Here is a 922,746-nt window from a genome sequence, read left to right on the forward strand (position 1 = left end):
ATCGCGTCCGAGAAACAGGATGGACGAAAAGAAGCTGGACATCTGCCGGCTGTAAGGCCGGCGGGAGTTTTTTTATTTAATACGAATCAGACGGGATCCTTACTATGTCGGTTACAAGAAAAGATGTCGATTACATCGCCGAACTTGCACGCCTCAGCTTCACTGATGAAGAGGCTTCCAGAATGACGGACGAGCTCAACAGCATCCTTCACTATGTCGAGAAGCTCGGCGAACTCGACACCGAAGGAGTGCTGCCGCTCAGCAACATCCATGACCAGAAGAATGTGCTCCGCGACGATGTGGAGCGCCCCTCCATTTCGAACGCCGAAGCCCTGCAGAACGCGCCCGACCGTCAGGACCGGTTCTTCAAGGTCCCGAAGGTGATCGGATAGGATTGCTGTGGTCGAGTTCCATGAAAAGAGGGGTAATGCGGTGTTCGGTGTGCGGGTGCAGCCCCGTTCCTCGAAGAGTGCTGTTTCGGGTCCATACGGCAACGCCCTGAAAGTTACCCTGAAAGCGGCCCCTGTCGATGACGCTGCCAACCGCGAGTGCTGCCGCCTGTTCTCGAAACTCTTCTCCATACCCGACAGCCGGGTATCGATCGTGTCAGGCGCTGCGTCCAGAACCAAAAGCGTCATGCTTGAAGGGCTCTCGGCAGAAGAGGCCCGAAGCATCCTTCGAAACTCCTCCATCCCCGGACTATGAACGCCGTCATCCTCATTCCCGCCCGCCTCGATTCCAGCCGCCTTCCCCGCAAAATGCTTGCCGACCTTGAGGGTGAACCGCTCATCGTGCGTACCTGGCGTCAGGCGCTCCGCTCAAACCTCGCCTCGCGCGTTGTCGTGGCTGCCGACAGCCCTGAAATCGCCGCCGTGCTCGAACCCCTCGGAGCTGAAGTGGTGCTGACCTCGCCAACGGCCTCCTGCGGCACCGAGCGCATCGCCGAGGCGGCCCGCAGCATTGAAGCCGATGTCTTCCTGAACCTCCAGGGTGATGAGCCGCTTATCAGTCCCGAGAACATCGATCTCGCCCTCCAGCCGTTTTTCGATGCTCCCGCCGGTTCGGCCCTCCCTGACTGCACGACGCTGGTCTTCCCGCTCGGTCCCGATGACCGGACCCAGATCGATGATCCTCATGTGGTGAAGGTGGTGATGGATGGCGAAGGAAATGCGCTGTACTTCTCCCGGAGCCCTATCCCTTATGTGCGCAACAGCTCCCCTTCCTTGAGGTTATACCGCCATGTGGGGCTGTATGCCTTCACGGCCGAAGTGCTTCAGCGCTTTGCCGCGATGCCGGTGTCGATGCTCGAGGAGGCCGAGTCGCTCGAGCAGCTGCGGCTGCTTGAAAGCGGGTTCCGCATCCGCTGCGTGAATACAGCCGTCGACAATCCCGGAGTGAATACCCCTGAAGACCTGGAGCTGGTGAGGAGCCTCCTTCGTCGCGCCTCAAGGGCGTGAGCGCAGCTTCCCGGTGAGGGAAGCCGGAATCGTGCCGTCGTGGAACCAGAGCTCCACGGCCTCGCTCTCCTTGAGCGAACGTCCGTCGGTCACCACGTTTCCCTCTTTCTGTACAAGGACATACCCGCGCTCGAGCGTTTTGCGGTAATCGAGCAGGTTGAGGTGAGAGAGGGCAGCCTGGTAACGCTGCAGGGTGTTGCGGTAGGTGCCCTGGAGGCTCCTTGCCATCCTGTCACGCATACCCTCCACCCGTTCTTCGAACTGCTGCAGCATGCTCAGCGGGCGGTTGAACGCGTAGCTGCCGCGGATGGAGTCGACCTCCCGTTCCGCTCCCTGAACCTTTCCCATGACAAGGCCTGACTGGGTGGCGGCATGCGCCGCGATGTGGCGAAGCAGTTCAAGGCTGTCGGGGACGGCAAGTTCGGCAGCAATCGAGGGAGTGCCGGCGCGCAGGTCGGCCACCATGTCGGCGATGGTGATGTCTGTCTCATGGCCGATGGCACTGATGATGGGTATGGCTGAGCGGTGGATCGCTTCAGCCACACTTTCCTCGTTGAATGCCTGCATGTCCTCCATGGATCCTCCGCCCCGGGCGATGATGATGACATCGGGCCGGTTCCGGCTCTCTCTGTTGAACCAGCTGATGGCTTCCCGGACCGATAGGGCGGCGTCGCGTCCCTGTACCTTCACCGGGTAGAGCCGGAGAGCTGCTGAAGGGAACCGTCGGGACAGCACGTTCTGCATGTCTTCGATGACGGCGCCGGTCGGCGAGGTGATGAGGCCGATGGTCTCCGGGAAACGGGGGGGCATCTTCTTGCTCTCTTCGCTGAACCACCCGAGTCCGGCGAGCTTCCTGAGGAGTGCAGCAAACGCCAGCTGCAGTGCGCCCTCTCCCTCCTCGGTGAGGGCTGAGCAGATGAGCTGGTAGCGGCCTGAGGGCGGGTACACCTCGAGCCTTCCTTCGGCAATGACGCAGATGCCGTCCTCTACCGTGGTCTTTATGCGGGCTGCGGTGTGTTTCCAGATGACGGCGGGAATCTGGGCCCCTTCGTCCTTGAGGGTGAGGTAGATGTGCCCCGAACTGTGCTTTTTGCAGTTGGAGACCTCCCCCTTGACGCTCACGGCGGGGAATATGGATTCAAGTTCGCCTTTGATCCGTTTTGTCAGTTCGCTGACTGAAAGTGTCTTCTCCGCCATTGCTTCCCCGGGGTGGATGGGTTCAGAATATCGCTGTACAGGATAAGTAAGGAAAAAAATCCTCATCGGGCGCGGTCTTTTCCTGCCAGCCCTGCCGCCCGGGGAATTTTTTTACGGGTATGTGTTATATTGGTTTCATTTACGGTAATCTCCCCATTTTTCTATGGCTGCAAGTGACTGCATAGAGCGCCTCTCCGGCCTTCTCGCGCTTGACGAGGGCGCAGCCGGAAGCCTCCTGGCCCGTTTTTCCCGGGCGATGTCGGCCGAGCTTCTGGAGCGTGGCTCGGTAGCCGTCAGGGGACTCGGCTCCTTCAGGATCAGCTACTCACCTCCGCTGAGAGAGTCAGCTGAGAGCGGATGGGTCTACACCGCACCGTCGAACGCCGTCGTCCATGGCCGTCGGACCGGCCGCGACCAGACCCGGTACCTGCTACGGACCCGTCTGCAGATGGACGAGGGTGACTTGAAGCGGACGTCGAGAGCGCTCTATAAGGCTTTCTCGGGGGCGCTTGGACGCAACGGCGCACTGATCCTTCCGGGGTTCGGCCGCTTTAGGGAAGATGCCTCCGGGCACAGTGTATTCCGTCTTGAGCCCGGCCTTCATGAACTCATCAACAGCGACTATCAGGATCTGGCGTCCATCGGGATGGACGCTCCCTTGCGCCGGAGACGTTTTGCTTCCGTTGCCGGTGCCGCCGCTCTCGCCCTGGTATGTTTTGCGGCGGGGTTCCTCACTGTCCGCTCCGGCGTGGTGACGGACCTGGCTCATCTGCTGACGGGCGTGTTCCGGTCGGAGGAGCTGCCGCAGCCGATACCCCTGCCGCCGCCTCCGGCTCCGGCTCTTTCTTCTGGCAGCGTTGCGGAGAATGTGCTGCTTGAGGAGGGGGAGTTCACCATTGTGCTGGCAACCTTCACGCGTCGCCCGACCGCCATACGGGAGCAGGCCCGGTTTGATTCGGCGGGCATCACGGCGGTTGTGTGGCCGGCACGCCAGGATGGCCGTGATTACTGGCGTCTCCGGACCGGCCGCTACCGGTTAAGGAGTGAAGCGCTCGAAGCCATGCACGGCATGCCGCAGCGGATTGCCGGGGGAGCATATATACAAAAGGTCATTAAACGGGTTGTCTCCAATGGAGAAAAAGAACTGTAAGGCACTGCATCCGCAGTCGATGTGCCCCGCGTTCGGCGGGCTCAGGGTCCTGACGAGGATCGATGGTTCCCAGGTCTGCCTTGCTGCTGACCAGGGGTGTTTGTACGGACTGACCTTCGTGTCGCAGTTTTATGCGGCCCGCAAGTCCATTATTTCCCCCGGGCTGATGAATGCAGAGATTTCCGGCGGTACGATGATCGACGACCTGCGCCGTACGGTCGAAGAGATCGCTCTGGATCCATCGGTCCGGCTGATCCCTGTGGTCAGTACCTGCGTTGCCGAAACGGCCGGCATCGCCGAGGAACTGCTTCCGCGCCGGGCGGGCAACGCAGAGGTGGTGCTCGTGCGCCTGCCGGCGTTCCAGATCCGTACCCATCCGGAGGCGAAGGATGTGGCGGTTGCAACCCTGCTTGAGCGGTTCGGTGATTTCACGGCTCCGAAGAAACAGCGTTCCGTCGCTCTCATCGGTGAGATTTTTCCGCTTGACGCCATGACGGTCGGCAGCATACTTCAGAAAATCGGTGTCAGTTCCGTCGTTACCCTTCCGGGCACGGCGCTCGAGGATTACCGGGAGGCTGGACGGGCAGAGGTTGTGGCCGTGCTCCATCCGTTTTATGAAAAAACGGCGGACCTCATCCGTTCGAATGGCGGAAAGATCGTCGAGGGCAACCCGATCGGAGCCAATGCTACGGCGGGTTGGATCACCCGCATCGGTCGTGCCCTTGGTCTCGAGTCCGAAGCCGTGGCTGCCGTTGCACAGGAGGAGGCTGCGAAGGTACGCGACGTGATGGGCCGCTTCAACACGCTTGATGGACGGGTCATCGTTGCCGGATACGAAGGAAACGAGCTTCCGGTCGTGCGTCTGCTGCTTGAGGCAGGGCTCGAAGTGCCCTACGCATCGACATCAATCGCCAAAACCCCGCTCTGTATGGAGGACGACCGGGTGATCTCGATGCTCGGAACCGAAATCAGGTACCGGAAGTTTCTTGAGGACGACATGCAGGCGGTGGAGGAATACGCTCCCGATCTCGTCATCGGCACCACCTCGCTCGACAGCTTTGCCAAGGAGCGGGGAATCCCGGCCATCTATTATACCAACAATATATCCGCACGCCCGCTCTTTTTCGCGGCCGGGGCCGCAACGGTGCTCGGCATGGTGGCCGGCCTGCTCCAGCGCAAAGACGCCTGGCAGACCATGCGGGAATACTTCGAGGGGACCCGTCAGGGGCTTTTATGAGCCGGATTAAGCAGTTCCGGCAACGACTGTTCCTCCTCCATCCGGCATCCCTCGGGGGTATTTTTTTTCTTCTCTTCATCGTCTTTCTCACCTCTACCCTGTTCGAATACCGATACCGCCGGCTTGAGATCGAGCACATGATGGAAGAGGAGGCCTCGCTTCTTATCCATGCACTGACGGTCGGCGCCGAAAACGCCGTTGAGGGCTACAACGGGAACCGTACGATTTTGACCGGAAGCCTCCTTGGACGGCTCCGGCTGCTCGACCGGCTCGACCGCCAGAAACCGCTGACCTCCCGTGCCCTTAAGGATATTGCCGGAAGGGGCGGTATGTACCGGATCAACGTGTTCGACCGCACTGGCCGGCGCATTGCCTGGAATGTTCCGCCAGACCATGCACCCTCGCTTCACCACCGGGATCCGAAGCGGGAGCTGGAGCCGATTCTGTCCGGCAGGGTTGACTCTCTCGTGCTTGGCATCAGGCAGAGTGTCTCGGACCGGGGCCCCCGGCTCATCGCTGCAGTCGCCAGAAGCCGGGGTGGTGCCATTGTCGGCAATGTCGATGCTTCAGAGCTGCTTGAGCTCCGCCGAAGTATCGGCGCGGGGAGCCTGATACGGAAAATAGGCGCCGGCGAGGCGGGCATCGACTACATCATCTGGCAGGATACCACGGCAATCCTTGCGGCGACCCCGAACGTATCGGGCGCTGACCCGCTGCTTGCCGATCCGGTGCTTGCGGCTGCCTTGAGGGCGAGGAAGCCGACGACGCGCATGACCGAATTCGACGGCAGGCCTGTGTTTGAGGTCGTCAACCCGTTCTATTACCGCGGAGCCAATGTGGGCCTGCTTCGCGTCGGCCTCAGAACCGACCATTTCAACGCGGCCTTCGCCAAGCTCCGCAACCGGTTTTTCATGATGCTCGGCCTTCTCTTTTTCGGGGGACTCGCCCTGTTCAATCTGGTGATTACCAGGCGCGACAGGGCCCTTGCCGCCGGGGCCTATCAGAGGGTAAGCACTTTTTCCTCATCGATGCTTACAAGCATGGCCGATGCGGTGCTGTCGGTCAACGGCGCCGGCGCCCTCACCCTCTTGAATGCCGCAGGTGAACGACTGTTCGGGGTTCGGGCGGATGATGTTCTTGGCAGGTCTGCCGCATCGCTCTCGTTGGAGCTTGCGTCGCTTTTTGCTGAGGCGGCTTCGGGTGAGTTCTCTGTGATGAAGCGGGAGTTCCGCTGCCGGGCCGGAGGGCGGGAGCATGTGCTCGAGGGAAGCTTCAGCAGGATCTCGGAGGGCCAGGGGGGTGCTGAGGACTGGCAGGGGACCGTTGTCGTGCTACGTGACCTCACGGAACACCATGCCATGCAGGAACGACTTGAGCGGCAGGGGAAGCTTACGGCGATGGGTGAACTGGCTTCAGGGGTTGCCCATGAGATCCGCAACCCGCTGAACGCGATCGGTCTCATCGCCCAGCGGCTTGACATCGAGTTTACCCCGAAGGAAGACGAAGCAGAGTTCCGGCACCTTCTCCGGACGGTTGTCTCCGAGGTGCACCGCCTCAACGCCATCATCCAGCGATTCCTTCGCTTCGCACGACCGCCGGCGCTCGAGGTGGTTCCGACAGATCTGGCTGCATTCGCCGCAGATTACCGTGCAGTGCTTGAGGGTGAGGCCTCGGACAAGGGGGTTGCCTTCAGCCTCTCCGGCGCGCCGGGAACGGTTGCCCTGATCGATAGGGACCAGATGCAGCAGGTACTGCTCAACATCGTCCGCAACGCCGTGGAAGCTACATCCCGGGGAGGTGCTGTGTCGGTTTCGGTGTCGGCCGATGCAGGATCGGCTGTCATCGAGGTGGCCGATACCGGAAAAGGAACAACGCCGGATGAGCGTCATCGGATGTTCAACCTCTACTTTACAACGAAGGATGACGGAACCGGCATGGGGCTGAGCATCGCAAGCCAGATCGTGCAGTCCCACGGAGGGACGATCGAGGTGAATGACCGCCCGGGGGGCGGAACCGTATTCAGGATCCTCGTTCCGCAGGCCCCGCCCTCGGGCGGGGATTCCTGAATAAGCTACCCTTAACGCATAGAGAGAACAGCATGGGACATACGATTCTTGTCGTTGAAGACGAAAGGGTGCAGCTTGAAAGCATTGCAGGGTTTCTTCTCAAGCAGGGCTACCGGGTCATGACTGCCGACCGACCGGCAGGGGCGCTTGTCATTGCAGGTGAAGAGGCGGTGGACTTGGTGCTGAGTGATTTCAGAATGCCGGGGATGAGCGGCGTGGAGCTGCTCGCCGGGCTGAAGCAGCTCAATCCCGACATCGACGTCATCATCATGACTGCATTCGGCAGCGTCGAATCAGCAACAGAGGCGATGAAACTCGGCGCAATCGACTACATCACCAAGCCTGTCGACCTGCATCGCCTGATTGTCATGATCCGCAACACGCTCGAGCGGCGGCAGCTTGCCAGTGAGAACCGCCAGCTCCGTCGTGAACTGGCCGGCCGGACGGGGATGGCGGGCGTTGTCTCGCAGTCGGCTGCAATGAACAGGGTGATGAGCATTGCCTCGAGGGCAGCATCAAGCAGCGCTGCTGTCCTCATAACCGGCGAGACGGGAACCGGCAAGGAGCTGGTCGCCCGGGCTCTCCACTACGGCGGAGACCGGAGGGAGGGGCCGTTCATTGCCGTCAACTGCGCCGCACTGCCTGAATCACTTCTTGAAAGCGAGCTGTTCGGTCATGAAAAGGGCGCCTTCAGCGGCGCTGACCGTCAGCGGAAAGGCAGGTTCGAGGCTGCTGCGGGCGGGACTCTTTTCATCGATGAGGTCGGCGATATCCCCCAGTCGCTGCAGGTGAAGCTTCTGCGTGTGCTGCAGGAGAAGACCTACGAACGGGTCGGCAGCTCACAGTCACTCAAGGCGGATGTGCGCATCGTGGCTGCCACCAACCGGGACCTCGAGGCGATGGTTGCCGATGGAGGATTCCGCAGCGACCTGTTCTACCGCCTGAATGTGGTCCCTATCCGGATTCCGCCGCTCAGGGAACGGCGTGAAGACATCGGTCCGCTCGTAGACGCCTTTCTTTCGCGCTTTTCGACCGAAAACGGCAAGCCATTATGCGGGTTGTCCCGCGAGGCGCTGGACCTGCTTATGAAATACCCGTGGCCCGGCAACGTCCGTGAACTTGAAAATGTCATCCAGCAGGCGGTCGTGCTCTCCCGCGGCGACACCATATACATGGAAGAGTTGCCGCTGCGGGTTCATGAACCGAAAGCTGATATCGCCTCTGCTGCCGACGGCGGCTTTACCCGGCGGGTCGAGGCGTTCGAACGTGCGCTCATCCGTGAGGCCCTGAGGGATGCCGGCGAAGTGCAGACCCGGGCAGCCGAACTGCTCGGCATCAGCGAGCGGCACCTGCGCTACAAACTGAAGAAGTACGGCATGAAGCCCGGCTGACTCAGTTTCTGTTTCGACCATGTGGTCGAACGGGCGACGGCATGGTCGCTGAGGGCGGGGGTGCAGGGCAGGCACGGTTGGCTGGGTCACCTTATACTGCGGGCCTTTGCTGGCGTTTGGCAGTGTTGGCACGGATATTGACTGATGATGGGTGCAGAGGGAGGATTCCTTCTCCCTGCACGTCAATCATAAAACATATGCTCCCATGAAAAAAATCATCCGTTTCGCGCTCGCCGCCCTTGCTCTTGCGGCATTTCTTCCCTCAGGCAGCCTGCAGGCAAAGCAGTGGTTCGGAGAGAATCCCCTGAAGCAGGTGCTTGGAATCGGTTTCACCGATGCCGACCTTGACGGCTATAACGACAACGCTCCCGATGCCGACGGCGACGGCATCCCGAACGGGCAGGATCCGGATTATGTTGCTGTTCCCGCCGGAACCCCGACGGCAGACTGTGACGGTACCGGCAGGCTTCGCTGAACCATCCATCCGTAGCGGCAGAGAGGCAAGCCCTGCCGCTACGGTTTTTATTCCACTGCAGATGACTCTGCCGCCATGAACGCACCGATAAAACACCTTCTGATCTTTTTCCCGGTTCTCTGCCTGCTGCTTCTGGTTCCGGGTGACTCACCCTCCGGTTCCGCGGTGGCTGGACCTCCATTGTTTCGAGAAAGCGGCGGGGGCCGTGTTCCCCCTGAGGAGCGCCTGCGCTTCCGTGATGAGGACGGCGACGGAATCAACGACCTCATCAGGGACAGCGACGGTGATGGCATTCCTGATGGTCGTGACGGGGACGGCAGCGGACCCGGCGACCGGCGGTTCAGGGACGGGAGCATGCAGGGCGGCGGCCGCAGCATTGAACGCCAGGGCGGCTCCTTGAGGGCGCCTTCTTCGTCCGGCCGACCGGCTGGAAGCGGCAGCGGCAGAAAATGAGGCCGTGATGCCCCGCTCCCCCCTTTACGCCGCAGTAACCCTGCTTTTGCTGGCGCTTTGTCCTTCCGGCGTTTTCGCCATCGACGGGTTCGATGTTTCCGCATCCGTATCGAGCAGCGTTGAAGACAACGTGTTCCGAACTGCCGGAGGTGAAGATGATGTCATCCGGGCGTTCTCGGCCGGCATCGCTCCGCACTGGAAGTGGACTGGTTGCGAGAGTGCGGTTTTCTACGACGGCACCATTGTAGACTTTTCCCGTTACAGCGAAAGTTCCTACGCTGTGCATAATGCCGGCGCGACTCTAGACTACTTCCCGAAGTCCTCCATCCGGGTGCGGGGCGGTATTGATCTTGTCATTCGCGAGGGAAGTGGTTCGACGGACCTGTATGATTATTCCGGAAACGGCGTCTTTTGTGAACTGCAGCTGCCGCTCTCTCTTGACTGGACGGCCAGGGGTGGTCTGAGTCGCCGCACGAAGGAGTACCGCGTCCTGCATGATTTCGACAACAAGGAGTCAGTAGCGTCTTTTCATATAGAGCACCGATTTCCGGACGGAGCCTCGTTCGCATTGAGGGCAGAGGCGGGTGCGAAGGACTATCTGGGCGGACCGGGATCCGAAGCCCGGCAGTTGCTGACCTCCTTGCGGGTTTCCTTGCCGATGGGTGAGCGGACCGGCCTTCGGCTGAGGGTCTCCGACAGGCTCAGTTTCGGCGGCGAGGCCCTTGTCGCTTCCGGAGTTGCAGCGGATGGTTACTGGTTGGAAGATCTTTATGACGATCCCTACGGTTATGAAGGCATGGAAGGGGACGCCATGGTTTCGCACCTGTTTCAGGGCGGGGTGATGCTGCGTATCGGTTGCGGCGCTAAATTGAAATCCTATGACCGGGCCGTCCTGGATGGTGATGGTGTGTGGCTTGCCGATGGGCCCCGGCGAGAGGATGTATGCTTGGAGGCCTCTGCGGGTGCTGAAAAAACCTTGCGTCTTAACCGGCAGGGTGCGCTTTTGAAGCTTTCGGCGGGATGGTATGTGAGCTGGAGCGAGTCCAACGACGCACTCTACCGGTACCGGGCTTCATCGGCCGGGCTCGGGGCGGAAGTGCTGTTCTGACAGGGACGGGGGGGGAGAACGGAGGTCTTCAGACCTCCATGATCTCTTTTTCTTTCTGTGCGATGAGTTCGTTGACCTGTTTCTCGAAGCGGTGAAGGAGGTCATCGGCGTCTTTTTTTCCGCGGTTGCGGTCATCTTCGCTGATGGCTTTCTCCTTTTCGAGCTTTTCAATCTCCTGGATCATGTCGCGGCGGTGGTTGCGCAGGGAGACTTTCGAATCTTCCCCGAACTTCCTGGTGAGTTTGACGAACTCTTTGCGGCGCTCTTCGGTGAGCGGGGGAATGGATACCCTGATGCTCTGTCCTTCGGCGGCGGGGTTCAGTCCGAGGTTGGCGTCGCGAATCGCTTTTTCTGTGGCGGCGACCATCGATTTGTCCCACACCTGCACGAGGAGGGTGTGGATATCCGATACGCCGACGTTGCCGACCTGACGGAGCGGCATTGTCTGGCCGTAGGCCTCCACCTTCACCCTGTCAAGCAGTGCGGTTGTGGCCTTTCCGGTCCGGATCGAAGCGATTTCATGCTGAAACGCCTCGATGGCCTTTTTCATTTTCTGCTCGCTCTTCTGGCTTACATCTTTGACGTTCATGGCTGCTGGTATGAATTGGTGCTGGTTTGCTCAATAGCGCCTGCCCGATTATTTTGCCTGTGCCTGGGATGCTGTTGATTTGGCGAAGCGCTTGTTGAAACGGTCGACGCGTCCGGCAGTGTCGACGAGGGTCTGTTTGCCGGTATAGAACGGGTGGCAGTTGCTGCAGACATCGACTTTGATGGACGGACGGGTAGAGCGGGTCTCGAACGAGTTGCCGCAGTTGGCGCACACAACGGTGACTTCGGTGTACTTCGGATGGATATCAGATTTCATGTCGGTCGTTGACTTTGTTTGTACTGTACAATAAGGGTGCTAATATACAAGAATTCCATTCCAGTTCCAACCAATTTGCCATGGCGGAAAGTTCTCCCCTCTCTTCACTGAAAGGGATGGGCCCTAAAAAGGTCGCCATCCTCCATGACGCGGGCCTCGTCTCGTTCGAGGACCTGTTCGAGCTGTTCCCGCGCCGATACCTCGACCGACGGGTGATGAAGCCTGTCAGGGATCTCAGGGCAGGGGAGACCGCTACGGTGGTCGGAACCATTACGGCTGCATCGGTTGATGCCGGACAGCGGGGGCGCTCACGGTTCCGTGCGACTCTCTCCGACGGCTCTGGGACGCTGGAATTGACCTGGTTCAGGGGCGTACGCTATTTTGCCCGCGCCGTCGTTCCCGGCGAGACGCTCGCCGTGCACGGCAAGGTGGGCTATTTCGGGGCGAGGGCGCAGATGCAGCATCCCGACTTCGACAGGCTCGGCAGCGACCGCCATGAGGACGGTGGGAGCGACTTATCCCTCTACAATACCGGCCGCATCATTCCGCTCTACCCGACCACCGAAGCCATGAAGCTTTCCGGGCTGGGGTCCCGCCAGCTTCGCTCCCTCATGGCGCAGGCATTCGAGCTCCAGCCACCGGGCGCCAGGGAGAACCTCAGCCGCTCGATACTTGATTCAAACAGTCTCATGCCGCTCGCCGAAGCATACCGGGAGATCCATTTCCCGTCTTCACCCGAGCGGCTTGGTATTGCGGAGCGCCGGATGAAGTGGACCGAACTATTCTACGCACAGCTGCTCTTCGCGCTCCGCCGCCACACGGCCCGCCATCTCCGTCAGGCAGCCGTCTTCACCCATTCGGGGGAGTACACTTCGCGGCTGTATGCATCTCTTCCCTACGAACTGACCGCTGCACAGAAAGATGCCATCCGGGAGATCTACCGGGACCTGCGCAGCGGAAGCCCCATGCAGCGTCTCCTGCAGGGTGATGTGGGCTCCGGCAAGACCGCCGTAGCAATGTTCTCCATGGCGCTCGCCGCCGACAACAAACTTCAGTCGGTCTTCATGGCACCGACCGAGATCCTTGCGGTGCAGCACTGGCTCAGCATGCGGCGGTTTTTTGAGCCGCTCGGCCTTGAGGTTGCGCTTTTCAGCGGCCGTCAGCCGAAGCGGCTCCGTGAGGAGCTGCTCTTGAGGCTTCGCGAAGGGGATGTGCATGTAGCCGTCGGGACCCATGCGCTGATCGAGGACGCTGTCCGCTACCGCGAGCTCGGACTTGTCATCATCGATGAACAGCACCGGTTCGGGGTCCTCCAGCGCAAAGCCCTGCAGGAGAAAGCCAGCAATCCCCATGTCCTGTTGATGACAGCCACACCCATCCCGAGAACCCTTACCATGGGCGTTTTCGGCGATCTCGACGTGTCTGTGATCCGCCAGATGCCGGCCGGCCGGCGGCCCGTGAAGACCATCGTCCGCCCCGAGTCCGAACAGGCGAAGGTCCACCAGTTCCTCCGCCGTGAAATCGCGGACGGCCACCAGGGCTACATCGTCTACCCGCTTGTGGAGGCGTCGGAGAAAACCGACCTTCAGGCCGCCGTGGAGAGTTTCGGGGAGCTTTCGGGCGCAGTATTTCCTGACCTCCGGCTTGGCCTCATCCACGGCCAGATGAGTCCAGAGGAGAAAGACGGCGTCATGCAGCGCTTCCGCACCGGTGAGCTCCACATCCTTGTCGGCACAACGGTCATCGAAGTCGGCGTTGACGTGCCGAATGCCACCGTCATCATCGTCGAGCATGCCGAGCGCTTCGGGCTTGCCCAGCTCCACCAGCTCCGTGGAAGGGTCGGTCGCGGCCAACACCCCTCGCACTGCTTCCTGCTTTACGGCAAGCTCACCGGGGACGGCCGCGAACGTCTGCAGGCCATGGAGTCTACCAGCGACGGGTTTGTCATTTCCGAAATGGACGCCCGCATCCGCGGTGCCGGCAACGTGCTCGGCAAAGAGCAGTCGGGGAGTCTCAGCGGATTAAAGATTGCGGACCTCAGTCTTGATTTTGATATCATGCAGTCTGCACGAAGTGCGGCTTTCGCTCTTGTCGAAGCGGACAGCCGGCTGGCTCTTCCGGAAAACGAACCGGTGCGCCGGTGGTATATGGACCGCTATCTCGGCCGCCAGACCCTTGCCGACATCGGGTAGAATGACAGGGTGTGATGCACTTTGGTAATTTACAATGCAACAAGCAAGATGAACCCTGACGAGACTGCCGGTACCCGTTCCTGCGCACTTCCGGCCTGCATGGTCGTTGAGGCGGCCGGCGCCTTCTATATGGCCGAATCGCCGGACGGGACCATCTACCGTTGCCGCACCATTCCCTTGACGAAAACCGAAAACGAAGGCACATCACTCGTCGCCGTCGGCGACATGGTGCTGCTCCGGCTCTCTCCGGGAGAGGGGGCTGTGCCTGAGGCCGTCATCGTTACGGTTCTCCGCCGCCACAGCGCCCTCTGCAGGAAGCGGGATATACGGAGGAACCGGAGCAAGGAAAAGGTGCAGGTCATTGCAGCCAACATCGACCAGCTCGTGGTTGTGTCCTCCGCCTTCGATCCTCCGCCGAACCTCCGGCTTATCGACCGATACCTTGCCTTTGCAGAGTCCGAACAGCTCGAGCCGCTGCTTGTCGTCAACAAGGCCGACCTCGATCCGATGGGTGATGCTGTGCGCAGCATGGAGCTTTACCGGGATCTCGGGTTCCGGGTGCTGCACCTGAGCGCGAAGAAGGGTGCCGGCATGGACCGGTTCCTCGCCGCCCTCGATGGCCGGGTTTCGGCGTTCAGCGGACATTCCGGGGTGGGGAAATCGAGCCTCATCAACCGCATCCTCGGCCAGCAGCTCCTCACCACCTCCCGCACCAGCATAAGGACCGGCAAGGGGGTGCACACCACCAGCCGCTCTGTCATGCTCCGCCTCCCCGGAGGAGGCCATGTCATCGATACGCCGGGCATCAGGGAGTTCAGCCTGTCAGGCATCAGCCGCGAAAACCTCCGATTCTTTTTCCGGGAGTTCCTCCCGCTCATGCCCTCCTGCTCCTTCTCGTCCTGCTCCCATACCGTCGAGCCGGGATGCGCTGTTCGCAGCGCCGTTTCGACGGGACTCCTGCACCCGTCCCGCTATGAAAGCTACCTCGCACTCTATGAAGGCCTCGAAGACGGGGATTGAAGCATGGGGGTATGCAGGGTTTTCCAGATACCGCTGAAATCCGTACCTTTACAGTTCAGTCATTTTTCTTGAGCCCTTGAACCGCCAGTTACCCATGATCACCACAATCAACCCCGCTACGGAAGAACAGCTTGCATCCTATCCCGCGATGGATGCCCTTGAACTCACGGAGGTCATCTCTCTTGCAGACCGGGACTATCGCCGGTGGCGGACGGTGGCGCCTCTGGAACGCAGGGCCGCCATGCACCGCCTTGCCGCATTGCTCGAAGCCGAAAAGCAGCAGCATGCGGAGATGATCAGCCGCGAGATGGGCAAGCCGCTGTCCCAGGCTGTCGCCGAAGTGAAGAAATCGGCGCTGGTCTGCAGTTACTATGCTGAGCATGCAGACAGGTTCCTGCAGTCTGAAGAGAGCGATCTTGACGGCATGCAGGGCGTCGTGCGCTTCGATCCCATCGGGCTGGTGCTCGGTGTCATGCCCTGGAACTTTCCCTTCTGGCAGGTGTTCCGGTTTGCTGTTCCTGCCATCATGGCGGGCAACGGCATTCTTGTCAAGCATGCCCCCAACGTGACCGGCTCATCGGTCGCCATGGAGTCCCTGTTCCGGAGGGCCGGCTTTCCGGAGCATCTGTACCGCGCTGTGCATATCGACCTTGAGGATGTAGATCGACTGACCGGCTTCATCATCGATCACCCGGCAGTGAGCGCTGTTTCGGTGACCGGCAGCACAGGTGCGGGCCGCGCCGTTGCCACGAAAGCAGGGCATGCACTGAAGCGAAGCGTGCTTGAGCTCGGCGGAAGCGATCCCTACATCGTGCTCGATGATGCCGACGTCAGTGCGGCCGTCAACCACTGCGCAGCTGCCCGGCTGCTCAACAGCGGCCAGAGCTGCATTGCCGCAAAGCGGTTCATCGTGCATGCTTCGGTAATGGAGGTGTTTGAGGAGCAGCTCCTGGTGAGGATGCGTTCGGCGGTGATGGGTGATCCCTTCCATCCGGATGTCGAAGTGGGTCCTATTGCCCGACTGGATCTGCGAGACCAGCTGCATGACCAGGTGAGGAGGAGTGTGGAGGGCGGGGCGAAACTGCTTTGTGGCGGCAGCATTCCCGAGCGGAAAGGCTACTATTATCCACCGACGGTACTTTCAGGCGTAAGGGCTGGAATGGCATGCTACAGCGAGGAGCTGTTCGGGCCGGTTGCGACCCTCATCGAGGCGAAGGATGACGACGAGGCGGTGCATATTGCCAACGATACCCCGTTCGGTCTCGGCTCTGCGGTTTTCTCCGCCAACATTGAGCGTGCCATGCTGATAGCTGCCCGTCTGGATACGGGAAACTGTTTCATCAACACTATGGTCAAGTCAGACCCTCGCCTTCCTTTCGGCGGGGTGAAGCAGTCGGGGTACGGGCGCGAACTTGCCCGTTACGGGATCAGGGAGTTTGTCAACATCAAAAGCCTCTGCATCGCCTGAGCGGGACCGATGCGGTGCGGGCCTTCTTTCCGGCGCAGGAGTGCCGTCTTCCCTGAAGGAAGGTCCGCTATGATCATCTGATCCTCTCCCGGTATTCCTACATGGTGATGGAGAGGTCTGACAGGTAGGTCTTGATCGACTGATGTTTGCCGAGGCCGAGTTTCTTGTGCATCCGGTAGCGGATGCTCTCCATCCCTCTGGTCGAGATGCCGACTGAACGGGCGATTTCGCGCGTATCGTAGTTCAGCTTCACGAGCAGGCTGATGCGCAGCTCGCGCTGGTTCAGGTTTGCGTGCTTTTTCTGCAGCTTCGAGAGGAACACGGAGTCTGCTTCGGTGAGCTCGATGTTCAGGCGCTTCTCGATGGTCTCGGTTTCGATCAGGCTCAGGCATGAGTCGGTCATCTGCCGTTTCTGCGTCGGGTCGATGTCCAGCGCGTAGATCTGGTCGAGAAGGTTGCGCAGCGAGGAGGTCTTTTCGGCTATTGCCGTCGACACCCTCGTCAGTTCCATGTCCTGCGTCGCAATCCTCGATTTCAGCTCTGAGATCTCTTTCTCGAAATCCCGGCCGGACTTCCTGTTCAGCTCCGTCTGTGCGTTCATTTTGATAACCATGTGTGTGAGTCGTTGTTCCAGGTCTTGTTTGAGTTGATTCAGTTCCATCTCCTTTTCATCTTCCTTGGCCCGAAGGTCAGACTGCATTGCCTCCACCGCCTTGAAAAATGAATGGAACCGGTTGTCAGGTTGAGGGATGGGGATATGCTGTTCCAGCATATTCATCCATGATATTCTTGCAATCGCTGCAAGAAATTCGTTTTTGGCGCGGGTGTGGCTTTCAGTCGGTTCGGTCTCGTTCTTTTCGTGTTCCTCCGCAGCAGCTTTTCTTTCGGCCTCCTCATAGCTTCCGGCCGTCATGACGGAGATTCCTTCGGGCGCAACGGCGGCAAACGACTCCACGATGATTCGTATTGCTTCAGGGATGTTGAAGAACACGATGCGGCTGAAGCCCGGCGCCCAGTTGAAAATGATGTCGGCTATCGACTGCTTGTAGTGGAGGGTGATAGTACCGACATGGCTGAGATCCCAGATCAGGCAGACAGGAAGATCCTTAAGGCGGCAGTCCTGGACAACTTCGTCAAGCATCCGGTTGTCCATGGTGTTGAGCGCGATATCTCTCTCTGCTTCGACCCAGGTATGCAGGATGCGGCCCTTTACCTGTCGGATTTTCTTGACGTACCCTTCCTGTTCGTGGCGACTTTCCCAGTGCGTTTGTCGTGTCGCTTTTTCGTCGCCTTCTGTCATGGTGTTGCGTTGTAGGGTAAAATACATCCCCTGTTACTGCGGGCTGCTTGGTGTAATATTGGTCTTTTTTGAGCAGATATACAACTTTTTTTGACGTTTTCTGATAATAATACTGTTATTTGATGCTCAATACGGCGTTGGAGTAAGTATTTCTGCGTAATCGTTATGTGCGCTGGAATACGGCGCATCTTTCTTCATGCAACCCCTTTCCCCATGTCCCTCGAGACGGGTTACACCTTTATTGTAAATCCCCATGCCGACAAGGGGCGGGCTGCAGGCCGGGTATCGGCCCTCCGCCGGGCCGTTCAGGGGCGGGCCGATGCGGAAGTGTTGTCGACTGTCCGTGCGGGTCATGCCGGAGAGCTTGCCGCCGAAGCTGCCAGAGGAGGGCGTGCGGTCATTGCCTGCGGCGGTGACGGAACGCTCCATGAGGTGCTGAACGCCGTGATGGGCGCCGGCTCTGCGGTTGGAGTGCTTCCCTTCGGATCGGCGAACGATTTCCTCAAGACGTTCGTCCCCGCAATGTCCGGGGGCCGGAGTCCCGAGTCGCAGTTCTCTGGCGGGCGAATTCGGGTGGATGTAGGCCGGGTGGAGTTCAGCGGGGGAGAGCAGCGTCATTTTCTCAACTCCCTCGGCATCGGCTTTACAGGCCGGATTGCCAGAGCCGTCAGGAGGGCCCCGTGGCTGAGGGGCGAGCTGGCTTATGCCTATGCGCTTTTTCGGGTGCTTATAGGTTATGCGCCGGTAAAAATGCATATTCAAATTACACTTCCGGACCGTCTGGTGGTGCTTGACGAGCGGGTGTTCGCCTTCTCTGTCGGCAACGGGAAAGTAGAGGGGGGGAAGTTCCAGATCGCACCCGAAGCGGATCTTCGGGACGGTCTTCTCGACGTATGCATTCTCCGGGATGTCCCGAAACGGGAAATTCCCGGCCTCGTCCTGCAGTATCTCCGCGGGGTCCAGTCCCGGGACCGCCGTGTCTACAGTTACCGGGCAGAGCGTATTGATGTGTCTCTCGACAGCCCTGAAGTGATGCATCTGGACGGTGAGGTTTACGAAGGCGTCGGCGGAAAGATTACGGTTGCAGTGCTTCCTGAAGGCCTGGAGATGATTGCTCCCCGCGGTATGGGGGAGCGATGAAGAGAGTCCGCTGAATCCAATGGTATCGATCGAGCTATCATGCAGATCCTTGTATTTGAAGATGCACTGGCCGAACGGCTTATGCCCCTTGCGGGGCTCAAGCCTGTCTACGGTCTTGCGACCGGCTTTCGTACCCTTCGGGAAAAATTCGAACACTACGCTCCCGGGGTCTCTTTCACCTTCCATATGCGCCGTCGTCTGGCCCGGTGGTACGCCATGGCGTATCCAGCAGCTCCTGTGAACATCCTCATGGAGGATGATATCCTTCTTGTGAACGGCAGGCTCGTCTGTGACGCTGTGACCGGGGCGCTCATTGAAGCAGGTGCATTCACCCCCGGAACTGCCTCGATGCAGGACGGTGAAGTGCTCTTTGCCCGCATAAAACCGAGCCTCATTGCCGAAACGGATGGATCCCTGCCGGACCTTATCGACAGCCGCCGGCTTGCTGAGGGTCTGAGCATTGAGCGGGTCGAGGGGTTCAGGCTCCTCTCGAACCTCTGGGATCCGGTCGCAATGCACCCGGGAGAACTGCTCCGTGATGCGGAGTCTCTGCCGCTAGGCCGCATTGACGGCGATGTGCACCCTTCAGCAGTCATAACGGATCCTTCTGCAACCTGGGTCGCCCCCGGGGCGGTCGTCAGAGCTGGCGCGGTGCTTGATGCCGATGGAGGATTCGTCGCCGTCGGGCCGGGTGCCGTTGTGGAACCGCTGGCACTCGTTACAGAAAACGTGTATGCCGGCGCCGGATGCCGGGTGAAGGCAGCGGCGAGGGTGTACAGCAACGTCTCCATCGGCACCGGCTCGAAAGTCGGCGGCGAGGTTGAGGACTCCCTCATCGAGCCGTTCGCAAACAAGCAGCATGACGGGTTCCTCGGCCACTCCTACATCTCTTCCTGGTGCAACCTTGGAGCCGGCACCACCACCTCGGACCTGAAAAACAACTATGGCCCTGTCCGGATCCTCTGCGGCGGACGGGAAGAAGAGACCGGACTCAGGTTCCTCGGTCTCATGATGGCGGAGCACTGCCGCTCGTCGATCGGCACCCTCTTCAACACGGGGACCGTTGCGGGCTATGGCTGCAACATCTTCGGTGCCGGATTTCCCCCGAAGGAGATCCCTTCCTTCGCATGGGGCGGCAGCGGCGGATTCATTCCCCATGAGGTCGACCGGGCCTTCCAGACAGCCCGGACGGCCATGGCGCGCCGGAATGTTGCGGCAGGCCCCGAGTACGAGGCCATGTTCCGTTCCGCCGCCTCTGCGACGGGTCTCCATTCAGTATCCGTTTAACATTCATAAGCATCGTTCTGCATGATCCTTGTCATCGACAACTACGATTCGTTCACCTACAACCTTGTCCAGTACATCGGTGAAGCCGGTGCAGAGGTCTCTGTCTTCCGCAATGACGAGATTTCGGTGGAGGATGTCCTCTCCATGGCTCCCCGGGGAATTGTCATCTCTCCCGGCCCCGGTACGCCGGATGACGCCGGCATATCGGTTCCTCTCATCCACGCCCTTAAGGGCCGGATTCCGCTTTTCGGCGTCTGCCTCGGCCACCAGTCGATCGGTGCAGCCCTCGGCGGCAGGGTGGTCAGGGCCCGCGAGATCATGCACGGCAAGACCTCCGAGGTTTATCACGACGGCGAAGGGGTGTTCCGCAATCTCCTGAACCCCTTTCCGGCCACCCGCTACCACTCGCTGATCGTTGAAAAGGAGAGCCTCCCGAAGGAGCTGACCGTCCGGGCATGGACTGAGGACGGCGTCATCATGGGGATGGACAGCACAGCGCTTCGTCTCTACGGCGTCCAGTTCCACCCCGAGTCGATCATGACCGGCGAGGGCATGAAGATCATCAGGAATTTCCTTGAACTCTCACGCTGAGGCCATGGACCCGAAACCAGAACCTCCGCCGCCCGGCGGCAGGACACCGTCCCCACTGCCTCCGCCGCTGCCCGCCAATGGCCACGAGGGCGACTTCATGGTTGACGGCTGGCGGGTCTTCAAGATCATGGCGGAGTTTGTCAGCGGTTTCGAGATAATGTCGGACGCCGGGCCGGCCGTCAGCGTGTTCGGCTCTACCCGTGTTGCTGAGGGGAGTGAGGAGTACCGGCAGGCACGCCGGATGGGCAGTCTGCTTGCTGAAGAGGGTCTGGCGGTGGTGACCGGCGGAGGGCCGGGAGTGATGGAGGCGGCCAACCGCGGGGCGCAGGAGGCGGGCGGCAGTTCCATCGGCTTCAACATCAAGCTGCCGAACCAGCAGACCCCCAATTCCTACATCGATCCCGGCCGCCTCGTCGGGTTCCAGTATTTTTTTGTGCGTAAAGTCATGTTCCTCAAATACTCACAGGCATTCGTCGCTCTTCCGGGCGGGTTCGGGACACTTGATGAGGTTTCCGAGGCCATCACCCTGATCCAGACGGGGAAAAGTGCGAGATTTCCTGTTATATTGGTAGGGAAATCATACTGGGATGGGCTCTACCGATGGATATGCGATACGATGCTCCGTGATCACGGCTTCATTTCTCCGCCGGACCTCGGTTTCATCTACCTCGTCGATACCCCGGAAGAGGTACTCCCCATCATCAGGACCTTCTACCCGGAAGGCTATTCGCTGAATTTTTAGAGAGCTGCCGGCGTTCGTTCAGTGTTGAATGGCCGTGGCTTTCAGCCATGTGACGAGGGCACCTTCTTCGCGGGCGGTAAGCCTTGACTCGGGGTTCAGTATGTAGTACATTGGCTGGTGTCTGCTACCTTTCATAACCACTTTCATCATGGTGTTCCGTAGCGAATCACTCTGCTGCATCAGGGATCTGTTCCAGTCGGAAAAGTTCAGTGCTTCACGGCCGCTTCGGACGCTGTGCACGATGAGCCATGAGGCCGGTGCAACATACGCTGCCCTCGGCCAGCGGGTCCGGTATGAGTGGCAGTCATAACAGGCTTTGCCGAGGGCCTGAAGGATCGGGGCAGGGGCCTTGATCGAGAGATGCGGCTCGGGGTTCAGGCGGCCGAGCGGAATGAACTGCATCAGCATGAGGGCGAGCACAGCCCAGCCTGCGGCGGAACGGAGTGTTGGTCTCATGAGGGTGCGTTTTGGTATGTGTTTTCGAATTCAACTATTAGATACTCGTCATCGTGATATTTCCCTGTGAAAAAGCGGTCTGGTACAACCTGCCGCAGATCCGGGCCGATCTTGCAATAGAACTGGTTAAAACCGGCATGACCCAGTCGCAGGCCGCCAAGCTCCTTGGCGTGACTCCCGCGGCGGTGTCGCAGTACATCCACCGCAAGCGCGGCCTGCAGGTATCGAAAACCAAGGTCTACCGCCAGGAGATCAAGGTTGCGGCCAAAAAGCTTCAGGACGGGGTTGTGCCTGAAGAGCTCCGGTTCATGGTCTGCAAGTGCTGCCAGATCCTGAGCAGGGAGTCGGGCGACGGCCAGGCGGTCTGCGGCACCGAGTAGGGGACTGCACCTACAGTTCCAGGATGATGTGCGATTCGCTCGAGTGCCCCTGCAGTTGCTCTTTGAGGGTGCCGATGAGGCCTGTTCCGTACTTGTTCAGGAAGTAGCATATGTTCAGGAGCCGCTCCTGCGGCCCGCCTTCCGGAAAGAGCGCCGTTTCCGCCTTCAGGATCTGCTCAAGCAGCTCCTCGTGCTTCCTCCGCCCCGCCTTCCATGTTTTCTGTTCGATGTTTTCCACAATCTTTTCCGCCTGCGCCTTTGAGGCTCCGAGCATCGGCTCGAGGGTCGGATCGATTTTTGAAAGTGTCGGCAGGAGCCTGTCGAGTGCGCGCTGGATCTCCTCTCTTGCCTCCTGGAACAGGGGTTCCAGCGAGCGGTTCTCGGCGGTTTCAACCGCCTTCTTCTTCATCCCTTCAAGGTCGCTGAACACTGCCGCATAAATCTGCTTGCGTGAAAACCCCGGCCTGCCCGTCACCTGCAGCATGCGGTCCATGATGCGGCTGATCTTGGGCTCGACGAGCGTAAAGCTCCCCCGCGGGACGATGAACGGCATGGTGATGCCAAAGTGCTCGTAGTTCCTGCGGTACTGTGCCAGGTAGCTGATCTCGCCTGGGCCCGCCACGTATGCGAAGGTCGGAAGCACCGTGTCCTGCACGATGGGGCGGAGCACCACGTTGGGGCTGAAGCGTTCGGGGTGGTCGCTGACAAGCTCGAGCATCTGGTGCCGGGAGTACTGCCGGCTCTCTCCGGCGAGGGTGAAGAGGTCGGGAGAGGGGTGCTCGATTTTCTGACGCTGGCCGTGCTGGTTCAGGTGAAAGAGGTTGACCGCCCGAGGTTTGGTCTGGGCCCCGTATCCTAGCTCTTCGAGAGTCGAACTCTGGGCTACAACATTGTATGAACTGGCTGGTGCTGTTTCTATCTCTCTGGTGAACACCCCTGCAGCCATACGCTTGAAGGCGGGGTCAAAGCTGGAGAGCAGTATGAGGGGCTCTTTGGGCATGAGGCGCAACAGCATCGAGGCAAAGGCCCCTTCGAAGGTGTTGCCGGGGAAGTAGCACTCCCTGAGGATCGTGGCCACCTCCTCACGGTAGTCGGAGGGCGGGAGCATGTCGAGGAACGCTTCGAGGGTGTTCTGGATCGAAGCGTCGAAACAGGTGCTGCCGACCATCTGGTCCGGAAGACGGCGGTTGGTTTCCGGCCGGAAATGGGTGAGTCCGCTGCCTGAAAAGATCGCCGTGTGTGCCGGCTCGTCATAGTCGTGGTCTTCACCCTCAAGCCAGAATACCGGCACGAAGTCATACTCGGGAAAGAGGGCTTTCTGGCGCTCAGCGAATACCACGGCGCTGAGGGCCTTGTAGATGGTGTAGAGCGGCCCCGTGAAGAGGCCGAGCTGCTGGCCGGTCACCACCGCCATGCAGCGCGGGGACCGCAGTTTTTCAATCTCCCGCTCCCGCACTTCGCCGCCCCCGAACCGGCGGTTCTGTGTCTGCAGCATATCGACAAGACTGTCGCGCTGGAAGCGGCGTGATGCGAGCAGTCCGAGCTGGCGGTAGTAGTCCGCCTCTTTGCGGTCATCGAGGTGGAAGCATCGCCCGAGCAGGCTGTCGCGCTGTGAGCCTTCAGAGGTGTAGTCCCTGAAAAGCTTCGGGAACCCTTTTTTCGGGGTCAGTATGGTGTTGTAATCGAGAAGAAAGGTATTCACCGGCCTATTTTTTCAGTTTCCATTGTTCAAGGGTGCTTCTGAACCCGTGCCGGGTCAAATCGCACGAGAGAGGGGTGAGGGTGACGAAGTTCCTGCGTACGGCGAACTCATCGCTTTCCATCCCTTCGTCGAGCAGCATGAGGGTGCCGTTGAGCCAGTAGTAGGGGTTGCCGTACATGTCGTTTCGCTCTATTGCGTCTTCCGACCAGCGCGACCGGCCCTGGCCGGTGATACGGACTCCCTGGATGTCCGCTTCGGGGACATTGGGGATGTTGACCGAAAGGATGGTGTCTTCCGGCAGACCCTCCTGCAGCACTTTACGTGCAAGTTTCCTGGCGAACTTTCCTGCGTAGGTGAAATCGGCGTGTTCGTAGGTCGTCAGCGAGAATGCCAGCGAGGTGACGCCCTGTATCGCCCCTTCAAGCGCTGCTGCGACAGTGCCGGAGTAGAGGGTACTCATGGCGGTGTTGCTGCCGTAGTTGATGCCCGATACGATAAGATCGGGCTTCACTTTCATGATGTGGCTCAAGGCCACCTTGATGCAGTCGACCGGCGTTCCGGATACGGTGTGGCCGAAAAACCGGTTGTTGCGCCGGAATTCCCGGATGCGGAGCGGCACGCCGAGGGTCATGGCGTGGCTCATGCCGCTGTGCGGTTCGGCCGGTGCCACCACCGTCACATTGCCGAGCTTCTTCATAGAAGCGGCAAGCACGTGGATGCCTTCGCCCTCGATGCCGTCATCGTTGCATACCAGTATTTCTGGTCGCCTGTCCTGTTTTTTCATGGTGTCCACCGGTTCAGAAGTCATGGCCGAGACTGAAGTAATAGACCGTATCGGCAAAGCGCAGGTTGGAAGATTCCTTGTCTTCGGCATTTCTCATGAACGAGAATGCCTTGGAGATGGTGAAACGGGCAGGCCCGATGGGTGTCGCCCAGACGAGGCTCGTTCCGATGCCGTGTATGAGCTGTGCCAGAGCGATGTCCTCCCGGCGGTCCCAAACATTGCCTGCGTTGTAAATCAGCCGGAGGGAGGTTGGAAAGATGATATCACCGGGAGGGCTGTACTGCAGCTGTACGCCGGCAGCCGCCATGTTGTTGCCCGGCAGCGCGCTCTCCTTCAGGCCGATGAACCGCCGGCTGTAGGCCGTCCCGGGACCGCCGAGAAAAAACTGTTCCGAGAGCGGCACATGGCCGCTGCTCACCCCGAACATCCCCGAAAGCTGCAGGGTGGTACGCGGCGCTACCGGGATGTTCTCTTCATGGTTGCCGGAGAGCTGCCAGAACAGCTCCTCGTTGTCGAGGGTCACGGGGGTGGCTGAATAGCGCAGGTTGCTGAGGCTTCCTGTCGTCGGGATGAGCGGGCTGTCTCGGGAGTCGATGCTCAGCTGGGTTCCGAGGGTGACGAGCTCTGCTTTTCCGGTTTGTAGCGGCACGCCGTTTTCTGTCTCGTTTTCCGAACGGACGCTCTGCAAGGTCGCATCGACTATCAGCTTTCCGTTTTTCTTCAGGCGGGTGCCGAATGCCGTCGAGATGCCGTAGCGTTCGATGTTGTAGGTGCCGGTCCGCTCCGACAGGTCGGCGAGGAACTCCTTGTCGAAGGTAATGCTGGAGTGGTCGAATCCGTGCTGGTCATAGAACGCGCGGGACGACATGGTCAGGTTCGTGGCGGCAATGCGCGGCATGTTGAACTCGAGGTTCACCACGTTGTTCTTTGTTCCTGTCTTGAGCCAGCCGCCGAGCGAGCTGGTTGAGCCCCAGAGGTTTTCGTTGCGGTAATCGAGCAGGAACTGCGCGTTGCTGGTTTCATCGTAACGCAGGCCTATGCGGAGAACCGTTGCAGGCTTTTCGTCGAGCGTGAACTTGAGGAGCGCGCTCTGCAGGTGTTCATCGTCCGGGTCGGGCTGCTCGGCCGCAAGCGACACCCGGCTGAACACTCCTGTCTCATAGAGGTTCTCGACCGATTCCTTCGCTTTGCCATAGATTACGGCCCTTGAAGTGTCAATCTTGATCTCGCGCTGTACCGGGGTCGGACCCGTGATGTTGCGGTCCTGCGAGATGACGATGGAGCCGGCTTTGCCGGAGGTGAGGGCGACAGAGATGGTACCTCCGGAAAGTGAAGGAGATTTCAGGTTCACGAAGACGTAACCCTTCTGCCGATAAGCCCGCACCAGATTCTCAAGCGCCAGGGTGCCCGCCCGGTTGGTGTATACCCTCTCCATTACCGGCGCGAAGCATGCGGCCTGTTCATCGAATGAGAGCACGCCCGTCGGCCCTCCGCTGATGCGCACCTGACGTATGGCGGGCAGCGGTACAAGATGGAACACCACCCGCTTCCTCCGGCTGTCGAGTTCCGCCCACACCCTTGTGAAGAGGTCAGTTTCGAGCAGTTCGCGGAGTGCCATCCTGGTATCGGTGGCATTTCGCACGATTCCCGATACTATGCGGTAGTGTTCGATGTACTCCGCGCTTTCTTCCGGGAACTGCACTTCTTTGCGCCATCCTTTGATGGGAGACGGGGCACTTCTCCCCTCGCCCTCGGCGATGCTTCGCTTGATGGTGCCGGCCAGTACCTTTCCCTTCTGGTAGCCAACCTTGACGAGCCCGTCTATGTCCGAAAAGTCTGTGGCCATCCGGCCTTCAAGGTCGGGCGCAATGACGATGTCGGCCCGTTCGAGCTGTGCGGGGTACTGCAGCTTGGTGAGGATGGTCATCGCCTGATCGGCGGCTTTCCATGGCAGGTCGAGCTCGCGGCCTGTGGCGTACATGCTGCCGTGGGTGTCGACGGCGATCCTGTAGCCTGCATCGAATGCGTCGAGCTCGTCGACCGGCAGGTTGGCCACAAGTCCGCCGTCCACCAGTTCCTCTGAACCGCGGCGGATGGGGGAGAAGAGCACCGGTATGGTGCTGCTTGCCCGCATGGCTTCGGAGAGCGAGCCGGAGGAAAGGGTGACGCGGCGGCCCGTGACGAGGTCGGTCGTTACCGCCCTGAACTGGACGGGCAGCTCATTGAAGTCGCCTGAGGCCGGGTAGAGGGCGTTGATTACGAGGAGGTCGAGTGTTTCTGTCAATGCCTGCGCTGAATTGAGCGAGCGCGGAATGACAAGTTTCAGTTTGTCGAAGCGGATGGCGACGGTGGAGCGGTCGCGGACCCGCTGCTGCTCGAGAAATACGTTCGAGCGGGAGTAGTCGTCGTTGCCGATGGTGACGATAGACTGCCAGGGCAGGCTGTGGGCGATGGCCTGAAGTTCCGAAGGGGTGTAGCCGCAGCTGTAAAGGCCGCCGATGACGGCGCCCATGCTGGTGCCTGCGATATGGTCGATGGGTACCTGTTCCTCTTCGAGTGCCTTCAGGACGCCGATCTGCGATATGCCGTTGGCCCCGCCGCCCGACAGCGCAAGGCCGACAGTTTTCCTGAAGGGGCGCATGGCGGGGGTGAGCAGATAGCGCCGGGAGGGAACGCTGAGGGTGTCGGGCCAGACGGTAAGGGTCCTTCCTTCGGCACAGGATGGCCCCGGAGGGCCGGACGCACAGAGAACAGCCGCCAGAGCGAGGGAAAGGAGGAGGGGTCTCAGGTTCAGCAAGTGGTGCGCTCCGTGTTCATCGGCTTCAGACCGGGGGATCGTGAAGGACGCGTTTGAGTTTGTCGTGCCGACAGTATATCTTGTATCCTAATGTATAACCTTTAGCCCTAATTGTAAAGATGGTCTGGTTCAAACGGGTAAAACCCTTTATACGCACTACCGACAGGCGCGATGTTCCCGAAGGGCTCTGGTCGAAATGCGAAGACTGCGGCGCCATGCTCCACCGCCGCCAGCTTGAGGAGAACCTCAACACCTGCAACGAGTGCGGCCATCATTTCCGCATCTCCCCCTACCGCTACTTCTCCATCCTGTTCGACAACGAAGAGTTCACCGAGTTCGACGACTGCCTGCGCGCAGCCGACCCCCTCACCTTCGTTGATACCAAGAAGTATCCCGACCGGGTGCACGACACCATAGAGAAGAGCGGCAAGACGGAAGCCTGCCGCAACGCCTTCGGCAAAAGTGCCGGCGCCGACCTCGTCATATCGGCCATGGACTTCGGGTTCATCGGCGGCTCGATGGGTTCGGTTGTCGGCGAGAAGATTTCGCGCGCAGCCGACAAGGCGATCGAGCTCAACGCTCCGCTTATCGTCATCTCTCAGTCGGGAGGTGCGCGCATGATGGAGGGCGCTTTCAGCCTCATGCAGATGGCAAAGACCGCCGCACGCCTCACCCGCCTCGGCGAGAACAGGCTCCCATTCATATCCCTCATGACCGACCCCACCATGGGCGGCATAAGCGCATCCTTCGCCATGCTCGGTGACCTCAACATCAGCGAGCCCAAGGCCCTTATCGGGTTTGCCGGCCCGCGTGTCATCCGCGACACCATCAAACGCGACCTTCCTGAAGGGTTCCAGCGCGCCGAGTTCCTGCAGGAACACGGGTTCGTGGATATGATCGTCCACCGTAAGGAGCTCAAGCAGCGCCTCGCAAAGACGCTTGCGATGATGCGCGTGGAGGGCTGAACAGGAGCTCCCCTGGAATGGCCATAAACCAGTTAGCCCCGTTCGGAGCATGTGTGCCGAACGGGGCTTTTCCGTTTTGGAGCGGATGATGGATGATGGACGACTGGTCTTACGGATTGGGGGCGTGCTGGGCGGTATGGAACACCGCAAGAACCAGTACCCTGTCAGCATCTGCCATGTAGACTATAAGGTAGGGCAGGTCTGAAAAATCGAGCTCTCGTGTTCCGTAAGGGCGACCGGGTTTTCCTCTGCCGGGGTAGTGTGCCAGCTGCTCCTTGACCTTCGTTACCAGCTTCAGTACTGTTTGTAGTGCGGCGCGTTCGCTGTCCTGTTTGAACTGTAGGCCTCTATTTCAGCAAGGCGCAGCAGCGCCCTTTCAGTCCACACTATCTGCAATGCGCCGCTCCAGTTTCTTGATAAGAGTGTCGTTGTCGATGTACCTGCCGGCTCTCTGTCCTCAAGTCCCTCCTCGATGCATTTGAGCTGCCATTCATTCATATCCAGGTACTGATGCTCGAGCTCGACCGTCTTTTCGTCATCTGTCATGCGGAAGGCGAATCGTGGCCGATGGCCGAGGGGATAGAGGCAGTACCGGCAGCGATGCGTGCTTCTGCCGACTGGCAGCCGCTGAAGGTCTGATGTTTTTTTGCGACAACATCGCGCACTATCGTTATCTTCAAGGAAAGGAAGCCGATACGTGATGCTTCCGATAACCCAAGCAGTACGGTTATGAAAAAGAGTACCCCCGCCAGTATCCTCCAGCAGCACAGAGAACAGCATTTTCCCGGACAGCAGTCCCCCTTGTCCCTGGGGAACGATGCTGAACTGCTTTCGCGGTTCGGAAGCCATGCCTATGACAGCCTGTATGATGTGCTTGAACCCCTCTCCAGAATCAGTGATGACGACCGGCACGGGCCCGGGTCGATCGATACGGATTTCACTCCAGGTGGCGCAGGCCGCAGGGTCGACAGGGTCGCTCCCGAGGTATTGGCGTTCAGCCCGTCGGACGGCAGCCTGAATGTAGCCCTCGATGCGGATGTCGTCGTGACCTTCAGCGAGTCGGTTGCGGCCGGCAGTGGCCTGATAGAACTTCACGCCGGCTCGGCCACAGGGGAACTGCTCTATACTTTTGACGTATCCGATACCAGCCAGGTGTCGTTCGCAGGAAATGTCCTGACGATCGACCCGTCGTTCGATCTCGATGCCGATATCCACTATTATCTCACCATCGGGTTCGGCGCAGTCACCGATTTGGCGGGCAACGCCTATGTCGGCACCTCATCATACGACTTCACCACGATCTCCCTGGCGGATGCCACCGCCCCGACGGTTACGGCGTTCAGTCCCGCCGACGGGAGCCTCGATGTGGATACGGACGCAAACATCACCATCACCTTCAGCGAGGCGGTAAGCGCCGGCAGCGGGCTGATCGAGCTGCATGCAGATTCGCCGGCCGGTGAGCTGATATACGGATTCGACGTCACCGACGGCAGCCAGGTGTCGTTTGATGGGAATGTCCTGACGATCGATCCGTCGTTCGATCTCGATGCCGCCACCCATTATTATCTCGCGATCGGGGATGGTGCGGTAACCGATCTTGCCGGGAACAGCTACGTGGGGACCGATGCCTATGACTTCACGACGGGTTTCGATGCCCCGTCGTGGGATCCGGTATCCGGATACGGTATGGTCGACGCTGCAGCCGCCATCGAGCTTGCCACCGGAACGGCTCTCGCCGATGCGGACCTTTTCGGCGACGGCTATGGCGTATGGGACTGGGGGCTGAACCTGATCGATGCACCCGATGCGTGGCAGGCCGGCTATACCGGAGAAGGTATCGTCGTCGCTGTCATCGATACCGGCGTCAACTACTTCCACAGCGACCTGTACGACAACATCTGGATCAATACGCTTGAGATCGAGGGAAACGGGATCGATGACGACGGCAACGGGTATGTCGATGACATTTTCGGTTACGACTTCGTCAACGACGACGGATACGCCTTCGATGACAATGGCCACGGGACCCATGTCTCGGGGATCATCGCCGGCCTCTATGACGACATCGGTGTGACGGGGGTGGCCTACGATGCGTCCATAATGGCGGTGAAGGTGCTCGATGCGGAAGGAACCGGAACCTTCCTTGACGTCTCCTCAGGCATATACTATGCTGTGGACAACGGCGCAGATGTCATCAATCTTTCCCTTGGGGCGTATGACGCCGTCTCGCTCGATCTGGTGCTTGCGCTCGAGTACGCCTTCGACAGCGGCGTCATCGTCAGCATGGCCGCAGGAAACGATGGCCTTTCGAGCCCGACCTACCCGGCGGTTCTTGCGGAAACGGAGGGCGGAATAGCCGTGGGCGCGATCGACAGCGACGGATCGGTTGCGTACTTCAGCAACGATGCGGGAAGCGTCGATCCGTACGATTATGTCGTGGCGCCGGGCGTGAGCGTCTACAGTACCTACCTGGACGACTCCTACGCCATAATGAGCGGCACGTCGATGGCGACGCCGTACGTTTCCGGTGTCGCGGCACTGCTGCTTGATGCACAGGCCGACTTCGCTTCCGACTGGACTCTCGACCAGCTTGAGGAGATCATCTCCACCTCCGCCCAGTCCCTTGACTCGCTCATTGCGGCCGCGACCGGAGACCCGTCTTCCGAGTCGGACGATGCCCTCGCTTCCGCTCTCCCGGCAGACACCGCTCCCGAGGGGGTATTCACGACGGATGTGGTGCTCGAAGAGGTCTCGATGATGGGCATATCCTCATTCCTTGACGACCTGCCCGAGGTATACATGGCCTGAGGCTTGGCGCCATAGGCCTCGAGTTCTCCGCAAAGTCAACGGTGCGCCGGATTGCCCGCCAGTCAGGCGCATGGACTCCGTTGCACTCGATGCCATGGGCGGGCAGGGCGTGACGGCCGGTATGTGATGTGTTATATTGCTTTCCCGTCCGGCGCGGCCACGCGGTGACGGCGCTGACCATGAGGAAAATGGACGCCGCCGAATGGCAGGGGGTGAGGGTGGTGAACTACGCCATAACGAGGGGGATGGCCGAGAACGCGCATCCCTGGGTGAAGGATTTCGAGGTGAAGGCGATCCGGGGAGAGGCCTGCTTCCGCAGAGCCATGAAACTCAAAGCGGCTGGCTACACTCCTGACGTCATCGTCGCCCACCATGGCTGGGGCGAGAGCCTCTTCCTCAAGGAGGTGTGGCCGGAGGCGAAGCTCGGCATCTACTGCGAGTTCTACTACCGGGCGCACGGCGCCGACGTCGGTTTCGATCCCGAGTTCCCCCAGGCGGATCCCGAGGGTGCCGCCTGCCGGCTCAGGCTGAGGAATCTCAACAACATGCTGCACTTCGAAACGGCTGACGGGGCCATCAGTCCGACAGAGTGGCAGGCCGCCACCTTCCCGGAGCCGTTCCGCGAAAAGATCACCGTCGCCCATGACGGCATCGACACCGCCCGGCTTGCGCCGGATCCCGGAGTCAAGCTCCGTCTCGGGAGCGGGCTTATGCTGACAAAGAAGGACGAGGTCGTAACCTTCGTCAACCGCAACTTCGAGCCTTACCGGGGCTACCACACCTTCATGCGTGTCCTGCCGGAGATCCTCAGGCGCCGGAGAGGCGCCCGGGTGCTCATCGTCGGCGGCGACGGGGTCAGCTACGGGGCGAAGGCGCCCGACGGGAAAAGCTGGAAGCGGATCTTTATCGATGAGGTTCGCCCGAAGATCGGCGATGCGGACTGGCAGCGGGTCCATTTTCTCGGCAGGGTGCCCTATGCGGACTTCGTCAGGCTCCTGCTCGAGGCGATGAGCTGCGGCTGCGCCATCCTCGGCAGCGACACGGGGCCGCTCATCGAGGCGATCCACCATGACGAGACGGGTCGGCTCGTGAACTTTTTCGACCAGGGCCGGCTTGCCGAAGAGGCCTGCGCCCTTCTCGACGATCCGGACGCCCGCCGGCGCCTCGGTGAAAACGCCCGGCGCTTCGCCCGCGAGACCTACGATCTCAATCGCGTCTGCCTGCCGAAGCAGCTGGCGTGGGTCGAGGGGCTGGTGCCCCTCAGCTCCAGCCGAGCGCCGAGGCCGTGACGGGGAAGCGCTCGACGAAGATCTTCCTGATTTCGAGGGCGATGTCGCGGTGCTCCTTCTGGGTCGCCGGATCGGTGCGCACTTCAAGGTAGTGGATCCAGCTGCGGATCGAGCCTTTCATGTAGAGTTTCGTCTGGGTTGCGAGCGGCAGCATCGCACGGGCGCACTCCTTGGCTATTCCCTTCTCCAGCGCCGCCTCGTAGAGCGCCATGCTCTCCGTGGCCACCCTTTCCTGAGCCTCGTCGAACCATGCCACGGTCTCCGGCGGCAGGTCGTCGAGCGAGTTCTGGCGGTTCTTGCTGTCCTGCCGGCGCGGCGTGTAGCGCTCGATCGCCTGGGCCTTCGAATACCTCATGGAAAATTCCTGAAACGTGAAGCTCCTGTGTCTGAGGATTTGAGGGGAGATCGCCCGCGAGGTCACGATCTCGACCGTCATGTCCGCCATCTCGAAGATGCTCCAGTGCTTGTGTGCGATGCAGTAGGCAAGGAGCTTCTCATAGTCGGCGCTCTCCTGGTGCGGGCTCGATACCCTCGCACAGTAAGCCATGAGGCCTTCGGCGGTAAGGCTTTGGCCCTCTATGTTGATTTGCGGTGCAGTGAGGGCAATGAGGCGTACCTGCATGGGAGGTCGGGATGAATGGTTCAAAAACCTAAATATACACCGACAGCCTGTTCCCTCCAATTCAGGCATAGGGTGGCTTTTACCGAGTCCTGTTGATGCAAGCTATCGCCGCGGGTTTGGTTTCATGGAGTTCGCGGGCACGCTGTCATTGAGGCTTCATTGTCAGAAATGTGAGGAAATGTGAGGATTGAGGGCTACGGCCTTTGCATATGTTTTGTGATATTAATATTAACTTTACAGTAGTCTGAATTTTCCCGTTTCCCCCTTTGTTCATGAGCGGTCCGCTTGACAACAAAAGGCGCGGTAAAGGGATGTTTCTTGCCCTTGAACCTCGCATACTCCTTGATGCTGCCGCTGCAGTGCTTGCCGGCGACCTCATTCAGGAAGCCCTTACTGCCGACAGCGATGCGGGTACTGTTGAATGCGCGCAGGTGGAGCCGACGGCCGATGCCGAGGATGCGGCCACGGACAGCCCTGAAACTCAAGCTGATGCTTACGATACGGCTGACAGCGCTGATGCAGCTGCCTCCCCGTTAGATGCTGCAGCCGAAGTTCATCCTGTTGACATTGTTCCCGCTGCAGACGGCAGCGCTGATGCCCGCCATGAAATAGCGTTCGTCGACGCCTCGGTTCCTGAGGCCGACAGCCTCGCCTCCGGCCTGCCTGACAGGGTTGAGGTGTACCGGATTGACGCCGGCAGTTCCGGTATCGCCCAGATCACCGAAATCCTCAATACCCGGACGGATATCGATGCCGTGCATATCCTCAGCCATGGTACTTCGGGTTCCCTCAGGATCGGCAGCGACACACTCAGCACCGATACCATAGACTTCTACGCTTCGCAGCTTACCGCCATCGGGCGTTCACTCTCGGCCGACGGAGACATACTGCTCTATGGCTGCGACATCGGTCAGGACAGTGATTTCGTTCTGCGCTTCAGCCAAATCACCGGAGCGGATGTTGCCGCATCAACTGATGATACCGGCTCGGCAGCACTCGGCGGTGACTGGGAACTCGAACATGAGGTGGGTACGATTGATGCAGATGCGATTGTGTCGGACGACTATAGCGGGATCCTTGGCGACTATGCGCTCAGCTTCGATGGGGGAAACGACTATGCCCGGAGTGCGTCGGCCGTCAATCTCGGCAATACCTTCACCATTTCGTTCTGGATGAATGCCGAGTCCCTTAAGAATTACGGCGACCCCCTCTCTGCTGGAACTGCGGATTACCATCTGAGTTTCTTGACCTATCAGGATGGGAAGATGCTTTTTATTGCAGGTGATGGAAGCAGCTGGGGAAACGGGGTCACTACAACTTCGGGCACATTTTCGGCTGGAACCTGGTACCATATCGTTGGTGTCGCTACCGGCAGCAATCTCCAGCTCTACGTCAATGGCTCGTTGTATGGCACCAGCGAATCAAACAGCTCGCCGGTCAACGATGTAATCAATATAGGTGCCAGACCAGCCACCGGCTATTATTTCGACGGACGCGTTGACGAGGTCGGCATCTGGAACGAGGCTTTCAATGCGGCGACGATATCGGCGCTGTACAATGGCGGTTCCCCGATTTCCCTGACTGCCGATGCCACCAATTATACCGGCCATACCGATAACCTCCTCGCTTACTGGAAATTCAATGAAGGCTCCGGTACGACGGTGGCCGACAGCAGTTCGCATGCCAACGCCCTGACTGTTTATGATGGGTCCAGCGTTGCCGCCTCATGGGCCGTCGGCGCAATGAATGCGCCCGCTGTAGGGTCCGGTCAGGCTCTTGATTTTGACGGAGTGGATGATAAGGTTGTCGTAGCTGATTCCGGCGCCCTGGATCTTTCCGGTTCATTCACCATCGAGGCCTGGATTATGCCGCAGGGGAGCGGTTCCAGCAGTACAGATGGGGGGATGATTCTTAATAAGGAAAACAGTTATGAAATAGCGTGGCATGGAGATGGAAGCATTTACTATGCGCTTAATGACGACGACACCTCACTTGATTGGGCATGGGTCGATACCGGCCTTGATGCACCTGTGGACCAGTGGAGCCATCTGGCGTTCATCAAGAGCAGTACTTCGCTCAAGGTAATCCTTACCAGCGAGGCGGGTGAGAGTTTGACCTATGCTGCCAGCACTTTTGCCGGTCAGCCTGAGCCAACGACTGAACCGCTTACCATAGGGGGCCGTCCCGCCGGCACCTATTTCAATGGACTTATCGATGAAGTCCGTATCTGGAGCGATGCCCGTACCGATACCGAAATCACCACCAGCCTCTATACCCGCCTTTCCGGCACCGAACAGGGGCTTGTGGGGTCCTGGGACTTTGAAGAGCCCTCAGGAACAACGGCGTATGACCGGAGTCCTTCAGCCAACAACGGAACCTTGACCAACTTTGTTTCTACCGACAGGACCTCTGAAAGTGCTCCCGTGTCGGAGCGTGCCGGTGCGCTGGTGCTTGACGGGACGGATGATTATCTGCGTGTGGAGAATCATTCAGAACTTGAGATTACCGGCGATGTTACGGTGGCGGTATGGGCCAAGTTCGATGTCTTGGACGGCTGGGATATCATGGCGATTCAAGGCAATGGCGAGGGTGATGATAATACCCTTTATATGTTTGGTGTGTCTACTTCTGGTGGCAGCAGTAAGTTGGTGGCGTATTGGGAGTATGACAGTGGAGGATCGGACTACTATGCGTATTCAACTGTATCTGTCACAGTAAATACATCGGACTGGCATCATTATGCGATGGTCAGGGATTCGGTGGCCAGGACGGTTTCTTTTTACATTGATGGGGATAAATTTGGGGATGCTGTTTCGTATACAAATAACGCCTATAAATCCTTGACAGGCCCTTTGACGATTGGGGCCTCTACCACCAGTACTGGGGCGCATAATTTTATCGACGGTAAAATCGACGACCTGCGCATCTATTCCCGTGCCCTATCCGGAGCAGAAATCGCCGCTTCGAAGGATACTGAGCTGAATGGTTCGGAATCGGGTCTTGTCGCTTATTACTCTTTCAACGACGCCGGCGGCAGTGTGGCGGTCGATTCCAGTCCGAATCGTCTCGACGGCACGCTTTACGGTGGAGTATCCTTAACGACCGCGGCTTCTCCCGTGCAGCGAGCCACCGGCATGGGGCTGGTGTTCGACGGGACAGATGACTATGTGAACGCCGGCGCTAATGCCGCCCTGCAGATAACCGGAGACCTGACGGTAGAAACCTGGGCAAACTTCGAGTCTCTGGACCATAATTCCGCACCAAGTACTCTGGTTCTGCAGGGGTTAGGCAATATTGACAACAGCCAGAGTTCGAACAATATCCTATACCTGTTCAGGATCAACACCGACAAGACCCTGAATGTTTTCTGGGAGTATGCTACAGGCACGAATGTTACGCTGACCTCAACCATTGCGGCGTCTGTCAATGCCGGAGAGTGGCATCATTATTCCTTCGTAAGGGATGCTGCGAACAAGACGCTTACTTTTCTGGTTGATGGTGTCAAGTTGGGGGAGGCAATTTCCTATAGCTCAAATCCAGTAGGAGGAGACAGTACCCCTCTCATAATAGGTGCGGAATACCAAAATGACGGTGCCGTTGTCAGTGAATTCAAGGGGATGATTGATGATGTGCGCATATGGAATGTCGCCCGTTCGGCAGCGGAAATAGCAGCTGCAATGTCCTCACGCCTGGCCAGCACTACCGCAAACCTCGTTGCCAACTTCCGCCTCGATGAACAGGGGTCATCGACCATAAAGAGCTCCAACGGGACCTATACCGGCACTCTTTCCGGCAACCCGCAGTTCGTCACAAACTACTACATCGATACCCTGGTGACCGATCAGGGGACAGGGATCCTTCCTGCCTATGATGTTGATACTTCCGGTACCCTTACCTTCAGCACGACCCGTGCTCCATTGAAAGGTACGCTGACATGGACTGATGCTGCTGCGGGCGCGTTCACCTATACGCCGAATGCTGCTGCTACCGGCATCGACACCTTTTTCTATGAGGTTAGCGACGGTTCGCTGACCTCAGCCCCGAGAGAAGTCCTCGTGAGCATACTGGATGGCAATCAGGCGCTGGATTTTGACGGAGTGGATGACTATGTCGATCTGGGAATTAATCAAACGACGCTCGGCAACACGTTCACAATCTCTGCCTGGGTCAACCCGGATGGCGTATGGACAAACTACAGAGGGATTGCCGGGGATCATTATGACTCTTTGGAAAGCGGCGGCACGGCCGGCATTAATTTTGGGCAATATAATAGTGCTGAACCAGAAGGTGCCGGAATAGTGTTCACCATTGGCACGGGAGTTGAACAGGTTTGGTCTTCGGTCAGGATAGACACTTCCCTGATCCCTGCGAATGATTGGTCGCATGTATCAATGGTTGTCAGTGCCGACGCTACGACTGCAGACAACTATATCAAAGTCTATGTCAATGGCCTACTGGTAGGGGAAAAGACAGGCGTTGCTGCATTTACGCCAAAAGATGGCTTCACCATCGGTCGCGCTTTTAACGGCAATGATCGATACTTTGATGGTCAGATCGATGAGTTTCAAATCTGGGACACCGCCCGCAGCGAAGCCGAAATCCGCGAGTACATGTACCGGGAACTGCCGGATATGGTTGTCAGTGGCGGCGACCTTGTAGCGTACTACCGCTTCAATGAGAGCTCCGGAACATTGTTATATGATGCCAGAGGGGGCGCCGACGGCACATTGCTCCATATGGATGATGCCGACCGGGTAACCTCCGCCGCCCAGTTCGGGCCGAAAAACGCGCTGGATTTCGACGGGACGAATGACTATGTCAATCTCGGTTCCTTCACCGATTTCTACGGCAGCAATTATGATTCCGACTACACGATCAGCGCCTGGGTGAAGCCTGCCGATACGGCCTCGAACCAGAGCATCTTCTATGCCCGCGAGAACACCGCCGACGAAAAATACCTCGACCTGCGCGTCAACAGCGACGGGACCCTCACCTTCATCGTCAGAACGATATATCCCGATACTCAAGGGTTGGTGACCTCTACGGTAAGGGTGGACGACGGGCGGTGGCACAATGTCACGGCGGTGAAGTCCGGCTCCGTCCACACGCTCTATATTGACGGGGTATCCGCCGGTATGTTCACGCTCGGCGAGAACCCGATGCAGCTCGACTATTTCTACATAGGCGCCTCGAGGACGGACAATAACAACATCGCTCAGTTTTTCAATGGTCGGATCGACGAGTTCCGCCTATGGGACAAGGCTCTCAGCGCCTCCGAGCTGCGCGATACAATGATGCGCAGCCTCACCGGCAACGAAAGCGGGCTGGCAGCCTATTACAACTTCGACAACACCTCCGGCACCACCCTGCAGGACTTCTCGGGCGGCCGGCACGACGGCACCCTGACCAATATGGATGCGGCGACCGACTGGGTGGCTTCCGTGGCATTCAACACCTGGCTGAACACCTCTTCGACCGCCTGGGCGATGGCAACGAACTGGAGTCTCGGCAGCGTTCCCGTTTCCACGGACAATGTCGGTATCTATTCCTATGCAGGCAGCTCAAGCCCGACGCTGAGTTCCGCTGCAACCGTCAACAATTTCCTGCTCGGAACCGGGGCCACATTCACCCTCTCGGCAAACCTTACGGTCAACGGTTCCCTGATCCTGGAGAACGACCTCGATCTCAACGGGCAGGTCATCACCCTCGGCGGCAGCGCCATGCTGGTCGAAGACGGCGGAAGAGCTTACGGTACTTCCGGAAGCATCACCACAACCCGCACCCTCAGCAACATCAGCGGAGTGGATGTTGCCGGTCTTGGGGCCGAGATCACTACCGTAGCCGATATGGGGAGCACCATCATCACCCGCACCCATGTTGCAGATACCGAACCAGTCACCCTCAAACGCTCCTATACCCTTACCCCGATCACCAATACAGGCCTGAACGCCACTCTCGTATTCCACTACGACGATCAGGAACTGAACGGCCTGAACGAAAGTGACCTCAAGCTGTACACCTCAACAGACAGCGGTTCGACCTGGACGTTCATTGGCGGTACGGTGGACGCGACAGCCAATACCGTGACGCTGGCAGGTCTCGGAAGTTTAAGTCTCGTTACCCTCGGTGTCAACGCCCCTGCGGTAACGGCAAGCGCCGGGACGACGGCCTTTACGGAGTCAGCTTCGGCTTCGGCTTCAGGGGATGCGAAAAAGATCGATGAAAGTATTACGGTCTCCGCCCGCTCGGGCGAAATACTGACCGGTGCTACGGTGTCGATCACGGGTAATTTCAAGAGTGGTGAAGATATATTGGCATTCGCGAACGACAGTTCGACGATGGGAGACCTGACGGGCAGTTACGACTCGGCCACGGGCGTACTGACCTTGAGTTCCTCAGGAGGGGTTACTGCTGCGCAGATGCAGGCGGCCCTGCGTGCGGTGACCTACCGCAACACGAGTGAGACGCCGACCGAAAGCACCAGGACGGTTTCGTTCGTGGTGAATGACGGATCGGTCGGTTCGGTGGTCGTAACCAAGTTGGTGAGCGTCGCCGCCACCAACGACGCGCCGGTCGCGGGTGCTGATTCGGCAGCCGTCAGTGAGGACGCAACGGGTACCGGCAATGTTTTCCTGAACGATACGGACCGGGATTTCCAGACCACGGGGATAACGGTCAACAACGGCTCTACCACCAATCAGGGGCTGGTTTTTGACGAAAGACCTGCGGGGACGACGCTGCTCGGCGGAGCAACATCACTTGATATATCGATAATATTCTCCAGCACCGACAGTAGCGGCGACGCGCCCATATTCTCTTATGCTGCGGGCAGCAGTTATAATGAACTGCTCTTCGACGCGAATTACTCGAATTCCGGGAAGCTGGACTGGTGGTTCGGTAATACCGCTTTAAACGATTCCGGCATAACCAGCGCGGAACTTCTGGACGGCAATGTCCATACTCTGCGTTTTACCTGGATAAGCGCCACCGGGGCAACCGCTTTTTACCTGGACGGCGTCCAGAAATGCTTGACGACCCATTTTACCAACTCTTCGCTTGGTTCTGACGGCGTGCTGGTTCTGGGTCAGGAGCAGGACAGCGTCGGCGGCGGCTGGAGCACCTCCCAGGTGTTCAGCGGCACCTATTATGGCGTGAGTATCACTGCCGGTGACGGCACAACCACCCGGACGGCTCACTGGGACATGTCAGGGGCCCAGGACGGAACCGTGACGTCGGAGAGCGGCGGCTATGATCTGACACTGGCCGGTTCCCCCACGCTCGTGAACCAGCTCTCGGTGAGTGCCATCAGGACCGGGACGGAGGCCGGTTCCGGTACATCGGGTACAGTGGGCCAATCGCTTGCCGGTACCTACGGGACCTTGACCATCAACGCGGACGGTTCGTATTCATACAGCGCCGACCAGAACGCAGCAGATGCTCTTGCCGCCGGATCTTCAGCAACGGATACTTTTACCTATTCGGTTTCTGACGGGGGCCTGACCGATACGGCAGAACTGGTGTTTACCGTGAATGGAATGAACGATGTTCCGCTCATCTCTTCCGATTCCGATCTTATCCAGCAGGCAAGCTCGACAGGCATCGCCCTGAAAAATGCAGCCGGGACTGCCGTATCAGATCTCGCCATTCGTGGTATTGCCACCGATGGCACCTATATGTACATCGCTGACGATAACGGCGTGTCTTCTTTAACTATCGTCCGCTTCACCATGGAGGGGACAATGGTTGATACCCGCGTAGTTGCGGAGCTTCCTGTGGGCTGGAACCAGATGGTCTACCTTGACGGGGCCATATACTTCAGGAGTTATAATGTTAATTCTGCTTCTAACAATGCCCTTTATCGCATTGCCACTTCCAACTGGCCAACGGCAGCAGTTTCCAGCGTAACCGTTCCCGGGGACCATCCCCTGTTGATTGGTGATGGGTGGATGAATGGTAACCTCTTCACCACCCCCGATGGCCGGATCGGGGTGCTGGGTCAGCAGGACGAAAACTATGATACCCTTGTCCGTTTGTACTCAGTGTCTGCCGATGGACTGACTCTTACGCATGTTCAGGATATTACGATCCTTGATGCTGTTGAGTTTCCGATTGACAGCCATGGTGCGGCTTCTGACGGCCAGTATCTGTATGTGATGAGCATTAATGCCGGCTATAGGGTCTACAGCCTCATCGACGGCAGTTTCGTCTACGACAACAGTTCCGTCGAAGGGGGCGGTAGCTGGACCATGCAGACGCCCGCTCAGGGCGATACTGCTGAAATCGGCAATGCGACCTATTTGACGAGGAACCCGCTTACGGGGGCATTCATCTGGGCGGATTACAACAATGCGCGCGTGGTTTCGAGCGCCGGCGTCGTGCCCTCATTCACCGTGACCGAAGATGTTGCCGGCAATCTCACCTTTACCGGCACACCATTCGCTGATATCGATGGGGACACGCTGACCGTTACGCTTAGTGTCGCCGATGGGACGATTGCAGGTTCCGCCGGAACCGGCATCACCATCGGGGGCAGCGGAACCGCGAGGACATTCGCCGGCAGTGCTGCAGACTTGAATACCTATTTCGGATCGGCTGGCAAGATTACCTACACTGCCGCTCAGGACAGCACGGCATCTCGTGCGTTGGGGGTCAGCGTGACCGACGGGACGCTGAGCTCGAGCCTGCAGGCGGTAATTGCCGTGACGCCGGTGAACGACGCTCCGGGCATTACGGCCGGCGGCACAACGGCGTTCACCGAGCAGACGCCCATAGCGGTCGCTTCCGCCATTACCCTCAGCGATGCAGAAGGTGACGGGGAGTGGACTGAAGGCACCCTGAAGGTACAGGTGACTTCGAACAGCGAGGCTGCGGACAGCCTGGTGCTGCCGAACAATGCCCCGGAAGGTTACGGAATATGGCTGGATGTGGTCAATAATAAGACCCTCAAGTACGGTAGTACGGCAATCGGTACGGCATCCTCCTTTTTAGCTAGCGGTGATACGGCCTGGACCTTCACATTCAATGCCACCGCCACGAACGCCCTGGTGCAGGCTACCGCTCGTGCAATACAGTTCAACAATTCCAGCGACACGCCCGGAACCGCGAGTCGCACGGTGACCTTCACTGCGACCGACATGCACAGTGCGGCGACGAGCGCCACTCAGGCGGTGACGGTGGCCGCCCTGAACGATGCGCCGAAGGTTACCAACGAGGCTGATCCGGCGCTGGTATTTGACGGGACAGATGACTATGCACTGTTTCCCGACATCGATGCCAACATCTCCACTGCCTTCACCCTCGAGACCTGGGTGAAGTTCGATGATCTGGACGGGGTGCAGTTCATCAGCGGCAAGGGGACTGAGCAGATGGAACTGCATACGAGCGGCAGCGCCCTGCGTTTCATCCCGACCAACGGCGCTTATATCGATACGGGCAGTGTTCTGGTGGTTGATACATGGACGCATATCGCCGCCACTTATGACGCTGGTGCCGATACGGCGCACATCTACATCAATGGAGTGGAAGTTTCGGCTGTTGACAATAACGCGGCTGCCGATTCCGCCCTGCTGGCCACAGAAACAGGATATTACCTTGGAAGAAGGGCGGATAACACCTATTACCTGAACGGATCCATCGCTGATTTCAGGATCTGGAACGACGTGCGCACCGCCGATGAAATCCGCAACAACATGAATGCGGAGCTTCAGGGCAGCGAGGCAGGTCTCGTTGCCTTGTGGAACCTTGATGAAGGCAGCGGGACGACTCTTGCCGATGCAACCTCAAGCAGGTTCAACGGTACGGCATACAATACGACCACCTGGACAACGCGTCCGGTAACGGCGGGTCTCTCGGTGAACTACACCGAAGACGCTTCGCCGGTTTCCCTGTTCAGCGGGGTGAATGTAAGCACGGTCGAGACGGGTGAAACCATTACGGCCATGACGCTGACCGTCAGCAATGTGTCGGACGCAACCGAAAGCCTCGGGATAGACAGCTCCGCCGTAGCGCTCACCAATGGCGCGAGCGGAACCACGGCAACGAACGGATTGGGGTATTCCGTCAGCGTGAGCAGCGGCACGGCCACCGTGACCCTGAGCAAGGCCGAAGGAATCAGTGCCTCCGCCACCGAGACACTAATCAACGGCATCACCTACAGCAACAGCAGTCAGGCGCCCTCAACAGGCGCGACCCGAACCGTTACGATCACTTCGCTGAAAGACAGCGGTGGTTCGGCCGGCGGCGGTAGTGATACGGCAAGCCTGAATGTTGCGGCCACTGTGACGGTGCATGCGGTCAACGATGCCCCGGTACTGGCGGCTCAGACTTTAAGTATAACGGAAACAGCGTCTTACGATACCTTTTCTATTGAAAAAGGCCGTTTCGGTGCCACCGATGCCGAGGGAGACTCTATTGTATTTTCGTTAGTTGACTCTACAACCGTTCCCAGTGGGGCCGTGGACAGTGAAGGATATAACTTCGTACAGAATGGGGCGTACGGTGACCTGTATATCCAGACAGACGGGGACTATGCTTTTGTCCCTGATAACGGTGCCATCAATGCATTGACGAACAATGTTTCCGAATCGTTCAAGATCCGCGCGACGGCCGACGGGCAGACTGCAGAGAGTACTTTTACGGTCAGCATCACAGCTGTCAATGATACGCCAACAATAACCACATATGTATCAACAGCGGATATAACCACAGGATTGCCTGATACCGCATATAGTGTTGTAGGTTCATCGCCTGAGACAGAAGTTGTGAAATATGCGTTCGATGACAATGTCAATACAAAATATCTCAACTTCAGCGGTGTCGGCAGCAGCGTGACCGTTGATGCTGGCGCAAACTATGTGGTCACTTCGCTCGGACTGACCACGGCAAATGATGCGACCAACAGAGACCCTGCGCACTTTATCCTCTATGGGTCGACTGATAACGCAAGTTTCACTCAAATAGCAGCAGCTGCTCTTACGCCTCCTGCAGAGAGATATACCGATTACCCGACGGTTTCATTTTCTAACAGTACAAGCTACCGTTACTACAGGTTGGCATTTGATCAAAGTGCTGGTGGTGGTGGTGACAGTTATATTCAGGTTGCTGAAATACGCCTCGGGGGAGAGACCTCCAATGTCATTCTCTATACTGAAAATGCACAAGTCAACGCACTGGAAAATGTCATTCTTCGAGATAATGAACATGGTAGTCTGGCTTCAGCGACAGTCACCATTTCAGGGAATTACGAAAACGCCTCTGACTCTCTTTCCTTTACCAATAACAATACTGGGTTATACGGGAGCATAACGGCCTCATTTGTGAGCTCAACGGGGGTGTTGTCCTTAAGCGGAAGTGCTACCGTCGAGCAGTATCAAAATGCATTGCGTGCGGTTACCTATGCCTCTTCAAGCGATAACCCGACGCTGAACAGCCCGACAAGAACCTTGAGCTGGCAGGTCAATGACGGCGCGGCTGACAGCAGCGTCGCCACCAGTACCATTACCATTACTCCCGTCAATGATGCGCCTGCTCTTGCTGGCGCAGGCAATACTCTGGCGTTTACTGAAGGGAGTTCACCTGCCGTTATTGACGCATCTCTGGCGCTCTCCGACGCGGACGACACCACTATTGCATCTGCAACAGTCACCATCTCCGGAGGGTATGTCAGCACTGAGGATGTTCTGGCATGTACCAGTCAGAACGGCATCACCGGCAGCTGGAATGGCAGCACCGGAGTCTTGACTCTGACCGGCAGCGCCACAATAGCGCAGTACAAAGCAGCGCTGGAGTCCATCACCTATCAGAATACCAATACCAACAATCCGAATATCGGAAATCGAACCATCAGCTGGGTGGTGAACGACGCTGCTCTTGGTTCTTCGCCCGTTACATCAACTATTACGGTTGCAGGTGTCAACGATGCTCCGACGGTCAGCAGTTCAATCACCCGCAGTGCGAGCGAGGGCGCGTCATCCATTACTTTCAACCTGCTTGCTAACGCCAGTGATGTTGACGATTCCACTTTGAGCATTACGGACGTGACCTATGCGGTCGGAGGTGTCTCGACGGGCAACAGTGGTAGCGATGTCCCAGCCGGTTTCAGCCTCAGCGGCGTCACCCTGACGGTCGATCCAGCGGCCGCTGCTTTTGATGATCTTGCCGCCGGTGTGGGTCGCACTATTGTTGCCAGTTATACCATTGCCGACGGATCGGGCGGTGCAGTTACGCAGACGGCCACGGTAACCATCACCGGCACGAACGACGTACCGACGGTAACGAACGCTGATACAGCCAAAGCCGGCGCCGTCACCGAATCCGGCAATGCCGACGATGGCACCGCAGAGGCCGGCACGGCCACCGCTTCCGGTACGCTGAGCTCGAGTGATGTTGATGCCAGTGCCACCGCCACCTGGAGCCTGCAGGGCACCCCGAGTACCACATACGGCACGATGGTGCTTGATGCTACAAGTGGAGTATGGACCTACACGCTGGACAATACCCTCACGGCAACACAGGCCCTGAAAGAAGGTGAGAGTGCAACCCAAACCTACACGGCCCGGGTGACGGACGACAAGGGAGCCTATGTCGATCAGACCCTCACGGTAACCATCACCGGCACGAACGACGTACCGACGGTGACGAACGCTGATACAGCCAAAGCCGGCGCCGTCACCGAATCCGGCAATGCCGACGATGGCACCGCAGAGGCCGGCACGGCCACCGCTTCCGGTACGCTGAGCTCGAGTGATGTTGATGCCAGTGCCACCGCCACCTGGAGCCTGCAGGGCACCCCGAGTACCACATACGGCACGATGGTGCTTGATGCTACAAGTGGAGTATGGACCTACACGCTGGACAATACCCTCACGGCAACACAGGCCCTGAAAGAAGGTGAGAGTGCAACCCAAACCTACACGGCCCGGGTGACGGACGACAAGGGAGCCTATGTCGACCAGACCGTCACGATAACCATCACCGGCACGAACGACGCGCCGACATTGACGGGTCTTGAAGGTAAGACTGTTCTGGAAAATGCCTCTGCTGCATTTATAGACAGTTCTGTGGTTTTTGGTGATGTGGATTCCGTGAATCTGGATGGCGGCACGCTGATGGTGAGCGGGCTGGACAGCGAGGATGTGGTGTCGATCGCCACCGGAGTGGCCCATAGCAACGGTGCCATACAGCGCGACGGCAACAATGTTCAGGTCTCGGATGGATCTGGCTGGACGACAATCGGAACGATCGGGACGGTGGCGGGAGCGACCGGTTCGGGCGAGAACCTTGTCATCACCTTCAACAGCAGCGCCATGCCGACGAATGTTGACGCTCTTCTGCAGTCGCTGACATTCTACAACAACGACGATACCCCGACAGCGATCCGGACGCTGAGCATTACGGTAACGGATGGCGATGGCGGCACGACAGGAGCACAGTCAGCTGTTGTGAATGTGACGGCAGTAGATGACTCTTCCGTGCTGGCCTTCTCACACAGTCCCTCCACCTATACGGAAAACGCGACGGGTTTCCATATCGATAGCGGGTTGACAATCACTGATGTGGATTCAACGACACTGGATGGCGCGAAAGTATTCATCTCCAGTAATTTCTTCGGAACAGAGGATACGCTTTCGGCATCGGGAACGAATGTGAGTTGGTCGGGCAGTGGCGGAAGTTATGCAGGTACCAATGGCACGATAACGATGGCATATGATGCTGCCAAAGGGATCCTGACGCTCTCGGGATCAGCTGGTGTTGCCGACTATCAGGCCGCATTGCGGAGCATACAGTACTCTAACAGCAGCGATAATCCCTCAACGGCATCGAGGGGAATTGACATCACACTGGGAAGTGCTGTAGGTACGGTCATTGACGATACGCTGCATTTCTACGAGTATGTTGCAATCCCCGGGATTAGCTGGACTGCATCCCGGGATGCTGCGGCTTTGAAGACCCTTAACGGCCTGACAGGTTATCTGGCGACGATCACCAGCGAAGCAGAAAGCACTTTTGTTCTCAGTAAGGTTTCAGGTACGACCTGGATCGGCGCATCAGATAAAGATTCGGAGGGGATATGGAAATGGATGACCGGCCCCGAAACCGGTGAAACCCTTTCCTGGACAAACTGGAGCAGTGGAGAACCGAACAATTCGGGTGGAAATGAAGACTATGCCCACATTATGGACTGGACTTCTCCTGCGGGGAAATGGAACGATCTGCCGGATGGTGGTGGTGGTGGGGATTATGCTTCAAAGGGCTATCTGGTTGAGTACAGTGCACCAGCCCTGTCCGTATCGTTCAGTAAAAGCCTGAGCCTCGGCATCACGGCGGTCAATGATGTTCCGGTCTCATCGGGTGGCATCACGAACACTGGCGGGATTGAGGCAGGTGTTGACAGCAGCGGGAATGCTGTGGCCGGAAGCAATGCGACGGCCGCTGCAAATGCTCTCTTTGCAGGCGTCAGCGATCTGGATAACAGCATCTTCACGGTCACGCAGGCGAAGGCCTCAGCGGGTTCTTTTGCAGGCGTGACGGCCAGCACGACATCATCAAACGGCCTTGCGGTGACCGGTCTGTACGGAACGATGACGGTGGGGGCGGATGGATCGTACAGCTATGTGATAGACAATACGAACGCCACAGTCCAGGCGCTGGATGAATCGGAGAGCGTGGATGATCTCTTTGTTGTGAGGGTTTCGGATGGGTCGGGCGGTACGGTTGATCAGGCTCTGACGATCAGAGTTGATGGTACGAATGACAGGCCGACGGTCAGCAGTTCAATCACCGGCAGTGCGAGCGAGGGCGCGTCATCCATTACTTTCAACCTGCTTGCTAACGCCAGTGATGTTGACGATTCCACTTTGAGCATTACGGACGTGACCTATGCGGTCGGAGGTGTCTCGACGGGCAACAGTGGTAGCGATGTCCCGGCTGGTTTCAGCCTCAGCGGCGTCACCCTGAGGGTCGATCAAGCGGCCGCTGCCTTTGATGATCTTGCCGCCGGTGTGGGTCGCACTATTGTTGCCAGTTATACCATTGCCGACGGATCGGGCGGTTCGGTTGCGCAGACGGCAACGGTAACCATCACCGGCACGAACGACGTACCGACGGTAACGAATGCTGATACAGCAAAAGCCGGCGCCGTCACCGAATCCGGCCACGCCGACGATGGCGCCGCAGTGGCCGGCACGGCTACCGCTACCGGCACCCTGACATCGAGTGACGTTGATGCTGGTGCAACAAAGGCATGGAGCCTGCAGGGTACTTCGAGTACGACGTACGGCACGATGGCCATCAACGCATCAACGGGAGTATGGTCATACACGCTCAATAACGAGCTCACAGCCACACAAGCCCTGAAAGAAGGCGATACGGTGACCGAGGCCTACACCGCCCGGGTCACGGACGACCAGGGAGCCTATGTCGACCAGACCGTCACGATCACCATAACAGGCACGAACGACGTGCCGACGGTAACGAGCTTAGCAGCAGCGCATGCAGGAGCAGTCGTTGAAGCCGGTCATCAGGACAACGGCACTGTCGTTGCGGGCACCGCTACAGCCACTGGAACGCTGGCGGCAAGTGATGTGGACACCGGCGCAACCAAAATCTGGAGCCTGCAGGGTACCCCGAGCGAGACCTACGGCACGATGGCGATCAACAGTTCGACAGGCGTCTGGACCTACACGCTGGACAACACCCTCATGGCAACACAGGCCCTGAAAGAAGGCGAGAGTGCAACCCAAACCTACACGGCCCGGGTCACGGACGACCAGGGAGCCTATGTCGACCAGGCCGTCACGATCACCATCACCGGCACGAACGACGCGCCGGTTCTCCAGGCCGTAACGGCGGGAAGCATTACCGAAACAGTTCAGTCCTCCGCCACGGCAGATCAGAATCTCAGTGGTACTCTGACTGCTGCTGATGTTGATGGTGGTGATTCGAAGACCTACGGGATCAACGACGGCAGTGGCAATGCGATAGCTGCATCGGACGGAGTCGTCTCGAAGGCCGGCACCTACGGAACCCTGACCCTCGATACCTCTACCGGCGTGTATGCATACGCGAAGAATGCTTCCGCTATTGAAGCGCTCGACGACGGTGAAAGTGGAAGCGACAGCTTCACCGTCGTCGTGACCGACAGCGCCGGGGCAGTATCATCGAAGACCTACACGGTTTCGGTAACTGGTCACGACGACGCTCCGACGCTTTCGGCGGCGACATCGGGGAGCATAACGGAAACAGGCCTCGCCACAGCCGTTACTGAAACCGGTCTGACGGGAACGCTCAGCGGTTCTGATGTTGATACTGAGATACTGACCTACGGTATTGACGGTGGTATTGAGCTGACAGGGACTTATGCAGGAATCGTCACGAAAACGGGAACCTATGGCACCTTAAGCCTCAACCGATCCAGCGGAGCTTATCAATACGATAGGAATGCCGCAAGTGTAGAAGCCCTTGCCGCATCAGAATCTGTCAGCGATGTGTTCACACTGACAGTTACGGATGGCGACGGCGTCCTTGTGAGGCAGACTTATACGGTAAACCTTACTGGTGCTGACGATGTCCCGTTGATAACGGTTGTTGATGTCGACGCCAGCATCACCGAGGCCTCCACGCTTTTGGATTCGGGGTCGGTGACCTTCACGGATGTTGACTTGAGTGATCGACCGGTGGCGACGGGGGCAAAGAGTTCCATTAGTGCAGTGAAGTCCGGCGGCACGACTGCGCTGGTGTTGAGTGCTGCGCAGGAGTCCGCGCTTGCCGCAGGGTTCAGTGTGACGAACGCCGACGGCAACACCAATAACGGCACGGTGAACTGGGGGTATGTGATTGCCGAGAGCACACTTGACTTCCTCGGGGCCGGTGAGAAGGTGACGGCGGTCTTCACCATTACGGTGAACGACCAGCACGGAGGGACGGCAACGCAGGATGTGATGGTGCGCATCACGGGGGCGAACGATTCGCCGTCGATCAGTCTTGGTGGCAGTGACAGTGCTTCAGAAGGCCTGAGTGAGTCCAATGCCGGTCTTTCGAAAAGCGGAACCCTGACGCTGTCGGACAAGGATGCGACCGATACGGTGACGCCGAGTGTCTATGCCGTATCGACGGAGGGCATTACGAACGGCATTTCAAATACTGCGTTCAAGGCGATGCTCTCGGTCGATGACGGGGCAGTCATAGCCAGCGGGGCGACAGGCGGTACGATTCACTGGGTATTCAACAGCGGATCAGAAGCGTTCAATTACCTCGCCGAGGGAGAAACGCTGAAGCTGACCTATACTCTGCGCGCTACCGACAGTCAGTCCTCTGTCGTTGACCAGGCGGTCGTCATCACCATAACCGGAACCAACGATACTCCGGTGGTCGATGCCACTGATGTGAGCGGCGGCGTGACTGAGCTGGTTACAGCAGATGGCAACCTGACGGACTCCGGCACGATAGGCTTTACGGACACCGATCTCTCCGACACTCACAGCCTCGGCGCAGTGACGGCTTCAGGCGGTGCGATTGGTGCGCTTACGGTGACGAAGACGGTCGATACGACGGGCATCGGTACCGGTGGCAGTATGACCTGGAACTACAGCGTTGCAGCCTCTGCGGTAGAGTACCTTGCTGCAGGAGAGACAAAAGTTGAATCGTTCACCTTTGCCGTGCAGGATGCTCATGGCGGGAGCGTGACGCGGACGGTGGAGGTGACCCTCACCGGAACGAACGACGCTCCGGTGATAACGGCAGGGCCTGACACGGCATCGCTTTCTGAAATAGACGCCGGGCTGTCGACGAGCGGTTCGCTCACGGTATCGGATGTCGACGTGACGGACGTGGTAACGGCCACGCGGACGCTCTCGGTCGGGGGCACTTCGAACCGCTCCGATAGCGCTGCCCCGGGCGACGCCGCGCTGCTCGGGATGTTCACGGTGACGCCCGGCACCATTATCGACGGATTGCACACAAGCAGCACGCTCGGCTGGTCTTTCGACTCGGGCACCGGGACGTTCGACTACCTTCAGAACGGTGAGACGCTGGTGCTGACCTACACGGTAAGCGCGACGGACGACAACGGTACGGCGCTCTCCGACAGCGAAACGGTGACCATCACCATTACCGGTACGAATGACACCCCGGTGATTACGAACGGCAATGATACGTCTGCACTTACCGAAACCGATGCCGCCTTGACAGCATCGGGGACGATGGCGGTGATGGACCTTGATACCGCTGACACGGTGGATATAGCGGTTGAGTCGGTATCAAGAGGCGGAACATTCGAGGGTACGGTGCCCCTCACCAATGACGAGCTGAAGGCGATGCTCGGGGTATCGGTCCAGTCGGGAAGCATCAGCGCACTCGGAGCTGACGCATCGGCAGGAACGGAGTTCGGCTGGACATTCACCTCTGGCAGTTCCGGCAGCGCGGCGTTCGACTTTCTCCGTGATGGCGAGACGCTGGTGCTGACCTATACCCTCAAGGCGACGGACAACAGCGGTGCGGGATCGCTGGAGGCATCGCCTTCGGCGACATCAATCGTCGTTGTTACGGTGACCGGCACGAACGACGCACCAGAGATCACAGCAGCAACCGTAACCGGCGCCATTACCGAGGGCTCGGGTGACTTGACAGAGACGGGTTCGATTGCTTTTTCCGATGTGGACCTCTCGGACCGTCCATCGGTGAGCAAAGCGCTGAAGTCGCTCAAGTGGGAGAGCGCTGCGGGAGAGGATGTGACCGATGCGATGAGCGTCGGCCGCTATAATGAGCTTACGGCATTCGCCAGTGGGGAGTCGGTGTATGGCTTTGCGATGACGCCATCGTCAGCCAACGCGAACGGCGGCTCGGTTGGATGGGAGTACAGTATGCAGGAATCCACTCTTGATTTCCTCGCTGCCGGCGAAACGGTGACGGTTGTATACACGGTGCGTGTTGCCGACGATAAGGGCGGTTCAGCTTCACAGGATGTGACGATAACTATCAACGGCACGAACGACCTGCCGGAGCTTGCATCAGTGACGTATGGCAGCATCGTTGAGAATCCTTCCGATACGACGGTTCTCGAATCCGGACTTTTCGGTACTCTCAAGGGGACCGATCGTGACAGCGTTTCGATGCTTACTTACGGAATTTCGGGATCTTTACCAAGCGGGGGGATGGTGGCTCAGTCCGGAAGATACGGTACGCTTCAGGTAGCGACCGCGAGTGGAGCTTTTCTCTATAAGCGCGACGCACTGGCGGTCGAGGCTCTCGACGATGGGCAGATGGCGGCCGATCGATTTATCTTTACGGTTACTGATGGCCTGTCCGCTCCGAGTAAGAGGGAGTATGTGGTCAACCTCACGGGGGCTGCGGAATTCGTGCCGCTTGCCGATGCAGCAAAAGCAAAAACAAGTTCAGACAACCTTGCTCCGGATCTGGTGCCAAGCGTTCTTAATTCATTGGTGCTGGTGCAGCCTGATTCGGGAACTGATGCCTCGCCGGCATCGTCGATGCTTTCCACGGTGGTGCAGGGTATTGTCGTTCAGGGGGTGGATGTTTCTACAGATCCATTTGTGGTGCCCTCAGCAACCGGCAGCTCCGTTCCTCCTGCGACTGTTCCGGAGCCTTTGCTGTCCGCGGCTTCGTCAACAGTTGCCCCCTCTGAAACGGTTTCCCTGCCAGTTAAAAATTCGGTTGCCGGGATTGATGACGGGCAGAACGTTAAGGGCGCTTCGCTCACCAAAGCTACCGGTGCTGCAGAGGGTGCTGCATCCGTGGGCAGAGCTGTCGGTGAGGTTTTGTTTGTCGATAAGGGAATCGGCAACATCTCTGTTGATCCGGTGATGGGTCTGATATTCCGGGTTCCCGAGAATGCTTTCGGCAAGGCGGATGCTTCGGCGAAGGTCACCTATCGGGCCATGCAGGCTGGTGGTCTGCCCCTGCCGAAGTGGGTTACGTTCGATTCTGAAAGCGCAACGTTCAGGGTGAAGCCTGGTGCCGAAGGCTCCTTGCGGGTTGTTGTCAAGATTCTTGATGAGGCCGGAAACGAGGCCGAGGCATCGTTCGAGCTTAACGCCAGAGATGGATTGACGCCAAAAGACGACGCAAAGGATGGCTCGAAAGATGGCGAGGGCCGCCCTCAGGGCGCCGCGGGGCACCGGTCTCTTCACCCGTTCTCCCGGGAGGGTGCTCTGGACGGCGGACGCGAAGTGCTTCCGTCGGCCGGGCGCCGTGCGCTCAGCGAGCAGCTGGCCGAGGCGGGACGCTGGGGTATGTTCCGCAAGCACCATCAGCTGCTGGCACAGCTTGGTGAAGTTGTCGCTGAAGATGCGTGATTTAGGGTTAAATGCCGTAACTTCCGAAACTGTTAATTGCAAAAGCCATATGGCGTAGCGTTTTTTTATGATGGTTAACCCCCTGCGGCATGCCCCGATGGCCTTTCTGGCCGCCGTGCTGCTTTTGCTGTCCTCATGCGCGGTCGTGCCGAAGCCCCTGGACTCCGAGTCCAACAGGGCGCGCCTTTCAGCAGGGCTTGCGGAAACATATGCCCGACAGGAGCAGCTGCAGCGTTCTGTGACGCTCGAGGAGGCGATGGCCCGCGCCATCAGCTACAACCTTGACAGCCGGGTGAGGCTGATGCAGGAGGCGCTTGCGCATGGTGAGCTCGCTCGTGCCCGCTGGGACATGCTGCCGAAACTGGCTGCAAGTGCGGGGTATTCGCACCGCTCGGACTATCCTGCGTCAAGCAGCGCAAGTTACAGTGATGGTGAGGTCGGTGCAGTGACGCTCTCGATGTCGACCTCGCAGGACCGGGATCTACGGACGGCGGATCTCAGCGTCGCATGGAACGTGCTGGATTTCGGTGTCAGCTACTTTCAGGCAAAACAGCAGGCCGACCGGCAGCTGATATGGCGGGAGCGTCGCCGCAAGTCGGTCCACAACCTGATGCAGGAGGTGCGGCTGGCGTATTGGCAGGCGGCGGGTGCCGCCCGGCTCCGCTCTCGTGCCATGCGTGTTCTTGATGCATCGGAGCGTGAGCTCGGGCGCATCCGCCGGCAGCGGGAGCTGCGTTTGACCTCAGGTCTTGAGAGCCTGCGGCAGGAAAAAGCGCTGCTTGAGGTCATGCGCCAGATGCAGGCGATTCTCGATGAGTTCGCTGTTGCAAAGCCGAGGCTTGCCTCATTGATGGGGCTTCCTCCGGGATCTGCCTTTGAGCTTGCCCTCGTGGATCTACCCGACGACGGGCTGCCGGGCATGGATGTGCCGGTGGAGGAGATGGAGCGCGTTGCGCTCAAGTACCGTCCGGAGCTGCGCGAGGCGGCTTATGAGGAGCGCATATCGGCGCTCGAGGCCCGCAAGGCTATCGCCCGGCTGCTTCCGGGCATTGAACTGAGTGGATCAAAGGAATACAACAGTAACAGTTTTGCGGCCTATCCCAACTGGTGGGGGGGTGGCATGACGGTGAGCTGGAACCTGATGAACATCCCTTCGGCACCGCAGCGCATCAAGACGGCCAAGGCCGCAAAAACGGTTGCGGAGGCCAACAGCCTCGCGCTTGCGATGGCCGTGCTCTCGCAGGTATACGTGAGCCGCCAGCAGCAGATCGCCGCCATCAGGCAGTATTCACTGGCACGGCAGCAGTGGGACGTCGACGAGCAGATGCTCTGGTATGTCGAGGCCGGCCATTCGCTCAATGCTCTCAGTGACCGGGAGCTGATACAGACCGAGGCCAATGCGGTGAAGGCCCAGCTTGGCCTCTATGTGGCCTATGCATCAATGGAGCGGGCACAGGGGAACGTCTATGCTTCGCTCGGGCTCGATCCGTTCGTCGACATCGACGCCCGTATGCCGGTCGACAAGCTTGCCGACACCATAAAAAGGGCCTCTGACGCATGGCAGGCGGGTAAGTTCAGCTGGATCAACGAGGAGATGGGCCGAATCGAGCAGTCGAGGGCGCTCTATCATGAAGGCATGGAACTGTTCCGGCGTGAAGAGTACGCAAGGGCCGATTCCACCTTCAGTGCACTGAGGGCGCTTGACCCGTTCAACGAGTCTGCACGGCAGTACGCCGAGGTACTCATTCCTGCCCGGGTAAAGCGGATAGACAAGGCGCAGTCGCTGCGACATAAAGCAATGGAGGCGCAAAAACTGCAGCAGGAAGGCAAAGTCGAAGAGGCCAAGGCGCTCTGGACAGAAATCATCACGGAATCAAAAGAGGAGTTGAGTAAATGAAATCCATCGTTGCCAGAGCAGCCCTCGGCGCCTGTATCCTTGCCCTGCCGGCAGGACTTGATGCGGGTACTGATGCACCGCTGAAGACCGTCGGCGATGCCGAACTGACGCTTCGCGAACTGATCGAGCAGGCCGAAGAGAACATCAGCGAAGCCGATCTGCTTATAGAGGCCCGCAAACAGGCCGAACGTAACGCAGAGAGTGCCGCCAAGGTCCGCGAGGCATATGAGAGGGGCAGCCGCCTTGCCGAGTCGGGCGATCTGGCCGGAGCAAGGGCTGAATGGAGGCGGGCTCTGGAAATCGCCCGAAACCCTGAAATGAAGAGCTACATCGTCGAGCAGACGCGGAAGGCAGAGCAGAGGGCTGAGGCGCAGCGGGCCGAACGGGAGCAGCGTGTCGCGGCCCTTAACGGGGAGGCGACGGCACTCTTCGGACGCGGTCTGCTTGATGAATCGCAGGCCAGGTTCCAGGAATCGCTCGCCCTTGAGGCATCGAACCCTGAAGCGAAACGATACATCGATACCCTCATTCCTGCACGCCGAAACGAACTTCGCCAGCAGGCAGCCCGTGAGGAGCAGGCGAGGGTTGCTCTGGAAAAAGGCCGGGCCCTTTCGTCTGGCGGTGATTTCAACGCTGCCCTCACCAGGTGGAGGGAAGCATTGGCGCTTACATCTGACGTGGAGCTTGCCGCAACCATAAACAACGAAATACAGCTTGCCGAAGGCAAGGTTTCCAAGGCTGCGGGGCTTTTGTCGGAAGGAGCGGTGCAGTTTGATGCAGGCAGTCTCCAGGCTGCCGAAGAGAAGTTCCGGGCGGCGCTTGCAGTTGATCCGATGCAGGTGGCCGCCACGGACTACCTGGAAGTGAAGATTCCTGCAAGGAAGGTGGAGCTGCAGCGTATTGCCGAAGCTGAAGCCGGGGCCAGAGTGATCTTTGAAAAGGGCAACAAGCTGTTTGCCGCCGGTGACACCGATGGTGCCAAGGCGGCGTGGCGGGAAGCGGAAGCTGCAACCCGTGATCCCGAACTGAAGGCTGCCGTGGTGGCCCAGTTCCGTAAGGCAGAGGCGCAGGAAGCTGCTGAGCGCGCCGCTGCCGAGGCCCGTGTAGCTGCCCTCGTCCGTGAGGGCGAGAGTCTTTTCCAGAGCGGCCGTCTTGAGGAGGCAGAGGCGAAGTTCCGCGAGGTGATTGCCCTTGATCGGTCGGACCGGGTTGCAACCCAATACCTTTCCTCAAGCATTCCTGACCGGAAAGCGCAGCTTGAAAAGCAGAGAGAGGAGGAGGCAGAGGCCAGAGCGGCTATTGAGAGGGGCAACAAACTCTATGCCGGCGGCAACCTCGACGGTGCACAGGCGGTATGGCGCGAGGCTCTTTCCCTGACCCGGAACCCCGAACTGAAGTCGGCCATCGCCCTGCAGTCGCGCAGGGCGGAAGAGCAGGCCGCCAGAGACCGTGCTGCACTGAAGGCACGCATCGACAGCCTCAGTGCTGAAGGCGTAGCTCTTTTCAATGCGGACCGTCTCGACGAGGCGGCATTGAAGTTCCGCGGCGTGCTTGCGCTCGACCCGTCCCACTGGTCCTCCCTGCAGTCCATTGATTCCGGCATCCCAAAGCGTAGAAAAGAGCTGGAGCGGATCGCAGTCGTCGAAGAACAGGCCGCCGGAGTAGCGCTGCGCGGAGACGCTCTCCTGAAGGCTGGAGACCTGGAAGGGGCGAAGTCCGCTTACCTTGAAGCCGCCGGCATCGCCGAAAAGGCGGAGAGCAAGGCCTCGATGACCCTGAAAGCCGACCAGATCACCCTCCGTCAGGAGCGCGAAGCTGAAGAGCTGAGGGCCCGCATTGCCGCAATGGCAACGGAAGGCGAATCGCTCTTCAATGCAGACCGCCTCGACGAATCTACAGCGAAGTTCAGGGAACTGCTTACCCTCGACGCCACGAACCGCACTGCAACCACTTACATCAACGACACCATTCCTGCCCGCAAAGCAGAACTCGAGCGCCGGGCGGCTGTTGCAAAACAGGCCCGGGCCTCCTATGAGCGTGGTACATCTCTTGCTGCCGCAGGTGACCTCAGGGGAGCTGTCGGGGCATGGAACGAAGCACTCGCAGCAGCTGAAGACCCTGATCTCACTGCAGCAATCAATACCGGTCTTGCCGGTGCGAAGGAAAAGCTCGCCAGGGCAGAGGAACTCACCCTGGAGGGTACGGCTTTGTTCCAGTCGGGCAATGTTGACGGTTCAGAAGCGACGTTCCGCCAGGCGCTCGCACTTGATCCCATGAACCGCGGCGCCATGGACTATCTGGAGGTGCGGCTTCCCGTGCGCAGGGCGGAACTCCAGCGGCAGCGGGAGGCCGAAGAGCTGAGGGGCCGGATTGCCGCAACGCTGGCAGAAGGCGAATCGCTTTTCAATACCGACCGCCTCGACGAATCTACAGCGAAGTTCAAGGAGTTGCTTGCCCTCGACGCCACGAACCGCACGGCGACCGGCTATATCAACGATACCATTCCCGCCAGAAAAAAAGAACTGCAGCGCATCGCCGCCGTTGAGCAGCGGGTGAAAGAGACCGGCGTTCGCGGAGACGGCCTCCTGAAGGCTGGAGACCTGGAAGGGGCGAAGGCCGCTTACCTTGAAGCCGCCGGCATCGCCGAAAAGGCGGAGAGCAAGGCCTCGATGACTCAGAAAGCAAGTCAGATCACCCTCCGTCAGGAGCGCGAAGCTGAAGAGCTGAGGGCCCGCATTGCCGCAATGGCAACGGAAGGCGAATCGCTCTTCAATGCCGACCGCCTCGACGAATCAGCGGCGAAGTTCAGTGAACTGCTCGCCCTCGACGCCACGAACCGCACGGCGACCGGCTATATCAATGATACCATTCCCGCCCGCAAAGCAGAACTCGAGCACCGGGCAGCTGTTGCAGAACAGGCCCGTGCCTCCTATGAGCGGGGTAGTGCGCTTGCCGCAGCAGGTGACCTCAGGGGAGCTGTCGGGGCATGGAACGAAGCACTCGCCGCAGCTGAAGACCCTAAACTCACGGCAGCAATCAAGACCGGTCTTGCCGGTGCGAAGGAAAAGCTCGCCAGGGCAGAGGCGCTCAGCCAAGAGGGTACGGCCTTGTTCCAGTCGGGCAATGTCGACGGTTCAGAAGCGAAGTTCCGCTCAGCTCTTATCATTGATCCCATGAACCGCGGCGCCATGGACTATCTGGAGGTACGGCTTCCCGCGCGCAGGGCGGAACTCCAGCGGCAGCGGGAGGCCGAAGAGCTGAGGGTCCGGATTGCCGCAACGCTGGCGGAAGGCGAATCGCTCTTCAATGCCGACCGCCTCGACGAATCTACAGCGAAGTTCAGGGAACTGCTTGCCCTCGACGCCACGAACCGCACGGCGACCGGCTATATCAACGATACCATTCCCGCCCGCAAAGCGGAACTAGAGCGCCGGGCAGCTGTTGCAAAACAGGCCCGGGCCTCCTATGAGCGGGGTACATCTCTTGCTGCCGCAGGGGACCTCAGGGGAGCTGTCGGGGCATGGAACGAAGCACTCGCCGCAGCTGAAGACCCTGAACTCACTGCAGCAATCAATACCGGTCTTGCCGGTGCGAAGGAAAAGCTCGCCAAGGCAGAGGAGCTCACCCTGGAGGGTACGGCCTTGTTCCAGTCGGGCAATGTCGACGGTTCAGAAGCGAAGTTCCGCTCGGCTCTTATCCTTGATCCCATGAACCCTGTTGCCATGGATTACAGGGATGCGCAGATTCCTCTGCGCAGGGAGGAACTGCGTCGCCAGATCGAAGCCGAGGCGCAGGCTGCAGCAGCTTTCAAGAGCGGCAACACCATGTTCGCTGCAGGCGACCTCAACGGTGCGGAAGTGGCATGGCGCAAGGCTCTTTCGTTGACCCGCAACCCTGAGCTGCAGGCGGCCATTGCCCTGCAGTCCCGCAAGGCCGAGGAACAGGCCGCTGCCGAGCGCGCAGCTCTTGCTGCCCGCATTGAAGCCCTCGGCCGTGAGGCCCGTCTGCTGCTCGCTGCCGACCAGCTAGATGAAGCCGATGCCAGGTATCGTGAACTGCTTGCTCTGGACCCCGCACGTCCGGATGCGCTTCTGGCCCTAGAAACAGGAATTCCTCAGCGCAGGGCGGAACTCAAGCGGCAGCGTGAAGCTGAAGAACTGAGGGCCCGCATCGCCGCAATATCGGCGGAAGGCGAATCGCTCTTCAACGCCGACCGCCTCGACGAATCTACAGCGAAGTTCAGTGAACTGCTCGCCCTCGACGCCACGAACCGCACGGCGACCGGCTATATCAATGATACCATTCCCGCCCGCAAAGCAGAACTCGAGCGTCGGGCAGCTGTTGCAGAACAGGCCCGTGCCTCCTATGAGCGGGGTAGTGCGCTTGCCGCAGCAGGTGACCTCAGGGGAGCTGTCGGGGCATGGAACGAAGCACTCGCCGCAGCTGAAGACCCTGAACTCACTGCAGCAATCAATACCGGTCTTGCCGGTGCGAAGGAAAAGCTCGCTAGGGCAGAGGAGCTCACTCTGGAGGGTACGGCCTTGTTCCAGTCTGGAAACGTCGACGGTTCAGAAACGACGTTCCGCCAGGTGCTTGCACTTGACCCCATGAACCGGGGCGCCATGGACTATCTGGAGGTACAGCTTCCCGCGCGCAGGGCAGAGCTGCTGCGCCAGCAGCGTGAAGCTGAACATCAGGCCCGGATCGCCGCAATATCGGCGGAAGGCGAATCGCTCTTCAATGCCGACCGCCTCGGTGAATCTGCAGCGAAGTTCCGGGAACTGCTTGCCCTCGACGCCACGAACCGCACGGCGACCGGCTATATCAATGATGCCATTCCTGCCCGGAGGGTTGAGCTGCAGCGTCGTGCTGCAGTGGCACGCCAGGCGCAGGCCGGCTATGAAAACGGACGTGCCCGGTATGCGGCCGGTGATCTTGCCGGTGCAATCGGGGCATGGGAAGGGGCTCTCCGTATTGCCGAGGATGCCAAGCTCACCGCCACCATCAACGCCGACCTCCAGAAGGCGAGGGAAAAAAGCTCACGGATCAGGGCGCTGCATGACGAGTCCCTTTCCCTGTTCGCCAGCGACAGTCTTGACGGCTCCGAAGCGAAGTTCAGGGAACTGCTTGCCATTGATGCTTCGAATGCCGTGGCCAAAGATCATCTTTCCTCAAGAATTCCCGCCCGCAGAGCTGAGCTTCTTCGCCAGCGCGGTGTAGCTTCCAGTGTGGAAGCGGCTCTTGGGGAAGGCAACCGACTCTACGCTTCAGGCAATGTTCAGGGTGCGATAGCACGCTGGACAGAGGGGCTCGGGGTTGCTGAAACTCCAGGCCAGAAAGCTTCACTTGCCGGTCAGGTCCGTATGGCAGATGAGCGCCTTCGTCAGGAAGCGGCAGCCCGCCAGATCCGGGTGTCGGAGCTCTATGCGGAAGGTGCGACCCTGTTCGGCAGCGACAGGCTCGACGAGGCTGCGGCGAAGTTCCAGGAGCTCCTGCAGCTTGATGGATCGCATCCTGAAGCCCGCTCGTACGCCGGCGTGAAAATCCCCGCCCGCAAAGCCGAACTGCAGCGGCTGGCTGAACTCGAGCAGAGGGCGAAGGATGCTTATGAGCGGGGCAACAGGCTCTACGCTGCCGGCGATTACGATGCAGCGAAAGCTGCATGGCAGGAGGCGCTCAACATTACCGCTACACAGCGCTGAGGAGGCGGTATAACATGAACCACAATATGTCCTGCACAGTGTCCATACAGAGAGGTTTAGGGGGGGCTTTCGCACGCATGTTCGCTTTTCTCTGTATGCTTGCCGTTGCGGCACCACATACCGCTTTTGGCGAAAAGCCGGTTCCGGCGGCCTTGAAGGCGCCGGCACGCGTTCCAGCCGGAGATGTTCTGATCCAGGTGGTCGCGCGTGAGCACGTGACGATTGCTGCCGGCATGGACGGACGCATCGAGCGCCTGATGGTTCGCGAGGGGGACCGGTTCACGAAAGGCATGCTGCTGCTTGCTTTTGACTGCTCGAGCGAGCAGGGGATGCTTGAGCGTTCGAAAGCTTCCCGGGAGCTCGCCGTGAAAAACGCTGAAATCCAGGAAAAGCTCTTTGCCATGGGCGCTTCGAGCGATCTGGAGCTCTCAACGGCCCGGGCAGAGCGTGGAAAGATGGCGGCTGAGCAGAAGATAGCCGCTGCCGCGGTGCGTAAGTGCACCGTCCTGGCACCGTTTTCCGGCGGGGTGTCGGAACTGAAGGTGCAGCGATTCCAGACTGTGAAGAAGGGCGATCCTCTCATGCGGCTCGTCAATACCGGCGACCTTGAGATCCAGATGTTCGTTCCCTCGAAATGGCTGGTCTGGCTAAAGCCCGGCAGGCGCTTCACAGTGCATGTCGACGAACTCGACCGTGATTATCAGGCCGAAGTCCGTGCCACCGGCACCTGGATCGACGCTGTAAGCCAGTCGGTTGCCGTGTTTTCCCGCTTCAGCCGGCAGGCTCCCGAGCTGCTGCCGGGCATGAGCGGCCACGCCATCCTCGCCTCTCCCAAGTAGCAGACAAGCCATGGCAGATCCCAGACTCAGCGCATTCAGCTCCATCCTTGAGCTTGAGCGCATGGCCCGAAAGGCCGAAGACGCCGCTGCGCTGCGATACGTGCTGGTCAACGAGACCATGACCCTTGTTCCGTATCGACAGGCAGCGTTCTGGGAACTGGGTTCCGGTCGCCTGAGGGCGCTCTCCGGCATGAGTCAGCCGGACCGCAATGCCCCTTTCGTCGCATGGCTTGAACGATTGATGGCCGAGCTGCACCGGATGGCGGTCGAACGCCGCTCCGGTGAGGAGTATCCTCCGCAGACGCTGACGATGGCCGATGTGTCAGAAGAGATTGCTTTGGACTGGGGCGAATGGCTTCCGGCCCATGCTATCTCGGTTCCGATCGGTTCGGCAAACGGCGTGCTTCAGGGTATCCTGCTGCTTGCCCGTGCCACGCCCTTTGCCGGGCATGAACCGGCGCTCCTTGCCGTGCTCGCAGAGGCTTACGGTCACGCGCTGCAGGCTCTGGAGCCGAGGAACCGCCCCGAGCTTTCCTGGGCGTTCCTCAAGAGGAAGGCTGAATCCATCCTCAAGGACAACAAACAGGTGCGCTGGATTGCCGGAGGGGTGCTGCTGCTGCTCGTCTTCCCGGTCAGGATCTCTTCGCTTGCCCCTGCCGAAGTGGAGTCGCGCGACCCATGGGTGGTGCGCTCTCCGCTGGACGGCGTGGTGCGCAGCATCGACGTGCCTCCCAACAGCACGGTGGAACGGGGCCGGCAGCTGGTCACGATGGAGCGTACGGTGCTGGAGAACGCGCTTGCCGTTACCCGCCAGGAACGCATGGTCTCGGAAGCCGAGTACCGAAGGGCGGCCCAGGAGGCTGTGTACGACCGCGCCAACATGTCTGAAATGTCGGTTCTCAGTGCCAAGGTAGGTCGGCTTCGGGCGGAGGAGGCCTACGCTTCCCAGCAGCTCCAGCGTACCCTCATCACGGCCGAGCATTCCGGAGTTGCTGTTTACGGGGATCCCGACGACTGGAACGGCCGGCCGGTCCGTACCGGTGAACGGATCATGACCATCATGGATCCAGAGAAGGCCAAGCTTGCCATCTGGCTCGGCGTCGACGACGCCATCTCGCTCGAGCCGGGTGCCGAGGTGGTTTTCTTCCTCTCCTCGAACCCGCTCTGGCCCGTTCGCGCAACCCTTCAGTACGCATCCTACTCCCCCGAGATCCGAGCTGACGGCACCCTGGCTTACGGCCTTGAAGCGAAGTTCAACGACAAAACCGACCTGCCGAGGGTCGGGCTGAAAGGCACTGCGAAGATCTACGGTCGCCGGGTGGCCCTTTCCTACTACCTCTTACGGCGGCCGATTGCCGCAATGCGAAGGTGGCTGGGGATATGAGCGCTGCCACCGGGCAGAAGCCGCCGCTTCCGCCGCTGCGCGAAGACCTGTCGCTGCATCCCGGCCCTTCGGCCCGTGACGGCTCGCCTGCTTGGGTGCTGCACGATCCCGGTCGCAACCGCTTTTTCCAGATTGACGCTCTCGGCTTCGAAATCCTCTCGCGATGGCAGATGGGAGATGCCGATGCCATTGCGGGCTCGATTTCCGATGAGACGACCATAGCGGCCGATGCGTCAGATGTTCTTGAAATGGCACGGTTCCTTGTCGTTCACGAACTGGTGCGGGTCATGGGTGAGGCGGGCCGCGAGAGGCTGAAGGCTGCGACTTCGAAGGGACGCTGGCCGAAACTGAAGTGGCTGCTCCACAACTACCTCTACTTTCGCTTTCATCTCTTCAACCCCGAGCGATTCCTTTCGAAGACCTATCCCTACATCCGCTGGATCTATACGCCCATAGCGGCGAAGGTCATGCTGTTCATCGCCCTGGTTGCCCTGTATATGGCCGGCAGGCAGTGGGACGCCTTCACCCACAGCCTGAGCTATTTCTTCTCATTCCAGGGTGTCGTCCTTTTCGGGCTTGCCATGTTTTTCGCCAAGGTGGTCCATGAGCTTGGTCACGGTTATACCGCTTACCGGTACGGCTGCAGGGTGTCGAGCATGGGGGTGGTTTTCATAGTCCTGACGCCGGTCTTTTATACCGATGCGAGTGAAGCCTGGCTGCTCACATCCCGCCGGAAGCGCATTGCCATCGGTGCTGCGGGCATCGTGGCCGAGCTCGGCCTTGCCGTGCTTGCCACCTTCCTCTGGAGCTTCCTGCCTGAGGGTGCAATGCGCAGCGCAGCGCTGCTCCTTGCCACCACATCCTGGGTCCATACCCTGCTGGTGAACATGATGCCATATATGCGCTTTGACGGCTACTACCTGTTCTCGGACCTGCTCGGCATCCCGAACCTCTTCGAGCGCAGCTTCGCGATGGGGCGGTGGTGGGTGCGCGAGCGTTTGTTCGGACTTGGCGATCCGCCTCCGGAGGAGTGGGACCGGCGGACCGAAAAGCTGCTCGTCGCCTTCGCCCTCGGCGTCTGGGTCTACCGGTTCTTCCTCTTCATCGGCATCGCGTTCCTCGTCTACCACTTCACCTTCAAGCTGCTCGGCATCGTGCTGCTCACCGTCGAGCTCGGCTGGTTCGTCTTCCTGCCCATATTCGGCGAGCTCAAAAGTTGGTACGCCATGCGCGATCGGTTCATCTGGAACCGTAACAGCCGCATCTCCGCCGCACTGGCCGGCCTGTTCCTGATCGGTTTCGTGCTCCCGCTCAGCTTCTCTGTCGACGCTCCTGCACTCCTCCTTCCCCGTGAGCATGCGGTGTTCTATGCCCCCGAGGATGCACGGGTCCATACGCTCCGGGTCCGTGAGGGTGAGTAGGTAGAGAAGGGCGAGCAGCTCTTCATCCTTGATTCCCCGCAGCTGGATTTCAGGCTGGGGCAGGCCGAGCGGCAGGTTGACGTGATGCGATGGGCGCTCATGGCTTCGGCGGCAGATGAGCGCCAGTACTCCCGGCGGCTCGTCACCCTGCGTGAACTCGAGGCTGCGGCGAAGGAACTTGAGGGTTACCGCCGGCAGGCGCTTCGGCTGAGGGCGATTGCACCATTTTCAGGGCGGATAGACCGGGTGATGAAAGAGCTGCGTCCCGGCCAGTGGGTCGGTGGCGGCAGCCCGCTCGTAAGCGTTGTCGGCACGGCAGGCTCATCCGGCGAAGGATACGTCTTCGAATCCGATGTCGAGCGGGTTAGGCCCGGTGCACGCTGCACCTTTTATCCCGACAACTGCGAAATGCCGGTGGTGCGTGGCAGGGTCAGGCAGGTCGAGCGCGCCGGTTCCCCGGTACTGCAGCATCCCGAACTCGCTTCCATTTACCGGGGGAGCATTCCCTCAAGAATCTCGCGCAGCGGGGAGGTTATTCCTGAAAAGGCAGTGTACCGGTTCTTCTGGACGCCCGACATGAAGGGCGGGGAAGAGCCTCGCCATATCCGCGGCACGCTCGTCATCCGGAGCAGTCCCGAAAGCATGTTCTGGCGGCTCTGGCGGACGGTGGCTGGGGTCCTCATCCGCGAGACGGGGTTCTAAATCCCTGACATGGGCGCCGCATCGCGTTACGGTTCTATGAAATCGGGGCAGGAATTCACAATTGGAAATGAAATAGCGTATATTATTAAACTATAAGTATGTCATGGCGTAGCTTGTGTGTTGCAGTGCAATGCCATATTTTCTTTTTTTATGCGGTGTCCCCGTGTCCCCTAGCACCCCCGCATTCAATTTCTTCCGGTGCTTTGATGCAGTTGCCCCTTTCGGGCAACATTGAATGGGATCCGAAGGATTGCCATAATGAACGGATGTCGAACGCATGTATCATGGAACCAAAGCTGGAGCTGCAGAAATGAAATCGATCATCGCCAGGGCCTTCTTGGGCGCCTGCATCCTTACCCTTCCTGCATCCCTGCAAGCCCGGGCTGAAGAGTCCGTCAATACCGGAGGGGCGCCTGCCGTGTCACTGACTGATCTCGGCAGGATGGCCGAGGAGAACATCAGGAAGGTCGAGTCGCTTATTGAGGAGCGCAGGAAGGCCGAGCGCAAGGCTGCCCTTGACGCCGAGGCCCGCAGGGCGTTCGGCCGCGGTGTCCGGCTTGCCGAGTCCGGAGACCTGGATGGGTCGAAAAAAGCACTGAAAGAGGCGCTGGAAATAACCCAGAGCCCCGAGATGCGCTCATACCTCGAAGAGCAGAGCCGGCGCAGGCAGGAGTATAGCACCGCAGAGGGTGAGGCGCTCGACAAAGAGCGGAGGGAACTGGCCGCACTGCAGAAAGAGCGCGCTGCGGTGGTGCCGGCAGAGGGAGCTAAAGCCGAGTGGCTCACAGACCTGTCGCTCTCGGCGGCAACGGAGCTGAAGGCGGCCGTCCAGTCGCGCATCAACCTGCTTAACGGCGAGGGTGAGACGCTTTTCAAGGCCGACCGGCTCGACGAGTCGGAAGCGAGGTTCCGCGAGGTGCTCAAGCTTGACCCCTCGAACCTCAAGGCAAGAGAGTATCTGGGATCCCTCGTTCCCGTTCGCAGGGCGGGGCTGCAGCGCATAGCCCTGGCTGAAGAGAAGGCCGGTGAGGCGTTCGAGCGTGGCAATAAACTCTACCGCTCCGGCGACCTGCTTGGCACGAGGGCTGCCTGGGTGGAGGCGATCAACACCACCGAGATCCCTGCGACCAAAATGGGCATGGCTGCCCGCATCAGCAGGCTCGATACTGAAATCGCCGTGCTGTACTCGAAAGTGGACGGGCTCAACAGTGAGGGTTCTGCCCTGTTTGATGACAACCGGCTCGAGGATGCCGAGGCCAAGTTCCGCGAAGTGCTCACCCTCGACCCTACGAACGCCAAGGCTATGGAGTACATGGATGTCATGATTCCCCGCCGCAGGGATCTGGTCGCAGCCCGGGACGCCGTGGAAAAGAAAGCCGAGGCCGTGTATCTGGAGGCCAACAGGCTCTATGCCGCCGGTGACGCGGCAGGTGCCGGAGCGGCATGGCAGAATGCGATGGCGCTCACCCAGGATGTCGCCCTGAAGGCGAAGATCACCGCCAAGGTCCGCATTGCCGAAGAGCGCAAACGCCAGGATGCCGAGGCCTTCCAGGCAAGGATTGCCGGGCTGTATGCTGACGGTGTCGCCCTCTACGACGTCGGTCGTCTGGAGGATGCCGGCGGCAAGTTCAGGGAGGTCATCGCGCTTGACGCGACTCACTGGGGTGCCCGCCAGTACCTTGATCACAAGATCCCCGGCCGGAAGGTTGAAGAAGTCCGTAAGTCACAGGTCGAGCAGGCTGCAAAAGCGGCGATGGAGCAGGGCAACAAACTCTACGCCGCCGGCGACTTCGAGGGCGCCCAGGCAGCCTGGAACAAGGCGCTGGAAATCACCCGGCAGCAGCGTTGAACAGGTGAACCCGACATCAGGGCTGCAGCTGCGGCCCTGCCGCATCATATCGACACGACTGAACGCTGCAAGACACCGATCTCCCCCTAGTGAAGAGAGTCCTCAGAAAATCCGGCACAAGCCTCCTTCTCTTTTTCGCCATCTTCAAGGGCGTTCCGGGTACCGTGTCCGCGGAAGAGCCCTTGCGGCCATCTCCTTTTCCTCACTCTTCGTCCCTGTTCTTAGCCCCTTCATTCCTGACGAAGCTCGGTGGACCTGAAAAGCCCTCCCGAGAACCTTTGCAGCCACAGCCCTTACCTTCAGCATCGAATCCTGATGGCCGGGGATCGGGGTTTCTCAATGCTTCCGTACAGTCCGGCCCGCCGCCCGGCTCAAGTTCCGCCATGAGTGAACCCCACCGGGGGAGTTTCCTGCTCGGCTCCGGTCCGGCTGCACCCTCTCCGGTGCCTGCCGGCTTGAGGGTAAAATCGAGGCCGATACCGGGACCGACACAGAGCCCGTCACTGCAGCCGGTTGCCATCAGGCCGGTCACGGCCACAACCCTTTTTCCCGCTCCTCCCCGGAAGCCTGTTGAAGAGGCTGTACCGGTACTGCAACCCGGCACTCGTACTGAGAAGGGCAGCGGAAGTTTTCTTCTTGGGTCTCCTTCTCCATCGCAAGCGGCGGAGGCCCCACGCCTTGACCCCCGATTTGAGTCGGCACCCGTCACCGCTCCCCCGAAGCTGGCGGACATCGCAGCATCGCCCGTATCGGGCACCACCGCTGCTGCCGTCTCCACGCCTTCAGAACAGCCCATCGTGAGCTCTGGAAGAACCGCGCGGGGGAGTTTCCTTATTGAGCCCGTGCCCCGGGACCCCGTCCCTGCTTTCCCGCCTGCCATGATCCCTTCCGCTGCGCCCCCTGTTCCTGCTCCCGCAGAGAGTGTCGTCGAGGTGCCCGGCAGTGTACTTCCTGACGCTAAGCCCTTGAAGCCGGTTGTCGTGAATCAGCCGACGAAAGAACCTGTCGTACAGGCACTTCCCAAGTCCGATGTGGCAGTCAGGAAAGAGTCTCTGCACAGGAGCTTCCTGCTCGATTCGCCTCCTTCGACACCTGCAGTCGTTGAGGCTGAGCCGTTGCCCCCTGTTGCGAAGAGGGTTGCTGCAATGCAGCCTTCTCTGCCGGCTCCGCCCCCGATCGTGCCCGCTCCCGCGGCTCCTGCAGCGCTGGAACCAGCTGTGGTTGAGTCTCTGCCTGCCGCCGTTCTGGCGGTCCCGTTGCCTTCGGCTGATGCGCCCTCCGTGGACGGAGGCGCAAAGAAAACTGTTCCTGCTGCTGTCGCCACAGCGACAGCGCCCGCTCTGGCAGCGGCTCCTCTGCCGGATGAGCCGGTCCCGGCAGACCCTGGACCCTCAGCTGCTTCTGCTGCTTCCCCAGAGCGTGCCCCGGCGGCTGCTTCTCTCCCTGCCCCTCTTCTTCCGGAGCCTGTCGCAGCTGAACCGGAGGCTGTCGTTCTGGAAGAGGGCGAGCCACTCCCTGAAGCGATGCCCGGGCCTGTTGGCGCGCCTCTCCCCGAACCGGTCGCCGGGGTTGCGATTCCTGATGCCGAAAGTGAAACGAGGGTGGACGGTGAACCCCCGAAACCCCAGCCGTCGGTAGAATCGGTGGCGCTGCCGGAGGAACTCCGGATCGGCGTGGTGCAGGAGCCTCCGTCTGCATTGCAGGAAGCGCCTTCCCGGGAGATCCTCGTCAAGGACGAATCACTTGCGGAGGAGCCCGGCCCCGAAGCTCCGTCTCCCGAGCCGGCTCCCGCGAGGCCCGGGATGCCCCCGCCGCATGACCTTGCCCCCTGGGCCCTTGTCGAGTCAGAGGACGGCGACCTTCCGGTGTTCGATTCAAGCATGCCCGTCATCCGCAACGAGGTGGCGCGCCTGCAGCTTGAAGAGTGGTCCCGGCATGTGGGTGAGGCTGTCGCCAGGCACCCTTCGGTGCGTGCTGCGGAGTATGCCGAGCAGGAGAGCATCTCTTCAATCGGGGAAGCAAAGGCTCAGCTCTATCCCCAGGTGTCGCTCGGTCTGAACACCGACCTGCGCCGATCGATCCGTGACGGCAAACCCTATGCGACGGTCTCAGATCTTCCGATTGACGACGAGGTGCGCCTGAACCCGAACCTGACAGTGCGTCAGCTGGTTTTCGACGGGGGTGCGACCTCGTCGCGGGGAAAAGCCGCTATGGCCCGCTCTCTGGCGGCACGTGAGCGGCGGGTGTCGACCGAGGAGGGGGTTGCGCTGCGCGCGGTGGCTACGATGATCGAGCTTGCAAAGCTCCAGGAACAGCTTGAGTTCGCCAGAGAGAACCTGTCCGAGGTGCGCCGGCTGCGCGACATGATCCGCGCGAGAGTTGATGCAGGGCGGGACGCGCCGAGCGAAATGCTTCAGATGAACAGCCGGGTCTTCGAGGCTCGCAACGAGGTGGTCCTGCTTGAAGGACGGCGGGCAGATGCTGGTGCCCGCTATGAGGAGGTGTTCGGTGGCACGCCGGTCGTCCTCGCGTTTCCTGACGTCTTCGCTCCCATCCCGATGAGCATGTCGGGCGGGATGGATGCGGCCCTGCGAAAGAACCCCGACCTTTTGAGCTCGAAGGCTCTGGTCGATGCGGCTGCCGCGGACTACAAGGCGGCCTGGGGCGCGCTCTACCCCCGCCTTGAGGTGGAGGCCAACCTCACAGTCTACGACGTCACGCGCAATGAGAGTGATTATTACGATTCGTTCGTGGGGCTGAAGCTGAGCCACAATATTCTCGACGGCGGTCTGAAAAGCTCAACCAAGGCCCGCACCCGCAGCCAGATGGAGCGGGCCCGTTCCGAGTACGACAACACCCAGCGTGCAGTCGAACTTGCCCTGAGGCGTGCGTATGCCAACCGTGAGGCGCTGATCCCGCAGTACAAGGCGCTGCAGGCGCAGCTTGACCACAAGCGGGAAACACAACGTGCCTATGAGGAGCAGTTCCTCGCAGGCCGCAGGCCCCTCAATGACCTGGTTGCGGCCCAGCAGCAGGTGATCGATACCGCCATCAGGACCCTCGACTACAAGGCGGAGCTCCACCGCCAGCATTTCGTGATTCTTTCCCTTATCGGTGAATTGGCGAAGGGAGAGGGGAAGAAGATGTGAGGCTTGCCGGTCCCCTCCATTGCCGATTGCTCAAATAACCACCAGCGGTGCCATGAACCCGTACCCGTTGCCGTGAAAGGTTTTGACCGGGTTGGCGCCCATATCCGAGGTTTTTTTGCGCAGGCGGTACAGTATGGACTCCAGCGAACGGTGACCGTATTCGTTGTTCGTGTAGCCCAGCGTTTTCAGGATGCTTTCCCTTGATACCATTTTGTTGCAGCGCGCTGAGAGCGCAACAAGCAGGTCCCACTCTTTTGCAGTGAGCCGGGCATGAGCCCCTGAGGGTGAGACCAGATCCCAGTCACTGCGAAGCATCAGCCACCGCTCTTCCTGAGGCTTCGTGTCTGCGGTCTGTTGCGTCTGGCTGTCTTTGCCCATGGAATCAAGAAGAGCGGCTATCGACCCGGAGAGCTCCCCGAAATCAACCGGTTTGGCAATGAATACATGGGCTCCTGCATCGTAGCCCATACGCCGGTCTTCAATGGTGGAACGGGCTGAGAGCACCATGATGGCAGTCTGGGTGTTGTTGCGGAGGTAGCGGGCGAGTATGAGCCCGTCCTGATCAGGAAGGGAAAGATCAAGCAGCGCAAGATCAAATGTGGAATTGTAAAGCTCCACATAGCAGCTGATTGCGTTGGTGGCGGTGGTGACCTGGTATCCCTCAAGTTCCAGGTACATGCCTATGCTTTCTGCCAGATCCCTGTCATCCTCCACAATGAGGATGCTTTTCCCGTTTTTTTCAGTCTGTGTCATCCTTATGCCGCATGATTGTTAAGGTCTGTATGCTGTGTCTTGATTGTTTTCCCTTGACTTATTCGGAGCTGGTCAGGGTATGCCTGGTGACAGGGGCGGTGATTGTAACCGTGATGGAGTTTTTCCCGGTCTTCTGTATGGTGACTTCTCCGCCGAACTGCTCAATGATGCTTCGGGCTGCAGGCAGCCCTACCCCTGCACCGGCAGTCCCTGCCGCATTGGTTCCCCTGTAATACTTTTTGAACAACTCCTCCATATCAGTTCCGGGCAGGAGTTCGACAGCATTGCTAACGTTTATCTCTACGAGTCCGTTCGAAACCGTGCTGGTGATGGTGACAGGGCTTCCCGGAGGGGAGTAGCTGTGTGCATTGTCGAATATGCTGAAGATGGCGGCATCAAAGTGCGAGGGTTCTCCGAAGAGAAATGCATCGTCTGAGGATGCACTAAGGAAGAACCCTCTCTCGGGCCAGCGGGATTGTGCCACGGAGATTGCCCTCTTGAGGGCTTCATGAACGCATATATACTCTTCTCTGCCGGGCTCTGAGGGCTGCTGAAGCCGTTCATGAACCAGTGATATCTCCATCAGTTTCTCCAGTCGTTTGGCGGCGTGCCTTATTTTGCCGATTTCAGTGCCAGCTTCACTGTTTCCTTCAGGCGCCAATCTGTTGAGAATATCAAGATTTCCGGAGATCACGGAAAGCGGCGAGCGGTAATCATGTGCCAGCATTGTCAGGAAGGTCTCCATGCGCTCTGATGCTGACTGTTCCGCCTGAATCGATACCTCCAGGCGTTCGGTGTGTTCACGAAGTTCCCTGCTGATTCGTTCCGAGAGCGCCTCGGCAGTTCTGGTGACCAGTATGGACTGCTCGATAGCCTGCTGGCGGGAACTCTGGACCCGGATGGCAAACACCGGCAGGAGCAGCAGTGCATAGATGAGAGACGAGGCCTGCAGGGCATTGAAGGCGAACACGCTATCAGGGAAGAATCCCATAAGATGCAGGAAATATACGGTAAAGCCCGAAAATATGGTGACGGTTGCAGAGACAAACAACACCCGGGAAGATCTTGTAGGGAGGACAATTCTTGAACTGAACCATACGACGAGAGGCACTATTGAAAAATAACAGGTCATCACAATGCTTGCCACAACCCCGAATGCCGGCGTCGGGCTGCTGAAGAGCAAAAGAACCGCGAGCACTATCAATACGGTAAAGTAGGTGCGGAATCTCCCGGGATAGTCGTCGTTCATGAGTTCAATGACAAAGAGCATGAAGATGAGCATTGACGAGCCCAACTGGGCTTTCAACAGCACTGCGGTGAACGTCCGCAGCCAGTCGGGCAGCAGATAGAAGTGCATCCCTCTTGAGAGATACAATGACAGGAACAGAATGAAAATGTATATGCTGAAATACAGCATATGCCGCCAGCCCGTATTGCGGTAGACAACGAGCGCTATGAGGATGATCATCAGCGATATCGCCCCGAAAGCCGACTCCTGGGCGATGGTACGGTCGGTGCATGAGAGCAGGTGTGCTTCTGTGCAGATTCCACCATGCAGGGTGATCGTGTTCTGGCTCCATATCCGCAGATAGACGACGACCGGACCGTCCCCGGACAGGTCCACCGGGGTGAGGAAATCAGCGTTGCGTAAGATGCCGCCGGGGTGGAGCTCGGTGCTGCCCATCCGAATCGGCCTGCCGTGGTTTTCTGGAAGGTAGATCTCCATATGTTCGAGTACCGCTGGTGCCAGGCGCAGCCAGCCCTCTGCAGGAAACCCCCCGCTCGGGAGGATCTCAAGCCGGACCCAGTACGCGGAATGTGAATACCCCGCGGCAAACTTGCCCTCAATCTCCTGAAACTTTCCCTGGCGGTATGCGCTTTTCGCCTCTGCAAGCCCGACTGTTCCCGCCGGGTCTTCAAGAACCGCAAGATGGCCTTCCAGGGAGTAGTGCTCTTTTTTGCCGAGCTCCAGAGGGGAGGCCCATGCATGTGCTCCGCATCCGGCAGCCAGGCAGAGCACCGCGAGCATGAGCAACGCCCGATGGCGCATTCCTTTCCTTTTCAGTGGATTCAGGCTCATGGGTTCTCCTTTTGGGCAAGCGGTATCCGGATGGTTGCCGTAACGCCGCCCTCTTTGCCACTCTTCAGGGTGGCGCTTCCATCGTGCTGCCGCATCACTTCGCGCACCAGCCAGAGCCCGATGCCTTTGCCCGGCTCGGCTGCACTGTTGTTGCCCCGGTGAAACTTCATGAACAACTCACCCTCATCTTCATCCATCGGCAGAGCCGTGTTGTTGTGGAGTTCTATAATGCCGAACCCTTCTTCGGCACGGCACCGCACATGAACCGGGCTGCCTTCGGGTGAGTATTTCCGTGCATTGTCAAGCAGGTTGAAGAGCGCCATCTGCAGGAGCAGCAGGTCTCCCTCGATTTCCTCATTTCCGGCAAGGCATTCTTGTATGATGTGAAGCTTCGGCCAGAGTGCCCTTGCGGACTCTACCTGCTGAAACATGTACGCACTCACCCTGATGCGCCCGATAACCTGGACATCATCGGTTTCAAGCAGCCGGCTTCGTTCCACAGCCTGTTCCATGACCTCAAGCAGCCGCCCGGCAGCGCGGTGCATGGCATGGAGTATGGCTGGTTTTTTTGTGTCTCCGGGGCGGCTCCTCCTGCTGAGGATGTTGATGTTGCCCTGGATGATGGCCAGAGGGGTGCGGTACTCGTGCGACACCATCTGAAAGAACCGGCGGACCCGCTCTGCCGACTGATGCCGGCTCTGCAGCGACTGTTCGAGGCGGTCTCTGTATATGCGCAGTTCTTCGGTCTTTTTCTCTGCGATTGCCGTCGCACGCATTTCACTTTCATGCGTACTCTCCTTCAGCTCCTGTTCTGCATGCAGAAAGCGTTCAACGAGCAGACCGAAAATCACCAGGATATGCATGAATGAACCTGCCTGTACAAGATCCTGTATTGCCGTATTGAGCGGCAGCAGGCCGAGGCGCTGCAGGAATAACTCCCCATAAAGCAGGATGTTCAGCCCGAACAGCCCCAAGAGTACTTGTTTTCTGAAAGGGTGCAACGGCAGCTGGCGAACCGTTATCCAGCACAGCACCCCGAGGAGTGCGATTGCGCTGTATGCCCCGAAGGGTTTCAGTATGGTGGTGTTGAAGAGAAGCGATGCCGTCGGGTCAAGCAGCCCGGCAAGGGCGGTCACTTGAAGGGCCCGCAGTGTCGTCGGTTTGCATTTATCTTTAAGCACTTCATAGGCAAACAGCGCGAAAAACACCACACCCAGACCGCCGGTTGTTTCCATCAGTTCCGGAGCTGCGCTATCGCCAAGCCAGGGCATCAGGAATACATACATGCCCCGTGCTATCAGATAGGACAGGAACAGGTCTGCTGCGTAGAGGGAAAAGAAGAGGAACCTCCATTCCCGAACAGCAAAGAAAATCAGGAGACTCATCAGCACAATCACGGCAGTAACCCCCAGGTAGAAAGCCTGCAGGAACATATGGCTGCGCGACTGCTTCATCAGCTCTTCTCTGTTGAGCACCGTTCCCCGGAGCTGAACAGGGGAGCGGGAGGCAATGCGCATATAGGCCAGCAGTTCGCTCCCTTCAGGGCCCAACTCCAGCGGCACCAGGAGCTGAGGGTCCGGAACCGCCCGCTTGCCGGGTGGCATGGTGAGCCCCAGCGGGAATGCTTTGTATGAAGATGCAGAGAGGGGGCTCGTTCCCTGCTGCTGCACATAGGCTTCGAGCGTATCAGGGGTGCGGGGGCCAAGGCGCAGCCATGCCGATGCGGGGAACCCCTCTCCTCTTACCACCCTGAACCGTACCCAGAATGCCGAGCCGGAAAACCCTTCGTTTACGCTGCCCTGTATCTCCCTGAATGCTGTCGAGCCGATTACTTCATGCAGCTTCAGCGTTCCGGACGCATCTTCAAGCAGTTCCAGATGTCCGTCAAGTGAAAATGAGCCTTTTCCTCCATCGCTTTTCAGCAGGAGGGGAGAGGCCGCAGCTGTCTGCGAGAGCAACAGGATGCCTGAGCAGCAGAGTGCCGCCAAGAGGACTGTGATCCATCCTGCATGCCGTAATGCGCGCAGTGAGGGCTGTGAGGGCTGCGGTGGGGGCAAGAGAACTATTGAGGGTTAAATGGTTGTAGAAGAACACCTTCATCCTCTGGCGAAGGCGTCATGATGCAGTAGCACCAGAGGAATATAACGCGCCTTGTGTGAATTGCGAGAATATGTGGGTATTTGAGTGTTGTCCTGGTTGCTGCATAATGCTGAAATTGGTATAGAGTTGAAAAACCCTTTTTGCGTGGAGTTAACCCCCTGAACTTACCGAAAATGAGTGTTGCCGAACCGCACGCGGTCTGTCTCGAACAGGCGTGTGAAAGAGCGTATAGTGATGTAAATAAGCGCCTTACCCTCAAGTCCCCTGAAGTACTCCTGTATGATCCCGGCGTTGCCGAGGTTGAAGTGCTGCTTGCAGGGCTCGACCCGGCAGTACAGCCTCTGGCGGTTCAGCCGTCGGACTCTCCGCAGGAAATTCTCGCATTTCTGATATCCCATCCACAGCTGACTGCGCTCCATATCCTCGGGCATGGGGGCCCGGGTGCCGTCCGTTTCGGCGGAGTGCAGCTCAACGCTGAAGATTTTCATGTTCCAGTCGACGCGCTCATCCAGCGCGCTCGTCTCATAGACATCTATTTCTGGTCCTGCCGTACCGCACAGGGTACTGAGGGCACAACCTATCTGCAAGCAATCTCGGAGAACTCCATGGCAAATGTACACGCATCCACAGGCCTCATCGGTGAAACCGCAAAAGGCGGAAGCTGGGAACTCGATGTGACGGTCAGTCCAACAGTCCGCATGCCGTTCAGCAGCGCGGCGCGGGAAGCGTTTGAGGGGGTGCTGGCGGTTACTGCCCTGGATAATGCCCTCTCAGTAACTGAGCAGGCGACTCCAACGCTGATTGATAATAACGTAGAAATAAGCGGGATAGCTGATAGTTATTACCTGCTTGTTTCGTTGGCCGGCATCGTTTCTTCGGACCAATTCAGTTTCGCTACAACTGTACCAGCCTCACCGACTGCAGGTGCTGTTTATAGCGATTCAGGGACAATCAAGTATTATGATGGGTCCGCTTGGTCGGCAGTCGCTACGGTTGATTCGTCGCTTGATGGTGCCGGGGGTGCTTTAAAGATTGTGTTCAACTCCTCAGCTAGTGATGCTATAGCCACTGCGGTTGCTCAATCTATTTTGTATCAGTATTCCGGCGATGATCCGAATGTGGCTGCTAGGGAGGTTACCTATGCTGTTTATAGCGGCAGTAATGCATTGGTGGGTAGCAGTGATTCAACTATGATCACAGTGACGGCGGTGAATGATGCACCGGTGAACACGGTGTCAAGCGCGGTGACGGTTGCTGAAGACACGGCCATCGCGATCACGGGCCTGAGTGTTGCAGACGCTGACGATACGAGCGACATAACTGTTACGCTAAGCGTAACGAACGGGACGATTACGGTAGCCGAGAGTGTGACAAGCGGTCTGGTTACGACCGATATCGGCGGCAACGGGACGGGCACGGTTACCCTGACGGGTACGGTAGCCGAGATCAACGCGACGCTGGCCGATACGGGAGCAGTGTCGTATCAGGGTGCTTTGAACTACAACGGTAGCGACACGCTGACGATGCTGACGACCGACGGCAGTTTGTTGACTGACAGTGACACGGTCTCGATCACAGTGGCGGCGGTGAACGATGCCGCGACCTTCTCGGGCGACAAGACGGGCAGCGGAAACGAGGATGGGACGATAACCGGTACGCTCGCCGTCGCCGATGCGGCTGATGGTCTCGCAAGTCCGCTTGATTTCAGTGTCAGCACGGCGGCCTCGAACGGCACGGCTACCATCGATGCGACAACCGGAGCATGGAGTTATGCTCCGACAGCCGATTACAACGGCTCCGACAGCTTCACGGTAAGCGTTACGGACGGTGACGGAAACGTTGAGACACAGGTTATCAGCGTCACGGTGGCGGCGGTGAACGATGCCGCGACCTTCTCGGGCGACAAGACGGGCAGCGGAAACGAGGATGGGACGATAACCGGTACGCTCGCCGTCGCCGATGCGGCTGATGGTCTCGCAAGTCCGCTTGATTTCAGTGTCAGCACGGCGGCCTCGAACGGCACGGCTACCATCGATGCGACAACCGGAGCATGGAGTTATGCTCCGACAGCCGATTACAACGGCTCCGACAGCTTCACGGTAAGCGTTACGGACGGTGACGGAAACGTTGAGACACAGGTTATCAGCGTCACGGTGGCGGCGGTGAACGATGCCGCGACCTTCTCGGGCGACAAGACGGGCAGCGGAAACGAGGATGGGACGATAACCGGTACGCTCGCCGTCGCCGATGCGGCTGATGGTCTCGCAAGTCCGCTTGATTTCAGTGTCAGCACGGCGGCCTCGAACGGCACGGCTACCATCGATGCGACAACCGGAGCATGGAGTTATGCTCCGACAGCCGATTACAACGGCTCCGACAGCTTCACGGTAAGCGTTACGGACGGTGACGGAAACGTTGAGACACAGGTTATCAGCGTCACGGTGGCGGCGGTGAACGATGCCGCGACCTTCTCGGGCGACAAGACGGGCAGCGGAAACGAGGATGGGACGATAACCGGTACGCTCGCCGTCGCCGATGCGGCTGATGGTCTCGCAAGTCCGCTTGATTTCAGTGTCAGCACGGCGGCCTCGAACGGCACGGCTACCATCGATGCGACAACCGGAGCATGGAGTTATGCTCCGACAGCCGATTACAACGGCTCCGACAGCTTCACGGTAAGCGTTACGGACGGTGACGGAAACGTTGAGACACAGGTTATCAGTATTACGGTGGCGGCGGTCAACGATGCCCCAGTCGCTGTGAATGACACCGGTTCTGTTGCTGAAGATGCAACTTTGACCGTGGATGCAACATTGGGTGTGTTGGCTGATGATACTGATGTGGATACTGATGCCACTAGTACTGTCACCGCAATCCGCACTGGCGCAGAGTCAGCCGAGACCAGCACAAGTGGTACTGTCGGGACTGGGCTTGTCGGAACATACGGTACGCTCACCATCGCTGCTAACGGCAGTTATACCTATGTAGCAGATCAGGCCGCAGCGGATGATTTGGATGCTGGCGATACGGTTACTGATACCTTCACATATACCGTCTCCGATGGGAGCCTCACCGACACTGCAGAACTGGTTATCACCGTAACCGGCACCAACGACGCACCGACGGTCAGTTCTGCCATCACCAGCGCTCAGAATGAAGGCGCTGCATCCTATCAAATCGATCTGCTGACGAACGCCAGTGATGTTGATGACAGTGCTTCTCTCAGTGTTACGGGCATCACTTATAAAATTGGCACTGGCGATGCAAGTGAAAATATCCCGACCGGCCTGAGCCTGAGCGGCTCATCCCTGACAGTCAACCCGAACAGTACGGCGTTCAATGACCTTGGGGCAGGACAGCCGCGTGTTATTCTTGTCAGCTATAATGTTTCGGACGGTACGGCTACCGTTGCCCAGACGGCTACCATAACCATTACCGGGACCAATGATACTCCCTCGGTTACCCTTGGTACGGTGAGCAGTGGGTTTACCGAGATTGATGGTGTCGATACTGCGACAAATGCTGTTGCATTCGGAACTACCGGCACAGCGGAAATCGCCGATCTCGACCTTGCGAGTGACGGCATTGCCAACCTGACCATAACATTCGCCAACAGCACGATCAGGGATGGTGCTGCTGAACAGCTGCTCGTTGGGGGCTCGACAATAACGCTGAATACTACAGCTTCTGCGTCAAACCTGACGGTAGACAGTTCCGGGATTACCTGGTCGGTGGCCGTAACGAGGACGGGCGACGCGTCTACAGGGACTACGAGCGTTGTCTTCACGAATTCGGCTTCCGGCGGTGAGGCGACCACGGCCCAGGCCGAGGCGCTGCTGGATGCGATCAAATACAACAACACCTCCGACACGCCGACTGCTGGAGCCCGTACATTCCAGGTGACGGTTTCAGATGGTACGGCCACCTCGAGCGTTGCGACCAAGTCCATAACGGTCGTTCCCGAGAACGATACGCCGGTCATCGACCTGAACGGCACTTCGACCGGTGTCAATGATTCGGTGGGTTACACGGAGATCAATGGCGCCGATACGACGGCCAACGACGTCAAGCTCGGTGTTTCGGGTACGGCCGTCGTGACCGACCTAGACGGTGACTCGCTGGCCAACCTGACGGTGAGCTTCCTGAACAGCGACATCAAGGACGGCTCAAGCGAGGAGTTCGTGCTGGGTGGCCTGCATATAGGCCTCGTCAGCAACTATACGACCAACTACTTGCTTGGTGGGGTCTCCAAGTACACCATCACAACTACTGTCGGGGCCACGGAAACGACCGTGGTTTTCACCGATGCAGAGAGTGCTACACTGACGAAAGCGGATGTTGCGTATCTGCTTGACCTTGTCCAGTACAACAACACGTCGGACGCTCCGACAGATGGTGGCCGCAATTTCAACATAACGGTCTCCGACGGCACCGACGTCTCCAGCGTTGCTACGAAGACCATCACGGTGGTTCACGAAAACGACACTCCGGTGGTAAGCCTCAGTGCTGCCACTGCGACCTATACCGAGATCAATGGCGCCGATACGACTTCGAATGATGTTTCGCTCGGAACAGCCGGCCAGACCGAAATCAGCGATCTGGACAGCGCGAACCTGAGCAGTTTGACGGTATCGTTTGCCAACAGCACGATCCAGAACGGCGCTGCCGAGCAGTTCCTGGTTGGTGGTTCGACGATTGCACTTAATGCTTCTACTGGCACCACCACATTGGTCTCCACGGTTGGCGGGGTGTCCTATGCCGTCTCGATTACAAACAATAGCACGAATACATCATTTGTCTTTACCAAAGTCGGCACCAACACGGTGGTGACGAAGGCAGAGGCAGAGGCACTGCTGGACGCCATCAAGTACAACAACACGCTGGACAGCCCGACTGCAGGTGCGCGTGTCTTCAATGTGACGGTCTCTGACGGCACCGAGTCATCCACCGCCGTGACGAAAACGATCACGGTTGTTCCGACAAACGACACGCCGTCGGTAAGCCTGTATACTGCATCGGGGATATTTACCGAAACTGATGGAGAAGATGTTGCCGGCAATGATGTCGCCTTTGGTACCACCGACCAAACCGAAATCAGCGATCTGGATCTGACCAGCGATGGTATTGCCAACCTTACGGTAACATTCGCCAATACCACAATCAAGGATGGCGCAAGCGAGCAGTTTACGGTTGGCGGTTCGGAGATTGCGCTCAATGCGTCAGGGACAACCAGTTTGTCAAACACGATTGATGGCATTAACTATACCGCAACGGTAACGACGGGAACGACGAATACGACGGTCGTCTTCACCAAGGAGGGCGGCGGCGAGGTGACGACAGCCAATGCAGAGGCGCTGCTGGATGCGCTGAAGTACAATAATGCCTCTGACAGCCCGACGGAGGGCGACCGTCTGTTCAATGTGACGGTTTCAGACGGTTCGGCCGTCTCAGCCGTTTCAACCCAGACGGTCAGCGTCTCGGCGGTGAACGATACGCCTACCATTACCGTCAACACAAGCGCCACCCCGGCATTTACTGAGGTGCAGGGTGCTGATACTGCAGCCAATAAGGTCACGATCAGCCCTAATGTGACGATTGCCGATCTTGATGATGCCATCATTTCTGCGTCAGTCAGGATCACCAATCCGTTCGACGGAGACATCCTCGGCTTTACCAGTACGAGCTCAGGGAAGATAACCGGGACTTACAACAGCACCACGGGGACTCTTTCGCTTGTTGCGGCGGCAGGCCAGACTCCCTCGACGGCTGATTTCCAGGCGGCTTTGCAGTCGGTTTATTTCAACAACTCATCCGATACCCCGAATACGACGACGAGGACGGTCGAGTGTACCATTACGGACGGTGACGCCTTCTCCCTGGTAGCAACTGAGACGGTGACGGTTACATCTACTAACGACACCCCTGTCGTTACTACTTCGGCCATCAATATCTGGTCAGGTACCACTACCCAGACCTCCACGCTTTCCTATTCCGATCTCGATCCGAGTGCTTCACAGACCTGGACGGTTGTCAGCGGGACCGGTGCGGCGTTTGCAACTGCGACTGATGCGACGAACGGCAAGATCACCTTCACGGTGGCCAATGTGGTTGATGGTGGGAATATTACGGTCAAGGTGACCGACACTGGTTCGGAAGGTGCTGCAACCAGTGTCAACAAGCTGGTAGCGGTCAATGTTTACGATTATGCGCTGTTCGATACCGACGGCACAACCCAGCTTGCGGCCTATGCAACGTTTGCTGATGCTACTGCTGCAGGTACGGCAGGACAGGTCGTTAAAATAGCTACCGACAACACGGTTTCCACCTTCGTGCTTCCGGACAGTTCGGTTAGCCTGGATGTCGACGCTTCACTCGAGACTGCTGCAGTCAGCATTACCGGCAATGATGGCGATAATACCCTCACCGGCACTTCTCTGAACGATACACTGTCGGGCGGTGATGGTGACGACAGCCTGGTTGCCGGCAGTGGCAACGACACCCTGAGCGGTGGTGCCGGTGCCGATACGCTTGATGCCGGCCTCGGCAATGATGTGCTTGCCGGTGGGACTGGTGCGGACAGCCTGCTTGGTGGCGATGGAGATGATGTGTTCGCATACAGCGCATTCTCGGATGCAACTTCCAGCGCAATTGATGAGGTGACGGGTGACTCCATCAGCGGCGGGGCCGGTACCGATACGATCCTCATTTCGACGCAGGGGGCTTACGACTTCAGGACGATCTCGTCGGCCATGGGTATCGAGAAACTCGTTATTGATGCGGGAACTGCCACGCCGACAGTCATCATCGACAACAAGCTTGTCGGTGCCGGTGAGGTGCTCAATGTCTCTTCTGCCAGCGCCGACGGTACGGTAAACGTCATTCTCCACGCCACGAGCCTTACACAGGGGACAATCAACATCACGGGTTACGAGTTCGGGGACAATTCCGAGTTCAATGGCGGTACGGGCATTGATACAATCACATACTACGGCTCCGTTTCTGATTACTCGTTCTCTGGATCTCCGGACACCTATGTTAAAATCGTTTCCGACACCTATGGAGTAGATCATACGCTTCGTGGCATCGAAGTCATCAATTTTGTCACCGAGGCCGCTCCCACGACGGTTACCATGTCGGCTCGTCTTATCGGTGCAGGCGGATACGCAGCGCTTAGTGATGCCATTGCGGTTGCTTCGACGGGTGATCTCATCATGATGGCTGCTCCCGTTGCGGTCAACTACGCTGAATCGAAGGTCATTGCCGACAAGGACCTCTGGCTGAATGTGCCGATCACGACCCTTAAGGATACCGGGACAAACCTCAGCAGCGTTTCCACCATCAACGCCATAGGTACCTCGAATACCGCGGTGCTGGACATGACGGCATCCGGTTATACGGGTGACCAGTACGGCTACCCCAACTACACCACCATCGAAGTATCCGATGGCGGTACTGCTTACATGGACGCTTCGGTATTGGGCGGCCGGGCCTTTACGCTGACGGGCGATTTCCGGGTTACGGGCACCTACCTTGAAGTTCTCAATCTTGATCCGGCGACGGCCAGAAGCATTGATGTTCTCACCATTCAGGACAGTTCGGCTAATCTGGCCGCGCTCACGCCCACACAGATTGCCACACTGAAGAGTACCTATGGGGTTGACGCGTTTGTCGGTAATGGTGATATCTCACTGACCGCTGATCAGATTGCGGCATTCTCGACCAGTTCCAGCGTGACCCTGCTCAATCCAAACGGCGACGTCACCCAGATCGGGTCGAATTCGACTGCGTATGGTTATGGTGATACTCTGGACGCGTTCAGTTCAACCGAGACGGGCTATGCGCTTGCAACGAATGTGGCGAAGAGCGTTACTCTCGCTGATGTCAATACTTCCAATACGACTACCTACACCATCAGTGGCCAGATTATTGACGGCCTTGCAGGAAATGACAGGATTTCAGGTACCTCGGTTGCGACTTCGTCCGATGCCCTCGTTACCGATTATCTGATAGGCGGAGAGGGTCATGACTACCTGATCGGTGGCGGTACCGATCTCTTGCAGGGTGATGCGGGCGATGATATCTACATCGTTACCGGGGCAAACGATTTCGTCCTTGAGGATCAGGGCGAAGGCATTGACGAAGTTCGTACTTCACTCGGTACCTACACGCTTACCGATGATGTCGACATACTTCGCTATACCGGAACGACGGTGAACGCCGGCTTTACGGGAACCGGCAACGAGCTCGCAAACCGCATTTATGGCGGGGCATATAACGATACCCTGACCGGTGGCGCAGGCGACGATGTGCTCTGGGGTGGAGCAGGAGCCGATACCCTCAGTGGTGGCATCGGCAACGATACAATCATCATCGGCACTGACAGGATAGCTGTTGCTTACTATAACGGTGCATATACGACAACCGCTTCGGCGAATACTGATCCGGTCGATGATTACGCCGGCGACAGTGTCGACGGTGGCGCAGGTATCGATACCCTGCAGTTCCAGGGGACGGCAAATAACCAGAACCTGATCATCAGCAGCACGACCACTGGTATCGAAGTCTTCAAGGTCGTCAATATTCCGGGATACACTTCCTATGCGCTTGATCTTGATGCGAGCGCACTGAGCGACGACAGTGATAATTTCGCCGTCACATTTAACACCCCGGGTAGCGTGGTTTCCGGTGTTGCCTCCCTTGCCGATGACATCTCTGCTAAAGCCGGCACGGATCTTGTTTTCAACGGCGCTGAAATGGTCGGCAACGCTGCGGCCAATACCCTGAAAGGTTCCGCATACTCGGATGTCATTCTTGGCGGCGAGGGTGCCGACGGACTGTATGGACAGGGCGGCAACGACTACATCTTCGGTGAGGGCGGCAACGACCAGATCTTCGGCGGAGCTGGAGATGATGTGATCGTCGGTGGCACCGGAGACGACCGTGCGTTCGGCGACCTCGGCAGCGACATCTTCATCGGCGGGGCCGGGAATGATTATTTCTCGGGAAGCAAGGCGTCCGAGTATGTCGATAGTTCTCCTGTTGATACCGGCGTCGACAAGGCGGTGGTTGCGGCTGATGCCAAAATCTACCTCTCGGGTGACGCGCGTTTCGAGGCCACGGCATCTGTCACGGTAACCAGTAACGCAGACGGGACCGATACCTATGAAGGGGTCGAGGTTGTCAGCAAAGGCGGTGCCGTTACTGTCAGTTCCGGTGCGGTCACGGTTTCAGGTGGCACTGCTGTCGATTTGGCAATGGATTTCCGACTGATTGCCAGCACGGGAGAGCTGCTCAGCACATACAGCTCGTTCGATGCTGCTCTTGCTGCGGCCCGCTCGGCTGCAGCTACTAACACCGGCCTGACCATTGCTGTTGCAGACGGCGCTGCTGTGGTGCTTGACGGCTCGGGCGAAGGTCTCGTCAGCGGCCTCACCATCATCGGCTCCGGAACGGACGATGCGGCGACCTTCACCGGTGCACTCACCATCGACCAGTCCAACGTCACGCTCCAGGGCGTGCGGTTCGAGACGGTCGGCGACGTGGCTGCGGTGACGGTCAGCGCATCCGGCGCAACAATCGCGGATGTGAGTTTCACCGGTACTAATGTGGCCACCAGCTCGGTTGGTGTGGCTGTCGGTGCCGCAATTGGCGTCTCAATCACGGGCAGTGATTTCACCAACCTTGACACTGCCATTGCGCTTGCAGACACCTATGGAGCGGCGGCGGTGATTACCGGCAATACCATTGCATCGTCTACGGTTGGCATCGATATCAATGGTCTCGCTGCCGCGGCAGATGTCACGGTCACGAATAACAGTTTCGACAGCAACGATACCGCCCTCCTTCTCGATAAGGCGAGCACCGATTACAATGCCGCTGCGTCACTGGCGGTAGAGTACAACCGTTTCGATGTTCCTGTCGATCATGTTGGTGTTGACGCCGACGGGGTGTCCTTCAGCGGTGCTCTCCAGACAGAACTTCTGGCCACCCTCCCCTTGAATACCTATGTTCTGGCTCAAACGGATACTGCTGGTCATACTGACGGCGAAGCCATCACCAATGACGGCAACACTGCCATGGAGAGTGCCAGCAACTATGTTGTGGATGGCACTACAGCCACTGGTGATACGGTTGTGTTCCAGCAGGACGATTACGGCCTGACTCTGGACATGACCAGCGGGTCCACCCTTGCCCTTGACCTTGACAGTGACAGCACCTATACCACCTATGTTGTCGGAGAACTTGGTGAGGGGACCGTATACATTTCAACGGCAATCGAGAACATCACCGGTACAGCACAGGGGGACTCCATTACTGGAAGCGCAGATGCGAATGTACTCTCCGGCCTTGAAGGGATGGATGTCCTGAGCGGCGGAGCGGGCAACGATACCATCTACGGTGGCGCCGATGACGATCTCATCTATGGCGGTGACGGAAACGACATTCTCTATTCCGGTTCCGCCACCCTTACGGACAGCGTACAGGGTGTTGGAGACGATGTTCTCTATGGCGGTGCAGGTGACGATACCTACAAGGTCGGCGAGGTCGCCGACCAGAACTATTTTGTAGGCGGTGATGGGGAGGATACTGCGGTCTTCAGCAGGACCATCGGCTCCTACTACATCAACCGCGCAGACCTGCGCTTCCTGACGGATGTCAACCTGACTTCGGGGACGGAAGATGCCATCTGGGGGGTACTCAACAACGACGAGAGTTCTCTTAGTGCTACTGGCAGTGAAACGGCGGTTGATGTCGATTTCGCTTCCGACCAGCCGATCTTCCAGGTTGAATATGTCGTCAACGGGGTGACGATCCAGACGGATTATGTGCAGGCCGAAAACCTTGAATTTACTGATGTTACCCTGATATGGGGGACGCTGGCGGAGCTTGAATCCGATCTGGCGATCTCCGGCCTTGCCGATGCGGTCGATCCGGATGCGGACTTCCGTACCGAACTCTTCGTTACCTCCAGCGATCCTGAAGTCGCATTCGTCTATAACGGCGGTGGTTCGCCCGATGAACTGAACACGCCGAACTATGTGCTTGGCAGCCTGAAAGCCGATACGATCATCGGTGGTGATGGTGCCGATGTCGTCTTCGGTCTTGCGGGCGACGATAAGATCACCGGCGGTCTGGGTGTCGATACGCTTGATGGCGGCATCGGTGAGGACAACTACTACATCACACCGCAAATCTACAATGCGGAAACAGGGTATTGGATTGGTGACGAGTTCCAGGCTGGCGACATCATCGCCGATACGGGTGACGGTGATGCCGGCATAGACCAGCTCGACGAAGTCCATATCATCGATGGAGGTTATGTCCACTTCGACTATGGAACCCTCACAGGAGTCGACGAGGTCCTTTACGACAGCTACATGGCTGAAGATAACGGAGTCACCTCTTCGGACAGCAACCAGGTGTATGTCACAAGCGAGCAGTTCGACGGTGTCGACTACTTCCGCTCGGGCTCGGCTGCGTACGATTACCTGGAGATCGAGTTCTTTGAAAACGACACCACCCTTACGGCTACGAATGTCGTCGGTGTTGAAGCGGTGGTTCTCGATACCTGGACCGACGGTTCAGAAGAAAACAGGATTGATGCGGCTGGCATCACCACTGATGCCATTGTCTATGTCCGCGGCGGCCAGTCCGATACCGATTCGGACTCCATCAGGGTCGACAATCTGGTTGCCGATATCCGTGCCGACGGTTACACTACCGTTACGGGACACTCTACAACCGGCATCTATTATGGTGACCTTGACATCAACCTGCGCTCCGGTGCTGGAGAGGTCAGGATCTGGACGGGTGCGGATGACACCACCGTCACAACCCGTACCGGCAGTTTAGCCTATGTCGATGCTGACAAGCTTACCCTTGGCGACCTCTATCTGGACGGCGTCGGCAATGTGACGGTCGTCAATGCCGGAAGCATAACGGTTGACGCTTCGAAGGATCTGGCGTTTGACGACCTTGACACCCTCAACCCGCTTACCGGTACGTTGAGTGTAACGACCAAAAATTACGCGGATATTGATATCCTGACCGGTACGAACACCACGACCGTAACCAGTTATTATGGCCATGTCGATGTCGATGCTACCGAGCTTCTCGATGACAAGGTTGCCGGCCAGTACAACCTTATCCTGAAGGGTTCGTCTTCGGTCACCGTGACCGAACTGCAGGGCGATGTGAATGCCTCGCTGAGTTCCGGGGCGATGGACATCACCACGGCAACCACCCTTGAGGCTGGCCATGACGGCAATGTCGATATCATCACGGGTACCCATGATACCAAAATCACGGGAACGACCGACGGCCTTTCGGTCACGGTCAATGCCGACCTGCTCTCGAGTGATGCAGTGCACTCCGATGTCCTGACCCTCGACGGGCAGGCCGACTTCGATGTCGATCATATCGCTTCGGGAGTTACCGTCGATGCTGACGGTGATGGATCGGGCGCAGCCCTGCAGGGCACGCTCGTCATCGACACCGATGCCGCTGCCAAGGATGTCCTGGTTCTTACCGGTGTGGCGGCTACGACGATCAACACGCAGTCGTCTCTCGGCGGGACTGTTACTGTCGAAGCCGACAAGCTGGCTGACGACATCACGCTTGCGCTCAACGGAGCTGCGGCAATTACGGTGAACGATCTGGTCGGTGATATCGATGCCGACGGCAACGGTACCACCACAGGCATGACCGCCGGTGACCTGATCGTCAAGACCGCCGACAACGGCGGCGGCTCGCTTGCCATTCATACCGGCGACACCTCGCTGTACCTCAATACGGCTGCCGACACGGATACAAAGGATGCGGTCACGGTCGACGCAGACATGATGGCCCGCGACACCGACATGTACATCGGCGGTGCTTCGAATGTCACCATTACAGGCCTTATTACCGATCTCTACGCCTCGAGCGCCGCGACGGACTATGCGACCCTGAGCGGGTCCCTCACCGTGACGACCGGTGCGTTGACCAATGGCGGCGGAACCGGCGGGGCAGTCCAGTTCGTGCTCGGTTCGGGTGTAACGACCGTCGTTGCCAATGAGTCCGGAACCGATGCTACGACGACGGACCTCGTTATCGATGCTACGGCGCTCACCGCCAACACTCTGACGCTGCGGGGTACCGCCGAGATTGAAGTCGATCATGTGAGCACCAATGTCGATGCAGGCGGCGATGCCGAGAGCTCACTGTCGCCGTTGAGCGGAATGCTGGATATCGATGCGGAGGCAGGATCGCATACATTCACGGTTACGACCGGTACCGGGCGTACCGCAGTCACGGCGGCAACCGGCAACACAATCACCATCGCTGCGGCGCTGCTTGATGATATCAATGCAGTGGTGTCCGGCGCAAAGGCCGATGCGGAGCTGGTCCTCGACGGTACCGGTACGGTGAGGGTCAACGATCTCAACGGTGACCTGAATGCCGAAGATTTCAGCGGGGCTACGGGCACTTCCCTGACGGTCAATGTCTCCGACCTGTCTGGAACCGGAGACGGTGCGGACAGCCTTGCCGCCCTTGAAATCGTGACAGGCTCAACCGATACCAACATTACCGGTAACGACCTTTACGACGATGTCGATACGCTTGATATCCGGGTTGATGGTTCCGCTCTGGCCGGTCAAGCCGGTGAACGCCTGAAACTCAGCGGTACGGCCGAGTATGTTGTTGAGAACAATACGGACAATCAGAAGCTGACCCTCGATGTATACGATCTTCTCGACAACAATGAAGTGACCCTCCAGGGTGTCGGTGACTTCGAACTCACAGGCACCAGCGCCGATGTGGATGCCAGCGATCTTACTGGCGACATTACCGTCCGGACGAAAAACACTGATCCTGATGCTGCCGACGACATCATTGTCACCTCCGGATCGGGCATCACGACCGTGGACGCTGTGGAATCTGTCGACAAGATCACCCTGAACGCGGCACTGATTCATGACGACCATCTGGATGCGGAACGCACCATAGAGACGGAAAAAACCGAAGTCAATGTTCTTGGCGCAGGTACCGTCGTTGTCACTAACCTCAAGGCTGACCTTGATGCTTCAAGCTTTACGGGTACTCTGGATGTGACCCGTACTGCTGTCGGTGTTGATGCGTCGGAAAACCCCTACATCGATGATGTCGACATCACGGTCGGCGTCAAGGGCGCTTCAATTGACGCGGGTGAAATCCGCAACAATACGACCTATGTCGATGCGCACCTGATGGATGCGGACGGCCTGCTTACGCTGGAAGGTGCAGACGCCACCTCGTTCCTTGTTGACCTTGTCAATGAAGGCGCAAAAATCGATGCCAGGGGCCTCGACGGTGCGCTTGATGTCTACACCATCGACGGTGTTGGCAAGACTTCGGTTGTCGAGGTCCTGACCGGTACGGCTGAGACTACGATTACTTCGAATGCCGGCGCGGTCGATGTCGATGCGACTGCACTGGACGATGAGACCCTCTATCTCATCGGCAGTTCGGAATACGAGGTCACACATCTGGGGTACAATCTCTTTGCAGAGAACTCCACGGGCGCCATTGCTGTGACGACGGATGCCATCAGCGGGTATTCTTCCACTTCACCCTTCCTGACGATCACGACCGGCACGGGCAACATGACGGTCAACGGCGATGACAGCAATGACAGCGATACTGGTATTCTGGACATCACCGTCAAAGCCGACAAGATTGCCGACGCGAGCACGACTGAAGTCGATCTCTATCTGACGGGAGATGCCGAATACCTCATCACCAGCAATACCACAACGGTTGGCGGTTCATACAGCGAGGTCACCATCGATGCGAGTGATCTCGGCGATACCGGCGGCCTTACGCTTTCGGGTGAGGGCAACTTCCGTCTGGTCAATACGACCCAGGATGTGCTTGCGCCGACCCTCGAGGGCAAGCTGACGGTCGAGACTGAAGGCCCGGTTGGTGGCACGGCAGTCGCCAATATCATCACCGTAACGGCAGGATCGGGTCAGCTTGGTGTCAAGGCCACTGATTCGATTGACAAGATCACGGTCGAGGCGGCGAACCTGGTTGATGATACGAACACATATTCTCCCGCTACCTACAATCCCGGGACATGGGAGCTGACGGCTGAGGGGGCCGGTACGGTTGTTGTCAATGGCCTGGCTGCCGACCTTGATGCTCACACTCTGGGCGGTGAGCTGACCGTCAGTCTGGGCGATGTGACCCCGGCAGATGTTGATATCTGGCTGAATGATGGCGACTCAACCATCAATACCGACAGCTCGGGCGTCACCCTCAATGCCTCCCAGCTTGGTACGGACGATGTCGTTACCCTTACCGAGGCTGGTGCAGTCTACCTGTTCAATGCCGATGCTGGCATGAAGGTCGATGCCAAAACGGTTGTTTCCGGTCAGGAAACAAGCTACAGCGGCCTCCTGACCGTTGCTACGGCGGCACTCTCTACCGGGGAGAAGGTCTTTGTCGATACCGGTTCCAATGATACCAAGATCATCGGCAGCGGAGGTGGGGTCGATGTGGATGCAACGGTTCTGGCCGATAACAACGATCTCATCATCCAGGGTTCGTCCGTGGTGACGGTGACCGGTCTGCAGGCCGATGTCAAGGCCGGCGCCACCAGTGGCACCATCAGCACCGGAGCTATCGATATCACGACCGTTTCAAACGCCAATCTCAGCGTGGAGACCGGTACGGGAGATATCGCAATCACGAGCGCAAGCGGCGTGGTGACTGTTGATGCAGCCTCCATGAGCCGCAGTGTGAAAGACGCAGATGCGGACATCACCGTGGACGGAAGTGCCAAATTCACCCTCAGCAGCGTCGGGACGAATGTGCTTGTCGATGCTGCGCAGCTCAGCACCGCAAATCATAGCACCGACGACGGCAAACTGACTGTCACTACCAAAGACGGGGCGACCGGAGTTGTCATCACCACCGGCAATGCCCAGACGACGGTCAATACCGGAAGCTCTACTGCCGGCAGGGTTGAGGTTCAGGCGGACACAATGGATAACGATATTGTTCTTGACCTGAACGGTTCGTCGCAGGTGAATGTGTTCGATGTCATCGGAGACATTGACGCTTCCGGTCTGAGCAATACGCTCTATGTCAAGACAGCTGACAACGAGGACGCTGTCGGAAGCAGCAGCCTTGAGGATGTGAAAGTAACCCTCGGCAACGCGAGCGCGGGCATCGTTGGCGTTGGCAGTGACGACCGCATCGATGTTGTTGCAAATGCCATGACTACCAACGGCAGGGTATTGAGCCTGGCTGGTGCTTCGGATGTCTATGTGACAGGCCTGTTCGAGAATCTGGATGCCAACGGAAGCAGCGTCAACGGCTACAGCATGGCAGCCCTGACGGGAGATCTGTTCGTCACGACCGGAGAATTGACGAGCGACAGTCAGTTGACGATGTACACTGGTACCGGCAACACCTTCATCAATGCCGACAAGGTCGATACCGACACCAATGACCTGGAGGACCTGACTGTAGATGCCGGCGCCATGAGTTCTGGTGTCGCTGAAGCGACGCTGACCCTGACCGGCGATGCCGATATCTATGTCTACGGCGCAAGCCGCGATATCCTGGCCACGACATACAGCGGAGACTCTTCGGTCGATACCCAGCTGACGGGTTCCCTGTGGGTACGTGCGAATAGTTCGAGCAACTTCGATATCGTGACGGGTACGCACAAAACGACCGTCACCATGGACTCCGCTTCCTCGACGGTGCATGTCGATGCCATGGCACTTGTCGAGGACGCTACACTGTCAAGTTCCTATGAGGAACTGAACATCACGGGTTCGGCCACGAGCTCAACGGCCTATGTGACCAACCTCGTTGCCGATGTCAAGGCTGACCTGTTCTACGGCACGCTTGATGTGATTACAGCGGAAAATGCTTCGATTGCAGTGATTGCCGGTAACCGTAACAACTTTATCAGCGCCAACGGAGCTGATGCAGCCGTGATGGTCAATGCCGGGGCCATTGATGCCAACTACAACCTCTATGCCCGCGGGGTGGGAGACTTCTCTGTTACGAGTGTCGGAAACAGCGTCGTCATCGATGCCGACGGCTCAAGTACCTATACCGATAAGCTGACCGGATCCCTGGATGTGACCACTGCCAGTGGTGCGACCAATGTTGCAGTATACACGGGTACTTATACGACAACGGTCGAGGGTAACCTGGGCAGCATTGCGGTCAATGCAAAGGAACTGCTTGATCGGGAAAGCACCTATGAGATGTTACTCGAGGGCAGTTCCGCCATGACGGTTACCAACCTGATTGCTGATGTGAACGCCACTGCATCGTCAGGAACGGTGAGTATTACAACCGGTGACGCCGTTGACAACGGCATCAGCATCCTGACCGGTTCCGGGGCGATGAGCGTTACCGACAGTGCCGCCAGTGATACGGTGAGCATTGATGCAACAAAGCTGAATGATAATACCCTGCTTACCTTGTCCGGTGATGCCAAGTTTACGGTGTCTTCCCTCAAGGGCGATGCGGTGGTCAATAGCGGTACCGGCCTCTTTACGGCAACGCTGGCTGACGCCCCGGATGTCACCATCGATACTGACCGTACCACGACAGTGAATGCGGCAGCTCTTGCTGCCGGTCATACGCTGGAGCTGACCGGTTCGGGCAATGTGACCCTCAGCGGCCTGATTGCGAACCTTGATGCCAATGGCGTCAGCGACTGGAACAGCGGATCGGAGCTGACCGGCACCCTGAACATTACCACCTCGGTAAGGCAGACCGACGGAGAGGTGACCAGCGGCGGCGTGACCGGCGACGGTACGGATCCGGCACTGACCATCTGGACCGGCAGCAACTCGACGACGGTAACGGGCTATGATGCTACCGCCAACGAGTCCTCCATTCTTGACATTGTCGTTGATGCGACAAAACTTGCCGATACAAACACCAGCACGGTTCTTTATCTCGGCGGTGATGCGGAGTACAAACTGGTCAACTCTGATACGACCTACTCGACGAGCCATAAGGAAGTGCAGGTCAACCTCGCCAATGCTGCTGGTTCCGGCAAGGTCATCCTTACCGGCACCGGTGCCTACAACCTGATTGAGACCTCGACCGATATTGATGCGGGTATTGCCGAGGGACCGCTGACAGTCACCACCAGAGTTGCGAGCGTTGACGACATCATCGTCACGGCCGGCACCAACATCCTCACCGTTGATGCGGTGAACGCCGGCGATACGGTGGCAATCGTGGCTGCGAACCTCACCGACGACATGGATGACAATGATCGCACTGGAACGGTTAGCAAGGATCCGGATAGTGACGGCGTTGATACATTCGAGCTGACCACAAAGGGTGCGGGTGATATTACCGTCAGCGACCTGTCTGCCGATCTTGATGCGTCGCTTCTTTCCGGTGACCTCTATGTTTCGCTGAAGACGTTCTCGAGCTTTGATACTGTTGACGATGTCGACATCAAGCTCAACTCCGGTGATGCAACCATCAACACCCGAAGGCTCCAGTCGCGTGATGTTACCCTTGATGCGGATGCTATGGCTGAGGGTGATACCATCACCCTTGCAGGTGGCGGCAATATTGTTGCATACAAAGTTGATGCAGGCGTCACGGTCGATGCGAAAACCGGCGTCGTGGTCGGTGTGACGCAGGTTAACTCTACGGGTATCCTTGAAATCTATACCGATGTTCTGTCAACCGGTGAACAGGTCCAGGTGCTGACGGGTGAAGGTCCCACGACCATCGTGAGCACAGGTTCTGCGGCAGATTCGAAGATCACCGTCGATGCTGATTTCCTCAAGCAGGCAACGACTGGCGATTACCTGAAAAAAGACCTTATCCTGAACGGTTCGACTGCATTCTGGGTGACGGCCCTCGGCGCCAGTGTGTACGCGACTGCAGCTTCGGCTTTGGTCAACATTACGATGGAGGAGACCGATTCGGTTGCCGATACCCTCTGGGTGACGACCGGTACGGCCAACACCGTCATTACGGGCCTCGATGCCCTCGACACCATCCAGGTCGATGCCGCGGCGTCGGGTTCGGGCGACATCATCACCGTCGACGGATCCTCGGATGTCATCATATCCAATGTTTCTTCTTCAATGGATATCGATGCCAACGGCGATGCAAGCGATACCGGCAGCACCGCGCTCACCGGTGAGTTGACTGTGTCGCTTACCTCAACCGCTGATTCCGTCGATATCTGGACCGGCACGAAGAACACCACCGTCCATACCAACATTTCGAATGCGGGCCATGGTGTATCTATTGTCGCTGCCGCTCTCGAAGACAACCAGCAGTTGACTCTGGACGGTGCCGCCAATGTGGTGGTGACGGGCCTGGACGGCAACATCACAGCAACCAGCCTGACCGGCAGCCTGACGGTGACGACAGCCGGTGCGGCAGATGGCCAGATCTCTATCGCTTTGGGTTCCGGGACGACCACGGTGACTGCCGATGCCCTCGATACGGTGACGATCGATGCGACCCAGCAGGACGGCAATGCAGCCAGCACCGACGGAGCAGACATTATTACACTCAACGGCAACGGGGCCTTTGTGGTCAACAACCTGAAAGCCGACATCGATGCTGCGGCTGACGGGGATGCAACTGCGGGAGAAGTGTCGTTGACGGTCGATCTCCTCACTCCGGAGGACAACGCCATCACAATCGATACCGACAGGACAACGCTCGTCAAGGCCGGGGAGCTGGATGGAACCGATGATGTCCTGACCCTGAAGGGTGATGGCGACATCACTGTGGGTATCTACGACGAGTCGACCGGCGCTACGACTGAAGGACTTGGAGTGATTACACTCAATGCTGCGGAGACCACTGGATCCATCGAAGTCTACACTTCAGCGATTGCCGGTGCAACTTCGGGGACTACTCAGCACCTGACGGCAACAACCGGTTCAGGTGACTTCCTCATCTACGGTGATGACAGTACGAATGCAACATATGTGAGTGGTACAGTTGAGAGTGGCAGCGTCTACTCTGAGACCCGTGACATTCAGATTGATTCGTCTCTGATGACATCGGAAGACCGTCTGACTCTCGGCGGAGATGCCGAGTTCTACCTGACGGGTGTCGCCGCAATCGTCCAGGCATCTGAGGACGGCATCTGGACAGGGCACACCGACGACGGGTCTGTTGATGTGGCCAACATGCCGCTTGATTCGGCATCTATTTCTCCCGATACAGCTGAGGGACTTGGGCTGAATGGTATCGATGCCAACCTCACATCACTTGCAACAGGCGACATCTACATCACAGGTACCGATGCCGCCAATACATTCCTGCTCGGTGGTGGCGATGACACCATCTATGGCTACGGTGGAGATGACTACCTCCGCGGTGGCGATGGTGATGATATCATTTACGCCGGTATGGGTGACGACACCATCTATGGCGGTGACGGCGATGACTTCCTCGTCGGCGGTTCCGGAAGGGACGGCAGCGACTTCATCAGCGGTGGCGACGGTGTCGATACGGCCTGCTTCTATTATTCAACCTATGACACAGCCGCAGCTCGCTATGTTCTCTATCTGGATAGTGACGGCAACATGCTGTCGAGCAATCTGGATATCATCGGTCAGGACGGGTTGGATACCGGTAATAATGCATCAGAAATAGCAGAGACATTCTACTACTCGTTCGACCGTACGACCAGCGGCACCTTGAATCAGGTTGAGGTCATCGTCAACCTCGAGTCTGCGACCGAGACCATCACCGACAGGGTCCTGAGTGATGTTGAAAACCTGCAGTTCTGCAATATTTCCACTGGTGGTAGTGAGGTCCTGAACCCGGACGACTTTGTAGGTAAGGTCATCAATGTCAACACCGGTGAGAAGTTCTCTACCATTCAGGCAGCAATCGATGATTCCGACACCCGAGATGATGATGTGATCCTCGCCAAGAGCGCTGTTTACAACGAGGAGGCATTCGTCAGCAAGAACCTGACATTCTTCCTGCAGGATGGTGCCAGCGGTGTGACATTGACCCTTGCCAACGATTATCTCGATCATACCGAGTATGAACTGGCCATAAAGGTCATGAGTGAAGAGGATATCACAATCAACGGCAACGGTGGCGACAACACAATCACCATTCTTGATTACAGTGATCTGGCCAGCTGGACGCAATCAAATGAAGGTACCAACAGCGGCCTGCATGAGATCGACACCAATGAGGATGGATCCGCTGATACCGAGGCCTTCGAGCTGATTGGCGGGTGGTCAACCGCCGTCCCCTCGGTTCGTGGCGATGGGGAGGAGATCTTCGGTTACCTTAGCGAATTCGATAACGCCAGCTATACCATCAACGGTCTTGACGGCGATGATGTCATCCGCATCAGTGAAACCTCCACCAAGATTCACTATCTCTACGGCGGATCGGGAGACGACTTCCTCTCTGCCGGCCAGGGTACCGAGTGGCTTGACGGTGGATCGGGCAATGATATCCTTGTTTCGCTCGGCGGTGATGACCGCATGCTCGGAGGCAGCGGTGATGACCTGATTGTGCTGGCGACCTACAACGATGGTGATGCAGGCAGCGTACTTGATCCAAGTGGCGATGGCCGAACCCTTATCCTCCTTGGTGGCGGCGATGACCAGATTGTTGCGGCCGTTCTGGACCCCGATTACGGTATCGACATCGATGCATGGGTTCTTGACTTTGCCCGTGGCGATGATCGGATCAACCTTGAGAACCTGGTCGACAGCAAGGGTGGAACAGTCGATCTCTATGACATCATCAAAGATATCTCTGGATCTGAAATCGGCCTTGATAACTATACGGCCACATACGACGACGGGGATGCAGCTCATACCGATGATGTGAATGTCAATGTGGAGGGTTCCATCTATCTGCTCGGCATCAATACTGCGCGCCTTACTTCTACAGATTTCGTCTACGATAGTGACGCTGCGTGGCTTGATCAGTTCCATGACCTCATCGGTCTGCAGGATGTTTTGCAGGCAGTATAGTCTTCCAATGCCGTGAGGCAGGCGAGTCGGTCGCCTGCCCTCTTTTTTGTCCGGGGTGCGTTTTCTCCGGGCCTCTCTTGATAATCGGCACTGCCTGGTTGTTTCTGGCTGTGCCCTAAAATCCATAAGCCTGCACGATCCTCAGGATCCGGTACGGCAGTATGGTACTCGGGATATCTCTGGATGCGTATTGATAAGCTTGTGGATACATGCGGCTGAAGCAGTGGGCCCGCCGGGCAGGCAAGCGCATAGCCCGGACCGTGAGTTCATGGCCATCCAATCTCGGCGTCGGCATCGGCCTCTATGTTTCCCATCTCTTTTATGAAAAGTGGGCGGCCTCGCACCTGGAGCTGCCGCAGGCGGAAGAGCCGGACGACGGGCTTACGCTGGATGTGAACGCCGCCCTTGGCGCCGCCATCCCCGATCCTCTTGACGAAACCTCCTCCGAACAGGAGGTGTTCACTGTCGCCGACCCGCTTCCTGAAAAACCCCCTGCCGATCCAGAAGAAGTTGTCGCACCTCCCGATTCCGAAGGCAGCTCCGTGATTATGGAGTTTGACGGCGGTGAGGACATCCTCAGCTATCTGGTTCCTTCTTCCGATACCGGCTATGCGCTCGTCGCCGACTACCAGGTCTACACCCTAGAGTATGTTGAGCCGCAGGAGCCGATGTACTCTGTTCAGGAAGAGGATGACGACGACGACCGTGGGCTCTTCTGGCTGGATCCGGCAGCGGTGCTTGCCGTTGGCCTGGGTTTCTTTGCCGGGACGCAGTCCTTGTATGATTTCGATGAACTCCTTGTTGCTGACAACACGGCGCCTGTTGCCGCCGATGATGACGATGCTGTCGATGAGGGGGATACGCTGACAGTAGGCGCTTCGGCTGGCGTGCTCTCCAACGACACCGACGGTGATGGCGATGTCCTGAGCGTGACGGCGCTGCGGACGGGTACGGAGTCGGGGTACGGCTCCATCGGCACGGTAGGGGAGGCGCTTACGGGCACCTACGGCACGCTGACGCTCGAGAGCGACGGCAGCTACACCTACTTGGCCGACCAGGCGGCGGCCGACGCACTGGGAGAGGGCGAGACGGCAACGGACAGCTTCACCTACCTGATCTCCGATGGCCATGGCGGCACGGATATCGCTGAGCTGGACATCGTCGTCTCGGGCGTCAACGACGCCCCAACCTCTACCGACGACCTGGTGGCGTCGGACGATGGGGCAACGGTGGTGCTTGCGCTTGACGATTTCGGCACCTTCAACGATGTCGACGGCGACTCGTTTGCCGGTGTTCGGATCACGGCGCTCGAGAGCGCCGGCGACCTCGAGTACTACGACGGTTCCCAGTGGGTCGATGTTGTTGCTGGCCAGCTTATCAGCGCCTCGGACATCGATGCCTGGAATCTCCGCTACACGCCTGCCGACGATGCATTCGGGACCCCCTACGCAACGATTGGTTTCGATGTGTACGACGGCACCGACTACAGTGCCTCAGAGTACACGCTGAGCGTGAACGTTTCGGCGGTGAACGACATGCCGGCGGTTGATCTCAAGCCCTCAGACGCTACGGGCATTGACAACAGCGCTACTTTCGTCGAGGTCGCCGGAACGGATGATGGTTCGGCGGTTGTCGCATTTGCTGCTGAGGGGCTCAATCTTTCGGATATTGACAGTACGGATCTCGCCACCCTTAAGGTCTCGATTGACCCCTCGACGGTGGAGTCCGGAGACCGGCTGGTGCTCGGAAGCACAGTGATTGATCTGTCGGATACCTCGGACAATGTCGGTGAGGTGGTTTATGGCGGCACAGCTTTCAGTTACAGCGTGACCGATGCGGGTGAAGATCGGACGGTCGTCTTCACGAGCCTCGTAGAGTCTGGAGGAGAAGGAGCCCCTGCGGTGATCTCCAGCTATGAGTCACTGCTCGATGCGCTTAAATTCAACAATACCGCCGACGATGTCACCAGCGGTGAGACGCGCACCTTCAGCGTCGTGGCTTCCGACGGGACGGATTCGAGCGCTGCGGCAGTGTTTACGGTCACGCTGCAGGGGACCGACGATCCTTCCGACCTCATTTTCGATATGTCGGCCGGGCCTTTTATCGACGACGGAGAGGTGGTCGTCAATGCGTATACCAGCGCGGGAGAGCTGCTCTTTTCGATTGAGAAGATCGATGGGGCGTACGAGATCGTCGGTGCAGATGCCGAGGATGTGCAGTTCATCGGGGAGGGGGCCATCATCGACACGAAGATCATTTCCGGTACGGAGGTGGTGGTGGTCGAGGAGTTCCAGGTGAGGCTGTTCCATTACTTCGGCGATGTGTTCCTCAGCCTCGAAAGCGGCAGCTATGTCGACGAAGCGACCGGAGCTACCACGGCGCTCGATGTTGCGCTGCGCGCAGTGGTCGACGTGCCAGAAAACAGCGTCAGCGAGGTCAGCGTCACCCCCTACACCGAGAGCGCCGTCCGGCTGATTGAACTGGCCGCAGGTGTCGAAGAGCTCTCGTTTGACGTGGCAGCGGATGCCGAACTGATTTCGACCTACTACGCCGCGGCCGCATCGGGAATCTCGGAGCTGGTCGGTATCGACATTGTCAGCACCAGGGCAACTCCTGTCAACGATACGGAAGATTTTCTTGCCGCTCTGGGGGCGGATGCCACTGTTGAGGATATCGAGAGCAACCAGTACGGCCTCAAGCTGGCAGCACTTTCCGAGCTGGTCTTCTCTGACGACCAGCTCGCCTCCAAGGTCGATTACGGGGTGTCGAGCATCGTTGGCGATCTTGAGGTGACTTTCAATGACGACGGCGGGCTGGACTTTGACCTGATTTCCTTCACCACGACGCAGGTCGAGCTTACCGACTCGTTTACCGACTACAATTCAACATTCACCTATACTACGACTGATAACGAGGGCAATACAGTGACCAATCCGCTGGTCCCCCTCGATGACAACGGCAATCCCGTTGCCGGCAGTACCCTGGTGCGTGACGCGGTGGCTCCCGAGACGGCCTCCATCCGCCTCATCAATCCCGAGTCGGGTGCGTTCTTCATGCGCGGATACGTCGACCTTGTCGACAGCCTGAATGCCGCTGAGGAGTCTGAGTATCTGGAGTTCAAGCTGATCTTCGACAGTGTCCAGTATACGGCGACCTACAACGAAGAGCTCGGCCTGTGGCAGAGTTCTTCGTATGATGCGGATACCCGCCTGACGAATTCCTCTGATTCGACCTTCACCATCACCTCCTTCGATGCCTCGACCGGCGAGGCTTCCTGGCAGTTCCTGCTCCCGGAGGTCGTCACCACCGGTACCTACGAGACGATTCTTGTCCTGACTGACCGAGCCGAGAACGCGAGCCTCGTCGTCAAGTCGTTCACGATAACCGACGGCCCGCCCGAACTCTTTATCACCATTGCCGATCCGGTGCTGTACGAGGGCGGGACGACTACGGTCACCTTCGACTTCAGCGAGGAGGTGACGGGATTCGACCTGACGGATGTGTTCTGTTTCGACACCGTTTCAGGTCTTCAGCAGGATGCCCTCGATCCCACGCTGTGGACGGCCACGCTGGAGGTGAGCAGCTCGCAGGGCCTGGCGATGCCGATGGTGGTGAGCGTCGGTGACGGCGCCGTCCTTGACCGGACCGGCAACGAAAACACGACGGGGGCGTCAGCCGTCTACACCGTCATGCCGTCGTCCCCGATTGTCGGCGACATCACCATGATTGACGATACGCTGTGGGGCACGGCATCGGCGGATGTGATTGACGGCCTGACGGGTGACGACATCCTCTACGGAGAGGGCGGTGACGACCTGCTGCTGGGTCATGAGCAGGACGATGTGCTCATGGGCGGAGAGGGCGACGATACTTTCCTTGCAGGAGACGGCGACGACATCGTGAGTGGCGGATATGGCGACGACATCTACTACGCCGACGCGTTCGGCGATTTCACCTACACGCAGAACTATGTGGTCGGCGGTGAGGGTGAGGATACAGTCTATTTCCACTACGGTATGTCGGAGTACAAGATTGCGTTCGTCTCCGCTTCCCAGTTCGACTTCCTCAACACGCTGCTCGGCGACGAGGCGGGCTTCCGCGGCATCACCGAGTATGATCTCTCGTTCGAAGAGGATCTTCCTGTGCTCAGGATCGAGCGTGTCGACAATTTCTGGGAAGACCTGTCGGGACAGGTTGACTACGTGCAGGTTGAAGAATATGTTTTTGCGGATGCAATACTGCAGTTCACGGCAGTCACCGGCGATCTGGTTTTCGGCACCGGCTGGGTGCTGAATGTCGCTTCCGCCGACGGGGCGCTCCTCATGGACGGCGCTTACGATCCGCTGCAGACTACCATCGGCATCAAGGTCGAGGGGAGTCTGTACGGTGACCGGCTGATCGGCGGGCTCGGCGACGATGTGCTTGCCGGAGGCGGGGGTGACGATGTGATCGTCTCGCTCGGCGGCGACGATCATCTGTATGGCGGTACGGGAGACGATGTGCTTATCGCCACCACGGCATGGACCGGTGCGGATCCCGGCGAGGTCGTCCTGAACGGCGGCGAGGGGGCCGATACCTTCGTGTTCCTTCCGCAGGATCCGGAGCAGGGCGCGTCGCTCGTCATCGAGGACTTTTCAATCGATGAGAGGGATCTCATCGACATCACGGGATTCTATCATGAATCGACGGGCGGGCTCCAGGCGCTTACTGCCGCCGATCTTGTCAATACTGATTTCATGGACGATTATTCCTCCTACCTGAACCTTGACGACGGTGCGGGTTATGCATCGCTGCACCTCGAAGGGTTCGTCGACGCCGGGGGCAACGCACTCGAGGACGTGGACGTCCGCATCGATTTCGATTCTGCGAATGTGCCCGACACCGTCTCTTCGGACTGGTTTGCTCCGGTCGACAGCGGGGTCCTCAGCGAGCACTGGTGGGATCAGCTCTATTCATCGCTCGCCAATTGAACATTTACGGAGTGATTCCATTATATTTTTGCCATGACCCCCTATACTGACGAAGCTGACGTAGAGATCCTTGAGCCGAAACCGGTCAAGCTGGCCTCGAATTTCGAGAAGATCATTCTCGACTTCGCCCGCCAGTCCGGCAAGTCGCTGAGCCTGGATCTCATCCGCAGCGCCCTTCCCCAGGGTAAGGCGCAGGCGGAGATCGAGGACATCCAGGACGTAGCCCGTGTCTGCGGTCTGCGGATATATGAGCTGCCGAAGGATGTGACGCGCCTTGAGGATGAGGATGTTCCGGCGCTCGTGCAGCATAACGTCGACAAGTTCGTCGTCATCACCCGGCTTGCCGAGGGGGGACAGGCCGATGTGCTCGAGCCGGAGGGTTCGAAGGAGGGACTGAAACTCCAGGAACAGGCTTACTCCCGTAACATTGAGCGCGTCTACCGGATCGGCTTTGATTCGGCGAGCCTCTTCAGCCGCTGGAGCTGGCTGCTCCGTCCTCTTGAGGAGAGCAAGTGGGCTTACGGGCAGGTCTTCATTGCCGCCGTCATGACGAACCTGCTTGCCATGACCACATCGATCTTCTCCATGGTGGTCTATAACCGTGTTCTGCCAAACAACGCGACCGAGTCGCTCGTCGCCCTCACCATCGGCGTGTTCATCGCCCTTGTTTTCGATTCACTCATCAAGATGCTCCGCTCCTGGTTCCTCGACGGGGCGGGTTCCCGGGCTGACGTGCGCATCGGCGAGAAGCTGTTCGAGCAGCTGGTGTCGATAGATCTTTCGGCCAAACGCGATTCGGTCGGAGGACTCAGCAGCGTCATGCGCGAGTTTGAAACCCTGCGCGACTTCCTCACCTCCGCCACCCTTGTCGCACTCATCGATCTTCCCTTCGTCATCGTCTTCCTCATTGCGATCTTTGTCATCGGCGGCCCGGTGGTTCTTGTTCCGGCGGTGCTGGTTATTGTGGTTGTCGCTTCCGGCCTCATCGCCCAGCCGTTCCTCAGCAAGCTGGCCCAGGAGTCGCTTGAAGAGGGAAAGTCGAAGCAGTCGATCCTTGTCGAGACCATCAGCGGGCTCGAGGTGATGAAGACCTCCATGGCGACGCGCGAAATGCGCAAGCGCTGGCGCGAGAGCCTGCTCGCCCAGTCGGGTTCAGCGGTCAAGTCCCGCCTCGTCTCCCAGATAGTCGTCAATTTCAGTGCGTTCGCCCAGCAGATCGCCCAGGTCATGATCATTGTGGTCGGAGCCTACGAGGCGGCGGTGGGCAACATGACGATGGGTGCCCTCATCGCAGCAGTCATCCTTGCCGGTCGCGGCATGGCACCGCTCGGCCAGATTGCCGGCCTGCTCACGAGGCTCGTGCATGCGAAGGCTTCATTCCTTGCTCTCGACCGCTTCATGGCGCTGCCGCTCGACCGGCCGCCATCGACCCGATTCCTGAACAAGGAGAAAATGCTCGGCAAGCTGGAGTTCCGTCAGGTCAATTTCGCATACCCCGACCAGCAGCAGAACGCCCTGCAGGACGTGTCGTTCACGATCCAGCCGGGTGAGCGGGTCGCTCTTCTCGGCAAGATCGGTTCCGGCAAGAGCACGGCCGCACGGCTCATGCTCGGACTCTATGGGCCCTCTTCCGGTTCGGTGCTGATCGATGATACCGATGTCCGCCAGATCGACCCTTTCGACATCCGCCGGCACGTTTCCTTCATTATGCAGGACAGCTGGCTCTTTTCGGGTTCGGTGCGCGACAACATCGCTTCGGGTGCCCTCGCCGTTTCCGACGAGGAGCTTCTTCGGGCGGCCGAGATTGCCGGTGTCCACGATTTTCTCGGCGACCACCCGAACGGCTACGACCTCATGCTCCGAGAGCGGGGTGAGGGGCTCTCAGGTGGCCAGAAACAGGCGATTTCGCTTGCCAGGGGCCTGGTCGGGAACCGCTCCGTTTTCATCATGGACGAGCCGACGAGCATGATGGATATGGGCTCGGAAACGAAGTTCGTCGAGCGGCTCTCACAGGTGATCATCGGCAAGACGCTTGTCGTCATCACCCACCGCAGCGCCATGCTGAAGCTTGTCGACAGGGTGATCATCTTCGACAAGGGGCGCATTATCGCCGACGGCCCGAAATCGATCCTCGACCGGAAAAACCCGGCTCCGGGAGCTCCCCCCACTGCCATGGCGGTGAAAGGATGAGCCGGCGGCGGTGCCGACAATGCACTTGTCGCTATGCAATGGAAAACCTATTTTAATTGACGTTATTTACTGCAGTACCAATCCCCAGAAACCCTCAACAGGAGAACACTTATGGACCAGTTCATTGACGATATCGGCCTCATCCGCATCGGCGGCGGCCTTGTGCGCATTCAGACCCTCCGCAGGATGCAGGACGAAAAAGGCGAGCAGCGTGCACAGGAGAGAGGCGACCTCGTGCTGCCTATCGCTTCATTTCTCCGGATGCATACAGGCATCAATCGCGCCATCGAGGAGATGCTCGAGAAAGGTATACTGAAACGCCGTGAGGACGAGAAGATCGAAGGCGAAGGTGATGCTTCCGATGTCATCGACACACAGGTCAAGGAGTAAGCTCCCCGTCTGTTGTCTCTGTGGTTTACAGTCAGGAACGAAGGCCCCCTCTGGGGGGCCATTCCTGCTTTTGAGTCTTTCATTTTCACTAATCAGGAGGGATCGGCTTCTTGAAGTTTCCGTTTCTAAAGGGCAGGTCTGCCGAAGAGATCCTTGCAGGGTTCCTCTCGCCGCACTCTGAGGGTGAGGAGGCGTCGCGTTTTGCCCGGTTCGTCTCTTCCAGCCTCGAGCGCATCGACCGCTTGAACCGTCTCTGGGGCGGGAAGCAGTCGACGCCGACTTTCCTTCTGCTCTCGATCACGGTGTTTCTGGCGGTCATGCTCATATGGGCGTCGTTTGCAGAGCTGGACCATGTCGTTACCGGGCAGGGCAAGGTGGTTACACCGAAACAGACCCAGCTCATCCAGAGCCTCGAGGGGGGCATCATCGAGCACATCTATGCGCGTGAGGGTGATGTTGCAGAGGAGGGGAGTGTGCTGGTGAGTCTCGATCCCACCCAGGCAAAGAGTCTTTACGGCCAGGCGCAGAAAGAGGAGCGGGCGATTGCGGTGCGCGTCGAGCGCCTTCTTGCTGAAAAAGAGGAGCGGGATCCGGTTTTTCCTTTTGAGTTGATGCAGGAGGAGCCTGAGCTCATAGCCGCCGAACAGGCTCAGTACCGGGAACGGAAGGCCGTGCTCGACACGGAGTTCCAGCTGCTTGACGCGCAGGTAAGCCAGCGCAGGGAAGAGCGGATGCAGGCTGAAGCCGAGCTGCACCGGGCCACAAGGGAGCTTGAGCTCGCCAGGGCTGAATACGGGCTTATCAAGGATCTTGTGGACCGCAGGCTCGAGGCGCGTCTTTCGCTGATCAATGTAGACCGGGAACGCAATGAGGCCCTGTCGCAGCTCAATAAGGCGAAAGTATCCCTCAAACGGGCCGATGCGGCTCTTGCCGAAGGGCGTTTCCGTCTGGCCCAGTCGCGTATGAATTTCATGAGTCAGGTCGGAAACGAGTATGCAGAGGGTGTGGGGCGACTTGCCGAGGTTCGACAGAAACTGCAGGGTCTGAGTGATCGCCTGAACCGTACCCAGCTCGTTGCTCCGGTGAACGCAATCGTCAACAAGATCCACGTCCGCACCGAAGGCGGGGTGGTCCAGCCGGGTCAGCCGATTCTTGAGCTGACGCCGATCGACGGTAAAATCGAAATTGAAGCCGCCATCCAGCAGAAGGATATCGCTTTCGTCCATATCGGACAGACCGTCTCCGTCAAGCTTACGGCCTATGACTTCTCACGCTTCGGCGACATCAAGGGCAAAGTTACCGTCATCAGCCCTGATGCGCAGCAGCTCGAGGACGGCCGGGAGTTCTTCCAGGTCCGCGTTGAGCTCGATCAGTCCTATCTCGAGAACAAGGGCAGGCACTACCCCGTCACTCCCGGTATGGCGGCCAATGTCGATATGGTGATTGCCAAGAGGACTGTGATGGAGTATCTGATGGAGCCTGTATTCAAACTCCAGGACCGGGCCTTCAGGGAGTGATGCCGCATGCTGAAACGACTGATTCTTCTCATAACCCTTTCGGTATCTGTTCTCTCGCCATTTGCTGATGCGGCGCCGCCTGCGCCGCAATCCGTAAAGCGCGCCCTTACCCTCACCCCTGAAACCTCCGTTGCAACCGCGTTTCTTATCGCTCCAGGCTACCTCCTCACCGCCAACCACGCAGTCAGGGGTAAGCAGCGGCTCTACGTCGCCAAGGAGCGCGATCGGGTCTTCACGGCGGCAAAGGTCGTCGGATACAGCGACGAGCTCGACATCGCCATCATTGCTGCCTCCGTTCAGGGCCGACCGCTCGAGTTCGGTCAGTGGCAGACTTTTCCGAGGGGAGCGGAGACCTTCGTGCTCGGTTTTCCCAAAATCGGCAATTACGTTTCCGAAAAGCGCATCACTGCAGGCATCTTCAACGGCGACCAGAAATTCCGGGGCCGTGAGGACTGGTTCCAGCTGAGCGCTGAAATCCAGCGCGGCAATTCAGGCAGCCCGGTGATCGGTCCGGACGGCAGGGTATACGGCCTCATCAGTCACAAGCTGGACGCGCAGAAGGCGCTGCAGAAATACGGGGACTTCCCGCAGAATGTCAATTTCGCCCTGAAAAGCTCCCTCATCCTGAATTTCCTGGAGGGGTACCACATCAAGGTGCGCAGCGCCGTTTTCGATCCCGTCAAGGAGCTTCGCCCGTATCAGGTCTTTGCCGGCAATCAGGACAGCATCTTCCTGCTTCTGGGGACCAGCAAGGCTGATTGAGCCGGATGTGGTTGAAATCAGCTATAGCGGTCCGTGGCATTTCTTATCGCAGGAGCTCCTTCTGCACGGTATTTTTCCTCATGATGCTGAACATGTGCAACCCTTTTTCTGAATATTCTATATTGGTAGCAAAGAGAGCTCTCATGAAGGAGGCGATAGACCTATGGCACAGGTACGAGTACGCAGCGGTTACCAGATAACCATTCCAGGGCGCATTGCCCTCTCCTGCATCGATTGACACTTTTAGTGCGGCATTGCGGTTTCCGTTTCTACAGGATACTCAGTATCTTCCCTGACATGTGCTCCGGATGCTGGGGCCTTCTCGTTTTCATCGACCACTTACAGACCATACACAAATGGCAAACATCAATTTCGGTTTCGAGCACCACGCCTCAAAGCTCTACTCGGGTGCGATAGAACAGGGTATCCAGAACTCGCTGGTGCCGATGGTCATCGAGACCTCAGGCCGCGGTGAGCGGGCCTTTGACATCTTTTCCCGTCTGCTCCGCGAGCGCATCATCTTCCTCGGCAGCGGCATCGACGAGCATGTCGCCGGACTCATCATGGCGCAGCTGATTTTCCTTGAGTCTGAAGATCCTGAGCGCGATATCTACATTTATGTAAACTCCCCCGGCGGCAGCGTATCGGCCGGCCTCGGCATCTACGATACCATGCAGTACATCCGCCCCGATGTGTCGACGGTATGCGTCGGCATGGCGGCAAGCATGGGCGCGTTCCTGCTTGCCAGCGGCGCAAAGGGCAAGCGGGCCTCGCTTCCCCATTCGCGCATCATGATCCACCAGCCCTCCGGCGGCGCACAGGGCCAGGAGAGCGACATCATCATCCAGGCGCGAGAGATCGAGAAGATCCGCCGCCTGCTTGAAGAGATCCTCGCCAGCCATACCGGCAAGGATGTACAGCAGGTGCGTGAGGACTCCGAGCGCGACCGCTGGATGAACGCAGAGGAAGCCCTCGACTACGGCATCATCGACCAGGTGTTCGCAAAACGCCCCGCCCCGGAAAAGAAAGACTGACAACGGCCCTTTTCGGCCGCAACCGATTTACCTCCCTGCAATGAGCGACCAGCAAGTCCCCTTCAACCTTGAGAAGACCTATAACCACAGTGAAGTAGAGGACCGGTGGCGGAGCGCCCACTGGGAGGCGCTCGGCACCTTCCATGCCGAGCACTCCCGGGTCCATGGCGAGGGCCGCAAGCCTTACAGCGTACTCATGCCGCCGCCGAACGTGACCGGCAGCCTGACGCTCGGCCATGTGCTGAACCATACCCTCCAGGACATCTTCATCCGCTACAGCCGCATGACGGGAAAGGAGGCGCTCTGGCTTCCGGGCACCGACCACGCCGGCATCGCCACCCAGACCGTGGTGGAGCGGAAGCTGCGCAAGGACGGCATCAGCCGCCACGACCTCGGCCGCAAGGATTTCCTCACGCATGTCTGGCAGTGGAGGGAGGAATACGGTGGACTGATCCTCAAGCAGCTGCGGCGGCTCGGCATCTCCTGCGACTGGCGCCGGAACCTGTTCACCATGGACGAGCGGGCTTCCGAAGCGGTCATCAATGCCTTCATCGCCCTCTACCGCGACGGACTCATCTACCGCGGCAAACGCATCATCAACTGGTGTCCGGTGTCGCAGACTGCTCTCTCCGATGAAGAGGTGATCATGAAGCCGCGCCGTGACCAGCTGGTCTATGTGCGCTACGCGCTTGCCAAAGACCCTGCCCGTTTCATCACCATCGCCACCGTGCGGCCCGAGACCATCCTTGCCGACGTGGCCATTGCCGTGAACCCTCAGGACGAACGCTTCCGTGACCTTGTGGGCGAAATGGTGGTGGTGCCGATTGCAGGCCGCCACATCCCTGTCATCGCCGACGACTATGTCGATATCGAGTTCGGTACGGGCGCGCTGAAAATCACCCCTGCCCACGACCCCAACGACTATGCGGTTGCAGGCCGCCACAACCTGCCGGTGATCTCTGTCGTCGGCAAGGACGGCAGGATGACCGACGAATACGGCTACATGGGCATGGACCGGTTCGATGCCCGCAAAAAGATCATTGCGGACCTTGATGAGCTCGGAAATCTGGACCGTGTAGAGGACTACGAACACAACGTGGGATACTCTGAGCGCGCTGACGTGGTCGTCGAACCCTACCTTTCCGAGCAGTGGTTTGTGAAGATGCAGCCCCTTGCAGAAAAAGCGCTGCAGGTTGTCAACGATGGAGAAATCCGGTTCCACCCCCCGCACTGGATCAACACCTACCGCCACTGGATGGAGAACATCCAGGACTGGTGCATATCCCGCCAGCTCTGGTGGGGGCACCGCATCCCCGCATGGTACGGACCCGACGGTCAGGTATGGGTGGCGGATTCCTACGACGAGGCATGCCGCCTTGCCGGCACCGACAAACTGGTGCAGGATGAGGACGTGCTTGATACCTGGTTCTCATCCTGGCTCTGGCCCCTGACCACGCTCGGCTGGACCGGCCCGAAAAGCGACAACGAAGATCTCAGGGCGTTTTATCCAACCGACACGCTCGTTACGGGTCCCGACATCATCTTTTTCTGGGTTGCCCGCATGATCATGGCCGGCATGTACTTCAAGGGCGACGTGCCGTTCCGGGACGTCTACTTCACAAGCATCATCCGTGACATGAAGGGCCGCAAGCTCTCCAAATCGCTCGGAAACTCCCCGGATCCCCTGAAGGTGATTGACACATACGGGACCGATGCCCTGCGCTTCACCATCATCTACATCGCCCCGCTTGGTCAGGACGTGTTGTTTGGTGAGGAGAAGTGCGAGCTCGGAAGGAACTTCGCCACAAAGATATGGAACGCGTCGCGCCTGGTATTCATGCAGCGCGAAAAGCATTTCGAGGGACCGGAGGACTTTGCCCGATACTATGAAGGGTTCGATCCCTCCTTGGAATCATTCGATATGGCGGGCCGCTGGATCCTCTCCTCCTACAACGCCATGCTGGAGCGTTACCATGCGGCGTTCGCACAGTTCCGGATGAACGACATCGTCAAAACGGTCTATGAGTTTTTCTGGGGCGACTACTGCGACTGGTACCTCGAAGCACTGAAGGTGACGCTTGCTGAGGGGTGTTCGCCCGTGGATGCACGAAAGGCGGTTGCGCTTGCCGTGCACGTGCTCGAAGGGAGCCTGAAGGCGCTGCATCCCGTGATGCCTTTCATCACCGATGAAATCTGGCATTCAGTTCTGCCGCGCCCCGCAACCCAAAGCATCGCATCGTCGGAGATGCCCGTGCCGGCAGCCGCTCCGGTTGCTGAGGAAGGCTTCGGGCTGGTGCAGAAGGTGGTGACGGAGATCCGGAGCCTTAAGGCGCTGTTCGGCGTGCCTCCGGGACTGCGCGCAGAGGTGCGCCTGAAGGGCGCCCGGAGCGCCGCCGGGGCATCGCTCGAAGGCGGCCTCTCCTTCATTGCCGCGCTTGGCCAATGCACCCCTTCGCTCCTAGAGGACGGCACCCGGCCGCCGCATGCTGCCGCTTCGGTGGTCGATGGGCATGAACTATTTGTGCTTCTGGAGGGTTTAATATCATTCGAGAAGGAACGCTCCCGCCTGCAAAAAGAGATACAGAACGTATCCAACTATGTCGCCCAGCTTCAGAAAAAACTATCCAATTCAGGATTTGCTGACCACGCACCTGAAGATGTGGTAATGAAGGAACGCGAAAAACTTGCTGACGCCGAAGCCAACCTCCTGAAACTGGAGGATAATCTGGCGGTGCTCAGCGACTGATGTACTTCCTCGGAGGCAGACGGGTAGCCGAAAAATCGGCTTTTTGGATTACGTAAAGAGCGTTTATATTGTAACTTTGCCGGCTTCGAAAGGATGCCGGCCGCGCCGGTTCAACACACGTGAATATTTGAGGGGAATGGCACATATGAGGCAGCTTAAAATAAGCAAGCAGATCACCAACCGCGAGAGCCTGTCGCTTGACAGGTACCTGCAGGAAATCGGCAAGTACGATCTTCTGACGGCTGATGACGAGGTGAGGCTGACGAAGGCCATCAAGGAAGGCTTCGACATGCCGGTGGATACGACCGAGTACAAGCGGGCTAAACGGGCGCTGGACAAACTGATCAAGGGCAACCTCCGCTTTGTGGTGTCCGTTGCAAAGCAGTACCAGAACCAGGGGCTTACGCTCGGTGACCTCATCAACGAAGGCAACCTCGGCCTCATCAAGGCGGCTAAGCGCTTTGATGAAACGAGAGGGTTCAAGTTCATCTCCTATGCCGTGTGGTGGATCCGCCAGTCTATCCTCCAGGCGCTTGCAGAGCAGTCGAGGATCGTTCGCCTGCCGCTTAACCGCGTCGGCACCCTGAACAAGATCAGTAAGGCATACAGCCAGCTTGAGCAGGAGTTCGAGCGTGACCCGAACACCAAGGAGCTGGCCAACCTGCTTGACATGGACTCGCAGGATGTAGCAGATACATTGAAGATCGCCGGACGTCATGTCTCGGTTGATGCGCCGTTCGCCCAGGGCGACGACAACCGCCTGCTCGATGTGCTCCAGAACGACGGTCACCTGCCGGACCATGGCCTGAACCGTGATTCCCTCACCCTTGAAGTCGAGCGTTCGCTTTCTGTGCTTGCCCCGCGCGAGGCCGACGTGATCAAGTCATACTTTGGAATCGGCATGGACAACCCGCTCACCCTCGAGGAGATCGGTGAGAAGTTCAAGCTCACGCGCGAGCGCGTGCGCCAGATCAAAGAGAAAGCCATCCGCCGTCTCCGTACGTCGGCCTACTGTAAGGTGCTGAAGGAGTATATCGGCAGCTGAGCCGTATCAGCGGACACTTTTTACATGGTTATGCAGAAGCCGCCCTTCCAGGGCGGCTTTTTTTTCGATCTGCGATCGGCAGTTTGGTGCAGGGCGTTGCCGGCAATCCCCTTTAGGTACGACGTTTCCTTCTGTTCCCGGAGCAGCTGTATCCCGTATAGGGGTATTGCTGAACTATCCACCCCAAGAGATGGCATGCACTCAGAGGCGTTCAAGCCTGACCTTCTCACCCCGGTTAAGGCCGAAGCGCTCGAGGGCACTGGCATCGCGGACACCGACTTCCAGGGTGCCGAAGCTGCCCCGGTAGGCGAGTGGTTCGCCTTCCGGGACGTTGCCGTAGGTTTCCCGGACCGGGAGCGCAGTGCCGTCAGGCAGGACGAGACGCCATTGGTCTTTTTCGGCAGCGAGGCTGCTGTCGATGGATGTGACGAGGTTGCCGAACCGGTCGGAAAAGATGACGCCCCCTTCCCATACCCCTATGCCGAGTGCCGTGCAGCCCGGCATAGGGAGCTTCATGCAGTCGGCCGGCTCAATTGCCGCACCAAGCGTGTTGAGCGCTATGCCGGTGGCAAGATGGGCCGCAGCCGGTGAAAAGATGTCCCTGCCATGGAATGTTCTGCTCCTCTCGGGGGCTATGTATCGCCGGTTTGTGACCTCGACGCATTGGACAGGGCCGTTTTTCAGGAGGATGGGGGTGAGCAGGCCGTTGTCCGGCGCGAGGAATCTCCGTCCTCCGGCTTCCACGGCGATGGCCCTTCGCCTGGTGCCGACTCCCGGGTCGATGACGGCTATGACGATCGATTCCGGAGGGAGATAGGGGAGCGCACGCTCGAGCAGGAATGCGCCTTCAGTGACGTCCTGGGGTGTTACGGCGTGCGTGAGGTCTATGATGCGGGTTTCGGGTGCGATGGTGAGGATGACCCCCTTCATCTGCCCGACATAGGTGTCGTCGGTGCCGAAGTCGGTCAGGAGTACGACGGCCGGTGGGTGGTTTACGGCAGCCATCGGCTCAGTCGGGGGAGTAGCGGTAGATGACGTAGCCGACGCCGAGGAACAGCAGATTCGGAAGCCAGGCCGCCAGCATCGGCGGCATTACACCGTTGTAGCCGAAGGTGGCGATGGTTTTCTGGAGGCCGAGGAAGAGGAATCCGGCAAACAGGCTGATGCCGATTTCAGCAGCCAGCCCGCCGCGCTTTTTCTTTGCCGAGAGAGGAACGCCGATGATGATGATGATGAGCGAGGCGAAGGGCAGCGAGAGCTTGGTGTGCAGCTTGACCGAGCTCCGCTCAAGGCCTGCGAACCCGGCGTGCTTCTTTTCCGACAGGTACTGCCAGTGGCGAGCGATGTTCATTTCATCAGGACGGAGGTTGAGCTCGGCCAGTGACTGGAGCGAGAGATGGAGTTGCACTGGCAGCATGGGTTCGGTCCAGAACCGCTCGCTGCCGTCTTCAAACATTCGCTCCGCAGCGTTCTCAAGTACCCACGCCTTTTTTTCGGGGTTGTAGCGCATGCCGTCCGCATCGGAGCGGGAGACGATGCCCTTTTGGCTGAACTGCTCGATAGAGACCTCCCGGGCGCTCGACATGTCCGGGTTGAGGGAGCCGAGGGTGATGATGCGGTTTCCGGGTTCAAGGATATGGAGGTTGCTGTTGCCGCCTTCCTCATCTCTTCGCTGGTGGCCAAGTTCGGTGAGCTCGAAGTTGTTGTTGCGCAGGGTGGCGGCCGGGGCGATCCAGAACGAGTTGGTAAGGTTGATGGTGCTGATGATCATGCCCCCGAGCAGGAACGGGTAGAGAAGCTGGCCCATGCTGACGCCTGCCGACCGGATGGCGGGCAGTTCGCTTGAAACGGCCAGCTTGCCGGCCACAAGGATGGCGGCAAGGAGTGAACTGACCGGGGAGGTGATGAGGATGGTCTGTGGTATGGCGAACAGGTAGTACTGTGCGATTGCCTCGAATCCCTGGTTCTTGTCCATGAAATCGTCGAGGTTCTCGACCATGTGGATGAGCATGAAGAGTGCCACGAAGGCGAGGCTCGTGAAGATGAATGTCTTCACGAACTGCCTGAATATGTAGCGGTCAAGGATTTTCATTCGCTCTGGGTCAGTACCCGAATATGTTTTCAAGCGTGAGCTCACGGACAGCTCCGTATTTCCGGAGGGTATCCATGTCAAGCTCCTCCTTTTTGCCGAGCACCAGCATGACATGCTTCCGGTTCCTGAAATGGCTTTCGTGGAAACGCTGTACATCCTCCAGACCCATCTTCCGGGCCCCTTCGAAGATTTGACGGCGAATGTCGCCTTCATGGCCTAAGCGTACGGCGTCTTCATAATTGAAGAGCACCTCGGTGCGTGTCAGCCGCTCACTGGAGATCTTCTGCAGGATTCCGTTCCGGGCAGAGGCGAAGAGTTCCGGCGACATCGGCAGTTCCTGCATCAGTTCGCTGATGCCTCCGAGCGCTTCGGGCAGCTTGTCCGACTGGGTCCCGATATAGCTGAAAATATAGTTATGTTTTTCTTTCTGTTTAGGGCTCCGGTACACGGAAAATACGGAATAGGCCAGAGCCTTGGCTTCACGGAGTTCCTGGAAGACCACGGATGACATCCCTCCTCCGTAATATTCGTTGAAGAGCGAAATGAGGGGCACTTCCGACGGGTTGTAGATGGCGTCACGCGTCAGCATGATCACCTCCGCCTGTGTCATGTCGTAATCAACCACGAAGATGGTGTTCTCCGTCTGCTCCAGCTCCGGGAAAGGATCGGCTGCCGGCGGGGCTTCGGGCGCTGCCGGGTAGCGGCGTACCGTCTGGAGTTCCTGGATGATGGCATCGGCCGCATCGGGTCCGTAGTAAAGCACCCGGTGAGTGTAATGCATGATGTTCTGCACCTCCCCGAGGAGCTCTTCGGGTGTGAGGGCTTCGAGTTCATGGTCGGGGAGCACGTTGGTGAATGGCGACTTCGGGCCATACTTGCCGTAGCTCGACATGGCTTCGAAGAGGATTTTCCGCTTCGAAAGCTTGTCATCCGCCCGCTCTTTCCGGATGCCGGCCTTCAGTTTTTCAAGAGCATCCCGGTCGGGACGGGCATCCTGAAGGAGCGTTTCAAGCAGCCGGAGCGCACGGGGGAAGTTCTCCCTGAGTCCCGAGAGCTTCAGGTAGACGAAGTTCTCCGAGGTGAAGGCCGAGAAGCTGGTTCCGAGCCTGTAGAGCTCGCGGCTGAACTCCTCCGGAGGGAGTTCCTTTGTGCCGAGGTAGGAGAGGTAGTCGAGCGCCAGCTCGATTTTGCGGCTGTGGTTTTTTCCGGTGTCGAACACGTAGTAGAGCGAGTAAAGGTCGTTCTCCCGGTTCTTTACGTAGTGGAGCTTCACGCCGCTCTGGACCTCACGGAACCCGATGTCCTTCCGGTAGTCGAGATAGACCGGCTCAGTGCCTTTCGAAGGCATGGCGAGCAGTTCGCCGGCAAACGATGAGAGGGTGTCGCGGTTGACCTTGAGCGGGGTGATCGGAGGTTTCTGTATTTTGGTCTCGCTTTCCGGCGTGCCGTGCTCTTTCTGGACTTCGACGTAGTTCGCTTTGTAGTGCTTCCGGGCGAATGCGGTGAGCTCCTCTTTCGAAATCGTGCGGAGGCGGTCAATCTGGGTGCTGTACTGCTGCCAGTCCATGCCCCAGATGAAGGAGTCTACATAGGCTTCGACTCTGCCGCGGTTGCTTTCGTAAAGCTTCAGCTGTTCGATTTTAAGATCGTTGACGGCAGCCTCGAGGAGCCAGTCGGGGTATTCCCCGTTTTTCATGAGTTCGACCTGCTCCAGCAGGAGGCGGGAGACCTCCTCGAGGCTCTGGCCTTCGCGCGGCTTGGCGCTGAGGATATGTGCTGAGTAGTCTTTCATGAGCACCAGCATGGAGCCGGCGTCGAGCACCTTCTGCTTCTGGTTCAGGTTCAAATCGATAAGACCTGCCGTCTGGTTGTAGAGCACCTTGTCGAGCAGGGTAAGAAGGTCGGCATCCCGGGTGTTGACGCCCTGGAACCGGAACCCGATAACAACCTCTTCGGCTTCAGGGCCTTTCACCCGGATCACTTCTGGTTTGGTTATGGGCTCTTCCAACGGTGGCACGAAGGCCGGCAGCGCCTTGGGTTCAAGAACCGAGAACTTCCTTTCAATCAGCCTGATGGTTTCGTCGGGGTCGAAATCGCCTGCGATGCAGAGCGCCATGTTGTTCGGCACGTACCATGTGCGGTAGTAGTTCATGACGTTCCGTATGGACGGGTTCTTCAGATGCTCCGCTTTTCCAATGGTCGTCTGGGTGCCGTATGTGTGCTTTTTGAAGAGCCCGGCAAAGAGGTTTTCCCAGATTTTGCGGCTGTCACTGTCCATGGTCATGTTCTTCTCTTCATACACTGTTTCCAGTTCGGTATGGAAGAGGCGCATGACGGGGTTGCGGAACCGTTCGGCTTCAATGGTGAGCCACTGCTCCAGCTTGTCGGCAGGGATGTCGTTGAGGTAGACGGTCTGCTCCACCCAGGTGTAGGCGTTGGTGCCCTGTGCACCGATGGAGTTCAGGAGCTTGTCGTACTCGTTGGGTACTGCGAAGCTTGCCGCGACGTTGGAGATGCTGTCGATGTCGCGGTATATGGCGGCACGTTTTTCAGGGTCCTCGGCCGCACGGTACTCTTCATACAGTTCGGAAATCTTCTCGAGTTCCAGATGCTCTTTTTCATAGTCGAGTGAGCCGATGGAATCGGTGCCCTTGAAGAGCATGTGCTCGAGGTAGTGAGCCAGACCGGTGGTTTCAGCCGGGTCGTTTTTGCTGCCGGCACGCACCGCGATGGATGTATAGATCCTCGGTTCGTCGCGGTAGGGGCTCATGTAGACGGTCAGGCCGTTTTTGAGGGTATATATCCTTGTGTGGAGGGAGTCTCCGGGGATGGTCCGGTACGGGTAGCTGCCGGCTTCGGCGGATGCATTCATCATGGGCTTGCAGGAGGTTACGGAGAGCAATAAGGTCCCGGCGGCAAGCATCGGGACGAAGATGTTCATGAAAGCCCGGAACGCCGCTTTTCCGGGTAAAAAATTAAAATGGGATTTAAGGGACATACTTGCAACTGGGAGCGTCATGCTTTTCCCCTGTGAGCTGAGGCTTCCGGCCTGCAGCCGTCAGGGGCTGAATCATTATGATATCGCATATTACGATGAAGAACTAACAATTGAAGGGAATAGTTCTTTAATTAAGGTATAAACAGCCGGGAGTCCCTTCAGCTATCAACATCCGGGGTCCTCTTCAGGTATAAACAGCCAGGGTATCTCCAGGTATTAACAGCCCTGGTCCCGTTAGGTTGATACAGCCCGGGTCAGGGCATGATTGGACGGTATTCAAAATAAGTATGTAGCAGGGAGTGTGTGTGCAGAGAGACCGCAAGGGGAAGGGGACGGAGACAGGAATATACCGGCTGGTGAGCCCGTACGAACCTGCAGGCGACCAGCCGAAGGCCATTAAGGAACTCACTGAGGGGCTGAAGGCCGGCAGCCCGTTTCAGACGCTGCTCGGTGTGACCGGCTCGGGCAAGACTTTCACGATTTCCAATGTGATCGCACAGGCCGGGCGGCCGGTGCTCGTGATGAGCCACAACAAGACGCTTGCCGCGCAGTTGTATGGAGAGCTCCGGCAGTTCTTTCCCGACAACGCGGTCGAGTATTTCATAAGCTACTACGATTTTTATCAGCCGGAGGCATACCTTCCCTCAATCGACAAGTACATCGCAAAGGACCTGCGAATCAACGACGAAATCGAACGCCTCCGGCTGAAGGCCACGAGCGCACTGCTCAGCGGCCGGCGCGACGTGATTGTGGTCAGTTCTGTCAGCTGCATCTACGGCCTCGGCTCGCCGGAGGAGTGGAAGAGCCAGATCATTGAACTGCGCACCGGCATGCTCAAGGAGCGCAACAGTTTCCTGCAGGAACTCATCGCCCTCCACTACGTTCGCGACGACGTGGATCCCGGCTCCGGCAAGTTCCGGGTGCGAGGTGACATCATCGACCTCATCCCGGCTTACGACCAGCTGGCACTCCGTGTGGAGTTCTTCGGCGACGAGATCGAAAGCCTGCAGACCTTCGACATGTCGAGCGGCGAAGTGCTCGGCAGCGATCCCTATGCGTTCATCTATCCCGCCCGCCAGTTTGTTGCCGGCGAAGAGCAGCTGCGGCAGGCCATGCTGCGGATTGAAAACGAGCTGGCCGGCCGGCTCAACGAGCTCCGCTCGGCCGAGCGGTTTGTGGAGGCGGGGCGGCTTGAGGAGCGGACCCGCTACGACCTTGAAATGATGAAGGAGCTCGGCTACTGCTCCGGTATCGAGAACTACTCGCGCCACATCTCAGGACGCAACCCCGGCGAGCGGCCGCACTGTCTGCTCGACTATTTCCCCGAGGACTATCTGGTGGTAGTCGACGAGTCGCATGTGACCCTGCCGCAGATCCGCGGCATGTACGGCGGCGACCGTTCACGAAAGTCCATTCTCGTCGAGCACGGTTTCCGCCTGCCCTCTGCCCTCGACAACCGGCCGCTCCGATTCGATGAGTTCATGGATATGGTGCCCGAAGTCATCTGCATCAGCGCCACTCCTGGAGATCTCGAGCTTGAGCGCTCGGGCGGGGTGGTCGTCGAACAGGTGGTGCGTCCGACCGGCCTGCTCGATCCCCCGGTTGAGGTCCGGCCCGTGAAGGGGCAGATCGACAACCTTCTCATGGAAATCCGCCGCCATACCGCCGGCGGCCACAAGGTGCTGGTGATGACCCTGACGAAGCGGATGAGCGAAGACCTGCACGACTTTCTCCGCAAGGCAGGGGTCCGATCCCGCTACCTCCATTCCGAGATCAAGAGCCTCGAGCGGATGCAGATCCTGCGCGAGCTCCGGACGGGGGAGATCGATGTCCTTGTCGGCGTCAACCTCCTGCGCGAAGGGCTCGATCTGCCGGAGGTGTCGCTGGTGGCGATCCTTGATGCCGACAAGGAGGGGTTTCTGCGCAACACCCGCTCGCTCATGCAGATCGCCGGCCGGGCAGCGAGGAATGTTGAGGGGTTCGTGGTGCTCTATGCCGATACCATCACGCGCTCGATCAGGGAGGTGCTCGACGAGACGGCCCGCCGGCGCGAGATCCAGCACCGGTACAACGAGGAGCACGGCATCACGCCCCGCTCCATTACGAAGTCGGTCGAGGAAATCCTCGATACCACGAGCGTCGCCGATGCCGAGGAGCGCTACCGACGCAGGCGGTTCGGCCTGGAACCGCGTCCCGAACGCCTGCTTTCAGGCGTGCTCGAGTCCATGACCCCCGAAGAGGGCTTTGCGATGGCGGCTGAACTGCGCGCCGAGATGCAGCAGGCTGCGCTTGCCATGGAATATGAGAAAGCCGCATACCTGCGCGACGAGATCGCACGCCTCGAAGATCGACTTGGCGGAGCAGCGCGGGTGGACAAGGAGGATCAGGCATGAGGGGGGAGCTGTTTTTCTTTGTGCATTGTTTTGTTATGGTGAAATAAAGTTTTATAGAGAATAGACGGGAGTCCCCGAAGCGGTGCCCCCGTACTAACCTCTACCACGTATTTTCAAGGGGAGCAGAATCGGCTATGTTGGCCCAGATAGAAAAGGAGCACTACCAGAAACTCCATGAGATCCTGCGTCTTGCACGCCAGAACCTCAAACAGGTCGATGAATCTCTTATCCAGCGCGCATTCTTCATGTGCTACCGGGCGCATGAGGGTGAAAAACGTGCATCGGGGGAGCCCTATTTCTACCATCCGGTGGAAGTTGCCACCATTCTGCTCAACGAGCTGCCGCTCGATGGCGTGTCGGTCGCTGCCGCGCTTCTGCACGATGTGATCGAGGATAGTGGCTATACCTATGAGGATATCTCCGCCGAACTCGGCCCGGAGGTCGCCGACATTGTCGAGGGCCTGACGAAGATATCGGGGATAATGATCAACCGCGAGACCACGCAGGCTGAAGGATTCCGGAAGATGCTGCTCTCGATGGTGAAGGACATTCGGGTGATTCTCATCAAGTTCTGCGACCGGTTGCACAACATGCGTACCCTTGAGTCGCTCCCGGAGCATCGCCGTCTGAAGATTGCCCTTGAGACCCGCGACATTTACGCCCCGCTCGCACACCGGTTCGGTCTCGGAAAGATGAAGGTGGAGTTCGAGAATCTCGCACTGAAGTACATCGACCCCGAGATGTTCGATTTCCTGCAGCAGAAAGTCCGCCTGACGAGGGGAGAGCGGGTCGCGTACCTCAACAAGATGATCGACCCCATCAAGGATGACCTTGAAAAGCAGGGGTTCGCGGTCGAGGTGCAGGGACGGGCGAAGCACCTGTTTTCGATCTACAACAAGATGCGCAACAAGAACAAGAACTACGAGGACATCCATGACCTTTACGGCATCCGGGTGATCATCGACACGGAGCGCATTGCCGACTGTTTTGCCGTCTACGGCTTCATCACCCAGAAGTACCCGCCCGTCCCGCAGCATTTCAAGGACTATATATCCATCCCGAAGCACAACGGATACCAGTCGCTCCATTCAGCCATCATTGGCCCGAAGGGCAACATGGTGGAGTTGCAGATCCGTACCCGGCGCATGCATGAGTTCGCCGAGCTCGGCGTTGCGGCCCACTGGCGCTACAAGGAGAAGATCAGCAAGGACGATGCCAGCATCGACTCATTCCTTCGCTGGGCACGGGAACTCATCAAGGACGCCGATTCGGCAGCCGCCTTCATGGAGGGGTTCAAGCTCAATCTCTACCATGAGGAGATCTATGTCTTCACGCCGAAGGGCGATATGAAGACCATGCCGGCAGGGGCTACCCCGATTGACTTCGCATACTCCATCCATACCGAAATCGGTAACAGCTGCATCGGCGCAAAGGTCAACGGCCGCATCGTCAGGCTGAACGCCGAACTCAAGTCGGGCGACCGTGTCGAAATCATCACATCAAAGAACCAGCAGCCCAGAGCAGACTGGCTGAAGCTGGTGGTGACCCACCGGGCGAAACTGAAGATCCGTTCCGCCATCAACGAGGAGCGCCGTCTGCAGATCGAAAAGGGTCGCGGCATGTGGGAGAAAATGCTTTCCGGAACGAAGAAGCTCCTTTCGGACAATGATATCGTCCGCTACGCCCGACGCTACGGGGTGAAGACCCCTGCGGACTTCTTCAGCGCCCTGGCCAGCCAGCAGATCAATGGCGAGGAGGTCATCAAGCGCGTCAACAGCGAACAGCGGGAGCCGGAAGCACTGGAGATCAGGGAGGATCCGAATCAGTTTGCAGAGTACCTCCGCACGGCCCGCCAGGGCGAGGATGACCGGAAGGAACACTCGAAAAAGAAGGATGATGTAACAATCGCCGGGATGAATAACATTGCCTACGCTTACGCGAAATGCTGCCAGCCTGTGCCGGGCGACGATGTCATCGGGTTCGTGACGGCTGAAGGCGTGGTGAAGATCCACCGGAAGAACTGCGTCAACGTGAGCAACGAGAACCTGCAGAAAAGCGAGCGTGTGGTATCGGTGTCGTGGAACCGGAAGGTCGAGACCGACTTCCTCGCCGGCATCCGCATCGTCGGCGAAGACCGCATCGGCATCACCAACCAGCTCACCCTCGTCATGTCGAAGTTCGATACCAACATCCGCAGCATTTCGCTCCATGCCCGCGACGGGATGTTCGTCGGCACCGTCATGGTCTACGTTCGCAACACCGAAAAGCTGAGCGCTCTTATGGACAAGCTGAAAAAGGTTGCCGGCGTGTTCACCGTGGAGCGGCTCATCAGTTGATCGGAACACTTTTTCTGAATTGTTTGTATGTTTACCATTGAACCCCTTGAACAACCAACACCATACCCCATGAGCACTACCGCCAGCAAACCGATTACCATCCGTGTCCTGAAGATATTTACGCTCCTTTTGTTTTTCAGCTCCCTTTCGGGATGCGGCTACAACAGCATCCAGCAGAACGACGAAGCCGTGAACCGCGCCTGGGGTGATCTCGAGTCGCAGCTGCAGCGTCGCGGCGACCTCGTGCCGAACCTTGTCGCTACGGTGAAGGGTGCGGCGGATTTCGAAAAGGAGACCCTGACGGCAGTTGTCGAGGCCCGCGCAAAAGCATCGTCGGTGACGATGACGCCCGGGATGCTCAGCGACCCTCAGGCCATGCAGCGTTTCCAGAGTGCACAGGGAGCACTTTCCTCGAGCCTCTCCCGTCTCCTCGTGACGGTTGAGCGATACCCCGAAATCAAGGCCAACCAGAACTTCCGCGACCTGCAGAACCAGCTCGAAGGCACGGAGAACCGCATTGCCGTCGCCCGCCAGCGTTACAACGGCGCGGTCGAAACCCTCAATTTCTCGATCCGCCAGTTCCCGAACTCCATGACCAACTCGCTGCTTCTGAAACTCAAGCCGAGAGAGTATTTCAAGGCCGATGAAACTTCGAAGGCCCTGCCGGAGGTGAAATTCTGAGGATGGTTTGCACCTTCTTCAGAGAGAGAGTGCACGACGCCGGGGCCCTGCCTGTAAGGGCCCTCGGCGTGTTTGTGCTGCTGGCTGCGCTCCTTGCGGCCCAGCCCTCGGCCCTCTTCGCCCTCGATGTGCCCGCGCTTTCCGGCAGGGTGAACGACTACGGAGGCATGATCTCTCCTGCTGCCCGGGCCTCAATAGATCGCGCCCTTTCGAACCTTGAAAGGGAGGAGTCGACGCAGGTTGTTGTGCTGACGGTTCCATCGCTCGAGGGCGACGCAATCGAGGATTTCTCCATGCGTGTAGCCGAGGCCTGGAAAATAGGCCGGAAAGGCAAGGACAACGGAGCGCTGCTCATCGCTTCGCGCGATGACCGGAAGCTCCGCATCGAGGTCGGCTACGGCCTTGAAGGGAGTTTGACCGACCTTACGGCCGGGCGCATCGTCCAGAATGAAATGGTGCCGCTGTTCCGTGCAGGCAGGGTCGATGAAGGGTTCCAGCAGGGAGTCATATCCATCATCGCAGCCGTACACGGGGAGTACCGGGCCGAGCCCGGGGAAAAGAAGAAAGGCGGCAGGGTGTCGCTGCCGATGCTTATGCTGCTGCTCTTTTTCATTTACTTCAGCGGGTTTTTCAACCGTCGTAGCGGTACTGGAGGAGGTCCCTTCATCTCCGGTGGCCACGGAGGAGGCTTTTATGGCGGAGGCGGAGGCTTTGGTGGCGGAGGCGGCTTTGGGGGAGGCGGCGGCGGATTCGGGGGCGGTGGCGCTTCGGGGAACTGGTGAGGGCGAACGGTCCTACAACAATGCAGGAGGAGAAAATGGAACATAGTCCGGTTCGCAAGCTGCTTACTGAAGCCGGGCAGCGTCAGGTAGAGGCGCGGATAAAGGCGGCCGAGGCCGGCACTTCAGGGGAGATCGTCGTGATGGTGGTCGAGGAGAGTTCCCGCTATCGCCACGCTTCGGTGGTCGGGGCCTTGTTTTCTTCAATGATCGTCGCTGTGGCGGTGGGGCATTTTCAGGGCGGAGACGGCATGTGGCATTTTCTCGGTGTCTTCGTTCCGCTTTTCATCGTTTTCCATGAACTGCTGGTGCGTTTTGCGCCCCTGCGCCGGTTGTTTGCCCGCAAAGGGGATATGGCGGATGCCGTCGGGAAAGCCTCCCTTGCCGCGTTTTATGCGAAGGGGATCAACGGCACCGAGGCGGCGACGGGCGTACTCATCTATATCTCGCTTTTCGAGCATATGGTCAGGGTTGTGGCCGACAAAGGCATCAACGAGAAAGTGGACCCTGATGCATGGCCGGAGCTTGTCGGCGGCATCGTCCAGGGCATCCGTAGCGGAGAGGCTGCTGCTGCCCTTTCCGAGGCCATCGACCGTTGCGGCGAGCTTCTTTCCCGGCATTTTCCGATCCGGGAGGGCGACAGGAATGAGCTCAGTAACCAAATCCGTTACTGAGGCCTGTTTGATGAAAAAGATCTGCCGGCTCGAGGAAAAGGATGCGCTGCGCCATGCCGGGCGCGTGGCCGAGGAGGGCGGGGCGCGCCATATATGCCGCAGGTGTGCCCGTGTAGCCAGAAAGAAAGATGCGCTCTGCAAGCCGCAGAAGATCAAGCGCGACAAGCAGAAAGGCCGCCACTGAAAAGTGCGCCGACCTCTTCAGCAAGCGTCGTGGATTCGTATATTGAAGAACAGGAGACCTGCGGAAGGGCCACCTTCGCCCGCCCGCAGCCTGAAGAGTCCAGTTCCGTAAGGCCAACACCAGAAGAGTGAGTACATGAAAAAAACAGCATTGTATCCCTGGCACGAGAAGGCCGGGGCGAGGATCATCGATTTCGGCGGCTGGCTCATGCCGGTTCAGTATTCAGGCATCATTGCCGAACATCGGGCTGTCCGCAGTGCAGCGGGCCTTTTCGATGTCTCGCACATGGGGAATTTCTATGTGAAGGGGCCCCGTGCGGAGGAGTTCCTCCAGCATATGACCACCAATGATCTCAGCCGCGCTAAAAACGGTCAGGCGCAGTACAACGTGATGCTCTACCCCAATGGCGGTATCGTTGACGATCTCATCATCTACCGCATCGACGCCCAAACCTTTTTCATCATCGTCAACGCAGGCAACTGCGAAAAAGATTACCAGTGGCTCCAGGAGCATGCGGCAGAATATGATGGTGTCGTGCTTGAAGACCATTCCTCCGCGATGTCGCTGATCGCCCTCCAGGGTCCGAAGGCCTTCGATATCCTGAAAAAGGTGCTGCCTTCCCTCGATGCCCCGTCACTCGGCTCGTTCCACTTCTGCACGCTGGAGTACAGCGGTGCGGAACTGATGGTGGCAAGAACCGGGTACACAGGCGAGATCGGTGTGGAGATCTGCATGCCGAATGAGATGGCGCTCCCGCTCTGGGAGGACCTGCTCGAGGCCGGCCGGCCCGAGGGGATCCTGCCGATCGGTCTCGGCGCCCGCGACACCCTCCGCCTTGAAATGGGATACTCGCTCTACGGTCACGAAATCGACCAGGATACCAATCCGCTTGAAGCCCGCCTGAAATGGGTGGTGAAATTGGACAAAGGGCACTTTATCGGCCGGGAGGCCTGTCTTCAGGTGGAACTGAATCCGAAACGTTCGGTTGCAGGATTTGTGCTTGAGGGGCGCGCACTTCCGCGCCAGGGCTGCAAGCTCTTCAACAGCGATCATCAGGAGATCGGACGGGTGTGCAGCGGCACCCTCTCGCCGACCCTTCAGGAGCCGGTGGGCACCTGCAGCCTCCTTCGCGAGTACCAGAAGCCGGGCACGAGGGTTTTCGTCGAGATCCGCGGTACCATGCAGCCGGGTACTATACGGCCCCTGCCGTTCGTGAAAACCTCCCTCTCCTAAGGGGGAGGGTTAAACCAGTCAACCACAGAAACTCAAGGGTGAAGAGGAAAAAGGACAACAGCGCGGATACCGGGAAAACCTCGGGGCACGGGGCTCTTAAACGGGAGATCGGAGGGATTGTCCTGATGCTTTCCGCCCTTTTCCTTGCCGGTTCGACCATCACCTTCCATCCCGGTGACCAGGCGGTCTATATCCAGTTGCCTTGGTATGACATTTTGGGCCCTGCAGCACGTGATGCTGTAGCCCACATCCAGACCCCCTTCGGGTTGCTTGGCGCAAGGGTGGGCTCCTTTTTCGTCCGCTCTTTCCTTGGCTTCCCCTCGCTGCTGCTCTTTTCAGCAGTTTTCTACTGGGGCCTGTCGCTGTTCCGTTCAAAAAGCCTGAAGTCGGCCCTGATCTTTTTCCTGTACAGCGTGCTGATGTCGCTGGATCTGGCGGCAATGGGAGGGCTGACACCGTTCGCATTCAGCGACCTTCTGGCAGGATATGTCGGCAGGATGCTTGCCGAGATGTTCTCTACATTGCTTGGCGCAACGGGAGCGTGGGCGCTTTTGCTGGCTATTGCTGCTGTCCCGTCGTTCTATCTCGGCCGCACCATGTTCTCGCGTGTCTCGGCTGGTGTCGCTCCGGCCGCGGCTTTGCCCTCCCGTCTGTTTTCACGGATCGGGAACGTGTTCCGGGCTCTCGGTAAAAAAAAAAATGAACCCGCTGCCGTACCGGCGGCCATAGCAAGGCCCGCTGAGGCTTCCGTAGTTCCTCCCCCCGCACCAGAACGCCTCGAGGGCAACGCCCATTTACCCTATAGTACGCCTGCTCTCTTCTCTTCTCCCTCCGGCGTAAGTCGGGATGACGGTGTGGAGCTTGTCGTTCAGCAGGCCACCCATGAAACGGAGGCCGATCTTGATGATCGAAAGCTTAAGGTAAAGACGAAAGATCGCGACACTTACCGCATACCCTCCATCGACCTGCTTGAAAAGGGGCCGGAGGGCGATGGAGTGATTGATGAGGTGCATCTGGCCGAAAGCAAGCGCCGCCTGCTTGAAAAACTTTCCATCTACAAGATCGAGGTAAAGAGGATACAGGCGACGGTGGGGCCGAGGGTAACGCTGTTTGAGATGGAACTTGCTCCCGATGTGAAGGTCAGCCGGGTGACGGCGCTGGAAAACGATCTTGCCATGGCCCTGGCCGCCAGAGGCATCCGCATCATCGCGCCGATTCCCGGCAAGAACGCCGTCGGCGTCGAAATCCCCAACAGCCGCCCAGAGACCGTCATGCTCCGCAGCGTGCTGCAGGTCGAGAAGTTCAAGAACAGCCCCTACACTCTGCCGATCGTGCTTGGCAAGACCATCTCCAACGAGGTCTATATCGATGACTTGACTGCCATGCCGCACCTGCTTATCGCCGGTTCAACCGGTTCGGGCAAGTCGGTCGGCATCAACGTCATCCTCTCAAGCCTCCTCTACTCCTGTACCCCCGACAAGGTAAAGTTCGTCTTGATTGATCCGAAGCGGGTCGAGCTGTTTCACTACCAGCATTTAAAAAACCACTTCCTCCTTCGCTTCCCCGGCTTCGACGAACAGATCGTCACGGAGCCGCAGAAAGCGGTCTACGCCCTGAAGTGCGTTGAGAAGGAGATGGAGCTCCGCTACATACGCCTCGAGCAGGCCGGAGTGCGCAACATCGGGGACTTTAACCGCTCAAACCCCATTGATGCGATGTACTACATCGTCGTGGTCATCGACGAGCTCGCCGATCTCATGATCACCGCGGGCCGTGATGTCGAGGAGCCTATCACGCGCCTTGCCCAGCTGGCCCGCGCGGTGGGCATCCACCTGATCGTCGCGACCCAGCGTCCTTCGGTCGACATCATCACCGGCATCATCAAGGCGAACTTCCCCTCCCGCATCGCCTTCCAGGTGGCAAGCAAGGTGGACTCGAGAACCATCCTTGACGGGTCCGGTGCCGAACAGCTTCTGGGCGACGGCGACATGCTCTACCAGCCGTCTTCACTCCCGAAGGCCATCCGCCTCCAGGGGCCATATGTCTCGGCCAAAGAGGTCGAGGCAGTGACGCGCTATATCGGAAGCCAGCATGCCCTGACGGACGTCCATGACGTTCTTCTGCCGAAGGGTGAGATGCGGAAACGGGGAAGCTCTGAGAATGGTGCCCCACAGTCTTTTGGTGCAGAAGATGAGGAGCGGGACCCGGCGTTCGACGAGGCAGCAAGGCTTGTCGTGATGAGCCAGCAGGGCAGCACTTCACTGCTCCAGCGGCGGCTCCGGCTCGGCTTCAGCCGTGCGGGAAGGGTTATGGACCAGCTGGAGAAAGAGGGGATCGTCGGGCCGCAGGATGGAAGCCGTGCACGCGATGTGCTCATTGCCGACCTGAGTGAACTTGAAGTGAGGCTGAATGCGCCTCCAGAAGAGGACTATTAGGAGAGGGGAGCAGAGGCTTTTCCTGTCAAACCGGCTCCCGGACCTCAGCGGGCCCGGGTCGATTTCTCTCCTTGCGGTCAGCCGCTTAGACTGATTCCACGCGGACGATTTCCGGAATGGCTTTCTTGATGGCCTGCTCGACGCCCGCCCGAAGGGTCAGGGTGCTCATGGGGCAGCTGCCGCATGCTCCAAGCAGTTTCACATCCACAACCATATCCTTGGTGATGCCGACAAGCTGGCAGTCCCCGCCGTCAACCTGGAGGTAGGGGCGTACGGTTTCAAGTGCGGCGATCACACGGTCGTAGAGTGCATCGCTGTTAGGCAGGTAGTCTTTGCTTGTGCTCATGGCATACATCTTTTAGTAATTGGAAATACAGGTGAACCTCCTCGGAGGAACAGGGTAATATCTACCCCGGTTCTCAAAAAAACAACTCTAAACCGTTTCATCGTTCCCGCATCCGCATCCGCTGCCGCAACCGGTGTTCTCGTCCCTCGATGAGGCGTTGGTGATGGATATCCTGCGGGCGGTTTCCATGGCGGTTGCCTTCAGAGCTTTGGCTGATGTGGAGTTGGGTTTACCTATGACATAGGGCACGCCGCTGTCGCTTCCTTCTCCCACGCCGCGTTCAATCGGAATGGCACCGAGGAATGAGAGTCCCTGGGCTTTGGCGAAGCGCTCACCGCCTTTCTGGCCGAAGATGTAGTCTCTTGAACCGTCCGGCAGCTCGTACCAGCTCATGTTCTCCACAAGGCCGAGGATGGGGACATTGACCTTGTGGAACATGCTGACTGCTTTGGATACATCGGCAAGTGCTACATCCTGCGGGGTGGTGACGATGAGGGCGCCGGTGACGGGGACGGTCTGCACGAGTGTCAGCTGAATATCTCCGGTTCCGGGAGGAAGGTCGAAGACCAGATAGTCGAGCTCGCCCCAGTCGACGTCGGTGATGAACTGTTTGATGGCGCTGGAAGCCATGGGCCCGCGCCAGATGACGGCGGTGTCGGTTTCGATGAGGAAGCCGATCGACATCAGCTTTACTCCGTATTTTTCAAGCGGCTGTATTTTTTTGCCGGACATTTCAGGCTTCTCCGAGTGGAGCCCGAACATGGTGGGAATGCTTGGTCCATAGAGGTCGGCATCGATGAGTCCGACCTTCGCACCGCTTTCTGCAAGGCTGACGGCAAGGTTGACGGCGATGGTCGATTTGCCAACGCCGCCCTTTCCAGATGCGACGGCGATGATGTTCTTCACGCCCTGGAGCGGCTGGTCATGCCCGCCGCACTGCCCGCTTGAGCACTGGTGACCGTTTTCATGGCTGTGCCCGTCTCCGGGCTGGTGGCCGTGGCTGCAGCTGGAAGCGGAGGTCACCGTTGCCTCCATGCTTACCTTAACCGTTCCGACTCCGGGTACAGCGGCCTTTACCGCTTTGACGCAGGCCGTTTTTATCTCTTCTTTCAGGGGGCATGCCGGTGTGGTGAGCACCACGCTGAACGACACATCGCCGGCATCGCTGACGGCTACGTCGCGGATCATGCCGAGTGTTACAAGGTCTTTTTTGAGGTCGGGTTCCTGCACGGTTGAGAGTGCATGGAGAATCTGCTGCTGGTCTATTGCGGGCATGGCTATTTCCGGTGGGTTAAATGATTGCGGCGTTCACTTCTGCATGAAGCGAAGTGAGATTGTGACGCCCTCTAAACTGAACTTCTCTCGCAGCTTGTTTTCAAGGAATTTCCTGAAATTGGTCTGGACAAGCTCCGGATTATTGCAGAAAAATGCAAATACCGGCCACGGCGCCTCGATCTGGGTCATGTACTTGATCTTCAGCTCCTTGCCTGTCCGGGTGGAGGGGTGGTTTGCGGCAAGCGCCTCTTCGAGGAAACGGTTGAGGGCACTTGTGCTGATTTTCCTCGAGCGGTTCTGGCTGATCTCTTTTGCGGTGTCGATGGCGCGGTAGAGGTTCTTTTTCGTGAGGGCCGAGGTGAAGATGACGGGAATGTATGAGAGGTTCCCCATGTGCGAGCGGAGGCTCTCTTCGTACTGTTTGCTCGTCTTTGAGTCCTTTTCGACGAGATCCCACTTGTTGACGAGGAGGAGGACGCCGCGTTTGCGCTCGGCGGCGATGTTGATGATCTTCAGGTCCTGCTTCTCGATGCCCGGCGTGGCGTCGAGCATGACGATGGCCACTTCACAGCGCTCGATGGCACGTTCGCTGCGCAGCGAGCTGTAATATTCAATGCCGGCGCTGATCTTGGTCCGCTTGCGCAGGCCTGCCGTATCGATCAGCATGAACTCCTGCTGTTTGCGGGTGAAACGGGTGTCGATGGCGTCGCGCGTGGTGCCGGGAATGCTGGATACGATCTGGCGGTTGCTGCCGAGGAGGGCATTGACGAAGCTGGATTTGCCGACATTCGGGCGGCCGATGACGGCAAGCCTTATCGCACCGTCCTCTTCCGGGGGGCCATCGGACTCGGGGAAGGTGAGGAGGATCTCGTCGAGCAGGTCGGCTACGCCGCTGCCGTCACGTGCCGATATAGCCCAGGGCTCGGTAAACCCTGTGCTGACGAATGAAGCCGCCTCGATGGCGAGCTGCGGCGACTCCGCCTTGTTGACTGCAAGGAAGATCGGCTTATCGGAAAAGTCCCTTTTAAGGATCTTCGCGAGTTCAAGGTCGTCGTAGGAGACGCCAGAGCGCACATCGGCGAGAAAAATGATGATGTCGGCGTCCTGGATGGCCATCATGGTCTGTTCGAGCATGGCCGTGCTGATGACGCCGTCCTCAGGAGCGTACCCGCCGGTATCCATCAGGCGGAACTCGCGGCCCTGCCAGTGCCCTTCTGCGATGTGGCGGTCGCGGGTGACTCCGGGCGTGGGGTCGACGATTGCGGCCTTCTCTCGGAGGATTCGGTTGAAGAGGGTTGATTTGCCGACATTGGGTCGGCCGACCAGAGCGATTAAAGGCTTCATCTAGGGCGTGCTGCTAAGGGTTCGTCCCCCCCGGAGTTCCTGTGAAAAGGAGAACGGTATAATTTGTAGAATTAAGTGAAATAATTTACATTGATAAACTTTATTTTTCGGAAAAGTCCTGTTAAAACCATTGTACACACAGCATGAGCAAGACGCTAAGTTTTAAAACATATTCGGCGAAGCCTGCCGATGTCGAACGGAAGTGGTATGTCATAGATGCCGAAGGCCAGGTTCTGGGCAGGATGGCGGCTGAAATCGCCAGAGTTCTCAGGGGCAAACACAAACCCCAGTTCACGCCGCACGTCGATACCGGTGACTTCATCGTGGTCACCAATGCAGAGAAAGTCGCTCTCAGCGGAAACAAAGAGAATCTGAAGACCTACTTCTCTCACTCGCACTACCCGGGTGGCGTCAGGGTCGACTCCGTGAAAGACCTGCTCCGCAAGAAGCCGGAAAAGATCATCGAGCACGCCGTATGGGGCATGCTTCCGCACAACAATCTCGGCCGCCAGCTCTTCAGGAAACTGAAGGTCTACGCAGGCACTCAGCATCCGCATGAGGCCCAGGCTCCGACTGAAATGAAAATACACTAAACAATAAAGCGAGAGGGAATGAAAGAGGTTATCGATACCGTTGGACGCCGCAAAACCTCCGTTGCACGGGTTTTCATGACTCCGGGCAAGGGCAGGGTCATCATCAACAAGCTGCCGGTCGAAGAATATTTCAGGGACGAGGTCAAGCGTCTGCATGCACTCCGTCCGCTGGTGCTTACCGAGAAGACTGAAGACTTCGATATCAAGGTCAACGTGAAAGGCGGCGGACTCAGCGGCCAGTCGGGAGCTGTCAGCCTCGGCATTGCCCGTGCCCTCACCGAGTTCGACGAAGCTGCCCGTGCTGTCCTGAAGCAGGAACGCCTCCTCACCAGGGATCCCCGCATGGTGGAGCGCAAGAAGTTCGGCCGCAAAAAAGCGCGCAAGAGCTTCCAGTTCTCCAAACGTTGATATTTCCAGATCACTTTTTTCCGTACAACATCCCACATACCGCGCCGTTCCGGGGGCCTTCCCCGGATGGAGCATTCCGGCAGTGTCCGGCGCTGTTGCGCCGGGTTCCGGCATACGGGCAGCGGTAGAGGCAACAACTAAACACAAGGACACGACACAATGTCACACTTTCAGCTTGAAGAGATGCTCCGCGCAGGAGTCCACTTCGGTCACCTCGCCCGCCGCTGGTGCCCGAAAATGAAGCCGTATATCTTCATGGAGAAGAACGGCGTCCACATCATCGACCTTCAGAAGACCCTCGTTCTCGCCGATGACGCCCTCAACGCCCTCGACGCCATTGCCCAGACCGGCAGGGAGATCATGTTCGTCGGCACCAAGAAGCAGGCCAAGCAGATCATCGCAGCCGAGGCCACGCGCGCCGGCATGCCTTTCGTCTGTGAGCGCTGGCTCGGCGGCATGCTCACCAACTTCTCCACCATCCGCCAGAGCATCAGGCGCATGAACTCCATCGAGCGGATGGAGACGGACGGTACCTTCGATATGATCACCAAGAAAGAGCGTCTCATGCTTGCCCGCGAGCGTGAGAAACTCATGCGGATCCTCGGCGGTATCGCCACGATGACCCGTCTGCCTGCAGCGCTCTTCATCGTCGATATTAAAAAAGAGCACATTGCCATCAAGGAGGCCCGTTCGCTCGGCATCCCGATTTTCGCTATGGTCGACACCAACTGTGACCCCGAGCAGGTTGACTACGTCATCCCTGCCAACGACGATGCAATCCGTTCCATCCAGCTTATGGTGAAAGCCGTAGCTGACACCGTTGTCAACGCCCGTGCCATGAAAGTCGAGCAGGAAGTGCTTGCTGAAATGGATGCACCGGAAGTGGACGCGGCCGAGGACGCAGCGCAGAGCGCAGAGTAATAAGCACAACAAGAATTACAAGACAACAGCCTAGAGACATGAGCCAGATTTCAGCAAAAGATGTAAAGGACCTCCGCGATACGACAGGTATCGGCATGATGGACTGCAAAAAGGCCCTTGAAGAGACCGGCGGCGACATGGAGAAGGCCATCGAATACCTTCGCAAGAAAGGAGCCGCTCTTGCCGCCAAGCGTGCAGAGAAGGATGCCAGCGAAGGCATGATCTGCATCAGGGTGTCGGCTGACCGCAAGTCGGGCGTGATCCTCGAGCTCAACTGCGAGACCGATTTCGTAGCCCGCGGAGAGGTGTTCACCGGCTTTGCCGGAGCGCTCGGCGACCTTGCCCTTGAGAACCGCACTGTTTCAACCGATGCACTCCTGAAGCTCCGGATGGCGGATGCGATGGGCGGCGAACTCGTCGACGATGCCATCAAGACCATGACAGGAAAGCTTGGAGAGAAGATCGACCTCAAGCGTCTCTTTTTCTTTGACGCTGCTGACGGTCTCGTCGAGTCCTATGTTCACCCCGGAGCCCAGCTCGGAGCCATCATTCATTTGGCGACCGACAAGCCCGAAGCAGTTGCGCCCCTTGCCAAGGACCTCGCCATGCAGGTTGCAGCGGCAGCACCGATTGAAGTTGATCGTTCCGCCGTGCCGCAGGAGCTGATTGCCAAGGAATCCGAGATCTATCGCCAGCAGGCGCTCGGTCAGGGCAAGAAAGAGGAGTTCGTTGACAAGATCGTTCTCGGCCGTCTCGACAAGTACTACCAGGAGGTGGTGCTCCTTGAACAGTCTTTCATCAAGTCGAATAACATGAAAGTGTCTGCCGTGCTTGATGAGTTCCGCAAGCTGCTGCAGGCCGCAGTGGATGTAAAGGAATTTGTCCGCTATCAGCTCGGCGAATGAATCAGGAAAAAGCCTCGGTATCGGGGCTTTTTTTTTGAGCGTTTTTTTTGTGCAGATTTAAAGGTGTCGGCTTTCTTCAGGGTACCCCTCTTAACTACTTTCCCGGAGGATAATGACTATGCAATACAGGCGCATCCTGTTGAAACTGAGCGGCGAGGCTCTTGCGGGCAAAGACGGATACGGCATCAATGCCGAAATGCTTGAGCGTTTCGCCGAAGAGGTGAAAGAAGCCCGAGACATGGGGGCCGAGATTGCTCTGGTCATCGGCGGCGGCAACATCTTCCGCGGTGTGTCCGATGCCGCAAAAAACATGGACAGGGTGCAGGCCGACTACATGGGTATGCTTGCCACAGTAATCAACTCTATTGCTTTCCAGGACGCACTTGAACGACTCGGGGTTTATACCCGGCTGCAGACTGCAATCAAGATGGAACAGATGGCTGAGCCGTTCATCCGCCGCCGTGCAATCCGACACCTTGAAAAGGGGAGGGTCGTGATTTTCGGTGCCGGAACCGGCAACCCCTACTTCACCACCGATACGGCTGCCTCGCTTCGGGCCATTGAGATCGAAGCCGATGTCATCGTCAAGGGCACCCGCGTTGACGGAGTCTACGATTCCGATCCGGAAACCAACCCCTCTGCGGAATTCTTTCCGAAAATCTCCTATCTCGACGTCATCCGCAAGAACCTCCGGGTGATGGATATGACGGCCATTACGCTCTGCAGGGAGAATACGCTGCCGATCGTGGTGATGAACATGAACGAGAAAGGGAATCTCTCAAGGCTGATCCGCGGCGAGCATGTCGGCTCGCTCGTTCACGCCTAGACTTCTTCTTCATTGTCCGGAAGGGGGCTTCGGCCCCCGCTACCGGGCATGAGTACCTGCAGTGTCTCCCGGATCTCCTCCCACATGAACCCCCTTCCCTGCAGGAACCGCACCAGTTTCTCCTTCTCCCTCACCCCCGGTGAGCTCCCAAGTGCTCGCATCTTTTTTTTTGCTGCTTCCAGACACGGCGCGGAAGTGTCGTGACTCTTGAGCAGCACGTCGATGATGGCGTCACTGATGCCTCGTTTGCGGAGTTCCATCCTGAGCTTCATCCGCCCGGCCTGTTTCATGCGGCTGCGACTTCTGAGGAACTCTTCGGCAAACGCACGGTCGTCAATGAGCTTCAGCTCCTTGAGCCGCTCAATCGCACCTGCGATGTGCGCGCCCTCAAATCCTTTTTTCTTGAGTTTCGTCTCAAGTTCCATCTGGCTGTGACTGCGGAGCCCGAGGAGTTTGAATGCGTGGGCCGAGGCGAGGCTCTGGGAACTTTCCAGTGCGGCCTGTCCCCGTGGAGCATTCCTCCTACTGTACATTCTGGAGACTTTCGGGGGTAACGTTGTGTGTTGCCTCGAAGGCATTGAGCTCCGAGTTGAGGTGGTGGCGGAAGGCGAGGTTTGTGATGAGGTTGATCACTTTTTTCGGGTTGTGCCAGATCCTGCCGATGATATGGCGCCATGAGTAGATGGCGGCGTAGCTGGAGAGCACCTTGTACTGGAACAGCACGGGGTCGTAGCGCTCGGACTTGATGACGAGGTGCAGGGCGTTGTATTTCTCCCAGTCCTCGATGGTGATGAGTCCGTCGCGCTTGTAGTCCAGATACATCTGCGTTCCCGGGTAGGGGGTGATGATCTGGAAGATGGGCATGAAGATGTGGTTTTTCTCGACAAACCGGACCAGTTCGTCGATATCCTCGAAAGTGTCGATAGCGGGGTTGAAGAGAAAGTTGCCCTGGATGTTCAGTCCCGCTCTGCGGCAGTCCTCAATGATTTTAGAATACTTCTCGGCTGAGTTGACGTGCCCTTTGTTGTATGCCTCCAGAGTGCTCTGCTTGATGGACTCAAGCCCGGCAAGCACGAAGTTGCAGCCTGCATCGACCAGCTTTTTGACGGTCTGCGGGTCTTCGAGAAAGTTGATGGAGAGAAAGACGCTGAATGTGATGTCGCACTCTTTGAGAAGGTCGAGGGCTTCCCAGAGCTTTTTCTGGTTGATGCCGAGGTTTTCATCGGTGAGCATGAACCAGGGCTTTTTGGAACTGCTGCTGGCTTTGAAAAAGTATTTCTTCGCCTCCTCGACCTGCGATTTCAGCGACTCGGCTTTCTGGGCGCGGTACTGTTTGCCGGTGAAATTGGGGGTTACGCAGAATGAGCAGTTGAACGGGCAGCCCCGGGTGACGTAGATCGGGATCGACTTGGTGCCGTCGACTTTCCCCCGCTTCGAGGAACGCGAGATGCGGGCGTAGTCTATCGGCACGATCTCCTTCACGGGAGGATATTGCTTGGAGTCATAGAGCGGTTTGAGTGCTCCGTTTCCGACATCGTCAATGAGCGATGCCCAGAGGTTGTCAGCCTCCCCGACGACGATGCTGTCAGCGTGGATTGCGGCTTCTTCGGGGTTGAACGAGATGTGCAGTCCACCGAGCACGACCTTCTTTCCATGGGCACGGAAGGTATCGGCTATCTCATAGGCACGGGTTGCCTCAAGGGTGCGCGAGGTGATGCCGACGAGGTCGTAGTCTCCGTCGTAGTCGATGGAGTCGTGGAAGTGCTCATCGACCATTTCGATGTCGTGCTGCGGGGGCGTGAGGCTCACGAGCACGGCAAGCGCCATGTGGAAGAGCGGTTTCTGGTTGCTGTCGTCGTCCATTTTCCCCTGGGGCGAGACCAGAAGGATCTTCAGGGGGCGGGTTGTGATTGTTGCTGGCATCTGGTCCTGTTGGGAATCTCAGCGTTGAAGAAACTGTGCGATATCCGGGGAAGCCGGTGCCGGATCTCCCCTCAGGATGCACCCTGACAGAGGATGGCTTGAACATTTAATTTAGGTGAATTTTCTAAAAAAAAAAGTGGGAGGGGGCTCTTGGAGCCGTAATTTATTTCCCCCTCTGGGAGGTATCGCCATTCTTTTTCCCTAGGGGGGATTTTGCTATATTCCTTGCTTTGAGTTTTGCCGCCACCAGTCACCACTCTATTATTTTATGCCTCGTTACACTCCGGAGCAGCTGGCCAAGAGGAACGCCTCGATATGGACCGACATACAGATCATTCTTGCGCCCATCCAGTTCATCATTTTCCTTACCGGCGTCTCGGTGACGGCGCTTTACCTCAACGGGATCATCACCTCTTTCTACTGGGTGAGCCTTGCAATCCTCTTCAAGACCCTCTTTTTTGCCCTGCTCTTCGTGACGGGGATGTTCTTCGAGAAAGAGATTTTCGACAAGTGGGTCTACTCGAAAGAGTTTCTCTGGGAGGACGTCGGCAGCACCATCGCTGCGGCATTCCATCTGCTCTACTTTGTCATGGCGTGGATGGGTTACCCCGAGGAAGTGCTGGTGTGGGAGGCGTTTCTGGCCTACTTCACCTACGTCATCAACGCCCTGCAGTATCTGGTGCGCATCATCCTTGAGAAGCACAACGAACGCAAACTCCGCATGGGCGGCCATATCTGATTATCATGATGCAATACAGTTTCACGAAGCTCTGGAACCTTACGTTTCTTTTTGTCGCGCCCTTCTGGTTCACCCTGGTCTGGATGATCTGGTCCTCGGGCCAGCTCGCAACGGACGCTGATCGGGCGGTCTTCGCCCTGTTCGTGGTGCCGGGGTTCCTCGTCATCTACCTTTCAGGTTTTCTCATTGAGGGCTGGCACAAAAAGAAAAAATCGCAGTCTGCCCGGTGAGGGGGCGCTGCCATCCACTTAAATTAAGCGGGAGTCTCCATGCAGAACCTCTGGAATGACAGCGATGTATTGAACCCGGCAGTCGGGCAGGAGATGCCCCGGGAGCTTTCGGAACTGGTTTACGCTTCCCGACTGCTCGGCCGTGAGAGCTCTCTGGTGATGCACGGCGGCGGGAATACCTCGGTCAAATCCCAGCTGCACGACTTCATCGGCAATGGGGTCAATGTGATTTTTATCAAGGGAAGCGGAGTCGATTTGGCCGACGTCCAGGCGCACGACTTCACCCCGGTACGCATCGACCCTCTCCAGAAACTCCAGCATCTCTACGCCACCGGTGAACGGAAGAGCGATGAGGATATCCAGAGGTTTTCAACCAGGGAGTTCAAGCATTTTCTCTATCTGAACCTGTTTCACCTGACCGACCACATGGTGAGCAACGCCCTCACTCCCTCGATCGAGACGCTGCTCCACGCGTTCCTTCCGCATCGCTTCATTTTTCATACCCACTCGCTCGCCTTTCTGACACTCTCGAACCAGCCGGAGGGAGAGAAGCTCTGCGGGGAGGTGCTCGGCGACGGGTTCGGTTCCGTGCCATATATCAAGCCCGGCCTTGGCCTGGCCCGCCATGCAGCAAAGGCTTTCGCGGCTGATCCGGCCATCCGGGGCCTGGCGTTGCACAAGCACGGCCTTGTCACCTTCGGCGACACCGCCCGCGAGGCCTATGACCGCATGATAGAGGCTGTCAGCGTCCTTGAATCAAGAATCGCCGCGAAGCCGCGGGGCGTGTTTCCAGCGGCGCCGCTTCCAGCATCCCTTCCTCCGGTTGAGGATGTCGCGCCAATCATCCGCGGTGCCTGCGTCGAGGAGAAAGAGCCGGGCACGAAGGACTATGACCAGTTCATTCTGGACTTCAGGAGCTCCGGCCGGGTCCTTGAATATGTCAACAGCAGGAATCTTTCGGAAATGAGCCGCAAGGGTGCGATGACCCCCGACTTCATCGTCCGGACAAAGAACCGTCCGCTTGTCCTTCCGGCTCCCGATGCCGTTGACATGGATGGATTCAAAACGGCGGTCCACGAGGCCGTCCGGCAGTACCGTGCGGACTACGAAGCATACTTTACGGAGCAGAAGGCCGCTTCCGGCAGCGAAGCCGGGATGCTCGACTCACTTCCTCGCGTCGCCCTCGTGCCGGGCATCGGCCTCTTCGGCCTCGGCCGGACGGCGAAGGCGGCCCGCGTCAACGCAGACATCGCCGCCGGCAGCGCCGCTGCCATCCTTGATGCCGAGTCGATTGGCACGTTCCGCTCGATTACCGACCGGGAGGCATTCGACATCGAGTACTGGGAAATGGAGCAGGCCAAGATGCAGAAAGTCCGCCATCTTGCGTTTGCCGGCAAGGTCGCCATGGTCACCGGCGGAGCCGGCGGCATAGGGCTTGCCACCGCGAAGGCGTTCAAACAGAAGGGCGCGGAAATCGTGCTGCTCGACCTCCATATGGATGCGCTCGAACGGGCGGCCGAAGAGCTCGGAGGAGACGTGCTCGCAATGGCGTGCGACGTCACCGACCGCAATGCGGTGCGTGCGGCTTTTCATGCGGCATGCCGCCGGTTCGGCGGTGTGGACATCATCGTCTCCAATGTGGGTGCCGCACTGCAGGGCCGCATCGGCGAGGTTCCCGACGAGGTGCTCCGCAAGAGTTTCGAGTTGAATTTCTTCTCCCATCAGTCGATCGCCCAGGAGGCGGTAAGGGTGATGAAGCTCCAGGGAACCGGCGGAGTCCTGCTCTTCAATGTCTCGAAGCAGGCGGTCAACCCGGGCCCCGATTTCGGCCCGTACGGCCTGCCGAAAGCTGCAACCATGTTTCTGGTCCGCCAATATGCGCTTGACCACGGCCGCGACGGCATCCGGGCCAACGGCATCAACGCCGACCGCATCCGCAGCGGCCTTCTCACGCCCGAGATGATCAAGGCTCGCTCGGCGGCCCGCGGGCTCAGTGAGCGGGAATACATGGCCGGCAACCTCCTCCAGCTGGAGGTAACGGCCGAGGATGTCGCCGAAGCGTTCGTCCATCTTGCGCTTGAAAAGCGCACCACCGGTTCGATTACGACGGTCGACGGAGGCAATATCGCAGCGGCGCTCCGCTGAACCCAGTTCCAGCACCACCATACCAACTGCAAACAGGAGACCACCATCATGGCTGAATACGATAAGGACAAGCAGGCCAAAGAGTATTACACCGACATTCCGGTGAACAACTACGGCTTTTTCCTCAAGGGTGCGCACTCGCTCGACTGGGGCATGAAAAACCGCCTGTCGCGCATTTTCCGTCCCGATACCGGCAAGACCGTGATGTTCGCCATCGACCACGGCTACTTCCAGGGCCCGACCACCGGCCTTGAGCGTCCTGACGTCAACATCGTTCCCCTGATGCCGCATGCCGATGCCATCATGCTTACCCGCGGGATTCTGCGCACAACCGTGCCCCCGTCCCTTACGAAGGCAGTCGTCATGCGCTGCAGCGGCGGACCGAGCATCCTGAAGGAGCTTTCCGACGAGGAGCTGGCTGTAGACATTGAGGACGCCATCCGCATGAACGTTGCCTGCATCACCCTGCAGGTCTTCATCGGCGGCGAGTACGAGACCCGCTCCATCAAGAACATGACCCGGCTCGTCGACATGGGCCTGCGCTACGGCATCCCCACGATGGCGGTCACCGCCGTCGGCAAGGACATGGTCCGCGACGCCAAGTACTTCCGGCTCGCCACCCGCATTTGCGCCGAACTCGGCGCTCAGGTTGTCAAGACCTACTATGTCGAGGAGGACTTTGATACCATTGTCGCCTCCTGCCCGGTGCCTATCGTCATGGCCGGCGGCAAGAAGCTGCCCGAAAAGGATGCCCTCGCCATGTCGTACCGTGCCATTCAGGAAGGCGCTTCCGGCGTGGACATGGGTCGCAACATCTTCCAGAGCGACTATCCGCTTGCTATGATGAAGTCGGTCAACCGGGTTGTGCATGAGGGGCTCACTCCCGACGAGGCATTCGAATACTTCAACTCGATCAAAGGCGAGGGCTGAGCCTTTTTGCCTCTTGGCTGCGCGGGGCTGATGCCCCGGCATTTTTTTAACGGGAACCCCCGGGGATGCGAGAGGGGGATGAAGCTTTGCTAATGAATACTGATGACATCAGGGGCTTTTTCGCCTCCAGAGAGCAGCTCGACATGGCTGATTACCTGACGCTCGAGTACTATGTCGAGTGTGTGGGGGACATCGAAACGGCGCTCGCTCATTTCTGCAGCGAGCAGTCGACTGCTCAGTGGCGCAGGGTGGGCCATGACGAGGATTTCCGGCCGAGGTTCGGGGCCAAGGTCATCGGACTCCAAATCGAAGGTGAGCTCGAGCAGCTGAGCTATCCCGTCCAGCATTCAGAAACGGGGCCCATCCATGCATGCCGGGTCACCATTGCCCATCCCCACCGCAATTTCGGCCCGAAACTGCCTAACCTGCTTACCGCGGTCTGCGGGGAAGGGGTGTTCTTCACTCCCGGTATCCCGGTGGTGAAACTGCTTGACATCACGTTTCCCGAACCCTATCTCAACGCGTTTGATGGACCGAAGTTCGGCATTGAGGGGATCCGCGACCTTCTGAAGGCTTATGACCGACCGATCTTTTTCGGCGTCGTCAAGCCGAACATCGGGCTCAGCCCGGCACATTTCGCCGAGATTGCCATGGAGAGCTGGCTCGGGGGGCTTGACATCGCCAAGGACGACGAGATGCTTGCCGATGTCGAATGGTCGACCCTTGCCGAGCGTTCACGTGAGCTCGGACTTGCCCGCATAAGGGCCGAGAAGGAGACTGGCGAGCCGAAAGTCTATCTGGCCAACATAACTGACGAGGTCGGTTCCCTGAAGGAGCAGCACGATGTGGCGGTCCGTAACGGCGCCAATGCGCTGCTCATCAACGCCCTTCCCGTGGGACTCAGCGCCGTGCGCATGCTGGCCGCCTACACCAAGGTTCCGCTGATCGGTCATTTTCCCTTCATCGCGGCCTTCAGCAGGATGGAGAAGTACGGCATCCACTCGCGGGTGATGACCAAGCTGCAGCGGCTTGCGGGTCTTGATTCCATCATCATGCCCGGCTTCGGCAGCCGGATGATGACGCCCGAAGAGGAGGTGAAGGAGAACATCGCCGAGTGCCTTCAGGACTTCGGACACATCCGTCGCTCCCTGCCGGTTCCCGGTGGCAGCGATTCCGCCCTTACGCTTGAAACCGTTTACCGGAAGGTCGGCAGCGTTGACTTCGGCTTTGTTCCCGGCCGCGGCATCTTCGGCCATCCCATGGGCCCGAAAGCCGGGGCGGCCAGCATCCGACAGGCCTGGGATGCCATTGAAAAGGGGGTGTCGCTTGAACGTTACGCTGAAGGCCATCCGGAACTTGGTGCCATGGTTGCCGGTGCCCGCCGGAGTCATTGATTTTTTAGGGGGGGCTGATGCAGAAGCTTGATGGCAGGGTCACGGTCATCACCGGATCGACAAAAGGAATCGGCAATGCCATTGCGCATGCGTTCGTCCGTGAGGGGGCTAAGGTTGTCATCACCTCTTCATCCGAGCCGAATGTCCGCCATGCTCTTGATGCTTTTCCTGAGGGTACGGCATTGGGTTTCCGCTGCGACGTCACCTCACCGGCGGAGGTGGAGCGCCTCCTGGAGGCTGCTGTAGAGCGTTTCGGCCGCATCGACTGCTTCATCAACAATGCGGGGATTTCCGATCCATTCCAGAGCCTTGCCGAAAGCGACCCCGATCTCTGGGGCCGCGTGATCGACACCAACATCAAGGGGACATACTACGCAAGCCGTGCCGCCATCCGCTATTTTCTCCAATTCAACCCGAACGGCAAGCTCATCAACATGGCAGGTTCGGGGACCGATCCTCAGTCGAACACCCCGTGGATAAGTGCCTATGGCTCCACCAAAGCCGCCATAGCCCGCTTCACCCGTTCGGTAGCCGCCGAATACAGGCACACCGGCATGTCAATCATGCTGCTCCATCCGGGCCTCGTGCGCACAGCGATGGTGAGTCCTTCTGAGCCTACTGCCGAACTGCTGAAACAGCTCCATACCTTCAATACGGTGCTTGATATCTTCGCCCAGCCACCCTCTGTTGCCGCCCGACTGGCCGTGAAGATGGCTTCGGAGTGGAGTGACGGCCGGACCGGGATATACCTTTCAGCCCTTGGCAACTGGAGAAAAAAAAGGTTGCTCCTGAGCTTTCCCTTCCGTAAAATGTTCAACAGGATTGATCGAAGAACTTATTAACCCGAAGGGACTGTGCCATGCTGAAGATCGCTGTCGCGAGGGTGCTTTTCCTCCCGCTTCTCTTCCTGCTCCTCTTCATCGGGGGGTGCTACAGCCTGACAGGCGGTTCCATACCGCCGCATCTCAAAACGGTTGCCGTTCCCGTATTTGCCGGCGGCAGCGAGTACAGGGCCGACCTTACCCGGGCGTTGAGCGGGAAGATCGAATCTGAAAGCAGTCTCCAGGTCGTCAATTCCATCGCCCGCGCCGACGCGCTCATCGAGGGAAGCATCACATCCTGGTCCGATACCGCCAACCAGCTCTCAGCCACTACCGAGCGCGCCGCCACCAACCGGATCACCATCGTCGTCCAGGTGAATATGGACGACAGGGTGGAGAAGCGGTCGGTGTTTGCAGAGCAGTTTGTCGGTTTTGCCGATTACACCACCGGTGATTACCTCGGCCAGCAGCGGGCTCTTCGTTCCTGCATGCAGCAGATCGTCGATGAGGCTTTTGACCGGATTGTATCCGGCTGGTAAAGGGGATTTTTTCAATTTCAATCAACGGGCCGGAGAGAGGGTGCATCATCACTCCTGCGGCCGGGGAGGATAGAATGGGTTTGCATGAAGATGTAGGTTACCGTCTCAATCTTGCCGGAGGGTTCCTGAAAGAGGCGGAACAGGATTTCGGGCTCAGCCGCTGGCGCTCATGCACCGCCGGCTCGGTGCTGGTCGTTGAAAACGCCGGCATTGCGGTGCTTATGCTCTTCGGCGTGTCACCTTCGACCCACAAGCCGGGCATGCACCTCTCGCAGCTGCTCTCGGAAGGAACCCTAGAGCGCAAGGCCGCCGAGCTGATCGAAGAGCTGCTTCCGATGTTCGAGCAGCATGACTCGCATGAAAAGATGCTGGCCAAGTACGGCGATGAGGCCGGATGCCGCCTTCCCTGGGAGATTTTCGGTGAGCCGGAGGCATCGGCTGCACTCGATGCCGCCCGGAAAGCCGTTCGGATCGCGAGTGACCTTGCAGCCATCGTGCTGCCAAAAGACATGAAGAAGTGATTTGATGAAAGGAATCATACTTGCCGGAGGATCCGGCACCCGGCTCTATCCTGTGACGAGGGGGACCAGCAAACAGCTCCTTCCCGTCTACGACAAGCCGATGATCTACTACCCCCTCACGACCCTCATGCTTGCTGGCATCAGGGAGATCCTCATCATCACAACTCCTGAAGACCAACCGTCGTTCATGAAGCTTCTCGGAGACGGGAGCGACTGGGGGATCAGGCTGACCTATGCGGTGCAGCCATCTCCCGATGGTCTTGCCCAGGCGTTCATCATCGGAGAAGAGTTCATCGGCGGGGATGATGTCGCGCTGGTGCTTGGCGACAATATTTTTTTCGGGTACGGGTTCAGCCAGATGCTGCATTCCGCGGTCAAAACAGTCACGGAGGATCGGAAGTCCTGCGTGTTCGGCTATGCGGTCAGCGATCCCGAGCGCTACGGAGTGGCGGAAATCGACGCAGAGGGTAATGTGCTCTCCATTGTGGAAAAACCCGAGCATCCCAAGTCGGACTATGCCGTCGTGGGGCTTTACTTCTATACCGGTGACGTGGTCGAGGTCGCTCACGGCGTGCGTCCCTCCGAGCGCGGCGAACTTGAAATCACCGCAGTCAACGAAGAGTACCTCCGCCGCGGCAAGCTCAAATGCTCCATGCTTGGCAGGGGGTTCGCATGGCTTGACACCGGAACGCACGAGTCGTTCCAGGAGGCAGGCAATTTCATTCAGACGGTTGAGAAGCGGCAGGGTCTGAAAGTGGCCTGCCCCGAGGAGATTGCCTGGCGGAACGGCTGGATCTCCACAGATGCCTTGAAGGAACTCGCACTTCCGCTCATGAAAAACCAGTACGGACAGTACCTTCTTCGGCTGCTTTCGCGTCCTTAGGTGCTCCGTCCGGGCGGTGCTGCTCCGGCCGCCTTCCTGATAACCAATTGCTGCTCTAAGCTGAACCCATGCGTGTAACCGCAACCATCATCCCCGATGTTCTCGAGCTCGAACCCGAAGTGCTGGGCGATCAGCGGGGCTATTTTCTTGAATCCTTCCGTCAGGACGTCATCGAAGAGTCTGTAGGCAGGGTCAGTTTTGTGCAGGACAATGAGTCGAAGTCCCGCCGGGGGGTGCTGCGCGGGCTGCATTTCCAGAAACCGCCCTATACACAGTCGAAGCTGGTGCGCGTGGTGTCGGGCAGGGTGCTCGATGTCGCCCTCGATATCCGTATAGGGTCTCCGTGGTACGGTCGGCACGTGGCCTGCGAGCTTGACGGGGAGCGGAAGAACATGCTCTGGGTGCCGAAAGGGTTTGCTCACGGGTTCGTGGTTCTCTCGGATGAGGCAGTGTTCGCCTACAAGTGCGACAACTACTACATGCCGTCGCACGAAGGCGGCATTCACTGGAACGATCCCGCGCTCGGCATCGACTGGAAGCTCGATCCATCACTCATCCTTGTTTCTGCAAGGGATTCCTCCCTTCCCGGGCTTTCTTCCGCCGACTCGTTCCGCTATGAGGAGTTTTCAGCCGACAGGATCTACCGCCGATGAACATACTCGTTGCAGGCGGCAGGGGGCAGCTCGGTTCTGAGCTGCAGGCGCTCAGAAAGGGAGCGGGTGCACACCGATTTCTCTTTCTTGACCGGCCCGATCTTGATATCACCGACTCCGGAAGCGTCCGAGGGGCGTTTGACCGGTTTCAGCCGGACGTTGTCGTGAATGCTGCGGCCTATACCGCGGTTGATCGTGCAGAAGAGGACCGTGAGGCGGCATTCCTGGTCAATCGGGACGGGGCAGGGGTGCTCGCCGGGTGCTCCCGGGACGCCGGAGCCTTTTTCATCCACGTCTCCACCGACTACGTCTTTGACGGCACAGCCTCGAGGCCATACAGGGAAGAGGATATGCCTTGTCCAGAGGGTGTGTACGGACGCTCGAAGTTCGAGGGGGAACGACTCGTTGCATCTGTCGATCCTTCGCATGCCATCATCAGGACCTCATGGCTCTATTCGGCCTACGGGCAGAACTTCGTCAAGACCATGCTCCGGCTCGGCCGGGAGCGGGAGTCGCTCGGCGTGGTGTTCGACCAGACGGGTACGCCGACCCATGCAGCAGACCTTGCTTCAGCGGTCCTGCACATCGCCCTCCGCCACGATCCGGCATTCCATTACCGTGGCGTCTGGCATTACAGCAATGAAGGAGTCGCCTCCTGGTACGATTTTGCCCATGCCGTGATGGAGTTCGCGGGACTTCCTTGCCGGGTGGAGCCGATCACCAGCAGAGAGTTTCCACAGGTCGCTGTGCGTCCCGCTTACAGCGTGCTCGACAAGAGCGCAGTCAAAAGAGACTGGGACCTCCGGATTCCTTACTGGCAGGACTCCCTCAAGACACTCCTTACTACCATCAACCCCCGCTAAAGGAACATCGGTCATGCATCTGCTCATCACCGGCGGCGCCGGCTTCATCGGCTCACATGTGGTGCGCCACTTTCTTTCGGCCCATCCCGACTGCCGCATCACGAACCTCGACAGTCTAACCTATGCGGGCAACCTCGCCAACCTCCGTGATGTCGAGGATAATCCCCGCTACACTTTCCTGAAGGGAGATATCACCGACAGAGGCTTCATCGACCGGCTGTTCGGCCAGACGGATATCGAGGGCGTGATCCATCTTGCAGCCGAGTCGCATGTCGACCGCTCCATCGCCGACCCTACGGCCTTCGTCATGACGAATGTCATCGGCACGGTGAACCTGCTCGACGCCGCACGCCGGCACTGGAACGGGAGGTACGAAGGCCGGAGGTTCTACCACATATCCACCGATGAGGTCTACGGTTCACTGGAGAAAGGGACCGGGATGTTTACCGAAACCACCCCCTACGACCCGCACAGCCCCTATTCGGCCTCAAAGGCCTCCTCCGACCATTTCGTCAGGGCTTATCACGATACCTACGGCCTGCCGGTGGTCATCAGCAACTGCTCGAACAACTACGGGCCGTTCCAGTTTCCCGAAAAGCTCATTCCGCTCTTCATCAACAACATCCGGAACTCAAAGCCTCTGCCGCTGTACGGAAAAGGGGAGAACGTGCGCGACTGGCTCTGGGTCGAGGACCATGCCCGGGCCATTGATGTTATCTACCACCGGGGGCGTGACGGGGCGACCTACAATATCGGCGGGCACAATGAGTGGAGCAACATCGACCTGGTCCGGCAGCTGTGCCACATCATGGACGAAAAACTCGGACGCAGGGCGGGGGAGTCGGAAAAGCTCCTCACGTTCGTGACCGACCGGGCCGGCCATGACCTCCGCTACGCCATCGACTCCTCTCTTCTGCAGCGTGAACTCGGCTGGGTTCCCTCCCTCTCATTCGAAGAGGGCCTTCAAAAAACGGTGGAGTGGTATCTTGCAAACGAAGAGTGGCTCGGCGGCGTGACCTCAGGAGCCTATCAGCACTATTACGAAGCCCACTACGGCGGGCGTTAACCCTATTACCGGCCATCCATCATGCAGATTCTCGTAATCGGCGGAGCAGGCTACATCGGCAGCCACGTGGTTCGCGCTTTTCTTGACAACGGCCACGAGGTCACGGTGTTCGACAATCTCCAAACCGGCCTCAGGGAGAACCTTTTCAGGGATGCATCATTCATCCACGGCGACATCATGAACCCGCTCCAGCTCCGGGCCGCCATGGCTTCGGGTTTTGACGGGTGCGTGCACCTTGCAGCCCTGAAGGCGGCCGGCCAGTCGATGCTCGAGCCCGAGGCATACGCAGAGTCAAACCTCACCGGAACCATCAACATCCTTGCCGAGGCTTCACGGGCCGGTATCGGCCGCATCATCTTCTCTTCCTCGGCGGCAGTCTACGGCAGCCCCGCATACCTGCCCATCGATGAGGAACATCCGAAAAATCCCGAGAACTTCTACGGGTTCACGAAGCTCGAAATCGAGCGGCTCCTCGAGTGGTTCGACCGCTTGAAAGGCATGCGCTATGCAGCCATCCGGTATTTCAATGCTGCGGGCTACGATACAGATGGGCGTATCGGGGGGCTGGAACTGCAGCCCGAAAACCTGCTGCCCATTGTGATGGAGGTGGCTGCCGGCATGCGCCCCGAGCTTTCCATCTACGGCAACGACTATCCGACGAGAGACGGCAGCTGCATCCGGGACTATGTGCATGTCTCGGACCTTGCCGACGCCCACGTCAGTGCATTCGACTATATCGGGCGCCATGAGCGGAGCCTCTCGGTGAACCTCGGGAGCGAGCGCGGGGTCACGGTGCAGGAAATGATCGAGCGCGCCCGCGCCATAACCGGCAGGCCTATTCCGGCAGTCATTGCAGGCCGGAGGGCGGGTGATCCCGCCGAACTTGTCGCATCCTCCGTAAAAGCCCGCGAACTGCTTGGCTGGGTGCCGCGCTTCAGCGACGTCGACACCCTCATATCCTCCACATGGAAAATGTACGAGCGAACCCTTGCAGCAAAAACCCTATGAGCGCACCGATGATCGTACCAGTCATCCTTTCCGGGGGAGCCGGGTCGCGGCTCTGGCCGCTGTCGCGCGCCCTCTATCCGAAGCAGCTCCTGCCGCTCTGCTCGGAAAATACCATGCTCCAGGATACGGTCGGCCGGCTTCGCGACCTGCCGGGCCACGGCCCCGTCTATTGTGTCTGCAATGAAAGCCACCGGTTCCTTGTTGCCGAGCAGCTGCGGGCAACCGGCGTTCCTGTGGGCGGCATCATCCTTGAGCCCGTAGGCCGCAATACCGCTCCTGCGGCTGCGGTGGCCGCCATGCTTCTTGAGCGGAAGCATCCGGGTGCCCTCATGCTGCTGCTGCCGGCCGATCACGTCATCGCCGACGGGGGGGCGTTCGGCGCCGCCATCGAAGCCGGTGCTGAAGCTGCCCGGGAGGGAGGACTCGTGACTTTCGGCGTCGTTCCAACCGCTCCCGAGACCGGGTACGGCTATCTGAAGGCTCCCGCTGAAGGCGGAGAGGGCCTTCGGCCCCGCAAAGTTGAGCAGTTTGTGGAAAAACCCGACAGAAAGACGGCCGAGCGGTATCTCGAAAGCGGGGGGTACTATTGGAACAGCGGCATTTTCCTTTTCAGCGCGAAAGCCTTTCAGGGCGAACTCCAGCTGCATGCACCCGAGATGCTTGCGGCATGCAAAAGAGCCCTTGACGGGGCTTCGGAAGACCTTGATTTTCTCCGCCTCGACCGGGATGCATTTATCTCCTCTCCGTCTGATTCCATCGATTATGCCGTCATGGAGAAAACAGAGCACGCTTTCCTTGTCCCGCTCGATGCGGGCTGGAACGATGTCGGTGCATGGTCGGCGCTCTGGAGCGTGCATGAGCGAGATGGCTCGGGGAACGTGACGAAGGGTGACGTCCTCTTGCAGGACGTCAGCGACAGCTACATCCATGCTTCGAGCCGACTCGTTGCCGCCGTTGGCCTTGAGCACCACATTATCGTCGAAACGTGCGATGCCGTTCTTGTCGCCTCGAAGGACCGGGTACAGGACGTGAAGCTGCTCGTCGATGAGCTTAAAAAGCAGAACCGCGAGGAGGCCGACATCCATCGCAGGGTGTTCCGTCCCTGGGGCTCATACGAAACCGTCGACCAGGCCGAGCGCTTCAAGGTCAAGCGCATCACGGTGAACCCCGGTGCGGCGCTCTCTCTCCAGAAACATCTGCACCGCGCTGAACACTGGATCGTGGTCCGCGGCACTGCCAGGATTACCGTCGAGGACCGGGAGGTGACGCTCCATGAGGATCAGTCGACCTACATCCCTGTCGGCTCCTTCCACCGGCTCGAAAACCCTGCTGAAGTTCCTCTCGAGCTCATCGAGGTCCAGACCGGCGGTTATCTCGGCGAAGACGACATCATCCGGGTGGATGACCGCTACGGAAGGAGCTGAGGGTTCCAGGGCGCGGGCTTTGACGGAAAAATATAAAATCGTAACTTCCCCTAATTGAATCAGAGCGCGATAAGCATAAACCATAAATACCTGCAGATTATGGCTGAAGAAATGAAAACTCCCGCCCCGGCACCACAGCAGAAAGGCGGAGATGTCGTGAAAGGTGATTTCGCCACCATTCTTGTCGGTGTCGGCACCCTCCTCGACAATACCCTCACCCCGCTCGGTAAAATGGTTGCCGACGCTCTCGACTCCCTTACGGTGGTCGCAAAGCAGATACTTGACGGCGTCAACACTTCGCTCGGCGACAGGAAGTAATACGGGCCATTTTCGATTCCGGCCGGCGCCGGAAGAAATCGGAATGCAGGTTTCCAGGCAAGCTTTTCACAACGGGGAAGGCTTGCCTGTACTGTTTTAATGGCTGATTCTTGTATATTGATTTTTTTTGAATGATCTCACGCAACACCATGTCCGATAAATTTGCCGAGTATCCCTCCAGCATGCCTTACAGCGAGATGGAGGCTGCGGTGCTCACCTACTGGAACGAACACGACATATTCCATAAAAGCCTGGAGGAACGGCCTTCCGACCGGGTTTTTTCGTTTTATGAAGGCCCCCCGACTGTCAACGGAAAGCCCGGCGTGCACCACGTGTTCAGCCGCACCATCAAGGACGCCGTCTGCCGCTACCGGACGATGCAGGGATACCGGGTTCCGCGCAAGGCGGGATGGGATACCCACGGCCTTCCGGTCGAGATTTCCGTAGAAAAGAAACTCGGACTGAAGAACAAGGCGCAGGTCGAGGAGTACGGCGAAGGGGAGTTCAACGCGGAGGCGCGTGCACTCGTCTACCATCATATCGACGACAACCGGGAAGGCTGGGGTAAACTCACCGAGCGGATGGGTTACTGGGTCGACATGGACCATCCCTACATCACCTGTGAAAACAACTACATCGAGTCGGTCTGGTGGGCACTGAAGACCATTTTCGACAAAGGACTGATCTATAAAGACTACAAGATCGTTCCCCAGGACCCCAAGTCCGAGACGGTGCTCAGTTCGCATGAACTTGCACTCGGCTATAAGGAGGTCAAGGACCCGAGCGTCTACGTGAAGTTCCCTCTGAAGGGAGACGGTGCGTCGTTCCTTGTATGGACCACCACGCCCTGGACACTCATTTCCAATGTGGCGCTGTCGGTCGGAGCTGATATCGGGTACGTGAAGGTGAAGCATGCCGAAAGCGGCGAAGTGCTGATCCTTGCCGAATCCCGCCTGCAGGTACTACTTGAGAAGAATGAAGAGGGCCAGAGCCTCTGGAATGTGGTTGAGCGGATCGAGGGCCGTGCGCTCGAAGGCCTGGAATACGAGCCGCTGTTCGACCATTTTTCACCTTCCCGCAAGAGCTGGTACGTTACCCTCGGTTCGTTCGTCTCGACGGGGGACGGTACCGGCATCGTGCACATCGCGCCCGCATTCGGCGCCGACGACTATGAGGTGTCGAAACAGTACGACCTGCCGATGCTGCAGCCGGTCGGTCGCAACGGCTGCTTCACCGCCGAGGTCCCCGAGTATGAGGGGATGTTCTTCAAGGATACCGATCCGCTCATCATCACGCGGCTGAAAGAGGAGGGGAAGCTCTACAGGAAAGAGACCATCACCCATACGTATCCGTTCTCATGGCGCTACGACGTGCCGGTCATCTACTATGCGCGTGAGTCCTGGTACATCCGCACGACCAGCATCGCGGACCGGATGGTGGAACTCAACAAAACCATCAACTGGTGCCCGCCCGAAATCGGGTCGGGCCGGTTTGGCAACTGGCTCGAGGAGAACAAGGACTGGGCGCTCTCACGAGAGCGGTTCTGGGGTTCGCCGCTGCCGGTATGGGTGGCGGAGGATTTCTCGATCGGCGACGATGCCGCTTCCGGCAAAATGTTCGCAGTCGGTTCCATTGCCGAACTCCGTGAAGGGTTCATCGATATCGACGGCAGCCGTATGGTGCTTGGCGAGGCCTTGGATCAGGGGCTCGCGGAGCTTGACCTCCACAAGCCGTTCGTTGACAGGATCTATTTCATCCGCGACGGGGTCCGTTTCACCCGTACTCCTGAACTGATCGACGTCTGGTTCGACAGCGGGTCCATGCCGTTTGCCCAGCTGCACTATCCGTTCGAGAACAGGGAGCTTTTTGAGCAGACCTTCCCGGCGGACTTCATCGCTGAAGGGGTCGACCAGACAAGGGGGTGGTTCTACACCCTGCATGCCGTTTCGACCCTTCTCTTCGACCGCCCGGCCTACCGGAACCTCATCGTCAACGGCCATATCCTTGACAAGAACGGGCAGAAAATGTCGAAGTCGAAGGGCAACGTGGTCGATCCGTTCGAGACCATGCAGAAATACGGTGCCGATGCAATCCGCTGGTACCTCCTCGTGGCAAGCCCTCCCTGGCGGCCGAAGTCGTTCAACACCGAAGAGATCGAAGAGGAGCAGAGGAAGTTTTTCCGTGCCTACATCAACAGCTACAACTTCTTCGTGCTCTACGCCAACGTCGACGGCTTCACGGGCAGCGAGCCTGCAGTGCCGCTTCTTCAGCGCTCCGAGCTAGACCGCTGGGTGCTCTCAAGCCTCTCGAGTCTCGTCGGCGGGGTGCACAGCCGCATGGAGCAGTACGATCTGACCGGTGCGGCGCGTCTCGTCGACGATTTCATTGTCGATGACCTTTCGAACTGGTACATCCGCCGTTCACGCAAGCGGTTCTGGAAAAGCGACATGGGCCCCGACAAGCTGGCCGCATACCAGTCGCTCCACCAGTGCCTTGAAACCCTGGCGAGGCTGCTCGCTCCGTTCACCCCGTTCCTTGCAGAACGGATCTACCTGAACCTGCATGCCCTCAAGGGGACCACCGGACGGGAATCGGTCCATCTTGCTGAGTTCCCGACCATCGATAACGCTGCCGTTGACCTGCCGCTTGAGCGCCGGATGAAGAAAGCGCAGATCATCACCTCGCTGGTCCGGACCATGCGTGAACGCGCCTCAATCAAAGTTCGCCAGCCGCTATCACGGATCCTCCTTGCCGTTGCCGACAGCACGGAGCGCGAAGAGTACCGCCTTGTGGCCGACATCATCACCGAAGAGGTCAACGTGCTCAATATCGAGTATGTCGACGAGGACGGCTCCGTCATCAGCAAGAAGGTGAAGCCGAACTTCAAGACACTCGGACCGAAGTTCGGAAAGGATATGAAGCAGCTTGCCGAAGCGGTCCGCTCGATGAGCCATAAACAGATTGCCCACCTCGAAAAAGAGGGGAGCCTTACCCTCGAGTGGGCTGAAAGGTCGTTCGACATCCTCCGCGGGGATGTGGAGATCATGCATGAGGACATCGAAGGGTGGCTTGTCGCCTCGGATGAGGCGCATGGCATCATGGTCGCACTCGACACGGAGATGAGTGAAACGCTCGAAATGATGGGCCTCTCGCGGGAACTGGTCAGCAGGATCCAGTCCATGCGGCGTGAAAGCGGACTGGACATCACCGACCGGATCCGCCTGCGGGTCGAGGGCTCGGAAAAACTTCTCGAGGCGGTGCAACGAAATGATGCGTATATTAAGGACGAAACACTCGCTACGGCTCTTGAGCTCGCTCCGCTCGATCCCGAAGCCCATCGGCCGACCGTTGCCGAAACGGTGAACGGCGAATTATGCCGTATCGCGCTTGATAAATCCTGAGTGGAATGGTATTTTAACTCTCCTTTTTTACGGTATACCGTTAGAATCAGAAAATCTGAAGTGTTATGACCAAGAAAAGCAGCAGTGCATCAAAAAAGGACCAGGAGATCATTGAGGAACCGGTGCTCAACAAGACCTATCTGACGGACGAGGAGCTTGAACATTTCCGCCAGCTTCTCCTGAAGCGTCGTGAGGAGGTCCTGCGCGACCTCGACATCCTCCGCTCATCACTTTCGGACGAGAACGTGGAGGATTCGATCAACTCGAACTACTCCATGCACATGGCCGACCACGGCACTGAAACCATGGATCGTGAGCAGCGCTTCATGTTCATCGCCCGTGACGAGAAATACATCGGCTACATTGACCAGGCGCTCGACAGGATCCGCAACCGCACCTACGGTATCTGCATCAAGTCCGGCAAGCCCATCCCGAAGAAACGACTCGAAGCCGTTCCGCATACCGCAGTCCGCATCGAGTTCAAGCAGGGGAAAAAGTAGGCGGACCCTTCCGTCCTTCAGAAAACCGGGTACGCGCCGAACACAAGAGAGCCCGTCCAGCATGCCAGCATGCGGGACGGGCTTTCTGCGTCGAAGGAGTGAGGAGCGGGGCGGGGGGGGCTGCCGTGTCTCTAGTCGTTTTCCTCCTTGTCGGTGGTCGCTTCGTTGACCTGGATGGGATAGTCTCCGCTGAAGCATGCGGTGCAATAGCTGCAGCTTTCGCCCTCAAAAGAGGGGACGCTGTTTATAAGCCCCGGCATCGAGAGATAGGTGAGGGTGTCGACACCGATGTACTCCCTGATCTTTTCGATCTCGTCAACCTCATTTTCAATCGAGTCGAACATGTGGGTGAGCAGCTGGCGCTTGGTGGGGAAGTCCATGCCATAGAAGCAGGGATTGGTGATCGGCGGCGAGCTGATGTGGAGGTGAATGGCCTTCGGGTCGGCTTCGCGGATCAGCTTGATCAGCATCCTTGCAGTCGTTCCCCGTACGATTGAGTCGTCGATGAGGATGATCGGCCGGTCCTGAAGGACGCCCCGGACGATGTTGTATTTGGAGCGGACCTTGATGTCCCGGCTCTGTATGCCGGGCTGGATGAACGTTCTTCCAACATAGTGGTTGCGGATCAGCCCGTGCTCGAAGCGGGCTGGGCGGCCCGCCCGGTTGCTTTCGCGCACGAAGCCAAGTGCGGCGGTGTTTGACGAGTCGGGGACGCTGACGACGGTCAGTTCCTTCTCTCCTGGAGTCTGTTCGATCGATGACTCCCGGGCAAGGTTCTTTCCGAGATTGCGGCGGACCTTGTCGACCGAGTTGCCGAATATGAAGCTGTCGGGGCGTGCGAAGTAGACGTATTCGAATATGCAGCGCGCCTTGCGTTCAGAGGGGGGGAGAAAGAGTGATGTCGGTTTTTCGTTGGCCACCGCAAGGTGGTCGATGAGAAGGATTTCTCCGGGTTCGATGTCGCGGATGTATTCAGCCTGGATGATGTCGAACGCGCAAGTTTCACTTGCAATGACGTAGGCGAGTTCACCTGTGAGCGGGTCGGTTTTCTTGCCGAGCGCCAGCGGCCGGAACCCGTAAGGGTCGCGGGCTGCGATCATCTGGTTGTTGGCGAGCAGCACCATCGAGTAGGCTCCCTGAACCTGCTGGAGCGCTTCGTAGATCTGCTGCACGGGTTCCTTTTCACGACTGCGTGCGGCAAGATGCGGGATGATTTCGGTATCGGACGAGGCCTGGAAGATGACTCCGAGTTCCGTCAGTTCGTTGCGGAGTTTCCTGGCGTTGGTCAGGTTGCCGTTGTGGGCTATGGCCAGACTTCCGGAGCGGTATATGAGGGAGAACGGCTGAATGTTGTTCGTCGACTTGGCCGAGCCGGTCGTCGAGTAACGGTTGTGGCCGATTGCCGCATAGCCACTGAGGGTGTCGAAGACTGTTTCGTCGCGGAAGACTTCCGAGACGAGGCCCATGCCCTTGTGCTGCTTGAAGATTGTCTTTTTCCGGGCCTTGCTGTAGTCAGCAACCACAATCCCCGCTGCTTCCTGTCCCCGGTGCTGAAGGGAATACAGACCATAGAAGGTGTCTTCCGCAGGAGTTTTTGAATTGAAGATGCCGAAAACTCCACACATAGGCCTTGGGGGTGTTAAATTTGTGTAAACTTCCGAGCACCATAAAATGGCGATTGCCAAGTGAAACTTCAAACCCAAAATTGAAAATAATCACTTCTGTGGCATTGCGTCCTGAAGGGGGTTTTTCTCACCTATGGGAATTACCTGCAGCTATCGGCTGTTATAGTGCCATATTGCACGAAAACCCGCAACCCTTATACCCGTTGACATCATGAAAAACACTTCCGCAGCTCCGACCGTTCCCAGCCCCGCCCTATGGCTTGCCATCACGCTGCTCTGGGGTACCGTTTTCTATGCTACCTCGGTCTACATGCTGCGGCTGGCTTCGCAGCAGCTCGCTGGCGGCCTGTTCGATCCTTCGGGGGAGGCAGTCCTCAATGTCTATGGCATGCATGCGGTGCTTCTGGTCTCATTCGCCCTTATTGCAATGACTGCCAGAATGGCGTTGGACCCCGGTGCAAACAGCCAGATCCGGAGGTGGGAGGCGGTAAAGGGCGGTTACGGCGAAAAGGTGTTCATTTCGCTTTCCGGAAGCATCGCCACGGGATTTTTCTTCACCATCCTGACTGCCCTTACCTGGACTGCATCCTCGGAACTGTTCCCGGCAGGTTCGGCCCTGAGTCTTTCCGTGGTTTTTCTGGCATCGTTCTACAATATCGGTGCGGGGCTTTCGGCTTCGCTGCTTGTGGGCCTGGTGTTCTTTCTTTCGGGCATTGGAAAGAAGGCCTGAGGGGCGGTGGAGACAAAAAAAAAGCGCGGGCGGGTGCGCCTGCGCTTTTTTTTCGGGGTGGAGCTAAGGAGACTCGAACTCCTGACCCTTTGCATGCCATGCAAATGCTCTACCAACTGAGCTATAGCCCCGATTGGAAGCTTTAATTAAAAGAAAAAAAACTTGTTTTTGCAACTAGTTTTGCTGATTCTTTTACTGTAACCCCAGATAGGGGGTTCTGAAACCTGCAGAATATTGCAGAAAGTCGCTTTCAACCCCAAGCATTCCATTTCTTTCATCCATGTCACTCCGCTTCATTGTCAGGGAAGGGTTTTCAGGCATCTCGAGAGCCCGTGTGCCCGCTGCCCTCACCGTCACGATCAGCTTTTTCGCCCTTGTTCTCCTGGGGCTTTTCGGTACCGTCTCCCTCGGGTTTTATGACATCATCCAGGAGCTTCGCGGCCGGGTGGAACTGGAAGTGTTTTTCAGCGATGCCATGCCCGCCGCGGAAGCCCGCGCCGCATCCATGAAGATGCAGGATCTCGCGGGTGTCAAAGAGAGCCGGTTCATCGACAAGGATGAGGCCCGGAAGATCTTTACCGGGGATTTCGGAGAGGACGTCGTCACCATACTCGGTTCGAACCCCCTGCCCCGTTCAATCCGGCTCCGCTTTCATCCGGCGTATGCTACTCCCGACAGTCTTCAGCCCATCATGGCTGCCGTGCGAAGCATTGCCCCCGGATCCGATATCCGGTACAACAAGGCATTTCTTCTTGAGATTGAGAAGAACGCCCGCCTCTTCACCATCATCACCGGTTCCATCGGCCTCTTGATTTCCATGGCGACCGTGGTGATGGTCGGCTACACCATCCGTCTGGCCATGTACTCAAGGAAAGAAAAAATACGGACCATGCGCCTTGTCGGTGCTTCCGCCTCGTTCATTGCTTCCCCATACCTCCTGGAAGGTGCCCTCGAGGGCCTTCTGGCCGGACTGCTGGCCTCGGGCGCGCTCGCCCTTATTTTCGAGCAGGTGCTCCAGCGTTATGAGCCCGGCCTCTATCTCGTGCTGCAGAGTTCCGCCCTTCTGGCGTACCCTTCAGTTGCCCTGCTCGGTATCATACTCGGCCTCTTCGGCAGTGCACTCTCGGTCTCGAAGTACCTGCACTCCGCATCCCGCGTGCTCCGGTAACGTTCCGGCTCTCTACTGCAGGCCGTAGAGCATTCTGATCTCCTCCGCCCATCCGTCCGAGTCGGGGGTTTCAAGAATGAGGGGGATCTCTTCGAATGCAGGGCTCTGCATGACGAGGCGGAATGCGTCCAGCCCTATTTTTCCCTTTCCCACACATGCGTGCCGGTCGAGCCGGCTGCCGACCGGGTGCAGTGCGTCATTGAGGTGCATGCCCCTCAGGTACCGCATCCCTACGACCCTGTCGAACTCCCTGAAGGTCTCTCCTGCCGCATCCGCTGTTGCGAGGTCGTAGCCGGCGGCAAAGAGGTGGCAGGTGTCAAGGCAGACCCCTACACGTGACTTGTCGTCGGTCATTTCAATCAGCGCTGCGAGCTGCTCGAAACGGTTCCCAAGGTTCGTTCCCTGTCCAGCGGTGTTTTCGATGACGGCGGTCACGCAACTCGAGTGTTCAAGAGCCATGTTGATCGAATCTGCGATGCGGCGGAGGCACTCGTCCGGAGTGGAGAGGTTGAGATGGCTCCCGGGGTGGAAGTTCAATAGCTCAAGCCCCAGAGATTCTGCCCGCTGCATTTCGTCGATGAACGCAGCACGTGAGCGTTCCAGTTTCAGGGGGTCGGGATTGCCGAGGTTGATGAGGTAGCTGTCGTGGGGGAGGATGTGGCGCATCTCGAACCCCCCGTCGGCACAGTTTTGCCTGAAGGCCTCGATTGAAGCGGGAAGGAGCGGCGGAGATTTCCACTGCCGCTGGTTTTTCGTGAAGAGAGCGAACGCCGTGGCACCGATTGCCCGTGCGTTCAAGGGGGCGTTTTCAATGCCGCCAGCAATGCTGACATGAGCTCCTAACCGTTTCATTCTGAAATCTTTTGTTGCTGTTCCGGAGTGAGGTTCAGGGTATCACGGATCAGAAAACTTTCCCTCGCGCCGGAGGTTGTCGAGAGCATCTCTCCAAGAAGGCCTGTTGAGAAAAGCTGGACGCCGAGGATCAGGAGGAGGATGCCGAGAAAAAGGATCGGCCGGTTGCTGATGTAGCGGTTGTTGAGGACTTTGTCGAGGGTGACGTAAGCGCTGACGCTGAATCCGAGCAGAAAGCTGACTAGGCCCGCCATACCGAAGAAATGCATGGGTCGGCGGAAGTAGCGGGTGATGAAGAGGACTGCGAAGAAGTCGAACAGCCCTTTGAGGAAGCGTGCCGATCCGTATTTGGTGCGGCCGTATCGGCGCCTGCGGTGCAGGACGGGCAGTTCAGCAATCCGGTACCCTTTCCATGCAGCAAGCACCGGGATGTAGCGGTGCATGTCACCGTGCAGCTCGATGCTTTCGGGCACTTCGCGGCGGTAGAGTTTCAGGCCGCAGTTGATATCGTGCAGCCGGACGCCGGTGAAGAGGCGTGTGGCGGCGTTGAAGATGCGGGAGGGGACCGTTTTGGTGACGGGGTCGTTCCGGTGAAGTTTCCAGCCGCTGACCAGGTCGTAGCCCTCAAGAAGCTTTTCGAGCAGGGGGCGTATGGAGCGGGGGTCGTCCTGAAGATCGGCGTCGAGGGTGCATATGAACAGTCCCTCCGCTGCCCTGAATCCGGCTGAAAGGGCCGCTGTTTTCCCGGAGTTTTTCCTGAATGAGATGAGTTTTACTTCCGGCACCGTTTCTGCAATCGCTTTTGCCGCCTCGCCTGAGCCGTCGGTCGAACCATCGTCCACCAGAATGATTTCATGGCTGAATGGTTCAGGCAAAAGGCCGTGAAGCAGGGGGTCGGACAGGGCGCCGGAAAGTTCTCCGACGAGTTCCGGGATTGATTCCCGTTCATTGTAGAATGGTACGACGACGGAGAGTGTGATCACGGGGACGACTATATGTTGAGTAAGCGATTGACAGAAAGGTACAAACTCCTCCCGATGGAGCCAAACGTCCCCGGGCTGGATCGCTGCGGCTATACCCCGCGGTCCATGCCGGGCCATATGTACCGGTGGAGCTGCAGCTGCATGCGGACATGCAGCCGGTCTTCGAGGATCCAGCCGGCCAGCTCGGATGGGTGGATTGTTCCGGCTATCGGCCCCATCATGACGGTGCAGGCTTCGGCAAGCCTGGTGTCCTTTAGGATACCGCGGGCCCAGAGGTAGTCCTCCCGGTCGGCGGCAACGATCTTGAACTCATAGCGTTTTCTCTCACCCTCTCCCGCATTGAGGGCAATGTCGATGTTTTCCATGCAATTCTCTTTATCCCTGCCCGAAGAGGGTGGCTTCAGGTCAATGACCTTATGTACCCTCGGGTCGACATCCCGGACGGAAAGGAACCCGCCGGTTTCCAGCATGACGCCTCCTCCTCCGTCACAGAGAGCGTGCAGCAGTTTGTGGACTGCAGGCTGCTCGAGCGGTTCTCCGCCGGTCACTTCGATGAGGTGCGCATGGTAGCGGCGGGCTTCATCGATGGTGTCGCCTATCGAGAGCCGGCGTTCTGCCGTTTTGGCATAGGTTGTGTCGCAGTAACGGCAGCCGTGGCTGCAGCCGGCGAGCCGGATGAAGGTGCATGGCCAGCCGGCAAAGGATGACTCTCCCTGAATGGAGTGGAAGATTTCGCTGATCTGGAGGATGGTGCCCGTCATTGCCTGAAGCGCAGAAGGAGTTTTTCGAGGGCTTCGGGGTAGATGCGGTGCTCGCACTCAAGGACTCGTGCCGCAAGGGTTTCTGGCGTGTCTCCCTCCATCACGGGCACCGTTCCCTGCAGGAGGATTTCGCCCCGGTCGTACTCTTCGTCGACGAAGTGCACACTCGCCCCGCTCTGTTGTTCCCCGGCGGCAAGGACCGCCGTATGGACATGGATGCCGTACATGCCCTCCCCGCCGAATTTCGGCAGGAGTGCGGGATGGATGTTGAGGATGTTGCCCCGGTATGCCACGGTGACTTCTGCCGGGATCTTGCGCATGTAGCCGGCAAGCAGAATGGTCTCTATGCCGTACGCTTCCAGCGCCTGGATCATTGCCCGGGCGAACTCTTCCTGCCCGTTGAACTGTTTCTCCGAAATATGGAGAGTGTCGATTCCCTTCCGGCGGGCGAACTCCATGGCTCCGCACTGTGAGCGGTTGGAGATGCAGAGGACTATCTCGGCCTGGAGCCTGCGCTCCGCAATGGCCTTGTGGACCGCCATGAAATTGCTTCCCGTTCCGGAGCAGAACACCGCAAGCCGTCTTTTCGGGTTACTCATTTCCTGAATATTTTCTTACATTTCCGCTTCATAAAGCTGTTCCTCACTGCAAGTATACCATAAGATAACCATTCCTCAAATGTCTGATCCGCTTATCAAAAGGGCGCTGGTGTCGGTTTCCGACAAAACCGGCATCGTCGACTTCTGCCGCGAGCTTTCCTCCCTCGGCGTTGAGATTTTTTCAACCGGGGGTACCCTCAAAGCCCTGCAGGATTCCGGAGTCAAAGCGGCCTCGATCTCCCTCATCACAGGGTTCCCCGAAATCATGGACGGACGGGTCAAGACCCTCCATCCGAAAATCCACGGCGGCCTGCTTGCAGTCAGGGACAATGCGGATCATGTGGCACAGGCAGTCGAGAACGGCATCGGCTTCATCGACATGGTTGTCGTCAACCTCTATCCTTTTGAAGCGACGGTCGCCAGGCCCGGCGTTTCCTTCGAAGATGCCATCGAGAATATCGACATCGGAGGGCCCTCGATGCTGCGCAGCGCAGCCAAGAACAACGAGTCGGTCACGGTTCTTACCGACAGTGCCGATTACCCCTGCGTCCTTGCAGAGATGCGTTCCTCCGGCGGCAGGACCACTCGTGCCACCAGGCTTCGCCTGGCCCGCCAGGTGTTCCAGCTGACCTCCCGCTACGATGGTGCAATCGCCCGGTACCTCACCGGGGCTGAAGGTGCCGCTCCCGCTGCAGCCGAGACCATGACGGTGAAGCTTGAGCGCGAACTCGACATGCGCTACGGCGAGAACCCCCACCAGAGCGCGGGATTCTACACCCTCACCGACGGCGAGGGAACCCGCTCGTTCGGAGACTATTTCGAGAAGCTCCACGGCAAGGAGCTCTCCTACAACAACATGCTCGACATTGCTGCGGCATCGGGACTCGTTGAGGAGTTCCGGGGAGAGGAGCCGTCGGTTGTCATCATCAAACACACCAACCCGTGCGGTGTCGCACAGGCCCCGACGCTCGTCGAAGCATGGCACAATGCGTTTGCAACCGACACCCAGGCACCCTTCGGCGGCATCATCGCCTTCAACCGCCCGCTCGACATGGTGACGGCAGAGGCGGTCAACGGCATCTTCACCGAGATCCTCATCGCTCCTTCCTATGAAGAGGGCGTGCTCGATCTGCTCATGAAGAAAAAGGATCGCCGGCTTCTCGTGCAGAAGCAGGCACTTCCGAAAGGCGGATGGGAGTTCAAGTCCACTCCGTTCGGCATGCTCGTGCAGGAGCGCGACAGCAAGATCGTTGCCAGGGAGGACCTCAACGTGGTGACGAAGCGCCAGCCGACCGAGGAGGAACTCGGTGACCTCATGTTCGCATGGAAAATCTGCAAGCACATCAAGAGCAACACCATCCTCTACGTTAAGAACCGTCGCACGTTCGGCGTGGGAGCCGGTCAGATGTCGCGAGTTGACTCCTCGAAGATCGCACGATGGAAGGCTTCGGAGGTCAATTTAGACCTCCATGGATCGGTTGTGGCTTCCGATGCCTTCTTCCCGTTCGCCGACGGCCTGCTTGCCGCAGCCGAAGCCGGTGTCACTGCGGTAATCCAGCCGGGTGGCTCCATCCGTGACAACGAGGTGATCGAGGCGGCTGATGCCAACAACCTCGCCATGGTCTTCACCGGCATGCGCCACTTCAAGCACTGAGCAAACGATAAAGTTCATCGATCAATCTAAAGCCCGCATCGTCGGGCTTTAGTGGTTCTATGCCATTTCAGTCCAGATTATGATATGCCTCCGGACGGCCGCAATCGATCCTGTTCTCCCGGGAGGTTATGCGATGGGGTCCGGTTATTATGCTTTCCAGTTCAGCTATTAACCGGTAATACTCATTACTGGATGAGGGGGCTAAGCTTGAGATGCAAAAAAATCTGCCCGTCACTCCAGGCCAGGCGGGAGTTCAGTTCACATGAAGCGGGCCAGAAGATAGATTCCGACCATCATGAAGGCTGTGGCTATCCGGATGGCAGTGCCGAGCGCAATGCCGATCCAGACCCCCAGGCCCGACATGCCAGCTTCACGGAGGCCATTCTCTGCATAGAGTTCTCCTATCACCGCACCGATGAAGGGGCCGAGCACAATGCCCGGCAAGCCGAACCCAACACCGGCAACTGTTCCTGCTGCTGCGCCGATAAGGCCTGCTTTGCCTGCGCCGAACCGTTTGGCGCCGAGCAGGCCGGCAAGCATATCGAAGAGGTATGCGGCCAGGGTGAGGGCCGCAAGGATGGAAAGGGTCCCCCATCCTACAACAGCGAACCCTTCAGCCCAGGCCGCCAGCACCAGCCCCGCAAACACCAGCAGCACTCCAGGCAGTGCGGGCACGAGGAGTCCGGCAAAACCGGATATGAGAAGGAGGGCAGAGATTATCCAGAGTATGTCAGTCGTTTCCATGCTGTTTTCGTCAGGAACTGCGTTGTTCATTGGCAAGTACGGCCCGGGCGTTGCGTTTCAGCCGTTTGAGCCCTATCCGCCATATCGGCGTGCCGGCGAAGAGTGCATTGAATCCTGACCGGGTCAGCTGGAGGATCCTTTCGGGTTCGAGTCCGATGAGTTCCTTTCTGGGGGAGAAGGCAGGGTCTGGATTGATGGCCGGTCGCTGGTTATGGGGGCAGTGCTCCTGGCAGGTGTCGCAGCCGAAGAGGTTCCGGCCGATCATTGCTGATTCTTCAGCAGTGAACTCCCGTTTCAGCTCAATTGTCAGGTAGGATATGCAGCGGCGTGCGTCGATTTTTCCCGGTCCAAGGAGCGCTCCGCTCGGGCAGGCGTCAATGCATTTCGTGCAGCTGCCGCAGAGGTTCGGCAGCAGGGGGCGCTCCTCCCTGATTTCAATGTCGAGCAGGAGTTCGCCGAGGAAGACGAAGGTGCCGGCCGAGGGGACTATTGCGAGTGTGTTTTTTCCGGTTCTTGCCATGCCGGAGCGTTCGGCCCACTCCTTTTCGAGAACCGGGGCTCCGTCCACGGCGATGTATGCGTTCGGTTTTGAGTCACTCAGCCGTTCAATGCAGTCCAGGAGGGCTTCGGCCTTTTTCCGCACCACCGTGTGGTAGTCTGCGATCATGGCGTAGCGCGACAGTTTCGCCCTGCCGCCGGGGGGATTGTGGCGGTAGCTGACGGCCAGTGATATGACGGTTTTAAGGCCCGGGAGCAGGCTTTCGGGATGCCGGCGTGCCGGAGCGCCTGTTTCCAGATAGGTCATCTCACCGTGACGGCCATCCCTCAGCATCTCGTCATAGCGTTCAACAGCCAGGAATCCTGGAGGAGGAGCGGCAAAGCCTATGGAAGAGAACCCCAGCCGGAGAGCTTCCTGTCTGATCTTTCGGGCCAGTGTCGTGGGAGCTTCATGCATAATGAAATATAGGCGAATGCGTCGATTCTTCTTAAGTTACAGGATATAGCCCTCTGCGGCCGCAGGATATTTTCAGGACATTACCCATTTTTGTATGGACCGACGGGATTTTATCAGGAAGATTTTTTCACGCACGGGCATTGGTCTTGGTGTTGCAAGCGCAGCATCCGCAGGCCTCGTGGGCTCGTTCCAACCCCGGAAAGAGCTGTATGAAGACGGGCGGGGTTCTGCTGGAGGGGCTGAGGGGCCGGCAGTTCCGAGGAACTGTGTGGTGATCGGCGGGGGTCTTGCAGGCATCTCGGCCGCCATGGAGCTTGCCTCAAAAGGGATGCAGGTGACACTCGTCGAGTCCTCCACCTCACTCGGCGGCAAGCTCACCGGATGGGAGATTGATGCGCTCGGGAGCCGATTTCCTGTCGAGCATGGATTTCATGGTTTTTTTGACCAGTACTACAACCTCAATGCGATGTTCGAGCAGGCGGGCATCTCCAAAGAGGTATTCGACGCTTCTCCCGGCTACCCGGTGATGTTCAAAGAAAGGCCGCGCGAAATATACGGACAGACTCCGAAAGTGTTCCCTTTCAACATTCTTTCGGTCGTCAGCCAGTCCCGCTCGCTTGATATTGCATCATTCCTGCGCCAGTACCGCGGACTTCCTCCGGTGGTTGACATGTTCCGCTACGACTACAGCCGAACATTCGCCGAACTGGACGGCATTGATTTCATGGAGTACTGCCGCCGTGGGGAGATATTGCCGTCGTTCATCGACACGGTGCTGCATCCGTTCGCTGATGCCACGATGAACAGGATGGAGGTGCTTTCGGCTGCCGAAGCGATCCGCTATTTTCATTTTTATTTCATGGGCAGTCCCGAAGGGCTTGCATTCCGGATCACCAACCGCGACTGCATGACGGCCATCATCAACCCGCTCGAGTCCAAACTCAGGGAACTCGGGGTAAGGGTGCTGGCCGGGCACCGGGTGCTTCGGCTCGAGCATGACGGCGCCCGCATTTCAGGAGTCCGTATCGGTGGCCCGGCAAGCGGCGGGCTGGTTCTTCACGTCGACGGGGCTTCGATTCCCGATGAGGGGTGGGTGTCGATGCTCAGCCGTGAAGGCGTGCCCGTTCTGGTCGCCAGGGAAGGGTCGGGGTACCGCGCTCTTGATGGCCGCTGCACCCATATGGGTTGCCCGGTATCACCCGATCCTTCGGGAGATGGATTCTACTGCCCCTGCCACGCAGGCCGTTTCAACGCTTCGGGTGAGCCCATCGGCGGCCCACCGCCAACACCGCTTCCTCCGCTTTCGGTGACCTTGGAGGGCGGGACCCTGGTGCTCCGTTCAGGCGAAACGGGCGGTGACGAAGTGCTGCAATGCGAGTATTGCGTTCTTGCCGCAGATGTTCGTGGAACGAAGGATATCGTCAAGCGCTCCGGGCTGTCAAGCCCGGCATTCGAAAAGTCCGTTGCTTCACTGGGCGAGGCTGATCCTTATGCAGTCTACCGGCTTTGGCTCGATCGGCCGCTGGAAGGCGAGGGGTACCCGTTCTATACGGTCTCAGGGTACACCTACACCGATTCAGTGTCGATCTATTCGGCGTTTCAGGAGCCATTCATCAGCTGGGCAGGAGAGCGGGGGGGAAGTGTCGTTGAACTGCATGCCTATGCCATTGCGCCTGAAGACATGCGCTCTGATGATGAAATCCGCCAGGCCATGCTCAGGGAACTCCACAGCCTTTTCCCGGAAACCCTCAAGGCCTCGGTACTGCATGAAGTGTTCATGGTGCAGTCCAATTTCACACGCTGGGCGCCGGGTGAACACGCCGGACGCCCGGGACCGGAAACCCCGTTCCCGAACCTCTTCCTTGCCGGAGACTGGGTACGGGTCGATGCACCGGTCTTTCTCATGGAGGCGGCAGCGTTTACCGGCCGTATGGCTGCAAACGCTGTGTTCAGAAACGAAGGGGTCCGTTCTGTTCCGCTGCCAATCGTACCGATGGGCGGGATCTTTTCCTGACGGAGAGATCCAGGGCTGCGCTTCTGTTGTTGCTGATGGAATCGTCAGCCTTCCTGGCATTCTTCAGCTGTTCATCATACCTGTCGACATCCCGTTCAAGTTCCGCACATGCCTTGGTGGCGCGCATGCGGGTAAGGCTGTACTCACGGCTCTTGATGCTTTCCTGACTTCGCCAAATCAGTGCGGAAACTCTGGATCCAATAGTTTGATGAGTTCGCTGTTCGCCAGTTCGTTTGGATCCATTCGAAGGACATACACCTCCCCGGTTAGCTCATCACGGATATTGGCCTCCTGAACCCGCCACAGTTCGTCCCGGATCTGTCGTAACGAACGCCCTGTTTTGATCTCCAGGTATTTGCCCATCATCATGGCCATGAAGCAGACGAGTATATGCGATCGGATGGCCTCCTTCGTGTGATGGAAGATAGGTCTGGCTTTCAGCTCCAGGTTGTTCATCCGAAACGCCTGTTCGACATGCCAGAGATCCCGGTAGTTCGCAACGACTTCAGCGTCAGGCATCTCCTGCTCCGGGATGTTGGTGACATAGCCTTTTATGCCCAGCAGCTTCTCTGCTTTTGCCTGCAGGGCCGTATCGAATACGAATGGCTTGCCCTTCTCTTTGGACTTCTTCAAGAACTTGGCCCGCCGACCGGTTTCGTTCCGCTCAAGCAGCTTGAGTGCCCGCTCCACCTGCTTGTCAAACTCGCGTTTGTCTTTTTTGTAGCGTGCTTCAGAGAACTCGCAGATGACGGAGACTTTCTGCTCGGCATATGCATAGCTGAAGCGCCTTGATGCGGTGTCCATGCGGGGCAGTTCGTTGTGGATCTGTTCAATGAATCCAATCGAGGTATCTGCCAGCCGTGCACCTGCGATGTAGCGATACTCTTTGTTCTCAAGTTGCTGCATACGGGCTGTCGAGAGCATGGATGCATCGGCTACAATGAGCGGCCTGGTTTCTCCGACCCGCTCCTGGAAGCGGTGGACGGCATCCAGCATCGTATTGCCTTCGAAGGTATTGCCTTCAAATACCTCGTGCATCACCGGAAAACCCGAACGGGTGGTGATGAGCCCAATGACGATGTGCGGTTGCCGGGGTTTGTTGTCCTTGGAGAAGCCCGGTTTTTGAAAGTCGTGCTCCTTGAAGGATTCGAAGTACAGCGTGGTGACATCGTACAGCACCAGGCAGAAGTTCTCCTTCAGATCATTACAGGCGGTCTGGATGGCAGCGGTTTCGATTTCTTCCTGATGCTCAAGGATCTTCGACAGCGTGCGGTAGGCTGTCCGTTTGAGGTAGGACACGTTGAAGTACCGTTGCAGGAGCTCCAGGGTGCGGAGCTTTGAGGTCGGCTCAATGATGCGCATGAGTGCCAGATCAAGATACAGCTCCGGCAATCGGCCAAGGCCGCATTTGCGGGCGCAGGCAAAGAGGGTGTTGCGGGAAAACTGACGGGTGAGGCTGATGAGGGTGGTGTGGGCAAGGGCGTTCTGGAAGAGTGATGATGAAGGTGGCGCCGGTGTCCCGGCGAACATGCCGGGCTGCCTCTGATGCGCTTCGCCATAGGATTCCGCCCTTGCAGGCAGGACCTCGCATTCACGCTCATTATGAGCGCTGCCGACATGCTTGATGATGACACGCTTCCTCCCTTCATTGCGCACCACCTGAACGGCGGTTGCACCGGAGGCGGTTTTAACCTTTCGGACTGTCAAGTTCCCACGCATGGAGAAAAGAGAGCATTCGTGCGGATACTGGCGAATCAGAAAACACTAACCCACTTAAAAATAATGACTTGTTTTTAAGTGGGTTCCATTCCGGCCGACAGTGGTGAAGTCAGGAGGGCTGCGCTTCTTTTGTTGTTCAGCCTTCTTTCACTCCGTTTTTTTCTATAGCGGTGCTTTCATCGCTCGTCTCCGGATTGCTGCGGCTGAGGGCATCGTCCTCCTTTTGTGCTTTCTTCAGCTGTTCATACCTTTCGACATCCCGTTCAAGTTCCGCAAACGCCTTGGTGGCGCGCATGCGGGTAAGGCTGTACTCACGGCTCTTGATGCTTTCAAGGAATTCCGCATTGGCTTTGCCGACAGGGTAGCTAACAAGGACGTAAGCCCTGAAGAACTCACCTTCCTTGACGATATTCTGTTTGGTTACAACACTTCCTGCAAGGCATTCAGACGCAATGTTTTTCTCGACCTGAGAGAAGAGATCACCGGTTTTCGAGTCCATGCCGTTTCCCACTTCATCAATAAATCGCTTCTGGATTGATTTGACCTGTACGGCAACCTTTCTTGCGATTTCGGCCCTGCCGGCAGCAGTTGCCTTGTCAAGGGCCAGCTGCAGGTCCCTTGAACGCTGGGTGTTGGCGGCGAAGATATAGTCGTTGTCCTTGTGGATGTCGTCATACCATCCAGGTGCCTTCCCGAGTTTTGTCTCCTGGATTTTAGTGCTGCCGCAACCGGCGGTAAAGAGGATCATGCTCAGCGCGAGTATGGTCAGAACGGTATTTTTCATTGGTTTTCTTCTATTGGGGTTATTGAGAATTTCAGTGATGTCGTGGTGTTTCGGTCTTTTGATTTTACCGTAACAATTGTTAATATATGGCCGGTGCAATCAAAATCCAATAACAGCAGCCTTGCAGCTATGCATTTGCGCCATATTTATCCAATAACTCAAGACCTCCCCTGTCCCCATGCGCTACATTTTTTCAGAGCACTTGCATAAAACAGCAAAGACAGCAAAGATAGCAAAGACTTCAATGGTTATGGTCCTTGTGACCTCGTTGATGATGGCGACTGTGGCCGATGCCGCCGAGAAAACCTTTATACGCGAGTACCGGTATCGCGCCAGCGACAAGGACAGCAAGGTGAGCAGCCGGAATGCGGCTCTCGAGCAGGTTAACGCACTGCTTCTGAAGGAGACCGGCGCCTATGTCCAAAGTACCCTGAATACTGAAAAGAAGGAGACGGATCAGGGGGTTGACAGCCTCACAACGGAGGATATCACTGCCATATCGGCAGGTGTGACAAAAACGCAGATTCTCGAAGAGAGCTGGGACGGAACGGAGTATTACGTGAAAGCCGAAATTCAGCTGGATCCTGATGATATTCAGTTAAAGCTCGATCAGGCGCGGGTAAGCCGGGAAATGCTGCAGTTGAGCAAAGAGTCTATGGCGCAGAAGGGTGCTGCTGAAGTGAAGAGCGGAATTTTCGAAGATGAGATGTCCGTTGATGCCAGACATTCGGAGATGCAGCAGAATATGGATGCCGCTCTAGCGAAAAAGGATGAGGATCGGAAGCAGGGGCCCAATCTCTTTCTGATCATCGGGGGGCTTGCCCTGATTGGCGGCATTGTTGCGCTGGCGGCAGGTGGGGGTGGTTCTGACGGAGGTGATTCGGGTGGAGCCGATTCGGACAATGATTAAATCATGGTGCCGATATACTCGGTGCAGTTATGGGTTGGCTGGTGGTCCGATGGGCTTTTCCTCCCTGCAGCTGTATCCGAGGCATTCGGCAACCGTGGTGTGCAGCCTCGGGCGGAACTTCCTGATTTTTCTGTTTTCGGAACTGGGGCATACCCTGTTGCTGAGCATGATGACCGCCAGATCTTTCCGGGGGTCAATCCAGAGGCTGGTGCCTGTGAAGCCGAGATGGCCCCATGAGTCCTTCGAGAAGCAGCTTCCGGTGGATGCATAGCCTTCCAGTGAACGGAGGTCCCAGCCGAGTGCTCTTTCATCGTTGCCATTTCGCCTGGTGAACTGGCGGATTGTGGATTGCCGGAAATACCTTACACCGTCCTGCCTGCCGTCGTTCATGAGCATCAGGGTGAAACGGATGAGGTCGCCGGTGCTGGAGAAGAGTCCGGCATGGCCTGCCGCACCTCCGAGGATTGCTGCGTTCTGGTCATTGACGAGTGGACGGGGCCCGATCTTTGTGTTCCATGTGCTGTCGCGTCCGGTCGGCGCTACCCTGCGCAGCATCTCCCCGGATGGGTTGAAGGATGTCGACTGCATACCGAGCGGCGTACTGAAACGGGCGCGGAAATTCTCTTCGAGGCTTCTTCCCGTAATCTGCTCCACAATCGTGCCGAGGATGATGAACCCGTTATCACTGTAGGCGGTGGCGGTTCCGGGTTTGGTCAGGAGCGTGTCGTTGCAGATTGCTGCAATCAGTTCCTGCGGGGTGGAGCAGGTTTTGATATACCATGCATGCGGCCGCAGTCCGGAGGTGTGGTTGAGGAGCTGGCGGATGGTGATGTCGTTCTTGCCGTTCCGGCCGAATGGCGGGAAGTATCCGGCTGCAGATTGGTCGAGCTTGAGCGAGTCGCGCTCAACGAGCTGCATGATGGCGGCAGTCGTGGCGACAGCTTTTGTCAGGGATGCAATGTCGTAGACGGTGGAAGAATAGGCTGGCTTGGGGCTGAGTCCGCATCCGATGGTTCCGAAGGCTTCATGGAAGATTGTGTTGCCTCGGTAGATGACGGCGATGGAGGCTCCTGGAAAGACGTTTTCATCGACCCCCTCCTGCATAAGTCGCCGTACAGGAGTGAAATCAAACTCTTCGGCCCGGAGCGGAAACGCTGCAGGGCCGAATGTCATGAAAAGAAGAAAGGCGAGTGTTACTGGCCTAAAAAAGCGTGAAGCGGACATACCGTTCGGGCCGTTTTTTGAGGTCCACCATGAGGGTATCGAGCGATGAGAGTGCCTTGGTCAGGTTGTCGTAGAGTTCCGGGTTCCGGCGCAGCTGGCCGAGGGTGCCTTCGCCGCTGTTGATGGCAGTCATCAGGGAGTCGGTGGTGGCGGCCGCGTGCTGGATCTTTGCGATTGCATCGGTGGTGTTGTCTGCCAGCTTCGGGTCGTTGATGAGTTTCGGCAGCAGGCCGTTGCCGCTCGAGGCTTTGCGTGAGACGGTTGCAAGCTCGTCGGCTGTACTGCGGAGGCTGCTGATGGTAGCGACAAGTTCACTGCCCATTTTCTCATCGGAAATCAATCTGCCGGCAACGCCCTTTCCGCTCTGGAGCTGTTCGAGAAGGGTGTTGATGTTCTCCAGTGCCTTTGATGCTCCTGTGGTCAGCCCCGCCATGCCGTCGTTGGCGTCAAGTGCGATGAAGTCGCCGTCCTGGACCGGTTCGCCTTTTCCGGTCATGATGTCCACGTACTTGTCGCCAAGCACGCCGAGCGAGCGTATGGTCGCCTTGGAGTCCTTGGTGACGAGGTTTGCGTATTCGTTTCGGATCCTGAGATCGGCTACCACGAGAAGCGAGTCATTCTGGCTGGTGAACTCCATCTTCGAGACGGTTCCGACTTTCTTGCCCGATACCGACACGAAATTGTTTTCAGTCAGACCCTGCATGTTTCCAGCCAGCACCTTTACGGTGGTCACTCCGGTGAACAGGCTGCTGTTTTTTCCGATGACCAGCCCGAGATAGGCGGCAAAGCCTATGCCGAAGATGAAAAAAATGCCGGTCTTCAGGTCGCTCCATTTCAGTGCGTTGGGATTTCTCATGCCCGCTTGTTCGTTTGGTGTTACAGTTCAAGAATTTTGTCGGAGAGGATGGATCGGATGAATGGATGGTCCGATCCGTGCAGTTTGCTGGTGGCATCGTCAAAAATAATGCCGCCCTGATAGAGTACCGCCACGCAGTCGGCGACATTGAAAACGTCATCGATGATGTGGGTGACGATCACCGCCCCGAGGTTGTTGTGGTGTCGAAGGGAGCTGATAAGCGTCAGGATCTTTTTCGAGCTGACGGGATCAAGCCCCGCTGTCGGCTCGTCGAAGAGGATCATGTGAGGTCTGAATATCAGCGCCCGGCCGATGGCAACCCGCTTGCGCATGCCGCCGCTTAGGCTTTCGGGAAGCTGTTCTTCGTAGCCCTCAAGCCCTGCGAACTGGATCTGTTCGGTTACCCTTTCCTGAACCTCCTTTTCTGGGAGGTTGAGGTTTTCACGGAGGAAGAATCCGAGGTTCTGGCTGATGCTCATCGAGTCGAAGAGGGCGTTGCCCTGGAACACCATGCCCATTTTCCTCCGGATCGGATAGAGTTCCGACTCCTTCATTGCGGAAATATCCGTGCCGTCGACAAACACCTGGCCGGAGGTTGGCTTTATCAGTCCGAGCATCAGTTTCAGAATGGTGCTCTTGCCGACGCCGCTCGGTCCGAGGATCGCCTTGATGGTGTTGTCTTCAATGGTGAGGGAGACGTTTTTCAGGATCTCCTTTTCACCGTATTTCAAGCTGATATTGCGTAGTTCAATCATGCCGTTACATGTTTTCCAGGACGATCTTTGAAACATAGAAATTGGCGATCAGTACCAGTCCCGATGAAACAACGATTCCCTTGATGGTGGAACGGCCGACGCCGGAGGTTCCTCCGCTGGCTGAAAACCCGTTGAAGCTGCTGACGAGGGTGATGATGACGGCGAACACCGGAGCTTTTGCGAAGCCGACGACGAAATCCTTCAAGGCGAGCCGCGGGTATACCGAGTTCCAGAAAATGCCGGGGTCAAGGTGATGGTAGTGTTCGGCCATATAGGCCGCGCTGTACAGGCCGGCAAAGTCTGAGAGGGCCGTCAGCGGGAGGAACATGATGAGTGCGGCCAGAAGGCGCGGCATGACGAGCTTGGCTACGGGGTCAGTGCCGAAAGCCCTGAGTGCATCGATCTGCTCTGAGATCTGCATTGCTCCGAGCTCTGCTCCATTACGCGAACCGAACCGGGCGGAGAGCATGAGGCCCATAAGCAGGGGACCGAGCTCGCGGATGACGGAAATGGATGTGGAGCGGCCGAGCATGGTCTTGGCCCCGAAGTCCTCGAGGAGGTTGCCGACTTCGATTGCAAGCAGAGAGCCGATGGAGATGGCGCTGACGAGCACGATGGGGATGGAGTCTGCTCCGCAGATGGCCGCCTGGTCGAGGAAGTCCCGCCAGTAGCGCCGGATTTTCGGCATGGTGGCAAACGCCCGCACGGAAAAAAAGAAAAAGTCCTGCATGGTGAGGAAGAACCCTTTGATCCGCAGGGTCAGGTGGTGCCCCATGTTCCGTATGTGGGTTGCTGGCATGGCTAAAGGTACAATGCGGCAGGCACCGCCGGAGCGGTGAGGCCAGTAAAATGAGTCCGGATTATAGCAAAAATCGGGCAATTCACCAATCAGGGGTCCCTCAGGCCTTGACCAGCCTGCTTTTCATTTTCTCCACCCAGTCACCCGGAATCGTCACCCTGCCGAACGTGTCATCATCCCGATCCTTGAGGCCGTGGTAGTCCGATCCTCCCGAAAAGAGCATGAAGTACTCGTTGGCGATTTCCCGGTAATAGTTCTGCTTGTAGCTGTCGTGCGAGGGGTGTACGATTTCAATGCCGTCGAGCCCCACGGTAATCAGCTGTTTGAGGATTTCGTCGGGAGCGCTCTGTGCCGGATGCGCAAGGAAAGAGAGTCCCCCGGCTTCATTGATGAGCCGTATGACCTCCGCCGGATGCGTTTCGATGCTTTTGACGTAGGCTGGGCTGTGGGCTCCGAGGTACTTGCTGAACGCTTCGCTGAAGCTTTTCACATATCCTCCGTCCTGCAGCACCGCCGCGATATGCGGCCTGCCGACGCTGCCGTTCTGGGCCTTGAGAATAATCTGGTCAAGACCAATCTTTACGCCCATTTTGGCAAGTTTGCCCACCATGCGCTCCGCCCGTTCGGTGCGCAGGTGCCGGCAGTGATCCAGGTATCCCGTGAGGGCCGGGTGCCGGTGGTCGAAAAAATATCCAAGGACATGAATGTCGTAGCCCTTGTATGTCGAGCTCATCTCCACACCGGGAATGAGCTCTATGCCTTTGGCTGAGGCTGATGGCTTTGCTTTGTCAATACCTGCTACGGAATCATGGTCTGTGATGCTGATTGCTGACAGCCCGGCTGAGGCTGCCTTATCAACGATCTCCTCTGGTGTATGGATTCCGTCCGAACATTTGGTGTGTATGTGTAAGTCTGCTTTTTCAAAGCCATTATGCCCTGCGCCGGATGAGCTCGGAGGCATGGCTGTATGGTATTAAAGGGTTAAGGCCTATATCTCTATATATAAGAAAAATTCACCACTGTCTGGTAGAAAACAGAATTATTCTGCAGCCTAAAAAGTTGCATCAGGGGGCCCGGCATGCCGCTCAATGGGCTCTTTGTGCCCGGGCTGTTTCAGGGCAGGATGGTGCCGCCGCCAAGCAGCAGGAGGAGTCCCGCTCCTGCTGCAAGCCGGTAGGCGATGAAGATGCTTGTGGTGTGGCTTTTGAGGTAGTTCAATAGAAACGCGATCGACAGGTACCCGACAATGCCGGAGGTTATGGTCGCGACGGCGAGGTTCATGATGTTGCCCGGATCGGCAGTGATGAGATCCCAGGTCTTGTAGAGTTCGAAGGCGCCTGCGGCAAAGACGGCCGGAAGGGAGAGCAGGAAGGAGAACCTTGCTGCGGTTTCTCGTGAGAGATTCAGCAGGAGGCCGCCGGTGATGGTGGTGCCGGAGCGCGATGAACCCGGGATAAGGGCGATGGCCTGCGCAAGCCCGATGAGGAGCGCCTCTTTCCAGCCGATGTCTTCCATCGATTTGAGGGGATGTCCCTCTTCCAGCCGCTTTTTTATCTTCCATTCCGCCAGGGAGAGCACGAGCGCAAGGATGATGAGGGCTCCGCTGATCCAGTAGAGCGAGCGGAGGGTTGTTTCGATTTCATGCTTGAAAAGCAGTCCGAATGCAACGATCGGCAGGGTGCCGGCGGCGATCATCCAGCCCATTTTTGCCTCTCCGTCATGGAGCGGGTTTCCTTTCCAGAGCCCGGTTGCGACGGATTTTACGATAGAGAGAATGTCGCGCCGGAAATAGAGCATGACGGCACCGAGCGTCCCGATCTGGATGATGGCCGTGAATGCGGCACCGGGGTCTTCCCATCCCGCAAGGGCGGGGATGATGCGGAGGTGGGCCGTGCTGCTGATGGGAAGGAACTCCGTCAGTCCCTGGATGATGCCGAGCAGGATTGCCTGGATGAGGGTCATGGTTGTGTATTGGTGATGGTATGGAGCCAGGAGATGGTCCGCTTGACGGCCAGAGCGCGGTGGCTGATCGTGTTTTTTTCTTCGGGAGTCATCCGGGCAAAGGTTTTTTTTGTGGCTTCCGACCTGAATACCGGGTCGTAGCCGAATCCGCCTTTGCCTTCGGGTGCCGTGGTGATGCTTCCCTCTGCCACACCCTCCTCGATATGTTCGAACACCCGGCCGTCATCGTGGCCGGGGATGGTTCCCTTGAGGGCGATCACCGTCCGGAACCGGGCACTGCGTTCCACTTTCCCCTCCATCTCCTGGAGGAGGTGACGGACATTGTCACTGTAGGAGGGTTTTTCTCCCTCCGGCCTCGGGGCGAACCGTGCAGAATAGACTCCAGGGCGTCCGCCGAGCTGGTCTACCTCAAGGCCTGTATCGTCGGCAAAGGCGATCATGGAGGGGAACTTCGCCGAAAGCATCTCGAAGATGGCTCGGGCTTTCAGGATGGCGTTGCCCTCCAGAGTCTGTTCCGTTTCTTCGATATCGACCTCGATGCCTTCATCCATGAGGGTCGTTACCCTGAACCGGGCTGAAATGCTTTCCAGAAGCGGGCGCAGCTCCCGTACCTTGTCCCTGTTGCCGGTGGCGAGGACGATAGTCGTGATATCCGGAGGTGTCTGCATCTCAGCCGATGAGGTCGAGCATTTCCCGGACGGCCTCGGGGATGCCGACGAAGGCTGCCCGTGCAATGAGTGCGTGGCCGATGCTGACTTCCTCTATCTCGGGGATCTGGCGGAACGGCTGTATGTTGCGGTAGTTGAGTCCGTGGCCTGCGACTACCTTGAGACCACGGTCTACGGCATATTTTGCCGCATGCCGGATCCGTTCGAATTCCGCAGTCTGCTCCTCTCCGCTTTTCAGGGCGTATGAGCCGGTATGGAGCTCGACGAGGTCCGATCCGGCTTCGGCTGCCAGATCGATGGAACGGCTGTCGGGTTCGATGAAAAGGCTGACTTCGATGCCAGCAGCCCGTATTGGTTCGATGAAAAGGGCGAGCCGCTTGAAGTGCCGTTCGATATCGAACCCGCCCTCGGTTGTCAGCTCCTCTCGTTTTTCAGGCACGAGGGTGATGAGTTCCGGTACTGTTTCGATGGCGATCCGCTGCATTTCTTCCGTCATGGCCATCTCCAGATCGAGCTTGGTCTTCACCGAGCGGCGGAGCCCTTTGAGATCGTTGTCGCGTATGTGGCGACGGTCTTCACGCAGATGGCAGACAATACCCGCTGCGCCGCTTTCCTCGGCAAGCAGGGCGGCTGCGACGGGGTCGGGCTCGCCTTCATTGCGTGCATTGCGGAGGGTTGCGATATGGTCGATGTTGACGGCGAGGCGCATGGTGCATTCAGTATGATGATTCCGGAGGAAACGACGCTTTTTTCTGCATTGCGAAAGTAATGAAAAAATGCGCAAAGCGGCAAAACTCTCCGGCCCATCGCGTATCTTGCCATCCAACCGCAAACCATACGGGAAACGAGACGAGATGGCAGAGGGTACCTCCAGAAAACTTGAATTCGACAGGGTCGTCGCCCATACGGCGGGCTACGCCCTCTCAGTCTACGGACGCGACACCCTGTCTTCCTCTCTGCCGTTTTCCGGGCACCGGGAACTGCAGGAGGAGCTCGAGCGGGTACTTGAGCTGAAAGGTTTTCTCGAAGAGGGTTCCACGCTCCCTTTCGATACCCTTGCGGACATGCGCCCCCTGCTTGCCACGCTCGAGATGCATGGGGGTGTGCTTGAGCCCGGCGAGCTTCAGGATCTTCACCTCTTTCTTGATGCAGCAGCAGGGCTCCGGCGCCGAATGGTCCGGGAGGCCGAGCTCCGGCCCCGCCTTGCCGTGTTCGGGGCCGGGATTCCGGAGGATGCTTTTGTACGGCCGGTCATCAGGGAGGTCATCGACGAACAGGGGGTGGTGAAGAGTTCGGCCAGCGGAGAACTTGCCCGGATCCGCCGTGCCCTTGTCGACAGGCGACGGGCGCTCGGGCGCACGCTGGAGCGGATCCTTGGCGGATGCCGCTCGAGCGGCTGGCTGATGGAGGATACCCTTACCATCCGCAATGGCCGCCAATGCCTCGCGATGCGCCTCGAGTACCGCCACCGTGTGCCGGGCTTTGTGCAGGATTACTCTGGCAGCGGCCAGACCGTTTTTCTTGAGCCTGCCGAGTGCATGGAGATCACCAATGCCATTCTCGAGGGAGAGATCGAGGAGCGGCGGGAGATCGAGCGGATACTCAGGGAAACGACGGCCAGGATCCGCCCTGAACTTCCCGATCTTCTTTCGGGCGCATCCCTCATGGCGGCCTTCGATTCACTCTATGCCCGTGCCCGTTTCGCACTCGAAACCCGTTCCGTGCTGCCAGCTCTTTCAGAGGGAACGGAGTTCCGCATCAAGCGGGGTTACCATCCCTGGCTGCTTATTTCCCACCGCGACCGCGAAGTGCTGCCTCTTGATCTGGAGCTCGGTTTAAATGAACAGGTGCTCATCATTTCGGGCCCGAACGCCGGAGGAAAGTCCGTTGCCATGAAGACAGCCGGCCTGCTCTCCTTCATGCTCCTGCACGGTTATCTTCTGCCCTGCAGCGAAAGCTCCGTTTTCCCGCTTTTCACAAGCATCGGCATCGAAATCGGCGACGAGCAGTCCATCGAGAACGATCTGTCGACGTTCAGTTCGCACCTCCGCGAGGTCCGCCGCATCCTCGATGCGGCAGGGCGTGGATCGCTGGTGCTGATCGACGAACTGTGTTCGGGGACCGATGTCGAAGAGGGGAGCGCCATTGCCCGCACCATCATTGAAGAGCTCCTCCGGCGCGGTACGAAGGCTATCGTCACCACCCACCTTGGAGACCTCAAAGCATACGCCCACAGCCGCGAAGGCGTGGTGAACGGCGCCATGGAGTTCGATCGCCGGGCTCTCCAGCCGACCTTCCGCTTCATCAAGGGCGTACCGGGCAGCAGTTTCGCTTTTGCCATGATGCAGCGGATGGGATTTCCTCCCGCCATGGTCCGGGAAGCCGAATCCGCCATCGGCGAAGGCCACCGGGGCCTGGAGGAACTGCTCGAGGACCTGCAGGAGCTCCTGGCCTCCAACCGGTTGCTCCATCTGGAGCTTGAAGCGCAGTCAGCCAGTATTCTATTGAGGGAACAGGCCGTCACGGAGGCCGAAAGCATGCTCCGGCGACGGGATCGGGAGCAGAGACAGAAGGCCTCGAAGGAACTGCAGCGGGAGCTGCATCGGGCGCGTCTCGAGATCCGCGACATTCTTGCCGAAGCCAATGCGGCGGCCGGAGACCCGCGTGCCGTTCAGGAGGCCCGTCGGAAGCTGGCATCAAGAGCCGGTGATGCTGAAAAAAAAGAGGCTCTGCTCCTGGATGCCCCGGCCCCGACCCTCGATCGGAGCATCCGTCCCGGGGATCTTGTCCAGCTCCTCGATACCTCGGCATCCGGAGAGATCGAAAGCCTCAGGGGGGACATGGCCGTCGTACTCTGCGGTACCTTCCGTCTTACCACATCGCTTTCGAACCTCGAGAAGACCTCGAAACGCCAGGTCCGCAAGGCGGCCGGCGCCCCGGCACCCCGTTTTGTGGGATGGAACGCAACTACATCCCCTGTAGAATCAACAACGCTTGACCTGCGCGGCCTGACCGGCGACGAAGCTGCCGTGAAAATCGAGCGCTTCCTCGACGCTCTCCGGCTCAACCGCATCGAGCGTGCCACCATCATCCACGGCATGGGCACCGGTGCCCTCCGCCGACGCACTGAAGAGGTGCTTCGAAACCACCCCCATGTCCACTCCTGGCGATTGGGAGGGCAGGGCGAAGGGAGCTCGGGAGTGACTATCGTCACGCTCGCCTGAAAAGAGAAAAACCCGCCGGAAGCCCGGCTTCCGAAAAGAATTTAATTTTGGTATCTTTGTTGCAATTATTGTCATTGCCACCGGGCCTTCCGGTGGTATCCACTGATTCAACCGATTTCATCCCTTGAAAGCACAGCAGGAGAGCTTCCTCACCATACCGAACCAGCTGACGGTTCTCCGGATACTGCTTGTCCCGGTGTTTGTCATGCTTCTGTTGCAGGATGATGCATTCCTCAAGCTTCTTGGCGTGATTGCATTTACGGTGGCCAGCCTGACCGATCTCTACGACGGCTGGCATGCCCGCCGGTTCAACGTAGTGACCCGGATCGGCGCGTTTCTCGATCCGCTTGCCGACAAACTGCTCATCACTGCAGCTTTTCTCGTCTATGTGTGGATGGGCTACATCTCCCTCTGGATGGTGATGCTGGTCGTCCTGCGCGATGTTGTGGTGACGGCGCTGAGGAGCTGGGCGGAGTTCCGGGACCATCCGGTGGTGACTTCCCGGCAGGCCAAGTACAAGACCCTTTTCCAGAACGTGTTCGCCTACCTCGTGATGGTACTGATTTTCCTGAAAGAGGCTGCGCTCTTCGGCAGAGGGTCGTCAGATGCGATCCTCCGCTTTCTCAACTCCAGCGTCCTCGACTGGATCATGCTTGCCGTGACGGTGGTGACGGTGGCAACAGGCGTTTCATACCTTATTGACAACTGGCAGGTCATTACCGGAAAGCATGAAGAGCGCAGCTGAGGGGGCAGGGTTCCACTTCGCCCGGGCGCTTTCGACCTGTTTTTTTGTAGGGTATTTCCCTCTTGCTCCCGGGACGATCGTCAGTGCTCTTGCTGTTCTGCTCTATCTCCTGGTTCCCGTTCTGCAGGATCCGGTTGTTCTGGCAGGGGGAGTGCTCCTCTCAGCGGTGTTCGGCGTGTGGTCCGGCGGAGTCATGGAGGAGTCCGCAGGCCTGGATCCTTCCGAGGTGACGATCGACGAGCTGTCCGGCCAGTGGCTTGCGCTTCTTTTTCTGCCGGCAGGGCCGGTCCCCGCCCTGCTCGCGTTTCTTTTTTTCCGTATCTACGATATCCTCAAGCCCGGTCCAGTCGATATGGCCCAACGTCTTCGGGGCGGATGGGGCATCATGGCCGATGATCTTCTGGCCGGCCTCCTTGCCAATGTCTCTGTCCGGCTGGTACTCCTTATTGTGCCGGCTCAGTGGACGGGCGTCCTGTAGAACTCCTTCACATGTTCAGCTATCCCTGCCGCATCTAGGCCGGTTTCCCGGTAGAGGTCCTGCATGCTGCCGTGGGTGATGAACCGGTCGGGCAGACCTATTTTCAGGAGTGGTGTCTTTTTCGGCGATGATGCAAGATGATCGCTGACTGCACTGCCGAGTCCGCCGAGGATGCTGTTTTCCTCAATCGTGACAATGTGGGTTGCCGATGCGGCGAGCCGGTCGATGAGGGCGGTGTCGAGCGGCTTGAGAAAGCGCATGTCGACGATGTCGGGTTTGATGCCCTCCGCTTCAAGCAGTGCCGCGGCCTCGACTGCCGCCTGCACCATGGAACCGATCGCAAACAGAACCGGTCCGGTCCCTTCCCGGATGATCCGGCCCCTGCCGGGCTCGAGCCTGGTAAAGTCTTTCCGGAGCGGGCCGCCGCCGCTGCTGCCTCTCGGGTAGCGGATGGCCACAGGCCCTTCGATGTGGTAAAGGGCGGTATGGAGCATGTCGCGCAGTTCCTGGGCGTCAGAGGGTGCCATGATGGTGAGACCCGGGACGGCGTGGAGGAAGGAGAGGTCGAAGGCGCCGTGATGGGTTGGTCCGTCTTCGCCGACGAGTCCTGCCCGGTCGATGGCAAACACCACATGGAGGTTCTGCAGGGCAACGTCGTGGATGAGCTGGTCGAGGGCCCGCTGCAGGAAGGTCGAGTAGATGGCACAGACCGGTTTCAGTCCTTCCAGGGCAAGGCCTGCGGCGAAGGTCACGGCGTGGCCTTCGGCGATGCCGACATCATAAAACCGGTCCGGGGCCGCTTTCTCGAACAGGTCGAGCGAGGTGCCGCTCGGCATGGCGGCCGTGATGGCGGTGATGGCCGGGTCTTTCAGGGCCATTTCCACCAGTGCCTCTCCGAAGATCTCCTGATATTTCGGCGGATCGGGCGCGCCCGTTTTCTTTGCCGTCATGCCGGTTGTCGTATCAAATCCTCCGCTGTGCGCATGCCACCCGCTCTGGTTTTCTTCTGCCGGAAGGAACCCCTTGCCCTTGGTGGTGACGACATGGAGCAGTTTGGGGTTGGGAAGTTCGTGCATCTCTTTGAGGGCGCGCACAAGGCGCCCCATGTCGTGGCCGTCGATCGGCCCGAAGTAGCGGAGGCCGAGGGCCTCGAAGAAGGCTCCCGGGGTGAGGGCCGCTTTCATGCCGTCCTCAAGCCGGCGGAGGGCGTTCTTCGCGCCCTCGTGGTTGAGCAGCGACATGGAGTTCCACAGGAGCCGCCGTGCCTTGTTGTATGTCTTGTTGAGGGTGATGTCGACAAGGTGGTTCTTGAGTCCGCCGGTGCTCGGAGAAATGGCCATCTGGTTGTCGTTCAGGATGACGAGCACGTCGCTTTTCAGGTCTCCGAGGTGGTTCATGGCTTCGAATGCCATGCCGCCTGTCATGCTTCCGTCACCGATGACGGCCACCATTTTTTCCCGACCCCCTTTGAGGTCCCTGCCCGCCGCCATGCCGGCCGCTGCTGAGATGGAGGTTGAGGCGTGTCCGGTGCCGAACGCATCGTGCGGGCTTTCATGGATTTTAGGGAAGCCGGCGATGCCGCCGTATTTCCGGTTGGTCTGCATCCGGCTGCGCCGGCCGGTCAGCATTTTATGGATGTAGGCCTGATGCCCCACGTCCCAGACGATCCGGTCCTCTTCGGTGTTGTATACATGGTGCAGCGCAACGGTCAGTTCGGTGACGCCGAGGCTGGATGCGAAATGCCCGCCGTTCATGGCGATGAGCTCGATCAGTTCCTTGCGGCACTCGTCGGCCAGCTGCTGCAGCTGCTTCGTCGAGAGTTTTTTCAGGTCGCGCGGGGAGAGGATCCGGTCAAGGAGAGGGCGTGTGTCGTTCATGGCGCTGGGGGTTTCAGATGCCGGTTGCCTGCATGAGGACGCTGCGTTCGGGTCGTGGTCCGTCAAGTTCGATGAAGAAGATCGACTGCCACCGGCCGAGCATGAGTCTGCCTTCCGAGAATGGGATGGTTTCAGTGGTGTTCATGAAGAGCCCGAGCAGGTGGGAGTGGGCGTTGTCCCGTCCGTCGATGGGCTGGAGGTTGTGGAGGTAGTTCCCGTCTTTCGGGGCGAGGCGCTTGAGGAACGTTTCGATGTCCTCCATCAGCCGTTCTTCCTGTTCATTGATGTTGAGACACGCGGTGGTGTGGCGGCTGACGAGGGTGAGGAGGCCGTCCTTGAGGCCCGAACCGGCCACGGCGTCCTCTGCCGCCCGGGTTATGTCAATGATCTCGATAGGCTTCCTGGTGCAGAGTTCCAGAGTCGTTCTATGGATGCGCATCATAGGGTGGGTTGCTGGCATTGTTTGGCGTTGTCTTGCGCCTTAGAATGTTATCGCTACGGCTTCATGTGGAGCAAGCCGTACCTGTATGACCTGTCCGGACAGGTGCGGCGCCGCGGTCCGGTTGCCGTGTGCGGTGCTGAGGACGCCGATCTGGCTCCGCTCCACCTGTTCGAGCACTGGGTGCGTGACGTCGAAGGCGATGCCCGTGGAGCCGAAGTTGGCAAGGACGAAGGCGTGGCGCTCCGGGGTGAAACGGTGGAAGCCGATGCAGTGGGTGTGGTTCGATCCCTGAAGGTCGAGCCATTCGATCTGTCCTTCCTGAAAGGCCGGATCACGCTGCAGGATGAAGAGTTTCCGGTAGAGGTCGCCGAGGTCGCGGTCCGCGTGTTCAGGCGCCTGGTGGATGAGCTGCACAGGGATTTTGTGGCGGTACCCGTCCATCTGGTCCTGGTGCACGAGGTGCATGCCGGGCGCCATGAGACAGCAGAGCGCTGCGGCGCGGTTGTTCAGCCCCATCTTGTCTGCGGCTCTTGGTTCGTCATGGTTCTCGATGAAACGGCAGAGATGCTGCTGGTAGCTCCACTGGGCCTGCATGTGGCCTTTCAGCTTTTCGACATTGACCGGCGCACTGGCTAGGTAGTCGTAGAAGGGCTTGTCGTAGGTGAAGTCGAAGCCCTGCTGCTGCAGTTCCCACTCCTTGTTCCAGTATGATTCGGCAAGGAACGTGAATTTCGGATGGCGTGCCTTTACGGCGGCGATTGCCGGACCCCAGAACTCGTCCTTCATATGCCCGCTGAGGTTCTTCCATGTGGTGTTGAACACGCTCTTGAGCACCAGCATGGCAACATCGCAACGGACGGCGTCGCAGAGTTCGCTGATTTTCAGGAGGTTCCCTGTCATCATCGCATGCGTCGCGGGATTGGCATAGTTGATCTGCAGGGTGTCGGTCCAGGACGGGAAATAAGGATCGCGGCTGTAGGCGAGATATTTTCCCTGTGCGTATTCGAAGCTTGAACCGGGGTCATGGCTGCGTTCGGCCTGCGAGACGGAGATGAAGAATTCAGGGTGGGCCGGCAGCCACTGGTTGTCGAGAGCCAGATGGTTCGGCACGAAGTCAAGCATGAGCCGGATGCCGTAATGGGCAAGCTTCTCGCGGAACAGGAGCAGTTCATCGTGCCCTCCGAGCGCCTCGTTGACGGTGTAGGAGGGGATGGAATAGGGAGAAGAGGCTATGTCGGCCGGCTGGAGTGATGGAAGATGCTCGAGCAGCGAGGCCCTGAGGTCGGGGTGCGAGGTGGCTATGGCCCGGCTGTACTCGCTGGGTTTCCATACTCCCATGAGCCACACCATGTCGAATCCCGATTCGGAAAAGAACCGGAACTCCGAGTCCGGAACGTTGCCGAGCGTGACCGGCCGGTTGTTGAGCCGGCCGAGCTTCTGCAGCCAGATCCGGGTGTTGATTTCGTAGACGAGTGGAAACATCGGTTTATTGCAGTGTTAAGTGAGCATGGCTCTGTACTTCAATATAGCAACTCCCCCTGAAACTCCCGTAGAGAATTGCCTCTTTCGGGTTCCTTGTGGAGTGAAAAACATCCTTATGGCGGGATGCCCTAAAAAGTTGTAAAATGGCTATACTTATACGAACTTCAACGGGCGGCGGCACCTTCAGGCATGTCCGTCACGAACAACAATCAACAGGGCTCCTACTGTTTTGACCGATTTTTTACGCGACCTCAGCCCGGTGCAGCAAAGCGCCGTCAGCACAACGGAAGGGCCCGTCATGGTGCTTGCCGGAGCCGGCTCCGGCAAGACCCGGGTGATTACCTACCGCATCGCTCACCTGATAGGGACGAAGGGAGTCCCTTCAAAGAACATCCTCGCCCTTACCTTCACCAACAAGGCCGCTGGAGAAATGCGCCACCGGGTGGACACGCTCCTCGGCCCGGGCGCCTCCTCAGGGCTCTGGATCGGCACGTTCCATTCGGTGTTCGCCCGCCTGCTGCGCGACTATATCGAGCGTCTTGGCTACAGCAGGAGCTTTTCCATTTTCGATTCCGACGACAGCAAGAGCCTGATCCGCCAGTCCATGACTGAGCTCGGCATCCAGCAGGACGCCGTGCCGGTCAACACGGTGCAGGGTCTCATCAGCAAGGCCAAGAACAGTTTCATCCTCCCCTCCGAGTTCCACCGGAACGCTTCTGACTACAACCAGCAGAAGGCGGCCCTGGTCTATGAACTTTATACCAGGAAGCTGAGGGAGAACAACGCACTTGACTTCGACGACCTGCTCATAAAGCCGCTTGAGCTGTTCCGGGAACATCCCGACGTACTTCATGAGCTGCAGGAACTGTTCCGCTACATTCTTATCGATGAGTACCAGGACACCAACCGTGCGCAGTATCTGGTGACCAAGCAGCTTGCCGAGCGCTATCGCAATATTTTCGTTGTCGGCGACGATGCACAGTCCATCTACTCCTGGCGCGGAGCGGACATTTCCAATATCCTGAACTTCCAGGACGATTACCGTGAGTCGGAGACCTTCAAGCTGGTCGACAACTACCGAAGCACCGCCACCATCCTCACGGCGGCCAACAGCGTCATCAGCCGCAACAGCCGCCAGATCAAAAAAGAGCTGGTGCCGCAGGGCGCCAAAGGCGATCCCCTGACGCTGATTGAAGCATACAATGAACGCAATGAGGCTGAAAAGGTCGGGGAGCGCATCCTTTCGATGCACCGTGAAAAGGGGCTGGAGTTCCGCAGTTTCGCGGTCTTCTACCGGACCAACGCCCAGTCCCGCGTGCTGGAAGACGCCATGCGCCAGAGCCGGATTCCCTATAAGATCTTCGGCAGCGTCTCCTTCTATAAGCGGCGCGAAATCAAGGATGCCGTCGCATACCTTCGCTTCATCCAGAACGACCGCGACTCTGAATCGCTCCTGCGCATCATCAACTTTCCGCCCCGCAAGATCGGGGATGTCAGCATTACGAAGCTGCGCCAGTTTGCCGAAGAGCGTGGATTGACGCTCTATGAGGCAATACGCTCTGCGGGTGAGGGCGGGTTCCCGCAGCGCCTGCTCACGGCCCTCGGCTCGTTCTCCGCGGTGATCGAGAAACTGAGGGAAACGGCTGTGGACGGCACTGTCTACGACGTGCTTCACGAACTCTTCGAGCTTACCGCCATTCCCTCGCTGCTCCAGGCTGAGAACACGCCGGAATCGCTGGCCCGCCATGAGAACCTGCAGGAACTGCTCTCTATGGCCCGCGACTTTTCGGACCACAACCCCGATCGGGGTTCTCTCGGAGACTTCCTTGAGAATATCGCGCTGGCTTCCGACTACGACGAGACCCAGGAGTCCGACAACTTCGTCTCGCTCATGACGGTGCACGCTTCAAAAGGCCTTGAGTTCCCCGTGGTGTTCATCACCGGCCTTGAGGAGCGGCTGTTCCCGCTCAACTGTTTCGAGCCCGAACAGCTCGAAGAGGAGCGCCGGCTGTTCTACGTGGCGGTGACGAGGGCGCGTGAAAAGATTTTTCTCTCCTGGGCCCAGAGCCGCTATCTGTACGGTCAGCCGCAGCACTGCCTTCGCTCGAAGTTCATCGGCGAGATCGACCAGTCGGTTCTTCTGGGTGAAGGTGGACGGGCCGTATCGCGAGGTGGCGCACCTGCAGCAGTGGCTGCGCCAGCTTCAGCTTCTTTCCGGCGTCCCGCTGCGTCCGGCAGCCCTGCACCCGAGACTGCTGCGCGCCCCGCAACCGGGGGGATGAAGAAGGGTGCGAAGGTCCACCATGCGGTGTTCGGTCCCGGCATCGTCGTGGAGCTGCAGGGGAAGGGCTCACAGCAGAAGGCGAGGATCTCTTTCAGGAGCGCCGGCGAAAAGACCCTGATGGTCCAGTATGCGAACCTGAAAATCGTTCCGTAAGGGATGGATATGAAGCGATCTTTGCCGTTATTGACCGTAGTGACCCATACTCGCGTTGTCCGAGTATTCCGGCCGGGGAACCCCCTCTGCCCCCAATCATAAACGCAGGAGAACCATGAGGATCCTTTTCGGTGTCCAGGGAACCGGAAACGGCCATATCAGCCGGAGCAGGGAACTTGTCAGGAAGCTGAAAGAAGACGGGCATGAAGTCGAAGTCATCGTCAGCGGCCGCAAAGAGGATGAGCTGCGCGAAATCGAGGTGTTCGAGCCCTACCGGGTGATGAAGGGAATGACCCTCATCACCTACCGCGGAAAGCTGAACTATATGGAGACGATGTTCCAGCTTGATTTCAGCCGCCTGATGGCCGATGTCCTCACCCTCGACACCGCGGGCCTCGACCTTATCATCACCGACTTCGAGCCGATCACCTCCATGGCGGCGCGCATCCGCAATGTCCCCTCTCTCGGATTCGGCCACCAGTACGCATTCCGGTACGCCATTCCTGAGACCAGAGGGAACATTTTCGAGAAGTATACCCTCCTGAATTTCGCCCCGGCCCGTTACAATGCCGGCCTGCACTGGCATCATTTCAACCAGCCGATCTTTCCTCCGGTCATTCCTGCAGCCCTATACGGCAACGCTGCCCCGGAGCCCGTGAAGGGCAAGATCCTCGTCTACCTGCCGTTCGAGGAGATCGATGACGTCACGGCGTTCGTCTCCGGGTTCGAGGATTATGAATTCCATATCTATGGCAAGGTGTCGGAAGACAGCGATCGGGGCCATCTGCATTTCAGGGCCTATTCGCGAGAGGGGTTCCTCCGCGATCTTACGGAGTGTTCCGGCGTGGTCTGCAACGCAGGCTTCGAACTGCCGGGAGAGGCTCTGCATCTTGGCCGCAAGCTGCTGCTCCGGCCCCTTGACGGGCAGATCGAGCAGGGATCGAACGCCATGGCCATGGAACAGCTTGGCTACGGCATGGCCATGCACGCGCTTGACCGGAAGATACTGGGTGAGTGGCTTGAAAACCCGGGACGCAAACCTCTCCGCTACGCCCGCACGGTTGATTATATCTCCGAGTGGATATCAAGCGGCCGGTGGGACGATCTTTCGCATTTTGCCGGCGCCGCATGGCGCGACAGGGGGTGAAGATGGTGAGTATGATGCAGTTCAGGGACCTCGTTGTCCGCAGCCGGAGCATCCGGCGGTTCGACGAGAGCGTTGCAGTCCAGGACGGGGTGCTCCGGGATCTGGTGGAGCTTGCCTGCTATGTGCCCTCGCCAAAGAACCTCCAGCCGCTGAAGTTCATTGCCCGGAGCGGCCCCGACTGCTCGAGGGCCCTGTTTCCTCTCCTGTCATGGGCGGGCTACCTGGCCGACTGGCCGGGTCCCGAAGCGGGGGAGCGCCCTACAGCCTATATCGTCATGCTCGGCGACACCTCGATCACCAGTGACTTTTCCATCGACAGCGGCATCGCCGCCGAGGTCATCATGCTCGGTGCGGCCTCGATAGGCCTCGGTGGCTGCATCATCGCTTCCATTGACCGGCCCGCCCTCCAAAGCCTCCTCCATATTCCCGACCGCTACCAGATACTCCAGGTTCTCGCGCTCGGAAAGCCGGTCGAAACGGTGGTGATCGACCAGATCGGAGATGGCGATCCGGTGCGCTACTACCGGGACCCGAACGGGATCCACCACGTGCCGAAGCGGACGCCTGGAGACATTCTGCTCGATTTCAGCGATGATCCCGGTTGACGCCCTCCTGAAAGCCTACCGTGAAGGGTTCTTCCCGATGGCCGATGCTTCCGACGGCCAGCTCTACTGGTGCCGTCCCGAGATGCGGGCACTTTTTCCACTTGAGAGCTACCGCCCTTCGCGTGATGTTCTGCGCCTCCAGCGGCGGGGTGAGTACTCGGTCTTTTTCGACAGTGATTTCGAGGCCGTGATCAGGGCCTGTGCAGCCCCGCGCAAAGACGATCCGGAAACCTGGATATCCGGGGAGATTGTCGAAACATACATACGTATCCATGAGCTCGGGCTTGCCCACAGCGTCGAGTGCCGCTACCGGGGGGAGCTGGCCGGCGGGCTTTACGGCATCGCCATCGGTGGCGCTTTCTTCGGGGAATCGATGTTCTACCGCCGCTCCTACGCCTCCCAGGTAGCGCTCTGGCACCTCGTCTGCCATCTCCGGCTGAAGGGTTATCTCATGCTCGATGCCCAGATCATGAACCCCCATCTCCGTCGACTCGGGGCTGTAGAAGTGCCGCACGACGAATACATGCGGCTTCTTGAGGCCGCACTCCGTAAAAAGACCGCTTTTCTCTGATACGGGAAAATGGTACCTTGAATGACAATAATTTTTGCGCCATCAAACCGTGGAGCGGCCTATGCTGTCAAGGGATTTAACAGAAAACCAGCCCAAAACCCGGGTCATCATTTACTCCGGCAAGGGCGGAACGGGCAAGACCACCATATCATCCTGCACAGCAGTGGCTCTTGCCCGGTCGGGAAAGCGGGTCCTCATCATGTCGTCCGATCCCGCGCACTCGCTCTCCGACGTCTTCAACCTCCGCATCAGCCGCAACGATCCGCAGAAAATAGAAGAGAACCTTTACGGCCTCGAGGTCGATACGGTCTATGAGCTGAAGAAGAATATGTCGGGATTCCAGAAATTCGTCTCCACCTCCTACCAGAACAAGGGGATCGACAGCGGGATGGCCTCGGAGCTGACTACCCAGCCCGGTCTTGACGAAATCTTCGCCCTCAGCCGCCTGCTTGACGAGGCGCACTCCGGCAGGTGGGATGCCGTCGTGCTCGATACCTCCCCGACCGGCAACACCCTCCGCCTGCTCGCCTATCCCGAAATCATCATCGGCGGCAACATGGGCAAGCAGTTCTTCAAGCTCTACAAGAGCATGTCCTCCCTCGCCCGTCCGCTTTCGGGCGCATCCATCCCTGACGACGACTTCTTCAACGAGGTCAATGTGCTGCTCAAACAGATGGAGGACATCAACCAGTTCATTCTGAGTCCCGAAGTCACCTTCCGGCTTGTTCTCAACCCGGAAAAGCTCTCAATCCTGGAGACGAAAAGGGCGTACACTTTCGTGCACCTTTACGGCATCAACATCGACGGCATCGTCATCAACAAGATCCTTCCGACATCGCGGACCGTCGGCGAGTATTTCGAATTCTGGGCAGACCTGCACAGCAAGTACCTGATGGAGATCGACAACTCCTTCTACCCCACGCCGGTCTTCCGCTGCCACCTGCAGCGCACCGAGCCCATCGGACCCGATGCCCTGTACGGCATCAGCGAGATGGTGTTCGGAGAGCAGGCGCCTGACAAGATCTTCTACTCGGGAAAGAATTTCTGGATCGAGACGAAGCGCAGCGAGCTCACCGAGGACCACCGTGAAATTCTCTGCATCAAGATCCCCTTCCTGAAGGACGCCGAAGAGGTGACGGTGGAGCGGATGGGCACCGACATCGTCGTCGCCGTCGACCGCGCCCAGCGCATCATAACCCTGCCGAGGGCGCTCTACAGTCTTGAGATGGAGAAGTTTGTCCGCGAAGACAGTCTGCTCCGTGTCATTTTCCGGGAAATACCCGTGAACAAGGAAGATGCAGAGCTGAATGTCAACCGCAACGTGCTTGACAAGCTGCGCTCGCTACGCCGGATGAAGATCTGACGGGCGTTTCCGGGGCATCGCGATAAAATTTGAAGCGAAACGTTTAAGTTTTACACGGAAACTTGTATCTTCATTGTTTGAAATATTGAAATAAGGGGCTCTCCCCCCATTTTTTGTTAAAGAACCAGCTTATATCATGTCCGAGAACGCGCACTATGGTCTGTTGAAAGGGAAGAAAGGAATTGTTTTCGGCCCACTTGATGAAAGCAGCATCGGGTGGCAGATTGCAGTCCACGCCCACAGGGAAGGTGCCAGCATTGCCATCTCGAACGTTGCCGCAGCGATGCGGTTCGGCAACACCGATGAGCTTTCGGCTCTCTGCGGTAACGCTCCTGTCATTGTCTGCGACGCTTCCAAGAACGAAGATGTCGACAGCTGCTTTGGTGAGCTGAAAGAGAAGCTCGGCAAGATTGATTTCATCGTGCACTCCATCGGCATGTCGCAGAATATCCGCAAGCAGCTTCCTTACGAGGAGCTGAACTACGAGTGGTTCATGCGCACCCTGGACGTGTCCGGCCTTTCGCTCCACAGGCTTGTCTCCTACGCCCTGAAGAACGACGTGCTCAACGATGGTGCCAGCGTCCTGGCCCTCTCCTATATCGCTTCGCAGCGCAACTACTGGACATACTCCGACATGGGCGACGCAAAGTCGCTTCTTGAGTCTATCGTCCGCAGCTACGGCCCCCGGCTTGCCCGCCGCGGAATCCGCATCAACACGATTTCCCAGAGCCCGACCTACACAAAGGCCGGCAGCGGCATCCCCGGATTCGAAAAAATGTTCGAGTACAGCGACCTCATGTCGCCGCTCGGCAACGCATCCGCCGTGGAGTGTGCCGAATATGCCATGACCATTCTCAGCGACCTTTCCCGCAAGGTCACCATGCAGAACCTGTTCCATGACGGCGGTTACAGCTCCATGGGTGCAACCATTCCCATGATCAAGCTTGCCCACGAAGTGCTCAACGACAAGGAACTCGCCGAACGGGTCGGTCTTGAGGATTTCAAGCCAGCCAAGTGATTTTCCGGGGGGCCCCGCCGGCTTTCGGCAGCCCCCCCCTTGTTCCAGTTATTCCAGTGTTTTTCAGCTGATCATGCTTCACGGAAGGGCCCCTTCCGTGTTGGTCTTTTATTCCGTTTTCGATGGCTTTCCACCACTGCTGCTTTCACCGTTCCAAACTGTGAGTTCAGCCTTGGCGGAGCGTGTTTTTTTTCTGCAGTTCCCGTAACCAACCATTCAATAAAACGACAATAGAGATGGCAAAAACCGCTACAATCATTTATACCAAGATCGACGAGGCCCCGGCGCTTGCAACCTACTCCCTTCTGCCAGTGATCCAGGCCTTTGCCAAGGGTACCGGCGTCGAGGTGGAAACCAGGGACATCTCCCTTGCCGGCCGAATAATCGCCAATTTCCCGGACAGCCTGACCGAAGGCCAGCGCATCCCGGACTATCTTGCCGAACTCGGCGAGCTCGCCATGAAGCCCGAGGCCAACATCATCAAGCTGCCGAACATCAGCGCCTCCATTCCGCAGCTGAAGGCTGCCATCAAGGAACTGCAGTCCCAGGGCTACAGCTTACCCGAATACCCCGAAGCTCCTTCGACCGATGCTGAAAAAACAATCCAGCAGCGCTATGCCAAGGTCCTTGGCAGCGCCGTTAACCCGGTGCTCCGTGAGGGCAACTCCGATAGGCGCGCCCCGCTCTCCGTCAAGGAGTATGCCAAGAAAAACCCCCACAAGATGAGCGCGTGGTCGGCAGACTCCAAAGCCAGTATCGCCTACATGTCGTCGGGTGACTTCTACGGCAGCGAGAAATCGGTCACCATGCCATCCGCAGACAACGTCCGCATCGAGTTTTTTGGTGCCGACGGCTCCACCTCTGTCCTGAAAGAGAGCACCCCGGTTCTGGCCGGTGAGGTCATCGACTCTGCCGTCATGAACGTCAACGCGCTGCGCAGCTTCTATGCCAGGGAGATCGATGAGTCCAAAAAGAACGGCTCGCTGCTTTCGCTGCACCTGAAGGCCACCATGATGAAGATCTCCGATCCCGTCATGTTCGGCCACGCCGTCACCGTTTTTTACAAGGACGTGTTTGAAAAACATGCCGACGTCATCAGGGAACTCGGCGTCAACGTCAATAACGGCCTCGGTGACCTGTACCTGAAGATCCAGTCCCTTCCCGAAGCCAAAAAGGCAGAAATCGAAGCCGACATCCAGGCAGTCTATGCCACCCGTCCGGCTCTGGCCATGGTCGACAGTGACAAGGGCATTACCAATCTCCATGTTCCCAACGACATCATCGTCGACGCTTCCATGCCGGTCGTCATCCGCGATGGCGGCAAAATGTGGGGACCCGACGGCCAGCTCCATGACACCACGGCCATGATTCCCGACCGCTGCTACGCTACCATGTATCAGGCCATGATCGAGGACTGCAAGAAAAACGGCGCATTCAACCCCTCCACCATCGGCAGCGTGCCGAACGTCGGCCTTATGGCTCAGCAGGCCGAGGAGTATGGTTCACACAATAAAACGTTCTTCGCACCTGCAGACGGTACCGTCCGCGTTCTGGATGCTGCGGGCAACGTCGTGATGGAGCAGCCGGTGGAAACCGGCGACATCTTCCGCATGTGCCAGGCCAAGGACGCTCCGATCCGCGACTGGGTGAAACTTGCTGTTTCAAGAGCCCGCGCAACCGGTGCACCGGCCATCTTCTGGCTCGACAGCAACCGTGCCCACGATGCGCAGCTCATCGAAAAGGTTACCCGCTACCTGAAGGAGCATGATACCGCAGGGCTCGATATCCGCATCATGAACCCTGTTGAGGCCATGCGCTTCTCGCTCGAGCGCTTCAGGGCAGGCCAGGACACCATTTCGGTGACCGGCAACGTACTTCGCGACTACCTTACCGATCTTTTCCCGATCATCGAGCTCGGCACCAGCGCCAAGATGCTCTCCGTCGTTCCGCTCATGCAGGGCGGCGGTCTCTTCGAAACCGGTGCAGGCGGGTCCGCTCCGAAGCACGTGCAGCAGTTCCAGAAAGAGGGCTACCTCCGCTGGGATTCGCTCGGCGAATTCTCCGCGCTTGCCGCTTCCCTGGAGCACCTTGCCGGGGCTTTCAATAACCAGAAAGCCCAGGTTCTTGCCGACACCCTTGATGCCGCAATCGGAAAGTTCCTCGACAACAGGAAGTCTCCCGCACGCAAGGTCGGCCAGATCGACAACCGCGGCAGCCACTTCTACCTCGCCCTCTACTGGGCCGAGGCGCTTGTCGCACAGTCGGCCGATGCTGACATGCAGGCCCGCTTCAAGCAGGTTGCAGCAGACCTCGCCTTCAACGAGGCGAAGATCAATGAAGAGCTGATTGCAGCACAGGGCAGCCCCGTCGACATGGGTGGATACTATCATCCCGATGAAGAGGCAACCACGAAGGCGATGCGTCCGAGCGCAACCCTCAACGCCATCATCGACGCGATGTAATCATCCCCGTTGATAGAGAGCAGTGCTCCTATGGAGCAGAAAAACCCGGATTCCAGCCGGGTTTTTCTGTTTTCAGGAAGATGGCGTTCTTCAGATTCCGCTGTTCCCTTCGTACCTTGTAGATCTAAGCATCAAACCCCCAACGGAAAACAAAAGGACGGCACAGCATGGCAGCAAAAAACCTCAAGGTTATGTTCATCGGCGACGTAATCGGTACGCCGGGCCTGAAAATGGTCGGCTTGATGCTGAAGGGCTTCATTAAGACACACCAGATCGATTTCGTCATCTGCAACGGTGAGAATGCCCACAACGGCAAAGGGCTCAGTCTTGATGCCCTGAACCAGCTGCTTGAGGCCGGTGTCGACGTGGTGACCGGAGGCAACCACACCTGGAGCAATTTCAACTTTTTCGATACCCTCAAAACCCATCCCAAGGTACTCCGGCCCCTCAACTATCCGAAAGGCACCTATGGCAGGGGATTCGGCATCTACCCGCTTCCCGGGGGGCTCGGCAATATCGCCGTGGTGAACCTGCAGGGGCGCACCTTCATGTACCCCATCGACTGCCCGTTCCGGACCGCCGACTGGGTTCTGAAGCAGGTCAAGGACCAGGCACGCTTCGTCTTTGTCGACTTCCACGCCGAGGCAACGGCTGAAAAGATCGCTCTCGGCTGGTACCTTGACGGCCGGGTATCGGCCCTCATCGGTACCCATACCCATGTGCAGACCGCCGATGAGCGGATCCTCCCGAAAGGCACCGGTTACTGCTCCGACGCCGGCATGACCGGCCCGTTCCAGTCGGTCATCGGCATGCAGACGAAGTCGGCCACAGACCGCATGCTGTATCAGACCCCCCATAAATACGAGTGCGCAGAAGACGACGTGCATTTCTCGGCAGTCATCGTGGCGCTTGACGCCCAAACGGGAATGACGGTGGGCATCCAGCGCTTCTTTTACCCGGAGTTCGAAAAGGGGAGTCTCTGAGGGTGAGTGCCTGAAACAGTGGAATGAAAAAAGCCGCCCTTATGCAAGGCGGCTTTTTTAGTGGTCGATACGCTGGAAGAGAGCGTGATGCTCAGCGGATACCCTGTTCGAACTCCTCTGCAACCTTTACGTCCGCCATGCTGCCGATATAGAGCGGCGTACGCTGGTGGAGTTCAGAGGGGTCGATGTCAAGGATGCGACGGTGCCCGTCGGTTGCGCGTCCTCCTGCCTGTTCGCAGATGAATGCAAGTGGATTGGCTTCATACATGAGGCGCAGTTTGCCGCTGGGGTGCTTCGTGGTGGGTGGATAGACGAAGACGCCTCCGGTGAGGAGGTTGCGGTGGAAATCGGCGACGAGGGAGCCGATGTAGCGCGTGCTGTAGGGACGGCCGGTTGCCGGATCCTCTTCCTTGATATAGTCGAGATAGCGCTTGGTTCCGTCGTTGAACTGTGCGTAGGAACCCTCGTTGATGGAATAGTACTTGCCGCTTCCGGGCGTGGTGATGTTTTCATGCGAGAGCAGGAACTCGCCGATGGTCGGGTCGTAGGTGAAGCCGTGGACGCCGTGGCCGGTGGTATAGACCATGACGACAGAGGAACCGTAGATGACATAGCCGGCCGCGACCTGCTCGGAGCCTTTCTGCAGGCAGTCGCTGATGCTGGCGTTGCCGGGGTCGCTGCTCTTGATGCGGTAAATCGAGAAGATGGTGCCGACGCTGACGTTGACATCGATGTTCGACGAGCCGTCAAGCGGGTCGAAGAGCAGGGCGTAACTGCCGGTCTCGTTTTTCGGTGGGATGATGATGCCTTCGTTTTCTTCCGAGCCCATGATGGCGAACCGGCCGTGCTGGCCGATGGCGTTGATGATCTTGTCGTTGGCGAACAGATCCAGCTTCTTCACCTCTTCACCCTGCACGTTCGTGCTGCCTGCAAAACCGAGGATGTCCACCAGCCCTGCCCGCACCACTTCGCGGCGCACCAGTTTGGCGGCGAACGCGACGTCGCTCAACAGGTCGGTGAGTTCTCCGGTCGCTTCCGGGAAGTTTTTCTGCTGCTCGAGGATGTGGCGTTCGATGGTGATGAGCTGGCTCATGGAGTTGTGGGTCCTGATGGTTGATGGGACGGCGACCGGGAGAATCCCGGCCGTTAACAGGTAATTTAGAAATATCCTTGCCCAAATTCAAGGAGGGAGCCCCTTCCCCTTTTGCGGGGAGTTCGGGAAGCATTACATTCAGTTTTTATGCTTCAGGCAACCTTCCCCAGAGACCCTCAATGAAACGATTCCGCTGGACCATTCTTTCCGCAGATGATGCCGCGGTTGCCGCCATGATGGAATCCATAAATGTCTCAGCGCCCCTGGCCCGGGCGCTTCTCAACCGGGGCATCGACACCTTCGATGCCGCCAGAAACTTTTTCAGGGCCTCTTTCGAAAGCCTGCATTCCCCGCTGCTTCTCGGTGACATGGAAATTGCCGTCAAGCGGGTGCTGAAAGCCGTCCGGGAAGGGGAGAAGATCATGCTCTACGGCGACTACGATGTCGACGGTACGACCGGGACGGCAATGCTCCACCGGTTTCTCGGGGGACTCGGTGCCGAAGTGTCATGGTACATCAATGACCGGTTCCAGGAGGGCTACGGCATCTCTCCGGAAGGCATCGACGCCGCGGCCTCAAGGGGCGTGGGGCTTGTCATCACCGTCGACTGCGGCATCCGCGCAAATGAGGCCGTGAGCCGTGCCCGGGGGCTCGGTATGGATGTGATCGTCTGCGACCACCATGAACCCGACATCCTTCCGGAGGCAGTGGCAATCCTCAACCCCAAGGTTCCCGGCTGCCGCTATCCCTTCCGTGAACTCTGCGGCTGCGGGGTGGCATTCAAGTTCATTCAGGCCATTGCCGATGAGACGGGAGATGGTGAAAAAGCCTGGCGGGAGTATCTGGACTATGTGGCCATCGCTACGGCTGCCGATATGGTGGAGCTTACTGACGAGAACCGGGTGCTGGTCCGCGAGGGTCTCGTCCGGATACAGTCGGCTCCAGCAATGAGTCTCCAGGAAATGTTCCGTGTGATGAAGGTTGCCCCCAAAGAGGTCGGCATGTTCAACATCGCCTTCGGCATCGCGCCTCGCATCAATGCCGCGGGGCGCATGGGTTCTGCGCAGAGAGCCATGGAATGGCTGCTTTCGGAGTCCGCTGCCGATGCCAGACTCCACGCTGATGGTCTCGAGGAGCTCAACACCCTGCGGCGTCAAACCGATGCCGATATCATGGAGAAGGCCGAAAAGATGCTCGACGGGCATTTCGCATCCTACTGCTCCTCCATTGTCCTGTATGACGAGTCCTGGCACATCGGAGTGCTCGGTATCGTGGCCTCGAAGATGCTTGAGCGCCATTACCTCCCGACGGTCATCATGGGCGGAATGAACGGCCTGGTGAAAGGATCGGTCAGGAGTGTGGAAGGCCTGGACGTTTACGGGGTGCTGGAGGAATGCGGAGACCTTCTCCTGCAGTTCGGGGGGCACCGGCAGGCGGCCGGCGTCACATTGCTTCCCGAGAACCTTTCTGCATTCAGGAAGCGTTTCGATGCGGCCTCGGCCTCACGTCTCGGTATCCGTGAGCGCCAGAAAGAGCTCGTGATAGACTCCGAACTCCGGCTTGAAGATGCCGGAGAGAAGTTCATCAGGGTGCTTGAGCAGTTCTCCCCCCACGGGTTCGGCAACCGCGAGCCGGTGTTCATGACAAAGGGCCTCCGGGTTCACGGAAGGCCGCGGCTCCTGAAGGAGCGGCATGTGAAGTTCAGTGTCCGCGACGGCAGCGGGCGGTTCTTCGACGTCATCGGCTTCGACCGCCGCGACGTATACGATGCTCTGCAGGGCGATTCCGGTGCGGTGTTTTCAATGGCCTATTCGCTTGAAAACAGGGTGTGGAACGGTCGTGCCCAGCTGCAGTGCCGCCTGTACGACCTTGATGTCTCGACTTCCATCGCCTGATCGGGGATGGTTCAGGCCGCTTCCGTTGCTTCGGGTATGCTGGCTTCGTGCCGTATCCTGAGGAGTATCCCCGGCAGGGATGATATGGCCGATATCCCGAAGAAGACCAGTGAGAGGGCGATGCCGAGGCTGGCGTCGAGGTTGATGTGGCTCAGCATGTAATAGAAGGTAACCTCTCTGGCGCCCGCACCGCCGACCGTGATCGGCAGGATGGTCGCCACCGTCGAGATCATGAAGATGGCCAGATAGTCGATGCTGTGGGTGCCGGGTGCCAGGGCCTGCAGGATGAAGAACGCCGTGGCGGCCTGGGCGGCCTGCACCATGACGGATTCAAGTGCCGTAATGGCAAACAGGTCAAGGAACTGGCGGTAGACGAAACGGTTCAGGACGTAGGCGAGGGGATAGACTGCCAGAAGCCCAGCCCATGCATAGGGTACAGCTTCGGGCATCGTGCTGGCGAACGAGCTTGGCAGCAGGAGAATGAGGCCGAGAAAAATGAGTGCGATGATGCCGGTAAGCCGGTCCCAGAATACGGCGTGAAAGACGTTGATGGTCTTGACCCGGTGGTTTTTCTGCAGGACGAAGATCTTGTATCCGTCCCCGCCGACCCCACCCGGCAGGAAGAGGTTGTAGAACATCCCCAGGTAATAGAGCTTCAGGTTGTAGGCCCAGGAGAGGTTGAGTCCGACGGCTTTGAAGAACCGGTTCAGCCTGACGGCGTTGAAGAGCTTCGAAAGGTTGAAAAACAGGATTGCACAGAGGATGTACCAGAGGTTGGAGCTGCCTATGACCGTACCGATCTGGCGGACATCGGTTTTCTGCAGGACCAGGTAGAGGGCGGCGAGGGTAACGAGTACCTGGACCGCCGCCTTGAGCATCTTTTTGATGCCGGAACTAGTGTTTGCCAACGATTTTCCGGATGATGTAGGGTTTCTTGTTCTGCGACTCATAGTAGGTCCGCATGATGAACTCGGCAATGAAGCCCGTGGTGATGAGCTGGATGCCGATGAATGTCAGGATGATGCCGAGCGAGAGCAGCGGACGGCTGCCGATGTCCTCTCCGAGAATCTTTACCGTGAGCAGATAGAGGTTCATCGCCAGACCGATGAAGAGCGAGAGGAACCCGAGGGTCCCGAACAGGTGCATCGGGCGCTGGCTGTATTTCTGGAAGAAGACCATGAAAAGCAGGTCGCTGAGTACCTTGAAGGTTCTTCCGATCCCGTATTTCGATGTGCCGAACTTCCTTGCGTGGTGGCGAACGTCGACCTCTTCCATTTTCGCCCCGTATAGCTGGACGAGCACCGGAATGAACCGGTGGAGCTCGCCGTACAGCCCGAGGTTCTTTGCAACATCCTGTTTGAACACTTTCAGGGTGCAGCCGTAGTCGCGGATGTGGACGTCCGTCATGTTGCGGATGATGGCGTTGGCAATTGCGCTCGGGATCTTTCGCAGCATCATGCCGTCCTTGCGGCCGGCCCGCCTTCCTGCAACGACGTCGAGGTCGTGGTCATGAAGGTACTGCATCATCATCGGGATGTCGCCGGGGTCGTTCTGCAGATCGCCATCCATGGTGGCGATGAGCTCCCCTTCGGCTTCTGCGATGCCTGCAGCCATTGCCGTGGTCTGTCCGTAGTTCTTGTTCAGTACCACGAGCTTCACGTTCGGTGTCCTGAGGGCTTCGATCGTGGCGACCGTGCCGTCCGAGGATCCGTCGTCGACCAGAACGATTTCATGCTCTACCCTCGAAAGTGCCGAGTGGAGGGCATCGAAGAGTGGCTTGATGCTCTCCTCTTCGTTCATGACCGGTATGACGACTGAGAGTTTCATGACAGGGGTTTCATTCATTGGGTGGTTCTCAGAAGGACGATGCCGTTTTTCCTGAAGAGCACGACCGGGTTCTTCAGCCGCTCAAGCTGCTTCGACGTGGTCAGTACCACTTCGCCCCTAACGGGGGCTCGTTTCTGGGCAAATGACTCCGAATATACTAAAAAAGAGGGGTAATCGACCTCCCACATCACGATTTCCCAGCCCTTCTGTTTTGCCAGCAGTGCCGCCTCTTTTACCGGTTCCTGCATGAGCCGGCCCGCCGTCGGCATGACATGCATGTTGATGTAGAGGGCGAACACAACACCCGAAGCGATGAGCCGGAACTCTACAGGGACTGGCCGGATGAGTGCCAGCGCCGACATCGTAGCTGCAGCAAGCAGGGTGAGCTGGATATGGCGCTGGCCGAGGAGTTCCCGGGCTGCATGGAGCACGTCGCGGACATAGGCGTCGCCGGCCAGCTCCTCAGCGGCAGGAAGTGCCTGCGGGAGGACGGCGAGGGCGCCGAGCAGGAGGAGCGGCCAGAGCAGGGTAAGGGCCGGGCGCTTCGCCATATGGAGGGCCCGGGCCATGAGGAGGAAGAGGGGCGTGTAGCCGTAGATCATGTAGTGCGGCAGTTTCGTGCCGGAGAGCGAAAAGAAGACGAACACGAACAGTGTCCAGATTCCGAGCAGTCGGTTTTCAGGGTCCCCGGCAAGCGTCCTGAAGTTGCGTACAACGGTGTAGAGCAGCCCCGTGAAAGGCATGAGGCCGATAAGGACGACCGGCACATAGTAAAAGAGTGAGCCGGAGTGGCCTTCCAGCGAGGTGCTGAACCGGTCGACGTTGTGCTTGAAGAAAAAGCCCTCTATGAAGGCCATCCCTTCGGCCCGGTACTCCATGACATACCAGGGTAGGGTGATTGCGAGGAACAGCAGGATGCCTGCCGGGTTCAGCACCATCCGGAACCAGGCGCCGAGGCTTCGTTGGCTGAGCTGGAAGAAGAACGTCGCGGCAAGGGGGATGAGGACCGCCACAGGGCCCTTGGTCAGCATGCCGAATCCCATGGCGGCATAGGCCAGGAGGAGAGATGCCTTCGACTGCGTCCTGTAGTGGCTTAGGATTGCCAGCATGGTGCCTGCAAGGCAGAGATTGAGCAGGGCATCGGCAATGGCAGCCTTCGCGATGATGGTCACCTGCAGGGAGAGGACCAGCATGGCTGCAGCCAGAAACGCACGGCGCGCTCCGTTGCGGCGTGCTTCATGCAGGAACAGGGCGAAAGCCCATCCGGCTGCCGCAAGGGCTGAGGGAAGGCGGAAGGCGAACTCGGTGATCCCGAACGTCCGGATGGAGAGCAGCTGCAGCCAGTAGATCAGGACCGGTTTGTCGAAGCGGGGGACTCCGTTCAGATAGGTGGTTACGTAGTTGCCGCTTTGGAGCATCTCCCGGGTGGCTTCGCTGAACGCGCCTTCGTCCACATCGAAAAGCGGTGCCTGACCGAGCACCGCAAAGCAGGTGAGGGCAAGGATGAACGCCAGAAGCCCGGCGAAGATTGCCGATTCACGGCTTGAGCTCTTGGGGAGCATGGATGCGCTGTTTGAAGTACCGGTTGTAGAGAATGAGGCTTGTGGCGATGCCGAGGAACGAGCCTGCAATGACGTCCGAGAGGTAGTGCTGCCCGAGGAAGATGCGGCTGAAGGCGATGATGGCTGCTGCGCCATAGAACAGAGGCGCTGCGCCGGGATAGATCAGGACAAGAGCGGCGGCGACGCTAAAGGCCGTTGCCGAATGGCCGGAGGGGAACGAGGTCCAGGCGTGCGCGGCGTTGAACCAGTCGAGCCCGTAAACGCCTTCCTGGAAGAATAGTCCGGGCCGTGCCCTGCCGAGGATGAACTTCACAATGTTGGCTGCGATGCCCGACACGGCCGTCACGGCGAAAACGAAAAGGGCTGTCCAGGAGAGGGTCGGTCGTGATTTACGGAAGAGTACATAGAGGATCAGGCCGGGGACGAGGTACCACTCCGATTGGCCGAACCGGGTGATGGTATCGAAAACCTCATGCCACGGCGGGGTGTCGAGGGCACGGTAGAACAGTGCTGTCTGGCGGTCCAGAAAGGTAAATGAGAGGGCGCTTGCAATAAGGACGATGGCGGTGGATATCGCGTATCGGGATTGTGTGCTCATGGGCCGAAGGACTGCGGATGGGACCGCATGCCGGAAAAACCCCGCGGGGCAGGATTTATTTATGGTGGAACTCGCGTTGAAAAAACATAAATATACAAGAAATGGAGCTCTTTTGCACTCCTCCTCATTCATGCTCTCCATACCCATGCATCAAGAACCAAACCCCACGGCCATCCTGTTGCTTTCCTGCCGCGACCGGCGCGGCCTCGTCTCTCGCATTTCTCATTTCATCTATGAACGGGGCGGCAACATCATCGACCTCGACGAGCATGTCGATGCCGGGGAGGGAATGTTCTTCATCCGGGTTTCATGGAGCACCGACCGGCTCACCATTCCTGTTTCAGCGCTAGAGGATGCTTTCCGCCCTCTCGGCACCGAATTCGAGGCATCATGGAACATCCGCTTCACAGGCCGCCCCACCCGCTTCGCCATTTTCGTCTCCCGTTACGATCACTGCCTGCAGGAACTTCTCTGGCGTTACAGCATGGGTGAGTTTTCCGCCGAGATCCCTCTCGTGATTTCCAACCATCCCGACCTTGAGCCCCTTGCCGCCCACTACGGCATTCCTTTTCACCAGTTTCGGGTGACGGCCGATACCCGGGCCGATGTGGAGGCAGAACAGCAGGCTCTTCTGGATGCCAACGATATCGACGCCATCGTGCTCGCCCGTTACATGCAGGTGCTTTCCCCCTCGTTCGCCCGCCGCTGGCACGGACGGGCCATCAACATCCACCACTCCTTCCTTCCGGCGTTTGTCGGCGGTAATCCCTACAGGCAGGCGTATGAGCGAGGAGTGAAAATCATCGGCGCCACCTGCCACTATGTCACCGAGGAACTCGACCAGGGGCCCATCATCGAGCAGGACATCATGCGGGTGACCCACCGCGACACCCTTCAGGGACTCATCCGCCGCGGGCGTGACCTGGAACGGATGGTGCTGGCCCGGGCAGTGCGCCTGCATGCTGAACACCGCATCCTCCTCAACGGTCGCAAGACCATTGTGTTTGACTGAACGGAGATCCTCATGAGTGCAGGACACAGCCACCCTCACCATCATCATCAAGCCGCGGGTGATATAGGGACCGCTTTTTTCCTCAACCTCGCCTTTACGCTGGTGGAGTTCGTCGGCGGCTGGCTGACGGGGAGTACGGCAATTCTGGCCGATGCGGTCCATGACCTTGGCGACTCATTCGCTTTCGGTCAGGCATGGTATTTCGAAAAGCTTTCCCTGTCGGGGAGCAGCGAACGTTACTCATACGGCTATCGGCGCTTCTCGCTCGTCGGTGCGCTCATCAGTGCCCTGATCCTTTTCGGGGGTTCCATATTCGTTCTCCTTCAGGCGATTCCGAAGATCTTCGCTCCCGGCACCCCGGACGCGGGCGGCATGGCGCTGCTTGCCGTGGCCGGCGTCAGTGTCAACTTTCTGGCCATGCTCCGACTCCGGAAAACAGGCGGCATGAACGCCCGGGTCGTTACCCTCCACCTGCTTGAGGACGTGCTCGGCTGGGTGGCGGTGCTGGTTGTGGCAGTTGTGCTCCTGTTCTGGGACATTCCCGTGCTCGACCCCATCCTTGCCATCGCCATAACCCTCTTCATCCTGTACGGCGCCCTGAAGAACCTTCGTTCGATGGTGCCGGTTTTCCTTCAGGCCGTGCCGGATGGCATCAGCCTGCAGGCAGTGGTAAGGGAGGCTGAAGCGCTGGACGGTGTAAGGGGAGTCCACAATGCCCATATCTGGTCGCTTGACGGCACGCACCGTGTGTTTACCGCACACCTGCAGGTGGACCCGGAACTTGATGCCTGCGCATACATCGAGCTCAAAAAGCGGATAGCCGGCCTGGTCCAAAGCCACGGCATCGAGCATTCGACTGTGGAGATTGAATACCCCGGCGAAGTCTGCCGGATAACCGATAACGAGGAGGAAACGCCATGAAGATCACCGCCATTCTGAAACGGGCGCTCTGTTTGCTTCTGTTCCTGCCGGCAGGATGCACGGGCGTGCCTGACGGGCTGCAGGTCGTTGAGGACTTTTCGCTCGAGAGCTATCTCGGCACCTGGTACGAGATCGCCCGTATCGACAACTCGTTCGAAAAAAACTTCGAAGAGGTATCGGCCACCTACCGTCTTGACGACGATGGATCGGTCAGGGTGGAGAACCGGGGGTTCGATACCGAGAGGCAGCAGTGGAAAAGCGTCAACGGGAGGGCGAAGTTCGCCGGGCCGGTCGAACGCGGTGCACTGAAGGTATCGTTTTTCGGCCCCTTCTACGCGAGCTACAACGTGCTTGCCCTCGATCACGAAGGCTACCGGTGGGCGCTTGTCTCCGGCCATGACCGCGACCTCCTGTGGATCCTTGCACGCCATCCCGTGATGGAGCCCGAGCTGCTCGAAGAGCTCAAAGCGAAAGCGGCCGCGATGGGGTTCGATGCGTCCCGGATCCGCAAGGTCAGCCAGACCGGCGTGCCGGCTGGCACCAAGTGAATGCAGGATATCAGGGCAGGCAGGGGATACCAACACTAACGGAGGCAGAAGATGCAAGAGCATGATGAGCGGGAGGCCAGGTACCGGGCAATGGTGGATGGCATCGTCGGGGAGTGGGCGGTTGGAAAACCGCCGAACCCCCGGGCCGGCTCGCCGACGGCAAAACCATCGGGGTTCTACCGGTTGACGGGATGGCTCCTTGAGTACCTGCTGCGCCACGATGCGTTTCCGGTCGGGGTGCACCCGATGCCCGAGGGCATGGATAGCCAGGGGCGGATTGAACCGTCGTTTCCGGTGGATTTCGATCAACTTCTTGGCAACCGACCCTTTCCCCTGTAGACTAGAACATGCTGTGGGCTCCAAGTTCCTGGCCCTTGAGTCCCTCTTTCAGCACGCGGGCATAGAAGTCGCGGAGAGTATCGGTGCCGTATGAGGGCGTTGCCTCTTCGTCGTACCTTCCGGTCTCGTGGTTGAAGAGGAGCATGGATTCTGAGCAGTAGTACTTGCCGATACGGGCGAACTCGGCCTTGTCGCGAAGCTTCGGGATGAACTTCGAGAGCATGGTGAGGACGGGTATGATGACGTCGAAGATCTGTATCGGAACCTTCTTGAACTTCGGCTCCTTCCCCAGAAGCTCAAAGAGCATTGCACCCTGTTCTCTGGCCGAAATGGCTTTCCCCGGTCCCCCGATCGGGAGGATGCGGTTCTGCAGCGATGGGTTCTCGATGCAGTCGGCCATGAAGCGGGCAAGATCGGCTTCACTGATGGGTTTGCAGCGTGTGAGCTCTCCATCGGCAAACATTACATAGGGTTTGCCATTCTTCACCGACTCCACCTGTCCGGCAATCGACTTGAAGAAGGCCGTCGGGCGAACGATCGAGTATGACACCCCGGACGCCATCAACTCAGCCTCGAATTTCAGCTTTGCGTGCTGGAACTCCAGCATGGGTTTCTGTACACAGATGGCCGAGAGCAGGACGAAGTGTGTGATTCCAGCCTTAATGCCGGCCTCAAGTGCGTTTTTCGTTGCCCGGTAGTCAATGTTCCATGCATCCTCGATACCGCCGGTGCGCGAGGTAAGGCATGAATAGACAGCGTCGAAATGCTCCCCCCTGATTCCTTCCCTGAGGATCGACTGCAGATCACCGACGTCGCCAAAGCGGACCTCCGAGCCCGCCAGCTGCCGCCGTGTCTCTTCTGCCGTCGTGGCCGCATCCACCCCCGAGCGTGGTCGTGCAAAACTCACCACCTCGTGGCCCCGCGCCACCAGCTCCCTGGTGACGAATTTCCCGATGTATCCGGTTGCTCCGACGACGAATATGCGTTTTTTTGCGCCTGTGTCGCTTTGTTGCTGTCTGTCGTTCATGGCTGTTAGTCGATTACGGCTGTTAATCCGCTAAATGCTGTCAGTCGATTACGGCTGTTAATCCGTTAAATGCTGTCAGTCGATTACGGCTGTTAATCCGATAAATGCTGTCAGTCGATTACGGCTGTTAATCCGATAAATGCTGTCAGTCGATTACGGCTGTTAATCCGTTAAATGCTGTCAGTCCGTTCCTGGCTGTACGAAGATCGATTGATGCTGGATGTTCCACATTGTATGATAGACGCTCTGCTTCTCAAGGAGTTCTGTATGCGTGCCCGTTTCGGCGAGCCGCCCGTCCTTTAATACAAGGATGTTCCCGAACCGTTCCATCTGCTGCAGGCGGTGGGTGATGGTGATGATGGTTTTCCCTTCTGAGGCTTCCTCGATACGCCGGAGCACCTCCTGTTCAGTGGGGGCGTCGAGGCTGGCGGTTGCTTCGTCGAGGATGACGACAGGGGCGTCCTGCAGGATGGCGCGGGCGATGGCAAGCCGCTGTCGTTCACCGCCGCTGAGCTGCATGCCGTGCTGCCCTGCGAACTCGTCGAGGCGTGTCCTGAAGTGGTCGAGTCCGGCAGCCCGGAGCGCTTCCCGGAGCTCATGGTCCGTGGCTCCGGGTCTTGCCAGAAGGAGGTTTTCCCGGATGGTTTCAGCGAACACGTAGGTCCGCTGGGAGACGAGTGCGATACGACGTCGAAGCGCTTCGGGGCTGTAAGCTGCTATGGGGTGACGGCCAACCGTGAGGATGCCGCTGCCGGGGTTCCAGAATCGCACCAGTAGAGCGGTGAGGGTCGATTTGCCCGATCCGCTGGGCCCGACGATGGCGACCCTTGCCCCCTGCGGGATCATGAACGATACCCTGTCCAGAGCCGGGCGAAGGTTTCCCGGATAGGTGAACGAGAGCTCTCTGGCTTCAATCGGAAGCTCTCCCTCTAAGGGCAGGGGGGCGGATGGTTCCGTCACTTCGGGTGTGGCGTCGAGTATCTCGAAGATCCTCCTGCCGGCATGGATGTCGGCTTCAAGGTGGCGGAGGGAGCCGGGGAGCGGGAGGAACGGTTCGAACGAGGCCATGACGGCGAGTGTGGCGATGGAGAGCGCGATGCCGCTGAGGGTGCCGCCGGATACCAGCGGCAGGACGGCAGAGAGAACGCCGAGGACCGCGGCATTCATGAGGATCCCGATGAGGGTTTCCTGCATGCCGTCGATGAGGGAGCTCTTGCGTTCGAGTGCGAGTTTCCCGGACTCGGCAAGTTCCAGACGATTCCGGTGCCGCTCCACGCCGCCGTACATCTGCAGTTCCGCAAGGCCCTGTGCGAAGTCGACGGCCAGCATCTGTTCCTCAGCCTTCCGGCACAGGATTCCGCTTGCCGTTCCGCGGCTGAGTCGGGCAGTGAGAAGCGGAACGCCTATTCCGGCGATCAGATGGAAAAACAGCAGGATCAATGCGGCAAGCGGTGACCAGAACCCGAGCAGGAACCAGAGGAGGAGGGCTGTCAGCAACGCGGTCACAGGAGGTGCGAGCACCCTTGTGTAAAGGTTCTCGAGGCTCTGGATGTCATCGACGATCCTCTGCAGGAGGTCGGCGCTCCTGAACTGCATGAGTCGTGCCGGTGCAAGCGGTTCTAGTGCGTCATAGAACCACAGGCGGAGGCTGGTGAGTATCCGGAACGTGGTGTCGTGGGATGCCAGCCGTTCAAGATAGCGCAGCACGCCGCGTGCGAGGCCGAAGAACCTAACGCCGACGATGCCGATCTGCAGGGCGGCCAGCGGTGGCTGCAGCGCCGCCTTGGCGATAAGGTATGCGGCGGTCATGAGCAGTCCTATGCCGCTGCCTGTTGCCGCAAACGAGAGAAGGGCTGCAAGGAGCATCCAGCCGGCCCAGGGGCGGACGATGCGGGTGAGGCGGAGGAGCTCGTTCATGTTCCGGCCTCCTCAGGGTTCTGGAAGGCGCTCCGGTAGAAGGCGCTGCCCTCCATGAGCTCCCGGTGGGTGCCGGTTGCTGACCCTCTGCCGCCTTCGAGCACCAGAATGGCGTCCGCGGAGCGGATGGTCTCAAGTCGGTGGGCGATGATAAGGGTGGTGCGGCCTTGCATGAGGGTACGAATGGCCCTCTGGAGGACGGCCTCGAGTTCCGGATCGGTGTGCGACGTCGGCTCGTCGAGCACGAGGATCGGGGCATCCTTCATGAAGGCCCGGGCAAGGGCAATGCGCTGGGCCTCTCCTCCGCTGAACCGTACACCCTGTTCGCCGACCGGGGTATCAAGCCCTGCCGGCAACCGATTGACGAGTTCCTCGAGCCCTGCCAGGCGGACGGCATACCGGAGCGTTTCCTCAGTCGCGCCGCGGTTGGCCATCATGATGTTTTCCCTAAGGGTGTCGTTGAAGAGAAACGGGTGCTGGGGGACCCATGCGATGAGCTCGCGCCACGCTTCCACCCGGTACTCACCGATCGGGCGTCCGCCGGCAGTGATGGTGCCGGAGCATGGATCCTGGAACCGGAGAAGCAGGTTCATGAGGGTGCTTTTTCCCGCTCCGCTCGGGCCGGTTACGGCCGTAGTTTTTCCTGCGGGGATGGTGCAGGTGAGCGAACTGAGGGCCGGTTCCCTGCTGTCGGGGTAGCTGTAGGTGACCCCTTCGAACCGGATATCCCAGCGGCTGATGCCAGCCACGTCAGGCTTGATGGTGTGCGCCAAAGGCATTTTCGGGTGCCCTGCCGGCTCCGGGTCATCAACCGGGCCATCAAGGACTGCGAAGATGTCCTTCGAAGCACTTGCACCCTCCATGCCGGCATGGAACTTGAGGCCGAGCTGGCGGAGGGGAAGGTAGAAGTCCGGGGTGAGGAGAAGGACGAAGAGCGCGGTCTGGAACGCGAGGCCTGCCGTCAGGAGACGCAGGCCGATGGCGACGGCTATCATGGCCGTACCGATGGTTCCGACCAGTTCCAGGGTGAGCGAGGAGAGAAATGCGACCCGGAGCACCTTCATCGTGGCCGTCCTGAACCGTTCGCCGGCATCTGCTATGGCGTCATGCTGGCTGCGGCTTCTTGCGAAGAGCTTCAGGGTCGGCAGGCCCTGCAGCATATCGAGAAAGTATCCGCTCATCCGGCTGAGAGTCTCCCATTGCCGGTCCGTCATCGCTCCTGCCCGCTTTCCTATGAGCGCCATGAAGAGCGGGATGAGGGGAGCGGTGCCGAGCAGGATGAATCCCGATACGGGATCCACGGGGAAGACGGCAATGAGGATGATGAGCGGCGCCAGAAGCGCGAGGAACAGCTGCGGGAGGAACTGGCTGAAATAGGCATCGAGAGCTTCCACTCCCTTGATGAGGGTGGTGCTGAGCCGGCCGCTCGGAAGTGAACGGGCGTAGATGGGACCGCGGAGCGCGATGGCCTCGGTGAGGTGAGCGAACAGGTCTCTGCGGACGGCAATCGTTCCCCGGTTCGCCTCGTTGTGCCCCAGCCAGCCGAGAAGCATGCGCAGAATGCTGAAGAGCGCAAAAAAACCGATTGAGGGGACGAGTTCCGCCGGAGCAGCTTTTTCAATGAATGCGTCATTGACAAGACGGCTGAGGGCTGCCGCCTGACCGATCACCATGACGGCCGCTGCGCCGGATGCTGCGATCGAAAGGATGAAGGGCGCCCTGTGTCCGCCGATGAGGCTGAACATGCGCCGGTCAATATTCATGCCGGGGGGTAAATTGTTCGTTCATCCATTCCCCATATCAGTATTCATGGTGGCTGTCGGTCGTTACCCGCTGACGGAAGACCCAGTAGCTCCACCCCTGATAGAGGAGCACTAGAGGGACGAATATCAGTGCCACCATCGACATGATGCCGAGCGTGTAGGGCGAAGATGATGCGTTCTGTATGGTCAGGCTCCAGTCGGGATTGAGGCTCGAAACGAGCACCCTCGGATAAAGGCCCATGAAAATGGTGGCGCTTGAGAAGGCGATTGCGATGCCGGTCATGGCGAAGGCCCAGCCGGATGCGTTTTTATCGAGCAGCACCTTCACTGAGAGCAGTGCCAGAACGCTGAATACCGGAATGATGCCGGGGTTGATGCCGAGGTGCAGATAGAGGTCGGTTTCCACATAGGTGTAAAACATGAACACGAAGGAGAGCGCGACGGCGGGAAGCCAGACTGATTTTGCAGCCCTCATCGACCGCTCCCGGATCTCACCGTTGGTTTTCAGGGTGAGGAACACCGCGCCGTGCAGGGTGAAGATCAGGAGGGATGCGATGCCGCAGGCCAGTGCGTAGGGATTGAGCAGGTTCAGGAACCCGCCGGCATAGTTCATCGAAGCGTCGATGGGCACGCCGCGGATGATGTTGGCCAAAGCCACGCCCCAGAGCAGTGCGGGAACGGCGCTGCCGACGAAGATGCTCCAGTCCCAGAAGTTCCGCCATGCCGGATGCTTATGCTTGCTGCGGAACTCGAAGGCTACGCCCCTGAATATGATGGCGGCGAGCATGAGGAGAAGAGCAGGGTAGAACCCGCTGAAGAGGGTTGCGTACCAGTGCGGGAAGGCGGCGAACATGGCTCCGCCGGCGGTGACGAGCCATACCTCGTTGCCGTCCCAGAATGGGCCGATCGTATTGATGAGGGCGCGGCGCTCCTGGTCCTCTCTGCCGATGAACGGGAGCAGGATGCCGACCCCGAAGTCAAAGCCTTCGAGGAAGAAGAAACCGGTGAAGAGGACGGCCACGAGTATAAACCAGAGTGTCTGCAGTTCCATTGTCGGTTCTTTTTTACGGGTTATTCGGCAGCCTCAAGTCCAAGTGCGGCATATTTCCTTATGAGGAACAGGTCGGCCGCAGCGAGCATGAGGTAGAGCAGGGTGAAGAGGGTGATGGAGAGGATGAGCTCCCCGGAGCTGACCACCGAAGCCGGCGTGACCGCCTGTTCGGTTTTCAGGAGGCCGAAAACAATCCATGGCTGCCGACCCATTTCCGCCAGGATCCATCCCGTTGAATTGGCGATCCAGGGCAGGAGCATCGACCAGAAGAAGAGTGCGCCGATGAAGGGCGAAAACCGGTAATCATCCCTCGAGACCTTCCAGAGGCCGAGGAGGGAGACGAAGAGCATGAGGGTTCCGGCGCCGACCATCAACCGGAAGCTCCAGTATGCCGTGATGATGGATGGGATGTAGTTGCCGGTGCCGTACTTCGTCTCATATTCGGCCTGCAGGTCGCGGATTCCCTTTACTTCGCCCTCGAACGAGTTGTAGGCGAGGAAGGAGAGGAGTCGGGGAATGCGGATGGAGAAGACGTCCTCAAGTTTCTCTTCGTTGCCGATGGTGAAGAGGGAGAAACTGGCGGGGTTTTCCGTTTCCCAGAGCGCCTCGGCCGCAGCCACCTTCATCGGCTGCGTTTTCATGATGTGCTGCATCTGGGTGTGGCCGGCCATGGTGACGAAAATGGTGCCGATGAAGGCGTAGATGGTGCCGAACTTCATGGAGGTAATGAAGGCCTCGCGGTCTTTGGTGCCTTTCATGAGGTGCCAGACGCTGATGGCGATCACCAGAAATCCCCCGGTGACGATACCTCCGGCAAGCACATGCGGAAACTGTTTCCAGACGTTCGGGTTGAAGAGGAGTGCCGCGAAGTCGGTCATTTCAGCCCGCGAGCCGTCGGCTGCCATCCTGAACCCGACCGGAGCCTGCATGAAGGAGTTGGCCACAAGAATCCAGAGTGCCGAAAGGTTCGAGCCGAGGGCCACGAGCCATATTGATGCAGCGTGCACGGCTTTCGGAAGGCGGTCCCGGCCGAAGATCCAGATGCCGAGGAATGTCGACTCCATGAAAAAGGCGAGCAGCGCCTCGATGGCCAGCGGCACACCGAAAATGTCGCCGACGAAACGGGAGTACTCCGACCAGTTCATCCCGAACTGGAACTCCATGACAATGCCGGTCACCACACCGACGGCGAAGTTGATGAGAAAAAGCCGTCCCCAGAACTGTACGAGCTTCAGGTACTTCTCGTTTCCGGTGCGTACCCATGCGGTTTCAAGGATCGCGGTGAAGATCGAGAGGCCAAGGGTGAGGGGAACGAAGAAGAAATGGAATACCGAGGTGAGGGCGAACTGGAGCCTGGCGAGGAAAAGAATGTCCATGGTGCGCTGCGGTTGCTGCTGTTATTGATGGGGGGGCTGCGGGATGACGCCCTCATGGACAGGATTTCAGTCTGTCACTTTGGAAAGTAAGACAATAAGGGGATAACTGGAAAAACAAGATTGGAAATATCCAACTTTGAGGAAAAAAGAAACCGGGCGCCATTGGCCCGGCTTCTTATTGATATGCGTGGGGATGCTGTTCCTTTCAGCTGCAGATCTCCCTGAGTCCGGTTTCGTAGTTGCCCACAACAGCTTTCTTCTCGGTGATGATGCCGCGAAGCAGCGTGCCGGGTGTGACATCGAAAGCGTAGTTCAGCACCGGGGTAGTCGGGGTGGCTACCTGGGTGCCGAAGATGGTGCGCAGTTCATCGGCGTTGCGTTCTTCGATCGGAATCTGTGCCCCCTCTTTGAGGGTGATGTCGATGGTCGACACCGGGGCGGCGATGTAGAAGGGAATGCCGTGGTGGTTTGCACTGACGGCATGGGCGTAAGTGCCGATCTTGTTGGCTGTGTCTCCGTTGGCTGTGATGCGGTCTGCGCCGACAACGCCGAAATCGATCATGCCGCGCTGCATGAGGAATGCCGATGAGGAGTCCGAAATCGAGATGAATGGGATGCCGTCATGCTCGAGCTCCCAGGCCGTCAGGCGCAGTCCCTGAAGGAGCGGGCGGCTTTCTGCGGTGATGACGCGCTCAATCAGCCCCTCCTGCCACGCCAGGCGGATGACGCCGAGTGCGGTGCCGATGCCGCAGCAGGCCAGCGTACCAGTGTTGCAGTGGGTCAGGACATTGAGCTTGCGGGTCTTGAGGATGTCGGCGCAGTCACGCTTGATCTGCTCGACACCGTGGCGCGCGATGCGGTCGCAGTTGTCGACCTCGTCATTGTAGATCTTGTGCGCCTCATCAGTCATTTTCGTCTTCAGCGTCTCAAGGGAGTCCCCTTCGAAGTTGGCATCGTAGACCGCTTTCATCTTCTTCGTGGCGAAGAAGAGGTTGACGGCCGTCGGGCGGGAAGCTTCAACGTCCTTGATGAGCTGCCCGAAATAGGCCGGGAACTCTTCCTTCGATCCCTTGAAGCTGTTGACTCCGAGCACGACCGTATAGCCTGCCGAAGCGCCGATCAGCGGGGCGCCCCTGACGGCGAGGGTCTTGATGGCCTCTATGGCTTCCCGGTGGTCCCTTGTCTCGACATGCAGCTCCTGCAGCGGCAGGTATCGCTGGTCAAGGTATCGGAAGGTCCCGTTTTTGAATGATATTGCGTCGATCATGGTCTTTGTGGCAGATTAAAGTTTTGCTACGACATTCTTGAAGATGGTGGTCATTTTCGGCTCCGCATGGTTGGATACCTCAATGATCTCTTCAATGCTGACCGGATGCAGGTTGTCGGGGAAGCACTCGTCGGTGATGATTGACATGCCGAAGACCTCTGTGCCCTGGTGCACAGCGGCGATCACTTCCGGAACGGTCGACATGCCGACGACATCGGCGCCGAGGGTGCGCAGCATACGGTACTCGGCACGGGTTTCGAGGCAGGGGCCGGAGAGCGCGATGTAGACGCCACGCTGTACCTTGATTTTATGCTCAAGAGCCACTTCTTCGGCGATCTTGAGGAGTCGCTTCGAGTATGGTTCACACATGTCGGGGAACCGTGATCCTGTTTCGGGGTCGTTGTGCCCGATGAGCGGGTTGCCCGGCAGCATGTTGATGTGGTCGTCGATGAGCATGATGTCGCCTTTCTGGAAGCCGGGGTTCAGGCCGCCGCATGCGTTGGTGATGCCGAGGGTTTTTACACCGAGGTGCTTCATGACGCGGATCGGGAAAACGATCTGCTGCATGGAGTAGCCTTCATAGAAATGGAATCGGCCCTGCATGGCGACGACTTTCCTGCCTGCAAGGGTACCGAAGATCAGTTTGCCGTGATGGGTTTCCACCGTCGAGATTGGGAAGTTCGGGATATCGGCATAATCCAGCGCAAATTCGACATCAATCTCTTTTGCAAGGGCTCCGAGTCCGGTTCCCAGCACAATGCCTACCGGGTATTCGTCCTGTGTCTTTTTCCTGATGAACGAAACGGCTTCCTCGATTTTTGCCTTCTGTGCAATCATGGTCGGTGTGTTTTTTGTTTGACGGTGGAGTTCGCGATGCAAACCTTCAATATAACCGCTTCCGCCATCAGAAAAAAATCCCCCCATAGAGATGTGGGGGCTGTGTCATGTCTTCCTTCGGGGTGTTCAGCGCCAGCCGAAGATGGCTGTTCCCACCCTTACCAGCGTCGCCCCCTGGCGGATGGCGGCTTCGAAGTCTCCGCTCATGCCCATGGAGAGCTCCGTGAGCTCTTCGGGGTGCGGAGCCTGGGTTTTGATGGCATCCAGCAACAGCCGGAGATCCCTAAACTCCGTTTCGGCCTGTGAAGGGTCGGGGGAGGCAATGGTCATGAGGCCCCGGAGGGTGATACCGGGCAGGCCGAAGAGTGTCTCTGCCGCCGCCTTCGCCTCCAGAGGCTGCATGCCGTATTTTGTAGCCTCTCCCGAAGTGTTGATTTCAAGCAGGTAGTCTGCATTGATGCCGCGCTTCACGGCCTGCTTTGAGAGCTCTTCGGCTGTCGATACCTTGTCGATGCCATGGATGAGCGAGACCCTGCCGATGACGGATCGGACTTTGTTGGACTGCAGGTGTCCGATGAAGTGCCACTCAAGAGGGCAGCCTTCAAGTTCTGCATCATCGCATTTCTCCAGGAACTCCTGGAGATAGCTTTCGCCGAAGAGTGTCTGGCCAGCGTCGAACGCCTCGCGGATCATCCCGGCCGGCTTGGTTTTTGATACGGCAATGAGGCGGACCGCCGATGGGTCCCTTCCCGCCGCCCGGGCGGCATCATGGACCCGTCGGCGGATCTCCAGGAGATTGGACGCAATGCCTTCCATGGTGTGCCTTCAGGCTTTCGGGGCCTCGACGATTGTTTCGATGGTGACCGGCTTCAGCGGGTTGTCGTTGGGGTCGGTATTGACGGCGGCGATGCTGTCAACAACCTCAATGCCTGATTCCACCACTCCGAACACGGTGTACTGTCCGTCAAGGAAGTCGTTGTCAGCCTGGTTGATGTAGAACTGGCTGCCTGAAGACGCCTTCTGGGGGTTGTTGTCCCGGGCGGCGGCAAGGGTTCCTTTTTTATTGGGGTGGCTGATTTCGGCCGGGACTTTGTAGGATGGTCCGCCGGTGCCGTGCAGCATACGCTTGTCGTCATGGCGGGAGAGGGGGTCGCCGGTCTGTATCATGAACCCTTCAATGACGCGGTGGAATCGGATGCCGTCGTAGTATTGTTCACCAACGAGTTTCATGAAGTTGTCTCGGTGCTGCGGGGTATCGTCATACAGGCTGATCTGAATGTCCCCGAGGCTGGTCTTGATGATGTAGGATGCTGCCATGGTGTGTCCTGTTTACTGAGTGTTGTTCGTGAATTACTTGTTGGAGACCTCTTGCATTCCTGAAATCTTCCAGAGAGCCTGCTGCGCTGCTCTGGCTCCCGACGAACCGGGGTAACGGTCGACGACCTGCCCGAAGAGTTCGCCGGCTTTTTCAGTATCCCCGGCGCCAAGACGGCAGTCTGCGGCAGCCATAAGGTACTGGGCTTTGAGTGCATTGTTTTCTGCTTTTTCCGATGCGGAGAGAAAGCTTTTTGCTGCGGCGTCATACTGCTGCAGGTCGCTCTGGCAGGATGCTTTGCCGGCAATAGCTGCTGCCGCGAGGTCTGGGCTCACTGGTGATGCGGCATCGAAAGCTTTCAGTGCATCCTTGGGCTTTCCAATTGCGTAGTATGCGTTGGCGAGCAGCAGCTCTGCCATTTCACCGCTGGGAGTGCCGTTGTACTGTTCCGCGATGGTTTTCAGTCCGGGTTCTTTCTCTGTGCCATCGATGGCTCTCTGGAAATCGCCCCGATCGAAGGCCATGGCAGCAGCAGCCATCATCGGCGCAGCCTCGTTTTCCCTCGAGGCCTGCCGCTCTGTCCAGAAGAAGATGGCGGCGCCTCCGATGAGGATCAGGATAAGAGCTCCAGCAATGAGGTTCTTGTAGCGGATGGCGAAGTAGAGGAGGTTGTCGACCGCGGTCTTTTTTTCTTCGGTGCGGATTGGCTGTATGTCGTTATCGTTCATGGCTGTGGTTTCGTGTTGGCGGCCGTCGGCCGTATTTCGATTCAGAACCTAAACAAGTTTGACGGAAATTGCAAAGGAGTGGGCTGTTTCAGGCGCTGATTCCGAATGCGTCGAGGGTGTTTTGATAGATCGCTTCAGCTGCGGCAGCAGGAGAGATTTCTCTGGCATCGGCAATGGCCTCGGCAACGAGACGGACATGGGCCGGTTCGTTCCGCTTTCCCCTGAATGGCACGGGGGCGAGGTAGGGTGCATCGGTTTCGGCCAGCAGGCTTGCAAGCGGGACACTGCGTACCACCTCGGGCAGTATTGAGCGCTTGAAGGTAATGGTTCCTGGGATGGAGATGAACAGTCCCCTTCGGATGCACTCCCGTGCCACCGCAGTATCGCCTGAAAAGCAGTGCATAACCCCCCGGAGGCCTGAATGCCGCTCTTCGTCCAGGATGCGGAGTGTGTCAGGCCAGGCGTCGCGCGAATGGATGACGACCGGCAGATCAAGCCCCGCTGCCATCCGGAGCATGGTGCGGAACGCGTCCTCCTGATGACGGGGGCTGTGGCCGGGGTAGTGGTAGTCAAGTCCGATCTCGCCGATGGCAACCACTTCAGGGCAACGGGCAAGTTCCTCAAGTGCTTCGTAGACCGCATCCGCCACAGCTCCCTCAGCCTCATGCGGGTGGAGGCCCACGTTGGCCCTGATGAAGCCGAACTGCTTGGCGAGTTCGACGGACCTGCGGCTGGTTGCAAGGTCGGTTCCCGGATCAATGAGGAGCGTGACCCCCGCCGCCTGCATCCGCTGGATGACTTCTTGCCGGTCGGGGTCGAACTCGGGGAACGACAGATGGCAGTGCGCGTCAGCCAGCATGACGGGTCTCCTCAGTGTCGGGGAAGATCCGGTTGTAGAACAGGACCAGCATGCATGCACCGATGGTGATGGCCGAATCGGCTACGTTGAAGATCGGCCAGAGCGAGACCCAGTGGCCGAACAGTTCTCCCTTGTAAAGATCGAAATAGATGAAGTCCGTGACCCGGCCGCTTGCGATCCGGTCGATCATGTTGCCTATGCCGCCGCCGGCGATGAGGCCGAAGGCCGAAAGAAAGATCGGTGTGCGGTTCCTGCTTCGGGCCACGAATACAAGCACCCCGAGGACGATGGCGCCGGTAAGCATGAGCAGGACGAATGGCGGTGCGAACTCCATGCCGAATGCCACCCCGCGGTTCTCTGCATAGGTGAAAGAGAAGAAGTCTGGAATGATGGTGATGCTTTGCTGCATGTCGCGGAGGAAAAAGACTGCAAGCTTTTTGGTGAACTGGTCGGCTGCGATGACAAAAAGCGCAAGCATGGAAAACATTTTCATGTGGCCGGAACGGGGAGTATGGTTGAGGTTATCTGCTGCGCTGCAGCTGCAGTTCGTGAAGGACTATGGGTTCGATATCCCGGGCGGGCATTTCGTGGCCGGTCCAGAGCTGGAAAGAGCGGGCGGCCTGGGCCAGAAGCATGGCGATGCCCGGTACCGTGTTGGCGCCTGCCGCTTTTGCTGCGGCCAGAAGCGGCGTGTGTTCGGGGTTGTATACCATATCGTAGACGGTCTGGCCGCTGTGGAGCAGTCCGGCTCCGGTGGGGATGATGCTTTCCATTGCGTCGGGACGCCCGTAGGTGCCTTTCGGGGTAGCGTTGATGATGAGGGCCGCTTCACGGCATATGTTCATGGCGCTCTCATCGCCGCCAAACAGGTCATCCTGGCGGGCAAGTTCCACAAATCCCTTCTGTATATAGGGCAGAAGGCGATCTCTTGCAGTTGCAGGGTCGCGGACGAATACGGTGAGGGACGATGGGCTGAAATGGCGCATGAGGGCCTCTATCGCTGCCAGCGCAGCGCCGCCGTTGCCGAACATGACTGCCGGCCGGCCGAAAAGGGCGGCTTTCTGCGGCAGGAGCGGTGCGGCAAATCCGGCGATGTCGGTGTTGTGGCCCGTGAGCCGGCCGTTTTCGTTGACGATGGTGTTGACCGCACCAATGGAGCGTGCGTCGTCGGAGAGAGCGTCAAGGGAGGGTACAACGGCTGCCTTGTAGGGAATCGTGACGTTGCAGCCCGCAATGCCGAGCGCGCGCATTCCCTTGAGGGCCACCGGGACTTCCTCGGGGGAGGCGATGTTGAAGATGGTGTAGCAGGCCTCAATCCCGAGGAGTGAAAATGCCGTGTTGTGGATAAGGGGGGAGAGTGAATAATCGACGGCGCGGCCGATGAGGCCGTAAATCAGTTTGGCATGACTCATGAAATCCCCAGCATCCTCCTCACCGAATCCTGCTGGTAGAGTTCAGGAAATGCGCTCTGGAAGAGCTGCTTTTTGTCGGGATCGATCTTGAATGCCTTGCTGAGTGCTTTCAGGGTGCTGAGTTTGTCGCCCATCGCAAAATAGGCGGCGGCAATCTCAAAGTGTGCATCGGCTGAGAGCGGCTGGAGTTTCAGGGACTGCTCCAACGCTTCGATCGAGGTGTTCATATGGCCGGCCTCCTTCAGCACCATGGCGAAGTCTACCCATATCTGCGGGCTTTCCGGATCAAGATCGATCACCCGGCGGTAAGTCTCGATGGAGTCATCCAGATCGTTCATGTTGTACTCGATCTCCGCTTTCAGCAGGAGGTACTCGATGCTGTCGGGTATGTGCTTCAGGGACTCCATGACGGCATGGAATGCATCAGGGTACTTTTCCATCGCATCATAGCAGCAGGCAAGTGCGAACCATGCATCGGCAAAATCAGCACTCTGGGCAATGCATTTCTGGTAGCACTCGACGGCTTCCGTGTACAGTTCAAGTTCTTCGCATGCAATGCCGAGGTTATAGAGCGCATTGATGTCGTCAGGCTCGTAAATGAGGGTCTGGCGGTAGCTTTCGGCAGCGTCCTCTATCCGTCCGTTGATAGCCAGGACATTGGCCCGGTTGTACCAGGCGGAACTGAAATCCTCGGAAATCGCCAGAGCCATGTCGTAGCACTCGAGCGCTTCGTCGTAGCGCTTCATCTTGCTCAACACCAGACCGTTGTTGTACCAGGCGTTGATGTTGTAGGGGTCCAGGTCAAGGTTCTTTTTGTAGCAGGCGTTGCTTTCCTCAAACTTTCCCAAAAGATCTCTGCTGTATGCAAGCTCATACCAGGCTTCGGAGAAGTCGGGGTCTAGTTCCAGAGTCCGCAGGAAATCGGCCTCGGCTTCCTCAAAACGGTCAAGTCGCTGCAGGATGTTTCCGCGGTAGTAATGGTAATCTTTTTCCATCGAGCTGTCGCCGATGACCCCCTCGATCACTTCGAGTGCCATATCGAGGTTCCCGGTATTGAACCAGGCCAGCGAAAGATTGAGTATCATCTCGCTGTCTGCCGGGCTGAGGATCGAAGCCTGACGGAACGCATCAAGTGCCTCCTCGCACATGCCGTTGAGGGTCAGGCAGTTGCCGAGGTGGAACCAGGTTTCCGTATTGTACGGGGCGATCTCCTCCAGGCGCCGGGCCCCAAGAAGGGCTTCAGCAGTGAAGCCGTCTTCATTGAGCTGCACTATCCTGTCGATCAGCTCTTCTGCATCAAACATTGAGCCGAGACCCTCAAGATCCGGTTCTTCCTTTCCTGACGGCCCTTTCCTGGGGGTGTGGTCATCGTCGAAGAAATCAGACAGATTCATTGGCAGGCGTATAGTGTTTCAAATCCATCAAGATCATAGCATGCATAGATAAATATAAGAGAAATTTCGGAACTACCGCAGGTTGGCTTTTCAGCCGGATCCGGAAGAGGGTATCATGGGTGGTAATGCCGGAAAATTGACATTCCCTTGACCTTTCCGGCGAATTGGGAGAGCTCCTCCGCGCTTGCCGCTGCGACACCATCCACCGATCCGAAGCGCTCGAGAAGGGCGAATGCGATTTTTTCCCCGACGCCAGGGATTGTGGTCAGTCCGGTCTCGAGTGTCCGTTTTGAGCGGATATTGCGATGGTAGGTTATGGCGAACCGGTGTGCCTCGTCTCGCAATTGCTGCAGGAGCTTGAGGGCAGGGGATGTTTTCGGCAGGTTGAAGGGCCCGTCCGCATCCGGCGTAAAGACCTCTTCAAGCCTTTTGGCGAGCCCGATGACGGGAACCGTGATGCCCAGACGGTCAAGCACCTTTTTAGCACTGTTGGCCTGTCCTTTTCCCCCGTCAACCACGATGAGGTCCGGCAGGGGGAGTTCGTCCTGAAGCGAGCCTCCGTAGCGGCGTCCGAGTACCTGCTCCATGGCGGCATAGTCATCGGAACTGCCAGTGCCGCAGGCCTCCTCAAGCGACTGGAGCCTGAACTTCCGGTAGGCGGATTTCAGGGGCTTTCCGTTGACGAAGCATACCATCGAACTGACATAGTCGGTTCCCTGGAGATGCGAGTTGTCGAAGCACTCTATCCGTTTCGGGGGGGTCTCAAGATGCAGCGATTCTCCGAGCGCCTTGACCCCGTAATGCTCGCGGGCAGCTTCGCCGCGTTTCTGCTTCTGCACCAGGTACTCGGCGAGATGGTGTCGGGCGTTCTGGCGGCACATCTCCACCAGATGGGCTTTTTCCCCTATCTGCGGTACCGTGAACTTCACTGCCTTTCTCCGGGTCGGGCACTCTTCCTCCCTTTCTCTGGAGAGGGCCTGGAGGCTTTCCGTATCCTCCAGATCAAGCTGCGCCGAGAGCAGTACTTCTTCCGGCATGGCTTCAGGTGATTTCAGGTAGTACCCCTCGAGTACTTTCCCGAGCAGCTTTTTCTCGGGTTCACCGGCGGTGTTGGTGAGGATGAAGTGCCGGGCGCCGAGCATCTTGCCTTCACGGATGCGGAACACCACACCACAGGCTTCGTCGTCCCCGGAAGCGATGGCCGAAACGTCCCGGTCCATGCCGTCGGCGGCAACCATTTTCTGCCTGTCAGCGTATCTGCGGAGGCTTTGCAGCTGCATCTTCAGCTCAGCGGCTTCTTCAAAGCGCAACTCTGCGGCAGCCGTGAGCATTTTTTCATGCAGTTCCTTCAGGAGTCCCGCGGTGCGCCCTTTCAGCAGGCGCACGATCTCGCCGATCATCTCCAGATACTCGGCCTCATTCTGCAGCCCTTCGCAGGGCCCCTTGCATTTGCCGATGTGGTAGTCGAGGCAGAGCTTATGCTTTTTTGCGGCGATGTTTTCAGGCGTGAGGCTGTACCGGCAGCTTCGCACCGGGAAGATGGAGCCGATGAGCTCGAGGATCGAACGCAGCTGCCCGGCTTCGGTGTAGGGGCCGAACCAGGTCGACTTGTCGCGGGTACGGTTTCGAGAGATGAATACCCGCGGAAAGGGTTCACCGGTGATGACGAGCCAGGGGTAGGTCTTGTCGTCTTTCAGGTTGACGTTATAGCGGGGCTTCAGCTCCTTGATCAGGTTGTTTTCAAGGATCAGCGCCTCGACCTCAGACGAGGTGATGATGATCTCCAGATCGGTGATATGGCCGACCAGCACCTGCGTTTTGCCCGTCAGCTGGCGGGGATCGCGAAAGTAGGAACGTACTCTTGAGCGGATGTTCTTGGCTTTTCCGACGTATATAACCTTCCCTGCACTGTTTTTGAACTGGTAGATGCCGGGGCCTGTAGGCAGTGATGCGACTGTTTCGCGGAGCTCGGGGAGCGTTGTGTCAGTTTCGGCAGCCATGCAGGGCGTTCAAGGTGAAGTTGGGGTGTGAAGCGGTACCCATGAAAGTAAACAAAAAAAGGCGCGGTTGGTTCCGCGCCTTTTTTTAGTGAATGGTTACCGTTCAGGAACCTCAGTGTTCCACGGCCTCTCCTGCGCCTTTCGGGTAGCGGAGGCTGTCGACCAGATCCTGGATCTCCTGCGGAGGAGCAGGGGTGAATCTGGAGACCACGTAGCTGACGGCAAAGTTGATGAGCATGCCGACGGTTCCGATGCCTTCGGGTGAAACGCCCATGAACCAGAACTCAGGCTTGTTCATGCCGGGGTTCAGGAACTTGAAGTTGACGATGTAGGCCGCCGTGAAGATGAGGCCTACGAGCATGCCTGCAATGGCGCCCTCCTTGTTCATCCTCTTCGAGAAAATACCGAGGATGATGACCGGGAAGAACGATGCAGCGGCAAGGCCGAAGGCGAACGCAACCACTTCGGCGACGAAGCCCGGAGGGTTGATGCCGAAGTAGCCTGCAATCACGATTGCGACGGCAACGGCAACGCGGGCGAACAGCAGTTCGGATTTCTCGCTGATGCCGGGGTTCAGCTGTTTTTTGACAAGGTCATGCGCGATAGAGGTCGAAATGACCAGAAGCAGGCCTGCTGCAGTCGAAAGCGCTGCAGCAAGGCCGCCGGCCGCCACAAGGGCGATCACCCAGTCCGGCAGTCCGCCGATTTCCGGGTTGGCCAGCACCATGATGTCCTTGTCGATGTACAGCTCGTTGCTGTTGTCGTTGGGTTTGTTGCTGAGCAGCGGTTCTCCGTGTGCGCCGGTTTCTTTGGTGAATGCGGGCTTCGAGCCTTCGAACGCATCACCGCCGCCGATGTTCTTGCCGGTGTACTGGATTATGCCGTCGCCGTTCTTGTCCATCCATGCGAGCAGGCCGGTGTTCTCCCATTTCTTGAACCAGTTGGGAAGTCCCTCGTAGCTCTTGTTGCTGACGGTATCAATGAGGTTCAAACGGGCGAAGGTCGCAATCGCCGGAGCCGTGGTGTAGAGCAGCGCGATGAAGATAAGCGCCCAGCCTGCCGAGATGCGTGCATCGCGGACTTTCGGTACGGTGAAGAAGCGGACGATCACATGCGGCAGGCCGGCAGTACCGACCATAAGCGCAAAGGTGATGGCGAAGACGTCGATCATCGGCTTCGAGCCGCTGGTGTAGGCTGCGAACCCGAGATCCTTGTGCAGCATGTCGAGCTTCTCAAGAAGGGGAATGCCGTCAGCGCCTGCGCCGCCGAATCCGATCTGCGGGATCGGGTTGTTGGCTATCTGGATGGAAAGGAATATTGCGGGCACGAGGTACGCGAAGATCAGCACGCAGAACTGGGCCACCTGGGTGTAGGTGATGCCCTTCATGCCGCCGAGAACGGCGTAGAAGAACACGATGCACATGCCGATGATGATGCCGGTGGTGATGTCGACTTCAAGGAACCGCGAGAACACCACGCCGACGCCGCGCATCTGGCCTGCCACATAGGTGAAGGAGACGAAGATGGCGCAGATGATGGCCACGGTGCGTGCTGCATTCGAGTAGTAACGGTCTCCGACGAAATCGGGAACCGTGAACTTGCCGAACTTGCGGAGGTACGGGGCAAGCAGCAGTGCAAGGAGCACGTAGCCGCCGGTCCAGCCCATCAGGTAGACGGAGCCGTCATATCCCATGAATGAGATAAGACCGGCCATTGAGATGAACGAAGCCGCCGACATCCAGTCGGCCGCTGTCGCCATGCCGTTGAGGACCGGCGGAACGCCGCCTCCGGCAACATAGAATTCTTTCGTGGAACCGGCCTTTGCCCACACCGCGATTGCGATGTAGATCAGGAAGGTGATTCCCACGATGGTGTATGTCCACATTTGTACATCCATAGCGGTAAACAGTTAAGGTTTTGTTGTGTGTGCTGGTTTTTTTAGGTAAGCCCTCAGTCCTCGCGGACGTCGAATTTCTTGTCGAGCTTGTTCATCAGTGCGACATAGACGAAGATCAGGATGACGAAGACATAGATCGAGCCCTGCTGCGCAAACCAGAATCCGAGCTTGAAGCCGCCGATCTGGATGGCGTTGAGCTGGTTTACAAAGAGAATCCCGAACCCGTATGAGACGACAAACCATACCACCAGCAACCCGATGAGGTAGCCGAGGTTGATTTTCCAGTACTCCTGGAGTTTGCCTTTTTCCATGGATGTTGTGAGTTAATGGTTGTGATGATGCGTGCTATACTACATACATACCCGTAAGGTACGGAAAAAGATTATTAGGACAGAAGCCTTTAAACGATTGTTGATACGGCTGAAAACAGTGCTCCCGAAAGTGCCGCGTATTTCCAGGCTCTTTCGGGAGTATGGTACTTCAGTGCTGCAGTAAGGGATTACTCGGCAATGACCGGGGCAAGCATTTTTGCTTCGTCATCGGCAACGCTGCCACCCATGACCTTGGCGATATTGCCTCCGAAGATCTTGGCCATGAGGCCCATGTTCATGCCGGTAACATAGATCTTGCCGCCCTCTCCTTCATAAACACCCCAGGCGCAGGGCATGAGGGTGGAGACTTCAGGGTTGGTGGCGAGGACTTCCTGGGCATACTTCGCATTGCAGAGCTCGACAATGCTGACCTGCTTGTCTAGCGTGATGCCCTGCTTTGCGATGGAGGCTGTCATGTCGCGTGTTGCGGGCGACTGCCAGTTGTTGGCTTCGATTGAGGATGTCAGCGCAGCGCAGGTTTCTTCCACGGTCGCGTAGCGGCTCTCATGGGTGGTGAGCATCAAGCCCGGCATCATGCGCATGGCAAGAAGCCCGGTGAGGATGATGCCTGCGATGAGTCCCGCAAAGAAGGTGACGGCTTTGTTCATGTTTTTTTCGTTTTTGATTGTTCGAAGAGGATGCCGGCCGAAGTGCCGTGTTGCACAGTACATACATTTCAATGTACGGTGAAATCGCTTTTCAGGCAAATGCCCATAACCGGGCAGTAAATAGAAAGGGCCGCCCAAGGAGGCGGCCCTTTCCAGCTTCTGGCGTAGCGAGTACGCTTAGAAGGTTACTGTTGCCCACAGCTCGGCACGGAGGGTGCTGTTGTCGGTATTGCTCGTGGCTGTTTCGTCGGAGGTTGTCAGCCAGCGGACGGTCGGCTGGAGGCTGAATGTCCCAGCTGCTGACTCGTAGACGCTGTACTTGTACTGTGCCCACACGAAGGTGTTCGAATAGTCATGGCCCAGTGCATTGTCTCTGGCGGCATTGTAATCAACCCATGCCATGACCGGTCCGTACTCGCCCTTCACGCGGACGAGGGTGCTGTGGTAGTCCACGGCGCCGTCATTGGCGAAGTTGTAGAATGCTGCACCGGAGAGTTTTGCTTCACCGGCAGGAACCGATGCCGTTGCACCGAAGGTCCAGGGAGTTACCCTCTTGGCAAAGGTGAGATCTGCTGTTGGGTCTGCATATCCTGTGGCCGCCGCTGTCGCGGCAGCGGTGTATACCTTTGTCTGGCTCCATATGTCGGTGCTGCCCAGCACGGTCAGGAACTGAGGCTCAAGGGTGACATCACCTACGGTTGTCTTGTAGGAGAGGTGGACGCCGTAGCCGTCATTCAAAAGACCTTCTCTTGATGTGGGGGCAATATTGTCGAGCACAAGGATGGTGGCGGAGAGGTCCCCGTTGCCGAGCTTGGTGCCGTAGTTGAAGCCGTAAGCACGGTCGTAGTTGATGTTGAAGACCGGGGTGTCGAGAGCCTGCATCGGGTAGAGCGAGAGGTCGAGCACCGGGTTGTTGAAGCTGTTGAGCGGAATACGGCCCATCATGTAGTGGCTGTCTGCCATCATGCGGCCGAAGTAGAAGTTGGACACGTCGACGGTGATTTTTTCACTGTTACCATATCCAACGGTCTGCCAGCCGCCGGCAAGGTTTTCCTCGTTCATGAGCATGGTCTTGAAGAAGTACCCGCTACCGAGATCGGCAGCTGCCTTCAGGCGGATCCTGTACTGCGACTTGACGTCATCGTTCTGGAATGACTTGAATTCAGCGCGTTCCCTGACGCTGGCGTCTCCACCGAATTTCAGCTCAGCTGAAGCAGGTGATGCGTATGACAGTACTGCAAGCATTGCAGCAAGCGATAGCATTTTTTTCATGTGTTGTTCTCCGTTAGGTTGTGTGTGTGCGTTGCAGAGAAAAATGGTCCCGTTACCCTGAAAGTCGGCGGAACCGGATACAGAAAAGAACGTGTGTGCTTGTACTTAACCCTAAATGTAAGTATTTCAACAGGAAAGGAGCAAATTTATTTTTTGTCTTCTTTTTCCACTGTATTGCATTTAGAGTATATGACTATTATATAAAGGTTTGCGCCGCGTCGGCTGCACCAACTATTGACGGGGATATGAATATGGGAGATGTGACATTGCGCGTCAGCGCCCTCTGCATCAGGGACGGGCATGTCCTGCTTGTGGAGCATAAGAGTTTTGCCAGCGGGGACTCTCTTCTGCCGGAGAGTTACTGGATTCTGCCAGGCGGTGGGGTTGAGCGCGGCGAGACGCTGGAAGATGCGGTACGGCGTGAGATGATGGAGGAGACCGGGCTCAGCTGCAATGTTGGCGGGCTGATTTTCGTGAAGGAGCTGCTCTATCCCTACCCCGGTGTTGCGGGCCAGGGGGAGCGCCATCACTCGGTCTCTCTCGGCTTCCACTGTGAGGTGACAGGGGGTGAAACCATTACCGGCCGGGACCCCGAATACCCCGATGACCAGCAGATGATCATGCGGGTCGACTGGCTGGCGGTTGCGGACCTTCATCGCTACGACCTCTATCCGCCGTTCCTTCCTGACTATTTACGCAAAGGTGCTCAGGAAGGGTTTTCTGGTGCCGTGCCCGAGTTTTTCGATTCACTGCTCTGAGTCTTCCACCTTGTCCGCATTTACAATACAAAAGCCCCTGCAGTTCAGGGGCTTTTGCGTTATCGGGTATGTTGGTCCGTGTTTCCGGTTCAGAACAGATGGCCGAAGCGGATGCCGATGTTGTCGATGCCCGGATTGGGATCGGCAGTGTTGGCGTTGGAAATATGGTCCATCATGAGCGACATCCTGTTGCACTCGCTGAGGTTGTATCCTACCTCGAGTGCGAGCCGGAGGAGAACGGCGCTTCCGAGATCCTTGCCGGATTCGTTGTTTGCCGAGAGTCCGACTCCCGCATCAAAAAAGACGCCGTTCTTCCACTGGTACTCCCAGAGGCCGCCGCCGTAGATGTGGCTGGTGTCACCGGAGCTGTTCAGGGAAAGTCCTACGTTCGGGCGTGCCGAACCGCCCCAGAACTCCCACTCGGGTGTGAAAATGAGCTCTGCGTTGAAATCCACGCCCTGTTCGGAGGGAACAGCGCCCCAGAGGTTGATGTCGGTGTCGTGGGCGAGGATGCCCACCCGTGCTTCATGCAGCCAGTCGCTGGTTGCTGCCTCTGCCTGCAGGGGGAGCATGCATAGTGCTGTGATGAGTGCGAGGATTCCGGCCTTGAAGGGTGTGTGTGTCGTTTTCATGGCGTTGAGGGTTGAATGTTAGTGTGTGTGTGGGTACTGCTAAGGTGTATCGGCAAGCAGGGTCTGGAGCACCGCCATACGGACGGCAACGCCGTTGGTGACCTGTTCGAGCAACATGCTTTTCGAGTATCCGGGTGGCTGGATGCGGTCTGCCACGCGGTTAGAGATTTCGATTTCACGGTTTATCGGTCCTGGATGCAGCACCAGCAGGTGCCGGGCAGTCCGCTCAAGCCGTTCATCGGTAAGCCCGTAATGGACGGAGTACTCCTGCAGAGAGGGGAGGTAGCCGCCGGTCGCGCGTTCAAGCTGCAGCCGGAGCACCAGGGCGGCATCGGCCCAGCCAAGGGCCTGGTCAAGGTCGGTGAAAAGGCTGACGCCGAGTTTTTCCGAGTCTGGCGGAAGAAGGGTCACCGGGCTGCAGAGGCCGACTTCGGCACCCATCGTGAGCAGTCCGTGAATGTTTGAACGGGCCACCCGGCTGTGGAGCACGTCGCCGATGATGGCCACCTTTATGGCCTTGAGCGTTCCGAAGTGTTCACGCAGGGTGAACATGTCGAGCAGGGCCTGGGTCGGGTGTTCGTTTGCGCCGTCACCGGCGTTTACGACAGGTTTTTTTGTGATGCCGCTGATGAACTCCGCACTCCCTGAGGATGGGTGGCGCAGGACGAAGGCATCGACCTGCATGGCTTCCAGGTTCTTGATGGTATCGCTGAGTGTCTCACCCTTGGTGACGCTGCTCGTTGAGGCGCTGAAGCCGAGCGTGGAGGCTCCGAGGTTCCTTGCCGCAAGTTCGAACGAGAAGCGGGTTCTGGTGGAGTTTTCAAAAAACACCAGCGCGATCCGTCTGCCCTGAAGAGAGGGGCTGAAAGACGGGGCGGGTGCGGTGAGCTCTTTCTTGAAGCCTTCAGTTTTGTCGAGCAGTCCGCTGAGGGTGCCGGCGGACATGCCGCATAGTCCCGTAAGGTGCTGCAGTGCTGCCATGGGAGAGTTCTTGTTGTAAATGCGAAAGTTCTGTTAAATGTATGAAATTTTTGTTGTTCCGAAACTACTGCAGCAAGTGTAATACTGTGGGCGTTTCGCCTGCGTCGACGCCAGTGTCGGAAGCTCTTATCCGCCGGCTTTCTCCCAGTCGGAGAACATCTGCTCGAGCTCGGCCGAAAGTGCGTGGTAGCCTTCAAGGGTCGCTGCGGTTTCAGCCTGGCTTTTCATGTAGAAATCCTCGTTTGCCATGAGGGTCTCCATCCGCTCCTTTTCCTGCTCAAGGCGGTTGATCTCCTTTTCGATGGCTTCGATCTTTTTCCTGTCTTTTTTTGCCGCGGGTTTTGCTGCAGGGGCTTGGGTTCCGGTTTTCGCAGGTTTTTCAGCCGCTGCTTTTGCCTTCATTGCCGCAGCCTCCCGGGCCTTTTCCTCTTCCAGGTTCTTTTCAGCCTTTTCAAGGTACTCCGCATAGGTGCCGAGGTAGAGCTGGATGGAGCCGTTCTTGAGCTCTACGACCTTGTTGACGAGGCTGTCGAGGAAGTAGCGGTCGTGGCTGACGAGGAGAAGGGTCCCGTCATAGTTTTCCAGCGAGTCGATCAGCATCTCTTTTGAACGCATGTCGAGGTGGTTGGTCGGTTCATCCATCACGAGGAGGTTTGAGGCCTGCAGAAGGATCCTTGCAAGTGCCACCCTGGACTTTTCACCACCGGAGAGCACCTTGATCTTTTTTTCGATCGCATCACCGCTGAAAAGAAAGCAGCCGAGGATGTCGCGCACCTTTTTCTGCGCTTCGGCTGTCGGCGCGGCATCAAGCATCTCGGTATAGATGCTTTTTTCCGGGGCGAGGGTTTCGGTCTGGTGCTGGGCGAAATAGTTCATCGACACGTTATGGCCGACCGAGAGTTTGCCTTCGAAATCAATCTCCTGGGCCAGGATCCGGCAGAAGGTCGTTTTTCCTGCGCCATTCGAGCCGACGATGGCGATGCGGTCTCCTCGCATGATCTCCAAATCGATTCCCCGCAGCACCTCCTTTGTTGTGCCGTCCGGCAGGGGGTAGCTTTTTCCGACCCCGTCAAGGCGCATCACCTTGCGACCTGATGGCTGTGCCTTGGGGAAGCGGAACGAGATCCGCGACAGGTCTTCTTCCGGGCACTCGATCTCTTTTTCGAGCTTTTCCATCTGGCGCAGCCGGCTCTGTGCCTGCCGTGCCTTGGTCGCCTTGGCGCGGAACCGGTTTACGAACGACTGCAGTTCGGCAATCTTTTTCTTGTCGTTTTCGTACTTGCCCATGAGGAGCTCAAAGCGCTCCGCTTTTTCGATTTCGTAGCGCGAGTAGTTGCCCTTGTATTCGTCGATGCGCTGAAAGGCTATTTCCAGCGTCTTGGTGGTCAGCTTGTCGAGGAAAAAGCGATCGTGCGAGACGATCATGTAGCTGTGCTCGTAGTTCAGAAGGTAGTTCTCCAGCCAGCGGAGCGAATCGATGTCGAGGTGGTTGGTCGGCTCGTCGAGCAGGAGCAGGGTGGGGTTCTGCAGGAGCAGCTTGGCGATGTGCAGGCGCATCTGCCATCCGCCTGAGAACGACTTCACCTTCTTGTGGAAGTCGATTTCACTGAATCCGAGACCCGCCAGCACCTTTTCGGCATCCGACTGCATCGTATAGCCTCCGAGGTGCTCGAACTCATGCGTGGCGTCGGAGTAGCGCTCGATCAGGTCGTGGTAGCCGGCACTTTCATAGTCCTGTTCCGGCAGTGCGAGCTCATGCTCCATAGTGGTGATCTTCCCGGAGAGTTCGTAGAGGCGGGCGTTTGCCTGCAGCGCATACTGCAGGGCCGTTTTCTCCAGGTCGTCGGCAAACGAGATCTCCTGCGGCAGGTAGCCGATGGTTGTTTCGGCAGACTTGATGAACTGCCCGTTGCTGATGAGCCCGGAGTCCGCGGCGGTGGTGCCGCTGATGAGCTTCAGCAGGGTGGACTTGCCGGTCCCGTTCAGCCCGACGAGGCCCACGCGGTCTTTGTCGCCGACCCGGAACGATGTGTCGGAAAGAAGCTCCTTGGTGCCGACGCTGAGGGAGAGGTTGCGCGCTTCAAACATGGTCGATGTGCCCTTTGGTCATAGTCAATGGTTGTGTCTTGGCACTGAAGGTACTGATTTTTTCAATGAAACCCCCCGTCCCCCCCGCCTGAAAACTCAATTCTCCCCCTGCTGCCCGAGGGATACCGGCGCGCTGCCTTCAGCGGCTTTGGATGTAATGATTTAACGCAATTATTGCAATGGAGGACGAGGGATTGTTGTTTATTTGAATCGTTCCGGCTATTGTGGAACGTGCAAGGTTTTTTGCGTATCTCTCGTCCAACCATCATGTACCTGTATTTCAACGCTCTGTTCTCCCTGCCATGAAGCGCTCCATCGTTTTTCCCGTTCTGCTCTTTCTCGGCCTTGCTCCCGCTGTGCTCCATGCCGAAGAGGCGGTGAGCTGGCGAGGGTGTGTGATGGAGGCGCGGGCCCGCCATCCTGATCTCGCCTCTTCGAGGGCCCTTCTCCGGCAGGCCGAGGCGGAACGCTTGCTTGCCGGCTCGACACTCCTTCCCAGCCTTGGCGTGACAGGCTCCGTCACCACAGGCGGCACGGTCGGCAGCGGGGCCTCAGGGGCATCATCCCTCTTTTCCTATTCCGTGACCGCCCGCCAGCTGCTTTATGATGGCCGGAAGAATTCCAAACTCCGTGACGCTTCGGCCGAGTCGGTGAAAGCACGCGAGAGCTCCATGGCTGGCGTTTCTGCAGACGTCCGCTTTGTGCTCCGCAGTGCTTTCACCGAGCTGTTGAAGGCGCAGGAAATGGTGGAACTGTCATCCGACATCGCTCTTCGCCGCAAAAACAACGCCCGTCTCATCGCGCTTCGCTACCGTGCGGGCCGCGAGCATATCGGTTCGCTCCGGCGGGCTGAGGCAGATCTTGCCGCAGCTGAGTTCGAGGTCGCGCAGGCCTCACGCGGACTTGTCCTTGCCCGCTGCGTGCTTTCCTCCGCGCTCGGACGCCGGGAGCGCAGCCCCCTCAGGGTTGCGGGGTCGTTCACTGCCCCTGTGCCGGAAACTAGGCTGGCACCCGATTTTCAGGCGATTGCCCGGAGGAACCCCCTTGTCGTTGAGCTTGAGGCAGTCCGGAATGCTGCAGGTTACAGCCTTGCCGCTGCCGAAAGCGCTTTTGCGCCCGAGCTGTACCTGCGTTCATCGGCCGGCAGGAGCGAGACCAGTGACTGGCCTCCGGAAAACGTTTCATTGCATGCGGGCGTGGAGCTCGTTGTGCCGATCTACGAGGGCGGAGCCGGACGGGCGAGGGTTGCCGGGGCCCGGGCCGCACTCAGCGGCAAGGATGCCGCCGTGGAGAGCGGCATGCTTCAGGTTCTGGACCTGCTTGAGGCCAGCTGGAAGCAGTTCGTCGATGCCCGGGAGCGCCTCACGGTGCAGAAAAAATATCTCGATGCGGCCGTCGAGCGCTCCTCGATTGCTGATGCACAGTATTCGAACGGGCTCATCTCGTTTGATGACTGGGTGATCATCGAAGACAATCTTGTCAGTGCGAAAAAGGAATTTCTCAATGCCGGCGGCAATCTCTGGATTGCAGAGGCTCAATGGATACAGGCTAAAGGAGGAGGACTTGATGAAGTTGTGGATTAAGGTACTCTCGGCTGTCGCCCTGCTCGGGCTGGTCTCGGGGTCGGTGTTGTTCTTCACCGCAGGTGGCCGAAAGGAGAGCGCTACAAGGTATTCGGTGGTGATGCCGGAGCGGGGGCGGATCGTTTTGAAGGTGTCGACCACCGGAGAGGTCGAGCCCCGCAACCGGCTGAAGATCCTTCCTTCCGTTGCGGGACGGGTGGAGGAGGTCCGTGCGGAGGAAGGGGCGATGGTGCGTAAGGGACAGGTGCTCGCGCTGCTCAGTTCCAGCGAGCGGGCAGCCCTGCTCGATGCCGCGCGTCTTCAGGGCAGCAGCGAGCAGTCCTACTGGCAGTCGGTCTACCGTCCGACAGCCGTGCTCGCACCGATCGACGGGCAGGTCATCGTGCGCAGCATCGAGCCCGGCCAGACCGTGACGTCCTCCGATTCGCTGTTCGTGCTTTCCGACCGGCTGATCGTGAAGGCTTACGTCGATGAAACTGACATCGGACGGGTTAAGGTGGGCCAGAAAGCGCTCATCGGGCTTGATGCCTACCCCGAAATCCGTCTCAATGGGAGGGTCAGCCACATCTATTACGAGTCGCATCTGCAGAACAACGTCAACATCTATTATGTGGACGTGATCCCCGAAACCGTTCCCGATGTCTTCCGTTCCGGCATGAGCGCCAACATCGACATCATCGTCCGTGAAAAGACGGACGCCCTTCTGGTTCCTGTAGCAACGTTCTCAACCCGTAATGGCAGAACAACGGTGCTGCTTGAGGGAGAACGAGGAGGGGAGGGGCGGCCGCAGGAGGTGAGGGTCGGCCTCACGGACGATGGGCGGGCTGAGATCCTCGAAGGGCTCACCGACAGTTCACGGGTCCTGCTTCCCGATACCACCTTCGTCCTTCCGGAAAACAACGGCGGTTCCAATCCGTTCATGCCGAAGCGGAAGAAAAAAGATAAAAAGCCATGACCTCCATGCTCCCCATGGCTCCCACGACCCCGCTTCTGGAACTGGTCGATGTACACCGTACCTATCCGGTAGGGGAGAGCACGGTCAATGCCCTGCGGGGGGTTTCCCTTGAGATCCGGGAGGGAGAGTTCGTGGCTATCATGGGCTCATCGGGGTCCGGTAAGTCCTCGCTGCTCCATATCCTCGGCCTGCTCGACAATCCAGACCGGGGAGAGTACCGCATCCTAGGCCGGAATGTCAACGCGCTTCCCGAAGACGGGCAGGCCGGGCTCCGCAACCATGTTGCAGGGTTCGTGTTCCAGCAGTTTCATCTCCTCAAGCGCATGTCGATCGTCGACAATGTGCGACTTCCCCATATCTACAGCGGCCTGAAGGGCGATTTCCGCCATGAGGCGCTCGAAAGCCTTAAAAAGGTTGGTCTCATGCACCGGCTCGACCATACCCCCGGCCAGCTTTCCGGCGGCGAGCAGCAGCGGGTGGCCATTGCCAGGGCTCTCATCGGCAACCCCATGATCCTCTTTGCCGACGAACCGACCGGCAACCTTGATTCCAGGAACTCCCTGGAGATCATGAAGATCCTCGAGGAACTTCACCGTGAGGGCCGCACCATCGTGATGGTGACCCATGAGGACGAGATAGCAGCCTATGCCGACCGGGTGATCACCATGCGCGATGGTCTGGTGGTCAGCGACCAGCGTCGCGACAGGGTATGCCTGCCGGCAGGACCGTCCGTTCCGCTTACTCTGGACCCGCACGCCATGATGGATGCATCGCGCAATCTGTCCGTATGGCAGGACGGCCGATTCATCGGCTTTGTCCAGCAGGCGTTCCAGTCCATATTCGCCAACAAGGTGCGCTCCCTTCTTTCCGTGCTCGGCATCCTTGTCGGCGTGGCTTCCGTCATCGCCATGATGGCGCTCGGAGAAGGCGCTAAGGTATCCATAGAGGAGGAGCTGAAATCCATGGGCTCCAACCTCATCTCGGTCCGGGGCGGCTCGGCCAGGGTGCGCGGGGCTGCACAAGGAGACGGGGCGGTCGCCCGCTTCACCTTCAAGGATGTGAAGGATATCTCGAGGATGCACTCTCTTGTGAAAGGTGCGGCCGGAACCGTCAACGGCTCAGGACAGATTGTCTTCGGTAACCGCAATTGGAGCACCACCCTCGACGGAGTCGGCTACGAGTATGGATCCATGCGCGCCTTCGTCCCCTCCATCGGGCGATGGTTCACCCGGGATGAGATCCGGAAACGCGAAAAAGTCGCTGTCATCGGCGTAACCGTTGCACGGGAGCTGTTCGGCAATAACAACCCCATCGGCCATACCGTAAAAATCAACCGTATCAACTTCAAGGTCATCGGTATTGCGCCGGCGAAGGGTTTTTCCACACACCGTGACCAGGACGATGTGGTCCTTGTTCCGGTGACTACAGCCATGTACCGTGTTCTTGGCCGGGACTATCTCAACAGTATCTACGTCGAGGTCCGGAGCGCTGAGGGAATCGATGGTGCCAAGGAGGCTGTCTCCGACCTTATCGTGAAGAATCACCGCCTCAGGGAAGGTGACGACTCGTTCAACATCCGCGACATGACCGAGATCCAGGAGATGCTTTCAAGTACCACACGGACCATGAGCATGCTGCTCGGTGCCATTGCGGCCATTTCGCTCCTTGTCGGCGGCATCGGCATCATGAACATCATGCTGGTGTCGGTGACTGAGCGCACCCGTGAAATCGGGCTCCGCAAGGCCATCGGTGCGCGCCGGGAGGACATCATGCTGCAGTTTCTGGTGGAGTCGGTGGGCCTGACCCTCAGCGGCGGCATCATCGGCATCATTGCCGGCATCGGGATTTCAGCGCTGCTGGCCGTTTTTGCCGGCTGGGCCGTCAAAACCTCCATCGTTTCCATCGTGCTCGCCACGTTCTTTTCGGCGATCACCGGCATATTCTTCGGTCTATGGCCTGCACGGAAAGCAGCCGAACTCAGACCGGTGGAGGCGCTGCGCTACGAGTGAGGAAAAAAAGTTTTTTTTTGTGCAAGGTTTCCTGGTGGAGCTCGTCATACTCTATGAAAGCCGGTGAAATGGTTGCACCGTGCTCTCTACAGAGTAGTGAATGTGTGTTTGCGTTATGTGTGTTGTGTGATGTGTGTGGTTGGATTTTCAACAGCAGTTCTTTCCAGATGAACCGTATGCCGTTGTGATGTGAATGACTTGTGAATGGATGGTTGATTGATGCAGAGGCTGGGATGGGTTGTTGTTGAAGTAGACAGGGAAGGGGGGTTGTGCTCCTTCCCTGTCTTTTTTTATGCCCGAGCGCAATGCCCCTAAACGCAGAAACCCCGACCTGGGCCGGGGTTTCTGCTGTATTTGTCTGCTGACGGGTCCTGTTCAGGAACCGCCATACTACGCTGCTCAGGCCGAGAGCGCCTGGTTCACTTTCTGGGCGGCGTCCTTCAGGCCGTCGGCTGCGATGAGGTTCAGGCCTGATTCATCGAGCATCTTCTGCGCAATGTCGGCGTTCGTACCCTCAAGGCGCACGATGACCGGCAGATTCAGTCCGATTTTCCTGGCAGCCTCGATGATGCCGCCGGCAACACGGTCGCAGCGGACAATGCCGCCAAAGATGTTGACGAGGATCGCCTTGACGTTCTTGTCGCTGAGGATGATCTTGAAGCCTTCCTCGACCGTCTGGGGGCTCGCTCCACCGCCGACGTCCAGAAAGTTGGCGGGGCGTCCACCGGCAAGCTGGATCATGTCCATTGTCGCCATGGCAAGGCCTGCGCCGTTGACCATGCAGCCGACGTTGCCGTCGAGGCGGACATAGTTGAGGTTCGATTTCGAGGCCTCGACTTCGAAGGGGTCCTCTTCGGAGATGTCGCGGAGCTCGATGAAGTCCTTGTGGCGGTACAGGGCGTTTGAGTCGAAGTTGATCTTGGCGTCGAGGGCGAGCACGCGTCCCTCTTTGGTGACGACAAGCGGGTTGATTTCGGCTAGCGCCGCATCAATCGAAGTGTATGCGTTGTAGAGCGCGGTGATGAAGCTGACTGCGTTGCGGAACTGTTCGCCCTCGAGGCCGAGGAAGAATGCCGCCTCGCGGGCCTGGAAGCCCTGGAGGCCGAAACGTGCGTCAACCTGGATCTTCAGAAGCAGCTCCGGGGTCTCTTCGGCAACCTTCTCGATTTCCATTCCGCCCTCAGTGGAGATCATGAGGACGTTGTTCGAAGTTGCGCGGTCGAGGGTGATGCCGACGTAGAACTCGCGGTCGATGTTCATGCCCTCTTCGACAAGAAGCCTGCGTACCTCTTTGCCCTCGGGGCCGGTCTGGTGCGTGACGAGGGTGGTGCCGAGCATCTGCGATGCGATCTCATGCGCCTCTTCGGGAGACTTGGCGAGCTTCACCCCGCCGGCCTTGCCGCGGCCGCCCGCATGGATCTGGGCCTTGATGACCACCACAGGGCTGTCCTGCTCGGCGAACAGCTGCTCAGCTGCCTGCTTGGCCTCCTCAGCCGAATAGGCGACGATTCCTTTCGGCACGGCCACCCCGAATTTCCTCAGGATATCCTTGCCCTGATATTCATGAATGTTCATATTGCTTGAGGTCTTTTGTTACTGACGGTTTTTCGTACGCATCCCTGACGGGATAAGGCGAGAATTGCGCATAAACTTTATTATAGTAAAATTTACGCGGACGGGAAAACTAATACCGCACATTAATACCGGGCATCAATACCGGACATTGACACGCAAAGGGATCAATATGGATTTCACCTATTTCATGGAGCTGGCCTTTCGTGAGGCCCGGAAAGCATTTGAAGCCGGGGAGGTGCCGGTCGGTGCGGTGGTGCTCGACGCATCGAGCCACGTCGTCGGGCGGGGCTATAATCAGGTCGAAACCCTTTCAGACGCCACGGCCCATGCCGAGATCATCGCCCTCACTGCCGCCATGGCGACTCTCGGCAACAAATACCTCAACGACTGTACGCTTGTCGTGACACTGGAGCCCTGTCCGATGTGCGCCGGGGCAATCGTCAATGCGAAAGTCGGCCGGGTGGTGTTTGGTGCCTACGACCCGAAGATGGGGGCTGCCGGATCGGTCCTGAATGTCACCGGATGCCGCGCCCTCAACCACCAGCCGGAGGTGTTCGGCGGTATCATGGAGGCCCGCGCTCAAGGTCTCCTGCAGGACTTTTTCGCGGAGCTTCGAAGAAAGGTGCGGTAACTGGCGGCGTGAGGGCTACTCTCCGCCTTTTTCGACGGAGATGTTCTCGCGGATGATGTGCTTCACCGAGTTGGCCAGATGGGAGAAAAGGTCCTGGGCGATGCCGCTGCCCGCCGTTGGCGGAGTGACGGTATCGAGGCTTTCGATGCCCGCCTTTTTCACCGCGGTGCTGATCGTCACCGACAGCACCGGGTTGCACTCCCTGACGATCTCCTTCAGCATGAAGGCGGCTTCGAACATGCTCTGCTGAACGATTTCCCGCCGGTCCTCCTCCGTCGTCATCTGGCATCGCCGTGTCGTGATCATGCCGGCAAGGCATGTCAGGTATGCGTTCGTTGATCCTGCAAGAAACAGGTTCAGGAAGAAGGGTGTCAGGAGGTTGCCTGCCGGCAGGAGCGAAGAGAGCGTATTGCTGAATGACGACTGGATGATCGGCTTGATGTGAGCTGGAATCTCCTCTTTCTGGAAGTCGGAAAGAGGCAGGAGTTCGTATACCCCTCTTGTGAGGGCAATGAACTCCCTGAAATTCTGCCGGCGGTGGTGCATGCAGTAGATGCGCCATACCAGACGGATCATGTTGAAAAATGAGGTCGATGTGCCGTAGGCGGTACCCTGGGCGAAGGCGCCGACGAAGAAGTTTTTTGTGGCAACTTCCTTCGTGGCGGTGAGGGCTTCGGCTTCAAGCAGCTTCAGGTTGGCCCGTACCCAGCGCAGGTCGCTTTGCTTTCCATTCCGGTCCGGATGCATGGGGTGAACCGGCATGCGCGATCCCATCCATGCGGCGTAGGATGCCAGATCTTTTGCACCGGCATCACCGGGCAGTGCAGGGTGCCGTGGTGTCGAGAGAAAGCGGACAGCAGTCCATGCCAGCCAGACGATGACCGTGGTCGATAGGGCGATGAAGGCAAGGCCTCCATAAGGGATGATGGTGTCGAAAAGCCCTGCGGCTGCTGTGATCTGGTTCAGGGTGAAGACCCCGACAAGCAGGATGGCTGCTGCCGTGAAGGCGTAGAGGAGTGCCGTTGCTTTTCTTTTCATGCCTGCGTCCCCTTGGTTAGCGGGATAGAGTCTGTCGTATCATTCTCACTAATGTACGACTTCGTACGACTTCTTTTATGAAAAGAGCGCTCAGCGTCCCTCGGGATGCTTGGGGAGGCGGATCGAGTGATCCTGGCTGTGCTGGTAGTCGAGGAATATGTCTTCGGCCGGGGGGAGCTGCCAGGTGCCGTCCGCCATGCGGTTGGTCGTCTCTTTCAGGCGGTAGGTGGTGTGGCCGCAGGTCCAGCAGTCGTATTTGGCCATGCCGGTGCAGAGGCAGGTTTTTTCTTCGACCTCGAGCGGTTCGCCCGGTCTGCGCTCTTCTAGAGCTTTATGGTATGCATCGATGTAGGTGCACTTGCCGCCGTTTTCGAGCAGGTATCCGAGGCCCTCGCAGTTCGGCTTGATGGCGTAGCGGAGGGTTGGCGACTGGCGGAGCATCCGCATCGGGTAGCCGGTGGTGGATGCCATGTTGACGACGATGTCCTCTTCCCGTGCGTTGAGGTACTCCTGCTTGACGTTGGCGGGAAGACCGGCCTCCGCCGTGATGGTGAAGCGGGTTGCTACCTGGACGGCGCCAGCCCCTTCGGCCATGTACTGGGCTGCATCGGTACCGGTGAATATGCCTCCGGCAGGGATGACCGGGATCTGGAGTCCCTCTTCTTTGATGAATGCGAGGACTTCCGTGAAGATGGTATGCAGGTCGAACTTCTTCCAGTCGTCGGGGCCGAAGCCGAGGTGGCCGCCGGCAAGCGGGCCTTCAACGACAATATAGTCCGGCAGGCGCTCGAGGCGCACGGCCCGTTTCATGAAGATGGAGAGAGCCCTTACCGAGGAGATGACGATGCCGATCTTGACGTCGCGGAACCGGGGGTGGTCCTGGATGAGGTCGAGGGTGCGGAGGTTGAGGCCTGCGGCGAGGGTGATGCCGTCGATTCCGGCATCCATGGCCGAGCGGAGCCTGACCTTCAGCGTTTCGTTGGCGCCGTTCATGGTCAGCTTTTCCATGCAGTTCAGGAAAATCAGGCCGTTGCCCGTTTTCTGCGAAACGGTATGCTCGATATATCTTTTCTGCGCCTCTGCCACTTCACCGAGGTCGAACTTGACTTCGGACTTGTCACGGCTGTCGGTGAATGCCGCATATCTCTTTCTTTTTGTGCTGACAAAGGAGGTATTGAAGATCCTGTCGCAGACGTACCCGGTCTCTGCGTCTGAGATATGGCCGATACCGCCGAGTTTTTCAGCCGCCAGAGCAAGTTCGGTTGTCGAGATGTTTACTCCCATGCCGCCGATGATGATCGGGACATACTCTCGCGCGCCCAGTTTCAGCCTGAAATTATCTACCTTCATTGTCCTGTGTTAAATCGAGATATACGTGCATTTACAGATCCTCATCTCCCCTGAGGCCGGGGGTGGCATGCAGTGGTGATAACGTGCCGGCCGCCAAAAATTATTTAAGATATCACATTTTGCACTATAAATCTACAGCCAATTCGGAGAAAAACCGTCCCCTCAATCATTTGGACATTTCCGATGGAGTTCAGTGGCCCGATAATTAATCCCCTTTGAGAAAAGGTGGGGAGATTGTTAAATTGGAGACCAATCTGAAAAAGGGCCATCGGGGCACAAGAGATAGTACGCTGAATCCGAATTAACATCCTGAAGGGGGCATTATGATCAAACTGGTTTTGTTGCGGCATGGAGAGAGTCAGTGGAACCTTGAAAACAGATTCACCGGCTGGCACGACATCGACCTGACGGAACGCGGACGCAAAGAGGCGGCAAACGCCGGAAAACTCATCCGCGCAGAAGGTATCGTGTTCGACGTGGCCTACACCTCCGTGCTCAAGCGTGCCATCCGCACCCTCTGGAGCGTGCTCGACGAAATGGACCAGATGTGGCTGCCGGTCCACAAGAGCTGGCGGCTCAACGAACGCCACTACGGCGCCCTGCAGGGACTCAACAAAACCGAGACTTCGCAGAAGTACGGCGAAGAGCAGGTGCTCGTGTGGAGGCGCAGCTACGATACGCCGCCTCCCGCTCTGGGCCGCGATGATGAACGCTGGCCGGGTGCAGACCCCCGTTACCGCGGCATGGCCGAAGGGGAGATCCCCCTCAGCGAGTGCCTGAAGGATACGGTCGCCCGTTTCCTCCCTCTCTGGCACGAGACCATCGCTCCCCAGATCCGGAGCGGGAAGAGTGTAGCCATCGTGGCACACGGCAACTCGCTGCGCGCTCTCGTCAAGTATCTTGACAACATCTCAGAAGACGATATCGTCGGACTGAACATTCCCACCGGCATCCCGCTTGTCTATGAGCTGGACGATGACCTGAAACCGCTGAAGAGTTACTACCTCGGGGACCAGGATGCCGTGAAGCAGGCGGTGGCCGCCGTGGCCGGTCAGGCGAAAGCCTGAGCGGGAGAACGGTGGGTATGTGAGAATTTTTTGCTGAAAAGCCTTATATTCTGCACCTTGGTTGCGCTGTCGCCTTTATTTCGAAATTACCAGAAAAGTTGTGCCTAATAATATGAAAGTTACTTCCAACGCGGGACTGTACGATCCACAGTTTGAACATGACGCCTGCGGGGTCGGCTTTGTCGCCCATATCAAGGGGGTCCGCTCCCACGATATCGTCGAGCAGGGACTGCAGATCAACGAGAACCTCAAGCACCGCGGTGCCTGCGGGTGCGAGAAGAATACAGGCGACGGCGCCGGCATCCTGCTCCAGGTTCCAGACCTGTTTCTGCGCAGGGTATGCGGCGAACGTAACATAGAACTTCCCCCTGAAGGCCGTTACGGCGTCGGCATGCTGTTCCTCCCTCCGGACATATCACAGCGCCGGGCCATCGAGGATATCTGCCGGCTGATGATCCAGGCTGAAGGCCAGAAGTGCCTCGGGCTCCGCAAGGTCCCCACCGACAACTCCACCATCGGCGACACCGCCCGTTCGGAGGAACCGGTCGTCAAGCAGCTGTTCATCGGCTGGGGCGAGGACGTCACCTCCGAACTCGAGTTCGAACGGAAGCTCTATATCATAAGGCGCCGCATCACCAAGCGGGTCAAGTACACCGCGGGGCTGCTCGGCAGCAACTATTTCTACATCAGCAGCATGTCGGCGCGCACCATCGTATACAAGGGCATGCTCCTTCCCGAACAGGTCGGCGAGTTCTATCCCGAACTGCACGACCCCGACATGGAGAGTGCCATCGCAATGGTGCACTCCCGTTTCAGCACCAACACCTTCCCGAGCTGGGACAGGGCGCACCCCTACCGGTTCCTCAGCCACAACGGCGAAATCAACACGCTGCGCGGCAACGTCAACTGGATGAAAGCCAGGGAGAAGAACGTCCGCTCCAAAGTGTTCGGTGACGCAATAGAAGACATCAAGCCGGTCATCATGGAGGATGGCAGCGATTCGGCCATCCTCGACAACACGTTCGAGTTCCTGGTCCTCTCAGGCCGTTCGCTCGCCCATGCTGCGATGATGATCATTCCCGAACCTTGGTCCGGGAACAAGTCGATGTCTGATGGGAAGCGAGCATTCTACGAGTACCACAGCTGCCTCATGGAGCCCTGGGACGGGCCTGCTTCGGTCGTTTTCACCGACGGCCGCCAGATCGGCGCCGTGCTCGACCGCAACGGCCTGCGCCCCTCCCGCTACTACATCACGAAGGACGATCTTGTCATCATGGCTTCCGAGGTCGGTGTGCTTGATATCGCACCCGAGCGTATCCTGAAGAAGGATCGTCTCCAGCCGGGCCGCATGTTCCTTGTCGATACCGTTGAGGGCCGCATCATTGCCGATGAAGAGATCAAGGCATCCATTGCTTCCGAGAAGCCTTACGGGGAATGGATCAGCCGCAACGTCATCGATATCAGCGCCCTGCCGGACCATCCGCAGATGAGGAACCCCGATGAGGACAAGTACAGCCTCACCGCCCGCCAGAAGGTGTTCGGATACACGCGGGAGGACATCACCATGCAGATTATCCCGATGAGCGAGAAGGGGGTCGAAATGGTCGGCTCGATGGGCAACGACACGCCGCTTGCCGCACTGTCGAACAAACCGAAGCTGCTCTATGATTATTTCAAGCAGCTCTTTGCCCAGGTCACCAACCCTCCCATCGATTCGCTCCGCGAAGAGATCATCACCTCGACATCGGTCATGCTCGGCACCGAAGGCAACCTGCTCGAAGCCGAGGAGGTCAACTGCCGCAGGGTCAAGCTGCCGCATCCTATCCTGACCAATCAGGATCTGGAAAAGATCCGCGGCATCGACAAACCAGGTTTCCGGGCTGTCACCATCCCGATCTTTTATGACGTCGCAAAGGGCGGCAAGGGGATCGAGGCGGCTATGCAGGATATCTACCGCCAGGCCGAACAGGCTGCACAGGTCGGAGTGAACATCGTGATCCTTTCCGACAAGGGAGAAATCGAGCGCGACCGCGCGCCGATTCCTGCACTGCTTGCCGTATCGGGTCTGCACAACTTCCTCATCAACGCGGGCATCCGTACCGAAATCGGCCTTGTGCTGGAATCTGCCGAACCGAGGGCCGTGCACCACTTCGCCATGCTCATCGGCTATGGAGCCGGGGCTGTGAACCCTTACATGGCGTTCGAAACCATCCGTTCGCTCGTTGCCGAGGGCCAGATCCGCTTTGATGAAAAGACCGCAATCTATAACTACGTAAAAGCAGCCGTCAAGGGCGTGGTGAAGACCATGGCCAAGATGGGCATCTCCACCATCCAGAGTTACCGCGGCGCACAGATTTTCGAGGCAGTCGGACTGAACTCAAAGCTGGTCGACGCCTACTTCACCCGCACCCCGACCAGGATCGAGGGCATCGGGCTCAGCACGGTTGCCGAAGAGGTGCACAGGCGCCATGCATCCGTTTTTCCGCCTTCGGGCAACAAGGTCAACCGCGGCCTTGAGGCCGGTGGTGAGCGCAAATGGCGACATGACGGTGAATACCACCTGTTCAGCCCCGAGGCACTGCACTTCCTGCAGCACTCCTGCCGGACTGGCGACTATGATCTGTTCCAGAAGTATGAAGGGCTCATCGACGACCAGAGCCGCAACCTCTGCACGATCAGGGGTCTTCTCGACATCCGCTTCCCTGCCGAAGGCATTGCGATAGAAGAGGTTGAACCGGTTGAGGCCATCCTGAAGCGGTTCAAGACGGGAGCAATGTCATACGGCTCCATCAGCCAGGAAGCCCATGAAACCCTCGCCATCGCCATGAACCGCCTCGGCGGCAAAAGCAACACCGGTGAAGGCGGTGAGGACCCGTCACGCTTCGTGAAAGATGCCAACGGCGACTCCAGGATGTCGGCCATCAAGCAGGTCGCTTCCGGCCGCTTCGGTGTCACCAGCGAGTATCTCGCGAGCGCAGATGAGATCCAGATCAAGATGGCGCAGGGTGCCAAGCCAGGTGAAGGCGGCCAGCTTCCCGGCACCAAGGTCTATCCGTGGGTTGCCAGGGTTCGCCACTCGACTCCCGGCGTGGGGCTGATTTCGCCGCCTCCGCACCATGATATCTACTCCATCGAGGATCTTGCGCAGCTGATCCACGATCTCAAGAACGCCAACCCTGTTGCGCGCATCAACGTGAAGCTGGTCTCGACGGTCGGCGTCGGAACCATTGCGGCCGGTGTGGCCAAGGCCCATGCCGACGTTGTGCTCATCAGCGGTCATGACGGCGGAACGGGCGCATCCCCGATATCGAGCATCATGCATGCCGGCATGCCCTGGGAGCTCGGCCTTGCCGAAGCGCACCAGACCCTCATGCTGAACAATCTCCGCAGCCGCATCGTCGTGGAAGCGGACGGGCAGCTAAAGACCGCACGCGACATCCTCATCGCAGCCCTGCTCGGTGCCGAGGAGTTCGGATTTGCAACCACAACCCTCGTTGTGATGGGCTGCATCATGATGCGGGCCTGTCAGGACGACTCCTGCCCGGTCGGCATCGCCACCCAGAACCCGAAACTGAGGAAAAACTTCAAAGGCAAGCCCGAGCACGTGGAGAACTTCATGCGCTTCCTTGCCGAAGGCGTCCGCCAGTACATGGCTCGTCTCGGCGTAAGGAGCCTGAATGAGCTTGTCGGCCGCACGGAGCTGCTCGGTATGAAGAAGACGGTTGAGCACTGGAAGGCCAAGGGCATTGACCTGTCAAAGATCCTCTACCAGATGGATCTCCCAGAAGAGGGAACCCGGTACTGCAGCATGGCGCAGGAACATGCGCTCGAGGAGAGCCTCGACTGCACTGCGCTGCTGGAGATATGCGAGCCGGCCATCAAACGCCGGGAGAAGGTTACCAGCACGCTCCCCATCCGCAATACGAACCGTGTCGTCGGAACCATTGTCGGTTACGAGGTCACCAAAGCCTACGGGGCCGCCGGCCTGCCGGACGGCACCATCAAGCTTAAGTTCACCGGTTCTGCCGGCCAGAGCTTCGGCGCTTTCATTCCAAAGGGCATGACGCTCGAACTGGAGGGCGATGCCAACGACTACGTCGGCAAGGGTCTGTCGGGCGGGCGTATCGCCGTTTATCCATCGAAAGGTTCTTCGTTCCTGCCGGAGGAGAACATCATCATCGGCAACGTCGGCTTCTACGGGGCAACCTCCGGGGAGGCATTCATAAGGGGCATGGCAGGAGAGCGATTCTGCGTGCGCAACAGCGGTCTGCATGCAGTCGTCGAGGCCATCGGCGACCATGGCTGCGAGTACATGACCGGCGGCACCGTCGTCATCCTCGGCAGGACCGGCCGGAACTTCGCCGCCGGCATGTCGGGCGGCGTGGCCTACGTCTATGACCGGGACGGCTCCTTCCGCGACAACTGCAACCCCGAAATGGTGTCCGTCACCCCGGTCGATGACCCGATGGAATGCGCCGCCCTGCAGTCGATGATCGAAAAACATGTCGAGTACACCCGGAGTGACCTCGGCCAGTCGATCCTCGACGCATTCCCGACGCTGATCGGTAAGTTCGTGAAGGTCATGCCGAACGACTACCGTCGTGCGCTCGAGGCCATGAAAGAGGTCGAGGCGGCAGGCATCACCGGTGAGGCGGCCGTGATGGCCGCATTCGAGAAAAACGTGCACGATCCCTCAAGGGTATCGGGGAATTAAGAACGAGTTAATTATCGAGTAAACTATCGCTATGGGCAAAGTTAAGGGTTTCATGGAGTTCCAGAGGGCAGTGCCTCGGGACAGGGCGCCGCTGGAGAGGATCAAGGACTGGAACGAGTTCCATCTGGAGATGGAGGACGCGGGGCTCCGCGATCAGGGCGCGCGCTGCATGGACTGCGGCACCCCGTTCTGCCATACCGGCATTATGCTTGCCGGAATGACGACCGGATGTCCGATCCACAACCTCATTCCCGAATGGAACGACCTTGTGTACAACGGCTACTGGGCGGATGCCTACGACCGGTTGATGAAAACCAACAATTTCCCCGAGTTCACCGGACGGGTATGTCCCGCACCCTGCGAAGGGTCCTGCGTGCTCGGCATCATCGAGCCGCCGGTCACCATCAAGAACATCGAGTGCGCAATCATCGAACGGGCGTTTGCCGAGGGTCAGGTCGAACCCAAATCAATCGCCTTCCGCACCGGCAAAAGCGTTGCCGTCGTCGGGTCGGGTCCCTCGGGACTTGCGGCCGCCGACCAGCTCAACAAAGCCGGTCACACGGTCACGGTGTTCGAGCGTGATGACCGTTGCGGCGGACTGTTGATGTACGGCATCCCGAACATGAAGCTGGACAAGGAGCAGGTGGTGCAGCGCCGTATCGGACTCATGCAGCAGGAAGGGGTCGACTTCAGGGTGAGGACGGAGGTCGGTGTCGACTTTCCGGCTGAGCAGCTGCTCTCGGACTTCGACGCCGTAGTGCTCTGCACCGGTTCGACGAAGCCCCGCGACCTCGATGCAGAGGGACGCAGGGAGGCTTCAGGCATCCATTTTGCAATGGACTTCCTCCGTTCTTCAACGAAATCCCTGCTTGATAGTACGGCCCCCGCCCTCTCCGCCGAAGGCAGGCATGTCGTCGTCATCGGCGGCGGTGACACCGGCACGGACTGCGTGGCAACCTCGATCCGTCAGGGATGCATGAGCGTCGTCCAGCTGGAGATTATGCCGAAACCCGCGCTCGAACGGCCCGATGACAACCCATGGCCCCAGTGGCCGAAGACCTTCAAGGTCGACTACGGACAGGAAGAGGCCGCTGCCCTGCAGGGCGACGACCCGAGGAAATACTCCATGATGACGAAGAAGTTCATCACGGACGGCAGCGGCAACCTGAAGGGTGTAGAGGCTTCGGAAGTGGAGTGGGTCAAAAAGGACGGCCGTTTCATCCCGCAGCCGGTCTCGGGTACCGAACAGATTTTCCCTGCCGAGCTCGTGCTGCTAGCAATGGGTTTTCTCGGTCCCGAAGAGGCTCTGCTCGACCAGCTCCATGTTGAGCGCGACCTGCGCATGAATATCAAGGCCCCCGAAACCACCTACCGGGCAGGTGAGGGAAAGATATTTGCCGCAGGCGACGCCCGCCGCGGCCAGAGCCTCGTTGTCTGGGCCATTCAGGAGGGCCGTGCGGCAGCGCGCGAATGCGACCGTTTTCTCATGGGAGAAACGTTCCTTCCGTAAACGAACAGGAGTGTTAGGCGGTTATACAGGTATCCATTTTCAATCAGGACGCATCCATCGGGGATGCACTTATAAAAGGCTGGTGGTGTTATGGAACAGCAGAAACTCAGGGAGCTCCTCGAATCGCTCCACCATGAGCTTGAACAGGTTGATTCGCTCGACGAGTCAACCAGTCGGGTGCTCTGTGACCTGAAAGAGGATCTCGGACGGCTTGCCGGGCAACAGGGCGCAGCGGATATATGCCGGGACGAGCCTTTCATGGAACGGATGAATGATGCCGTAGACCACTTCGAGACAGACCACCCGAAACTGAGCATGGCTCTCCAGCATGTCCTTGACAGCCTCGCAAAAATGGGCCTCTGATGGCCCCTTGTGCCCTAATTGACAACATAACGACAGAACGCAGAAGCAGCAGATGACCAGAGAACGAGAGACGGCAAAAGGAAAAACACGGAACATTAACCGGGGCGGTGATGGAGGAGAGCAGGTATACTGCTCATTCTGCGGACGGAGCGCACAGGAGGTCTCGAGCATGGTCGCCGGGCCCATGGCCTTCATCTGCGACCGCTGCATCAAGACATCCTACGATATTCTGCGCAAGGAGCTGAGCGCCATACAGCATCCCGAAGTGATTGCCGAGCAGCCGTTTCTCCCGCGCCTTGTCAGCCCGAAGGCCATCCTCGAGTCGCTCAATCAGTACGTCGTCGGCCAGGAAAGGGCGAAACGCTCGCTTGCCGTCGCCGTCTACAATCACTACAAGCGCATCGACTCGCAGGAGTGGCGGCACGATGATGACGAAATCGTCATCGAGAAGAGCAACATCATGCTCATCGGCCCCACCGGCACAGGAAAGACGCTGCTTGCCCAGACGCTCGCCAACCTGCTCGAGGTTCCGTTCTCAATCGTCGATGCCACATCCCTTACTGAAGCGGGCTATGTCGGAGACGATGTCGAAACCATCCTGGCACGTCTGCTCCATGCCTCCGACTTCAATCTCGAACGGGCGGAGCGCGGCATCATCTACGTCGACGAAATCGACAAGATCGCCCGCAAGTCGGCCAATGTCTCCATCACCCGCGACGTCTCGGGCGAAGGGGTGCAGCAGGCGCTCTTGAAGATCCTGGAGGGCGCAGTGGTCGGTGTTCCCCCGAAGGGCGGACGCAAGCATCCCGAGCAGCAGCTCATCAACATCAACACGAAGAACATCCTCTTCATCTGCGGCGGCGCATTCGAGGGGCTCGACCGGCTCATCGCCCGCAGGATCTCCAAGTCATCAATGGGGTTCGGCTCAAGCGTCACGGACAAGCAGAGCGGTTACGACCCCGAAATCCTCAAGCACGTCACCCAGGACGATCTGCACGAGTATGGACTGATTCCGGAGTTCATCGGTCGGCTTCCGGTGCTCAGCACTCTCGACCCGCTAGATGCCGACGCCCTGCGCAGCATCCTCGTCGAGCCGAAGAATGCACTTGTCAAGCAGTACGGCAAACTCTTTGAAATGGACGGGGTTGAACTTGAGTTCACGCCCGAAGCTCTGGAAAGGGTTGTCGCCATTGCAATCGAGCGGGGGACCGGTGCGCGTGCGCTCCGCTCCGTGCTCGAGAACGTGATGATTGATATCATGTTCGAGCTCCCGACCATGAAAGGGGTGGGCAAATGCATCATCACTGAAGAGGTCATCGACCGCAAAGGCGAGCCCATCTACCTTGACGGGGCAGGCAGAAAGAAAAAAAGAGCATAAAATGATGACGCGGCCCGTAATCCGCTTTGTATTTTATGAATCTTGTCCTATATTAACAGCCTTTCAGAAGGGCGATTAGCTCAGTTGGTTAGAGCGCTACATTGACACTGTAGAGGTCAGAAGTTCGAATCTTCTATCGCCCACATCCCACATAAAAGCCTGCAAGTAAACAACTTGCAGGCTTTTTCTTTCCTCCCTTGTACCGCCAAAATACTTCCACTTTATCCTAGTTAACTCCGTTTTCCCATGGTTTTGTTACGCCATTGTTATACGAGTTTTTTACTTCTCCTGAAAAAACCAGATAACTCATTGCATAATTGAATATTGCGCTTGTATGCGTAATGCCTGCGCTACCTCTACAATCTTTTTGTTCAGGTTTCTGGCATTTATCGGTGCCAAATGGCCAGAACGTTTTTGGCTTCTTTAGCCCGAGGGTGGCTCATCTTATAAAAGGGGGCGATAGCTGCTACAATCTCCGCATGCTAAATCACTGAACGTTCAGCGTTTTGAGCGGATCGAAACCGTTGCCGTATTCGTGAGGATATCCTTTGGGGTTGCAGATCACTCTGGTCTCGCCGATTGAATACTCCATGGCGGTATGGCAGTGACCACAGATCCAGTAGGCTATTTTATGGGAGAGCACCTCTTTTTCAAGGTCTGACACATATGCCGCGTTCAGGAGGTCGTTTCGGTAACCAGGGGCGATTCCTTGTAGTGAGGGGTGATGATGGGTGACCACAATCACGGTGTATCCGAGTCCCGTATAGTGATCGACATCTTCAAAAAGCCTTTTTTTCTGCTTGTGATGAAGAGCGAGAAGGTACTCCGGCCGTAACCGGTGATAATCGGCTCCGACTTTAATCAGCCGATAGTCATTGAGGCCCTGACTGACATCAAACATGGCGATTGGATTGCCGCCAAAAAAGTCTGTCCAGAGAGTGGTACCGATGATGGCGATTTTCTCCTTTTCCAGGATAAGCTGACCGGTATCTACGTTGTGAAATCGATGCTCGGCGATGGCGTTCTGCCAGGAGTGCTTCTCGATGTTGCCGTGATACCATTCATGATTGCCCTCAATGACGAAAACGTCTCTGAACTGCTTTGAGCACTGCGAAAGAAAACCGAACCATGTCTGTTTTCTGCTCAGCAGCCCGATATCTCCAGCAAGGATGAGCACGGATTCATTGTCTTCGGCAAGTTCCGGAACCTGCCAGTTCTCGCTGCTCTCTTCCCGACAGAACTCGTTATGGATGTCGGACATGACTCTGAAAAGCATCAGTGCTTACAGTTGAGGTTCATGATACTGTGACGGGAGACCTTGGCTCCACTTGTAACGATACGGTTTCGCAATAACAATACAATGTTGTTCAGCCAGTTCAGGCAATTTGCAGTGAACAGCTTAAAAGTCGCTGAAAGCTCGAGGAACGAGTGGTAAAAATTTTCCTCAGCCTTTTTCGATGCTTCTCTGGTCTATTGTTGATTAGGATAAATATACCTATACTTATACATAATGTATGGTATTTCTATCCGTATGAAAAATGTCACAACAAAGTACAGTTGCAGATAAGGCCAAAGCTCTTATTCTTGCCCAGGGAGGCCTCATCCGTACCCGGGAAGCGATCAGTCTTGGTATTCATCCCCGGACGCTTTACAGTCTTCGTGACAGTGGTGAGCTTGAAGAGCTTTCTCGAGGGATTTACCAACTCAAAGGGTGGAAGCAGCTCGAATATCCTGATCTTGTCACCGTTGCACTGAGGGTTCCGAATGGTGTACTTTGCCTGGTTTCGGCACTCTCCTTTCACGAGATGACTACCCAGGTTCCACACAGTGTATCTCTTGCGCTTGAAAAAGGTGCCGAACAACCAAGAATCGAGTATCCTCCGGTTACGGTTTTCCGGTTTTCACCCTCTTGTTTCAAGATCGGAATTGAAACGCATCAGCTCGATGGTGTTTCGGTGAAGATTTACAGTCCGGAAAAGACGCTTGTAGACTGCTTCAAATTCAGAAACAGGATCGGAATGGATATCGTGCTCGAAGCGCTCAAACTGTATCGGCAGAGAGTGCAAAAGAATCTGCATGCACTCATGCAGTATGCAGAGGTGTGCCGTGTTGCCTCGATCATGAAACCATATCTGGAGGCAACGCTGTGAGCGCAAATGCTATCAAAAATATCGGAGCCTCGGTCAGGCAAAGACTGTTGAACAAGGCGCGGCAGGAAAACAGGCCTTTTCAGGAGCTGTTGCAATACTATGCCATTGAGCGCTTTCTCTACCGTCTGTCGGTTTCCTCATTCGCAGATCGTTTCATTCTCAAGGGGGCATTGTTGCTCAGGGTCTGGCAAGCTCCCCTGGCAAGACCGACAATGGATATTGATATGCTCGGCAAAACAGGAAACGCCCCGGAGAGTATCATGACCATTATCCATCAGGTTTTAGCCGTTGAAAAACAAGGAGACGGGATCGTTTTCGATCCGGAATCAATCACCGTTGAGCCGATAACGGAAGATGCGGACTATGAAGGATTGCGCATACGATTTCGCGGTGATCTCGATGCCGCCCGACTGACTATCCAGCTTGATATTGGATTTGGAGACAAGGTCTACCCTGATCCAGTACAGGAATCGTTACCATCATTGCTGAATTTCCCTCAGGCTGAGATGTACTGTTACAGCAGGGAAAGCATGATTGCCGAAAAGTTTGAGGTGATGGCCAAGCTTGGCATCCTCAACAGCAGGATGAAAGACTTCTATGATATCTGGATGCTCTCACGCCAGTATGATTTCGAAGGTGCCAGTCTCGCAGAAGCCATCAGGCAGACGTTTGCGCAACGGGGAACAACGCTCGTCCAGATGAAAGAAATCTTTTCCGGAGAGTTCATTGAGGAGAAGCAGGTGCAATGGAATGCCTTCAGAAAACGTATTGGTCTTGAATACCTGCCGGCCTCGTTTGCTGATGTAGTGCAGCAGGTGCAGGTATTTCTATCTCCAGCTGTGGAAGCACTCAGGGCAAAGCGATTTTTTCAGGACAATTGGATTGCTCCGGATTCATGGCGGAGTAATCATGAAAAACCAGAGGTGAGAGCATAATCGTTGCTTTTATTTATTGATCGATAGTGATAAAATTTTGTTACGCGTATGTTACGCGAAAATTTTTATAGGCCAGTAACTCCTTTTATATCAATGGCATATAGCCTTGGTATGATATTTACACTGTAGAGGTCAGAAGTTCGAATCTTCTATCGCCCACATCCCACATAAAAGCCTGCAAGTAAACAACTTGCAGGCTTTTTCTTTCCTCCCTTGTACCGCCAAAATACTTCCACTTTATCCTAGTTAACTCCGTTTTCCCATGGTTTTGTTACGCCATTGTTATACGAGTTTTTTACTTCTCCTGAAAAAACCAGATAACTCATTGCATAATTGAATATTGCGCTTGTATGCGTAATGCCTGCGCTACCTCTACAATCTTTTTGTTCAGGTTTCTGGCATTTATCGGTGCCAAATGGCCAGAACGTTTTTGGCTTCTTTAGCCCGAGGGTGGCTCATCTTATAAAAGGGGGCGATAGCTGCTACAATCTCCGCATGCTAAATCACTGAACGTTCAGCGTTTTGAGCGGATCGAAACCGTTGCCGTATTCGTGAGGATATCCTTTGGGGTTGCAGATCACTCTGGTCTCGCCGATTGAATACTCCATGGCGGTATGGCAGTGACCACAGATCCAGTAGGCTATTTTATGGGAGAGCACCTCTTTTTCAAGGTCTGACACATATGCCGCGTTCAGGAGGTCGTTTCGGTAACCAGGGGCGATTCCTTGTAGTGAGGGGTGATGATGGGTGACCACAATCACGGTGTATCCGAGTCCCGTATAGTGATCGACATCTTCAAAAAGCCTTTTTTTCTGCTTGTGATGAAGAGCGAGAAGGTACTCCGGCCGTAACCGGTGATAATCGGCTCCGACTTTAATCAGCCGATAGTCATTGAGGCCCTGACTGACATCAAACATGGCGATTGGATTGCCGCCAAAAAAGTCTGTCCAGAGAGTGGTACCGATGATGGCTGAGTGTCCCGGTGAAGATCTACAGTCCGGAAAAGACGCTTGTAGACTGCTTCAAATTCCGAAACAGGATCGGAATGGATATCGTGCTCGAAGCGCTCAAACTGTATCGGCAGAGAATGCATAAGAATCTGCATGCGCTCATGCAGTATGCAGAGGTGTGCCGTGTTGCCTCGGTCATGAAACCATATCTGGAGGCAACGCTGTGAGCGCAAAAGCGATCAAAAATATCGGAGCCTCGGTCAGGCAAAGGCTGTTGAACAAGGCGCGACAGGAAAACAGGCCTTTTCAGGAGCTGTTGCAATACTATGCCATGGAGCGCTTTCTCTACCGTCTGTCGCTTTCCTCATTCGCAAATTGTTTCGTTCTCAAGGGGGCATTGTTGCTCAGGGTCTGGCATGCTCCCCTGGCAAGACCGACAATGGATATCGATATGCTCGGCAGAACAGGAAACGCCCCGGAGTGACTGACTGAGTTTGTCAGGAAGGGCTTTCTCTTGGACGATGAACGCCTGAAAAACCCGGATCAACCCTTTGACTACTTCGAGGAGCTTGAGTGGCGCATTCAGGACATCAGGACTTCAGAGCGTCGATTCTATCAGAAGATTACGGACATATACGCTACCAGCATTGATTATGATCCGACTTTGGATGTTGAACGGGGTTAACTGTTTGTGCGAGATTTCCATCGTCGCATCCGGAAGTACTTGTTGCAGTGCTTCTTCATCGGTCTCTTGGGGGCTGCGATGGTTATAGGTAAGACTGCGCTGGAAGGGATGGGCAGCAAGATGAGTCCTGGCATCTATACCGTAACTGCGCAGGAATTGCTCATCGAGTGTGAGAGGGACTTTCAGGTTTACGGCCCTGCCTCTATGAACCGTTCATGAAAAACATCATTTTGTGTTGTTTTTCTCGAACGATTCATGTACCTAAGAATATGAATCTATCCCGATACATAGACGGATTACAGGCAAAAGGCTCTTTCTGTTTCAGCGGCGCAGAAGCTTCTTCAGCTCTTTGTTCGAGTGCGATTGCTACCCGTGACGCATTGCGTCGTTTGCGGTACAAGCGTGTCGTTGCTATGCCATATCGTGGATTTTATGTGGTCGTTCCGCCGGAATACCGCCAGATAGGATGTCTGCCGGCAAACCAGTTTATTCCGTCATTGATGGAGTATCTGAAAGAGCCCTACTATGCCGGGCTGCTCTCTGCCGGTGAGTATTATGGTGCTGCCCATCAACGCCCTCAGTCTTTTCAGGTCATTCTGGAGCATATACGCCCGGCAATCATCTGTGGCTCGGTCAAGGTCGATTTCATACAGCGGAACAATGCTGCTCTCATGCCGACCCGAAACTTCAAAACCCCGCGGGGGTATCTGAAGGTATCTTCTCCCGAGGTGACGGCTTTTGATGTAACCGGATATCCCCATCATGCAGGAGGGCTTGATAATGCGGCAACCGTGCTGGCTGAATTGGCTGAAGGCATGGATGCCGGGAAATTGCTTGATATCGCCGGGTTGTCGCCCGTTACCTGGTCTCAGCGTTTAGGTTACTTGCTGGAGTTGATCGGCGAGGATGGACTTGCTGAGGGGTTAGCCGCATATGTTGCGGAGCGAAAGCCGGTTCCGGCTCTTCTTTCCCCGTCACAGCCGCATCATGGTGTCCATCAGGTGCCCCGCTGGCGGCTGCTCCCAAATGAAACGGTTTCCCCTGATCTATGATCCCTCTTGATTATATCACAGAATGGCGGTCTCATGCTCCTTGGCAGCAGATATCCCAGGTGGAGCAGGATATGATCATATGTCGTTCGCTGGTTGAACTTTACAGTCATCCTGTTGCAGCTGCCAATCTGGTGTTTCGTGGTGGTACGGCCCTCTTCAAGCTTCATCTTTCACCGGCGAGATATTCGGAAGATATCGATCTGGTTCAAAAGGAGCCGGGGCCGATCGGCCCGGTCATGGATGCGATCAAGGAAAAGCTGAATCCCTGGCTTGGAGAACCTAGGCGGAAGCAGTCGGAAGGCCGTGTGACGCTGATATGGCGAGTTGACTCAGAGGAGGGGATGCCTTTGCGATTGAAAGTGGAAATCAATTCCAGGGAGCGCTTTAGCGTACTTGGATATCAGCAGCTGCCATTTGAAATGACATCTCGATGGTATTCAGGCAGCGCTGCCATTACCAGTTACGGCCGGGACGAACTGCTTGGCACGAAGCTGCGGGCACTGTATCAGCGTAAAAAAGGCAGAGATTTGTACGATCTGTGGTATGCAGCGAAGACGATGCCCCTCAACCCGGAGGCCATGGTGTCATGTTTTTTGCGCTACATGGAGCATGAACAGCATACGGTTACCCGTGCAGAATTCGAGATGAACCTATTGGAAAAGCTGGATGATCCGCGTTTTCTCGGGGATATAGGACCGTTATTGGCCCCGTTATTAACCAGTAAGACAGAGTGGGACGCGAAGTCTGCCGGAATCTATGTGCTTGAGGCGCTGACTCCGCTGATGCCCGGTGATGCATGGCAAAAGACGCAGGAGAAGTTGGCAGCCTTTAAGGCGAACTGACGGGGTCGCATACGTACGCATTGTTAATGCGTTTAGACCCTACCGAAAGCCGCCCTCAGCTCCTGATGCCCTCAATGCATTGCAGGGATTGCTGATTACCTGGAGCTGGGAAAGTCGGACTGGCCATCATTCGGTTCTGTCGATGAACGGCCTGATTGGACTATGCACCCCGAAATCCAGGGTGGAGAGTTCCTGGTATATGTCTGACAAGGATCGCCTCGATCTGATGTTAAGCTCTTGGTTGATGGTCTTTGGTGAGAACCGAGCGGCGTGCGTTAAAGGATTCGTGCCTGCCGGTTTTTTTCGGAGAGTGCTTTTCCGAGGTTATGATGATGCAGATAAGGCCGGGTTCTTTCTCAGCGCATCAAGGAGCATGGAATATCCGATCTTTTCCTGTTCGAGCCGTATGTGCTCACCCAGATTATTCTGCCGCAGATCGTTGAAAAGGGATTGCTCCGGGTCGGTAAGCCGTTGGAGGGCGGTGGTTTCCGGGCAGGGTTCTCTCTGCCAGTATTGGCGATGGGCGAGGAGGGTTTCCCTGTCCATGAGGAATGATGTGGCGGTGGGGAAGTATTGGCGGAACTGGTTTAGAATGGCGAAACCATGGGTGTCGATGTCACCCCAGTAGTAAAGCTTTTTATCCTGCAGCCAGCTGACGACGGCGAGGTTGCTGAAGCCGTAGCCTGCTCCGAAGATGACCATTGCCCGCGGGATGGGCGGAAGGACGAGGAAGTTGATTTCGTTTTCGGTGACGAAGACGGTTTCAACCGGGAGGTGGAGCCGGGCGAAGTCGGTATGGGTAAGGGTGATTTCCTGATCGGTGCAGTATGGCAGAATGGAGTAAGCGGAATCAAGGATTCGGAACCGCACCCGGAGCGCTTTGTCCCGGAACCCGTAGCGCCGGCAGAAGTTTGTGGTGCCGGTGGCATGTTCGTCGATTGAACTCTTCGGCAGGGCGAGGTCGAAGAGTTCCGAGAGCACGCCGCGGTGGCGTTCGATGAATTTGGTGTGCACGCCGGCAATATCGATTTGCCTGAGGTAGACGGCGGGCCGGGGATGCTGGCGCAGCCATTCGACGATGTTGAGCATGAGGGGCCAGACCGTGGCAAGTTCCAGAGCGCGAAGGGGTCGTTTCGAGATCCAGGGGAGCAGAGCGGGCTCATATCGCCGGGTCAACTCGATCATATCGACAAATGCGGCAGCGGCGCGACGTTTGCCGATGAGGCCGAGGGCGTCGTCCGCCGAATCGATCCATATCTCGTATGGAATGCTGTCGCTGCCGTGCACCCGGTGGTTGAGGGTGCGCGAGACGATGCGGTAGGGCCCTTCAGCTGCTTTGAGCCGGGCGATCCAGTCGCGTACCTCGATAAACCGGTCGCTGATCTCTCGTGAGTCCGGCCTGCTGTGGCCGAGTCGCAGGGGGAAGAGGTCCCGGTCATCCACCAGGGCGTTGAGCAGTGTCCCCCTGTCCCAGAGCCTCTGCACCTGTTCCCGGATGTCGGCAGGGGTGGTCCAGTCCTTTTTTGTTCCGCTCATTGGGCCATCTTCTGCTTTTCTGTACGATACTCTTCGATGCTGAGGTTTCGCAGCTCGGAGTTCCGGCCATCCTTGTTCTGCACAAACCCGACGCTGGAGACGAAGGGTTCAATGATGTGGATTTTCTGCAGCGGGGTGACGATGAGCAACTGCAGGTTGAGCTGGGCGAAGAGTTTCAGCCCGTAATGGGCAGATTCGTCAGACCCGCGTCCGAAGGCTTCGTCGATGACCACGAAGCGGAAGGAACGGGATCGCACCTCTCCCCATTCGAGACCGAACTGATAGGCGAGGCTGGCTGCAAGCACCGTATAGGCAAGTTTCTCCTTCTGTCCGCCCGATTTACCGCCCGAGTCGGCATAGTGCTCATGTTCGCTATCATCCTCCCTCCATCGTTCGCTTGCTGCAAACACAAACCAGTTACGGACGTCGGTCACTTTTTCCCTCCAGCGGCGGTCAAGTTCGCTGTACTCATCGCGTCCACGGAAACGGTCGATGATCCGGCGAACCTGGAGAAACTTGGCTTCGGAGTATTCGCTGTCCGAGCCGGTGAGAGCTCCTTCGGTGCAGCTCCGCAGCTCTGTCTGGAACTCGCGGATGTCGGCATCCAGGTTCATCTCCGCTTCGAGGAGGATGTAGCGGCCGGGATTGTAGTCGATTTTTGTGAGCGATTCATTGATGCGTCCGATGCGTTCCTTGATGGTTTCTCGTTCACGTGCAAGCTGGGACTGGAAGTTGGCCACTTCGCGGATGGTGTTCTCGTTGAGCAGATCCTTGAAGCGCACTTCAAAGCGCGGCAAATCGTCAGCACGGAGATTGCCGAGCATTGAGCGGTACTCATCGGCCGAGGCTATGTTGACATCGACCTCACGGGTCTCAAGTTTCCATTTCTCGTTATACTCGGTCATCAGGCGGATTATCTTGTCGTTCAGGCGCCTGATTTTGTTGTCTTCAGCATCGATTTTCGACTGCAGCCAGTCGCGCATGTCGCGTTCGCAGTTATCGCACGATTCGATGGTGATGGCACGGTTTTCCGTCATCTCCAGCCGCAGCGATTCAAGGCGGGGGAAGCGTTCCGCAGATTCCGGAACAGCTTCGTTCAGGCATTGCCCGGCCTGTTCTGCGAGTTCCTTCGCATCGCTGATTTTCTGCTCGGTTTTTGCGTGCCTGCTTTTGCGCTCGTTGAGTTGGCGCTCGGTCTCACGGAGTTCCTGCTCAACCTCCTGGAGCTGCAGGGTGAGGGTTCGGAGGATGTCGGACGTGCTCTCCAGTTCCCGCTTTTCGGCTTCGAGCCGGGCGATGGCGACCGCCACCGGCTGCCAGTCGAGTTCATGAAAGTCGGAATACTCGTCGAGGCGCGAGAGGATGGCCAGGCGTTCCTTCAGGGCGGTCTGCTCCTGCCGGAGTGCTTTCATCCGGCTGTTCAGCTCGCCAAGGCAGTCGTTTTTTTGACGGGCATTCTCTTCGAGCACGGTGATCTTGGCGGCGTTGCTCCAGCCGAGTACAAATCGGCTGCGGTCGTCGAGGCGGTGGCGGTCATCTTTTTCGTGGCGTTCACCCGCCATCTTGACCTGTCCGGCCATCGTAATCGCCTTTTTCTCACGTCGGAACATCTCTTGACTGTCGCAGCAGACCACGTCGAAACGGCGGTTTATCTCCCCTTCGAGCCATTCAAAGTGGGGGGAGTCTGCCTTAATCATGAGTTTATGCGGCAGGGTGGCGGGGCCGGGGGGCATTGTTTCGCTGCGGGACGGTGTGCGCACCCGGAAGTAGACGAGACGACCCTTGAGGTGGGTGCAATCAACCCATTCGGCGACGGATGCGTAGTAGCGGTCGGGAACGAGCAGCGAGAGTGCGAAGTTGCGCAGCAGGCGTTCGATGGCCCCTTCCCATCCGTTCTCCTCCTGGCGCACCTGAAGAAGTTCTCCCGCAAATGGCATCTCATTTTCGTCGATGCCCAGCGCCCGGCAGAGGTCGCGTCGCATTGCAATCTGCCTGTCGTCGATATTGTTTGTGCGAGCCTTCAGGCTCTCGATTTCAGCCATCAGCTCCCGGTATTCCTGTTCTTCGCGGGTGAGGGTGACTCCCAGCTCGTTCAGCTCGTTCTGTATCCTTGCTTCCTGTCCGGCTGCGTTTTCGCGCATGGTTACCTGCAGGGTGCGCTTATGGAGGAACTCCTCGAGGCTGCTGGCGGGTGTTTCGCCGAGCGGCTTGAGCAGCTCAGCATAGCGGGTGGCTTTGAGCTTTTTATGTTCGAGTTCGCCCTGCTTCATGCGGATGTCGGAGGCGATGCTCTCGATTCGGTCGCCCCCGCTCTCTCTGATGGTGAGCCGGAGACTGCGATCCCGCTCCTGTTGTTCGAGTCGCTCTGCTTCGAGGCGCCTGAGGGAGCTCTCATGGCGAACGAGTTCTTCTTCGAGCGAGGTGAGGCGGTGGTGGAGCAGGTCGAGCTTGAGGGTCGCGAACCAGGGGCGCAGGGTTTCACGGCAGCCGCGCAACTCTTCGTTGGAGGCGGAGAGCTCCCTGTGCCGGTTGCAGTCCTCAACGAGCGGATCGAGCATCGAGATCTGCTGTTTAGCCTTGAGCACGGCTTCGTGTGCGCGCTTGAGGTCTTCGAAGTGGTTGATGAGGGCTGCGATGCGGGGCTCGACGTCGAAGGGTTCGAGCATGTGGGTGCGCACGAAGTCGGTTAGGTTTCCAACCGATTTGAGCGAGACGGTCTGATGGAACAGCTCCAGCGCCTGGTCGTTGTCGATGCCGAAACGGCGGCGGAACCAGGATCCGTATTTCGGGAAGCTGTCGAACAGCTCGACGCCTCCCGCTTTCAGTCTCTTGCGCAGGGCGGTGATCTCCGGGCCGAAGCCGGAAAAGTCGATTGCGATGGAGAGGTCGCGTTCGGCTGCCGCATAGATGCGCGCGGGCGGGCCGGAGGGATCCTTCATCCAGAATACCTGGGCAAGGGTCACGGTCTTGTCATAGCCTTCGTTCCGGAAGACGCCGAGCACCACCGAGTAGGCGCTGCTGTCGCGAAGGGCGACTGGTTTGGCGCCACCGCCAAGTGACTCCTGTCGCTCCGATTTGTAGAAGCCGAGCACATACGACCGGAGTGAGCGCTCCCGGATATCGGCACCGGCAGCTTTGTTGTAGATAATGCGCTGGCTCGGGACGAGCAGCGTGGTGAGGGCGTCGACCAGGGTCGATTTGCCTGAGCCGATGTCTCCGGTGAGGAGCCCGTTCAGTCCATCGAGCCGGAGCGTCCAGACGCGGCTGTCGAAGGTACCCCAGTTGAACACCTCGATCCGCTGGAGGCGGAAACCTGCGAGTCGGTCGTCTGAGATGAATCCCAGTTCAAGTGCTTCAGCCATCCGTTTCCTCCGTAGATTTTCCGCTGAGTTGGCGGTACTCGTCGAGTCGGCGGTCGAAATCGGCCAGCCACTGTGCATCGACAAAGGCTTTGATGATGCGCCGTACCTCAATCGTCTGTTTGTCGTTTCGCAGGCGCCGGATGAACCCAAGCTCGGCGATCTTGTTCAGGGATGCATCAACCTGGTCGATAAGCTTCACCTCATTGCTCCCTGCCGGGAGGAAGATACGGATCAGCTCGACCACCTCCTCGCGTGAGAGGATCAGGCGGGTGTCCCCACCGCCAGCATCGGATTCGGCGAGTTTCTTGCGCAGGAGCGCGAGCAGGAGGCTGACCGGGTAGGAGAGCTGTCGCCGGGCCACCAGGCGCGGCATGGAGTCCTGACTCTCCTCTTCACCCGCCGCGCGGGACCTCAGGAAGGCATAGCCCTCTGCTTCGTCGAGTATCAGTTCGAGGCCGAGCACCGAAATGTAATCGCGTACGCCTGCCTGCATGTTCAGCAGCGCGTTCCAGAGTGCAGTGTTCTCCTCCTCGTAGAGGACTCCTTTGAGCAGGGTGACCACCAGGGGCGAAAGCTCCTCGGGCGCTGTTGCCGGCCGCGGGGTTTGGGCGTCTATGGGAGTTGTCATTAGTCGTTGCGTACAAAGATGATTCTTGGTAGTGTTGCCCGTCGCATAAAACCGTTTTCACCTTCCCATTCAATCCGCTCTTCAACCTCATCGTCTACTGCCGTACGGGGCCACTCTCCGGCGATCTGGAGGTAGGTGACCAGCTCGGCCAGCCCGTGTTGAAGGGGATGGAGGGCGATCAGCTCGCCGAGGCCGATCTGCTTTTGTTCCTGAAGCGCCTTGCGGATGTTGCCCGTCAGTTCTGCGCGGTCGATGATTACCTGTGCGTAGAGGGCGGCAGTGTCGATTTCAGCATCTCCCGCCTCAAGCGCAATGCCTTCGATTACCGGTTTGAAGGGCGGGCGGTACAGCGGTCGTTCAAACGGCAGTTCGATCGAGGCTGAGGCATCGGCAATGGGCATGAAGCTTCCTTCGGGCATCTGTCCATTGAGGCCGAGAGCACTGCTTTCGATGTCGTGCAGGATATCCATTATACGGCGGTTTTCGAGCCAAGCCTTGTCATCGAGGAACTTGCGCAACTGTCCGGAGAGGCGGGCTACAGTGCGCTGGGTGTGCTCGCCCGCTTCGAGCCAGTCGTAGTGCACCCGCTTCAGGCGGGGTTCGGGATGCATCTCCACTACTGGCGGAAGGTTCAGCACCTCGTCAAGCAGGACGCTCAGTTCTTCCTGACGTGACTGCGACATCAGGAACCCCCAGAAGGCCCGGAAGCTTTTGCCCTGGTCAGAGTCGGCAATGGCATCGCGCTGTCCCATGATCTCTTCAAGCAGAGCTCCCTTGCTTCCTTCCCAGAGAGCGATGCGCTCCCGCACACGCCGGTCGAGCGTACGGAAATTCTGCTCCACCTCGCGGAAGTCGGTCAGCAGCTCGCGTGCCAGCTGCAGGAACTGCTGGAAGCGATCCTTGAGCGCCGTGTCATCAAGCAGGGAGATGTCTCCGGCATGGATGCGGGCAATCTCCCCATCGATCTCTTCGCGGCGCCGGTTCAGCTCGGCGATTCGCAGCTCCGGATCGGCCTGGCTGCCGGTGCTCATCTGACGCAACAGCTCGAAGAGGGTCAGGAGGCGGGATTCGGTGCCGACGAAGGCGCGTTCGGAAAGGCTTTCCAGCCAGGCCAGAGCCTTTTCGGTGGCAGGGGTCACATCGTAATGAGGTTCGTCCTCTCCGACTGGATAGAACTTTCTCAACCACCCCTTGTCATTCTCCGCCCAATCGTTCAGATAGCTCTGTGCAGAGCCGGGATACGCTGTGTCTCCAAGCTGACGGCGAAGCGCGAAGAGTTCGTCCTCAAGCTGTTCGACAAGGTCGGCCTCTGAGAGGGTGCGCACATTGGGCGCAATGAATGCCCGGTGCAGGAACGATGATACCAAAGGCGCATGCTGCGCCCGCAACAGGCGCCAGGCCGGATGGTTCTGGCGGAGCAGATCGAGGGTGGTATAGTCGAGAGCCATCAGCGCATCTCAAAGCTTTCCGTCAACAAAAAGCGTGAGTGTCGCCCGCCTTTTCCGGTGATACTATGGATGACGTATGGTGACGAATACATGAGGAAAAAGGGGAATTGGTTGCATATGCCGCAGCCGCAGGCGTTCATTCAGGATCAACCTGACATAAGCAGCGTACACTGTATTATATAACACTATTTTCCGGTTTGATTCTGAACTTAAAAAGCATGGCTTCAACAGCTTGAAACGTTTGCCGATAGAGCCGGCCGGGATGGACAGGTCTGCCGCCGGGAGGATCCGGGGGATATCTGGGGGAACTTGTATCCACTGGTCCGGGAGCTGCCGCCCGGTCATTGCGTGATCATTCCGGACATGGGCGGCACCCTGACTTGCCGTCCATCGGGTGATGGTGATCCACTCTGCCATCAGATAAGTCCGGAAAAGCAACGAAGCGTGTCCCTGTGCGTGTTTCTGTCCCGAACTAGCTCCCCTGACGGCCCCTTGTTCGTCCTGCTTCGTCCTTACTCGATATATTCTCCCCGACGGGCCATGGCGTTGCTGCGGGAGCGGTGCAGGAGGGTTGTCTGTGCGGCCTCCCTCTGGGCGTCCTCCCCGTTCCACTGTGCCATGGCTGTCTGCTGGATGGCGCGGGCGAAGGAGAAGGAGAGCGCCCAGGGCGCGGTCTGGCGATAGCGTTCGTTGATTGCGCTGAGGCGGGCTGAGGCCAGCTGGCCAGGCTGGCCTCCGGAGAGGAAGGCGATGACGGGAACGGCTGCGGGTACGGTGCGCAGCATGCAGCGCAGGGTGGCGTCAGCCTCCTCCATGATGGTATTCTGTATGGGGCAGCCGAGGGCGGGAAGCACCATGCTGGTTTTCAGTACCGTTCCCTCAAGCAGCACCCTCTGGTGGACAAGACTGCTGAATACCTCCCGGAGCACCACTTCAGTCACCTCTTCGCATTGATCCATCGTATGCGTCCCCTCCATCAGGACTTCCGGCTCTACTACGGGGACCAGCCCCGCCTCCTGCGCCAGCGCGGCATATCGTGCCAGAGCGTGCGCGTTGGCTTCGATGCACCCACGGGTGGGGATGCCCTCTGCGATGGTGATGACCGCACGCCATTTGGCGAACCGTGCGCCCGCTTCGCGGTACTTTTCAAGCCGTTCGCGCAGTCCGTCAAGGCCTTCGGTGATTTTTTCTCCCGGATGCAGCGCCATGGCTTTTGCTCTTTCGTCCACCTTGATGCCGGGGATAATGCCTGCCTCCCGGAGCACTTCGACGATAGGCTGTCCTGCTGCAGTCTTTTGCCGGATGGTTTCCTCAAAAAGGATTGCGCCCGAAATGAAGTCGCCTATGCCGGGGCTCGTGGCGATCAGTTCCCGCCACTGCCGCCGTTTTTCCTCAGTCTCCTCAATGCCCAGTATGGCGAAACGCCGGTTGCAGGTCGGCACGCTTTCATCCATCGCCAGAATGCCTTTGTCGCCGGCGGCAAGTGCCCGGGCGGTTTCCTTGAGTGTTTCGCTGTCCATGTTCGTTCTCCGTTGAAGGATTTCGGTCGCCTCTGGAGGGGATGGGTCGAGTACAAACGCAATCGGCAGGACCTCCAAAAAGTTGCAGGCCTCCCGAGAGGAGCGCTTGCAGGAGAGGGGACGGTGCGCTATACTCACTTAAACACCCTGCAGCAGACTCATTCTGCCTGCACGGGGGATTTCCAGAAAAGCAATGGTTGTGAGGGGTGATGAAGAAAGGACGAGAACGCAGCGGAATGTTCCGGGCATGGTCATTGGTTCTGCTGCTTGCATTGAGCGGTATCGTACCGGCGGCCTGGAGCGCACTCCATGCAGCGGGTCCCGCCGATCCCTCAAGCGCGTTCCGGCTTCGGGGGGAACTGCTTCGAAATGGCTCAGTCAGTCTCCGGTGGGAGATTGCTGAAGGCTACAAGCTATACGGTGACCAGGTGCGTCTGGAGGTTGACAGCGGATCAGTCTCAATGACCCCTCCGGTACTGCCTGAGGGAGAGCAGGCTCTGGATCCCCTTACCGGTGAGGCCGCAGCCGTGTATCACGACTCCCTCCGACTCACGGTGCCCTTTACCGCTACGGGAAGCCCGTTCGTTCTCAGGGTATGGCATCAGGGCTGCGCCGATGAGGGGATCTGTTACCCTCCGGCTGCGACCCTGTTCCGCATTGATCCCGAAAAGCCGGGTCCACTTCGCGCAGAGGCCGGCAGTGCGGGGTTCGGGGTACTTCCCGCGTCCCCGTCCGCATCTTTCGAGCCGCCTTCCGACACTGCGCCCTCACCCGTCATGGCAACCCTCATGGAAGGGTCGCTGTGGAAGATCGGCGCGGTGTTTTTCGTCTTCGGCCTCCTGCTCTCCTTAACGCCCTGCATCCTGCCGATGCTGCCGATCCTCTCCTCCATCATCGCCGGTGAGGCGTCTCCTTCGCGCTCGCGGGGTCTTCTGCTCGCTCTCGTCTACAGTGCCGGTATGGCTGTGGTCTATACGGGTATGGGCGTCGCTGCCGGTCTTGCCGGCGAAGGGCTTGCCGGGTTCCTGCAGCAGCCGCCGGTGCTGCTGGGTTTTGCGTTCCTGCTCATCCTGCTTTCGCTTTCCATGTTCGACCTCTACCAGCTCCAGATACCGGCTTCCCTCCAGAAACGGCTTAACAGTGCGTCGGTTACATTGAAAGGGGGGCGGTTTCCGGGAGTGTTCCTGATGGGTGCGATCTCGGCGCTCGTGATCGGTCCATGCGTCGCCGCACCGCTTGCCGGGACTCTGATCTTCATCAGCCAGACGGGAGACCTGCTCCTCGGCGGCATGGCGCTTTTTTCGATGGCAGCGGGCATGAGTGTCCCTCTCCTCCTGCTCGGTCTTTCGGCAGGGTTCCTTCTTCCGCGGGCCGGCGGGTGGATGGTCGCCGTCAAATACCTGTTCGGCATCCTTCTCATCGCCGTAGCCATCAACATGGCCTCTCCCGTTCTTCCTCCGCCGGCAGTCATGACAGCCTGGGCCATGCTTCTGGTACTTGCAGCCTATTTCCTTGGCGTTTTCCAGCGCTCCGGGGGAAATGCTTCTTCACTGAACCTTGCTGGAAGGGCAACCGGGTTCTTATGCCTGCTTCTTGCCGCAGTCATGGTGTTCGGGGCCGCGACAGGCGCAAGGAGCCCGGGCGATCTCTTGAGGGTGCTTGGCGGTACTGCTGTTGATGGCCGCCAGCCGGCGCTGCAGTTCCTGATGATCAGCTCCGATGCTGAACTCGATCGTGAACTCCGTGATGCCGACCGTCCCGTGATGCTTGACTTCTCGGCTGACTGGTGCGTCTCATGCAGGGAGCTTGAGCATATCACCTTCCGCGATCCGGAGGTGGCAGCTGCACTCGGCCGGATGAGGCTTCTCAGGGTCGACGTGACCAGGCACACGCCTGAAGACCGTCGGCTCATGAAGCGGTTCGGGGTGTTCGGGCCGCCGGCACTGGTGTTTTTCGATTCGAAGGGCAGGGAGCTGTCGGGCCTGCGGGTGGATGGGTTCATCGCTCCGAAGGACCTCCTGGAGCTGATCCGGAGGCCCTGAAAAGCAAAAAAGCCCAGGAGATGGTCCATGGGCCCTTCTGCCGGCCGGGAAGAGCCCAGCCTATAGGTAAAATGTTACGGGAAATTTCCCGATTACGCAAATCCATTATTCATAATTGTTAACTTTTTTTGCTCCGCTGTCCATCGGCGTGGCGGGTCTTCATGGGCGGAGGCCCCTGAGCATTCATTTGCTTATTTTTGCTGAAGTCTGGTGTAATCTTATTAACTTCAACAACATTGAAAAACATATAACGATTTACGAAGTGGCAAGACAGCGCAACAGCAGGAACAGGAAAGCTAAGCCCTCAGCACCGTCCTCAGCACAGCCCGCAGCAGAGAACAGGAAAAGAAGCAGACCGTCTTCACGACAGAGCGGGGAACGGGTGAAGCCAAACGACCATATTCTCATCAACGAGTTTCTTTTCATGCGCGGCGAGAGTTCGCTTGGCGCTGAAATAGTCAACTTTCTTTCAGAGCACGAAGGGCAGCGTTACCGCTCGGTGGAGCTGGCCAAGGCCATGGGCTACGGCGAGTCCCGCCAGCTTCCCGGATTCTGGTACGTGCTGCACAAGATGCAGGATGAGGGGACGCTCGACAAGGATTCCAACCGCTGCTACGGCATGCCGGGCCCCGACGCTTCCTACGAAGACCATCTACAGCACCAGAAACCCTTCCCAATACCCGACAAGGACCAGTACAAGGTCGACAGCACCTATACGGGTTTCATCACCACCCATCCCAACGGGTATGGATTCGTGAAGGTCGAGGGATTCGATGACGATGTCTTCATCAAGGCCGATGTCATGAACTCCGCAATCCACGGTGACGAGGTCGAGCTTACGGTCACCAAGGTCCCCAAGACATACAGTTCCCGTTCGACGCCTCATCAGCGCTGCGAGGGCATGGTCACGAAAATCATCCAGCGCAAGGTCTCGACCATCGTCGGCACGCTTGTGCGCGGCAACCGCCGCTTCACCCTGAAGGCGGATGAACGGAAGATCCTGCCTGAAATCATCATTTCGATCAAAAACGCAGCCAAGGCCAAGGACGGCCAGAAGGTCATGGTCGGCGAGCTCGATTTCAGCAAGGAGGGAGCAATACAGGGCAAAGTGCTGGAGATCCTCGGTACAGCCGGTGACTCCGCAGTTGAAGTGAGCGCCATCGCCCGGAGCAAGGGCATTGACGAAACCTTCGACAAGGAGATCGTAAAGGCCGCCTCAGCGATGAAAATGGGCGTGACAGACAAAGACCTGCAGGAACGCCTCGACGTCCGCGACAAGGTGCTCTTTACCATCGATCCCGTCGACGCAAAGGACTTCGACGACGCCCTTTCGGTCGAACCTCTCGAAAACGGGCTCTGGAAGATCGGTGTACACATTGCCGACGTATCGCACTATGTGACCGAGGACTCTCCGCTCGATAAAGAAGCCCTGAAACGCGCCACTTCCGTCTATCTCGTCGACCGCGTCATTCCGATGCTGCCTTCCCGTCTTTCCGAAGACATCTGCAGCCTCAACCCCGGCGTCGATCGCATGGCATTCTCCGTTTTCTTCACCATGACGGAGGATGGCAAGGTCCAGAAGCATGAGTTCCACAAGACCGTCATTCACAGCAAGCGGCGTTTCACCTACGAAGACGTCCAGGAGATTCTCAACAACAAGAAGGGTGACTACCTGATGGAGCTGCAGCTGCTTGAGAAGATCAGCGTGCTGCTTCGTGAAGAGCGTTTCCGCCACGGCGGCCTTGATTTCGAAACCGAAGAGGTCCGCTTCAAGCTTGGCAAGAAGGGCGAGCCGCTCGAAGTCATGAAAAAGGAGCGCCTCGGCAGCCATCGCCTGATTGAAGAGTTCATGCTGCTGGCCAACCGCAAGGTGGCAGAGTTTCTGACCAAGACCTTCAAGGAAGGCAAGAAGGTGCCTCAGCCGGTGATCTACCGCGTGCACGATTCGCCCCAGCAGGAGCGGGTCATCATTCTTGCCAATTTCGTCAAGAAGATCGGCTACGACCTCAAGATCAACAAGGGCAAGGACGGCCCGATCGTCTCTGCCAAGTCGCTGCGTGAGCTCCTGCAGAAGGTCCACGGCACCAACGTCGAGTTCCTCGTCAACGAGCTCGTCCTTCGCTGCATGTCGAAAGCCGTCTATACCGGGGAGAACGATGGCCACTACGGCCTCGGTTTCGAGCACTATACCCACTTCACTTCGCCGATCAGGCGCTATCCCGACCTCATCGTGCATCGACTGCTCTTCGAGTATGAGGCGTTCCGTAAAAAGCGCCGCAAGATGCCCGAGGCGCGCATTGCCGAGCTGAAGCAGAAAATCGATACGGTATGCCGCATCTCAAACGAGCGCGAAAAGGTTGCCGTCGAGGCTGAGCGGGAATCCATCAAGCTCAAGCAGGTCGAGTACATGCAGAGCCACACCGGAAAGGTCTATCCTGGCGTCATTTCAGGAGCCACCGAGTACGGCATCTATGTCCGCATGGTCGATTTCGCCATCGAGGGTCTGGTGCACATGCGCAACCTCACCGACGACTACTACGAGTTTGACGAGAAGTCATACTCGCTGGTTGGCAAGCGCCGCAAAAAGCGCCTCCAGATAGGCCAGAAGGTAATGGTGAAGGTGCACGAGGTCGACATGCAGCGCCGCACCATCGACCTGACGCTCGGCTAGGGTTCCTTCTGTTCGCGTATGTAGCGCTCCACATCGAACTTCCGCCGGCACCCGGCGGCGTTCATGTACCTGATCTTCCCGTAGACCGGCCGCTCAAACCAGGGCCGGTCATGCAGGCCCCCGATCGACCACGCCACCCCCGCATACCCGTTCGGATCCCTTCCGTCAAGCGCGTACCGATCGTTCAGCCACACCGCCGTTTCGAATGCTTCTCTCGGCGAGGGGCTCCACTCCAGAATCTTCTTTGCCCAGTACATCCGCATGTAGCCGTGGATCGATCCCGTACGAAGCAGTTCCTGCTGTGCCGCGTTCCACAGCGGGTCGTGCGTAACAGCTTTCTCGAACTCTTCGGGTGTATAGATAGCCTCCCTCAGGTCCGCGGCATGGCGGGCGAGACTGTCCTGTGCCCATATGGGCAGGCCATCGAACGAGTCGTAGCGGCTGTTGTATGCGCAGTAGTTGTCTGACAACTCACGGCGTACGATCAGCTCTTCGAGGAACGCCGCTTTTGACTCCTCCGGACTTGGGCTGTTCACTACGCCGGTTGCCTCCCATCCCTCCGGACTTGTGCTGTTCACTACGCCGGATGCCTCCCTTCCCTCCGGACTTGTGCTGTTCACTACGCCGATTGCCTCCCATCCCTCCGGACTTGGGCTGTTCACTACATTCATAACGCCCCTTACCGCAATGGCAACCGTACCGGCCCAGATATGACCGAAATGCAGGTAGGGTGACAGGCCTGAGGTCGCATCGGCGTTCGGGTCATTGCGCCGCTCTCCATACCAGGCGAGCCGTTCCCGGATGAAGGTTTCGAGATGGCGGATGGCTGCTGCTTCGCCGGGCTGCGGATGGCGGACTGTTCCGGCAGGGCGTTCGACCGGGAGCCGCGCCCTCACCCTCTCCCAGTCGGTCGGAGCCCACGGCTCGGATGCTGGCACCCGCTCAACAGGCGGTAGCGCGATGAGAAACTCTCCGAGCAGGCGGTTGACTTTCGGACGGAAGGTGCGGGCCGAATATTCCTGTTTCGGGGAGGCCATAAGGCAGGGAACGATGTTGTGTGCATCGACCTCGATGAAGAGTACCGGGAGTGCCGCCGCCGCAGTCGCTTTCCACCTGCGGCTGATTCTGAGCGGGGAGTAGTCGGTGACGACGCACCCGGAGCCTATGGACTCCCTGAAACGTACGATTGCCTCTGCCGGGTCGCCCTCAAGCAGCACGAAGCCGATCTCCAGTTCCCGCAGCCGACGCTCCACCTCCATGAGTCCCCGCAGCATGAAGTCGTACTGGCGAAAGGTGGCGCCGATGAATGAAGGCGAGAGGGTGAAGGCGACGATGAGGGGTGCCCCGTCTGCCACGGCCCGGAACCGTGCGTAGTGCAGTGCTCGGTTCTGCTCCACCCGCTGGTCGCGTGACATCCAGTAGATGACGGGCCCCGATATTCCGGGTGCCGAGTTCAGCACCGAGATGCATCGTGGATCGATCATGCCGTTCCCTCTGCTTTGAATCCGGCTATGTCGAGGAAGTTGCCAAGGAGGCGGAGTCCTGTAGTGCGATACTCTTCCTGCAGTTCGTCAAACTCCCCGAGCAGACGTTCACGGCCCATTGCTTTCAAGTCGGGGTCGATCTCTGTCCATCTGTCGAGCGTGTCGCGCGTCATTTCGAAATGGCATTGCAGCCCGTAGGCGTGCTTTCCCGCCTTTACCGCCTGGTGGTGGCATCGGTGGCCGGTTCCGAGCAGGACGGTACCAGTTGCCGGCACAACCGTTTCGCCGTGGAGCTGGAAGACCCGGAACCGATCCCCGAGCCCCTTGAACAGTGGGTCGCTCTGTCCCTCTTCGCTCAGCTCCATCCGGTAGGGGTCACCGGTGGGATCGAAAAAACCGGTCTCTTTTTCAGGGCAAGGAACCACTCTGCCGCCTGCAGCATGCACCAGCGCCTGCATGCCGAGGCAGATGCCGAGGTAAGGTATCTCTTTTTTTAGAGCCTTCTCGATCTGCTTGAGTTCACCCTGCATTTCGGGCGTTGGGTCATTGACGCTCTGCGGTCCTCCGAGCACTACGAGGGCCCGGTAGCTGTCCGGGTCGGGGAACGGGTCGCCCCGGGAGAGGTCTGCAATATCGGCATCGATCCGGCGGTCAAGGAGCAGGCCTTCAAGCAGGCCGGGACCTTCGTGCGTGATGTTCTTTACGATGAGGAGTCGCTCTTGCATGCTGGATGGTTTTTCGGTTCGGTCGCAGGGAAGCCCCGTTTCTGCGGGGCTTCTCAGTTGTTTGGTATGCTCTACGTGCCCCCGAGGGCGGCCGGGTTTAGGCCGGTTCCACCCTTGGATGCGCTACGGGCAAACTCTTAGGGCTTCGCGGGATTGAAGGGGTTGGAACCCGGAGCGCTCTTTGGGGCAGCGGCAGGAGCTGCAGGTTTGGCCGCAGCAGGTTTGCCGAATGAACCGACGGAGTCCGCTACGCTCTTGAAGACATCCATGCCGGTATTGATTGTTGCGGTCAGTGCCGTTGCGCAGAGGTTGACGCCTGATTCAGCGACTGAAAGAACCGATGCGGCACCGTTGGCGACGCCGTCGGCAACATTCTGGATTGGTGCGCCTACTGCATTGAAGAGATCCGAGAAAACACCGTTGCTGTTAGCCATGTCTGTATGGGTTTGTTGGATTGATGAAAGCCGTTGCGTAACATCACTGCAAGCGCCCCCTTTCAGGAGCACGGTTGTCTGTTTCGCCGGTATAAGAGAGAATATAACACTAAAAACCCCCGAACGCCATGCATGATGAACTCCTGCAGCTCGAACCCCGGCCGCTCTGGCGCCATTTTCATCTGCTCTGCCAAACGCCGCGGCCGTCCGGGCATGAAACGGCTGTGCGCCGACTTGTGGTCGGGTTCGGGCGTACGCTTGGCCTTGAGACCCTGAAAGACGAAGCCGGCAATGTCATCATCCGCAAGCCCGCCACCCCCGGTATGGAGGAGCGCCCGGGGGTCGTGCTTCAGGCCCATCTCGACATGGTGCCCCAGAAGGACGCCGGTTGCAGCCACGACTTTGCAAACGATCCGATTGAGGCCTATGTCGATGGAGACCGGGTGCGTGCACGCGGCACCACCCTCGGGGCCGATAATGGCATCGGTGCGGGAGCGGCGATGGCCGTACTTGAATCCTCCACGATTGTGCACGGGCCCCTTGAAGCGCTTTTCACCGCAAACGAGGAGGCCGGCATGACGGGCGCCCTCGGCCTGAAGCCGGGAGTGCTGAAGGGCAGCATTCTTCTCAACCTCGACTCCGAAGACGAGGGAGAGCTTTTCATCGGCTGTGCCGGCGGGCTCGATGCCACCATTGCGTTCGACTGCCCTCAGGAACATCTTCCTCCCGGCAACCGTGCATTTGAGGTGAGGGTCAAGGGACTCAGCGGGGGGCACAGCGGGATGGACATCAACCTCGGTCGTGCCAATGCCAACCGGGTTCTCGCAGCACTTCTCCTTAGGGGGGCGGAGACGCACGGCATGCGGCTCGCTTCATTCGAAGGCGGCAGTCTCCGCAACGCCATACCGAGAGAAGCTTCTGCTGTCGTGACGGTTCCGGACGAAGATGCCGGGAGGTTTCATGGTATGTTTCCGGATCTTGCCGCGGCCATAGGTGAACAGCTCGCCGCGGCAGATCCCGGGTGTAGCATTGACATCATTCCAGGTGACGAGCCCTCATCAGTGATACAGAGGGATGCTGCCGGGCGCTTCCTCAGGGGGCTCTCTAACTGCCCGAACGGGGTCATCCGGATGAGTGCCGATATCGATGGACTTGTTGAAAGCTCCAGCAACCTTGCCATTGTCCGCACCAGCCCCGGCCGTGCCATTGCAGAGTGCCTGCTGCGCAGTTCCACGGACGGCGGCATGGAGGAGCTCAAGGATGCATTTACCGGCGTATTTCCTCCGCTCGGAGCAACGGCGCTGTTCAGCGGCGGTTACCCCGGGTGGAGGCCTGATCCAGCATCCCCGGTCCTCAGGCTCATGCAGGAAGCATACCGGAGCCTGTACGGCAGAGCGCCCGGGGTGAGTGCCGTACACGCCGGACTTGAATGCGGCATCATCGGCGACCTCTGCCCCGGACTTGATATGGTCTCTTTCGGTCCGACCATTCGCCACCCCCACTCTCCGGGCGAGTATGTCGTCATCTCTTCAGTCGGAAGATTCTGGGATTTCCTCGTCCGGGTGCTCGCCGAAATCTGAAGGCTTAAACTCAGACCTGCCGCTTCGGGACAAGGGCGGTGGTGATGCCGTCCATAACCCTGCTGAATGTCTTCAGCATGCCGAGTGATAATTCAACGGACGCCCTGCTGAGCGGCACGAGCAGGGCCATAACCGCCCTGAGTCCACCAGCCATCATTTCAACCTGCAACTGGCCGAGGCGGGCCGTTGCATCTACGAGGCCGCTGGTTGCGCCCCGTCCCTGTACTGTCGTTTCTTCTGCCATTTTCATCATCGTTTTATCGTTGTTGTAGTCATGCACACTACCCCTCCATCATTATGACGGGGAGAAGTAAACTGTAATGCGTTTACTTACGAATTAGTTTTCAGTTCAGCCGTCATTGGCGAACTCATCCATTTCGCCAGCCCTGATAGTTCCAACTTGATGAGCGTTACGGACTATCTGGCAATGCCATCTGAACATATCCGTGAACATCTTCCTCATGTGTGCATTGTCACCCGAAACCCGTACTTTATCCCTTGCAGTGCCAGATGCCCCCGAAATATTCAACAGATGAACAATGAGTGAACAACTGACCTTCAGAGAAGCAATGGGCCCTATAAGCGGGGACGGCAACATAGATTGTTCCGGGAGAGGGTTGACCTCGCTTGAAGGTGCTCCGCAGGAGGTCCGCTGGGACTTCAACTGTTCCGGAAACAGGCTTGAATCGCTTGAAGGCGGCCCCGTTGGCGCCTACATCAACATCGACTGTTCCGGGAACATGCTCAGCAACCTTATCGGCGCTCCGCCGATTGTCGGCTCGTTCAACTGTTCAGGTAACCAGCTCACCACCCTGCAGGGCGGACCCATGGAAGTAGCTGCAGATTTCGATTGTTCGGACAATATGCTCGACTCTCTTGACGGTGGGCCGGCGTTTGTCAGCGGGAAATACTCCTGTGCCGACAACCAGCTGACCTCCCTGATCGGTGCCCCTGCCGAGGTCGGCGACTTCGACTGTTCCGGCAACCGCCTCATGTCTCTGGCGGGATGTCCCGATGTGGTCAACGGTGATTTCATCTGCGGCGACAACGATGAACTCTTTACTGAAGAAGAGGTCCGAGAGGCCTGCGAAGTGAGGGGAAATGTTATAAACGGGATATAGGGGAAGGAGCGAGCCGTCGCCGCCGTTCCTTCCCGGGCGGGTCCTCCGCAGGCTTATCCTGCCATCAGGTCCGCAGTCCTGTGAACGGCGCTATCGAAACATGCTCCATCAGCAGCTCCATGAGTTCACGGGTGGCTTTTATGTCTGAAAGCGCATCATGTGCGTTTTCAAGCCGGACTCCGAGATGTTCGCAGACCGTCTGCAGCTTGTGGTTTGGGAGCGACAGCCGGCCCATGTACTCCATGATGTTCAGTATGGGCTGGGGATCAAGGGATCTCCAGTTGATGAAGGAGCCGAGGCCGTACTGGTCGTAGCGGCGGAACATCCGGCTCAGAAAATCAAGGTCGAAACGGACATTGTAGCCGGCCGGGTAGAACTTGTCATTTCTCTCGAAACGGGAGACATGGCGTGCAAGAAAACCGTCGATTGCCTTATAGGCTTCGGCGTGCGGGGTGAAGGATGCGATCTGCTCGCGGCTGAAACCGCTGACCGCCAGCGCTTCATCCTCAATCATCGCCCCTTCGTGCGGCTGCATCTTGATTTCGAAGGACTCCGCCACCACACCCTCAATCTCCGCCAGACCGGCAAACTGGATGATGCCGTGGCGGTCCGGATCTATTCCTGTTGTTTCAAGGTCGAACCATAACACCTTTTTCATGAATCGGCTCCGTTTGCGTGGCTGGAAGTGTTTAGGGGGGAAACTACACTCTTTATTCATTGATGCGCTGTGGCATATCGGGCATTGCACTGCATTCTCGGCTTGTCTTTCCTCTCAGCCCGTCATGGCGACCGCTTTTTCAATCAGCACATATGCGGCTGCCGAGAGTTCCTGAAGGTCCGGCTTCATGAGCGGGAGGTATCTTCTGGCGCCTGACTCCCTGTCTACGACCATGTGCAGCACATGTTCCTTCACCATGTTTGCGAGTGTGGTGCTTATTGCATGTTCCATTTCCGAGCTGCTGCCCTTCGGCATGCCGGAGATCGATTTTCCGTAGGCTGCGAGGTGCATACGGTCGGCCTCCAGAACGGTTTCCGTGATGCGCCGGCCGTCCAGAAGGGGGTCGCCGGCAGCAGAGAGGAGGATGACATGCAGCATCGTTTCAAGCTCTGGACGTATATGGCCGTATCCTTGTGCGCTGTCTGATACCCTTAAAAATGCATCCTCGACACTCTCCCTTACCGGGCGGCGCTCTTCGAGCAGTGTTCCGAGGGAGATGCCGAGCGCTTCGGCAAATTTCGCCAGTTCCCTGAAACGTACCTCCTGACTGCCCGATTCAATTTTGGTGACGGCGGTCCTCGGCATAGCTATCCGTCTGGCGAGTTCCTCCTGAGAAAGCCCCTTTTGGCCGCGGAGTTCTTTGATCCTCTGTCCGATGTTTTCCTCTGTCATTTGCAATAGTATACAAATAGTTCTACTATAGAACAAGGCGGGTTCTCCATAAGAACCGCAATCATCTGCTTGCGGGTGCTGCTTGATACCGCAGGGGACCGCTTGTACGGGCAATATAAAACAAACCGGGCGGAGGATACTCATGGTTGCGTTGCTTGCAGGCAGAGAGAGATCAACTTCAACACAGGAGAACATCATATGAAAAAGGGCTATACGCATATCACGGTCATTCTTGACCGCTCGGGATCTATGGGAATCATCCGTGATGACACCATCGGCGGACTGAACGCGTTTGTCGATCGCCAGGCGGCGGAGCCGGGGGATGCGACCCTTACGCTTGTGCAGTTCGATTCGGGGGATCCCTACGAGGTGCGCCTGCACTTCATGCCGATCGGCGAGGTTCGGGCGCTGAACCCTGAAACCTATGTTCCGAGGGGTATGACGCCGCTGCTCGATGCACTCGGCCGAGCAATCAACGACATAGAGTGCGGCATCGCAAAGCTTGAGGAAGGCCGGCGGCCCGAAACGGTTGTCGTTGCAGTCATTACCGACGGCCAGGAAAACTCGAGCACGGAGTTCACGAAGCCGCAGGTGGAGAAAATGGTCGGCCGGAAGTCGGCCGAAGGGTGGGAGTTCATTTTTCTCAGCGCAGATCTGTCGGCCATCGAGGACGCTCAGCAGCTGGGGTTTCGTCAGGATGCCACCGCATTATTCGACAAAAGCCCGGAAGGGGTGGCCTGCTGCATGGAGATGCTGTCGAGCAGGGTGAGCGAGAAGCGCATTGCTCCAGATGATGCGTGATCATGTCATTCTGACTGTGCCCGGGACTCAAATGATTTCAGGACGGTCTGAGTATCCTCGGAAGTGCTATATTTGCTCTGATGTGCAGCTGTAGTCGGCGGTGCATGCATTTTTATGCAATACAGACAGGAGTGAGAGACTTATGGAGTTGACAGGTAAACTGGTTTCGGTGCTGCCGGAACAGACCGGGAACGGAAAAAACGGGGTGTGGCGGAAACAGGATGTAGTGATTGAGACTGAGGGCAAGTTCCCGAAAAAGATATGCGTCTCCATATGGGGAGACAAGGCTGACCGCTCTATTCTGCAGCCGGGAGCGCAGCTAAAGGTTTCTTTCGACCTTGAGAGCCGGGAGTTCAATGGTCGGTGGTATACGGATGTGAAGGCCTGGAAAGTGGAGACTGCCGGTGGCGGCAAGGCTGGGGGTGAGCGCTTTGCTCCCGCAGAGGGCGTGTATGATTCGGGACCTACGTCTTACGATGACGGCGATATGCCCTTCTGAGCAACCCTTAAACAAAGGACGTGGTCATGGCCATGCATGTGGAAATCAGGGATGGGAAACTCTGTATCGAGATCGATCTTGAGAAACCCACGCCGTCTTCTTCCGGCAAGACACTCGTGGTGGCCAGCACCAGGGGAAATGCGGTGACGGAGGTGAAGGTGGACGGAAAGCCGTTGACCATCGGTCTGAATGCCTACATTCCTCGTAAGGGATAAGGCGGCGCCCCCCTTAACGCGCACGACGGGGTCGCTTATCCTTCCTTGCCGAACAGCTTTTTCAGCCAGACGAACGGGGGCTTTTTCGGCGCTTTTTTTACCGGAAGCCCGGCGCGTTCCCAGTATGCGATGCCGTACTGCATGTTGGTCACTCTTTTATGGCCGTGCTCTGCCAGCATTCTGGCGGCAATGATGCTGCGGCTGCCGCTATGGCAGGCCATGATGACGTTCCTGTTTGCGGGTATTTCCGCCATGGAGCCTGAAAAACGGCTCATGGGGGCCAGCATCACATCCGCCACATCAAAAGCTTTTCTCGAAACTTCATGCGGCTCACGGACATCGACGATGAGCGCGCCTTTTTTCGTCATGTCGAATGCGGTGGTGGGGTTTACTTCTTTAACCTTGGCCATATATGCCCATATGCTTGTTTAATGATCAATGCGGGGGATAATACGAAAATCGGAGGAAGTAGCACAGAGGGAAAGTGCGGGGTCGAGGTCTTATAGGGTGGAAAGAACAGAAAAAGCCCCATAACGGGGGCTTTTCTGTCTGCGGAGAGGGAGGGATTCGAACCCTCGGTACACTTGCGCGCACAACGGTTTTCGAGACCGCCACATTCAACCACTCTGCCACCTCTCCAGGCGTTCCGGCTTGCAGGCCGAGGGTTCTGAATTTAACAAATGGACAGATATTCCCAAATTTCCAGTCTTGAGTAATGCCTCAGGTAAGGGCGCCTGCCTGTTACTCCTCCCGGAGGTATTTGTATTTGATCTCTTTCCATGCCAGGGAGTTGATGATACCGAGCAGGTTCCTGTTCAGGGTTTCTGTTTCGGGACTTCCAGGGGGCAGGGCGAAGGCATAGTATTCAGGCTTGAAGGAACGTTCAACTACCCTGACTCCGTGTATCTCCCCAGATGTTATCATGTAGCGGAGTATCGGTTCATCGTAAACAACGGCATCGATCTGACCTTTTTCAAGTGCCTGCATCGCCTCTTTTACCGTCGGAAAGTATTGGCCCTTGATTGCCAGTTCCTCAAGGAAGCTACTGCTGGTCGATGCTTCGAGGGTACCGACTTTCTTCCCATACAAGTCGTCCATCTCCTGAATGCCGCTGCCGAGAGACCCGACGGTCAGGGATGTCGTTATGGCGGCGGTGAAGCCGGAGATGACGATCAGGCTCGTGAACATCCAGACAAGGGCGACCATTCTTCCCGGACGGGTTTTCGGTGCCTTGTCGCCGTACCCGACGGTGGTCATGGTGACGGCCGCCCACCAGAATCCCGACCATATGCCCTCAGCCGGTCCCCCTCCGAAGTCTCCGGGGTTCTGGCGGCGCTCGAACAGCCAGACAAGGAAACCTGAGAGCAGCAGCAACAGCGAGAGCCCGCCGAGTATCCGGAGAAATGCGGGAGAAAAGAGGCGGCCGAGGGCGTATTTCCATCCGTCTTCCTTTTCCCTGACAGCGATGGCAAGCCCCGATTGAAAGTAGGGGTGGGAAAAATCAAGCTGTTTCTCTCGTTCCACCGTCATGGTGAGGGCTGCGGCGGCAAGATCGACCTCCCCCCGGTTGACAGCTTCAAGCATGTCCAGGAGGCTCATCGGTACGAAGGTGGCTCGGAACCCCTGTTTTTCGGCAATGGCAGTGATCAGGTCAATGGAAAGCCCGTTCCACTTGCCGTGTTCATCCTGCATTGCGAAAGGGGGAGCGTGCTTGGTCGCAATTTTGAGTTCCCGTTCCGTCCCATCTGCAGTGCGGAGGCATGCGGACGACAGCATGATCATGAACAGAAGTGAGACGAGGGCAAGCCTATGGGGTATCATGGCGCTCAGCCGGTGTCGATGGGGTGTCTGCATGCTCGAGATTGGGTTTAAGCTCATGCGGGCCTGATGGCGTTGCCGCCTCAATATGAGCAGAGGGTGGTCCTGAAAGCAGAAAAGCCTCTGAATTGTATCAGAGGCTTTTCGTCTTCCGGAGCGGGAAACGAGACTCGAACTCGCGACCCCAACCTTGGCAAGGTTGTGCTCTACCAACTGAGCTATTCCCGCGTTAATGAGCCATAAATATAAGGATATTTTCTTTTTGTGCAACTGGCAGGTGATTTTTCCTCAGAATCTTTTTCTGTGCCCCGAGATGCCCGTCTTCAGGGGCTTTTCAGAGATTCAGTTCCTCCATGATGGTCCCCATATCCTTGTCGCCGCGTCCGGAGAGGTTGACGATGATGATCTTGTCCTTAGCCATTTCAGGGGCCCGGGTGATGGCGTAGCGGACGGCATGGGCCGATTCGAGGGCGCAGATGATGCCTTCGGTTTCGGCCAGCGTACGCAGCGCCGAAAGGGCATCGGCATCGGTGACGGAGGTGTACTTGACGAGGCCGAGTTCCTGCAGGTGGCAGTGCTCGGGGCCGACACCGGGGTAGTCAAGTCCTGCTGATATTGAGTGCGCTTCCTGTATCTGGCCGTCCTCGTTCTGGAGAAGCATGGTCATGGCGCCGTGAAGCACGCCGGGGCTGCCCATGGTGAGGGAGGCGGCGTGGCGCCGGTCAAGACCTTCGCCGGCGGCTTCGACGCCGATGAGTTCGATGCTGCCGGCGTCCGGCAGGAAGTCGTAGAACATACCGACGGCGTTGCTGCCACCTCCGATACAGGCGGTGATGACGTCCGGCAGGCGGCCTGCCTTATCCAGTATCTGGCGGCGGGTTTCACGGCCGATGACAGCCTGGAAGTCGCGCACGATCATGGGGTAGGGGTGCATGCCGACGACGGAACCGATGATGTAGAACGTTTCTTCCGGATTGTTCATCCAGTCCCGGATGGCTTCGCTCGTAGCATCCTTTAGGGTTCGTGATCCGCTTGAGACAGGGCGGACCTCGGCGCCGAGCAGCTTCATGCGGGCGACGTTGGGTGCCTGGCGGCGGATGTCTTCCTCACCCATGTAGACCACGCACTGGAGGTTGAACAGGGCGCAGACGGTGGCTGTGGCCACCCCGTGCTGGCCGGCGCCGGTTTCGGCGATGACGCGCCGCTTTCCCATCCTCCGGGCAAGCAGCACCTGACCGAGGGCATTGTTGATTTTATGTGCTCCGGTATGGCAGAGGTCTTCGCGTTTCAGCCAGACTTCTGCACCGCCGAGCATGCCGCTGAGCCCTTCGGCATGGTAGAGCGGGGTCGGACGTCCCACATAGTCGCCGAGCAGTCCCTCGAGTGTGCGCTGGAATTCAGGATCCGATTTTGCCTTCAGGTATTCGGCCTCCAGACCGGCCGCGTTCTGCATGAGGGTTTCGGGGGTGAACCGGCCGCCGAATGCACCGAATTTGCCTGCGGAGTCAGGGGCTGAGTATGCTGTTGTCGACATGGACTTGATCACTGGTTCTGTGGCGTGGGATTGACTAAATAATATCTATATTTAATAATTTACCGGCCAATATCACAACCCGAGAGACGCCTGAACTGCGTGAAGCTTTTTGACCGACAGATTACGGGACCGCTGAGACGCTTGCTGCTGCTGGTCTGCCTTTCCATCCTACCTGCCGCCGTGCATGCCGCGGAAAGCGCCGGACAGGATTCTTCCTCCTCCCGTTACAACTTCGCTTTCCCTGAGGAGAAGACGGATTCCCTTGCTTCAGGCCACGATTCCCAGGGAACGCCATCACGTCCGGTGAGCTATGCCGCGCGCGATTCGATGGTCTATCATCTTGACACCAAGATTGTCGAACTCTGGGGAAAAGGCTCGGTCGCTGATGGAGGAACGAACATCAGGGGCTCGAAGATCCTTATCAACAGGAACTCTTCCACTCTGACCGCATTCGGAAAGTTCGACAGCGAACATGTGCTTGATGAGCCGGCGACATTTTCTGATGCCGGCGGGAGTTTCGAGGGCGAAGCGATAACCTACAACTTCGATACCCAGAAAGGCAAGACTTTCAAAGCCTCATCCGTTGCCCAGAATATCATTTTCAGCGGTAATGACGTCACGCGCCTTCCCGATGGTGACCTGAGCATCAAGGGGGGCTCCTTCACCACCTGCGACGACGAGGAGCCGCACTACTGGTTCTCGGCATCGCATATGCACGTCGTCCCCGACAGCAGGCTGCATGCATGGCCGCTGGTGATGTACGTGCGTCCGGAGATATTTTCCTACCGGCTTCCCGCCCTTCCGATTCTTCCGCTTCCCTATATGGTGTTTCCCATCAGCTCGGGGCGGAAGTCCGGCCTGCTGATCCCCCGTCCGGGAGAGGACGGGGGCGGGTTCATGCTCTCTGGTGTGGGTTACTACTGGGCAATGAACGACTATATGGATCTGCGGCTCGAGGGCGACCTGCACGCCAACAGCGACAGCCGCACGGCGGAGCGGTTCCGTTACGTCAAGTACGGGGACTATTCGGGTTCCATCACGGGCGAGCAGAAGACTGAGGGGCTTTCCAAGAGCTGGTATTACAACATGGCGCACACTCAGATGGTCGATCCGACGACAAGCCTCGGCCTCAACTTCCAGTTCTACGGCGGTGAGCGGGAGACAGACCTGAACTCCATCGATTCCCAGTCCATCGTCTCGGAGCAGTCTAACGCCTCGGCATACATCGCAAAGACTTTCGACGACAACAACAGCATAGCCTCCCTCGGCTACAGCCGCTCGGAGGATCTGCGCAACAGCAACTCCTCGCAGCGCATCAGCGCCCTGTTTTTCCAGAACAGGCTCTACCCGTACCTCGATGCCGGGCCAGACGACTGGCATCGCGACCTGTCGCTCAGTTCGGGGGTATCCTACATCGGTGACTTCATCGCGAGCGGCACCGGCACATCGACCGACGGCCACATCCTGAACGCCAACACCGAAGCCGGGTATTTCCACCGCTATTCCGACAACTTCAGTGCCCTGTATACCCTGGGACTCAGCGCGCAGTCGGTTGTGCCGGATACGACGCTCTCTGCCCACGCCTTCAGCGGTTCACGGCTGGTCATGCCGCTGCGCATGCAGTCGAGCATCAACAAGCACTTCCACCTGAATCCTGCGCTGACCCTCAACCATTACGAACCCGATGCGGGTAACGGCGATCCGTTTTCCAGCATGGTCTTCACCCTTGACGGCACTACCCGTCTCTACGGGCGTCCTATCGGTACCGGCTTTCTTGAGAACCTGACCGGGATGAAAGCGCTCCGCCATGTATTCATCCCAACCCTCACCTACGCCTGGAACCCGGAGTATCCCGGGACGGACTTTTATGACTCCTCCTACCAATGGGCCGACCCGCTGCGGTATGGCAGGTTCGAGAGTCCGATGTACACGGGTGTGGCTGCCGGACAGAGCACCATCGGCATCAGTCTCCGCAACCTCATTCAGGGGAGGTTCCGCGGCGGGGAGTACCCTTCACCGGGTGCGGAGGACGGCGGTGACTACTCACGCCAGCTTCTGTCACTGACGGCAGCGACGTCCTACAACTTTGCGGCCGAGTCCATGCCTCTTGCGCCCATCACTGTTCTGGCGACAAGCAATGCCATTTCCGATCACCTGCTGCTGAGCACCGGTGGCATGTACGATTACTACAGCTTCAACCCCGCAACCGGAGAGCGTATAGACCGCTCCAGCAGTGATGACGGTCACGGGCTGCTGCGCTTTGTGAAGGGGTTTGTGAACATGAGTGTGAGTTTCGAGGGTGAACGGAAGGGCTCCGCCCCCAGGCCTTCGGTGCGCGACAGCGGAGTGCCGTTTGTCATGAATTCCAATCAGGCACTCTTTCTCGAACGTTTCAATATGGGCGATTTCAGCGATATCGATTATGGTATTCCCTGGCAGCTGCGCATGTCGATGTTCCTTTACACCGACCATGACCCCAATAGGAGTTATGCAGCATCGTCCCCTTCTTCCATGTCGCTCCTGAATGCCATGCTGAGGATCGGCCTCACCCGGAACTGGCAGGTGGCTGTCAACAGCGGCTATGATTTCCTCAATAACAACGTGGTGTTTCCGATGGTGCAGGTCAACCGCGACCTGCACTGCTGGCAGCTCAGTTTCCAGTGGGTGCCTTCCGGCGTGTTCAAGAGCTATTCCATCCAGATCGGTCTTAAGGCGCCGCAGCTGCGCGACATCAAGTTCAGCAAGAAAGGCACCTCCCTCAGCGAACTCAAAGAAGGGATCTGACCTTTTTGCCGGGCTATCGCCCGTTCATCCCCCGCTCATCGTGCATCAGGCTGATTCAATCGAATCAAGAATTGCCTGAAGCCTCTCGTTGAAGGCTTCATCGGCATCGTGGTGAATGCAGTGCGCTGCCTTCGGGATAATCCATGCTCCGGCCTGCGGCAGGAGCTGCTGGAATTCCGGTATGATTTTGTGCGGCGGCAGCGCCGTGTCTTCGGCTCCCCATATCAGAAATGCTTTTCCCTTGTAGTGCGAGGGCTTTTCAAGGTCGTCCAGCCGGAAGTCGCCGGGCCTGCGCGATGGTGACAGATAGGACCATGCTGCGCCCCGGTCCTGGAGCGGCCTGGTGAACTGCGTGATGAGCTTGAGGTTGACCTTCGCCTGGTTGTAGTAGGTCGGGGCCAGACTCTGGCTGACGCCGACGGGGTTTGCGAATGCAGTGAAGAGTACCTCGCCGATGAGGGGCGAGCCGACGAGCCCGAAAAAGACGCTGTTCATCCCGTCCATGGTGTCGCCGAAGAGCCCCGAGGGGTTGGCAAGAATCAGCGCCTCGACTTTTTCCGGACGGTGGTCTGCGTACCAGATGGCGCTGGCCGCTCCCATGGAGTGACCTACGATGACGATACGCTGGAGCTTTTTCAGCTGCAGGAACGCCTCGATCTGGGCGGCGAACAGCTCGAGACTGTAGCGCACATTGGGCTTTTCAGACCGGCCGAACCCGATGAGGTCCATCGCGTAGATCCTCCGGTGCCCGGAAAACTCCGGGATGTTCAGGTTCCAGTGTTCAAGCATGGCCCCGTACCCGTGGAGAAAGAGAATCGGTGTGCCGGCGGCATCACTTGGCCCGTACTCCCTGTAGCGGATTTTTGCTCCGGTTTCTTCGCTGAGCTGCCAGAGGAAGTGGCGGTCTTTTTCTGTTTCCTTCATGGTATCGGCTGTTTAGGATCGGTGATGCTTAAACTTTCTGTACAATATACCGGTTGAGTCCCATTAATGAAGCGTATATTGTCGAAGAGAATAGAACGGCCCAGTGCAACAGGGGAGATTTGAACACGTATGCTGCAGGTATCCAGAAAATTTGAATATGGACTTCACGCGGTGGCTTATCTGGCCTCCCGGGGAGTCGACCGAGTCGTGACCGTGAAGGAGATGGCCGAGGAGATAGGTTTTTCTCCGGAGTTCCTCGCCAAGGCCATGCAGAGCCTCACGCGGGCTGGTATAGCCAGTTCCGTACAGGGCGTGAAGGGTGGCTATCAGCTTGCCCGCAAGGCCGAGAGCATCACGGTCGCCGATATCGGCACGGCCATAGAGGGTGCCCCGCATCTGGTCCGTTGCGTCGTGAAGGCCGACAACTGCGAGATATACTCATCCTGTCCCCACCGCGGATACATGACGAGCCTTCAGAACCGGATCCAGGGCCTCCTTGCATCCACGACCGTTCAGGCCCTCCTCGATACGGAGACGTAAACAACGAAACAAGAAGCACCGCTCATGACCAATCATAGGCTCAAGGGTTCGGCGCCGGCTGAACCGAGTCTGCCGGATATAGTCCTCAAAGGCATCACCACCCACAACCTCCAGAACATCTCCGTCCGTATTCCTCGAAACCGGTTCGTGGTGCTCACCGGCGTCAGCGGCTCGGGCAAATCGAGCCTTGCTTTCGATACCCTTTATGCCGAGGGGCATCGTCGCTATGTCGAGTCGCTCTCGGCCTATGTGCGCCAGTTTCTCGAGCGCATGCCGCGCCCCGAAATCGAGGTGGTTGAGGGGATCGCTCCGGCCATTGCCATAGAACAGCGCTCCATACCGCGCAACCCCCGCTCGACGGTCGGTACCGTTTCGGAGATATACGACTACCTTCGCCTGCTTTATGCCCGCATCGGCAAGATCTATTCCCGCGACACCAATGAACTGGTGCTGAAGCATACCCCGGACGATGTGGTCATGCAGGCCGGCTTTTTTCTGGAAGGAACGAAGTTCTATGCGGGATTCCTTTTTCCTTCCCATGAGGACGGCAGTCATCATCTCTGCACAGTCGATGAGGAAATTTCAAACCTGCTGAAGAAGGGATTTTTCCGGGTGGTGTCCGGCGACACCGTACTCGACCTTAACAGCCCGGACGACTGCAGGAAGGTCGCCATGATGAGCGAAGCCGCCCGCAGAGCACTGCTTGTGCTTGTCGACCGGTTTGTGACCCGTCATGACAAGAAGTTCCAGAGCCGCGTTGCCGAGGCGGCTGAGTCCTGCTTCAGCGAGTCGGGCGGCCATGCGGTGCTGCAGGTGGTCGGAGGGAAGACCTACCGGTTCAGCGACCGGCTGGAGCTCAATGGCATTGAGTACCAGGAGCCCTCCCCGCAGCTGTTCGCCTTCAACTCCCCGATCGGTGCCTGCACCACCTGCCAGGGATTCGGGCGCATCGCCGGCATTGATGAACATGCCGTCGTTCCCGACCGTTCGCTGACGCTTGCAGAAGGTGCAATCGTCTGCTGGAACTCGGAAAAGTACCGATGGAACCTCGAGGAACTGCTTCTTGCGGCTCCGAAAGCCGGCATCCCGGTCGATGTTCCCTATGAAAAGCTGTCGCATGCAGAAAAGGAGCGGATCTGGAAGGGTGTGCCGGGCACCGGGTACCGCGGCATATGGCCGTTTTTTGCTGAAATCGAGAAAGATGCCGGCTATAAGATGCATTTCAGGGTGTTCCTCAGCCGTTACCGCGGCTATGCGATCTGCCCCGACTGCGAAGGCTCCCGTCTCAACCCCGATGCCCGCCTTGTCCGTGTATCCGGCCGGAATATCACTGATGTGGCCCGTATGAACATCGCCGATGCCCATGCGTTCTTTAAAAACCTTGAGATCTCTCCGTTCGACCGCAAGGTGGCAGAATCGGTGATCGAGGAGATCGAGAAGCGGCTCGGCTACCTGCTTGACGTGGGCCTCGACTACCTGACGCTCGACCGCCTTACCCACACCCTCAGCGGCGGCGAATTCCAGCGCATCAACCTTTCAACTTCGCTCGGTTCTCCTCTGGTCGGCGCCATCTACATTCTCGACGAGCCGAGCATCGGTCTGCACCAGAGCGATTCGGCCCGCCTCATCACACTGCTCCAGAAACTTCGCGATCTCGGCAACACGGTCGTCGTTGTCGAGCACGATCGCGAAATCATCGAGGCGGCCGACGAGGTGATCGATCTCGGTCCCCAGGCCGGCAGGCTCGGCGGAGAGGTGGTGTTCCACGGTTCAGTCGAGGAGATGAAGCGTTCCGGCACTTCAATGACGGCCGAGTACCTGCAGGACCGCCGTTCCATTCCGTTGCCGGAAGTGCGCAGGACTCCGGACTTTACGGCCTGCATCGAAATCAACGGGGCCATGCAGAACAACCTTAAGAACATCGACGTGCGTTTCCCGCTTGGTGTCATGACCTGCGTCACCGGCGTGAGCGGTTCTGGCAAGTCGACGCTCGTCAACGACATCCTCAACCGGGGCCTCATGCGCGAGAAGGAGGGTGTGAAGGACGAGGTGGGCACCCACCGCGCGATTACCGGCGGGTGGCAGATAGACCGTGTCGAGCATGTGGACCAGTCGCCCATCGGCAAGTCAAGCAGGAGTAACCCGGTGACCTATCTGAAGATCTTCGACGATATCCGCTCCGTATTCGCCCAGACTCCCGACGCGAGAGCACGGGGGTGGAAGGCGGGGTATTTTTCGTTCAATATTCCCGGCGGCCGCTGCGAGGCCTGTTCGGGAGAGGGGAGCGTGAAGATCGAAATGCAGTTTCTCGCCGACATCGAAGCGGTCTGCGAGGAGTGCGGCGGACTGCGCTACAAGGCCGATACGCTGGAGGTGAAGTACCGCGGCCGTTCGATTGCAGAGGTGCTCGATATGACCGTGGAAGAGGCGCTCGTGTTTTTCGCCCGGGAAAAAAGCATATCCCGGAAGCTCGGTGTGCTTGACGAGGTCGGACTCGGCTATATCCGCCTCGGCCAGTCCTCAAGCACCCTTTCCGGCGGCGAAGCCCAGCGCCTGAAGCTCGCGAGCTTCATTGCGCGGGCCGATGTCGAGCACACCCTCTTCCTTTTCGACGAGCCGACAACAGGCCTGCATTTTGAGGATATCCGCAAACTTCTGGGGTGTTTTTCGAAGCTGCTTGAGCAACACAACACCCTCATCGTCATCGAACACAACCCCGACATCATTTCCCAGGCGGACTGGGTGATCGACCTCGGTCCGGGTGCGGGAGACCGGGGGGGCCAGGTGATCGGCGAAGGTACGCCGGAAGATCTTGCCGGGATGGAGCAGTCGCTCACCGGCCGTCACCTGCAGCCGCTCTTCAGGAGGCTCGGAAAGACGAAGAAGGTGACCTAGACAGGCTCAGTCGAGGATCGGATCGTCTTCAAGCGCACCCCCGTGCAGTCTGATGTGCGGGAAGTGCGATTCCGAAGTGCGTTCCACCCACACCTCGTCACCCCGCCTGAATCCGCTCTCATTCACTTCAACCGACAGGCGGTTTTTTGCCAAAGCCTGTATCTCACGGAGTATGGCGGCATGCTCCCGGTCAATCGAGGTCGCTGTATCGTCTTTTATCTTCGAGAGGATGCTGTCCAGCTTTTCCATGGCGACCTTGCCGACGAGGCTTTGCAGCCGGCTCTCAATTTCTTCCTGCATATTCATGTCGATCTTTGTTGAAAACAGTTTGTATGGAGCGTGAATTTTTTTATACTGCAGTGTTCTGTTAGCACTCGGCGTTGTTGAGTGCTAACGCTGAACACAATAATTGCCTTACAATAGTATCGCACTATTAATCCAAAACCCAAACAAGAGAAGACAATGAACTTGAAACCGTTAGCTGATCGAGTTATTGTTAAGCCCGCACCCGCAGAAGAGAAGACCAAGGGCGGCCTGTACATTCCCGACACCGGGAAAGAAAAACCGATGTACGGCGAAGTCGTCGCCGTCGGAGCCGGCAAGATGTCCGACAGCGGACAGCTGCTCGCCATGCCGGTCAAAGCCGGCGACAAGGTGCTCTATGGCAAATATTCCGGCACCGAGGTCTCGGTCGAAGGTGAGGACTACCTGATCATGCGCGAGTCCGACATTTTCGCCATTCTCGCCTGAGAGCCATAAATAATTCTTACTAACCCTTACAGGAGGAACGCTTTACAATGACTGCTAAAGATATTCTCTTTGATGCCGACGCACGTGCCAAACTGAAAGTGGGCGTCGACAAGCTGGCCAACACCGTGAAAGTCACGCTCGGACCTGCCGGCCGCAATGTTCTTATCGACAAAAAATTCGGTGCACCGACCTCCACCAAGGACGGCGTTACCGTTGCCAAGGAAATTGAACTCGATGATGCCATCGAGAACATGGGTGCTCAGATGGTTCGCGAAGTGGCTTCCAAGACCAGCGATGTTGCCGGTGACGGTACCACCACCGCAACTGTCCTTGCACAGGCCATCTACCGTGAAGGCCTGAAGAACGTCGCCGCAGGCGCACGTCCGATCGACCTCAAGAGAGGCATCGACCGCGCTGTGAAAGAGGTTGTCGCCGAGCTCCGCAACATCAGCCGCAGCATCTCCGGTAAGAAAGAGATCGCACAGGTCGGCACCATTTCGGCCAACAACGATCCTGAAATCGGCGAGCTGATTGCAGAAGCCATGGACAAGGTCGGAAAAGACGGCGTCATCACCGTTGAAGAAGCAAAGGGCATGGAGACAGAGCTGAAGGTTGTCGAGGGCATGCAGTTCGACCGCGGCTACCTCTCTCCCTATTTCGTGACCAATTCCGAGACCATGGAGGCTGAGCTCGAAGACGCGCTGATCCTGATCCATGACAAGAAGATCGGCAACATGAAAGAGCTGCTTCCGATCCTCGAGAAGTCCGCTCAGTCCGGCAGGCCGCTGCTCATCATTGCTGAGGACATCGAAGGCGAAGCACTCGCGACACTCGTCGTCAACCGCCTCCGCGGCACCCTGAAAGTCTGCGCCGTGAAGGCTCCGGGCTTCGGCGACCGCCGCAAGGCAATGCTTGAGGACATCGCCATCCTCACCGGCGGTACCGTCATCTCCGAAGAGAAGGGCTACAAGCTCGAGAACGCCACCGTCAACTATCTCGGCCAGGCTGCCCGCATTACCGTCGACAAGGACAATACCACCATTGTCGAAGGCAAAGGCACTCAGGACGAGATCAAGGCACGCATCAACGAGATCAAGGGCCAGATCGACAAGTCGACTTCCGACTACGACACCGAGAAGCTGCAGGAGCGCCTTGCAAAACTCTCCGGCGGCGTTGCCGTCCTCAACATCGGTGCTTCCACCGAGGTCGAGATGAAGGAGAAGAAGGCCCGTGTTGAAGATGCGCTGCACGCAACCCGTGCCGCAGTGCAGGAAGGTATTGTCGTCGGCGGCGGTGTGGCTCTGATCCGTGCGATCAAGGGCCTTTCCAACGCAATCGCAGACAACGAGGACCAGAAGACCGGTATCGATATCATCCGCCGCGCACTTGAAGAACCCCTCCGCCAGATTGTTGCCAACACCGGCACCACCGATGGCGCGGTTGTCCTTGAGCGTGTGAAGCAGGGTGAAGGCGATTTCGGCTTCAACGCCCGCACTGAGCAGTACGAGGATCTTGTGGCGGCCGGCGTGGTCGATCCGACCAAGGTTACCCGCAGCGCGCTCGAGAATGCGGCATCTGTTGCCAGCATCCTTCTGACCACCGAAGCCTGCATCACCGACATCAAGGAAGACAAGTCCGACATGCCTGCAATGCCTCCGGGCGGCATGGGTGGAATGGGTGGCATGTACTGATCCCGTTTCTCTCATTCTCTCTTACAGAGGCCGTCTCAGCTGCAACGCTGAGACGGCCTCTTTTTTTTTGTACCTTCAAAGACAGGTTTCTTTCAACACCATAAGCATCACCATTACGATGAAAGCCGTTCTCCTTCTCAGCGGCGGGATGGACAGTCTCGTCACCACGGCAATTGCGCACCGCGAGGGGTACGAACTTGCCGCCATGCATGTCAACTACGGCCAGCGTACCTGGCAGAAGGAGCTGCAGTCGTTCCGCAGCATCGCAGATCATTATTCCATTACGGAGCGTCTGGAAGTCAATGCAGATTTCCTCGGCCGTATCGGTGGCTCTTCGCTGACCGATCACTCCATGCCGGTTGCCGGCGCCGATCTCCGGGGGTCGGGCATTCCTACCAGCTACGTTCCGTTCCGCAATGCCTGTTTCCTCTCCATGGCCGTCAGCTGGTCGGAGGTGATAGGGGCGGAGCGGCTCTTTATCGGGGCGGTGGAGGAGGACTCGTCGGGATACCCCGACTGCCGCCGTGTTTTCTACGATGCCTTCAACCGGGTGATCGAGCTCGGCACCAGGCCCGAAACCGGCATCACCATCCTTACCCCGCTCATCGCCATGCAGAAGGCGCAGATCGTCCGGAACGGCATGGAGCTCGGTGCGCCTTTCGAGCACAGCTGGTCATGCTACAGGAGTGAAGGCAGGGCATGCGGGGTCTGCGACAGCTGCGCCCGCAGGCTCAGGGCGTTCGAGCTTCAGGGGATCCGCGACCCGATTGATTATGAGGTCCGACCGCAGTATATTGACTGACCCTTACAGTAAAACATTTTCTGAAAATGACCCGATCCACATCCCCCAGAGGCATGTCCAGCTTACCCCTGGCGCTCGGCCTTGTCGTTTTGATCTGGCTGTCCGGCCTTGCCGGGCACTTCACACCGCTCCAGGAGTGGCCGGCGCTGGCACTGTATGTCATCGGCTCGATCGGCCTTGCCATTTTCCTCGGGCGGAATGGTGGCTGGGAGTCGATCTGGCTTTCAGGCGGCCAGCTCCGCCGTTCGCTTTTCTGGGGAGGGCTTGCCGGACTTGTCCTTTTCGTGATGGACATCACCAACACCGTTCTCTACTACAAAAACGGCGGAGCTCCGATGGTGGAGATGCAGGTGCTGCTCGTGCACCGCTCACTGCTGTATCTGTTTCCGGTACTGATCCTCGCCGAGGAGTTCCTCTGGCGCGGCGTGCTCTTTTCCGCCATGATCGGCCGGGGGATGAACCCCCATCTCACCGTTGCCCTCACCACCCTCCTTTACGCCCTGAACCATTTCGCGGTGGCCCCTGTCGGGATGCTTGAACGTGCCATGATGGCCATGATGGCATTTCCTATCGGCATTCTTGGAGGATACCTGGTGCTGAAGACCCGGAACGTATGGGGGAGCGTGCTTGTACACATGATCACCATGATTTCGATGGTGCTCGACATCTTCGTGATACCGCAAATGCTATTCTGAGGGAGACCCGATTGACACAGAAGAAAGAGAACAGGATAACGGCACGGCTCCGTGAGGACCGCAAGCTCCTGCTTGCCTACTACATGCCCGAGTTTCCCGTAGCGGGCTCCACGCTGCCGGTGCTTGAGGCACTCCAGGATGGTGGCGCCGACATCATCGAGCTCGGCATACCCTTTTCCGATCCGGTCGGCGATGGTCCGGTGATCCAGAATGCGGCGCACATCGCAATCCGGAACGGCGTGAGTGTCCGCAGCCTGCTTGAGCTGGTCCGCAAAGCCAGGGCGGGGGAAGGATGCAGGAAAATCACAGTTCCGATTCTCCTCATGGGCTACAGCAATCCGCTTATCGCATACGGAGGAGACTGTTTCCTCCACGATGCTGTCAAAGCAGGGGTGGACGGGCTGCTCATTCCGGACCTTCCTCCCGAGGAGTCGGCTGACTTCCTTCAGAGGGCCAAATCTCTCGGCCTTACGGTGGTTTACCTGATCTCCCCTGTGACTCCTCCGGAACGGATCGAATGGATCGACAGCCTCTCGACAGACTTTTCCTACTGCCTGGCCGTCAACGCCACGACCGGGACCGCAAAGCTTGCCGACGCATCAACCGAAGCTTCGGTTGACCGGTACCTTGAGCGGGTCCGCCTGCATGCCCGGAAGAAGTTCGTGGTCGGGTTCGGCATCAGGGACCGGGCGAGGGTTGAGCATATGTGGCGCCTGGCCGACGGGGCGGTGGTCGGCACCGCCCTCCTCGAGCATATCGCCGGAGCCCCGAACCCCGGGGAGGCGGCCCGTAGGGCTGGAGAATTCTGGCGGGGGCTGCGGTGACTGGTCCTGAAGAGAGACCTCCGGTCATTGCCGGCCGGCCATCGGTCGACATCATCATCCCCCATTACCTCCAGCGCGACATGCTGGAGCGATGCCTCGGCTCGCTTGCCCTTACCGACTATCCGGGGATGGGCATCATCGTCATTGACAACGGCGGTTTTCTGGCAGGCCTTGACGCTCTCGTTGCTGCCTATCCTGCAGCCCGCCTTTACCGTCTGGGGGAGAACAGAGGGTATGCGGGCGGATGCAATGAAGGTCTGAAGCACTCCAGGGCAGAGTTCGTGGTGTTCATGAATGACGACACCGTCGTCAGGGATCCGCTCTGGCTGAACCATCTGGTAGACGAGGCGCTCTGCCACCCCGGGGCAGCGGCTTTCCAGCCGAAACTGCTTTCCATGAAACGCGTTGTCGGACCCCGGCGCATGTTCGACTACGCCGGTGCGGCCGGCGGCATGATCGACCGGCTCGGATATCCTTACTGCCTCGGCCGGACCATCACCGGTTCCGAGACCGACCGGGGGCAGTATGACGCACCCCGCTCCATTTTCTGGGCATCCGGCGCGGCGATGTTCGCCCGTCGGGAGGCAATAGAGGGTGTTGGCGGCTTCGACGAAGATTTTTTCATGCACATGGAAGAGATCGATCTGGCCTGGCGTCTTCTGCTTGCCGGCTGGTCGGTCCGCTCCGCTCCCGCAGCAGAGGTTTTTCATGAAGGGGGCGCTTCACTGGGGGAGGGATCACCGGAAAAAATCTATTTCAACCATCGCAACAACATGCTGATGCTCCTGAAGAACCGGAGTACGGGGGGGCTGTTCAGGATCCTTCCTCTCCGTTATCTCCTTGAGTTCGCTGCTGTCCTCTACTACCTCCCTCATGCTCCCGAAGGCCGTCGCAAGGCCGCTGCGGTTTTCCGTGCGATGCGGGATGCTTTCCTCCAGCTTCCCCTCACCCTCCGGAAGCGTCGTCATGTGCAGTCTTCGAGGAAAGTCGGTGAGCGGGTGGTGTTCAGCGGGATGCCCTTTTTCCAGCTGCTGAGACGATAGGCGGCCTCTGCTCTTCAGCTTTTTTTGTCCGCCAGGTGCCCCTGGCTTATCATGTCCCCGACTGCATCGAGAATGCTTTTCTCGGGAGGCATGAAGGTCATCTTCAGATCCCGTCTGATTTTTTCATTGCTGATATGTATCGCCCTTCCGATGTGGGTGCGGATGAAGGTGCCGGTATCTTTCGGCTGGGTATAGGAAAGCATCTTCATGAGGGCGGTGCCGGCTTTCGAAGATAGATCGATCTTCGGCAGGCGGTAGCCGCTGTATCCGTTCTGGCGGAGGAGATCCACCACTTCGTGCATCGTCAGCTCTCCGGACGAACAGAGGTAACGGCCCCGGGCCTCCGGGGTGTTCATTGCCAGGATGTGGGCCGCTGCCGTATCTCGCACGTCGACGAACCCCCAGTTCATGTCCATGATTCCGGGATAAACGCCCGTGAGGATGTCGCGGAGAATGCCGTTCGTCGTGTTGACGCCGGGACCCAGCGATGGACCGGTGACGAGCGTCGGGTTCAAAACGACGAGGCTGAACCCGGGCTTTTCACGCTCCATGAACTCCCAGGCGGCCCGTTCGGCCATCGTTTTGGCATAGTGGTATGGGTTGCGCCCGAGTGAGGAACGACTGTTCCAGTCCGCTTCGGTGAAGGTGTGCCTGCTGTCGGGCTCATCGGTCACGGCGGCGATTGAAGAGGTGAGCACCACCCGCCGAATGGTTCCTGCCCGCTGGCAGGCTGAGAGCACATTGCGGGTGCCCTCGAGTGCTGGTGCCAGAAGGTCGTGCTCCGGGTCGTTGACATTGATGACGTAGGGACTTGCCGTATGAAGAAGTGTATCGCAGCCGCTGAGGGCCCGTTCGAACGAGCCTGCTTCCAGAAGATCGGCGCTGAAGAGTTCCAGGCGCTCCGCTGCTCCCTTGAGTGCCGTGAGCCAGGGGTATGCTGAAGCAGTGCGGCGCACGGTCCCCCGTACCCCGTACCCCTCTTTGAGGAGCTGCTCGATGATGTGGGATGCGATATAGCCGGAGGCTCCGGTAACAGAGATGGTGCGGGGCGTAGTCATGGAAGCAGGTTCTATTGTTGTTCTTTCCAGAGGGATTCCGCTCTTTTTTTATGTGCCTTGAGTATCTCTGGCAGGTCTTGACGCTGGACGAATCCCACAAGGAAAGAGGGTGCGAAAAAGTCCGGGCGGATTTCAGCGCTGTAGGATAGGAGGGTGCGGATGCCATCCTCCACCGGCTCCAGCTTCCAGCTTCCCCTGTATATGCTGAAATCCCCGTCGACCTGCTCAAAGGCTATGGCATTGAAGGGATCCTCCCTCACCTTGAGCCGGAAGCGGACGGTGATTTCAAAAAAGAATATACCGGTTTTCCCTGTCTGCTCAAGGACCACTGATCCTTGTTGCCTTGATACCAGTCTGCTTTGGACAACTTTCGGCAGGGTATTATGGAGGTTGTCGTATTCCGTCAAAGCATGCCAGAGCAAAGCGGGCGGAGCGTTGACGAGGATGGCTCCGCTGACGCCCAGAATGTCGTTCTCAAGGAACCTGAGTTGCACGGTGGCCTCGCCTGCGCGAAGTATACCCGGGAGAGGGTGTGTCGGTACGAAGGAGTCAATCGACTGTGGCTTATTCTGCATGGCATCGGTGTCAAACTTGTAAAACAATCTTTGTTAACTCTAAGCTTTGACGGAAGTTATTTGTTCCCTCTTCAACCTCGTGAGTGTGGTGGATTGTTTTTTTGCCGATTAGCTGATAACTTCAGCTCACAATCCATTCTTCAGCCGAGACCAACGATCCCGACAACAATTCACCTATGCTGCTTTTCCTTTTTGCAGTCGTCCTTGGTCTTGCCATTCTGGTATGGAGCGCCGAGCGTTTTGTCGAAGGCTCCGCAGCCCTTGCCGACCATTTCGGGCTGCCGCCGCTGCTCATCGGCATGGTCGTCGTCGGGTTCGGGACCTCTGCACCTGAAATGGCCGTGTCGGCTCTGGCCTCCATCGAGGGCAACCCGGACCTGGCCATCGGCAACGCATACGGATCGAATATCACCAATATCGCGCTCATCCTCGGTCTTACGGCCCTCATCAGCCCGATCAATGTGGAATCGAAGATTCTTCGGAAGGAACTCCCCGTCCTCGGAGCCATTACCGCACTTGCGGCATTCCAGCTTCGTGACGGGTATCTCTCCGGGGTGGATGCGCTGGTGCTGCTCGGCGTGTTTGCCCTCATGCTGACCTTTACGGTGGTTGCAGGGCTCTATAAAAAAAGCGATGCTCTTGCCGACGAGATTGATCTTGAGCTGGATATCCATGCCATGCCGCTTTCCCGGTCGCTGTTTTTTCTCGGCATCGGTCTGGTGCTGCTGGTGCTCAGTTCCCGGATGCTGGTGTGGGGAGCTGTCGGGATTGCCGCCGAGCTTGGTGTGAGCAATCTCATCATCGGTCTCACGGTCGTTGCCGTCGGCACATCCCTGCCTGAACTGGCAACCTCGGTTGTTGCAACCCGGAAAGGGGCGCACGACATTGCTCTCGGCAATGTGCTCGGCTCCAACATCTTCAACACCCTCATGGTCGTCGGCCTGGCCGGAGTCATCCATCCCTTTGCCATTCAGCCGGAGGTCTTCCTGCGTGACATCCCCGTCATGGCCATCCTCACGGTTTCACTGTTCATTTTCGGGTTCGGCTTCAGCCGGCAGGGCCGTATCAACAGGGTTGAGGGTGCGGTTCTTCTGGGATGCTACATCGCCTATACGGTCTATCTCGTCGTGAGCTCCTTCCAGCACGGTTGAAGATCTGCCCGCACCCTCATCCGGCAAGCGGTTCGGCGTGTATCACCACCTTTCCCGCCTCCGGGATTGCATGGTAGATGGCTCCTTCAAGGCGGCTCGTGGCAGTGTGGACTGCTTCAAGCGGTTTGTCACCCGGGAATGAGCAGTGCAGGGTGATGAAGAGCTTGCCTGCCTCCGTTTTCAGAAGCGTGATGTCGTGCACGTCCTCGATGGCCTCGATGTGGTCCGCGGCTGCACTGATGAGGGTACGGAGCGAGGCGGCCTCTGTTTCGGGAACCGGAGCTGTGGGCCGTTCTGTGCTCCGGAGCGGATCGATGTGGATGCAGATCTCAAGGTTCCCGTCAAGTTCCCGGTGCAGGTCATGCTCAAGTGCGCTGACGGCATCATGCGCTTCGCGGATGGTGAGCGTCTGCTCGATTTCCACATCGAAGGTCACATGACTCACCCCGTCGTTGAATCCTGTGGCGATGTTATGGGCGTGGAGTCCGTGGTTCAGGCCGGTCACGTGTACCCGTTCGGCAATCGATTCTCCGGTCAGGGCAACCGGCCGGGTATTGATGGTCATGTCGGCAACCGGGAACTCCCGGTGAATCCGCTCCTCTATGTCCGTGCAGATCCTTCGTGCATTTTCAGCCGAAAGAGTCCGGCTGAGGGTGACGGACATTTCGATGAAGACCTGAGGTCCGGTGGGCTTTACCCTGATTTTGTCGATATCGATGACTCCCTCGATTTTCCGGGTGATTTCCTCCACCCTGTCGGCAATCCCTTCGGGGGCGGCATCAGTGAGTACGTCGATGGTTTTTTTGCCGAGCGTGAATGCCGCCTTTGCGACAAGCAGCGCTACGGCAATGCCGGCCGCAGCGTCAGCCCACCCGATGCCGAGCCGGACAAAGCCCAGGCCGGCCAGCACCACGGCGGAGCTGAGGATGTCGGAGGTGAAGTGGAGGGCATCGGCTTCGAGCGCCTGGCTACCCGTCTCTTTGGCAACCTTGTTCAGGGCCCCTGCCCGTGAGATGTCGACCACAATGGAGAGGACGATGACGGCGATGGCGTACCATGTGACATCGATCTCCGTTGTTCCTGAAATCAACCGTTCCGTTGCCGCATAGATGATCCAGAGGGAGGTGACGAAGAGGAGGCCGGCTTCGATGAGTGCGGTGACGCTTTCAACCTTTGCGTGGCCGTAATGGTGTTTTCTGTCTGCCGGTTTGCCGCTCATCCTGACTGCATACCAGGTGAGGGCCGCTGCGCCGAAGTCGAGCATCGAGTGTGCCGCTTCGGAGATGATGCCGATGCTGCCGGTCATGATGCCGACCACAGCCTTCATGAGGGTGAGGAGGGCGCTGGCCGCAACGGAGGAGAGTGCGACCCGCTGTTTTTTTCCGGTGGTGTCCATAAGGAGCAAAATAGCACCATTTTGCTCATATTCAGCAGACCGGGAATGCTCCTTCGGCGATTTTGCGGGTAAAATCCTCGACCCGTGCCAGTTCGTCCTCCATGATGCCGGTGATGGCGCCCCTGACCTCTTCAATGCTGGTTTTCCCCTGGAGAACCACCCGTGCCGATGCCGCAAGGGGAGAGGAGAGCGGCCTGCCGATCTGGCTGCAGAGGAACACCGAGACCTCCAGAACGGCTTCTGTCTCGCGGTGGATGCGCCGGGCGATTTCAAAGGCAAGGATGTTGTAGATCTTCCCGGTATGGTTCACCGGGTTCTTGCCCGCTGCAGCTTCGAGGCTCAGAGGCCGGCCGAAGGCTATAAGGCCGTTGACCCGGTTGCCCCGCCCGACCTCTCCTCCGTCAGCTCCCTCGGCGGAGGTGCCGAGTACCGTCAGGTACATGCCGCCGGTCCCGCGCGAGGGGTCGTCGAGCGTATTGAAATCCACCTGTATCCCCTCGAACGGATGGTCCTGCTCTATGGCGAACTGCCTGAGTACCTCCAGTATGGCCGATTTCCTCATGAAATAGTCTTCGACGCCGGATATATGCCGGTCGACGAACGCCATCGCCACCGTCAGGGTGAGCTGCCCTGCGTTCCGGAACCCCATCACTTTCACATCCTCACCCGATTCCGGGAAGCGCTTCTTGAAACCGGAGGAGTTGATGAAGCGCTCCATCTGGAGGACCATCAGTTCGGTGGCGCTGAGCGGGGCATACCCTGCACCTGCAGAGGTGTCGTTCGCTCCACGGAGCTGCCGTGAGAAAAGGTCGGTGAGCTCATCCGAGCCGGGCTTGATTTCGTTCTGGAAGGTAATGTGGCGAAGCGGATCGACGAAACGGAGGTTGTGCTGCAGCCAGCTTTGCGCTGCGGCTTCAACAATCTCCCCGACGGGAATCTTGACCCCCCGGTGGAGGGACGTGGCCCTGTCCCCGAATATCATCTTCATCGGCTCAAGCACCCGGCCGCCCCCCGGTTTCACCGCTGTGCGCCCCGCGATGAGCAGCCCCTTGTCAAGGTTGTGGTGGAGGATCCTTCCGAACTGTTCGCGGTATGCTTTCGACAGAGCCAGCGATGCCGCTTCCATCACCGAGTCGCAGATGGTGTCGGGGTGTCCAATGCCTTTTCGTTCAACCAGCTCGACCATACGTCCTTCCGCCGTGGTGCTGCGGTCCTGTTCGACAATGATCCCCGCTCCCTTTTCCATCGTGCGCGCTCCTCGGGTGGATAGTTGACAAAGGGGGATATTGAAAGGTATGAAACCCCTTGAGCCCTCTGCAAGGATGGGGTGTCGATTTTCGCTCCGAATGCTGGTTGCTGGGCGTCTTTTTATATTTTGGGATAGTGTCGGTCCTGAATCCACAAGACAAATCAGTACGGATGAAAATCGGAATATCATGCCACCATACCTACGGGGGCAGCGGGGCGGTTGCTACGGAGCTTGGCAAGGCACTTGCCTCCAAAGGCCACACGGTGCACTTTTTCAGTCAGGGCGCTCCGTTCAGAATGGGCTCCTTTTCACCCAACATCTTCTACCACGAGGTGGAGGCCATGCACTATCCGCTGTTTGACTGCCCGTTCCACTCGCTGGCGCTGGCTTCGAAGATCGCGGAAGTTGCCTGGTATGAGGAACTCGACGTGGTGCACGCCCACTATGCCATTCCCCATGCCATGAGCGCCATGCTTGCTCGCCAGATGCTTGAGGACCGATGCCCGGACGCGTCCTGTTTCCGGCTCGCCACCACGCTTCACGGGACCGACATCACGGTTGTCGGTGCCGACAGCAGCATGCAGGCCGCCGTCCGGCTCGTGATCAACAAGTCCGACGGGGTGACGGCGGTTTCGGAGTACCTGAAAGATGAAACGGTGAGGATGTTCCTCCCCAAGAAGGATATCGCAGTAATCCCGAATTTCGTCGACACGTCTCTTTTCACCCGGAGCGTGAATCCGGATCTCCGTAAGGAGCTCGGGCTGGGCTCCGGCAAGACCGTGATCCATATTTCCAATTTCAGGCCGGTGAAGTGCATCGGGGACATCGTCAAGGTCTTTCACGGCCTCGTCGACAGTATTGATGCGACGCTGCTGCTTGTCGGCGACGGGCCGGAGAGGAGCGAGGCGGAAACGCAGGTGCGGAGGCTCGGCATCACTTCAAGGGTGCGTTTCCTCGGCAAGATCAATGAGATCGTGCCGCTTCTTTCGGTTTCCGACCTCATGCTGATGCCGAGCAATGCGGAATCGTTCGGCCTTGCCGCCCTTGAGGCCATGGCCTGCGGGGTGCCGGTCATCGGTACCGATGTCGGCGGGTTCCCGGAGTTCATCGAAGACGGTCGCCACGGGTTCCTCTGCAGGCCGGGCGACGTGGCATCAATGACCGGGCGCGCCAGGCAGCTCCTTTCGGACGGCGGCATGTGGCATGCGTTTTCGGATGCATGCGTCCTTCAGGCCAGGCGTTACGAGACGGCGCTTCTGGTGGACCGGTACGAGGCGTTTTACAGGGAGCTCATGCAGGAGGGGAAAAGAAAAAGCCCCTGAGGAGCAGGGGCTTTTAGAGTAGTAGGTTCCGGGCTCAATAGCGCTTGGTCGAAATGAGGACGCTGCGGTACTTGTCGAGGTTTTCGAGGACCTCGCCGGTGCCTCTGGCAACAGCGGTCAGCGGGTCTTCGCTGATGTGGACCGCGAGCTTGGTCTCCTCATTGATCTTCTTGTCGAGACCCTTGATGAGTGCTCCGCCTCCGGCAAGGAACAGGCCGCGGTCAAGGATGTCGGCTGACAGCTCCGGTTTGGTGACTTCAAGGCTCTTTTTGATAGATGTGATGATCTGGCTGATCGGGGTGGCAATGGCCTCCCTGATGGTGGGAGAGTTGACCTCGCGCTCTTCGGGAAGTGCCGTGACGAGGTTGCGGCCTCTGACGGTCATGGTCATTTCCTTGTCGAGTTTGTAGGCGGAGGCGATCTTGATTTTCACATCCTCAGCCGTACGCTCGCCGATGGCGAGGTTGTAAGCCTTGCGGAAGTGGCGGATGATGGTGCTGGTGATGTCGGTGCCGGCAACGCGCAGCGATTCACCCGAGGCGATGCCTCCGAGCGAAATGACCGCGATTTCCGTGGTGCCGCCCCCGATGTCGACGATCATGTTGCCCATCGGCTCCTTCACGTCAAGTCCGATGCCGATGGCAGCCGCCATCGGTTCAGCGATGAGGTAGACCTCTTTTGCACCCACATGTTCTGCCGAGTCACGCACGGCGCGTTTTTCCACCTCAGTGATGCCTGAGGGGATGCCGATCACCATGCGGCGGATACCGAAGGAAAACTTGCTCTTGGTTTTGTTGATCAGTCCCTTGATGAGTTCTTCTGTGGCCTCGTAGTCTGCGATGACGCCGCTTGCGAGCGGACGGATGGTGACGATGCCCGGATGGGTCTTTTCGTGCATGAGAAGGGCGTCGTGGCCGATGGCTACGACTTTGCCGGTATTGCGGTCACGGGCAACGATGGAGGGCTCATTGAGGACGACACCCTGATCGCGGATGAAAATAAGGGTGTTGGCTGTTCCGAGGTCGATGGCAATGTCGCGGAACAGACTGTTGAATAAGCTCATGGCGGGCATGGATCTGGATGTTGTGCATGGGTGTCTTGGAAAAGAGCTCGTTTCCGCTGTGTTCCAAGGTGTTTGACCTCTAAAGTACTTAATAGAAATTTTTTTTCAAATGAATTCAGCGGTGCCGTCCTTACTATTTTATTTATGCTCCATCGGCTTTCCGCCTGCACTGAAAACCGCCATAGGCGCGTGGAACTGATTTTCAAGGGTGGCCGCTATTATGTACATTGTCACCAGTGCATTACAGGACTTCAACCTCAACGATTGTGGCAGTGCTCAAGCTTTACCGATTTCTCGATGACCGCGATGCCCTCTTCCGCCAGATAGGGCGCAGTGTTGACTTCGATCCCGAGGTCCAGCGGGCCGTTACCGACATACTCGAGGCCGTCCGCCTCCGCGGCGACATGGCCGTGCTGGAATACACCGAGCGCTTCCAGGGCGCAGTCCTCACCTCCATGCAGGTGCCGGAAGAGGATATCCTTCGCGCAAGAGAGGAGGCCGATCCCGCATTCATCAGGGTGCTTGAGGAGGCATGGGAGAATATCCTCCGTTTCCACCGCCATGAGGTGGAAAACAGCTTTTTCTATGAGGGTGAAGGCGGTGTCGTGCTCGGCCAGCGTGTTACCCCCATGGACAGGGCTATGCTTTACGTGCCCGGCGGCAAGGCATCCTATCCCTCTTCCGTCCTGATGAATGCGGCCCCCGCGCGCGTCGCCGGAGTTGGCGAGATCTTCATGACCACGCCCTGCGATGCTTCGGGGGCGGTCAGTCCGCACATTCTCGCCGCGGCTTCTGTCGCCGGCGTGACCTCCGTATACCGTCTTGGCGGCGCACAGGCCGTTGCCGCCTTCGCTTATGGCACCCAGACCATCCCCAAAGTCGACATCATCACCGGTCCCGGCAACAAGTATGTGGCCCTTGCCAAGAAGCAGGTATTCGGTCATGTCGCCATCGACAGCATTGCAGGCCCCTCGGAAGTGGTTGTCGTGGCGGACGATGATGCCGATGCGGAGTTCATCACGATGGACCTCTTCGCCCAGGCCGAGCACGATCCCGATGCATCGTCCGTCCTCATCACCCCTTCCATGCGGCTTGCCGAGGAGGTCCGTGACCTTGCGGCCGCCCGTGTCGGCTCCATGCTCCGCGGGGAGGTGATCGCAGAGGCGCTCAGCAACAACGGCGCCATCGTCGTGGTGGCGGACATTGAGGAGGCCTGCCGGGTCTCCGACATGATCGCTCCCGAGCATCTGGAGCTGCACGTGCTGCACCCGTGGGAGCTTTTAGCCTCGATCCGCCACGCCGGTGCCGTCTTCATGGGCGGGTACTCCTGCGAGACGGTCGGTGACTATTACGCCGGCCCGAACCATACCCTGCCGACCAACGGCACGGCGCGCTTCTTCTCGCCGCTTTCCGTGCGCGATTTCGTGAAGCACACCTCCATCATCTCCTACACCCGCAGGCAGATCATGGCGTGCGGGGAGAGGATCGCCTCCTTTGCCGACCATGAGGGGCTAGAGGCCCATGCTGAAGCCGTCCGGGCAAGGTTGAAGAAAGGATGAGGGTCGCGGATTTCGATTACCCGCTTCCGGAGGAGCGGATCGCGAAATACCCTCCCCTGCAGCGGGGTTCCACGCGACTCCTCGTCATCTGCCGCGAAGGCGGTACGGTAAGCCACGCCCGTTACCGGGAACTTGACACGTTTCTGCGGAAGGGAGACCTTCTGGTGCTCAACAACACCCGGGTGGTGAAGGCTCGCCTCATGGCTGAAAAGAGTACCGGAGCGGCGATTGAGCTGATGCTGCTCGAAAAGCACGGTCAGGAGCAGAGCCTCGTGCTCTTCCGCGGCCGGGTGAAACAGGGTGACCGGCTGCGTTCCCACGGCCATGAGTTCCTGGTTGAGGAGATCGTCGACCATGGGGTGGCGCGCCTCTCCCTCCCGGAAGGAAGAAGTATCCAGCCGGTGTTCGAGGCACATGCCGAAGTGCCGATTCCGCCCTACCTCCGCCGTCCTGCAGAGCCGGTTGACCGTGAGCGGTACCAGACAGTGTTTGCCGAGCATGCGGGATCGGTCGCCGCACCCACCGCATCGCTCAACATGACGCCCGAACTGCTGCTGCGCCTTCGTGATGGCGGCGTGGAGACCTCCTCCATCACGCTGCATGTCGGCCTCGGTACGTTTCTGCCCATCCGGGTGGACTCGATGGAGGAGCATGTGATGCACCGGGAGTTCTACTCCATCCCTGCTGCCACCATCGAAAAGATCCGTGCGACCAAGGCATCGGGCGGGCGCATCATCGCTCTCGGCACCACCGTCACCCGCGCCCTCGAGCATGCCGCTTTGTCACTATCGGGCCATTCCGGCCCCGGGCCTCTTGAGGGCGAGGCCGACATCTTCATCTACCCCGGATGCTCTTTCCGGCTCATCGATGCCCTCCTCACCAACTTCCACGCGCCCCGCTCGACCGTCCTCATGCTCACCGCCGCCTTCGCCGGTCCAGACCTTCTGCGCCGAGCCTACCGGGAAGCTCTCGACAAAGAGTACCGGTTCCTGAGCTACGGCGACAGCACCCTCATTCTCTGACACCCTCAAGGTGTACGGCTGCAGGCCTTGTGTTTTCTGCCGTGCGGCACCATCCCGCGGGGCGGCATGACCGGCTTAATTATTAATGGCGGCAGCCGTGGCGAAGCTTAGTAAGTTCGGTATCGGCGGCGTATGGATTGCGTGTCGGAGTTGGTTTTCTCTTGGGGGGATGGTATTTTTATCTTTTTGGCTTTTTGCGTGCCCCTGGAGGGTGCTTCCCTTTTTATCCATACACCAGCAATCTGTTTTCAACCCTAACACCCGGAGATAGACCGTATGAGCCTTGTAAATAAGTATCGTGCACATACCCAGGAGCGCGCACAGCTCGGAATCCCCCCGCTCCCGCTCTCTGCAGCGGAGACACGTGAACTGGTCGAACTCCTGAAGGCCTCCGCACCGCAGGAGAAAGAGTACCTTCTCGAGCTGTTCACCGAACATGTCAGCCCAGGTGTCGATGATGCCGCCCTTGAGAAAGCCGCATTCCTTGATGCCATCGTCAAAGGCGAGGTATCATGCAGCGTCATCTCTGCATTGGCAGCTGTCGGCATCCTCGGCACGATGCTCGGCGGATACAATGTCAAGCCGATGATCGACGCTCTTTCCAGCAGTGACTCCGCAGTGGCTGCCGAGGCTGCGGCGATGCTGAAGAAAACGCTCCTTGTCTATGATTCATTCGACGTGGTCGTCGGGCTTGCAAAGACCAACCGGTATGCGGCCGAGGTTCTCGAGTCATGGGCTAACGGCGAGTGGTTCACCTCACGGCCCGAGCTTCCTGAAAAAGTGACCCTGACGGTTTTCAAAGTGCCCGGCGAGACCAATACGGACGATCTCTCTCCGGCCAGCGAAGCCTTTACCCGCAGCGACATTCCGCTGCACGCCTTGAGCATGCTTGGAAGCAAGATGGATGATCCCATCGGCACCATCGCAAAGCTGAAAGAAAAAGGCCATCCGCTCGCCTATGTCGGTGACGTGGTCGGTACCGGTTCAAGCCGCAAGTCCGGCATCAACTCCGTGCAGTGGCACCTTGGCCAGGACATCCCTGCCGTTCCGAACAAGCGGACGGGCGGTGTTGTTATCGGCAGCATCATCGCTCCCATTTTCTTCAATACCGCAGAGGACTCCGGCGCACTGCCGATCCAGGCCGACGTCACCTCGATGGAGACCGGTGAAGTGATCGTCGTTTACCCTGCAAAAGGAATCATCGAGAAGAGCGGTCTGGAGATCGCCCGTTTCAGCCTCTCTCCAAACACCATCGCCGACGAAGTCCGTGCCGGCGGCCGTATTGCGCTCATCATCGGCCGTACCCTCACCGCCAAGGCACGAAAGGCCCTCGGACTGGGTGAAATCGACATCTTCAGTACCCCCGAGCAGCCTGCCGACAGCGGCAAGGGCTACACGCTCGCCCAGAAAATGATCGGAAAGGCCTGTGGCCTTCCCGGCGTAAGGCCAGGCATGTACGTGGAACCGGAGACCCTTACCGTCGGATCACAGGACACCACCGGAGCCATGACCCGGGACGAAGTCAAGGAGCTTGCCGCCCTCAGCTTCAGCGCAGATCTCTTCATGCAGAGCTTCTGCCACACTGCCGCCTACCCGAAACCTTCCGACGTGAAGCTGCACCGCAGCCTGCCATATTTCGTCATGAGCCGCGGCGGCGTTGCGCTGCGTCCCGGTGACGGCGTCATCCACACCTGGCTCAACCGCATGGTGCTCCCCGATACGCTGGGTACCGGCGGCGACTCTCACACCCGTTTCCCGATCGGCGTTTCCTTCCCTGCCGGATCCGGCCTCGTTGCCTTTGCCGGTGTGACAGGCACCATGCCGCTTAACGTCCCTGAATCCGTCCTCGTCCGCTTTACCGGAGAGCTGCAGGATGGCATTACCCTGCGTGACCTGGTCAACGCCATTCCCTATGTCGCCATCAAGAAGGGGCTGTTGACTGTGGAGAAGAAGGGCAAGAAGAACGTGTTCGCCGGCCGCGTGCTGGAGATCGAGGGTCTTCCGAAGCTGAAGGTCGAGCAGGCCTTCGAGCTGTCCGACGCATCCGCCGAACGCAGTGCGGCCGCCTGCACGGTCCGCCTCGACAAGGAGCCGGTGATCGAGTACCTGAGCTCGAACGTCAAGCTGCTTGAGCAGATGATCGAGAATGGTTACGGAGACCCTGACACCCTTCGCCGCCGTATCGGCAAGATGCAGGAGTGGCTGAAAAACCCGACCCTTCTCGAGCCGGACGCCGATGCTGAATACGCTGAAGTGATCGAGGTCAACATGAGCGAGATCACCGAGCCGATCCTGGCCTGCCCGAACGATCCTGATGATGTTGCGACGCTGAGCGAAGTGCTGCTCGACGAGAGCCGCCCGAAGCAGATCAACGAAGTGTTCGTTGGGAGCTGCATGACCAACATCGGTCACTTCCGTGCGCTTGGCGAAGTGCTGAGAGGCCGTGGCCCGGCATCGGCCAGGCTGTGGGTTGTGCCTCCGACCAAAATGGACATGAACCAGCTCATCGCCGAGGGGTACTACTCCGTATTCGGCGCAGCAGGCGCCCGCACCGAAATCCCGGGATGCTCGCTCTGCATGGGCAACCAGGCACGTGTTGCCGACAACGCCGTGGTGTTCTCCACAAGCACCCGTAACTTCGACAACCGTATGGGCGCAGGTGCGCAGGTCTACCTCGGTTCGGCCGAGCTGGCTGCCGTTGCAGCTCTTCTCGGCCATCTTCCCGACAAGGACGAATACCTTGAAGTCGTCGGCCGGAACCTCAGCGGAGAGAAGCGGAACGACATCTATCGCTACCTGAATTTCCATACGGTAAAGGCAGAAGAAATGTCGATGCTTATGGATTAAAAAAAAGTAAAAAAAAGTTGTGGCGGGATATGGAATATTTTGCATATTCCGCCATACAGTGGGTTTCAAATCTCGCTGTTTTTTTTTAATATGCTGAAGCTGAAGAAGCTGTCATTCTCTAAAACAACACAAACAACAATCGAACAATGAAAAAGCTTTTCATTTTCCTGTTCCTCCTGAGCTCAGTCTCTTTCGTCGGCTGCGCTAAGACCGAAGCACCTGCACCTGAAGCACCTGCAACCGAAGAAGCAGCTCCTGCCGTTGAGGAAGCAGCTCCTGCCGTTGAGGAAGCAGCTCCTGCAGCTGAAGAAGCAGCTCCTGCAGCCGAAGAGGCAAAGTAAGCTTCCGTTCAACGGATCCTTATTATTGAAAGAGACGGGCCAAAAGCCCGTCTCTTTTTTTTATGTATATGGCTACAGAAAAAAACCGCCCACGCTATCCTTGCCGGGAGCGTTTTTTTTGTTCCCCCTGATGTTGCTCTGCAATCCTTTTCATTCATTTCTGGTGGTTGCAGTGGTTTCTTTTTCCTGGAACCACGATGCACCGGCACAACGTACTGAATGTTCAGGCCCCGCGGGCCATCTGCCCTCCATTCCTGCCCCCTTGGCGTCCATCTCCCCCTGATTTCCACATGATCCGCAGACGGCAGTTTCTCCCGATTGCAGGACATTGGCCAAATACACCTCTGCCGATCCGATGCCGATCGCACCGCCAGACCTGCTTGACGAAATGCCCGTCCCTTACCAAGCAGTTCCCTTGGCCGAGATTTCGAGGGCCACTGCGGGTATACTGTTTCTGCTCCGCACTCTCTTCCGATGGCTCTGATTCCGTCATTGAGGAAAATACCATCATCGCCGCCGCATTCCATGCGACCTCGGCATCTGGACGGACAGTATCGTCGACGATCGCTTTCACTCTATCCGGTTGGCCCGGATCTACCTCGAATCACCAGAGAGGGAGAGAACTGGATCAAAGCAGTCGAAGCGATGACTTGGCGGCACCACAGGCTCACGCCGTATCATGCAGCACAAGGCCCGCTTGTCGAACCGTTCCGACGGGCAGAGCGCGTGGAGCTCTCCCTCGGCACGATCAGGTTCGCCCTCGACTGGAATCTGGTCCGGGATATCCGGCGCCGCTATCCCAATGCCCGGGTTCCACCGATGCCTCCTCCGACGCATCGTGACGCATCCGCGTGAGATCCGTTGCCGATGATGAAATGGTAGGGGAGAAGGGTTTCCGGTGGCGTCGTGATTGCGCTTACTGCATTCGAGTTCCCTTATGGCGATAGACTGCTGATCAAAGAGTGGTTCCCGGTTCGGGAAATCGTTCCGTACAGGCTCATGCGAAGGTCTCGGATGACTGAGCGGCCTGCAGTGCAGTTCCGCTCGGATTTCATCGGGACGTTCGTCTGACTATGAAAAAGGAGAAGGCGGGAGCCCGGTCATGATGGTGCCCCGACCGCTGCGCGGTGGGGGCAGATGTTCAGCGGGTCTGAAGAAAAGGGTCCGCTTCACTGTCTTGGAAAAATCGACACTGGATTTTGTGGATGGCCACCGAGGGCGATGGTGGCTGTCATCTGCCGGGGTAACGCAGAGAAGCCCCGCCATGTACCTCAATGCAGAGGAATGACGGGGCCCCTTGGTGTGTTAAGGACCCTCAGCAATCAGCGGTTGGGCTGTTAGGCCGGAGGCTGCTCGTTGTTGTGTGCAGAGATGACCTTCTGCTCGAATCGGATCTTCTCAAAGCGGCGATCATCCATACGTTCAAATTCGTATGGGGTATTGCTGAATCTCGGTTTGGTCGCCTTGTTGACGTGTGTGCCGAAGATGTCGAAGTTGTAGCTGACCTTCAGGAAACGCTCTCCACCAGCTTTGCTGTAATCAGCGTTGCCGCTCGTGTAGTCAATGTAGCCGACCTCCACCGAGAGACCATCGTAGACCGAGCCAGACACGCTGAAGGTGTTGCCCTTGAGGTCGTCAATAGGATTATTGGAGTCATTCGAAGCAATCCCGTTCCAGCAGAAATGCTTTACGCGGAAATGTGCACTCGGCACATAAGGAACGGCTAGAGCCAGTTCAACGTCGTACCCGCCGCGGGCTTTTTCCTCATTATTGTCCACTCCCGTCAGTTTCCAGTCGGTCAGCCGATGGTAGTAGTTGGAGTTGATTTCGAAAACCGATGTCCGGATTTCCGCACCGTAGCTGATCCGCTGGTGATTGCGCGGAAACTCATGGCTGTAGAGGACGTTGGCTCCGAGCATGACCTTGTTGTCAGACATCAGGTGCCGATAGCCAAGAGCGCCGTCGACCGTCTTGCGGGCATCCTGGTAGTCGAAGCCGCCTTCGAAGAAGATGTTGTCTGCCTGATTCTCACTCACATACACCGGGCAGGGTACCGTTACATCCCATGAAGTGACCCATGAAGGAGCGTTGGTAGTTGCTTGTGGGGGGGTATCCTGACCATCAGCCTGAGCATTGGTTGCGCCCAGCGTGGCCAGAAGAATACTGAGCGGAATGAATTTTTTCATGAGGGTGGGGTTAAGAGTGTTGCGGGAAATACTGACTTGAAATATAAACCTGGAGCCCATGATCTGCAATTATAGTTGATCATGCAGGACGAAGTTCACCCTTTCAGCTCACTATCCAAGAAAATGGGGTGATTGGGTACGAACGGAAAAAGCCCCGTGACATATTCTGCAGCGGGGCTTTTCAGTGCTGAGGAGCCAGGACTCGAACCTGGAATTGCCTGATCCAGAATCAGGTGCCTTACCAATTTGGCCACTCCTCAATCAGTTTATGAGTTGTGAATATAGGAAAAATTTCCAATTCAAAACAATTTTTTGAGCAACAGGGTTACCGGGCCTCGGTCTCAGAGGATTGTGAGCAGAATGGGGATGAGGAGAAGCGAGAGCAGCATGGACGTGGTGACCAGTGATGCGGCGTAGTCGCGGTCGAGGTTTTCGATGGCGGCAAAGGTGAGTGTATTGAAGCCTGCGGGTGCCGAGGCTGCGATGATGAGGATGGCTCTGTCAAGTCCCCTGAGGTTGAAAAGGTCGGCAAGCAGGAACCCTGCAGCCAGTCCAAGCACCATCCGGACGCCGATGCCGGCGATGATGTCCTTCATCCGGACTTTTGCGAAGCGGGCCGATGCTCCGAGTGCCAGGAGCAGAAGGGGGACGGCCAGTGCCGAAAGCGAGTTGATGATACCTGCTTCAATCGGCCCGGGTCTATGTGAGGCAAGGTTGAGGAAGAGTCCCGCCATGAGGGCCCAGACAGGAGGGGAGAGCGCGATTTTCCGTGCAATGGCCAAGCTTCCCGCTCCGTTGCCGCGGCAGGCGAATCCGTAGGCGATGGTGTAGGCTGAAAGACTGTTGGGGAGGTCAAAGACAAAGAGGCGGGCCAGTCCTTCATCACCGTAAAATGATTTTACGAAGGGAACGACGAAGCCGAGGTTCATGATGATCGAGCCGGCAAAAAGTACTCCCTCGGTCTTGTTCTCAAGATGAAGCAGGCGTCCCGAGACAGCAGCGCCGCCAGCCGAAAGCATTATGATGATGATTGCCGAAAGCGGCAGGAAGAGCATTCCGGGTTCAAGGGATACAAAAGGCAGGACGGAGAGGAGCAGTGCCGGCAGTGCGAGGTTGTAGATGATCTTGAAAAGGGAGTCGATGGCCACTGTGTCAAGAACGCCAAGCTTGCGGAGCAGAATCCCGATGGCGAACGTCGCAAATGTAGGGGCTAGAAGAAAGGCGAGATCGAACATAGCAGTTATGAACGATACGGTTTGGAGAGAAGTCCTGTGTTGTATGCCTTTCTCGTGCACCCGAGAGGATTCGAACCTCTAACCGTCTGATTCGTAGTCAGATACTCTATCCAGTTGAGCTACGGGTGCATATAGATGAACCTCTGCCTGCCTTTGCCAGCAGAGGTTCATGTGATATGTAGCGTGTACGGGATTCGAACCCGTGATCTTCGCCTTGAGAGGGCGATGTCCTGGGCCACTAGACGAACACGCCAGGTATTTCTCTATTGCCGTCATAACCAGTGGGCCCTGTAGGACTTGAACCTACGACCCAGCGATTATGAGTCGCTTGCTCTGACCAACTGAGCTAAGGGCCCTCAGCGCTTGGCTTTAGAGGCTGTTAATATAACGCACGGATGATAAAATGCAAAGCAAAAATCTCTTTTTTTGCCGATTTGTTCCGCTTCAGCCGAATTCACTGTACTTTTCGCGCTTGATCTCGGCACCAAGGTTCTGGAGCCTGGTTTCAATTCGTTCATAGCCGCGGTCAAGGTGGTAGACCCGGAGCACTTCAGTCGTTCCTTCTGCCACCAGTCCCGCAAGCACCAGGCTTGCCGATGCCCGGAGGTCTGTCGACATGACTTTTGTTCCCGAGAGTGCCTGAGGTCCGTGTACGACGGCCCGGTTGCCTTCTATGTCGATATGTGCCCCGAGCCGGTTGAGTTCCGGGATGTGGTTGAAGCGTTCATGGTATACATGGTCGGTGATCTCACTGGTGCCTTCAGCCTGGGTCATGAGCGCCATCCACTGGGCCTGCATGTCGGTGGGGAAGGCGGGAAAGGGTTCGGCGGTTATGTCCGTAGCCTTGAGCCGGCCGGTGCTTTTGAGGATCACGGTGTCGTCGGTGGTCTCGATCCGGCAGCCGGCATCACTGAATTTCTGGAGCACGGATTCCATATGGGATGGGATGACGCCCCGGATGGTGACGGATCCGCCGGTGATGGCGGCCGCTGCCAGGATTGTCCCGGCCTCGATTCGGTCGAAGATGTTGCTGAATTCCACATGCCGGAGGGAGTCGCAGCCGTGTATGATGAGCTCGGTGGTGCCGGTGCCCCGGATATCGGCGCCCATGGCCTGAAGGAAATGGCAGAGGGCCTCGATTTCGGGTTCAGCCGCAGCGTTCCTGATAATGGTGGTGCCTTCGGCAAGGACAGCCGCCATGAGGGCGTTGCCGGTTGCGCCGACTGACGAGACCGGAAAATCTATGGTTGCACCCTTGAGCCTGCCGCCTTCGGCAACGGCATCGATGAAGCCGGTCTCAATGGTGATACGGGCTCCTAGCTTTTCCATAGCCATCAGGTGCAGGTCTATCGGGCGCGGTCCGAACGCGCAGCCGCCCGGCAGTGATACTCTGGCGTGCCCGAACCGGGCAAGCAGGGGGCCGAGCACGTAGATCGAGGCCCGCATTTTTTTGACGAGTTCATAGGGGGCAAGGACGCTCTGGACATTGGCTGTCGTAATCGTGAGGGTATTGTGGGAAAAAGCGGTCTCTGCCCCGAGGTGGTCGAACAGCTGTCGGAAGGTGGTGATGTCCTGCAGATCGGGGATCCGGTGCAGGGTGAAGGTGCCGCTGCCGGAAAGCAGTGTGGCGGCGATGATCGGCAGCGAAGAGTTTTTCGAGCCGGAGGCTGTTATTTCGCCCTCGATTCTCTTTCCTCCCGTGATGACAAGCTTGTCCATTGGGTGTGTGGTGTGTGTGCGGCGGCGCCTTGAAAAACGGATAGTTAATGCTTTCGTCGCCAGAAAAACAAATTAAATTTTCCCCGGCGGTTTGCGAAGAAAAGATTTAATGCTGTACCTTGAAACATTCCCTTGCGCCCGGGTCCGCCGACCTCCCGAAGGAGCCGCCGGAGAGGGGTGCCTGAACACCGGGCCTCCGGCACCGAATGCACCAGTGATGAGTATAGAGAGACGCCAACCCATTCCCCTAAACGTGACTGAATCTTCCATCCCGGGCCGCTTTCGCCCGTTTTCGTTTTCTCATTCCGCAGCCCGCCTGTTTGTGCTGTCCGTCATATTTTTCCTGTTTCATCTCGCTGCTTTCCCTCCCGCGGCATATGGCGCCACGGCCGGGGAACTCTCAAAGATCAAACGGGAGCGTCAGGATGTAGAGCGGACGCTCATCAACCTGAAAAAAGAGCTTGATGTCTATCAGAAGAAGCTGAATGCCACCAAACGGCAGGAAACGACCTCACTGAGGCGCCTGAAGACCCTTCAGAACAAGATTACGGCACTTGGTGAACTCATCAGGGAGAATCAGCGCTATCTTGCGGTGCTTGACCGGGACATCGACCGTCTTGAGGGACAGTTCAAGGAGAACCGGCAGGTATATGGACGGGTCTCGTCCGCTTTTGGCCGAACAGCGGTTGCCGTGTATAAATACGGCGTCGACAGGGAGATGGAGAATGTGTTTGCCGCACGTTCTGTCAACGATGCCATCGTGAAGGCTCAATACATAGGCTTTTTCGCTCAAGCGGTACATGGCCATGTCGACACACTCCAGCAGGTCGCCCGGGAACTGGAGCACAACCGGGCCGAGCTGGAAAAAAGTTACAGGGCGAAAGCCGAGGCCGTGAAGGATCAGGAGCGGCAGCTGAAAAACTATGCCGCCAGCAAATCGGAGAAAGAGACGGCACTTGTGAAGCTGAAAGAGGAAAAGGCCGCCTATACCGAAAAGGTGCTTGCCGCCAGACGCAAACGGCGGCAGCTGCAGGGCCGGATCGAAGCCCTCATCAGGGCGGAGCAGCGTGCCATCGAGGCTGAACAGGCTCGTCGTCTGGCCGCACAGCCTGCTCCGCAAAAGGCCCCTGCTCCAGGAAAAGCGCCTGCTCCGGCAGCGGGGCGCAGGGTGCCGCCTCCTCCGGATTCACCAGAACTGCGTAAGGTTTCAGCGGATTTCGACAGGGCGTTCGGCCAGTTGCCCTGGCCGGTCGCAAACGGCAGGGTATCGCAGCGTTTCGGATCGGTGACTGATGCTGAGCTGAAAATCGTTACAACGAACAACGGCATCGACATCGCCGTACCTGCCGGCACCCCGGTGAAGGCGGTGTCCGGCGGCAAGGTTGCCCAGATCGCCTTCATGCCGACATTCGGCAACATCGTCATCATCCGCCATCCCAATTCGTACCTCACGGTGTACGCCAACCTTGGAGACCTTCGGGTTACCAAGAACGACCTCATTGCTTCCCAGCAGCTGATCGGACTTTCCGGCAGGAACCCCGATGGCGGTTCCGTCGTGCATTTAGAGATCTGGAAGGCCGGCGTGAAGCAGAACCCTGAAAAATGGCTCAGATAGGCAGATGCAGGGAGGATTGAAGCAACTGTTCGGCGCAATGGTCGCCGTCCTGTTCCGGTACAGGAGGTTCTGGCTGGAGCTGAAGGCAGGCGCCTGGCCTGAAGGACTTGACGTGCAGCGGGCTTACGCCGTACCGGTCATCGCCATGGTGCAGCTCCTGAAGTTTCCACTCATCGGCGTTCCGCGTCCCGCGATGTTTTTCGCCATTGCCTCATTCATCATTGACATGGCGGCGTTCTACGTTCTTTCCGGCGCCACCTCCCGTATACTTTTTCAGGAGAAGGCCGGGGAGATGGAGGGCGGCGTGGTGACGGTGCTGTCCTATGCCATGACTCCGGTCTGGCTGTTTGAACTTTTCTATTTCACAGGCAGCTGGAGCTGGATTTTCGCCCTTCTGGCGCTCGGCCACATGCTGCTCATCTCGAGTTCCGGATTTTCCTCGCTGTTCAGCCTTTCCGGCCGGTCAATGAAAACCGCCGCACTTTTTGCCGGCGTCCTTCAGGCGTCGGTGTTCGTGCTCTATATGTCGCTTGTGCGGCTGTTCAATTTTTAATTGTTCCTTTTTCATGCAGCCTCAGGACCTCGATCTCAACTACGGCCTTCTCGAAGATATTCTCAAGGCCTTCCTCCAGAACGAAATCCGGAAGTTCGGATTTTCCTCCGTTGTGCTCGGCCTGTCGGGCGGCATTGATTCTGCCGTCGTCGCCGAGCTTGCCGTCCGTGCACTCGGCCCTGAGCATGTTCTCGCCCTTAAAATGCCCTACAAAGAGAGCAGCCGCGAGAGTCTCGAGCATGCCGACCTCATGATCCGGCGCCTGAATATCAAGGCCGAGGAACGCCCCGTGACGCCGATGGCCGATGACTTTTTCCGTGATGTGCCGGAAGGGGAGCGGTTGCGGCGGGGCAACATCATGGCCAGAACCCGTATGGTGCTGCTCTATGACGTGTCCGCCCGGGACGGCAGCCTGGTGGCCGGAACGAGCAACAAGACAGAACTCCTGCTCGGCTACGGCACCATGTTCGGTGACATGGCCTCGGCCGTCAACCCGCTCGGAGACCTCTACAAGACCCAGGTCCGCGGGCTGGCCCGCCATCTCGGCATTCCCTCCATCCTTATCGATAAAGCGCCCTCAGCCGATCTCTGGGAAGGGCAGAGCGACGAGAGCGATCTGGGCTTCTCCTACGGGGAGGTCGATCTCCTGCTGTACATGATGCTTGAACTGCGCATGGAGCGCGAAGCCATACTTGGCGAAGGGGTGTCAGCATCCTTCTATGACCGGGTTCGTAAGATGGTGGTGCGCAATCAGTACAAACGGCTGATGCCGGTGATCGCGAAGATTTCAGGGCGCACGCCCGGAATCGATTTCCGGTATGCCAGAGACTGGCAGGAAGTCCGTTAGCCGAAGCGGGGGACGAATGGCCCTCCCCCGAACTCATTCCTGTTCAGAACGAGCGAAGCACCGTGTCCAGATGGAAGTGCCGGTCATCGGTTTCTGGATAGTCTGTCGTATAGTGCAGTCCCCGTGATTCCCTCCGCTTTATGGCCCCTTCGATGATGAGGCTCGCTACCTTGATGATGTTGCGCAATTCGAGCGTCTGGGTGGTGATCTTGGTCTTCTTGTAGTAAGACTCGGTCTCCTCCTTCAGAAAGTCGATGCGGCGCTGTGCCCGCTGCAGGCGCAGGTCGCTGCGCACGATGCCTACATAGTCGTTCATCACCTGCTGCGCCTCCCGCTTGTTGTGCGAGACAAGGATCCACTCTTCGGGGTTGACGGTGCCGCTGTCGTCCCAGTCGGGAAAGCTGACGGAGTTCTGGATGCTGTGCAGCTCCGTTTGGATCTGTTCGTACGATCGCCATGCAAAGACAAGCGCCTCGAGCAGCGAGTTGCTGGCAAGGCGGTTGGCGCCGTGCACGCCGGTGCAGCTGGTCTCGCCGCAGGCATAGAGTCTGTTCAGGGTCGTTCTTCCACGGTCATCGGTCCGAATTCCGCCGCAGGAGTAATGTGCGGCGGGAACAACAGGGATCATCTCCTTCGTCATGTCGATGCCGAACTCGAGGCAGGTTTCGTAGATGTTCGGGAAATGCTCGATGGTTTTTTCCGCCTCGATGTGGGTGACGTCGAGGAATACGCACTCTTCGCCGCTCTTCTTGATTTCCGAGTCGATAGCACGCGCTACGATGTCGCGCGGGGCAAGGTTCTCCCGCTTGTCGTACTTGTGCATGAACGCCTCTTTGTTTTTCAGCCGGAGAATGCCGCCGAACCCCCGGACCGCTTCGGAGATGAGAAAGGACTTGGCTTTCGGGTGGTAGAGCGAGGTGGGGTGGAACTGGATGAACTCCATGTTGGCTATTTCCGCCCCTGCCCGGTAGGCCATGGCAACGCCGTCACCGGTGGCGATGTCGGGGTTGGTGGTGTGCGGATAGACATGGCCGAGCCCGCCTGAAGCTACCATGGTGATCTTCGCGAGGATCTTTTTTGGTTTGCGCTGCAGGGAGTCGAGCACATAGGCGCCGTAGCAGGTGATGTCGTTGGTCTTGATGCCTCGGTGGTGCTCGGTGATCAGTTCGATGGCGAAATGGTGCTCGAGCAGCGTGATGTTCGGGTGGCTGTTGACGCGGTTCAGCAGTGCCGTTTCGACTTCGCGGCCCGTGAGGTCCTGGGCATGTACGATGCGGCTTCGCGAATGACCGCCCTCTTTGCCGAGGTGAAGGTGATCATGGTCGGAGGTGGTGAACTGCACACCGAGGCTGATGAGCCGCTGGATGTGGCGCGGCCCTTCCCGGACCATGGTTTCCACCATTCCTTGGTTGCAGAGACCCGCTCCGGCATCAAGGGTGTCGGCGACGTGGTACTCAGTGCTGTCGTTCTGGTCTATGGTTGCCGCTATTCCGCCCTGAGCCCAGTTGGTGTTGGATGTTGAGCTCTCTTTTTTCGTGATGATGGTGACCTTGGCGTGGTCGGCCATATGGATGGCGAAATAAAGGCCGCCAATGCCGCTGCCTATCACGAGGACGTCCGTTTTGATCTCTTCGGTCATGGGTGTGAGGTGTCGCATTGCTGTTCGGGTGCGGTTATGTCTCGGGGAAAATACCACGCCGCAGGCATATTTCCCTGCGGCTTTTTCCGGCCTTGCCTTTTAACGGCTTTCGAATTGTTTTTTCAGGCTTTTCGGGGCGGTGCGAGCTGCTTGATGGCGCTTGCCAGAATGACGAGGATGCCTACGACAATGATGGCGTGGACCCAGGTGACGAGTTCCGGGAAAAGGCTCGCGACAAAGTATCCGATGAGGGTGAAGATGGACACCCAGACCGTGCTTCCGGCGATGCTGAAGAAGAGGAGGGAAGCAAGCGGCATGCCGGTGACCCCGGCGAGCGTGGCGGCAAAGCTGCGGACTACCGGAATGAAGCGGGCGAGGAACACGGCTTTCGGCCCGTGTTTCTGGTAGAAGGCCTCAGTTTTTTCAAGGTGTTCGCGGTGAAAGAACCGGGAGTCGCTTTTCATGAAAAGACGCCTGCCGAGGTGTTTGCCGATGAGCCAGCCGGTAAGGTCGCCGAGGACGGCCCCGGAGGCGAGCGTGATCATGACGAGTGAGAGTTCGAGCTGGCCGGAGGCGGCAATGAGCCCTGCGGTGATGAGCAGCGAGTCGCCCGGGAGAAAGAAGCCCGCAAAAAGCCCGGTCTCTGCAAAAACGAGCAGGAAGAGCAGCAGGTACCCGCCCTGGAGGATCAGCTCATCGAGGGACCCGATATGGAGAAGGGCTTCGGACAGGGGCATTGGCATGGGTTGAAAGCATACGGCACCCTCCCCGGCCGGCTGGCGCGGTGAAGGTGCCGTTTCCTGTTGCTGTTGCTGCGGGCTGCTTGCTCTCTTTTGGGAGCTTAGGGGAGCAGGACTGCGCAGGAGATCACGGTCGTCCACATGCCGTTTTCGCCTTCAGCCGACTGCGTGATGTTGTAAGAGTTGATGATTTTGCCGCTCATCTTGTAGATTCCCTCGCGCTCGTCCCAGTCCTTATTGGGGTCGAACTCGATGCCGAGCGTGGTGGCAAGCATCGTTGCGGCCAAGTCCTCGGCGTATTCGCCGGACTGCTCTGCGTCTTCGCCGAACGGGTGGTGCTCGGACAGGTAGCCGTACTGGGTGTCATCGGCCGGGATGGCCACACCGATCGAGGCGGCGATGAGCCGGTTGTACTCGTTGGTGGAGTTGCGGGCCATTACCGCGAAGGTAATCTGGCCCGGGGTGAGCATTTTCACTCCCTCTTCAACGCTGACACGTTCGCATTTGGGAGGAAAGATGCTGGAGACGGTAACCAGATTGCATTTTTCGATTTTGGCATCTCTCAGCGCCAGCTCGAACGAGGAGAGATATTCCTTGTGCCTTCCCACACCTTTGGTGAAGAAGACTTTTGAAGGGACGAATGACAATGCAGTTCCTCCGGATAAATTGTTGCTGAAATTGTGACGCTACCGAATTTGAGCAAGTATAGGAAAAAGGGATGGCATTCAAAATGTTTTTTTAAGAGGGGAGCCGCAATTCAGCTGTTTCCGGCTGTTGCGATCCTGAAAAACTTCCGTTTGCCGGCTTTCAGGGTTTTCGGTTCATCTGAAAGCGTGATGATTGTCTTGACATCCGTAATCTTTTCTTCGTCGATGGATACCGCGTTCTGCTGGATCATTCGTCGTGCATCGGTTTTCGAAGCGGCCGCTCCAAGCGTTGTGAGGAGGTCGACGAGCGGAAGCTCGGGTTCGCTGAACCTGGTCAGTTCGATCTCTGTCGGTGCTTGCTTGTGGACGAAGAGCCGGTCGAAGTGCTCTTCGGCAGCTCCGGCCTCACCCGCCGAGTAGTACTGCATTACGATTTCGCGGGCGAGCCTCCGTTTGGCGGTGCGGGGGTCTTCTTCCCACCCTTCGAGGATTGCCCGGCGGCCTTCTCCGGTGAGCGGAAGCAGCAGGCGGCACCAGTTTTCGATGAGGGTGTCGGGGATGGAGAGCACGCGGCCGTACATGTCGGAAGGCAGGTCGTTGAAACAGACTGCATTGCCGAGCGATTTCGACATCTTATCCTCGCCACCGGTGCCGACGAGCAGCGGCATGGTGATGCAGACCTGAGGCAGAATGCCGTATTCGCGCTGCAGGTCCCGGCCGACGAGGAGGTTGAACTTCTGGTCGGTGCCGCCGAGCTCCACATCGTTTCGGAGATGGACGGAGTCCATGGCCTGGGCGAGCGGGTAGAGGAACTCATGGATGGATATGGGTTCACTTGAGCGGTAGCGGCGTTCGAAATCGTCGCGCTCAAGCATCCGGGCTACGGTGTAGTGGCTGGAGAGGCGGATGACGTCGGCAAACGTCATGTTGCCGAGCCAGTCGGCATTGTAGCAGATGGTCGTTTTATGGGGGTCGAGGATCTTCGAGGCCTGCTCGAAGTAGCTTGCCCCGTTTTCGCGGGCCTCTTCGGCAGAGAGCTGCGGTCGGGTCTTGCTTTTGCCGGAGGGATCGCCGATCATGGCTGTGAAGTCGCCGATGATGAGGATGGCCTCGTGGCCGAGGTCCTGGAACTCGCGGAGCTTGCGGAGCACGACGGAGTGGCCGAGATGGAGATCGGGGCGCGAGGGGTCGGCACCAAGTTTTACCTTGAGGGGCGCTCCGGTCTTGATGCTGTGCTGGATCTTCTGTTCTAGCTCGGCGCTGCTGATGATTTCAACCGTGTTTGCGGTGATGATGTCAAGCTGTTCCTGCAGTGAGGGAAAGGACATGGTGCGGTGTGTATCTAAAGGGTGGTCAGTACTGTTTCCTGAGCTGCTGCAGATGACGCTCGTTCTCCCTGCCCTTGATGGTTTCGCGCTTGTCATAAAGCTTTTTTCCTTTGGCGAGCGCAAGTTCCACCTTAAGCCGGCCATTCTTGTCAAAGAAAGCTTTCAGGGGGATGAGGGTCAGACCTTTTTCATTGATTTTCGACTGGAGGCGCCGGATCTCCTCTTTGTGGAGCAGCAGCTTCCGGCTCCGCTTGGGTTCAAGTGCATCGAGGTGGTTGAACTCGTAAGGGGTGATTTGCATGTTCTCGAGCCATACCTCGTCGTGGTGGATGGTCGCGAAGCTTTCATTGAGGCTTGCTTTGCCGAGGCGCACCGATTTCACTTCGCTGCCGAGCAGCTCTATGCCGGCGACGATGGTTTCGAGAATCTGGTACTCGTAGCGGGCTTTCCGGTTCTGGATGGCCTCCGTGTATGAACGTGTCTGCTGCTTTTTGGCCACCGGGGCGGTTACTTGTTGCGGTTTTCGAGATATTCGACAGGAATGATATTGCCGATGTTGAGCACCTGGAACGGGTCGAATGTGCGCTTCAGTGCGGCCATTTCCCTGAGCCCTTCCTCTCCGTACATAGCGGCAAGATATCCGCTCTTGAGCTTTCCGATGCCGTGTTCGGCCGACAGCGTGCCTCCGAGTTCCAGCACCTTCGCTATGAACTCCAGATAGAGCGCCTTGGCCTCGATGAACTCCAGATGGCTCCGGGGCAGGATGTTCAGGTGCACATGGCCATCGCCGATATGGCCGAAAATAATATAGACAAAGCCGTGCTGTTCGCAAGCAGTGCGGTAAAAATCGAACAGTTCCCTGAATCGGGGAAAGGGTACGGCCATGTCGGTGCTGACTTTACTCTCCGCCTGGCGGCTGAGCCATTCGTTGACCAGCAGCGGCAGGCTGTGGCGGAACTCCCGCATCCGGTCCTGTTCCTCGCGGTCGAGGGCGATCCATGACTCTTCAGCCATGCCGCCGTGCTCTTCGACGATGCTGAACAGGGCTTCCAGATCCTCATCTTCAGCCCCGGTGGTTGTTTCCTGTTCGAGGAAGACAGCCCCCGCCGTGTCCCCGGGGGTATCGGGGTACTTTTGGCGGAGAAAGCCGAGGGCGTTCTTTTCGAAGAGTTCGAGGGCACGGGGGCGCCGCGGGCCTTCAATCGCGCGCAGGGCCCCGGTGAAGCCCATCAGCCCGTCCAGCTCCTGGAAATAGATTATTGCTGAGATGAGCCTTTCCGGCAGGGGAATGAGCATGAGGTCCGCTTCGAGGATGAGGGCGAGGGTGCCTTCGGAGCCGATGAAGAGATCGATGAGGTCCATCCTCTCAGCGGTATAGTATCCTGCATTGTGTTTCGTCGTTCCGGGCATGCGGTACCGTGGGCGGTGGAACTCCCGGTGTTCTCCGGAGGGGAGCTCAAGGCGGAAGATGCCTTGGGCATCGGCACGATGCTCTCCCCTTTGGAGGCTGAGCATGTCGCCTTCAGGCAGGAGAATGGTGATGCGCTCTATGTGGCGGCGCGTGGCTCCGTATTTGAAACTTCTTGCCCCGGAGGAGTTGTTGGCGATGGTGCTGCCGATGAAGCAGAGCTTTTCAGTGGGGTCCGGCGGATAGAACCATCCTGCGGCTTCGGCTTTTTTCTGCACATCGGCGAGCATGGCACCAGCCTGAACCCTCATGATCGCTTTGCCGGGCTCTGTCTGCCGCGGCTCGCCGATGGCGTTGAGCTTTTCCATGGATATGACGTGTCCGCCGAGCGGAATCCTGCCTCCTGTCGTGCCGGTTCCGTTGCCCGATATGGTATAGCGCCGGCCGAGAGCGGCGGCCTCACGCAGCAGCGCTGAAATCTCCTCCGGGGTTTCCGGTATGTAGACCCCTTCGGTATGGCCTGTTTTCAGGTTGCTGGTGTCTTCCAGATAGCTCTGTATGGATGCAGGGTCCTGTTTATGGATCATGGGGTGCAGGTTCAGCCGTTGCCGCTTCCGGAGGGGGCGGTGCGGTTTCAATGACAGGAAGGGACTCCCCGAGCGAGTCGGGGGATGTTTCCGGCGTAGGGCCGGATACTGTGAGGGAGTCGGCTGCGGGGGGGCTGGGCAGCACGGGATGCAGGTAGTGCTGGATGAGCTTTCCTGCGATCGGCGCCGAGATGGTGCCTCCGAATCCTGCGTTCTCCGCCAGGACGGCGATGGCGATTTTGGGGTTGTCGACCGGGGCGAAGGCAATGAACCAGGCGTGGTCCTTTCCTCCCGGGTTCTGTGCCGTGCCGGTCTTTCCCGCAACCCTCACTCCGGGCACTGCGGCGAGCTGGCCGGTACCTTCCCTGACGACCTCCTCCATGCTTTCACGGATGAGCCTGAAGCTCGCCTCCGATACCGGGACAGGTCGGCTTAGGCTCGGCAAGGGGACGAACCTGCCGGTTTCGGTATCGCGGTAGCCGCTTGCGATATGGGGCTGGTGGAGGGTGCCGCCGTTGGCGATGGCTGCAGCGTAGGCCGCCAGCTGGACGGGTGTGGCGCCGAGCTCTCCCTGCCCGATGGCGAGGCTGACCAGGTACCCCTTGGTCCAGCGCCCTTTTCCGTAGCGGCGGTCATAGTATGCAGTCGATGGCAACAGCCCGCTGCGCTCGCCGGGCAGGTCGATGCCGGTCTCAGTCCCGAACCCGAACATGGCCCCGTACCGGGTCCATTCGGCAAATCCGACATCGAAGATGAGTCTGTAGAAATAGAGGTTCGAGGATACGGTGATTGCGCGCCGCATGTTTACCCAGCCGTGCCCCCTGCCGCCATGGCTGAGGAACCGCCGCCGGCCGTAGGTGAAGACGCCGTTGTCGAGTACTTTTTGCTCGGGATCGATCCTGTTTCCCTCGAGGGCGGCCATTGCGAGCACCATCTTGTAGATCGAGCCGGGGGGGTAGACGGCCTGCACGGTCCTGTTGAAGAGCGGTTTGCGGGGGTCACTGATGATTGCGCGCCAGCCGTCGGGATCGGTTGCGCCGTTAAAGGTTTCCAGGTCGTACCCGGGGGCGCTCTCAAGCGCCAGGATCCCTCCGGTGGACGGATCGATGGCGATGATTGCCCCTGATTTGCCGGTGGCTTCAAGGAGCTCCCCTGCGAGCTGCTGGAGCCCTGAGTCGATGGTGAGGTAGAGGTCGTCTCCTCTGACGGCGGGAATGTCGCTCCGGCCGTCGTCGTACTTGCCGGCGTAGCGCCCGAGCGGGGTGACCATTTCAAAACGGGCGCCTTTCGTACCTTTCAGTCGGTCTTCGTACTGCTTTTCAAGCCCGCTGAAGCCGATTTTGTCATCCTGGGCATATCCTTGCAGCACCAGCTCGGCGACATCCTTGCGCGCGATCTGGCGGAGGTAGCCGAAGAGGTGCGCTCCGTAACGGGAGTCGGCGTATTTGCGTTTGTTCTCCGCTTCGATGAGGACTCCGGGCAGTTCCCAGAGGTTTTCGCCGAGCCGTTCAACGTCCTGGCTCTCAAGGTCGCGACGGAGTGTGACGGCCGAGAACCGGTTGAAGTTCCGCCCCCTCTCGATTTTCTCCGCGACTTCCTCCATAGGCCTTCGGATCAGCCATGCAAGGGCCTCCGTTCCGGAATCGTTGAACTCTGCCGGGATGACTTTAACGGAGTAAAGCGGTCTGTTGTCGACCATGATGATGTCGTTGCGGTCGATGATGCGGCCCCGGGGGGGCTGGATCCAGACCCTGCGGATGCTGTTCGACGAGGATATCGAACCGAGTTTCTGGAAGTCGAGCACCTGGATCCAGAAAAGCCGGCCGAGAAGGACGGCGAAGATGGTCACAATGAGGATCGAGACGATCCTGGTGCTGTGCTGCAGTCTGTCCATCGATCAGTCTGAAATTGTATTTTTCAGGATGAGCAGGTTTGCCGCAAATGCAAGCACGAGGGTGAAGAGTGTTGCCAGAAACCCGAGCACGACGATGCGGTACAGGGGAGAGAGTCCGAGCGGGTTGAGGCCGATGGCCAGGACGGTATGCGAAACGAATGCAGCAGCGGCCGTTGCCCCGTATATGCGCCGCATTTTCTGGCTGGGGGTGGCATGGCTGTCGCGTGGGATGTGGAATGAGCCGGCCATAAAGCCGCCCGTGGTTCCCGCCAGCATATGGAGCCCCATGTCTCCCGTCATGAGGCCGCAGAGCATGCCGCCGAGAAAACCGAATCCGGTGCCGGCGTTTCGGCCGAGGGTGACGGCACTGAACCCGAGAAAGAGGGCGATGGCATCCGGGGCGGTATGCAGCAGGGTCAGGCGTGAAAACCCGAGTACCTGCAGGATGCAGACGATCAGGAGTACGAAAAGGAGTACGAAGATATTTCTGGCCACGGTTGTACTTGGTGCGTTATTGATTCGCGGTATTGTTTCGTTACTGTTTCGTCAGTGGGTCTCTTTTTCCGGGACCCGGGGTGCCGAGCATCCTAAGCTTTTCCGGCTCGTTGTTGAGCGGCGCCAGAAGGACGTAGTCCAGTCTGGAGAAATCGACGGCGGGTTTCATCGTGACCATGCTGAACAGCCGGCCGGGCATTACCGACGTCACCCGGCCGACAGGGAGGCCTGCAATTGCAAAGGTGCTGAAGTCGGTGGTGAGAAGCTCTTCTCCCTTGGCAAGGCTGCTGCTGATGGGAATGTGTTCGACATTGGCCATGTCTGCCCGTCCCCCGTCCCAGGAAACGAGGCCCGTGGTCCGGGTTTCCGCCGAGACCACGCTTACCTTGAAGTCGGAGTGGATGAGCGGCATGATGGATGCGTAGTGTGCCGATACCGATACCACCCGTCCGACAAGCCCGTCGGGGGTCAGTACCGTCATGTCTTTTCTGATGCCGTCGTTGCGCCCTTTGTCGACGAGGAGCATGTTTTCTCGTTCGCTGAATGTCCGGTCGATGACGCGGGCGGTTTTGAACCCCTGCATGGCCGGAGGCGTGGCGGCATGGATGTGCTCAAGTGCGCTCTGGCGCTGCAGTGCGGTTTCAGCGACGAGGAGTCTGGCAAGAAGCCGGCTGTTCTGGGCCAGCAGCCGGTTATTCTCCTCCTTCATGTGCAGGAGGTGGCCGAGGCTCTGGATTCTCTCTGCAACGTAGCCCCGAAGGTTGTAGCCGGCAACGGCGACTTTTGAGGGGACATCGTTTTGTTCAATCGCGGTGATGATGAGGGATATCCCCGACAGCATGACTGCGAGGATCCACGAATTGTATCTGAGAAATACCTTGAAAGAATTGTTCACGGTTCGGGATGGTTATGCAGCGTCTCCGGGGGCACTCCCGCCGGATCCGCTTCAGGCCGGTGGTCCGCCGGATTTGCCGGACACGGAATTTTTTTACATTTTCACTCTTCTTCAGGCGGCGGGCTCACTGGCCCGCAGCAGCTCAGGGGTAACCAGCTTGACCGGTTCGGGAACATGAATATAAGTAAATTTGTCGTTGTCGGAGACAGGGTCCTCGTCAAACCTAAATCCCTTGAGGAACAGACGAAATCGGGCATCTACCTTCCGCCCGGCGTCCAGGAGAAAGAGAAGATCCAGAGCGGCTACATCCTCAAGGCGGGACCGGGATATCCCGTAGCCCCTCCTTCAGCCGAGGAACCCTGGAAAGAGAGCGTGTCCTCGACGCAGTACATCCCTCTACAGGCCCGTGTCGGGGATCTTGCCATTTTCCTGCAGGCCAGCTCCCATGAGATCGATTACGATGGTGAGCGCTTTCTTATCGTTCCCAATGCAGCCATCCTGCTCCTTGTCCGGGAGGATGACGATCTTGAATACTATCTGAAGTGACATGAATACATCACATGCAGGCAGCGAACCTGAAGCATTTTCCACAACCGGGCTGCAGGAGCGCGTCAGGGCGCTGAAAAAAGAGATGCACGCCGTCATTCTGGCCCATTACTACACCCTTCCCGAAATACAGGAGGTCGCCGATATCGTGGGTGACAGCCTCGCACTTGCCCGTGCCGCCGAAACGGTCGACGCTGAGGTGATCGTCTTTGCCGGCGTCTATTTCATGGGCGAGACAGCAAAGATACTCAACCCGTCGAGGACGGTGCTGATGCCGGACCGCAATGCGGGATGCCCGCTTGCCGACAGCTGTCCGGAGGAGGAGTTTGCGGAGTTCCGCCGCCGCCACCCCGGGGCCGTCGCCATCACCTACATCAATTCCACCGCTGCCACGAAGGCTCAGTCCGACATCACCTGCACATCCTCGAACGCCCTCTCCATCGTTCGCCAGATACCCCCGGACCAGCCGATCATTTTCGGGCCCGACAGGAATCTCGGCGACTATATCGCCCGCCAGCTCGGTCGCGACATCATCCTCTGGCAGGGGTTCTGCTATGTCCATGAAGCCTACAGGGCTGATATGATGAAGACGGCGCAGAGGGAGCATCCCGGAGCTGAGCTCATTGCGCATCCTGAGTGCCGTCGTGAGGTGCTCGAACTTGCTTCGTTCGTCGGCTCGACCCAGGCGCTGCTCGACTATACCCAAAAGAGCCCTTCCGAAGCATTCATCGTGGCTACCGAGCCCGGCATCCTCTACGAAATGCAGCGCCGCTCGCCCGGTAAGACCTTCATTCCCGCTCCCCGCGACATGACAAACCCGAGGAGCGTCTGTACCCAGATGAAGCAGAATACCCTCGAGAAGCTATACCGGTGCATGCTTGAGCGTTCACCCGAAATCACCGTCCCGGAGCCCCTCTTGAGCGCAGCCCTGAAGCCGATCCGCAGGATGCTCGACATGTCCGCCTGAAGATGGGCGCGGAAAGGGCGCCAACCCCCGGAAGCCGCAGGCAGAAATTCCTTTCGGCCGTTCCGGCCGCCATCCTCATTCTTCCCGTACTCCTCTCTTTGCGGGGAGACGCCCTCGGCTGGCACGACCGTACCCATGTGGCCATTGCCCGGGCGGCAGGGTTCGAACGCTGGTACAGTGCTGCGGCTCCCGACGTTGCAAAGTCGAAGTACCCGTGCGGCGCCTATGAAGGGAAGAACCATTACTTCCACAATCCCGAAAACAGGCAGGTCACCGGCGGGATGGTGCAGAGGCAGATCAGCCTCCATGATCGTGCCGATGACCAGGAGGGGCACCTCTACGGCGCCATCGTGGCCTCGGTCCGGGAGTACCGGGCGCTTCGGGCCAGGGGGAAGTTCGCAGACTACCCGATGGTTTACTGTCCCCACTATGCCGGAGACCTTTCGATGCCGCTGCACAACGTGGCCTATGACGCCTTCAACCGCGCACGCCATCATGCCAATGACGGTGTCATCGAAGAGAGCGCGTTCCGGGATGCCGCCCTTCTCCGGAGCCGCATCTACCCCATACGCATCGGGAACGAGGATGAGCTTTGCCTTGAAATCGCCCGCATCGCCGAACTCTCCCGCCAGCTCGCCCTCCGGATGCAGCGCGAGGGCCGCGACATGACCCGGACGGAGGCCCTCGGCCAGGCGGTGCACTCCGCCTCGCTCCTTCAGGCCATCCTCATCTATGCCGGATGCCCCGTTCTCGATCTTCCTGAAAGCGCCTTGGAGCTTCCGTGAGACGGGTTGCGAATGATGTAAAAAATACTTAAACTTGACCCTGTTCTTTTTTCTTTCCGGTGCCGGACGCCCCCGTGGTCCGGATAATAGGGAAGTACGCGAAAACCGTACACTGTGCCCGCAACTGTATGATGGTTCGCCGTCAGCGAACAAGGCAGCTCTGCCGAAGTTTCCTGACGGTATGCTTCAATCCACTTCGCCGACCGCAATACTTCCGCAGGAAGGGCGTGGGAAGGATTGAGTGCCCGGATTGCCCGCCCCCGTGGCAGGCTGAAAATGCCGTCGAAAGTCAGGAAACCTGCCGGATAAACGCTGTCGAGATGGCTTCGGGATGAAGGCCGGACAGCTGCCTCTTGCCCCCTCATCGGGGTCCGTGTCAACATTTATGATTTATGTTATATTCTTTATTTCCGGTATGAAAAATGCTTCGGCTCACACTTACCGATATGGCTCGACGGCACGTATAAGTTGTTTTAAAAGAATATTTTAAGTTTCCCTCCAACTCTGATCCCGGAGCGCTTCCATGAAAATCTCCCGTCTCTTTACATCTCCCGGTGAAAACGTCTATGACCGGTTCGAATATACCCAGAAGTCTTCGGTCCTCAGGAACACTGACGGCTCCAAAGTGTTTGAGATGAATGAACTCGAGGTGCCGAAGCACTGGTCGCAGATGGCGGCTGACATCCTTGCCCAGAAATATTTCCGCAAGACGGGTGTTCCGCAGGTTGACGGAGATGGAAACCCCTTGCTTGACGAGGAAGGCCGTCCGGTCACCGGCAGCGAACACTCTATCCGCCAGGTCGTGCACCGTCTGGCCGGATGCTGGCGCCAGTGGGGTGAAAAACACGGATATTTCGACTCCCCGGAGGACGCAGAGGCGTTTTACGATGAGGTCGCCTACATGCTCATTGCGCAGCAGGGCGCCCCGAACTCCCCCCAGTGGTTCAATACCGGACTGAATTTCGCCTACGGCATCACCGGTCCTGCCCAGGGACACTACCATGTCGATCCTGCCACGAAGAAGGTGGTCGAGTCCGAAGATGCATACACCCGTCCGCAGGCGCATGCCTGTTTCATCCAGTCCGTCAATGACGATCTGGTCAATGAAGGCGGCATCTTCGACCTTGCGGTCCGCGAAGCCCGGGTGTTCAAGTTCGGCAGCGGCTCGGGCACCAACTATTCCAATCTCCGCTCCTCGGGCGAAAAGCTCAGCGGAGGCGGCAGCTCGTCGGGCCTCATGAGCTTCCTGAAGATCTTCGATTCCGCGGCCGGCGCCATCAAGTCGGGCGGAACCACTCGCCGTGCGGCCAAGATGGTCATTATCGACATCGATCATCCGGATGTCGAGAAATTCATTGAGTGGAAGGCCCGTGAAGAGGACAAGGTCGCCTCGCTCGTTGCCGGCTCGAGGATCTGCTCGCGCTTCCTGCAGGCCATTGTCGAAGAGGCCATCCTGAACGGCGCCGACAGACTCGAGAACCCGAAACTCCAGCGCCTGATCGAGAACGCCCTGCACCGTGCCGTGCCGATGAGCTACATCATCCGGGTGCTCGCCCTTGTCGAGCAGGGCTATACCACGCTTGATTTCGAAGAGTACGATACCCATTACGAATCGGAAGCCTACCAGACCGTCGGCGGACAGAATTCGAACAACACCGTGAGGGTGACGAACGCCTTCATGAAGGCGGTCGAGAACAACGAACTCTGGATGCTTAAGGAACGCACAACCGGCAAGACCGCCCGTGCGGTCAACGCCCGTGAACTCTGGGAAAAGATTCTCCTGAGCGCATGGAAGTGCGCCGATCCGGGCCTCCAGTTCGACACCACCATCAACGAATGGCACACCTGCCCGGCAGCCGGCAGGATCAATGCGAGTAACCCCTGTGTGACTGCAGAGACACTGGTCGCCACAGACCGGGGACTTGAGCGTATCGGGGAACTTGTCGGACAGTCGAGAGGTATCAGGGGTATTGAGGGCAAGCTGCACTGGGTCGAAAAGATTTTCCCGACCGGCACGAAAGAAGTATACGAGCTCCGGACGAAAGCCGGATATCGCCTGAAACTCACCGGAGATCATCCCGTTTATACTGAAAATCGCGGTGATGTCAAGGCCTGTGAACTCTCCAAGGACGATGTGGTCAGACTTGTCGGGGCAGAGTTTGGTAAAGAATCGACAGGCTCTGTCGATGTTGCCCAGCTGATCGGTCTGCTTGTCGGGGATGGCTGTATTACCCGGAATGCTGAACTCACGGCTTCCGGAGAGCAGCGCCGTGTTGCCTTTCTTGCCATGGACAAGGCTGAAGCGGAGATTACCGGATGGGCAAATACGCTCATTAACGATCTGCGTCCTGAGCTTGGCGAGCACAATAAGCAGGGTTCCCTCACCCAGACCCTCACCTCGTCCCGCGTCGCTGTCGGCAGCCCCAGAATTCTCAATCTGCTTGAGAACTATGCGGTTCTCGATGGTGGAAGCGAAAAGAAAATGTTTTCCGATGCGGTGTTCCGTCTTCAGCAGGCTGAACAGGCGGCTTTGCTCCGTGGACTTTTCACTGCCGACGGCACGGTTGCCAACTACGGTGTCAAATCCCGGTATGTCGCGCTCGATTCCACCTCGCTCGACCTGCTTCTGCAGGTACAGCTGCTGCTCTTGAATTTCGGCATCAAGGCCAAAATCTACGAGAATCGCCGGGCCGGAGACCTTGTCTCTATGCTTCCGGACGGCAAGGGCGGCATGAGGGAATATCCGGTGCAGGAGATGCACAGCCTGCGCATCAGCCGAAGCTCCAGGGTTCTTTTTCAGGAGTCCATCGGATTCATGGAGGAGAGCCGGAAGGCTGAAGCGCTCGCACGTCTGAACATGACGGTCGACACCTATCGTGACCCGCTGGTCGACAGGGTGGCATCACTGAGGAGTATCGGCCGGCAGCCGGTTTTCGATCTTACCGAGCCTGAGAACCATCACTTTATTGCCAACGGCATCGGTGTTCATAATTGCAGCGAGTACATGTTCCTCGACAATACGGCCTGCAATCTCGCCAGCCTTAACCTGATCCACTTCGTCGACGAAGAGTCCGGGCATGTCAAAATCAACGAGCTCCGCCACGCCGCGGCGCTCTGGACCGTCGTGCTCGAGATCTCGGTTCTCATGGCCCACTTCCCCTCTCCCGATATCGCGCGTCTCAGCTACGAGTATCGCACCCTCGGTCTCGGGTTCGCCAATCTCGGCACCGTCCTGATGGTGCTCGGCATCCCCTACGACTCCCCGAAAGCGCTTGCGCTTGCCGGTGCCATTTCGGCCATCATCACCGGCCAGGCCTATGTCACCTCAGCAGAGATCTCCCGCGACCTCGGTCCATTCGACGGTTACCAGGCGAACTCGAAGGAGATGCTCCGCGTCATCCGCAACCACCGCCGTGCAGCCCGCAACGAGTCGGAGGAGGAGTATGAGGAGCTGTCGGTCAAGCCGCGCGGCATCGATTCCGAGTACTGCCCGAAAGAGCTCTTCGAGGCAGCCGGCAGTGTTTGGGACGAAGCGCTGCAGAAGGGAAAGAAGTACGGGTTCCGCAACGCCCAGGTCAGCGTCATCGCTCCGACCGGCACGATCGGCCTCGTCATGGACTGTGACACTACCGGCATCGAGCCTGAATTCGCCATCGTCAAGTTCAAGAAACTCGCCGGCGGTGGTTATTTCAAGATCGTCAACCAGTCGGTGCACAAGGCCCTCAAGCGCCTTGGTTACGCTGCGCAGGAGATTGAAGAGATCGAAAAGTACTGCAAGGGAAGCGGTTCGCTTGAGGGGTGTCCGTCGATCAACAGCCAGTGGCTCATGAATCGGGGCTTCACTGAAGAGAAGATCGCCCTGCTCGAGTCGAACCTCGCAGCGGTCTTCGACATCCGGTTCGCGTTCAACAAGTGGATTCTCGGAGAGGAATTCTGTCAGTCGCTCGGCTTCACGGAAGCCCAGCTGAACGATCCCGGCTTTGACATGCTCCAGGCTCTTGGCGCCAGCGCCGAAGACGCTGAAGCGGCCAATGACTTCATCTGCGGCACCATGACCATCGAGGGTGCGCCGCACCTCAAGCTGGAGCACCTTCCGGTGTTCGACTGCGCGAGCCGCTGCGGGCAGAAGGGGCTGCGCTTCATCAACCACATGGCCCATGTGCGGATGATGTCGTCGGTCCAGCCGTTCATTTCCGGCGCCATCTCCAAGACGGTCAATATGCCGGCCACCGCCACCACCGCTGAAATCGGCGAGGTATACCTCTCCGGCTGGCAGCATATGGTGAAGGCCATCACCGTATATCGTGACGGGTCTAAGCTCTCCCAGCCGCTCAACATTTCAAGTTACCAGGATCTCGACGAAGTGATCATGCTCGGCAACGAAGAGGATCTTGACGAGACAAAGGGCCCACGCGAAGTCCAGGAGCGGATTATCGAGCGGGTCTACCACCGCAGCGAGCGCCGGCTCCTGCCGAAGCGCAGGAAAGGATTCATCCGCGAAGCATACGTAGGCGGCCACAAGGTGTTCCTCCGTACCGGCGAATACGAGGACGGCTCGCTCGGCGAGGTGTTCATCGACATGTACAAGGAGGGGGCATCCTTCAAAGGTCTGCTCAACTGTTTCGCCGTGCTGGCCTCGAAGGCCCTGCAGTACGGCATGCCGCTCGAGGAGCTGGTCGACAGCTTCACCTTCACCCGGTTCGAACCGGCGGGTGCCGTCCAGGGGCACAACGCCATCAAGAACTCGACCTCGATTCTCGACTACGTGTTCCGCTCCATAGGCTACGACTACCTCGGCCGCAAGGACTTCGTGCATGTCAAGGCAGTCGATGAGGTGCCCGAGCACGGTGCGGATGCAAAGAATAGCAACGGGCAGACCTCGCCGGTGGCGGCACTGGAAGCCGAGGCGGTTCCTGCCGCCCATCATGCCGGATCCGAGTACACCAATACGCTGAAGAGCCAGGTCATGCAGGCAAAGGTGCAGGGCTATACGGGCGAGCAGTGCGAGAACTGCGGTTCGATGAGGGTCAAGCAGAACGGAACCTGCAAAGTCTGTGAAGACTGCGGAATGACGACCGGCTGCTCATAGGCGGCATCGGCTTTCCCTGCGACATACCTTGAAGCCCCCATGTTCAGTCTGAGCATGGGGGCTTTTTGCTGGTGCCGGACTTTCGCCGCAGGGCGGCTGCTGAAAGTCCCGGCTGCTGAAAGTTCTCTATGCAGGGACGGGCCGGAAGCCGGTGGCACCCTCCCGGATGGAGGCTTCAACGAGGCTCCGGTCCTGTATCAGGAGGGTTCTGGAGGGGGAGTGGCGGATGAGTTCATAGTCGTGGGTGCCGATGACGACGATGATGCCTTTCTGGTTGATCTTTTTCAGGTACTCGAGGATTTCAATCGAGGTGTCGGGGTCGAGATTTCCTGTCGGTTCGTCGGCAAGGATAACCAGCGGTTCGCGGACCAGTGCGCGGGCGATCGATACCCGCTGCTGCTCACCGCCCGAGAGGCGGATCGGCAGCTCCCCGGCGACATCCGAGAGTCCGACGCTTTCGAGCGCGTGCATCACCTTTTCACGGATCAGTTTCTCCTTCGTGCCCGTTACCTTCAAAACGAACGCGAGGTTGTCGTAAACGCTGCGGTCTTCAAGCAGCCTGAAGTCCTGAAAGACGATGCCGAGTTTGCGCCGCAGGAGCGGGATCTCCCTTTTTTTGATGGTACGGGAGTTGTATCCGGCTATGATGAGCTCCCCTTTTTTCGGCTTGATCTCCATATACATCGTTTTCAGGAGGGTCGATTTCCCGCTCCCGCTTTTTCCTGCAATAAAGACCAGTTCACCCGGCTGGATGGTCAGGTTGAGATTGGAGAACACCGGCTTTCTGTTGAGCTCGATATCAAGATTGACGAATGAAATCATAGGGGCGGTCCTGTTTTCTTTTTCCTGTTTTCAGCAATGGTTGCGGCAAGGAGCGTGGCTTCGTGCAGGCTTTCGGCCGAAGCCGTGCCTTTTCCCGCTCGGTCAAATCCCGTGCCGTGGTCGGGAGAGGTGCGCACGATCGGCAGGCCGAGGGTTACGTTGACTCCGCTGTGGAAAGCGAGCACCTTGAAGGGGAGCAGCCCCTGGTCGTGGTACATGGCCAGAACGACGTCAAAGCGGCTCTGCATCCGGGCCCCGAAAAATCCATCGGCCGGAAAAGGCCCTTCGATATGCATCCTCTGCTGCAGGCGCTGGATTGCGGGGCGGATCAGCTCCTCCTCTTCACGGCCCATGATCCCTCCGTCGGATGCGTGGGGGTTGAGGCCGAGGACGGCGACGGCAGGGTGTTCGAGCCCGAAATCGGTTTCAAGGCAGCGCGCGAGGCGGAGGAGAAAGCGGTCGATATCCGTTTTCCTGACGAGCAACGGAACCCGTTCAAGGGGTTCGTGGATGGTCAGCAGCGCCACCTTCAGGCCCGATACCCTGTCGGCGAACAGCATGATGGGGGAGGGGACACTGAACATCCTTCCGAGCATGCCGGTGTGTCCCGAGTCTGGGCAGCCGGCAAGGGCGAGCGACTCCTTGTGGAGGGGGGCTGTGACAAGCGCGTCAAACTGCCCGTTCCGGCAGAGTTCCGCCGCGGCCTTGACGGACTGCATTGCGATGCTTCCTGCTTCAGCCGTCACCGTCCCGGGCTCTATCGAGAGGGGTTCGGCAACGCTCAGCACCGGGAGGACCCCGCAGCTGCAGGAGGGCAGGTGCTCAAGCGCCCGGGCGTCTTCAACCCGCTCCAGCTCTATGGGGAGGCCGAGTGCCTGGCGGTAGTGTTCAAGGACACGGTATGAGCCTGCAACGGCGAACCGGTGGCCGCTCTTCTGGAGCTCGAGGAACCCCTTCAGTATGATTTCCGGGCCGATGCCGTGGGGATCGCCGAGCGAGAAGACGATACGCATGGTTAGAGTCGCTTGTATGCGTTGGCGATTTTCTCGTCCTTCTGCACTCCTTTCATGGCGAGCCAGAAGAGAACCGGCTCCGGGAGTATCATGAAGAATCCGGTTTCAGGCCCGTGCACGAACCCTGCCCCGCCGGCGAGGAAGTACTGGTTCATGAAGTGTGCAGCCGTGAGGGTGGAGAGCAGGTCGCCGACAAAGAGAAGGACGCCGAGTGCGATCACTTTCTGCTGGAGCGCGCGTTGCTTGTAGAGGAATATTGCTGCCAGGGCAGCAATGGCGGTGAGCGGCGAAAAGATCCCGGACGCAATGGTGCCTGCGGTGAAGAGGATGCCGGCACCCTCAAACGGGGTGAAGTCGCCAATCGGAAAATACTCCAGAGCGCTGAAGCCCCAGAACGGGAAAAGCATGCTGCCGCAGGCGAGAAGCGCGACGAGGAACAGGTAGAGGGTCTGGATTCGTGCTAGCATGACGGTACGGGTTTTTCGATACGGCTATCGTGTTGATGTCCCTGAATTGCAGTCAATATACATAAAGCGCTTAAAAAGATATGGGGGCGATGTGCCGTGGATTGGCTGCGATCGGTTTTTTAATAAATAATAGTTCTTATTTAAGATTTATTCTTGATTATTTGCCGGAGTATCGTATATTGATTTCAGGAGTTGAAGGCAACAATTTTTTCTGCAACAAACAAATCAACAAAACACTTAATAGGAGAACATGCCATGTCACAGCATCCTGAAGAAGAACTGTACTACGATATTTCCATGCCGCTGCTCGGTGACGAGTTTCCGGAACTCGACGTACAGACCACCCATGGCCCGATGAACATCCCCGGAGACCTGAAAGGCTCCTGGTTCGTGCTCTTCAGCCACCCGGCAGACTACACCCCGGTCTGCACCACTGAGTTCGTTGCATTCCAGGAGAGGGTACCGGAGTTCGATAAAATCGGCTGCAAGCTGATCGGCATGAGCGTCGACCAGGTATTTTCGCACATCAAGTGGGTTGAGTGGATCGAGGAGAAACTCAACGTCGAGATCACCTTCCCGATCGTCGCAGCCAATGACCGGATCGCCAACAAGCTCGGTATGCTTCACCCCGGAAAGGGCTCCAATACCGTGCGCGCCGTCTTCGTCGGTGACCCGCAGGGCAAGGTGCGCCTCGTGCTGTACTACCCGCAGGAGATCGGCCGTAACATGGATGAGATCCTTCGCGCCGTGACCGCACTGCAGTATTCCGACAAGCACAAGGTGGCCATGCCGGCAGACTGGCCGAACAACACGATGCTGAAGGACCGCGTCATCATTCCTCCGGCCAACAACGTTGCCGACGCCAAAAAGCGTCCGAGCCAGTATGAGTGCTATGACTGGTGGTTCTGCCACAAGGCGATGGAGAAATAAGCCTCCCATTTCTTCCTTTCCCTGAGGTGCCCCATGCCGGGTGCCTCGGGGATTTTTTTGTGGAATGAGGCTTTTTTTTCTGTAGAAAATTGTTTCTTATTGCCTATAGCGTAACGATAACCAATACCCCAACGAGGAGAATTGCACCATGGGAACAAGAGGACGTGAAATTGTCGGCGAGCATATTGACCGCGTGCTTGAACTGCTCAACAAGGCTTTTGCCGATGAGTGGCTTGCTTATTACCAGTACTGGATCGGAGCAAAAATCGTCGAAGGGCCGATGAAGGACGCCGTCATGGCAGAACTTCTGCAGCATGCGGCCGATGAACTCCGCCATGCCGATATGGTCACCACCAGAATCATCCAGCTCGGCGGCAAGCCGCTTGTGAACCCGAAGCTCTGGTTCGAATGGACCAACTGCGGCTACGACGCCCCTGACAACCCGTTTGTCCGGAACATCCTGGAGCAGAACATTTCAGGAGAGCAGTGTGCAATTTCGACCTACCACAGCATTATCGAGGAGATCGGCATGAAAGATCCGATCACCTACAACCTTGCCGTGCAGATCATGCAGGACGAGGTTGAGCATGAGGAGGACCTCCAGTCGCTGCTCGAGGACCTGGGGATGTTCCTCAGAAAGTGAAGTATTCTACATTCTAACTGAATCAAACCCAAAGAAGGAGACCAACACGTATGCCTACGACCCACGAAAACCTCAAGAGTGCATTTGGCGGAGAGAGCCAGGCGTTCATGAAATATGTGACCTTCGCCAAGAAGGCAGAGAAAGACGGATTCAAGAACATCGCCAGGCTGTTCAGGACCACGGCAGAAGCCGAGCGGATCCATGCTGAAGCCCACCTCATGGCTGATGATGCAGTCGGCTCTACTGCCGAGAACCTTGAAACCGCCATCGGTGGCGAGACCTATGAGCACAACGAGATGTATCCGCCGATGTATGAGCAGGCCGTTAGCGAGGGCCACAAGGCAAAGCGTATGTTCGGATTCGCCGTTGAGGCTGAAAAGGTGCATGCCGCACTCTACCGCCATGCGCTCGAGTCTGTAAAGAACGGACAGGATATTGTAGAGACCGCCGTGTGGCTCTGCCCTGTCTGCGGGCACATCGAGCTCGTGACGCCTCCTGAAAAATGCCCGATCTGCAACGTGAAGGCTGAAGTCTACGTGCAGGTAGCCTGAACGGAGAAGAATGGCCGTTAAAAGCCTCTATCGGGGGCTTTCTTCGTGCCTTTCTTCGTGCCTCTCTTCGTGCCTCTATTGCTCAGCAGCAATGCAAAAAGCCTCCGGAAGTCCGGAGGCTTTTTGGTGCCTGAGTTTCAGTGCAGGTTGTTTATTACGGGTGAGGAAGACTGTTCATGCATGTTTTTTCCTGCAGCTCTCGCAGATTCCGCTGACCACCATGCGCTTGCCGAGTACGGTGAAGTTGCCGATGGCTTTCTCCGGTACGGGCACCTTGTCGAGCGTTTCATCGGTGAAGTCGATGATTCTGCCGCACTGCACGCAGTGCAGGTGGTGGTGGCTCATGAGGTCTGTGTCGAAGCGCCGGACGCCGGAGTGGGATTCAACGGTTTCGATGATGCCGATTTCGGCAAAGGTGAGCAGCGTCCTGTTCACGGTATCGAAAGAGATCGTAGGGTGCAGTGCTACGAGTTTCCTGTATACGCCGTCTGCTGAAGGGTGTTCTTTCGAGCCTGCCAGCGCCTTGAAGATTGCAAGCCGCTGAGGGGTGATTTTCAGCCCGTGTGCCCTGCATCGCAGCATGAACTCCTCTGTCATCGAGCCCTCTGTGGTTGCGTTCATCATTATTTGTCCTCGCTGTAGAAACAGGATAAAATATATCTTAATATTAAGGTAGCGAAACTTTTCACAAAGAGCAATTCTTATTTAATAATGGAAACAACAGCTCGCTGCGATGTTTTGTTCTCAGCTGCAGAACATATATTTTATCTTTGTCATTTTACACCTTCTCCCCTATGTCCATGAAACGGTGTCCCGTCACGAAGCTTCCCGTTACTGAGAGCCCCAGGTGGCAGGTTGAGCATCCGGAGCCCGGATACCGGGTTTTTTTCGAGGTTATCGGCCCCGACATCATTCACGCAAAGGTTGTCGGTGATGAGCCTACCTATCTGGATTATATCGACGTAGACGTTTTCCAGAACATATGCGAGGAAATGCAGCTCAATGGCCGGAAGGTTTTTGTGGTGGTCGACTATGATCCGATCAATGAGGTCCGCCTGAGCTATAAGAGGGACTTCGGGAACCTGTTCTACAACTGGGGACCCTGGATCGCTGTTCTTGTTGTCTACAATGTCCGCCCTGCAATCACGGCCCACATGCTCGGTCTCGGTGCGCTCTGTCCTGCCCGTTCCGAGGCGCTCATTGTCGGCAGCTACAGGGAGGCTATGGAGCACATCGCCGACTACAAGCGCAGGTATGGTCCTGCAGATGTTCCCGAGCCGCCTGTTGCGGATTCGGTTGAGGATATTGCGGGCCGTTTTTTTGCCGCCGTTTCGCGTATCTCATGGCTCGACATGCTTGATCAGCCGGTCACTGCTCCCCCCGAGGAAAACGAATTCCGGTTGTTTTTTACGGCACTCGATGAACTGCGCAGGGACCTCCTGGTTCGCGAAGAGGAGCATCAGGAGAAGCTCCGGAAACTGCGTGAGGAGTACAGGCGGCGTGAAGAGGAGTGCCGGATCCAGATCAACCTCCGCCAGGACCTGAGTCGCAGGGACGCGGAGCAGTATGAGGCTGAGCTGTACCGGTTGCGGAACATTCTTTCTGCAAAAGAGGATGAACTCGCCGGCGTGGCCGGTATGTTCGACTCGAAGATCTCGTCACTTGTAAAGCTTTGTCAGGAGATTGACCGGGTTGATGCCACCGCCGAGCTGCGTGAGACCATCTCAACCCTCTGCCACAAAATCTCCCTCCGAAAGAATGCCGAAATTGAGCTCAGCACCGAGCTGACTGATGCGGACGCATGTTTTCTCGCTGCACTGCAGGACCGCCATCCCGGCCTGAACGAGCGTGAGCGGCGGCTGAGCCTTTTCATAAAGCTGAACTATGCGACGAAGGACATCGCCCGTTCGGCAGGCATATCGCTCCGCGGGATGGAGAACATCCGCTACCGTCTCCATAAAAAGCTCGGGCTCCAGCCACACCAGTCGCTTAAGAATTATTTTTCGATGCTGGCCTCCGAGGCCTGCCTTGGGTAAGGATCTTCCTTGCGGCATCTGCGATCCGTGAGGCAGCCCCTGCCTGGCTGTGAATGAACCCGTATGCCGCTTTTCCCGCTTTTTCGGCTTCCCGGGATCCGTCGACGAGCCGCCGGAGGACGGCACCGAGTTCCTCACTGTTCCGGATGGTGTATGCCCCGCCCGCTTCAAGCAGGCCTTCGGCTTCCGGCGAGTTATGGTGGCGCGGGCCAAAGATGACCGGGATGCCGTAGACGGCCGGTTCGAGGGTATTGTGCACGTTGACGCCGAATCCGCCTCCGACATAGGCCATGGAGGCAACGGAGTACAGTTCCACCAGATAGCCGGTTTCATCGATGACCAGCACCTCCCTTGATGCATCGAAGGACGCATCAAGCTGCCTCACCCTTCTCCATCCTATCTGCAGCCGTTCGAGTTCACGTCCGATGCGGAGGATGTTCTCCGGGCCTACCTTGTGGGGTACGAGCACCAGTGATGGCCTGCTGGCAAGTTCCAGCCAGGCCCCGAGCAGCACCTCTTCATCCTTTTCCCACACGCTTCCTGCAACAAGTACCGGCCGCTGCTTGAAGAACGCTGCGATGTGGCCGACCCGTTCACTGTTCCGGCTGCGCTGGATGACCTGATCGATCCTCGGCTCGCCGGCACGTTCGGCCGCCCTGCACCCGAACACATCCCTGAATGCCCGTGCGTCTTTTTCTGCAACGGTGAAGATATGGTCGAACAGCTGAAAGAGAGGTCGGTAGAAGGCTTTCAGTACCGGATTGAAGTAGGAGGAACCTTCCTGCAGCACTGCGGCGGCCAGGATCATCCCGGCGCCGCGGCGTTTCAGGGCCAGAAGGTGGCTCGGCCAGAAGTCGTAGCGCATGAGCATGAAGAGGTCCGGCCGGACAAGCTCTGCCGTTTTACGGGCATTGGCCGGCGTGTCGAGCGGAAGGTAGAAGACGGCATCGGCGTCGGGGTAGTCTTTGCGGGCTTCATAGCCGGAATCGGAGAGGAAGGAGACAAATACCGCGAGACCGGGAACGCTCTCCTTCAGGAGGGTGATGAGCGGACGGGCCTGCTCGAACTCCCCGACCGACGCGGCATGGACCCAGAGCCGGGGCCTTCCCTCTGCTACATTCCGGCTCTTTTCCTCAAGCTCAGGGAACACGCCCCGGCGGGCGGCGAAGAACTTCCGGAGTCCGGGGCTGAAGGGTCCGGCAGCTTTCAGGACTGCGGCGACGGCGGGAACAAGAAGGGTATAAATGGAGACCGGGCCAGGTGTCATGGGGCGCAAAGGGCTCGGAGGAGCGCAATGTTCGGGGCGGTGAGGTTGTTTCATTCTCAAACTTAAGAAAAAAGTAGATAGAGGGGTATGAAATACTATGCGGTAATGGTAGATTTAATTCGTAGTATTGCATCGCATTGACCGCGTGGTGGATATGCCGAGAAAGAGCAGGTGTCGTGTGCTTCAGTTATTACGATGATTGTGGCCCCGGATGCAGCAGTTGCTGCAGGGGTGAGACTTCTTCCTTCATTTCAGTGCTTTCCTGCATTGTTGCCACACCTCAATGGACCCAAGAGAGGTATTGCAAACAATTTACTACACAGGACATCACAGCATGAGTGCAGAAACACCAGAACCCATCAGGAATTTTACCGACCTCAACCTAAGCGAGCCCATTATGCGGGCACTGAAGGAAGTCGGCTACGAAACTCCTACACCGATACAGGCCCGTACCATACCGCTGATGCTTGAAGGACGCGATGTCCTTGGACAGGCACAGACCGGTACCGGCAAAACAGCGGCATTCGCCCTTCCCATTCTTTCGGGCATCGACCTTTCCTTAACGGATCCTCAGGTACTGGTGCTCGCACCGACCCGTGAACTGGCCATCCAGGTTGCCGAGGCGTTCCACAAGTATGCCGAATACCTCAAGGGGTTCCACGTACTGCCCATCTACGGCGGGCAGGATTACGGCGGGCAGCTCCGCATGCTCAAGCGCGGCGTGCATGTCGTCGTCGGTACCCCCGGCCGCGTCATGGATCACATGCGCAGAGGCTCACTGAACCTTGATTCCCTGCAGTGCCTCGTGCTTGACGAGGCCGATGAGATGCTCCGGATGGGCTTCATCGATGATGTGGAGTGGATTCTCGGCGAGACTCCAAAAGAGCGTCAGGTCGCACTCTTCTCGGCAACGATGCCGGCACCGATCCGCCGCATCGCACAGAAATATCTGAACAGCCCCGCTGAAGTGACCATCGAGGGCAAGACGACCACCGTTGAAACCATCCGCCAGCGTTATTGGATCGTCGGCGGCAGCCACAAGCTCGACATTCTGACCCGCATTCTCGAAGTGGAGCCGTTCGAGGGCATGCTCATTTTCGTACGGACGAAGACGATGACCCTGGAACTTGCCGAAAAACTTCAGGCCCGCGGCTATGCCGCAGCCGCCCTCAACGGCGATATGGTGCAGAACCAGCGCGAGCGGACCGTCGACCAGCTGAAAGACGGCTCACTGAATATCGTCATCGCCACTGACGTGGCAGCCAGAGGTCTTGACGTTGAGCGTATCAGCCATGTCATCAATTATGATGTTCCTTACGACACCGAGTCCTACGTGCACCGCATCGGCCGGACCGGCCGTGCCGGCAGGAGCGGCGAGGCCATCCTCTTTGTCGCCCCGAGGGAGAAGAACATGCTCTACGCCATTGAAAAGGCGACCCGCAAGCGTATCGAGCTGATGGAGCTTCCCTCGACGGAGATCATCAACGACAAGCGTATCGAAAAGTTCAAGCAGCGCATCAGCGACACCATCGCCGCTGAAGACCTTGGGTTCTTCACCCGCCTCATCGAGCAGTACTGCCATGAGCATGATGTGTCGGAACTCGAGGCAGCCGCCGCACTGGCCGCCATGGTACAGGGAGACACTCCGCTCCTCTTTTCTGCGAAGCCTGAAAAGCAGGTGCGCCGTGAAGAGCGGGACCGTCCTTCTGACGAGGCTCCGTTCCGCAAAAAGCCACGCCGCGATGATATGTACGGTGACGAAAAGCGGGAGGTATACCGTATCGAGGTCGGCAGCGAGCACGGCGTACAGGCCGGAAACATTCTCGGCGCCATCATCAACGAGATCGGGCTTGACCCCGAAGCGATCGGGCGCATCTCCATTTCCGATGCGTTCTCGACGGTGGAGCTGCCGGCCGGCATGCCCAACGATATCTTCCAGGAACTTCGCAAGGTTCGTGTCTGCGGACGCCAGCTCAGGGTGTCGAAAATGGAGGGCGGCCAGGGCGGCGGTTCTCCTTACGGCGGCAAAGGGGCGAAACGGCCGGCACGGCCATCCGGAAAGGACGGCGGCTTCTTCACCGGACCGAAAAAGAAGCGCAAGGGCTGAATGCTTCAGCCCTTGACTGCAGCTCATGCGGCGAAACGGTTGAACAGGGGAATGTAGCCTTACATGGAAATCGAGTTCTACGGCGCCACGGAGCGGGTGACCGGTTCCTGCCATATCCTCAGGGTCGGTCGGTTCACCGTCCTTCTTGACTGTGGCCTCATACAGGGGTCGGATGTCGAGGAGGCGCTGAACCGGGCGCCCTTCGCCTTTGATCCGGAGAGGGTCGAAGCCATGATCCTCAGTCACGGACATATCGACCACTCCGGCCGCATCCCTCTGCTCGTAAAGCGCGGGTTCACGGGACCGGTGTTCACCGGGGATGCAACGGCGGATCTCGCCCGCGTTCTCCTGCTTGACAGCGCATCTCTGGCAGAACGCGATGCCCTCGATCGCCGAAAACACCCGCGTACAGCCGCCGACCGGCACGCTGAACCGCTCTACACCCGGGATGATGCTGTCCGTGCACTCAATTCCTTCAAGCCTGTTCCATACGGCCGGCGCTTTCCGGTCGTACCCGGTCTTGAGGCCTGTTTCCGCGATGCCGGCCATATTCTCGGCTCGGCGGTCGTGGAGCTCTGGCTCACTGAAGGGGGCGTTTCCAGGAAGCTGGTGTTCAGCGGGGATCTCGGCCAGTACGGCAGTCCAATCCTGAACGATCCGGAGGCGGTCACGGATGCTGATGCCCTCATCATCGAAAGCACTTACGGGGACAGGCTCCACCGCGATTACGACCAGACCCTTCAGGAGCTCGGCGAAATCTTCAACAGTGCTTCTCGGGGCTCCGGGAACATCCTCATCCCCGCGTTTTCGATCGGGCGGAGCCAGGAGCTCCTCTACCTCTTTGCGCGCCATTATGAGGAGTGGGGGATGCAGCACTGGCAGGTCTACCTCGACAGTCCGATGGCTATCGAAGCGAGCATGATTTACTTGGGGTACCCTGAGTTGTTTGACCGCGAGGCGCTTGCTTCCAGGAACGACAAACGCCTGCTGCCCACCCTTAAAAACCTTCACTTCACCCCGAAGGTCGAGCAGTCGCAGGCCATCAACAAAGAACGGAGCGGCGCCATCATCATCGCCGGCAGCGGCATGTGCAACGGAGGCAGAATCCTGCACCACCTGAAGCACAACATCTCGCGGCCCGAGTGCCATCTGCTCATTACGGGGTATCAGGCGGAGGGGACGCTCGGCCGACAGATTGTCGAGGGGGCAGCGGAGGTCGAGATTCACGGCCGGCATTACCCGGTGGCGGCGGCTGTGCATACCGTCGGGGGGCTCTCGGCCCACGGAGACCGTGAGGATATGCTGCGCTGGGTATCAGGGTTCAAAAGCTCGCCGCGTGTTTTCGTAGTGCATGGCGATCCGGCGGCGAAGGAGGCGTTCAGGAACTCGATCGAGGAACGACTGCAACTGACGGCCTCGATTCCCCGGCCCGGCGAAAGGTATGATTTCAGTTCATGATACAGATAGACAGTCTATAGCAATCCATTAACCACACAATGCCCGATTCATCAATCAGGGAGTTTATCCCGATCCTTCAGACCTCTATTGGTCCTGTCATCCTCATCTCCGGCATCGGCCTTCTGCTACTCACCATGACGAACCGCCTCGGGCGCATCATCGACCGCTCGCGGGCGCTCCTTGCCGGCCTTGACTCATCGGTTGAGCGGAGTGCCGATACCCTCAACCGCGAGCTCGACATTCTCTGGAAACGTGCCCGCTTCATAAGAATGGCCATCCTGCTCTCAACCCTTACCTGTCTCGGGGCTTCGGTGATGATCATGCTGCTGTTCTATTCGGTGCTGGCCAATATCGATACCACGATCCTGATTGCCGTGCTGTTTTTTTTCTGCATGGCATCGCTCTCGGTCTCGCTGGTGTATTTTATTTTCGATGTCAACCTCACCCTGACGGCGCTCAAGATCGAGCAGGAGATCCATCCGAAACTGCGATAAGGCGGGAACAGGGTGAATGCGGCAGGATTCGAACCTGCGACCCTCTGCTTAAAAGGCAGATGCTCTAACCAGCTGAGCTACGCATTCATGAAGCCGCACCATTCTTTGGGGCGGCTTTTTCCGTTGGTGGCCCCCTTTCCCCGCCAACCCACTTTTTTTTCGATAACACGCCTTCCTCCGGAATTGGTTCCCTGCAGCTTCTGAGGCGTTCCATCCGGTTATCCCCTCGGGTGGCAGGTCCGGTGCACCTCTTTGACGAACGTGCGGTCGATATGGGTATAGATCTGGGTGGCGACGATCGAGCTGTGTCCAAGCATCTCCTGCACGGCGCGCAGGTCTGCGCCCCCTTCGAGCAGGTGGGTGGCAAAGGTGTGGCGGAAGGTGTGCGGGCTGATGTTTTTCTCTATCCCCGCCAGGCGGGCGTACTCCTTCACCATGTTGTAGACCGCCATGCGTGTGAGCTTTCTGCCCCGGGCGTTGAGGAACAGGTGGTCAAGGGAGTTGCGGTTGGAGAGCTTCATGCGCAGTTCCTCCCGGTAGCGCCGGATCCAGGCGGCGGCGGCGTCCCCGATCGGCACGAGCCGCTCTTTCGAGCCTTTGCCGAAGATCCTGATGAAGCGTTCGTCAAGATAGAGGTTCTGCTGGGTCATATCCACCAGTTCAGTGACCCGGATTCCGGATGCGTAGAGAAGTTCGAGAATCGCCCTGTCCCGGAGCAGGAAGCGGCCGGGGGGAGACTGGAGCATGGGTGCTTCAAGCACCCGTTCGGTCTCCTGAAGGGTGAGGACGGCGGGGAGGTAGCGCGCTTGTTTCGGCTGGTGGAGGGTTTCGGCGGGGTTGGATGCGAGGCGGTGTTCATTGAAGAGGAAGCGGTGCAGCGAACGGATTGCCGAGACGTTTCGTGCAATGGAGCTCGGTTCCAGACCCGCCTGATGGAGTGCAAGGACGAAGTGGTTGATGCGTTCCGCCGTGATGGCCTCAAGCGGGACATCATCCTCCTGCATGGCAAGCAGGTAGCGGCCGAGATCGTTGCGGTAGGACTCTCTCGTGTTGCCGGCGAAGTTTCTCTCTATGAAGAGGTAGTCGAGGAATCCCTCAAGCACCCGGCTGTACGCAGCGTCCAGTTCCACCATGGACATCATCCTCCCTGTTTCCGCAGGAGGACTGCATAGCCGCCGTCAAATCCGGGTCTTGCGCCCGGGAGCGTAAGGATTCCGCCTTCGGGTGTGCGTTCAAGGCAGAAGGGCTCCGGCACCTTTCCTGTTGCCTGTTCGATTCTGAACGCCGGATGCTGCTGAAGGAATGCTTCCACCTGCAGCTGGTTTTCTTCGGGTTCCACCGAGCAGGTCGAGTAGAGGAGCAGGCCCCCTTCCGCAAGCAGTCCTGCGGCATGCCGGAGGATCTCCTCCTGGAGCCCGCTCAGTTCCCGGAGTTTTTCCGGACCGGTTTTCCAGCGCAGCTCCGCCCGCCGTCCGAGCACGCCGGTTCCGGTGCAGGGAGCGTCAACGAGAATGGCGTCCGGCTGGAACGGGGGCGTGAACTCCCGGGCATCTCCGGTCCGGGCCTCGATGATGGATATCCCGAGCGTATCGGCAAGGGCCTGGATTCGAAGGGTTTTCTGCGGGTAACGGTCAAGAGCGATGATTTCTCCCCGATTTCCCATCAGTTCGGCTGCGTGTGCCGCCTTGCCGCCGGGAGCCGCGCAGAGGTCTAGCACCTTCCAGTCGGGCTGGGGGTCGAGCAGCAGCACCGCAAGGGCCTGGGTCGGGTTCTGGACGGAGGCAAGTCCCTGCCTGAGGAGCGGCTCGAACAGGTGGAAATCAGCGGCAAGGCGGATGCCGGGGATTCCGCTCTCCTGCCACCCGGATTCTTCGCCCTCTGCGCCCTTGGCATTCGTCCCTTTCAGCGGGTTATGACGGATGCCGAAGAGCGGGTGTTCATTGTCATAGCGGAGCATCGATTCCGTCCGCTGTTCTCCGTAGTTCCCGATCCATCGCCGGACGAGCGGCTCCGGATGGGAATGGAGCACCGAGAGGCGTTCGGAGAGGGATGCATCCTTGAGCCACAGGTCGAGATGGACGGTTTCGGGCGAGATTTTCCGCAGGACGGCGTTCGTGAGTTTCGACATGCGCTCGCCCTTGTAGCGACGGGCAAGCCGGACACACTCGTTGACGGCGGCCCAGCGCGGCACACGGTCGAGAAAGAGCAGCTGCCATACGCCGAGGCGGAGGATGTTCAGGACGGCGGGGGAGGCCTTCTGGATGTCGTGGCTGTAAAATTTCGCAATGATGAAGTCGAGCTGGAGGCGCTGGCGGAGCACGCCGCTGGTGAGCGCGGTAGCCAGAGCCCGGTCAGGCCCTTTAAGGGATGATGCCTCCAGCAGTTCATGCAGAAGGGAATCGGAGTGGCGAGTGCCTGCCTCAAGCTGCTGCAGGATGTTGAAGGCTAGTTCCCGGGCTGATGTCATTGGTACTGATTAGGTGTTGCGGTGCGCGGTCTCTGTGGGGCCGCTTGTAAAATACTCTTTGCTGTTGTAGATTCATTGGACTAATGTTCTTTTCAAGTTTTTACGCTATCATCGAGAAAGGTGGAGGGACTGGCCCTGAGAAGCCTTGGCAACCGTCATTGACCGTCAGTGATTCAATGGATTGCATTGATTCATGTATTGAGGTAATGATTGGTGCCAATTCCATCCCGGTTGAAGGCCGGGAAAGATGAAGAGATACGACCCCCCCCCCGTTGCAGACGTACCCCGTATTTTTTCCTCCCGACTGATGGTGGCGCCAAAGGAGAACCATATCGCCTCCATGACAGACAAGAAGCCGACGCCATACCGTTTTGAGACCCTGCAGGTCCATGCCGGCCAAACGCCCGATCCCCTGACGCACTCCCGCGCCGTACCCATATACCAGACAACGGCCTATACTTTCGACAGCGCCCGGCACGGTGCGGATCTCTTTGCCCTGAAAGAGGCGGGCAACATCTATACCCGCCTCATGAACCCGACCACCGATGTTTTCGAGCAGCGGATGGCCGCACTTGAGGGCGGAAAAGCAGCGCTTGCCGTTTCCAGCGGCCATTCTGCGCAGTTCATCGCATTGACGAGCCTCTGCCAGGCGGGTGACAACATCGTCTCCTCCAGCTACCTTTACGGCGGCACCTACAACCAGTTCAAGGTCTCCTTCGCCCGCCTCGGCATCGGGGTGCACTTCACCCGGGGGCTTGAGGCGGAGGATTTCCGGCGGTGCATTGATGAAAACACCAAGGCGCTCTACCTTGAGTCGATCGGCAATCCTGCTTTCCATGTCCCCGATTTCGAGGCTGTTGCGGCTGTTGCAGACGAGCACGGCATCCCCCTCATCGTCGACAATACCTTCGGGTGCGGCGGCTGTCTCTGCCGTCCGCTCGAGCACGGGGCTTCGATTGTGACGGAGTCGGCCACCAAATGGATCGGCGGACACGGTACCTCGATGGGCGGGGTCATCGTCGACGGCGGCACCTTCGATTGGGGCAGCGGACGCTTCCCCATGCTCAGCGAGCCTTCAGAGGGCTACCACGGCCTCTGTTTCCATGAAACATTCGGGGATCTGGCTTTCATCGTGAAGGCGCGGGTGGAGGGGCTGCGCGATTTCGGGCCGGCCATCAGCCCGTTCAACTCGTTTCTCCTGCTGCAGGGCCTTGAAACCCTTTCGCTTCGGGTGGAGCGGCATCTCTCGAACACGATCGCCCTTGCCCGGTGGCTTCTGAGCCGCCCTGAGGTCGCATGGGTCAACTACCCGGGCCTCGAGTCGCATCCGACCCACAGGAATGCTGCCCGCTACCTCCGGAACGGGTTCGGCTGCGTACTCACCTTCGGCCTTAAGGGAGGCTATGAGCGGGCGGTGTCGTTCATCGATGGGGTACGGCTGGCAAGCCACGTGGCCAATGTGGGGGACGCCAAGACTCTCGTCATCCACCCCGCCTCCACCACCCATCAGCAGCTCTCAGTCGAAGAGCAGGCTTCAGCAGGCGTGACCCCCGACATGGTGCGGGTCTCTGTCGGACTTGAGCATATAGACGACATCCGTGAGGATTTCGAGCAGGCACTTAGAACACAGGCATGAACCGAGGCATGAAACCCATCAACGAACTTATTTCGCCCGATACGAAGCATTACTCCTTCACCGAACCCTTCCAGACAGAGCTTGGCGCCACGCTCCCTTCCGTGGAGGTGGCCTACCGCACCTGGGGGACCCTCAACGAGGCCCGCGACAACGTTATCCTCATCTGCCATGCACTGACAGGCTCGGCTGACGCCGACCAGTGGTGGGGAGGTCTGTTTGGCGAGGGATGCGGCTTTGACGCAACCCGGGACTTCATCATCTGCAGCAACGTGCTCGGCAGCTGCTACGGCACCACCGGGCCTCTCTCTCCCAATCCCGCGACCGGACGTCACTACGGTCCCGATTTCCCCTTGATCACCATCCGCGACATGGTCCACGTAGAGCGGCACCTGCTCCGGCATCTTGGCATTGAGCGCGTGAAGCTTGTTGTCGGGGCCTCGCTCGGCGGTATGCAGGTGCTTGAGTGGGGGGCGCTCTATCCGGAGGTTGCACTTGCGCTCATGCCGATGGGGATTTCAGGGCGGCATTCGGCATGGTGCATCGCCCAGAGCGAAGCCCAGCGGCAGGCCATCATGGCCGACGCGCTCTGGAAAGACGGGTGGTATGAAGAAGACGCCCCGCCGGCAAGGGGGCTCGGGGCTGCGCGTATGATGGCCATGTGCACCTACAGGAGCTTCCGGAACTTCGAGGAGAAGTTCGGAAGGCAGCGGCAGGAAGACGGCACCTTCAAGGCGGTCAGCTATATGCACCATCAGGGAGGGAGGCTTGTCGAGCGGTTTGACGCCAACACCTACATCACCCTGACCCGGGCCATGGACATGCATGACCTGGGACGGGGGAGGAGCGGTTACGAGGAGGCGGTGTGCGCGATGACCCAGCCCGTCGAGATTCTTTCCATCGATTCGGATGTGCTCTATCCGAAATCGGAGCAGCAGGAGCTTGCCTGCCTGCTTCCGAATTCAAAAATCCTTTACCTCGACGAACCTTACGGCCATGATGCTTTCCTGATCGATGTCGAACGGGTAAGCCGGATGGTGCGCGACTTTCTCCAGGCAATCAGCAGGAAGGGCTGATTTGGCTGAACCCTGTGTAGGGCACGAGCACCTCGGGCACCCGGATGCCGCCCTCCAGAGTCTGGTAGTGCTCGATGATGGAGACCATGAGCCGCGATGTCGCAAGGCCTGAGCCGTTCAGGGTATGCACGAATTCAGGTTTTGACTTCCCGTCCGCCTTGAAGCGGATGTTGGCGCGCCGGGCCTGGTAATCCTCGAAGTTCGAGCAGCTCGATGCTTCAAGGTACTTCCTTTCGGCCGGCGACCATACTTCAATGTCATAGCACTTCGCCGCATTGGCGCTGATGTCCCCGCTGCAGAGCAGGAGCACCCGGTAGGGTATTTCCAGCGCACAAAGAATTGCTTCGGCGTGGCCGCGGATGGTTTCAAGTGCCGCGTAGGACTCTTCGGGCCGGGTGAACTTCACCATCTCCACCTTGTTGAACTGGTGGACCCTGAGAAACCCTCTGGTGTCCTTGCCATAGCTGCCTGCTTCACGTCGGAAGCAGGCCGAATAGGCTGCGTAGGAGATAGGGAGGGCTTCGGCGGAGAGCATTTCGTCGCGGTGGAGATTCGTGACGGGTACTTCCGCGGTGGGGATGGCATACAGCTCATCCTCTTCCATGTGGTAGACCTGATCGGCGAACTTCGGCCACTGGCCTGTACCCCGAAGCGAGTCGCGGTTCACCAGAAAGGGCGGAAACACTTCGGTGTAGCCATGCTCTTCAGTGTGGCGGTCCAGCATGAAGTTGATGAGCGCCCGTTCCAGCCGGGCACCTTTGCCTACATAGACGGGGAAGCCGGCTCCGGTGACTTTCGCGCCGCGCTCAAAATCAAGGATGCCGAGCGCCTTTCCAAGCTCGAGATGGTTTTTCACATCGAACTCCAGCGGGTGCGGGAAGTGCACCGGCTCGCCGAAGACCAGGTTGTCTTCGGCCGTCCGGCCGACAGGCACGGAGGGGTCGAGGCGGTTCGGGAGGGCAAGGAGGATCTCCTCCATCTCCATGTTGAGGGCTGAGAGCCTGCTGTCGAGCCCGGCAATCTCCTCTCCGACAGCCTGCATGTCCGCAATCAACTGGTCGGCTGAACCGCTGCCGCTTTTCTTGAGTTCGGCGATCTCTTTCGACCGGGTGTTCCGGAGCGCTTTCAGCTCGTCGGTCTTCTGCACCAGAGTCCTGCGTTCCGTATCGATAAAGAGCAGCCTCTGAAGTTTCGGTTCATCCCCCTGGAGCTGCCGGTCATGCAGCATTGTAGCGACCTCTTCCGGGTTCTGGCGTATATAGTTGATGTCGAGCATGATCGGTATGGTATCTGAAAGTGGTAATTAGGAGAGGAGCGCTTTGACCGCCTGCTGGACCGCCGTGCCGTCGGCCTTGCCCTTGAGGGCTTTCATGGACTCACCCATGACCCGTCCCATGTCTTTCATCGAGGCGGCGCCTGATTTTGTGATGACCTCACGGACCACGGCCTCGATCTCCTCCTGGCTGGCCGGTGCGGGCAGGTACTCTTCAATGACCTTCAGCTCCGCCTGCTCGTTTTCTGCCAAATCCGGCCTTCCGCCCTGGGTGAACTGCTCCATGGCGTCGCGGCGTCTTTTTGCGAGGCTCGAGAGCACATCCATCTCCTGGTCCAGGCTGAGTTCGGCTTTACCGCCGACCCGTATGGAGACCTCCTTTTCAAGCAGTGTGGCCCGGATGGAGCGGATGGCGTTCAGCCGGGTCTTGTCCCCGCTTTTCATGGAGGCTTTCAGGTCGGCGTCTATCTGTTCTTTCAGGCTCATGGTCGTATGGTGTCTAGTCTGTTGGCGGTAAGTTGAAGAAAATAAGGCAAAAACCGGAGCTTTCCCAGATGCTGCCGATTCTATTTCCATTCCTCATTCATTGATGTCGCCCGCGACAGGGCGGAACACCAGTTCCTCCACCACGGTGCGTGCAGGCAGAAGATAGGCATCGACCACCGGCCCTGAAATATCTTCGGGCATCATCATCACCTCTCGCATAGCATCATCGACCTCTCCCCACATCGGAGTAAGGACAGCGCCCGGCATGACGTTCGTTACCCGGACCCCGCAGGTTCTGGCATAAAGACGCACCGATTCGACGAGCCCTTTCTGCGCGAACTTCGTCATCGAGTAGACGGAGGACGAGGGGAATGCTTTTTCTGCGGCGACGGAGGTGATGAAGAAGAGGTGGCCCGAACGCTGGCACTGCATGTGCCTGAACACCTTCTGGGTAAGAAAGAAGGTGCCTTTCATATTGACTGCGGCCATCCTGTCGTACTCTTTTTCGGTGATCTCGCCGATTGGTTTGAAGGTGCCGACGCCGGCGTTGTTGACGAGGCAGTCGATACGGCCGTGGCGTTCCATGACGCTCTCTACCAGACCCTCCAGCGCTGCAATGTCGGCGATGTCCACCACCGCAGTTTCGGCTTCAGCTCCGGCATTCCTGCAGAGCACGGCAAGCGGCTCAAGATCGGCCGCTGTCCGTGAGACGAGAATGAGCATAGGATTGAACTCCGGGTTCCGCTGGTGCGCGTATGCGAAATCGAGGGCGATGGCCCGGCCGATGCCTTTTCCTGCTCCGGTGATGATGATTATGTGCTGCATACTATAAGTGGTTTCAGTGTTGTATATATGTTTCCGTATGGTCGAATTTCGGTTTCGGTGTAAAACCTGCTGATTAATCTGTATAATCGGTGCACAATGTCTGTATGGTATGGAAAGCCGGGGAAAAAATATATATATTCGGATATAAATAAAGACGCAACCGCATACCTCCATTCCGCGTTGCCGCGGTCTGAATAATGATAAATCAGTATGCTCGTTATGGCAAGAAGTAAAGTGAAATGGTTTGACGGAAAGAAGGGGTACGGTTTCATCCTGCACCCGGAAGGCGGGGAGGACATTTTTGTTCATTTTTCTGCAATAGAATCCGACCAGCCCTTCAAGGTCCTGAATCAAGACGCAGATGTCGATTTCGAAATCGACACGACACAGAAGGGTCTGCAGGCAAAAAACGTCCGTGAGCTGACTGTCGATGGATCGATTCCAGCTTTCACAGAGGGAACGGTTCCGCCCGTGGAGCCGCTCTTATAGGCCGTTCAGCCGAGCAGATTGCTTTCCCTGAAACTGAACCAGCTGGTTTTTCCTATGATGACGTGATCGAGCAGGTCGATCTGGATGACGGCGCTCGCCTGTTTGAGGAGCGTGGTCACCTGACGGTCGGCGTTGCTCGGCTCTGTGTCGCCTGATGGATGGTTATGGACCAGGATGATGGCGTGCGCGCTCTCACGGATGGCTGACTTGAACACTTCCCTCGGGTGTATGAGAGAGGCGTTGAGGGTGCCGACCGTTACCCGTACGCACTTGGTGACCTGATTTTTCGTGTTCAGATGGAGCACGAAGAGGTGTTCCTGCGTCTCATCGGGGATCCTGCCCGACATGTACTCGAACACATCTTTTGCTCCCTGTACCCGCCGGTTCGTGTTCCGGGTATGGTGCAGGCGGTTGTTGAGCTCAAAGATGGCCACAATCTGCATGGCTTTGGCCTGCCCGATCCCCGGCGTCTTCTGCAGCTCGCCGAGCGTCATCGATGCGAGTCGTTCAAGACCGTTTTCAGCGATGATGCGCTGGCAGGTGTCGACGATGTTCAGGTGTCGGGTGCCCGAACGCAGAACGAGAGCAAGAAGTTCGGCGCTGCTGAGGGCGGAGGGGCCACTTGAAAGAAAGCGTTCCCTTGGCCGGTTTTCCGGGTCGAGATCGTGGATGCGCATCTCTGTTGGATCATGGGGTGAAAGAGGACGCCCCGGTAATCCGGCGACCTTGCGCCATGGGGGATTGGATTCCGGCTGCGGGGGGGCCACGTCGGATATAATAGGATAATACGCAGAAAATAGGGGAGTGCCAAACTGAGGCCGGCAGGACAGCCGGCCTTCAGTGATTCTCTTCGGCGGCGGGCTTGGGTTCCGTTGCCTTAAGGGTGAAGAGGTGGTAGTTCATGCTGTCTTCGAGGGCGCGCAGACTTGCCTCGATGATGTTGGTCGATACACCGACGGTTCCCCATGTGGTCCGGCCGTTGCCGGTTTCGATGAGGACGCGGACCCTGGCGCTGGTGCCTCGTTTTTCTTCAAGCACCCGGACCTTGTAGTCGACGAGCTTGATGCCCTTTATTTCGGGGTAGAACCGGATAAGCGCCTTGCGCAGCGCCTTGTCGAGCGCGTTGACGGGGCCATCGCCCTCAGCGGCGATGTGCTCGATCTCCTCTCCCACCCGGACTTTCAGGACCGCCTGGTCGACATTGCGTCCACCGATGCCTGATTCGACATAGACCTTGCTTTCAATGACTTCAAAGTAGGGGGTGAAGGTTCCGAGCTCTTTCTGCAGGATCAGTTCAAACGAGGCCTCGGCACCGTCGAACTGGTAGCCCCGGTGCTCAAGGTCCTTGACATGGTTGACGATTTTCCTTATCTGCTCGCCGCCTTCGGGTATGGAGATGCCGAGTTCCTGGGCCTTGTAGCGGATGTTGCTCTGGCCTGCAAGTTCCGAAACGAGGACCCGCTGGCGGTTGCCGACAAGCGCCGGATCGATGTGCTCATACAGCGAGCTCTCCTTCATGACGGCGCTGACATGGATGCCGCCCTTATGGGCGAATGCCGAACGGCCGACGTAGGGTGCTTTCGAGTCGGGAGGGAGGTTGAGGATCTCAAAGACGAAATTCGACAGCGAGGTCAATTGCGTGAGGTCTCTGACCGATGCACCGGTTTCGGGCAGCTTCAGAACGAGATTCGCAATGATGCTGATGATGTTGGCGTTGCCGCACCGTTCCCCGATTCCGTTGACGGTGCCCTGTACATGGATGGCGCCGGCCATGACGGCCGCAATCGAGTTTGCGACAGCAAGGTCGCCGTCATTGTGGCAGTGGATGCCGATGGCGATATCGGTGTGCTGGCGCACGTCCTCGATGATGGCCGTGATCTCATGCGGGAGCGATCCTCCGTTGGTGTCGCAGAGGACAAGCCTGCTTGCTCCACCCTCTTCAGCAGCCTTCAGCATGTCGAGTGCGAACTCTCGGTTGTCTTTCCATCCGTCGAAGAAGTGTTCGGCGTCGAAGAAGACTTCGCGGCCTGCATTCCGGAGGAAGGCTACCGAGTTTTTGATCAGCGCCCGGTTCTCTTCGTCGGAAATTCCAAGTCCTGTCTTCGAGTGAGCCTGCCAGGTCTTGCCGAAGATGGTGATTACCGGGGCACCGCAGCCGACAAGCCCGAGCAGGTTCGGGTCGGTTTCGATACGGTCGGAATATCGGGCTGTAGAGCCGAATGCCGCAAGCCTTGCGTGGCGCAGTTCCAGGTCCATGGCCCGCTTGAAGAACTCTTCGTCCTTCGGGTTGCTGCTTGGCCAGCCACCTTCGATGCAGTCCATGCCGAACTCGTCCAGCCGTCCAGCAATAAGGAGCTTGTCCTGCACGGAGAGGTTGATGTGTTCGCCCTGGGTCCCGTCGCGAAGCGTTGTGTCGTAGAGTTCTATCTTTTTCGTGCCGCCCTTCATGAATCGGTTCTGTTCATCAGGTTTTCCTGCCGTGCGTAGGCGAAGATGCCGCCTGCCTCGACGATGCTGAACACGTCGCCGAGCGGGTTGAGGGTGTAGGTTTTGCCTGCAGTGAGGTTTTCAAGCGTGTTGGCCTTGATGTCGATTTTGAGCTCGTCACCGGTTTTGACCACCTCGGCAAGATGTTCGGCAGTTTCGTAGGGGATGACGAATCCGCCATCGACGCAGTTGCGGAAGAAGATCCTTGCATAGGACTCGGCAACAATCGCCTTCACGCCGGCAACCTGCAGGGCGAAAGGAGCGTGCTCCCTCGACGAACCGCAGCCGAAGTTCTCGGCGGCGATGATGATGGTATAGTCGCTCTTGAAGCTGCCTTCACGGACGAAGGGGATGTTGCCCTCCGGCAGACCGGATTGGGCAGGAGGAACGCCGGAGAGGGCGTATTTGCCGTACAGCTTGACCTCTTCAGGATCAGAGAGGCTGTAGACGAGGTGCTCAGCCGGGATGATCTGGTCCGTGTCTATGTTTTTGCCGAGTACGAAGGCTTTTCCCTGTATGATGCTTTCCATGGTGTTAGTCAGGTTCAGGTTCTGTTCTGTTCGGTGTTCCGGAGGCTTTCTTAGGGGCTCAGATGAAGTCCCTCGGGTCGGTCAGCTTGCCGGTGATTGCCGATGCCGCAGCCGTGAGCGGTGAAGCCAGATAGACTTCTGCGTTCTTGCTGCCCATGCGGCCGGGGAAGTTCCTGTTGGTCGTCGAGACTACGATGTCGCGGTCCACCGAGCGCCCGACGGTGTCGGCAGGGCCGCCGAGGCAGGCTGCGCAGGAGGGAAGTGCGATATTGCAGCCGGCTTCCATGAATATCTGCTTCAGCGTCTTTCCTTCGTGCATTTCCTGCTCGAGGTCACGGGCTACCTGGACGGTTGCCGGTACGATGTTTGTCGTCACCGCTACTTTACGGCCGTTGAGGATCCGTGCCGCCATCTTGAAATCGGTGAGCTTGCCGCCGGTGCAGGAACCGATGTAGGACTTGGTGATGGGCGTTCCGGCAACACTCCGCACGGTGGCACGGTTGTCGGGGCTGTGCGGCTTGGCGACAACAGGTTCCAGCTTCGAGGCATCGTAGCGGTACAGGCTGTGGTACTTCGCGTCGGGGTCGCTGTGGAAGATCTCGTAGGATTTCGTGGTGCGTGCCTTGACGAATGCCTCGGTGATTTCGTCGACAGCGATGATGCCGTTCATGCCGCCGGCCTCGATGGCCATGTTGGTGAGTGTCATGCGCTCTTCCATCGGAAGGCTGTGGATGGCATCACCGTCGAACTCAAGGGCGCGGTAGGTTGCCCCGTCGGTGCCGATGTCGCCGAGGATCTGCAGAATCAGGTCTTTGGCGGTGAGGTAGGCGGGCATTTGGCCATCAAAGGTGAACTTCATCGATTCAGGCACTTTCTCCCACAGTTTGCCGGTGCCGAGGATGAATGCCGCATCGGTGTTGCCTATGCCGGAGCCGAACATGCCGAACGCACCCGAGGTGCAGGTGTGCGAGTCGGTTCCGAAAAGTACGGTGCCGGGGATGTTGAAGCCTTCTTCGGCAAGAGCGACATGGCAGACGCCCTTGTAGCGCTCGGTGCCGACATCATAGTAGTGGGGGAGGTGCTGCTCGGCTGCGAACTTGCGGAGCAGGTCGATGTTGCGCCGTGCATGCTCGTTGGCAGTGAAAATGTAATGGTCCGGCAGGACGACGACCTTTTCCGGGTCCCAGACTTTTGCGCCAAGACCGAACTCCTGGTTGAAGATGTCGAAGGTCGGCGGGCCGCAGACGTCATGGGTGAGGAGAATGTCGACGTTGAGCCATACGTTTTCGCCGGCGTCAACAAACTTGCGGTTGGCTGCCCTGGAGAGGATTTTCTGGGTTATTGTCTGTGCCATAATTCTTAAACCCCGTGCTCTGTGGTTTCGTTATGATTGTTTTCTTCGTGTTCAAGGCGGAGGCCGAGCGCCTGGATGTAGGCTCTGGCGCTGGCTTCGATGATGTCGGTGGAGACGCCCCTGCCGCTGTATGTGCGGTTTTTGTCCTTGATGCGCACAAGCGCTTCGCCGAGCGCTTCGCGCCCTGCCGTAGCGGAGCGGACAGTATAGCTCGAGACCATTGAAGTGATGCCGAGTGCCCGCTCAATCGCCCTGAAGCAGGCGTCGACCGGTCCGTCGCCCGTTGCCGACTCTTCGAAGACACTGTCCCGGTGCAGAATCCGTACGGTGGCCGTAGGGATGGAGGCGGTACCGCTGTTGATGTGCAGGTAGTCAAGCGTGAAGGCAGATGAGGGGCTCGAGAGCTCATCTCCCATAAGGAATCGGAGATCGTCGTCGTACACCTCTTTTTTCTTGTCGGCGATCTCCATGAACCTGCGGTACACCGATTCAAGGTCGCCGTCGGCGAGTGCGTAGCCGAGGGATTCGAGGCGGGCCTTGAGGCCGTGTTTGCCGGAGTGGCGGCCGAGGACGATGCTGGTTTTCGGCACGCCGACCGATTCCGGGGTCATGACTTCGTAAGTCTGGCGGTTTTTCAGCATGCCGTCCTGATGGATGCCGGACTCGTGCGAGAAGGCGTTCTCGCCGACAATCGCCTTGTTCGGCTGGACGATGATGCCGGTGAACGACGAGACCATGCGGCTGGTCTTGAAGATCTCTTCGGTAGTGACGCCGGTTTCAAAGTTGTGCAGGTCGCTGCGGACTTTGAGTGCCATGACGATCTCCTCAAGGGAGGCGTTGCCGGCCCTCTCCCCGATGCCGTTCACGCTGCACTCGGCCTGGCGGGCGCCGTTTTCAAGGGCCGAGAGGGTGTTGGCGACAGCAAGGCCGAGGTCGTTGTGGCAGTGCACGCTGATGACGGCCTGGTCGATGTTCCCTACGCGGGAACGTAGGTCGGCGATTTTCCTGCCGAACTCCGAGGGCCAGGTATAGCCGGTGGTGTCAGGGATGTTCACCGTCGTTGCGCCGGCAGCGATGACTGCCTCGACAATTTCTGCGAGGTACCCGGGATCGGTCCTTCCTGCGTCTTCGGCGGAAAACTCGATGTCCGGGGCAAGGGTTTTGGCGAACGCGACAGCGTCTACAGCCATCTTGAGGATGGTGCGCCGCTTCTCCTCGAGGGTCCGGCCGTAGCGGTCTGCTGCAAACTTGCCGAGGATGTGGATGTCGGAAGTGCTGATGAATGTATGGATGCGGGGCTTGCGGGCATGCTGCAGTGCTTTCCAGGCCGAGGTAATATCACCCTCGACCGCCCGTGAGAGAGCGGCGACCACTGCGCCTGATTCAGCGCTGACGCGTTCGACCGCTTCGAACTGGAGCGGGGATGAGGCGGGGAAACCCGCCTCGATGATGTCCACCCCGAGCTTTTCGAGCTGTCGGGCTATCTCAACCTTTTCCTGGACATTCAGGGAGGCTCCGGGGGATTGTTCTCCGTCCCGGAGAGTAGTATCGAAAACCAGGATTTTCTCTTTCACCGTATCTTACCGCCTTTCTTTCTTTAGCTCAGGCGCCGAGGTGCCTGATGATTCCTTCAGTCATTTCCGTCGTCGATACCGATTTCTGGCCTGGGGCGGCTATGTCGGCGGTCCGGAGACCCTCCGAGAGCGCGCCTTCGATGGCGGCGTGGATTTCGTTTGAGATGTCCGCCATGCAGAAACTGTGCTCGAACATCATGGCGACCGAAGCGATGGTGGCTATCGGGTTGGCGATGTTCTTTCCTGCGATGTCGGGAGCGCTGCCGTGGATCGGCTCATAGAGCGCGTGGACGCGGCCGATGCTGGCAGAAGGCAGCATGCCGAGGCTTCCGGTTATCATGCCGGCGATGTCGCTGAGTATATCGCCGAAAAGGTTGCCGGTGACGATGACGTCGAACTGCTTCGGGTTGCGCACGATCTGCATGGCGGCATTGTCGACGTACATGTCGCTGAGCTCGACGTCCGGGAAGTCGCGGTGCACGCGGTGCACTTCGTTCCGCCAGAACTGCGATACCTCGAGCACATTGGCCTTGTCGATCGACATGACGCGTTTCGATCCCCGCTTCTGCGCGGCTTCGAATGCAAGGCGGGCGATACGCTCCACCTCGTGCTTCTCATAGACCATCGTGTTCCATCCACGCTTTTCGTCGAACCCTCTCGGCTCGCCGAAGTAGATGCCGCCGGTCAGCTCGCGGAACACCATGAAGTCGGTGCCGCGAACCACATCGGCCTTCAGGCTCGATGCGTCGACAAGTGCGTCGTAGACTTTTGCGGGGCGGAGATTGGCGAACAGCCCCAGCTCCCTGCGGATTTTCAGCAGTGCGGCTTCAGGCTTGTGCTCGTGCGGAAGGTTTTCCCACTTGGGTCCGCCGACGGCGCCGAGAAGGACTGCGTCGCAGTCGCGGCAGGCGTTGAGGGTTTCGTCGGTAAGCATGCTGCCGTGCAGGTCGTAGGATGCGCCGCCGAACGGGTGCTCCTCCACCTGGATCTCGAAGCCGTGCTTTTTCGTTATCTGCCGGATGACGGCAAGAGCCCCTGCAACGACCTCGGGGCCGATGCCGTCGCCGGGGATGGATACGATTTTATACATAGTATTCCCGTGATGGAGAGGTTTATTTCCTGACGAGCCAGCTCATCATGTTGCGGAGCTTGGCGCCGACTTTCTCGATTGCGTGGCCGCTGTTCTCTTCGCGGAGCCTGTTGAGGTTCTTGTAGCCGCCGTTGCACTCGTCGATGAACTCACGGGCGAAGCGGCCGTCCTGGACCTCTTCGAGCACCTTCTTCATCTCGGCCTTCACGGCGGAAGTGATGAGGCGCGGTCCTCGGGTCATGCCGCCGTACTCGGCTGTGTCGCTGACGGAGTAGTTCATTCTGGAGAGGCCGCCTTCATAGTAAAGGTCGACGATGAGCTTCAGCTCGTGCATGCACTCGAAGTAGGCGAGTTCCTCGGGGTAGCCCGCTTCGACGAGGGTTTCAAACCCGGCCTTGATCAGTTCTGCCGAACCGCCGCAGAGTACGGCCTGTTCGCCGAAGAGGTCGGTTTCGGTTTCATCCTTGAAGTTGGTCTCGATGACGCCGGCTTTGGTGCCGCCGATGCCCTTGGCCCAGGCAAGTGCGGTTTTCTTGGCCTCGCCGGTGGCGTCCTGGTGGACGGCGATGAGGCAGGGCACGCCGTTGCCTTCGGTGTAGGTGCGGCGCACGAGGTGGCCCGGGCTTTTCGGCGCAATCATGATCACGTCGACGTCGGCCGGGGGGACAATCTGGTTGTAATGGATGTTGAAGCCGTGACCGAAGGCGAGGGTGTTGCCTGCCACCATGTTCGGGGCGATTTCAGCTTCGTAGACGGCTTTCTGGGTCTGGTCGGGGAGCAGGACCATGACGATGTCCGCCCATTTGACGGCATCGGCGACGGGCTCAACGCGGAGGCCTGCCTCGCGGGCTTTTGCACAGGATGAGCTGTCAGGGCGGAGGCCGACGCATACGTTCATGCCGCTGTCCTTCAGGTTCAGTGCATGGGCGTGGCCCTGGCTGCCGTAACCGAGGACGGCGATATTTTTTCCCTGGAGACGCCCGAGATCGGCATCCTGCTCATAATAAACATTCATCTCGACAATAGGTTTTGATTGATTGAATGGCAGTTATACTCTTGTGTTCATTCCCCGCGGTGAATGGCTACAGCCCCCGAGCGGGCGAGCTCCCTGATGCCGTAAGGCCTGAAAATATCAATGGTGGTATTGACTTTATCCGGGGAACCGATGACCTCAATAGTAATGGATTTTTGTTTTATATCCACGACTTTTCCCTTAAAAACGTTGATCAGCTCGAAAATCTCGTGCTGTGTGGCCTTGCTGAGCTTCATGGTCATGAGCAGCAGTTCGCGTTCGACATGCGGCTGCCGGGTCAGGTCGGTCACCTTGATGGTGTCGATGAGCCGGTTGAGCTGCTTGAGCACCTGGCCGACGATCTGGTCGTCGCCGCGCGTGACGATGGTCATGCGCGAGATCTCCGGATCTTCGGTCTCGCCGATCGAGATGCTTTCAAGGTTGAATCCCCGGGCGCTGAACATGGATGCAACCCGGTTGAGGGTGCCGAACTTGTTTTCGACAAGGACTGATATGAGATGTTTCATGAAATTCTATTCGGTTGTGTTCCGGTAAGTCGATTTATTGCTTTTGTTTAGCTTGTTATTCTTCCTCTTGTCTCTGGGTATTGTTTACAAAAAATCTACATACCGGAGGTGACGGTTGTCAAGCGATGGTCGTGCCTGATTGTTACAGTCACTTAAAGACAATGAAATTCAATATACGGATTTTGCTTAAACTGTGCTGGTTGGCGGCATGATTTTACTGCAAGCTATCCTTGTATGCAGTGGATCCATTGCCTGGCACCGATAGTGCTGGATCCCGTCACTATGGAATCGCTGCCGGTAACACTTGCAGGCATGGAATGGATAAGGCGGTGTACCAGTAAAGCCCATTCATTTTTACCCCACTTTCCAACCCACTTTCTACCCAACTTTTCCGGTGCTTGTCTTGTAGTGCCTGCCAACCCGTTGGCCACGTCTCCTGCTCTGCCATCGGCGACTTTTCGGCGTGTGCGTATCTTATCAGTGTCTCGGCCCCCGGACTCAATATCGCCGGTTTATATTGCATCCACAGAACAGAGGGCGGCAAGAAATAAGTTGCCGGAGAGTACTTTTATTGATACACTTCATGATGAATAAGCCAACTCTGGACGTGAGATTCTATCAGACTGACGGCGGTGCTGAACCTGTTCGCGAATGGTTGAAACAATTGCCGGCGATTGACCGCAAAATCATCGGCGAGGATATCAAGACCGTGCAATATGGTTGGCCATTGGGGATGCCGCTTGTGCGAAAGATGGAGAAAGATCTTTGGGAAGTGCGTATCCACCTGCATGGACGCATTGCCAGGGTTTTGTTCACGGTGGAAGGTGGGGTGATCGTGTTGCTGCATGGGTTCATAAAAAAAACGCAGGCAACGCCGAAATCTGAACTGCAGTTGGCAAAAAACAGAATGGGGAGTACATGATGAACAAGCACAACATTGGCAGCAGTTTTGACGAGTTTCTTGTAGAAGAGGCTCTTCTCGACGAAACCACTGCAGTTGCCCTCAAGCGCGTCATTGCCTGGCAGATTGCTGAGGAAATGAAGGCACAGAACCTCACCAAGTCCTCAATGGCGAAAAAGATGCATACCAGCCGGGCCGCACTGAATCGCCTCCTCGACACCACCGATACAAGCCTTACCCTCACTACGCTTTCCCGTGCGGCTTCTGTTCTCGGAAGAAAATTCAGGATTGAGTTGACTTCCTGAATTTCAAGGAACGGAACGGCTGAACAGGCCGGTTCGGGTATCGATAAAATGCACCAAAGCTGGAAATCCCGGCACTGGCAGACGCCATCGGTTCGCGAGTACAGGCAGCCGGACCGGGTACAGTGGGTACTGCCGATGATAAGCCTCATTCCCGATGATTCCCTTGCACATCTGCAGGATCTCTTTGGCCCGAGGTTCTCCCTGGTTCGATCCGAACGAAGTGCAGGCACTTGTTACAGCCGAGATCGAAGGAGAGGTGGATAACCTTCGGGTGCGGCAGATCTGCAATATCCATCCCGCTGATGCTACAATGCTTTTGCAGGCGTTGGTCACCAAAGATGCATTGGTTCGTGATGGGCATGGTCGATGGAGTCGGTATCGGCTATCGCATACCGGTGACTCCCTGCATAACGAGGGGAAGTCCGAGCATAACGAGGGGAAGTCCGAACATAACGAAGGGAAGTCCGAACATAACGAAGGGAAGTCCGAACATAATGCTGCAATACAGGCTATTGCAGAACAAGTTCAAAACCGTCGCAGGTTAACGCGGGATGAAACGGAGCAGATTATTATGGAGCTTTGTGATGGCCGGTGGCTGACAAAGAGTGAACTGGCGAAGTTGCTGTATCGGAATCCCGATGGAGTGCGTCAGCGTATTCTCATTCATTTCGTTGCCGGGGCTCGAGGGTATAAAAAAGAAACGCCCCCAACACGTTGAGGGCGTCGGACCAGAGATGCTATCTCTGGTGAGGTGCCGCTTAATATAAGTACTTTGATATGGATGCACCAAGCCCCCACACAAGAAAAGATCGGGTACTGGTCTATGTCAATGGGTTCAACCTGTACTTCGGCATGCTTGAGCAACCGCCGCTGGTGAAGCGAGGGTTCAGCTGATACTGCGTGTTTAGCCGCGCGGAGTTGCTAAGGCACTCCTTTACCCTGCCGGTCACGGTCCACAGAACGCTTCAATGGTATCTGCGGACAGGTCAGCACCACAGCTCCATTCAACGAAGTATCCGCTATTCATGATTTACAGAAATTCCTCTGTGCTGTTAAGGGCCTCAAATGCTTCATACTTGAGAATAAGGCTTTACGTCGAATGTGCCTGTATAGCCGTTATCAGCAATAACGGAGAGCGTTGTGTCCGGATTAGCTTTGACGTCTATGATCTTCATTGATCCAGTCCTCTTATGGCGAATGCTTTCTGTCCATGAACTGCGAGTTCCCGGTTTCGCCAACAGTGCCTCTTGATGGATCTCAATCCATGCGATTACCAGTGTATTCTTGTTGGACGGTAACCCTCCTGCCAGCACCGTGCCTTCCGGTATCGAATAAACAGCGTGTAGGCCTTGATACTCTGCGTGGATGTGGGGTGCATCGTGCTTGGCTGTGTCTTGAAAGAACATTCGGATGAGAATGCCATAAAACATTGATATAGTAGGTATCGGAGCACGCGTTAGTATTGATGAGCTATGGGCGCACTATGAGCGGAATATGAATGAAATACATGTGAAGATAGTTTCGGCAACGGGAAGTTCAAAGAATGAGCGGCTCCTTCTTCAGGATAAGTCGCCCCGCCTCCTCCAGCCGCGCAGCCTGTCCAACCCGACCATCTTTCTTCGCCTTCACCCGTAGGATCGGTACGGTGTTCATCGCGATGCACTGGTTGCAGAGAACGAGTCGTGGCTGAGGTGGGCATACCAGTCGTCCAATCGGGGTTCGTGATGCAGTCAATTCAACAAGAAAGGCCCGATCTTATCGGGCCTTTCTTGTACTCTCATGGGTCTCGGCGTGTGTTATACCATTGTTTTCGGATTCAGCCTCTCGAGGAGCATGTCTGAGATAGATCCGCCGGCAGGGACCATCGGGAAGACCATGTCTTTCTTGACAACCCGGAACTCGACGAACACGGGCCCCTCGTTGTAGTCGAGGGCGCTGCGGATGGCCGCTTCGGCTTCAGCCGGGGTGTCGGCCCGCATGGCCTTGCAGCCGAATGCGTCCACCACCTTCAGGAAGTCGGGATTGCTGGCCTCTAGGTCGGTGAACGAGTACTTCTCCGCGTGGAACAGCTCCTGCCACTGGCGGACCATGCCGAGGAAGCTGTTGTTGAGCAGGAAGATCTTCACCGGGATCTTGTAATGCACCGCGGTGACGAGTTCCTGGATGTTCATCATGAACCCGCCATCTCCGCAGAAAAGGACGACAGGCCGGTCGGTGATGCCGAAGGCCGCGCCGATGGCCGCCGGCAGGCCGTAGCCCATCGTGCCGAGCCCGCCGCTGGTGATGATGGAGCGGGGGTTGTTGAAGCGGTAGTACTGCGAAGTCCACATCTGGTGCTGGCCGACGTCGGTGACAACGACGGCGTTGCCTTCCGTCTGGCGGGAGACCTGGTCGATGACGAACTCGGTTTTCAGCGATCCTTCCTCGACCGTGTAGGTCATCGGGCACTGCTCCTGCCACTGGCGGATTTCAGCATGCCATGCGTCATGTTTTTCCCTCTTTTCCGGCATGGCCTCAAGGAGTCCTGCCAGGAAGTTCTTTGCATCGCCGACGATCGGCAGGTCGACCTTCACGTTCTTGTCGACGTTTGTCGGGTCGATGTCGTTATGGATCTTGTATGCCTGTGGGGCGAACGTATCGACCCTTCCCGTGACCCGGTCGTCAAAACGGGCTCCGACGGCAATGAGCAGGTCGCACTTGTTGACGGCCTGGTTAGCCCAGTAGGTGCCGTGCATGCCGAGCATGCCCATCGAGAGCGGATGGCTGGCCGGGAAGGCGCCGAGGCCCTGCAGGGTCATGGTGACCGGAATGTCCAGTTCAATGGCGAGCTTCCGGAGTTCTTCGGAGGCTTCGGCGCTGATGACACCGCCGCCTATGTAGAGCAGCGGGCGCTTGGCCTCGGCAATTTTGTGCGCCGCCTTCTCGATCTGGTTCTGGTGGCACTTGATGGTGGGTTTGAAGCCGCGGATGTCGACACTCTCCGGCCACTCGAATGTGCAGCTGGCATTCAGGATGTCTTTGGGCATGTCGACAAGCACCGGTCCGGGCCTGCCGTTGGTCGCGAGGAAAAAGGCTTTCTGTATGGTCGATGCCAGTTCACGCACATCCTTGACGAGGAAGTTGTGCTTGGTGATCGGCCGGGTGATGCCGACGATGTCGGCCTCCTGGAAGGCATCGTTGCCGATGAGGGAACTCGGCACCTGGCCGGTGAAGATCACCATCGGTGAGGAGTCCATGTAGGCGTTGGTGATGCCGGTGACGGTATTGGTCGCGCCGGGTCCGGAGGTGACAAGCACGACGCCGGGCCTGCCGGTCGCGCGTGCGTAACCCTCAGCCATATGTGTGGCCCCCTGTTCGTGACGGACGAGGATGTGCTTGATGTCCTCAACGTCATAGAGGGTTTCGTAAACCTTCAGAAGCGCCCCGCCGGGGTAGCCGAAGATGTATTCGACATTCTCGCGCCGAAGGCATTCGAAGAATATTTCAGAGCCATTCATGGTCGGTCCTGATTGCGGCATGGTCAGTTTATTTGGGTTCACAGGAAACGGGTGTCTTCAGGATGGCGCCGGTATTTGCGGATGTTACCATCTCGGCATAGCGCGCCAGGTAGCCTTTCCTGATTTTGGGTACGAAAGCCGGAAGCCCGGCGATACGGTCCGCGATCTCCTCATCACTGACTTCCATCGTGATGGAGCGGCCGGGAATGTCGATGGTTACGGTGTCGCCGTTACGGAGTGCGGCGATGGGGCCTTTTACGGCCGCTTCCGGAGAGACGTGTCCGATGCAGGCGCCGCGCGAACCGCCGGAGAACCGGCCATCGGTGATGAGGGCGACCGAATCGCCGAGTCCGCGGCCCATGATGGCGCTTGTGGGCGAGAGCATTTCGGGCATGCCTGGGCCGCCTTTCGGCCCTTCATAGCGGATGACGACCACGTCGCCCGAGTGGACATCGCCTCCCATGATGCCTGCTATGGCATCGTCCTGGGAGTCGTAGACTTTCGCGGGGCCGCTATGGTGCATCATCGGTGCGCTGACGGCTCCGGTCTTGATGACGGCACCCTGGGGGGCGAGGTTGCCGTAAAGCACACACAGGCCGCCGGTAGCGGAGTAGGGGTCTTCGATGCTTCTGATGACCTTGCGGTTCAGCACTTCAGCGTTTTTGATGTTTTCACCAAGACTCTTTCCCGTCACCGTTGGGACGGAGAGGTCGAGAAGCCCGTCGATTTTCGAGAGCTCATGGAGAATGGCTGAAATCCCTCCGGCGCGGTCCACGTCTTCGATATGCACGTCCATCGTCGCAGGGCTCACCTTGCAGATATACGGGGTTTTTGCCGACAGGCCGTTGAGCTCCGAAAAGTCGAAGTCAAGCTCAGCCTCGTTGGCAATGGCCAGCGTGTGCAGAATGGTGTTGGTGCTGCCGCCCATGGCGAAGTCGAGCGCGAATGCGTTCAAAAGGGCGCTGCGGGAGAGGATGTCGCGGGGCCGGACGTTCTTTTCAACGAGATCGATGATGCGGCGCGAGGCCTCCCTGACGAGCTCATTGCGGCGCGGGTCGCCGGCCAGAATGGTGCCGTTGCCGGGAAGGGCGAAGCCGAGCGCTTCGGAGAGGCAGTTCATGGAGTTGGCGGTGAACATGCCGCTGCATGAGCCGCAGCCGGGGCATGCGTTCTCTTCTATGGTCTCCAGCTCTTCTTCAGAGATTTCGCCCGTGCTCCGCTGACCGACGGCTTCGAAGACGGAGATGAGGTCAACCGTTTTGCCTGAAGGGGTGTGGCCCGCTTTCATGGGGCCGCCGGAGACGAAGATCACGGGAATGTTGATGCGCAGCGCAGCCATCATCATGCCGGGGGTGATCTTGTCGCAGTTGGGGATGCAGACGAGGCCGTCAAGGCGGTGGGCCTCGGCGACGGTTTCGACACTGTCAGCGATGAGTTCGCGGCTGGCCAGCGAGTATCGCATGCCGATATGGCCCATTGCGATGCCGTCGCAGACGCCGATGGTGTTGAACTCAAAGGGCACGCCGCCCGCCTTTCGGACCTCTTCCTTTGCGATCCGGCCGAGTTCCTGCAGGTGGGCGTGGCCGGGGATCAGCTCATTGAAAGAGTTGCATATGCCGATGAACGGCTTCTGGTAGTCGCTTTTCCCGTGGATGGTGCCGGTTGCTTTCAGGAGGCTCCGGTGAGGCGCTTTTTCAAACCCTGTCTTTATGGTGTCGGATCTCATGTGATTTCTATCGCTGTGGTTTTGGCAATTGATTGTTGAGTGTCGGGACCGCCGGTCCCGATGTCACTGTGAATGTGGTGTGCAAAAACAGGAGTGTGAGGACTGGGGGCGGCGCCGGATTCAGCGTACTGAACCCTTCAGGGTAACGCCCGATACGGGGGTGACGTCAAAAGAGAGCGGCAAGCCGGCAAGGGGCAGAACCGCCTCGGCCGGGAGGCTGGCATGACCGGTATGTGACGACGGTGCAGTCATTTATGAAAAAGATGTTTCTTGCAGCAAACGATACAGGACCAAATTCGGCAATAAATTACATTTTCGCATGCATTAATACAAACACAACGGCAGAATAATCGGCCCTCCATGCCTGTTGATTCCTGTTGAATTGCGCGCTTTTTTCGTACCATTCAGTGTCATGGTGCGTTGCGAGGTTGGCCTGTTTTCATTGTCTTCCGGTTCCAAAGCCGTATATTTTCATCATATCGCGGTCCTGCCATACCCGCACTTCTGCATAATCACAACACTGCAGCTATGTTGAATCTCCCAATGCCTTCCGTACCCGAACTGCCGGCGTTCCTTCTTTCCATAGGCCTTCTGGGCCTGTTCATCGCTCTTTCTGAACTGCTTGCGGGCCGCTTCGGCCTCAACAGGGTCGTGGCGCGCAAAATCGTACACCTCGGCACCGGGGTGGTCCTGTTCTTCGTGCCGTCGTATTTCGACTCGAATTTCTACCCGGTGCTTCTTGCGCTCTTTTTTCTGGCTCTGAATTCCCTGAACCTCTCTTTCGGCTGGTTCACTTCGATGCTCTCGGGTTCCGAAGGGGACGGGCGGGGATCGCAGGCAGTGAAGAGCTACGGCAGCATATACCTGCCGCTGGCGTTCCTCTTCGGCGCGCTGCTCCTCTGGGACGAACACCGCTGGATTCTGCAGACCGCCGTGCTTGCCGCCACAGTGGGGGACTCGCTGGCAGCGCTCGCGGGCTCCGCGTTCGGCAAGCACCCTATTGCCGATCTTACCCGCAACACCAAGACCGTCGAGGGCTCAGCGACGATGTTTTTCGTCTCGCTGCTCCTCATCTCGCTCTCGCTTCTGTTTTTCCGCCCTGAGTTCCACGGCGGTCTGGAGGGCGCATCGCTCCTGACGCTGCTTCTCCTTGCCCTCCTGCTTGCACTCATCTCCACTGCGGTCGAAGCGCTGCTTTCCTACGGGCTCGACAACTTCTTTCTTCCCGTCGCTACGGCCTACGTGCTTTATCTGCTTGAGGGCAACCAGGCGGCCCTTCCCTCTGGGTTCCTTGCCGGAGGCCTGTTCGCATTCCTGCTCGCCGTGTTTTCCCTTAAGGTGCGCTTCCTCAACAACAGCGGCGCGACGGCGACCTTCCTGCTCGGAACGACCATCTTCGGCATCGGCGGCATGGTCTGGACGGTGCCGCTTCTGACCTTCTATCTGCTCTCTTCGGTTCTTTCAAAGCTCGGCCGGAAGCGCAAGGCGAAGTTCGATCTGGTCTTCGAAAAAGGCTCACAGCGCGATGCGGGTCAGGTGTACGCCAACGGAGGCATCGCATGGATTCTGATGGTGGTCTATTCCCTCACCGGGAACCCTGCGGTCTTTTTCGCCTATCTCGGCACCCTTGCAGCCGTCCAGGCCGATACATGGGCGACGGAGATCGGTACCATGTGGCCGAACCCGAAAGCATGGCTCGTCACCACCCTGAAGCCGGTCGCGGTCGGCACGTCGGGCGGGGTATCGTTCCCGGGGACAGCCGGCGCCTTCATCGGCTCGCTCTTCATCTGCCTCAGTGCCGTTGTTGCCGGCGTGCCGTGGCTCAGTGATTTCGGCCTCCTGAACTCGTTTCTTCTGGTCGGCCTTTCCGGCCTGCTTGCCAGCCTTGTCGACAGCTTTTTCGGCGCGACCCTCCAGGCCCAGTACTATGACCCTATCCGCGAAAAGGTGACTGAGCGGACCCACAGCATGGCGGCGGACGGGACGAAGGTGGAGAACCGCCTCCTGAAAGGCTACGCTCTTGTCAACAACGACCTCGTCAACACCCTCTGCGCCCTTTCGGGTTCGGCGCTTGCTTTTCTTGTGATCCAGAACGCAGGACTCTTTTGAATAGTCTCTGCATGTTGTATGTTTGTCTGTCGGCCCCTCCGGGGGCCACTCCCACACTCGAAATGATGATGAACCTTAACCGTCCACGTTCCTATGCCTGAATCTCATTCCGGGATACTTGCCCTCCTCTCACAGGCGGGCCCTGTCGTCCTTTTCGTTCTCGGTATCCTACTCCTCTTCTCCGTTGTCTCCTGGGCCATCATTTTCCAGAAATTCACATTCGTCCGCAAGTCGATGCTGGAGTCGAAAGCGTTTCTCGACAGCTTCTTCCAGTCGCAGGGCGTAGAGCGGATTTTCGCCGAAAGCGAGAACTACCGCGACGCCTCTCTGGCAAAAGTGTTCCGTGCGGCCTACATCGAGTACCGGGCCCTTGGTGAAAACCCGGGTGCAGGTGACGCCCGGACCCGCATCGCAAGGGCGGTGAAACGGGAAGGGAATCTCGAGGTGAAGCGCCTTTCACAGCTGGTGCCGTTCCTCGCCACCGTCGGCAATACCGCTCCGTTCATAGGCCTGTTCGGTACAGTGTGGGGCATCATGGATGCCTTCCAGAACATCGGCATGGTTCAGTCGGCTTCGCTGGCCGCCGTCGCCCCCGGCATCTCGGAGGCACTTGTCGCAACTGCCGCGGGTCTTGCCGCAGCCATTCCCGCCGTCATGGGCTACAACTATCTCTCCCTTCAGGTCGGCATCATCGAGAGGGACATCGAGGAGTTTTCTCCTGAGTTCACGGCCGTATGCATACCCAACCAACCGCAGGACTGAGGATATATGATGACTTCCGGAAAAGGCCGGCTCATGAGCGACATCAACGTGACCCCGCTGGTCGATGTGATGCTCGTCCTGCTCATCATCTTCATGGTGACGGCCCCGATGATGACGCACGGCGTCAAGGTTGAGACCCCGGAGACGACGCATGAAAAGATGGATGTCAACCCCGAGGGGCTCATGATCAGCATTGATGCTTCAGGTCGGGTGTTCGTGAACCAGTATGAACTCGGTGCCTCCGAGGTCCGCGAAAGGCTTCCATCCCTGCTTGATGTCAAAAAGACCAGGGAGGTCTACCTCAAGGCTGACAAGTCGCTGCCCTACGGGCTCGTGATGGATGTGATGTCACAGATCAGGGACGCAGGCATAGAGAAGATCGGCATGGTCACCGAACCTGCTCCGGCAGGCCCGAAGCGGAGCAGAGCGGCGGGTTTATGAAAAAAAGCGGCGCCCGCATCCGGGCAGAGAGACCTTTTTCTTTTTGGCTTGCTCTGGCGGCGGTGACGCACATCGTCCTGTTCGCCGGACTGCTCGCCTACCAGCAGTGGGTGGCAGTACGCCCGTTCAAGCCGAGGGTTGTCACAGTCAGCCTCCTCTCCATGCCGGGCGGGGGAGCGCAAGCAGGGAGCGGCGGTCCGGCCGCAGCGGTATCGGAGCCTGTACCTGCACCGGAACCGGAACCTGCACCTGTACCTCAGCCTCCGAAGAAGGCTGAGGTGAGCGCGCCTGAAAAAAAGGCGCCGAAGGTTCCTGAACCCATGAAGCCGAAGAAAACCGTTCCCGATCCCAAGAGCGTTCCGGCTGAAAAGGCTCCCGATTTACAGAAAGCCATTGCAGACCTCAAGAAAAAAGTCGACGCCAGGGCTGCTGCTGAAAAAGCTGCCAGCCAGGACAATCTGCAGCGGGCGCTCTCCAGACTGAAGGCATCCGTGTCGCAGGGGACCGGGGGTTCCGGCTCAGGTTCCGGGTCGCAGGGGAGCGGTTCCGGGACCGGCGGCGGAGGCGGTACGGCTGATGCCTATTTGGCAGCGGTTGTCGAGACTATCAACCGCAACTGGAACTTCAACAGCCAGATGCTGCAGCGGACTGACGGTATGGAAGTATATGTGGAAATACTGGTGCTTCGCGACGGGACGATACAGCAGATCGTGTTCGTAAAGCCATCATTGAGTCCTTACTTGAACAATTCGGTGAAAAATGCACTGGAAAAGTCATCGCCCCTCCCCCCGAGGTCAGACGGGCCCCCTTCCGAGCGGTTCAAGTTCGTATTCACCCCTAAAGGCATTGACCGCTGAGAAGAGGTAAGAGAGATTGTTTCAGCGGATAAACATATTGTGTATATTTTATATGCATTTCGGCGGGTCGTATATGTATATGTGTTCTGCTGCTGTCCGGAACGATGAATGACATTCAACCCATAAATGAGACCACTGTATCCATGAGGCATTCCATACGACTTACTGCCGCTCTTCTTCTGGCTTTCATCGCCTGTTTCAGTTTCCCTCTCTCCGCCATGGCCCTGGAGGGCGAGTATATCGCCATCCGCAAGGAGGGCGCAGGACGTATCGCACTTGTGCTTGGCAAGCCGCTTGCCGAAGGCGGAAAGGCTTCCGCATGGTCGGCGGAGCTTGATCGGGAGATCCGCGAGGGTCTTGCCTTCACGGGCATCTTCAACATGATACCTCCTCCGCTGAACCTCTTTGAGACGGGCGGAAGCGGCAAGCGTACGCTGAATTTCGGGGCCCTCAACTCCATCGGTGCGGAAATATTCGCCGGCGGTTCCCTCGCCTCCGAGGCAGGCAGGGTGAAGCTGTCCATGGCCGTCTATGAGACCTTCGGAGCCAAACCCATCCTCAGCAAAACCTATTCGGGGAGGCCTGATGAGCTGCGCACAATCGCGCACGCTTTTTGTGCCGATCTTGTAAAGCTGCTTACCGGACGCCGTTCGGTGTTTGGTTCAAACATCGTGTTCGTGTCGAACCGGAGCGGGTTCAAGGAAATCTATTCCTGCGCCTTCGACGGCGGCTCCCTCAGCCAGCTCACCCGTTCCCGCTCAATTTCGCTCACGCCGGCACTCTCTCCTGACGGCACCCGACTGGCTTTCACCGACTATACCTCCGGCAGGCCCGGGCTGAAGATCATGAATATGGCCGACCGGAGGATTTCCGCCGTACGCCAGTCGGGGGTCAGCATCGATCCAGGGTGGAGGAGTAATGGCGAAGTGGCAACAACGCTCTCTTTTGAAGGAGACCAGGACATCTATCTTGTCCGGCCGGACGGCACCCTTTCCCGCAAGGTGACTTCCAGCAGGGGCATTGACCTTTCCCCGTCGTTTTCGCCTGATGGAACCAAGATGGCATTCGTTTCAGCGCGTTTCGGCAACCCGCAGGTCTTCATCCTCGATCTCGGTACGGGCCAGACCCGACGGCTGACCTACAATGGCAATTACAATACCCAGCCGTCATGGTCTCCGGGCGGTGATAAAATTGCCTATACGACAATGGAGAAAAACGGTGAAATAAATATATTTACCATAAGGCCGGATGGTTCGGGTGCAACCCGGTTGACTTCAGGGGCACGCGAGAACGAATCCCCGTCCTGGTCGCCCGGCGGCGACATGATCGTGTTTACCTCCGGCCGCCAGGGCCAGAAAAAACTGTATGTAATGAATGCTAACGGGGACAACCAGCGTCGCCTCCTCCAGATGGAGGGGGAACAGATGCAGCCCTCATGGTCGTTCATCCCTTGAAGCATCTGTTCTTGAGCAGTACAGCAGTTTTTTTGCAATCAACTAAAAAAGGGGGAAATCATGAAAAATCTCAAGCCTTTAGCCAGAATCCTGTGTGTGCCGGCGATGCTGTTCATCGGGGCATGCAGCTGTCAGAAAGATGTTGCAGTAGCACCCGAACCACCCCCACCTCCGCCGCCGGCTGCTGCTGCTGTTCCTGCTCTTGGTGACGTGTTTTTTGATTTTGACCAGTCGGCTCTGCGCATGGATGCTGTAAGCCAGCTGAAAAACAATGCGGCATGGATGGATGCCAACCGTTCGAAGCGGGTGATTGTTGAAGGGCACTGCGACGAGCGGGGGACCAATGAGTACAACATGGCCCTCGGAGAGCGTCGTGCCTCTTCCGCCAAAGAGTACATCGTGAGCCTCGGCATCAGCCCTGAACGTATTGAAACCCTCAGCTACGGTGAAGAGAAGCCGTTTGCCCAGGGCAGTACCGAGGAGGCATGGGCGCAGAACAGACGGGCCCATTTTGTCGCTGAGTGATGTTCCCTGCAGCCGGGGGGCGGCATGGTGCCGTTTCCCGGGCTGCTTAGTATTAACTTACCCGTAACCCAAACAATCCGATCCCATGAAAAAAAGTGTGTATGGTTTTCTCGCTCTTGCGTTGATGTTCACGGCAGGCTGTTCGTCCAAAAATGCGGTCGCTCCCTCCGGTGCGGATGAGGCTTCTGCTCCCGCTCCTGCTGAGGCTTCTGCTCCCGTATCTTCCGTCGCATCCGGACCCTCCGGCTACGGATTCGACGAGTACCAGACCGGTCCTCTCGGAGATGTGTTCTATGAATTCGACAGCTCGGAACTCGCCGCTGACGCCCAGACGCAGCTGCAGCAGAATGCATCATGGATGAACAGCAACGCCGCAGCTTCGACCATGATCGAAGGCCATTGCGATGAGCGCGGCACCTCAGAGTATAACATTGCTCTCGGAGAGCGTCGTGCTTCGACGGCCAAGGAGTACATCGTCAGGCTCGGCGTCCCTTCATCGCGTATCGAGACGGTGAGCTACGGTGAAGAAAAACCCTTCGCCGCCGGCCACGATGAAGCCGCATGGTCGAAAAACCGCCGCGCACACTTCATCCTGAAGTAAGTATCGACTTCTTACGACACTCCCCCTGAGCCCTTACCGGGTTCAGGGGCTTTTTTCTGATGCCAAACACCCTGACGCCCATGACCAGCATATCCGGCAGGCTTCTCCTTGTCCCTTTTTTCCTTCTTTCTGCATGTGCCTCGAAGCAGGACCTTGTCGTTGTCAAGGACAATCTTGAAACCATAAAAACCCAATCGGCAGGATCGTATTCGGACCTGCAGCAGCTCCGTGACCAGGTCGGCGGACTGCAGGGCCGCATCGACGAAGTGGGCTACAGCAGCCAGCGGAATCTTCAGCGGCTTGGTGCCGAGGATTCACTGCTGGTGCAGAAAAATGACGAGCTTGAACGCAGGATTCAGGCAGTTGAGCGATACCTCGGCCTGACACCATCCCCAAAGGCTGCTGCTGTCATTCCTCCCGCTGTGCCCGGCAGTGCCGGGGCAACATCGCCTGACAGCGCCGCCGCTACGGCTGCCGCACCTCCCAGTCCTTCGCCCAAAAGCGATTCCGACCTTTTCAACGAGGGGGCTGCCATGTTCGGCAAAGACCGGTTCAATGATGCCCGTGAGAGTTTTTCAGCCTTGATCAAGGACTATCCCAAGTCGCCGAGGGTTGGAGATGCGCAGTTTTTCATCGCTGAAAGCTGGTTTGCCGAGAAAGCCTACGACAAGGCAATCCTTGATTACCAGACGGTGATTGCCAAATACACGAAAAGCCCCAAGCGTCCCATGGCGATTTTCAAGCAGGCCCGCTCATTCGAGCTGATCGGTGATGCGGCCAACGCAAAAACCCGCTATCGTGATCTGGTCAATGTCTACCCGTCAGCTCCTGAAGCCAAGCTTGCCCGCCAGAAACTCAACTGACCCTCACCTTCATTCTGCAGCTGCCGGCGGCTTTCCTGAAAGAATGCTGTCGGCTCGCAGAACCACCCCGTCTCCTTCACGCACCCGTACCCTCCATACTCCGTTTCCTTCCTTGCCGACCGTTTTTCTGGACCAGCTTCTCCATCGAGGGCCCGATGGTCTGCCTACTGCTATTTTATCGACCTGTTTACCGTTGAACGACCACTCATGATAGAGGGGTTTGCCGGAAGGCCTATGAATGTCGCTGAAGTAGATGATGGAGCTGGTTCCTGCAGGGATGCGGGCAAGCCGGCCGTTCGGCTGGCGTTTTTCTTTGTTGATCGAGAGCGTAAAGCATCCGGTATGTGCCGTTGCTGCATGCGCCCCGGCCTGCTTTGATTCCTGCTCAGGACGTTCGGCTCCAGCCGGACCCTCATCTGCTGCCGGTGCCGGGGCACTGCTGTATCCTCCCGCTGCGGTTGGTGTCTCCCCGGGCGGGGTTTCTGCCGGGCTGCGGTATGTGCGGCTGAGGAAGAGAGCGCTGATGATGAGGACGGCAGCGATTCCCGCCGCTGCAATGGCCTTTGGTCCCACGGAGAGAATGCGGCCCTTTCCCGGGGACTTCTCAAGGTTTTGCTGTTGTGCAATAGGCGCCGGAATGCCTGCAGCCTGCTTCAGTTCCTTGAAGAGCGCCGTGTCAAAGGTTCCGAGCGCGAGAGCATATTTCCGGAGCAGTGCGATGACGTAAACCGGAGGCAGGAACTCCAGGTCCCCGGACTCCAGACGCCGGAGCTGCTCTTCAGCCACTCCCGACTGCCGTGCCGCTTCTTCTGTGCTCAGCCCGTTGCCGACTCTTTTCTTTGTAAGGGCGTCGACTATGATCCGGCCTGTCCGGACGAACTCCGTCAGGTTTTCCATTGTGATGCGTCTGTGGTTTTTTTCTGTCATACTGAAGGTACGTGATATCGACCTTCATGCTATGGAGATAGTGTGAACTTGATCAATGTTTCATTGCGGGGATGTGGTTTTTGTGTCGTGAATGAAGTTTTTTCCCGCTCCAATAGTTGCCATGTCACGCTTATCTCTTTGCTTTAAAAGTGATTGAACAAATTCATGCAGTGCTGGCCGTGCGATGCTGGTGTGTATATCAGCGCGTTTTTTTTGTTGTCTTATTTGAACTAAATCTAAATAGGTGTAGATTCAGCCTGTTTAATTAGATAAAGTCAAAATAAGAGCACATCCAAAACACACCACGCAAACCAGAGCATTATGAACATGTTTCAGAAAAGCACCGGCATGGTCTGTCTGGCCCTTCTGGTTTCTACACAGGTATTGGCTGCAGGCGAGGTGGAGGAGCTGAAGCGGCGTCTTGAGGCGCTAGAATACAAAACGGAAGCTTCGGCTCCTGCTCCGGCAGAGAAAGAAAGTCCGACCGTTTCCTTCGGCGGTTTTGTCGAGGTCGAAGCAAACTCTGTTGACACTGAAGGCAAAAAATCCACAACCGACATCACCCTCGCGACCCTTGAGCTCGGCCTTGAAGCAAGCCTGAACCCATGGCTCACCGCTTACGGGGTGCTGCTGTACGAACAGGGTGAAAACAGCGACAACATCCTTGTTGAGCAGGCCTACATCAGGATGAAGTCGGAATCTTCCCCGTTCTTCGCCGAGGTCGGCCGCCTTACCCAGTCGTTCGGTACGTTTGAGAGCAGCATGATCTCCGACCCCATGACCCTCGAGCTCGGCCAGACCAGGCTTCATGCATCGCTCAAGGCCGGCTATGAAGAGGGCGGCCTCCAGGGATCGCTCTCTGTGTTCAAGGGTGAAGTGCAGAAAACAGGCGAAAGCGAAATCAACAGCCTCGTTGCCTTTATTGGCTGGCAGAAAGAGCTTGACAGCTTCCGCTACGGCATCGGTGGCTCATGGACGAACAATGTGGCCGATACCGATGGGCTGAAGGATAGTTTCGTCGTTGGGAATAATACGACAACCACGGACTTCGTCGGCGGCTGGTCGGTCAATGCGATGGCGGGGTTCGGACCCTTTGAGCTGAGGGGAGAATACCTTGGCGCCTGCGACAACTTTACGGACGGCGAAAACAGCGGCAGGCAGCCTGCCGCATGGAGCGTTGAGGCGGGTTATGCATTCGAGGCGCCACTGAACCTTGCCCTGCGTTATGAGGGATCGGACGACTTCGGTACGAACGATTCCCGCTATGGCGCGACCCTCGGATGGGATGTCACGGATGATGCCTGCCTGGCAATTGAATACCAGCGTGCCGACAACAAGGGATCTGCCGATACAGACACGTTCACGGTGCAGCTTGCAATGGGATTTTAAGCAACAGCATAAACAGGAGCAGTCATGATGGTTCCGCTTGGTACGCTTGGAGCGGGTGAGTCCGCTGAAATCATCGGATTCAGGAGGGTGCAGGGCAGCGGCGGGCCGCTCTCCTGTCATCACTGAACGGGTCGCCATCTGCAAGCCGGCCGGGGCCCCGGTCACGGAAGGGCGCGTGAGGGAAAGGGTCAGGAACGCCGCCTTTCAGAGCTCGGGTTCAGTCCCGGCAGGTGGTGGAGGTCGTCCAGAACGCTCGAGGGGTGCCGGTCCTCGTGAAGGTGCATGGCGGCAGGATGGCGATCGATCATAACGTAGCAATGGAAATCATCGCACAAAGAAAAACACTATGAAAATGGTGAGTGACATGGTTCTGTGGGGTCATGTGTTGATGCAGACTGTCAAGAGCAATGTTCAATACAGCATCAAGATACCCTGCAGGCCGGGCTTCCTGAAGACCGAAGCCGAGAGAGGGCGGGGCGAAGAGCGGTCGGGGTGAAACAGAACAGGCCATCGGGGAGATGGCCTGCTCGTATGATGTTCCTGACGGCGTAGCTTCCTATTTGAAGAACTCGTCGAGCGTATAGTTCTGGCGGTCGATCTCAACGGAGAGCTGGCGCTTGATGGAGTTGTAGAACACCGGAATGTCACGCATGGTCCACTTGACGCCGCGTTTGTCGAAGTCGATGACGTAGCGGTTCTCGTTGTCGAGGATCTTCTGGCTGAGGTTGATGCCGATATCGGGAAGGGTGCTCATGACGGTGAGCTCGATTTCCCCGGCAATGACCTTGTTGATCATCTCCCTGGTAGCAAGCAGTTTCCTGCGGCCCGAAGCCGGGCTGATGGTGAGCTGAAGGGCGTTGCTGCGGTCTCTTTTTGCGGAGGTGATGAAATACTTTTCCGCTTTGTGGACTGCATTGCCCGACCATGGTCCTGAAGTGCTGGCCCGAACCTGGTTCTGGGCGGTGAAGGGTCGGCTGAGCTGAGATTGCATTGCTGGCGCAGTTTGATTAGCAAAGTTGACGCCTTCCTGGCATCAGGCCTTCAACAACTTATAAATTAGTAAAACAGGATTAAATAACAAAGGGATTCCCTTCGGAATCCCCTTGTGCTATCCTGCTGTGAGGCTGGCTTTTATTTGCCGTCGCCGTCTATCACCTCATATTCGGCGTTTTCAACGGCACCCTCGCCGCCTTTTTTCGATCCGCCGTCCTGAGGCGCCTGTCCTTCAGGGGCATCGGCTCCGGGCGCTTCAGCCTGGTAGAGGTTTGATGCGACCTCTCCCCATACCTTGCTGAGCTCATCCATCGCGCCTTTGATCGACTCGATGGTGCCGTTCTTGTGTGCGTCTTTCAGCTTTTCAAGCGCACCCTCGATGACCGGCTTCTTGTCGGCGGGGATTTTCTCGCCGAGTTCCGAGAGCTGCTTTTCGGTGCTGAAGATGAGCGAATCGGCCGAGTTCTTGACCTCGATCTCTTCCTTGCGCTTCTGGTCCTCTTCGGCGTGGACCTTTGCGTCTTCCTTCATCTTCTCGACCTCTGCATCGGTCAGCTTGCTCGATGACTCGATCTTGATGCTCTGCTCCTTGCCTGTTGCCTTGTCCTTGGCCGATACGTTCAGGATGCCGTTGGAGTCGATGTCAAAGGTGACCTCGATCTGGGGCATGCCGCGCGGTGCCGGCGGGATATCGCCAAGGTGGAAGCGTCCGAGTGTCTTGTTGTCTACTGCCAGCGGCCTCTCTCCCTGCAGCACGTGGACTTCGACCGAAGTCTGGTTGTCGCCGGCGGTGGAAAACACCTCCTGCTTGCGGGTCGGGATCGTGGTGTTGGCGTCGATCAGCTTCGTCATGACGCCGCCGAGGGTTTCGATGCCGAGCGAGAGCGGGGTGACGTCAAGCAGGAGAACGTCGGTGACATCACCTTTCAGCACGCCGCCCTGGATTGCCGCGCCGATGGCCACGACCTCGTCAGGGTTCACGCTTCTGTTGGGCTCCTTTCCGAAAAACTCCTTGACGAGGGCCTGTACTTTCGGGATGCGGGTCGAGCCGCCGACCAGGACGATTTCATCGATGTCCTTCATCTCCACCTTCGAGTTCTTCACCGCACGGCGGCAGGGCTCAAGGATCTTGTCGAAGAGGTCCGAGCACATGCCTTCGAACTTGGCGCGGGTCAGGTTGATGACGAGGTGCTTGGGGCCCTCGGGGGTTGCCGTGATGAAGGGCAGGTTGATTTCGGTGTCGGTTCGCGAGGAGAGCTCGACCTTGGCTTTTTCACCGGCTTCTTTCAGGCGCTGGAGAGCGATTGCGTCATTGCGCAAGTCGACTCCTTCCTGCTTCTTGAACTCATCGGCAAGGAAGTCGATGATTTTCTGGTCAAAGTCATCACCGCCGAGATGGGTGTCGCCGTCGGTCGACTTCACTTCGAAGACGCCGTCTCCGAGCTCGAGAATCGAGATGTCGAAGGTTCCGCCTCCAAGGTCGAAGACCGCAACCTTTTCACTGGTCTGTTTTCTGTCGAGTCCGTAGGCAAGCGCGGCTGCCGTCGGTTCGTTGATGATGCGCTTGACTTCAAGCCCTGCAATGCGTCCTGCATCCTTGGTCGCCTGGCGCTGTGCGTCGTTGAAGTATGCCGGCACGGTGATGACGGCTTCCGTGACCTTTTCGCCGAGGAAGTCCTCTGCGGTCTGCTTCATTTTCTGCAGGATCATTGCCGAGACCTCCTGAGGGGAGTAGGTCTTGTCGTTGATCTTCACGCGGGCCTCTCCGCCTTCGTTCACGACCTCATAGGGCGCGATCTTCTTTTCGTTCGGCACCTCGTCGAACTTGCGGCCGATAAAGCGCTTGATTGAGAAGATGGTGTTTTTCGGGTTGGTGATGGCCTGGCGCTTGGCCGCCTGTCCGACAAGGCGGTCGCCGGTTTTGGTGAAGGCCACCATTGACGGGGTGGTGCGGTTGCCCTCAGAGTTTTCTATGACGGTTGGCTGTGTGCCCTGCATGACCGCCACGCAAGAGTTGGTCGTGCCAAGGTCAATGCCTATGATTTTTCCCATGATGCAAGTATCCTTTTTTTTGATGTTGAATCCAGTGCCCCCCTCTTCAACCGCGGGGGCCCCTCTGCGGTTTTATCCTTTCACTCAGGAGATGGAGATCTCCTTCGTTTTCCTGACAGGCTGTGCTTTCGGCAGTGTGACATGCAGCACGCCGTTGTCGAATTCTGCACCGATGTTCTCCTGGTCTATCATCTCTCCAAGGTTGAAACTCCTCGAAAAGCTTCCGTAGGTCCGCTCGACCCGGTGGTAATCTTTTTCCGTCTCGACGGCATCCTTCTTCCTTTCGGCTTTGATTGTGAGCACGTCATCCTCGATGTTCAGGGCGATCTTCTCCTTTTCAATGCCGGGAAGTTCCGCATCAAGGTGGAATGCCGTGGCGTCTTCAGAGATGTCGACCTTGAATGCCGGAGCGGACGGCATCTGGGTGCCGGACCATATGTCGTCGAAAAGCTTCAGGGGGTCTTTTGCCAATTGTACAAGCATGTCTATTCTCCTTTTATTCAACTGGTTTTCGGTGTTCCGTATGGTTCAAAGTGAGCGTGACGCTCATCAGGAGTAATAATACAAATAGCGTGCCAACCCGCTTTTTCAGCGAACTGGTGTCAGATATAGGATGGAAATGTCAGATGTGTGACAGGAAAGTCAGTCTTCTCTGTCAGATAGAGGGGATGCCGGGGCGGCATCGGTACGCCGCCCGGCAGGAAGGGGAATCAGCCGTTGAGGTTGCTGTTGACCTTCTGGACCCAGCTCAGGCGGTCCTGGAGGTTTTCGACAACGCTTTTTGAAATCAGGAAGCAGGCGTAGATGATGCTGTCGTCGGCAGTGCGGTAGTAGCACTTGAGTCCTTCCTTGCGGCGGTTGACGACGCCGTTGTCGTGCATGAGGGCCAGATGTTTGGAGATGTTCGCCTGGCTGGCATTGACGGCATTGACGATTTCCTGTACCGTGCGTTCGTTTTCGCAGAGTACCCGGAGGATTTTAAGCCTCATCGGCTCGGAGAGCAGTTTGAAGCGGTTCGATACCGCCTCAAGCATTTCGTCCGGCATGTTGAGGTTCCACCGTTTAACTTCTTCTTCTGAGATGCTGACCGTTTTGCTCATGCTCAAGGCTATTGTTTCGCGGCTTCTGCCGGCCGCTGTCTGTCAAGTACTGCGCTGTATCCCTTTTTCGGACATGCTTAGCCTATATAGCTATAAATTCATACAATTCAAACCAAAAAGGGATTTAGATCCCTGCCGGGGGACCAATGGCAGTCATTCAGAAACGAGGGTGTTTTGTTCTTCTTTCTCAGAAGTGAACGAGAGGTCCATGATGGAGTCGACCAGAGACTGGGGGGCTTTGAAGCGGACAATCTTTTCTTTAACGATCATTTTTGTCTTTTTCGCCTCCTCGTATTCCATCCTGCAGTCGCTGCATTGGGATAAATGAAGGCGGAGCCCCTCTTCCTCCTTTCCTGTGAGTTCGCCGTCCACTGCGGCGCTCATCAGTACCCGGGCTGTTTTACAGTTCATAAATTAATGGGTTGTGTCTGTATGGGTGTTGTGTGCTATCTGCCTGTTTCGGTGTTGAAGCCGAACTTTTTTGCATATCCCTCAAGCTGCTCCCGAAGAAGCTTGCGGCCCCGGTAGAGTCTGGAGCGGACGGTTCCGATGGGGCTTTCGACCATATTTGCAATCTCTTCATAGGTGAAGCCTTCGATGTCGCAGAGCTGGATTACTTCCCTGAACTCTTCGGGAAGGGACTGCAGCGCCGTATAGACTTCTTCATGCAACAGGGCGTGGAAATAGTCGGTTTCCGTTTCGCTAGAATCCCTGCGGGTATCTTTGATTGTATGGTAAAAATCCTTGATCAGGTCGTAATCAACCTTGCCCGGCTCTCTCGAGTTTTTCCTGAAGCGGTTGATATAGTTGTTTTTAAGGATTTTAAACAGCCATGCCTTGCAGTTTGTTCCCCGCTCGAAGGAACTGAAGAATTTATAAGCTTTCAGGTAGGTTTCCTGAACAAGGTCATTGGCGTCATCGGGGTTCATCGTGAGGTGCAGCGCGTAATTGTAGAGCGCATTGAGATGAACGACGGCTTCTGTCTGGAATTCGGACTGTTTCTTCTGTTCTTCTGCTGTCAGTATGGTTTTTTTCTGTTCGGGGGAGCTTTGTCTGGTCGGCTCTGTTCTGGTCATGTGCTTGTAGGCTTCCTGGTTCAGAAATCGTTTCAGATGCTATGCAGTTCGCTCTTCATGAGTAAATTACATAAAATTAAATGATTTATTTTTAAGCGCGTGCATCCCTCACCAACCTTTCCCACTAAATCCGCCATCCATGAGCCTGTCTGATGCAACTGCAGATGTTCTTGTCATCGGTGCCGGCATCGGCGGCCTGACCGCAGCAGCCCTGCTTCAGGAACGGGGATTCCGGGTCGTCGTTCTTGAAAAGAGCCGACATCCCGGCGGCAGCTGCTCATCGTTCCGGCGTGAGGGGTATACGTTCGATGCCGGGGCTTCGGTCTTCTACGGTTTCGCCGAAAACGGCCGCAGCGGAACCCTCAACCTCCATACCCGGGTGTTCCGCCGCCTCGGTGTTCTGGTCCCCTCGGTTCCCGACCCGGTCCAGATACACTACCACCTGCCCGGAGGGCTTGACCTTCGGGCGCATTTCGACCGGGCGAGGTTTCTCGGAGAGCTTTCCGCCGCCTTCCCGCATGAGGCCGCGGGCATCAAGCGCTTTTATCGTGAGCTCGAAGCGGTCTACGATATCCTCAGTTCCCTGCCGGCAGGTTCGCTTGAAGACCCCCGTCATCTGCTTTCGGTCGGTGCTGCATACCCGGCCAAAACCCTCGCACTGGCCTTGAAGACCTTCCGCTCGATGGGCCGGACGGCCAGGCGTCATATCAGCGACCCCGACCTTCTCCGCTTCATCGACATCGAGGCATACTCATGGGCACTGCAGGACGCCATCGGGACGCCGCTCGTCAACGCCGGCATCTGCCTCGCCGACCGCCACCACGGGGGCATCAACTATCCCCTCGGCGGCTCGGGAGCGATTCCCCGCGGACTTGTCGAGGGGCTGGAGAAGTTTGGCGGAGTGGTCCGTTACGGGGCCGGGGTGGAGCGGATCCTGGTCGAGGGCGGTGCAGCCGTCGGTGTGCGCCTTGAGGGTGGTGAAGAACTGCGGGCACGCGCGGTTGTCAGCAATGCCACCATCTGGGACACCTTCAACCGCCTTGTCGACGACAGCCGCTTCAGGATCCCTGAAGAGCGGTTCCTTCGGGCCCCGAGCTGGTTCCAGCTCTATCTCGGCGTTGAGGCCGGGGTTGTGCCCGAAGGCATGCATGTCCATCACGTGCAGATCGATGCATGGGAGGGGTACGATCAGCCCGGGGGAACGCTCTACTGCTCGGTGCCTTCGCTCCTCGACCCCTCGCTGGCTCCTCCGGCCCACCATGTCGTGCATGCATTCGTCACGGACGAGGCGGAGCGGTGGGAAGGCCTGGAGCGGGGAAGCGAAGCGTACACCCGGAGGAAGCAGTCCATGGAGGCGGAGCTTATGGGCCGTCTTGAGGGCCTCATGCCGGGGATCGGTAGCGGCGTGAAGCTGCGGGTATCGGCCTCGCCGCTGACGCATGAGCGCTGGCTGAACCGGTACAAGGGGTCCTACGGGCCGCTTCTGAAGCCGGGTCAGAACATCCTTCTGAAGCCGCAGAACCGTACTGCTTTGAAGAATCTGTTCGCCGTCGGCGACAGCACCTTCCCCGGGCAGGGCGTTATTGCCGTGACCTATTCGGGAGTCTCATGCGCCTCGCTCGTCTCCTCGCACTTCGGCAGGCCCCTCGTAGCGCTGGAGTAACGGGTCCGGCAGGCTTTCAGGGCATGGCTCTGCCGGAGGATGCCAGCAGCATGTCGATCTCGCGGTAGGGGAACAGGGTAAGCTCGCTGAGGATTTTCCGGGTGATGTAGCCCTTGTAGACATAGGTGCCTTTGCGGAGACTGTGACTCTTCCAGAGGATGTCGGAGATGGTTTCATGCTCCGTCATTTTCAGAAGGAAGGGGAGAAGCGTGTTGGTGAGGGCGAAGGATGCCGTTTTGGCGACGGCGGAGGGGATGTTCGGTACGCAGTAGTGGGTCACGCCGTGCTTGACGTAGATCGGATTGGTGTGAGAGGTGTGGCGGCTCGTGGCGAAGCACGCGCCCTGGTCGATTGAGACATCGACGATGACGGATCCGGGTTTCATGGTCTTGACCACCGCTTCGCTGACGGGCGGTTTCTGCACTTTCTGTTTCGGGCTGAGGGCCCCGATCATGACATCCGACATTCTGGCAAGTTCTGCGATGTAATGGTCGTTTGCGATGGCTGTGACCAGGTGGCGGTTGAAGAACGCCTCAAACCTTCTCAGGCGGTTGATCTCCTTGTCGATGACCGTGACCTGGGCTCCAAGGCCGAGCGCGTCCTGCGCCGCGAAGAGCCCTACCGTGCCGGCCCCGATGATGGTGATGTGGGCCGGCGGCACTCCGGCGATGCCGCCGAGGAGGATTCCACTGCCGCCGTAGCCGGTCTCAAGGTACTTGGCTGCGGTCTGTATGGCCAGGGAACCGGCGATTTCCGAAAGGGTGCGCACGATCGGCAGCTCCCCGTCGCGGGTTTCGATGAACTCGAACGCAATGGCGGTGATGTTCTTGTCGATGAGCGTCTTGAGGAGGTGTTCCGAGAGGGTTCCGAGGTGCAGGGCGGAGATGAGCATCTGGCCCGGCATGAAGAGCGGCAGTTCCTCGGGGCGGGGTGGTGCGACTTTCACGATGATGTTCGATTCCCCGTAAAGTTCTTCGGGGGTTTCGGCGATCTGTGCGCCGGCCTCGGCATAATCCTGATCCGTAAAGTTGCAGAATCGTCCGGCGCCCGCCTCCACCATGACCCTGATGCCGTTTTCGCAGAGGATCTGTGCTCCGGCGGGTGAGATGGCCACCCGCCTTTCGTCCTGGGTCCGTTCCTTGGGGATGCCCATGACGATGTTCATCGTCTTTTCCGGCTTCAGCAGCCAGCGTTCAAGGGTTTTGGCTCCGAGTTCGTACTCAATGCTCTCCAGGTCTGAGGAATAGCCCATCGGGGTTCGGGGATGGCGGGCGCCTTTCAGCGCCCGGAGATTGTGACGGTATGCACCGAAGCTGTTTTTTCCGGCTCATGGCGCCGGCAGGTGGAGCCCGGCAGGTGCACTGCTCCGCCCGAAACACTGCAGACGGCGTCGGAGGCCATGGTGTACATGCCACTGGCACCGCCCGTGATGAGGGAAAGCGGAAGCTGCATGAAGGCGAAGGTCTCCAGAAAACTTGCCGAGACAAAGAGGGACGCGTGGCCGAGCCCCGCCCCGATTTTACGCAGCGACTCGCCCGGATTGAGCTCGCCGTTCCTGATGCGCAGGGCTGCGCTTCCCGCACAGTCCGGCAGTTTGTTCAGGACGTTGTAGCCGATGGTCTGTGCATAGGTGATGAAGCCCGGCACGTTGAGGCCGAGCACGATGCGGCGGAGCTTTTCGGCGCGGGTGAGCAACCGTATGGTGCCTTCTCCCGTAATGACAGTCTGGCATGCCAGCCTTCCGCCCTCTGCCAGCAGTTTCTCGGATATGCAGGCTTTTTCGACATTGCTCAAGGGCGAGAGGTGCTCCATTCCCTCCTGTACGTACACGAAGCAGCTCTGGCAGATGCCGTTTCCTCCGCAGATGTAGCCGATATGGCTTTTATTATGCTGGGCTACATGGAGCAGGAGGTCTCCCGTCTGTGCTTCACATGGTCTCTGGTTCACATGGATGATCATGATCGTCTCCGTTTGTCAGTATGGTTTCGTTTCGCTGTCCGTCGGGTTCATCTCGGTTGCCGTCATGGTGGGGATCCATGAAAATATAATCAATTTCAAGACAGGCCCCACCGGCCCTTTTTTCCTTCAGGCCGGCGGTGCTCATACCGTTCAGGCTGCCCTGCGGACGCCGTTGGCTGTGGCGGATCCGCAACTGCATCCCTCCCCCGTTTGGCCCTGGCAGCAGTCGCTGGCGGGTTCTTCTCCGGCTTTCGAACCCAAGATCAGGGCCGAGGCAAGCTCAATTGCTCCTATGACGGCTCCTGCCATGTCCCGGAGGATACCAAGCGGATCGAGATGGCCCTCCAGGGTCCTCTCGAACTGCATGGCGATGGTTGCCGGAAACGCCACAAGGGCTTCCCATCCCATCTTTGCCGAGTAGGCCGGCAGCTGCAGCGGATCGGTTTCAGCCATCCGCTTTACCTCCTCCACGGCTGAGAGCACCCGGATGGTTCCGGGCTTTTCAATGGTTGCAAGGCACGCCATCCGGTTGCCTTCGGCAAGCAGCAGTTCAGAAAGCATCGCTTTTTCGGGTTCACCGGGAGGGGAGAGGAGTTCGGCGCCCTCAAGGACCTTCACATAGCAGGTCTGGCAGATGGCGTTTCCTCCGCAGAAGTAACCGATATGGGCATGGCCGCTTCGGGCCACGTCTATGAGGCGATCGCCCTGAGCCGCTTCATGTTGGCTGTCGTTTATGATGATTTTCATTGGTATATGGTCTATTGTTCAATTGTTGATACAGTTGGATCCAATAGACACAGTAACCCTGAGGGCCGGCCAAAAAGTTGCCGCAAAAAACGGCGTACTCAATCAGTTCTCTGTTGCGTTCTGTTCCCTGGAGGCGGTGTCGAGTTCCCTGATTAGCGCGGTGTATCGCCTCAACAGATCAGTCGGCGCAGTGTCGGCTCCCGGCGGGTGGTGCAGGACGAGTTTCATTTTCTTCTCGAAACTGAAGGCCGGGGCGTAAGGTTCGAGGCTCGGCTCCTGGACGGCGGTGAAGAGATGCTGCAGGAACTCCCTTCCCTGAACGGGACCGTCCTCTCTGGCGTCGGGGAGGATGAGCGTGGTGGTTTTCTGCTGCAGATCTATTTTTTCGAGACCGAGCGGTGAAGCCGTGATCTTGAGCTTTGCCAGGAGCATGAGGGTTTCGACCTCTTCGGGAAGGGGGCCGAACCGGTCCCGCAGTTCCGCACCGACAGCGTCGATGTCCCGGGCTGCGGCGGCACGGGAGATTTTTTCGTAGAACATGAACCGCTCGTGGGTTGCCGTAACGTAGTGTTCGGGAATGAGCGCGTCGAAAAAGAAGGACATGTCGGTCGGCTTCTCCGGCAGGTCAGGCCGGGCTTCACCGGTGAAGAGGTGGCTGAAATCGCCCGATTTCAGTTCGGCAACGGTCTGTTCGAGCATTTTCTGGTAGAGATCGAAGCCGAGGTCGTGGATGTAGCCGGACTGTTCGGCACCAAGGAGGTTGCCGGCGCCTCGGATGTCGAGGTCGCGCAGCGCTATCGTGAACCCTGAACCGAGCTCGGTGAAGCTTTCGATGACGGCAAGCCGCTGTATGGCCTCCCGCTTGAGGGTATTGAGCGGCGGGGTGATCAGGTAGCAGTGGGCCTTGCGGTCGCTGCGGCCTACCCGTCCCCGGAGCTGGTAGAGGTCCGAGAGGCCGAACATGTCAGCCCGGTTGATGATGATGGTATTGGCGTTTGATATGTCGATGCCCGAGCCGATGATGGTGGTCGAGATGAGCACGTCCACCTCGCCCTGCATCACATCCATCATGATCTTTTCGAGTTCGCGTGCCGGCATCTGCCCGTGCGCGAAGACAATCCGGGCGCGGGGCACCAGATCGTGGAGCAGCTGCTGCATCTCTCCGAGGCTGGCAACCCGGTTATGGAGGAAAAATACCTGACCCTCTCGTGCGATTTCCCGCTCGATGGCCGATCGGATGAGATCGCCCTCGAAGTCGGTGACGACGGTTTCCACCGGCTGCCGGTTTTTTGGCGGGGTGGAGACGATGGAGAGGTCGCGGGCTCCGAGCATTGAGAACTGAAGGGTTCTGGGAATCGGGGTTGCCGACATGGTGAGGGTGTCGACGCCGGGGAACTGTTCGCGCAGCTTTTCCTTGACCTCCACGCCGAAATGCTGCTCCTCGTCGATGACGAGCAGTCCAAGGTCCCGGAAACTGACGTCTTTTGAAACGAGGCGGTGGGTACCGATGACGATGTCTACCTTGCCTTCCTTGATGCGGCGGATGGTCTCCTGCTGCTCCGCACGGGGGACGAACCGGCTCAGGATTGCAATGGTGATGGGGAAGTTCAGAAAACGCCGGGTGAATGTTTCCAGATGCTGGTGCGCGAGAATGGTCGTCGGCGTCAGGATGGCCACCTGCTTTTTGGCTTCGACGGCCTTGAATGCCGCCCGCATGGCGATCTCGGTCTTGCCGAACCCGGCGTCGCCGCAGATGAGGCGGTCCATGGGGTGCGTCGCCTGCATGTCCTTTTTCACCTCTTCGATGGCCTTCAGCTGGTCGGGGGTCTCCTCGAAGATGAAGGAAGACTCGAATTCGCGCATGAAGATGGAGTCGGGACCGAATGCGAATCCGGCCTGCATTTTCCTCTGGGCATAGAGCTTGATGAGGTTGATGGCGATGTCGCGGATCTTCGAGCGGACCTTCTCTTTCCTGGCCGCCCATTTCGGGCTGCCGAGCTTGGAGAGGACCGGTCTGGATCCTTCGGATGCGGCGTATTTGGAGAGAAGGTTGATGTTCTGGACATTGACGAAGAGCTGGTCGCCCCCTTCATATTCAACCAGCACGCACTCCTGCTCCGAATTCCCCGCGGTGATGGTTTCCAGGGAACGGAAGATTCCGACCCCGTAGTCCTCATGCACGACATGGTCTCCGACCTTGAGCTTCTGGAGGTCTTTGAGGGAGATTCCCTTGATTTTTCGTTTTCTGCGCGCCCTGCGCGAGTGGAGCTTGCCGAAGATGTCTGCTTCGGTAAAGAGGTCGATGCCTGCAAAGCGGAACCCGCTGTGCAGGTTTACCGGCACCCAGGCGATTTCCTCAAGTACGCCCTCACCGGCTTCGGCAGCTTCCTCGGTGAGGAAGTCGGCGAGCTCGCGAACTTCCCGCTCGCTGGATGCGGCAAACACTGTCCGTCGCCTGGCTTCGTCCCGTCGGCTGAGCATGGTGGCCAGCATGCGGAAGTTGGCGTTGATCCTTGTCTGTTCGACTGACTGGAAGTCGATGGACCCATCTCTGGCGGGCCCGATCTCGATCTGCAGGAACTGCCCGAGTGCCGCCTCGAGCTCCCGGTCGTCCTCCTCAGCCCGGATTTCCGGGGTGCTGTCGATTATGACGAGCGTGGAGGGTGGGAGGTAGTCGAGCATCGTCGCCGCCGCTTCCGGACCTTCCCCTGTTAAGTCTGCGGAGAGTTCGGCCGCATCGAGCGTTCTGCCGGAAAGCTGGCTGTTGATGTCGAAGCTTCGGAGCGAGGTGACGGTGTCACCGAAAAATTCAATCCGGACCGGTTCGCCCGTTCCGTATGGGAATATGTCGACAATGGAGCCGCGTACGGAATACTCGCCCTCATCCTCGACGAACTCGCGGTGCACGAAGCGGTTGTTTTCCAGAAACGTTTTCAGTGTCTCATAGCCGGCCTCCCGGTCCTTTTCGATGCGGAGTATCCGGCCGGAGGCTTCCTCAGGGCGGCAGAGCGACGTCTGAAGATCGCTGGCCGAAGCGAGGATGATCGGCCGGCCGCTTCCCCTGAGCGCCCTGATGGCTGCAGGAAGCCCGTCTGCAGTGCTGCAGGCCTTTTTGCCGGAGGTGAGGGCAGGAAGGTCGTGGTCGTAGACGTCGAAGGCCTGCGCTCCTGCAATCACGAGAACAGGACCTTCCCATACGTCGTGCAGCGCTGCGGCAAGCAGCGGCCCGAGCGAGCCCTGCATGCCGGAGATGCGGACCGGTTCATTGATGCCGGAGGGTGCCTTGAGGGCGTCGAACAGCCTGATGAATGGCTCGGAACGGCGGACGGCCTCGGTAAGGAATCCGGTTTTTTTCCTGACCAGGAGGGTGCTTGTGGGGGCTTGGCCCGTAATTGTTTTCATATGATGCGTACAAACCATATTTTCATCCATGATCCGCACCGGGCAGGGCGAAGGTGGTGCGTAACCGGCTGGGCAGGAAAGACTCCTATATATGGAAAAAATTCTGGAACTGAAAAACCTCAGGACCTACTACTCGACCGATGCCGGTACGGCAAAGGCTGTAGACGGGGTAGGGTTTTCCATTGCTCCCAACCGGACGCTCGGCGTGGTAGGTGAGTCGGGAAGCGGCAAGTCGGTGACCGCGCTTTCCATCATGCGCCTTATTCCAACCCCTCCGGGGTATTTCGCCGGAGGTGAGATCTTCTGGAAGGGCCGCGATCTCCTGCAGCTGCAGGAAGAGGAGATGCGGCGTGTCCGCGGCAACGAGATTGCCATGATCTTCCAGGAGCCCATGAGCTCCCTCAATCCCGTCTTTACCTGCGGCCGGCAGATTATGGAGCAGATCCTCATCCACCAGCCCTTCAGCCAGACCGAGGCCAAAGATCGTACCATAGAACTGTTGCGCCTTGTCGGCATTGCTGATCCCGCCCGACGTTTTTCGGCCTGGCCGCATGAGCTGTCCGGCGGGATGCGACAGCGCGTGATGATTGCCATGGCGCTTTCCTGCAGCCCGTCGCTCCTGATTGCCGATGAACCCACAACGGCGCTCGACGTCACCGTGCAGGCGCAGATTCTCGATCTCATCGCCCGGCTTCAGGCTGATACGGGAATGAGCGTGTTGCTCATTACCCACGATTTCGGTGTCGTTGCCGAACTCTGCGAAGAGGTGCTGGTGATGTATGCCTCAAGAGTAGTGGAAAAAGGGTCTGTGAGGGATATTTTCGCCAACCCTCTCCATCCCTACACCAGAGGGCTCCTGAAATCCATTCCGCGGATCGGTTCGAAGGCAGAGCGGCTGCATGTGATCGAGGGCAGCGTGCCCTCCGCAATCCATATCCCTCCCGGCTGCCGGTTCGCTCCGCGCTGCCCCATGGCCGATGGTCGCTGCTTTAACGAGCAGCCGGAACTTGTCTCTTATGAACCCGGCCACGAGGCTGCGTGCTGGAAGGCCGGATGACGTTTTCTGGTTCACCGGTGCCGCATGTCGGGATAAACCGCGTATTATGCGTACATTGCAAAAAAAACGTAACCACCCCCCCGTTCCCATGTCTGATCCATTGATTCTTGTTGTCGAGGACGATCGCAACCTTGCCAAGCTGGTCGGCTACAACCTTGAAAAGGCCGGCTATAAATGCCAGTTTTCAGAAAACGGCGAAGATGCGTTCGAGCAGCTCTCGATGCGGAGTTTCGAGCTCATCCTGCTTGACATCATGCTGCCGGGCATCGACGGGTTCGATGTATGCCGCAAGATCCGCCAGCACCAGATCTACAAGGATATCCCCATCATCATGCTGACGGCCAAGGGCGAAGAGATCGACAAGATCCTCGGCTTCGAGCTGGGAATAGACGATTACGTGGTCAAGCCGTTCAGCCCGAGGGAGCTGACGCTGCGCATCAGGGCTGTTTTGAAACGCGACCGCCGGCAGGGCGGCGTATTCCGCGATGCGCTTCGCTCGGGGGGCCTTGATGTCGACATTTCCCGCCATGCCGTTACCCTCGATGGCCGCGAGCTGGTGCTCACCCTGATGGAATTCAAGCTCCTCGTCGCGCTCCTGAAAAGAAAAGGGCAGGCGCAGTCGCGCGAAATGCTGCTCAGCGACGTCTGGGACGTCGATCGCACCATCAATACCCGAACGATAGATACCCATGTCACCCGGCTCCGTGAAAAGCTCGGCACCGTGGGGGCGAAAATCAAGACGGTCAGGGGTCTTGGCTACAAGTTCGAAGAAGACGGGGACGGGGCTGATGCAGGCTAGGGTTTCCTTCAGGCTTGGTGCTGTTTTTGGTGTTATTGTCTTTCTGACGGTCATCGTCAGCTACCTGACGCTCGGCCGCCAGCTGCGCGAGGTGCTGCAGACGGGTATCGGCATGGAGCTCAAGCGCGAGCTTGCGCTGAACCGGGAGATGCTCAAGGGCGGGGCAGCCCGTGCAGACGTAGAGGCCGACCCCGACGGTTGGGCGGACCGCATCGGTTCCATTCTCGACTTACGGGTGACGCTCATTGCAATCGATGGACGGGTCATCGGTGACTCATACATCGACCGGGACAAGCTCTCCCGCATCGAGAATCACGGCATGAGGCCTGAGGTAAAGGGGGCGCTGTCAGGCAGTTTCGGAGAGAATGCCCGCTACAGCCGGACCATCAAGGAACAGATGCTCTACATGGCTGTTCCCGTAGGCTCTCCCCGCCCGTTCGCCGTCCTGCGCTTTGCCAAGCCGCTCTACGACATCCGTCTGTTCGAGGCCGGTGTCCGCAAGGGGATAGAGCGCGGGCTCTTTTTCGCACTGCTCTTCTCCCTCGTGGTGGTGCTCCTTACCGCCTTTTTCATCGCCCGCCCGCTGCGGCGCATTGCCGAAACGGCAGAGAAGCGCGTTCATGGGGATTTCTCCGGGATTATTCCCTCGCACCGCCGTGATGAAATCGGCATGCTGGCCCGTGCCTGCAATTTCATGTCGGAAGAGATCCGGAAAATGAGCCGCAGTGAAGAGTGGTACCGGGCGGTGTTTTCCGGCATCCGTGAGGCGATTGTCGTTACCGATGCCGCCTGCGACATCATTCTTCTGAACCCTTCGGCATCCCGCATGTTCCGGCTCAGCGGCGCAATGTTCCAGTCGCGGCCGCTCACCATGCTTGGCGACAGCGGGCTTTGTGCACTCATCGAGGGTGTTCACCGGAGCCGTACCGCCGTCCTGAAGGAGGAACTGGCGGTGATGACGGTCAAGGGGGTGCGGACCATGCAGGTCAGTTCCATGCCGGTGGTTCGGGATGGGGAGTTCGACGGATCGGTGTTTGTGCTCAACGATATCACCCGCCTCAGGAACCTCGAACGGATCCGGCGCGATTTTGTCTCCAGCGTGTCGCATGAGCTGCGCACCCCGCTCACCAGCATCAGGGGGTACGCCGAAACCCTCCTTGACGGCGCCATGAATGATCCCGAACACGCCCAGGCGTTCCTGCGCATCATCCTGCAGGAGAGCGAGCAGCTTACCGCGCTCGTCAACGATGTGCTTGATCTCTCGAAAATCGAGTCCGGGCGCATCGAGTATACGTACGGCCCGGTCGATCTCTCCAGGGTGGTTGAGCATTCCATGGAGATGCTCCGGCCTGCGTTCGAGAAAAAAGAGGTGAAGTTCGAACTGAGCATTCCGCCGGGCCTCCCTCCGGTTCAGGCAGACGAAGCCTATCTCGGCATTGTCATCCGCAACCTGCTGGACAATGCCGTCAAGTACGTCGATGCCGGTACCGGCAAAGTCCGCTTCCGTGCGTTCCGCACCGGCGACTCGGTCCAGTTCGACGTGGAGGATAACGGCAGCGGAATCGCGCATCAGGACCTCGAACGGATTTTCGAGCGGTTCTACCGCGTCGACAAGGCGCGTTCCCGCCAACTGGGCGGCACCGGCCTGGGTCTCTCCATCGTGAAGCATATTGTCCTTTCCCATAAGGGCGACATCAAGGTGCGTTCCCGCCTCAACCGCGGTTCGACCTTCAGCGTCACCCTCCCGATGGCCACTGATTTTTCAAACACAAGAACATGATTCCATTGATGCAGCCACTCTTTGATTTTTTCTCTTCCTACGGTCTTGACGCCGGCCTCTCCGCCCTGTTCGCCACCCTTTCGGCCGTGGCCGTCGCCCTTCTTCTCATCATCGTTCTCGAACTCGGCTTCAAGCGGGTGCTTCTTGAAATGATAAGCGCCTTTGCCCTTAGGACGGTGACGACGTTCGACGATATCCTGGTCCGGCGCAACGTGTTTTCGGGGCTGGCACGGCTTCTGCCGCCGATTTTCCTGCACATCCTTTCCGATCCGCTCCTCCAGTACTACCCGGCGTTTGTGCCGTTCGTGAAGGACGCTGCCGTCCTCTACCTGACGGTTGCTCTTGTCATGCTGGTATTTTCCCTGCTTGATGCCCTGCAGGATTTTCTCTCAACCCGTCCTTCAGCCGCACGCCTTCCTGTGAAGAGCTTCATGCAGGTGCTGAAGGCGCTGGCCCTCGCAGTGGCTCTCGTTGTGGTGGTATCGAAGCTGATGGGCAAGTCTCCGGTGGTGTTCCTCAGCGGCCTTGGTGCATTCACGGCCGTGCTGCTGCTGGTGTTCAAGGATTCGATTCTCGGCCTCGTAGCCGGCGTGCAGCTTTCGGCCAACAACCTTGTACGGGTCGGCGACTGGATCGAAATGCCCCAGTACGGGGCAGACGGTGATGTTATCGATATTTCGCTTGTGACGGTGTCGGTGCAGAACTGGGACAAGACCATCAGTACCATTCCGGCCTATTCACTGATTTCCCAGGGCTTCAAGAACTGGCGCGGGATGAGTGAGGGTGGGGGTCGGCGCATCAAGCGCTCGGTGCACATCGACATGAACAGCGTCCGTTTCTGCGACGAAGCGCTGCTCATGCAACTCAGGGAAGTGCGCCTGCTGAAAGGCTACCTTGAGGAAAAGGAACGGGAGCTCAGCGAGTGGAACAGCAGGTTCCAGGACGGCACCGCCTCTCCGGTCAACGCCCGCCGGCTCACCAACCTGGGTACGTTCCGTGCCTATCTTGCAGCCTACCTCAGGAGCCATCCCAATATCAACACATCCATGACCCTCATCATACGCCAGCTGCAGCCGACCGCCGGGGGCATTCCGATCGAGATTTACGTATTCTGCCGGGAAAAGGAGTGGGCGGTGTATGAAGGGGTGCAGGCCGACATCTTCGACCATGTGCTGGCAGTGCTTCCATGGTTTGAGCTGCGGGTCTTCCAGAATCCCGGCGGGTACGACATCGAGCGCGCGGGGAGCCGTCTTGCCGGGGCCCTCAGTCCGGAAAGTCGTGGGGAGGGGGCGGCTTCAGGCTCTCTTTGACTCCATGGCGTCCCGGTGTTCCCGGATGATCTGCAGGTGCAGCGGTATGCGCACTTCCGGCATCCGCTCAACGGGGTAGAATCCGGCTTCGAACACCTCGTGGTTGATCCGGATATCCTCATGCGAGGCTGTGACGGCGTAGGCGACGGCGAGCAGCGAGCCGTACATGGTGCTTTCGCGGTGGTAGACGCCGATGAGGCGTTCGACCCTTCCCTCAAGTGAGGTTTCCTCCTTCAGCTCCCGCAGGCACCCCTCTTCGGGGTGCTCTCCCGATTCCAGGAACCCGCCCGGCAGCGCCCATTCGTTGAAGGCCGGTTCGTGTGCCCTGCGTATGAGCAGGAGTTCCCCCTGCGCGTTCAGGGTGCAGGCTATCGCTACCGGAAGCGGGTTGCTGTAGTGTATCCATCCGCATTCCAGGCAGACCATGCGCTGGCGCCCTTCAAGGAATGACGGGGCGAGTTCTTTGCCGCAGATCGGGCAGTAAGCATAGGGCTTCATCGTATAAGTGTCAGTGGTTCGGCGGGGAAACTATTTACCCCGCATCCCGATTCTTCCAGTATAAATCATGCATTCTTAAACAGCAAGAGACAGTACATATGACATTGCTAGAACCAGGCACTCCGGCTCCCCCTCTGTATGGCAGGGACCAGGACGGCAGAGAAGTGAAGCTTGAGGAGTATCTCGGAAAGAAGGTACTCATTTATTTTTATCCCAAGGACGATACGCCCGGCTGTACGGCCGAAGCTTGTGCTTTTCGTGATAATTTGCCTAACTTTAACACAGTAGGGGTGGAGGTCATCGGGGTCAGTGTCGATCCCCAGGCCCGCCACCGGAAGTTTGTCGACAAGTACAGCCTGCCTTTCCGGCTCCTTGCCGACGAGGAGAAAAAGACGGTCGAGGCTTATGGGGTCTGGGGACAGAAGAAGTTCATGGGCAGGGAGTACATGGGTACCTCCAGGGTCTCGTATCTTGTCGACGAACAGGGACGAATCGAGAAAGTCTGGCCGAAGGTGAAGGCTGCGGATCATCCGCTGGAAGTGCTCGAGTGGCTGGAAACGAAACACTGAGGTATGTGAGGGATGGGTGTGTTCAATGAATATAAACGGCTTGCGGCCGGCAAACTGCTGATCGCTTCGGCAAATCTGCTGGAATCCAATTTCAAGCGGACGGTGCTCATGATGTGCGAGCATAACCCCCAGGGGTCGCTGGGCTTCATCCTCAACCGGCCGATGGAGTTCCAGGTGCGGGAGGCCGTTGCCGGTTTTGACGAAGTCGACGAGCCGCTGCACATGGGCGGACCGGTGCAGTCCAACACGGTGCACTTCCTGCACATGCGCGGCGACCTCATTGACGGTTCGGAGCAGATCCTTCCGGGGCTCTACTGGGGCGGTGACCGCGAGGAACTCGGCTATCTGCTCAATACCGGGGTTTTGAAGCCATCAGAAATCCGTTTCTTTCTCGGCTATGCCGGGTGGAGTGCCGGGCAGCTCGAGGCGGAGTTCGAAGAGGGGTCGTGGTACACGGCCGATGCGACACCTGCAATGGTATTCAGCGGTGAGTACGAGAGGATGTGGAGCCGCACGGTGCGCTCGAAAGGAGGGGAGTACCAGTTGATTGCCAACTCGCCTGAATTGCCGGGACTGAACTGAGCCCGGCGTGCCTTCTCTGTGTGTGGGGGGGCTACCCTCCGAAGATGACGAGCAGCACGATGGCTGCCAGCCATGAAATGACTCCCCACAGGAGGACTTTCTTTCCGTCGAGCTTTTTCAGCATGGGGAACGCTTGCCTGGTTATTGCTGTTGTTAGTGTTGACTGAAAAGTATATATACCATTGCCGAAAGGCAAGATGTTCTTTGATTTTACTGGGGATGACAGGCTTTCGACAGGGCAGGTGTAAGATAGAGTTGCACTCCGAGTTTCAGCATGGATGGACTCGTTAAAGAAGTCTATGCAAACAATACATGCAGACGATTATTCGTATGCAATGGCTGCCTGATTAGCAAAAGTTAATTAATCAGCCATCGTCCTGCGGCCGAGGCGCTTACTCTGAAACCGCAGGATGGCATAATCGCGCTTGAGCTTCAGCTCGCGCAAGTAAGCCCCGTCTGTTTTCGCCCGAAGGGGCAGGCGGGTATCAATTCGGGCTAGCGGAACGGCCTTTGCCGGTGCAGTTCCGGCCCGCGAAACTCCGAGCACCGGAGATGAGTGTGGTGGCTTTATCGAGCAATGTTCTGGACCCGGGTTCGACTCCCGGCATCTCCACCCGTTACATGTCCCTGGTTTTACCGACAAACCCCCAAGACGCCTTATTCTATAAGCGTCTTGGGGGTTTTCTCGTTCCTGCTCTTCCCTCCGTGTGCCACCTTTTCTGTTGGTGTTCCAATCTTTTTGGGTACCAATGCCTAAGATAGGGCTTGCTGAATAATAGTTAAATCATTTTATGGTAATGAATTAAACGGTATTTTTCGTATCTTGAGTGCAAGGAAAAACCTGAAAAAGCCTCAAAAACCCTGCACCTCGATACCGCCGATTCATGTACCAGCCGAAGTTTCAGCAGCTCACGTTCGAAAATTTCCATCTGCCGTTTGGCGGTAAACTCGATCCGGAAAACCGGTGGGTGAAGCTCGCTGACGTAATTCCCTGGCACGTCGCCGAGACGATGTATGCCAAAAACTTCCTGTCGAAACGAGGCGCTCCTGCACTCACGGTCCGCATGGCGCTGGGGTCCTTGATCATCAAGGAGAAACTCGGCCTTTCGGATATCGAAACGGTCGAACAGATCAAGGAGAACCCGTATCTCCAGTTCTTTCATCGGTCTTGAAACGTACCAGCAAGCTGCGCCCTTCGATTCCTCGATGCTGACCCATTTCCGGAAACGGCTGAAGCATACCGATCTCGGTGCGCTGCAGGAGGAGCTCCTGCAGCGACACCTGGCTGAAGAGCGAAAGAGGGCGGAGGACAGGGGAGAGAACAACGATGGTGACGAAGACGGAAACGATGGCCCTGCCAACAAAGGCAAGCTCATCGTCGATGCCACCTGTGCACCGGCAGACATAGCCTATCCGACGGATATCGGGCTCTTGAACGACGCCCGGGAGAAGACCGAGCGGATCATCGATAAGCTGTGCGAGATGCACCCGGAAGGGGTCGCGAAACCAAGGATGTCCCGCCGGACGGCAAGGAAGGACTTCCTTGCTGTCGGCATGAAGAAGAGCCTGTCGAGAAAGGCGCTCCGCAAAGGCCTACGCAAGCAGCTGAGTTATCTCAGGAGGAACCTGCAGTACATCGGCGGCCTGTCCGCCTCGGTTCCGCTGACGGTCCTCTCGAAGCACCTGTATCGCGACCTGCTGGTGATCGACGAACTGTACCGGCAGCAGCTGGAAATGTACAAGACCGAGAAGAAGAGCATCAGCGACCGGATCGTCAGCATCAGCCAGCCGCATGTCAGACCGATCGTACGGGGCAAGGCCGCAGCCAAAACGGAGTTCGGGATGAAACTCTCCATCAGCGTCGTCGATGGCATCAGCATGCCGGAGAGGATGAGCTGGAACGCCTACAACGAAGGGTGCGACCTGGTAAGGGATATCGAGCGGTACCGCGAGCGATACGGTCACTATCCCGAATCGGTCCATGCCGACAAGATCTACCGGACGCTGGCCAACAGGATGTGGTGCAAAGAACGAGGAATCAGGCTGAGCGGCGTGCCGCTCGGGCGGCCGCCGAAGGACGTTGAGAAGGACCGGGCCCGCCGTCGGCAGATCAGGGAAGACGAAGGAGTCCGGAACGCAGTCGAAGGTAAATTCGGCCAAGCGAAGCGTCGGTACGGACTGGCCCGGGTGATGGCAAGGTTGGCTGAAAGCAGTCTCTGCGTGGTCTCGATCACGTTCCTCGTGATGAATCTGGATCGGCTGCTCGCCGCTCCTTTTTTGCGCCTGTTCGAATGGCTCCTTTTGGAGCTTGACGTAATCAGAAATTTGTTCAAGTGGTCATCTTCCCGAGCGGCGATTGAGTGCCGCTCGGCGATGACTTGAATTCTTCAGCAAACCCAAATTAGACGGTATTGATCACACCCTTGCTGGTCCCGGCAGGCAGGTCCGGCACGACAAAGGCGGTGTCGAAGTGCTGTTCCAGCAGTTGGGCAGCCTACCTATTCATCGCCGCCCTCCGGTTTCTGAATGGCCTCGATCTGTTTCAGCATCCGGTCGAAGTCGCTCTCAAACAGCCGGTCCTGGACGATGCGGTATTTCTCGAACTCGCTTTCAGAATGGGCCCTGGCGATCTCGGCCGTGACCTTGCCTGCATCCTGCAAAATTTTACGATCGGTGGCTTCAATAAACTTGTCCAGACGGATTTCCCAGTCCTGCATGGTCATGGGTATCCTGCGCAGGGCCATGTCCTCGGCCACATCCAGATAGGCGTTGACCAGCCGGGACAGTTGCGTCATCTCATCTTCGGTCAGGTAGTTCTTGGCCACGCTGACATCGAACTTCTGGCTTTTCCCTTTCGGGGCATCCGTCCAGGTGGTCAGCCCCATGTGCTGCTTCTCGGCGTCGGCGCGGTTGACGATGACCTCCGCCGCCGTCTGGCCGTGGATGGCCCAATGGAGTTTGTTCTGCACGGTGGCGAAGAAGCGCTTGGTGGCCTGGGCGGTGACGTCGTAGTCGATGGCGGTGGCGTAGATGTCAGTGATCTTCTGATAGAACTTGCGCTCGGAGAGACGAATCTCGCGGACGCGCTGCAACTGCTCTTCAAAATATTGTTTCGTCAGGATGGAGCCTCCGGCCTTGATGCGCTCGTCGTCCATCACGTAGGCCTTAATGGTGTACTCGTCGATGATGGTCGTAGCCCACTTGCGGAACTGCACGGCGCGCTCGGAGTTGACCTTGTAGCCCACGGCGATGATGGCGGGAAGCTTGTAGTGCAGGGTGTTGTAGTTTTTGCCGTCTGCGGCAGTTATTCGAAAATTTCGAATAACTGAATCCTCCTGCAACTCACTGTCTGAAAACACCTTTTTCAGGTGGTAGTTGATAGTGTGGGTCTCAACATCGTAAAGCACACCCATCATTTTCTGGGTCAGCCAGATGCTTTCGTCGGCATACACCGCTTCGACACCACCGCTGCCGCTGGCCGCGACAAAGGTCAGGTATTCCGCCGCCGAAGAGCGAACGATAGATACTTCCTTGCCGGTCTTTTTCTTCCTGCTCAAGCCTTCCCCCCCAGGCAGGCCATCAACTCGGCCTTCAAGGCTGCCTGTGCCGCTTCGAGCTGGTGGACGACCTGCTGGTACTCAACCATCGGCCCTTCAGGGTCGCGGTGGTTGGAGCTGTAGCATTTCCTTTTGGTCATTTAATTGTTTCTTTTTTGAGCAAGTTACCAACTTAAACAGCTGTCTAAAAATCGGGGGCCACTATAGTTTCCAACTATGTCGATGGCAAGGATCCCCGTGAAGTGATTGATATTGCAAAGCTCAATGCTGAGCTGAAAACCACCGTCGCCAGGATTAACCAGCTGCGCTCGGACATTGATACCATTGTTTCAGAGATTGAAGGAGGTGACGAAAATGATTCGTCGCGTCTTTAATCTAACGGAATCCAGTTACATGAATCCCGTCGAATTCAACGGGATTGGAAAACAGGTCGGAGGGCGGTAAAACATGAGCAAAAAAGAGGCGATACAAGTTTTTGAAGACCGCAAGGTTCGTACCTTGTGGGATGATGATACGGAAGAATGGTATTTTCCCATTGTTGATGTGGTGGCCGTATTAACCGACAGCGTGAACCCGACTGCATATTGGCGTAAACTCAAAGAACGTCTGAAAAAAGAGGGAAATCAAACCGTGACAGATTGTCACGGTTTCAAAATGCAGGCGGCTGACGGCAAAATGCGAAAAACCGATTGTGCCGATACCGAGCAGCTTTTCCGCCTGATCCAATCCATTCCGTCACCCAAAGCGGAGCCGTTCAAGCTGTGGATGGCACAGGTCGCCAGCCAACGTATCGACCAGATTCAGGACCCGGAACTCTCGATTGAACAGGCAATGAAAGACTACAAACGCCTGGGCTATTCGGACAACTGGATCAACCAGCGTTTGAAATCCATTGAAATCCGCAAGGAACTCACGGACGAATGGAAAAAGCACGGTCTGGAGGAAGGGGTACAGTTCGCTGCACTCACTCCAGGTCTGATTCGCTCGAACGGCCTCTACTTTTTCTACTCGGTGTTGCCCACTGCGATTTCTGCTCGGGCGCTTCGTTCTCAAGTTCAGGCTCTGTTCGCGATAAATCCGACGCAGTCGCTTGTGATTGTCGGTAAAGCCTTCTCGTCTGAGTGTGAGCACAATCCGCTCAAACCCAAACCTTATGCGGGTGTATGCGATTTCCCGCATACGCATCACAAGCAATGCTTCGTCCCGCTTGTGTGGCTTGTAATACAGCGCTGAGCGATGCATCGGCAATGCCGCGCAAGCTTTCTTGATCGACACCTGGTATGCCACCGTCATGTATTTGACCAGCTCTTTCTTGACGGCGGGCTTTACAGCTTTTTTTTTATGACGTCCTGAAGCATCTGCCGATCGAGGCTCAAGTCGGTAACAAGTTTCTTCAGGTGGGCGTTTTCCTGTTCCAGCAAGCGAAGGCGGCGCAGTTCGGTAACGCCCATGCCTCCGAACTTGGCTTTCCAGTTGTAAAACGTTGGCTCCGAGACTCCCAGTTGCCGGCAGACCTCTTTCACCTTTACTCCTGCTTCGGCTTGCCTGAGGGCGAAGGTGATCTGCTCTTCACTGAATCGTGACTTTTTCATGGCAATGGCTCCTGTTTGATTCAAGATACTCATTGCCGGAATTCTCTACTTTACAAGTGCCTGGTTTTCGGGGAAGGGGTCACCCCGGAGTGTATAGTCCCGTAAAACCCCCGTGGCCCACTGCCGGAAGGCCGTAGCGCGATTGGAGTTCACCCGGTAGCCAACCGCGATGATTGCATCCAGATTGTAGTGCAGGATATTGCGCTGAACCTGGCGTTTTCCTTCGGTTTGAACTGCTAAGAAATCCTTAGCAGTTGCATCCTCGGTCAGTTCGTGTTCGGTGTAAATGTTCTTCAGGTGCATCAACACGTTTTCCGGTGTCGTCTCAAAAAGAAGCCCCATGTTTTTCTGCGACAGCCAGATTGTGCCGTCCTGCACCCGCACCTCAACGCCGTCGCCGCCGGTCTGATAAGCAAAGGTCAAAAACTCCGCAGTGCTGTTACGAATACGCACGCTGTTCGGTGATTTCTTTTTCGGCATGGGCAGTCCCTCTCTATGGCTTCAATTTCAGAATTTGCTCGATGGGCTTACTCATCTAAAAGGCTCCCTTGGATTTCCATCGGGCGAATCATGCTATTGATGAACTTGATTTCATCTTCCATGATGCCGTATTTCTCGTAGAGCATTTCATCGGTCCATGGATTAAAAAAATCCTGCATAGGCACAAACGTGTACGGTTCACGGGTCGTCGACTGAGATTTGCGCTTGATGAAATCCGCTTTGACCATATCACAGATAATTCCTGGTCGGGAATGCTCCGTTACAACCTGAAAGGCCTGAGGGCGTTGATGGGCAGCGCCATAGAACTCACCAGCAGAAAGGAGCCCAGTATAATAGGGCTCTTTCAGATACTGCATCAAAGCAGGAATAAACCGGCTCGCCGGCAGGCATCCCATCTGTCGATATTCAGGGGAAACAATCACATAAAAGCCACGTACGGGCATGGCGAGCTCGCCTTTATGAAACACGCAGCTGAGATCGGAGTAAAGTACAGGCGGCAAGCATACTATAATCCACTGCATTCAGACTGGTTATTGCAACATAGGGTCACGGGGAGCGCCGCCACCCCGTAGGCGGCAGCCGCGGCAACGGCGAAGTGGCCGTTCGGACCGGAGATCGCCCTGGTGGCGATCGTGCTCGATATCGGAGGGATGTGAAGCGCGCCGAAGAGAGCATCCTCCGATCGGGTATACTGCAGCAGCGGCGCACACGCCATTAAGGACATCACCATCACCATTGGCGAAAGTATTTGCTATACTGCAAAAACAAGCCACAGGAGAGACGATGCGCCTGAGAATCATGTCCGACATCCACAACGAGTTCCACCGCGAGAGTTACGGAGAGGACTACCGGGTGCCGGAGCTTCCCGAAGACGGAGAGTCCGTACTCATCCTTGCCGGCGACATCGGCCAGCTCAACAGGACGCAGACGTGGCTCGGATTCGTCGGGGAGTGCGCCGCGCGGTTCAGGAGCGTGTTCCTCGTCGAAGGCAACCACGAGTGGTACCACGGCAACATCGAGAAGCACTCCTGCCGGAACGCTGCCCGTGAACACAGGCTCGAGAACGTCCATACCGACAGGCTGATCATCGAGGAGGAGAAGATCGCCATCGTCGGCACGACCCTCTGGACCGACTATTTCGGCGCCAACCCGATCGCCATGTTCGACGTCGGCCAGGGGCTGAACGACTATCGCCTGATCAGGGTGGGAGCCGACTACCGTCGGCTGAGGCCGGAATACCTGCTCTCCCTGCACTACCGCCAGAAACAGCAGCTGTTCGAGGATGTCGACGCGTACGCGAAGCTCGGCTACACGGTGGCGGTGGTGACCCACCACCACCCCTCGCTGCAGGGAATAGCGCCCATGTACAGGAACGATCCGCTCAATGCGGCCTATGTCTCCGATCTCGAAAAGGAGATACTGGAGCGCAGGATCTCCTGCTGGATCTGCGGCCACTGCCATACCGCCATGGAGTACCGCGTCGGCCAGACCAGGGTGGTCTGCAACCCGAAAGGCTATCCCCATGAATCGGGCAACGGGTTCGACCCCCTTAAAACGCTCTGTCTGCCGTAAGCCCGAACCGAAACAAAAAAAACACGGCGGCGTGCGCTGAAACCCATCGGCATGGGCCGGCATGGATTTGCCCCTGGAAGCGCTCAGGTCATGGGCCTGATCATGGGCCGCACCCGATTCAATCGGGCCATAGAGAGTCATCTGGATTAAACCGCCGGCAAGAGCTGCCAACCAAGACTGTGTTCCCCTTTTCGACAGGGCGTCCCGGGCCTTCGGCGACACGATCAATGCTCATGCATGATGGAATGATATATCATGCATTACAATCACTTCCAGCACATAATGACTGATTATTCAAATACTGAATAGGGCTTTGCTGTAATGAGAGAGGAGAGGTATGGTTGCCAGCCCTGTTTCAAGGCTGGCGGCCATTCAATGAATGAGGAGGTCAAGTTTCTTGCCAAGCGCTTCGGCGTAGTTGACGAGGGTGGAGAGCTTGACGTCTTCGGCATGGTTCTCTATGCGGGATATTGCCGACTTGTGGGTTTTCAGCCTCTCTGCCACCTCGACCTGTGACATGCCGGTATTGAGTCGGGCCTGTTTGAGCATGACGCCGATGCGGAAATTCCGGTACCCCTCGTCATAGCCTTCGGCGAAGCCGGGGCGGGTGGCTTTTTGTTCATCGATGAACGCCTGCAGTTCATCCCTTTTCCTGTCGCTTCTCATAATCTTTTTTTCTCTGTTCGGCCAGCGCGATCTCCTGCGCCGGTGTCTTTTGTGATTTCTTGGAAAAACCGTTGGTCAGGACGACGAGGTTGCCTTCGTGCATGAATCCTAACAGCCTGACCGCATTGCCTCCATGCGAGGAGCGCACCTCCCAGATGCCTTCTGTGCTCTGCAGTTTCTTGAAGTACTCCTTCGGAACAATCTGAAAATCCCTGATAAGTGTCAGCACCCAGGCAACCTTCTGTCTATCCTTGTCCGGGAGGCTGGTCAGGTAATCCTTTACCGGGCACTGACCCGATGGCGTTGTATAAAAATGATTGAGCGCATGGCCAAAGTTAACATCTATATCAACTCTCTGCAAGAAAGAAAGGTTTCATCCCGATGGTGGTATGGGCGTTGGGTTTCGTTGGCCCGCCTTCTCAGCCAAACGGTTTGGTCATGAAGTGCGCCCTTCCGTTTTCCTCCTGCAATCGGGATGGCCTCAAGCTTATGCAGAGTGTCCACTTTCCCGGATTCTTGATTGGTTCGACTGCATTGCATTGCACCAACGCACGTGCAGGCTGCCATAGGCGGCTGCCCTGGTCTACTGAATCAGTCGCCAGGGATACGACGTTTCTGGAATATCCGGGAGTGATGTCCTGACCTCGTGCAGCGCATTATCCTGCTTTTGTACTGAAGAGCCGATCCCGTCCGCCGTTCAATACCATGCAACGTCCTGCCAGCTGAAAGATAATGCCTGGACAATGCTCAATCCGGGATGAAAACTTTTACAGCCGAAGAGCGTGATCGTATCCTGTACGTAACAGGTGCGGACCCGCATACCGGGTGGATAGGGAATGGTCAGTCAAGCTGGCCACCCCCTGTCCATGTTCTGTTTGCTGGAAGTCAGAACGTATGGCGGAACCCGGCCAGGATATTGTGGCTCCCGATATTCAGCTCAATGCCCGGCTGTATCTCGATGTCGGTTGTGGCGAAATACCGGTACCCGATATCGATGGTGACATTGTCGCTGACGGGGATGCCGATTCCGGCACCGAGCTGGTAGGCGAATGCCGAGTTGTTTTTGTCCAGTTCATAACCGGGCTCGGAATAGTTGACGCCCACGTTGGCATATCCAATGCCGAGCGTCACATATGGCAGCACGTTTTCCATAATCGGGTAACAGCGGCGCATTACTGCGCCACCGTCCCCTAAGAACCGTGCGTGCGACTTTCACCGCACACGGCTCAAGCCTCGAATAAGGCGCCGTAAGGCACCCGGCAACTCAATGGTGTCGCTTTCCACATCTGTGTTCTACGGGCGCTGAAGTACTCCCTCCACACTGGATCGTGCGGGTTTGCCTTCGTTCTGATTTTGACGTGTCGCTGGATTGGCATGCTGGCTTCCAGAAAGAGCCGTCGTTCTTTCTTTCGGTCCGCCTCTTCGGCGACGAACACCCATTTCCTGCCTCCTCTGGCATGAAAGTATTTGTCCATGATCCATCGAAGGCCTTTATTTGGGTGTCGTCGTTTCGCCCATTTCCAGAGCATTGACCAGACCTCGTGGTCGTTGCGAGCGAAGACGTCTTTGGCGACACTGTGCCGGTGGTAGTTCGCCCATCCCCGCAGGACGGGGTTGAGGAGACCGATGAGATCCACCTGCTTGATCGTCTTTTTCGCCTTGATGATTCCCCGCACCTTGGTGAGGTGGGCCTTGATGTTCGCTTTCGAGGGCTTGATAAGTAGCTTGCCGTCGTACTTGCGCATGTTCCAGCCGAGGAAATCAAATCCTTCCGTAATGTGCGTTACCCTGGTCTTTTCCTCTGAGAGCCAGAGCCCTCGTTTTTTAAGGAAGTCGACCACTACCGGCATGATCTCATGTTCCAGCCACTCTTTCGAGTTTCCAGTGATGATGAAGTCGTCAGCGTAGCGCACCATATGCATTTTCAGTCCTCGTCTTCGCGCTTGCGGAAATGCTGTTGCAAGCGCTTGCTCGAGGCCGTCAAGGCTCATGTTTGCCAGTCCCGGACTGATGATGCCGCCTTGCGGCGTGCCCGAGGCTGTGGGAAAGAGCTCGTTGTTGAACACGAAGCCTGCCTTCAGCCATTTGCGGAGGATCGGCGTATCCATGGGGATGTTGTCGACCAGCCATTGGTGGCTGATAGCATCGAAGCACCCGGCAATATCGGCCTCAAGTATCCATTGTGCGGAATCGCGTCTTGCGAGGCAGATGAAACACTGTTCTGCCACGTCGGCTGTTGACCGCCATGGTCGGAACCCGTACGAGTTGCCGTCCGCGGTGGTTTCCGCTACAGGCTCCAGTGCAAGCCAGTAGAGCGCTTGCATGGCCCTGTCTTTCATGGTTGGGATGCCGAGAGGTCGTTGCTTACCGTTCTTCTTCGGAATGTAGGTCCTTCGAAGGGGAAGGGGCTTGTAGCCTCTTCGTCTCAGCGATGCTGCGGCATTGGCCTTTGCTTTTGATGTTTTCCAGACGTCTCCGTCGACTCCCGGGGTGTTTTTCCCCCGGTTTTCCGTCACCCGTTTGACGGCAAGAACCTTGCCGCTGTGCGAGTGGGTCAGCAGCCACTGCAAGGCTTTCACCCTGCCATGACGGCCTTCCTTTGTTGCCTTTGCAATACGTGCCTGAAGCCTCCTGACCTGTCGCTTGATCCGGGACCAGTTGATCCCTTGCCAGTCGAGGCCGGAAGGTGCACACACAGGGTTATCCGTGTTCATTTGCGTTCCTTCTGCATGGGAGGTTCTTCAAGTTATCTTGCAAATCGAGACCATGAGGACGTCAGCCCGTTTTCACGTGGGGTGATGTTGCAACCCCTATCCGCCCGATTACAGGACGGCGTTCGCTTCTTCCCCACTCTCATACCCGCACTTTCATGGTCCTTCCTTACAGTCGGATTGCCCGGCATGGCCGGGCGGAAGTACGGGGTTTCCGTGTTCCGCGTATAGAACATGCGGATGGGTTAGGTTCCGTCTCTCCACCGGCGGGATTTGTTGGCCGTGTGTGCTCCACATGGAAGGGAGCATACCTGCCCGCGTACCTTTTGGTCCAAGCGTTGTCAGTGAGCTTTCGCTTGCTTATTATAACGATGGTTGTGACGATTCACCTGCGTTAACCATACCATCCTCCCCCTTGCCCCTCTCCGCCTGCTACTGGCAGATTCAGCTTCTCCTCACGGGTCGGCCTACGGTTTCCCGCGGGTACGTTTCCGGTAGCTTCACACAGGGCGATTGCTCATCCTGCATGTGCCGGTGGGGGCAGTTGACGGCACAACTGGTTCTGCAAAGAACAGTTCAAATACGCGACTTCACGTCGCACTCCATGTCATAATAGCCGTTGTACATGACCGAGAGAATATCCCCATCGCCTTTGATGACGCCGTTGGCTTCGATAGATCCGATTTTATCCACATCGTTTGCCTGATAGCCTGCGGCAAGTTCAAGTCTGAAGTCGTTTTTCCTGAGGCCGTATGCAACATTGATTGCGTAGCCCGGTTCATACTTGACCGCATCCTGGAGGGTGTATGAGAAGCCGGAGAGGGTTCCCGACAGGTCGGAGTCTCCCATCATGGTCATTCCGCCGGAGATGCTGAGATACGAATCGGTCGAGGCCTCTGCCGGAGAGGGTGCTGCACAGATGGCGGCCAGAAGAAACGCGAGTACTGATTTTTTCATGATATCGTGGTTGTATGGTTGTGGTAAAAGCTGAAAAGGCGTTTTCAGTGACAGGGAAGGTGCCGGCAGTTGTTTCAATGCCGGCCGGTTTAACGGGTTGCAATGGATGAACGGTTCAGAGTGTTCCGGATGCATACGTTCCGAGAATGCTCCATCCCAGCGCCGCAATTACAATTGCGGGACCGAAGGGCCATTCGGCTTCCGGACTGAAGTTTTTGAACTGGCGCCACACCGCGTACCAGAGTACGGTGATGATGCCGGAGGCAATCACGATGTAGAGTACACCCTGCATGCCCCACCATGCGGCCAGAGCCGCAAGCAGCTTAAGGTCTCCGCCCCCCATGCCCCTAACGCCCTTGACTTGTTGGTACACCCACCCGAGCCCGCCGAGCATTACAAGCATTATGGTAGCGGATGCTGCACTGGCGATAAGGCTCTGATGGGTAAGCCCCGCGTAACTGGCGCCAAGCCCTGCCAGCCCCAGCGGCAGGACCACCCGGTCCGGAAGCATGGTGGTGTCCCAGTCCGCGAGGGCGAGGAGCAGCAGCGTGCTTGCAAGGCATGCCAAGATCAGCGCACCCCAGATGGCCTCCCCGGTGGCGGTGTTTGCAGCATAGATCCAGATGCCTGCGTTGAGGGCCGGTACCCACAGCCGCCGGCCGGCCGGAACGGGTAGCTTGAGCCCGCCGCCCGGGCCCTGCCATTCATCGATGGGAGCCTCGGCCTCCTCGAGCACCTGCTCGGGAATGATGCGGGCCAGGGTCACCAGCCGGTCACCTACCCATGCACCACCGAGCAGCCACGGCAGGTATGCCGAGTATGACGGGAGGGATTGCAGGATGTCGTTGGTGTTCATGGTTGGCTTACTTTGAGAAAACTTCCATTATCTGTATGATGGCAGGTCCCAACAGCACCATCAGGAGCGTGGGGAAAATGAACAGAACGAGCGGAATGGTCATTTTGACCGGAATCTTTGCCGCCATCTCTTCAGCACGCTGGGTACGGCGTGAACGCAGCATGTCGGACTGCACCCGGAGCGACTCAGCCATGCCGGTGCCGAATTTGTCGGCCTGCACGAACATGGTGACGAGGTCGTTCATGTCTTTAAGATTCGTGCGGAGCGCCAGATTGCGCAGGGCTTCGATGCGGGTTGCTCCGGCTCGTATTTCAAGGACCGAGAGGTAAAACTCCTGGGCCAGATCGGGGTTGCCGCGGGCCATTTCCCGGGATATGCGGGCAATGGCCGAATCGATGCCCATGCCTGACTCGGTGCAGACGACCATGAGATCAATCATGTCCGGCAGGCTGTTGCGCATGCGTTCATGGCGCTGTTGGGTAATGAAGCGCAGCGCAAGTTCGGGGATGTAGTAGCCGGCCGCGGCTGTAGAGAGCACCAGCAGCAGGGACTGGGTGAGGGGGACGCCGGGCCGGAAGAAATACAGAAACAGCCCGAGTGCCGCCGGAAGCACCACGGTGAGGAGGGTTTTTACGGCAAAGTAGTAGCGGGGCGCATTTTTGCTGCGGATGCCGGCCTGCAGGAACTTGAGCTGGACTGCGGAGCTCTGCCACCCTTCTTCCGGGAGCGAAAGCCTGGAGAGGATGTTGATGACGTTTCCCACTGTTGCGGAATTGGCCGCCTTGGTCCCGGCCGATACGGCAGGGGTCCGGGCCGTGTCCTTGCCGGCAATTCCGCTGATGCGCTTGTTAAGGGCGTAGGCGGCTGCCCAGTCGTACAGGACGTAGACAAGGGCTACTGCGGCGGCTCCCGAGAGCACGATGGCAAGCAGTTCCAGAATGGTTTGCATGGTGGTGGTGTCTAAGGGTTAAACCTTGATCTGGACGATGCGTTTGAGCACCACGAATCCTACGGACATGAGCCCTGCGCCGATGAGCATGAGATTGTTGCCCCGGGACGTGGTCCAGAGCAGCGAGATATATTCAGGGTTGATGAGCGAGAGGACCATCATGAGCACAAACGGCATGCTTCCGAGTACCCAGCCCGATGCCCGCCCTTCGGATGAAAGGGTGCGGATCTTTCCGCGCAGCTTGATGCGGTGCCGTATCGTTCTGGCCAGCCCGTCGAACAGCTCGGTGAGGTTTCCTCCGGTCTCATGCTGGATCGTGAGCGAGATGACGAAGAAGTTGAGATCGGTGCTCTGCATCCGCTCGGCGAGACGGCCGATGGCCTCTTTGAAGGGAATGCCGAAACCGATTTCATCAAAGACAATCTTGAACTCGTAGCCTATCGGTTCCCCGAACTCCTGGCCAACCATGCCCATGGCCGGAGCGAGGCTGTGGCCTGCACGCAGTGCGCGTGAGATATGGTCAAGCGCTTCGGGCAGCTTGTCCTCGAAAGCCCGGAGGCGTCGGTCGGCCAGTTGCATCAGCCATAGGACCGGCATGCCGGCGACGGCTGCGGCAACCACCAGCGTGAGCAGGGGGTGGGTATGGCGGAGAAGGCCCAACGCCATCACCCCCGTAAACAGGGTGCTCATGAGGATCATGATGCGACGGGTAGTGAGAGGACCATGAGCTCGCAGTACAAGGTTTTCAAGCTGAACGTATGCTTTGAAGCGCCCACGCAGCCATTTTTCAATTGCGCTGTCTTTCTGGGCATTCTGCATGCCGCCGCTCCGTTTTCCATCGCTGTGAACAGCGTCTCGGACAGTCTGCAGGCGCTGCTTTTTCGTCTTGCTGCCGGCGCTTAAGTACCGGGCCCATGCCCAGTAGAGCAGGAGCGTCAGGAGCAGTGCGGCCTCGAATGCAAGGAAGGGGATCAGGTACTGTGCCATGATGAGTGGGGTTAATCGTTGGCGTCAGGATCGAAGAGTCCCTCGCTGAGCTGGATGCCGTAGGTGAGTATCTTCTCGTACACTTTGGGGCGCACACCCGTTGCCCTGAAGAGGCCTTCCACCGTTCCGTCCGGTTTCGTGCCGGTGCGTGTGTAGCTGAAGATTTCCTGGGTAGTGATCATTTCACCCTCCATGCCGGTGATTTCCTGGATGCTCGTGATCTTGCGGCTGCCGTCACTCTGCCGTGAGATCTGGATGATGAAGTGGATCGACGAGATGATGAGCTGGCGCAGCGCTTTTGTCGGCAGGCTGATGCCGGCCATTCCTACCAGATTTTCGAGGCGGCCGAGCGCATCCCGGGAGCTGTTGGCATGAATGGTGGTAAGGGAGCCGTCATGGCCGGTGTTCATGGCCTGCAGCATATCGATCACCTCGCTGCTCCGGACCTCGCCGAGCACGATGCGGTCAGGCCGCATGCGCAGCGTGTTTTTCACAAGGGCGCGCATGGTGATTTCACCTTTGCCTTCGATGTTCGGCGGGCGGGTTTCCAGATGAATGACGTGGTCGTGCTGGAACTGCAGCTCGGCAGTGTCTTCAATGGTGACGATGCGTTCATCGGCCGGGATATAGCCCGAGAGGATGTTGAGCAGCGTGGTCTTGCCCGAACCGGTGCCACCTGAAATGATGATGTTGCACTTGACCTTGACGAGTGCCGCGAGTAGTTCTGCAACGGCAGGCGTGAGGGTCTCTTTTTGCACGATGTCATCCATCTGCAGCGGCACCACCGAAAAGCGCCGGATGGTGAGGATCGGGCCGTCGAGAGCGAGCGGCGGAATGATGGCGTTGACGCGCGATCCGTCGGGGAGGCGGGCATCGACCATAGGGCTGGATTCATCGATGCGTCGTCCCACACGGGAGACGATCTTGTCGATGATCTTCATGAGGTGCGCGTCGTCGTTGAAGCGCACATCGGTCAGTTCGATCTTCCCCTTCTTTTCGATATAGACATTATGATAGCCGTTGACCATGATTTCAGAAATGGCCGGGTCGGCAAGGAGGGGCTCCAAGGGGCCGAGACCCATGATCTCGTTTTTGAGGTCGGCAATCAGTCGTGTTCGCTCCTGATCGTTCAGGGGAATGGCTTCTTCTTCGATGAGTTCCAGAAGGAGTGTTCCGAGCTGTGTGCGCAGCTGCTCGGGGCTCAGGCTCTCGATGGAGTTGAGGTCGATTCTGGTAAGGAGCTTCTGGTGCAGCTTCCTTTTGGTCGCATAAAAGTCCAGTCCCGGGGCGGCTTTGGCTTTTGCCGCCGGTGCGGGTGCCGGTGAAGTCTTCTGCTGGGCACCGGTTGGATTTGGCGGTGCCTCAACGGCCGGAACCGCCGGTGTTGAGGGAGCCACAACCCGTTTCGAGGTGAGACTCCAGCGGGCTACCTGATCTTTAAGCGTTGCCATAGCGAGTGTTTTTGGTTACTGCTGCCTGTAATCTCAGAGCTCCATTCAGTGAAGGCTTTCGAGAGTTTTGATTTCGGTGCCACCTGCATGAGCGGCTTGCCGACGAGGAGTGACTCCTCAAGGGCGTCGCTGTCGGAAGGGATGCGCCTGTTGATTGGTATCCCGATGACTTTCTCCATTTCGGTGCCGGAGAGACGCACGCTGCCCTCGGCACGGTTGAGGATGATTTCAATCCGTGAAACGGGCTTGTCGAAGTCTTTGGAGAGCTTGAGCAGCTGCCCCGCCCGGCGGAGCGAGGGCAGGGACGGGGAGGTGACGACCGCCAGATCGTCAAGGTGTTCGAGCGCCCATATCCCTACCTGGTCGAGGCATGAACCGAAGTCAAGCAGAATGTAGTCGTAACAGGTTGCGGCAATCCGGATGAGTTCGCTCACGCGCTCGGGTTCGATGTGCACGGTTTTTTCGAACGAAGCGGGTGATGGGATGAGCCGGAGCGTCGGGCTGATATGCTGCACCATGCTTTCGATGAGCGAACGGTCGAGCCGCTCGGTTTCAGCGGAAATGTCCGCCAGATCCTGCGGATGGTTGACTCCGGTGAGGTACATGTCGAGGTCCCCGAAGGGCAGGGAGATATCGATGGCCAGCACGCGGGTTCCGGGCTCCTGAGATAGCGCAACGGCCAGATTGGCCGCCAGGCACGAACCGCCATCTCCCCCCTTTGCAGAGACAAATCCCATGACCCGCCCCCTGCTGGAGGCTTTGCCGTTGCTGCGCAGACCTGCGCGCTCAATGACGCGCTGCAGTGTTTCCGGGGCGCTGTCGACTATGACCTCCCGCACACCGGCGCGCATCAGCGCCAGCAGCTGTTCGGGCTGGGACTCTGGGTGCAGGGCAATGACGGCGGCCTCTGGCAGGGCGAGGCAGAGCTTTTCAACTTCCAGGGTGTAGGGTGACTCGATTGGTTCAAAGCCTACGAGAAACACGAGGTCCGGCTGCGCTGCCGTGAGCCGGCGCACCATGTCACCCGGCTCGCCAACCAGCCTGGTCAGCTGATGCTGGCCTGTGGCAAGGAGGGTATCGGGGACCTCCCATGGCCGGGGCGAGTACACAACAATCTTCATGGCTGTTTATTTGACCAGTATGGGAGGAGTGTAGGCACCGTATGCTATCCCGTTTCCAGTTCCCGGGGTTGTTCCAGGGATGAGAGCGGTGTTTACGAAATGGCCGGAGATATATTTCCCATCTCTTCCTTGCTTGCCGGCGTGATCAATATGAAATGCGGCGATTGCTACGATAGGCTGAGAAGAGTTTGCTTTAATGTTGTCAACAACGAATATGCCTACATCTTTATCCTCGGGTACGAAATCGAATCCATGAGCTTTGGTCCCAGGCTGTATATAGGTGTTGTCACCGATGTATAATGCGGTGTCGTTGCCGTTGGTAGTGAGGTCCTTGAGTAGATCCCACAGGAATCGGCCGCTCGGATTTCCGTCCTCAGTCTGAAAGGTGGTCCATTCGCCCGACAACACGCCATCATCGCTATCTTCGAAGTGGTAGATGGAGCCAAGCTTAATGGTCGGGGCGACACCATTTTCCAGCACAGGGGAGTTTGTATCCCGGTCCCAGTAATGATCAAGCATTGGAGTTGCAATGACAAAGGGGAACATACCTGTTCCACCGGAGGGTGGAGCTATCACGGCAATAGCGCTGGCCTGGATGCTTCTTTCAGTAATGCCCAGAATTGGCGCGAAGAGGAGCTGCAGGGGGCCGTTGTTCTGGGTCGCGGAGATGGCTGTTGTGACGCGAACTGCGGGGACATCACCTGTTGCGGGTACGCCGGGTGTGCCGGCAGGGCGCATGCCGAGTGCCGGGTTCAGGATGTTCCAGTAGCCCGTTTCAATGGCAGCATCCTGAATCTGCCCGCCATTGGCGACGTTGCTTCGTGCTACATCCAGTGCCTTGATGGATGCCGCTGACCAGTTGTAGGGCTGGCCCCCGGGGTCGCTCAGCGAGCGGGCACCGCCGAGTGATGCGGCGTCGGCCGCATTCTGCAGCTCGACTTTGACCAGGTGGATGCGGGCCAGGTCAACCGCCAAGGCGGCAAAACCCAGCAGTACCGGCAGGACAATGGCGAACAGGATGGCCGTGCCGCCACGCTGGCTTTGCAGTCGCCTGGAGCTGTGGTGTTTGTGTTCCATGGCTATTCAAGTCTCATGCTGGTTTGGGCCGAGGTTGTGAGGCCCGAAAAAATGTAGAACCCGGTGTAATTGCCGCTGGCCGTGACGGTGAGAATGTCGCCCGAAACGCTGGCCTGGGGCACGGGGGTGGCGTCGGAGCCGAATGAGATGACGCTGCTGCAGAGCGGCAGGGCTGCATTGACGGCATTGGCGGTGTTGTTTCCGTCCGCGTCATACAGCACTCCTGCACGTGCCCCTTCCCGGGTTGCCATGGTGAGCACGGTTTTGTTGTAGAGCGCGACGGAAAAGTAGACTACCCCGAAAAGCAGCATGAGCAGCACGGGCAGGATGAAGGCGAACTCGACCAGTACGCTGCCTTTCTGGTCCCGCGCCTGTCCATGTGAGGGCGCCGGGAGCACAAGCGCCTGCCTTTCCCGGGTGTTCATTTTGACCCCCGTGAGCTCTGCAGCTTGCCTTCGATGAAGAGTTCGCTTGAGCTAGGCGGAACGAACCTGTCGGTCGGAAGTTCCGGCGCCTTGTCACTGGCTTTGATGAGGGTCGGGCGGATGATCACCATAAGCTCGGTCGTTTCGGAACTCTTCTCCGTGTGCCGGAACAGCGAACCGAGAATGGGGATGTCTGCGAGCAGCGGTACGGCGCGTACGACTTCGGTGAGGTTATCGCGGAGCAGGCCGCCGATCACAAGGTTTTCTCCCTCCCTCATCTGGACGGTGGAGGATGCGAAGCTTGTTTTGAAACCGGGCAGCGGACCGGAAGTTCCTGCCGTGACGGCTTCCTTCAGTGGCTCGGAGACTTCGGGTGCGACTTTCAGCGAAATGCGTCCCGAATCGAGCACTACGGGTGTGAAGCGCAGCCCTACGCCGTATGTGCGTTCGACATAGTCGACAGCTCCGTTGGTGCTGAGGGTCGGTGTATAGACTTTGCCGCCAACAAGGAAGTACCCTTCCTGTCCGCTCATGGCGACCATTGTGGGCTCGGCCAGGATTTTGATCAGACCCTCTTTGCGCTCTGCATCCATATCCAGCCTGTTGCCCGGATTGGATTTGGTCTGCAGGAGAAGGTTGAGGGTTGCATTGCTGACAAACCCGGTCATGAGGCTGCCCTGGGTATTGCCAACGCCCTGTGTCCATCCGAGGCCAAGTGTTTCGATGTAGGACTTTGACACTTCGGCGATGCGGACTTCGAGCCGGACCTGCTGGGTATCGCGGACTGTAAGGAGGTTGACAAGACCGGACATGCCGGCAGGTGCGGTCGACGCGCTGGTGGCAATGACCGGGGCAGCATATGAGCTGTTCTGGGTGCCGGACATGCTTGCGGGTGCCGCAGAGCCGGATCCGCTGTTGGACAGGCTTGATTCGGGGTTGACGCCGGGAACCGTGCCACCCAGATACGCCTTTACCAGTCGGTAGGCGCTTTCTGCAGCCAGACTGTTGGATGCCGAGCCGGCCAGTACCAATGCCGGTCCCGAGGCGAAGATCTGGATGTCGGTCTCTTTCGGAAGGGCGGTTTTCAGCAGCTTTTTAATAGGATAGACGTTGCGGCTGACCTGCAGCAGCGTGGATGTGCAGTTTCCTTTCTGGTCCCAGAGGATAAGGTTGGTTGCCCCTGTTTTTTTTCCCAGCAGGTAGAGCTCCGAGGAGTTGAGCATGATATAATCAGCCACCTCGGGGTTGCCGACAGCAACGCGCTTGATGGGCTGCTCGAGCCGGTAGACCCTGGACTCGCCGACAGGCACAAGGTAGGTTGAGGGAGCGGCCAGGCCGGAAAAGGGTGCGATGCTGGCAAGGAGTGCGGCAAGAGCACTCATCCTGCAGCCCGAACGCATTACGTATGAAATGTTCATGTGCATGTTGGCTAGGGTGTTGCAACACTTTGGCGGCTGGTGCCGCGGATTTCTTCGGGGCCACGATACTGACGCGAAGCTGGCGCATGTGCAGTCGTTGAAGACGAGGTTCCACTGGTGGACTGTGCATACATGAGATCGCTCATGCGAACGCCCGCAGAGTTTTCTTCCCCGGTATCGAGTTCATTGCGCAGGACCAGGGAAAGCGATCCGATGCTGCGGGCAAGGTCGAGCTTTTCGGATTCGTGCGGTGTGAGCTCAAGGGTAACGGCATTGACCACTTTCGGCTTGTCTGGCTCGGCAGTGGTTTCCTGGGCTATGGCAAGAACTTTGACCCGGTTGAGCACGGTACGTGCAAATGGCTGATGGCTGGCGTCTTTTCCGCTGACCAGAACATCCACGTAACTTCCCGGCAGGGCGAATCCTGCGACCGCAATCACTTCGTTCACTTTGACGGTAATGGCTCTCTTCCCATCAGGGATGATCGATGCCAACCCGCCTGTGGCTCCTTTCGGGGCCAGTTTCCCCGGCAGGACAGGCTCTCCCGGCATCATGGAAACCCGGGCAATCCGGCTTACCACATCTGCGGTGTTGGCATAAGCCCCCTGTGGGGCATCTGTACCCGGCCAGTTGACTGCCTTGATCTGTTCGGCCGTAATGGCTTTGCCGAGTTCTATCGGCAGTGCCACGATGACGACCTTGGGCCCTGTGTGCTGGGCAACGTTCACCCAGCGGGCGGCGGTAAATGCCGCCATCGCACCGAGAATGAGTGCGATGGCAGCGATGATTGGTTTTTTCACTGTTTGGGAGGTAAAAGTGTTGTCCCTAGGTGTGGGCTTACGCTGGTACTACAATTTTTGCTGTGATTGCGATGAAAGCAGCCTGAATAGCTGGTCCAAGACCCGTAAGGCCTCCTATTGCAATAAGAGCAATCAAAGATCCCAGCAATGCATACTCGATCATGGTGACGCCTTTCTGTGATTTGACTGCGAGTAGTTTGCTCTGCAGCATGACAGGTAGATCAAAGCTGAGCGATTTGAGTGCGTTTTTCATTGTTGTCTCCTTTGTAGTTTGTTTTATATGAGCAGTCAGTGTACTGATCAGAATGATGGCAGATCATTACAGTGTTAGGATTGCAACAAGTGTGCCAGTAGTTGAGGTGTTGATGCTAAGTGTTTATCTTTATTTGTGATAAAGTTTGCCGGAATACTTTAGTCAACTGCAGACAATATTTTTCTCCGATGTTGTTCTCTGGTATCTGTGTCAAATAGGTTGTTGCGAATTGAATGGTTTGTGTCATAATGCAGCAGTCTGGACCCTCTCGCTTCCCCTTATCCGGATACGAGGTCATGAGGGTGTTTTTATGGACAATTCTGCGAGAATGATGCTGATGTTTTTCTTCTGCCCGCACTCATGCAAAAGCGCGTTGATCCCCATGTTGTTGATGGGGCCGGCTTGTGTTATTTTGTATAGGACATGTGCCGGCCCCGGGTGTTCGTTTGACGGAGCCTGTTGTAACCCGCATTACGGGGGCGCCCATGAGTTTGGCTCGCCTGCGCATTTCCTCCAGAGTACTGCCCCTATCCTCCATTGACTTCACCGATGCATAAACCCTCTACAGACCCCATCCCCTATACGCTGAAGGTCAGCCGTCGTGCCCGCAGCGCACGGCTCAGGATGATGCCGCATGAGGGGCTTGTGGTGGTGATCCCGATGGGGTTCGACCGGCGGGAGGTTCCCGCCCTTGTCGAGCGCCACCGGGAGTGGATTGAGCGCACATCGCTGAAGCTCGACAGGCAGCGGCCTGAAGCGCAGCCGGAGCTGGAGAACGGCCTTCCATGCATGGTGAAGCTCAGTGCTGTCACGGAAGAGTGGCAGGTGTCGTATGAGGGGAATCGGCGCCGACGGCTTGAGGATCTCTGCACCCTGCCCTTCGGCCTTGCCCTTCCAGCTGATGCTTCGGATCCTGATACCGCCATCGCCGTGCTGCAGATGTGGATCAAAAAGAAAGCGGGGGAGAGCCTCCTGCCCATGCTTGCATCTACTGCTTCAAGCCTGGGGTTCAGCTTTGTGACTTCTGGCGTCAGGATCCAGCACTCCCGCTGGGGGAGCTGTTCATCCAGAGGGCGCATCACCCTCAACACCAAGCTCATCTTTCTCCCTCCGGAACTGGTCCGTTACATCATCGTGCATGAGCTCTGCCACACGGTGCACATGAACCATTCAAAAGCATTCTGGGAGCTCGTGGCCCGCCACGACCCCGATTTCCGGGAACACGACCTGGCGATGCGCCACGCATGGAAATACGTGCCGGCCTGGGTCGGGGTGAAGTGAAGTCTGAGGGGTAAGATCGGAGGGTCTTCAGTAGCGTTTTTTCGTCAGGTCCCCGAGCCCGGCGAAAAAGATGGCTATGAGGGCCGCTATGACACCCCATACTGCCGAAATTACAATGACAGCGGCCGCAGCAGCGGGTCCCGCCAATACGGCCGAAGCACCGATGGATGCGAGCGTCAGCAGTATCGAGGGTATGAGGGTCCGGGGGCGGAAGCTTCTAAGGATGGAGGGGAGCGAGACGCCGAGGATGGCGGCTCCGAGAGCCAGCCACCAGGGGAGCTCAAGCATGAACTGCGGGATCGGTGGCGGCATTGGCGCAGGGTTATGGAGTGCATGCTCCGGTTGACTGTTTTTCCAATGTAGTGAAAATCCGGATTCGGGTGTTGTGGCGGCTGAATCCGTATATTGAAGGATAACGACGGAAACCGGGGTTGTTGCACCCGATAAACGGAGCGGCGGCATGAAGATCGGCATTCCATTGGAAATCAAAACGGCTGAAACGAGGGTTGCCTGCACGCCGGCCGGCGTGCGCCACCTTGTGGCGGGCGGCCACCGGGTGGTGGTGCAGTCCGGTGCAGGTGCAAAGAGCGGCTTTACGGATGACAAGTACCGCAGGGCCGGAGCCATGGTGAGTGCTTCTGCTGACAAGGTGTGGCGGTGCGATCTCCTGGTGAAGGTAAAGGAACCGGTGGAGGAGGAGTACCAGTATTTCCGCAAGGGGCTTGTGCTTTTCACCTATCTGCACCTTGCCGGCAACCCGGAGCTGGCCCGGCGGCTGCTTGAGGCGGAGGTGACCGCCATTGCCTACGAGACGGTGCAGGAGAACGGCCGCCTGCCGCTTCTATCTCCCATGAGTGAAATTGCGGGGAAAATGAGTGTCCTGATGGGCGGCTATTTCCTCAGCAGCCGGTTTGGCGGAGAGGGCAGGCTGCTTGGCGGGGTGCCGGGTGTGCTTCCGGCCAGTGTAGTGGTGCTTGGCGGTGGTTCGGCCGGCATGCATGCCGCCAAAGTCGCAGCCGGTCTCGGCTCTTCGGTGACCCTGCTTGAACTCGAACAGGAGCGGATGCGGTTCCTCGAATCCGCTCTTCCTGCCCAGGTCCATACCCTCTATTCAACCCGCCAGCATATCGAAGAACAGCTGGCTTCCGCCGATCTGGTCATAGGCGCGGTGCTGGTGCCGGGTGCCGCAGCGCCGAAACTGGTCCTGCGTTCAATGCTCCGGAGCATGAAGCGTGGGTCGGTGCTGGTCGACATCGCCATCGATCAGGGAGGATGCTTCGAGTCGTCCCGGCCGACAACCCATGAAGACCCTGTGTTCATAGAAGAGGGGGTGCTCCACTACTGCGTGACCAACATGCCGGCCGCCTACCCGCAGACTTCGACTGAAGCCCTTACGGGCGTGACCCTTCCCTATATCCGGAGAATGGCGGATCTCGGTCTCGAGAGCGCCATGGTGATGATGCCGGGTCTGGTGGCGGGGCTCAACACCTGGCAGGGAAGGGTGGTCCATCCTGCCATCGCCGAATCCCTTTCGCTGCAGGTGCACCTGAACCCTTTCGCCTGACGAGGCCAGGGGTATCGCTCTCTGTTTCTCTCTTCTTTCCCTGAGTGCTCCGCGGAGGTGCTCAGGGTTCCAGCAGCTCGAAGCCCGTCACAGGGTCAACCATGCGCCGGGCTTCGGTGTCGAGGAGTTCCGTGAGCACCACCTCCATCACATGCCATACCTTCACTCCTGCCCGGGCGCACCCTGTAACGGAGTTTTCCTCCCGTCCGCAGGCCATGTGCATGTGCAGGATGGGTTTGCCGCTGCTGTCGGGGAACAGGGTGCCGGTACCGGTGATTTCGTGGGCGTCGTAGAGCTCGAGCGTCATCGGCTTCGGCGGGTTTTCCCTGCTTTCCTCCGGCCCGACGACGAGGCGGCTGCCCTTGTCGGCCGCTCCCACGGCAATGAGCGAGGCTCGCGTGATGCTCTCTCTTTCAGCAAAGGCTTCAAGTTGTTCATGGAGAATTTCGCCATCTTCAAGGCGGATGACGAAGGTTCTTCCGGGTCGGGCTTCTGCATGTTTCATGACGGGGTGTCGGGTGGTTTTTAAGGCTCTTTTCAAGGAATCTAGCAAACCCCACGGTTCTTCAAGCGCTTCGGGGAGGAGATTTTCTGTTGAGCCGCCAGAAGCCGAGGTTCAGGTAGGTGGCCAGAAGCGACCAGAGGAGATAGGGGAGAAGGAGCCATGCGGAAAGAGGGTTCACCGGGAGGAAGAGCAGGATGATGGCGATGAGGGTGATGTCCATAAGCACGATGTCCGCCAAAGCCGGCAGTATCTGTTTCCGCCCGAAGAACAGGCTGGTCCAGCTGAACCCTGCCGTGAAATGGACGATGAGAACGATGGTGGTCAAGGTGAACTGCGGTTTTGCGGGCGTCAGGAAGTAGAGAATGAGGGATGTGAATATCAGGATGTAGAGCACCGCCCATACCGGGCCGAACACCTGTTTGGGAGGAGTAAGGGGCGGCTTGATGAGGCTGTCGTACCAGGTTGACATGGCTCAGAGGTTGTCTTGAAATGCATAGACACTGTAAAATAAAAAACCGGCCGGCCGGGGCAAATGGTTCCCCTGCCGGCCGGTTTATAGAGAGCCGGAGCGCTGCTTCGTTTGATGGTCGCAGCCCTCAGTGGTCGAAAAATTCAACCTGCATGGTTTCGTCATCCTGTCCTGTCAGCTTGTAGGCGCCTTTGCGGGTAATTGAAATCCCTTTGCGGTCGGCGGCGGGTATGATGCTCTGCTCGATGTGCTCGATGGTCTGTTTCGGGCACTCATGGTTGAAGAACAGGTTGAGCGACGGCCCCGTGCTGCCGAACTGGAGCAGGAACTCGTTGTTGTTGATGAAGACGAGGTCATCGTAGGCGTAGGTCACTTCATGTCCGAGCTCCAGAAGGAGCTGCATGACGGGGCCAAGCGGGCGGAATGGTATGTTCATGGTGATATGCTCCTGCAGTTTGGTTGTTGTTTTTGGCTTTATTCCGGGTATTCGGAGTTTTCGTATGAAATAATTTACTTAAAAGCTATTAAAGCATTAATAATTTAATGTAAAATCTATTCGTTCCGGAATAAATAAAAAAAGACCGCTTTTCAGGGCGGTCTTTTTATGGGTGCGTTTCTTATTTCGGGAGAGGCGTCAGTCTTCCTGTTTCTCCCGCTGCACTGAGGGCACGAAGTCGCGTTTCCGGCCCTCTTTGGGAAGCCCGAGAATTTCGCGTGAGCGGTCAAGTGCATCGTCGATGTTGCCGAAGATGTTCTCTTCGCCGATCTGGTCATGGAGCTCATACTGCTGCAGCGCAAACATCGGCTGGGCATGGACGCCCGAAAGGACGAGGGTTGTGCCGCTCTTTCGGCAGTCGGCCAGCATGTCCTTCACCATGTTGAGGCCTGTTGCGTCAATCGAATAGACCTGGCGCATCCTGACGATGCGTACTTTGGGAGCTTTTTCGATGATGTGCATGGCGTCGCGGAACTTCGAGACGGCACCAAAGAAGAACGGGCCGTTGATTTCAAACACCTCGACCCCTTCGGGGACGCTGCGGGTGACGATGGTGTTGGGATCGTCCTCTTCGTCCCGGTCCTTGAGTTCCCGGGTGATGACGCCGACGTTGGTGAGTTCGGCCATGCGGCGCATGAAGAGGATGACGGCAAGAAGCATGCCGATTTCAATGGCGACGGTGAGGTCGAAGAGCACGGTGAGGCTGAAGGTGGTCAGAAGGACGATGACGTCGCTTTTGGGGCTTTTCAGGAGCTGGCGGAAGACATGGTATTCGCTCATGTTCCAGGCAACGACGATGAGGATTGCTGCAAGCGTCGGCATGGGAATGAGTTTTGCCCATTGGCCGAAGAGCAGCATGATGGCCAGCAGCGTCAGGGCATGGACGATGCCGGCAATCGGGGTCCTCCCTCCGTTCTTGATGTTGGTGGCGGTTCTGGCTATGGCGCCTGTGACGGGGATGCCGCCGAAGAGCGGGGTGACGATGTTGGCCACGCCCTGTGCAATCAGCTCCATGTTCGACTTGTGCCGGCTGCCGATCATGCCGTCGGCCACGACTGCCGAGAGCAGCGCTTCAATGGCGCCGAGCAGGGCGATGGTCGTTGCCGGCATGATGAGGTTGCGGATTGTCTCAAAGTCGAAAAAAGGAAGGGAGGGTGCGGGGAGGCTGGAGGGGATCTCTCCGAACCGGCTTTCAATGGTGGCGACGTCGAGCTGCAGCACCTGGACGAGGACGGTGGTGACGAGGAGCGCGATGATGGAGCCCGGGATTTTCCTGGAGACTTTCGGCCAGAAGACGATGATGAGGAGGGCGAGGGCGCCGGTGAGGGTTGTGGCCGGATCAAAGGAGGTGAGATGGGTGGCGTAGGCATGCCATTTCTCGATGAACTCCGCCGGGACGGTTGGCATGTCGAGGCCGAGGAGGTCCTTGATCTGGGTAGAGAAGATGATGACGGCGATGCCGGTGGTGAAGCCGACGATGACCGGGTAGGGGATGAACTTGATGAGGGAGCCGAACTGCGCAACGCCCATCAGGATGAGGATGACACCGGCCATGAGGGTGGCGAGCATGAGGCCGTTGACGCCGTACTGCTGGACGATGCCGTACAGAATGACGATGAACGCCCCGGTTGGTCCGCCTATCTGCACCCGGCTGCCGCCGAGGAACGAGACGATGAACCCGCCGATGACGGCGGTGATAAGGCCTTTTTCGGGAGAGACCCCCGAAGCGATGGCGAATGCGATGGCGAGCGGCAGGGCGACGATGCCGACCAGAATGCCCGAGACGACGTCTTTGGCAATCTGCTCCTTCGTGAGCCCGGGAAGAACGGTAAAGAACTTGGGTTTGAACATGGTTGTGCGCCGGAAAAATGGAAATGAACAGCTCCACCGGCCCACAAAGGCCGACGGGAGGATTTCTATATAACGCTTTTGCGTGTTTTATCAATATCACGGCGCCCTGCAGTGCAATTTCTTTCTGCTTCAGTTCCCCCTGGTGGTTCTGTGTGCCCGTATGCTGCCAAAGGGCTGAAAGTTGTTGGTATTTCACTGCGGAAACAGTACCTATTAGTACGGGCGAACGCTACCATTGAGCGGAGCCCCCTCCCTCTCGATAAAGCACTTCCTCTTATGCACGAATTCGATTTTCTCGGCGAACTGGTCCTGATCGGCGCGATGGCCGTCGCCATCATTCTGGTGTTCCAGCGGCTGAAGATTCCGCCCGTCATCGGTCTCATCTTTACCGGTATTCTCCTTGGCCCTTCGGGCATCGGGGTCGTGTATGACGAAAAACTCATCTCCACCCTCGCCGAGCTCGGCGTGGTGCTCCTGCTCTTCACCATCGGACTTGAGTTCTCACTCGACGACCTCAAACGGCTCCGGCGGATCGTGCTCGTCGGCGGGGTGGTGCAGATTGTCTTTACCGGCCTGGCCATAAGCTTTCTGGCCTACTGGCTGATGCTGGCCATCGGCCGTGAGATCAGCACATCAGCCGCCATTTTCCTCGGCTTCGCCTTTTCAGTCAGCAGCACGGCGATCTGCCTGAAGATCCTCAGCGACCGCGATGAGCTGGAACTTCCGCACGGCCGCATCGCGCTCGGCATCCTGATTTTTCAGGACCTTGCCATCGTGCCGCTCATCATCGGCATCAGTTTCCTCAACCCAGAGGCGGTGCCTTCGCTGGAAACCGTGCTGCGCAAGATCGGCTTCATTGTGCTGTTTGCGTCGGGGATCTTTCTGGGGTTCCGGATCTTCATGCCCAAAATGGTGCGCATCATCGCCTCCCTGCATGCCCGTGAGGTGCTTGTCATCGGTGCGCTCGTCATCTGTTTCGGCGCGGCCTACCTGACCTCTCTTGCCGGTCTTTCGCTCGCACTCGGTTCGTTCGTTGCCGGCATGGTCATTGCCAGTACCGACGAAAGCCACCAGATCAGCGTAACGATCGATCCTTTCCGTGAAGCGTTCACCAGCATCTTTTTCATCTCGGTCGGTCTGCTTCTCGACGTGCAGATGATCAATCTTCCGCTCTTTGCCGCAATGGCTCTAGGGGTGCTTCTCGTCAAGGGGCTTCTGGTGACCATCGTGTCGGTTTTCCTCGGCAATTCGATACGGGTGAGCCTGATGGCCGGCATGGCGCTTGCGCAGATCGGAGAGTTCTCGTTCGTGCTTGCCGATAGCGGACTTGCCAACGGCGTCATCAACCAGGAGGTGTTCCAGGCGATGCTGGCCATCATCGTGGTGACGATGATCGTCACTCCCGCCATGATTGCCCTGGCTCCCCGTATTGCCGACCAGGTCGCCCCTGCCCTCGGCTTCATTCCCCTGGTCTCCCGCGACGCACCGCTCTCTACTGTACGCCCTGCCGACAGCACGATCATCTGTGCCGGTGAAATCCACGCAGCCATCGTCGGATTCGGCGTCAACGGCCAGAACGTGGCCGCGGTGCTGCACGCCACGAACATCTCCTATTCCGTGCTTGAAATCGATCGTGAGCTCGTCAGGACCATGCGCCGCAAAGGTGAACCGATATACTACGGCGACTGCACCGAGCAGAAGTCGCTGCTCCGTGCCGGCATCGACCACGCCCGCGCCGTGGTGCTCGGCATTTCCGACATGACGGCCGTTCGGCGCAGCATCGGCATGATCCGCCAGATCAACCCGAAAGCGTTCATCATCGTCCGCTCGCGCACCCTTCACCGGATCGATGAGCTCTATGCCGCCGGGGCCGATGTGGTGGTGACGGAGAAATTCGAGACATCGATCCAGATCTTCTCGCAGCTGCTCAACCATTTTACGGTCGATCCCGAGCTCATCCTGCAGCAGCAGGAGATCATCCGCCGCGAGTGCGAAAAGATTTTCCGTCATTCACCCGGGATGCTGAAATAAAGCGGTGGCGAAGTATTTCGTCATTCGGTACGCTTCCCCTATATTGTATTGTTGCGGCAGTCGACTTGTTCACCAGACACGACGTCACTATGGCACCCCTTCCCCCATCGGTAACCCCGACTGAAAAATTCATTGCATACTGCGACCGTCTTCGTCGCGATGCGGCTTCCGATGACCGGGACGCAGCCCGGCGGGCGACCTATGAGCTGGAGCTGGCGGAGGGCAGCCGCTTTGTCGAGGTCAACGGCATTGTCCTCCACTACCATGTTTCAGGGCCCGAGGATGCCAAAGAGACCATGGTGCTGATTCACGGATGGGACTGCTGGTGGATGTGGTGGCACCATGTGGTGCATACGCTGAACCAGGCGGGAGTGCGTACCATCGCCTACGACATGCGCGGCCACGGCTGGTCGGCAAACGACCCGACGAACCACTACCACATCAACTCGTTCGCCCATGACCTGGACGGGCTCCAGAAGGCCCTCGGAATCGAGCGGTTCCATCTGGCGGCTTTTTCCTTCGGTGCGCTTGTTGCGCTCGACTACGCGCGCCACCACTCGGACAGGGTTCGTTCCATGACCTTCTTCAACTTCGGCTACCTGCCGAACAGCGAATTCATTGCAAGCTTTGCGCCCGGCACCATCAATTTCGTCTTCAACATCATGCTCCGCAAGCTCACCTGGTGGTTTCCCGCCTATGTGTTCGCGCGTCTGGTGCTTGCCCGCAACACCGTGATGCAGCATGATATCCTGATCGGCTTCCAGAGCCTCGGCCTCTGCGCCCCCGAAGCCATCGAGCAGACCACCGGCCAGATCACCGCACAGGAAACCACCGATGCGGTGCCCGACATGGTAAGGGCTGTCACTGCCCCCATTCTTTTCGTGGCAGGGGAGGGTGACGGGATCATGACTGCCGAAAACACCCGGAAGCTGCAGGAGATGACCGGAAAAGGACGGTATGTGGGGGTTCCGGATTGCGGACATCTCATCACGCTCGAGCTGCCCGATACGGCTTCCGAACTGATTCTGGAGCAGATGCGCTCCGTCGGCTGACCCTCAGCGCTCTCCAGCCGCCCGAACCGCCTGAACGAATGCCTGCATCTTTTCGTGGCTCTTGATGCCGGGCGACTCTTCGACACCGCTCGCCGTGTCGAGTGCGTAGGGGCGGAGCGACTGCACGGCCTCTCTGACGTTGCCGGGGTTCAGCCCCCCGGCCAGAACCCCGTAGCATCCCTCAGGCAGCCCGCTGAAGATCCTCTCCGCCAGAGAGCCTTCCATCTGCTCTCCGGTTCCGCCCTCCATGCCCGGACGGTAGGTGTCGAAGAGAAATGCGCTGACGCCGGTGGCTTCCCGAAAGCGTAGGACTGCGGCGGGAGTGAAGTCCGTTTCCGGCCGGAACACCTTCAGCACCCGTACCCCCTCCAGAACCAGCTTCGTCTCTTCCTCGCTGTACCGGCTTCCGTGCAGCTGCGCCACACTGAGCCCGCAGTAGCGGCAGATCTCGATAATCTCCCGGGGATCCTGTTCAACGAATACGCCGACGCCCTCGATAAACGGAGGCAGTGCGCAAACCATCGTGCGGGCAGCATCCTTTGTGACGCAGCGGGGGCTTTCCGGGCTGAAGTTGAACCCCAGTGCATCGGCGCCGAAGAGTGCGGCAGCCCGGGCGTCCTCCATTCTGGTGATTCCGCAGATCTTGATTCTGGTCATCGGGGGTCGTGGTTTAGCGGTGGCTTTCTACTGCGGGGGAGTGCTGTTCCGCCGCTTTTTTTCGGAAAGATACAGGAAAAGTGCCGAACGCCAATGCCACCCTGACGGGGGCAGTCCCAAGGTTGGGAATTTCGGTGAATATGCGTATACTGGAACCCTTCTTTTGGGGCGTCGCCAAGTGGTAAGGCATCGGCCTTTGGAGCCGACATCCGCAGGTTCGAATCCTGCCGCCCCAGCCCTTCCGGACACCTACCCTAGGACGTGTCTTTCTATCCTCTCTGAGTTTTCCCCTGAAAACAGAAAAGGCGGCCCGAAAGCCGCCTTTTTCCGTGTCCCGCTGGAGGGACTGCTGTCATGCAAATCAGTAGCGGTAGTGCTCGGGCTTGTAAGGGCCTGTTACCGGAACGCCGATGTACTCGGCCTGTTCCTTTGACAGGGTGGTCAGCTTGACGCCGATCTGCTCGAGGTGCAGGCGTGCAACCTCTTCGTCGAGCGCTTTGGGCAGACGGTAGACATCAACCTTGTAGTCGTTCTTCCAGAGCTCGATCTGGGCCAGGGTCTGGTTGGTGAAGGAGTTGCTCATGACGAACGACGGGTGGCCGGTGGCGCATCCGAGGTTCACCAGGCGTCCTTCTGCCAGAAGGTAGATGCAGTGGCCGTCTTCGAAGGTGTACTTGTCTACCTGCGGCTTGATGTTGAGCTTTGTGGCGCCCTTGTACTCGTTGAGCGGTTCTACCTGGATTTCGTTGTCGAAGTGGCCGATGTTGCAGACAATCGCCTCGTCGGGCATCTGCTTCATATGCTCAAGGGTGACGACATCCTTGTTTCCGGTAGTGGTGACGAAGATGTTGCCCTCTTTGACTGCCTTGTCCATGGTTGTGACTTCAAAGCCCTCCATTGCGGCCTGGAGTGCGCAGATGGGATCGATCTCGGTGACGATCACGCGGGCACCGTAGGAGCGCATGGAATGAGCACAGCCCTTTCCGACATCGCCGTAACCGAGGACGACGGCGACCTTGCCGGCGATCATCACATCGGTTGCGCGCTTGATGCCGTCGGCAAGCGATTCACGGCAGCCGTAAAGGTTGTCGAACTTCGACTTGGTGACGGAGTCGTTCACGTTGATGGCGGGGAAAAGCAGTTCGCCCTTTTCCATCATCTGGTACAGACGGTGGACACCGGTCGTGGTCTCTTCCGACACACCCTTCATCTCTTTTGCGACCTTGTGCCAGCGGTTGCTGTCCTCTTCGTAGATGGCCTTCAGCTGTCCGAACAGTGCGCGCTCTTCAGCGTTGCCGCCGGCGTTCTGGAGCATCGAGGGGTTGTTCTCGATCTTGTAGCCGAGGATGATCATGAGGGTAGCGTCGCCGCCATCGTCGACGATCAGGTTCGGGCCCTGGCCGTCGCCGAAGTCGAGGATCTGGCGGGTGCACCACCAGTAGTCTTCAAGGGTCTCGCCCTTCCAGGCGAAGACCGGTACGCCGGTTGCGGCGATGGCTGCGGCAGCATGGTCCTGGGTGGAGAAGATGTTGCAGCTGGCCCACCGGACATCGGCACCGAGGTCAACGAGGGTCTCGATGAGGACTGCGGTCTGGATGGTCATGTGGAGGGAGCCTGCGACACGGGCACCTTTCAGGGGTTTCTGGCCGGCATATTTCTTGCGGATGGCCATCAGGCCGGGCATCTCTTTTTCAGCGATATCAATCTCTTTGCGGCCCCATTCTGCAAGGGAGATGTCGGCTACCTTGTAGGCAAGCGCAGTGGCTTCGATAGTCATTTGGATAGTTCCTCAGTGGTTTATGGATGTTGTCTCTCTCTCTCTCCGCTGCTCCATAACAGGAGGGACCCGTTTATGGCGGGTCCCTCCTGATGGGTGACGGGGTCTCAGGCGAGGCTGAAAGCGGTCTTCAGCTCCGCGACCTTTTCGGTTTTCTCCCAGGGGAAGATGTCGCGGCCGAAATGGCCGTATGCGGCAGTTTCCTGGTAGCACCAGCCCTGAGGATTGTCGAGGCTGAAGCGGCGGATGATGGCCAGCGGACGGAGATCGAAGATCTTCTCGGCCTTTTCCTGGATCTGCTCGTCGGAGAGACCATGCATGGCTGTGCCGTGGGTGTTGATGTAGATCGACACGGGGCGTGCCACGCCGATGGCGTAGGAAACCTGCACGGTGCACTTCTCGGCAAGCCCTGCGGCAACGATGTTCTTGGCCACGTGGCGCGAGGCGTATGCTGCGCTGCGGTCGACCTTCGACGGGTCTTTGCCGCTGAATGCGCCGCCGCCGTGGGGAGCTGCTCCGCCGTAGGTGTCGACGATGATCTTGCGGCCGGTCAGGCCGGTGTCGCCGTGTGGTCCGCCGATTTCAAAGCGGCCGGTCGGGTTGATGTGGAACTTGGTGTTGAGGTCAAGCAGGTTGGCGGGAATCACCTTTTTGATCACGTTCTCGATGATGTCCTTTTTGATGACTTCCTGGAACTCTGCTTCCGACATGCCGGCAGGTTCGGGATCGTGCTGGGTGGAGACAACGACGGCATCCACGCGTGCAACTTTCTCGTCGACATACTCCAGCGTTACCTGGCTTTTGGCATCGGGGCGGAGGTAGGTCATGATTTTGCCGGCCTTGCGGATGTCGGCAAGAACCTTCACCAGCTGCTGAGCGAACTGGATGGCGGCAGGCATCAGCTCAGGGGTCTCGGTGCAGGCGTAGCCGAACATCATGCCCTGGTCGCCGGCGCCGACGCGGTCGAACTCGTCAGCGATCGCTTCCTTGCGGTCAACGCCGCGGTTGATATCGGCCGACTGGCTGTGGAGCGCGGAGAGCACGCCGCAGGAGTTGGCCTCGAACATGTATTCACCTTTGGTGTAGCCGATTTCGGTGATGACTTTGCGGGCGATCTTCTGGACATCGACGATGCCCGTGGTGGTGACCTCACCGCCGACGATGACCTGGCCGGTGGTTACGAAGGTTTCGCAGGCTACGCGGGAGTTGGGGTCCTGGCGGATGAAGTCATCGAGGACTGCATCTGAAATCTGGTCCGCTACTTTGTCCGGATGTCCTTCCGATACGGACTCCGAGGTAAAGAAATACCTTGACTGTGACATGTTTGCAATGAGATTATGGTTAAACGAACAACAGGAACAACAGAAAAATCGGTACGGGAGGTTTTTCGGACGGGCGGACAGAGATGGGCCGACTGGACACGGAAAACCTTTCCGGCAGGTCACTTGGAAACTGAATTCCAGAGGGAGTGAGCCTGCGGCACCGTGTCCATAGGTAATGGGGATGCCTTTAGATAAAACAGTTTTAAATGTAAGCATTCAGGGCGATGTATGCAAAATTCTCTTTTCCGTGCATCGCCCCGTTCGCCGGAGAGACTCAGCCGACGCGTATTTCGGAGTAGTCACCGATGTTGATTTCGTGCGGGTTGCCCGAAATCGAGGCGTTGTTGCCGACAATCGAGCTGTTGATCATGATGTGGGCCACCTTTGCGCTTGTGCCGATGATGGAGTCCCGTACGATGGCATCGGTAATGACTGCCTGTTCGCCGATGGTGGTGTTTGGTCCGATGATGGCGTTCTCGATGCGCGCGCTGTCGGCAATGAACACCGGCTCGTTGATGATGCAGCCGGGGTATGGTTTTGCGGGGATTGCTTTCCTGAGAAGGATCTCGTTGGTGGAAAGCAGGGTTTCGGGTTTGCCGCAGTCGTACCAGCCGTGGACGGGGAAGACCGAGAACGGTTCTCCGCCTTCGATCATCAGCTGCAGGGCGTCGGTGAGCTGGTACTCGCCCTTGGTCTTGATCTCATGGTTGATGAGATGTTCGATGGCGCTGAAAAGCGGAGCGGCTTTCTGCAGGTAGTAGAGGCCCACGATGGCGAGGTTGCTGACCGGAGTATCGGGTTTTTCGACCAGCTTCCTGATGCGGCCTCCTTCGGTGACTGCAACGCCGAATCGGCGGGGATCGTCCACCTCCCTGACTCCGAGGGTGGAGACGGGGCTCTCTATGACGGGCTGAAGATCGACGTCGAAGATGGTGTCGCCGAGGATGATGAGCAGCGGGTCCTCTTCTTCGATGAAGGGCTGGCACATCCAGATGGCGTGGGCGAGGCCGAGCCGTTCGGGCTGGTTGACGAAGGTGAACTTGATGTCATAGTGTTTTTTCAGCCACTCCTCGACCATGTCGCCGAGATAGCCGACGATGACGATGGCCTCATCGATTCCTGCTGCGATGAGCTTGTCCATGATATGGCCGATAATGGGCTTGCCCGCGACGTTGAGCAGCACTTTCGGGTGGGAGAAGGTATGCGGGCGGAGGCGTGAGCCGACGCCTGCAACAGGAATGATCGCTTTCATGGGTTTGCTCTTTAGCGTGGTTCATTGTTCGGCCGGCAGAAGTTGCCTGCATTGCTTCTGCATGTTACTAAAAAGGGGCGTAAAACTGAACTGCTATGATTATATGGTGGAGCTTTCGGGCGGGGGAGTACGGGGTGCTGCATCGTAGCAGTGAATTCGATTCATAGTATGAGGCATAGGTGTGCTTTGTTTTTTTTGTCAACAAGATACGATACTCAGGAAGCGGCATATTTAGGGGGTGCTGAAGAATGCACGCCATCGTCCAGCGGAACTAAGGCAGTTCTGGATATTGCTCTGCATGTCATTTTTTCGCTCACGGGAATCTTCGACTGGATTCATGCAACCCGGCGCAAAAAAAGAGTGGCAGGCAGCCGGCCCATATTCACTCTCAGGAAGGTTATGGGGAGCACACTTAGATTGCTGTTCAACCAGTATCTGCATCTTCTTGGCATTCCTCTGTTCATCCGTCGAATGGCGTTTCAGGAGTTCCTTGTTAGCAAGAAACTGAGCTCCAAACCCCTCGGCTTGCAGGTCCTGATAGGATGGGCATCCTTGCTGTACGCTGTTTTCAGCTACCTTCCTGAGGCACTTCTTCGCGGCTGAGCAGTCCCGTGTCGTGCCCATGCCCCGGACATATGCTACGCCACGGTTGAACGGTGCCGGGCCATATTCTTGTCCGGCAGCGAACCGGTTCCATTTCATGGCCGCTGCGTGGTTTTCAGGAACACCTTTTCCTCTCTCGTAAAGAAAGCCAAGGAAGAACACTGTTTTGGCGTGGTTCTGGTCAGCTGAAAGGCGGTGCCGTCTGGTGGTGTCATCATGATTGTGAGGTCCCAATCGACCGAGCTCATACCGTATCCCTGGCTGGCATTGCATCTCGCTGTCAGCAAGACTGGCGTCTGAGTTTTGGATGGATATACGCTCGGGTGCAGGAGTCGGTTTACTTGATGCAACCGCCACAGGCGCGGAGTCCCTTTTTTTTTGTTCTCCCCGGACGATCATGGGCTGATCGGGCATGCCCACCGTTCTCTTTTCAAGCAAAGAAGGAATCGCAACACCAGCATATCGCCCGATAAGCAATTACAATTCCCGCATCAAGGACGTAATTGCAAGACATCAAGCTGCACAATACCGTGTCATTGACTTTAGGCAGGTCACGCCACGTCAGGCATTCGCGCAAAGGATGCCTGAACTGTTCGGGTGTGGATGGTTGCCGGAGCCTTCTCTTGTCAAGCCGATTCCAGGGATATGATGTTTACGGTGCCGATGATGATCTGCACATACTCCCAGTAACCGCGCAACAGCTTCGTTTCAGCCATGATGCGTATTTTGTTTTCCGTCATGAGCGGAACCCTGCATACAGAGAGAAATCCGGTTAAGATATTTATCAAGTTTAACCGGACTTCCTGAATACACTCCGGGGCATAGATCGCCGTAATATGTCTGCCAGACATAACCTCTGCCGTATACCCCATCAGTTTGGTGAATGCCGGGTTTACATGAACAACCTTTCCTTGCATATCAAAGATGAAAACCGGCTTTGGTTCCATTGCGAACGTATTTGCGTCGACAAACACAAACTCATCGGTTTTGTCTTCGAACAAGCTGCAGGTGTCCTCTTGATTTCCATTGCCGGATCCCACGTGTAGATCATCCAGCCCTGAAAGCAATTCACAGATGTTGAGCCCCAGTGCCCTGGCGAATTTGTTGTAGCTCTGCAAAGTTACACTCTGTGCGCCTCGCTCAACCGTTCCGATATATGTGCGATGAAAGCCGGCTTTTTCAGCGAATGCCTCCTGTGATAGCCCCCTGCGAACTCTTTCTCTCCGGATTCTTTTTCCGATAAATGATAAAAGCTCATGCTCAGTCATGTTTTTCCTTGCCATGGCGCCGCTGTTTTTTTGTAAGTCGTGGTTAGTTCGGTGGAACCTCCCTGTCTTTCCCTACAGAACAGCTATAAAGGAAATAGCACTGGAGCGCCAGTGGCGCTTACCGGTGCATGGTCGATAACCATGTTCCGGGCTGCTTGGCAGGGCCCGTTCTGTTTCCTTCTTTCGGGGATTTGGGGAGCCACTTCACAGAGGAACTATCCCGATAACGAACGCCTGATGTATACGCCCATAGCGAACGGCTGCACCTGTTTGTCCGTGCATCGGTGTCGCCATCCGGCTGCGTATCCGAAAAAAAACTCCATATCCGGTCGGCCTGACGATCGGGGGTGCATGAGGGTGAAGATTCTCATGACCATGCCCTGATGGTTGCTGCTTGGTTCCTCTCTAAACGGACAGACACATATGATGGCTCTTGAAATACAGTATGCAAAACGTAGATCTCACCTGGAGGTTCCGGATCAGGTCGGATGTATCGGGCCTGTTCAATCTGGTTCTATGTGCAGGCCGGTCAGGACAGGAGTCCGGGTGCGGATGTTTCCTTCATGTTTGAGGTGAAGCTGAGGAGCCATTGTAATCGGGGTTAGATGGCTCATGAACCGGGCGATTTATCATGATGATGCAAGAGAGAGTGATGTGCTCGTTGAGCTGACAGCCTGATGAACCTTCTTGGATGTTGACACACTGCTTCATAGCTGTTCTGCCCGTTCTTTTGTGGATTGCCATTTGTCGAGAGACAGGCTCTATCATCCCCCTCCCCCCACACACGGCGTGATTTCCCTCAGCAATAATGGATACGGAATCAATGCGCATTTATTTGCCTATGACGGTATATGTCTGAGAGACCGGCGTATTGTGTTGCATTGCCCGAGCTCGACAGCGTATGGCTCATGCCTCGTGCTCCAGCTGGACTCGATCCCCCTTGTTTGGACTCTTGTGCCTGTCAATCTGGCTCTGGGCTGATGGTCGGTTAATGGGGTGAATACTATAGTAGCTATAGTAATGATTATAGTTGATATTGATATGCTTTCTGAGTAAAATTCAGAGGTAATGGTTGTATATCGGACCATTTTGGTGTGCTAATGCGCCTCATTCTGTGCATCGTAGCCCGCGTTGGTCTCATAGAGAGGTTATTCTTGCTCTTGGTTTGTTCATACTTCCGAGTTGTCTTCTATAGTGATCAAACGTATTAAAGTGTGGCTACTATAGTAATCGTACTGTCTGTTATGGTTGATATATTGGTGGTTAATGGATACTCTCATTGTAAGTATCGGTAGGCCATGATTGTTTCAGTATGTGAATAGCCGTGATTTTATGCCGATTTCCCGCTGTAGCCCTCATTTCATCTTCAGTGCAGTGGGTTATGTGTTGAACCCTATCAGCAATTAGCAACAGATGTGTTCGATTTCGAGTGCAGAGGGAGTGTTTGTGTTCCTGTGGTTTTTCAGCCCGTAGTGGCAACCATGACCTTTGCTGTATTTCCGTTTGTCTCCGGTCAATCCTTTCCTGGGCGAAGTATTCCTGCTCTGGATCGGTGCCGGAATAGTATGAATTTGTTTTCTACCCCAAAACCTAAATAGGAGAACCCAATGTCTATCACTCTCAATGAAGATTACAGCGCGCTCAGCCTTAGTTTTCTTGTAAGTTTGCTTGGTGATGATTCTACCATACTTACGCTGTCAGTGTCCGCCGGCCATCTTATTCTGACCGATGGTGGCGCAAGTCCGGATGTGACGATTGAAGGTAGCGGTACCGATAGTGTTACTGTTACTGCCAGTTCAAAAGCTGATCTTGCTGACTGGCTCGCTGATATGGTGAATAATAGCTCAATCTATATCACTGCCTTCAATTCTCTGGAGCCTGTTACGCTTGACTATGTTATTGATAATGGGACGAGTGACGATATCACGGGCACTGAGCAGCTTGTGTTTACTCCTGTTAATGACCCGGCATGCCTTGACATGAACGGTTCCGATGAGGTCGGCTGCACATATGTCACGAAGTGGATTGTTGGCTCAGTAGATCCGATTTCCATTCTTGATAAAGATTGGGTATCGGGAGATCCTGATGGAGTGAGCATGATTACAAGCGCCATCATTACCTTGAGTGGGCGGTTGGATGTGATTGCTTCTGAGTTTCTGTCGACGTCATTGGAGGGTGCTACGACGTATGAGGGTGAGTCAGGAACTATCACGATTTACGGAGACTCGACTAGGAGCATTATCCTTAGCGGGGATGCCAGTCTTGCGGATTATATGGCTGTAATCAGCGGCATCGTCTATCAGAATACGTTACCGAATACATCAAAGACTGGGGATAGGGTCGTTACGATTTCAATGACCGATGTGGACGGGATTGCGGCAAATTCTTCAGCTATATCGTTACTTACTCCCATTGATGTGACTCTGGTGAATGAGGGTGACCGGATTTTCATTGATACTGGTGACGGGATGGTTGATAGCGGCCTGACGGTGCTGATGGTAAAGGATGCAACCCATGTCATAGCTTCAGGTGAGTTGCCGATATTTGATAGCGCGTTTGCTGATGGTCATTATTTTCTCAATTTTCTTGCGCCGACTGCCGATCCCGATGCCGAAGAGTGGAGCACTGATGAGTTAGAAGGTGTACCGACTGTGCTCACTACGACCATTGTCGTTGCAAAAGTGCCAATTGTTGACCTTAATGGAGCGGCAGTCGGATCTGATGGCACGCTTGCGTATCTCGAAGGCGACTCATCTGCGTTCATAGCGCCCGTAGGTACTATTACGAGTCTCGAGGCAACCATGGCGTCTCTGGTTATAACATTATCCGGAGTATTGGATGATGCTCATGAGAGCTTGTCTTTTACCGGCACTCTTCCTACCGGGGTTACTTCTTCAGTCTCGTCTTCTGATGGTACGTATGTTCTGACTCTCTCCGGGTCAAAGGCCATTGCGGACTACCAGGCGCTTCTCCGGACAATTATCTATACCAATACATCTGAAAGCCCTGATGTAACGGATGTCAGAACAATTACTGTTTATGCCACCAATACTGGTGGTGTTGAAGGTATTTCTCAGGAGGTAGCTGTAACTGTTGCTGGTGTCAATGATGCTCCAGTCATCACTCCGGTTGTCGTTACTGGAACGGTGGTTGAGGATGTGGTTTTTTCTGCAAGCGGGTCAATGACCTATGCGGATGTTGATGTGAACACTGACACGATGACTGTTACGATTTCTGAGTCGACAGTGACATCGTTCGATCAAGAATTGACAGCCGAACAGATAGCTGCCATCAAGAGTGCTTTTTCAATTGTTCCAGAGAGCGGTACCACGGGGGTCACTCCAGCCGGCAGTGTCTCCTGGACCTATGTTGTAGGTGCTCATGAGCTTGATTTCCTTGCCTATAATGTAACAGTGGCCGCTGTGTTTACGATTTCTGTGGACGACGGCCATGGAGGGATCGACGCCCAGAGTGTTACAATCTCAATTACGGGTACCGATGATGCTCCGGTGATTACTGTGGCTGAGGGTGATGCATCAATAGGCATCGTATCGGAGGACGTTGCTGTAGTTGTCGATAATCCGAATACGGTTGATGTAGAAAACGGCGGATATATTGTGGCAAGCGGGATGCTTTCATACAGTGATGCTGATGCTGCCGACGAACTGAGCATCGTGTCTTACGCGCAGCAGGGTGGTGCCACCTCCAGTGAGGGTGTTGTTGTCACATCGGCGCTTGCAGTAGCCCTGTCCTCTGCTCTTGTGGTGGGTTCGATTTCCGGGAATAGCGGTGACTTTGACTGGAGCTTCGCCCTAGATAATTCCCTCGTACAGTACCTCGGCGCAGGGGATTCTGTGACAGTCAACTATCTGATTACGATTGCCGACAACAGTGGCGCTGCTGATAACGCAGCTCAGCTCCTTAGCATTACTGTCAACGGGACTAATGATACGCCGGTGATTAGCTTTGCTTTGGGCAATGATGCCGGAGCTGTTGCCGAGGATGGTGCTGAAAGCCTTACCGCTGGTGGGACTGTCTCCTTTTCTGAAGTTGATGCGTATGACGAATTGTCATCCAGCGTCGACTTGACTTCAATCGAGTGGAGTGCTACAGATGCTGGCGGTGCGCATATCCCGTTGCCGGATTCTTTCGCCACTGCACTTGAAGGTGCAATGTCGATTGTACAGAGCGGAATAAATGATGGATCAATTGGATGGAACTTTGAGTTAGAGAACAATCTGACGCAGTTCCTGGCAAAGGATGAGGTCGTAACAGCCGTGTTCACCATCACGGTGGATGACGCCAAGGGTGGCACAGACACCCAGGACGTGACCATCACGCTGACAGGCTCCAACGACGCACCGGTAATCACGGTGGGTGAAGACGGGAGCATAGCTGACTTACTCACTGAAGCTGACGGCGCACTGAAAGCCGATGGTACGCTGAGTGTCGAGGATCTCGACACCACCAACTCGGTTGCAGTGAGCGTAGACTCGGTAGCTGCCTCTCAGCTAGACGGTTCCGGTGTAGCCATGGCCAGAGACAGCAGTGAACCGGCCAGTGCAGACTTGCTTGCAATGCTGACGGCCACAGCGGACCCGATTGACGGCACAGTAACGACCGGGGATATTGCCTGGGCATTCAACAGCGGTAGCGAAGCCTTCAACTACCTTGCAGCCGGAGAGAAACTGGTGTTGACCTACACGCTGACAGCCAGCGATGGAACAGCCAGCGACGACCAGACTGTGACGATAACGATCACTGGCACGAACGACATTCCAAGTGTTGACGTGACGGATGTTAAGCCCATTTTGGAGTCCACTGATGCCCATGCACAGGTTCTTGCGGATAGCGGTACAGTGACCTTCAATGATATTGATAGCACTGACCTGATAGACGTCACATGTGCCTATAATGAAGATATTGTATGGAGCGGAGGTACAATCAATGGAGCTCTTGCAGTTGCACTTGTTGACGGGTTCAGTGTCGATACCGGAGACAATCTCGAAGCTCCGGGGAACACAGCTTGGAATTATAGTGTAGCTGGTGTTGATCTTGACTTCCTTTCCGAGGGGGAGACAATCACTTTTAGTTATACAGTGACGGCAACGGATACACAAAGTGCAAGCAGCACCGACACCGTAGAAATCACGATCAGCGGCACGAACGATGTGCCGGTGGTAACCAACGAAGCAGAAGCGCTTGCAGGAGAAGTCGTTGAAGCCGGTAACCTGGATGACGGAGAAGTAAGCGCCGGTACGGTAAGTGCTACAGGAACGCTGAGCTCGAGTGATGTTGATGCCAGTGCCACCGCCACCTGGAGCCTGCTGGGCACCCCGAGTACCACATACGGCACAATGGCCATCGACAGCGCCAGCGGCTTCTGGACCTACAGCCTGGACAACAGCCTTGAGGCAACGAAGGCACTGGATGAAGGCGAGAGTGCAACCCAGACCTACACCGCCCGGGTCACGGACGACAAGGGAGCCTATGTTGACCAGACCATCACGATCACGATCAGCGGCACGAACGATGTGCCGGTGGTAACCAACGAAGCAGAAGCGCTTGCAGGAGAAGTCGTTGAAGCCGGTAACCTGGATGACGGAGAAGTAAGCGCCGGTACGGTAAGTGCTACAGGAACGCTGAGCTCGAGTGATGTTGATGCCAGTGCCACCGCCACCTGGAGCCTGCTGGGCACCCCGAGTACCACATACGGCACAATGGCCATCGACAGCGCCAGCGGCTTCTGGACCTACAGCCTGGACAACAGCCTTGAGGCAACGAAGGCACTGGATGAAGGCGAGAGTGCAACCCAGACCTACACCGCCCGGGTCACGGACGACAAGGGAGCCTATGTTGACCAGACCATCACGATCACGATCAGCGGCACGAACGATGTGCCGGTGGTAACCAACGAAGCAGAAGCGCTTGCAGGAGAAGTCGTTGAAGCCGGTAACCTGGATGACGGAGAAGTAAGCGCCGGTACGGTAAGTGCTACAGGAACGCTGAGCTCGAGTGATGTTGATGCCAGTGCCACCGCCACCTGGAGCCTGCTGGGCACCCCGAGTACCACATACGGCACAATGGCCATCGACAGCGCCAGCGGCTTCTGGACCTACAGCCTGGACAACAGCCTTGAGGCAACGAAGGCACTGGATGAAGGCGAGAGTGCAACCCAGACCTACACCGCCCGGGTCACGGACGACAAGGGAGCCTATGTTGACCAGACCATCACGATCACGATCAGCGGCACGAACGATGTGCCGGTGGTAACCAACGAAGCAGAAGCGCTTGCAGGAGAAGTCGTTGAAGCCGGTAACCTGGATGACGGAGAAGTAAGCGCCGGTACGGTAAGTGCTACAGGAACGCTGAGCTCGAGTGATGTTGATGCCAGTGCCACCGCCACCTGGAGCCTGCTGGGCACCCCGAGTACCACATACGGCACAATGGCCATCGACAGCGCCAGCGGCTTCTGGACCTACAGCCTGGACAACAGCCTTGAGGCAACGAAGGCACTGGATGAAGGCGAGAGTGCAACCCAGACCTACACCGCCCGGGTCACGGACGACAAGGGAGCCTATGTTGACCAGACCATCACGATCACGATCAGCGGCACGAACGATGTGCCGGTGGTAACCAACGAAGCAGAAGCGCTTGCAGGAGAAGTCGTTGAAGCCGGTAACCTGGATGACGGAGAAGTAAGCGCCGGTACGGTAAGTGCTACAGGAACGCTGAGCTCGAGTGATGTTGATGCCAGTGCCACCGCCACCTGGAGCCTGCTGGGCACCCCGAGTACCACATACGGCACAATGGCCATCGACAGCGCCAGCGGCTTCTGGACCTACAGCCTGGACAACAGCCTTGAGGCAACGAAGGCACTGGATGAAGGCGAGAGTGCAACCCAGACCTACACCGCCCGGGTCACGGACGACAAGGGAGCCTATGTTGACCAGACCATCACGATCACGATCAGCGGCACGAACGATGTGCCGGTGGTAACCAACGAAGCAGAAGCGCTTGCAGGAGAAGTCGTTGAAGCCGGTAACCTGGATGACGGAGAAGTAAGCGCCGGTACGGTAAGTGCTACAGGAACGCTGAGCTCGAGTGATGTTGATGCCAGTGCCACCGCCACCTGGAGCCTGCTGGGCACCCCGAGTACCACATACGGCACAATGGCCATCGACAGCGCCAGCGGCTTCTGGACCTACAGCCTGGACAACAGCCTTGAGGCAACGAAGGCACTGGATGAAGGCGAGAGTGCAACCCAGACCTACACCGCCCGGGTCACGGACGACAAGGGAGCCTATGTTGACCAGACCATCACGATCACGATCAGCGGCACGAACGATGTGCCGGTGGTAACCAACGAAGCAGAAGCGCTTGCAGGAGAAGTCGTTGAAGCCGGTAACCTGGATGACGGAGAAGTAAGCGCCGGTACGGTAAGTGCTACAGGAACGCTGAGCTCGAGTGATGTTGATGCCAGTGCCACCGCCACCTGGAGCCTGCTGGGCACCCCGAGTACCACATACGGCACAATGGCCATCGACAGCGCCAGCGGCTTCTGGACCTACAGCCTGGACAACAGCCTTGAGGCAACGAAGGCACTGGATGAAGGCGAGAGTGCAACCCAGACCTACACCGCCCGGGTCACGGACGACAAGGGAGCCTATGTTGACCAGACCATCACGATCACGATCAGCGGCACGAACGATGTGCCGGTGGTAACCAACGAAGCAGAAGCGCTTGCAGGAGAAGTCGTTGAAGCCGGTAACCTGGATGACGGAGAAGTAAGCGCCGGTACGGTAAGTGCTACAGGAACGCTGAGCTCGAGTGATGTTGATGCCAGTGCCACCGCCACCTGGAGCCTGCTGGGCACCCCGAGTACCACATACGGCACAATGGCCATCGACAGCGCCAGCGGCTTCTGGACCTACAGCCTGGACAACAGCCTTGAGGCAACGAAGGCACTGGATGAAGGCGAGAGTGCAACCCAGACCTACACCGCCCGGGTCACGGACGACAAGGGAGCCTATGTTGACCAGACCATCACGATCACGATCAGCGGCACGAACGATGTGCCGGTGGTAACCAACGAAGCAGAAGCGCTTGCAGGAGAAGTCGTTGAAGCCGGTAACCTGGATGACGGAGAAGTAAGCGCCGGTACGGTAAGTGCTACAGGAACGCTGAGCTCGAGTGATGTTGATGCCAGTGCCACCGCCACCTGGAGCCTGCTGGGCACCCCGAGTACCACATACGGCACAATGGCCATCGACAGCGCCAGCGGCTTCTGGACCTACAGCCTGGACAACAGCCTTGAGGCAACGAAGGCACTGGATGAAGGCGAGAGTGCAACCCAGACCTACACCGCCCGGGTCACGGACGACAAGGGAGCCTATGTTGACCAGACCATCACGATCACGATCAGCGGCACGAACGATGTGCCGGTGGTAACCAACGAAGCAGAAGCGCTTGCAGGAGAAGTCGTTGAAGCCGGTAACCTGGATGACGGAGAAGTAAGCGCCGGTACGGTAAGTGCTACAGGAACGCTGAGCTCGAGTGATGTTGATGCCAGTGCCACCGCCACCTGGAGCCTGCTGGGCACCCCGAGTACCACATACGGCACAATGGCCATCGACAGCGCCAGCGGCTTCTGGACCTACAGCCTGGACAACAGCCTTGAGGCAACGAAGGCACTGGATGAAGGCGAGAGTGCAACCCAGACCTACACCGCCCGGGTCACGGACGACAAGGGAGCCTATGTTGACCAGACCATCACGATCACGATCAGCGGCACGAACGATGTGCCGGTGGTAACCAACGAAGCAGAAGCGCTTGCAGGAGAAGTCGTTGAAGCCGGTAACCTGGATGACGGAGAAGTAAGCGCCGGTACGGTAAGTGCTACAGGAACGCTGAGCTCGAGTGATGTTGATGCCAGTGCCACCGCCACCTGGAGCCTGCTGGGCACCCCGAGTACCACATACGGCACAATGGCCATCGACAGCGCCAGCGGCTTCTGGACCTACAGCCTGGACAACAGCCTTGAGGCAACGAAGGCACTGGATGAAGGCGAGAGTGCAACCCAGACCTACACCGCCCGGGTCACGGACGACAAGGGAGCCTATGTTGACCAGACCATCACGATCACGATCAGCGGCACGAACGATGTGCCGGTGGTAACCAACGAAGCAGAAGCGCTTGCAGGAGAAGTCGTTGAAGCCGGTAACCTGGATGACGGAGAAGTAAGCGCCGGTACGGTAAGTGCTACAGGAACGCTGAGCTCGAGTGATGTTGATGCCAGTGCCACCGCCACCTGGAGCCTGCTGGGCACCCCGAGTACCACATACGGCACAATGGCCATCGACAGCGCCAGCGGCTTCTGGACCTACAGCCTGGACAACAGCCTTGAGGCAACGAAGGCACTGGATGAAGGCGAGAGTGCAACCCAGACCTACACCGCCCGGGTCACGGACGACAAGGGAGCCTATGTTGACCAGACCATCACGATCACGATCAGCGGCACGAACGATGTGCCGGTGGTAACCAACGAAGCAGAAGCGCTTGCAGGAGAAGTCGTTGAAGCCGGTAACCTGGATGACGGAGAAGTAAGCGCCGGTACGGTAAGTGCTACAGGAACGCTGAGCTCGAGTGATGTTGATGCCAGTGCCACCGCCACCTGGAGCCTGCTGGGCACCCCGAGTACCACATACGGCACAATGGCCATCGACAGCGCCAGCGGCTTCTGGACCTACAGCCTGGACAACAGCCTTGAGGCAACGAAGGCACTGGATGAAGGCGAGAGTGCAACCCAGACCTACACCGCCCGGGTCACGGACGACAAGGGAGCCTATGTTGACCAGACCATCACGATCACGATCAGCGGCACGAACGATGTGCCGGTGGTAACCAACGAAGCAGAAGCGCTTGCAGGAGAAGTCGTTGAAGCCGGTAACCTGGATGACGGAGAAGTAAGCGCCGGTACGGTAAGTGCTACAGGAACGCTGAGCTCGAGTGATGTTGATGCCAGTGCCACCGCCACCTGGAGCCTGCTGGGCACCCCGAGTACCACATACGGCACAATGGCCATCGACAGCGCCAGCGGCTTCTGGACCTACAGCCTGGACAACAGCCTTGAGGCAACGAAGGCACTGGATGAAGGCGAGAGTGCAACCCAGACCTACACCGCCCGGGTCACGGACGACAAGGGAGCCTATGTTGACCAGACCATCACGATCACGATCAGCGGCACGAACGATGTGCCGGTGGTAACCAACGAAGCAGAAGCGCTTGCAGGAGAAGTCGTTGAAGCCGGTAACCTGGATGACGGAGAAGTAAGCGCCGGTACGGTAAGTGCTACAGGAACGCTGAGCTCGAGTGATGTTGATGCCAGTGCCACCGCCACCTGGAGCCTGCTGGGCACCCCGAGTACCACATACGGCACAATGGCCATCGACAGCGCCAGCGGCTTCTGGACCTACAGCCTGGACAACAGCCTTGAGGCAACGAAGGCACTGGATGAAGGCGAGAGTGCAACCCAGACCTACACCGCCCGGGTCACGGACGACAAGGGAGCCTATGTTGACCAGACCATCACGATCACGATCAGCGGCACGAACGATGTGCCGGTGGTAACCAACGAAGCAGAAGCGCTTGCAGGAGAAGTCGTTGAAGCCGGTAACCTGGATGACGGAGAAGTAAGCGCCGGTACGGTAAGTGCTACAGGAACGCTGAGCTCGAGTGATGTTGATGCCAGTGCCACCGCCACCTGGAGCCTGCTGGGCACCCCGAGTACCACATACGGCACAATGGCCATCGACAGCGCCAGCGGCTTCTGGACCTACAGCCTGGACAACAGCCTTGAGGCAACGAAGGCACTGGATGAAGGCGAGAGTGCAACCCAGACCTACACCGCCCGGGTCACGGACGACAAGGGAGCCTATGTTGACCAGACCATCACGATCACGATCAGCGGCACGAACGATGTGCCGGTGGTAACCAACGAAGCAGAAGCGCTTGCAGGAGAAGTCGTTGAAGCCGGTAACCTGGATGACGGAGAAGTAAGCGCCGGTACGGTAAGTGCTACAGGAACGCTGAGCTCGAGTGATGTTGATGCCAGTGCCACCGCCACCTGGAGCCTGCTGGGCACCCCGAGTACCACATACGGCACAATGGCCATCGACAGCGCCAGCGGCTTCTGGACCTACAGCCTGGACAACAGCCTTGAGGCAACGAAGGCACTGGATGAAGGCGAGAGTGCAACCCAGACCTACACCGCCCGGGTCACGGACGACAAGGGAGCCTATGTTGACCAGACCATCACGATCACGATCAGCGGCACGAACGATGTGCCGGTGGTAACCAACGAAGCAGAAGCGCTTGCAGGAGAAGTCGTTGAAGCCGGTAACCTGGATGACGGAGAAGTAAGCGCCGGTACGGTAAGTGCTACAGGAACGCTGAGCTCGAGTGATGTTGATGCCAGTGCCACCGCCACCTGGAGCCTGCTGGGCACCCCGAGTACCACATACGGCACAATGGCCATCGACAGCGCCAGCGGCTTCTGGACCTACAGCCTGGACAACAGCCTTGAGGCAACGAAGGCACTGGATGAAGGCGAGAGTGCAACCCAGACCTACACCGCCCGGGTCACGGACGACAAGGGAGCCTATGTTGACCAGACCATCACGATCACGATCAGCGGCACGAACGATGTGCCGGTGGTAACCAACGAAGCAGAAGCGCTTGCAGGAGAAGTCGTTGAAGCCGGTAACCTGGATGACGGAGAAGTAAGCGCCGGTACGGTAAGTGCTACAGGAACGCTGAGCTCGAGTGATGTTGATGCCAGTGCCACCGCCACCTGGAGCCTGCTGGGCACCCCGAGTACCACATACGGCACAATGGCCATCGACAGCGCCAGCGGCTTCTGGACCTACAGCCTGGACAACAGCCTTGAGGCAACGAAGGCACTGGATGAAGGCGAGAGTGCAACCCAGACCTACACCGCCCGGGTCACGGACGACAAGGGAGCCTATGTTGACCAGACCATCACGATCACGATCAGCGGCACGAACGATGTGCCGGTGGTAACCAACGAAGCAGAAGCGCTTGCAGGAGAAGTCGTTGAAGCCGGTAACCTGGATGACGGAGAAGTAAGCGCCGGTACGGTAAGTGCTACAGGAACGCTGAGCTCGAGTGATGTTGATGCCAGTGCCACCGCCACCTGGAGCCTGCTGGGCACCCCGAGTACCACATACGGCACAATGGCCATCGACAGCGCCAGCGGCTTCTGGACCTACAGCCTGGACAACAGCCTTGAGGCAACGAAGGCACTGGATGAAGGCGAGAGTGCAACCCAGACCTACACCGCCCGGGTCACGGACGACAAGGGAGCCTATGTTGACCAGACCATCACGATCACGATCAGCGGCACGAACGATGTGCCGGTGGTAACCAACGAAGCAGAAGCGCTTGCAGGAGAAGTCGTTGAAGCCGGTAACCTGGATGACGGAGAAGTAAGCGCCGGTACGGTAAGTGCTACAGGAACGCTGAGCTCGAGTGATGTTGATGCCAGTGCCACCGCCACCTGGAGCCTGCTGGGCACCCCGAGTACCACATACGGCACAATGGCCATCGACAGCGCCAGCGGCTTCTGGACCTACAGCCTGGACAACAGCCTTGAGGCAACGAAGGCACTGGATGAAGGCGAGAGTGCAACCCAGACCTACACCGCCCGGGTCACGGACGACAAGGGAGCCTATGTTGACCAGACCATCACGATCACGATCAGCGGCACGAACGATGTGCCGGTGGTAACCAACGAAGCAGAAGCGCTTGCAGGAGAAGTCGTTGAAGCCGGTAACCTGGATGACGGAGAAGTAAGCGCCGGTACGGTAAGTGCTACAGGAACGCTGAGCTCGAGTGATGTTGATGCCAGTGCCACCGCCACCTGGAGCCTGCTGGGCACCCCGAGTACCACATACGGCACAATGGCCATCGACAGCGCCAGCGGCTTCTGGACCTACAGCCTGGACAACAGCCTTGAGGCAACGAAGGCACTGGATGAAGGCGAGAGTGCAACCCAGACCTACACCGCCCGGGTCACGGACGACAAGGGAGCCTATGTTGACCAGACCATCACGATCACGATCAGCGGCACGAACGATGTGCCGGTGGTAACCAACGAAGCAGAAGCGCTTGCAGGAGAAGTCGTTGAAGCCGGTAACCTGGATGACGGAGAAGTAAGCGCCGGTACGGTAAGTGCTACAGGAACGCTGAGCTCGAGTGATGTTGATGCCAGTGCCACCGCCACCTGGAGCCTGCTGGGCACCCCGAGTACCACATACGGCACAATGGCCATCGACAGCGCCAGCGGCTTCTGGACCTACAGCCTGGACAACAGCCTTGAGGCAACGAAGGCACTGGATGAAGGCGAGAGTGCAACCCAGACCTACACCGCCCGGGTCACGGACGACAAGGGAGCCTATGTTGACCAGACCATCACGATCACGATCAGCGGCACGAACGATGTGCCGGTGGTAACCAACGAAGCAGAAGCGCTTGCAGGAGAAGTCGTTGAAGCCGGTAACCTGGATGACGGAGAAGTAAGCGCCGGTACGGTAAGTGCTACAGGAACGCTGAGCTCGAGTGATGTTGATGCCAGTGCCACCGCCACCTGGAGCCTGCTGGGCACCCCGAGTACCACATACGGCACAATGGCCATCGACAGCGCCAGCGGCTTCTGGACCTACAGCCTGGACAACAGCCTTGAGGCAACGAAGGCACTGGATGAAGGCGAGAGTGCAACCCAGACCTACACCGCCCGGGTCACGGACGACAAGGGAGCCTATGTTGACCAGACCATCACGATCACGATCAGCGGCACGAACGATGTGCCGGTGGTAACCAACGAAGCAGAAGCGCTTGCAGGAGAAGTCGTTGAAGCCGGTAACCTGGATGACGGAGAAGTAAGCGCCGGTACGGTAAGTGCTACAGGAACGCTGAGCTCGAGTGATGTTGATGCCAGTGCCACCGCCACCTGGAGCCTGCTGGGCACCCCGAGTACCACATACGGCACAATGGCCATCGACAGCGCCAGCGGCTTCTGGACCTACAGCCTGGACAACAGCCTTGAGGCAACGAAGGCACTGGATGAAGGCGAGAGTGCAACCCAGACCTACACCGCCCGGGTCACGGACGACAAGGGAGCCTATGTTGACCAGACCATCACGATCACGATCAGCGGCACGAACGATGTGCCGGTGGTAACCAACGAAGCAGAAGCGCTTGCAGGAGAAGTCGTTGAAGCCGGTAACCTGGATGACGGAGAAGTAAGCGCCGGTACGGTAAGTGCTACAGGAACGCTGAGCTCGAGTGATGTTGATGCCAGTGCCACCGCCACCTGGAGCCTGCTGGGCACCCCGAGTACCACATACGGCACAATGGCCATCGACAGCGCCAGCGGCTTCTGGACCTACAGCCTGGACAACAGCCTTGAGGCAACGAAGGCACTGGATGAAGGCGAGAGTGCAACCCAGACCTACACCGCCCGGGTCACGGACGACAAGGGAGCCTATGTTGACCAGACCATCACGATCACGATCAGCGGCACACTGGATAGGTATACGCCGACAACCCATGTGACATTCTGGAAGGATAATACCGCTGATGACGGTTATAACCCTCTCGCACTTGAGGGCGTCACGACCGGTTATGTGCCTGATGTCACTTCCAGTACTGAGGACACTATCGAGTTCAGGGACATGTCCGTTGCACTCAATGACGCTGGCGCCTATAGGGACTATACCATGGATGTGTGGAAGGCAAACAAGGTTGAGGATGTCAACACGTTTACGCTGAAATTCGATCTCCCCACAGGTACGACCTATGAATGGGACGCAGCGGATGTGTTTACTACTGGATGGAACATCTCTGAATACCAGAATGATCAGACGGTAACCATCGTCGGGTATTCATTGACTGAAACAATCGACGACGCTGCTGTTCAGTTGGGCACGCTGACATTCAGTGGCAACCTCAACACCGATACCCTCAACCTTACAGGCGGGGTGCTCACTGCGGTTAATCTAACCGACTTTAGTGAAGACAGTACAGCAACAGGCACGATTGTGCTGGATCCTGTGATGACGGATACTGATGCCACTGGTGCAGACGCGTTGGAAGCAGCAATTGACCAGGGTGGGTACAGCTTGTTGTCCTCTGCGAGTATCGCAATTGCAGATGGTACGGTATCGAACATCGACATGGTGATTGCGGCGATGATTGTGGCTGCCGATGACAGTGCTGAAGACTCAAATCTTATTGGCAACTACACTCTCGCGCAGTTGTATGCGGCAGATGTTGACCACAGCGGTACGGTTGATGCAACAGATGTTGCATTGATCGGGCAGATGTCTGCTGGCGTGACGGAGGCTCCGGCCAATGAGTGGATTTTCGTGGCGGCTGATGTTGCTGATGATGCCGCTACGGGTACAAGCGTTGACTGGACTAAAACCCTTACCGAGATTGATCTGCAGAGTAATGCAACGGTCGAGCTGGTCGGTATCGTCAAGGGTGATGTGAACGGCAGCTGGGTAGGTTAACTGTGGCGGTATGACTGCTGGTAGCTGTTGAGCTGCTACAAGGTAAAGGACGGTAAAGGACCCTGCACATGGTTTATGGACCGTGTGCAGGAGCCTGGTTGGTAGAGCAGGTTATGCCCGCATGGGCCTATAAATGCTAGTGATTAAGGAGATGCAATGAAAAAACAAGTGGAAATGTGTCTTGGAGACCAAATCCGCAGTGAGCGGTATCGGAAAAATCTTTCGCAGTTAAGCCTCTCGCAACAATGCGGTCTGCATAGGTCCTATATCGGGTTGATTGAAAGAGGTGAAAAAAACATCACTGTTATCAACTGTATGAAAGTCGCGAATGCGTTGGGGATTTCATTATCTGAACTGATTGCAAGGGTGGAATCGTCACTGATTTCACGGGACTGTTTAGCCGAAGTGTCATGATGATGACCGTTTTTGTGTGTAAGAGTTGCGGGATCAGTCTTGCCCGGAAGCCGTATAGGGGAGTGGATTTCATATGAGAACCGCATTCATTGGTTCAGGCATGATGGATTATGCTTGGATAGATGCGTTCGGATTTTCGCGCTCCTTTGCACGTCTCGGTCAAAGGACTCTTTTGGTATGGCTTGTTGATGAGGAACCACCGTTGCAGTATGCAGTGCATGATGGTGGAGATGGGTTGGGGAAAAAGGGATTTCCCTTTGGGCTGCAGTCGGATGAGGATGTGCAGGACGCCATCAGGCCCTGCACAGAACCGAATCTTGATGTTATGTGGTTCAGGAAGAGACCAGCCCAGCTTGATATGGCGCTTTCCTGCATGCATGATATGTCCTCATTCCTGAGTGATAAACTCAACGCTGTGTCTGATGGGTATGTGCATGTGATTCTAGCGGGCTATGAAGAACAATACAGGCATTTGAGCATAAGCATGCTTATGGCTGCTGACTCACTGGTCCTGTCCGTTGATGTAGCACAGTATTCGCTTGATGACATCGTCCGATTGCTCGTGAATATCGGCACGGTTAGCTACCAGTCGAAACAAAGACTCAGTGTTGAGGCAGTGTGCCTCCGCGGCTACGATGCAAGACTGCAGAGCAGTCAGCTGGTGCGCAATGAATTGATGATGATTTTCAATGCCAAAGTGCTTGACAGTGCATTGCCCTCTATGCGTCATTCCTCACCACCGTCTTCGGTATGGGTCACGAACGGTAATGAGCTCGCGTATCAACGACTGGCCAATGAGATTTCACCCCGGATGAGTCGAACTGCATCTGCAATAAAACGAAGACAGCGGGCGTAAGCTGTTGTTCATGGAAAAGGACGAGAAAAGTGGGAAGAAAACTATGCTGTTTCAATGATAAAACTGACTGAACAAGATGTGATGAAGGAGCTGAAGGCGGCGCTGACGCCGTATGTGTTGCGTTCCTTCCTCATCAGTATCGTTACCAGTCTCCTGGTGCTGACCCCGAGCCTCTATATGCTTGAAGTGTACGGGCGGGTTCTCAACAGCCGGAGCTATATGACGCTTTTGATGCTGACGGTGCTGGTCATCGGGTTGTATATGTTGCTGGAGGTACTCGAATGGGTCCGGTCTGTCCATATGCAGGAGGGGGCAGCCGAACTTGATGTTTCGCTTCGAAAACGGGTGTTTTCCGCTGTGTTCGATGCAAGGTTGCGAAGAACTCCCGCTGGCTCGATACAGGCATTCAATGACGTAAAGATCATCCGCGATATTCTCCCCTCTGTTGCATTTCTCTCACTCCTTGACGCCCCCCTCGCACTCATTACACTTGTGCTGCTCTTTATCATCAATCCGCTTATCGGCTGGTTTGCTGTTGGCGGTTTTATTCTGCAGCTCCTTATCGCCGTTCTCAATGAGCAGAGTACTCACGAAGATTTGAGTGAGGCCTCGCGCAATGCAATGGCATCGCGTCAGTATGCTGACGGAGCCGTCAGAAACGCGCAGGTCATTGAGTCCATGGCCATGTTTCAGGGTATCCATGACCGCTGGCATTCGATCCATCAGGATTTTTTGCGCCAGCAGGCAGTTGCTTCCGATCATGCCTCTTCATACAGCGTGCTTTCAAAGATGGTGCAGATGGTGGTGGGCGCACTGCTTCTCGGGGTCGGCGGCTGGCTGGCCATTCACGGCTATATCAGCGGCGGGCTTGTGATTGTGGGCTCGATACTCGGCACGCGCGTCCTTGCTCCTCTGGTACAGCTTATTTCCGGCTGGCGCTCTCTGGAGGCCGGCAATACTTCGTTGCATCGTCTTGCATCCCTGCTTGCGGAATTTCCTGAAAGGGTTCCTTCGATGCCTCTTCCGGCACCCGGAGGGCGGCTTAGCGTCGATGGCCTTGTTGCTGCGCCTCCGGGATGGAGTGTTCCGTTGATCAAGGGGATCAGCTTTCTGGTTCCTGAGGGCGGATCCCTTGCCATCGTCGGCCCGACAGCTGTCGGCAAGAGTACACTCTTGCGGATACTTGTCGGGGTACAGTCTTTTCTGCAGGGGAGCGTCAGGCTAGACGGTGTTGATCTTCATGCATGGAACAAAGATGAACTCGGGCCGTATGTCGGCTACCTGCCGCAGGAAGTCGAACTGTTTGAGGGAACACTCGGCGAAAACATCGCACGCTTTGGCGATATGGATCGGGAAAAGCTGTCGGAAGCCTGCCGCAGGGTTGGGCTTGTTTCGATGATCGAAGAACTGCCGGATGGGTTCGATACCCAGATCGGGCCTGACGGGCTGTTTCTTTCCGGTGGGGTCCGTCAGCGGGTCGGCCTTGCCAGAGCAATCTATGGTTCCCCCCGGTTCGTTGTGCTTGACGAGCCGGATTCCAGCCTTGATGGCGCAGGAGATATGTTTCTTGCAAAGCTCATTGCACAACTGAGTATGGAGGAGGTGACGCTTGTTGTCGTCTCTCAAAGGAAAAGCATCATTGACCAGATGGACCGGGTGATGATCATGGATCGCGGCATGGTAAAGATGATTTCGCCGCACGCTGATGCAGAGGCGGTTCCGGGAACGGGTGTACCCGGTCCCGGGCAGGTAGATAAGGGGGTAACATCATGAAGTGGACCGATATTGAACAATTTCGTGTCGGCAAGGTTCTCCTGATGCTGAAGAAGGAGTTTCTCTGGGTCGGGGTATTCAGTCTTGTTGCCAATGTCCTGATGTTGACTCCGACGCTCTACATGCTGCAGATCTACGACAGGGTGATGAAAAGCGGGAGTGAACTGACGCTTTTCGTCCTGACCGGTATCGTTCTTTTCCTTTTTGCGGTTATGGGTATTGCCGAGTGGCTTCGTTCACGACTGCTGGTGCGCATCGGAGTCCGGCTTGATGAAGAACTCAACTCACTGTTGTTCCATGCGGGCTTTTCGGCGTTTCTGCGCAACGAGTCCCATAATACAGTGCAGATGTTCAATGATTTGACCAACATCCGGCAGTTTCTCACCGGGGTTGGCGTAATCGCTTTCTTTGACATGCCATGGACACCGGTCTATATCCTGGTCATGTTCATGCTTCACCCCGTTCTCGGACTCATCGGGCTCGTCTTTGCCGCGGTACAGGTCATGAGTGCATGGAAGAAGCGTTCGGCGCTTGCCGAGCGGATAGAAGGCGCTTCAGACGCGCATGTCAATGCAACCGGGTATGTCCAGGGTAAACTGGGTAATATCGATGCAGTCTACGCAATGGGTATGCTTGAACCGCTTCGGGAGCGTTGGCTTGTACGCCATGAAGCATCCGTGCTTGCGGCGGAGGAGTTCCAGAAACTGCAGCAGCGGGAGCAGTCGTATGCCAAATTCACCCGTTATCTCATGCAGTCCTTTACCCTGGCGGCCGGTGCTGTTCTCGTGCTTCGCGGTGAGGCGAGTTCCGGCGTCATGATTGCCGGCAATGTGTTGATGGCCAGGGCCCTTGCGCCGCTTGACATGATGGTGTCGACGGCCAAACAGTATGCCCAGGCATTTGACGGATTTCGCCGCATCGAGACCCTTCTCGACGGATTTGCAGTCCCGGAGCAGACATTGCAGTCCCAGGACTTGAGAGGTGTGGTCCGTATTGACGGACTTGTGGCAACAGCCCGTCAGGGAACTGTACCGATCCTTAATGCAATCACCGCGGAATTCCGGCCCGGAGAAATTGTGGCGATTCTCGGCCCGAGCGGATCGGGAAAGTCCACCCTTGCCCGATGCTGCATCGGGGTCTGGCCGGAATCTAACGGCAATGTGCTTATCGACGGGATTCCTGTCGGAGAGTGGGACCGGTCGATTCTCGGTCCACATATCGGGTACCTCCCGCAGGATGTAGAGCTCTTCGAAGGGAGCGTTGCTGAAAATATTGCACGCTTCGGAGAAGTGGATCCGGAAAAGGTCGTTGCGGCAGCGACAAAGGCCGGTATTCATGACATGGTCCTTTCATTTTCCAAAGGCTATGATACCGCAATCAGTTTCGGCGGAAAGGAGCTATCAGGGGGCCAGCGCCAACGCCTTGCCTTCGCCCGAGCCCTCTATGACAACGCATCGATTCTGGTGCTTGATGAACCTGACGCAAATCTCGATGAAGCGGGTGAAGGAAGCCTCAAGCGTGCGCTCAGAAAGGCTGCCGACGAGGGCAGGACAGTCTGTGTCATAACCCATCGTCCAGGCGTGGTCGCTCTGGCTGACCGTGTCATGGTAATGAGCGCTGGGCGGATATTGCATGATGGCAGCCGCGATGATGTGTCTCGGGAATTGATGAAGAGTAAATCGAAATAAACGCAGGAGAGTTCACCCTCATGAAGAACAAAGAGAATATTCGGCCGGTGACCGGCGAAGACATAACGGAACGGAAACGGAAAGCGTTCGAGCGCTTCAAGTATAGCGGCAATGTCATCCGCCTTGGAGTGATTGTCCTTCTGATAGGATTCGGCGGGTTCCTGCTCTGGTCGGCACTTGCTCCGCTTGATGAGGGCGTGCCGTGCAACGGTTCGGTTACCGTATCGACGAAAAGCAAGGTGGTAGAGCATCTCCACGGTGGTATCGTACAGGCGGTCCATGTCCATGAAGGAGAAATGGTGGATGAGGGTGCGCTGCTGCTTACCCTTACCGATGAAGACGCGCTTGCCCGGTATCGTGAGGTGTATGAACGCTATCTTGTTCTTCGGGCCACAGAGGGCCGGCTTGATGCTGAAGAGCGGGGTGCCGGGCGGATTATATTCCACAGGGATGTCGTCGGTTCACCCGACGTGCAGCTTGCGGCATCCATCATGGAGAACCAGCGGGCATTGTTTGCTGCCCGAGTTGATGTGGTTCATGCATTGCGTCAGCGTCTGATTGGTGTCAAGGCTATGGTGGCTGACGGGTATATGACCATGTACCAGCAGCTGGAACTTGAAGAACGGCTTGCCGACCTGGACTCCCAGCGTGCCTCGGAGCGGGCGGATATCCAGATGCAGGTGGATGCTTTCGCAAAAAAGACTCTGGCGATGCGAGATGAGCTGAAGCGCAGAGAGCTTCGCTCACCGGCTTCCGGTCAGGTGGTCGGCCTGAAGGTGCAGACGGTCGGCGCCGTCATTACTCCGGGGGAGACGGTTATGGAGATTGTACCGCTCGATGAATCCCTGATGCTCGAGGTCCATGTTGATCCACAGCTTATTGACCGCATCTCGACAGGTCTTCCTGCCGATGTGCGTTTTTACAGCTTTGCCCATTCTCCAATGATGATGGTTGATGGCGTTGTGGAGTCGGTTTCTCACGATCTGCTGTTCGATCAGTCACGCGATCCGCGTATGCCTGGAGCCTCATACTACCTAGCCCGCATTTCTCTTACCCGCGAAGGGATGCAGTCGCTGGGAACCCATCGTCTTCAGGCAGGAATGCCGGTTCAGGTGGTCATCAAAACGGGTGAACGCTCGCTTCTTACCTATCTGCTGCATCCACTGATGCAGCGGATGTCGGCATCGCTTAAGGAGGAGTGAGATGATGAGAGCCCGAACTGTAATCATGATGCTTTTCCTGCTGCCGGTGATGAACGATGCAGAGGGGAGCGGACGGCAGCTGGACCTGCGGCAGGCATGGACGATGGCATCTTCCTACGATGCGCGCTATCGTGTAGCTCAAGCTGATTACCAGATGCAGCGGAAGGAGGTCCCAAAAGCCTTATCAGGCTACCTGCCTAACATATATGTTCAGGCCTCTAGGGGCAGGCGGGGTACTATCAGGGAGTTGACGGACCCTAATGACCGCAAGTTCTATTCGTCGAAATCATATGGAGTGTATCTCAGTCAGTCGGTAGTTGATATTCAGACCATTGCCGCGTATAAAGGTGCTGTTGCTCTGGAGGGAAAAAGCGCAATGGTTCTGGAGAACGAAAAGGGCAACTTGATGGCCAGAACCATCGAAGCCTATTGCAACGCGCTGTTCAGCCAGGAGGCTATCTCGGTGAGCCGGTCGCTTGTCGCATTGAGCCAGGAAGAAGTGGCAAGGGCGGTGAAAGCTTCGGAGCAGGGAGTGGGTACCGTTATTGCAATTGATGAAGCAAGGGCTAAATATGAGGCTTCTCTTGCCGAGGAGCAGAAAGGCCTGAACAGCCATGAGCACAATCTTCGCGAACTCGAGAAACTCACCGGTGTCTATGCCGGCAAGCTTGCCCCCCTGTCCCCGGTTCTTGATCAGAAACCCATAGCCCTGAAAACTGAAGATGAGTGGATTGCTGCAGCTCTGAAGATGAGCCCGGAGATGGGGGCGGTGAAAAAGGATCTTGATATGGCCCGCTGGCAGACGGCAAAGACCAGAGCCGGTGGGTACCCGACGCTTGATCTTGTGGCCTCCTGGAGTTATTCAGCGAACGATACCGATTACAATCTCAACGAAATCTATGACACCTATGCCGTCAGTCTGCAGCTGAAGGTTCCTATTTATTCAGGTGGATATGTGATGTCTTCTGTGAGCCAGTCGAAGATGGGGCAGCTCAAGGCACAGGAAAACTTTAGTTGGAAAGAGCGGCAGATCGTTTCTGATGTCCGCAAGTATTACCGGGGCCTGCAGTCGTTATCCATGTTGATCAATGCCAATAAACGGACCGTGGATGCCAGGAATACATTGCTGAAAAGCAAACAGAAGGGTCTGTTGTCCGGAGTCGCTACCAGAATGGATGTGCTTGATGCCCGTCAGCAGTTACGGACGTCTGAACTGGAGCTTTCAAAGAGCCGGTTCCAGTACATCCTTAATCTTGTCATGCTGGAAAAGACTGCAGGGATGCTGGGCTCCGATGATATCGTTTGTCTGGCATCGGGGCGAACCTCCCGCTGAGCTGGTTGCATCATGTGTCTATGGCGTGCACTTGTCGTCAGACAGTCCAGCGCCAGCTTTCGCCCCGTTGGTAATAGTGCATATTTACTCATTTGTCCGGACCTGCAGACTTTATCCGTCAACTTTATTGCCCATGTGCCCCTATGGATGTAATGACTGAACAGGCTTTGCTGGAAGCGCGAGCGAGCGCATTAGAGGATGAATTAAAACGGGTGAACCGGAATTCCGCAAGCCATTATAAACATCTTATTGTCCTCTATGAGCAGGTCGATGCCGCCGAAATCTCTGTGAAACAGAAGAACCCCATCAAGAAGTCTCTTCGCCAGATCATCGATCATACGCGGCTTGAGGAGCGAACAGGATTGTTGCTGAGCCTTATGGATTATGACTTTCTGAAAAAATTAGAAGCAATACACCCGAATCTCAATCAGCGGGAATACAAGATATGCCTTTTTGTCAAGCTCGGCTATGATACCCGGTCAATTGCGCGTATGATGGGTATTTCAACTCGGGGGCTGGAAAGCGTTCGATACCGGCTCCACAGAAAGCTTGGCCGGGGTAAGCATCAGGCCCTGAAAAATTACTTATCGATGATACAGATGGATGCCTCGCAGGGAGAGATGCTTCAGACTGGTTTTGGATATGCCATGTAGCGTTGAACTTTCCCCGTGGGCTCGGTCCATGATGATTAGCGTTAGGAAAGGGCTAAGCTTTTTCACTTAATGCAGTAAGAGTTTTTTTTGGGGGTTCCCTCTGTGATGTGGAAATAGCCGGTCTACTCACAAGAAACTCTTTCGCCTGCACTTGGTGGTACTCTAGATGGTTCGTCTATGGCCAGGTGCGACTCGTTGATATAATTCTGTTTCTCTTGCTGTTCATTAGTGTGTCATTGCCTCAGCGAGCCCTGAGCTGCAGAAAACATGCAGTCTTGCTTCAGCTGCGATTTAGCAATTACGGCATTCATGCTTGCAATATGTTTTTTCTGAGTCAAATACTCCATCGAGCAGGTCACCGATTGTGATGTCGAGCGCTTTGGCCAACTTATGGCAGTTGAGTATGGTGATGTTTTTCTCGCCACGCTCAATCATGCCAATATATGCCATCGATAACCCGCTACGGACTGCAAGCTTTTCCTGGGTGTAACTTGCCATAATTCTTGCGATGCGAATCTTCAGCCCCAGTTTTTCTGCAGGGCTTTTATTTTGTTGGTGGTTCAGTGCATGGGTGCATTGCGTTGGGTCCATTGTCAACAGTCTTTAATTGGATGTTTTTGTCAGTTAGGACAGATATTACATGTTTTTTTGTTGAAATACTTGAAATCTCTGCGGACCAGGGAGTGCTTCTTGTGTGTTATGTGTTCTGCCAGCTGCTGCATTGAGTAGTAATCCCTCCTGTTTTGCGTGGGATTTAGTACTTAACATTGGCAGGTCGTGTGTCGTTCTCCCAGGGGCCCTCTTTTTTTGCCCTCTATACAGGTATCCCGGCGATTTCTGGCACGGTTTTCGCTCATTCCTTGGGCTCCCGGCCTATCCGCGTGATGCTTCGAGATAAAATCTGATCGGGGTGATTGTCGATGAATCGCTGCCTTTCGAAAACAGGGCATTGCGTGCAGATGATGTCTTGATCGTGTGTATGCCGATTCTTCATGAATGCAAGAATATCCCATCCTTGTATCGGTCAGTTGCGGCACTATAGGGCCGTGCTGATGCCTGTGTAATACCGGCCGATACCCCGATGGGCGCATGCTCCATGCTTCATATGTCCTTCTGTGGATTTCGATGAGTGTATCCTATAGTGTATATTATTATTACTATAATTTTTTCATTATGAACTATAGTGGTAATATTTAGGCGATGTATTATCTTTCTTTGACGATGCCCATGCTTAGGATGGTTCTGTTGCGTCTGAGATATCTGAATGAGTGAGTATCGGCCGGTTACGAGGTGAGGCCTGCGCTACAGAGTTCATCAAGGACGTAGAAAAAAACCATCGCTTCATCGAGTCTTGTTGAGGTCATCGACCCTACCTGACCTCGACTAGGGATTCGTGGTTGATGAGTTGGTTCTTGTGTCGCTTTGGGTATCAAGCTTCCTGCAATCGAGGCAAGGTTCGTGGTCGCATCGATCGAGACATACCTGAAGTATGCAGAAGCTGTCGGACTGACATGCGAAAGACACGTAATCAAGAATAAGCGGGGCGTGAGGTTTGCGTGGTTTAGCGAAGTCATACCAGCCGTTGAGGGTGGGGGTGATGTATGACAGTTGTGCGTATGGGGCGTATATGTAAGATGTATGTTGTCTTGTTCCTATAATGTTTAAAATGCCGAAAAAAAGACGGCAGGGTGCGGATTTAATGGATCTTTTATATATTAAGTGTATAAGCGGTTGCGCTTTCCCCCAATTATCAGTCAGTATAATGCGCTCCTCCGGTACAGTTCCCTTGCAGGACATACGTCCATCGTTGATATCCGTTTTCTGTTATTCTCATTATTTCCGCCGGCAGTCCGCTCTCCCGGATTTTCAGCAGCATAGAGCGTGCCTGATTGTACCGGTGCGTCCAATGTGATGATGCGGGTATCGTCATATGATGCTTTGTCCTGTCAGGGGGCTGCAGTTTTCGAGTACAGCAAACAAAGGAGATCCTTATGGCAGTAGAAAAAACCATCGGTTCATCGAGCCTCGTTGAGGTCATCGACCGTATCCTCGACAAGGGTGTTGTCGTTGACGCATGGGTCCGCATGTCGCTTGTCGGCATCGAGCTCCTTGCCATCGAGGCAAGGGTCGTGGTCGCATCGGTCGAGACCTATCTGAAGTATGCAGAGGCTATCGGGTTGACGGCGAAGGCTGCGTAAGCCAGGAATGAGGAGGCCCGAGGGGTCCAGGCTTCAAGGCCAAGGGTAGAAGATGGGCGCGCTCTGTTGTTTCGGTGCTCTGAGGCGTGCACGTTTGGTTCGGGAATGGGCGAAGAAAGTGAACGGGCATACACCAGGGAGCATGAGTGCTTCCGGGTGTATGCCGCAGTCAGGATGCCCTTTGAGATCAGAGACTTGGGTGAGATGAGCCCCGTCGGGTGCTAATGTTCCTTTGATTCACATTCCCCGGTCTTATTGAAAAGAATGCAGCCGGATGGACACGTAGTATTTCGGGCCTCATTTGTTGAGTGAAATACACCTTCAAGCAGTTTATCGATGCTTGTACTGAGGGCGCAGGCAAGGCGCTGGCAGTTTATGATGGTGATGTTTTTCATGCCTCTCTCAATGATGCCGATATAGTTCGTCGACAGTCCGCTGAGTTCCGAAAGTTTTTCTCTGGAATAGCCGGCTTTGACTCTTGCGGCGCGAATATTTCTTCCAAGCCTCAGCGCGGCCTGGGCGCGCTTGATTTCTGTCAATTCATGTAGCACGGAGTATGGGAATTTCAGTCAATAAGGTTAAACCATCTGAAGCGCTTCCATGCAGAGAGTTATAAGATGCGGATGGTCTGGTTTTGGGGTGATTATACAAAAAAGACATCAATTTACGGCATCACAATCTGGCTCCAGCTTAAAATAATGAAGTAATCTGAGTTTTGATAACACTTTTTTCCTCCTGCAAGACTACTGCGTGACTCCTGCCGGGACCTTGATGGCTCTATCTGGGGGAGCTTGTTGGGTAAGTGGGTGCCGTATTATCGCAACATTGGCTCGGATTCCGTTCTTCCTGAGCACTGCTGTGATTTTGATGAGTCCGTCATGGTGATGGCGGCTACCGTTTACTGGCGTTGAAGGCCTTGGCGAATCTGTTTGTGTGTGTTTTAGTCTTGCTGTTTGGATTGTATCTGAATGAGGTATATGGTTTATAGTGACTTTAAAAGTTTCTATAATGATAAATGTGTTCATTATGGTGTTGTTTTGCAGGTTTGTTTTGTATGTTTAGTAAAGGCATCCCCCCAATACAAAGTTCAGCCCCCAGCTGCTATGCCGTCCAATGACATCCGCTCCTTTTTTGGGAATATCCGGTTCCCCTTTTTGCCTTTATCAACCGCCTCTCTAGAGGAGGCGTTCAGTGTGGCGCAAGGTAGTATTGCGCCAGGCCGTGCCGTTCACTATATGCAGGCCGAAAGGTCTGTGTTTTCAAACAACAACAAACAAAGGAGATCATCATGGCAGTAGAAAAAACCATCGGTTCATCGAGCCTCGTTGAGGTTATCGACCGTATCCTTGACAAGGGTGTCGTCGTTGATGCATGGGTCCGCGTGTCGCTTGTCGGCATCGAGCTCCTCGCCATCGAGGCAAGGGTCGTGGTCGCATCGGTCGAGACCTACCTGAAGTATGCAGAGGCTATCGGACTGACCGCAAAGGCTGCGTAAGCCAGCAATGAGCAGGCCGAAAGGTCTGTGTTTTCAAACAACAACAAACAAAGGAGATCATCATGGCAGTAGAAAAAACCATCGGTTCATCGAGCCTCGTTGAGGTCATCGACCGTATCCTCGACAAGGGTGTCGTCGTTGACGCATGGGTTCGCGTGTCGCTTGTCGGCATCGAGCTCCTCGCCATCGAGGCAAGGGTCGTGGTCGCATCGGTCGAGACCTACCTGAAGTATGCAGAGGCTATCGGACTGACCGCAAAGGCTGCGTAAGCTCGTTCCGCTGAAGCAGATTGCTCCTGCTAAAGCATCCTTCCCGGGAAGTATGGCCGGGCAGCATGATTTACCAGGAACATTTTTTTACAGGCAATGAGCCGGGCTCGAAGCGGTCCGGAAAACCTGATTGGTTGAGCGCTTTATTGACTCGTATACCATAGAGTAGTACATATCCCCCCGTCGATGAATAATTATCCTGATACCGTTATGACGCCGCCTACACCAGAGGCCGCGAAAATTGCGGAAATTCAGTTCGCTTATGAGTGCGCTGAGGAGATCAATGATTCCTGCCGCAACCTTTTTGAAGCCATCCGGAATTCACTCGACCAGCTGAAAGAGAAGCGGACGGCTGCCAATGAGAGTCTTTGCGATGTGCTGGCCAAAAAGGGTTCCCTGAGGAAAAAAGATTATGAAAGAATGATGGACGAGATCCATGCAATTCTTGACGAAAAGGAACAGGATGCCCGCGATGAGCTCTCGTCATTTCTCCGCGACCAGAGGGAGTTTGCCTTGATGCTCAAAGACCTCATCATCAATGCGATTGATTTTTCATCCCCTGATCTCGCCCGCAGAAGCAGGCAGCTGAGGGAAGAGCTTGCAGCGATCGCATCGGGACAGGAAGAGAGGAAGGCGGCTGTGGTGAAACGGCTGACTGATTTTCAGTCGGCACACTCCAAAATTGTTGCCCATCTGGAATCTCTTCTGCATAAAAGGGAAGGAATAGGGGCTAAAGATATAAAGGACGTAAAGCATCTTGTCGATCGTGAATGGGGAATCAAATCAAATTAAGAAGGGAGGATTCTAACAATGGCATCAAAACAGGACATGAATACTATGCGAGAAGAAGCAATGAATTCGTTCAGGCGTCGTGACAAGGCCAACAGGGACCTTGTTGAAGAGGTCAACGCCATGATTCACCGGTTCCGCGAGGAGCACCGTGAGATGGCTGCGCGGCTGGCGTCGAACGCCGAACGCCTGCATGCATCCCTTTCAGTGGACGAGCAGGACCGGATGAAAGACTACAGTGCGATGATGGGCAACATCCAGAAGGAACTGCATGCAGTCAGGGATACCGTCAGCTCATACCGCACGGAGGCTGCCTCCATGATGCAGGGCTTTGCCGGCGATCGCTCGGCGATGAGCACGGAGCTGCATGCCATGCTCGACGATGCCACAGCATCGCGCATGGACAGTGAGCAGATTCGTCTCGGGGAGTTCGGCGAGATGATGGCCGGCATCAGGGAGTATAACAAAAGCCTGCAGATGGATGTGGTGGACATCTTCGCTTCAACCAATGCCATGCTCGAGCGCTTTGCCGGTGAGCACGAGCAGATGGCCGAGGAACTGAAGGACGGTCTTGAGAAGACGAGGCATGAGGGCTCCGAGTACACCAAAGAGCTGCTTGCCGGAATCCGGAAGCGGATGCTTGAAATCAGCAATGAGAACCTTGAGGCCGCCGAAGCGGTGCGGAAGGGGCTGGCCGGCAGCGAAGCTGTCAGGATGGATGAGTACAACAGCCTGTTCAGCAGGATTTCTTCCGAAGTCGAGGCGCTGAGGCAGTCGACATCTGCCATGCTGAAGCGATTCTCTGAAGAAAGGGCTGCGGATTCGGCAGGATGGCCTGAACTTGAGGGTGTTGCAGTCTCCCCTCAGGAAGAGGTGGCTGCGGTTGCAGAGGTATTCCAGGATGCAGCTCCTCTGCAGGAACCCGCCCCGGTTGCTGAACCTGAAGCCGCTGTCAACGAGGAACCCGAAGTGCAGGAAGAGGCAGTAGTGGCTCAGGTGGCCGGCGACAGCCTTGAAGAGAGGGTCCTGGCTTACATCAACTCCAGTACGGAAGGCGTACGGGTGTCGGACATGGAAAAGCCCCTTGGTGAAACGAGGATGAAGATCGGCGTTGCCGCCCGGAACCTCCTCGATGAGGGGAAGGTGTCAAAGGTCGAGAACTTCTACCATCCGCTTGGCCACTGACTTGTCGAAACTCCACCGGGCCGGCTGGCCGTTAAGCCGCTGCCGGCCCGTAACCCGGAACAAACCCTAACCAGCTGATTATGCGTGCTGCAGTGAATGACAATGAAATGAATACGGTACTGGCACCACGGCCGATGGCGAATTTCGTGGAAACCGAGTACATCCGGGACATCACCGAGCGTGGACTTACCTACCTGAAGGCCGGCTTCCCTGTCCATTTCCGGGGCCCCTCGGGTACCGGCAAGACAACGGTCGCCATGCACCTTGCCGGCAAGATCGGACGACCCGTCGTGGTCATCCACGGAGACTCCGAATACAAGACCTCCGACCTCATCGGAAGCGAGCAGGGATACAAGTTCAGGCGCCTGAACGACAACTTCATCCATTCAGTCCATAAGTATGAAGAGGACATGAGCAAGCAGTGGGTGAACAACCGGCTGTCGATTGCCATCAAGAAGGGCTTCACCCTGGTCTACGATGAATTCACCCGTTCGCGTCCCGAGGCCAACAACATCCTTCTGCCGATTCTGCAGGAGAAGATGCTGAGCACATCAGCCTCGAATGAAGAGGACTACTACATGAAGGTCCACCCTGAGTTCAGGGCGATATTTACCTCGAACCCCGAGGAATATGCCGGCGTCAACAGGACACAGGATGCTCTGCGCGACCGGATGGTGACCATGGACCTGGATTATTTCGATTATGAGACCGAGCTGCGGGTGACGCACGCTAAGTCGGAACTGACGCTCGAGGATTCAGAGAAAATCGTGCAGGTCGTAAGGGGACTTCGCGAATCCGGCAAAACCGAGTTTGACCCGACCGTCCGCGGTTCGATCATGATAGCACGGACGCTGCATATCATGCAGGTCAGGCCCGAAAAAACGAACGATGCCGTCAGGAAGGTGTTCCAGGACATCCTGACATCGGAAACCAGCAGGGTGGGATCGAAGACCAACCAGGAAAAGGTCCGCGCCATCGTCAACGACCTGATCGAAGCATATCTGTAACAGCGCAGCGCACACTATCAATCACGGGGGAAAAGCCATGGCAGAAAGGAACAGCATGCTCAAGGGCATCAACGACATCAAGACCGTCCACACCATCAAGAAGGCGGCTGCCCGGCAGAAGGGGAGCAACGACTTTCTTCGCCTGTACATGCTTGAAATGGAGCGGACCCGTCTCATCAGCGAAAAGAACAAGCTGATTCAGCGTCTTGAGGTCATCGACGGACGGCTCAGTGCCATCCAGGAGGTCTATGCCGAAAGTCTCGAGGGGTTCGAGGCATTCCGCTCCTATAATGGAAACCGCTATGTGGATGATGTCACGGTTCCGGGATTCAAGACCATGCCCTTCGATTACTAAATACCAACATCTCAATCAACAATGCCTGAACTCAAACATGCGGTCAATGCTACCGGTCTTGCCGATATCCTCGAAAGGGTTCTCGACAAAGGCATTGTCATAGCGGGAGACATCAAGATACAGATCGCCGATATCGATCTGTTGACCATCAAGATCCGGCTGATGGTCGCCTCGGTCGATAAGGCCATCGAAATGGGCATCAACTGGTGGCAGGAAGATCCTTACCTGTCAACCGGTGCAAAAACATCCGAACAGACACGGCTTCTGGGCGAAATAAACCAGCGGATCGAAAAGCTGGAATCAATCAACAGATAAGTCAAAACAGGGGTGAGGATGGATAGGGATAGGGAGAGGGAAAAAAGGGAAAACGAAGAGTCTGATTTCGACCTGTCGGGACTTGGTGCTCTCGGTCAGGGCCTTGGCGGGTTGTTCAAGGGGATAGAGCGGCTGGTTGATCTTGCCTCCAAACTTGAATCTTCAGGCGGCACCTCAGGCAGCGGGGAAGTGAACCTTGAGCATCTCAGGAAGGGCATGAAGGGTGTGTACGGATTCACCATCAAATCGGCCGGCGGTGGCGGCGGTTCACCGAAAGTCGAGACGTTCGGCAACATCCGCAAAAGCGCGGAAGGACCCAAAGTTGATGAAGAGCGTGAACCCATCACCGACCTGTTCGATGAAGATGATCGTATTGTGGTGATTGTGGAGATGCCGGGCTTGGAGGCTGAAGACATCATTCTCGACCTGAATGGTGACATCCTCTCCATCACTACGAAGGGGAGCGGAAAACGGTACAGGAAAGAACTGCTGCTGCCGATGGCGGTTGCAGGACAGGAGCTGCAACGGAAGTATACGAACGGGATACTCGAGATCACCATAAGCAAATGACCTCCATGCCGTTGAGTGGTCTGGACCGTAAAACACTGGAAATGGTGATTTTCGGGGGCAAGGGGGGCGTCGGCAAGACCAGCTGTGCGCTTGCAGCCGCCCTGTGGCTGTCGGAGCGCTACCGGACCATCGTCATTTCAACCGATCCCGCCCATTCGCTCGGCGACAGCCTTGGCCAGCCGGTCGGCCCGATACCCGTTGAAGTTGCCGGGGCTCCGGGGCTGGCCGCTCTCGAAGTTTCAGCAGATCAGGCGTTCCGGAAGTTCAAGAAGGATCATGAAGCCGAGCTCGTGAAGCTGTTTGAGACCTCTTCGGAACTTGATGCTGAAGACATCCGGGAGATGATGAGCCTGTCGATACCCGGCATCGATGAAATGATGAGCCTGAAGGCCGTCATCGACCTGGTCTCGGAGGGGGCGTATGAGCGGTATGTCGTCGATACTGCTCCCACCGGTCACGCCCTCCGCCTCATCAGCTCTCCTGAACTGCTTGACGGATGGGTCAGGATGGCTTCGAAAATGAGGTGGAAATACCGCTATATGGTGGAGTCTTTTTCCGGCGGCTATACCGCTGACGAGGCGGACAACATGCTGCTGGACCTGAAAAGGACGGTCAAGCGGATTGAAGCCCTCCTGTCCAGTTCCGCCCGGTGTGAGTTTATTCCCGTATGCATCCCCGAAGACATGGCCGTCAGGGAGACGGCCAGGCTCCTCAGCGAACTTGCCGAACACCGGATATCGGCACGCCAGCTCGTCATGAACAACGTCATGGAGCCGGATGGCTCCGAATTCTGCCGCAGGCGAAGGCAGTCCCAGGATAGGTATCTGGCCCTTACCGGCGAGCTGTTTCCGGGAATCCCGGTGACCGTGGTGCCGCAGTTCCCCGAGGAAATCAGGGGTCTCGATGGCCTGAAGAAACTGAAGAACGCCCTTTTTACCTAACGTTCGCAATGATATGCTGAAAGATGAGCCAGATCGAACGGATCTTCAAAGTCAAGGAATCTCTGCTCAAGGACGTCGGACGCGCCATAGCGCGAATCGACCCGAAAGATATGGCTGAGGCCGGAATCGGCGTCGGAGACATCGTGCTTGCTGAAGGAAAACGTGCCACGCCGGTAAAGGTGCTGCCCTGCTACCCCGAGGACAGGGGCAAGGGCATCATCCAGATCGACGGGATTACGCGGGAGAACGCCCAGACGGGCATCGATGAAAAGGTCAAGGTTACGGCGATTGCTTCGAAGAAGGCGGCAAAGGTCGTGCTCAAGCCGGTCGACGGCGGTGCGTCCTCGATACGCGGAGATGATGCGAAGTACATCGGCTCCCTTATCAGCGGCCTTCCCGTCATGAAGGGTGACAGGGTGAAGGCCACGCTTTTCGGCTCCCGCTCAGTCCATTATACGGTGAACGCCACCGCGCCCGCCGGCGTTGTTTTGATCCATCCCGATACCTCGATAGCACTGGAGCTCCCCAAAAAGAGCGAAGGCGGCGTGAACCTCGTAACCTATGAAGACATAGGCGGGCTCGGCACCCAGGTACAGCGGATCAGGGAAATGATAGAGCTTCCGCTCAAGTACCCGGAAATCTTCGACCGCCTTGGCGTTGAGCCGCCGAAGGGGGTGTTCCTTTACGGCCCCCCCGGCACCGGCAAGACCCTTATTGTCAGGGCTGTGGCAAGGGAGACCGATGCGTATTTCATCAATATTTCCGGCCCGGAAATAATGGGGAAATTCTACGGGGAAAGCGAAGCCAGGATCCGCAACATCTTTGCCGAGGCCGAGGCCCATGCCCCGTCGATCATCTTCATCGACGAGATCGACGCCATTGCGCCCCGCCGTGAGGACATGGGGGGCGAGAAGCAGGTCGAAAAGCGTGTCGTCGCCCAGCTCCTTTCCCTGATGGACGGCCTCAAGTCCCGCGGCAAGGTCATCGTCATCGGCGCTACCAACATTCCCAATGCAATCGATCCGGCACTTCGCCGCCCGGGTCGTTTTGATCGTGAAATCAGCGTGTCCGTCCCGGACCGCAACGGCCGGCTGGAAATCATCCATATCCATACACGGGGAATCCCCCTCAGCGACGATGTCGATCTTGGGCGGATTGCCGACATCACGCACGGATTCGTCGGTGCAGACCTGGAAGCCCTTGCCCGCGAAGCCGCCATGACGGCCTTGCGCCGGATACTGCCGAAAATCGATTTCGAGCTTTCCGAAATTCCCTATGAGCTCTTGACGCAGCTTGAGGTGACGATGGAGAACTTCCTTGATGCGATGAAAGAGGTCGAGCCGTCGGCAATCAGGGAGTTTTTCGTCGAAGTGCCCAATGTCCGCTGGGAGGATGTCGGCGGCCATGAAGAGGTCAAGCAGGCGCTGAGGGAAGCTGTCGAGTGGCCGGTCAGGTATCGGGAACTGTTCCGCAAGACCGGTACAATTCCTCCGAAAGGTGTCATCCTGTACGGTAAGCCGGGGACGGGCAAGACATGGCTTGCCAAGGCCCTTGCGACCGAGAGCGGGGTCAACTTCATTTCCGTCAAAGGGCCCGAGATCATCAGCCGTTTCATCGGGGAATCTGAAAAGGCGGTCCGGGAGCTGTTCCGGCTGGCAAAGCAGTCAGCCCCGACCATAATCTTTCTTGACGAGATCGACAGCCTCGCTCCGGCCAGGGGGGCGGGGGGATCGGAATCGAGCGTCACCCAGCGTGTCATCAGCCAGTTTTTGACTGAAATGGATGGCATCGAAGAGCTGAAAGGAGTATTCGTGCTCGCGGCGACCAACCGTATCGACCTGCTTGACCCGGCCCTGATCCGCCCGGGGCGTTTCGATCTTCTCTACGAGGTGCCGCCGCCTGATGTCCTGGCGCGTGTGAGGATTTTCGAGATCCATACGAAATCGATGACCCTGGATGATGACGTCAGCATCAGTGCGCTTGCCGAAAGTACGGAGGGGATGAGCGGGGCCGACATAGAGTTCATCTGCCGAAAGGCCAGTATGGGGGCCATCAGCGCCTGCATCGCCCTGGAGGCCGGGGGCATCGATCCCCTGCATGTGGAGCTGAGGGTCAGGGACAGTCATTTCCAGGAGGCTGTGCGGCTCTTGTCCTCCCGTTACAGGGACAATGGAGAATAACGATAACCTTCAACCGAACGTATGAATCAGAGCATATACATCTACGGCATCGTAAACGAACCCGCTTTGGCGGCATCATTCGTCGAAACAGACCCTGACATCTACGCCGTTGCCTCGATGGGCTGTTCGGCCATCGTCGAAAACCGGCCTGCCATCGATCTGGGTGAACTTGACCGTGAGTCACTCGCCCGGATGCTGCTTCAGCACCAGCAGACCCTCGAGCGGCTTATGGAAAGCGGCATGCAGCTTATTCCGCTCAAACTCGGAACGTTCGTTTCCTCAGCAGCAGATGCGGCGTGCATCATTGAGGACGGCTACAACCTGATCGAGCGCATATTCCGGGAAACGGAAGATGCGCATGAACTCGAAGTGGTCGTGAAATGGAGCAGTTTTGCCGATCTCCTGCAGGAGGTGGTTTCAGAGGGCGACGTGCAGGAACTCAAACGCGAGGTCGAGGCCCGTCAATCCTCCTCCACTGAAGATGCCATCGCTGTCGGCAGGTTGATCAAGGAAAAGATCGATCGGCGCAATGCAGCCCTCAGTGCCTCGGTACTCAGGCAGCTCGGTGAGCGGGCATCACAATCGAAGCGGCACGAAACAATGGACGACGAAATGGTCCTCAACGCTGCATTCCTCGTCAACCGCGGCGACGTCGATGCATTTGTCGCGACCGTTGAAGCCCTGGACAGCCAGTACCTGAACGCCCTGCATTTCAGGATCGTCGGTCCCCTGCCATGTTACAGCTTCTATACTCTTGAAGTCACAGCGCTTTTTGAAGAGTTCATTGCTGAGAAACGAGCCGTGCTGGGTCTTGATGCCCGGTCCTGTGAGGCAGATGTCAAAAAGGCCTATCATGCCAAAGCGAAGGTGGCGCATCCGGACGTACATGTGCCTGCAGGGGCGAATAATGGTGCTGATTTTACGGTCCTCAACGAGGCATATATGACACTGCACGACTATTATAGCGCGCTCAGGAATTCGGCGTCCTCACGCCATGGCCATGAAGGGCAGGATTCCAGTAGTGTGGTTTTTTCAGTTAAAATACTCAATTGACGATGGAGCGGGACGGCAAATACATCTACTGCATCATCGGCGCCGACTGTGAATGCGACTTCGGGCCGATCGGGATCGGTGGCAGGGGAGACCTTGTTTCCACTATAGGGTTCGAGGGGATCAGCATGGTCGTCAGCGACCATCCCCTCAACCGTTTCGTGGTCGATCCCGACGGGATCCTGGCGCACCAGCGGGTCATCGAGGCGGTCATGAAGGAACACGAGAGTGTCATTCCAGTCAGATTCGGCACCGTTGCCGCCACTCCCGACGAAATCCGCAACCTCCTTGACCGCCGGTACGGCGAGCTGTCCGAACTGCTCTTAAGGCTTCGCAACAAGGTTGAGTTCAATGTAACGGGTCGCTGGCATGATATGGCCGCGATATACAAGGAAGTAGAACGGACGCATCCGGAGATCAAGGAGCAGCGGGCCAGAATCGAGTCGATGCGGGACGGTGACGGGGAGGCTCTGAAGCAGTCGCTCATCCTCGATACCGGCCACCAGATCGAGGCGGCCCTTGAGGTAATGAAGGAGGAGAAATTCGATGCAGTGGCCTCGTTGTTCCGCAAAACGGCAATGGCCTCAAAGATGAACCGGACCACTTCGCCCGACATGTTCATGAACGCAGCATTCCTCATCGACAGGGGGCGGGAGGTTGAATTCGACGGGATCATGGAAATCCTCGGCCAGAAAGACGCAGATCGTTGTGATTACCGCTACAGCGGGCCTCTGGCAATCTTCAATTTCGTCGACTTGAGGATCCTTCCTGAAAAATGGGAACTATAAACAGGGTAGAGAAGCAATGGCACATGAGGCGGCAGAACAGGATGGACTGTATATCTACGGAATCATCAACAACAGCGGGGAGCTGGATTTCGGACCCATCGGCATCGGCGGACGGGAGGAGAGGGTCTATGCGGTGATCCATAATGACATCGCGGCCGTCGTCAGCCGTACCGTGGTAAAGGAGTTCGAGCCGAGACGGGCGAACATGATCGCCCACCAGAAAGTGCTGGAAGCCGTAATGGTATCCCACGCGGTGCTTCCGGTCCGCTTTTCGACCGTCTCTCCCGGTCACGATGACATGAAAGTGGAAAAGATACTGGAAGAGGACTATCTGAGGCTGAAGAAGCTGCTTGTGAAGATGGAGGGAAAGAAGGAGATGGGGCTGAAGGTGATGGCCAACGAAGAGAAAGTGTATGAGAGCATCATCACGGGATACGACAACATCCGTTACCTTCGCGACAAGCTCATCAACCTCCCGCCCGAGAAAACCCATTACCAGCGGGTAAAGATCGGCGAACTGGTTGCTGCTGCACTCGAAAAGGAAGTCGGCACTTACAAGGATGCCGTTCTTGACGCGTTGAGCCCCATTGCCGAGGAGGTCAAAGTCAATGACAGCTACGGCAGCATGATGGTTCTGAACGCCGCGTTTTTGATCAGGACGGCCCGTGAGGAGGAGTTCGACCGGGCGGTCAACGCTCTTGACGACCGGTACCATGACATGATGACCTTCAAATATGTCGGGACCCTGCCGCCGTATAATTTTGTAAACATATCGATAAACATCAAGGGGCGCTGACATCTTCATCCTCGACGACATACTGCTTGCACCGCTCAGCGGCATGGTTTTCCTCGGCAGGAAGATCAATGAGATCGTACAGAATGAAATGTCGGACGAAGGCGCAGTCAAGGAACAGCTGATGAAGCTGCAGTTCCGCTTTGAGATGGATGAGCTCAGCGAGGAGGAGTATGACCGGCTTGAGGATGAGCTTCTCTCCACCCTTGCCGAGATAAGGGCACAGAAAGAAAACCGGTGAACGGATTGCGTTTTCACCGTTTCAACCATAAACAACATGAGAGGCAGTTATGGGCAGTTTGATCGAAGCAAAGAACGTCATCACCGCTTTCCTGAAGGAAACCACATCAAGCAGTGATGTTACCGTCATACGGCTTGACCGTGACCCCGATGGCTGGAAAGCCGTTGGCGAGGTCTATGAAGACGATTCGTTCCTGAAATCAATGAACCTTCCCCCGAAGAAAGCGCGGCGCTTTTATGCCGTGTCGGTTGACGGTGACCTGGAAGTCACTTCGTACAGCAGGCTTGCTTCCTACAGCGAAGGGGATTCAGGGGAGGACTGAACGTATGGCGCAGAACATACTGTATGTCTACTGCATTGTCCGGCAGCTCCCGGGTGCCGATATCGTCGCCCGCTACCCCGATCTCGTTTTCATAGAGGCCGGGAGTGCATACGTTGCGGCAAAATATGTGTCGCCGCTCGAGTATTCCGACGCCAGCATGAAACTGAAGCTGGCGGACGAAGAGTGGCTTGACAGGAACGCCCGTGAACATCTGTCGGTGAATGTGATGATCATGGCACAGCAGACCATCATTCCGTTCAACTTCGGTACCATTTTCAAGTCCAGGGAATCTCTATCCGGCTTCCTCGGCGATTACGGCAGGAAACTTGATGAGAGTTTCGATGCCCTTGAGGGCAGGGAGGAGTGGGCCGTGAAAGCATACTGCAACGAATCCTTCCTCCTGAAGAATCTTCATCTCGAAAGCCCGGCCATTGCCGCCATCGAACAGGAAATCCAGGCGGCATCCCCCGGAAAGGCCTATCTGCTCAAGAAGAAAAAAGAGGCGATGTCGGCCTCGGCGCTTGAGGGCGTGCACCAGGGGCATGCCAAGGCTGTATGGGGTGAGCTTGCAGCGCTTTCAAAGGAGCATGTACTGAACAGGCTCATTCCAGAAGATGTTTCAGGGGTGGATGGCCGCATGATTGTGAACGGGGTGTTCCTCATCGCCAATACGGACGTCGGCGCATTCATCAGGACCACTGAAGACCTGGGAGAACGGTATCGTGATGCCGGCGTGTTCCTTGACGTCACCGGCCCCTGGCCGCCCTATGATTTTGTCGACATCCCCTATTGAATTATCCTATGCAGGAAGACCTTTACACCGCGAACCGGCAGGTGACCCTTCTCGATATCCTCGACCGGGTGCTGAACAAGGGCGTCGTCATCAGCGGCGACATCATCATTTCCGTGGCGGGCATCGACCTCGTCTATGTGGGCCTCCGGGTTCTCTTGAGCTCGGTTGAGACCATGGAGCGCCTGGATGCTGCGAGGGCGGAAGGTCTGCAGCAATAAAATAAATCATCCCGCAATCTGATGCCGCTTCTCATTCATGCGCTCATCCTCCGGCCGGAAGCTCTGGGCGGTCTTTCTTCCGCCCTTCAGCATATCGGCGACGTGACCGGTGCCGGCCCATTGGAGCTTGTGGCAGTAAAGGACGCCGGTGCTGTTGCAGTTCCTCTTGAGAAGGTGCCGTCTCCCCCCTCACAGGAAGAACTGCTCCGGTATGCGGACGCCGTAGAGCAGCTTGCCGCACTGGCGACCATCCTGCCCATGCGCTTCGGTTCGACTGCCGCATCGCCCGAAGAGCTGCTCCGGATGCTTTCGGCCAATCGGGATCCTATCCTTGCCGCTCTTGAGAGGGTTGAGGGACGGGTTGAATACTCCCTCAGGATTCTGGCTCCCGGCGACGACGGGGCCCACCCCCGGGACCTTGAGGGCTCCGTTCCCGACGCGCTTTCCGGCGGCGGTATCCAGAGAGAATATCTGCGCCGGAAATATCAGGCCCATCGCCAGGCGGAGCAGCTGAGCCGGGAGGCGACGGAACTGAGGGAGGAGCTGAAGCTGAAGCTATCGGCACTCGACCCGTCGATGCAGTTTGTCCTGTCGGATGCTTCCGCATTCCTCGTTGACCTCTCCATTCTCATCCGCCGCCCGGCCGCAGCAGGGCTCGGGCCTGTATTCGACCTGTTTGGCAAGGAGCATCCCGAACGGCCGCTCATGGTTACCGGACCATGGCCACCCTACACTTTTTCCAGTCTTACTATTCAATGAGCATGCATGAAGACAAGGTACAGTTCCAGGCTTCCTCGGTAGAGGAGGCGCTCCGGCAGCTTGAGGGGATGAAGCAGGGGAAGGAGTCGCGCATCGAGGCCAACCCCGACAATGTGGAATCCGGCCTTGCCCGGCTGGTGCTGACCCTCATCGAACTGCTCAGGAAGCTTATGGAGAAGCAGGCCATGCGACGCATCGACGGGGGGTCACTTGACGAGGCGCAGATTGACGAGCTTGGCGAGACCCTCATGAAGCTCGAAATGAAGATGGATGAGCTCAAGAAGACCTTCAACCTCACCGACAGCGACCTCAACCTGAACCTCGGCCCGCTCGGGGACCTCATGTGAGGGGAACTCCCATTCCGGATTTTGTGCGGTAGCGCTCCATAGCGTATATTGGCGCACGTCACTCTGTGCGCATTTCTCCCGACGGCGGACCCGTACATGGCAGTAAACAATTGTTTTCAGGAAATCTTGACGGGTGCAGCCTGCCCTATGGCCGCTTCCCGGCATCTGAACGGCAGTGAGCAGTATGGCAGAAAGGGTGAAGAAACTATTCCGCCAGTCCGGGGTCATCCCCGTCCTCGACGAGAGAGTGGTGCTCATCACGGCCCGGCGCTCTGAGCGCTGGATCATTCCGAAGGGTTATGTCGCCAAAGGGCTTTCGGCGCCGGATTCGGCAGCCAAGGAGGCTCTTGAGGAGGCCGGTCTTCTCGGAAGGGTCGGTGCAGAGTCGGCAGGGGAGTACCGGTACCGGAAGTTCGGCAGGCAGTTTTCTGTGGAGGTCTATCCTTTTTTCATTGAATCGATGCTCGACGAGTGGGATGAAATGCACCAGCGCCGCCGCAGAATCGTCTCTCCCGGCGAGGCACTCGACCTGCTTTTCCACGACAACCTGAAAGCCATTGTTGCCGGGTACTTCGGCATGCTTCCCTGAGGCCGGGCTCCGGAACGAACGGCCCCATTCTGCATCATACCATTACAGTCATGCGTCCTAAACGGTTCCCCTCCATCCTTGCGGCCCTCGCAGTCCTCCTTATCGGGTTTGCCATCGCGGCTTTTCTTTCACGAAAGCAGACTCCCCCGGAAAAACCCGCAATGAAGCCGGCAGCATTCCAGCCGGTTCCGCTCGATACCGTCGCCAACGGCCGGGTACTCCTTCCTCTTGAGATGAGCGGCCCCATCGAGGCGCTCCGGAAAATCGAGATTTATGCTGAAGTCCCGGGTATATTCCGCGATGCCTCCAACCCGTTCAGGGAGGGCAGCCATTTCCGGAAAGGGGAGACCCTCCTTCTGCTTGATGATGCCGTCTACCGCAACAGTGTCCTTGCCGAGAAAAGCCGGCTCCTCAGCCAGCTTACCCTCGTCCTTCCCGACCTCATCATCGATTTCCCCGAAGAAGCTGAAAAGTGGAAGGCCCATGTAGGAGCGTTCCGCATCGATTCCCCGCTTTCAATGCTGCCCGCTGCCTCTTCAGACCGCGAACGCAACTACCTTGCCGCGCGGGGGATATACGACCGGTTCTATGCGGTCAGGAGCATGGAGGAGACGCTCGAGCGCTACCGCATAACGGCACCCTTTGACGGTCAGGTCACCCTCTCCGCCCTCAACCCCGGGACCCTTGTGCGCACCGGCCAGAAGATCGGAGAGTTTTCGGCTTCCGGTATCTATGAACTTGAAGCCTCCGTAGGCCTGCGTGATGCCGGTTTCCTTGAAGCTGACAGTCCCGTCACCCTCTCTTCAGAAGATATCGACGGGACATTCAGCGGTGTGGTCCGGCGCGTCAACAGGGCTATTTCGCCCTCAACCCAGACCGTATCGGTCTATATCGAGGTGGCCGATCCCCGCCTGCGCGATGGCATGTTCCTTACCGCCCGCCAGGAGATTTCGCTCGATTCAGCTTTTGCCGTTCCCCGCCGGCTGCTGCGGGAGGGGGACCGGCTTTTCGTGATAGAGGATTCTCTTGTGGCGTTGAGGACGGTGCGGGTGGCTGCGGCTTCGGGTGACCGGGCGGCGGTGCGCGGCCTGCCGGACGGGAGCATGATCGTGCTTGACCCTCCTGGCGGCATGCGTGAGGGGATGGATGCGACCCCTCTTCTTCGGCGCACTTCATCGGGTGAAAAGAGAAAGTGAAAGCCCTCATCCGTCATTTCGTCCGCTACCCGGTGCTCGGCAATGTGCTGTTCCTTGCCGTCATCCTGTTCGGTCTGGTGTCGTTCACCCAGATCAAGACCACCTTCTTTCCCGACATCCCTCCCAATTTCATCTATGTCAGCGCACTCTATCCCGGCGCTTCGCCCGAGGAGATAGAGGAGGCCGTTACCTTGAAGATCGAAGACCGGCTGAAAGGCGTGAACGGCATCGACCGGGTGACCTCCGTATCGACGGAAAACAGCATGACGGTGACCGTTGAGCTCAAGAAGGGGTTCGATGCCAACGACCTTCTGCAGGAGGTGACCAATTCGGTGAACCAGATCAGCTCGTTTCCTGCCGAACTCGAGCAGCTGAGGATATACAAGCAGGAACGGATGGACTTTGTCATCGCCTACTCCCTGTATGGCGACGTCGATCTCAGGACCCTGAAGGGATACGCCCGGAGCCTTGAGCGCGAGCTCCGCAACAGCGGTGCGGCGACCCGCATCACCCTCAGCGGATTTCCTCTGGAGGAGATCGAGGTCGGCCTTCGTGAAAACGACATGCGGGCCTACGGGATAACGTTCAGCGACGTGGCGGCCGCTGTCAGCCGTGCCAACGTCAAAATCACCGGCGGCACCATCCGGGGCTCCCGCGAGGAACTGCTCATCCGGGCTGACAGCAAGGGCTATCAGGCCTCTGACCTCAAGAGCATCGTGGTCCGCTCCGGCGCAAACGGTGCTGTGGTGCGCCTCGGCGACCTGGCCGATGTCCGCGACCGCTGGTCGGATGATCCCGACAGGAGCTGGTTCAACGGCAAGCCGGCAGTCATCCTGGACATCGAGCGGAGCGCAGACCAGGACATGTTTGAAATCGTCGGGAAGGCACAAACGGTCGTCGAGGCTTTTGACCGGCGCCATGCGGACATCCAGGTCGACATTCTCCGTAACGGTTCGGCCATCGTGAAGGAGCGGGCCGACATCCTCAGCAGCAACGGGTTTGTCGGCATGGTGCTTGTTGTCCTGTTTCTGGCTTTTTCTCTCAACCCCCGCCTCGCACTCTGGGTTGCGGCCGGCATCCCGTTCTCGTTCGCCGGCATGTTCATGCTCGGTTCACTCTACGGTCTGTCGATCAACGTAGTCTCGCTGCTGGCAATGATTCTGGTGGTCGGCATCATTGTCGACGACGGCATCGTGATTGCCGAGAGCATCTACCAGCGTTACGAAAAAGGCGAGAAGCCCCTTGAGGCTGCACTGAACGGCACGATGGAGGTCATTCCCTCCGTTACGGCGGCGGTGCTCACCTCCGTAGTCCTCTTCTTCCTGTTCCTGTTCCTCGACGGGGACCTTGGCCAGCGGGTCAAGGACATCGCTTTCGTCGCCTCTACGACCCTCCTGGTGTCGCTTCTCGAAAGCATCTTCATCCTTCCGGCCCACATTGCCCACTCAAAGTCGCTGCACGGCCGCCCGGAGGCAAAGAGCTGGCTGCTCCGCAAGTCGGAGGAGTTCCTCCATTTCCAGCGCGATGTGCTCTATGCTCCGATCCTGCGTTTCAGCATCGCCAACCCGCTCATTACGGCGGCAGTGCCGGTGGCTCTTCTCATCATCACCTTCGGCGCCATGCGGGGCGGCTTCATCAAGGCGACGTTCTTTCCGGTCATCGAGCACGACAACGTCCAGATCACCCTGGAAATGCCAACCGGCACACCGGGCGGCGTGACGGCCGGGGCGCTTGCCCGGATGGAGCAGCGGATCAGGGATGTCGATGATGCTTACCGGCAGAGCGAGGGTGGCGAGAACGGGCTTGTGGCGGCGATTGCCCGCGACATCGGACCCGAGGGCCACCAGGGCGGACTGCGGGTCACCCTTGTCGACAGCCGGCTCCGCTCGATCGGCAGCCTCGAGACGGGCAACCGGTTCCGTGATGCCATCGGACCCGTTCCCGGGGCGAGCAAGCTCCTGGTCGGCGGCGGGGGATTCTGGGGCATGCCGGTTTCCATCGCGCTGAAAAGCGACAACCTCGCCCAGCTCGACGGCGCCCGGCGTATGCTCGAGGAGGAGCTGAAGGGGATGGAGCAGCTTAAGGATGTCGCCGACAACGACCCACCGGGTCTCCAGGAGGTGCGGGTACGGCTGAAGGAGAAGGCCTACGCGCTCGGGTTGACGACCGGTGAGGTCATGAACAGGGTGCGCAGTGCGTTTTTCGGCCAGGAAGCCCAGCGTCTGGTGCGCGGCATTGATGAAGTGAAGGTATGGGTCCGATACGGCGAGGATGAGCGTTCAACAATCGGTGCGCTCGAGACGATGTTCATCCGGCTCGACGACGGACGTTCCATTCCGCTCAGGGAGATTGCAGATCTTTCCGTCAGCCGTGGAATTTCCTCCATCAAGCATATCGACGCACAGCGTGTCGTAAAGATCGAAGCTGATATCGCCGATCCCAAAACATCGGTGCCGCAGCTGCTCGACGTTGTCAGCCGGAACATCATGCCCCCCATACTTGCCGCCTATCCCGACGTCAGCTTCAATTTCGAGGGGCAGAGCCGCGAGAGCGGCAAGACCACCGGCTCGATGCGCATCGCCTTTCCTGCGCTGCTCTTCATCATGTACCTCATCATCGTCATCACCTTCCGCTCGTTCAGTCAGGCTCTCCTCGTGATGCTGCTTCTGCCCCTCGCCCTCATCGGTGTCGCCTGGGGCCATTTCATCCAGGGCTACATCCTCAGCATCCTGTCGCTGTTCGGGGTCATCGCCCTCATCGGCATCGTTGTCAACGATTCCCTTGTCTTCATCAGCAGCTTCAACAGCCGCATCAAGGAGGGCGTGCCGTTCCAGGACGCTTTGTATGAGGTCGGACTCAGCCGGTTCCGCCCCATCATCCTCACGACCATCACCACCGTAGCCGGGCTCGGTCCGCTCATCTTCGAGCAGAGCCGCCAGGCGCAGTTCCTCTCACCGATGGCCATATCGGTGGCTTACGGGCTGCTGTTCGGCACAACCCTGACACTCATCATCATCCCTGCGCTGCTTGTGCTGCATAACGCGGCCCGACGCAGGATCCATTCATTCATCGCCCGTCGCCCCGTGACGCCCGAAGAGGCCGAGCCGGCATGGCGGGAGGAGGTTTTCAGCCGTGAACAATAGCCATCGACGGGCCGGGCGGGCATTCTCTGGAATGGTCCCGTTCGTTCTCTGCATCTTTTTCGCACTGGCTCCGGTTGCGTCGAGAGCGGCCGGTTCAGGTGACTTCGCAACGAGCGATTCCACGGCAATCGAGCGCCTCACACTCGAAGATGCCCTCATTCGGGCCCTCGGGCACAATACCGACATTCAGGTCGCCAGAGGGGAAGAGGAGATCGCCCGTAACGGGGTCCACATCGGCAATGCCGGCCTTCTGCCGAAACTCTCGGCCGTTTCGTCCGTCTCATGGCATGACCCCGGAAAGGGAGCGCCGGCGTCGTCTGTCGAGTCAACCACCACGGCGGCGGAGCTGCAGGCGAGCTACACCCTCTTCGACGGTTTCGGCAGCATCCGGACCTTCACCAGACTCAAGAACAGCGGCAGGCTCGGCACCCTGAAGGCCCGGGAACGTATCGAGATCGTTGTCATGGATGTCGCCAGAGCCTATTACGGTGCGGCCAACTCACTCGAAGAGCTGCATGCATCAATGCAGGCTGTGGAGATATCCGATGAGCGCCTCCGACGGGCGAAGCTGCGGAGGGATTACGGACAGGCAAACACCCAGGAGGTGCTCTCCGCCGAAGTGGACGCCAACAATGACCAGGTGACGCTCCTGAATGCCCGTCTCGGACGGGAAACCGCAATGCGCAGGCTGAACGTCCTGCTCGGCCATCGGGTCGGCCATCACTATGCGATAGCTGACTCCGTCGTGTTTTCCGCTCTTCCGCCCCTCGACTCGCTCCGGGTGAGTGCCCTCGGAACCAATGCCGGTTATCTGGCAAGCGGCGGGGAGGTGCTCGATCAGCGCCTCCTTATGCTCATCGCCCGTTCGGAACAGTACCCCGAAGTTTCCCTTCAGGCCGGATGGGGCCTCAGCCGCTACGCCGCGGGCCGGGACATAGGCTTGAATGGCACGACGCCGGGCGCGTCCGGAGGGGTGGTGGTGAACTGGCCGATTTTCAACGGTCGCCAGACCGCCATAAAGACTGAAAACGCCCGGATTGCTTGGCTTAACAGCCGTCTGCGCCACGACCGGGCTCTCCAGCAGCTCCTGCAGGAGCTCCGGGACGGGTGGGACGCATGGTCCATAAGCCGTGATGTGCTCCGGTTCGAGGAACGGAACATCGAGTCGGCGCGGCTCAATTTCCAGCGCACCCGTGAACTCTATGTGCTCGGCCAATCGACAGGAACCACGTTCCGTGAAGCACAGCTGAACCTGATCCGGGCTGAAAAAAGCAGGGCCGGTGCCCGCTATGACAGAAAGCTCCGCGAGCTTGAGCTGCTGCGCCTCGGCGGAAGGCTGCTCACCCCGTTCGGGACGGCTGGTCGTTGAATCGTCACTTTTTTTGTTACGCGCTTTATTTTTCTTTGATTCTTCTGGACGGGATGGTATATTTGGAGCCTTCCGTTAAGAAACGGGGCATGGCGCAGCTGGTAGCGTGCCTGCTTTGGGAGCAGGAGGTCCCGAGTTCGAGTCTCGGTGCCCCGACTGATGAGGTTCCGGGAGTGACGACGTGCCCGTAGCTCAATGGATAGAGCATCAGCCTTCTAAGCTGAGGGTTACTGGTTCGAGTCCAGTCGGGCACACCATTGGAAGTCCGGGAGTTTAAGGTTTTCTATGGTGATTGTAGCTCAGTTGGTTAGAGCGCCAGGTTGTGGCCCTGGAGGTCGGGGGTTCGAGTCCCCTCATTCACCCATGTTTTTTGGCCCCATCGACTAGCGGTTAGGTCACCACCCTTTCAAGGTGGCGGGACGGGTTCGAATCCCGTTGGGGTCACACTTCAAAGCTCTGTCCTTTGCCGGTACAGGGCTTTTTTTATTCATGAACGCAGATTTTCTCTTCTATGAAAATATCTGTCAACTGGCTCAAAGATTTCCTTCCGTCCTTTTCCCCGGATATCACCTCCCTTGTCGAAAAGCTCACCTTCCTCGGCCTCGAGGTTGAGGATGTGGAGTCGACTCCCTTGCCTGACCTGCGGGTTGTGGTCGGGCGGGTGCAGTCCGTCGCTCTGCATCCTGATGCCGACCGCCTCCGGATCTGCATGGTCGACACCGGACTTGAAGAGCCGCTGCAGATCGTCTGCGGTGCTCCGAACGTGGCCGAGGGGATGCTGGTTCCTGTTGCGACCGAGGGTTCCCGCCTCACCATGCAGGACGGAACCTCTTTCGTCATCAAGCCTTCAAAGATCCGCGGCCAGCGTTCGTTCGGCATGATATGCGCAGCCGATGAGCTCGGCCTGTCGGCCGACCACTCAGGAGTCATGGAGCTCGACTCCTCCTATGCCGTCGGAGAGCCGTTTGCCCGTTACCTTGACTCGGACACCGTGCTCGACATAGCCGTCACCCCCAACCGCCCCGACGTGCTCTCGCATCTCGGCATAGCCCGGGAGCTCGGTTCCGCGCCGGACGCCATCCTTTTCCCCGAAGAGGCCCCCCTCGAGTTTTCCGCTGACTCTCCCCTGGTGCAGGTTATGGACAGCGGGGCTTGCCCGCTCTATGTCGGCGTCATCATCCGGGGCGTTACCGTAGGTCCTTCCCCCCGCTGGCTTTCGGCCCGGCTCGAGTCCATCGGACTGCGTCCGAAGAACAACATCGTCGACATCACGAACTTCATCCTCCACGCACTCGGCCAGCCGCTCCACGCCTTCGACCTCCAGAAGCTTAAGGGCGGGCGCGTCATCGTGCGCAGCGACTTCAGCGGCTCATTTACGACGCTTGGCGCAGAGCAGTGCACCGTGGAACCGGGCATGCCGGTAATCTGCGACACCCAAATGCCTGTGGCCCTTGCCGGCGTCATGGGCGGGCTGGACTCTGCGGTCGGAGAGGGAACCGTGGACATCCTTCTCGAGGCGGCCTGTTTTGCGCCGTCGGCCGTCCGCCGTTCGGCCAGGAAAGCCGGGATTTCATCTGACTCCTCATACCGGTTCGAGCGTGGCATTGATATCCGCAATGTCTTACCCGCAGCCCGTGCCGCCGTGGCCCTGATCCTCGAAACGGCCGGCGGAACAGTCGGTGAGGCCACGCTGCAGGGTGATCCCTCTCCGGCGCTCCTTGTTCTCCCGTTCCGGCCCCGGAGGGCAAACGAGCTGCTCGGCACCGCAATCGAGACCGATGCGATGCAGGCGATGCTGGCCCGGATTGGGTTCCGGACCCTTGCTCTGGATGAGGGCGTGATGCAGGTGGAGGTCCCCTCCTGCCGCATCGACGTATTGCAGGAGATCGACCTCATTGAAGAGGTGGCGCGCCTTCATGGTTACGACAACATCGAGGCCTCAGGGCGCCTGGCGGCGACGTATCCCGCATCGCGGACCAGACCTGGATATTTTCCCGACTTTCTTCGTGGAGTCGCAGTCGGTCTTGATTTCAGGGAGGTGCTCACCAACCCGCTCATCCGGCGGGAGGAGGCGGCTCCCTTCGGTGATGGGCTCGTGAGTGTCCTGAACCCCATCAGCGAGGGCCTTGAGGTCCTTCGGCCGGGGCTCGTGCCCGGCATGCTGAAGGTCATCGCCCACAACATCCGGCACGGGAACCGTGATATGCGCCTGTTCGAAGTGGCTCACGGCTTCAGTGTGGCCGATCCGTCAGGAGCGGCGGAGCAGGGCCCGCTCGGCGCCTACTGCGAGAAAGAGTGGCTGGTTCTGGCCCTCACCGGCAACCGCTATCCCCGGAGCTGGAACCAGCCCCCTGACAGGGTAGACTTCTATGATGCCGTCGGAGCGGCCGAGATGCTGCTCGGGAAACTGAATTTGCTTGATAAATCAGCAGTTAATATTTATAATGAAAATACTGTCAGTATTGATTTGGAGCTGACGGAAGGGAAGAAAAAACGGTCACAGCGTGCGGGCCGGGCCATGAGGCTGGATTCCGCTCTGCTTTCACAGTTCGGCATAGAGCAGGATGTCTTCACCGTCGAGCTTGATGTTTCGGTGCTCGAAATGCTCTACAGCCCTGATGTTGTCTACGACCCGCCTTCAAAATTCCCCGCCGTCCAGAGGGATCTTTCATTCATCCTGCCAGGCACGGTTCCCGTACAGTCGCTCGTCGGCCTTGTCCGTTCCAGCGACCCGCTCATCAGGGATGTTTCCGTTTTCGACGTGTTCGAACGGGGCTCCGGCGGTGGCGGAGAGAGGAGTGTAGGGCTGTCGATTTCGATAGCCGACCATTCCGGAACCCTGCAGGAAGGGCGGATCAGTGAAATTCTTCGTACAGTTGGAGTCAATGCTGAAAGTAAGCTTGGTGCGGTAATTAGACAGGTCTGACATTACTTGGTTCCATGCCTGAACGGAAAGGAGAGGACATACTTGCCGGTATCGGCACCCTCGAGGGCAATACCCGTCTGCTTGTCAACCGGCTCGATGCATTCCGCAAAGAGAACGAGGCGCTGAAGTCGGAACTGGCGAGTCTGCAGGAGGTGCTCCGCTCGATGAAACTCCCCGGCGGCACAACGCCGTCTCATGGAGGAGCGGTAAAGGAAATGACAGGAACAGTCCCCTACGCTGAAAAGCTGCAGGTGAAGCAGAAACTGGTCCTGATCCTGCAGAAGATCGAGATGGAACTCAGGAACGGTCATACCTTGTAGAATCTGCCATGGAAAAGTTTGATGTAAATGTTTACGGTGATACCTACCCGCTTCGTGCCGATACCCGGGAAGCAGTTGAGAATGCTGCCGGTGAGGTCGACAGGAGGATGCGCCGTTTTGCTGTGCAGGCACCCTCATTCGAGCCGTTGAGGCTTGCTGTACTCGCTGCCGTCGAGCTTGCCGAGGAGAAGCTTCAGCTTGAAGAGACGATGGCCGGGCTGCAGGAGAGAATCGGGAAGCTCAACGCTTTTGTCGGGGACAATCTCCAGTAAACAGTTACATTGAAAGTAGGAAAATATCCGCACCAGAAGATCGGGGTGTTTGTAAGTAAAAGAACTAACATCAAAGAATAGGGAGCCAGACTCTTCTTTTTGATTGCAGGCCTTGCCGGATTCCGGACCTGTCCGGATTGCCGGGTGCAGCGTTCGCGCCGCACCGATGGAAGCAAAAAACCAGAAGGAGGCACCCACCGTGTCACACGGGTTCTTGAATCTTACACATCTCGCCATGGTGCGGATTTTTTTGTTTAAAATGGTGCTTCAGTCAGTGAATGGGGCACAAAAAGGAGGTAATTTTAATGGGAATTGTCATAAACCTGTTTTTGATCATTTTTGCTTCGGTTGTGTTTTTTGCGGCAGGTTTTTTCCTCGGGCGTTTCTTCCTCGAGCGTCTCGGTACGACGAAGGTCCTCGAAGCTGAAGAGCGTGCGGTGCAGATCGTGCAGGAGGCCCAGAAGGAGGCAAACGAGTACAAAGAGCTGAAGGTCACCGAAGTCAATCAGGAGTGGAAGAAAAAGCGCCGGGAGTTCGATCAGGAGGTGGTGATCAAGAACAATAAGTTCAACCAGCTCCAGAAGCAGGTGCAGCAGCGTGAAGCGCAGCTGAAGAAGCAGTTGCAGGATGTCCGCGACACCGAGCGCAAGCTGCAGGACCAGCAGAAGGAACTCGACCAGGCGATGGAGACCGTCGGCATCCGTGCGACTGAACTCGAACGCATCATCACCGAGCAGAACCAGCGCCTTGAGAGCATCAGCAACCTGCAGGCAGATGAGGCCCGCCAGATGCTCGTCGACAACATGATTACCAAGGCCCGCGAAGAGGCTACCGAGACCATCCACAAGATCCACGAGGAGGCTGAGGAAAATGCCGGCCGCCTGGCTGAGAAGACCCTTCTTACCGCCATCCAGCGCATCTCCTTCGAGCAGGCAACTGAAAACGCCCTTTCCGTGGTGCACATCCAGAGCGACGAACTCAAGGGCCGCATCATCGGCCGTGAGGGGCGCAACATCAAGGCGTTCGAGAATGCCACCGGCGTGGACATCATCGTTGACGACACCCCCGAGGTGGTCATCCTTTCCTGCTTCGACCCGCTTCGCCGCGAGCATGCCAAACTCACCCTGAAGAAGCTGCTTGCCGACGGGGTCATCCATCCGGTGGCCATCGAGAAGGCTTATCTGGATGCAGGCAAGGAGATGGCTGATGTCATCATGAGTGCCGGCGAAGAGGCGCTTGCCTCTCTCCAGATCCCCGACATGCCGGCAGAAATCGTCAGGCTCATCGGTACCATGAAGTTCCATAGCGTGTACGGCCAGAACCTTCTGCAGCACAGCCGTGAAGTGGCCATGCTTGCCGGCATCATGGCGACCGAGCTCAAGCTTGATCCGCGCCTGGCGAAGCGGGCGGGCCTGCTGCACGACATCGGCCTCGTGCTTCCCGACACCGACCAGCCGCACGCCCTTGCCGCCAGCGAATTCCTGCGCAAGTTCAAGGAGTCCGCTGTCGTACTCAACGCCATTGCCGCCCACCACGGCGAGGCTGAAAAGGAGTCTCCCATCGCCGAACTGGTCGATGCCGCCAACGTGATTTCACTGGCACGGCCCGGAGCGCGCGGCGCCGTCACTGCAGACGGCAACGTCAAACGCCTGGAAAGCCTTGAAGAGATTGCCAAGGGGTTCCCCGGCGTACTCAAGACCTATGCCCTGCAGGCAGGCCGTGAGATCCGCGTCATCGTAGAGGGTGATAATGTGAGCGACTCGCAGGCCGACGTGCTTGCGCATGACATCGCCCACAAGATCGAATCGGAAGCCCAGTACCCCGGACAGATCAAGGTATCGATCGTCAGGGAGCGCCGCTCCGTCGCCTACGCCAAGTAAGGCCCATCGACAGAAGCCGGGCCGAAGGGCCCGGAGGACAATAAAAAGGCTGCACCTTTCAGGAAGGATGCAGCCTTTTTTATTGTCCTGCCCTTGTCGCGTTCATGAGCTTGATGTGCATAGAGCAGGGTTGCCGGTAAGTCCGGCCGTGAGGCGATTGCTACAGCACCCCTTTGGTAGAGGGGATGCCGCCACCCTCGATACAAACGGCGTCTTTCATCGCCAGTGCGAACGCCTTGAACATGGCTTCGATCATGTGGTGCGTGTTGTGGCCGTCATGGCCGTCATGGCCGTCATGGCTCTCATGACCCTCAAGCAAGGCGATCTGGATGTGCTGGCCTGCAGCCATGAGTAATACGGCAGGCGCATTGCCGCCAGCCGATAGCCGGTGAAAGCAGAAAGGGCAGGTGATAGGGATCCGCGCACATGGACGAAAGCCCGGGCAATGGGACCTTCAATGGGGGAATGGTTTGTGTTTGTTTAGACCTAACTGATTTATTTACATGTTGTTTTGGTATGCAATATGTCGTAAAATGACAATATGAAAAGCTTTCGAACAACACTACTCTCCCAAGTTCGCTCGCGCATTGATCGCAAGCGCAATGCTGTCGTGCTGCGTCAGGACTTTCGGGATCTCGGCCAGTACGATCAGGTTGGCCGCTGCTTGCTTCGTCTCGTCAAAGAGGGGCGGCTTATCAAAATAGGTCAAGGGATTTATGTCCGCGCTGCTGTATCGCCGCTTGATGAACAGCCAGCCCTTCCCAAAAGCCTCAATAGTCTGGCCGTTGAGGCGATGCAAAAAATGGGCATCCCCACAGGTCCTACGGCAGCGGAACGCGATTACAACGAGGGCAAAAGCACGCAAGTTCCAACGGGACGCACTATCGGCGTTTGCAAGCGTGTTCGTCGCCACATTGGATACAACGGGTACACGATGAAGTTTGAGCATGTCACGTAATCAACTGCTGCCAAAAAAATCAGCCATTGAGCGTGCTGCCGGCCTACTCGTCACGACTGATGAAGCCTTCATTGAAAAAGATTGGCATGTCGTTCGAGCGCTTCGATTGCTGAATGGCCTGCAAAGTCCAGGATTGCAGCTGGCTTTTGGTGGGGGGACATCATTGGCCAAAGCAGGTCTGATCAAGCGGTTTTCCGAGGATGTGGATTTCAAAGCCACAATACAACCGGCAGGGCGCACACAGTATCGAGCAACGCGTAAAACAATAATTGAGACTCTGCTCGATGAAGGATTTTCGCTTCTCGCGGAACCAATGGTGCGCGATGAGAGTAGATTTTTTTCGTTGGAACTTGATTATGGGGCAACATTCTCGACCAGCCGTCGCTTACGAAAACACATCCGGGTAGAGGTTCGCTTTGTCCCGCCCAAAATACCCGTTGTGTTTCAACCGGTTCAATCTCTTCTGGGGCTTACTGAACAACAGCCCGCCGAAATCGGCTCAATGCCGTATGTCCATCCGGTCGAAATAGCTGCCGATAAACTCAGTGCGCTATCATGGAGGCTGCTTGATGACGATGAAAGCCAGGATAAAACCCTCATACGGCATGTTCATGACATGGCGGCACTGGAACCCATGATTACTTCGAACGGGGCATTTCAAAACCTTGTTCGACAAGCCATGACGGATGATTTGAATCGCAGTCATATTCCTTTAGTGCAACGGCTTCGTCGGGTTATGACAGCGCTCAAGACAGCTGTTTGGAAAAAAGCCTATCAATCGTTCGTGCAGGATATGTCATTCGCTCGTGAGGATGAAATCATTGCTTACGAAACGGCACTGAATGCCTGTGAGCGATTGATTGATCTGGTTGAGCGCAAACGGACATAAAAACTCTCTGAGCTGTAATGCTCAGCAGGGTTGCCGCTAAGTCCGGCCGTGAGGCGATTGCTATAGCACCCCTTTGGTAGAGGGGATGCCGCCACCCTCGATACAAACGGCGTCTTTCATCGCCAGTGCGAACGCCTTGAACATGGCTTCGATCATGTGGTGCGTGTTGTGGCCGTCGAGGACTGCAATGTGGATGTTGGCCTTCAGGCCCGAGGCGATCGAGGTGAAAAAATGCCCGACCATTTCAGTAGACATGCCCTGGATGACAGGGCGACCGAATTCAGCCTTGACGACAGCGAAGCTGCGTCCTCCGAGGTCGACTGCCGCACGGGCGAGCGATTCGTCCATCGGCACCAGTGCCGAACCAAAGCGCCTTATGCCTGCACGCGAACCCAGAGCCTGCAGGATGGCGCTGCCGATAACGATGGCGACATCTTCCACCGAGTGGTGGTCGTCCACCTCAAGGTCTCCCTTGCAGATGACGGCAAGGTCGATGCGGGAGTGGCGGCTGAAGGAGGTAAGCATGTGGTCTAGAAACCCGACGCCGGTCTGGATGGAGCTCGTGCCGGTACCATCAAGAGAGAGGGTTGCGCTGATGTCTGTCTCGCTTGTTTTTCTCGTCACGGTGGCCTGTCTGGGGGCGCTGGTGGATGCTTCGGGCATGGCGGGTATCAGTGGTTGAATTTGTTGATGAGATAGATGATGAGGGAGAAGAGGGCAGAGAGGATGAGGGATGTTCCGAGCGGGAAGTAGAGCCGGAAATGCTCCCGCTCAATCCGTATGTCGAGAGGCATCCTTCCTATCCATCCGAACAGGTCCGTATGGCCTGTCCTTGCAAGTATCAGGAGAAAAAGACCGCATAGAACAGCCGCTGAGCCGGCAAAGACAAGGAATTTGCCTGCATCTGAAAACACGGCTTGCATTTTTTTTAAAAGTTTCTAAATTTAGGTCCTGTTCAGTTGAAAGATACGATATTTGCGAATTAATTAAAGCGGCCGGCAATGCATGTCTTTATCGTGATTATGGCTCTGCTTGCATCGCTTATGCTCATCGGGGTCATCATGCTGCAGAACCCGAAAAGCGGCAGTGGCCTGACCGGCGGCATCGCAAGTCTCGGCACTGTTCAGACGCTCGGCGTCCGTCGTACCGGTGATTTTCTCGGCAGGGTGACGGCAGTGCTCGCAGGTGTGGTCATGGTTTTCTGCTTCATCGCGGAATTTACCCTGCCCCAGCGGAGCGGAACGGCTGAGGGACGCAAAAGCATTCTGCAGGAAGAGGCCCCGGCCCTTCCACAGCAGCAGCCGGCAGGCACTGTACCGGTGCTTCCCCAGATGCCTGCAAAATAAGGTTTCATGCACTCGTGGCTCAATGGTAGAGCAACTGACTCTTAATCAGTGGGTTGTAGGTTCGAGTCCTACCGAGTGCACCATATAAGATAAGGGTTTACGGGTTTTCCTGTAAACCCTTTCTTCATTTCTGACCGATTGAACGGTGCTTTCAGCGCCTTGCTTCTTCGTGTCATGCTGCACCCCTGAATCCATATCGCTTTATTACAGTGAAAATCGTGTGGGTTCTCACCGCTCTATCGTGTATCGTCCAGATGAATTCACGGTGGCGTTATATCGGTGCGATGTTATTCGAATTATCCGCAAAATCTCAAAGCGATGACCCCGGAATCCCTGAAAAAGCATATCAGTACGGGCGAAGACAGTTGTCGTCAGTTCAAGGCAGATGTGAAAAATGCCGAGTCGCTAGCTTCTGAAATCGCTGCATTTGCCAATACCAATGGGGGCCTCATTCTCATCGGGGTAGCCGACGATGGGTCTGTTCCCGGGTTGTTGCCCCGGGATGTTTCGCGGATCAATCAGCTTATCAGCAATTCGTCAAGTCAACTCGTTCGAAGCGCAGTGATGGTTCAGACGGAAAATGTTGCATGCGAAGACGGCCGTATTGTGATTGTTCTTTCCGTTCCCAAGGGAATCGACAAGCCTTATTTCGACAAGAACGGCGTGATATGGCTCAAGGCAGGCTCCGACAAACGCAGAGTGAATTCCAAGGAGGAACTGCGTCGCCTATTCCAGTTCACCAACCAGTTTCATGCAGATGAACTTCCAACGAGAGCCGGGATCAACAGGCTGGACCATTTACGCTTTCGAGACTTCCTTCGCGATGTGTATAAGCAGGATTATCCGGACTCCCCGGCGGTTTTGGCTAAACTGTTGCAGAATATGAACCTTGCCAATGAGGATCAGAACCTCAACCTGGCAGGCGTACTGATGTTTGCCGAGAGACCGTAATGGATTGCGCCACAGTTTATCGTGAAGGCAATTCGCTACCCCGGCAACAAAGTCCACGTTTCCCTGTATCTCGATACCGAGGACTTTTCCGGGCCGCTTCAGAAAATCTTTGATGACGCTCTGGCTTTTATCATGCGCAATCTGCACAAACAGCAGGGCGGGAGGGGTGTGAATGCGCCAGGCATCCCGGAGATCCCTGAAGCGGCATTTGAGGAACTTCTTGTCAATGCGCTGGTGCACCGTGATTATCTTGTCAGCGCACCGATCCGGCTGTTTATTTTCGACGATCGTATCGAGATTATCAGCCCCGGCCATTTGCCCAACAACCTGACTGTTGAGAAGATCAGGGCAGGGAATTCAAATATCCGCAACCCGATTCTGGTCTCTTTTGTGGCGAAGGGGCTTCTCCCTTATCACGGTCTTGGTTCCGGCATTACAAGGGCACTTGACGTGTGGCCGGATATCGACTTTACTGATGACCACGAGGCCTGCCTTTTTTCGGCAACGGTTCACCGCAAACCAGTGCATGAACTTCAACTCAGGGACGATGCCATAAAAACGCCGGTGAAAACGCCGGTGAAAACTCCTGAGCAGATAATGACTGTGCTGAAAGATGACCCTTATCTGACTTTGGGTGAGGTGGCAGAAGCAATCGGGAAATCGTTACGTGCTGTTGAGCGGGCTACTGCCAAACTGGTAAAGTCGGGTCAGATGAAATATATCGGTCCGCAAAAAGGGGGGCATTGGGAGTTGCGTGTGTGAATGTGATGAACCGGTTGAACGGAACGGATCTAAAGTTACTGTTCAGCGCTTTGTAGGCTCAGCTCTTATCGGGTGCTTGCCTTCTCCATTTTTTTTCCCGACGGGCCTGTTACAAGGAGGCCTCCCCCCCTATGCAGTTATCCTTGCAAGGGGGGAGAATCGTGAGGCGGCCCGATCAGCATCCGCGCCCTCATTCATACGTGGAATCAGTCCCCGCTGACGATCGGGGCGATGTTTAAAAAAGCGGCGATACCTCCCTTGAAAAGGAGCCGGATCTGCTGAACCCGGCGACCCCTGTCTCTCTCAGTTTGCGCAATCGTCACATGAGCGGCCTTGCTAAATCAGCACCCCTTCAATAATATGGATGGTGCGTATTGCTTCTTGCAGTACGCATAATGCTGATACCGTTCGTAACGATGGCTAAATCAAAAATACACTACAATGTCAGATGAAACGTTTGAGAGGGCTGCTGAAACGCAGGAAGAGCGGGAAGAGCGGATTCGGCTTGCGGCTTATTTTCTCTGGAAAGAAAGCGGTGAACCCGAAGGCGCTGATCTGGATCACTGGCTGAATGCAGAAGAGTACGGCGAGGAGGGATGAACGGACTTTCGGGTTGAGTGCACCGATTTGCATAAAGGACTTACGGCGGCCACCTGTAAGTCCTTTTTTTTATTCGATCCGAACCTGAGGGCCGGGGGATCCCGGGGTCCCTTGCGGTTTGTTTTTTGTGTATATTCCCCCAAACAGGAACCCCGCATATGAAAATCATCGACCGCTATATACTCAAGTCCCTCGTCGGTCCGTTTTTCCTTGCCTTCCTGACCATCATGTTTGTCCTCATCCTCCAGTTCTTCGCGAATTTCGCAGACCGCTTCATCGGCCGGGGGATCGACTTTATGTCGCTCATTGAACTGCTTGCGCTGCAGTCCGCCTGGATGGTGGGGCTTGCAGCTCCCATGGCTGTGCTCATCGGTGTTGTCATGGCGTTCGGCTCCCTGACGACCACCTCGGAAATGACTGTCTTCCGGGCTTCGGGCCTTTCGCTCTACCGGCTGATGCTGCCTGTGGTCATTGTCGGGTTCCTGCTCTCTCTTCTTGTTGAACGCTTCAACAACGTGGTTCAGCCTCAGGTCAAATACAAGGCGCGGTCGCTGATGAGCGACATCGCCAAGGCAAAACCCACATTCGGCATCACTGAAAACGCCTTTTCACCGCTCGTCGACGGATACTCCATCCTGGTGCAGCATGCCGATGAAAAAACCGGCAGTATCGGCGACATCATCATCTATGATGCGACCCGGAAGGATTACCGGAGTGTCATCACCGCAAAGGACGGCGTCATCGATTTTTCCGCTGACGGGCGCTACCTTGTCATGATGCTCTCCGATGGCCAGATCCATGAGGTGCAGGTTCCCGGGCACCGGCTTTACAGGAAGATGGAGTTTGACCGGCACCGGTTTGTGTTTGAATCGACCGGATTCGGGTTTTCCAGAAGTTCAGAGAACCGGGCCCGTTCGGGAGGCCATGAGCTGTCAGCTCGCGAACTGCTCTCGGTTGCCGAGGAGTACCGTCAGCAGGTCGAGGTGGCCGAACGCAAAATCAGCATGCCGATCGACATGTTCGAGCAGGCCATTTCGTTGGTCGCGCCATCCAACGCCGTCAACTATCCGGAAGTCAGGGGCGGAAGCAATGTCAGGGCTGTTACGGCTGTTGCCGGATACATCGACCGGCAGCTCGGTCTGGTTGAGAGCGAGCTGAAGGTCATTGACATGAACCAGATGCTCTACAACCGGTATATGGCCGAATACCACAAGAAATATGCCCTTGCGTTTGCCTGCTTCGTGTTCGTGCTGATCGGCGCCCCGCTCGGCGTTCTTGCCCGCAGGGGTGGTTTCGGGATCGGCGCAGTGCTCTCCCTTCTCTTTTTCGTGCTCTACTGGGTGCTGATGATCACCGGCGAGAACATGGCCGAGTGGGGCGTGCTTCCACCTGCCGTGGCTATATGGATGGCTGATGTCGTCATTGCCGTTATCGGCAGTACCCTTACCGTCAGCCTGACCACCGCCGTTTTCCGGTCAAGCCGCTAAAGGTCTGTCTGCAGTACCGTGTCGTGGCAGAGAACTAACACGGTATCGGCGTTTTACTGCCCTCTTCGTCAACCGCGACGAAGGTGATGTTGGTGCTGAAGGCCATGACCCGCTCACGATTCTCTATTTTTTCAGTGAAGACCTGCACGGTGTACTCCACCGAAGTGCGTCCGACGCGCTTCTTCGTGGTTTCGAAGCGGAGGATGGTGCCGCCGCGGATGCTTTTGCGGAACTCGACCCGGTCCATTGCTACCGTGACGAAGTTGCAGCCGGGGAAGTCGAGGGTCACGGCGATGTAGCTGACCTCGTCGATCCATTTCAGGAGGTTGCCGCCGAAGAGGAATCCGTAGTGGTTGAGGTGTTCGGGGAGAACGAGCTTGAAGTTTTCCATATGTTTTCTGACTGGTGTCGTTTGGGGGTGGAAGGGGGGCTGTGGTTAGGGGTTTTGCTGGCTGCCGTCTTTCGATGGGCGCACAAAGAACACTCGTTCGCTCTCCACAACAACCTGGCCGGCGGGAAGATTCCTGCCCCGGCGGACATGTTTTTTCAGGGTCTGGATGACCGGGACCAGGCTGGAATGTTTGGCCGATGAATGCCATGCGGCGATGGAGGCTGCCTTGAGGATCTCATCGGTATGGTCCGGCCCCGACCCTCTCAGCACGCAGTGCGATCCGGAGGCTCCCCGGGCGTGGAGCCAGATGTCGTCCGGCTTTGCATGCTTGAAGGTCAACAGGTCGTTGTTCAGGGCGTTTCTGCCGATGAAGAGGGTCGCCGTGTCGGAGATCCTGATGGTTCTGAAGGGTGTTGCGCTGTTTTTATTGCCCTTTCCCGACTGGAGGACTGATGCCCAGGGCTGTTGCTCCAGCTCCCTTTTGAACCGTGCGGCTTCGTGCGGGTTCCCGGGTTCCATGGAGCGCAGGAGTTCCTTCCCGATCGTTGCCTCCTGCCGCTCCAGCTCGGCTCTCCGTGTTTCCATGCCCTCCATGCTGCTCCTCGCTTTGGCTGCTTTTCTGAAGTAACGGGCCGCGTTCTGCTGCAGGCTGAGTTCCGGCTGCAGCGGGATGGTGAGGGAGGGGGTGCCCTCCCGGAAGATGTTTCCGACGGTTATCGACGAGGGGTCGGTGCGCTCCCGGTACAGCGAGGCGATGAGGAGGTGGCCGAAGGTTTCATGCGTTGCGCCAAGTTCCTCCAGAGCCTTGGGGTCCATTGCTTCGAGCTCCGTCCTGATTTTTTTCAGGCGGGTTTCAATGGCGCCCTGCACCTCCTTCATTTTTCCCTCGGTGTTCATCCTTCTGAGGGTTGCGGTGCTGTATGCCCTGAGCCCTTCAAGGACGCTCTCTGCCGCTTGCCCTCCAGCAACCGGGCAGGCGAGGATGCTGAACTTCGGCGTTCCCGATGCTGAAACAGGGAGATGCGGCGTAGGGTTCAGGAGCTCAAGGGCAAGGGCGCTGAACTGCAGGAAGAGGTTCTCTATCGAGATGTCGCCCCCGGCTCGCCGGAGGAGTTCCCGCCCGAGCGCCCGGTCGAATCCCGGCAGGCCCGCACCGGGATCCCTGCCGCTTTCTGCATTCCGCTGGATGTGCCGGTAAAACAGTTCCGGTGACCCGGCCAGCTGCTGGAGCCCGACTGCGATGGAGGGCTTGTCTTCTCCCGGGATGTCCGGGTGTGGCGGCACGGTTTCTTTTCCGAACGTTCTCTGGACCCGGCCGTCGGGGGAGAGGAGGAGGACTGCTGTTTTGGCTGCGAACACCTGGATGGCGAGAGTGTGGCCATCGCCAAGGCTGATGCAGAGCTCCCTGTCCCGGGGGTGCATTGCTACTGCCCTGATTTTCATCTCCGCAACCTCATTCCAGAGGGTCGCGCTGTTGCTTTTTTTCCGGTGGTGCCCGTGCCGGGTGAAGAGGGAGACCTGCGGGCTGCGGGTGAAGATGACGAGCTCAATGGGTTCGCCGCCGGCGGTCGTGCAGCTGAGGGTCATTTCTCCCTCTGCCTGTGAATGGATGCCTTCGAGAATGCCGCCCTCCAGCGCCCGCTGGAGCTCGCCCTGTGCGTGAAGGAGTGTAAAGTAATTGCGGTGCATCGGAGGCGAAAGGTTGCGTGTCGACGATCTTTTTCTCTATTTTAGAAAAAATGTCGGGTTTCTTTCACGAATGCTTGAAAATAAAAGGGTTATGGCCGAAGAGACAACTGCCGGCTGCTGTTGCGGCAATGACGCGGGCGAAGGGAGCCGGGGGACTGAAAAACGGCTGGGATGGCATGAATATTTCATGAGCGTCGCTCATCTGATTTCCCGCAGGGCAACCTGCACGAGGGGCCATATCGGCGCGGTCATCGTGCGCGACCACAGCATCCTCTCTACAGGATACAACGGAGCGCCCTCCGGCCTGCCGCACTGCAACGAGACCAACTGCAGGATCTACCGCAGCACGCATCCCGACGGGACGGTGGAGGAGAACTGCGTGAACACCATCCATGCTGAAATCAATGCCATCGCTCAGGCGGCCAAGCACGGGGTCTCCATCAGCGACTCCGACATATACATCACGGCAAGCCCCTGCATCCACTGTTTGAAGGTGCTCATCAACGTGGGCATCAAGACCATCTATTACGACAAGCCCTACAAGATCGAGCATATCGCCGAACTCCTGCGCCTTTCGGGCATCAGACTGGTGCAGGTGCATGTTGAAGAGGGCGATAAAGGCTGCACATGCTGACAGAGGCTGACGCCTGCCATATGGCCCGATGCATCGAGCTGGCACTCCAGGGCGCCGGCTCCGTCAGCCCGAACCCCATGGTCGGTTCCCTCATCGTGTGTGATGGCTCGGTCATCGGGGAAGGGTATCATATGCAGTGCGGCGGACCGCACGCCGAAGTGAACGCCATTGCCGCAGTTTCTGACCCGTCACTCCTTTCACGCAGCACCCTCTACGTCAACCTTGAGCCCTGTTCCCATTTCGGGCGAACGCCGCCCTGTTCCGATCTCATCATAGAGAAAATGATACCCCGGGTCGTCGTCGGGTGCCGCGACCCGAATCCGAAGGTTGCCGGCAGGGGGATTATGCGCCTCCGGGACAGCGGGGTCGATGTGTATGAAGGGGTGCTGGAAGCTGAGTGCCTGCGCCTGAACGAGGCGTTCATCACGAGTCATACGAAAGGCCGCCCGTTCGTGGCCCTGAAGATCGCCGAAACCCTTGACGGACGGATTGCAACTGCTGATGGCGCATCGAAATGGATTACCGGCAGCGAAGCCCGCAGGGAGGTCCACCGCCTCCGGAGCACGTATGATGCCGTGCTCGCCGGTGCGGCGACCGTGCTTCTGGACCGCGCGCAGCTGACTGTCCGCGACGTGGAGGGGCGGAATCCTCTCCGGGTGGTGCTGGACTCCGGGCTCCGGGTTCCGTTCGACGCTCCCGTCTTCAGCAGCGACGCCCCGACCCTGGTCTTTGCCGCCGGCAGGATGCAGGGCACCACGGAGGCCTCGGCAGCCGAAAAGAAGGGGATTGAAGTGGTGTTCGTCCGTGAGGTCCCGGGAGGGCTCGATCTTTCTCAGGTGCTCCGGGAGCTGCACCGGCGCGACGTGCTTTCTCTCCTTGTCGAGTCGGGGAGCCGGCTTTCAGCCGCATTTGTCCGTGCCGGCCTTGCCGACAAGCTGCTGATGTTCATCGCCCCGAAACTCTTCGGCGCTGACGCCCTCCCCTCATTCGCACCCCTCGCAGTCGAGGCTCCCTCCGGGGCCGTCCAGCTCGAGTTCGGGCAATCGAAGGCGTTTGGCCGGGACATCCTGCTTGAAGCCTATTTCCAACCATAATCAACCGGGAGACTTTCCGATGCTTGAGCGATTCGTCAACAACAGCGACTTGGGTAAACTCCTGCTGCGCATCTCTGTCGGCGGCCTGATGCTGTTCCATGGGGTGCATAAACTCCAGCACGGCTACGCTTTCCTTGCCGGGATGCTGGAAAAGGCCGACCTGCCGGCCTATCTCTCCCACGGCATCCTCGTTGGTGAGATCCTGGCTCCGCTCTTCATCGTCCTCGGCCTCTATACCCGTCTTGCCGCCCTTACCGAGGCATTCGTCATGGTGATGGCCGTCTATCTGGCACACATGAAGGACCTTACCTCTTTTTCCGAGCACGGCGGCTACGTCCTTGAGCTTCAAGCGCTTTTCCTTTTCGGCTCCCTCGCCATCTTTTTTCTCGGGGCGGGCAGGTTCGCATTTTCTAAAGGCAGCGGCCTCTGGAAATAGGGGAGCGTGGTGAAGGAACTCTCCATCGACATCCGCAGCGTCACCGCATACCGCGGCGGAAGACGGGTACTGTCCGGTTTTTCTTTCCAGCAGGAGGCCGGGGTGCATACGGCAATCCTCGGTCCGAACGGATCGGGGAAGAGCACGCTCCTGCAGCTTGCAGCCTGCGAGCTCTACCCGGTCGATATGGCGGAGAGCTCCCTTGAGGTCTTCGGCCGCCGGAACTGGGATGTCAACCTGCTTCGCCGGCGCCAGGGCATCATCTCCCATGACCTGCAGTCGCACTACCTCCCGGGAACGAGGGGTCTCGATGTGGTGCTTTCAGGGGCCAGGGCGAGCATCGGTACCTGGGCGCATCAGGAGTTCAGCGCCGACGAGATGAGCCGGGCGGAAGTACTCATGAACGAACTCGGCCTCAGCGGCCTTCGGGAGCGCAGGTTTGGTGACCTCTCGACCGGTGAGCAGCGTCGCTTCATCCTCGCCCGTGCGCTCTTTCTGGACCCCGAACTGCTGCTGTTCGATGAGCCGACCTCCGGACTTGACCTCAGTGCCGCATTCCACTACCTCAAGACACTTCGCCGGCTGATGCAGCGGGAGAAAACGGTGCTTCTCGTGACCCATCATGTCCATGAGATACCTCCCGAAATCGGCCGGGTGGTGCATATGAAGGAGGGGCGCATTGTCGCCGACGGTCCGAAAGAGACCATGCTCACCGCGCCGCTTCTTTCTGAACTGTTCGATGTCCCGTTGCGGGTTGCCGCCGTGGAGGGCTGGTATCAGGTTTTTCCGGGGGACTGAGGGGAACTCTCTGCGTTGACAGACGGTTCGTTTCTCCTCGGAGTCTTTTTTTTTTTCAAACCAATCAATGATTTGTTTATGGCCACCATCACCCTCAAGGGCAACCCTGTACACACCTCCGGAACCCTTCCGGCCGTCGGCACTGAAGCTCCTTTTTTCTGCCTCGTGAAAACCGATCTCAGTGAAGCCGGTCCTGCTGATTTTGCCGGACGCCGTATGGTGCTCAACATTTTTCCGAGTCTGGATACAGCAGTCTGCGCTGCTTCCGTCAGGCGCTTCAACCAGGAAGCCGCAGCACTCGACAACACGGTCGTGCTCTGTATTTCAGCAGATCTTCCCTTCGCCCACAACCGGTTCTGCGAGCTTGAGGGGCTGACGGATGTCATTGCGCTTTCCGTGTTCCGTTCCCCCGAGTTCGGCCGCGATTATGGCGTGACCCTCACCGACGGACCGCTGAAGGGCCTGCTTTCACGAGCCGTGGTCGTAGTCGACGCAGACGGACGTGTGGCATACAGCGAGCAGGTGCCCGAAATCGTGCAGGAACCCGACTACGCAGCAGCCCTCAAGGCACTGCAGTGAGCTGAGGTTCTGTTTTTATCCAGAGAGAGAGAGAGAGAGGTGCCGGCCGTGAAGCCGGCACTCTTTCGTTGTGCGGCTTTGCCGGCAACGGGCGGGGCGATATATTGGGGAAAACTGCAAACAGGAAGGAAAGCAATGTTCACCGGAATAATCAAGGATGTCGGCCGCGTTCAGGGGCTTTCCCGTCAAAAGGGGGGCCTCCGGCTCCGTGTCCGTCACAGCGGAGCAGAGAGCCTTGAAGGCCTCTCGGTCGATGAAAGTGTCAGCATCAACGGTGCCTGCCAGACCGTCGTCCGGGTTGAGGCGCACTCGTTCGAGGTCGATACCGTCGAGGAGACGCTGAAGAAAACGAGCCTCGGAGACCTCCATGAGGGCTCGCTGGTGAACCTTGAGCGCGCGCTCCGCCCCATCGACCGGCTCGGCGGGCATTTTGTCCTCGGCCATGTCGACTGCACCGCTCCGGTATCCTCGGTACGTGATCTCGGAAGCAGCCGCGAGATCTCGGTCACCTTCCCCGAAGCGTTCTCCCCCCTGATCGTTTCTGCCGGTTCCATCACCATCGACGGAGTCAGCCTCACGGTTGCGCGTCTCGATGGGCTCCGTTTCACCGTCGCCCTCATTCCCTATACTTTCGCCCATACTACCCTTAACGCCCTCGTGGCGGGGAGCCGGGTCAACCTGGAGTTCGACATCCTTGGCAAATATGTGGCGCGCCAAACCGGTTCGGGCGTTTCACAGGCCGACGGATCAGTAATCAGCGAGGCATGGCTGCAGGAGAGGGGGTTCTAGGTGGCAGCTCCGAAGGACAGCCAGCCGGACCTTTTCGGCTCACCTCCGCCCTCTTCGGGTGCCGGCGCGTTCCAGCCGCTTGCCGAGCGGGTTCGGCCCCAAAGCATCGATGAGATGGCCGGCCAGGAGCACCTTGTCGGCCCCATGGGGCCGCTGCGGCGCTTTCTCGGCGGGGGGCAGCTGCCCTCCATGATCTTCTGGGGGCCTCCCGGATCGGGCAAGACCACCCTTGCGGAAATCTGCGCCTCGGCGCTCGACTTCCGCTTCGAGCAGCTTTCCGCCATCGAGTCCGGTGTGAAGGACGTGCGCAGGGTGCTTGAAAACGCTGCATCCTCAAGGGCAAGGGGGATCCGCACCCTGCTTTTCATCGACGAGATCCACCGATTCAACAAGTCGCAGCAGGATACGCTCCTGCACGCCATTGAACAGGGTGTGGTTGTGCTGATCGGCGCGACTACGGAAAACCCCTCGTTCGAAATCAACGCCGCCCTGCTCAGCAGGATGCAGGTCTATACCCTTAAATCCCTCGGCCCTGAAGACATCCGCCTGGTCGTTACCCGGGCCCTTTCAGTCGATCCGCTGTTCCGGGACCGCCATGTGCAGGTGGAGGACATGGAGTTCCTCCTCCGGTTTTCTGGAGGTGACGCCCGAAAGGCACTCAACGCCCTTGAGGCTGCGTTTCTGCTTATTGCGGAGGATGAGGATCCGGCGCTTATCGGCAGAGATCTCTTGGAGCGCGCGCTCCAGCACCGTGCACCGATTTATGACCATGGCGGGGAGGCGCATTACAATACTGTCTCTGCCTTCATCAAGTCCATGCGGGGTTCCGACCCCGATGCCGCATTGTTCTGGCTTGCCCGCATGATTGAAGGGGGAGAGGATCCCCGCTTCATTGCCCGGCGCCTTGTCATATTCGCCAGCGAGGATATCGGCAACGCCGATCCCTACGCCATAACCCTCGCCGTATCTGTTTTTCAGGCGGTTACATTGATCGGCATGCCGGAAGCCCGCATCAACCTTGCCCAGGGGGTGACCTATCTGGCCTCGTGCCCGAAGTCGAACGCATCATACATTGCCGTCAACCAGGCCCTTGCGGAGTCTGCCTCGCTGCAGGACCTTGCGGTGCCGAAGCACCTCTGCAATGCCCCGACGAAGTTCATGAAGCAGGAGGGCTATGGGGCCGGTTACCGCTACCCGCACGATTTTCCGAACCATTTTGTCCGTGAACGGTATTTCCCGGACGGTATGGAACCAAAACCCTACTACCGCCCCGTCGAAGAGGGGAGGGAGAAGTACCTCGCCGAACGCCTCCGCTCGCTCTGGGACGACCGGTACGGTGCCCCGGACACCGAGAACGCAACCACAAATTCCTGAACGCCGATGTTCCGCCTTTCCACCCTTACGGTTCTTCTCTGCGCCCTGCTCATGCCTCTCGTTGCCCATGCAGCGCCGGGTTCCCCCGATACCCCGCAGGCCCCCCTCCGGGTGTCGGTCGCCGATGCCGTCCGTATAGGAATGGAGAAGAGCCGCCGGCTGGAGATCGCCCGGCTTGAATGCGACATGAGCGCGGCAAAAGTCCGCGAGGCATGGTCGCCGGTCCTTCCGCAGCTGAGCTCCGGGTTCACCTACACCCGCTCGCTGAAGTCTTCGGTGCTTTTTTTTCCCTCATCATTTGGAGCCCTCGAGGGTAATCAGTCGGGATTCACGCCGATCAACATCAGTGCCGACAACTCCGGCAAGGCTACCCTGGACCTCCAGCAGTCCCTTTTCAACGGTACGGCGTTTGCCGGCATCCGGGGTGCCGGGATCGTGAAGAAAATCAGTGCCGAGGCATACCGCGATGCGGAGGCCGCCGTAGTGTCGGATATCAGGATGGCCTACTTCGACGCCCTCATATCGCGCGATCAGCTGCAGCTTGTCCAGGACAGCATCGAGCGCTGGGAAGAGGCCAGGAAGGATACCGGGGCGATGTTCCGTCAGGGCGTGGCAGCCGACATCGATACCCTGAAAGCCTATCTCTCGGTCGAAAACCTCCGCCCCGACCTCATCCAGGCAGAAAACAGGGTCCTGAACACCATGACCCGCCTGAAGAACGCAATGGGCCTTGATCCCGCCGTTCCGCTCGCGCTGAGTGACTCTCTCTCGGTTCCGGTGGCGACCTATCCCGCCGATGCCGCCATTGCCTGGCGTGAAGCACTCCGGGCAAGGCCGGACGTCCGCCAGCTCGAACTGCAGGTCGAGGCCGAGCGCGAAAAAATCAGTGCGGCCCGGGCCGAACGGCTCCCTACCCTGACAGCATTCGGCGAACTTGCTTCCCAGTCCGCCTTCAACGATGACACCGACATCCAGGACTCCGCCTGGCCGGTCTCCTCGTCGGTCGGTCTGCAGGTCAGCCTGCCGATATTCACCGGGTACCGGATCAGTTCGAGGGTGGAGCAGGCAAAGATTGCCAGGTTTCAGTCCATGGCGCGGCTCGAGGACCTGAAGGCCAACGTGCTGGCTGAGCTGGAGGTGCGACTTTCGAATATGCGGGAGGCCCGCAAACGCATTGATGTGCAGTCGAAGACCATCGGGATGGCGGAGCGGAGTTACCGGATCTCGCTCTTGCGGTTCCGTGAAGGGGTTGGTTCACGCCTTGAACTGACGGACGCCGAACTGCAGCTGAACAAAGCCCGTACCAACTACCTGCAGGCGGTCTACGACTGCCTGTCGGCAGATGTTGCGCTTGATCGTTCGCTCGGCCGCACGCCATCTCCTGCCGGAGAGAACTGAACGCCGGGAGCTTCTTTTCCTCTCCGGAACTCCCGGACGATGCCCGCCCCGTCCTCCGTTTTCAGCATGCCCCGAAGGGCGAAGAGTCCACCCTTCAGAAGCGCCAGCGCTTTTCTTCCCGCATGCATTCCTTGTTTTCCTCTCCTGCACCGCAGTTCCTCGCTCATGTAGGCATTGAAGAGGGCATCGGGCGCCCACGCCTTGAATGTCATCCGCCTCAGTCCGTATGTTTCTGCCAGCCGTTCCAGCGTCCCCGACGGGAAATGCCACAGGTGGCGCGGGGCATCCCACGCCACCCAGTCTGGACCGTAATGGGCTGCGTCAAGTCCGGATGGGTTGGGGAGGGCGATAAGGAGACGGCCTTCGGGGGCGAGGAGCCGGGAGAGCTGTTCGAGGGCGGCATCAAGCTCAGGGAGATGTTCGAGCGCATGCCAGAGCACGATCCGCTGGAACGGCCCGGAAAGCGGAGGAAGGTCGCTGAGTGAAGGGTAGAGGGTGAGTTTGAAGCGCTCACGGGCGAACGATGCCGAGGCGGGGTCCGGCTCGATGCCGATCATATTGCTGCGGCTGAACCCGTGATGGAGGGCCAGGTGTTCCAGCAGGGTGCCGCGGGCGCAGCCGATTTCAAGCACACGGGCTTTTCCAGGATCGGTTATGCCTTTTGCCACGAGCCGGGCCCTTCGGTGGAGGAGCAGGGCTGATGCCGCAAGGTACAGTCTGTCAGGAATGCTCTCGGCCTTTTGCAGATGGGGTGAGTAGGCGTTGTGGCGGTAGTGGGCGGCCATCTCAAGCGGACCCGGTGGATCCAGAAGGCTGATGATGCCGGTTTCGGGGTCAAGGGCGAGCGGCCAGCAGTCGCCCTTTTCCGGGGTAAACCGGTCGGGGACGGTGAGGAACGGGACAGGATCAATCGGCACGGTCTCTAGTCGGCGGATTCTTCGAGCAGGTCCCCGATTGCCTGTTTCAGGTTCCGGTAGAGGGCATGCATGTCGTTGCTCAGCACCTTGGCGTCTGCCAGTACCGGCATGAAGTTGGTGTCGCCCTCCCAGCGGGGAACGATGTGGAAGTGGATATGGGTGTCGACGCTGCCGCCGGCCACGCGGCCGAGGTTGGCGCCGAAGTTGATGCCCTGGGGACGGAGGGTGCGCTCTAAAGCCTTGATGGCGAGGTCGGTGAGTTCCATGACCTCGAGTTTCGTTGCCGCGTCAAGCCCCGAGAACTCTGCGGTCTGCAGGTAGGGGATCACCATGAGGTGCCCGCAGTTGTAGGGGTAGAGGTTCATGATGATGAAGCAGTGCTCTGCGCGGTGAAGCACGAAGCGCTCCTCGTCCTCTTCCGGGGGAATGTCGGCGAACACCGAGCGCGAGGGGTCCGTCGGTGTTTTTTCGTCCTTGAAGGACTGCATGTAGGTTTCGCGCCACGGGGAGTACATTCTCTGCATCGTTACGAGGATCTTCGAATGGTGGTTAGTTGTACCAACGGTGGGAATCGAAACATCAATGGGGGGGTAAGGCTTTTATGCTGTGCAGTTCTTTTTGTACCCCTGAAAATGCCCCTCAATACACACCTCGTTCAATCAATTCAAAATATATCTAAAAGCTGGTAGAATCCCTCCTGATGATTCCGGGGGTCATGCTACCCTGATTCGCCCGCAGCCCGGTACCCGGTTCAGTCAACCCATGCGGGGGGGGTGCCAGCTATTCAATTGAGATCCGAGCATTGAGGCACCGAGGCGCAAGGACCTCTCTGTCGGAGCTGGCGCAGGCTATCAGGAACAGCAACCACAGCTCGCTTGTGAAGAATGCGGATGATGATGCAGGCGGGAGAGCGGGCAGGGTGGTGATCATGGCGGACAGTACGGATCCCTGGCAAGAAGCCGTATCTGCTGCAGCCGATGCTGTTCCAGCTGGAGGGGCTGCTCAAGGCGATTGAGAAGACGGAGGCGCTGGAATTCCTTGATGCGCTAGAGCTTGAACTCGACCGAGATCCACGCGGCGAACTCCAGGGCGATGTCGAAGTGGGCATAGGTGCCCCCATAACGTCCGGCCCTGGACTGGATGGCGATGGCACCGGTGCGCTCAATCCATTGCTTCGGCGTGAGCGTGAAGCTGTTGAGCCCTGCCTGCATTCTAAACCGATCGAATTCGACGGGATTAAACCCGGGATTGTTGATCTGTTTCCAGAGTCCGAGGAACTCGAGAGTGTTGCCGTTGCGCAGCCGGTTGCCGATCAGGTCGTCAGTCGGGATGATTTCTCTGTAGCGGGCGATGTCGGCAAGGCAGACATAATCCTGATCGTTGAGGCCGGTGAGGCTGATTTTACCTCGGCTTTCGGGTATCCGCGCTGATCGTTCGGTTGGTTCCTCTTTTGATTTCTGCTTTCCTTTTTTGTCGTGTATATTGGGGTATAATTCCAATATACACGAATCATGTACGAAAGGACATTACAGAAAGCGGTTCACCGGGTCAGCGAGAGTTTCCCTGTGCTTCTGCTGACCGGGCCCCGGCAGGTCGGCAAGACAACCCTGCTTGAGTTGTGCGCAGGGGACCATGCCTCCGCAGGGCGCCGGTATGTCACGCTCGATGATCTGGACGCCCGCAGCCTTGCCTGCGAGGATCCGGCGCTTTTCCTCCAGAGATGGCCGCCTCCGCTGATCATCGACGAGATTCAGTACGCTCCCCAGCTTTTCAGTGCCATCAAGGTTATCGTCGATCGGGAGAAGCGCAACGGGATGTTCTGGATGACGGGCTCTCAGAAGTTCCACTTGATGCGCGGCATTACCGAAAGCCTTGCCGGGCGGGTGGCCGTCCTGGATCTTCTTGGTCTTTCCCGGGCCGAACTCGCCGGACGTTCGGCAGCGTCGCTACCGTTCGTTCCGACTGCCGACTGGATAGCCCGCTCGCGTGAAGCCGGGACGGTGCCGCTGATGGATCTGTACCGGGAGATCTGGATCGGTTCGTTTCCTCGTGTGCACGAGCATGGCCCCGATGTGCGGGACCTGTTCTATCGATCGTACATCCAGACCTATATCCAGCGCGATGTACAGGATCTGCTGCGCATTTCGGACCAGATGGCCTTCCATCGGTTCCTGGTGTCCGTTGCCGCCCGTACGGGCCAGCTCCTGAACTATGCGGCACTTTCGCGGGATACGGGCATCGACAACAAGACGGCCAGGGCCTGGCTGTCTGTGCTGGAGGCGTCGGGGCTGGTATACCTTTTGCAGCCTTATCATACCAATCTGACGAAACGGCTCGTAAGGGCCCCGAAGCTGTATTTCCTTGATACGGGGCTTGCCTCCTACCTGACCCGCTGGCCCGACCCGGCCTCCCTTGAGGCCGGAAACATGTCGGGAGCGATACTGGAAACCTGGGTCGTCGCCGAGGTCATCAAGAGCTATTGGCACCAGGGCCTGGAATGCGGCATCTATTTCTATCGTGACGATGACCAGAACGAAATCGATTTGCTCATCGAGTCGGGCGACACCTTCTTCCCTGTTGAAATCAAAAAGACCGCATCGCCGAGGAAGACGGTCCGTACACAGTTTGGCGTACTGGACAGGCTCGGCCGCCCTGTCGGCCCGGGGGCGGTTCTGTGCATGGTTGAACGGGATGTTCCTCTCACCTCGACCGTTACGGCCATCCCCGTCGGGTATTTGTGAGAGCCGGTTTCGCCGAACGGAGGGTTATGGCCGCCGGTTCGTTTCCTGCGGCCTGAACGTCTTTTTTTTGCTGTGACAGCCGTTGTCCGATCTCCGGCGGTATGCTATGGGGGTTAAGCATGTACTGAACCCACTGACGCCGCCAGCATATGAAGAAGATCCTCTACCTTGACATGGACAACACCCTCGTCGATTTCCGTTCGGGCATCGACGCCCTGAAACCCGACGACCTCAGGCGTTACGAGGGGCGCTACGATGACGCGCCCGGCATTTTCCGCCTGATGGTGGAGCCGATGGAGGGCGCTCTCGAGGCGTTCAGGGAGCCTCCCTGCTCTTTGATACCTACATCCTCTCCACCGCCCCTTGGGAGAACCCCTCGGCCTGGAGCGACAAGCTGCGCCGGGTGAGGAAGCATCTCGGCAACGCCGCGCGCAAGCGGCTCGTCCTCTCCCACCACAAGCACCTCAATATCGGCGACTTCCTCGTCGACGACCGCCACGACGCCAACGGGTCGGACCGGTTCCAGGGCGAGCTGATACATTTCGGGGCATAGGGTTCCCCGACTGGGGGGGCGTTACAGAGTACCTGGCGGGCAGGGCGTGAGTCGGGCGTTCCATGCGGATGTTCATTTTTCGCCGGTGTCCGTTATTTTTGAACAGTGCGCTTTTGTGAACGGCGGGCGGTGCCCTCACGGCCGTGCCGGTAAAATCGGGGAGGCAGACGATGCGGACGGAGAAAAAGATCGGGCGGCCATAGTCGTGCATATTGGAACAAGAGTCCATATCGCACGACTCATGATTGCTTCATGGTTGCTTCATGGTATGCGGCCCCTTACGGCAACGCAAACAATCAGCAGGGAGGATCGGCCAATGCCCTGGTGAAGAACGACAGGAGCCCCTTGATCTTATTCGTCAGGAAGCATTGATACCCCATGGAGACAAACTGCGCGAACTGCCGTCCCCGCAAGTTGTCGGGATACCATGTGCGTGGCCTTGCTCCTGTGTTAAGCTGCTCCGCGGTTGTGGTCATTCAGTTGGCGGCAGCATTCAACTCCAGCCCTGCTTCAGCGCATGGGTGGCTAATGACGTACGTGAAGGGACCAGCCATTGCCGGAGCATGTTTGAGACATGGACCCTGACCGTAAAGCAGGAGATGTCGAGCGCTGCGGCTACTTCCTTGTTCGGTGAAGCCCCGGGCAATCAATCGCAATACGTCCCGTTGGCGTCGGCATGAACCCTCCGGCTCGATGAGAGCGCCCCATGTGGCTTCGGAGATGGGGCGGTGTTTCAGGTGCGCCTGGCGTAGAGTGGGGCGGTTAGGGGTGGTATTGTAGGGGTATTTTGGCTCGTGAGTAAAAACGAATCCAGAATGTGCCCCTAAAAGACACCCTGTAATGCTGATGATTCAAGCCGGTGATGGCAGAATCAGCCGAAGGGGAAAAAGAGAAACCCCTTATTTATAAAGGGGTTTCGGGATTCCTTCCTCGGTGTGCATATGTCTTGTGGTACCAAAGGTGGGACTCGAACCCACACGGGGATTAGCCCACTGGATTTTGAGTCCAGCGCGTCTACCAGTTTCGCCACTTTGGCATGCAGGCAAGGGTGCGAGAGAAGGGACTCGAACCCTTACGCCTCACGGCACTAGTTCCTAAGACTAGCGTGTATACCAATTTCACCACTCTCGCAGGATTGAGAATATATAAATGGATTTTAACTTATTAAAAATTATCTTTCCAAATAGTTTTCAGGGCGTAATACGCTGAAATTCATTGAGTTAATCCGCTGTGCCCGTGCAGTTTGACCAGCATCGTCTAGCAACCTTCGTTTCATGGGTGATCAGCCCCGTGGTCGTCGCTCCGGCGGCCTATCTGGCCGTCATCCTTCTCGGCCTCAGAGCAGACCCTGAACGCTTCAGCTACCTCACAATCCTCTTTTCAGCCAGCACCTTCGCCCCGATGGCCCTCATCTACGGCCTGAAGAAGACCGGCCGGGTGTCGGACTACAACATCTCGTTCCGGGAGCAGCGCTTCCTTCCCCTTCTGGTGCTGGTGGTGGTCAACGCCATCGGCTATGAGTTCATGCAGCAGATGCATGCCCCGCGGCTGCTCAGCGGCATCCTCCTCTTCAATGCGGTGAACACCGTACTCATTCTCCTCGTCACCCTCCAGTGGAAGATCAGCATCCACCTGTTCACCTACACCTCTTCGGTCGCCCTGCTGTTCCTGCAGTTCGGACCGGGCGCCCTCTGGGCACTTCCGGCCGTGCCGCTGCTCATGTGGTCAAGGATGGTCCTCAAGGCCCACAACTTCATGCAGACTCTCGTCGGCGCCCTCATCGGGTTCGCGGTCATGTATGTGGAACTGAGGTGGTGGACGGGACTGTGAGGAGGAAGCGCTACGCGGTCGTCGTGGTCACATACGGGGAGGTGGAGAAGCTTACCCTCCGCAACCTCTGGCCGAGCTCCCGACGCATCCTCAAGGTGATCACAAGCCAGATCGTCAAGGTTCCCCGTTTTCTGGTCTACCTTATTGCAGACTACCGCTCAATCAAGCACTTCATCAACTGGCGTCTCAGCGGTTACCGTTCGTCCCTTCAGGCCATAAACCGCAGGCAGACTGCCCAGCTCCGCCAGAGTCTCAGCACACAGGCGCCGGAGCTGCCGGAAGATGTGGATATAGACGTGCTCGATGCATACTATTTCGTGCCGCCCTACCTTGAAGATATGCTCGCCGGACTGAAGCGGGAGTATGATGGAATCGTGGTGGTGCCGATGATCCCCGTCGAGTCGGCGTTTTCCTGCGGTGTTGCATGCCGGATGGTCGAGGATGCCTACGGCGACACCCGCTACGGAAAGGTCCGGCTCATGAACCGGTTCTGGTCGGATGACGCCCTGCACCGGATCTATGTGGACCACCTTTTCAGCAAGCTGGAGGGAAGCTCGTTCATGGAGTCCCGAAAGAAGCTCGGTCTTGTGCTCGTGATTCACGGAACCCTTGTCCGCGACCGCGCGGGCAACCCCCCGAAGGTGTTTACCGGCCTCGATGAAACCGGCCGTTTCTTCGAAATGATGAAGCGCCGCATCATGGAGGACCCCCGGAACGTCTTCACGGACATCCGCCAGGGCTGCATGAACCACACGGCAGGAGGGGAGTGGACCTCCGAGACCGTCGAAAAGGCGCTGGAAGAGTTCCGGCGGGAGGGGTGCCGGGGCGTGGTGATGTTCCCGTACGGCTTTTTTGCCGACAACAGTGAAACCGAGTATCAGGCCCGTGAACTTCTGGAGTCAGCCGGCTTCCCACTGTCGCGTTATGTGCCCTGCATCAACGACTCGCCCGCATTTGCCGGGTGGTTGGCCGGAAAGGTGCTCCGTGAACTCAACCAGCTCAGCAGTATCCAGAAGGCCTATGAAAGCCTTGAACCGAAACCCTGACCAGCCATGTCCGATTCTGCCTTGAACCCTTCCGGCCCGGCCCTGTACGCCGAGGCACTCCGGTGCATGGAGCAGCAGGAGAACGAGCGTGCCCGGGTCCTGCTCGACCAGCTGCTGCTTGAAGATTATCGCGATCCGAAGGTCCGCTACGCCAGTGCCATGGCTCATATCGCTCTTGCGGCATACCGCAAAGCGGGCTGCGAACTGCTCCGCTCGATCGTGCTCGACCGGAGCTTCGTTCCGGCATGGCGCCACCTCGGGTTCGTGCAGCTGACGCTCGGCAAGGAGGAGGAGGCCCTGAAGACGCTCCGCCACGCACTCGAACTTGATCCTGCCTACGCTGAAACCTGGTGCGTGCTCGGTGATGTGCATCTCGACCTCGGGGAGTATGACGAGGCCCGAGTGGCATTTGACCATGCGCTTGAGCTTGAGCCCGACAACCCCGAGCCGCACCGCAAGCTCGCCATGTTCCATGTGTCGCGCGGCGACATGAAATCGCTCCGGGCGGAATACGAACTGCTGAAGACGCTGGATGCCGACATGGCTGCCCAGATCGGAAGCCTATTCTTCGATGAACAATGAGTAGAATGAATAACAGCAGAATGAAAACAGCAGCATGAAAACAGCAGCATGAAAACAGGCAGAATGAAAACGGGCCTTCTCGTCCTCTTCGCCCTTGTCTGGGCTCCCATCGTCTGGCTCGCACTCGGCTCAATGCTCGCGCCGCCCGTTTTCGCCCTGACCGGTTCGCATGCGGCTGCCGGAGCGGCCTCGGTGATCTCGACGGGAGGCATCGTGTATATGTTCGTAAGGCTGCTGGGACAGTTCAGCCGGAAAATCGGAGGCGGGGAGGCTTGAGCTCCTGATTTTTTTCTTCTTCTTGTCTTTCCCTGAAGTTTAAAATTGTTAACTTCAGACCTTTCTGCTCCCGATCTCCCGGACCCTATGTACAGCATCATCCTGCGCTGATTTTTTCTGGGCTGGAAGAGAATTTTTTTTATATTTGCGCACCCGCTTTAAGGGTGCAACACAAAACCGAACAGCATGGACCAGACACTGAGTGATTTTGGCAATGTTTTCGTCTTTCTTCTCCTCGGTGTCGTTTTCGTCGCCGGAGGATACCTCACCGCCCGTATGCTGCGCCCCAGCCGCCCCAACCCCGTCAAAAACTCGACCTACGAGTGCGGCGAAGAAGCTGTCGGCTCCTCATGGGTCAAGTTCAATATCCGTTTTTACGTCGTCGCCCTCATCTTCATCATTTTCGATGTGGAGGTCGTCTTCCTGTTCCCCTGGGCCACCGTGTTCCGCCAGCTCGGCAGTTTTGCGCTCATCGAGGCGCTCGTGTTCGCCGGCATCCTGATTCTCGGCCTTGTGTATGCATGGGTGAAAGGGGATCTCGACTGGGTACGGCCGACCCCTTCCGTTCCGAAGATGCCGGAGATGCCTTCCCCGAGACAGTCCGCCGGGCGCGATTGATTCCTAACCACCTATTTCCTCGCTACCATGGGTTTACTTGATGCAGGTTTTTCCAGGGACAATGTGCTGGTGGCACCCGTTGACGCCGTACTCAACTGGGCCCGCCTCTCGTCGCTCTGGCCGATGGGCTTCGGTCTTGCCTGCTGCGCCATCGAGATGATGGCCACCAACGCCTCCAACTACGACCTTGAGCGCTTCGGGATATTCCCCCGCTCCTCCCCACGTCAGTCCGACCTCATGATCGTCGCCGGCACGGTCTCCATGAAAATGGCCGAGCGGGTCGTACGACTCTACGAACAGATGCCCGAGCCGCGCTACGTGCTTTCCATGGGAAGCTGCTCCAACTGCGGCGGCCCTTACTGGGAGCACGGCTACCATGTCCTCAAGGGCGTCGACAGGGTCATTCCTGTCGATGTCTATGTCCCCGGCTGCCCTCCGCGCCCCGAGGCGCTCATCGGCGGCCTCATGAAGGTGCAGGAACTCATCCGCATGGAACAGATCGGCATGTCGCGACAGGAAGCCCTGAAGAAACTTGCCGAAACCGGCGTCGAACCCCGCCCGTTCATCGAGCGGGAGCGGAGTTCGGCAGGCGCGTAACTTTCAATTGAAGAGAGACCACTACGATGGAAGAAGGAACGATAGACTCGAAGCAGGTGCAGCAGAGCGAAGCGGCATACAGCGTCATTCATGAGAAGTTCGGCGAGGCCATTTCGGCATTCGACAGGAACCCCACCATGCCCTTTTTCGAGGTGCAGGATACGGCCCTCTGGACCGATATCGCCCTCTTTATGAGGGATCACCCGAAGCTCAAGTTCAACTACATGGCGTGCCTGTCGGGCGTCGACTACCCTCTGGAGGAAAAGCTCGGCATCGTCTGCAACTTTGAGTCGATCGGCGTCTATCCGCACCGCATCGCCGTAAAGGTCAAATGCCCGCGAGAGGGCGGCTCGATACCGAGCGTGGCCTGTGTGTGGCATACCGCCAACTGGCATGAGCGGGAGGCATACGATATGCTGGGCATTCTCTTCACAGGCCATCCCGACATGCGCAGGATCCTCTGCCCTGATGACTGGGAAGGGTGGCCGCTGCGCAAGGATTACCGGGTCCAGGAGAGCTACCACGGCATCAAGGTGCCCTACTAGAAAAGGTTAACACCATCAAATCCGCTTAAGACTATGCAGGAATTGGAAATGGCCGGACAGGGTTCGGTGAGACTGACCCGGAAAAGCGACAACGTGGTCATCATCGAAAAGGACCTTGCCACCGAGGAGATGGTCCTCAGCATGGGCCCCCAGCACCCGTCCACCCATGGGGTGCTCCGCCTCGAGTGCCGGACCGACGGAGAGGTTGTGACGGAGGCTGAACCCTACCTCGGCTACCTTCACCGCTGTTTCGAGAAGTACTGCGAGAATGTCGATTACCCGGCCATCGTCCCCTATACCGACCGTATGGACTACCTTGCCGGCATGAACAGCGAAATGGCCTATGCCATCGCCGTCGAGAAGCTGCTGGACATTGAAATCCCCCGCCGCGTCGAGTTCATCAGGGTGATTGTCAGCGAACTGAACCGCATCGCCTCGCACCTCGTCGCCATCGGCACCTACGCCATCGATCTCGGCGCCTTCACGCCGTTTCTCTTCTGCTTCCGTGACCGCGAACACATCCTCAACATGCTTGAGTGGGCGTCGGGCGCAAGGATGCTCTACAATTATATATGGATCGGAGGCCTGGCCTACGATGTCCCGGCAGATTTCCAGAAGCGGGTAGGGGAGTTCGTCGACTACTTCCGCCCGAAAGCGCTTGAGCTCTCCCGTCTTCTCACCGAAAACGAGATCTTCGTCAAGCGCACGAAAGGCATCGGCATCATGCCGGCCGACGTGGCCATCAACTACGGATGGTCGGGTCCCATGCTGCGCGGTTCGGGTGTGCAGTGGGATCTTCGCCGCAATGACCCGTATTCGATCTATCCTGAACTCGACTTTGCCGTTCCTGTTCCCGACGGCAAGTTTTCCGATGTCGGCGACTGCCTTTCCCGTCACCTTGTGCGCGCACTTGAAATAGAGGAGAGCCTCAAGATCATCGAGCAGTGCATCGAGAAAATGCCTTCAGCCGAAGGGTTCGACCCGAGAGCCGCTGTGCCGAAGCGCATCCGCCCGAAAGCAGGTGAGGTGTATGCACGCGCCGAAAATCCCCGCGGCGAGCTTGGCTTCTACATCCTTTCCGACGGAAAGTCGACGAGTCCTGTTCGCTGCAAGGCCCGTTCATCCTGCTTCGTCAACCTTTCTGCCATGAAGGACCTCTCGAAAGGACAGCTGATACCCGATCTCGTCGCCATCATCGGCAGCATCGACATCGTACTCGGGGAGGTTGACCGATGAGCTTCAACGCATTACCGCAATCCAGCATGCCACTTCTTATGGGTAACAGCCTCAATGCCTGGTCGGACGCCCTTACGGGCTTCGCACCGATGGGCCTGCCTCTCGGTCTTCTTGTCATTGCCGCCATTCCGCTTGTCTTCATAGCCCTTTACGCCCTTACCTACGGCGTATACGGTGAACGGAAGATCTCGGCGTTCATGCAGGACCGGCTCGGTCCGATGGAGGTCGGAAAATGGGGCATCCTGCAGACCCTTGCCGACATCCTCAAACTCCTCCAGAAAGAGGACATCGTGCCGACTTCTGCCGACAAGTTCCTGTTCGTCATCGGCCCCGGCGTGCTTTTCGTCGGATCCTTCCTGGCCTTTGCCGTCCTGCCCTTCGGTCCCGCATTCATCGGCGCCAACCTGAACGTGGGACTTTTCTACGCCATCGGCATCGTCGCCCTCGAGGTCGTCGGAATACTCGCCGCAGGATGGGGCTCGAACAACAAGTGGGCGCTGTACGGCGCCGTGCGCAGCGTGGCGCAGATCGTCAGCTACGAAATCCCAGCAGCCATTGCCCTGCTCTGCGGTGCCATGATGGCCGGTACGCTCGACATGCAGGAGATCAACGTGCTCCAGTCCGGTCCCTGGGGGTTCGCTCACTTCTTCCTTTTCCAGAGCCCTATCGCATGGCTTCCGTTCCTCATCTACTTCATCGCTTCGCTGGCAGAGACCAACCGCGCACCGTTCGACATTCCCGAGGCTGAGTCGGAGCTCGTCGCCGGCTACTTCACCGAATATTCCGGCATGAAGTTCGCCGTCATCTTCCTTGCCGAGTACGGCAGCATGTTCATGGTGTCGGCCATCATCGCCATCGTCTTCCTCGGCGGCTGGAACTCGCCGCTTCCCAACATCGGGTCCCTCGCCCTCAACGACTTGACCACCGGGCCGGTCTGGGGAGCTTTCTGGATCATCATGAAAGGCTTTTTCTTCATCTTCGTGCAGATGTGGCTGCGCTGGACCCTTCCCCGTCTCAGGGTCGACCAGCTCATGTACCTCTGCTGGAAGGTGCTCACCCCGTTCGCATTCGTCAGCTTCGTTCTGACGGCGATCTGGATGATATACGTACCATGACCGTTACCTGTTAATGACAGAACACACTATGAGCGAGTATTTCAAGAATATTGCAACCGGCGCCACCACCATCGCCACCGGCATGGGAATCACCCTGAAGCATTTCTTCAATGCCGTCAAGCGAAAGGGAGACGCCGGCATTGACGATGTGGACTACTTCGGCCAGGTTGACGGCCTGGTGACCCTGCAGTACCCCCGCGAAGCGGTCCCCACCCCGTCAAACGGACGCTACCGCCTCCATAACGACATCGACGACTGCATCGGCTGCGGCCAGTGCGTCAGGGCATGTCCTGTCAGCTGCATCGAGATGGAGACCATCAAGGTGATGCCGGAAGACCTCGCGGCCTGCGGCAAGACGTCCGGCGGGCAGCAGAAGAAGTTCTGGGTCCCCGTTTTCGACATCGACACGGCAAAATGCATGACCTGCGGCATCTGCACCACCGTCTGCCCGACGGAGTGCCTCCGCCATACTCCGGTAGCTGATTTTTCCGATTTCGACCGCTGGAACCTTGTCTATCATTTCGGCAACCTCACCCGCCACGAGGCCGAGGCCAAGAAGAGGAAGGTTGAGGAGGCGCAGGCGAAGGCCCAGGCAGAAAAAGAGCGGAAAGCCGCCGAAGCAGCAGCGGCCCCCGCTGAACCCGGCGAGACGAACCCTTAACAGCAGAACTGAAAGAGAGACCATGACGAACCCAACCTATACGGCCATCTTCTACCTCTTTGCCGCCATCACGGTGCTGTCCGCGGCGTTCGTGGTGTTTTCGCGCAACATCATCTATTCGGCGTTCTCGCTGCTCTTCACCTTTTTCGGTGTCGCGGCCCTCTATGTATTCCTCTCGGCAGACTTCATCGCCGTCACCCAGGTCGTGGTCTATGTCGGCGGCATCCTCGTCCTCCTGCTCTTCGGCGTGATGTTCACCAACAAGGTGATGACCACAGACCTGAAAGCCGACGTCCTGAACGTCGTGCCCGGTGCGCTGCTTTTTCTCGGCACCCTTGCCGGGCTGCTCTATACCTTCTACACCACCAACGGTTGGATGCCTTCGGAAACCATGCTCGAGGGCAGCGTGGTCGAGCGGATCGGCTTTGAAACCATGTCGCGCTTTGTCCTGCCGTTTGAAATGGCCTCCATCCTGCTGCTTGCCGCACTGATCGGAGCAGCCTTCCTCGCCCGCTATGATGCAAAGGGCGCCCGCGGCAACAGCGAACAGCCATAACGAAAGCAATAACGAACCTATACAGAGAGAGTCCACCATATGGAACAGCTGGCAGCAATCGGAATCAACCATTTCCTGACCGTTTCGGCGATCCTTTTCGCCCTTGGTCTTTTTGCCGTGATGACGCGCCGCAACGCCATCGTCATCCTGATGGGCGTCGAGCTCATCCTGAACGCCGCAAACATCAATTTCCTGGCCTTTTCGAAGTGGAACGGCGGCATGGAAGGGGTGATGTTCAGCCTCTTTGTCATCGTGCTCGCAGCAGCCGAGGCGGCCGTGGCGCTTGCCATCATCATCAATATCTACAAGATCTTCAACACGGTCGATGTCTCATCCATCGACTCCATGAAAGAGTGATCACAGGGGTACAACCGAATAATCATTTAGGACCATGCACAGTTTAATCCAGTTGTCAATAGCCGTACTGCTACTGCCGCTGCTCTCGTTCGTCATCCTGATATTCTTCAACCGCCGCCTGCCGCGGAGGGGGGATTTCATCGGGGTCGGCATTCTCGGCACAACCTTCGCCCTCTCGGCCTATATATTCTGGACGGTCATCGTCGAGCACTACGATCCGGCGTTCCGTGTCGCATGGGACTTCACCTGGCTTGATTTCGGCAATGTCCCCGGCGTCGGTCCGCTCCAGGTCAAGATGGGCATCGTCATCGACAACCTGACGGCCATCATGCTCGCCATGGTCACCCTGATCAGTTTCCTCGTGCATCTCTACTCCACGGGGTACATGAAGGGCGACAAGCACTACGGCCGGTTCTTTGCCTATCTCGGCATTTTCACCTTCTCGATGCTCGGCATCGTGCTGAGCGACAACCTCTTCTCCATCTACATTTTCTGGGAGCTCGTCGGACTTTCTTCCTATCTGCTCATCGGCTTCTTCTTCGAAAAGGAGAGCGCTGCCGATGCACAGAAAAAAGCGTTCCTCGCCAACCGTGTCGGCGACATCGGCATGTGGCTCGGCATCCTGATCCTCTACTCGCAGTTCCATACCTTCGGATACCAGGAGATTTTCCAGAAACTTTCAGCAGGTGAGTTCGGCCTGTCGCACGCCTGGCTGACCGCGGCCGGCATCCTCCTCTTCATGGGCTGCGTCGGCAAGTCGGCCCAGTTCCCGCTCCATGTCTGGCTTCCTGACGCCATGGAGGGCCCGACTCCGGTCTCGGCCCTCATCCACGCCGCCACCATGGTCGCCGCCGGCGTCTACTTCGTGGCCCGCATTTTCGTGCTCCTCACGCCCGAGGCGCTGCACCTCATCGCATTCATCGGCGCCTTCACCGCCTTCATGGCGGCCACCATCGCCATCACCCAGCAGGACATCAAACGGGTCCTTGCCTACTCGACCGTCTCGCAGCTCGGCTACATGGTGCTTGGTCTGGGTGTCGGCGCCTACTCGGCAGCCCTCTTCCACCTCGTCACGCACGCATTCTTCAAGGCATGCCTGTTCCTCGGTTCCGGCGCCATCATCCACGCCATGCACCACGAGCAGGACATGCGCTGGATGGGAGGGCTCCGCAGGAACATGCCCTGGACATTCGCCACCTTCATCATCGCCACCTTCGCCCTTGCCGGTCTTCCGCTCACCAGCGGGTTCATGAGCAAGGACGCCATTCTGGCCGGTGCTCTCGGTTTTGCACAGACTGAAGGCACCTGGTACTACTATCTGGTTCCGCTTCTCGGTTTCTTCTCCGCGCTTCTGACAGCGTTCTACATGGGCCGTCAGATCTGGCTCGTCTTCTTCGGCGAAAGCCGCACGCACCTCAAGCCCGCCGACCCGCACGACCACCATGCGGCACATGCCCATGATGGTCATGATGAAGAGCACGGCCATCATCCGGTCCATGAGGTCGCATGGAACATGCGCCTTCCGCTGGTCGTTCTGGCAGCCCTCTCGATTTTCATCGTCTATTCTCCCGATCCGCTCGATGGCGGCAAAGGCTGGTTCATGAAGATGATCCCGACACCCGCAACGGTGGTTGGAGGAGAGCAGCACGGTATTTCAGAAGCCTCCATGGCCATGTCCGCAGAGGAACACGGAACTGCAGCCGCACCCGAAGCGGTGCAGGCCGAAGCGCCAGCGACTGAGGATATGCATGCCCTGGCAGCAGTGCCTGTTGAACCGGGAGGCGAAACCCATGCCCCCGCCGCATCTGGCGAGCACGCTACTGGTAACACATTCGCCGATCCCCGTCAGGCCGAAATCGCGCACCTGACCCACGCGGCCCATAACCGCGCAATCCAGATCTCTACCGTCATGGTGATCCTCGGCATCGGCTTCTCCCTCACCGTCTACGCCTTCAAGGTCATCGATCCGGACCGTACCGCACAGGCCATCCGCCCCCTCTACCTCATGTCCTACAACAAATGGTACTGGGACGAGATCTACCAGGCGACCTTCATCCGGGGCTCCATGCTGATTGCCGCCATGTTCTCCTGGTTCGACCGCAACATCATTGACGGCCTGGTCAACGGCATTGCCACCATGACCAGGAAATTCGCGTTCCTCAACGGCAGCTTCGACAGATATGCCGTTGACGGAATGGTGAACTTTACCGCATTTTTCGTTAACACATCCGGCGGAGTGCTGAAAAAGCTCCAGACCGGGAAGGTGCAGACCTATGTTGTCATGGTGATGCTGGCCGTCTTCGGCTATTTCGTCTACTACTTTGCACAACTGGTCTCCTGAGAGGATTTACTTTTCAATTGCTAACATACCGATAGGGAACATGCTGAGTTTAATTGTCTTTCTGCCCATTATCGCCGGCCTGGTAATCCTTGCCGTGCCCTCCTCCCAGAAGCAGATCATCCGGATGGTATCGCTGCTTGCTGCAGTGGTCCAGATGGTGCTTGCCGTCATGATCTGGCAGGGATACGACCCTTCGCTCGCGGGCATCACGGCCGTGGCGGGAGGCTCGCCCGAAGGCTCGTTCCAGTTCATCGAGCGTTTGCCGTGGATCAGCCTGGACCTCGGCTCGATGGGCAGCATGAACATCGAGTACTTTCTCGGTGTCGACGGTCTCTCCATCACCATGGTGATCCTCACCGCACTTGTTTCGACTATCGGCGTGCTCTCAAGCTGGACCATCCAGAAGCAGGTCAAAGGCTACTTCCTGCTCTACAACCTCCTGGCCACAGCCATGATGGGCTGTTTCGTCGCGCTCGACTTTTTCCTCTTCTACGTGTTCTGGGAACTCATGCTGCTTCCGATGTACTTCCTCATCGGCATGTGGGGCGGTCCGAACCGTGAATATGCAGCCATCAAGTTCTTCCTCTACACCCTGTTCGGTTCCGTCTTCATGCTGCTCGTCATGATCGCCCTCTACTTCAGCGTCATCGATCCGCTTACCGGCAACCACACCTTCAGCCTGGTTGCCATGGCAAGCCAGGAGAACTATATTCATGACGCCATCCTCGGTCCCGACAACGCCATGTGGCGCACCGTGGCCTTCATCGTGCTCTTCATCGGCTTTGCCATCAAGGTCCCGATGTTCCCGTTCCATACCTGGCTCCCCGACGCACACGTCGAGGCTCCGACCCCGATTTCCGTCATCCTGGCCGGCGTGCTTCTGAAGCTCGGCACCTACGGCATGATGCGCATCAACTTCCCGCTCTTCCCTGAAGTGTTCCAGGCCTCGATGTACGTGATCGGGGTGTTCGGCGCCATCAACATCATCTACGGTGCTTTCTGCGCCCTCGCCCAGAAGGATCTGAAGAAAATGGTGGCATACTCCTCCATCAGCCACATGGGCTACGTGCTGCTCGGCCTTGCGGCCGGCAACAGCGAGGGCATGACCGGCGCGCTCTACCAGATGTTCAACCACGGCACCATCACCGCCATGCTCTTCCTGCTCGTCGGCGTGATCTACGACCGTGCCCATACCCGCCAGATCGAGAAGTTCGGCGGCCTGGCAACCTACATGCCGGTCTACTTCGGTGTCGTGATGATCGCATGGTTTGCCTCCCTCGGCCTTCCGGGACTCAGCGGGTTCATCAGTGAAGCGTTCGTCTTCGTCGGTGCCTTCAGCGCCGAAGTCACCCGGCCCATCGCCATCGTCTCGGTGCTCGGCATTGTTTTCGGTGCAGCCTACCTGCTCTGGTCGCTGCAGCGGATGTTCCTCGGCAAACGTCGTGAAGATGCTGCCTACGATGTTGAAATCGGTGCCGACGGCCACGAGCACATCCACTTCCACGACTGGAAGGGCAAGCTCGATCTCGACGCACGTGAACTGGCCATGCTGGTGCCGCTTGCCGTCATCATCATTTTCCTCGGTATCTACCCGATGCCGATCATGGGCCTCATGACAACCAGCATCAACAAGCTCGTCCAGGTGCTTGCACCCGTGGCCATGGCCGCCCTTAACTGAGCGGATGTACTGACCGAAACCAGAATAAACGAAGAGAAATCATGTTCGAGCTCCCATCAGGTGCTGAAATACAGAATATCATCGCCAGCCTGAAAGCTGGTGCGGGGTCATTCATTCCGGAAATCTATCTCTCCATCCTCTTCATGGCGCTTATCCTCCTGGATCTTGCCACGAAGGGGAGGAAGGCGAACCTGCTCGGCTGGATGACCCTCGCCGGTCTTGCAGGAAGCATGTTCTTCATCTACCAGCAGCATGCGATGGAGGCTGGAGAACTGTTTTTCGGGATGTACGTGCTCGACGAGTTCGCCATCTTCTTCAAGTACTTCTTCGTTGTCTCGGGGATGCTGGCCGTTGTGCTGACGATGTCGGACCGGCGGTTCGATACGGAGGTGACGAGCATCGGCGAATACTATGCACTCGTCGTCGCCATGGTGATCGGCATGGTCATGATGGCTGCGGCCTCCGACCTCCTCATGGTGTTTCTCTCGATGGAACTGGTCAGTCTCACGGCCTACGTCCTTTCGGGCTACTTCAAGCGCGACGGCCGCTCTTCTGAGGCCGCCCTGAAATACCTTGTCTACGGCGCCGTCTCCTCAGGTCTCATGATCTACGGCTTCTCCCTCATTTACGGCCTTACCGCCCAGACCAACCTGCTCCTCATCAGCGCCGAACTTGCCGTACATGGCTACGACCCGCTGGTGATGATGCTCTCCACCCTCCTCATCCTTGCCGGCTTCGGCTACAAGATCGGTGCGGTTCCCTTCCACTTCTGGAGCCCCGACGTGTACGAGGGTGCACCGACCCCGGTCACCGCATATCTCTCGGTCGCTTCGAAAGCAGCAGGGTTCGCGCTCCTTCTGAGGTTCTTCTATATCGCCATTCCGCACGGCATGAGCCCCTATGAGGATATTGCCGGAAGGGACTGGCTCGGCCTGCTTGCCATCATCTCCGTCGCCTCCATGATCTACGGTAACGTGGTCGCCATATGGCAGAAGAACGTCAAGCGCCTCCTTGCCTACTCCTCCATCGCACACGCAGGCTACCTGCTCCTCGGCGTCATTGTCATGGACTCTATCGGTACCCAGGCAGTCCTCTTCTACCTGCTCTCCTACCTGCTGATGAACTACGGGGCGTTCTATGTCATCACCCTCATCGCCAACCGGACCGGCAGCGAGAACCTCGATGACTACCGCGGTCTCGGCCGCAAGATGCCGCTTGCCGGCGCCGCCCTTACCGTGTTTCTCATCTCCCTTGTCGGCCTGCCGCCGACGGTCGGATTCATCGGCAAGCTGTTCATCTTCTCGGCCCTGCTTTCCAAGGGTTCTCTCTATGTGGGCCTCGCCCTTGTCGGCATCATGACGAGCGTCATTTCGCTCTACTACTACATGCTCATTCCTCTGAACATGTTCCTCCGAGAATCCCTCGAGCCTAACGAACGTGCCCAGAACCCCGGCATGCTCGCCAATGTACTGATGGCTGTCCTCATGGTGCTCACCATCTGGTTCGGTCTCTTCTTTGAGCCGCTTTCACAGTTTGCACACTACTCGTCGGCCATGTTCGGCCTCTCGCTCTATTAAAGAGAACGGGCGCAGCGCCGCACCGCGACAATAAGAAACCCCGCCCTGCATCTGCTGCATGGCGGGGTTTTCTGTTTTCAGCGTAGCCTTCGGGGGTGAGCGGCTACTGGCGGATCAGGCGGAGGAACTCTCCGCGGGTGGACTCTGAGGTGATGAACTGGCCCGACATGGCCGAGGTTGTTGTGACGGAGTTGAGTTTCTCGACTCCTCGCATCACCATGCACATGTGCTTCGCTTCGATGACGACGCCGACCCCCTTCGGGTTCAGGACATCCTGTATCGCGTCCCGGATCTGCTGGGTGAGGCGTTCCTGCACCTGCAGGCGGCGGGCGAACACTTCAACCACGCGCGCGAGCTTCGAGAGTCCGACGATCTTTCCATCGGGGATGTAGGCTACATGGGCCTTGCCGAAGAAGGGGAGCATGTGGTGTTCGCACATCGAGAAAATGTCGATGTCGCGAACGAGCACCATCTCGTCGTACGACTCCGTGAATACGGCTTTCTTCAGCATCTCCTCCGGGTCCTGGCGGTAGCCACGGGTAAGGAACGCAAGCGAGCGGGCGACCCGTTCGGGGGTTTTCAGGAGGCCTTCGCGCATAGGATCCTCGCCGACAGACTCCAGCATGGTGGAGACGGATGCGGAAAGTGCGGCATGCGCTTCCGGACAGAGTTCCTGCGGGTCGAGGGGGTACTCGTCGTCGTCGCAGCAGGTGCCCCTGCCGGTGAAGAGGGGGGTCTTTATCGGGGTATGCATAGGGTTATTCTCCGAGGTAGCTGACGCTGTTTTTTCCTGTTTCATGTAATTTGACTGCTTGGAGGGAGATCTCCCGGTTGTCGATGGCTGCAATGCGTTCTTCGAGTATGTCCCAGATGAGGACGGCAAGTGTCTCGGTCGTCGGTACCAGCCCTTCGAGTTCCGGGACGTCGTGGTTCAGGTGGCGGTGGTCGAAGCGCGCCGTCACCTCCTCTTCGAGGATCTTTTTCAGCTCCTTCAGGTCGAACAGGTACCCGGTTTCAGGGTCCACGGTGCCGCCGAGGGTGATCTCAAGCTGGTAGTTGTGGCCGTGGCCGTACTTGTTTGCACACTTTCCGTACACCCGGGTGTTCATCTCTTCGCTGAACTTCGGGTTGAAGAGCCGGTGGGCTGCGTTGAACTCGATGGTGCGGGTTACATAGACCTTGCGCGGTTGCCCGGCTGGGGGAGGGGCCGCGGGAGGAGAGGATAACGGGGTCTTTTTCTGTTTCATTTCTGTAGGGTGCAATGCTGTTCAGAGGGGTACAATGTACTCAATAAAGCTGATTATATTGGAATGGCGTATTTTACTGTTACCGTCTGATTCAACGGGCTGCGGCAGCAATAAGTTTCAGTGCCGGCAACTGAACATGCCGTGCGGGGGAACCCCGGCGGCACCAGTTTCGTTTACACCTTCAGTGCTTGCAAAGAACCCCCTGACACCCGACAGTTACGATTATGGCAACCTCGCTCGAAGATCTCATAAGGACTAGCACCACCCCTGTATTCGTCGACTTCTGGGCCGCCTGGTGCGGGCCCTGCAAAATGGTGGCTCCCTCCGTCAGGAAACTCGCCGCGGAGTTCAAGGGGCGGCTGAGGGTGGTGAAGGTCAACGTCGATGAACAGCCGGCAGCAGCCTCGCGCTTTCATGTGCAGGGCATTCCCGCACTCATGCTCTTCAAGGACGGAGAGAAGAAATGGAGCACCGCTGGAGCTGTCCCGTATCCCCAGCTCAAGGCCGAAGTGGAGAAGGTGCTCGGCTAGATCTTCCTTGCAATGCCCGACATGATGGCCATGATGCCGATTATCGCGTGCGACAGAGAGACTCCGGCAAGGTTGGGTATGCGTTGGTAAATGATGCTCCACATGATGCCGGCGGCAAAGCTCAGCAGGCCGGTCAGCGGATCAAGGTAGACGGCGTGCAGGAAGGCAAACAGAACCGCTGAAATCATCACCTGGAGGAGCGGGCTCCCGATGCCGCACCGTTGCATCTCGGCAAAGAGGAATGAGCGGAACAGGAACTCCTGGACAGGGCTTGAGATGAGGATGTAGAAGAAAAAAAACGCCACGGCAGGCGTCTTGAGGCTTTGTTCCGGCATGCCGGGGATCGGAAGCAGGATGACCAGTCCCGCACCCGCGATGCCTGCCAGAATGTTTACGCCGATGGCTTTCGGCAGGTTCGAGGTCCGGAGCCCCAGCTCTCCTGCTGTGTGCCCATGCCGGTGGGAGTACATGAGGGCGAACGCAAACATCAGCAGCAGCATCGCCGAGCGCAGTGAAAACGGCACCACCCCTCCAAGCACAGCCAGCACCGGCAACAGGTAAAGCAGCGTAACCAGCAGGATGAAGTGGCGCAGGCTATGGTGTTGTGTCTGATGCTTCACTCGTCTTTTTCTTGCAGTGCATTCAGAGAGAGCGAGAGACAGAGCTCGCTATTGTCTGCGTCTCTCTCTCTCGCTCTCTCGGCGGTAATGTGGTTTTAAACAGAAAAAGGCCGGTAAGCATTCCGGCCTTTTTCATGTTCTCTGCTGTTACTGGTTTTTCGGTCTCATTCGGACGGTTTTTCCTTCTCGGCCTCGAATTTTTTCCTGTTGTTGCCGTTTTCTTCGCCTTCGGCGGTCTGTGGAGCGTTGACCCTGTAGTTCCCGCTGATATTAACGGTTCTGCTTTTTTCACTGTCGATCAGCACCAGGAATGTTCCCCCGATGGTTGCCGTTGGAACGGTGATGCCTCCGCTTTTTGATACTCCGCTTGCCGCACCGGCCAGAACGCCTGCCGGCCCGTTCACGAATCCCGATACGAAAGGCGAGAGGGCAAAGCCTGTTGCCCGGGTATCGACGCCCAGTGAATAGGTCAATGCTTCCGTAAGGCTGAGGAGGGTGATGTTGTATCCCTTCAGCTCTTTAACGTTTTCGATATAATTTGCGGCGTCATGTATAAGGGTCGGAAAGTCGACTTCATCGGCTTTGTTCTTTTTGCTCTGGATCGTTATTGAGCCGACAATCTCTCCCTCGGACAGGCCATAGAAGTTGAATGAGATTTGCCGCTCTTTCACTCCTTTCCGTTTCCTGACGTCAGCTCCGTTATAAATGATCTTCGTTCCTCTGCTGCGCCCGATGGCCACGTCATGGTTCTTTGTGGAAAAAAAGTTTTTTGTGAGCATGGGAAATCCCTTCACCTGCATAGGAAGGCCCTTTCTTATTCCTGCCCGGGCGACTCGCAGGCATGTCTGTTTCATGAGATTCTCCATCATATTTCCTGCCTCAACATCCTTCATTCCTCAACATCCTTCATTCCAATCCTTCTGTATATCCGGCCTCCGGTGTTATCTCATAGCGAAACGCTATCCGTTCCTTTCTTGAGACAGGGTTGATATGTATTGAGACATGTTCCGGCGGTTCGGCTGGGCTCTCTATCGGGCATTGTCAATAAGTGATTATGATATTGTTTGTTATGAACCATGCTTTGTGTTGGCACGAGATATGTATGAGTTGTACTTGATGGACTTAATCCAGCATGGTTTCTCTTCCCTATGCCAGGCTCCGCTTTATGAAGCTGGAGATGGAGCGGATTTTGAGGTACTCGGCCGGATTTAGTGTTGCATCAACGACAACAACATCATCACAGTCAAATCAAACATCAATCAACAGGAGATTATTATGAAAAAGACAATTGCAGCTGTTGCTTTTGCCGCCGCAATGGCGCTGGGTACTTCCACCTCGTTTGCAGGTGAGCTTGCACAGATTTCATCTGTCGGTCTGAACTCCAACGGGTTCGCAGCCGCAAGTGGAATTGCAGGGAACTTTGCAAATGTGAACAACAGTGCATTTCAGATTGTCAGCATGAATGAGTCTACCAATGGTGGATGGTTCAACCCCGGAAGCAGTTCATCGGCTTTCAGTCTGACTGATCTGAATACCAGCGTGAACGCCATTTCTGGTGCTCAGGCGCAGACTTCTTCATGGTTTGGCGGTTCTTCAGCGGCATCGCTTCTGAATGCCCAGATGATCAGCTTCTGATTCTCGGAATAACTCGCAACGAGGGTACAAGGCTCCGGGTTCACAGCCAGGAGCCTTGATTATATAATGGCGTGTCATCCAATCATAACGGAGCAACAATGAAAAAGATAATCGCAGTAGCCTCTTTGGCACTTATTCTGCTTACAAATATTGCTGAAGCGGAAGACATTTCAACCAGTACCGTGACAACGGCCGTCGGGGTCTCCTCAGTCAATATTTCGGGGATGGGTGCGGTTTACAATCTGTGGATGCAGTTTTTCCATTTCTGATTCCGGTTCGCAGTTTCATTGAAGGCCTGGAGGAGCGTCATCTCATGATGGTCTTGTAACAAGTGAGAAAACATGAAAAAAATTATTGCTATTGCAACGCTTGCCTGCTGTGGGTTCTCGAATACGGCATTTGCCCAAGCTGAAAGCCAGGCGACATCGACCATTACTGATGCCGTTGGCTCAAGTTTTGTCGACATGACATTCGAGGCATCGAAAATGCAACCCTATATGCCAGGAACCGTTTCTGCTCCCGTCATCTCGCCGACACTGTTCAGCCTGATGGGTAAACCGGCACAGATTGCCGGCCTTCCGGTTCTTTCCCAGTATTTTTTTTCCACGATGCTGCACGATGTAGAAATCGGGAAGAGCGGCAACACCAAGGTGATTTACAACGGTGAAAAGCTGCCCGGAAAAAAGAAGCTCAAAAACCGGAAGATCAAATATGACTTCAATGGTCTGGCCCATGGAAAAGTAGTCGGTTCTCTTACGGTCCAGAGCCGAAAAAAGTCCTCTGATGAAGTGGATCTGCCCTCCGTCATTTATGATGCCACCCATTATGCATCCTTTTCGAAGGAACTGTAGGGCTATAATTTACTGCTCCTGTCGGTTCCCGATCTGATTTCCTATGCCGTTGGCGTGGATTCAAAAAGCCGGGGGATGTCTGTCGCACCGGTGGTGTCAGGTTTGATAAACGGTCCGCTCGGTGCTTTGACTGGATTGTCGTCAGGTCTTTCAGCTACCGGCGGTGTGACTGCTCCTACTGCGCTTGTCGGATGTACTTTTCTGATCGTCATTGAGGATGAGGCGGCATCGGAGATCAATCTTGCGCAGTGTTTCGGTCGATCTTCAATTGCTTCACGAGTTAAGGACGATAAAGATGTTGTTGATGGTGCTGCCAACGGAGGCGCTGTGGGAAAAAAATATGAATCAACTACCCGGAAGGGGGAAAAGTGAGGTCTCTGTCGCTCTGATTAATGTCAATAACGGAGGAGAAAAAAATGAAAGCAAAATCCATGATTGCAGGTGCAGTAGCCGTCGCAGGGCTGTGTATGCATACAGGATCGTCAGCTGAGGCCGCGGGGTTTGAACTCCAGCAGCTTGAGGCTGTGCAGTTGATGACCGTTGGCGCCGGGACCGCAGCGGGTCAGGCATACAACTTTTCCGGGTTCAACCCCACGGCTGTCGGACTGACAAGCCCATTTGTGTCCGTGTCCTTCCAGAACGAAAATGCATATGACATTTCACTGGCCAATGCATTTGCATCAAGCGTCGGCGGATCAGCCAGTGCTTTTGTTTTTGCTGGGAATAATGTAAAGTTTGCTCCCGATTCCATTACCATCCGGTGACTCATCACTCCGTCCGGTCATTCCCCCGTACCGGCCTTCCTCCTCATTTTAGCCACGACTCAAATTCTTGCATGAGTTCCCTTTGCGCGGATTCTCATCTTCCATTCTTCGTCTCATATTCATCCACAGTCTCGCCATTGTCTCATAACGTTTCTGATGTGTCACCTCGATGCCAATTGCCTTGGCATCTGATTATGATGAGGTGCTGCTTCCGATGTCTGCCGTTGTTGTATCAAGCATTTATTGCTTGTTCACAGAAGATGGTTGGCATGGTCTTTGCATATGAACCGTGTAAGCGACGGTCATGTTTCGGCCTCATCTGTCATTGGGTTGCATTTTCAACAGACAACGGCATTCAGTGTAACTGAAGGCTGCGAAGCATTTGCGGAATTATAGTCTAGATCGCTGATATGTATGGTTTCTGGTCATTAAATCACAGGCAGGTCATCATGAGCGTTTTAAGGATGTTGCTGGTCTTTATGGTATTGGTGCAGTGTGTGAAGTTTTCCACCGGAGGCGGTGAGGCCAACGCTGAGACATACGGCGCGCAGTCAACGACAAGTCCTTTGTTCAATGAACAGCAGGAGTCAACCACACGGCCGGAATACAATCCGCTTGCCGGTCCGAATTATCCCATTCAGCCGAACTCCTATTTCACCGACGATAACGGCAATATCCTGATGATGGTCAATGTGCTTGGAGAAGTTCACAAACCCGGTCAGATCGTCGTACGTGAAAATGCGGATTTTTCAACGGTGGTGGCTTTAGCGGGAGGACAGACCGATAGGGCTAACATGAAAAAAGTTGTTGTGGCCCGTCAAGAGCCAGATGCACAAGGCAAGCAGTCTTACAAGATTAACCTCAAAGAGTATTTCAAAACAGGCAATAGGGCGGACTTTATCACTCTTCGTCCGAATGATACCATATTCATTCCCGACAAAAAGAAAGTCGGGCTGGAAAAAATTGCTACCGTAATCGGAACTGCCGCTGCGGGGTTCAGCATTTTCGCTATTCTTCAAAACTGAACGCATGAACAACGAAACGACGCCTGTGAAGCATCTGGCCGGCTCGATGTTTTCGCCCGGCGGTCATAGAGTTCGCAGAAAAAACGAGATGACGATGGATGAACTGTTCCGGATCGTTCATCGCCGGGGCGCAGGTATGATTGTCTTGATGGTCGGGACTCTAGTCGTGGCCATGCTGTTTTATTTGTTTAAAACCCCCGAGTATCATGCTGTGTCCGTTGTCATGATCAAAGAGGACAAACAATCAAACGATCTTTTGCAGACGATTCTCGGCCCGGAAGCCGGCATGGACATCAATGCTTCAAAGAAAGATATTGCTCTTTTCAAGTCAATGCCGATCGCACGGCTCACCATTGAGCAGCTGGAGCGGAACCTGAAAGGAAAGCCACTTGAGCTTTTCGGGAGCAGGGACTATACTTCTCCCCTCATGGCTCTGTTCACGAAACTCCAGCCATCGAGTATCGGTAATGCGTTCCCCTCTGAAACTGATGGCCTCAGCAAGGAGGAGCTGCTTCGTCAACGATGTTTATTGCTCACAAAGCGGATTCGGGTGGAGCCGGTAAAGGATACGAATATGCTGAACATCTCTGTGGCAAGCCCGTTTGCTGATGAAGCAGAACTCTTGACAAACACGATATGCGAAGTTTATCGGCAAGCCGATATTTCCAGGAATTCCGAGAAATATGCTCAGGCTAACAGCTATATCGCAAAAAGCCTGGTCGAGCAGCAGAGTAAAGTCGATGAAGCAGATCGAGCGCTTTCTCTGTTTATGACCCACAATGAAATCTATGAGGTATCAGGCAACACCCAGCAGCTGCTCGACAAACTGGTTGAGGCTGATGCACAGTACAATACCATTCAAGCTGAGTATCATACGGTAGGTAACACGTTGCGCTTCCTTGAACAGCGGCTTTCTGAATCCGACAAGGCTATTGGTTCGCAGATCGAGCAGACGGTCAACTCAAAGCTCGGCGCTATCATGGATGAAATTCGCGGTTTGGAGAGCAGTTATGTAGCACTGCTCAAGCAGAAGGGCGCAGATGATCCTGCGGTGAGGGCGGCAAAGGTCCGGCTTGAGGAGGTCAAGTCACGGTACGCAACCCTTCAAAGAAGCCAGATCGCCGGTGAAATCGGCTATGCAGGAAGAGCTAAAAAGTTCGGATTCGATATGGTTTCCGAAAAGCTCCAGATTGAGAGAAAGCTTAATGAACTGCAGTTCCGGGCAGGAGAATTATCCCGAATCCGGCAATATTATGAACAACAGCTGTCGTCGCTTCCAAACAAACAGCAGGAGTACCTGAAGCTTGAACGGGATCGCAACGTTGCTGGTAAGACCTATGCGGAACTCAAACAGAAGTTTGATGAAACAAGCATTTTCCTTGGTTCTGAGGTTGGTGGCGTATCCCTTATAGGTGCTGCGTTTCGTCCCTTTTTCCCTGAATCACCCTCCTTGCTGAAAAGCCTTCTTCTTGGAGTGCTTTTTGGTGGCATGCTGGCCATCGGGTATGCATACATCGAAGAAGCAATGGATGGCACCCTTCAGGACGAGTGTCTGTATGACGAGATCGGGCTGAGGCCGCTTTCTGTCATTCCAACAGTTGGTTCCGCCAGGAATCCAGCCGTTCCGCCTTCTGGATCGAGTCGGATGCTCAGCCATGTGGGCAACTCTTTCGGTAAACTGCTCCCCGATGCTTCATCCCGACAGTCGCCCTCCGGTCGGGAAGATGCTGCCCAGTTGATCCCGCTTATTACCGACAACTTGACCTCGTCTTTTGCTGAAAGCATCCGAATTCTGAGGACATCGATTCAATACAGCCGCCAAGGCTCTCCTCCACAGTCAATCTTGATTTCCGGAACTGCGATGTGGGAAGGAAAATCTACGGTCTGCCTGAATCTTGGTATGGCGTATGCGCTGGTCGGCAAGAAAACCCTCATCATCGATTGCGATCTCCGCAGACCATCCCAGCATGTAAAGCTGAACTGTTTAAGGGGGCCCGGGTTGACCGATTATCTTCTTAGTAGTGACGGGGACTCGTGCGTTCCGAATATTCAGAACACCCGGATGGAGAATCTTTTCCTGCTGAGTGCCGGTTTAAATGTATCGGGTTCAAGTGAGCTTCTTGCTTCAAAGAAAATGCAGGGTCTGCTGTCTGTTATGCGGAAACGTTTTGACTGCATCCTGCTCGACTGTCCGCCGTTTTTCCTGAGTGATGCATCACAGATCTCAGCTTTGACTGATGGGGTCGTTCTGGTTTCAAGACTGCAGTACACAGAAAGAAAAATGTTACAGAGCATTATTGCCGATCCTGCCGTGAAAGACGCTCTGTTGGGTGTTGCGCTCATTGCCACCCCTGAGCTGAGCCGAAAAGGCTATCTTGGTAAATACGGAAATGGAGTCTATGAAGAAGACCCTTTGCTGCTGACCTAGCTGCATTTCCCTTCCTCCCCCCGGCTGTAACCGTATCTCCCCCCTGATTCAAGTGAGACATTGCCATGATGATCGTGGCTGATTTCCCCCCCCCTTTTTTGCAACCTGAAAGCATCAAGGATATGGATGGGGGTGTGCATGCGGTTGGGAAGATTCCTGAATTAAGGATTCTTTCTGGTGGAGAGCATCTTAAGGCGTTATTGGTGGGCGTTTTGCGCTCAATGATGGGTCATTGGGCTCGAGAACAGCTCCTTCGTCTGTTTGATGCCTTGCTATGGTTGGTCGGGGCTTATGTGGCGGGGAGTCTATGGCTTGGGGTTCCCCTTGAGGCCAAGGGCTGGATCCACTTGATGCTCGCATATGTTTTTCCATTGATTGCTTTCATGATCTATCCCTCCATGGGTTGTTATAGGTCTTGGAGAAGCATCGATTATTTATCGGTTGTCAAGCCGGTTGTACTCTCAATTCTCGTGGTCGGTCTTTCTGCACTGACCATCACATTCCTGATGCATGAAATTGGTGCGCTCTCGCGTGTCTGGTTCATGTTGACGCTCTCGTTTGTGCTCGGTACTGCAGTATCCGTCCGTCTGGTTGCAGTCGGTATCATGCGGTGGCTGCGCCGCAATGGTTGCGATCTGCGGAGGATCATACTTGTGGGTGATGCAGAGAGACTTGCATATATGCGACAGTCGGTTTCCGAGCATCCCGGGTTCGGCTTTTCCATCGTCTCTACTCTTGGCTATGAGGACGGTGCGGCAGCGTCTATACTTGATGCGATGGCTGGACAGAATATTGATGAAGTCTGGATGGCGCTGTCGCCGGAGAAGATGGAACGTATGGATTCATTGCTTGGGGCGCTTTCACAATCTCCTGTTTCAGTCCGCTGGATACCTGACATCAGGTGGCATGCGTTGTTGAACTCCAGGGAAGAGAATCTGATGGGCCACCCCAGCCTTCTTCTCAACGCCACAGCCATTGACGGAAGTCAGGGGCGTCTGCTGAAATCAATTTTTGACCGTCTTTTCTCACTCCTTGTTCTCCTGTTGCTCTCCCCACTGCTTCTATTGATTGCCGTGCTAGTGAAATTGAGCTCTCCGGGTCCGATCATTTTCCATCAAGCCAGACAGGGAATATCGGGAAAGCCCTTTCAGTGCCTTAAATTCAGGACCATGGTCACCCATCGTGAAGAAAGCGGGTTGACTCAGGCAACTGTGAATGACAGCAGGGTGACGCCCCTGGGTGCGTTTTTACGCAAGACAAGTCTGGATGAACTGCCGCAGTTCTTCAATGTGCTGGCTGGCGATATGTCGGTAGTCGGGCCCAGGCCCCATGCCATTCAGCATAACGAATTCTACACCAAGCAGGTCTACGGATACATGCAGCGGTACAGAACCAAACCGGGCATAACCGGATGGGCTCAGATCAATGGATATCGGGGTGAAACCGATACGCTTCAGAAGATGGTCAAGCGGGTTGAATATGATATCTACTACATGAAAAACTGGAGCTTCCTGCTTGACCTCAAAATCATTTTTGCTACAGCATTCAGCGGCTGGATGGGGCGGAATGCGTATTGAGCTTGGTGAAGTTGAGACTGTGGCATCGGAAATCAATCAGATGAAACTTCGCATGATGAAGAACATTTATGTGACGCAGCCATTTCTTCCTCCTTTGGAGGAGATGATTCCCTTTATGAAAAGAATATGGGAGAACCGTGTGCTTACCAACTGCGGTCCGTTTCATCAAGAGTTGGAGTCGACGCTTGCCCGCTATCTGGGCGTTACGCATATTTCGCTTTTCGCAAATGCCACGATCGGCTTGATTACGGCCTTGCAGGCCCTGCGAATCAAAGGGGAGGTCATCACTACGCCGTATTCCTTTGTCGCAACTTCGCATTCCCTGCTCTGGAATGGCATCAAACCGGTGTTCGTAGACATTGATCCCGATACGTTCAATCTGGATCCGTCAAAAATCGAGGCGGCAATTACTCCCGATACATCAGCCATCATGCCGGTTCATTGCTATGGCCATCCATGCGACGTCCATGCCATCCAGCGGGTTGCTGACCGCTACAATCTTAGGGTTATTTACGATGCAGCCCATGCCTTTGGTGTTTCTGATCAAGATGGCAGCATCCTGCAGCACGGCGACCTGTCCATCCTGAGCTTTCATGCCACAAAAGTATTCAATACGTTTGAAGGCGGCGCCATCGTCTCGGGTTCTTCAGGGTTGAAGCGGCATATCGATGATCTTAAGAATTTCGGAATAGCTGATGAAGTGGCCGTTGTCGCTCCCGGCATCAATGGCAAAATGAGCGAATTCAATGCAGCGCTGGGTCTTTTGCAGCTGGAGTATATCGATGAGGTCATTGCCTGTCGGAAAAGTATCGATCAACGGTACCGTGAAGGCTTTGCCGGAGTCAAGGGTATTCGCTGCCATCATGTTGATAAGGACGCCTACACTCCCAATTATGCATACTTTCCTGTACTGGTCGGTCCGGAATATGGGATCAGCCGTGATGAGCTCTATATGAAACTTAAAGAGCACGGGGTGTACTGCCGTCGTTATTTCTACCCGCTGATTTCCGACTATCCGATGTATCGCATTCTCCCTTCTTCAAGTCACAGCAACCTGCCTGTTGCGGTTGAGGTGGCTCAGCAGATCCTGTGTCTGCCCATATATCCGGGCCTTGACATGTCGGCAGTTGAAAAGATCATTGATTTGATCCGGGAGTGTTCCTGGCAACCGGGAGTTCTTGCCGCTGAGGCCCGGTGAGAGCAGTAATGCGGCGGGTCCCTGGATTATGTCATCGATAAAAGCCAACATATTCACCAATTATGTCAGCCAGTTTTATGTGGCTGGAATTGGTATTCTGATGGTCCCGTTCTACATCAGGTACATGGGTGCTGAAGCCTATGGTCTGATAGGTTTCTACACGCTGCTGCAATCCTGGTTTATGTTGCTGGACATGGGGCTTACGCCGACCATGCAGCGGGAAACAGCCCGTTTTCACGGTGGCTCAATTGATGCCATCAGCTTCCGTCGAGTTGTCAGGGCTCTTGAGGGGCTGTTTCTCGGAGTAAGCATTATCGGCGGCGGTGTATTGTTTTTCTCTTCTGGCTATATAGCCTATAGCTGGCTGAAAGCTTCCTCGCTGCCGTATTCAGAGGTTCATGCTGCCATCGGGACCATGGCCTTCATTATCGCCTTTCGATGGATGGGTGGATTGTACCGTGGTGCCATTGTCGGCTCTGAAAAACTGGCGTGGCTTGGTGGGTTCAACGCTTTTCTGGCCACCATCAAATCTTTGGGCGTCGTCCCATTATTGCTGTTTGTTGGTGTGGCGCCGAGGATCTTTTTCGGCTATCAGCTTGTCATTGCCTTGATTGAATTGATCGGACTGATGCTGTATGCCTATCGGTTATTGCCTGATATACCAAAAGGAGCGGTTCTTTCCTGGGACATCCGTCATATCCGTCCGCTGCTTCGTTTTTCCCTCACGCTGGCCTTTACGTCGAGTGTCTGGATTTTGACGACGCAGATGGACAAATTGGTACTGTCAAAAATACTGCCTCTTGCGGATTATGGCTATTTCACTCTGGCGGTACTTGTTGCCAGCGTTGTCATAATGATCAGCTCACCGGTAGGTTCTGCAATAATGCCGCGGCTCTCAAAATGTGATGCAGCGGGAGACAGCTCAGGGTTGATTCTTGTCTATAAAAACGCCACCCAGCTGGTGTCAGTCGTGGCCGGGTCGGCAGCCATCACGCTTGTTTTTTGCGCAGAACGGGTGCTGTATGTCTGGACAGGTGACCATGAACTGGCCCGGCAGGCCGCACCGGTTTTACAGGCTTATGCATTGGGAAACGGTGTTTTAGCCGTCGGGGCATTTCCCTATTATCTCCAGTATGCAAAAGGCGATCTGCGGGTGCATTTCATATGGAATATCGGCAGTCTCATCGTGCTGGTTCCATCAGTTATCTGGGTGGCGGAGAGATATGGGGGGGTGGGAGCCGGATATGTATGGCTTGTCATGAATCTTCTGGGAGTCCTGACTCTTCCTCCCCTGATTCACCATAAGTTTTATCCCGGACTAAACCGGAAATGGTTTTCAGATGATGTGCTTGTGATTTTCGCTTCAGGTGCGTGTGCCGGATTGGTTGTGACCCTGTTGCTGGCCACTGGCGCTGATCGGTGGCTTCAGCTCATTGAGGTCTTGGCGGTCGGCATTGCCGTTCTTTCGGCCTCCTCCCTGGCATCAGCAGAAATTCGGAAGAGACTCAATAAACTGAGGGTGTTTCTTCTGCAGAGGGCAACGGCATGAAGCTTGCGGGTATGCAGCCTTATTTTTTCCCCTATATCGGCTATTTCCAATTAATTGCAGCGGCTGATCGATTCCATCTTGCCGATAATATGCAGTTCATCAAGAATGGCTGGGTGCATCGCAACCGCATTCTTAAAAATGGGGAAGAATCTCTCTTCAGCCTCTCTCTGAAAAAAGATTCTCACTCGCTGGCAATACGGGATCGACAGTTGTCCACGGCTTACGACCGTTCCCATCTTCTTCATCAGTTCCATGTCGCCTATAGCAAAGCACCCCATTTCAGGGATGCCTATCCTGTGCTTGAGCGTATCGTTGCAAATGAAAGTGATAATCTGTTTGAATATCTGAAGTATTCGATATTCTCTCTTGTCGGGTATTTAGGTATTGCAACCCAGATTGGTGTCCTCTCCGATGTGCCTGTTGCCGAAGGACTTTCAATGCAGGACCGCTTGTTGGACGAATGCGGCAGGGTGGGTGCAACCACCTATATAAATGCTATCGGCGGAGTAGGTCTTTATGCAAAAGATGCCTTTAGGCAACGAGGGATTGAACTGCAGTTTCTCAAGCCGGCACTGAATCCCTATCCACAGTTTAGAGAGGTGTTCGTTCCGGGACTTTCCATCATCGACGTGATGATGTTCAATTCAGCAGACCGCATACACAGTGAGTTGCTGTATCGGTATGAACTCTTGTGAGCCAAAATGAGCAAAGCCTTGATCATCGAAGAGTCGAGCATGAAAAAGCCGAAAGTATCAGTATGCCTCATTACCTACAATCATGAGAAATATATCCGACAGTGCATGCAGAGTCTGGTGGATCAGCAGACATCCTTTGATTATGAAATAATCGTTGGAGACGATGCGTCTACCGATGGCTCACGCGCCATCATCCGTGAGTTTGCGCTAAGGTATCCGGATCTGGTGAAGGTCTTGTTTCATGAAGAGAATGTTGGTCCCTCTCAAAATTATCGTGATGTCCATTTTCAGGCCAGGGGCGAGTACCTCGCCCATATTGATGGTGATGATTACTGGATGCCCTGGAAACTTCAGCTTCAGGCTGATTTTCTCGATGCTCATCAGGAGTGTGTTGCCGTTTACTGCAATGCGCTGGTACTCACTGATGATCATAAGTTTCTCGGTGTTTTCAACGATCACATTCCTGAGGTTTTTGATCTTGGGTTTCTTCTTGCTGAGGGAAACTTTCTGAACAACAGCAGTCTCTGTTACCGGAGCAGGTACAGAGAGCGGGTAGTGCCTCATGCTCATTTTCTGGACTATCTTGTGCATCTGCGTCTGGGCTGTTCAGGGAAACTGGGTTATCTGAACAAGGTGCTTGTTGTGTATCGTGTGGGTTCTGAAACCTCCATTTTGGTGCAGATGACAGACAAGTGCCGGCTTCTCTCCTGGGAGACATTGCAGGCAGCTCAGCATATGCCGGTGAGTAAAGCTGTACAGCGAAATGCCGTGTCACTGTTTATTTTTGATGTTCTGCATGAGGGGTTACGCCGTTTTGATATGCCATTCCTGCATCACTGGATGCACCGGATCTACAGGGAATCTGGTGCTGTGCGCAATAGCGCTATGTTTGTCGGTATGCTCAGGGTGTGTGCCTCAATTGTAACAGCGCCTCCCAGGCGGATGCGGCGTTTTGTCTTTGGTCCCACTGCATTCAGGGTGCTCCACAGCCGATAAGATATCGTATGGGTTTGAGTGTGGCATATCCCGGATCCTGATCTCCTTGTCCCGGCAACGTCATCCTGTTTTTATGCGGAACCTTTTTCTGGTAACGGTGACCTACGGACACCGGCTCAATCTGCTTGCCCAAACATTGGCTTCTGCATTTCGCGAGGGGGTTGCGCATGCCATAGTCGTCAATAATGCTTCAGATGACCCCGTTGAAGAGCATTTGAGTAAACAGTACGGTGACTGGGTTACATGTGTTGCCTTTTGCTCGAATACCGGATCCGCCAATGCCTATAAGGCCGGTATGGCAAAGGCTGTAGAGATGGGCGCAGAATTCCTGTTTCTTCTTGATGATGATAATGTCATTGGCGAGGGGGCACTCTCCATACTCATAGCCGGATATTTGGAGTGTGCCGGTTCCATCGCTCCTGACCGTCTCTCCGTTCTGGCCTGTCGTCCCGACCATCATGCCGATGTGCTTGCCGGACTTGGGGAAAAGAGAGCCAATCCGAAGCCGGGCAGCTTTTTAGGGTTTCATCTGGCCGATATCCCCTTCAAGTTCTGGAGGCGGACACCATGGTTTCGTTTGTTGGCGGCGAGGGTACCGATGCCGGCAATGATGCGCATGGATATTGCTCCCTACAGTGGCATGCTGTTTCATGTTTCTGTTCTTGAAAAGCATGGGTATCCCGATACCCGCTTTGTACTCTATGGAGATGATTCTGAATTCTCCTTTCGGATCACGCATGCCGGAGGCTCCAACATATTGATAACTGGTGCAGGGTTGACCGACCTTGAAACTTCATGGAATCTCAAAGAGAAAAAGGACTCATCCTTCCGATCATGGCTTCGCGGGGAAGGAGATTTCCGTGTGTATTATGCTGCGCGCAATGGGGCGTATTTCGAACACTTTGTGCGGCCGCACAACAGGCTGGAGCGCAACATCAATAAAAAGATTTATCTGTTTATGCTCTGGCTCGAAGCAATGCGATCCGGCAGGGTTGAACGCTTCAGGCTGATACTCTACGGCATTGCCGATGGAGAGTCTGCCAGGCTGGGAATGAATCCTCGCTTTATTCTTTGAAATCCAGATAACATAATGGCTTAAACCACATGACCATGAACTCATCCTCAAAAACGCCATACGAAGTGCTCCGGGAAATGTCGGGCGGTTTCATGTTGACCCAGTTGCTCTATACGGCAGTGAAACTTCGGATTGTTGATCACCTGCATGCCGGCATCATCACGGTTCCGGAGCTCTCGGCCATTCTTGATGCAGATGTTTCAGCACTAAATCGCTTTCTTCGCATGCTTGTTGTGATCAACATTCTTGTTCAGCGAGAAGATGGGTGTTTTGAGGTGTCTGCATTAGGGGAATTGCTTCGCCATGATCACCCTGATTCGCTTTCTAATAGAATTCACTACATCGGGGAAGTGAGCTATCCTGCAGCTCAGGGGATATCCTATGCGGTTCAGACTGGAGAGCCGGGCTTTGATCATGTTTTCGGGATGTCATTTTTTGATTATTTCTCACACAACCCGCATCTGGGGACTCTCTTCAATGAACTGATGCGTCAGGGTGTGGCTGATCGGGTTGCTAATGTCGTCCAGACCTATGATTTCTCTGGCTATGGTTCCGTTGTTGATGTTGGTGGAGGGAACGGTGCCCTGGCTGCGGTACTGGCAGAGGCGTATTCCGATATATCGGCTACAGTATTTGATGCACCGGCTGTAATTGAAGAGGCGCGTCGCTATTTCGCTGAGAAAGGGCTTTCGGAACAGTGTCAGGTGGTCGCGGGCGATTTCTTCCTTGATCCTGTTCCTAATGGAGCTCACCTGTATGTGTTGTCCAACATTATTCATGACTGGGATGACCAGAAAGCGCTTTCGGTGCTTGAAAATTGCCGGGCGGCAATGGATTCAGGCAGCGTTTTGCTGATTATCGAACAGATTATGCCGGAAAAGGCTCTTGATGCACCCGTAACCGTAGCCAGTGACGTCAGCATGTTACTGTTGCTCAGAGGGCGTGAACGAACCGAAATGGAGTATGATAATCTCCTTGCCAGGGCGGGTCTGCGAATGACCAAAGTGTATCCGTTTGAGCAGTCAAAAGTATACAGCGGAAGAAAGTCAAACTGGGCGGTTATTGAAAGTCGTCTCCAGTCTGCAGTCTAGGTCCATGTCCTTGAGCGTAACGGTTGTGATGCGTATCAGGTACTATGGGATGGTACGGGAATGAGGATTCTTTTTATCAATGGCCTGTATGAACCATACGTTGGCGGTGGAGCCGAGATAACCCTTCACAAGCTGACGAGGGGATTGATGAGTCTCGGTCATCAGGTGGCCGTTCTCAGCATTGGGGATAATGTCGGGCTCTGCATCGATCGTGTCGATGGGGTAAAGGTCTATAGAGCTGGTATCCGCAATCTGTACTTCCCTCACGGAAATAAGACCCCTTCGCCATTGAGCCGAACCGCATGGCATCTGTTGGATTGCTATAATCCACTGATGCAGGACTATGTCCGGACTGTCGTTGATGCTGAAAAACCCGAAGTTTCGTCCTGCCATAATCTTGCGGGATGGTCAGTAAGCGCATGGGATGCATTGAGCGATTGCGGCGTTCCAATCGTACAGGTTTTGCATGATCAGTATCTGCTTTGCCCGACTTCGACAATGTTTGATGGACATTCACCTTGTCAGAAGCAATGTCTCCGGTGCCGCACCCTGCGTTTGCCGCATGCAGGAAAATCCAATCAGGTGAGTGCTGTCGTCGGCGTCAGCCGCTTTATTCTCGATAAGCTTCTCTCATACGGCTATTTCCGTGATACCCCCATCCGGCAGGTCATTTATAACGCCCGAACCCTTGATGCCGCTTTTCATCATTCCCGTGAGCGGGCCGTTGGCGGACGTCGTGTGTTTGGTTTCATCGGTACACTCGCGCCTCAAAAAGGCATCGAGATGCTTCTTGATAGTTTTTCTCAGTGCACAGAGGCGGGATGGCGACTGATTGTTGCCGGAACGGGAAGAAGCGGCTATGAGGCTGAATTGAAGAAACGATATCGCAACGAAAATATTTCATTCGCCGGCTACTCCAGCCCGATGGATTTTTTTGAAAAGATTGATATATGCGTTGTCCCCTCCCTTTGGGAGGACACCTTCCCAGGTGTGGTTCTTGAATCACTGAGCATGGGCGTGCCGGTGATCGGATCGGAAAGAGGAGGCATTCCTGAGATGCTGCAGAACGGGTACAACGGCTTGCTTTTCAATCCTGGAGATCCTCATGGCCTGGCTTCAGCCATGAGGCGCATGTCCGAAGGACTTGATTCATGGCCGCTACATCGGGCTGGTATTGTCAAGAGTTCCCTCCCGTTTTCTGATGGATATGGGTGGTCAAAGCAATGGGAAAATGTCTATGCAGGCGTTGTCTGAAACCACCACATTCTCCAGCGGCGACTGGAAAGTACGAGTTGTCCTGCTGCTTGGCGGCCTCATTCTTATGACTGACGCGCTTGGGGGCGCACTGCGGTATTACGCGTCCCGGCATAATCTGGAGATTGCCTTGTATTTGCCGAAGTTGCTGGTCGTCATCGCCGCCTTTTTCCCGTTTGCAGGATTTTATTCATCAAACGGGTATCCGTTTGCGAATAAACCGGTTTTCTGGGTCTATTACATACTCATCTTTTCCATTGGTATCGGCATTCTGCATTCTGTCGCTTATGGCGCAATCGCATTTATGGGCCTGCAGCTGATGCCATTCGTTCTCGGTCTGCTCATCACCATGCCCTCCGGGGATACGCTGACCGAGAACATCATCCGGTTTGTGTTTTTGCTGTGGATTATTACCTGTGTCGGGATCTGGGTTGACTATTTCATTGATTTTCCATGGAAGGGGAGCCTGTTTGAAATCTACGGTTCCACCATTGAGCTGAGCCGGTCCTGGTCAACGTTTGGTGTGGAACGGCCTGCCGGATTTACCCGCATTTCAGCAACTGCCGCATTTTATGCGGGCATTCTGGGCCTCTTGCTTCTGGTTTTTTCCCGCTCGTCCCTTGCTCGTGTTTCCATCATGCTTACAACCCTTGCATCCATGGCCGTTACTACGACCAAATCGGCGGTTGCTGCCACCGTGGTCGTGTTGATTTTCCGAATCCTTCGACGTGCACCAAAAATCCGCTTGTCACTGGTGGCCGCAGCAATGACTGCTGCCGTTGTTCTTCCTCTTTCCTATCCGAAAGGCAATCAGGAACTGCCGGTGGATAGTGATCTCTCCGAGCAGCTGTTTTATTCTTTCAATGACCGAACAGCTCAGACTTGGCCATATTTTGTTGCAGCAATCGAGCACGGCATCCTTGGCGAAGGTGCTGGCGCTGTCGGTACGTCCAACAAAATTGCCGGCGGCGCCATGTCACGGATACACTTGAATGTGGCAGACAGTTTCCCGCTTTATCTTATCGGCTGGTTTGGCTTTGCAGGCGGGATCGCAATTTTCCTGTGGCTCGGATACTCTGCATATGGGCTTGCTGTTTCTGAGAATACTTGGAAAGAGGCCATCGGAACGGCCGGTCTGTTCATCATGATGGTCGGCATTACCATCGATGTGATTGAAACCGTCCCGGGGTGTATACTGCTTGGAATCATCGTTCGGGGAATCAGCGGAATGGATCCGATTGAAAGCAGCGAAGCCCCAGTATGCTGAGTACGGAGATGTTCGTCAACTGCCGGTTTCTGGCGAAGGACATTACTGGCGTGCAGCGTTACAGTCTGGAAATTACCAGAGAGCTGAAATCGCAATATCCTTCCATAACATGTCTGGCTCCTGATCAGATTCTTCATCCCGATCTTGCTGATGAGCTTGATGTGAACGTCATCGGTAGCCATACGGGACATCTTTGGGAGCAGCTTGATCTGCCGGCCTATCTCCATAAAAAAGGCTCGCCTGTTCTGCTCAACATGGGCAACTCAGCGCCGATGTACTACGGCAATTCACTCGTTGTCATACACGATCTCGCATATGAACGCTATCCGGACTCATTTTCACTGCAGTACAGACTGCTATACCGCTTCATGGTTCCACGTCTGCTTCGTTCCGCCCGGGCCATTGTCACAGTCAGCGAGTTTTCAAAGGCCGAACTGATTGAGCGTTTCCAACTCTGTTCGGATGACATTTTTGTGGTACATAACGCTGCTCGGGGCGAATTCCGGAATGTAGGCGCCCTGCCTGCAGAGCGCTTCATTCTTGCAGTTTCATCCATTAACCGGCAGAAGAACTTCCATTCTCTTATCCAGGCATTCAACAGGCTGAAATCTGCTGAGGTAAAGCTCTACATTGTCGGCGGTTTCAACCGGATTTTTGCAGATCCAGTACTCATGGCGGAGGTTGACGGCAATCCCGACATTGTGTTCAAGGGAAGAGTATCGGATGATGAACTCATATCGCTCTACTCGAATGCCCTCTGTTTTGTTTTTCCTTCATTTTACGAAGGTTTTGGCATCCCCCCCATTGAGGCCCAGTCATGCGGTTGTCCGGTTATTGCATCTAATGCAGCTAGCCTGCCTGAAATATGTTCCGACAGCGTGCTTTACTGTGATCCATACAGCGTGGATGATATCGCAGGAAAAATCCACATGCTTCTTGATCAAAAACAACTGAGGGAAGAACTCGTCAGGAAGGGTTTTGTGAACAGCCGGAGGTTTTCATGGAACCGTTCCGCACAGAAAATGTATGCGATTGCACGCATTTTGATTGACGCGAAAACCGAGCCGCTCCATTCCTGATATTCAAGCAATGCGGCTCAACGGATTTGAAGAAAATGCCGGACCGATTCGCGTCCTTCATGCAGCTGAAACTGTTATCGGGGGCATTGGATCCTATATAGATGAGCTTGTCTGCCTGCAGAACCGTCACTATGGGGCTGAGTCCGTTAGGGTTGTCGTGCCGGCTTCGCAGGCTGGGTTTCTTGAGCGGGTTTCAGCTGCACAGGTAATCGGGTTTCAGGAGAAGCAGCATCGTCTGGCCAACGCCATTGAGCTTGCCGGACGGGTGTATGCGGAAACGTTCAATTTCTCACCTCATATTCTGCATCTGCACTCCTCATATGCCGGCCTGGCGGTCCGCCCGCCCATGATCTTCCTCCATCATAAACCGAAGGTTGTCTACTGTCCTCATGGATGGGCGTTTTGCCGGGACTCTGCCGGCATGCTCAACGCTATCTCGGCCCGTATCGAATACGCACTTTCATATGCAACGGATGCCATTGTCTGCATCTCACATAGTGAGCATGATGCCGCCATGGGTGCTGGAATATGTCGGGATCGTCTCCAGCTCATATGTAATGGTATTGACGATGATCTGCAACAGGCGGATGAAGGCGCAATAAACTGGCCGGATAACCGCTTGCATCTGCTGTTTGTCGGCCGATTCGACCGGCAGAAGGGCATTGATGTTTTTCTTGAGGCGATGCGCCGGCTCGGTAACCTCGCCTTTGCCTATGTGGTAGGGGCTCCTGTGGTAAACGGGGAGGCGCTGACTGCAATCCCGGACAACGTCACCCTTGTCGGCTGGAAGAGCCGTGCCGAAGTGCAGGCGTATTATCAATCCGCTGATCTGCTTGTGATGCCTTCACGATGGGAAGGCTTTGGCCTCGTGGCTGCAGAAGCGTTGCGTGCCGGTCTGCCTGTCATTGCCAGCAGAGTCGGAGGGCTTGTCGACATTGTTGAGGATGGCGTATGTGGCCGGCTTGTGGCCCCTGAATCTCCGACTGCAATTGTTGATGCTGTCTCTTCGCTTGACCGTGAAATGCTGAGGCGTATGGGTCAAGCCGGCAAGGCAAGAGCGAATAGTCTGTTTGGCTCGACTCGCATGTTCAATGAAATGGACTGCCTGTACACCCGACTTCTCTGATGCTCAATCAAAGCGCAGTATTTAAGGTGTGACTTTTTTGGGATCGTGTGTTTTCTCCCGCTGTGTATGCATCAACCCTTAACTGCTAGAGTATTGTTATGAAAAGATATGCGCGCTGGGCTAAAGTGTTGTACGGCTGGAAAATCAATAAAAGCGTCGATGCGCTTTGTCCTCCGGAAGAGGTGTTTCTGGAGATTACCAACACGTGCAATTTCAAGTGCAGCTACTGTCCGCATGCTGAGCCGAACCATTTTCTTGAGGTAAGTCCGGCAACCATGTCTCCGGATGACGTTCTGCTTCTTCTGGGTAAACTGCGTGATGGGGGGGTCACTACGAGTGCCATACATCTGAATATCGATGGAGAACCCTTCATGAACAGGCGGATCGATCAGATTTGCTCTGCCGCGATAAGCAAGGGGTGGAATACCTTTATTTTTGCGACCAACGGTTATTATGCCAGCGCTGAACGGGTGAACGCACTGCCGGCCGCAGGCAAAGACGTCCGGTATCTTTTCACGATAGACTTCTGTTCCGACAGGGTCCTATTTGAGCGGTATCGGGGTGGTACAGGTTCATGGGATGTCGTGCGCCAGAATGTCCATGATCTGATAAGCCTTGATATTCCGCATGTATCCATCGTCATGACCGATATTTCATCGTTTGTCATTACTGATCGGAGGGAGTTGCTCTCACGGTATGCGGCTTTGAAGCAGCTGTTCCCTGATTCGAAGAGGCTGGGGTTCAAGACCCGGGAATTTCATGATGTCACAGCCTATGTCACAGGTCAGGTGAACGGCAGTCATGAGCACAGAAAGTACAATGAGTGCCCGTACCCATGGACGTCAATTCATATCGCTGCTAATGGTGATGTAATCTCCTGCGACAGGGATCTGCGGCATAAAAATGTTCTGGGGAATCTTTTCACCGAGAATTTCTCTGACATATGGAACGGAGAAAAATACAGAAGGCTCAGGAATGCCATACTGGAAGGTGATCTGGCGGACATGGGCGCCTGTCCTTTTTGTGATCTTCCCTACGACAGCAGCAAGTTCTCACTGCGACATCTCGCTCAAGTAGCGGTTGTTCGCCTAGGGGCTTTCAGTATGGTTGATTAGGGTGGGTTGTGTGCGGTTTGCTTCTGTCGATCCCTGCTGTAGGGTGGTTAATATTCATAATGAGTGCGTATGAATGGAATAGGAGGCTTTTTTGAGCTTGAGCTGCCTCATGGCGGGACACTGCCCCATGAACGGGCTCTAGGACTGAGTACGGGGAGGGGATGCTTGACGTTGATGCTTCAGGAACTGGAGCCAAAGATCGTATATGTTCCGTTTTATACCTGTGATGCGACGCTTGAACCTTTCAGGACGCTTGGTATACAAACCCGGTATTATGGCTTGGATGAATACCTCTTTCCCATTGATCTGCCTGAGCCGGCTGCAGGGGAGTATTTTCTTTGGACGGATTACTTCGGCATTTGCAGGAGGCACACAAATACACTGAAAGCTCATTTCGGTAGATCCCTGCTGATTGATGATACCCACAACTTTTTTACCTATGGTCATCAGGGCTATTGGTCATTTACTTCAGCGCGCAAGTATTTCGGTGTCCCTGATGGGGCATTTCTTTATTCTCCCCGGCCGCTTTCCGTTGATCTCGAGCGGTTCCGGGGCGTCTCTTTGACTCACGGTGTGCTACGCCGACTTGGGCGGGGAGTTGAAGCCTTTGCCGCATCTCAGTCTTATGAGCATACCTTGGATTGCCGTGTTGCTAAAATATCGGAGATCTCGGAAGGTTTATTGCGCGGTGTTGATTTTCCTGCCGTTGCAGCTCTTCGAAGAGAAAATTTCAGGTTTTATCATTCCCGGCTGGGTTCCTCAAATCAGTTGGAAATCGATATGGGGGAACAGGTGCCATTTTCCTATCCTTATCTGCCAACGCGTCCAATCACGCATACATCAATGCATAGAAAGGGATTCTTTATTCCTGTTCTCTGGCCGGATGTCATCCATAGGGACGCAGCCGGGTTTGAATGGGAAAAATACCTTGCGGCCAATACGCTGCATTTACCAGTTGATCATCGTTACTTTCCTGAAGATCTGACCCCGATTGTTGAGTATATCCTTCATGCAGAGGGGCGAGAGTGAACAGTATTCGTAGTTAAGTTGGCATACAGATGAATAACTCCTTGCATGCGTTGATGATAAGAGTTCCGCTATGGAAAACGCTTTTCCTGCCGGCAGGCAGATATTTCACAATATCAGTTTGGGTCGCAGTTACATTTATTGCCTTATTTCCCGGTGCTCATCCACCGGTTGCCACCTTCAATTGGGTGGATAAGATTGAGCATTTTATCGCATTCAGTACGCTTGCGTTTCTTTTTTGTCTATTTTGGGAGACCTCACGGGTTCGACTGTTCCTGCTTCTCCTTGCTTACGGCTGCGGTATAGAACTGTTCCAGCTGTTCATCCCGGATCATGTTGCAAGCCTGCTTGACATCCTGGCAGATTTCTTTGGGATTGTTTCGGGTCTGGGGGGCATTTTCCTGCTTGAACGGATAATTGATGACCGTCAGGACGAGGCCGACCGTCTGAGCGTCAGATAATAGGCATAGCCTTACGCGAATTGGTATGAAAACGGGCCTTGCTGTCAGCTGAATGGGTACTATCAGCGACTGTATTGTGTGTCTCGATTGATTTAGGATAGCGTATGCGCTGATGGCCGATAAGGGCGGGACTTCAGGAAACGGGGTTCCCGCCTTTTTTATTTCTGCATTGTGCGGATGCGGCTGAAGAGGCTCGTGTGGGGGTGTTTCAGGAGGTCGTCCTGGTGCTCGGGGAGGGTGACGTGCCTTGCTACCGTTTCAAGCATCCTGTCGTCGAGGTGCTCGGCGATCTGGAGCATGCGGGCGAGGTGGTGGCGGAGTTCCGAGATGATGAACTTCTCTGCATGGTGCTTTTTCATCCTGCCGAGGATTTCGGCCAGGATGGGCGGGTCGATATGGCGCGAAACCTCGGTGAAGTACTCCGGGGGGAGGTCGTTGGCATAGCCGGTTGCCTGCTCCACGCCCATCTTGAGGCAGACGCCGGCAGCTATCTTCGGCCGTATGTGCTCGACCATCAGCGGGATGACGACGAAGTGCGGGATGTACTTTACGATCATGCTGATGGCCTGGTACAGCTCATCGAACCCTTCCGTTTTGGCATCAACCACTGAGCGTGTCCAGAGGGCGACAGCTTCCTGCTGGTGCTGTTCCATACGGCGGATGGTTTCGGGTACGGGGATCTCAGCCCAGGCGAGGGTGTCGTCGATACAAGCCATCTGAAGGGGTCGGGTTCGGATATGATTGATCGGGGGCCGCGGCCCCTTTTTTTATTGTAATCAAAAAAAACCGATCACGAAACCTCCCCTCACCCAGACTTCGCTTCAAGCGTATTGCGGAGGGTGCAAAACCCGATGCATTGTCTATATTGGGGCGATATATCGGGACGCCGCCGGGCGCGACATCCGCGCTTCCCGGACATGCGGCATTCGATTCACTTACAGGGAAGAGAAGGTACATATGGTTTTACTGACGGTTGAGGGGCTCAAAAAGCAGTACGGGCTGAAGCATCTGTTTTCGGACGTGTCGTTCGGCATCGACGACGGCGACAAGGTCGGCATCATCGGGGCAAACGGGAGCGGCAAGAGCACGCTGCTGCGGATTCTGGCAGGGGTGGAGCAGCCCGACAAGGGGCGGCTTATGGTGGCCAACAAAAAGAAGATCTCCTTCCTCCCCCAGGACTCGCCCTTCGATCCGCAGGACACGGTGCTCGAGGCGGTGCTGCGCTCCAGCGACCGGGTGATGGACCTCATTCTCCAGTACGAACTTGTCTGTGAAAAGCTCGAGCATCTCCACAGCGAGGACCCTTCGCTCATCGACACCATGAGCGAACTGGCCCATGAGATCGACGTCGCCGGCGGCTGGGAGCTCGAGTCGAACGCCAAGGCGGTATTGGGGCGTCTCGGTCTGTATGACCTTACGGCCAGAATGGGCACCCTGTCGGGCGGCCAGCGCAAGCGAGTTGCCCTCGCCCATGCGCTTGTCGTGCCGAGCGACGCCCTCATCCTCGATGAACCGACCAACCATCTCGATGCAGACAGCGTCGAATGGCTCGAGCAGTACATCAAACGATACCAGGGCGCCGTAATCCTCATCACCCACGACCGGTACTTCCTGGACCGTGTGGCGATGCGCATGATTGAAGTCGATAAAGGAACGGTTTCCACCTATACGGGCGGGTATTCAAGCTACCTGCAGCAGAAGGCAGTGGAGGAGGAGCAGGCCGTGCGAGACGAGCGCAAGCGCCAGGCGCTCGTGAAGCAGGAGCTGGAATGGATGCGCGGAGGCTGCAAGGCCCGCACCACGAAACAGAAAGCCCGCATGCAGCGGGCCGAAGGGCTGGTCTATGCTCCACCAAAGGAGAAGGACCAGGCGCTCTCGATCGACTTCGGTTCCGATCGTCTCGGCGACAAGATCGTCGAGTTCCATGATGTCTCGAAAGCATACGGAGAGAAAACCCTTCTGCGTGATTTCGAGTACCGAATCCGCAAGGGTGACCGCATCGGCATCATCGGTCCGAACGGATCGGGCAAAACCACCCTCTTTGAAATGATCGCCGGCCGCATCCAGCCCGACAGCGGCCATATCGACATCGGCAAGACGGTCCGGATCGGCTACTACGACCAGGAGAGCCGCAACCTCGACGAATCGAAACGCGTGATCGACTTCATCCGCGAGGATGCCGAGCAGATAAAGACCAAAGACGGCACGGTGGTCTCTGCAGCCAAAATGCTCGAGCGCTTCCTGTTCTCCGGATCCCAGCAGTACAACACGATCGGTACCCTCTCGGGCGGCGAACGCCGCCGCCTCTACCTGCTGCATCTCCTGATGGAGACTCCGAACGTGCTGCTGCTTGATGAGCCGACCAACGATCTCGACATTCCGACACTCCGGGTGCTCGAGGACTACCTCGACACCTACGAGGGGTGCCTTGTCGTGGTGAGCCACGACCGCTACTTCCTCGACCGGACGGTGGAAGACATCTTCGCCTGGGAGGAAGGCGGCACCATCCGCCGCTACCCCGGCAACTACACCGTCTACCTGGAAATGAAGGCGGGGGAGAGGGCCTCCCGTGAGAAACCCTCACAGAAAAAAGAGCCGGTGCGCCAGAACGCCGCCCCTGTGCAGGCACCGACCCAGCGCAAACTCAGCGGGAAGGAGAAAAAGGAGCTGGAGCGGCTTGAACAGGCGATCGCGGCAGCTGAAGAGCGCCAGCAGGCGATTGCAGGGGAGCTTGCCGCAGCCGGCAGCGACTTTGCCATCGTGCAGCGGCTCAGCGGGGAGCTCGAGCTGCTGCAGAAGCAGCTTGAGCTGGACATGGCCCGCTGGACCGAACTTGCCGAGTTTGCCTGAAGGCCGATCCGCTCAATGTTCCGGCTGAAAGTTGCTGTCGCCCGTCTGCCAGAGCCCGAAGGAGAGCACGTCGGCCAGCGACTCGAACGTTTTTGATTTGGTGTTGCCCATCCCGTGCCCGGCTTTCCTGTCAGCGAAAAAGAGCACCGGTTTTGCTGACGTCGTCGCCTGCTGGAGCCGTGCCGCGAACTTCGCCGGCTGCCAGGCGCTGACCCTCGGGTCGTTCAGGCCGGTGGTCACGAGTGCGGCAGGATAGGCGGTGCCATCCTGTATGTTCAGGTAGGGGTCCATGGCAATGAGGGCGCGGCATTCATCCTCCTTGTGCACCGTTCCGAACTCCGGTACGTTCACCGGTCCGTTCGGAGTCTTTTCCCCGCGCAGCGGGTTCATGGCTCCGACCTGTGGAATGACTGCCCCGAACAGCTCCGGCCGCTCCGCCATCGCCATCCCCACCATGATTCCCCCCGCACTCGCACCGTTGAGGACGATTTTTCCCGGTTTCGTGTACCCGTTCCGTACGAGGTACTCCGCCGAGGCGATGGCGTCTTTCCAGGTGTTGGGTTTCTTCTCCTTCATGCCCTCCACATGCCACCGGTCGCCAAGCTCCCCGCCGCCGCGCACATGGGCGATGGCGAAGATTCCGCCCCGTGTGGTCCAGAGCAGCGTGGAGGGGCTGAAGAACGGCGAGATCGATTTGCCGTAGGCGCCGTATCCGTAAAGCAGCACAGGGTTCTCTCCATTCCGTTTGAGCCCCTTGCGGTAGACGAGGGAGAGGGGTACCATGGTGCCGTCGTGGGACGGCACCATCACCTCTTCCACCACCATGTTCCGGTACTCGGGGTACTCCGCCGAGGAAGAGATGGTTTCTTTGCGGTATGTTCCGGTTTCGGGCAGGTAGCGGTAGCGGCGGTAGTCGCTGCTCCAGCCGGCGATGGTTACCCAGATGTCCCTGAACCTCGGGCCTTTCGAGGAGATGTAGGCCGAGCCGGCCCTGAAGGGGAGGGTGAGCGGGGCGACTTTGCCGGTCGCGTGCTCGAGCCGGTACATCGTCGCTTCGACGCCGTGGCGGGATCGGGTGAAGTAGAGGGCGTCACGGGTAAGGCTGAAGGATGTGAGGAGCGCGTCGGGGTCTTCCCCGACGACGGTTTCAGCGTTGCTGAAGTCCGGCCGCTCGAGCGGGGTTTTCAGGATCCTGAAACGGGGAGCGTTTTTCGGCGTGAACACGTACAGCTCAGTCGCTGTGGTTGCAAAATCATGGATCTCGTCTTCGGGGCGGATCAGCGGCTTCCAGTCGATCTTCGGGGCCAGCAGGCCGGCCGAAGGGGCGGTGTAGACCCGGAGGCGCCGCTCGACGCTGGAGACGAAGGCGAAGAGGCGCCCGCTCTCGCGGTCATAGGTGACGCCGGGAATCTCGGAGCCTGCAATCTGCAGCTCGGGGTACTTTTCGGCTGAAAATATCTCGATATCCTCCTTCGGGTCGGTACCGGCCCGGTGCAGGAATACCTGACTGTCGTACTGCGGGTTCTGGCCCGGGCGGGTAAGGGGCCGCAGCCTGTTGTAGATGAATGCGGTGCCGTCCTCCGTCCATGAGGGAGAGGCGAACCGGCAGCGGTCGATGATTTCAGGGTAGAGCTGTTTACGGTCGACGTCCATGATGAGGATGCGGTCATCTTCCGAGCCGTTGGCCGATACCGATACGGCTACCCTCAACCCGTCGTCGGAAGGGGAGATGTGGCTGATGACATGGCGCGTGCCTTTTTCGCGGTCGAGGGTGCCGGGGTCGAAGAGCAGGGTTTCCCTGCCTTTGAACCCCTCCCGCAGGTAGAGTTTGCCGGTTTCATCGCCGGGCGTTTCCTTGAGGTAGAAGTAACGGTCGTTGTCGGTGATGGAGAGACTGTAGGCCTTCGACTTCCTCCTCAGGTCGAACTCCTCCATTTTCCGGAGCAGTTTACCTCTGCCGGGGATGCTTTCGAGCACCGCGCGGGCATGCTCCGACTGCTCCTGGACCCACTCCGCGACAGCGGGAACACTGAAATCCTCAAGCGGGCGGAACGGGTCGGAGACCTCCACCCCGCAGAGCGTCTCAGTGTGCGGCCGGCAGGGCGGAGCAACCCTCGGCGCCGCCGGACCCTGTTCCGTGGCCTGGAGGGTCCCGCCGGAGAGGAGAGAAGCGAAAAGCAGGACGATGAGGAGGGATGCCGGGGATCGGGTCATTGGCGTCAAGGGGTTTGAATGTGAAGCTGTCTTTTTCGTTGTACAAGAAAGCGGCCAGGCAGTGTGGTGCTGCCGGCCGCTGTGCTCACTGCTCTATTCGTGTAATATACAGCATTACAGATAATCCCCGGGGGCCGTCAATCGTTCATCTCCAGCGGGGGCGATCTGCGTCTCTCTGGCGGTCACGGTCATTGGAACGGTCATTGGAACGGTCATTGTAACGGTCATTAGGGCGATTCCTGTCCTGCCGTTCCCAACTCTCTGCTCGGCGGTATTCCCGGTCCCGCCGCTGGCGGATCTCCTCATACCGGTACCGTGAGATGTGAGTGGGCAGGCGCTGCCTGCGCACCGTCATCCAGGGACCGCGGTAGTTTGATGAGCGGTACCACTCCCCTCCGTCATAGATGTAGTACTGGTCCTGGTAATAGATGATGTCATAGGGCGCGCCTACCGAGACATAGAACCCGAGATCCGGAGTGTAGAGGAACCGCGGCTGGCGCTCGATTGCAAAGCGCCGGGGACCCCGCTGCTCGACGACAACCGGCGTCGGGGAGCTCACAATGACGGGGCCGGGGGCTCCGAGGTTGATGTTGACATTTACTTTCGCCTGTGCGTCCGGCCCGTAAGCGGCTGCGGCGAGAAACGCTGCCAGAGCTGCGGTTTTCATTCCTGTGTTCATACGTACTGTCCTGTTTTCTTCGTGTTGGCTTCCTGAATTGTCATGGGCACATGGCAGGAGAGGATGAAGATGATGGTCTGCCGGTTCGGGTCCCCGGCAGAGATGATCGGCTTCAGGCTTCTCTTGCGCTCCTGTATATGACGCGGATTTTCTCAAGAGCTTGCGCCATGTCTTCGGGAAGCGGTGCAGTGAAGGAAAGCGGACGCCCGGTCGTGGGCTGGTGGAAGGAAAGGCTTGCGGCGTGCAGGGCCTGGCGGGGGAGGAGGTCGAGGAGGTTTTTGACGAAGCTTTCGCTTCTCGGGAAGTCGAGGGTTCGCAGTGAAGCGCCGCCGTAGGTGGTGTCACCGAGGATCTGGTGGCCGAGGTGCTGCATGTGGGCGCGGATCTGGTGGGTCCGGCCGGTGTGGAGGGTAAGCTCTGCGAGTGAGAACCAGTGGAGGTTTTCGGTGACCCGGTAGTCGGTTATGGCCGTTTTGCCCTCAAGTCCCTCGTAGGGGAAGTTGGCCATGACCTTGCGGTCCCTTCTCGAGCGGCCGATGTTGGTATGGATGGTGCCTTCCTGCGGCTCCGGCACCCCCCAGAGGATGGCGGTGTAGAGTTTCGACACCTTCCGGTCGGCGAACTGCCTGGCAAGGCGGTGGAGTGCGGTGGGGTTCCGGGCGACGATGATGAGGCCGGAGGTGTCCTTGTCGAGCCGGTGCACGATGCCGGGACGGAGTTCATCCGTTTCAAGTTCTTCTGCATCGGTGCCGAAGTGGTGCAGGATGGCGTTGGCGAGCGTGCCGGTCCAGTTGCCGAACGCAGGATGCACCACCATGCCGGGGGCCTTGTTGACCACCATGAGGTCACTGTCCTCGTAGACAATGTCGATCGGGATGTCTTCGGGCGCAAGCTCCGGAGCGGGCGGGCGGAGGAAGGTCATCTCAATCGAGTCGCAGGACTTCACCCGGTAGTTCGACTTCACCGATTTGCCGTTCACCAGCACCCGTCCGTCCTCGATGGCTTCCTGTACCTTGTTCCGGGTTGCGTTTTCGACCTGCCGGGTAAGGTACTGGTCGATGCGCATTGGGCACTGCACCCTGCTGACCTGCAGGGTGAGTTTTTTCGGCTCAAGGGCCAGGTCCCCCCCGGGGGGGCATTCGTTTTTTTGCGGGTGATTTTGCATTTTGCTGAACATTATACTAAAACCCTGACACAATTCAGCGTATGCCTTCCATGAACGCTTCAACTCCTCTTTCAGCTCCCCGCAAGGTAGACGTTGCCGTCATCGGTTCCGGGCCCGGCGGCTACGAGGCGGCACTCCTTGCCGCCCGTATGGGCATGCAGGTCGCCCTCATTGAAAAATCGGCACTGGGCGGCGTCTGCGTCAACTGGGGCTGCATTCCAACCAAAGCCCTGCTCCGGAGCGCCGAGGCGTTCGACCTCGTCCGGAAAGGGGCGGCGCTCGGCCTGCATGCTCCCGGTGCATCCTTTGAGCTTGCTGCAGCCGTAAAGCGCAGCCGTACGGTGGTGCTGAAGATCTCGAAGGGAATCGAGTACCAGCTGCGCAAAGCGGGTGTGGAGGTAGTTCCCGGCGAGGCGCGCTTTGCCGGTCCGCACGAGCTCGACATCATCCGTGAGGGTGCGGTTGCCGACACCATCACCGCACGCTCCATCATCATCGCCACCGGCGGCAGGATGCGCACCATTCCGGGCCTTGAGCCCGATCTTCGCCTTCTCATCACGAGCCGCGAGGCTCTTGCCATGAAGGAACTGCCGGCCTCCATGATCGTGCTCGGCGGCGGGGCGATCGGCGTAGAGCTGGCCTGGTTCTATGCAACCATCGGTACCCGGGTCACCATCGTCGAAATGATGGACCGCCTCATGCCGCTTGAAGATGCCGAGATATCCGAAGCCCTCAAACGCTCGTTCCAGAAGGCCGGCATCACGGTCGCTACCGGCTCGAAGCTCGAGGACGTAAAAAGAGAAGGGGAGCGGGTTACGGCCCGGCTTATGGTTCCGGGTGAAGAGCCGCAGGAGATCGAGGCGGAGCGTCTGCTGCTGGCTGTCGGTGTCGGCGGCAGCACCGAAGGGCTCGGGCTCGAGGCTGCCGGTGTCGGTGTGTCGCGGGGGTTCATTGAAACCGATGCACTGTGCCGGACCGCCGTGGCGCACATATACGCCATCGGCGACGTGCGCGGCGGGATGCTGCTCGCCCACAAGGCCTCGGCCGAGGCCGCCATCGCCGTTGCCTCCATCGCCGGCACCTCTGCCGAACCCCTGGAAGATACCATGATCCCGCGCTGCGTCTATGCCGAGCCCTCCATCGCAAGCATCGGCATGAGCGAGGAGCAGGCGGTTGCTGCCGGGAAAAACGTGTCGGTCGGCCGCTCGAACTTTGCCGCATCCGGCAAAGCCAACGCCTACGGCAGCCTCGAAGGGCTGGTGAAACTGGTGTTCGAGGCCGGGGGCGGGCCGCTGCTCGGCGCCCATCTCATAGGCCACGGCGCAGTGGAGCTCATCGGGGAGCTGGCGCTTGCCAGAAGCCTCGGCATCACGGCATCAAGGCTCTCCTCGGTCGTCCACGCGCACCCGACCCTGTCGGAGTCGATTCGTGAAGCCGCCCTGCAGGCTCTCGGGGAGTGAAGGGCATGCCGGCCGCCACCTTTATTAAAAGGATTTTCGATTGTCGGGCTAAAAGCATAAATTCAAGGTTTATTATTGCAACTCCTTAACCAACAGTAAGCCTTTTCCGGTGAATGATTTCTCGGTTCACGGGGCGGGGTCTCAACCAAACGATCAATTATGACTCAGACTGAAACAGCTGCCAAGAAAACTGCTGCCAGGAAAACAGTTGCCAAGAAGGCCGCAGCGGCTCCTGCACCCAAAAAGGCTGCAGCTCCTGCCAAGAAGAAGTCCGGCCTTGCGTTTCCTTTCACCGCCATCGTCGGCCAGGAGGAAATGAAGCTCAGTCTGATCCTCAACATCATCGATCCGAGGATCGGCGGCGTGCTCGTCATGGGCCACAGGGGTACCGGCAAGAGCACCACGGTCCGTGCGCTTGCAGAGGTGCTTCCCTTCATCGAACGCGTACAGGACGACATCTACAACCGCACCCCTTCGCAGTTTGTCGAGGGTGAGGATGCAAGGAAAGGCGCAAAAGCGATCGACCCCGCAACCCTGAAGACCGAGAAGATCCCCGTTCCCGTCGTCGACCTTCCGCTCGGTGCGACTGAAGACCGCGTCTGCGGTACCATCGACATCGAACAGGCGCTCACCAGCGGCGTCAAGGCCTTCGAGCCGGGTCTGCTCGCCCAGGCCAACCGCGGCTTCCTTTACATCGACGAGGTCAACCTCCTCGACGACCACCTTGTCGACGTGCTGCTTGATGTGGCCGCCAGCGGCAAGAACGTGGTCGAGCGCGAGGGCATCAGCATCCGCCACCCGGCCCGCTTCGTGCTCGTCGGTTCCGGCAACCCCGAGGAAGGCGAGCTCCGCCCGCAGCTCCTCGACCGTTTCGGCCTCCATGCCCGCATCATCACCATCCTCGACGTCGCCAAGCGTGTCGACATCGTCAAGCGCCGCCGTGACTTCGATGAGGACCCGGATGCCTTCATGAAGAAGTACAACCGCGAGCAGGTCAAGCTGCAGAAGAAGATCCAGACCGCCAAGGACCTGCTTCCGGAAGTGACGATGAGCGACGAGGTACTGACCGACATCGCCCGCCTCTGCATGAACCTCGGCATCGACGGCCACCGCGGTGAACTTACCATCACCCGTACCGCCCACGCCCACGCCGCCTTCATGGGCCAGAAGGTGGTCACCATGAAGCATGTCAGGGAGATCGCAGGACTCTGCCTCCGCCACCGCCTCCGCAAGGATCCGCTGGAGACGCTTGATGCTGGAGAGAAGATCGAACGTGAGCTCGCAAAAGTCCTTGGAGAAGCAGAAGCAGTATAATGAAGATAGCTTTTACCGATATAGTGGGAATGGATCTGGCCAAGCAGGCGCTCATGCTGCTGGCCGTCGATCCAGCCCTCGGCGGTGTCGTCATCCCCTCGGCCGTAGGCTCGGGCAAGTCGACTCTGGCCAGGGCATTTGCCGACATCCTTCCCGAAGGGACCCCCTTCGTGGAACTGCCCCTGAACGTCACTGAAGACCGCCTCATCGGCGGCGTCGACCTTGAGGCGACTCTGGCAAGCGGCGTACGCGTCGTGCAGCACGGCGTGCTCTCAAAAGCCGATGGCGGCGTGCTCTATGTCGACTCGCTGAGCCTGCTTGACAGCTCGGCCGTGTCGCACATCATGGACGCCATGTCGAGGGGCGAAGTGCTCGTCGAGCGTGAAGGACTCAGCGAGGTGCACCCGGCCAACTTCATGCTGGTCGGTACCTACGACCCCACAGACGGCGAGGTGCGCATGGGCCTGCTCGACAGGATCGGCATCATCGTCCCCTTCACCGCGCAGAACGATTTCCGGGCGCGCAAGAAAATCGTCGATGTCGTCCTTGGAAAAAGGAATCTTGAAGATACCCGCGACGAACTGAAAATGCTCGCCGGGTTCATCGATGCGGCCAAGGAACAGCTTCCGCTGGTCTCCATCACGAAAGAACAGGTGCAGGCGCTCATACAGACCGCCCTCAGCCTCGGCGTCGAGGGCAACCGCGTCGACATTTTCACCGTCCGTGCCGCACTTGCCAGCGCAGCCCTACAGCAGCGCAGCGATGTCGATGAAGAGGACATGAAGCTGGCCATCAAGCTGGTGCTCATTCCCCGTGCGACCCGCATGCCCGAGCGTGAAGAGGCGGCTGAGGAGATGGGACCCGAAGAGGCGCCGCCTCCCGAAGAGGAGCCGCAGGACGGGGAAGAAGAGCAGCAGCCGGACAACTCGACGGACGCCGATGCCGAAGAGGAGAAGGAGGAGACCCCCGACATGATCGAGGAGCTCATGATGGAAGCCATCGAGACCGAGCTGCCGGACAACATCATGAACATTTCGCTGGCTTCGAAGAAGAAGAGCACGTCGGGAAGCCGCGGCGAGGCCTTGAACAACCGGCGCGGCCGTTTCGTCAGGGCCCAGCCCGGCGAGATGCGCAGCGGCAAGGTGGCCCTCATCCCCACGCTGATATCGGCAGCTCCGTGGCAGGAGACCCGCAAGAAAGACAAGAAGATGGCGGGCAGGCCGAAAACCGCCCTCATCATCAGCAAGGACGACGTGAAGATCAAGCGGTTCCGCGACAAGAGCGGTACCCTGTTCATCTTCATGGTCGACGCCTCCGGCTCGATGGCACTCAACCGCATGCGCCAGGCCAAGGGCGCGGTTGCAAGCCTGCTACAGAACGCTTATGTGCATCGCGACCAGGTCGCACTCATCTCCTTCCGCGGCAAGCAGGCACAGGTGCTTCTTCCCCCTTCGCAGAGTGTTGACCGTGCAAAGCGCGAGCTCGACGTGCTGCCGACCGGCGGCGGAACCCCGCTCGCCTCAGCCCTCTACCTCGGTTGGGAGACCGCCAAGCAGGCCCGCACCAAGGGAGTCTCGCAGATCATGTTCGTGCTCATCACCGACGGGCGCGGCAACATCGGCCTGCAGTCCTCGTTTGACCCCAATGCCGAGAAACCCTCCAAAGAGGATCTCGAAAAAGAGGTCGAAGCGCTCTCGCTCTCCGTGCAGTCCGACGGCATTGCCTCCGTGGTCATCGATACCCAGATGAACTACCTCTCCCGCGGCGAAGCTCCCAAACTTGCCCAGAAACTCGGCGGCCGCTACCTCTACCTTCCGAACGCAAAAGCCGAGCAGATCGTCGACGCAGCCCTCAGCTTCTGACATTTTCCCCATTCCGTCCCGGCATGTTCCGGGACGGGATATTTCTTGATTTTCTTCTTCTTTTCTACATTGTAGATACGGGTTGCCACGGCGGCCTGAATATCTTTTTTGTAAAAAAGTCAAGGAAGTCATGTCACAACTTCGCAAAATCGTTGCCGTTGTAGGGCTCGAGCAGTACAACGCAGGTCTCTGGAGGAAAATCAAGGGGCTGCTCTCGGGCGAGGCCGAGCTGACCCAGCTGAGCGACGTGGATCTGGAAAAGCAGCACCCCGAGGCTGCAACGGCCCTCCGGGAGGCCGACTGCGTGTTCATGAGCATGATCCAGTTCAAGGAACAGGTTGACTGGTTCAAGGAACAGGTAGAGGCCGGTACCCCCGGCAAGACCATTTTCGTGTTTGAGTCGATGCCGGAAGCCATGTCCCTGACAAAGGTCGGCAGCTACGGCACCGGGGACGGCAAGGCGGGCATGCCCGACATGGTGAAGAAGGTGGCCAAGATGCTTGTGAAAGGCCGTGACGAGGATGCCCTCTACGGCTACATGAAGCTGATGAAGATCATGCGAACGATCCTCCCGCTCGTGCCGGCCAAAGCGAAGGACTTCAAGAACTGGCTGCTGGTATACTCCTACTGGATGCAGCCGACGGCGGAGAACATCGCCAACATGTTCCGTCTCATCCTCAAAGAGTACTTCAACGAACCAGTCACCGTCGGCGCCATCGTCGACGTGCCGAACATGGGACTCTACCATCCCGACGCCCCGGAGTATTTCAAGGACGTGAAAAGCTACAAGTCGTGGATGAAGAAGCGCGGAGTGAACATGGACAAGGGGCGCCGTATCGCCCTGCTCTTTTTCCGCAAGCACCTGATCCAGGAAAAGACCTATATCGACAACACCATCCGTGTGCTTGAAAAGCACGGCATCCAGCTCTATCCCGCCTTCGTGACCGGTGTCGAGGGCCATGTGCTCGTGCGTGACTGGCTTTTGAAGGAAAAACTCGACATGCTGGTCAACATGATGGGGTTCGGCCTCGTCGGCGGCCCTGCAGGCTCGACCAAGCCCGGCATCGCAGCCGATGCCCGCCACGAGATCCTCTCGAAGCTCGACGCCCCCTACATGGTCGCACAGCCGCTCCTTACCCAGGAGTATGAATCATGGCACGAGCTCGGTGTCTCGCCGATGCAGGTGACCTTCACCTACTCCATCCCTGAGATGGACGGTGCCGTCTGCCCGGTCATCCTCGGTGCGCTCCGTGACGGCAAGGTGGAGACCGTGCCCGAGCGTCTTGAGCGCCTCGCCATCCTCGTCAAGCAGTGGCTTCGATTGAGGGAAACGGCGAACCGCGAGAAGAAACTCGCCCTCATCGTCTACGACTATCCGCCGGGCCTCGGCAAAAAAGCCAGTGCAGCCCTGCTCGACGTGCCCAAAACCCTCTTTGCCGTGCTCCAGCGCCTGAAGAAGGAGGGGTACGAGGTCGGCAAGCTGCCGGAAAGTTCTGATGAACTGTTCCGTCTGCTCGACCGCGCAACCGACTACCAGGCCCTGCAGAACAGACGCGAAGCGCTTACGGTAAGCCATGAGCGATTCAAGGAACTGACGACGGCGGGCGAGCGTGAGCGCATCGAAGAGCGCTGGCAGTCGTTCCCGGGCGAGATCGTTCCGATGGGCACCGAAGAGCTGTTTATCGGTGGCATCCGGTTCGGCAACATCTTCATCGGCGTCCAGCCGCGCATCGGCGTGCAGGGGGACCCGATGCGGCTTCTGTTCGACAAGTCGAACACCCCGCATCACCAGTATATCGCGTTCTACCGCTGGATCAGCCGCGAGTTCCAGGCCCACGCCATGGTGCATGTCGGCATGCACGGTTCGGCCGAGTGGATGCCGGGCCTGCAGACGGGCCTGACCGGAGAGTGCTGGCCGGACGCCCTCTGCGGCGAGGTTCCGCATGTCTACATCTATCCGATCAACAACCCGAGCGAGTCGACCATCGCCAAACGGCGCGGTCTTGCCACCATGGTCTCGCACGTCGTGCCGCCGCTTTCTCGCGCAGGCCTCTACAAGGAGCTTCCGGCCCTCAAGGACCTGCTTGCCGACTACCGCGAGCGCAACCCGCGGGGAGCGGGTGATGGGAGCGATGCGGCAGGCATCGAGGAGGCAATCATGCAGAAGGCCGAGCTGCTCAACCTTACCGATGACTGCCCGAAGAGGGAGGGAGAGCCGTTCGCCGACTTCGTCAGCCGCCTCTACATCTACATGAGCGAACTCGAAAACCGCCTCATATCCAACTCGCTGCATGTGTTCGGCGAGGCAAGCCCTCTTGAGTCGCAGGTCACCACCATCACCGAAACCCTTAAAAACCGGGGTGAGAACGGCCGTACCCTGCCCACCATCCTGCTCGCTTCTTCCGGAAAGAACGGCCACTTCACCGGCTACGAAGAGCTGGCCGCACGTTCCCGCCAGGGTGACGAAGAGGCCATCCGTCTGCGTGAATGGGTCGAGCAGGCCTGCCGGCAGTTCGTCGAAGAGGTCCTGTTCCAGCACAAGTCGGCTTCGGGTGTGTTTACCGCAATCACCGGCGGCAGCCGCCCTGCCGCTGAGGACCAGCCGTTCATCGAGCAGCTGATGGGCGAGGGAGCGCAGCTCCTGCATGCCCTTCGTGACAACACGGGCGAGATGGAGTCGCTCATGAAGGTGCTCAACGGCCGCTACATCGCCTCTGGCCCCGGCGGCGACCTGGTGCGCGACGGCATCAACGTCCTGCCGTCCGGCAGGAACATCCATGCCATCGACCCCTGGCGGATCCCTTCCGAGCTTGCATTCAAGCGCGGGACCCTCATCGCCGACAGCATCGTCAAAAAGCACCTTGAGGAGAATGAAGGCCGCTATCCTGAAACCATCGCACAGGTGCTCTGGGGCCTTGACACCATCAAGACCAAGGGCGAGGCCGTGGCCGTCGTCATCCGCCTGCTCGGCGGTGAACCCGCTTACGACGCCTTCGGCAAGATCAGCCACTACGGCCTCGTGCCGCTTGATCGCCTGAAGCGCCCTCGCATCGATGTGCTCATGCAGCTCAGCCCGATATTCCGTGACGCGTTCGGCCTGCTCATGGACCAGCTCGACCGCCTGTTGAAAGAGGCTGCCAAAGCCGATGAACCCGAGGATATGAACTTTGTCCGCAAGCACGTCAACGAAGCCATCGCAGGAGGAGCAACGTTCGAGGGCGCGACGTCGCGGCAGTTCACCCAGTCGCCCGGCGCCTACGGCACCTACGTCGACGACATGATTGAAGACTCCGCCTGGGAGTCCGAGGACGACCTCGACGATCTCTTCATCCGCCGCAACAGCAGCGCCTACGGCGGTGAGCGTAAAGGAGAGAAGGAGACGGAAATCCTCAAGAACCTGCTCGGCTCGGTCGACCGTGTAGTCCATCAGGTCGATTCCACCGAGTTCGGCATCTCCGACATCGACCACTACTTCTCATCGTCCGGCTCACTGCAGCTTGCCGCACGGCGGCGCAACACCAGGGCAACGGACGTGAAGCTCAACTATGTCGAGTCCTTCACCTCCGACATCAAGGTCGACGACGCGGAGAAGTCCCTCCGGGTCGAGTACCGCTCCAAACTCCTCAACCCGAAATGGTTCGAGGGGATGCTGAAGCACGGCCACAGCGGCGCTACTGAAATCAGCAACCGTGTCACCTACATGCTCGGCTGGGACGCCGTGACCAAGAGCGTTGACGACTGGGTCTATAAAAAGACCGCGGAAACCTACGCCCTCGACCCCGAGATGCGCGAACGCCTTGCGAAGGTGAACCCGCAGGCCATCAAGAACATCGTCGGCAGGATGCTCGAAGCCCACGGCCGCGGTATGTGGTCTGCCGACCAGTCGACCATCGACGAGCTGCAGGAGATCTACGCTGATCTTGAGGACCGCCTCGAAGGCATGACGGATGAGGATTGATGGTTGAAGATTGATGGACGAAGATTGAGGGCCGAAGATTGAGCTGTGGGTAGAGAATGCGGCGAAGAGCCGGAAAACAGACGCGGGTCCATCAGGACCCGTTTCTGTTTATATGAGTGCGCCCGTTGCCGGGGATGTGCTGCAAGAGACGAAGCCTGGCGTTCAGGTGGCCGTGGAGTAGTTCGGAGCCTCTTTGGTGATCTTGACGTCGTGCGGATGGCTTTCGCGCAGGCCGGCAGAGGTGATGCGGACGAACTGGGTCTTCGTTTTCAGCTCCTCGATGCTTGCGACCCCGCAGTAGCCCATGGCGGACTTCAGGCCTCCGATCAGCTGGTAGACGACCTCGTCGAGGCGACCTTTCGAGGGGATCCTGCCCTCGATGCCTTCCGGAACATATTTCTTCGACTCGCTTGAAGCGTCCTGGAAATACCGGTCGCTGCTGCCTTCGGGTTCCGACATGGCGCCGAGCGATCCCATGCCGCGGTAGGTCTTGAACCGGCGCCCTTCGTAGAGGATGGTCTCGCCCGGGCTCTCGTCCGTTCCGGCGAAAATGCTGCCCATCATGACGGCGTCTGCTCCGGCGGCAAGTGCTTTGGCGATGTCGCCGCTGTACTTGATGCCGCCGTCGGCAATGATCGGTGTGCCGGTTTTTGCGGCTTCCTCGGCGCAGTTCAAAATGGCGGTAAGCTGCGGCATGCCGACGCCTGCCACGATGCGGGTGGTGCAGATGCTGCCGGGCCCTATGCCGACCTTCACCGCATCGGCTCCGACCTTGATCAGGTCACGCACAGCCGATGCCGTCGCCACGTTGCCCGCGATTACCTGCAGATCGGGGTAGGCTTTCTTGATCATCGCAACCGTATCGAGCACCGCCTGGCTGTGGCCATGCGCCGTATCGACGGCGACCGCGTCCACTCCCGCTTCTACAAGTGCCCTGACCCGGTCGATCGTGTTGGCACGGATGCCGACTGCCGCGCCCACCATAAGGCGTCCCTGGCTGTCCTTGCAGGCATCGGGGAACTGTTTGCGGGTCTGGATGTCCTTGAAGGTGATGAGTCCCTTCAGGTGCCCTTCAGCGTCGGTGATGAGGAGCTTTTCGATCTTGTTGGTGAGCAGGGTCTCTTCGGCTGCTTCAAGGCTCACGTCTTCACGGGCCGTGATGAGGTTCCTGCTGGTCATGATGTTGGCGATCTTCGCATCAGGAGCGGGTTTCATGCGAAGGTCCCGGTTGGTCACGATGCCCTTCAGCTTCATCTCGCCGCTGTCGCCCGATTTCGGACGCTCGACGACCGGAATGCCGGAAATCGAGTGGCGCAGCATGAGGTCGATGGCGTCCTGCATGGTTGCATCTTCATAGAGGGTGAAGGGGTTGCGGATGATGCCGCTCTCAAAGCGCTTCACCTTGGCCACCTCGCGCGCCTGCTCTGCGACGGAGAGGTTCTTGTGGATGATGCCGATGCCGCCGGAACGCGCCAGCGCTATGGCCAGACCTGCCTCGGTGACCGTATCCATGGCGGCGCTCACCATGGGGATCTTCAGGGATATCGATTTTGTCAGCCGTGAAGAGACGTTGGTCTCCTTCGGCAGTACGTTGGAGTATGCTGGTATGAGCAGGACGTCGTCGAAGGTCAACGCTTCTTGCAGGATCTTGGTCATGGGGCACGGGTTGGTTGATTGCGGCAAAATGGATCTGCCAATTTACAAAAAGTGCCGTTAGAACGGCAATCTGCTGTAAAAAATCCATTGCAGGGCCGGTTTTTGGCAACTGAATCGGAAGGAACCTTTTTGAAAAAATAAAATAGAGTGTAAATTAGAGGCCGTTTCTATGGAACGGAGAGGTCGCATAGTGGTCTAGTGCGCTCGCCTGGAAAGCGGGTAGGGTGTAACAGCCCTCGAGGGTTCGAATCCCTCCCTCTCCGCTGAACGTCGTCCTTTCGGGCACCGGAATTTTTCTGGTATTTTGCCTTGGGAATGGCTATCTTTTGTTCCTGTTCTTTACATGCCAAGTGGAGGATTAGCCTAATTGGTAAGGCAGCAGTCTTGAAAACTGCCGGGTTCACGCCCATGGGGGTTCGAGTCCCTCATCCTCCGCAAAAAAAACACCTGGAGAGGTGGCCGAGTGGCTGAAGGCACCGGTTTGCTAAACCGACGTAGTCTGTAAAGGGCTACCGAGGGTTCGAATCCCTCCCTCTCCGCCAAATGACAGTATGAAGCTGTCTCATATAGTCCGAAAAGCCCTTTAAAATCAGGGCTTTTTTGGTTTATGGCTCTAATGAGGCCTACATTGGCAGCAATATCAGGGCACCCCTGTCGTGAAATCACCCCTCCAACTCGCAGCCATGCTAGTTCGTCCGCACTGGCGAGCTTCAGAACATGGAGCGCTCACAGATTGAATTCGAAACCGGCACCTGGTCGATTCCTGCGGAACTCAGGATGATGAAGCATCCGCACGTTGTCCGGCTCTGAGGGCAGTACATTGCAATTCTTCGAAAACTGCAGCCGGAGCGGCGCGGCCAATATGTCTTCCCAGGACGAGCCTCTCGTCCGATGCGAAACAACAGCATCAATGACCATTGAAATCGAAGCGGAAGTCCCTGACGGGGCGCCCGATTACGAAGATTTGCGTCCGGTTTTCGACTGGTTTGCACGAGATCTGGTCATTTTCAATGAGCAGGCCCCACTGAATACGCAGTTTGCCATTCAGCTGCTAAAAGATGCTGAAAGCAAAAAGCGGATATGCGACTTCCTCACAACGGCAGATATCAGTATTTCTGATATCGAAGTTGTTACCGATAAAGTGCCCGGGCAAAAAGTGCATTTTGATCTGACCGCCGGCAAAACCGAACTGCGAAGTGAAGAGTTTGAGGAAAGCAGATTGCGTTTCACCCATGTCACTGACCAGGGGAAAGCGGTCTTCGATCTTGATGATGAGTCCAATGGCACGCGCATCCTGGTGTTTCTGGCAGCGCCTATTCTCGATATTCTCGACAAGGGTCTTACGCTGGTCATCGATGAACTCGATACCAGTCTGCATACCCTTCTGGTCAGGGAGCTGGTAAGATTGTTCCATCGTCCCGAAATCAACCGGCGTGGTGCGCAGCTGCTATTCACCACGCATGACACCTCCCTGCTTGACGCACCGGGCCTGTTTCGACGTGATCAGATATGGCTGGTCGAAAAAGATACCAGCCAGGCCTCGACATTGGCTGCTCTTGCGGAATTCAGTCCCCGTAAAAACGAGGCTTTGGGGAAAGGGTACCTGAGCGGCCGGTATGGAGGCATTCCCTTCCTGACCCATCATTCAGGGGAGGTTGACTGATGGCGCGTGATAATTCACCCAAAATCCGGCAGATAAAGCATCTGGAACGTAAACTGGGGCGACGGGCCAGCTATGAGCGGATATTGATCGTTTCTGAGGGAAGCAAAACCGAACCGAACTACTTTGAAGAAATCCGTTCCACGCTTCGCCTGCATACCGCCAACGTGGTGGTACGTCCCGGCGAACTTGGAACAGCACCCTTTCAGGTTGTCCACTATGCCAAACAGCTTTTTCTTGAGGGTGACAGGCACCGAAACATCCAGCGCCTCGCCTTCGAGCAAGTCTTTGCCGTATTTGACCGTGATGATCACAAGAACTATTCCAATGCGTTGAACGCTGCCGGATTGCTTGATGGAACCCCCAGGAACGACAACAGGCAGTTGATCCGATTCCAGGCGATTCCTTCAGTGCCAAGCTTCGAACTTTGGCTCCTGATTCATTTTGAAAACATTCAGTCACCAATCAATCGCCATGCAGTTCTTTGCTGATTGAAAAAGCATCTTGGGGCGGCATGCTATAGTTATTGTATGAGGAATCGAAACGAGTATGCGCTATGTATATTACGGAACAAGTATAAACACCGTGAGGCAGTACGCAAATCAATTCATAACCGTCATAGGGAGATAGCAGACAATGGACATTCCAAGGATTTTCAGCATCACTGAAAATGCTCATCGCATCCACGACCCGTTCACACCAGAAAAACTCGCTGCTCTCGGAGCCGCTTTGAAAATGGAACCCGGGACCCGCATTCTCGACCTCGGCTGCGGCTCGGGCGAGATGCTGTGCACCTGGGCACGTGAATATGGCATCTTCGGCACTGGTATCGACATGAGCCAATTGTTCTTTGCTCAAGCCGGGCGCCGCGCTGAAGAACTCGCTGTTGACGGCCGGGTCAAGTTCATTCACGACGATGCTTCCGGTTACGTAGCCGCCGAAAAAGTCGATGTGGCAGCCTGTCTCGGTGCCACGTGGATTGGCGGGGGAGTCGCCGGCACCATCGAACTTCTTGCCAGAAGCCTCCGTACTGGAGGAATCATCCTCATCGGCGAACCCTATTGGCTGCACGTACCATCGACAGAAGATGTTGCCAGGAGTTGCCGTGCCGGTTCGATAGCCGACTTTCTCACGCTTCCGGAACTGCTCGCCTCTTTCGGAAGACTCGAGTACGACGTTGTGGAAATGGTTCTGGCAGACCAGGACAGCTGGGACAGGTACGAGGCAGCCAAGTGGCTCACAATGCGGCGATGGCTCGAAGCCAATCCCGACGACGAGTTAAGCAATGATGTTCGAGCTGAATTGACCTCGGAACCCGTGCGCTACGCCACGTACACACGTGAGTACCTCGGCTGGGGAGTGTTCGCATTGATGGCGCGGTAATGAAGAGCTTTTCCTGCGACCCGGACACAAGGACGTCGGTCATTGACGGGTTTGCCGTTCATGTTCAAAGCAATGACGCTGCCTCTTTCCTGTTCGATGCGATACCTGATGGATCGAGAGGCATCGGTACACCTGAGGGTGCACTGCAGAGGGAAGAGCGGGGGGCGTGAGCTCCGTAAGGCGCCGTTCTTTCGCGTCCGAAGCGGACAGTCGTTGCTCACGCAGGTGAACCGCGCATCGGATTCGACAGGTGAAGCTCTTTTTCAGAGTGTGGCATCAATAGATCTTGTGATAGCAAGGGTGCTGTTGCGGGTTCAGTCAGGGGGGGCACGGACTGCCAGCGCGGGTAATCCATCGTTGCGTTACTTCCGGCATTCAATGTGAATACGCGGCAAGCAGGCTCCAGACCAGCGCCGCCGCAGCAATGGCGGGCCCGAACGGCCATTCAGCGTCGGGGTCAGGGCGTTTCAGCCATCGCCACACCGCATACCAGACCACGGTACCCACACTGGCCCATACCACCATGTAGAGCACGTCGAGCAGTCCCCACCAGGCTCCAAGTGCGGCCAGGAGTTTGATGTCCCCGCCACCGATCCCGTCTTCACCCCTCCGGCGGCGGTACAGCCATGCCAGCCCGCCGAAGATGCCCGCCACAACGGCAGCCGATGCCGCGCTTTCCGGCAGGTTCTGCGAAGTCAGCCCCGCCCAGCTTGCGGCCAGGCCCGAGAGCCCCAGCGGCAGGACAATCCGGTCCGGCAGGAGCGTGGTGTCCCAGTCGATGAGGGCGAGGAGTATGAGGGCGCTGGCAAGGCCGGCCCCGGGAAGCCGGGACAGGAATGCCGGATCGCTTGTGCTGTTGGCCAGACAGATCCACAGCCCCGCGTTCAGCAGCGGCACCCAGATGCGTCTTGCCGGCGGCAGAGCCTCTTTGAGGCCCCCGCCGGGGCCCCGCCATTCCTCGAGTGAGACTTCGCCATCGAGCAGTACCTTCTCCGCAGTGATGCGGGCCAGAGGCACCAGCAGGTACCCCGCAAACAGCCCGCCGGGCAGCCATGGCAAGTGGTTCAGGAGGGCATGCCATAGGTCGTTGGGGCTCATGGCATCGGTTTGTTTGAGAGGGCATGCATCACCTGGATGACTGCCGGGCCCAGAAGCACCATCATGAGGGTGGGGAAAATGAACAGGATGAGCGGAAGGAGCATCTTGACGGGGATTTTGGCTGCGAGCTCCTCGGCCCGCTGTGTGCGTCGAGAGCGCATCATGTCGGACTGCACGCGCAGCGATTCGGCGAGGCTGGTCCCGAACCTGTCGGCCTGCGCAAGCACGGAGACGAGGTCGTCCAGATCTTCAAGGCGTGAGCGCAGTGCCAGATTGCGCAGGGCTTCGATGCGGGTGGCACCGGCCCGGATTTCAAGGGCCGAGAGGTAGAACTCCTGCGCAAGGTCGGGATTGGTGCCGGCCATTTCCTTCGATATTCGGGTAATGGCGGCATCGATGCCCATCCCCGACTCGGTGCATATGACCATGAGGTCAATCATGTCTGGCAGGCTGTCGCGCAGCCGTCCGATACGTTTTCTCGTGATGAAGCCAAGCAGCATTTCGGGCAGATAGTAGCCTGCGGCGGCGGTGCACACCACAAAGATCATGGTGCGGGTCGGGGGGACACCGGGCGCTCTTACATACAGGAACAACCCGAGCAGGACCGGAAGCACGACGGAGAGCAGGGTTTTCAGGGCGAAGTAGTATCGGGGCGCGTTGATGCTGCGGATGCCGGCCTGCAGAAACAGTAGCTGCACGCCGGAGCTCTGCCACCCTTTTTCCGGGATCGAGAGTTTTGAGAGCACGTCGATGACTGGTGTGATTTTGCGGGCGGCGGCTGATTTGGGCCGGGCGCCCTCATCCGGCAGGCGGCTCTCGTGGAGGATGCTGATAAGTCGTTTTTTGATGGCATTGCCGGCCCCCCAGTTGTAGATGGCGAGCACAACCGAGGCGACGGCGGCCCCCGAGAGCAGGGTGGTAAGGATCAGGAGGGTGTTTTGCATGGCGGCGGTTCCCGGAGTTAAACCTTGAAATTGACGATGCGTTTGAGCAGGAAGAACCCGACGGACATGAGGCCGAGAGCGGAGAGGGTGAGTTTGTGGCCCTCGGGAGTGGTCCAGAGCACCGAGATGTATCCGGGGTTTATGAGGGTAAGGATGGCAACGAGCGCAAAGGGCATGCTTCCGAGTACCCAGGCCGATGCGCGCCCTTCGGATGACAGGGTGCGGATCTTGCCGCGCAGCTTGATGCGCTGGCGAATCGTGTTGGAGAGGCCGTCGAGCAGTTCGGTGAGGTTGCCGCCGGTTTCGTGCTGGATCTGGAGGGAGATGACAAAGAAGTTCAAGTCAGTGCTCTGCACCCGGTCGGCCAGCTCGCCGATGGCGTCTTTGAACGGGATGCCGAAGCCGATCTCATCAAAGACGGTTTTGAATTCATGGCCTATGGGGTCCCTGAACTCCGTGCCAAGCATGCCGATGGCCGAGGTGAGGCTGTGGCCGGCGCGCATGGACCGGGAGATGTAGTCAAGCGCTTCGGGGAGTTTGTCCCCGAAGGCACGGCGGCGCCGGTTGGCCGCGCGCGACAGCCAGAGCACCGGCGTGGAGGCGATGGCTGCTGCAGGCACAAGGATGAAGAGGGCGTTGATGCCCATGAGCATGCCCGGCACGCCGACCAACGCAAACAGCCCGAGTGTCATGGCCAGCACCTGCAAGGCGCAGAGCGGGCTGTGGGCGCGCCGGATAAGGGCTTCGAGCTGACTGAATGCTTTAAAGTGTGAACGCAGCCAGCTCTCACCTGCACCCTCACGCACCGTGTTCTGCACCCCTCCGGGACCCTTCCCGGCACGGTGAACGGTGTTGTGGATTGCCTGCAGACGATGATTCTTTGCCTTGCTGCGGGGGTCGAAGAGGCCTACCCACACCCGGTGGAGCAGCAGCACCGTCAGGAGGACTGCCAGAAATGCAATGAGAGGAAAGAATAACAACGCCATGATGTGCTCCCTGTTAGTCGTTCGGCGGCTCGAACATTCCGTCGCTGAGCCGGATGCCGTAGGTCTGGATTTTTTCAGACACTTTGGGACGCACGCCCGTCGCCCTGAACATTCCCTCCACCGTTCCGTCCGGGTTCGTGCCGATGCGTTTATAGCAGAAGATTTCCTGTGAGGTGATGATTTCTCCTTCCATGCCGATGATTTCCTGGATGCTGGTGATCTTGCGGCTGCCGTCGCTCTGGCGTGAAACCTGGACGATAAAGTGGATCGACGAGGAGATGAGCTGGCGGAGGGCTTTGCCCGGCAGCGAGAGCCCACCCATGCCTACCAGGTTTTCAAGCCGGGCGAGCGAATCCCGCGGGCTGTTGGCATGAACGGTGGTGAGCGAGCCGTCGTGGCCGGTGTTCATGGCCTGCAGCATATCGATCACCTCGGCGCTGCGGACCTCGCCGAGAACGATGCGGTCAGGCCGCATGCGGAGCGTGTTTTTCACCAGTGCACGCATGGTGATTTCGGCTTTTCCTTCGATGTTCGGCGGGCGGGTTTCCAGCCGGATGACATGATCCTGCTGCAGCTGCAGTTCGGCAGTGTCTTCAATGGTGACGATGCGCTCATTGTGGGGAATGTAGCCCGAGAGAATATTGAGCAGCGTGGTCTTGCCCGAGCCGGTGCCTCCGGAAATGAGGATGTTGCACTTTACCTTGACGAGCGCCGAGAGCAGTTCGGCCATGGCGGGTGTGAGGGTGTTTTTTTCAATGAGGTCCTTCATCTCAAGGGGTACGACCGAAAAGCGCCGGATGGTGAGGACCGGGCCGTCGAGAGCGAGCGGCGGAATGATGGCGTTGACGCGCGATCCGTCGGGCAGGCGGGCATCGACCATCGGGCTGGATTCATCGATCCGACGCCCCACACGGGAGACGATCTTGTCGATGATTTTCATGAGGTGCGCGTCATCGTTGAAGCGGACGTCGGTAAGTTCAATACGGCCGCTGCTCTCGACATAGACGTTCTGGTAGCCGTTGACCATGATCTCAGAAATGGCGGCATCGGCCAGGAGCGGCTCCAGTGGGCCGAGCCCCATGATTTCGTTTTTGAGGTCCGAAACGAGCCTGGCCCGCTCTTCATGATTGAGAGGGATGGCGTCTTCTTCGATCTGCGCCAGCAGCAGGACCCCGAGCTCGTTTCGCAGCTGCTCGGGGGTCATGGTTTCAATGGAGTTGAGGTCGATACGGGTGAGCAGCTGCTGGTGCAGCTTCTTTTTGGTCGCGTAATAGTCAACCCCCGGGGAGGCCTTGGCTTTTGAGGGCGGTGTTGGTGGGGGTTGGGTTTCAGCGATATGAGCCCGTGTTTGGCTGTCCGTGACGGCCTCCGCAACCGCAGCCCCTTTCAAGGAAATGTTCCAGAGGCTTATCTGATCTTTAAGCGTTCCCATAGCGTGCGTTTTGCATGACGGCTGCCCGTGAGCTGCAGGGCCCAGTCGACAATGGTTTTGGAAAGCCTGGATTCGGGTGCCGCCTGCAGGAGGGGCTGGCCCATCATGAGGGACTCTTCCACAGCGTCGGCGTCGGAGGGGAAGCGCCGCTCAATCGGACGCTCGATGACTTTTTCGATTTCGGTACAGGTGAGCCGTACGCTGGCGTCGGCACGGTTGAGGATGATGTTGATCTCCGGGACGGGTTTATCGAGCTCGCCGGAGAGTTTGAGCAGATGGCCCGCCCGGCGAAGCGAAGGCAGCGAGGGTGTCGATACGATTGAGAGCTCATCGAGCTGCTCAAGTACCCAGACGCCGACCTGGTCGATGCATGAGCCGAGGTCTACCAGAATGAAGTTGTAGGATTCTCTGGCGATTTGGACGAGCTGGCTTACGCGCGCGGGTTCGATGTCGACGATTTTTTCGAACGTTGCAGGCGAGGAGATGAGGTCGAAGGTGGAGCTGAGGTGCTGCACCATGCTGTCGAGGAGTGAACGGTCGAGCCGGTCGGATTGACAGGAGATGTCGGCCAGATCCTGGCAATGGGTTTCTCCGGTAAGGTACATGTCAAGGTCGCCGAATGGCAGGGATGCGTCGATTGCCAGCACCCTGATGGCCGGCTCGCAGGAAAGCGCGAAGGCCAGGTTTGCCGCCAAGCAGGAACTGCCGTCCCCGCCTTTGGAAGAGACAAACCCGATTACCCGGCCGCGGCTGGTGCAGGCGCCGCTGGTACGGAGGTCTATGCGCCGGATGACCTGGCGGAGGGTTTCGGGGGCGCTGTCCTGAATGACTTCACGTACACCGGCCTGCATGAGGGAGATCAGCAGTTCCGGCTGTGAGGCCGGGTGCAGGGCCACGATGGCGGCGTGCGGCAGAGCGACGGAGAGCAGCTCCACCTCGCGGATGTACTCACTGCCGGCATTCTCAAAGCCCGCCAGCACGACGAGGTCGGGTTTCCGCGCCGTGAGCTGGCGGACCATGTCTGCCGGCTCGCCGACCAGCCCTGTCAGCTGGTGCTGGCCGGTTTCAAAGAGGATGCCGGGAACCTCCCATGGGCGGGGAGAGTACACAACGATGTTCATGGGTGGTTATTTGACCAGTATGGGGGGCGTGTAGGCACCGTATGATACCCCGTTGCCGGTGCCCGGATTTGTGCCGGGGATGGTTGCTGCGGGGATGAAATGCCCGGTGATATATTTTCCGCCCTGATTGTAGCCATCAATATGAAACGCAGCAATTGCAACGACAGGAACAAAGGCATTGGTTGCAACCTCGTTTACGACGAAGATGCCGACATCGGTGCCGACGGGTACTTCTGCGTATAAGGTTGCCTTGGCTCCCGGCTGGATGTACGTGTCATCTCCGATTGATAATTCGGTGGTGTTGCCGTTGTCGATGAGGTCCCGCATGAATGGGACATCGGGGTTTGCTATCGACGACTGAAATGTGGTCCATTGGCCCGACAATACGTCAACACCGTTGAATGTGTAGACGGATCCGAGGTCAATGGTAGGCGCGACGCCATTCTGCAGAACGGGAGTGTTGGTGTTGAAATCCCAATAATGTTCGAGCATTGCCAAGCCGATAACAAAGGGAAACAGACCGGTGCCGCCTGCTGGTGGAGCTATGACGGCAACGGAGCTGCCCTGGACATCCTGTTCGGCGATCCCTAGAACGGGTGCGAAAAAGAGCCTCAGGGGGCCGTTGTTAAGGGTCCGGGAGATGGTGATGGTGACCTGCACTGCGGCAACATCCCCTGCAGCGGGCACGCCGGGTGTGCCGGGGGCGCGCAGGCCCTCTGAGGGGTCCTGGATGTTCCAGTAGCCGGTTTCAATGAGGGCATCCTGAATCCCGGCGCCATTGGCGACGTTGCGCCGTGCAATATCCAGCGCAGCGGACCCGGCTGCTGACCAGTTGTAGGGGTTTCCCCCGGAATCGCTGAGTGAGCGGGCTCCGCCGAGAGCCGCTGCGTCGGCCGCGTTCTGCAGCTCGACCCTGGTCAGATGGATGCGGGCCAGATCGACAGCCAGAGCGGCAAAGCCCAGGAGCACCGGCAGCGTGAGGGCAAAGAGGATGGCGGCTCCGCCGCGCTCGCTCTGCAGCCGTTTTTGTCTCTGAGGTGAATGTGCCATGGTCATTCGAGCCTCATGGTTGTTTGTGACGAGATCACCAGATCCGGCACAATGAAGATGCCGGTGAAATCGACGGTCGCCGAGACCGTGAGGATATTGTCAAGAGTCGGAGTGGAATTCGTGGAAACAGCCGCACTCACGGGGGCGCCGAAGGAGATGAGGTTGTTCTGGCAGACGCGGTCTGCCGCGAGGGTTGCGCTGCTGCGTATGATGGCGTCGGTACGGTCCGGAACGAACAGGACGCCGGCACGCGCTCCCTCCCTGGTGGCCATGGTGAGTACGGTTTTGTTGTACAGGGCGGCAGAAAATGACACAACACCGAACAGGAGCGCAAGAAACACGGGCAGGATGAGCGCAAATTCGACCAGCACGCTGCCCTTCCGGGATCGGATGCACCTCGCTTTCGGGAAAGGAAGGGTTGGCGTGGGCCTCATTTTTTTTGTCTTGATGCTCATGGAGGCCATGGTGGTCATTTCGCCCCTCCTGAACCATCCAGCTTTCCTTCTATGAACAGCTCAAGGGGAGCAGGCGGAACGAACCGGTCGGTGGGGAGCTCCGGCGCCGGGTTGCCGGCCTTGACCAGGGTCGGGCGGACAATGACCATGAGTTCGGTCGTTTCCTTATTCATCTCGGTATGCCGGAAGAGCGATCCGAGAACGGGAATGGAGGAGAGCAGGGGGACGGAGCGCTTGACTTCGGTGAGATTGTCGCGGAGCAGGCCGCCGATGACCAGATTCTCACCCTCCTGCATCTGCACGGTGGTGGACGCGTAGCTGAGTTTGAATGCCGGCAGGCTGGTGGATGTGCCTGCAGTGACTGCTTCTTTGAGGGGCTCGGAGACCTCGGGGGCAACCTTGAGCGAAATACGGCCGGAATCCAGCACGGTTGGCGTGCATCGCAGCCCTACCCCGTAGGTTCGTTCAACGTAGTCGACCGATCCGTTGGTGCCGAGGGTGGGGGTATAGACTTTACCGCCGACGAGGAAGTACCCCTCCTCTCCGCTCATGGCGACAATGGTAGGCTCGGCAAGGATTTTAACCAGCCCTTTTTTTTGCTCGGCATCAACTGTGAGGCGGTTGCCTTCCGTGCTGCCGGGCATGCCGCCGGTCTTGAGCAGGAGGTCGAGGGTGGCGTTGCTGACGAACCCGGTCATGAGGCTTCCCTGTGTGCTGCCACGTCCCTGTGTCCAGCCGATGCCCAGGCTTTCAATGTGGGAGCGGGACACTTCTGCGATGCGGACTTCGAGCCGGACCTGCTGCGGATCGCGGATTTTGAGGAGATTGACCACGCGGGGCGTATCGCGGGCTGCGGGCGACCGGCTGGCGGCCGCACCGGGCAGGGCGGACGGTGCGGCAGGAGCACTGTCATGGATGCCGGAGATCCCTGGGGCCCCAACAGATCCGGATGCTCCGGCACTTCCGGCCAGCAGTGCGGATTCGGGGTTGAGCGCCGGCACCGTGCCGCCGGAATATGCAATGACCAGGCGGTAGGCCGTGTCAGCAGCCATGGCGTCAGATGCAGAGCCGCTGAGTACCAAAGCATGGCCCGAGGCGTAGAGCTGAATGCCTGTCTCCCCGGGAAGCACGACCCTCAGCAGCTCCTGTATGGGGGCGACATTGCGGCTCACCCGGAGCGATCTGCTGCTGACCTTTCCTTTACGGTCCCATACGGTAAGATTGGTCGAGCCTGTTTTCTTTCCCAGCAGATAGATCTCCGAAGGGTTCAGCATGATATAGTCGGCAACTTCGGGATCGCCGACCGCCACCCGCGTAACGGGTTGAGGGAGCCGATAGACCCTCGATTCTCCCACAGGCACCCGGTACGGCGGGACATAGGCCGATCCGGCAGCGGGAGCGGTGGCGGCGAGGAGTGCGGCAAGGGTACTTGCCCTGCAGCCCGAACGCATGATGGAGGGTATCTTCATCTGCATGGCGGTTTAAGGGGTGGCGGCAGGTTGGCGGCTGGTGCCGCGGATTTCATCTGGCTTGCTGCCTTGAGCCGGAGCTGCTGCATGTGCAGCGCCTGCAGGGCCCTGTCGGCCGGCGGACTGTGCCTGTATGATATCGGCCAGACGTACACCCGCAGAGTTTATTTCGCCTGTGTCGAGTTCGTTGCGGAGCACCAGCGAGAGCACCCCGATGCTGCGTGCAAGATCAAGTGTTTCGGATTCGTGCGGCGTAAGCTCAAGGGTGACGGCATTCACCACTTTGGGTTTGTCGGGTTCCGCGGTGGTTTCCTGGGCCACGGCCAGTACTTTGATGCGTGAGAGCACCGTTCGGGAAAAAGGCTGTCGCTCAGCATCTCTGCCGCTGACCAGAATGTCCACATAGCTGCCAGGCAGGGCAAAGCCGGCAACGGCAATAACCTCGTTCACTTTAACGGTAATGGCGCGCTTGCCGTCCGGGATGATCGATGACAAGCCGCCGGAGGCATTCGTCGGGGCCAGTTTGCCGGGCAGAACCGGCTCTCCGGCAATCATCGACACGCGGGCAATCCGGCCCGCCACATCGTCGGTCCGGGCGGACGCACCCTCTGGAACGGTTGACCGGGGCCATTGGACGGCCTTGAGTTGATTCTCGGCAATGGCGGTGCCTGCGTCGATGGCCCGGGCCGCAATGACGACCGTAGGCCCTGACACCTCACTCCTGCTTTGCACGACACCCATCCAGCGGGCGGTGATGAAAGCCGCCATCGCTCCAAGCGTGAGAGCGATGGCAGCATGGGTCGGTAGTTTCACCGTTTTAGGGGTTAGGGGGTAAAATCGTTGTTACTCAGTGGTGCCGGCAGCACCCGAAAGAGCGTCTGAGATGGTGGTGAAAATGGTCGTCAGATTCTCTCCGACAAGACCAAGAGCTGTGATGACCACAACTGCAACCAGCGCTGCAATCAAGGCGTACTCGATCATGGTTACGCCTTTTTGTGATGTGATGGGGGAGAGCCTGTTCAGCATGGTGTCCTCACTGTTTATGGTTGATTTTTTTTGATGCCGACGTCTTAATCGCCCCGCCGTGTCGGGCGGGGCGATTCCTCACAGGACAGGCTTGCGACTGATGGTGGCGGGTGTCTGCTGTCGACGAAGCTGTTCGAGATGTTTCGGTTCGCCATGACTGGTTTGGCAAGGTTGAAAAGCATCAACAATCAAAAAAATCCAGGCAGCAGGTCTTTTTCCCTCAATACCGTAGAGAGGCTGTCGCCGTATAGGACTTATGGGGCCAGAGGGACGGCGTGCAGGTGTTTCCTGCGGTGCCGGGTTTTGTGAGCGGGTATATAGGCTGCGGTCGGCCTTGAGGGCTGATTCGATGAGACCGGTCCGGCGGGCGAGGCCCTGTGGGCTTCCGGCACGAGCGGCTTCCAGAGGGCGATGGCTGCCGCTGAAACACCGCCGGGGTCCTCGACGGACACCGTGTCAATGGATGTAACGCCGTCAAGGACAGCTGGGCCACCGGGGTGGAACAGCGGCACGGAGGCTTGTATGTTGAGTGATTTCCGCATGTCGCTGGGGGTCAATGCGTTTATCTGAAGGAGTTTCTATGACATGACGTTCCGAGTCGCTGTTCTGCCGGTACTATTGATGATCATCTCCAACGGGCCTGCACACATCAGGGCCATCGTGCTACATCATTGGTTATCAATCTGTCATATATATAAAGTACACAAGTGCGGGAGTCGGCGCAAGCTATATCGTATATAAATATATGTAGGTGCGCTAATTTAATGATGTAAACCAAGCAGATTGATGCGGTTACAGATATATGTTTCATGTATCTCTGTTGTAGTCCACTGTAACGAAATGAAAAACAACGACATGCCGGGCATCAAGCAAAAAAGGCCCGGGAGTCCGGAAAGAGGGTGCGGTGTCAGCTTTTATCGGTCATCCGCTGAAGTTCCGGCTCCTCAGGTGGCGGTGGATGTGCCCGGCAGCGAGTGCGGTGAGGAGGGTGAGGAGGGTTCCGTAGAACGATGACGGGCTTTGGTTGAGCTGCCACGCCAGAAGTCCTGCCAGGACGGCAGAGAGCACAAGGGTGAAGGCGGCGATGAGGGGGCGGCTTCCTCCGTAGTAAGGGGCAAGCCGGTAATGGGCAGAGAGAACGAAGATGTAGATGATGGTAGAGACCGAGCTCATGATGGAGGCGATTGCGGTCATGTCGAAGAGGAGCGCGAAGAGGAGGCCGAGGCCTGCGGTTATGGAGAGCCCCTCGTTCGAACCAAACCATGCTTTTCGTTCAAACACGACAGGCAGCTCTCCCTCTTTTGCAAGGGCGTAGGCGATGTTGGCTCCCCCATAAATGGTTGCGTTCAGTGCGGAGGCAATCGAGATGAGCGCACCCGTGGAGATGAAAACAAAGCCCCGGCTGCCGAAGAACGGCTTTGCCGCTATGGCAAGGGCGTTGTCGCGGGCACTGATGAGTTCCCGAAGAGGGAGATTGCCTATCGCCACCGCAGCAACCAGTACATACACGACGATGACGAGGAAAATGCAGATGTAGATGGCTCTCGGGACATTCCGTTCAGGGTTTTCGATGTTTTCGGACGCATTGGTGATCAGCCCGAAGCCCATGTAGGAGAGGAAGAAGACGATCGAGCCGGTGAGGATCTCTTTGGTGGCCTGCATGCCGAATGAAGGGTAGATGCGTTCGGGATTGATTGACTGGAACCCCGCCGCGATGAAGATGAAGAGGATAGAGAGCTTGAAGATCACCATGCCGAATTCAACCCTCCCGGTTGTCTTGCTCCCGAAACAGTTGAGGGCGGTGAAGAACAGGAGTACGGCGGCTTCGGCTGCGCCCATGGCGAGGGCGGTTGCGGGGATATGCAGAAGCGGCAGCAGGTAGCCGGCGAATCCCTTGATGAAGAGCGAGATGGAGACGACGTAGCTGAGCCACAGAAGGACTGCCAGGGAGCCGGTGAGCGCATTGTCGCCGAAGCCCTTCTGGATGAAGGCGATCGGCCCTGCATTCGAAATGATCTTTCCTCCGAGCGTCGCAAAGGAATAGGCCACCATGAGGGCGAGGAGTCCTGAAAGGATGAAGGCTTCAGGCAGGTGCCTGCCCGAGATCTCTGCCCCGATGCCGAAGATGGTGAAGATGCTCGCACCGATCATGCTCCCTACGGCCATTGCAACGGCTTCCGGAAGCGAGAGCTTTTTGTTTTCACCTTTCATGGCCGTACGTTATACAAACACCCGAAGCTCCATGCACCTCTATTTCCGCCATACCCTCATCGGCACCATCGGCATCGCCGAGCGGAGGGGCGCCATATGCAATCTGTATTTCCAGCAGCAGTTCCCTTACCCCGACGCTGCACTCTGCAGAACGGATCTCCTGCAGGAAGCGTTCCGGCAGCTTGACGCCTGGCTTGCCGGCAGCATCAGGACATTTTCCCTTCCCCTGGAACCGGCACCGACCCCGTTCGCCCGTTGTGTGCGTGAGGCGCTTCTCTGTATTCCCCCCGGTGCCGTGTCCACCTATTCCGGGGTTGCTGAAGCCATCCTCCACCCTCATGCCGCACGGGCCGTAGGCTCGGCCTGCAGCCGTAACCCGCTGCCCCTGTTCATCCCCTGTCACCGCGTCGTGCCGGCCTCCGGCGGGACCGGTCTCTACCGGGGAGGAGCGGCGCTGAAGAGCACCCTTCTTGAGCTCGAGCAGCGCCGCACCGCCTGATCCCGTGCTGTTCTCCCGCGGGTCATCACTACGCCTTTTTTTGTGGAATGGTTTGAAAAGTCCAAATCTTGAGGAAGATTGTCTAAAGCTTTTGAGGCCTTCTGTTGGTATGTTTACAGCATTGGATGCATTGACCAACCTTTTCAACTCCGGAAGTGCATTGAAGCGTGATCATGACATACCGGTCAGCAGGCTGGAGAACAGTTTCTTTGAAATCGTCCGGCTCTCCGACCTGGATGCTTCGATGAAGCGGCCGAACCACCGGCACGACTTTTTCAAGATCCTCTGGTTCACCTCCAGCAGTGATGCGGCGCATTTCATTGATTTCGAATCCTATCCTGCCGAATCGGGACTGATCTACCTGATTGCCCCCGGTCAGGTGCATGCCTATGAAGGACTTTCCGGTAGCGGCTACGCCATCGTTTTTTCACTTGACCTGTTCAGCAGCATCCAGAACCCCCGGCTCAGGCTCATGTTCAACCCGTTCATGAACCGGGGCATCCCGTCCGGGAGCGACGAGGCCGGCGTTCTCCGCCAGCTTGCCGAACTGATGGTACTGGAATCCGGAGGAAAGAAAGATTTTTTCATTCTTCTGTCGTATGTTGAAGCATTTTTGCGCCATATTGCACGCATGCACAGCGAGGCGTCATTCGTCCTGACAAAGGCAGGGGAGCGCATGGGTAAACTTTTTGCTCTCGTTGACGGTAGTTTCCGCAGCGAGCGCCGCTCGGATTTTTACGCTTCTGCGCTCGGTATCACCCCGAAACGCCTGAACGAGATCCTCAACGAACGCTTCGGCACGACCCTTACCCGGATCCTGCACCGGCGGCTGATCCTTGAAGCAAAAAGGGAGGTTGCCTACGGGAGGAAGAGTTTCAAGGAGATCGCCTTTGAACTGGGCTTCAGCGACCAGGCCTACTTCAGCAGGTTCTTCAAGGCGCAGGCCGGCATGATGCCGGCGGACTTCCGGAGGACCATGGCCTCGGGTCCCGGCGGTGCCATGCCGAAAGATGCTGGAGGATCATGATGTGGCGGGCTGTGTGAGGGCCCATCTGACGGCCCGATGAGACGGGCAATGCAACTGCAATGCTATCAATGAATTACAGGGTATATGAACAACACTATGAGATTCTTCCCCGGACGTTCAGTGGCTCCGGCTCTTCTCGGCTTTGTGCTGCTCTTTTCGGGCTGCGGCCAGAAGGGTGGCGGACCGGGTATTGCGGAGCTGCCCGTCCTGACCCTCAAGCCTTCCGACGCAAGGGTCGAAAGCGCCTATCCCGCCGTTCTTGAGGGCCGGGTCAACGTTGAAATCCGTCCGAGGATCGACGGCACCCTGGAGAAGATCCATGTCGGGGAGGGCTCGTTCGTCAAGGCGGGCCAGCCGCTCTTCACCATTGATGACCGTAGCTACCGCCAGGCGTACATGGCTGCTGCGGCAGCCCGTGACGCCGCAAAAATCGATGTGGACCGCCTGCTTCCGCTGGTGGAGCACAAGGTGGTTTCCGGGGTGCAGCTTGACGCCGCACGCGCGAAATTCCGTGCGGCCGATGCAGCCAGGGAGGCGGCACGGATCGACCTCGGCTACAGTGTCCTCCGCTCTCCCGTCAGCGGCTACGTGGGCATGATACCGTTCCGTATCGGAAGCCTTGTTTCGAGGAACCAGACGGAGCGGCTGACCATCATCAGCGACAACAGCCGGGTACACGCGTATTTCAGCATGAGCGAATCGGACTTCCTTCGTTTCCGCAACGCCTACCCCGGACATACCATCCGGGAGAAGCTCCGGGCCGTGCCGGAGGTGCAGCTGCAGCTGTCGGACGGCAGCGGGTTTGCTGAAAAGGGCCGCCTCGAAACCCTCAGCGGCCTCTTCGATGCTGAAACCGGCTCCATCCGCCTCATGGCCTCATTCCCCAACCCCGACGGCCTGCTCCGTTCAGGCAATACCGGCCGTGTCGTCGTTCCCTCCATCTACCATGACGTGATCCTCGTTCCAGTGGCTGCCACCGTCGAACTGCAGGACAAGATCCTTGTCGCACTGCTCGACAAAGAGGGAAAACTCAAGCGCCGGCCGATAAAGGTCGAGGCCTTAAGCGGAAGCGACTATGTGGTGAGCTCGGGAGTGCGTGCGGGGGACCGGATCGTCACGGCCGGCTACGAGCGCCTCCCGGACGGCACCCCCGTCAAACCCGCCGCCCCGGCTCCCGCCGTATCGAAAGAGAAACCCTAATGACCGCATCCATAGCTTCCGCTCATGTTTGAACGCTTCATAACACGGCCGGTTCTGGCCACGGTCATTTCGGTGATCCTCGTCATCCTCGGTCTCGTCGGAATGGTGCAGCTCTCCGTAACCCGCTTCCCTGACATCGCTCCGCCGAGCGTCACGGTGACTGCCAGTTACCCCGGCGCCAGCGCCGAAACTGTCGGCCGCTCCGTCGCCCCCCCCCTTGAGGAGGCCATCAACGGCGTCGAGAACATGACCTACATGACCTCGACCTCGGCCAACGACGGTTCACTCTCCATCAATGTGTTCTTCAAGCAGGGGACCAACGCCGACCAGGCCGCAGTCAACGTGCAGAACCGTGTGGCGCAGGCCACAAGCCGCCTGCCGGCCGAGGTGAACGAGATCGGCGTGTCGACCATCAAGCGCCAGAACAGCCAGATCATGCTCGTGAACCTCTCGAGCAGCCGTGAGGAATACGACCAGACTTTTCTGCAGAACTATGCGAAGATCAACATCGTCGACGACCTTGCCCGTGTGCCGGGTGTGGGGCAGGTGTCGGTGTACGGGAACATGGACTACTCCATGCGCCTCTGGCTGCGTCCTGAAAAGATGGCGGCTTACGGGGTGAACCCGGATGAGGTCATGGCTGCAGTCAGGAGCCAGAACCTTGAGGCCGCTCCCGGTTCGTTCGGTGAGAGCGGAGGGACGTCGATGCAGTACACCATCAAATACCCCGGCAAGTTCGCCTACCCCGGGGAGTTTGAGCATATCGTCGTGAGGGCCAATCCCGATGGTTCCATCCTCCGGCTCGGGGACCTGGCCCGCGTGGAGTTCGGCGCATACAGCTACGGGGTCAGGGTAAAGGCCAACGGAGATGCGGGCATTGTGCTTGCGGTCTACCAGGCTCCGGGTTCCAACGCCAACGAGGTCGAGACCCGCCTTCGCGAAGTTCTCAAAAAAGCCTCACACTCGTTGCCCGAGGGACTTTCCGTCTCCATTCCCTTCAGTTCCAAAAAGGTGGTCGATGAGTCGATCGAGCAGGTCCAGCACACCCTCATCGAGGCATTCCTCCTCGTCTTCCTCGTCGTGTTCCTTTTCCTTCAGGACTTCCGCTCGACCCTCATTCCGGCCATTGCCGTGCCGGTGGCCATTCTCGGCACGTTCTTCTTCATGAACCTGTTCGGGTTCTCCATCAACGTCCTCACCCTGTTCGGCCTCGTGCTCGCCATCGGCATCGTCGTCGACGACGCCATCGTGGTCGTTGAGGCCGTGCACGCCAAAATGGAGAAGACACACTGGCCGGCAACGGCAGCGACGGTGTCGGCCATGCGTGAAATCACCACGGCCATCGTCACCATCACCCTCGTCATGGCCTCCGTTTTCCTTCCGGTGGGTTTCATGGAGGGATCGACCGGCGTTTTCTACCGCCAGTTCGCCTTCACGCTCGCCATCGCCATTTTGATCTCCGCACTCAACGCCCTGACCCTCAGCCCCGCCCTCTGCGCCCTGTTCCTCGGCGGACTGCACAGTACCGGCAAAGAGGAGGGAAAAGGCCACCGCTTCAGCGCCTTCCAGCGCCGTTTCTTTACCGGATTCAACAGCGGCTTCAATGCCCTCAAGCGGCGGTACCTCGGCCTGCTTCTCCTGCTTCTGCGCAGAAAAAGCGTCGCGCTCTCAGCACTCGGCCTCATCACCGTGCTCTCTTTATGGATGTTCAAAACCACACCGACCGGATTCATCCCTGAAGAGGACAACGGGTTTGTGATCGTTTCCGTCTCGATGCCCGCCGGCGCTTCGCTTGAGCGTACAGAGGCGGTCATGGACCGAGCCGCAGTGATGCTCCGCTCCATGCCGGCAGTCGAACGGGTCATCTCGGTGGCCGGCATCAACATTCTTTCGCGCAGCTCGTCACCCTCCGCCGGCCTCATTTTCATGCAGCTGAAGGATCTCCATCTACGCGGACCCGGCGGGGACATCAAGAGTGTCATCGGCACCATCACCGGCAGTTTGTACTCCATCAAGGAGGGCTCGTTCTTTGCCCTCTCCATGCCAACCGTTCCAGGCTTCAGCACGGTCGGCGGCCTGGAGTTCGTCCTGCAGGACCGCAGCGGCGGCAGCCTCCAGAAATTCAGCGGCATCACTGAAAGCTTCATCGGCAGCCTCATGCAGCGCCCGGAGATCGCGTTTGCCTTCACCACCTTCAACGCATCCTATCCCCAGTACTCGCTCGAAGTGGATGCGGCGCGGGCCAAGCGCATCGGGGTCGAAGTCAGCGATCTGCTGCGGGTGATGCAGGCATACTACGGCAGCATGCAGGCCTCCGACTTCAACCGGTTCGGCAAGTACTACCGGGTGGTCATGCAGGCCGAGCCGGACGCCCGGCGCGACCCTCAGTCACTCAGCGGCATCTTCGTGAAAAGCAGTTCCGGCAGTATGGTGCCGGTCAGCTCCCTCATTACCCTCAAACGGGTCTACGGCCCTGAATCGGTCGACCATTTCAACCTCTTCAACGCCATCCCCATCAACGCCGTCGTGAGTCCCGGCTACAGCACCGGCCAGGCCATCGCGGCCATCGGGGAGGTATCGGCCGCAACGCTGCCGACCGGGTTCACCTACGACTGGAAAGGACAGAGCCGTGAGGAGCTGGAGTCGAGCGGGGGACAGATGGCCATCTTCCTGCTCTCCGTCATTTTCGTCTACTTCCTGCTTTCCGCCCTCTACGAAAGCTATCTCCTGCCGCTCGCCGTCATGCTCTCCATACCGACCGGGCTTCTCGGCGTGTTTATCGGCATCAGGGCGGCCGGCATCGAGAACAACGTCTACGTGCAGGTGGCCATCATCATGCTGATAGGGCTTCTGGCCAAAAACGCCATCCTCATCGTCGAGTTCGCCATGCAGCGCAGGATTGCGGGCATGTCGCTCGGCCGGGCGGCCATAGAGGGCGCCAAGGCCCGGCTCCGCCCCATTCTCATGACCTCCCTGGCGTTCGTCGCCGGCCTCCTGCCGCTGCTCTTCGTCACCGGCCCTGCAGCTGCCGGCAACCACTCCATCGGGGCGGCGGCCATCGGCGGCATGTTTGTCGGCATGGTGCTCGGCATTCTCGTCGTGCCGGTGCTCTTCGTGGTGTTCCAGCACCTGCAGGAGCGCCTGACGGGCCCGGCCGCCGTCATTGTCGAAGCAGGGGAACAGCTTGACTCGGTATTGGCCCGGGAGGGCACCCTAATAAAGGAGGATGAAGCATGAAGAGCAGACTGCACCTAAGGCTTCAGGGGAGTGCGGCAACGATCCTCCTCCTTACAACGCTGCTTCTCGGCGGCTGCGGCGCCAGCGGCAGATTCCACCGCCCCGATGCCGCCCTTCCGGCAGCATACAGGGGGGACGGCAGTGCGGCTTCAATGGCAGATACATCCGTAGCTCTCCTGCCATACAACCGGTTTTTCAGGGACTCCACGCTGGTTGGACTCGTCGACCGTGCAGTCGAGGGGAACCTTGACCTGCAGGTTGCCTTGAAAAACATCGATTATGCCCGCCAGACCCTCAATTCCGCACGCCTCGGTGTTCTGCCCGAGGTAAGCCTCGGCGTGTCCGCATCTTCCTCGCGCCCCTCCGACAACGGCCTCAACGCCGTGACATCCGGCGACAAGACCGTCGAGGCCTTTACTGCCTCCGGCCGTGCTTCATGGGAGGTCGACATCTGGGGCAGGATCCGCAGCCGCAGGAAGTCGGCCCTTGCTTCCTACCTCAAAACCGCCGAAGCCGCCAGGGCTGTCCGTACGCGGCTCGTCGCCGACGTGGCCGATACCTACTACTCGCTGCTTCTTTTCGATGCCCAGCTGGAATCGTCCCGCCGCAACCTCGCCCTTGCCGACACCACCCTCACCATGATCCGCCTGCAATACGATGCCGGCCTCGTCACCTCTCTTGCTGTACAGCAGCAGGATGCCGCACGCCAGAGCATCGCCCTCAGGGTTCCGGAACTCGAGCGGCAGGTCGCTGCCGCTGAAAACGCCCTCAGCATCCTCTGTGGTACCATGCCGGCTTCAGTCCGCCGGGGTGAGCCACTCTTCAGGACCGCCATCCGGGATGACCTCCCCGCAGGCGTTCCTGCCGCCCTGCTTGAGAACCGCCCCGATGTGAAGGGGGCTGAAATGGCGCTTCGTGCCGCCTATCAGGATGTCGAGGCGGCACGCTCTTCGCTATACCCCTCCATAACCCTCACCGCCGAAGGCGGCCTCAACGCACTCCGGGCATCCGACTGGTTCACTACACCCGGCTCGCTGTTCGGGCTTGTAGGCGGTGCGGTGCTGCAGCCTGTCTTCCAGCAGGGGAAACTGCAGGCTCTGCTCCGTCAGGCAAAAATCCGCAACCTCCAGGCCGAGCTGGCGTTCCGCCAGTCGGTGCTCCGGGCAGTCGGGGAGGTGTCCGACGCGCTTGTTGCGCTCCGCAAGATCCAGGAAGGGGAAACGATCGCCGCCCGCCGTGCCGCTTCGCTCGAGACGGCCGTATCCAATGCCTCCATGCTCTTCAAAAGCGGCCTTGCGACCTATCTCGAAGTGATGCAGGCCGAAGAGAGCGCCCTGCAGGCCGAGCTTGAGCTGGCCGACATCCGGCGCCGGCACCTGTCGGCAATGGCCGAGCTGTACCGTGCACTCGGTGGCGGGTGGCGCTGAAGGGGGTGTGCCGGGGTGAACGCATTTGCCCGTTACGATGTTCTTTAGAGGGAGAGTGTTTGGTATGAGGGCCCCCGGGGTCGGACGATAAGCCCTCCCCTACATCTTTACAGTAATAATCAGAAGGAATCGGTGATGACTCAGGTGGAATACAACGCGACGGTAAGCAGGAAAGTCATGGTAACGCCCGACATCATGATGCTGGCGCTTGTGACCGATACCCCGCGAAACGGAGCCGAAGCCGGCCAGTACCTCCTGCTCGGGCTCTACGGCAGAGCACCGCGCTCATCGAATTCCCTCCCGGAATACCCTCCGGTCGCCGACGACCACCTCATCCACCGTCCTTACGCCATCGCATCGCTCTCAACCCAGACTTCACAGTTCGAGTTCTTCATCTCGCAGGTGAAATCCGGCGAGCTCTCCCCGCGCCTCTTCAACCTTCAGCCGGCTGACCGCCTGCACGTCGGAGAGAGCATCAAGGGATCGTTTCTCCTCAACGACACACCCGACGGGAGCGATATCATCATGATCGCTACCGGAACAGGCATCGCCCCCTACATCAGTTTTCTCCGCACGCATATTGCCGAGCGCCCTGAAAGCAAGATGATCGTCATTCAGGGTGCGGCGCATCTGGAGGACCTCGGATACTTCAGCGAACTGGCCTTCCTTGAGAAAACCTACCCGAACTTTTTCTATGTCCCCACCCTCACCGACCCCGACAGCAGATGGCTCGGTCAGCGGGCTTCGATAGAAGAGCTGCTTGAAAACGATTTTCTCCAGAACGGCTTCAACATCACCCCTGATCCGGAGTGGACCCACTTCTTCATTTCCGGCAAGCCCGACATGGTCGTCCGGATATCGCAGTGGCTCGAAGGGTTCGGCTACAGCCGCCACCATCCCGATGCACCGGGTGAGTACTATATCGAAGAGTACTGAGACCTTCCCGACAGCGGGCGGCAGGGCCGCCGCCCGGGTTCTGTTTCCCTGCATTTTCTCCTGTATATGATCCGTACTTTGTATATTAAAGTATTGTGGTGCCGCAGTTTCATGAGCAACCGATAACTGGAGGGAATCCATCATGTTGAAAGAAGCCGCAGGAGCAGCCGGAGGCGCCCTGCTTTTTTCGCCGCTCGCCATGCCGTTCGTCCTGCACGGAGTTGCAGGGCTTCTGGTCGGCGGCGCAGGGCTCTATGCCGCTGACTCGATGCTCAAGCAGGTCATGGACGCCACCGCGAAGCAGAAAGGACGTCCGGAACCCGCTGAACGTGTCGTCCAGCACGTCCGGACACCGGGAGAGGAGGGGGAGTGAAGCGCGCCATCGGCGGTTAGCGGCCTGCAGCGCGCAGTCCGCCCTTTTTTTTGTTTTCATGATCCGGCCCAGGGCGTCCATGCCCGGGCTTTCCGGCATGCGTGTTGCTGCCGGCGCGCTCATGAATTTGAAAAAACTCAAGAAGCACATCACCATGAACGCAACGTCACGGTTGTTTGCGGCAGCGGCTTTTTCAGTCCTCGCAGCCTGCTCCGAGGGGGGACAGACCCCCCGGTCTTCCTCCCTCCGCAGCGAACCGGTTGCCCCTGTGGCTGCAGCCAGGGTCGATGACCCTGAACTCGTAGAGCTTGGCAGGAAGCTCTATTTCGATCCGCGTCTCTCGAAGTCCGGGTTCATTTCCTGCAATTCCTGCCACAACCTCAGCATGGGCGGCAGCGACAACCTGAAGAGCTCCATCGGCCATAACTGGTCGAAAGGGCCGATCAATGCACCCACCGTGCTCAACTCGAGCATGAACCTCGCACAGTTCTGGGACGGCCGTGCCAAAGACCTGCAGGAGCAGGCCGGCGGCCCGATTGCCAACCCCGGTGAAATGGCTTTCACCCACAAGCTGGCTGTCGACATGCTTCTCTCCATACCAGCCTATGTCGATGAGTTCAGGGAGGTGTTCGGTGCGGAGGGTATTGATATCAAGAAGGTCACAAAGGCCATTGCGGCCTTCGAGGAAACGCTCGTTACGCCCGGCTCCCGCTTCGACTTCTGGCTCAAGGGCGACGACAGGGCTCTCTCAGCCGAGGAGCTCGAGGGGTATCAGCTTTTCAAGTCGAGCGGCTGTACGGCATGCCATAACGGCCCGCTCTTTGGCGGCAACTCCTACCAGAAGATGGGTGTTATCGAGCCCTATTCGGCAAAAAGCCCGGCAGAAGGACGCTCCGCCGTTACCGGCAGGGATGCCGACCGGTTCAACTTCAAGGTCCCGACCCTGCGCAATGTGGAATTGACTTATCCATACTTCCACGACGGCGAAGCTGAAACCCTCACGGAAGCCGTTGAAGTGATGGGCCGCATCCAGCTCGGCAGAACCTACAGCGAAAGCGACAACCGGAAAATCGTCGCCTTCCTTAAAACCCTCACCGGCAAGCAGCCGGAAATCATGCTGCCGCTGCTTCCTCCCTCCAGCGACAGCACGCCCCGCCCCACGCCTTTCGAATAAGCCTCAAGCGGCCCCCGGGCGCAACCCTTTAAGGAACATATCCTTCCTGGTGGAGCGCCCCCCCCGGTCCTTCAGGTCCGCACAGGTGCGCCGTAATGGTACCGTCCTGTGTCAGAATGGAGCGTATCGTTTGCTCCATTTCATCTGCCGTGTTTCCTTGCCGTCAGTTTCAGAGGTGTTGGTACGGGAGTTGCGTAAGAAAGTGTGATCATGCAATAAAGCATCTGTTTTCCCCGGCAACCCTAAACGACTGCACCGGTGCTGAACAATTTCTTTTCTTCGAACAGGAAACCGCATGAAAAAGCTCCACCTCGGGACAGGCCGGGGGAGACGGACGGGCTCGGGGATGACTTTGATTTTGACATTCCATCCGTGGAGGATATCGGGAAGGATGAATTCACCGCGGATATTCTGCACAACGACAACGATTCATCCATGAACATTCTTGCACAGGGGGCCGTACTGAAGGGAAACATCACCCTTGATGGAGAGCTGAAGGTATACGGCAGGATCATCGGCGATATTCTGTCTTCATCAAGTGTGTTCATCGGGGAGTCGGGGATCGTCGAAGGCAATGTCAAGGCGACAGGTATGGAGGTTGCGGGTACCTTCAGGGGGAATGCAGAGGTCTCAGGGGAGTTTCTGGTTTCCTCGACCGGCAACATCTTCGGCGACCTGGTCATCGGAACCCTGAACGTCAACGCAGGGGCAAAGATGAGGGGATCGATCCTGATGAACATCCCCGAACCACCATCTGTCGACATGGCCATGATGGAGCTCGAGCCTTCCCGGGACTCGATTCCGGAGCATAACGGGCGGGGTGAACATGACTGATCCCGCGCAGTTCCCTGCAATCCCATCGGTGTTGATCCCCGTTACCCGGCGCAAGGCAGTACAGGATGTTTATGAGGGGCTTCTGAAGGGGAGCATCCATTGGTCTCAGGCGTCCCTGCTTTTCTCTTTTGGTCTCACCATTGCCTGCCGTGTACCCCGGGAGTGCAGTAAGGGAGCTGAGGGTTAGCGCATGTCAATGATCCGCAATGAAGACCTCATGGAGAATGAGGCTTCTCCGGGACATGTCCATCAAATGAAAGCGTAAAAAAGGCTTCCTGCGGCGCACCCCGAAGGCTGAGCTTTGGCGTGTTGACGAATCCGAACGGACGGTAGTACCCGGGATGCCCGACAAGGCAGCACCCTTCGGCATGCATGGCCTTCAGCCTTCTCCAGGCCCTCTGTTATGAGGGCTTTTCCTATACCCTGCCGCTGGTATTCCGGCAGCACCGAAACGGGTCCCAGTCCATACCAGCTGGGGGTGCCCTCTGAGATTCCCAGGGGAGAAAAGGCGATATGGCCGATCACCCGGCCATCAGCTTCTGCGACAAGTGAGAGGGTGAGGGCTTTCGAGCGGCGAAGTTCCGCTATGATGAACTGCTCGGTATGATTGCTGATCTCCAGGCTCTTGAATGCCTCAAGAGTAACCTCTGCAACTATGCATCCCTGCCTGAAGGATGTCTGACTCCTCGTAAAGCGCCAAATCGTTTTGTTTACCAATCAGGGCACCGGGACTGTGCCGGCACAGCCATTTACAGAGTATTCATCACTGTTCCTGTTTGCTGAGTGTCGGAGCTAATGTCGGGGTTGGCTTTGCAGTACTCTGCTGGCAGCATGACCCAGCCGATGCATGGCATAAAAAAAGCCCCGGCGGCTTCCGGAACGGATTTCGTATCCGTCAGTCACTAGTGTCCGGTTATAAATCGAATAAAGACAGCTGAACGAGCGAACCTTGTGATTTCCCTGGTATCGCTTGACGCACTGACGAAACTGATGCTGCGGTAGGTGCTCAAGCAGCTGAGCAAAGACCGTTTTTCCTGTGTACATCGATCATTCCTTGTTGACGGATTATGGAATGATCGAAGATAGCTGGCGATTTCAAGTCGGTAATGACTAAAAAACGCCATATTCTATTTTCTTATATGCTTTTACGGGGGTTTATCCTTTTAATAACCGGACACTAGTGTCCGTCAGTATATGTTTTTCGGCTCACATGCATGCAGCGGTTCCTTCCTGCATATGCTTCCGGGAGATCGGAATCATTGCCGGATCCAGTCGGGATCGGCTCTTTTCCGCACCCCCCCCCCGGAGGCTCTGCTTCGTCAATGACTCCCCGTCGTTCAGAGGCTCGACTTCGACGCGTACCACACCTCCTTTCATGGATAAATATCAGCCGATTGAGACCGGGACGGCGTAAAGAAGTGGTGTAAGCCTCTTTGGCTTGCGTTTTTCTTTTGCAGAGGGACCGGCAAGATGGCGGCCGGAGCCATCAGACGCTATCCTCATCGTAAAAAACATTTTAGCCGCCATGACTCCCGGATACGTCATCGCTTCGTGACGCGGAGTTTTCGCTTCCAGCTTCTGGCGTAACATTATTGATTTTGGGTAGATAATATAATTGTCTAATTATTTATGTGGACAGCACTTAATGGATCTGGTCGTAAATCCATGTAAAAAGCTCCGAAAATCGAGCATAAAAAGTGTTGTTGAGAATGCATCTGGGGAATACAGCCGAAAAGCATGGCAAGGGCGGGCTCATGCACCGCATGCCAGGTATTCCTCCTCAGTTTCATGCGCCGGCAGCAGTCGAATTCTCGCCTTCAGTCAATAAGTACATAGAACACGGAGAGCGCATCAGCGCATCCGGCAGTAACCAGTAAGCGCAGGCGGGACGGTATTTTTTTGCACTGAATCGTCATACTGAACTTCGTTACATATGGATATCACGATCAATCCGCTTCTGCTGCCTGTCATCAATGGCAATGGCGCATGCACCCCTGAACCCTGCAGCGGTTTCACCGCTATCCTCCAGCGCAACAGGACCGCCAAAAGGACAAGGGCGGGCGCGTCGGCATGCAGGGTACGGGAGGCCCGGTACACTCCTGCATGCCGACGCATTCCATGCACGGATTACCATGGACCCGGCACCATTCTCTCCGTCGGCATGTCGGCCCTCCGGCCAATGAGCCCTTTACCCTTTTGTCAGTCAGTACAATCTTTTCACCCTCAATCAAAGGAGTAACTGCACATGCACACCATGATCAATAATGGAGTCTGGGGCGAGGAGTTGACAACGCCTCTTGGAGAGAATCCTACCAGCAGCACCACCAACAACATCACTTCGGAGAAGATCCGGAGCTGCAAGAATACCGTTATTGAATTGCTGTACCGGGGCGGAGAGTTCATCATCTACGAAGCGACGCCATGGACCCACACAATTGAAGTGATCGGCAAAAACAACCCCTTCCGCCATCGCACCCGGGCGGGCGTCATGCGCGCATTTGACAACTGGGTCAAAAAAAACGCAGCCTCCGGCACCAGTTAACCCTGTGAGGGTATCATACACCCTGCACCGCGTCGGGTCAGGAGAATGTTCTCAAGCCTTGCCGGACGCAGCGCAAGGCAACCGCAGTCCGCCGGGCATTGCCGGCGGGCTCATTCCTAAAAGGCACAGCATATGAAAGAAAACTCAACCGGCGGATGGGTGAAGCTCCATCGCCAGATGGCACAGTGGGAATGGTACACCGATGCCAACACCTTCAGGGTGTTCATGCACCTGCTCATTCTGGTAAACCACAGCGACACGACATGGCGTGGCATACCAGTCCTGCGCGGCCAGGTGCTTACCGGTCTCAACCGGCTGTCTCAGGATCTGAAGCTCTCAGTACAGCAGATCCGCACCGCAATAGCCCGCCTGGTCTCTACGGGTGAAATAACAAACAGCTCAACATGCCGGTACCGGGTCATAACCATCTGCAATTACGAGTCTTACCAGAAAAGGGAGGAGCACGTCCGACAGACCCTGCAGCAGACCGGAGCCTTGACAGCCAACAACCCTTCAACAGCATCCAAGAATGTAAAGAAGGAGAAGAATGAAGAACCTCTTACGGGGGAGTCTAGGCAGAATCCTGAACCCGGCGTGCTGAATCCGGGATTCACAGCGGCTTTCATGACGGAGGTCTGGGCGTTCTATGCCCGGCAGAAAACGCGCACCTACACGAGCCATATGCTCCAGAACATTGCCATCCGCCAGCTCTACGATATGGCGGGCGGTGATGAAGAGCGCGCAAAGGATGCCCTGCGCCAGACGCTTGCAAACGGCTACCAGGGGTTTACCTGGTATTTCAACCAAAACAAGAAACGGGGAGGAACAGATGGATCTTACCAACGCGATGCAGCCTACCGGAGTGCCGGACCCACCAAAGCCGACCACGCTTCCCTCATGCAGCTCCTCCGCGATCACTCGGCAGGACTGGGCTGATCAACCCGGTGAGGGTGAGGTCATGACGGCTCTCATGCAGATCCAGGAGTCCAAGGGGAAATGGTACAGCGAAGTCATGCAGAAGTTCTACCGGACGGGTGTGGGGGAGCGTACCAAAAAGCACCTTGACGGGCTCGTTATGGAAATACTGCGGATGCGGCCGAGCCGTGCCGACCTCGGTACAGCTACACGCCGCATCTGCCATACGGAGTTCCAGGGTACCACCTACATGCCGCTTCCCGACGAGGCGGCCATCATCCGCATCCTGCGGGAGGTACAAGGGGAGAGTGCCGGTCGCCGCATCGGGACCGAACCCCCGGCTTGGGAGCCACCGCCTTTCGACATGAGTGCGTATGAGGGAATGAGCGATGATGAAACCTTCGAAGCCCTCCTGGCACTCGCCCGGCTGAAATTCGGGTTCTGAAGAATCACGCTGCCCCGGAAGCTGAGTCACCAATAAAACCCCATGTTCTCATGATACCCATCACCGGCACCATGACAGGTTACCCGATCCACATCGTCACCCCGGAGCGCTTCTTCACACCGGAGCAAGCCGTGCGGCATGTCATGCCGGCTGAGGGAGGAGTGCGCTGATGCCGGCCTGGGTTGAATACATCGATGTCGTTCAGGCGGTCCTCATCGTCTGCATCGGCCTCATCGGGTGGTTTGCCTCACGGACCCTGACGCTTGTCGACCGCAACCAGACCGAGCTGTTCCGGCGCATGCAGCTGCTTGAAAAAGAGCTGTACATGCTCAAGGGCCTGCATGAAGCGCACCGGGCATATCAGAAAAACTCATGACACCGTCCTCCTCCGGCACCCTCTTCGTCATCCTCGACAACGGCCACGGCTCCGACACGCCTGGCAAACGGAGCCCGGCATGGAGCGACATGGCGCAGCTGTTCGAGTGGGAGTTCAACCGGGCAGTTGTACGCCGTATTGCCATGAGCCTCCGGCAGGCGGGCATCCCGCTGCACGTGCTTGTTCCTGAGGATGAGGATGTTTCCGTTACGCGCCGGATCGGGCGCACGAACCAGATTGCCCGTGATGCCCGCGCGGAGGGGCGGCGTGCCGTCCTGCTCTCGGTGCATGCCAACGCCTCGCCCTCTGTCCGGCATCCGGGGAGTGGATGGGAGTGCTGGACTTCAAACGGGGGGAGCAGGAGCGACCTGCTCGCCACCATGCTCTACAGGGAAGCCGGGATGTACCTCGGTCGGTACCCTGTACGCACCGACCGCCGGGACGGTGACCCCGACAAGGAAACCGACCGGTTCTCGCTGCTCAGTAAAACCATCTGCCCGGCCGTTCTTACGGAGAATCTCTTCATGGACAACCACGATGAGTGCCGGTTCCTCGGGAGCGAAGAGGGGAGGGATCTCATCGCCCGTGTCCATTTCGAGGCACTCATTGAATACGGCCGTGAGTTCGCCACCAACCATAACTGAACTGGAGGGACTGCACCATGGCATTTTCTGTCAACGGAAGCAACGACCCGATAACTGCCCCTATAACCAGCCCGATAACCGGCGCCACCAGTACCCTCACGGCCATTATTGACGATGAACCCGATGCAGGCGGTGGGGAGATGGGGGAAGGTCTGCCCGGGCGCCAGTATCCAGTTCGGGAGCAGCTTATCATGCAGCATACTCTGAACACGGCGGAGAGAGGGCACGGGAGTGTCTTTGTCGCCGGTTGGCGACCGTTCGTAGGGTGGGTGTCAGGGCTGGCTTTGGCCTATGCCGCCATCATGGACCCGCTGCTGCGCTTTACGGCTCGGGTGGTGTTCGGCTATGAGGGGGAGTTCCCCGGGATAGATACGACCCTGACCCTGCAGATCCTCTTCGGCATGCTCGGGCTCGGGGCGTTCAGGAGCTGGGAGAAAAAGGAATCGGTGGCGCGGAGCTCACTGAAGCCGTGATGCGGGGGGACTGCATCGTGCCATTTGGTTACACTGGCGGTATATGGGCTAACCGGTACGCCGAGCCCATTCAAGAGCTCTGGCCGGCAGTGGCTGCTCCAGGTCCCATTTAATTGATATGGGCTTTGATCCCTCATGACTGTGGTATTGGAGGGGGCCGGCAAAGAAGTATGGTGCAGTGAGCCCGTTTGGTGCCTGCTTTCTATTACGAATGAAAAGTAATGGGGTATATCCTTCGCTTCGATGATTGATATAGCGTAGTCCTGTGGGAGATGAGTCGCTTGTTCGTGTCTGACTTTGCCAGTGAAAGCGGGTGTCGGAAATGGCATAGTCCTCATACATGGTTGTGGGAGAGAAGTCTGCGGCACTTTTGTTGATATCAGCAAAGAAAATGTCCAGCTTCCGTTCATGAACGTGCAGTAATCCCTCACGTGAGGGTATAGGGTTTTCGAAAGAGCCCAATCCAAGAGCATGAGCTACCTGTGCCCTGGAGTAGGATCCATGCAGACAAAGGGGGCCCGTCAACTCTGGGAACCGTATTTCAGGTAGGGGGGAACGGTTTTCAAGCAGCCAGTTAAACAGCTCCCTGAGATCATGCCGGAGGGCCGGGTGGGACCGGAGATAGCCTTCAACGTCCTGTAGTGTCCCGTTGCCGGGCTTTTCTTTTCCCCATAACATACTATGCAGAAGACGGGGTGTTTCCTGAGATACTGGAGAAGCACCAATAAGCATTCTGGCTCCGTCGGCAATCAGGTTCGTGTCATCCATAAGCAGCAACCGGCGGAATCCTTTCGCAAGCGAGTCATTGAAGCGGTCCGGTGCCGGCATGGACGTATCGCCTGTGGCTGTGGCAAGGAGTTGGTGTGGGAGCCCTCGTTTATACAGTTCATCAGGAGAGTCGATGTTGAGAAAGTTGACAATCTCCTGCAGACCTACCTTTCCCTTTGTGGCTGCGCTTAATTGGCGAAGTTCCTGAAGAAGCTGGCTTTCGCGGAGCGATGCTGTTGCTACATTTATGTTGTTAATGACGTGCTCTTTAGCCTGTGCTTCGAGGTGCACGAAGCACCCTGCTGGCAGGTAGGGCATGTCAGACTCTATTTGTGGTATAAGGGAGAGTTCCGGTCGGCTGGTAAGGGCTCGGAAGCGTCGAGCAAAACTGAACTTTCGGTGCTGTGGCGCGATAAAGTCGAGAACTGTCAGGTGAGGCTTTTCATCATGCAGGCGTAACCCCCTGCCGAGCTGCTGAAGGAAAACGGTTAAACTTTCAGTTGGTCGCAGGAAGAGCACGGTATCGACGGAGGGAATGTCGACGCCCTCGTTGAATAAGTCAACAGTAAAGATGATGTTGATTTCGCGTGCTTCTAACTGTCGCTGCGCATTATGGCGGAGCTCTGAGGGAGAATTTGCACTGAGAACAATGGCCGGGATGCTGTTGTCCCTGCACCACTTGGCCATGAATACTGCATGTTCCACACTAATACAAAATCCTAAGGCCCTAATCTTACGGATATCTGAGACATAGCGATCAACTTGACCCATCACCCATTGCGCCCGAGCGCTATTGTTGTCAACCAGGTGCCGGAGTCCGCTGACATCGTAACCGTTTCGAGTCCACTGCAGGCTTGAAAAATCAAGCCCGTCCAGATCAGGAATCCCGAAATAATGGAACGGGGCAAGCAATGCTCGTTCAATTGATTCAGCAAGACGGATTTCATGGGTAAAGGCGCCTCCGAAATCGTTTCGTATATCTTCTCCATCACTTCGTTCTGGAGTGGCTGTCAATCCGAGTAGTGAGAGCGGGCGAACGTGGGCGATGAGATGCTGATAAGTGTCAGCAGCGGCATGATGCGCTTCATCAAGGACCACATAGGCATAATAATCCGGAGGAAGGTGATCAAGTTTCCTTGCGTTCCAGCTTTGAACGGTGCAGAACAAGTGCTCAAAGCTTCGGGGTTCTGAGCCCCCGGCAAGAATTTCTCCGAAGCTGCCATCTCGCATGACTTGCCGGAAACTTGCTCTGGCCTGTTTCAGGATTTCTTCCCGGTGGGACACATAGAGGATGCGGGGGAATCCGGAATGCTCCTTTGCAAACCCCTTGTAGTCAAAAGCGGCAACCATGGTCTTTCCCGTGCCGGTTGCTGCAATGACTAAATGCTTCTGCTTGCCAGCGTTTCGTTCGTTGTGAATGTCATCAAGGATGACCTGCTGATAGCCGTAGGGACGAAGGTCAAAAAAGGGGATCTCGTTTTCATCTGTTGATCCGCCTTGCTGTTCTTGTGCCAGGGCGTTCTTCAATTCCTCGATGTCGCAAGGGGTGAATTCTCCTCGATCCTCCCAATGGGACTCGAATGTTGCTATGGCATGTTCCCAGAGATGGGCCGTTTCATACTGACTGATTTTAGCGGTCCATTCCAATCCCTCGTCCAGAGCAGCTTTTGAGATGTTTGCCGATCCTATATACGCAGAACCGAACCTAGAGTTTCTGCGGAATATGTAAGCTTTTGCATGAAGGCGGGTTCGCCGTGTGTCGTATGATATCCGGACTTCTGTATTGGGTAGAGCAAGAAGTGCCTCAATGGCTTTTACCTCCGTCGCTCCCATGTAGGTTGTTGTGGCAATGCGAAGCTTCGGCTCTCCATCGGGAGCCGGGGTGGATGTAAAGGCCTTAAGCGCAGGCAAGAGTGGCAATATTCCCGCATATCTGATAAACGACACAAGCCAGTCGGCTTTATCACAGCTTGATAATTCTTTGATGAGTTGGGTCCTGAGTGCAGGGCTTCTTGATGAGCCGGTAAGGAGTGCAGATATGGAAAGAGGTGTGTCGGGCCTCGTCGCAATACCTTGGAGTGGAGAGAGAGGCAGAATCTGAGAGAGAGAGTTCGTGGCGTGTGGACGGACCTCCTGCATGATGGCTCGCAGAACCTCGGGTGAACGGAAGGCTTCGTTGAGGGCCTCGGTTAGGTGCTCTGCCTTATGGCCAGCGATCGATTCGGAAATAAACGCAGCTATCTCTCTTGATAACGGTATGGCGACTCTGTGATGAATTTCGTCACGATCAACTTCAGCCCATTGGGCCCGGTCCAGCAACCCTTCTTCTTCAAGGCGTTTGTGGAGCTTTTCCGTGTGAAGCAGGTCATATAGTCCGGTAGGGAGTTTATGCATAGAGGCTTCCAGAAGAAATGGGGTGAGTAAGCTCGAAGGAATACGTTGGTTTGTGTTCACTAATAATACGCAAACACTAATCATTTACTATGATATGGGCGCCTCAAGGGGTGTCTGTTTCTTGTGTTCCAGCCAGCAAAACTGTAGCGAGGTATCCTATATCGCGGCTTTACTCCCTTCAACCGCTCTTCCGCATGCCGTGAGCCAACGACAGGACTGCCTCCATGATTGAGAGGCTCGAGCTATTCCCGCATCGGTACGTGTTGATTTGATTCGAGGGGGGGCGGGTAGGTGGCATCTGCCCGGCTGAACAGAACCTTTCTGCCGATACGTCCCCTCCATCTCTTTTCATCGACACTGGCTGAACACGAACGGACCAGTTCGCCGCAGGCTCACGATGCTATGACCGCAGGAGCTTTGCGGCTGCCGTCATGTTCCAATGGGAGTGGATCCATGCAGATGACACGCTCAATGCTGTTGACAGAACTGCTCGTTGTGCTGCAGTGCGGGGGTCAGTTGTTCGAGAATAAAAGGCCGGTAGGGGAGTCAGGAGGGCCCTGTTCCGGCTGGGTGGCGTTGCTGCTGCTGTCGAGCCCCGCTTCCAGGTTTCTGTGCCGTGCATGGCTTGCCTTCGAAATGGCAAGTTTCCTGCCTGCTTCATGCCGGGTTTTGTCGTCCAGATGTTCCATCTTTGAAATATGCTCGAGCAGGGTGTCACGGATGTGACGGTTTTCCTTCCCTTCAGTCCTCTCCACGACCCAGGTCTTCACCTTGGGACGGTGGCCCCATACCCGCATGATTTCGACGAGTGCATCGCGACGTACCCTCTCATGTGCGTCGAACAAGGCTCTTCTCATCAGCCATATGAGAGTACCGCCCATCACCTCATCCGAGAGGGAGATTTCCTGTTCCGCCAGTTGCCGCACGAACGCTTCACACTTGAACTCGCTGCGCTGAGCCATCCATTCCAGCATTGCGGGGTCCCGGCTCCAGCTGCGTGCCAGGTCGCGGACAGCGTCCCGCCTCCCGCTGTCTGCAGGTTTCTCCTCGGCCATTTTCGTAAACAGCTCCTGTATGTCCAGTCCCATAATTATCTCCGGTCTTGTGTTAACGGGTTCTGGATACAATATGCATCAGCATATGGGACAAAGACTGTCCAACCCGCACTCAGGCACTGTTTCTTTTCTGTGAATCGTCGATTGCCTCGATCGCCCGCCGGCGGAACCCGAGCGGATCGGTGACACGGGGTATCGGTGTGACGCCGCCACCGGTGCCGTTGATGTTCAGGGTCCCGAACCCGAGCATGCGGCCGAGTACGCTCTGGTCCACATGGAAGCTCTCAACCTTGCTGTGGTTGAGCTCGATGGTGCTCCGGCGTATGAATCCAAACTTTGCGATCACCCGTTTCGAAGTGATTGCCAGTTCTGTAGACTGCCTGCGGACGAGGGCCGCAATGCCGTACCAGATGGCGGGAAGGAGCAACAGCTGACCGATGGATATGGGAACCTTCGCCGTATCCGGCCTGCCGTCCGTATGCAGGACAAGGGCGTAGATCAACAGTCCCGCTGCGGCTGCTGCGAACGCAATGGCCCTGGAGAAAATAATCCAGTGCAGGCGACCGGTGGCATACAGGACTTCGCCTTCCAGCATGTTGTTGTCGACATATCCCATGGGGGTCTCCGAGGTTGAGTGAATGCATGCTTCCTGCACCCTATGCTCTTCAGCGGTCGGTGGAATTCCACGGCATTAGACCGCTATTGTCCTATGCCCCGATCTACCTTGGTGTAGAATGAGGGCTGAGGTATGAGGATGTAGAAGAAAGATAGCAGATTACTCTCTAATGACAGCGGATTAACCTACATTCTTTTTGTTCCTCCGCACCCTTCATCAACATGCATTGCAACTCGGGTCAGCCTGTTCAAGATCCTGGCCCTTGTCGCCCTCACCCGGAGGAACGGCATGCTGGTGACCCATTACGATGCAATCGCCGCTCTTGCGCTTGAGGGCAAATACTATGACTCGATAAGGCAAGAAAATGAAGAATGGTACGATGAAAGAGACTGAGGGTCTTGTAGCCCGTGCACAGGGCTGCCTGCTCGGCCAGCTTACGGGAGATGCCCTCGGTGCCCTCGCGGAGTTTGCGGGCCCCAGGGAGCTCCTGCAGCACTATCCGAACGGGCTGAGGGAGATTGTTGACGGAGGGGCATACAATACCATTGCCGGCCAGCCTACCGACGACTCTGAAATGGCCCTTGTGCTTGCCGCTACGCTTGCCGGCCGGAAAACCTACAGCGAGGAGCATGCCATGGCGGCTTACCGCTGGTGGTGGGAGTCGGAGCCGTTCGATTACGGCCGGACCATCATGAGCGCCATGCTGAACATGCACGACCATGAAAGCCAGGCCAACGGGGCGTTGATGCGCATCAGTCCGCTCGGCATCTTCTGCTCCCGCCATTCGCTCGCTGATGCGGCCCGCTGGGCAAAGGATGACGCGGCCCTTACCCACCCGCATCCGATCGTTGGTCAGGCAAATGCCCTGTTCGTCATGGCCATAGCACACGCGGTGAAGAAAGGTCCTGCTCCCGCAAAGCTTTATCGCGAACTGCTCGGCTGGATGGACACTATGGATATTGACCCGAAACTTGCTTCCGCTGTCCGGAACGCAGCCGCAGCGCCACCGGAAAACTATGGTCACCCTGTAGAGGGATGGGTGCTTGTTGCACTGCAGAACGCGTTCTACCAGCTTCTGCATGCCGAAAGCCTTGAGGAGGGTGTTGTCGATACCCTCATGCAGGGAGGTGACACCGATACCAACGCGGCAGTATGCGGGGCTCTTCTCGGTGCGGTTTACGGCATAGATGCAATCCCGGAACAGTGGAAAGCGGCGGTACTCAACTGCCGGCCGGAAGCGGGCATGCCCGGCGTGCACCACCCACGGCCGAAAGAGCTGTGGCCTCAGGGTGCGCTTGAACTGGCTGAGGGGCTGGTTACGGTGAAGAGGGGCAGAGTGGATACGATGGTGGTGCAATGACTGGCTCAATAACGGGGCTCAATAACGGGGCTCAATCGGCACTGTTACCGGCGTTGACGGTTCATCCCGCCGGAATAACTGTTCAATTCTTCATGATCGGTGGAGGTCGCTATGCTCCAGAAGGAGCTGCAGAAGCTGGTGGCCGCTATCACGCTGGAGGATGATGCGCAGCTGGAGGAGATCAATGGGGAGATTGATGGGAATCAGCCAATTTAACCTGCTGGCAGGACGAGAATGGAGAATTACTTGACAGGGCTTAGCTTGCATGCCATATTACCCTATGGAATACAGAATAGGTTATTACAACAGTTCGGTTGAGGCCGGGATTGACAATTGGCCTACTGGTGTGTATGCCAGTTTTATCAAGATCACCCAAATGATGAAGTCTGCGGGCCCCAATCTTGGAATGCCCTATACCCGGCCATGAGGAAGCGGGTTGTTTGAAATCAGGGCGCGAGGGCCAGAAGGCATTGGTCGGGCATTCTTTTGTTCAATGATTAACCGCGAGGTGATCATTCTTCACGAAATCATCAAAAAGACCCAAAAGACGCCACCGCAGGACATCCTGTTTGCAAGAAAACGACAAAAGGAGATAAAATGATGAGCACTGACGATACATATGAACCGGTATTCTTTGATCCCGGCGAGGTCGCTGCTAAAAAGTGTGCCACCGATCCGGAATTCAAGGTAGCCTACGATGCCCTTGAAGATGAGTTCGCTGCATTAGCCGCACTCCTTGATGCCAGGGTACATGCAGGGCTTACTCAGGCTGAGGTGGCCTCACGGATGGGCGTGTCTCAGCCGGTGCTGGCACGCATTGAATCAAGCCTTGGAAAGAAGGATCATTCGCCCTCTCTTCATACGTTGAGGCGATATGCTCATGCGTGCGGAATGAAACTGGTGATTCAAATGGTGGAACCAAATAAAAATAAAGCAGTTAACACTTGACTGTCCGGCCATAACCCCGCCTGTCCTATCCCGCCCGGACAATGGCTCATTTTCCAGTCGATGGTGTTCCTCCAGGGGTTCGGTGACAAGGCGCCACCAGTTCTGCAGCAACCATCCCGCCAGGTCATATGCCGAACAGCGAGGGTTTTTTTCAGTTTTCCCGCAAACATCGGCTCTAAGCCCTGCAGCGTAGAGCTTTTCGGCAACCACTTTTATTGGGGCGCCGTCAGCAGCAGAATAGCTTTCGTGTTATCAGAGAGATGTTGCATCATGTCTGCTTACCGCTGGTGGTGGGGGTCGGAGCCGTTCGTTTACGGCAGGACCATGATGAGCGCCATGCTGAACATGCACGACCATGAAAGCCAGGCCAACGGGGCGTTGATGCGCATCAGTCCGCTCGGCATCTTCTGCTCCCGCCATTCGCTCGCTGATGCGGCCCGCTGGGCAAAAGATGACGCGGCCCTTACCCACCCGCATCCGAAGGTTGGTCAGGCAAATGCCCTGTACGCCGAAAGCCTTGAGGAGGGCGTTGTCGATACCCTCATGCAGGGAGGTGACACCGATACCAACGCGGCAGTATGCGGGGCTCTTCTCGGTGCGGTTTACGGCATAGATGCAATACCGGAACAGTGGAAAGCGGCGGTACTCAACTGCCGGCCGGAAGCGGGCACGCCCGGCGTGCACCACCCACGGCTGAAAGAGCTGTGGCCTCTGGGTGCGCTTGAACTGGCTGAGGGGCTGGTTACGGTGAAGATGAAAGCTGTGGCTGTGGTTTCTTGAGCATAGGGACGTTCGCTATCTTCATAAGATGGGGGGGGAATTGTTATGGATAAGGAATTACAGGGCTCGTCATCAAGCTCTTCCATCAGTTATGGTGACAGGGTTGGGGGCGGGATTGTTTTCTATCTCGATGAGAGCCGTCGGCATGGTCTTGTTGCCGCACTGGTGGACAGCAGCGTGGACGTTCCTGACCGTTGGGATAAACGTCACTCTGTTGGCCAGTATCGCTGGAGTACGGGACAGCGTATGGTGAAGAATGAAACGGATTATGCGTGGCGGCAGCTCAATGCAGCAGACGTCGGGATGGGTCAAGGTGCAGAAAATACACGGAAGATTCTGTTGAAGTATCCTCCCGGGAGTTTTCGGGGATCTGCCGCAGCAATAGCAGCGGCTTATCGTGGCGGCGGTTTTTGTGACTGGTTTCTGCCAAGCCGGGAAGAGCTGAACGAGCTTTTCCTTAACAGGTCCTTTGCTGGTGGTTTTGCTGCAACCGGTTATTGGAGTTCCTCAGAAAGCAGTGCAATGTGTGCCTGGTATCAGAACTTCAAGAGCGGAGTGCAGTACAATACTTTCGGGAAGGATAATCTCAAGCGGGTCAGGGCTGTCAGGGCGTTTTGATGAAAAACCCGTTACGTATGCATGTACTGCACCAGAGGCAGACGTCAGGGTTCATGGCCTGCGATTGGTTGGCCGAGGATTATGCGGCCCAAAGCGTGTATCTGAAAGGGACGGAACAGGGTGAACTCAAATGGCGGGACAGGGTTCTGATTGATGAGCGGGAGCCTCCTGTGGTGCCTTGAACATGGCAGTTGAGGGGAGCTTCTCCCCTGATACCCCCGAAGTAACCGAACAAGTAGGGCAAGTAGCAGGATATGTTTGACGGGGTTGGGGTTTCGGGATATGGAGCAGTGCTCCGTCAGTTCGTCCATATTCAGCGGTTACCGGTTGTCACTGTTTTAGCTGGATAAAATCTTCAGTACCCCTGCCTGCGGCGGGGGTCTTTATTCCGAAGGGAGCGGCCGATTATTTTGAGGGTGGGAGCCGGAACAGCCATGGCTGGTTCTGGATCCCTGAAAAGCTATAACTCGACAGTGTCCGATCGGTCCAGTATGCCTTTATTGATCAGCGTGGATTCTATAAGGAGAGGGGAAACATTGAAATAGCCTGCAGCGTCTTCTATTTTCTCATTGCTGAAATCGTTGTCTATAAAGTCGAAGAGCTGAATGGCAGGGCATAAAAATGCCTGGGCGAATGCCCGTTGAAATTTCTGTCGTGCGGTCCTTGTCGTTGTGACTGGCAGCAGTCGATCAAGGCCTGGTGAGTAGAGTTGATCGGCAACGACTCTGAGCAGTGCAAACCGGCGGTTTGTCTCGTATGGAGAGCTGAGGGCTGCATCGATCCGGTCAGCATGACCATTGCGGAAACCGATACTGACCGGGGTTTTCTGGCTGGATCCGTTCAAAGCGCCTTTCCTCATTGAAAACAGATCCGTCAGGTGATGGTTGCTCAGGGGTATCTCGGCAAGTGACCAGTGCTGTTTGGCACATTCAGCGGCTTTCTCTGCCCGTTCCCATGGCAGCAATGCAGGGTCGATGAGGGCGGTTGCCTTTCTCAGAATATCAGTGTCCGGAATGGTTACGGGAGTGGCTATGGCATGGGCTTCTTTTGTCACCCATTGCATCAGTGGACTGATTTCAGGTCCGGCAAATGCAAGCAGCTCATTGATTGCTGCATTTCCTTGAGTCCCGGACATGGTTCGTACTTCATTGACCAGTTCCTCAGGTGCCGACTCTGGATCAAAGCCAAGAAGCGCCTCGATTTCACGCCAGCGCGTGATCTCCGGGTCCGCTTGTTCCTGCTGAAGGTCATGGCGGAGATCGTGAAGGAGGCTTGAGCGTAAACCGGTCTCCTGCAGTCTGGCTATGACTGCATCGGCAAAAGCAAGTACTTCTGTCTTGAATGTATCGACAGGCAATACCCCGTGGATTTCGTTGAGGTACCGCACCATCGCTTTGCTGATACGGGAGGTAGGGTGAGACTGGACACTCATTTCAAGACCGTCGCTTGAGAAGCAGATGTCCGGCCATAAAAACCCCTGTCCTATACCGCCCAGGCAATGGCTCATTTTCCAGTCGATGGTGTTCCTCTCGGGTTCGGTGACAAGGCGCCACCAGTTCTGCAGCAACCATACCGCCAGGTCATATGCCGAACAGCGCATCGATGACCTGACGGTTCTGGAGGTAATGTCTTCAAGTTCAGTGAGGATCTGCTTGTCAACGGCAATGCTCAGAGCCGCGAAGGTATATCGTTCCGGCCCTTCAGCTGACGGGCGGTCAAGCCACTCGAAATCGATGGCAAAGGGTCTATCCATTGGTGTTATCCCATCGTTCTACTACAGCTTTTGCAAAGTGATCAGTTGAGGGCATAGGGTAACCATGGTATGTTCCCCTTCCTGCATTTTCGAGTTGCGCTTCAACCGCTATCCCGTCTTCAGTAACCGCCCAGATGTTTTGCGGAAATCCCTGACGCCAGTTCTGGCTTATCATGCCTCGCTTTACTCCATCAAGGAGTAAGCGTTCAGCTTCTGCTTTTTTGAAAATGCCGACTTCATCACAGAGTGACTTGTCGGGCCTTGGCTGGGATGGAGGCATCAGCCCGAAATCTCCGGGATTTCTTTTGTGTTCCGGATTCCCTCCGTAACTGATGCGGCTTACAATCATGTCAAGAGCATCATGATCCAGTGGATCCATAAAGCGCCGCTTGTCATCACTCGCTGTAACGGATAGCATACTCATCAATTCAATATAACATTGAACGATGCATTCAATAAATATCCGGGATAGAACTCTTTTTCAATCGCTGTTAGGCGGGGGCGCTTGGTTTTGCTTTTGCCATGATGGCCTGCATCCTGCAGGCGATAGGGGTGGATGGTCCCGAGCGGCGCGACCGAACCACCGCAGCATCCGAGGTGCCGGCGCGACGTGCTGCCGATCGTCGGGGATTGAGGAGATGACTGGCTCGATGTTTGGTTGTGCTCAGCATTTGGTTTCTGACATGCTGGGTCACTGTTCGATCAGGATGACTGAGGTCTATGCGAAGATCAAGATCGATGCACCGGTCGAACCACCAGAACTTCTGAGGCGGGTGACGTGAGTGAGTGTGTCACCTGGCTCTGTGGTATAGAAGGCGGTTTACGCTTGATTCTTGGAGGATGAACGGGACTGATTATGTCGGGGCGGTGAGCCTGGGGGTGTCGATTACGACATCATAATTCCAATTCGCTATGGGAACCAAGCCGTACCAGTTCAAGGGTGGCTTCTTCAGGTTTTCGGTAGAGCAGGATGAGGTCCGGCTTGACATGGCAATCCCGACAATCCTCCCACTGCCCGTTGAGCGGATGGTCAACCACGTTTTTCGGTAATGTCCCATTCTCAACCAGAATTTCGAGGATGGGTTTCAGAATGGTATCGAGTTTTTTACTTTGCTGCCCACTCTTTTCTCTTTTGTAGGGACTTGAATTTGCTGGTGTATTTAATCGTCCGCATTGAGATCTTTGAAGAGTTCATCAACGGACCCTGCAGTCTTCAATTTTCTGCTTCGAGCGGCTTTAATGGCCCTGATAGTTTCGTTATTCGGTACGAGCGGATTGAACGGCAGCGCCTTTTCTGCGATGATCTTTTTCATCAGTAATCTGAGGGCATCGGAAATCGATAAGCCCATTGCGGCCAGAATGGCGCTCGCTTCATCCTTTGTTTCCGAATCTATTCGTGCTCTTACAACAGTATTTGCGATCATGGTGTGTCGTAGTCTTGTTGTTGATTGGTCATGTAGCCACAATGTGGCACGCTTACAGTCAAAATCCTGATTTCCTTATTAAGGAGTGAGGCTATCTTGACTCCCTCCTGACCCTATCCGGCATGAAAGAATTCATCTGGTATCCAGGGCGTTCATCGGCTAATCCACAGTCTCATTGCCCTTGCCTTTTGCCCACCTGAGTGCGGAGGACTGTGAGTTGCGTCGCAGGCTCCGATTCCACGGCCGTATATTGCTTGATAATGAAAAACCCTCGTGGTTCAGGCGAGGGTTGTGAATGCGCATTTCCGAAACATCCTCTCATGCCGGTTCACAACATGAGGGTTCTGCATGTTATTCAGGCTTCAGCGGACTTCTTCGGTTCAAGTTTAATGATCAGGTCACACCCAACGGCTTCAGCATATTTCCTGAGTGTGGTTATGGAAGGGGTGTGTTTGCCGCACGCTTCAAGCCGTGAGATGGCACTTTTGGTCGTGCCGATCTTGCTGGCAACCGCGTCCTGTGTCATGCCGGAACGCTTGCGTGCTGCCAGTAACTCTCTGATCAGGGTGTACTTCGGTTCAAGGGCATCATAGCCTTCCTTGAACTCCTTGCTTTCCATAGCGTTACGCAGGAATTCCTGATGGTCGTGCTTTATAGGCTGATAGGTAAGGTCATCCATGGGTTATCTCCTTCATTCGCTTACGTGCGATCAGTAGTTCTTTTTTGGGTGTTGACTGTGTTTTTTTGATGAACGCATGTAAAATCACGATCCTTTTGCCCTGCATAAAACAGAAAAAAGCCCTTCCGATTCCTGCTTTCCCCTTTGGGCGAATTTCAAATAGACCGTTGCCCATCGCCTTGGAGTGGGGCATCCTGAGGTCTGGTCCGTAATCCATCAGCAACTCAATGAGGCGAGCATAATCGATCTTGATGGATTCTGGCCAGGCCTCAATGTCTTTCAGGATGCGAGGATGGAAGTATTCGATCTCATGGCTCATGGCACAAGTTAGCAACTATGTAAACCATCTGAAAGGTTTTTTTCTGGTAAACGTTCAATAATCCTACCCGCCATCGCTTTCAACATTACCGCAGCCATGGATGTGGAGGTGTTTCAGGACAGGGACTGAGCCCCCGCAGCACCCGCGTTGCCGGTGCGACCTTATGGTTTTGGTCGGTGACAATGGATGCGAGTGAATTAAATCCCCCAGGTTTTCATGTCCAGCGTCACCCCATCATTAGCAGTTCATGTGACTGTTTCGCCGTAACTAAGGCGCGGGTAGCCACATCTTGGTGCCAGCTATTCACTTGACTGTCCGGCCATAACCCCGCCTGTCCTATCCCGCCCGGACAATGGCTCATCTTCCAGTCGGTGGTGTTCCTCCAGGGGTTCGGTGACAAGGCGCCACCAGTTCTGCAGGAACCATACCTCCAGGTCATATGCCGAACAGTGCGGTTTTTTTTCATCGGTGAGTCATCTCTTGTAAGCTGTCAGTGTGAGCCGATGTATCTATGGTGACATGTCGCGTTTTATTTGTGTTCTTGTGTGTTGTTTCCGTAACCATCCAATAATGGTTGTGGATATTGAATGGGCCGCTAAGATTTCAATAGCCTGTATCAGCTCATCATAAGTCCGCCATTGACGACTCCCTCATGCGTGTGGGGAAGACCATCAATTTCCTGACAGCAGGGAATTGATCTGAGAAACACCCCCACGCCTGTGGGGGCGATTGCTCTATAGCATCACAATTTGTGATCTTATCAGAAACCCCCACGCATGTGAGACGACTTTGTTCCGGTAAGCGGTATCCAGTATATCAACACTACTCATTCGGTAGCCTGTATTAGCTCATCATAAGTCCGCCATTGACTTCCGTCACATGCGGGCATTCTGCCCGCATTGCAGCAGCGTAGAGTTTTTCGGCAACCTCTTTTATCGGCATGCCCTCAGGTACCCCCAGGGTAACGGCCACGATGTCGTCGCAGCGGTCATTCTGAGCCTCTTCGAGGGTACGGTCCCATAGTGCCTGTGCCTGGTCGTCGTTCAGCCGCCCCTCCTCCACATCCTCTTCAGTCACATCGTCCAGCATGGTGTTGCGTGAAACTGTTTTCATCGCCCAACTTCCCGGAGCATACTCCTGGATGTAATAGGAGATATAGCCATTATGATACATGCCCTCCCTCCAGTATCCCTCAATGGCAACCACCCACTTCTCCTTCTGCGTTTTTTCCCTGAACGACTCCAGCCCGTCATTGTACATGTCGAGTGCGGTGATGCTGGGGGGTAGGACAACGGCTGTCCTATGGCTTGAGAAGAGTGTGAGATCGTTCGGGATTTTCGAACAACATTAGGGAGCCTCTGCGGCGGCCGTGGATCGGATGACAAGCAGCCTGTCTGGGCCGGGTGTGTTGGTATGTGGCTCTGTTATCCAGCCATTACAGGCAGTGCCCGCGCATTGGCGATGGCTTTTCTCCTCAGAGCGCTCAGTTCTCCGGCAAACGGGTGATGGCGGTTTCCTTTGATGTTCAGCGGAAGGGAGAGCGTGTTCAGTAGTTCATCCTCGAAAATCCAGGGTTCTGGATGTTCAAGCCATGCAACGAATGCATTCTCTTCAAGCCATTCGTTCAGCCAGGCCTCGCCGGGGTGGGTGAATGTCATCCGTTTGCCGCTGCCGACGCACCGTAAGGGGAATCCACTTTCCTGAGTAAGGAGTATGCCGAGAGAGCGCCTTAAGGTCGAGCCCTCCGCATTGCCGCTGTAGTGGTATCGTACCCTGTGCTTCAATGTCTGTGTTGAATCAGGTTTTCCTGCCTTGTCCGGAGAGATTCCCACATAGAGCAGGCTCATGCCTTCGTGAACGATGCATCCGTCTGTTGGTACAGCGTGCGGGGTTGTCTTGAAAAACCATGCATACACGCCGTTCTCGGTCGGGACGGGGCAGGGCCTTGAAAGGATTTCATGCCGGGCGTACACCCGCTTGGGCCGAGAGAGCTGCTCAATGCTCATGAGGCGTCATGTCGTTGAGAGGAAAAAGCCCATCCAGAAGCCATCGCCTCGTGTTGTAATTGAGTATACATTCTGTGGCCGCAAGCCTGGAGGCGGGTTGCCCTAGCGCGTAAAGGAGCGGTTAGTCATGTGAGCCGCTCCAGTCCATCGTACTTGGCATCAATGCCTTTTCCCCGGTACAGGGGGGCAATGTTACCGTTCTCTTCCGCATTGGCATCGAACGATTCATCCAGGCTTGTAAATACTACCGATGCGAAATTACCGATACTGCCGTCGCCGTACTGGTTGCATGGACCGCTGATCTTGGAGATGTTGTCTGGTTTCCGGGCTTTTTTCTCCGGGTATCGAGCAGCTCGTACAACGACCCACTCGGGGCCATCGGCCCCTACAAACCATATGGATGGATTGACCTCCGGGTGGCTTTGCCAGGTCATCAATTCGTAGCCGTCTTTTTCTATCTGTTCCCGAACTATCTGCACGGCCAAATCATGCAGCTCCCAGTCTGTCATGATGATGGGTTCATTGCTCATCAATGCTGGCGGATACACGGGTTGCCCTGATTGGGCGTCAAGCAGCCCCCAGCCTTCAGCGACGGGCAGCCATTCATCCTGAGTTTTTTTCATGGGCATGATGCAGGCGTGGCCGGCACAGCCATTGGCGATGGATAGCAGTCCCTCACGGGTGCCGGGTATGTCGACCTGATAATCGATGTCTTCAACCCGAATGAAAAAGAACTGATTCCCTAAGAGGAACGAGAGGTGTTCCAGAAACGGTGGATAGGGGTGTGCCCGCAACCAGCGAATCTGGTCGTCGCCAGTCTGGTTCTGGATATGCTTTCCGGCTGCATTCCAGCAGCTGATAAAATCCGCTGCAGCCTCTGTCATATCAATGCTGAACATGGGTGTGGGCATGGGGTTTGCGTTCTTTCCTCGATAATGCAGTGATTGGTGATGGAGCGTGCATTTAAAACAGCGGCAGCGACTCCAGCCCCTTCGCCCTCACATCCTCGTACAAATTGTTTGCACGGCTCAGTTCGTCATGGAGGAGTATCCTCAGTTCCTGCGGTTCCAGTGCTTCTGCCTCTTCTCCGAACCCCATGAGCCAGCGCTTTACCGCATCAAGTGCCCCGACCTACATCTTCAGGATGAGGGACCCGTCGCCGGGCATCAAGTATTCCCCGTGATTATGAATTGATGTCGTGAAACACAAGATGTTAAAATTGCTCGAAAATCGGGGTGACTGAGTTTTCGCGGGCTAACTCAGCCGAACGGATTCTCCAATTCAGGCTGAACCACAACTATATTTTTCCTGGATTTCTTCCAGTGAGTTGGCTTTCAATAAGTCATTGAGCAAAAATAGCCTTAGGCGGAAACTACGAGATTTTTCTGTGGTAGTGAGTCTTGTCAGGGCTGGAACTGATGTTCCGAGTTTAATCAGCCAGTACAGTCCAGAGTCGCAACTTCTGCTGGGTCCTCCTGCATATTCATCAATCTCCCGCCGGGGTCTAAGCGTTACAGATTCTATTGGATAGATATATCTGCACTCGCGTCCGCCTGCACTTTTCGTAAAAAATGCGCAGTATTTCATTTCACGCATAACATATCGTGAGATTTTATGGTTCTGAACGGTGCTTTCGGGAATATGGTACCATGGCGCTTTTCCGGCCTCGAATTGCTCGACATAGGCCTTTCCCTTATTTGTCTCATAGATGTTGGCCGTGAGAATAAGGTTGCTGTGTCGGTATACTTTCATACCGCTAGGGGCAATGCGAACCGCTTCTTGCAGGAATAGATTATCGGTCCTGTCTTGTATAAGACCTTCCTGTTTCGGCGCCTCCCCAAGCTGGCTATGTAAAAAGTTTCTCATCCATAGATTCTTCTGTCCGGGAAGTAGGGGGAATGCACCGATCCCCACTTCTTCGATGGACTCTCCATACGGGTTTTCAGTAGTGTCTTGTTCAAACCAGCCAGGGTACAAGACAAATGCGCCGATTATCGGTCGGTGCTTGTCGCTTAAGCCATCTTCAGATGCTTGTGAGATATGGATTAGTGCGTCACGATAACGGTGCATCTGATTTATTGCATCATCGGGTGCTGTATCGACCCCTTTCTGTGGCCAGGCTTTATCTTCATTGAAATCGATTCTGTATTTCGCATCAAATATCCAACGAACCTTTTCCCTGGATGGCAGCGTGATCTCAAGAAAAATATCGGGTCGTTGAGTTGTTGTCCATGAGTAGATTTTACCGAATTCTCGTGGCTTGGTTCCATCGTAGGAGGGTTCATGGGTCAGAACGGCTGTCATTCCATCCGAACGGTCGAAGTGGAATGTTTCGAGGTCATCCATATGCTTTTCGTATCCTCTTGTTTGTAGCGAGCGGATAGGACTACTCTTTTCATGGAACCCAAGATCTAGGAGGATTCGTCTGATTTCTAACAGGCACCAGATTTCATAAAGCTTTGATACTGAACGTACTGATACGGATGCATCACTGCCGAAAAAGTCCAGATAGAGTTTCAGTTGCTGCCAGATCCTATAGACTTTCGCATAGCCGGCTCGCTGCTGCAGTACGAGCGATTCCCGCATTTGTCCGTCGAAATGCCCAATTTCTTGGAACAGAGGTTCTGCTGAGAGTTTTTCAAATGGAGCTGCCAGTTGGTTCAGTTCTTCGAAAAAAGAATCAGAAAGGGTCGCGTTCTCGGGAACACTCTTTAAGGCTGATGTGCGGGCGGTAAAGAGTTTGATTTTTTTTCTTGAGTGAGTCAGCACCATTTTGACAAACCGGTTCTCCGGCGTATCGAAGGAGAGTTTTCGTTTCTCGATGTGATATCGTTTTTCAAGAAGCTTCTCTGAGAGATTTTCTTTAATCCGTTCTTCGAGTTTCCCCGTCGTTTTACCCGTTAGCCTGTCGGCCTTGAGCTTCTTTATCTCTGGAAGAAGTCGGCTGTGGGGAGATCGGCAAATGAGCCTAACGGCAACTGCCAGTTCGTTTGCCAGGGAGCGGAACTGCGCAATCCAGAGTAGTTCGAACGATTCGTGTTTTTTTCGTGACCTGGCCAATACGGCTTCAGTTCTCTTCGCGATCGAAAAACGCCAGAGCGGGTATGTTGAGTCGATGGTATCGCCGATCAGCTTGAGATCGTGTTCCATGTCGAGCTTGGTGGGGAAGACGCGGAACGATATCGTGTCGGTGGATGTCGTCTCTTCGCAGTGATAATGCACTCCGATCCGAAACCAGCCGATATCGTTTCCGAAGTTCAGCAATCCCCTTGCGGATGTCCCGATCGTACGGAAGCTCTTCTCGATTTCGCTAAGCCGGTGAATGATCGGGCGTTCTTTGTTTGGGATAGAGTCGGCCTTGAATATGAACTCGAACTCATAATCCTTGTTTTCGTAACAGAGGGGTGAGGGGATCTCTATTTCTGAAAAGCCTTCTGCAACAGGGATTTCCATTTCATCGAAATGGCAAGATTCTTGTCCCTGTAGAGGAAAAGACAGCTTTATGGTTTCGGCCTCAACCGCCCTGTTTCGAGCCCTTAGCGCAGTCGAGAGCGTTTTTTTTGGCGTTGCATTGTCACGTGTCCAGATGACGAGTTTCCATCTGGAGGTGTCTAGTTGAAAGATGTTCGGCATTGCTTGGCTATGCCCAGAATGATGTGTATTGATTCTGCCTTAGTCGGTTCTGCATCCAGTCAATCTTGTCGAGCGACTTGTATCTGCATTCGGGGGGATTGCCCCCGTTCAGTGATCGGTTCATTAGATCGGGGCGGGTCGAGGTTCTGGAGGTTATGCCCTCCTCGATGTTATCCTTGCTCTTGAATCGCTTTTCGAAAAGTTCTTTTAGTTTATCCAGGATTCCTGTTTCATCTTCTCCGTTATATTGGAGCTTTTCCGCGTCACCTTCAATGCGGGGCAAAACCTTCTGCATGAGAAAATCGTCCCACACGGCGGTCAATTGCTTTTCGTTTTCGGGATTGAAGCACTTGACGGCCAGAAGGAGTTCATTCATGGCGCGGTAGGCAAGTTCGAAAGGCGAGGTTTTCAGAATTCCGTTTATTTCCGTTAGGAATTTGACGGATTCTTTTCCTCCCGGATCAGCAGGTACGGCAGCAAGTTCTTTCTCAGAGCGGATCTGGGAGAGGGTGGGATAACCGAGCAACTTCGGCTCGGTTTTTGGCTCAAAAAATTCTTCGAATCTGTTCGGGAAAAATTCGGGGAAGTCAATCGTCAGTGCTCGGTCTATGACCTTGCGGGAAAAACCGTGAGTTGTTTCATCCATGTTTACGGTACCGGCCACGATAAGGTTCGGTGGCAGTGGAATGCCGTTATTATCGAGAAATGCCTTCCACATCACATCAGCCTCAGATCCACCAAGAGCCGTCATGACAAGGTCAAGGTGCTCTCCGATAATCGGCAGCGAACTGTATCCCTCATCGCTCCATTTGCGGGACTCGAGGATGGAAAGGTAGTCTGCAAAGTACTGTTCGACTGGCGCAAGGTTCATTTCATCGAGGCATAGCCAAAAGGGGCGTGTGCCATCAATAATTTGGTGCAAGGAACCGCCCTTGTCGAAAACCTCTTTCCATGCTTTGACAAGGAAGGAGAGAAACGGGGTGGAGACATATTGTGTTCCGTCTATACGGCTTACGTAGCCGAGTAAGTCAGATGGTTCATGCCAGTCGGGACGGACGGCTACCAGTTCGTAATTGTCGGGTTTACGGTGATCCTCCGCACTCCAGCCGTTTGAGCGTGCAGCCTGTGACCGAACGAAGCGAGTCTTGCCTGTTCCTGAAATGCCTGCCAGGAGTAGGAACGGTTTTGCTAGGGGAATTGGACGCATTGGTGGGCTTGGGGGCGGTGGAATGATGGTTGTTTTTTTTCTCAGATACTCATCATAGACCGTTAGAATCGCGTTAAGGTCACTAATGATGTTGTCGTCAGGGGGAACCAGTCCGCGTTCATATAGCTTATAAGCAATAGTGGAATGCTCGTAATTTGTACCAAGCGCATTACCCGCACGTAGGTCGATTTCGTTATTTAGGAAAAAATTTGATTCAATGAGCGGGGCACAGAGGGGATGTATCGCCTGGGCTCTTCTATGCAGTTCACGGCGAGCATCGTTTTGCCCCAGTTTATTTATTAGTGCCGTCACCCCTTGGTTGAAAGTTATGTAAATGCCAGACATGTCTTCCCGAAAAAGAAAGACACAGTATACACCCTCCTGAGTGGTTGTGGTTTCCCTGTCATCCATCAGGGCAATCCACGGCACTCTAGCCCAATTCCCTTGACCTAAACTGAATTTTACTTGGATGTGTGGTCGGGATTGCACTTCAGGAGACTCAGACAGCTCCGTTTTTATGGTATTGAAGTAATGAAAGGTTTGATCTTGGCCGTTGAATGGCCGAGTATTACGGGCTTGGATATATTCGGATAATATGCGCTCGATGTTTTGCTGAATCATATTGCCTGACGTTGATGATGATCTTGATGAATAGCTTTTAAATGTGGAGTTGATGTGGCGTCTGCATTTAAAACAGCGGCAGCGACTCCAGCCCCTTCGCCCTCACATCCTCGTACAAATTGTTTGCACGGCTCAGTTCGTCATGGAGGAGTATCCTCAGTTCCTGCGGTTCCAGTGCTTCGGCTTCTTCTCCGAACCCCATGAGCCACCGTTTCACAGCATCAAGTGCTCCGACCTTCATCTTCATGATGAGGGAGCCGTCTTTATGTTCTATTGTTTCTTGAGTCGGGTGCCAGCTTCGTTCGCGTATCCACTGTGCCTGAAAAGGGGTGAAGCGGATGGTGACGTCAATCTGTTCGCTTGAGTGGACAAGATCGAAGGTCTTTTCAAGGTACTCGTCGATCGAGAATGATTCGGGTACGGTAAAGTGACGCTCCGTCACCGAGAGGGTCCGGATACGGTTCAGGGCGAAGGTCCTGGTGTCCTTGCGGAGCTCGCAGTAGCCGATGAGGTACCAGGTATCGAGAGATTGTGAGTAATGGAAGAGGTAGGGGTGGATGGTGCGTTCCGTTACGGCTTCGCTGCTTGCGGCCCGGTATGATGCGCGGTAGGTTATGGTTACCTTCAGTCTGCAGCGGATGGCATCTTCAAGTGTCGCAAACATCCGGGGTTCAACAGGCTGATGTGTCGGTTTTTCAATGGAGTATGCCGAGAGCAAGTGATCTGTGGCGGAGCTCTCGGGAAGGTACTGGCGTACCTTGTCGAGAGCCCTGCTTACCTCGTTGTAGTAAGGGGTCCCCTGGTACTGCTGAAGGACTTTTGTCGTGGCGATCAGTGCTTCTGCCTCCCTCAGCTCCAGTGTTGTTGCGGCAAGGTATGACCATCCCTCTTTCTCATAGTAGTATCCCCGCTTTTTCCGGTCGTAGGATATGGGAGCGTGGAGCAGGTCGCGCATGTAGTCGATGTCGCGCTGTATGCTTTTGCTCGATACCTCAAAGTAGCTCGCAATAATTGAGCAGTTCGGGTAGTGGTTGTCGCGCAGCTGCTGGTCGATGTACTGCATGCGGACTATGGGAGGGCGGGACTGCACCATGTCATCAGCGTTCAGAGGTGGATGGGGCATATCTTTAAAGTTACTGTTCTTTTCTGCTTTTCCACCATTTCTTTTACGGTGTTATCCGTATTATTCGTGTGCGGGGCAATTCGCACCGCTACGCCATTAGTGAGAATGGTGTTGGCGTTCCTTCATGAAATATGCGGGGTATGGTGGGTCAAAGGGTGTCCGATACCCCTGCGGTCACCAACACTGCTGCTTTGTTTTTCATCTCTTTTTGATCCGCTCGGACGGGTATTGTCCGATGCCCCCGGTTATCCTGTCACTGCCGGGCACATGGGACGATTGGTTTTATTGTGCCCGCGAGCGTTAGACACCGGTCAACACTATTAATAAAGGGGGACGGAACAATGCACAAAGACACAGAAGGGTATACACACATCACCGTCATCCTTGACCGCAGCGGTTCAATGGATGAAATCCGCGATGATACCATCGGGGGGTTCAACGCGTTCATCGAAGAGCAGAAGAAGGGGCAGGGCAAGGCCACCCTAACCCTCGTCCAGTTCGATACTGCCGATCCCTATGAGGTGATCCACAGCTTCAGGCCCATCGGGGATGTGCCGGCATTGACGCCTGAAACCTATGTCCCGCGTGGCGGTACGCCGCTGCTCGATGCATTGGGCCGCGGCATCAACGATATCGATCGGTGTGTCCTGGCGGTACCTGAAGCGGAGCGGCCGGAGCACGTCATGGTTGCCGTCATCACTGACGGAGAGGAGAACTCCAGCCGGGAGTTCAGAAAGGAGCAGGTCGAGAAGATGATCAAGGCCAAGACCGCAGGCGGCTGGACGTTCATCTTCCTCAGCGCCGACCTCAATGCAGTGCAGGAAGCCGTGCGCCTGGGGTTCCACCAGGAGTCGTCCATCCCGTTCGACAAGAGTCCGGAGGGGGTGTCCTGCTGCATGCAGATGCTGTCGGAAAAGGTGTCCGGCATGCGTTCAGAGCCGAAGGCCGATATGAATGAGCGCATCAGGGACGCGCGGAAAAGGCTGTGAAGACGAACAACAGGAAAAGGATCCGGGCGGGTTCACCTCTCTCCATAATGCAAAGAAGCACCCCCATGAAGAAGAGAACGGCAGCATTGCTCATTGTCTCACAAGCCGTGCATTCGGGCGGCGGAGTATTCTGGATCCTTTTCGCCATTCTCTTTTCCTGGCCGCTCTCCTCCCTTGCCGCAGAGAGCAAAGCGGCGGAGGTCTTTCAGCGGGTATCGAAAAGCGTGGTCGTCGTCCATGCCCGTAACGACAGCGGGGATGTTCTGGTGATGGGCAGCGGCGTGGTGTTGCCCGGAGGCACAGTCGCGACCTGCCACCATGTCGTGAGTGACGCCAGAAAGATCACGGTGGATTACGCGGGCGGGGAGTATCCCGCCGTTGTCCGGTATTCCGATATCGAGCGGGATATCTGTTCCCTCACGGTTCAGGGGCTGAAAGCTCCGGCGGTGTCCATGGGGAGCATGGCAGCGCTTGCTGTCGGAGAGCGGGTCTATGCCGTGGGGACGCCGCAGGGTTATCCGTTGACGCTTTCGGAAGGGATCATCTCCGGTTTCAGGGAGGTAAGAGGGCATCGCTACATGCAGACGACGGCCCCGATCTCTTCGGGATCAAGCGGCGGCGGCCTGTTCGATGAAGAGGGCCTGCTGGTCGGCATGACGACCTTTTTCCTGAAGGATGCCCAGCAGATGAATTTCGCCGCCCCTGTCGAGTGGCTTGCCGCTTTGCCGGAGGGTCGTGCCGGGAGAGTCGAAAATAAAAGGAAGGATGAAATCCGGGGGATACGGGCCCGTGCCGAACTGGGTGATGCTGACGCTCAGTATACACTGGGCGCCTGTTACTCGGAGGGGGACGGAGTCCGAAAGGATCCCGCTGAAGCTGTAAGGTGGTACCGGCTGGCTGCCCGCCAGGGCAATGCCGATGCACGGAACAGTCTCGGCTGGGCGTACCGGGAAGGCAATGGCGTGAAGCGGGATTATGATCGGGCCCTGCTGTTGTTCCGTATGGCTGCTGAGCAGAATGAGCAGTATGCACAGAATAATCTCGGCCTGATGTATATGAACGGCGAGGGTGTGAAGCAGGACAATGCCGAGGCGTTTAAATGGTTCTGCATGTCTGCCGCCCAGGGCAACGGCTACGGCCGGTGCAACATCGGAGAGATGTATGTGAAGGGCCAGGTTGTGGAGCAGAATTATGAAGAGGCCATGAAGTGGTTCCGTCTGGCTGCCGAGAAGGATGGCAATGATGCTGCGTACTGGATAGGCTGGCTCTATGAAGAGGGGAAGGGGGTACCGGCGGATCCCGATGAAGCTGCCCGATGGTATCGAATTGCGGCGGGAAGTACCGATCCCAATGGCCTGCTCTCAATCGGGGAGATGTATGAAAAAGGCCTCGGGGTTCCGGGCAGCATATCGAACGCCGAAAAATGGTACAGGAAGGCTTGCCGTGCGGGTGAAAAAGATGCATGCGAAAGGCTGAAACGACTGGCCGGGAAATAGTCGACAAGGGGGAGAACCGGGCTGCTTGCTTGTGTATTTACAACAAACCTAAAGGGGATAACAGCTATGCCAAACGGAGGACCTGATTGTTGCGGGAATTGCGGCTTCAATAAAGCCGTGCAGGAAATGGCGCATCCGCACCCGGACCAGCAGGAGCGGTTCTGGGCCATCTCTTACTGTTCGTTGCGTCACCTGAAGATATCCAATCCGTTCTGGACATACTGCCATAATTTCCGGTATGGAAAGCCGCTGCCTGAACCCGGTGAGCATGTCGTAATTGATGGGCGGGTGTTTGGCAGCGGTCTTTATGAAGGCTACGTCCGCATTCCGTGGCATGGGGATACAGAGCCAATAGTCTCAACCCCGTGCACGTGTGTGATATGCGGGAGAAAAACGAAACGCGGAATCAGTGTTGTCGACGAAGGCCAGCCCATCGGGTTCTGCACCAATCGTCACTACATCGATTGGTGGAAAACCAGGCATGATGACCAGAATATTTCCTCTGAGGGGCTGGAGACGCCGGAAGAGTTTTACGGAGAAACAGAATGAGCGATCCCAAGCCCATTCTCAAGACGGTCGGCTGTTTCTGATGCATGAGTCCATTGACATGCTTGGGTGCATCTGGTGCCCTTCGGAAGGCAGCGAGCGGCCCCTCAAATCCTTAAATACGCCAGAATTTTCCAATGAAGACAGTCCCGTTGTTCCATCGCTATATCGGCATCGACTATTCCGGTGCCGCAACTCCGGATGCCAGCCTGAAGGGGATTCGGGTGTATATGGCAGATCGGCTCTCTCTGCCTGTTGAAGTACAGCCTCCGCCAAGCCCCCGCAAGTACTGGACCCGCATCGGCCTGGCCGAATGGCTGGCAGTGCGCTTGGGGGAGGATGTGCCGACGATCGTCGGCATTGACCATGGCTTCTCCTTTCCCTTGCGGTATTTCGAGGTCCACCGCCTGGTGCCTGACTGGCCGGCATTTCTCGATGATTTCCAGAAGCACTGGCCTACCGATGACGCAAACACGTATGTTGATTTCATCCGCGACGGCTCGCGGGGTGAGGGCGAGGCCCGTTCCGGCAGCGCCCGGTGGCGGCGCATCACCGAGGAGCGGGCCGGGGCCAAGTCGGTCTTTCATTTCGATGTGCCGGGCTCGGTTGCCAAATCGACCCATGCCGGACTGCCCTGGCTGCGGTACCTGCGCGAGAGGCTCGGGGACCGGATCCATTTCTGGCCCTTCGACGGCTGGCAGATCCCTGCGGGCAAGTCTGCATTGGTGGAAATCTACCCTTCACTATGGAGCAGGGATTGTCCACGGGATGGTCGCACGCCCGACCAGCACGACGCCTATGTGTCAGCCGCCTGGCTGCGTCAGGTTGATACGGACGGCAGTCTCGGAGAGTTCCTCAAGCCGGACATGATGCCCGGCCAATACCCTGTCGCTCAGCTCGAAGGGTGGATTCTGGGGGTGAAGTGAATATGGTAAAGAAGAGTGAAGCGGAGAGTTTCCGCGCTTCGGTGCGGGATTTCGACGGGTGGCCGAAGAGCTGGATGGGTGTAACCGAAGATCTCGCCTACGGCCGGAAGCTGTTGCCCTTTTTCGCCGGTTTTCTGCAGGAGCTGTATGATGAGGGGGTGTCGCGTAAGACCTTCGCAGGGTATCGTGACAACCTCTGGCTGCTTGGTGGCGCCATCATCGGCGAGGTATCCCTCTATGAGGAGTACCGGGATGACCCGCTGGAGAAGCTCTCTCTATCAGTCGCTGATGGCGGTATGCTGCCCGATCATTGCGACCGGATGACCCGGGCCGACATGCAGGCGTTCGAGCGGATGTGCCGCAGATTTGAACGGTATCTTCAGGATTTGAAATGAGAACGGGAGAGCGGGAGCTCAAGCCTGACCGGCTTTTTCCTCTGTGATTGCCGGCCTTGCAGCTCCTCCTCTTGAGTATGGAGTGTTTTCTGGAGGGATCAGCCGCAGTTGACGATCCCGGAGGGTGAAGGGCATATCGCAACCACCCCGGAAGTTTTCATCCGCAATATTCCGCTCCGTTCAGGTGTATAGGTGTGGCAATAAGAGTTCGGGGCGGACGGGGTATGGGTTTGCCAGTTGCGTCGGGACCGGAACGATGCCAGCCAAAGCTCCCGCAGGCATCTTCTTTAAAAAAGGATGGGCCTGTTGGCGGGACACGGAAACGGAACAGGAACACGTATGATCCTACAGCCCTGACAGATAGGTCTTCAGCGCCTGGTGTTTTCCCCTTCCGATCTTCTTGTGGAGGCGGTAGCGGATGCTTTCCATCCCGCGTGTTGTGATTCCTCTGCGCCGTGCGATTTCCCGGGTATCGTAGCCGAGTTTCACGAAGAGGCAGACCGTTGCCTCCCTCGGCGTAAGGTTCGGGTGTGCTGCCTGAAGCTTCTTGAGGAATGCAGTGTCCGCATTGGTCAGGAGGGTGTCGAACCGTTCTTCAAGCTGTTCATGCTCGCTCAGCCGCACCAGGAGGTCTGTCATCGGGCGCTTGAGGTCGGTTGGAATATCGGCCCCATAGATGGCGTCGAGCAGCTGGGTGAGCTCTGCTCTTGCTCCGCCGGGGTTCTGTGTGGCACGCTCGATCTCTTCAGCTTTTTCTGCTGAGTCTTTTTTCAGTCCGGCGTGTACCTGTTCGAGTTCCGCTCTGGTGCTCATGGTTCCCTCAGTGGTTCTGTGTGCATTCCATTGCTACTGCTTTCACTGTATAGTACGAATATTTTATCTTATACTGACAGTGATCCAGCCCGCCTGCCCTTTCTGGCATCCCCTGTCCTCCCCAGCATCTCCGCTGCTGCAGTATCCATTGTTGAAAATGCAAACCATTTTTCGCCCGGGTCTTTGCTGTGATTCGCCGATGCGGTAGATGGCGCTGTCAATGAAGAGAAAACGGTCACGGGCGAGGTTGAATTCCCGCGCTTCGATGTCGGGGTATTATGTGTGGAATTTTGCGATTTCCTCGTCGAGTTGCCGGCTGATGTTTTGTTGAAGGCTCCGGAATGGATGATGGAAGTCCCTGTGGCATGGGTGCTCTCCGGCGCTGCAATGCACGCAGGGTGTCCGCATGTAAAAGAAGTGGTTGGGGGCCTGGGCGGTGAATCAGCTCGATGAGGGAACGGTGAGTGACGAGGGTGGACGGACATGCAAAAAGGAGCCCGAAGGCTCCTTTGAAGCAATCACCAACCAACCGACTTACATGTGCTTGAGTTCGCCGATCTTTTCCCAGGACTGATCCGGAGTCCGTGTGAGGGCAACAACAATGGTGTTATCCTGCACCGTGACAGAAGCACGATCAGACTTGCGGAGTTCAGCATTGAGCTGCTCCGGGTTCAGCTTGTACATCGAGCCGCTGATGGCGTCCACAGCCAATCCGACCAATCCGCCGAAGACGATATTGCCCCATACCCATCCGTTTGATTTTTTCGTGATGGTCATTTCATACGGATAATGACCGGCAAGCGCAATCTTTACCGTATGGTTGTCCTTTCTTTTCAAATCAACGGTAAGGGGAGTCGTGCCGATATTTCTTCCGTCAACCGTAACACCTGCTCCGGTCGGCGTGCTGGAGATGCCGAGATTCTGCGAAGAACCATCCATGATGGTTGCGCATCCCGAAAAACACGGTGCGATAAAGCCCAGCAGTAATGCTGTAATGATTGTCCTTTTCATGATGATGAGGGTTATGAGTTTAAAAAGCGCAGCCAACCGAAGGAGGCTGCGTACGCAAAGAACGGCACAGGTGACACGTGTGTTATTGATGGAATAGTAGGGGGGTGGATGGGACAACGGCTGTCCTATGCATTAAATAAATGCATCAATTCTCAAATGAGGCCGGCATAGGTATTCCGCCTACTGCTCTTTGGGGGGGATATTCCTGCCCTGCCGTTGCAGGTTGAGGTTAAGAGGAGCCGCTGAAACCGCTTAATCGATAATGACATGTGCGGGCGTTTCGATTTTTTTCTGACGTGGCCCCCGATTTCTAGACAGCGGTTTAAGTTGGTAACTGTTCAGCATGGAGGGGGAATAAAATGGGGCGTTTCACCATGCAGGCGTGGTGGTGCCTATGCGTGGGCATGATTGGTGCCTCTCGGGGAATATCGATGTATTGCTTGCTCAGTTGCGCGCTCTGATGGCTGATGCCCGCAAAAAAGCAATGCGGGCAGGCACGGGCTGCTTATGGCAAAAAGCTGCTGTCACGACTGGCAGAATCATTGACTGGTGAGTTTGGCAAGGGGTTCGGTGGCTCATGTCAAAAGGGACTCCGGTACGGGACGAACAGGGCAAGGTCATCCGATATGCCGGAATAGTTATTGACGTCACCGAGTGGATGCGGGCTGACGGGATGCGCCGTGAAAGTCAGGCCCGGTTCAAGGCGGTGTTTGAAAGCAATAACGCCGTCAAGCTCATCCTCGATCCTGCCACCGGCAACATCATTGATGCAAACGGTTGCGCAGAGCGTTATTATGGCTGGCCGGCAGGCCAGCTGCAGTCCATGAACATCAGCCAGATCAATGTGCTGCCATGGGAAGCAATACAGTCGCATCTGGCATCATGGCAAGAGCACGAAAGCCAGCACTTTGAGTTCCGTCATCGGCGGGCTGACCGTACCATCCGCGACGTAGAGGCTTTCGGAAGTAAAATCAGCATCCATGGCAAACCCTACGTCTATCTCATCATCAACGACATCACCGAACGCAAACGCCTTGAATCCCTGATGGCGTTCCGGCTACGCCTTTACCAGATGTCGGAGACCGCTACTGAAGCGGAGCTGCTTCGAGCAACCCTCAACGAAGCTGAACGGTTGACTGACAGCACCATCGGGTTCTGCCACGTGCTTTCGGGCCCATTCTCTCCGGATATGCAGCGGGTATGGTCAACGAACACGATGCAGCACGAATGCCGGATGGATACTGACCAGGGCGATATGGGCGTGCGGATGGCCGGTATCTGGCAAGAGGCCCTGCGGGACGGAAAAGCACTCATCCATAATGATTTCAAGTCCCTCAACCGCAACCGCCCGCTGCCTCACGGCCACAGCGACGTGCAGCGTGAACTGGTTGTTCCCCATATGGAGGGGACTACAGTCACGGCCATTTTCGGTATCGGCAACTGCCCCTACGACTATACCGAAGACGATGCATCCCTCGTCAACAACCTTGCCGGCTTTGCGTGGGACATCATTGCCCGCAAGCATGCCGAAAGGGCGGAGCAGGTCATGCAGGAACAGCTGAACCAGTCGCAGAAACTGGAACTTGTAGGCCAGCTCGCAGGAGGCATCGCGCATGACTACAACAACATGCTTGCCATCACGCTCGGCCATGTGGAAATGCTGCTTGACCAGGTACCGGAATCCCATCCGTTTTTCAACGGGCTTAAGGCCATTCTGAACTCAACCGAGCGTTCAGTGGCAATCACCAGCCAGCTTTTGGCATTCGCCCGCAAGCAGACCGTGCAGCCGGCTGTCGTAAGGCTGAATGCACTGGTTGAAGAGTGCCTCCCGATGCTGCGTGGTGCTATGGGTGAATCCATCGCCTGCGTCTGGCACCCCGGCCCCGCCATCAACTCCATCTCGATCGATCCCGGGCAATTCGACCAGATCCTCCTCATCCTCTGCTTGAACGCCCGCGACGCCATAAAAGAGAACGGTACCATTACGATCAACGCCGGTGAGGGTACGACACCGGGATATGCCGTCCTTACCGTCTCCGATACCGGCAGCGGGATCAATGAGCGTCATCTTCCGCATATTTTCGAGCCGTTCTTCACCACCAAAGAGGTAGGAAAGGGGACCGGTCTCGGGCTCTCAACCGTCTACGGGATCGTGAAGCAGAACCATGGTCATGTTGCATGCAGCAGCGAACCGGGCAAAGGAACAACCTTTACCGTGTCCTTCCCCCTGTATGGTGATTCCGCCGTGGCGGCAACACCCGCCGATGATGAGGAAACTGCGGTAGCTGTGGACGACTGCAAGGTCATCCTCATTGTTGAAGACGAGCCGGATATTCTGCATCTCGTCCAGACAATACTTGAAAAAATAGGATACCGGGTGCGCTCGGCTCCGGATGGCGAAAGCGCCCTCAAGCTGGACCCGCAGGGCATCAGCCTGCTTCTTACGGATGTGGTGTTGCCGGGCATGAACGGCCCTCGACTCTATGAGCAGATGCGGGCAGCCGATCCCGACCTTCAATGCCTGTTCATGTCCGGCTACGCACCTGAAAGCCTTGATCACCATCAGTCGCTGCAGGAAGGAGTGAACTTCATCCGCAAACCCTTCAGCATCAAAGATTTTATCAGCCTGGTCCGGCGATCCCTGGACCCTCAGCCATACCCCACCCCCCGATGAAGAAGGGGGCATGGACTGACTGGCAGCGGCTTAATGAGTGTGCTTCTGATAGATTGTTACGTGCATAGCATAGGACAGCTTATGTCCTGTCAGAAGAGCTAAAGTATTAACCTGAAGGCCGGCCGGTTGTTGTGGTGCTCTTGATGATCTATCATGGCGAAAAATTCAAAGATAGAGGTTTTGAGTACGGAGATATCAGTTCAAACCAGCCAAAAAGAAGACTATATCTCCCTAACCGATATAGCACGTTACAAGAACCGGGACAGAAGCGATGATCTCGTTCGAAACTGGCTTGGTAATCGCAATACCATTGAATTCCTTGGAATCTGGGAGCGCCTGAACAATCCTGATTTTAAAGGGGTCGAATTCGACTCCTTTGTCCATGAAGCAGGGGCAAATGCATTTACCCTCTCTCCACAGAAATGGATTTCGGCAATGTCTACAATCTCGATGTGGTCATTTCGGTGGGGTACCGGGTTGAGTACACTTACAACAGAATACTCAGGCCGTTGGCGTGTTGTGCCGGAATCAGCTGTAGCGCCCTGGACCGGAACAGGGCGTTATAGCGTGAACGGGGTTTCATGGGGATTGGATGAAGTGTTTTCTCCATTCAGGCAAGAACACCGATACCTTTTCGACTGATCACATCCAGAAGCCGTTTTGCGGCACCGCCGGGATGTTTTTGTCCCTGTTCCCATTGCTGAACGGTCGTTTTCCCCACGCCGATAATAGCCGCGAAGGCCGCCTGGCTTACGTGATTGGAGATTCTGATCTCCCGAATCTCTTCTGGCTTGAATGCCTTTTTCTTTGGAAGGCCGAGGGCTTCCACTTCGCGTAAGGTGACTTCATCCATCGCCCCGACCTCAAACAGGCCTTTTGCCATATCAATTGCTATGTCAAGAATCTCGCTCATTCTCAAATATCTCCATATACTCTTTCTTCAATAATAACTGCCCAAGTTGCTCGCTTGTGGCTTCCAGGAATGCCTGTGCGACGAGTTGGAGGGCTTTTCTCTCTTTGGTGGTTATGTTTGCCTGTTGGTTCTTGCTGAAGGCATAAAGAAATACCACCCGGTTACTGCCCTGCTTTTGGAAGCCAACGAGAACCCGGTATCCGGACCTTTTTCCCTCGCCTTGTCTGGGGATACGCTTCTTGAAGAGTAGGCCGCCAAGGTCAGCTTCCACATTTCCTGCAACCACCTCTTCTGCAACTGCCCATATTGTCGCAGCTGGGACCCGTTCGTCCTTCGTCCAACGGCAGAACCACTTATTTAAGAAAACTCTCATTTGGTCTAATATATCACCAAGTGGTACAGAAAAAAAGTTTCGACGGGATTTTCAAGTGCTTGGCTGCCCGGTATGGATGTATTCAAGTCCGTGCTCGGCGATGGCGTTCCATTCGACCACGATATCGACCTACTCCTTGAGCCAGTCGGAAGCGCGGCGAGGGTTCAACAAGGACGGCGACGGACTGAACGCCATCAAGCTGCTGACACTGTATTCCTTAAAGGATCGTGAGCCCCTGGCAGTCGCCAAGCAACCGGGCAATCTTCCCGACGTCATCTCCATCGAGCATACCCTGAAGCAGCTCAAGTGCTTTTCCTTGAGCGCTCCTTGATCAAAAAAGGGGGCGTGGCGGACAGCTGAAGGTCAGCTTCAACGACAAAGCCATACTCGAAGCAAAGCGATACTTCGGCTATTTCGCGCTTGTCAGCAATCAGGCGATGGACACCTTCACGGCACTGGAGGATTACCGGCGGCGCGAAAAGATAGAGGAGCTTTTTGCCGTGCAGAAGGGTGGCCTTGACGGATCAATGTCACGCACATGGTATACCGACAACTTGCGGCGACGGCAGTTCGCGCAGTTTGTCTCCTTGGGGTATCATTGCTTCCTGACGAAGAAGATCAAGGAACTGCGCCAAGGGCTTCGGAAGAGCGGAAACGGAAAGACCAAGGCGCGTCTGTCGCAGTAAAAAGAAACTGGACAAATGGCATGCAGAGCGTTCACTTGCACAGATTCTGGACTGGTTCGACTGCATTGAGACAACGCACGTGCAGACTGCCATGGGCAGCTGCCGCTGGTCTACCGAGTCAGTCGCCAGAGACAGGCTGTTGCTGGAATATCTGGGTGTGACTTCATTACCTCGTGTACGCATTATCCTACTTTTAGGTTCCTGCATCCGGAGGAAGGACGGGAACCCGATGGCGTTTGCGGGCTTGTGGGACATATGGCAGCCGCCGGACTGGTCTGCGGCGGTGCACTCATGCAACATCATCACCACAGCAGCGAACAGGGAAATGAAGGCCGTGCATGACCGGATGCCGGTCATCCTTGGTCCCGGGCAGTGGAGGGAGTGGCTTGGAGCCGGAACTCCGGGTGCCTTGAAACTGCTTCAGCCTCCTTCTAACGGGAGCCTTGAACTCTATCCGGTGTCAACGAAGGTCAACAACCCGCGATATCAGGGCCATGAATGCATCAAGAGGGCTGAATGAAAAATATGTGAAAGACGATATATCCCTGTGTTCCTGCCATCTCATATAATGGTCGTTTTATGAGACAGCAGGGATGGGGGCAGAAATGCCCCTTTTTTTGGCCCAATCTGTCTTATAAATGCGTACTGTATTTCTATAGTCCAACTACCCATAAAAACAAGCCGTTTTCAAGAATGACCGATACAACACCCAAAACCGAGAGACTGATCGGCTATGCCCGAGTCTCGACGACAGGTCAGGAACTCAACCTGCAGCTTGATGCCCTGAAGCAAGCCGGCATACCTGACAAACTCATCTTCATCGACAAGGCAAGTGGTGCGAAAACGGAACGGCCGGGTCTCGCAGCCTGCATGACGGAACTGCAGGCAGGGGACACCCTCGTCATCTGGCGGCTGGACCGACTCGGCCGATCACTGAAACATCTCATCGAAATCGTCGAAGAGCTGAAGGGCAGGGGAGTAGGGTTCCGCTCAATCAGTGACGGAGGGATCGACACCACCACCGCGTCCGGCGAGATGGTGTTCAACATCTTCGCTACCCTGGCTCAGTTTGAGCGGCGACTTATTCAGGAACGGACTCAGGCGGGGTTGAAAGCAGCAAGATCCAGAGGCAAGAAAGGCGGTCGGCCGAAAATCTCAGCGAATGATCCGAAGGTGCAGATGGCAAAGAAGATGAGCAAGAACCTCAGCATCAGCGTTGGGGAGATCTGTAGCACGCTGAAGATTTCACGTGCGACGTATTACAGGTTTCTGAAGATAAAGGGGGAATAGATAATTCGAGAGCCGGTGCTAACCGGTAGTGCTTTCCTCATAGCCGATGTGCTACAACTGCATGTATGCACTTGAAGATCTGGTGTATTTTGGCTATATAATACCACTAGTGTCCGGTTGTTGAGAAAAAAATCCCTGCAAAGCGTTATAAGAGAATAATATACGGCGACTTTTTCTCGTTACCGATTTCAAATCGCCTGCTATCTTTGATCATTTCATAATTCTCAGCAAAGAAATGATCGATGAATACAGGAAAAACTGTTTTCGCGCAGCTGCTGGAATATTTGCCGCAGCATCAATCCCGCCGGTGCGTTAATCGTTACAAGGGGAATTATAAGGTTCAGTCATTCACGTGTCTTGATCTTACTCGGAAAACCGTATTATTCTTCGCTTCTTTTCATTTGTTGGTCTGAACCACCGAGAAATCTGCAACACATGTCTTATCAGAGCTGTACAAGAAGAGAATTCCTGCTTAAAACCGCTGGGTATGCCTCATTGGCAATCTCCGGATGGATGTTTGGACGACACTTGACAGTTTACGGACAAGAATGCAGACGTTCTACGGCGCTGGTCTATGCAACCAGATACGGTGCCACGAAAGAGTGTGCGGAATGGATTCTTGCCGGGATGGGAGCTCCTGCTGACCTTCTTGATATCGAACGCATATCCTATTCCGATGTCCTTTCTGGATATGATCGCCTTATTATCGGCTCAGGCATATGGGCCAACGGAGTAGATCAGAAAATCTTGGATTTTTTTGAGGCCGGAAGAGGACTTCTTGACGAAAAGCTGCTGGCGACATTTATTGTTTGTGGATCTACCACTGCCACGATCAAAGGGCGGGCACACATTGACGGGTATTTTTCATCGATGCACAAAACATTGAGTAAGAGCCCATCCTGCAGTAGGGCATTTGGTGGTCGACTTATCGTTGAAAAATTGAATGATGAGGATCACAAAGCATTAACTGCATTTTATCGTTCTTTTTTGCAAACAGAGTTGCGTGATTGGGATCGTACGGATCCCAATCAGGCCAGAAGTTTTGGCTCAGCACTTTTCACAAGACTTTGATGTACGGGCTTTTGTAATAATCCTGTTCAGGATACATAAATCTTTCTCATCGCTCATGTTCAAGAAAAACCCCATGCCATGTCACGTAAGGTTGTGTGAGCGCGTTGGGGTGAAATTCCGCGTACGATACTCGACCGGCAACAGAGTCTTTTTTCAAGGCCCTGCAGCTCGACTGGATTTACGCTTAAAAGATTCGTAACAAGGAAAATCTACAGAAGCCCTTGTTTGAGTCTCTCCGCATCTTTTATAACTGGAAGTGGATCCATTCGGCCTTGGGATATCTCCAGCAGACTACTTACGAGTCGATTACAAATCGAGGTCTCTGGCTTTTTAATCCGTACATTTCTTTCTTGCAACTCCAGTCCCTCGGTGCCATGCACGAACGCCAGCGATCAACAGGTTCCTTACTGTTCCAGGCATTCAGCCTGATGGTTGTTGTTGCGCTGCTTTCCCTTGCTGCATATCCCTCCCTGCTCCATGCAGAACCCCCGCTTAAAAAAGCTTCCCTCATTCCTCTCTGGAGCCCGCAGGCACAGTTTGCCGGGTATTATGTTGCCCTTGAAAAAGGGCTGTACCGCCGTTACGGGGTTGAACTGACTATCCTGAACGGAGGCTCGGGCAATTCGCCAGTCGAGGCCCTCCAGAGCGGCAGGGCCGACTATGCGGTGATGTGGCTGACCACGGCGTTGCGGCATCGTGATGCAGGGATACGGCTTGTGAACATAAGTCAGGTTATCCAGCGGTCTTCGATGATGCTGATTTCCAGAAAATCCAGCTGGATTGATTCATTGCAGGGGATGAACGGAAAAAAGGTCGGACTGTGGGACGGAGATTTATCGATTCCACCACTGACGTTGTTTTCCCGCAGGGGCATTACGATCCGTCAGGTACCGCTAACAAATACGGTGAACCTGTTCCTGCGCGGGGGGATTGATGTGACCTCGGCGATGTGGTACAACGAGTATCACGTGATCCTGAACTCAGGGGTGGACGCCGATGAACTCAATGCGGTCTTTCTGAGCGAACAGGGCGTGAACTTCCCGGAAGACGGGATTTACGGGCTTGAAAAGACCGTGAAGGGTGATCCTGCTTTGGCTGCAGCCATTGCGGATGCCTCACGGGAGGGGTGGCAGTATGCGTTCGATCATCCTGAAGAGGCGCTTGATATTGTAATGAAATATATGCTTCGTGCTCATGTACCGGCAAACCGGATGCACCAGAAGTGGATGCTGAACCGGATGCGCGACATTATCATGCCCGGTGCAGCTTTCGGCAAACTGCCGTCCGGAACATTGGATCGGAAGGACTACCATGATGCAGGAAATGCCATGCAGCGTGCAGGGCTGATAGGGGGGTATCCGGACTATGCCGATTTTACCTGGAGACATGATGCGGTTCAGTAAGAGCATTGTCATCCGCATGATTGTGGTGATTACCCTGTGCAGCGCAGGAATTTTCGCCGTAACGCTTGTCGTCAACTATCTGCAATCACGGAGCATGCTTGAAATGGAGCTTGAAAAGAATGCCCGCAATCTGGCATCTTCACTGGCTAACAGGGTGGACGCAGAGCTGGTTTCGGTGGCGAAGGTGACGGAGGGGATGGCACGCTCACTCGATACAGCAGAATATAGTCGAGAGGGGCTTGTTTCTCTGATTGGCAGCATGCTTGATGCCAACCCGTCGGTCTATGGTTCGGCCATTGCATTCGAGCCTTATGCATTCAATAAGCAGGAGCGCCTCTATGCGCCCTACCTGTTCCGTGACGAAGGAGCGGTAAAGGCAATCCGTCTTGATGCCTCCTACCGGTATGTGCCGTACCTTTATCAGGACTGGTACCAGATTCCCGTCGAGCTGCAGGCGCCAGTGTGGAGCGAGCCTTATTTTGACGATGGAGGAGGGAATGCGACCATGGCGACCTGTTCGGTTCCCTTTTATTACTCGAGTGGGGGAAAACAGGATGTTAAGGGTGTGGTATCGGCAGATATCCGGCTTGATTCACTGACCCAGCTGATTTCTTCTGTCAGAATCCTCAAAACCGGCTATGCGATGCTCCTGTCGCGAAACGGCATGGTGCTCACCCATCCTGACAGTTCATTCATCATGAACGAGTCCATTTTCAGCATTGCCGAAGAGCGAAGAGATCCTGTGCTGCGGGAGATGGGAAGAAAGATGATTGGCGGAGAGTCGGGTTTTGTGCACCATTCCCTGACGGACGAGCCGGGCTGGATGTATTATGCTCCGATCCGTTCGACAGGCTGGACTCTGGCTGTTGTTTTTCCTGAAGCGGAACTGTTCGAAAATGTAAGGAGCCTGAGCCTGACTATGGCAGGGATTGGCACTGGCGGACTATTGCTTCTTGCGCTGGTTGTGGCCATGGTCACCCGTTCAATAACCATTCCGATCAGGGCGCTGGCAAGTGCAACGGGGCCGATGGCTTCAGGTAACTTCGATGTGGAACTGCCTGCTGTCCGCTCGAACGATGAAATCGGCATGCTCACCCGTTCGTTCCGCATGATGGGGGAGTCACTGAAAGAGTATATCCGCGACCTGACGGAAACTACGGCACAGAAAGAACGGATACAGAGTGAGCTGCAGATGGCCACCGACATTCAGGCGAGCCTCCTGCCCCGTATCTTCCCGGCATTCCCTGAGCGCCCCGAGTTCGATATCTTTGCATCGATGGATGCGGCCAAAGAGGTCGGTGGAGATTTTTATGATTTCTTTTTCATCGATGACAGTCATCTCTGTTTCCTTATTGCCGATGTTGCAGACAAGGGGGTGCCTGCGGCACTCTACATGATGGTTGCAAAGACGCTTCTGAAGTCGGAGGCGCAGCGGTTGAGAGATCCCGGTGTGATTCTTGAGCATGTGAACAACATCCTTGCCGAAGATAATGAGAGCTGCATGTTCGCTACCGTGTTCTGCGCCATACTCGATACCGCATCAGGGGAGCTGATCTTTTCGAATGCAGGCCACAACCCGCCGCTCCTCGTCGGTTCGGGCGGTGTGCGTTATCTGGACGTGAAGCCGGGATTCCTGCTTGGACCCGTGCCGGATTCCCGGTACGAGACCGAACGCATCACACTGCGCAACGGGGATGTATTCTTCCTCTATACGGACGGGGTCACCGAAGCAAAAAACAGGGAGGATGAACTGTTCGGGGAGCAGCGCCTGCTGGAGATTCTGCAGGGTGATTTCTCCATGGCGGTGGAGGATATGGTCCATGCCGTCCGCTCCAGAGTAACGGAGTTTGCTGAAGGGGCGGCGCAGTCGGACGACATCACGATGGTTTCGCTGCAATACACGGGAAATGGCATATGATGTCCAGCAATCGATGCCCCGCTGATTATAAGTAAAGCTGACAGCAATAATAAACGAATCCACCCGTAATCAAGACACCATGAATAAATTACGACCTTCAGTATTGGTGATTGTGCTCTTCTCCCTCTTCATTGTGCTTGGCGGATGCAGCCAGCGGGAGAAAATCACTGCACTGCAGCAGCTGTCAGGAAAAGAGTTCGCCGTTCCTACCGGAACTGTTGCCGACAAGCTGGTGCTCTCAAAACTGCCCGATGCACGGTTCCAGTACTATAACACCGTTATGGACGGGGCTCTTGCCGTGAAAACGGGGAAGGCGGATGCGCTGGCATATGATGAGCCCATCCTGAAAAACATTGCCGCAAAGGTCGATGGGCTTGTCATTCTCAAAGAGATGATCACGGTCGACCAGTATGGTTTTGCTGTCCGTAAAGATGACGCCCCGCTCAAGCAGGCCATCGACAGGACGCTGGGCCAGCTGAAGACGGGCGGGACCGGCACGGAGATGCTGCGGCGCTGGTTTCCTGTATCCGGAAGTCCGGCTCCGATGCCCGAAATCGCCTCAAGCGGTGACAACGGAATATTGCGCCTCGGCACTTCAAGCGTGACTGAGCCTTTTTCATTTGTTGATGGCAGCGGGATGGTTGTCGGGTATGACATCGAGCTTGCCCGGCGTGTAGCTGCGGGGCTCAGCCAGAAGCTTGAGGTCGTGAACATGGACTTCGGCGCGCTGATCCCGGCCCTGATGTCCGGCAAGGTAGACATGATTGCAGCCTGCATCACCATTACCGAAGAGCGCTCAGAAAAGGTACTCTTTTCAGAGCCTTATTATACGGGCGGAATCGCCGCAATGGTGGCTCAATGAAGGGGCGCATGCATAGATGGTTTCCGGTCCTTTTTATCCTTGCCCTGCTTTCCGGCTGCGGCAAAGATGCGCAGGAGATCCGCTCGATTGAGGATGCCCGCAACGCAAGGATTGGAGTGATGACCGGTTCGACCGGCGAAGAGCTGGCGCTGCAGATGTTTCCTGACGCCGATATCAAGAGTTTCGATGACGTCATGGACGCCGTCACCGCGATGATGTCCGGCAAGCTGGATGCAATCGTCACAGCCTATCCCACGGCGCTGCAGGTAACCAAGAAGCATACTGCATTCCGTGTCCTCGAAGAACCGCTCCGCAACGAGAATACATGCATTGCCCTGAGGAAAGGCAATCCGGCACTCCTCACTACCCTGAACGGCATCATCGATTCGCTCCACCAGGATGGTACGCTTGCCGACATGCGCAGGCGGTGGTTTAAAAATGACCTGTCCCCATACGAGGAACGCACGCTTGAGGTGCCGACGAAGGGGGAGGTACTTAAAATAGGTGTCACCGCCACAAGGGAGCCGATGTCGTTCATGGACAGGGATGCAGAGGTCAGCGGATTCGACGGAGAACTGGCACGCATCATCGGCCGGGTTCTCCGCCGGCCGGTAGAGTTCCATAACATGAAGTTCATGGGGCTTATTCCTGCTCTTCAGTCTGCAAAGATCGATCTGGTGATTACCGGTATGACGGCCACGGCTGAGCGGAAGCGATCGGTTGATTTCACAAAGACCTATTTCGAGAACGCCCAGGTTATGCTGGTCAAGACCGCAGCTCCCCACGGTGATGGCAAGGTAAGGGTACTGAAGGATATCGACGGGAAACGGGTTGCGGTGCTGTCGGGTTCTGCCGGAGACCTTGCCGCGCGCCGCCGGTTCCGCGATTCAGAGTTCCTTGTGATGGAAAATGCAGCCGATGCTGCCGTTGCCCTGAACACCCGAAAGGCAGATGCATTTATCTATGACAGGAGCGTGCTCGAGAATATTGCCCGACAAGAGCCGGGGCTTGTGATTCTTGGAGAACCGGTGGCGAAGCTTGAGGTTGCCGCAGCCCTCAAGAAGGGTAATACGGCGCTTGCTTCGGAGTTGAACGAGGCGATTGGGGCGTTCACAGAAGACGGCACTCTTGCCATACTTAGAAAGAAATGGATCGACGGGGATGGCGGCTCCCTTCAGGAATCGAATGCAGGCGGGAGGAAAGGCGAAGCAGAGCTTCGGATGGGGACCTGCGCTGCCCTGGCTCCATTCTCCTATCATGCGAATGGAGAAATCACGGGACTTGACATTGAGCTGGCCAGGATGATCGGCAATCGGCTCCAGAAAAAAATCACGCTTGTCGACATGCCGTTCGGAGCCCTGATTCCGGCACTGCAGGCGGGCAAGATTGATTTTGCCCTTTCTAACTTCAATGTCACCGAAGAGCGAAAGAAGCTGATCCTGTTCTCGAGGCCCTATCTTCAGAATGACATTTCCGCGCTTGTGCTCCGTTCAGCCGCTGCTCCCGCGGCACCGGTTTCGGAGGGGGCATCACTTTCAGCTCCTGATCTGAACGGCACGCGGGTTGCCGTGCTGCTTGGTTCCACGCATGACACCTATGCACTCAGTCACTACCCGAACGCAACGCTCCTGCAGTACAAGACCCCATCCGACATCATTCTGGCCGTCAAGAGCGGCAAGGTGGACGCGGGCATATACACAACCGAGACCCTCCGGGAGATTTTCAGGGCAGACCCGTCCCTTGAGCTCAAGGGCGGGGTCCTGTTCTCCGTACCCGTGGCCATGGGGTTCAATAAGCAGAATGACAGCCTTCGGGAGCAATTCAATGTCTTTCTTCAAGACATCCGTCAAAACGGTGTCTATCGGGATATGGTCGACCGCTGGATCACCCGGGGTGAGGATGCAATGCCCTCCATTTCCGGCACAAGGGCCAATGGCGTCCTGAGGGTCGGGGTTGTCAGCGACAAGGGGCTTCCGTTCATGATTGTCAAAAACAACCGCCTGGTAGGGTTTGACGAGGAGCTCGCAGAACGGTTTGCCGCATATCTCGGCAAGGAGATCAAGACAAGTGATATGGATTTCGGCAACTTGATCGCAGCTGCGGCCACGAACAAGATTGACATGATTGCCAGCACGCTCATGATTACCCCGGAACGGGCACTCCAGATCAGTTTTTCTGATCCATATTATGAGATTGGGGCAAGCGCTTTCGTCATGAAGACGGGGGAGGCTGAGGCTGTCGCTGGAAACGACGCTCCGGGTGCTGCATACTCCTTCATTCAGCCCATTGTGGACGGATTCCAGAATAATATCATAAAGGAAAACCGCTGGAAACTGATTCTCAGCGGACTGAGAGTCACCGTAATCATTTCGGTGCTTTCAGCTCTGTTCGGCACGGTGCTCGGGGCGGGTGTATGCGCCATGCGCATGTCATCGGCCAAAACCTTGAAGACGCTGGCATCGGTGTTCATTTCCCTGCTTCGGGGAACGCCTGTATTGGTGCTGTTGATGCTGATTTTTTATGTCGTGTTCGCATCGGTCTCCATTGATCCTGTGGCTGTTGCCGTCATTGCCTTCGGGCTGAATTTTGCAGCCTATGTGGCCGAAATTTTCCGGAGCGGTGTGGAGAGCATCGACAATGGGCAGCGTGAGGCGGGGATTTCCATGGGGTTCACCCGGCTTCGTACCTTCCTGCTCATCATCCTTCCTCAGACCATCCAGCGCATCCTGCCGGTGTACAAGGGCGAGTTCCTTTCGCTCGTTAAAATGACCTCGATCGTCGGATACATCGCTGTCGAGGACCTCACGAAAGCAGGCGACATCATCCGGAGCAGGACTTTCGATGCATTCTTTCCCCTCATCATGGTAGCAATACTGTACTTTTCAATTTCCTGGCTGCTGTTGCAGTCGATGGCATATCTTGAACGAAGGACGGATCCGAAATTCAAACGGATAAAGACAGCGGTATGAGAAAGCTGGCCATGATATCCGCACTTCTTTTCGTTGCAGCGTCGCTGGTAGTCGGAACATCTTTAAACGGCGCAACCCTCCGCTCACCCGATGACCTCAGGCTTGGGCGGATAGGGGTCCTTCAGGGGACCATCCATGAGCGCTATGCCATGAAAGCCTGGCCTGAGGCGACGATACTCCAGTACCAGTCTCCGTCTGATCTCTTGCTGGCGGTGAAGTCTGGAAAGGCAGACGCTGCCATTTACAGTGATGACGAACTCATGGTGATGCTACGCCAGAACGGTGACCTTGCCGTTCTGGGGGATGAGCTGCTTGCAACCCCGCTCGGCATGGGGTTCCGCTACGAACAGACTGAACTGCGCAGCGCATTCAACAATTTCCTCCGGGACATCATGGCTGACGGGCGGCAGGACGCGATGGTCCGCTACTGGATGAAGGACGGCGGAACCCGGATGCCGGCGATTGCAGCATCGGCAGAGAACGAAGTGCTCAGGGTTGGTATTCTCAGCGATAACGGTATGCCGTTCTGCGCACTTATCGATAACCGGCTTACCGGATACTCCATTGAACTGCTCGACAGGTTCGGGCTGTACACAGGGCGGAAGATTACCTATGTGAATATCGAGTTCGGGAGCATGATAGCCGCTCTTGCAAGCCGAAAAATCGACATGATCGGCGCCGTGATGGCAATTACCCCTGAGCGGCGCAAAAAGGTTGCTTTTTCCGACCCTTACTATGCACAGGGAGCCCACCTCTTTGCCCTGAAAAAGAACATTGCATCATTACCTCAACCCTCGACAGCCGGCAGTGTAAAGGATGGGGAGTCTTTCCTTGCGGGGATTGCCGAAAGTTTCCGGAGCAACATCCTGCTGGAGAACCGCTGGCAGCTCATCCTTGAGGGGTTCCGGACAACCCTTGTCATTTCCGTGTTTTCCGCACTGCTTGGAACCCTCTTCGGCGCCCTGGTCTGTTTTATGAGAATGTCACGCCTCAACATCCTGAGGGTGTCGGCCGGAGTTTTCATCTCGCTGCTTCGCGGCACGCCGGTGCTGGTGCTCCTGATGCTGGTATTCTATGTGGTCTTTGCCTCCGTCAACATCGACCCGGTGCTGGTGGCAGTCATCGCCTTCGGACTGAACTTTGCAGCCTACTCTGCGGAAATCTTCCGGGCCGGCATTGAGGGTATCGACAGGGGGCAGACCGAGGCGGGTATCGCGATGGGCTTTACCGGGCCGGCAACGTTTTACTTCATTGTTCTGCCGCAGACCCTGCAGCGCATCCTGCCGGTCTACAAAGGGGAGTTCATTTCATTGGTGAAAATGACCTCGATTGTGGGCTATATCGCGGTGCAGGATCTGACGAAAGCTGGAGATATCATCCGAAGCCGTACCTTCGATGCCTTTTTCCCGCTCATTATGGTAGCGGCATTATATTTCTTTCTCTCATGGGCTCTCATGCGCATGCTTGAATACCTTGAAGGCATGATGGCCCCAAAACACCGGAACCGAACCGTTGCAGCATGATACAGATCAAGCATCTTTCCAAGAAGTTCGGGGCACTTGAAGTACTCCGCGATGTAAGCATCACCGTCCGGAAAGGAGAAGTGATTTCAATCATCGGCCCCTCCGGTACGGGAAAAAGCACATTCCTGCGATGCATCAACCTGCTTGATCGTCCGAGTGGAGGGTCGATTGTCATCAATGGAGTCGATATTCTTGATCCCAAAGCCGATGTACCGGCCATCCGCAGGAAGATGAACATGGTGTTCCAGTCCTTTAACCTGTATCAGCATCTTTCCGTGATGGACAACCTGACCCTCGGTCCTGTGAAGCTGTTGCAGACCGGCAGGCAGGATGCGGAGAAAAAGGCGCTCGAGCTGCTCAAGCTTGTAGGGCTTGCTGAAAAGGCTGACAGTTTTCCCGATGAGCTGTCCGGAGGCCAGAAACAGCGTGTAGCCATTGCCCGCTGCCTGGCGATGGAGCCATCAATCATTCTGTTCGACGAGCCGACCTCTGCACTTGATCCTACCATGGTAAGCGAGGTGCTGGCTGTCATCCGCCGTCTGGCCCGGGACGGTATGACCATGCTCATCGTTACCCATGAAATGAAGTTTGCAAGGGATGTGTCCAGCAGGGTGCTCTATATGGACGAGGGTGTGATTTATGAGGAGGGGCCCCCTGAGCAGATCTTTGACAACCCCCAGAAGGAGAGGACGAAAATCTTCATCAATCGGGTGAGGAGCTTCAACTACCGGATTGCTTCCCCCGATTACGATCTATATGCCATGAATGCGGAAATTGAGCTGTTCTGTGAAAAGCAGATCCTTCCGCTGAAGTCCCGACAGAGTCTGCAGCTGCTCGTCGAAGAGGTCTTGCAGATATGCGCAGATACCCTGCGCTCCACGGCGATCGAGCTGGCCATAACCCATTCGGAAAAGACCGGGGAGATAAAGCTTCTGGTCGAGAGCGGAGGAGCAGAGGAGAACATCCTTGAATCGGCAGCCCTGCCGGACGAACTGGGCCTGACGATCATCCGCAATCTTACCCGGAGCATTGCATACAAGCGGGATGGTGGTCAAAACAGGCTCACATTGATCTTAAAAGAACAATAAATGAAAGGTGGTCAAAATGGAATTCCAGATACAAAAAGAAACGGCGGCAACGGTTGTTGCTGTCATCGGCAGGATGGACGCCGTAACGGCTCCCGAGTATGAAAAAAAACTTGCCGGGATGATGGACGAAGGGGAAAAAAATTTCATCATTGATTTCGGCAAGCTCGACTATATCAGCAGTGCCGGTTTGAGGGCTTTGCTCATGACTGGCAAAAGAGTCAAAAACCTCGGGGGTCTTATGCTGCTTGCCAATATTGGCGGTGCAGTCAAGGACGTGTTTGCGATCTCCGGTTTCGGAACAATCTTTCCAATGCACGATACCGTGCAGAGTGCGCTTGGCGCAGCTGAAGAGTAGACGATGATGCCGGAAGAACGGATAAGGGTTGATGCGAAGCTTGACCGGCTTGAGGAGATAATCGGTTTCGTGGAGGACTGTGCCGATCGGTTCAGGCTGGAAGACTCCCGGAAATTCGGGCTGAACATTGCCGTTGAAGAGGCTGTTGTCAATATCTGCAGTTATGCATACCCTGATACTGAAGGCATGCTTGATGTGGCTTGCAGGGTTACGGATGAGTCACTCGTGATTGAACTGTCCGATTCAGGTATCCCTTTCAACATCCTTACGCTTCCTGACCCTGAAACAGATGCTGCGATAGAGGATCGGGAAATCGGAGGCCTTGGCGGCTATTTCATCCGGCAGTTCAGCGATGCTGTCAGTTATACACGAAGGGATGGAATGAATGTTCTGACCCTTTTGTTCCGGCGTGGAGCATCAATAGAGCTGCCATGAACACAAAACCACCCAATCTGACCTATGGCCTTGAGGACACCCCGCCTTTTCCGGTGAATGTTCTGCTCGGCTTTCAGCACGCGGCCCTTGCCCTGGTGTTCATTGTCTATCCTCTCATGCTGGTTTCAGAGGTTCACGGCACTAAAAGCGAAGCCGAAGGGATTGTTACCGCTACCATCCTGGCCATGGCTATCGGGACTTTCCTCCAGTCCCTGGGCAACAAGGGGATGGGTAGCGGGTTCCTTGCCGTCCAGATTGCCAGCCCGGTCTATCTGCCGGCAGCCATCATGGCAGTCCATGCCGGCGGCTTGGGTCTTGCCTGCGGTATGACCATTATCGGGGGAATGTTCAGCATGATGCTGTCTCGTTACCTGAAATATCTCCGACCTATGTTTCCTGCCGAAGTGTGTGGCGTCGGAGTAATGATGCTCGGCGTATCGATGATCGGTCCCGGAGTCGAGCGTGTGATCGGGGGCTCCTCAGTCCCCGATGCCGGCTCCATGATGGTAGCATTCACTACCATATCACTTATGGTCGGGTTGAGTATTTGGTCGAAAGGGCAGCTGCGGCTCTACTCTGCCGTAATCGGCCTGCTGGCCGGCTATGCGGTAGCACTATGGTCAGGCCTCACTGAACCCCAAAGCGTGAACGACCTCTTTGTCGACGGAGTCCTGACCGTTCCGGTCATTCACCTTCCTGCACTTAGTTTTGATTGGGTCCTACTGGTCCCGTTCGCAATAATCGCGATGGTCTCATCACTTGACACGATTGCATGCATCATCACCTGCCAGAAAATAAACGAACCTCATTGGGTGCGGGCGGGGATGAAGTCCATCAGCGATGGAGTGTTGGCCGATGGCCTGGCAACCCTCATCGGTGGCGTTCTGGGTACCATCGGCAGCAATGTCTCTTCATCCCATATTGCCCTATCATCCGCTACTGGGGCAACATCAAGAAAAATCGCCCGATTGGCGGCGTTGCTCCTGCTGCTGGCGGCTTTTTTGCCCCCTATTACGAAACTCCTTGCAAATATCCCCGCACCTGTTATTGGTGCGGTTCTGATGTATGCGGCCGCATTCCTCATCGCTTCGGGGATGGAGCTCATTGTGTCACGGATGCTTGATACGAGAAGGATATTCATGATCGGCTTTTCCATCATCATTGGCATTGCTTCAATCCAGATGGCGGATGTTATCCATCAGCTGCCGCCCACTATTTCCAGCATTGCCGGATCACCCTTTGCTATAGCATCGCTCTCGGCAATCATCCTTAATCTTCTCTTCCGGATCGGCACAACCCTCAATGCCTCATTCGCCATGGAGCCCCGACTTGAAAGCATTGCCTCCGCGCTGGAGTTTCTGGAAAGCAGGGGGGCCTCATGGGGCGCTCGGCGCGAGGTGATCCGAAAGGCTGAAAATGCCGTCAACGAAGCGCTGGAATCGCTTATCATGATGGGTTACGCAGAAGGTCGGCTTGAACTGCAGGTGCGTTTCAGCGAGTATCATCTTGATGCAGTGCTTCTCTATCAGGGAAAGCCGTTTGTGTTTTCAGGAGTAGCGCATCAACCATCACAGATTGATAATGGTGATGAGGCGCTCATGCGCTTTGCTGCAGCTCTCATAGGACAATATGCCGACAGCATGACAACCGATATGCAAAACGGGGAGCAACGCATTTCCATGCGCTTCGAACATTGAACACAGAAGAGCAATGAGAATCCTGATGAAAACAGTTCAGATGCCTGAACATCATGGGTTGGAGATTATCGGTAACCTTACCGAAAGACATTGATCACCCCAATGATCGGGACGGGCTGCTTAACAAGAATTTTACTATCACTTAAATCAAAGGAGGGAAACATGTCCGTAGAGCAGGCATAAGCATTCATCAAGAGGATGAAGACAGATGATGCGTTTCGTGAAAAAATCTTGGCAGTTGAGGATATCGCTGGAAAGATTGCTTTCATCAAGAGCGAAGGCTTTGATTGTACAGGTGAAGAGGTAGACGAGGTGATGCTTGGGGAAGGCCTCGAGTTTGTCACGGGTGGAGGGCTACGCGAATTGTGGGAGGCGTTTTTAGAACGCGTGACGCGTAATGCTAATTGTTGATAAATTTGAACTTAGATTAAGGGTATAAGCCCAGTGTTTTTTTTGCATCATTTCTGTGTTGCCAGATCGTCCACTGCAGTACAGGCAAAACGGTACCAACTGGTCATGTACCATATAGAGTGTTAGTGTGGGCTGGTTACGTTCCAAGATGCAGTGGGCACTTCTTCCCAAACTTTTTGTCTATAGGATGGGGTCCACTTAAGGTGCTTGACCTCCTGCCTGAATCCCGTATGACACTTTAACCCCCTTCATCCCATGCCTCTGGATATCAAAGCGGTTCTTCGCAAATATTTTTATTTGCTGCCGGTAGTCTTTTTTCTTACAGGGCTTGCAACGCTCTATTACATCCAGACTGTATTGAGCGAACAGGATGCGGTAACAGAAATCTCGCTTAATCTTAAAGATGTCGAAGGCTGGATTGATCACAACGAATCAGCGCTGAAACTTCTGCAGGAAGAGTCGGACGAGCAGTCCATCGCAAAGGCACATGCTTTTGCCTACATGATCAACTTGAAGCCAGCTATACTCCATACTCCCGCAGAGCTCGATCGCATTAGAAGTATTCTCAACGTAGACGAGCTTCATGTCGCCAACAGCCGGGGGATACTGATCGCGTCCACCATTCCTGACTATGTCGGGTATCGGTATGAGTCCGATCCCCAATCCTCGGCATTTATGCTGGCCATTGATTATCCTGAATTTGCTTATGCCCAGCCACTCATGCCAAAAGGAGCCGATAAGAGCATCTTCCAGTACACCGGCGTTGCCCGTCTTGACGAAAAAGGAATCGTTCAGACAGGAAATCAGCCTAAGCGCCTGTTGAAAGCTATGGCTGCTACCGATATTCGCGAGCTGTTGACAGATGTCAGATTGGGGAAATCGGGTAAATTGCTTGTCACTGATCTGGACGGGGTTATTCTGAGCGCCAGTGACCGGTCAAGCATCGGCAAGGAATTGCATGAATTTGGCTTTCAACGGCATGAGATAAATGGAACAGAGGGGAAGTTCCATACGGCAATAGCGGGGAGGCGCAGCTATTGCGTCTATAGGGTAGCGGGCGACCATATTATTATCGGATTACTGCCGACAAGCGAAATATATGCAGAGCGGAACATAGCGTTATTGGTCTTTTCAATCACAGGCCTCTTGACCCTCATTCTTCCCGTATGGGCGCTCAATCGGAAATACACGTCTCGATAATACCATGCTCAGACAGAAGAATATCTCTGGTGTACGCTCAAACAAAATGATCAGGCGCCTGCTGGCCTTGATAATCGCCGTTGCGTTTATTCTGCTTGCCTTGCTTGCTGGTGAGCTCATCATCAAGCGGTATAACAACCATAAAGCAATCGAAACAAAGGCCATCAACGGGACCATGGCCGATGCGAGGCGTATCGGCATGTATGCCCGGATGATCGAAGATGTTGCCTTAGACATCGAATCGCTGTTGGCTACCTCGCCAGCTGATACGCTTGATACAAAAGGGCTGATTGAACTTGTATTTCGCCACCAAGTGACGAATCCATGGCACTGCACGATAACAATGCAGTTGAATGAACAGGGGAATGCATTCAAGGCGCAATTACAGAGGCCCGACGTCCGCAAAAGCCTCGATTGCCTTCATATACATATTGTCGAGGCCCCATCGGTTCACTTGCAGCAAGCAGACAGCGGTGAACCCAAACCGCTTAATGGGTGGCAACCGGCCCGATGGAGCCACGAAGAGCATGCCGAAATGGTGGCATTTCAAAAGGTATTGCGCTCGAAAGGACCCGCTGGGGTTGACATCCCCATCGGCCTGCTCTCAATCCGGATGAATCTCAGCCAGCTCAACCAGGTGTTGAATCACCGGGATATGGGCAGTTATGGCTATCGGTTCCTTTTGCAGCCGGATGGACTCACCATCAACCATCCAAACAAAGAGCTGCTGCTTACACCGTTCAATTTTCTGGAACACGCCAGCAACTTCTACTCTTTCGTCAATCAGAATAAGATTCAGCAGGCGTTTTCTGAGCATGAGCCGGTAACCGTTGTCGCCGAAAACATTCTTTCAAATCAGTCGTCACTGATCCGGCTGGAGCCAGTGCCTGAAACGGGATGGTTTACGGGCATTACGCTTGTAAGGCAGGAGTTGGCAATCCCCGACAGCCACCTGAAACGGCACTACTTCAATGTCCTCACTGCTACAATTGTCCTGTTGCTGCTTTCCGGAGCCTACTTCTTCATGTATACCATGAAGCGTTCTGACATAGCCATGCTAAAAGACTTTGCGTGGTTCAGTTCTGCAGTGTTCTTGATAGGGTTGGTCAGCTTATGGCTGCTGCAGATCAATAAAGGCCATGAGTCCCCTTATGCGGACCAATGCATCACCACGATGCCGCAGATTGAGCAGTACATGAAGGCACAGACAGAAAGTGCTTGCGATAATGAGCAACCACGCCCGCAGTTCATCCAGGTTGGTGCTCTGATCCGTTCGGCCCGGCTGTCGGAGTCTCTGGAAACCGTTGATCTCTACGGAATCATATGGGAGAGAATCCCAAAAGGCATCGATATTGATATAAACAGTGGGGTCAGGTTCCCGGACGAAATCGAGAGCACATTGCAAGAAGAATACCGTATTGATGAAGGATCATCAACAATTATAGGCTGGTCGTTCAAAACCAAAATCCGGCAAAACTTTAAAACCAGCATCTATCCCTTTGATCAGCTCAATATCCGCCTGAGAATCCGGCCTCCGCATGACTTTTCATCGATTATCTTTGTGCCGGATATTGAGTCCTACAAGATTATATCCCCCTCTTCATGTACACTGGTGGCAGATAATTTCCACATCCCCGGATGGCGGATTAATAGTACCTATTATAATTTGCATGAAAACTCTTATAACATTGATTACGGATTACGAGCAACAAATGCCGACCGTCATATTAAGGATGTCCTGCTGAACATGACCTTCAACCGGGACTGGGTAGGAAGTTTCGTCGCGGTCCTGATTCCGATTTTTGTCATTCTGGGGATTCTCTATTCGAGTATTCACATGATTACCAATGATGCCGAAACCCGAAAACTGTTCAACTTTGATGGCATGCGTACCTCGGTGATTGGTTCGACCTTTACACTGTTTCTTGTTTTCGCAATCCAGAACTTGAGAGGAAAACTCATTCCTGATGAGATCCTGTATGTTGAAAAAATCTATTTCATAATCTACTTCGCAATTCTGGCAAATATTGCTGTATCCATTGCCATCACGGAACAGCGGAATTGCGTTTTCATTAGATATTGTCACGGATTGTTTTTCCGTTACATCTACTGGCCGTTCTATCTCGGAGTTCTCTACGTATTATCGCTCTTCAGTTTTTACTTCATATCCTAAAAGTAGGATAATGCGTATACGAGGTCATGACGTCACACCCAGATATTTCAGAAACAGCCGAGCCAGTCTTTTGCGACTGACTCGGCAGACAATTCCAATTCCATATAACGTTAGACCAAGGAGACCCTCATGTCAGTAGAACAGGCAAAAGCGTTCATCGAGAAGATGAAGACGGACGAAGCATTCCATGAAAAGATTATGGCAATCGAAACGCCGGAAGAAAGATTGAATGCCATCGAAGAAGCAGGATTCGAATGCACCGCTGAGGAAATTAACGAGGCGGGTGTGGACGTTGCCGTAGAGATCGGAGGGGGGCTGACGAAAGAAGAAGAGTGGTATATAAAAAATTGCAAGAATTATTTTAACACCCAAGGTTGTGGGTCTTACGGGAAATAGCGATAAGCGGGTCAATGCCTGCTGCCTCGCAGGCATTGACATTGGCTGCAGTGTAGTAGCCGGTATCGGCGATCACCTGCGTGACCTTGCCCTGACTTCATACACAAATCGCCGTAAACGCAGCAATGACGGGGTGGTGCCTTGGCATTTAGGCACTACATTTCCCTAAACGAACAAGTATCCCTCATCATGACTGTAGAACAGGCAAAAGCGTTCATCGAGAAGATGAAGACGGACGAAATGTTCCGAGAAAAGATCATGGCTAGTGAAGCGCCGGAGAATCGGCTGAAAGCCATTGGTGCAGAAAGATTCGAGTGCACCGGAGAAGAGATTGAGGATGTTGAGAGCGACGTGGTACAGGGAGCGGCGGGTGGGCGGGTGGGTACTAGCAATATAGCGGGCGCCGACGGATGGGGGGCAATGTGAAGTGAACTGTCCACACCTCCGTAACCCCCATCCTTGGGGTATCTTCTCTGCCCGCCTTACCTGTGCGATGCCGGAGCTATCATAAACCGCTCCGGCATCAGGTACGAATGGTGGCTCCTGAGATGTGGAGGTGTTTCAGGACATAGACCCAGTATCTGGTTACGCCGCCTTTGGTGGTTGCCAGTTCGTCCAAACCCCCGAGGAGCCAGCGGTGCCAACGGGTGACGTACTGCCGGAGCCTCATGATCGAGGCTCCATGCTCATAAAGCCGGCGTGCGTGTTCCGTGATGAGGTGCAGGCTCGTTGCCGAGGGGCGGAGTCTGCGGTCGGGGTGAATCTGATAACCGAGGAAGTCAAAGCCGTTTTCAGTTCTGCTGATGAATCGCTTCACCGGGTGCAGGGTCAGTTTGAGGTCGGATTGCACACAATGGACTGTCCGGATGGCGCTTTTGAAGGTATGGCGTGACTTGGCAAGGATGATGAAGTCGTCCATGAACCGCCGGTAGAGGATGCGCCCTTTCCTTTCCTCTTGCTCCATGGCCTTGTCGAGCGGGTGGAGGTAGAGGGCCCCGAGGAGCGGGCTGATGGCCCCGCCGGCCACCATGCCTGTGCCACTCATGCTTTTGTCGGGCAGGTGCAGGTAGTCGGCAACAAGTGCCTGAATGTGCGGGCTCGTACCTGTAGCGGTCAACAGGTCAAGAAGTACCTGGTGGTCGATGGACTCGTAATAGGATGCGATATCGAACTTTGCCGCCCATGGGTAGTGTCTGGCCTGCAGCCTGACGATCCGCACCGCCCGTTTGACGCCACCGCTGCCTTTGACATGCATGCAGGTGCTGCAAAGTGTTGGTTGCAGGGTACGCAGGAGGAGCTGTTTGGCGTTTCGCAGCAGTCTCCCGCTTCGGGCAGACCACCCTGGCAAACCGGTGCCCATCCTTATACCAGAGGTTCCGGAGCGCCAGCACCGGCAGCACCGCCTACTCCTGGCTGGTCAGGCTTTCAAGCGGGTTCTTCGCCGCTTCCGCTTTCTTCTCCGGCTGGACCATGCGGTATCCTTTCTCCATCGACGGGGCGCTGCCCTTGCCGAGCACGGCACTGCAGATCTGGTTGGTGTGCCAGACATCCATGTACAGGTCAAGGTACTGCTCCAGTGACTCCTTCAACGGGGAACAGTAATCAAGGCCGCCTTCGCCGAACTGCTGCACCCGCATCCGCTTGTTGACGCATCCGCCTCCGCAGACCGGGAACACCTTGCACTCCAGGCACTCGCTGTCGCTGTGGGGGTCGGTGCCGATGGTGTAGCGGGTGAGAAGCTCGGGGCTGGTGAGGAACGGCTCCTCATGCACCGAGCCGATGACCATATCCTGTTTTCCGACATCTTCCCAGCATTTGTAGAGTTCGCCTTTCGGGCCGACCACATAGCCCTGATGGCTGGTGGCGATGCAGGTGTTGTGGGCGCCGCTGCCGGGATAGAACCCGCCGCGCGGGGTGATGCCATCCTTCCTGTACCCGTCGAACTGGAAAGTGCTCCAGTCGCTGTTGCAGATGCCGCACTGCTGGTCGTAGTCATGGCCCTCAAAGGTGTTCACGTGACCGGGATAGACGGAGAGGTTCCTGCCCTTGTACCGCCGGAGGAGCTCTTTGTGCAGGGTTACGTATTCATGGCGGTTGGTCTTGTCGACGTTTACGCGCACAGCGCATTGCCCCTTCCATGACGAGTCCATCAGGATGTCGATGTTGTGGAGGATCTGCTCATAGGTGGCCCCGCCGTTGCGGAGCGTGCGGCGCTGGTTGTGGGTCTGTTCGCTGCCGTCGAGGGTGATCTGGACGCTGGTGATCCGGAGGTCGTCGAGCCGCTCGATTTTCGCCTGGTCAAGCAGGTAGCCGTTCGTGATGATGCCGGCATCAGCGTAGTCAGGGAAGGCTTCGATGAACTTTTCGGTAAGGGTCTCGATGACGCTGAAGGCGAGCGTCGGCTCGCCGCCGTACCAGCTTACCGAGAGGTGTCTTGCATCGTTGTGTTTTTTGATGAACGCGATGAGTGCCTCAATCGTCCCATTGTCCATCACGGTGGCGTCACTCTGGCTGTGCTCGAAACAGTACGGGCAGGCGAAGTTGCAGGCGAGCGTCGGGCAGATGGTCAGGCCGACATAGCCTGTGCTGAAGCAGGCTGCGTTGCGCTGGTAGCCAAGCTCCATCAGCTTGAGCTTTTCCTCACTCGGTTCAGCAAGGAATCCGTGCTCTTCGAGGGCGGTGATGAATCCCCCGTCAATCAATGGTTCAGCAGCCGGAAGTCCGTTCCGGAGTGACTGGGCCGCACTTTTGTGCGGTTCGTCGAGCTCGAGCATGATGCCTGTAAGCGTGTTGTGCAGGAACCAGCCGTAGCGTTCGCTGCGGAACAGGGTGTTATAGCGTGACCAGGGTTTCATGGCCTCATGGGGGAAAGGAGATTAACATTTTTTTCAGCCTGTTATATAGTCATAAATTCAGTATTATCACACGGTAATGAACACTTGCCCCGTGCATCCAGACTGACCCCCCATGGCAGTAGAATTCCGTAAGGAAGCCCTCAAAAAGCTCAGTTCGCCCGATGACCTCGACCGCCTGATGCCGGTGACGGACCGCAGGGGGTGGATAGCCCTTGCCGCCGTTGGCGTCTTCATCGCTTCAGCCGTTGCCTGGGGCATACTCGGGGCGATTTCCACCTCGGTCGACGGAAAGGGGATCACCATGGCCACCGGCGCCATCCGCACCATCACGGCCCGTACCGGCGGAGTTGTGTCCGGCTTTACCCTTAAAGGGGGAGAGCCGGTGCAGATTGGGCAGGTCCTTGCCATCATCGAGCAGCCTGAACTCAAGCAGCTGTTCCTTGAAGCGTTCTCCAAGCATGAGTTCCTGGCCTCCCATCAGGAGGAGAAGAGCGAGTTCATCAGGCAGCAGATCATCCTGCAGGAAGACAAGGTCGCAAAACTCAGACGTCTGTATGAAGAGGGGCTGGTTGAAAAGGCCCTCCTGAACGCGACCGAGCGAGACATCATGGATTTGAAGAACAGCCTCTACGCCCTTGATGAAAGCCTTGCTGAAGCAGTCCGCCAGCTTGAAAAGTCCCGGGAAGACTACAAATGGCGTTCCGCCCTCATGGCCCCGTTCAGCGGCATAGTCACCGAAGTGCTTGCCGGAAACGGCGATCAGGTTGCCGCAGGGCAACATATCCTCCAGATCGAACCCATCGGTGAGGGAACGGAAGAGTCTCTCCGCCTTGACCTCTATGTCGCTTCAGGCGATGCCAAGAAAGTCCGTACCGGCATGCTGGCCTATATCTCACCCTCTACCGTCAAGCCTGAGCAGTACGGGTATATCGTCGGCCGTGTTTACTCGGTGAGCGACTATCCCGTCTCTGTGGAAGCCATCGCCACGGACATCAAAAACCAGCAGCTGGCAGCCGATTTCGCAAAGACGAGCCCTCCCTACAAGGTAAAGGTGCAGCTGCTCCGCGACCGGAGCACCCCGAGCGGCTACCGGTGGACATCGGGCAAGGGGGCGAACACGACCATCACCTCCGGCATGCTCTGCGGCGGCAAGATCATAGTGGAGGAGAAACGCCCTGTGGAACTGGTGGTTCCCCTGCTGAAGAAGTTCGTATCCGGCGAAGGCAGCTAACCTCCTAACTTCTCCCATACCAAGGATTCAGGTCTATGCCCCGCATCCCCCAGGTCATTCAGCTAAAGAGCGCCCTCAGCATAGCCATGCTGGCCGTGTGTATGGCGCTTCTGCCCTTTCCCGCAGCTTCCGTGCAGGCGGGGGAGGGCATCAGCATGCTGCAGAGCGTCAGGATAGGCCTCGAGCACTCTCCGGCCGTACTGACGGAGCGGCAGGCACTGCGGATCAGCCTGTCCACGCTGGAGGACGCCCGGGCCCGGTACGATCCTACAATTGCGCTCTCCTCCGCCTACCGCAAAGACGCAGGGACTGCTCCCGATGGGGGTGACCTGCATACCGTCTCCTCCGGGCTCTCGGTGACGCAGCATCTTCCCTCCGGCATCACCGTTGCGCCGGCCATCACGATCAACCGCACCGATAAAGAGGGTACGGCAGCCTCCAGTGCCGCTGCTGCCGGCATGACCATCACCGTTCCGCTTTTCAAGGGGCTCGGCAGCAGCAACCTGTACCGTTCGAACCGCAATGCGGCGAAGCTGTCGCTCGAGGCTGAACGGCGTACGCTCGTCGATATTCTGGAATCAAGTACCTATGCGACGGCCGGTGCATATTGGAGCTATGTCTATGCCTGGCGCCAGCGCGAGCTTGCCCGTACCCTTACAGAGAGCGCCGAAAGCCAGCTCAACGCCACCAGAGCGCTGGCGGAGGCTGATGCCATAGCCACCCTCATGATCGAGCAGGCAAGCGCCTACCTGCAGCAGTCGCAGGCCTCGGAGGCTTCAAGTGAACTTGCCATCCAGCAGGCGTGGCACGGGCTGATGCTGGCAATGGGGTTCGATGCTGCCAAGTATCCCGTTCCGCAACTGCCGGTTGACCGTTTTCCTGTTCCCGGAGCAGGCTTCAAGGCCTCCCTTCCCGGAATCGACTCGCTGCAGGCTGTTGCCATGAGGAACCGCGCGGACCTGCAGGCCCGCCGTCTTGGGTCTCAAGCGGCTTCAACCCTGCTTGAGGGCTACCGCAACGAACGCAGGCCCGACATCTCCCTCTCGCTCTGGGGCGGCTACAGTGGCTCACACGATGGAGACAGCTTCCATGACTATTTCCGATCGGCAACAGGGAACATACCTGGCACGAGCGTGTCGGCGGGCCTTACCTGGACCATTGATGCGGGGAACCGCTCCGCCGAGGCAGCCTATATCACCCGGTCCGCCCGGCTCGAAGAGAGCCTGATCCTTGAAGCCGAACTTGATCGCTCTGTGAAGAGCACGGTCACCCTTGCGTTTGCCGCCGTCAGGAACGCCGCCGATGTGTACCAGCTCACCCGGAACAGTACCGGGTCGTATCGCAGGCTGAAGGAAGGGGAGCTGAGGAAGTTCCGGATGGGAATGTCGGATATCTTCAACCTGCAGACCGCGAGCAACAACCTCGCAACTGCTGAACTGCAGCTGCTCTCTGCTGAACAGTCGTTCGCTCTGGCGGTGCTCGGCCTCCGGCGCGCAACGGGGTCACTTGTTGCTGAAGAGGGCGGGGCAGCAACCATTCAGGCGGCGAACATCTTCAGTGTCCCTCTGGCAAAAGGAGGACGGCGATGAGTTTCATGCTGTTCCCGACGAAGATCCTCTGGGAAGAGGACAGAATCAAAACCCCGACTGTCCTGCAGATGGAAGCGGTGGAGTGCGGTGCGGCCTCGCTCGGCATGATTCTGGCTTATTTCGGAAAGTATGTTCCGCTCGAGGAACTCAGGGTCGAGTGCGGGGTGTCGCGCGACGGCAGCAAGGCGAGCAGCCTCATTGCCGCAGGGAAACGGTACGGGCTGGAATCGAAAGGCGCACGGCTTGACATTGACGACCTCCACCGTAAGCCGCTGCCGATGATCCTGTTCTGGAACATGTACCACTTCGTGGTGTTCGAGGGCTACCGGAAAGGCATCTACTACATCAACGACCCTGCTTCGGGTCAGCGGAAGGTGAGTGCGCAGGAGTTCAGCGAGTCCTATTCGGGTGTGGCGCTCACGTTCGAAAAGACCGATGCGTTCCAGCCGGGCGGCAGGCCGTTCAGTCTTGCCGGCGCACTGAAAAAAAGGATGCCGGGCCTCGAGCGGGCGCTCACCTATATCGTCCTCGCAAGCCTGCTGCTTGTCATCCCGGGGCTTGTCGTGCCCTCGTTCCTCCGCATCTTCATCGACTATGTTCTGGTGCAGGGGGCCACGGACTGGCTGCGCCCGCTGCTTATCGGCATGCTGCTCACCGCTCTCCTGCAGGGCGTGCTTACCTGGCTGAAGCAGTACTACCTCCTCCGGGCAGAAACCAAGCTCGCCCTCACTTCTTCAGCGAAGTTCTTCAACCATGTCTTCGCCATGCCCATGCGCTTCTTCACGATGCGCCAGGCCGGTGAAATCTCGAACCGCGTGCAGCTCAACGACCAGGTCGCCACCTTGGTGGCAGGGGACCTTACGGCCAATGCACTCAACTTCGTGCTGATCGCCTTCTATGCGCTCCTGATGTTCCGCTACGATACCGTCCTCACCCTCGGAGCCATCCTCATCGCCGGTGTCAATGCAGCGGCCCTGTTCTATGTGTCGCGCAAGCGCGTCGTTCTCAACCAGAAGTTCCAGCAGGATTCTGGCAAGCTCATGGGAACCACTTTCTACGGCATCAAGACCATCGAAAGCCTCAAGGCCTCGGGCTCCGAGCCGGACTTCTTCGCCCGCTGGTCGGGGCTCTTCGCCAACATGGTCAACGGCCAGCAGCAGCTGCAGGTCGCCACGGTGTTCCTGCTCGCCCTGCCTCCGTTCCTTCAGTCGTTCGGCAACATCGCCATTCTCTCGGTCGGCGGTCTCAGGGTGATGGAAGGGCAGCTGAGCATGGGTATGCTCATCGCGTTCCAGAGCCTGCTCATGTCGTTCCTCGCTCCGGTGAACGAAATGGTCACCCTTGGCCAGAAACTGCAGGATGCCGAGGGCAACATGCAGCGGCTTGACGACGTGATGGACAACGATGTGGAACTCGAAACCGATGAAGACGACGATGAGGAGCATCAGCCGCTTGAGGGCCATATCGAGCTGCGCGACATCACCTTCGGCTACAATGTGCTGGAAGCACCGCTCATCGAGAACTTTTCCCTGAAGCTCGAGCCGGGCCAGCGGGTTGCGCTTGTCGGCGGGTCGGGGTCGGGGAAATCGACGGTATCGAAGCTGGTTGCGGGGTTGTACGAACCCTGGTCGGGGGAACTGCTGTTTGACGGCATCCCACGCCGGGAGCTGCCGCGCAGGCGGGTTGCCGCATCGGTCGGAATGGTCGATCAGGAGATCAGCCTCTTTGAAGGCAGCATCGCCGAAAACATCTCCATGTGGGATGGAACCATGCCGCAGGAGGAGATTGAACGGGCGGCCCGGGATGCGGCAATCGATGAGGTCATCTCTTCACGTACCGGCGGCTATCAGGCAAATCTGTCGGAAGGCGGGTCGAACTTCAGCGGCGGACAGCGCCAGAGAATCGAAATCGCAAGGGCGCTTGCCACGAACCCCTCGATATTGATCCTTGATGAGGCAACCAGTGCCCTTGATCCTACGACGGAAAAGCGTATCGACGAAAACATCCGGAAGCGGGGGTGCACCTGCCTGATCGTGGCACACCGGCTGAGCACCATCCGCGACTGTGATGAAATCATTGTTCTCGAGTACGGAAAGGTTAAGGAACGCGGTACCCACCAGTCACTCATGGCCCTTGGCGGGGTCTATGCCGGGCTCATAAAAACAGGATGACGATGCAGGATGGACAGCAGGAGACCCCTGCAGGAAAGATCCCGTTTTCACGGCGGGTCATGGAACGGTCCAGGTTCCAGCAGGAGCGGTACAGCGGCGCCCTCAAGGGGCTTGCGGGCGTCATGGCCGAAGGGGGAGCACGAGTGGCCCCGCAGGTGTCCGATCCCCTGCTTGCTTCGTGCCTCATGGTCGGGGAAGCCGCGGGCATCAGGATAACGGCACCACCGACGAGCAGCGGGCCGTCGCATGAGGACCCCCTGCAGTCCATCTGCCGGCACTCCGGCGTAAGGTCAAGAAAGGTAGCACTGCGGAGCGATGCCCGGTGGTGGGAGGAGGAAAACGGTCCGCTTCTTGCGTTCCGGAGTGAGAGCAGGAGTCCTGTTGCCCTCATCCCTGACCCCATCGGCGGGTACCGCCTCTACGATCCCGCTGCAGGTCTGCACGTGAAGTTCGAGGGTGCAATGGCAAAGGAGATGGACGGGGGAGAGGCATGGGTGCTGTACCGCCCGTTTCCCGATAAACCGCTCGGCGGAAAAGAGGTCCTCTCGTTCGGCATCAGGGGTGGCGGCAACGACGTCGCTTTCACGGCGCTGTACGGGGTGGCTGGTGCGCTTCTCGGGCTTCTGACCCCGATCCTCACCGGCATCCTGTTCGGAACAGTCATCCCCCAGTCCTCCAGGAGCCAGCTCCTGCAGCTTGCGCTGATCCTCATGGCAAGCGTCATTGCGGCCTCGGGGTTCGACCTTGCCCGGCAGATCGCCGTCATGCGTCTGCAGACCCGCATGGACATGCACATCCAGCCGGCACTGATCGACCGGCTCCTCAACCTTCCGAGCACCTTTTTCAGGAAGTTCTCTTCTGGCGACCTCACCATGCGCGTGCTCGGTGTCTCACAGATCAAGGAGATCCTCAGCAGCGCGGTGCTTACTGCTGTTCTGGGTCTGCTTTTCGGTATCTCGAACCTCTTCCTGCTCTTTTACTACAGCTGGCAGCTTGCGCTCTGGGCTCTCCTCATGACTACCATCCTGGTCGGCCTTACGGCATGGATCAGCTACCGCCAGCTCAGCCTGAACAAAGAGATGCTCGGTGTGCAGGGCAAGATATCGGGTCTGCTCGGCAACCTCCTGACCGGCATCGCCAAGATCAGGATCACCGGCACGGAAAAACCGGCATTCGCCCAGTGGGCAGGGCTGTTCAGGAAGGAACGGGAGCTGGCCTTCGAGGCTGGCGGGATGCAGAACATCCTTGCCACCACAACGGCGTCGTTCCCGGTTGTGGCCATGGCCGTCATCATCGTTTCAGCGGGCGGCATGCTGACCGGCGCACATCTCGACAGCGGCTCGTTCATTGCGTTCACCACTGCCTTCACCGCGTTCCAGACGAGCCTCATGCAGTCGGCACTGACCATCATCGCCAGCCTCAATGTGGTGCCGCTGTATGAGCGCATCAAGCCGGTGTTCGAAGCGGTGCCGGAAGCTACCGAGGCACAGACCCAGCCGGATAAACTGCAGGGGCGGATTGAAGTGCAGCGGGTCGATTTCCGGTATGAGAGCGACTCGCCGCAGATACTCCATTCGGTGTCTCTCAAAGCTGATCCCGGCGAGTTCATCGCCCTTGTCGGCGGGTCGGGGTCCGGCAAGTCGACCCTCCTGCGGCTCCTGCTCGGGTTTGAAAAGCCGGATATGGGGACGGTGTCTTATGACGGTATCGACCTTGCATCCCTCAACGTGCAGGCCGTGCGCCGCCAGATGGGCGTTGTCATGCAGAACGGGCAGCTGCAGCCGGGATTTGTGCTGCAGACCATCATCGGCTCCACGGTCCTTACGGTCGACGATGCATGGGAAGCGGCAAAAATGGCCGGCATCGATGAAGACATCCGCAACATGCCGATGGGCATGTATACCGTCATCAGTGAGGGAAGTGAAACGATTTCAGGGGGCCAGAAACAGCGGCTGCTCATTGCCGGAGCGCTGGTGCGCAAACCCGGCATCATCTTTTTCGACGAGGCCACCAGTGCTCTCGACAATAAAACACAGGAAGTCGTCAGCGAAAGCCTGGAAAGGCTTAATGCGACAAGGGTGGTGATCGCCCACCGCTTAAGCACCATCCGCAATGCCGACAGGATCTACTGCCTCGACGAGGGCCGTATCGTACAGGAGGGTACGTACGAAGAGCTCATGGCAGTCGAGGGCTTTTTCAAGGAATTGGCGAGCCGTCAGATCGCATAATCATCAACAGGGTCTCTCATGAACACCATGAACATCAAGCAGGCGATGAAAAAACTTTCACTCAGGCAGATACCGGCGCCGGTCTGGTACCTTGCGGCGGTTCTGGCCGTGATGGCCGGGGTCGTCTTCACACTGCAGTCGGGTCAGTCTCTTGATGGCGCCAAAAAGATCATTCAGCTGAACATGGATGATGTCGAGGCCACCATACAGGATTATGGCAAAGCAATGAATTCAATCCGTCTGGAATCCGATGGCCAAGCTATCGCCAAGGCACATGCGTTCGCATACATGATTGACCTGCGTCCATCGATTATCGGTGATGAAAAAGAGCTTGAACGGATCAGGAAAATGCTTGATGTGGACGAACTGCATGTGTCCGATAAAAACGGCATCCTCGTCGGCAGTACCATCCCAAGTTACATCGGCTACGACATGGCATCCAGCCCCCAGTCGAAAGCGTTCATGCTGGCTATTTATTATAAGGATTTTGAGCTTGCCCAGAAGCCCCAGCCCAAAAGCGTGGACAATACCCTGTTCCAGTATGCCGGTGTTGCCCGCATCGACCAGCCAGGTATTGTGCAGGTAGGGTTCAAGCCGGAGCGGCTGGAGCGCGTCATGCAGACGGCTGATATCCAGAGAGTCGCCAAGGAGTGGAGAATCGGGGCAACGGGCGAGGCCATGATTGCCGATTTTGATGGGAAGATTCTCAGTACTTTTGACGGCAGGCATCTTGGAGAGAGTCTTATGGTATATGGGTTCCCGGAAAAAGCCTTCAACGGGTCGGAAGGAGAGTTCAGGGCAACGGTGCAGGGGGAGTCGAATTTCATCATGTACCGGTTTGTCGACAGGAACCTGATCATTGCTGCCATCCCGCAGAGGGAAATCTATGGTGATCGGAACAAAAACCTCATCATCATGCTGCTTGTCAGTATCGGGGCAATCAGTCTTGCGGTATTTGTTGTGAGCAGGCAGCGGGGTGCCATTGCAGAAGAAGCAGATAAAAAGGAGGTCTGAATGTCAGTAGAACAGGCAAAAGCGTTCATCGAGAGGATGAAAACGGACGAAGCGTTCCGTGAAATGATCATGGCTATCGAAATGCCGGAGGATCGGCTGAAAGCCATTGGTGCAGCAGGATTCGAGTGCACCGGAGAGGAAATTAACGAGGCAGGCATAGACGTTGGGTTGGCGTCGGGGGGGGGGGAGGGGCCAACGGCGACCACTTTTGCCCCCTCCTTGCTCACGCGCATTGTTGAGCGCCTGCCCACACCTCCGTAACCCCCATCCCTGGGGAGTCTGCGCTGCCATACGTGCCTGTGCGATGCCGGAGCGATCATAAACCGCTCCGGCATCAGGTACGCAGGGTGGCTCCTGAGATGTGGCGGTGTTTCAGGACCCGGATCGGGCATGCTGGCAACGTGTTATATCGATATATCATTCTTGTTCTCTCAATCTAAAAACCAATGGGGACCCCATGGAAGCAAACGAACACCAGCAGGCACTGGGCAAGATTATAGCCAAGGCATGGGCGGATGAAGGTTTCAAGCAGCAGTTCATCGAAAACCCTGCAGAGATCCTGAATGCAGAGGGTATCAGTGTGCCGGAAGGTATGAAGGTGAGTGTGGTAGAGGATACTGCGGCCTGCATGCATATCATTCTTCCTGTATCGCCAGACATTGAGATGGATGGGGCTGCGCTAAATAGTGTGGCCGGCGGCGGGTCGTGTTGCGGTGGCAGTTGTTCTTCATGCTGGGATGAAGCACAATAAATGATATTCGGTCAAGTTTATGCTGAACGCTGATTCAGAGCATCAGTGCTTTGGCGTAGAGTGTTTCCGTTCCTGACAGGGAGCGGTCATCGACAGCTTCCCGGTTAGGGATGCCGGAACAGCTTCGGGATGTCGAGGCGCTTCAGGACAAAGATCCAGTATCTGGTTCCGCTGCCTTTGGTGGTTGCCAGCTTATCCAGACCACCAAGGAGCCAGCGGTGCCAACGGGTGACGTACTGCCGGAGCCTCATGATCGAGGCTCCATGCTCATAAAGCCGGCGTGCGTGTTCCGTGATGAGGTGCAGGCTCGTTGCCGAGGGGCGGAGTCTGCGGTCGGGGTGAATCTGATAACCGAGGAAGTCAAAGCCGTTTTCAGTTCTGCTGATGAATCGCTTCACCGGGTGCAGGGTCAGTTTGAGGTCGGATTGCACACAATGGACTGTCCGGATGGCGCTTTTGAAGGTATGGCGTGACTTGGCAAGGATGATGAAGTCGTCCATGAACCGCCGGTAGAGGATGCGCCCTTTCTTTTCGGGCTGCTCAATGGCCTTGTCGAGCGGGTGGCTGTAGATGGCCAAAAGGAGCGGGCTGATGGTTCCGCCGGCTACCATCCCCTGGCCTGTTCCATCATTTGCGGTTCAGCCCCTGCTTCAGCATGCATTGTCAGCATCTTTGCATGCTCAATCGAATCATAGCATGAAGCGATATCAAAGTGATCTACCCGCTGCATTCGTTTTGCAGCGCACTCCACCATGCGAACAGCCCGCTTGACTCCGCCATGGCCCTTGAGGTGCGTGCATGATCGGGTGAGGATTGGGTGTAACCGTACTGATAACGAACGCTTTGCACCCTGCAGTTGCGTCCTTCCCGGTTGTGTCCAACTGCCAAACTGGTGATGGTCAGCTTGCCAGAGCTTTTTCAGGTGTAATATCGCACCGTCCCATCCTGTCGCGGTTCATATCCGCTTGCGGCCGAGCAGGAACTCTCCGACTGAACTCTCTTCGAGATAATCGGTGCCGGCAACCTTCGCAAAAAGGTCGGCATCACCTCCGCCAAGGGCGCACGGGGCCAGATCCATTGCAGTGGCAACGAGGTACATGGTCTGGTAAAGAGTTCCCACGTTCTTCAGCATGAGGCTGTAGGCCATCGATTCATATTTCCAGAAAAGGCGTTCGAACCGTGCGCTGATGGTGATGAGTATCTGGGGCGGTTCTTCAAGCCCTGAAGCCGAACGGGCATCGCGCAGCAGTGCGTCAATCAGCAGGGCATCAGCTTCGATCCGTTCGAGCCGGTGGAGATCGGGGCAGTAGTGGTAGTACCCGCCGGGTACTCCTGCACAGGCATGGACCGACAGGTAGAGTTCAAGCTCATAAATGGCGCCTCCGGCAGGGTAGACGCGCCGGCTCAGCTCCTGATGCTCGGTGAAGAGCTTCTGTTTTATCCTGGCGCTCCGGTACAGGAACTCGCCGAGCTGGCGGGCATCGATGGGTTGTTCGCTGTACTCCCTGATTGAACACCTCTCTTCCATGACCAGCGAGAACGGCAGTTCCTCTCCGAAAATCAACGCATCCATGTCCGGCCGGTAGAGATCGATCGTTTCTGTCGCATTGACTTGCTTCACAAGGGGGAAGGGTGCGATCTTGTGCAGGAACCGGTAGGTCCCTCCGGAAGGGTTCTGGTGGCGTCCGCTGCGGCTCCTTGTATGGAAAAGCAGCTCATGGAAGCTCCAGTGGCGCAGCGCGGTGCATTCCTCTGCCTCCTGCATGCCTTCTGGCACCTCGTCAACAAACCCCCCGGCAATGAGCATGCCCAACAGCAGTTCTATGGCAGCCCGGGGGATCTCCGGTACCATCGACTGCAGGGATGCAGTGGTGTTGGCTGAACCGAGGGCCGAGATCAGGAGCGTCGCCTGCGGGGCGTGGATGAGGAGCATTCCGTGAGCAAGGGGCGATTCAAGCACCATGCCATCGGTTTCACGGCGGAGGCAGGCAAAGCGGGACAGAATCCATCTCCTACCCGGATCAACGGGTCCGGGATTGAAGCGGAACTGGCTGGATACGGGCTCGATGGTGGCCCATGGGCAACCGTTGTCGATGATGCCGTATGAGAGCATCTGGCGTTCCGCAAACAGGTGGAGGTAGTAGTAACACCGGGCGATGCCGTCCGGGCCGTCCTTGGCGGTTACGGTCTCGACAAGTTGCTCTTCAGTGCCTCCCGAAGAGACAAGGTTTTCGAGCGCGGCACGAAGGCCGCTTGAAAGCCCTTTAAGGGTATGCCTGACACATGTCCTTGGCATCTGGATGTCGAGGTTGCCTGTTGCCGTAGGGTACAGGGTAATGCCCTTGGCAAACTTGTAGCAGTAAGCCCGCATGGTACCGGAATTTTATGGGTAATTGGTTTGCGTTATCTGTCGCACCGCTTTCTGTATGCGGTAACGAATCTGTAGTAACTGCCTTGCATGGGGGAGTCAGACGAGCTTCTGCCATATCGGCGTTCGGCCTCTTCGAGTGCCACGACCGAAGCGTCCCATCCCTGGCATTCGAGCAAGGCCGCCGGCTCGTCGGTTCCGAACCGCCACGGGCAACCTTGTTCCCTCAACTCTTTGAGCCAGAGGAAATTCCTGCGGGGATCCAGCACGCTCCCTGAGACAAGGTCGATGCCAAGCCTGCTCCCTGTGGTGGACAGCTCAGCAACGTCATCAAGAAGGCGTTCCACATGGTGGCGTTCAAGATAGACCAGCAACCCCTCGAGCAACCATGCCGTTGGTTCGGCTGGATCAAAGCCGAGGCGCTCATCAAGCAGAAGATGTGTCCAGCCGGCAGTCAGGTCAGCGCTAATAAAGGTGGCATGCGGGCATCCGCGATATCCTGCGGTATCGGCCGTATGGAGTTTCTTTGCCAGTACCACCTGCCGGTCCAGCTCTAATATCCGGACCCCTTCCGGCCAGTCGAGACACCATGCGCGTATATCAAGTCCCGATGCAAGACTGACGACCTGTCGGATTGCGCCTGAGCGTGTCGCGTCCCGAAGGAAATCATCAAAAAAACGTGTCCGTATGGCAAGACCGTCTACCCAATGTGCACGCTTCGCTATCCAGCCAAACCCTCCTTCTCCCGCAAGCTGTCCGGCAAGGGGATCATCAAACAGCCGGTCGGGCCTCCGGGATTCCTGAGCCCTTGCGGCAGCTACCCAGTTCGCCGTGCCCGCCAGGCACTCGACGTGACTTCTGGCGAGTGCATGCGGCTCAATCGCCGATTGCTTCCCGGCTGAGATGACGCCCACACGCTCAAGTATAGCAATTGCATGATAGGCTGCCGCATAGCAGTGCTCTTTGCTAACCAGTGCTGCCAGTTCGTCACCCTTCAGCCTGCTTTCGCGCAGGAACGGGAGCAAGGCCGTATAGATGAAGCCCGGTACGAAACGAACGCCTTCTGGAGAGGTGATCCATATGCCGATGTCCGCGACGGTCTCGAGTTCCGATCCCGGGAAGATCTGTAGCCCTTTTTGCCGGTCGTCCGTCATGGTGGCCATCAGAAAAAGATTGGTATGGGGTTTAGCTCCTCTTCAGCACGGGGCCGGGTGAGCCAATGCATGGCGAGCGGTACGTCGTAGAGGCGGCCGGGCCCGAACCGGGCCCAGAAATGGCGCAGGCCCGGCACGATCACCTTGGCGACCGGCATTCCGATATCTGCACGGGTCTGGTCCAGAACCAGCATCTCCATGCCGGCATCCTCTATCCGCCTTCGGCAGGTTTCGATATCGGCAAGCAGTTCGCCGCTGTGTTGAAGGGTGTAATCGGAACGCTTCCGAAGCGGCACGGTCGGCTCAGGGGTCACATACGGCTGGTTCTCCCTCGTTGCATTCGTTAGCCATGAGAGTACCTCCTGATCTTCAATTCGCATTGATCCATCCGATTCTTTTGCATCGGCCAGGCCGAGCATCTGGTTCATTTCGGCAAGGGATCGCTGCAGGGCGATGCGGGGGTCGAGGTGGCATCCGAGACCAAAGATGATTTCCTCCCGCGCACTGTTCCGTAGTGCTGAAAAGGCTGCGAATGCCGGTATGTCGAGATCCGTGGTGATGTCCAGCACCCAGAGTTCCCTGCCGATTGAATGGTAATGGCTTCTGAGCTCCTGGAACCAGGGCTCTTCGAAGCTGTCGATGTCCACGCCCGGTTTCCGGATCATGTTGTACCACCAGATCGCCACGGCGTCACGCTCAACCAGTTCAAAGAAGCCCTGGAGGATCGCTTCTTCGAGTGTATTGCCCGATGCATTGCCATTCGAGCAGCCAACCGAGTAGAACGCTTCCGATGAAGCGCCTGCCTGTGCCTTGAAGTAGAGCAACTTTGTGGGCAGGTACTTGTGGCAGTTATCAGTCAGCGACCAGACCGGCGTCCAGTCTATTTCCGCATCTGCGTCGAGCGGCTCCGGTACGACGTTGAATTTCGATTTGCGGCCGTTCCATGTCTTGCGCTCGGCATACTGGCGTTCGCTGTAGTGCATGACCGCATTGGGATGGATGAGTCTGCCTCCATGTTCGGCAAGCATGGTGCGGTAACTTCCGGAGATCCGGATTTCCTGACCGTGCGATTCTCCTGAATAGCGTTCGAGTGCTTCACAGAGGGCGCTCGCCTTTGCCTGCACTTCGGAAGCTCCTTTGCCGGAACTGGCGTTGCGCAATCCGTTTTTCAGGTCTTCGAGCCGTTCCAGCCTTACGGCGGAGTTATGACCTGCCAGATAGACATGCACTGTGCCGTTTGATTGCGGCAGCTTCACCAGAGCGTTGACTACACCGGTAATGGGGCTGACGAACCGTTCGTACTTCTCCAGGGTTGTTTCGGGTGCCACGGTCCGGTGCCCGCCATCCTGCATGAAGGTCGCCTTGCCTGACGCCAGCACAACCTTTTCCGCGCGGGGCTCTTTGGCAACGCCGCAAACCGGGCAGTAGGGGTTTTCAGAAAGCGTATGGGTTCGTGATGCCCATGTCCTGATATCAAGAGAGAAGATTCTGCCCTCAAGCCCGCTGTCGGACCCCGCAAGCACCTTGACGATGGCTGCAGATCCAAGAGCATAGGCGGCATTCCTCGTTATGTCCGATACGGGAAGGTTCGATCCTGGGCGTTTGCCATGGGCTACGGCGAAGCGGTGGACCAACCGGTGGCGTTCGAGCTTGTGGCGGAGGCACAAAAAACAGCCCTGAACGTCGGGCTTGAAAAGGGGGCCGATCCAGCATTCAAACCCGGACGGTCTGAGAGGAAGAATGCTTCGGCCCTCAATACGGGCGATTTTTGAAATTGCGGCAAGCTCTTCGTTGAGGTAGTCATCCACAACCACCACATCGAGCGTACTCTCATTCGCTTTATCCACAATTTTCACACCCAGTGACAGCAGCCCGTTTGCCAGCGGCTCCGTCTCGACTTCGCCGATACCCAGTATCCGCACGCCGTGATTGCGTATCGATTCGATTGCCGATTGGGGCTCCAGGTCCAGCCCCTGCCAGAACCCGGCAACATGCGGGTTGATACCCGGAATGTGTTCAGTGATGTGGCCTTTCTTCTCAAGCATCATCAACGCATAGTAAACGGTTGCCGCATCGTGAGCGGCGGCAAGTGCTGCAACGATTTCATCGCTGCTTCTCGAGCCGTCGATCAGCCGGGCCAGCTGCTCGAATAATGAGCCGTGGAATGCCCTGGAGCCATCTTCTGAAAACAGGAGGAGGCCTTCACCGGGAACGGCAATCGGTTCGAGATAAGCCTTGAAAACAGGAATCTGTAACATTGGGTATGGATGGTATTGTCACGAATGTTGTTGGGGGTCGGGAAGGTGCTTCTATCGTCCGGCGTGTGAGATTCATGCACCGGTACGTATATCCGATGGAACCGATTGTGTGTAACGTTTCGGTAACCTAACGTTATATTTCTTTGCATTCAACTTTCCGGCAAATCTGACCTGCCCTAACGTTCTGTGAGGCAGTGCAGGACCATAGTCGGAGGGAAGCGTTTCATTGTTATTGTGATGGCGTGCAATAGTGATAGATCATTGTTGTTATCTCAACCAAAGACCAAGGATGTCCCCATGGAAGCAAACGAACAGCAGCAGGCACTGGGCAAGATCATAGCCAACGCCTGGGCGGATGAAGGTTTCAAGCAGCAGTTCATCGAAAACCCTGCAGAGATCCTGAGAGCAGAGGGTATCAGTGTGCCGGATGGAATGATGGTCAACGTGATGGAGAATACCCCGACCTGCATGCATATCGTCCTCCCGCAATCCCCGGACATTGATCTGGATGGGGCTGCTCTGGACGCACTTGCCGGCGGAGAGTATGTATTATGTAGTGGTGGTTGGTGTCAGCAGGAGTGACTTCATTAGGATGCTCAATGCCGATGCTGAGCGTTAAATGTGTACATCAGCGCTTTGTCGTATGGTGTTGCCGTTCCTGACCGGGGGTGGTCGTCGACAGCTTTGCGGTCGGGGCTACCGGAACAGCTTCGGGATGTCGAGGTGCTTCAGGACATAGACCCAGTATCTGGTTACGCTGCCTTTGGTGGTTACCAGTTCGTCCAAACCGCCAAGGAGCCAGCGGTGCCAACGGGTCACGTACTGCCGGAGTCTCGTGATTGAGGCTCCCTGCTCGTAAAGCCGGTGTGCGCGTTCCGTCATGCGGTGCAGGCTCGTTGCCGAGGGGCGGAGTCTGCGGTCAGGGTGAATCTGATAACCGAGGAAGTCAAAGCTTTTTTCCGTTCTACCGATGAAGCGTTTTCCCGGGTGTAGGGCCACACCCTCTCGGGCTTTTCTCTTTTGTTTATCCCTCTGCCCGAGATACATTTCAACGTAGCGTAGTACCCAAGTGACATTCCGATTCCATATAACTTTAGACCAAGGAGACCCTCATCATGTCAGTAGAACAGGCAAAAGCGTTCATCGAGAAGATGAAAACGGACGAAGCGTTCCGTGAAAAGATCATGGCAATCGAAACGCCGGAGGAGCGGCTGAAAGCCATCGGTTCAGCAGGATATGAGTGCACCGGAGAAGAGATTAACGAGGTCGGTTCCGCAGAGGTTGGGGAGGCAGGAGGGGCTAAGAATGGGATCGGTTACGCGAACCCAAAAGAAAAGGGTCTATCAGAGTGTTAAGCTGCAATGTTGACCGCCTGACCACGCCTCCGTAACCCCAATCCTTGGGGCATCTTCTCCGCCAGATATAGAACGTGTGGTGATGGAGTCCTCAAAATCGTGCTGCGTTTTTTTTTGAATGCATTCAATAATATAGAGGGATCTTAATGTCGTCGTCGTTCTCGCCCGGTTCATGGGAGCATCTTTTTGCCACCCCCTATTCGCATTCGGCATCCATCACCGTCGAAGGACTGAAGTCTGGTGAACTGCCGGAGGTATCATCCCTTACCTTCAAATCCTGCCGTAAACTGCTTGAAAAAGCCATCGAGGGCCTTCAGGACAATGGAGATGTGCTGGCTTTGGTGGCCCGCGCTGACGGCCGGCCGGTCGGTCTGGTACTGGCAGACACAATGCAACCGAGGGATGAGGGCACCGGGACGGGTCAGAAAGGCCTGTTGCTCCGTTCCGTTTTCATCAATCTGCTCTGGCAACATAAGGGTATAGGCAAGTTGTTGATGGCAGCGCTGGAAACTGCCGCACGAGACTCTGGCTACTTGTCCATCCGTACCGAGTATACTCCGAAACTCGACTCTTTCGAGGTCTTCGAGAGACTTCTCGCTTCGGCAGGATGGGGAAGTCCTCAGCAGTTTATGGAGGAGTCCTTGTCTTGGGTTAAGGATATGGCTGATGCAGACTGGCTTAAACGAGTCCCACAACTGCCAATGGAATATGGGCTTATAGCGTTTGATCAACTGACGGATGCCGATCGGGAGGACCTTCAGGTACGTCTGCAAGCCGGTGACATTCCGCAGGGTCTTTCGCCTTTCGCTGAAGAAGAACACCTTGTGCCGGAACTCAGCGTCGGATTGCGTCATGACCGCAAAATCGTTGCCTGGATGAGCCTTCTGCGTTCACAGGTAGTACCTGACGCCCTCTGTTACCGGAGCCTCTATGTCGATCCAGCCCTACGAACGGCCAATGGGCTCGGCCCGATTGTTGTCGCTGAAGCTTTTCGTCGGCATGCCGCAAGCCCCATTGCTGAAGAGCGCCCGAAAGGGATATTCAATACCCACCATACAGCGACCAAGCAGATGAACTTTGTCCGGAAACGGCTGTTGCCCTGCTGTTTTGAAACCTATGCGCTCAGATCATCACGGCTTGATCTTCAGCAATCTTCGAGTGCATGATCAAGGCGGTTTTTCTTTCTCAATATTTGGGTGCAGCAGTTTTGTGTGCATTCCATGAACAATACAATCAAAAGCCAGGGAGCCGCCATGTCAGTAGAACAGGCAAAAGCGTTCATCGAGAAGATGAAGACGGACGAAGCGTTCCGTGAAAAGATCATGGCGATTGAAACACCGGAGGAGCGGCTGGGGGCCATCGGAGCCGCAGGATTCGAGTGCACCGGAGAGGAAATTAACGAGGTCGGTTCCGCAGAGGTTGAGGAGGTAGGAGGGGCTGGGGTATTTGAGGAGTTCGGGCGGAGGATGGGGCGGGAGGTTGATGGGTTTTTTGACGCAATGAATGATGTGATTCATTGCCCATTATATTACTATTAATATGAAGTGCCTGCCCACACCTCCGTAACCCCCATCCCTGGGGTATCTTCTCTGCCCGCCTTACCTATGCGATGCCGGAGCGATCATAAACCGCTACGGCATCAGGTACGCAGGGTGGCTCCTGAGATGTGGAGGTGTTTCAGGACATAGACCCAGTATCTGGTTACGCCGCCTTTGGTGGTTACCAGTTCGTCCAAACCGCCAAGGAGCCAGCGGTGCCAACGGGTGACGTACTGCCGGAGCCTCGTAAGGGAGGCTCCATGCTCATAAAGCCGGCGTGCGCGTTCCGTCGTGCGGTGCAGGCTCGTTGCCGAGGGGCGGAGCTTGCGGTCGGGGTGCATCTGATAACCGAGGAGGTCAAAGCCTTTTTCCGTTCTACCGATGAAGCGTTTTCCCGGGTGTAGGGCCACACCCTCTCGGGCTTTTCTCTTTTGTTTATCCCTCTGCCCGAGATACATTTCAACGTAGCGTAGTACCCAAGTGACATTCCGATTCCATATAACTTTAGACCAAGGAGACCCTCATCATGTCAGTAGAACAGGCAAAAGCGTTCATCGAGAAGATGAAAACGGACGAAGCGTTCCGTGAAAAGATCATGGCAATCGAAACGCCGGAGGAGCGGCTGAAAGCCATCGGTTCAGCAGGATATGAGTGCACCGGAGAAGAGATTAACGAGGCAGGCTCTGACGTTGGGCTTGAGTCGGGAGGCGGTGGCTGTGCGGTGATATTCTAATGTGAAGTGCCTGCCCACACCTCCGTAACCCCCATCGCTGTGAAGTCTGCGTTGCCATACGTGCCTGTGCGATGCCGGAGCGATCATAAACCGCTCCGGTATCAGGTTCGTACGGTGGCTCCTGAGATGTGGAGGTGTTTCAGGACATAGACCCAGTATCTGGTTACGTCGCCTTTGGTGGTTACCAGTTCGTCCAAACCCCCAAGGAGCCAGCGGGTGACGTACTGCCGGAGCCTCGTAAGGGAGGCTCCCTGCTCATAAAGCCGGCGTGCGCGTTCCGTGAGGCGGTGCAGGCTCGTAGCCGAGGGGCGGAGCTTGCGGTCAGGGTGGATCTGATAACCGAGGAAGTCAATGCATCCATTCGCCCTTCCTTCCGTAGGATCCATTTGTTGTATAATATTAGTTATGTCAAGCCAATATTCTTAATCCCCGGACCTTCTGTGATTTCGGCTTCTTTATACACAAGGCTGGCGAGTTGCGCCCGAAGCCGGCAGTTTGTATTATGGACCTGGTTTCAGTCGCGCTTTTCTGCCCCCTTTTTTTGTGTGAGGATCCCGCTCCCGCACTCGAAAATCCTACGAAAACAATAAGGATACTCCAACATGAACAGCCACCAGCCCCTCAACGGAAAATCAGGCGAAACGTTTTCGATGCCGGTTGACGACATCTCGATGAGCTGCCGCGTTTTCGGGGAAGGCTATCCACTTGTCTTCATCATGGGCTACGGCAGTACCATGAACCTCTGGGAACCGGGTCTGCTTGATTTGTTTGCGTCGCGTTTCAAAGTGATTGTGTTCGATAACCGGGGCATGGGAGATACCGGCGAGGGAACGGAGGACTATTCGATAGTCCGCATGGCCGACGATACGGCCGGGCTGATGCGGGCCCTGAACATTCAGCAGGCGCATGTGCTTGGATGGTCGATGGGTTCACTTGTCGCGCAGGAACTGGCTTTTCGTCACCCCTCTCTGTTGAGCAAACTGGTGCTCTATGCCGCGCATTGCGATGCACAGATGTTTCCCCCTTCTCTCGAAGTGCTGTCGATGCTTACCGACACGTCCGGGTCGCCCGAAGAGCGCGGCATGCGCTATATCAGCGTCCTCTTTCCTGAGGCGTGGATGGAGGCAAATGGCCAGCGCCTGAAGGAGATCTTCTATCGCCCGATGGGACGCATCCCTGAGGATATCACGGCAAGACAGTCAGCGGCGATTGATGCATGGAGCGGTACGACGGAGCGGTTGCCGATGCTGGATAACCCGACGCTGATCATAACCGGATCGGATGACCGGCTTGTGAGCCCTCACAACGCACGATATCTTGCCGAAAAGATCCCTCAACCTCATGCACAGTTATGCGTGGTGGAACATGCGGGACACGGGCTTATGTTTCAGTATCCCGAACTCTTCTTCGAAAAGGTCGCAGCTTTTCTCCAATAGCCGGCACACTCCGGCGTTGCTGAACGTAGACCGGGACGCTCTGCCGCAATGCCGTTTCCGGCAGCACCCGGACGGCGAAGCTTGAAGCCGCAATGTGGTGAAAGGACTGTGCCGGTGTGCGCGGTGAAAAAATTCGGAATGCTTCTTTTTCAGCCGGGTGAAAAAAATTTCTGACTTCCGGGGCATTTTGGCATGCATTGATCCGTCAAGGGTATGTCATTTTTTTTTCTGTTGGTTGGCGTTTCCGGATTTTCAGGTCTGCTACGAACTGCATTAGCCGGTGCTCTTGAGGAACTATTCCTGCCTGTCCTGCTGTTTTTCTCAAAGAATGGGTGGCAATATTATTCTATGGCGGTACCCTCTGCCGCCGGGTGTAGTCTCGACACCCTGTTGTTCCCGTTATCCCCTTTGTTTGCTGTCTTGCGGTAGTCTCTTGTTGGTGGTATCGAAGTTGCTTGACCGGTTATAACTGCTTGTCGTAACTGTTTTTTGAATGCGGTCTCTTGGAGCATTGCGGAATGTCGGGTTTGCTTGTGGCCGGGCCGACTGGCCGTCCCGCAGCGCGAGGTGCAGCTTCAACGGGCCATTAAACCAAAAAGGATGGTGCCGTATGCTGGAAATCATCGCCATCGTACTGATTGTTCTCTGGCTTCTTGGATTGGTGACTTCCTATTCCATGGGAGGCCTGATTCACGTTCTTCTTGTTATTGCGGTTGTGGTTATCCTGATCCGTGTCATTCAGGGCCGGAGGATTTGAGGTTGAGCGGATTCAGCACTCTGAATCAACGAATCAATGGTATGAATCAATGGAATGAAATTAATGGAGATGCAAGATGAACATGAAAGAAGCCTATAAGCAGAAGGCGGAGGCTGAGCTGGAGCTTGCGCGCGTCAAAGTTTCTGAGTTCAAGGCCAGAGCAAAGGATTTTACAGCTGATGCCCGCATCAGATATGCCAAGGATCTTGACGAGCTTCAGCATGGTGTGGATGCGGCAAAGGTGAGGCTGAAAGAGCTCGGAGAGTCCGGAGAGGATGGCTGGGAAAAATTGAAGGATGGGATTGACTCAGCTATGCATGGAATACGTAACGCGATGCATGATGTGGCCGAAAAGGTAAAGAATCTGAAGCATAATTAAATGAAAAAGGAGCTTGTCATGAAGATCTATGCGTTGTTGATGGTTGCGTTGCTTGCTCTTTCAGGGTGCAAGACATCGTACGAGGGCTCAATCAAAGGGTCCGGCATTCAGGAACCCTCAGAAGGCACTGCTGCAGTGCAGTCCGAGACGGTCCCGGAAAAGTATTAGGTGGTGATGAAGTGAGTCGGGCACCATCCGGAGGACGGGCCTGAGCATCCATTCACGTGTCAGCAGTCCGGAGGTGCTTTTTCTCTCTGACATGCAGAGAGAGAGTGTGTGTGTGTGCGAGGTGAATATGCCGCCTCATGCTCCTGTTTCCGCATATGGCAAAGGGCCCGGCTGATGCTGAGCCCTTTTGGCTTTTTCCTGTCTCACGCAGCTCTTCAGGGATCCCTGAACCCTTTTCAACGTTTCACTGCTTCAAGGCTTGAGGCAAGGCTCCCTGAGCGTCTGCTCGCCGGGGCCGATAGGCGTGCAGACGCTCAGCGCTGCATAAAGCCGCTTGCCCCGGGTGGATGAGGGTCAGTCGCCGCGTTGTTGCGGCGGCGGCGGCGGCTGTGGCGGTGGGGTTGACTCCAGAACGCCTGCGACGGTGGCAACAAATTCTTTGGTAGTGAACGGCTTGGCGAGAATGGCCTCCGCTCCTGCTTCTTCAGCTCTATCGAGGTTGTCTGCTCCATAAAGTTTTATGCCACCCGATATGGCGATGATCCTGGTGTCCGGTGCCCGTTTGCTGAGATGGTGGATGATTGCCATTCCATCAACGCCGGGCATCTGCATATCGGTTATGACAAGGTCATACGGCTCATGATCAATATGCTGCAAGCCGATTTTCCCGTTTTCCGCACAACTGACCCTATAGCCGTGCTTTTCAAGCATTCGGCGCATCAGGTTCAGGATATCGGGTTCGTCGTCGATGACAAGTATTCGTTTCATCACCCTTCATCTGCTGTTTGATTCACCGCCACCGGCAGAAAGACCGTGACGGCAGTTCCTGACCCTTCCGTGCTTTCAACGCTAATCTCTCCTTTATGGGCCTTGACTATTCCGTAAACGACGGAAAGACCAAGGCCAGTTCCTTTACCGACCTCCTTGGTTGTATAGAATGGATCGAACATACAGTCACTGACAGTTTTCGACATGCCTGTACCGTCGTCGCGAACCGTTATCCTTGCGTAGACTTGATCACGTAAGAGTGGTTTGTTTATTGCGGCCATTGCATTCTCCGCGGTGGTTTTGCTCAACTCAACGGAAACGGTTCCGGTTTCATTCACCATTGCCTGCCAGGCATTCGTACAGAGGTTGAGTATTATCTGCTGGATTTGCATGGGGTCGCACATGACGGCGTCGCTGAAGTCGGCGATCAGGATTTCCATCCTGACGGTGGAAGGAATGGAGGGCCTGAGGAAGTCCATGGCTTCATCCAATATCGGCTTCAGCTGGCAGGGCCTGAGGCTGGGGGTATCATTGCGTCCGAACATCAGCATCTGCCGGATCAGCTTTTTGCCTCTCATGGCCGCCTTTATTACCGTATTCAGGCTTTCCCCGAGCTCGCTCTTTTCCGGTAGTGATTCAAGTACCAATTCGCTATAACCGATGATGGGCGTGAGGAGGTTGTTGAAATCATGGGCAATGCCGCCGGCAAGGGTTCCGAGCATTTCTATTTTCTGACGGTCGCGCAGTTTGTTTTCCAGCATCCTGTTTTTCTCTTCGGACTCTTTCTGCATTGACCAGTCCATTGATACGGAGATGATACCTTCAATCTCGTTGTTGTAATTGGTCAATGGCACTTTGTTGGTGAGTACGGCAATGGTGGTGCCGTCAGCCAGCAGGATTTCACCATTCTGGTTGATGATGCTTTTGCCGGTCTGCAGGATCTCCAGGTCTTCTTTTTCAAAGAGAGCTGCCGTGTCAGCAGGAAAAATGTCTCCGCTTCTTTTGTTGATGATCGTTTCTTTTTTGCATTGGAGCTGATTGAGCGCGTATTGGTTCGCGAAGCTATATCGGAGCTGAGGGTCCTTCATGAAAATGAAGGCGGGAATCGTACCGGTCACCGTTTCGAGTTCCTGTCTCTTACGGCGGCTGTCATCAATCCGTATAGCAAGAAACAGAGCTCCGATGAACATGATGATGCCGGCGGCACCCGCCATGAGCATGTAATCCAATGTTGCCGATTGCATTGCCTTGATGACGGAGGGCGGTACATGCTGAATCATGACCCAGTAATCGCCTTCGCTCGATATGGTATCCCTGCGCAGAGGCGAATGGTACGGGATCAGATAAAGGCGTCTGAAAATGAAAAGCCCTTTCCTGCTCAGCAACTGGCCTTCTGTCCGGGTTTTGATGTATGACCATTCCTCAGGAAATGTGGCGGTGATCGATGGATCAGCATCCTGAAGCAACTTCCTGCTTCCGTCATCATAGCGTGGAAGGCCCAAATAGTTGCCATCGTGGGTTACAAGCATGGCATTGCAGCCGGCGATGCTTTCGTGTTTCATCAGGGCCTCTGCCTGCTGAACCCCGTTCGAGTTGATTACTGCAACCCCTATGATGCGGCCGGATGCATCCCTGATCGGCTTTGCAATACGGATGAAGGGGGCAGTGGAGAGCGAATCCTGCCCTGCGGGTCCTGATGATGCGATGTAAATGTCCTGCCGGGGGAGCTTGATGGACTGGGTGAAGAAGGTCCGCAGATGAAGATCCTGAAGCATTGAGTCAGGCTGTGCGGAGGCTTTTGAGCGGAGCGGATGCAGGATGCTTATCTGTTCATGGCCGTTGACGTCGATGATGCGGATTTTGGTGTATCCGGGCCGGGCCTCACTGAGGGTGCTGAGGGTCGAGGTTATGGATTGCCGCTGACTGGGTGAGGACTGATTGAGAAGGACCGCAGTGAGATCCGGCAGTGTGGTGATGAAATCAAGGTCGGAAACGATGAACTCGTTCTGGCTGAGGAGGCTTAACTGGCTATTGGCAAGGAGCTGTTCGAGTGCAGACTTGATTTTGATGGAATGAAAATCGTATTCCCTGGAGGAGAAATAGATGCTCAGGAGCACAATGAGGGTCATTGCCGGCAGGAAAAACGCCAGGGTCAACTGCATGACCCGACTGCGCTTGAGTTTTCCGATGAGGGTGACAATCGGTGCGGTGGACATATGAAGGCGGCTTGCCCGGATGCCGTTATAGATGATTTTCCTCCCTTGCCAGGCCTCTCTGAAGGCCGCAGGTCAATAATGAAATATAGCGTACTTTCGTGATTCAGGCTGCATGGAATGCAATTAATCTGACCGGGCAGGTCTGCTTTATGGCCCGTATGAACTCGTGGCCCGCAACTCTCCTGCACGCTTTTTGGTCCCCTCTGCGTGGGATTGGTGATGCAAAAGCAAAGGGCACGGTGGTTGCCGTGCCCTTTGCTTTTGGTGTGTGGAATGGAATTATGCAGGGGCCCTGAACCGTCTGCCCGGCTCATTTCCGCCTGCATCCCGCCATCCTCAAGCGGAGAAGCAGTTTCAGCTCTTTCTGGCAGTCACCGGAACGGCAATGAGGGTGTTTTTTTTCTCTTCGCCTGCCGAAAGAAAGGGAATGCTGATGTTCAGGGGAAGGCTGAGGTTCAGGTTCCGGGGCAGGCTGGAGGCAAGGTTCTTCAGCTGCTCGCCGAGGCCGAAAGGAATATTGTCGGGCAGCGTTGCAATCACCAGGTTCACGGCGCCGGTAAGGGCTTTCATGAGCTCGCCCATCGGATCTTCGCTTTTCAGTTCCCCCGTCTGGATTCTGGCGATGAGGTTGCTGATGCCCGGCCTGATTTTCTCTGCAGTATCCCTGCCCATATCGGCACCGTAGCTGAAGAGCCCGAGCGGGTTGTTGAAGAGCATGCTGCGCACTTCTTCGGGTCTGGAGAGTATCGTCACCGTTCCTTCTTTTTCCAGTACAGCCTGACAGGCCATCCTGCCGCCCGCATTGATCTGGCGCTCAGAGAGGAACGCTTTTTCCACGTCGGAGAGCGGTGAAAGGCATTCTGCACCCTCTTCTACGGTCACATAGCAGGTCTGGCAGACGCCGTTGCCGGCGCAGACATAGCCGACATGGCTGTGGTTCTTTTGGGCGACATGGATGAGTTTCTGGCCTACAGCGGCCACGGCAGCCTTTTCGTTGATGGTGATGTTCATGATTGATTGATTGCGCGTTGATGGTTAAGAGGAATTCCTGCCGGCCGTCGCTGCCGGCCGGTGATTTCCCTGTGATGTATTGCTAATGGTGCGAATATACTGATTTCAGACTGTAACCCCTATAAGTCCATGCAGTTCCGCCGGCAAACGGGCAGCAGCATCTGCCGTACCGGTCACTCTCTCCCTGTCCGTTGCACTTCATCTGCCCACCCGGCATCATGAAGCCGCTGCAGGTTTCCTGTGCGGTTGGTATGTGTGCCGAGAGTGGAGTTCGTTGTCAGTTATCAGTCTGAAAGAGCCCTGTGAAATTAGGGTTGTCGGACCTGCGGAGGAACGCGGGGATGTCGGAACGGTCTTTTCTTATGGTCTCATCTGCGGACCGGGAGGCCGGGGTATGCCGGAAGGGCGTTCCGGTCTGTTCCTCTGCGCTGCCCTGCGGGGTGGCGTAGGGGCCATCAATCGGGATGTTCCGTCTTATATAGGCAGGAGTTGCAAGGTCCCCGGACAGGTCCCTTGCTTCAGGCGCCTTGAGCGGTATGACCGGCGGGGGTTCAGGACCCTCGGGTGCATTATGGACCTTGTGGGTGAAGCCGGTGACGATGATGGTCACCCGGGCTTCATTTTCCCTCAGCTGCTGGTCGACATAGCCGTTGATGATTTTTGCCTCATGCCCGACCTGCTCTCCGATGAAGCGCATGGCGTCCTGAAGGTCCTGCATCTCCACCTTACCGGTAATGTTCACCAGGAGTCCTTTGGCTTCTGTAAGGCAAACTCCGTCAAGCAGGGGACTCTCGAGGGCCGCCATGGCGGCCTGCAGCGCCTTGCGCTGGCCGGCGGCCGCCGCTGAGCCCATGAGGGCATCGCCGCCTCCTGCCGTGATGCTTCTCACATCGGCAAAGTCAACATTGACGTGGCCGTGGTAGGTGATGATGTCGGAAATGCTTTTTGCCGCCTGGTAGAGGATTTCGTTCACCATGTCGTAGACCTCGGTGGCGCTTGCCCGCTCTTCGGCCGAAGCGGCTATCTTCTCGTTTTCGACCAGAATCAGGGTGTCGAGGTGTTTGCGGAGTTCCGCAATGCCCTCATCGGCGACTGCAGCCGTAATCCCTCCCTCGAACCCGAACGGCCTGGTGACGACCCCGATGGTGAGGATCCCCATGCTTCTGGCGATGGCGGCAATCACCGGTGCGGCTCCGGTGCCGGTTCCCTTTCCCATGCCTGCCGTGATGAATACCAGGTCGGCGCCCTTGAGCTGTTCGGCAATGATGTCGCGGTCCTCTTCGGCTGCCTTGCGGCCCACCGCCGGATCTGCCCCTGCGCCAAGCCCTCCGGTCGTCTCCCGGCCTATCTTTACCCGGTTGATGGCTTTCGAGTGCCTGAGCGCCTGCTGGTCGGTATTGAAGACGACGTAGCGCACCCCCTCGATGTTCCTCTCGATCATGCCGTTGACGGCATTGCCTCCGCACCCGCCGACACCGACAATCATGATTCCGGCTCCCAGCAGCTCTTCTTCGCCATGCATGCCCGGATCGACTTCAAATGGCATGTTCGTTCTCCTTCTGTTTGGGTGTATCTGTTGTGCCTGTATTCCTGAAAGTTTTCGTCCAGGAGAGGCCCGTGCCGGGAATACCTGCGGTGAGGCGCTTTCCTTTCGGGCCCATGGTGAATTTCGCACCCCGGGGCCCGGCGGAAATCGATATGCCGGACTTGCTGATGTTTAGGGTAAGGCCGGGGAAGAGGGTTATCCTTTTCCAGAATCTGAATGCCATGCGGTTTGGCTGTTGTGGCGGATGCCGTGGGGGAGATGGCGCCTCTTTTCAGTAATGCAGCGCTCTGCTGCAATATATGCAGTGTCGTGCCGTGAGGGAAAAAGATAATGCCGGAGAGCATCCGGGCCGCTGTCTTCAAGGGAGCGGAAACAACCATTTGATTCGGGGACAGGCGCGTGGGATGGCAAGGGCGCATTTCTGTCGTCATTTCTGTCGTCATTCCTGTCGTCATTTCTGGAGCCATTCCGGGCTCTCTTCGACCGGTACCGACACGCCCGCTCGTCCGTTCTTCCAGCAGGGCTCTTCCTTCCTCCCCTGGAAATCATGTGTGATGCTGATTTGCTGCTGCACCGCCTTTATTGTCATGATCGGCCTGGACAACGACGGGATTCTGTGCTGGTGAGCTTCAACATCTCTATGACACTGTAGCGCAGCCTCGACACGGATCACTGTTGAAACCAACAATATCCGGGCGTTTGAGTGAGGGGAGGGCAGTGCAGGGAGTCCGCCCGAGTCAAACCTTTTACCCCTGTTTTCCGCTCACTGCCTTGAAGCGCTGATTATTGGAGTATATTCCACCGCTGCCATACAAACCCCGACCGGCTTGTTAATCCAGACATAAACAAGATGGAGGTTGGACACATCAGCTCTTTTTTTTTACCCTCACCCTGATAAACGGTCATCCTGTCATATGGGTTATACACAGAAATCTCTTGATCTGCATCGCCAGGCGCGCGGCAAAATCGAAATACACTCAAAAGTCAGTCTGAAAAACAAAGAGGACATGTCTTCGGCCTACACGCCCGGAGTTGCCGCCGTATGCACGGCAATAGGCCGGGATAAGAAGAATTCCTACATCATGACCAATCGCGGCAGCCAGGTGGCAATCGTCTCTGACGGAACGGCCATCCTCGGGCTCGGCAACCTCGGACCGGAGGCGGCCATGCCCGTCATGGAGGGCAAGTCGATCATTTTCAAGGAGTTCGCCAATATCGACGCCATCCCCTTATGCATAAACTCAACCGATGTTGACGAGATCGTGACGTTCTGCAGGCTTATAGAGCCGAGTTTTGCCGGCATCAACCTTGAAGATATCTCATCTCCCCGCTGCTTCGAGATTTTTGAGCGGCTTGAAAAGTCGCTCTCCATTCCCGTTTTTCATGATGATCAGGACGGTACCGCCATTGTTACACTGGCGGCGATCATCAACGCCTGCCGCGTTACCAGTAGAGAACTGAAGGATCTCCGCGTGGTGGTCAACGGCGCCGGCGCTGCCGGCATAGCGATTGCCAGACTGCTTATCCATGCTGAGGTCAGTGATGTGGTTCTTGTTGATACCCGTGGTGCGCTGTATGAGGGACGGGAGGGCATGAACCCCATCAAAGAGGAGATTGCCCTGCGAAGCAACAGGCTGAAGCATGAGGGCGATCTGCAGAGCGCCATGGCCGGTGCCGATGTTTTTGTCGGCGTCTCTGTCGGCAATATTGTGACAGGGGAGATGATTGCCGGCATGAACCCCGCACCCTTCATCTTTCCGATGGCCAATCCGACTCCGGAAATCATGCCTGAAGATGCCTTCAAGGCGGGAGCCTGTATTGTCGGTACCGGCCGTTCGGATCTGCCGAACCAGGTCAACAACGCCCTTGTATTTCCCGGTCTCTTCAAGGGATTGCTGCAGACGGGCATACGAAAGATTACGCCGGAGATGAAAATCGCCGTCGCAGATGCCATAGCGCATGCAATCGTTCCGACGGCAGACCACCTGATGCCGACCACGTTCGACAAACAGGTCGTGGAGAATATCGTGACGGTTCTTGCCGGTATGGCTTCGAACTAACAGCGTTCCAGACGGAAGCCGCCGGTCGCGCCCCCGGACAGGCCTTTTGCGGGTCTCTGAAAGGGGGTTGGCTCCATAAGCCGCCAAGTGCAAGAGGGGAGTGAGGCCGCTGGTGTCGCCTCACGTCCTGCAATGACGTGATTATACCGGACCGGTTTGGATTTCATGGGGGAAAATAACTATATTGCTTTGCCGTTATGCTGTTATGCTGAACGCCGGCTGCCGATTGAGAGACATCCCCTTTTATTTTTTAAGCGCTTCAGCTATGCCATATAGGAACTTGTTATGCCGATTGCGCCATGTTGGCGGAAACACCCGCTCACTGTTTGGCATGATCCGTTCCTTCCTCCTGCTTTCCCTTCTCTTCTCCACCTTCTTCCTGACTCCATCTTCCGACTGCATTGCAGAGCCCTCTCCAGAGCAAAGCGCCATCCAGCCGGTCATTGAAAATGCAGATGGCCCCATCCGGAGCTTTTTCAGCGACATCCGCCAGTTTTTCGGCATCCGCTACCGCTTCGGCGGGCAGAGCACGGCGGGGTTCGACTGCTCGGGGTTTGTGCGGTTCATGTATGACAGGGGGTTCAACACGAAACTGCCCCGTACTTCCTCTGAAATGGCCGGCATCGGCCGGAAGGTCGAGCGCAGCGAGCTCAAGCCCGGCGACCTTGTGTTTTTCCAGACCCGCGGCGGCAAGCGCATCAGCCATGTAGGCATCTTCGTCGGCAATGACACCTTCGTACACTCCTCCGTTTCCAAAGGCATCACTGAAGACCGGCTCCAGCAGAAATACTATGACAAACGCTTTGCCGGTGCCGTAAGGGTACTTGACGACCAGTTGCCCGGCGTCTCCGACCTGCCCGTGCCGTCCGACACCAATACTGCGGACGAAGAGGCATCCTGACCGGGCGTTCCGGTTCTTTTGCTCCTCTTTTCCCTGTTCCGCACACAATCTCCTCCCGCATTCTACGCCCTCACGGGGGAGCGCCGATCCGACGCTCTCTTCCTGTAAGGCCAGATAATGGTTCATCCGGCTTTCCGTTCTAAAGGGCGGAGATACCCTCTTCTGCAATTTCCAGCGTTTTCAGCGGGTCGAATCCGTTGCCGTGTTCATGGGGGTAGCCTTTGGGGTTAGAGAGAACCCTCGTCTTTCCAATGCTGTACTCCATCGCCGTATGGCAATGGCCTGCAATCCACCAGGCGATGTCGTGCTGGAGGATCTCCTGGTCCATTGAGGAGACAAACCCTCCATTCACCCTGTCGTTGCGGTAGGCGGGCATGATTGCCTGACGTGAGGGTTGGTGGTGGGTGAGGCCTGCAGGATCTTTTTGCAGGCAGGATGCACGCACTGCTGTACAGGAACTGGAAAACCCCTGGTGAAGGGGCGGGATTGGTTTGATTTTGAATGGTACGTCAGAAACGGCATCGCAATGAATCTCGCGCATTTCGTCATGCGTGCCAGATGCAGCGGTCACTTGAAGGAGGAGTCCCTTTCGGAACAGGGATTCCGCGACCTGCTTCGGCGGCGGATCAACGGGCTTGATGTTTCGGCAGCTGTGAGCGACGTGTCACGGTTTGTGCCGGATGCCGCGGCATTGAAAATCTGGTCCCCTGGAATATTTCAACGATCTGGCAGAAAGGATGCGTATCACACAACGATGAAGCTCCTCTATCAGGGAGACCTTGAGTTTCCCCGCACGAAGCGGCAGCAGCCGGTTCGCTGCAGCCCGGCACCATCTTCATCTTCTGCATTCCGACGCCGCGCCTGCAGCGGCTATCTGCGTTATAAGGATACGGGGTCATCTGGCTGAGGAGCGGATGGCTCTGCCATATGATTCTGCCGGGTTATCCGCCGGGCAGAATATCAACACTCAATTCTTAGAGGTCCCCTATGGTTATGCTGGCGCTCAGGAGCATGATGCACAGCCTGCAGTGTGACGATAATTGCCAATATGCAAAGCCCGGTTCGGGGTTGTTTCCGCGTTTTCCTCACCAACGCCAGCCGGCAAACACTGCAGATGCCAAACCCCCGCACATCCCGTATGGTCATGGATTTCTTGCCTGGCTTCGGCCGGTAGTGAATGTTTTTGCAGTAGCCGGCATTGCGGCATCCATTCCGGAATGCAATGACTGTTGCAATGACTGTTTCAGTTCCGCCATCTTTACAGCTGCCGGCATGCAGAGAGAGAGAGAGAGAGAGCCTTCGATTGCTGCCTGGTGATGCTTGAGCCGGATGCATTGCCGGGTTACTCTTTGTAATGGCTTTTCATCCCTTATTGTTATGTTTCGTGTTGCAAAGAGAAGCGTCCTGCCGGCTGATTCAGTATCTCGTGCACTGCACCGGCGTGGGTGTGGGGGAGGGCCCGGCCTGCCGGCCCCCTTTGCTCTCTCAGGCGTGCTGTAACATTAAAAAACGTTGCGGGAAATGGGTCAGGTAGAGCTCAGAAGAGCACTGAAAACAGTTGATAAGGACGGGCTTATAAACCTCGTCTGCGATTTGTACCGCCATCACAAACAGGTGAAGGACTATCTGGATTTCTATGTCAATCCCGATGAAGAGGCGCTGTATGCCAGGTGCAGGGAAAAGGTGCTCCGGGCATTCTTTCCGAAACGGGGGTATGCACTCCGGCTTGCAGAGGGACGCAAAGCGATTGCCGAGTTCAGGATATTCGGGGGAGGCAATGCGATGCTTGCCGACCTTATGCTCTGCTATGCCGAAAACGGCGTGGCCTATACCAACGAGTATGGCGATATTTCGATGTCGTTTTACGACAGCGTATCGGGCGTGTACCGCAAGGCGCTGTTGCTGATGCGTGACGAAGGTCTTCTTGACCGGTTCAGAAAGCGGGCCAGGCTCCTTGTGGATGAAACGGATGGAATCGGTTGGGGATTCCATTCCGATATGATGGATGCGTTTGCGGAATGTTACGGCATGCCTTCGAAAAGGAGCAGCAGATGATTGCACTCCATTGTTCGGTACAGGATGGTACAGCGATGCTCTGGAGCGAAGGGCGTGCTGTGGGAGATATCGTGGAGCTGCGCAGGGCACTGAGGGCCGCCGGTATGCGGGTTCCGGTCCGGAGGCCGATGCTGAGGGAGCTTGTCGCCTGGCTTCCTCATCGAGGTCAGGAAAGGGTGCCCTCCTCGCCCCTGCTTGGCCCGGAACCCGACAGGCGCCGGAAATCCTCGCTCAAGCCGGTGTGGATAACAGTTCTTCCCCTCGATACTTCCCTCGCTGCAGCACTTTTCTCCTGCATGCGCGGGGGAGGCATTCCCGGTTCAGGCGTTTTGTTCGGGCCCTCCCTCTTCTGGACAATGCATCTTTTCGAAACTGCATTGCATCTTGTTGCCACAGAGCGATATCTTCCATCCCTTGTCCGCGGGCCTCTGCAGTGGGAAGGGCGATGGGTTCCCTACCCTGCAGATTCCACCTCCCTGCGTCTCGACGCGTTGGCCGAGGCCATGCCGCCGGTATCCCGCTGTCTTTCATCCGGCCTGAAGAAGCGTCCCGGAACCGCTGGAAAGGAGGTGCAGGCATCTCTGCTGCAGGGCTTTGTGGACTCGCTTGTCCGGCTCTCATTTGCCGGCAAGGGCCGTATGAAGGCAACACCGCTGACGCTGCATGACGCCTGGATGCAGTCGCTTTCAGCCGTCATTCCGGAAATGTACTGGGAACGTAAGCCCGAAGTCGAAGCGTTTGCCCTGGAGCTTGCCGAGTGGCGGCGCCCCCTGGACGTGTATGCCCGCTCTCCTTTCAGGTTCTGCTTCCGGCTTCTCGAGCCAGGCCCGAAAACGAAAAAGGATATCTGGCGGCTCACCTATATGTTGCAGCTGAAGAGCGATCCGAGTCTCCTGCTTGAGGTCGCTGACCTCTGGGATCCGGAAAGCGACGCGTCGGTACAGGCAAGGAGTTACGGGGTTGATTATACGGAGTTCATGCTTCTGGCGCTCGGCCAGTCGTCCGCCCTGTACCCGGCCATCAACGTCGCACTGAAGCGTAAAAAGCCAGACGGCCTGAAGCTCGGTACCGAGGCGGCGTTCCGGTTCCTTACCCTATACGCTCCCGCTCTCAGGGCTGCCGGGTTCGTCGTCATGCTTCCCTCATGGTGGGTCGGGAGGGGGCCGATGCACAGGATGGGGCTGAGTGTCCGGGTAAAAGCACCGGTCATGCAGGGTGCTGGCGGCGGTATGGGTCTCGACACGCTGCTTTCATGCGATTACCGGGCCTCGCTCGGGAGCGATCTGTTCGATCTTGACGAACTCCGCCGACTTGCCGCACTGAAAATGCCTCTGGTGAGGGTAAGGGGGCAGTGGCGGCAGCTTGACCGTCAGGAACTTTCCGAAGCGGTGCGGTTCCTTGAAAAACAGCAGTCCGCCGAAAAGAGCGCGCGCGACGTGCTTTCGGCGGCTGTCGGCGCCGGTTCTCTCGAGACGGGTCTCAGCGTCCAGAGGGTCGATGCCGATGGCTGGATGAAGGAGCTGCTCCTGAAGCTCAAGGGGGAGAGCCGTTTCGAGCTGCTCCCCGAGCCGGAGCGTTTTCAGGGAACGCTTCGGGCCTATCAGGTGAAGGGGTATTCGTGGCTGGCATTCTTGAGGACCTGGGGCCTCGGTGCCTGCCTGGCCGACGACATGGGCCTTGGCAAGACGGTACAGACCCTCGCTCTTCTCCAGGAAGAGCGCAACAGGGGAGAAAAACGCCCGGTTCTCCTTATCTGCCCTACCTCAGTCATAAATAACTGGAGAAAGGAAGCCGCACAGTTTACACCCGATCTTCCGGTACTGGTGCACCATGGTGCCGACCGGCTGAAGGCGGCTCACCTCAAAAAGGCATCCAATGCATCGGCTCTGGTGATTTCAAGCTACGGGCTGCTGTTTCGTGATATCGCTGTACTGTCAAGTATGCACTGGGCGGGTGTCATTCTCGATGAAGCCCAGAATATCAAGAACCCCGAAACGAAGCAGGCGAAGGCGGCCAGGTCATTGCGATCCGATTACCGCATAGCGCTCACCGGCACGCCGGTTGAAAATCATGTCGGCGATCTCTGGGCGTTGATGGATTTCCTCAACCCCGGCTTTCTCGGCACGCAGGCCTTTTTCAAGGACCGTTTTTTCAACCCGATCCAGTTGTATCAGGACAGCGGCGCCTCTGACCGGCTGAAAGCCATGACGGCGCCATTTATCCTCCGCCGTCTGAAAACCGATCGTACGATCATAACCGATCTGCCCGACAAAATAGAAATGAAGCAGTACTGCACCCTTACCCGGGAGCAGGCTTCGCTGTACAAGGCGGTTGTCGACGAACTGCAGGAGAAGATTGAATCTTCAGAAGGAATAGAGCGCAGGGGCATGGTGCTTGCATTGCTGGTCAAGCTCAAGCAGGTCTGCAATCATCCCGTACAGTTTCTCGGGGACAATTCGAGTGTTGCTGATCGTTCAGGCAAGCTGCAGCGGCTCCTTGAACTGCTTGCTGAAATCCGGGAGAGCAGCGAACGCACGCTGGTGTTTACCCAGTTCAGGGAGATGGGCAGCCTGCTGCAGGCTCATCTGCAGGAACGGCTGGGAGAGGAGGTGTTTTTTCTGCACGGCTCGCTATCGAGGAAAAAACGTGACGAAATGATCGAGGCCTTCCAGAATGGTGACGATGCCCCGCGGATTTTCATTCTTTCCCTGAAGGCGGGCGGGTCCGGATTGAACCTGACCAAAGCCAGTCATGTCATTCATTATGACCGCTGGTGGAATCCTGCCGTTGAAAACCAGGCAACGGACAGAGCGTTCCGAATCGGGCAGAAGCATAATGTGGAAGTCCACAAATTCATCACCGCTGGAACGCTTGAAGAGCGGATTGATGAGATGATCGAGAAAAAAACGACTGTTTCCGGAACGGTTCTCGGAAACGGCGAGCAGTGGCTGACGGAACTCACGAACAGCGATCTTAAAAAACTCGTCATGCTTGGTCGTGATGCAACAGGAGAATAACCCTATGGCTTCTTACGGCTGGTACAAACCCTCTGTTCCGAAAAAGGTCGATAACGGAATCAAGGCAGTGAACAAGCGGGGTGCGTTTGGGCGCGAGTGGTGGGGAAAAGAGTGGATCATGCGGCTCGAGCGTTTCAACGACAGTGCACGCCTTGCCCGTGGGCGTGCCTATGCCCGCAAGGGGCAGGTGACCGGACTCTCCGTCACATCTAGCGGTGTTACAGCGAAAGTCCAGGGTTCACGGACGAGGCCCTACAGCGTATCAATACGGCTCACGCCATACTCGGAGGAAGAATATCAGCGACTTCTCGGGGTGCTCGGCCTTCAACCCGTTCTTGTGGCCCGCATGCTTGGCAAAGAGATGCCTGAAGCGATTGCCGGCATCTGCCGCAAAGAGGGGCTGCCGCTTTTTCCTGCATCTTTCCGCGATATTGAAGCATCCTGCTCCTGTCCCGACCATGCGGTTCCCTGCAAGCATCTTGCCGCCGTGTTTTATCTGCTTGCCGAAGCATTCGACCGGGACCCGTTTCTGCTTTTCACCCTCAGGGGCGTCGAAAAGGATGCGCTTTTCAAAGCACTTGGCGGAACCCTTTCTCCTGAACCGGCACCGGAAAGCAAAAGAAAGAAGAAGATTGCCGAACCGCTGCCGCCGGACCCTGAATCCTTCTGGCACGCCGCAGCGGACCTGTCGCGGTTGCCTGCACTTTGCCATGAAGAGGTCAATCTGCCGGCAGTACTGGTACGTCGTCTCGGTCCGGTTCCGTTCTGGCGCTCCAAAATGAATTTTATTGCGGAAATGGAGGTGATGTATGAAAGCGCATCCTCCTGCATTGGCGACATAAGGCTGCAGTCAGAGGCAGCGGAGGCGGAGTCCCGGGGATGATGCAGTGCATGCGTGATGACTTCTTTGTCCCTTCTATGCGGGATGTGTTCCGGACCTGCCCCCGAAGTCACCCCCGAAGGTACCCCCGAAGGTATCTGGCGCGTTCTACGGTCAGGATGCCGGCACTATGGGAATTGAGGGAATTATCCCGATATTAAAAGCATGAACAGGAATTCAGCGACATTTTTTCTGCCCTGTTTCTGTCAGGCTGTTTTCGGGATAATCCGGGGAACGAGAGAGTGATGGGTGGTGGGGTGGTGGGCAATAGTGGATTCGAACCACTGACCTCTTGCGTGTGAAGCAAGCGCTCTAACCAACTGAGCTAATTGCCCTTTTTCTGAATACAGTCCGTTAAGGTAATGATTGCAGGTGATTTGTCAAAACGATGGGCTTAACTAAAATCATGGCTTCATATGGAACTGAACCTTTCTGAACTCCACCTTCCGGAGCCCAACCTGAAGAACGTCGTGGGGGCAGCCGGTACAGCACTGCTGCTGCCTCTCGGCATGCCGGTCGTGCACGGTCTTGCCGGCATTGCCATCGCAGGCCTCGGCATCTTCGCCGCCGGTACCGCCGTCTCGAAAGTCGCCGGTGCGCTCGGCGGCAGCAGGGAGCCGGCCCCGGCACCGGCACCCGCTGCAGAAGAGGGGAGTCTGGAGGACCGGCTGAACTCGCCCTTCTGAAAAGAACGCTGCAGGGAACGCTCTTCCTCCCTCTGTGGTTGGATGCTGTTGACTGTGTCTCAGGTATTCTCAATCAACAGCATCCGGCTGATGTCCCTGTCGCGATTCTTCCTCCTGTGGAGCATCCCGCTCCTGCTACTTTCCGTACTCGGAGGGTGCAGGGGGGTGGACGATCCATCGCTGGACGTGCAGGCGGCAGCCGGTCAAGAACAGGAGTGCCCCATGCCATACAATCCACTCAGCCCAGACGAGGAACAGGTTATCGTCCACAAGGGCACGGAAATGCCGTTCACCGGGAAATACTACCTGAACAAGGAGGAGGGTGTATACCGCTGCCGCCGCTGCGATGCCCCGCTCTTCCGCTCCGGCGACAAGTTCCAGTCAGGCACGGGATGGCCGAGTTTTGACGACGCGATTGAAGGCGCGGTGCGTCAGGTGCCGGATGCGGACGGCAGAAGGACGGAAATCGTCTGCAATACCTGCGGTGCGCACCTCGGCCATGTGTTTTTCGGCGAGTCCATGACCCCGAAAAACGTCCGCCACTGCGTGAACTCCCTCTCGCTTGATTTCCAGCCGGCAGCTCCCGCGCCGCAGGCCCTCCAGACCGCCGTGTTTGCCGGAGGCTGTTTCTGGGGGGTTGAGCACCAGCTCGCAAAACTGAACGGTGTGCACTCCGTGGTCTCCGGCTATACCGGAGGCACCAAAGAGAACCCGACCTACCGGGAGGTGTGCAGCGGCACGACCGGGCATGCCGAAGCGGTCGAGGTTACCTATGACCCTGCAGTGGTGGATTACCAAACCCTTGCCCGGCTCTTTTTCGAGATCCACGACCCTACAGAGCTGAACCGCCAGGGGCCCGACATCGGCACCCAGTACCGTTCCGCCGTGTTCTACCGGGATGAGGAACAGCGCCGGGTGGCCCTGGAGCTCATCGGGAAGCTCAAAGAGAAGGGATACAAGGTCGTGACCACCGTCGAGAAAGCGGGCCCGTTCTATCCTGCAGAGCAGTACCACCAGGATTACTACCAAAAAAGCGGCCACGAACCCTATTGCCATATCTACCAGAAGCGCTTCTGAGCAGTTCCGCCAGCGGCAAGCCGCGTGCGCACGCTCTCTTGCATAAACATGGAGCCATCTGCTTGACAGGTGGCTTTTTTTATGCTATGTTATTAGCATATGCCAATAATTTAGTTGGTGCAGAGAGTTCAACACAATGGAGGTCGTGGTATGCCGAGACCCATGAAGTGCCGCAAAATCGGGTGTAATCCCGACTATCTCTCGTTCAGGCCGGCGGGCATTCCGCCCGGTGAGCTGGAGGGAATCGAGATGTCGTTCGACGAGCTCGAGGCGATACGGCTTGCCGACTATCTCGGACTCTACCAGGAGGAGGCGGCGGGCCGTATGCACGTCTCGCGCCAGACGTTCGGCAACATTCTCTCCTCGGCCCGAAAGAAAGTGGGGGAGATGCTGGTGTCGGGAAAGCAGTTAACCATAACAGGAGGATCGATCATGATGACGGAAAAAAGGACGTTCAGGTGTGCTTCATGCAGCCATGAGTGGAGCCTTGAGCACGGCGTGCAGCGCCCTCAGGCCTGCCCCTCATGCGGGAGCGACAACATTCACCGCAGTTCGCCGGGTGGCGGGTTCGGCGGAGGCCGTGCGGGTGGAGGTCGGTGCCGAGGGCTTCGTACCGGTCTCAACCGCAGCGGTCAGGGGGAGGGTCTCGGTCAGGGGCTCGGTCAGGGGCTCGGCCGGGGAGCCGGGGCTGTGCATGACCACGACCACAGCCATGACCATGGAAACGGCGGCAGGCAGGAGAGTGAAGGAGGTGCAGCGTGAAAGCGGTACTACCCCTCAACGAGAACGCCGGCATGGAGTCGGCGATGTGCGAACATTTCGGCAGCGCGCCCTTTTTTGCGGTTGCCGACACCTTGGCCGGCACTGCCGAGATCATCCGGAACCCGAACAGTGAGCATGTGCACGGACAGTGTACCCCTGCCGACGCATTTGCCGGTATGGGTGCTGAAGTCGTGATCTGCAATGGCATCGGCGCCCGTGCGGCCTCGAAGATGCAGGCCCAGGGCATCAGTGTCTACCTTGCGGATCTTTCGCCGTCGCTAGGCCATGCCCTCAAGCGGTTTATGGCGGGGGAGCTGGTGAGGGTCCGTGCAGATCAGGCATGCCAGGGCCACGACTGCCACTGAAGGTTCAATGTTCAGGGCTCAGGTGAGCAGCAGCAGGCTCAGCGCCATCACGGCCATGCCGGCTATGAGGCCGGTTATGGCCAGGTGGTGCTCTCCGTACTCCTCGGCGGAGGGCAGCAGCTCGTCGAGGGAGATATAGACCATGATGCCCGACACCGAGGCTAGAACGATACCGAGAACGAACGGCGTAAGGAACGGTCTGAGGAGGGTATAGCCGACGAGTGCTCCGAGCGGTTCGGCAAGGCCGGAGAGGAACGAGAGGCTGAAGGCCCGTTTCCGGCTTTTCGTGGCAAAATAGATCGGAACGGCGACCGCCATTCCCTCCGGGATGTTGTGCAGGGCGATGGTGGATGCGATGACGATGCCGAGCTCCTGGTTCGAGAGCGCACTGAAAAATACTGCCATGCCTTCCGGAAAGTTGTGTATGGCGATGGCCGCCGCCGTGAAGATCCCCATCCGGTGGAGTCTGGTATCGCTTTTTTCCGCGTCGGTCATGGGGCCGATCATGGACATTTCATGGGGGTTTTCGAAGCTCGGGACCATCTGGTCGATCGCCCATGTGAAGAGCATCCCGCCGAAAAACGAGATCGTCGATACCCAGGCTCCCGCCTTTGCTGAAAGACCCGCCGAGAGCGCCTCCTGTGACTGCGGGATGATTTCCATGAACGAGACATAGAGCATGATCCCCGCCGAAAAGCCCAGCGAAAGAGCCAGGAACCGCTTGTTCGTATGCCGGACGGCAAGCGCCATGGCGCTGCCGATGCCGGTTGAGAGGCCAGCCAGAAGGGTGAGGAGAAGCGCTGCCTGGAAATTGCTCATTGCGGCATTCCTTCCGGAGAGGGTTCCATGGAGGTAAGGAGTGCGGCCGCCTCTTCGGTGGTATCACAGACCGTATAGTACCCGAGATAGCCCTCCGGGACCATGCCCTCGGCGGCAATCTGGCGGAAAAAGCCCAGCAGCGTATTCCAGAACCCGTTCAGGTTCAGGAGCACGATGGGTTTGCGGTGGTGGCCGAGATGGCGCCAGGTGATGACTTCAATCAGCTCGTCAAGGGTGCCGAACCCTCCGGGAAGCACCAGATAGGCATCACCCCACTCGGCAAGCTTCATTTTCCTCTCATGCATTGTTTCGACGACGAGGAGTTCCGAGAGCCCCTGGTGGGCGACCTCCCGCTCTTCAAGGAAGCGGGGTATGACACCCTTCACCCGCCCTTTGTTCTCCATCACGGCATCGGCGATGCAGCCCATAAGCCCAACCTTTCCCCCGCCGAAGACCAGTTCGATGCCATGCAGGGCAAATGTTCTGCCGAGGGATGCCGCAGCCTCGAAATACTCCCGGGGAGCGTTGTTGCTGGAGCTGCAGTAGACGGTGACTGATCGGTTCATGGTTTCTTGTACTGGAGGGTTATGCTGTCCGGTGACTGCCTGTAGACGTAGGTCTCGGGGGACTCGATGCACATTCTCTTCCATCTCCCTCCGGCCCGTTCCCAGAGGTCGGTATCTTCGGCATAGTCGAGCCCCCGGAACCCCTCAAGGTCCAGAAACACCTCCCTCCGGCCGAAGAACGTTCCGCCGAGTATGCACCCTCTGACATCAATCAGCTTGTCCGGGTTGTGGCGGTCACGGACCATGGTGCCCTCCGGGCATTGGAAGCCTCCGGTGACGAGGTCCGGGGCGCCGGGGCTCTGCATGAGCGCCATGCGGCTTCCAAGGTGGTCGGAAAGGTAGATGTCGTCGGAATCGAGGAAGGTGACGTAGCGGCCGAATGCGGCCTGGATGCCGGCATTCCTCGACAGCGGTGCTTTGCGGTTGCTGTGCTTCATGTAGCGGATGGCCGGGTATGCTGCAAGCCATGGGCTGAGGGCCTGGAATGTGCCGTCGGTGCTTCCGTCGTCGACGACGATGAGCTCCCAGCCGGAGTAAGTCTGGCGGGTAAGGCTTTCAATGGCTTCGCCGATGAGGGTGGCGCGGTTGAACGTCGCCATCACGACCGATACCGCCGGCAGGGGATCGAACCTCATGGTTTCGCGGCCTTTATGGCCAGAGCGCAGACCAGCATGCCGGCTACAAGGAAGTTCTGTGCGATGGCGTTGTAGCGGACATCGAATCCGGTCGGGTTCTTTACCAGCGGGAACTGCAGGATGAGCTGCGGGATGATGAGAAGGAGGGTGAGGGCCGAAAACATCGGCTCGCCGATCCAGAACATGTAGAGGGCGGCTAGAAGCTGGCCGAGGTTTATGAGGACGGCGGCAATCCCTGCGGCCTTGCGTTCCCCGAAGACGACCGGCAGTGTTCGTATGCCCGCCAGGCGGTCTCCTTCCATGGACTTGAAGTCGTTGATGGTCATGGTGCCGGTGCTCGACAGGGTGAAGAGGCCTGCTACGATCAGCGACGGGGCGAGCGCCGTTATGGTGAGGGTTCCGTGGTAGGCGATATGGCCTGCCATCCAGGGGATGATGAGGTAGGAGACGGCAACGATGATGTTGCCGGCCCAGAGGCGCTTTTTCAGCTTGATCGGGTTGGCGCTGTAGAGGTGCGCGTTGACGATGCCGATGATGACGTAGAGGCCGATGAGGGGGTGGATGAGCCATCCTGCCGCAACCGAAAGAAGGGACCATATGGCGATGAGCCATGTGGCGCTCCTGAGCGAGATCGAACCGCCGGGAATGGGGCGGTCTGGTTCGTTGATTTCATCAAGGTCGCGGTCGAAATAGTCGTTGAGCATCTGGCAGGTGCCGCTGGCCAGAGGGCCGGTGAGCAGCATGCCGAGAATGAATCTGCTGCCCGTCAGGTCCTGCCAGCCGAATGCTCCGCTTGCCACGGCGCCGCACAGGAAACTCCACATGACCGGAATCCAGGTGACCGGTTTAAGGAAGCGGATGATGAGAGCGGCTTTTTCAAGGGGCTGGGATCGGAACATTGACTCCCTGTGAACTGTGGTTTGAAGAATGACGGACCGGCATAAAATACTACGAAAAATGCAAAAACGGGAACAGGATGGGGGAAAACTATGGTTGGTATTCGTACATTTTCATTCCTTCAGGCCGCTCACTTCCGGATTACCTGGCGCCCGGCCGAACCTCAGGACACAGGAGCGACAGCATGGCCCGTCCCAGACTCTTTCAGGAGATGAAAAAGACCTTCCTCCTGCACGCCATTGCAGCACATTTCAGCAACGGGCTCATTCCTGCAGCCGTCCTGTACCTTTTTCTCTCCATCGGGACCGGCAATGTTTTTTTCGAGCACACGGTCCTGCATCTCATCCTCGTGACCCTTTTTGCCGTTCCCGTTTCGTTCTTCTCCGGCATGAACGACTGGAAGACGAAGTTCCGGGGAGCCAAGGCTCCTATCTTCATCAAAAAGCTGATCCTTGCAGGACTGCTCTTCTTCCTCTGCATCGCGGCGCTCACCATCCGCCTTGCCCATCCTGACGTGATGACTGAAGGCGGGCTCCTCTCCCGTACATACGCCGGGATGCTCCTGGCTATGCTGCCTGTAGTGACCCTGCTCGGCCACTACGGCCGCAAGCTGTCCTCTCAGCTGTGTCCGCCCGGCAAGCCGGCATCGCCGGACAACCCGTACTGACAGCCAATGAGCCGCACAGGAACCCCCAATGAACTTCACATGAACATCACATGACCATTGAGAACATCCTCCTCTGTCCGCTCGGGGAAGGCGACGGGGCGGAGGTGCTCGACATCTTCAACCCGTATACGACGAGCGGTTTTGCCGCCTATACCGACACGCCCCTCCCGGAGGATGCAGCTCTGTCGTTCATCCAGCCCTCGGCCGGTTACCCGGCATGTATGGCCCGGACACTTGATGGGGGATACGCCGTGGGGTTCGGCATGCTCCGTCCCTACAGCCCCCTCCCGGCGTTCAGCCGGACGGCAGAGCTGACCATGTTCCTTCGTGACGGCTGGACGGGCCGGGGCATCGGAACCCTCGTACTCCTGCATCTGGCCGGGGAAGCCGTCCCGATGGGCATTACAACCATCCTTGCCTCCATCTCTTCGCTGAACCCCGCGAGCATCCGGTTCCATCAGAAGAACGGATTCCGGGAGTGCGGACGGCTTGAGGGGGTGGGGGAGAAGTTCGGCCGCCCGTTCGACGTCGTATACTGCCAGAAAGAGCTGCCGCCCATTTCCTGAACTGCTTTCCCCTACCCCTGACCCAGCCGGCCATGATCCATACGACGCTTCTCCCGGTGTTTATTTCCGCTTCGGTGCTGCTCGCCCTCTCTCCCGGTCCCGACAACCTCTTCGTCGTGACCCAGTCCGCACGCCGCGGCTGGCGTTCCGGATTCATCCTCACCCTCGGGCTCTGTACGGGACTGGTCTTCCACACCCTTTCCGTCGCTTTCGGTCTCGCCGCCCTCATCCGGGGCTCCCTCCCGGTCTTCACCCTTCTGAAAGCCGCCGGCGCTCTCTATCTGCTTTTTCTCGCCTACAGGGCGCTCACCTCGAAGTGCGGGCCTGATGATGCCGGCGGGGCTTCGCCGGCCATCCCGCCCGTCAGGCTCTACCGGAGAGGGATCGTGATGAACATCACGAACCCCAAGGTCTCGCTGTTCTTTCTCGCCTTCCTTCCGCAGTTCGCCGATCCAGAGAGCGGTCCGCTCGTGCCGCAGTTCCTCCTCCTCGGACTGATCTTCATCGCAGCCACCCTCCCCGTCTTCACCCTCTTAAGCCTCATTGCCGGTCATGCCGGAGGACGGCTCCGCCGGTCTGAGCGAGCACAAAGGATCACCGGCCGCCTTTCGGCTCTCCTGTACATCGGCCTTGCCCTGCGCCTCGCCCTCGGGGAGCGCTGAGGCCGGCAGTGCGGCGCGATCTCTGCCCTGCCTCAAGAAAAGAGGCGGGGCGGTTCTTTTCCTTTTGCGGTCTGTACATTATTATGTACAATGGAGTGTACATAATAATGTATTAAAATAATGTGCTGGCGCTAATGTGCTGGCGCTAACAGTATTGACAACAGGGCAGGTTTCAAGGGTATGGAATGGATCAATGTTGAGGAGGATATCCGGCCGCTGTCGGAGTTCCGGGCGCATGCGGCCTCATTCGTCGATCATGTGAAGAGGACGCGGAGGCCACTTGTCCTGACGCAGCATGGCAAAAGCGCTGCAGTGCTGCTTGATGTGCGGGAGTACCAGCGGCTGGTGCTCTCTGCCGGAGGCGGCATGCCGGCGTCGGCTGGAGGAAAAGTGCCACCTCTGTAGCCGCGGAGAACGAATTTTATACAGCAGATGTTTTGAAACCCGCGATGATTTTACGATACTTTACATTCTCATCTAAAATGGAGGGATTCTGATGAAGCGGTTCGGGTTGAGTCTTGCGGCTCTCTTCTTTGCTGCACTGGTATCGCAGCTTTCCTTCTCCTCCCCTGCTGAAGCGTCGAGGCCCCCTGTCATCGACTCCTATATCGTGAAGGATCTCGGGTATTCCCGGGTCTTCATGCAGAAAGACACCTCACGGCTCATCAGGCCGGCAAGCCTCACCAAGATCCTCACCGCGGTCATAGCGCTCGAGAGCGGAAAGCTCGACCAGGTAGTGGTCATCTCCCCTGAAGCAACCGGGGTGGAGCCTACCAAAGCCGGGTTCCGCCCCGGCGACAGGATCCTGCTTCTGGATCTTGTGAAAGCCTCCATGGTCAACTCCAGCAATGACGCCGCCTTCGCCATCGCCATCCACCTCAGCGGCAGTGTCGAAAAGTTCGTCAGGGCCATGAACTACCGGGCCCGTGCCATCGGCATGAAGAGCTCCACCTTCACGAACCCCGCAGGGTTCGATACCGGCCGCTACACCGGCAACTATTCAACGGCAGAGGACCTGCTCGCGCTGACGGAGTATGCCATCCACAATCCGCTTTTCAATGAGATCACCATGCTGGAATCCATCGTGGTCCGTGATAAACGCTCCGGCAGGTATTACCTTCTCAGGACCCATAACAAACTGCTTGCACGCTATCCCTATGCCGTCGGCATCAAGACGGGGTTCACCCGCAGCGCAGGCAAGTGCCTCATCGCCCGTGCCCGCAAAGAGAACCGCGACATGCTGCTCGTCATGCTCAATGCAAAGGGCGACCGCTGGACGATGGCCGAAGAGATGTTCGAAAAAGCGTTTGCCGCTCCCGCCTCATCCCTGAGCCGGTATGCAGACGCGGATGGTACGGTTCAGGGCGGATCGGAATGGATGCATGGCGGGAGGATCGAGTGATGGTGCGCCATGTCGTCATGTGGCGTCTGAAGGAAGATGCCGGCGGAAAAGGACGGAAGGAGTATGCGGCGATGCTTGCCGGGGAGCTTGAGGGCCTCGGGGGACTCATTCCCGGCATTCTCTCAATCCAGGCCGGCGTGGACCACGGTTGCCCCGGGGAGGGATTTGACCTGGTGCTTGTTTCCGACTTCCCGGACTGGGATGCGCTTGAGGCCTATCAGCTCCATCCGGAGCATGAGCGGGTACGCGCCCTTGTAGCCGGTGCGGCTGCTTCTCGTGCCGTTGTCGATTACCAAATCAGCTGACGCCCGGCCTGGCTTCTCATCCCGGACTGCTCTTCTTGCCGAAGACCGATAGAGCGCAGTGCGGCTTTTTTCTCTGTGCGGGGGGGAGGTAAAAAAAAGAGGCTGTCTCAGCACTACGTCTGTGGCAGCCTCCAGTACTGTTTGTATGACCGGAAGGGGGGATTCAGTCGGTCAGCGAGTCTTCTGCTTCAATCCAGTCGTCGATATGCGATCCCGGCTGGCATCCTTTCTGCTCCCAGCGGTAGTAGGCTGCAATCCTGATCTGCTCCGCGCGGACCTCGGGGGAGACAGCTTTTGCGGATTTTGTTTTCTTGGCGGCAGCCTTCGGTTTTGCTGCGGCTTTGGCGGGGGCTTTTTTCACTGCTGCCGCTTTCTTTGCCGGTTCGGCTTTCCCTGCGGGTTCAGCTTTTTTTGCCGGTGCGGGTTTCTTTGCAGCTGCTTTTGCAGGAGCTTTCACTGCTGTTTTTTTTGCCGGAGTTTTCTCGGCTGCTTTTTCAGTCGTTTTTTTAGCCATGATGGTGTGAGTGCTTGAGAATTGCCGTTGTATGTTGCTGAGCTCTCTTTTTTCAGTCCGTCATCCCGATTGGTGAAGCGGGCCGGATATGGAATTAATTTTCTGAAGATACGAAATAATCTTGTATAGGGAGATTCAGTGCGTTATTTTTTTCAACACTGTAACCTCCTCCGGGACTTGTTGTTGCTCTGGTTGCGGGCAGGTATTTCCATCAAGGTCAGCGGGTGCACATGAATCGGTCCAATAAAGGCAAGCGGAACTGGAAAAGGAACCTGCGGGTTTTTTTCTATGCCGTCCTGCGCAAAAGCCGATACCTGAAGGGCAACCACAGGACTTTTTTCCGCCTCTCGCTCGACGCCCTGCTGGTACAGCTCAACCTGAACCAGGATTTCCCCTTTCTTTTCGTTGCCATCTTTGTCGGCCTTACGACCGGCTACGTGGCCGTCATGTTCCATGACGCCATTCTGCTGCTCAGCTCCTTTCTGTTCGGCACGGCTGAGGTGTTGCCGGCCAACTGGCGTTATTTCCTCATTCCCTTCATTCCCGCTCTCGGCGGTCTGGTGGTGGGTCTCTACAATGCCTATGTGGTCAAGAGCCGTCCCGGCCACGGCCTTGCCTCGGTCATCAAGGCCGTGGCACAGAACAACGGAGTGATCGGCAGGCGCCACTGGATCCACAAGACGTTCACCTCCGTCATGAGTATCGGTACGGGAGGCGGCGGCGGCAGGGAAGCGCCGATTCTCCAGGTCGGTGCGGCCATCGGTTCGACCGTCGGCCAGATGCTTAAGTTTTCTCCCGACAGGACGAGGACGCTGCTCGGCTGCGGAGCGGCCGCCGGTCTTGCCGCGGTGTTCAACGCCCCCATCGGCGGCGTGATGTTTGCCATCGAGGTGATCCTCGGCGACTTCAGCGTCAAGACCTTCAGCCCCATCGTCGTCGCCGCTGTCGTCGGCACCGTCCTCTCCCGCAGCTTTCTCGGGAGCTCTCCGACCTTCCAGGTTCCGCCCTACACCCTTGTCTCCAACCTTGAACTGCCGCTCTACTTCATCCTCGGGGTGCTGGCCGGTCTGTCGGCGGTGCTCTTCATCAAAACCTACTACTCCATCGAGGAGTGGTTCAACCGCATCGAAAAACGCTTCGGCCTTCCCGTCTGGGCCGTTCCGGCCATCGGCGGACTCGGCTGCGGCCTCATCTGCATGTGGCTGCCGGGTCTCTACGGGTTCAGCTATGCCGTTGTCGACAGTGCGCTGAGGGGCGAGGAGACCTGGACCGGCATGATCAGCGTCTACCTTTTGAAGCCGGTCGTTGCCGGCCTCAGTGTCGGTTCGGGCGGTTCGGGCGGCATGTTCGCCCCTGCCATGAAAATGGGCGCCATGCTTGGCGGCATGTTCGGAAAGCTCGTCAACATGCTGGTGCCCGGCATGACGGCCGCCTCCGGCGCGTATGCCCTTGTCGGCATGGGGGCCCTGACGGCCGGCATCATGCGGGCCCCGATGACCGTCATCCTCATCCTTTTTGAAGTGACGGGCCAGTACGAGATCGTGCTGCCCATCATGTTTGCCGCTGTGACCTCGGCCCTCATCGCACGGCTGGCGTATCGTCACTCCATGGAGACCTATGTGCTGGAGAAAGAGGGTGTGCGGGTCGGCTACGGCATCGCGCTGTCGGTTGCCGAGAACATCAGCGTGCTTGATGTGATGCGCACCGACTTCATCAAGTTCAATGACGTGACGAGGGTAGAAAAGGTGCTGGAGGTCTTCCACAGCACTCCCGAATCGAACTTCCTCGTCACTAATGACGAAAACCAGTTCGTGGGGATGATCCGTCTTGAGGAGATGAGCATCATTCTGCGTGACGGCATGTTCGCAGGGCTGATTGCCGAGGACGTCATGAAAAAAGAGGTCCCGGTGCTCTACGACTCCTCGAAGCTCGATGAAGCCCTGAAGTTCTTCGAGGTCGCCGATTATACCAACGTGCTTCCCGTCATTTCAAAGCGCTCCGGCAAGCTGCTCGGCATCGTCCGGCAGGAAGAAGCGTTCTCCTACTACCGCAAGCAGATGAACCTCTATGGTTCAGACGGCGCTGATCCCTCCCGGTCGGCATGATCTCCACTCCTCCGATGCCGCCCCCTGTACCCTTTTCTGATCTATGGCCTCCCCATCCGGCAGTGCTACCGTCCGGCAGTACCCCCATCCGGCAGTACGCCCATCCGGCAGTACCCTAACCCGTAAAGACTTTCTACCTATGGACCACAAGAGAAGTATCCCCCCGGCATGCTATCCCTGTCTTTTCCAGCAGCTCCACTCCCTGGTGAAGATCACGGGGATGCATGAGGCGGACGGCAAAAGGCTCTTTGAGCACTCAATGCGCCAACTGCTTGAAACCGGAGGGGAGGGCATTGTCGTGCAGCATGTCGTAAGGAGCGCTACCGACCTGGCCGCTGCATTGATGGACATGGGGGGCATGGGTGAGGATGAGTACGATCCCTATCGGGCGATCAAGCAGCGTTCGAACGATCTGGCACTGACGTATGCCGGGGAGTTCCGCCGGAAGATCCTGGAGGCCCCGGACCAGCTTGCCTATGGCGTGCTGATTGCCGCAGCGGGCAACATCATCGATTTCGGTGCCAAACAGCACGGATCGCTGGATGTGGAGGCCGAACTCAGGAGCCTTGACCTGCATGAATTCGGCCGCTTTGATTTCCAGGAGTTTTCCTCACGCCTCGCTACGACGAGGCGGCTGCTCTACATCTGCGATAATGCCGGAGAGATTGTCTTCGACAGGCTTTTCATCGAGATCCTGAAACGCACGTATCCGGAACTTGACGTTACCTGTGCGGTGAGGGAGCGCCCGGTCATCAACGATGCTGTGGCCAGTGATGCCCTTTACATAGGCCTTGACGAAGTCGCCCGGGTGGTCTCATCCGGCAGTGTGTATCCCGGTACCCTGACTGAAGAGACTTCGCCCCTATTCAGGCAGCTGTTCAGGGACGCGGACCTCATCATTTCAAAAGGACAGGGCAATTTTGAAACCCTTCATGCCGAAGCCGATCGGCGTATGTTTTTCATCCTCCGGATCAAGTGCGATCCTGTTGCCGTGCTCTCGGGCGTTGCCAAAGGTGCGCTGGTCCTCATGCAGGGGGGTGGAGGCATGTAACGAAGGGGTTAGGCAGGAAGGGCCTGCCTATCGTTTCCCGAGCGCCGTGAACGCCACGACGAAGATGATTGTCACGGCTTCCATCACCATGAAGATGTCTTTCGGCACATAGGCGTTCACCGCCAGCCCGCCGTATTCCAGAAAAGCCAGGAAGCCGGCCGAAACCACCAGCCAGAGCGGATGTGCACCGGCAAGCAGTGCCGCCGCAATCCCTGTGAACCCGGCGCCCCCGGTCATTCCGGCTTCGTAGAAATGTTTATAGCCGAGCACCAGGTTGGCTGCAGCGAGCCCTGCCGCGGCACCGCCGAGCGCCATGGCCGCCATGACATGCCGTTCAGGCTGTATGCCCGCATGCCGGGCTGCTTCAGGCCGCAGCCCCGCAGCGCGCATTTCGAACCCGAACCGTGTTTTGAAGATGAGCAGGTAGAAGATGAGGGCGGCCGCGAGGGCGAGGAACAGGGACGGGTTCGCGGGTGCATTCCTGAACCAGCCGCCGAGAGCAGAGAATGTCGGGATGATGGCGGAGCCGGCAATCGGCGCCGTATGGACGGTGGAGGGAAGGGCAAAGTGACGGGTAAGCAGATATCCTGCGATGCCTTCGGCGATGAAGTTCAGCATGATGGTCGAGATCACTTCGCTGACCCCGAACCGTGTTTTCAGGAGTGCGGCCATGGCGGCCCAGAGTGCTCCGGCCGTCATGGCGGCAAGGATGCACGCCGATACCGATACCGGAGACGCGAGCCCCGCGGGCAGCAGTGCTCCCGTTACGGCGGCCGCAAATGCCCCCATGAGGAGCTGTCCCTGCGCCCCGATGTTGAAGAGGCGGAGCCGGAAGGGGAGTGCTACGGCAAGCGCGGTACAGATGAGCGTGGTGGTGCGGAACAGCACCTGCCCCTGTCCGTAGGGTGAGGTGAGGGTCGCATGGAGCATTTTCGAGAAGATCATGCCGGGATCGCGTCCCGAGAGGGCTATGATGCAGGCGTTCAAAAGGAGAGCCGCCAGTACGGAGACGAGGGGGACGAGCATCGTCCGGGTTGAGGGTTTCATGGGGGGGGCGGTCAGGTGATGTGAAGCCCGATTTCTCTATGGAACAGAATGCCCTCGGTACGTTTCCTGGCGGTCTCCTCCATGCCGAATTCGTGGCGGATGGTGCCGCGGTAGAGGCAGCCGATGCGGGTTGAGAGGGCGGTGAGTTCCTCGAGTTCTGTTGATATGAGGAGAATGGCCATTCCCGCCCGGCGTGCTTCGAGGATCTTCGGGTGGATGGACTCTATGGCTCCGATGTCGACCCCGCGGGTGGGCTGGGCGAGGATGAGGAGTGAAATTCCCGGCCGCGTGAGTTCGCGGGCGACCACCACTTTCTGCTGGTTGCCGCCGGAGAGTGACAGGAGCGGCTGAAACTCGGGGTCGGGGCAGCGGATGTCGTACTCCTTGACGAGTCGCGCCGTGCATGCTTCGATGGCCGCTTTGCTGAAGCCCGGGCCCCGATGGAACGCTTTTTCCCGGTGCCGTCCGAGGATGAGGTTCAGCGATACGGGAAACTCTCCGACCACGGCGTCGCGAAGGCGGTTTTCGGGCACCTGCGACAGGCCGAGGCCCGAGATCTCATCCGGCCGGAGTCCTGATAGCGGAACGCCCTTGAGGAGGACCTCGCCGCTGGTGACGCAGCCGTGAGGCACATGCCCCCCGAGTACCTGAAGGAGTTCGGCCTGCCCGTTACCCTCAACCCCGGCAATGCCGTAGATCTCGCCGGCACGTATCGTGAAGCTGAGCCCCCGGAGCTTTTCTGCGCCTTTCGGCAGACGAAACCGGAGGTCCCGGACTTCAAGCACCCTTTCCCGGGGCTCGTGCGCCGGGTTTTCGAGCTGCAGCGAAACGCTTCTGCCTACCATCATTTCCGCCAGTTCCTGACGCGAGACACTCCCGGCCGGCATGGTGCCGACGATCCGGCCTTTCTGCATGACGCTGAGCGTGTCGGCTACGCTGAGCACTTCGTCGAGCTTGTGGGTGATGAGGATGATGGTGCGGCCTTTTGCCGAGAGAGCGCGGAGGGTGTCGAACAGCCGCCCGGTCTCCTGCGGGGTCAGCACTGCGGTGGGTTCGTCCAGGATCATGATGGATGCATCGCGCAAAAGGAGCTTCAGCAGCTCCACCCGCTGTTCTTCGCCTACGCTGAGATCCCCGCAGCGTGCGTCGGGATCGACCTCGAGCCCGTAGGCTTCGGCGCACCCCCTGACCATGGAGCGGATTTTCTGTTTCGGTACCGGGCTGAGGAGCCTACTCTGTTCGTGACCGAGCATGATGTTTTCGGCAACGGTGAGCTCTGGGACCAGCATGAAATGCTGGTGGAGCATGCCGATACCGGCTTTTATGGCCTGGCGCGGGGATGCAAACACAGCAGGGCGTCCCTTGATGAAGAGCGTGCCCGATGCCGGGCGACAGAGTCCCGCGATGATTTTCATGAGGGTGCTTTTGCCGGCGCCGTTTTCCCCGACGACGGCATGGATGGAGCCTTCACCGATTTCGAGGCTCACATTGTCCACCGCCGTGATGCCCCCGAACCGCATCGTCATCCCCTGTACCCCTACTGCTGCTGCCATAGTGACTATCGTTGGTGCCGTTGTGGTTCCTACAGCCAGACGAGGACCGTCTTGATCGATTCCTTGCTGTCGAGCGCCGTACGGTAGGCACGCTCGTATTCTGCAACGGGGAAGATGTTGGTGAAGAACTTCTCGCTGTCGATGGTGCCGGCTTCAAGTTCCCGGACAGCCCGCTCCATCTGTTCAAGCGTCGTGATGCTCGAGCAGATGATGACCGGCTCTTTGTGCTGGAGAAGGCGGTAGTCGTAGGCCATTACTTCATAGCTGCCCATGAGCAGGATTTTTGCCTGCTGCTGCATAAGGCGGGCGGCTTTTTCCACAAGGAGGATCCTTCCGGTGGTTTCAACAACAAGGTCGTACTTGCCGTTGAACTCCCCGGTGAAGTCGCCGATGTCGAGCGCGATGTGTTCGGCATGGGAGAGCTGGCCGCGGACGGCGAAGGTTTCGACAGCGTCGATTGATGTGACGCCGAGGCGGTGGAGGTACTCGACCACCATCAGGCCGACTGAGCCGAGCCCGAGCACCAGCACTCTTGAGTCAGCGCTCACACCCGCTTTATCGATGCCGCTTATCGCATAGGCGAGTAGTCCCGTCAGGAGGTCGCGGTGTATCGGCGCACGGCCGAGGGGGAGCAGGTTTTCACGTGCTGTCGGGATCACCTCGGCGTGGCATCCGTAATAGGGTTCCACTCCGGTCCATCGGTCTCCTTTGAAGGCATAGACGAAGTCGCCGGGGTGGAGGTCGCTGACTTCCGCTCCTACCGAGAGAACCTGTCCGATGGCTTCGCTGCCGGGCAGGAGGGGGTAGTTCAGTACCCTGCTGGAAACCGGCTTGTTGGTAAGGAGCAGGCGGTCAAGACCAGGAGTGATGGTGCTTGCGATGGTTTTCACCATGACGTCCCGGGGGCCCGAGGCATCGTATGCGGTGTGCTGGAGCTTCAGCTTGTTTGCTTTCTGGAGGACGAGTGCTTTTGCGGTTCCCTGCATGAGGATGGATTGGCTGCGTTCTTGGTTGACGGTACCATTGCAAGCGTAAGGTACGAAAAGCCGGAGCGCCCGTCAACTGACGTCCGCACCGGGGGGGTACGGTGCGGACAGAGATGGCTCGTTATTTCCGTTATTCTCCCGCCGGGACAGCGAAAAAGACCGCCATGTTCGATAAACAGCCGATGACGAGCCCGTCGACATGGAAGGGAGCAGAGAGGAGATTGTTCCACACGAGCGCCATCATGATGCCTGCAGCCGCTCCCGCGATGAAGCGGCGGCGCGTTGCCCTGAAGCCGAGGATTGCGGCGCCGAGCGGCACGAGTACGGTCGGTGCCCAGAAGTTGTAGGCATAGATCAAAATGTCGAGCAGGCTTTCAATCGAGAGCGCGAAGACGATCGAGATGACCCCGACGGCAAGGGTTGTGAGGCGGGCGAGCATCAGTTCCGTTTCTGGTGCCGCAGGAGTTTTCTGGAGCGGACGGACGATGTCGTTGCTGAACGCGATGGCCGCTCCGTTGAGGAACGAGTCGGCCGAGGACATGATGATGGAGATGACGGCCGCAATCACAAACCCCTGTGCCACCGGATGGAGCGAAGCCTTGATGACGTATGGCATGGCAAGGTTCGGGTTGATGGATGGGTCAAGGGCGAGGGCCACAAGGCCGATGAGGCCCGTGACGGCAAAAAAAGGAATGGAAAACAGGCCGCTCATCATGGTGCCGCGGGAAACGTGACCTGTCGATTTGCCGATCAGGAGGCGCTGCACGTAAGGGGGAACAAGGGTTTCGCCAAGCAGGAAGGTGAGGAACAGGGCTCCGAGGGAGATCATGGCCCCCGGTTCGCCGGGGAGCTGGAGGTGTGTGGCAGGTATTTTTGCCGTCATGGCCTCCCAACCTCCTGCCTTCTGAATGCCGAAGTAGAGGGTGAGGGGGATGCCGATGGTCAGGACGATGAACTGGATGACGTCGGTCCAGACGACCGAGCGCATGCCGCCGAATGTTGCGTAGGCTATGACGATGCCGCAGCCGATGAGGATGCCCGTTGTGCGGTCAATGCCGAGAAAGAGGTTGAAGATATAGCCCATCGCTCCGATCTGGGCGCCGAGGATGCCGGCGCAGAGAGCCACGCCGAATATGCCGCTGAAGATCCGCGCACCTTTTCCGTAGTGGGGTTCCATGATGTCTCCGACCGAGATGGCGTCGGGATAGCGCTCCATCCTGGGCGCGATGAAGGTGGCCACGAGGATCTCCTTCAGGCTGAACCCCCAGAGTGCAATAATGTTTGCGATGCCGATGAGGAATACCTTTTCTGCATTGCCCATCGAGAACCCTCCGCCGATGAACGATGCCGAGAGGGTCGCGAAAATGACCATGCTGCCGAACGACTTTTCGGCGACGGCATAATCTTTGAGGTTCTTGATGCCGCGTCCTGCCAGAAGTCCGACGATAAGGACGATGGCAAGGTAGACGATGACAATGATGTTCTGCATGTTGGGGGCGTTGTGGTTGATCGGTCGACGAGGGCCGGAGGCTCAGAGGTTGGCCAGAGAGCCGAGCATCCAGGCGATGGCGCTGATGCAGATCGAGCCTGCGGCAGCCCACCAGAAGCTCTCGATCGTAAAGCCGTCGACGATGGCGGCCGAGAGCTGCAGGAGCAGTGCGTTGATGACAATGAGAAAGATGCCGAGGCTGAGAAGGATGAACGGGATGGAAAAGAGGATCATGACAGGACGTACCACGGTGTTGACGAGGCCGAGCACGAGGGCCACCAGAAGGGCGGCGCCGAATCCCCGGACATGGATGCCGGGAAGGAGGTGGGCCGTCAGATAGACGGCAAAGGCGTTGACAAGCCAGATAAGCAGGATGTGCATCATGATGGCGGGTGGTTCAGGTTATTGGTGTATGCTCTTCATTCATGTTCATTCGACACTCAATCTTCAACGATCATATCCCCATCGCGTCCAGCGCTTCCTGCAGGGTCCGGCATCCCTCGATGGTGAGGGGCAGCTTTTTGATGGCCGGTTTCAGTTCACGGGTATTGGCTTCGGGAAGAACGATGCGCTGGAAGCCGAGGTGTGCCGCCTCCCTGATGCGCCGCTCGCTGTCGCTGATGGCCCGCAGCTCGCCCGACAGGCCGATTTCTCCGCAGCATACCGAACTGGCGTCCTGCGGCCGGTTGAGAAGCCCTGAGGCGATGGCGGCGGCAATGGCGAGGTCGGATGCCGGTTCGACCAGCTTCAGACCTCCGGCGATTTTCACGAACACGTCCTGCCCCCAGGTTTCTATGCCGAGCCGTTTTTCAAGGACTGCGAGGATGATCGACATGCGCTTCAGGTCAAATCCTGTGCTGATGCGCTGCGGCATGGAGTAGTTGGTCTTGGCTACGAGCGCCTGCACTTCCACGAGCAGGGCCCTTGATCCCTCTATGGCGGCCAGCACCGAGTTGCCGGGAACGTCGGTACGCCGGCCGGAAATGAAGAACTCCGAAGGGTTCGCCACCTCTTCCAGGCCGCACTCCTCCATGCGGAAGACGCCGATTTCGTTGGTAGGTCCGAACCGGTTCTTCACCGAGCGGACGATCCGGTATCGCTGGTAGCCTTCGCCTTCGAACTGCAGGACGGTGTCGACCATGTGCTCCAGCGTTTTCGGACCGGCCAGCGAGCCCTCCTTGGTGATGTGACCGATGAGGGCGAGCATGAAGTTCTGGCGTTTGGCGGCATGGATGAGCATTGCGGCGCATTCGCGTATCTGGGTGACGGTGCCGGGGGAACTCTGGTACTGGCCGGAGTAGACGGTCTGTATGGAGTCCACGATGACGAGTGCGGGCTGTTCCTTCTCGATGGTCTCAAGGACTGCCTCAAGGTGCACTTCCGGAGCCAGCCAGAGGTTTTCGGCATGCAGCCTCAGGCGCGTGGCGCGTTCACGGATCTGGTTCGGTGACTCCTCGCCGGAGATGTAAAGCACTTTGGCGGGAGCGAGGCGTGCGGCGAGCTGGAGCATGAGGGTTGATTTGCCGATTCCCGGCTCGCCGCCGACGAGGATGGCCGAGGCCTGCATGAGGCCGCCGCCGAGCACGCGGTCGAGCTCCCCGATTCCGGTTTTCATCCGGTGGTACTCCTCGGGTGCCGCGGCGTGGAGGTTCTGGACAGCGGCTGCGCGCACGCCCTGAACCGCCTTGCCCTGTCTCGGCCCGTCTTCCTGCCGTATCTCTTCAAGCGTTCCCCAGCTCTGGCATTCAAAGCACCGTCCCTGATATTTCAGGGAGACGGCGCCGCAGTTCGAGCAGACGTACCTGGTGGCCTGGCGCGCCATGCTCTCTCAGAGTCCGTTTGCGCGCTCGAAGGAGTGCAGGGTGTTTTTCAGAAGCATCGCAATGGTCATGGGTCCGACTCCACCGGGGACCGGGGTCATGGCTGCGGCCTTTGCCGATACCCCTTCATAGTCGACATCGCCGACGAGGCGGGTGCCGCTCTTCGTCGTGGGATCCTCTATGCGGTTGATGCCGACGTCGATGACGACCGCTCCCTGTTTGACCATGTCTGCCGTCACGAACTTCGCCCTGCCGATTGCGGCAATGAGGATGTCGGCCTGGCGGGTGTAGGATGCGATGTCCTTCGTTGCCGAATGGCAGACGGTGACGGTGCAGTTCGACTCCTTGAGTTTCTGCATCATGAGGTTGGCCATCGGCTTTCCGACAATGTTGCTGCGCCCGATCACCACGCAATGTTTCCCGCTGGTCTCGATGCCGTAGCGGCCGATGAGCTCAAGGATGCCGTAGGGGGTGCAGCTGACGAAGCACTTGTCGAGGTGGCCCATGACGAGGCGGCCGAGGTTCTCGGGGTGGAACCCGTCAACATCCTTTGCGGGGTCGATGGCCAGGGTGACGGCGAACTCGTCGATCTGTTTGGGGAGCGGCTGCTGTACCAGAATGCCGTGAACGGCGGGATCCCGGTTGAGGGAGTCGATCACCTCAAGCAGATGTGCTTCGGGCGTATCTTCCTGCAGTTCGATGACGGATGAATTCATGCCGACCTCTTTGCAGGTTTTTGCTTTATTGCGTACATAGACCTCTGAGGCCGGATCGCTGCCGACAATGATGACGGTGAGCCCCGGGACCTTTCCGGTTATGGACCGGTACGATTCCACACTGGCTTTGAGTTCTTCTTTCATGTCCAGCGAAACTTTCTTTCCGTCGATGATGAGCATGGTGGTTGTGCTTGGTGTTGTTGTGCAGTACTGCATTGTGCCTTGCGTATTTCTGCCTATAGCTATGAAAAAATCGGCGAAACGGCAAACCCTGAAATCGGATGATTGAACGATGGCAATGATTTCCGTCGGTGATGTCCTTGTCGACGGGGCGGTCCTCGACGCGTTTTTCTCCTGCGACCTTGATGCATGCGCCGGCTGCTGCTGTGTAGAAGGGGAGCTCGGCGCTCCGCTTACCCCCGCCGAGGCAGCCCTTCTGGAGCATCCGCCGGGACAGCTTCTCCGGATGCTTCCTGAAAAAAGCGCCCGCTGGATAGCGCGCCACGGATCGGTGGAGGTCTATCAGGGTACCCTCTATACCCGTACCGTAGACAGCCGGGAGTGCGTTTTTGCCGTCGAGCGTGACCGGGTGACGCTCTGCGCCATTGAAATCGCTTTCCGGGAAGGCATTGCCGGTTACAATAAACCTCTTTCATGCAGGCTTTTCCCGATACGGGTGCGGAAAAAGTTCGGGTTGGCGTATCTTGTCTATGAAGAGCACGCCATGTGCCGCGCTGCCCGAAGGCTCGGAGGGGAACTCCAGATGCCTCTTGTTGATTATCTTTCTACAGCCCTTGAAGAGCTTTACGGCAGAGAGTGGGTTGAAAGCCTTGCCGCGTTCCGGAAACCATCCTCCAAGAGTTGATGCCAGAATTCAGACTGCAGCAGAAACAGAAAGCACTTCTTTCAGTCCAGCAGATCCTGGGCAGCCAGCTGCTCCAGCTTCCGCTTGCGAGCCTTGAGCAGCGCATCAATGAGGAGCTGCAGGAAAATCCGCTTCTTGAGCCGGTCGAGGGAGCAAGGGACAGTATTGCAGAGCTCGGCGAGGCGGCTCCGACCGGCGAGATGTTCGACGAAATCGACCGCTTCAGCAAAAGTGCGCTCAAGGAGCAGGAACGGCTTTCGGCACGCCAGGATGCACGCGAAAGCATGCCCTCGTTCAGCTATGACAGGGGAGGGGGAGAGCATTTCTTTCAGGCGGTCCAGCATGACAGCTTCCATGAAACCCTGCTCCGCCAGCTCGCCCTGCAGGAAGGAGTTGGGCGCACTGAAGTGCTTATCGCCATAGAGATCCTCGGCAATCTGGACGAAGACGGCTACTTCACCGAGGGGGCTTCGGTCATCCTCGACAGCTTGAGGCTGTCCGGCATGGAGGCAGAAGAGGAGGATATTGAGGAGATGCGCCGGAGGATCCTCATGCTGGATCCTCCCGGCGTTGCGGCCCTGAACCTCCGGGAGCGCCTCCTCTCCCAGCTCGAACTTTCCCGGCGGGAGCATCCGCCAGCAGACCTGGAGGCAGCCCTTGACATTCTCCGGAACCATTTCGACGACTTCATCCACCGGCGGTTCGAACGCCTCCATAAGAAGCTCGATCTGACGAATCCCCGCCTTGAGGCGGCCATCGCCGTCATCACCGGCCTTGATCCGCACCCCGGGGTGTTCGTTGATGAAGGGGGGCACTACATCTCACCCGACTTCGTGGTGAACTACGAGAACGGATCGCTTTTTGCCTCCCTGAACGACCGCAGTGCGCTGTCGGTAAGGGTCAGCGACCAGTACCGGGACCTGTTGAAGACGAAACAGGGCTCGAAGGATGACCGGCAGTTCATCCGCCGCAATCTCCAGAAGGCCAACGAGTTCAAAAGCGCCCTTGAAACCCGACGCCAGACGCTCCTCAAGGTTATCGAGTCGCTCATGAAACATCAGTACCGTTTTTTTACCGACGGCCCGGCCTTTCTTCAGCCGCTCGGCATGAAAACCCTGGCCGCCGATACGGGCCTCGACATATCGACCATCAGCCGTGCCGTCAACGGCAAATATGTGCAGACACGGTTCGGGGTATTCGAACTGCGGTACTTCTTCAGCGGCGGCATTCAGAATGACGAGGGTGAGGATGTGTCAAGCAAGATCATCCGCCAGCACCTCCGGGAGATGATCGAGGGGGAGGACGGGGCACGGCCGCTTTCCGACGACAGCCTGACTGCAGGGCTCGCCGCCAAAGGGTTCCAGATCGCCCGCAGGACGGTTGCAAAATACCGTGAACAAATGCAAATTCCAGTTGCAAGACTAAGAAAGAAAATATTTTAATCGCATGAAGCACCCAAAGAGGCCCGTGATCCGGTCAACCACCGTGATCGGCGTTCTGCGCGACGGCAAAGCCGCCCTCGGCAGCGACGGGCAGATGACGCTCGGCAACACGGTCGTCAAACACTCCACCCGCAAGATCCGTTCACTTTACCAGGGCCGGCTTCTGGCCGGGTTCGCCGGTGCCACAGCCGACGCCATCACGCTCCTCGACCGTTTCGAAGAGAAACTCGAGGCATATAACGGCAAGCTCGAACGCGCTGCCGTCGAACTCGCCCGTGACTGGCGGACCGACAAGTACCTCCGCCGCCTTGAGGCCATGCTTGCCATCGTCAGCAGTGAGCGGGCCCTCATCATCTCCGGCACGGGGGACGTCATTGAACCCGAAGACGGCATCGTCGCCATCGGCAGCGGAAGCATGTACGCCCTTGCCGCAGCCCGCTCCCTCATGAAGCATACGGGGCTCAGTGCCCGCGACATCGTCCGCGAAAGCCTCGAAACCGCCGCCGAGATCTGCATCTACACCAACAACCACATCGTGGTCGAAGAGGTGTAGCCGGCAGAGAAAAGTATTTCAGCAATATTCTAATTCCTTGCAATGACCCATAAGAGAGAGGTTGCCCTTGAGGGGAAGTCCCTTGGCGACCAGCACCTGACACCGCACCAGATCGTATCCCTGCTCGATAAATACATCATCGGCCAGAAAGACGCCAAAAAGTCCGTCGCCATCGCCCTGCGCAACCGGCTCCGCCGCCAGATGGTAGGAGATGAGCTCCGCGATGAAATCATGCCGAACAACATCATCATGATCGGCCCCACCGGCGTCGGCAAGACTGAAATTGCACGGCGCCTGGCAAAACTCGCCCGAGCTCCTTTTGTGAAGGTCGAGGCTTCGAAGTTCACCGAGGTCGGCTATGTCGGCCGCGACGTGGAGTCGATGATCCGCGACCTCGTCGACCAGTCGGTCGCCATGGTCCGCAGTGAAAAAAGCGAGGAGGTCCGTGAAAAAGCGGCCTCGCTTGTCGAGGACCGCCTGCTCGACATCCTGCTCCCTCCTGTGCAGGCCTCGGCTGAGCAGGAGGAAAGTTTTCCGGAGGATGGTGAGGAGGGTGCTCTGCTCACTACGGGAGAGGAGCGTGCAGAGGACGCCAACCGCCGTACCCGCGAGAAGATGCGCCAGCGGCTCCGAGGCGGGAAGCTCGAGGAGCGCCAGATCGAGATGGACGTATCGGGTGATTCACAGGGCGGGATGATGCAGATCTTCGGCCCGCTCGGCCAGATGGAGGAGATCGGCGGCATCATGCAGGACCTCATGAGCGGCCTGCCGCGCAAGCGCAAGAAGCGGCGCGTCTCGATTGCCGATGCCCGCAGGATCCTTGAACAGGAAGAGGTCCAGAAGCTCATCGACATGGACAGTGTGGTGAAAGAGGCCATCACCAAGGTCGAGCAGTCCGGCATCGTCTTCATCGATGAGATCGATAAAATCGCCGCACCCTCCACCGGTGCCGGCACCAAAGGGCCCGACGTCAGCCGCGAAGGGGTGCAGCGCGACCTCCTGCCGATCGTTGAAGGCTCGAACGTGGCCACCAAGCACGGCATGGTCAAAACCGACCATGTGCTCTTCATTGCCTCAGGCGCATTCCACGTCGCCAAGCCCTCCGACCTCATTCCCGAGCTCCAGGGCCGGTTCCCGATCCGCGTGGAGCTGAAAAGCCTCACCGAGGAGGACTTCTTCCTCATCCTCACCCAGCCGCGCAACGCCCTCATCAAGCAGTACCGGGCGCTGATCGGCACCGAAGGCGTGGAACTCGAGTTCACCGAAGGCTCCATCCGCGAAATCGCAAGGACGGCCGCCGTGGTCAACGAGAGCGTTGAGAACATCGGTGCCCGCAGGCTGCATACCATCATGACCAACCTGCTTGAGGAGCTGATGTTCGACATCCCCGAAAACCTCTCTTCCGGCAAGATCACCATCGACGAAAAGATGGTGAAGGACAAGCTGAGCCATGTCGCCTCCGACAGGGATCTCAGCCAGTATATCCTGTAACCTTGACTGCGATCCAGATGAACGCACCGCATATTCTCGTACTCAACGGCCCGAACCTTTCACGGCTCGGCAAACGCGAGCCGGGCATTTATGGCCACCGGACCCTTACGGACATCAACGCCGCCCTTGAGGCCGCATTTCCTGACGTGTCGTTTGAGTTCTTCCAGTCCGAGGACGAGGGGGAGATCATCGAGCGCCTTTACGACAGCGAAGACCGGAGGTCATGCGCCGGGGTTGTCCTGAACGCCGGGGCCCTGACCCATTATTCCATCGCCCTGCGCGACGCCATCAGTGCCGTCACCCTCCCCGTAGTGGAGGTGCATCTCTCCAACATCTATGCCCGTGAGGAGTTCCGCAGCAAATCGGTGATTTCAGCAGTATGCAGGGGGGTTGTCAGCGGGTTCGGCGAAGCGAGTTACCACCTCGGCGTGCAGGCTCTTCTTTCACTGGCTGAAGAGGGGCCGAAGCAGTAGCAGGGAAGCCCGGCGGCCGCTCAGTCGTCCTTCAGCTTTTCGATGAGCCGGCGCATCTTCTGCAGGCGCCGGCGGTCGCTGTAGAACAGGACGGGCTTGTCCAGTGCGGCCTGCATCAGCTGCACCGCTTTTTTCCTGTTGCCCATCTCAAGCTCCACAAGAGCCAGTTCGTGATAGTTGCGGATCACCCTGGGGTCCAGGGTGATCGCCTTCCTGAACGTCTCCCTTGCCTCCAGGTATGAGCCTTTCGGCATCTTTCCGACGAATGTTCCCCCCATCATCCGCTTGAACCAGCTGATTGAGGCAGCCTGCCGGTAGTAGGAGCCCAGCATGGAGAGCGCCGTCTGCTCGTTCGGGTTCAGCCGGAGCGCAGTGTCGAGCTCGTGCTTGATTTCCTCTGCGTTGTGGAGTTTGTCTTTCGGTCCGCTCTTTTCCGACAGGAGGCCGAGAGCCGCTGCAAGCCAGGCATGGCCCGGTGCACTGGTGCTGTCAAGGGCAATGCTTTGCCGGCCGTAGTCAACCGCTTTACGGTAATGCACGATGCGTTCCCGGCGGCGGTCCGGGCGCAGCGATTCAGCGAGGCTCACCTGGAGCCGGGCCATCTTCCAACGGGTTTCGGCGCTGGCCGGATCCTCTTTCAGCGCAATGCCGTAGAGCGAATCGGCGCTCTCATACTGCATTTTCCAGAATGCCCGGTCGCCCTCGTTGATGGCATGCAGGGCCTGCGTTTCGCCCATTGCGCAAGGGGTTCCGCCAATGGCAGACAAAGAGGTCACAATGGCACCGAGCGCTAAGGTGCGGAGGAGGCGGAGTGTCGGAGTGTAGTGCTTCATGACCGTTATTTGAACCAGAGTGAGTCCGGATGTTTCCTGAGCAGACTCCGCTCAAGCCCGAGCCAGTGCCCTGAGGGAAGCACAATCATGAGAATGGAGTAGAGCATGAGGGGCGGCATCGACCAGTTGAAATACGCGCCGGCCGTGAAGTTCAGGAAGAGAAAGAGCGCGAAGGCAGCATTGGCCCTTACGGCGATGCCGAGAATGAGTCCCGCGGCGATGATGAGTTCTCCGAGGGTGACGATCCAGGCGATCGGCATAGCCATCGGGATGGCGAAATACTCGAGGTAGAGCGCCTGCAGCGAGCCCGGCTCGAGTTCACTGAGCCGCAGGGTGAAGAATCCTTCCATCAGGTCGCTCCATAGCCACCCTTTCACCAGCTTGTGCCAGAACCCGTAGACAAAGATGGCGGCAAACAGGTATCGCCCGATGAGAAAGAGGATGACTCCTATGCTCTTCAGCGGATGCTGGCGCATCCAGCCGGCCTTCCATTCAAAATCGCTCATGGTCCTTCACGAGAAAAAGTTGGAGGGTTGTTACGGGTCCTTCATTGAAAGTATACACAAATTCTGTCGCACATCCTGCAGTCTGCACTCTTTGGCCGGCTGGACATCCTCGCCGCATGACTCATGCGTGCGCTCAGCAGGGCATGTGCATTGGGGGAGTATGCGTCTTCAGGCGCGCAGTGCATCCTCTCTGATGATGGGTACGGCTTGTCAGGTATGAGGGGAAAGCAGCGTGTCTGATGACGTGTCGTCGTTCTCTGTGATTGATGCTGTTGATTTTCTCTGGACCAGGCTTGAACTATTGAGGGAAGCTTGAAAGATGTGGCGATTCTCGGGGCGTTGGGTGAACGGCCCCCCGGCAGCATCGGCCGGGGGCTTCAGTTGAGTCAGCAGCCGCTTGCCGAAGAAAAGGGCTTCCCTCCGTTTGCTGGTTCTTCCTCACCCTCATCAAGGAGGTCGAGTTGCTGCAGGGTGGCCTCTGCCAGCAGTTCGACAAATCCTGTGCTATAGGCAAGCTCGAAGAGCAGGGACGGCTTTAGTGCTACGCCGGGGCCGGCACACAGCCGCATGGTGCGCCACAGGGGACGGAACTTGTTTTTGAAGGCGTAGAGGCCTTTATAATCATAAGCGTGCCGGCAGAGCGGCGCTGCGGTTAACAGTATCCGTTCAAGGAGTGCGAGCGGCTGAGGGTCCCCTTGATGTATCATGAAGGGAACCTCACCGAGGCTCAGTCGTTCAGCGCCTTCAGCCCGCAGCTGTTCTGCTGTTCCGGCAATAAGGCATTCCATGACGTCTCCGGGTGCGTTGGCGCTCCGGAGCATCAGCTCGGTATGGAATGCGTTCTTTCCCTGCCGGGAAAGGGTCAGGCAGGCATGCCAGACTCCCGAAAACGACCGGAACACGAAACACCGTGATGTTTCCAGGGGGTTGCTTCGGAACAGATTCCGGAGCATGGGCTTTCCGGCATGCACCGATTCTTTCTGCAGTGCCGCAAGGCGCCCGGTGGTGAGGGCTGCGGGGGGGATTTCCTCAACCATGCCGTGCCGCCATCCCCGCTTAAGCGCTGCCCGGACTCTTTTCCCTTCAAAGTGCCGGTGTGAAGTGAGGTCCAGCACCGCATCCATTCCTGTCCTGAGGGTGTCGTCACCAAAAGAATGGAACAGGGCGCTGACTTCCGGCGGACAGCCCCTGATGACGAACCCTTCGGGATGCAGACGCTGCAGCTCCCTGTAGAGTGTTGTGAGGTCGAAAGACGGGGGTATGTCTGCAAACGGAATCCAGGTATGTCGGGATAATGGGAGCGTGACGGCATGGTACCTTGGAGCGCATTCTTCGCTCCTGTGCCAGCTTGAGGGCAGGGATGCGTACATCGGTTACCGTTTCAGGGATCCCTCCCCGGGTGTGCGCCTGGGCTTTGATGCGGCACCCTCGCCAAACAGTCCTGTAGCTTTTTCGTTGATGAAGCCGGCTGTTTTGACAACGGCAGTTCCGGCGGCGAAAAGGCCGAGTCCAATGACGGCAATGCCTGCGATGCCGTGCAGTGCCGGTGCGGCGACCGGGGCAAGCAGCGCAGCGCCGCCGGCGGCTCCTGCCGCTGTTGCCGCGGCAGCTATCGGGTTCTGGTTCATGGTATGTTTCCTCTGTGTTGCTGTTGTTAATTCATCCGGACCTTGTGGTGCCCTTTGGGTACCTGCAGCTTGCGCCCGTATTGTTCGCCGGCGGTGAAGCCTTCAATGAACACCATTTCGCCGAACTCTTCAAGCGTCATATCCAGATCGAGCTTCTGGCGGAGATGCTCTCTGAAGTTCTTCTCCGCAGAACACTGATCGATTTTGTGGATGTAGTTTTTCCATGCCGACTGGACGGCATTAAGCCATAATCGCCTGATCATAAGGGGTGAACTTATTTTCTGGTTGGACGTTGCTTCCTGCTGCTGCCTCATCTATCACGTTTTTGGCGGTGATCGGGACGGCAACGACAGTGTTCAGGGTTTTCGCTGATCCGCTCGACCCAGAGCGCTTTTTTGTGATTGCGCCGAAATCGACTGTTGAGGCAAGAGCTCCAAGGATGGGGACTGCGGCGGGGGTCATCGGTGCGAGGGTGGCGGCAATGCCGGCGCCGGCAAGGAGTATGCCTCCAAGAGCGTGCAAACAGAGTGGAATGCCAACGAGAGGTGCAAGCATTGCCAGACCCTGCATGCCCTGCTCTGCAGGTGTTGACGCGGTGCTGGAGGATGCGGGCATGGCTGGTGCTTTTGGAATTATGAACCAGGGCGCTTCACGTGACAGAGGGGGTAGTCAAGCGTCCTGGATAAGAGCGCTTACGTTACTTCTGGGGGTTGAATGAAGCGGTAACGTTCTGCAGGGTGGAGGTGACGGTGTTGGTGAGATTGCCGACCAGATCGCTGGCAGTTTTCCCGAGCGGCTCAACTGCTGAAGCAGCGGAGTTCAGGATCTGTGTGACGATGTCAACCTGCATCTGGCCGATCTTTCCGACTGCGCCCATGAGTTCATTGACCGTGCTGGTGATGTCGATGTTGGTTTCGTTTGCCATGGTGGGTATGGTTTTTTTGTTTGGGACTGATCTGAATCTTCTGATTCTTATCGGAATTATAAGTTTTATTTGTAATATTTGAAAGAGTGCTTGAGAAATTCCCCTCTCCCCCATGGCAATGAAAAGTCATAACTACTTCTCTTTTCTTGTGGCAGCACGGCTGGCCACTACGGTCGAAGCTTTTTTCAATCGCCTGCATCCTTCGGCCTCTGAGGTGGTCGAGAGACCTGCACCGGTAAAGAGGCGGGTCCGTGTTTCCGCCGAGGGGGAGTGTGCCGAGATGCCGTCCCCGCAGCTCGAGACCCCGAATTCCCGCTGCGGGTTCGCTACCGGCGAGTCGCCCCGGCTTTAGGAATTCAGAGGTGCTTTCATTACATTTATTGCGTTTATTATCTCTGCTCAGTCAATACGAAATAATCAGTTATGAAAGATTTCAACGGCGCGTTTGTTAAGGGTGCGGAGGCTTATGGCCGTCTGCTTGAGGTGTTCATCGACGGACACTGGTGGGTAGTCGGCGATTATCTCGAGAATGTCGGCAAGTGCACCAAGCGTCTGGGCGCCAATGCCTATCCCCAGCTCTACGGCGGTGCGTCCGGCATGGGAAGCCTTCGCGGCAGTTCACCCGGCGTTTCCGGATATGCCACCCCCACCAAGGAAGTTTCCAGCCGGTTTGATTCGTGAACAGCCTGATTCCTTTTCTCTCTGCCCGCTTGTAATTCGAATCATCACTGTGCCCCGGCTGACCTATGACCTCTCCATTCACTCCGAGTTCCCGGCCGGCTGCTGAGGGCGCCGGCAGGGTGCCTTCCAGAGGGAGCGGACGCAAGAAATGGCTACTCATCCAGCCCCGCAGCAATACCTCTATGATGGTTGACTCCCGGAGAGTCAGCATGCCCCTGAACCTCGTCATGGTTGCGACCCTCGCCGGCGAGGTTTTCGATGTTGATTTCATCGATGAGCGCCTCGGTGACTCTGTTCCGGAAGACTTTTCCCGATATGATGTCGTTGCCATCACCTCCCGGACCCTGAATGCCACGAAGGCTTACGCCATTGCCGATACAGCAAAATCGCAGGGCCGGACGGTACTGCTCGGCGGCGTGCATCCCACCATGTCTCTTGATGAGGCATGCCGGCATGCCACCTCTGTCATCTACGGGGAGATCGAGTCCGTATGGCCGGAACTCTGCCGTGACATCATGGCGGGGCGGATGCAGCCGGTCTACCGTGCTGAGGCCCTGCGCCCGATGAATGCGATGGCACGGCCGGACTTTTCCTATGCGCTCCAAAGCAGGAACAGCCGCAGATACAGTAACAGGATCCCCGTGCTGGCGACAAAAGGCTGCCCTGTGGGCTGCAGTTTCTGCACGACGCCGACCATCTACGGGAAGAACTACCGGTACCGGGATATCGAACTCGTTCTCGACGAAATGCGCTACCACCAGGACCGCCTGGGGAGGGAGTCGGTTCATTTCTCCTTCATGGACGACAACATCAGTTTCCGCCCTGCTTATTTCAAGGAACTCCTCAGCCACATGGGTCGGCTCGGTATCAGGTGGAACGCCAACATTTCCATGAATTTCCTCCACGATCCGGAGATTGCAGAGCTTGCGGCATGGTCCGGCTGCGATCTGATGAGCATCGGGTTCGAGTCGCTCAATCCCGAAACCCTGAAAAGTGTGCACAAAGGCTCGAACCGGCTGGAGAACTACTCCTGCGTTGTCGACAACCTCCATATGCATGGCATCGCCATCCAGGGCTATTTCATGTTCGGGTTCGACAACGACAGTGCGGAGAGCTTTCAGTTGACCTATGACTTCATCATGGATAACCGGATCGATTTCCCGGTATTCTCTCTTGTCACCCCGTTTCCCGGCACCCCGTACTTCGAGGAAATGAAGCCCCGGCTCCGCCATATGGACTGGGACAAATATGATACCTATCACTACATGTTCGAGCCTAAGGGCCTCGGCACCGGGCAGTTCCTCGATCACTTCGTCAAGGTGCAGAAGGAGGTGTACAAGGGGCGGGCGATAGCGCGGCGGATGAAAGGCAAGCCGCTGAACTGGGTCTGGCTTGCGAACCTGCAGATGAACCGCTTCACCCGCAGCCTCAAGCCCTCCATCTATCTCTGAATGACTTCCGGACACATGTCAGTCCTTTCGGCTTACAACCCCTTACCGCTCTAACCATGCATGACACCGCCCTCTCCCCGCGGCAGCCTTTAGGCCTGATGGATAAAATCAAGACCCACATCGAGCTTCTTGATCCGGTAACCTGGATCAGCGTTTCTCCCTGCCTGGCCTGCGGGGTGATCGGAACCGGAGCCATGCAGCCGACCTGGCATGACTATCTGCTCCTCCTGCTCCTTTTCATCATTTACGGTCCGCTCGGAACCGGTTTCAGCCAGTCGGTCAACGACTATTTCGATCTCGAGCTCGACCGCATGAACGAGCCGACGAGGCCGATTCCTTCAGGACGGATTACCAAGCGTGAGGCTGCCTGGAACTGGGGGATTGTTCTTCTTCTGGCACTTTTGATCTGCGCAGGCATTTCACTCCATATCGGTGGCCAGAGGGGGGTTGTGTTTGCCATATGCATGCTGACTGGTCTTTTTCTCGGATTTGTCTATTCGGCGCCGCCATTCAAGCTGAAAAAGAACATTTTCCTATCCGCGCCGGCCGTCGGCATGTCCTACGGTTTCATCACCTATCTTTCGGCCAATGCGCTCTTCAGCGACATACGCCCCGAAATCGTCTGGCTTGCCGTGCTGAACTTCTTCATGGCCATGTCGCTCATCATCATGAATGACTTCAAATCACAGAAGGGCGATGCCGAGAGCGGCATGAAATCCCTGACCGTGCTCATCGGCTCACGCTACACTTTTCTCGTGGCATTCCTCATCATCGATCTGACCTTTGCCGGGTTTGCCTTTCTTGCATGGCAGTGGGGCTTTCCGGTGCTGATGGTGATGATCCTTGTCTCCCTCGGGATCAACATTTCCGTACAGATTCCCATATACCGAGATCCGAGCACCGGAGCGTCATTCATGCAGGGAGCCGTCGACGACGGGTTCGGCAATGCGATTGGTAAAAGTGAAGTGAATGAGCACAACGCCTTCCTCCGCTTCCAGCTGGTCAACAACATCCTTTTCCTTCTCAACCAGTTCGTTGCGGCCGCACTCATCGGCATGAAGTACATGTGAGCCCGGTTTCCCGGTCTGCGGCAGCTCAGCGCTTTGCTATCTTTAAAAACTTTCATTTATTGAAGTTATTTCCCATTCGGAACGGAGCAGCAGCAATCCATGGCCAAAAAGACGTTCATCCCTGATGCATCGGCAATCGACACCATCATCGATCTCGTTCCGCACGAAGCTGCCGTCATAGACCCTCACGGCTGCATTCTCCATTCCAATGGCCTCTTTCAGAGAGGGCTTGGCTCGGGAAGCCCTCTGTCTTTCGGCCGGAACCTTTTTGATATTATCTCTTCCAGCCCGCTCCGCACCATCAATACTGAAGAGCTTTCCGTGCTCTGCCGGAACGTTCTGGAAACGGGGCTTCCTTCGGGCAACATCCGTCCGCTCAGCTCTCCGGACGGCGCCGTTCAGGCACTGGTCCTCACCTTTCCCGACGATGGTGCCGGAGGCAGAACGCCGGCCGATGCCAACCAGAACATCTCCCGGGCACTGAACGCAGCCGATGCCGGCACCTGGCAGTGGAATCTGAAGTCGGGAGCCATTCAATGGTCGGAAGGGCTGTGGCGTCTTTTTGAAATGCAGAACACGGGCGAGCCGCCCTCGCTGGCGATATGGGAGGAGCGGCTCGACCCGACGAACCGCGACTCGACCTTGCAGGCCTTTGCAGCCTGCAGCTCCTCCGCCATGCTCATGCATGTCGAGTATTGCATCATTCTCGACGACGGGAGCCGGCGGTGGGTCATGAGCCGCGGCAGGCCCTATCACGACAGCCGGGGAGCGATGGAGGGCTACATCGGCATCACGATTGACATAACCGAACAGAAAAAGCTTGAAGCAGAGCTGCGTGACAACAAGGCACGGTTTTCCTTTGCGCTCGGGGCTGCCTGTTCGGGCATCTGGGAGTGGAATATTGAAACCGATGAACTGCTGTGGTCCGAAGAGGTATGGCGGCTGTACGGACTTTCTCCCGGCTCCGAGACTTTGAACCATCAGCTTTGTGTGTCGACGGTGCATGAAGAGGACCGCGCGATAGTCAGCCATGTGATCAAGGATGCGGTGACGGGCGGCAGGGATGCTTCGGTGGAGTTCCGGGTGAAATATCCGGGCGATGGTTCCCTGCACTGGCTCCAGTCCAAGGGTTCGCCGAAACGAGATGCTGACGGAACTGTGGTGAAGTACATCGGACTCATTACCGACATCACCGAGCGCAAGCTTGCGGAAATAGAACTGATCGAAAACCGGAGCCGGCTCGAGCAGGCTCTGGCTGCGGCGAAGGCCGGCATCTGGGAGTGGGATCTCCTTACTGGACGCAATACCTGGTCGGATGAGGTATGGGCCCTTTACGGACTTGAGCCGCACTCCCGTGAGCCGTCTTTTGCCGTATGGGCGGAAACGCTCCATCCCGAGGACAGGGATGCAGCCTGCCTCTCGGTGCAGTCCGCTTCGGCTGAAGGGAGGGAGATTTCCTTCGAATACCGGGTTCCGAGGGCGGACGGCTCGATGCTCTGGCTGCTTTCGAGGGGGCAGCCCCGCAGGGATGCCTCCGGAGCCATCGTCAAATACCTCGGGACGGTCATCGACGTCACCGAACAGAAATCGCTTGAGGAGCAGCTGCTCAAAAGCAAGGCCCGCATGGCTTTTGCCCTTGAGGCCACGAAAGCGGGCGTATGGGAGTGGGATCTGAAGCATGATCAGGTGTTCTGGTCTGACCGGATCTGGCAGCTCTACGGCCTTGAGTCCGGCAGCAAACCCAACAATCACAAGCTCTGCGAAAGCAATGTCCTGCCGGAGGACAGGGAGCAGACGTTCGGTATCGTCATGCAGGCGGCCAATCGTGAAATCGAGATCGATATCGAGTTCCGGGTATGCCACCCTGAGGACGGTACCATCCACTGGCTGGCCTGCAGGGGCAAACCACAGCTTGATGCCCAGGGCGCTTTAGACCGGTATGTCGGCACCATCATGGACATCACCGACCGCAAACGGCTCGATGACGAGCTGCGGGAAAATGAACGGAAATTCAGGGGCATTTTCGACAATGCTCCGATAGCCATCAGCATCAAGGAGATCGATACGGGCAAGATCATTGATGTCAATGATGCCTGGCTCAACCTGCTCGGCTACACTCTTGTTGAGGTACTCGGCCGCACAGGACCCGATATCGGCATCCATGCCTGCAGGGAGGACTATCAGGCCATTGAGATGGCCTCCCTGAAGCGCGAACGGATATGCAACCGCCAGGTCCTTCTGCACGAAAAGAACGGTGACCTGGTCGATGTGCTCTACTCCACGGAATTCATCGAGTTCGAGGGCATGGCGGTCATGCTGGTCATGATGGTCGATGTCACGCTTGAGAAAATGCAGCAGCAGAACATCAGCCGCCTTGAGCAGTCGATTGCCGACCGCAATATCCAGCTCCAGAAAGAGGTGGAGCGGCTGCACCGGTTCCTGAGCATGATCTCCCATGAATACCGGACGCCCCTGGCCATCATGAGGACCAATCTCGACCTCGTCAAGATGAAGAACAAGATGGGGAATTTCCAGAACCGTCAGGAGTTTGCAAAGATTGACCGGAGCATTGCCCGCCTGGTCGAGGTGCTTGAGGTCTCCATCCAGGAAAGCCGGATGGCCGACCGTCATAAATCGGTGACGGGCAGGCACGAACTCCCGCTTGCCGGCATCATCAAATCCCAGGTCGAAGCGTTTTCCGGGATATGGAAAGAAAGAAGCGTCTTGTTTGAGAACTGCCTGGAGGATGTGCGGGTATACGGGGAGGAGTCCGGGGTCAAATTTGCCATTTTCAACCTGCTTGACAATGCCCGGAAGTATTCACCCGATGAGTCGCCAATCAGCATCACCTGCCGGAAGGCCGGGCCGGGTCATATCATGATTGATGTCGGCAACGAGCTGCGCGAACCCCTTGAAGACGTGGACATGGACCTGTTCTTCGAGAAATATCATCGGGGAGGGAACTCCAGCAATACGGCAGGGGCGGGTCTGGGGCTCTGGCTCGTGAAGAACATCGTCACCCAGCACGAGGGACATATTGCGCTTTCCAAACAGGCCTCAGGGATTGTCGTGACGATCACGCTTCCCGTCATTGCATCCTTAGGCGGAGACAGACAGGCGAAACCATGAATACAGCGTCAGCAGCAATGCAAGAACATGCGGTTGCCCTAAAGGCATTTCACCCCCACAGGATCATCGTGGTTGAAGATGACCTCGATTTCCGTGAAAGCCTCATTGAAACGCTCTCGCTCTGCGGCTATGAAGTGGTCGGGGCCAGAAGCGCCCTGGAGTTCTACCAGAAGGTCGCCGAGACTCCCTGCGAGCTCGTCATCCTTGACCTCGGCCTGCCCGACCAGAACGGGGTGGTGCTTGCCGAGTACATCAGGAACAATACCGACATGCGCATTGTCGTTCTGACCGCCCGCGGAGCCCTCGAAAGCCGTATTGCGGCTTACCGTGCCGGGGCCGATACCTACCTGCTCAAACCGGTCGATACCGATGAGCTTGTCGCAACGATCGAAAGCAATCTCGGCAGGGTTGGCCTGCATGAGGGTGACTGCGGCCCAGGATCCGGGCTTCAGGCGCTCCAGCCCCGTGCTGCCGCATGGCGGCTTCTTCGCAGTGATGCAGTACTCATTACTCCTGCAGGGGAACGGATCAGGCTCTCTTCAAGGGAGGTCGACTTGCTGGAGATCCTTGCTTCCTCCACCGGGACCACTATTTCCCGTCACAGCCTCATCGAAACCCTTGGCTATGATCCTGCCGGTTCCGGCAGCCAGGCGCTCGACGTGCTCATTCACCGTCTGCGCCAGAAAGCATCGGAAAGCGGGTCACGGCTTCCCGTCAAAACCATTCGCGCCAAAGGCTACATCGTCTCGGAGCCGTTATATATCGAGTGACGGGGCGCCCTGTATGCCGAGACCCTGACATTCTATCCATTTCTCCACGTCATCTTACCGCAGGATAAGCAGCGGTACCTCGCAGGAGGCGAGCATTTTCGTCGTCGTGCTGCCGATGAGGAACTGCCGGATGCGGGAGTGTCCGTATGCACCCATGACCATGAGGTCGATGTCGTGCTCCCGGCGGTAGCCGAGGAGTGCGTCGTGTGCGTTGCCGTCCAGTGATGCGTCCGTTACTTCGAACCCGTGCTCCCCGAGCTTATGACAGGCTTCAGTCAGCTCGTTCTGCCGGGTGTCGGCCGCTTTGCCTGCCATGACCACATGGCAGGGGATGGACTCGAGGAGCGGACTTCCGGCGACCATGTCGATTGCTTTCCAAGCCGTCGGGCTGCCGTCGAAGGAGATCATGAACGAACGGGGTTTCCGGAAGCCGGGCAGTACTATCAGGACAGGGCGTGAGAGGGTGCGGATGACGTTTTCGAGGTTGCTGCCGATGGCCCGGTGCGCCCTTGTGTTTGATTCGCCCTCTCGGCCCATGATACAGAGCCGGGTTTCACCGGCAAGGTCTTCGAGGATGTCGACGAGGGGGCCGTGCAGCTGGCGCGAAGTGACAGGTTCTCTTCCGGAGGCTTCCACCCGCTCTCGTGCGGCCTGAAGCATGGCTTTTCCCTGCTCCAGCAGCAGCCGGCTTTTCTTCTCCTCAAGGGCCACGAGTTCAAGAAGCAGATGTTCCCGGGCGCCGAAGCCGATCGAGCCTGACAGGTCTCCTCCGGCCGGCTTGTCGGGCTTTTCAAGCACATGAAGCAGTTCAAGCGGTGCATGCAGCCGCCGGCTTGCCCATGCTGCTGCGTCACAGACGGCAGTTGCGGCCATGGAGCCGTCGATACAGGCCAGTACGTGTGTCATAGGTGTTCTCCTCTCTTTCGTTAATGACCGGCCAGGATCTTTTCGATCTCTGCCTGCTTGTCATGCAGTCCGAACCGGTCCACGATGGTGGCGCTGGCTTCATTCATGCCGACGAGTTTCACTTCGGTGCCTTCACGCCGGAACTTCAGGACCACCTTGTCGAGTGCCGTGACGGCGCTGATATCCCAGAAATGGGCATCGGAAAGGTCGATGGTGACCCGCTCGATTGCCTCCCGGAAGTTGAACGATGCCGTGAACTTCTCCGTCGATGCGAAGAAGACCTGACCGATGACCTTGTAGGTGCGCTCCGCCTCCAGGGTGTCGTCGCACCTGATCACCATGAAGTGGCCCACCTTGTTGGCGAAGAACAGGGTTGCAAGCAGTACGCCGACGAGGACACCGATGGCGAGGTTGTGGGTTGCAACGACCATGACGACGGTGGAGAGCATCACGATGTTGGTGGAAAGCGGGTAGCTTTTCAGTTTTCGGAGCGAGTCCCAGGAGAATGTTCCGATGGAGACCATGATCATGACGGCCACCAGGGCTGCCATGGGGATCTGCTTCAGCCAGTCGCCGAGGAAGACGATGAAGACAAGCAGGAACACGCCGGCAGAGAGTGTGGAGAGCCTGCCGCGCCCTCCCGACTTCACATTGATGACCGACTGGCCTATCATGGCGCAGCCAGCCATGCCGCCAACCAGGCCAGCGCCGATGTTGGCGAGGCCCTGGCCGCGGCATTCGCGGTTGCGGTCGCTTCCGGTGTCGGTGAGGTCGTCGACAATGGTCGAGGTCAGCATCGTTTCCAGAAGCCCGACAATGGCGAGGCCGATGGAGTAGGGGAGGATGATGCGGAGGGTTTCAAGGCTCAGCGGCACTTCCGGCAGGAGGAAGACCGGCAGCGTGTCGGGCAGTGTTCCCATGTCGCCGACCTTGTGGATGTCGAGACCGAGCGCCATTGAGAACGCCGTCAGGGAGACGATGGTGACGAGCGGAGAGGGAATATGCTTTCCTACGACCGGAATCAGCGGAAAAAGGTAGATGATGGCCAGTCCCGCCGCCGTCATAACATACACGGCCGAGGGGGCGGCGGTGAGCTCGGGAAGCTGCGCCATGAAGATGAGGATCGCAAGGGCGTTGACGAAGCCGGTGACAACCGCCCGTGAGATGAAGCGCATGAGGTTGCCGAGCTTGAGGTAGCCGGCAATGATCTGCAGGACCCCGGTGAGGATGGTTGCGGCAAGAAGGTACTGGAGGCCGTGCTCTTTGACGAGAGTAACCATGAGCAGGGCCATGGCACCGGTGGCGGCTGAGATCATGCCGGGCCGGCCGCCGGTGAAGGCGATGGTGACGGCGATGCTGAAGGAGGCGTAGAGGCCGACTTTCGGGTCGACTCCTGCTATGATGGAGAATGCTATGGCTTCGGGTATGAGCGCAAGGGCGACGACAAGGCCGGCCAGAAGGTCGCTCTTGGGGGTGGAGAACCACTCTTTTTTTATGGACTGTCGCATAGGGTCGGGGGGAGGTGCGGGCTGCTTCCGCGGGGGAAAGCGCACCTAAGGTGAAGGGTTGTGCTGCAGGCCTGTTCCCACGTTACGGGAGCAGGGAACAGATGCCGGGATTGAAAAATGTACTGCTGAATGTACGATTTCCCGATGAGTTTTAAAAACCCCCTGCTCCCCGCAGTGCCTCTGCCACTGCGGTGCTCCCTAGAGCGTGCGCTTCCTTTCAGCGAGCGCTTTTGAGCACTTCGACGATATCGGCTTCACTCATCGCCGGCCGTCCGGGAAGGCGGCCTTCAAGGTCGTGAACGACCAGAAGGGTGTCTGCGGCATAGCGCTCTATGAGACCTTCGCCGATGCCCAGCTCCCCGAGGCTGGTCGGGCAGCCGATGCTTTTCATGAACGCATCGAGGCGCTCGATCCCTTCCATGGCAGCATCCATGTCTTTCGGCCCGTTCAGCGGGACGCCGAAGATGCGGTTAGCGAACAGGGCAAACCGCTCCGGGCGCCTCTTGGCGGCAAAGCGCATCCAGGATGCGTTGATGGCCGAGAGGCCGGCGCCGTGTGCCACGTCGTGGTGGGCCGAGATGGAGTGCTCGATCATGTGCACGGGGAACGGGGACTGGGTACCGGCCTGCACCCAACCGTTGAGTGCGACGAGCGAGGCCCACTGAACAAGCTCGCGTGCCATGATGTCCGTGCCGTCGCTGACGGCCTTCGGGCCCCACTCCAGGGCTGTGAGGATGACCCCTTCTGCAAAGCGGTCCTGGACCGGCGTGCCGTCGATGCCGTTGAAGTAGGATTCCGTGACATGGGTGATGAGGTCCGAGACGCCATAGGCGGTCTCAGCCCGGGGGACGCCGATGCTCAGCTCAGGATCGACCAGTGCGACTTTCGGATAGAGGCATTTTGCCGACACGACGGCTTTCAGGGTACTCTCTTCGTCTGAAATGACGGCGCCCGCATTCATTTCAGAACCGGTTGCCGCAAGTGTCGGTACGGTAATGACGGGCAGCGCCCGCTCCGGCAGCCGCCGCTCCGACTGGCCGTGTGCCATCATGTTCCACGGATCCCCTTCATAATGGAAAGCCGCGGCCATGACTTTTGCGGCATCCATGACGCTGCCGCCGCCAAGGGCGATGACGAGGTCGCAGCCTTCTTTCCGGGCCAGAGCTGCTCCGCGACGGACGCTGGTAATCCGCGGGTTTGGTTCCACTCCCTCGCATTCAACGACACTGAGGCCTGCGGCCTTGAGGCTTGCTATTGCCCTCTCGAGCGATCCGTTCCGCCGGGCGCTCCCGCCTCCGGTGACGAGGAGCGCCCTTGTGCCGTATTGCCGGGCCGCTTCGCCGAGCCGTGAAAGGGTTCCTGTTCCGAAGATGATGCGTGTGGGGTTCTGGTATTCGAATTGCATGCTGTGCTCCTTGAGCTGATGGTTTGGGGGTATTGCAGTCAATGTAGCAGTCAAAGTGCCAATAGGGCAAGGACTTTCTTCCACCGGGTGGCAATGGCGGTGGGGGAGAAGTGAATTTTCATGCAGCTCTCGTTGTTAATGATTGCATACCCCCAGCGTAGCAGTACCCTATGCGTTCCTGAACAACAAAACTCCAGAGCCTCATGCAGCTTGAATGGCATACGGCAGGAACAGGGGAGGTGCTTGAAGCACTTGATTCCTCCGAAGGCGGCCTCAGCCGGGAGGAAGCCCTGAGTAGACTGAGGGCGAAGGGTCCGAACCGGCTTACACCTCCTGAGAGTGTAAGCCCGGTCAAGAGGTTCCTCCGGCAGTTCAACAATCTTTTGATCTATGTGCTCATCGCGGCCGGCATCCTTACGGCGGCGCTCGGCCACATGGTCGATGCCCTGGTGATCTTCGGCGTGGTTGTGCTCAATGCGATATTCGGCTTTGTTCAGGAGGGAAAAGCCGAGAAAGCCATGGATGCCCTCAAGCAAATGCTCTCCCTGCAGGCGTTGGTGCGCCGGAACGGCAGGACGCATCAGCTCAATGCCGAGGAGCTGGTGGCGGGAGACATTGTGCTGCTGCAGTCGGGCGATAAGGTGCCGGCTGATATGCGCCTCCTGAAGGTCAGGGAGCTGAGGGCGGATGAGTCGATTCTGACGGGGGAGTCGCTCCCGGTTGAAAAAAACACGGATGCGGTTCGCTCCGAAACAGCACTCGGCGACCGTTTCTGTATGGCTTTTTCGGGTACACTCGTCACGTACGGCAAGGCGGAAGGGGTGGTCACTGCTACGGGAGACCGGACGGAAATCGGCCGGATCAGTTCGATGCTGGCGCATGTCGAAACCCTCCAGACACCCTTGCTCAGGCGGGTTGAGGCGTTCGGCCGGACCCTCACCATCTCCATTGTTGCCCTTTCAATCTTTATGTTCGTTTTCGGTGTGTTCGTAAGGGGGTACCGGCCGGAGGAAATGTTCAATGCCGCCGTCGGGCTTGCCGTGGCGGCAATTCCTGAGGGCCTGCCGGCGATCATGACGATCACGCTCGCCATCGGCGTGCAGTCCATGGCCCGGAGGCGTACCATCATCAGGAGGCTTCCGGCTGTCGAAACCCTCGGATCCGTGTCGGTCATCTGCACCGACAAGACCGGGACGCTTACCTGCAACGAAATGACCGTGCGTTCGATCTCGCTCGGCGATAAAGGCTTCCAGGTGACAGGCGTTGGATACGACCCGCACGGGGCATTTCTGCTTGATGGCGGAGAGGTCGATCTTGCCCTTCATCCTGACCTCAGGATGCTGGCTCATGTCTCACTGCTCTGCAACGATGCGGTGCTTGAGCAGGAGGAGGGCCGGTGGGTGCTTTCCGGGGATCCGACCGAGGGAGCGCTGCTCTCTTTTGGCATGAAGGCCGGGTATTCGGCCGATGCCGAGCGGGAGGAGTGGCCGCGCATCGATCTCATTCCATTCGAATCGGAGCACCGGTTCATGGCGACATTGCACCACAATCATGACGGCATGGCCTACGTGTACCTGAAAGGGGCTCCTGAGGTGGTTTTTGAGCGCTGCATGTCAGTCTGGAGCATAGACGGAGATCTTCCCTTCAGGCCTGAGTTCTGGCAGAAAAAGGCTGAGGATATGGCTTCCGGGGGGGAGCGGCTGCTGGCGATTGCATGCAAGCCGGTGACGACCCGGCTGAGCACACTCGGGTTCGGGGATGTGGCGGAGGGGTTCGGCCTCGTAGGGCTCATCGGCATGATCGATCCACCCCGAGATGAGGCGGCGCTGGCGGTTTCCCGCTGCCGGGATGCCGGCATACGGGTCAAGATGATTACCGGCGACCATGCCGATACGGCCAGGGCAATCGGCAGAATAACCGGCATAGGGGACGGCCTTAAGGTCCTTCGGGGAAGTGAAATCGAATCCATGGATGACCTCGAGCTGATCGGGAAAGCGGCGGAGATCGATGTGTTCGCCCGCAGCAGCCCGCTGCATAAACTGCGCCTCGTGACGGCCCTGCAGGCGGGCGGCAACGTGGTCGCCATGACCGGCGACGGGGTCAACGATGCACCGGCCCTCAAGCGTGCGGACGTCGGCATTGCGATGGGTGGAAAGGGAACGGAGGTGTCGAAGGAGGCCGCTGAAATGGTGCTGACGGATGATAATTTCGCCACGATAGCCAATGCGGTCGAAGAGGGACGAACCGTCTACGACAACCTGACCAAGTCCATACTCTTCGTGCTGCCGACCAACGGAGGGGAGGCATTGAGCATCCTGTTTGCCGTACTGCTCGGCTACACGCTGCCGATTACGGCGGTGCAGATCCTCTGGGTGAACATGGTCACGGCCGTCACCCTGGCCCTCGCGCTGGCTTTTGAGAAGCCGGAAGAAAACGTGATGCGGCGCAGTCCCCGAAATCAGGACGAACCGCTGCTGTCGCGCTTTGTTGCCTGGCGCATAGTCTACGTGTCCTGCATCCTTGTCCTGGGTACCTTCGGTTTGTTCCTCTGGTATGAACGGGCGGGGTGCACAGATGCATGTGCCCGTACGGTGGCGGTGAACACCCTGGTGTTTTTTGAGATATTCTACCTGTTCAGTGCACGGTTTTTCACCCGGAGCGTGTTTTCACCCGGGGGGCTGTTCGGGAACCGATACGTACTGTATGCCAGCGGGGCGCTTGTGCTTCTGCAGGTGGTGTTCACCTATATGCCCTTCATGCAGCAGGTGTTTGCCACGGTCCCGCTTGACCTTCAGCAGTGGCTGGTCATTCTTGCAGTCAGTTCGAGCGTGCTGTTTTTCGTGGAGATTGAAAAGGCCGTTCGCCGGAGGTTCCGGCTTGGTGAGGGTGACGTGCCCTGAAGCCCCGGCGGGCGCCCCCCCTTGCCTCACATCAGGCTGCCGGGATCGACGTCGATGGAGAGGATGGCAGAAGGAGTGCGGAACCGCCGGGCGATCTCGTCCTGAAGGCCGAGGGCGAAGGCCTCTGTGAGGCGACCTCCGGTGAGTTTCAACAGCACATGATAGCGGTAGCTGCCGCGGATTCTGGCGATGCCTGCCGGTGCGGGCCCGAGCACCACTCCCTGGCCTTCGGCCACGGCTTCAAGCAGCATCGTCCTGCATGTCATGGCCGCCTCTTCTGCGGTCTCTTCATCCGGAGAGCTGCATTCGAACTTCACCAGCCTTGCGTGGGGCGGATAGCAGAGTTCCCTTCGGGAGTCCGTCTCATGCTTGAAGAATGCACTGTAACTGCCGCGGAGCAGGGCGTTGAAGACTTCGCTTTCCGGATTGTATACCTGCAGATAGACCTCTCCCGGGCTTGACGAGCGGCCTGCGCGGCCGGCGACCTGGGTGAGGAGGGAGTAGGTGCGCTCCGAGGCGCGGAAGTCGGGGAGGTTGAGGCCGATGTCGGCCATAAGGACGCCGACGAGAGTGACGCGGGGGAAATCAAGCCCCTTGGCGACCATCTGGGTGCCGAGAAGGATGCGGGCCTTTCCACGGCGGAACTCGTCGAGGATGCGCCCGTGCGAGCCTTTTGTTGTTGTGGTGTCCACGTCCATGCGCAGAATCCGCTCCTCGGGAAAGAGCGACTGGAGCTCCTCTTCAATGCGTTCCGTCCCGCTTCCCTTGTAGAAGAGGTCAGGGGAAGCGCATGCGGGACAGACCTTGCTGAAGGGCTCGGTATGGCCGCAGTAGTGGCAGCGCAGCTGGCGGTGGCCGGCGTGGTAGACAAGCGGAATGCCGCAGTGGGGGCATAGGGGGACATGGCCGCAGGCGAAACAGAGTACGCTGCCGGAAAACCCCCTCCGGTTCTGCAGAAGGATGACCTGCTCGTCTCGTTCCATGCGTCTGGAGATTTCGTGGCGGAGCTTTTCGGATATGGAGGGGGTCGCCTTCGGGCTGTCCTTCATCACGATGAGGCAGAGCTTCGGCATGGTGGCGCCGTCTATGCGATCCCGGAGCTCGAGGAGGCGGTACTTTTCCTGAAGGGCATTCTCGTAGGATTCGAAGGATGGGGTGGCGGAGCCGAGGATGCATACGGCCCCTTCGGTGCGGGCGCGCATGACGGCGAGGTCACGGGCGCTGTAGCGGGGGTTCCGGTCCTGTTTGTAGGCACCGTCGTGTTCTTCATCGACAATCACGGCACCGAGGTTCGAGAGCGGGGCGAAGATGGTGGAACGGGCGCCGAGGGCGATCGTTGCCCTTCCGCTCCGGAGGCGGTGCCATGCGTCGTATTTCTCCTGATTGCTCATGGCGCTGTGCATGATGGCGACCGTGTCTCCGAAATGCTGCCGGAACCGGCCTGCGGTCTGGGGGGTGAGGGCGATTTCAGGGACGAGGACGATGGCGGTCCTGCCTTCCTTGAGCACCTCTTTGAGGAATTCGATGTAGACGAGGGTCTTGCCGCTGCCGGTGACGCCGTGCAGGAGGAATGTTTTGTACCCGCCCTTCCGGCTGGCGCTCCTGAGCTCCCCGAGGACAGCCTCCTGCTGCGCGGTCGGCTGTTTTGGTTCTTCCTGCTCTGTCGGCATGCCGGTATCGAACCGGCCCTCCACGGCAACCGCTATTTTTTCCAGGTAACCGGAGGCCGTGAGGGTGTTGAGGATCCTGCGGGATGCGGCGGTGGCTTCCAGCGACGCTCCGCCGGGACCGAAGGCTGAGACGCGGCGGAACGTTTCGAGCTGTTTCGGGGTGTTTTTCAGCTCCTCTTCAGCTTCACCCGGCAGAACCGGGGCCCGGCGCCATGCCGGGACCGTCCTTTGGGCCGTGCTGGTGAACTTCCGGCGGAGCTTCAAGTGCCCGCTCCGTTCGAGTTCGGAAAGGGTGCCGTAGATGTGTTTTTTGCCGAGCCGTCGCTGGAGCTGCTTGACCGTAATGCGTGTTTCTTTGGCGAGCAGCTGCATGATGCTGCGGCGGAGCGCCGTGCTGCGGACCCGGCGGGTGTCGGTTTCGAGGCTGAAGCCGGCCGCTTCGACGATGTCGTCGACCCTCGTACGCACGGCAACCGGTACTGCGGCGGTGACGCAGTCGATGTGGCGGGTAAGGTAGTATCCGGCCATCCACCGGGTGAGGATGATCAGCGGGGGCGTCAGGACAGGCTCTCCGCCGTGTAGGATGTCGGCGAGCTCAGCCGGAGGCTCCTTCAAAGGCGGCTCGATGCCGGTTTCGATGATATAGGCTGTGGAGGGGGCGGCTTTGCCGCCTCTTGGTACAACCAGCACCATGCTGCCCGGCAGGAGGCCCTCTTCAGGAGGGCCCGGGACCATCAGCGGAAAGGGTTCGCCCCTGAAGAGTTTTTCTGCTATGGCCAGTGCGTACATGATGGCAAAAGAGGTTCCAGGGGGAGGCCCTGCGGTCGGGGCATTACCCCCTGAGGGCTTCGAGTATCCGGTCGCGGATTTCCTCAACGCTGCCTGTGCCTTCAATTCTGGTGTAGCGGGGGGCAAAGGCTCCGGTGCCGGCACCCGCTGCCCTTCGGCTGTAGTATTCGATGAGGGGGGCTGTCTGGTCGTGGTAGATTTCGAGGCGCTTCTTTACGGTTTCTTCGGTGTCGTCTGCGCGCTGGACGAGGGGCTCGCCGGTTTCGTCATCCATGCCGGCTGTTTGGGGAGGGTTGAAGCGGATGTGGTAGGTCCTGCCGGAAGCGGGATGGACCCTGCGGCCGCTCATCCTGTCGATGATTTCCCGGTCATCGACATGGATTTCAATGACATGGTCGATGTCGATACCCTGCCGGTCCAGTGATTCAGCCTGCGCTATCGTTCTCGGGAAGCCGTCGAACAGGCAGCCCTCCTTGCAGTCGTGTTCCAGCAGGCGTTCCTTGATGATGTCCATGATGATGTCGTCGGAGACGAGATTGCCGCCGTCCATCACTTCCTTCGCCTTCAGTCCAAGCGGGGTTCCGGCCTTCACTGCGGCGCGGAGCATGTCGCCGGTCGAAATCTGCGGAATGGCGAGCGATTTCGAGATGTAATTGGATTGTGTGCCTTTTCCTGCACCCGGAGCCCCCAGTAGGATAATTCTCATCAAACTGCTTTAAAAGGATTTTTTCGTGGTAATGATGGTCACTTTCGGTTTTGAAGGAGCTGCTCCTTCGGTGCCGGCCGTTCCGTTCTGGCCGTTTGCGGGTGAGGAGGACAGCGAGGGATCGGTCGGTTTCGGGGGCATCGTAAAGGAGATGGCCTGTTTTTTTGCCGGCGTCTTGTGGAATTCTATGGCCGTGGCTTTGGGGCTTCCCGAGGTCTTTTTCTTATGATGCAGTCTTGCTTCGTCGAACATCTGCTGGAAAGCCGATGCCGAGGTTTTTGCGTCCAGGGCGCGCAGGTAGTAGTCCTCTTCGTCGAGGATGTCGCGGCGGAACTCGAAATCCGTTGCGCCCAGCATCATGCGGATCATTCTGCGGCTTTCGCCCATGTCCCCTTTCGATTCGATCTGGGTTACCGCCTTGGCGTTGAGGGTCGTGAGGGTTTCGCCATTGACATCCTCTTCTTCAAGCAGGCCGAAGGTGACCTGGATTTTCATGCCGAGCAGGGCGAAGGAGGTGACTTCGGCACGGATGACGCTCATGCCGCCGACCGCTGTTTTTTCGCTCCGGAGATCCCATCCGAGCCAGTGATCGACCTTGGTGGTGATGAATTCTGAGATGTCCGATGCCTTGCGGGTGTAGCGGCGGACCTTGAGTTCGCTGAATTCAGGGGTTTCCGATGTGTGGGTCGCGTTGCCGGTCAGGCCGTGGTAGGCTTTTGCGAACTCGGTTTTGAAGGGGATGAAATCAAGCAGATCCATGGTGGTTGGCCGGTTAGAGATTGTCGCTGTTGCCCGTGCAGTCTGCCGCCAGCTGGCCGCATGCAGCATTGATGGGGGTTCCATAGCTTTTCCTGATGGTGACCTGCAGGCCTGCATCCTGAAGAATGTCACGGAACCGTTCCCTTGTGCCGTCGCAAACTGGCTCGAATTTTATATTAACGATTGGATTATAATCAATCAAATTAATTTTGCAGAAAAAGCCGGAGGCGTAGCGTATAAGCCGCTTTGCATCCATTTCAGAGTCGTTTATGCCCTTGAGAAGCATGTAGGCGAGGGTTACGGGTTCTCCCGTTTTGGATGCGTAGCCAATGAGCGATTCGCGCAGCCTGTCCAGCGGGTACTGTCTGGCGGCCTGCGGCATCAGCGCTTCGCGTTTTTCCTGGATGGCCGAGTGAAGCGAGACGGCCAGCTTGGTTTTCAGGCCGGTATCGGCAAGCCGGTCGATTTCAGGAGTGATGCCGACCGTCGAGATGGTGATTTTGCGCTGTGAGGTGCTGAAGCGGTACTTGCGGGTGCTGAGGTTCAGGACCGCCTCGATGACGTTTGCAGTGTTCAGGAGTGGTTCTCCCATCCCCATGAAGACGATGTTCGAGATCGAGGCCTCCCGGTTCCGTTCCTGCAGCATGTCGGAGAGCGCCCAGACCTGTCCGGTGATTTCCCCGGAGGAGAGGTTCCGGCGGAACCCCATCTGCCCGGTTGCACAGAAGGAGCATCCCAAAAGGCAGCCCGCCTGTGCCGACACGCAGGCCGTCATCCGGTTGGGCCCCGGGATGAGGACGGTTTCGACCCGTTCTCCGTCGGGAAGCTGGATGAGCAGCTTTTCAGTCGCTCCTGCAGGGCTGCCCTCCATTGTTTCATCGTGCTTTTCTGTGACGGGCTGCTGGATATAGAAGGATTCGGCGAGCTTCCTGCGCAGGGGGAGGCTGAGGGTGGTCATGTCGTCGAACGATCCGGCACGGTGGCTGAAGAGCCACTGGTGCAGCTGCGCTGCGCGCCACTGAGGCTCATTGATGGCTGCAAGGGCTTCCTTGAGCTCATCCATGCGGAGGTTGAGGATGTTTGATCGTTCTCTCTTCATCGGGAATATCTGTGGTTGGGGCGGTGTGTGCAGGGGAATATAGGATTCCCCTGCGCCATGGCGAAATCTTCCTTTGTGCTGAGGGGTTTCTTCTTTTGTTTGTGTGGATCAAAAAAAGTACTTTATCGCGAAAAGTTTTAAGAACCAGACAGATTTTGTAGCTGCCCGATGAAAGAAACTGCCCCCGAAGAGCAGGCTGTAGCCGATTTCAACCACCAGCGCCTTGACAAGCATATTCATGCACGGATACGTTTTGCCGCCCTATCCTACCTCCTTGCCGTCGGAAAGGCTTCATTCGTGGAGATCCGCGACTGCATCAACGCAACGGACGGCAACCTCAGTGTCCATATGCGCAAACTCGAGTCGGCCGGCTACATCAGCTGCGACAAGGGGTTCCAGCTGCGCAAGCCGCATACCATCTACAGCATCACCGGTGAGGGTCGCGAAGCTTTTCTGAAGTACCGTCGGGACATCCGATCGTTTCTCGGCCCTGAACTCAGCCTGAAGTCGGCTTGAGGGCGCAGGGTTGTATATGAATGAATGCTGATGGTATTGAATACTGGACTGGAATGGAATGAGCTGGAGTGAGCTGGAATGAGCGACCGTATTTCTATTACTGCAAATGTTACCGCAAACCGATGATATTACCTGAGTTTGGAAGAACACTTTCCGGATCCGACTGGTCGCTTCTGATCGACGTTCTGCTTGATGCCCGCCACGTCGTATTGACCACCCATGAGAATTCCGATGGCGACGGCCTTGGTTCGGAAGTCGCCCTTGCCCTTGTGCTCAGTGCACTCGGCAAGGAGGTCACCGTCTTCAACCCGACGCCGGTCCCCCCTAACTACCGCTTTCTCACCGAGAGCTTTCCAATCACCCATTTCGACCCAAAGGACGAGGAGTCCTTACAGGAGCTGTCGCTTGCCGACGTGACGGTACTGCTTGATGCCAACCTCCGTGACCGGATGGGCTCGCTCTGGCCGCATGTCCAGTTCTCGAAGGAGCTGGGTTCCATGCGCCTGCTCTGCGTCGACCACCATCTCGAACCGGATGATTTCGCGGACCTCATGGTCTGTGAAAGCTACGCCTCTTCAACGGGGGAACTGATCTACGACCTCATTTCGGCAATCGGGGAGCGGCAGTGCCGGGACCTTTTCACCAAAGAGATCTCGCAGGCCCTCTATGTCGCGGTGATGACCGATACCGGCTCCTTCCGGTTCCCGAAGACCAGCCCCTACGTGTATTCACTGGCAGGCGACCTGGTGGCGAAAGGGGCGGACGCCGCCCTCGTCTACGACAGGATCTACAATTCGCTGACGCCAGAGGCGCTCAAGCTGCTCGGCCTCGCCCTCACCTCCATCACCATCCTCGATGACGGGGTGATCTCCTGGCTCTTCATCTCCCGCGACATGCTGAAAGCCACCGGCAGCAAGCTGTTTGATACCGATCTCATCGTTCAATATCTTTTAAGTGTGCCGTCGGTCCAGATCGCCGTCCTCATGGTCGAGATGACAGATGGACGGACGAAAGCGAGTTTCCGCTCGCGCGGCAGGGTCTATGTGAACCAGCTGGCCAAAAAATACGGCGGCGGAGGGCACATGAACGCTGCGGGATGCCTGTTCCAGTTCTCTTCCGACAGAGCGCAGCAGGTCCTGCTCGAGGACGTCCGCGCATTCCTTAAAGACCCCGAATCTTTCACCTACTGAAACCAACAGCCGTACCGATCATGAAAACAGCCGCAACATTCTCCGCGCTCCAGGATCTTGACGCCGACCTCCTCATCTTTCCCTTCAGCAGCGAAGGCCTCAAAAAAGCCGCTTCTCCGGTTCTGGAGGCGGCAGGGCTTTCTGATGCCCCTCTGGATGATTTCAAGGCGGCGGCGGGCGATACGCTCGTTCTCTACCCTCGTCCGGGTAAGCTTCGTGCCCCTCGTGTGATGCTTGTCGGCACGGGCGAGGCCGGGAGCCTCGATGACTGGCATCGTGCAGCGACTGCTGCAGCGTCCAGGGCCGTCGACCTTGAAGCCCGCCGAATCGTTTTCGATCTTCCGGCTGCCGGCGGCAAGGCAAAGCCCGGCATTGAGGCGGTGGCTGAAACGCTGGTCGAGGGATGCCTGTTCGGCGCCTACCGGTTTGAACGTCTGAAAAGCGGCAAACTTGATAAAGGAGAGAAGAAAACGGCAGCGAAGGGAAAGGCAAAGAAGGCTGAAAAGGGCATCGACCTCCTGACCCTCCGGGTTCCGGCTTCGGCACTCGCCGCTGCTGAAAAAGGCATGGCCTCAGGGCTTGTCATCGGTTCGGCGCAAGAGATGGCCCGCAATCTCGTCAACCTTCCCGGCAACCACCTGCAGGCAGAAGACATTGCGCGTGCTGCCGCTGCATCCGGCAAGCAGTACGGGTACGGGGTGACGGTACTTCGCAAAAAGGAGATAGAGTCGCTCCGGATGGGCGGCCTTGTTGCCGTCAACCAGGGGAGCCTCAACCCACCGACCTTCACCGTCATGGACTATGTGCCCAAAAAGAAGGCGAAGGCGACCATCGCCCTCGTCGGCAAGGGTGTAACGTTTGATTCCGGCGGCATTTCCATCAAGCCGTCCGAGGGTATGGGCGACATGAAGTCCGACATGGCCGGAGCTGCGGCCGTCATCGGGGCTGTTGAAGCGGCTGCGCGCCTCGCCCTTCCGGTCCGCATCATCGGCCTGATTCCCGCTACCGACAACATGCCGGATGGCAACGCGCAGAAACCCGGTGACGTCATCACCACCTATTCGGGCATTACGGTCGAAGTCGGCAACACCGATGCCGAGGGGCGCCTCATCCTTGCCGATGCCCTGACCTATGCGGCTCAGAAGTACAGCCCTGACGCCATCATCGACCTTGCAACCCTCACCGGCGCCTGCATCGTAGCTCTCGGCTACCAGGTCGCCGGCCTGTTCAGCAACGATGACGCTTTGGCCGGTGCGATCGAAGGTGCTGCCCGCGATACCGGCGAGAAGGTCTGGCGCCTTCCTCTCTGGGAGCTATACGACGAGCAGATAAAGTCCGACGTGGCCGATGTCAGCAACACCGGAAGCCGGGGGGCAGGGACCATCACGGCGGCGAAGTTCCTCGAGAAGTTCATCGACGGCCACAAGAAATGGGCACACATCGACATTGCCGGTCCTTCGTTCCCTGCCAAAGGCGCAGCCAAGGTGAACGGCGGCTCGGGCTTCGGTGTCCGGCTGCTTGTCGAACTCCTCAGGAAATGGTCGTAACCATGAGCGCCCAGGTTTCACAGCCGGTTCTCATCGTACCGGGGGTCCTGTTCTGGGACTCCCTGTACCAGGGCATGCGTCTTGCGCTCTCAGAACGGGTTCCCCTTGAGAGAATCGAGATTGCACCGGTCAGCCTTGGGGACTGGATCGGATTCCCGCCCTCTCCGGAGCGCTCGACGAACCGGGTGATGAAGGTTATCGACCGCTCGCTGAAGAGGATGGCGGAGCGGTTCCCTGGAGAAAAGGTCACCATCGTCGCCCACAGCGGTGGCGGGACGGTCGCCATGGTCTACCTCCTTGAAAAGCCCTTCCAGGGTGACTGCTACCATCGTGGAGAGCAGGTATCGCGCCTCATTACCCTCGGCACGCCGTTCCGCACCCATGAGCAGTATGCGAAGCTCAAGACCGATTTCATCGACCGGCACCTCACGCCCGGTTTTTTTCGACGATGCCGGGTTGTTTCCGTCGTCAGCGACAAATACCGCGGTTCCCCCGCCGGCTCCCTCACTGAAAAGATGTGCCATCTGTTCTACCGCAGCACCTGGGGTGATGGGAATGCATCGGGAGACGGGATCGTACCGGCTGAAAGCTGCCGCCTCGAGGGGGCAAAGAACGTCATCATCCCGGATGCCGAGCATCTGCCGACCCCGCATACCCGTTGGTACGGCACGAATGAGGGGGTGCGGCAGTGGGCGGGGTGGCTTGATTCCGATGGGCCGGAAGAGCACCCCCCCGCGCTGAAATAGAGAATCTTTTCTTTGACAAAGCCGAAGGAAAGTGGTAAAATCAAAACCCTCCATCCGAATGGAATGGCATGTTTTTTTATAACCAAACGCCTCTGTAATGAAAATAACCATATTCGGATCAGGCTATGTAGGCCTTGTTACCGGTGCATGTTTCGCTGAAGTCGGCAACGACGTGCTCTGCGTCGATATCGACCAGGACAAGATCAAGCGCCTGCAGGAAGGACACATTCCGATTTACGAGCCGGGTCTTGAAGATATCGTCATTGAAAACAGTCGTGAAGGGCGTCTCCGTTTCACTTCCGACATTGCAGAGGGCGTCGGGTTCGGCCTCTACCAGTTCATAGCCGTCGGCACTCCTCCCGACGAGGACGGCTCGGCCGACCTCCGCCATGTGCTCAGCGTCGCCGAGAGCATCGGCACCCACATGCAGGAGTACCGGATCGTCATCAACAAGTCGACCGTGCCGGTCGGCACTGCCGATCTCGTGCGTGAGAAAATCAGTTCGGTCCTCAGCGAGCGCGCCGCAGCTATAGATTTTGATGTCGTTTCCAACCCCGAGTTTCTGAAAGAGGGGGACGCGGTGAACGACTTCATGAAGCCCGAGCGCATCGTCATAGGTGTCGACAACCCCCGCACGAAGGAACTGCTTCGTTTCCTCTACTCGCCCTTCAACCGCAGCCATGAGCGGTTCCTGGCCATGGATGTCCGCTCTGCCGAGCTGACGAAGTATGCGGCCAACGCCATGCTGGCCACGAAGATCAGCTTCATGAACGAGATCGCCAACATCTCCGAGCGCGTCGGTGCGGACGTCGAGGCCGTGCGTCGCGGCATCGGTTCCGATTCCCGCATCGGTTTTCCCTTCATCTACCCCGGCGTCGGTTACGGCGGCTCCTGTTTCCCTAAAGACGTCCAGGCCCTTGAGCGCACTGCGCGCAAGTACGGCTACGACTCACGCATTCTGCAGGCGGTCGAAGCAGTCAACCACGACCAGAAGCTGAGCATCGTCGAAAAGATCAAAGCGCACTTCGGTGGCAGCCTGAAGGGCCGCACTCTGGCCATATGGGGACTTGCCTTCAAGCCGAACACCGATGACATGCGTGAGGCCCCGAGCCGCGTGGTGATTGAGGCGCTCTGGAAAGAAGGTGCTGTGGTGAGGGTCTACGATCCTGTCGCCATGGAAGAGGCCGAGCGTATCTACGGGAAGAAGGACGATCTCTACTATGCAGCCAACCCCGAGGATGCGGTGAAAGGCTCCGATGCCCTTGTCATCCTGACCGAGTGGATGGTGTTCCGCAGCCCCGATTTCGAGATGATGAAGCGCGATCTTCTCTCTCCGGTCGTTTTTGACGGCAGGAACATCTACAACCCCGAGTTCATGGAGCAGTCAGGCTTTACCTACTACTCCATCGGCCGGCTCCCGAGAGGCGTATAAGCCCATCGGATTATTGCCGTCCGGATGTCGTCCGGAACATCATACGGACAACGTGCAGCCCTCCCTTGTGAGGGCTGTTCGCCGTTAGGGCTGTTCCCGGACTCCGGCTGTTCCCGGACTCCGGCTGTTCCCGGACTCCGGCTGTTCCTACCTTTATAACCCTCCCGTGATGTGCAGCAGCGGGCCGCTGCCCTGGCCGAGCCTCCATCGGGCTCCGGCCCGTATGGCTTCGGTGGTGTAGTCTTTAGCCTTCCGGACCGCTTCCCTCATCGGCTCTCCCTTTGCCAGATATGAGGCCACAGCCGATGAGAGCGTACAGCCTGTGCCGTGGGTGTTGGGGCTTGCTACCCGTTCGGATGTGAGCCACGTGATGCTCCCTTCAAACAGGAGGCAGTCGCTGCAGGTATTTCCTGCAGCGTGTCCTCCCTTCAGCAGGACAGAGCCTGCGCCCCGGCCGGAGAGTGCCCTTGCCGCAGCTTCGGTTTCCTCGGGTGTGGAGGGTGCGTGCGGGAGACCGAGCAGGACGGCAGCTTCTGGGAGGTTCGGAGTGATGATGGAGGCAAGGGGGAAAAGCTTTTCGACGAACAAAGCCAGGTCGCGGGGCTCGAGGAGCGCGGTGCCGGAGGAGGAACGAAGCACCGTGTCAAGGACAACGGGCGTTGAGGGCGGAAGCATGGCGACAAGTTCTGCAACTGCAGAAACCATCCGTCCGCTGCCGAGCATCCCTATTTTGACTGCGTCGATTGCAATATCGCTGTAGATGGCATAAAACTGCTCTCTGAGGCACGTTTCGCTCTGTTGATGGATCGACACCACTTCGCGGGTGTTCTGGGCTGTAATGGCCGTTATGACTGTCGTTGCATAGCATCCGAGCGCCGCAGCGGTTTTGATGTCTGCCTGGATGCCGGCGCCTCCGCTCCCGTCCGAACCGGCGATGGCGAGGATGGTTGCATAGCGCTTCATGTCCCCTCTCCCGCACGTGTGGTGTTCATGATGGCCATTAGGCTGCGGGCCGCCTCTTCCGGGCTTTCCGCCTTCGTCACTGCGGAGATGACGGCGATGCCTGCCGCACCACGGGAAATGAGGGGTCCGGCATTTTCGCGGGTGATGCCCCCGATGGCGATGAGCGGGATCCTGAGAGCAGCCGCCGCGAGGCTGATTGCTTCGGGTCCGAGAGGCTTGTATCCCTTCGCTTTGGAGCCGGTCGGAAAGATGTGCCCGAATCCGGCATAATCCGCTCCGTTCCGTTCTGCCTTGAGGGCTTCATCCACTGAAGATGTCGATGCTCCGATGATTTTTCCCGGTCCGAAGAGTTGGCGCGCAGCCGCTACCGGCAGGTCGTCCTGGCCGAGATGGACGCCGTCTGCATCTGTCGCAAGCGCTATGTCTGCCCTGTCGTTGATGATGAAGAGTGCACCGGCTTGGCGGCAGAAGGGAATGAGGGCTTCGGCGAGCCGGCAGAGTTCTCTTCCTGATGCTGTTTTCCGCCGCAGCTGGATCATGTTCGCGCCGCCCCTGAGGGCTCGGGGGACCATGTCCAGCGGACTGGTGTCCTCATCGGTGATGACGCAGAGGATGGGTGAGTGTGGACTGTTCATCCTGTTATCCTGTAAAGGTTTTCAATGGTGGACGGAAGGTGTTCGCTGCCGGAGAAAAGGCTTATGGCGGCAATGCCCCATGCCCCGCACTCCATGCACTCTTTCGTGCGCTCCAGTGTGATGCCTCCGAGGGCATAGACCGGGATGGAGACGGCACGGCAGACCTCCCTGAGTTTTTCCGTCCCCTGAGGAGGACCGAAGGCAAGTTTGGAGGGCGTGCTGTAGACCGGGCTGAAGAACAGGTAGCCGGCACCAGCCTCCTCGGCCGCGACTGCGTCCCGGAGGGAGTGTACGCTGCGCCCGAAGATGAGCGAAGGCGCGGCTTTCCGGAGCAGGTGCAGGGGACAGGCCTCTTCGGGCAGATGGACCCCGTCGAGCCCTACCGTCAGCGCAATGTCGATGCGTTCCGATACCAGCAGCCTTGATCCTGCCGTAAGCGGCAGTTTCCGTGCATCACGGGCCAGAGCAAAGAGCTGCCTGCCGGAAAGATGTTTTTCGCGGATGAGGATCATGCACGGCGGAGCTCCGGCAAGCCTCAGGAGAAGCGATTCCGTCCCGCTGCCTACCTGAGTGGATGTCGCGGGGCTGCTGATCACCGTGATGCGGGGCAGGGGAGCTGATGACGGGGTTCTTGCCTTCATGGCGTTGCTGGCTTTGATATTTCTCGGACATTAAATAATTTAGAGGGTAAAAGCAACCGGAGCGAGTATCCAGTCACCCATTTGCATTGAGGAGAAGCCCAGCATATGGAAAGCATTGAACAGAATCTTGCGGATGCCGGCCTTGTGCTGCCTTCCCCCTCAACGGCCTCTCCGCTCTACGCTCCGGCCATTCTTTCCGGCAACCTGATTTATACCTCCGGCCAGCTCCCGATGGTAGATGGCGTGCTGGCTTCCCGGGGGGGCGTCGGCAGGGTCTCGGCGGCCCGTCTTGAGGATGCTTCCCTGGCATCGCGCATTGCCCTCATCAACGCCCTTGCCGCCATACGCACGGTAACGGGCTCGCTTGACGCCATCACCCAGGTGGTTCGTCTCACGCTGTATGTTTCAAGCGAGCCGGATTTCACCGGTCAGCATCTTGTCGCAAATGCGGCCTCAACCGTTCTTCTCGATATCTTCAAAGAGCGGGGGAGGCATGTCCGCAGTGCTGTCGGTGTCGCCTGTCTGCCCCTCGATGCCAGCCTTGAGCTTGAGCTCATCGTCGCATACAACCCCTCCTTCCCCCCTTCACACTGACTGGAAAAACATATCTCCAGAGATTGATTGATGGCACAATCAATTCCCGATGATGTGCATCATTAAGCGCAGTTAAATCAAGTGTAAGGCGCGCAAAGCGTTGTTGATAAGTCTTGAGTATTTATGATTTATGTTTCAACGTAACAGTCGCCAACAACAACTGAACCATTGTTGGCAATAACTGCCTTGATGCTTCTTGTTTGTCGCAATAAGTGCTTTTGTCTCTCTGGTTATCCCGTCTCGCAAATAAGTCATAATTTTATCTTATAAAGTATGGTAAGATGTTTAAATAAAAGATTATAGATGTTTTTGGTGAATGTTTGCTTTATGTTGTTTGTGTTGCTGGTAATATTCTTCTGCTGTGTCGTTGTTGGTTGGCTTCACACTGTTCTTTGCGGTTGTTCATATGGCGCTTATTTTGTTTCATTATTCGGCTTTCAGTTGACTTATCTGGTATATCGTGTTGCTGTTGTCTTTTCTCTTAATGTTTTTTGTCATCTCTTTTGTTGGTTGCTTGTTCGGTTTTTTTGTATGCTGTTATTTGGGCGTTCATTTTACTTGCGGATAAGAGTTCTTTTTGCGCTCTATGCTGCCCTTCCCTGCTGTAAGGCCGGGCGTGCATCCGTTTCCTGTGCACGTCACCTGTCCTGTTTTTGGGCGGCGACGGGTTAAGCTGTATCTTCATGAAAGCGGAGGCTGGTTGCGGGTTCCTGCTGTTGCCCGGGACTGCCTTCCTCTGTCATCACCATCGTATTAATTGTGTTCTGCCATGTCCCGTATTCTGACCATAGCGATGATGCTCGTCGTCCTGGCCTTCGGCGTTTTTCTCGGATCCAGGATGGCCGGTGACGGTACAGATCGCTACAGGGAGCAGAAAAAAATGAGTGAGGCCTATGAGCTCATCAAGGCCTTTTATGTCGATGATGTCCCTGGCGACAGTCTTGCGGGTGCGGGAGTGCAGGGGATGGCCGGCTATCTGGATCCGCATACCCTCTACCTTGCTCCTGAAAAAGCCGCGTATTCCCAGGCGGAGTTCGATGGCAATTTCGATGGCATCGGCATCGAGTACGATGTCCTCAACGATACACTGCTTGTTGTCACTCCGCTGTCCGGCGGGCCGAGTGCCGCAGTCGGCATCGCTCCCGGCGACCGGATCCTTGCCATCGATTCCGTGTCCTGCATCGGCATTTCCCGCCAGGACGTCATGCGCAAGCTCAGGGGGAAACGCGGGACCAGGGTATTGCTGAACGTCTATCGTCCCCTTTCCGGCAAGAGTTTCGACTTTCTGGTTACAAGGGGGAAGATTTCCACCTCCAGTGTCGACGCGGCCTTTATGCTCGAAGGCGGCAACGGTTACATCCGCATCAGCCGTTTCATGGCCACAACGGCCGATGAGTTCCGCCTTGCACTCACGAAGCTCCGCCATGCCGGCATGCGGCGTCTTATCGTTGACCTTCGGGGCAATCCGGGCGGGTTTCTTGAGCAGGCCGTGCAGGTGGCTGACGAGTTTCTGGGTGAAGGGCAGCTGATTGTCTATACGAAAAGCAGGAATTCGGCTGAGAATGTCCGCTATGTGGCACATTCGGGAGACGGATACGAAAAAGGAGCGCTTGTGGTGCTCGTCGACAAGGGGAGCGCCTCAGCATCCGAGATCCTGGCCGGTGCCCTGCAGGATAACCATCGTGCCGTCATTGTCGGTGAGCTGACGTTCGGAAAGGGGCTCGTGCAACGCCAGCTGCAGTTTTCCGACGGCTCTATGCTCCGTCTGACGGTTTCAAGGTACTACACGCCTTCCGGCAGGCAGATCCAGCGGCAGTATGTGAAGGGGGAGGGCGGACGTGACCGCTATTATCATGAATCTCTGGCCAATATCATGCCGGGGAAACTCTTTAGTGACCCCGACAGTTTACTCTACCGGAAAACCAGCGAGGTATCCGTGTACAGAACCGGAGGTCTCTACGGGGTGCTTGATTCCCTGAAGGGTAAAGCAGCTTCGAAGAACCTTCAGCTGAATGCGCTGTCGGCAGCCGGGGGCATCATTCCCGATTTCTGGGTGACGGGGCGTCCCTATACGGAGTTCTATCAGGAGATGTACCGCTCAGGCCTGTTTGAGGACATTGCCCTTAAGATCCTTGATGACCCGAAGAGTTCCGTACAGGCCTACCGCGCGTCGCTTGATGGGTTCATTTCCGGCTATCTGGACGACGGGCGCCTGCTTTCTCTGGTCCGGAAGTCCTGCAGTGCCAGAGGGATTGCCTTTGATGCGGCATCCTTCCGCCGCGACAGGGCGTATGTAGCCCTTGCAGTCAAGTCGCGCATAGCCCATCAGCTGTTTGGTTTCGAGGGTCAGATCCGGGTGTTTGTTTCGGGTGCGGACCCTGTGGTCCGCATGGCCGGAGAACTTCCTGTAGTCCCTTGAGTTCCGGACCTCGTTTCATCTTCACTCATTAATCATCTTTAATCAGTCAATCCACATGCCGTCACTGCTTGAAAAAATCAACAATGAGAGCTGCACGCTCCGCCTGAAAAACGACTGGCTCAAGATTTTCACCTGCCCGGTCCCGAGTTCGGATTTCCTCTCTTTTGTCGGCGTCGCCGAGCTTGATGCATCGCGGGACGCTGTTCTGGCATTGCTCTACGACATCGAGTCCGCGACCGAGTGGGTATGGAAGACCAGTGAGATGCGCCTCCTCCAGGAACTTTCCGGTGATGACGGCCGGGTGGTATACCAGGTGGTCAGCGCGCCGTGGCCTGTCACCGACCGTGAGATCATCAGCCGTTCGGAAGGGTTCATGGATCCCGAGACCGGCGAGGCGTTCATCAGCATCGAAGGCCTTCCCGACTTCCTTCCGCCCGACAGCCGCTATGTGCGGGTGCCGAGCCTGACGGGAGCGTGGAACATCACCCCTCTCGCCCTGGATCGATGCAGGGTGGTATTCAGGCTTCACATCGAGCCCGGTGGCGAAATCCCCTCATGGCTTGCCAACATCGCCGTTATCGATACGCCCTACCACACCCTCTGCAACCTGAAAGAGATGGTGAAACGCGAGAAATACAGGACGCCGGTGAAGGCTCCCTTCAAAGAGTCTTCAAGGGACGTAATCCGCAATTATGAGGAATTTATTTCCGCCTGATTGTTATTTTTCCCTTTTAACTCAGGCCGTCCCGTATAACAGCCGCTCCTTCCTCAGTCATCTAACCGCTTCAGGCATGGACGTACATTCGATCCTCAATGGTAAATGGGATTTCAGGGTTGAGCACAGGGGCATCAGCATTTATTCCTCGAAGGTCGAGGGTTCGGATGTACTTGGCTTCAAGGGGGTGGCGGAGATTCCTGCCGGCTTCAGGAAGCTCATTTCGCTGTTCCATGACACCTCGAGTTACGGCCGCTGGGTTCACCATCTGACTGAGATGGAGGTGCTTGAGCGGAACGATTCGCTTGAATATGTGGTGCGGCAGGTCATCGACACCCCGTGGCCTCTCCAGAAACGGGAGATGATCGTCAGGACGGGCCTTGAGCCGGCGGGAGAGAATGCTGTGGCGGTTACGATGACCGGCGTGCCGGAATTCATACCGCTGAACCCTGCCTACTCCAGGGTTAAAGAGGTGCAGGGTCTCTGGGTCTTTGCTCCCTCAGGCCCCGATGCCATCCATCTGACCTTTGTGATGCATGTCGATCCCGGCCCGGACGTTCCTTCCGCCGTCAGCAACCAGGCGATGTTCGAAGTGCCGTTTTATTCGATGGACAACCTGCGAAAACTCGCTGGCGACCGTTCCTACAACCCGCCCTATCCCGAAGAGGTCGACCGGCACCTCTGCATCATCTGAGACGAACGGCTCAGTGTACCGGATGTTCCCTGCATACCCGCTTGAGCCGTTCCGGCTTGACCGGCACGGCCCCGACCTCCTGGCAGACAGTTCCTGCAGCAAGGTTGGCGATTGAGGCATTCCGGATGATGTCGAGGCCCGCCGCGGCTCCGAGCGCGAGGGTGCCGATGACGGTATCGCCCGCTCCCGACACATCGGCAACGTCCAGCGAACTTACCTCGATGTGGGTAAAGGATCCGTCGTAGACCGTCATTCCTTTTTCACTCCGGGTCACCACCAGCGCTTCAGCCTGAATAAGGTCCTGCAGCCTCAGGCACGCCTCCTCGACCTCCCGGTCGCTGTTCGGCACCGGGGTGCCGAGCGAGGCCGCCATTTCCGACAGGTTCGGCTTGAACACCGTGCAGCCCCGGTATGCAAAGAAATTCTTCAGTTTCGGATCGACCAGAACCGGTACACCATGGCTTTTTGCAGCGGCGATGAGCGCAGTGATGAGCTCCAGTGACAGCACCCCCTTGTTGTAGTCTTCAAGCACGACGGCGTCAGTTTCCGGGATGATGGCGTTGAAGGCATCCATGATGGAGGCGGCTGTCTTTTCACTGATTTCATCCCTTTTTTCGAAGTCGACCCTCGTGATATGGTGGTTCTGTGAGAGGATGCGGGTTTTGCAGGTGGTGGGACGGGCGGGATCGCTGACGAGGCCCTCTCCTGACAGTCCCATGTTTCCGAAAAGTCCGAGCAGGAGCCCGCGGTCCTGATCCTCGCCGGTCACGCCGAAAAGGGTGGTCTCGGCGCCGAGCGAAAGGGTGTTGAGCGCCACGTTTGCAGCGCCCCCGAGCCTGATGTCCTGATGGGTCACGTCGACGACGGGAACGGGATACTCCGGTGAAATCCTTGACACATGGCCGAAGATATACTTGTCGAGCATGATGTCGCCGACGACGGCGATCCGTTTTCCTTTGAAAGATTCGATGATGCTGTCGGTGGTCTGGGTGGCCATGTACCTGTATTGTGTGTTTTTCGGAGTGTCGGAGAGGGGGAGAGCCCTGTGTCCAAAAAGTAAATAAAAAAAATACCGCCAAAAACCCCGATGGTGAATAATGATGCTGTTTGGTGGTTTTATTTTTTACTATTTTTTGTTATAATTAAAGCTAAGCATTTTTACGCTTTATCAGAAGAAACCGGACACTGATGTTTGAGAGTTTAAGCGACACGCTGGAAGGCGCTTTCAGGAAGCTAGCCGGCCAGGCGACCATCAATGAGATCAACATCGGTATCGCCATGCGCGATATCAAACGCGCTCTCCTTGGCGCCGATGTCAACTACAAGGTTGTCAAGAAACTGGTCGAGGACATCCGCCTGAAGTCTCTCGGCGAAGATGTCGTCAAGAGCGTTTCGCCGGCACAGATGATCGTGAAGATCGTCAGCGACGAGTTGACCGAGCTCATGGGCGGGGAGCAGAAGCCGCTCAACCTTTCCACGAAGAACCTGCCCGCGGTCGTCATGGTTGCCGGTCTGCAGGGTTCGGGAAAGACCACGTTCTGCGCGAAGCTCGCCAAACGCCTGAAAAAGGGTGGAAAGAACCCGATGATGGTTGCCGCCGACGTCTATCGTCCTGCAGCCGTCGAGCAGCTGAAGACTCTCGGTCTGGAAGTCGGTGTTCCCGTGTTCTCCCTGGATGAACAGGATGCCATGAAAGTGGCCCGCGAGGGCCTGGAGGCCGCCAGAAGGGGAGCGCATGACGTGCTGATCCTCGATACTGCCGGCCGCCTGCAGATCGACGACAGGATGATGGCTGAGGCCGAGGCCCTGAAAAACCTGATGAAGCCCGAGGAACTCCTGTTCGTCGTCGACTCGATGATGGGCCAGGAGGCGGTCAATACCGCCAAGGCGTTCAATGACCGCCTTGACTTCGACGGTGTGGTGCTGACCAAGCTTGACGGCGATTCACGGGGCGGTGCGGCCCTGTCGATCCGGCAGGTTGTTGAAAAGCCCATCAAGTTCATGAGTGTCGGCGAGAAGATGGACGACCTCGACCAGTTCTATCCGGACCGCATGGCCCAGAGGATACTGGGAATGGGCGACATCGTCAGCTTCGTCGAAAAAGCGCAGGAGAATCTGGATCTGGAGAAAACGATCCAGATGCAGAAGAAGCTGATGAAGAACGAGTTCGATCTGAACGACTTCCTCGACCAGCTCCAGCAGCTCAAAAAAATGGGGTCCATACAGGGACTCATAGAGATGGTGCCGGGCCTGAACAAGATGGTGCCGAAGCAGGATCTCGAAAACCTGGACTTCAAGCCGATCGAGGCCATCATCAACTCCATGACGAAAGCCGAGAAGGCTTCGCCGGAAATCATCAACGGCAGTCGCCGCCAGCGTATTGCCCTTGGAAGCGGAACGCGCGTGCAGGAGGTGAACATGCTCCTCAAGCAGTTCGCGGAGATGAAGAAGATGATGCGCTCGGTGTCGAAAATGACGCAGTCGGGAAGGAAGATCACTTCCCAGAACCTGGCGCTTGACAAGTTTTTAAAACGATAGACAGCAGTACTTTCTTAACATAACATTAAATCAATACTAGCTTTGGTAAAGATCAGACTGAGAAGAGCGGGAAGAAAAAAACTGCCGGTATACCAGATTGTAGCGGCTGATGCACGCGCACCGAGGGACGGCAAGTTTCTTGAGGTAGTCGGGCACTACCAGCCTACCGCCAAGCCCCATGTCGTTACCCTCGACCGTGAGCGTGTGGCCTACTGGATGCAGACCGGCGCACAGCCGACATCAACCGTCCGCAGCCTTATCCAGAAGACCGGCCTTCTCTATGAGCTGAGGCTCAAGAAGCTCGGCCGCAGCGAGGCAGAGGTTGCTGAGGAAATGGAAAAGTGGCAGGAGAAGCAGGCTGAAAGGCGTCAGAAAAGGCTCAACGTCAAATCGCGACGCCGCCAGCTGAAGAAAGAGGCCGCTGCAAAGCCGGCCGTGGCTGAAGAGGTTGCAGCACCTGTTGCCGCCGCACCCGTGGCTGAAGCTCCAGTCGCTGAGGTTGAGGTCGTCATTGCTCCCGAGGTCCAGGTCGAGGCAGCCGTCGAAGCAGTTCCTGAAGCCCCTGTGGCTGCAGCTGAGCCGGCTCCCGAGGTAAAGGCAGAAGAGAAGGAAGAGGGCGGGGAAGCCTGATCGGCTCCCCCCTTCGCTGACCGTGATGGAACTCTGGCTCACCGGTATCGTTCTCAAGCCGAGAGGGTTGAAGGGCGAAGTCAAGGTGAAGCCTGTGACCGACTATCCCGAGAAGTTTCTTTCCCGGAAATCGTATTGGGTGGGCGGCTCCCCCGGGGATGCCGTCCCCCTTGCGGTCAAGCACGCTTCGCTCGCCGGTGGTTTTGCCTGGCTGTTCCTTGAGGGAGTAGACAGTCGCGAAAAAGCCGAGGCTCTTGCCGGCCGGCAGCTGTTTATTGAAGCTTCGGAAGCGGAGCCCCGCAAGGATGACCGCGCCTGGCTGCATGAACTCGAGGGCATGAAGGTACTCGGAGCAGGCAGAAAGGAGGTCGGTGTCCTCAAAGAGGTGCTTTCGATGCCCGCCCATGAGGTTTACGAGATCATTTCAGGCGGACGATCGGTGCTGGTGCCGGCCATTGAAGAATTTGTTGAGGAAATCAGCCTTGAAGGTCGCTATATTCACGTGCCCCGATTTGATGAGTTTCTCTGAACCGGTTTGATCCGGGCAATGAACGGCAATGAACGGGAGTAAACGTCATTGATCGAGAGATGATGGAAAGATGATGGATGGAATCAGGATCGATGTGCTATCCGTCATACCGGGTTTTTTTGACTCAGTGCTCGACAACGGGCTGCTGGCCATTGCCCGGAAAAAAGGATATGCCGATATTGTCGTGCACAACCTGCACGATTACGGTCTCGGCCGGTACCGCCAGGTTGATGACTCGCCCTTCGGCGGCGGCGCCGGAATGGTGCTCAGGCCGGAACCGGTTTTTGCCTGTGTGGAAAAGCTCCAGAGTGAACGATGCTACGACGCGGTGATCTTTCCGACCCCCGACGCCCGGCCGTTCCTTCAGGGTGATGCCAACCGGCTCTCGAGGATGAAGAACCTGATGTTCCTCTGCGGCCACTACAAGGCCCTTGACGAACGGGTTCGTCAGTCGCTGGTCACCATGGAGTACTCCATCGGAGACGTGGTTCTTTCAGGCGGGGAGATTCCCTCCCTCCTCATGATGGATGCCCTGTTGCGCGTGGTTCCCGGGGTACTTGGAGACAGCGAATCGGCACTGACTGATTCCTTCCAGACCGGGATGCTTGACTGTGCGTATTATACCAGGCCCCCGGAATTCAGGGGGATGAAGGTTCCGGAAGTACTGCTTTCGGGCCATCATGCCAAGATAGAGCAGTGGAGGCAGGAAAATGCGCTGGAGAGGACGCGCCGTCTGCGGCCCGACCTTCTCGGCGAGGATGTTGAATGATTTTACAGTGCAACTTAAATAACAAACAGTAGTCGAAATGGACCAGTTAATTCAGTTAGTCGAAGCAACCCAGCCCGGCGTCGAATGCCCCGCCCTCAATCCCGGTGATACCGTCAGGATCCAGCTGCGTGTCATCGAAGGCGAAAAAGAGCGTCTTCAGGCGTTCGAAGGCGTCGTCATCAGCGACAGGGGTGCCGGTGCGTCCAAGACCATCACCGTCCGCAAGATTTCGCACGGCGTCGGTGTCGAGAGGATCATCCCGGTCAACTCGCCCAATATTGAAAGCGTGACCGTTCTCAAGCACGGCAAGGCCCGTCGTTCCAAGCTGTTCTACCTCCGCAAGCGTACCGGCAAGGCCGCGCTGAAGGTCAAGGAGCGCAAGGTCTCCGAACAGGCCTGATTCTGTTGACGTTCCGGCAGGGCACTCTGTCCTGCCGGACTTCGATGCCCCATTTCTATTGATGCCAGTGATCTGACGTCTACTCCCACTGAGCCGTTTTTTCATGAAGATCGGTCCCTACACGCTTACAGCCCTCCGTGTCCAGCAGTTTTCTCTTGACGGGGGAGCTATGTTCGGCGTTGTCCCGAAGTCATTCTGGGAACAGGCTGCACCGGCCGATGCATTGAACCGCGTCCGGCTGTCCGCTGCACTGCTCCTCATTTCCGGACCCGGCCGCAACATCCTTGTCGATACCGGCATGGGCAGCGCCTGGCCTGAAAAGCTTCGCTCCATCTATGCTGTTTCGCCCTTCCTGCTTGATGAGGAGCTGGCTCGTACGGGGCTCTCCCGTACCGACATCACCGATGTCATTCTTACCCATCTGCATTTCGACCACATCGCCGGGGCTTTTCGTTCCTGTGGTGAGAATCTGGTTCCTCTCTTTCCAGATGCCCGGTTCCATATCCAGGAGGAAAACCTCCGCACCGCACGGAACCCGAACCGCAAGGAACGGGCCAGCTATGAGCCGCGTTTCGTCGATGCGTTCCAGCAGCACTGCAGAATCAATCTCCTCGATGGTGCTCAGGAGCTTTTTGAGGGCATCAGCCTCATTCCCTCACATGGCCATACCCGGGGCCAGCAGCTTGTGAAGGTTTCTGGAAGTGAGGGCACGCTGGTGCACTGTGCAGACCTTGTACCCTCTGCCGCACATATCCCCCTTCCGTGGGTGACCGGCTACGATATCCATCCTCTTGTCGTTCTCGAGGAAAAGGAGGCACTGCTTGAAGAAGCCGTTGAGGGAGGATGGACGCTCTGTTTCGGGCACGACCCCTTTCATGATGCCGCAACCCTCTGCCGCACCGGGAAGGGGATTGCGGCGGAGTGCTTCGTCACACTGTGAACCTCACCATCTCCACTTCTGCACCATCATTGCCCTGTAAGGAGCAGGTCCGCCTCTTTCAGGAGCACATCTTTTCGTTCTACCAGCTCCATCGGCGCTCGTTTCCCTGGCGCAGCGCCCTGTCCAGGTACGCTGTGATGGTGAGTGAGGTGATGCTGCAGCAGACCCAGGCGGAACGGGTGGTGCCGAAGTACCTGGAGTGGATGCGGCGTTTTCCTGACCCCGGGACCCTCGCTGTGGCTCCGCTCCGCGATGTGCTTGAGCTCTGGAGCGGGTTAGGGTACAATTCCCGGGCGCTACGTCTCCAGGAGTGCGCCCGGCTGGTGGTCGCGATGTATCAGGGCGAGCTCCCCGCCACTCCCCGGGAGCTGAAAGCCCTTCCGGGAATCGGGGAGTACAGCTGCCGCTCCATTCCCGCCTTTGCCGATAATCTTAACGTTGCGGCTGTCGATACCAATATCCGCAGGATCCTCATCCATGAGTTCTCCCTTCCCGAAGAGAGCCCGCAGCGGGTGCTGCAGGCGTTCGCCGATCTTGTACTGCCGGAAGGCCGGAGCCGCGACTGGCATAACGCGCTGATGGACTACGGTGCCCTTCAGCTTACCTCAAAGCGAACCGGCATCCGGGCCCGTTCACGCCAGTCAAAGTTCGAGGGGTCGCGGAGGTGGTACAGGGGCAGGGTGCTGCAGGAACTCCTGCGTGAGGAAGCGGTGCCGCTTGAGGTGCTGGAGTCGAAGTACCGGGAGTGCCCCGGGGGAATCAGCTCGGTTGTCGATGACCTTTTGCGGGATAATATGGTTGAATTCGTCGGGGGGGGTGCTGCAGGGGGAGTGCTGTTGCGGATACGTGAGTGAGTGCCGGGGGAAGGATATCTTTCCCCCGGCCCCAATGCCGGCCTACTCGGTGTTGTAGACCATGTTCAGTTCCTTGTAGATGGCGTCGATCTCTTTTTCATACAGTTCGAGTATGGTTTTGCGCTTCACCTTCAGGGTCGGCGTCATCAGGCCGTTTTCTATGGTGAAGGGCTCTTTTGCCAGAATGAAGCGACGCACCTTTTCGTGGGTGGCGAGCTGGCGGGAGATGCTGCGCAGGAGTTTTTCATAGATCTGTACGATCTCCTTGTGTGCACAGAGCCCGGCATCGTCCGGAGCCGTGATGCCTGCCGATGCTGCGAATTCCCTGAGTTTCTGGAAATCGGGGACGATGAGGGCAATGAGGAACGGGCGTTTTTCGCCGACCACCATCACCTGGTCTACATAAGGATTTTCGGCAATCAGGTTTTCGATCGGCATCGGGGCGATGTTCTTGCCTCCGGAGGTGACGATGATGTGCTTTTTCCGGTCGGTGATCTTGAGGTAGCCGTCACCGTCGATTTCTCCGATGTCACCGCTGTGGAACCATCCGTCCCGAATCACCTCCGCGGTCGCCTCACGGTCCTGCCAGTATCCCTTCATGATGTTGGGCCCCCTGAACAGGACCTCTCCGTCTTCGGCGATCTTCATCTCGACGTTGGCCACTGTCGGCCCCACGGTGCCGAATTTCACCTTTTCGGGCCGGTTGACATTGGTGATGGGCGAGGTCTCGGTCAGGCCGAACCCTTCGAGGATCGTGATGCCGAGAGCCTGGAAGAACTCGCCGGTTTTCTGCGGCAGGGCAGCGCCGCCGGACACGAAGTAGCGCAGCCGGCCGCCGAATCGTTTCTTGACCTTCTGGTAGACCAGTTTTCCAGCCACCGCATGCTGCAGGGTGAGGAGGGGTGAGGCACTGCCTTTTTTCTCAATGCTGCGGTGGTAGTGTTCTCCCCTCGAGACCGCCCAGTTGAAGATTTTCTGCTTCAGGGGGCTTTCCGTTGAGATCTGCTTCTGCATGTTCGTCCTGATCCGGTCGAACAGCCTCGGAACGGTGAATATGATCGTGGGGCGTGCCTCGGTGATGTTCAGCGACACGGTCTCGATGCTTTCGGCGAGGTAGATCGATGCACCGCAGGCAAAGAGCAGGTAGTAGCCCCCGGTCCGTTCATAGGCATGGGAGAGCGGGAGGAAGGAGAGGCTGCAGTCGGTTTCGTCGATGCGGATGATTTCTGCGGCCGATTTGACGTTTTCGCAGAGGTTGCGGTGTGTGAGCATGACCCCCTTGGGCAGGCCGGTGGTTCCGGATGTGTAGATGATGGTGGCGACGTCGTCAGGGTCGACTTTCGTGCCATCAAGCATCCAGGGCTTGTCAAGCAGCAGCTGCGTACCGGCAGCCTTGGCATTGTTGAGGTCGATGACGTCCTCGACCGGTTCTTCCAGCCGGTTCATGACGATGAGCTGCGTCAGGTCGGGGAGGTTCTGCCAGATGGAGAGGATCTTGCCGAGCTGTAGCATGTTGGAGACGATGACGGCCCGTACACCGGCATCCTTCAGGATGTATTCTATCTGGTTTGGCGGCAGTGAGGGGTAGAGGGGTACGTCGATCGCACCGAGGCTGAGGACCGCCATGTCGGCGAGGTACCATCCGGGGCGGTTTTCCGACAGGATGGCCACCCGGTCTCCGGCGGCCGTGCCGTTTTCTTTCAGATATGCCGAAAAACGCCGGACATCTTCATGGAAGTCATCGTAGGAGATGGGCTCGTAGGCGCTCTGGAGCTTGTGGGCAAATGGAAACCTTGCAGGCTGGCCGCGGTAGTGACTGAATACCGAAGCAAAGAGTTCCGGCAGGGTCTGGAAGTCGGGATTGATGAGGCCCATCAGCGTATGAGGTTAACTTACGGGGGTAGCCATAGGGGATAACAGCGGGCCGTCCAGCACTGCAGGAGCCCTTCCCGGCCGGGACAATAAACAAATATGTAACAATACCTCGCTTCAATTCAAAATGGGCGGGGGACAATTGTGATCTGTGAAGGGTTCCTGCAGTGTTGCAGTGAACAGCCCGCTCTCAAAAAGAAATTCGGCAAAATCTTGCCGATCTGTCGTAATGCCGTTATTTTGCCCTGCATCTCCCTCTGCGCCGGGGGTCTGTTCCGCCGGCACCGGGGTTTCAACCCAAGTTCCCTGAATCCTATGCAGAAAGGCAAGCGGTCTGTTTCCAAATGGACGGGATACGTTGGCCTCGGCGCCGGTCTCGCTCTCATTGTTCTTCTGTTCCGTACCATCGACCTGCAGCGTTCGATCGAACTCATCAGCTCGATCGGTTTCAGCTCGGTCTTCATCCTCCTGCCTTTTTTTGCCCTTCATTTCTTTGAAACGCTTGCATGGGTGGACGTCTTTCCTCCCGGTACCAAAGGGATACGGTTCTGGCGGCTCATGAAGATCCAGGTGATTGCAGAAACGGTTTCCATGACCCTGCCTGCAGGTGTTGCGGTGGGCGAGCCCCTGAGGCCCTATCTCTGCCACCGCCAGATGGGTATCGACACGCCGGTTGCGGTCGCTGCGGTTGCCGTGCGCAAACTGCTGCTCGGCGCCATGCAGGGCGTCTATACGGTCATCGGGGCCCTTGCGGGGTTCATGCTTCTGCAGCAGGTATCACAGGACCTTACCGGGTTCGGGGGCCTCGGCTACCTTATGCTGGCCGTCGGCACCGGGGTGTTTCTCATGTTCATGATCTTTCTCCTGCTGATCCTCAACGGCAATTCCGCTACGGCACTGCACCGTATGCTGATGCTTGTGCCGTTCGAGCGGGCAAGGGCGTGGCTGCTTCTGCGGGAATCGGGTTTCCAGGATACCGACCTGCATCTGCGCAGCTTCAGCAGCTCCTCACCCCTCCGCCTCCTTAAGGCGACCTTCTGGTACCTTCTCGGCTGGGCAATGCTTGCCTTTGAAAGCTACATCATCCTTCGCCTGCTCGGCGTCGCAATTTCTTTTCCCCAGGTACTTGCCATCGACACGACGCTCGTCATGCTCCGGGCCGTGTTTTTTTTCATCCCTTCGGGACTCGGCGTCCAGGATCTCGGGTATCTGGCATTCTTTCAGGCAATCGGCATTCCGGACGCCATGGCATATGGCGGGGCGTTCATCCTCCTCAGGCGATTCAAGGAGGTGATCTGGTACTCTTCAGGCTATCTCTTGATGTTTCTCTCGGGGGTGCATATCTCTGATGCAGGGCGTATCGAAGGTCCAGCGCGTGTGAAGGGGGAGCAGCCATGAAGAAGCGTGCGCTTTTCATCTGCGGTTCGATGAACCAGACCACCCAGATGCACCAGATAGCCGAGAAGCTGCCTGAGTTCGATCGCTGGTTCTCCCCGTTTTATTCCGACGGCATCCTCGGGGCCGCGGCAGATGCGGGGCTCCTCGAGTTCACCATCATGGGACACAGCCGCAGGGAACGGGCAGTGAACTACCTGTTGGCAAACGAACTGCAGATTGATGCCGGGGGCGTCCTTCACGACTATGATCTCGTCGTCACCTGTACGGATCTCATCGTTCCCCGCAACATCCGCACACGCCGCATCGTACTCGTGCAGGAAGGGATGACGGAGCCCGAGACCGTCCTGTTTCATCTCGCCCGGAATTTCCGGTGGATCCCGCGCTGGATCGCCGGTACGGCGACAACGGGTCTGTCGGGCGCCTACAGCAGGTTCTGCGTTGCCAGCGAGGGGTACCGGGACCTGTTCATCCGCAAAGGTGTCGATCCCGCAAAGATGGTGGTGACGAGCATGCCGAACTTCGACGACTGCCGTCGGTACCTCGAAAATGATTTCGAGCACCACGGCTACGTGCTCGCCTGCACCTCCGACAACCGCGAGACCTTCATCTACGAAAACCGGCGCCGGCATATCGAGCGCTGCCTTGAACTGGCCGGTGGAGGACAGCTCATCTTCAAGCTGCACCCCAACGAATATGCCCGGCGCGCCACCGCTGAAATAGAGCGCTACGCTCCCGGGTGCCTCGTCTACAGCGAAGGGCGGACCGAAGAGATGATTGCCAATGCACGGATGTTGATTGCGCAGTTTTCATCCACTATCTTTGTGGGTTCAGCACTCAAGAAGGAGGTGCATTGCGGACTTTCTTCCGAAGAACTCAAACGGCTCACGCCGGAGCAGAACCGTTCTGCAGCCCGGAGGATAGCCGATGTCTGCCGTCTTGTAGCCGACGGAAATCCCGACCAGTAAACACCGGACCCTACACCATGCACACTGTTGCCGTCATCCCGGCAAGGGGTGGCTCCAAAGGCCTGCCCGGTAAGAACATCCACCCTGTGGCGGGCCGCCCTCTCCTCGCCTGGAGCATCATGCAGGCCCGCTCTGCCCATTCTGTCGAGAGGGTCGTTGTGTCGACCGATGACGGGGCTATCGCCGATGTTGCCCTTCGGTACGGGGCCGAAGTGGTCCGGCGCCCCCCCGAGCTGTCGGGCGATACCGCCACCTCTGAATCCGCCATCCTCCACACCCTCGACACCCTTGCCGCCGGCGGTGCCCCGGATCCCGACGCCGTGGTGTTTCTTCAGGCGACCTCTCCGCTCCGGAAGCCCGATGATATCGACCTGGCAGTGGAGCGCTTCATGACGGAGAAAGCCGATTCCCTCATTTCCCTCACGCGTGCAGACGACCTGACCATCTGGGAGGAGGCAGAAACCGGCTGGCAGAGCGTCAACTTCGACTGGCGGAACCGCGGCATGCGCCAGGACCGTCCGGCGCAGTACATCGAGAATGGCTCCATCTACATATTCAGCCCCCGTATTCTCAGGGAGACCGGCAATCGCATCGGCGGAAAGCTTGCGGCCTACCCGATGGAGTTCTGGCAGACCTGGGAGATCGACACCGTCGAAGAAATAGCCTTAATTGAATTCTTTCTGAAGAGCAAAGGGCTTGCGGCCCCACAGCCCGTCAACCCTTAACCACCAACCCGAATAACCCATGCAATTCTTTCTTTCCACGGACATCACCATCGGGGTGCATGAAGCGCTCTCGATCCATCCGCACCTGGCATCTTTGCGGGTTTCACGTCCAGGCATCATCCATGATGCCGCCATTGCCGATTCCCCCTATTTCAGGGACGTATTGAAGAACCTCACGGCAGCCAGTCCCGGGGCCGTCGTCTACTGCAACGACTTCAAGGGTGAGCCGACCTACCGCCATCTTGAGGATGTCGCCGGTTTTTTCCGCCCGAAAGCGATTGACTCCGTCATCGCCATCGGCGGCGGCAGCACCATGGACCTTGGCAAGGGCATCGCCCTTCTCATGACAAACGAGGTGCCGGCTCTTTCCCTGAAAGGGTTCCCGGCCGATGTCCTTGACCCGCTTCCGCTCATCACCGTGCCCTCCCTTCTCGGCAGCGGTGCGGAGGTCAGCTACAATGCCGTCTTCATCGACGAGGACGCCGGGCGCAAGCTCGGCATCAACAGCCGGAAGAACTTCCCGAAAAAGTGCGTCATCGACCCCCAGCTCTCCATGACTGCGCCGACGGAGAGCGTCATCGCCTCGGCGATGGACAGCCTGGTGCACTGTGTCGACAGCTTCGGTTCCGTGAAGCATACCCCGCTGAGCAGGATTTTCTCCATAGAAGGGTTCCGCCGCACCTTCTATGCTCTGGTGCAGGACCAGCTCGACCGGGCAGAGTCGAGAATCGACCTTGCCATCGGCAGCGTCTGCGGTACGGCTGCGCTCATGAACTCCGGAGACGGCCCGACCAACGGCTTTGCATACTACCTCGGTGTCCGGCACCGGGTGCCGCACGGCCTTGCCGGCGCAATCTTCCTCAAGGAGGTCATGCGCTACAACCATCTGCAGGGATATGATAAATACGCAATGCTGAACCCCACCGGAGCCTGCAGCACTCAGAGTGACGCCACCGCAGAGCTTCTTGCCGAGATGGACACCATCTATCGTCGTTACCGTATTGCGAACCTGGTGCCATACGGCTACGGCAGCGGCAACGCTGCTGAGTTTGCCCGCGAAGCTTCGGGTGCCCTGCAGGGGTCGTTTTCCGGCAACCCTGTTCCATTTGACGGCGCTGCTGCTGAGGCGGTGGTCCGCAATCTGGTCTGAATCGAACATCATCAACATAACAATCAACCACATACCATTATGGCTGGCGCAGAACTGATCGGCCGCGAAGAACTCGCTGAAATACAGGAGCTGTTCAACAAAGAGAAGGTGAACCTCTACCGCTACGGCGGGGGCAATTACAAGGCACGGGAGTTTGAGGAGAAATTCGCGGCATGGATGGGGGTGAAATACGCCCACGCCGTGTCGTCGGGAACGGCGGCCATCCACTGCGCGCTTGCCGGTTCCGGCATCGGACCGGGAGACGAGGTGATCACGACAGCATGGACCTTCATCGCCCCCATCGAAGCAATCAGCGCCCTCGGTGCTGTTCCTGTCCCCGTTGAGCTTGATGAAACCTACCACCTCGATCCTCTTGAGGTTGAAAAGGCCATAACCCCGAAAACAAAGGCGGTTGTTGCCGTTCCCATGTGGGCATCGCCGAAGATGGATGAGCTTGCCGAGATCTGCCGACGTCACAACCTGACGCTTGTCGAGGATGCCGCACAGGCGCTCGGGGCTACCTACAAAGGCAGGAAGCTCGGCACCATTGGCCGTGTCGGTTCGTTCTCGTTCGATGCAGGCAAGACGCTGCATACCGGAGAGGGCGGCATCATCATCACCAACGATCGTGACATCTACGACCGTGCAGCAGAGTTTTCCGACCACGGACACATGCACCTCGAGGGCCTGCCGCGCGGCAAGGATCCACGCCGGGCTAAAGGGCTCAACCTGCGCCTGAGTGAAGTGACCGCCGCCATCGGTCTCGGCCAGCTTTCCAAAATCGACTTCATCCTCCGGAAAGCCAAAGAGAACAAGAAACAGATCAAGGACGCCATCCGGCACCTCCCGAACATCACCCTCCGTCCGTTTGCCGACGAGGATGGTTCTCAGGGCGATACCCTGATCTTCCGGGTCCGCGACCGTGAGGCGGCTCTCGGCTTCGAAGCGCATCTTATGGGGAAAGGATTCGGCACGAAAATCCTGCCCGAAGCCCTTGACTGGCACTTCGCCGGTGTCTGGGACCACCTTCTGAAGGCCTATGACCGTTACAGCGACAAAGACCTTGAGTCGCTCTGGCCGAAAACCGGCGCAATGCTCCGCAGCAGCATCTGCCTGAACATTCCGGTCCTCATGGATGATGACACGATAGCGCGGTTGAGCGCTGCCATCATTGCAGCGGCTGAAGAGATGGGATAGCAGGGGAGGGTATGCTGGATGGTCCGCATGAAAGCGGGTATAAAGAACAACAGCCTGTCGTTACGGACAGGCTGTTGTGTTGTTGGACACTGCCATTACCCATCCTCTGCCAGACACCCACCCCGGCAGAGGGGGGGGCGCTTCAGACCTGGCATCCGCTTCGTGAAGCACTGCTTATCCAGGGAACCATGACCCTGGAGGCCGGCATCTGTGGTCACATTCATTTTCCGGGCTGTTCGATCGGCGGCTTTCTCTTCTGCCAGTGTACGTTCTGTCGGGCGAAAAACGTTGAATGGTACTCAATAGTACCATGCCACTCCGGCCACGATGGCTGAGGATTCGATGCCGGCGTTCGCCCGGTCGGCGATATTGCCGTGCGAGAGATGTCTGAACCGGTAGCCGGTAAAGATTGCCATATCAGGTGATACGCGGTACTGGAGCCCTGCGCCTGCATGCGTGAGGAAGTTGAACCCCGAATGGCCCTGCTCCAGCGTGTCTATGCTGAGGTACATAGGCGCAATACCTGTTTCGGTATAGATCTCTATGGAGCGGTTCAGGGTATGCAGGTATCGCAGGCCGAGTCCGCAACCCGTTTCGACGCCGGTTTCCGGGTCCATGATGGTGTTGACGAATGGTTCTAGGGTAAACTGCAGCGAACTGCTGTTCCCCTTGATGCCGAAGAGCGGGTTCATGTTGAACCCGATTCTGACGAAAGCCGGGATAGCGGTGAGGCCATCGTGTGTTTCTTTCAGCGATCCCCACATGTAGCCGCTCCCGATGGCCAGTTCGGTGCGGTAGCTTCCGGGTGCTGTGTCCCTGTTTTCGTCTTGTTCGGATTCTGCGGCATTGCCTGTAACGGGAAGCAAGAGCCATACGGCCAGAAAGATGGCAAGAAGCCTGCTGCAGGGGTTAGTGTTCAGCTGCATGGTGAATGGTTGTTTTCGTGTGCAAATGGAGGCCTGTTGTGGTCGGTTCTCCAATTAATTGCTGCAACTTCAGTGCCACAGTGAAAGGCGTGGCAGGCTGCATCGGGGTATCGGCACGTCGGAAATCAAGGATGTGCTGTTTCTTTGTGTCCCTTAGCCTCAATCTGGCGAAGGGCTTCGATGATATCGTGAGCAGTTGCTTCTGCAATGGGGCGAGATCCGGGGAGCGGGAGGATATATCGCTTCATGCGGGAATGAATCATACGGGCGTGGCCTTTGGAGCAGTCCGTAGCGATGCCCGACTATGACTTGCGCGAACCAACGGCAGTCAAGATGACGGTATACGGAAGCGTCGTGGACCCTGCATACAGCAGAATGCTGATTCAGAAAACCGACTTGCCGCTCGATGAAATTCTTGCCTTGGACCGTGTCCGGAAAAAGTTGCCGCTTGCTGATGATGTGATTAAACGCTTGCGACGCGATGGCCTCATTGAAGGGCGCAAACCAAATCTCTTTGTGTCCGCTTCTCTAGCAACCGTAACTGCCCGCAAAGCTGAATACATCAGGGCAAGAGCGCAGGATGACGACTATTATTGCAAACTCATTACCGATTATCTGAAGAAGTTCGGCGGAGCGTCACGGAAGGAAATCGACAGACCTCTTGTTGCCAAATTAAGTGAAGCTCTGGGTGGGCCAAAGTCAGGGGGAGTGAGTCGAGATGGCGGAGTTTTTCTTTGCGTGGGGTTGTTATGGGTTGCAATAAGTATTACTTTTTGTCTAAAAGGAGAGTGGGTTATGTCACAGACAAGAGGCGTCAAACTAGACGACACCATACAGCAACGGCTTACTGCGCTGGCTCGTATCCGCGACAGGTCGCCGCACTGGCTGATGTGCAAAGCAATCGAAACATTCCTTGAGCGCGAAGAAAAGTATGAGCGCGAAAAACGCGAGGATATGGAGCGTTGGGAGCGTTATCAATTAACCGGCGAGGCGGTGTCCCATGAGAAAGCTGCTGAATGGCTTGAAAATCTGGCGCAGGGGAAGGTGATCTCTTGCCCCAAATAAAATGGCTTCCAGAGGCATTAGCCGATGTTGAGCGGCTGTATGTATTCTTGTACGAGAAAAGCCCTCTTGCGGCAGCCCGAGCAGCAAAGTCCATTCTGGACGGAGCGGGAATATTGACCTCAATGCCAGACATTGGACGTCCGATGGAAGACGACACTGGCAGGCGGGAATGGGTCGTGTCCTTTGGCGCCGGGGCTTTTGTCCTTCGCTATATGCGGAGTGAAAACGATACGGTTGTCATTATTCGGGTCTGGCACAGCAAAGGAAATAGAACATAGGGCACTGTGCGGATTTGAGAAAAGAGATGGCAGGCGGGCAAAGTTTTCGACATCACTGATTGCACCGAAAAGACGCGGCGGGCGGACAGTGGAGCGGTGTGTCCGGGCATCGTAGGTATATTTTGTGCGGCCGACTAAGGTGGTGAGCTTGAGATATACCATAAAAATATACCTATACGACAGACAATCCAAGCAAATCAGGGCAACCTTATGAGGACTCAGAAACAGCAAAACCCCTGATTTTACAGGGGTTTTGAAGGCTTGAGGCTTCTCTATGTAAACCTCTCCTGGAGGCGAAGAGCGGACTCGAACCGCTGTACGAGGTTTTGCAGACCTCTGCCTAGCCACTCGGCCACTTCGCCGGAAAAGGAGAGAATAGGTAACAAAAATTATGCTTTAATGCAAATTTATAAACGTTCATACCGCAAACAACGCCCCTCTTCTGCTCTGCATCTGATACTGCTGCATTTCTGACACTACTGCTCCTTTTTAGATCATTGACCGAAACAATCGGAATTTTCGATTTCATGGCTTTTATGGGAGTATTTCCCGATATCCCTGAAATCCCGCCATTCCAATTTCAGATAACTGCAATATCTATAAGCGAATAGCACATCCGTTGCTGTTGAATTCTATTGCTGGCATGAATATTGCTTAAACAGAGGCGTAGGGTACTGGGCTGATTCTGGCGGTTTCACTGCCCGGAATTCTGCTCGCCTGTCAAAGAATTAAACGCAACGTCTTATGCTACATCGCAAGCACATGAACGCTCTGGCTGCAGGATTGCTTTTTGCCGCTGGAACATCTTTCCAGTGTGATTCCGCTATCGGGGCCGACAGGTATCAGAAACCGGCTGACGAAATATGCGTCGAGGGCGGCATTGAGTCCTATTACACGCAATACAATTTCAACAGGACCCGTGAGGAGGGCACTATCCCGGATGGCAGCGGGTACTATCTCTTTTCGCTTCCTCTTACCCTCGAAGCGCGTCACTACCTCAGTGATGCCATCTACCTTGCTCCCTACGCCAGGGCGAGCATAACCTATGATTTTGCTGACAAGCCGCTGAACAGGAGTTACTGGAACAATAATCAGGTCTTTGCCGGCAGCTTGAAGCTCACGACCCAGCATTCATTCATGAACAGGTCGGATGAGTATGTCGGCGGCATCAGTGCCTCGCTGTTTTCGCAATACGAGGTGATGACTTCATCCTTCGACCGGTCGAAAGATCGGGTTCCCGCCGGTATAGAGCGCCAGAACGTCAAGAGCGGCCTCTCCTTCTGGTTTTCAACCCAGAAACCGCTTAACCCGAAATTCCGGGTCTGGACGGAAAGCTGGGGTGAGCTGGCATGGCATACTGCGGCCTTCAGTGATGAGGGAGAGGACGATTTTCTGATTGGATCCCTCTCATCGAAGATCGGCACCGGCGTCAATATCGCCCATGCTTCCTTTGAACCCTATGTCACGGTCGACCTGGTAAATGATTTCCTGGACAGGGATTGGAACAGGGCTTCCTGGTTCAACAACGTGCAGTACGGACCCGGTGCAAGGCTGGTGCTTGACCATTACCTGCCGGGAAATGTCTCGATCTATATGGAGTACCTGTTCGTCAGCTACTTTGACACCCCGCAGGATCAGGACCATGACATCAAGGCCGGGATTTCCTGCTGGATTCCGATTTTCTGAAAGCAATGAACAACCTGCTCTTAGGAGGCACAATGATCGAGACTGCATCAATCCATCTTTCAGGGCCGCTCTCTGAAGCTTCGCCCTTCAGACTCAGGCATCCGGGAGCCGTCATTCTATCCGCGATCATCTCACTGCTGGTTTCCATGGGAATCTGGAGTTTCATGCCCGGGTGGGTCGACTCGCTCAATGTTCTCATCTGGGGTAATCCGACCCGGTCATTTCCCGTATGGATGCATCAGGTGCTCGACATGTTCTTCCTGATCTATCTTGCGGGGTCGCTCTTTCCGTTCCTCTTTTTCATCGGCCTTACCATGCTGCCCGAAAGGAGGATTGCAGGCAATACCTCGCTTCCGTTCGTATCGGTCATCATTCCCTCCTTCAATGAGGAGGACAGCATTGCCCAGTGCATAGAGTCGGCTCTGGCTCTCGATTACCCGGCATACGAGATCATCATCGTTGATGACGGCTCGCGGGACCTCACCCTGCCAATCATCGAGCGATATGATGTTTCCGTTATACGGCTGCGCACCAACAGGGGAAAGGTTGAGGCGCTGAACCGGGGAATTGAAAAGGCAAAGGGTGAAATCATCTTTTTTACTGATTCCGATTCATCGCTTGATCCGAAGGTTCTCCGCTACCTTGTGGCAGGCTTCAGTGATGACACTGTCGGTGCGGTTGCCGGGATGGTGCTGCCGAAGCGGCACAACAGTTACCTCCTCAGGATGCAGACCATCGAGTATATCTATGGCCAGAGCATCATCAAGAAGGCGCAGCTGAAGTCGGGCGGCGCAGTGAGCATATGCCCGGGCCCTGCCACCGCTTTCCGGCGCAGCGTACTGCTTGAGACTGGCGGGTACAGGAACAGGACTCTGGCTGAGGATTTCGACATAACGCTTGAAATGATGGAGTTGGGCTACCGTGCTGTCTACGAGCCGAGAGCCGTTTCATATACGTCGGCGATGACTGGCTGGAAGGGCCTCCGCAAGCAGCGCATACGCTGGTCAAGGGGCCATCTCCAGGTTTACCGTGAGCACCGGGGGATGATGTTTTCGGACATCGGCGGTCCCATCAGCCTGTTCTGGATGCCATGGTCGCTGTTCATCGGATATGGAAGTGCATTTCTGGAAATGGCTTTTCTCGGCGTCTATCCGCTGCTCGTCATCATTTCCTCGATGCCGCTCCTGTTCCTGAAGCTTGGGCTGTCATACATGGTGATCCTGGAGTGCATCAGCGCAATGCAGGGCATCATACCCCTCATGCAGGCACGCAGGCTGACCCCGTCTCTCGCTCTTGCTTCATTTACAACGCAGCCCTATCGCATTGTCCTGAGCTATATGCGCATTGTCGCCTATACCCACGAAATGCAGGAACGCAGCAATACCTGGTAACAAACCGCAATCATTCAACCCTTGGAGCCTATCATGAAGAGCCTCATTCTGACGGCATGCATCCTTGTGTCACTGTTTGCATCATTGACAGCCTCTGCATCAAAGCCGGTGCCTGCTCCCGTGCTTCTCACGCTCGATACAGAGCTCGATGGTGATGTTCTGGCACTCAATACGCTTGGCATTGATGTGCCTGCAACATATTTCATAACAGGGAAATTTGCTGTGGCATATCCGGAACTTGTCGCCAAGCTTGCAGCGGCAGGCAACACCATCGGGTCACATTCCCATGCCCACCCGCATCTTCCGGCTCTTTCACAGGACTCTCTGGAGCATGAAATCCGCATATCAAAGACGATCCTGGAATCGGTGACCAAAAAGCCCGTTGTCTGGTTTCGTTCGCCCTATATGGAATACGACCTCCGCGCAATGAAAGCACTCAAGGCACAGGGATTCCTGTATGACAGCTCGGATTCAGAGCACTGGGAGGAACAGTCTGTGCTGGCTGAGCTGCCGATTTCCGACATACGCCGCGGAGCCATGCTTGCTTCTGATTACGACCTGATCATCGAGCAGCATATGAAGGAAAATGAGTTTGAGGATGCCTTAAAGGAGCTGTACCGGACGAAGAGCATCCTTGGCCAGCCGGCAGTCATTCTGCTGCATCCGAAAAATGCTGCCATCTATCCAAAAGCGCTTCAGAATTTCATCGGTTTCGTGAAAAATGAAGGCGGACGGTTCGTAACTGCCGATCAGTATGTCGCAGAAATGCAGGCTCATAAGCCAAGCCGTTACGCTCTTTGGGTTGATTTCAGCGAGGGCGGAATGCCCTCACCTGAATACATTGCCGCGAATCTGGCCAGGACATCGGTCACCGACGTGTTTCTTATGGCAAAGGATGCCGAGGGGACCTTTTACTATGGACCGAAAAGCGCCGACGACGTATTTGGCCGCACCCTTGCACTCCTGCGCAAGCAGGGACTGAAGATTAAGGTGCATGCATGGCTTCCCGCACTCTCTGATGGCCGGGCGCTCAAAAAGCACCATAGCTGGGCCATGACCGCCCAGAACGGGCGCCTTTCGGCACACTGGATGTCACCGGCCAACCCGGAAGTAGCTGCATACATGAAATCCACCGTTACAGATATCATCAGGAACTACGGGGTGGAGGGCATCCATCTTGACCGCCTGTCCTATCCTGACCTTGATTACGACTACAGCAGGGAGAACATCAGGGCGTTTGCCGCGGCAAAGGGACTTGGTTCCGTTCCGGCTCTCAATGAGCTCCTGACCCTCCATTACAACTCCTGGGTCAACTGGCGGAGCATGCGGGTGAGTGAATATGCCGCGAAAGTCGGTGAAGCCGTCAGAAAGGCCGGAAACGAGGATGTTGAATATTCTGCAGAGATGCAGGGTAAGCGCGTCTTCAACTTCAATGATGTTGCGCTCTCAGGCCAGGAAGTGTCGCTGCTGGCACAGTCTTTTGATTTTATTGTGCCGATGCTCGAGGTTTCCGCTACTCTGGAAGATCGTGAGCTGATCGAGCGGACCATTGCCTCATTCAGAATCAGGGCGGGAGAAAAGCCCCTCATCATGCGGGTTATGCTCCCCTCCAGCGGCAGAACTGTTTCGCCGGAGTACCTGTCAGGTGTTCTCGGCGCTCTTTCCAGAGGTGGTGAGGGCATGGGTTTCTCATCCTATCAGGCTGTTTTCGGGAGTCAGAGGGGCGGGAGGAGCATTGATGAGGGTAACCTCGACGCCATCAACCGGGTGTTCGGGGGGGCGGGGCTGAAGCCGTTCGTCATGCCTCATCAGCCAGGTACCCTTACGTTCTTCAACATACCTGTTCTGCCCGGTGTCTTTACCCTGATGATGGCTGTGGTTCTCAATATGGTGGCAATGCCCGTATTCGGCAGGAAGACCCTTGAGAATGGTACCGACGGCATGATGTATGCGGAGCCGGAGGGTGATTCAGGCTGGCGGGAGATAGGGTCCAGAACCCATGCGGGGCTTCTGGACGGCCCTTCTGCAGAGCAGATCTGCAGCATGCTGCGCAGTTACGATGCCCGCGGGGTTCATCAGAACAGAATTATCCTCGTGCTCGATACCATCTCCCGGCCGGGTGCTCCGATGCCCCGCCTGTATGAGATCGTGTCCGGTTCAATGGAGTGGAAGTCCCTTGCCCTCAAGTACTTCCATGAGGTATGCCTGCTTGGATATGCCGAGATCGACGACCGTAATGTCACGTTGACGTCCGAGGGTTGGAGGATGCTTGAGGGTGCCCGCAAGGAGGGCTTCGATGCACCGTTCTGGTCATTCATGGAAGAGCGCCTCCATGAGACGGTTTTGGTCAGGTGCCCGCATTGCGGGGCTGAGAATGTTACCAGCTTCTACTGGCAGACCTTTGAGTGCAATGAGTGCGGGAAGGTTCAGCGTCTGGGTGAATCATCGGTGGTGGCGGTCCGCACTCCTGCAGGGAGCGTCTACAGCAGCGATACAGTCCAAACGCCTGAAGCCACTTCCCTGTGAACACAGAAACCGCTGACAATCCTTATGCAACGTACACATGAGTAACAGCTCTCTACGCCACTTCACCTTCATGCTTGCCGTGCTTGGATTCGGGATCTCGCTCATCTCCACAGGAGTTCCCGAGCTCCAGGCCGGCGAATTCAGGGCGAAGGCATGGAAGAAGTATCGGGGAACGAGGATTTACATGCTGCAGGACCGGAGTGCCTACTCTTACGTCACCGGATTCATGACTATCGACGCCGATGGTGCACCGAACGCCTACCATCCGAATAATTCGGGCCTTGACGACCTTGCCAATGCGGGATATCCCCGTCATTCATGGTGGAATACGGTACTGGTCCCCGATCCGGCCGACGGCAGCAGGCCGTATATCATGAAATCCGGCCCCTATGCCGGGTATTACATTTCCATGACCACCCTTAAGGATCTGCGGTATGCTGAGACCGATTCTCGACGCTATGTTGACGCCTCGAGGATTCCCTACATTGTATTCCCTGAGACGTTTGCCGCTATGGACGGGGTAGGGCAGATTGGTGATTACGGCGTTGCCGTGAACCTCGACAACGGCAGTTCGTCAGGCTTTGTCGTCGCCGATATCGGGCCCAGAAGGCATCCTCTCGGGGAGATTTCCATCGCTCTTGCCACCAGGCTTGGCGGAAAGGATGTATCGGCCAGAACCGGACCGGCCAAGCCGCTGGGGCAGATTCTCTATATTGTCTTCCCCGGATCCGCCAGCCGCCATCCCTGGCCGCGCGACCTGCACGCCATCGAGTCGATCACGCAGAACATGCTGGTCAATGCGGGTGGTGCCGGCACCCTGTCAGCACTTGCAGGGTATCGGCTTCCTGCCGCTTCGGCCCGTGCTTTGCCGCCGGGTGAGGGACCACGAGGCCGCTGAAGCCCTGCACTGCTTCTTTCTGGGGGGGGTACCCTCCAGCCCACCCGCCGGGCAGCGCACCGTAGCAGATGGGCTGTTCGGCTGATGAGATATCATGCTGATCGATGAGGGCTATAGAGTTGTGTCATCATGATGCAACTGTTGCGCATTGCTCCTTATCAGGCATTCTTATCCATTCATCCATATGAACTTAAGTCTCTATATAAAAAGGGCCTAGGGGATTAGTGGCTTATTGGCATGGTTCTTGTGATTAGATATTCTCACGGGTTCGACTCCTCTAAACCACCAACCCAGCAGCAATGCAGTCCATATCTAGGCATTCTCTCATCGTGCTGTCACTTTTCCTGCTTGCGCCTGTTTTGCCGGCCACTGCAGGAGCCACCATGGTTCTTTCGGCAGTTCAGTCATCCGGCCCACAGACGTCGATTGATCCTGGCGCATTCATGATGCTCTTTGTTGTCATTGGGGGCGTTGTTGCTGCACCCTTACCTGGAAAAAAGACCGATGCAGGCAGCTCTCTATCAGCGGCGAGGCTCAGGGTGCATCGGGTTGACTGGCAGAGGATCGACCGGGCCGCTTGCCAGGGTGTGCTTGATGGTGCAGACGGCGGGCTGGTGAACGGGATGATGCGTGAGAATGATGTCCGCAATGTCCATCAAAGCCGGATCGCCCTGGTGATGGACGCCCTCGGGCGCTCATCTTCCCCTATGCTTGAACTCTATGCGGTCGTCGAAAACAGCTATGAATGGAAAGGCTTGGTGCTGAAGTATTTCCATGAGGTCTGCCTTCTCGGGTATGCTGAAATCAACGAGCGGTTCGCAAGCCTCACCGAGAAGGGCTCAGCTGTCCTCGAAGGTGCCAGAGCGGAGGGTTTTGATCCCGCTTACTGGGGGTTCATGGAGCGCCGGATGCATGAATCCGTTTCGGCTGTCTGCCCGCATTGCGGCAATACGACCCATACGCACTTTTTCCGGGACGACTATGTCTGTTCGGGATGCAGTAAGAGGGTTCGGCTCCAGGAGTCCGAAGCGCTCATCCTCAGATGCAGCGATGCTCATCTACGGCCCCGGATGGCAGCATCACAATGACTTGAAAAGGTATAACCCTGTTCACCCTTTTCCGGGAATACGGGCTACAGCATGTATGCATATCCCGCTTGACTTCATACGCCGCAACCCTCTCAGAGCGTGAGCAATACCCTGATGCCGCTGCCTGACGGGGCCTGCTCTTCAATCGATGGCCGGGTAGGGTTTTTTGGTGAATGGAGGCGTATATTTAGGTGAACGCATCCCATGAAACCCCCTGAGCCAACCCCTTTATCTCCATGATATCCCTTCTTGCAGGCCTGTCCCTTCTGCTTCTTCTCTTTCTGCTTCTTGCTGTCCGCCGGATCATGTCCGATGCCGCAACCCTCAGCCAGCAGCAGGTCCGTTACGCAAAACTCGAGTCTGAACTCGAATTCGAGCGCAGCCGCTCCACCGGGCAGGCCGGTTACATTGAGGCCTCTGAAATGCGCCTTCAGGAAGCCTTCGAAAACCTGTCCCGCCGCATGCTTGATGAGCGGGGCAGAGCCCTTGGCGAGGATTCCCGTACACGTATGGATGCCCTGCTCCAGCCGCTCCGTGAGCAGCTTGAGGCGTTCCGCCGTAGGGTTGACGAGGTGCATATGAAGGATGTCGAGCTTTCCGGTCAGCTTCGTGAGCAGGTTCAGCAGCTCATGCAGCTCAACAGCAGGGTGAGTGACGAGGCCAACAATCTTGCCCGTGCAATCAAGGGCGAATCAAAAACCCAGGGAGATTGGGGTGAGCTCGTCGTTGAGCGGATTTTTGAAGCATCAGGCCTTCTTGAGGGGCGGGAATATCTGGTCCAGGAGAGTTTCAGGGATGAAACCGGCCGTCTGCTGCGTCCCGATTTCATGGTTAACATTCCCGGAGGCAAAAGTATCGTCGTTGACGCGAAGGTTTCCCTGACTGCCTATGACCGGTACTCTGCATTAGAAGATCCGGTGGATCGGAAGGAGGCACTCAAAGAGCATGTGGCTTCAGTAAAACGACATATTTCGGAACTGGAGCAGAAGGACTATTCAGGGATCGGCGGCAACCGGACGCTTGATTTCATCATCATGTGCATTCCTGTTGAGCCGGCCTGGCAGGCGGCGATGCAGGGTGACCCTGAACTGGTCTACGAGCTTTCAGGCCGTAATGTCGTGATATGCGGTCCCGCTACCCTCATGATCACCCTGAAGCTGATTGCGCAGATATGGCGCCGTGAAAACGAAAACCGGAACGCGGAGAAAATAGCCGAGAAAGCGGGCAGGATCCATGACCAGGTTGTCCTTGTGGCTGAATCCCTTCTGGATGCCCGCAAAAAGCTGACCGGCGTGAACGATGCATTCGATCTTACTCTCCGCCGGCTGAGCGAAGGGAAGGGCAATCTGGTTGGAAGGGTGGATGACATCAGAAAGCTCGGCGCCAAGGTCAGCCGGAAGATTCCGGATGAACTCATGGTGAAGGAAGATGGTCCGGATGATGAGTGAGTGAGGATTTGCTTTCCCTGCTTTTTTTCTACTTGACGCAAAGAACTTTAATAAGCAAAGTTGGCGGCACAGGCGGAAAAAAAGCGGACTGGGGGCGGTGGGCTTTGTCTGTTCAGGAATGTTGCGCTCATTGTCCGGCGCTGCACTGCTATGCGGGCCCGTTCGCATGTGCCGGAAGCTCATGCGGTGCCCTTAGTCGTTTTTTTCTGATGGGGGGATTTGTTCAGTGACGGCGTAACGTACGACTGCCCTCCCTCCCTGTTGCGGAGCTTCGGGGAGGGAGGGCAGTCGTGCGGATGGGATATGAATCTAAACTCTTCGGAACCGTTCGCTTACCACCTTTTTCCGGCATTGGCGGGGCGTTGTTTCGGCCTGGCGTTTCCCTGCGGCCTCGGTGCCGGGTGACCACTGCGGCCGCGTCCCTGCTCCTTGATGATCTTTACCGGGTTGTGGTCCATGAGTGGAAAGGGGTGGCTGTCGACGACGGGAATGCTTTTGGCGATGAGCTTTTCAATGTCGCGCAGGTATTCTTTCTCCTCGGCATCGCAGAATGAAATCGCCGTACCGGCCGAGCCGGCCCTGCCGGTACGTCCGATGCGGTGCACGTAGGTTTCAGCGATGTTCGACATTTCATAGTTGATGACCCATTCGAGATCGTCGACGTCGATTCCCCTGGCGGCAATGTCTGTTGCGACAAGCACCCTCGTTTTCTGCGACTTGAAGTTCGACAGGGCCCGCTGGCGGGCATTCTGGGCCTTGTTGCCGTGAATGGCCTCGGCCGTGATGTTGTGCTTCTCGAGGTGGCGCACCACTTTGTCGGCGCCATGCTTGGTGCGTGTGAACACCAGAACAGTCCTGATGTCGGGGTTCTGCAGGAGATGGACCAGAAGTCCGCTCTTGTTGCCTCGATCCACGAAGTAGATCTGCTGGTTGATGATGTCAACCGTAGAGGAGACCGGCGTGACCGACACCTTCGCGGGATGGCGAAGGATGGTTGAGGAAAGCCTCTGGATTTCCGGGGGCATGGTTGCCGAGAAGAAGAGCGACTGGCGTTCCTTCGGCACGGCGGCAAGGATTTTGCGGATGTCATGGATGAAGCCCATGTCGAGCATGCGGTCTGCTTCGTCGAGCACGAGGATTTCGATGTCGTGCAGGTGCAGGATGCCCTGATTCATGAGGTCGAGGAGCCGTCCGGGTGTCGCCACAAGGATGTCGACTCCGCGGCGAAGCGCATTGACCTGAGGGTTCTGGCCTACGCCGCCGAAGATGACCGTGTTGGTGAGGCCTGTATGGCGGCCGTATGCTGAAAAGCTTTCTCCGATCTGGATGGCAAGCTCACGGGTCGGCGTGACGATGAGGCTTCTGATCTTACGTTTGCCGTCAATCGCTTTGCGTTCACGGAGCAGCTGGAGGATCGGGATGGCGAATGCGGCGGTTTTGCCGGTCCCGGTCTGGGCGCATCCGAGAAGATCACTCCCTTTAAGGATGAGCGGAATGGCTTCCGTCTGTATCGGAGTGGGGTGTGTGTATCCTTCCTCTTCGAGAGCGCGGAGGATGGGTTCGATGATATGGAGCGAGCTGAATTTCATGGGGGGGGATTGGTGTTGCCATGGAGCCCCCGGTAAGGATAACGGCAGGGGGGATTGCCGCCGGATAAGGTCCGGCTGGTCGGAATATATGATTTCCTTCCGGTAAATCTTCCTTTTCCTTTGATACTATGCTCGAATGCGGAGGATAGTCTGGTGCCTGTTGGGAATGCGCTATGAGCTTCGCGGTCCCAGGAAGGGCCTGCATATAAACGTATTGCAATTGTCAGCGTGATTCGATTGCCGGTTCGACCATTTCGTCGTTCTGGCGACGAAGCGGTCGGGGGGCGGCTTCGGTTCAATGGCCGGAAATGAGCTGCTTCAAGATCGCAAGGTTTTGTAATGAAACACTATGCGTTGTTTTTGCCTTTTCTGGCACGCTTCTTGAACTACATGATGTGACAGCGTCTGAACACTGAAATCCACAACACAACTAAAGGAGTTGCTATGCATGCTTCGATGCGTCTTTTAATCATCACCGGCGTCCTCTTATCCCTTCCGCTTTCCTCACCGCTTTACGCCAGAGGCGGCGGCGGTGGTGGCGGGATGCGCTCCATGGGCATATCCGGCGGGGGTGGCAACGGTACGGGCAGCATGAACATGTATCAGGGAAGCGGCGGGAAAGGGAAGGCCGATGCAGACGGCGACGGCATCAATGACCGCGCCCGTGATTCTGATGGCGACGGCATTTTCAACGGACAGGATGCCGATTACGTTCGCCCACAGGACGGGACAGGACGGGGCGCCACAGAGTTCCAGGGCTCCGGGACAGGTGTTCGCAAGCTTGACGGCACAGGGCCGGGTGCTGTTACAGCAGAATAAGATGACTGCAGGGACCCCGGAGCGGGTCCCTTTTTTTTCCTGCCTTCCCGTCTCACCTAAAAAAGAATTTCGCACTGGATTTGTCATATATTATATGCAGATGCAGCGTGCCGATATTCCCCTTACCCCCTGATTCCGTGCTCCATGTCCCTTTCCTCCATTACCAGTAAAGACCTTCTCGGCAGGCTTCAAAATGCCATCTACCTCGAGGAAACCGGGATAGCCCTCTATACGAAACATCTTGCCAACACGCTCTTTTTTTCTGGATTCAGCGCTTCCAAACGTTTACGGATGCAGGAAATACTTGCTCTGCTTGCCTCCGAGTCCAAAGGACATGAGGCCGCCCTCTATAACGTCATCGAATTCGTCAATTCATCCGGTCTAGATGTTTACCCAAGAGAGTTTTAACGAATACTTCCAGCAGCTGTTGGAACTTGAGCAGATGATGCACCGGGAGGCTTCTGAGCTTGCGGCATACCTGCCCGAAGGGAAATACTCACTGCTGATGCGTCATGTGGCAGAGGATGAAGCCCGCCATGTAGAACTTGTCGAAGAGCTGATCCGTCTTTCACGGGAAGCCTGATGCGCCGACGCATTTTTAAATCCGCCGCTCATCTCTGGATTGTTGCAGCCTCTGCTGCGGCTGTGGCAGGATCGACGGCAGCCATCTTCCTCAGCACGCAGGATACTTCCCAGCCCTGGGGCCGGTTCGCGGCTATGTATACTCAGCCTCCGGTCGTTGGCATCCCGCATCGTCCGGGCGATATGGTCCTGGATGAGATGGACTTTGCTCCAGCTCCCTCAAGCATATCTGCCGGACCAGTGCCTTCTGTCGGGCTCTCACAGGAAGTTCCGGGAGTCATGGGTCCATATTCCGTCGAGCAGCATGCGGTGCCTGTTATGGCCCCAGCAGGAGATGATGCGCTGTGGCGTGCACGGCGGTTGAGCTGGCGTCGTCAGTTCCGCCCCGCCCTCGCCCTCTATGACAGCCTGCTTGCTGCCGGCGATGAACCCCTCGTTCTCTTGCGTGAAAAAGCCCGTGTGCTAGGCTGGATGGGTCGGTACGGGGAGGCCCTTGAATGCTACGGCGAAACGGTCCGCCGCTACCCTGACAGCGCGGCTGCTGCCGCAGAGGCGGATGCAAAAGCAGCCCTGTATGACGGACGGTACCGGGACGGTGTCCGGGCTTACCGCCGGTGGCTGGATCTGGAGCCGGAGAGCCCCGAGGCGCTCTTCGATCTCTCACAGCTCCAGTATGGACAGCAGCGATGGGCTGATGCCATAGCCCTGACCGACCGTTTGCTCAAGGAGATTCCCGGTCATGATGCTGCCCGTCAGGTGAGGCGGAAGGCTCTCTTCCATGCCGAGGGTACGCCGCTTTATTCCGAGGCCGTGTTTTTCCATTCCGAAGGCGGTACGCGTCAGGCGGAGCTCGAATACCTCTCGATTGCCTCCTCGGTTGCACGTCCGCTCAATCCTGCACTGATGGCCGCCATCAAGGTCGATACCCGCTTTTACAGGTTTAGCGGAAGCAATCCGGATCCTATGGCCATCACGACATCTGCCGCATTAACCTACCGCCGGAGGCCGGATGCTGCAGTCGAAGGGTTCATCGGCAGCACCATGAAATCTAACGGCCCCGACAATACTGTTACCGGGGGACTCGGAGTTCAATCTTCGCCTCTCGATGACCTGCATCTCGCTTTCCGCTACCGTCACGGAGATGTTGTGGAAAATGCCGCCACATTCCTTGACGGCCTCAGCGAAAACTCCCTCACCGTCCAGACGCTATACCGGCCCTCCAGAAAATGGCAGGCGGGCCTTGAGGGATTTCGTTCATGGTATTCAGACGGCAATGTGCGCACCGATTACGGCGTTGAACTCCGCTCCCATCTCTCCTACGAACCTACCCGCCTTACCCTGTTCTGGCGCTGGGACTCGTTCGGCTACAATCAGGAGCAGCCGGACTATTTTACACCCGGCACATTCAATGTCCATCATGCGGGAGTTGATGCCATCCATTACTTTAAGGGCGATGCACTCTACGGGGGAGGCAACAATACCTCCATCAGGATGCGAGGCAGCTTGAACTTCGAACCCTCCGGCGGCCGCTCTAAAAGTGTGCTTGCGGAGTTCCGTCATGATTGGAACGACCGGTTGAGTTCATCTCTTCTCTACGACCGGACATGGAATGATGAGTCCGGTGTCTACAGCGCAGACAGGATGGCGGCTTCATTGCTCTGGTATTTTTAATCGGCAGGCATAAATTCTGGATCAAGGGATAGTATGAGAAAAGCGCCGATCTCCGGCCTCTTTGTGGTGCTGGTCGTTCTGCTCTTCATTGCGCTGGCGGTCTATGTGGCTGTCCGTGGTTATTTTCTGGTCGTTTCCGATTATCCTCTTGTTGAGCGCATCTACGGATTTGTGTTTTTTGCCGCCGAACTGTTCGTCCTTCTGCACGGGTTCGGCTATTTCACCAATGTGCTTGCGCTCTCCATCAAGCCTTATCGTAATCAGCAGGCTGCGTCTCAGGAACAGCCCGCGGTGGCCATCCTCATACCTGCACGCCATGAGCCAAAGGAGGTTCTTGAACAGACCCTTCTGGCATGCCGCAACCTCGGCTACCCGAACAAAACGATCTACATCCTTGACGACTCCTCGATTCTCTCCTACAAGGATGAAGCGCGGGAACTAGCCTCCCGCTTCAATGTCGAACTCTTCAGCAGGGATGGAAACCGCGGTGCGAAGGCCGGGATGCTCAATGACGCACTTGCCCACATCAATGCGAAGTACATCGCAGTATTCGATGCCGACCAGAATCCCATGCCGGGATTTCTGCAGAAAATCGTTCCCGTGCTCGAAGCCGACAGTCGTCTGGCACTGGTCCAGACACCCCAGTTCTACACCAATACGGAAGAGAGCCGGGTTGCATGGTCGAGCAACATCCAGCAGGCGGTTTTCTACGAGTACATCAGCGAGGGCAAATCGGTAAAAAACGCCATGTTCTGCTGCGGCACGAATTTCGTAATGCGAAAAGATGCACTTGATAGTGTCGGCGGATTCGAGGAGGGTTCGGTCACCGAGGATGTGGCCACTACCCTCAAACTCCACATGGCAGGCTGGAAATCTCTCTATTATGAGCACGCATACGTTTTCGGTATGGCACCTGAAAACCTCGGATCGTATTTCATGCAGCAGAACCGGTGGGCCATGGGCAGTGCACAGCTTTTCAGGAAGGCTGCAGGGTTGTTCCTCAGGCTTCCGGGAAGCCTTTCCCCTCTCCAGTGGTTCGAGTATTTTCTTTCCGGCAGCTACTATTTCATTGGATGGGCCTACCTGATCCTCCTTTCGGCGCCGATCAGCTACATCCTTTTCGATACCCCTTCATATTTCATGGACCCTTCGGTGTTCATGCTCACCTTCATACCCTATTTCATTCTTTCAGTGCTGCTGTTCTATTCGGGCCTTGAGATGCGCCATTTCTCTCCCTTCAACCTCATCAAGGGGCAGATGCTTGCCATGATTTCCATTCCGGTCTACATGCGTGCCGTCGTGCAGGGCGTCCTCAACATTTCCGTACCTTTCCAGGTCACGCCCAAAGACGGAGCCGGAGCGCTGTCCTACACACAACTTGTCCCTCAGCTCATGCTCTGGGTACTGCACCTCGCCTCTCTCTGCTGGGGTCTTCTGCGGATCTATTATGAACAGGATATCTCACTTTTCATCAATGTCTTCTGGATCGGGTACCACCTGTTTCTTTTCAGCGGGCTCTTTTATTTCAACGAAGAATGAGGTCCCGCAGCAGCATGCTCATTGTTGGGTTGCTGGCCCTTGCCACAGTCTGGCTGGTGTCATGCTGGCCGGCTGAAACCGATGATGCCATCGTTCTCCGCAAATCATGGGCCGGATACCTGCACACGTTTGTCCAGGATGGCAGGGTGGTAAGGCCCCGGAACGGCTTCGACACCGTCTCTGAAGGTCAGGCCTACGCCATGATCCGGGCGGTGACGGCGTCCGACCGGACCTCGTTCGATGCCATTCTCCTCTGGACTGAGAAAAACCTCTCCCGAAGAGAACAGAGCGGTGACAACCTTCTGGCCTGGCATTATGCCGATGGTAGGGTCGTTGACTGGCAAGCGGCATCTGACGCAGACATCGATTATGCATACAGCCTCCTGCTTGCCGGAAGGAAATGGGGGGATCCATCCTATGCCAGGCTCGCACGAAAGGTGCTCGCCGATATTCTCCGCCTGGAAACCATCTCCTATGAAGGCAGGCTCCGCCTGCTTCCCTGGAACCGGAAACCCACGGACGGGAATGGTTATGTGGTCCAGAACCCATCCTATTATTCACCAGCCCAGTTCAAGCTGTTCTTTGCCGAGACAGGTGACGGGCGATGGCTTGAGCTTGCCGCAACCGGCTATGACCTGCTTGACCGGCTGCAGGAGCCGGCCGGCGGCGGTGCCTTCCTCGTGCCGGACTGGTGCCGAATAGGCGAAGGGGGTGATTTGAGGGAGCTTGAAGGCTATTCATCGCTCTACGGCTGGGATGCGTTACGGGTCCCGATGCGCATTGCACTTGATCATGCACTTTTTCATGAGCCCAGAGCCGCCCGGGTGCTTGGGCGCTTTGCTGAATTCTATACCAGCGAATTCAAGCGGTTCGGTCATGTGCATTCCGTCTATTCAACCGGGGGCAGATCAGTGGTGTACGATGAAAACCCGCTTTCATATGCCGCTGCATACGCAGCCCTTGAGGCGTCAGGATCGCCTCTGGCGGAAACAGCGTACCGCCGTCTGCAGCGGTTCAGCCACCTGAAGAAAGGCCACATCTACTATCTGGACCGTAAGGATTACTATGCCAACAGCCTTTCCTGGCTTCCCTCCTATTACCGTCTTCTCCTGAACTCTCGAAAATCTTCCCTCCAGGACAGGTAGTGTCCTACCGGGTTAAGTATGTTCGCATGCAATGTTCCAGCTGCAGGGGATGGATGGAGTACTTGCAGCAGCGTATTTAATTGGTTACCGTTAGAGAGGCCCCGTACTTTTCAAAACCCAGATGTTCCCGACGGAGATGAAATTCATCCACACCGCCGACTGGCAGCTCGGCAAGCCGTTTGCCGGCATCAGCGACAGCCTGAAACGGGCCCATGTCTCCCGTGAGCGGATCGAGGCTGTCAGGCGCATCGGGGAGGCTGCCGTTCGGGAGGGGGCGTCGTTCGTGCTTGTGGCCGGAGATCTGTTCGACTCGCTGACGCCTGAGAGGGCGACGGTTTCGGCAGCATGCCTGGCCGTCGGATCCATTCCGGTACCGGTGGTCGTCATTCCCGGCAACCACGATCACGGCGGCCCCGGCTCGATATGGACCCGCCCGTTTTTTCTCGCCGAACGTGATAGCCTTGCCCCAAATCTCATCGTCCTCCTTGAAGAGCGTCCATATGAGATTGAGGGTGCAGTCATTTTTCCATGCCCTCTGCTCCGGCGCAGTGCGGTATCGGATCCTGCTGCATGGCTTCGCGACAGGCAGGTGTTCAATGCATTCGGAGACCTGCGTCCGAGGATCCTCATGGCTCACGGCAGCATCGGGGAGTTTCAGTCCCTTGATGATGACGACCGGGTGGCAGGGATTTCATCCAGTTCCATCGATCTCGGGCGTCTGGACAGGGATGCATTCGATTATGCCGCTCTCGGCGACTGGCACGGCACCAAGCAGGTAGGCACGAAAGCATGGTATGCAGGCACTCCTGAACAGGACCGTTTCAGCAAAGGGGAGGAGAACAGGCCCGGGAACATCCTCCTTGTCGAGGCCTCGAGAGGCGCTGTGCCGAAGGTGGACGTCCTTCGAACCTCTCGGCTCGGATGGGAGGCGCTTCATTATTCATTCAGCAGCGACAGTGATCTGGAGCTGCTTTCCGGAATGCTGGACGGGCTGTTCCAGAAAGAACACGGCCGCTTCCTTCTCAATCTTGTGCTCGAGGGTTCGCTCGGCCTTGAGGCATCGGTCCGCCTTGAGCAGCTGCTCCAGTCCCTTGAAGCGCGCCTCCTGCGCCTGAAGCTCGAGAACCGGGTACGGACAGCACCCGGCCCTGTCGAGATTGAAGCGCTTACGGGCAATGCCTCCGATCCTCTGACGGCAAGGGTGGCGGGAAGGCTTGCCGGGATGGCTGCCGGCGAGGGCGATGAGGCTCAATTGGCCGCTCTCGCCCTCAGGGAGCTGCATGGGCTCTTCATTCTGGAGGGCGGTCGATGAGGCTTATTTCCGCAACAGTCAGGAACTACCGCATCCACCGTGATACCCGGGTGGAGTTCGACCCTTCGCGCACAATCATCGGTGGAGGGAATGAAACCGGCAAAAGTACCCTGGTTGAAGCACTCCACCGCGGGCTGTTCCTGAAGGCCAGAACCGTCGGGGAGATCAGGGCATTGATGCTTCCGATGCACGCGGCAGCTGCCCCTGAAGTCGAAATCACCTTTGAGGCGGGAGGCACCCGGTACCATCTCATGAAGCGCTTTTCGGGTGCATCGGGAACAACACAGCTGAGCGATGCTGCCGGATCAGTCTGGCGTGGAGAAGAGGCTGAGAGCCGTCTTCTTGCCCTCGTCGGGGTGACTGAGCTGCAGCGGGCTACAAAAGATCGACTGCAGGAACAGTGGGCGCATCTCTGGGTATGGCAGGGGCAGGGTATGCAGGACCCCTCCCTCAGGGACTCCCCGGAGCAGGACCGCCTGATCAGGCGGCTGCAGGAGGAAGGCGGGGCAATCGTCACCCAGTCCGATGCCGATACCGGCATCTTCCGGGCTCTGGAGCAGCGCTACCGGGAGTTTTATACCGCAACCGGCATGATGAAAGCCGGCTCGGGTCTGAAAACGGCCATGGAGGCCCGCGACGCAGCTGAAGAGCAGCGTATGGCAGCGCATGCGGCATATCTGCGCCTTCTCTCCGCAATAAACGAGGTAGAAACAGCTGAAGCCGAGGGGCGGCAGTGCAGGGAGCAGGATGCCATGCTCCAGATGGATCATGCGGCGGTATCGGCAGGGCTCACAAAGGCCGGCGAACTTACCGCGGGCATCGTCAAGAAAGAGGCGGAAGCAAAACTTGCGGAAGCTTCGTGGAAGGCACTCCTCGAAGAGCGGGAGCGCTTTCTGGAGCTGAAGCGGGATATTTCAGCGTATGAAGAGTCGCTCGCTCCGCTCGATGCCATGCATGAAGAGCTGAAGCAGAGCGTCGCCGAGGCCGCCCGGGCATATGAGGACGCCGCAGAACGTTCCCGCCTGAGCGCTTCGGCAACTGCCCCGGCAGAGACGACGATGGAGTGTATTCGTGCATGGGTGGCGCTGTTTGCGGCCGAAGAGGCCCATCGGCGGATTGCGGAGCTCATGAAGCAGGCTGAAGGGTACGTCAAGAGGTCAAGGTCATTGCAGCAGGACATGTCACTGCTTCCTGCAGTGGACGGGGCGGCTTTAACCGCTCTGCGTGAGGCACATTCGGAGCTTGACCGTGCCGATGCAGGCCTGCAGGCCATGGCTTCCGGTGTTACCGTGCTCGAGGGCGACAGCTCAGTAAGTATCGGCGGCAAGCCGCTCAGGGAAGGGGAGTCGGTGCTGCTCGACGATGCTGCCGAAATCGAGGCCGGTGGACGGTTCAGGTTCATGATCCGGCCGGGTGGGGGAAACCGCCTGCTTGAAGCACGCATCAGGGCCGAAGAGGTAAGAAGCCGTTTCGCATCCATGCTTGAGGGGTACGGTGTCGCTTCCATGGAGGCGGCCGTGGACGCAAACATCCGCCGTCAGGAACTGTATGGCGAAAAAATGAAGGCTGATGCTTCTCTGAAAGCACTTGATCCGGACGGAGCGCTTCGTATGCGCTTCGAAGCATCCGGGCTGCAGCTGGAAGATGCCCGTTCCTCCGCATCAATGAGCGCAGGCCGTTCCGGCGGACTTCCCCGTCCGGGGACGGAGGCCGATGCCCTGGCGCTATTGGAAACTGCCGCGGCCCGTCTTGGAGAGGCCCGGAAACAGGAGCGGGAAGAACATGAGGGCATGGTTGCCTCTGGAGCCCTGTTCCAGAGCCTTCAGACTGAGCTGCAGCTGAAAACCGAAGAATCCTCCCTCCGCCGTCAGGGGCTGGAAGCGTGCCGGAATGAGCTGGAACGGCTTGAACGACGCCATGGCGGAGACGCGCTTCTGCAGGCAGCACTTGGCCTGGCATTGGCCGCAAAAAGCGAAGCGGACGCAGCACTGGCAGCGCTTCAGCTATCCTACAGTAACCTCCAGCCCCGCCAGCTTGAACATGACATGGAGCGGCTGGACCGGGCATTGAGGCTCAACCAGCAACGCCTCCAGGAGTGTCGGGAACGTTCTCTAAGCCAGCGGGCGGTGCTTGAACGTGATGGCTCCGATGATCCTTTCGGAACCCTCTATGCCGCTACTGAGGTTGCCCGGCAGGCCGAAGAACAGTTCCGGAGGGTAGAGCAGCGTGCAAGGGCCACAAAACTGCTCTATGAGCTATACCGTGAAGAGCAGGCTCTTGATGCCAGGCGCTTCAGCCGCCCCCTGGCAGAGAAGATCACCGGCTACCTCTGCTGCATGTTCGGACCCGGCCTCGAAGCCGCCGTCGACTACACCGGCAAGTCGTTCAGCAACATAAGGATCCAGCGCGGCGGCACCGGGTCGATAGGGTTTTCAGGTCTGAGCGGCGGCATGAAGGAGCAGGTGGCCGCAGCGGTGCGGCTTTCCATTGCCGAACTCCTGGCTGAGGGCTACGGGGGCACGCTGCCCGTTGTGTTCGATGATGCGTTCACCAACACCGATCCGCAGCGGGTGCAGCTCCTGCAGCGGATGCTGGACCGGGCTGCTTCGCAGGGCCTGCAGATCATCATTCTCAGCTGCAATCCCGGTGAATATTCCTCACTCGGGGCTACGCCGGTCAGCCTTGAGGTAACGGCACACAGGGAAGAGGGCGGGGAACGTGGCCTTTAACATCCATACATCGAACCGGACGGAAGTACTCGCCGCCGATCTTGCTTCGTATTTCGCGGCATCGCCACCCGCTTCCCCTTTTTCGCGCGAAGTGGTCGTGGTCCAGAGCCGGGGGATGCAGCGATGGCTCTCCATGGAGCTTGCCCGGCGGCTCGGGGTATGGGCCGGTGCCCGATACCCCTTTCCGAACGCTGTTGTCTCGGAGCTCTTCCGGCATGTTTTCCCCTCTAAGGAGGACGAGGCCGGGAGGTACGATCCCGAGTGTACGACCTGGAGCATCATGCGCCTCCTGCCCTCCATGCTCCGGGACGAACCCTTTGCGATACTCAGCCGCTACCTTTCCGGGAGCTCGGCACCGCTCCGTCTGTACCAGCTTGCGACGAAGATCGCCGACTCGTTCGACCAGTACACCCTGTTCCGCCCAGAGATGCTTGCCCTGTGGGAAGCCGGCGAGGGCACCGCGGGACCCGACGGATGGCAGTCGATCCTCTGGCGTCGCCTGAATGCCGAGCTGGGAGGGCGTCACCGCGGTATCCTGAAGGAGGCGTTCTGCAGGAACGGAACGCTTCCCGATGCGGTGTTCCCCCGACGAATCGCGCTGTTCGGCATCTCCTACCTGCCGCAGTTCCATCTCGACATCCTCTCTGCCATCGCCCGCCACAGGGAGGTCAATCTGTTCGTCCTCAGCCCTACCGAGGAGTACTGGGGGGACATCGTCTCCCGCCGTACGCTCTCCGGCATGACGCATGCCGAACGGGAACTTCATGCCGAGGGCAATCCGCTGCTGGCGTCTCTCGGCCGGATAGGCCGCGACTTCTCCGACATGGTGCTGGAGATCCCCGATGAGCAGAACAGGACGGTTGAGCGCTACATCGATCCCCGACGCGACACCCTTCTGCATGCCATCCAGTCGGACATCCTCACACTATCGGGCACCGGGGAGGGAGAACGCCCTGTGTGTTCCGCCACAGACCGCTCGGTACAGGTGCATGCATGCCACTCCCCGCAACGCGAGGTCGAGGTGCTGCACGACCGCATGCTTGACATGCTGGAGTCCATTCCGGGGCTTGCCCCACGGGACATCGTGGTGATGGCGCCCGACATCGAAACCTACTCTCCGTTCATCACTGCGGTGTTCGGCTCCGCCGCCGAAGGCCGCATTCCTTTTTCCGTTGCTGACCGCCGCCTCATGAATGAAGGCGAAGTCTCCTCGGCGGTCCTGCGTCTTCTTGAGCTCCACCGCAGCAGAGCTTCCGCTCCTGAACTCTTCGACCTGCTCTCCAGTCCACCCGTTGCCCGGCGCTTCGGCCTGGACGTATCCGCACTGCAGAGCATCCGTGGATGGATCGTCGATACCCGCATCAGATGGGGAATCGACGAAGAGGAGCGCAGCATGAACCAGCTCCCGGCGTTCCGCCAGAATACCTGGCGTGCCGGCATCGACCGGCTTCTGCTCGGTTATGCCATGGACAGCAGGGAGAGCTGCTGTGAGGGGATTCTCCCGTTTGAGGGGGTTGATGGCGGAGCGGCCGAAACCATCGGGCTGTTTGCCGATTTCATCGACGCTGTCGACAGATTCCGTCACGGGCTATCCAAAACCCGTACCCTTGAGGAGTGGCGGGTGTTCTTCATCTCCATGCTTGAGCACTTCATGCTGACAGAGGAGGACTCGACCCGGGAGTTTCTGGCAGTTCAGGACCTGATGGAGCGCATGGGCGAAATAAGCAGGCTTTCGGCCTACCACGACGAAGTTCCGCCTGAGGTCGTCATTGCCTGGCTGCAGGGGCGCCTTCAGCAGAAGGAGCAGGGGCTGGGGTTCATGACCGGGGGGGTCACCTTCTGTTCGATGCTTCCCATGCGGAGTGTCCCCTTCAGGGTTGTTGTTATGCTCGGTATGGATGACGGAGCTTTTCCCCGCCAGCAGCATCCGCCCGGCTTCGATCTCATCTCCCGCCACCCGAAGCGCGCAGACCGCTCGGTGCGCGCTGAAGACCGGTATCTCTTCCTTGAAACCATTCTCTCTGCCCGCGATGTCCTCTATATCAGCTTTGTCGGCCGCAGCCGGAAGGACAGCAGCCCGATACCGCCCTCGGTGCTGGTGAGCGAACTTTTCGACGCCATCGACAGGGGGTTCCTGCTGCCGGAAGGGGTAAGGGCGGAGGAGATGCTTCTTTTCAGTCACCCCCTGCAGCCATTCAGTCCGGCATGTTTCAGCGCCGGGGGCCCGCTGTTCAGCTACTCCGAAGAGAATTTCCTCCCGCACGCCGAGCATTCCGGTGCAGGTCCGGAGCCGCTGTTTATGGACTCGCCGCTTCCTGAACCCGGTGAGCCTCTCCAGCGCGTCGAGCTCATGGACCTCATCGGCTTCTATGACAATCCCTCGGCGTTTTTCCTCCGCTACCGCCTTGGGCTGCAGCCGGCAGGTCAGGTTCTTCCGCTCGATGAGCGGGAGCCGTTCGGCCTTGACGGGCTTGACGCCTACCGGATACGGGCCGAACTGGCAGAGGCCATGCTTCTGGAAGGTGACATCGGCCGGGTCCAGGATCGGTTCCGTGCCGAGGGCGTCCTGCCGCCCGCACTCTCTGGAGACCGGCTCTATCAATCGCTTCTTGAAGATGCAGCCCGGTTTGTACGTTCGGTTCAGCGCCTTGCTCCAATATCCCTCCCGCTGCCGGCGCTTGATTTCGAACTGCCGCTTGGCCCCATGATCCTCAGCGGTCGGCTCGAGGGCCTCCGGAGCAGCGGCCAGCTGTTCGCCAGGCCGGCATCCATGAAGGCGAGGGAGCGCATGCGGAGCTGGATATTCCATCTGGTCCTCTGCTCCCTCCGGCCCGAAGGGGTCGATCCGGAAACACTGCTGATCATGAACAATGGCGCCTACCGGCTCCGTCAGCCTGAAGCGCCAGGCCTGCTCCTGCAGGAGCTTCTTGAACGATACCGGTCGGGACAGCGCATGCCGCTGGCTTATTTCCCTGAAACCTCCTTCAGTTGGGAGGGAAAACTGGAGAAAGGGGAGGGTGATGCGTTGAAAGCCGCCCGGGGGGCCTGGCGCACAAGCGGATTCGGGGGAGCCCGGGGCGAAGGCGATGACCCCGCTTTCAGGCGATGCTTCGGTGAAGCAGGGTTTGATAGTGAGGCTGCCGGCCCGCTTTACTTCCGCGAACTCGCCGCTGCCCTTGTCCGGCCGGTTCTTCAGCATTCGGAGGCCGTGAAATGATGAGGGCACTGGAACACGCATCCGTCCCGCTCAGCGGAATGAACCTCATCGAGGCCAGTGCCGGAACGGGCAAGACCCATGCCATCGGCTCGCTGTACCTTCGTCTTGTCGTCGAAGAAAGCCTCCTGCCCGACAGCATTCTCGTGGTCACCTATACCGAAGCAGCGAGCGGGGAGCTCAGGGGGAGGATCCGGGATCGCATCCGCGACACCCTTCATGCCCTCCGGGACCCTCAGTGTTCTCAGCAGGCGCTTTTGGAGATCGGCAGCGCCGCTGTTGCTGTCGGCGTGGAAGAAGCCGCCCGGCGGCTTGAGGGGGCGCTCGGCTCATTTGATACGGCAGCGGTGCACACCATCCATGCGTTCTGCTTGAGGGCACTGCAGGATCATGCGTTTGAAAGCGGTTCGCTCTACGATACCGCGCTCGGAGCCGATCAGCATGAACTGCTGCAGGGGATTGTCGAGGATTTCTGGCGCCAGCGTTTCTTTTCCCCGGAATCGCCGCTCTCCGGCTATATCGGCTGGAAAAAGGATGTGACTCCTGAATCCTTCACCCGGCTTCTCTCTTCACTCCGTCCCGGCCCGTTCACCTGCATCAGGCCCGACTACCCCCCTGAAGAGCCGGCTGCCGCCGAAGCCCGCTGCACGGAGGCTTACCGGGCCGCGGCTGGTATGTGGAAGCAAGAGCGTGCCCTCATTGTCTCCATCCTCAATGACGATGCCGGACTGAGCCGTGCGGCCGGAGCCTATAAAAAAGAGGAGCTCATTCTACTCTTTGAGCGCATGGACGCCTATCTCGAAAGCGGGAGCGTGTTTGACTGCTTCACCGGTTTTGAGCGCTTTACGTCCGCATCGCTGCGGGCAAACATGAAGAAGAAGTACGAGGCCCCCGTCCACCGTTTTTTCGATGCCGCTGAAGCGCTGCTCCGGGAACTCGACCTGCGCCTCCTGGTGTTGAAGTCTGAACTGGTCCGCTATTACCGCTCAGTACTGCCACGGCGCAAAGAGGAGCTGAATGTCAGGCTGTTCGACGATCTGCTCACTGATCTGTATCTGGCCCTTGAGGCTGAGGGTGGAGGAAGGCTGGGTGAGGTGCTCCGCTCATCCTACCCGGCGGCACTCATCGATGAGTTCCAGGATACCGATCCCGTGCAGTATGAGATCTTCAGGATGATCTATGCCGGTTCCGACCTCCCGCTGTTTCTTATCGGCGATCCCAAGCAGGCCATCTACAGCTTCCGTGGTGCAGACCTCTTCGCCTATCTCAAGGCCGCAGCGTCCGTGGACGGCGATTGCCGCTTCACGCTCGAGAAGAACTGGCGTTCAGCGCCCCTCCTGCTCGAGGGGTTCAACACGCTGTTCCTGAAGGGTCCGAACCCTTTCCTGTACCCCGGCATTGCCTATCGCCCCGTCAGTTCCGGTGGCGGCGGTCCCCGGGACCCCTTCACGCATGAGGATGACAGGCATCCGGAACCGCTTCAGCTATGGCTGCTTGATGCTCGGGATGCAAAGAACGGATGCCTCACCGTAGAGGCGGCTGAAGAGATGGCGGCAGCGGCGGTGGCCGGGGAGATCGTCCGCCTGCTCGGTGATGCCCGGGCAGGAAAAGCCCGCATCGGAGATGTGCCGCTTGCCGCTTCGGATATGGCAGTCATCGTCCGGACCCACCTGCAGGCGGCAAAGGTGCACGCCGCCCTCAGGGCGAGGGGTGTGCCGGCAGTCATGCAGAGCGACAGGAGCGTTTTCCTCTCTCCGGTTGCCGGTGAGGTGCTGCTGCTTCTCGAAGCCCTTCTGCACCCCTCCAGTGAAGGCAGGATCCGCAGCGCCCTCGTTACCACCATCCTCGGCCGGACAGGCAACGTCATCGCCGCATTGTCCGCTGACGGGGAGGAGTGGATTGCCTGTCTCCGAGACTTTGCACAGTGGAACCAGCTCTGGAGGACGCAAGGGTTCATGGCCATGACAAGGGCGTTCATGCGTAAGGAAGGGGTTCGCCGGAGAGTGCTGGCCCGGGAGGGCGGCCAGCGTACACTGACTGATATCCTCCACTGTTTCGAGCTCCTGCATCAGCATGAACATACCTCCAATGCAGGTCCTGAAGCGCTGCTGGCCTGGTTCAGCGAACGGTGCCTCGACACGACGGGAAGCGAGGATGCTTACCAGATGCGGCTTGAGACTGACGAGGCTGCCGTAAAGATCGTGACCGTTCATGTCAGCAAGGGGCTCCAGTATCCTCTGGTGTTCTGTCCGTATCTCTGGAAGGGCTCGACCTCGACGAAAGAAGTTGCCGCATTCCATGACGCTTCGGGTGAGGCAGTCCGGGATTTCGGTTCGCCGGGGTTTCCTGACGGCATGCTGCGTGCCGGAGAGGAGGCGATGGCCGAGGATCTCCGGCTTTTTTATGTCGCACTGACACGGGCGGAGCACCGCTGCTGTTTCATTTCGGCGAGGGTGTCGGGCGGCGTATCGGCACTGAATTACCTGCTGCATGCCGGGGAGTCGGTGCAGGAGCGGGTCGCAGGTGCCCCGGAGCGCCTTCTGGAAGCCATGGAGGCTTCCTCGCCCCTTCGGATGGAGGCAGATCTTCGTGCCCTCGCCGAAGAGTCCCGGGGGGCCGTCGGATTCCGTCTCCTCACACAGGATGACCTTCTGAGGGCAGCGCTTCCGGCGCCTAAGGATGATGGTTCGGGAGCCATTGGCCAGAATCTTCGCCGGTTCAGCGGCCGTATCGACAGCTCATGGAGGGTGTCGAGCTTCACCTCTTTCAGCCGTCAGGGCCACCGCCCGCAGGAACTGCCCGACCGTGATGAAACAGCCTCTGGCAGCTTGCCGCAGGATACGGTTTCAACTGAAGATGCGGAGGGGATATTCGCTTTCCCGAGGGGAGCGAAAGCGGGTCTCTTCATGCATGAAATTTTTGAGCATATCGACTTTTCAGCCCCCGATCCTCTGGCCATCCGCAAGCTGGTTGACACTTCGCTCCAGCGATACGGATACGAACCCAAATGGAGCGATGCCGTCACCGGGATGGTGGAGGGCGTGCTGCAGATGCCGCTGGGTGAAGGGGAGGATCCGTTCCGCCTCGGTGCACTGCAGCCGGGCAGCTGGGTTTCAGAGCTTGAGTTTTTCATGCCGATGTCGCTGCTGCAGACTGAAGCCCTTCAGAACCCCCTCCGCCGCCATGGTCTCATGCCGGAAGGGGCGGATTACCGGAAGCTCGCCGACAGCCTGGAGTTCCAGCCGGCAACGGGTATGCTTCTGGGGTTCATGGACATGGTGTTCGAAGCCGGCGGGCGGTTCTGGCTCCTTGACTGGAAATCAAACCATCTCGGCAACAGGGCATCGGATTACGCACAGGACGGGATGGAAGCCGCAATGGAAGAACACCGGTACCACCTCCAGTACCTCTTCTATCTTTCCGCCCTGAACCGCCATCTCACACTCCGGGTTCCGGGCTACACCTATCGGACACACTTTGGCGGAGTACTCTATGTTTTTCTTCGCGGGGTGGACGGAAAGGGTAGAGGGACAGGTCTCTACCGGGTCCGTCCGCCAGCCGGGCTGATTGAGGAACTGACATTGGCAATTGCCGGGGAGTTTGCATCATGAAGTACATCAGGTACGAAGACGAACGGCCGATAGACCGCCAGTTCGGAGGGTTCATCATGCGGCTTTCGACGGGTCCCGGCAAGGGTGTCCTCCGGGTGCTCGCATCGCTCGTGAGCAGGGCTCTTGAGGGTGGGGACGTATGCCTTGATCTCCAGAGTGTTGCGGGCCGCGAGATCATGACGGGTGAAGAGCATGTGTCGATACCCGAACTTCCGGAGCTCCTTGATGTGCTGAGCCGGAGCGGCGTCGTCTCCGACGGGGGCGGAAATCTGCCACTGGTGAAGGGGAGAGGAAGCCTCCTCTACCTGCAGCGTTACCATGTTGCTGAATCGGGACTCGCCCGGGCAATTCTCAATCGGTGCCTGGAGCCTCAGGGTGACCCTGAAAAGGAGGCCCGGACGGCGCTGCTCCTGCAGCTTTTCCCCGCTGAATCGGAAGACGGCGGGGGGATGCAGAGAGCCGCTGCCCTGCAGGCACTCCGGCGACGCTTTTCGGTGATCGCCGGCGGGCCCGGCACGGGCAAGACAACGACCGTGGTGAAGATCCTCGCCCTTCTGGCCGGTGAAGACGGCACGGGAGGAGGACGGATCGCCATGGCAGCACCGACCGGCAAGGCGGCACTGCGCCTCAGCGGATCAGTCAGGATGCAGAAGGCCGCACTCCATTGTACAGACGCGGCTCGCCGTGCGATTCCCGACGAAGCCTCCACCCTGCACCGTCTGCTTCAGGCCGTCCCCGGTACTGGTCGGTTCCGCCACGGCCCCCTTAACCCGCTGCCTTACGATACGGTCGTGGTCGACGAGGCCTCGATGGTCGCTCTTCCGCTGATGCATGCGTTCTTCTCCGCTCTTTCGCCTTCGTGCCGCCTGATCCTCCTCGGAGACCCTGACCAGCTCGCATCGGTCGAAGCCGGCGCCGTGCTCGGCGACATATGTGCCGCTGCGCGTCTCCCCGGTTCGGCGCTTCACGGTTCCGTCACCGTGCTTGAGAGGAACTACCGGTTCGATGGCGGTTCGGACATCAGTGATCTTGCCCGCGCTGTCAATGGGGGGAGGGTGGAGGAGTCGCTCGGGCTGCTTGCTCCTGATAGAGGAAACGGCGTCGTGCTCCGCCCTCCCTACGTCGGGTGGAATGAGCGGGACGGGGTGCCGGAGGAACTGGCTGATGCAATCATGGAAGGGTACCGGCCGTTTCTGGAAGCCGGAGACCCGCCCTCTGCGCTGCTGGCGTTCGACCGGTTCAGGATGCTTGGAGCCATCGGCGACGGTCCGGGGCTTTCGGGTGTCCGGGGACTCAATATGGCCGCAGAGCAGGTACTCAGGCGGGCGGGTCTCATCGACCCATCCTCTCCATTTTACCATGGCCGGCCGGTCATGGTCAGGGAGAATGATTACTCCATGCGCCTCTTCAACGGCGATACGGGCATCGTCTTCAATGATCCCGAATGTGATGCTCCATTGGTATGGTTCAATGCGCCGGACGGCTCGCTGCGAGCGGTAGCTCCGGAGCGGCTGCCAAAGCATGAAACAGCCTACGCCGTCACCATACACAAGAGCCAGGGTTCGGAGTTCGATGCCGTGCTGATGGTGCTCCCGCGACAGGATTCACCGCTGCTGTCGCGGGAGCTTCTCTATACGGCCATTACCCGTGCACGCCGCAGCGTGGAAATCAGGGCTGATCCTGAAGCGCTCTCAGCCGCCATCAGGAAAGGGACAGCGAGGGTGTCGGGCCTGAAAGACGCCCTGCTCAATCCGTAGGAGGGGTCCCGTATCCTCCGCCTCCCGGCGTTGCTATCTCGACGCCTTCACCCGGCTGCATGACGCGCTCGATCCGGCCGCCTGCGGGGATGGATGTACCGTCCTGCAGTATGATCGCATTGATGCCGCATGCTCCGCTGCCGCCCCCTTCAAGCCCGAATGGAGCTTTTTCCCTCCGTTCGGAAATCACGCTGAGCTGCATCGGCCTGTGGAACCTGATTCTGCGCACAACACCCTCGCCCCCACGATGCATGCCGCTGCCTCCGCTTCCCCTGCGCAGGGCGAACCGCTCGATTTCAACTCCGGGATGCCGATCCTCGAGGATCTCGGGGTCGGTGATCCTGGTGTTGGTCATGTGTACCTGCACGGCCGAGGCGCCCTCACTCGAAGGTGTGGCGCCGGACCCGCCCGGGATGGTTTCATAGTACTGGCTGCCGCTGCCGTCCGGCGGGCCGAAGAGGAGGTTGTTCATGGTGCCCTGGGATGCCGCTGCGCTGCCGAACGCACCGAGGAGGACGTCGACTACGCGCTGTGAGGTTTCGACATTGCCGATGGCTACGGCAGCCTCCGGGGATGGGCTGAGGATACTGCCTTCGGGGATGATGATCTCGACCGGCTCAAGGCAGCCTGCGTTCAGCGGGATGTCCGCCCCGGCAAGAACCCTGAGCAGGTAGAGGACGGCGGCCCTTGTGACGGCTGGAGGCGCGTTCATGTTGCCGGGATCTTCGGGTGCGCTTCCGGTGAAATCGAACACTGCACGGGGATCTCCGCCCGGGGGGGCCGTGATGCTTATCCTGACCCGGATGGCAGCGCCGTTATCCATGCTGTCGCTGCAGGATGCCATGAAAGAGCCGGTTTGGCCGGCGATCCTCCGGAAAAGCGCATGGACGGCATGCCGCGCATTCCGGCGGATGAAGTGCATGTAGCGCTCCACCTTCTGGCGGCCGTATCGCAGGAGCACGGCCTCAAGCTCCTGTTGCCCGCGGTTGTTGGCTGCCACCTGTGCCCGCAGGTCTGAGATGCGTTCCGGGAGGTTGCGTGCCGGCCAGGGGCCGGAGGAAAGAAGTTCAAGCAGCTCCTTTTGGCGGAACCGGCCCTGGCGGACCAGATGGAAACTGCTGATGACAACCCCTTCTTCGGCAAGAGTGCGGCTGTAAGGAGGCATCGAGCCGGGAGTGATGCCGCCGATATCTGCATGGTGTCCCCGGTTGGCGAGGTAGAACGAGGGCTTACGGCCGAGACTGAAGACCGGCGTTACAACGGTCATGTCGGGAAGGTGCGAGCCCCCGCGGTGAGGGTTGTTGGCTAGCAGCACGTCGCCCGGCGCCATCTTTCCGGCATTGTCTTCGATGAGGTTCCGGACGGTTGCTTCCATGGCGCCGAGATGGACGGGGATATGCGGCGCATTGGACACCAGCCGGCCTTCAGTGTCGAAGAGGGCACAGGAAAAGTCGCGACGCTCTTTCATGTTGACGGAGTGCGCGGTGTTTTCCAGCGTACTGCCCATCTGTTCGGGAATGTTCATGAAGAGGTTGTTGAACACCTCCAGTAGAACGGGATCGGGTTTCCCGCCCGATGTATCATCTGCACTCACGGGGAGCGGGCCCGCAGCGGCCACGCGCTCCATGACGATCGATCCTGCACGGTCGATGAGGGCATCATATCCCTGTTTCAGGAACAGTGTCAGCTGGGAGTCCACAATCATTGCCGGGCCGCTGATGCGGCTTTTCTCAGAGAGCGATTCGAGCCAGAGGAGAGGGGCCTGTATAGTTGATCCCCCTTCCGTCCACAGCGCAGTGGTTTCGGACGGGGAAACCGCCCCCGGGTTTTCATCAGGGTCCGCAGGGGAAATGGGGTCCGGCGTCGTCATCCTGACTTCAATGCGCATGCTGACAACCTCGAGTGCGCCGGTATCGGGAATGAATCCGTAGCGGGTGCGGTAGGTGTCGCTGAAGCGTGCAAGAATGGTTCGAAGGTCCGCAATCACCTCATTCGGCGCATCGGGGGATGCCGGCACCGATAGCCATCTGTCGGTGCCTGATGGCCGGATGTCGAGGTGCAGGGAGGTGCTCGTTGTGCCCCCGGCTCCCTCGAGGCTTGCCGTGAGCTGCCGGGACCGGGCGGCAGCTTGTGTGCTGAGGCGCTCAAGCAGGGTACCGGTAAGCGGCATCATCACCGGCTCGATGCTCCGCTCGGTCTTGTCTGCCATTGCGATGCCCCAGGCTGAAAGCACGGAGGAGTGCCGGGGAACGACTACATGCGGAATTGAAAGGATGTCGGCGATGTCGCATGCGTGCTGTGCTGCGGCGCCGCCAAAAGCAATGAGCGCATGGCTGCGGAGGTCGTATCCCCGTGAGACCGAAATGCCTTTCATGGCACGGCTCATGATGCTGTTTGCTACGTCCAGGAACCCTGCGGCCAGCCCTTCTGGATCGTAGGGGGTGCCTGTCGCTTCCGTGACAGTGCGGGCAAGTTCGCTGAACAGCGCACGTGCTCTTCCGTCATCGAGGCGGGCGTCGCCCGAGGTACCGAAGGTGGCGGGGACCGAGGCGGGGACGAGGCGCCCGAGAATAAGGTTTGCATCGGTCAGGGTGAGCGGCCCTCCGAGGCCGTAACAGGCGGGGCCGGGTTTAGAGCCTGCCGACTGTGGTCCGACCCGAAGCCGCTGGCCGTCGAACCAGAGGACCGACCCGCCCCCGGCCGCCACGGTCTGCACGTCGAGCATTTCGGTATGGAACGGAACATTGTCGACAGTGGTCTCGAACCGGTGCAGAAGGGCGCCGCCGAAGCGCGAAACATCGGTCGAGGTTCCTCCCATGTCGAAGCCTATCGCCTCCGTGAACCCGAGGCGCCCGGCCTCTCCGGCATAGCCCAAAAGCCCTCCGGCAGGCCCGGAGAGAATGGTGTCGATGGCCCGGAGCCGGCACGCATCCCGCAAGCCGCCCGAACTCTGCATGAACTCGATCGGCACGTCACCCGCCAGGCGGCGGAGGGAGAGGATGTAGGAAAACAGGACGGGGGAGAGGTAGGCCTCGATCATGGCCGACTGACCCCGTTTGAGCATATTGATCTGCGGCATGGTCTCGTGCGATGTCACCACATGCGTAAAGCCGGCCCCGTCCAGCGCGAGCTCCTGTATGAGCTTTTCATGGCGGGGGTTTTTCCATGCATGCTTCAGTACGATGGCAAGGCTTTTGAATCCCAGTTCCCTGAGTTCAAGAAGGGATTCGAGTGCGGCTTCGGGATCCGGGGGACGGCGGACGGCACCGTCCGGCCCGATGGCCTCGTCGATTCCCCTGACAGCACTGTGAAGCGGCGGCTGTTTTGCAATGGAAAGGGCAAAAAGATCCGGCCGGGTTCCGTTGCCGATCTCGAGCAGGTCCTCGAAGCCTGCCGTCACGGCAAACGCGGCAGCAGCTCCCTTGCGTTCCAGCAAGGCATTGGTGGCCACCGTCGTGCCGACCCTGATCCTTTCAATCTTCCCGGTGCTGAGGGGCTCGGAGTCCTCAATCCCCATAAGGGCCCGGATGCCGGCAATGCCGGCGTCCTGCCATCTGCCGGACTCGGAGAGCAGTTTGATGGAGCGTACCGCACCCTCCGGATCGATGCCGATGACGTCGGTGAAGGTACCGCCCCGGTCCACGGCGAACTTCCAGCGCGCACCCGTTCTCTTCATCTCAGGCTTTGGGCTCCCAGTAGCAGCGCTTCGGAGACAGAATGGCCCCCTCATCCTTCAGCTGCTTCATCGCCTTGTCAACATCTTTACGCTCAAGTCCGCTCTTTTCGGCGATCTGTCCTGCGCTCAAGGGCGCACCTTCTTTCTTCAATACATCAAGCACTGTTTCCTTGCTGTCCATAATGCGGTGAATGGTTGCTGTTAGGGGGGATTAGGTGCCCCGGGGGACACCCGGGGGGGTCAGCAAATGTAATGAAAATTGTTTATTCCTCCGTTTTCAGGGTGATTCTTCTTCTGGTGCAGGTCAGATAGTCGGGTACCAGCCGCTGAAGGTCCGCTCCATCAGCGGGGAGGATATCATGAAGTCGGCAGAAGCAGGGTTGCAGGCTGCCGGGATGTTCCATTCGACCGCCATGCGGAGCAGCACCTTCACGTCGGGATCATGCGGCGGCAGCTCAAGGGGATCCCGGAAAAAGATGAGGAAATCGAGTTCCTCCCCGGCAATGATTGCGCCGATCTGCCGATCGCCGCCGAGCGGACCGCTCATAAGCCTGTGGACTGTGATGCGGAATTCGAGTTCGGATACTTGCACCGTTGTTCCTGTGGCAAAGAGGGTATGGCGTTCCAGCAGGTCGCGGCTGTATTTGGCCCATGCCTGAAGATCGGCATTCTTGCTGAGGTGTGCGACAAGGGCAATCTTCTTCGAGCTTTCCATCGTAGCTTCTGTTTTCCTGCATCGTTTCATCGGTTTGGTTTGTTGGTCATCATGCGTCAGTTCATTTGCTGTGTCTCTGGGTAATATCGACAGTTAACGGGCTGGACGGACAGGGTTTCGGGGAACGTCTGCCTCCCCGTAACTTATTGTTTCATAATTGTTAACTGTTGTCTGGCGTTCCGCTTTTCGTATTTTACTATTGTTGCCGGCCGTCATGTATCCGTCATGCATCCGTCATGAATCAGCACACTATGCACCGGTCGCAGCAATGCTCACCAACCGGGCTTTGATCTTTCCGATCAGCCCATCAACAATTCACAAGGAGAAATACATATGAAAGCGTTTCTGAAACTGTTTTCCCTCGCAGCCCTCATGCTGGCGCTGACTGGACCCTCACCCTCCATGGCTGCCAATGCCCCGGCACAGACCGAAGCTGCTGATGCAAACGGGATTTTTGTCGTGCTTACCGATGCCGAACCGATGACGCAGATGATGGCTCTCGTGCTCTCGACCCAGACCCTGCAGCAGGGTCGTCAGGTGCAGGTGCTTCTTTGCGGCCCTGCCGGCAGCCTTGCCCTGAAGAGCAGCAGCCAAAAGATGTTCAAGCCGCTCGACAAGTCGCCGCAGATGCTTCTCAAGGGGCTCATCGCCAAAGGCGTGAAGGTCGAGCTCTGCCCGCTCTACCTCCCCAATACCGGAAAGAGCGCCGGGGAGATGATTGAAGGAGTCACCATCGCCAAGCCTCCTGTCGTCGCCGCTTCCATGGCTGCCGAGGGTATGAAGCTGTTCACGTTCTGAGCTGAAAGGGCTGAACTGACCAAAAAGGACATGCAATAAGAAAAGCGCCGTTGGGCGCTTTTCTTATTAGGGGAGAGATTTCCCTCTGCAGTCGATCACTTCAGCCGGTCATCTCAATAGTAGACGAGAGCATAGAAGAGGTTCTTTTTGAGCTCGCTGTAGACAAACCGCGAGCTGATGCTGTTTTTCCACCACAGGACGGGGTTCCACCATTCCGGGCTGGTCGCAATGAGGATGAAACTCCGCGGTGTTTTCCTGAACGCCTGCATCCAGGTGCTCTTCAGACGGAACATGTGCGGCGGGTCACTGACAACAAGGGCTTTTTTCCAGCCATTTCTTTTCATTGTCTCTGCGGTATTGAATGCCTCCTCCCAGGTGGTTTCAGAACGGCTGTCGACGCTGATTGCGCTGAGCGGGACTCCGAGTGCGACCATTCTCTTCTGGCGCCAGTTGAGCTTTCCGGGCCGGTAATAGCGTTCATCGATACCGGTGAGGATGACCCGGGGAGCGTATCCATTCCTGTACAGTTCTGCGCCTTTGCGGACGCGCCGTCCGCTGTCGCCGCCGAGGATGACGATGACATCGGTTTTTTCGGGGGTACCTGCCTGGCATGAGAGCAGAAAGCCCAGTGAGAGAAATCCTGCGCCGGCGAGAATGGCTGCAACCAGCAGAATGTTGATGGTGGTTTTGAGCAGTTGTATCATCGTCGTGCAGCGTTCGGTGTTACTCCCGGCTGTCAATCCTCAAGAGTGGGGCCGGATGGGCAGTTTATGATGGCATTAATTGCCGAATCATCCAAACATAATCTTCCCTACCAGACCGCTGTCCGCTAATGTTCGGCGGGGGAGACTCTTTCAGAGGGGGATGGCCTGGCTGTAGAGGCTGTAGCGGGAGAGTATGTTCCGGGCGTAGCGGACGGGCATGCCGCCATTGCAGTACCCGTATTTCGATGCTTCGTCACGATAATAGAGCGGCCTGGACTTCAGCCGGAGATAGTGTTCGACATTTTCTTCCCAGAGGTTAGGGTCCTTGCCGAACTTCTTTGCCAGCGCCTGTGCATCACGCACATGCCCCGGGCCTACATTGTAGGATGCGAGAATGAATTTCATCCGTGTTTCAGGATCGGCTATGTCCTGCCACTCTTTCTGCAATGAGAGGATGTAGAGTGTGCCGGCCTTGATGTTGGAGTCGGGGTCGAGCAGGTTATGGATGCCGTACATGCCTGCGGTTTGAGGCATCAGCTGCATGAGGCCGGATGCTCCTGCCCATGAGACCGCTCCCGGGTCGAACTGCGACTCTTCATAGATGAGCGAAGCCAGCAGTCTCCAGTCCCATCCCACCGTGGCCGCATAGCGCCTGATCAGGCGGTCATAGGGCGATATTTCCCCTTGTTTTCCGGAATAGAAAATACTGATGGCCCGTTTTCTGAAGGTGTACTGCTGCAGATAGTATTTCAGGTGGAGTACGCTGAAGAGGGTCGCCGTCGAGCTCTCGGAGAGCCACCCGTTGAGCGCATGAAGGAGTTCCGGCGAATGTCGACCGACAGCCCACGCAAGTGGCTGGCTCAGGCTGACCGGCACGGAAGCCTCAATGTCCGGAAAGAGGGTGCGATGGGCGGTGGCGATGTCACGGTCTGCTACCGTATAGCTGATGGCTCCTCTGGATACATCCCGGATGAGCTCGCTCGTCGTCCGCTCTCCCGGAACCGTTACGATCTCCACATCGATTCCCTCTTCCCGCCGGAGCCTCATGAGCTCGGTATAGTAGGCTGACTCCTTGCGGACATGCACCTGCCTGCCATCAAGTTCGCGGACGCTCCGGAGCGGGCTGCCGCGCGGGTTCTTTTTCTGGATCAGGACCTGCCGGGTGTAGCTGATAGGATCTGAAAACTCGACCATGGTTCGCCGGCCGGAGGTGATGGTGAGGTTGTGGGCGACGAGGTCGCCTTCTCCCGACTGCAGCCGGTCGAGCTGGCTGTTGAGATCCCTGACGACCACCACCTCCATCTGGAGCCCAAGGCTGGTGCAGAAGCTTTTGGCTGCCTCATAGCTGTATCCCATCGGGGTTCCGCGGTAAATGAAATAGTTGATGGGGTCGTAACTGAGCAGCACCCTTACCGTACCGGATTTCTTGATCGCATCAAGATCCCTGTGGCTGCGAAAAAACAGCAGATAGAGCAGTGGCAGCAAAAGGACTGCCAGCAACGGAATGAGCTGTTTCAGGGTCGATGACGGGGTATCGGTTTTCATGGGGTGGTGCAGGTCGGCGTATTATCTGCCGGGGTCCGTTGCCGTAATTTCGTCCCAGAGCAGGCGGTAAGCTTTTGCAGCTGCAGAAGCTGGTCGGACAGCGTTCAGCGGTGCGCGGTAGATGCCCATTTTCTCGACTTCTGCACTGTTGGGGATCTGCTGGCGGAGGAACCCGGCGGTGTTCTGGTGTTCTTCGATGATCTCGGCGTGCATCGATTTGCGCTTTTCGACCATGGTGAAGAATGCCCTGATCCTGGACCGGTCCAGATCGTGCTCATTGAAGAAGTCAAGGAGCTGGGCATAGGTGCGGATGGACAGGGTGGTCGGGATCAGGGGGACGAGTATGAGGTCGGAAGCCGCAAAGACGCTTTCGGAAAGGAGGGTGAGGTTCGGGGGGCAGTCGAAAAAGACATGCCGGTAATCCTCAGCGAGTGCCTCGAGGTTTTTTCTGAGCTTTTTCTGCGGTTTTTTTGCTTCCGAAAGCTCGATGTCAAGGTTCCGGTATGAGAAATCCGAGGGGAGAATATCCAGGTTGTCGAAATCCGTTGCCTTGATGTGTTCGTACATCCGGCTTTTCCCCTTCAGGAACTTCTCGCTGTTGTATTTGCGCGATGCGCTGATCCTGAAATAGTAGGAGCTCGCCCCCTGGGAGTCGAGGTCGCAGAGCAGGCTCGGCTCTCCCTGGAGTGAAGCCAGGTAGGCCATGTTGACGGCTGAAGCAGTCTTTCCCACGCCGCCCTTGATGCTGTAGAGTGCTATTGTTTTCATCGGCAATCACCGGCTTAACCGGTTGTGAGTTGTTCAAAGAGTTCTGTGGTCCTGTCGTCCTGGAACCGTGAAAATGCCTTGTGGAACTCCTTGCGGGCCTGTTCCTGCCGTTCATGCAGTACGGCCATGAGTCCTCCGAGTGCAGCCGCCAGCTGGACATCGTTCCGGCCTGTTACGGCCGTTTCGAGCTGTTCACTGAGGAATGCCAGCTGCACGGAGCAGTCGACGAAGCTGCCGAGATTGTCCTGCAGCCCTTTGAGATGGCGGATGGCCGGCGTGATTGTTTTTGGCGGGTAGAGGGAGATGAAGAACTCCAGAAGGTAGCGCAGCTTCTTGCAGTCGATACGCATGGCATGCAGTTCGTCATCAGTGGTCTCGCGACTGACCATGCGCCCGTGGCGGATGAGCTTTTTCCAGGATTTGCGGATGGTCCTGCGCGCTACGGTGATTGTCGGGAGGGACGCATTGGGCGCCGGCAGGGGATCGGGGGTTGCCGAATCGGTGATGAAGGCGTTCCACAGGTTGAGGAGCGCAACGTATTCGGGTGAGTCGAGATAGCTGCTGAATGAGCGCTGCAGAACTTTCCGGCGGCGGCTGAGCGCGGCAAAAAAGGTGTCGAGACCGGGATGGAGGGCTTCCGGGAGCCAGGAGCGGAACTGCTCTTTTTCAAGAAGATAGACGTCAAGGTCGCGAAGCGGGCCTGTTTTTGCGGCAACCGCCTTCAGGGCTTTCGAGGCGGGGAGTGCGGTTTCGGGGGGGAAGACCCCCTTGAGCTGTGCCAGTATTGAGCGGGCTCTGCGTATGGCGACCCGGTAGTCGTGGAGGAATTCGGTGTCGATGGACTTTCTGATGCCATCCTCATTCAAGCGCATGATGGACGTGGTGAACCGGAGAAGGCTTAGGGCGCTCAGCTGCACCGGGGCTTCGGGGTCCAGCTGGAGTGCGATTTTTGAGCTGTAGCCTCCGACCTGAAAGCCGGCATCGGTCATTGCATCAATAAACAGCCGGCGAACACCGCGGCCGTCGCTGCAGTGGGCCTCCGGATCAAGCAATGCCGCGGCTTCAAGCATTTCCTCCTGATAGCCCCTCAGCGGGTTCAGCGAAATGAATGAGGCAGAAGGGACAATCTTTTCCGTTTGCACACCCCTCCAGCATTCCACATTCACCGTTCCCAGAGTTTTTTCCTCACGGTCGAGAAGCTTCCACGACCGGAGGCTTATATGCAGCGTTGTGAGCCTGCTGAAGGCCCGTATGGCGGAGGCCTCAAGGAGGCGCTTGCGCAGGGTTCCCTCAGGCAGATCGCCGGCAAAAAACGAGCAGGGGGCGGAGAAGCGCGCGGAATCTGCCGTGCGGCCGGATTCAAGGTCGTAAAGGTAAAGAACCTTCCCTACTGATGCGAGCGAGAATCCCTTGTCGAATGCCTGCCATTCAAAGGTGTCATAGTATGTACGGACTTCCTCCCGGAATAAGGATTCCCTCAGCCGGTATCCGTCCTGCAGGAACGCCTCCGTCATATGCGGTGCGGCTAAGGCGTCGACGGGGTTAAGGATGCGGAATTGCTGGTATCCTGGCATTCTCGGGATGATCATTACAGTGTTCCTCATAACAAGAGGATTGTACTATCAAATATAGGAACATCTCCGGGATGATCACCTTTTTTACACGAATGTAACCATTCCGGCTGCGTGAAAAAGCAGTCGGGAGCGGTCTATCTTTTTTCAAAAGAGCGGGATTTTGGTAACTTAACGTTTTCCTAATGAAAAGAGGCTCCCCGGGGCCCCCTGAATTCCATTCTACAGCATACGGGATGAAGTACTTCCACACGGTGTTCCTTCTCTGGGCGGTTCTGCTTGCAGGCTGCGCTCAAAATCCTTCCGGTACCGGAAGCGGTTCACCCAAGACCAGCGAAGGTCCCCTTCGGGTCGGACTGGTGTTCGATGTCGGCGGACGTGGAGACAGGGCATTCAACGATCTGGCATACAGCGGCCTTGAACAGGCGAAAAAAGAACTTGGAGTCGATTTCATCTATGTCGAACCCGGTGGAGAGGGGGGCGAGCGCGAGGCGGCTCTCCGCCAGATGGCCGATGATCCCGAAATCGGGATGGTCATCGGCGTCGGCCTTCTTTTCAGTGAAGACATTACGGCACTGGCCGGTGAGTATCCCTCAAAGAAATTCGCCTGTGTCGATTACATGCCGGTTAAAGGAGCGGCTCTTCCTTCCAACCTTTCCGGGATGACCTTTGAGGAGAAAAAGGGATCATTCCTTGCCGGCGCACTTGCCGGACTGATGACCCGCTCGAACACTGTCGGGTTCATCGGCGGGATGGATTCCGGCATCATCAGGAAGTTCGAGACAGGATTCAGGGAGGGAGTGCATTTCGTCAATCCCCGCGCAACCCTCATCTCCGGCTTCATCGGCATGACCGGCAGCGCGTTTGCCAATCCGGCAAAAGGCAGGGAGCTGGCTCTCGGCCAGTATGGCAGGGGAGCAGACATCATCTATCAGGCCGCCGGTGCCAGCGGCCTCGGCGTGCTTGAGGCCGCTGGCGAGACCGGCCGCCTGGTGATCTGTACGGACTGCGACCCTGAGACGCTGAAGGACAGCCGGATTCTCGGCAGCATGACGAAGGCGGTCGACCGGTCGGTATTCAGTACGGTTGCCTCCGCAGCAGACGGCTCGTTTGAAGGCGGCAGGGCAGTGGTGTACGGCCTTGATGATCGCTATACGGACCTTGTCTACAGTGTCTCTAACAAAGACCGCATTCCTCCCTCCGTGCTTGGACGGATCGAAGCGCTCAGAACAAAGATTCTTTCCGGAGAAATTGCCCTTGATGAAACCGCCGCCCTCCGGTAGCCGGACGGTTTCCTCCGGGCCGTCTGAAGCGGCCCGATGATCGTTAATTGATTGACAAGACTTACACGGTGAACAAAAAAATCCTGGTGACCGGAGCGACCGGTTTCATTGGATCACGCCTCGTGATCAAACTGGCCTCGACTGCAGATGATGTGGCGATTCTTGTCCGCAAAAGTTCCGACTTGAGCTCCCTTTCCGGGGTTCTCGACCGGATCCGCATCATCCACGGCGACATTACAGACAAAGCCTCTCTTCTGACGGCAATGCAGGGCATTGACCAGGTCTACCACTCCGCTGGCCTCACCTACATGGGGGACAGGAAGAACGACCTGCTCTACCGCATCAATGTTGATGGGACCCGGAACATCCTTGACGCGGCCATGGCGGCCGGTGTGAAACGGGTGGTGCACGTCAGTTCCATAACCGCCGTTGGAATCGCCGGAAAAAACAGGCCGGTTGACGAGACCACCCCATGGAATTTCGATGCCATCAGTCTCGAGTACGCACGTACCAAGCACCTTGGAGAGCTTGCCGTGGCCGAGGCCGTAAAAAAAGGTTTGGACTGCGTCATCGTCAACCCCGCATTCGTGTTCGGCGCCGGCGACATCAACTTCAACGCAGGGCGCATCATCAAGGATGTCTATAACCGCCGCCTGCCGTTCTATCCCCTTGGGGGGATCTGTGTCGTCGATGTCGACATCGTCGCCGAGACCATCATGGCCGCCATGGAGAAGGGACGGACCGGAGAACGCTACATCATCGGTGGTGACAATGTGACCTACCACCAGCTTGCCGACACCATCAGCAGGGTCACCGGAGCTCCCCGTGTGCGCTTCCCCCTTCCGTTCTTCCTTGCCAAGGTGCTCAAGTCGCTTCTTGACAGGAAAAAGGACCGCAACAGCATTTCGAAGCTTTTCAACATGTCCATGTTCCGGGTCGCTTCGGAATTTCTCTTCTATCGCTCCGACAAGGCCGCAAGGGAGCTTGGCATGCGCTATGCGCCGCATGAAGAGAGCATCCGGAGCGCGTTCGAGTGGTACCGCGACAGGAAGATGCTCGGCTAGCCGGATTGCTCTCTGCATTGCCTCTGTTTTGCGAACCTGACTCACCCGATAAAGAGAGTGCCATGCCTTCAAACACCATCGTCGAGCGGGTAGCCGCCGATCTTTCCAAATACCCTCCGTTCGACAAGCTCGCCCCCGAAGTACTCGGTGAGCTTGCCTCCGCGGTCAGCGTCAGCTACCATGAAGAGGGGGAGCTGCTGTTCAAAAAGGATGATCCCCTTAAAGGCGCCGCCTTCATGGTCATGAAAGGGGCTGTAAAGCTCTATGACCGCATTGACGGGGAGGAGGTGCTTGTCGACCTGTACGATGAGGGTGACGTGTTCGGCGTGCGCGCCATATTCGGCGGCCATGGTTACCTGCTCTATGCACAGGTTGCTGAAGAGAGCCTCATCTATGATATTCCCGTCGGGAAAATAAAAGAGCTCATTGCCGCCGATGCCGGCGTGTCGATGTTTTTTGCCGGCGAGTTTGCCAAAAGCGTTCAGGAAATCGAGCGGACGCTCTCCTCTGCATTCTCCCTTCGCCGCCAGGGGGCGCCAGGCCCCTCCTGCAGCAGTTTTCTCGAGCATGAGACCCTCGAAGTCAAGCCTGTCGTCAACGTCGTAACCTGCCCGGAAGACATCAGCGTGCGGGAGGCGGCCGTCATCATGGCTGAATGCAACATCGGCTCCATCCTTGTCGTTTCCCCGGAAGGGCACCCCCGGGGCATCATCACCGACACCGATCTCCGCAAAAAGGTCGTAGCCGTGTCAGGGCCCGTCAACGAGCGGCCGGTACGCGATATCATGAGCAGCCCCGTCTACACAATCACGGGAGGCAAGACCGTTGCCGATATGGTGATGCTGATGGTGAAGACGAAGCTCCGCCACTTCTGCATCACTCTTGACGGCACCATCGACACCCCGGTCCGGGGGATCATATCCGAGCATGACATCATAACCTCCGAAGGCAACAACCCGGCAGTCATCATGAAGGAGATCATGGCGGCTGAGGGTGTGGAACAGTTCAAAGCCGAGCGCGACAAGGCCGAAAACCTCCTCGGAACGTACATGAGCCAGAACGTCGCGGTTCATTTCATGACGAGCATCATCACCGAAATCAACGACGCCATCATTACCCGCGCAATCCGCACGACGATTGCCGCCCTGCAGGCTGAAGGGCGCCCGCTCCCTTCAGTGCCGTTCTCCTGGCTCTCGCTTGGCAGTGAAGGCCGCAAGGAGCAGCTCCTGAGGACCGACCAGGACAACGCACTCCTGTATGCAGATCCCGAAGAGTCAGAACGGGAGTCGGTCCGTGAGTTTTTCCTGGAGCTCGCCAGAAGGGTGACCGGTATGCTGGAGGGTGCGGGATTCGTCCGCTGCCCGGCCGAAGTCATGGCTTCAAATCCGAAATGGTGCCTGCCGCTCACTGAATGGAAAAGCTGTTTCAGGCGGTGGATTGAAACGCCGGAGCCGAAAGCGGTGATGCACTCCACAATCTTTTTTGATTTCAGGCCGGTATACGGTGATGGTGCGCTGGCAGGGGAGCTGAAACGGGACGTGTTCGAAAGCATTGCCAGAGGGCGTGGCTTTCTTGAGTTCTTTGCCAAAAACGCCCTGCAGAACCCTCCGCCGCTCGGGTTTTTCCGGAACTTCATGGTGGAGAAAAGCCGCGACCACGCCAATGAGTTCGACATCAAATCCCGGGCGATGATGCCGCTGGCCGATGCCGCACGCGTGCTCAGCTATCAGCTCAGGATCCCCGAGTATTTCAGCACTGTCGAGCGCTTCCGACGTATCGGCGAGCTCGAGCCGGCCCTCTCCGGGCTCTGTCTTGAAGCAGCTGCCGCCTATGAGTTCCTGATGAAGCTGCGCGCCCTCAACGGCCTTGAGCACTCGAGCTCCGGCCGCTACATCAAACCCGAAAGCCTCAACAAGCTTGACCGGCAGATGCTCCGCAATGTCTTCACTACCATCGGCGAGATCCAGCAAACCCTGAACCTGAGGTTCCAGCTTGACTATATCCGCGACTGACATGCTGCTTCTCCAGGCCGCCCTCTGGCGGTGCCGGAGCGGGAAACTTCCCGGAACAGTCTGCCGTTATCTGCAGTCGATGAAGGATCGTCCGAAGGGGAATACCCCCTTAGAATCAGTGCGCATGGTGGTGTTCGATACGGAGACGACAGGGTTCGACCTGAAGACGGACGGGGTCATCTCCATCGGTGCCGTGGCCATAAACGGGCTTTCGATCAACGTTGCCGACTCGTTCGAAGTTCTTGTCCGCCAGGACCGGGTCGGCCGCAGCGAGGCCGTTGCGGTTCACGGGCTCCTGAAAAAAGACATAGCTGGCGGGGCAGGTGAGGTTGAGGCTGCAGAAGCGTTCCTGGAGTACATCGGCTCATCGATCCTTGTCGCCCAGCATGCATCGTTTGATGTAGCCATGCTGAACAGGATTCTTTCCGAGACTTTCCGCATACGGCTTTTCAATGGTGTTGTCGATACCGCCAGCCTTGCCAAGCGTCTCGAAAAAGGGCCCTACTACAACCTTGCCCACAAAGCCGGCGAGTACCGTCTCGATCATCTCTGCCAGCGCTACGGCATCCGCCTCTACGACCGCCATACTGCCGCCGGTGACGCCTTCCTCACCGCACAGCTTCTCCAGCGGCTCCTTTCAAAGGGTCGCAGCGCGGGCATCACAACGGCAGGTCGCCTGCTCATGCAGTGAGGGCTATAGTTCTGGCCGTGCAGGTCAGTCTTTTCTGGAAAGAAGGATCAGTCGCAAAGAGTGGTCGGGGTCGAACGGTTCGCCATTGTAGCTGCCGGAGATGCTCTGGAGGTTGAGCCCCGCTTCGCTGAGCATTCCGGAGATGGTATCCGGCCGGAACAGCTGCACGGATTCAGTGAAGGATACGGTTTCACCCGAGTCGCTTGTAATTGTGATGTCCTTCCAGATCCGCCCGCCTTCGATTTTGCGCGATTCTTCAACCTCCAGATCCCCCGAGCGTCTTACCGAGTGCGGCACGAGGGTTCTTTCCAGATGCAGGGGGTTGATGAGGTCAAGTGCATACCATCCACCCGGAACAAGGGCCCTATGGACTGCCTTGAGCACCATGCGGTCGTCTTCGGGCGTATCGAAATACCCGAAACTGGTGAACAGCTGCACGACGAGGCCGTAAGCTGCCGTCTCGTCGATGCGGCGCATGTCACGGCAGGTGAAAAGGATGTCGAGCGACTGGTGCGCGGCTTCGATGCGGGCCTGTTCGAGGAGGTAAGGGGAGAGGTCGTTCGCCGTGACCCTGCATCCGAGTTTCCGGAGCTCCAGTGCGTGGCGACCTGCCCCGCAGGCGATGTCGAGCACATCAAGACCGGATGGTACGGCGCGTTCAAGCTCAGTCAGCCGCAGGATGGAGCGGACGCAGCGGGCGGCTTCATCCCTGTCCCTGTGGCTGTAGATCCTGAGGTAGAACGGATGGTTGAACCAGTCCTGAAACCATTCCCCCGATGGTGCTTTTCCTGACGGGGATGGATCTCTCTGCATATGCTGTTCTCGCTCTCTTGTGTGCCCCCCTCATCCAGAGAGAAGAGGGGGCGCAGGGAATGTAGGAAGTATCGGGGGGACGTGCGTCAAGAGGGGCCTTGAAAGCACCCTGCCGTGAGACGGGGAACCGCTTACTTTACGGAGTCGCTGATTGCCTTGGTGAGGATTGCCTGGTCGTTTTCTCCGTTGGGAATGCGGACATTCTTTTCAACGAACTTCCATGCATTGCGTTTTTCGGATTTCACGGAAAACACGAGCTTAGCTACCTTGAAATCGCTGGTGCCGCCTTTCTTGTTTTTATCGCCGAACGACTGTTTCTTTGCCATGGTTGGTGAGGTGGTTCTGTTTGTTGTCTAAAAAGAAAACGAAAGTAATAAAAATTAATACCATAACCAAGATCGGACTTCACCCTTCCGGGGCGTCAATTATGCCCCGGGCGCTTGCAGTAAGTCGGCCCTTGTGGAAGATTCCCATAGGGCGGCCTTTCAGCTGGCGGCCGATGAACGGGGTGTTGGCGGATTTGGAGCGGAGATGATCGGCAGATACGGTCCAGACGGCTTCAGGATCGATGAGGGTGAAGTTGGCTTTTTCCCCTTCGCGGATGCGGATGGGGGGGAGCCGCAGGATTCTTCTCGGATTGACCGACAGAAGTTCAATAGCCCGATGCATCGTGATGACTCCTTTCATCACCAGCTCCGTCATGGTGAGGCCCAGCGAGGTTTCCAGTCCGATGATGCCGAACGAAGCTTCGCCGGGGGGGCACTCCTTTTCGTGGAGGGCATGCGGCGCATGGTCGGTGGCAATGGCGTCCGCTGTGCCGTCGGCAAGGGCTTCCAGCACCGCGTCCCGGTTTTTCGGGGAGGTAAGCGGAGGCTTCATGATGAAGTTGCCTTTCTTTTCGGCCAGGTAGAGGTCCTGGTCGGTCAGGGTGAAGTGGTGCGGGGTGACCTCGCAGGTCACCTGCAGGCCGTCCCGCTTGGCTTCCCGGATCAGCTGGAGCGATGCTGCCGTGCTGACGTGGGCTGCGTGGTATCGGGGGCGGCAGAGCGGGTCGTGCAGCTTGTGCTCTTCGAGCCAGCGGAGCAGCATGAGGTCACGGGCAAGCATCATGGCCTCTGAGATGTCGGGGATTCCCTTGAGTCCGAGTTTCGACGACCACATTCCTTCATTCATGACTCCTCCCGTCGTCAGGGACCGGTCTTCACAGTGCTGGATGATGAGCATGTCGAAGTTGGAGGCGTATTCAAACGCCAGGCGCATCGACTGGCTTGCCTGGATGGCGGTGCCGTCATCCGAGACGGCCCTCACTCCGTAGGCTTTCAGGCTTCCGAACGCCGTGAGCTTCTCACCGCGGCTTCCTTCCGTCATGGAGGCAATCACCTCAAGGTCGACAGGGAGGTTCCCGGCATGGTAGCCGATGAAGGTGACCCCAAGAGGGCTGTCGATGACGGGCGTGGTGTTCGGCATCAGCGCCACTCCGGTGAATCCTCCGGCTGCGGCGGCGGCCGAGCCGCTCAGAAGCGTCTCCTTGTATTCCTGTCCGGGTTCGCGGAAATGGCAGTGCATGTCGAAAAGGCCGGGGGAGAGTATTTTACCCCTCATAGCAATGACTTTTTCTTCTGCATAAGGCTCAAGCGGGGTCTCTCCAATCGAGAGGGTCTCGATGACCCCGCTGTCGGATACCCTGATTGAGCCCCTGGCGTCAATGCCGTCAGAGGGGCTGATGATATGCGCCTCCTGAAAAACTATGCTCATGGATATGGGGTACGTGGTTATGGGTTCAGCTCTTCGGCCACTGTGGCTTCAAGAACGGCCAGCTCTTTCGTTCCGCCGGATGCATCAGGCATCGCAAGCGATGCCCGGAGGGTGTCTCCGGGGGAGACGGGCCCTACTCCTGCCGGCGTGCCGGTAAATATAAGGTCACCCCGACGCAGTCCGTAAAGATACGACAAATAGTGGACAAGAGCGGAAGGGGTATGGATCATTTCCCCGAGCGCCGCATGCTGGCACAAAACGCCGTTGCTGTGGAGTGTAATCGTCCAGTCGTCTGCCGGGAGGGCTTCGCTGAGGGGAACGAGGTCGGAAACGAGTGCGCTTCGGCGGAATCCCTTGCTTTTCAGCCACGGGTTGCCGGCTTTTTTTGCTTCAAGCTGCACATCGCGAAGCGTCATGTCGAGGCCTGCGCCGATTGCCGAGATGTATTCCATGGCGGTTTCTTCAGTACATCCGTCGGTGTCGCGCCCGACCAGGAGTACTATTTCAGCCTCGTAGTGCATCAAGCGTGAGAGTGGTCGGCCTTCGAAGTACGGCATCATGATCCTCGAGTCACCGGCAAGTGCTGTGCCAGGCTTCATGAAGATGATGGGCTCCGGTTCGGGGGTTTCCGTAGTTCCGGGGGTTGCGCCTTCCATCATGAGCATCTCAAGGGCGTGCAGGCGGTAGTTCTTTCCGACACAGAAGATCGAACGGGGAGCGAGCGGACGGCGTGCGATGAGGGTTGAGGAATCGCTCATGGTATCCATGCTGACTGTGTTGCAATTGTGTTAATTGGGTTCCGCTCTGTCCTGTTTCGGCTGTTCTGAGGGGCAGGGGAGGGGGGAAACCCTTTCGTTTTATTATCTTATTGTATGATAACCGAGGTATGATTCCAACAGTTTATTTCTCCTGATTTTTCTTTTACCGGGGGCGTGATGCCGCATCGACACAAGGCCGGAATACGTGCCTGCGCCATCAGGGCGCGAAAATCAATCCCCGCCACAGAGGCTCTGGCCATGAGCCGGGCTGCGGCACTCCGGGCATTGGCGGAGAGAGAGCTGAAGGGAGCCCGCGCGGTGCACCTCTACCTTCCGATGAAAGCGGCTGTGGAGATGGACACGGCTTCACTGGCCTGCGGTCTCGCTGCTATGGATATACCCCTCATGGTCCCGGTCATTGATTGCGGGAATGATTACCGGAATGAGGATGAGGAGGGGGGGCGACTGGTTTCGGTCGTGTACCGTCCCGGCATGCCGCTTGTGCGGTCCTGTTTCGGCAGCCCTGAGCCCCTGGAGCGCTCTTTGGGTGATGAATATATGATCGATGCCGTTGTCGTTCCACTGGTCGCCGTGGACCGGAGCGGGTATCGTCTCGGATACGGAAAAGGGTTTTATGACCGCTTTCTTGCGCGTCTCCAGCATATGGGCGTTCGCCCCTGCCGTATCGGGTTCGGGTTCAGCATGCAGCTTCATGACAGACTGCCGTGTGATCCATGGGACGAGCCGCTCGACCTTTTTGTTGATGAAAATGCCGTAACGAGATTTTATCCATACCAAGACAAAGCATGTCATGAGTGAAGAAATGCCAGATGCGATGCTTCCCCAAAGCCTGGAACGGCAAGCTGATTTCAAGGATGAGGACCTGTACGTAAACCGCGAGCTGAGCTGGATTTATTTCAATCAGAGAGTTCTCGAAGAGGCGGTGAACGCCGGCGCACATCCGCTTCTTGAACGGGTCAAATTCATTTCCATCTTCAGCTCCAACCTCGACGAATACTTCATGATCCGCGTGGCGGGAATAGAAGACCAGTATGAAGCCGGCATTCAGGACCGTACCATCGACGGATTCACCCCCATTGAGCAGCTCGACAGCATCCGCGAGATGGTCACCCGCCAGATCATCCAGCGCAACAACTGCTTTTACAACGACCTGCTTCCCGCAATGCAGAAGGAGGGTATCAGTTTCTTGTGCTTCAATGATCTCGACGCTTCCCGACAAGAGGCGCTGAGAGGGTATTTCCGCCAGGAGATCTATCCGGTGCTGACGCCGCTGGCGTTTGACACCGGCCACCCGTTTCCGTTCATGTCGAACCTTTCGCTCAATCTCGCCATAGAGCTTGAAGATGCAGAAACCGGCATGAAGCGGTTTGCAAGGGTGAAGGTGCCGAGCATCCTTCCGAGGATGCTTCCGTTCAGCAGCATCGACGGCCTTTGTTTCGATGACAGCACAACCCGGTTCATCTGGCTCGAGGATCTCATTCTCAACAACCTCGACATGCTCTTTCCGAAGATGCGGATCATCAAGTCCCATCTTTTCCGCCTGGTCCGCGATGCTGACATCGAAATCGAGGAGGACGAGGCAGGCGATCTGCTTGAGACAATCGAGCAGGGAATCCGTTCACGACGCTACGGCAAGGTTGTCCGGCTCGACATCAGTCCTGAAATGCCTGATTCGGTTCGCAAGCTCCTCATGAAGAACCTCCAGGTATCGGAGCGCAACGTCTATGCGATCGAAGGCATCCTCGGCCTCGGATGCCTGATCGAGCTGCTCCGCATAGAGCGCCCCGACCTCAAGGATGAGCCGTTTGTTCCGGCCAGCCCCATCGAAGAGCAGTACGGCCGGAACATTTTCGCAGCAATCCGGACCCGGGACCAGCTTCTCTGCCATCCATACGACTCGTTCCAGCCGGTTGTGGATTTCATCGCTCAGGCGGCAGCCGATCCCGACGTGCTCTCAATCAAACAGACCCTTTACCGCGTCGGCAGCAACTCGCCGATCGTCAAGGCCCTCATGAAGGCTGCCGAATCCGGCAAGCAGGTCGCCGTTCTCGTTGAGCTGAAAGCCCGTTTCGACGAGGAGAACAACATTGTCTGGGCAAGAGCGCTTGAAGATGTCGGAGCTCATGTCATCTACGGCCTGCCGGGCCTTAAAACACACGCCAAGCTGACCCTCATCGTGCGCCGCGAGTACCACAAACTGCAGCGCTACCTCCATCTCGGTACCGGCAATTACAACCCGGCGACAGGGAAAATCTATACCGACTACAGTCTCTTCACCTCAAACGACGAAATAGCCGACGATGTCGCTGAACTCTTCAACTCCCTGACCGGTTATTCAAGAAATACCGAGTACCGGAAGCTGATTGTTTCGCCAATCAGCACCCGCAGGCGCATCATTGAGATGATTGAGGGTGAGGTGGAGCTGCACAGGAGGAACGGGGGAGGGAGAATCATCATGAAAATGAACGCTCTTGTCGACGGCCGCATCATTCGTTCGCTCTACCGGGCATCGGGCGCCGGCGTGCGGATCGATCTCATAATCCGCGGAATATGCTGCCTCAAACCCGGCATTCCGGGCGTCAGCGAGAACATTTGTGTGAAAAGTGTCATCGGAAGATTTCTGGAACACAGTCGCGCGTATTATTTTGAGAACGGAGGCATTCCCGCAGTGTATCTTGGAAGTGCCGACCTTATGCCGAGAAATCTCGACCACCGGGTCGAAACGCTCTTTCCCGTACTGGATTCTTCCATCGCTGCAGATGTGAAGGCTGATCTGGAGCTGATCCTTGCCGACAACATGAAGTCCTGGCTGATGCAGCCGGACGGCACCTACACTCCTTTTGCGGGAGAAGGCGAGCCGGTCAACAGCCAGGCAGCGTTCCTGCACCGGTCCGCGAGGAAGAAGCCGCTTTTTAACCTCAAGTAGCAACATCATGAACATTGCAGTAGCAAGCGACCATGCCGGCGTCGAATTCAAGAAAGATATCGTAGCCTGGCTCGAGAGCCATGGCCATGCCTGCACGGACATGGGGCCGTACACGGAGGATTCGGTCGATTACCCCGACTATGCCCATAAAGTAGGGCACTCTGTGGCTTCCGGAGAGAGCGATCAGGGGATCCTGCTCTGCGGTACCGGCATCGGTGTTTCGATCTCGGCAAACAAGATTCCCGGCATCCGTGCGGCACTCTGCTGCCGCCCTGAGTTCGCAACCCTTGCACGTCAGCACAACGATGCCAATATTCTCTGCTTCTCGGCACGTTTCACAGACCTGGCCAGCATTCATGAAAGCCTCGACAACTGGTTTTCCGCTGATTTTGAAGGCGGACGGCACCAGCGCAGGGTTGATAAGATAGATCCATGCTCCTGAGCGACTGCATGGCGCACTGCCTTGAGAGGCACTATCCCGCTTTCGAGGACACGACGCAGGCCGACGTTGTTCTTGGCGTCCTGCGTCGTGAAGGACTCGAAGCCGTTCCGGTCCTTCGCGACAGGAAGTTCGTGGCGCTCGTCTCATACGCCGATTTCTACAGGATTCTTGAGAAAAAAGGTACGCTGGAGGGGTTGACGATGCGTAAGCTTGGCCTCAAGAAGGCACCGGCTGTTGCATCCGGTGATGACCTGTTCGTGTTCTTTTCCCGTCTGGGGAGCATTTCGGGGCCGGTCATCCCGGTGGTCGACGAGGGCGGGGTATTCGAAGGTGTCATCCGGAAGGACAGGCTGCTTGGAAGGGTTGCCGAGATCTTTCATCTCGGTGCCGAAGGTATGACGCTTGAGCTTGAAGTGCCGGCGTTCGGCATGAAGATTTCCGAAGTGGTCGATGCCATCGAGAAAAACGATGCCACGGTCCAGAGCTTCGGTTCCTATATCCCTTCGCCTGAAGGGGAAGGGATGGTGATCATCCTGCGGCTGATTGCCCAGGATCCTTTCCGGCTGGTCAAGAACCTCGAGAAGTATGGCTACGTGATCCGCTATGCCGCACCGCTCTCTGCCGTCACCGACGAGGACCTGAAAGAAAAGGCGCTTGAGTTCATCCGCTTCATGGACCTTTAGCGGCTTACCGGTACTGCCTTACTGCCGCGAGCACAACCCCCATGATCCTGAAGTCGCTGTCCGGAGGTACCGGAATAGGATGGTACTTCCTGTTTTCAGGTGCAAGCGCAACGGCTCCACCCGCACTGATGCAGAGTGTTTTCACCGTTACCTCAGAATTCAGGCTCGCAATCACCACCTGCCCGTCCCGTGCGGTTTCTCTTGCTTCGACAAGCAGGGTGTCGCCTGGCATGATGCCGATATCCATCATGCTGTCTCCGCTGACGGTAAGGGCATAGATGTTTTTCTTGCCTTTGGTCCATGACCGGGGGAAATCAACAGAGCACTCCACCTCGTCGGCTGCGGCTGCAGGCATGCCTGCCGGAACGGCGCTGCTGTAGAGCGGGACCTGGACGACAGCTTCATCCTCCCCGGTCTCTTCACGGTCTGTAGTGGCAGTCCCCATGATCCTGCCAACCCTCTCTTCGAGCAGAAGCAGGCGATGGGAGAGGTCATTTTCATCACGAGACTTTTCCGCCTTCTCCAGCATCTCTCCCTTGCCGGAAAGCACCCATTGATGTCTCACTGAAAAAGCGGCGCAGAGCGCCTGGACAACGCCGGCGCCGGTTCCGCCCTTTCCGTTTTCAAGTTCCGAGACCCTGTTTCCAGAAATCCCGATCTTTTCTCCGAACTCTTCCTGGGTCTCTCTGTAGTGGCGCCGGACGGCCCGTATTCTCTCTCCGAGTGCTGATGGCTGGTGCATATCGTCTCCTGTTTGTTATGAGGCCGCACAGTTGCCGGGTTCCGGCACTTCCTTAAAATCGTGAAATATTCCATAAATTCCGAACATCTTCTTTTGATCGTCCTCGTCGCTGCTGTTTTTGCATTGTGCGTGTTATTCGTACCTTTTATCACCAACGTGCGTCACCCTCCTGTGCCGCTGCACTGATTCAACAGAAATAACCCGTTATGACTCCTGATCGTACGTCCGGCCTTTCCATGAGGATCCGGGAACAGGCCGAAGCTGTTTTTCCCGTCATCCAGGCCATCCGCCGGGATATCCATGCCCATCCGGAACTCTCGTATGAGGAGTTCCGCACCAGCGCAATCATCCATGAATATTTCAAGGCTCTTGGCATAGAGCCTGAACCGCAGTTTCTGGAAACCGGGGTCGTCGCGCTGTTGCAGGGAAGGGCGGAGGGTCCGCTTATCGCGCTCCGTGCCGACATAGACGCCCTGCCGCTTTCGGAAGAAAATGCCTGCGCGTACAGCTCTCAGCATCCGGGCACCATGCATGCATGCGGCCACGACATGCACACCGCCATGCTGCTTGGCGCAGCATCCATTCTCGCCGGCATGCGTGATGAACTTTCAGGCAGCGTACTCTTCATATTCCAGCCTGCAGAGGAAAAAGCGCCGGGCGGTGCCAGGCCACTCATTGAAGCCGGTCTCTTCAAGCGCTTCAACCCTTCTGCCGTCATCGGCCAGCATTGCTTCCCGAATGTTCCGTCCGGGAAGGTCGCCCTCTGCAGGGGCAGCTTCATGGCTGCCGCCGATGAGCTTTATTTTACGGTATCGGGGCAGGGCGGCCACGCATCAGCACCGCACAAGGCGTCGGACCCGGTGCTTGCCGCAGCCCATATCATCACGGCCGCCCAGCATCTGGTCAGCAGGGTAGCGCCTCCGCATGAGCCTGCTGTTGTGTCAATCTCTTCAATCCAGGGCGGACATGCTCCGAACGTCATCCCCTCGAAGGTCGTGATGAGCGGCACCATGAGGACGATGAACGAGGATCTGCGCAGGCTCCTGCATGAAAAACTGCACGAGACCGTACGCCATGTCGGCGAAGGGCTTGGTGTTGAGGCAGAAGTCGAAATACGGCAGGGCTATCCGGTGCTGTACAATGATCCGGAAATCACCCGCCATGCGGCGATCGCCTGTTCGGAATATCTCGGAAGGGAGAACGTCATCGACAGCGAGCCGCTCATGACGGCTGAGGATTTCGCATACTACCTGCAGGAGAAACCCGGTACGTTCTGGCAGATCGGTACAGGCCTTCCGGAGCAGGACCGATCCAACATGCTGCACTCTCCGACTTTTGACCCTGACGAAAACGCCCTGTCCACAGGAGCAGGGCTTCTGGCCTACTCGGCAATCCGCTTCATGGATTACTTTGCAGGAGAAAAGGGCTGAGGCGGGGAACCCGACCTGCCGCATGGCAGACCATAATGAAAAAAGGCGCCCTTCTGGAGCGCCTTTTTCTTTATGGACCGGTTGAGAGCTTCGCCTCAGGCCTTACCGTTGGATCCCAGCACGTTGATGATCTTGTGCATGTAGAGCTGCTTCAGGGAGTCGCGGGCAGGACCGAGGTATTTGCGGGGATCGAACTCCTCGGGCTTTTCGTCAAACACCTTGCGGACCGCTGCGGTCATTGCCAGGCGGCCGTCCGAATCGATGTTGATCTTGCAGACTGCCGATTTTGCGGCAAGGCGAAGCTGGTCCTCGCCGATGCCGATGGCATCCTTGAGCCGTCCACCATGCTCGTTGATGGTTTTCACCAGTTCCTGGGGAACCGATGAGGCACCGTGCAGAACGATGGGGAAGCCGGGAATGCGCTTTTCGATCTCTTCTAGGATGTCGAGGCGGATCTTGGGATCTTCGCCGGGTTTGAACTTGAATGCGCCGTGCGAGGTTCCAATCGAGATGGCGAGACTGTCGACGCCGGTCTTGGCAACGAAGTCCTCAACCTCTTCAGGCTGGGTGTAGGTATGGGCGGCGTGGGAGACTTCATCCTCGATGCCGGCAAGGACGCCGAGCTCGCCTTCAACCGTCACATCAAACTGGTGTGCGTACTCGACAACTTTTTTCGTCAGTGCGACGTTCTCTTCATACGGGAGGTGTGAACCATCGATCATGACGGAGGAAAAGCCCGACTCGATGCAGTCCTTGCAGAGTTCGAAGCTGTCGCCGTGATCGAGGTGAAGCACGATGGGGATGGGGCTTCCAAGCTCTTCGGCATACGCTACCGCACCCTGGGCAAGAAAGCGCAGGAGGGTTTCGTTGGCATAGCTCCTGGCACCTTTTGAGACCTGGAGGATGACGGGGGACTTGGTCTCGGCACAGGCCATGATGATAGCCTGCAGCTGCTCGAGGTTGTTGAAATTGTAGGCCGGAATGGCGTAGCCGCCGGAGACCGCCTTCTGGAAAAGCTCCCTGCTGTTGCAGAGGCCCAATGATTTATAACTAACTGCTTGCTTTTGCATTGAATGCGCTCCCTTTTGTATTATTATGTGCGTAAATACCGGTATTCTCCTGCCTGTATCGTACCTGAGGTTTTTTTCAGGCTGACGCAATATAATAATTTGTCTTTCATTACCGATTCACTGCTGCAAGAGCAGCTTAACACTTAAGACCATTTCATACCCGACGATGTTCCGAAAAATCCTCCCGATCTTCATTGTTGCAGTTCTTGCAGGCCTTTCGCCTCTCTTTGCAAACAATGTGAAAACTCCTGTAAAGAAAGCACCGGCACCGGCCGTGCTTCGGGCCACTCCCGCCCAGGAGGAGGCCGCGAGGTATATCAGCCAGTACCTGCTGGAAAACCATTACCGCAAGGTGGCGGTCGGCGATTCGCTTTCCCGGGAGGTTTTTTCAAGATACATGGACAACCTTGACGGCAGCCGTAGCTATTTTATGGCCGGAGAGGTCGAGCATCTCCGCAATGCATACGGCAATCGCATAGACGACGATTTTCTCTCTGGCAAACCTACATCAGGTTTTGCGATCTACAACCGCTTCCTGAAGCGTGCATATGAGAAAATGCGCTACATGAGGGCAGCGGCCGATACCGTCAAGTTCAATTTTGCCGCACCTGAAACCCTCGCCGTGCAGCGCAAGGACGATCCGTGGCCCCGCACCCGCGGTGAACTCACTTCACTCTGGCGCAAAGAGCTGAAATACCAGTGGCTCAACCTGAAATACTCCGGGGAAAGCCCAAAGACCATCCGCACGACGCTCGCCAAAAGCTTCACGAGCAGGATGAACCTTCTTCGCAGACAGAAGCCGGAAGATGCGTTCCATGCCTATACCTATGCATTGACAACATCGTTCGACCCGCATACGGACTACTTCTCACCGGATGAGTACGAGAACTTCCAGATTGATATGAGCCGCTCGCTGGAGGGTATAGGAGCAAAGCTGCAGACAGAAAGCGAATACACCATTGTCAACGAGGTCATTCCCGGTGGGCCCGCCTACAGGAGCAACCTGCTCAAGAAAGGTGACAAGATCATCGGCGTCGGGCAGGGTCGTATTACGGAAATCGTCGATGTTGTCGGCTGGCGCATCAATGACGTCGTCAAGCTCATAAGGGGCAAGAAGGGAACGGTTGTCCGCATCAAGATCCTTCCTGCAAGCCAGGCCGGCAGGGGACCGGCCAAGGTCATTATGCTGACACGTGACAAGGTTGATCTGGAGGAGCAGGCTGCACACAAGACCATCATCCAGCAGAACGGAAAGAAGATCGGTGTCATCACCATACCTTCGTTCTACCTTGATTTTGAAGCGCAGAAGCAGAATGACGGATCCTACAACAGCACGAGCCGTGACGTCGCCCGCATACTTGGAGAACTTTCGGCTGCCGCGGTCGACGGCGTGGTGATCGATCTTCGCGACAACGGAGGCGGCTCCCTGGAGGAAGCCGTCAATGTGACCGGGCTGTTCATCACCACGGGGCCTGTCGTCCAAATCAGCAATTCAACCGGAGGAAAGATGGTCCTGCGCGACGAGGACCGCCAGATGGCCTATCCCGGGCCGCTTGTCGTGCTCGTTAACCGTTACAGCGCCTCGGCTTCGGAGATCTTTGCCGCAGCCATCCAGGACTACGGCAGGGGAGTCGTCGTCGGAGAACGGACGTTTGGAAAAGGTACCGTCCAGAGCATCATCAACCTCCAGCGGCCGTACTCGCTTTTCCCTCGTCAGCCGAACCTCGGCCAGATGAAACTGACGATCGCGAAGTTCTACAGGATTTCGGGCGAGAGCACCCAGCACAAGGGCGTTGTGCCGGACATCACCATCCCCTCCCTGATTGATGCCTCGGCCATCGGTGAGGACACCTACACCAGCAGCCTTCCATGGAGCACGGTTACACGGACCCTCTACCGTCCTGTCGACGACGTGATGGCTCCGGACATACTTCTGCTCCGCCAGAAGTTCCAGTCCCGGGCTCTCGCTAACAGGCGCTATCAGAGCTATCTCTCGGATCTTGCGACCCTGAACCGCATACGGAAGAAAAAGTCGGTATCCTTGAAGGAGTCGACGTTCAGGGTAGAGACGGAAAAGATCAAGCAGATCGAGAAACTCTGGGCGACGGACGGCGGGGAGGAGCAGGACGCGAAGAAAGCCCCGCAGCCACCACTCAAACAGACCGATGTAGTACTCAATGAGGCGGCGGCAATCACCACCGACCTTGCCGTACTTGAAGCAGCCAAAAGCCAGACCATCGTCCGGAGGGCGGCTGTGGTTCCGGCAGGAGTTCTTTTACTGAAGAAATAATCCGCTGAGGAAATTTTCTTCTTGTAAACCACCGTTAATAAAGGTAAACTCCATACATAAATCAGCCAATGGTTGGCTGATCGCGCTATCAAGTAATTGGTGCTTTGGTTACTTGCCTGCTCTCTTTTTATCAATGCACGCGTATACTGAGACTGATAATGAACATTTATGTTGGCAATCTGCCTTACACCATTTCCGAAGATGACCTTCGTGACGCTTTCTCCGAGTTTGGAGAAGTAGCAAGCGCAAACATCATCACTGACAAATTCTCCGGCCGCTCCAAGGGCTTCGGTTTTGTCGAGATGCCTGATGACGATGCAGCTCGCGAAGCCATTGAGTCCATGCACAACAAGGACTTCAAGGGCCGTTCCATCATGGTCAACGAGGCTAAGCCCCGCGAAGAACGAGCTCCCCGCCGCGATCGTTACTGATCCCTGCTGAATAGCAAAAGCTTCCAGGCCGGACAGGATCTTTTTCCTGCCCGGCTTTTTTTTTTGCGTATATTTACGCATGATCTCCCTCTCCAAATCCATCCGATGGCTTTTCTGCCTTCTTTTGACCCTTGCCGCAGCTTTTCCGGCACCAGCGATCAGCGCTGCCGCTGCTGAACCTCTTGCTCTCGGATCCAGCGAATTTTATTACCTCGCAGGCCATATGGAAGTGCTGAAGGATCCATCTCGAAGCATGGATTTCAAGAAAGCCCTTGAAGCATACGGTCGAGGTGAGTTCCTTCCTCTGCCTGGTACACTAAACGCTGGCTATGGTCGAAATGCCTACTGGATACATTTCACTCTCAAGCGGGGAGTGGCGTTCCCTGAAAAATCGATGCTAAGCCTTTCACCAAGTTACACGAACAGCGTCAAGGTTTATGTCCAGCGTCAAGGCCGATCTCCGCTTCTTCCGTCCTCCTTCAGTCCCGTCCTGCTCGGCAGTGACGTGCCCGTCGCCGAGCGCCCGGTGCTGAATCCCAATTTTGTCATCCCGCTGGACCTTCAGGCTGACGAACCAGTGGAAGTGTTCGTGAGGGTATACTCGAAAGGCTCAATCAGTCTGACGGGGCAGGTCGCCACCTATGGGAGCCTCAGGAACAGCACCTATTACAGTATCATGATACAGTTCGGTTACCTCGGCATCGCTGCGGTCCTCTGCGTCATGAACCTTATTTTTTTCTTTGCCATCAGGGATCGACTGTTACTGTATCTCGTTCTCTATGTCTTTACAGTTCTTGTCAACAATCTTGCCGTATCGGGGATGAGCACCCTCTTATTCCCGAACCATGCGCATCTCATCTCCGACTACATGGTATATATGGGAATCGGTGCGCAGGTGCTTGTCTTTTCTGAATTCAGCTACCACCTTTTCCATGATTTCGCCGGTCTTTGGCTGCTTCGTTACATTCGATTTATGTCAGTTGTTGGTGTACTGACTATTATTTCTGTTTCACTGGGATTCTATGCGTCAGTAGTGCCTTTCGCCCTTATCGGCATCATTATTCTCATTACTATGCTGCTTCTGACCAGCAAAAAGCTTTTGGTCAGCATGCCGCAGAGCGGCATTTTCATCACCGTAGCGTTCGGAATCAGTATGCTGGGGTATTTCTTCCAGATCTTCCGTCTCATCGGCATCATTCCCCTTGAGCCGGGATGGGAGATCAATATGGTTGAACCCGCCACATTGGTCCATATGGTTCTGATTTCCATCGCACTCTCCGAACGGTTCCGCATCACGGAGAGGCAGTTGGCTGATGCCTCGCGACTTTCTGAAAAAAGGGCTGTTGAAATAGCTGAGGACATGACTGGCGAACTGAGGGAAAATAAGGAGCGCCTGGAGGTGGCTTTGGCCGCAGAGCATCTGTCTGCCGAGCGGCAGAACCAGTTCCTCACAATGCTTTCCCATGAGTACCGTACACCTCTGGCCATCATCCAGGGCAATCTGGACATCCTGGCAATCAATTCGGAAAATGGTGGCGAAGAGGAGTCCCAGGAACTTCAGAAAATGCGCAGGGCAGTCGCCCGACTGGTCGATGTAATGGATGTGTCACTCATGCAGAACCGCATGCTGGACTTGCAGGTCGTCGGGACGTCAACAATAATATGCGCCGATGAATTCATCCGTCAGCAGGTGGATGCCGTCAGGTGGATGTGGCCAGAGCGAAGCTTCACCCTTCATTCCGAGCTTGTCGAGGAGAGCGTATTCGGCGAAGCGCCGTTGCTCAATACAGCGCTGTTCAACATTCTTGACAATGCCCAGAAGTACTCTCCCTGCGATACGGCCATTGAAATCCGGACATGGGCAGATGGTGATTTTGTCATGATCTCCGTATCAAACGGGATTGCAGGTATCTCAATCGGCGATTCGGAGTCGCTGTTCGACAAATACCGAAGAGGAGCATGTAGTCATGATACCTCAGGGGCCGGTGTCGGGTTGTGGCTTGTCCGCAAGATCATAGAGGAGCATGGTGGCACGGTTAAGATGAACTCGGCCGCTCATGGCCGGATAAGCGTCGGACTCGCCATACCCGTCGAACGGGGAGAGACCCCGTATTGTCAGAAAAAGTAGGAATGGCAAAACACGGGTTCTGTTTAGAATGAAAAGAGCATCCTAACACAATCGAACCATGATAAAGTTCAGCTCAAAGTCTCGGCGGGTCATCATCGTCGAAGACGACCACGATTTGCGTGAAAGCATCATCAAATACCTTAAGCTAAAGGGGTTTGATGTTGTCGGGGTCGGAACCGCCCTCAACTTCTATGCTGAAGTGGCAGCAAGCGCCTATGCCGTTGCGATACTTGATCTCGCCCTGCCGGATCAGGACGGTCTGGTTATCGCCAAGTTTATACGCGCGAACAGCCGTATGCGGATTCTCATGCTCACGGCAAGAATGACGCTTGACGATAGACTTGCAGGCTACGAGTCAGGGGCCGACATCTATCTCGTCAAACCGGTCGATTTCCGTGAACTGGCTGCATCGCTTGAGAGTCTATTCGGACGCATTGGCGAAGACGTTCACGAGGCTAGTGTAGAACATGCTTGCGGGCCTGAACGTTGGCTGTTGAGCAAAGAGCGTTGGCTGCTACTCTGCCCTGATGGGAATTCCGTAAAGTTGACGGCAAAGGAATACCTCTTCCTCAGCTGTCTGGCTGAATTTCCGGGCCTGGTTATATCCAGGGCCGATCTGCTTTCCTCTCTTGGTTACCCCCACACGGAGTCCTCCAACCGCTCCCTCGAGTCTCTCGTCTACCGGATGCGCAAAAAAGTGTCGCCGACCCTTGATACCCCAATCAAGGCCGTAAGCGGCGAAGGCTATACCTTCTGCTCGCCGATTGCATTCGATTAATGGACCTCTCTCCAGCTGTCAGAAAATATCAGTATACGTTTGTTGATTCGTCGGTCACTATTGACCAACTTGGGTTTGTGAGGATTATCTCCCCCAACATTATCCCCGACGAATCCAATGAAACACCCATTCATTCAATTCAAGCGTTCAAGGCTTTCGGCAGGACTGATTGGCCTGTCGCTCGCCCTGCCGATGGCCTTCACGCCACAGATTACTAATGCCTATATCTGGGATGACGCCATACATGTGGGTAAAAGTGTGACCGATATAGGGTCATCGGCATACAAGAAGGCGAAGAGCGCTGCATCATCAGCTGCGAAAATTGCCGGAGATTCAGCTGTCAAGGCCGGCACAATGGCTGCGAGTGCAGATTATGACAAGGTTGCTGATATCGTGATTGATGCAGCATCAAACCCTGCTCCGTTCCGCAATGCGGTTCTTGATGAGCTCAGCAAACTCCCCCCTGGAAAGCTCGGTGAATTAAGCGGATCAGCCGCTGGTGTCTATAAGAATATTGACGACCAGTACGGGGAAGCTAAGGCGGCCACCTATAAAAGCTTATACAAGACTTACAAAGGCGATCTGCAAGAACTCATACGCCGTGCAAAAGAAAAGGATTTCGATATCAGTGAATACCGGAAATACTCACTTTACTACGGCATAGCGACAGCTGACTGGAGTAATCCAACAAAGGCGGCAACTGAAATTGCCAAGAATCAGTATACGGCGTTCTCATTCTACAGCAAGCATACCCTTCGAGGTACAGCGACTACAGAAACACGTAATCATATCGGCCTTACCAATGAGCGGATCGCTGAAGGCTTGAAGGAGCTACAGGAAGAACTCAAGGGAATCAATGCTGGTAAGGCAGGGCTAGCCATAATGTCCGAGTTTATGGGATCTGCCAGGAAGTCATACATCGGACCTGGAGAATATTTGCCGTCGGGGAGTTTCATCATTTCCGATAACGGCAAATACTCAGTTGTTTTCCAGAAAGACGGAAATCTGGTTTACCAAGGGGAAATCATGTTCGGACTCTTGAGCCACAATCGTCATGGGGATTTCGGGAAATACCGCGCACCGAGATGTATCCAGCAGTCTGACGGGAACCTCGTTGTCTATAACGGGAGCAGTGTTGTTGGGGCGACTCTGGCTCACGGCAAGGCGGGCGGCAAGTATTTTACGATCGTTCAGAATGACGGCAACGTCGTGACCTATCCCGGAACAGGCCCGTCGGACGTTCACGGCCCTGCCATCTGGTCATCGGGGACTGTCGTTAAGTAGGATCATAAATATGCTCATTTATTTGTAAAACAGAAGGGGATCACTTGGCTGTTATGGCTAAAGCGGTTGAACGGCCCAGTGGCACTAGATTTTCCTTAACCCAAACAGTGCCAGCAATGAAGTATTCAGTGAGAAGGCATCCAGTCATCCAAGCTTCGCTGCTCCTTGCCATTTCTAGCCCTGCCCCAGTGGGCGCGGAAGCCATCAACCCATTCAGTGAAGCGATTTCACAGAAGATACAGGCCGAGAAAGGCCATACCCCAAGCAGCCATGCGCACGCTTTCATGACGCCGACGAATGGTCTGTTCCGAGCCGCGGTGCCTGCGGCAATGACTCCGTCCGCGTCATCGGCTCATGCCGTTTATTCATCTTCGGCATCATGGCACAGCGAGGCGGAGTTCCTTGCCGGAGCCAGGGCCAACGGCGATGCTTGGGAGGCGAAAGGGCTGGTCGGGCCTGAGATTAAGACCATGCATTTGCGCCTAAGGTATGCTTATACCTATGATTTCGTCTATAACGACCGCGGATCCGGAGCTAAGGCAAATATCGCCATCTGGCGTCCCCGGGTTCCTGACGGGTGGGTACGCCTTGGTGATTACGCGCAGCCGGGAGCAAACTATAATGAATCCCAGCCAACCGGTAAGCCGCCTTGTCTTATCGTCATGTGGGACGACCGGTTTCCCCAGGGTGATTCGAAGAACGCCCCGTACCTTAAGCCGGCTACGGGCTTTACAAAGGCATGGGATGATACGAAGACCCATGGCAAGATGGACGGAAGTTTCTGGGTACCCATAAGTGCGAAAGGGTACGCACCTGTCGGCTGTGTTGCGAACGGGAGTCACAGCGCCCCAGCCGACCTCAACTGTGTCTACACGGTCAATACCGACTTGCTTACATGGACAGGGAACAGCTGGATCGGTCAGATATGGACCGACAGGAAATCTGGTGGAGTACATGACTGTGCTCTTTGGGCCTGGAAGCAGGATTCCCCGTCCGATAAAATCCTCCCCGGCATTCCGACCAACTCATTTTGGGCCGTCGGTTCCTACACGAAGAGTTTGGGTAGAGCCCCTGGAATGATCCTTGGCTTGAAGCCCGATATCGCAAGGTCTGAGGCAAGCAATGCGCTCATCGACACATATAGGCGGACATTAATCAGCGGTGTGAAGAAGGTCTATCAGGATAGTGCCACCGTTAAGCTTAAGCTCCTTGAAGCCAGTGTGAAAGCGAGGGCGAACGAAGCTGCCGGAGGAGGGGGCTCATTTGCGTCGATAGCGTCGGACTCCTTCATCAGTCCGGAGCTGAACGCCAAGATCAAAGCGCTGCCTGCAGTCGGTGCAAACGGGGGGACGACGGTATCAAATGATATGCCGACGGTCTCCTATGCAGCAACAATGTTCACTGGAAAGGCGAACCAGATTGCAGCTCTTGGCCGTTCTGTCGACCTGGGTCAGCTGCCTGGATTCGACAGCATCATGCAGCTCAAGGGGGTTACCGTAACCAATGCCAGTTTCAGTCAGGGGAGTATCACTTCTGGCAAGGAAAAAGGACAGCCTTGGATGTGCCTCAGCGGAGACGTTACCATTTCGACCCAGAAGTTCGGATCGGTTTCAGGCAAAGTGGTCGCCTTGTCGCGGCTCTACCAAAAGGAAGGCCTTCGCACCGGCTATGTGATTAGTGTTCCCTCAGCAGATGTGACGTCGAAGTTGCCGGCATTCGGGGCTCCTCCTCTAAATGCAGTCAAGTTTTCCGACGCCGCAATTACCTTCGGTCAGGAAGCCCATAGCTGGGAAGTAAGCGAATTGCCGACTGAAGTGAAGGATTTGCTGTCAGTCTATGTGCCTACGGGGAAAGAGGCGCTCAGGTTCCCCAAAGGAGAAAATGTCTGGCTTGTTTCTTCTGTTGCAGGCAACAGCCTGTTCAGTGCTCCGTTTAGCGTCCTTGATGCAGCCCCCCCGAAGGTGCTCTTTTCGGCGATCTTTCCAGACAAGCCTGCGGATTCGTTCAAGTTGCGGGCAAAGTTGCTTAGCAGTTACAAGGCGGCTTTTCTTCCTCATGGAATCAAGATTGACACGCCTGACCTGGAGATTAGCTCAGGTCCTTTTAATGGGGTAACGCTATGGTCAAACCTGCACATTGACCTTTCGAAGCAGTTCCAAGTCGATCTTCCAGCGCGGATTGATATTCCTGTAGGAGCGAATCCCCTTGCAGGAATAAGCGTATCGGGCCTTATTCCCGGGAGCTGGAAGAATCCCATGGGGCTGAAAGGCCTTGAATTGGATTCCATGAGGGTTGGCGGCACGTTTGGCGGCGTTTCGCCGAGTCTTGGCCTGGGAGGAATCTTGGACCTTGGTCAAGGATGGAAGTTCGATCTAGCCGGTTCATTCTCATTCGCTTCGCCTGTGGCTCTTTCAGGCATGAGCTGCTCACTTGACCGCGATCTTTCACTGGGTGACCTGGTTTCCCTTTACGGGATCGTCTTGAAGGCGGCTACCCCTTCTGCGCAGCTACCTGCGCCGTCGACGGTCGATCTGCCCCTTGCCAACCTCAAGGTGATGAAGCCGAGCTTCGCAATTGCCGAATTTGACATCCCTGCCATGAACCTTCGTCAGGGGTTGACCTTTGATGGGGGCCTAAGCATCGGAACTGCCCAGCTGGGATCTGCTTCAGTCTGGATGCTTGCCGGCAAGGGGCTGGACTGCAAAGGGTGGATTTCTCCGTTTTCGTTTGGTCCGTTCAAGGTCAGCGGGAATGGCAAGGACAAGCTCTACAATACTCGTGATGATGCCCCTTATCTTGACCTGGAGTATACCCCGAAAACCGCGTACAGTGTCAGCCAACACTGTTACCTAAGTGGCCGGACTATGGTGGCCGGAGCCCCCATGAACATCCAGCTTAACCTGGGCAAGGATAATCTGGCAGTAGATATCGATGGCAAGCTGGGAGGCCTTTTCGATGCCCATATCGGCGCACAGGGAACCCAAGCGGTACTCTCCGATATCAGCAAGGGAGGAAGCCTCGCTTTTCAGGCAGAAATGAGGAACTCAGGCATTGATGCTCTTGCAGGGAAAATCGACGGCCAGCTGGGATCCAGCTCTGTTGTAAAAAAAGCCATTGATCTTGTCGGGGGGGGATTCGCTATTCGCTCTGTCCAGTTCTCCGGAACACTTGACGGAATCAATGCTGGAGCAATTTCCGGCGGATCAGTCAAGGCGAGTGCATTCGGCAGGCCTGCCGATATTTCGTTCAGTGCGACGAATGTACCAGGGCTTGAATCGCTGGTATCCGGTCTGATGGTCAAAAAGGTTGAAAGTATTGCGATGGCGGTGCTGAAGGATCCGCTCGCATTCTTCGGGAATGTCTGCACGAATATGGGTGATCTGGGGACCGATGTCCTTTCCGGTGTTACCAGTAAGTTGCAGAAAAGCCCGACGCAGTACTTCACTGATGCCCAGACCGCAGCTACATCGGCTGGGGATCAGGCGTATCAAGCTGCCAGTGCTGCGGCGACTGTAGCAAAAGAGACGGCTGACAAGGCAGCAAGGGCTGCCGAACAGGCGGCCAAAAAAATGGCTGAGACCCTGAAGAAGATCGCGGAAGAGGCCTGGAAAGCTGTACGATTCTGGTAATTCTACCTCCAAAAAAACGCATCATCATCATGAAAATCGAAAAGCTGTTTGCAACCGTTGCTTTGACAGGCATGGTCCTGTTCCAGCCTCAGTCTAGTGTCTATAGCTGGCCAAGTATTCCTCATCCAAAACCACCTGTTCCGATTCCGCATCCCCCCATTCCGAATCCGCCGGTGCCGGTTCCTGTACCCAAGCCTCCAGTCAATCCGGCAGAGCAGATCCGTCATGCCACAGAGGCTGCCACGAAAACCATGAACAAGGCTGCTTCGGGGGATTTCGATGGCGTCGCTGACGACTGTATTGGGGCGGCATCGAATCCCGCCCCGTTCAGGGACGTTGCACTGAAAGCACTTGTTCGTGCAACCCCCTCCCAGCTCCGGGGAGTGTCCGAGAAAGCGACATCTATCTACAAAAACCTTGATGACCAGTACGGACAGATAAAGGCGGATACTTATCGCTCTCTTTACGAATCCTACAAGGGCGACTTCAAAGAAATTGCCGCCCGGATTGAAAAGGGCGACTACGATATCAGCGAGTACAGGAAATACGCGCTGGCATACGGGCTGGCTACTGCCGACTGGAGCAATCCAGCGGCAGCTGTCGAAAAGATCGCCAGTAACCAGTATGCAGTCTACTCCTGGTACAGCAAGCATACCATTCGGGGTGCGGCCATAAGTGCAACCCGCAACCACTTCGGTGCTGACGATGCCGCTGTAGAGGGGGGGATCCGGCAGTTGGCCCAAAACCTCAAGGAGGCAAACGCCGGAGTGGCCGGTGGGGCAATCATGGCTGAGTTCGTCAAGAATCTCAGAATCATAACCGTTACGGTCAAGCCTCAGGAGGAGACACTAATAGAACTTCCAGCAAATCCTTCGACAGGGTATTCTTGGTCGTTCGTGAGTCTCGATCCCGGTGTGGTTACATTTAACGTCTTAGACAAGTCTGCTGTGGCAACCGGAATCGCGAAGAATACATGGATGCCATTTAAACCCCCAATACATCCAGTCAAGCCTGTCGTAGTAGGGAAGGCAGATGCCGTCCACATCAAAATCAGGGCGAATAAGGCTGGATCCGGTCGGATCTTGGGTCTCTACTCCCGCCCTTGGGACAAGGAGACTGGAGAGCTCACTGAGATAAGGGTCATCTCCGACAACCGATAACCGGCTCCACTATTAAAAGCATTCGTCCATCCCTCAAAAAAATCGAGTCGTATTGATCAATGCCAACGCAAGAACTCAAAATTATCTCTTGAAGGCTTGCGTTGGCCATTATACGCATGCAATTTTACTTCGCCTGCCTGCACATTTTAACTCAAACTGCGGGAGTATTCCTGATTGCAATTGTAGGTTATCAATAACTGCATCACCCCCATTTTACATGCCTGTCTTTACATCCGGACTCATAAGGGCTGTACTGGCCATAATTCTTCTTCAGTCTGTTCTCGTAACAGCCGGTCCTGTTTACGCGGGAAAGAAAAAGTCTGAAACACGGGAGCTTGCCGGCAAGGGCATCACCGAACTCCAGTCCGGTGATTTCATCAAGGCCAACGAGTATTTCAACCGGGCCCTGAAGCTCGATCCCACGTCCTCGCAGCTGAACTTCCTCAACGCCCTGACCTACCACGCCCGCACCGGCAGCGAAGGCGTGCAGAACTACGATCTTGCCGACGAAGGCTACCAGATAGCCATCCGCCATGATGATACCAATTGGCTGTACTATTACACTTATGGCTTGAGCCGGCTTGATCGCAAGCAATACAGTTCAGCAACCCAGCTTCTTGCTGACGCAGTTTTACTTAATGACCGTGAACCGGATCTCCTATATGCATTAGTGTATGCCGCCTATTATGCATCTGATTTATCAAGTGCCAATGCTGCAATGTATCGACTAAGCGCTCTTGAGCCTGAAAGCCGAAGGGTAAAAGCAGCTAAAATACTGCTGGCAGCGGCATCCGGTGACAATATCAGTGCGAGTAAGGAACTATCCTCATATGAGCGCCTCTTCCCTGATGATGATTCCCTGCGAAATTTGAAAATCAGGGCAGGCGAGTGGAATCATATGATTGAGTATATCCGTAGTAATCCGGATTCCATGAGTGAGGGACAAAATCCCGGAGCCGCCTCAATGGAGGAAAATTTGCCTATGCCGGACATGGTAATCATTGATGCCGTGATCTTGCGGAATGAAGACGAGATAACTCATAGTAAAGGGGTCAACCTTCTTAATGGTCTCTCGCTTCAGTTCGGCAACTCATCAAACCCAGCAATCTCATTCAATAGGGCATATTCAAGTTCATGGACACATAATCCGGATGGTACAGACGATACCATAGCTAAAAGCATAACCAATACCATTACAGGCATTATTTCAGTGCCGGCACTGACCTATAGCATGAACATTTTCAATATGGGCAGTTCGAAGATTGATGTTATTGCCAGACCGACGCTCACCGGTATGCTGAATATTGACTCCGAATTCTTTTCTGGAAATCAGATTGATGCTGCAGTTGCTGGAAGCGCGGATTCAAGCCCAATATCCATCAACAAAGAAATCGGAGTTACCATGCATGTCCGACCCAATGAAATTACCCGCAACAAGGTAAAACTTCATGTCGAAGTATCCCGATCATTTCTTGATACAACGGATAAAGATAAAATCACTTATCAGTATATGGTCACCACATCAAATACCAAGGTGACAACTGATGTGGATATCGCATTCGGTGAAACCATGATTCTTAGCGGCCTATATGAGCGCGAAGCTGTAGATACGCGGGACGGCGTGCCAATTCTTCAAGACATCCCACTATTGCAGTACTTGTTCTCTAAAAAGACTGAGCGATTGTTTCAGCGCTCGGTCATCATTCTTTTGACTCCATACATCAACCCGAAGTCATACAATTTTAACACAAGGGCCACCGTCGTCCAAGATCTTAAAAAAAACAAGTCCCTAATAAAATTACGAAAGAAGCACCCGGACTGGTATGTCGATGTTGACATGACCAGCGACAGGATTTTGGAACATTTACAGCATAATCATTTTGTTAAAGAATTTCGTAGCGGTGATTTAATCCGGTATAAAATGGTCAATCCAGCAAATCTTGACTATAGGGTAGGAAGGGGTTTTGGGTTCCTGTATTACTGATTTACATCTAACAATAATAGCAAAGAATCCCTTGAATTGTGAGTCTTTCAGTGCCCGCAAGGCTATGATCTAGAATAAATGGAGGATTTAATGGCTCTTATGTTTGCTGTTCTATTTGGAACGGCGATGTTTGCCGTTACCGGAGCATTCATCACTAGAAAGTTTTTCGGGTATAAAGTACTGGAGAAAAACAATGATGTAGCAGGCTTCATTTATGGCGTTCTGGGTGTGATGTACTCCGTTTTCCTTGCATTCGTAATCATTGACGAATGGGAAATTCGCCGTGATGCAGAATCAAACATTCAGCAAGAGGTCAACAGCCTTGCATCGGTGTATCGTGGCCTAAATCTCCTTGAAAATCCTCAGGTAACGCGAATTCAGAGCACCATAGAAGAATATTTCAGGGTTGTAGCAAATAATGAATGGCCCCTCATGGCTGAAGGAAAGGCAAGTGTTGCGGCAGAGAGGCAATCTATTGACATTATTCAGTCTATTTACCACATAGAGCCACGGTCAAGATTTGAAGAACTTTGGCTCGTGCGTATCATAAGCGATCTTGATGCATTTGAATCTGCACGCTTATCAAGAATAATGTCTGCAAAATATACCCTTAATGTTTTTTTCTGGGCAGTCTTGGTAAGTGGTGCCATTCTGACCATTGGATTTGCATGGTTGTTTGGCACCCCTAATTTTTTGGCGCAGTCAATCATGATGGCTTTTCTCGGCGCTGTGATGGCAATGCTGATCTGCATTGCCCTTTCCCTTGACCATCCATTCAAGGGAATCATACCTCTTGATTACGATGAGTTTCTCAACCAATCGGAATTAATCAAAGGGGATGGATAGACCTTTGACTGTCGGTGTTCATTGATTAGCTGTATATCCCAATAATATAATCATTTCGACCATGTTATTATTCCATTGGCTCATTAGGTCGTTGCCGACAAGGGGGATTAAGGTTCTTTTTGTTTCATCAATGTTAGTGCTGGTGCCTGTCTTAAGCGCAGATGGAGGTGGTATTCATATACGCCCCATTGGCGTCCCCCTGCGGGAACCGGTCATCCCACATTTCATTTTTGATGTTATATCTGATCCGCTGACTCAGGATCAGGTCAACAAGGGAAATACCAATCCGTCAACTTGGACGAATCATGACCAATTTCTAGCTGGTGCCACTCTTGCAGCCAAGCAATATGAAGCTAAAGGATTGGTTGGTCCGGAAATCAAGACACAGCATCTTATCGTCCGCTATTCATATCATTACGATAAGCAGATCTGGAATGACAGCGGAAGCGGTGCCTACAGCAACATTGCATTTTGGCGTCCATCGGTTCCTCCCGGGTGGGTAAGGCTCGGAGACTATCCGGAACCAGGGGCGAATTACGCCGGAGTTGCGCCATATCCCCCCTGTCTTATTGTCATGTGGGATGACCGGTTCCCGCAGGGGGACGCCAATGGAGCATATATGAAAAGGCCCTTGCGTTACGATTGGTCATGGGACGATTCAGGCTCTGGCGGTAGATATAATGGTTCATTTTGGCTCCCAGTTAGTCCGAATGGATACTCTCCCGTAGGTTTTGTTTGCTCAGGAGAAGCTATTGACGGGAATGGTCATAATGTCCCGACAGATATGACCTTGGCCTATTGCGTGAGAAACGATCTTTTGACCTGGACAGGATCCAAATGGATCGGTCCGCTTTGGACTGATGAGGGCTCTGGGGCAAGGGGGCAGTGCTCCGTGATGAGTTGGACCCAGACTCCTGAGGGAGCTGCGATTGACCCTGGTGTGGTGACGAGTTCATTCTGGAATATCCAGTGGACACGTCATCCCAATATGGCAGCATCCGGGCCAGGAATGATTCGTCTCTTAAGGCCAGAGCAGGCGCAATCGAAAGCGATTGCTAAGGCTACCAAAATTCATGCCACAGGTTTATCTCAAGGAATTCAAGCAGTAGTGCAGACAGCGCTCAAAGCGCATCAGGACTCTCTGACACTCGTTACAAACCAACTCCATGCAACGATCCCCTCTGATCCGGATAAGATCTCGCGTCCTGCCCAGATTAGTGGTAATGAAAAGCTGATAGGAGGAGATACGGCCAGCCAATCTATCCCTGCAGTAACCCATTCGCCAAGCCAGTTTTCAGCAACCGGCAGCATGCTGGCCGGCATCGGCAATTCCATTGGCCTTGACCAGCTTCCCGGATTTAATCAGATTCCATTGCTGAAGGGCGTTAGGGTCACTGATGCAGAGTTTACGCAGGGAACCATCGCCACAGGCCCAGAAGCAGGCCAGCCCTGGATGTGTCTCAGCGGAAATGTCACGGTACAAACCAATCGGTTCGGATCTGTCAGCGGTCAGGTGATCGCTCTCTCCAGGCTCTATAAAAAGGAAGGCTTGCGGACCGGTTATGTCATTAAAGTGCCAACAACGGCGGTAGCGTCAAAACTGCCCGGCTTAAACAGCGATCCTTTGAATGCGCTGCATTTTTCCGATGCTGCAGTTACCTTTGGTCAGGAGACTCATTCCTGGAATGTTGCCGATCTACCGGTAGAGGTCAAAACTGCATTGCAGGCATATGCTCCAACCGGAAAAGAACTCATCACCTTCCCGAAAGGAGAGAATGTCTGGCTTGTAGCATCAGTACAAAGCAACAGCCTGTTGGCAGCACCATTCACAGTGCTTAATGCAGCGCCTGCCAAAGTACTCTTTACAGCGATTTTCCCTGAAAAACCGACTGATCCGTTCAAACTCAGGGCAACCCTCCAGACTAAATACAAAACGACGGGCTTTCTTCCTTCCGGAATCAATCTGGATATGCCTGACATGGAAATCAGTACGGGTTCATTCAATGGTGTGACGCTGTGGTCCGACCTGCACCTGAACCTCTCAAAAAAACTGCATGTCGACCTGCCGGCCCGTCTTGATTTTCCGGTTGGCGTCAATCCGCTTTCGGGCATCAGCGTTTCAGGTATCATCCCTGGAACATGGAAAGACCCCATGGGCCTCAAGGGCTTGTCGCTGTCTGAGATGAAGATTTCCGGCACCTTCGGGTCACTGCCGAATCTTGGACTTGCTGCGAATATGAACCTCGGTCAAGGCTGGGATCTGGATTTAGCTGGTGCACTGTCCTTTACCTCACCGGTAGCGCTAACAGGTTTACGATGCGATATACCACGCGACCTCAGTCTTGGTGATCTGATTTCGCTGCATGGCATCATCATGAAAGCTGCCATACCATCAGCTCAAATTCCGAGTCTTGCGACGCTGAAGTTGCCAATAGATGTAGTTAAAATCACCAAGCCCTCGTTTTCGATTGCGGAAGTAGATATGCCTGCTCTCAACTTCAGGCAGGGGATAAGCTTTAACGGAGGCTTGAAGCTCGGGACAGCAGATCTGGGCTCTGCCTATTTATGGATGCTTGCCGATAAAGGCCTGGAATGCACGGGATGGGTCTCGCCGTTCAATGTCGGTCCCATAAAGATCAGTGGTGCCGGGCCGGACAAGCGCTCCGGGACTCCGGATGACAAACCGATGCTCGACTTGAAGTATACTCCAAAGTCGGCCTTTGATGTCTCACAGCGTTGCTACTTGAGCGGAACGGCTAGTATTCCGGGTGTTGGGCTTGATGCCTTTGTGGATATCGGGAAAGATAACTTGAAGATGAATCTTGATGGGATGCTGGCCGGAGTCCTTGATGCCCAGATTGTAGCATCGGGAACACAGGCCGTGCTTACAGATGTCACAAAGGGAGGGGATATGGCATTTGAAGGGTTCCTTCGTACCCACGCGGTCCAGAACATTAAGAATGCCGTGAACAATTCCATTGGAGGCAATAGTGTAGTAAAGAAAGCCATTGACTTTATCGGTGGAGGCATTGATATCCGATCGGTACGTGTCAAGGGATCACTTGATGGTCTTTCAAAAGGGACTCTGGCGAGCGGCTCTGTTCATGCTGCAGCATTCGGAAAAGCAATCAATATTGATTTTGCGCAGGTATCCATTGCCGATTTCAACACAAGCATAGCATCCCAAATTGGCGCTAGGGTCATCACTATTGCTCAAGACCTAATCACTAATCCTGGTGCATATTTTAAGGCACTTTGTGATCTGTCAGTTGAACTGGGGGGGGACGTCGTCAAGCTGTTCAAAATGGATCCCACGCAATATTACTCACAAGCGACACAGGACATAGCCAGTGTCGGTATTAAAGCTTTTGATTCGGCCAAGCAAGGAGCCCAGTTTGCGCAGAACACGGCCAAGGAAGCCGCAAAAGCTGCAGAAGGTGCTGCGAAAAAGGTTGAAAAGGTTCTGTCCGACATTGCTAGTGGAGCCTTGAAACTGCTCAAAAGCTTTTTTTGATTAATACTGCTTACAGCCAGCACCCATCAGACACAGCATATATGCGATTCATCGCATATATGCTGTCACTAGTGTCCGGTTATATCTTAAATACATTCGACTGGTTATCGGTATAGGTATTCTCGATTGTGCCGCCTGAATTCGTAACTAGTTGTAAAATATCGACTTTCTTGAATACGCTGACGCTCAAGATCTCGGCGTGATTTTTGGGTGATGTCGCGAAACGGGTTTCCAATAAACTACAGCCCGCTTCCGGTTGTTTGATTTGCTGACCAGTACATTTCCCCGCGATTGTGAATTGATGTCGTGAAACACAGGGTTTCAATAGGCTATATTAATGTATGGAGGGCCGCTGGAGAGCAGTGGAGCGGGAGCGAAACCGCTCTCCCTCTTGCCCTCTCCACCTCCTACTGGGAAATTCAGTATTCCCTCACGGGTCGGCCTACAGTTTTCCAGCGGTTACGTTTATTCGAGAGCTCGCTTTCACAAGTTGGTTCCCCTTGGTGGGATAATAGGCAGCGGAGGATATTGGTCAATAAAAGACCTGTTTTTATTACAGCCCCCCCCTGCATCCTTGATATCCGTCCATTATGTCAGTTGCTGGAGGAGCAGCGCAAAAATTCCCGTTTAAATCATCTCATCGGCAAAAAATGAACCATCAGGAATTAATGCCCGGGATCATTGCTGATCCGGTTACCGTCGAGACCAAGGCCGGTATAATTGAATATTCATTGACAGGATCGAATGGTCCGGTCGTCATGGTCGTGCATGGTGGCCTTGGAGGTTATGACCAGGCACGGGTCATGGCTGCACGATGGATTAATGAGAACAACTTTCGCATCCTGTGCCCGTCCCGCCCCGGTTACCTTGGCACTCCGCTTGAGAGTGGCCGGAGCATGGAAGAGCAGGCCGACCTCTTCGCTTCACTTCTGGACCATCTCGGGATCGAGAAGGTGGTTGTCGTCAGTGCATCTGCAGGAGGCCCTCCAGGCTATGTTTTCGCAATGCGCCATCCCGAACGGGTATCAGCCATGATTGCCATCGACTGTGTCAGTGGTTATTACGACCTTCCGGAAAAGGTCGGCCCGGTTGCCGAAGCGCTCTTTCTCAACAGCTTTGGTCAAAAGCTAACAAGCATGATGGAAAAGATCAGTCCGGCTTCATTCCTGAAGCAGCTGTTCGTTACCGAGGCGTATTACACCAAGGAGCAGATGAAAACGCATATCGACTTTGCCATCAATACTCCATCCGCCCTTGAATTCGTAGATGCCTTCATGAACACCATGTACCCGTACAAGCCCCGTAAGGCCGGAACGGATAATGATATGGCAATCTACAGGACCTATACCCGACTGCCATTGAGCGGCATACAATGCCCGACGCTCATCATCCATGGGACCCATGATGCCGATGTCAAGTTCTACGATGGTGTCTATGCATATGAAAGCATTGAGGGGGCAGAACGCCACTGGATTGAATTCGGATCGCATGTCGGATTCTGGGTCAGTCCAGGCTCTGCTGCTGCCCAGAAACATGCTGCAGCTTTTCTCGAACGCCATGCCGGCTGATACCCGGAGCATTGTAGCGTGCCTGCCCACACCTCCGTAACCCCCATCCCTGGGGTATCTTCTCTGCCCGCCTTACCTATGCGATGCCGGAGCGATCATAAACCGTTCCGGCATCAGTTTCGCAGGGTGGCTCCTGAGATGTGGAGGTATTTCAGGACATAGACCCGGTATCTGGTTACGCCGCCTTTGGTGGTTACCAGCTAGTCCAAACCGCCAAGGAGCCAGCGGTGCCAACGGGTGAGGTACTGCCAGAGACTGTGTTGGGTTTTCTTGCTGTATTGGGTAACTTATTGAAGTAGTCGTGATTGTAATAGTTGGATACATTCAACCATTGGGATCAAAAGGAGACCCTCATGTCATTAGAGCAGGCAGAAGCGTTCCCCGAGAGCAGATTATGAGCATCGAGGATGCTGCCGGACGCCTTCCCTTCATCCACATTGAGGGATTGAGGATTGTCATGATGACTGGCTCCCAAGATAGGTTCAGTGCCAAGTGATTCTTCGGCCTTGGAATATCTCCTGCTGCACCTTATGCAATGATTACAAGCCGGGGTCTTTGGCTTCTTAACCTGTCCATGTCTTTCTTGCAACTCCAGTCCCTCGGTGCCATGCACGAACGCCAGCGATCAACAGGTTCCTTACTGTTCCAGGCATTCAGCCTGATGGTTGTTGTTGCGCTGCTTTCCCTTGCTGCATATCCTTCCCTGCTCCATGCAGAACCCCCGCTTAAAAAAGCTTCCCTCATTCCTCTCTGGAGCCCGCAGGCACAGTTTGCCGGGTATTATGTTGCCCTTGAAAAAGGGCTGTACCGCCGTTACGGGGTTGAACTGAGTATCCTGAACGGAGGCTCGGGCAATTCGCCAGTCGAGGCCCTCCAGAGCGGCAGGGCCGACTATGCGGTGATGTGGCTGACCACGGCGTTGCGGCATCGTGATGCAGGGATACGTCTTGTGAACATAAGTCAGGTTATCCAGCGCTCTTCGATGATGCTTATTTCCAGGAAATCCAGCAGGATTGATTCATTGCAGGGGATGAACGGAAAAAAGGTCGGACTGTGGGACGGAGATTTATCGATTCCACCACTGACGTTGTTTTCCCGCAGGGGCATTACGATCCGTCAGGTACCGCTAACAAATACGGTGAACCTGTTCCTGCGCGGGGGGATTGAGGTGACCTCGGCGATGTGGTACAACGAGTATCACGTGATCCTGAACTCAGGGGTGGACGCCGATGAACTCAATGCGGTCTTTCTGAGCGAACAGGGCGTGAACTTCCCGGAAGACGGGATTTACGGGCTTGAAAAGACCGTGAAGGGCGATCCTGCTTTGGCTGCAGCCATTGCGGATGCCTCACGGGAGGGGTGGCAGTACGCGTTCGATCATCCTGAAGAGGCACTTGATATTGTAATGAAATATATGCTTCGTGCTCATGTACCGGCAAACCGGATGCACCAGAAGTGGATGCTGAACCGGATGCGCGACCTTATCATGCCCGGTACGGCTTTCGGCAAAATGCCGTCCGGAACATTGGATCGGAAGGACTACCATGATGCAGGAAATGCCATGCAGCGTGCAGGGCTGATAGGGGGGTGTCCGGACTATGCCGATTTTACCTGGAGACATGATGCAGTTCAGTAAGAGCATTGTCATCCGCATGATTGTGGTGATTACCCTGTGCAGCGCAGGAATTTTCGCCGTAACGCTGGTCGTCAACTATATGCAGTCACGGAGCATGCTTGAAATGGAGCTTGAAAAGAATGCCCGCAATCTGGCATCTTCACTGGCCAACAGGGTGGACGCAGAGCTGGTTTCGGTGGCGAAGGTGACGGAGGGGATGGCACGCTCACTCGATACGGCTGAATATAATCGAGAGGGGCTTGTTCCCCTCATTGGCAGCATGCTTGATTCCAACCCGTCTGTCTATGGTTCGGCTATTGCATTCGAGCCTTATGCATTCAATAAGCAGGAGCGCCTCTATGCGCTCTACCTGTTCCGTGACGAAGGAACGGTAAAGGCAATCCGTCTTGATGCCTCCTACCGGTATGTGCCGTATCTTTATCAGGACTGGTACCAGATTCCCGTCGAGCTGCAGGCGCCAGTGTGGAGCGAGCCTTATTTTGACGATGGAGGCGGGAATGCGACCATGGCGACCTGTTCGGTTCCCTTTTATTATTCGAGCGGGGGAAAAAAGGAGGTTAAGGGGGTGGTATCGGCAGATATCCGGCTTGATTCACTGACCCAGCTGATATCTTCCGTCAGAATCCTCAAAACCGGTTATGCGATGCTCCTGTCGCGAAACGGCATGGTGCTCACCCATCCTGACAGTTCATTCATCATGAACGAGTCAATTTTCAGCATTGCCGAAGAGCGTAGCGATCCTGTGTTGCGGGAGATGGGAAGAAAGATGATTGCGGGAGAGTCGGGTTTTGTCCACCATTCCCTGACGGACGAGCCTGGCTGGATGTATTATGCTCCTATCCGTTCGACAGGGTGGACTCTGGCTGTTGTTTTTCCTGAAGCGGAACTGTTCGAAAAAGTAAGGAACCTGAGCCTGACTATGGCAGGGATTGGCACTGGCGGCCTATTGCTTCTTGCGCTGGTTGTGGCCATGGCCACCCGTTCCATAACCCTTCCGCTCAGGGCGCTGGCAAGTGCAACGGGGCCGATGGCTTCAGGTAACTTCGATGTTGAACTGCCTGCTGTCCGCTCGAACGATGAAATCGGCATGCTCACCAGTTCATTCCGCATGATGGGGGAGTCACTGAAAGAGTATATCCGCAACCTGACGGAAACTACGGCACAGAAAGAACGGATACAGAGTGAGCTGCAGATGGCCACCGACATTCAGGCGAGCCTCCTGCCCCGTATCTTCCCGGCATTCCCTGAGCGCCCCGAGTTCGATATCTTTGCATCGATGGATGCGGCCAAAGAGGTCGGTGGAGATTTTTATGATTTCTTTTTCATCGATGACAGTCATCTCTGTTTCCTTATTGCCGATGTTGCAGACAAAGGTGTGCCTGCGGCACTCTACATGATGGTTGCAAAGACGCTTCTGAAGTCGGAGGCGCAGCGGTTGAGAGATCCCGGTGTGATTCTTGAGCATGTGAACAACATCCTTGCCGAAGATAATGAGAGCTGCATGTTCGCTACCGTGTTCTGCGCCATACTCGATACCGCATCAGGGGAGCTGATCTTTTCGAATGCAGGCCACAACCCGCCGCTCCTCGTCGGTTCGGGCGGTGTGCGTTATCTGGACGTGAAGCCGGGATTCCTGCTTGGACCCGTGCCGGATTCCCGGTACGAGACCGAACGCATCACACTGCGCAACGGTGATGTATTCTTCCTCTATACGGACGGGGTCACCGAAGCAAAAAACAGGGAGGATGAACTGTTCGGGGAGCAGCGCCTGCTGGAGATTCTGCAGGGTGATTTCTCCATGGCGGTGGAAGATATGGTCCATGCCGTCCGCTCCAGTGTGGCGGGGTTTGCTGAAGGGGCGGCGCAGTCGGACGACATCACGATGGTTGCGCTGCAATACACGGGAAATGGCATATCAAGTTCAGCAATTGATGCCCCGCTGATTATAAGTAAAAGCTGACAGCAATAATAGACGAATCCACCCGTAATCAAGACACCATGAATAAATTGCGACCTTCAGTATTGGTGATTGTGCTCTTCTCCCTCTTCATTGTGCTTGGCGGATGCAGCCAGCGGGAGAAAATCACTGCACTGCAGCAGCTGTCAGGAAAAGAGTTCGCCGTTCCTACCGGAACTGTTGCCGACAAGCTGGTGCTCTCGAAACTGCCCGATGCACGGTTCCAGTACTATAACACCGTTATGGACGGGGCTCTTGCCGTGAAAACGGGGAAGGCGGATGCGCTGGCATATGATGAGCCCATCCTGAAAAACATTGCCGCAAAGGTCGATGGGCTTGTCATTCTCAAAGAGATGATCACGGTCGACCAGTATGGTTTTGCTGTCCGTAAAGATGACGCCCCGCTCAAGCAGGCCATCGACAGGACGCTGGGCCAGCTGAAGACGGACGGGACCGGTACGGAGATGCTGCGGCGCTGGTTTCCTGTATCCGGAAGTCCGGCTCCGATGCCCGAAATCGCCTCAAGCGGTGACAACGGAATATTGCGCCTCGGCACTTCAAGCGTGACTGAGCCTTTTTCATTTGTTGATGGCAGCGGGATGGTTGTCGGGTATGACATCGAGCTTGCCCGGCGTGTAGCTGCGGGGCTCAGCCAGAAGCTTGAGGTCGTGAACATGGACTTCGGCGCGCTGATCCCGGCCCTGATGTCCGGCAAGGTAGACATGATTGCAGCCTGCATCACCATTACCGAAGAGCGCTCAGAAAAGGTACTCTTTTCAGAGCCTTATTATACGGGCGGAATCGCCGCAATGGTGGCTCAATGAAGGGGCGCATGCATAGATGGTTTCCGGTCCTTTTTATCCTTGCCCTGCTTTCCGGCTGCGGCAAAGATGCGCAGGAGATCCGCTCGATTGAGGATGCCCGCAACGCAAGGATTGGAGTGATGACCGGTTCGACCGGCGAAGAGCTGGCGCTGCAGATGTTTCCTGACGCCGATATCAAGAGTTTCGATGACGTCATGGACGCCGTCACCGCGATGATGTCCGGCAAGCTGGATGCAATCGTCACAGCCTATCCCACGGCGCTGCAGGTAACCAAGAAGCATACTGCATTCCGTGTCCTCGAAGAACCGCTCCGCAACGAGAATACATGCATTGCCCTGAGGAAAGGCAATCCGGCACTCATCACTACCTTGAACGGCATCATCGATTCGCTCCACCAGGATGGTACGCTTGCCGACATGCGCAGGCGGTGGTTTAAAAAGGACCTGTCCCCATACGAGGAACGCACGCTTGAGGTGCCGACGAAGGGGGAGGTACTTAAAATAGGTGTCACCGCCACAAGGGAGCCGATGTCGTTCATGGACAGGGATGCAGAGGTCAGCGGATTCGACGGAGAACTGGCACGCATCATCGGCCGGGTTCTCCGCCGGCCGGTAGAGTTCCATAACATGAAGTTCATGGGGCTTATTCCTGCTCTTCAGTCTGCAAAGATCGATCTGGTGATTACCGGTATGACGGCCACGGCTGAGCGGAAGCGATCGGTTGATTTCACAAAGACCTATTTCGAGAACGCCCAGGTTATGCTGGTCAAGACCGCAGCTCCCCACGGTGATGGCAAGGTAAGGGTACTGAAGGATATCGACGGGAAACGGGTTGCGGTGCTGTCGGGTTCTGCCGGTGACCTTGCCGCGCGCCGCCGGTTCCGCGATTCAGAGTTCCTTGTGATGGAAAATGCAGCCGATGCTGCCGTTGCCCTGAACACCCGAAAGGCGGATGCATTTATCTATGACAGGAGCGTGCTCGAGAATATTGCCCGACAAGAGCCGGGGCTTGTGATTCTTGGAGAGCCGGTGGCGAAGCTTGAGGTTGCCGCAGCCCTCAAGAAGGGTAATACGGCGCTTGCTTCGGAGTTGAACGAGGCGATTGGGGCGTTCACAGAAGACGGCACTCTTGCCATACTCAGAAAGAAATGGATCGACGGGGATGGCGGCTCCCTTCAGGAATCGAATGCAGGCGGGAGGAAAGGCGAAGCAGAGCTTCGGATGGGGACCTGCGCTACCCTGGCTCCATTCTCCTATCATGCGAATGGAGAAATCACGGGACTTGACATTGAGCTGGCAAGGATGATCGGCAATCGGCTCCAGAAAAAAATCACGCTTGTCGACATGCCGTTCGGAGCCCTGATTCCGGCACTGCAGGCGGGCAAGATTGATTTTGCCCTTTCTAACTTCAATGTCACCGAAGAGCGAAAGAAGCTGATCCTGTTCTCGAGGCCCTATCTTCAGAATGACATTTCCGCGCTTGTGCTCCGTTCAGCCGCTGCTCCCGCGGCACCGGTTTCGGAGGGGGCATCACTTTCAGCTCCTGATCTGAACGGCACGCGGGTTGCCGTGCTGCTTGGTTCCACGCATGACACCTATGCACTCAGTCACTACCCGAACGCAACGCTCCTGCAGTACAAGACCCCATCCGACATCATTCTGGCCGTCAAGAGCGGCAAGGTGGACGCGGGCATATACACAACCGAGACCCTCCGGGAGATTTTCAGGGCAGACCCGTCCCTTGAGCTCAAGGGCGGGGTCCTGTTCTCCGTACCCGTGGCCATGGGGTTCAATAAGCAGAATGACAGCCTTCGGGAGCAATTCAATGTCTTTCTTCAAGACATCCGTCAAAACGGTGTCTATCGGGATATGGTCGACCGCTGGATCACCCGGGGTGAGGATGCAATGCCCTCCATTTCCGGCACAAGGGCCAATGGCGTCCTGAGGGTCGGGGTTGTCAGCGACAAGGGGCTTCCGTTCATGATTGTCAAAAACAACCGCCTGGTAGGGTTTGACGAGGAGCTCGCAGAACGGTTTGCCGCATATCTCGGCAAGGAGATCAAGACAAGTGATATGGATTTCGGCAACTTGATCGCAGCTGCGGCCACGAACAAGATTGACATGATTGCCAGCACGCTCATGATTACCCCGGAACGGGCACTCCAGATCAGTTTTTCTGATCCATATTATGAGATTGGGGCAAGCGCTTTCGTCATGAAGACGGGGGAGGCTGAGGCTGTCGCTGGAAACGACGCTCCGGGTGCTGCATACTCCTTCATTCAGCCCATTGTGGACGGATTCCAGAATAATATCATAAAGGAAAACCGCTGGAAACTGATTCTCAGCGGACTGAGAGTCACCGTAATCATTTCGGTGCTTTCAGCTCTGTTCGGCACGGTGCTCGGGGCGGGTGTATGCGCCATGCGCATGTCATCGGCCAAAACCTTGAAGACGCTGGCATCGGTGTTCATTTCCCTGCTTCGGGGAACGCCTGTATTGGTGCTGTTGATGCTGATTTTTTATGTCGTGTTCGCATCGGTCTCCATTGATCCTGTGGCTGTTGCCGTCATTGCCTTCGGGCTGAATTTTGCAGCCTATGTGGCCGAAATTTTCCGGAGCGGTGTGGAGAGCATCGACAATGGGCAGCGTGAGGCGGGGATTTCCATGGGGTTCACCCGGCTTCGTACCTTCCTGCTCATCATCCTTCCTCAGACCATCCAGCGCATCCTGCCGGTGTACAAGGGCGAGTTCCTTTCGCTCGTTAAAATGACCTCGATCGTCGGATACATCGCTGTCGAGGACCTCACGAAAGCAGGCGACATCATCCGGAGCAGGACTTTCGATGCATTCTTTCCCCTCATCATGGTAGCAATACTGTACTTTTCAATTTCCTGGCTGCTGTTGCAGTCGATGGCATATCTTGAACGAAGGACGGATCCGAAATTCAAACGGATAAAGACAGCGGTATGAGAAAGCTGGCCATGATATCCGCACTTCTTTTCGTTGCAGCGTCGCTGGTAGTCGGAACATCTTTAAACGGCGCAACCCTCCGCTCACCCGATGACCTCAGGCTTGGGCGGATAGGGGTCCTTCAGGGGACCATCCATGAGCGCTATGCCATGAAAGCCTGGCCTGAGGCGACGATACTCCAGTACCAGTCTCCGTCTGATCTCTTGCTGGCGGTGAAGTCTGGAAAGGCAGACGCTGCCATTTACAGTGATGACGAACTCATGGTGATGCTACGCCAGAACGGTGACCTTGCCGTTCTGGGGGATGAGCTGCTTGCAACCCCGCTCGGCATGGGGTTCCGCTACGAACAGACTGAACTGCGCAGCGCATTCAACAATTTCCTCCGGGACATCATGGCTGACGGGCGGCAGGACGCGATGGTCCGCTACTGGATGAAGGACGGCGGAACCCGGATGCCGGCGATTGCAGCATCGGCAGAGAACGAAGTGCTCAGGGTTGGTATTCTCAGCGATAACGGTATGCCGTTCTGCGCACTTATCGATAACCGGCTTACCGGATACTCCATTGAACTGCTCGACAGGTTCGGGCTGTACACAGGGCGGAAGATTACCTATGTGAATATCGAGTTCGGGAGCATGATAGCCGCTCTTGCAAGCCGAAAAATCGACATGATCGGCGCCGTGATGGCAATTACCCCTGAGCGGCGCAAAAAGGTTGCTTTTTCCGACCCTTACTATGCACAGGGAGCCCACCTCTTTGCCCTGAAAAAGAACATTGCATCATTACCTCAACCCTCGACAGCCGGCAGTGTAAAGGATGGGGAGTCTTTCCTTGCGGGGATTGCCGAAAGTTTCCGGAGCAACATCCTGCTGGAGAACCGCTGGCAGCTCATCCTTGAGGGGTTCCGGACAACCCTTGTCATTTCCGTGTTTTCCGCACTGCTTGGAACCCTCTTCGGCGCCCTGGTCTGTTTTATGAGAATGTCACGCCTCAACATCCTGAGGGTGTCGGCCGGAGTTTTCATCTCGCTGCTTCGCGGCACGCCGGTGCTGGTGCTCCTGATGCTGGTATTCTATGTGGTCTTTGCCTCCGTCAACATCGACCCGGTGCTGGTGGCAGTCATCGCCTTCGGACTGAACTTTGCAGCCTACTCTGCGGAAATCTTCCGGGCCGGCATTGAGGGTATCGACAGGGGGCAGACCGAGGCGGGTATCGCGATGGGCTTTACCGGGCCGGCAACGTTTTACTTCATTGTTCTGCCGCAGACCCTGCAGCGCATCCTGCCGGTCTACAAAGGGGAGTTCATTTCATTGGTGAAAATGACCTCGATTGTGGGCTATATCGCGGTGCAGGATCTGACGAAAGCTGGAGATATCATCCGAAGCCGTACCTTCGATGCCTTTTTCCCGCTCATTATGGTAGCGGCATTATATTTCTTTCTCTCATGGGCTCTCATGCGCATGCTTGAATACCTTGAAGGCATGATGGCCCCAAAACACCGGAACCGAACCGTTGCAGCATGATACAGATCAAGCATCTTTCCAAGAAGTTCGGGGCACTTGAAGTACTCCGCGATGTAAGCATCACCGTCCGGAAAGGAGAAGTGATTTCAATCATCGGCCCCTCCGGTACGGGAAAAAGCACATTCCTGCGATGCATCAACCTGCTTGATCGTCCGAGTGGAGGGTCGATTGTCATCAATGGAGTCGATATTCTTGATCCCAAAGCCGATGTACCGGCCATCCGCAGGAAGATGAACATGGTGTTCCAGTCCTTTAACCTGTATCAGCATCTTTCCGTGATGGACAACCTGACCCTCGGTCCTGTGAAGCTGTTGCAGACCGGCAGGCAGGATGCGGAGAAAAAGGCGCTCGAGCTGCTCAAGCTTGTAGGGCTTGCTGAAAAGGCTGACAGTTTTCCCGATGAGCTGTCCGGAGGCCAGAAACAGCGTGTAGCCATTGCCCGCTGCCTGGCGATGGAGCCATCAATCATTCTGTTCGACGAGCCGACCTCTGCACTTGATCCTACCATGGTAAGCGAGGTGCTGGCTGTCATCCGCCGTCTGGCCCGGGACGGTATGACCATGCTCATCGTTACCCATGAAATGAAGTTTGCAAGGGATGTGTCCAGCAGGGTGCTCTATATGGACGAGGGTGTGATTTATGAGGAGGGGCCCCCTGAGCAGATCTTTGACAACCCCCAGAAGGAGAGGACGAAAATCTTCATCAATCGGGTGAGGAGCTTCAACTACCGGATTGCTTCCCCCGATTACGATCTATATGCCATGAATGCGGAAATTGAGCTGTTCTGTGAAAAGCAGATCCTTCCGCTGAAGTCCCGACAGAGTCTGCAGCTGCTCGTCGAAGAGGTCCTGCAGATATGCGCAGATACCCTGCGCTCCACGGCGATCGAGCTGGCCATAACCCATTCGGAAAAGACCGGGGAGATAAAGCTTCTGGTCGAGAGCGGAGGAGCAGAGGAGAACATCCTTGAATCGGCAGCCCTGCCGGACGAACTGGGCCTGACGATCATCCGCAATCTTACCCGGAGCATTGCATACAAGCGGGATGGTGGTCAAAACAGGCTCACATTGATCTTAAAAGAACAATAAATGAAAGGTGGTCAAAATGGAATTCCAGATACAAAAAGAAACAGCGGCAACGGTTGTTGCTGTCATCGGCAGGATGGACGCCGTAACGGCTCCCGAGTATGAAAAAAAACTTGCCGGGATGATGGACGAAGGGGAAAAGAATTTCATCATTGATTTCGGCAAGCTCGACTATATCAGCAGTGCCGGTTTGAGGGCTTTGCTCATGACTGGCAAAAGAGTCAAAAGCCTCGGGGGTCTTATGCTGCTTGCCAATATTGGCGGTGCAGTCAAGGACGTGTTTGCGATCTCCGGTTTCGGAACAATCTTTCCAATGCACGATACCGTGCAGAGTGCGCTTGGCGCAGCTGAAGAGTAGACGATGATGCCGGAAGAACGGATAAGGGTTGATGCGAAGCTTGACCGGCTTGAGGAGATAGTCGGTTTCGTGGAGGACTGTGCCGATCGGTTCAGGCTGGAAGACTCCCGGAAATTCGGGCTGAACATTGCCGTTGAAGAGGCTGTTGTCAATATCTGCAGTTATGCATACCCTGATACTGAAGGCATGCTTGATGTGGCGTGCAGGGTTACGGATGAGTCACTCGTGATTGAACTGTCCGATTCAGGTATCCCTTTCAACATCCTTACGCTTCCTGACCCTGAAACAGATGCTGCGATAGAGGATCGGGAAATCGGAGGCCTTGGCGGCTATTTCATCCGGCAGTTCAGCGATGCTGTCAGTTATACACGAAGGGATGGAATGAATGTTCTGACCCTTGTGTTCCGGCGTGGAGCATCAATAGAGCTGCCATGAACACAAAACCACCCAATCTGACCTATGGCCTTGAGGACACCCCGCCTTTTCCGGTGAATGTTCTGCTCGGCTTTCAGCACGCGGCCCTTGCCCTGGTGTTCATTGTCTATCCTCTCATGCGCCTTGCTGCCGCTCTCATGGGGCAGTATGCCGACAGTGTGACGACTGGGATATACAACGGTAAGCAGGACATTTCCATGCACGTTGATCACTGATATCCGGCAGTTCAATGACTTCAGCGCTCGGCACTTTCCAGGTCTCTTTCCACATCACGCTGGAAATCGCATGAGAGGTAATCGAAGTTCATGGGCATTGCCAGCTCAAGAGCTGTGATGAACTGTATGCCCGCATTGATGTTTGCAGGAGTGCACTCAAGCAGATGCCCGCCATGGTGCCTGTCACGCGAAAGAAAATGGAGATGAAGGCCGGGTACACTGACCGAGCCCATGAACGCAGGGGTATAGAATCCGACCAGCGTTCCCTCGATTTCCTGATACTCAAAGATTGGCTGGTCTTTTGCGACCTCAGCGAGGGGCCGGTAGTTTTCCTGACGGGGTACTGAGCGGACTTTCATGGAAGAAAAGGTCCCCTCGATGCGGATGGCGTAAAAAATGTTCAGGGACGGAAGGAGGCTGTACAGCCAAGCCTGAAACTCCGGATAGGGCGTTCTCCTATCAAGGCTGTCATGACTGACCGGCGAGTAAAACGTCACGCAGGAAAATGGTGTCAGCGTGGCGTCATCAACCATTGCCGCAACACCATCGGATGTGATCTGATAGATCTTCCCGTCAAACATCACCATCTCTCCGTCGAGGTCGTCAAAGGTACCCAATCCGAAATCCCCATGTTTCTTGATCTCGGTAAACGGGATTTTTTGCCTGTATATACCCTCTACAAGCGCGTTGACAGGTGCGCAGAAGTATATGCTTGAGCCCATTAGTTTCTTTTCTTGAAAAGTTATGGCTGCCGAAATGAAGGCGTCTGGATTGCGCTGATTGATCTCTGCCACTTCATGCTAAATTACAAAATAACGTATCAAAAGAAATTGTCCGCCGGGGGCAGAACGCCACTGGATCGAGTACGGTTCCCACCCAGGGTTCTGGGTCAGCCCCGGAGCAGGCCGTGGCTGCAGGGTTTCTAGATGGCCATACCAAATGATCCCCCCCCAGCACTGAACACTTCCTCCTGTACCCCGGGGCATTCATTGATTCCGTGTTTTGCCAATATAATCCAATGGATTATATTGGGGTATGAATGTCACAATCGTAGAGCTTCCTGAATTCATTCGTCGGTCAGATAATCTCTTGACTTCTGATGAGCGAGATGCGCTCGTCTTCTATCTGTCGATGCATCCCCAGGCCGGAAGCATCGTGCGTGGCTGCGGTGGGCGAAAGGAAACAAAGGCAAGAGCGGCGGAGTTCGTGTCATATACTTTTATCATGATCCGCGCATGCCATTATTTCTATTGACGCTTTTCAGCAAAAGCGAGAGGGAAAATCTGACGAAGGCGGACATGAACGGTCTTCGGCAGATGGTTGATGTCCTTATAACCAATTAGGTGGAATTACGATGCATTCAGACTTCGACAGTATCAGGAGGGGGCTTGAAGAAGCCATCGCCTACATGGGGGGGGAAGACGTCGGGGCAAGGGTTTATAGGCCTCGGCCCATAGACGTGAAGGTTGTCAGGGAGAAGACCGGCCTGACCCAGGAGCGGTTTGCTGCGGCCTTCGGCATCAGCGTGGCCACATTGCGGCATTGGGAGCGGGGAGACCGCAAACCCCACGGGCCAGCTCTCGTTCTCCTCGACCTTGTCCGTAAGGCTCCCGATACCGTACTTGGGGTGCTCAATGAAGATGAAGCTCCTTACGGGGAGTGAGCCCGGCCCTTCAGCCGAGCAGTTCCCGGGCCTCCCTGATCTGCCGTTCGACCGACTCGAACGAGCAGCTCCCGTGCGACTTTTTCGACGTGATGCTCGCTTCCGGCGTCAGCGCCGTGAATATTCCCTCGTCGAACACCTCCGAGAACTCCCTGAAGCGCTCGAGCGGGATGTCGGGCAGGGGAGTCTGGTTCTCGATGCTCCAGCTGACAATCTTTCCGGTGATGCGGTGCGCGTCGCGGAAGGGGACATCTTTCTTCACCAGGTACTCGGCGATCTCGGTCGCCAGGCTCAAATCCTTCTTCGTGAGCTCTTTCAGGCGCTCCTCCCTGAGCCGCGTGTGCTGCAGCATGCGGTTGAAGAGGGTAACGCTTGAGATGGCGGTTTCGGCACTGTCGAACAAAGGCGGCTTGTCCTCCTGCATGTCCCGGTTGTAGGAGAGCGGGAGCCCTTTCATGATGGTGAGCATTGCCATGAGGTCCCCGTACACCCTTCCGGTTTTTCCCCTGATCAGTTCTGCGATATCAGCGTTCTTCTTCTGCGGCATGATGGAGGAGCCGGTCGAGAAGGCGTCGCTGATCTCCAGATACCCGAACTCATACGAACTCCAGAGAATGATGTCCTCACAGAAGCGCGAGAGGTGCATCATCACGATGGAGCAGCAGGAGATGAATTCAATCAGGATATCACGGTCGCTGACGGCATCGATGCTGTTCGTGAAGAGCTCGCTGAAATCAAGCAGCTCGGCCGTGCGCCCGGCATTAAGCGGGAGGGTGCTGCCGGCAAATGCCGCCGCACCAAGCGGAGAAACGTTCACCCGCATCAGAAGATCAAGCAGGCGCTCAGTGTCCCGGTTGAACATGTTGAAGTAGGCCAGGTAGTAATGGCCTGCCGATATCGGCTGAGCCCTCTGCAGGTGGGTGTAGCCGAAGATGATGGAGTCCTTGTAGGTTTCGGCTTTCTGGACGAGGGTTCCGAGGAGGTCGTTCAGCGCTTCCTGCAGCTCTTCGATCCGCTCACGCATGTAGAGCCGGGTATCGGTTGCCACCTGGTCGTTACGGCTGCGGCCGGAGTGGAGTTTGCCGGCAGCGGCTCCTATTTTCTCCTTCAGCCGGTTTTCAATCACCGTGTGGATGTCTTCATCCTCCCACTGCGGAACGAGCGTTCCCGTTTCAATTTCCTTTTCAATCTCCTTCAGCCCCCTGCATATCGCATGGGCGTCATCCGCCGAGATGATGCCTTCCTCGCCGAGCATGGTGGCATGGGCGATGGAGCCTTGAATGTCTTCACGGTAGAGCTTTCCATCGACATGGACCGATGAGGAAAACCTCAACGCCTCGCTGTCGAACGGTTCATTGAAGCGGCTTGCCCAGAGAAGTTCTTTCTTGTTGCTCATGGCTGCGGCTGGTTGTGCTGGTGGAAAAGAGGAGAAAGGCCATACGCCTGCCCCCCTGGGAAAAGGGAGCAGGTGTATGACCGGGATCCTTGCTGTGCAGTTATTTTGCGGGATGGACTTCGCTGAAGGTCTTCAGGCCGAGTCCGTAGATCTGGATGAACCCTGCTGCAGCCTTGTGGTCGAACGAGTCTGCCTCGGTGTAGGTAGCCAGCGATTCATTGTAGAGCGAGTACGGAGACTGGCGGCCGAGCAGCGTAACAGAGCCTTTGAAGAGTTTCAGGCGGACCATGCCGGTGACAGGCTTCTGGGTATCGTCGACGAATGCGTCGAGGGCAGTGCGCATCGGCGAGAACCAGGTGCCGTTGTAGATGATGTTTGCGTAGTCCTGAGCGATGTTCTTCTTGTACTGGAAGACGGTTTTCTCAAGGGTAAGGCGCTCGAGCTCGCGGTGTGCGAAGTGCAGGATGGTGGCTGCCGGGGCTTCATAGATCTCACGCGACTTGATGCCGACGACTCGGTTCTCGATCATGTCAAGGCGGCCGATGCCGTTCTTTGCGCCGAGCTCATTGAGGCGGTTGATGATGTCCAGTCCGGCCATCTTCTTGCCGTCGACCGATACAGGAACACCCTGTTCGAACTCGATTTCGACCACGGTAGCCTCATTCGGGGCGTTCTCGGGGGAGGTGGTGATCTGGTAGGCATCTTCGGGAGGCGCAACCATCGGGTCTTCGAGCACGCCGCATTCGATGCTGATTCCCCAGATGTTCTCGTCGATCGAGTAGGGGCTCTTTTTCGTGGCCGACACCGGGATGTTGTGCTTGATGGCGTAGTCCATTTCAGACTCGCGTGAGGTGAACTCCCATTCACGGAGAGGAGCGAGCACCTTCAGGTGCGGGGCGAGCGAGGCGAAGGTCACTTCAAAGCGGACCTGGTCGTTGCCTTTGCCGGTGCAGCCGTGGGCGAGCATGGTGCAGTTCTCTTCAAGTGCGACGTCGACAAGCGCTTTGGCCAGGAGCGGACGGCCGAGCGCAGTGGCCAGCGGATAGACATCCTCATACAGGGCGCCTGCCTTCAGTGCGCGCCAGATGTAGTCTTCGACGAACGGCTTCTTGAGGTCGACGAAATGGAAGCCGGAGGCGCCGGTCGCTATGGCTTTGGATTCAAGGTTCTCTATCTCTTTCTGCTGGCCGAGGTTGCCCGTGACGGCAACGATATCGGCATCGTACTTGTCCTTCAGCCATTTGATCATGATCGAAGTGTCAAGTCCGCCGGAATAGGCGATCGCAATTTTTTCTCTCTGCATTGTCGTTGTGGTATTGATCAGTTTGTGGAAAGATTTTTCTGAATATAGGACATCAGCACCGAAATATTCTGCACTGAATCAGGAATTACCAGCACCGTATCGTCACCGGCGATGGTACCGAGAATGAGCTGGCTTTTGAACTGGTCGAGCCATGATCCTACGCCGTGAGCACGGCCGGGAAGGGTGCGGACGATGACCGAGGTTTCATTTGCGGCAACAGAGGTGACTTCCATCCCCACCAGCCCCTTGATGATGCGGCCGGTGCTTTCATCACCGAGCAGCAGGCGGTAGCCTGCATGGGTTTTCGAGCGCACAATGCCGAGCTCGGCGCAGTCGCGCGAAAGGGTTGCCTGCGCGACCTTGATGCCGGATTCCCGGAGAAGGCGGAGAAGGTCATGCTGGTTTCCGACGCCCTCCTGCTGGATGAGCTCCCGGATCCGCTGCTGGCGTATGTGCTTGTTCATCGGCACCTTCAGGCCTTGATGTTTTTGGCAGCGTTCTGCAGCCGGTGGGTGAGATGGAACTTGCGGTACTCGTCGTGGTTGAGAAGCTTCACGAGGAGCGCCTTCTGCACATGCAGGCGGTTTTCCGCCTCATCGATGATGATGGCCTGCGGCCCGTCCATCACTTCGGCCGTTATCTCCTCTCCGCGGTGTGCCGGCATGCAGTGCATGACGACAGCGGAGGGTTTGGCAACGGCAAGCATCCGGCTGTTGATCTGGAACGGGGCGAACGCCTTAAGCCGCTCTTTCTGCTCCTCTTCCTGGCCCATGCTGGTCCAGACATCGGTATAGAGCACGTCGGCGTCTTTTGCTGCAGCCATCGGATCGTGAATGATCTCAATGGTGCTGATGCCTTTTTTCCTGGCCGCTTCAAGCAGCCCGGCGTCCGGAGTGTAGCCTTCGGGGCAGGCGAGCACGAAATGGAAGGGGAGGATACCGGCAAGTTCAATCCAGGAGTTGGCCACGTTGTTGCCGTCACCGACGAAGACGACCTTGATGCCCGCTTTCCAGAGCCCTTTTTCGTACAGCGTGAAGGCATCGGCCAGAATCTGGCACGGGTGTGAGAGGTCGGTCAGGGCGTTGACGACCGGAATTGAGGCACTGCCGGCAAGGCCCTCTATGACGGAATGCTCATGCAGACGGGCGACGATGGCATCATTGTAACGGGAAAGCAGGAGGCCGATGTCCTCGACCGATTCGCGCGAACCGACACCGATGGACTTGCCGTCGAGGTTGATCGAGTACCCTCCGAGCTCATGGATGCCGAGCTCAAAGGAGACCCGGGTCCTCAGCGAGGGCTTGTTGAAGATCATGGCGACCGTTTTGCCCTCAAGCGGACGGAATCCGTTGCCGCCCTCACGGCGGGCTTTCTTGATGAAGAGGGAGTAGTCGAACAGTTCTATGATCTTCGATGCGTCAAGAGGCTCGAATCCAAGAAAATCGCGTTTGTCGGTAGCTTGCATGGGTGTTGGCTCGCGCTAAAGTTAATGGTTGCTTTCGTCGTCCTGTTCGGAGATGAACTGGGTGCCGACTCCCTCATGGGTGAATATTTCAAGCAGGAGGGAGTGGACTGACTTTCCGTCGATGATGTGGATCTTCCGGACCCCTCCGTCGAGCGTCAGGAACCCGGAAAGGACTTTCGGGATCATGCCGCCGGTGATGATGCCCTGCTCGATGAAGTCGGCGGCTTCAGCCTTGCAGATGGTTTTCAGGATCCTCTCGCCGACCTGGATACCTGCCACGTCGCTCACATAGATGAGCTTTTCGGCCTTCAGGGCAATGGCGATGCTGCTGGCGGCGTCGTCAGCGTTGATGTTGTATATGTTGCCGTCATCGTCGAAGCCGATGGGGGCAATGACGGGGATCAGCCCGGCCTTGCAGAGCAGGTCGATGTAGGCGGTGTTGATCGATTCGATTTCACCCACCAGGCCGAGCGTGGCCGCATCCCTGCACGGCACGGCCTGGATGGTGTCGGCATCGAGGCCGGTCACGCCGACCGCCTTGCCGCCGTGTTCGCTGATCAGCTGGACGATGTCCTGGTTGACCTTTCCGGCAAGCGTCATCTGCACAACGGAGATCATCTCCTTGTCGGTCACCCGCTTGCCGTGTACGAACGTGGAGGTGATGCCGAGTTTTTCAGCCGTTTTGGTGATGGCATCACCACCGCCATGCACGAGCACGACGTTGATGCCGACCTTGCGCAGCAGGGTGACGTTCTGCGCGAATGAGTTCTTGAGGCACAGATCCTTCATCGCCGAGCCTCCGTACTTGATGACGAAGGTCTTCCTCTCGAATTTACGGATGTAGGGCAGGGCCTCGATGAGCACCTGGCCGATGGCCGTCTGTGGTGCCTTGCGTGCCGGCCTCAGGTCGCTGCAGGTGAGTGAATCGGTTTCTTTCAATGCGGTCGGTCGGATTGAGGGTTATGAGTACGGTCAGCTCCTGTAGCTGCCGTTGATGTCCACATACTCTTTGCTGAGGTCGCAGGTCCATACGCGTGCCGAAGCAGTTCCTGCCCCGAGTCGAAGGGTGATTGCGTAAGCGGGCCGGGCGAGTATGGCAGCGGCTGCTTCTTCTGAGAAATCAGCCCGGAGTCCGCGCCGGAGAATCGGCAGCTCTTCGAAGTAGAGCTCGAGGTCCTCTTCGCGGAACATGGCGCCCGAGCGGCCTGCAGCGGCAATGATGCGGCCCCAGTTGGCGTCTTCGCCGTGCAGGGCGGTCTTGACGAGGCTCGACTGCGCGATGGTGCGGGCTGCAATCACCGCCTCTTCGGCGCTCCGGGCCTCCTGCACGTTGATTTCAACAAGCTTCGTCGCACCCTCTCCGTCTATGACGATGAGGCGGGCAAGGAACCCCATCAGCGACTCCAGACCGGCGCTAAAGAGTCTGAGGTCTTCACTGCCGGCTTCAACTGAGGGGCCCGTGCCGCCGGCCATGATGACCGCCATATCGTTGGTGCTGGTGTCTCCGTCGACCGTAATGGCGTTGAAGCTTACGCTGTTGGCACTCCGGAGGGCTTCCTGCAAAAGGCCCTGTTCGATATCGGCATCGGTGGCAAGAAATGCGAGCATGGTGGCCATGTTCGGAGCAATCATCCCGGACCCTTTGGCCACACCGCTGATGCGTACGGTGCCGCCGCTGAGCGCAATATCGACATAAAAGAATTTAGGGAAGGTGTCGGTGGTCATGATGGCTTCAGCCGCCTCGACGCCGGAGGATTCCCCGAGGGTGGCAGGGAGAGCTTCAACACCGCGAAGGATCTTCTCCATCGGCAGCAGCTGGCCGATCACGCCGGTTGAGGAGACGATGACCTCTTCGGCTTTGATGCCGAGCACTTCGGCAGCTTTTGCCGCCGTGTCTTCAGCATCCCGCAGCCCCTGCATCCCGGTTGCAGCATTGGCATTGCCGCTGTTGCAGATGACTACGCGCATGGCCGAGCCAGCAGCGGCAATGTTCCTGCGGGACAGCACGACCGGAGCGGCACAGCAGAGGTTGGTGGTGAACACGCCCGACGTGACTGCCGGCTGCTCACTGAAGAGCAGGAACATGTCGGTCCTTCCAGAGTACTTGATGCCTGCGGCTGCGGCTGACGTCTTAAATCCTTTCGGCCAGAACCCCCTTGCGCCGTCATCATCAGCCGCCATGGGCCGGACCCCTGCAGGCCAGAGGGTTGCAGCAGCATGAGCATGGATGGTGGCGAGCGCTTTCTCTCTTTTTTTCAACGGTGTTGTGTTCTTCTTTGCGTGTTGTTTCTTTCGCCTCTTCTAGGTTCAAAGCCCTGCGGTTTCATCAATCCCGAGCATGATGTTCATGTTCTCGACGGCCTGGCCGGCTGCTCCTTTCAGGAGGTTGTCGATGGTTGATACAATGGTGAGGGTGCCGTGCTGTCCGGCATAGGCAACATGAAGGTCGCAGAAGTTGGTATGGGCGACATGGCGCACTTCCGGCATTTCGCTCCGCACTCTTGTGAAGGGCGCATTGCGGTAGAATGCCTCATAGGCGCTCCTGGCCTCCTTGAGATCAACCGGACCGTCCAGCGTTACGGAGAGGGTTGCGTAGATGCCCCTGACCAGAGGTCCGATAAGGGGCGTGAAGCTGAAGTCGAACGACGGGTTTCTGGCTGAGGTGCCGAGCGCCTGCATGATTTCAGGGGTGTGCTGGTGCACTCCGACCTTGTAGGCCCTGATGTTTTCGCTCATTTCGGCAAACGAAAGTTCGGTTTTGGAGCTCCGTCCTGCACCCGACAGGCCCGAAATCGCCGTACAGGCGACAGAACGCACCCGAGGCAGTGCTGAAGAGCGGGCAAACAGGGGAGCGAGCCCGAGAATGATCGCCGTGGCGTAGCATCCGGGATTGCTTACGGTACGGGCTCCGGCTATCGCTTCACGGGAAAGTTCCGGCATGGCATAGGTCATCACCGCATCGGGGGATTTCCTGCCGCCGTAGAACCGCTCATGCTCATCCGTGTCCCGAAGGCGGAAGTCTCCTGACAGGTCTATGACCATTTTACCTGCGGCCTGAAGCTTCGGCACTATGGCGTGCGCTTCGCCGTGCGGCAGCGCGAGGAAATAGATGTCGCTTCCGGTTTCGCCCTCGTAGGAGCGGTAGATACGGTCACAGCCGAGGGCAGGGTAAAGGGAGGAAACGGATTTGCCTGCCTGCGAGAATGCATAGAGGTGCTCAAGTCTGACGGCCGGGTGGCGGAGAATCAGCCGGGTGAGTTCAGCGCCGGAATACCCGGAAGCACCGATGATCGAGACGGTCGGTCCCGATGTTGCCCCATCCAGGGAAGCGTTCATGCAGATCTCTCTTTAAGCAATGAATAAATATCCAGCAAAGCGGATATATAAATCTTTTCCTGCGCATTTTCAAACCCTGCAGGGCATTTTTGCATTCGTGTGTCAATTGCATCGCAATTTTATGCCAAGCGCTTTTTTCTCAGTATCTTATCCGAAGCTGGGGGTGCGCCTGGAGCGACCCGTAACCGCCCTTATGGATACCTATGCATATGCTCCTCTTCCGTTGCTTCTCTTCACGCCCTGCCTTCGTGCTGATTCCGGGGCTTCTTCTCGGACTCATTCTGGGTTCCTGCACCGGCGGCAGCACGCCAGAAAGCCCCATAAGGGGCGAGATGCGGCTTGTTGCCGACCCCGGCCTTCTCAGCGTGGCTTCGATGCAGTCCGAACTCTTCACCCGCTACTATCCCGACGCCCGGGTCGTCACCATCGGTGCCGACAGCCTCTCAGCCCTCAACAGCCTTCTCTCCGGTCGCTCTAAGGCGGCTCTCACACTGCGTTGCCCGTCACCCGATGCCGGAAAACTTACGCCGTCGCTGAGGGTTGAGCCGGTTGCCCGCGATGCCGTTGTGCTCGTCGTCAATGAAAACAGCCCGCTCACGTACATTTCAAAAGAAGCAGTCTTTCAAGCCTTCAGCGGCATGCGTGCTGACGGGGATAATGGCCTGCTGCCGCTGATTGCAGCGGACGACACCATCCTTCGGGAACTCCTTGATGGCGGTGATGCACTCAAAGGCAGGAAGCTGCAGGCGTATGGGTGCAGGAGCCAACAGGAGATGCTGCAGCGTGTGGCCGGTGACAGCCATGCCGTCGGCATCATCTTGCGCTCGGCGTTCCAGACGGCAAGGGCCGATCATGCTGCACCCGACAAGCTCAGGCTGCTCGCGGTTTCAGCCGATGCCGCGGGGGCAGAACCCGTCACTCCCGACCCGGAAAATATCCTCAACGGAAGCTATCCCTTTGTCGCAGAGGTTTGCTATATATATTACTCGGGAGAAGCTCTTCCGGCAGGGTTCGGCGCATGGCTGTCGGCCGAAGGCCAGAAGGCCTTTGAAAACGGCCCTCTCGTTCCTTACCGCCAAAGGGTGCGTACCATCATACTCTCAGCAAAACAAGCTTCCGACCCCTTATGAACGATCTGCTGAACCGCAAGAAACGCTCTCCGCTCCTGATCATCATCCTTGCCGGCGCCATCGGCATTCTGGTGGTCATTGCAGGAACGGCCGGGTTCATATTCTTTCAGGGGCGCATTATCGATGAGGTCGAAAAGAAGCAGGAGTGCTACTTCAACCTCGTCGAGTTCAAGGCGAAGGTGACTGGAGCCGGCATCGAGCATGCAGGCAATGCAGCCACGGGAATCGATCCCGGCGGACTTCTCCTCAAGGCGAAGCAGCAGGACCGGATTCTTCGCTTCATGTACGAACGGCTGGCAGGCCAGATGGAAGATTCATGCCTGAAACATGTCCCCGTCGTTCCAGTTCCCTCTGTTGCAAACAGCGAACTGGTCGTGCTCCAGCTTGACTCGGCCATCGAACGGGTGAAATCCGAAGCTCGAGAGGCGATGGAGAGGCTGGTGCTTTTCACCCACATGTTCATCTTTTTCATCCTTGCGCTTCTCCTCAGCCTGAACTTTGTGGCAGGCTGGATGCTCCATTTCAACTACCGCCTTACCCTCATTCCCCTACGGCAGCTGGCCGACCAGCTGAAGCTCATCAACCGCGATATCCCTGAAAGCATCCATGACACGGCCGAAGAGATGAAAAAGGAGCTGACAGCAACGGCACATTCCCACGACATCACCCAGATCACCGAGTCGATCATGAACTTCTGCGGAGATATCGAGGCGAAGAACAAGAAACTCGACGAAATCTTCATCAGGGATGAAAAGACCGGGCTCTACAACTACCGCCACTTCAAGGAGCATCTGATCATCGACGTCGAGCGGGCAAAACGTTTCCACTCCAACGTTTCGCTCGCCATGATCGACATCGACCACTTCAAGCTTTACAACGATGCCCACGGCCATATCGCCGGCGACCACGTCCTGGAAATCCTTGCCGGCATCATCAAAGAGGAGAGCCGGCTCTCCGACATCCCTTCGCGCTTCGGCGGGGAGGAGTTCGCCATTCTGTTCCCCAAAACCGATGCAGAGACCGCACTCGACATTTCCGAGCGTCTCCGTAAAATCATCAGTGCGACACCGGTCCCGCATGAGCACCAGCAGCCCTCCGGGCAGCTTACCGTCAGCATCGGCATCGCAACATTTCCCGATGATGCCTCCGACTGGTACACCCTCATCAACAATGCCGACCGTGCGCTCTATGAGGCCAAGGCACAGGGTCGGAACAGTGTAGTGACATTCAGCTCTCTCAACCTGCAAGAGGGTCCGCCCGATGAAGCCTGAGTTCTATATCGCAGGGAGATTCGCATTCAAGCGCCGCTCTGCAACACGGCCAACCTTCATCATCCTCATTGCCGTCATCGGCATAGCCGTCGGCACGGCAGCCCTCATCCTCACCCTCTCCGTCGTGAAGGGGTTTGCCTCAAGCATCGAAGTGAAGCTGATCAGTTTCAGTTCTCACATGCAGTTCCGCCAGCCCGACAGCCGGCTGTTCATGGAACGCCGTTCCGAAATGCAGCAAGTCCTCAATGACCCGGAAACGGTTTCCGGCGGCCCGTTCCTCGAAAAGAATTTCATCCTCAAGAGTTCCGCCGGAGCCAGGGGAGAGCGCGGCCCGGCAGGCCCGGTCATGGTAAAGGGGACGGATGAGGAGGAACGGCGGCTGTTTCTCGGGAAGTTCCTGCGGGAGGGGAGCCTGAACGCCGCCCAGGAAGACGGCACCATAGGGCTGTACGCCGGCAGCACTCTGGCTGAAAACCTCAGGCTGAAACCGGGTTCGAGGGTGATGCTGGCCGGTGTATCAGGCGTTTCATCCGGAACGGAAGGGGGCGGGATGCTGGAACTTCTCTCCTCACTCGACCTTGAGGTCGGCACCATCCGCGGCATCTACGACACGGGTCTGCAGGAAGGGTTCGACGATTTCATGATGATCGCAGATCTCCGGGCCATGCAGGACCGCTTCAGCCCCGGCATGATCAGCGGCTATGAAGCCAGGGTCCGCCACCCCGAACTGCTCTCCGGCACGGTGGAAAGGATAGCCGGTGAGCTCCGATACCCGTTCTACGGCTACACTGTGTTCGAGCGCTACCAGAACCTTTTTGAGTGGCTTCGTCTCCAGAAGAACCTCATGCCGCTGCTCATCGTGACCATCACGATCGTGGCCGTCTTCAACATCATCTCCACGCTTCTTGTCCTCATCATTGAAAAGACCCGGGAGGTCGGCATGCTCTCGGCGCTCGGCCTTGAACCCGGCCGCATCAGCCGGGTGTTCATGACACAGGCCTTCCTCACCGCCATTGCGGGCATACTTCTCGGCAACCTGCTTGCGCTCCTGCTCACGCTCTTCGAAATGCGCTTCCATCTCATCACACTGCCCGAAAAAAGCTATTTCATCAAGTACGTACCGCTCATCATCGACCCGACAGACTACCTGGCCGTCTCACTTGCGGTCCTTTCGCTGACGCTCGTCTTCGCCTTCATTCCGGCAAGGATCGCCGCAGCCCTCAAACCGGGCATGGCCCTCGGCTCATGAGAAAAGCAGGTACCACACTCCGTCCGGCCCTCTGGATCGCACGACGCTTCAGCTTTGCCCGGAAACGGTTCAGGGTGATCAACATCATCTCCTCGATCAGCCTCCTTGGCATCATCATCGGCGTCAGCACGCTCCTGGTCGTCATGAGTGTCCTGAACGGGTTTCAGAAGCTTGCCCGGGACATGTTTCTCTCAATTGACAGCCCCGTGCAGCTCGTATCGAAAGAAGGCCGCTCGATGCCTTTCGACCAGTCGCTCCTCAGTGCACTCCAGCAGGTGGATGCCGTCGGCTCTGCAGAGCCGTTTCATGAAGGGGATGCCATCCTTGTCGCCGGCGGGGTGAGCGAACTGGTAAGGCTCAAAGGGCTCTCCGCGCCTGCAGGGCGGCGCCTTGAAACCCTCACCGCTGCATCCCGTCCTTATTTCACCAGCGGGAGCATCTCGGTAGGGGAGCTGCTTGCCTACCGGACAAGGATCATGGCAGGGGACCGGGTCCGGCTCTTCAGTCCCGAGCTGATCTCGCTCGGGCTTGAATCGCTCTCCGAACCCTATCTGATGCCGGCTCTCCGGATTCCCGAACCGGGCATCTCTTCACTCTTTTCACTGCAGAAGCTGTTCGACGACCGGTATGTCCTTGCCCCCATGGATCTGGCTTCACGTGTCCTGCTTATACCGAAAGGAGAGTGCAGCGGCATTGACATCAGGGCTCGCGAAGGGGTGGGGCATTTGCGCCTCAACAGGGAACTCTCCGTCTGGCTCCGGCAACGCGAGGGCGGAGGCACGCTTGAGCTGAAGACGCTGGAGAGCCGCTACCGCGACATCTTTGCCGTCATGGAGCTTGAAAAATGGGTGAGTTTCGGGGTGCTTATGCTGATTGTGCTCGTCGCATCCCTCAGCCTGACAGGGGCACTTGCCATGACGGCCATCGACAAGCAGGAGGACCTGTTTTCGCTGCGCTGTCTCGGCCTTGAGGGCAGTGGGCTTCAGTCGATATTCATGCTGCAGGGCGCACTGACCGGCATTGCCGGTACGCTTGCCGGGTCCGGTCTTGCATGGATCATCTGTTTTCTGCAGGAGCGGTTCGGTATGGTGCAGCTTCCATCAAAAAGCGCATTCATCATCGACGCCTATCCCGTCGAGATGGTTGCGGGTGACTTTCTCATCGTCGGACTGGCATCGATCTGCCTCTGCCTTCTGGTGAGCATCCTGCCTGCACGCAAGGCCGCCCTCATGGCCGAACGGCGCTCACGAGACCTGTTGAGCAGCTAAGCTATCTTTAGGCAGCACCTGAGCTGTTGATCAAGATCCAGAGCCGCAAGCGGCAAGTCGTTTATCACCTCAAGGCGGGAAAACCCGGCCGCCGGGGCACCCCTCAGCGACAGCTCCCCCTCGACGCCGTTGAAAGCCATCCACCCCTCACGGCACCGCAGAACTCCCTTTACCCTCATCGAAAAAAGGTTACCGAAAAAACGTGCAAGCATTTCCGCATCGAAGCAGAAATCCGTGCCGATGCGCCACCCGGCCGTAAAGAAGCCATCACCTCTGCCCTCCAGAAGAAGCCACTCCCGTTGACCGCCATCTCCGGGTTCATCCGGAAGGGCACACGGGGCGGGATGGCTGTGCCGATGGGCGTCAGGAGTTCCTGCCGTCCGGCCGGAGGTACGGGGGAGATCAAGAAGGTCAAGCTCTATCTGTCCGTATGCAGTTTCCCTGAGGGCTGTTTTAGGGGGTTGCACCTTCTCGGCATATGCCCGGAGGGCCTCACGGTGACAGGCTTCAAGAAGGTCCGGCTTGGTGGAGACGATGACATCGGCAAGACTGAGCTGGTCCATGAACGCGGGGTGGGCGGTATGGCGCTCACTGCAGAGGTTTCTCGAATCGAGAAGGCAGATGACGGCCTTCAGATCAAGCACCTCCCGGTAAAACCCTTCCGAGAGGGTCCGGATGACCCGCAGCGGGTGGGCGATGCCTGTCGGCTCAATGAGGATGCGCTCAGGCTTTGTCTCGCGGATGAGCCGGTTGAGGGCGGTTTCGAACGAGGGGCCTGCTGTGCAGCAGAGGCATCCGCCCGGCACCTCCCGTATGGTGGCTGTTCCGGACCGCGAAGCCAGCAGGCTGTCGACGCCGATGCGGCCGAACTCGTTGATGATGACGGCCCAACGCTCCTTTGCAGGTTTTATCGAAAGGAGGTGGTTAATGGCGGTTGTTTTGCCTGAGCCGAGAAAGCCGGTGATGATGGTGGCGGGGATGTTCTTCAGCACGATTCATCGATCATTTTTCTGAATACCTGCATCGTTGAAGGCTGGAAGCCCCTTGAGCGATAGAACGCCTGCGCTTCAGTGTTGCACTCGTCCGTGAGGAGGGTTATGCGCCCTAGCCCCTCAAGGGCAGCGGCCTCGATTGCATGGTCGAGAAGGAGAGCTCCGACGCCCTTTCTCCGCCAGCGGGGATCGACCACCATATCTTCGAGCAGTGCAACCTTTTTACCCTGAAACGTGCTTACGGTAGTGAGCAGGAGCACCATGCCGACGATCTCTCTTTCAATCTCGGCAACGAACACCCTGCCGGAATCAGGACGGGCGATGATCATCCGGAGCCCGTTCTCTTGGCGCAGGGGATCGGGAGAAAACTCTGTTTCCTCTGAAAAAAGTATTTCGAGCAGCCTCGTACAGGCCTCGATGTCTCCTTCTGCTGCGCTTCGGATCCGGGGTGTCATAATGGGGTGCTGTCCTGCATGGTTTACTCTGCCAATCGGGTGCCGGATAGAATATACTTCATGAATTTGTGTTATTTTCACCCGTTAAATCTAGACAATTCTATTCCATAATTTCCCGACCCCACTTTCAAATGGATGCGTTCTGGCTCTCTCTCGTCATGATATTTCTTGCCGAACTCGGCGACAAAACCCAGCTGGTCGCTCTCACGCTGGCAACCTGCTACAACACCTGGACGGTACTCTGGGGCATTTTCTGGGCCACGCTCCTCATCCACGTGTTTTCAGCCGGCATCGGCTGGTTCATGGGCGATCTTCTGCCGGTCGACTGGATCCGGTTCGGCGCAGGCGTGGCGTTTCTGGCATTCGGGTTCTGGACCCTTCGGGGCGACCATCTTGACGATGAGGACAGCGGTACCTGCCGACGCACCCTGAGCCCCTTCTGGCTGGTGTTCGCAACCTTCTTCATGGCCGAACTCGGCGACAAGACCATGCTCTCCACCGTAACGCTTGCCGCAACGGCCCCGTTCATACCGGTATGGCTCGGCTCAACGGTCGGTATGGTGCTCTCGGACGGTCTTGCCATCATACTCGGGCGTATGCTCGGCAAAAAGCTCCCGGAAAAAGCCGTCGGCATCGGAGCTGCCGTAATCTTCTTCCTTTTCGGCCTGTACAGCATGTATGAAGGAGGCGCTGCATTCCCGCTCTCAATATGGGCTGCGGCTCTCGGACTCACCGCCCTCATCGGCTGGCTGTTCCTTCGCCCCAAACCGGCCTCCAGATCCCGAAATCAAACCACCGGGGACGGCAGCGATGGCTCCAATCCTTGAAATCCGTGATCTCTCCTTCACCCATGAGGGCGCTCAATCGCCGATTTTCGAGCATCTCTCCCTCGCAGTGGAGGAGGGGAGCCATATCCTCCTGAAAGGGGCATCGGGCACCGGAAAATCGAGCCTGCTCCGCCTCATCTGCCGGCTTGCCGCCCCCACGTCCGGAACCATCCTGTACCGTGGGGAGCCCATCACCGGCATTGCCCCCCCGAAACTCAGAAGCGCCGTCGGCTACGTTGCCCAGATTCCCCGGATGATGGAAGGATCGGTAAAAGAGAACCTCCTCCTTCCCTTCACGTTCGCCGCCAACCATGGACTCAAGGCACCTGCAGAGGACGAACTCCGCCGGATGCTCAGTGATTTTTATCTTGACGACCTCAAGCTCACCCATCCCGCACTGAAACTCTCGACCGGCCAGCAGCAGCGACTTGCCCTTATGCGCACACTCCTGCTCAAGCCTGACCTTCTCCTGCTCGACGAGCCGACCTCTGCACTGGATGCCCTGAGCGCAAGCATGGTGTTTACCATAATGGAGCGGCTCAACACCCGTGAAAAGAAAACCCTCATTACCGTCACCCACAGCGACTATCGTCCTTCCGGTGCCCACGTTGAGCTGTATCTTCTCCGGAACCGCACCCTTACACGGCAGCCATGACCTCCATCATAGACATCTCCATCGGCCAGCTCCTGCTTGCGCTTGTCTTCATCCTCCTTGCGCAGATCTCCTCGTTCATCTTCCAGCTCGGCCTGCACCGGGACATCGCCATCGGCACCGTGCGTACTTTTGCGCAGCTGTTCCTCATGGGATACGTACTGACATATATCCTGCACTCCGACAATGTCTTTTTGATCACAGGGGTGTTCGTCGTCATGGTCTCCTCGGCCATCTTCATCATCAAGGGCCGGGTGAATGAAAAACAGGTTGCCTACCTTCTGCCGACCTTCATCACCATGCTGCTCAGTTATTTTGTGACCGCCGTGTTCGTCTCCGGCCTCATCATCGGAAGCTCGCCCTGGTGGGAGCCGCGCTACTTCATTCCGGCCGGCGGCATGGTCATCGGCAACTCCATGTCAGCGCTTGCCATCTCCATAGAGCGCTTTTTCAAGGACCTGCGACAGCAACGCGAACTGGTTGAAATGAAGCTCTGTCTCGGAGCCGGTTACCGGGAAGCGAGCGCCGAACAGTTCCGGGCTGCGGTGAAAGCCGGCATGATCCCCTCCATCAACGCCATGATGGGCGTAGGGCTGGTGTTCATCCCCGGCATGATGTCCGGCCAGATACTGGCGGGAGCCGATCCCTTGATCGCCATACGCTACCAGATCGTGGTCATGCTCATGCTGGTGGGGGCAACGGCGGTCAGCTCCGTTTCGGTGATGCTCCTCATCCGCAGGCGCTGTTTCGGCAGCGGTGAGGAGCTGCTCCTCACCCCGGAGTAACACACTGCCGTAACACCAAGCCCGAGAGATGCTGTTGCGGCGGGGCACAGAAAAAGCCCCGTCATACGGCACGGGGCTTTAAGGGTGCGGGAGAAGGCCGGGAGCAGGGGGCTCAGCGGGCTGATTCAAGTGCTGCGATCCGGGATTCAAGAGGGGGGTGGCTGCTGAAGAGCGCCATCATGCCGCCACCGGCAATGCCGCTAGCCGCCATCTCTTTAGGCAGTTTGCCGGCGTCAATGCTTCCGAGTGCACGCAGGGCCTCGATCATCGGACGGCGGTCGCCGATCAGGGCTGCGGCTCCGGCATCCGCCCGGAATTCACGCTTGCGCGAGAAGTACATGACAACGATGCTTGCAAGGATACCGAAAACGATTTCAAAGGCAATGCTGCTGATCCAGTAGCCGATGCCCGGGCTGCCGGACTCGTCTTCGTCCCTCCGGAGAAAGCTGTCGAGGGCGTAAGCAAAGACGCGCGCCAGAAAAATCACGAAGGTGTTGACGACACCCTGGATGAGGGTGAGGGTGACCATGTCGCCGTTCTGGATATGGGCCACCTCATGAGCCAGTACCGCTTCCACCTGTTTGCGGTCCATGCTGCGGAGAAGACCGCTCGAAACGGCAACAAGCGACTTCGAACGGCTCGGTCCGGTCGCGAACGCATTGGGAGCACCCTCGTAGATTGCTACTTCAGGCATTGCAAGGTCAGCTTTTTTGGAAAGCTGCCGGACCGTATTCAGCAGCCATGACTCGTCCTCGTTCGACGCGCGCAGGATGACCCGTGCCCCGGTGCTCCATTTTGCCATGGTTTTCGACATCAACAGCGATATGAACGAGCCGCCGAAGCCGATGAGGGCGGCAAACGCCAGCAGCATGCCGAGGTCAAGGCCGTTCGACGTCAGAAACCGGTCTACGCCGAGAAGCCGGGCGCTGAAGGACAGCACCAGTATAACGGCAAGGTTGGTTATGAGGAAAAGAAATACGCGTTTCATTGTGGGTATCCTTTATAAGTGATAGAGTTATTTGTGAGGTTGTTGAGAGAGCAAAGGGTTTTATGCGTACCGATGATGCTATAACGAACGAAGGAGGTTCACCCGTTCCCGTCCTCGCATGCTGTCCCCCAGGTGGGAGTTCATGCACTCCGCCCGGACCCTGCCTGCCGTGATGCCGCGATGTATACGGCAACGGCCGCGAGCATCATCGATATGCAGAGCAGCTGGCCCATTGAAAAATCGAGGAACACGAATCCGAGCTGCGCATCCGGCTCCCTGAAATACTCGATGAAAAAGCGTACGAACCCGTACCCGAACAGGTAGACGGCCGAGAGGTAGCCGCTGAAAGGCGCTTGTTTCCTCAGCGTCCAGAGAATGCCGAAGAGCACGATGCCTTCGAAAAACGCTTCATACAGCTGCGATGGGTGGCGGAGCTCATAGGTCGGGGCAAGCGGGAAGTACATGCCGACAGCCGCATCGGTCACCCGGCCGTAGAGCTCGCCATTGATGAAGTTGCCGATGCGCCCGAACGTGTAGCCGAGCGGGACTGCGGGAATGAAAAGGTCAACGGTTTCAAGGAACCCTTTTTTCTGTGACCGCGTGAATGCAAAGAGCGCTATGGTGACCCCGATGAGACCGCCGTGGTAGGACATGCCTGATATCCCGCTGAACGCGCATCCCTCTGCGGTTCCCATCCAGGGAAGCAGGGTACCCAGAGGATCGGCAATGAGGTCCGCCATGCCGTAGAAAAGGAGGTAGCCGATTCTTCCTCCGAGAATCACGCCCACCATCACCCAGGTCAGGGCATCGCCGATGAAGGGTTTCGTGAACGGCAGCTTTTCCGTCCTTATACGATAGTTGGCCAGCAGCCATACGATGGCGAAGGCGACAATGTACATCGTACCATACCAGCGGACGGCAAAGCCGCCGACGCTGAAGATGACGGGGTCCATCTGTGAGGGAAGGTGCTGCCACCAGCTGAGCAGAGTGTTCATTTTTTACGGTTTTCCTGCTATTTACAACTGCGGAACTATTGTATCAAAAAAAAATATCGTTAACTTTCAATCTTGCGCATTTTGTTGCATTTCCATACCCATTAACACACAAAATACCGATAGAATGGCTAAGATACTTGAAGGGCCTGCCATGAAACTGTTCAACAAGTGGGGCATTCCCGTGCCGAACTATGTTGTCATCATGGATCCCGAACGCCTTATGCAGCTCGGAGAAGCTAATAAATGGCTCCGGGATTCGAAACTTGTCGTTAAAGCACACGAAGCCATAGGCGGACGGTACAAGCTGGGCCTTGTCAAGATCGGCCTGAACCTCGAAGAGGCGTATGAGGCAGCAAAAGAAATGATCGGCAGGGAGATCGGCACCGCCGTCGTCCGTCAGGTCATCGTCGCAGAAATGCTTGAGCATGACGCGGAATATTACGTCTCAATCGCCGGCAACCGCGACGGCGCTGAACTCCTGCTCTCCAACAAGGGCGGCGTAGATATCGAAGACAACTGGGACACCGTCAAAAGGCTTTTCATTCCCCTTGACGAGACCCCTTCCCTTGAAAAGCTCACCGAAACGGCAGCGGATGCCGGTTTTACCGGAGAAGTCGCAGAGCGCGTCGCCAAGATCGCCTCACGCCTTATCCTCTGCTTCGACAACGAAGATGCACAGTCCATCGAAATCAACCCGCTTGTCATCCGCAAGAGCGACATGCGCTTTGCAGCGCTTGACGCGGTCATGAACGTCGACTGGGATGCCCGTTTCCGCCATGCGGACTGGGATTTCAAACCGGTTTCCGAAATCGGCCGTCCGTTCACCGAAGCCGAGCAGCAGATCATGGAGATTGATGCACGCATCAAGGGTTCGGTCAAGTTCGTTGAAGTTCCCGGCGGCGAAATCGCCCTCCTGACAGCAGGCGGCGGCGCTTCCGTATTCTATTCCGATGCGGTTGTCGCACGCGGCGGCACCATCGCCAACTATGCAGAATACTCCGGCGACCCGGCCGACTGGGCTGTGGAAGCACTCACGGAGACCATCTGCCAGCTTCCGAACATCAAGCACATCATCGTCGGTGGCGCAATCGCCAACTTCACCGATGTGAAAGCGACGTTCAGCGGCATCATCAACGGGTTCCGTGCCAGCAAGGCAAAAGGCTACCTGGATGGAGTGAAGATCTGGGTGAGGCGTGGCGGACCGAACGAGAACCAGGGTCTTGCCGCCATCAAAAAGCTCGAAGACGAAGGGTTCGACATCCATGTCTACGATCGCACCATGCCGATGACCGATATCGTCGACCTTGCACTGAAAGCGTAAGGCTGACTGGTATCACTGAGGCAAAAGACACAGAAAACTTCTAACTTCATAAAACGGAACGTAACGTGAGCATAATTGCAAATAAAGACACAAGGGTTGTCATCATCGGCGGTGTCGCCGGTGTCAATGCCGCAAAGAGGATGGCGCAGTTCGACTTTCTCATCAACAGGCCTCTCTCAGTCCAGGCATTTGTCTATCCCCCCGAGAAAGGACAGCAGAAAGAGATCTACCGTGGCGGCGAACTGAACAACATTTCAGTATACGCCACCCTTCAGGAGGCTCTTGAGGAGAACCCGCAGATCAATACCGCCCTTATCTACCTCGGCGCATCACGTGCCGCCCAGTCGGCCAGGGAGTGCCTTGAGTCGAAGAACATCCAGCTGGTCTCCATGATCACTGAAGGTGTGCCGGAAAAAGACGCGAAAAAGCTTCGTGCCATGGCCATCAAGAGCGGCAAGATGTTCAACGGCCCGTCCTCGATCGGCATCATGTCGGCAGGCGAGTGCCGTCTCGGCGTCATCGGCGGAGAGTACAAGAACCTCAAGCTCTGCAACCTCTACCGTGCAGGCTCGTTCGGTGTGCTGACCAAGTCGGGAGGCCTTTCGAACGAAACCATGTGGCTCTGCGCCCAGAACGGCAACGGCATCACTTCAGCCGTGGCAATCGGCGGTGACTCCTACCCGGGCACCGACTTTGTCACCTACCTTGAGATGTTCGAGAACGATCCCGAAACCAAGGCTGTTGTCATGGTCGGCGAAGTCGGCGGAACCCTTGAGGAAGAAGCCGCAGAGTGGTTCGGAGCAAAGAAGCGCCGCATCCGCCTCATCGCAGCCATCGGCGGCACCTGCCAGGAAGTTCTGCCCCAGGGCATGAAGTTCGGCCATGCCGGCGCCAAGGAAGGCAAGAAAGGCCTCGGTTCCGCCCGCTCGAAAATCAACTCCCTGCGTGAAGCCGGCGCCCTTGTCCCCGACACTTTCGGCGGACTCTCGAAGGCCATCAAGCAGGTATACCAGGAACTCCTCGCTGAAGGCTCCATCAAGCCGGAGGCCGAGATCGACGACGCGCTGCTCCCCGAGCTGCCGCTGAAGGTACAGGAGATCATGAAGCAGGGTGACGTCATCGTCGAGCCGCTCATCCGCACCACCATCTCCGACGACCGCGGCGAAGAGCCCCGTTATGTCGGTTATGCCGCTTCCGAGCTCTGCGAGAAGGGTTACGGCATCGAAGACGTTCTTGCCCTCCTCTGGAACAAGAAGCTCCCCTCAAGGGAAGAGTCTGAAATCATCAAGCGCATCGTCATGATTTCCGCCGACCACGGCCCGGCAGTGTCTGGTGCTTTCGGTGCAATCCTCGGCGCCTGCGCAGGCATCGACATGCCGCAGGCGGTTTCTGCAGGCATGACCATGATCGGACCCCGTTTCGGCGGCGCCGTCACCAACGCCGGCAAGTACTTTGCCTACGGCGTCAAGGAGTTCCCGAACGACATCCCCGGATTCCTCTCATGGATGAAGCAGAACGTCGGACCGGTACCCGGCATCGGCCACAGGGTCAAAAGCCTCAAGAACCCGGACAAGAGGGTCAAGTACCTTGTCGACTACGTGAAGAACCACACCTCGCTCCATATGCCGATCCTCGACTATGCGCTTGAGGTTGAAAAAGTCACCACCTCGAAAAAGGACAACCTTATCCTCAACGTCGACGGCACCATCGGCTGTATCCTCGTCGATCTGGACTTCCCGGAGCAGTCTCTGAACGGATTCTTCGTCCTGGCCCGCACCATCGGCATGATCGGCCACTGGATCGACCAGAACACGCAGAACGCCCGACTCATCAGGCTCTACGATTACCTGATCAACTACGCGGTGAAAGACGAGCGCGAAGTGCCCGAGAAGAAGTAAGCTTCGGCACTCGGTCATACAGACAGGGAGAGCGGGACTTTCGGGTCCCGCTCTCTTTTTTTTGTCCGGCCGGGGTGAACGAAACCGCTGAAAGAATGCTTGTTGTAACAGAGAGCTGATTTTGCAGAGGATACGTACAGTCCCTCGTCATCAAGCATCACGTCGCCATGGATACAGCGGACCATCACCAGCGTTACGGCAGGGTTGCCAGGATCCGCGGAAGCGTCGTTGACGTTCGTTTCGAGCGCCATCTGCCACCCATCCACACCATTCTGGAGACCGGAAAAGACCGGGAAGTCAAAATCGAAGTGCTGACCCAGCTCGACGACCGCCACATTCGCGGCATCGCGCTGACCGGTACGGAAGGGCTCTGCCGTGCCATGGCCGTCCTCGATACGGGCATGCCGCTCAGGGCCCCTGTCGGCAAGCAGATCCTTTCGCGCATGTTCGATGTTTTCGGCCGACCGATCGATCGAGGTGCCCCACCGCCAGATGTCGAGTGGAGAGGGGTCCACCGCATGCCGCCTCCGCTCGGAAGGCGCTCGACCCGCTCGGAGGTGTTTGAGACCGGCATCAAGATCATCGACCTGCTCTCGCCGCTCGAGAGGGGCGGCAAGGCCGGCCTCTTCGGCGGGGCCGGAGTCGGCAAGACCGTGCTGCTTACCGAAATGATCCACAACATGGTGCACCGTCACCACGGCGTGAGCATCTTCTGCGGCATCGGAGAGCGCTGTCGGGAAGGGGAGGAGCTCTACCGCGACATGCGCGACGCCGGGGTTCTCGACTCCATGGTGATGGTCTTCGGCCAGATGAACGAGCCGCCCGGGAGCCGGTTCCGTGTCGGGCTTGCCGCGCTCACCATGGCCGAGTACTTCCGCGACGACCAGCACGAGGACGTGCTGCTCCTCATCGACAACATCTTCCGCTTCATCCAGGCCGGGAGCGAAATCTCCGGCATGATGGGCCAGATGCCCTCGCGCCTCGGCTACCAGCCGACCATGGGCACGGAGCTCTCGCAGCTCGAAGAGCGCATCGCCAATACCGGTACCGGAGCCATCACCTCCATCCAGGCGGTCTATGTGCCCGCAGACGACTTCACCGACCCTGCCGCGGTCCATACATTCTCCCACCTGTCTGCATCGCTGACCCTTTCGCGCAAGCGGGCAGGAGAGGGGTTTTTCCCGGCAATCGATCCGCTGCAGTCGGGTTCGAAAATGACGGCCCCGTCGATCATCGGCCGCCGCCACTACGACCTCTCGCGCCAGATACGCCGCGTACTGGCCCAGTACTCCGAATTGAAGGACATCATCGCCATGCTCGGCCTCGAACAGCTCTCCGCCGAAGACCGCAAGCTGGTGGCCCGGGCCCGCCGGCTTGAACGATTCCTTACCCAGCCGTTTTTCACGACGGAGCAGTTCACCGGGATCGAAGGCCGGATGGTGTCGCTCAACGATACGATAGACGGATGCGAGCGCATCCTGCGGGATGAATTCGCCGACTATCCGGAAAGCTCGCTCTACATGATCGGCACAGTCGCCGAAGCACGTAAAAACAACGCCGTCCATGCGCCTTGAGCTCCTGCTTCCATTTGGCGTCTTTTCCGTGACGGAAAAGGTCACGCGAATCGTCGCGGAAACCAACTGCGGCTCATGGGGGTTTCTCCCCGGAAGGCGCGACTGCGTCGCCTCGCTCGTGCCGGGAATCCTTGAATACGAAACCCTGGAGTCGGGTGTCTCGTTCGTCGCCGTCGATTGCGGAATCCTCGTCAAGAAAGGGTCCGACGTCGTCGTTTCCGTCCGCCAGGCGGTGGGCGGTGTCGAGCTCGGGGCCCTCGAAAAGGCCGTAAAGGAGGACTTCCTGGAGCTTGACGAACATGAACGCACCATGCATTCGGCTCTTGCCAGGCTTGAAAGCAGTTTCATCCGACGCTATGTTGAATTCTACCATGACTGAACGTCCCGAAGAGAAAGGGCCGCTTTCAAAACGGGTGGGAAGCAGCGAGCAGCGGAAGCTGAAGGCCCGGAAACGCACCATCCGCAACATCTGGTTCGGCTTCTCGCTCTTCGGCCTCATCGGCTGGTCGATCGTCATACCGACGCTGGCCGGCGTGGCGATCGGCCTGTGGATCGACAGCCGCTATCCTTCCGGGCGATCATGGGCGCTGATGCTGCTCGTCGCAGGGCTGGCGGTGGGATGCTGGAATGCGGTGCGATGGATGCTCGAGGAGAAAAAAGAGATGGAGAGGGAGGAGCGTGATGACGAGTGAGATGCTGATGGGTCTCCTGCCGGACCTTCTCGGGGGGCTGCTGCTCGGCTCACTGTTCTTCGGCGGGCTGTGGCTTACCGTCCGCAGGGGGCTCGCCTCTCCCAGGCCGTGGCTCTGGTTCGGGCTCAGCTCGCTCCTGCGCACCATGCTCGTGCTGGCCGGTTTCTGGTGGCTGGCCGGAAATGACTGGCGGGGGTTCCTTGCCGCGCTGCTCGGTTTTACCGCAGCAAAGGTCCTGGCGGCAGTTCTCAGCCGTAAATCGCCGCCCTATGAGGGCCAGGCAAAGGAGGGATAGCCATGCACCTTTCAGGAGATGAGATCATCATCTGGCAGCACGGGTTCGTGAAACTCAACCTTACGATCGCAACCACATGGGCCCTCATGCTGGTCCTTGTCGGGGGATCGGCGTTCGCATCACGCCGGCTGTCGAACGGGATGCACCGGCCACGCTGGCAGAACGTCCTGGAAATCATTGTCGGCATGGCCCGCCGCCAGATCGAGGAGGTGGGGCTCCGCCGCTCGATGCAGTACCTGCCGTACCTCGGAACGCTCTTCATCTTCATCGCGTTCAGCAACCTCTGCACCATCATTCCGGGCTATGAGCCTCCGACCGGGTCGCTGTCGACGACGGCAGCACTGGCCATGTCGGTCTTCGTCGCCGTCCCGCTTTTCGGTATTGCCGAAAGCGGCCTCGGGGGATACCTCTCCACCTACGTGAAGCCGACCCCCATCATGCTGCCCTTCAATATCATCAGCGAACTCTCACGCACGCTCGCGCTTGCCGTGAGGCTTTTCGGCAACATCATGAGCGGCAGCATGATCCTGGCCATCCTGCTGACCGTCACGCCGTTCGTCTTTCCGGTACTCATGAGCGTCCTCGGCCTCCTGACCGGCATGGTGCAGGCCTACATCTTCAGCATCCTTGCGACCGTCTACATTTCCGCGGCCACCAGGGCCCGGAAGGAGTGATTTCCTTTACCGCAACAAAACGGAGCACAGCCATATGGATATCCTTACCATCGTCGCCGCCGTCTCGATCTTCACCGCCGGCATCACCATCGCCGTCGGCTCGATCGGCCCCGCCCTCGGCGAAGGCCGGGCAGTGGCCAGCGCCCTCGAGGCGCTCGCCCAGCAGCCCGACGCTTCCTCGAGCATCACCCGCACGCTTTTCGTCGGCCTTGCCATGATCGAGTCGGTGGCCATCTACTGTTTCGTGACCTCCATGATCCTGATCTTCGCCAACCCCTTCTGGACCATGGCCCTGTCCAAAGCGGGAGGGCACTGATCGATGCTCTTCGACTGGTTCACATTCTGGGCGCAGCTGCTGAACTTCCTCATCCTGGTCTGGCTGCTCAAACGCTTCCTCTACCGGCCCGTCCTGGAGGCCATCGACGAGCGGGAGAAGAAGATCTCGGGGGAACTCCGCGATGCCGATGAGGGCCGCAAACAGGCTGAGCAGGCAATCAGGGAGTGGCAAGAGAAAATGAGCCGGCTGGATGCTCAGGCCGCCGGCATGCTCGAAACGGCCCGGAAGGAGGCCGGGGAGGAGAAGAAGCGGCTGCAGGGCGAGGCGCGCCGCGAGTACGACGAGCTTCGCGGGCGGCTCCGTGAGTCCCTGCACGAGGAACAGGCCGCGCTCGGGAGGACGATCGCCGGCCGGATCCGCGCCGAAGTGTTCCGGGTCTCGGACTCCGTCTTGAACTCGCTCGCCGACAGCGGGCTCCAGGCGCAGATGGCCAGGGCGTTCTCTGGCCGACTCTCTGAAGGCGGCACGGAGGTGGAGGAGCTGCTGAAGTCGGGCGGCACGCCCCTCGTCCTGCGCAGCGGTTTCGAAATGGGGGAGGAGGAAAAGGAACTGGTGCGGAAGACTCTTGCCGACCGGTTCGGTTACAAAGGGCGCCTGGACTTCATGACGGAGGAGTCGTACCGGGGCGGCATCGCTCTCGAGCAGGGAGGCCGAAGCATCGAGTGGAGCGTCAACTCCCGCCTTGAAGCGATCGACGAAGCATCCTCCGCCCTGCTCGACGGGCCGGATGACGAAATGAACGAGGAGGAAGGCCATGCAGGAAAAGACGCTGACTGAGAGCATCGACGCCGCCCTCAGCTCGATTGGGGAAGCGAGCCGAACGACACAGCCCGAGATCGAACTCCGCGAGAACGGGGTGGTCACCACCGTGCTCAACGGTATCGCACTCATCCGGGGGCTGCCGGGAGTGGGCTATGAAGAGCTGGTGGAGATGTCGGGGGGTGTCTACGGAATCGCCTTCAATGTCGATCCTGACGAGGTGGGCGTCGTCCTGCTCGGCGAGTACGCGAAGCTGCAGGCCGGGGGCCGTGCCAGAAGGACCGGCAGGGTCATGGACGTTCCGGTCGGCGACGGACTGCTCGGGAGGGTCGTCAACCCGCTCGGCCGCCCGCTTGACGCAGAGGGGGAACCCCGCTTCTCCGGCCGCCTGCCGATCGAACGCCCATCCCCGGGCATCATGGACCGCAATGCGGTATCGACGCCCCTGCAGACCGGACTGAAGGTGGTCGACGCGATCGTCCCCATCGGCCGGGGGCAGCGCGAACTCATTCTCGGCGACCGCCAGACCGGTAAGACCGCCATCGCCGTCGCCACGATCCTCAACCAGAAAGGGCGAAACGTCATCTGCATCTACTGCGCCATCGGCCAGCGGGCCTCCGCGGTAGCAAAGGTCCTCGCGCAGCTTCGGGAGCACGGGGCCATGGCCCATACCGTCGCCGTCGTCACCGAGGGCAACGACCCCTCCGGCCTCCAGTACATCGCCCCCTACGCTGCGACCAGCATCGGGGAATATTTCATGGAGCAGGGCCGCGACGTCCTCATCGTCTATGACGATCTCACCAACCATGCCCGGGCCTATCGGGAGCTTTCGCTCCTCCTCAAGCGCCCGCCCGGACGGGAGGCCTTTCCCGGCGACATCTTCTATGTCCACTCGCGCCTGCTCGAACGCTCCACCCATCTTCGAAAGGAGCTGGGAGGGGGGAGCCTCACGGCGCTGCCGATCATCGAGACCGAAGCCCAGAACATCTCGGCCTACATCCCCACCAACCTGATCTCCATCACCGACGGGCAGATCTATCTCTCCCCGACGCTCTTCGAGCTCGGCAACCTTCCCGCTGTCGACATCGGCAAATCCGTCTCGCGCGTAGGCGGCAAGGCCCAGCTTGCCGCCTACCGGAGCGTGACGGGCAGGCTCAAGCTCGCCTACGCACAGTTCGAGGAACTTGAGAACTTCGCACGGTTCGGAACGCGACTCGACGAGGCGAGCCGGAAGGCCATCACCCACGGGGAGCGGATCCGGGAGTGCCTGAAGCAGGACGAACTCGACGTGCTCGGCGTCGAGGAGCAGATCCTCATTCTCCTCTCCCTGAGCGAAGGGCAGTTCGACCCGCTTGAGCTTTCGGAGGTATCCGGGGCGATGAAGCGGCTCTCGGCAGCCGCGCGCGAACTTCCCCGCGACCTTCTCGAACGGCTGCACAGCGACCGGCCTCTTTCCGACGAGGACCGCCGGCGCCTCCTGCAGACGGCCGAAGCGGCGTTGCAGAAGAAGAGGACTGCGGGGCGGTTATGAGCGAAACGATTGAGACACTCTCGAGGAAAATCGAGCGCGCCGGGATGCTCCGCTCCGTCGTCCGTACCATGAAGACCCTTGCGGCATCGAGCATCCGGCAGTACGAGGACGCCGTACGCTCCCTCGAGGACTATTACGATACGGTCGAGCTCGGACTTGCCGTGTCGCTTTCCCGCGAGCCGAAACGCGCCGTCGGCAGGCCGGGTCCGCTGAAGCGGGTCGCCATCGTGTTCGGTTCCGACCAGGGGCTCGTCGGGCAGTTCAACGATGTCCTCTCCACGAAGGTCGCCGGAGAGTACCAGGATGATGCTGCGGAGCCGACCATCCTGGCGGTGGGGGAGCGGGTGCATGCGCGCCTCAGTGAGGATGCCGCTCCTCCCGAAGAGCTCTATCTGGTCCCCAGCTCGGTTGGCGCCATCACCGGGCTGGTCTCGGCGTTGCTCGCGCGGACGGAAGCGATCCTGGAAGAACATCACGGCATCGAGGTGACGCTCTTTTTCAACAGCCCGGAGTCGGGCGAGCGCTACCGGCCGACACAAAGCCGCATCCTGCCGCTCGACGAAACCTGGAAGGAGCGCTTGCGCGACAGGCGGTGGCCTTCGCGGACGATCCCCCAGCTCATCGGCGAACCGCTCGACCTTCAGCGCTCCCTTCTCGGGGAGTACCTCTTCGTCTCACTCTTCAGGGCCTCGGCCGAATCGCTGGCGAGCGAGAACTCCAGCCGCCTTGCCGCCATGCAGCGTGCCGAAAAGAACATCGACGACATCCTCGACTCCCTCATGCACCGCTACCACCGCCGGCGCCAGTCGATGATCGATGAGGAGCTCTTCGATGTCGTCTCGGGCTTTACCGCGCTCGGCGGAGCGGAGAGGAAGGAAAAAAGAGGAAACGGAGGCGGAACTTATTGAGCCCGTTCTCCCATTACAACAGGTACTATGAACGGATAGGCCCCGAAAGGGCCGTCTCTGGCCGCCCCCATGCGGCAAAAGGAAGGAGGGTTTCGTGACCTCCGATTGAACCGAACCTACTTGGGGGCGAGCAATGCCGCAGGATGAACTCAGCGTCGTATTCGAAGGTGCAGCCGGCCAGGGGATAAAAGCCATGGCCGACATCCTTGCCGCAACCCTCAAGGACTGCGGCTACTTTGTATCCGTATCGCATGAGTACATGTCCAGGATACGCGGCGGCAGCAATACCGCCCAGATCCGCATCACCGACAAGCCCCGCACCGCCTACACCCGCCGAACCGACATCTACATCGGACTTTCTGCAGAGGCGCTCCGCCGATACCATGAACGCAGCGGTACCGGGAGCGTGGCGTATATCGAACACGACGCACCGAGCGACGGTGTGCCGGGAAAGATCGTTACGACGCCCTTCAGCGAGATGGCTGCCGAGTGCGGCAGCAACCGCTACCGCAACACCGTTGGGGGCGGCATCGTCCTCGGCATGCTCGCGCTTCCGCTGAAACCCTTCATCACCCACCTCGAAGCCGCCTTCGCACGAAGCGGGACCGATGCGATGAAAGGCAACGCGAGAGCCGCGGCGCTCGGGTACGGCTGGGGTGAAGCACACCAGGATGGCGGCATGCCGTTTTCTCCACCTGTCGACACCGACCTGGCCGTCGAACATCTCCTCCTCACCGGTACGCAGGCGCTCGGGATAGGCGCTGTCGCGGCAGGGTGCAACTTCCTCAGCTCTTATCCGATGTCGCCGGCGACCGGGCTCATGACCTTCCTGGCCGCCCATGCCGAGGCGTTCGGGATCGTTGTGGACCAGGCCGAGGACGAGATCGCTGCCCTCAACGCCTGCGTCGGCGCTTCCTTTGCGGGCGCCAGGGCTCTTGCCAGCACCTCCGGGGGAGGATTCGACCTCATGCAGGAGGGACTCAGTCTGGCAGCCATGACGGAGACGCCCGTCGTGATTCATGTCGCCCAGCGACCCGGCCCCGCTACCGGACTGCCGACCCGGACGGAACAGGGCGATCTCTCGCTCGTCCTCCACGGCGGCCACGGAGAGTTTCCGAGGATCGTTCTCGCCCCGGGATCGATCTCCGAGCTCGTCACCGCCATGCAGCAAGCCTTCAGCTCCAGCAGCCGCTACCAGGTACCGGTCATCATTCTCACCGACCAGCACCTGCTCGACCTCGCAACGACGATCCCACGTTCGGTGATCCGCCGCATCGGCTCCTACCCGTCGATCATCCAGACCGCGTGCGGGTACCGCCGCTACGCCTTCACTGCCGACGGCATCAGCCCCAGGGGAGTGCCGGGCTACGGCGAGGGGATCGTGCGCGCCGATTCCGACGAGCACGACGAAAGCGGACTCATCACCGAAAGTTTCGAGATGCGGCGCCGGATGATGGAAAAGCGCCTCAAACGCCGGACCGCGATGGCCAAGGCGGCACTGCCGCCGAGCGCGTTCGGCGATCCCGAATCCGCCCATACCCTGTTCCTCGCCTGGGGATCGACAAGGAGCCTTCTTGAGGAGGCGCTCGAAAAAACCGGTGGAGAGGGATGTGCCGGGCTCCATTTCAGCCAGGTCTATCCGCTCCCGCCGGATGTCTACCGCCTGCTGCAGGGCCGGAGACTGGCGGTCATCGAAAACAATGCAACCGGACAGTTCGCCGATCTTCTGACCCGGGAGGCGGGCGTCGTGGTCTCGCACCGCATCCTGAAGTCGAGCGGCGAACCGTTCGCCGTGGAGGATATCTGCGAAGCACTAAGGGAGATCAGCAATGCATGACTCGCTCGACTCGTTCGACATGCCGGAGACGACGGACGTCGCCTGGTGCCCCGGCTGCGGCAACTTCAAGCTGCTCAGCGCCATGAAGCGTGCCCTTACCGACCTCGACATCGACCGGACGCGGCTCGTCATGGTTTCCGGCATCGGCCAGGCGGGAAAGGCGCCGCAGTACCTCAATACCAACATGTTCAACGGCCTGCACGGCCGGGCACTGCCCGCGGCGCTCGGCATCCGCCTGGCCAACCCCGAGCTCACCGTGGTCGTGGAGTCCGGGGACGGGGACATCTACGGCGAGGGCGGAAACCACTTTCTGCATACCATCAGGCGCAACCCCGATATCACCGTGATCGTGCACGACAACATGGTCTACGGGCTCACCAAAGGGCAGGGATCTCCGACCTCGTGCCGCGGCATGGTTACGCCCGTGCAGGTAAGAGGGGTCGTCATGGAGCCCTTCAACCCGGCGGCCGTCGCCATCGCCATGAACGCCCCTTTCGTCGCACGCGCCTATGCAGGAAACGAGGACGAGACGGCCTCGATCATCATGGAGGCCATCCGTTTCAGGGGCACGGCCCTGGTCGACGTCCTGCAGCCCTGCGTGGTCTTCAACAGCATGAACACCTACGCCTGGTTCGGCGAGCATACCAGACATGTTCCGGAGGAGCATGACCCCGGTGACCGGACGGCCGCATTCGCGCTTGCGACTGCCGAAGGGCCGATCCCGCTCGGCATCCTCTACCGGAAGGAGGGGAGGGAGACCTACGAGGAGCTCGCCTGTTGCGGCAGAACGCCGCTCCACCTTCGCAAGGCACCCGACGAAGCGGAGTTCCAGAACATGCTCGACCTTTACCGGTGAAGGGCCGCAGGCAGGCATTCCCCGGAGACGAGCCGGCAGACGTCCAGATCCATCTCCACCGGCGCTACCACAGCGTGATGGAGTCGTGCAGGGATCTGCAGCCGCTCGTGACGGCAGTCGTCCACCCTGTAGACCGGGCTGCGCTGGAAGCCGCACGCGACGCCGCCGATGAAGGACTGATCACGCCGGTGCTCGTCGGCCCCCGGGGGAGGATCAGGGGGGCGGCCGAAGCCTGCGGAATCGACATATCGCAGTGGCGCATGGTAGACGCCCGCCACAGCCACGAAGCCGCCGACCTGGCCGTAAAACTCGCCGCGGCCCGGGAGGCCGGTGCCATCATGAAGGGATCGCTGCATACTGACGAGCTGCTGCAGCCGATCGTCGCCCGCTCTTCTCCGCTGCGCACCGAGCGGCGGCTTTCGCATGCCTACGCGATGGACACGGCCGGTTACCATAAGTGGCTGCTCGTCACCGACGCCGTCGTCAACATCGCCCCGGACCTCGAGGCGAAGGCGGATATCGTGCGCAACGCTGTCGATCTCTGGAGGGCCTTCAGCGGAAGCCGCGAACCGGCGAAGGTCGCCGTACTCGCGGCCATCGAATTCGTCAACCCGAGGATGGCGGCGACCATCGACGCCGCTGCGCTCTGCAAGATGGCCGACCGCGGACAGATCCAAGGCTGCATCATCGACGGCCCGCTTGCGTTCGACAACGCCGTCAGCCGCGAGGCGGCAGAGCAGAAAGGGATCGTCTCCCCGGTCGCAGGGGATCCCGATATCCTTCTCGTGCCGGACATCGAGGCCGGAAACATCCTCGCCAAGCAGCTCACCTTCATCGACCGTGCCGATGCCGGCGGTCTCGTCATGGGAGGCGTGGTGCCCGTCATGCTCGCAAGCCGGGCCGACAGCCTCCGCACGCGCCTGCTCTCTTGCGCGCTCGGCGTCCTTGCCGCCAGGGAGGCCGAAGGGCGGAGAGGGGAGTAGGGGAAGCAGCCCGGCTCAGTGCTTCTCAGCGAGCGGCTCGCCCCTTCGGGCATACTCCTCGGCAAACTCCGCACCGAAGGCTTCGAGAGTGATTTTGCCATGGGCGGCAGGGGGGTGCTGCAGATAATCCTCGAGCATGCGGCCCAGTCGAAGGCAGCGTCCCATCTCAACAGTGTTGTCGGCGATTTCGGGGGGAAAACCACGCTCGAGCATGCCGGCGTACAGCTCGTCGTCGGCCATGTCGACCCACCGAAGGCCGGGCATCATGACGGCGGCGCCGAGCGTACGGGCGATCGATTGGGTATCGAGACGCTCTCCGTCGATGTAGCGGATGCTCTTGAGGGTGAACTGCAAATCCTTCAGCTCCATGGAAGCCATGTTGGCGACGTCGTCGGGATGGACGAGCGGAATGGACGCGTCCCTGCCGTAGTTGGCGGCGATGATCCCCATACTGCGGATGGTGTCGATGTCCCGGAGGAAGTTGGTGTGGAAGAACCCGGCCCTGAGATGGCGGACATGCACGCCTGAAAGGCTGTTGAGCGCCTCTTCGACATAGTGCAGCGCACCTGCCGGGCCGCATCCTTCACGGAGATGGGCGCCGATGCTGCTGAGGTTGACCACGTATTTCACGCCGGCCCTTGTGATGGCATTGGCGTAGTTGTCGCCGACGTGCGCGATGTAGTTCTTCCAGTTGTCGGTCTGCATGTCGGGTGGCACGAGCGTGAAGAGGGCGTCGACGCCATGGCAGGCAGAGGAGAGGAACTCGAGGTCGAGGAGGCTGCCGACGGCTGCTTTTGCCCCAAGGGCCTCGATGGCGGCCCTCTTTTCAGCCCGGCGGGTGACGACGGTGACGCTGTGGCCGGTACGGACGAGTTTTGCTGCGAGCGGCCTCGACACATGGCCGAGGGATCCGGTGATGAGGTAGTTCATGGGTTGTTCATGATTACGTTCCTGGAATACGCTAGAACCGATCATGAGGGATGGTGGGGCGAGGGGCACCGGGCTGCGGAGGATCGCCGCCCGGAGTACAACCAATCAAACGGCAGCGTGGGGTTAATCAATCCCTGCCGGGATCGATTTTCTTGGTAATAATTAAACATAAAAAGGAGGCCGTTATGCGCGCATCAGTAACAAAAATCGGCAACTCAACAGGAGTGATCCTTCCAAAGGTTGTCGCAGAACGCCTTAAAATCAAGCTGGGCGACATGCTGATTCTGACGGAAACGCCCGAAGGCTATGCGATAACGCCATAAGACCCGGAATTCGCCGAACAGATGGAGGCTTTTCAGGCTGGCTGAAAATGAATTCGGTTCTTCGACCATGACCGATGAGAGCCCGGCATCGCAGGCTACCATTTACGGGGGGAGATGATTGCCTCGGCGGCAGAGGCTCATTTCGCTTTATCCATATTTGTTGTATAATATAAATTATGTAAAGCTGGATAATGGGCCAAGTGATTCTGGTGGTACTTCAACCATGAATCATATAAATTGTATTGCAATTGCAACGCAAAACACGTAACACCATGAAGAAATCAGCATCACTTCCTTCAATAAGGATAAATCCCGAGCTCCGTACCGCTGCAGAAGGGGTTTTGCGCGAAGGGGAAACGCTGTCTGGATTCATTCTTGACTCTCTCTGCACGAATATTGAGCGGCGTAAACTTCAGACCTCTTTTTTGGAAAAAGGACTCAAGGCTCTTGATGAGTCTGAGGCTACCGGTGAGTATTACGATGCTGATGATGTGCTGGCAGAGTTGAAGCAGATGTTGGTGGAGTCAAAAACCGGGAAAAAGTTTTGACGTATCACATCAGATTTACCCGTCTTGCGAAGGAAGATCTGATGCGGCTTTATGTATTCCGCTTACATACTGACCATGCATCAGCTGTTGATGCACTTGAGGCAATAACACATGGGATTGATTTTCTGCATCGCTTTCCATTCAGTTGCAGAAGGATTCACCATGACAGCCCATTTTTACGTGAGCTGATTATTTCATTTGGTTCGACTGGCTATGTGGCCCTGTTTAAAATAGATGATCATCACGTTGTCAAGATTCTGGCTATACGCCATCAACATGAAGACGATTATTATACCTGACAGGTATTCATGCAGCACAAACGGCCGTCCACTCCCTGCAGGAATGGCCGGCCGTTTGTTTTTACTTGCTTGAGTGAATCCGGACTTATTCCGTAATGGCTTTCATCATGTCCTTGATGTTGCCCGGTGTGCTCACGATCTTCATGAATGTGCCCATGGAGAGTTCCGGCCAGCTGAGTGCCAGGCGGTATTTGCCGGGCAGCATGGTGACGGTATTGCCTTCAAGAATGATTTCGTAGGGCATGGCTGCGATGTTCTCCTCACCGATTTTCGGCAGGAACTTTGCCTCTCCATCCTTCGGGTCATGCAGACCGACGCCTATGACGGCGATTTTCTTTGCAGGAAACACCAGTCGATAGACCTCTTTTGCATGGACATTGTTCTTCTTCAAATGTCCGTCGATTGTTTCCAGACCCTTTTCAAATGAGCTGTAGGTGTTGAGCCTTTCTGGATCTCCGAAGTCCGGCATGATGATTTTGTACCGGTACTTCCAAAGTTTTTCGGCACGCATGCCGCCTCCAAAGCCGGTAAATTCGTTCCCAAGCGGTCCCATGGCCGCTTTAACGTCCGCAGTAACCGTTCCGAGTACTTTCTGATGCTTCGGGCTCTCCTTCCGGAGATATGCGTTGAAGAGATACGGAGGGTTCAGATAGGACACCGTGACTGCATGGTTCTTTTTAACCAGTCCGACCTTCAGGACTGCCGCCATGGCACCCCGATCAGCTACACTCGAGACAGCTCTTTTCAAATCCGTCCTGGTATAGGCAATGACCCGAAGGTCCGGGTTGTTTTCCGGGCTGTAGGCACCCAGTATTTCGAACCCTTTCGAACCAAGACCCGCTTTCACCTCGGCGGCAACCGTTTCCATGTTTTTCGATACCTCACCGACCTTGATGTACGCCGGTATGTCAAGGGCGTGCTTTTCGGCCCTGAGCGGCGCAGATGCACCTATCATGAGCAGGAGAAAGATCCATAACTGTTTCATGTTACGAGTGTTGAAGGTTTTTCGGATTGTTACTTTTTGGATACCCTGTATCGATATATATCGATACATTAACAATCGTTAACATAATATCCAAACAGAAAGCATCCGGACCACTCAATTTCAGTTGGATACCTTGCGGTAGCGGTTGAGGGCGAGGGCCAGCATGAGGGCAGCATCCGCAGTCAGAATGGAAAGCGGAAGGGCGATTTCGCGGATGCCGGCCCCCTTCAGCATGACTCTGCGCATGATGTCGACGAAATGCCGGACGGGATTAGCCATGGTCATATTCTGCGCCCAGTGCGGCATGCTTTCAATCGAGGTAAAGAGACCGCTCATGAGGGTGAAGATGACCATGAAGAACCATGCAATGAACATGGCCTGCTGCTGGGAATCGGTGAGGGTTGAGATAAGCAGGCCCATGCCGAGGACCACCAGCATGTAGATTGCGGCGACGAGATAGACGGTGAAGTAGCTGCCGAGCATCGGGACATCGAACCCTATGCGGGCAATGAGAAGCCCCAGGGTAAGTTCACCGAGGCCTATGATCCAGAACGGAAGAAGCTTGCCCGTAATGAACTGGTAACGCTTCAGGGGCGTCACATTGATCTGGTCGATGGTACCGATCTCCTTCTCCCGGACGATGTTCATTCCCGACAGAAAGAGCCCGACCATGGTCACCAGAATAACAAGAATCCCTGGAACCATGTAATCGGAATAGCGGAGCTCGGGGTTGTACCAGGCGGAAGACTTGACGACGATCTCTCTGACAGCCGACCCGCTCTGCATGCCGGGAAGGACGGCAGGCAGGGTGCGGTTGAATGCCTGGACGATTTCATTGGAATAGGCCTGGATGACTCCCGCCGAGAACCCGTCTTCGGCATTGATGACGAGCTGTACCCGGCTCTCTCTACCGGTCATGAGCTCCTTTTCAAAGTCTCGAGGGATGACGAGCACGAGATCGGCTTTACCTGCCACGAGCTGGTTGATCGCCTCGCCTTCGGCAAATGACTCCCCGGTGAGCAGGAACCAGCCGGACCCGGTAAACTGTTCGCGGAACGCTCTGGACAGAGACGTCCGGTCAAGATCCTGGAGATGGAACGCCACGTTCTTCACGTCGAAGGTCGCCGCATTCGAGAGAATCACCAGCTGGATGAAGGGCATGATGAATATGATCGGCAGCATGCCCCTGTTGCGGAATATCTGCAGAAACTCTTTCTGCAGCAGATACCCTATAGCCTTCATATCGACATGGTTTGGTTCGGGGGCTACTGGAGCCGCTCCTTGAATTTCCTGACACTTGCAGCCACAAGGACGCCGGTCATCACCACAAGCACGAGCGTTTCCTGCCATAGGATGCTGATGCCAGCTCCTTTCAGCATGATGGCTCTTACAATCTCCAGATACCACCTGGCGGGGATGATGTTGCTGATCACCTGCAGCGGAAGCGGCATGCTCTCGACCGGAAAGATGAACCCCGAGAGCAGTATGGTCGGAAGCAGGAGCCCGCCGAGGGAGATCATCATGGCGACCTGCTGTGAGTTCGTCATGGTGGAGATGAAGATGCCGAGCGAGAGCGCCGTCATGATGAAAAGAAGGGATTCCATAAGCAGAAGGAGATAACTCCCCCGGCATGGAACACCGAACACTACGGAGGCAATGGCGACAATGCTGACGACGTTGACAAAAGAGAGAATGAAATACGGGACCACCTTGCCGAGAATTATCTGCACCGGCCTCAAACTGGAGACCAGCAGCACCTCCATGGTGCCGCTCTCTTTTTCCCGGGTTATGCTGATGGATGTCATGAGGGCGGAAACCAGCATAAGGATCATGGCCATGAGGCCGGGAACGAAGAGATAGACGCTTTTCAGGGAAGGGTTGAACATCATGAGGGGTTCAGCCACAACTCCCCTCTCCCCTTCAAGGGGACGCGAGGACTGGCGAAGGTAGTCAAGAACGGCAGCCGTCGTGTAACCGGTGATGATGCGGGAGACGTTCGGATCTGACCCGTCGGTGATCACCTGCAGCTCCGCCTTCCGGTCCCGCTCGAGCCGGACCCCGAAACCGGGTTCAAAAACGATGGCCTCATCAATGCCGCCACCGGCAAAGAGCCGGGCGATGGCGGCCGGCGACTCAGGCTCACCGGCCAGGACGAACGTGCCGGACGAAAGGAGTGTATTGGTAATGCCACGGGTCACGCTGTCATGGGAGAGGTCGGAGACGGCGATTTTCACTTCGTTGATCTCGTTGCGTATGGCGTAGCCGAACAGAAGAAGCTGGATGATGGGCATGCCGAACAGGATTGCAGCAGAGCGCCTGTCACGGAAGATATGGAGGAACTCTTTTTTCACGAACCCCATGAAACTCGAAGCGGTGCCTTTTCTCTTCTTCATGATGCCCCCCCCTTTGCGGGCCGGGCCAGGCGGATGAACAGTTCATCCATGCTCTCTACTCCAAACTGGCGTTGCAGTTCCAAGGGAGTGTCGAGCGCGGCGATGCGGCCGTCCACCATGATGGAGACCCGGTCGCAGTATTCAGCTTCATCCATATAGTGGGTTGTGACAAAGACCGTCAGGCCGCGCTCTGCCGATTCATATATCATCTCCCAGAACCGGCGGCGGGTCAACGGGTCGACGCCTCCGGTCGGTTCATCGAGAAACACGATCCTTGGTTCATGCATCACGGCGACGGAAAACGCCAGTTTCTGTTTCCAGCCGAGCGGCAGCGCCTTCAGGCGGACGTCGGCTACTGAGGCAAGACCGAGCGTATCAATCAGAGCTCTGCCCTTTTCTTTGATTTCCTTGCGGTGGAGTCCGTAGATTCCCCCGAAAAAACGGATATTCTCCAAGGGCGTCAAATCGTCGTAGAGGGAAAACCGCTGGCTCATATAGCCGATGTTGCGCTTGATGTCCTCAGCCCCTGTATACACATCGAATCCTGCAACGGATGCGTTGCCGGAGGATGGCGCCAGCAGGCCTGTCAGCATCTTGATCGCCGTCGTCTTGCCCGCCCCGTTCGCACCGAGGAACCCGAACACCTCTCCCCCGCCAACGGAAAACGATATCGCATCGACCGCCCTGAACTCCCCGAACACCTTCGTGAGCCCTTCGGCATTGATGACGTTGCCGGTGACATCTTTAACGACATCATTACCGATATCATGACCGATATCATTACCACCCACAGTAATGGGACCTCTTGTGACGGACTCAGTCATCCCCCTCCCCCCTTCCCTGCTTCATGAGGGCCATGAACGTGTCTTCTATGCCGGGCCTGACCGGTTCGACCATAACGTCCTGCAGCCCCCGGCTCTGGAGATGTGCCTTGATCTCTCCGGCTGATGCAATGGCGCGGCGGTCGGCATAGTGCACCGAACTGCCGAAGGCATAGGCCGAAAGCGCATGCTCAAACCCTCTCAGCTCCCTCAGCAGGCGGTGTTTTTCGCGGGCACGCACTGCAAACAAGGGGGCGGTGAAGAGCGCAGTGACCCCCTCCGGGGTATCTATGGCAAGCAAAGAGCCTTCCTGCAGGAATGCCACCCGGTCGCAGAGGGATGCTTCATCCATGTAGGGTGTCGAGACCACGATGGTTATGCCCTGCGTCCTGAGGCGCTGGAGCATCTCCCAGAACTCCCGGCGTGAGACGGCATCGACCCCTGTCGTCGGCTCATCGAGCAGGAGGAGGTCGGGCCGGTGCACGAGAGCGCAGCAAAGGGCGAGCTTCTGCTTCATTCCCCCTGAGAGCTTGCCCGCCCTGCGGGTGCGGAACGGCTCGAGCTGGCTGTAGATGTCTCGGATGAGTTCATAGTTCTCTTCGACCGTCGTATTGAAAACGGTGGCAAAAAAGCGGAGGTTCTCTTCAACGCTGAGATCCTCGTAGAGCGAGAAGGTCCCGGGCATGTAGCCGATCCGGCTGCGTATGCTTCGATACTCCTTCACCGGGTCGAGACCGAGCACTTCTGCTTTTCCGTGGTCGGCAACGAGCAGGGTGCAGAGGATCCTGATGAGGGTCGTTTTGCCGGCGCCGTCGGCACCGATCAGTCCGAACAGCTCCCCCTCATCAACCCCGAGGGCAATGTTGCGGAGTGCAGAAACGGCACCGAATGACTTTTCAACGCCTTCAAGGCTGATGGCCTTACCCATTCTCTCAGGGCTCCTTCAGGCGCATTTCGCCCGGCATGCCTATTTTGAGAATGCCGTTCGGGTTTTTGACGAGGATCTTCAAGGCGTATACCATGTTGATGCGGTCCTCCCGGGTCTGTATGATCTTGGGCGTGAACTCGGCCTTTGAAGAGATCCATGTAATGGTGCCCCGAAGCCTGCTATCGGCCGGTTTGCGCCCGTCGATAAGGACGTCTACCTCCTGGCCTATCCTGATGGAGGGAAGCTGGCGGGCACCGACGTAGGCCCTCAGGTACATGTTGTCGAGATCGGCTATCCGGTAGAGTGGTTTTCCAGGCGAAACGAGTTCGCCCGGCTCTGCATACTTTGCGAGCACCGTGCCCTCAATGGGAGAGCGGATGGTGCTCCGCCCGATCTGGTCACGGAGCTGACAGATCCGCGCTTCCATGGACTGCAGCTCGGCGTTGATTTCCGGAGTCCTGGAGTTGACGGATTGAATCTGGCGCTCCATAACCTTCACCTCGTTCCGGATATCCTCAAGCTGCTTGGCCGGTGCGGCACCATCGGCCACAAGCCGGGTGTAGCGCTCCACGTCGTGCTGGAGGTTCCGGCGTTTCTGGCGGTAGACGCCGGATTCAGCGCTGAGGGAGGGTTTTTTTGCCTCCAGGGCTTTCTGCTGCGCCTCCAGCTGCAGAAGGCTGAACTGCAGCTGGGTCGTATCGATAATGGCTGTCAATGCACCCTTTTTCAGCCGGTCTCCTTCCTCGAGCGGAAACTCCAGAAGCCGTCCTGCCGTTTCGGATGAAACCACAACCTCCGTGGACTCGAAATTCCCATAAGCATCCGACGCACTCTGGCCGGAGCATCCGGCAAGCCCAATTGTGAGAGTAACGCCGAGGATGGCTCTTCTTGCTATCGGTGAAGGGTGTTTCATGATGCTGTCGATGGTTTCAGTAGTTCTGCAATCCAGACGGGAACAAGCGCCCGGCGTTCATCGAGCGCCCGGCGGTACTCGGCGTCGGTCCTGCCTGTAATGGCCTGCATGGCCCGGGCTGCGACAAAGGGAAAGGCAGAGAGCGAGAGCAGATTAAGGAGAAACTGCACGGCGTCCATCCGGCGGAACTCGCCACGGTCCGCACCTTCATCAAGTTCACGCTGCAGTCGCTCAAGGGCAAGTAGGTTTTTTGTGCCGATGATATCGCTGAAGCGCCCGGGGTTGCGGTGCATTTCATGGACTACGAAGCCGGGAAGAAAGGGATACTTCTGCACGGTGTCGAAATAGCTGTCAACAAACGCACGGACCTTTTCCTGCAGGGGCTCGTCAGAAGCAAGCGTTGCAAAGACAGGCGGCATAAGACGGGCTACGGCCGCCGCAAACACCGCATTGAAGAGTCGGTCCTTGCTTCGGAAATAGTAATGCAGCAGCGCCTTGTTGATGCCTGCCCCGTCGGCAATCTCCTGCATTCTCGCCCCTTCGTAGCCTCTCTGGTAAAACACATCTTCAGCGCTCTGCAGAATTCTGTTTTGCGTATCGCTCTCTGTGCTCATTTTCCAGGGCTCCCTCTGTTTCCCGTTTATCTATCAAGTTTAACCATAAAGTTAAACTATCCAATCAAACGTCCAAGAGAAACGTTCCCATCAGCCACATTTTCTTATATTGACCGAAGTCACCGCCCTTTGAAATAGAGAACGGAAGCACGCAATGAAGGATCACTCCCCGAGAAAACCCGAATGGCTGAAACAGCGGCTGAGCGCCGGTGACGGGTTTGGTGCGCTCCAGAGGCTTCTCTCTTCCAAAGGCATCCATACCGTATGCCGTTCGGCAAAATGCCCTAACCTGCAGGAGTGCTGGTCAGAGGGCACCGCAACCTTCCTTCTTCTCGGCAACGTCTGTACCAGAACCTGCAGGTTCTGCGCAATCGATACATCGAGAACGCCAGCCGCCCCTGAAACCGATGAACCGGAACGGGTTGCAGCGGCTGCCAGGACCATGGCATTGCAGTTCGTGGTGCTGACGAGCGTGACAAGGGACGATCTCCCGGACGGCGGAGCCGCACACTGGGTGGAAACCATACGTGCAATCCGGAAGGCCAGCCCCCGGGCCGGCATCGAATGCCTCATCCCTGATTTTGCCGGAAACGAAGCAGCTCTCGACCTGGTATGCAAAGAACGTCCGGATGTGCTCAACCATAACATTGAAACCGTTCCGAGGCTGTACGAAAAAGTAAGGCCGGAGGCACGCTACCGCCGCTCGCTTGATCTGCTTCAGCGCGCAGCATCACTATTCGGGCTCACCACCAAGTCAGGCATGATGGTCGGTATGGGGGAATCATTCGAAGAGGTAGGCGAAGCCCTTCAGGACCTTGCCCGCCATGGATGCCGGATGATCACCATCGGCCAGTACCTCCAGCCGAGTGCCCGCCATATCCCTGTGGAACGCTATGTCACTCCTGAAGAGTTCGCAGGCTTCCGTGATCTTGCCCTCTCGCTCGGCTTCAGCAGCGTCCAGTCGGGGCCTTTTGTCAGAAGTTCATATCATGCCGCAGCTTCAAGCGCGGCATGCACACCCGTCCCATAACCCTCAATCATCATCACCATGGAGTTGACACCGCCAATGATGGTCTTTCTGTACTGGGCCATCGCCATCCTCATCGGCCTTGTGTTCTTCCGTTCCGACATCCTTACATTCAATAAGGATTTCGGGCCGCGGAGAATCATCCTGCTGGCCCTGTCTGCTGCGATCGTTGCCCTGAATGCCTGGGTCTACAGCAATTCCACGTATGACGGTGGCCGCGCGCTCGATCCCCTTACCCTCATTGTATTCAGCATCGGCAACGGAATCGCCGAAACCTTCATGTTCTATGCCGTCTTCCGCATCGGGACCGCCATGGCTGAAAAAGCCACCATGAACCCCTGGGTGGTGTTCAGCGCCGGATTTCTCTGCTTCATCATATACAGCGGGCTGATTCACGGCCTCTTCTGGCTGGCCATTCTTCCCGAGCACGTCGACCAGTCGAGCCCGTTCAAACCCTTCTTCATGCCGGTGCAGATGATGATTGCCGGAAGCTGGGCACTCAGCTTCTTCTGGTACCGCGACATCCGCTCAGTCATCATCCTCCACGCCCTTGTGGATCTCACCATGGCCTGGAATGTAAAGTTCTCGCTCTTCAACTGACACCTGACTGCCAATGGCTCCCTACCCTGGAACCGTTTTTGTGGCTGGAGCCACAGGAAGGACCGGACGCGAAATCATCAAGAGGCTGCAGCACTACGGCATCCCCTTCCGTCTCTATGTACGCTCTGCCGATAAGCTGAAGGAGCTCTTTGGAAACGCCATTGATGACTTCGTCCGTATCGGCTCTCTGGAAGATGAGGAAGCCCTGAAAAGCGCTCTTGAAGGATGCGATGCCATCATCTCTGCAATCGGAAGCAATCCTGCAGATCCCACCGCACCCCCGCCATCGGCAATAGACCGTGACGGAGTAATGCGTTTGGCGGCCATTGCGGAGGACCGGGGCCTGAAGAAGTTCGTCCTTTTAAGCTCGCTCGGCGCGACAAAGCCGGACCACCCCCTCAACAAATACGGTCAGGTACTTACGATGAAACTTGCAGGCGAGAACGAGGTCCGTCGGCTGTTCGGCCGCAGAAACCGCTCATATACCATCATAAGGCCGGGTGGACTTCTCGACACGCCCCCCTTCATGCACCGCCTTCTTGCAGCCACCGGCGACGCTATTTCCGGCTCAATAAGCCGTAGCGATGTTGCTGAAGTCGCAGTTCTATCGCTCTCGGCTGAGGGCGCCAGAAACAGGACATTCGAGCTTATTCAGGAGACTGAAGAACAGCAGGAATCCCTCAAGAAGGTATTCGACCTGCTCGATTAACCATCCTTATACCAAACAGAATAAGAATCTGAATAGACACATTCAGGCAGATTTATCTGCACGCCCACAACACTCGCTCATCGCGATACCGAATACCAGCCACCACCATTACCTAACCAATAAAATCAACATCCACCCTCACGTCAAGAAATATTAGGCGATTTGTTTATCAAAGTATAGCAGGAATTATACCGCACAGAAATATCCGCCTTCCTGTATTAAAGTTTTCCTGTACAAGAATCATTATATTATTCAATTACAAGTGATTAGATATTCAGAGCAAACACCTTACTTTAACTGTGCGACCTCCGGTTTCATTCAGCATAAACTGATTACTCATTATCAATGAAGCGCTTTTTTATAGAGCATTCTGAGGCTGTCGACATCAACCATTGTCTCTTCAGCGGACAATCGTTTTCATGGCAGAAGCATGGCAATGATGGGCGGTATGTGTCAGCAATAATAAACGGGAGTGCGGTTGTTATCGAAAACACAAATGATGGTGGAGTCGTTCTTCATACTGACGGAAATACGATTGGCGTCGAATCCCCCCAGGTGTGGTTTCGACGGTATTTCTCCTTGGATGTCGACACGGAAACACTCTTTTCCGAGCCATTCCGGAACGCACATCCCGAGCTGGCACTGCAGCTCGAACGCTACCGCGGACTGAGGGTGCTGCGGCAGGATCCGTATGAAACAATGGTGACGTTCATGTGCGCTCAAGGCATTGGAATGGCGCTGATCCGCCGGCAGGTCTCGATGCTTGCCCGGCGCTACGGCGAGCATGTTCCGCTGTCACTGAACGGCTGCACCATCAATCTGTACCGCTTCCCTACCCCGTCACGCCTCGGGGCTGCAGATCCTATGGAACTCAGGGCGTGTACGAACAACAACCTCATGAGGGCCCGTAACATCATCAGCGCCTCGCAAAAAGTCACTGAAGGCTGCATTGACTTCAAGGCTCTGGCCTCGAAAAAAAACACGCAGGAGGATATTCAGGCAGCCCTCAGCCGATGCGGAGGCATCGGACTGAAGATCGCTGACTGCATCGCCCTGTTCGGACTGGGACGGTTCGATGCATTCCCCATCGACACCCATGTCCGGCAGTTCCTTGGCCTGTGGTTCGGCTTTCCCGAGGCATCAGCCCCCCTCACCGATAAAAACTACCGCATCCTCGCCGAAAGAGCCCGGGAGCTCCTTGGAGAAAAACTGGCCGGCTACAGAGGCCACCACCTCTTCCACTGCTGGAGGACTGAAGTCAGGAAAATGCAGGCGTTTTGAAATACCCCCGGAACCCTTATTCCGTCAGCTCTCAGGAGGGCTCTTTTTTCCTGTGTATCGGTTTTTTTCTCAAGCCGTAATTCAATACCTTATGAGACGAAAATACGGCCACATGGACGTCCTTGAAACCTTAGAGGTGAGCACTGCTTCAGCATGTTGAAATTTTTTGAAAAGATATTCGGCTCCAAGCACGAAAAAGACGTAAAGAAGATCCAGCCGGTCATTGACCGGATCAATGAACTCCATGCCGCGCTGGTTCCGCTCAGCGACGATGAGCTCAGGGCACGCTGCATGGAGCTGAAGGCCCGGGTACGCAAAACGCTCGAGCCGATAGAGTCAAAGCGCAGTGACCTCTACCTGAAACTCGACGATGCCGCGATAAGCCTTGAAGATGCAGACAGGATCAACGAAGAGATAGACGAACTCGCCAAAGAGTACGAAACTGCAACGGCCGCAGTGCTTGAAGAGATCCTCCCTGACACATACGCCGTTGTCAAAGACACCTGCCGGCGCCTCAAGGGCCATGTATATACTGTCATGGGGCGCGAGGCAACATGGGACATGGTGCCCTATGACGTACAGCTCATCGGCGGCATCGTCCTGCACTCCGGAAAGATCTCTGAAATGGCCACCGGCGAGGGTAAAACCCTCGTATCAACCCTTCCGACCTTCCTCAACGCCCTCACCGGCCGCGGAGTTCATCTGGTGACGGTCAACGATTATCTGGCACAGCGCGACAAGGAGTGGATGAACCCCGTGTTCGAGTTCCACGGCATCAGTGTCGGCGTCATCCTGAACACCATGCGCCCTGAAGAACGCCGCCGCCAGTACCAGTGCGACGTTACCTACGGCACCAACAACGAGTTCGGCTTCGACTACCTCCGCGACAACATGGCAGGAACCGAGGATGAGATGGTGCAGCGCGACTTTTATTTCGCAATCGTCGATGAGGTCGACAGCGTCCTCATCGACGAAGCCAGGACCCCGCTCATCATTTCCGGCCCTGTCCCCAACGCCGACAACAGCAAGTTCGAGGAAATACGGCCCTGGATTGAACAGCTGGTGCGGGCGCAGCAGCACCTGACGGCATCATTCCTCAGCGAAGCAGAAAAGGGTCTGAAGAACGAAAAACCTGACCCCGAAGCGGGTCTTGCCCTGCTCCGGGTAAAACGGGGCCAGCCGAAAAACAGCCGCTACACCAAGCTCCTTGCCCAGCAGGGAGTCGCAAAGCTCATCCAGACCACGGAAAACGAGTACCTGCGCGATAAATCAAGCAGGATGCACGAAGTCGATGATGAACTTTATTTCGCCGTCGACGAAAAAGCCTCGACCATCGACCTTACAGACAAGGGCCGAGAGTTCCTCAGCAAACTGAGCCATCAGGACCGGGACCTCTTCCTTCTTCCCGACGTGGGCACTGAGATAGCCGCCATCGACGCCGATTCTTCTATTGCAGCTCCCGATAAGATCATGAGGAAAGACGAGGTATACAGGTTGTTTGCCGAACGCTCTGAACGGCTCCATAACATCGCGCAGCTCCTGAAAGCCTACTCGCTCTTTACAAAAGACGATGAATACGTGGTACAGAACGGTCAGGTGATGATTGTCGACGAGTTCACCGGCCGCATCCTTCCCGGGCGCCGTTACAGCGACGGGCTGCATCAGGCGATCGAAGCCAAGGAGAACGTGAAGATCGAGGGCGAAACCCAGACCATGGCAACCGTCACGATCCAGAACTTCTTCCGCCTCTACAAAAAGCTTGCCGGCATGACGGGCACGGCCGAAACCGAAGCATCGGAGTTCTACGAAATCTACAAGCTGGACGTGGTGGCCATCCCCACCAACCGTCCGATCGTGCGCAGGGACATGGACGACCTCGTCTACAAGACCCGGCGCGAGAAATACAACGCGATTGCAGCCAAAGTCGAGGAACTTCAGAAAAAGGGCCAGCCGGTGCTGGTCGGTACGACGAGTGTTGAAGTGTCGGAAACCCTGTCAAGGATGCTCCGGGCAAAACGCATCACGCACAATGTGCTCAACGCCAAGCAGAACGAGCGTGAAGCCGAAATCGTAGCCGAAGCCGGCAGGCAGGGAGCGGTCACCATTGCCACGAACATGGCGGGCCGCGGCACCGACATCAAGCTCGGCGAAGGGGTCCGTGACCTCGGAGGCCTCTTCATCCTCGGCTCCGAACGCCATGAGTCCCGCCGAATCGACCGCCAGCTTCGGGGCAGGGCCGGACGTCAGGGAGATCCCGGTGAATCGGTGTTTTTCGTTTCGCTTGAGGATGAACTGATGCGCCTCTTCGGTTCCGACCGGGTGATTTCGGTGATGGACCGCCTCGGCCATGAAGAGGGAGACGTGATTGAGCACTCCATGATCACCAAGTCGATCGAGAGGGCACAGAAAAAGGTCGAAGAACAGAACTTCGCCATCCGCAAGCGCCTCCTTGAATATGACGATGTCCTGAACCAGCAGCGCGAGGTCATCTACACCCGCCGCCGTGACGGCCTGAAAAAGGAGCGTCTGACCTCCGACATCCTCGACCTTCTCCGGGACTACTGCGACACAACGGTCGAAAAGCACCATAAAACGCACGATGTTGACGCCCTTGAAGAGCAGGTCCTCAGGGAGCTCTCAATCGAGTTCAAGCCTGACCGGGAAACCTTCGAGCGGGAAGGTATCGCTCCCATGGCCGACAGCCTTTACGACCTTGCGCTCGCGTTCTATCGCCGCAAGGAAGAGGCCGTGCCGGAAGAAATCATGCGTCAGATCGAGAAGTATGCCGTGCTCAGCGTCATCGACAAGCACTGGCGGGAGCACCTCCGCGAAATCGATACCCTTCGCGAGGGCATCAACCTGCGGGCATACGGCCAGAAAGACCCGCTGCTTGAATACAAGCAGGAGGCCTACAATCTCTTCATTCTGCTGCTGCATGAAATCGAGCTGGAAACCCTGTCGCTCGCATTCAAGCTCTTTCCCGTCCACCCGGACGAAGCCGGCGAGATCGAGGAGCGCCGCCGCCGGGCCGCCATCCAGCAGGAAAAGCTGATGGCGCAGCATGAGGAGGCCGGCAGTGTGTATAATGCTCAGCCGGATGGCGAACCTGAATCGCAGGCATCAAAGCAGCAGCCGGTTGTCGCCGATCACTCAAAACCGGGCAGGAATGACCTCTGCCCCTGCGGAAGCGGAAAGAAGTACAAAAACTGTCACGGCCGAGAGGCGTGATCACCCCTAAGGAACATCGAACACCCAGCATGAAAACGATCGAACCGGAAGTCAATCTTGCCCTTGCCGCCGAACATGGCCTTAATGCAGAAGAGTACCAGAAGATACAGGAGGTGCTCGGCCGCACCCCCACGTTTACTGAACTTGGGATCTTCTCCGTCATGTGGAGCGAGCACTGCAGCTACAAAAACTCAATTGCCGTCCTTAAAACCCTTCCGCGTGAGGGCGAAGCCCTCCTGACAGGAGCCGGAGAGGAAAACGCCGGACTTGTCGATATCGGTGACAACCTTGCCGTGGCCTTCAAGATCGAGTCCCACAACCATCCCTCGGCCGTAGAGCCATATCAGGGCGCTGCCACCGGCGTCGGCGGCATCCACCGCGACATTTTCACCATGGGCGCACGGCCCGTGGCTTCGCTCAACTCGCTCCGCTTCGGCTCGCCGAAAGACCCCCGGGTCCGCTACCTCGTCGACGGTGTCGTCCGCGGCATCGGCGACTACGGCAACTCGTTCGGCGTACCGACCGTTGGCGGTGAAATCTATTTCGAGGACTGCTATACCGGCAACCCGCTCGTCAATGCCATGTCGGTCGGCATCGTCGAGCACCACAAGACCGTCAGCGCCACGGCGGAGGGTGAGGGCAACCCGGTGCTGATCGTCGGATCCTCTACAGGCCGGGACGGCATCCACGGGGCCACGTTTGCATCGGAAGATCTCAGCGAAGCCTCAGAAGACAAACGCCCGAGCGTGCAGGTCGGCGACCCGTTCGCCGAAAAGCTCCTGCTCGAGGCCACCCTCGAAGCCATTGCCACGGGATACGTCGCAGGCCTTCAGGACATGGGCGCAGCAGGCATCACCAGTTCCACGTCGGAAATGAGCGCCCGCGGCATCGAAAAGAACGGCAATGGCGGCATCACTATCGACCTCGACCTTGTTCCTGCCCGTGAAGCAGGCATGAGCGCCTATGAAATCATGCTGTCCGAGTCCCAGGAAAGGATGCTCATCGTCGCCGAAAAGGGCCATGAGGACGACATCATTGCCGTCTACAGAAAATGGGATGTCCAGGCTGTGGTCGTCGGAACCGTCACGTCGGACAACCATGTCAAGGTGCTGCACCACGGCGAACTGGTCGCCGACATTCCGGCTGAATCGCTCGTCCTCGGCGGCGGCGCCCCGGTCTACATCCGCGAAGCCGTGGGAAAAAAGCCCGATACTGCACCGGCCGCACTTCTGCCCGATGCGGGGCTCGACCTCCGTGCCCTTGCCCTCGAGCTTCTCAAGAGGCCAAACATCGCAAGCAAGCGCTGGGTATACCGCCAGTACGACTCCATGGTACAGACCAACACGGTGACTCCGGTGGGCCATACCGATGCTGCCGTCATAAGAATCCGAGGCACAAAGAAGGGCCTTGCCATGAAAACCGACTGCAACTCGCGTTATGTCTACCTGAACCCGCTGGCCGGGGGACGTATCGCCGTTGCTGAATGCGCGCGCAACATCGCATGCTCCGGCGCCCGCCCGCTTGCCATCACCAACTGCCTGAACTTCGGCAATCCCTACAAGCCCGAGGTGTACTTCCAGTTCAAGACCTCCGTACAGGGTATGGGAGACGCCTGCAGGGCGTTCAACACCCCGGTAACCGGAGGCAATGTCAGTTTCTACAACGAGTCCACCCATGGCGGCGGGCGGGCAGCCATCTACCCGACACCGACCATCGGCATGATCGGCCTGCTTGATGACATCGACAACCTCGTCGGCTCTGCCTTCACGACCGCCGGCGACGCCATCATCCTCTTCGGCGATCCCCTCCTGAAGCTCGAGGGCTCGGAATTCCAGGTCATGCAGTACGGCACGCCCGGCACCGATGCTCCGGATATAGACCTCCAGCACGAAAAGAACCTGCAGGACCTTCTCGTGACTCTGGCTGAACAGAAGCTCCTCCACTCCGCTCACGACGTATCGGACGGCGGACTGTTCGTCACCCTTGCCGAAAAAGCCATCATGGACGAATCCCGCCAGCTCGGTTTCCAGGTCGATCTTGAAGATTGCGGATCGGGACCCTACCGTGTACAGGAGCAGCTCTTTTCAGAGGCCCAGGGTCGCGTTGTCGGAACTATCGCCCCCGATGCCGCCCGTGCAGTCATCGAGGAAGCAATCCGGCACAGCGTCCCGGTGCGCGTCATCGGCCAGGTGGTTCCTGCTGATGCATCCCTTGCCGTCGACGGCCATGAGACCCTCCGCTTTACTACTGAAGAACTGACGGCAGCCTATTACGATGCACTTGAAAACGCCCTGCACCTGAACGAACTCCTTTAAGCGATGCAGCCAGTCCTGACCGCCATTGAAATGCAGCAGGCCGACAGTGCTGCTATCGAGAAGCTCCATATCAGCCCCATATGCCTGATGGAGCTTGCCGGAAAGGAGTGTATAGGGTATATGCTCGAAAAACTCAGCCTCGAATCGCCCGAAGGACTGCAGTTTCTCATTGTTGCCGGAAAAGGCAACAACGGCGGCGACGGGTTCGTCATCGCCCGTCATCTCCTGAACCTTGGAGCTGCAGTCGATCTTGTCCTTCTTTATCCTGAGGGTGCAGCCGGGGGCGCCGCCGAAGCAAACATGTCGATCCTGCGTGCTTATGAAGAGGAGGGACTCCCGCTCCGCATCTTCAACAGCATAGAGGAAGCCATCCCCTTTGTCTCCGAACAGGAGTACAGCGTCACCATAGACGCCATGACAGGCACCGGACTGCGTCTTGAAGCTCCGGGTGCACCGCTCCTCTCTCCCCTTGCTGAAGGCGTTGAACTGCTCAACGCCCTGCATGAGCGCTCAGAAGCCCTCTGTATGGCTGTCGACATCCCGACAGGTCTGGATGCCACCAGCGGCCATGCCGCCATGCCGGCCGTTACGGCCGACTTCACCATCACCATGGGATTCATGAAAACAGGACTGCTTCTGCAGGACGGACCGGAGCTGTGTGGAGAAGTGCATGTGGCGGAAATCTCCATTCCGGGGTTCCTCGCAGAGGATGCCGGAGCGTTTCTTATAGACGAATCCTTTGCTGCAGAACATTTCGCACTCAGGTCGGAAGGCAGTGCGAAGCACATGAACGGAAAAGTGCTCATCATCGCAGGCTCCAGCACCGGAGAAAGCTCGATGGGCGGTGCCGCGCTGCTTGCCGCCGGTGCTGCGGTAAAGACCGGGGCGGGGTATGTGGCAGTCTCCATTCCGCCTTCTCTGGCAGCCACACTGCATATCGCCGTGCCTGAAGCAATCGTCATCGGCCGGGACATGGACTCGCTGATGGAAAAAGCACGATGGTCAGAGGCGATATTGATCGGTCCGGGACTCGGCCGGAGCCCCGAATCCATCGACCTCGTAAGAGCGCTCCTCAGCCACCCCGACATTTTCGAAAAGAAGCTCATCCTCGATGCAGATGCGTTGTACGCGATTGCCGAAGCAGGGCTTCAGAACGTGCTCTCTGCAATGCCGGAAGTGCTCATCACGCCCCATTATGGAGAGCTGGCACGCCTGACCGGCACCGATGCCGGATCGGTGACCAAAGACCCGCTGGCTGCCGCCACCCGATTTGCCGACACGTATTCGACAACAGTCCTGCTCAAAGGCAGGCCGACCATCATAGCAAAAGAATCAGGTCCTGTTCTTCTGAACACCAGCGGCACGGAGGCCCTGGCCACAGCCGGAACGGGCGATGTCCTTTCAGGTATGGTTGCAGCTCTTGCCGCCAAGGGCGAATGCCTCCCCGAAGCCGCAGCTGCAGCAGCATGGTTCCACGGTCGTGCCGGTGATCTTGCATCCGACGTATCCAGCCTTGTTTCCGCCTCGATGGTCCGTGATGCGATTCCTTCAGCGATTGAAGAGATGTTCGACTTCGAGGACTGACCAACAGCACCTCTTCATCCCTCCGCATATCCCCCCCGGCTTATCCAGCCAATCCTCCGCAGCCCATATGAGTCATTGTGGCATGCCTGAAGCAAACTGGCACAGCTGTGTCAGCACGCCGCAACTGCTTCAGCCTTACGCCCCCGACCAATGCGTTTAGGGTGATGTATAGGCCCACGGATTTCTGAATCAGTAAAGGCCCACCCACAGGAGGTTTCCGGTAATATCGAGGTCTTTTACGGCTCTGTAACATCGCGGTTTTAAATGTTTGGCACAGGAGTTGTTTAAGGGTAGTCATAACTGACCCCTTACACACAACACAGAAAACCCCTACTGCCATGTCAACCAGGAAAACTCTCTGCCGCGCCATCCTCGCCGCATCGCTCTTTACTGCCGGACTCATTCCCGCTTCGGCACATGCCGTAGTTGCAGGACCGAGCGCATCAGGCAAAACAGACATGACCGTCACGATGCCGGAATACATCGTCCTCAGATACTATGACAAAATCAGCCTGACATTCACCAGCGCGTCGGCAGCAACAGCTAAGGGCGACAAGTCTTTCGAAGCCACCTGGACTGGCGGTGATGCCACCCTGAACGCCGACGTGACCCTGCCGGATGAACTCGGTGCGGCCACAAGAAAGATCAAACTCCAGAATGCTTGGGCAATAGCCGGACTTTCACCCTCGGGAACGGCATCAGTAACCATCGAAGGAACCGACCTGACGAAAAAGGATAATTCAGGCTCAGCAGTTTCCACGATCGGTGTTGAGAACTGGACGGTTAGTGATGGAACCTCTGAATCCAATGCAATCACAACGACGTTGAGGGGTGTATCGGGAGGTGCAAAAAAAGGTGATGTGAACATGTCGCTGAATTTCAAGAATACGACCATGTCGGGAGACCATACCGGTACATTCACCATCACGGTGCAGACCATCTGAACGAAACCCAATTGAATGGGATGCAGAAAATGCAGAAACTCTCGATCAAGTTTCTGCATTTTCATTTTTGGCTCATTTTCAAAATTCAGCTCCGCAATGCCACTGGAGGATCATCATGATCACTGCAACACCAAACCGGCGCCTTACGCCAACTCCGATACTCTTGATGCTGTTGACGCTCCTGCATCAACCGCAGACGGGCCATGCTGACACGACAGCCACACTCTCTGTCCAGAAGAGCGCACCGCTCACCATAATGGTTGAAGAACTTTACCCCGACAGCACCGGTCCGGTTTCAGCCGGAAGCAGATCTGTCGAGATGTCCTGGCTTGATGCGGATGACTCTATCGGGTCACTTGAGCTAACCATCGATGCCTATACGTCAAGCATAAACGAACGCAGCATCAAGGACCTCTGGTACACCGATTCCTTCAGCACCACGAACGGTAAAAAGCCGGTTTTTAGGGCAGAATACAGCATCAACAGCCTGCCGTTCTCTGAAAAGGAACAAACCGTAGAGATTGCCAACACTCTGGGAACATCAAAAATTTCTGTCACATTCAAGCCCCCCGCAATCGATGTAATCAAGACAAGCTCCGGCTTTTCTAAAACGTACAGGTTGCAGGCAGGCACAGCAGCCCTATCTTTTTCGACCAATGAGACAACCGCTTCTGGTTCCTACCCGGTAACGATAACGACAGAGGTCACGCCCGACAACTTCAGTATTCAGTAAGAAACCCCGTCCCAACAGAACCGCCCGATACTCCCTGCCCGGATACTATACTTTCCATTTCTTTTCCTATATTTAGGATAAATCAAATCTTATTTGTACTGAAAGGACGCTTAACGCGGTTCAGCCCATATTCTCCAGCTAACCATGACGCAGCCCCTTTTTCCCCAGGTACTCATGACGGCCTGTAATACCTGCCATAGAAATATTTCGCCACACATGCGCTATGGCTATATCTATGCGCGCGTCCTCTTTGATGAAACTGGCCGTGCCGTAGATTTCATCCATGAAGAGGTCAATGAGAGCTACAGCAGGCTGACGGGCCTCCGGGGCATCATCGGCAAAAAGGCCACGGAGGTCTTTCCCGACCTTAAGCGCAACAATCCCGATTTTCTCGCCCGACATCTGAGGGTTGCTGAAACAGGCATTTCAGATAGTTTAGAACTCTATCTGGAGGCGCTGGACCGCTGGTATGACATCTCTATATTCAGTACAGACACGGACCATTTCACCGCCATCATTGATGATATCACGGCAAGGAAAGTTTCAGAAGAGGGCCTCCGGCAGTCAGAACAACGGTTCAGGACCCTCTTTGAAAACCATTCGGCATGCATGATGCTGCTTGACGCTCATAGTGGCGAGATCATCGACACCAACGAAGCTGCCGCTGATTTCTACGGCTGGTCCGTCGATGAACTACGAAAGATGAACATTCTGGATATTGCGACAGTATCAGCGGACCAGATCAACAGCAACCTCCGAAAAATGAGGACAGACAGGCAGAAGCGCTTCTCATTCGTGCATCACCTGAAAAACGGGGGGCTACGGGATGTAGAACTGTTTACAAGCCTGATCAACATGAACGGAAGAGATGTACTCTACCACATCATTCACGACAACACCGAACAAGTCAGGCTTCAGGCAGTATCTGCAATGCGAATTGAACTGCTGGAGATGTCGAGTTTCTCTTCGGCCGGAGTGATGCTCAGGGCCGTACTCGACCGCGCATGCCGGCTGACAGCCAGCCCTTCAGGCTTTGTCTTTTTCGTCACCGGTGACCAGCGGACACTCTCTCTGGAGGCTTGTAAAAACGAAGGAACGAAAACTACCTGCAATGGCCAGAAACATCCCTCATTGTTTGAAAAGGGTTCGCCATGGGCAGATGTCATACGCACAGGAAAACCTGCCATCCACAATGGACAAGCTGCCTTCATGCACTGCTGCCGCAATAACGCGGAGAGCAGTCAAGATAACAGTGAACTGGTGGTGCCGGTCATACGGGACAACGCTACCGTTGCAATTCTCGGGATTGGGGGCAAAGCTGTTGATTATGTCGACAAAGACATCGAGTTGCTCGAAACCCTGACCAATCAAGCCTGGGACATCATTGCAAAAAAAATAGCTGAAGAGAGCCGGAACTTGCTTCATCAAAAGCTTCAAGTATCCTCGAAAATGGAACTTGTCGGACAGCTCGCAGCAGGAATTGCCCATGAAATAAACAATCCCCTGAACTTCATTCTCGCCAATGAACAGAATCTGGAAAACAATTTCAGCGAACTGCTCTCTGTCATTGACACTTATCGGGATGGCAGAGATCCTCTGGTGGGTGCAGACAGAGAAGCCGGGCTCCTGAGCGGTGAGGATCTCGACTCGCTCATTGGCACCATCCACGCTTCACTTGAAAAAACCAGGACCGGTGTCGCCCGCATCAAAGAGATCAGCCAAAGCATGCAGAAGCATGCCTACCGGAACGCCTCTGGCAACTTCAGCCCGTTTGATATCAACAAGGCCATTGAGGAGATTGTTGTCATAACAAAAAATGAATGCCGCTCGGTGGCAGAGATCTCCTTGGATCTGGCACCGCTTCCTCCCGTACCCTGTGATCCGTCGCAGATCAATCAGGTGCTCTTGAACCTTGTGATGAACAGCATCCACGCGATCAGGACCATGGCGCGGAAAGAAGTGGGAACCATAACCATATCGACCGGGTGTAACAATAAGGCGGTATCCTGTTCAGTACAGGATGACGGCCCGGGTATTCCTGAAAAACTCAGGGAGAGGGTATTTGAACCCTTTTTCACCACGAAGGAGATGGGTGCAGGAACCGGCCTCGGCCTGAGCATCTGTCATGACATCATCGTCAACAGACATAGGGGAAACATACGGGTTGTCTGTCCGCAGAAAGGAGGATCCGTTTTCACGTTCTCCCTGCCACTCAAGGGTGCTCATTAAATATTTGCACCATAAGCTGGCGGCCTCCCGCCCCCGGAGGTATCAGGTTCATCATCAGGAAAAAGAAACAGAATTACGCAACTTGTCGAAATTGGTCGTACATTAACCTTATATAAGGACTCATCTATCTCCTGCCCCCAGAGCGGTATGATCATGGATGCGCCCGGATATCATCCCGATGAGGGATGACTTCAAGCAGGATACACAGTCATTGATCATGGCGCCTTACACCACATGGTTTCTTCGCATCGGCATTGTGCTGCTCATTGCCTCAGTCCTGTCCCCTGACATCGTTGGGGCGTCACAACAGGCGGTTGTCCAGACGAAGATTTCCATCAACGTCTCAGAATCGTTCGTCCAGTACCTGCAGCAGCGAAGGAATGCCTCATCTGAACGTCCGCTGAATCCGTCCCTTTCCCCTTCAGCGCCAGACAGCTCCGCTGTGGTTCCAGAGCGAAGCTGAGCCGCCCGTTCATCACATTTCATCACAAGAAATCACCTTTCATGCCTTGTCTGCATGCGCCTCTCCATGGTATAATTAAGGAGATCAATTGTCTTGTTTAGTCCGAATACACTGGAGAGCTGAGATGCGTCATACTATCATGATTGCAAAACTCATGACATGCATAGCTTTGGCTGCCATCCTCAACGCAGCCCCCGTATACGGTGGAGGAGCGGCTGCAAACAAGGAGATGGAACTCATTGCACCGAAAACCGGTGAAGTGGACAGTGTGGGTGTCGGCAGCAATGGCTTATGCGTGTATTGCACCAATATCTCCTGTGAATGCATAACACGGCGGGTGGAACCGCTATGGACATGGACGCTGCAGGATGAGCACTTTCCCATCCTGCAGACCCGATACTGCGTCAAGGGACCAGATGGGAGGAGAGATGTGTTCATTAACCCTGAGAACCCTTCATCGCCTATCATCGTGCATCTGAAGCCCATGGGGATAAAAGCTGTTGAGTACATCAATGACCAATGGCTCATGCATGAGGGTGTAGAATTGGTGCTACAGCTGCCTGAAGACGTCATACCCGGAAGATATGACGGCGTCATCACCGCATTGATCACCATCACCAATATCTGAAGGAGCCGTATCGTGAAAGCCAACTCCATTTCAACGGCATTCCGCTTGAACAGGATCATCATAGCAATAATGCTCTGGCTCTGCATGCCGATGACGGCCGCAGTGGCTTCAGGTTGTGCGGGACAGATACAGATAGAGCCGGTAATGTTTGATCTGCATTCCGGTAAGCATGGTGCTCAGCAGACCATTCGCCTTTTCAACAACAAAGATGACGCAGTCGTCCTCGATGTTGAGATCTGCAACTGGACGTTCGATGGCAATGGAAGCCTTGTGGTTGAACCCTCAAGCACTGCCCCTCTTGCAGGCTGGATTGACTTTCCGGAAAAAATCATCACCATTCCATCCGGACAGCAGAGGTCCGTTCAATTTTCAGTTCATCCGCCCGAAAACGCAGCGCCCGGAGAGTATCGGGCCATAATATATTTTCAGGAACATAAGCCCGAAAAGATCAATGATCTTGTTGAAGTGAGTTTCAGGATTGGTGCGGGAGTCTATTTCCAGATAGGAGAAATCAGACGCCACCCCGTCATTGAATCTGTTTCGTTTGATGATGGTACCGGAGGAATCGTCATGGTGATAAGAAACAAAGGAAATATCCATACGAACTTTCATGGTGATTATTCAGTGTGGGAGAAAGGTTCGTTCCCTGGATTCCAGCGTATGAAGGAAATAATTTCCCGGCCGCATGAAGAGGAACGCCCAAAAGGGTTCATCAAGAGCGGGAGCATGAATCTCACTCCGGTGCTCCCCGGAATAAGGAGCTCGATCCTCACAAGACTCGGCATACCTGACATGTCCAAAGATTTCGACATTGCCGTAACAGGAAGTATCGACGGGAAAACGATACAGAAGCTTCTGAAATGAAATACTGCCGAATGAAATACGTAGCCATAGCTCTTACCTGTGCAGTCTTTTCAACTCTGGCTTTTGCCCGGGCACAGGCAGCAGAGAAAGCTATAATCATCACCGGATCAACTTCAATTTCATCGGCCGCTGAAGCGCTTGGCTCAGAGTTTGCAAGAAATACAGGTATACCGGTGATGGTTACGACATCGAATTCCGGACAGGGTGCAAAGCTTTTGGCCGTCGGAACATCATCGATTGCGGCGATGTCGCGGACCATGAATCTTGATGAAATAGATGCGGCAAGGGCAAACGGAATTGAACCCAACGCGCACTTCATTGCGTTCGGAGCTCTTGTGATCGTGGTCAACCAGGCCAATCCGGTTACAGCCCTGAAGGTGGAGGAGCTTCATAGACTCTATTCTGGAGCCTGCTTCAACTGGAAGGAGCTTGGAGGAGTCGATGAACCGGTGATCCTTGTTCGACGGGAATACGGGAGCGGAACGCAGGAGACATTTACTGACATGGTCATGGGACAGGCAAACCCGATGACAGCAAGTGCCCTCATTGAAATCAGCAACAAGGCTGTCCGCCGCCGCGTAGCAGAAACACCAGGGGCGATAGGGTTCATCAGTCACGGATTTCTTGACGCTACCGTCAAATCACTCAGCATCAACGGCGTAACCCACTCAACGGACGCTATTTTGAACGAGACCTACCCGCTGACCCGGAGCCTGTACTTCTATACCGATGGAAAACCGGAAGGCAACGTTTCAAGGTTTCTGAAGCTGACAGAATCAATGGAAGGAAAACAGATACTCAGCAATGCAGGATTTGTGACCAAACCTTAAACTATCCTGCCGGTGCCACCCCCCTGCCGCCAAAAATCCATCCATGCCAAAGCGGCAGCAATCCTGAGAGGATGCATACTTCTTGCACTCTCAGTGGTTCTCCCTTTTTCTGCGATGCTTTCAGGAGATGAGGCATCGGCTCGTGAGCATGGCACAGACTCATCCTTCAGCCTCGCAGGCCATATGGAGCAGTATGTGGATGAAACCGGCCAGCTTACCCTCACTAAGGCTCTGCAGCCCGCCATCCAGTCAAAATTCACGCACATCGCAGGACACCTCAACACCGGGCATATCGATCATCCGGTATGGCTCAAGGCCACCGTACGGACAGAGGATGGATTTCCACGGCACACCATCCTTTCCATCGGCCCGCCCTCCCTTGAACGGCTGAGGGTCTATGTGCAGACAGGCAATGACCCGTCGAGTCCTGCCTCGTACCGTGAATACAGGCTCGGAGCCGACATCCCCGCCTCACAGCGGACATTGCTCACACCACAGTTTGCGGTCCCTCTCGTGCTCGACAACGTTCGACCAACCACAATCCTTATCCGGGTTGAACCCGGCATCGCAATCAGCCTTTTCGCCACGATTCTGACGCCCGAAGACCTCTACGGCCAGACCAACATGCTGCTCCTGCTCCAGGGAGCCTATCTCGGCATTATCCTCATTACCGCACTCTTCAGCATTTTCAACTTCTACCGCCTGAATGAATCGCCCTACCTCTACTTCGGGCTGTTCGTTCTCTGCATATTCTGCTTTATCCTCTCCGGGGAAGGGATCCTTGTGCTTGCACTTCCCCAACAGGCACATCTGGTCACCGAGTTCATCCGCCGGACAGCCATGGCGTTGAGCTTCGTGTTTCTGGCACTGTTCGGCCGGAGCATCCAGAGGGCCCGTTCCCATCCCTTTGCCTCGCGCTACCTGCTGTTCATATCCATACTCAGCGGCATTACCGCCCTGTCTGCGCCGTTCTGGCTGTATAAGGATCTCGCTACGGCATCCATGATTGGCGCACTCGGAATGATGATGATCCTGATCCATATTTCATCAATCCTTGTCATGGAAAGGGAGCCGGGCTCAAAGATGTATCTCGCTGCTTTCGTCATCATTCAGGCTGGTTATGTCCTCCAGCTGCTCCGGCATTTCGGTGTCGTCCCGCTTGAATGGTGGAGCAGCAATCCCATGCCGTTTTTCTTCCTGCTCGCCATAATCCTTATCTCGTTCGCCTTGACTGAACGGCTGAGGGAATCGCGGCTTGCTGCAGAGGAGATGTCGATTGAACTCCGGAATAACCGTGATGTGCTTGAAAAGTCTCTGGCCGTACAGGAAAACATGGGCGCGCGAAAAAAGCGCCTGATTGATATGATTTCACATGAATACCGCACTCCCATTGCCATCATTAGAGCAAATATTGACATCATGATGCTCAATGAAGCAAGTCAGTCAAAAGAGGCTGCCAGCCGTTTCTGCAAAATAAATCGAGCCATCCAGCGCCTTGTGGAGATTATGGACATATCTCTTGAGGAAAGCCAGCATGATGATCCGAGAGATACCCGAAACCCTCAGTCAATGAGGATTGACGAGTTCTTGTCTCAGGAGTATGTCGCCGAAATAACATCCCGTTTCAATCTCTCGGCCCGGATGTCTGAAAGCATTGGAAACCATTGCATCAAAGCCGATGCGGCACAACTGAAAACAGCCCTTTTCAATCTGCTCGACAACGCCGGAAAATACTCTGTCCCCGGCAGCCGGATCCTCCTTGAATGCAGTGTCGAGCAGAGCTGGATGGTAATGAGGTTACGAAACCGGGTTGAAGAGTGCTTCATTCGAGAGGGGGATGAGCTGTTTGAGCAGTATCGGCGAGGACGCAACAGTACGAACACTGCCGGTGCAGGGCTAGGACTCTGGAGGGTACGCCGTATTGTCGAGCACCATCACGGCCGGGTTGCCATTGAGCGGAATACCGAAGAATTTATTGCTACTTTACGTATTCCAGTAATCCTCACCTCAGAATAACGATACCATAAACCATCAGGACGACACAAGAACCATGGACAGCAATGCTCATCCGGCTGACGGAAAGCCGATCCTTTACGTTGAAGATGACGCTGATCTCAGGGAAGCCATGATCGAGTACCTGGAGAAAATCGGACATCGTGTCACCGGCGTAGGTACGGCAAAAGCATTTTATGAAGCACTCTCCGGAGGGTCGTTTGCGCTTGCAATCATCGATATCGGCCTTCCAGACCAGAGCGGCCTTGTGCTTGCAGACCATGTCCGCCAACACACCCTCATGCGCATCATCATGCTGACGGCGCACTCGACACTTGACGACAAAATCGGAGGGTACCAGTCCGGAGCCGACATTTATATGACAAAGCCTGTAGACTGCCGTGAACTCTCGGCAGCAATTAACAGCATGTTTGAGCGCATGCCCTCTGCCCTGCGACAAACGAACGAAAATACCGTACAGTCTTCCTCATGGAGGCTTATGAAAAGCGACTGGGTTCTTCGCTCACCCTCAAATATTCCCATCCAGCTTACCTCGAAGGAATATGAGCTGATCATGTTCCTGATCCAGCAGGACACAGCAGTCATTTCCCGCGCGGAGATCCTCAAACACCTTGATTACCCCTATAACGAATACGGAAGCCTTGCCCTCAAGTCGCTCGTCTACCGTCTCAGAAAGAAAATGGATGATGCCGGATGCACTTTTCCGATAAAAACCATCCATGGAACCGGATACGCTCTCTCATCCCCCATTTCGATCGCCTGAGTCTCTCCGCTCCTGTCTGACTGCACGCCCCACAGCTCAGATCACCTCCATCACAATTCGTCACCCGATGTCACCTTTCGTGCCTTGTGAGGGGCACCTTCATGGGTTATAATAATAGGTGAAAATAGATCCTATTTAAGGGATCGACAAAGTAACCGATTTATCTGTTCACCTTAAACACTACTATCATGACTACGAAATCTACTCTCTCGCGCGTCATTCTCTGTGCCGCCCTCCTTGCAGCAGGAGCACTGCCCCAGACAGCATATGCTGACCGGGGTGAGTCTGGAGAATCAGTTTCGGGAACGACAAACCTGAAGGTGGTCATGCCGGAATATATCGTCCTGCATTACTACAGCGACATTCAGCTTTCGTTCACGGCAGCATCTTCAGCCGAATCAGATGGAACACTCAGCCCCTTGACGGCAAGCTGGACCACTGCGACTGAAGGTGGCGAGGTCTTCGACGCCAACATAACCAGTGCTGCAGAGGCTGGAGATGCAACAAGGGCGATAACGCTCAAAAATGTCTGGTCGATAGCAGGCCTATCGCCCTCCGGGGAAGCAAGGGTGTCGATCACAGGAACTGATCTCGAGAAGGACGACAGCAGCTCCAAAATAGATACAGAAGACTGGAAAGTGGCTGTGGGCAGCAATGCAGGAAAAAGCATCGAGACAGACCTGAGAGGAATCTCGGGCAAGCAGACCAAAGGCGATGTCAAGATGACGCTCAATTTCGCAAACACCACCGAGTCGGGTGAGCATGATGGAAGCTTCACCATCACCGCCATCACCATCTAGCCCTCAGACCTTGTGCAGGTTGCCGTGCAACAGAACGGCAATCTGCATAGGAATAGTGAAGTAAAGGCTAACAGCATGTTTGAGCGCATGCCATCTGCCCTGCGACAAACGAACGAAAATACCGTACAGTCTTCCTCATGGAGGCTTATGAAAAGCGACTGGGTTCTTCGCTCACCCTCAAATATTCCCATCCAGCTTACCTCGAAGGAATATGAGCTGATCATGTTCCTGATCCAGCAGGACACAGCAGTCATTTCCCGCGCGGAGATCCTCAAACACCTTGATTACCCCTATAACGAATACGGAAGCCTTGCCCTCAAGTCGCTCGTCTACCGTCTCAGAAAGAAAATGGATGATGCCGGATGCACCTTTCCGATAAAAACCATCCATGGAACCGGATACGCTCTCTCATCCCCCATTTCGATCGCCTGACTCTCTCCGCTCCTGTCTGACTGCACGCCCCACAGCTCAGATCACCTCCATCACAATTCGTCACCCGATGTCACCTTTCGTGCCTTGTGAGGGGCACCTTCATGGGTTATAATAATAGGTGAAAATAGATCCTATTTAAGGGATCGACAAAGTAACCGATTTATCTGTTCACCTTAAACACTACTATCATGACTACGAAATCTACTCTCGCGCGCGTCATTCTCTGTGCCGCCCTCCTTGCAGCAGGAGCACTGCCCCAGACAGCATATGCTGACCGGGGTGAGTCTGGAGAATCAGTTTCGGGAACGACAAACCTGAAGGTGGTCATGCCGGAATATATCGTCCTGCATTACTACAGCGACATTCAGCTTTCGTTCACGGCAGCATCTTCAGCCGAATCAGATGGAACACTCAGCCCCTTGACGGCAAGCTGGACCACTGCGACTGAAGGTGGCGAGGTCTTCGACGCCAACATAACCAGTGCTGCAGAGGCTGGAGATGCAACAAGGGCGATAACGCTCAAAAATGTCTGGTCGATAGCAGGCCTATCGCCCTCCGGGGAAGCAAGGGTGTCGATCACAGGAACTGATCTCGAGAAGGACGACAGCAGCTCCAAAATAGATACAGAAGACTGGAAAGTGGCTGTGGGCAGCAATGCAGGAAAAAGCATCGAGACAGACCTGAGAGGAATCTCGGGCAAGCAGACCAAAGGCGATGTCAAGATGACGCTCAATTTCGCAAACACCACCGAGTCGGGTGAGCATGATGGAAGCTTCACCATCACCGCCATCACCATCTAGCCCTCAGACCTTGTGCAGGTTGCCGTGCAACAGAACGGCAATCTGCATAGGAATAGTGAAGTAAAGGCTATTATATTTACCCTTATGGTAACCAGGAGCAGCAGCATAGCGCATGACAGAAACACAGGGAGTGCGAGCTCTCATCCCAGCAGGGCAATGACGGCACTGGTGGCTTTTTTTATTTCGGCTCAATTCTTTCTTGCCCTATCTATATCGTATGCCGAAACTGATCGGACTGCAACCCTGTATTTCCGGAACGATGCGCCAATAAGCATCACGGTCGGGGAGATATATCCTGGACAGACAGGAGCAGTGGCCATCGGGAGCTACTCTGCAGAAATCCTCTGGAATGAACAATACGAAAGCAGCGCTACGCTTGATATTGATACCCCGGCCTATACATCATCAGTAGAGCAGCGTACCATTGAGGATTTGTGGCATACCGATGCGTTCAGGACTGATAACGGCAGATCGCCCGATTACAGGGTCACCTACAGCATCAACAACTCGCCATATAGTGAAAATCAGCAGTCGGAGTATTTCTACAACAGCGACCGCTCCTCTAAAATCAGAATTACCTTCACTCCCCCCCGGATCACCGAGGATAAAAGCGATAAATCTTATATCCTTAAGGCGGAGCCGGCTGTAATTACGTTCAAAGTAACCGATGCAACGGCCTCAGGTACTTATTCGGGAAGCATTGACACCCGGATTTCTGCCGCCAACTTCAAGGTCCAATAATCAGAATTCGGTCTTTCTCCCCCAGATGAAATACTTGTTACGCATTGCTGCCCTTCTTCTGCTGTGCACTGCACCCCTCTCCAGCCTGATGGCCGGTGATCCACCCGGGCAGATTGCCGTATCGCCGTCCATGTTCGAACTCAACATCGGCACAAAACCGCTCACCCAGTCAATCCGGCTGAAAAACCTCAAGAAGCATCCCATCATTCTTAAGGTGGATGTCTATAACTGGACGCTAGATGGCAACAACAGCCTGAAAGAGATCGCGCCCACCGCGCAATCCATCGACCAATGGATGATCATCAACCCGGTATCGTTCACCATTGACCCTGGCAAGGAGCAGGTTATCCGGTTTTCCATCCGTCCGACTACGACTCCGGACCCCGGAGAACACCGCGCAATCATTTTTTTTACCGAACAGCCCCCGAAAGACAAGGCAGGAGGCGTTGAAGTACTCTTCAAGCTTGGCGTGGCAGTATACGCCTATGCCGACCCGATCCGTCACGCCGGCGTACTGACATCCATTTCGCTGGACAGGGCAGGAAGCATGATCAAGGTAGGACTGCAGAACAGCGGCAATGTCCATACCCGCCTGAAGGGCGAGTATTCGATATGGAAACCGGGAAGTTTTCCGGGATTCAAGAAAACAGGAATGGATTTGACCAAAGAACAGCCAGAAGGATTCATTGCCGGAGGAAACATGAACAACACTCCGGTTCTTGCCGGAAACCGTCGAGTGATTACGACATCGATTCCCCTTCCTGCAGAAAATAAGGGCTCCTATGTCGTTGCCGTGCAGGGAACTGTCGATGACCGGAAAATTGAGAAGGTGTTTCCATAGGAGACGCTTCGATTCACCAAGGCATAAAGCATTCCCCGTCATTGCCCCCCAGCACCGCACATAGCATCCGGCGCTTCATGCTGCTGCCGTTCCTCTGCATCATGCTCATGCCGCTACCCGCGGCACATGCTGCTGAAGGTATCCTTCAAAACGACACGCCAAAGGCTCTTTCAAGCACGCCGCGCGCATCCATGTCGGATGCCGAGCCCCTGCTTGTCGGGATATACTTCAACCGCGTACTTCAGGCAGAGGAAACCATCTACCATGAATCAGAGGAATACTGGATGCCGTTTGAACTCTTTCTCAAACAAACCGGGCTGAAGGAGCAGGAACGTCAAGGCTCAGTTGCATCCTATGCCACCAACCTCGGAACACTCCGCTTTGACACTGCATCCCTGAAGGAGTTCGAGGGCACAGTCTGCATAGCATTCACGGACCTGAAAACCGTATTCATCTCCACACCGGTTTTTGACTATTCCCTCTTCGCCGTCATGCTTAATATTCCCTGGCAACCCGGTGCCCGGCCAAAGCGGGAGCGTGAAGTGCCAGACATCAAGGCACCGGCAGGAACGGTTTCCTATGTCGGCCTGGAGGCCCGGGGCAGCTATGATTTCGAGTCGGCAACCAATAAAAGCATGCTCGTTGAATCTGCAGGACGAGGGCTCGGCGGCGTTTGGAACATCACCGGATCCGGCGAGTCCAATGAAGCAGGAGATACCTTCACCCCTACCCGTTATACGTGGACGACCTTCAATAGAAACCTGGCATTCCGCATCGGTACCGGCTATTCCGGGAGCTATTCTCTGATCGGTCCATCCTATATGACCGGCGTGCAGTTCGGATGGAACAACCACAGCATCATCCGCCAGCTTGATGCCGAGCAGGGATATGGCAGCGACAGCTTCCTCAGTTTCGACTCCAACCAGCTGCGTACCCTTGAAGGATCGGGTCCTCCTGGAGGCATCGCTGAACTGCGGTTTGATGGTGAGGTGGTTGCCCGCCAGCGACTGAAACTTGATGGTCGCTTTGCATTCGAAAATGTAAGGATGGACAGCGATCTGCGAAAGACAGAGGTCTACATCTATTTTCGTTCCATCAATGAAAATCCACTCAAGGTTATCGACTTCAGCCAGACCGTCGCCAGCCGTTCTCTTCCAGCCGGCGAAATCATGGTTCGGGGAGGGGCGGGACGTACTGGCAATGTTCTGGACGGCGAATCCGGATCAAGCCGCAACAATGAAGCGTTCGCAAACGTCCTCTATGGCATCAGCCAGCGGGTCACCCTTGAAACAGCGATACAGGAAAACCCTGCAACAGGGACACCCGATATGCTTGCCGGTACCGTATTGTCCATAGCAAACAACTGGACAACGGCACTCTATGGAGCACAGTCCAACAGGCACAGTGCAGCCGACGTCCGCGTGGAGGGAGGCAACAGGAACTGGAATGCGTCGTATTGGGGATCACTGCAGGATGCCGGGTACGGGAGCGCCACTGCAGCGAAAGAACAGCGTCATGCCCTGAGGCTGAGTCTTCGGCCCATGCAGGAACTGACCCTTCAGGCCATCGGCAGTTATCAGGTCCAGGCTGACAGTCTCACGCTTCACTACCTCCTCCCTGCCGGCACCATCGCCCCCCTGACATGGCTCAGCCTTTCGGCTACCCCGCACGACGACAAGACATACCGGTACGAATCATGGGTACGGCTTGGCAATAACGACCGGCTGCGCGGGATCTATGACAATGCAATCGTTTCACTCGATTACCAGCACAACCTTTCACGCCAGCTGAACATGCGGCTTGTCAACGACTATGCCTTTAAGTCAGGCGACATGGTCACCAACTTCGGCATAGACTGGTACCCCGGAAACAGCTCCAGCGACATCATTGCGACCGTCCTCTCATACTCCGGAGGGTCCTATGGCATATCGGGGTCATGGAGCCGCTACCTCAATACCGGACTGAGGTTCGCCATGCAGTACACCTTCAATATGAACAACGCAGCAAATCTGGCGACGACAGACATCGAGTCTGCATACGGCAGCAGCACAACATCGGCAAAAAGCATCTCCCTCAGCATGTCCTGGGACCTCGGCTGGTCAAACAGGGGCTTCATACCCATCAACCGCAATGCAGTCACCCTGACCAGAGGTGCACTGGCCGGCTCGCTTGACATTGCCAACGAGTCCAGCCTCTCCGCATCAGACATCAATGACATCCAGATACTCCTGAACGGGAGGCGCATGCAGCAACGCCAGCTGAACGGAGATTTCTTTGTCGGCGGCCTCCCTCCAGGGATTTACCGGGTTTCTGTCGATCAGGAAAACCTGCCGATTGAGCTGGTGACCGAAAAAAATGAAGTGAGGGTTGAAATCAAGAACGGTGCGGTGACGGGCATGAAGATCCCCGTCTATGCCGAATACGGTGCTGCTGGCATGGTACGGGGCGCCGGGGGCGAGAGTATTGGCGGCGCCGTCGTAAGGGTGTCGGATGCGGAGGGGACGACCATTAAAAAAGCCGTAACAAACCAGTTCGGCTATTACAGGGTAGACGGACTCCGGGCCGGCACGTATCAGGCTGTCGTGGAATCCAATGGAGGAATAAGGATAGAATCACCATCTAAAATGCAGTTCAGCATCATCGATGACTACGTGTTCAACGTCAACCTGACGGCGGCTGACCACTGACCGGCCTTATTCCACAGGGCCATGAGGTGCTTCGACGCCGTGGCTGCGCAGGAACTTCCTGATGTTGCGGGCTGCCTGGCGGATACGCTCCTCGTTCTCGATCATTGCAATCCTCACATACTCGTCTCCGTAGGCGCCGAAGCCGATGCCGGGGCTTACGGCAACCTTGCCTTCCCTCAGAAGCCGCTTCGAGAACTCAAGGCTGCCCATCTCGCGGAAGGGTTCAGGGATATGGGCCCATACGAACATGCTTGCCCTCGGAGTGGTAAGCGGCCAGCCTGCGTTCTCGAAGCTCTTGATCATGACGTCACGACGTTTCCGGTAGACTTCGGTAATCTCCTGCACGCAGCTCTGGTCGCCATTCAGGGCCACGGTGGAAGCGACCTGGATCGGGGTGAAGGTGCCGTAATCGAGCCAGCTTTTTATTTTCTCAAGCGCACCGATAAGCTTGGCGTTGCCGACCATGAACCCCATGCGCCAGCCGGCCATGTTGTAGGTTTTCGACAGGGTGTAGCTTTCAACGGCCACATCCTTGGCTCCGGGCACCTGGAGAATGGAAGGGGTGACATAGCCGTCAAAGGTTATTTCGGCATAGGCGATGTCGCTGATGATGTAGAACCGCTCCTGGCGTGCGATATCAACCAGCTTCTCATAGAATGAGAGGTTGACGGTCGCTGTCGTCGGGTTGTTGGGGAAGTTGACGACCAGATACTTCGGCTTGGGGGTCGACTCCCTGAGGGCTGTTTCCACGTTGCGGAAGAACGCATCCTCATCAAGGGTGAAATCCTCGTTCAGCTCCAGTTTCATGCGGTGCACGTTGCCGCCGGCAAGGATGAACGCCTGGGAATGGATCGGGTAGCAGGGATCGGGCACCATGGCGAGGTCGCCGGGGTTGGTGATGGCCTGCACAAGATGGACATACCCCTCTTTCGAACCCATGGTCACAACGATTTCACGGTCGAGGTCGAGATCAACGTTGTATTTCCTCTGGTACCAGTTTGCCACTGCACCGCGAAGCTTATAGATCCCTTTCGAGACCGAGTAACCGTGGGTTCTCGGGCGGTTGATGCTTTCAACCAGCTTGTCGACGATATGCTGCGGGGTCGGGCCGTCAGGGTTGCCCATCGAAAAATCGATGACATCCTCCCCCGCCCGCCGTTCAGCCATTTTCAGTTCATTGACGGCGGCAAAGACATATTTTGGAAGGCGCTTGATCCTGTCAAACTCGATTTCATCAAACATGGGCGGTGTCCGGAAGAGTGAATGGGTCACTGGGAAGTGGATGTTCAGCAATCATAAGCAAAAAGCGGCTGAAATCAATACGTCGGCCGTATTTATTTGGCGGCGACACGGGCGCCGGGGTCTGCCGCCCCTGGAAGCTCTGAAGTGCAGGCAGGACAGCGTGACGCCTGTTGGGGCACAAGCGTGAGGCAGTACGGACATGTCTTCTTGGATGGCGGTGCGGGTGCGGCATCCGCTTTCTGCCGGAGCCTGTTGATCGCCTTCACCAGAATGAAGACCGAGAAGGCCATGATTGTGAAGCTGACGAGAGCGTTGAGGAAGAGGCCGTAATTGAGGGTGACGGCTCCGGCGGCTCTTGCATTGGCAAGTGCCGCATACGGACCCGGCTCAACACCCTCCTTCATGACAACATAGAGGTTGCTGAAGTCCACTCCCCCTGTTAGGAGTCCGAGCGGCGGCATCATGACCTCGGATACAAGTGTATTGACAATCGAGCCGAACGCCCCGCCGACGATGATACCCACCGCCATGTCGACAACATTGCCCTTTAGTGCAAACTCCTTGAACTCTTTAAGCATCGAACGGCCCCCCTCTCTCATGTCTGGTTCATATGGTCACGCTGAGCCGGCCCGGCGCACCCGGCATCAGCGATTAACATCACCATAAAAGGTACTGCTCCAGAAGCTGAAATCATCCTACATGATGGTCTTTTCTGATTATTTGATTATAATACTATGTTTTCGCCCTTTCCGCCCCCGCACCTTGAACCCAACGCCAAATCCACTTCGTGCAAGAAAAACAGAGACTTGAAGGCGAACGCCTGAAGCAGGAAATCACCGAGGTGACCGGCAATGCGTTCAACAGCTGCTATCAGTGCGGGAAATGCACAGCCGGCTGCCCTGCCGGGAACCTTATGGACAACCCTCCCACCCGGATCATGCGCCTCGTACAGGCCGGCATGGTCGAGGAGGCACTCAGAAGCGATGCCCTCTGGTACTGCGTCGGGTGCATGACATGCACCTCCCGCTGCCCTCAGAACATGGACATTGCTGGCACCATGGACGCCCTGCGCTCCATCGCCCTCAGAACCGGTACGGTATCGGATGACAAAGCCAAAAAGCTGGTCACAGCATTCCATGTCTCGTTCCTGAACAATATCAAAAAGCACGGACGGCTTCAGGAACTCTCCCTCGTCCAGAGCTATAAACTCCGCACCCGCAGCTTCCTGCAGGATGCCGGAGCCGGCATCACCATGCTCAGGGAAGGCAAGATCAATCCGCTCCATGCCCTTACAGGCAAAGAGGATGTCAAAGGCAAGGATCAGATCGCGGCGATATTTGCCGCCGCCCAAAAGCCCGGCAGCCACCATACTGCGACGAGGAAACCCAAAAAAAACACGTTCACTCCCGGAGCTCCCATTTCGATAGCCCCCGGCTCGACCATCGGATACTATCCCGGCTGCTCCCTCAGCGGAACTGCGAAGGAGTATGACATCTCCGTACGGAAAATGTGTTCGCTTCTCGGCCTGACGCTGAAGGAAATCCCTGACTGGAACTGCTGCGGTGCCACTTCGGCGCATGCCACGAACCACAAACTCTCCCTCCTGCTTCCAGCACGTAACCAGGCATTGGCGGACAGGGAGGGGATGGATCTTGTGCTGGCACCCTGTGCGGCATGCCAGAACCGTCAGGTCATGGCACGACGTGCACTCATGGAAGACCCGGAGCTCCGGCGCGAGCTGAAGGCGGCAACCGGTATGGAGGCAACAGGCAATGCCCAGTTCATCGGCGTAACCCAGCTGCTCGAAGCCCTTGGTTCGGAAGAGATCGCAAAACATGTGAAGAAACCGCTGGTTTCGCTTTCCCTTGCCTGTTACTACGGGTGCCTGCTTGTCAGGCCTTTTGATGCCATGCAGTTTGACGACCCTGAAAACCCGATGAAAATGGAGGCTGTCCTCCAGACTCTCGGAGCCTCCACCGTCGACTGGGCTTTCAAGATCGAGTGCTGCGGTGCGGGCCTCACCCTGGCCCAGCAGGGCATGGTGGAGGACCTCACCTACAACATTGCAAGGAATGCACAGGCGAACGGCGCTGAAGCCTTTGCTGTCGCCTGCCCGCTCTGCCACGCCAACCTCGATATGCGCCAGGAAGGCATGAGAAAACGCTACGGGGACATCAAACCAATGCCGGTGTACTATATTTCCGAACTGGTAGCCATCGCCTGCGGTGCCGATCCCGTGGAAGTAGCCGTCGGCAAGCATTTTGTCCCCGCACTGGACATGGTCTCACACCGATAACACCTCAAAGACGAAAAGCGCATCAAAAAACGCCTCTCAATGCGGAAGCTGCACCTCGCCGGTGTACAGAGGAACGCGCGCAACTGAATTTCAAGGGAGCCCGCTGCACGGGAGCAGCAGCAACTCCTGACCAAAACCGAGACGATACACATGGCAAAAATAGGAGTCTTCGTCTGCCACTGCGGCGAAAACATCGCCGCCAAGGTAGACTGCACCAAGCTCACAGCCGCGATGGAGAGCCATCCCGGCGTTTCCATAGCGACCGAGTACAAGTACTTCTGCTCCGACCCCGGCCAGGAGAGCATCAAGAAAGCGATCGTCGAGCAAGGGCTCACCGGCGTCATCGTTGCCGCCTGTTCGCCCCGCATGCATGAAGCGACCTTCCGCAAGGCATGTGCGGCAGCAGGCCTCAACCCCTACCTCTGCGAAATCGCAAACATCAGGGAGCAGTGTTCCTGGGTTCACAGCGATGGAGATGAGGCGACAGAGAAAGCAATCGAGATCACCCGTTCGCTTGTCGAAAAGGTAAAGCGGAACAATGAGCTGCAGCCCATCCTGGTGCCGGTCACCAAACGCGCACTCGTCATCGGAGGCGGCATTGCCGGCATCCAGGCTGCCCTTGACATCGCCAATGCGGGCGGAGAGGTTGTGCTGGTCGAGCGCGAAGCCTCGCTTGGCGGCCACATGGCCCAGCTCTCTGAAACCTTCCCTACCCTTGACTGCTCGCAGTGCATCATGACACCCCGCATGGTCGAGGCGGCACAGCACCCGAACATCCGCCTGCTCACGTATGCTGAAGTCGAAAAAGTCGAGGGTTTCATAGGAAACTTCCATGTCAGGGTCAAAATGAAGGCCCGGTATGTCGACATGTACGCCTGCACCGGATGCGGGGACTGCATCCAGAAATGCCCCCAGAAGAAGATTTCCGCTGAGTTCGACTGCGGGCTGGCCAACCGGCCCGCCATCTACACGCCGTTCGCACAGGCCGTGCCGAACAAGCCGGTCATCGATCGTCAGCACTGCACCTACTTCAAGAACGGAAAATGCAAGGTCTGCCAGAAGGTCTGCCAGACCAATGCCATCAATTTCGATATGGAAGACGAGTACCTTGATCTGGAAATCGGCGCCATTGTCGTGGCGACAGGGTTCCAGATCCAGAACACCTCGCTTTACGGAGAATACGGCTATGGGCGCTATCCCGATGTGGTGACAGGTCTGCAGTTCGAGCGGCTCGCTTCGGCCAGCGGCCCCACCGGCGGCAGGATAGCCCGTCCCTCCGACGGAAAGGAACCCGAAACGGTGGTGTTCATCCAGTGCGCCGGATCGCGGGATCCCTCGAAAGGCGTAAGCTACTGTTCAAAGATCTGCTGCATGTACACGGCCAAACATGCCATGCTGTATGCGCACAAGAACCACCACGGCACAAGCCGCGTCTTCTACATGGACATCAGGGCCGCCGGCAAGGGGTATGACGAATTCACCCGCCGCGCCATCGAGGAAGACGGTGCCGGCTATATCCGCGGCAGGGTCAGCAAGCTGTGGGAGGAAAACGGAAAGCTGATGGTGCGCGGCGTCGACACCCTGCTCGGCAGACCCGTTGAGGTACCCGCCGACATGGTGGTGCTGGCCACCGCGATGGTGCCGCAGCCCGATGCCAAAGAGTTTGCCAAAACGCTCGGCATCGGCTGTGATGAATACGGCTTCTTCAACGAGGCCCACATGAAACTCCGCCCTGTAGAAACCGCGACTGCCGGCATATTCCTTGCCGGAGCCTGCCAGTCACCAAAGGACATCCCGGACTCCGTCGCTCAGGCCTCGGCAGCGGCAAGCAAGGTGCTCGCCCTCTTCAGCCGTGAAAAGCTGGAGCGTGAACCCATCATCGCAATGAACAACGAGGCAACCTGTTCGGGCTGCTGGGGCTGCGTGCTCGCCTGCCCGTACAACGCCATCGAAAAAAAGGACATCACCGACCGTGCAGGCAACCTCATCCGGCGGGTAGCCTCCGTCAACCCCGGTCTCTGCCAGGGATGCGGCACCTGCGTCACCTTCTGCCGCTCGAACAGCATCGATCTGGCAGGGTTTACAGAAAAACAGATATTTGCAGAGGTGATGGGGCTCTAAAGCCCCCGCCCTGAAACCAGAGCAGGAGATACCACCGATGAGTGAAGTGTTCGAGCCTAAAATCGTCGCATTCGTCTGCACCTACTGCACCTATGCAGGGGCAGACCTTGCCGGCACCAGCAGGCTGAAATACCCGTCCAACGTCCGCATCGTGCGCCTGCCGTGCACCGGACGCATCAGTCCGATGTTCATCCTGAAGGCCCTTCAGAAGGGTGCCGACGGGGTGCTGGTGAGCGGCTGTCACCCCGGTGACTGCCATTTCGACCACGGCAACTACCACGCCCGCCGCCGCTGGACCGTGTTCAACTCCCTCCTGCAGTTCGCCGGAGTGCCCGAAGAGCGGGTGAAGTTCTCTTGGATCAGCGCAGCCGAAGGCATCAAGTTCGCAGAACTGATCAGGGATATCACAGAGGACATCAGAAAAATCGGGCCGTTTGAAGAGTACCATACACTGATTGCCGAAACCGGCAGCGCAGCTCCATTATAATCCACACCCTCTTCATGAGCATACAGGAACACTACCGGTCCCGTGCAAAAGAACTGCTGAGTGCGGGGACCGTCAAAATGGTCATCGGCTACGGCGCCGGATCCACCCCGGACCGCCGCCGCCCCGTTTTCATCACAAGCCCCGATGAGGCCGACCGGCTCGTGCTGGACACGACCTGCCGAACCAACCTCTCGGGCTATCTGCTTCGCGAGGGACTCCTCAGCGACCAGAAGCAGGTGGCCGTCTTTCTCACGGTGGACGGCATCCGTTCGCTCAACGTCCTTGCTGCCGAGTCGCAGCTTGATACATCGCAGGTGCTGGTGTTTGGTTTCGGCATTGAGGGCGACCAGGCAAGGGCGATTGAGGGCGAGCGGGCGGCTGATTTCAAATCAGTCATTGCCGCAGCGAAGGAACAGCGCAAGAGTCAGCCGGCAGATGAGCTGCAGGAGAAGCTCGAAGCGATGACGCCCAAAGAGCGCTTCAGTTTCTGGGAAGGGGAATTCTCCCGCTGCATCAAATGCTACGCATGCCGACAGGCCTGCCCGATGTGCTGGTGCCGCCGGTGCGTTGTCGACAACAACCAGCCGCAGTGGGTAAACACCTCATCCCACACCCTCGGCAACCTTGAATGGAACCTCCTCCGGGCATTCCATCTGGCGGGACGGTGCGTCGAATGTGGCAACTGCAGCCGGGCATGCCCGGCCGACATCCCGCTGCATCTCCTCAACCGCAGGATGGCCGATGAGGTCCAGGCATCGTTCGACCACTATCCCGGCATGGACGAAGCGCAGGAGCCGGTGCTCGCAAGCTTCAGAAAAGACGATCCTGAGACATTCATTCTTTAACTGAACACAAGAGATGGCCACACTACTATATTCCGCGAACCTCAACGACTGCATCGCCAGGTGGCGGGAAGAAGGCCTTATGGTCTTCGGCCCGGCAACAACCGGCGGGGTATCGGGGTTTCAGGAAGTCAAAGACGCCGGGTCACTCGATCTCGACCTGATCCTTACCCGAAGCACCCTGAAAGAGCTCTTCTTCCCGCGCACTGAACCGATGCTTGGTTACCGGATAGGAAAACAGCAGATCGAAACAGAGGAGTTCCGTCCTCCGGAGGGCCGAAGGATCATTTTTGGCGTCCGTCCATGCGATGCTGCCGGAATGCAGGTCGACGACGCCCTCTTCGACTGGGACTACCACGATGAGTACTGGTTCCGACGCCGCGACAGCTCCGTCATCGTCAGCATTGCATGCACACATGCAGACGACTTCTGCATGTGCACCTCGCTCAACCTTTCGCCCGACAGCACAAAGGGATCCGACGTGCTGCTCCGCCCGCTTCTGGCCGGAAACGGCTGGCAGGTCGAAGCACTCACGGAACGGGGAGAAAACGCCCTTGCCTCCATTTCCTCACTCTTGAAAGAAGGCGGCGACCCAACGGCCCCGGTAGCTGATGTTCCGGTGAAGTTCGACCTCGAGGCCTGCAGGAGCTGGCTTGCCGACCCGGAAAACTTCGAGAGCCGGTTCTGGAAAGAGATCTCTGAGCGATGCATCGGCTGCGGATCCTGCACCTACCTCTGTCCCACCTGCCACTGCTTCGACATTCAGGATGAGGGAGACACTTACAAAGGCATACGACGCAAGAACTGGGACAGCTGCTCGTTTTCTCTTTTCACCATGCATACCTCCGGCCACAACCCGCGGGCGACCCAGTCTGCCCGGTGGAGGCAGCGCATCATGCACAAGTTCAATTACTTCTCCCTTAAATTCAACGTCAACAGCTGTACCGGCTGCGGACGGTGCACCCGTGAGTGCCCGGTCGACATGGGCGTAACGGAAACTTTACAAGCGATATCAACACTACAGCGGTGACTGCACACAACACGACATCAGGGGAAAACATCTACCGTCCGGCCGTCATGAAAATCGTCGCCACCCGCGACGAAGCACCCGGCGTTCGGACCATGCGGCTTGAGTTCCAGGACCCGCTTGAACTCGAAAAGTTCAAGCAGGCATACCGCACCGGCATGTTCGGCCTTTACGGCATCTACGGCGAGGGGGAAAGCACCTTCTGCGTCGCAAGCCCCGAGACCCGGAACGACTATATTGAATGCACGTTCCGCAAATCAGGCCGGGTAACCGCAGCACTCGCATCCGCTGAGATCGGAGACCTCATGACATTCCGCGGGCCGTATGGCAACCGCTTTCCGATTGAAGAGTTCCACGGTAAAAACCTCCTCTTCATTGCCGGAGGCATAGCCCTCCCCCCTACCCGCAGTGTCATATGGTCGTGCCTCGACCAACGTGACAAGTTCGGTAAAATCACCATCGTCTACGGTGCAAGAACAGTTGCCGACCTTGTCTACAAGCAGGAACTCGAAGAGTGGGAAAAGCGGGATGACGTTGAACTGGTCCTTACGGTCGATCCGGGCGGGGAGACACCCGACTGGAAACACCGTGTAGGGTTCGTGCCGACGATCCTCGAAGAGGCGGCACCCGCGGCCGGCAACTGCGTTGCCGTGCTCTGCGGACCGCCCATCATGATCAAGTTCACGCTGGCGTCCCTGAAGAAACTCGGTTTTGAGGAGGAGAACGTCTATACGACGCTGGAAAACCGTATGAAATGCGGCATCGGCAAGTGCGGTCGCTGCAATGTGGGTTCGGTCTATGTCTGCAAGGAGGGGCCTGTCTTTACGGCAGCCGAAGTGTCCTCCATGCCGCAGGCCGACCTGTAAAACCGCACCCTTTCTGTTCAATCGAGCATGACCCGGAAGAACCGCTCCGGACGATGGAAGTCCGGAGGATCGGGAGCTTCGTTCCACCAGGGCAGGAGCCCGGGAGACCCCTCGCAGGAAGAAGCACAGCACTGGAACGGCAGCACCCCTCCGCCACCCTTCTCCGGCTCTATGAACGGGCCGAGCAACCCGTAGGTGAAGGTCATCCCGAAGTGTCCGTCCCCGAACTCCACCACAACCCTATCTCTCCAATGCTCTCCTGACGGCCGCTCCTGTCCCGGAGTCCGACGGCGTGGACCCTCAAACCGGATGGCGAGCCACTGCCCGGAAGGCGAGGCCTCGAATTCCAGATAGGGGCCATTGCCGCCGCCGATGAACAGCTCTGAAGCCCCATATTCCCAGAGCCTGTCCATGAAGCCATCCGCATCCGGACCATTCTCCGGCGTTGCCATGAACCCTTCCGGCAACGGAGAGGACGTGCTCCAGCGGATGAACGGCCGGTCGCATGCAATGGCGGCATGGGCGAGCGGCATCAGCTGCTCCAGGCGCACCTCAATCCCGGAAGGAAACGCCATCTCACGGCCGGGGTAACCAGTCAGGGGCCCCCGGAGAAGAACCCTCGGAAAGCTGCCTGAACGGGCGCCTTCGGCTTCAGCCATACCGGGGCCGTCAAGAATGCCGGACCATCCGTAGCCGGAGTCATCCCGGTCGACATCAAAGGCCACCCCGCAACGCTGGAGCAGCTCTACGGGGAACCGGCCGATGCATTCAAGCTCAAGCTGAAGCTGTATCCCCTCATGCTCTAAAGCAGCAGCCCGCATCCGTCCTGCAAGGCGAAGCACGTCGGCAGCAGTGGCGTCTTTTTCATTGAAAATGAAGTTGGCATGGTGAGGGCTGACGGCCGCACCGCCCTCACTGGCACCCTTGAAGCCGAGCTCTTCGAATATCCTGCCGCAGGGGCGGCCGGCATCGTAATTGTTCCTGAACACCGAGCCACAGCTCGGGAAATCGAAGTGATGTTTCTGGAGGCGCTCACCGAGATGGCCTTGCATCCGCGCCTCGATCTCCTCCGGCGTGCCGAATCCCCCGAACCGGAGCAGGACGCCGAGCACGATTCCCGGTATATGCATGAGGGAGGTCTCTTTGTAGCCATGAAACACCTCTTCGGGCTGAAGAAAGGTGAGGGTCCCGGATGGTGAGAGGACGAAAACACCGGCCGTCACGGCCGATATTTCACCACCGAAACAGCGGGCGTTCATCCTCACCGTTCCGCCGATGCGGCCGGGAAGACGGTAGAGCCACTCTCCGCCGCTGATGCCCAGCCGGAGCAGTTCCTGAGCAACAGCAGTGTTCTCGGCACCCGCCTCCACGAAGAGTTCGAGGGGGCCGGTACGCCAGATGCGCTGCATCCCCTCAAGGGAAAGGACGGTACCCTGAAAATCATCATCGGCGAACAGCGTATTGCTGCCGCTGCCCTGCACAGCAAGCCGAAGACCCTCACCCCGGTTCCAGCGGACGAGGTCGGCACATTCGGCCGGCGAGGAGGGAAACACCATGAACCGTGCCCTGCCCCCGATACCGTAGTACGCTCTGGAGTGCAGCGGCACATCGGCTTCATACCGGCATGGAGGAGTGGGGTGGCTCATCTCTGGAGGATAGGTTCACATGGTTGGTGCGCCCTCTGGCGCAGGCACTACCTGAACAGTAACATACAAAGAGGGAACGGGTTTCTCAAGGGTCCCGCCCTCTGATTTCATGGAGCACCGATAGCAGTAGTTCCGCCTATGACCCCGGCACAGTGGAGTGATAGACGACGGCATCGTTTTCGCTTGTTG

Annotated in this window: 788 protein-coding genes, 22 tRNA genes, 1 other RNA gene, 18 pseudogenes and 2 riboswitches (2 of these 831 running past the window's edge); of the genes and pseudogenes, 502 read left to right on the forward strand and 327 right to left on the reverse strand. The window is 57.2% G+C overall.

Going from position 1 to position 922,746, the window contains the following annotated elements:
- The 4 genes in view from PLUT_RS01740 to kdsB are tightly spaced (at most 49 nt apart) and all read left to right on the forward strand, a layout consistent with a single transcriptional unit that may run on beyond the window.
- Nucleotides 1-55: the final stretch of a citrate synthase gene (locus PLUT_RS01740; RefSeq protein WP_011357099.1), read on the forward strand. 1,289 nt of this gene lie to the left of the window's left edge; 55 of the gene's 1,344 nt are visible here — the last part of the coding sequence; its start codon lies off the left edge, out of view; it ends in the stop codon at nt 53-55.
- Between the two features lie 49 nt (nt 56-104).
- Nucleotides 105-392 (forward strand): Asp-tRNA(Asn)/Glu-tRNA(Gln) amidotransferase subunit GatC, encoded by a 288-nt coding sequence (gene gatC, locus PLUT_RS01745; RefSeq protein WP_011357100.1) that lies wholly within the window; start codon nt 105-107, stop codon nt 390-392.
- 7 nt (nt 393-399) lie between these two features.
- The gene (locus tag PLUT_RS01750; protein WP_011357101.1) at nt 400-705 is read left to right on the forward strand and encodes a DUF167 domain-containing protein; all 306 of its coding nucleotides are present in this window, start codon (nt 400-402) and stop codon (nt 703-705) included.
- A complete protein-coding gene (gene kdsB, locus PLUT_RS01755) occupies nt 702-1,457 on the forward strand; it encodes a 3-deoxy-manno-octulosonate cytidylyltransferase (RefSeq protein ID WP_011357102.1) in 756 nt (251 codons plus the stop codon). Before PLUT_RS01750 ends, kdsB begins: the two co-directional genes overlap by 4 nt.
- Here kdsB and xseA read toward each other — a convergent pair.
- Entirely contained in the window at nt 1,446-2,654 is a 1,209-nt protein-coding gene (xseA, locus tag PLUT_RS01760; protein ID WP_011357103.1) for an exodeoxyribonuclease VII large subunit, read from the reverse strand. The two genes, kdsB and xseA, sit on opposite strands and share 12 nt — an antisense overlap.
- A gap of 163 nt (nt 2,655-2,817) precedes the next feature.
- On the opposite strand from xseA, the gene PLUT_RS01765 reads away from it, so the two are divergent.
- The 7 genes from PLUT_RS01765 (at nt 2,818) to PLUT_RS01795 (ending at nt 10,534) form a co-directional block, all read left to right on the forward strand.
- Complete coding sequence (locus PLUT_RS01765) at nt 2,818-3,804, forward strand: SPOR domain-containing protein (RefSeq protein ID WP_011357104.1); 987 nt, start codon at nt 2,818-2,820, stop codon at nt 3,802-3,804.
- Nucleotides 3,785-5,041, forward strand: a complete 1,257-nt coding sequence (bchY, locus tag PLUT_RS01770; RefSeq protein WP_011357105.1) for a chlorophyllide a reductase subunit Y — start codon at nt 3,785-3,787, stop codon at nt 5,039-5,041. Before PLUT_RS01765 ends, bchY begins: the two co-directional genes overlap by 20 nt.
- Nucleotides 5,038-7,107, forward strand: a complete 2,070-nt coding sequence (locus PLUT_RS01775; RefSeq protein ID WP_011357106.1) for an ATP-binding protein — start codon at nt 5,038-5,040, stop codon at nt 7,105-7,107. The genes bchY and PLUT_RS01775 overlap by 4 nt, the downstream gene beginning before the upstream one ends.
- 32 nt (nt 7,108-7,139) lie before the next feature.
- Nucleotides 7,140-8,498, forward strand: coding sequence for a sigma-54-dependent transcriptional regulator (locus PLUT_RS01780; protein ID WP_011357107.1), 1,359 nt, complete (start codon nt 7,140-7,142; stop codon nt 8,496-8,498).
- 205 nt (nt 8,499-8,703) lie between these two features.
- A complete protein-coding gene (locus PLUT_RS01785) occupies nt 8,704-8,973 on the forward strand; it encodes a hypothetical protein (protein ID WP_011357108.1) in 270 nt (89 codons plus the stop codon).
- 75 nt (nt 8,974-9,048) lie between these two features.
- The gene (locus tag PLUT_RS01790; protein ID WP_011357109.1) at nt 9,049-9,426 is read left to right on the forward strand and encodes a hypothetical protein; all 378 of its coding nucleotides are present in this window, start codon (nt 9,049-9,051) and stop codon (nt 9,424-9,426) included.
- Between the two features lie 7 nt (nt 9,427-9,433).
- Nucleotides 9,434-10,534 carry a hypothetical protein gene (locus PLUT_RS01795; RefSeq protein WP_011357110.1) on the forward strand — a complete coding sequence of 367 codons (1,101 nt, stop codon included), beginning with the start codon at nt 9,434-9,436 and terminating at the stop codon, nt 10,532-10,534.
- 28 nt (nt 10,535-10,562) lie between these two features.
- On the opposite strand, the gene frr is transcribed toward PLUT_RS01795, so the two are convergent.
- Complete coding sequence (gene frr / locus PLUT_RS01800) at nt 10,563-11,123, reverse strand: ribosome recycling factor (RefSeq protein WP_011357111.1); 561 nt, start codon at nt 11,121-11,123, stop codon at nt 10,563-10,565.
- A 48-nt stretch (nt 11,124-11,171) separates the two neighbouring features.
- Nucleotides 11,172-11,399, reverse strand: coding sequence for a 50S ribosomal protein L31 (gene rpmE, locus PLUT_RS01805; RefSeq protein ID WP_011357112.1), 228 nt, complete (start codon nt 11,397-11,399; stop codon nt 11,172-11,174).
- Between the two features lie 80 nt (nt 11,400-11,479).
- Here rpmE and recG point away from each other — a divergent pair, with 80 nt between their 5' ends.
- The 3 genes from recG to PLUT_RS01820 all read left to right on the forward strand — a co-directional run bounded on the left by recG (nt 11,480) and on the right by PLUT_RS01820 (nt 16,079).
- Complete coding sequence (gene recG, locus PLUT_RS01810) at nt 11,480-13,591, forward strand: ATP-dependent DNA helicase RecG (protein ID WP_011357113.1); 2,112 nt, start codon at nt 11,480-11,482, stop codon at nt 13,589-13,591.
- Nucleotides 13,592-13,639: 48 nt separating this feature from the next.
- Nucleotides 13,640-14,611, forward strand: a complete 972-nt coding sequence (gene rsgA / locus PLUT_RS01815) for a ribosome small subunit-dependent GTPase A (RefSeq protein ID WP_162010058.1) — start codon at nt 13,640-13,642, stop codon at nt 14,609-14,611.
- A 94-nt stretch (nt 14,612-14,705) separates the two neighbouring features.
- Complete coding sequence (locus PLUT_RS01820; RefSeq protein ID WP_011357115.1) at nt 14,706-16,079, forward strand: NAD-dependent succinate-semialdehyde dehydrogenase; 1,374 nt, start codon at nt 14,706-14,708, stop codon at nt 16,077-16,079.
- Nucleotides 16,080-16,176: 97 nt separating this feature from the next.
- On the opposite strand, the gene PLUT_RS01825 is transcribed toward PLUT_RS01820, so the two are convergent.
- On the reverse strand, nt 16,177-17,379 hold the full coding sequence (locus PLUT_RS01825; protein WP_041463730.1) for a hypothetical protein: 1,203 nt from the start codon (nt 17,377-17,379) through the stop codon (nt 16,177-16,179).
- 213 nt (nt 17,380-17,592) lie between these two features.
- Between PLUT_RS01825 and PLUT_RS01830 the strand changes: the two genes are divergently transcribed.
- Genes PLUT_RS01830 through PLUT_RS01845 form a run of 4 tightly spaced genes read left to right on the forward strand, consistent with a single transcriptional unit; the run spans nt 17,593 to nt 21,139 of the window.
- Entirely contained in the window at nt 17,593-18,519 is a 927-nt protein-coding gene (locus PLUT_RS01830) for a diacylglycerol/lipid kinase family protein (RefSeq protein WP_041463731.1), read from the forward strand.
- 39 nt (nt 18,520-18,558) lie between these two features.
- The gene (locus PLUT_RS01835) at nt 18,559-19,806 is read left to right on the forward strand and encodes a GlmU family protein (protein ID WP_011357118.1); all 1,248 of its coding nucleotides are present in this window, start codon (nt 18,559-18,561) and stop codon (nt 19,804-19,806) included.
- Nucleotides 19,807-19,827: 21 nt separating this feature from the next.
- A complete protein-coding gene (locus tag PLUT_RS01840; RefSeq protein WP_011357119.1) occupies nt 19,828-20,397 on the forward strand; it encodes an aminodeoxychorismate/anthranilate synthase component II in 570 nt (189 codons plus the stop codon).
- Nucleotides 20,398-20,401: 4 nt separating this feature from the next.
- Nucleotides 20,402-21,139, forward strand: coding sequence for a TIGR00730 family Rossman fold protein (locus PLUT_RS01845; protein ID WP_011357120.1), 738 nt, complete (start codon nt 20,402-20,404; stop codon nt 21,137-21,139).
- Between the two features lie 18 nt (nt 21,140-21,157).
- Here the strand turns inward: PLUT_RS01845 and PLUT_RS01850 are convergent, their stop codons facing one another.
- Entirely contained in the window at nt 21,158-21,595 is a 438-nt protein-coding gene (locus PLUT_RS01850; protein ID WP_011357121.1) for a heme-binding domain-containing protein, read from the reverse strand.
- Nucleotides 21,596-21,648: 53 nt separating this feature from the next.
- Here PLUT_RS01850 and PLUT_RS01855 point away from each other — a divergent pair, with 53 nt between their 5' ends.
- Nucleotides 21,649-21,975, forward strand: a complete 327-nt coding sequence (locus PLUT_RS01855; protein ID WP_011357122.1) for a transcriptional regulator — start codon at nt 21,649-21,651, stop codon at nt 21,973-21,975.
- 10 nt (nt 21,976-21,985) lie between these two features.
- Here PLUT_RS01855 and bshC read toward each other — a convergent pair whose 3' ends face one another.
- The 3 genes from bshC to PLUT_RS01870 are packed head-to-tail and all read right to left on the reverse strand — an operon-like array spanning nt 21,986 to nt 27,102.
- The gene (bshC, locus tag PLUT_RS01860; protein WP_011357123.1) at nt 21,986-23,677 is read right to left on the reverse strand and encodes a bacillithiol biosynthesis cysteine-adding enzyme BshC; all 1,692 of its coding nucleotides are present in this window, start codon (nt 23,675-23,677) and stop codon (nt 21,986-21,988) included.
- A 4-nt stretch (nt 23,678-23,681) separates the two neighbouring features.
- Complete coding sequence (surE, locus tag PLUT_RS01865) at nt 23,682-24,461, reverse strand: 5'/3'-nucleotidase SurE (RefSeq protein ID WP_011357124.1); 780 nt, start codon at nt 24,459-24,461, stop codon at nt 23,682-23,684.
- Nucleotides 24,462-24,474: 13 nt separating this feature from the next.
- Nucleotides 24,475-27,102 (reverse strand): BamA/TamA family outer membrane protein, encoded by a 2,628-nt coding sequence (locus tag PLUT_RS01870; protein ID WP_011357125.1) that lies wholly within the window; start codon nt 27,100-27,102, stop codon nt 24,475-24,477.
- Between the two features lie 275 nt (nt 27,103-27,377).
- On the opposite strand from PLUT_RS01870, the gene accD reads away from it, so the two are divergent.
- Nucleotides 27,378-28,223, forward strand: coding sequence for an acetyl-CoA carboxylase, carboxyltransferase subunit beta (accD, locus tag PLUT_RS01875; protein ID WP_011357126.1), 846 nt, complete (start codon nt 27,378-27,380; stop codon nt 28,221-28,223).
- Nucleotides 28,224-28,332: 109 nt separating this feature from the next.
- On the opposite strand, the gene PLUT_RS12115 is transcribed toward accD, so the two are convergent.
- Genes PLUT_RS12115 through PLUT_RS11635 form a run of 3 tightly spaced genes read right to left on the reverse strand, consistent with a single transcriptional unit; the run spans nt 28,333 to nt 28,903 of the window.
- The gene (locus PLUT_RS12115; protein ID WP_081423703.1) at nt 28,333-28,521 is read right to left on the reverse strand and encodes a type II toxin-antitoxin system RelE/ParE family toxin; all 189 of its coding nucleotides are present in this window, start codon (nt 28,519-28,521) and stop codon (nt 28,333-28,335) included.
- Nucleotides 28,518-28,769, reverse strand: a complete 252-nt coding sequence (locus PLUT_RS01880; RefSeq protein ID WP_041463732.1) for a hypothetical protein — start codon at nt 28,767-28,769, stop codon at nt 28,518-28,520. The genes PLUT_RS12115 and PLUT_RS01880 overlap by 4 nt, the downstream gene beginning before the upstream one ends.
- Nucleotides 28,766-28,903 (reverse strand): hypothetical protein, encoded by a 138-nt coding sequence (locus tag PLUT_RS11635; RefSeq protein WP_157858114.1) that lies wholly within the window; start codon nt 28,901-28,903, stop codon nt 28,766-28,768. The genes PLUT_RS01880 and PLUT_RS11635 overlap by 4 nt, the downstream gene beginning before the upstream one ends.
- A gap of 49 nt (nt 28,904-28,952) precedes the next feature.
- Here PLUT_RS11635 and PLUT_RS11025 point away from each other — a divergent pair, with 49 nt between their 5' ends.
- Together PLUT_RS11025 and PLUT_RS01890 are read left to right on the forward strand one after the other, a co-directional pair.
- On the forward strand, nt 28,953-31,031 hold the full coding sequence (locus tag PLUT_RS11025) for a S8 family serine peptidase (protein ID WP_011357127.1): 2,079 nt from the start codon (nt 28,953-28,955) through the stop codon (nt 31,029-31,031).
- A gap of 164 nt (nt 31,032-31,195) precedes the next feature.
- On the forward strand, nt 31,196-32,320 hold the full coding sequence (locus tag PLUT_RS01890) for a glycosyltransferase (RefSeq protein WP_275245705.1): 1,125 nt from the start codon (nt 31,196-31,198) through the stop codon (nt 32,318-32,320).
- On the opposite strand, the gene thyX is transcribed toward PLUT_RS01890, so the two are convergent.
- Nucleotides 32,292-32,942: an FAD-dependent thymidylate synthase gene (gene thyX / locus PLUT_RS01895; RefSeq protein WP_041463733.1), complete on the reverse strand. Its 651-nt coding sequence runs from the start codon at nt 32,940-32,942 to the stop codon at nt 32,292-32,294. The genes PLUT_RS01890 and thyX overlap by 29 nt on opposite strands.
- Nucleotides 32,943-33,214: 272 nt before the next feature.
- Here thyX and PLUT_RS11640 point away from each other — a divergent pair, with 272 nt between their 5' ends.
- From PLUT_RS11640 to PLUT_RS01930, 8 genes are all read left to right on the forward strand, one after another.
- Complete coding sequence (locus PLUT_RS11640) at nt 33,215-53,251, forward strand: LamG-like jellyroll fold domain-containing protein (RefSeq protein ID WP_011357130.1); 20,037 nt, start codon at nt 33,215-33,217, stop codon at nt 53,249-53,251.
- A 67-nt stretch (nt 53,252-53,318) separates the two neighbouring features.
- Entirely contained in the window at nt 53,319-55,148 is a 1,830-nt protein-coding gene (locus tag PLUT_RS01905; protein WP_011357131.1) for a TolC family protein, read from the forward strand.
- Nucleotides 55,145-60,850: a hypothetical protein gene (locus PLUT_RS01910; RefSeq protein ID WP_011357132.1), complete on the forward strand. Its 5,706-nt coding sequence runs from the start codon at nt 55,145-55,147 to the stop codon at nt 60,848-60,850. The genes PLUT_RS01905 and PLUT_RS01910 overlap by 4 nt, the downstream gene beginning before the upstream one ends.
- 77 nt (nt 60,851-60,927) lie before the next feature.
- A complete protein-coding gene (locus PLUT_RS01915; RefSeq protein WP_157858115.1) occupies nt 60,928-61,689 on the forward strand; it encodes an efflux RND transporter periplasmic adaptor subunit in 762 nt (253 codons plus the stop codon).
- 10 nt (nt 61,690-61,699) lie between these two features.
- Nucleotides 61,700-63,073 carry an HlyD family efflux transporter periplasmic adaptor subunit gene (locus PLUT_RS01920; RefSeq protein ID WP_011357134.1) on the forward strand — a complete coding sequence of 458 codons (1,374 nt, stop codon included), beginning with the start codon at nt 61,700-61,702 and terminating at the stop codon, nt 63,071-63,073.
- Complete coding sequence (locus tag PLUT_RS01925; RefSeq protein WP_011357135.1) at nt 63,070-64,494, forward strand: site-2 protease family protein; 1,425 nt, start codon at nt 63,070-63,072, stop codon at nt 64,492-64,494. The genes PLUT_RS01920 and PLUT_RS01925 overlap by 4 nt, the downstream gene beginning before the upstream one ends.
- Nucleotides 64,495-64,578: 84 nt before the next feature.
- On the forward strand, nt 64,579-65,196 hold the full coding sequence (locus PLUT_RS11030; protein WP_011357136.1) for an HlyD family efflux transporter periplasmic adaptor subunit: 618 nt from the start codon (nt 64,579-64,581) through the stop codon (nt 65,194-65,196).
- A gap of 310 nt (nt 65,197-65,506) precedes the next feature.
- Nucleotides 65,507-67,045 carry a hypothetical protein gene (locus tag PLUT_RS01930; protein ID WP_011357137.1) on the forward strand — a complete coding sequence of 513 codons (1,539 nt, stop codon included), beginning with the start codon at nt 65,507-65,509 and terminating at the stop codon, nt 67,043-67,045.
- Nucleotides 67,046-67,247: 202 nt separating this feature from the next.
- Here the strand turns inward: PLUT_RS01930 and PLUT_RS11840 are convergent, their stop codons facing one another.
- Complete coding sequence (locus PLUT_RS11840) at nt 67,248-67,841, reverse strand: hypothetical protein (protein ID WP_162010059.1); 594 nt, start codon at nt 67,839-67,841, stop codon at nt 67,248-67,250.
- Between the two features lie 82 nt (nt 67,842-67,923).
- Between PLUT_RS11840 and PLUT_RS01940 the strand changes: the two genes are divergently transcribed.
- The gene (locus PLUT_RS01940; RefSeq protein WP_041463737.1) at nt 67,924-70,194 is read left to right on the forward strand and encodes a TolC family protein; all 2,271 of its coding nucleotides are present in this window, start codon (nt 67,924-67,926) and stop codon (nt 70,192-70,194) included.
- A gap of 30 nt (nt 70,195-70,224) precedes the next feature.
- Here PLUT_RS01940 and PLUT_RS01945 read toward each other — a convergent pair whose 3' ends face one another.
- From PLUT_RS01945 to PLUT_RS01955, 3 genes are read right to left on the reverse strand one after another with little or no spacing between them, the layout of a single operon-like run.
- Entirely contained in the window at nt 70,225-70,947 is a 723-nt protein-coding gene (locus tag PLUT_RS01945) for a response regulator transcription factor (protein ID WP_011357139.1), read from the reverse strand.
- Nucleotides 70,948-71,005: 58 nt separating this feature from the next.
- Entirely contained in the window at nt 71,006-73,027 is a 2,022-nt protein-coding gene (locus PLUT_RS01950) for a sensor histidine kinase (RefSeq protein ID WP_011357140.1), read from the reverse strand.
- Nucleotides 73,024-75,084, reverse strand: coding sequence for a sensor histidine kinase (locus tag PLUT_RS01955; RefSeq protein WP_011357141.1), 2,061 nt, complete (start codon nt 75,082-75,084; stop codon nt 73,024-73,026). The genes PLUT_RS01950 and PLUT_RS01955 overlap by 4 nt, the downstream gene beginning before the upstream one ends.
- A 216-nt stretch (nt 75,085-75,300) precedes the next feature.
- On the opposite strand from PLUT_RS01955, the gene PLUT_RS01965 reads away from it, so the two are divergent.
- The 9 genes from PLUT_RS01965 (at nt 75,301) to PLUT_RS02010 (ending at nt 111,776) form a co-directional block, all read left to right on the forward strand.
- Nucleotides 75,301-97,122, forward strand: coding sequence for a tandem-95 repeat protein (locus PLUT_RS01965; protein WP_081423666.1), 21,822 nt, complete (start codon nt 75,301-75,303; stop codon nt 97,120-97,122).
- Nucleotides 97,123-97,331: 209 nt separating this feature from the next.
- On the forward strand, nt 97,332-102,092 hold the full coding sequence (locus PLUT_RS01970) for an Ig-like domain-containing protein (RefSeq protein WP_011357143.1): 4,761 nt from the start codon (nt 97,332-97,334) through the stop codon (nt 102,090-102,092).
- Nucleotides 102,093-102,125: 33 nt separating this feature from the next.
- The gene (locus tag PLUT_RS01975) at nt 102,126-104,282 is read left to right on the forward strand and encodes a type I secretion system permease/ATPase (protein ID WP_011357144.1); all 2,157 of its coding nucleotides are present in this window, start codon (nt 102,126-102,128) and stop codon (nt 104,280-104,282) included.
- 111 nt (nt 104,283-104,393) lie between these two features.
- Nucleotides 104,394-104,672, forward strand: coding sequence for a hypothetical protein (locus PLUT_RS01980; protein WP_011357145.1), 279 nt, complete (start codon nt 104,394-104,396; stop codon nt 104,670-104,672).
- 110 nt (nt 104,673-104,782) lie between these two features.
- Nucleotides 104,783-106,189: an HlyD family type I secretion periplasmic adaptor subunit gene (locus PLUT_RS01985; RefSeq protein ID WP_011357146.1), complete on the forward strand. Its 1,407-nt coding sequence runs from the start codon at nt 104,783-104,785 to the stop codon at nt 106,187-106,189.
- Between the two features lie 6 nt (nt 106,190-106,195).
- A complete protein-coding gene (locus PLUT_RS01990; protein ID WP_011357147.1) occupies nt 106,196-106,951 on the forward strand; it encodes a S1 family peptidase in 756 nt (251 codons plus the stop codon).
- Nucleotides 106,952-107,307: 356 nt separating this feature from the next.
- On the forward strand, nt 107,308-107,985 hold the full coding sequence (gene clpP / locus PLUT_RS02000; protein WP_011357148.1) for an ATP-dependent Clp endopeptidase proteolytic subunit ClpP: 678 nt from the start codon (nt 107,308-107,310) through the stop codon (nt 107,983-107,985).
- Between the two features lie 40 nt (nt 107,986-108,025).
- A complete protein-coding gene (locus tag PLUT_RS02005) occupies nt 108,026-110,731 on the forward strand; it encodes a valine--tRNA ligase (protein ID WP_011357149.1) in 2,706 nt (901 codons plus the stop codon).
- Between the two features lie 145 nt (nt 110,732-110,876).
- A complete protein-coding gene (locus PLUT_RS02010; RefSeq protein ID WP_011357150.1) occupies nt 110,877-111,776 on the forward strand; it encodes a sigma-70 family RNA polymerase sigma factor in 900 nt (299 codons plus the stop codon).
- 201 nt (nt 111,777-111,977) lie between these two features.
- Here PLUT_RS02010 and PLUT_RS02015 read toward each other — a convergent pair whose 3' ends face one another.
- From PLUT_RS02015 to PLUT_RS02025, 3 genes are read right to left on the reverse strand one after another with little or no spacing between them, the layout of a single operon-like run.
- Nucleotides 111,978-112,781 carry an SAM hydrolase/SAM-dependent halogenase family protein gene (locus tag PLUT_RS02015; protein ID WP_011357151.1) on the reverse strand — a complete coding sequence of 268 codons (804 nt, stop codon included), beginning with the start codon at nt 112,779-112,781 and terminating at the stop codon, nt 111,978-111,980.
- A 4-nt stretch (nt 112,782-112,785) separates the two neighbouring features.
- Nucleotides 112,786-113,868 carry an LPS export ABC transporter permease LptG gene (lptG, locus tag PLUT_RS02020; RefSeq protein ID WP_011357152.1) on the reverse strand — a complete coding sequence of 361 codons (1,083 nt, stop codon included), beginning with the start codon at nt 113,866-113,868 and terminating at the stop codon, nt 112,786-112,788.
- Nucleotides 113,869-113,878: 10 nt separating this feature from the next.
- A complete protein-coding gene (locus tag PLUT_RS02025; protein WP_011357153.1) occupies nt 113,879-116,809 on the reverse strand; it encodes a M16 family metallopeptidase in 2,931 nt (976 codons plus the stop codon).
- Between PLUT_RS02025 and PLUT_RS02030 the strand changes: the two genes are divergently transcribed.
- From PLUT_RS02030 to PLUT_RS02065, 9 genes are all read left to right on the forward strand, one after another.
- Nucleotides 116,802-117,008 carry a hypothetical protein gene (locus tag PLUT_RS02030; RefSeq protein ID WP_157858117.1) on the forward strand — a complete coding sequence of 69 codons (207 nt, stop codon included), beginning with the start codon at nt 116,802-116,804 and terminating at the stop codon, nt 117,006-117,008. The two genes, PLUT_RS02025 and PLUT_RS02030, sit on opposite strands and share 8 nt — an antisense overlap.
- 163 nt (nt 117,009-117,171) lie before the next feature.
- Complete coding sequence (uvrB, locus tag PLUT_RS02035) at nt 117,172-119,259, forward strand: excinuclease ABC subunit UvrB (RefSeq protein WP_011357154.1); 2,088 nt, start codon at nt 117,172-117,174, stop codon at nt 119,257-119,259.
- 134 nt (nt 119,260-119,393) lie between these two features.
- Nucleotides 119,394-121,595, forward strand: coding sequence for a RelA/SpoT family protein (locus PLUT_RS02040; protein ID WP_011357155.1), 2,202 nt, complete (start codon nt 119,394-119,396; stop codon nt 121,593-121,595).
- Nucleotides 121,596-121,664: 69 nt separating this feature from the next.
- The gene (locus PLUT_RS02045) at nt 121,665-122,276 is read left to right on the forward strand and encodes a LemA family protein (RefSeq protein WP_049752338.1); all 612 of its coding nucleotides are present in this window, start codon (nt 121,665-121,667) and stop codon (nt 122,274-122,276) included.
- Between the two features lie 2 nt (nt 122,277-122,278).
- Nucleotides 122,279-123,058 carry a TPM domain-containing protein gene (locus PLUT_RS02050; RefSeq protein ID WP_011357157.1) on the forward strand — a complete coding sequence of 260 codons (780 nt, stop codon included), beginning with the start codon at nt 122,279-122,281 and terminating at the stop codon, nt 123,056-123,058.
- A gap of 35 nt (nt 123,059-123,093) precedes the next feature.
- Nucleotides 123,094-123,729, forward strand: coding sequence for a TPM domain-containing protein (locus PLUT_RS02055; RefSeq protein ID WP_011357158.1), 636 nt, complete (start codon nt 123,094-123,096; stop codon nt 123,727-123,729).
- Between the two features lie 10 nt (nt 123,730-123,739).
- On the forward strand, nt 123,740-123,913 hold the full coding sequence (locus PLUT_RS11645) for a hypothetical protein (RefSeq protein WP_157858118.1): 174 nt from the start codon (nt 123,740-123,742) through the stop codon (nt 123,911-123,913).
- Between the two features lie 135 nt (nt 123,914-124,048).
- Complete coding sequence (gene gcvT, locus PLUT_RS02060) at nt 124,049-125,146, forward strand: glycine cleavage system aminomethyltransferase GcvT (protein ID WP_011357159.1); 1,098 nt, start codon at nt 124,049-124,051, stop codon at nt 125,144-125,146.
- A gap of 38 nt (nt 125,147-125,184) precedes the next feature.
- Nucleotides 125,185-127,581: a DNA translocase FtsK gene (locus tag PLUT_RS02065; RefSeq protein WP_275245707.1), complete on the forward strand. Its 2,397-nt coding sequence runs from the start codon at nt 125,185-125,187 to the stop codon at nt 127,579-127,581.
- An 85-nt stretch (nt 127,582-127,666) separates the two neighbouring features.
- Here PLUT_RS02065 and PLUT_RS02070 read toward each other — a convergent pair whose 3' ends face one another.
- The 3 genes from PLUT_RS02070 to der form a co-directional block, all read right to left on the reverse strand.
- On the reverse strand, nt 127,667-127,927 hold the full coding sequence (locus PLUT_RS02070; protein WP_041463992.1) for a NifU family protein: 261 nt from the start codon (nt 127,925-127,927) through the stop codon (nt 127,667-127,669).
- Nucleotides 127,928-128,014: 87 nt separating this feature from the next.
- A complete protein-coding gene (locus PLUT_RS02075) occupies nt 128,015-129,202 on the reverse strand; it encodes an Mrp/NBP35 family ATP-binding protein (protein ID WP_011357162.1) in 1,188 nt (395 codons plus the stop codon).
- A gap of 33 nt (nt 129,203-129,235) precedes the next feature.
- Nucleotides 129,236-130,546 (reverse strand): ribosome biogenesis GTPase Der, encoded by a 1,311-nt coding sequence (gene der, locus PLUT_RS02080; RefSeq protein ID WP_011357163.1) that lies wholly within the window; start codon nt 130,544-130,546, stop codon nt 129,236-129,238.
- A 143-nt stretch (nt 130,547-130,689) separates the two neighbouring features.
- Here der and rplM point away from each other — a divergent pair, with 143 nt between their 5' ends.
- The 5 genes from rplM (at nt 130,690) to pyrH (ending at nt 134,199) form a co-directional block, all read left to right on the forward strand.
- Complete coding sequence (rplM, locus tag PLUT_RS02085; RefSeq protein WP_011357164.1) at nt 130,690-131,139, forward strand: 50S ribosomal protein L13; 450 nt, start codon at nt 130,690-130,692, stop codon at nt 131,137-131,139.
- Between the two features lie 18 nt (nt 131,140-131,157).
- Complete coding sequence (gene rpsI, locus PLUT_RS02090) at nt 131,158-131,547, forward strand: 30S ribosomal protein S9 (RefSeq protein WP_011357165.1); 390 nt, start codon at nt 131,158-131,160, stop codon at nt 131,545-131,547.
- A 159-nt stretch (nt 131,548-131,706) separates the two neighbouring features.
- Nucleotides 131,707-132,468: a 30S ribosomal protein S2 gene (gene rpsB, locus PLUT_RS02095; protein ID WP_011357166.1), complete on the forward strand. Its 762-nt coding sequence runs from the start codon at nt 131,707-131,709 to the stop codon at nt 132,466-132,468.
- Nucleotides 132,469-132,506: 38 nt separating this feature from the next.
- On the forward strand, nt 132,507-133,373 hold the full coding sequence (tsf, locus tag PLUT_RS02100) for a translation elongation factor Ts (protein ID WP_011357167.1): 867 nt from the start codon (nt 132,507-132,509) through the stop codon (nt 133,371-133,373).
- Between the two features lie 118 nt (nt 133,374-133,491).
- On the forward strand, nt 133,492-134,199 hold the full coding sequence (gene pyrH / locus PLUT_RS02105) for a UMP kinase (protein ID WP_011357168.1): 708 nt from the start codon (nt 133,492-133,494) through the stop codon (nt 134,197-134,199).
- Here pyrH and recX read toward each other — a convergent pair.
- Both recX and PLUT_RS02115 read right to left on the reverse strand, forming a co-directional pair.
- Nucleotides 134,196-134,732: a recombination regulator RecX gene (recX, locus tag PLUT_RS02110; RefSeq protein ID WP_011357169.1), complete on the reverse strand. Its 537-nt coding sequence runs from the start codon at nt 134,730-134,732 to the stop codon at nt 134,196-134,198. The genes pyrH and recX overlap by 4 nt on opposite strands.
- On the reverse strand, nt 134,722-136,122 hold the full coding sequence (locus tag PLUT_RS02115) for a B12-binding domain-containing radical SAM protein (protein WP_011357170.1): 1,401 nt from the start codon (nt 136,120-136,122) through the stop codon (nt 134,722-134,724). Before PLUT_RS02115 ends, recX begins: the two co-directional genes overlap by 11 nt.
- Nucleotides 136,123-136,390: 268 nt before the next feature.
- Here PLUT_RS02115 and bchF point away from each other — a divergent pair, with 268 nt between their 5' ends.
- From bchF to PLUT_RS02200, 17 genes are all read left to right on the forward strand, one after another.
- Nucleotides 136,391-136,861: a 2-vinyl bacteriochlorophyllide hydratase gene (gene bchF / locus PLUT_RS02120; RefSeq protein WP_011357171.1), complete on the forward strand. Its 471-nt coding sequence runs from the start codon at nt 136,391-136,393 to the stop codon at nt 136,859-136,861.
- 8 nt (nt 136,862-136,869) lie between these two features.
- Nucleotides 136,870-137,091, forward strand: a complete 222-nt coding sequence (locus tag PLUT_RS02125) for a hypothetical protein (RefSeq protein ID WP_041463995.1) — start codon at nt 136,870-136,872, stop codon at nt 137,089-137,091.
- Nucleotides 137,092-137,130: 39 nt separating this feature from the next.
- On the forward strand, nt 137,131-139,236 hold the full coding sequence (locus PLUT_RS02130; RefSeq protein WP_011357173.1) for a bifunctional aldolase/short-chain dehydrogenase: 2,106 nt from the start codon (nt 137,131-137,133) through the stop codon (nt 139,234-139,236).
- A gap of 48 nt (nt 139,237-139,284) precedes the next feature.
- The gene (lsrF, locus tag PLUT_RS02135; protein ID WP_011357174.1) at nt 139,285-140,166 is read left to right on the forward strand and encodes a 3-hydroxy-5-phosphonooxypentane-2,4-dione thiolase; all 882 of its coding nucleotides are present in this window, start codon (nt 139,285-139,287) and stop codon (nt 140,164-140,166) included.
- Nucleotides 140,167-140,258: 92 nt separating this feature from the next.
- Nucleotides 140,259-141,560 carry a RuBisCO large subunit C-terminal-like domain-containing protein gene (locus PLUT_RS02140; RefSeq protein ID WP_041463742.1) on the forward strand — a complete coding sequence of 434 codons (1,302 nt, stop codon included), beginning with the start codon at nt 140,259-140,261 and terminating at the stop codon, nt 141,558-141,560.
- A gap of 17 nt (nt 141,561-141,577) precedes the next feature.
- On the forward strand, nt 141,578-142,402 hold the full coding sequence (locus tag PLUT_RS02145) for an SDR family NAD(P)-dependent oxidoreductase (protein WP_011357176.1): 825 nt from the start codon (nt 141,578-141,580) through the stop codon (nt 142,400-142,402).
- Between the two features lie 17 nt (nt 142,403-142,419).
- On the forward strand, nt 142,420-142,920 hold the full coding sequence (locus tag PLUT_RS02150; protein WP_011357177.1) for an LptE family protein: 501 nt from the start codon (nt 142,420-142,422) through the stop codon (nt 142,918-142,920).
- Between the two features lie 74 nt (nt 142,921-142,994).
- A complete protein-coding gene (locus PLUT_RS02155) occupies nt 142,995-143,441 on the forward strand; it encodes a HEPN domain-containing protein (protein ID WP_011357178.1) in 447 nt (148 codons plus the stop codon).
- Between the two features lie 4 nt (nt 143,442-143,445).
- Complete coding sequence (gene rfbA, locus PLUT_RS02160; RefSeq protein WP_011357179.1) at nt 143,446-144,324, forward strand: glucose-1-phosphate thymidylyltransferase RfbA; 879 nt, start codon at nt 143,446-143,448, stop codon at nt 144,322-144,324.
- A 68-nt stretch (nt 144,325-144,392) separates the two neighbouring features.
- Nucleotides 144,393-144,977, forward strand: coding sequence for a dTDP-4-dehydrorhamnose 3,5-epimerase (rfbC, locus tag PLUT_RS02165; protein WP_011357180.1), 585 nt, complete (start codon nt 144,393-144,395; stop codon nt 144,975-144,977).
- The gene (gene rfbD / locus PLUT_RS02170; protein WP_011357181.1) at nt 144,974-145,840 is read left to right on the forward strand and encodes a dTDP-4-dehydrorhamnose reductase; all 867 of its coding nucleotides are present in this window, start codon (nt 144,974-144,976) and stop codon (nt 145,838-145,840) included. The genes rfbC and rfbD overlap by 4 nt, the downstream gene beginning before the upstream one ends.
- 13 nt (nt 145,841-145,853) lie before the next feature.
- Nucleotides 145,854-146,906, forward strand: coding sequence for a dTDP-glucose 4,6-dehydratase (rfbB, locus tag PLUT_RS02175; protein WP_011357182.1), 1,053 nt, complete (start codon nt 145,854-145,856; stop codon nt 146,904-146,906).
- A 21-nt stretch (nt 146,907-146,927) separates the two neighbouring features.
- A complete protein-coding gene (gene galE, locus PLUT_RS02180) occupies nt 146,928-147,914 on the forward strand; it encodes a UDP-glucose 4-epimerase GalE (RefSeq protein WP_011357183.1) in 987 nt (328 codons plus the stop codon).
- Between the two features lie 8 nt (nt 147,915-147,922).
- A complete protein-coding gene (locus tag PLUT_RS02185) occupies nt 147,923-149,338 on the forward strand; it encodes a mannose-1-phosphate guanylyltransferase/mannose-6-phosphate isomerase (RefSeq protein ID WP_041463996.1) in 1,416 nt (471 codons plus the stop codon).
- Nucleotides 149,339-149,437: 99 nt separating this feature from the next.
- Complete coding sequence (locus tag PLUT_RS02190) at nt 149,438-149,656, forward strand: hypothetical protein (protein WP_011357185.1); 219 nt, start codon at nt 149,438-149,440, stop codon at nt 149,654-149,656.
- A 149-nt stretch (nt 149,657-149,805) separates the two neighbouring features.
- Complete coding sequence (gene ileS, locus PLUT_RS02195) at nt 149,806-153,057, forward strand: isoleucine--tRNA ligase (protein WP_041463997.1); 3,252 nt, start codon at nt 149,806-149,808, stop codon at nt 153,055-153,057.
- Nucleotides 153,058-153,122: 65 nt separating this feature from the next.
- Nucleotides 153,123-153,557 carry a TraR/DksA family transcriptional regulator gene (locus tag PLUT_RS02200; RefSeq protein ID WP_011357187.1) on the forward strand — a complete coding sequence of 145 codons (435 nt, stop codon included), beginning with the start codon at nt 153,123-153,125 and terminating at the stop codon, nt 153,555-153,557.
- Between the two features lie 131 nt (nt 153,558-153,688).
- On the opposite strand, the gene purF is transcribed toward PLUT_RS02200, so the two are convergent.
- Entirely contained in the window at nt 153,689-155,182 is a 1,494-nt protein-coding gene (gene purF, locus PLUT_RS02205; protein ID WP_011357188.1) for an amidophosphoribosyltransferase, read from the reverse strand.
- 211 nt (nt 155,183-155,393) lie between these two features.
- On the opposite strand from purF, the gene PLUT_RS02210 reads away from it, so the two are divergent.
- Nucleotides 155,394-155,912: a hypothetical protein gene (locus tag PLUT_RS02210; RefSeq protein ID WP_011357189.1), complete on the forward strand. Its 519-nt coding sequence runs from the start codon at nt 155,394-155,396 to the stop codon at nt 155,910-155,912.
- 58 nt (nt 155,913-155,970) lie between these two features.
- On the opposite strand, the gene PLUT_RS02215 is transcribed toward PLUT_RS02210, so the two are convergent.
- Nucleotides 155,971-156,043: transfer RNA gene (locus tag PLUT_RS02215), tRNA-Ala, on the reverse strand.
- A gap of 149 nt (nt 156,044-156,192) precedes the next feature.
- Between PLUT_RS02215 and PLUT_RS02220 the strand changes: the two genes are divergently transcribed.
- Nucleotides 156,193-157,080 carry a cell division protein FtsX gene (locus PLUT_RS02220; protein ID WP_011357190.1) on the forward strand — a complete coding sequence of 296 codons (888 nt, stop codon included), beginning with the start codon at nt 156,193-156,195 and terminating at the stop codon, nt 157,078-157,080.
- A 12-nt stretch (nt 157,081-157,092) separates the two neighbouring features.
- On the opposite strand, the gene nfo is transcribed toward PLUT_RS02220, so the two are convergent.
- The 4 genes from nfo to purN all read right to left on the reverse strand — a co-directional run bounded on the left by nfo (nt 157,093) and on the right by purN (nt 160,275).
- Nucleotides 157,093-157,932: a deoxyribonuclease IV gene (gene nfo / locus PLUT_RS02225; protein WP_011357191.1), complete on the reverse strand. Its 840-nt coding sequence runs from the start codon at nt 157,930-157,932 to the stop codon at nt 157,093-157,095.
- Nucleotides 157,929-158,915, reverse strand: a complete 987-nt coding sequence (locus PLUT_RS02230; RefSeq protein WP_011357192.1) for a glycosyltransferase family 2 protein — start codon at nt 158,913-158,915, stop codon at nt 157,929-157,931. The genes nfo and PLUT_RS02230 overlap by 4 nt, the downstream gene beginning before the upstream one ends.
- 89 nt (nt 158,916-159,004) lie before the next feature.
- Nucleotides 159,005-159,676: a 7-carboxy-7-deazaguanine synthase QueE gene (locus PLUT_RS02235; protein ID WP_011357193.1), complete on the reverse strand. Its 672-nt coding sequence runs from the start codon at nt 159,674-159,676 to the stop codon at nt 159,005-159,007.
- A complete protein-coding gene (gene purN, locus PLUT_RS02240) occupies nt 159,673-160,275 on the reverse strand; it encodes a phosphoribosylglycinamide formyltransferase (protein WP_011357194.1) in 603 nt (200 codons plus the stop codon). Before purN ends, PLUT_RS02235 begins: the two co-directional genes overlap by 4 nt.
- A 79-nt stretch (nt 160,276-160,354) precedes the next feature.
- Here purN and purH point away from each other — a divergent pair, with 79 nt between their 5' ends.
- A complete protein-coding gene (gene purH, locus PLUT_RS02245) occupies nt 160,355-161,929 on the forward strand; it encodes a bifunctional phosphoribosylaminoimidazolecarboxamide formyltransferase/IMP cyclohydrolase (RefSeq protein ID WP_011357195.1) in 1,575 nt (524 codons plus the stop codon).
- 258 nt (nt 161,930-162,187) lie between these two features.
- Here purH and PLUT_RS02250 read toward each other — a convergent pair whose 3' ends face one another.
- Nucleotides 162,188-162,673, reverse strand: coding sequence for a DUF456 domain-containing protein (locus PLUT_RS02250; RefSeq protein ID WP_041463998.1), 486 nt, complete (start codon nt 162,671-162,673; stop codon nt 162,188-162,190).
- Nucleotides 162,674-162,683: 10 nt separating this feature from the next.
- Nucleotides 162,684-163,628 (reverse strand): tRNA epoxyqueuosine(34) reductase QueG, encoded by a 945-nt coding sequence (queG, locus tag PLUT_RS02255; RefSeq protein WP_011357197.1) that lies wholly within the window; start codon nt 163,626-163,628, stop codon nt 162,684-162,686.
- A 94-nt stretch (nt 163,629-163,722) separates the two neighbouring features.
- On the opposite strand from queG, the gene PLUT_RS02260 reads away from it, so the two are divergent.
- Entirely contained in the window at nt 163,723-165,642 is a 1,920-nt protein-coding gene (locus PLUT_RS02260; RefSeq protein WP_011357198.1) for an FAD-dependent oxidoreductase, read from the forward strand.
- 177 nt (nt 165,643-165,819) lie between these two features.
- Here the strand turns inward: PLUT_RS02260 and PLUT_RS02265 are convergent, their stop codons facing one another.
- Complete coding sequence (locus PLUT_RS02265) at nt 165,820-167,361, reverse strand: IS1634 family transposase (RefSeq protein WP_011357199.1); 1,542 nt, start codon at nt 167,359-167,361, stop codon at nt 165,820-165,822.
- 136 nt (nt 167,362-167,497) lie between these two features.
- Entirely contained in the window at nt 167,498-168,145 is a 648-nt protein-coding gene (locus PLUT_RS02270; protein WP_011357200.1) for a hypothetical protein, read from the reverse strand.
- 178 nt (nt 168,146-168,323) lie between these two features.
- Between PLUT_RS02270 and PLUT_RS02275 the strand changes: the two genes are divergently transcribed.
- On the forward strand, nt 168,324-169,055 hold the full coding sequence (locus PLUT_RS02275) for a hypothetical protein (RefSeq protein WP_041463743.1): 732 nt from the start codon (nt 168,324-168,326) through the stop codon (nt 169,053-169,055).
- A 27-nt stretch (nt 169,056-169,082) separates the two neighbouring features.
- Here PLUT_RS02275 and PLUT_RS02280 read toward each other — a convergent pair whose 3' ends face one another.
- The 8 genes from PLUT_RS02280 to PLUT_RS02315 form a co-directional block, all read right to left on the reverse strand.
- The gene (locus tag PLUT_RS02280) at nt 169,083-170,228 is read right to left on the reverse strand and encodes a serine hydrolase domain-containing protein (protein ID WP_011357202.1); all 1,146 of its coding nucleotides are present in this window, start codon (nt 170,226-170,228) and stop codon (nt 169,083-169,085) included.
- A gap of 28 nt (nt 170,229-170,256) precedes the next feature.
- Nucleotides 170,257-171,135, reverse strand: coding sequence for an MlaD family protein (locus tag PLUT_RS02285; RefSeq protein WP_011357203.1), 879 nt, complete (start codon nt 171,133-171,135; stop codon nt 170,257-170,259).
- Between the two features lie 20 nt (nt 171,136-171,155).
- Nucleotides 171,156-171,890: an ABC transporter ATP-binding protein gene (locus PLUT_RS02290; RefSeq protein WP_011357204.1), complete on the reverse strand. Its 735-nt coding sequence runs from the start codon at nt 171,888-171,890 to the stop codon at nt 171,156-171,158.
- Nucleotides 171,891-171,894: 4 nt separating this feature from the next.
- Nucleotides 171,895-172,689, reverse strand: a complete 795-nt coding sequence (locus PLUT_RS02295) for an MlaE family ABC transporter permease (RefSeq protein ID WP_041463745.1) — start codon at nt 172,687-172,689, stop codon at nt 171,895-171,897.
- Between the two features lie 100 nt (nt 172,690-172,789).
- Nucleotides 172,790-173,650, reverse strand: a complete 861-nt coding sequence (locus tag PLUT_RS02300; protein ID WP_011357206.1) for a PHP domain-containing protein — start codon at nt 173,648-173,650, stop codon at nt 172,790-172,792.
- A 152-nt stretch (nt 173,651-173,802) separates the two neighbouring features.
- Complete coding sequence (gene uppP / locus PLUT_RS02305) at nt 173,803-174,651, reverse strand: undecaprenyl-diphosphatase UppP (protein ID WP_011357207.1); 849 nt, start codon at nt 174,649-174,651, stop codon at nt 173,803-173,805.
- A complete protein-coding gene (gene rdgB, locus PLUT_RS02310; protein WP_011357208.1) occupies nt 174,648-175,319 on the reverse strand; it encodes an RdgB/HAM1 family non-canonical purine NTP pyrophosphatase in 672 nt (223 codons plus the stop codon). The genes uppP and rdgB overlap by 4 nt, the downstream gene beginning before the upstream one ends.
- Before the next feature lies 1 nt (nt 175,320).
- Nucleotides 175,321-176,028, reverse strand: a complete 708-nt coding sequence (locus PLUT_RS02315; RefSeq protein ID WP_011357209.1) for a pyridoxine 5'-phosphate synthase — start codon at nt 176,026-176,028, stop codon at nt 175,321-175,323.
- A gap of 145 nt (nt 176,029-176,173) precedes the next feature.
- Between PLUT_RS02315 and PLUT_RS02320 the strand changes: the two genes are divergently transcribed.
- The 3 genes from PLUT_RS02320 (at nt 176,174) to PLUT_RS02330 (ending at nt 179,766) form a co-directional block, all read left to right on the forward strand.
- The gene (locus PLUT_RS02320; RefSeq protein WP_011357210.1) at nt 176,174-178,543 is read left to right on the forward strand and encodes an endonuclease MutS2; all 2,370 of its coding nucleotides are present in this window, start codon (nt 176,174-176,176) and stop codon (nt 178,541-178,543) included.
- Between the two features lie 124 nt (nt 178,544-178,667).
- On the forward strand, nt 178,668-179,288 hold the full coding sequence (pgsA, locus tag PLUT_RS02325; RefSeq protein WP_011357211.1) for a CDP-diacylglycerol--glycerol-3-phosphate 3-phosphatidyltransferase: 621 nt from the start codon (nt 178,668-178,670) through the stop codon (nt 179,286-179,288).
- The gene (locus PLUT_RS02330; protein ID WP_011357212.1) at nt 179,272-179,766 is read left to right on the forward strand and encodes a phosphatidylglycerophosphatase A family protein; all 495 of its coding nucleotides are present in this window, start codon (nt 179,272-179,274) and stop codon (nt 179,764-179,766) included. Before pgsA ends, PLUT_RS02330 begins: the two co-directional genes overlap by 17 nt.
- Here PLUT_RS02330 and dxs read toward each other — a convergent pair.
- The 3 genes from dxs to PLUT_RS02345 are packed head-to-tail and all read right to left on the reverse strand — an operon-like array spanning nt 179,745 to nt 183,567.
- Nucleotides 179,745-181,643 (reverse strand): 1-deoxy-D-xylulose-5-phosphate synthase, encoded by a 1,899-nt coding sequence (dxs, locus tag PLUT_RS02335; RefSeq protein ID WP_011357213.1) that lies wholly within the window; start codon nt 181,641-181,643, stop codon nt 179,745-179,747. The two genes, PLUT_RS02330 and dxs, sit on opposite strands and share 22 nt — an antisense overlap.
- 13 nt (nt 181,644-181,656) lie before the next feature.
- The gene (locus tag PLUT_RS02340) at nt 181,657-182,082 is read right to left on the reverse strand and encodes a secondary thiamine-phosphate synthase enzyme YjbQ (protein ID WP_041463999.1); all 426 of its coding nucleotides are present in this window, start codon (nt 182,080-182,082) and stop codon (nt 181,657-181,659) included.
- Nucleotides 182,083-182,124: 42 nt separating this feature from the next.
- Entirely contained in the window at nt 182,125-183,567 is a 1,443-nt protein-coding gene (locus tag PLUT_RS02345; RefSeq protein WP_011357215.1) for an alpha-amylase family glycosyl hydrolase, read from the reverse strand.
- Nucleotides 183,568-183,796: 229 nt separating this feature from the next.
- On the opposite strand from PLUT_RS02345, the gene PLUT_RS02350 reads away from it, so the two are divergent.
- From PLUT_RS02350 to PLUT_RS02385, 8 genes are all read left to right on the forward strand, one after another.
- Nucleotides 183,797-186,004, forward strand: a complete 2,208-nt coding sequence (locus PLUT_RS02350) for an ATP-dependent helicase (protein WP_011357216.1) — start codon at nt 183,797-183,799, stop codon at nt 186,002-186,004.
- Nucleotides 186,005-186,119: 115 nt separating this feature from the next.
- Nucleotides 186,120-187,151, forward strand: coding sequence for a glycosyltransferase family protein (locus PLUT_RS02355; protein ID WP_011357217.1), 1,032 nt, complete (start codon nt 186,120-186,122; stop codon nt 187,149-187,151).
- An 11-nt stretch (nt 187,152-187,162) separates the two neighbouring features.
- Nucleotides 187,163-187,756: a nitroreductase family protein gene (locus tag PLUT_RS02360; protein ID WP_011357218.1), complete on the forward strand. Its 594-nt coding sequence runs from the start codon at nt 187,163-187,165 to the stop codon at nt 187,754-187,756.
- A complete protein-coding gene (aat, locus tag PLUT_RS02365; protein WP_011357219.1) occupies nt 187,743-188,327 on the forward strand; it encodes a leucyl/phenylalanyl-tRNA--protein transferase in 585 nt (194 codons plus the stop codon). Before PLUT_RS02360 ends, aat begins: the two co-directional genes overlap by 14 nt.
- Nucleotides 188,328-188,388: 61 nt before the next feature.
- Nucleotides 188,389-189,690 (forward strand): ArsA family ATPase, encoded by a 1,302-nt coding sequence (locus PLUT_RS02370; protein WP_011357220.1) that lies wholly within the window; start codon nt 188,389-188,391, stop codon nt 189,688-189,690.
- Nucleotides 189,691-189,826: 136 nt separating this feature from the next.
- A complete protein-coding gene (locus PLUT_RS02375) occupies nt 189,827-190,708 on the forward strand; it encodes an enoyl-ACP reductase FabI (protein ID WP_011357221.1) in 882 nt (293 codons plus the stop codon).
- 236 nt (nt 190,709-190,944) lie between these two features.
- Complete coding sequence (locus PLUT_RS02380) at nt 190,945-193,170, forward strand: NADP-dependent isocitrate dehydrogenase (protein WP_011357222.1); 2,226 nt, start codon at nt 190,945-190,947, stop codon at nt 193,168-193,170.
- A gap of 167 nt (nt 193,171-193,337) precedes the next feature.
- Nucleotides 193,338-194,153, forward strand: coding sequence for a TIGR00282 family metallophosphoesterase (locus PLUT_RS02385; protein ID WP_011357223.1), 816 nt, complete (start codon nt 193,338-193,340; stop codon nt 194,151-194,153).
- Between the two features lie 91 nt (nt 194,154-194,244).
- On the opposite strand, the gene fbp is transcribed toward PLUT_RS02385, so the two are convergent.
- Nucleotides 194,245-195,246, reverse strand: coding sequence for a class 1 fructose-bisphosphatase (fbp, locus tag PLUT_RS02390; RefSeq protein WP_011357224.1), 1,002 nt, complete (start codon nt 195,244-195,246; stop codon nt 194,245-194,247).
- Nucleotides 195,247-195,425: 179 nt separating this feature from the next.
- Between fbp and recJ the strand changes: the two genes are divergently transcribed.
- Nucleotides 195,426-197,141, forward strand: a complete 1,716-nt coding sequence (gene recJ / locus PLUT_RS02395) for a single-stranded-DNA-specific exonuclease RecJ (RefSeq protein ID WP_011357225.1) — start codon at nt 195,426-195,428, stop codon at nt 197,139-197,141.
- A gap of 11 nt (nt 197,142-197,152) precedes the next feature.
- Here the strand turns inward: recJ and PLUT_RS02400 are convergent, their stop codons facing one another.
- Genes PLUT_RS02400 through PLUT_RS02415 form a run of 4 tightly spaced genes read right to left on the reverse strand, consistent with a single transcriptional unit; the run spans nt 197,153 to nt 201,128 of the window.
- Nucleotides 197,153-198,049 carry a lysylphosphatidylglycerol synthase transmembrane domain-containing protein gene (locus PLUT_RS02400; protein ID WP_162010060.1) on the reverse strand — a complete coding sequence of 299 codons (897 nt, stop codon included), beginning with the start codon at nt 198,047-198,049 and terminating at the stop codon, nt 197,153-197,155.
- Entirely contained in the window at nt 198,036-198,968 is a 933-nt protein-coding gene (locus PLUT_RS02405; RefSeq protein ID WP_011357227.1) for a glycosyltransferase family 2 protein, read from the reverse strand. Before PLUT_RS02405 ends, PLUT_RS02400 begins: the two co-directional genes overlap by 14 nt.
- Nucleotides 198,969-198,982: 14 nt before the next feature.
- Complete coding sequence (locus tag PLUT_RS02410) at nt 198,983-200,530, reverse strand: ArnT family glycosyltransferase (RefSeq protein WP_011357228.1); 1,548 nt, start codon at nt 200,528-200,530, stop codon at nt 198,983-198,985.
- Entirely contained in the window at nt 200,505-201,128 is a 624-nt protein-coding gene (locus tag PLUT_RS02415; RefSeq protein ID WP_011357229.1) for a phosphatase PAP2 family protein, read from the reverse strand. The genes PLUT_RS02410 and PLUT_RS02415 overlap by 26 nt, the downstream gene beginning before the upstream one ends.
- Before the next feature lie 145 nt (nt 201,129-201,273).
- On the opposite strand from PLUT_RS02415, the gene purU reads away from it, so the two are divergent.
- The 4 genes from purU to PLUT_RS02435 are packed head-to-tail and all read left to right on the forward strand — an operon-like array spanning nt 201,274 to nt 203,948.
- Nucleotides 201,274-202,140: a formyltetrahydrofolate deformylase gene (gene purU / locus PLUT_RS02420; protein WP_041464001.1), complete on the forward strand. Its 867-nt coding sequence runs from the start codon at nt 201,274-201,276 to the stop codon at nt 202,138-202,140.
- A 12-nt stretch (nt 202,141-202,152) separates the two neighbouring features.
- Nucleotides 202,153-203,061, forward strand: coding sequence for a cation diffusion facilitator family transporter (locus tag PLUT_RS02425; protein ID WP_011357231.1), 909 nt, complete (start codon nt 202,153-202,155; stop codon nt 203,059-203,061).
- Nucleotides 203,058-203,609 carry a lipocalin family protein gene (locus PLUT_RS02430; protein WP_011357232.1) on the forward strand — a complete coding sequence of 184 codons (552 nt, stop codon included), beginning with the start codon at nt 203,058-203,060 and terminating at the stop codon, nt 203,607-203,609. Before PLUT_RS02425 ends, PLUT_RS02430 begins: the two co-directional genes overlap by 4 nt.
- Before the next feature lie 51 nt (nt 203,610-203,660).
- Nucleotides 203,661-203,948, forward strand: coding sequence for a hypothetical protein (locus PLUT_RS02435; RefSeq protein WP_011357233.1), 288 nt, complete (start codon nt 203,661-203,663; stop codon nt 203,946-203,948).
- Between the two features lies 1 nt (nt 203,949).
- On the opposite strand, the gene PLUT_RS02440 is transcribed toward PLUT_RS02435, so the two are convergent.
- The 19 genes from PLUT_RS02440 to PLUT_RS02530 form a co-directional block, all read right to left on the reverse strand.
- Nucleotides 203,950-204,975, reverse strand: a complete 1,026-nt coding sequence (locus PLUT_RS02440; protein WP_011357234.1) for an NAD(P)-dependent oxidoreductase — start codon at nt 204,973-204,975, stop codon at nt 203,950-203,952.
- Nucleotides 204,976-205,155: 180 nt separating this feature from the next.
- Nucleotides 205,156-206,892 (reverse strand): thiol reductant ABC exporter subunit CydC, encoded by a 1,737-nt coding sequence (gene cydC / locus PLUT_RS02445; protein ID WP_011357235.1) that lies wholly within the window; start codon nt 206,890-206,892, stop codon nt 205,156-205,158.
- The gene (cydD, locus tag PLUT_RS02450; protein WP_011357236.1) at nt 206,889-208,655 is read right to left on the reverse strand and encodes a thiol reductant ABC exporter subunit CydD; all 1,767 of its coding nucleotides are present in this window, start codon (nt 208,653-208,655) and stop codon (nt 206,889-206,891) included. The genes cydC and cydD overlap by 4 nt, the downstream gene beginning before the upstream one ends.
- A 37-nt stretch (nt 208,656-208,692) precedes the next feature.
- A complete protein-coding gene (cydB, locus tag PLUT_RS02455) occupies nt 208,693-209,706 on the reverse strand; it encodes a cytochrome d ubiquinol oxidase subunit II (protein WP_011357237.1) in 1,014 nt (337 codons plus the stop codon).
- A 20-nt stretch (nt 209,707-209,726) separates the two neighbouring features.
- On the reverse strand, nt 209,727-211,082 hold the full coding sequence (locus tag PLUT_RS02460) for a cytochrome ubiquinol oxidase subunit I (protein WP_011357238.1): 1,356 nt from the start codon (nt 211,080-211,082) through the stop codon (nt 209,727-209,729).
- Nucleotides 211,083-211,287: 205 nt separating this feature from the next.
- A complete protein-coding gene (gene mtnA, locus PLUT_RS02465) occupies nt 211,288-212,349 on the reverse strand; it encodes an S-methyl-5-thioribose-1-phosphate isomerase (protein WP_011357239.1) in 1,062 nt (353 codons plus the stop codon).
- A 15-nt stretch (nt 212,350-212,364) separates the two neighbouring features.
- Nucleotides 212,365-213,186 carry a purine-nucleoside phosphorylase gene (locus tag PLUT_RS02470; RefSeq protein WP_041464003.1) on the reverse strand — a complete coding sequence of 274 codons (822 nt, stop codon included), beginning with the start codon at nt 213,184-213,186 and terminating at the stop codon, nt 212,365-212,367.
- 126 nt (nt 213,187-213,312) lie between these two features.
- The gene (locus PLUT_RS02475) at nt 213,313-214,002 is read right to left on the reverse strand and encodes a YggS family pyridoxal phosphate-dependent enzyme (RefSeq protein WP_011357241.1); all 690 of its coding nucleotides are present in this window, start codon (nt 214,000-214,002) and stop codon (nt 213,313-213,315) included.
- A 9-nt stretch (nt 214,003-214,011) separates the two neighbouring features.
- Entirely contained in the window at nt 214,012-214,503 is a 492-nt protein-coding gene (locus PLUT_RS02480; RefSeq protein WP_011357242.1) for a peptidylprolyl isomerase, read from the reverse strand.
- A 33-nt stretch (nt 214,504-214,536) separates the two neighbouring features.
- A complete protein-coding gene (locus tag PLUT_RS02485; RefSeq protein ID WP_011357243.1) occupies nt 214,537-215,229 on the reverse strand; it encodes a tetratricopeptide repeat protein in 693 nt (230 codons plus the stop codon).
- Between the two features lie 88 nt (nt 215,230-215,317).
- Entirely contained in the window at nt 215,318-216,088 is a 771-nt protein-coding gene (locus tag PLUT_RS02490) for a TatD family hydrolase (protein WP_011357244.1), read from the reverse strand.
- Complete coding sequence (gene lspA, locus PLUT_RS02495) at nt 216,078-216,581, reverse strand: signal peptidase II (RefSeq protein WP_011357245.1); 504 nt, start codon at nt 216,579-216,581, stop codon at nt 216,078-216,080. Before lspA ends, PLUT_RS02490 begins: the two co-directional genes overlap by 11 nt.
- Nucleotides 216,582-216,609: 28 nt before the next feature.
- Entirely contained in the window at nt 216,610-217,500 is an 891-nt protein-coding gene (gene aroE / locus PLUT_RS02500) for a shikimate dehydrogenase (RefSeq protein WP_011357246.1), read from the reverse strand.
- Nucleotides 217,497-218,894, reverse strand: coding sequence for a tetratricopeptide repeat protein (locus PLUT_RS02505; RefSeq protein WP_041463746.1), 1,398 nt, complete (start codon nt 218,892-218,894; stop codon nt 217,497-217,499). The genes aroE and PLUT_RS02505 overlap by 4 nt, the downstream gene beginning before the upstream one ends.
- A 113-nt stretch (nt 218,895-219,007) precedes the next feature.
- The gene (uvrC, locus tag PLUT_RS02510) at nt 219,008-220,894 is read right to left on the reverse strand and encodes an excinuclease ABC subunit UvrC (RefSeq protein ID WP_011357248.1); all 1,887 of its coding nucleotides are present in this window, start codon (nt 220,892-220,894) and stop codon (nt 219,008-219,010) included.
- Between the two features lie 112 nt (nt 220,895-221,006).
- Nucleotides 221,007-222,791, reverse strand: coding sequence for a sodium:solute symporter family protein (locus tag PLUT_RS02515; RefSeq protein WP_011357249.1), 1,785 nt, complete (start codon nt 222,789-222,791; stop codon nt 221,007-221,009).
- 53 nt (nt 222,792-222,844) lie between these two features.
- Entirely contained in the window at nt 222,845-223,102 is a 258-nt protein-coding gene (locus PLUT_RS02520) for a DUF4212 domain-containing protein (RefSeq protein ID WP_011357250.1), read from the reverse strand.
- 188 nt (nt 223,103-223,290) lie between these two features.
- Nucleotides 223,291-223,770, reverse strand: a complete 480-nt coding sequence (locus PLUT_RS02525) for a DUF302 domain-containing protein (RefSeq protein ID WP_238974609.1) — start codon at nt 223,768-223,770, stop codon at nt 223,291-223,293.
- Between the two features lie 177 nt (nt 223,771-223,947).
- A complete protein-coding gene (locus tag PLUT_RS02530; RefSeq protein ID WP_011357252.1) occupies nt 223,948-225,042 on the reverse strand; it encodes a hypothetical protein in 1,095 nt (364 codons plus the stop codon).
- Nucleotides 225,043-225,293: 251 nt separating this feature from the next.
- On the opposite strand from PLUT_RS02530, the gene PLUT_RS02535 reads away from it, so the two are divergent.
- Nucleotides 225,294-225,800 (forward strand): NUDIX domain-containing protein, encoded by a 507-nt coding sequence (locus PLUT_RS02535; protein WP_011357253.1) that lies wholly within the window; start codon nt 225,294-225,296, stop codon nt 225,798-225,800.
- 89 nt (nt 225,801-225,889) lie between these two features.
- On the opposite strand, the gene PLUT_RS02540 is transcribed toward PLUT_RS02535, so the two are convergent.
- From PLUT_RS02540 to abc-f, 3 genes are all read right to left on the reverse strand, one after another.
- Nucleotides 225,890-226,432, reverse strand: a complete 543-nt coding sequence (locus PLUT_RS02540; protein WP_011357254.1) for an acyloxyacyl hydrolase — start codon at nt 226,430-226,432, stop codon at nt 225,890-225,892.
- Nucleotides 226,433-226,471: 39 nt separating this feature from the next.
- Complete coding sequence (locus PLUT_RS02545; protein ID WP_041464004.1) at nt 226,472-227,404, reverse strand: aspartate carbamoyltransferase catalytic subunit; 933 nt, start codon at nt 227,402-227,404, stop codon at nt 226,472-226,474.
- 135 nt (nt 227,405-227,539) lie between these two features.
- Nucleotides 227,540-229,501 (reverse strand): ribosomal protection-like ABC-F family protein, encoded by a 1,962-nt coding sequence (gene abc-f / locus PLUT_RS02550; protein WP_011357256.1) that lies wholly within the window; start codon nt 229,499-229,501, stop codon nt 227,540-227,542.
- Nucleotides 229,502-229,803: 302 nt separating this feature from the next.
- On the opposite strand from abc-f, the gene PLUT_RS02555 reads away from it, so the two are divergent.
- From PLUT_RS02555 to PLUT_RS02565, 3 genes are read left to right on the forward strand one after another with little or no spacing between them, the layout of a single operon-like run.
- Nucleotides 229,804-231,084: a TolC family protein gene (locus tag PLUT_RS02555; RefSeq protein WP_011357257.1), complete on the forward strand. Its 1,281-nt coding sequence runs from the start codon at nt 229,804-229,806 to the stop codon at nt 231,082-231,084.
- A complete protein-coding gene (locus tag PLUT_RS02560) occupies nt 231,068-232,039 on the forward strand; it encodes an efflux RND transporter periplasmic adaptor subunit (RefSeq protein ID WP_011357258.1) in 972 nt (323 codons plus the stop codon). Before PLUT_RS02555 ends, PLUT_RS02560 begins: the two co-directional genes overlap by 17 nt.
- Complete coding sequence (locus tag PLUT_RS02565) at nt 232,036-234,048, forward strand: ABC transporter permease (RefSeq protein ID WP_011357259.1); 2,013 nt, start codon at nt 232,036-232,038, stop codon at nt 234,046-234,048. Before PLUT_RS02560 ends, PLUT_RS02565 begins: the two co-directional genes overlap by 4 nt.
- A 399-nt stretch (nt 234,049-234,447) precedes the next feature.
- On the opposite strand, the gene sucC is transcribed toward PLUT_RS02565, so the two are convergent.
- Nucleotides 234,448-235,623 carry an ADP-forming succinate--CoA ligase subunit beta gene (sucC, locus tag PLUT_RS02570; RefSeq protein WP_011357260.1) on the reverse strand — a complete coding sequence of 392 codons (1,176 nt, stop codon included), beginning with the start codon at nt 235,621-235,623 and terminating at the stop codon, nt 234,448-234,450.
- Between the two features lie 169 nt (nt 235,624-235,792).
- Between sucC and PLUT_RS02575 the strand changes: the two genes are divergently transcribed.
- A complete protein-coding gene (locus PLUT_RS02575; RefSeq protein ID WP_011357261.1) occupies nt 235,793-236,254 on the forward strand; it encodes a nucleoside deaminase in 462 nt (153 codons plus the stop codon).
- Nucleotides 236,255-236,269: 15 nt separating this feature from the next.
- On the opposite strand, the gene PLUT_RS02580 is transcribed toward PLUT_RS02575, so the two are convergent.
- Complete coding sequence (locus PLUT_RS02580) at nt 236,270-237,292, reverse strand: hypothetical protein (RefSeq protein WP_011357262.1); 1,023 nt, start codon at nt 237,290-237,292, stop codon at nt 236,270-236,272.
- A 90-nt stretch (nt 237,293-237,382) separates the two neighbouring features.
- Entirely contained in the window at nt 237,383-238,642 is a 1,260-nt protein-coding gene (locus tag PLUT_RS02585; RefSeq protein ID WP_011357263.1) for a nitronate monooxygenase, read from the reverse strand.
- 323 nt (nt 238,643-238,965) lie between these two features.
- Between PLUT_RS02585 and gpmA the strand changes: the two genes are divergently transcribed.
- The 6 genes from gpmA (at nt 238,966) to PLUT_RS02615 (ending at nt 247,817) form a co-directional block, all read left to right on the forward strand.
- A complete protein-coding gene (gene gpmA, locus PLUT_RS02590; protein ID WP_011357264.1) occupies nt 238,966-239,709 on the forward strand; it encodes a 2,3-diphosphoglycerate-dependent phosphoglycerate mutase in 744 nt (247 codons plus the stop codon).
- A 112-nt stretch (nt 239,710-239,821) separates the two neighbouring features.
- Nucleotides 239,822-244,423 carry a glutamate synthase large subunit gene (gene gltB, locus PLUT_RS02595; RefSeq protein ID WP_011357265.1) on the forward strand — a complete coding sequence of 1,534 codons (4,602 nt, stop codon included), beginning with the start codon at nt 239,822-239,824 and terminating at the stop codon, nt 244,421-244,423.
- Between the two features lie 31 nt (nt 244,424-244,454).
- Complete coding sequence (locus tag PLUT_RS02600; RefSeq protein WP_011357266.1) at nt 244,455-245,933, forward strand: glutamate synthase subunit beta; 1,479 nt, start codon at nt 244,455-244,457, stop codon at nt 245,931-245,933.
- 90 nt (nt 245,934-246,023) lie between these two features.
- Nucleotides 246,024-246,296 carry a DUF4404 family protein gene (locus tag PLUT_RS02605; protein WP_011357267.1) on the forward strand — a complete coding sequence of 91 codons (273 nt, stop codon included), beginning with the start codon at nt 246,024-246,026 and terminating at the stop codon, nt 246,294-246,296.
- 52 nt (nt 246,297-246,348) lie between these two features.
- A complete protein-coding gene (clpX, locus tag PLUT_RS02610; protein WP_011357268.1) occupies nt 246,349-247,674 on the forward strand; it encodes an ATP-dependent Clp protease ATP-binding subunit ClpX in 1,326 nt (441 codons plus the stop codon).
- Nucleotides 247,675-247,743: 69 nt separating this feature from the next.
- Nucleotides 247,744-247,817: transfer RNA gene (locus PLUT_RS02615), tRNA-Val, on the forward strand.
- Nucleotides 247,818-248,161: 344 nt separating this feature from the next.
- Here the strand turns inward: PLUT_RS02615 and PLUT_RS02620 are convergent.
- On the reverse strand, nt 248,162-248,950 hold the full coding sequence (locus PLUT_RS02620; RefSeq protein ID WP_011357269.1) for a metallophosphoesterase: 789 nt from the start codon (nt 248,948-248,950) through the stop codon (nt 248,162-248,164).
- Between the two features lie 262 nt (nt 248,951-249,212).
- Between PLUT_RS02620 and PLUT_RS02625 the strand changes: the two genes are divergently transcribed.
- Together PLUT_RS02625 and PLUT_RS02630 are read left to right on the forward strand one after the other, a co-directional pair.
- Nucleotides 249,213-249,824 (forward strand): type IV toxin-antitoxin system AbiEi family antitoxin domain-containing protein, encoded by a 612-nt coding sequence (locus PLUT_RS02625; protein ID WP_011357270.1) that lies wholly within the window; start codon nt 249,213-249,215, stop codon nt 249,822-249,824.
- Complete coding sequence (locus PLUT_RS02630; protein ID WP_011357271.1) at nt 249,821-250,759, forward strand: nucleotidyl transferase AbiEii/AbiGii toxin family protein; 939 nt, start codon at nt 249,821-249,823, stop codon at nt 250,757-250,759. Before PLUT_RS02625 ends, PLUT_RS02630 begins: the two co-directional genes overlap by 4 nt.
- Nucleotides 250,760-251,262: 503 nt before the next feature.
- Here the strand turns inward: PLUT_RS02630 and PLUT_RS02635 are convergent.
- Nucleotides 251,263-251,676: a hypothetical protein gene (locus PLUT_RS02635; RefSeq protein WP_238974610.1), complete on the reverse strand. Its 414-nt coding sequence runs from the start codon at nt 251,674-251,676 to the stop codon at nt 251,263-251,265.
- Between the two features lie 59 nt (nt 251,677-251,735).
- On the opposite strand from PLUT_RS02635, the pseudogene PLUT_RS12050 reads away from it, so the two are divergent.
- The 5 genes and pseudogenes from PLUT_RS12050 to PLUT_RS02660 form a co-directional block, all read left to right on the forward strand.
- Nucleotides 251,736-251,936: pseudogene (locus tag PLUT_RS12050) on the forward strand (type IV toxin-antitoxin system AbiEi family antitoxin domain-containing protein); the annotation flags it as partial.
- Nucleotides 251,933-252,190 (forward strand): annotated as a pseudogene (locus PLUT_RS11650) (nucleotidyl transferase AbiEii/AbiGii toxin family protein); the annotation flags it as partial. The pseudogenes PLUT_RS12050 and PLUT_RS11650, both read left to right, overlap by 4 nt.
- Nucleotides 252,191-252,193: 3 nt before the next feature.
- A pseudogene (rhuM, locus tag PLUT_RS11655) lies at nt 252,194-252,373 on the forward strand (RhuM family protein); the annotation flags it as partial.
- 236 nt (nt 252,374-252,609) lie between these two features.
- A complete protein-coding gene (locus PLUT_RS02655; protein ID WP_011357272.1) occupies nt 252,610-253,446 on the forward strand; it encodes a type IV toxin-antitoxin system AbiEi family antitoxin in 837 nt (278 codons plus the stop codon).
- Complete coding sequence (locus tag PLUT_RS02660) at nt 253,443-254,288, forward strand: nucleotidyl transferase AbiEii/AbiGii toxin family protein (protein WP_238974612.1); 846 nt, start codon at nt 253,443-253,445, stop codon at nt 254,286-254,288. Before PLUT_RS02655 ends, PLUT_RS02660 begins: the two co-directional genes overlap by 4 nt.
- 324 nt (nt 254,289-254,612) lie before the next feature.
- On the opposite strand, the gene PLUT_RS02665 is transcribed toward PLUT_RS02660, so the two are convergent.
- The 5 genes from PLUT_RS02665 to PLUT_RS02690 all read right to left on the reverse strand — a co-directional run bounded on the left by PLUT_RS02665 (nt 254,613) and on the right by PLUT_RS02690 (nt 262,782).
- Nucleotides 254,613-255,824 carry a DUF3322 domain-containing protein gene (locus PLUT_RS02665; RefSeq protein ID WP_011357274.1) on the reverse strand — a complete coding sequence of 404 codons (1,212 nt, stop codon included), beginning with the start codon at nt 255,822-255,824 and terminating at the stop codon, nt 254,613-254,615.
- Nucleotides 255,821-259,186: an ATP-binding protein gene (locus tag PLUT_RS02670; protein ID WP_011357275.1), complete on the reverse strand. Its 3,366-nt coding sequence runs from the start codon at nt 259,184-259,186 to the stop codon at nt 255,821-255,823. The genes PLUT_RS02665 and PLUT_RS02670 overlap by 4 nt, the downstream gene beginning before the upstream one ends.
- Complete coding sequence (locus tag PLUT_RS02675; protein WP_011357276.1) at nt 259,179-259,814, reverse strand: DUF4194 domain-containing protein; 636 nt, start codon at nt 259,812-259,814, stop codon at nt 259,179-259,181. The genes PLUT_RS02670 and PLUT_RS02675 overlap by 8 nt, the downstream gene beginning before the upstream one ends.
- A complete protein-coding gene (locus PLUT_RS02680; RefSeq protein ID WP_011357277.1) occupies nt 259,814-261,262 on the reverse strand; it encodes a DUF3375 domain-containing protein in 1,449 nt (482 codons plus the stop codon). The genes PLUT_RS02675 and PLUT_RS02680 overlap by 1 nt, the downstream gene beginning before the upstream one ends.
- A 512-nt stretch (nt 261,263-261,774) precedes the next feature.
- On the reverse strand, nt 261,775-262,782 hold the full coding sequence (locus tag PLUT_RS02690; RefSeq protein ID WP_011357278.1) for a class I fructose-bisphosphate aldolase: 1,008 nt from the start codon (nt 262,780-262,782) through the stop codon (nt 261,775-261,777).
- 209 nt (nt 262,783-262,991) lie between these two features.
- Between PLUT_RS02690 and dsbD the strand changes: the two genes are divergently transcribed.
- A complete protein-coding gene (gene dsbD, locus PLUT_RS02695) occupies nt 262,992-264,824 on the forward strand; it encodes a protein-disulfide reductase DsbD (protein ID WP_011357279.1) in 1,833 nt (610 codons plus the stop codon).
- A 262-nt stretch (nt 264,825-265,086) separates the two neighbouring features.
- Complete coding sequence (gene rnr / locus PLUT_RS02700) at nt 265,087-267,495, forward strand: ribonuclease R (protein WP_041463751.1); 2,409 nt, start codon at nt 265,087-265,089, stop codon at nt 267,493-267,495.
- Here rnr and PLUT_RS02705 read toward each other — a convergent pair.
- The 3 genes from PLUT_RS02705 to PLUT_RS02715 all read right to left on the reverse strand — a co-directional run bounded on the left by PLUT_RS02705 (nt 267,492) and on the right by PLUT_RS02715 (nt 270,138).
- Nucleotides 267,492-268,979, reverse strand: coding sequence for a deoxyribodipyrimidine photo-lyase (locus tag PLUT_RS02705; RefSeq protein ID WP_011357281.1), 1,488 nt, complete (start codon nt 268,977-268,979; stop codon nt 267,492-267,494). The two genes, rnr and PLUT_RS02705, sit on opposite strands and share 4 nt — an antisense overlap.
- On the reverse strand, nt 268,976-269,704 hold the full coding sequence (locus tag PLUT_RS02710) for a type 1 glutamine amidotransferase (protein WP_011357282.1): 729 nt from the start codon (nt 269,702-269,704) through the stop codon (nt 268,976-268,978). Before PLUT_RS02710 ends, PLUT_RS02705 begins: the two co-directional genes overlap by 4 nt.
- Before the next feature lie 137 nt (nt 269,705-269,841).
- Nucleotides 269,842-270,138 (reverse strand): hypothetical protein, encoded by a 297-nt coding sequence (locus PLUT_RS02715; RefSeq protein ID WP_203415240.1) that lies wholly within the window; start codon nt 270,136-270,138, stop codon nt 269,842-269,844.
- Between the two features lie 128 nt (nt 270,139-270,266).
- Here PLUT_RS02715 and PLUT_RS02720 point away from each other — a divergent pair, with 128 nt between their 5' ends.
- Complete coding sequence (locus tag PLUT_RS02720; protein WP_011357284.1) at nt 270,267-271,718, forward strand: aminoacyl-histidine dipeptidase; 1,452 nt, start codon at nt 270,267-270,269, stop codon at nt 271,716-271,718.
- 10 nt (nt 271,719-271,728) lie between these two features.
- Here the strand turns inward: PLUT_RS02720 and PLUT_RS02725 are convergent, their stop codons facing one another.
- Nucleotides 271,729-271,962, reverse strand: a complete 234-nt coding sequence (locus tag PLUT_RS02725) for a hypothetical protein (RefSeq protein ID WP_157858119.1) — start codon at nt 271,960-271,962, stop codon at nt 271,729-271,731.
- Between the two features lie 295 nt (nt 271,963-272,257).
- Between PLUT_RS02725 and PLUT_RS02730 the strand changes: the two genes are divergently transcribed.
- The gene (locus tag PLUT_RS02730; protein ID WP_011357286.1) at nt 272,258-272,839 is read left to right on the forward strand and encodes a hypothetical protein; all 582 of its coding nucleotides are present in this window, start codon (nt 272,258-272,260) and stop codon (nt 272,837-272,839) included.
- 64 nt (nt 272,840-272,903) lie between these two features.
- On the opposite strand, the gene PLUT_RS02735 is transcribed toward PLUT_RS02730, so the two are convergent.
- Complete coding sequence (locus tag PLUT_RS02735) at nt 272,904-273,497, reverse strand: 3'-5' exonuclease (RefSeq protein WP_011357287.1); 594 nt, start codon at nt 273,495-273,497, stop codon at nt 272,904-272,906.
- Nucleotides 273,498-273,611: 114 nt separating this feature from the next.
- Nucleotides 273,612-274,229 (reverse strand): helix-turn-helix domain-containing protein, encoded by a 618-nt coding sequence (locus PLUT_RS11035; protein WP_011357288.1) that lies wholly within the window; start codon nt 274,227-274,229, stop codon nt 273,612-273,614.
- Nucleotides 274,230-274,427: 198 nt separating this feature from the next.
- Here PLUT_RS11035 and PLUT_RS02745 point away from each other — a divergent pair, with 198 nt between their 5' ends.
- The 3 genes from PLUT_RS02745 (at nt 274,428) to PLUT_RS02755 (ending at nt 275,744) form a co-directional block, all read left to right on the forward strand.
- Nucleotides 274,428-275,030, forward strand: coding sequence for a vWA domain-containing protein (locus PLUT_RS02745; protein ID WP_011357289.1), 603 nt, complete (start codon nt 274,428-274,430; stop codon nt 275,028-275,030).
- Between the two features lie 142 nt (nt 275,031-275,172).
- Nucleotides 275,173-275,529, forward strand: coding sequence for a DUF3127 domain-containing protein (locus PLUT_RS02750; RefSeq protein WP_011357290.1), 357 nt, complete (start codon nt 275,173-275,175; stop codon nt 275,527-275,529).
- Between the two features lie 26 nt (nt 275,530-275,555).
- Nucleotides 275,556-275,744, forward strand: coding sequence for a hypothetical protein (locus PLUT_RS02755; RefSeq protein WP_011357291.1), 189 nt, complete (start codon nt 275,556-275,558; stop codon nt 275,742-275,744).
- Between the two features lie 35 nt (nt 275,745-275,779).
- On the opposite strand, the gene PLUT_RS02760 is transcribed toward PLUT_RS02755, so the two are convergent.
- The 5 genes from PLUT_RS02760 to trpB all read right to left on the reverse strand — a co-directional run bounded on the left by PLUT_RS02760 (nt 275,780) and on the right by trpB (nt 279,096).
- On the reverse strand, nt 275,780-276,154 hold the full coding sequence (locus PLUT_RS02760) for a rhodanese-like domain-containing protein (protein ID WP_011357292.1): 375 nt from the start codon (nt 276,152-276,154) through the stop codon (nt 275,780-275,782).
- Between the two features lie 142 nt (nt 276,155-276,296).
- Nucleotides 276,297-276,383, reverse strand: a tRNA-Ser gene (locus tag PLUT_RS02765).
- Nucleotides 276,384-276,485: 102 nt separating this feature from the next.
- On the reverse strand, nt 276,486-277,598 hold the full coding sequence (locus PLUT_RS02770; protein WP_049752412.1) for a transporter substrate-binding domain-containing protein: 1,113 nt from the start codon (nt 277,596-277,598) through the stop codon (nt 276,486-276,488).
- Between the two features lie 119 nt (nt 277,599-277,717).
- Nucleotides 277,718-277,790: transfer RNA gene (locus tag PLUT_RS02775), tRNA-Gly, on the reverse strand.
- Nucleotides 277,791-277,896: 106 nt separating this feature from the next.
- Entirely contained in the window at nt 277,897-279,096 is a 1,200-nt protein-coding gene (gene trpB, locus PLUT_RS02780) for a tryptophan synthase subunit beta (RefSeq protein WP_011357294.1), read from the reverse strand.
- Nucleotides 279,097-279,195: 99 nt separating this feature from the next.
- Here trpB and PLUT_RS02785 point away from each other — a divergent pair, with 99 nt between their 5' ends.
- Nucleotides 279,196-281,880 carry an LPS-assembly protein LptD gene (locus PLUT_RS02785; protein ID WP_157858120.1) on the forward strand — a complete coding sequence of 895 codons (2,685 nt, stop codon included), beginning with the start codon at nt 279,196-279,198 and terminating at the stop codon, nt 281,878-281,880.
- A gap of 45 nt (nt 281,881-281,925) precedes the next feature.
- On the opposite strand, the gene PLUT_RS02790 is transcribed toward PLUT_RS02785, so the two are convergent.
- On the reverse strand, nt 281,926-282,804 hold the full coding sequence (locus PLUT_RS02790) for an alpha/beta fold hydrolase (RefSeq protein ID WP_011357296.1): 879 nt from the start codon (nt 282,802-282,804) through the stop codon (nt 281,926-281,928).
- A gap of 129 nt (nt 282,805-282,933) precedes the next feature.
- On the opposite strand from PLUT_RS02790, the gene PLUT_RS02795 reads away from it, so the two are divergent.
- Both PLUT_RS02795 and uvrA read left to right on the forward strand, forming a co-directional pair.
- Nucleotides 282,934-283,344, forward strand: coding sequence for an RrF2 family transcriptional regulator (locus PLUT_RS02795; protein ID WP_011357297.1), 411 nt, complete (start codon nt 282,934-282,936; stop codon nt 283,342-283,344).
- 24 nt (nt 283,345-283,368) lie between these two features.
- The gene (gene uvrA, locus PLUT_RS02800; RefSeq protein ID WP_011357298.1) at nt 283,369-286,239 is read left to right on the forward strand and encodes an excinuclease ABC subunit UvrA; all 2,871 of its coding nucleotides are present in this window, start codon (nt 283,369-283,371) and stop codon (nt 286,237-286,239) included.
- Nucleotides 286,240-286,245: 6 nt separating this feature from the next.
- Here uvrA and PLUT_RS02805 read toward each other — a convergent pair whose 3' ends face one another.
- Entirely contained in the window at nt 286,246-286,545 is a 300-nt protein-coding gene (locus PLUT_RS02805; RefSeq protein WP_011357299.1) for a hypothetical protein, read from the reverse strand.
- Nucleotides 286,546-286,701: 156 nt separating this feature from the next.
- On the opposite strand from PLUT_RS02805, the gene groES reads away from it, so the two are divergent.
- The 6 genes from groES (at nt 286,702) to PLUT_RS02835 (ending at nt 292,044) form a co-directional block, all read left to right on the forward strand.
- Nucleotides 286,702-286,989: a co-chaperone GroES gene (gene groES / locus PLUT_RS02810; RefSeq protein ID WP_011357300.1), complete on the forward strand. Its 288-nt coding sequence runs from the start codon at nt 286,702-286,704 to the stop codon at nt 286,987-286,989.
- A 47-nt stretch (nt 286,990-287,036) separates the two neighbouring features.
- Nucleotides 287,037-288,680, forward strand: a complete 1,644-nt coding sequence (gene groL, locus PLUT_RS02815; RefSeq protein WP_011357301.1) for a chaperonin GroEL — start codon at nt 287,037-287,039, stop codon at nt 288,678-288,680.
- 118 nt (nt 288,681-288,798) lie between these two features.
- Nucleotides 288,799-289,482 (forward strand): 7-cyano-7-deazaguanine synthase QueC, encoded by a 684-nt coding sequence (queC, locus tag PLUT_RS02820; RefSeq protein WP_011357302.1) that lies wholly within the window; start codon nt 288,799-288,801, stop codon nt 289,480-289,482.
- Between the two features lie 53 nt (nt 289,483-289,535).
- On the forward strand, nt 289,536-290,177 hold the full coding sequence (locus PLUT_RS02825) for a CPBP family intramembrane glutamic endopeptidase (RefSeq protein WP_011357303.1): 642 nt from the start codon (nt 289,536-289,538) through the stop codon (nt 290,175-290,177).
- Nucleotides 290,178-290,188: 11 nt separating this feature from the next.
- Nucleotides 290,189-291,001, forward strand: a complete 813-nt coding sequence (trpA, locus tag PLUT_RS02830) for a tryptophan synthase subunit alpha (protein WP_011357304.1) — start codon at nt 290,189-290,191, stop codon at nt 290,999-291,001.
- Entirely contained in the window at nt 290,998-292,044 is a 1,047-nt protein-coding gene (locus PLUT_RS02835; protein WP_011357305.1) for a glycosyltransferase family 2 protein, read from the forward strand. Before trpA ends, PLUT_RS02835 begins: the two co-directional genes overlap by 4 nt.
- Before the next feature lie 14 nt (nt 292,045-292,058).
- On the opposite strand, the gene PLUT_RS02840 is transcribed toward PLUT_RS02835, so the two are convergent.
- Both PLUT_RS02840 and PLUT_RS02845 read right to left on the reverse strand, forming a co-directional pair.
- On the reverse strand, nt 292,059-293,102 hold the full coding sequence (locus PLUT_RS02840) for an SDR family oxidoreductase (RefSeq protein WP_011357306.1): 1,044 nt from the start codon (nt 293,100-293,102) through the stop codon (nt 292,059-292,061).
- Nucleotides 293,103-293,113: 11 nt separating this feature from the next.
- A complete protein-coding gene (locus PLUT_RS02845; RefSeq protein WP_011357307.1) occupies nt 293,114-293,677 on the reverse strand; it encodes an SRPBCC family protein in 564 nt (187 codons plus the stop codon).
- 176 nt (nt 293,678-293,853) lie between these two features.
- Here PLUT_RS02845 and PLUT_RS02850 point away from each other — a divergent pair, with 176 nt between their 5' ends.
- Nucleotides 293,854-294,828, forward strand: a complete 975-nt coding sequence (locus PLUT_RS02850; RefSeq protein WP_011357308.1) for a calcium/sodium antiporter — start codon at nt 293,854-293,856, stop codon at nt 294,826-294,828.
- Between the two features lie 16 nt (nt 294,829-294,844).
- Here PLUT_RS02850 and PLUT_RS02855 read toward each other — a convergent pair whose 3' ends face one another.
- Together PLUT_RS02855 and PLUT_RS02860 are read right to left on the reverse strand one after the other, a co-directional pair.
- On the reverse strand, nt 294,845-296,224 hold the full coding sequence (locus tag PLUT_RS02855; protein ID WP_011357309.1) for a cation diffusion facilitator family transporter: 1,380 nt from the start codon (nt 296,222-296,224) through the stop codon (nt 294,845-294,847).
- Nucleotides 296,225-296,255: 31 nt separating this feature from the next.
- Entirely contained in the window at nt 296,256-297,470 is a 1,215-nt protein-coding gene (locus PLUT_RS02860) for a methionine adenosyltransferase (protein ID WP_011357310.1), read from the reverse strand.
- A 173-nt stretch (nt 297,471-297,643) separates the two neighbouring features.
- On the opposite strand from PLUT_RS02860, the gene bshA reads away from it, so the two are divergent.
- A complete protein-coding gene (bshA, locus tag PLUT_RS02865) occupies nt 297,644-298,795 on the forward strand; it encodes an N-acetyl-alpha-D-glucosaminyl L-malate synthase BshA (RefSeq protein WP_011357311.1) in 1,152 nt (383 codons plus the stop codon).
- Between the two features lie 34 nt (nt 298,796-298,829).
- Here the strand turns inward: bshA and PLUT_RS02870 are convergent, their stop codons facing one another.
- Complete coding sequence (locus PLUT_RS02870; RefSeq protein WP_041464013.1) at nt 298,830-299,858, reverse strand: rod shape-determining protein; 1,029 nt, start codon at nt 299,856-299,858, stop codon at nt 298,830-298,832.
- 272 nt (nt 299,859-300,130) lie between these two features.
- Here PLUT_RS02870 and hisD point away from each other — a divergent pair, with 272 nt between their 5' ends.
- The 5 genes from hisD to PLUT_RS11660 all read left to right on the forward strand — a co-directional run bounded on the left by hisD (nt 300,131) and on the right by PLUT_RS11660 (nt 306,482).
- Nucleotides 300,131-301,417 carry a histidinol dehydrogenase gene (gene hisD, locus PLUT_RS02875; RefSeq protein WP_041464014.1) on the forward strand — a complete coding sequence of 429 codons (1,287 nt, stop codon included), beginning with the start codon at nt 300,131-300,133 and terminating at the stop codon, nt 301,415-301,417.
- Nucleotides 301,414-302,439: a tRNA preQ1(34) S-adenosylmethionine ribosyltransferase-isomerase QueA gene (gene queA / locus PLUT_RS02880; RefSeq protein WP_011357314.1), complete on the forward strand. Its 1,026-nt coding sequence runs from the start codon at nt 301,414-301,416 to the stop codon at nt 302,437-302,439. The genes hisD and queA overlap by 4 nt, the downstream gene beginning before the upstream one ends.
- 276 nt (nt 302,440-302,715) lie before the next feature.
- Nucleotides 302,716-305,286 (forward strand): bifunctional aconitate hydratase 2/2-methylisocitrate dehydratase, encoded by a 2,571-nt coding sequence (acnB, locus tag PLUT_RS02885; RefSeq protein WP_011357315.1) that lies wholly within the window; start codon nt 302,716-302,718, stop codon nt 305,284-305,286.
- A gap of 146 nt (nt 305,287-305,432) precedes the next feature.
- Nucleotides 305,433-305,627 (forward strand): hypothetical protein, encoded by a 195-nt coding sequence (locus PLUT_RS02890; protein ID WP_011357316.1) that lies wholly within the window; start codon nt 305,433-305,435, stop codon nt 305,625-305,627.
- Nucleotides 305,628-306,152: 525 nt separating this feature from the next.
- Nucleotides 306,153-306,482, forward strand: coding sequence for a hypothetical protein (locus tag PLUT_RS11660; RefSeq protein ID WP_157858121.1), 330 nt, complete (start codon nt 306,153-306,155; stop codon nt 306,480-306,482).
- Between the two features lie 482 nt (nt 306,483-306,964).
- Here PLUT_RS11660 and PLUT_RS02895 read toward each other — a convergent pair whose 3' ends face one another.
- The 7 genes from PLUT_RS02895 to murA form a co-directional block, all read right to left on the reverse strand.
- A complete protein-coding gene (locus tag PLUT_RS02895; RefSeq protein ID WP_041463753.1) occupies nt 306,965-307,813 on the reverse strand; it encodes an inverse autotransporter beta domain-containing protein in 849 nt (282 codons plus the stop codon).
- Nucleotides 307,814-308,000: 187 nt separating this feature from the next.
- Nucleotides 308,001-308,073: transfer RNA gene (locus PLUT_RS02900), tRNA-Gln, on the reverse strand.
- Between the two features lie 81 nt (nt 308,074-308,154).
- Nucleotides 308,155-309,048, reverse strand: a complete 894-nt coding sequence (locus PLUT_RS02905) for an AEC family transporter (protein ID WP_011357318.1) — start codon at nt 309,046-309,048, stop codon at nt 308,155-308,157.
- A gap of 55 nt (nt 309,049-309,103) precedes the next feature.
- Nucleotides 309,104-309,177: transfer RNA gene (locus tag PLUT_RS02910), tRNA-Arg, on the reverse strand.
- A 50-nt stretch (nt 309,178-309,227) separates the two neighbouring features.
- Nucleotides 309,228-309,301: transfer RNA gene (locus tag PLUT_RS02915), tRNA-Glu, on the reverse strand.
- A 29-nt stretch (nt 309,302-309,330) separates the two neighbouring features.
- Nucleotides 309,331-309,404: transfer RNA gene (locus tag PLUT_RS02920), tRNA-Ile, on the reverse strand.
- Between the two features lie 88 nt (nt 309,405-309,492).
- Nucleotides 309,493-310,767, reverse strand: coding sequence for a UDP-N-acetylglucosamine 1-carboxyvinyltransferase (gene murA / locus PLUT_RS02925; protein WP_011357319.1), 1,275 nt, complete (start codon nt 310,765-310,767; stop codon nt 309,493-309,495).
- Nucleotides 310,768-311,089: 322 nt separating this feature from the next.
- Here murA and PLUT_RS02930 point away from each other — a divergent pair, with 322 nt between their 5' ends.
- Genes PLUT_RS02930 through PLUT_RS02940 form a run of 3 tightly spaced genes read left to right on the forward strand, consistent with a single transcriptional unit; the run spans nt 311,090 to nt 313,782 of the window.
- Nucleotides 311,090-312,382, forward strand: a complete 1,293-nt coding sequence (locus PLUT_RS02930) for a murein hydrolase activator EnvC family protein (RefSeq protein WP_238974614.1) — start codon at nt 311,090-311,092, stop codon at nt 312,380-312,382.
- Between the two features lie 16 nt (nt 312,383-312,398).
- On the forward strand, nt 312,399-312,935 hold the full coding sequence (locus PLUT_RS02935) for a hypothetical protein (protein WP_238974615.1): 537 nt from the start codon (nt 312,399-312,401) through the stop codon (nt 312,933-312,935).
- A gap of 13 nt (nt 312,936-312,948) precedes the next feature.
- Nucleotides 312,949-313,782, forward strand: coding sequence for an NAD+ synthase (locus tag PLUT_RS02940; protein ID WP_011357322.1), 834 nt, complete (start codon nt 312,949-312,951; stop codon nt 313,780-313,782).
- Between the two features lie 43 nt (nt 313,783-313,825).
- Here the strand turns inward: PLUT_RS02940 and nadB are convergent, their stop codons facing one another.
- From nadB to mreC, 9 genes are all read right to left on the reverse strand, one after another.
- Entirely contained in the window at nt 313,826-315,421 is a 1,596-nt protein-coding gene (gene nadB, locus PLUT_RS02945) for an L-aspartate oxidase (RefSeq protein WP_041463754.1), read from the reverse strand.
- A gap of 122 nt (nt 315,422-315,543) precedes the next feature.
- Nucleotides 315,544-316,164 carry a DedA family protein gene (locus tag PLUT_RS02950; protein WP_011357324.1) on the reverse strand — a complete coding sequence of 207 codons (621 nt, stop codon included), beginning with the start codon at nt 316,162-316,164 and terminating at the stop codon, nt 315,544-315,546.
- Between the two features lie 98 nt (nt 316,165-316,262).
- A complete protein-coding gene (locus tag PLUT_RS02955) occupies nt 316,263-316,808 on the reverse strand; it encodes a pyruvoyl-dependent arginine decarboxylase (protein WP_011357325.1) in 546 nt (181 codons plus the stop codon).
- Between the two features lie 110 nt (nt 316,809-316,918).
- Entirely contained in the window at nt 316,919-318,136 is a 1,218-nt protein-coding gene (tyrS, locus tag PLUT_RS02960; RefSeq protein ID WP_011357326.1) for a tyrosine--tRNA ligase, read from the reverse strand.
- A 25-nt stretch (nt 318,137-318,161) separates the two neighbouring features.
- On the reverse strand, nt 318,162-318,635 hold the full coding sequence (gene smpB / locus PLUT_RS02965) for an SsrA-binding protein SmpB (RefSeq protein ID WP_011357327.1): 474 nt from the start codon (nt 318,633-318,635) through the stop codon (nt 318,162-318,164).
- Nucleotides 318,636-318,643: 8 nt separating this feature from the next.
- A complete protein-coding gene (locus PLUT_RS02970; RefSeq protein WP_011357328.1) occupies nt 318,644-320,131 on the reverse strand; it encodes an FAD-binding oxidoreductase in 1,488 nt (495 codons plus the stop codon).
- A complete protein-coding gene (gene mrdA / locus PLUT_RS02975) occupies nt 320,121-322,025 on the reverse strand; it encodes a penicillin-binding protein 2 (RefSeq protein WP_011357329.1) in 1,905 nt (634 codons plus the stop codon). Before mrdA ends, PLUT_RS02970 begins: the two co-directional genes overlap by 11 nt.
- A gap of 3 nt (nt 322,026-322,028) precedes the next feature.
- The gene (locus tag PLUT_RS02980; protein WP_011357330.1) at nt 322,029-322,520 is read right to left on the reverse strand and encodes a hypothetical protein; all 492 of its coding nucleotides are present in this window, start codon (nt 322,518-322,520) and stop codon (nt 322,029-322,031) included.
- A 40-nt stretch (nt 322,521-322,560) separates the two neighbouring features.
- Nucleotides 322,561-323,415 (reverse strand): rod shape-determining protein MreC, encoded by an 855-nt coding sequence (gene mreC, locus PLUT_RS02985; RefSeq protein ID WP_041463756.1) that lies wholly within the window; start codon nt 323,413-323,415, stop codon nt 322,561-322,563.
- Nucleotides 323,416-323,589: 174 nt separating this feature from the next.
- Between mreC and PLUT_RS02990 the strand changes: the two genes are divergently transcribed.
- The 4 genes from PLUT_RS02990 (at nt 323,590) to PLUT_RS03005 (ending at nt 330,802) form a co-directional block, all read left to right on the forward strand.
- Entirely contained in the window at nt 323,590-323,961 is a 372-nt protein-coding gene (locus PLUT_RS02990; RefSeq protein WP_011357332.1) for a co-chaperone GroES, read from the forward strand.
- Nucleotide 323,962: 1 nt separating this feature from the next.
- Complete coding sequence (gene nadA, locus PLUT_RS02995) at nt 323,963-324,928, forward strand: quinolinate synthase NadA (RefSeq protein WP_011357333.1); 966 nt, start codon at nt 323,963-323,965, stop codon at nt 324,926-324,928.
- A 2-nt stretch (nt 324,929-324,930) separates the two neighbouring features.
- Nucleotides 324,931-325,713, forward strand: coding sequence for a hypothetical protein (locus PLUT_RS03000; RefSeq protein ID WP_011357334.1), 783 nt, complete (start codon nt 324,931-324,933; stop codon nt 325,711-325,713).
- A gap of 40 nt (nt 325,714-325,753) precedes the next feature.
- Nucleotides 325,754-326,034, forward strand: a riboswitch (cobalamin riboswitch).
- Nucleotides 326,035-326,236: 202 nt separating this feature from the next.
- On the forward strand, nt 326,237-330,802 hold the full coding sequence (locus PLUT_RS03005) for an intein-containing adenosylcobalamin-dependent ribonucleoside-diphosphate reductase (RefSeq protein ID WP_011357335.1): 4,566 nt from the start codon (nt 326,237-326,239) through the stop codon (nt 330,800-330,802).
- Nucleotides 330,803-330,928: 126 nt separating this feature from the next.
- Here PLUT_RS03005 and PLUT_RS03010 read toward each other — a convergent pair whose 3' ends face one another.
- From PLUT_RS03010 to PLUT_RS03020, 3 genes are read right to left on the reverse strand one after another with little or no spacing between them, the layout of a single operon-like run.
- Complete coding sequence (locus PLUT_RS03010) at nt 330,929-331,624, reverse strand: cell division ATP-binding protein FtsE (protein WP_011357336.1); 696 nt, start codon at nt 331,622-331,624, stop codon at nt 330,929-330,931.
- Complete coding sequence (pdxA, locus tag PLUT_RS03015; protein ID WP_011357337.1) at nt 331,621-332,637, reverse strand: 4-hydroxythreonine-4-phosphate dehydrogenase PdxA; 1,017 nt, start codon at nt 332,635-332,637, stop codon at nt 331,621-331,623. Before pdxA ends, PLUT_RS03010 begins: the two co-directional genes overlap by 4 nt.
- Nucleotides 332,638-332,639: 2 nt before the next feature.
- Nucleotides 332,640-333,104 carry a DUF4293 domain-containing protein gene (locus PLUT_RS03020; protein WP_011357338.1) on the reverse strand — a complete coding sequence of 155 codons (465 nt, stop codon included), beginning with the start codon at nt 333,102-333,104 and terminating at the stop codon, nt 332,640-332,642.
- Nucleotides 333,105-333,359: 255 nt separating this feature from the next.
- Here PLUT_RS03020 and PLUT_RS03025 point away from each other — a divergent pair, with 255 nt between their 5' ends.
- The 3 genes from PLUT_RS03025 to PLUT_RS03035 all read left to right on the forward strand — a co-directional run bounded on the left by PLUT_RS03025 (nt 333,360) and on the right by PLUT_RS03035 (nt 335,228).
- Complete coding sequence (locus PLUT_RS03025) at nt 333,360-334,034, forward strand: peroxiredoxin (RefSeq protein ID WP_011357339.1); 675 nt, start codon at nt 333,360-333,362, stop codon at nt 334,032-334,034.
- Between the two features lie 148 nt (nt 334,035-334,182).
- Entirely contained in the window at nt 334,183-334,677 is a 495-nt protein-coding gene (locus PLUT_RS03030) for a ferritin-like domain-containing protein (RefSeq protein WP_011357340.1), read from the forward strand.
- A gap of 50 nt (nt 334,678-334,727) precedes the next feature.
- Complete coding sequence (locus tag PLUT_RS03035) at nt 334,728-335,228, forward strand: rubrerythrin family protein (protein WP_011357341.1); 501 nt, start codon at nt 334,728-334,730, stop codon at nt 335,226-335,228.
- A gap of 174 nt (nt 335,229-335,402) precedes the next feature.
- Here the strand turns inward: PLUT_RS03035 and PLUT_RS03040 are convergent, their stop codons facing one another.
- Nucleotides 335,403-335,852, reverse strand: a complete 450-nt coding sequence (locus PLUT_RS03040; protein ID WP_011357342.1) for a Fur family transcriptional regulator — start codon at nt 335,850-335,852, stop codon at nt 335,403-335,405.
- A 170-nt stretch (nt 335,853-336,022) separates the two neighbouring features.
- On the opposite strand from PLUT_RS03040, the gene PLUT_RS03045 reads away from it, so the two are divergent.
- Nucleotides 336,023-337,264: a helix-turn-helix transcriptional regulator gene (locus PLUT_RS03045; RefSeq protein ID WP_011357343.1), complete on the forward strand. Its 1,242-nt coding sequence runs from the start codon at nt 336,023-336,025 to the stop codon at nt 337,262-337,264.
- Here the strand turns inward: PLUT_RS03045 and PLUT_RS03050 are convergent.
- Nucleotides 337,218-338,531 (reverse strand): 3-deoxy-D-manno-octulosonic acid transferase, encoded by a 1,314-nt coding sequence (locus PLUT_RS03050; RefSeq protein WP_041463757.1) that lies wholly within the window; start codon nt 338,529-338,531, stop codon nt 337,218-337,220. The two genes, PLUT_RS03045 and PLUT_RS03050, sit on opposite strands and share 47 nt — an antisense overlap.
- A gap of 334 nt (nt 338,532-338,865) precedes the next feature.
- On the opposite strand from PLUT_RS03050, the gene PLUT_RS03055 reads away from it, so the two are divergent.
- The 3 genes from PLUT_RS03055 (at nt 338,866) to PLUT_RS03065 (ending at nt 342,590) form a co-directional block, all read left to right on the forward strand.
- Nucleotides 338,866-340,638, forward strand: coding sequence for a DEAD/DEAH box helicase (locus PLUT_RS03055; RefSeq protein ID WP_011357345.1), 1,773 nt, complete (start codon nt 338,866-338,868; stop codon nt 340,636-340,638).
- A gap of 63 nt (nt 340,639-340,701) precedes the next feature.
- Nucleotides 340,702-342,096 carry an MBL fold metallo-hydrolase RNA specificity domain-containing protein gene (locus tag PLUT_RS03060; protein ID WP_011357346.1) on the forward strand — a complete coding sequence of 465 codons (1,395 nt, stop codon included), beginning with the start codon at nt 340,702-340,704 and terminating at the stop codon, nt 342,094-342,096.
- 38 nt (nt 342,097-342,134) lie between these two features.
- Nucleotides 342,135-342,590: a DUF2721 domain-containing protein gene (locus PLUT_RS03065; protein WP_011357347.1), complete on the forward strand. Its 456-nt coding sequence runs from the start codon at nt 342,135-342,137 to the stop codon at nt 342,588-342,590.
- Nucleotides 342,591-342,603: 13 nt separating this feature from the next.
- Here the strand turns inward: PLUT_RS03065 and PLUT_RS03070 are convergent.
- The 3 genes from PLUT_RS03070 to rsmB form a co-directional block, all read right to left on the reverse strand.
- A tRNA-Lys gene (locus tag PLUT_RS03070) sits at nt 342,604-342,677 on the reverse strand.
- A 131-nt stretch (nt 342,678-342,808) separates the two neighbouring features.
- Nucleotides 342,809-343,723, reverse strand: a complete 915-nt coding sequence (xerD, locus tag PLUT_RS03075) for a site-specific tyrosine recombinase XerD (RefSeq protein ID WP_041464017.1) — start codon at nt 343,721-343,723, stop codon at nt 342,809-342,811.
- Between the two features lie 5 nt (nt 343,724-343,728).
- Nucleotides 343,729-345,057 (reverse strand): 16S rRNA (cytosine(967)-C(5))-methyltransferase RsmB, encoded by a 1,329-nt coding sequence (gene rsmB / locus PLUT_RS03080; RefSeq protein WP_011357349.1) that lies wholly within the window; start codon nt 345,055-345,057, stop codon nt 343,729-343,731.
- Between the two features lie 105 nt (nt 345,058-345,162).
- A riboswitch (SAM riboswitch) is annotated at nt 345,163-345,311 on the forward strand.
- Between the two features lie 86 nt (nt 345,312-345,397).
- Between rsmB and PLUT_RS03085 the strand changes: the two genes are divergently transcribed.
- Both PLUT_RS03085 and metX read left to right on the forward strand, forming a co-directional pair.
- The gene (locus PLUT_RS03085; protein ID WP_011357350.1) at nt 345,398-346,693 is read left to right on the forward strand and encodes an O-acetylhomoserine aminocarboxypropyltransferase/cysteine synthase family protein; all 1,296 of its coding nucleotides are present in this window, start codon (nt 345,398-345,400) and stop codon (nt 346,691-346,693) included.
- 8 nt (nt 346,694-346,701) lie between these two features.
- Nucleotides 346,702-347,766 carry a homoserine O-acetyltransferase MetX gene (metX, locus tag PLUT_RS03090; protein WP_041464018.1) on the forward strand — a complete coding sequence of 355 codons (1,065 nt, stop codon included), beginning with the start codon at nt 346,702-346,704 and terminating at the stop codon, nt 347,764-347,766.
- Here the strand turns inward: metX and serS are convergent.
- From serS to PLUT_RS03105, 3 genes are all read right to left on the reverse strand, one after another.
- The gene (gene serS, locus PLUT_RS03095; RefSeq protein WP_011357352.1) at nt 347,750-349,042 is read right to left on the reverse strand and encodes a serine--tRNA ligase; all 1,293 of its coding nucleotides are present in this window, start codon (nt 349,040-349,042) and stop codon (nt 347,750-347,752) included. The genes metX and serS overlap by 17 nt on opposite strands.
- A 27-nt stretch (nt 349,043-349,069) precedes the next feature.
- On the reverse strand, nt 349,070-349,525 hold the full coding sequence (locus PLUT_RS03100) for a GatB/YqeY domain-containing protein (RefSeq protein ID WP_011357353.1): 456 nt from the start codon (nt 349,523-349,525) through the stop codon (nt 349,070-349,072).
- Nucleotides 349,526-349,618: 93 nt separating this feature from the next.
- Nucleotides 349,619-350,350, reverse strand: coding sequence for an SDR family oxidoreductase (locus PLUT_RS03105; RefSeq protein ID WP_011357354.1), 732 nt, complete (start codon nt 350,348-350,350; stop codon nt 349,619-349,621).
- A 219-nt stretch (nt 350,351-350,569) separates the two neighbouring features.
- Between PLUT_RS03105 and PLUT_RS03110 the strand changes: the two genes are divergently transcribed.
- Complete coding sequence (locus tag PLUT_RS03110) at nt 350,570-350,839, forward strand: cold-shock protein (RefSeq protein ID WP_011357355.1); 270 nt, start codon at nt 350,570-350,572, stop codon at nt 350,837-350,839.
- A gap of 5 nt (nt 350,840-350,844) precedes the next feature.
- Here PLUT_RS03110 and radC read toward each other — a convergent pair whose 3' ends face one another.
- The 8 genes from radC to ilvN all read right to left on the reverse strand — a co-directional run bounded on the left by radC (nt 350,845) and on the right by ilvN (nt 359,413).
- Nucleotides 350,845-351,516 (reverse strand): RadC family protein, encoded by a 672-nt coding sequence (gene radC, locus PLUT_RS03115; protein ID WP_011357356.1) that lies wholly within the window; start codon nt 351,514-351,516, stop codon nt 350,845-350,847.
- A 160-nt stretch (nt 351,517-351,676) separates the two neighbouring features.
- Entirely contained in the window at nt 351,677-353,287 is a 1,611-nt protein-coding gene (cimA, locus tag PLUT_RS03120) for a citramalate synthase (protein ID WP_011357357.1), read from the reverse strand.
- Nucleotides 353,284-353,856: a 3-isopropylmalate dehydratase small subunit gene (locus tag PLUT_RS03125; protein WP_011357358.1), complete on the reverse strand. Its 573-nt coding sequence runs from the start codon at nt 353,854-353,856 to the stop codon at nt 353,284-353,286. Before PLUT_RS03125 ends, cimA begins: the two co-directional genes overlap by 4 nt.
- A 58-nt stretch (nt 353,857-353,914) precedes the next feature.
- The gene (locus PLUT_RS03130; protein ID WP_011357359.1) at nt 353,915-355,210 is read right to left on the reverse strand and encodes a 3-isopropylmalate dehydratase large subunit; all 1,296 of its coding nucleotides are present in this window, start codon (nt 355,208-355,210) and stop codon (nt 353,915-353,917) included.
- A gap of 5 nt (nt 355,211-355,215) precedes the next feature.
- Entirely contained in the window at nt 355,216-356,784 is a 1,569-nt protein-coding gene (locus PLUT_RS03135; RefSeq protein WP_011357360.1) for a 2-isopropylmalate synthase, read from the reverse strand.
- A 28-nt stretch (nt 356,785-356,812) separates the two neighbouring features.
- Complete coding sequence (gene leuB, locus PLUT_RS03140) at nt 356,813-357,874, reverse strand: 3-isopropylmalate dehydrogenase (protein WP_011357361.1); 1,062 nt, start codon at nt 357,872-357,874, stop codon at nt 356,813-356,815.
- 22 nt (nt 357,875-357,896) lie between these two features.
- Entirely contained in the window at nt 357,897-358,889 is a 993-nt protein-coding gene (ilvC, locus tag PLUT_RS03145) for a ketol-acid reductoisomerase (protein ID WP_011357362.1), read from the reverse strand.
- Nucleotides 358,890-358,936: 47 nt separating this feature from the next.
- Complete coding sequence (gene ilvN, locus PLUT_RS03150) at nt 358,937-359,413, reverse strand: acetolactate synthase small subunit (RefSeq protein WP_011357363.1); 477 nt, start codon at nt 359,411-359,413, stop codon at nt 358,937-358,939.
- Between the two features lie 586 nt (nt 359,414-359,999).
- On the opposite strand from ilvN, the gene PLUT_RS03160 reads away from it, so the two are divergent.
- From PLUT_RS03160 to PLUT_RS03170, 3 genes are all read left to right on the forward strand, one after another.
- Nucleotides 360,000-360,335, forward strand: a complete 336-nt coding sequence (locus PLUT_RS03160) for a type II toxin-antitoxin system RelE/ParE family toxin (RefSeq protein ID WP_011357364.1) — start codon at nt 360,000-360,002, stop codon at nt 360,333-360,335.
- Nucleotides 360,332-360,619: a helix-turn-helix domain-containing protein gene (locus PLUT_RS03165; protein ID WP_041463759.1), complete on the forward strand. Its 288-nt coding sequence runs from the start codon at nt 360,332-360,334 to the stop codon at nt 360,617-360,619. Before PLUT_RS03160 ends, PLUT_RS03165 begins: the two co-directional genes overlap by 4 nt.
- 154 nt (nt 360,620-360,773) lie before the next feature.
- Nucleotides 360,774-361,337, forward strand: coding sequence for a hypothetical protein (locus tag PLUT_RS03170; protein ID WP_041463760.1), 564 nt, complete (start codon nt 360,774-360,776; stop codon nt 361,335-361,337).
- Nucleotides 361,338-361,689: 352 nt separating this feature from the next.
- On the opposite strand, the gene PLUT_RS03175 is transcribed toward PLUT_RS03170, so the two are convergent.
- The 4 genes from PLUT_RS03175 to PLUT_RS12055 all read right to left on the reverse strand — a co-directional run bounded on the left by PLUT_RS03175 (nt 361,690) and on the right by PLUT_RS12055 (nt 366,094).
- The gene (locus tag PLUT_RS03175) at nt 361,690-362,049 is read right to left on the reverse strand and encodes a DUF4160 domain-containing protein (protein WP_238974617.1); all 360 of its coding nucleotides are present in this window, start codon (nt 362,047-362,049) and stop codon (nt 361,690-361,692) included.
- A gap of 366 nt (nt 362,050-362,415) precedes the next feature.
- Nucleotides 362,416-364,137, reverse strand: a complete 1,722-nt coding sequence (gene ilvB / locus PLUT_RS03180) for a biosynthetic-type acetolactate synthase large subunit (protein ID WP_041463761.1) — start codon at nt 364,135-364,137, stop codon at nt 362,416-362,418.
- Nucleotides 364,138-364,144: 7 nt separating this feature from the next.
- Nucleotides 364,145-365,842, reverse strand: a complete 1,698-nt coding sequence (gene ilvD / locus PLUT_RS03185; RefSeq protein ID WP_011357367.1) for a dihydroxy-acid dehydratase — start codon at nt 365,840-365,842, stop codon at nt 364,145-364,147.
- Nucleotides 365,843-365,962: 120 nt separating this feature from the next.
- Nucleotides 365,963-366,094: a hypothetical protein gene (locus tag PLUT_RS12055; protein WP_275245719.1), complete on the reverse strand. Its 132-nt coding sequence runs from the start codon at nt 366,092-366,094 to the stop codon at nt 365,963-365,965.
- A gap of 276 nt (nt 366,095-366,370) precedes the next feature.
- Between PLUT_RS12055 and PLUT_RS03190 the strand changes: the two genes are divergently transcribed.
- From PLUT_RS03190 to ybgF, 8 genes are all read left to right on the forward strand, one after another.
- The gene (locus PLUT_RS03190; RefSeq protein ID WP_011357368.1) at nt 366,371-367,951 is read left to right on the forward strand and encodes a DUF92 domain-containing protein; all 1,581 of its coding nucleotides are present in this window, start codon (nt 366,371-366,373) and stop codon (nt 367,949-367,951) included.
- Nucleotides 367,952-368,044: 93 nt separating this feature from the next.
- The gene (gene tolQ, locus PLUT_RS03195; protein ID WP_011357369.1) at nt 368,045-368,713 is read left to right on the forward strand and encodes a protein TolQ; all 669 of its coding nucleotides are present in this window, start codon (nt 368,045-368,047) and stop codon (nt 368,711-368,713) included.
- A 9-nt stretch (nt 368,714-368,722) separates the two neighbouring features.
- On the forward strand, nt 368,723-369,154 hold the full coding sequence (gene tolR / locus PLUT_RS03200) for a protein TolR (RefSeq protein ID WP_011357370.1): 432 nt from the start codon (nt 368,723-368,725) through the stop codon (nt 369,152-369,154).
- Nucleotides 369,151-370,011 carry an energy transducer TonB gene (locus PLUT_RS03205; protein ID WP_011357371.1) on the forward strand — a complete coding sequence of 287 codons (861 nt, stop codon included), beginning with the start codon at nt 369,151-369,153 and terminating at the stop codon, nt 370,009-370,011. Before tolR ends, PLUT_RS03205 begins: the two co-directional genes overlap by 4 nt.
- Before the next feature lie 143 nt (nt 370,012-370,154).
- The gene (locus PLUT_RS03210) at nt 370,155-371,465 is read left to right on the forward strand and encodes a protein TolB (protein ID WP_041463763.1); all 1,311 of its coding nucleotides are present in this window, start codon (nt 370,155-370,157) and stop codon (nt 371,463-371,465) included.
- Between the two features lie 60 nt (nt 371,466-371,525).
- A complete protein-coding gene (pal, locus tag PLUT_RS03215) occupies nt 371,526-371,990 on the forward strand; it encodes a peptidoglycan-associated lipoprotein Pal (RefSeq protein WP_011357373.1) in 465 nt (154 codons plus the stop codon).
- 85 nt (nt 371,991-372,075) lie between these two features.
- Entirely contained in the window at nt 372,076-372,591 is a 516-nt protein-coding gene (pal, locus tag PLUT_RS03220) for a peptidoglycan-associated lipoprotein Pal (RefSeq protein ID WP_011357374.1), read from the forward strand.
- Between the two features lie 80 nt (nt 372,592-372,671).
- Nucleotides 372,672-373,454 carry a tol-pal system protein YbgF gene (ybgF, locus tag PLUT_RS03225; RefSeq protein ID WP_041463764.1) on the forward strand — a complete coding sequence of 261 codons (783 nt, stop codon included), beginning with the start codon at nt 372,672-372,674 and terminating at the stop codon, nt 373,452-373,454.
- 9 nt (nt 373,455-373,463) lie between these two features.
- Here the strand turns inward: ybgF and PLUT_RS03230 are convergent, their stop codons facing one another.
- Entirely contained in the window at nt 373,464-374,381 is a 918-nt protein-coding gene (locus PLUT_RS03230; protein WP_011357376.1) for a DUF2914 domain-containing protein, read from the reverse strand.
- A 321-nt stretch (nt 374,382-374,702) separates the two neighbouring features.
- Between PLUT_RS03230 and PLUT_RS03235 the strand changes: the two genes are divergently transcribed.
- Nucleotides 374,703-375,770, forward strand: a complete 1,068-nt coding sequence (locus tag PLUT_RS03235) for an LbtU family siderophore porin (RefSeq protein ID WP_011357377.1) — start codon at nt 374,703-374,705, stop codon at nt 375,768-375,770.
- Nucleotides 375,771-376,326: 556 nt separating this feature from the next.
- On the opposite strand, the gene pscD is transcribed toward PLUT_RS03235, so the two are convergent.
- From pscD to PLUT_RS03265, 6 genes are all read right to left on the reverse strand, one after another.
- The gene (gene pscD / locus PLUT_RS03240; protein ID WP_011357378.1) at nt 376,327-376,761 is read right to left on the reverse strand and encodes a photosystem P840 reaction center protein PscD; all 435 of its coding nucleotides are present in this window, start codon (nt 376,759-376,761) and stop codon (nt 376,327-376,329) included.
- A 140-nt stretch (nt 376,762-376,901) separates the two neighbouring features.
- Nucleotides 376,902-378,815: a molecular chaperone DnaK gene (dnaK, locus tag PLUT_RS03245; protein ID WP_011357379.1), complete on the reverse strand. Its 1,914-nt coding sequence runs from the start codon at nt 378,813-378,815 to the stop codon at nt 376,902-376,904.
- 84 nt (nt 378,816-378,899) lie between these two features.
- Nucleotides 378,900-379,298, reverse strand: a complete 399-nt coding sequence (locus PLUT_RS03250) for an Hsp20/alpha crystallin family protein (protein WP_011357380.1) — start codon at nt 379,296-379,298, stop codon at nt 378,900-378,902.
- Between the two features lie 227 nt (nt 379,299-379,525).
- Complete coding sequence (locus PLUT_RS03255) at nt 379,526-379,915, reverse strand: ArsR/SmtB family transcription factor (RefSeq protein WP_011357381.1); 390 nt, start codon at nt 379,913-379,915, stop codon at nt 379,526-379,528.
- A gap of 153 nt (nt 379,916-380,068) precedes the next feature.
- Nucleotides 380,069-380,326 (reverse strand): zf-HC2 domain-containing protein, encoded by a 258-nt coding sequence (locus tag PLUT_RS03260; protein WP_011357382.1) that lies wholly within the window; start codon nt 380,324-380,326, stop codon nt 380,069-380,071.
- A 35-nt stretch (nt 380,327-380,361) separates the two neighbouring features.
- A complete protein-coding gene (locus tag PLUT_RS03265; protein WP_011357383.1) occupies nt 380,362-380,991 on the reverse strand; it encodes a sigma-70 family RNA polymerase sigma factor in 630 nt (209 codons plus the stop codon).
- A gap of 139 nt (nt 380,992-381,130) precedes the next feature.
- Between PLUT_RS03265 and PLUT_RS03270 the strand changes: the two genes are divergently transcribed.
- The gene (locus tag PLUT_RS03270; RefSeq protein WP_011357384.1) at nt 381,131-382,654 is read left to right on the forward strand and encodes an FAD-dependent oxidoreductase; all 1,524 of its coding nucleotides are present in this window, start codon (nt 381,131-381,133) and stop codon (nt 382,652-382,654) included.
- Between the two features lie 16 nt (nt 382,655-382,670).
- Here PLUT_RS03270 and PLUT_RS03275 read toward each other — a convergent pair whose 3' ends face one another.
- The 4 genes from PLUT_RS03275 to mfd form a co-directional block, all read right to left on the reverse strand.
- Nucleotides 382,671-383,906 (reverse strand): alanine dehydrogenase, encoded by a 1,236-nt coding sequence (locus PLUT_RS03275; RefSeq protein WP_011357385.1) that lies wholly within the window; start codon nt 383,904-383,906, stop codon nt 382,671-382,673.
- A gap of 26 nt (nt 383,907-383,932) precedes the next feature.
- The gene (locus PLUT_RS03280) at nt 383,933-384,613 is read right to left on the reverse strand and encodes a 2Fe-2S iron-sulfur cluster-binding protein (RefSeq protein WP_011357386.1); all 681 of its coding nucleotides are present in this window, start codon (nt 384,611-384,613) and stop codon (nt 383,933-383,935) included.
- Between the two features lie 150 nt (nt 384,614-384,763).
- Nucleotides 384,764-385,360 carry a 2Fe-2S iron-sulfur cluster-binding protein gene (locus PLUT_RS03285; RefSeq protein WP_011357387.1) on the reverse strand — a complete coding sequence of 199 codons (597 nt, stop codon included), beginning with the start codon at nt 385,358-385,360 and terminating at the stop codon, nt 384,764-384,766.
- Between the two features lie 102 nt (nt 385,361-385,462).
- Entirely contained in the window at nt 385,463-388,762 is a 3,300-nt protein-coding gene (mfd, locus tag PLUT_RS03290; RefSeq protein ID WP_238974618.1) for a transcription-repair coupling factor, read from the reverse strand.
- A 91-nt stretch (nt 388,763-388,853) separates the two neighbouring features.
- On the opposite strand from mfd, the gene PLUT_RS03295 reads away from it, so the two are divergent.
- From PLUT_RS03295 to PLUT_RS03310, 4 genes are all read left to right on the forward strand, one after another.
- Nucleotides 388,854-389,819, forward strand: coding sequence for an ABC transporter ATP-binding protein (locus PLUT_RS03295; RefSeq protein ID WP_011357389.1), 966 nt, complete (start codon nt 388,854-388,856; stop codon nt 389,817-389,819).
- Nucleotides 389,820-389,907: 88 nt separating this feature from the next.
- The gene (locus tag PLUT_RS03300) at nt 389,908-390,618 is read left to right on the forward strand and encodes a response regulator transcription factor (RefSeq protein ID WP_011357390.1); all 711 of its coding nucleotides are present in this window, start codon (nt 389,908-389,910) and stop codon (nt 390,616-390,618) included.
- A complete protein-coding gene (locus PLUT_RS03305; RefSeq protein WP_011357391.1) occupies nt 390,608-392,398 on the forward strand; it encodes a HAMP domain-containing sensor histidine kinase in 1,791 nt (596 codons plus the stop codon). Before PLUT_RS03300 ends, PLUT_RS03305 begins: the two co-directional genes overlap by 11 nt.
- A gap of 8 nt (nt 392,399-392,406) precedes the next feature.
- Nucleotides 392,407-393,708, forward strand: a complete 1,302-nt coding sequence (locus tag PLUT_RS03310; protein WP_041463765.1) for a mechanosensitive ion channel family protein — start codon at nt 392,407-392,409, stop codon at nt 393,706-393,708.
- Here PLUT_RS03310 and PLUT_RS03315 read toward each other — a convergent pair.
- Entirely contained in the window at nt 393,694-394,206 is a 513-nt protein-coding gene (locus tag PLUT_RS03315) for an NUDIX hydrolase (protein WP_011357393.1), read from the reverse strand. The two genes, PLUT_RS03310 and PLUT_RS03315, sit on opposite strands and share 15 nt — an antisense overlap.
- 98 nt (nt 394,207-394,304) lie before the next feature.
- On the opposite strand from PLUT_RS03315, the gene bcp reads away from it, so the two are divergent.
- The 4 genes from bcp to PLUT_RS03335 all read left to right on the forward strand — a co-directional run bounded on the left by bcp (nt 394,305) and on the right by PLUT_RS03335 (nt 397,739).
- Nucleotides 394,305-394,775: a thioredoxin-dependent thiol peroxidase gene (bcp, locus tag PLUT_RS03320; RefSeq protein ID WP_011357394.1), complete on the forward strand. Its 471-nt coding sequence runs from the start codon at nt 394,305-394,307 to the stop codon at nt 394,773-394,775.
- A 12-nt stretch (nt 394,776-394,787) separates the two neighbouring features.
- The gene (locus PLUT_RS03325; protein ID WP_011357395.1) at nt 394,788-395,357 is read left to right on the forward strand and encodes a YqgE/AlgH family protein; all 570 of its coding nucleotides are present in this window, start codon (nt 394,788-394,790) and stop codon (nt 395,355-395,357) included.
- A 215-nt stretch (nt 395,358-395,572) separates the two neighbouring features.
- Nucleotides 395,573-395,973, forward strand: a transfer-messenger RNA (tmRNA) gene (ssrA, locus tag PLUT_RS11295).
- Nucleotides 395,974-396,241: 268 nt separating this feature from the next.
- Nucleotides 396,242-397,739 (forward strand): IS5 family transposase gene (locus tag PLUT_RS03335; RefSeq protein WP_157858124.1). Its coding sequence is split into 2 segments (ribosomal slippage): nt 396,242-396,514 and nt 396,516-397,739, totalling 1,497 coding nucleotides; the frame shifts between segments, so codons are not numbered across the junction.
- 116 nt (nt 397,740-397,855) lie between these two features.
- Here PLUT_RS03335 and PLUT_RS03340 read toward each other — a convergent pair.
- Nucleotides 397,856-398,914 (reverse strand): virulence RhuM family protein, encoded by a 1,059-nt coding sequence (locus PLUT_RS03340; protein WP_011357396.1) that lies wholly within the window; start codon nt 398,912-398,914, stop codon nt 397,856-397,858.
- Nucleotides 398,911-399,054 (reverse strand): hypothetical protein, encoded by a 144-nt coding sequence (locus PLUT_RS11670; RefSeq protein WP_157858125.1) that lies wholly within the window; start codon nt 399,052-399,054, stop codon nt 398,911-398,913. Before PLUT_RS11670 ends, PLUT_RS03340 begins: the two co-directional genes overlap by 4 nt.
- 307 nt (nt 399,055-399,361) lie before the next feature.
- On the opposite strand from PLUT_RS11670, the gene PLUT_RS03345 reads away from it, so the two are divergent.
- Nucleotides 399,362-400,147, forward strand: coding sequence for a BRO-N domain-containing protein (locus tag PLUT_RS03345; protein ID WP_011357397.1), 786 nt, complete (start codon nt 399,362-399,364; stop codon nt 400,145-400,147).
- Nucleotides 400,148-400,239: 92 nt separating this feature from the next.
- On the opposite strand, the gene PLUT_RS03350 is transcribed toward PLUT_RS03345, so the two are convergent.
- The 3 genes from PLUT_RS03350 to PLUT_RS11045 are packed head-to-tail and all read right to left on the reverse strand — an operon-like array spanning nt 400,240 to nt 401,528.
- Nucleotides 400,240-400,506: a transposase gene (locus tag PLUT_RS03350; RefSeq protein ID WP_041463767.1), complete on the reverse strand. Its 267-nt coding sequence runs from the start codon at nt 400,504-400,506 to the stop codon at nt 400,240-400,242.
- Nucleotides 400,507-400,551: 45 nt separating this feature from the next.
- Nucleotides 400,552-400,986: a virulence RhuM family protein gene (locus PLUT_RS03355; RefSeq protein WP_011357399.1), complete on the reverse strand. Its 435-nt coding sequence runs from the start codon at nt 400,984-400,986 to the stop codon at nt 400,552-400,554.
- Between the two features lie 47 nt (nt 400,987-401,033).
- Nucleotides 401,034-401,528: a type IV toxin-antitoxin system AbiEi family antitoxin gene (locus tag PLUT_RS11045; RefSeq protein WP_011357400.1), complete on the reverse strand. Its 495-nt coding sequence runs from the start codon at nt 401,526-401,528 to the stop codon at nt 401,034-401,036.
- Between the two features lie 262 nt (nt 401,529-401,790).
- On the opposite strand from PLUT_RS11045, the gene PLUT_RS03370 reads away from it, so the two are divergent.
- The gene (locus PLUT_RS03370) at nt 401,791-402,579 is read left to right on the forward strand and encodes a metallophosphoesterase (protein WP_011357401.1); all 789 of its coding nucleotides are present in this window, start codon (nt 401,791-401,793) and stop codon (nt 402,577-402,579) included.
- A 372-nt stretch (nt 402,580-402,951) separates the two neighbouring features.
- Here PLUT_RS03370 and PLUT_RS03375 read toward each other — a convergent pair whose 3' ends face one another.
- The 15 genes from PLUT_RS03375 to PLUT_RS03445 all read right to left on the reverse strand — a co-directional run bounded on the left by PLUT_RS03375 (nt 402,952) and on the right by PLUT_RS03445 (nt 416,250).
- Nucleotides 402,952-403,245 (reverse strand): helix-turn-helix domain-containing protein, encoded by a 294-nt coding sequence (locus PLUT_RS03375; protein WP_011357402.1) that lies wholly within the window; start codon nt 403,243-403,245, stop codon nt 402,952-402,954.
- Nucleotides 403,220-403,606, reverse strand: a complete 387-nt coding sequence (locus PLUT_RS03380) for a type II toxin-antitoxin system RelE/ParE family toxin (protein ID WP_011357403.1) — start codon at nt 403,604-403,606, stop codon at nt 403,220-403,222. Before PLUT_RS03380 ends, PLUT_RS03375 begins: the two co-directional genes overlap by 26 nt.
- A gap of 524 nt (nt 403,607-404,130) precedes the next feature.
- Nucleotides 404,131-404,397 (reverse strand): outer membrane protein, encoded by a 267-nt coding sequence (locus PLUT_RS03385; protein WP_049752343.1) that lies wholly within the window; start codon nt 404,395-404,397, stop codon nt 404,131-404,133.
- A gap of 74 nt (nt 404,398-404,471) precedes the next feature.
- Nucleotides 404,472-405,959: a group II intron reverse transcriptase/maturase gene (gene ltrA / locus PLUT_RS03390; protein ID WP_011357404.1), complete on the reverse strand. Its 1,488-nt coding sequence runs from the start codon at nt 405,957-405,959 to the stop codon at nt 404,472-404,474.
- Nucleotides 405,960-406,532: 573 nt separating this feature from the next.
- Nucleotides 406,533-406,913, reverse strand: a complete 381-nt coding sequence (locus PLUT_RS03395; protein ID WP_041463769.1) for an outer membrane beta-barrel protein — start codon at nt 406,911-406,913, stop codon at nt 406,533-406,535.
- A gap of 115 nt (nt 406,914-407,028) precedes the next feature.
- A complete protein-coding gene (locus tag PLUT_RS03400; RefSeq protein ID WP_011357405.1) occupies nt 407,029-407,769 on the reverse strand; it encodes a prepilin peptidase in 741 nt (246 codons plus the stop codon).
- 7 nt (nt 407,770-407,776) lie between these two features.
- On the reverse strand, nt 407,777-408,718 hold the full coding sequence (locus PLUT_RS03405; protein WP_011357406.1) for a type II secretion system F family protein: 942 nt from the start codon (nt 408,716-408,718) through the stop codon (nt 407,777-407,779).
- Between the two features lie 18 nt (nt 408,719-408,736).
- A complete protein-coding gene (locus tag PLUT_RS03410; RefSeq protein WP_011357407.1) occupies nt 408,737-409,705 on the reverse strand; it encodes a type II secretion system F family protein in 969 nt (322 codons plus the stop codon).
- 11 nt (nt 409,706-409,716) lie between these two features.
- Nucleotides 409,717-411,156, reverse strand: a complete 1,440-nt coding sequence (locus tag PLUT_RS03415; RefSeq protein ID WP_011357408.1) for a CpaF family protein — start codon at nt 411,154-411,156, stop codon at nt 409,717-409,719.
- Nucleotides 411,132-412,277, reverse strand: coding sequence for an AAA family ATPase (locus tag PLUT_RS03420; protein WP_011357409.1), 1,146 nt, complete (start codon nt 412,275-412,277; stop codon nt 411,132-411,134). The genes PLUT_RS03415 and PLUT_RS03420 overlap by 25 nt, the downstream gene beginning before the upstream one ends.
- A gap of 6 nt (nt 412,278-412,283) precedes the next feature.
- On the reverse strand, nt 412,284-413,354 hold the full coding sequence (locus tag PLUT_RS03425) for a pilus assembly protein TadG-related protein (RefSeq protein WP_011357410.1): 1,071 nt from the start codon (nt 413,352-413,354) through the stop codon (nt 412,284-412,286).
- A 2-nt stretch (nt 413,355-413,356) separates the two neighbouring features.
- Nucleotides 413,357-413,779 carry a TadE/TadG family type IV pilus assembly protein gene (locus tag PLUT_RS03430; protein ID WP_011357411.1) on the reverse strand — a complete coding sequence of 141 codons (423 nt, stop codon included), beginning with the start codon at nt 413,777-413,779 and terminating at the stop codon, nt 413,357-413,359.
- Nucleotides 413,776-415,203 (reverse strand): type II and III secretion system protein family protein, encoded by a 1,428-nt coding sequence (locus PLUT_RS03435; RefSeq protein ID WP_041463770.1) that lies wholly within the window; start codon nt 415,201-415,203, stop codon nt 413,776-413,778. Before PLUT_RS03435 ends, PLUT_RS03430 begins: the two co-directional genes overlap by 4 nt.
- A 5-nt stretch (nt 415,204-415,208) precedes the next feature.
- Complete coding sequence (gene cpaB, locus PLUT_RS03440; RefSeq protein WP_011357413.1) at nt 415,209-415,997, reverse strand: Flp pilus assembly protein CpaB; 789 nt, start codon at nt 415,995-415,997, stop codon at nt 415,209-415,211.
- A gap of 37 nt (nt 415,998-416,034) precedes the next feature.
- Nucleotides 416,035-416,250: a Flp family type IVb pilin gene (locus tag PLUT_RS03445; protein ID WP_041463771.1), complete on the reverse strand. Its 216-nt coding sequence runs from the start codon at nt 416,248-416,250 to the stop codon at nt 416,035-416,037.
- A 549-nt stretch (nt 416,251-416,799) separates the two neighbouring features.
- Here PLUT_RS03445 and PLUT_RS03450 point away from each other — a divergent pair.
- Nucleotides 416,800-417,531, forward strand: a complete 732-nt coding sequence (locus PLUT_RS03450) for a M48 family metallopeptidase (RefSeq protein WP_011357414.1) — start codon at nt 416,800-416,802, stop codon at nt 417,529-417,531.
- 27 nt (nt 417,532-417,558) lie between these two features.
- Here PLUT_RS03450 and PLUT_RS03455 read toward each other — a convergent pair whose 3' ends face one another.
- Nucleotides 417,559-417,843 carry a hypothetical protein gene (locus tag PLUT_RS03455; protein WP_011357415.1) on the reverse strand — a complete coding sequence of 95 codons (285 nt, stop codon included), beginning with the start codon at nt 417,841-417,843 and terminating at the stop codon, nt 417,559-417,561.
- Between the two features lie 148 nt (nt 417,844-417,991).
- Here PLUT_RS03455 and ald point away from each other — a divergent pair, with 148 nt between their 5' ends.
- Nucleotides 417,992-419,095 (forward strand): alanine dehydrogenase, encoded by a 1,104-nt coding sequence (ald, locus tag PLUT_RS03460; protein ID WP_011357416.1) that lies wholly within the window; start codon nt 417,992-417,994, stop codon nt 419,093-419,095.
- Nucleotides 419,096-419,156: 61 nt separating this feature from the next.
- Here ald and PLUT_RS03465 read toward each other — a convergent pair whose 3' ends face one another.
- From PLUT_RS03465 to PLUT_RS03480, 4 genes are all read right to left on the reverse strand, one after another.
- Nucleotides 419,157-419,600 (reverse strand): PPC domain-containing DNA-binding protein, encoded by a 444-nt coding sequence (locus tag PLUT_RS03465; protein WP_011357417.1) that lies wholly within the window; start codon nt 419,598-419,600, stop codon nt 419,157-419,159.
- A 61-nt stretch (nt 419,601-419,661) separates the two neighbouring features.
- A complete protein-coding gene (locus PLUT_RS03470) occupies nt 419,662-420,069 on the reverse strand; it encodes a TspO/MBR family protein (protein ID WP_011357418.1) in 408 nt (135 codons plus the stop codon).
- Between the two features lie 127 nt (nt 420,070-420,196).
- Complete coding sequence (locus PLUT_RS03475; protein ID WP_011357419.1) at nt 420,197-420,505, reverse strand: hypothetical protein; 309 nt, start codon at nt 420,503-420,505, stop codon at nt 420,197-420,199.
- A gap of 198 nt (nt 420,506-420,703) precedes the next feature.
- Nucleotides 420,704-422,416: a SulP family inorganic anion transporter gene (locus tag PLUT_RS03480; RefSeq protein ID WP_011357420.1), complete on the reverse strand. Its 1,713-nt coding sequence runs from the start codon at nt 422,414-422,416 to the stop codon at nt 420,704-420,706.
- Between the two features lie 276 nt (nt 422,417-422,692).
- Between PLUT_RS03480 and PLUT_RS03485 the strand changes: the two genes are divergently transcribed.
- Together PLUT_RS03485 and PLUT_RS03490 are read left to right on the forward strand one after the other, a co-directional pair.
- Nucleotides 422,693-424,447, forward strand: a complete 1,755-nt coding sequence (locus PLUT_RS03485) for a cation:proton antiporter (protein ID WP_011357421.1) — start codon at nt 422,693-422,695, stop codon at nt 424,445-424,447.
- Between the two features lie 89 nt (nt 424,448-424,536).
- The gene (locus tag PLUT_RS03490) at nt 424,537-425,499 is read left to right on the forward strand and encodes an alpha/beta fold hydrolase (RefSeq protein WP_011357422.1); all 963 of its coding nucleotides are present in this window, start codon (nt 424,537-424,539) and stop codon (nt 425,497-425,499) included.
- Between the two features lie 3 nt (nt 425,500-425,502).
- On the opposite strand, the gene PLUT_RS03495 is transcribed toward PLUT_RS03490, so the two are convergent.
- Nucleotides 425,503-426,156, reverse strand: a complete 654-nt coding sequence (locus PLUT_RS03495; RefSeq protein WP_011357423.1) for a phosphoribosylanthranilate isomerase — start codon at nt 426,154-426,156, stop codon at nt 425,503-425,505.
- A 164-nt stretch (nt 426,157-426,320) separates the two neighbouring features.
- Between PLUT_RS03495 and PLUT_RS03500 the strand changes: the two genes are divergently transcribed.
- Nucleotides 426,321-426,392 (forward strand) — tRNA-Gln (locus PLUT_RS03500).
- Nucleotides 426,393-426,517: 125 nt separating this feature from the next.
- Here the strand turns inward: PLUT_RS03500 and ahcY are convergent.
- The 5 genes from ahcY to PLUT_RS11300 form a co-directional block, all read right to left on the reverse strand.
- Nucleotides 426,518-427,933, reverse strand: a complete 1,416-nt coding sequence (ahcY, locus tag PLUT_RS03505) for an adenosylhomocysteinase (RefSeq protein ID WP_011357424.1) — start codon at nt 427,931-427,933, stop codon at nt 426,518-426,520.
- A gap of 107 nt (nt 427,934-428,040) precedes the next feature.
- Complete coding sequence (metK, locus tag PLUT_RS03510) at nt 428,041-429,255, reverse strand: methionine adenosyltransferase (RefSeq protein ID WP_011357425.1); 1,215 nt, start codon at nt 429,253-429,255, stop codon at nt 428,041-428,043.
- Nucleotides 429,256-429,529: 274 nt separating this feature from the next.
- The gene (locus PLUT_RS03515; RefSeq protein ID WP_011357426.1) at nt 429,530-430,507 is read right to left on the reverse strand and encodes a sugar phosphate nucleotidyltransferase; all 978 of its coding nucleotides are present in this window, start codon (nt 430,505-430,507) and stop codon (nt 429,530-429,532) included.
- Nucleotides 430,508-430,738: 231 nt separating this feature from the next.
- On the reverse strand, nt 430,739-431,587 hold the full coding sequence (locus PLUT_RS11050) for a tetratricopeptide repeat protein (protein WP_011357427.1): 849 nt from the start codon (nt 431,585-431,587) through the stop codon (nt 430,739-430,741).
- A gap of 149 nt (nt 431,588-431,736) precedes the next feature.
- Nucleotides 431,737-432,393: a helix-turn-helix domain-containing protein gene (locus PLUT_RS11300; protein WP_081423669.1), complete on the reverse strand. Its 657-nt coding sequence runs from the start codon at nt 432,391-432,393 to the stop codon at nt 431,737-431,739.
- Between the two features lie 1,592 nt (nt 432,394-433,985).
- Here PLUT_RS11300 and PLUT_RS11675 point away from each other — a divergent pair.
- From PLUT_RS11675 to PLUT_RS03560, 8 genes are all read left to right on the forward strand, one after another.
- Nucleotides 433,986-447,971, forward strand: coding sequence for a VCBS domain-containing protein (locus PLUT_RS11675; protein WP_011357429.1), 13,986 nt, complete (start codon nt 433,986-433,988; stop codon nt 447,969-447,971).
- 174 nt (nt 447,972-448,145) lie between these two features.
- Nucleotides 448,146-448,385 (forward strand): helix-turn-helix domain-containing protein, encoded by a 240-nt coding sequence (locus PLUT_RS11390; RefSeq protein ID WP_238974636.1) that lies wholly within the window; start codon nt 448,146-448,148, stop codon nt 448,383-448,385.
- 73 nt (nt 448,386-448,458) lie between these two features.
- Nucleotides 448,459-449,241, forward strand: a complete 783-nt coding sequence (locus PLUT_RS03535; protein WP_011357431.1) for a ParA family protein — start codon at nt 448,459-448,461, stop codon at nt 449,239-449,241.
- A gap of 54 nt (nt 449,242-449,295) precedes the next feature.
- Nucleotides 449,296-451,014, forward strand: a complete 1,719-nt coding sequence (locus PLUT_RS03540; protein ID WP_011357432.1) for a type I secretion system permease/ATPase — start codon at nt 449,296-449,298, stop codon at nt 451,012-451,014.
- Nucleotides 451,011-452,702, forward strand: coding sequence for a type I secretion system permease/ATPase (locus PLUT_RS03545; RefSeq protein ID WP_011357433.1), 1,692 nt, complete (start codon nt 451,011-451,013; stop codon nt 452,700-452,702). The genes PLUT_RS03540 and PLUT_RS03545 overlap by 4 nt, the downstream gene beginning before the upstream one ends.
- A 20-nt stretch (nt 452,703-452,722) precedes the next feature.
- Nucleotides 452,723-453,904 carry an HlyD family efflux transporter periplasmic adaptor subunit gene (locus PLUT_RS03550; protein WP_011357434.1) on the forward strand — a complete coding sequence of 394 codons (1,182 nt, stop codon included), beginning with the start codon at nt 452,723-452,725 and terminating at the stop codon, nt 453,902-453,904.
- A gap of 25 nt (nt 453,905-453,929) precedes the next feature.
- Entirely contained in the window at nt 453,930-455,237 is a 1,308-nt protein-coding gene (locus PLUT_RS03555) for a TolC family protein (RefSeq protein WP_041463774.1), read from the forward strand.
- A gap of 152 nt (nt 455,238-455,389) precedes the next feature.
- Complete coding sequence (locus PLUT_RS03560) at nt 455,390-455,890, forward strand: helix-turn-helix transcriptional regulator (protein ID WP_157858126.1); 501 nt, start codon at nt 455,390-455,392, stop codon at nt 455,888-455,890.
- 291 nt (nt 455,891-456,181) lie between these two features.
- Here the strand turns inward: PLUT_RS03560 and PLUT_RS03565 are convergent, their stop codons facing one another.
- Entirely contained in the window at nt 456,182-456,481 is a 300-nt protein-coding gene (locus tag PLUT_RS03565; RefSeq protein WP_049752346.1) for a helix-turn-helix domain-containing protein, read from the reverse strand.
- A gap of 796 nt (nt 456,482-457,277) precedes the next feature.
- Here PLUT_RS03565 and PLUT_RS12120 point away from each other — a divergent pair.
- A pseudogene (locus PLUT_RS12120) lies at nt 457,278-457,402 on the forward strand (gas vesicle synthesis protein GvpA); the annotation flags it as partial.
- A gap of 479 nt (nt 457,403-457,881) precedes the next feature.
- A complete protein-coding gene (gvpA, locus tag PLUT_RS03570; protein WP_011357439.1) occupies nt 457,882-458,088 on the forward strand; it encodes a gas vesicle structural protein GvpA in 207 nt (68 codons plus the stop codon).
- Nucleotides 458,089-458,309: 221 nt separating this feature from the next.
- On the opposite strand, the gene PLUT_RS03575 is transcribed toward gvpA (PLUT_RS03570), so the two are convergent.
- The gene (locus tag PLUT_RS03575) at nt 458,310-458,627 is read right to left on the reverse strand and encodes a helix-turn-helix domain-containing protein (protein WP_011357440.1); all 318 of its coding nucleotides are present in this window, start codon (nt 458,625-458,627) and stop codon (nt 458,310-458,312) included.
- 749 nt (nt 458,628-459,376) lie between these two features.
- On the opposite strand from PLUT_RS03575, the gene gvpA (PLUT_RS03580) reads away from it, so the two are divergent.
- From gvpA (PLUT_RS03580) to rny, 31 genes are all read left to right on the forward strand, one after another.
- Nucleotides 459,377-459,583, forward strand: coding sequence for a gas vesicle structural protein GvpA (gvpA, locus tag PLUT_RS03580; RefSeq protein WP_011357441.1), 207 nt, complete (start codon nt 459,377-459,379; stop codon nt 459,581-459,583).
- 62 nt (nt 459,584-459,645) lie between these two features.
- Entirely contained in the window at nt 459,646-459,852 is a 207-nt protein-coding gene (gvpA, locus tag PLUT_RS03585) for a gas vesicle structural protein GvpA (protein ID WP_011357441.1), read from the forward strand.
- A gap of 210 nt (nt 459,853-460,062) precedes the next feature.
- Nucleotides 460,063-460,644 (forward strand): hypothetical protein, encoded by a 582-nt coding sequence (locus PLUT_RS03590; protein ID WP_041463775.1) that lies wholly within the window; start codon nt 460,063-460,065, stop codon nt 460,642-460,644.
- Between the two features lie 45 nt (nt 460,645-460,689).
- Nucleotides 460,690-461,826, forward strand: coding sequence for a hypothetical protein (locus PLUT_RS03595; RefSeq protein ID WP_157858127.1), 1,137 nt, complete (start codon nt 460,690-460,692; stop codon nt 461,824-461,826).
- Nucleotides 461,827-461,906: 80 nt separating this feature from the next.
- Nucleotides 461,907-462,833, forward strand: a complete 927-nt coding sequence (gvpN, locus tag PLUT_RS03600; protein WP_041463776.1) for a gas vesicle protein GvpN — start codon at nt 461,907-461,909, stop codon at nt 462,831-462,833.
- Nucleotides 462,834-462,870: 37 nt separating this feature from the next.
- Entirely contained in the window at nt 462,871-463,188 is a 318-nt protein-coding gene (locus PLUT_RS03605) for a hypothetical protein (protein ID WP_011357445.1), read from the forward strand.
- 21 nt (nt 463,189-463,209) lie between these two features.
- On the forward strand, nt 463,210-463,503 hold the full coding sequence (locus tag PLUT_RS03610) for a gas vesicle protein (RefSeq protein ID WP_011357446.1): 294 nt from the start codon (nt 463,210-463,212) through the stop codon (nt 463,501-463,503).
- 18 nt (nt 463,504-463,521) lie between these two features.
- Nucleotides 463,522-464,073 carry an Hsp20/alpha crystallin family protein gene (locus tag PLUT_RS03615; protein ID WP_011357447.1) on the forward strand — a complete coding sequence of 184 codons (552 nt, stop codon included), beginning with the start codon at nt 463,522-463,524 and terminating at the stop codon, nt 464,071-464,073.
- A gap of 5 nt (nt 464,074-464,078) precedes the next feature.
- Nucleotides 464,079-465,014 (forward strand): ArsA family ATPase, encoded by a 936-nt coding sequence (locus PLUT_RS03620; protein ID WP_041464034.1) that lies wholly within the window; start codon nt 464,079-464,081, stop codon nt 465,012-465,014.
- A 23-nt stretch (nt 465,015-465,037) separates the two neighbouring features.
- Nucleotides 465,038-467,194 carry a CDC48 family AAA ATPase gene (locus PLUT_RS03625; RefSeq protein WP_011357449.1) on the forward strand — a complete coding sequence of 719 codons (2,157 nt, stop codon included), beginning with the start codon at nt 465,038-465,040 and terminating at the stop codon, nt 467,192-467,194.
- Between the two features lie 21 nt (nt 467,195-467,215).
- Complete coding sequence (locus PLUT_RS03630; RefSeq protein ID WP_011357450.1) at nt 467,216-468,247, forward strand: GvpL/GvpF family gas vesicle protein; 1,032 nt, start codon at nt 467,216-467,218, stop codon at nt 468,245-468,247.
- 2 nt (nt 468,248-468,249) lie between these two features.
- A complete protein-coding gene (locus PLUT_RS03635) occupies nt 468,250-469,032 on the forward strand; it encodes a GvpL/GvpF family gas vesicle protein (protein ID WP_011357451.1) in 783 nt (260 codons plus the stop codon).
- A 16-nt stretch (nt 469,033-469,048) separates the two neighbouring features.
- Nucleotides 469,049-469,828, forward strand: a complete 780-nt coding sequence (locus tag PLUT_RS03640) for a GvpL/GvpF family gas vesicle protein (RefSeq protein WP_011357452.1) — start codon at nt 469,049-469,051, stop codon at nt 469,826-469,828.
- A 22-nt stretch (nt 469,829-469,850) separates the two neighbouring features.
- Entirely contained in the window at nt 469,851-470,066 is a 216-nt protein-coding gene (locus tag PLUT_RS03645) for a gas vesicle protein GvpG (RefSeq protein ID WP_275245740.1), read from the forward strand.
- 49 nt (nt 470,067-470,115) lie between these two features.
- Entirely contained in the window at nt 470,116-470,388 is a 273-nt protein-coding gene (locus PLUT_RS03650; protein ID WP_011357454.1) for a gas vesicle protein GvpO, read from the forward strand.
- Nucleotides 470,389-470,392: 4 nt separating this feature from the next.
- On the forward strand, nt 470,393-471,181 hold the full coding sequence (locus tag PLUT_RS03655; RefSeq protein WP_011357455.1) for a GvpL/GvpF family gas vesicle protein: 789 nt from the start codon (nt 470,393-470,395) through the stop codon (nt 471,179-471,181).
- An 8-nt stretch (nt 471,182-471,189) separates the two neighbouring features.
- Nucleotides 471,190-471,399, forward strand: a complete 210-nt coding sequence (locus PLUT_RS03660) for a gas vesicle protein (RefSeq protein ID WP_011357456.1) — start codon at nt 471,190-471,192, stop codon at nt 471,397-471,399.
- Nucleotides 471,400-471,420: 21 nt separating this feature from the next.
- On the forward strand, nt 471,421-472,158 hold the full coding sequence (locus PLUT_RS11055) for a GvpL/GvpF family gas vesicle protein (protein ID WP_011357457.1): 738 nt from the start codon (nt 471,421-471,423) through the stop codon (nt 472,156-472,158).
- A 2-nt stretch (nt 472,159-472,160) separates the two neighbouring features.
- A complete protein-coding gene (locus PLUT_RS03675; protein ID WP_041464036.1) occupies nt 472,161-472,505 on the forward strand; it encodes a gas vesicle protein K in 345 nt (114 codons plus the stop codon).
- A gap of 184 nt (nt 472,506-472,689) precedes the next feature.
- A complete protein-coding gene (locus PLUT_RS03680) occupies nt 472,690-473,094 on the forward strand; it encodes an NUDIX hydrolase (RefSeq protein WP_011357459.1) in 405 nt (134 codons plus the stop codon).
- A gap of 50 nt (nt 473,095-473,144) precedes the next feature.
- A complete protein-coding gene (locus PLUT_RS03685; protein ID WP_011357460.1) occupies nt 473,145-474,290 on the forward strand; it encodes an efflux RND transporter periplasmic adaptor subunit in 1,146 nt (381 codons plus the stop codon).
- Nucleotides 474,287-477,433 carry an efflux RND transporter permease subunit gene (locus tag PLUT_RS03690; protein ID WP_011357461.1) on the forward strand — a complete coding sequence of 1,049 codons (3,147 nt, stop codon included), beginning with the start codon at nt 474,287-474,289 and terminating at the stop codon, nt 477,431-477,433. The genes PLUT_RS03685 and PLUT_RS03690 overlap by 4 nt, the downstream gene beginning before the upstream one ends.
- 31 nt (nt 477,434-477,464) lie before the next feature.
- A complete protein-coding gene (locus tag PLUT_RS03695; RefSeq protein WP_011357462.1) occupies nt 477,465-478,802 on the forward strand; it encodes a TolC family protein in 1,338 nt (445 codons plus the stop codon).
- An 83-nt stretch (nt 478,803-478,885) separates the two neighbouring features.
- Nucleotides 478,886-478,958, forward strand: a tRNA-Pro gene (locus tag PLUT_RS03700).
- A 25-nt stretch (nt 478,959-478,983) separates the two neighbouring features.
- A tRNA-Arg gene (locus tag PLUT_RS03705) sits at nt 478,984-479,059 on the forward strand.
- A 30-nt stretch (nt 479,060-479,089) separates the two neighbouring features.
- A tRNA-His gene (locus PLUT_RS03710) sits at nt 479,090-479,165 on the forward strand.
- Nucleotides 479,166-479,174: 9 nt separating this feature from the next.
- A tRNA-Glu gene (locus PLUT_RS03715) sits at nt 479,175-479,246 on the forward strand.
- 67 nt (nt 479,247-479,313) lie between these two features.
- A complete protein-coding gene (pheT, locus tag PLUT_RS03720; protein WP_011357463.1) occupies nt 479,314-481,728 on the forward strand; it encodes a phenylalanine--tRNA ligase subunit beta in 2,415 nt (804 codons plus the stop codon).
- Between the two features lie 14 nt (nt 481,729-481,742).
- Nucleotides 481,743-482,048: a hypothetical protein gene (locus PLUT_RS03725; RefSeq protein ID WP_011357464.1), complete on the forward strand. Its 306-nt coding sequence runs from the start codon at nt 481,743-481,745 to the stop codon at nt 482,046-482,048.
- Nucleotides 482,049-482,056: 8 nt separating this feature from the next.
- The gene (locus PLUT_RS03730; RefSeq protein WP_011357465.1) at nt 482,057-482,320 is read left to right on the forward strand and encodes a cell division protein ZapA; all 264 of its coding nucleotides are present in this window, start codon (nt 482,057-482,059) and stop codon (nt 482,318-482,320) included.
- Between the two features lie 305 nt (nt 482,321-482,625).
- Nucleotides 482,626-484,200 (forward strand): ribonuclease Y, encoded by a 1,575-nt coding sequence (gene rny / locus PLUT_RS03735; RefSeq protein ID WP_011357466.1) that lies wholly within the window; start codon nt 482,626-482,628, stop codon nt 484,198-484,200.
- A gap of 160 nt (nt 484,201-484,360) precedes the next feature.
- On the opposite strand, the pseudogene PLUT_RS11400 reads toward rny, so the two are convergent.
- Nucleotides 484,361-484,477: pseudogene (locus PLUT_RS11400) on the reverse strand (imidazoleglycerol-phosphate dehydratase); the annotation flags it as partial.
- A 264-nt stretch (nt 484,478-484,741) separates the two neighbouring features.
- On the opposite strand from PLUT_RS11400, the gene PLUT_RS11405 reads away from it, so the two are divergent.
- Both PLUT_RS11405 and PLUT_RS03750 read left to right on the forward strand, forming a co-directional pair.
- Nucleotides 484,742-485,158 (forward strand): DUF6088 family protein, encoded by a 417-nt coding sequence (locus tag PLUT_RS11405; RefSeq protein ID WP_011357467.1) that lies wholly within the window; start codon nt 484,742-484,744, stop codon nt 485,156-485,158.
- Nucleotides 485,148-486,047 (forward strand): nucleotidyl transferase AbiEii/AbiGii toxin family protein, encoded by a 900-nt coding sequence (locus tag PLUT_RS03750; protein WP_011357468.1) that lies wholly within the window; start codon nt 485,148-485,150, stop codon nt 486,045-486,047. Before PLUT_RS11405 ends, PLUT_RS03750 begins: the two co-directional genes overlap by 11 nt.
- A gap of 60 nt (nt 486,048-486,107) precedes the next feature.
- On the opposite strand, the gene hisB is transcribed toward PLUT_RS03750, so the two are convergent.
- A complete protein-coding gene (gene hisB, locus PLUT_RS03755; RefSeq protein WP_011357469.1) occupies nt 486,108-486,710 on the reverse strand; it encodes an imidazoleglycerol-phosphate dehydratase HisB in 603 nt (200 codons plus the stop codon).
- An 8-nt stretch (nt 486,711-486,718) separates the two neighbouring features.
- Entirely contained in the window at nt 486,719-486,970 is a 252-nt protein-coding gene (locus PLUT_RS03760) for a DUF2905 domain-containing protein (protein WP_011357470.1), read from the reverse strand.
- A 78-nt stretch (nt 486,971-487,048) separates the two neighbouring features.
- On the opposite strand from PLUT_RS03760, the gene secG reads away from it, so the two are divergent.
- The 6 genes and pseudogenes from secG to PLUT_RS03785 all read left to right on the forward strand — a co-directional run bounded on the left by secG (nt 487,049) and on the right by PLUT_RS03785 (nt 491,193).
- Nucleotides 487,049-487,393 (forward strand): preprotein translocase subunit SecG, encoded by a 345-nt coding sequence (gene secG / locus PLUT_RS03765; protein ID WP_011357471.1) that lies wholly within the window; start codon nt 487,049-487,051, stop codon nt 487,391-487,393.
- Nucleotides 487,394-487,401: 8 nt separating this feature from the next.
- Nucleotides 487,402-487,476 (forward strand) — tRNA-Lys (locus PLUT_RS03770).
- A 235-nt stretch (nt 487,477-487,711) separates the two neighbouring features.
- Nucleotides 487,712-488,875: pseudogene (locus tag PLUT_RS12125) on the forward strand (RNA-binding domain-containing protein); the annotation flags it as partial.
- A 66-nt stretch (nt 488,876-488,941) separates the two neighbouring features.
- Nucleotides 488,942-489,106, forward strand: a complete 165-nt coding sequence (locus tag PLUT_RS12130) for a winged helix-turn-helix transcriptional regulator (protein ID WP_420825877.1) — start codon at nt 488,942-488,944, stop codon at nt 489,104-489,106.
- Nucleotides 489,107-489,547: 441 nt separating this feature from the next.
- Nucleotides 489,548-489,706: a DUF2934 domain-containing protein gene (locus PLUT_RS11410; RefSeq protein WP_081423672.1), complete on the forward strand. Its 159-nt coding sequence runs from the start codon at nt 489,548-489,550 to the stop codon at nt 489,704-489,706.
- Nucleotides 489,707-489,864: 158 nt separating this feature from the next.
- Complete coding sequence (locus PLUT_RS03785; protein ID WP_011357472.1) at nt 489,865-491,193, forward strand: LptF/LptG family permease; 1,329 nt, start codon at nt 489,865-489,867, stop codon at nt 491,191-491,193.
- Between the two features lie 34 nt (nt 491,194-491,227).
- Here PLUT_RS03785 and PLUT_RS03790 read toward each other — a convergent pair whose 3' ends face one another.
- Nucleotides 491,228-491,584, reverse strand: coding sequence for an acyl-CoA thioesterase (locus PLUT_RS03790; protein ID WP_011357473.1), 357 nt, complete (start codon nt 491,582-491,584; stop codon nt 491,228-491,230).
- A gap of 45 nt (nt 491,585-491,629) precedes the next feature.
- Nucleotides 491,630-493,273: an NFACT RNA binding domain-containing protein gene (locus PLUT_RS03795; protein WP_011357474.1), complete on the reverse strand. Its 1,644-nt coding sequence runs from the start codon at nt 493,271-493,273 to the stop codon at nt 491,630-491,632.
- A gap of 91 nt (nt 493,274-493,364) precedes the next feature.
- Between PLUT_RS03795 and PLUT_RS03800 the strand changes: the two genes are divergently transcribed.
- The 8 genes from PLUT_RS03800 to PLUT_RS03835 all read left to right on the forward strand — a co-directional run bounded on the left by PLUT_RS03800 (nt 493,365) and on the right by PLUT_RS03835 (nt 500,375).
- Nucleotides 493,365-493,907, forward strand: a complete 543-nt coding sequence (locus tag PLUT_RS03800) for a deoxycytidylate deaminase (protein ID WP_041464038.1) — start codon at nt 493,365-493,367, stop codon at nt 493,905-493,907.
- Nucleotides 493,901-495,001 (forward strand): bifunctional diaminohydroxyphosphoribosylaminopyrimidine deaminase/5-amino-6-(5-phosphoribosylamino)uracil reductase RibD, encoded by a 1,101-nt coding sequence (gene ribD, locus PLUT_RS03805; protein WP_011357476.1) that lies wholly within the window; start codon nt 493,901-493,903, stop codon nt 494,999-495,001. The genes PLUT_RS03800 and ribD overlap by 7 nt, the downstream gene beginning before the upstream one ends.
- Nucleotides 495,002-495,020: 19 nt before the next feature.
- A complete protein-coding gene (locus PLUT_RS03810) occupies nt 495,021-495,437 on the forward strand; it encodes a DoxX family protein (RefSeq protein WP_011357477.1) in 417 nt (138 codons plus the stop codon).
- Between the two features lie 9 nt (nt 495,438-495,446).
- Nucleotides 495,447-496,235 (forward strand): ABC transporter ATP-binding protein, encoded by a 789-nt coding sequence (locus PLUT_RS03815; RefSeq protein ID WP_011357478.1) that lies wholly within the window; start codon nt 495,447-495,449, stop codon nt 496,233-496,235.
- 78 nt (nt 496,236-496,313) lie between these two features.
- Complete coding sequence (gene tpx / locus PLUT_RS03820; protein ID WP_041463783.1) at nt 496,314-496,814, forward strand: thiol peroxidase; 501 nt, start codon at nt 496,314-496,316, stop codon at nt 496,812-496,814.
- Nucleotides 496,815-496,949: 135 nt separating this feature from the next.
- Nucleotides 496,950-497,603 (forward strand): riboflavin synthase, encoded by a 654-nt coding sequence (locus PLUT_RS03825; RefSeq protein ID WP_011357480.1) that lies wholly within the window; start codon nt 496,950-496,952, stop codon nt 497,601-497,603.
- Entirely contained in the window at nt 497,604-498,977 is a 1,374-nt protein-coding gene (locus PLUT_RS03830) for a replication-associated recombination protein A (RefSeq protein WP_011357481.1), read from the forward strand.
- A 6-nt stretch (nt 498,978-498,983) separates the two neighbouring features.
- Entirely contained in the window at nt 498,984-500,375 is a 1,392-nt protein-coding gene (locus PLUT_RS03835; RefSeq protein ID WP_011357482.1) for a TolC family protein, read from the forward strand.
- Here PLUT_RS03835 and PLUT_RS11060 read toward each other — a convergent pair.
- The 3 genes and pseudogenes from PLUT_RS11060 to PLUT_RS03855 form a co-directional block, all read right to left on the reverse strand.
- Entirely contained in the window at nt 500,300-501,292 is a 993-nt protein-coding gene (locus tag PLUT_RS11060; RefSeq protein ID WP_011357483.1) for a class I SAM-dependent methyltransferase, read from the reverse strand. The two genes, PLUT_RS03835 and PLUT_RS11060, sit on opposite strands and share 76 nt — an antisense overlap.
- Nucleotides 501,293-501,297: 5 nt before the next feature.
- A complete protein-coding gene (locus tag PLUT_RS03845) occupies nt 501,298-501,816 on the reverse strand; it encodes an HIT family protein (RefSeq protein ID WP_011357484.1) in 519 nt (172 codons plus the stop codon).
- 525 nt (nt 501,817-502,341) lie between these two features.
- A pseudogene (locus tag PLUT_RS03855) lies at nt 502,342-502,713 on the reverse strand (KilA-N domain-containing protein); the annotation flags it as partial.
- A 90-nt stretch (nt 502,714-502,803) separates the two neighbouring features.
- Between PLUT_RS03855 and PLUT_RS03860 the strand changes: the two are divergent.
- Both PLUT_RS03860 and PLUT_RS12135 read left to right on the forward strand, forming a co-directional pair.
- The gene (locus tag PLUT_RS03860; protein WP_011357486.1) at nt 502,804-504,033 is read left to right on the forward strand and encodes an ATP-binding protein; all 1,230 of its coding nucleotides are present in this window, start codon (nt 502,804-502,806) and stop codon (nt 504,031-504,033) included.
- Between the two features lie 149 nt (nt 504,034-504,182).
- A pseudogene (locus tag PLUT_RS12135) lies at nt 504,183-504,636 on the forward strand (5' nucleotidase, NT5C type).
- A gap of 443 nt (nt 504,637-505,079) precedes the next feature.
- Here PLUT_RS12135 and PLUT_RS12140 read toward each other — a convergent pair.
- The 3 genes and pseudogenes from PLUT_RS12140 to PLUT_RS03880 all read right to left on the reverse strand — a co-directional run.
- A pseudogene (locus PLUT_RS12140) lies at nt 505,080-505,272 on the reverse strand (response regulator transcription factor); the annotation flags it as partial.
- Nucleotides 505,273-505,535: 263 nt separating this feature from the next.
- Nucleotides 505,536-505,622: transfer RNA gene (locus PLUT_RS03875), tRNA-Leu, on the reverse strand.
- A 13-nt stretch (nt 505,623-505,635) separates the two neighbouring features.
- A tRNA-Leu gene (locus tag PLUT_RS03880) sits at nt 505,636-505,717 on the reverse strand.
- Between the two features lie 105 nt (nt 505,718-505,822).
- Between PLUT_RS03880 and PLUT_RS03885 the strand changes: the two genes are divergently transcribed.
- From PLUT_RS03885 to PLUT_RS03955, 15 genes are all read left to right on the forward strand, one after another.
- Nucleotides 505,823-506,416, forward strand: coding sequence for a hypothetical protein (locus PLUT_RS03885; protein ID WP_041464041.1), 594 nt, complete (start codon nt 505,823-505,825; stop codon nt 506,414-506,416).
- The gene (locus PLUT_RS03890) at nt 506,398-507,462 is read left to right on the forward strand and encodes a ferrochelatase (protein WP_041463787.1); all 1,065 of its coding nucleotides are present in this window, start codon (nt 506,398-506,400) and stop codon (nt 507,460-507,462) included. Before PLUT_RS03885 ends, PLUT_RS03890 begins: the two co-directional genes overlap by 19 nt.
- Nucleotides 507,463-507,468: 6 nt before the next feature.
- On the forward strand, nt 507,469-508,044 hold the full coding sequence (locus PLUT_RS03895; RefSeq protein WP_011357490.1) for a tetratricopeptide repeat protein: 576 nt from the start codon (nt 507,469-507,471) through the stop codon (nt 508,042-508,044).
- A 48-nt stretch (nt 508,045-508,092) separates the two neighbouring features.
- Nucleotides 508,093-508,320, forward strand: a complete 228-nt coding sequence (locus PLUT_RS03900) for a hypothetical protein (RefSeq protein ID WP_011357491.1) — start codon at nt 508,093-508,095, stop codon at nt 508,318-508,320.
- 186 nt (nt 508,321-508,506) lie between these two features.
- Nucleotides 508,507-508,938, forward strand: a complete 432-nt coding sequence (locus PLUT_RS03905) for an NADH-quinone oxidoreductase subunit A (RefSeq protein ID WP_011357492.1) — start codon at nt 508,507-508,509, stop codon at nt 508,936-508,938.
- Nucleotides 508,939-508,965: 27 nt separating this feature from the next.
- The gene (locus tag PLUT_RS03910; protein ID WP_011357493.1) at nt 508,966-509,535 is read left to right on the forward strand and encodes an NADH-quinone oxidoreductase subunit B; all 570 of its coding nucleotides are present in this window, start codon (nt 508,966-508,968) and stop codon (nt 509,533-509,535) included.
- 26 nt (nt 509,536-509,561) lie between these two features.
- Nucleotides 509,562-510,080, forward strand: coding sequence for an NADH-quinone oxidoreductase subunit C (locus tag PLUT_RS03915; RefSeq protein ID WP_011357494.1), 519 nt, complete (start codon nt 509,562-509,564; stop codon nt 510,078-510,080).
- A gap of 33 nt (nt 510,081-510,113) precedes the next feature.
- Nucleotides 510,114-511,316, forward strand: coding sequence for an NADH-quinone oxidoreductase subunit D (locus tag PLUT_RS03920; RefSeq protein ID WP_041463788.1), 1,203 nt, complete (start codon nt 510,114-510,116; stop codon nt 511,314-511,316).
- Nucleotides 511,313-512,431 carry an NADH-quinone oxidoreductase subunit NuoH gene (gene nuoH / locus PLUT_RS03925; protein ID WP_011357496.1) on the forward strand — a complete coding sequence of 373 codons (1,119 nt, stop codon included), beginning with the start codon at nt 511,313-511,315 and terminating at the stop codon, nt 512,429-512,431. The genes PLUT_RS03920 and nuoH overlap by 4 nt, the downstream gene beginning before the upstream one ends.
- A 28-nt stretch (nt 512,432-512,459) precedes the next feature.
- Nucleotides 512,460-513,092 carry a 4Fe-4S binding protein gene (locus tag PLUT_RS03930; RefSeq protein ID WP_041463789.1) on the forward strand — a complete coding sequence of 211 codons (633 nt, stop codon included), beginning with the start codon at nt 512,460-512,462 and terminating at the stop codon, nt 513,090-513,092.
- A gap of 22 nt (nt 513,093-513,114) precedes the next feature.
- Nucleotides 513,115-513,648 carry an NADH-quinone oxidoreductase subunit J family protein gene (locus PLUT_RS03935; RefSeq protein ID WP_011357498.1) on the forward strand — a complete coding sequence of 178 codons (534 nt, stop codon included), beginning with the start codon at nt 513,115-513,117 and terminating at the stop codon, nt 513,646-513,648.
- Nucleotides 513,649-513,687: 39 nt separating this feature from the next.
- Nucleotides 513,688-514,005 (forward strand): NADH-quinone oxidoreductase subunit NuoK, encoded by a 318-nt coding sequence (gene nuoK, locus PLUT_RS03940; protein ID WP_011357499.1) that lies wholly within the window; start codon nt 513,688-513,690, stop codon nt 514,003-514,005.
- A 34-nt stretch (nt 514,006-514,039) separates the two neighbouring features.
- Complete coding sequence (gene nuoL / locus PLUT_RS03945) at nt 514,040-516,346, forward strand: NADH-quinone oxidoreductase subunit L (protein ID WP_011357500.1); 2,307 nt, start codon at nt 514,040-514,042, stop codon at nt 516,344-516,346.
- 40 nt (nt 516,347-516,386) lie between these two features.
- Nucleotides 516,387-518,024: a complex I subunit 4 family protein gene (locus tag PLUT_RS03950; RefSeq protein ID WP_011357501.1), complete on the forward strand. Its 1,638-nt coding sequence runs from the start codon at nt 516,387-516,389 to the stop codon at nt 518,022-518,024.
- 41 nt (nt 518,025-518,065) lie between these two features.
- The gene (locus PLUT_RS03955; RefSeq protein WP_011357502.1) at nt 518,066-519,601 is read left to right on the forward strand and encodes an NADH-quinone oxidoreductase subunit N; all 1,536 of its coding nucleotides are present in this window, start codon (nt 518,066-518,068) and stop codon (nt 519,599-519,601) included.
- 103 nt (nt 519,602-519,704) lie between these two features.
- Here PLUT_RS03955 and folE read toward each other — a convergent pair whose 3' ends face one another.
- Both folE and PLUT_RS03965 read right to left on the reverse strand, forming a co-directional pair.
- Entirely contained in the window at nt 519,705-520,400 is a 696-nt protein-coding gene (gene folE, locus PLUT_RS03960) for a GTP cyclohydrolase I FolE (RefSeq protein ID WP_041463790.1), read from the reverse strand.
- Nucleotides 520,360-520,848, reverse strand: a complete 489-nt coding sequence (locus PLUT_RS03965) for a 6-pyruvoyl trahydropterin synthase family protein (RefSeq protein WP_011357504.1) — start codon at nt 520,846-520,848, stop codon at nt 520,360-520,362. Before PLUT_RS03965 ends, folE begins: the two co-directional genes overlap by 41 nt.
- Nucleotides 520,849-521,072: 224 nt before the next feature.
- Here PLUT_RS03965 and trxA point away from each other — a divergent pair, with 224 nt between their 5' ends.
- Nucleotides 521,073-521,378, forward strand: a complete 306-nt coding sequence (gene trxA / locus PLUT_RS03970; protein ID WP_011357505.1) for a thioredoxin — start codon at nt 521,073-521,075, stop codon at nt 521,376-521,378.
- Here trxA and PLUT_RS03975 read toward each other — a convergent pair.
- Both PLUT_RS03975 and PLUT_RS03980 read right to left on the reverse strand, forming a co-directional pair.
- Complete coding sequence (locus tag PLUT_RS03975) at nt 521,375-521,998, reverse strand: CPBP family intramembrane glutamic endopeptidase (protein WP_011357506.1); 624 nt, start codon at nt 521,996-521,998, stop codon at nt 521,375-521,377. The two genes, trxA and PLUT_RS03975, sit on opposite strands and share 4 nt — an antisense overlap.
- Nucleotides 521,999-522,162: 164 nt before the next feature.
- A complete protein-coding gene (locus PLUT_RS03980) occupies nt 522,163-522,852 on the reverse strand; it encodes a hypothetical protein (protein ID WP_011357507.1) in 690 nt (229 codons plus the stop codon).
- Nucleotides 522,853-523,273: 421 nt separating this feature from the next.
- On the opposite strand from PLUT_RS03980, the gene PLUT_RS03985 reads away from it, so the two are divergent.
- From PLUT_RS03985 to PLUT_RS11080, 21 genes are all read left to right on the forward strand, one after another.
- Entirely contained in the window at nt 523,274-523,633 is a 360-nt protein-coding gene (locus PLUT_RS03985) for a hypothetical protein (RefSeq protein WP_011357508.1), read from the forward strand.
- A 98-nt stretch (nt 523,634-523,731) separates the two neighbouring features.
- Nucleotides 523,732-523,902, forward strand: coding sequence for a hypothetical protein (locus PLUT_RS11680; RefSeq protein WP_157858129.1), 171 nt, complete (start codon nt 523,732-523,734; stop codon nt 523,900-523,902).
- Nucleotides 523,903-523,974: 72 nt separating this feature from the next.
- The gene (locus PLUT_RS11065) at nt 523,975-524,484 is read left to right on the forward strand and encodes a hypothetical protein (protein ID WP_049752347.1); all 510 of its coding nucleotides are present in this window, start codon (nt 523,975-523,977) and stop codon (nt 524,482-524,484) included.
- Nucleotides 524,485-524,559: 75 nt separating this feature from the next.
- Complete coding sequence (locus PLUT_RS11685; RefSeq protein ID WP_157858130.1) at nt 524,560-524,856, forward strand: hypothetical protein; 297 nt, start codon at nt 524,560-524,562, stop codon at nt 524,854-524,856.
- Nucleotides 524,857-524,900: 44 nt separating this feature from the next.
- Nucleotides 524,901-525,248, forward strand: coding sequence for a hypothetical protein (locus PLUT_RS03995; RefSeq protein ID WP_157858131.1), 348 nt, complete (start codon nt 524,901-524,903; stop codon nt 525,246-525,248).
- A gap of 449 nt (nt 525,249-525,697) precedes the next feature.
- Nucleotides 525,698-526,273, forward strand: coding sequence for a polysaccharide biosynthesis/export family protein (locus PLUT_RS04000; protein ID WP_011357510.1), 576 nt, complete (start codon nt 525,698-525,700; stop codon nt 526,271-526,273).
- A 4-nt stretch (nt 526,274-526,277) separates the two neighbouring features.
- Nucleotides 526,278-528,701: a GumC family protein gene (locus PLUT_RS04005; RefSeq protein WP_157858132.1), complete on the forward strand. Its 2,424-nt coding sequence runs from the start codon at nt 526,278-526,280 to the stop codon at nt 528,699-528,701.
- A 65-nt stretch (nt 528,702-528,766) separates the two neighbouring features.
- Entirely contained in the window at nt 528,767-530,278 is a 1,512-nt protein-coding gene (locus PLUT_RS04010) for an undecaprenyl-phosphate glucose phosphotransferase (protein WP_238974620.1), read from the forward strand.
- Nucleotides 530,279-530,318: 40 nt separating this feature from the next.
- On the forward strand, nt 530,319-531,476 hold the full coding sequence (locus PLUT_RS04015; RefSeq protein WP_049752415.1) for a DegT/DnrJ/EryC1/StrS family aminotransferase: 1,158 nt from the start codon (nt 530,319-530,321) through the stop codon (nt 531,474-531,476).
- Between the two features lie 28 nt (nt 531,477-531,504).
- The gene (locus PLUT_RS04020) at nt 531,505-533,025 is read left to right on the forward strand and encodes an oligosaccharide flippase family protein (protein ID WP_011357514.1); all 1,521 of its coding nucleotides are present in this window, start codon (nt 531,505-531,507) and stop codon (nt 533,023-533,025) included.
- Nucleotides 533,022-533,720: a WbqC family protein gene (locus PLUT_RS04025; RefSeq protein WP_011357515.1), complete on the forward strand. Its 699-nt coding sequence runs from the start codon at nt 533,022-533,024 to the stop codon at nt 533,718-533,720. Before PLUT_RS04020 ends, PLUT_RS04025 begins: the two co-directional genes overlap by 4 nt.
- Before the next feature lie 6 nt (nt 533,721-533,726).
- On the forward strand, nt 533,727-534,716 hold the full coding sequence (locus PLUT_RS11425) for a glycosyltransferase family 2 protein (RefSeq protein ID WP_011357516.1): 990 nt from the start codon (nt 533,727-533,729) through the stop codon (nt 534,714-534,716).
- 97 nt (nt 534,717-534,813) lie between these two features.
- Nucleotides 534,814-535,791 carry a glycosyltransferase gene (locus tag PLUT_RS04040; RefSeq protein WP_157858133.1) on the forward strand — a complete coding sequence of 326 codons (978 nt, stop codon included), beginning with the start codon at nt 534,814-534,816 and terminating at the stop codon, nt 535,789-535,791.
- Nucleotides 535,792-535,826: 35 nt separating this feature from the next.
- Entirely contained in the window at nt 535,827-536,882 is a 1,056-nt protein-coding gene (locus tag PLUT_RS04045; RefSeq protein ID WP_162010062.1) for a methyltransferase, read from the forward strand.
- 60 nt (nt 536,883-536,942) lie between these two features.
- Nucleotides 536,943-538,136 (forward strand): glycosyltransferase family 4 protein, encoded by a 1,194-nt coding sequence (locus tag PLUT_RS11430; protein WP_011357519.1) that lies wholly within the window; start codon nt 536,943-536,945, stop codon nt 538,134-538,136.
- A complete protein-coding gene (locus tag PLUT_RS04055; protein WP_157858134.1) occupies nt 538,114-539,403 on the forward strand; it encodes a hypothetical protein in 1,290 nt (429 codons plus the stop codon). The genes PLUT_RS11430 and PLUT_RS04055 overlap by 23 nt, the downstream gene beginning before the upstream one ends.
- The gene (locus tag PLUT_RS04060) at nt 539,397-540,482 is read left to right on the forward strand and encodes a glycosyltransferase family 4 protein (RefSeq protein WP_011357521.1); all 1,086 of its coding nucleotides are present in this window, start codon (nt 539,397-539,399) and stop codon (nt 540,480-540,482) included. The genes PLUT_RS04055 and PLUT_RS04060 overlap by 7 nt, the downstream gene beginning before the upstream one ends.
- Nucleotides 540,451-541,608 (forward strand): glycosyltransferase, encoded by a 1,158-nt coding sequence (locus PLUT_RS04065; protein WP_157858135.1) that lies wholly within the window; start codon nt 540,451-540,453, stop codon nt 541,606-541,608. The genes PLUT_RS04060 and PLUT_RS04065 overlap by 32 nt, the downstream gene beginning before the upstream one ends.
- Before the next feature lie 98 nt (nt 541,609-541,706).
- Entirely contained in the window at nt 541,707-542,723 is a 1,017-nt protein-coding gene (locus PLUT_RS04070; RefSeq protein ID WP_011357523.1) for a radical SAM/SPASM domain-containing protein, read from the forward strand.
- Nucleotides 542,724-542,897: 174 nt separating this feature from the next.
- The gene (locus PLUT_RS04075; protein WP_162010063.1) at nt 542,898-543,752 is read left to right on the forward strand and encodes a hypothetical protein; all 855 of its coding nucleotides are present in this window, start codon (nt 542,898-542,900) and stop codon (nt 543,750-543,752) included.
- Nucleotides 543,753-543,781: 29 nt separating this feature from the next.
- Entirely contained in the window at nt 543,782-544,210 is a 429-nt protein-coding gene (locus PLUT_RS11080) for a VanZ family protein (RefSeq protein WP_011357525.1), read from the forward strand.
- A 158-nt stretch (nt 544,211-544,368) separates the two neighbouring features.
- Here PLUT_RS11080 and PLUT_RS04085 read toward each other — a convergent pair whose 3' ends face one another.
- Nucleotides 544,369-544,926 (reverse strand): hypothetical protein, encoded by a 558-nt coding sequence (locus PLUT_RS04085; protein WP_011357526.1) that lies wholly within the window; start codon nt 544,924-544,926, stop codon nt 544,369-544,371.
- Between the two features lie 241 nt (nt 544,927-545,167).
- On the opposite strand from PLUT_RS04085, the gene PLUT_RS04090 reads away from it, so the two are divergent.
- Nucleotides 545,168-547,060, forward strand: coding sequence for an ABC-F family ATP-binding cassette domain-containing protein (locus PLUT_RS04090; protein ID WP_011357527.1), 1,893 nt, complete (start codon nt 545,168-545,170; stop codon nt 547,058-547,060).
- 12 nt (nt 547,061-547,072) lie between these two features.
- Here the strand turns inward: PLUT_RS04090 and PLUT_RS04095 are convergent, their stop codons facing one another.
- From PLUT_RS04095 to PLUT_RS04105, 3 genes are all read right to left on the reverse strand, one after another.
- Entirely contained in the window at nt 547,073-549,274 is a 2,202-nt protein-coding gene (locus PLUT_RS04095) for a prolyl oligopeptidase family serine peptidase (RefSeq protein WP_011357528.1), read from the reverse strand.
- Nucleotides 549,275-549,419: 145 nt separating this feature from the next.
- Nucleotides 549,420-549,953: a hypothetical protein gene (locus PLUT_RS04100; protein WP_011357529.1), complete on the reverse strand. Its 534-nt coding sequence runs from the start codon at nt 549,951-549,953 to the stop codon at nt 549,420-549,422.
- 112 nt (nt 549,954-550,065) lie between these two features.
- The gene (locus tag PLUT_RS04105; RefSeq protein ID WP_041464049.1) at nt 550,066-551,118 is read right to left on the reverse strand and encodes an RluA family pseudouridine synthase; all 1,053 of its coding nucleotides are present in this window, start codon (nt 551,116-551,118) and stop codon (nt 550,066-550,068) included.
- 41 nt (nt 551,119-551,159) lie between these two features.
- Here PLUT_RS04105 and lpdA point away from each other — a divergent pair, with 41 nt between their 5' ends.
- From lpdA to bchH, 4 genes are all read left to right on the forward strand, one after another.
- Nucleotides 551,160-552,578: a dihydrolipoyl dehydrogenase gene (gene lpdA / locus PLUT_RS04110; RefSeq protein WP_011357531.1), complete on the forward strand. Its 1,419-nt coding sequence runs from the start codon at nt 551,160-551,162 to the stop codon at nt 552,576-552,578.
- A 159-nt stretch (nt 552,579-552,737) separates the two neighbouring features.
- On the forward strand, nt 552,738-553,892 hold the full coding sequence (gene bchI, locus PLUT_RS04115) for a magnesium chelatase ATPase subunit I (protein WP_011357532.1): 1,155 nt from the start codon (nt 552,738-552,740) through the stop codon (nt 553,890-553,892).
- Nucleotides 553,892-555,754, forward strand: coding sequence for a magnesium chelatase ATPase subunit D (bchD, locus tag PLUT_RS04120; RefSeq protein WP_011357533.1), 1,863 nt, complete (start codon nt 553,892-553,894; stop codon nt 555,752-555,754). Before bchI ends, bchD begins: the two co-directional genes overlap by 1 nt.
- Before the next feature lie 130 nt (nt 555,755-555,884).
- Nucleotides 555,885-559,712: a magnesium chelatase subunit H gene (bchH, locus tag PLUT_RS04125; protein ID WP_011357534.1), complete on the forward strand. Its 3,828-nt coding sequence runs from the start codon at nt 555,885-555,887 to the stop codon at nt 559,710-559,712.
- Nucleotides 559,713-559,874: 162 nt separating this feature from the next.
- Here bchH and guaB read toward each other — a convergent pair whose 3' ends face one another.
- Nucleotides 559,875-561,368, reverse strand: coding sequence for an IMP dehydrogenase (gene guaB, locus PLUT_RS04130; protein WP_011357535.1), 1,494 nt, complete (start codon nt 561,366-561,368; stop codon nt 559,875-559,877).
- A 176-nt stretch (nt 561,369-561,544) separates the two neighbouring features.
- Here guaB and PLUT_RS04135 point away from each other — a divergent pair.
- From PLUT_RS04135 to PLUT_RS04160, 6 genes are all read left to right on the forward strand, one after another.
- Nucleotides 561,545-561,631: transfer RNA gene (locus PLUT_RS04135), tRNA-Ser, on the forward strand.
- Nucleotides 561,632-561,720: 89 nt separating this feature from the next.
- Nucleotides 561,721-561,803: transfer RNA gene (locus PLUT_RS04140), tRNA-Ser, on the forward strand.
- 14 nt (nt 561,804-561,817) lie between these two features.
- Nucleotides 561,818-561,910 (forward strand) — tRNA-Ser (locus PLUT_RS04145).
- Nucleotides 561,911-562,278: 368 nt separating this feature from the next.
- On the forward strand, nt 562,279-563,031 hold the full coding sequence (locus PLUT_RS04150) for an AAA family ATPase (protein ID WP_203415245.1): 753 nt from the start codon (nt 562,279-562,281) through the stop codon (nt 563,029-563,031).
- Nucleotides 563,031-563,519 carry an RloB family protein gene (locus PLUT_RS04155; RefSeq protein ID WP_011357536.1) on the forward strand — a complete coding sequence of 163 codons (489 nt, stop codon included), beginning with the start codon at nt 563,031-563,033 and terminating at the stop codon, nt 563,517-563,519. Before PLUT_RS04150 ends, PLUT_RS04155 begins: the two co-directional genes overlap by 1 nt.
- A 145-nt stretch (nt 563,520-563,664) precedes the next feature.
- Complete coding sequence (locus PLUT_RS04160; RefSeq protein ID WP_011357537.1) at nt 563,665-564,411, forward strand: SAM-dependent methyltransferase; 747 nt, start codon at nt 563,665-563,667, stop codon at nt 564,409-564,411.
- 375 nt (nt 564,412-564,786) lie between these two features.
- Here the strand turns inward: PLUT_RS04160 and PLUT_RS04165 are convergent, their stop codons facing one another.
- From PLUT_RS04165 to PLUT_RS04220, 12 genes are all read right to left on the reverse strand, one after another.
- Complete coding sequence (locus tag PLUT_RS04165; RefSeq protein WP_011357538.1) at nt 564,787-565,509, reverse strand: prepilin peptidase; 723 nt, start codon at nt 565,507-565,509, stop codon at nt 564,787-564,789.
- On the reverse strand, nt 565,506-566,453 hold the full coding sequence (locus PLUT_RS04170; RefSeq protein WP_011357539.1) for a type II secretion system F family protein: 948 nt from the start codon (nt 566,451-566,453) through the stop codon (nt 565,506-565,508). The genes PLUT_RS04165 and PLUT_RS04170 overlap by 4 nt, the downstream gene beginning before the upstream one ends.
- A gap of 17 nt (nt 566,454-566,470) precedes the next feature.
- Nucleotides 566,471-567,439 carry a type II secretion system F family protein gene (locus tag PLUT_RS04175; protein WP_011357540.1) on the reverse strand — a complete coding sequence of 323 codons (969 nt, stop codon included), beginning with the start codon at nt 567,437-567,439 and terminating at the stop codon, nt 566,471-566,473.
- 13 nt (nt 567,440-567,452) lie between these two features.
- Nucleotides 567,453-568,871 carry a CpaF family protein gene (locus PLUT_RS04180; protein WP_011357541.1) on the reverse strand — a complete coding sequence of 473 codons (1,419 nt, stop codon included), beginning with the start codon at nt 568,869-568,871 and terminating at the stop codon, nt 567,453-567,455.
- Nucleotides 568,847-569,992, reverse strand: a complete 1,146-nt coding sequence (locus PLUT_RS04185; RefSeq protein WP_011357542.1) for an AAA family ATPase — start codon at nt 569,990-569,992, stop codon at nt 568,847-568,849. Before PLUT_RS04185 ends, PLUT_RS04180 begins: the two co-directional genes overlap by 25 nt.
- 6 nt (nt 569,993-569,998) lie before the next feature.
- A complete protein-coding gene (locus PLUT_RS04190) occupies nt 569,999-571,042 on the reverse strand; it encodes a pilus assembly protein TadG-related protein (protein WP_041464052.1) in 1,044 nt (347 codons plus the stop codon).
- A 2-nt stretch (nt 571,043-571,044) separates the two neighbouring features.
- A complete protein-coding gene (locus PLUT_RS04195) occupies nt 571,045-571,476 on the reverse strand; it encodes a TadE/TadG family type IV pilus assembly protein (protein WP_041464053.1) in 432 nt (143 codons plus the stop codon).
- Nucleotides 571,477-571,511: 35 nt separating this feature from the next.
- Nucleotides 571,512-572,972 (reverse strand): type II and III secretion system protein family protein, encoded by a 1,461-nt coding sequence (locus PLUT_RS04200; RefSeq protein ID WP_011357545.1) that lies wholly within the window; start codon nt 572,970-572,972, stop codon nt 571,512-571,514.
- A gap of 6 nt (nt 572,973-572,978) precedes the next feature.
- Nucleotides 572,979-573,779: a Flp pilus assembly protein CpaB gene (gene cpaB, locus PLUT_RS04205; protein ID WP_011357546.1), complete on the reverse strand. Its 801-nt coding sequence runs from the start codon at nt 573,777-573,779 to the stop codon at nt 572,979-572,981.
- Between the two features lie 30 nt (nt 573,780-573,809).
- On the reverse strand, nt 573,810-573,992 hold the full coding sequence (locus PLUT_RS04210; protein ID WP_011357547.1) for a Flp family type IVb pilin: 183 nt from the start codon (nt 573,990-573,992) through the stop codon (nt 573,810-573,812).
- 254 nt (nt 573,993-574,246) lie between these two features.
- Nucleotides 574,247-574,534 carry a hypothetical protein gene (locus tag PLUT_RS04215; RefSeq protein WP_041463796.1) on the reverse strand — a complete coding sequence of 96 codons (288 nt, stop codon included), beginning with the start codon at nt 574,532-574,534 and terminating at the stop codon, nt 574,247-574,249.
- A 379-nt stretch (nt 574,535-574,913) separates the two neighbouring features.
- A complete protein-coding gene (locus PLUT_RS04220) occupies nt 574,914-576,203 on the reverse strand; it encodes an APC family permease (protein ID WP_011357549.1) in 1,290 nt (429 codons plus the stop codon).
- A 31-nt stretch (nt 576,204-576,234) separates the two neighbouring features.
- On the opposite strand from PLUT_RS04220, the gene PLUT_RS04225 reads away from it, so the two are divergent.
- The 9 genes from PLUT_RS04225 (at nt 576,235) to PLUT_RS04265 (ending at nt 586,910) form a co-directional block, all read left to right on the forward strand.
- Nucleotides 576,235-576,702: a methylated-DNA--[protein]-cysteine S-methyltransferase gene (locus tag PLUT_RS04225; protein WP_041464054.1), complete on the forward strand. Its 468-nt coding sequence runs from the start codon at nt 576,235-576,237 to the stop codon at nt 576,700-576,702.
- Nucleotides 576,703-576,811: 109 nt separating this feature from the next.
- Nucleotides 576,812-577,729 (forward strand): helix-turn-helix domain-containing protein, encoded by a 918-nt coding sequence (locus PLUT_RS04230; protein ID WP_011357550.1) that lies wholly within the window; start codon nt 576,812-576,814, stop codon nt 577,727-577,729.
- Between the two features lie 96 nt (nt 577,730-577,825).
- Entirely contained in the window at nt 577,826-578,929 is a 1,104-nt protein-coding gene (locus tag PLUT_RS04235; RefSeq protein WP_157858137.1) for an efflux RND transporter periplasmic adaptor subunit, read from the forward strand.
- A 24-nt stretch (nt 578,930-578,953) separates the two neighbouring features.
- On the forward strand, nt 578,954-582,166 hold the full coding sequence (locus tag PLUT_RS04240) for an efflux RND transporter permease subunit (RefSeq protein ID WP_011357552.1): 3,213 nt from the start codon (nt 578,954-578,956) through the stop codon (nt 582,164-582,166).
- Nucleotides 582,163-583,593 (forward strand): efflux transporter outer membrane subunit, encoded by a 1,431-nt coding sequence (locus tag PLUT_RS04245; protein WP_011357553.1) that lies wholly within the window; start codon nt 582,163-582,165, stop codon nt 583,591-583,593. Before PLUT_RS04240 ends, PLUT_RS04245 begins: the two co-directional genes overlap by 4 nt.
- A 135-nt stretch (nt 583,594-583,728) precedes the next feature.
- Complete coding sequence (locus PLUT_RS04250) at nt 583,729-584,529, forward strand: ferredoxin--NADP reductase (RefSeq protein WP_011357554.1); 801 nt, start codon at nt 583,729-583,731, stop codon at nt 584,527-584,529.
- A gap of 142 nt (nt 584,530-584,671) precedes the next feature.
- Nucleotides 584,672-584,902 carry a hypothetical protein gene (locus tag PLUT_RS04255; protein ID WP_011357555.1) on the forward strand — a complete coding sequence of 77 codons (231 nt, stop codon included), beginning with the start codon at nt 584,672-584,674 and terminating at the stop codon, nt 584,900-584,902.
- Between the two features lie 154 nt (nt 584,903-585,056).
- Nucleotides 585,057-586,076, forward strand: coding sequence for a cytochrome-c peroxidase (locus tag PLUT_RS04260; protein ID WP_157858219.1), 1,020 nt, complete (start codon nt 585,057-585,059; stop codon nt 586,074-586,076).
- Nucleotides 586,077-586,334: 258 nt separating this feature from the next.
- Complete coding sequence (locus tag PLUT_RS04265; RefSeq protein ID WP_011357557.1) at nt 586,335-586,910, forward strand: bactofilin family protein; 576 nt, start codon at nt 586,335-586,337, stop codon at nt 586,908-586,910.
- Between the two features lie 193 nt (nt 586,911-587,103).
- Here PLUT_RS04265 and PLUT_RS11435 read toward each other — a convergent pair.
- Nucleotides 587,104-587,612 (reverse strand): annotated as a pseudogene (locus PLUT_RS11435) (GNAT family N-acetyltransferase).
- A 90-nt stretch (nt 587,613-587,702) separates the two neighbouring features.
- Nucleotides 587,703-587,954, reverse strand: a complete 252-nt coding sequence (locus PLUT_RS12145) for a DUF4372 domain-containing protein (RefSeq protein WP_420825876.1) — start codon at nt 587,952-587,954, stop codon at nt 587,703-587,705.
- Nucleotides 587,955-589,155: 1,201 nt separating this feature from the next.
- On the opposite strand from PLUT_RS12145, the gene PLUT_RS04275 reads away from it, so the two are divergent.
- The 6 genes from PLUT_RS04275 (at nt 589,156) to PLUT_RS11085 (ending at nt 592,305) form a co-directional block, all read left to right on the forward strand.
- A complete protein-coding gene (locus PLUT_RS04275; protein ID WP_011357559.1) occupies nt 589,156-589,452 on the forward strand; it encodes a hypothetical protein in 297 nt (98 codons plus the stop codon).
- 132 nt (nt 589,453-589,584) lie between these two features.
- Nucleotides 589,585-590,388 (forward strand): hypothetical protein, encoded by an 804-nt coding sequence (locus PLUT_RS04280; protein ID WP_011357560.1) that lies wholly within the window; start codon nt 589,585-589,587, stop codon nt 590,386-590,388.
- Between the two features lie 22 nt (nt 590,389-590,410).
- Nucleotides 590,411-590,812 (forward strand): hypothetical protein, encoded by a 402-nt coding sequence (locus tag PLUT_RS04285; protein ID WP_041463798.1) that lies wholly within the window; start codon nt 590,411-590,413, stop codon nt 590,810-590,812.
- A 169-nt stretch (nt 590,813-590,981) separates the two neighbouring features.
- Nucleotides 590,982-591,188, forward strand: coding sequence for a hypothetical protein (locus PLUT_RS04290; protein ID WP_011357562.1), 207 nt, complete (start codon nt 590,982-590,984; stop codon nt 591,186-591,188).
- A complete protein-coding gene (locus tag PLUT_RS04295) occupies nt 591,185-591,832 on the forward strand; it encodes an N-acetylmuramoyl-L-alanine amidase (protein ID WP_011357563.1) in 648 nt (215 codons plus the stop codon). Before PLUT_RS04290 ends, PLUT_RS04295 begins: the two co-directional genes overlap by 4 nt.
- A 17-nt stretch (nt 591,833-591,849) precedes the next feature.
- Entirely contained in the window at nt 591,850-592,305 is a 456-nt protein-coding gene (locus PLUT_RS11085; protein ID WP_011357564.1) for a 3TM-type holin, read from the forward strand.
- A 48-nt stretch (nt 592,306-592,353) separates the two neighbouring features.
- Here PLUT_RS11085 and PLUT_RS04305 read toward each other — a convergent pair whose 3' ends face one another.
- The 3 genes from PLUT_RS04305 to PLUT_RS04315 all read right to left on the reverse strand — a co-directional run bounded on the left by PLUT_RS04305 (nt 592,354) and on the right by PLUT_RS04315 (nt 597,138).
- Nucleotides 592,354-595,467: a DEAD/DEAH box helicase gene (locus PLUT_RS04305; protein WP_041463799.1), complete on the reverse strand. Its 3,114-nt coding sequence runs from the start codon at nt 595,465-595,467 to the stop codon at nt 592,354-592,356.
- 512 nt (nt 595,468-595,979) lie between these two features.
- Entirely contained in the window at nt 595,980-596,555 is a 576-nt protein-coding gene (locus tag PLUT_RS04310; protein ID WP_011357566.1) for a hypothetical protein, read from the reverse strand.
- Between the two features lie 79 nt (nt 596,556-596,634).
- On the reverse strand, nt 596,635-597,138 hold the full coding sequence (locus PLUT_RS04315) for a PH domain-containing protein (protein WP_011357567.1): 504 nt from the start codon (nt 597,136-597,138) through the stop codon (nt 596,635-596,637).
- A 379-nt stretch (nt 597,139-597,517) separates the two neighbouring features.
- Between PLUT_RS04315 and PLUT_RS04320 the strand changes: the two genes are divergently transcribed.
- The 5 genes from PLUT_RS04320 to PLUT_RS04340 all read left to right on the forward strand — a co-directional run bounded on the left by PLUT_RS04320 (nt 597,518) and on the right by PLUT_RS04340 (nt 600,844).
- Nucleotides 597,518-598,498, forward strand: a complete 981-nt coding sequence (locus tag PLUT_RS04320) for an ADP-ribosylglycohydrolase family protein (protein WP_041463800.1) — start codon at nt 597,518-597,520, stop codon at nt 598,496-598,498.
- Between the two features lie 436 nt (nt 598,499-598,934).
- The gene (locus tag PLUT_RS11950; RefSeq protein WP_275245727.1) at nt 598,935-599,099 is read left to right on the forward strand and encodes a type II toxin-antitoxin system RelE/ParE family toxin; all 165 of its coding nucleotides are present in this window, start codon (nt 598,935-598,937) and stop codon (nt 599,097-599,099) included.
- Nucleotides 599,096-599,446, forward strand: a complete 351-nt coding sequence (locus PLUT_RS04330) for a helix-turn-helix domain-containing protein (protein WP_011357569.1) — start codon at nt 599,096-599,098, stop codon at nt 599,444-599,446. Before PLUT_RS11950 ends, PLUT_RS04330 begins: the two co-directional genes overlap by 4 nt.
- Nucleotides 599,447-599,716: 270 nt before the next feature.
- A complete protein-coding gene (locus PLUT_RS04335; RefSeq protein WP_041463801.1) occupies nt 599,717-600,226 on the forward strand; it encodes an ADP-ribosylglycohydrolase family protein in 510 nt (169 codons plus the stop codon).
- Nucleotides 600,227-600,271: 45 nt separating this feature from the next.
- On the forward strand, nt 600,272-600,844 hold the full coding sequence (locus PLUT_RS04340; RefSeq protein ID WP_011357570.1) for a DUF1566 domain-containing protein: 573 nt from the start codon (nt 600,272-600,274) through the stop codon (nt 600,842-600,844).
- A 460-nt stretch (nt 600,845-601,304) separates the two neighbouring features.
- On the opposite strand, the gene PLUT_RS04350 is transcribed toward PLUT_RS04340, so the two are convergent.
- The 13 genes and pseudogenes from PLUT_RS04350 to PLUT_RS04400 all read right to left on the reverse strand — a co-directional run bounded on the left by PLUT_RS04350 (nt 601,305) and on the right by PLUT_RS04400 (nt 613,609).
- On the reverse strand, nt 601,305-602,597 hold the full coding sequence (locus PLUT_RS04350) for a hypothetical protein (RefSeq protein ID WP_011357571.1): 1,293 nt from the start codon (nt 602,595-602,597) through the stop codon (nt 601,305-601,307).
- Nucleotides 602,590-602,976 (reverse strand): hypothetical protein, encoded by a 387-nt coding sequence (locus tag PLUT_RS04355; RefSeq protein ID WP_049752417.1) that lies wholly within the window; start codon nt 602,974-602,976, stop codon nt 602,590-602,592. Before PLUT_RS04355 ends, PLUT_RS04350 begins: the two co-directional genes overlap by 8 nt.
- Before the next feature lie 515 nt (nt 602,977-603,491).
- Nucleotides 603,492-603,771 (reverse strand): annotated as a pseudogene (locus PLUT_RS11445) (type II toxin-antitoxin system YafQ family toxin).
- A complete protein-coding gene (locus PLUT_RS04360; RefSeq protein WP_011357573.1) occupies nt 603,758-604,021 on the reverse strand; it encodes a type II toxin-antitoxin system RelB/DinJ family antitoxin in 264 nt (87 codons plus the stop codon). Before PLUT_RS04360 ends, PLUT_RS11445 begins: the two are co-directional and overlap by 14 nt.
- A 355-nt stretch (nt 604,022-604,376) precedes the next feature.
- Nucleotides 604,377-604,700, reverse strand: coding sequence for a helix-turn-helix transcriptional regulator (locus PLUT_RS04365; RefSeq protein ID WP_011357574.1), 324 nt, complete (start codon nt 604,698-604,700; stop codon nt 604,377-604,379).
- Nucleotides 604,693-605,019: a type II toxin-antitoxin system RelE/ParE family toxin gene (locus PLUT_RS04370; protein WP_041463803.1), complete on the reverse strand. Its 327-nt coding sequence runs from the start codon at nt 605,017-605,019 to the stop codon at nt 604,693-604,695. The genes PLUT_RS04365 and PLUT_RS04370 overlap by 8 nt, the downstream gene beginning before the upstream one ends.
- An 843-nt stretch (nt 605,020-605,862) precedes the next feature.
- Complete coding sequence (locus PLUT_RS04375) at nt 605,863-606,279, reverse strand: hypothetical protein (RefSeq protein WP_011357576.1); 417 nt, start codon at nt 606,277-606,279, stop codon at nt 605,863-605,865.
- Nucleotides 606,280-606,443: 164 nt separating this feature from the next.
- On the reverse strand, nt 606,444-607,025 hold the full coding sequence (locus PLUT_RS04380) for a GIY-YIG nuclease family protein (RefSeq protein WP_011357577.1): 582 nt from the start codon (nt 607,023-607,025) through the stop codon (nt 606,444-606,446).
- 125 nt (nt 607,026-607,150) lie between these two features.
- Entirely contained in the window at nt 607,151-607,936 is a 786-nt protein-coding gene (locus tag PLUT_RS11090) for a hypothetical protein (RefSeq protein WP_011357578.1), read from the reverse strand.
- A 52-nt stretch (nt 607,937-607,988) separates the two neighbouring features.
- Nucleotides 607,989-608,141 (reverse strand): annotated as a pseudogene (locus tag PLUT_RS12060) (DNA-binding protein); the annotation flags it as partial.
- Between the two features lie 165 nt (nt 608,142-608,306).
- Nucleotides 608,307-610,658 (reverse strand): DUF2357 domain-containing protein, encoded by a 2,352-nt coding sequence (locus tag PLUT_RS04390; RefSeq protein WP_011357579.1) that lies wholly within the window; start codon nt 610,656-610,658, stop codon nt 608,307-608,309.
- 7 nt (nt 610,659-610,665) lie between these two features.
- The gene (locus tag PLUT_RS04395) at nt 610,666-612,486 is read right to left on the reverse strand and encodes an McrB family protein (RefSeq protein ID WP_011357580.1); all 1,821 of its coding nucleotides are present in this window, start codon (nt 612,484-612,486) and stop codon (nt 610,666-610,668) included.
- Nucleotides 612,487-612,553: 67 nt separating this feature from the next.
- On the reverse strand, nt 612,554-613,609 hold the full coding sequence (locus tag PLUT_RS04400) for a helix-turn-helix transcriptional regulator (RefSeq protein ID WP_011357581.1): 1,056 nt from the start codon (nt 613,607-613,609) through the stop codon (nt 612,554-612,556).
- Nucleotides 613,610-613,950: 341 nt separating this feature from the next.
- Here PLUT_RS04400 and PLUT_RS04405 point away from each other — a divergent pair, with 341 nt between their 5' ends.
- From PLUT_RS04405 to PLUT_RS04425, 5 genes are all read left to right on the forward strand, one after another.
- A complete protein-coding gene (locus PLUT_RS04405) occupies nt 613,951-614,598 on the forward strand; it encodes a vWA domain-containing protein (RefSeq protein WP_011357582.1) in 648 nt (215 codons plus the stop codon).
- 65 nt (nt 614,599-614,663) lie between these two features.
- On the forward strand, nt 614,664-616,094 hold the full coding sequence (locus PLUT_RS11095) for a bifunctional trypsin-like peptidase domain-containing/SEL1-like repeat protein (RefSeq protein WP_049752351.1): 1,431 nt from the start codon (nt 614,664-614,666) through the stop codon (nt 616,092-616,094).
- 126 nt (nt 616,095-616,220) lie between these two features.
- Nucleotides 616,221-616,643: a hypothetical protein gene (locus tag PLUT_RS04415; protein WP_041463804.1), complete on the forward strand. Its 423-nt coding sequence runs from the start codon at nt 616,221-616,223 to the stop codon at nt 616,641-616,643.
- Between the two features lie 134 nt (nt 616,644-616,777).
- Entirely contained in the window at nt 616,778-617,566 is a 789-nt protein-coding gene (locus tag PLUT_RS04420; RefSeq protein ID WP_011357584.1) for a hypothetical protein, read from the forward strand.
- 2 nt (nt 617,567-617,568) lie between these two features.
- On the forward strand, nt 617,569-617,961 hold the full coding sequence (locus PLUT_RS04425; RefSeq protein ID WP_011357585.1) for a hypothetical protein: 393 nt from the start codon (nt 617,569-617,571) through the stop codon (nt 617,959-617,961).
- 345 nt (nt 617,962-618,306) lie between these two features.
- Here the strand turns inward: PLUT_RS04425 and PLUT_RS04430 are convergent, their stop codons facing one another.
- Complete coding sequence (locus PLUT_RS04430) at nt 618,307-618,774, reverse strand: helix-turn-helix transcriptional regulator (RefSeq protein ID WP_011357586.1); 468 nt, start codon at nt 618,772-618,774, stop codon at nt 618,307-618,309.
- 534 nt (nt 618,775-619,308) lie between these two features.
- Entirely contained in the window at nt 619,309-619,785 is a 477-nt protein-coding gene (locus tag PLUT_RS04435) for a PEGA domain-containing protein (protein ID WP_041464062.1), read from the reverse strand.
- Nucleotides 619,786-620,362: 577 nt separating this feature from the next.
- Here PLUT_RS04435 and PLUT_RS04440 point away from each other — a divergent pair.
- Both PLUT_RS04440 and PLUT_RS11450 read left to right on the forward strand, forming a co-directional pair.
- A complete protein-coding gene (locus tag PLUT_RS04440; RefSeq protein ID WP_011357588.1) occupies nt 620,363-622,459 on the forward strand; it encodes an ATP-binding protein in 2,097 nt (698 codons plus the stop codon).
- A 153-nt stretch (nt 622,460-622,612) separates the two neighbouring features.
- Nucleotides 622,613-623,101, forward strand: coding sequence for a KilA-N domain-containing protein (locus tag PLUT_RS11450; protein ID WP_011357589.1), 489 nt, complete (start codon nt 622,613-622,615; stop codon nt 623,099-623,101).
- Here the strand turns inward: PLUT_RS11450 and PLUT_RS04445 are convergent.
- Together PLUT_RS04445 and PLUT_RS04450 are read right to left on the reverse strand one after the other, a co-directional pair.
- Complete coding sequence (locus PLUT_RS04445) at nt 623,070-623,372, reverse strand: helix-turn-helix domain-containing protein (protein WP_011357590.1); 303 nt, start codon at nt 623,370-623,372, stop codon at nt 623,070-623,072. The two genes, PLUT_RS11450 and PLUT_RS04445, sit on opposite strands and share 32 nt — an antisense overlap.
- On the reverse strand, nt 623,356-623,745 hold the full coding sequence (locus tag PLUT_RS04450; RefSeq protein WP_011357591.1) for a type II toxin-antitoxin system RelE/ParE family toxin: 390 nt from the start codon (nt 623,743-623,745) through the stop codon (nt 623,356-623,358). Before PLUT_RS04450 ends, PLUT_RS04445 begins: the two co-directional genes overlap by 17 nt.
- 100 nt (nt 623,746-623,845) lie before the next feature.
- Here PLUT_RS04450 and PLUT_RS12150 point away from each other — a divergent pair.
- The 19 genes and pseudogenes from PLUT_RS12150 to PLUT_RS04545 form a co-directional block, all read left to right on the forward strand.
- Nucleotides 623,846-624,597: pseudogene (locus PLUT_RS12150) on the forward strand (hypothetical protein); the annotation flags it as partial.
- Nucleotides 624,589-624,951: an SOS response-associated peptidase gene (locus PLUT_RS11845; RefSeq protein ID WP_420825878.1), complete on the forward strand. Its 363-nt coding sequence runs from the start codon at nt 624,589-624,591 to the stop codon at nt 624,949-624,951. The pseudogene PLUT_RS12150 and the gene PLUT_RS11845, both read left to right, overlap by 9 nt.
- A gap of 173 nt (nt 624,952-625,124) precedes the next feature.
- Complete coding sequence (locus PLUT_RS04470) at nt 625,125-625,721, forward strand: recombinase family protein (protein ID WP_011357593.1); 597 nt, start codon at nt 625,125-625,127, stop codon at nt 625,719-625,721.
- Nucleotides 625,722-625,963: 242 nt separating this feature from the next.
- The gene (locus PLUT_RS11460; RefSeq protein ID WP_081423675.1) at nt 625,964-626,134 is read left to right on the forward strand and encodes a DUF4372 domain-containing protein; all 171 of its coding nucleotides are present in this window, start codon (nt 625,964-625,966) and stop codon (nt 626,132-626,134) included.
- Between the two features lie 22 nt (nt 626,135-626,156).
- On the forward strand, nt 626,157-626,792 hold the full coding sequence (locus tag PLUT_RS04475; protein WP_157858139.1) for a flavodoxin domain-containing protein: 636 nt from the start codon (nt 626,157-626,159) through the stop codon (nt 626,790-626,792).
- 374 nt (nt 626,793-627,166) lie between these two features.
- Entirely contained in the window at nt 627,167-628,195 is a 1,029-nt protein-coding gene (locus tag PLUT_RS04480; RefSeq protein WP_011357595.1) for an ABC transporter substrate-binding protein, read from the forward strand.
- A complete protein-coding gene (locus PLUT_RS04485; protein ID WP_011357596.1) occupies nt 628,182-630,113 on the forward strand; it encodes a SpoIIE family protein phosphatase in 1,932 nt (643 codons plus the stop codon). The genes PLUT_RS04480 and PLUT_RS04485 overlap by 14 nt, the downstream gene beginning before the upstream one ends.
- 79 nt (nt 630,114-630,192) lie before the next feature.
- Complete coding sequence (locus tag PLUT_RS12065) at nt 630,193-630,975, forward strand: transporter substrate-binding domain-containing protein (protein ID WP_011357597.1); 783 nt, start codon at nt 630,193-630,195, stop codon at nt 630,973-630,975.
- Nucleotides 630,972-633,944: an ABC transporter permease subunit gene (locus PLUT_RS12070; RefSeq protein ID WP_011357598.1), complete on the forward strand. Its 2,973-nt coding sequence runs from the start codon at nt 630,972-630,974 to the stop codon at nt 633,942-633,944. Before PLUT_RS12065 ends, PLUT_RS12070 begins: the two co-directional genes overlap by 4 nt.
- Complete coding sequence (locus tag PLUT_RS04500) at nt 633,941-635,467, forward strand: ABC transporter substrate-binding protein/permease (protein WP_011357599.1); 1,527 nt, start codon at nt 633,941-633,943, stop codon at nt 635,465-635,467. The genes PLUT_RS12070 and PLUT_RS04500 overlap by 4 nt, the downstream gene beginning before the upstream one ends.
- A complete protein-coding gene (locus tag PLUT_RS04505; protein WP_011357600.1) occupies nt 635,464-636,555 on the forward strand; it encodes an amino acid ABC transporter ATP-binding protein in 1,092 nt (363 codons plus the stop codon). The genes PLUT_RS04500 and PLUT_RS04505 overlap by 4 nt, the downstream gene beginning before the upstream one ends.
- 16 nt (nt 636,556-636,571) lie before the next feature.
- Entirely contained in the window at nt 636,572-636,910 is a 339-nt protein-coding gene (locus tag PLUT_RS04510; RefSeq protein ID WP_011357601.1) for an STAS domain-containing protein, read from the forward strand.
- Between the two features lie 3 nt (nt 636,911-636,913).
- On the forward strand, nt 636,914-637,345 hold the full coding sequence (locus PLUT_RS04515; protein ID WP_011357602.1) for an ATP-binding protein: 432 nt from the start codon (nt 636,914-636,916) through the stop codon (nt 637,343-637,345).
- The gene (locus tag PLUT_RS04520) at nt 637,342-639,042 is read left to right on the forward strand and encodes a uracil-xanthine permease family protein (protein WP_011357603.1); all 1,701 of its coding nucleotides are present in this window, start codon (nt 637,342-637,344) and stop codon (nt 639,040-639,042) included. The genes PLUT_RS04515 and PLUT_RS04520 overlap by 4 nt, the downstream gene beginning before the upstream one ends.
- Nucleotides 639,043-639,231: 189 nt before the next feature.
- Nucleotides 639,232-639,453: a Nif11-like leader peptide family RiPP precursor gene (locus PLUT_RS04525; protein ID WP_338047159.1), complete on the forward strand. Its 222-nt coding sequence runs from the start codon at nt 639,232-639,234 to the stop codon at nt 639,451-639,453.
- A 255-nt stretch (nt 639,454-639,708) separates the two neighbouring features.
- Nucleotides 639,709-640,653 (forward strand): hypothetical protein, encoded by a 945-nt coding sequence (locus PLUT_RS04530; RefSeq protein WP_011357604.1) that lies wholly within the window; start codon nt 639,709-639,711, stop codon nt 640,651-640,653.
- A gap of 4 nt (nt 640,654-640,657) precedes the next feature.
- A complete protein-coding gene (locus tag PLUT_RS04535) occupies nt 640,658-642,826 on the forward strand; it encodes a hypothetical protein (protein ID WP_011357605.1) in 2,169 nt (722 codons plus the stop codon).
- A gap of 129 nt (nt 642,827-642,955) precedes the next feature.
- Complete coding sequence (locus PLUT_RS04540) at nt 642,956-643,222, forward strand: Nif11-like leader peptide family natural product precursor (RefSeq protein ID WP_011357606.1); 267 nt, start codon at nt 642,956-642,958, stop codon at nt 643,220-643,222.
- Nucleotides 643,223-643,411: 189 nt separating this feature from the next.
- Nucleotides 643,412-643,648 (forward strand): Nif11-like leader peptide family natural product precursor, encoded by a 237-nt coding sequence (locus PLUT_RS04545; protein ID WP_011357607.1) that lies wholly within the window; start codon nt 643,412-643,414, stop codon nt 643,646-643,648.
- Between the two features lie 97 nt (nt 643,649-643,745).
- Here PLUT_RS04545 and PLUT_RS11465 read toward each other — a convergent pair whose 3' ends face one another.
- Together PLUT_RS11465 and PLUT_RS04555 are read right to left on the reverse strand one after the other, a co-directional pair.
- Nucleotides 643,746-644,582, reverse strand: a complete 837-nt coding sequence (locus PLUT_RS11465) for a reverse transcriptase/maturase family protein (RefSeq protein ID WP_011357608.1) — start codon at nt 644,580-644,582, stop codon at nt 643,746-643,748.
- A 43-nt stretch (nt 644,583-644,625) separates the two neighbouring features.
- The gene (locus tag PLUT_RS04555; RefSeq protein WP_011357609.1) at nt 644,626-646,077 is read right to left on the reverse strand and encodes a radical SAM/SPASM domain-containing protein; all 1,452 of its coding nucleotides are present in this window, start codon (nt 646,075-646,077) and stop codon (nt 644,626-644,628) included.
- Between the two features lie 112 nt (nt 646,078-646,189).
- On the opposite strand from PLUT_RS04555, the gene PLUT_RS04560 reads away from it, so the two are divergent.
- From PLUT_RS04560 to PLUT_RS04590, 7 genes are all read left to right on the forward strand, one after another.
- On the forward strand, nt 646,190-647,308 hold the full coding sequence (locus PLUT_RS04560; protein WP_011357610.1) for an NHLP bacteriocin system secretion protein: 1,119 nt from the start codon (nt 646,190-646,192) through the stop codon (nt 647,306-647,308).
- 35 nt (nt 647,309-647,343) lie between these two features.
- Nucleotides 647,344-648,897 carry a TolC family protein gene (locus PLUT_RS04565; protein ID WP_011357611.1) on the forward strand — a complete coding sequence of 518 codons (1,554 nt, stop codon included), beginning with the start codon at nt 647,344-647,346 and terminating at the stop codon, nt 648,895-648,897.
- Nucleotides 648,894-651,068, forward strand: coding sequence for an NHLP family bacteriocin export ABC transporter peptidase/permease/ATPase subunit (locus PLUT_RS04570; protein ID WP_011357612.1), 2,175 nt, complete (start codon nt 648,894-648,896; stop codon nt 651,066-651,068). The genes PLUT_RS04565 and PLUT_RS04570 overlap by 4 nt, the downstream gene beginning before the upstream one ends.
- Nucleotides 651,069-651,070: 2 nt before the next feature.
- Nucleotides 651,071-653,296 carry an NHLP bacteriocin export ABC transporter permease/ATPase subunit gene (locus PLUT_RS04575; RefSeq protein ID WP_011357613.1) on the forward strand — a complete coding sequence of 742 codons (2,226 nt, stop codon included), beginning with the start codon at nt 651,071-651,073 and terminating at the stop codon, nt 653,294-653,296.
- 18 nt (nt 653,297-653,314) lie between these two features.
- Nucleotides 653,315-654,310, forward strand: a complete 996-nt coding sequence (locus PLUT_RS04580; protein WP_011357614.1) for a hypothetical protein — start codon at nt 653,315-653,317, stop codon at nt 654,308-654,310.
- Entirely contained in the window at nt 654,311-654,571 is a 261-nt protein-coding gene (locus tag PLUT_RS11965) for a Nif11-like leader peptide family natural product precursor (RefSeq protein WP_011357615.1), read from the forward strand. It abuts the gene before it with no gap.
- A 196-nt stretch (nt 654,572-654,767) separates the two neighbouring features.
- On the forward strand, nt 654,768-655,061 hold the full coding sequence (locus tag PLUT_RS04590; protein WP_049752355.1) for an NHLP leader peptide family RiPP precursor: 294 nt from the start codon (nt 654,768-654,770) through the stop codon (nt 655,059-655,061).
- 104 nt (nt 655,062-655,165) lie between these two features.
- Here the strand turns inward: PLUT_RS04590 and PLUT_RS11470 are convergent, their stop codons facing one another.
- The 4 genes from PLUT_RS11470 to PLUT_RS04610 form a co-directional block, all read right to left on the reverse strand.
- A complete protein-coding gene (locus PLUT_RS11470; protein WP_081423677.1) occupies nt 655,166-655,672 on the reverse strand; it encodes a reverse transcriptase domain-containing protein in 507 nt (168 codons plus the stop codon).
- Nucleotides 655,673-656,016: 344 nt separating this feature from the next.
- Complete coding sequence (locus PLUT_RS04600; protein WP_011357616.1) at nt 656,017-657,432, reverse strand: SagB family peptide dehydrogenase; 1,416 nt, start codon at nt 657,430-657,432, stop codon at nt 656,017-656,019.
- Between the two features lie 32 nt (nt 657,433-657,464).
- Nucleotides 657,465-658,592 carry an SAM-dependent methyltransferase gene (locus tag PLUT_RS04605; RefSeq protein WP_049752356.1) on the reverse strand — a complete coding sequence of 376 codons (1,128 nt, stop codon included), beginning with the start codon at nt 658,590-658,592 and terminating at the stop codon, nt 657,465-657,467.
- Entirely contained in the window at nt 658,592-660,841 is a 2,250-nt protein-coding gene (locus PLUT_RS04610; protein ID WP_011357618.1) for a TOMM precursor leader peptide-binding protein, read from the reverse strand. The genes PLUT_RS04605 and PLUT_RS04610 overlap by 1 nt, the downstream gene beginning before the upstream one ends.
- Nucleotides 660,842-661,138: 297 nt before the next feature.
- On the opposite strand from PLUT_RS04610, the gene PLUT_RS04615 reads away from it, so the two are divergent.
- Nucleotides 661,139-661,423: an NHLP leader peptide family RiPP precursor gene (locus PLUT_RS04615; RefSeq protein WP_041463806.1), complete on the forward strand. Its 285-nt coding sequence runs from the start codon at nt 661,139-661,141 to the stop codon at nt 661,421-661,423.
- A gap of 114 nt (nt 661,424-661,537) precedes the next feature.
- On the opposite strand, the gene PLUT_RS04620 is transcribed toward PLUT_RS04615, so the two are convergent.
- Nucleotides 661,538-661,840 carry a hypothetical protein gene (locus tag PLUT_RS04620; protein ID WP_238974624.1) on the reverse strand — a complete coding sequence of 101 codons (303 nt, stop codon included), beginning with the start codon at nt 661,838-661,840 and terminating at the stop codon, nt 661,538-661,540.
- Between the two features lie 116 nt (nt 661,841-661,956).
- Here PLUT_RS04620 and PLUT_RS04625 point away from each other — a divergent pair, with 116 nt between their 5' ends.
- The 3 genes from PLUT_RS04625 to PLUT_RS04635 all read left to right on the forward strand — a co-directional run bounded on the left by PLUT_RS04625 (nt 661,957) and on the right by PLUT_RS04635 (nt 663,734).
- Nucleotides 661,957-662,196: a Nif11-like leader peptide family natural product precursor gene (locus PLUT_RS04625; protein ID WP_011357621.1), complete on the forward strand. Its 240-nt coding sequence runs from the start codon at nt 661,957-661,959 to the stop codon at nt 662,194-662,196.
- A gap of 146 nt (nt 662,197-662,342) precedes the next feature.
- Nucleotides 662,343-663,362 carry a GNAT family N-acetyltransferase gene (locus PLUT_RS04630; protein WP_011357622.1) on the forward strand — a complete coding sequence of 340 codons (1,020 nt, stop codon included), beginning with the start codon at nt 662,343-662,345 and terminating at the stop codon, nt 663,360-663,362.
- Between the two features lie 87 nt (nt 663,363-663,449).
- Entirely contained in the window at nt 663,450-663,734 is a 285-nt protein-coding gene (locus PLUT_RS04635) for a Nif11-like leader peptide family natural product precursor (RefSeq protein WP_011357623.1), read from the forward strand.
- 101 nt (nt 663,735-663,835) lie between these two features.
- Here PLUT_RS04635 and PLUT_RS04640 read toward each other — a convergent pair whose 3' ends face one another.
- Nucleotides 663,836-664,144 (reverse strand): hypothetical protein, encoded by a 309-nt coding sequence (locus tag PLUT_RS04640; protein WP_238974625.1) that lies wholly within the window; start codon nt 664,142-664,144, stop codon nt 663,836-663,838.
- A gap of 116 nt (nt 664,145-664,260) precedes the next feature.
- Between PLUT_RS04640 and PLUT_RS04645 the strand changes: the two genes are divergently transcribed.
- The gene (locus tag PLUT_RS04645; RefSeq protein WP_011357625.1) at nt 664,261-664,467 is read left to right on the forward strand and encodes a Nif11-like leader peptide family natural product precursor; all 207 of its coding nucleotides are present in this window, start codon (nt 664,261-664,263) and stop codon (nt 664,465-664,467) included.
- 101 nt (nt 664,468-664,568) lie between these two features.
- On the opposite strand, the gene PLUT_RS04650 is transcribed toward PLUT_RS04645, so the two are convergent.
- A complete protein-coding gene (locus tag PLUT_RS04650) occupies nt 664,569-664,853 on the reverse strand; it encodes a hypothetical protein (protein WP_011357626.1) in 285 nt (94 codons plus the stop codon).
- A 216-nt stretch (nt 664,854-665,069) separates the two neighbouring features.
- Here PLUT_RS04650 and PLUT_RS04655 point away from each other — a divergent pair, with 216 nt between their 5' ends.
- The 4 genes from PLUT_RS04655 to PLUT_RS11710 all read left to right on the forward strand — a co-directional run bounded on the left by PLUT_RS04655 (nt 665,070) and on the right by PLUT_RS11710 (nt 667,207).
- Nucleotides 665,070-665,903 (forward strand): alpha/beta fold hydrolase, encoded by an 834-nt coding sequence (locus PLUT_RS04655; protein WP_011357627.1) that lies wholly within the window; start codon nt 665,070-665,072, stop codon nt 665,901-665,903.
- A 610-nt stretch (nt 665,904-666,513) separates the two neighbouring features.
- Nucleotides 666,514-666,660, forward strand: a complete 147-nt coding sequence (locus PLUT_RS11705; RefSeq protein WP_157858140.1) for a lmo0937 family membrane protein — start codon at nt 666,514-666,516, stop codon at nt 666,658-666,660.
- 76 nt (nt 666,661-666,736) lie between these two features.
- Complete coding sequence (locus PLUT_RS04660) at nt 666,737-667,039, forward strand: hypothetical protein (RefSeq protein ID WP_011357628.1); 303 nt, start codon at nt 666,737-666,739, stop codon at nt 667,037-667,039.
- Nucleotides 667,040-667,207, forward strand: coding sequence for a hypothetical protein (locus tag PLUT_RS11710; RefSeq protein ID WP_157858141.1), 168 nt, complete (start codon nt 667,040-667,042; stop codon nt 667,205-667,207).
- Between the two features lie 354 nt (nt 667,208-667,561).
- On the opposite strand, the gene PLUT_RS04665 is transcribed toward PLUT_RS11710, so the two are convergent.
- From PLUT_RS04665 to PLUT_RS11715, 6 genes are all read right to left on the reverse strand, one after another.
- Nucleotides 667,562-667,975 carry a response regulator transcription factor gene (locus PLUT_RS04665; RefSeq protein ID WP_011357629.1) on the reverse strand — a complete coding sequence of 138 codons (414 nt, stop codon included), beginning with the start codon at nt 667,973-667,975 and terminating at the stop codon, nt 667,562-667,564.
- Nucleotides 667,975-670,191, reverse strand: coding sequence for an ATP-binding protein (locus PLUT_RS04670; protein WP_011357630.1), 2,217 nt, complete (start codon nt 670,189-670,191; stop codon nt 667,975-667,977). The genes PLUT_RS04665 and PLUT_RS04670 overlap by 1 nt, the downstream gene beginning before the upstream one ends.
- Before the next feature lie 354 nt (nt 670,192-670,545).
- Entirely contained in the window at nt 670,546-671,202 is a 657-nt protein-coding gene (locus PLUT_RS04675; protein ID WP_011357631.1) for a 2Fe-2S iron-sulfur cluster-binding protein, read from the reverse strand.
- A 277-nt stretch (nt 671,203-671,479) separates the two neighbouring features.
- Nucleotides 671,480-672,748 carry a cell division protein FtsZ gene (gene ftsZ / locus PLUT_RS04680; RefSeq protein ID WP_011357632.1) on the reverse strand — a complete coding sequence of 423 codons (1,269 nt, stop codon included), beginning with the start codon at nt 672,746-672,748 and terminating at the stop codon, nt 671,480-671,482.
- Nucleotides 672,738-672,971, reverse strand: coding sequence for a DUF4236 domain-containing protein (locus PLUT_RS04685; protein ID WP_011357633.1), 234 nt, complete (start codon nt 672,969-672,971; stop codon nt 672,738-672,740). Before PLUT_RS04685 ends, ftsZ begins: the two co-directional genes overlap by 11 nt.
- A 228-nt stretch (nt 672,972-673,199) precedes the next feature.
- Nucleotides 673,200-673,337 carry a hypothetical protein gene (locus PLUT_RS11715; RefSeq protein ID WP_157858142.1) on the reverse strand — a complete coding sequence of 46 codons (138 nt, stop codon included), beginning with the start codon at nt 673,335-673,337 and terminating at the stop codon, nt 673,200-673,202.
- 325 nt (nt 673,338-673,662) lie between these two features.
- Here PLUT_RS11715 and PLUT_RS04695 point away from each other — a divergent pair, with 325 nt between their 5' ends.
- Together PLUT_RS04695 and PLUT_RS04700 are read left to right on the forward strand one after the other, a co-directional pair.
- Nucleotides 673,663-674,808: an NAD(P)-dependent malic enzyme gene (locus PLUT_RS04695; protein WP_011357634.1), complete on the forward strand. Its 1,146-nt coding sequence runs from the start codon at nt 673,663-673,665 to the stop codon at nt 674,806-674,808.
- A 331-nt stretch (nt 674,809-675,139) separates the two neighbouring features.
- The gene (locus PLUT_RS04700; RefSeq protein ID WP_157858143.1) at nt 675,140-675,709 is read left to right on the forward strand and encodes a C40 family peptidase; all 570 of its coding nucleotides are present in this window, start codon (nt 675,140-675,142) and stop codon (nt 675,707-675,709) included.
- A gap of 139 nt (nt 675,710-675,848) precedes the next feature.
- On the opposite strand, the gene PLUT_RS04705 is transcribed toward PLUT_RS04700, so the two are convergent.
- Nucleotides 675,849-676,154 (reverse strand): hypothetical protein, encoded by a 306-nt coding sequence (locus tag PLUT_RS04705; RefSeq protein ID WP_157858144.1) that lies wholly within the window; start codon nt 676,152-676,154, stop codon nt 675,849-675,851.
- On the opposite strand from PLUT_RS04705, the pseudogene PLUT_RS12155 reads away from it, so the two are divergent.
- The 5 genes and pseudogenes from PLUT_RS12155 to PLUT_RS04725 all read left to right on the forward strand — a co-directional run.
- Nucleotides 676,121-676,227: pseudogene (locus PLUT_RS12155) on the forward strand (nucleotidyl transferase AbiEii/AbiGii toxin family protein); the annotation flags it as partial. The gene PLUT_RS04705 and the pseudogene PLUT_RS12155 overlap by 34 nt on opposite strands.
- A gap of 8 nt (nt 676,228-676,235) precedes the next feature.
- The gene (locus PLUT_RS11100; protein WP_049752359.1) at nt 676,236-676,616 is read left to right on the forward strand and encodes a hypothetical protein; all 381 of its coding nucleotides are present in this window, start codon (nt 676,236-676,238) and stop codon (nt 676,614-676,616) included.
- Nucleotides 676,617-677,230: 614 nt separating this feature from the next.
- The gene (locus PLUT_RS04715) at nt 677,231-677,764 is read left to right on the forward strand and encodes a DUF6155 family protein (protein ID WP_011357637.1); all 534 of its coding nucleotides are present in this window, start codon (nt 677,231-677,233) and stop codon (nt 677,762-677,764) included.
- A complete protein-coding gene (locus PLUT_RS04720) occupies nt 677,761-680,781 on the forward strand; it encodes a DEAD/DEAH box helicase (RefSeq protein WP_011357638.1) in 3,021 nt (1,006 codons plus the stop codon). The genes PLUT_RS04715 and PLUT_RS04720 overlap by 4 nt, the downstream gene beginning before the upstream one ends.
- Nucleotides 680,782-680,785: 4 nt before the next feature.
- The gene (locus PLUT_RS04725; protein ID WP_011357639.1) at nt 680,786-681,664 is read left to right on the forward strand and encodes an SWIM zinc finger family protein; all 879 of its coding nucleotides are present in this window, start codon (nt 680,786-680,788) and stop codon (nt 681,662-681,664) included.
- Nucleotides 681,665-681,919: 255 nt separating this feature from the next.
- Here the strand turns inward: PLUT_RS04725 and PLUT_RS04730 are convergent.
- Nucleotides 681,920-681,996, reverse strand: a tRNA-Val gene (locus PLUT_RS04730).
- Between the two features lie 81 nt (nt 681,997-682,077).
- Between PLUT_RS04730 and PLUT_RS04735 the strand changes: the two genes are divergently transcribed.
- The 4 genes from PLUT_RS04735 to PLUT_RS04750 all read left to right on the forward strand — a co-directional run bounded on the left by PLUT_RS04735 (nt 682,078) and on the right by PLUT_RS04750 (nt 684,551).
- Nucleotides 682,078-682,347: a hypothetical protein gene (locus PLUT_RS04735; RefSeq protein ID WP_011357640.1), complete on the forward strand. Its 270-nt coding sequence runs from the start codon at nt 682,078-682,080 to the stop codon at nt 682,345-682,347.
- Nucleotides 682,348-682,569: 222 nt separating this feature from the next.
- Complete coding sequence (locus PLUT_RS04740) at nt 682,570-683,424, forward strand: bifunctional methionine sulfoxide reductase B/A protein (RefSeq protein ID WP_011357641.1); 855 nt, start codon at nt 682,570-682,572, stop codon at nt 683,422-683,424.
- Nucleotides 683,425-683,574: 150 nt separating this feature from the next.
- Nucleotides 683,575-684,186, forward strand: a complete 612-nt coding sequence (locus PLUT_RS04745) for a DUF134 domain-containing protein (RefSeq protein ID WP_011357642.1) — start codon at nt 683,575-683,577, stop codon at nt 684,184-684,186.
- Nucleotides 684,183-684,551, forward strand: coding sequence for a NifB/NifX family molybdenum-iron cluster-binding protein (locus tag PLUT_RS04750; protein WP_011357643.1), 369 nt, complete (start codon nt 684,183-684,185; stop codon nt 684,549-684,551). The genes PLUT_RS04745 and PLUT_RS04750 overlap by 4 nt, the downstream gene beginning before the upstream one ends.
- 18 nt (nt 684,552-684,569) lie before the next feature.
- On the opposite strand, the gene zupT is transcribed toward PLUT_RS04750, so the two are convergent.
- Genes zupT through chlG form a run of 4 tightly spaced genes read right to left on the reverse strand, consistent with a single transcriptional unit; the run spans nt 684,570 to nt 687,470 of the window.
- Nucleotides 684,570-685,370 (reverse strand): zinc transporter ZupT, encoded by an 801-nt coding sequence (zupT, locus tag PLUT_RS04755; RefSeq protein ID WP_011357644.1) that lies wholly within the window; start codon nt 685,368-685,370, stop codon nt 684,570-684,572.
- Complete coding sequence (locus PLUT_RS04760; protein WP_011357645.1) at nt 685,367-685,936, reverse strand: TIGR00730 family Rossman fold protein; 570 nt, start codon at nt 685,934-685,936, stop codon at nt 685,367-685,369. The genes zupT and PLUT_RS04760 overlap by 4 nt, the downstream gene beginning before the upstream one ends.
- Nucleotides 685,933-686,571, reverse strand: a complete 639-nt coding sequence (locus PLUT_RS04765) for a glycosyltransferase family 2 protein (RefSeq protein WP_011357646.1) — start codon at nt 686,569-686,571, stop codon at nt 685,933-685,935. Before PLUT_RS04765 ends, PLUT_RS04760 begins: the two co-directional genes overlap by 4 nt.
- Nucleotides 686,568-687,470, reverse strand: coding sequence for a chlorophyll synthase ChlG (chlG, locus tag PLUT_RS04770; RefSeq protein WP_011357647.1), 903 nt, complete (start codon nt 687,468-687,470; stop codon nt 686,568-686,570). The genes PLUT_RS04765 and chlG overlap by 4 nt, the downstream gene beginning before the upstream one ends.
- Before the next feature lie 182 nt (nt 687,471-687,652).
- Here chlG and PLUT_RS04775 point away from each other — a divergent pair, with 182 nt between their 5' ends.
- The 6 genes from PLUT_RS04775 to PLUT_RS04800 all read left to right on the forward strand — a co-directional run bounded on the left by PLUT_RS04775 (nt 687,653) and on the right by PLUT_RS04800 (nt 691,070).
- Nucleotides 687,653-688,135, forward strand: a complete 483-nt coding sequence (locus PLUT_RS04775) for a hypothetical protein (protein ID WP_041464079.1) — start codon at nt 687,653-687,655, stop codon at nt 688,133-688,135.
- Between the two features lie 50 nt (nt 688,136-688,185).
- Nucleotides 688,186-688,701, forward strand: a complete 516-nt coding sequence (locus PLUT_RS04780) for a GNAT family N-acetyltransferase (RefSeq protein WP_011357649.1) — start codon at nt 688,186-688,188, stop codon at nt 688,699-688,701.
- A 32-nt stretch (nt 688,702-688,733) separates the two neighbouring features.
- Nucleotides 688,734-689,363 carry a LysE family translocator gene (locus PLUT_RS04785; RefSeq protein WP_011357650.1) on the forward strand — a complete coding sequence of 210 codons (630 nt, stop codon included), beginning with the start codon at nt 688,734-688,736 and terminating at the stop codon, nt 689,361-689,363.
- A 180-nt stretch (nt 689,364-689,543) separates the two neighbouring features.
- Nucleotides 689,544-689,768, forward strand: coding sequence for a type II toxin-antitoxin system Phd/YefM family antitoxin (locus PLUT_RS04790; protein WP_011357651.1), 225 nt, complete (start codon nt 689,544-689,546; stop codon nt 689,766-689,768).
- 91 nt (nt 689,769-689,859) lie between these two features.
- Entirely contained in the window at nt 689,860-690,765 is a 906-nt protein-coding gene (locus tag PLUT_RS04795; RefSeq protein WP_011357652.1) for a D-alanyl-D-alanine carboxypeptidase family protein, read from the forward strand.
- Entirely contained in the window at nt 690,738-691,070 is a 333-nt protein-coding gene (locus PLUT_RS04800; RefSeq protein WP_238974626.1) for a Dabb family protein, read from the forward strand. The genes PLUT_RS04795 and PLUT_RS04800 overlap by 28 nt, the downstream gene beginning before the upstream one ends.
- 163 nt (nt 691,071-691,233) lie before the next feature.
- Here PLUT_RS04800 and PLUT_RS04805 read toward each other — a convergent pair whose 3' ends face one another.
- On the reverse strand, nt 691,234-691,584 hold the full coding sequence (locus tag PLUT_RS04805; RefSeq protein WP_011357654.1) for a DUF2934 domain-containing protein: 351 nt from the start codon (nt 691,582-691,584) through the stop codon (nt 691,234-691,236).
- Nucleotides 691,585-691,814: 230 nt separating this feature from the next.
- Between PLUT_RS04805 and PLUT_RS04810 the strand changes: the two genes are divergently transcribed.
- Nucleotides 691,815-693,689: a chloride channel protein gene (locus PLUT_RS04810; protein WP_011357655.1), complete on the forward strand. Its 1,875-nt coding sequence runs from the start codon at nt 691,815-691,817 to the stop codon at nt 693,687-693,689.
- Nucleotides 693,690-693,828: 139 nt separating this feature from the next.
- Complete coding sequence (locus tag PLUT_RS04815) at nt 693,829-694,740, forward strand: damage-control phosphatase ARMT1 family protein (RefSeq protein WP_041463809.1); 912 nt, start codon at nt 693,829-693,831, stop codon at nt 694,738-694,740.
- Between the two features lie 27 nt (nt 694,741-694,767).
- Here PLUT_RS04815 and PLUT_RS04820 read toward each other — a convergent pair whose 3' ends face one another.
- The 7 genes from PLUT_RS04820 to folD all read right to left on the reverse strand — a co-directional run bounded on the left by PLUT_RS04820 (nt 694,768) and on the right by folD (nt 702,531).
- Complete coding sequence (locus tag PLUT_RS04820; protein ID WP_011357657.1) at nt 694,768-695,787, reverse strand: ABC transporter permease; 1,020 nt, start codon at nt 695,785-695,787, stop codon at nt 694,768-694,770.
- An 11-nt stretch (nt 695,788-695,798) separates the two neighbouring features.
- Nucleotides 695,799-697,340 (reverse strand): ABC transporter ATP-binding protein, encoded by a 1,542-nt coding sequence (locus tag PLUT_RS04825; protein WP_041463810.1) that lies wholly within the window; start codon nt 697,338-697,340, stop codon nt 695,799-695,801.
- A gap of 29 nt (nt 697,341-697,369) precedes the next feature.
- Entirely contained in the window at nt 697,370-698,326 is a 957-nt protein-coding gene (locus PLUT_RS04830; RefSeq protein ID WP_011357659.1) for a zinc-dependent alcohol dehydrogenase, read from the reverse strand.
- A gap of 130 nt (nt 698,327-698,456) precedes the next feature.
- Complete coding sequence (locus tag PLUT_RS04835) at nt 698,457-699,815, reverse strand: sodium:solute symporter family protein (RefSeq protein ID WP_011357660.1); 1,359 nt, start codon at nt 699,813-699,815, stop codon at nt 698,457-698,459.
- A gap of 42 nt (nt 699,816-699,857) precedes the next feature.
- Nucleotides 699,858-700,199 (reverse strand): phage holin family protein, encoded by a 342-nt coding sequence (locus PLUT_RS04840; protein ID WP_011357661.1) that lies wholly within the window; start codon nt 700,197-700,199, stop codon nt 699,858-699,860.
- Nucleotides 700,200-700,269: 70 nt separating this feature from the next.
- On the reverse strand, nt 700,270-701,637 hold the full coding sequence (gene radA, locus PLUT_RS04845) for a DNA repair protein RadA (RefSeq protein WP_011357662.1): 1,368 nt from the start codon (nt 701,635-701,637) through the stop codon (nt 700,270-700,272).
- A 6-nt stretch (nt 701,638-701,643) separates the two neighbouring features.
- The gene (gene folD, locus PLUT_RS04850; protein ID WP_041463811.1) at nt 701,644-702,531 is read right to left on the reverse strand and encodes a bifunctional methylenetetrahydrofolate dehydrogenase/methenyltetrahydrofolate cyclohydrolase FolD; all 888 of its coding nucleotides are present in this window, start codon (nt 702,529-702,531) and stop codon (nt 701,644-701,646) included.
- Between the two features lie 112 nt (nt 702,532-702,643).
- Here folD and PLUT_RS04855 point away from each other — a divergent pair, with 112 nt between their 5' ends.
- Genes PLUT_RS04855 through aroQ form a run of 5 tightly spaced genes read left to right on the forward strand, consistent with a single transcriptional unit; the run spans nt 702,644 to nt 707,175 of the window.
- Nucleotides 702,644-703,216, forward strand: coding sequence for a DUF3109 family protein (locus PLUT_RS04855; protein ID WP_011357664.1), 573 nt, complete (start codon nt 702,644-702,646; stop codon nt 703,214-703,216).
- Nucleotides 703,216-704,658 (forward strand): RNA polymerase factor sigma-54, encoded by a 1,443-nt coding sequence (gene rpoN / locus PLUT_RS04860; protein ID WP_011357665.1) that lies wholly within the window; start codon nt 703,216-703,218, stop codon nt 704,656-704,658. The genes PLUT_RS04855 and rpoN overlap by 1 nt, the downstream gene beginning before the upstream one ends.
- A 4-nt stretch (nt 704,659-704,662) precedes the next feature.
- Complete coding sequence (hslV, locus tag PLUT_RS04865) at nt 704,663-705,211, forward strand: ATP-dependent protease subunit HslV (RefSeq protein ID WP_011357666.1); 549 nt, start codon at nt 704,663-704,665, stop codon at nt 705,209-705,211.
- Nucleotides 705,212-705,253: 42 nt separating this feature from the next.
- Nucleotides 705,254-706,702: an ATP-dependent protease ATPase subunit HslU gene (gene hslU, locus PLUT_RS04870; protein WP_011357667.1), complete on the forward strand. Its 1,449-nt coding sequence runs from the start codon at nt 705,254-705,256 to the stop codon at nt 706,700-706,702.
- A 17-nt stretch (nt 706,703-706,719) separates the two neighbouring features.
- Entirely contained in the window at nt 706,720-707,175 is a 456-nt protein-coding gene (aroQ, locus tag PLUT_RS04875) for a type II 3-dehydroquinate dehydratase (protein WP_011357668.1), read from the forward strand.
- Between the two features lie 20 nt (nt 707,176-707,195).
- Here aroQ and PLUT_RS04880 read toward each other — a convergent pair whose 3' ends face one another.
- From PLUT_RS04880 to PLUT_RS04910, 7 genes are all read right to left on the reverse strand, one after another.
- Complete coding sequence (locus PLUT_RS04880) at nt 707,196-708,008, reverse strand: tetratricopeptide repeat protein (protein WP_011357669.1); 813 nt, start codon at nt 708,006-708,008, stop codon at nt 707,196-707,198.
- Nucleotides 708,009-708,013: 5 nt separating this feature from the next.
- On the reverse strand, nt 708,014-708,514 hold the full coding sequence (locus tag PLUT_RS04885) for a DoxX family membrane protein (protein ID WP_011357670.1): 501 nt from the start codon (nt 708,512-708,514) through the stop codon (nt 708,014-708,016).
- 386 nt (nt 708,515-708,900) lie between these two features.
- Nucleotides 708,901-709,884 (reverse strand): phosphatidylglycerol lysyltransferase domain-containing protein, encoded by a 984-nt coding sequence (locus PLUT_RS04890; RefSeq protein ID WP_011357671.1) that lies wholly within the window; start codon nt 709,882-709,884, stop codon nt 708,901-708,903.
- Between the two features lie 3 nt (nt 709,885-709,887).
- Entirely contained in the window at nt 709,888-710,142 is a 255-nt protein-coding gene (locus tag PLUT_RS04895; RefSeq protein ID WP_011357672.1) for a hypothetical protein, read from the reverse strand.
- A gap of 26 nt (nt 710,143-710,168) precedes the next feature.
- Complete coding sequence (locus tag PLUT_RS04900; protein WP_041463812.1) at nt 710,169-710,405, reverse strand: hypothetical protein; 237 nt, start codon at nt 710,403-710,405, stop codon at nt 710,169-710,171.
- Nucleotides 710,383-710,757 (reverse strand): hypothetical protein, encoded by a 375-nt coding sequence (locus PLUT_RS04905; RefSeq protein WP_041463813.1) that lies wholly within the window; start codon nt 710,755-710,757, stop codon nt 710,383-710,385. Before PLUT_RS04905 ends, PLUT_RS04900 begins: the two co-directional genes overlap by 23 nt.
- Nucleotides 710,758-710,839: 82 nt before the next feature.
- Nucleotides 710,840-711,067, reverse strand: coding sequence for a hypothetical protein (locus tag PLUT_RS04910; protein WP_041463814.1), 228 nt, complete (start codon nt 711,065-711,067; stop codon nt 710,840-710,842).
- A 112-nt stretch (nt 711,068-711,179) separates the two neighbouring features.
- On the opposite strand from PLUT_RS04910, the gene PLUT_RS04915 reads away from it, so the two are divergent.
- From PLUT_RS04915 to PLUT_RS04940, 6 genes are all read left to right on the forward strand, one after another.
- Nucleotides 711,180-711,419, forward strand: coding sequence for a hypothetical protein (locus tag PLUT_RS04915; RefSeq protein WP_041463815.1), 240 nt, complete (start codon nt 711,180-711,182; stop codon nt 711,417-711,419).
- Nucleotides 711,420-711,490: 71 nt separating this feature from the next.
- A complete protein-coding gene (locus PLUT_RS04920; protein ID WP_011357675.1) occupies nt 711,491-711,748 on the forward strand; it encodes a bacteriochlorophyll c-binding family protein in 258 nt (85 codons plus the stop codon).
- Nucleotides 711,749-711,813: 65 nt separating this feature from the next.
- Nucleotides 711,814-713,199, forward strand: coding sequence for a B12-binding domain-containing radical SAM protein (locus PLUT_RS04925; RefSeq protein WP_011357676.1), 1,386 nt, complete (start codon nt 711,814-711,816; stop codon nt 713,197-713,199).
- Between the two features lie 56 nt (nt 713,200-713,255).
- On the forward strand, nt 713,256-714,269 hold the full coding sequence (locus PLUT_RS04930; RefSeq protein WP_011357677.1) for a UbiA family prenyltransferase: 1,014 nt from the start codon (nt 713,256-713,258) through the stop codon (nt 714,267-714,269).
- Between the two features lie 99 nt (nt 714,270-714,368).
- On the forward strand, nt 714,369-717,398 hold the full coding sequence (locus tag PLUT_RS04935) for a PAS domain-containing sensor histidine kinase (RefSeq protein WP_011357678.1): 3,030 nt from the start codon (nt 714,369-714,371) through the stop codon (nt 717,396-717,398).
- 17 nt (nt 717,399-717,415) lie between these two features.
- Nucleotides 717,416-718,168, forward strand: a complete 753-nt coding sequence (locus PLUT_RS04940) for a response regulator transcription factor (protein WP_162010064.1) — start codon at nt 717,416-717,418, stop codon at nt 718,166-718,168.
- A 54-nt stretch (nt 718,169-718,222) separates the two neighbouring features.
- On the opposite strand, the gene PLUT_RS04945 is transcribed toward PLUT_RS04940, so the two are convergent.
- The 3 genes from PLUT_RS04945 to PLUT_RS04955 all read right to left on the reverse strand — a co-directional run bounded on the left by PLUT_RS04945 (nt 718,223) and on the right by PLUT_RS04955 (nt 721,987).
- Nucleotides 718,223-719,074, reverse strand: coding sequence for a universal stress protein (locus PLUT_RS04945; protein WP_011357680.1), 852 nt, complete (start codon nt 719,072-719,074; stop codon nt 718,223-718,225).
- Nucleotides 719,075-719,094: 20 nt separating this feature from the next.
- Nucleotides 719,095-720,582, reverse strand: a complete 1,488-nt coding sequence (locus PLUT_RS04950; protein WP_011357681.1) for a SulP family inorganic anion transporter — start codon at nt 720,580-720,582, stop codon at nt 719,095-719,097.
- A 217-nt stretch (nt 720,583-720,799) separates the two neighbouring features.
- A complete protein-coding gene (locus PLUT_RS04955) occupies nt 720,800-721,987 on the reverse strand; it encodes an iron-containing alcohol dehydrogenase (RefSeq protein ID WP_011357682.1) in 1,188 nt (395 codons plus the stop codon).
- A gap of 203 nt (nt 721,988-722,190) precedes the next feature.
- On the opposite strand from PLUT_RS04955, the gene PLUT_RS04960 reads away from it, so the two are divergent.
- A complete protein-coding gene (locus PLUT_RS04960) occupies nt 722,191-724,887 on the forward strand; it encodes a cation-transporting P-type ATPase (RefSeq protein WP_011357683.1) in 2,697 nt (898 codons plus the stop codon).
- 26 nt (nt 724,888-724,913) lie between these two features.
- On the opposite strand, the gene priA is transcribed toward PLUT_RS04960, so the two are convergent.
- Genes priA through rlmN form a run of 4 tightly spaced genes read right to left on the reverse strand, consistent with a single transcriptional unit; the run spans nt 724,914 to nt 729,910 of the window.
- Nucleotides 724,914-727,346 (reverse strand): replication restart helicase PriA, encoded by a 2,433-nt coding sequence (priA, locus tag PLUT_RS04965; RefSeq protein ID WP_011357684.1) that lies wholly within the window; start codon nt 727,344-727,346, stop codon nt 724,914-724,916.
- Nucleotides 727,347-727,389: 43 nt separating this feature from the next.
- Complete coding sequence (gene adk, locus PLUT_RS04970; protein WP_011357685.1) at nt 727,390-728,052, reverse strand: adenylate kinase; 663 nt, start codon at nt 728,050-728,052, stop codon at nt 727,390-727,392.
- A 9-nt stretch (nt 728,053-728,061) separates the two neighbouring features.
- Nucleotides 728,062-728,811 carry a hypothetical protein gene (locus PLUT_RS04975; RefSeq protein WP_011357686.1) on the reverse strand — a complete coding sequence of 250 codons (750 nt, stop codon included), beginning with the start codon at nt 728,809-728,811 and terminating at the stop codon, nt 728,062-728,064.
- Between the two features lie 13 nt (nt 728,812-728,824).
- Entirely contained in the window at nt 728,825-729,910 is a 1,086-nt protein-coding gene (gene rlmN / locus PLUT_RS04980) for a 23S rRNA (adenine(2503)-C(2))-methyltransferase RlmN (RefSeq protein ID WP_011357687.1), read from the reverse strand.
- A 168-nt stretch (nt 729,911-730,078) separates the two neighbouring features.
- On the opposite strand from rlmN, the gene PLUT_RS04985 reads away from it, so the two are divergent.
- The 5 genes from PLUT_RS04985 (at nt 730,079) to PLUT_RS05005 (ending at nt 735,341) form a co-directional block, all read left to right on the forward strand.
- Nucleotides 730,079-730,426, forward strand: coding sequence for a winged helix-turn-helix domain-containing protein (locus PLUT_RS04985; protein ID WP_011357688.1), 348 nt, complete (start codon nt 730,079-730,081; stop codon nt 730,424-730,426).
- A 122-nt stretch (nt 730,427-730,548) separates the two neighbouring features.
- On the forward strand, nt 730,549-731,616 hold the full coding sequence (locus PLUT_RS04990; protein ID WP_011357689.1) for a DHH family phosphoesterase: 1,068 nt from the start codon (nt 730,549-730,551) through the stop codon (nt 731,614-731,616).
- Between the two features lie 20 nt (nt 731,617-731,636).
- A complete protein-coding gene (locus PLUT_RS04995; protein WP_011357690.1) occupies nt 731,637-733,163 on the forward strand; it encodes a leucyl aminopeptidase in 1,527 nt (508 codons plus the stop codon).
- A 2-nt stretch (nt 733,164-733,165) separates the two neighbouring features.
- On the forward strand, nt 733,166-733,909 hold the full coding sequence (locus PLUT_RS05000; RefSeq protein WP_049752360.1) for an esterase/lipase family protein: 744 nt from the start codon (nt 733,166-733,168) through the stop codon (nt 733,907-733,909).
- 97 nt (nt 733,910-734,006) lie between these two features.
- On the forward strand, nt 734,007-735,341 hold the full coding sequence (locus PLUT_RS05005) for a UDP-glucose dehydrogenase family protein (RefSeq protein WP_011357692.1): 1,335 nt from the start codon (nt 734,007-734,009) through the stop codon (nt 735,339-735,341).
- A gap of 153 nt (nt 735,342-735,494) precedes the next feature.
- Here the strand turns inward: PLUT_RS05005 and thiD are convergent, their stop codons facing one another.
- The 3 genes from thiD to PLUT_RS05020 are packed head-to-tail and all read right to left on the reverse strand — an operon-like array spanning nt 735,495 to nt 737,580.
- Nucleotides 735,495-736,304 carry a bifunctional hydroxymethylpyrimidine kinase/phosphomethylpyrimidine kinase gene (gene thiD, locus PLUT_RS05010; RefSeq protein ID WP_011357693.1) on the reverse strand — a complete coding sequence of 270 codons (810 nt, stop codon included), beginning with the start codon at nt 736,302-736,304 and terminating at the stop codon, nt 735,495-735,497.
- Nucleotides 736,301-736,939 (reverse strand): thiamine phosphate synthase, encoded by a 639-nt coding sequence (gene thiE, locus PLUT_RS05015; protein WP_011357694.1) that lies wholly within the window; start codon nt 736,937-736,939, stop codon nt 736,301-736,303. The genes thiD and thiE overlap by 4 nt, the downstream gene beginning before the upstream one ends.
- Nucleotides 736,936-737,580, reverse strand: a complete 645-nt coding sequence (locus PLUT_RS05020; protein WP_011357695.1) for a thiamine phosphate synthase — start codon at nt 737,578-737,580, stop codon at nt 736,936-736,938. The genes thiE and PLUT_RS05020 overlap by 4 nt, the downstream gene beginning before the upstream one ends.
- Before the next feature lie 105 nt (nt 737,581-737,685).
- Between PLUT_RS05020 and PLUT_RS05025 the strand changes: the two genes are divergently transcribed.
- The 4 genes from PLUT_RS05025 to PLUT_RS05040 all read left to right on the forward strand — a co-directional run bounded on the left by PLUT_RS05025 (nt 737,686) and on the right by PLUT_RS05040 (nt 742,002).
- On the forward strand, nt 737,686-738,174 hold the full coding sequence (locus tag PLUT_RS05025) for a RidA family protein (RefSeq protein WP_011357696.1): 489 nt from the start codon (nt 737,686-737,688) through the stop codon (nt 738,172-738,174).
- Nucleotides 738,175-738,943: 769 nt separating this feature from the next.
- Nucleotides 738,944-740,593: a S41 family peptidase gene (locus PLUT_RS05030; RefSeq protein WP_011357697.1), complete on the forward strand. Its 1,650-nt coding sequence runs from the start codon at nt 738,944-738,946 to the stop codon at nt 740,591-740,593.
- A gap of 55 nt (nt 740,594-740,648) precedes the next feature.
- Nucleotides 740,649-741,308 carry an START domain-containing protein gene (locus PLUT_RS05035; RefSeq protein ID WP_011357698.1) on the forward strand — a complete coding sequence of 220 codons (660 nt, stop codon included), beginning with the start codon at nt 740,649-740,651 and terminating at the stop codon, nt 741,306-741,308.
- A 76-nt stretch (nt 741,309-741,384) separates the two neighbouring features.
- Nucleotides 741,385-742,002: an START domain-containing protein gene (locus PLUT_RS05040; RefSeq protein WP_041463816.1), complete on the forward strand. Its 618-nt coding sequence runs from the start codon at nt 741,385-741,387 to the stop codon at nt 742,000-742,002.
- A 10-nt stretch (nt 742,003-742,012) separates the two neighbouring features.
- Here the strand turns inward: PLUT_RS05040 and rfaE1 are convergent, their stop codons facing one another.
- On the reverse strand, nt 742,013-742,999 hold the full coding sequence (rfaE1, locus tag PLUT_RS05045; protein ID WP_011357700.1) for a D-glycero-beta-D-manno-heptose-7-phosphate kinase: 987 nt from the start codon (nt 742,997-742,999) through the stop codon (nt 742,013-742,015).
- A 191-nt stretch (nt 743,000-743,190) separates the two neighbouring features.
- Here rfaE1 and ffh point away from each other — a divergent pair, with 191 nt between their 5' ends.
- The 7 genes and pseudogenes from ffh to PLUT_RS05080 all read left to right on the forward strand — a co-directional run bounded on the left by ffh (nt 743,191) and on the right by PLUT_RS05080 (nt 748,662).
- Nucleotides 743,191-744,540: a signal recognition particle protein gene (ffh, locus tag PLUT_RS05050; protein ID WP_011357701.1), complete on the forward strand. Its 1,350-nt coding sequence runs from the start codon at nt 743,191-743,193 to the stop codon at nt 744,538-744,540.
- Nucleotides 744,541-744,582: 42 nt separating this feature from the next.
- Nucleotides 744,583-744,966, forward strand: a pseudogene (gene rpsP, locus PLUT_RS05055) (30S ribosomal protein S16); the annotation flags it as partial.
- 229 nt (nt 744,967-745,195) lie between these two features.
- Nucleotides 745,196-745,699: a ribosome maturation factor RimM gene (rimM, locus tag PLUT_RS05060; RefSeq protein ID WP_011357703.1), complete on the forward strand. Its 504-nt coding sequence runs from the start codon at nt 745,196-745,198 to the stop codon at nt 745,697-745,699.
- A 70-nt stretch (nt 745,700-745,769) separates the two neighbouring features.
- Nucleotides 745,770-746,468 carry a tRNA (guanosine(37)-N1)-methyltransferase TrmD gene (trmD, locus tag PLUT_RS05065; RefSeq protein WP_011357704.1) on the forward strand — a complete coding sequence of 233 codons (699 nt, stop codon included), beginning with the start codon at nt 745,770-745,772 and terminating at the stop codon, nt 746,466-746,468.
- A gap of 37 nt (nt 746,469-746,505) precedes the next feature.
- Nucleotides 746,506-746,868: a 50S ribosomal protein L19 gene (gene rplS, locus PLUT_RS05070; protein ID WP_011357705.1), complete on the forward strand. Its 363-nt coding sequence runs from the start codon at nt 746,506-746,508 to the stop codon at nt 746,866-746,868.
- Between the two features lie 103 nt (nt 746,869-746,971).
- A complete protein-coding gene (locus PLUT_RS05075; protein WP_011357706.1) occupies nt 746,972-747,808 on the forward strand; it encodes an MBL fold metallo-hydrolase in 837 nt (278 codons plus the stop codon).
- On the forward strand, nt 747,805-748,662 hold the full coding sequence (locus PLUT_RS05080) for an iron-sulfur cluster assembly protein HesB (protein ID WP_011357707.1): 858 nt from the start codon (nt 747,805-747,807) through the stop codon (nt 748,660-748,662). The genes PLUT_RS05075 and PLUT_RS05080 overlap by 4 nt, the downstream gene beginning before the upstream one ends.
- 42 nt (nt 748,663-748,704) lie before the next feature.
- On the opposite strand, the gene PLUT_RS05085 is transcribed toward PLUT_RS05080, so the two are convergent.
- A complete protein-coding gene (locus tag PLUT_RS05085; protein ID WP_011357708.1) occupies nt 748,705-750,537 on the reverse strand; it encodes an AMP-dependent synthetase/ligase in 1,833 nt (610 codons plus the stop codon).
- A gap of 312 nt (nt 750,538-750,849) precedes the next feature.
- Here PLUT_RS05085 and PLUT_RS05090 point away from each other — a divergent pair, with 312 nt between their 5' ends.
- The 5 genes from PLUT_RS05090 to PLUT_RS05110 are packed head-to-tail and all read left to right on the forward strand — an operon-like array spanning nt 750,850 to nt 755,969.
- Complete coding sequence (locus PLUT_RS05090; protein WP_011357709.1) at nt 750,850-751,932, forward strand: lysylphosphatidylglycerol synthase transmembrane domain-containing protein; 1,083 nt, start codon at nt 750,850-750,852, stop codon at nt 751,930-751,932.
- The gene (locus PLUT_RS05095; protein WP_011357710.1) at nt 751,929-752,897 is read left to right on the forward strand and encodes a hypothetical protein; all 969 of its coding nucleotides are present in this window, start codon (nt 751,929-751,931) and stop codon (nt 752,895-752,897) included. The genes PLUT_RS05090 and PLUT_RS05095 overlap by 4 nt, the downstream gene beginning before the upstream one ends.
- A 17-nt stretch (nt 752,898-752,914) precedes the next feature.
- Nucleotides 752,915-753,622 (forward strand): cytidylyltransferase domain-containing protein, encoded by a 708-nt coding sequence (locus tag PLUT_RS05100; RefSeq protein ID WP_011357711.1) that lies wholly within the window; start codon nt 752,915-752,917, stop codon nt 753,620-753,622.
- Between the two features lie 19 nt (nt 753,623-753,641).
- A complete protein-coding gene (locus PLUT_RS05105; RefSeq protein WP_011357712.1) occupies nt 753,642-754,772 on the forward strand; it encodes an iron-containing alcohol dehydrogenase in 1,131 nt (376 codons plus the stop codon).
- Nucleotides 754,773-754,811: 39 nt separating this feature from the next.
- Nucleotides 754,812-755,969 (forward strand): DegT/DnrJ/EryC1/StrS family aminotransferase, encoded by a 1,158-nt coding sequence (locus PLUT_RS05110; protein WP_011357713.1) that lies wholly within the window; start codon nt 754,812-754,814, stop codon nt 755,967-755,969.
- 299 nt (nt 755,970-756,268) lie between these two features.
- Here PLUT_RS05110 and PLUT_RS05115 read toward each other — a convergent pair whose 3' ends face one another.
- Nucleotides 756,269-756,895, reverse strand: a complete 627-nt coding sequence (locus PLUT_RS05115; RefSeq protein WP_011357714.1) for an acyloxyacyl hydrolase — start codon at nt 756,893-756,895, stop codon at nt 756,269-756,271.
- Nucleotides 756,896-757,020: 125 nt separating this feature from the next.
- Nucleotides 757,021-757,191: a phage integrase central domain-containing protein gene (locus PLUT_RS12160; protein WP_420825879.1), complete on the reverse strand. Its 171-nt coding sequence runs from the start codon at nt 757,189-757,191 to the stop codon at nt 757,021-757,023.
- On the opposite strand from PLUT_RS12160, the pseudogene PLUT_RS12165 reads away from it, so the two are divergent.
- A pseudogene (locus PLUT_RS12165) lies at nt 757,190-757,582 on the forward strand (transcriptional regulator); the annotation flags it as partial. The gene PLUT_RS12160 and the pseudogene PLUT_RS12165 overlap by 2 nt on opposite strands.
- Nucleotides 757,583-758,007: 425 nt before the next feature.
- Nucleotides 758,008-758,238 carry a type II toxin-antitoxin system RelE/ParE family toxin gene (locus PLUT_RS11480; RefSeq protein WP_238974639.1) on the forward strand — a complete coding sequence of 77 codons (231 nt, stop codon included), beginning with the start codon at nt 758,008-758,010 and terminating at the stop codon, nt 758,236-758,238.
- Between the two features lie 288 nt (nt 758,239-758,526).
- Here the strand turns inward: PLUT_RS11480 and PLUT_RS05125 are convergent.
- Nucleotides 758,527-758,600: transfer RNA gene (locus tag PLUT_RS05125), tRNA-Cys, on the reverse strand.
- A gap of 382 nt (nt 758,601-758,982) precedes the next feature.
- Here PLUT_RS05125 and PLUT_RS05130 point away from each other — a divergent pair.
- From PLUT_RS05130 to PLUT_RS05155, 6 genes are all read left to right on the forward strand, one after another.
- Nucleotides 758,983-759,924 carry a hypothetical protein gene (locus PLUT_RS05130; protein WP_011357717.1) on the forward strand — a complete coding sequence of 314 codons (942 nt, stop codon included), beginning with the start codon at nt 758,983-758,985 and terminating at the stop codon, nt 759,922-759,924.
- A 5-nt stretch (nt 759,925-759,929) separates the two neighbouring features.
- A complete protein-coding gene (locus PLUT_RS05135; protein ID WP_011357718.1) occupies nt 759,930-761,315 on the forward strand; it encodes a glycosyltransferase in 1,386 nt (461 codons plus the stop codon).
- A 33-nt stretch (nt 761,316-761,348) separates the two neighbouring features.
- Nucleotides 761,349-763,841, forward strand: a complete 2,493-nt coding sequence (locus PLUT_RS11105; protein ID WP_011357719.1) for a polysaccharide deacetylase family protein — start codon at nt 761,349-761,351, stop codon at nt 763,839-763,841.
- A gap of 37 nt (nt 763,842-763,878) precedes the next feature.
- Nucleotides 763,879-764,739 (forward strand): glycoside hydrolase family 75 protein, encoded by an 861-nt coding sequence (locus PLUT_RS11110; protein WP_011357720.1) that lies wholly within the window; start codon nt 763,879-763,881, stop codon nt 764,737-764,739.
- Nucleotides 764,740-765,068: 329 nt separating this feature from the next.
- Nucleotides 765,069-765,827 carry a hypothetical protein gene (locus tag PLUT_RS05150; protein WP_041463817.1) on the forward strand — a complete coding sequence of 253 codons (759 nt, stop codon included), beginning with the start codon at nt 765,069-765,071 and terminating at the stop codon, nt 765,825-765,827.
- A gap of 236 nt (nt 765,828-766,063) precedes the next feature.
- The gene (locus tag PLUT_RS05155) at nt 766,064-767,275 is read left to right on the forward strand and encodes a DNA recombination protein RmuC (protein ID WP_011357722.1); all 1,212 of its coding nucleotides are present in this window, start codon (nt 766,064-766,066) and stop codon (nt 767,273-767,275) included.
- Nucleotides 767,276-767,607: 332 nt separating this feature from the next.
- Here the strand turns inward: PLUT_RS05155 and PLUT_RS05160 are convergent, their stop codons facing one another.
- On the reverse strand, nt 767,608-768,864 hold the full coding sequence (locus PLUT_RS05160; RefSeq protein WP_011357723.1) for a DEAD/DEAH box helicase: 1,257 nt from the start codon (nt 768,862-768,864) through the stop codon (nt 767,608-767,610).
- A gap of 456 nt (nt 768,865-769,320) precedes the next feature.
- On the opposite strand from PLUT_RS05160, the gene PLUT_RS05165 reads away from it, so the two are divergent.
- From PLUT_RS05165 to recD, 11 genes are all read left to right on the forward strand, one after another.
- Nucleotides 769,321-769,683 carry a hypothetical protein gene (locus PLUT_RS05165; RefSeq protein WP_238974629.1) on the forward strand — a complete coding sequence of 121 codons (363 nt, stop codon included), beginning with the start codon at nt 769,321-769,323 and terminating at the stop codon, nt 769,681-769,683.
- Between the two features lie 144 nt (nt 769,684-769,827).
- A complete protein-coding gene (locus PLUT_RS05170) occupies nt 769,828-770,091 on the forward strand; it encodes a hypothetical protein (protein WP_011357725.1) in 264 nt (87 codons plus the stop codon).
- 19 nt (nt 770,092-770,110) lie between these two features.
- Entirely contained in the window at nt 770,111-770,266 is a 156-nt protein-coding gene (locus PLUT_RS11720) for a hypothetical protein (RefSeq protein ID WP_157858145.1), read from the forward strand.
- 317 nt (nt 770,267-770,583) lie between these two features.
- Nucleotides 770,584-771,936, forward strand: coding sequence for a tetratricopeptide repeat protein (locus PLUT_RS05175; RefSeq protein ID WP_157858146.1), 1,353 nt, complete (start codon nt 770,584-770,586; stop codon nt 771,934-771,936).
- 33 nt (nt 771,937-771,969) lie between these two features.
- Nucleotides 771,970-773,475, forward strand: a complete 1,506-nt coding sequence (locus tag PLUT_RS05180) for a glycosyltransferase (protein ID WP_011357728.1) — start codon at nt 771,970-771,972, stop codon at nt 773,473-773,475.
- Between the two features lie 14 nt (nt 773,476-773,489).
- Complete coding sequence (locus tag PLUT_RS05185) at nt 773,490-774,620, forward strand: glycosyl hydrolase family 8 (RefSeq protein WP_011357729.1); 1,131 nt, start codon at nt 773,490-773,492, stop codon at nt 774,618-774,620.
- A gap of 136 nt (nt 774,621-774,756) precedes the next feature.
- Nucleotides 774,757-775,932, forward strand: coding sequence for a metallophosphoesterase family protein (locus PLUT_RS05190; RefSeq protein ID WP_157858147.1), 1,176 nt, complete (start codon nt 774,757-774,759; stop codon nt 775,930-775,932).
- A complete protein-coding gene (locus PLUT_RS05195; RefSeq protein ID WP_011357731.1) occupies nt 775,929-778,661 on the forward strand; it encodes an AAA family ATPase in 2,733 nt (910 codons plus the stop codon). The genes PLUT_RS05190 and PLUT_RS05195 overlap by 4 nt, the downstream gene beginning before the upstream one ends.
- Nucleotides 778,651-781,878 carry an exodeoxyribonuclease V subunit gamma gene (gene recC / locus PLUT_RS05200; protein ID WP_011357732.1) on the forward strand — a complete coding sequence of 1,076 codons (3,228 nt, stop codon included), beginning with the start codon at nt 778,651-778,653 and terminating at the stop codon, nt 781,876-781,878. Before PLUT_RS05195 ends, recC begins: the two co-directional genes overlap by 11 nt.
- Nucleotides 781,875-785,486 carry an exodeoxyribonuclease V subunit beta gene (recB, locus tag PLUT_RS05205; protein ID WP_011357733.1) on the forward strand — a complete coding sequence of 1,204 codons (3,612 nt, stop codon included), beginning with the start codon at nt 781,875-781,877 and terminating at the stop codon, nt 785,484-785,486. Before recC ends, recB begins: the two co-directional genes overlap by 4 nt.
- Nucleotides 785,483-787,243, forward strand: coding sequence for an exodeoxyribonuclease V subunit alpha (recD, locus tag PLUT_RS05210; RefSeq protein WP_011357734.1), 1,761 nt, complete (start codon nt 785,483-785,485; stop codon nt 787,241-787,243). Before recB ends, recD begins: the two co-directional genes overlap by 4 nt.
- Here recD and PLUT_RS05215 read toward each other — a convergent pair.
- The 3 genes from PLUT_RS05215 to PLUT_RS05225 all read right to left on the reverse strand — a co-directional run bounded on the left by PLUT_RS05215 (nt 787,233) and on the right by PLUT_RS05225 (nt 791,634).
- Nucleotides 787,233-790,919: a hydantoinase B/oxoprolinase family protein gene (locus PLUT_RS05215; protein ID WP_011357735.1), complete on the reverse strand. Its 3,687-nt coding sequence runs from the start codon at nt 790,917-790,919 to the stop codon at nt 787,233-787,235. The two genes, recD and PLUT_RS05215, sit on opposite strands and share 11 nt — an antisense overlap.
- Nucleotide 790,920: 1 nt before the next feature.
- The gene (locus PLUT_RS05220; protein WP_011357736.1) at nt 790,921-791,100 is read right to left on the reverse strand and encodes an HTH domain-containing protein; all 180 of its coding nucleotides are present in this window, start codon (nt 791,098-791,100) and stop codon (nt 790,921-790,923) included.
- Between the two features lie 123 nt (nt 791,101-791,223).
- The gene (locus PLUT_RS05225; RefSeq protein ID WP_041463820.1) at nt 791,224-791,634 is read right to left on the reverse strand and encodes a methylglyoxal synthase; all 411 of its coding nucleotides are present in this window, start codon (nt 791,632-791,634) and stop codon (nt 791,224-791,226) included.
- A gap of 333 nt (nt 791,635-791,967) precedes the next feature.
- Between PLUT_RS05225 and PLUT_RS05230 the strand changes: the two genes are divergently transcribed.
- On the forward strand, nt 791,968-792,432 hold the full coding sequence (locus tag PLUT_RS05230) for a hypothetical protein (RefSeq protein ID WP_011357738.1): 465 nt from the start codon (nt 791,968-791,970) through the stop codon (nt 792,430-792,432).
- A gap of 113 nt (nt 792,433-792,545) precedes the next feature.
- Here PLUT_RS05230 and PLUT_RS05235 read toward each other — a convergent pair whose 3' ends face one another.
- The 4 genes from PLUT_RS05235 to PLUT_RS05250 all read right to left on the reverse strand — a co-directional run bounded on the left by PLUT_RS05235 (nt 792,546) and on the right by PLUT_RS05250 (nt 797,053).
- On the reverse strand, nt 792,546-793,136 hold the full coding sequence (locus tag PLUT_RS05235) for a YdcF family protein (protein WP_011357739.1): 591 nt from the start codon (nt 793,134-793,136) through the stop codon (nt 792,546-792,548).
- A gap of 150 nt (nt 793,137-793,286) precedes the next feature.
- On the reverse strand, nt 793,287-794,681 hold the full coding sequence (locus PLUT_RS05240; RefSeq protein ID WP_011357740.1) for a transglycosylase SLT domain-containing protein: 1,395 nt from the start codon (nt 794,679-794,681) through the stop codon (nt 793,287-793,289).
- A 21-nt stretch (nt 794,682-794,702) separates the two neighbouring features.
- Nucleotides 794,703-795,449: a ParA family protein gene (locus tag PLUT_RS05245; RefSeq protein WP_011357741.1), complete on the reverse strand. Its 747-nt coding sequence runs from the start codon at nt 795,447-795,449 to the stop codon at nt 794,703-794,705.
- 14 nt (nt 795,450-795,463) lie between these two features.
- Nucleotides 795,464-797,053, reverse strand: coding sequence for a CHAD domain-containing protein (locus PLUT_RS05250; RefSeq protein ID WP_081423678.1), 1,590 nt, complete (start codon nt 797,051-797,053; stop codon nt 795,464-795,466).
- Between the two features lie 203 nt (nt 797,054-797,256).
- Between PLUT_RS05250 and PLUT_RS05255 the strand changes: the two genes are divergently transcribed.
- The 4 genes from PLUT_RS05255 to PLUT_RS05270 all read left to right on the forward strand — a co-directional run bounded on the left by PLUT_RS05255 (nt 797,257) and on the right by PLUT_RS05270 (nt 802,070).
- Nucleotides 797,257-798,303 (forward strand): BMP family lipoprotein, encoded by a 1,047-nt coding sequence (locus tag PLUT_RS05255; RefSeq protein WP_041463821.1) that lies wholly within the window; start codon nt 797,257-797,259, stop codon nt 798,301-798,303.
- 68 nt (nt 798,304-798,371) lie between these two features.
- Complete coding sequence (locus PLUT_RS05260) at nt 798,372-799,367, forward strand: SDR family oxidoreductase (protein ID WP_041464091.1); 996 nt, start codon at nt 798,372-798,374, stop codon at nt 799,365-799,367.
- A 62-nt stretch (nt 799,368-799,429) separates the two neighbouring features.
- On the forward strand, nt 799,430-801,379 hold the full coding sequence (locus tag PLUT_RS05265; protein WP_011357745.1) for a DUF294 nucleotidyltransferase-like domain-containing protein: 1,950 nt from the start codon (nt 799,430-799,432) through the stop codon (nt 801,377-801,379).
- A 1-nt stretch (nt 801,380) separates the two neighbouring features.
- Nucleotides 801,381-802,070 (forward strand): 3'-5' exonuclease, encoded by a 690-nt coding sequence (locus tag PLUT_RS05270; protein WP_041463822.1) that lies wholly within the window; start codon nt 801,381-801,383, stop codon nt 802,068-802,070.
- Nucleotides 802,071-802,094: 24 nt separating this feature from the next.
- Here the strand turns inward: PLUT_RS05270 and PLUT_RS05275 are convergent, their stop codons facing one another.
- From PLUT_RS05275 to PLUT_RS05290, 4 genes are all read right to left on the reverse strand, one after another.
- Complete coding sequence (locus tag PLUT_RS05275; protein ID WP_011357747.1) at nt 802,095-802,883, reverse strand: class I SAM-dependent methyltransferase; 789 nt, start codon at nt 802,881-802,883, stop codon at nt 802,095-802,097.
- Nucleotides 802,884-803,014: 131 nt separating this feature from the next.
- Nucleotides 803,015-803,209 carry a hypothetical protein gene (locus PLUT_RS05280; RefSeq protein WP_011357748.1) on the reverse strand — a complete coding sequence of 65 codons (195 nt, stop codon included), beginning with the start codon at nt 803,207-803,209 and terminating at the stop codon, nt 803,015-803,017.
- A 79-nt stretch (nt 803,210-803,288) separates the two neighbouring features.
- Complete coding sequence (locus PLUT_RS05285) at nt 803,289-804,638, reverse strand: dihydroorotase (protein ID WP_011357749.1); 1,350 nt, start codon at nt 804,636-804,638, stop codon at nt 803,289-803,291.
- A gap of 17 nt (nt 804,639-804,655) precedes the next feature.
- Nucleotides 804,656-805,396, reverse strand: a complete 741-nt coding sequence (locus tag PLUT_RS05290) for a fumarylacetoacetate hydrolase family protein (protein ID WP_157858148.1) — start codon at nt 805,394-805,396, stop codon at nt 804,656-804,658.
- A 177-nt stretch (nt 805,397-805,573) separates the two neighbouring features.
- Here PLUT_RS05290 and PLUT_RS12170 point away from each other — a divergent pair, with 177 nt between their 5' ends.
- The 4 genes from PLUT_RS12170 to PLUT_RS05310 are packed head-to-tail and all read left to right on the forward strand — an operon-like array spanning nt 805,574 to nt 809,468.
- Nucleotides 805,574-806,215: a 5-formyltetrahydrofolate cyclo-ligase gene (locus PLUT_RS12170; RefSeq protein WP_011357751.1), complete on the forward strand. Its 642-nt coding sequence runs from the start codon at nt 805,574-805,576 to the stop codon at nt 806,213-806,215.
- Nucleotides 806,208-808,343, forward strand: a complete 2,136-nt coding sequence (gene ppk1, locus PLUT_RS05300; protein WP_041463824.1) for a polyphosphate kinase 1 — start codon at nt 806,208-806,210, stop codon at nt 808,341-808,343. Before PLUT_RS12170 ends, ppk1 begins: the two co-directional genes overlap by 8 nt.
- Nucleotides 808,344-808,350: 7 nt before the next feature.
- Nucleotides 808,351-808,785, forward strand: coding sequence for a ribose 5-phosphate isomerase B (rpiB, locus tag PLUT_RS05305; RefSeq protein ID WP_011357753.1), 435 nt, complete (start codon nt 808,351-808,353; stop codon nt 808,783-808,785).
- Nucleotides 808,776-809,468: a CBS domain-containing protein gene (locus tag PLUT_RS05310; RefSeq protein ID WP_011357754.1), complete on the forward strand. Its 693-nt coding sequence runs from the start codon at nt 808,776-808,778 to the stop codon at nt 809,466-809,468. Before rpiB ends, PLUT_RS05310 begins: the two co-directional genes overlap by 10 nt.
- 4 nt (nt 809,469-809,472) lie before the next feature.
- Here the strand turns inward: PLUT_RS05310 and PLUT_RS05315 are convergent, their stop codons facing one another.
- Entirely contained in the window at nt 809,473-810,210 is a 738-nt protein-coding gene (locus PLUT_RS05315; protein ID WP_011357755.1) for a helix-turn-helix domain-containing protein, read from the reverse strand.
- Nucleotides 810,211-810,416: 206 nt separating this feature from the next.
- Between PLUT_RS05315 and PLUT_RS05320 the strand changes: the two genes are divergently transcribed.
- Nucleotides 810,417-811,640 carry a M20 metallopeptidase family protein gene (locus tag PLUT_RS05320; RefSeq protein ID WP_011357756.1) on the forward strand — a complete coding sequence of 408 codons (1,224 nt, stop codon included), beginning with the start codon at nt 810,417-810,419 and terminating at the stop codon, nt 811,638-811,640.
- Between the two features lie 95 nt (nt 811,641-811,735).
- Here PLUT_RS05320 and PLUT_RS05325 read toward each other — a convergent pair whose 3' ends face one another.
- Nucleotides 811,736-812,710 (reverse strand): class II fructose-bisphosphate aldolase, encoded by a 975-nt coding sequence (locus tag PLUT_RS05325; protein WP_011357757.1) that lies wholly within the window; start codon nt 812,708-812,710, stop codon nt 811,736-811,738.
- 166 nt (nt 812,711-812,876) lie between these two features.
- Here PLUT_RS05325 and PLUT_RS05330 point away from each other — a divergent pair, with 166 nt between their 5' ends.
- The 20 genes from PLUT_RS05330 to PLUT_RS05425 all read left to right on the forward strand — a co-directional run bounded on the left by PLUT_RS05330 (nt 812,877) and on the right by PLUT_RS05425 (nt 843,324).
- Nucleotides 812,877-815,000, forward strand: a complete 2,124-nt coding sequence (locus PLUT_RS05330) for a carboxy terminal-processing peptidase (protein WP_011357758.1) — start codon at nt 812,877-812,879, stop codon at nt 814,998-815,000.
- A 158-nt stretch (nt 815,001-815,158) separates the two neighbouring features.
- Nucleotides 815,159-815,431: an RNA recognition motif domain-containing protein gene (locus PLUT_RS05335; protein ID WP_011357759.1), complete on the forward strand. Its 273-nt coding sequence runs from the start codon at nt 815,159-815,161 to the stop codon at nt 815,429-815,431.
- A gap of 79 nt (nt 815,432-815,510) precedes the next feature.
- Nucleotides 815,511-817,559 carry a sensor histidine kinase gene (locus tag PLUT_RS05340; protein ID WP_011357760.1) on the forward strand — a complete coding sequence of 683 codons (2,049 nt, stop codon included), beginning with the start codon at nt 815,511-815,513 and terminating at the stop codon, nt 817,557-817,559.
- A gap of 58 nt (nt 817,560-817,617) precedes the next feature.
- Entirely contained in the window at nt 817,618-818,337 is a 720-nt protein-coding gene (locus tag PLUT_RS05345; protein ID WP_011357761.1) for a response regulator transcription factor, read from the forward strand.
- Between the two features lie 117 nt (nt 818,338-818,454).
- Nucleotides 818,455-819,621, forward strand: a complete 1,167-nt coding sequence (locus PLUT_RS11115; protein ID WP_011357762.1) for a hypothetical protein — start codon at nt 818,455-818,457, stop codon at nt 819,619-819,621.
- 116 nt (nt 819,622-819,737) lie between these two features.
- Nucleotides 819,738-823,250 (forward strand): Vps62-related protein, encoded by a 3,513-nt coding sequence (locus tag PLUT_RS05355; protein WP_041463825.1) that lies wholly within the window; start codon nt 819,738-819,740, stop codon nt 823,248-823,250.
- Nucleotides 823,251-823,279: 29 nt separating this feature from the next.
- Nucleotides 823,280-824,410, forward strand: coding sequence for a protease inhibitor I42 family protein (locus tag PLUT_RS05360; protein ID WP_011357764.1), 1,131 nt, complete (start codon nt 823,280-823,282; stop codon nt 824,408-824,410).
- Between the two features lie 217 nt (nt 824,411-824,627).
- Nucleotides 824,628-826,394 carry a type II secretion pathway component PulD-like protein gene (locus PLUT_RS05365; RefSeq protein WP_011357765.1) on the forward strand — a complete coding sequence of 589 codons (1,767 nt, stop codon included), beginning with the start codon at nt 824,628-824,630 and terminating at the stop codon, nt 826,392-826,394.
- Between the two features lie 78 nt (nt 826,395-826,472).
- Complete coding sequence (locus PLUT_RS05370; protein ID WP_011357766.1) at nt 826,473-827,240, forward strand: DUF4239 domain-containing protein; 768 nt, start codon at nt 826,473-826,475, stop codon at nt 827,238-827,240.
- A 61-nt stretch (nt 827,241-827,301) separates the two neighbouring features.
- Entirely contained in the window at nt 827,302-830,754 is a 3,453-nt protein-coding gene (locus PLUT_RS05375; protein WP_238974631.1) for a Vps62-related protein, read from the forward strand.
- A 668-nt stretch (nt 830,755-831,422) separates the two neighbouring features.
- Nucleotides 831,423-832,322 (forward strand): alpha/beta fold hydrolase, encoded by a 900-nt coding sequence (locus tag PLUT_RS05380; protein ID WP_011357768.1) that lies wholly within the window; start codon nt 831,423-831,425, stop codon nt 832,320-832,322.
- A 607-nt stretch (nt 832,323-832,929) separates the two neighbouring features.
- On the forward strand, nt 832,930-833,958 hold the full coding sequence (locus PLUT_RS05385) for an ABC transporter substrate-binding protein (RefSeq protein WP_011357769.1): 1,029 nt from the start codon (nt 832,930-832,932) through the stop codon (nt 833,956-833,958).
- Nucleotides 833,945-835,918 (forward strand): SpoIIE family protein phosphatase, encoded by a 1,974-nt coding sequence (locus tag PLUT_RS05390; RefSeq protein WP_011357770.1) that lies wholly within the window; start codon nt 833,945-833,947, stop codon nt 835,916-835,918. Before PLUT_RS05385 ends, PLUT_RS05390 begins: the two co-directional genes overlap by 14 nt.
- 38 nt (nt 835,919-835,956) lie before the next feature.
- Complete coding sequence (locus PLUT_RS12075) at nt 835,957-836,739, forward strand: transporter substrate-binding domain-containing protein (protein ID WP_011357771.1); 783 nt, start codon at nt 835,957-835,959, stop codon at nt 836,737-836,739.
- Complete coding sequence (locus tag PLUT_RS12080) at nt 836,736-839,708, forward strand: ABC transporter permease subunit (protein ID WP_011357772.1); 2,973 nt, start codon at nt 836,736-836,738, stop codon at nt 839,706-839,708. The genes PLUT_RS12075 and PLUT_RS12080 overlap by 4 nt, the downstream gene beginning before the upstream one ends.
- Nucleotides 839,705-841,231, forward strand: coding sequence for an ABC transporter substrate-binding protein/permease (locus PLUT_RS05405; RefSeq protein ID WP_011357599.1), 1,527 nt, complete (start codon nt 839,705-839,707; stop codon nt 841,229-841,231). The genes PLUT_RS12080 and PLUT_RS05405 overlap by 4 nt, the downstream gene beginning before the upstream one ends.
- The gene (locus PLUT_RS05410) at nt 841,228-842,319 is read left to right on the forward strand and encodes an amino acid ABC transporter ATP-binding protein (RefSeq protein WP_011357600.1); all 1,092 of its coding nucleotides are present in this window, start codon (nt 841,228-841,230) and stop codon (nt 842,317-842,319) included. Before PLUT_RS05405 ends, PLUT_RS05410 begins: the two co-directional genes overlap by 4 nt.
- Before the next feature lie 16 nt (nt 842,320-842,335).
- Nucleotides 842,336-842,674, forward strand: coding sequence for an STAS domain-containing protein (locus tag PLUT_RS05415; RefSeq protein ID WP_011357773.1), 339 nt, complete (start codon nt 842,336-842,338; stop codon nt 842,672-842,674).
- A gap of 3 nt (nt 842,675-842,677) precedes the next feature.
- Entirely contained in the window at nt 842,678-843,109 is a 432-nt protein-coding gene (locus PLUT_RS05420) for an ATP-binding protein (RefSeq protein WP_011357774.1), read from the forward strand.
- Nucleotides 843,106-843,324, forward strand: coding sequence for a hypothetical protein (locus PLUT_RS05425; protein ID WP_041463828.1), 219 nt, complete (start codon nt 843,106-843,108; stop codon nt 843,322-843,324). Before PLUT_RS05420 ends, PLUT_RS05425 begins: the two co-directional genes overlap by 4 nt.
- Nucleotides 843,325-843,344: 20 nt before the next feature.
- Here the strand turns inward: PLUT_RS05425 and budA are convergent, their stop codons facing one another.
- The gene (gene budA / locus PLUT_RS05430; protein WP_011357775.1) at nt 843,345-844,046 is read right to left on the reverse strand and encodes an acetolactate decarboxylase; all 702 of its coding nucleotides are present in this window, start codon (nt 844,044-844,046) and stop codon (nt 843,345-843,347) included.
- A 489-nt stretch (nt 844,047-844,535) separates the two neighbouring features.
- Here budA and PLUT_RS12175 point away from each other — a divergent pair, with 489 nt between their 5' ends.
- Together PLUT_RS12175 and PLUT_RS05440 are read left to right on the forward strand one after the other, a co-directional pair.
- Entirely contained in the window at nt 844,536-844,667 is a 132-nt protein-coding gene (locus PLUT_RS12175) for a hypothetical protein (protein WP_420825880.1), read from the forward strand.
- Between the two features lie 11 nt (nt 844,668-844,678).
- The gene (locus tag PLUT_RS05440) at nt 844,679-844,987 is read left to right on the forward strand and encodes a helix-turn-helix domain-containing protein (RefSeq protein WP_011357776.1); all 309 of its coding nucleotides are present in this window, start codon (nt 844,679-844,681) and stop codon (nt 844,985-844,987) included.
- Nucleotides 844,988-844,997: 10 nt separating this feature from the next.
- Here the strand turns inward: PLUT_RS05440 and argH are convergent, their stop codons facing one another.
- The 7 genes from argH to argC form a co-directional block, all read right to left on the reverse strand.
- The gene (gene argH, locus PLUT_RS05445; RefSeq protein WP_011357777.1) at nt 844,998-846,383 is read right to left on the reverse strand and encodes an argininosuccinate lyase; all 1,386 of its coding nucleotides are present in this window, start codon (nt 846,381-846,383) and stop codon (nt 844,998-845,000) included.
- 100 nt (nt 846,384-846,483) lie between these two features.
- Complete coding sequence (locus PLUT_RS05450; RefSeq protein WP_011357778.1) at nt 846,484-847,686, reverse strand: argininosuccinate synthase; 1,203 nt, start codon at nt 847,684-847,686, stop codon at nt 846,484-846,486.
- Between the two features lie 17 nt (nt 847,687-847,703).
- Complete coding sequence (locus PLUT_RS05455) at nt 847,704-848,150, reverse strand: arginine repressor (RefSeq protein ID WP_011357779.1); 447 nt, start codon at nt 848,148-848,150, stop codon at nt 847,704-847,706.
- Between the two features lie 8 nt (nt 848,151-848,158).
- Nucleotides 848,159-849,151, reverse strand: coding sequence for an ornithine carbamoyltransferase (argF, locus tag PLUT_RS05460; RefSeq protein ID WP_011357780.1), 993 nt, complete (start codon nt 849,149-849,151; stop codon nt 848,159-848,161).
- Nucleotides 849,152-849,172: 21 nt separating this feature from the next.
- Nucleotides 849,173-850,090: an acetylglutamate kinase gene (argB, locus tag PLUT_RS05465; RefSeq protein ID WP_011357781.1), complete on the reverse strand. Its 918-nt coding sequence runs from the start codon at nt 850,088-850,090 to the stop codon at nt 849,173-849,175.
- A 33-nt stretch (nt 850,091-850,123) separates the two neighbouring features.
- A complete protein-coding gene (argJ, locus tag PLUT_RS05470) occupies nt 850,124-851,332 on the reverse strand; it encodes a bifunctional glutamate N-acetyltransferase/amino-acid acetyltransferase ArgJ (protein ID WP_011357782.1) in 1,209 nt (402 codons plus the stop codon).
- Between the two features lie 126 nt (nt 851,333-851,458).
- Nucleotides 851,459-852,487, reverse strand: a complete 1,029-nt coding sequence (gene argC / locus PLUT_RS05475) for an N-acetyl-gamma-glutamyl-phosphate reductase (RefSeq protein WP_011357783.1) — start codon at nt 852,485-852,487, stop codon at nt 851,459-851,461.
- Nucleotides 852,488-852,690: 203 nt separating this feature from the next.
- On the opposite strand from argC, the gene PLUT_RS05480 reads away from it, so the two are divergent.
- Genes PLUT_RS05480 through PLUT_RS05495 form a run of 4 tightly spaced genes read left to right on the forward strand, consistent with a single transcriptional unit; the run spans nt 852,691 to nt 857,405 of the window.
- Nucleotides 852,691-853,617, forward strand: coding sequence for a PstS family phosphate ABC transporter substrate-binding protein (locus tag PLUT_RS05480; RefSeq protein WP_011357784.1), 927 nt, complete (start codon nt 852,691-852,693; stop codon nt 853,615-853,617).
- Nucleotides 853,614-854,888: a GGDEF domain-containing protein gene (locus PLUT_RS05485; protein WP_011357785.1), complete on the forward strand. Its 1,275-nt coding sequence runs from the start codon at nt 853,614-853,616 to the stop codon at nt 854,886-854,888. Before PLUT_RS05480 ends, PLUT_RS05485 begins: the two co-directional genes overlap by 4 nt.
- On the forward strand, nt 854,878-856,137 hold the full coding sequence (locus tag PLUT_RS05490; RefSeq protein WP_011357786.1) for an ABC transporter permease: 1,260 nt from the start codon (nt 854,878-854,880) through the stop codon (nt 856,135-856,137). The genes PLUT_RS05485 and PLUT_RS05490 overlap by 11 nt, the downstream gene beginning before the upstream one ends.
- Complete coding sequence (locus PLUT_RS05495; protein WP_011357787.1) at nt 856,134-857,405, forward strand: ABC transporter permease; 1,272 nt, start codon at nt 856,134-856,136, stop codon at nt 857,403-857,405. Before PLUT_RS05490 ends, PLUT_RS05495 begins: the two co-directional genes overlap by 4 nt.
- Here PLUT_RS05495 and PLUT_RS05500 read toward each other — a convergent pair.
- The gene (locus PLUT_RS05500) at nt 857,402-858,397 is read right to left on the reverse strand and encodes a CobW family GTP-binding protein (protein ID WP_011357788.1); all 996 of its coding nucleotides are present in this window, start codon (nt 858,395-858,397) and stop codon (nt 857,402-857,404) included. The two genes, PLUT_RS05495 and PLUT_RS05500, sit on opposite strands and share 4 nt — an antisense overlap.
- The gene (locus PLUT_RS05505) at nt 858,391-858,852 is read right to left on the reverse strand and encodes a GNAT family N-acetyltransferase (RefSeq protein WP_011357789.1); all 462 of its coding nucleotides are present in this window, start codon (nt 858,850-858,852) and stop codon (nt 858,391-858,393) included. Before PLUT_RS05505 ends, PLUT_RS05500 begins: the two co-directional genes overlap by 7 nt.
- A gap of 131 nt (nt 858,853-858,983) precedes the next feature.
- On the opposite strand from PLUT_RS05505, the gene PLUT_RS05510 reads away from it, so the two are divergent.
- The 3 genes from PLUT_RS05510 to PLUT_RS05520 are packed head-to-tail and all read left to right on the forward strand — an operon-like array spanning nt 858,984 to nt 861,116.
- Nucleotides 858,984-859,679 carry a TMEM165/GDT1 family protein gene (locus tag PLUT_RS05510; protein ID WP_011357790.1) on the forward strand — a complete coding sequence of 232 codons (696 nt, stop codon included), beginning with the start codon at nt 858,984-858,986 and terminating at the stop codon, nt 859,677-859,679.
- Nucleotides 859,663-860,334, forward strand: a complete 672-nt coding sequence (locus PLUT_RS05515; RefSeq protein ID WP_011357791.1) for an ABC transporter ATP-binding protein — start codon at nt 859,663-859,665, stop codon at nt 860,332-860,334. The genes PLUT_RS05510 and PLUT_RS05515 overlap by 17 nt, the downstream gene beginning before the upstream one ends.
- The gene (locus tag PLUT_RS05520) at nt 860,331-861,116 is read left to right on the forward strand and encodes an ABC transporter permease (protein ID WP_011357792.1); all 786 of its coding nucleotides are present in this window, start codon (nt 860,331-860,333) and stop codon (nt 861,114-861,116) included. The genes PLUT_RS05515 and PLUT_RS05520 overlap by 4 nt, the downstream gene beginning before the upstream one ends.
- A gap of 112 nt (nt 861,117-861,228) precedes the next feature.
- On the opposite strand, the gene htpX is transcribed toward PLUT_RS05520, so the two are convergent.
- A complete protein-coding gene (htpX, locus tag PLUT_RS05525) occupies nt 861,229-862,104 on the reverse strand; it encodes a protease HtpX (RefSeq protein WP_011357793.1) in 876 nt (291 codons plus the stop codon).
- A 140-nt stretch (nt 862,105-862,244) separates the two neighbouring features.
- Nucleotides 862,245-863,099, reverse strand: a complete 855-nt coding sequence (gene lgt, locus PLUT_RS05530) for a prolipoprotein diacylglyceryl transferase (protein WP_011357794.1) — start codon at nt 863,097-863,099, stop codon at nt 862,245-862,247.
- 124 nt (nt 863,100-863,223) lie between these two features.
- Between lgt and PLUT_RS05535 the strand changes: the two genes are divergently transcribed.
- The 14 genes from PLUT_RS05535 (at nt 863,224) to PLUT_RS05600 (ending at nt 876,764) form a co-directional block, all read left to right on the forward strand.
- Nucleotides 863,224-864,420: an ATP citrate lyase citrate-binding domain-containing protein gene (locus tag PLUT_RS05535; RefSeq protein ID WP_011357795.1), complete on the forward strand. Its 1,197-nt coding sequence runs from the start codon at nt 863,224-863,226 to the stop codon at nt 864,418-864,420.
- Nucleotides 864,421-864,485: 65 nt separating this feature from the next.
- On the forward strand, nt 864,486-866,318 hold the full coding sequence (locus PLUT_RS05540) for a citrate/2-methylcitrate synthase (protein ID WP_011357796.1): 1,833 nt from the start codon (nt 864,486-864,488) through the stop codon (nt 866,316-866,318).
- 167 nt (nt 866,319-866,485) lie between these two features.
- Nucleotides 866,486-867,892 carry a F0F1 ATP synthase subunit beta gene (gene atpD / locus PLUT_RS05545; RefSeq protein ID WP_011357797.1) on the forward strand — a complete coding sequence of 469 codons (1,407 nt, stop codon included), beginning with the start codon at nt 866,486-866,488 and terminating at the stop codon, nt 867,890-867,892.
- The gene (locus PLUT_RS05550) at nt 867,882-868,271 is read left to right on the forward strand and encodes a F0F1 ATP synthase subunit epsilon (protein WP_011357798.1); all 390 of its coding nucleotides are present in this window, start codon (nt 867,882-867,884) and stop codon (nt 868,269-868,271) included. The genes atpD and PLUT_RS05550 overlap by 11 nt, the downstream gene beginning before the upstream one ends.
- Nucleotides 868,264-868,584 (forward strand): AtpZ/AtpI family protein, encoded by a 321-nt coding sequence (locus PLUT_RS05555; RefSeq protein WP_011357799.1) that lies wholly within the window; start codon nt 868,264-868,266, stop codon nt 868,582-868,584. The genes PLUT_RS05550 and PLUT_RS05555 overlap by 8 nt, the downstream gene beginning before the upstream one ends.
- On the forward strand, nt 868,574-868,879 hold the full coding sequence (locus PLUT_RS05560; RefSeq protein ID WP_011357800.1) for an ATP synthase subunit I: 306 nt from the start codon (nt 868,574-868,576) through the stop codon (nt 868,877-868,879). The genes PLUT_RS05555 and PLUT_RS05560 overlap by 11 nt, the downstream gene beginning before the upstream one ends.
- Nucleotides 868,880-868,881: 2 nt before the next feature.
- Nucleotides 868,882-869,553: a F0F1 ATP synthase subunit A gene (locus tag PLUT_RS05565; RefSeq protein ID WP_011357801.1), complete on the forward strand. Its 672-nt coding sequence runs from the start codon at nt 868,882-868,884 to the stop codon at nt 869,551-869,553.
- Nucleotides 869,554-869,587: 34 nt separating this feature from the next.
- Nucleotides 869,588-869,869 carry a F0F1 ATP synthase subunit C gene (locus tag PLUT_RS05570; protein ID WP_011357802.1) on the forward strand — a complete coding sequence of 94 codons (282 nt, stop codon included), beginning with the start codon at nt 869,588-869,590 and terminating at the stop codon, nt 869,867-869,869.
- Nucleotides 869,870-869,872: 3 nt separating this feature from the next.
- Nucleotides 869,873-870,667 carry a F0F1 ATP synthase subunit B gene (gene atpF / locus PLUT_RS05575; protein ID WP_011357803.1) on the forward strand — a complete coding sequence of 265 codons (795 nt, stop codon included), beginning with the start codon at nt 869,873-869,875 and terminating at the stop codon, nt 870,665-870,667.
- A complete protein-coding gene (locus PLUT_RS05580; protein ID WP_011357804.1) occupies nt 870,645-872,180 on the forward strand; it encodes an alternate F1F0 ATPase, F1 subunit alpha in 1,536 nt (511 codons plus the stop codon). The genes atpF and PLUT_RS05580 overlap by 23 nt, the downstream gene beginning before the upstream one ends.
- Nucleotides 872,177-873,088 (forward strand): F0F1 ATP synthase subunit gamma, encoded by a 912-nt coding sequence (locus PLUT_RS05585; protein WP_011357805.1) that lies wholly within the window; start codon nt 872,177-872,179, stop codon nt 873,086-873,088. The genes PLUT_RS05580 and PLUT_RS05585 overlap by 4 nt, the downstream gene beginning before the upstream one ends.
- Nucleotides 873,089-873,221: 133 nt before the next feature.
- A complete protein-coding gene (locus tag PLUT_RS05590) occupies nt 873,222-874,925 on the forward strand; it encodes a 2-oxoacid:acceptor oxidoreductase subunit alpha (protein ID WP_011357806.1) in 1,704 nt (567 codons plus the stop codon).
- Entirely contained in the window at nt 874,918-875,781 is an 864-nt protein-coding gene (locus PLUT_RS05595; protein ID WP_011357807.1) for a thiamine pyrophosphate-dependent enzyme, read from the forward strand. Before PLUT_RS05590 ends, PLUT_RS05595 begins: the two co-directional genes overlap by 8 nt.
- Nucleotides 875,778-876,764, forward strand: a complete 987-nt coding sequence (locus PLUT_RS05600; protein ID WP_011357808.1) for a phosphate acetyltransferase — start codon at nt 875,778-875,780, stop codon at nt 876,762-876,764. Before PLUT_RS05595 ends, PLUT_RS05600 begins: the two co-directional genes overlap by 4 nt.
- Before the next feature lie 15 nt (nt 876,765-876,779).
- Here PLUT_RS05600 and PLUT_RS05605 read toward each other — a convergent pair whose 3' ends face one another.
- On the reverse strand, nt 876,780-877,694 hold the full coding sequence (locus tag PLUT_RS05605) for an NAD(P)H-binding protein (protein WP_041463829.1): 915 nt from the start codon (nt 877,692-877,694) through the stop codon (nt 876,780-876,782).
- A gap of 185 nt (nt 877,695-877,879) precedes the next feature.
- Here PLUT_RS05605 and PLUT_RS11490 point away from each other — a divergent pair.
- The 3 genes and pseudogenes from PLUT_RS11490 to PLUT_RS11495 form a co-directional block, all read left to right on the forward strand.
- Nucleotides 877,880-878,014, forward strand: a pseudogene (locus tag PLUT_RS11490) (AbrB/MazE/SpoVT family DNA-binding domain-containing protein); the annotation flags it as partial.
- 275 nt (nt 878,015-878,289) lie between these two features.
- Nucleotides 878,290-878,565 (forward strand): YlcI/YnfO family protein, encoded by a 276-nt coding sequence (locus PLUT_RS05615; protein WP_011357810.1) that lies wholly within the window; start codon nt 878,290-878,292, stop codon nt 878,563-878,565.
- Complete coding sequence (locus tag PLUT_RS11495) at nt 878,562-878,864, forward strand: type II toxin-antitoxin system RelE/ParE family toxin (RefSeq protein ID WP_081423680.1); 303 nt, start codon at nt 878,562-878,564, stop codon at nt 878,862-878,864. The genes PLUT_RS05615 and PLUT_RS11495 overlap by 4 nt, the downstream gene beginning before the upstream one ends.
- Before the next feature lie 85 nt (nt 878,865-878,949).
- Here the strand turns inward: PLUT_RS11495 and PLUT_RS05620 are convergent, their stop codons facing one another.
- From PLUT_RS05620 to PLUT_RS05650, 7 genes are all read right to left on the reverse strand, one after another.
- Nucleotides 878,950-879,849 (reverse strand): hypothetical protein, encoded by a 900-nt coding sequence (locus PLUT_RS05620; protein WP_041463831.1) that lies wholly within the window; start codon nt 879,847-879,849, stop codon nt 878,950-878,952.
- A 120-nt stretch (nt 879,850-879,969) separates the two neighbouring features.
- On the reverse strand, nt 879,970-881,091 hold the full coding sequence (locus PLUT_RS05625) for an ABC transporter permease (RefSeq protein ID WP_011357812.1): 1,122 nt from the start codon (nt 881,089-881,091) through the stop codon (nt 879,970-879,972).
- Nucleotides 881,092-881,114: 23 nt separating this feature from the next.
- Nucleotides 881,115-882,242 carry an ABC transporter permease gene (locus PLUT_RS05630; RefSeq protein WP_011357813.1) on the reverse strand — a complete coding sequence of 376 codons (1,128 nt, stop codon included), beginning with the start codon at nt 882,240-882,242 and terminating at the stop codon, nt 881,115-881,117.
- On the reverse strand, nt 882,239-883,066 hold the full coding sequence (locus tag PLUT_RS05635; RefSeq protein ID WP_011357814.1) for an ABC transporter ATP-binding protein: 828 nt from the start codon (nt 883,064-883,066) through the stop codon (nt 882,239-882,241). The genes PLUT_RS05630 and PLUT_RS05635 overlap by 4 nt, the downstream gene beginning before the upstream one ends.
- Complete coding sequence (locus PLUT_RS05640) at nt 883,059-883,991, reverse strand: ABC transporter ATP-binding protein (protein WP_011357815.1); 933 nt, start codon at nt 883,989-883,991, stop codon at nt 883,059-883,061. The genes PLUT_RS05635 and PLUT_RS05640 overlap by 8 nt, the downstream gene beginning before the upstream one ends.
- Nucleotides 883,992-883,995: 4 nt before the next feature.
- Nucleotides 883,996-884,904 carry an HlyD family secretion protein gene (locus PLUT_RS05645; protein ID WP_011357816.1) on the reverse strand — a complete coding sequence of 303 codons (909 nt, stop codon included), beginning with the start codon at nt 884,902-884,904 and terminating at the stop codon, nt 883,996-883,998.
- Nucleotides 884,901-885,518: a TetR/AcrR family transcriptional regulator gene (locus PLUT_RS05650; RefSeq protein WP_011357817.1), complete on the reverse strand. Its 618-nt coding sequence runs from the start codon at nt 885,516-885,518 to the stop codon at nt 884,901-884,903. The genes PLUT_RS05645 and PLUT_RS05650 overlap by 4 nt, the downstream gene beginning before the upstream one ends.
- A 151-nt stretch (nt 885,519-885,669) precedes the next feature.
- On the opposite strand from PLUT_RS05650, the pseudogene lipA reads away from it, so the two are divergent.
- From lipA to PLUT_RS05765, 22 genes and pseudogenes are all read left to right on the forward strand, one after another.
- Nucleotides 885,670-886,548 (forward strand): annotated as a pseudogene (gene lipA, locus PLUT_RS05655) (lipoyl synthase); the annotation flags it as partial.
- Nucleotides 886,549-886,584: 36 nt separating this feature from the next.
- Nucleotides 886,585-887,145 (forward strand): hypothetical protein, encoded by a 561-nt coding sequence (locus PLUT_RS05660; RefSeq protein ID WP_011357819.1) that lies wholly within the window; start codon nt 886,585-886,587, stop codon nt 887,143-887,145.
- Between the two features lie 13 nt (nt 887,146-887,158).
- Complete coding sequence (locus PLUT_RS05665; protein WP_011357820.1) at nt 887,159-887,854, forward strand: SDR family oxidoreductase; 696 nt, start codon at nt 887,159-887,161, stop codon at nt 887,852-887,854.
- Between the two features lie 345 nt (nt 887,855-888,199).
- Complete coding sequence (locus tag PLUT_RS05670) at nt 888,200-889,135, forward strand: DNA-3-methyladenine glycosylase family protein (protein WP_011357821.1); 936 nt, start codon at nt 888,200-888,202, stop codon at nt 889,133-889,135.
- Nucleotides 889,136-889,288: 153 nt separating this feature from the next.
- On the forward strand, nt 889,289-892,363 hold the full coding sequence (gene secA, locus PLUT_RS05675) for a preprotein translocase subunit SecA (protein ID WP_011357822.1): 3,075 nt from the start codon (nt 889,289-889,291) through the stop codon (nt 892,361-892,363).
- 29 nt (nt 892,364-892,392) lie between these two features.
- Complete coding sequence (purL, locus tag PLUT_RS05680) at nt 892,393-894,678, forward strand: phosphoribosylformylglycinamidine synthase subunit PurL (protein ID WP_011357823.1); 2,286 nt, start codon at nt 892,393-892,395, stop codon at nt 894,676-894,678.
- A 3-nt stretch (nt 894,679-894,681) separates the two neighbouring features.
- Nucleotides 894,682-896,262: a bifunctional ADP-dependent NAD(P)H-hydrate dehydratase/NAD(P)H-hydrate epimerase gene (locus tag PLUT_RS05685; protein ID WP_011357824.1), complete on the forward strand. Its 1,581-nt coding sequence runs from the start codon at nt 894,682-894,684 to the stop codon at nt 896,260-896,262.
- 338 nt (nt 896,263-896,600) lie between these two features.
- Nucleotides 896,601-897,206, forward strand: coding sequence for a hypothetical protein (locus PLUT_RS05690; protein WP_011357825.1), 606 nt, complete (start codon nt 896,601-896,603; stop codon nt 897,204-897,206).
- A gap of 256 nt (nt 897,207-897,462) precedes the next feature.
- Nucleotides 897,463-897,939, forward strand: coding sequence for a hypothetical protein (locus tag PLUT_RS05695; RefSeq protein ID WP_157858150.1), 477 nt, complete (start codon nt 897,463-897,465; stop codon nt 897,937-897,939).
- A gap of 216 nt (nt 897,940-898,155) precedes the next feature.
- The gene (locus PLUT_RS11125) at nt 898,156-900,168 is read left to right on the forward strand and encodes an ATP-binding protein (protein ID WP_049752368.1); all 2,013 of its coding nucleotides are present in this window, start codon (nt 898,156-898,158) and stop codon (nt 900,166-900,168) included.
- 217 nt (nt 900,169-900,385) lie between these two features.
- Nucleotides 900,386-900,631, forward strand: a complete 246-nt coding sequence (locus PLUT_RS05710; protein WP_157858151.1) for a hypothetical protein — start codon at nt 900,386-900,388, stop codon at nt 900,629-900,631.
- Nucleotides 900,632-900,770: 139 nt separating this feature from the next.
- Nucleotides 900,771-901,259 carry a hypothetical protein gene (locus tag PLUT_RS05715; protein ID WP_157858152.1) on the forward strand — a complete coding sequence of 163 codons (489 nt, stop codon included), beginning with the start codon at nt 900,771-900,773 and terminating at the stop codon, nt 901,257-901,259.
- A 12-nt stretch (nt 901,260-901,271) separates the two neighbouring features.
- A complete protein-coding gene (locus tag PLUT_RS05720; RefSeq protein WP_011357830.1) occupies nt 901,272-902,123 on the forward strand; it encodes a COG1470 family protein in 852 nt (283 codons plus the stop codon).
- A gap of 11 nt (nt 902,124-902,134) precedes the next feature.
- On the forward strand, nt 902,135-902,953 hold the full coding sequence (locus tag PLUT_RS05725; protein WP_041464100.1) for a phosphate ABC transporter substrate-binding protein: 819 nt from the start codon (nt 902,135-902,137) through the stop codon (nt 902,951-902,953).
- A gap of 114 nt (nt 902,954-903,067) precedes the next feature.
- Complete coding sequence (locus PLUT_RS05730) at nt 903,068-904,969, forward strand: sensor histidine kinase (RefSeq protein ID WP_011357832.1); 1,902 nt, start codon at nt 903,068-903,070, stop codon at nt 904,967-904,969.
- A gap of 34 nt (nt 904,970-905,003) precedes the next feature.
- Nucleotides 905,004-905,729: a response regulator transcription factor gene (locus PLUT_RS05735; RefSeq protein ID WP_011357833.1), complete on the forward strand. Its 726-nt coding sequence runs from the start codon at nt 905,004-905,006 to the stop codon at nt 905,727-905,729.
- A gap of 188 nt (nt 905,730-905,917) precedes the next feature.
- Complete coding sequence (locus PLUT_RS05740; RefSeq protein WP_011357834.1) at nt 905,918-906,529, forward strand: hypothetical protein; 612 nt, start codon at nt 905,918-905,920, stop codon at nt 906,527-906,529.
- Nucleotides 906,530-906,676: 147 nt separating this feature from the next.
- Nucleotides 906,677-906,961, forward strand: a complete 285-nt coding sequence (locus PLUT_RS05745) for a helix-turn-helix domain-containing protein (RefSeq protein WP_049752369.1) — start codon at nt 906,677-906,679, stop codon at nt 906,959-906,961.
- Between the two features lie 188 nt (nt 906,962-907,149).
- Nucleotides 907,150-907,761, forward strand: a complete 612-nt coding sequence (locus tag PLUT_RS05750) for a hypothetical protein (protein WP_011357836.1) — start codon at nt 907,150-907,152, stop codon at nt 907,759-907,761.
- 156 nt (nt 907,762-907,917) lie between these two features.
- Nucleotides 907,918-908,502 (forward strand): hypothetical protein, encoded by a 585-nt coding sequence (locus PLUT_RS05755; protein WP_041463834.1) that lies wholly within the window; start codon nt 907,918-907,920, stop codon nt 908,500-908,502.
- An 88-nt stretch (nt 908,503-908,590) separates the two neighbouring features.
- Nucleotides 908,591-909,343: a fimbrial biogenesis chaperone gene (locus PLUT_RS05760; RefSeq protein ID WP_238974552.1), complete on the forward strand. Its 753-nt coding sequence runs from the start codon at nt 908,591-908,593 to the stop codon at nt 909,341-909,343.
- 41 nt (nt 909,344-909,384) lie between these two features.
- A complete protein-coding gene (locus tag PLUT_RS05765; RefSeq protein WP_238974553.1) occupies nt 909,385-912,030 on the forward strand; it encodes an MSCRAMM family protein in 2,646 nt (881 codons plus the stop codon).
- A 6-nt stretch (nt 912,031-912,036) separates the two neighbouring features.
- Here the strand turns inward: PLUT_RS05765 and PLUT_RS05770 are convergent, their stop codons facing one another.
- Together PLUT_RS05770 and mscL are read right to left on the reverse strand one after the other, a co-directional pair.
- On the reverse strand, nt 912,037-913,272 hold the full coding sequence (locus PLUT_RS05770) for an LL-diaminopimelate aminotransferase (protein WP_011357840.1): 1,236 nt from the start codon (nt 913,270-913,272) through the stop codon (nt 912,037-912,039).
- A gap of 92 nt (nt 913,273-913,364) precedes the next feature.
- Nucleotides 913,365-913,850: a large-conductance mechanosensitive channel protein MscL gene (mscL, locus tag PLUT_RS05775; protein WP_011357841.1), complete on the reverse strand. Its 486-nt coding sequence runs from the start codon at nt 913,848-913,850 to the stop codon at nt 913,365-913,367.
- 209 nt (nt 913,851-914,059) lie between these two features.
- On the opposite strand from mscL, the gene PLUT_RS05780 reads away from it, so the two are divergent.
- The 6 genes from PLUT_RS05780 to PLUT_RS05805 all read left to right on the forward strand — a co-directional run bounded on the left by PLUT_RS05780 (nt 914,060) and on the right by PLUT_RS05805 (nt 920,911).
- Nucleotides 914,060-915,568 (forward strand): heterodisulfide reductase-related iron-sulfur binding cluster, encoded by a 1,509-nt coding sequence (locus PLUT_RS05780; protein WP_011357842.1) that lies wholly within the window; start codon nt 914,060-914,062, stop codon nt 915,566-915,568.
- A gap of 150 nt (nt 915,569-915,718) precedes the next feature.
- Nucleotides 915,719-917,689 (forward strand): CoB--CoM heterodisulfide reductase iron-sulfur subunit A family protein, encoded by a 1,971-nt coding sequence (locus PLUT_RS05785; protein WP_011357843.1) that lies wholly within the window; start codon nt 915,719-915,721, stop codon nt 917,687-917,689.
- 37 nt (nt 917,690-917,726) lie between these two features.
- Entirely contained in the window at nt 917,727-918,176 is a 450-nt protein-coding gene (locus tag PLUT_RS05790; RefSeq protein ID WP_011357844.1) for a hydrogenase iron-sulfur subunit, read from the forward strand.
- 14 nt (nt 918,177-918,190) lie between these two features.
- The gene (locus PLUT_RS05795; RefSeq protein WP_011357845.1) at nt 918,191-919,021 is read left to right on the forward strand and encodes a 4Fe-4S dicluster domain-containing protein; all 831 of its coding nucleotides are present in this window, start codon (nt 918,191-918,193) and stop codon (nt 919,019-919,021) included.
- Nucleotides 919,022-919,034: 13 nt separating this feature from the next.
- Entirely contained in the window at nt 919,035-920,048 is a 1,014-nt protein-coding gene (locus tag PLUT_RS05800) for a 4Fe-4S dicluster domain-containing protein (protein WP_011357846.1), read from the forward strand.
- A 47-nt stretch (nt 920,049-920,095) separates the two neighbouring features.
- Nucleotides 920,096-920,911, forward strand: coding sequence for an FAD/NAD(P)-binding protein (locus PLUT_RS05805; RefSeq protein WP_049752421.1), 816 nt, complete (start codon nt 920,096-920,098; stop codon nt 920,909-920,911).
- A gap of 17 nt (nt 920,912-920,928) precedes the next feature.
- Here the strand turns inward: PLUT_RS05805 and murB are convergent, their stop codons facing one another.
- Nucleotides 920,929-922,557 (reverse strand): UDP-N-acetylmuramate dehydrogenase, encoded by a 1,629-nt coding sequence (gene murB / locus PLUT_RS05810; protein ID WP_011357848.1) that lies wholly within the window; start codon nt 922,555-922,557, stop codon nt 920,929-920,931.
- A gap of 136 nt (nt 922,558-922,693) precedes the next feature.
- Nucleotides 922,694-922,746: the 3' end of a hypothetical protein gene (locus PLUT_RS05815; protein ID WP_011357849.1), read on the reverse strand. Its footprint extends 478 nt past the window's final position; the window shows 53 of its 531 coding nt (coding positions 479-531); its start codon lies off the right edge, out of view — the gene reads right to left on this strand; its stop codon occupies nt 922,694-922,696.

This window comes from Pelodictyon luteolum DSM 273 (assembly GCF_000012485.1).
In the GTDB taxonomy this organism is placed as follows: domain Bacteria; phylum Bacteroidota; class Chlorobiia; order Chlorobiales; family Chlorobiaceae; genus Chlorobium; species Chlorobium luteolum.

What these genes read in the sequence shown, in the direction of transcription:
- ald (WP_011357416.1), top strand. Translation starts at nt 417,992, where the DNA reads ATGAAGATCGGCATTCCATTGGAAATCAAAACGGCTGAAACGAGGGTT.
- chlG (WP_011357647.1), bottom strand. Translation starts at nt 687,470, where the DNA reads ATGTTCCGATCCCAGCCCCTTGAAAAAGCCGCTCTCATCATCCGCTTC.
- PLUT_RS02385 (WP_011357223.1), top strand. Translation starts at nt 193,338, where the DNA reads ATGGCAGCAAAAAACCTCAAGGTTATGTTCATCGGCGACGTAATCGGT.
- surE (WP_011357124.1), bottom strand. Translation starts at nt 24,461, where the DNA reads ATGAAAAAACAGGACAGGCGACCAGAAATACTGGTATGCAACGATGAC.
- PLUT_RS04990 (WP_011357689.1), top strand. Translation starts at nt 730,549, where the DNA reads ATGATATTACCTGAGTTTGGAAGAACACTTTCCGGATCCGACTGGTCG.
- PLUT_RS04470 (WP_011357593.1), top strand. Translation starts at nt 625,125, where the DNA reads ATGACCGATACAACACCCAAAACCGAGAGACTGATCGGCTATGCCCGA.
- PLUT_RS05130 (WP_011357717.1), top strand. Translation starts at nt 758,983, where the DNA reads ATGCTACATCGCAAGCACATGAACGCTCTGGCTGCAGGATTGCTTTTT.
- PLUT_RS04100 (WP_011357529.1), bottom strand. Translation starts at nt 549,953, where the DNA reads ATGAACACAGGAATGAAAACCGCAGCTCTGGCAGCGTTTCTCGCCGCA.
- gcvT (WP_011357159.1), top strand. Translation starts at nt 124,049, where the DNA reads ATGAAAAAAACAGCATTGTATCCCTGGCACGAGAAGGCCGGGGCGAGG.
- PLUT_RS03620 (WP_041464034.1), top strand. Translation starts at nt 464,079, where the DNA reads ATGCCGTTGAGTGGTCTGGACCGTAAAACACTGGAAATGGTGATTTTC.
- PLUT_RS04355 (WP_049752417.1), bottom strand. Translation starts at nt 602,976, where the DNA reads ATGGATCCACTGGATCATGATGCTCTTGACATGATTGTAAGCCGCATC.
- rpiB (WP_011357753.1), top strand. Translation starts at nt 808,351, where the DNA reads ATGAACATTGCAGTAGCAAGCGACCATGCCGGCGTCGAATTCAAGAAA.
- PLUT_RS04655 (WP_011357627.1), top strand. Translation starts at nt 665,070, where the DNA reads ATGAACAGCCACCAGCCCCTCAACGGAAAATCAGGCGAAACGTTTTCG.
- PLUT_RS05275 (WP_011357747.1), bottom strand. Translation starts at nt 802,883, where the DNA reads ATGCAGAGAGATCCATCCCCGTCAGGAAAAGCACCATCGGGGGAATGG.
- PLUT_RS03400 (WP_011357405.1), bottom strand. Translation starts at nt 407,769, where the DNA reads ATGAACACCAACGACATCCTGCAATCCCTCCCGTCATACTCGGCATAC.
- PLUT_RS04675 (WP_011357631.1), bottom strand. Translation starts at nt 671,202, where the DNA reads ATGAACATCACCATCAACGAAAAGGCTGCCGTGGCCGCTGTAGGCCAG.
- ileS (WP_041463997.1), top strand. Translation starts at nt 149,806, where the DNA reads ATGTCCGATAAATTTGCCGAGTATCCCTCCAGCATGCCTTACAGCGAG.
- PLUT_RS03685 (WP_011357460.1), top strand. Translation starts at nt 473,145, where the DNA reads ATGCGTCCTAAACGGTTCCCCTCCATCCTTGCGGCCCTCGCAGTCCTC.
- PLUT_RS05225 (WP_041463820.1), bottom strand. Translation starts at nt 791,634, where the DNA reads ATGGAAAGCTCGAAGAAGATTGCCCTTGTCGCACACCTCAGCAAGAAT.
- PLUT_RS05800 (WP_011357846.1), top strand. Translation starts at nt 919,035, where the DNA reads ATGGCCACACTACTATATTCCGCGAACCTCAACGACTGCATCGCCAGG.
- PLUT_RS05005 (WP_011357692.1), top strand. Translation starts at nt 734,007, where the DNA reads ATGAAAATAACCATATTCGGATCAGGCTATGTAGGCCTTGTTACCGGT.
- purH (WP_011357195.1), top strand. Translation starts at nt 160,355, where the DNA reads ATGTCTGATCCGCTTATCAAAAGGGCGCTGGTGTCGGTTTCCGACAAA.
- PLUT_RS04840 (WP_011357661.1), bottom strand. Translation starts at nt 700,199, where the DNA reads ATGATGCACATCCTGCTTATCTGGCTTGTCAACGCCTTTGCCGTCTAT.
- PLUT_RS03480 (WP_011357420.1), bottom strand. Translation starts at nt 422,416, where the DNA reads ATGTTCAAACCCAAGTTCTTTACCGTTCTTCCCGGGCTCACGAAGGAG.
- PLUT_RS05355 (WP_041463825.1), top strand. Translation starts at nt 819,738, where the DNA reads ATGAAGTATTCAGTGAGAAGGCATCCAGTCATCCAAGCTTCGCTGCTC.
- PLUT_RS03205 (WP_011357371.1), top strand. Translation starts at nt 369,151, where the DNA reads ATGAAAAAAAGCGGCGCCCGCATCCGGGCAGAGAGACCTTTTTCTTTT.
- PLUT_RS03125 (WP_011357358.1), bottom strand. Translation starts at nt 353,856, where the DNA reads ATGGAAAGCATCATACAGGGAAAAGCCTTCGTACTCGGCAAAAACATA.
- PLUT_RS04615 (WP_041463806.1), top strand. Translation starts at nt 661,139, where the DNA reads ATGGAAGCAAACGAACAGCAGCAGGCACTGGGCAAGATCATAGCCAAC.
- PLUT_RS03900 (WP_011357491.1), top strand. Translation starts at nt 508,093, where the DNA reads ATGAAAACAGGCAGAATGAAAACGGGCCTTCTCGTCCTCTTCGCCCTT.
- PLUT_RS05755 (WP_041463834.1), top strand. Translation starts at nt 907,918, where the DNA reads ATGACGGCACTGGTGGCTTTTTTTATTTCGGCTCAATTCTTTCTTGCC.
- rpmE (WP_011357112.1), bottom strand. Translation starts at nt 11,399, where the DNA reads ATGAAATCTGATATCCATCCGAAGTACACCGAAGTCACCGTTGTGTGC.
- bchD (WP_011357533.1), top strand. Translation starts at nt 553,892, where the DNA reads ATGAAGATAGCTTTTACCGATATAGTGGGAATGGATCTGGCCAAGCAG.
- PLUT_RS03800 (WP_041464038.1), top strand. Translation starts at nt 493,365, where the DNA reads ATGGCCGAAGAGACAACTGCCGGCTGCTGTTGCGGCAATGACGCGGGC.
- PLUT_RS03020 (WP_011357338.1), bottom strand. Translation starts at nt 333,104, where the DNA reads ATGCTAGCACGAATCCAGACCCTCTACCTGTTCCTCGTCGCGCTTCTC.
- PLUT_RS04450 (WP_011357591.1), bottom strand. Translation starts at nt 623,745, where the DNA reads ATGAGAGTTTTCTTAAATAAGTGGTTCTGCCGTTGGACGAAGGACGAA.
- rpoN (WP_011357665.1), top strand. Translation starts at nt 703,216, where the DNA reads ATGCCAGAATTCAGACTGCAGCAGAAACAGAAAGCACTTCTTTCAGTC.
- PLUT_RS02720 (WP_011357284.1), top strand. Translation starts at nt 270,267, where the DNA reads ATGCATGATGAACTCCTGCAGCTCGAACCCCGGCCGCTCTGGCGCCAT.
- PLUT_RS04015 (WP_049752415.1), top strand. Translation starts at nt 530,319, where the DNA reads ATGAAACTTCGCATGATGAAGAACATTTATGTGACGCAGCCATTTCTT.
- PLUT_RS04685 (WP_011357633.1), bottom strand. Translation starts at nt 672,971, where the DNA reads ATGGCATTCAGATTCTGGAAAAGGATAACCCTCTTCCCCGGCCTTACC.
- trxA (WP_011357505.1), top strand. Translation starts at nt 521,073, where the DNA reads ATGGCAACCTCGCTCGAAGATCTCATAAGGACTAGCACCACCCCTGTA.
- PLUT_RS04215 (WP_041463796.1), bottom strand. Translation starts at nt 574,534, where the DNA reads ATGCGGAAATCACTCAACATACAAGCCTCCGTGCCGCTGTTCCACCCC.
- lptG (WP_011357152.1), bottom strand. Translation starts at nt 113,868, where the DNA reads ATGAAAATCCTTGACCGCTACATATTCAGGCAGTTCGTGAAGACATTC.
- tsf (WP_011357167.1), top strand. Translation starts at nt 132,507, where the DNA reads ATGAGCCAGATTTCAGCAAAAGATGTAAAGGACCTCCGCGATACGACA.
- metX (WP_041464018.1), top strand. Translation starts at nt 346,702, where the DNA reads ATGAAACCCATCAACGAACTTATTTCGCCCGATACGAAGCATTACTCC.
- PLUT_RS03295 (WP_011357389.1), top strand. Translation starts at nt 388,854, where the DNA reads ATGGAAAAAATTCTGGAACTGAAAAACCTCAGGACCTACTACTCGACC.
- mscL (WP_011357841.1), bottom strand. Translation starts at nt 913,850, where the DNA reads ATGCTTAAAGAGTTCAAGGAGTTTGCACTAAAGGGCAATGTTGTCGAC.
- PLUT_RS04600 (WP_011357616.1), bottom strand. Translation starts at nt 657,432, where the DNA reads ATGCGGGCTTACTGCTACAAGTTTGCCAAGGGCATTACCCTGTACCCT.
- PLUT_RS04430 (WP_011357586.1), bottom strand. Translation starts at nt 618,774, where the DNA reads ATGAGCACCAGAGCGGAACTCGAACAGGTACACGCCGGACTGAAAAAA.
- PLUT_RS03355 (WP_011357399.1), bottom strand. Translation starts at nt 400,986, where the DNA reads ATGCCGAAAAAGAAATCACCGAACAGCGTGCGTATTCGTAACAGCACT.
- PLUT_RS03265 (WP_011357383.1), bottom strand. Translation starts at nt 380,991, where the DNA reads ATGACCAGAACAGAGCCGACCAGACAAAGCTCCCCCGAACAGAAAAAA.
- PLUT_RS02895 (WP_041463753.1), bottom strand. Translation starts at nt 307,813, where the DNA reads ATGAAAAAATTCATTCCGCTCAGTATTCTTCTGGCCACGCTGGGCGCA.
- PLUT_RS04010 (WP_238974620.1), top strand. Translation starts at nt 528,767, where the DNA reads ATGATGATCGTGGCTGATTTCCCCCCCCCTTTTTTGCAACCTGAAAGC.
- PLUT_RS04000 (WP_011357510.1), top strand. Translation starts at nt 525,698, where the DNA reads ATGAGCGTTTTAAGGATGTTGCTGGTCTTTATGGTATTGGTGCAGTGT.
- PLUT_RS02555 (WP_011357257.1), top strand. Translation starts at nt 229,804, where the DNA reads ATGAAGCGCTCCATCGTTTTTCCCGTTCTGCTCTTTCTCGGCCTTGCT.
- PLUT_RS11025 (WP_011357127.1), top strand. Translation starts at nt 28,953, where the DNA reads ATGAAAAAGAGTACCCCCGCCAGTATCCTCCAGCAGCACAGAGAACAG.
- PLUT_RS03000 (WP_011357334.1), top strand. Translation starts at nt 324,931, where the DNA reads ATGGGCGCGGAAAGGGCGCCAACCCCCGGAAGCCGCAGGCAGAAATTC.
- PLUT_RS02275 (WP_041463743.1), top strand. Translation starts at nt 168,324, where the DNA reads ATGCGCTACATTTTTTCAGAGCACTTGCATAAAACAGCAAAGACAGCA.
- PLUT_RS03410 (WP_011357407.1), bottom strand. Translation starts at nt 409,705, where the DNA reads ATGGCACAGTACCTGATCCCCTTCCTTGCATTCGAGGCCGCACTGCTC.
- clpX (WP_011357268.1), top strand. Translation starts at nt 246,349, where the DNA reads ATGACCAGAGAACGAGAGACGGCAAAAGGAAAAACACGGAACATTAAC.
- PLUT_RS12070 (WP_011357598.1), top strand. Translation starts at nt 630,972, where the DNA reads ATGAAGGGGCGCATGCATAGATGGTTTCCGGTCCTTTTTATCCTTGCC.
- galE (WP_011357183.1), top strand. Translation starts at nt 146,928, where the DNA reads ATGCAGATTCTCGTAATCGGCGGAGCAGGCTACATCGGCAGCCACGTG.
- ltrA (WP_011357404.1), bottom strand. Translation starts at nt 405,959, where the DNA reads ATGAACACGGATAACCCTGTGTGTGCACCTTCCGGCCTCGACTGGCAA.
- PLUT_RS04835 (WP_011357660.1), bottom strand. Translation starts at nt 699,815, where the DNA reads ATGCAGAACATCATTGTCATCGTCTACCTTGCCATCGTCCTTATCGTC.
- PLUT_RS11430 (WP_011357519.1), top strand. Translation starts at nt 536,943, where the DNA reads ATGAGGATTCTTTTTATCAATGGCCTGTATGAACCATACGTTGGCGGT.
- PLUT_RS04830 (WP_011357659.1), bottom strand. Translation starts at nt 698,326, where the DNA reads ATGCAGGGAACCGCAAAAGCACTCGTCCTCCAGAAAGCAAACAAGCTG.
- PLUT_RS04780 (WP_011357649.1), top strand. Translation starts at nt 688,186, where the DNA reads ATGACCATTGAGAACATCCTCCTCTGTCCGCTCGGGGAAGGCGACGGG.
- PLUT_RS05085 (WP_011357708.1), bottom strand. Translation starts at nt 750,537, where the DNA reads ATGGGCCTCATCAATCCCGACTTCCAGACCCTGCCGGAACTCTTTGCT.
- PLUT_RS02505 (WP_041463746.1), bottom strand. Translation starts at nt 218,894, where the DNA reads ATGAATCTGTCTGATTTCTTCGACGATGACCACACCCCCAGGAAAGGG.
- PLUT_RS04045 (WP_162010062.1), top strand. Translation starts at nt 535,827, where the DNA reads ATGAACTCATCCTCAAAAACGCCATACGAAGTGCTCCGGGAAATGTCG.
- PLUT_RS04435 (WP_041464062.1), bottom strand. Translation starts at nt 619,785, where the DNA reads ATGAAAAGGACAATCATTACAGCATTACTGCTGGGCTTTATCGCACCG.
- PLUT_RS04165 (WP_011357538.1), bottom strand. Translation starts at nt 565,509, where the DNA reads ATGAGCCCCAACGACCTATGGCATGCCCTCCTGAACCACTTGCCATGG.
- nadB (WP_041463754.1), bottom strand. Translation starts at nt 315,421, where the DNA reads ATGACCGAAGAGATCAAAACGGACGTCCTCGTGATAGGCAGCGGCATT.
- gpmA (WP_011357264.1), top strand. Translation starts at nt 238,966, where the DNA reads ATGATCAAACTGGTTTTGTTGCGGCATGGAGAGAGTCAGTGGAACCTT.
- mrdA (WP_011357329.1), bottom strand. Translation starts at nt 322,025, where the DNA reads ATGGACAGACTGCAGCACAGCACCAGGATCGTCTCGATCCTCATTGTG.
- PLUT_RS05420 (WP_011357774.1), top strand. Translation starts at nt 842,678, where the DNA reads ATGATGCCGGAAGAACGGATAAGGGTTGATGCGAAGCTTGACCGGCTT.
- PLUT_RS02470 (WP_041464003.1), bottom strand. Translation starts at nt 213,186, where the DNA reads ATGATTGCACAGAAGGCAAAAATCGAGGAAGCCGTTTCGTTCATCAGG.
- rpsI (WP_011357165.1), top strand. Translation starts at nt 131,158, where the DNA reads ATGAAAGAGGTTATCGATACCGTTGGACGCCGCAAAACCTCCGTTGCA.
- PLUT_RS03950 (WP_011357501.1), top strand. Translation starts at nt 516,387, where the DNA reads ATGCTGAGTTTAATTGTCTTTCTGCCCATTATCGCCGGCCTGGTAATC.
- PLUT_RS01785 (WP_011357108.1), top strand. Translation starts at nt 8,704, where the DNA reads ATGAAAAAAATCATCCGTTTCGCGCTCGCCGCCCTTGCTCTTGCGGCA.
- PLUT_RS05670 (WP_011357821.1), top strand. Translation starts at nt 888,200, where the DNA reads ATGAAGCGCTTTTTTATAGAGCATTCTGAGGCTGTCGACATCAACCAT.
- ahcY (WP_011357424.1), bottom strand. Translation starts at nt 427,933, where the DNA reads ATGACTATCGAAGCCACTGCGCTTGCCTACAAGGTAGCCGACATCTCC.
- PLUT_RS04070 (WP_011357523.1), top strand. Translation starts at nt 541,707, where the DNA reads ATGAAAAGATATGCGCGCTGGGCTAAAGTGTTGTACGGCTGGAAAATC.
- accD (WP_011357126.1), top strand. Translation starts at nt 27,378, where the DNA reads ATGGTCTGGTTCAAACGGGTAAAACCCTTTATACGCACTACCGACAGG.
- PLUT_RS04995 (WP_011357690.1), top strand. Translation starts at nt 731,637, where the DNA reads ATGAAAACAGCCGCAACATTCTCCGCGCTCCAGGATCTTGACGCCGAC.
- PLUT_RS03420 (WP_011357409.1), bottom strand. Translation starts at nt 412,277, where the DNA reads ATGAAGATTGTTGTGTACTCGCCCCGGCCATGGGAGGTCCCCGATACC.
- PLUT_RS05025 (WP_011357696.1), top strand. Translation starts at nt 737,686, where the DNA reads ATGGAAAGCATTGAACAGAATCTTGCGGATGCCGGCCTTGTGCTGCCT.
- PLUT_RS04625 (WP_011357621.1), top strand. Translation starts at nt 661,957, where the DNA reads ATGTCAGTAGAACAGGCAAAAGCGTTCATCGAGAAGATGAAAACGGAC.
- PLUT_RS11470 (WP_081423677.1), bottom strand. Translation starts at nt 655,672, where the DNA reads ATGGTAGCCGGCGGAACCATCAGCCCGCTCCTTTTGGCCATCTACAGC.
- PLUT_RS04665 (WP_011357629.1), bottom strand. Translation starts at nt 667,975, where the DNA reads ATGAAACGAATACTTGTCATCGACGACGAACCCGATATCCTGAACCTG.
- PLUT_RS05520 (WP_011357792.1), top strand. Translation starts at nt 860,331, where the DNA reads ATGACCTCCATCATAGACATCTCCATCGGCCAGCTCCTGCTTGCGCTT.
- rfbB (WP_011357182.1), top strand. Translation starts at nt 145,854, where the DNA reads ATGCATCTGCTCATCACCGGCGGCGCCGGCTTCATCGGCTCACATGTG.
- PLUT_RS03535 (WP_011357431.1), top strand. Translation starts at nt 448,459, where the DNA reads ATGAGAACCGCATTCATTGGTTCAGGCATGATGGATTATGCTTGGATA.
- PLUT_RS05805 (WP_049752421.1), top strand. Translation starts at nt 920,096, where the DNA reads ATGAAAATCGTCGCCACCCGCGACGAAGCACCCGGCGTTCGGACCATG.
- PLUT_RS03260 (WP_011357382.1), bottom strand. Translation starts at nt 380,326, where the DNA reads ATGAACTGTAAAACAGCCCGGGTACTGATGAGCGCCGCAGTGGACGGC.
- PLUT_RS04950 (WP_011357681.1), bottom strand. Translation starts at nt 720,582, where the DNA reads ATGCGACAGTCCATAAAAAAAGAGTGGTTCTCCACCCCCAAGAGCGAC.
- PLUT_RS05030 (WP_011357697.1), top strand. Translation starts at nt 738,944, where the DNA reads ATGTCCCGTATTCTGACCATAGCGATGATGCTCGTCGTCCTGGCCTTC.
- PLUT_RS02355 (WP_011357217.1), top strand. Translation starts at nt 186,120, where the DNA reads ATGAGGATCCTTTTCGGTGTCCAGGGAACCGGAAACGGCCATATCAGC.
- PLUT_RS02050 (WP_011357157.1), top strand. Translation starts at nt 122,279, where the DNA reads ATGGTTTGCACCTTCTTCAGAGAGAGAGTGCACGACGCCGGGGCCCTG.
- PLUT_RS02440 (WP_011357234.1), bottom strand. Translation starts at nt 204,975, where the DNA reads ATGAACGACAGACAGCAACAAAGCGACACAGGCGCAAAAAAACGCATA.
- ilvD (WP_011357367.1), bottom strand. Translation starts at nt 365,842, where the DNA reads ATGAGATCCGACACCATAAAGACAGGGTTTGAAAAAGCGCCTCACCGG.
- PLUT_RS05330 (WP_011357758.1), top strand. Translation starts at nt 812,877, where the DNA reads ATGTTCCGAAAAATCCTCCCGATCTTCATTGTTGCAGTTCTTGCAGGC.
- PLUT_RS02125 (WP_041463995.1), top strand. Translation starts at nt 136,870, where the DNA reads ATGCAATACAGTTTCACGAAGCTCTGGAACCTTACGTTTCTTTTTGTC.
- trmD (WP_011357704.1), top strand. Translation starts at nt 745,770, where the DNA reads ATGATGGATGGAATCAGGATCGATGTGCTATCCGTCATACCGGGTTTT.
- PLUT_RS02655 (WP_011357272.1), top strand. Translation starts at nt 252,610, where the DNA reads ATGAAAAACATCATTTTGTGTTGTTTTTCTCGAACGATTCATGTACCT.
- PLUT_RS02025 (WP_011357153.1), bottom strand. Translation starts at nt 116,809, where the DNA reads ATGAACATCTTCGTCCCGATGCTTGCCGCCGGGACCTTATTGCTCTCC.
- mtnA (WP_011357239.1), bottom strand. Translation starts at nt 212,349, where the DNA reads ATGATCGACGCAATATCATTCAAAAACGGGACCTTCCGATACCTTGAC.
- hisB (WP_011357469.1), bottom strand. Translation starts at nt 486,710, where the DNA reads ATGCCCGAAGCATCCACCAGCGCCCCCAGACAGGCCACCGTGACGAGA.
- PLUT_RS03725 (WP_011357464.1), top strand. Translation starts at nt 481,743, where the DNA reads ATGCCTGAACGGAAAGGAGAGGACATACTTGCCGGTATCGGCACCCTC.
- PLUT_RS11030 (WP_011357136.1), top strand. Translation starts at nt 64,579, where the DNA reads ATGCGATGGGCGCTCATGGCTTCGGCGGCAGATGAGCGCCAGTACTCC.
- PLUT_RS02235 (WP_011357193.1), bottom strand. Translation starts at nt 159,676, where the DNA reads ATGACGGGCACCATCCTCCAGATCAGCGAAATCTTCCACTCCATTCAG.
- radA (WP_011357662.1), bottom strand. Translation starts at nt 701,637, where the DNA reads ATGGCGCGCCAGGCCACCAGGTACGTCTGCTCGAACTGCGGCGCCGTC.
- PLUT_RS03315 (WP_011357393.1), bottom strand. Translation starts at nt 394,206, where the DNA reads ATGAAGCCCTATGCTTACTGCCCGATCTGCGGCAAAGAACTCGCCCCG.
- PLUT_RS04055 (WP_157858134.1), top strand. Translation starts at nt 538,114, where the DNA reads ATGTCTATGCAGGCGTTGTCTGAAACCACCACATTCTCCAGCGGCGAC.
- leuB (WP_011357361.1), bottom strand. Translation starts at nt 357,874, where the DNA reads ATGTATAAAATCGTATCCATCCCCGGCGACGGCATCGGCCCCGAGGTC.
- PLUT_RS02745 (WP_011357289.1), top strand. Translation starts at nt 274,428, where the DNA reads ATGAAAAAGGGCTATACGCATATCACGGTCATTCTTGACCGCTCGGGA.
- PLUT_RS03065 (WP_011357347.1), top strand. Translation starts at nt 342,135, where the DNA reads ATGCCCGATTCATCAATCAGGGAGTTTATCCCGATCCTTCAGACCTCT.
- ybgF (WP_041463764.1), top strand. Translation starts at nt 372,672, where the DNA reads ATGACCAGCATATCCGGCAGGCTTCTCCTTGTCCCTTTTTTCCTTCTT.
- ffh (WP_011357701.1), top strand. Translation starts at nt 743,191, where the DNA reads ATGTTTGAGAGTTTAAGCGACACGCTGGAAGGCGCTTTCAGGAAGCTA.
- PLUT_RS03250 (WP_011357380.1), bottom strand. Translation starts at nt 379,298, where the DNA reads ATGCTTGTACAATTGGCAAAAGACCCCCTGAAGCTTTTCGACGACATA.
- PLUT_RS05315 (WP_011357755.1), bottom strand. Translation starts at nt 810,210, where the DNA reads ATGCACCAGCCATCAGCACTCGGAGAGAGAATACGGGCCGTCCGGCGC.
- PLUT_RS04545 (WP_011357607.1), top strand. Translation starts at nt 643,412, where the DNA reads ATGACTGTAGAACAGGCAAAAGCGTTCATCGAGAAGATGAAGACGGAC.
- PLUT_RS02605 (WP_011357267.1), top strand. Translation starts at nt 246,024, where the DNA reads ATGGAACAGCAGAAACTCAGGGAGCTCCTCGAATCGCTCCACCATGAG.
- PLUT_RS05660 (WP_011357819.1), top strand. Translation starts at nt 886,585, where the DNA reads ATGATGGTCTTTCTGTACTGGGCCATCGCCATCCTCATCGGCCTTGTG.
- bchH (WP_011357534.1), top strand. Translation starts at nt 555,885, where the DNA reads ATGTCACAACTTCGCAAAATCGTTGCCGTTGTAGGGCTCGAGCAGTAC.
- PLUT_RS04570 (WP_011357612.1), top strand. Translation starts at nt 648,894, where the DNA reads ATGAGTTTCATGCTGTTCCCGACGAAGATCCTCTGGGAAGAGGACAGA.
- PLUT_RS03175 (WP_238974617.1), bottom strand. Translation starts at nt 362,049, where the DNA reads ATGTTTTATGGCATTCTCATCCGAATGTTCTTTCAAGACACAGCCAAG.
- PLUT_RS02055 (WP_011357158.1), top strand. Translation starts at nt 123,094, where the DNA reads ATGGAACATAGTCCGGTTCGCAAGCTGCTTACTGAAGCCGGGCAGCGT.
- PLUT_RS04020 (WP_011357514.1), top strand. Translation starts at nt 531,505, where the DNA reads ATGTCATCGATAAAAGCCAACATATTCACCAATTATGTCAGCCAGTTT.
- PLUT_RS05245 (WP_011357741.1), bottom strand. Translation starts at nt 795,449, where the DNA reads ATGAAAACAATAGCACTCTACAGCATCAAGGGCGGCGTGGGAAAGACT.
- PLUT_RS03385 (WP_049752343.1), bottom strand. Translation starts at nt 404,397, where the DNA reads ATGGAAAACGTGCTGCCATATGTGACGCTCGGCATTGGATATGCCAAC.
- PLUT_RS05360 (WP_011357764.1), top strand. Translation starts at nt 823,280, where the DNA reads ATGAAAATCGAAAAGCTGTTTGCAACCGTTGCTTTGACAGGCATGGTC.
- rsgA (WP_162010058.1), top strand. Translation starts at nt 13,640, where the DNA reads ATGAACCCTGACGAGACTGCCGGTACCCGTTCCTGCGCACTTCCGGCC.
- kdsB (WP_011357102.1), top strand. Translation starts at nt 702, where the DNA reads ATGAACGCCGTCATCCTCATTCCCGCCCGCCTCGATTCCAGCCGCCTT.
- PLUT_RS04700 (WP_157858143.1), top strand. Translation starts at nt 675,140, where the DNA reads ATGATCCGTTCCTTCCTCCTGCTTTCCCTTCTCTTCTCCACCTTCTTC.
- PLUT_RS04305 (WP_041463799.1), bottom strand. Translation starts at nt 595,467, where the DNA reads ATGCATAAACTCCCTACCGGACTATATGACCTGCTTCACACGGAAAAG.
- PLUT_RS11710 (WP_157858141.1), top strand. Translation starts at nt 667,040, where the DNA reads ATGAAAAAGGAGCTTGTCATGAAGATCTATGCGTTGTTGATGGTTGCG.
- recD (WP_011357734.1), top strand. Translation starts at nt 785,483, where the DNA reads ATGAAGTACATCAGGTACGAAGACGAACGGCCGATAGACCGCCAGTTC.
- PLUT_RS05020 (WP_011357695.1), bottom strand. Translation starts at nt 737,580, where the DNA reads ATGAAGGCAAGAACCCCGTCATCAGCTCCCCTGCCCCGCATCACGGTG.
- PLUT_RS01965 (WP_081423666.1), top strand. Translation starts at nt 75,301, where the DNA reads ATGAGTGTTGCCGAACCGCACGCGGTCTGTCTCGAACAGGCGTGTGAA.
- PLUT_RS04745 (WP_011357642.1), top strand. Translation starts at nt 683,575, where the DNA reads ATGCCGAGACCCATGAAGTGCCGCAAAATCGGGTGTAATCCCGACTAT.
- PLUT_RS02585 (WP_011357263.1), bottom strand. Translation starts at nt 238,642, where the DNA reads ATGAAGGTAGATAATTTCAGGCTGAAACTGGGCGCGCGAGAGTATGTC.
- PLUT_RS04445 (WP_011357590.1), bottom strand. Translation starts at nt 623,372, where the DNA reads ATGAGCGAGATTCTTGACATAGCAATTGATATGGCAAAAGGCCTGTTT.
- PLUT_RS05215 (WP_011357735.1), bottom strand. Translation starts at nt 790,919, where the DNA reads ATGAAGAGAACGGGTGCGCGCTGGAAGTTCGCCGTGGACCGGGGCGGT.
- PLUT_RS01950 (WP_011357140.1), bottom strand. Translation starts at nt 73,027, where the DNA reads ATGAGCCTGAATCCACTGAAAAGGAAAGGAATGCGCCATCGGGCGTTG.
- PLUT_RS05630 (WP_011357813.1), bottom strand. Translation starts at nt 882,242, where the DNA reads ATGAAGAAGAGAAAAGGCACCGCTTCGAGTTTCATGGGGTTCGTGAAA.
- PLUT_RS05510 (WP_011357790.1), top strand. Translation starts at nt 858,984, where the DNA reads ATGGATGCGTTCTGGCTCTCTCTCGTCATGATATTTCTTGCCGAACTC.
- PLUT_RS05605 (WP_041463829.1), bottom strand. Translation starts at nt 877,694, where the DNA reads ATGAACTACCTCATCACCGGATCCCTCGGCCATGTGTCGAGGCCGCTC.
- PLUT_RS04555 (WP_011357609.1), bottom strand. Translation starts at nt 646,077, where the DNA reads ATGAAACCCTGGTCACGCTATAACACCCTGTTCCGCAGCGAACGCTAC.
- xerD (WP_041464017.1), bottom strand. Translation starts at nt 343,723, where the DNA reads ATGGTGGAACTGGACGCTGCGTACAGCCGGGTGCTTGAGGGATTCCTC.
- PLUT_RS04210 (WP_011357547.1), bottom strand. Translation starts at nt 573,992, where the DNA reads ATGCTGAACAGGCTCTCCCCCATCACATCACAAAAAGGCGTAACCATG.
- bcp (WP_011357394.1), top strand. Translation starts at nt 394,305, where the DNA reads ATGACATTGCTAGAACCAGGCACTCCGGCTCCCCCTCTGTATGGCAGG.
- PLUT_RS05170 (WP_011357725.1), top strand. Translation starts at nt 769,828, where the DNA reads ATGTCCCTTTCCTCCATTACCAGTAAAGACCTTCTCGGCAGGCTTCAA.
- secA (WP_011357822.1), top strand. Translation starts at nt 889,289, where the DNA reads ATGTTGAAATTTTTTGAAAAGATATTCGGCTCCAAGCACGAAAAAGAC.
- PLUT_RS02140 (WP_041463742.1), top strand. Translation starts at nt 140,259, where the DNA reads ATGAATACTGATGACATCAGGGGCTTTTTCGCCTCCAGAGAGCAGCTC.
- der (WP_011357163.1), bottom strand. Translation starts at nt 130,546, where the DNA reads ATGAAGCCTTTAATCGCTCTGGTCGGCCGACCCAATGTCGGCAAATCA.
- rfaE1 (WP_011357700.1), bottom strand. Translation starts at nt 742,999, where the DNA reads ATGGCCACCCAGACCACCGACAGCATCATCGAATCTTTCAAAGGAAAA.
- PLUT_RS05370 (WP_011357766.1), top strand. Translation starts at nt 826,473, where the DNA reads ATGGAGGATTTAATGGCTCTTATGTTTGCTGTTCTATTTGGAACGGCG.
- PLUT_RS04760 (WP_011357645.1), bottom strand. Translation starts at nt 685,936, where the DNA reads ATGAACCGATCAGTCACCGTCTACTGCAGCTCCAGCAACAACGCTCCC.
- PLUT_RS02750 (WP_011357290.1), top strand. Translation starts at nt 275,173, where the DNA reads ATGGAGTTGACAGGTAAACTGGTTTCGGTGCTGCCGGAACAGACCGGG.
- rny (WP_011357466.1), top strand. Translation starts at nt 482,626, where the DNA reads ATGGGAATTGTCATAAACCTGTTTTTGATCATTTTTGCTTCGGTTGTG.
- ftsZ (WP_011357632.1), bottom strand. Translation starts at nt 672,748, where the DNA reads ATGCCATTTGAAGTCGATCCGGGCATGCATGGCGAAGAAGAGCTGCTG.
- PLUT_RS05425 (WP_041463828.1), top strand. Translation starts at nt 843,106, where the DNA reads ATGAACACAAAACCACCCAATCTGACCTATGGCCTTGAGGACACCCCG.
- PLUT_RS03475 (WP_011357419.1), bottom strand. Translation starts at nt 420,505, where the DNA reads ATGAACATACCATTCCGCCCGCTTGGCCCCGTCATGCAGCTCCTTCTG.
- PLUT_RS05730 (WP_011357832.1), top strand. Translation starts at nt 903,068, where the DNA reads ATGCTTTCAGGAGATGAGGCATCGGCTCGTGAGCATGGCACAGACTCA.
- PLUT_RS04350 (WP_011357571.1), bottom strand. Translation starts at nt 602,597, where the DNA reads ATGGATAGACCCTTTGCCATCGATTTCGAGTGGCTTGACCGCCCGTCA.
- PLUT_RS05515 (WP_011357791.1), top strand. Translation starts at nt 859,663, where the DNA reads ATGGCTCCAATCCTTGAAATCCGTGATCTCTCCTTCACCCATGAGGGC.
- PLUT_RS04200 (WP_011357545.1), bottom strand. Translation starts at nt 572,972, where the DNA reads ATGCAGATGAAGATACCCTCCATCATGCGTTCGGGCTGCAGGGCAAGT.
- purN (WP_011357194.1), bottom strand. Translation starts at nt 160,275, where the DNA reads ATGAGTAACCCGAAAAGACGGCTTGCGGTGTTCTGCTCCGGAACGGGA.
- PLUT_RS02015 (WP_011357151.1), bottom strand. Translation starts at nt 112,781, where the DNA reads ATGGCTGCCGTAAACCACCCACCGGCCGTCGTACTCCTGACCGACTTC.
- PLUT_RS02675 (WP_011357276.1), bottom strand. Translation starts at nt 259,814, where the DNA reads ATGACAACTCCCATAGACGCCCAAACCCCGCGGCCGGCAACAGCGCCC.
- guaB (WP_011357535.1), bottom strand. Translation starts at nt 561,368, where the DNA reads ATGACCAAGATCCTGCAAGAAGCGTTGACCTTCGACGACGTCCTGCTC.
- PLUT_RS11425 (WP_011357516.1), top strand. Translation starts at nt 533,727, where the DNA reads ATGAGCAAAGCCTTGATCATCGAAGAGTCGAGCATGAAAAAGCCGAAA.
- PLUT_RS01780 (WP_011357107.1), top strand. Translation starts at nt 7,140, where the DNA reads ATGGGACATACGATTCTTGTCGTTGAAGACGAAAGGGTGCAGCTTGAA.
- PLUT_RS05190 (WP_157858147.1), top strand. Translation starts at nt 774,757, where the DNA reads ATGAAATTCATCCACACCGCCGACTGGCAGCTCGGCAAGCCGTTTGCC.
- PLUT_RS05480 (WP_011357784.1), top strand. Translation starts at nt 852,691, where the DNA reads ATGCATATGCTCCTCTTCCGTTGCTTCTCTTCACGCCCTGCCTTCGTG.
- gvpA (WP_011357441.1), top strand. Translation starts at nt 459,377, where the DNA reads ATGGCAGTAGAAAAAACCATCGGTTCATCGAGCCTCGTTGAGGTTATC.
- secG (WP_011357471.1), top strand. Translation starts at nt 487,049, where the DNA reads ATGCATGTCTTTATCGTGATTATGGCTCTGCTTGCATCGCTTATGCTC.
- PLUT_RS02010 (WP_011357150.1), top strand. Translation starts at nt 110,877, where the DNA reads ATGAGGCAGCTTAAAATAAGCAAGCAGATCACCAACCGCGAGAGCCTG.
- PLUT_RS05795 (WP_011357845.1), top strand. Translation starts at nt 918,191, where the DNA reads ATGAGCATACAGGAACACTACCGGTCCCGTGCAAAAGAACTGCTGAGT.
- PLUT_RS03305 (WP_011357391.1), top strand. Translation starts at nt 390,608, where the DNA reads ATGCAGGCTAGGGTTTCCTTCAGGCTTGGTGCTGTTTTTGGTGTTATT.
- PLUT_RS02535 (WP_011357253.1), top strand. Translation starts at nt 225,294, where the DNA reads ATGGGAGATGTGACATTGCGCGTCAGCGCCCTCTGCATCAGGGACGGG.
- PLUT_RS04195 (WP_041464053.1), bottom strand. Translation starts at nt 571,476, where the DNA reads ATGAGGCCCACGCCAACCCTTCCTTTCCCGAAAGCGAGGTGCATCCGA.
- PLUT_RS02375 (WP_011357221.1), top strand. Translation starts at nt 189,827, where the DNA reads ATGTCCGAGAACGCGCACTATGGTCTGTTGAAAGGGAAGAAAGGAATT.
- PLUT_RS03750 (WP_011357468.1), top strand. Translation starts at nt 485,148, where the DNA reads ATGTCACGTAATCAACTGCTGCCAAAAAAATCAGCCATTGAGCGTGCT.
- PLUT_RS02530 (WP_011357252.1), bottom strand. Translation starts at nt 225,042, where the DNA reads ATGAAAAAAATGCTATCGCTTGCTGCAATGCTTGCAGTACTGTCATAC.
- PLUT_RS03790 (WP_011357473.1), bottom strand. Translation starts at nt 491,584, where the DNA reads ATGGAAAACTTCAAGCTCGTTCTCCCCGAACACCTCAACCACTACGGA.
- PLUT_RS04330 (WP_011357569.1), top strand. Translation starts at nt 599,096, where the DNA reads ATGATGAGCACTGACGATACATATGAACCGGTATTCTTTGATCCCGGC.
- PLUT_RS04540 (WP_011357606.1), top strand. Translation starts at nt 642,956, where the DNA reads ATGTCAGTAGAACAGGCAAAAGCGTTCATCGAGAAGATGAAGACGGAC.
- PLUT_RS01795 (WP_011357110.1), top strand. Translation starts at nt 9,434, where the DNA reads ATGCCCCGCTCCCCCCTTTACGCCGCAGTAACCCTGCTTTTGCTGGCG.
- recJ (WP_011357225.1), top strand. Translation starts at nt 195,426, where the DNA reads ATGAAACGATTCCGCTGGACCATTCTTTCCGCAGATGATGCCGCGGTT.
- PLUT_RS02560 (WP_011357258.1), top strand. Translation starts at nt 231,068, where the DNA reads ATGAAGTTGTGGATTAAGGTACTCTCGGCTGTCGCCCTGCTCGGGCTG.
- htpX (WP_011357793.1), bottom strand. Translation starts at nt 862,104, where the DNA reads ATGAAACGCGTATTTCTTTTCCTCATAACCAACCTTGCCGTTATACTG.
- PLUT_RS05770 (WP_011357840.1), bottom strand. Translation starts at nt 913,272, where the DNA reads ATGTTTGATGAAATCGAGTTTGACAGGATCAAGCGCCTTCCAAAATAT.
- PLUT_RS01970 (WP_011357143.1), top strand. Translation starts at nt 97,332, where the DNA reads ATGCGGCTGAAGCAGTGGGCCCGCCGGGCAGGCAAGCGCATAGCCCGG.
- atpF (WP_011357803.1), top strand. Translation starts at nt 869,873, where the DNA reads ATGCTCTTCGACTGGTTCACATTCTGGGCGCAGCTGCTGAACTTCCTC.
- rplS (WP_011357705.1), top strand. Translation starts at nt 746,506, where the DNA reads ATGGACCAGTTAATTCAGTTAGTCGAAGCAACCCAGCCCGGCGTCGAA.
- rimM (WP_011357703.1), top strand. Translation starts at nt 745,196, where the DNA reads ATGGAACTCTGGCTCACCGGTATCGTTCTCAAGCCGAGAGGGTTGAAG.
- PLUT_RS04360 (WP_011357573.1), bottom strand. Translation starts at nt 604,021, where the DNA reads ATGATCGCAAATACTGTTGTAAGAGCACGAATAGATTCGGAAACAAAG.
- nuoK (WP_011357499.1), top strand. Translation starts at nt 513,688, where the DNA reads ATGGAACAGCTGGCAGCAATCGGAATCAACCATTTCCTGACCGTTTCG.
- PLUT_RS02665 (WP_011357274.1), bottom strand. Translation starts at nt 255,824, where the DNA reads ATGAGCGGAACAAAAAAGGACTGGACCACCCCTGCCGACATCCGGGAA.
- PLUT_RS04475 (WP_157858139.1), top strand. Translation starts at nt 626,157, where the DNA reads ATGTCTTATCAGAGCTGTACAAGAAGAGAATTCCTGCTTAAAACCGCT.
- PLUT_RS11095 (WP_049752351.1), top strand. Translation starts at nt 614,664, where the DNA reads ATGAAGAAGAGAACGGCAGCATTGCTCATTGTCTCACAAGCCGTGCAT.
- PLUT_RS02520 (WP_011357250.1), bottom strand. Translation starts at nt 223,102, where the DNA reads ATGGAAAAAGGCAAACTCCAGGAGTACTGGAAAATCAACCTCGGCTAC.
- cydC (WP_011357235.1), bottom strand. Translation starts at nt 206,892, where the DNA reads ATGAACGAGCTCCTCCGCCTCACCCGCATCGTCCGCCCCTGGGCCGGC.
- PLUT_RS04805 (WP_011357654.1), bottom strand. Translation starts at nt 691,584, where the DNA reads ATGGCTAAAAAAACGACTGAAAAAGCAGCCGAGAAAACTCCGGCAAAA.
- PLUT_RS04275 (WP_011357559.1), top strand. Translation starts at nt 589,156, where the DNA reads ATGCACACCATGATCAATAATGGAGTCTGGGGCGAGGAGTTGACAACG.
- PLUT_RS01820 (WP_011357115.1), top strand. Translation starts at nt 14,706, where the DNA reads ATGATCACCACAATCAACCCCGCTACGGAAGAACAGCTTGCATCCTAT.
- PLUT_RS02460 (WP_011357238.1), bottom strand. Translation starts at nt 211,082, where the DNA reads ATGGACATTCTTTTCCTCGCCAGGCTCCAGTTCGCCCTCACCTCGGTA.
- nuoH (WP_011357496.1), top strand. Translation starts at nt 511,313, where the DNA reads ATGAGCTTCAACGCATTACCGCAATCCAGCATGCCACTTCTTATGGGT.
- PLUT_RS03325 (WP_011357395.1), top strand. Translation starts at nt 394,788, where the DNA reads ATGGGTGTGTTCAATGAATATAAACGGCTTGCGGCCGGCAAACTGCTG.
- PLUT_RS04880 (WP_011357669.1), bottom strand. Translation starts at nt 708,008, where the DNA reads ATGAAGCACTACACTCCGACACTCCGCCTCCTCCGCACCTTAGCGCTC.
- PLUT_RS12055 (WP_275245719.1), bottom strand. Translation starts at nt 366,094, where the DNA reads ATGACTGCACCGTCGTCACATACCGGTCATGCCAGCCTCCCGGCCGAG.
- PLUT_RS03190 (WP_011357368.1), top strand. Translation starts at nt 366,371, where the DNA reads ATGTTGAATCTCCCAATGCCTTCCGTACCCGAACTGCCGGCGTTCCTT.
- ppk1 (WP_041463824.1), top strand. Translation starts at nt 806,208, where the DNA reads ATGAGTGAAGAAATGCCAGATGCGATGCTTCCCCAAAGCCTGGAACGG.
- bchI (WP_011357532.1), top strand. Translation starts at nt 552,738, where the DNA reads ATGACTCAGACTGAAACAGCTGCCAAGAAAACTGCTGCCAGGAAAACA.
- PLUT_RS05240 (WP_011357740.1), bottom strand. Translation starts at nt 794,681, where the DNA reads ATGAAAACCGATACCCCGTCATCGACCCTGAAACAGCTCATTCCGTTG.
- budA (WP_011357775.1), bottom strand. Translation starts at nt 844,046, where the DNA reads ATGGGCTCAAGCATATACTTCTGCGCACCTGTCAACGCGCTTGTAGAG.
- PLUT_RS04605 (WP_049752356.1), bottom strand. Translation starts at nt 658,592, where the DNA reads ATGGCCACCATGACGGACGACCGGCAAAAAGGGCTACAGATCTTCCCG.
- PLUT_RS04405 (WP_011357582.1), top strand. Translation starts at nt 613,951, where the DNA reads ATGCACAAAGACACAGAAGGGTATACACACATCACCGTCATCCTTGAC.
- PLUT_RS04440 (WP_011357588.1), top strand. Translation starts at nt 620,363, where the DNA reads ATGTCAAAAGGGACTCCGGTACGGGACGAACAGGGCAAGGTCATCCGA.
- PLUT_RS02735 (WP_011357287.1), bottom strand. Translation starts at nt 273,497, where the DNA reads ATGAAAAAGGTGTTATGGTTCGACCTTGAAACAACAGGAATAGATCCG.
- PLUT_RS01905 (WP_011357131.1), top strand. Translation starts at nt 53,319, where the DNA reads ATGATGGTTAACCCCCTGCGGCATGCCCCGATGGCCTTTCTGGCCGCC.
- PLUT_RS02680 (WP_011357277.1), bottom strand. Translation starts at nt 261,262, where the DNA reads ATGGCTCTCGACTATACCACCCTCGATCTGCTCCGCCAGAACCATCCG.
- PLUT_RS05325 (WP_011357757.1), bottom strand. Translation starts at nt 812,710, where the DNA reads ATGCAAAAGCAAGCAGTTAGTTATAAATCATTGGGCCTCTGCAACAGC.
- PLUT_RS11405 (WP_011357467.1), top strand. Translation starts at nt 484,742, where the DNA reads ATGAAAAGCTTTCGAACAACACTACTCTCCCAAGTTCGCTCGCGCATT.
- PLUT_RS05100 (WP_011357711.1), top strand. Translation starts at nt 752,915, where the DNA reads ATGCACACTGTTGCCGTCATCCCGGCAAGGGGTGGCTCCAAAGGCCTG.
- PLUT_RS04085 (WP_011357526.1), bottom strand. Translation starts at nt 544,926, where the DNA reads ATGGCTTGTATCGACGACACCCTCGCCTGGGCTGAGATCCCCGTACCC.
- PLUT_RS03230 (WP_011357376.1), bottom strand. Translation starts at nt 374,381, where the DNA reads ATGACAGAAAAAAACCACAGACGCATCACAATGGAAAACCTGACGGAG.
- PLUT_RS02565 (WP_011357259.1), top strand. Translation starts at nt 232,036, where the DNA reads ATGACCTCCATGCTCCCCATGGCTCCCACGACCCCGCTTCTGGAACTG.
- PLUT_RS05270 (WP_041463822.1), top strand. Translation starts at nt 801,381, where the DNA reads ATGCTGCTTCTCCAGGCCGCCCTCTGGCGGTGCCGGAGCGGGAAACTT.
- PLUT_RS04260 (WP_157858219.1), top strand. Translation starts at nt 585,057, where the DNA reads ATGAACGCAACGTCACGGTTGTTTGCGGCAGCGGCTTTTTCAGTCCTC.
- PLUT_RS05320 (WP_011357756.1), top strand. Translation starts at nt 810,417, where the DNA reads ATGACTCCTGATCGTACGTCCGGCCTTTCCATGAGGATCCGGGAACAG.
- PLUT_RS04230 (WP_011357550.1), top strand. Translation starts at nt 576,812, where the DNA reads ATGTTTACAGCATTGGATGCATTGACCAACCTTTTCAACTCCGGAAGT.
- PLUT_RS05035 (WP_011357698.1), top strand. Translation starts at nt 740,649, where the DNA reads ATGCCGTCACTGCTTGAAAAAATCAACAATGAGAGCTGCACGCTCCGC.
- PLUT_RS02295 (WP_041463745.1), bottom strand. Translation starts at nt 172,689, where the DNA reads ATGCCAGCAACCCACATACGGAACATGGGGCACCACCTGACCCTGCGG.
- PLUT_RS05485 (WP_011357785.1), top strand. Translation starts at nt 853,614, where the DNA reads ATGAACGATCTGCTGAACCGCAAGAAACGCTCTCCGCTCCTGATCATC.
- PLUT_RS04425 (WP_011357585.1), top strand. Translation starts at nt 617,569, where the DNA reads ATGGTAAAGAAGAGTGAAGCGGAGAGTTTCCGCGCTTCGGTGCGGGAT.
- groL (WP_011357301.1), top strand. Translation starts at nt 287,037, where the DNA reads ATGACTGCTAAAGATATTCTCTTTGATGCCGACGCACGTGCCAAACTG.
- PLUT_RS05740 (WP_011357834.1), top strand. Translation starts at nt 905,918, where the DNA reads ATGACTACGAAATCTACTCTCTCGCGCGTCATTCTCTGTGCCGCCCTC.
- folD (WP_041463811.1), bottom strand. Translation starts at nt 702,531, where the DNA reads ATGCTCATCATCGACGGAAAGAAAGTTTCGCTGGACATGAAAGAAGAA.
- PLUT_RS05310 (WP_011357754.1), top strand. Translation starts at nt 808,776, where the DNA reads ATGCTCCTGAGCGACTGCATGGCGCACTGCCTTGAGAGGCACTATCCC.
- rfbA (WP_011357179.1), top strand. Translation starts at nt 143,446, where the DNA reads ATGAAAGGAATCATACTTGCCGGAGGATCCGGCACCCGGCTCTATCCT.
- PLUT_RS03795 (WP_011357474.1), bottom strand. Translation starts at nt 493,273, where the DNA reads ATGCACCGCAATTACTTTACACTCCTTCACGCACAGGGCGAGCTCCAG.
- PLUT_RS02850 (WP_011357308.1), top strand. Translation starts at nt 293,854, where the DNA reads ATGCTGCTTTTCCTTTTTGCAGTCGTCCTTGGTCTTGCCATTCTGGTA.
- PLUT_RS03370 (WP_011357401.1), top strand. Translation starts at nt 401,791, where the DNA reads ATGCGCCTGAGAATCATGTCCGACATCCACAACGAGTTCCACCGCGAG.
- PLUT_RS03030 (WP_011357340.1), top strand. Translation starts at nt 334,183, where the DNA reads ATGGGAACAAGAGGACGTGAAATTGTCGGCGAGCATATTGACCGCGTG.
- PLUT_RS02805 (WP_011357299.1), bottom strand. Translation starts at nt 286,545, where the DNA reads ATGAATATGCAGGAAGAAATTGAGAGCCGGCTGCAAAGCCTCGTCGGC.
- PLUT_RS05745 (WP_049752369.1), top strand. Translation starts at nt 906,677, where the DNA reads ATGAAAAGCGACTGGGTTCTTCGCTCACCCTCAAATATTCCCATCCAG.
- PLUT_RS04535 (WP_011357605.1), top strand. Translation starts at nt 640,658, where the DNA reads ATGCTCAGACAGAAGAATATCTCTGGTGTACGCTCAAACAAAATGATC.
- PLUT_RS01835 (WP_011357118.1), top strand. Translation starts at nt 18,559, where the DNA reads ATGCAGATCCTTGTATTTGAAGATGCACTGGCCGAACGGCTTATGCCC.
- lgt (WP_011357794.1), bottom strand. Translation starts at nt 863,099, where the DNA reads ATGAACACTCTGCTCAGCTGGTGGCAGCACCTTCCCTCACAGATGGAC.
- PLUT_RS05550 (WP_011357798.1), top strand. Translation starts at nt 867,882, where the DNA reads ATGCGCCTTGAGCTCCTGCTTCCATTTGGCGTCTTTTCCGTGACGGAA.
- PLUT_RS02070 (WP_041463992.1), bottom strand. Translation starts at nt 127,927, where the DNA reads ATGAGCACAAGCAAAGACTACCTGCCTAACAGCGATGCACTCTACGAC.
- PLUT_RS03730 (WP_011357465.1), top strand. Translation starts at nt 482,057, where the DNA reads ATGGAAAAGTTTGATGTAAATGTTTACGGTGATACCTACCCGCTTCGT.
- PLUT_RS01940 (WP_041463737.1), top strand. Translation starts at nt 67,924, where the DNA reads ATGATCCCTTCCGCTGCGCCCCCTGTTCCTGCTCCCGCAGAGAGTGTC.
- PLUT_RS02690 (WP_011357278.1), bottom strand. Translation starts at nt 262,782, where the DNA reads ATGGACAGCGAAACACTCAAGGAAACCGCCCGGGCACTTGCCGCCGGC.
- PLUT_RS01880 (WP_041463732.1), bottom strand. Translation starts at nt 28,769, where the DNA reads ATGACAGATGACGAAAAGACGGTCGAGCTCGAGCATCAGTACCTGGAT.
- PLUT_RS02710 (WP_011357282.1), bottom strand. Translation starts at nt 269,704, where the DNA reads ATGCAAGAGCGACTCCTCATCGTAAAGAACATCACGCACGAAGGTCCC.
- PLUT_RS05595 (WP_011357807.1), top strand. Translation starts at nt 874,918, where the DNA reads ATGCATGACTCGCTCGACTCGTTCGACATGCCGGAGACGACGGACGTC.
- murA (WP_011357319.1), bottom strand. Translation starts at nt 310,767, where the DNA reads ATGGACAAGCTTGTCATCACGGGAGGAAAGAGAATCGAGGGCGAAATA.
- PLUT_RS03405 (WP_011357406.1), bottom strand. Translation starts at nt 408,718, where the DNA reads ATGCAAACCATTCTGGAACTGCTTGCCATCGTGCTCTCGGGAGCCGCC.
- PLUT_RS03465 (WP_011357417.1), bottom strand. Translation starts at nt 419,600, where the DNA reads ATGAAACATGCAGAAGCCCGACCCGGAAGAACCTTCGTCATCCGCCTT.
- PLUT_RS02670 (WP_011357275.1), bottom strand. Translation starts at nt 259,186, where the DNA reads ATGGCTGAAGCACTTGAACTGGGATTCATCTCAGACGACCGACTCGCA.
- PLUT_RS04820 (WP_011357657.1), bottom strand. Translation starts at nt 695,787, where the DNA reads ATGAAACCCTCAACCCGGACGATGCTCGTCCCCCTCGTCTCCGTACTG.
- PLUT_RS02580 (WP_011357262.1), bottom strand. Translation starts at nt 237,292, where the DNA reads ATGAAAAGAAAAGCAACGGCACTCCTCTACGCCTTCACGGCAGCAGCC.
- PLUT_RS05000 (WP_049752360.1), top strand. Translation starts at nt 733,166, where the DNA reads ATGAGCGCCCAGGTTTCACAGCCGGTTCTCATCGTACCGGGGGTCCTG.
- rsmB (WP_011357349.1), bottom strand. Translation starts at nt 345,057, where the DNA reads ATGACATCAGCCCGGGAACTAGCCTTCAACATCCTGCAGCAGCTTGAG.
- PLUT_RS04395 (WP_011357580.1), bottom strand. Translation starts at nt 612,486, where the DNA reads ATGATTCAGCAAAACATCGAGCGCATATTATCCGAATATATCCAAGCC.
- radC (WP_011357356.1), bottom strand. Translation starts at nt 351,516, where the DNA reads ATGCGCATCCACGATCTCGACCCGGAAAACCGGCCAAGGGAACGCTTT.
- PLUT_RS05230 (WP_011357738.1), top strand. Translation starts at nt 791,968, where the DNA reads ATGAAAGCGTTTCTGAAACTGTTTTCCCTCGCAGCCCTCATGCTGGCG.
- PLUT_RS05390 (WP_011357770.1), top strand. Translation starts at nt 833,945, where the DNA reads ATGCAGTTCAGTAAGAGCATTGTCATCCGCATGATTGTGGTGATTACC.
- PLUT_RS04400 (WP_011357581.1), bottom strand. Translation starts at nt 613,609, where the DNA reads ATGCCCCATCCACCTCTGAACGCTGATGACATGGTGCAGTCCCGCCCT.
- PLUT_RS04645 (WP_011357625.1), top strand. Translation starts at nt 664,261, where the DNA reads ATGTCAGTAGAACAGGCAAAAGCGTTCATCGAGAAGATGAAAACGGAC.
- PLUT_RS03005 (WP_011357335.1), top strand. Translation starts at nt 326,237, where the DNA reads ATGAAAATCTCCCGTCTCTTTACATCTCCCGGTGAAAACGTCTATGAC.
- PLUT_RS02600 (WP_011357266.1), top strand. Translation starts at nt 244,455, where the DNA reads ATGGGCAAAGTTAAGGGTTTCATGGAGTTCCAGAGGGCAGTGCCTCGG.
- PLUT_RS04320 (WP_041463800.1), top strand. Translation starts at nt 597,518, where the DNA reads ATGAAAGAGACTGAGGGTCTTGTAGCCCGTGCACAGGGCTGCCTGCTC.
- PLUT_RS04235 (WP_157858137.1), top strand. Translation starts at nt 577,826, where the DNA reads ATGAGATTCTTCCCCGGACGTTCAGTGGCTCCGGCTCTTCTCGGCTTT.
- PLUT_RS03160 (WP_011357364.1), top strand. Translation starts at nt 360,000, where the DNA reads ATGAATAAGCCAACTCTGGACGTGAGATTCTATCAGACTGACGGCGGT.
- PLUT_RS03455 (WP_011357415.1), bottom strand. Translation starts at nt 417,843, where the DNA reads ATGCCGCCACCGATCCCGCAGTTCATGCTTGAGCTCCCCTGGTGGCTG.
- PLUT_RS04245 (WP_011357553.1), top strand. Translation starts at nt 582,163, where the DNA reads ATGAAGAGCAGACTGCACCTAAGGCTTCAGGGGAGTGCGGCAACGATC.
- PLUT_RS04920 (WP_011357675.1), top strand. Translation starts at nt 711,491, where the DNA reads ATGAAAGATTTCAACGGCGCGTTTGTTAAGGGTGCGGAGGCTTATGGC.
- PLUT_RS02185 (WP_041463996.1), top strand. Translation starts at nt 147,923, where the DNA reads ATGATCGTACCAGTCATCCTTTCCGGGGGAGCCGGGTCGCGGCTCTGG.
- PLUT_RS05650 (WP_011357817.1), bottom strand. Translation starts at nt 885,518, where the DNA reads ATGAGCACAGAGAGCGATACGCAAAACAGAATTCTGCAGAGCGCTGAA.
- PLUT_RS05135 (WP_011357718.1), top strand. Translation starts at nt 759,930, where the DNA reads ATGAACAACCTGCTCTTAGGAGGCACAATGATCGAGACTGCATCAATC.
- PLUT_RS04800 (WP_238974626.1), top strand. Translation starts at nt 690,738, where the DNA reads ATGGATGCATGGCGGGAGGATCGAGTGATGGTGCGCCATGTCGTCATG.
- PLUT_RS02755 (WP_011357291.1), top strand. Translation starts at nt 275,556, where the DNA reads ATGGCCATGCATGTGGAAATCAGGGATGGGAAACTCTGTATCGAGATC.
- hslV (WP_011357666.1), top strand. Translation starts at nt 704,663, where the DNA reads ATGAAGCACCCAAAGAGGCCCGTGATCCGGTCAACCACCGTGATCGGC.
- PLUT_RS04650 (WP_011357626.1), bottom strand. Translation starts at nt 664,853, where the DNA reads ATGGATCCTACGGAAGGAAGGGCGAATGGATGCATTGACTTCCTCGGT.
- tolQ (WP_011357369.1), top strand. Translation starts at nt 368,045, where the DNA reads ATGCCTGAATCTCATTCCGGGATACTTGCCCTCCTCTCACAGGCGGGC.
- PLUT_RS03345 (WP_011357397.1), top strand. Translation starts at nt 399,362, where the DNA reads ATGAGCAAAAAAGAGGCGATACAAGTTTTTGAAGACCGCAAGGTTCGT.
- gvpN (WP_041463776.1), top strand. Translation starts at nt 461,907, where the DNA reads ATGCGTGCTGCAGTGAATGACAATGAAATGAATACGGTACTGGCACCA.
- PLUT_RS01765 (WP_011357104.1), top strand. Translation starts at nt 2,818, where the DNA reads ATGGCTGCAAGTGACTGCATAGAGCGCCTCTCCGGCCTTCTCGCGCTT.
- PLUT_RS05535 (WP_011357795.1), top strand. Translation starts at nt 863,224, where the DNA reads ATGGCTAAGATACTTGAAGGGCCTGCCATGAAACTGTTCAACAAGTGG.
- PLUT_RS04160 (WP_011357537.1), top strand. Translation starts at nt 563,665, where the DNA reads ATGGACATTCCAAGGATTTTCAGCATCACTGAAAATGCTCATCGCATC.
- PLUT_RS03610 (WP_011357446.1), top strand. Translation starts at nt 463,210, where the DNA reads ATGCCTGAACTCAAACATGCGGTCAATGCTACCGGTCTTGCCGATATC.
- PLUT_RS05335 (WP_011357759.1), top strand. Translation starts at nt 815,159, where the DNA reads ATGAACATTTATGTTGGCAATCTGCCTTACACCATTTCCGAAGATGAC.
- abc-f (WP_011357256.1), bottom strand. Translation starts at nt 229,501, where the DNA reads ATGTTTGAAGCGCGCAACCTCTCCCTCAGCGTCGGCACCAAGGAGCTT.
- PLUT_RS03540 (WP_011357432.1), top strand. Translation starts at nt 449,296, where the DNA reads ATGATAAAACTGACTGAACAAGATGTGATGAAGGAGCTGAAGGCGGCG.
- PLUT_RS01925 (WP_011357135.1), top strand. Translation starts at nt 63,070, where the DNA reads ATGAGCGCTGCCACCGGGCAGAAGCCGCCGCTTCCGCCGCTGCGCGAA.
- pdxA (WP_011357337.1), bottom strand. Translation starts at nt 332,637, where the DNA reads ATGCGTATCGTCTTCTCGCTCGGCGATCCCCACGGCATCGGCCCGGAA.
- frr (WP_011357111.1), bottom strand. Translation starts at nt 11,123, where the DNA reads ATGAACGTCAAAGATGTAAGCCAGAAGAGCGAGCAGAAAATGAAAAAG.
- PLUT_RS03275 (WP_011357385.1), bottom strand. Translation starts at nt 383,906, where the DNA reads ATGGGCTATTCCTCAGACCTGGAGAGCATTGAGTACGAACTCGGAGCC.
- queA (WP_011357314.1), top strand. Translation starts at nt 301,414, where the DNA reads ATGAGGGTCGCGGATTTCGATTACCCGCTTCCGGAGGAGCGGATCGCG.
- PLUT_RS02625 (WP_011357270.1), top strand. Translation starts at nt 249,213, where the DNA reads ATGTCACAACAAAGTACAGTTGCAGATAAGGCCAAAGCTCTTATTCTT.
- PLUT_RS03170 (WP_041463760.1), top strand. Translation starts at nt 360,774, where the DNA reads ATGATTCCCTTGCACATCTGCAGGATCTCTTTGGCCCGAGGTTCTCCC.
- PLUT_RS05760 (WP_238974552.1), top strand. Translation starts at nt 908,591, where the DNA reads ATGGCCGGTGATCCACCCGGGCAGATTGCCGTATCGCCGTCCATGTTC.
- aroE (WP_011357246.1), bottom strand. Translation starts at nt 217,500, where the DNA reads ATGAGTCATGCCAAACTGATTTACGGCCTCATCGGCCGCGCCGTCGAT.
- PLUT_RS11675 (WP_011357429.1), top strand. Translation starts at nt 433,986, where the DNA reads ATGTCTATCACTCTCAATGAAGATTACAGCGCGCTCAGCCTTAGTTTT.
- PLUT_RS11065 (WP_049752347.1), top strand. Translation starts at nt 523,975, where the DNA reads ATGAAAAAAATTATTGCTATTGCAACGCTTGCCTGCTGTGGGTTCTCG.
- PLUT_RS01945 (WP_011357139.1), bottom strand. Translation starts at nt 70,947, where the DNA reads ATGACACAGACTGAAAAAAACGGGAAAAGCATCCTCATTGTGGAGGAT.
- PLUT_RS05165 (WP_238974629.1), top strand. Translation starts at nt 769,321, where the DNA reads ATGCGTCTTTTAATCATCACCGGCGTCCTCTTATCCCTTCCGCTTTCC.
- uvrC (WP_011357248.1), bottom strand. Translation starts at nt 220,894, where the DNA reads ATGGCTGCCGAAACTGACACAACGCTCCCCGAGCTCCGCGAAACAGTC.
- PLUT_RS04575 (WP_011357613.1), top strand. Translation starts at nt 651,071, where the DNA reads ATGCAGGATGGACAGCAGGAGACCCCTGCAGGAAAGATCCCGTTTTCA.
- PLUT_RS04775 (WP_041464079.1), top strand. Translation starts at nt 687,653, where the DNA reads ATGGCCCGTCCCAGACTCTTTCAGGAGATGAAAAAGACCTTCCTCCTG.
- PLUT_RS03760 (WP_011357470.1), bottom strand. Translation starts at nt 486,970, where the DNA reads ATGCAAGCCGTGTTTTCAGATGCAGGCAAATTCCTTGTCTTTGCCGGC.
- PLUT_RS04905 (WP_041463813.1), bottom strand. Translation starts at nt 710,757, where the DNA reads ATGCCCGCATCCTCCAGCACCGCGTCAACACCTGCAGAGCAGGGCATG.
- lpdA (WP_011357531.1), top strand. Translation starts at nt 551,160, where the DNA reads ATGCCTTCCATGAACGCTTCAACTCCTCTTTCAGCTCCCCGCAAGGTA.
- PLUT_RS04185 (WP_011357542.1), bottom strand. Translation starts at nt 569,992, where the DNA reads ATGAACATCGTTGTGTACTCTCCCCGCCCATGGGAGGTTCCCGGCATC.
- aat (WP_011357219.1), top strand. Translation starts at nt 187,743, where the DNA reads ATGATCCCGGTTGACGCCCTCCTGAAAGCCTACCGTGAAGGGTTCTTC.
- PLUT_RS05255 (WP_041463821.1), top strand. Translation starts at nt 797,257, where the DNA reads ATGAAGTACTTCCACACGGTGTTCCTTCTCTGGGCGGTTCTGCTTGCA.
- PLUT_RS04180 (WP_011357541.1), bottom strand. Translation starts at nt 568,871, where the DNA reads ATGGGAACGCTTAAAGATCAGATAAGCCTCTGGAACATTTCCTTGAAA.
- PLUT_RS02825 (WP_011357303.1), top strand. Translation starts at nt 289,536, where the DNA reads ATGTCCAGCTTACCCCTGGCGCTCGGCCTTGTCGTTTTGATCTGGCTG.
- PLUT_RS05580 (WP_011357804.1), top strand. Translation starts at nt 870,645, where the DNA reads ATGCAGGAAAAGACGCTGACTGAGAGCATCGACGCCGCCCTCAGCTCG.
- PLUT_RS04310 (WP_011357566.1), bottom strand. Translation starts at nt 596,555, where the DNA reads ATGGGACTGGACATACAGGAGCTGTTTACGAAAATGGCCGAGGAGAAA.
- PLUT_RS02340 (WP_041463999.1), bottom strand. Translation starts at nt 182,082, where the DNA reads ATGCGCATCCATAGAACGACTCTGGAACTCTGCACCAGGAAGCCTATC.
- acnB (WP_011357315.1), top strand. Translation starts at nt 302,716, where the DNA reads ATGAGCCTTGTAAATAAGTATCGTGCACATACCCAGGAGCGCGCACAG.
- PLUT_RS03825 (WP_011357480.1), top strand. Translation starts at nt 496,950, where the DNA reads ATGTTCACCGGAATAATCAAGGATGTCGGCCGCGTTCAGGGGCTTTCC.
- bchF (WP_011357171.1), top strand. Translation starts at nt 136,391, where the DNA reads ATGCCTCGTTACACTCCGGAGCAGCTGGCCAAGAGGAACGCCTCGATA.
- argC (WP_011357783.1), bottom strand. Translation starts at nt 852,487, where the DNA reads ATGAACGCTTCCCTGGATGGGGCAACATCGGGACCGACCGTCTCGATC.
- PLUT_RS05710 (WP_157858151.1), top strand. Translation starts at nt 900,386, where the DNA reads ATGGCGCCTTACACCACATGGTTTCTTCGCATCGGCATTGTGCTGCTC.
- PLUT_RS02280 (WP_011357202.1), bottom strand. Translation starts at nt 170,228, where the DNA reads ATGACATTCGGCCCTGCAGCGTTTCCGCTCCGGGCCGAAGAGTTTGAT.
- PLUT_RS01990 (WP_011357147.1), top strand. Translation starts at nt 106,196, where the DNA reads ATGCTGAAACGACTGATTCTTCTCATAACCCTTTCGGTATCTGTTCTC.
- PLUT_RS03055 (WP_011357345.1), top strand. Translation starts at nt 338,866, where the DNA reads ATGAGTGCAGAAACACCAGAACCCATCAGGAATTTTACCGACCTCAAC.
- PLUT_RS02575 (WP_011357261.1), top strand. Translation starts at nt 235,793, where the DNA reads ATGGATTTCACCTATTTCATGGAGCTGGCCTTTCGTGAGGCCCGGAAA.
- PLUT_RS11300 (WP_081423669.1), bottom strand. Translation starts at nt 432,393, where the DNA reads ATGGCAAGGAAAAACATGACTGAGCATGAGCTTTTATCATTTATCGGA.
- PLUT_RS01850 (WP_011357121.1), bottom strand. Translation starts at nt 21,595, where the DNA reads ATGAGACCAACACTCCGTTCCGCCGCAGGCTGGGCTGTGCTCGCCCTC.
- PLUT_RS04515 (WP_011357602.1), top strand. Translation starts at nt 636,914, where the DNA reads ATGATGCCGGAAGAACGGATAAGGGTTGATGCGAAGCTTGACCGGCTT.
- PLUT_RS05290 (WP_157858148.1), bottom strand. Translation starts at nt 805,396, where the DNA reads ATGAGCGATTCCTCAACCCTCATCGCACGCCGTCCGCTCGCTCCCCGT.
- pscD (WP_011357378.1), bottom strand. Translation starts at nt 376,761, where the DNA reads ATGCAATCTCAGCTCAGCCGACCCTTCACCGCCCAGAACCAGGTTCGG.
- PLUT_RS05090 (WP_011357709.1), top strand. Translation starts at nt 750,850, where the DNA reads ATGCAGAAAGGCAAGCGGTCTGTTTCCAAATGGACGGGATACGTTGGC.
- PLUT_RS04375 (WP_011357576.1), bottom strand. Translation starts at nt 606,279, where the DNA reads ATGTACAATGACGGGCTGGAGTCGTTCAGGGAAAAAACGCAGAAGGAG.
- PLUT_RS05345 (WP_011357761.1), top strand. Translation starts at nt 817,618, where the DNA reads ATGATAAAGTTCAGCTCAAAGTCTCGGCGGGTCATCATCGTCGAAGAC.
- PLUT_RS05415 (WP_011357773.1), top strand. Translation starts at nt 842,336, where the DNA reads ATGGAATTCCAGATACAAAAAGAAACAGCGGCAACGGTTGTTGCTGTC.
- ilvN (WP_011357363.1), bottom strand. Translation starts at nt 359,413, where the DNA reads ATGAAACATCTCATATCAGTCCTTGTCGAAAACAAGTTCGGCACCCTC.
- PLUT_RS11450 (WP_011357589.1), top strand. Translation starts at nt 622,613, where the DNA reads ATGGCGAAAAATTCAAAGATAGAGGTTTTGAGTACGGAGATATCAGTT.
- bchY (WP_011357105.1), top strand. Translation starts at nt 3,785, where the DNA reads ATGGAGAAAAAGAACTGTAAGGCACTGCATCCGCAGTCGATGTGCCCC.
- PLUT_RS04740 (WP_011357641.1), top strand. Translation starts at nt 682,570, where the DNA reads ATGCCATACAATCCACTCAGCCCAGACGAGGAACAGGTTATCGTCCAC.
- PLUT_RS11045 (WP_011357400.1), bottom strand. Translation starts at nt 401,528, where the DNA reads ATGCAGTGGATTATAGTATGCTTGCCGCCTGTACTTTACTCCGATCTC.
- PLUT_RS05110 (WP_011357713.1), top strand. Translation starts at nt 754,812, where the DNA reads ATGGCTGGCGCAGAACTGATCGGCCGCGAAGAACTCGCTGAAATACAG.
- PLUT_RS05115 (WP_011357714.1), bottom strand. Translation starts at nt 756,895, where the DNA reads ATGCAGCTGAACACTAACCCCTGCAGCAGGCTTCTTGCCATCTTTCTG.
- PLUT_RS02360 (WP_011357218.1), top strand. Translation starts at nt 187,163, where the DNA reads ATGATGCAGTTCAGGGACCTCGTTGTCCGCAGCCGGAGCATCCGGCGG.
- PLUT_RS03965 (WP_011357504.1), bottom strand. Translation starts at nt 520,848, where the DNA reads ATGAAACAGAAAAAGACCCCGTTATCCTCTCCTCCCGCGGCCCCTCCC.
- PLUT_RS05265 (WP_011357745.1), top strand. Translation starts at nt 799,430, where the DNA reads ATGCCTTCAAACACCATCGTCGAGCGGGTAGCCGCCGATCTTTCCAAA.
- PLUT_RS03270 (WP_011357384.1), top strand. Translation starts at nt 381,131, where the DNA reads ATGAGCCTGTCTGATGCAACTGCAGATGTTCTTGTCATCGGTGCCGGC.
- tolR (WP_011357370.1), top strand. Translation starts at nt 368,723, where the DNA reads ATGACTTCCGGAAAAGGCCGGCTCATGAGCGACATCAACGTGACCCCG.
- PLUT_RS03615 (WP_011357447.1), top strand. Translation starts at nt 463,522, where the DNA reads ATGGATAGGGATAGGGAGAGGGAAAAAAGGGAAAACGAAGAGTCTGAT.
- PLUT_RS04720 (WP_011357638.1), top strand. Translation starts at nt 677,761, where the DNA reads ATGATTGCACTCCATTGTTCGGTACAGGATGGTACAGCGATGCTCTGG.
- PLUT_RS04340 (WP_011357570.1), top strand. Translation starts at nt 600,272, where the DNA reads ATGGATAAGGAATTACAGGGCTCGTCATCAAGCTCTTCCATCAGTTAT.
- PLUT_RS04900 (WP_041463812.1), bottom strand. Translation starts at nt 710,405, where the DNA reads ATGATCAGGCGATTATGGCTTAATGCCGTCCAGTCGGCATGGAAAAAC.
- PLUT_RS05180 (WP_011357728.1), top strand. Translation starts at nt 771,970, where the DNA reads ATGAGAAAAGCGCCGATCTCCGGCCTCTTTGTGGTGCTGGTCGTTCTG.
- PLUT_RS01825 (WP_041463730.1), bottom strand. Translation starts at nt 17,379, where the DNA reads ATGACAGAAGGCGACGAAAAAGCGACACGACAAACGCACTGGGAAAGT.
- PLUT_RS04975 (WP_011357686.1), bottom strand. Translation starts at nt 728,811, where the DNA reads ATGGATCTGCTTGATTTCATCCCCTTCAAAACCGAGTTCGCAAAAGCC.
- lspA (WP_011357245.1), bottom strand. Translation starts at nt 216,581, where the DNA reads ATGAAAATGTTTTCCATGCTTGCGCTTTTTGTCATCGCAGCCGACCAG.
- PLUT_RS03395 (WP_041463769.1), bottom strand. Translation starts at nt 406,913, where the DNA reads ATGAAAAAATCAGTACTCGCGTTTCTTCTGGCCGCCATCTGTGCAGCA.
- uppP (WP_011357207.1), bottom strand. Translation starts at nt 174,651, where the DNA reads ATGACCCTCATCCAGGCAATCCTGCTCGGCATCATCCAGGGACTGACG.
- PLUT_RS02490 (WP_011357244.1), bottom strand. Translation starts at nt 216,088, where the DNA reads ATGCTGGCTGACGCGCACTGCCATCTGTCGTTCCCCGAGTTCGACCCC.
- PLUT_RS03490 (WP_011357422.1), top strand. Translation starts at nt 424,537, where the DNA reads ATGGCACCCCTTCCCCCATCGGTAACCCCGACTGAAAAATTCATTGCA.
- PLUT_RS11680 (WP_157858129.1), top strand. Translation starts at nt 523,732, where the DNA reads ATGAAAAAGATAATCGCAGTAGCCTCTTTGGCACTTATTCTGCTTACA.
- PLUT_RS02330 (WP_011357212.1), top strand. Translation starts at nt 179,272, where the DNA reads ATGAAGAGCGCAGCTGAGGGGGCAGGGTTCCACTTCGCCCGGGCGCTT.
- PLUT_RS04945 (WP_011357680.1), bottom strand. Translation starts at nt 719,074, where the DNA reads ATGACACACGTACTGGCCTGTATCGACGGCTCCATGGCCGCAACTGCC.
- purL (WP_011357823.1), top strand. Translation starts at nt 892,393, where the DNA reads ATGAAAACGATCGAACCGGAAGTCAATCTTGCCCTTGCCGCCGAACAT.
- PLUT_RS05555 (WP_011357799.1), top strand. Translation starts at nt 868,264, where the DNA reads ATGACTGAACGTCCCGAAGAGAAAGGGCCGCTTTCAAAACGGGTGGGA.
- PLUT_RS05105 (WP_011357712.1), top strand. Translation starts at nt 753,642, where the DNA reads ATGCAATTCTTTCTTTCCACGGACATCACCATCGGGGTGCATGAAGCG.
- recG (WP_011357113.1), top strand. Translation starts at nt 11,480, where the DNA reads ATGGCGGAAAGTTCTCCCCTCTCTTCACTGAAAGGGATGGGCCCTAAA.
- PLUT_RS02210 (WP_011357189.1), top strand. Translation starts at nt 155,394, where the DNA reads ATGAAAAACACTTCCGCAGCTCCGACCGTTCCCAGCCCCGCCCTATGG.
- PLUT_RS04810 (WP_011357655.1), top strand. Translation starts at nt 691,815, where the DNA reads ATGAATCGGTCCAATAAAGGCAAGCGGAACTGGAAAAGGAACCTGCGG.
- PLUT_RS12130 (WP_420825877.1), top strand. Translation starts at nt 488,942, where the DNA reads ATGACTGTGCTGAAAGATGACCCTTATCTGACTTTGGGTGAGGTGGCA.
- PLUT_RS02260 (WP_011357198.1), top strand. Translation starts at nt 163,723, where the DNA reads ATGGACCGACGGGATTTTATCAGGAAGATTTTTTCACGCACGGGCATT.
- PLUT_RS03835 (WP_011357482.1), top strand. Translation starts at nt 498,984, where the DNA reads ATGTTCCGCCTTTCCACCCTTACGGTTCTTCTCTGCGCCCTGCTCATG.
- PLUT_RS05385 (WP_011357769.1), top strand. Translation starts at nt 832,930, where the DNA reads ATGCACGAACGCCAGCGATCAACAGGTTCCTTACTGTTCCAGGCATTC.
- PLUT_RS04660 (WP_011357628.1), top strand. Translation starts at nt 666,737, where the DNA reads ATGAACATGAAAGAAGCCTATAAGCAGAAGGCGGAGGCTGAGCTGGAG.
- PLUT_RS11460 (WP_081423675.1), top strand. Translation starts at nt 625,964, where the DNA reads ATGAATACAGGAAAAACTGTTTTCGCGCAGCTGCTGGAATATTTGCCG.
- PLUT_RS11465 (WP_011357608.1), bottom strand. Translation starts at nt 644,582, where the DNA reads ATGGGCACCGGTTTGCCAGGGTGGTCTGCCCGAAGCGGGAGACTGCTG.
- PLUT_RS01775 (WP_011357106.1), top strand. Translation starts at nt 5,038, where the DNA reads ATGAGCCGGATTAAGCAGTTCCGGCAACGACTGTTCCTCCTCCATCCG.
- PLUT_RS11840 (WP_162010059.1), bottom strand. Translation starts at nt 67,841, where the DNA reads ATGGGCTGTTCTGAAGGCGTGGAGACGGCAGCAGCGGTGGTGCCCGAT.
- PLUT_RS11965 (WP_011357615.1), top strand. Translation starts at nt 654,311, where the DNA reads ATGTCAGTAGAACAGGCAAAAGCGTTCATCGAGAGGATGAAAACGGAC.
- PLUT_RS03470 (WP_011357418.1), bottom strand. Translation starts at nt 420,069, where the DNA reads ATGTCAACCTGGTACGACAGCCTCATCAAGCCGCCCCTTACTCCTCCC.
- PLUT_RS12075 (WP_011357771.1), top strand. Translation starts at nt 835,957, where the DNA reads ATGAATAAATTGCGACCTTCAGTATTGGTGATTGTGCTCTTCTCCCTC.
- PLUT_RS11125 (WP_049752368.1), top strand. Translation starts at nt 898,156, where the DNA reads ATGCGCTATGGCTATATCTATGCGCGCGTCCTCTTTGATGAAACTGGC.
- PLUT_RS02525 (WP_238974609.1), bottom strand. Translation starts at nt 223,770, where the DNA reads ATGAACAAAGCCGTCACCTTCTTTGCGGGACTCATCGCAGGCATCATC.
- PLUT_RS02795 (WP_011357297.1), top strand. Translation starts at nt 282,934, where the DNA reads ATGCTGCAGGTATCCAGAAAATTTGAATATGGACTTCACGCGGTGGCT.
- PLUT_RS05490 (WP_011357786.1), top strand. Translation starts at nt 854,878, where the DNA reads ATGAAGCCTGAGTTCTATATCGCAGGGAGATTCGCATTCAAGCGCCGC.
- PLUT_RS02705 (WP_011357281.1), bottom strand. Translation starts at nt 268,979, where the DNA reads ATGATCGATCCACGATGCATCTCGGTGCTGAACTCGGCACCCGGAATA.
- PLUT_RS04280 (WP_011357560.1), top strand. Translation starts at nt 589,585, where the DNA reads ATGAAAGAAAACTCAACCGGCGGATGGGTGAAGCTCCATCGCCAGATG.
- PLUT_RS02475 (WP_011357241.1), bottom strand. Translation starts at nt 214,002, where the DNA reads ATGGAAGGCATTGCGTCCAATCTCCTGGAGATCCGCCGACGGGTCCAT.
- PLUT_RS11080 (WP_011357525.1), top strand. Translation starts at nt 543,782, where the DNA reads ATGAATAACTCCTTGCATGCGTTGATGATAAGAGTTCCGCTATGGAAA.
- nadA (WP_011357333.1), top strand. Translation starts at nt 323,963, where the DNA reads ATGAATACATCACATGCAGGCAGCGAACCTGAAGCATTTTCCACAACC.
- cimA (WP_011357357.1), bottom strand. Translation starts at nt 353,287, where the DNA reads ATGAAGGGCGGCACGAAAAAGATAGAACTCTACGACACAACGCTTCGC.
- metK (WP_011357425.1), bottom strand. Translation starts at nt 429,255, where the DNA reads ATGTCACAGTCAAGGTATTTCTTTACCTCGGAGTCCGTATCGGAAGGA.
- PLUT_RS04420 (WP_011357584.1), top strand. Translation starts at nt 616,778, where the DNA reads ATGAAGACAGTCCCGTTGTTCCATCGCTATATCGGCATCGACTATTCC.
- serS (WP_011357352.1), bottom strand. Translation starts at nt 349,042, where the DNA reads ATGCTCGACATCAACTATATACGCCAGAACCCGGAAGAGGTCGCTACA.
- PLUT_RS02270 (WP_011357200.1), bottom strand. Translation starts at nt 168,145, where the DNA reads ATGAAAAATACCGTTCTGACCATACTCGCGCTGAGCATGATCCTCTTT.
- PLUT_RS02430 (WP_011357232.1), top strand. Translation starts at nt 203,058, where the DNA reads ATGAAGATCACCGCCATTCTGAAACGGGCGCTCTGTTTGCTTCTGTTC.
- PLUT_RS03255 (WP_011357381.1), bottom strand. Translation starts at nt 379,915, where the DNA reads ATGAGCAAAACGGTCAGCATCTCAGAAGAAGAAGTTAAACGGTGGAAC.
- dnaK (WP_011357379.1), bottom strand. Translation starts at nt 378,815, where the DNA reads ATGGGAAAAATCATAGGCATTGACCTTGGCACGACCAACTCTTGCGTG.
- PLUT_RS04560 (WP_011357610.1), top strand. Translation starts at nt 646,190, where the DNA reads ATGGCAGTAGAATTCCGTAAGGAAGCCCTCAAAAAGCTCAGTTCGCCC.
- PLUT_RS02190 (WP_011357185.1), top strand. Translation starts at nt 149,438, where the DNA reads ATGGCTGAAGAAATGAAAACTCCCGCCCCGGCACCACAGCAGAAAGGC.
- PLUT_RS11640 (WP_011357130.1), top strand. Translation starts at nt 33,215, where the DNA reads ATGAGCGGTCCGCTTGACAACAAAAGGCGCGGTAAAGGGATGTTTCTT.
- PLUT_RS03545 (WP_011357433.1), top strand. Translation starts at nt 451,011, where the DNA reads ATGAAGTGGACCGATATTGAACAATTTCGTGTCGGCAAGGTTCTCCTG.
- PLUT_RS05665 (WP_011357820.1), top strand. Translation starts at nt 887,159, where the DNA reads ATGGCTCCCTACCCTGGAACCGTTTTTGTGGCTGGAGCCACAGGAAGG.
- PLUT_RS11705 (WP_157858140.1), top strand. Translation starts at nt 666,514, where the DNA reads ATGCTGGAAATCATCGCCATCGTACTGATTGTTCTCTGGCTTCTTGGA.
- PLUT_RS03280 (WP_011357386.1), bottom strand. Translation starts at nt 384,613, where the DNA reads ATGATCATCCATGTGAACCAGAGACCATGTGAAGCACAGACGGGAGAC.
- PLUT_RS02970 (WP_011357328.1), bottom strand. Translation starts at nt 320,131, where the DNA reads ATGATCCATAAACAGGACCCTGCATCCATACAGAGCTATCTGGAAGAC.
- PLUT_RS04765 (WP_011357646.1), bottom strand. Translation starts at nt 686,571, where the DNA reads ATGAGGTTCGATCCCCTGCCGGCGGTATCGGTCGTGATGGCGACGTTC.
- PLUT_RS04290 (WP_011357562.1), top strand. Translation starts at nt 590,982, where the DNA reads ATGCCGGCCTGGGTTGAATACATCGATGTCGTTCAGGCGGTCCTCATC.
- PLUT_RS03930 (WP_041463789.1), top strand. Translation starts at nt 512,460, where the DNA reads ATGAGCGAGTATTTCAAGAATATTGCAACCGGCGCCACCACCATCGCC.
- groES (WP_011357300.1), top strand. Translation starts at nt 286,702, where the DNA reads ATGAACTTGAAACCGTTAGCTGATCGAGTTATTGTTAAGCCCGCACCC.
- PLUT_RS02415 (WP_011357229.1), bottom strand. Translation starts at nt 201,128, where the DNA reads ATGAGCACACAATCCCGATACGCGATATCCACCGCCATCGTCCTTATT.
- PLUT_RS04715 (WP_011357637.1), top strand. Translation starts at nt 677,231, where the DNA reads ATGGGTCAGGTAGAGCTCAGAAGAGCACTGAAAACAGTTGATAAGGAC.
- PLUT_RS11035 (WP_011357288.1), bottom strand. Translation starts at nt 274,229, where the DNA reads ATGACAGAGGAAAACATCGGACAGAGGATCAAAGAACTCCGCGGCCAA.
- PLUT_RS03555 (WP_041463774.1), top strand. Translation starts at nt 453,930, where the DNA reads ATGATGCTTTTCCTGCTGCCGGTGATGAACGATGCAGAGGGGAGCGGA.
- PLUT_RS02905 (WP_011357318.1), bottom strand. Translation starts at nt 309,048, where the DNA reads ATGTTCGATCTCGCCTTTCTTCTAGCCCCTACATTTGCGACGTTCGCC.
- PLUT_RS11090 (WP_011357578.1), bottom strand. Translation starts at nt 607,936, where the DNA reads ATGCCCACACCCATGTTCAGCATTGATATGACAGAGGCTGCAGCGGAT.
- PLUT_RS03300 (WP_011357390.1), top strand. Translation starts at nt 389,908, where the DNA reads ATGTCTGATCCATTGATTCTTGTTGTCGAGGACGATCGCAACCTTGCC.
- PLUT_RS05635 (WP_011357814.1), bottom strand. Translation starts at nt 883,066, where the DNA reads ATGACTGAGTCCGTCACAAGAGGTCCCATTACTGTGGGTGGTAATGAT.
- PLUT_RS02790 (WP_011357296.1), bottom strand. Translation starts at nt 282,804, where the DNA reads ATGAAGGAAACAGAAAAAGACCGCCACTTCCTCTGGCAGCTCAGCGAA.
- PLUT_RS04825 (WP_041463810.1), bottom strand. Translation starts at nt 697,340, where the DNA reads ATGGCAGCAGCAGTAGGGGTACAGGGGATGACGATGCGGTTCGGGGGC.
- PLUT_RS04940 (WP_162010064.1), top strand. Translation starts at nt 717,416, where the DNA reads ATGCAAGAACATGCGGTTGCCCTAAAGGCATTTCACCCCCACAGGATC.
- PLUT_RS04190 (WP_041464052.1), bottom strand. Translation starts at nt 571,042, where the DNA reads ATGGCACATTCACCTCAGAGACAAAAACGGCTGCAGAGCGAGCGCGGC.
- nuoL (WP_011357500.1), top strand. Translation starts at nt 514,040, where the DNA reads ATGCACAGTTTAATCCAGTTGTCAATAGCCGTACTGCTACTGCCGCTG.
- PLUT_RS01915 (WP_157858115.1), top strand. Translation starts at nt 60,928, where the DNA reads ATGTTCGCTTTTCTCTGTATGCTTGCCGTTGCGGCACCACATACCGCT.
- PLUT_RS02715 (WP_203415240.1), bottom strand. Translation starts at nt 270,138, where the DNA reads ATGGCTAACAGCAACGGTGTTTTCTCGGATCTCTTCAATGCAGTAGGC.
- PLUT_RS04985 (WP_011357688.1), top strand. Translation starts at nt 730,079, where the DNA reads ATGAAAGAAACTGCCCCCGAAGAGCAGGCTGTAGCCGATTTCAACCAC.
- PLUT_RS02410 (WP_011357228.1), bottom strand. Translation starts at nt 200,530, where the DNA reads ATGCTCCCCAAGAGCTCAAGCCGTGAATCGGCAATCTTCGCCGGGCTT.
- PLUT_RS04090 (WP_011357527.1), top strand. Translation starts at nt 545,168, where the DNA reads ATGGTTTTACTGACGGTTGAGGGGCTCAAAAAGCAGTACGGGCTGAAG.
- PLUT_RS04695 (WP_011357634.1), top strand. Translation starts at nt 673,663, where the DNA reads ATGGGTTATACACAGAAATCTCTTGATCTGCATCGCCAGGCGCGCGGC.
- xseA (WP_011357103.1), bottom strand. Translation starts at nt 2,654, where the DNA reads ATGGCGGAGAAGACACTTTCAGTCAGCGAACTGACAAAACGGATCAAA.
- PLUT_RS05220 (WP_011357736.1), bottom strand. Translation starts at nt 791,100, where the DNA reads ATGGACAGCAAGGAAACAGTGCTTGATGTATTGAAGAAAGAAGGTGCG.
- PLUT_RS02320 (WP_011357210.1), top strand. Translation starts at nt 176,174, where the DNA reads ATGGCAGAGGGTACCTCCAGAAAACTTGAATTCGACAGGGTCGTCGCC.
- PLUT_RS02515 (WP_011357249.1), bottom strand. Translation starts at nt 222,791, where the DNA reads ATGGATGTACAAATGTGGACATACACCATCGTGGGAATCACCTTCCTG.
- PLUT_RS01870 (WP_011357125.1), bottom strand. Translation starts at nt 27,102, where the DNA reads ATGCGCCCCTTCAGGAAAACTGTCGGCCTTGCGCTGTCGGGCGGCGGG.
- PLUT_RS05185 (WP_011357729.1), top strand. Translation starts at nt 773,490, where the DNA reads ATGCTCATTGTTGGGTTGCTGGCCCTTGCCACAGTCTGGCTGGTGTCA.
- PLUT_RS03935 (WP_011357498.1), top strand. Translation starts at nt 513,115, where the DNA reads ATGACGAACCCAACCTATACGGCCATCTTCTACCTCTTTGCCGCCATC.
- PLUT_RS02145 (WP_011357176.1), top strand. Translation starts at nt 141,578, where the DNA reads ATGCAGAAGCTTGATGGCAGGGTCACGGTCATCACCGGATCGACAAAA.
- PLUT_RS01920 (WP_011357134.1), top strand. Translation starts at nt 61,700, where the DNA reads ATGGCAGATCCCAGACTCAGCGCATTCAGCTCCATCCTTGAGCTTGAG.
- PLUT_RS05365 (WP_011357765.1), top strand. Translation starts at nt 824,628, where the DNA reads ATGCCTGTCTTTACATCCGGACTCATAAGGGCTGTACTGGCCATAATT.
- PLUT_RS03910 (WP_011357493.1), top strand. Translation starts at nt 508,966, where the DNA reads ATGGGTTTACTTGATGCAGGTTTTTCCAGGGACAATGTGCTGGTGGCA.
- PLUT_RS04505 (WP_011357600.1), top strand. Translation starts at nt 635,464, where the DNA reads ATGATACAGATCAAGCATCTTTCCAAGAAGTTCGGGGCACTTGAAGTA.
- PLUT_RS11715 (WP_157858142.1), bottom strand. Translation starts at nt 673,337, where the DNA reads ATGACAATAAAGGCGGTGCAGCAGCAAATCAGCATCACACATGATTTC.
- PLUT_RS04285 (WP_041463798.1), top strand. Translation starts at nt 590,411, where the DNA reads ATGACGGCTCTCATGCAGATCCAGGAGTCCAAGGGGAAATGGTACAGC.
- PLUT_RS11105 (WP_011357719.1), top strand. Translation starts at nt 761,349, where the DNA reads ATGAAGAGCCTCATTCTGACGGCATGCATCCTTGTGTCACTGTTTGCA.
- PLUT_RS02315 (WP_011357209.1), bottom strand. Translation starts at nt 176,028, where the DNA reads ATGCGCCTCGCCGTCAACATCGACCATATCGCAACCCTCCGCAATGCA.
- pal (WP_011357374.1), top strand. Translation starts at nt 372,076, where the DNA reads ATGAAAAAAAGTGTGTATGGTTTTCTCGCTCTTGCGTTGATGTTCACG.
- PLUT_RS04005 (WP_157858132.1), top strand. Translation starts at nt 526,278, where the DNA reads ATGAACAACGAAACGACGCCTGTGAAGCATCTGGCCGGCTCGATGTTT.
- PLUT_RS03595 (WP_157858127.1), top strand. Translation starts at nt 460,690, where the DNA reads ATGCGAGAAGAAGCAATGAATTCGTTCAGGCGTCGTGACAAGGCCAAC.
- PLUT_RS11115 (WP_011357762.1), top strand. Translation starts at nt 818,455, where the DNA reads ATGAAACACCCATTCATTCAATTCAAGCGTTCAAGGCTTTCGGCAGGA.
- zupT (WP_011357644.1), bottom strand. Translation starts at nt 685,370, where the DNA reads ATGAGCAATTTCCAGGCAGCGCTTCTCCTCACCCTTCTGGCTGGCCTC.
- PLUT_RS05785 (WP_011357843.1), top strand. Translation starts at nt 915,719, where the DNA reads ATGGCAAAAATAGGAGTCTTCGTCTGCCACTGCGGCGAAAACATCGCC.
- thiD (WP_011357693.1), bottom strand. Translation starts at nt 736,304, where the DNA reads ATGAAGCGCTATGCAACCATCCTCGCCATCGCCGGTTCGGACGGGAGC.
- cydD (WP_011357236.1), bottom strand. Translation starts at nt 208,655, where the DNA reads ATGAATATTGACCGGCGCATGTTCAGCCTCATCGGCGGACACAGGGCG.
- PLUT_RS05495 (WP_011357787.1), top strand. Translation starts at nt 856,134, where the DNA reads ATGAGAAAAGCAGGTACCACACTCCGTCCGGCCCTCTGGATCGCACGA.
- gltB (WP_011357265.1), top strand. Translation starts at nt 239,822, where the DNA reads ATGAAAGTTACTTCCAACGCGGGACTGTACGATCCACAGTTTGAACAT.
- pal (WP_011357373.1), top strand. Translation starts at nt 371,526, where the DNA reads ATGAAAAATCTCAAGCCTTTAGCCAGAATCCTGTGTGTGCCGGCGATG.
- PLUT_RS02660 (WP_238974612.1), top strand. Translation starts at nt 253,443, where the DNA reads ATGATCCCTCTTGATTATATCACAGAATGGCGGTCTCATGCTCCTTGG.
- PLUT_RS05735 (WP_011357833.1), top strand. Translation starts at nt 905,004, where the DNA reads ATGGACAGCAATGCTCATCCGGCTGACGGAAAGCCGATCCTTTACGTT.
- PLUT_RS03995 (WP_157858131.1), top strand. Translation starts at nt 524,901, where the DNA reads ATGAAAGCAAAATCCATGATTGCAGGTGCAGTAGCCGTCGCAGGGCTG.
- PLUT_RS03860 (WP_011357486.1), top strand. Translation starts at nt 502,804, where the DNA reads ATGTACGAAAGGACATTACAGAAAGCGGTTCACCGGGTCAGCGAGAGT.
- PLUT_RS05075 (WP_011357706.1), top strand. Translation starts at nt 746,972, where the DNA reads ATGAAGATCGGTCCCTACACGCTTACAGCCCTCCGTGTCCAGCAGTTT.
- PLUT_RS04670 (WP_011357630.1), bottom strand. Translation starts at nt 670,191, where the DNA reads ATGTCCACCGCACCGATTGTCACCCTCATCGGAAAACTCAAGCGCAGT.
- PLUT_RS04335 (WP_041463801.1), top strand. Translation starts at nt 599,717, where the DNA reads ATGTCTGCTTACCGCTGGTGGTGGGGGTCGGAGCCGTTCGTTTACGGC.
- PLUT_RS12080 (WP_011357772.1), top strand. Translation starts at nt 836,736, where the DNA reads ATGAAGGGGCGCATGCATAGATGGTTTCCGGTCCTTTTTATCCTTGCC.
- PLUT_RS05750 (WP_011357836.1), top strand. Translation starts at nt 907,150, where the DNA reads ATGACTACGAAATCTACTCTCGCGCGCGTCATTCTCTGTGCCGCCCTC.
- argH (WP_011357777.1), bottom strand. Translation starts at nt 846,383, where the DNA reads ATGAGCAACAAGAAAGAACTTCTCTGGGCAAGCCGCTTCAATGAACCG.
- PLUT_RS04295 (WP_011357563.1), top strand. Translation starts at nt 591,185, where the DNA reads ATGACACCGTCCTCCTCCGGCACCCTCTTCGTCATCCTCGACAACGGC.
- PLUT_RS03235 (WP_011357377.1), top strand. Translation starts at nt 374,703, where the DNA reads ATGAACATGTTTCAGAAAAGCACCGGCATGGTCTGTCTGGCCCTTCTG.
- PLUT_RS04240 (WP_011357552.1), top strand. Translation starts at nt 578,954, where the DNA reads ATGTTTGAACGCTTCATAACACGGCCGGTTCTGGCCACGGTCATTTCG.
- PLUT_RS03040 (WP_011357342.1), bottom strand. Translation starts at nt 335,852, where the DNA reads ATGATGAACGCAACCACAGAGGGCTCGATGACAGAGGAGTTCATGCTG.
- PLUT_RS04580 (WP_011357614.1), top strand. Translation starts at nt 653,315, where the DNA reads ATGAACACCATGAACATCAAGCAGGCGATGAAAAAACTTTCACTCAGG.
- PLUT_RS02860 (WP_011357310.1), bottom strand. Translation starts at nt 297,470, where the DNA reads ATGGAAAAGGGAGCGGGGATCATTGTCGAACAGGACCGCAGCACCACG.
- fbp (WP_011357224.1), bottom strand. Translation starts at nt 195,246, where the DNA reads ATGAGCCAGCTCATCACCATCGAACGCCACATCCTCGAGCAGCAGAAA.
- PLUT_RS01930 (WP_011357137.1), top strand. Translation starts at nt 65,507, where the DNA reads ATGAAATCGATCATCGCCAGGGCCTTCTTGGGCGCCTGCATCCTTACC.
- tyrS (WP_011357326.1), bottom strand. Translation starts at nt 318,136, where the DNA reads ATGTCCTTTCCCTCACTGCAGGAACAGCTTGACATCATCACCGCAAAC.
- PLUT_RS02200 (WP_011357187.1), top strand. Translation starts at nt 153,123, where the DNA reads ATGACCAAGAAAAGCAGCAGTGCATCAAAAAAGGACCAGGAGATCATT.
- rdgB (WP_011357208.1), bottom strand. Translation starts at nt 175,319, where the DNA reads ATGCAGACACCTCCGGATATCACGACTATCGTCCTCGCCACCGGCAAC.
- PLUT_RS04855 (WP_011357664.1), top strand. Translation starts at nt 702,644, where the DNA reads ATGGCAATGATTTCCGTCGGTGATGTCCTTGTCGACGGGGCGGTCCTC.
- PLUT_RS05235 (WP_011357739.1), bottom strand. Translation starts at nt 793,136, where the DNA reads ATGATACAACTGCTCAAAACCACCATCAACATTCTGCTGGTTGCAGCC.
- PLUT_RS01980 (WP_011357145.1), top strand. Translation starts at nt 104,394, where the DNA reads ATGGACCAGTTCATTGACGATATCGGCCTCATCCGCATCGGCGGCGGC.
- PLUT_RS02130 (WP_011357173.1), top strand. Translation starts at nt 137,131, where the DNA reads ATGCAGAACCTCTGGAATGACAGCGATGTATTGAACCCGGCAGTCGGG.
- PLUT_RS02115 (WP_011357170.1), bottom strand. Translation starts at nt 136,122, where the DNA reads ATGCCAGCAACAATCACAACCCGCCCCCTGAAGATCCTTCTGGTCTCG.
- PLUT_RS02725 (WP_157858119.1), bottom strand. Translation starts at nt 271,962, where the DNA reads ATGGCAGAAGAAACGACAGTACAGGGACGGGGCGCAACCAGCGGCCTC.
- PLUT_RS02480 (WP_011357242.1), bottom strand. Translation starts at nt 214,503, where the DNA reads ATGGCAGCATCCTACATCATCAAGACCAGCCTCGGGGACATTCAGATC.
- PLUT_RS02840 (WP_011357306.1), bottom strand. Translation starts at nt 293,102, where the DNA reads ATGACTACGCCCCGCACCATCTCTGTTACCGGAGCCTCCGGCTATATC.
- PLUT_RS03110 (WP_011357355.1), top strand. Translation starts at nt 350,570, where the DNA reads ATGGCAAGAAGTAAAGTGAAATGGTTTGACGGAAAGAAGGGGTACGGT.
- PLUT_RS05250 (WP_081423678.1), bottom strand. Translation starts at nt 797,053, where the DNA reads ATGAGGAACACTGTAATGATCATCCCGAGAATGCCAGGATACCAGCAA.
- PLUT_RS02990 (WP_011357332.1), top strand. Translation starts at nt 323,590, where the DNA reads ATGAATATAAGTAAATTTGTCGTTGTCGGAGACAGGGTCCTCGTCAAA.
- PLUT_RS05505 (WP_011357789.1), bottom strand. Translation starts at nt 858,852, where the DNA reads ATGACACCCCGGATCCGAAGCGCAGCAGAAGGAGACATCGAGGCCTGT.
- PLUT_RS03210 (WP_041463763.1), top strand. Translation starts at nt 370,155, where the DNA reads ATGAGGCATTCCATACGACTTACTGCCGCTCTTCTTCTGGCTTTCATC.
- PLUT_RS04895 (WP_011357672.1), bottom strand. Translation starts at nt 710,142, where the DNA reads ATGAACCAGAACCCGATAGCTGCCGCGGCAACAGCGGCAGGAGCCGCC.
- PLUT_RS02150 (WP_011357177.1), top strand. Translation starts at nt 142,420, where the DNA reads ATGCTGAAGATCGCTGTCGCGAGGGTGCTTTTCCTCCCGCTTCTCTTC.
- PLUT_RS04220 (WP_011357549.1), bottom strand. Translation starts at nt 576,203, where the DNA reads ATGAAAGGTGAAAACAAAAAGCTCTCGCTTCCGGAAGCCGTTGCAATG.
- PLUT_RS03655 (WP_011357455.1), top strand. Translation starts at nt 470,393, where the DNA reads ATGGCGCAGAACATACTGTATGTCTACTGCATTGTCCGGCAGCTCCCG.
- PLUT_RS04150 (WP_203415245.1), top strand. Translation starts at nt 562,279, where the DNA reads ATGACCATTGAAATCGAAGCGGAAGTCCCTGACGGGGCGCCCGATTAC.
- PLUT_RS02620 (WP_011357269.1), bottom strand. Translation starts at nt 248,950, where the DNA reads ATGCTTTTCAGAGTCATGTCCGACATCCATAACGAGTTCTGTCGGGAA.
- purU (WP_041464001.1), top strand. Translation starts at nt 201,274, where the DNA reads ATGCATCAAGAACCAAACCCCACGGCCATCCTGTTGCTTTCCTGCCGC.
- mfd (WP_238974618.1), bottom strand. Translation starts at nt 388,762, where the DNA reads ATGAAAACAATTACGGGCCAAGCCCCCACAAGCACCCTCCTGGTCAGG.
- PLUT_RS03985 (WP_011357508.1), top strand. Translation starts at nt 523,274, where the DNA reads ATGAAAAAGACAATTGCAGCTGTTGCTTTTGCCGCCGCAATGGCGCTG.
- PLUT_RS02045 (WP_049752338.1), top strand. Translation starts at nt 121,665, where the DNA reads ATGAGCACTACCGCCAGCAAACCGATTACCATCCGTGTCCTGAAGATA.
- PLUT_RS11660 (WP_157858121.1), top strand. Translation starts at nt 306,153, where the DNA reads ATGCGACCTCGGCATCTGGACGGACAGTATCGTCGACGATCGCTTTCA.
- PLUT_RS04500 (WP_011357599.1), top strand. Translation starts at nt 633,941, where the DNA reads ATGAGAAAGCTGGCCATGATATCCGCACTTCTTTTCGTTGCAGCGTCG.
- dsbD (WP_011357279.1), top strand. Translation starts at nt 262,992, where the DNA reads ATGAAGAAAGGACGAGAACGCAGCGGAATGTTCCGGGCATGGTCATTG.
- PLUT_RS05570 (WP_011357802.1), top strand. Translation starts at nt 869,588, where the DNA reads ATGGATATCCTTACCATCGTCGCCGCCGTCTCGATCTTCACCGCCGGC.
- queG (WP_011357197.1), bottom strand. Translation starts at nt 163,628, where the DNA reads ATGCATGAAGCTCCCACGACACTGGCCCGAAAGATCAGACAGGAAGCT.
- rfbD (WP_011357181.1), top strand. Translation starts at nt 144,974, where the DNA reads ATGAACATACTCGTTGCAGGCGGCAGGGGGCAGCTCGGTTCTGAGCTG.
- PLUT_RS03025 (WP_011357339.1), top strand. Translation starts at nt 333,360, where the DNA reads ATGTCACAGCATCCTGAAGAAGAACTGTACTACGATATTTCCATGCCG.
- aroQ (WP_011357668.1), top strand. Translation starts at nt 706,720, where the DNA reads ATGAACGCACCGCATATTCTCGTACTCAACGGCCCGAACCTTTCACGG.
- PLUT_RS02635 (WP_238974610.1), bottom strand. Translation starts at nt 251,676, where the DNA reads ATGTTTGATGTCAGTCAGGGCCTCAATGACTATCGGCTGATTAAAGTC.
- PLUT_RS05640 (WP_011357815.1), bottom strand. Translation starts at nt 883,991, where the DNA reads ATGGGTAAGGCCATCAGCCTTGAAGGCGTTGAAAAGTCATTCGGTGCC.
- PLUT_RS04610 (WP_011357618.1), bottom strand. Translation starts at nt 660,841, where the DNA reads ATGTTACAGATTCCTGTTTTCAAGGCTTATCTCGAACCGATTGCCGTT.
- bshA (WP_011357311.1), top strand. Translation starts at nt 297,644, where the DNA reads ATGAAAATCGGAATATCATGCCACCATACCTACGGGGGCAGCGGGGCG.
- PLUT_RS01830 (WP_041463731.1), top strand. Translation starts at nt 17,593, where the DNA reads ATGTCCCTCGAGACGGGTTACACCTTTATTGTAAATCCCCATGCCGAC.
- PLUT_RS03445 (WP_041463771.1), bottom strand. Translation starts at nt 416,250, where the DNA reads ATGAAAAACGCACTCAAATCGCTCAGCTTTGATCTACCTGTCATGCTG.
- recX (WP_011357169.1), bottom strand. Translation starts at nt 134,732, where the DNA reads ATGTACAGTAGGAGGAATGCTCCACGGGGACAGGCCGCACTGGAAAGT.
- folE (WP_041463790.1), bottom strand. Translation starts at nt 520,400, where the DNA reads ATGAAACAGGAAAAAACAGCGTCAGCTACCTCGGAGAATAACCCTATG.
- PLUT_RS05615 (WP_011357810.1), top strand. Translation starts at nt 878,290, where the DNA reads ATGAAGAAATCAGCATCACTTCCTTCAATAAGGATAAATCCCGAGCTC.
- PLUT_RS11645 (WP_157858118.1), top strand. Translation starts at nt 123,740, where the DNA reads ATGAAAAAGATCTGCCGGCTCGAGGAAAAGGATGCGCTGCGCCATGCC.
- trpB (WP_011357294.1), bottom strand. Translation starts at nt 279,096, where the DNA reads ATGTCGACAACAGCATACTCAGCCCCTGACTCCGCAGGCAAATTCGGT.
- PLUT_RS05715 (WP_157858152.1), top strand. Translation starts at nt 900,771, where the DNA reads ATGATTGCAAAACTCATGACATGCATAGCTTTGGCTGCCATCCTCAAC.
- PLUT_RS04785 (WP_011357650.1), top strand. Translation starts at nt 688,734, where the DNA reads ATGATCCATACGACGCTTCTCCCGGTGTTTATTTCCGCTTCGGTGCTG.
- PLUT_RS03100 (WP_011357353.1), bottom strand. Translation starts at nt 349,525, where the DNA reads ATGAGCCTGAAAGAACAGATAGACGCCGACCTGAAAGCCTCCATGAAA.
- PLUT_RS03895 (WP_011357490.1), top strand. Translation starts at nt 507,469, where the DNA reads ATGTCCGATTCTGCCTTGAACCCTTCCGGCCCGGCCCTGTACGCCGAG.
- ilvC (WP_011357362.1), bottom strand. Translation starts at nt 358,889, where the DNA reads ATGAATGTTTATTATGAGCAGGATGCCGATCTCGGGCGTCTCCAGGGA.
- PLUT_RS03905 (WP_011357492.1), top strand. Translation starts at nt 508,507, where the DNA reads ATGGACCAGACACTGAGTGATTTTGGCAATGTTTTCGTCTTTCTTCTC.
- atpD (WP_011357797.1), top strand. Translation starts at nt 866,486, where the DNA reads ATGGATACAGCGGACCATCACCAGCGTTACGGCAGGGTTGCCAGGATC.
- PLUT_RS03485 (WP_011357421.1), top strand. Translation starts at nt 422,693, where the DNA reads ATGCACGAATTCGATTTTCTCGGCGAACTGGTCCTGATCGGCGCGATG.
- argF (WP_011357780.1), bottom strand. Translation starts at nt 849,151, where the DNA reads ATGCAAGCTACCGACAAACGCGATTTTCTTGGATTCGAGCCTCTTGAC.
- PLUT_RS05685 (WP_011357824.1), top strand. Translation starts at nt 894,682, where the DNA reads ATGCAGCCAGTCCTGACCGCCATTGAAATGCAGCAGGCCGACAGTGCT.
- PLUT_RS04930 (WP_011357677.1), top strand. Translation starts at nt 713,256, where the DNA reads ATGCATGACACCGCCCTCTCCCCGCGGCAGCCTTTAGGCCTGATGGAT.
- PLUT_RS03430 (WP_011357411.1), bottom strand. Translation starts at nt 413,779, where the DNA reads ATGAACACCCGGGAAAGGCAGGCGCTTGTGCTCCCGGCGCCCTCACAT.
- PLUT_RS05560 (WP_011357800.1), top strand. Translation starts at nt 868,574, where the DNA reads ATGACGAGTGAGATGCTGATGGGTCTCCTGCCGGACCTTCTCGGGGGG.
- PLUT_RS03980 (WP_011357507.1), bottom strand. Translation starts at nt 522,852, where the DNA reads ATGAAACAGACATGCCTGCGAGTCGCCCGGGCAGGAATAAGAAAGGGC.
- PLUT_RS01840 (WP_011357119.1), top strand. Translation starts at nt 19,828, where the DNA reads ATGATCCTTGTCATCGACAACTACGATTCGTTCACCTACAACCTTGTC.
- PLUT_RS03640 (WP_011357452.1), top strand. Translation starts at nt 469,049, where the DNA reads ATGGCACATGAGGCGGCAGAACAGGATGGACTGTATATCTACGGAATC.
- PLUT_RS03565 (WP_049752346.1), bottom strand. Translation starts at nt 456,481, where the DNA reads ATGGACCCAACGCAATGCACCCATGCACTGAACCACCAACAAAATAAA.
- PLUT_RS04790 (WP_011357651.1), top strand. Translation starts at nt 689,544, where the DNA reads ATGGAATGGATCAATGTTGAGGAGGATATCCGGCCGCTGTCGGAGTTC.
- PLUT_RS03785 (WP_011357472.1), top strand. Translation starts at nt 489,865, where the DNA reads ATGAAAATCATCGACCGCTATATACTCAAGTCCCTCGTCGGTCCGTTT.
- PLUT_RS02405 (WP_011357227.1), bottom strand. Translation starts at nt 198,968, where the DNA reads ATGAAACTCTCAGTCGTCATACCGGTCATGAACGAAGAGGAGAGCATC.
- PLUT_RS04960 (WP_011357683.1), top strand. Translation starts at nt 722,191, where the DNA reads ATGCAGCTTGAATGGCATACGGCAGGAACAGGGGAGGTGCTTGAAGCA.
- argJ (WP_011357782.1), bottom strand. Translation starts at nt 851,332, where the DNA reads ATGGCGGCTGATGATGACGGCGCAAGGGGGTTCTGGCCGAAAGGATTT.
- PLUT_RS02940 (WP_011357322.1), top strand. Translation starts at nt 312,949, where the DNA reads ATGCAGCCTCAGGACCTCGATCTCAACTACGGCCTTCTCGAAGATATT.
- PLUT_RS11110 (WP_011357720.1), top strand. Translation starts at nt 763,879, where the DNA reads ATGAGTAACAGCTCTCTACGCCACTTCACCTTCATGCTTGCCGTGCTT.
- PLUT_RS05410 (WP_011357600.1), top strand. Translation starts at nt 841,228, where the DNA reads ATGATACAGATCAAGCATCTTTCCAAGAAGTTCGGGGCACTTGAAGTA.
- PLUT_RS05340 (WP_011357760.1), top strand. Translation starts at nt 815,511, where the DNA reads ATGATCTCCCTCTCCAAATCCATCCGATGGCTTTTCTGCCTTCTTTTG.
- PLUT_RS03605 (WP_011357445.1), top strand. Translation starts at nt 462,871, where the DNA reads ATGGCAGAAAGGAACAGCATGCTCAAGGGCATCAACGACATCAAGACC.
- PLUT_RS04630 (WP_011357622.1), top strand. Translation starts at nt 662,343, where the DNA reads ATGTCGTCGTCGTTCTCGCCCGGTTCATGGGAGCATCTTTTTGCCACC.
- PLUT_RS04250 (WP_011357554.1), top strand. Translation starts at nt 583,729, where the DNA reads ATGACTCAGGTGGAATACAACGCGACGGTAAGCAGGAAAGTCATGGTA.
- pheT (WP_011357463.1), top strand. Translation starts at nt 479,314, where the DNA reads ATGAAAATATCTGTCAACTGGCTCAAAGATTTCCTTCCGTCCTTTTCC.
- PLUT_RS04890 (WP_011357671.1), bottom strand. Translation starts at nt 709,884, where the DNA reads ATGTACGCATCCCTGCCCTCAAGCTGGCACAGGAGCGAAGAATGCGCT.
- PLUT_RS03550 (WP_011357434.1), top strand. Translation starts at nt 452,723, where the DNA reads ATGAAGAACAAAGAGAATATTCGGCCGGTGACCGGCGAAGACATAACG.
- PLUT_RS05790 (WP_011357844.1), top strand. Translation starts at nt 917,727, where the DNA reads ATGAGTGAAGTGTTCGAGCCTAAAATCGTCGCATTCGTCTGCACCTAC.
- PLUT_RS05160 (WP_011357723.1), bottom strand. Translation starts at nt 768,864, where the DNA reads ATGAAATTCAGCTCGCTCCATATCATCGAACCCATCCTCCGCGCTCTC.
- PLUT_RS03130 (WP_011357359.1), bottom strand. Translation starts at nt 355,210, where the DNA reads ATGGCACAGACAATAACCCAGAAAATCCTCTCCAGGGCAGCCAACCGC.
- PLUT_RS03695 (WP_011357462.1), top strand. Translation starts at nt 477,465, where the DNA reads ATGGTCCCGTTCGTTCTCTGCATCTTTTTCGCACTGGCTCCGGTTGCG.
- PLUT_RS04590 (WP_049752355.1), top strand. Translation starts at nt 654,768, where the DNA reads ATGGAAGCAAACGAACACCAGCAGGCACTGGGCAAGATTATAGCCAAG.
- PLUT_RS04910 (WP_041463814.1), bottom strand. Translation starts at nt 711,067, where the DNA reads ATGGCAAACGAAACCAACATCGACATCACCAGCACGGTCAATGAACTC.
- PLUT_RS12145 (WP_420825876.1), bottom strand. Translation starts at nt 587,954, where the DNA reads ATGTACACAGGAAAAACGGTCTTTGCTCAGCTGCTTGAGCACCTACCG.
- PLUT_RS02075 (WP_011357162.1), bottom strand. Translation starts at nt 129,202, where the DNA reads ATGCCCGCAATAGACCAGCAGCAGATTCTCCATGCACTCTCAACCGTG.
- rlmN (WP_011357687.1), bottom strand. Translation starts at nt 729,910, where the DNA reads ATGAAGAGAGAACGATCAAACATCCTCAACCTCCGCATGGATGAGCTC.
- PLUT_RS05040 (WP_041463816.1), top strand. Translation starts at nt 741,385, where the DNA reads ATGGACGTACATTCGATCCTCAATGGTAAATGGGATTTCAGGGTTGAG.
- tpx (WP_041463783.1), top strand. Translation starts at nt 496,314, where the DNA reads ATGGCCACCATCACCCTCAAGGGCAACCCTGTACACACCTCCGGAACC.
- PLUT_RS03635 (WP_011357451.1), top strand. Translation starts at nt 468,250, where the DNA reads ATGGAGCGGGACGGCAAATACATCTACTGCATCATCGGCGCCGACTGT.
- PLUT_RS02890 (WP_011357316.1), top strand. Translation starts at nt 305,433, where the DNA reads ATGAAAAAGCTTTTCATTTTCCTGTTCCTCCTGAGCTCAGTCTCTTTC.
- PLUT_RS03955 (WP_011357502.1), top strand. Translation starts at nt 518,066, where the DNA reads ATGTTCGAGCTCCCATCAGGTGCTGAAATACAGAATATCATCGCCAGC.
- PLUT_RS01975 (WP_011357144.1), top strand. Translation starts at nt 102,126, where the DNA reads ATGACCCCCTATACTGACGAAGCTGACGTAGAGATCCTTGAGCCGAAA.
- PLUT_RS03375 (WP_011357402.1), bottom strand. Translation starts at nt 403,245, where the DNA reads ATGAGAAGCGACAGGAAAAGGGATGAACTGCAGGCGTTCATCGATGAA.
- PLUT_RS04915 (WP_041463815.1), top strand. Translation starts at nt 711,180, where the DNA reads ATGGCAATGAAAAGTCATAACTACTTCTCTTTTCTTGTGGCAGCACGG.
- PLUT_RS02040 (WP_011357155.1), top strand. Translation starts at nt 119,394, where the DNA reads ATGTTGGCCCAGATAGAAAAGGAGCACTACCAGAAACTCCATGAGATC.
- PLUT_RS04060 (WP_011357521.1), top strand. Translation starts at nt 539,397, where the DNA reads ATGCTGAGTACGGAGATGTTCGTCAACTGCCGGTTTCTGGCGAAGGAC.
- PLUT_RS04955 (WP_011357682.1), bottom strand. Translation starts at nt 721,987, where the DNA reads ATGCAATTCGAATACCAGAACCCCACACGCATCATCTTCGGAACAGGA.
- PLUT_RS11085 (WP_011357564.1), top strand. Translation starts at nt 591,850, where the DNA reads ATGGCATTTTCTGTCAACGGAAGCAACGACCCGATAACTGCCCCTATA.
- purF (WP_011357188.1), bottom strand. Translation starts at nt 155,182, where the DNA reads ATGTGTGGAGTTTTCGGCATCTTCAATTCAAAAACTCCTGCGGAAGAC.
- PLUT_RS04815 (WP_041463809.1), top strand. Translation starts at nt 693,829, where the DNA reads ATGGACCACAAGAGAAGTATCCCCCCGGCATGCTATCCCTGTCTTTTC.
- PLUT_RS04255 (WP_011357555.1), top strand. Translation starts at nt 584,672, where the DNA reads ATGTTGAAAGAAGCCGCAGGAGCAGCCGGAGGCGCCCTGCTTTTTTCG.
- PLUT_RS03625 (WP_011357449.1), top strand. Translation starts at nt 465,038, where the DNA reads ATGAGCCAGATCGAACGGATCTTCAAAGTCAAGGAATCTCTGCTCAAG.
- PLUT_RS04635 (WP_011357623.1), top strand. Translation starts at nt 663,450, where the DNA reads ATGTCAGTAGAACAGGCAAAAGCGTTCATCGAGAAGATGAAGACGGAC.
- PLUT_RS04485 (WP_011357596.1), top strand. Translation starts at nt 628,182, where the DNA reads ATGCGGTTCAGTAAGAGCATTGTCATCCGCATGATTGTGGTGATTACC.
- PLUT_RS02345 (WP_011357215.1), bottom strand. Translation starts at nt 183,567, where the DNA reads ATGTTTCCACTCGTCTACGAAATCAACACCCGGATCTGGCTGCAGAAG.
- PLUT_RS03415 (WP_011357408.1), bottom strand. Translation starts at nt 411,156, where the DNA reads ATGGCAACGCTTAAAGATCAGGTAGCCCGCTGGAGTCTCACCTCGAAA.
- PLUT_RS02485 (WP_011357243.1), bottom strand. Translation starts at nt 215,229, where the DNA reads ATGAACGATAACGACATACAGCCAATCCGCACCGAAGAAAAAAAGACC.
- hslU (WP_011357667.1), top strand. Translation starts at nt 705,254, where the DNA reads ATGACCCATAAGAGAGAGGTTGCCCTTGAGGGGAAGTCCCTTGGCGAC.
- PLUT_RS04095 (WP_011357528.1), bottom strand. Translation starts at nt 549,274, where the DNA reads ATGACCCGATCCCCGGCATCCCTCCTCATCGTCCTGCTTTTCGCTTCT.
- PLUT_RS03425 (WP_011357410.1), bottom strand. Translation starts at nt 413,354, where the DNA reads ATGGAACACAAACACCACAGCTCCAGGCGACTGCAAAGCCAGCGTGGC.
- adk (WP_011357685.1), bottom strand. Translation starts at nt 728,052, where the DNA reads ATGAGAATTATCCTACTGGGGGCTCCGGGTGCAGGAAAAGGCACACAA.
- PLUT_RS03045 (WP_011357343.1), top strand. Translation starts at nt 336,023, where the DNA reads ATGTCCATGAAACGGTGTCCCGTCACGAAGCTTCCCGTTACTGAGAGC.
- PLUT_RS04935 (WP_011357678.1), top strand. Translation starts at nt 714,369, where the DNA reads ATGGCCAAAAAGACGTTCATCCCTGATGCATCGGCAATCGACACCATC.
- PLUT_RS05690 (WP_011357825.1), top strand. Translation starts at nt 896,601, where the DNA reads ATGTCAACCAGGAAAACTCTCTGCCGCGCCATCCTCGCCGCATCGCTC.
- PLUT_RS02155 (WP_011357178.1), top strand. Translation starts at nt 142,995, where the DNA reads ATGGGTTTGCATGAAGATGTAGGTTACCGTCTCAATCTTGCCGGAGGG.
- PLUT_RS04510 (WP_011357601.1), top strand. Translation starts at nt 636,572, where the DNA reads ATGGAATTCCAGATACAAAAAGAAACGGCGGCAACGGTTGTTGCTGTC.
- gvpA (WP_011357441.1), top strand. Translation starts at nt 459,646, where the DNA reads ATGGCAGTAGAAAAAACCATCGGTTCATCGAGCCTCGTTGAGGTCATC.
- PLUT_RS05175 (WP_157858146.1), top strand. Translation starts at nt 770,584, where the DNA reads ATGGCCCCAGCAGGAGATGATGCGCTGTGGCGTGCACGGCGGTTGAGC.
- PLUT_RS02220 (WP_011357190.1), top strand. Translation starts at nt 156,193, where the DNA reads ATGTCACTCCGCTTCATTGTCAGGGAAGGGTTTTCAGGCATCTCGAGA.
- PLUT_RS03050 (WP_041463757.1), bottom strand. Translation starts at nt 338,531, where the DNA reads ATGACACCTGGCCCGGTCTCCATTTATACCCTTCTTGTTCCCGCCGTC.
- PLUT_RS04175 (WP_011357540.1), bottom strand. Translation starts at nt 567,439, where the DNA reads ATGGCGTTGTTATTCTTTCCTCTCATTGCATTTCTGGCAGTCCTCCTG.
- PLUT_RS03560 (WP_157858126.1), top strand. Translation starts at nt 455,390, where the DNA reads ATGACTGAACAGGCTTTGCTGGAAGCGCGAGCGAGCGCATTAGAGGAT.
- murB (WP_011357848.1), bottom strand. Translation starts at nt 922,557, where the DNA reads ATGAGCCACCCCACTCCTCCATGCCGGTATGAAGCCGATGTGCCGCTG.
- PLUT_RS02845 (WP_011357307.1), bottom strand. Translation starts at nt 293,677, where the DNA reads ATGCAGAATAAGCCACAGTCGATTGACTCCTTCGTACCGACACACCCT.
- PLUT_RS05590 (WP_011357806.1), top strand. Translation starts at nt 873,222, where the DNA reads ATGCCGCAGGATGAACTCAGCGTCGTATTCGAAGGTGCAGCCGGCCAG.
- PLUT_RS04885 (WP_011357670.1), bottom strand. Translation starts at nt 708,514, where the DNA reads ATGAGCGATTTTGAATGGAAGGCCGGCTGGATGCGCCAGCATCCGCTG.
- PLUT_RS01845 (WP_011357120.1), top strand. Translation starts at nt 20,402, where the DNA reads ATGGACCCGAAACCAGAACCTCCGCCGCCCGGCGGCAGGACACCGTCC.
- PLUT_RS04480 (WP_011357595.1), top strand. Translation starts at nt 627,167, where the DNA reads ATGCACGAACGCCAGCGATCAACAGGTTCCTTACTGTTCCAGGCATTC.
- PLUT_RS02435 (WP_011357233.1), top strand. Translation starts at nt 203,661, where the DNA reads ATGCAAGAGCATGATGAGCGGGAGGCCAGGTACCGGGCAATGGTGGAT.
- PLUT_RS03660 (WP_011357456.1), top strand. Translation starts at nt 471,190, where the DNA reads ATGCAGGAAGACCTTTACACCGCGAACCGGCAGGTGACCCTTCTCGAT.
- PLUT_RS04380 (WP_011357577.1), bottom strand. Translation starts at nt 607,025, where the DNA reads ATGAGCATTGAGCAGCTCTCTCGGCCCAAGCGGGTGTACGCCCGGCAT.
- PLUT_RS04565 (WP_011357611.1), top strand. Translation starts at nt 647,344, where the DNA reads ATGCCCCGCATCCCCCAGGTCATTCAGCTAAAGAGCGCCCTCAGCATA.
- PLUT_RS05405 (WP_011357599.1), top strand. Translation starts at nt 839,705, where the DNA reads ATGAGAAAGCTGGCCATGATATCCGCACTTCTTTTCGTTGCAGCGTCG.
- PLUT_RS02870 (WP_041464013.1), bottom strand. Translation starts at nt 299,858, where the DNA reads ATGAGCTTATTCAACAGTCTGTTCCGCGACATTGCCATCGACCTCGGA.
- thyX (WP_041463733.1), bottom strand. Translation starts at nt 32,942, where the DNA reads ATGCAGGTACGCCTCATTGCCCTCACTGCACCGCAAATCAACATAGAG.
- PLUT_RS04155 (WP_011357536.1), top strand. Translation starts at nt 563,031, where the DNA reads ATGGCGCGTGATAATTCACCCAAAATCCGGCAGATAAAGCATCTGGAA.
- PLUT_RS03350 (WP_041463767.1), bottom strand. Translation starts at nt 400,506, where the DNA reads ATGAAAAAGTCACGATTCAGTGAAGAGCAGATCACCTTCGCCCTCAGG.
- PLUT_RS01910 (WP_011357132.1), top strand. Translation starts at nt 55,145, where the DNA reads ATGAAATCCATCGTTGCCAGAGCAGCCCTCGGCGCCTGTATCCTTGCC.
- PLUT_RS03105 (WP_011357354.1), bottom strand. Translation starts at nt 350,350, where the DNA reads ATGCAGCACATAATCATCATCACCGGAGCAGGAAAAGGCATCGGCCGG.
- PLUT_RS04170 (WP_011357539.1), bottom strand. Translation starts at nt 566,453, where the DNA reads ATGCAAAACACCCTCCTGATCCTTACCACCCTGCTCTCGGGGGCCGCC.
- PLUT_RS03515 (WP_011357426.1), bottom strand. Translation starts at nt 430,507, where the DNA reads ATGAAAGCGATCATTCCTGTTGCAGGCGTCGGCTCACGCCTCCGCCCG.
- PLUT_RS05455 (WP_011357779.1), bottom strand. Translation starts at nt 848,150, where the DNA reads ATGAACAAGCACATACGCCAGCAGCGGATCCGGGAGCTCATCCAGCAG.
- PLUT_RS11055 (WP_011357457.1), top strand. Translation starts at nt 471,421, where the DNA reads ATGCCGCTTCTCATTCATGCGCTCATCCTCCGGCCGGAAGCTCTGGGC.
- PLUT_RS05625 (WP_011357812.1), bottom strand. Translation starts at nt 881,091, where the DNA reads ATGAAGGCTATAGGGTATCTGCTGCAGAAAGAGTTTCTGCAGATATTC.
- PLUT_RS03920 (WP_041463788.1), top strand. Translation starts at nt 510,114, where the DNA reads ATGCAGGAATTGGAAATGGCCGGACAGGGTTCGGTGAGACTGACCCGG.
- rplM (WP_011357164.1), top strand. Translation starts at nt 130,690, where the DNA reads ATGAGCAAGACGCTAAGTTTTAAAACATATTCGGCGAAGCCTGCCGAT.
- PLUT_RS12065 (WP_011357597.1), top strand. Translation starts at nt 630,193, where the DNA reads ATGAATAAATTACGACCTTCAGTATTGGTGATTGTGCTCTTCTCCCTC.
- PLUT_RS05645 (WP_011357816.1), bottom strand. Translation starts at nt 884,904, where the DNA reads ATGAAACACCCTTCACCGATAGCAAGAAGAGCCATCCTCGGCGTTACT.
- pyrH (WP_011357168.1), top strand. Translation starts at nt 133,492, where the DNA reads ATGCAATACAGGCGCATCCTGTTGAAACTGAGCGGCGAGGCTCTTGCG.
- PLUT_RS04105 (WP_041464049.1), bottom strand. Translation starts at nt 551,118, where the DNA reads ATGCAAAATCACCCGCAAAAAAACGAATGCCCCCCCGGGGGGGACCTG.
- thiE (WP_011357694.1), bottom strand. Translation starts at nt 736,939, where the DNA reads ATGAACAGTCCACACTCACCCATCCTCTGCGTCATCACCGATGAGGAC.
- PLUT_RS02030 (WP_157858117.1), top strand. Translation starts at nt 116,802, where the DNA reads ATGTTCATGAAAGCCCGGAACGCCGCTTTTCCGGGTAAAAAATTAAAA.
- PLUT_RS04365 (WP_011357574.1), bottom strand. Translation starts at nt 604,700, where the DNA reads ATGGATGACCTTACCTATCAGCCTATAAAGCACGACCATCAGGAATTC.
- PLUT_RS04520 (WP_011357603.1), top strand. Translation starts at nt 637,342, where the DNA reads ATGAACACAAAACCACCCAATCTGACCTATGGCCTTGAGGACACCCCG.
- PLUT_RS05285 (WP_011357749.1), bottom strand. Translation starts at nt 804,638, where the DNA reads ATGAGCATAGTTTTTCAGGAGGCGCATATCATCAGCCCCTCTGACGGC.
- PLUT_RS05565 (WP_011357801.1), top strand. Translation starts at nt 868,882, where the DNA reads ATGCACCTTTCAGGAGATGAGATCATCATCTGGCAGCACGGGTTCGTG.
- PLUT_RS02760 (WP_011357292.1), bottom strand. Translation starts at nt 276,154, where the DNA reads ATGGCCAAGGTTAAAGAAGTAAACCCCACCACCGCATTCGACATGACG.
- PLUT_RS02290 (WP_011357204.1), bottom strand. Translation starts at nt 171,890, where the DNA reads ATGATTGAACTACGCAATATCAGCTTGAAATACGGTGAAAAGGAGATC.
- PLUT_RS05725 (WP_041464100.1), top strand. Translation starts at nt 902,135, where the DNA reads ATGAAATACGTAGCCATAGCTCTTACCTGTGCAGTCTTTTCAACTCTG.
- PLUT_RS11100 (WP_049752359.1), top strand. Translation starts at nt 676,236, where the DNA reads ATGAATCTCGCGCATTTCGTCATGCGTGCCAGATGCAGCGGTCACTTG.
- uvrA (WP_011357298.1), top strand. Translation starts at nt 283,369, where the DNA reads ATGACCAATCATAGGCTCAAGGGTTCGGCGCCGGCTGAACCGAGTCTG.
- ilvB (WP_041463761.1), bottom strand. Translation starts at nt 364,137, where the DNA reads ATGCCGCAATCAGGACCGACCATGAATGGCTCTGAAATATTCTTCGAA.
- PLUT_RS03810 (WP_011357477.1), top strand. Translation starts at nt 495,021, where the DNA reads ATGCTTGAGCGATTCGTCAACAACAGCGACTTGGGTAAACTCCTGCTG.
- lsrF (WP_011357174.1), top strand. Translation starts at nt 139,285, where the DNA reads ATGGCTGAATACGATAAGGACAAGCAGGCCAAAGAGTATTACACCGAC.
- PLUT_RS04925 (WP_011357676.1), top strand. Translation starts at nt 711,814, where the DNA reads ATGACCTCTCCATTCACTCCGAGTTCCCGGCCGGCTGCTGAGGGCGCC.
- PLUT_RS03845 (WP_011357484.1), bottom strand. Translation starts at nt 501,816, where the DNA reads ATGCAGAGAATGTACTCCCCGTGGCGCGAAACCTACATGCAGTCCTTC.
- PLUT_RS02950 (WP_011357324.1), bottom strand. Translation starts at nt 316,164, where the DNA reads ATGCCAATGCCCCTGTCCGAAGCCCTTCTCCATATCGGGTCCCTCGAT.
- PLUT_RS04025 (WP_011357515.1), top strand. Translation starts at nt 533,022, where the DNA reads ATGAAGCTTGCGGGTATGCAGCCTTATTTTTTCCCCTATATCGGCTAT.
- PLUT_RS11390 (WP_238974636.1), top strand. Translation starts at nt 448,146, where the DNA reads ATGTGTCTTGGAGACCAAATCCGCAGTGAGCGGTATCGGAAAAATCTT.
- PLUT_RS03680 (WP_011357459.1), top strand. Translation starts at nt 472,690, where the DNA reads ATGGCAGAAAGGGTGAAGAAACTATTCCGCCAGTCCGGGGTCATCCCC.
- PLUT_RS02265 (WP_011357199.1), bottom strand. Translation starts at nt 167,361, where the DNA reads ATGCGTGGGAACTTGACAGTCCGAAAGGTTAAAACCGCCTCCGGTGCA.
- cydB (WP_011357237.1), bottom strand. Translation starts at nt 209,706, where the DNA reads ATGGAACTGCAGACACTCTGGTTTATACTCGTGGCCGTCCTCTTCACC.
- PLUT_RS04530 (WP_011357604.1), top strand. Translation starts at nt 639,709, where the DNA reads ATGCCTCTGGATATCAAAGCGGTTCTTCGCAAATATTTTTATTTGCTG.
- PLUT_RS05380 (WP_011357768.1), top strand. Translation starts at nt 831,423, where the DNA reads ATGCCCGGGATCATTGCTGATCCGGTTACCGTCGAGACCAAGGCCGGT.
- PLUT_RS04315 (WP_011357567.1), bottom strand. Translation starts at nt 597,138, where the DNA reads ATGGGATATGTCGACAACAACATGCTGGAAGGCGAAGTCCTGTATGCC.
- queC (WP_011357302.1), top strand. Translation starts at nt 288,799, where the DNA reads ATGAAAGCCGTTCTCCTTCTCAGCGGCGGGATGGACAGTCTCGTCACC.
- PLUT_RS05095 (WP_011357710.1), top strand. Translation starts at nt 751,929, where the DNA reads ATGAAGAAGCGTGCGCTTTTCATCTGCGGTTCGATGAACCAGACCACC.
- PLUT_RS05195 (WP_011357731.1), top strand. Translation starts at nt 775,929, where the DNA reads ATGAGGCTTATTTCCGCAACAGTCAGGAACTACCGCATCCACCGTGAT.
- gvpA (WP_011357439.1), top strand. Translation starts at nt 457,882, where the DNA reads ATGGCAGTAGAAAAAACCATCGGTTCATCGAGCCTCGTTGAGGTCATC.
- PLUT_RS12170 (WP_011357751.1), top strand. Translation starts at nt 805,574, where the DNA reads ATGCCGCATCGACACAAGGCCGGAATACGTGCCTGCGCCATCAGGGCG.
- nfo (WP_011357191.1), bottom strand. Translation starts at nt 157,932, where the DNA reads ATGAAACGGTTAGGAGCTCATGTCAGCATTGCTGGCGGCATTGAAAAC.
- PLUT_RS03630 (WP_011357450.1), top strand. Translation starts at nt 467,216, where the DNA reads ATGAATCAGAGCATATACATCTACGGCATCGTAAACGAACCCGCTTTG.
- PLUT_RS05585 (WP_011357805.1), top strand. Translation starts at nt 872,177, where the DNA reads ATGAGCGAAACGATTGAGACACTCTCGAGGAAAATCGAGCGCGCCGGG.
- recB (WP_011357733.1), top strand. Translation starts at nt 781,875, where the DNA reads ATGATGAGGGCACTGGAACACGCATCCGTCCCGCTCAGCGGAATGAAC.
- PLUT_RS05280 (WP_011357748.1), bottom strand. Translation starts at nt 803,209, where the DNA reads ATGGCAAAGAAACAGTCGTTCGGCGATAAAAACAAGAAAGGCGGCACC.
- PLUT_RS02770 (WP_049752412.1), bottom strand. Translation starts at nt 277,598, where the DNA reads ATGCAGACACCCCATCGACACCGGCTGAGCGCCATGATACCCCATAGG.
- PLUT_RS03285 (WP_011357387.1), bottom strand. Translation starts at nt 385,360, where the DNA reads ATGAAAATCATCATAAACGACAGCCAACATGAAGCGGCTCAGGGCGAT.
- PLUT_RS01790 (WP_011357109.1), top strand. Translation starts at nt 9,049, where the DNA reads ATGAACGCACCGATAAAACACCTTCTGATCTTTTTCCCGGTTCTCTGC.
- PLUT_RS05155 (WP_011357722.1), top strand. Translation starts at nt 766,064, where the DNA reads ATGATATCCCTTCTTGCAGGCCTGTCCCTTCTGCTTCTTCTCTTTCTG.
- PLUT_RS04370 (WP_041463803.1), bottom strand. Translation starts at nt 605,019, where the DNA reads ATGAGCCATGAGATCGAATACTTCCATCCTCGCATCCTGAAAGACATT.
- PLUT_RS02285 (WP_011357203.1), bottom strand. Translation starts at nt 171,135, where the DNA reads ATGAGAAATCCCAACGCACTGAAATGGAGCGACCTGAAGACCGGCATT.
- PLUT_RS11670 (WP_157858125.1), bottom strand. Translation starts at nt 399,054, where the DNA reads ATGACCAAAAGGAAATGCTACAGCTCCAACCACCGCGACCCTGAAGGG.
- PLUT_RS02370 (WP_011357220.1), top strand. Translation starts at nt 188,389, where the DNA reads ATGCTGTCAAGGGATTTAACAGAAAACCAGCCCAAAACCCGGGTCATC.
- PLUT_RS05695 (WP_157858150.1), top strand. Translation starts at nt 897,463, where the DNA reads ATGGTTGAAGAACTTTACCCCGACAGCACCGGTCCGGTTTCAGCCGGA.
- PLUT_RS04390 (WP_011357579.1), bottom strand. Translation starts at nt 610,658, where the DNA reads ATGCCGAACATCTTTCAACTAGACACCTCCAGATGGAAACTCGTCATC.
- PLUT_RS02855 (WP_011357309.1), bottom strand. Translation starts at nt 296,224, where the DNA reads ATGGACACCACCGGAAAAAAACAGCGGGTCGCACTCTCCTCCGTTGCG.
- PLUT_RS04795 (WP_011357652.1), top strand. Translation starts at nt 689,860, where the DNA reads ATGAAGCGGTTCGGGTTGAGTCTTGCGGCTCTCTTCTTTGCTGCACTG.
- PLUT_RS02380 (WP_011357222.1), top strand. Translation starts at nt 190,945, where the DNA reads ATGGCAAAAACCGCTACAATCATTTATACCAAGATCGACGAGGCCCCG.
- PLUT_RS03060 (WP_011357346.1), top strand. Translation starts at nt 340,702, where the DNA reads ATGGAAATCGAGTTCTACGGCGCCACGGAGCGGGTGACCGGTTCCTGC.
- rfbC (WP_011357180.1), top strand. Translation starts at nt 144,393, where the DNA reads ATGCGTGTAACCGCAACCATCATCCCCGATGTTCTCGAGCTCGAACCC.
- PLUT_RS05450 (WP_011357778.1), bottom strand. Translation starts at nt 847,686, where the DNA reads ATGCAGAGAGAAAAAATTGCGATCGCCTATTCCGGCGGACTTGACACT.
- PLUT_RS03085 (WP_011357350.1), top strand. Translation starts at nt 345,398, where the DNA reads ATGACAGACAAGAAGCCGACGCCATACCGTTTTGAGACCCTGCAGGTC.
- gatC (WP_011357100.1), top strand. Translation starts at nt 105, where the DNA reads ATGTCGGTTACAAGAAAAGATGTCGATTACATCGCCGAACTTGCACGC.
- PLUT_RS02540 (WP_011357254.1), bottom strand. Translation starts at nt 226,432, where the DNA reads ATGAAAACGACACACACACCCTTCAAGGCCGGAATCCTCGCACTCATC.
- ribD (WP_011357476.1), top strand. Translation starts at nt 493,901, where the DNA reads ATGCTGACAGAGGCTGACGCCTGCCATATGGCCCGATGCATCGAGCTG.
- PLUT_RS03915 (WP_011357494.1), top strand. Translation starts at nt 509,562, where the DNA reads ATGGAAGAAGGAACGATAGACTCGAAGCAGGTGCAGCAGAGCGAAGCG.
- PLUT_RS03035 (WP_011357341.1), top strand. Translation starts at nt 334,728, where the DNA reads ATGCCTACGACCCACGAAAACCTCAAGAGTGCATTTGGCGGAGAGAGC.
- PLUT_RS03675 (WP_041464036.1), top strand. Translation starts at nt 472,161, where the DNA reads ATGCATGAAGACAAGGTACAGTTCCAGGCTTCCTCGGTAGAGGAGGCG.
- PLUT_RS11410 (WP_081423672.1), top strand. Translation starts at nt 489,548, where the DNA reads ATGTCAGATGAAACGTTTGAGAGGGCTGCTGAAACGCAGGAAGAGCGG.
- PLUT_RS03590 (WP_041463775.1), top strand. Translation starts at nt 460,063, where the DNA reads ATGACGCCGCCTACACCAGAGGCCGCGAAAATTGCGGAAATTCAGTTC.
- PLUT_RS04225 (WP_041464054.1), top strand. Translation starts at nt 576,235, where the DNA reads ATGCACCTCTATTTCCGCCATACCCTCATCGGCACCATCGGCATCGCC.
- priA (WP_011357684.1), bottom strand. Translation starts at nt 727,346, where the DNA reads ATGTACGCACTGGCCATAGCAGAAAAACTCTTCAGGGGCGAACCCTTT.
- PLUT_RS03495 (WP_011357423.1), bottom strand. Translation starts at nt 426,156, where the DNA reads ATGACCAGAATCAAGATCTGCGGAATCACCAGAATGGAGGACGCCCGG.
- PLUT_RS03310 (WP_041463765.1), top strand. Translation starts at nt 392,407, where the DNA reads ATGCAGCCACTCTTTGATTTTTTCTCTTCCTACGGTCTTGACGCCGGC.
- PLUT_RS02425 (WP_011357231.1), top strand. Translation starts at nt 202,153, where the DNA reads ATGAGTGCAGGACACAGCCACCCTCACCATCATCATCAAGCCGCGGGT.
- PLUT_RS04725 (WP_011357639.1), top strand. Translation starts at nt 680,786, where the DNA reads ATGGCTTCTTACGGCTGGTACAAACCCTCTGTTCCGAAAAAGGTCGAT.
- PLUT_RS03435 (WP_041463770.1), bottom strand. Translation starts at nt 415,203, where the DNA reads ATGCACATGAACATTTCATACGTAATGCGTTCGGGCTGCAGGATGAGT.
- PLUT_RS05440 (WP_011357776.1), top strand. Translation starts at nt 844,679, where the DNA reads ATGCATTCAGACTTCGACAGTATCAGGAGGGGGCTTGAAGAAGCCATC.
- PLUT_RS02005 (WP_011357149.1), top strand. Translation starts at nt 108,026, where the DNA reads ATGAGCGACCAGCAAGTCCCCTTCAACCTTGAGAAGACCTATAACCAC.
- PLUT_RS03650 (WP_011357454.1), top strand. Translation starts at nt 470,116, where the DNA reads ATGGGCAGTTTGATCGAAGCAAAGAACGTCATCACCGCTTTCCTGAAG.
- PLUT_RS04735 (WP_011357640.1), top strand. Translation starts at nt 682,078, where the DNA reads ATGGAACTGAACCTTTCTGAACTCCACCTTCCGGAGCCCAACCTGAAG.
- PLUT_RS04075 (WP_162010063.1), top strand. Translation starts at nt 542,898, where the DNA reads ATGCTTCAGGAACTGGAGCCAAAGATCGTATATGTTCCGTTTTATACC.
- PLUT_RS05620 (WP_041463831.1), bottom strand. Translation starts at nt 879,849, where the DNA reads ATGAAACAGTTATGGATCTTTCTCCTGCTCATGATAGGTGCATCTGCG.
- PLUT_RS11685 (WP_157858130.1), top strand. Translation starts at nt 524,560, where the DNA reads ATGTCTGTCGCACCGGTGGTGTCAGGTTTGATAAACGGTCCGCTCGGT.
- PLUT_RS02300 (WP_011357206.1), bottom strand. Translation starts at nt 173,650, where the DNA reads ATGCCTCCGAGCTCATCCGGCGCAGGGCATAATGGCTTTGAAAAAGCA.
- PLUT_RS04415 (WP_041463804.1), top strand. Translation starts at nt 616,221, where the DNA reads ATGGCGCATCCGCACCCGGACCAGCAGGAGCGGTTCTGGGCCATCTCT.
- rpsB (WP_011357166.1), top strand. Translation starts at nt 131,707, where the DNA reads ATGTCACACTTTCAGCTTGAAGAGATGCTCCGCGCAGGAGTCCACTTC.
- PLUT_RS03165 (WP_041463759.1), top strand. Translation starts at nt 360,332, where the DNA reads ATGATGAACAAGCACAACATTGGCAGCAGTTTTGACGAGTTTCTTGTA.
- clpP (WP_011357148.1), top strand. Translation starts at nt 107,308, where the DNA reads ATGGCAAACATCAATTTCGGTTTCGAGCACCACGCCTCAAAGCTCTAC.
- PLUT_RS03010 (WP_011357336.1), bottom strand. Translation starts at nt 331,624, where the DNA reads ATGATTTCATTCGTCAATCTTGATATCGAGCTCAACAGAAAGCCGGTG.
- PLUT_RS03450 (WP_011357414.1), top strand. Translation starts at nt 416,800, where the DNA reads ATGCATAAACCCTCTACAGACCCCATCCCCTATACGCTGAAGGTCAGC.
- sucC (WP_011357260.1), bottom strand. Translation starts at nt 235,623, where the DNA reads ATGAACATTCATGAATATCAGGGCAAGGATATCCTGAGGAAATTCGGG.
- PLUT_RS05375 (WP_238974631.1), top strand. Translation starts at nt 827,302, where the DNA reads ATGTTATTATTCCATTGGCTCATTAGGTCGTTGCCGACAAGGGGGATT.
- dxs (WP_011357213.1), bottom strand. Translation starts at nt 181,643, where the DNA reads ATGAACGACACACGCCCTCTCCTTGACCGGATCCTCTCCCCGCGCGAC.
- PLUT_RS02250 (WP_041463998.1), bottom strand. Translation starts at nt 162,673, where the DNA reads ATGGAAACGACTGACATACTCTGGATAATCTCTGCCCTCCTTCTCATA.
- PLUT_RS02730 (WP_011357286.1), top strand. Translation starts at nt 272,258, where the DNA reads ATGAGTGAACAACTGACCTTCAGAGAAGCAATGGGCCCTATAAGCGGG.